A 922746-nucleotide genomic window follows, 5' to 3' on the forward strand; every position below is an offset into this window, starting at 1 on the left:
TACTAAGGCGATCGAGAGAATTATGGTTAAGGAACTCGGCAAAATGCCCCCGTAACTTCGGGAGAAGGGGGGCCCCAACCTTGATGGACACTTAGCTGTCCGGAGGGGATCGGGGCCGCAGAGACCAGGGGGAAGCGACTGTTTACTAAAAACACAGGTCCGTGCGAAGTCGCAAGACGATGTATACGGACTGACTCCTGCCCGGTGCTGGAAGGTTAAGAGGACCGGTTAGCCCTTACGGGCGAAGCTGGGAATTTAAGCCCCAGTAAACGGCGGTGGTAACTATAACCATCCTAAGGTAGCGAAATTCCTTGTCGGGTAAGTTCCGACCTGCACGAATGGAGTAACGACTTCCCCGCTGTCTCAACCATAAACTCGGCGAAATTGCAGTACGAGTAAAGATGCTCGTTACGCGCAGCAGGACGGAAAGACCCCGAGACCTTTACTATAGTTTGGTATTGATATTCGGTGTGGCTTGTGTAGGATAGGTGGGAGACTGTGAGACCCGGACGCCAGTTCGGGTGGAGTCATCGTTGAAATACCACTCTGGTCATACTGGATATCTAACTTCGGCCCGTAATCCGGGTCAGGGACAGTGCCTGATGGGTAGTTTAACTGGGGCGGTTGCCTCCTAAAGAGTAACGGAGGCGCCCAAAGGTTCCCTCAGCCTGGTTGGCAATCAGGTGGCGAGTGTAAGTGCACAAGGGAGCTTGACTGTGAGAGAGACATCTCGAGCAGGGACGAAAGTCGGGACTAGTGATCCGGCGGTACATTGTGGAATGGCCGTCGCTCAACGGATAAAAGGTACCTCGGGGATAACAGGCTGATCTTGCCCAAGAGTCCATATCGACGGCATGGTTTGGCACCTCGATGTCGGCTCGTCGCATCCTGGGGCTGGAGTAGGTCCCAAGGGTTGGGCTGTTCGCCCATTAAAGCGGTACGCGAGCTGGGTTTAGAACGTCGTGAGACAGTTCGGTCCCTATCCGCTGCGCGCGCAGGAAATTTGAGAAGGGCTGTCCTTAGTACGAGAGGACCGGGACGGACGAACCTCTGGTGTGTCAGTTGTACTGCCAAGTGCACCGCTGATTAGCTACGTTCGGATGGGATAACCGCTGAAAGCATCTAAGCGGGAAGCCCGCTTCGAGATGAGATTTCCATACACCTTGTGTGTGAGAGGCCCCCAGCCAGACCACTGGGTTGATAGGCCGGATGTGGAAGCGGGGACTAAAGACCCGTGAAGCTGACCGGTACTAATAGGCCGATAACTTACACCACACCACAATCTGGGAGGACACGACTTCAAACGGTCCTCCAAAGTATAAAGGGTTGTGTTAGATCATGTGCTGCTTGCGTCCACTATGTGGTTCCCGGATAACAAACCCGTGTGGTTTGTCACTCCTGGAACCGGCACCAACGTGTCCCTTTCGCGGGGGCGGGTGCCGTAGAATAAAGAATGTTGTATTCACCTATGGGGGATACATGCCTGACTGTTCGGCCTTTAGGGGTTGGTGGTTGGGGTGTGTTTCTTGTTGTGACCATTGTTTTCCCCTCACCCCGGGTTTGTTGGGGGTGGTGCGGGTGGAAGGGTTACGGCGGTCATAGCGTGGGGGAAACGCCCGGTCCCATTCCGAACCCGGAAGCTAAGACCCACAGCGCCGATGGTACTGCATCCGGGAGGATGTGGGAGAGTAGGTCACCGCCGGACAATATTTCGGTTGAGAGAGTAAGGCCCCGCCATTGTTGGCGGGGCCTTACTTGTTTAACCGGTCCCCGGGTTCCTCCCCGCCGAGATGGCAGAAAGGTGCTTCCCCAGGCCCGGCTGGCAGCGCAACGGCTAAACGGGGGCCGGCCCGGTGCTGTCCCGGACAATGAGTTCAATGGCGAGCTCAATGCTTCGTGGCTTGGGGTCGGTGCCGCGGGCGATGCCGAGCACCATAGTTGCTGCGGCATCGGCCATTTCCAGGAGCGGCTGATTCACGGTGGTCAGCGGCGGGTCCACCCAGGCCGCGAGCGGCAGGTCGTCATAACCGACCACCGACAGCTGCCCGGGGACATCGATGCCCTGCTCACGGGCCGCACGGAGCACGCCAAGGGCCTGCATATCCGAGCCGGCGAAGATGGCTGTCGGGCGGTCCGGGCGGGAGAGCAGTTCGCGGCCGTGCTCGTACCCGCCGTTGACGGTGAAGTTGCCCCACCTGATGGGGTCTTCCATGAGGGGAACGCCTGCTTCAGAGTGCGCTGCGCGGTACCCGTCCACCCGGGCGCGTGAACAGAGTACGTCCTCGGGCCCTGAGACCATGGCGATCCTGCGGTGACCCAGTGACAGCAGGTGCCTGGTGGCCAGCAGCCCGCCCTGCCAGTTGTTGGAACCGACTGCCGGCGCCCCGACGATGGTCTCACCGTTGGTGTCCAGCACCACGTAGGGGATTGAGCGGGTCTCCAGCTGGCGTTTTTGCTCCGGGGTGAGGGTCGACAGGACGAGGATGATGCCGTGCGGACGGCGGGCGATGATCTCCCGCATCCAGCGCTGGTCGGGACTGTGGTGACCGCCCAGATCCGAGAGGACGACACCCATGCCGTTGCGGCGCGCGGCCTGTTCCACACCGCGGATGATCTCAATGGACCAGGCGGAATCGAGTTCATGGAAAACCAGCTCAATCAGCCGGGCGGCGCTGGCACCGGTCTGACGGCTATTGCGCTGATAGTTGTGGTCCTGCAGGGCTTTTTCGATTTTGCGCCGCGTGGCCGGGGCGACGTCGGAACGTCCGTTGAGCACTTTCGATACCGACGGAACCGAGACACCGATGGAAGCTGCGATTGCGGAAATTGTCATTCGGCCGGAGCCGGCAGCAGCAGGGGCCGGGGTATCGATGGGCATGGGTTTCCTCGTCTGTATTTCGAAAACAATCCTGCTACCGTAGCACTCCGTTTCGCGGTTGCACCTCCCAGCTACTGAGAATTCCACCTGCTGTTCCGGGGGATTTTGGAAGAGCGGAAATCCAACCCTTGACACCTCACAATAACGCGCTAATGTTCAGGCAAGCTTTTCGCAACTGTTTTCGAAACTTTTAGTGCTACGCCGCTGTGGTACACGGGGAACTTTGTCTTCTTCGGGTCGGCAGCCGCTTACCCGATTGTTTGACAAAGGAGTCATATGCCACGCATCGCCCGCTCGAGCAGCGAAGAGCTCTGGCGTGACGAGTCCGCGTCTCCTGCGGACCGCGCAGCCGATCTCGTTTCCCGGATGACGCTCGAGGAGAAGGCCGCCCAGCTGGTGGGCGTGTGGGTGGGGGCCGACAGTTCCGGCGGAGGAGTAGCCCCGCTCCAACAGGACCTGGCGGCCGACCCCATCGACTGGAACGCTGTCACCGAACATGGGCTTGGCCAGCTGACCAGGCCTTTCGGTACGGCGCCGGTGGAACCCGTTGCCGCCGCAAAGTCACTTGCGCTCTCTCAGGAACACCTTGTGGAGCGCAGCCGCTTCGGGATTCCGGCCCTTGTCCACGAGGAGTGCCTCGCCGGTTTTGCCGCCTGGCGCGCCACCGCATATCCCGTTCCCCTTGCGTGGGGCGCCACCTTCAATCCCGGACTGATCCAGCGCATGGCGGACACCATCGGCCGATCGATGCGTGCCGCCGGCATCCACCAGGGCCTGGCACCGGTCCTCGACGTGGCACGCGATTACCGCTGGGGCCGCACTGAAGAGACCATCTCCGAGGACCCCTACCTCGTCGCGACCATTGGTACGGCCTATGTGAAGGGACTCGAGGGCGCGGGGATGATCTCCACCCTGAAGCACTTCGCGGGCTACTCGGCCAGCCGGGCCGGACGGAACCTCGCTCCCGTATCGATGGGGCCCCGGGAATTCTCCGACGTCCTCCTTCCCCCGTTCGAGGCCGCCCTCCGGCTCGGCGGAGCCCGCTCGGTCATGCACTCCTACACGGAAATTGACGGGGTGCCCTCCGCCGCGGACAAAGCCCTCCTCACCGGAATCCTCCGCGACCGCCTGGGCTTCGACGGAACCGTCGTTGCCGACTACTTCGGCATCCGCTTCCTGGAACGGCTGCACCGCGTCGCCGAAGACGGAACGGCTGCGGCCGGGCTTGCCCTGAATGCCGGGGTCGACGTCGAACTCCCCACAGTCGACACCTTCGGGTCGCCGCTGCTCGAGGGCGTGAGAGACGGCCGCATCGAGGAAGCACTGATTGACCGCGCGGCACTCCGGGTCCTAACCCAGAAGATTTCGATCGGTCTCCTCGACGAGGACTGGTCTCCTCTCCCGGCCGGCGTCGAGTCGCTGGAGCTGGACACCGCGGAGGGTCGGGACCTGGCGGAGCTGATGGCTCGTGAATCCCTGGTCCTTCTGGCCAACAGCGAAGGGGTCCTGCCCCTGGCAGCCGGAACCCGCGTCGCCGTTGTGGGTCCCCTCGCCAATGACCCGATGGCCATGCTCGGCTGCTACTCGTTTCCCGTGCATGTGGGTGGAAAACACCCGGAGACTCCCGTCGGAATCGATATCCCCACCGTGTTCGAAGAGCTCCGTGCCGGTTTCTCCGAGGTCACCCATGTGCAGGGCTGCACTGTGGACGGCCCCGGCCGGGAAGGTTTCGGGGATGCTGTTGACGCGGCCCGCGAAGCCGACGTGTGCGTCGTCGTCCTTGGCGACCGCGCCGGTCTCTTCGGCCGGGGAACCTCCGGCGAAGGCTGCGACGCGAGCGACCTGGAACTGCCCGGAGTGCAGTCGGAGCTGCTCGCGGCGCTCCTCGACTCGGGGACGCCGGTGGTGGTGGTGCTCCTTGCCGGCCGCCCTTACGCCCTCGGTGACGCACCCTCCCGTGCCGCGGCCGTCGTGCAGGGATTCTTCCCGGGCCAGCGGGGCGGCCGGGCTGTCGCCGACCTGCTCAGCGGCAGGTTCTCACCGTCCGGACGCCTGCCCGTCAGCATTCCCCGGGACCCGGGGTCGCAGCCGGGGACTTACCTGACCGCCCCGCTGGGAGCGAAGTCCGGGGTCTCCGACCTGGACCCTTCCCCGGCCTTCGCCTTCGGGCACGGAATCGGTTATTCCAGCTTCGACTGGAGCGGCGTCCGCGAAGTGGAGGGCCGCTCCGACTGGGAGGTCGACGGCGAGGTCACCATCGAAGTGACAGTAACGAACACGGGCGTTATGCAGGCGGCGGACATCGTCCAGCTGTATCTGCATGATGCCGCCGCCCAGGTCACCCGGCCGATACAGCGGCTTGTCGGATTTGCCCGCGTGGAGCTGGAACCGGGGGAGTCCGTCCGCGTCGCCCTGACGGTCCCGGCAGACCTCACCGCGTTCACCGGCCTCGACGGGGAACTGATCGTCGAGCCGGGAGCCGTTGAACTGCGCGTGGCCCGCTCCAGCGATGACATCCACACAGCCGTTGGGCTCCAGCTCGTCGGCGGTCTCCGCCGGGTGGGAGCGGACCGGGCGCTGACCAGCGTCAGCACCGTCACCACGGCGATCCGGCCGGAACTCGAGGGGGCGCTGTGAGCCTGAACCAAACCGGTGTGTCGACCACCGGCGCCGGCGCAACGGGACCCGATGCTGCAGCCGCCGTCGGCATGTCGGCCGAGATTGCGCCGCGAAAGAGACGCCGTCCCTTCCAGCCGAAGACGGGTCATGTGCCGTGGAGCAAGAGCCTGCGGCGCGACTGGCAGCTCTACGTCCTCGTCATTCTGCCGCTGCTGTTCTTCGCGATCTTCCGCTACGTGCCGATGCTTGGAAACGTCATCGCGTTCCGCCGCTTCCGGCCCGGCGGCAATATCTTCGGCGAAGAATGGGTGGGATTCCGCTATGTGGAGATGTTCCTCAACGACCCGACGTTCTGGGCCGTGTTCGCCAACACCTTCGCCATCGGTTCGCTCACGCTGCTCTTCTGCTTCCCGCTCCCCATCATCCTGGCGCTGATGCTCAATGAAGTCCGGTCACGGTACTTCAAGCGTTTTGTGCAGACGATTTCCTATCTGCCGCACTTTCTGTCGATCGTCATCATTGCCGGAATGCTCATGCAGCTGCTCTCGCTGGAGGGCACGGTGAACCAGATTGTCCGGGCGGTCGGCGGGGACGCCATTCCCTTCCTGCAGACACCGGAATGGTTCCGCACCGTCTACGTCTCGTCCGAGGTGTGGCAGACGGTGGGCTGGGGAACCATCCTCTACCTGGCCGCCCTGACCGGCGTGGATACGGCGCTCTACGAAGCCGCACGCATCGACGGAGCGAACCGGTGGCAGCAGACCTGGCACGTCACGCTGCCGGGCATCCGCCCCACGATGGTCACCCTGCTGGTGCTGAATATCGGCACGTTCCTCTCCGTCGGGTTCGAGAAGATCCTGCTCCTGTACAACCCGCTCACCTATCCCACCGCCGACGTGATCTCCACGTATCTCTACCGGGTCGGGCTGGAGGCCAACAACTTCAGCTACGCCGCAGCGATCGGCATGTTTGAAGCCATTATCGGCCTCACCCTGATTCTTTCCGCCAATGCGATTTCCCGCCGAACAGTAGGGACAAGCCTGTGGTAACCACCGCCCAAGCACCCACCGACTTGAAGAAGCCGGAGCAGAAGCCCCGCCGCGTCCGTTCCAGCCGGGGTGAGCGGATCTTCCAGGTCTTCAACACCATCGCGCTGCTCGGCGTCGTCGGCGTGACGCTGTACCCGTTCGTGAACATCATTGCGCAGTCTTTCAGCGGCGAGTCAGCCATCCGGGCAGGCCAGGTGAACCTGTGGCCCAAGGGATTCAACACCACCACCTACCAGCTGGTGCTGAACGACTCCCTGTTCTGGACGAACTACAAGAACACCGTGGTCTACACAGTGGTGGCCACCATCATCGCCATGGTGCTGACCACGTGCTACGCCTACGTGCTGTCAAAAAAACGGGTGCGCGGCCGCAAGTTCCTCATCGGCATCGCGGTTTTCACGATGTTCTTCAACGGAGGGCTCATCCCCAACTACGTCCTCATCTCCAGCCTGGGCATGACTAACTCGCTCTGGGCGATAGTGCTTCCCAACGCCATCTCCGTCTTCAACCTGCTGGTGATGAAATCGTTCTTCGAGAACCTTCCGGAAGAACTCGAGGAAGCCGCCCAGATTGACGGTCTCTCCACCTTCGGCATTCTGTTCCGTATTGTCCTGCCGCTGTCCAAAGCTGTCATGGCAACAATGGTGCTCTTCTACGCCGTCGCCTTCTGGAACTCCTGGTTCCAGGCCTTCCTCTACATGGACCGTGCGGATCTTTTCCCCGTCACGGTCTATCTCCGAAACCTCATAGCCGGTGCATCCAATGCATCGTCTTCAGCCGGCGGCTCGGACCTCGCCCAGGTCGCCTCGAACATCCAATCGGTCACGATGGTCCTCACCGTGCTCCCGATCCTCTGCCTCTACCCCTTTGTCCAACGGTATTTCGTCTCGGGAGTCATGCTCGGTTCCGTCAAAGGCTGACGGCTTGGCACCTCCCGTTTACCCGCCCCTCAACGCCGACCTGTCGGCAACGAAAGGAAAGACATGCTGTCCACACCCAGGAAGGTCCTTGCGGCAGGAGCGCTGGTCGCCCTTGTCGCCGGACTCACGTCGTGCTCGTCGAGCAGCGAAGCCGACGGCGCCGATGTTGCCGGCAAAGATGCCGGTGCCATGGCGGATTACAAAGCCGGCGACCAGTTCAAAGCCACGGAAGCCCTCGACTTCTCGATTCTGTTCAGCGACCACCCGAACTACCCGCTCAAGGAAGACTGGCTGTTCTGGGAAGAGCTGACCGAGCGGACCAACGTCACCCTGGAACCCACAGTGGTTCCCATGAGTGACTACGAGCAGAAACGCAGCCTGATCGTCGGCGCGGGCAACGCTCCGATGATCATTCCGAAGACGTACCCCGGCCAGGAAGAGGCGTTCGTGTCCTCGGGCGCAATCCTCCCCGTCTCGAAGTACCTCGACCTGATGCCGAACCTCTCGGAGAAAATCGAAAACTGGGGGCTTGAAGACAACATCGAGGGGCTCCGCCAGGCTGACGGGGAGTTCTACGTGCTGCCCGGAGTCCACGAGGCCGTCTGGCAGGACTACACGATTGCGGTCCGCACCGATGTCATGGAGGAACTCGGACTCGAGGACCCGAAGGACTGGGACGAATTCCGCGAAGTCCTGACGGCAATCAAGACCGCGAACCCCGATTCCTACCCGCTGTCGGACCGGTTCCAGGGCGACAGCCTCCTGAACATCATCTCCATGACCTACGGCGTTTCGGCCGGCTGGGGCTGGAACGCGGCATCCTGGAATGAAGACGACGAGAAATTCGAGTTCACCGGGACAACCGACGAGTACCGCGAGTTCGTTGAGTATGTGGCCGGACTCGTTGAGGACGGGCTGATCGATCCGGAGAGCTTCACACAGGATGATGAGTCAGCCAACCAGAAGTTCGTGAGCGGCAAGTCCTTCGCGATCAGCACCAACGCACAGACCCTCGTGAACGACTACCGGCAGGCCCTCAGCGATACCGTCCCGGGCGCCACTGTCTCGAAGATCCCGCTGCCCGCGGGACCGGCAGGCAACGTTGTGGCCGGAACCAGCCTTCTCGAGAACGGCATCATGATTAACGCCGAGGCTCTCGAGAGTGAGAACTTCACCGCCATGATGCAGTTCATTGACTGGCTCTGGTACTCGGACGAAGGCATGGAATTCGCCAAGTGGGGCGTTGAGGGAACCACCTTCACCAAGGACGCGGACGGGAAGCGGACGCTGGCCGCCGACGTCGACTACGTGAGCCTCAACGCGGGTGCACCGAAGCACCTGCAGAAGGACTTTGGATTCGGCGGCGGCGTCTTTGCCTACGGCGGAACGACGGACCTGCTCCAGTCAACGTTCTCCGAGGAGGAACTGGCCTTCCAGGACATCATGAAGGAGAAGGACGTCCTTCCGCTGGCTCCGCCGTTCCCGCTGGAAGAAGCGGAGCGCGAGCAGGCCACCCTGCTGGAGACGCCCCTCTCCGATACCGCCAAGCAGGCCACGCTGCAGTTTATTCTCGGCCAGCGTGATCTCTCCGAATGGGACAGCTACGTCGCTGAACTTGAGGGCAAGGGCATGGGCACGTACATCGACCTGGTGAACACCGCCTACGACCGCTACGCCGACAGCAAGTAGACCGCACGACAACATACAGATACCGGCAGCAAGTAGACGCCGTCACCGGGGCCCCTCACGGGGCCCCGGTGACCGCGGCATTTTTTCCCAGAAGGAGCAACAATGAGCCAAACGACAGACACCCTGACGTCCGGCACGCTGGGCCAGATCACGGCCGCCGTCTACCGGGTCCTCGTTCTGGAAGTCCTCTTTCTGGCAGCTGCGTCGCCCGGGCTGGTCCTGCTGGTGACGCTGTCCCCCGATCCTTCAAACGCACCCCTCGCCGCACTGAGCCTCCTTCCGGCGGGCCCTGCGTTCGCCGCCGTGATCTTCGCGTGGCGCGCCAGCACCGGCGAGGAACACCTGGCGCCTGCCCAATCATTCTGGCGCGGGTACCGGCTCAACGCGGCCAGCACCCTCCGCTGGTGGTGGCTGGTGCTGACGGTCATCGCCATCCTCGGCATCAACGTCGCCTTCCTGGACTCCGTGATTCCGCCGGGGCTGCCGCTGGTGCTCGCAGGCGCCGCGCAGGGCGCAGTGTTCCTCCTCGTGGCCGTGGCCGCCCTTCACGCCATGGTGATCAACTCGCTCTACAACTTCCGCACCCGTGACATCCTCCGGCTCGCCTTTCGTCTGGTCCGTTCCTCTCACCGGGCCACCATCGGGGCCGCAGCCATCGTTATTGCGTGCGCCGGCGTCGTCGGCGTGGGGTCCGAACTCGCCCTTATCGCGCTGGCGTCGATCGTTGCGGCGGTTGTGCTGCAAAACGCCCATACCCTGACCACGGACATCGAGGAGAAGTACATCGCGTGAGCGGCACCAGCCCTATCCGCCCCGTCCCGCAGAACAAGGTGCTGTACGGCGGTGATTACAACCCCGAGCAGTGGCCGCCGAAGGTCTGGGAAGCGGACCACGCCGCCTTCGATCGTGCCGGCATTGACACTCTCACCCTCGGCGTCTTCGACTGGGCACTGATTTCCGCGGGCGAAGACGACTACGACTTCACCCTGCTGGACGCCGTCGTCGGCCGCGTTGCCGCCTCGGGGCGGCGGTTTGTCATGGCCACCGCCACAGGGGCACTTCCGCCGTGGCTGGCGCATCGGCATCCGGAGGTGAACCGCACCGACTTTGAGGGCCGCCGGCACGTGTACGGACAGCGGCACAACGCCTGCCCGAGCTCGCCGGTGTTCCGCAGGCTTTCGGCCCGCCTGGCCGGGAAGATCGCCGAACGGTACGCGGGCCATCCCCAGCTCGTTGCCTGGCACATCGGGAATGAGTACGGAGGCGCCTGCTACTGCGGCAACTGCGCCGCCGCCTTCCGCAGCTGGCTCCGGGAACGCTACCGGAGCCTGGACCGGCTTAACGAGGCATGGAACGCGGCCTTTTGGTCCCACACCTTCACCGACTGGGACGAGATTGTTCCGCCGAACGCACTGAGCGAGCACTGGCGCGGCCAAAACCACACGGCCTTCCAGGGGATCACCCTCGACTATCTCCGGTTCATGTCAGAGGCGATGCTGCAGAACTTCGTGGAAGAGAAGGCCGCGATCCGCGAGCATGACGCCTCGACCCCCGCCACGACCAACTTCATGGGCATGTACCGGCCCATCGACTACCACCGCTGGGCTGAACACCTGGACTTCGCATCGTGGGACAACTATCCGCCCACCGACCGGTCCGAGGCACGGATGGCGTTCACGCATGACCTCATGCGCGGGCTCAAGGGCGGCGATCCGTTCTGGGTGATGGAGCAGACGCCCACCATCACGGCGAGCCGTGACATCAACCCCGTAAAACGTCCGGGGGTGCTGCGGCTGTGGTCGTGGCAGTCCGTTGCCCACGGAGCGGACGCGGTGCTGTATTTCCAGATGCGCCAGTCACGCGGTGCCTGCGAAAAGTACCACGGAGCCGTGCTGGACCACTCCGGGCGCACTGACACGCGTGCCTTCCGCGAGGTGGCGGAACTCGGGGCGGACTTCCGCCGGGTGGGAGACGCCGTTCTCGGCGCCCGCACCCCGGCCCGGGCGGCACTGCTGTTCGACTGGGACAGCTGGTGGGCCTCCGAGATGACCGACGGCCTGAACCGCACGGTGAGCTATCCCCAGGTTGTCCTTGCATATCACCGTGCCCTCTGGGAGGCGGGCGTCCAACTCGATGTTGTCCCGGTGGATGCGCCGCTCGACGGATACGACGTCGTCGTCGCCCCGCTGCTGCACATGATCAAGGGTGATACGGCGGAGCGGCTCCGGGCGGTGGCGGAACGCGGCGGATCCGTTGTCTCCACGTTTCATTCCGGACGGGTCAACCAGGACACCAACGCTTTCCTCACCGATGTGCCGGGGCCGCTCGCTTCACTGTTCGGAGTGCGCGTGGAGGAGACTGATTCGCTGCCCGACGACGTCGTGAACCGGATCTCGCTGACCGGCGCCGGAGGGGAGCGGACCGTTACCTCGCGCAGCGTCTTTGAAATCCTCGTTGCCGAGGGAGCCGAAACGGTTGGCACCTACGGTGATGACTTTTACGCCGGGAGGCCCGCCGTGACCAGGAAGCCGTTCCCGGCCGGCGGTGCCGCCTGGTATGTGGGCACCCTGCTGGATCAGAACGGGCTTTTGTCCATTCTCCGGTCCGTCCTCGCCGAGCAGGGCCTCATCGGCCCGTACGCCGACGAACCCGAGCTGGAATTCGCCGTCCGGTCGCTCGGGGACGTCCGGACGGCCTTCCTGCTCAACCATGCTGACACCCCGGTTACCGTCCAGGCGCATGCCGCGGGCACCGATCTTCTCACCGGACGGGTTCTTGCCGCCGGCGAGCAGATCACCCTCGCGCCCAAGGACGTCGTGGTGCTCCGCGAGGCATAAAACCGGGCCCGTGCGGCGGCTACGCCGCGGTAATCCAGGTGCCGCGGTGCATCACGCCGGCCGGACGCAGGCCGGCATCCAGCAGCAGCACGTCGGCGGCGGCGCCTGCGGCCAGGGTGCCGATCTGTCCGGTCCTGCCGAGCACCCGTGCGGGAACCTCGGTGGCGGAATACAGGGCGAGCTCCAGCGGTACCCCGGCGGCCACGGCGTTGCGCACCAGATCCAGCATGCTGGCGGTGCCGCCGGCAAGGGAGCCGGAGGGCAGCCGGGCCACACCGCCGCGGACCCGGACCTCGGCCGGCCCCAGCCGGTACGATCCGTCGGCGAGTCCGGCCGCCGCCATCGCGTCCGTCACCAGCACGATATTCTCGGCCCCCAGCAGTTCAAACATCGCGGCGACGACTATTGGATCAAGATGGATGTTGTCGGCGATCAGCTCCACGACGGCGGTCCCGGCACGGGCTGCGCGCAGCGCTGCGGTGACGGCGCCGGGGGAGCGGTGGTGGATCGGGTCCATGCCGTTGAACAGGTGCGTGACCGTCGGAACCCGGCCCGCCAGTCCGGCGGCTGCCCGTGCCAGGGAGGCGCCGGCGGTGTCAGCTGCTGCAGCGGTGTGCCCCACCGACGGCACCACCGAATGCGCGGCAAGCAGGTCCACGAGTTCATCGGAGCCGGGGAGCTCCGGGGCATACGTCATGGTCCGCAGGTGACCGCCGCCTGCGGAAATGAGTTCCCCGGCGAAATCCGGGTCGGGGGAGCGCAGCCAGCGCGGGTCCTGGGCGCCGCAGCGGGCCGCAGCGAGGAACGGCCCTTCCAGATGGATGCCGGCAATATCGCCGGCCGCGGCCAGCCCGGTGAGCATCTCCAGGCCGGAGAGCAGGTCCGCGGGGGCAGCGGTGACCAGACTGGCCAGCACGGTGGTGGTTCCGGCGGCATGCATCCGGTGCAGCGCGGTGCGGGCAGCGGCAGCGTCAGCGGAGGGGAAGTCGACGCCGTAGCCTCCGTGGCAGTGAAGGTCCACGAGTCCGGGAACGGCCAGCTGCCCGGGAGTGAGTGTGATGGTGTTGGGTTCATTCCCGGCCGGGACGCCGGCTGCCGACAGCGCAGCGGACAGCCCGGACCCGGGCCCTGCGTAGAGGATTCCCGTTCCGGAAACGGCGACGGCGCTGTCCGCCAAGATCTCGGACCCCACCAGTGCCCTGCCGCGAAGAACAGTGACGGGCGGGGAAGCGAGGGCGGTCACTGTCCGCCCTCACCCGCAGCGGATCCGGCAGCGCATCCGGTTGCGCATCCGGTTGCGAACCCGGCCGGGAGTCCGGCTGCGGCAGCCCGGTCCAGCAGCACGGTGACGCGGGGATGCAGCTGGAGGGCGGAGGCCGGGCAGTCCGGACTGACCGGCCCCTGCAGCGCCCGGGCGATGATGTCGGCCTTGTCGGCGCCGTGCGCAATGAGGAGCAGCTCCCGGGCATCCAGAATGGTGCCGATGCCCTGGGTCAGGCAGCGGGTGGGCACCTGATCGGGGGAGTCGAAAAAGCGGGCATTGGCGCGCCGGGTCCGTTCGGCGAGCTGCTCCACGCGGGTGCGTGAATCCAGTGCGGCGCCGGGTTCGTTGAAGGCAAGGTGCCCGTTGTGGCCGATGCCGAGGATCTGCAGGTCCACGCCGCCCGCAGCGCGGATTGCCTGCTCATAGTCCCGGGCAGCTTCGTCCAGATCGGCGGCGGCGACATCGGGAACACGAACGGATCCCGGCCGGAGGCCCAGCCGCCGGACCACCTCGGTGTCGATAACTGCTGCGTAGCTGCGGGGATCTCCCGGTGGCAGACCAACGTACTCGTCCAGGGCGAAACCGCGGACGCGGGAGAAATCCAGGCCGAATTCCGCCAGGGCGTCATAGAGCGGCAGGGGGGAGGAGCCGGTGGCAAAACCGAGCACGGCGTCGGGCTTGGCCTCCACGCAGTCCCGCACGAGGGCCGCTCCCGCAGCCCCGGCTGCTTCCCTGCTGTCCAGGGTCAAAACCTTCATTGTGTCTTCCTTCGAATCGGTAGCTGCCTGCGCTGCGGTCATCGGTTGACCAGCTCGGCAATAGCTTCACGGATGCCGTCGAAATGGCTGTTGATCCGCTCCGAGGCCAGCACCTTGTCCCCGGCCCGTACGGCTTCGAAGATTTCCCGGTGCATCTGTGCGGTGGCGTGCAGGCTGGCAGCCTTCATGCCGGCCTCGGCGTGGATCCGGCTGTAGACATCCCAGAACACCGACATGAGGTGGGTCAGCAGTTCATTGCCCAGCGGCTCGAAAAGCTGCCGATGGAACTCCGAGTCCACGGCAGCCAGGGCGCGGCCCTGGTCGGCGAGTGATTCCATCTCCTCCACCGTGGCCTCAATGCGCGCCAGATGCGCGGCAGTCATGAGGCTCATGGCCTGGCCGATCAGTCCGGATTCCAGGGTTTGCCGGACATCCACCAGCTCCAGTGCTTCCTTGCCCTGCTGCCTGAGCGAGAGCCGTCCGCGGAAACTCAGCCCTGCGGTCAGAGCATCAAAGTTGGTGGGCGCAACGAACATGCCGTAGCCGTGGCGGATTTCCACCACGCCCAGGGCCTGCAGTACCTTCAGCGATTCCCGCAGGGTATTGCGGCCCACGCCCAGTGCCGAGCAGAGCTCCGCCTCGGTGGGCAGCGGGCTTCCGGCCTGCAGCTTGCTGTCCAGAATCAGCTCCATGATGTCGCTCTGCAGGGCCGCCAGCCGAGCCTGCGCACTGAAACGCGGCGGCCTGGCTTCCAAGCGGGCAGGGGGTGCGGGGAAGGAATGGTCCGCCGTGCCGGGCATCGGCGCTGGGGTGTCGCTCACCAAAATCGGAACTCCTCCGTCAAAAAGGTCTTCGGGCAATCTTCACAGGGATCGGCCGCGCAGAGCAGCGCCGTGGATGTTCTGCCGGGTCACAAATGTGACGTGCTTGACCCCCGCTTGTGATTCAGCCTACAGTCTACTCAACCCGCATGGGATGTCCTACGTCCGATATCCGCATCACACCCCCTGAATGGTGAGGCACCTTGATGACAACTTCAGCAAGCACCGGTTTCCTCCGGAGCGCAAGCCGCCGAGACTTCCTCCGAATTGCCGGCGTCCTGGGCGCGGCTTCAGCCTTCGCGGGGTCGATCGCGGCCTGCAGCCCCGGCGGTTCAGCTGCCGGCACCGCAACCGGCGCCGCCGCCGCAGATTCCATTGAGGCCGGTATTTCCTACTCGCTTTCCACCGGCTTCGACCCGATGACCGCCACGGGTGCCACCCCCGTCGCAGCAAACCTGCACATCTTCGAAGGGCTGACCGAGCTGCACCCGGCCACCCGCGAACCGTATCTCGCCCTCGCCGCCGCCGAACCGGAGAAGGTCGACGAAACCACCTACCGGGTCACGCTTCGGGAAGGTGCCACCTTCCATAACGGGGAGCCCGTCACCGCTGACGACGTCGTCTACTCCTTTGAGCGGGTCCTGGATCCGGCCAACAAGTCACTTTTCGCCGGCTTTGTCCCCTTCATCGCCTCCGTCACCGCCGACGGCGACGCGGTGGAGTTCAAGCTGAAATACCCCTTCGCTGAATTCGGCCCGCGCATTTCCGTGGTCAAGGTGGTTCCCAAGGCCTTGGCCGCAAACCAGGCCGCCTTTGACCTGGCACCGGTCGGCAGCGGACCCTACAAGTTTGTCTCCGCGGTCAAGGAAGACCGGATCATCTTCAAGAAGTTCGAGGAATACAACGGCTCCTATCCGGCCAAGGTCACCGACATGACGTGGCTTCTGCTGGCGGACCCGGCGGCACGCGTGGCCGCTGTCCCGTCCCGGACCCAGGCGATCGAGGACATTCCCTACCTGGATGTGGACCAGCTCAAGGCCAAGCTGGACGTGGAATCAGTGCAGTCCTTCGGGCTGCTCTTCATGATGTTCAACTGCGCGTCGGAAAAGTTCGCCGACAAGCGGGTGCGGCAGGCACTGCACTACGCCACCAACACCGAGGACATCATCTCCAAGGCCCTGCTCGGCAACGCGGCTGCCGCCACCTCCTACTTCCAGAAGGGCCACCCCTCCTACACCGAGGCCGGCACCGTCTACGGCTACGACCCGGAAAAGGCCAAGGCCCTGCTCAAGGAAGCCGGAATGGAAAACCTGAGCCTGACGCTCACCTCCACCGACGCCGGCTGGGTCACCAAGGTGACTCCTCTGATCAAGGAAAGCTGGGACGCGATCGGCATCACCACCACGCTGGAGCCGCTGCAGTCGGCCGCTGTCTACGCCCCGGAAAAGGTGGGCGGCCAGAACTTCGACGTGCTGATCGCCCCCGGCGACCCCTCCGTCTTCGGCAACGACGGCGACCTGCTGCTGAGCTGGTTCTACCGCGGCGACACCTGGGCGAAGAACCGCATGGCCTGGTCCGGAACCCCGGAGTACGCGGAGGTCCAGGCAAAGCTGGACGAGGCCGTGCAGCTGGACCCGGCGGAGGCGAAGAAGCTGCACGCCGCCGTCGTCGACATCGTGGCCGAAGAGGTGCCGCTGTACCCGCTGTTCCACCGCCAGCTCCCCACCGCCTGGGACAGCGGAACGCTTGACGGCTTCCAGCCCCTCCCGACCACCGGACTCTCCTTCGTAGGCGTAGGCCGGAAGTAAGACCCCGGCCTGCCGGACGCAGGGACGTCCCCCCGCGAGCTCCGCGTCCGGCAGCCCGGCCCCGCACCACCTTGGAGAAATAAAACATGGCAACACTATTGCGCCTGCTGGGCCGCAGGCTGGCAGCACTGCCGTTCATGCTGCTGGGCGTGACCATCATGGTCTTTATCGTCCTGTCAGTCATCCCGGCAGACCGGGCCACCGCCGTCCTGGGCGAAAACGCCAGTGAAGAGGCCAAGGACGCCTTCCGCGAGGACCGCGGCCTGAACGACTCCCTGTTTGTCCAGTTCCTGCGGTATCTGGGCGGCGTGGTGCGGCTGGACTTCGGCTTCACCAACCCGCCGGAGGAGTCCGTGGCGTCCAAGATCGCGGCCGCGTTCCCGGTTACCCTGCAGCTGACCCTGCTCGGGATCCTGCTGGCCGTGTTCCTGGCCCTGGTGCTGGGCGTGACCAGCGCCCTGTACCGGGACCGCTGGCCGGACCAGGCCATCCGCGTCTTCTCCATCGCAGCGATCGCGACGCCGTCGTTCTGGCTGGCCATCCTGCTCATCCAGTGGTTTGCCCTGCCCGCCGGCTCCATCTTTCCCACCGGCGGCCTGGACTGGGCCGACCAGTACGGGTTTGTCGGCTGGCTGTACTCCATGGCGCTGCCTGCCCTGGCTCTGGGCCTGCCGGTCTCCGCGTCCCTCATCCGGGTGGTGCGCACCTCGATGGTGGAGGAGCTGGACCGCGACTATGTCCGCACCGCCATCGGCAACGGCGTGCCGTACCGGACCGTGGTGGCCCGGAACGTCCTGCGCAACGCCCTGGTCACGCCGGTGACCGTCCTGGGCCTGCGCATCGGCTACCTGCTCGGCGGCGCCGTGGTGATCGAGAAGATCTTCAACCTCAACGGCATGGGAGACCTGATCATCGTCGGGCTGAACACCTCGGACACCAACCTCGTCCAGGGCGCCGTGCTGACCATCGCCGTGGCCTTCGTCGTCGTGAACATCCTGGTGGATGTCCTCTACGTGCTCATCAATCCCCGGATCCGGACGGTATAACCCATGCGCAACGGACTCGCTGAACGGCTCGCCTCCTCCGGCGCCCGCTTCACCTCCCTCAACCTCAGCTCCAAACTCGCCCTGGGCTTCCTGGTCCTGGTGGCCTTCATCGCCGTCACCGGGCCCATGCTGGCCCCGTTCGGCGAAAACGAATCCAGTGCCCCGGTGCTTCCGCCCGGCGGCGAGTATCTGATGGGCACCGACGGCAACAGCTACGACGTCTTTTCCCGGCTGCTGTACGGCGCTCGGGTTTCCGCCGCCATCGGCCTCGGATCGGTACTTGTCGCCGTCGTCCTCGGTGCGACCCTGGGCGCCCTCGCAGCGACCTCGCGCAAGTGGGTGAATGAAGGCATCATGCGCGTCCTGGACATCATGATGGCGTTCCCCGGCATCGCCCTGGCCGCCGCCCTGCTCTTTGCCCTCAAGGACCATTCGGTGGCCCTCTTCGGCTCGACCGTTCCGGTCATCATTTTCGCCATTGCCATTGTCTACACGCCCCAGCTCGCCCGGGTGGTCCGCGCCAACGTCCTGGCCCAGTACGGCGAGGACTACGTGCGCGCCGAACGCGTCATCGGAGCCGGCCGCCTGTTCATCCTCACCAAGCACGTGGTCCGCAACACCGCAGCCCCCGTACTTGTTTTCGCCACCGTCATGGTGGCCGATGCGATCATCCTTGAAGCCTCCTTGTCCTTCCTCGGCGCCGGCGTCCAGCCGCCGTCGGCGTCCTGGGGCAACGTGATGGCGGACGGCCGCAACGTGGTCTTCAGCGGTGCCTGGTGGCCGACGACGTTTGGCGGCATCGCCATTCTGCTCACCGTCCTGGCGCTGAACATCCTCGCCGAAGGCCTCACCGACGCGATGGTGAACCCGCGGCCCCGCCGTGCGGCACCGGTGAAGGACGCACCGGTGAAGGACGCGGCGGTGAAGGACGCCGCGGTTGCCGTTCCCGCTCCGGCCGCTGCCGGCGTCGTCGCACCCGCCGGCGTCGTCGCTCCTGCCGCCGCCGAGGGTGTGGTGGTGGAACCCAATGCCACCGTCCTCAGCGACGCCGCCGACGTCGGAACCCGGATCAACCAGCCCGGGTCCCTGGCCGCGCTGGCGCAGGAACTGAACCTGCTGGCCGAAGTGGAAAAGCGCCGCACCGACCGGCTGCCCGCCGTTTCCGCCGACGCGCCGGTCATCCTCGAAGTCCGCGACCTGTCCATCCGCTTCCCGGGCCGCTACGGCGACACCGCCATTGTGGACCGCGTCAGTTTCACCGTCTGCGAGGGCGAAACCATGGGACTGGTGGGGGAGTCCGGCTGCGGAAAGTCGATCACCTCACTGGCCATCATGGGACTGCTGCCGCCCACAGCGGTGCTCTCCGGTTCCATCACCTTCAACGGGAAGGAACTGCTGACCAATGACAAGCGCGAGCGCGACCAGCGCTACCGCGGACTGCGCGGCGAGCAGATCGCCATGGTCTACCAGGACGCGCTGAGCTCGCTGAATCCGTCCATGCTGATCAAGGACCAGCTGCTGCAGCTGACCCGGCGCAACGGCCGCAAGTCCCCGCGCGAGCTGCTGGAACTGGTCAAGCTGGACCCGGAGCGGACGCTGAAGAGCTACCCGCATGAACTCTCCGGCGGACAGCGCCAGCGCGTCCTCGTTGCCATGGCCCTGTCCCGTTCACCGAAGATCATCGTGGCGGACGAGCCCACCACCGCTCTGGACGTCACCGTCCAGAAACAGGTGGTGGACCTGCTCAACGAGCTGCGCGAGGAACTTGGCTTTGCCATGGTCTTCGTCAGCCACGACCTGGCCCTGGTGGCGTCCCTGGCACACCGGATCACGGTGATGTACGCGGGGCAGGTGGTGGAATCCGCGGATTCCTCCGAGCTGATGCGCAACCCGCACCACGAATACACCCGGGGCCTGCTGGGCGCCGTGCTGTCGATCGAATCCGACGCCGACCGCCTGCACCAGATCCAGGGCACCGTCCCGTCGCCGCGCGAGTTCGCTGCCGGAGACCGCTTTGCCGAACGGTCCCTGCGCCCGGACGCCGATCCGGACCAGGTTCTCTCCTTTGTCCGGGTGGGCGAGGGCGAGCATTACTGGGCCAGCCACCTGACCGAGAGCCACAACGACGACGGCGCCGCCCTGGCCGCCGCCGGTACCAGTGCCGAAGGACAAGCATGAGCACCGATTCCCTGAGAACAGATTCCACGGGCACAGATTCCACGGGCGCCGTTTCCACGGGTGCCGGTTCCACGGGCGCAGAGACGGCCGCCGGGAACACCCCGGTCCTGGAACTGCGCGGACTCAAGGTCCACCACCGCACCCGGACCGGATCGATTTTCCGGCCTAACATCGTCAAGGCGGTGGACGGCGTGGACTTCACCGTCCGCCGCGGGGAAACCGTGGGCGTGGTGGGGGAATCCGGCTGCGGCAAGTCCACGCTGGCCTCCGTGCTGGTGGGGCTGCAGGAACCCACCGCCGGGCAGGTGCTGTTCCACGGCAAGCCGATCAGCACGCGCCGGGCCTCGGACCGGAAGCGCTTCGGCCAGGACGTCGCCGTCGTTTTCCAGGACCCGTCCACCGCACTGAATCCGCGGATGACCATCCAGGACATCCTCACCGATCCGCTGCAGGTCCACGGCATCGGCGACGCGCGGTCGCGGGCCGCGAAGGTCAAGGACCTGCTGGCGTTGGTGGGCCTGCCCTACACCGCCGCCGAAGTTACCCCGCACCAGGTGTCCGGCGGGCAGCGCCAGCGCGTGGCCATTGCCCGGGCCCTGGCCCTGGACCCGGCGGTCATCGTGGCCGATGAACCGACCTCGGCCCTGGACGTTTCCGTCCGGGCCCAGGTGCTGAACCTGCTGGCAGACCTGAAGAGGGAACTGAACCTGGGCATGGTGTTCATTTCGCACGATATCCAGACCGTCCGCTACGTCTCCGACCGGATCTGCGTCATGTACTACGGCCGGATCGTCGAAGAAGGACCGGCCGAAGGCATCTTCGCGAACCCCCGCGACGAGTACACCCGCAAGCTCCTGGGCGCCGCGCCCAGCCTGCTGCACCCCTGATTTTTCACCCCGTTCCACCGCACCAACCATTACCAGCACTTTGGAGATATCCGTGGCCTCTCAGCCCATCCGCCGGTTCACCGGCGTCATCCCGCCCGTCGTCACCCCGCGTGCCGCTGACGGCAGCATCGACACCCATTCCCTGACCCGGGTCACCAAGCACCTGCTCGAGGGAGGCGTGCACGGCCTGTTTGTCCTGGGCTCCTCCGCCGAAGTGCCGTACCTGACCAACGACGAGCGCGACCTGGTGGTCAGCACCATTGCCGGCGTCAATGCCGGTGAGGTTCCGCTGATCGTGGGCGCTTCCGAGCAGACCACCAACCGCGTCATTGAAGAAGGCCGGAAAATGGTGGGCCTGGGCGCCGACGCGCTTGTGGTCACGTCCCCGTTTTACGCACTGACCAGCGCGCAGGAAACCGACACCCACTTCCGCAGCATCCACGCTGCGCTCGACGTGCCGCTCTTCGCCTACGACGTGCCCGTGCGCACCAACTACAAGCTGCCGCTGGACCTGCTCATCCAGCTGGGCCGGGACCAGGTGATTGCCGGCGTCAAGGATTCCTCCGGCGACGACGTGTCCTTCCGCCAGCTTGTCCTCGCCGCACGCTCGATCGACAACTTCTCCATCTTTACCGGCCATGAAGTAGTGGTGGACGGCGCCCTGCTCGGTGGCGCCGACGGCGTCGTGCCCGGCCTGGGCAACGTGGACCCGGCCGGTTACCGCCGGCTGTACGACGCCGCTGCCGGCGGCAACTTTGCTGCCGCCGCAGCCGAACAGGACCGTCTGGCGGACGTCTTCACCATTGTCTACACGCCCACCCCGGGCCGCGTTTCCGGCGGAGCTGCCGGGCTGGGCGCCTTCAAGACCGCACTCATGCTGATGGGCGTCATCGACACCAACATCATGTCCGCACCGATGGTGAACCTGAACGACGCGGAAACAGCCGCCATCCGGACCATCCTTGAGCGCAACGGCCTGATCTAGCCATGCCTGCGGCCAAACTGATGCCTCCGGCCCGGCGCTGCGTCATCGGGGTGGATCTGGGCGGCACCAAAACGGCCGCCGGCATTGTCGACGCCGGCGGCACACTGCACGCCGTCGAGTCCCGCCCCACCCCGGCCACCGCCGGAGCGGCGGCGATCCTGGCCACCGCCGTCGGGCTCGTCACCATGTTGCTGGCCCGGGCCCGGGCCTTGGGGCTGGAGCCGGCGGCAGTGGGCATCGGTTCGGCCGGTGTCATCGACACCCGGGAGGGGTCGGTGGTTTCGGCCACCGATTCCCTCACCGGCTGGGCCGGCACTCCGCTGGCGGTGCACCTGGCCCATCACTCCGCTCTGCCCGCCTACGCGGTCAACGACGTGCACGCCCACAACCTGGGCGAGCACTGGCTCGGCGCCTCTGCCGGCGTGGACTCCAGCCTGCTCGTGGCGGTGGGCACCGGCGTCGGCGGCTCCCTGATTCTGGCGGGCGAACCGCATCTGGGTGCGCGGGCAGTGGCCGGGCACGTGGGGCATCTGGCCTCGCCCTACGCGCACGACGACGGCGGCCGGGCGCTGCCGTGCAGCTGCGGCCGGGCCGGGCACATGGAAGCGATTGCCTCCGGACCCTCCATCCTTAACCTGTACCGACGGCTGGCCGGTGAGGCCGCTTCCGGCGCCGGGTCAGCCCGAGAGGTTGCTGCCCGCGCCGCCGCCGGTGATTCTGCCGCCGTCCGGGCCTTCACACTCGGTGCAGCAGCCGCCGGACAAGCCGTGGGCGGTCTCGCCAACGTGCTGGATCCATCCGTCGTGGTGATCGGTGGCGGCGTGGCCGAGGCCGGTGATCTGTGGTGGGCCCCGTTCCGGGCGGCGCTGCGGGCCGAGCTGATGGACCCGCTGGACGGACTGCCCGTGGTTCCGGCTGCCCTCGGCACCAACGCCGCACTGGTGGGAGCCGCCAAACTTGCCTTTGACCGCCTTGCTTCTGCCCCGACCGCACCACCTCTGGAGGACTCCCATGCTTGACCTCACCACCCTGCAGTCCCGGCTGATCGTTTCCTGCCAGGCGTATCCGGGGGAGCCGCTGCGCGATCCGCGGACCATGGCGCAGATGGCGCAGGCCGCCGTCAACGGCGGGGCTGCAGCTGTCCGGATCCAGGGCATCCGGGACCTGGAGCAGACCCGGGCCGCCGTGGACGTGCCGATGATCGGGCTGTGGAAAGACGGCGCCGACGGCGTGTTCATCACTCCCACGCTCGAGCATGCGCTGGCCTGCGCTGCGGCGGGTTCGGACATTGTCGCCATTGACGGAACCCGCCGGCCCCGGCCGGACGGACGCAGCCTCGCCGATACAATCGCCGCCCTGCATGAGCAGACCGGGGTGCTGGTGATGGCTGACTGCGGATCGGCTGCCGATGCGAAGGCCGCCGCCGACGCCGGAGCGGACCTGATCGGCACCACCCTCGCCGGCTACACCGGTGAACGGGACAAAACCGACGGCCCCGACCTGGAACTGATCGCCGAGATTGCGGCCCTGGACCTGGGCGTGCCGCTGATCGCCGAGGGCCGGATCCATACCCCGGCGCAGGCGCGCGCCTGCCTGGAGGCGGGGGCGTTCGCCGTCGTCGTCGGGACCGCCATCACGCATCCGACCACGATTACCGGGTGGTTTGCCGGCGCGCTGCAGGGTTAGGGTGCTGCGGGGGTCGGTGCTGCACGGCTAAAGTCCGAGGAACAGCTGATCGAAAGGACACCATGGACCTCGAGGACCTTCTCACGGCACTGAACGACGGCCGGACCATCACCGGAGGTTCCCCGCTGCACGCGGCGATGCACCGGGTCAGCCAGGAGGCGCTGCGCATCACGGGCGAGCTGAACAGCGGGTACCAGGAACCGGCGCGGGTCCGGGAACTGCTGGCGCAGCTGACCGGCAGGGACATCGACGAAACCGTGACTGTGTTTCCGCCGTTCTCCTCGGACTTCGGAAAGAACACCACCATCGGCAAACGCGTCTTCATCAATGCCGGATGCAAGTTCCAGGACCAGGGCGGGGTGGTCATCGGGGACGACTGCCTCATCGGCCACAACACCGTGCTGGCCACGCTCAACCACGATCTCGACCCCGACCGCCGCACTGACATGCATCCGGCGCCCATCGTCATCGGACGCAACGTGTGGATCGGGTCCAACGCGACGGTGCTGCCCGGAGTGTCGATAGGTGAGAACGCCGTCATTGCTGCCGCTTCCGTGGTGACCAGGGACGTGCCGGCGAACTCGGTGGTGGTCGGTTCGCCGGCACGGGTGGTGCGCACGCTTTAGCCGGGGCGGCCCGGTTCCCTGGCGGCCCGGTTCCCTGTTGGTAGTGTTCCCTGTTGGTAGTACAGATAACGGGGTCAAGATCGGACTTTACGCCCCTTATCTGTACTAGCGACCCTGGGGAAAGCGGACTTCGGGAAAGGGACTCCGGGAAAGCGGACTCCGGGAAAGCCGGACCGGCCGTGCCGCCCCTCAGGGTTCCGAAGTGCTGCGGGGGATCAGCGGCTGCTCGGCCCGGATCTTCATTTCCTGAACGGCCCAGCTGTTGCCGTCCGGATCCGAGAAACCGAAGAACGTTCCGCCGTCGCGCGGGTCAATGACGGTCACTTCACTGGCTTCCACGCCGCGGCCAACCAGCTCCTCACGGGCCGCCCGCGCGTCGGAGACCACCAGCTGCAAACCGCTCATCGATCCGGGCTCCATCTGCTGCTGGGACGGCAGGTTGCCGATCACGATGGAACAGCCCGATCCCGGCGGTGTCAGCTGAGCGAAATCCATATCCCCGTTGACGGTGCGGTGATCCAGATTGAATCCAATCCGGTCCCGGTAAAAGGTGACGGCCCGGTCCAAGTCGCTGACCGGCAAAACCACCACCTCCAAGGTCCAGTCCATGAGTGCTCCTACCTTCTGCTCGCGGTTATACGGTCACGTCCCGGCCAGGCTGCGGCCCAAAACTTCGTCAAGCTGGTCATAGCCCTCGGACATACCGGTTTCCATGCCTTCGGCAGCGAAACCGTCCCGGGCTTCCAGCGTGGGAAACACCGAGCGGCCGGCGAGTTTGCTCCTGCCGCCGGGAAGCTCCGTGAACGTAGCGTATTCGAGCGTCACCGCGTCCGGATACCCTTCGTATTCGAAGGTCTGGAGCAGGAATTCATTCTCGCGGACGGAATGGAACACCCCGCGGAAGGCGTACTCGGCGCCGTCGTCCCCTGCCTGCACAAAGCGGTAGGCACCGCCCGGACGAGGCTCAAAAACGTCGATGCTGGTGCTCAGCCCGCGCGGACCGATCCACTGCGCGTAGAGTTCCGGATCCACGTGGGCGCGGAATACCTCGTGCACGGGAAAATCAAACTCCCGTTCGTACTCCACGAAGGGCGTTCCCTCCGGGGCATTAACAGTCAGCGGATTGCTCACGGTGCACCTTCTCCCTGCAGCGCGCCTTCCTGGAGCTGGGCGAGCAGCTCGTCGAGCCGGTCGAAGCCCTCGGCCACGCCGCCTTCCATGCCGGATGCAGCCATGCCGTCGCGGGCCTCCATGGAGGGGTAAACGGAATGGGCGCTGATGCGGGTGCGGCCGCCGTCGAGCTGTTCCAGCGTCATGAACTCGATGCTCACGACGTCGGGATAACCGGAAAACTCGAAGGTCTGGACGGCAAATTCGTTCTCCCGCACCGTGTGGAAGATGCCGCTGAACGTGTACGGCACGCCGTCCGGACCGGTGTGGATGTAGCGGTAGGAACCGCCGGTGCGGAAGTCATAGTGTTCGATCTCCATTTTCATGCCCCGCGGACCGAGCCACTGAACAATGAGATCCGGGTCCTCATAGGCGCGGAAGACCTGAGAAACCGGATAGTCCACCTCGCGGGAAAAGTTGATGAAGGGAAGTCCGTCAGGGACGTTGAGCTCCAGAGCGTTGGTCATGATGGATCCTTTGCCTGGCGGCCGCCGGGAGCGGCCTGGCTGCGAAGCACGGCATCAAGGCCGCGGAACTGCTCCTCGCGGACCAGCCGGTACTGGCCAATCCATGCGGTGAGCGCCTCCAACCGTGCGGGGTTCAGATGGACGGGCCGGCGCTGGGCGTCACGGCTTCTCGTGACAAGCTGTGCCTGCTCAAGGACCTGAATGTGCTTCGAGACGGCCTGCTTGGACATCTCGAAGGGTTCCGCCAATTCGTTGACCGTTGCAGGGCCCCGGGACAGCCGGGCAATAATCTGGCGGCGGGCCGGATCGGCCAGAGCCAGGAAGGCCCTGTCCAGAAGAGGGTCGTCGCCGTTGGATTTCATGTAGTCGGTCAGCTTCTGTCGTTGTAATCAAGGTGCTGGTTGTTCAACCTTCCGGTTGATTACGAAGCTACGCGCGTTGCCCGGGAGAGGTCAAGGGTGGCGGGTGAAGTCTTTTCGGGCTGCTGCTTAGCTCGTTCAAGCGGTCCTGCCGGGGTGCGGTATTCCCAGCCGCAGCGGCGGCCCGGAGAATGGAACGAGCAAGCTACGCGCTTAGTCGAGGAGCCCCGGCCCCGGTTGCGGGTGCCGGCGGCTCCGGTTGGGATCAGCAATGACCAGTTCGGTTACACCTTCACATCCGCGCGGCGAACCCGCCTTTCACTGGGGCAGTTTCGTTTTCGGGCTCATCATGCTGCTTCTGGTCATCGCCCAGGGTGTCGCGTCCGGCCTGCCCGGATACGTGGGAATGGCCGGACTGATCCTGCTGCTGACCGGACTCTATGCTTTCTTCACGAAACGGCCGTCCTGGCTCTGGCTGCACCACCGCCGCGATGCAGCCATTGTCGGCGTTATCGGCCTGGCGGCCTTCATCCTGGCGCTGGGGATACACCTGGGACGCGTGTAGCCGGGAACGGTGCTTCAAAAACCCACGGCTCGCGGGGCAGCCGCGCCACGGAGAAGGCGGCGAGCGCGTCGTCGAGCGGGCCGGGCGGCAAACCCAGCGAGGCCAGGATCAGGTTCCGCACACCGTCTGCATCCATGCCGGCGCCGGCGAGCGCGCCGAGGGTGATGGCGCCGTCGCGCTTGGCCAGCCGCCGGCCGCGCGGATTGAGGACCAGGGGAACATGGACGTACTCCACCGGCGGCAGGCCCAGCAGCGAGGCCAAGTAGGCCTGTCTCGGTGTGGAACTGAGCAGGTCCCCGCCGCGGACCACCTGGTTGATGCCCTGGGCGGCGTCGTCGATAACCACCGCGAGGTTGTAGGGCGGAACGCCGTCATTGCGCAGGAGCACCAGGTCATCCACCGGTCCGGTAAAGCTGCCGTGCAGCACGTCGGTTACCGTGAACTCGCCGACCCCGCTGCGCAGGCGCAGTGCGGCGGGACGCAGCTGCCGCCGTCGCGCACGTTCGTCCTCGCTGAGGTGGCGGCAGGTTCCGGGATAGGCGCCGGGCGGGGCATGGGGAGCGCGCGGTGCGTCCGCGATTTCGCTGCGCGTGCAGAAGCACTCGTACACCAGGCCCTGCTCCGCCAGCCGGCCGATGGCCTGCAGATAGATATCCGTGCGCTCTGACTGCCGCACCGGGACGGCATCCCAAGTGAGCCCGACAGCGGTGAGGTCACGCAGCTGCCCTGCCTCGGTCCGCGAGCGCTCGGGATCCAGGTCTTCCACCCGGAGCAGGAAGCTCCGCCCGGTGGACCGGGCAAACAGCCAGGCAAGAATGGCTGTCCGGAGGTTGCCGACGTGCAGATCTCCGGTTGGGCTCGGGGCGAAACGGCCCGCACCTGCGGTCTCGGAGGCGGCGGGGGATCGGAGCACCCCTCCAGCTTACAAAACCCCGGCTTGCCGCACCGCTCAATCCAGGTGAAGGTCCAGGTCCAGGGCGTGGTTAGGGGACGGCCCGCAGCAGGCAGGTGAGGAAATCAGTCCAGTTCCTCGAATAGGGTCAGCTGCAGGCCCTCGGGACCATTGAGCCGGGAATTCAGCGACCGCCACGGGGTTTCCCGGGGATCGGCCACCAGCTCCGCGCCGCCATCGACCGCTGCCCGCGTCGCCCGCCGCGCGTCGTCGACTTCGAAGGCCACCCGCAGCTTCAGGCTGGGCCGCCCGTCGGCCTCAACCCCGTCGATCAGGCGCACCTGCGCCGGATTGGAGATCTCCAGCGTGGCACGGCCAGCGTCCAGAATGGTGACTTCGGCGCCGTCGCCGCCGGAGTAGGCCTCCTGCTCAGGGAGGCCGAGGGTGTCGCGGTAAAAGGCGAGGGCGGCCTCATAATCGTCGGCGGCAATCACCAGGCGCAGCTGGCGGACGGGCGGCAGCGGTTCGGAAACAGTGTCAGAGGTGTCCATGCCGGCACAACCTCCGGCTGGAGCGCGGCATTCCCGGGGATTGCGGTACGGCAGCGGGCGGACTATATCTCTGTAGAGGAGGTACAGGGGATGCGAGTTCGCGGCGGCACACCAAAGTACGGCGGCACACCCAAATACGCAGTGACGGAACCGGCAGCGGGTGTCTCCTTCGTGGAGGGGCCGGCCTCAAACTGGATCATCCTGCGCTCCGGGGACGCATTTACGCTGATCGACGGCGGGTATCCGGGGGATCTGCCGCTGGTCCTGGACTCAATCCGCGACACCGGACTTGACCCCGCGGATGCGGCGGCCGTGCTGGTCACCCACGCCCACGTGGACCACGCGGGAACGGCGGGCTACTTCGCTGCCGCCTACGGGCATCCCGTCCTGTGCAGTGCGCCCGAACATCCCTACGTGCTGGGGCAGGACCGGGAACAGGTCTCCGCGGCGCAGATCCTGGGCCGGATCTGGCAGCCGTCCGTGCTGCACTGGACCTGGCATGTGCTGGTTGCCGGCGGTGCGGGACGGGTGGCGGTGCCCACCGCAGCACCCTGGAACGACGACGAACTGGCGGCCCTGCCCGGCTCGCCCGTGGCGGTGCCCACCCCCGGCCATACGCCCGGCCATACGGCGTTCTATCTGCCCGCGGCCCATGCGGTTGCCACGGGCGATGCGCTGGTGACGGGCCACGCGCTCAGCCGGCACCGGGGGCCGCAGATGCTCGATTCCATGTTCCACAGCGACGACGACGGCGCCCGGCGCTCGCTGGGCCAGCTCGGCAAGCTGGACGCTTCGCTGCTGCTGCCGGGGCACGGGCCCGCCGTACGGGTGGGAGTGCGGCAGGCCGTGGGAACGGTTCGCTCGCGTGCCGCTGTCCGAAAGCGCCGGCTTGTGGCCCCGGGAGCCATCGGCGGGTTCGCCGAGCCGACCTACGGGCGTTATGTACCGGACAACACCGACGGATAGCGGGCATTTTCCTCCACCTCCCGGATCAGCGCTGATCGGATCCCGGGCCCTTCCACAGCTGATACCCTGTTCCTCCGCGGCACAGCCGTGGCCCGTAACGTTCCTCGAATTCAAGGAGGAACACATGGAAATGGATATTCAGGTGGCATCGGTGCAGGCTCTGCTGCGCGACACCCGGCACGACCTCGATGAGCTGGAGAGGGCCAGGAGACTGCTGTCAGAGCAGGATCATGCACTTCAGGACGCGCTGGGCGTCTGCACCGAGATCGCCGAAGCCGCCGGACGCATCTGCACCGGGGTGCTGGGCCGGGACATGGCGGCCATCATGACCCGGTGCAACAACGCGGTGCAGGGCGTCACCCAAGCCGTAACGGAATACCTGCAGGGTGACGAGCAGATGGTCCGTGACACCCAGCGCCTGGCCGCCTCCCTGCCGCCGAACTACCGCATGCCGCGGTACGGCGGCCCCCTGGACCTGAGGCCAGTGGAATGACGGACCACCTCCACATCGAGCTGACCGAGCTTCGGATACTGCCCGACGGCGAACCGATCCAGGCCCTGGCAGGGGAAGTCCGTGACGGAGCCGCGGCCTTCGAAGAAGCCGTCGAATCGGCCGGCGCCAAATGGCAGGGGCTCGGGGGCATCTATTCCGCACCGGAGCAGGGCCTTGTTCTTCAGGCGTTTGACGCTCCGCTGGCCCACACCCGGGAATACGTGGAAACCAACGGTGAGTTTGGTTCGGTCCTTGACCGCTTTGGCCACGAACTGACCAGCATCGAAGCGCAGCGGCGGGCACTGGAATCCGACATCGAAACCGCCTCCCTGCGGCTGGAAGGGGAGTTGGAGGACATGGGGAGGGAGGGCGCGTCGCGGGGTGCCCAAGACGCAGTCCGGGAGGCCGTGGCGGAACCGCTCCGGGCCCGGGCTGCGGCGCTGTTTGCGCGCTTCGACCAGGCACACCGCGACTGCCTGCGAGCCTTGGCCAGGATTTCCCGTTCCGCCCCGGACGCGGTTGCCACCTTTCCGTCGGACCGAATGGATCTGTCATCCGCCCTGCGCGGCGACATGGAAGCGGCCTTTGCCAACGCGGCGGCCCCGGATGCCACGCCCGAAGACATTAGGGCGCTGTACGCGCAGCTGTCCCTGCTGAGTCCGGAGCTGCTGGCCGAGCTGGGCCGGAAACCGGATGCCCGGCTGTTTCTGGCCGGCATGAGCCCGCACGAAGAAATCAACTTCTGGGCGAAACTGAACGGGCCCCAGCAGGCTGCCCTGGCAGCTGCCCTCCCCGCACTGGTGGGAAACCTGGAAGGAGCCCCGTACAAGGTCCGCGACTCCGCCAACCGCAGGGTCCTGGCCGCGGTTCACCGGGACCTGGTCCGGAATCCGGGCCGGGCGGCGGCAGGCGGGGGCGCGGAAAACGACCCCGAAAGGCAACTGGAGCGGCTCCGGCAGTCCGAACGCAGACGGGCGGTGACCGCTCTGCTCGCGGCGCTGGACTCCCCGGGACCGGAAACCCGGCAGCTGATTTCCTTCGACCCCGGCACCACTGTTCCCCTGGCCGCCGTCAGTGTGGGGGAGGGGCTGGACACTGCCGCCGGCATTTCCTTTCTGGTGCCGGGCATGAATACCTCCGCGAAGAGTGCACCTGCGCTCGCGGACAGTGCGCAGTCCCTCGCCCGGGAACAAAGCAGGACCGGCATCCACGGCCCATCCACGGCAGTGGTGGCGTACATGGGTTATGAACCGCCCACTGAAGCCACCGTGGGCGGCATGGCCAGCGCGGAAAAGGGGGCTCCGGCCTTGGCCGCGGCACTGGACGGCTTGTACCTGGCCCGCTCTGCCGGGGAGGGCCCGCCTCCGGACGTCCACGTGGTGGCCCATTCCTACGGAACCACCATGGCAACCCTGGCGCTGGACCAGACCCAGTACCGCGTCACCTCCGCGGTGCTGCTTGCTTCCGCCGGAGTCCAGCCGGCTTCCGCCCAGGACCTTAACGTGGATCTGGCCACCGACGGCGCGGCCGATGTCTATGTCACGCTGGCGTCCGAGGACCGGTTCGCCGAAGCGGGGACCGCAGTCAGCAAAGTCGTTGCCGTGGTGACGCTCAACCCCGGCGCCGCCCGAGTGAGTCCGGTGGAGGAGTCCTGGGGCGCAAGGATTTTCAGTTCGGATGAGGTCACCGCCGCCGGGCGGTCCTTTGAGCCGGTTGCAGGCCACGGACTCAGCAGCTATTTGGCGCAGGAGAGCTTCAGCATGTACTTCACCGCCCTCGTGACTGCCGGACGGGAGACTGAAGCACTGGCTCTGATCGCCCGCAGCGGTTGAAGGACAGTCCCGGAACCGTCCGGGCTCCAAACGGTTGCTTCTTCACGCGGGCCCGGGCGCGCCATACACTGGCCGCGTCAGTGGAGAACCTCCCACGAATCGGAGGAGCACATGCGCGACGGAACATCCCCCGGCGAAGCCGACCCGCACGGATCCAACCTTCCGTCCGGCGCGTCAGGACCGGGTGCCGCAGGTTCAAGTGCCGCGGGACCAAGTGCCGCAGGTTCGAACGCGGCAGGCAGGCGGCGCGGCGGCAAGCCGCGGCGCAGACCGGACGCCAAGCGCTCCGCCATTCTCGGTGCCATGTTCCTGATGGCCACGAGCGCCATCGGCCCGGGCTTCATTACCCAGACCGCGGTATTCACCGTGAATCTGGGTGCGGCTTTTGCCTTCGCCATTCTGGTGTCGATCCTGGTGGACATAGCGGTGCAGCTGAACGTCTGGCGGATCATCGGCATCTCCGGGCTGCGCGCCCAGGTGCTGGGCAATAAGGTGCTCCCCGGCATCGGCTGGGTGCTCGCGGTGCTGGTGTTTGTCGGCGGCCTGGTGTTCAACATCGGCAACGTCGCCGGGACCGGACTGGGCCTGAACGCGATGCTCGGACTGGACCCGAAGATCGGCAGCGCCCTTTCCGCGCTGCTCGCCATCCTGATATTTCTCTCCAAACGGGCGGGACTCGCCCTTGACCGCGTGGTCGTGTTCCTGGGCGCCCTCATGATCCTGCTGATGCTGTACGTCGCCATAGTTGCCAATCCGCCGGTGGGCTCGGCGCTGAAAAACACGGTGCTGCCCGACCAGGTGGATTTCCTGGCCATCACCACGCTGATCGGCGGCACCGTGGGCGGCTACATCACCTATGCCGGAGCGCACCGCATGGTGGACGCCGGAAACTCCGGCGTCGAGAACCTCGGGTCCATCACCCGGGCCTCCCTGCTGGGGGTGATCGTCACCGGAATCATGCGGGTGCTGCTGTTCCTGGCGATTCTTGGCGTCGTCGCCGGCGGTGCGGTGCTCACCAGCGGCAACTACGCCGCTGAAGCGTTTGGAGTTGCTGCCGGGGAAGTGGGCATCAGGCTTTTCGGCATCGTTTTCTGGGCTGCTGCCCTGACCTCGGTCATCGGCGCGTCCTACACGTCGGTTTCGTTTGTCACCAACCTGACCACGCGGGCGCGGACCCGCAACCTGCTAACGGTCGCGTTCATCGCGGTGTGCACCGCTGCCTACCTGCTGCTGGGCCAGACGCCGCAGACGCTGCTGGTGTTTGCCGGTGCGTTCAACGGGCTGATCCTGCCTCTGGGTTTCGCGGTGCTGCTCTGGGCGGCATGGCGGCGCCGGGACTTGCTGGCCGGTTACAACTACCCGAAGTGGCTGCTGATAGTCGGGGTGTTGGCCTGGCTCCTGACCCTGTATCTGGGGTGGAATTCCCTGGCCGGTCTGGGCGACCTCTGGTCGTAGGGTGCTGGGGCAGTTGTAAACAACAAGTAAAACTCCGGGGATTGTTGAACACAATGCAGGAAGGATTGTTGAACAACCTTTAGACTGCTGGAAGTCCTTGTGGCCGCGACCACATTTCTTCGAGTGATCGGAACCGATATGACAGCCCTGCCTCCCCAAGTGGCCAAACCCCGGAAGCCGAAGGCCAAACCCAGCGCCAAGCGCACGGCGCTGCTGGGGGCAATGTTCCTTATGGCCACCAGTGCCATCGGCCCGGGGTTCATTACCCAGACCACTGTCTTCACGGTCCAGCTCGGGGCGGCCTTCGCCTTCGCGATCCTGGTGTCGATCCTGGTGGACATTGCCGTGCAGCTGAACGTGTGGCGCATCATCGGCGTCTCCGGTCTGCGGGCCCAGGCGCTGGGTAACAAGGTGCTTCCCGGCGCCGGCTGGCTGCTGGCGGCGCTGGTGTTTGTGGGCGGGCTGGTCTTCAACATCGGCAACATCGCCGGTACCGGGCTGGGTATGAATGCCATGTTCGGGCTGGATCCAAAGATCGGCGGCATCATTTCGGCCGCCGTTGCGATCCTCGTGTTCCTGTCCAAAAAGGCGGGGCTGGCCCTGGACCGGATAGTGGTGCTGCTCGGCGCCGTCATGATCCTGCTGATGCTCTACGTCGCCATCGTCGCCGCTCCGCCGGTGGGGGAAGCACTGAAAAACACCGTGCTGCCCGCCGAGGTGGATTTCCTGACCATCACCACCCTGATCGGCGGAACGGTGGGCGGCTACATCACCTATGCCGGCGCGCACCGGCTGCTCGACTCCGGCACCACGGGCCCCGGGCACGTCAAGGACATCACCCGTGTCTCGCTGCTGGGCATCATCGTTACCGGCGTCATGCGCATGCTGTTGTTCCTGGCCATCCTGGGCGTCGTGTCCAGCGGCGTGGCGCTGAGCGGGGACAACATGGCCGCCGACGCCTTCTTTGCCGCCGCAGGCGAAATTGGCCTGCGCATGTTTGGCATCGTGTTCTGGGCCGCTGCCCTGACCTCGGTTATCGGAGCCGCCTACACCTCGGTTTCCTTCGTCACCACCACGGCAACCAGCGACCGCAAACGCAGCCTGATCACGGTGGTTTTCATCGCCTTCTGCGCTGCTGCCTACCTGCTGCTCGGGCAGGCTCCGCAGACCCTGCTGGTGTTTGCAGGTGCCTTCAACGGGCTCATCCTCCCGCTCGGCTTCGGCATCCTGCTGTATGCCGCCTGGCGGCGGCGGGACCTGCTGCGGGGCTACGCCTACCCGAAGTGGTTGCTGGGCATCGGCGTGCTTGCCTGGCTGCTGACCCTGTTCCTGGGCTGGAAATCCCTCTCCGGCCTGGCAGCCCTCTGGCAGTAACCGGGCGGTAACCGGCTGCTGAATTTTCTGGGAAAGGACCCGCATGACCATGAACAGTGAACCCAACATTCCCGCGGCGGAAGCACTCGACACCGCTGCCCTGTCCCCGGCCGAAGCCCGCGCGCTTTTTCGTGCCGGTCTCGTAACGCCCACGGCGGGCTGGTCCGCCGGCTACGCCCAGGCGAACCTGATCATTGTGCCCAGAGAGCAGGCCTTTGACGTCCTGCTCTTCGCCCAGCGCAATCCCAAGTCCTGCCCGATCCTTGGGGTGCTCGACGCCGGTGAAACCTCCGGGCCGCTGCTGGCCGGCGGCGACATCCGCACCGACCTGCCGCGGTACACCGTGTATGTCGACGGTGAAAAGGTGGCCGATCCGACGGACATCACCGACTATTGGCGCGATGACCTGGTGACGTTCATTCTGGGCTGCAGCTTCACCTTTGAGGCTGCCCTGCAGGAGGGCGGGGTCCGGATTGCGCACATTGACCAGGGCACCAATGTCCCCATGTACCGCACGTCAATCCGCTGTGAACCCGCCGGCGGGATCAGCGGTCCGCTGGTGGTGTCGATGCGCCCGGTGCCTGCATCCCAGGTGGCCGACGCCGTCCGCATCACCGCCCGCTACCCGTCCGTGCACGGCGCGCCGGTGCACGTCGGGAACCCGGAGGAGCTGGGCATCAGCGACCTGTCGCGGCCCGACTTCGGAGACGCCGTGGAGATTCCGGACGGCCACGTGCCGGTGTTCTGGGCCTGCGGTGTCACACCCCAGGCCGCGGTCATGGAGTCCAAACCCTCGCTGGCTATCGGACATGCGCCCGGGCACATGCTGATCACCGATGCCCGGGACAGCACCTATTTGGTCTGAAACGGGACAGCGTAGACGAAGTCCGGCTCGGGAAGGACCGGCTTAGGCGCCCAGATGCTCCAGCAGCTCGGCCTCCGCGGCGTCGAGGTAGCCGCGCAGCACATCCGCAGCCTCGGCCCGGCGACCGTTCCGGAGCAGCTCCACCAGCCCGGCGTTTTCCTCCACATACCGGGTATGGAAATCCGGCTGGGCGCTCATGGCATGGAACACCAGGCGCATCTCGGCCAGCACCCGGCCCATCATCTGCTGCAGCTGCAGGCTGCCCGACATGGCGATCAGCGACTCGTGGAAGGCCTGGTTGGCGGCGGCCATTTCCGCCACGTCACCGCGGGCCTTGGCATTGCGGGCCTGAGCGATCACGGCTTCCAGCCGCTCCAGATCCAGCTCGGCCCCCCAGAGCACGGCGGCGGGCTCGAGCATGCGGCGCACCCGGTAGATCTCCCGCACTGCCGCGGCGTCCGGTGCGGACACGAATACTCCGCGGTGGGGAAAGCGGGTGACCACGGATTCGATGCTGAGCATGGTGAACGCTTCGCGCAGGGTGTTGCGGGAAACCTGCATGGAGGCGGCGAGCTGCTGCTCGGACAGCTTGGTGCCCGGCGGCAGCTCACCGGCAGCAATCCGGCTGCGCAGCACTTCTGCCACCCACACTGTGGTGTTCGGATGGTCGGAGCGTTCGGTGGTGATGTCCCCCAGGTTCACAAGCATCTCCCTAATCTAGCGGGCGGACAGGCAGTGACGGTGCAGGGAAAGAGATCCGGAGCACCGGCCGGAGGGGGGACGGCCGGTACTCCGGACGAATTAGGAGCCGATCCGGCCCAGGGAATCCCCGCGCGCGACGGCGGAGCCTGGTTCCAGTTCGGCGCGGGTGAAGGTGCCGGCGCGGTCAGCGCGCACGGTGGTCTCCATTTTCATTGCCTCCAGGACGGCAACGGGATCGCCCTCGGCCAGCCCGGCGCCGTCGTCGGCCAGCCATTTCACCAGGTTCCCGGCCATCGGCGAGGGGAGCCCGCCGTCGTCCGCGGCCGCCGCTGCAGGAGCCGCGGAACCGGCCCCGCCGCCGGCACGCAGCGCGTTCAGCAACGCAGCGGGCACGCCGAGCGCGACGGCGCGGCCGTCGACGTCGATCGTGATGGTCTCCCTCTCCGCCCCCGGCATCGACGCGGCAATTTCCGGCGAGGCTGCCAGCGGTTCGGCGAACTCTGACTCGATCCAGGTTGTGTACACCCCGAGCTGGTCTGCGCGGTTGAACGCCTCGGACCGCACCACGGCCCGGTGGAAGGGAATCACCGTCGGCACGCCGCGGATCACCAGCTCATCCAGGGCGGCCCGGGCCCGGCGCAGGGCCTGCGGCCGGTCCTCGCCCCACACGATGAGCTTGGCCATCAGCGAGTCATACTCCGCCGGGACCACTGAGCCCGAGCGGACGCCGGAATCCATCCGGATGCCCGGGCCCGTCGGCGGTTCAAAGGCCTCGACCGGGCCCGGGCCGGGCAGGAAGCCGCGCGCCGGATCCTCGGCATTGAGCCGGAACTCGAACGCGTGCCCGTGCGGCGCCGGATCTTCGGTGAAGGACAGCGGCAGTCCGTCGGCAATGCGGAACTGCTCCCGGACCAGGTCGACGCCGGTGGTTTCCTCGGTGACCGGATGCTCCACCTGCAGGCGGGTGTTGACCTCCAGGAAGCTGATCAGCCCGTCGGGGGAGACCAGATATTCCACCGTACCGGCGCCGGTGTACCCGGCCTCGCGGCAGATGGCCTTGGCCGAGGCGTGGATGGTGGCACGCTGGTCATCGGTCAGGAACGGTGCCGGGGCCTCCTCGACCAGTTTCTGGTTCCGCCGCTGCAGGGAGCAGTCGCGGGTGCCCACGACGACGACGTTGCCGTGCGTGTCCGCCAGCACCTGTGCCTCCACATGCCGGGGCTTGTCCAGGAACCGCTCGGCGAAGCACTCGCCGCGCCCGAATGCGGACACCGCCTCGCGGACGGCGGACTCGAACGCGTCCTCGATGTCTTCGAGCCGGCGCGCGATTTTCATGCCGCGCCCGCCGCCACCAAAGGCCGCCTTGATGGCCACCGGCAGGCCGTACTCCTCGGCAAAGACGCGGACCTGCTCCGCGCTTTCGGCCGGGCCTTCGGTGCCGGGCACCAGCGGCGCTCCGGCGCGGACGGCAATGTCGCGGGCGGTGACCTTGTTCCCGAGATCGCGGATGGCCTGCGGCGCCGGTCCGATCCAGGTGAGGCCGGCGTCGAGCACTGCCTGCGCAAAGTCGGCGTTTTCGGACAGGAACCCGTAGCCGGGATGTACGCCGTCGGCGCCGGCTTTCTGCGCCGCCTCGATGAGCTTGGGAATGTTCAGGTAGGTGTCGGCGGAGGCTGAGCCGTGCAGGGGCAGCGCCTCGTCGGCGAGCCGCACGTGCAGGGCATCGGCGTCGGGGTCCGAGTAGACGGCCACGGATCCGATTCCGGCATCGGCACAGGCGCGGGCCACGCGCACGGCAATCTCGCCGCGGTTGGCGATCAGGACCTTCTTCATGGGGTTCCTTCCGGAAACAGGGCGTCGGCCGCGTCGGGGGAGAGCGGCGCCAGGGTATCGGGGTTCACGAACAGAAAGCGGACCGGATGGCCCGGCGGCAGCTGGGCGGCCACCGGCAGGTCCTCGGGCACGACGGCGGCAATCACCGGATAGCCGCCGGTCACCGGGTGGTCGGCGAGGAAGAGGACGGGAAGGCCCGACGGCGGGACCTGCAGCGAGCCTGCGACCACGCCTTCACTCGGCAGCTCGCCGTCGCGGACACGTTCCAGCGGACGGGCGGCGCCGTCGTCCTCGTCGGTGGTTAGACGCACGCCGATCCGGTTGGATTCGTTGGTGGTGCGCCAGGTGTGGCCGGTCAGGGCGTCGGCGGCGCCGGGGCCGAACCAGTCCTGCCGGGGGCCGGCGGTGATGCGCAGCAGGGTGGGAGTGTGGCCGTCGCCGAGGGTTCCCGGCCGGCCGCCGCTGCCCAGGGTACCGGGTTCGGGAGAGCCGACGGGGGCCGTGCCCGTGACGCCGCCGACCGGCAGCAGGGTTCCGGCGTCCAGCGGCACGGGTCCAATGCCGCTCATCGAGTCGGTGCTGCGGCTGCCCAGGACGGGCTCGACGGTTATGCCGCCGCGGACGGCCACATAGCTGCGGACTCCGCGGAAGGGGGCGCCCAAGGTGAGGATCTCGCCGTCGAGCAGCGCGAACGGAGCATTCAGGGGAGCCGGGCGGTCGCGCCCGCCGTCCGGGGACACGATGGCAGCGGGCAGTTCGGCTCCGGCCAGCGCCAGGACGGCGTCTCCGTGCGTGGTGAGTTCGAGGCCGCCGAAGAGGTTCTCGATCACCGCTGCGTCTGCCGCGTTGCCGACGAGGCGGTTGGCCTGCCGGGCGGAGCGGGTGTCGGCGGCACCCGAGGCCGAGACGCCCAGATCCGCGTAGCCGGGGCGGCCCAGGTCCTGGATCAGCGACTGCAGGCCGGGGGCGGACACTTCCAAGACGGAGTGCGTGATTCCATCACCCCTTAGCGCTTCGGATCCTCCCTCCGCCTCGCAAACTCGGTGAGGGGACCCTGATCCTTCGCTGCTCGCTCGTTCCTCGCTCGGCGATGCGGGGCTCACGGAATCCCGAACTCCGTCTTCTGCCCGCGTTACAGCCGCTTCAGCCGCTGAATGGGATAAGTCGACGAGTTCGCGGACGGGATTGAAGATGACGGTGTCGCCGGGGCGGATCAGGGCCGGGTCGGGGCGGTTGAGGTCCCACATGACGGCACTGGTGCGGCCGATCAGCTGCCAGCCGCCGGGGGATTCCCGCGGATACACCGCCGAGTAGTCGCCGGCCAGAGCCACTGACCCGGCAGGCACCGCGGTGCGCGGGCTGTCGCGGCGGGGGACGTTCAGGACCGGATCCCCGCCGGTCAGATAGGTGAAGCCGGGAGCGAATCCGCCGAATCCGCCCAGCCAGGAACTGCCGGTGTGGGCCTTGATGACGGCGTCCTCCGAGAGACCGGTGAGGCGGGCAACCTCGGCGAGGTCGGCGCCGTCGTACACGGTGTCGATGGTGACCGTGCGGGCTTCCGGGGAGTCAGCGCGGGCGAGATCCAGCGCCTGAATCCCGGCGGCCGCGGCAACCGTCTCACGCCGTCCGGCGAAGCGGACCAGAACGGTTCCGGCCGCGGCGAGGACATCAACCTGGCCGGGCAGCGGATGGGCTTTGAGCTGGGCGTCCAGCGCCGTGACGTCGGCCAGCGACGCGAGCTCGACCAGCAGCGCGCGGGTTCCCGCGGGCCGGATGCCGGCGATGGGCGAGGACGTCATACGAAGCTCTGGATGGTGACACCGGCGTTTTCCAAGCCGGTGCGCACGGCCCGGGCCATCGCGACTGCGCCGGGGGTGTCGCCGTGGACGCAGATGGAGGCGGCGTCCATGGGGATGACCGTGCCGTCCACGGCCGTGATGGTGCCTTCGGTGGCAAGGCGGACCATGTTGGCGGTGACCTGGTCGGCGTCGTGAATCACAGCGTTGGCTTCGCGCCGGGACACCAGGGTTCCGTCCGGGTTGTAGTTGCGGTCGGCGAAGGCTTCGGCAACACCGCGCAGGCCGGCGTCGGCAGCTTTGTCCAGGGCGACGGCGCCGGGCAGCAGCAGGACCGGCAGGTCCTTGTTGAAGGTACGGATGGCGTCGATGACGGCCTGCGCGTGGACCTCGTGGTGGACGATCGTGTTGTACAGGGCGCCGTGCGGCTTCACGTATTTGATCTCGCTGCCTGCCGCCCGGGACATGGCCTGCAGGGCACCCAGCTGATAGAGGACGTCGTCGTGCAGTTCCGTGTAGGAGCAGTCCAGGAAGCGTCGGCCAAAGCCGGCGAGGTCCCGGTACGCCACGTGCGCTCCGATGGTGACTCCGGCGGCGACGGCGTCGCGGCAGGTCTGCGCGATGGTGGACGGGTCTCCGGCGTGGAAGCCGCAGGCCACGTTCGCGCTGGAAACGGATTCGAAGACGGCGGCGTCGTCGCCCATCTTCCAGTTGCCGAAGGACTCTCCGACGTCGCTGTTCAGATCAATGACCGGCATGCTGGCCTCCGTACCTCTGGTGGGAGTTGGTATCCCTACAGTGTGCGCGATCACGTTGGATTGTTCAACAATCCGGGTAGTTTATTGCGTTGGCAGTCCGGTCAGGCCGTCCAGAATGATGCGCAAGCCCACCGCGAACTCGGCACCGAAGCTGTAATCCGCCTGCATGGCGCGGTCCATCGCCATCTCCGCCAGGTAGGGCAGCTCGCCGGCCGGGATGGAGCGGGCCATGGCCTGCACAATCTGCGGATCCGCATCGGGCACGCCGACCGGCAGCCCGGCCTCCTGCAGTGCAAAACCGTAGATATAGCTGTCCAGCAGGGCATACGCATGACCGGCTGCGTCCAGTGAGAAGCCCGACCGGCGCAGCACGCCGAGCGTGGCGTCGTGGTGGCGCAGATTGGCGGTGCCCGGCGTCGTGCGCGTTTCCATCAGACCCACCGCCCACGGGTGGCGGGACAATGCCGCCCGCATGCCGTGGGCACGGGCCTCCATGGCTGCACGCCATCCGCCGGGCGTTTCGGAGGGCACCTGCACCTCGTCAAAGACGAGGTCGACCAGCCCGTCCAGGATGTCCTCCTTGTTGGCCACGTGATGGTAGAGCGACATCGGCTGCACCGACAGATCCGAGGCCAGGGAGCGCATGGTCAGGGAGCCTAGTCCGCCGTCGTCCGCAATGCGGGCGGCAGCCTGGAGCACCCGCTCGCGGGTCAGCGGCTGGCGGGGGTGTGCGGAAGCGTTTATGGAAGTCATTGCGGGCAGTCTACCGCTGCCTTACTTTGTAAGGTACGGTCGCTCTTACTTTGTAAGGCTGATGTGTTTCAGAAGGAACTTCCTCGAAAGGACCGCCATGTCCCGCACGTCACGCACCTCCAATAACGCCCTATCGTCTGACCCCTCCGCTCCGTCCACTCCGTCCGCCACTCTGTCCGCCGCCCCTGCCGCTTCGTCGCCGGCCGGCTTGCCGGCTGCAGCCCCCGCCGTGCTGCAAATCGGGTACGGCGGCCCGGAGGTCCTGCGTCTGGCCGAGCGTCCGCTTCCTCAGCTGGGGGACGCAGAGGTGCTGGTGCAGGTACGCGCCGCCGGGCTGGCGCGCGGCGCCTGGCACATGATGACGGGCAAACCGTATCTGCTCCGCGCGGCCGTCGGGCTGCGCCGGCCGCGGCAGCCGGTGATTGGTCACAACCTCGCCGGCACCGTGGCCGCCGTCGGCGCCGCCGTCACTCGTTTCCGTGTCGGGGATGAGGTGTATGGAATCGGCCGGGGCACCTTTGCCGGCTTCTCCGCTGCAGCCGAGGAGAAGCTGACGCTCAAGCCCGCCGGTCTGGACTTTGTGCAGGCGGCAGTGGTTCCGGTGTCAGGGCTGACTGCGTTGCAGGCCCTGGACGCCGCAGGGGTGGCCGCGGGGATGAAGGTCCTGGTGCTCGGGGCGGCCGGCGGCGTCGGCAGTTTTGCAGTGCAGATGGCCCGGGCGGCCGGGGCCGAGGTGACCGGCGCGTGCAGTGCCGGCAAAGCGGAGTTTGTCCGGTCGCTTGGTGCGGCGGGGACGATTGACTATGCACGGGAGGACTTCGCTGCCGCCGGGCCCCGCTTTGACGCGATTATCGACGTCGGCGGCAACCCGTCCCCGGCCCGCCTGCGCCGCGCACTGGCGCCCGGCGGCACCGCAGTGCTTGCCGGCGGGGAGGGAGGCAACCGGCTGACCGGGACCATCTTCGAGCGGCAGGCCGGTGGTGCGGTCCTGTCGCTTTTCGGCAACCGCCGGCTGACGGGGCTGATGTGCCGGGAGAACGGTAAAGACCTTGAACGCGTTTCCGCCATGATCGAGGCAGGCGAGGTGGTGCCGCGCATCGACAGCCGGTATCGGCTGGCCGACGTGGCCGAGGCGATGCTGCGGCTGGAATCCGGCCGGGTGTGCGGCAGCGTCGTCCTGGTCCCGTGAGCTTCCGGGCGCCGGCGGTCGGGTGGGTGCAGCAAAAATGAGGACAACGGTGGAGCCCATGCGGGTCCACCGTCGTCTCCGTTCTGGAAGTGCTAGTCCATCCGTTTCAGGGCCAGCACCGGGATCTCGCTGGCATTGCTTCCGCGGTCCGTCCTGCAGCTCCACATGAGGATTGGCCTGCATATTGGACGACCAGCCGGGTGTTTGCCTCGAGAGCGTGTTTGCCGCGACAGCGCAGTGGGACATTGCAAGGCATCAAGGCACCTCGGACGCCAGCTCTCGCTGCATAACCTGCCGCCGGCCGCATATACACACTCACGAGCGGTGTAGGGCTGCTGTTGACGGGGTAAGAACCAGCAGCACCTAGCCGCAGGAAAGTGCCGCCCGCTGGGAGCGGGCGGCACTTGTGCTGGCGTCTTTTACCCAACCGGGGTTGGATCTCCGGAAAAGTACTATTCGCTTTGTTAGAAATCATAAAATGTACGGGTCAGGGCCTAAATTTTTCCGATTAGGAATTTACGACTGAAACGCCGTCGTTACCAGCCTGCAGCTGCACCCAATATTCGGAACTGCCGGCACCCTGGAACATCTGGTAAGTGGACTGAATTTGTGCCACGGCAGGACCATTAGCATCCTCGGTGTACTTTGTCGCTGTATACACGGGCCGGGTGCAGGTTCCGGCGGCGCACTGCTGTGTTGTGTTTCCGGCGTGGGTAATCGAGTCGGGTGCACCGTTCACTATCTGGTAGCTAGCTACAAAGCCGATGTTGACGTTGACCCAGTTGTTGCTCACGGTGCAATTCTCCGATATGGAATACCCGCTGCCCGAGGTGGTGGTGCAACCCGTTAGTTCAGCAAGCGGAGACGCGACCCCCTCCGGCAGGACAGTGGGCTTTTCAGCTGAGTGGATGGAGATGGAGCCGTCGCCGTAGCGCTTAACTGAGACAGTTTCTCCATTGGTCGACCAGTCTTCCACGGCTACGGGGGCTGCGTCCGGGTTGCTGTTGTCCCACGAGGTGCCACTTTCGAGGTTGTCAATCAGGACGTCCTGGGTCTCGCCGGGAACCAAGTACTTATCGAACGTTGCTCGCATTTCCTGTTCCTCAGGGGCGGAGATTTGCCCGGCTTCGGCGGAGGCGGGTGCGGCCATTCCCAAGCTGCCTATTGCTACAGCTCCGGCAGCAATAAAAGTAGAGGCAGTAATTTTCTTCAGCGTATTCATGTCGTTCCCTTCAGTGGCGTTGAACGTGTCATTGCCCGGTAGGACATTTATAGCCTTGCAGGCCCGCCAAAGAATTGAAAGGAATATGGCAACTTTTCTACAACGTTACCAGTCTGTTATTGTACCGTTATCCTTTTGTTATGTGCGCGGAGTGCATTTTCCTGTAATGGAGTGCCCTTATGGCGGTGGGTTCGGCCCGTGTAGGGCGGCTTGGAAAGGGCTCTGCGGCATCATCGATGATTATGGATATTAGGAGCCGCCCGGCTTGGAGTACACGCAGGTACAGCGACCTTTTGGGTTTTGATGCCACTGGCCCCGGTAGTAGAAACCCCAAATGGCAGCAAGAATACGACGACGGCGGAGCCCAAGCGGTTCCGCCGTCGTCGTATGCGTGTGTAAGGGGTTAGCCCATGCGTTCCAGGACCAGCACCGGGATCTCGCGGTCGGTGTTCGCCTGGTAGTCGGCATACGGGGGATAGGCGGCGACGGCCCGCTCCCACCACGCGGCCTTCTCCTCGCCGGTGACTTCGCGGGCGCGCATGTCCCACTTCTGCGGTCCGTCCTGCAGCTCCACATGGGGGTTGGCCTGGATATTGAAGTACCAGACGGGATGCTTGGGAGCGCCGCCCAGGGAAGCGACGACGGCGTAGTCGCCGTTGTGCTCCACCCGCATCAGCGGCGTCTTGCGCAGCTTTCCGGACTTCGCACACCGACCGTGGTCAGCAGGATGACCGGACGGCCGCCGAGGGTGGTGCCCTCGGTTCCGCCGGAACTTTCGATCAGCTCCGCCTGCTCGCGGGCTCGTTTGCTGGAACTGGGGGCATATTCACCGGTAAGGGGCATGGGCACCAGTCAACCCCTTTGCCGCCGTGAGGTCCAGCCGTGGTTACCCGCCCGGACGGACGGGCACAGTGGATGACCGGGGAACGAGTACGGGCGGCAACAGTACGGAGGAAACCTCGCGGCCCGCGATCCGGTCCATCAGGAGGGCGACGCTTATCCTGCCCATGGAGTCGATGTCTGACCGGACGGAAGTCAGGGGCACGGGGAGTTCAGCCCCCAGCCCCACATCGTTATAGCCCATCAGGGACAGGTCGGCGCCGACCGTGCGTCCGGCGTCGCGCATGGCCCCCATGACGCCGACGGCGGTGTAGTCGTCAACGGTGAAAACAGCCGACAGTGCCGGTTCCACGGCCGCCAGTTCCGTGCCGGCGCGGCGTCCGGCGGCGACGCCGAAACCCGTCGCCGCTACCCGGGCGTCCGGAACGGGCCAGCCGGCGGCCGCATACACTTCGCGGAACCCCGCGGTGCGGTCCCGTCCCGTGCTGGCCAGGGGATCGGCGGCAGCTACACCAACGTGTCTGTGGCCCAGCTCCAACAGATGCCGCGCGGCCAACCGGCCGCCCTCGGCGTCATCCGTGCTGACGGACACATGGCCGGGCAGGGTGCGCATGGCCAGGACATAGGGGACGGCGCCGGCTGCCAGCTCGTCGGCCAAGGTGTCACCCTGCCGGGCGTCGGCCAGGATGACGCCGTCAATGCGGCGTGCCAACAGCGCACCCAGCCGTTCGGTTCGGACCAGGGGGTCATCCAGCCCGTTGGACACCACGGCGCCATAGCCCTGGGCCGCGGCTTCGGCATCCAGTCCGCCGTACATAGTGGCCAGGACAATATCGGTGAGCCGGGGAACCAGCACTCCAATCAGGCGGGAGTTGCCGGTGCGCAAGGCCGCGGCGGCGGTGTCCCGCCGGTAGTTCAGAGTGCGGGCGGCTGCGCGGACGCGCTCCACTGTGGCGGAACTGATCCGCACGGGGCGTTCGGCCAGGGAACGGGACGCAGTGGACGGATGCACCCCGGCCAACCGGGCAACGTCTTCCAGCGTGGCCGGACGTGAGGGACGCCGCTGACTGTTTGCACCGATGATGCGGGCCTTCCCGGAGAAGCGGTTATGGAACAACGGGCAGGGGGCTCCTGCCGGAAGAGCAAGTCTAGACCCGACCGCGGGCCGCAACCGGCAATTTAACCGAAAAGAATTCAAGAATTTACACGGCGAAATCAGGCCGCGAAATATTCAGGTAATTCCTTAAAAGATCTGGACTAGTGGGGTTCGGCATGTGAGGGTAGTGCCCAACCCGGCGTGCAGCCGGGCACTCCCGCCCCGGCGGGGTGTTTTTTTTGGCAGTTGCGCAATCGATTGCATTTAGGAGGACGAGTGCCTGGTCTTTATACAGCTGATGCCGGCGCCGCCGAGTGGCTGGATTCGGCCCTCACGGATCTTGCCGAATTCCGCAGTACCGGCCGGCCCGGGTGGACCCGCGAGGTCTTCAGCGAGTCCTACCGGGAATCCCGTCACTGGGTCGCCGACAAGATGCGCGCCGCGGGGCTGCAGGTTCACGTTGATGATGCGGGAAATATCATCGGCCGCCTGCCCGGCAGGAACCCGGCGGCCCCGCCGCTGGTCACCGGATCACACACGGACACCGTCGACGGCGGCGGGCGGTTTGACGGGGTCGTCGGCGTCCTCGGCGGACTGGCCGCGGTGGAAACCCTCCGGGAATCGGGGACCGTCCTCGGCCGGGACCTGCTGGTTGTCGACTTCCTCGGGGAGGAGTCCAACCCGTTCGGCCTTAGCTGCCTCGGCAGCCGAGCCCTGGCCGGGGAACTCACGCCCCGGGACCTCGCCCGCACCGACTACTCGGACCGCACCCTGGCATCCGCGTTTGAGGACTTCGGCCTGGACCCTTCGGACCTGCTCGGCAGGGCAGCCTGGACCGGAACACGGCGGCCGCACGCCTACCTGGAACTGCACGTTGAGCAGGGCCCGGTGCTGGAGGCCCGCGGAACCGAGATCGGCATCGTCACGGCGATCACCGGAATCGAACGTCTGGTCGCCAGCTTCACCGGCACCCCCGACCACGCCGGCACCCGTCCCATGGACGACCGCCGGGACGCGATGGTCGCCGCGGCGGAAGCCGTTCTGGCCATCAGGGCCGAAGGCTGCGGCGCACCCGAACACGGCGTCGCCACCGTCACCCGGCTGGAGAATGCTTCCAGCTCGCCCAACGTGGTTCCCTCACTGGTCCGGCTGCACGGCGAAGTACGCAGTGTCGACGAATCCTGGTTAACCGGCACCCGCCGCCGGCTGGCCGAGGAGATCGCCGCCCGTGCCGGCCAGCACGGCGTCGAGGCGGACCTGAGCTGGACCACCGACAACGCGGTGGTCCGGTCGGCACCCGGAGTCCAGGATTTGGCCGCCGCCGCCTGCGACGCAGCTGGTGTTTCCTGGCTTCCCGTCCCCAGCGGCGCCACGCACGACGCCGTCCACATGGCTGCGCTGGCGCCCATGGGAATGATCTTTGTTCCCTCGGCCAACGGCAAAAGCCACTGCCCGGAGGAATTCACTGCCACCGGGCAGATCGCCACCGGCGTCAGGGTGCTCGCAGACACCCTGATCCGGCTGGACACGCACCACTTCCCCCACCCTCCACGCACGCACTGAAGGAGCCAACCCCCATGAGCTCGTCACTTCTCATCCTGCCGCGCAACGGCAGCTCAACGGACATCCTGGAAATTGCCAACATCCCCATCCTGTGGGTCTTCGCGCTGGCGGTATTTGCCGTCGTCATCATTCAGAGCCTGATCTATATGCGGGCAGCAACCGCCGCCGGACCGGCCGCAGAAATCAGCCCGGCGGAGCTCAAAGCGTCCTTCCGCGCAGGGGCCGTGGCTGCCATCGGCCCCTCACTGGCCGTGGTGCTCGTGAGCATCGCGCTGCTGTCCCTTTTCGGCACACCCGCCGTGCTGACCAGGATCGGGCTTGTCGGGTCGGCCGCCACTGAAACGGCGTCGGCCAGCATTGCGGCCGGAACCATGGACGCTGTTCTGGGCGGCGAGGGATACAACCAGACCGTCTACGCCGTCGCGTTCACCGCCATGAGCCTGTCCGGTGCCATGTGGATGGTCTGCTGCCTGATCTTTACCCCGCTGCTCAAGCGCGGAGACAGCAAGCTGCGCGACGTCAACCCGGCCCTGATGTCGATCATCCCCACCGCGGCCCTGCTCGGTGCCTTCGCCAGCCTGGGCATCGCCGAACTGCCCAAGAGCAGCGTGCACGTCCTGACGGTGGTTGCCTCCGCCATTGTCATGGGGATGTGCCTCTTCTTGGCGAAGAAGCTGAACGCACCCTGGCTGCGGGAGTGGGGCTTGGGGATTTCCATCGTCCTGGGGCTGGTCATCGCCTACATCGCCCACACCTCCGGCCTCGCCGCCTAGCCCGCGCCCCAACGACTGTTCGAGGAGAACCTGATGTCAACATCTGCACTGGCCGCCGATTCCGCCGCCAGCCTTGCCCGTTTCGACAAGACCACCTCCCGCTGGGGCCGGCTCACCATGCTTGCCGCCCTGCTGCTGTCCCTCGCCGGCCCCGCCTACCTGGTGTTTTTCGCCGATCTCGGCATTACCGGCACCATGGTCTGGACCGCCGCGCTCGCCGTCGGCGCCTCCTTCTTTGTGCTCTGGTTCGTTGAACCGATTACCTATTACCCGGTGCTGGGCCCCGCGGCCATGTACCAGGCGTTCATGATCGGCAACATCGCCAACAAGCTGCTGCCCTCCGCGATGGTCGCCCAGGCGACCATCGGGGCCAGGCCCGGCACCAAGAAAGCGGACTTCTCGGCCCTGATGGCCATTTGCGGCGCTGCCATGGTCCACGTCTTCTCCATGCTGGTTTTCGTCGGCCTGCTGGGCACCTGGCTCCTGACCCTGATTCCCGTCCAGGTCATGGACGTGGCCCGGCTCTACATCTTCCCGTCCATCATTGGCGCCGTGATCGTCCAGCTGGTGGTTTCCGCCAAGCAGCCGCGCGTCACCCTGGTGGCCGTGGCCGTGGCCCTGGTTGTCGTCTTTGTGGTGGTACCGCTGGTCCCGGCCCTGGCCAAGCTCTCCACCGGGCTTACGGTGCTGCTGACCGCTGCCCTCGCCTGGTGGGTCCGGGATCGAAAAACAGCGGGAGCGGCACCTGAACTCGTCAACTGACCCCGCGCCTGCCCTTGTTCCCGCCCGCCTCCTACTCCTACCCCTTACCGTCTCCGAAAGGCCCATCCCATGACCAATGACATTCTTGCCAGCCACGGTTACAGCACAGCCGATCAGCAGAAGCTGCAGGAAACCTACCGGTACCTGCATGCAAACCCGGAGCTGTCCATGCAGGAAACCAATACATCCAAATTCCTGCTCGGCCGCCTGGAGGAGCTGGGACTGGACGCCTTCCTCTGCGGCGGCACCGGCGTCGTCGGGGTACTGCGCAACGGCCCCGGACCCGTGGTTGGTTTCCGCGCGGACACCGACGGGCTTCCCATCGGCGAAAACACCGGACTGGAGTACGCCAGCACGGCCGAGGGCACCCTGGAAGACGGGACCCGGGTACCGGTGATGCACGGCTGCGGACATGACACCCACATGGCCGTGGCCCTGGCCGCCGCCGAGCTGCTGGCCCGAAGCACCGGCAGCTGGTCCGGAACCGTGGTCTTCATCTTCCAGCCCGGCGAAGAGACCGCTGCCGGTGCCCGTGCCATGCTGGCCGACGGCTTGTGGGAAAAGGCCCCGCAGCCGGAGGTGGTGTACGGCCAGCATGTGTGGCCGGGTGTGGCCGGCGGCCTGGAAATCAGCAGCGGCACCGCCATGGCCATGGCAGACTCCTGGAAAGTCACGGTACTGGGACGGCAGGCCCACGGTTCGCAGCCGGAGAAGTCCATTGATCCCATCGTGCTGGGCGCCCACATGATCGTGCGGATCCAAACCATCCTCTCGCGGGAGGTCCCGCCCCGGGAGTCAGCGGTGGTCACCGTGGGCACCTTCCACGGCGGCCTGAAGGAAAACATCATTCCCGCCAGCGCGGAGTTCACGCTCAACGTCCGCACCTTTGAGCCGGCGGTGCGCGATCAGGTACTCACCGCCCTGCGCCGCATCATCACAGCCGAAGCCGCAGCCTCCGGCGCGCCCGAGCCGGTGATCGAAGAAATCTCGAGCTTCCCCCGCTGCTACAACGATCCCGCTGCCACCGCCGAGGTAACGGAGCAGCTGCGCTCCGCGCTGGGGGAGGACAACGTCCGCGATGTGCCCCCGGTCATGGGCAGCGAGGACTTCGGCCTGCTGGCCGACGCGATCGGGGTGCCTTCGGTGTACTGGATGTTCGGCTCCACCCTTTCCGAAAGGCTCAACAGCGAAACCCCGGTACCGGGCAACCACCATCCGGAATTCGCACCGGCGCCCGAACCCACTCTGGAAACCGGTCTGACCGCGGCACTGGCCGCGATCCGGACCCGGGTCGGCGGAGCAGGAGCCTAGCCGTGGCTCTGTCGGCATCATCCCGGGAGCTGCAGTCCCTGACCGCTGTGGAACTCACCGCTGCGATCCGCTCCCGGAAGGTCTCGGCCCGCGAAGCCCTGGACGCACATCTGGACCAGATCGCCGAGGTGAACCCGGCCATCAACGCAGTGGTCACGCTCGACCCGGAGGGCGCCCGCGACCGTGCAGCGGCTGCCGACCAGGTCACCGCGTCCGCCGGCGACGACCCGCTGCCGCCGCTGCACGGACTGCCCATGACCCACAAGGACACGCACAACACCAAGGGGATGCGCACCACTCAGGGATCGCCGCTGTTGCGGGACTTCATACCTGACGCCGATGACCTGATCATCGCGCGGCTGAAGGCAGCCGGGGCGGTGACGACCGGCAAAACCAACGTGCCGGAATTCGCCGCCGGGTCGCACACCTTCAACGAGGTCTTCGGAACCACCACCAACCCCTATGCTCCGGACCTGAGCGCCGGCGGCAGCAGCGGCGGGGCAGCGGCGGCGCTGGCGGCCAGGATCCAAACGGTCAGCGACGGCAGCGACATGGGCGGATCGCTGCGCATACCGGCGTCGTTCTGCAATGTGGTGGGTTTCCGGCCCTCGGCCGGCGTGGTTCCGGTGTGGCCCGTCCGGGACCTGTGGGGCTGGCTGGGCCGCAGCGGGCCAATGGCCCGGGATGTCGCGGACATAGCACTGATGCTGACCGCGGTGGCCGGCCCGCATCCGGCCGAACCGTCGAAGAGCGCGGTCCGGGCCGAGGACTTTGCCCGGCCGCTGGTGCGGGATTTGTCCGGCCTGCGGGTCGGCTGGACGCCGGACTTCGGGCTGGGCGTTCCGGTGGATCGGGAAGTGCTCAAGGTGCTTGAAGCCCAACTGGCAGTGTTTGAGGAACTCGGCGCGAGGGTGGAACAGGCCTGCCCTGATCTTCAGGATGCAGACACAGTGTTCAGGAACGTGCGCGCCCTGGAATTCGTCCAGATGCTCGGGGACACGGTGCGGGAGCACCCCGAGAGCATCAAACCCGAGATCCGCTGGAACGTGGAACAGGGCTGGTCCCTGACCGGACAGGATGTGGTTGACACTGCCGCGGCGCGGACCCGATTGCATCTGTCGGTTCAGGAATTCTTTGGCCGGTATGACATTCTGCTGGCGCCCGCCGCGCAGGTCCTGCCCTTCGACGCGGAGCTGCGCTATCCAACCAGTATCAACGGCGAGGAGCTGACGACCTATCTGGACTGGATGCGTTCGGCCTGCCTGATTTCGGCGACGGGGCTGCCCGCATTGTCGATGCCCGCAGGGTTCAGCAGCGGGGGCTTGCCGGTAGGACTGCAGATGGTGATGAACCACGGGGAAGATTTTTCCCTGCTGCAGGTGGCACGGGCCTTCGAGCAGGCAACAGGATTTGCCCGCCGAGCACCGGGAGGAGCGTGAACCGCGAACGGTGCGGGGATGCGGTTGACCGGGTGAAAACCACCCCCTAGCCTTCTTCTGCACTCGCACCGGCAGGAGCCCGGGACTTTTATCCCGGGCTCCTGCTGCGTCCGCGGCCGGAAGGTGCCGCCCAGGCTGCTACAGCTGGCGTTTTATTCCCGTCCCGGAACCCTAGGTGCGGGCCTGTACAAGGTTGGCGAACGGCAACCGGCCGTGTAGCCCGAGGAACTGTGCGTGATACGCAGCCAGGGCTGCGTTGAGCTCCTCCGCGGGCAGCTCCTTCCACGCCACGAGAAGGTCCTCCGCATCGGTTAGCTGCCAGATCAACCGGCCGTCCCAGTGTCCCGGCGGCTTTCCGTTGCCGAAATCCAGGAATTCCGAGATCTGGCGGCGGAGCCCGCGGTTGCCCTTGCTGCCGGCGCCGGCCTTGCCGATGAACAGGACGTCCGCGTCGGGAACCCATTCCGCGGAGAGCTCGGTACGCGACAGGGAAGGGTTCTTCTTCTTGAAAACCCCGGCCGTGCTGACGGCAAGGAACCGCGGTTCAAATTCAGCGGGCCGCAGCAGAACAAAGATTCCCTGACGATGCGGAATCCGGTTCACGTCCAAAGACATGATGGGCCGGAAGCCGGTAAACCCGTCGCCGGTGAGTGATTTCTTGTTCAACGGCATTGGATTCCTTGGAGCTGGGGGTGGATGGCGGTGCCTGTGCATCGACACGTGCAGGGAGATTCGCCCCTTCGATGGTACCGGCCCGGGCACAGCCCTCTGCTCCTCCGGTTGGATGGAGCGGGGTCCCGTTTAGGAGGGGCGGAAGTTATCCCCAACTGTTGAGCTGTCTGCCCGAAGTCAGCCGGTGTCGCTGACAATGAGGAAACGGCGCTGCGAGGGCCTTGCAATCACTTCGTTCTGAGGCCGGAAGCCGCGCACACCCACCTCTTGGGGGAAACATGGACAACAGGTTCGAATCGGCTTATCCGCAGGATTCACAACAGCCGCAGCCCGGTAATCCGCCGCTGCCTCGACCCCCTGAAATGGCAGCTGCCACTTTTCGGCAGCGGCCCGGTCACGCGAATCCTCCCGGTTACCCGCAGCCGCCGCAGCGGGTGAAGACCGTGAGATGGCTGGCAGCTGGCTCGGTGGTCGCGGGCGTACTGTGCGTGGTGGATATCGCAGCCCTAGGGTTGGCACTTGTGGTTGGCCCCGTGGGGATCGCCCTGGCCGTTGCCGCCCTCATTATCGGAAGGAGGAATATGTCGATGGCCACGGCGGCGGCGATCACCGGACTTGTGCTGTCTGCCGTGACATTCTTCCTTCTCCTCGCCCAGCTGCTGATCTGGATCCTTTTTCAGGGATGGTATTTCTGGGCCTCGGGCGCAGGGTGAATCCGAGCCGGTGCCGTCGCCTGAGCCGGAACTGAAGCAGGTCAAGCGGTTATGGGCGGCCGGTAGGCGAAATGCGGCAGGATGCAGTGCGGCTACGCGGCACCGCCGTTGGCGTAGAGGACTTGGCCGTTGATCCACCGGCCGGGTCCGGCAAGGAAGGCGACTGCCTCGGCAATATCCTCCGGCGTCCCGAGCCGTTCCATCGGGTTGAGTTTGGCGATGGCGTCGATCTGTTCCTGGGATTTCCCGTTAAAGAACAGGGGAGTGGCGGTTGGGCCCGGGGCTACGGCGTTGACCGTGATGTTCCGTCCGCGCAGTTCACGGGCCAGAATCAGGGTCAGCGCTTCCACTGCACCCTTTGATGCGGCATAGGCGCCGTAGCCGGGCGGCTGCAGCCGGGTAATGGAGGTGGAGAAATTGATGATGGCTCCGCCGCCGCGCAGGTGGCGCGCGGCCAGCTGATCGACGATGAAGGTGCCGCGGACGTTGGTGCGCTGGATCCGGTCAAAGGTCTTCAGATCCATTTCGGCGACAGGTCCCAGGGGCATAATGCCCGCCGTGTGGACGAGCACGTCAACACCGCCGAACGCGGCGTCGGCTTCCACGAACATCTCCTGCATCTGTCCTTCCTCTGCCACATCGCCGCCGAAAACGACGGCGGTGCCGCCTGCCCGGACGACGCCGTCGGCCGTTTCCCGGGCTGCGTCGCGGTTCCCGCTGTAATGGACAAGAATCTGGGCGCCGTCGCGGGCGAGCCGCAGCGCGGCGGCCCGGCCGATGCCGCCGGAGCCGCCGGTGACGATCACGCTGCGCGGCGATGACAGTGCCATGGGAGTCTCCTTAGGGAATGGGCCGGCGGAAGGCGCCGTCCTGCCTGCGCATATTCTGCCTACCGGATTCCGGCGCGTGTAGGGTGCTCGGGTTAAGCAGACGACTTGCCGTGCCAATCGGAGAATACGACGGGCAACGCCGCGGAGGAACAAAGCTCCCGGCGCGGTCAAAACCCGCCGTGACCTGCGCCGATGCCGGAACCTGAAAGAATGGGAACAACCGGCTGGTCGGCGTGCCCGCCGGACATCCCTGCCCAGACCGCCTCACGCCCGTGAAATGGAGTTCCACCCATGTCTTCTTCTGATTCCTCCGCCCAGCCCTTCGGTGTTGCCGCCGCGCAGCGGGTTACCGTTTACGGCGCGCAGGACCGTCCGGAGGTGGCACCGTACCTGCCCGAGCAGGCGCTTGTAGCCGAGCCGGGCTCGCGCATGCCGGCCGACGTCGTCATTCTGTTTGTGGGGACCGCAGCTGACCTGGCCCATGATCTGACCGGCGCCGCCGCTGCCGTGGAGCCCGGCGGGGTGCTGTGGGTCTGCTTCCCGACTGTGGCGGCGGAAGGCCAGGAACTCGACATCAACCGGGACACCGTGGCCTCGCTGCTGCAGACCAACAACTGGCAGCCGCTGGCCGATGCAGTCCTCGGGGAGAACTGGTCCGCCGTCCGCGGCCAGCCGTCCGGGGAGTAGCGTCCCGCCCAATTTCTACAACACGTAGAACAGAGGGTACTGTGATATCCGGAAACGGGTTTTCCGGTCGCGGTCTCTTTGATGCAGATAATGCGCTGCGGGTTCCGAACCTGCTGGGCCTGGGCAATTTCCACGGTCCACGAACAATGCGGCAAAGGAGCCCGAAGTGCTGTCAGATACATCCCGCCCGGTAATTGAGGCAACATTGCCCGTGGTGGGGGAGCATATCGGCGAAATTGCCCGGCGCTTCTACGCGCACATGTTCAACGAGAAACCGGAACTGCTGGACGGATTGTTTAACCGGGGAAATCAGGCCGGCGGAAAGCAGCAGCTGGCCCTGGCCGGTTCGGTGGCGGCATTCGCCGGCTACCTGGTCAACAAGCCCGATGAACTGCCGGACCATTTGCTGTCGCGGATTTCCCACAAGCATGTGTCCCTCGGCCTGCGGCCCGAGCAGTATGGGGTAGTCCACAACCACCTGATGTGGGCGATCGGGGACGTGCTGGGCGCAGCAGTCACCGCCGAGGTGGCTGCTGCTTGGGATGAGGTCTATTGGCTGATGGCCAACGTCCTCATCAATGCGGAACGGGACCTGTACTCCGCGGCGGACCTGGCTCCCGAGGACGTCTGGCGCACCTGGCGGGTGGTGCGGAAGATCCGCGAGACCGACGACGTCGTGACCTTCGTGGTCGAACGCACCGATGACCGGGACGTGCTGCTCTCCCTGCCGGGACAGTACGTTTCGCTGAAAGCGCTGATGCTCGACGGCGTCCACCAGCCGCGCCAATACAGCCTTACCCGCGCCGACGACGGCCGGTACCGCCAGTTCTCCGTCAAGCGCGTGCACGGCCAGTCCACCCCGGACGGGGAGGTCTCCAACCTGCTGCACTCCACGGTGGAAGTGGGTGATGAGGTGCTGCTCTCGGCTCCGTTCGGTGACGTGGTGCTTCAGTCCAGCGTCCGGCCGGTGGTTTTCGCCAGTGCCGGCATCGGCATTACACCCATGGCCGGAATGATTTCCCACCTCGCCCAGTCCGCGTCCCTGCGGCAGGTGACCTTGCTGCATGCCGACAACTCGGCCGCTTCCTTTGCCCTGCGGGACCAGGTCCAAGCGGATCTGGCCAAGCTGTCCCGGGCCTCGTCACTCACCTGGTTCCTGGAACCCTCCGGCGACGCGCAGCCGGACAGCGAGTTCACCGGCTTCATGGACCTGAGCGCAGTGGACCTTCCGGCCGACGCCGAGTACTACCTGTGCGGGCCCCTGCCGTTCATGCAGGCTGTCCGCAGTTCGCTGATCGCCCGCGGAGTCCCGCCCCGGGACATTCAGTACGAAGTGTTCGGGCCCGACCTCTGGCTCGCCGACTTCCAGTAGGAGCTGCCGCGACGGGGAGCGTGCCCAGGGCCTACCCCTGCTGCTCCGCCGCCCACTCGGCCACCCGCCGCGCGCTTTCCTCCTCGGACAGATCCTCTACCCGGGTCATGACGGACCAGCGCACCCCGAACGGATCACGGATGCTGGCGAACCGGTCACCGCTGACGAAGGTGGCCAGCGGTTCCCGGACCACGGCGCCTGCCGCTACGGCGCGGGCGACGACGTCGTCCACACTGGAGCAGTACAGGCCCATGGAATAGCAGTCCCCGTCGCCGGCCGGCGGAGGCGCCAGGCCGTAGTCGGGATGGGGTTCGCCAAGCTGCAGCCTCCCGGTGCCGAAGTCCAGATCTGTGTGCACGACGACGCCGCCCATCTCCGTCACATCGACCACCCGGGCGCCGAAAACGTCCCGGTAGAACTCGATGGCTTCGCGGGCTCCCGGAACGGCCAGAAACGGTGTGAGACTGGTGGAACCGTGCGGCAGGCCGTTGGCGGTGTACGCGCCGGTGACGCCCGTAACGGGCGCGGTACCCTGATCCCGGGCTGCAGACTTCTCTGTCGTTGTGGTGTTCTCTGAAGTAGTCATGGTGTCAGGCTAGGGAAAAGCCGGCAGCCCGAGCTTGAAGATTCGCGACAAGCACTCCGGATCGCCACCGCCCGGGAAGGAGGAAACCGTGGACGAACGAGGCCTGCTCTATCCGGCACGGTTGCCCGCCTTCCACCGTCTGCCTCCGCCGCAAGTGCTGGAAGACCGCGTCCGCTGGTTCTGGATTCCGGAATGGAACCTCGGCGCCGGCGTCATCTCGCGGCAGGACATCCTGCCGTTCCCCGCCCTGAACCTCGTCATTGGGCCCGAAGGTGTCAGCCTCTCCGGCCCGGCCACGCGCAGTTCACACCGGAACCTGCGCGGCCGCGGCTGGGCAGTGGGCGTGCTGCTGCGCCCGGCCGCGGTGCCTGCCTTCACCTCCGATCCCGGCGCCCTGCGCGACGCCGAAGTTCCGTATTCGGCCCCGGACCTGCACGCTGCCGTCCTCGCCGCGATGGGCTCCGAAACAGGAGAGCAAACCGGCGGCGGCGCCAATGACTCCCACGGGAACGAGAACGGGAACGAGAACGGGAACGACGACGGCGGAGTCGCCCGCCGCGCCCGCGCCGCCGCCGTCGTCGTGTCCTGGCTCCAGACGAAGATTCCCGTTCCGGCGGCCGAAGCCCGGCTGGCCAACCGGCTGGAGGACCTGATCCGCACGGATCCGTCGCTGACCCGGGTGGATCAGGCCGCGGATCGGCTGGGCGTCTCCGTCCGCACCCTGCAGCGGCTGGCCCGGCGCCATGTCGGGCTGCCTCCGCTGGCGATGATCCGCCGCTACCGGTTGCAGGAGGCAGCCGACCGGCTGCGCTCGGACCCCGGCGCCGTCATTGCAGACGTTGCCGCCGACCTGGGCTACGCAGACCATGCCCACCTCGCCGCAGCCTTCCGTGATGTCCTGGGCCTGCCGCCCAGCGGCTACCGCCGGGCAGCGGCTCCGGGGACCGGGGAAGCCCCGGCCACCGAGCAAGCCGAGGGGTAGACAGAGGCCCGGGCCCGCCAACAGGACCACGCGCACCCAGGGGCCGGTGCGGTTGCAATTAGGTAACTATGCTTGCCTGCCGCCCTCCGCGGTGGGATTGTTGTCCCCGCCTGCAAATCCGGGACGGCCGCTCCGTCCCGGTGGCGCTACAGCGTTGTACCCGTCCGATCCAGCCCAAGCACTACAGCGTGGCCCCGCCTGCACCCCCGCGACGGACGGCCCAAGACCCAGCAGCAGGCGGATCCTTTTCGAAGGCCCAATGATGACCCGAATCAAGCATGTTTCGACCCTCTTTCTGACCCTCGGGCTCGCAGCCGGGATGTCCGCCTGCGCCCCGGCCGGCTCAAACGATGCCGGCGGCGAAGGCGACGCCGCCGAGTGCAACGTCGGCATTTCCATGCCCACCCGCAGCCTGGAGCGGTGGATCAACGACGGCGAGGGCCTGGAGGAAAAGCTCGAAGCCAAGGGCTGCAGCGTGGACCTGCAGTACGCCGATGACAAAACCGACCAGCAGATCAGCCAGATCCAGAACCAGGTTGCCGGCGGGGCGAAGATCCTCGTGGTCGCGGCCATTGACGGCAAAACCCTCGGCCCCACCCTGGAGAGCGCCAAGGAGCAGGACGTCACCGTCATTGCCTATGACCGCCTGATCAACGGAACCGACGCGGTGGACTACTACGCCACGTTCGACAACTACAAGGTCGGCCAGCTGCAGGGCGAGTTCCTCGAAGAGCAGCTCGGACTGGCCGAGGGCAAGGGCCCGTTCAACCTCGAGCCCTTCGCCGGCAGCCCGGATGACAACAACGCGTCCTTCTTCTTCGGCGGCGCCTGGGACGTGCTGCTTCCCTACGTGGAGAAGGGCCAGCTGGTGGTTCCCTCCGGCAAGTCCCCGGCCAGCAATGACGAATGGACGTCCATCGGCATCCTCGGCTGGCAGTCAGTGGACGCGCAGGCCGAGATGGACAACCGGCTGCAGTCCTTCTACACCGGCGGTGACAAGGTCGACGTCGTGCTCTCGCCCAATGACAGCCTGGCGCTGGGCATTGAAGCCTCGCTGGACGGTGCCGGCTACACGCCCGGAACCGACTGGCCGCTCATCACCGGCCAGGATGCCGACGCCGCCAATGTGAAGGCGCTGCTCACCGACCGCCAGTCGATGACGGTCTGGAAGGACACCCGCGAACTCGGCGCACAGGTTGAAGCCATGATCGATGCGCTCGTGGCCGGGGAAGATCCCGAGGTCAACGACACCGAAACGTACGACAACGGGGTCAAGGTGGTTCCCACCTACATCCTGGATCCGCTCGTGGTCACCAAGGATGACGTGCAGACCACGCTGGTGGACTCGGGCTTCGTCAGCGCCGGCGACGTCGGACTCTAGGCTCACGATCTTCCTTACGGACAAGCGGGGCGCGGCAGGTCCGCGCCCCGCTTGTCCCTGTACCGAAACGAGAACGGCATGAATGACGTCATCCTCTCCATGGACGGCATTGTGAAGGAGTTCAACGGGATCAAAGCGCTCGACGGCGTTTCGGTGGACGTTGAGCGCGGGGGCGTGCACGCGATCTGCGGCGAAAACGGCGCCGGCAAATCCACCCTGATGAAGGTGCTCAGCGGTGTTTACCCGCACGGCAGCTTCGAGGGCACCATCACGCTGGACGGCAAAGCAGTCAGCTACGGATCGATCAACGACAGCGAGCGGGACGGCATCGTGATCATCCACCAGGAACTGGCGCTGAGCCCGTACCTGTCCATCGCCGAGAACATCTTCCTGGGCAATGAAGTGGCCCGCGGCGGAGTGATCGACTGGAACCGGACCAACCTGGAGGCCGCAGCGCTGCTGGAGCGGGTGGGCCTGGTTGAAAGCCCGGCCACAAAGGTCCTCGAGCTGGGCGTGGGCAAGCAGCAGCTGGTGGAAATTGCCAAGGCGCTGTCCAAGAAGGTGAAGATCCTGATCCTGGACGAGCCCACGGCAGCCCTCAACGACGGCGACTCGGCCCACCTGCTGGGGCTGATCGCCCAGCTCCGCGACCAGGGCATCACTTCGATCATCATTTCCCACAAGCTCAACGAGATCCGGGCCATCGCCGACACGGTCACCGTGATCCGGGACGGCCGCACCATCGAAACCTTCCCGGTCGCCGACACCGACGACATTGAAACCCGCATCATCCGGGCCATGGTGGGCCGGCCGCTGGATTCCCAGTTTCCGCCGCGCGAACCGGACATCGGCGCGGAGAAATTCCGGGTCGAAAACTGGACGGTGCACCACCCGATCGACGTGGACCGCGTCGTCGTGGACAACGCGTCCTTCTCCGTCCGGGCCGGCGAGATTGTCGGCTTTGCGGGGTTGATGGGCGCCGGACGCACCGAGCTGGCGATGAGCATTTTTGGCCGCTCCTACGGCAGCGGCATCTCCGGCACGGTGTACAAGGACGGGGAGGAAATCCGCACCCGGACCGTGGGCGAGGCAATCCGCAACGGCATTGCCTACGTCAGCGAGGACCGCAAACGCTACGGACTGAATCTGATCGGCAGCGTGGTGGTGAACGTTTCGGCCGCTGCCCTGGGGAAGCTCGCACGGCTGGGCATCATCGACCGCAACCGGGAATACGGCGTCGCCGACGACTACCGGCAGCAGATGAACATCAAGACACCCAACGTGTCCTCGCTCGTCGGAAACCTCTCCGGCGGGAACCAGCAGAAAGTCGTGCTCAGCAAATGGATCTATTCCGGTCCCGAAGTGCTGATCCTCGACGAGCCGACGCGAGGCATCGACGTCGGCGCCAAGTTTGAAATCTACGGAATCATCAACGAAATGGCGGCGCAGGGCAAAGCCGTCATTGTCATTTCCAGCGAACTGCCCGAACTGATCGGGCTCGCCGACCGCATATACACGATCGCCGAAGGCCGGCTCACCGCCGAGGTGCAGCGCGCCGACGCGACACAGGAAGAACTGATGCGGCACATGACCGCAGCCCGACCCCAAGGAGTACAAGCACCGTGACCACCACCACTCCCGAACAGGCGAAGGCACCGCTCCCGCCGCGCCCCACGGCGACGTCGAAAAAACGCCTCCGCGTGGACCTGCGGCAGTACGGCATCCTCGCCGCGCTCGTCGTCATCATCCTGCTCTTCCAAGTCCTTACCGGCGGACGGCTGCTGTATCCGGGCAACGTCTCCAACCTGATCCAGCAGAACGCCTACGTGCTGATCCTGGCCATCGGCATGGTCATGGTGATCATCGCCGGGCACATCGACCTGTCCGTGGGCTCGGTGGTGGCGGTGGTCGGTGCCGTGGCGGCGCTGTCCATGAACAACTGGGGACTGCCGTGGTGGGGCGCCGTTGTCCTCTCGCTCGCCGTCGGCGCCCTGATCGGGGCCTGGCAGGGGTTCTGGGTGGCGTTTGTGGGGATACCTGCGTTCATTGTGACGCTGGCCGGGATGCTGATCTTCCGCGGCGTGGCCCTTGTGCTGCTCACCGGCGGCACGGTCAGCGGCCTGCCCCGGCCGTTCAACGCGATCGGCTCCGGCACCCTGCCCACCACCGGCACACCGGACCTCATCACCCTGGGCATCGGGGCCATTGCCTCGGTGGCGGTGATCATGCAGCAGCTCAAGGCCCGCGCGGACCTGCAGCGCCTGGGCCTGCCGCGCGAGCGGAGCCTGTCCTTCTGGTTCAAGATCGGCATTGCCGTGGTGGCCATCATGTACCTGTGCTACCTGCTGGCGTACAACCGGGGTACACCGATCATCCTGATTGTCCTGGCGGCGCTGGTGCTGGCGTACTCGTTCCTGCTGACCCGGACCGTTTTCGGCCGGCACATCTACGCCATGGGCGGGAACCTGAACGCGGCCATGATGTCCGGGGTGAAGACGCAGTGGGTGAACTTCTTCATCTTCGTGAACATGGGCTTCCTGGCCGGGCTGGCCGGCGTGGTCAGCACTGCCCGCGCCGGGGGAGCGGTGGCTTCCGCCGGCGGCGGGTTTGAACTGGACGCCATCGCCGCAGTCTTCATCGGCGGAGCATCCGTGCAGGGCGGCGTCGGGACCGTGATCGGAGCGGTCATCGGCGGACTCGTGATGGGCGTGCTGAACCAGGGCCTGTCCATCCTGTCCGTCGACGCCGCGTGGCAGCAGATCATCAAGGGGCTGGTGCTGCTGGCGGCGGTGGCCTTCGGGTTCAGCCGGCGGCGGAGTGCGCGCTAGATCCGGGGCGTTGGAGCCTCTCTCCGTGCAGTTCTGGGGAGGGAGGGCCGACTAGAAACTCGGCAACTTAGTCTGCAGAAATAGGGCATCATCATTGTATGACAAAAGAAAATGAAAAATATCGTCGGCGACGACCGCAAATGGCGTGGTGGACTCTCGGGGCTGGAGTTTTTGTAGCGTGCTCTGTTTATTTGCTTGTGGCTTTTCCCAGAATTTTGGTTGCACAAAGTTTAGAGCCTGGCAGTCTAGAACTTAATGCTTCTGAGATGGTAAAAGCGATAAACGATGCACGGCAGGGCATCCTCTTGGCAATTGGTGGATTCATTGCCATAGTTACCCTGTTGTTCACGAGGTTGAAGCATATCCTTGACGAAAGAAAGCTGGTGCTGGAGCAGGACGCAAATTGGACCGATCGCTACACCGCGGCTGTCGCACAACTAGGTGCCGAGTCATCCGTCTCTATTCGACTCGGAGGAATCTACTCGCTCGAACGCATTGCTCAAGATTCCCCGCGTGATCGCCAGACTGTACTCGACCTGCTCTGTGCTTATCTGCGTGATAAGTCTCCTACCACTGCGAAGATTGAGGAAGGGATGGCAGTTTTTGCCACAGACTGTGCCGCTGCGGCAACCGTTGTCACTCGTATTACTCAGCTTTCCGCTCCAACCAATGTTGTAGACCTTCACAGTGCCGATCTAAGCGGCACAAATCTGAGTGGGGCAAACCTCAAACATGCGAATCTTGAGGGGGCCAACCTCAGATCAGCTGACCTGTCGAATGTGAACCTCAGCGGCGCTAAGCTTGATAAGGCGAATTTTACCAAGGCAAAACTAGCGCATGCGCTCTTAGGTGGTGCTCGACTCCAAGACGCCAACCTCACCAGCGCCACCCTTAACCATGCATATTTGCAATCCGCAAACCTCAGTCGCGCAAACTTGACCAGAGCTGAGCTCATAGAAGCTAATCTTACTGGAGCGGATATCACCAAAGCCGTGCTTAATGCGGCAGCTCTTAGCCGTGCAAACCTAAAAGATGCCTCTATATATCAGTCAAGCGAATTCGGTGTCAGTCGTGTCCCAGTCACGGGCACGTATTTGAAAGAGCAGGGCGCACTGGAAGTCCACAGTGTCAAGGGCCTACCGGCAACGGAGTTGGAGACTGCTACAAGCGCGGGAGTGGAGACTATCTAGGATTACAAGTTGCTCCGGCCGAGTTAGCCCGACACGACTCATATCTAAGACCCCAGTCTGCCCGAGACCTGAAGGGATGCTATCGCGGTGAGATCTAACGAAAGCCATGGCATGTGCCGGCGCTTCTGCCGTTCAGGAACGGCTGTTATTTCTAGACGGTGTGACCATGCGTATCTGTGCCCCCTTCCTCCCTGCCCGGCCGCGTTTTACTCTGGCGGCGTATGGAGAAACCCATCCCATGGAGTTCCAAGGAGAGCATTATGTCCACCACCATGAACCCTTACCTCAGCTTCCGGGACAACGCCCGGGAGGCCATGGCTTTTTACCAGAGCGTCTTCGGCGGAACCCTGGAGAGCAGCACGTTCGCGGACATGGGCATGGCCGAGGACCCCGCCGAGGCGAACAAGATCATGCATTCCTCCCTGACGACCGACAACGGGCTGGTGCTCATGGCCTCGGACACCCCCAGCAACGTGAATCTGGATGAGGGCAGCGGCTACTCCATCTCGCTGAGCGGGGACGACGGCGAGCAGCTGCGCGGCTACTGGGACAAACTGCTCGACGGCGGACAGATGACCCTGCCGCTGGAGAAGGCACCCTGGGGCGATTTGTTCGGCATGCTGACCGATAGGTTCGGCACCAGCTGGATGATCAGTATCGAGACGGAGGACTCCGAAGGTTAAGTTTCCGACTGCCCGGGAAAACTGATCAAATCGGCCATCTCCAACCGTTGTGTTGGGGGAACGGGGAGACTCGTCCTCCCGGGCCCCACCGGCATACGATGGGCGGAGACCCCTGGCAGGAGAGCGATGACCGAGCAGGACCATGAACGCGGCTGGCTGACCCGCAAGGTGCTCCCCGGCGGCACAGAACCGGACCCCAGGTTCACACTGGCCAATGAACGGACCTTCCTCGCTTGGATTCGCACCTCGCTGGGCTTCCTCGCCGGCGGGCTGGCACTGGAGGCGTTCGCCGTCGAGGCCTTTCCCGAACTCCTGCGCAAGGTCCTGGCCGTAACCCTGGTGGCTACCGGAATGCTGATCAGTGCCGGTGCCGCAGTGCGGTGGATTTCCGTGGAATCGAGTATGCGGCGTGGAAAGCCGTTGCCGTTACCCCTCATCGTCCCGCTCCTGGGGCTGGTCGGGGCGGCGACGGCAGCGGTTGTGGCCATTTTGGTATTCCTGGACTGATGCGCAGGCGACCTGTTCCTGTGCATCAGGATCCCGGGCTGCAGCCCGAACGCACCACGCTGGCCTGGGGCCGGACTGTAATGGCGCTCTTCACCGCCGCGCTCATTTTTCTGCGCTGGCTTCCGCACTACGGTCTGTGGATTCTCGTTCTCATCGCCGTGACGGGCTCCCTCGCCGTCGGTATATACCTCACTCAGCGCCGCCGTTACTCCTCGCGGGTCACCGGGATCGCGGCCGAACACTTTCCGGCGGATGTGCACGCTGTTCTGTGGACAAGCGGTGCGGTCCTGCTGACGGGAGCAATGGGCCTGATCCTACTGATCACGGTCTAGGTGTACCCGGTGGGCCTGCTGCTACTTGAGGCTGCCGAGCGAAAGCCCGCCCTGCCGGCGTTCAGGCCCACCGTGACGGGAAGCAGCGTCTGGTCCGCTGGGGCGGGCGAAGAGGGCAGCGCGGGCAGCAAAAGACCCCCGGCGCGGAGATGTCTGGTGTGCTGGGCGCACCATCTCCGCTCCGGGGGCCAGCGGAGGCTTACGCCTGGTAGCCGCCGAACTTCTGCGCTTGCCGGTAAGCCTTCTTCCGTGCGAAGTACTCGCCGGAGGGCTTCATATACAGCAGGACGATCGCGGCAATGGTAGCCACAACTGCTGCGAGGGTCAGGACGCCGACCACCGGTCCGGTCACAAACAGACCGATCAGCGAGAAGAGCGAGAGCACGGCGAAGATCGTGATGACGATCCGTGCCCAGTTGAAGCCGGCCCGGACGAGGAAGGCAAGCCCCACCCTGACAGCCAGTCCGATGATGCCGGATACCACCGAGGTAGCCGAGCTGCTCGCGATGGCGGCGGACAGGGAAGCTGAGTCAACTTCAAGTCCCAAATCCCGGCTGACCGTCTCCAGATACTCGAGGTACTCCGGGGAGTTCATGTAGGCAATGGCGATGGGCAGCGAGATCAATCCCAGAACGGCGCTGGCGATCAGGAACCAGAATGCCAGGTTGACCTGCTTGGGGCGGGCCGGCTCCTCGGCGGGAACCATCTGGCCGTACGGGCTCCCCGGGTAGGCGTAGCCCTGCGGCTGGCCTGCCGGTCCGGGATAGTTGCTGTAGCCGGCCTGAGGAGGACCGGCCGGTGCCGGGTAGCCGTTCTGGCCGGGTCCTGGCTGCCCCCGTCCTGGCTGCCCCTGTCCTGGCTGTCCGGTGTTCCACGGTCCAGGGTTGCCCCCGGGGTTGTTCGGCTGCGTTGGTTCACTCATGATGCTCCCCCTTGGTCATGCCGCCGTGCCGGCGGTTGTGGTGTAGGCCCATGCTGGGCAAAGAAGTACTTCAGCGCCAGCCTAGCGGGTAGGAGGGGGAAGACTGCGTCTAATCGCCGTCTAACGGCCGTGAATACGGGCAGTCCGTCAATGACACTCAAGGATCTGGGCTGATTCATGTTCGGCTTGCTTTTGATTCGGTAATGCTTCGACCGTTGCCGTTGCCGTTGCCGCTGCCCGCCCGTTCATTGGAACTCCCGGCCACAGTTAATCGCCTGAAAAAAGGGGCATTGTCTTCAGCTCTAATCGCTCGGAGCGGTCACTCAATGTATTTGAAGCAATTGCCGTGGGGGTGACTCACGTAATGCCTCAGGATAAATGGGCTGTCCTACTGGTTGCCTCCGTGCGCACTTGGCGCGCGGCTTAGCATTTTCCGGTAGTGGCAGAGGGGCGAGGGATGAAACCGAAAGAGTGGGAGGTGTTCGAACAGGGTTGGCCTGGCCGCTACTCCTCGTTCACCGTCGATTAACCTCCGCTGGGTGAACTCGGAGAGTCCCAACCGAGCACGACCCAGAGGTTCCATGAATACTGAACTGCACCCCGGTCCGCAGGCGTCTGCAGGCCTTCCACCCTCAGCTGCCGGATTGTTCAATTTCCGTGACCCGGCAGCAGGAACCGGCACTCCGGGACTGCGCAGGGGACTTCTCTTCCGGTCCGGAGCCCTGAACGACCCAGACGCTGCCGGCCTCGCTGAGCTGGCCGCAGTGCGGATCGCCACGGTTGTGGACCTGCGCGAGCCGGGGGAGGTTACCTCCGCTCCTGACATTGTTCCCGCTGGCATACGGGTGGTGAACGTTCCGCTCTACTGCGGAAGCATCCCCGTCTCCGAACCGATCGAAACCGTCTACCGGCATTTGCTGCAGAACTGCGCCCAGGCAATGACCAGCGCCGTCGGTGAGGTGATCAGGAACCTCAACGGCGGGGTCCTGGTGCACTGTGCTGCCGGGAAAGATCGCACCGGGCTGGTCATCGCGCTGGTGCTTGACGCCGTGGGGGCCTCGCATAGTGCCATTGTGGAGGACTACTCCTGCACCGAATCGGCCCTTCCCGATTCCTTCCGGCAGGCTGTGCTGACCCGGCTCAGCGGTCTGATCAGCGATTCTGCGGAAATGGCTACCGCTGTCCGCCTGCACCTGGCCAGCCCGCCCGAGGTTCTGGGCGGCGTGCTGCAGGACTTGGCTGCAGAATCCTTCGAGGGTGAGAAGGGCGCCGCCGCGTACCTGCTGCGGCACGGTCTGGGCCAGGACTTGCTGGACCACGCCCGCATCCTGCTGCACGGTACCGGACTCCCCACGGCATGACCGGGCTCGGATATACCCTGATCCACCTCACCGACACCCATCTGAAACACCCGGGTGAGCTGCTGTTCGGTGCTCTGGATACGTGGGAGCGCACCGCCGAAGCGCTGCGTACTGCGGGCCGCTACCGGCCCGACGCCGTCGTCGTTACCGGCGACGTCGCGGATTGCGGCCGGGATATCTACGCCGACGCCGCCGGCATGTTTGCCCGGGCAGGGCGGGAGCTGGGCTGCCCGGTGATCGTGCTGCCCGGCAACCATGACGTTCCCGGCACCCGCGCGTGGACGGGAGAAGTGTTCACCGGTTCGCGCACAGCCCAGGGGCCGGGCCCCGGGAATGACGTGCATTTCGTTGGCGGACTGCGCCTTATCACGCTGGATTCGGATGATCCCGGACAGCCGGCTGGCCGGCTCACCGGAGAACAGCTGCACTGGCTGGATACTGTCCTGGCCGATCCTGCCCCCGACGGCACTGTGCTTGCCCTGCACCATCCTCCCGTCGATTCGCTGCTGCCGCAGCTGGCTGGCCGCGGCCTGGCCCGTCCCGCTGAGCTTGCCGGCGTGCTTGCGGGCACGGACGTCCGTGCTGTCCTGTGCGGGCACTACCACCATGCGCTGTCAGGCCGGCTTGGCGGTGTGCCGGTATGGGCCGGCCCGGCGGTGTCCTACGCCCAGGATCTTTTTGCTCCGCCGGAGACCGTCCAGGGCCTGGACAGCAGCTGGCTCTCGGTCATCAGACTGGGTGAAGGCAGTTTCAGTGCCGTGCCGGTGCCGCTCCAGCGGGCCCAAGCCGTGGTGTTCAGCAGGCCCACCGCACACCTCAAAGCGGCGGCCAGCGCCGATGCCACAGCGCACGCCAATTCCTCCCCGCACCCCGGGGTCCTCCCAGCCGCGGCCACCACCGCCACTAACGGTTTTACCCATCCCCTCCCGGAGCCCGCACGGGCACCGGGCCACCCTTCCCGGCAGCAGCCGTTGCTGCCGGTGTTCCAAGGAGAACCCCTTGCTGCGCAGCTCTAAGAACCCCGCCCTCGCCGTCGTCTCTCTTGCTTCCCTGGCATCGCTTGCACTCCTGACGGGCTGCGGCGGCAGCGCCGACGGCGCCGAAAACTCCCCGGCAGCCGCAGCGGCCGCAGCTGCCGGTGCCACCGGCACGCTCACGGTGTACACCTCCGAGCCGCAGGCCAAGATCGATGAACTGGTTGCCGCCTACAACGAGGTCAATCCGGAGGTCAGCGTTGAGGTTTTCCGCGCCGGCACCGGCGAGCTGAAGACCCGGATCGCCACCGAGAAGGAGACCGGCGGTATCCAGGCCGACGTGATCCTCGCCGCCGACGTCCCCACGTTCGAGGCGTACGCCGCCGGGGGTGACCTGCAGGTCCTGGACATCGACAACACCGCTGAACTGAACCCGGATGTTGTCGACGCCGAGGGCTACTACGTGGGCACCCGCATCATTCCCACCGTCATCGCCTACAACACCACGCTGGTGGACAACGCCCCCGAGTCTTGGGCCGAACTGACCGACGAAGAATACAAGGGCATAGTCGCCATGCCGAACCCGGACGTCTCCGGTGCCGCTGCCTTCAACACCACGGTCTGGCTCGAGACTCCGGCACTGGGGGAGAACTGGTTGAAGGACCTGATCAAGAACGAACCCACAGTGCTGGAAAGCAACGGCCCGGTGGGGCAGGCCGTGGCCGCCGGCACCTCGAGCATCGGGATTGTGGTGGACTATGTGGCCCGCGAACTGGCAGCGAAGGGCTCACCGGTCGCTCTGTCTTACCCGAGCGACGGCGTGCCATACGTCTCCCAGCCGGCCGGCGTCTTCACCGATGCGAAGAACCCGGACGCCGCCAATCAGTTCGTGGAGTTCCTCGTATCGAAGGAAGGCCAGGAGCTGGCCGTGGCGCAGTCCTACCTCCCGGTGCGCGACGACGCCGGTGTCCCGGAGGGTGCGCCCGCCCTCGCCGACGTGGAGCTGCTGAACCCGGACCTCGCGGTGATTGCCGAGAAGCAGGCAAGCGCCGTCGCGAAGTTCAATGACCTCCTCAAATAACTCGGTGGCCATGCCGGCGGGGCAGATCATGACCGCAGGCCGGAGCCCCGCAGGCCGGAGCCCCGCAGGCCGGAGCCCCGCAGGCCGGAACCCCACCGGCGGCGGGCCGCGGGGCGACGGACTGCACTGGCTCCGGCTGGCGGTCTGGGCGGTGCTGGCGTTGCTGGTGCTCCTGCCGCTGGGCGTCATTGTGTTCCGCGGGGCCCAGCCGGCCAACGTCGGGGTGCTCACGGACCCCGACGTGCTGGCGGCGGCGTGGAACTCCGTTTCCTCCGCCACCGGGTCCGCCGCGCTGGCCACCGCGTTTGGTGCGCTGCTCGCCGTCGTCCTGGACCGGACCGATCTGCCGGGCCGGACGGTGCTGCGCTGGATTTTCCTGCTGCCGTTCCTGATTCCGCCCTTCATTGGGGCGATGTCCTGGATGGCGCTGCTCGCGCCGACCGGCACAGTGAACAAGGCGTTGATGGCACTGACCGGATCCGCTGGCCCATTACTGGATATTTACGGCGGCGGCGGTGTGGTGTTCCTGCTCGCCGTGCACTCCTATCCGCTGGCCTACCTGGTGATCAGTGCCGCGCTGCGCCGGGTTCCGGGCAGCCTGGAGGAAGCCGCCCGGATCAGCGGTGCCGGCGGGCTGCGCACGTTCTGCCAGGTGACGCTGCCGCTGGTGCGCCCTGCCGTGGTGGCCGCGTTTGTGCTCACCCTGGTGGCTAACCTCTCCGACTTCGGCATTCCCGCCTTGATCGGCCTGCCCGAGCGATACACCACGCTCACCACCCTGGTGTACCGCTACCTCGCCTCCGGCACGGTGAGCAATCCGCTGCCCGCCGTGGCTGCAATCGGCGTCGTACTTCTGGTGCTGGGCCTGGCCGCCGTGCTGCTGCAGCGCCGGCTGCCCCGGGGCAGCGAATTGGGCGGCTCCGGAGCAGCCGCATTGCCGCTGCAGCTGGGGTCCGCCCGCTGGGTGGTGGCGGCGCTGCTGTGGTGCACCGCCGCCGTCGTCTGCGTCCTGCCGTTGCTGGCGCTGACCGAGCAGGCGCTGCTGCCCGCCCCCGGTGTGCCGCTGACCTGGGAGAACCTGACCCTGGCGAACATCGCCCGCGCCGTCACCAGCGGCGGAGCGCTCACCGGCATCGCGCACTCGGTGCTGCTGGCGCTTGGTGCCGCGCTGGCGTGCGGCGTGCTGGGACTCGGTGTTGGTGCGCTCCTGACCCGCACCAAGCACCGTTCCAACGCCGCGCTGGACGTCACCGCCATGCTGCCGCAGGCACTGCCGGGCCTGGTTCTGGCCGTCGCCTGGCTGTTGATTGCCCCGGCGCTGGGCATCTTCAACACGCCCTGGGTGATCCTCGGCGCCTATGTCATGGCGTTCCTGGCCCTGGTGGTCCAATCCGTGCGGGCGCCGCTGGAATCCGTGCCGTTGTCCTTGGACGAGGCCGCACGGATCTCCGGTGCCGGCCCGCTGCGGGCCCTGGGCGACGTCGCGCTGCGGCTGAGCGCGCCCGCTGCGGTGAGCGGCGCCGTCGTCGTGGCGCTCACCGCCGTGCGCGAACTGACCATTTCCATCCTCCTGGTGGCGCCCGGCTCCCAGACACTCGGCGTGGTCATCTTCAACCTTCAGCAGGCCGGGGACTATAACTCGGCGTCCGCCCTGGCGCTGCTGGTCACGATTGTCGGCGTCGCGGGGCTCTCCGCGACCGCCGCCCTGGGCGCCCGCCGCACAGCGCGCACCCGCTTCCGGAAGGGAAAGTAAATGTCTTCGATCAGCCTTCAAAACCTGCGCCACGTCTACGCCAACGGCCATGTTGGCCTCGCGGAGGTGGACTTGGAGGTGCACGACGGCGAGTTCCTGGCTTTGCTGGGCCCGTCGGGTTCCGGCAAGACCACGCTGCTGCGCAGCATCGCCGGGTTTGTTCAGCCGGAGGGCGGCACGCTGCGCCTCGGCGGCACGCCGGTGGCGGGGCCGGGTGCCTGGGTGCCGCCGGAGAAACGGAACCTGGGCATGGTCTTTCAGGACCACGCAATCTGGCCGCACTGGTCAGTGGCCCGGAATGTGGGGTATCCGCTGCGCCTGGCGGGCGTGCCCCGGAAAGATGCGGCGGCCCGGGTGCGCAGTGTGCTGGGGCTGGTCGGGCTGGACGGACTGGGGGAGCGGCCGCCGGCTGCCCTTTCTGGCGGGCAGCGCCAGCGGGTGGCCCTGGCGCGGGCGATCGTTGGCGCTCCGCAGGCCCTGCTCCTGGACGAGGCATTGTCTTCCCTGGACGAACCGCTGCGGGCCCGGCTCCGGCTGGACCTGAAGGCGCTGACCAGCGAGCAGGGACTGACCTCGGTGCACGTCACGCACGACCGGGCGGAGGCCCTGGCCCTGGCGGACCGGGTGGCGGTGCTGCGGGCCGGGCGGATTGAGCAGATCGGCACCCCGGAGGAGCTGGTGCGGAGGCCGGTGTCGGCGTTTGCGGCATCGTTCGTCAACGATGCCGTGCTGCTGGACGGGACCTGGGCGGAGGGACGGCTTCAGATCGCGGAGGGCATCAGCATTCCCGGCGAACGGCTCGAAGCAGGACCGTGCTTGGGCGTGGGCGGACTGGGGCACAGCGCGCTGGCGGTGACCGCCGCGGTGTCGCCGCTGGATCTGGTGCTGCATCCGGTCCAGCAGGACCTCGCCGGAGGCGACGGTCGGGACGGTGGCCGGGGTCCGACCGGCATGGTGACCTCCGCACTCTACGGGCCGCACGGGTTTGACGTCTCTGCGGACTGGCAGGGCCGGACGTTGCGGGCGCATGTCACCGGCTGGGTGCCCAAGCCGGGGGACCGGGTCTTGCCGGAGGTGCTGCGAGCACACGTGTTTGCGGCCGAGGCTGCATGTCAGCAGCCGGAAGCAGCTCCTCGCACACTGGTGCCGGCGTGAGCGCGGCCCGGATGCCAACTCAGCGGCTGGTCCTGGTGCGGCACGGCGAAACGGACTGGAACCGGGAGCGCCGGTTACAGGGCCGCACCGATAACCCGCTGAACGAGGTGGGTCGTGCCCAGGCGCGCAAAGCTGGGCAACTGTTGGCTGCTAATCAGTGGGATGTCGTCGTCTCGTCGCCGCTGAAGCGTGCTGTGCAGACAGCTCACCTCATTGCTGAGGCACTCGGATTGCAGCCTGCCGGTATCGTTCCCGGGCTGGTCGAAAGGGACTACGGACCCGCCGAAGGCCTGCCCCTCAACGGTCTGACCGAACCGCAGGTTACAGCTGCACTCGCCATCGGCATCGGCGAACCAGAGGACGCAGTGGCGCAGCGTGCCCTCGGCGCTTTGCATGGTTTGGCCGAGCACTACTCCGGCCAGCGAATCATCGCAGTGGCTCACGGCACCCTGATCAGACTCACCCTCTCCGCGCTCACCGGCCAGCCTTATCCCCGGGTGCAGAACGGTGAGGTGGTGGAGGTTCCGCTGGGCGCGCTGCTCGAAGGTTCCCGCGTGTGAAGGTCTCCTGGGGATACACTAAGCGCGGGGTCGAGTAGGTTCACCGGCATGGGGAGTCCAACACATGCCTCTAATGAGGATCACCAGCTGTACGCACGTCCGCAGGACGGCCAGAGCCAGAACTCTACGCACATAAGCTCTGTGCAAGAATTCGACGACGGCGCCGGTTCAATCCCTATCTCTGTGTGCAGCATGGGTTTTGGTAGCGCTGCGGCTGATGGCCGGTTTCGCCTGGATCACCGGCAGGCTCGAGCCGAGGCGTTATGCCTCCTACCTTTATGAATCGTTCAGTGGTCAGGCGAAAGACCGTCCCCGGGACCCATTGCCATGAACCAGTCCAGGTTGGGCCCTACCCCGCCGCTGCTAGGAGTTATGCGCGCATTTACGCTGCTCACCGTGCAGGCTGCCAGCTTCCGGCGGGGCGCGGACGCTAAGCCTCAACGTCCGCTGGTGCTCTTGCACCAGCGCGACGCGGCCACCGAGGAAGGGTCGAGGTCTGAGTTCTCGTTCGCTCCATCGGTCTATCCGCGGCTCGACCCTGGGCAATGTCGTCGAGTGGTTCGACTACGGGGTATACGGCTTACCTGACCATCTACATGGTCGGTCCGCTCGGCGACAAGGTGGGCCGGCAGAAGGCCATGGTACTCACCGTGACCATGATGACGCTGGCCACCGGTGCGATCGGGCTGCTGCCGACGCTGGAGACCGTGGGCCTGCTGGCTCCGGTGCTGCTGCTGATCTGCCGCCTGGTGCAGGTTTCTCCGCCGGCGGCGAGTACGGCGGAGCTGCGGTGTATATGGCGGAATCCGCGCCGGATAAGCGCCGTGGTTTCTTCGGTTCGTTCCTGGAGTTCGGCACCACCGTTGGGTTTATCCTGGCCGCGATTGTCTGTACCACGCTGATTGCCGTTGTGGGGGACGCCGGGATGGAGGCCGGCTGGTGGCGGCTGCCGTTCCTGCTGACCATTCCGCTGGGCCTCACCGCGCTGTGGATCCGGACCCGGCTGACGGAGGCCCCCGGTGTACACGGAGGCCTCCGCCCACAAGGAGACCACCAAGTCTCCGCTGCGGCATGTGCTGGCGAATAACTGGCGGCAGCTGCTGATCCTGGCCGGTTTGTGGTGCTGCTGAACGTGGCGTTCTACCTGATCCTCGGGTACATGCCGACCTACCTGAGCGGCCAGCTGGGCCACAGTACCGCGCAGGGCAACTGGATGCTGGTGGCTGTGATGGCGTTGATGCTGGTGGCTATTCCGCCCGTGGGTGCGCTGTCGGACCGGATTGGCCGCAAGCCGCTGCTGCTCACGGCCGCCATTGGGTACACGGTGCTGTCCGTGCCGGCAATTGCGCTGCTGGGCATGGAGAACCTGGTCCTGCAGTTCATTGGACTGGGTGTGCTGGGCTTCCTGCTGGTGATCCTGGTGTCTTCGGTGTCCTCGACCCTTCCGGCACTGTTCCCGACCGCGGTCCGCTACACCGGCTTCGCGATTGCCTACAACTTCTCCACGGCGTTCTTCGCGGGCCCGTCGCAGACCATCGCCAACCAGCTGATCGAGACCACCGGCAACCAGCTGGTGCCGGGCTGGTACATGGCGATTGCCGGTGTGATCGGTCTGATCAGCGTCCTGTGCATGCGGGAGACGGCCCAGGCCACGCTGCGCGGCGAGGAGCTTCCCGGTGTTCCGGCCTCTGTGGGGCTGCCGAAGCGCGAGTATGTGGAGCTGAACCGGGAGAATGCTGAGGAGCGGCGGGTTTCGTTCTAGGGGAAAGGTTTGAGGCACCGCCAGTGGGGTCCGCTCCCGCAGAGGCATGGTTTGTAGCGGGAGCGGATCCCGAAGCGCCCGACAACGCTCCAGTAAGTGCGTGACGCGGGGCGTCGAGTCAAGCCGCCCAGTTGGCGTCTGGAGTGGTCTCAGCTTTCTCGGTTCGCAAGATGATGCTGTCGGTGCCAGGTGAAGTACTCTCGTGATTCACGTGTATGGGCTCGGCATGACCGCCCGACGACTGGGGTGAGTCTGTCTCTGATCAGGTGGCTTTCCCTGGAGCCCCACTCGATAGTTCCGTTATCGCTGACAACCACATACCCCAGTTCGAATAGTGCATCACAACCGAACAGGCAGGCGAGCATGGAGATGTTGATGATGTCCATCCGCTCCTCTTCTGAACAGGCCCAGCGGGGTTTGACGTGAGCCGCTACAAGTAGTTCATCCGGGAGCTTTTGCCCGCAGAGTGCGCATGACCCACCCCATCTGCGAAGCTGCTGCCTGCGCAGAAACCTCTGCTCTGCGCGCACTCGAGTGATCGCAAGGCTGTCCGTTGGGCCTAGGTGCCCTGCCTCAAGAGAGGTGTCAAAATCGACCGGGGGAAAATTCTCGAACGCCGTATTGATATCCATAAGGCGAAATATTTCCAGGGCGTTGTCCCGATCCAGCGGGAAGAAGTAGCCATGTCGAAGTCGTCCTTCGCTGGTCACAGGGCCAACGCCATGGTCAAGAACCTGAAGGGCAGTTTCCCGTGGAATCTTTCTTTCATGCAAGGGGCTGGTAAGCACTAATGTCCCCGGTGTGTCAGCGGGTATATCGCCGTAGCCATCTGGCGGATACGAGTATGTCGGCATGGTTACTACGCGGCTAACCGCCCGAATTTCGGGTCTAGAGTAGTGAATCACTAGATCTCCGGGCCGAACCTTTTCCAGGTTCTGCCAGTGGGCGACCTGCTGGCCGTCTCTGCCTTTAGCTGCCGCCCATAATGTCCCGTCCTCGTACACGAGATCAAAATTGGAGGATTGGTTTACCCACCAGAAGTTAGTGTCTGACTGAACATCGATAGTAGCGAACGGGAATTCCTCGAGCTCGAAGGTTTCTCCATAGGTGTCTACGAGCTCATATCCTCGCTTTTTCAGAATGTCGCGAGTTTGGTCTCCACCCGATAGACGGGGAGGCCCATCTTGGTCGCAGCCAAACTGAAGTTGGAAGGCCATCGCGAGCAAAGGTTTGCTCGAAATGACCTGCCCTCGGTCAAGTACGACATATCTGTTTGATTCCTTGAAGCGCGTCCGAGATATAAAGTCTTCGCCTCCTATGAGGTGCCACAGCTCAATGGCTTCACGAATACTTTGCGGTTCCAAATCGGACCAGGGTCTGCTCATGGTCTATTCATACCCGATAGAGTCGCCGGACACGTTATGGCCTCGCGCCGCGAACCACTGGGAGGACTCGGCGAGGATGGAAGGATCCGTGGCGCTGGCATCCAGCCCATAGACCACGGGGTTATCCAGTAATCTTTTGGGGTGAGCATCATGGGGGAAAATAGCGAAGTTGTTCCGGGCCTATATGAGGAGCTGCATACTGGGCGTCTTAGAGGACAACTAGCTAACCGCCCGGAACTAAACCCGATATTCGATTCTGTTTCGTCCAACGAATCTCCGGATGTCCTCGCACAGCACATCGCGGAAAAGGTTCGTGATGTCTTGGCCAGTGCTAACCCAGAGGACCGGGTCATGGTCGCGAACAAAATCCTCGCGGGCTTCTCAACAGACCTGATCGAGCCAGGCCCCACCCAGCTCCTTTCCCTTTTTCCCGCAGAATCGCTGAAACGTCGTCAGCTGCGCCGTCCCTCCACGCCGCTACGCAAGCCCGCACTCCTGACCAACGGTAAAGACGACCCCAATCTCGCCGCTGAGCTCCGGGCAGAAATGGGGTCAGCCAACAGCGTCGACCTACTGTGTGCATTCATCCGCTGGACGGGCCTGCGGCTCCTAGAGCCGGCGCTTGAAGACCTCCGAGACCGCGGCATCCATATCAGGGTCATCACCAGCACCTACATGGGCGCCACCGAGCGGCGCGCGATAGACGAGCTGGTTCTAAAGTATGGTGCCGATGTCCGAATCAATTACGAAACACACGCCACCCGTCTTCACGCTAAGGCATGGCTGTTCCGTCGGAACACCGGATTCGACACGGCCTACGTCGGCAGCTCCAATCTGAGTGCGCCCGCCATGCTGGACGGGCTCGAATGGAACGTGAAGCTTTCCTCCGTCGGCACGCCGGACCTGCTGCGCAAGTTCGAGGTAACCTTCGACAGCTACTGGGAGCAGCCGGCCTTCCAGCCGTACGATCCGGCAGTCGACGGTGACCGCCTCGACGCCGCTCTGGCCCGCAACGGCGGGCGGCAGACCGCCCGCCCAGACAGCACCACGGGACTGGAGATCCAGCCGTATCTTCACCAGCAGGAAATGCTGGAGAACCTCGACGCGGCCCGCACCGTCGACGACCAGCACCGAAACCTGCTGGTGGCGGCAACTGGAACCGGCAAGACCGTCATCGCAGCGCTCGACTACAAGCGTCTTTGCGAGGCCGCAGGACGTGAGCTGTCGCTGCTGTTTGTCGCCCACCGCCAGGAGATTCTCAAGCAGTCGCTGCGCACCTACCGGGACGTGATGCAACGAGGCTCGTTCGGTGAGCTCTATGTCGGCGGCCACAAACCGGCACAGTGGAAGCAGGTGTTCGCCAGTGTGCAGTCCCTCTCCGTGCTGGGACTGGAGAAGCTATATCCGCGGCAGTTCGACGTCGTCGTCATCGATGAATTCCACCATGCCAAAGCCCCCACCTACCGCCGGCTCCTGGACCGCCTTCAACCTCAGGAACTCCTAGGACTGACGGCCACACCGGAGCGCGGCGACGGAGTTAATGTGGCCGACCAGTTCTTCGGCGGACGGATTGCCGGAGAGCTGCGGCTATGGGACGCCCTCGATGCCGATCTCCTCGTTCCCTTCCACTACTTCGGTGTGGCGGATGACATCGACCTCAGCCAGGTGGAGTGGAAACGCGGGAACTACGACCTCACTCAGCTGGACGCCCTCTACACCGGCAATGACGCCCGCGCGGCCAAGGTAATCTCCGAACTTCGGGACAAGGTGACAAGTACCAGCGACATGCGGGCGCTCGGGTTCTGTGTCTCCGTGCAGCATGCCCATTACATGGCAGAGGTTTTTAACCGTGCCGGCATCGCATCGATGGCGGTCTCCGGTGAGACACCCGAGGCCGATCGCGCCGCAGCCCTGCGCAAACTCCGGGACCGGGAGCTGAACTGCCTGTTCGCCGTCGACCTCTTCAACGAAGGGCTCGATCTGCCAGAGATTGACACCATCATGCTTCTGCGGCCCACGCAGAGCGCAACTGTCTTCATCCAGCAGCTGGGCCGCGGCCTGCGCCGAGCGAAGGACAAGTCAGTCCTGACCGTGCTGGACTACATCGGCCAACAGCGCCGTGAGTTCCGGTTCGACGCCAAGCTCAAAGCCCTTACAGGTCTCCGGCGCAAGGCACTGGAGAAGGCTGTGGAGGACGGGTTCCCGTACCTGCCGTCGGGCTCACAGATCATCCTGGACCGAGTGGCGCAGCAGACCGTGCTGAACAATATCCGGGATCAGCTCCGCGTCAACCGGAAGCAGCTCGTGGCGGAGGTACGGTCCTATGGGGAGCACCTGCTGGAGGACTACCTCCGGGAATCCGGGCGGGACTTGCCCGATGTGTACCGCAAAACCGGGGACTCCTGGACCTCGCTCATCCGGGAAGCCGGGCTGGCGGACATCAGCCATGCGCACGACGTCGTGCCGTCCTCCCAACTGATCGAAAGTTCAGCACTGGAAGAGGAACTGCTGCGCAGGATGACGGCGATGCTCTGCATCGATGATCCGGAACGTGCGGAGACTTACACGAAACTGGTCTCGGAGAATGCACCCCGTTATGAGGAGCTGAGTGACAGGGAGCAGATCCTGGCCCGGATGCTCTTCTTTGCGCTGTGGCCGAAAGGAGGAGGGCATGAATCGTACGACGCCGGACTCCAGCTTCTGCGCGGCTATCCCTTGGTCTGCGCGGAGATCCGGCAGCTGGCGGCCCTGGGTGTTCATCGTTGCGGGTATGCGCCCAAAGGGCTCGGGCTGGGGTTGCAGCAGATTCCGTTGTATTCGCACGCTACCTATCGGCGGGAGGAAGTCCTGGCCGCGCTGGGGTACTTCGCGCTCGGCGGCAAGACTAGCCATCGGGAAGGCGTCGCGTGGTGTGGGGAGACGAAAACCGATGCGTTCTTCGTGACGCTGGAGAAGGACGAAAAGGAACGCGCAGCATCCATCATGTACAAGGACTACGCGATGAGTCCTGAGGTGTTCCACTGGGAGTCGCAGAACGCCACGTCTCCGGAGAGCGTGACCGGCCGCCGGTACATCAACCACAAGAGTCTGGGGTCGAAAGTTCTGCTCTTCACACGGCCTCGGCAGCGGGATGAGAACGGGATGACGATGCCGTACACCTGCCTCGGGCAGCTGGACTACATGTCTCATTCCGGATCGAAGCCGGTGGGCATTATGTGGAAGCTGCACCGAGCGATGCCTGCAGATGTTTATGTTGAGGCCAGTGCCGTGGCGCAGTAGCGCAACGCTTTGGATGTGAGGCGGAGCTTGCGTTGCTTCTCACGTTCAGCCGTTGCAGAGCCCGATGAATGCTTCCAAGCTCCTCCAGCGCAGCCGCTTTGATGGCATGTAGCGTGTCAGCTACGTCGAGCGAACGAAGACAGTCCGCTACCAGGGAAATGCTGGAAGAGCTGGACGCTGCACGGGAAGTTCACGGCCACCACAGCAACCTGGTTATTGCAGTGACCGAACAGGAAAAACCGTTCTGGCCGCCTTCATCGGCGATGCCCGCGGACCTTTGCATGGAAGCCAATGCGGTGGCGGGCCCCACGATCCCGCTGACGACGGACCGGGTACGCCTGAAGAGGCTATCGACTCGTCCCGAAGTCGCGGAAAGCTAATTCGAAACGGAGGGATCCCCGACTTCCCGCATCACTTTCATGATGGCATCGCGCGTGATTCCCGGATTTCGTTCCTCGACAAGCTTCGTGATTCGGCGACTGATGTCTGTGAAGGTTGCGTTGTATCCGAGGCCTCGCAAGTCTTCGGGCAAGACACCGAGCCGAGCCTGCGCTCTATTGGGAAGGGGAAACCCATCATCGGAGTAAAGCCGCGATCCATCGCTCCAAGTCTGATGCCGCAAGCTCGCCCCGGTGAGCGGCGTGCCAGACGAAAACTCGTGCTCCTCGATGGAGATGACCTGCGCGCGAGAACAGCGGAATGAGACGCCTGACGGGTAATCAGGGTCATGGTCTACACGCTCGGGAACAACTTTATACAGCGCAGCAGGTCCTAGCTGGCTGAAATAAACGGCATAGTCGAAAGCGAGATCCTTCTCGGTAGTGATATATACGAAGTCAGGTCGATACTCCGCGAGCATCTCCGCGGACATTCTTTGCAAATAATTTCTATAACCCGGCACTTCAGTTCCGGGAATGAGAAAGTCCCCCACTTGTCGCCCGGCGGCCCCTCCATGCCAGAATGTTCGCGAGAAGAAAGTTCCCGTATTCCTCGATATATCACTCACGCTAGTACCCCCTGCTGATAAAGTGCGTCGCACAGAATTGCGGCCGGCCGCACCTATAGTAGCTTTCCGGGGCAGCTCATCCTCGCATGCGACATCAACAAACCGGTGGAGAGCCCGGCGCTTCCGTAGCCCGACTGGGATCTGATGACCGCGGACACCAAAGCATCGGGAAGCGGACAGCGTCGTCGCTGGCTCTGGCTGGTCCCCCGCTGGATGTTCTGCTAATACATGTACTCATCGAAGATGAATCACCGCCTCGCCCGGATCACGCAGCTCTACCGCTACCTCCAATGTGACGCTTCAGTCTTAGTCATTCCGAGCCGAGACGAGTCCAAAGAAGCGGTCGAAGTACTCGCCAAGCTTCACCAAAACGCGTTGCTTCTTCTCCCCAAAGCCCCCCGGTGGGAGTGAACCGAGACACCGGAGGCAACACTCTGGTGATCGCAGGGCCAGCCACCTGGATGCTTCCGTCGCTGAAAGCCATGTCTACGAAGGTCCGAGTTGCTTCGGGGCGCAGGTTCTCCGCTTCGATGATTTTCTCGAGCTCACTTTCGCGGCGCTCTTCGATGAAGGCTCGCCACTCTTCGTCAATTTTCCCAGTAATCGAAACTCGGTCGATGAAGGCTTCAACCAGATCTTTCTTGTTGCGCAGGGTCGGGCTGCCATCGACGGCACGGGTGATCTCGGCCCGGATCTCCCTGTCCTCACCATCACCGCGCTGCTCTCGGTACTTCTGCACAAGCATCAGGATGTATCGACATTGATCTCGACCTGCTTGATCAACTCGATTTCGAAGACGACGTCGTCGTTGATCTGTTCCTTGTCCGCAGTCTTTTCCTTGCGGAACTCCGCATACAGATCCAAGTAAACGCTGCGGTAGTCCTGGCCCTGACGGTCCGTGAGGATCTCGTTGCCGGCGAACGCATCAAAGGACGTGAGGTGTTCTGCAGGCGCAGTATCGCGCCGAACAGGGCAATGAATTCCTTCTGCGCTGACTCTCCGATGATCGGCGGCCCGAGGGGATAAGCCGTGAGCAGCTCGTCCACCTTCTCCTGATATTCGCCGTAGTACTCGGGATACGGCTTCAGGAGAACGACACCGCGCGCGTCCTTGTTGCCGAAGAGGGCGATGGCATCGTTCGTCTGCTCTTCCAAATCCCGGAAGGAAACAATGTTGCCGTAGGTTTTCACCGAATTAAGGATGCGGTTGGTCCGTGAGAAAGCCTGGATGAGGCCGTGGGCGCGGAGGTTCTTGTCCACGAAAAGCGTGTTCATCGTCGTCGCGACGAAGCCTGTGAGGAGCATATTCATGACGATCACGACGTCGATCGCCGCTGCTGCAGCCGTAGCGACAGGTCCTTGTAATAGTTCTGGAACCGATCAGCACTGGTATCAAACGAGGTCCCGAACATCGCGTTGTGCGAACGACACTGACAAGAACCGGCTGCCCCGACCGGCGGGTCACAGCGGAAACGGCTGGCCGCCAGTTTCGGTTGCCAGCCAGTAGACTGCACCTCAAATGTCCACTAGGGGAGGTTCCGTGGCAATTTGGATGGTCAGAGCTGGCAGTTTGGGAGAACGAGAGCAGTGGGCGCTAGAAACCGGAAGCACTGGGGCAGGTTTCGGTGAAGTCGCGTCCTTGCAGGACTGCCAGACACGTGAAGCGGTGATGGCTAAGGTTGACGCTGGCATCCCAAATCAGAGCCTTGGTGCGGTACGGAATTTCGCAGGCCAGCTCTGGGCACTGAAGGCACGGATGGAAATCGGCGATGTGGTGGTGATGCCGCTAAAGAAGACATCCGCATTTGCCATCGGCACCATCGACAGCGGATACACCTATGCAGAGGACCCCGACCCCCAACGCCGTCACATTCGAAGGGTGACGTGGAAAGTCACAGACCTTGCCCGCTCCAGGGTCAAGCAAGGCCTTTTGTATTCATTGGGCGCGTTCTCGACCATCTGCCAGATCAAACGGAACGACGCCGAGTATCGCCTCCGCACTTGCTTGGCAGGGCATGCGGATCCTGGTGCACGGGTGAAGAACTCGGGATCTTTTACACTCCCTGCGCCCATTCCTCCCGCCATACCGGATGACGAGGAGGGGTCGGAGGAACTAACGGAACCACCTGTGGATGTCGCCCGGTACGCTGCTGATTCAATTGCCGGCCGGTTGATCGAAGCTTTCTCCGGTCACAAGATGGAGGGACTTATCGCCGACATCCTCCGCAGCTCGGGATACGTGTGCACGGAGCACGGCGAAGGAACCGATGACGGCATCGACATCGTTGCCGGAACGGGCATCCTTGGGCTGGACTCACCTCGGGTCATTGTCCAAGTAAAGAGCCAAGCATTGCCTGTTGATTCGCCGACCGTTTCCCAGTTGCACGGTTCGCTGGCCATCCACGGTGCTGACCAGGGACTTCCGGTGGCCTGGGGAGGATTGACACGTAACGCCCGGAAACTCCTAGAGTCCCAGCGGTTTGCCATCCGGGTTTGGGACGCAGACGAAGTCGTGGCTCAATTGCAGGAGCACTATGCCTCCCTCCCGGCCAGGGTGCGCCGCGAACTACCGCTGAAGCAAATATGGACGCTGGCCGACGAAGCCGGCTAGATGTACCCACTCACGCCGCTACCAACGTCCTGGCCGGGTACAGCTAGCACGCTGCCGCCCTGTGCCTCCCTTTCCATGGCATGGCTGATCAGCGCGGCACAGTTACTCATCCCTGCCTGGTCGATGATGAGGCCGCGGGGGATGCCCGCCATCAGCCAGTCCGCCCGAACCGCGTCCGGTATACAGTGCACGATTCCCCTTATCGTGCCGGCGGCGACGCCGGCTCTCCGTAATCTACAGGCAGGTGTTCTCTCGCCCGTCCTCGAACGCGCACGCCCCGCCGTCGTCGTGCGTACTCAGTCGAGGGCAGGTCTCCCACCACAGCGGGGTGAAGTCCTGGGCCTCGTCGACGACGACGCACAGCTTCTCCTCGACCGACAGGACATCCGCGAGTTCCTTGATCAGCCGCGGCATCTCCTCGTCGAAGTACTCCTGCCCGGCCCCGTCGGGCACGCCCAAGGTCTGCACGTAGTCGTGGAACGCACCCACGAAAACCGGCCGGGCCTGCCTCCAGACGGCGACCTCGCGGCGCAGGTGCACGCTGAGTCCCTTGTTGTAGCAGAACTGCCCGACGCGCTGGCCGTCCTTGGCGAGGTGCTTGGCCTTCTCTCGACGAGCCAGGTCTTGCCGCTTGGGGCGCCGCCGACGAAGAGGACGAGGGTGGATTGAGCGGATGAAATCGAGCAGGACTTTCTGTGGGGCGGTGAACCGGTGCTGGTGGTCCTCCAGCATGGCGGCACCCAGGCCCGGGCCGTCGCTAGCGGCCAGGTCACCGGAGAGATGGGGGAGGATGAGCTCAAGGTATTTGGGGGAGAGCTCTACTCCTCAGCGTGGCTCGGGGGCGGTCCCCATATGCGGATGGCCACTTCTGCCAGAGCTTGGGATCGGTGGTTGATGGCCTCTTCATTCCATACGGGAGCATTAGCTACGTCGTAGTTGAGAACAAGGCTTTTCTGTTTCTGAAACTCAAGGCGTTTGATATCCCACCCATGGTTAGAAACATCATTATTGAATGCGCCAGTGACGAGCGTCAGGTTGCCAATCCTGTCAACAATTTGATCACGTTCTGCACCGCGCAGAACCCGCATGGGGTCCTGCCCTCCAACTGCTAGGGCTGCGCCATTCTCGTCCGTGAAGGGCCAGTGCTCTTTCCAAGCCCGCGGCATGATGTGTTCAATCTGCAGGCTGTCATAGTCGACACTTGCACTAGGCTCGTGCCGGTTCTCCGAACGGAGCTGCTGATCGATGGAACCAAGCAAGAGCCGAAGCCGTGCTTGGGATGCGCCCTTGTAAAACTGGCGACTGGAGAAAGCTTGGACCAGGTCTTCATCCTTCGGCCAGGTAAGAGCGTTATCTCGGAGGGCCCGGCTAATCGTTTCGAGCACGTTTCTGCCTGCGCCCAGTGCTTCCTTTGCTTCCTTAAGGACCTTCGCGAGCAGAGCTCCATATCCTCTGGTCTGCCATCCAGCGAACGTACGGCGAATGGCCCAAGACTCGACTGCTCGCACAGCACGAACGTGATCGTCCGTGGACAGCTGGGAAGGTGAAACGGTAGCCAGCCAGGTCAACAAGGGAACGGCAGTAGTGATATCGAGCGCGTGAAGCCGCTGATATGCGGTCACCAACCTCGAATCGGCGGCCGGGAGTTTGCCGTACACAACCTGGTAGGCCTGGGCAAAGGAGTTGAGCTCTACTAATGCTTGCTCGGTAGAAGGCCCGCTATTCAAGAAGGCACGAGCTTCCCGATAAAGGTGCCCAACGTTCGTCTCGTTACCGGTAGCAGCGGTCAACCATACGGAGAGTAAAACATCCCGTCGACCGCGCGCTGCATGTCCCCGTCCTACCGTCTCCTTCCACCATTCGTCATCGAACTGTGCCCAATACTTGTCGTAAAGTTGCTCGACGTCTTCGTTATCTAGCTCCGCCCTCATGAATAGGAGATTCTTCACAAGATCAATTGCCGACAGGGGAGTCTGCCGACCGTTAAGTACTTCGAAAATCACCTGGGCGTCGTCGTTATCGTCGAGATCGATCACCACCAGTTTGAACAAACTCGACAGGGCGTCTGCGAGGGCGGTTAGTTTCTGTGCGCTGACGTCGTCTTCGCCGCCGAGTGCGTATTGGAGGCTCCTCGAGGCGAAGAACGTACGCGCCTGCAGATACAGATGGTGATGGGAACCTGCTGGTGTTTCATCCGCCATAGCCAGGGGCCAGACGTCCCGATCTCGTCGACGGGGCCAGAGCTTGTACACCTCTTCGGCGGCCTCAACTACATCGCTTGGATTAAAGAGCATCCGTCGGACTGACTTTTCTCGCTCCGAGTCGTGCTCAATCAGCACGTCGAGCAGACCCCGGATAAGCAGCTGAATCGTGGTAAGGCGCTGCTGACCGTCGATGACGGAGCGTAGAGCCACCCCGCCAGTGGGGAAGGGCATACTCGCGCATACAATCGCGCCAAGGAAGTGCGGCGGTATGTTCTGTTCTTGCTGCGTTCCTCGGGTTCCATCCTGCTGGCCGTTCCTCGCGGCTAGCAGACGGTCGGCGGTAGTCTCAAGGTCGTCGAATAGGAGTCTCCATTGGCCGTCCAAGGTCCACTCGTAGTCCCGTTGGAATGTTGGGATGACATATCGCCGCTCCGGCTTCAGGATGTCTTGTAACGGGTACGTCTTGGCGTCCACTTTGTATGGCTCCAGTCTTTGTCAGCGGCACGTACGGCCGGGCGACTCCACGTCCGCCGGGGCATGTTCAGCGACCTGTGCACAATAGCTCTCTCACGACTTTATGAGACGGTCGTCAGACTCCAAAATTGGGCATAAACACACTGTGCATTTCGAAGGCCCGGATGTCACGGAGGATTTTCCTTACCAGTTCTATAAAATGGACTTGTTGAGCCAGCTCGACCATCTTTTCGACTGCTGCATCAAAGTTCGCACTTCCGGGTATTTCTTGTAGCTCTCGCCGGATCGGGATTAGTGCGACAGCCCGATGCGGTCATATCCCAAGGAAATTTTACGGGGGCGCTTCCTTCATATATGTCCGTCATACGACTGTCCACCCTCGCGATAGGTCAGTTGACGATCGCCATCCACGTCACGAGCCGGATGTCTTCGAGATCAACTTGAGGAAGCGCTTCAATTGGTTTAGGTGTCTTGAGGCGGAGCTCGTTGGCCTTATCCAGAAGCGCCCGGACTGTCACCGCCGGGGATGCCTGCTGGTAAGACGCCAGAACCGATCGGATCTCCCGTTCCGTGCGGGGGTTGGCTACTTGGTTGAGCCTCTCGACCAGTCTGTCCTGTTGATCCCCCAAACCGGCCCCATGGCGACGAACTAGGTCGGCAGCAACACGCATGACCCGCGGAACTGACGGCTCAAAGGAAGCGGGATCAGTACGTTTCATCCATTCTGCATGCATATCAGCCTGCGCTGCACTCCACGCGGTATACAAATCATTCCGGAGGGCGGGCGACGGATCAGCCGGCGGCGTGTTTGGATCTACTGGGTCAGCCTGCTCCAGGCAGGTGAGCAGTTCCGAGATAATCTCCGGTTCGCCATCCAGCACCTCCAACTTTCCATTTTGTAGCGGAACGAAACGGAATTCCGGGCGCGGGTGGTCAGCTACTTGAGCGCACAGAACGAACCCAGGGCGGCGTCCTGGCCGGGCGATAATTGAACCGGAGCCCCACGGAAGTTCTAGGACATCCTTGGCTGTTTCCTCCGATTTCCATGCGTTTGCGAGGCGGCGCTGATATTCCTCGCTCGATGCGGCGGCGGATCCAGTAGCGTCAAACAACGCGGCATCTTCTTGGCGGAGCCGCTCGATTTCCTGTCGTGTCTCTGAAATGACTCGCTCGGCGGCCTCGATGCCGGGCAGTACGCCATCGCTGACACCGAAGGCAGCAGCAGCTTGCTTGAGCTTGAGCTGGAGGCGGCCTTCCAGCTGAAGCAGCTCCTCAAGCTGGTCGTCCGGAAAGAAGCACCGAAGGTGTATCTCCCTGTGCTGCGAGCCGATGCGGTCGATACGTCCGTGACGTTGGACGAGGCGCATCGGGTTCCATGGCAAGTCGTAGTTGATGATGTGGCCGGCTTGCTGCAGGTTGACGCCTTCGGAAAGCACGTCCGTGGCGATCGCCAGATCATACTTATCTTCATCTTCGACCGTCCCGGCTGTACGGGGGGCGAAGCCGACGATGGCTTCCTTACGCCCGTGTCGGTCACCTCCGGTAGCTACGACGATGCGTCCGGCGTAGTCAACGAGCCGTTTGTCACCGTGTGCCGCCAAGGCGGTGAGGGCCTCGTTTATGTAGTTAGCAGTATCGGCGAAGTACGTGAATACCAGGACCTTTCGGCGGTCCCTGGTGTTTTCAGCCCCGACCCCGTCCCGTTTCGCGGAGGCAGCGATCAGTCCGATTTCGTCAGCCAGGCGGTCAATTTTCGGGTCATCTTTCCAACTCACTGCGGCGACTTCGGTAAGAAATTGGTGAAGTAATTCCTTGTCCGCCTGGACGGCGGCCCGCAGTGCAGGGACGTTGTACCCGCTAGCGGAGTCAACGTTGCTGTCGAGGGTGTCATCGTTCAGGGCGCTTATGACGGTGTCAATGTCGTCGGAGTCGGCTGCTGCCCATGCTCTGAGAGCGTCTCCCGTGAGGACCCGTCCGTGGTCCAGCGCAGATAGAAAGTGGTCCTGGGACGAGATCATCTTCATGATTGTTGCCCCGAATGCGACAGCACTGGACTCAAACCGTTTGAGGAGGGCGGAACGGAGCAAACCAGCGTTCTGAATCTCGTATTGTTCAATTTGATTGTCCTGCCCGAGTAGGAACCTCGAAGGGACGTATCGGGCCATGGTCAAGACTTTGCCGGGGTCCTTTAAAGTCACACCGGTGGTGGTGAGGTCCTCATCCTCAGAGCGTGCGCCGAGGGCGTCTGCCAGCCGGTCAAAAAAGCCTGGCAGGACTCCGTCAAGGTGATACTCGACTCGGTGCACACGGGATTGAGGGAAGGTTATTTGGACGCCGCCGACCTTTGCGTGTGGATACTGTGTTTTGATGAACCGGCGGGTTCGGCGTACGGCTATTGCGTCGAGCAGCTCGAAAAGGTGTTTGCCGGAGAGCTCGTCCGGGTCCAATGCCATCGCGGTTCCGATGTACTGGCGGACGCTAGGCACTCCGATGTCTGCGAATGCGCCGTCGGAGGGATCGATGTAGGAGACCAAGGTTTGCAGGTCTTGCAGTGAGTTGTTGACCGGCGTAGCTGTCAACAGAATGAGTTTCTTGGGCACCGAGCCGGCAAGGAGCATGCGGAATGCATCTGCGCGGTGGGTGCTTGCATTGCGGAGGTTATGGGCTTCATCCACAACTACAAGCGCGTAGGAATCCAATGCCTGGACATGTGCGCCAGCCTTGCCTGCTCGGCCGTTCTGGATGTCGCCAGCGAGTTCTTCGTAGGAGACGACGTCGGCGCTGATGTTTTTGTCCTTGAGGAACGGTCTCCACGTCGAATCCCGCAGCGTGGCCGGTGCGACAACAAGAACTTTTTGCCGGTGCTCGATAGCAGCCTCGCGGATCAGCTCACCTGCGACGAATGTCTTTCCCAGGCCGACTTCGTCAGCCACTATTACGCCGCCACGTTTGGCGAGGATCCGCTTTGCACGGTGCACGCCGTCGGCTTGGAAATCCGTCAGACCAAGTTCATTATCGAACTCCGTGTCCGCTTCGAAGGTGTCCCCGTAAAGTTCATAGAGCATCCGTAGGAACACCGTCCATGGCTGGTGCAGCTCGGTACGTGCCGCGTAGAGTCCTGCCAGATCATAGGGGACAGCCTCTTCCCACTGCTCATCGAACCATTCCTGGGTGCGCTCGACGGGAGATGGCTGATACACACCGAGGTTCAGTTCGCGATTCCGGGCCATCCCGGAATAGGTCAGATTTGAAGATCCTGCCAAGACGCTGGCCCCGCCGTCTTTGACGATGAAGGCCTTGCCATGCAGGAAGTGCTTTTCCAGCCGTCGGACCTGGACATCGTGGCTCTTCAGCCACACAAGCAGGCGCTGGACAGCTGCATCTCCTTCCCTGGTGATTCCTACCAGGTCCCTGTCTTCTGTGAGCGCTTTGGCGTGTTCCTCTAACGCTTCACGTAGTCGGGGGTTTCCACGGCGGGCTCCTAATACACTCAGGGGTGTAATGGTGGACCGCACGTCGTAGTCCATCGGTTCGGCGCCCAGCAGTAAGCGGACCGGTCCTGCGGCTTCCAAAGCCTCAGCTATAAGCGTGAATCCTCCGACGTTGAAGTACGCCGTAGCGATGTCCACTCGCGTCGGTTCCACGCGTCCCTCAGATCCGTTTGCGATCATTTTGATGACTGCATCAGCAACGCGCTCAGTGACGGCACCTGTCCTGTTGGTTGCAAACTCGGGGCGGGTGACAGACGTAGAAAAGCTCATGCTTTACTCCAGCGGTCGAAGTGGGTCAGAACACCCGTCAGGCGGGGGCGATAATCCCATCCACGGTGGAACGTCTCGAAAATGTGAATCAGGCTCTCCCGGCTCAGCCCGTACAGACTCGCTACGGCACCATCAAGTTCATGGATGAGTTCCGTTTTCGTGGCCTCATCCTTCACAGACCCGACGGGAACGCCGATTTCCGCGGCCCAGGATGCGTATCGCTCATCCACCGCTGCCAGCCTCGCGGAAATCTCCACGACTCGAAGGCGCCGCGGGTCATGCCGTTCCGGACGTGGAATGGGGAAGCCGTTAAGCAAGTGCTGGTTGACATGCAGTTCTACGTAACGCCGCGCATACCAGTCCAATGGGATAGAGGACAAAACGCCCAAGAGGTATGCCTCGTCGGAGATGTCCCCAGTGCGTTGTAGGAGATAAGGGGCCGTGTTTGTAAGAAAGGCATTTCCCGGGATGAGTGCGGCTATTGTAGTGCGTGAATCCGTAGAACGCGCCACATCCCTTATAGCGATTCGGGGACTGTTGCAGGGCAAAGTGCTGATGTCATTGACGACATAGGTTTCAAGCCCTCGGAATGCAGAGGAAGCCAAGCGTGCTTGCCGCTTGCGCTTTTTGAACAACGTATCGCGGGCCGGGGCTGGATCGGCGAATGTATACGGGTCGCCGGCGTCGGGGTTCCAGAGGTTGAATGTCGCTCCGGTGTATACGGGCCACCGTCCTGGGGCATCTTCTCCGGCGTCGAAAACGGGACGGTCGTTCGTCGCGTGGAACTCAGCCACGGGCTTGAAGAGCCATTGTTCGCCGGAGTCCAACCTCGGGTGGAAACGCAGCGTCCGGAAGGCCTCAATAGCTGCAGTGTCCGGCAGGAGCGGGAACGATGCCCCGCTGGCCCATTCCGCCAGGCCGGAGGCTGGCAGGCTACCGAGTATGTGCCTACCGGCCATGAAGTCCCGCAGGGAATGGAAGGGACCCGCCAACCGGACCTCGCCCTCGGGGCTCGCCGTTTTCTTGACGGTCAGAAGCGTCACGGAATATTGGCCGTGAATTTCGTCGAAAACCCATTTGCCGGTATTGGTTAGTGTCACCACCGACTGGAATGTCCCCTGCTCCAAGACCGTAGAACGCCACCGGGCCGAACCTGCGGAGTTCAGGACTGACCGGGGAAAAACGACCCCGAACCGTCCGTCGTCCCGCAGGAGCTGCCAGAACCGCCAGGAGAAGGCCTTGTACAAGTCGACGTCGCCGGTGCCCAAACCCGGGTATGGACCGGCAAGCAGCGCCTCACGATATTTTTTGGCAGCTTCCTCCTCACCCTGATGTAGGGCGACCAAGTCGGGTCGGTCAGCGCGGTATTGCTTGATGGCCTTCTTTTGAGCTGCGGGCGACATGCCCATGACTCCGGGGAAGAACCGCTGCCAGAACTTTGGTTCTTCCACCATGACTTCGTCCCATGGCGGATTGCCGAGGATGACGTGGAATCCGGCAGGCTTACCGTTCCTGCTGATGAAGACCTCCGGGAACGCGACAGCTAGGTGTACACCTGCCAGTCTTTCAACCTCTTGGCGTACATCGGCACGCCTGCCCAACCGGAGTATCACTTCGGTGTCAAGGACCCCGTCCAAGTTAATCAAGCCGAGTCTGTTCGCTACTGCGGCATCCAAGATAGCCTTTGCAGGCTCTGAGTCCTTGAGCGCCTCCGCGTAAGCCTCTTCCACGCCTTTCGTTTCCGACGCCGAGGCTTCTGCCGTGAGACCAACGCGGCGCAGCGTTTCGGCAGATTCATCCAGGATTTCTTCGAGCCGGTCAGCCAGGAGGGAGCGCATACCCATACGGTTAGGCTCGAGCACATCAAACGCCTCGTCGAGGGTACCAATACCGGTCAGCGAGTTTCCTTGAACCAGCCCATGATCGAGGGAGGACATAGGAAGACCGGGGACAAAGGTATGAATCCACAGGGCCAGTCGGGCTAGATCAACGGCGATACCGTTCAAATCGATTCCGTAGATACAGCGCTTGGCTACCTGGCGGCGCACCAGCGTCATTTGATCAATTTCGGGAAGATCCCCGGTGCCCGTGGCAGCTAGTTTGGTCAATGCCGTAGCCCGGAGCTGGTCCAATTCCCGCGTGACGCCTGGCAGCGGATGTTCTGCCAGGAATGCAGAGAAGCTGGATGCAATATGGTCTACAGCACCGACCAGAAAATGCCCGGACCCCATGGAGATGTCCGCGACTCGAAAATCCCAAAAAATATCGTGCGCAGATACCTCATCGCCGTCGGCGAGTAATGTTGTAACGCGGCCGAGGTGTTCCTCAACGGCAGGGTCTAGGGCAGTCTCGAGTAGGTGTTCCACAGCGAACTGTTTGGTGAAGTAGCTGCCAGTTGTTTTACGCATGCCGGAGGCATTATGGAAGTACACCTCTCCGGTATGGATGACTACGTCATGGGTCCCGGCTGCGGGCACGTAGACGCCATCGGCGTTCACGGCTAGGTCCGCGGGAGCAACGGACAGCGACGATTCGAGCAGACCCTCATAGATGGTGCCGAACTCGCGCACGCTCAAGGTCTGGAAATCCACCGGGCCCATGGTGCTGTCTCTCCCGGTATCCACCAACAGTTTGACGAGTGTCGGGCCGATCTCCGAATTCGTGAGGCGCAACGCGTCGATGGTTGCCCCCGTCGTTTCCGCTGGATCGAACAAAGAACCCCCGTAGGCGGGGATTCCCCACTCTGTATGGCCGGAGAAGATGCCTCGCCAAATGCCGAGCAGGTTGTCCCACAGGTCGGTGGCTTGCGGATCGAAACTCAGATGCTCGTTGTTTTGAAGGTTTTTAGCGTAGGAACGGGCGCGTTCCTTAAGAGAGACATGCGTGTAGCGCTCGTTGGTTTTATAAGGCAGAAGTCCCCGATCTTCGGCATATGCAACGAACAGAAGCCGGAAGAGGACGATCAACGTAGCGCGATAGGCGCCCCGGAGTTCGGTCTCTGTGGCTGCTCCGAACCGAGCCGCTACTGCCGTGGCAAGATCCGGAACGACGTCCACGTAGATACGCTCCCGCAACCGCTCGCCCAGGCCGGCGGCATGGTCCTGGGAAGACGCAAGAATTGTATCTGCGGTTCCCTGCGCGCAAAGAGCTTCCGGCGTTATTAGGAGGGCAGCGTATGCCAGATGCTCGTCGTCGATGATTGCAAGGTCGATCTCTGTATATGTGTCACTACCTTTGCGGGAAATACCAACATCGGGATCGGCTGTGTACAGACGGATACGGGCTCCCTGAACAGCTAGAACCCACCTGATTCTGGTGTTTCGTGCCAGGGATATGCCGTGCTGGACGGGAGAAGTCTCCCCGAATCTACTCGAAGGGCGATCGAAAAGTTCGCTCCCTTCCAGAAGGACAGCGACGGCATCCTCTCGCCCGTCTTTTCCAAGGAGGAGATCGGCCCCTTTTCGAGAGACATCCCAACCCAAAGCACGGACAAGGTCCTCGCCGGAGTGTCCACGGAAGGCCTGTGAGCGTTCCTTCGCCATTGTCCAGTCTGATCTGTGCGGAACATTCGCAAGCAGCTCGTGCGTGGCGAACAGGCCGGTATTGACCAAGCCCAAGATTTCATCGTCATCATGCGAAGCGAACAACGGAGCGATTAGCTGTTCCGCCAAGGCTGTGGTGGGGGCTTCAAGGCCCTGTTCCACGATCCGCTCGACGAGGGACAACGGCATATCCGTTGCGAGCTGGGCGGTGTCCCGCAGACCCACGATCGCCGCTCTGGGGGAGGCATCTTGTCCCAGGTACCCTACAACCATCAGGACACCAGTGGGTCGGCGATTCCACCGCTTTTCCCACATGGCCCGGAGGTCTGCTACCAATGGGCGATGGGTAGCCACTGCATAGACTACGTCGAGCCGAACTCCGTCGAGGGCCTGATAAAACGCACGCGCGTGTACGTAGTCAGGCGCCCCGGATTGGGACCACATGCGGCCATTGAAATCGCTAAGAAATGATTCCAATTTTGACTCGTGAGACATCGGTGTGCTCCTGCTGATCTGGTGTTGAAGCGTTCTGGTGGCAGGCCGCTAGCAGTGAGAAGCCGACCCTTGGGGGGAGGATATTTTTGTTGAATAAGTGTATGCGCGCTTGATCGCAGACGAGGTCGACGGTTACCGCGCGGGTAGGGCGTTCCGTTGTGCGTATCCGACACTTCAGGCAGGGAGGAACAGCATTGGCAGTCTCTAATTGGCAGTCTCTATAAGTCGTACGCTAGCGGAAATCAGGCTCAGAGCCACTGTGACAGAGGCGGGAGGGGGAACAATCATCTTAATTCCTCCTCCCGCCTAGACGCTCTGGTCAGGGATGGTTACGCTTTTGAACTCGACCGCAACAGCGCCATCTCGAAGGCGTTTTCAGCCTGAATATAAGCGCCGGGCTCCTTACCTACCTTTTGAGGATCCCAGCTAGACAGAGTGATTACCGTCTTGAACGTTGCCATGATGGCGGGGAGATTTTGTTTCACGAAATCACGCGGGTCAACCTTCCACTGGATGTGTCCTTCATCTGTGCGCTCCATCAATGACCGCAGGCCGTATACAACCGGAATCAAAAATCCTTCAGGGATCCGGGTGTCCAGATCACGGCCCATAAATTTAGTCTTCAGATTATCGCTCTTGTTGACACTCTGCACAGCCTTGATGCGCCCAAAACTTCCATCGTTGGTGTTGTAAGCCTTGGCATAGTTTTCTGAAATTAGGTCGTAGACATCCAAGATGTCCGAAACCAGCCCTAGAGCACTTTTCACTTCTCTGGAAACCAGTTTGGCTTTGTAATCCGTCCCATTGTTCTCGCTGACGGAAGGAGAGCTCATGAGCCGCTCAAATCGAACGATGCAATCGCCCTTGCTGCGGTAGATATTCTGAGCTACGGGAGGCTCGACCACACGACCATCGTCGGCGTTTGGCATCGGTGAGACAAGCGATAGTGGGATCCAAGCCAGCGCTACCACGTCTGCAACCTTGATCTTGCCGCCATCATTGGTTTTCCACTCAATCGAGGCATTCAATGAATCCGGCAGCTGACTCTTGAGGTATTCATAGTGACCACTCTGATTGGATTTAGTTTCAGAGCGCAGCTGTGCGTTGTTGTTTCGCGCGGCACAGATGTCCAAGAGTGAATTATTGAACTTTGCTACTTCTTCGGGGCTGTCCGGATCGTTTGGCAGGAGGACTTCGACCGGTACAACGGCATCCCAAGTCGACTTATCTTCTTCACTGGATTTCCGGAGTGTCTCTACAGAAGACCGGTTAGCATGCCAGATGGCTTTAAAGTCAGTCCAGTTCTTTGGCTTGTTTGACTGCTTCAGTACACCCGCCTGATCCAAGATATGGAGGCCGAAAGCGAGCATATTGTGGCCTCCGTCAAGGATTCCCTCGACGCCTATATCTTGGAAAGACAGCCGGTAGCGGTGTCGCTGCAGCCTCTCGAACTTTGAGGCGCCTAGGAGTACGCCTTTGGTTTTGAACGGCAGTACTTCCGGGGTGGATTCTATCGATTCGCGTATGGCCGCTGTAATGGGTCCTACACGCGATGACCTTGGATTGGCTTCAAGATCGATCGAATCAATTGTGGCGATGAGGCTGCTAATCTTGGCCAGCCCGATAACGCGGAGGATGCCCTGATAGGACTGTTCGTACGCGTCTTCAAACTTGATAATCGTAGATGTATCGGCCGAGAGGGTTTCGATAGGCATAAAAAAACTCCTTACGTAGGTAAGGAGAAGACGGTCTGGGTAAGAAAATGCACATTATTTCTGTACTTCCAGAAGCCTTCTCAGGATTCTATTTCCAGCTGCTCATCCGAGCTGCTTTTAGCAACGGTGTCACAAGTTTGTTCGGATGTCAAACGATGCCGCAAGCCCCTGTTGCCGATTCTGATTTCTTGAATGAGTGTGGCTCGAGATCTGGAAGCTAGCCGACGAAGTCGGCTAAGCCGGAGGGCATGGGACGGATCCTCTTTCGGCAGCCCGACGGCACCTGTAGTGAGCCGAACCGCTGAGATCTTGCCACAGAAGCGCAACTTCTACCCATCCTCCCCGAACATTCGGAGTTCACCCCTGGCGTCAGCGCTGACGCCCGGGACGTTCCACGAGTTTCAGTCGGCAGCCGGGCCCGCCGTCGTCTTCGTCGTTGATCCCGGCGGGTAGCTGGCGCTCTTGGAGGGCAGGCTGACCGGCAACGCCCCATGTGCATCGATGAGTACGGTGCACGCGGCTAGCAGTAGAGCAAAGGACCTGACAGCAGTCATAGCGGCATGAACTCAACCAATCTCTGTCGTACTGTCATCGTGATCCCAGGGACCGGATAGTCTTTGGAAAAGGTTTCGTACACACTGGGGGAATAATGCGAAAGCAGCATGTTTTAGGATTCTTTGTTCTTGGTGCAATTGCTTTAGCCGGTTGCTCTTCGGAGGGCGGGCCATCCACCGAAAATCAACTGGAGCCTTCCACCTCGACTGTGATCAGTCCGCATACATCGCCGGCAGCGGGGGAACCGGCTGAAGTGCCGCCGGAGCCGGTAGAGGCATTGACCGTTGCTGAGCGACTTCAGGCTGCCATCCCTTCGGTCTCTTCGGTGACGGAAGTGACTGAAAACAATGACTCAAACAACCTGATCGGGCGTCCCGGGCAATATGTCACGGCAGCATGGGTTGCAGATGCTTCGGCTGACCCCACGCAGACGGGCATTGACGGCGGAGCGGTGGTCGAGGTTTTTGCCAATGCTGAAGATGCTCAAACTCGATCGACCTATATTCAGGACACGCTGCGCAGCATGGGGCCGGCCTTCGGGACTGAATACCACTACTTCGATGGAAGTGTCCTCCTCCGAGTCTCGGGAGTACTAGTGCCAAGTCAAGCTGCGTTGTACGAGCAGGCGTTCATGGGCTAGCTGTAACTGCCAGAGTCGTTGCGAAAGCGGCTGTTGAGAGAGGGCCTTATGGAGCCCGCTAAGTTTCCTGAACCCTTGAATCGCCACAATGGAGGAATCACTTTGTGCCGGGGATGAAAACTCTAATAGCGCCACAAGAGGGTCGCGCCCCGGTCGCTCGTGGAGATTCGCGAGGTGCTCTCGCAGGCCCGGGTATGCGCTGTTCTCAGCGAGCACTTTCTCGAGATCTTTCCTGGCCATCGAACGCTTGCCTTCGCGGAGGTAGGTCAGTCCTCGCTCAATGAGGGTGCGATGGTGCAGATCGGCCGGCCGGGATCGAATCCGCAGCGCCTCTTTTAATGCCGCGTGGGCAGCCTCGAAATAGCCCTGCTCACGGAACGCGATGCCGCGCTGGGTCAGCAGGAAAGTCGCGGCCTCATCCTCGTTGATGAGTCCCTCAGCGAGGTCAACGACGTCATTCCACCGTCCCTGCTGCATGTACAGCTCGGCCAGAGAGACAGCGGTAACGGTGCTCGGTTCGAGTTGTTCGACGACGTCGACGGCGGCCGGGATGCTGCCGGTTTCCTGGTAGAGCTCGGCCAGCAGCAGTCCGATGAGGTTCCGGTCCGTGGGCAGCTGGACGGTGATGTCGTCCGCGATGGGCAGGGTGAACGAGGCGTCCGGCAGATATTCTTGGACGAAGTCATCCCTGGCTGGGTCGTACCCAATACCGAATAACCAGGTCAGCAGCTCGAGCCCACGCTGCGTATCCCCAGCTGGAAGGGCAACCAAGCTTGCTTCCAGAAGGGAAGCCAAAGGACGGGCAGACGGGTGGTCGGCACCGATGCGGGCCAAAAACGCGAAGTCGGGTTTTCCCAGGATGGCCTTATGGAGTTCCTTTTCCCACTTGGGTGTGAAGAGTCCTGGAATTGGGGCCTTAGGAACCGGAACGTTTGAGGAGCGGCACCCGGTTTAGGATTCGAACCCCGTTTGGCGGCCGCTGCGGACTGGCGCCGACGTCGAGTGTGGCCGGAGGACAGGGTTTCCGTGTGATAAATGCCCGTACCGGGGATGCCCACAGTGTGGGTCACGCGGTCGGAGCTGTTGGCTGAGATCCTGGCTCCTTTGACGCCAGCGCTGACGCTCTTAGGGGTGACCGTCATCCGGATGCCTGGTGCGATCTTGAACGATTTCCGTGCCCTGAACCCCATCTGAGCTCCCACTAGTTCGCGTCGGTTCCGCTGTGCAGCACTACTTTTTAGTATAGGTAGCTGCTGTGTCGGTGGCCTGATAGCCATGGCGATAGTGAAGCCCACACATATCTGACGGTGCGCTCAGGATTCGGAGCCCGCCGTACCTTCTGCAAGGATGGAAGTAAGGCTACTGACTAAGGAGATCCGATGCAGAACGAAATGCAGGAACATCCCGCTGACGAGAATGCCCCTTCAACTAAGCGGACGACACCGCTGATGAACATTCCGGCGGCAGACATCGTCGACGGCGGAGCATCAGCAGCCAGGCCGCGGGATGTGGACCCGGCCGAAGTCGCGATCCTGGCCGAAGCCGAAGACCCTGGCACCCCCGGCCTGCGGCTGCAGGAACTGGCCACCGATGAGCCGAAGGCCCGCCCCGCCGTCGCCGCCAATCCCGCTGCCGGACCTGAACTGCTCAAGTGGCTCGCTGCGCTCGACGATCCCGCCGTCAACGAGGCACTCCGCCGCCGCAAGCAGGCCCAGCAGGCAGAGCGCGGACACTAATTCCTAATCTGTGGAGGGATGGACAAAAAGTCCGTCCTCCACATCTGTTGAGCCTGCAAAAACTCACCTGAATACCAAGGAGAACCACATGTTTCCCGCCACCTCCGCACCCAACGCCGCCGACTACGGGGTGTACTCGGAGGTCGGAAAACTGCGCAAGGTCCTTGTCTGCGCGCCGGGCCTGGCCCATGAACGGCTCACCCCGACCAACCGGGAAGACCTGCTGTTCGATGACGTGATGTGGGTGGAAAACGCCCAGCGTGACCACGCCGACTTCGTGAACAAGATGACCAGCCGCGGGGTCGACGTCGTCGAACTCCATGACCTGCTCGGGCAGACCATGGACCTGCCCGAGGCACGGACCTGGCTGTTGGACCGCAAAATCATCGCCAACCGGGTCGGGCTCGGGCTGGTGCCCGGCACCCGGGCGTACCTCGATTCACTGACCGGCGCGGAGCTGGCGCGGATCCTTATCGGTGGGCTCACGACGTCGGACCTTCCCGATGATTACCTCTCCGGCTACGTCGGCCTGGTCCGGGAATCCACCGGCCGGCCGGAGTACCTGCTGCCGCCGCTGCCCAACACCCTCTACACCCGCGACACCACCTGTTGGATCGGCGGCGGGCTGACCCTGAACCCGCTGTACTGGCCGGCCCGGCATGACGAGACCCTGCTGATGCAGGCCATCTACCGGTTCCACCCGGACTACGTGGGTTCGAAGATTTGGTGGGGCGACGCGGAAAAGGACTGGAGCCAGGCCACCTTGGAGGGCGGCGACGTGATGCCCGTGGGCAACGGCACCGTACTGTTGGGCATGGGGGAGCGGACCTCCCGGCAGGCCATCACCCAGCTCGCGCAGGCCCTCTTCAAGGAAGAGGCGGCGGAACGGATCGTCGTCGCCGGCATGCCCAAGCTGCGCGCCGCAATGCACCTGGACACCGTGTTCACCTTCGCGGACCGGGATTTGGCCACCATCCACCCGGCTATCGTGGACGGCATCCATCCCTTCACCATCCACCCCTCGGACAAGGCCCCCGGGTTGGAAATCCGCGACGAACGGGACCGCCGCTTTGTCGACGTGGTCGCCGAAGCGATGGGGTACCAGCAGCTGCGCCTGGTGGAGACCGCCGGGGACTACCACGCCACCGAACGCCAGCAGTGGGACAGCGCGAACAACGCCGTCGCCCTGGAGCCGGGCGTGGTGTTCACCTACGACCGCAACACCCAGACCAACGCCGCGCTGCGCAACGCCGGTGTCGAGGTCATCCCGATCGTCGGCGCCGAGCTCGGCCGCGGCCGCGGCGGCGGGCACTGCATGACCTGCCCGATTATCCGCGACCCCATCGATTAACGCGTGTCAGAGGACCGACCACATGTCCTCGCCCATGTTGCAAACGTTCCCACGTAGACACGATCCATCGAGAGAAACGCGCATGGATAACGATCGGAGGTAGATCCGTCCGTCGCGGTAATCCCCTTGCTCTCCCGATACACCAGTGGAAGCCAGCAAAGTTATAGGGGCGAGCCGATTGATGTAGCCGCCTCGCTGTGGCCGTTGTTTATCCGTAACGCACATTTGCAGCTGCCACGTTGCAACACCTTTTCGAGGATTTGGGTGGCCACTCCCGGATGCTATTTGGGGTCGTCTAGAGAGAAAATTTTCCTATTGCATCCATTATGGAAATAAGGCTTAGGAAAAATCCGCCCCCAAAGGCTAGTGCAACACCCCATGACTTTGCACTGTCGCGAAGACCCTTGCTTGAGCCCTCCGCTCTCTTGCCTGTCCATGGTTCCGTTGAGCCCAGTGCGCCGATGAGAGCGCCAAGTGTTGTGATAACCGTGCCGACGGCTATGAATGCCTTGTGAGACTGGGGCGTTGCGTGCTCCGCAATGGAAAATCCCAGCCAAACGTACAGTGCAACGACAATTGTTAGCATCAGTGCAAGTAACATCCATCTTTTCATTTTGGTTTTACGTATAACAGTGTTCGCGAGGTTGGTGACTGTGCTCATGGCGCTTTTCCAATCGACAATTATTGAACTTTTCCTGTGGACCTTATCGGTCATCAGAATCAGAATGTAAGCCGGAAACAGTGTATGAGGTCAGGAATCGTTGTGGATCTTCTGGGGCCTAAGCACATCTACGGTGGGTCAGGCTGTCCATCATCATCCTGGTGTTGGCCGTGTTGGCCGTGTTGGCCGTGTTGCCTGTACCTGCCAGGCATTTTCGTCGTTTAGATTCGCCTTGCTATGCATCGAGTCGCTAATAGCGATACTCAAGCGGCTCCCAGATGCCGAAGTCTGATGAGATGGCTACTCAGGTTGGCATAGGGCAGATTCTGAAGCATCTTTTCTTTAGGGCTTCGCGCTCTGCCCTTGACTGCACGTCGGCGTGGATCACACAGGAGCGACAGGGGAGGCGTTGCCATCAGTGACTCTAGGCTGTGCCAACAACGCCGTCGCGCTGGAGCCCGGCGTGGTGCTCACCTACGACCCCAACACCCAGACCAACGCGGCGCTGCGCAATGCCGGCGTGGAGGTCATCCCGATTGTTGGCGCCGAGCTCGGCCGCGGCCGCGGCGGCGGGCACTGCATGACCTGCCCGATCATCCGCGACGGGATTGACTAACCAGAGCTGACCAGGATTGACGACGACGGCGACGACGAGCCTGCTGCGCGGCGGCGCCGACGGGTTAGTCGTCGGTGGAAACGCCTCTTCGGCATCCGCCGCCGGCCGCTGGCTGCCGATTCGGACCGCGCCGCCGCCTTCTGAGAAGATAATGGTGAGCTGCTGCCGGGGGATACCCCCGCAGGAAGCGGTCCGCTCCTCCACTGTTGTCTAACCCGTGTTGCCTCAGCGGCCGCCACACCCGATTGGAAGAGAACCATGTCTAATCCGCCTGCTCCGGGGGAGAAGGCTCCAGCGGCCAAGCTCTCCCTGCTGACCCTCACCACCGTGGTGATCGGGTCCATGGTTGGGGCCGGGGTGTTTTCCCTGCCCCAGCGCTTCGCCGAGGAAACCGGGGTGTGGGGTGCGCTGGTCGCCTGGCTGATTGCGGGGTCCGGCATGCTGATGCTGGCCTTCGTCTTCCAGCGGCTGTCCCTGCGCAAGCCGGCGCTGGATGCGGGGATCTTCTCCTACGCCAAGGCCGGCTTCGGTAACTATGTAGGGTTCTTCTCCGCAGCGGGCTACTGGGCCAGTGCCTGCGTGGGAAACGTCACCTACTGGGTGCTCACCATGTCCACGCTGGGAGCCCTGTTTCCGCAGCTGGGCGCGGGGGACACCCTTCCCGCCGTCGTGCTGTCCTCGGCCGGATTGTGGGGATTCTTCTTCCTGATCAGGCGCGGCATCAAAGAAGCCACGGCCATCAACCGGATAGTCACGATCGCCAAGGTTGTGCCCATCCTGGTCTTCGTGCTGTTTGCCGTCTTCCTGTTCGACCCCGCTGTCTTCGCGGGAAACCTGACAGGGGCGGCTTACACGGGGCCGTTGTTCGAGCAGGTCAGCAACACGATGCTGGTGACCGTCTTCGTTTTTCTCGGGGTTGAGGGTGCCAGCGTGTATTCACGCCATGCCCGACGGCGGGAGGACGTTGGGCGGGCGACCATCCTTGGCTTTCTGAGTGTCTTTGCCATCTTTGCCTCGGTCACGATTGTTTCCTACGGGGTCCTGCCGATGGAACAGCTCGCCGAGCTGCGCCAACCATCCATGGCGGGCGTCCTGGACGCGGGGGTGGGGACCTGGGGGCTGGTGTTCGTCAGCGCCGGCCTGATCATTTCGGTGATGGGGGCCTACCTGGCCTGGAGCCTCATGGCAGCGGAGGTCCTGTACGTGGCCGCCACGGAGAAGGACATGCCGCGGTTCCTGTCCCGGGTCAGCGACGACGATGTCCCGGTCAACGCCCTGCTGCTGAGCACCCTGCTCAGCCAGCTGGTCATGGTCATCACGTACTTCTCCGAGGACGCCTTTGACTTCGCACTGGACATGACAGCTGTGCTGACGCTGTTTTCCCTGTTGTTCGCGGCCCTCTACGCCCTCAAGCTCGGCTGGAGCGGGGAAACGTATGAAGGAGCCCCGCGCCGCGTCCGGCGGGGCGACCTGGCCATTGCCGTCATCGCCACCATTTACGCGGTGTTCCTGGTCTACGCCGCCGGCCTGCCGCTGGTGCTGCTGTCGATGATCTTCTACGCCCCGGGCACCGTCCTGTTTGTGATCGCGCGCCGGGAACAAGGGGGCGTGTCTTCCGGGGAGGGGAGCTGGTTCTCTTCCTCATGACAGTGGCCGGAGCCGTTGCAGCTGTGCTCGCCCTGACCCAAGGCTGGATAGAGCTCTAAGCAAAGGGCAGGCGGACACTGCAGGACCTGCCCGATCATTTGGGACGGTATCGGCTAAGGACTAATGCACGACGGCGGCCGTCCGCCGCCGCGGCAGCGTAGCCACCGCGACACCCGCCAGGGCCAGCGCCCCGCCGAACAGTGCCGCAACCGGCGGCACCTCACGAAGCAACAGCCAAGACAGCAGCACCACCACGGCCGGCACCGCGTAGGTGGTGGCGGCTGTGCGGCCGGCACTGAACCGCGCCAGGACGTAGCCCCAGGTGGTGAACGCGATCGCCGTGGGGAAGACCCCGAGATACACCACGGCCAGCGTGGAGGACAGCGGTGCGGCGGACAGCTCCCGGACCAGTTCGGGGAGGAACGGCAGGCAGGCAACGGCCGCGGCCAGGCACCCGATCCACGTCATGGTGGCAGCATCCACATACTGGAGCAGCCGCTTCTGCAGGGTAGCCGCACCGCCGTAGAGCACGGCTGCGGCAAGGCCGAGCCCCACACCCACCGGATCGACGGTCCCGGTGGAGGTCGCAGCCGCAATGACGGCGACGCCGGCAAAGGCCACCAGCATGCCAATGATCAGCCGCCGCGGAAATCCCTCGCCCAGCAGCAAACCTGCGAGCACAGCCACAATCATGGGCGCCAGGTTCACCAGCAGTGCGGCGGTGCCGGCATCCAGATGCCGTTCGGCCGCATTCAGCACCAGGTTGTACACCCCGAACCAGGCGAGCCCCCAGACAATCACGAGGGCCAGGACCCGGCCCCGGAGCCGTCCGCGCGCCGACGGGTCGCCCGGCCCGCTGGTGGAAGCCGCTGCAGCCACCCGGCGTCGTCGTCCCGCCACCGCGGCAATGGCCATCAGTGCCACCGCCCCCACCGCGATCCGGCCCAGCGTCAGGGCGCCGGGGGAGTAGTCCGCGCCGGCGGACCGGATGCCCACAAAGGCCGATGCCCACAGCGCCACCGTCACCGCCATCGCGGCCCACAGGCGCGGAGTGGCGCCGCTGGAAACGGAAATGCTGCGGGACGCTGTAGATGTCATGCCTGTAGTCTTCCCCGCTCCGGGCTTTAGCACCAGTTCCGATTCTTGATCCACAATTCAGTACAGCTGTAGAGTCAGCGGCATGTTGGATATGCACCGGCTGCGAATCTTCTCCTCCGTGGTGGCCAGCGGCTCCGTGGCCGCCGCCGCGGCTAACCTTGGGTACACACCCTCGGCGGTCAGCCAGCACCTCACGATCCTGCAGCGCGAAACCGGCCTCACCCTCCTCGAGCGTGCCGGCCGCGGCCTGCGTCCGACGGCGGCGGGGCTGGCGGTGGCAGCGCAGGCGGAAGAGATCCTGGCCCGGCTCAGTGAGGCGGAGGCGGTGCTGTCCGATCTCCGGACCGGACGGAACGGGCGGCTGTCCATGGCCTACTTCGCATCCGTCGGCGCCGCCTGGATGCCCGAAGTGGCCCGGCGGCTGACCACCGACCTGCCCGGCGTCCGGCTGGAACTCCAGCTGCGCGACGACGTCGCTCACGACCCGGAGGACCGTCCCGATATCCAGCTGGTGGTCGGACGCAAGGGGAGCATCACTCCGGGCAGCGGCTTCGACGCCCACCACCTGGTGGACGACCCCTACGTTGCGGTGCTGCCCGACCATCATCCCTTTGCCGGCCGGACGGAGATCGAGCTGGCGGAACTGGGCGGGGAACAGTGGGTGGACAACGACTTCGCCCACGGGCTGTGCCGGCTAAACCTGCTGGATGCCTGCGCGGCCGCGGGTTTCACCCCTACCTTCCAGATCGAAGCCCACGACTATGCCACCGCCATCGCCTTCGTCAGCGCCGGCATCGGCATCACGGTGCTGCCGGCACTGAGCGCCCAGCAGCTGCCCGCCAACGTCCGCCGGATCCCGGTGGTTCGCCCCGCTCCCGTCCGCTCCATCTATGCGGTGGTGCGCCGCAGCATGGCCGGCACCGAACCGGTGCAGCTGGTCCTGGAGACCCTGCATGCCCTGCACCTTGCACCTGGAATCCGCGCGGCTGCCTCAGCCTGAGCTGGGCGCGCCCGTGATCCCCGCTTTTCGCTGCGGAGGCCGGGCAAAACCGCTCTACCGGAAATGGAGCCAGGCGGCACGGCCGGAGGGCGGCTGATAGTCGGAGGTGAGAGGGGGCGTGTAAAGCAGGACATACTGCCCCGGACCGGCTTCGTCATTGGAGAAACACACGTCGCCGCCGGTCGAGCCGCCCGGCGCTATTTTTCCGCCAGCGCCCAGCTGATTATCGCTTCCATACTGAACGGTGTAATTAATGAGTCCTCCGGGTGTCTGGAGATTCCAGTCAAAGGTGTCGAACGTGATCTGCGCGCCGGAGTTGTTCTTCAGTGTGGTGGACGTACACAGGGTCGGCGAATCGTCATACGTCGTCGTCTTTCCGTCAAAGAGTTCCGAGGCGGTGACGCTGAGCCCGTCGATGGTGAGGGAATCTTCGGGCTGCCCCACAACATCGCCGCGCATCTCACCGGGAAAAACGGGCGCCGCAGCTGGCCCGGTGGGTTCCGCGGAGGCAGTGACCGCCTCCTCATCCGGAGCAGCAGTGGAACTTCCGTCATTACCGCCATCGGAAAGCAGGATAACGATGATGAGGATCAGAGCGAGCTCAAAGAGAAGACGCAAATTTCCGGTCCGGGGGCGTTGCGGACGTCTGCGCTGGCGGACGGGATGCCTCGGCTTATAAGGCACAGACGTGTTTTCCGGCGGTTTCACGTAATCAAACCTGGGCATTGTTTTGAGGCCTCATTCTGGTGTGTTGCTGGTGCGCATTCTCCCCGCGGAAATCTACCGTAGTTTCGACCTACCGACGATTTTCCTTATCCAGCCCGCAGCCTGCCGGACTATGTCCGGCCGCACATGAATGGACAACCATGAATCCGGGAAGTGCATCCCCAGAAGAGATCAGAGAACCGCAAACACGCAAGGACTCCTTGGGTAAGGAAGCCAAGAAGCCAAAGTCGCTCAAAATCCGGCTTGCTACTGGTCACTCGGCTTGCTGATGCTCGGAATCTTTGTGGTCCTGCCGGGAACTGACCTTTCAATGCAGGAATACAACAACACTCACCCCAGTACATTCCACAACTGCACGGTTACCCAAGCCGGCCCCTACCACAGGACCTCCAGAAAGGGGACGGGTAGCTACAAAGTCCTCATCGACACCTCGGATTGCGGAGACTACGAGTTGGATCGCGGAGTCACTAAGAGCAATTACCGAGACGTTGCTCAAAAACTAACCCCAGGGGAATACCGGCTGGAGCTGGCGGCTACGGCCGTGGCCTTCGAAGGAGTCCCACAACTTCTTCAGCGCCCACGTACTCATCGAGCCGCTGGAAAGGACCACGGACCGGTAAGGCCCTCAGCGCCGCGGCATCGGTGCCTTCGGTAAAGTGCAACAACGGCGCATCCGGTACATACTTCCGTCCCGCAGGCGTCACAGTCGTAACAACTGTCACAAGTATGGTTAGGCATGCCTTACTCTTGATTTGTTAGGCAACCCTAAAACCAGTGCGGCGCCCCGGCTCGCTTCGGTACCAGCCGGGTTGCACCCTCCTGTTGACGAAGGAACCCCACCTTGCGCCTTACCCGAATCGCCGCCGTCTGCACGGCTGCAGTACTCACCGCCGGCCTGGCCGCCTGCTCCACCCCGGCCGCCAGCAGCGACGAAGCCACCGGCTCCGCGTTTGAGCCCATCACCATCGAGCACGCCCTGGGCACCACCACCATCGAGACCAAGCCCGAGCGCGTGGCCACGGTCAACTGGGCCAATCACGAGGTGCCGCTGGCCCTGGGCATCGTCCCGGTGGGCATGGCCGCAGCGAACTACGGCGACGACGACGGCGACGGCCTGCTTCCGTGGGTCAGCGAAAAGCTCGAGGAACTCGGCGGTGAAACCCCAGTGCTGTTCGACGAAAACGACGGCATCGACTTTGAAGCCGTGGCCGACACCCAGCCTGACGTCATCCTCGCCGCCTACTCCGGCCTGACGCAGGAGGACTACGACACGCTGAGCGAAATTGCCCCCGTGGTCGCCTACCCGGAAACCGCCTGGGGCACCTCCTGGCGCGAAATGATCGAGCTGAACGCCGAGGGCCTGGGCATGCAGCAGGAAGGCGAAGAGCTGATTGCCGACCTCGAAACCGAAATGTCCGAAGCCGCCGCCGAGCACCCGGAGCTCGAAGGCAAAAACGCCATGTTCCTGACCCACGTGGACACCACCGACCTCAGCGAGGTCAGCTTCTACACCACGAAGGACACCCGCACCATGTTCTTCGAGGACCTGGGCATGGCCGTGGCCGGCAGCGTCAAGACCGCCTCCGACGCCACCGACAAGTTCTCCCTGACGCAGAGCGCCGAGCAGGCCGACGCCTTCAACGACGTGGACGTGATTGTCAGCTACGGCGGCGAGGAACTCGTCAGCGCCCTGGAAGCCGATCCGCTGCTCTCGCAGATCCCCGCCGTCGCCAACGGCTCCATCGTGCTGCTGCCCGACACCCCGCTGGGCACCGCCGCCAACCCGACGCCGCTGGCGATCTCCTGGGTCCTGGACGACTACCTCGCCCTGCTCTCCGACGCAGCTGCCAAGGCCAAGTGACACTGAAGGAACCTGCAGCCCCGGACGCCGCGGTACGACGGCGCCCGGGGCGCCTGCGTGCGCTCTGGCTGCTGGCCGCCGTCGCCGTGCTCGCCGCCCTGATGCTCGCCAGCATCACCGTGGGAGCGCGCGACGTCGGCTGGAACGACATTCTTGCCGCCCTGGGCGGTTCGACCGACGGCTTTGACGAAGCCGCCGTCGCCAAGCGGATTCCGCGCACGCTGCTCGCCGTCGTCGCCGGCGCCGCCCTGGGCCTCTCCGGTGCCGTGATGCAGGGCGTGACACGCAATCCGCTGGCCGATCCGGGCATTCTCGGCATCAACATGGGCGCTTCGCTCGCCATTGTTGCCGGCATGGCGTTCTTCGGCCTGGCCGCCGCCTCCAGCTACATCTGGCTCGCCATTGCCGGCGCCGCCGTCACCGCCGTCTTCGTCTACACCGTCGGCTCGATTGGCCGCGGCCCCGCCACCCCGTTGAAACTCGCGCTGGCCGGCGCCGCGACGTCGGCCGCCCTGGCCTCCTTCGTCAGCGCCATTGTGCTGCCGCGCAACGACATGGCGCAGGGCGTGCGGTCCTGGCAGATCGGCGGCGTGGGCGGCGGCTCGTACGAGAGCATCACCCAGATCCTGCCCTTCCTGCTGGTCGGCTTCGCCATTTGCCTGCTCTCGGCCCGCGGCCTGAACTCCCTGGCCCTGGGCGACGAGCTGGCCGCCGGGCTGGGGGAGCGCGTGGCCCTGGCCCGCGGCGCCGCCTCGCTCGGCGCCGTCATTCTCTGCGGGGCGTCCACCGCCGTCACCGGGCCCATTGCCTTTGTCGGACTCGTGGTGCCGCATGCCTGCCGGCTGCTGGCCGGGGTGGACCACCGCTGGCTGCTGCCCTTTTCCGCCGTCGCCGGAGCTGCCCTGGTGACCGCCGCCGACGTGCTCGGACGCATCATCGCCCGCCCCGCCGAGATCGACGTCGGCATCCTTACCGCCCTGATTGGCGCCCCCGTCTTCATCTACATCGTCCGCCGGCAGAAGGTGCGTGCCCTGTGAACCCCGCAAGCTCCGCCGCTGCTGCCGTAACGGGAACCCCCACCCCTGCTGCTCCGGGAACCGCCGCCGGCACCGGAACCACAAGTGCCGCCGTCGCCCGCGTCCGCTCCGGCGCCGCCCGCCGCTATCGGCTGGTGGTCACACTGCTCGCCGTCGGCATCCTGGCCGTCTTCGCGCTGAGCCTGATGGCCGGCCGCACCTTCTATGCTCCGGCGGACGTGCTGAACGTGATCCTCGGCGAGGACGTGCCCGGTGCCTCCTTCGCCGTCGGACGGCTGCGCCTGCCGCGCGCGGCACTGGCCGTGCTCACCGGCGCCTGCTTTGGCCTGGCCGGCGTCGCGTTCCAGACCATGCTGCGCAACCCGCTGGCCAGCCCGGACATCATCGGCATCAGCTCCGGCGCCGGAGGGGGCGCTGCCTTCGCCATTGTGGGCCTCGGCCTCGGCGGCGCAGCGGTGTCCACGTTTGCCATTGTCTCCGGACTGATCGTGGCGCTGGCCGTCTACGCGCTGTCCTATAAGAGTGGGGTGGCGGACACCCGGCTGATCCTGGTGGGCATCGGAATTGCCGCGATGCTGGATTCGGTCACCGCATATGTGCTGAACCAGGCGCCGGAATGGGAGCTGCAGGAGGCCATGCGCTGGCTGACCGGCAGCCTCAACGGCGCGTCCTGGAACCAGGTGCTCCCGGTGCTCGCCGCCATGCTGGTACTGACGCCTGTACTGCTGGGCCAGTCCAAAAACCTGGCCGTCACCCGGCTGGGCGACGACGCCGCGTCCGCCCTGGGCGTGCGCGTGAACCTCACCCGGATTGTGGTGATCGTGACCGCCGTCGGGCTCATTTCCTTCGCCACCGCGGCTGCCGGACCCATCGCCTTTGTCGCGTTCCTCTCCGGGCCGATCGCCGCCCGCCTGGTGGGCCCGGGCCCGTCGCTGCTGATTCCCGCCGGACTGGTGGGAGCGCTGCTGGTGCTGGTGGCAGACTTCTGCGGCCAGTACGCCTTTGGCACCCGGATGCCGGTGGGCATCATCACCGGGGTGCTCGGCGCCCCGTTCCTCGTTTACCTCATTGTCCGCGTCAACCGCGCAGGAGCCTCGCTGTGACCGCAAGCCATTCCCTGAACGTCGAAAACCTCACGCTGGGCTACGGCGACCGCACGGTCATCGACTCCCTGGACCTGGTGGTACCGCCGGGCAAAGTCACCGCGATCATCGGCGCCAACGCCTGCGGCAAGTCCACGCTGCTGCGCTCGATGTCCCGGCTGCTTACCCCGCGCTCCGGGCACGTGCTGCTGGACGGCAAGGCCGTGCACTCGATTCCGGCCAAGCAGCTGGCCCGCACGCTGGGGCTGCTGCCGCAGTCGCCCATCGCGCCCGAAGGAATCACGGTCGCGGACCTGGTGGGCCGCGGCCGGCATCCGCACCAGGGCATCTTTGCACGCTGGAGCAAGGACGACGACGACGCCGTCGCCGCCGCGCTGGACGCCACGGAAACCGCGGCGCTGGCGGACCGGGCCGTGGACGAGCTCTCCGGCGGGCAGCGGCAGCGGGTCTGGATCGCCATGGCGCTGGCGCAGCAGACCGACCTGCTGCTGCTGGACGAGCCGACCACGTTTCTGGACGTCAGCCACCAGATTGAGGTGCTGGACCTGCTCACCGACCTGAACCGCTCCCGCGGCACCACCATTGTGATGGTGCTGCACGACCTGAACCTGGCCGCCCGCTATGCCGACCATCTGGTGGCCGTGGCCGGCGGGAAGCTGCACGCCGCCGGTCGGCCAGAGGACGTGCTGACCGAGGACACCGTGCGCACTGTGTTCGGGATGGAGAACCGGGTGATCACGGATCCGTCCTCCGGCAAGCCGCTGATGCTGCCGCTGGGCCGGCACCACGTGCTGGCGGACTCGATGTCCGGGGAGCCTGCACACCGCTGAGCCTGCACACCGCTAGGATCACGGCCGCTAGGATCGCAGGGGCGCGGCTGTCCCGGTCCGCCCCCGAAAAGGAGCGTACGTATGTCCATGCCAGCTGTTCCCACCCTGTCCGAGTCCCGGATCCTTGCCGAGGCCGTGCTGGACAAAGCACGGGAGCTTGGCGTCAACGTGAGCGTCTGTGTCGTCGATGCCGCCGGTCACGAGCTCCTGACGATCCGGGGCGACGGCGCATCCTGGTTCACACCCGGGGTTGCCCGTGCCAAAGCGCAGACGGCTGCCGCCATGAAGAAGCACACCTCCGTCCTCGCGAACCTGGATGCACGGTTCCCCGGCCTGATTCCCCTGATTGCCGACCAGCTGTCCTTCCAGCCCACTGTCTTGGCCGGCGGCGTGATCGATTCCGCCGCGCAGCCGATGTGGGCCGTGGGAGTCAGCGGAGCACTGCCGGAACAGGACGAGGAATGCGCACGGGCTGCCCTGACCGCTGCCCGGGTGGCGGCGGGCGGCCGGTAACGGAGCCCGACTGGCGCCGCGGCTCCCCGTAGAATCGTCTGATGCCGGAAACCACGCAAGTCCCGACGTCGGGCGTCTCCGCTGCCTCCACCCGGGCAGCACGCATCGTCACCGAAACCACCGCCCCGACCGTCCTTGTGGGGTTGCTCCTGCTGCTGCAGCCCCTGCTCAGCCCCGGCGTCACCTGGCTGCAGGGCATCGTGGCGGCGGGTTTCACCGTGGGACTGCCCTTTGCCGGAATCCTCTGGCTGAAGCGGCGCGGGGCGGTCACCGACCACCACGTGGGCAGACGCGAGCAGCGAGCACCGATCCTGGTCGCGTCCGCGGCGTCCATCGGCGTCGGCGCGCTGCTTCTCATCCTCCTGGATGCCCCGGCGGCGCTGTTCGGCGAAATCGGGGGAGTGTTCATCGGGCTGGTCCTGTGCCTGGCGGCAAACCTGGTGTGGAAGCTCTCGGTCCATTCGGCGGTGGCGGCCTACGTGGGCTTGGCGCTGCTGGCTCCCATCCCGCTGGTGGGATCGGCGCTCGCCCTGCTGCTGGCATCAGCCACCGGATGGTCCCGGGTGAAGCTCGGTGACCACACCCCCACGCAGGTTCTGGCAGGCCATGCAGCCGGATGCCTGGCCTTCGCCGCGGCGCTGCTCCTGCCCTGATGCTCTTCCCCTGAAGACTGCCCGGCTGTGCCCGCTTTAGCCCTTTTGGGATAAAGTCGGTGCAGTCTCTTTCCATAAATACGCAGGAAATGTGGAAAACACACGATGGGGAATTAATGGCAGTGCGTTTTAGGAAGTCCGACGGCGGTGAACGGGCAGCCTCGGAAGCAGCCGTAGCTGCCCTCGATCTCGGCGAACACGTGACCTTTGATGAATTGCTGGACGTGGTCACGAAGGCCCACGGAAAACCGATTGAACTTCGAGACATCGACCATTCGGTAATTCCCGCCGTTACCGGTCTGTGGATCGAGAAGGACGCAAAGTCGATCATCCTGCTGCCGTCCGGCGACAACCGGCTGCACCGCACGCATGCGGCATGCCACGAGTTTGGGCATATTCTCCTGCGCCACCAGGGGTGCGGCGGGGTGGAGACGGCCATGCCGTCCATGTTCCAGCACGTCGGCAGCCGCAGGGGCATCAAGCGGATGCTGGCTCGCTCCCTGGACTGGAATGAGACCGAACGGGCCGCCGAGCACGTTGCCTACCTGCTCTCCCTCGCCCTGCTGCCCGAGGAGCGCCAAAGCCCCAGCGGCTTTGAGCGGACCTTTATATGACCCTCCTGCAAGTCCTGCCGGTCTGCATTCTGTGGGGCGTGGTGGGGATCCGCCTGCTGGGCCTGTGGTTCGGCTGGAAGCCGGGCATCCTCCCGGCCGTTTCGCTGGTGGCACTGGGGGCCACCCTGAACATTGACCCGGTGTATCTCGCCGTCGACCAGCTGCTGGGCGGCCGGAACCTCCTCAACCTGATTGTTCACCTGCTCATGGGCGTGGGCATGACGGAGCTGAGCCGTCTGCTGCTGCGGGTCACGGGGCGGTCCAGCCGGCAGGTGAAGGTGCTGATCAGCATCGGGGTGATCCTGGGACTGGCGCAGATAGTGCTGCTGGCGGTTTCCGACACCCGGGGATCTGCCGCCAATTTCACGGACACCTTCGGGGATGCGCCAACCATCGCCCTGTACCAGGCGATGTTCTTTGTCTGGTTCGGAGCAGTCACCGGATACACCGGCGTGGAAACGCTGCGCCGGAACCGGCGCGGGGAATCCCGGGCGTTCCGCCTCGGGTTCGACATCCTCAGCACCGGCTGCTTAGCCGGGGTCCTCGCCGCAGCAGCCAAAATGGTGCAGATCGGTACTGAGATACTGGGAAGCGGCACCGGTTATGTTGGCGTGCTGGTGATCGGATACCAAGTCCTTCTCGCACTGATGATCATGGGATTCGCCGTCGGGTTCATCATTCCGTTGTGGGAACGGATTCAGGGGACCTTCCGCACACGGACCCGGCGCTCGCAGGACCTGGCCAAGCTGCGGCCCATTGTCACCCGCCTGATCCAGACGGATGAAGGCCGGCGGTCGATGGACGCCGCCAGCATTTCCCTGGACAGCCGCACCTCCAACACCCAGCTCTACCGCTGGTTCATTTTCATCGGCGACATCCGGGTCCTGAACCCTGAGCTGCTGACGCCCGAGGAAATCGACATCATTGACAAGATAGGCAGAAGAATTGAGCACAACGGTTCACCGGCCCGGCGCACGGCTCGCACTGGCGGCTAGCGTCTCCAAGGTCCTGCCTCCGGCGCTGGTCCTGGCAGTCCTGGTGCTCCTTGCCGGCATCGAAGCGGAACTTGGGCCGCTCGGCGTCGTCGCCCTTCTCGCCTGCATCGTGGGTATCCCGGGCACCATTTACAAGGCATCCAAGCGGCCCTTTCAGCGCAGGGGGCTGCCGGACCGGCTGCGGATCAAGATTCTGGCCGTGCTGACGTTCACCGGCATGGTGGTCTGCTTCCTGATTCCGGTCCCGTCGCCGGTGCCGCTCACAGTGGCAGCGCTGTTCCTGGGTAACGTGAGCCTTGTCTTTTTCCGCCGCTGGCTCAACGTCTCAGCCCACGTATCGGTCATGACCTTTGCCGCCTTGTGGGTCATGTCGACATATGGGGGCGCTTGGGCGTGGCTGTTGATATTATCGCCGTTGATGATATTCAGCCGGGTGTCCCTTCGTGAACATACCTGGCGGGAGGCGCTGTCAGGTGCATCGCTTGGACTGGCAACCTTCTGCTGTTTTCTCGCAGCTATGACTTGGAGCTGAAATACGTGAACGATTTTGATCTTTCCCCGGAGCGCACTGCAGGCCTCCGTCGAGCCGAAACGCTTGCCAGGAAGATCAATCTCCTTTTGGACGTCATCATGTCCGAATCGGGCAAACCCTTTGACTATCCGGCCATCCGGGACGGCGCCCAGAAAGCCGGTTACTATCTTTCCCGCACCAGATGGTCACTGCTGAAGTCCGGCAAGGAACAAGTGGTGCCGGACGAGGCCCTGCGCGCCATAGCCACAGTCTTTGACGTGGATCCGGAATACCTGCTGCAGGACGGCGGCAAGCTGCCCGAAAGGGTGGAAGCCGAGCTGGAGCTGCTCCGCAGCCTGCGCCGCGCGGAAGTCCGCAATTTCGCCGCACGCGCCCTCGGGCCAGTGGACCCCGAGGCGCTGAAGGCGATAGCAGCAATTCTGGACGAAGACTCCTGATCCATTCTTCGGGCGAAATAAAACTTTGACCCCGCATGTGACCGATGCTATATTTTCACTCGTGCTTCACACATGTGTGAGACGCGAGTGAAAACCGAAGAATCCCGTAACATCCGCTGCCTGTGGGGGGTCAGCGGAATGTTGCTAAGTGAAGCCGGCGGATGATTTCCGCTGGCTTCGCTGCTTTTAACCCTGCAGCAACGGCAGTCCCATTCAGCGGGATCCTATGTCCATTTATTTGCGGCGGCGGTTTAGCTGGGTCAGGGGACCCGGAAACCGTCCCGCACCCGCACCGTATTCGCACCGCACTCGCGCCGCATCCGGCCAACACCACGCCTGCACCATGTCCTCGGCACCCGCCCCCTGCACCACCCCGCACGCCGCCCCCGCAGCCGCGCAGTGCTGCACCCCGCCGTCGTATGTATACGACGTAAACGTAAGCGGTAACATAATGATCGTGACTACCAAAACCTTTCCTCACCTGATGGCCCCGGGCCGCATCGGTCCGATGGAAACGACCAACCGCATTGTCCTGCCCGCCATGGACATGAACGTCTCCGAGCACGGCGAGATTGAACAGGCCGAGATCGATCACTACGTAGCCCGCGCCGAAGGCGGCGCCGGCCTGATCATCACGGGTGCCTGTGCGATCGCCTTCCCGTTCGGCGCGGCCTCCATGAAGGAGCCGGGCCTCTCGGAGGACAAGTTCATTCCGGGCCTGAAGGCGCTGGCCGACGCGGTGCACGCCGCCGGCAGTAAGCTCTGCATCCAGTCCACGCATCACGGCAAAGTGGCCCGAGTGGATACTGCCAACGGCCGGCCGGTGCTCGCTCCGAACCAGCCCGACTACAAGTACGACATGTCCGCGCTGGCCGACAGCACCCCGGCCGAACTCGGCAAAATGGGCGCAGCCACCGCCGGCAAGCAGATTGTCTACCGCGACATGAGCGCCGAGGACATTTCCTGGCTGATCGAGACCTGGGCGGACGCCGCCGAGCGCATCGCGAAGTCCGGGGCGGACGCCATCGAAATCCACGCCGCCCACGGCTACATCCTGGGTGTGTTCCTGAACCAGCGGGACAACAAGCGCACGGACGAATACGGCGGCTCCCTGGCCAACCGTGCCCGCCTGGCCTGCGAAGTCATCAAGGCCGTCAAGGAACGGGTCGGGAACCAGCTGGCCATCCTGGTCCGGGTTTCCGGTGAAGAGTACGGGCAGGAGGGCGGACTGTCGCTCGAGGAAGCCATCGGCGCCTCCAAGATGTTCGTCCAGGCCGGCGCGGACTCCATCCACGTCACCGGCTGGGGCCGGAACCCGTTCGACAACTTCACCGACGGACCGCTCCCCAACAAGGTGGGCGCCTACCTGGAGAACGCCGCCGAGATCAAAAAGCACGTCTCGGTGCCGGTCATCGCCGTCGGCCGCATGCTGCCGGAAATCTCGGAAAAGGCGCTGGCCGCCGGACAGATCGACTTTGCTGCGATGGGCCGCCAGTTGCTGGCCGACCCCGAGCTGCCGAACAAGATCCGCGACGGCAAGTTCGACCAGGTCCGCCCCTGCATCAACTGCTACCTGTGCGTGGCGGAGAACTTCTTTGACGACACGCCGTTCTGCGCGGTGAACCCGGCCCTCGGCAACGAGGCGCTGCTGCCGCTGAAGCCCGCCTCGGCAACCAAGCACGTGGTGGTTGTCGGCGCCGGCCCGGCCGGCCTGGAAAGCGCCCGCGTCCTGACCGAGCGCGGCCACCGGGTCACCGTCATCGACAAATCCGACCGCCTCGGCGGCACCATGTGGTTCTCCACCATGACCACCCCGGACAACGAACGCCTGCTGAAGTGGTTCAAGTCCGAGATCAAGCGCCTGAACATTGCGGTCAAGCTGAACACGAAGGCCACGGTGGAATCCATCCGTGCCCTGCACCCGGACCAGGTCATTGTCGCGACCGGCGCCGTCCGGCCCAAGCCCGACTTCCCGGGCGGCGACCTGCCGAACGTCCAGACCGGCGACACGCTGCGCGCCATGATGCTCGGCACCGCCACCGCCGAGGAAGCCGGCGCCGTGCTGAGCACCCTGGGCAAGCTGGGCCGCCTGTCCGGCGTCACCAAGAGCCCGGAGTTTGTCCGCCAGTTCACCAAGTTCTGGCTGCCGATGGGCAAGAACGTGGTGGTGATCGGCGGCTCGCTGGTGGGCCTGGAGCTTGCCGAGTTCCTCGCCGAGCGCGGCCGCAACGTGACGCTGCTGCACGAGACACAGCAGCTGGGCCTGCCGCTGGCTATGCCCCGGCGCTGGACCGCGGTCAAGGACGCCACCGAGCACGGCGTGAAAATCCACCGCAACGTGAAGATCACCCGCATCACCGAGAAGACCGTCGAATGGATCGAGGGCGAGCAGAGCTTCTCCGCACCCGCCGCCATGGTGGTCTACGCGGACGGCACGACGTCGGCCGCACCCCTGGCGGACGAGCTGCGGGAGGCGGGCTTCGCCGTCGACGTCGTTGGTGACGCCGGCGAGGTCAACTACATCCACGGCGCCATCCATTCCTCCTGGAAGGTGACCACCGAGGTCTGATTTCTCGGCACCTGCGGGGCGGGCGGCACGGTTCTGACGGACCGGGCTGTCCGCCTCTTTGGGCTGTGTACGTATGCCTCTGTGTTGGGGCTCGCGTAACGAACGGTTTCCCGCTGCTGCTCTTTGTGACGCCCGTCCTAGACTGGCGTCACACCGAGCCAGAAAGCAGCCATGAAACGCCGAATTCCTCAGTACTCCGAACTCCGCGGCCTCGTGCAGTTCAAGGCCTTCGACCTGGACCGCCGGCGCGCACGGCTGGCCGGGGCCACCAACGTCTGGGAACTGCGGGACATCGCCAAGCGGCGGATTCCCGCGGCGGCCTTCGACTATGTGGACGGCGGCTCCTTCGGCGAGCAGACGCTGCGCCGGAACCGGGCGGCGTTCGACGACGTCGAATTCGTGCCGAACGTGCTGCGCGACGTCACCAGCGTTGACCTGAGCACCAAGATCGCCGGGACTGAAGCTGCGATGCCGGTGGGCATCGGACCCACCGGGCTGACCCGGCTGATGCACTCCGACGGCGAGATCGGGGGAGCGCAGGCAGCGGCGGCATTCGGCATTCCGTTTTCCCTTTCCACCATGGGCACGGCATCCATCGAGGAACTCACCGAGACGGTGCCCGACGCCGCCAAGTGGTTCCAGCTCTACCTCTGGAAGGACCGGGAGCGGTCCCGGGAACTGGTGAGCCGTGCGGCCGCCGCCGGCTACGGCGCGCTGATCGTCACCGTGGACACCCCGGTGGCCGGGGCCCGGCTGCGGGACACCCGCAACGGCATGACCATGCCGCCCACCCTGACCCCGAAGACCATCCTTGACGCCTCCTACCGGCCGGAGTGGTGGTTCAACTTCCTCACCACCAAACCGCTCGGCTTCGCCAACTTCGAGGGGGAGCGAGTGTCCCTGGCCGAGACGGTGAACACCATGTTTGAACCCTCACTGAACATGGCTGACCTGGACTGGCTGCGCGAGACGTGGCCGGGGAAGCTGATCGTCAAGGGCATCCAGAACCCCGCCGACGCCGTCGAGGTCTTCGCCCGCGGCGCGGACGCGATCGTGGTGTCCAACCACGGCGGCCGGCAGCTGGACCGTGCCCCCGTGCCGCTGCGCATTCTGCCGGCCGTCCGCGCCGCCGTCGGGCCCGACGCCGAGATCATCCTGGACTCGGGCATCATGTCCGGCGGCGACATCGTGGCCGCCATTGCCGCCGGCGCCGACTTCACCCTGATTGGCCGCGCCTACCTGTACGGGCTGATGGCCGGCGGGCGGCAGGGCGCCGAGCGGACCCTGGAACTGCTGCGTACCGAGATGACGACCGTGATGCAGCTGCTCGGCGTCACCAGCCTTGCGGAGCTGACGCCGGAGCATGTGCGGCGGGTATGACCCCTTGTGACACACGCTCCCACCCTTTGTCACCTGACGGGGCTGGTGTTGTCTCACCAGTAACACCAGCAACAGAGAGTGGGAACGCGTGCTCGCTCGTTTGTTAAGCGTCCGCCGGGCCCCGGCCAGAGCCGGGACCGGCCCGCCTCCTAGACCTCCACCGTAGAAAACGCCCCGCGGTACTTGGCGCCCGGATGCCGGGACGGCAGCCGCGCATCGCCGTCGAACAGCTTCTCCCGCAGGGTGCCGGGACGGTACTCCGTCTGGGCGAGGCCGCGGCGCCGCAGCTCCGGCAGCACGCCGTCGATGAAGTCCGCATAGGAGCCGGGCAGGATCTGGTTGATGATGTTGATGCCGTCCACGCCGGCGTCCTGCCAGGTTTCCAGCTGGTCCGCGATCTGCTCCGGGGTGCCGGCGATCTGCTGGTTGTACGCGCGGTAGCGGGCGACGTCGGCGATGGTCGGATTCCCGCCGGGCACCGACGCGAACAGCGCCTCCAGCACGCCGCGGGCGCCGTCGGTCCGCAGGTCGCCCAGCGTGGTGTCCAGCGGCAGCCCGCCGAGGTCGACGCCGATGCCGCCGCCGATGTGCGCAACGATCGCGTCCAGATCCAGATACTCGTCGTACTCGGCCTGCTTCGCCTTCACCTCGGCCTCCGTGGAACCCACCACGAAGGACAGTCCCGCAAAGAACTTGATGTCCTCGTTGCGCCGGCCGAGACCGCGGGCCAGCGCCCGGACGGAATCGGTGGTTTTCTTCGCGTAGGCGGTGTGCGGAGCGAAGATGAACACGGCCTCGGCGTTGGCGGCGGCGAACTGCTGGCCGCGCCCTGAGCTGCCAGCTTGGAACAGCACGGGAGTGCCCTGCGGGGAGGGCGCGGACAGGTGCGGCCCGTCCACCGAGTAGCGCTCGCCGCGGTGCAGGATCTTGTGCACCCGCGCCGGATCGGCATGAATCCCGGAGGCCTTGTCCTGAACCAGAGCGCCGTCGTCCCAGGAGCCCTCCCACAGCTTGTAGCAAACCTCGAGATACTCGTCGGCCCAGTCGTAGCGGCTGTCGTGCTCGGCCAGCCCGTCGCCGCCGAAGTTGCGGTGCGCGTTTTCCAGTACGCTGGTCACGATGTTCCACGCCACCCGGCCGCCGCTCAGATGATCCAGCGTGGACAGCTGCCGGGCAAACTGGAACGGATGCGCCTGCACCACCGAACTGGTCAGCGCCAGGCCAAGATGTTCGGTCCGCGCGGCCAGCGCCGACTGCAGCACCAGCGGATCATTCGCCGGCACCTGCAGGCCGCGCTCCACATGCGAGGCCCAGCCGCCGTCGTGATTGCCGTAGAGCCCGACGACGTCGGCCAGGAACAGCGCGTCGAACTTCGCCGCTTCCAGCCGGGCGGCCAGATCCGTCCACAGACCGAGCTCGTTGAACCGGTGCTGCTGCGCCTCCGGGTGGCGCCACAGTCCGCCGAGGATGTGGCTGGTGGTGTTCATGGCGAAGGCGCTCAGAAGCAGCCGCGGGCGTCGCGTGAAAGTTGCCATCAGGAAATCGCTCCGGAGGTCGAAGGGGCAGCGGACGCTGCGTCGGTAGACGACGACGGCGGGGACGACGACGGGGCATCGCCGATGCTGTGCAGGCCGGTGGGGATGGTGCCGTTGACCAGGTAGTCGCCCACAGACCGGGCCTTGAACGCACTCGGGTTGTGCGTGGCAACGGTGCGGGCGTTGCGCCAGTGCCGGTCCAGCCCCTTGCCCCGGCTGACGGCGGAGGCTCCGGTGACGTCGAAGAGGGCGCTGGCGGCGTCCAGCACCAGGCCGGGCACCGCCACGTGGGCCTGCTGCACCGCCAGTTCGGCGCGCAGGAACGCCTCCTCCGTGGAAAGCCGCAGGGAGGAATCGGCGGCGGCATCCAGGTCGCGGGCCGCCGCGGTGACCACAGCCTCGGCGGTGTACACGTTGGCGGCGAGCCGGCCGACGTGTTCCTGAATAATCGGATCGTGGCGGAACAGCTCCCCGGAGCCGGTGTTGAAGGTGCGGGTGCGGGACTGCACCAGGTCCGCGGCATCGCGCAGGGCCGCCCGACCGATCCCGGCGAGGACAGCCAGGAGGAAGAGCTGGAAAAAGGCGGGCTCCAGGGTGCTGGTGACCTGGCGCTGCAGGATGTTTCCGGCGTCCACCGGCACGTCGTCAAACACGGCGGTGCCGGTGCCGGTGAGCGGCTGGCCGAATCCGTCCCAGTCATCCGCGATGCTCACTTCCGGGGCGTCGGCGGGCACGACGGCGTACTGCCGTCCCTCCACACCGGCCGTGCTGGCCATGACCACCACCCAGTCCGCGAAGATGCTGCCGGTGGTGTAGTACTTTTCCCCGTGCAGCAGCCACCGGCCGTCCTCCTGCCGCAGCGTGGTGGAAGTGGTGCCCAGAACGTTGCCGGAGCGCTCGGTGGCGGCGTTGCCGAAGATCTGCCCGGCCAGGATCCGCGGAAACCAGAGCTCCCGGAAGGCGGCCGGCTGCAGGGCGGCGGTCTCGCCGAACGCGAAGTGGGAGCGCAGCAGGTGCGCCACATTCGAGTCCGCTGCGGCGAGTTCGATCAGCAGCCGGAACAGGTGTTCGGCGCTGACCGGGTCTCCGCCGTGCTCGGCCGGCACACGCAGCGCCGTGAAGCCGGAGTCCTTGAGCCAGCCCACCTGCTCGAACGGCAGGGTCCGGGACTGCTCGCGGTCCAGGGCTCCGGCGGCAATGCGGTCAAAGACCGGACGGAACCGGGCGGCGAGGTTCGCGTACCGGGCCTCGCCGGTGACGGGACGGGCGGCGGGACGGGTGTCGGTTCGGCGGTTCAGGGGAAGGCTGGTGGTGCTGGTCATGCGGTTCCTTTCGGAAGGGAAGAGTGCAGGAAGAAGGAAGGGGAAACTGTTCAGACCCGGGAAGGAGCAGGATTTAGGGAAGGGGCCAGATCCCGGGATGCGGCGAGGTCGCGGAGCCGGTGGCCGGGGTTGGCAGCGAGGAGGCGCCGGGTGTACTCGCTGGCCGGATTGGCGAAGATCGCCGCTGTGGTCCCGGTTTCGACCAGCTGCCCGCGGTGCATGACGCCGACGTCGTCGGAGACCTGTTCCACCACGTGCAGGTCATGGGAAATGAACAGGTAGGACAGGCCGAGCTCCTCCTGCAATGACTTCAGCAGCTCCAGGACCTGCGCCTGGGTCAGGACATCCAGGGCGCTCAGGGCCTCGTCGAGGACGAGCGTCCGGGCACCCGGTGCCAGCGCGCGGGCGATGGCCACCCGCTGCCGCTGGCCGCCGGACAGCTCCATCGGCCGGCTCCGTCCCAGGCGGGCGGGCAGATTGACCTGCTCCAGCAGCTCGGCCACCCGCGCCTTCTGCTCGGCCTTGGTCCCAATCCGGTAGCTGCGCAGCGGTTCGCCGATGATGTCCGCGACGCTCAGCCGCGGATCCAGCGCGGTGTCCGGATTCTGGTAGACCAGCTGCAGGCTGCGCCAGAGTTCCCGCCGTGCTTTTCCCGCGGTGGCGGTGACGTCCTCGCCGGCAATCCGGACGGTGCCGCCGGTGGGATCCAGCAGCCGCAGGATCAGCCGGGCGGTGGTGGATTTGCCGGAGCCGGATTCCCCGACGAGCGCGAAGGTGGTGCCGGCGCGGACCGCAAAGGACACTCCGTCCACGGCCCGGCGTTCAGTGCCGGTGCGGGAAAAGACTTTGGTCAGGTTGTGGACTTCCAGCGCCGGAATGCCGGACGACGACGGCGGCCGGACGGGCGGTTCGTCTGCGCGGTGTCCGGGGGAGGCCCCCGCGAGCAGCTGCACGGTGTACGGGTCCTCGGGCCTAGTCAGGATGTCCAGCACCGGGCGGTCCTCGCGGATGCGGCCGCTGTTCATCACGACCACCCGCGAGGCGTAATCGGTGGCGACGGCCAGGTCATGCGTGACAAAGAGGACGGCGGTTCCGTAGGTGGTGGCCAGCCGCCCAAAGACCTCCAGCACGCGGCTTTGCACCGTGACGTCCAGGGCCGAGGTCGGTTCGTCGGCAATGAGCAGGTCCGGCTGCAGGGCGAAGGCGATGGCGATGAGGACCCGCTGCTTCAGCCCGCCGGAGAGTTCATGCGGATACTGGCGCATGCGTTCTTCCGGGCGGTCGATGCCGACGAGTTCCAGCAGCCGGATAACCTCCCCGCGCAGTTCCGCCCGGGTGAGCCGTTTTCCGCGGGGTACGGCCTCGGGGTGCAGGCGGAAGATCTCGGCAACCTGGGAGCCGATCGTTTTCACCGGGTCCAGGGAGGCTCCGGGATCCTGGGGAACCAGGCCGATCCGGCGGCCGCGCAGCCGCCGGAAGCCGCCGTCGGCAAGTCCGGTCAGGTCCTGGCCGTCGAGGGTGATGGTCCCGGCGGTGATGCGCCCGGTATCCGGTAGCAGCCCGATGATGGCCTTGGCCAGAGTGGATTTTCCGGACCCGGATTCGCCGACGATTGCGACCACTTCGCCGCGGTTCACCTCGAGGTCGACGCCGGCAGCCGCAGGGGCGGCAGCGTTGCCGGAGCGGGAAAGGGCGCGGCCGTACTCGATGGTCAGGCCGCGCACCGAGAGCAGGGACCGCGCAGGAGAGTCAGCGGCGGACGGGAGGGAAGATGGTCCTGTGGAGGAGTTCATGCGGGATTCCTTTCTCAGAACCGGAAGCTCTTGAGCAGCTGCCGGCCGAGGGCGGCCAGCAGGACCACGGCGGCGACAATGACGAGGCCGGGCAGGGTGGTCATCCACCAGGCGGTGCCCAGATACTGGCGGCCCTCGGCAATCAGCAGCCCCCATTCAGGCTCGGGCGGAGGTGCGCCGAAGCCGAGGAAGCCCAGCGACGAGACCACGAGGATGGCTGCACCCAAATCCACGGCGACGAGTGAGAGCACCGGGCCGGCGGCGTTGGGCAGCAGGTGCCGGCGCAGCACAGTCCAGTAGGTGCCGCCGGTGAGGAAGGCAGCCTCGACAAACTCCAGGTTCCGCACCCGCAGGACCTCGGCCCGGACCACCCGGGCGAAGGAGGCGATGGCGGCGATGCCCACTCCAAGGCCCAGGGACACCGGGCCCGGGGCGGACGCCGTGACGATGATCAGCGCGATCAGGAAGCCCGGAACGGCGAGCAGGACATCGACCAGACGCATGGTGACGGCGTCAGCGGCGCGTCCGCCGGTGGCAGCGAGGACTCCGATTCCGGTTCCGGCCACGAGTCCGATCAGCACGGCCAGGCCGGCGGTCAGGAAGGTCTGCGACGTTCCGTGCACCACGCGGGCAAACACGTCCCGGCCCAGGTGGTCGGTGCCGAACCAGTGCTCGAAAGTGGGGGCCTGGAACTTCTCCTGCGGGATCCCGCTGATCGGATCCTGTCCGGTGAAGAGCCCGGGAAAGAGCGCCGCAGCGGCGATCAGCAGCACCGGCAGCAGGGTCAGGGCGAGGGCGGGACGGAAGCCCGGCCGCCGTCGTCGTGCCGGTGCGGCGGGCGGGTCTGTTGCACCGGGCGCAACGTCGCCGGGTGCTGCGGAAGGGGAAAGCAAAGTCATGGGAAGTCCTCGGGAGAGCGGTGTCAGGAGGCCAAAGCGGGGGCTGAACCCTGCCTGGCGTCTTTGAGGATGCGCGGATCCAGCAGGGGATGCAGCAGATCCACGAGGAGGTTGACGGCCACAAACACCGTGGCCGTGAGCAGCACCAGGCCCTGGACCAGGGGCACGTCCTGGGTGGTGACCGCTTGCAGGACCACCGAGCCGAGGCCGGCGCGGGCAAACACGGTTTCAGTGATGACGGATCCGGCGAACAGCGTGCCCACGGTGATGCCCAGGATGGACAGGGCGGGTCCGGCGGCGTTCTGAAGCGCGTGCCGGCAGAAGATCCAGGCCGGAGAAGCGCCTTTGGCCCGGAGCACGTCAATGAACGGCTGCCGGTAAACCTGCTCCACGCTCTTGAGCAGCACCTGCGCCATGGGCGCCGAGACATGGACGGCGAGCACGAGCACCGGGACGGCGAGGGACAGGAAGGACCCGTCGGGGAACAGCGACAGCAGGCCCAGCCGGATGGAGAGCAGTTCCAGGAGCACGAGCCCCAGCCAGAACACCGGTACGGCGGAAAACAGCGGCGGCAGGTTCGCCAGGGTCCGCCGCAGCACCGGCCACGGTGCCAGGGTGGCCGCCGCGACCACGGCCAGGGCAATGACGACGGCGGCCGCCAGCGCCGAGCCGGCCAGCGCGAGGGTGGAACCGAGGGCTCCGCCGATGCGCTCGGTCACCGGTTCGCCCGAGGTTAGGGAGTAGCCGACGTCGCCGCCCAGCAGCGCTGCCAGCTGCGCCAGGTACTGGATGAGCAGCGGCTGGTCGTAGCCGTACTGGGCTTTCATGGTGTCGATCGCGGCCTGGTCCACCGCGGAGTCGGAGGTCAGGAAGATGGTGACCGGATCACTGGGCAGCAGCTGCACGGCGAGGAAAATCAGGGTGTAGGCGAGCCAGACCACCAGCAGGGCCTGCCCGATCCGGTGTGCCAGATAGCGGGCCATGCTTAGCCGTCCGCTTTCCAGGCGCTCTGGAAGATGGGCGCCGTGCCGGAGGTGAAGTCAATGTGGGTGTTGCGGTGCGCGCCGTAAACCTGGACTTCGTCCCAGAGGACCAGGGAGAAGGCCTTGTCCACCACGAGCGCCTGCTGTTCCGCCGCCAGGACCTCGTCCCGTTCCGGGCCCGGGGCCGCGGCACGCTCGGCGGCGAACAGGGCGTTCAGCTCCGGGTCCGACGTGTGCGTCATGGTGTTGTTGGCCGGTTCGAAGATGGGACCGAGTCCGCCGTAGATGAACTGGCGGGTGCCGAAGAACTCCACCTTCGGATCGGGCATGGCCGTGGTGAGGAAGGTGTTGTCTCCGGCACGGTTGTTCAGCTGCACGCCGATCTCCCGCCACTGCTGCTCGATCAGTTCGAAGGCCGGTTTGATGACCACTGAGTTGTTGGAGCTGGTGACGGTGACCTCGAGTTTCTCGCCGTCCTTCTCGCGGATGCCGTCGCTGCCTTCCTGCCAGCCGGCGTCGTCCAGCAGCTGCCGGGCTTCCTCCGGGTTGTAGGCCAGGTCAGCGCTCAGGTCCACGAAGCCGGGGGCCTGATGGTTCAGGACCGACGCCGCCAGCGTGTAGCTCTCGGAGAGCACCGTGTCCTTGATGGTCTGCCGGTCGATGCCCGCCTGCAGGGCCTGCCGTACGGCGGGATCGGCCAGCTTTCCGCTGCCGGTCCGCACGGCGGCCATGTTCACCGTGAGGTCCACGCCGTCGGCCGCGAGCACCTGGTTGCCGCTGGATGCCAGCGCCGCCTCGTCCACCGGCTGCAGACCGCGGACCAGATCTACCTGGCCGGACTGCACGGCGCCGGCGCGGTGCGCGACCTCGGGCAGGTATTTGATGACCACCTTGTCCAGGTGGGCCTCGCCCGGGTTCTCCGCCCCGTCCGGAGCCCAGGCGTAGCCGTCCCGCTTGGCGAGCACGACTTCCTCATCGGGCTTTTCGGATTCGTAGACGAAGGGCCCGGAGCCGGAAATGGACGAGATGGCCGACTGCCCGGCCGCGTCCTTCTGCAACGTGGCCGGGGAGACGAGTCCGGCAGTGACGGAGGAGGTGGCGCGCAGGAAGTTGGAGTTCGGGGCGTTCAACGTGACCACCACCTGGTCCGTGCCGGTTACTTCGCTGGTTTGGTAGCCGGCGAAGTCCACGTTCGGCTGGATCTGGGCGGCGGGAAGGCCCAGGCCAAAGCTGTCCAGGTTGGCCTTCACCGCCGCGGCGTCGAGCGGGGTGCCGTCGCTGAACGTGACGCCGGGGCGGATGGTGAAGGTGAATTCGGTGCTGTCGGCGTTGGCCGAGAAGGCCGAGGCGATCCAGGGAACCAGCTCACCCTTCTCCGGGTCAAAGTAGGTCAGCCGGTCCAGCACCGAGTTCAGCACGTTGGACTTCTCGTAAAAGCGCGCGGCCTGGGTCTGCCAGTTGTTGATGGGGGTGACCTCGGCGTACACCAGCGTGCCGCCGTCGACCGGTTCACCGGACGTCCCGGCCGCGGCGTTGGTGCCTGCTGTCTGGGAACCGGATCCGCAGGCAGACAGGGTCAGTGCCGCCGCGGCCAGGAGCGCCGCGACCCGCAGGGGAGTGCGGGAAGCAACCGAGGTGCGGGAGGTGCGGGAGGTGCGGGCCGCAAATATGCGGGGGGATCGGGGGGAGTCGTGCATGGGATCCTCTCGGGTCGCACCGAGGAACACGGCATTCGAGCACGCAGGAGCCGCTGCTGCACAGCTCTGCAGCTCGGGCCCAACGGGGAAGTGAGTCCATCGGTCCTGGCATGAGCACCGGCCCCGAAGGGTGGTTGCTGCGGCGTCAACGAGCCAGGTCTCTCAGCCGCTCTGGATGGGAAATGTCCGGATTCGAGAAGCGGACACCACCATGGAAGCTTGGCGGAGGCCGTCCGGGCAAGAGAATGACGCCGCGTTGCCGCAAACTCCGCAGCGTGACGTCATGCGTCTCTTCCTGCGTCACACAGGTGTCATAAACGTCCGCGGAGCAGGCGGTTCGGCCGGCGCGACGGCGTGCGGCCGGGCTTGGCGGCGGACCGTTCCCCGGGTGCCCGGTAGCGCACGCGCCGGCCGGCGTCGCTGAGCAGCAACACGCCGTCGACCATAGTTTCGCGCAGTTCCATCAGTGCGAACTGGTACCGCTCCGGCGCCCGGGAGGAATCACGGAGGTAGCGGGTGCAGGCTGTGGACATGCGCATCAGCACATCGGTGTTGGCGGAGCCGCTGCGCAGATGGGCGAGGGTTTCGATCATGCGCTCGCGTGCATCCAGCACGGTGGCGCGGCAGCGTTCCTCGTCGCCGGCGCCCTCGATCACCTGCGGTTCGATCGGGGCCAGCGGACGCTTCAGGTGCAGATCCGTGATGAGTGCGTTCAGGGCCGCATTTTCGTCGCGGCGGTCAATGCCTGCCCGGATGCTCCAGCCGGCGGCGGTTCCCAGAACGAGCGCCGCGAGGGCCAGGAGGGACACTGCCAGCCAGTCCATACAAGACCTCCGGAAGAAGCGTTCTTCGACGGTACCCGGCGGGGCTGACCGGAGGACAGGGCTGCGGCCCGTTCCCGGCTTGCGGGCGGGCAGTTAGCGGCTAGCCCTCAGGATCCTGACAACTGCGGCAGCCGAGCCGTAAGCCTTTTCTGGTGATACGGACCCGACATGTCCGCATCGCCGCTGCACCCGCGCTTTTTTCGGACCTAGCGTGAAGTAACCCGAGCGGAGGAGAAGCAGATGGCAATGACGATAGACCTGGCCCGCGCCGTGCACCGCGAACGCTTGGCGGAGGCCGAATCCAGACGCAGGTGGCGGGAGGCGCGGCGCGTGGCCAGAGAACGAGACGCTGCGGCAAGAGACACCGGAGAAAGAGATACCGGAGAGCGAAAGGCAAAGCCGGAGCGGGCCCGCGGGCCCGCGATGGAGTGGCCGGTCTTTACGCTGCGGATCGGGCGTTTCCAACTGGTGGGCTTTCGGACCGTGCGGCTGTAAAACCGTGAGGCTGTAAAACCGTGAGGCCGTAAAACCGTGAGGCTGTAAAACCGTGAGGCTGTAAAACCGTGCGGCTGTAAAAAAGGGCCCTCGGCGGTAGCGGGCACTGCGGCTAGGTTCGGGACTGTATGACGGTCAAACGTCCTGCACAGGCACTGTTACTCTATGGCTGATGCAATTGCATCTAAAAATGTTGCTAACGTCCCGGGGGATCCTTTGCTATTTCGACCTATACAGTCCTGCCCAAAATCGGCCAAGGGCGGCAGATCGGAACAGCATCGGCGTCAGCGGGCTCTCGCGGTTGCCGGCCTGACAGCGGTGGTCCTGGCCGTCGCGGGTTGCGGAACCGAAGAGGCGGAACCTGCTGCGGCTTCCTCCTCCCCGTCCGCAACCAGGAGCGCAACCCCGACTCCGACTCCTTCGGCGACTTCCACGGTCGTCGCCGGTAAGCCGTGCTTCGGAGCCGGTAAGACCGAGACCGTGAGGACCGCGGCCAGCCCCAGCCCGACGCCGTCGTCGTCGGCCTCGGCGTCGCGGGTTCCCACCAAGTCCCCCTCGCCTTCGGCCACCAGCACTCCCACGCCGTCGTTCTCGTCCAGCACATCGGTGGTCTTTGTCTGCACCGAGGACGACGACGGCGCCTTGATCTGGATGGACAAGGACAGTTCCACCCGGATCCTCGCGGACCGGCAGGCGGCAGCGGACCAGAAGGAAGCTGACGAGCGGGCAGCCGCAGAGGCAGCAGAAGCGCAGCGTATCGCCGATGACCAGGCGCTAGCCGATGCCCAGGCTGCTGAGGCCCAGCGCCTGGCCGATGAGCAGGCGGCGCAGCAGTACATTCCCCCGGAGCCTCCCGCCCCGGCTCCGGTGCCGGCCCCCGCGCCTGCCCCGGCTCCTGCACCGCCCGCGCCAGCCTACTACCCGAACTGCACGGCAGCCCGCAACGCCGGAGCGGCGCCGGTTTACATCGGCAGCCCCGGCTACGGCACGCATCTGGACCGGGACGGCGACGGCGTCGGCTGCGAGTAGCGGCCCCTGAGCCGACGGCCGGAGCAGCCGTGGGTGCGGTGAAGGGGCAGGCCAGCCTATTCCTTCACCGCACCTTCCGTCCCCTGATGAACTGCCGCTGCAGGATGAAGCAGCAGATAATTCCGGGAACGGCCGACGGCTTTAATGAGCACAAGGTTAATTAGTGCAAGGCGCTGTAAATTGGCAGCGTTATTGGCAGGGATTTATTCCTGCACCCGCATGCTAGGCTCCTCCCTGTAAGAGTGTTGTTTTATCGGGGGATAGCTACACTCGCATTCCCCTGTTTTTCGGGGGAAAAACTTTGTCCAGTTTCTGCATGTCCTGCGGCGCCAAGCTCCAGCCGGAATGGAAATTCTGCGGTTCATGCCGCGAACCTGTTCCCCGCGATGATGCCGCCCCGAGCGGGCCCGCTGTCCGGGAGACCGGGACCGCAGCGGTCACCGGGCATCAGACGCCCGCCGCCGGTCCCGCCGCCGCCGGTCCCGCCGCCGCCGACACCGCCGACGGATTCAAGAAACCCAGCCGCAGGGTCATCATCAGCGCCGGCGTGCTCCTGACCCTGGCGGCAGCGGGCATTGGCGGCTACTTCTACGTCCAGAACATGCTCCGCGGCGGCGCCGGTTCGGCCGAATCCGCCGCCGAGAAGCTGATCGAGGCCGTGGAGGACAAAGACCTGGTGGGCGTTTTCACCATGGTGCCCCCGCAGGAACGCGATGCCTTGCAGCGTGTCCGGGAAGCCGCCGAAGAGCAGGCCGAAGACCACGGCATCATAGACGCTTTCGCGAAGGTTTCCGACGGCGATTCCGGCGGGGAGAACGGGATGGACCTTTCCCTGGACGGCATCGACATCAGCCTCGGTGGCGCGCAGCCCGCTGTGACGGAAATTGATGAGCACCTGGCCATGGTCAAGTTCAGCAGCGGAGAACTGCGGGTGCAGATTGATCCCGGGCAGACCACAGGTGCCATCCGGAGCGCCTTCGAAGCCGGCGGGGATATGGACGCCGTCGATGAATCCACCCCCTTTGCCTCCATGGGCGTCAACAACTCGGGCCTGACCCTGATGGCCACGGAATCAGACGGGCGCTGGTACATCAGCCCGCTCTACTCCGGCCTGGAATTCTCCCAGCAGTTCACGAGCAGCTCCCGGGGCTACGTCCCGGGTGAGCCGGCGCCGGGCAGCGACAGCCCCGGCGACGCCGCCCGCAACGCCGTTTCAGTGCTTCCGCAGCTGGTCTCCGGCGGCAGCGTCATGCCGCTGGCTCCGTACCTTTCCAGCTATGAGGCCAACGCCCTGTATTACTACGGCGGGCTGATCGACGGTTTCCTGGGCGGTTCCTCCGGCAGCGGCGAGTTCCTCCTGGGCGAAGTGTCCTTCCGCGACGGCGAAAAGGACGGCAACCGGACCAAGGCCGTGATGGAAAAGGTCACGGTGGAAAACGAGTACGGCGACCGGTTCACCCTGACCTCCAACTGCGTCATGGAGGACGGCGAGGAACAGATGTGCTCCAACGGTTCCGGCTACGGACTGCGGTACGGCGGCTCTCCGGAACCGGACGGCCTGGGCCTGCTGAACTCCTCAACGGAGTGGAGCCTCACCACGGTCAAGGAGAACGGCAAATACAAGGTCAGCCTGCTGGATTCCGCCGCAGACTGGGCCGTGGGCTGGGTCCGGTCACTGAGCAGGGAACAGGCGCTGGCGCTGATGGACCTGGCCCGCAGCGAAGACTCCTCGGGGGAACTGTCCATCGGCGAGGAAACCGACGTGGCGTTCAACTCCGCCGGCTACGCGGTGAAAACGGTGAAGCTGCAGGAGAAGCAGCGCCTTGAGATCCTGGGCAATTACGGCCGGGCCCACGTGTACCCGGCCGGAAGCGGAGCGCGGCTGGTGACGCTCGGCGGCAACGCCGATCCCGCGGAGCTGGAGGCGGGCGAGTACAAACTGGTCATCTTTGCCGGCAACGACTGGAGTGAGAAATTCGCCGACGAAGGCAGCGGCGTGCAGTATTCGGAGGCGGTGAAGGTCTCGAAATACGTCAGTCCGCCCCGGATTGAAGGCTCGGACTACGACTACAGCGGCAGCATCTACACCGAATACAACCGGAACTCCACCGACGAAGTTGAGCTGCAGGTGCCCGAGGGCAACAACGTTGAACTAGTCGTCACCATTACCGATCTGTATTCCAGCGGCTCGAACTCCACGGGAGTCCTCATTCTCACCCTCCACGGAAACCGGTACCAGGTGCCGGTCACAGGGGCCGACGTCGAACAGGTCATTCCCTACCCCGCAGATTCCGAAACCCAGACCATGGGGCTGGAGCTGGACATGGGCGGCAAATACGGGTCCGTCAGCTATTCACTTGAATTTGTTCGTAAATAGGCCGCGGCCTGCAATCGACATCCATCACAAAAGGGAAGTGTTATGAAATTCTGCGTTCAATGCGGACAACAGCTGGCACCGGAAGCACGCTTTTGCGTCAGCTGCGGTACGCCGGCGCCATCCGGCGATACGACGACGGCGGCGGCTTCCGCAGCCGGGGCGCCGACCCGGGCGGAGGCCCTGCGGCAGCCTGAATTTGCTGCTGCCGGTGCCGTCCATCAGGGCGGACACGGGCACGGCACGGCCGGCGGCGCTTCGGAGACGCAGCCGGCTCCGGCCGCAGCACCAAAGAAGTCCAACGGGGCATTTGCCGGCATTCCGGTGAGCGACTATTTCCGGGACGGCATTGCCGCCCTGGCGCTGATCATCTCGCTGTTCATGGTCTGGATGATCGACGGCGATTCGGTCTTCGGCTACGGATCCTACGAGGAATCCCGTGCGGGCACCCGCGTGGACGTCATCCTGATCACCCTGGTCAGCCTGCTGTCGCTGAGCCTCAGCTACATCTGGCGCGCCGGCGTCTTCGGGCCCAGCGTCGGCTACCGCAAGATCCAGGACCTGAAGCTCCTGGCCAACATTCCGTACTTCCTTTTGGTGCTGGTTTACGTAGCCCTGCACCTGATCACGTCCCGAACCTTTGAGCAGAGCTCCTTTGGCACGCTCGGTCCGGCCATGGCCTTCGGCCTGGCCGGAGCTGTGCTGGCGGCCCAGCCGCGGCGCGGGGAAATTGCTCCCGGAAACGTTGACGAGCCCCGCAACCAGCGCTGGATTTACGTCAGTTTCGGCATTGCGGCGCTGGCAGCCGCGGTGGCCCTGGTCCAGATCATCCGCTACTGGGTTGCCATGGGCGATGCCGGTTCCGGTACCACCGGCTGGGGAATCCTGGCCACCGTGATGGCCCTGGCCAGCGCAGCCGTCCTGGTCTTCATCGCACTGCAGGTTCACAAGCGTTCGGACCGTTGGCGTTCAGCGGGCCTGGTCCTGGCCTTCGGCGCTGCGTTCCTTTCACTGGTGGCACTCTTTGAAGACCAGACGCTGCTGAACCTGAGCGTCAACTCCATCTCTCCCGGATTCTCCCTGATGTTCTGGATGGCCTTCGGGGCGGCCGTTTCCGCACCGTCCATTGCCCGCCTCACTGAAGGCTCGGCCGTGGCACCGACCGATCCCCGCAGCCGGCTGCAGCCGTGGCTGCTCCTGGCCGCCGGGTTCAGCGCCGTCCTCACCATCGGTGCGGCGGTCGGCCTGATCACCGAAGTCACCAGCGACTACTCCGACGGCTATGTGCCTGAGGTCCTCGCCTTGTTCTTCGGACTGCTGCTGACCGCGGGCGCTGTGGTGACCCTCCGGTTGATGGCCAAGGAGCCCCGCTCCGCCTACATCATCCCCACCGGCTACGCCGGGCTGCTGTTTGTTCTGGGTCTGGTGCTCATGATTGTCTGGGCCGTTCAGCATGAGGGCCACCTCGGCGCGGTCATCATGCTGCTGGCGTTCGTGGTTCCCGCAGCCATCCTTTCGGTCCTGTGGCTGCCGCGGGCTTCCCGTGAGCATTTCAAGTCGCTGCCCGGCGGCAACGCCTCCGGAACGTCCGGCTTCACTTTTGCCGGTGCTCCCGCAGCGCAGCCCGCGCAGGCGCCGGTACAGCCGGCCGGCCAGGCACAGCCGGTTCAGCACGCTCCCCAGCAGGCACAGACCCAGCCAGCTCAGGCCGAGCACGCTCCCCAGCCGGCTCAGGCCGACTCCGGGGTCCAGTCCGAGGCGAAAGCTCAGCCTGACGTCAAGGCCGGGACGGTAGCCAAGGCTGAAACCCCCGCTGCAGCAGCCGAAGATCACCAGCCCGGGCACACCGACGGGGCGGTAGCGCAGGCTGCCGATGCCGCCGGTTCGGAGCTGATGACTGAAGCGGCAAATCCGCAGACACCGCTGGCCCGTCTGCAGGAACTGGCGGCCAACCATCCGCAGACCCGCCCCGCCGTGGCGGCCAACCCGTCCACCTACCCGGCACTGCTGACCTGGCTTGGCCAGCTGGGTGACCCCGCAGTGGACCAGGCACTGGCCCAGCGCAGCTGATGAAAAAGCTGGCGGCCGGCGTGCTTCTGGCAGGGATGTTTTTGACGGGTTGCTCGCCCGTCCCTGCCGCTGAAGACAGCACGCCGTCCGCCGGCCGCGGCCCGCAGCAAACAACGGCAACACCGCACACGACGGCAACCCCCTACCCGCCGGCTCCGCATGCCCCGGCTGCCGAGGCCGGCGACAGGCTGGCACCGCTTATCGGCGCCAGCGCGGGGAGGGCCGCGCATGTGGTCCTGCTCGGGGACTCCTTTGCATCCGGTGAAGGCGCCGGCTCCTATGAATCGGTCGACGGCGTCGCGGAGAGTCGCTGCCACCGCAGCTCGGAGTCGCTGGCAGCGGCCGCAGCGGGAACCCGAGCGGACGGCTCAGCCATTGTTCTCCACAACTTCGCGTGCTCCCGCGCGCGCATCTCCGCACTGGAATCAACGCAGCCGGTGGAGGGGCACGGCTCCGGGGGAGTGCCGGCGCAGCTGGAGCAGATGGCAGGAATCCGTCCGGATCTTGTCCTGCTCTATCTGGGCGGCAACGATCTGGGTTTCGCGGACCTGCTGCAGGCGTGCATCGCCGATACAGCTCCGTGCGGCCAGGACCCGGGACTTCGGGAGGACACCGAGCAAAGGCTGCACCAGCTGCGTCCCGAACTCGAGGACATGTACCGGAAGCTGGGCGCTGCTGTCCGCTCCCCGGTGCTCGTTCTGCCCTATCCGCGGATGTTCGACGCCGGTGCGGGGGACTGCGGGCGGCTGACCGGCGGGGAACAGGCTTTCGGGCTGGAGGTGACCGACGCCTTGAACGGGACGATCGAGCAGTCGGTGCTGGGAGCCGGGCTTCCGAACGTGCGGTACGTCGATGCCTTGGAAGACCCCTTTGCCCGGCGGGGTGCCTGCAGCACGGATCCGCTGGTCACGACGGCCCGCATCGGACCGCTCCTGGGTGCAGCGGCCTCCGCTGCCGCATCCCAGGAAATACTGCATCCCACCGCGGAAGGCTACCGGGTTCTGACTGCGGACCTCCTGCAGTGGCTAGAAGAACATCCGGCCTAGCGCCGGCGACGCGGCGAACCGCAGCTTGAGACAACGCTTTGATCCATTGGAAGGAAAACATGAAGTGTTCAGCATGCGGGGAACCGCAGGAGTCCGGAGTCAGCTTCTGCACTAACTGCGGGACGGCGGCATCAGCGGCATCAGCGGCTGCCCCGCCGCCGCCACCGGCAGCACCCGCACCTCCCGGGCCTCCCGCCCGGCACGATCCGCAGCCGGTGCCGCAGCCCGGAATGCAGGGCGATCCGAAGTCTTCGAAAAAACGCCGGACCCCGCTTATTGTCGCCGGGTCCGTCATCCTGGCGGCGGCGCTGGCTGCCGGCGTCTATGTGTGGGAACCCTGGAATGACCAGACGGAAGCAGCCGGGGCTGTGCCGTCGCCGTCATCCTCCGCTTCGGCGTCCGCCAAGGCCAGTCCCGGCTCTACGGCCAAGTCCACCCCGAGCGCCTCTCCGAGCGGTTCAGCCAGCGCATCGCCGTCGTCGGGTTCCTCGGCAGCGGCCAAGGCAACGGACAGCATTCCGCTCTCCGGCTTCAACCCGTCGACGTCCGAAGTCCGCGACGGCATGGTGGTGTACCGGACGTCCAACGGGGTTTCCGCCCACGTCCCGGGCGAATCCATAGCGCGCACGTACCCGCTGCCCGCGGCGCCGTCCGGGCAGGAAGTATCCGGCAGCACCCTCGACATCATCGGCACCGGCGAAGCACCGAAGCTGGCAGCCCTGGTGGAAATCCGCACCCCGGCCTCCGGGCTGGACCCGGAGCAGTACGCAACGGTGCTGCGCACCTATGACGACAAAAAGACGGCGCCGCTGGCGGAAGCACCCGTCACGGGAACCGAGCACGACGACTTCCACGAGCTGACCCTGCACGGAAGCAGCGACGGTTCGATCGCACTGGAAAGCGAGTCGTACAGCGAGCCGTCGGTGCGGTTCTTCAACGCCGCGCTCGAGCAGGTCGGCGAGGGCAGCGGACTGTTCACCGCGCACCACGGCACGACGGTGATTCTGTCCGACCGGAACGACGACTGCCTGATCTCGGCCTGGAGCACCGCTACGGGCGCCAAGCTGTGGGAAAACAACTACGGCACGGTGACGTACCCGAGCTGTTCGGCGGCGCTGGACGCCGGCGGCCTCACGGTGGCGGTGAACGGCAACGAAGACTTCGTCGCCGTCGTCGACCCGGCCAGCGGAGCACTGCGCACCCAGCTCACCGGCGCCCAAAGCGTGAAGTTCGATTCGGCCGGACCGCTGGCGGTTGTCGAGTATGGAACCTCCGATGCCACCCTGCCGGCGCTGCGCGTCTATGACACCACCACCTGGGCCTCCACCCTGGAGGTGACCAGCGAACAGGGCGAGGCACTGAACCTGCAGACGCTGTATCTGTTCGGCTCCAAGCTCTACATCGAAAACACCGACGAGCAGCCGGTCCTGGATGCCCTGACCGGTGAAAAGCTGGCGGCCGACTGGAAGGTGCGGCCCGCCGGGGCCGTCAGCGCCGACTGGACCCTCGTGACCGATGAGAGCGACGGAACGTACTCCCTTGAAGCCAATGACAACGGCATCTATCCGGGACCGTGGTGGTAACCGATGAATCCTGAAACAAACACACCGGGGCAGTTCTGCGCCCGCTGCGGCCAGCAGCTGCCCGCCGCCGCACGGTTCTGCCGGGCCTGCGGCGCTCCGGCGGCACAGACTCTTCCGCCGGAGACCGATTCCTCGCCGGCCACGGAGGCTTTTGCAGCCACGGAGGCCTTCCCGGCGGCGCAGACTCCCGCAGCTCCGGCGCCGCCCGCTGCACCGGAGACCATCACGGCATGGGCCGCAGACGTTACCGGGGAACCGGAGCAGGCCTGGACCGACGGCGGCACCGGCACCGACGACGACGACGAGAAGCAGCGCCGGTCGCCCTGGCTGGTGACCGCCATGATTGCGGCAGTTGTTCTGGTGCTCGGCGCCGGTGCCTACTTTGGCTACGGATACCTCACCTCCGGCGACGAATCCGGTTCGGACCAGGCGGTTGCCACCCGGCAGCCCTCGCCGTCCGCGGCTTCGGCTACGGCAGCTCCCACCCCCGCCGAAACGTCACCGGCAAAGGCCACGGCTTCGGCCTCGCCGTCGCCGTCGTCGTCACCAACTTCCTCCCCGCGGCCGACGGCGACAGCCGGTCCGCCGTCCGGAAACACCGGAAGCTACGGGGCCGCGGGATGGGACACCGGGGCGCTGAACGCCGCGTACTGCCAGCACGACGGCGAATTTGTCACCGTGGCGGACTCACCCAAATTCCAGGGCATCATCTGCATGCGCAACGGAGGCATGGTCTACCGCGGCCTGGATAAGAGCAACGGGCTGACGATGAGCACCGGAGCCCAGAAAACTCCCGCCGGCTATGCCGGGGTGCTGGGCAACACCCGTTACGAGATCAGCCCGGCGGCCTTCACGATTACCCTGAACGGTGACGTGATCGCCAGCGACAAGGTCACCACCTACGTCACGCCGGACCAGGACCCGTTCCGGCCCGGAGACCTGGGCCTGGCGAAGCCGATCGACTATCCGCAGTGCGACGGTTCAGCCGCCGTGCTGCTGGTGAGCAGCTTCGGTGCAGCGAACGCTGCCGCAGAGATCAGAGTGCAGCTTGAGCAGCACCCCGGCGCGCGATATCTGCGCACCGACCTGTCCTGCGACGGGTTCAACCGGACCTCCGATGACCGCGGAAACCGGGAGCCGATTTATGCCGCCTATCTGCCGGCGGGCAGTGACACTGCGTCGGTCTGCGCGATGGCGGAGGCGAATGGAACGTACGCGGTATGGCTGCAGAACGGTTTTACCCCCGAAGAGAGCCGGGTCAATTGTCCGTAGGGTAATTCGGGCCGAAGTCCGGACCGGCGGTTGATGGGAGAGAGCAGGCGCAGGCGTCATTATGCCCGTGCCTGCTTTTCCCGGCTTAAAGGGGCCGCCCTTTCACATGTTAGAATCCGGTAATTGCGTTGTTATTTCCGGGGGGATATTGCATGCATTACCTCCCCGTGTCGATCTTGGGGGAATAAATGAATTACTGCATGTCCTGCGGCACTGCGCTGCAGCCTGAATGGCGTTTCTGCGGCAACTGCCGGCGCCCCGTTAGCGAAGGCGGAGAACAGCAGGGCTCCGCGGCCGTTGAGCCGCCTGCGGGCAGCCAGCCTAGTCCGCAAAACCCCACCCCTGAGAACTCCACCGAGCAGGACCACAGCCAGCAGGACCAGCAGCCTCAGAAACCCACCCAGCAGGACCAGCAGCCGCAGCCCGGTGCAGCCGTACCCGGTGGGCCCGGCAACGGCCCCGGTGGCACCGGCGGACAGCCCGGCCCCGGCGATGACGGCTCGGGGGACGGCACCGACGGCACCGACGGACCGCGGAAGAAGGCCAGCCGCAAGACACTCGTCCTGGCGACGCTCGCCGTCGTCCTGGTGGTGGCCGGCGTGGGCGCCTTCCTCTTCATCCAGAACATCATCCGCGGCGGCGCCGGTTCACCCGGGCAGGTTGCCGAAAAGCTGATGGAGTCGGTGGAAGCCAAGGACGGCGTTGCCCTGGCCACCATGGTTGCTCCGGCGGAGCGCGACTCCCTCAACCGCCTGCGTGAAGGCCTCACCGAGAAGGTCGAGGAGTTCGGCATCCTGGAGGCGGCCAACAAGGTTGGCGAAGACCTTGAGGACGTGGACGACGACATCAGCTTCGACGGCATCACCGTCACGTTCGAGAATGTGGAGCCGAAGGTCACCGAGGTTGATGACCAGCTGGCCGTCCTGGCCTTCGACTCCGGCAGCGTCCGGGTCCAGGTGGATCCGGAGCAGACCACCGGTGCCGTCCGTTCAGCGCTGGAAGCAGCTGACGAGATGGAAAAGATCGACGAGACCACCGAGTTCTCCGAACTGGGAATCGACGGCGATCCGCTGCTGATGGCGGCGGTCAAGGACAACGGTCGCTGGTACCTCAGCCCGCTCTACACCGGTCTGGAACTGATGACCCAGTCCACGGGCAACGAGCGCGGCACCCTGCCCGAGGGTGTTGAGGGCAGCGGCTCGCCGGCGGAAGCCGTGCAGGCGCTGATCGGAGCAGTGCCGGGCATTGTGCAGAGCGGCAAGATCACCGACGTGGGCAACTACCTCGTCAGCTACGAAGGCAACGCCGTCCACTACTACGGGCGTGCGCTGGATAATGCCGCGGGCGGCGGATCCAACATCGACCTGAAGCTGACCGCCAATACGTTCAAGGACGCGGAGCAGGACGGCGACCGCGGCCGCGCCACTGTGGAAACCCTGGAAGCGGAGGTGGAAGGGGACAAGCTGCGGGTGACCTCCGACTGCATCGAACTCGACGGCTCGGATGAAATGTGCCGCGGGAAGTCCGGGTACGTCATGCTCGAGGGCAATGTCGACGGCGAAGCCGTGGTGCGTGCCCTTCCGCCGCTGGGAATGTCCACCGTGAAGGAAGACGGCGACTGGAAGGTCAGCCTCATGGACACCACCACCGACTGGACACTGCAGTGGCTCGATTCCATCACCCGCGAGCAGGCACTGGCCATGCTGGACCTGGCCCGCAGCGAGGACGCCGCCGGAACCATGACGGTGGGTGAGGAAACCGACCTGAAATTCAACTCCGCCGGGTACGCCGTCATGAAGCTGGAGCTGGACGAGGCCGTGATCCTGGACAGCACCGATGACTACAGTGCACTGACGGTCTACTCGCCGGACGGCAAGGAAACCATCACCTCCGCGGACAGCTACCTGCGGGAAGAAACCCCCGCCGGAGAGTACAAAGTGGTGATTTACGCCGGTGACGAGTGGGCCGACAAGTTCGCCGAAAACGGCAACGACGTGCAGTACTCGACCTCGATGACCCTCGAGGGAGTTGTCGAGGATCCGACGATCAACGGTTACCCCGGGGAAGAATACGGCTACCTCACGCTCGATGAATACCCCGGACCCACGGAAGAGATCACCGTAGAGGTGCCCAAGGGCAACGACGTGCAGCTGGTGCTCGAGGCCATGGGCAGCTTCTCCGAATGGGACAAGCCGGGCAGCCTGGTGGCAACGCTGGACGGCAAGGAGTACACCGTCGCCGTCGGCAACGATCCGGAAGAACTCGTTATCCCCGTTCCGGATGACGGGAAGGAACACATCCTGAAACTGGAACTGGTCAAGGGAACGGGCAGCGGCAGCGAAGTCGACTACACGCTCACCTTCGAATAAGCGGTCCGGCCCCGCAGCAGAGTTCCAGCAGAATTCCAGCGGGGCCCAGCAGCACCATAAGCACAAAACAAGGAACCGGCCGGCGCCTTACGCGCCGGCCGGTTCCTTTTGCCCTGCCGCTGCATTGTCCGCTGGCCAGGTGTTCTCTCGCTAGGCTGGGGGCATGAAATCCCAGCCCGTCATCGCCGTCCTTGCCGGAAACCGTCCCCTCGTGGGCCTGGAAGAGCTGCAGCGGGAGGCTGAAGTCCGCGTGACCGCCGACGCCGGGCTGGCCGAAGCACTGGCCGGAGCCGACATCCTTTACCTCTGGGATTATTTTGCCGACGGCGTCCGGCGGGCCTGGCCGGCAGCGGACTCCCTCCGCTGGATCCACGTTCCGGCGGCCGGAGTGGACAAGCTGATGTTCCCTGAACTGGTGGCTTCGGACGTGGTGCTCACCAACGCGCGGGGCATCTTTGACCGGCCGATGGCCGAGCACGTCCTGGCGGCCATGTTCCACTTCGCCAAGGACTTTGGCCGCGCCTCAGCCCAGCAGCGGCAGCGGCAGTGGCGCCACTATGCCACCGCAGACCTGGCCGGCGCCTCCGCGCTGGTGGTCGGGACCGGCAGCATTGGCCGGTGCACCGCCCGGCTGCTGGCCGCCGTCGGCCTGCGCGTGGACGGCATGGGCCGCACCGCCCGCGGCGGCGACGGGGACTTCGGCACCATCCATGCCGGCACTGATCTCACCGCCGTGGCAGGCGCCTACGATTACGTGATCCTGGCGGCTCCGCTGACGCCGGACACCCGCGGGATGCTCAGCCGGGAGGTCCTCGCCGCCATGAAGCCGACGGCGGTCCTCATCAACGTGGGCCGCGGCGCCCTCGCGGACGAGGCAGCGCTCGAGGAAGCCCTGCGCAGCGGCGCCCTCGCCGGAGCGGCCCTGGATGTGTTTGAGACCGAACCGCTCCCGGAGCACAGCGGACTCTGGGAGCTGGAGAACGTGCTGATCACTCCGCACCTGTCCGGAGATTCGCAGAACCAGCTCCCGGCGCTGGCCCGCCAATTCGCGGATAACCTGGCAGCCTTCAAAGCCGGGCGGCCGCTGGCCAACGTGGTGGACAAGCAGCTGGGCTTCGTTCCGTCCTGACCGGGGAACCCGGCACCGTTGACCCGTACGCCGCTCCGGATAAGACTGGGGGTCCGAGTGCTGACGGAGTTCAAGGGAGAAGGAAGTGCGGCGTGAAAGCTGTCCGGGTGCACCGCTACGGCGAGGATCCGCAGATCGATGAAGTGCCCGAGCCGGAAATCACCGGTCCGTGGGACGTGATTGTGGACGTGGGCGCCGCCGGGCTCTGCCGCACCGACCTGCACGTGATCGAGGGCCAGTGGGACGCGATCCAGCATCCCCGGCTGCCCTACATCCTGGGCCATGAAAACGCCGGGTGGGTGCGCGAAGTAGGCTCCGCCGTCGTCAACGTGGCCCCCGGCGACACCGTGATCATGCACCCACTGGTGACCTGCGGACTGTGCCCGCCGTGCCGTGCCGGGGAAGATTCGCACTGCGAAAACGCCGTGTTCCCCGGTCTTAACGCTGACGGCGGGATGGCCGAGCAGCTCAAGACCAACGCCCGGGCCGTCGTGAAACTCGATCCGTCCCTGCAGCCGGCGGACATCGCCGCCCTCGCCGACGCCGGGCTCACCGCCTATCACGCAGTCCGCAAGGCGGCGCCGCTGCTGTTCCCCGGCACCGAGGCCGTGGTGATCGGCGCCGGCGGGCTGGGCCACATTGGCGTGCAGTCCCTGAAGGCACTCACCGCCGCAAACATCACCGTCATTGACACTTCCGAGGCAGCCCTGGAACTGGCCGGCGCGCTGGGCGCGGACACGGTGCTGCGCAGCCCCGACACCGCAGCCGTCCTGGAAGCCACCGGAGGCGGGGCGCACGTCGTGTTCGACTTTGTCGGCGAACACGGCACCGAAGCGCAGGGCGTGGCCATGCTCCGCAACCGGGGCAGCTACTACTCGATCGGCTACGGCGGTGAAATCCGGATTCCCACCATTGAGCTGATTTCCCGGGAGATCTCCGTGGTGGGAAACCTGGTGGGCACTTACCAGGACCTGGTGGAACTGATGACTTTGACCGCCGCCGGGGACATCACCCTGCACACCACCGCCTACGACCTCGAAGACGCTGTCCAGGCCATGCACGACCTCGACGCCGGCAAGCTCACCGGCCGCGGCATCCTCATCCCGCCGGCAGCAGGAAGGACATCATGACGTACCCCGCCAAATATCCCACCCTCAACGAAACCAATCTGACCCCCGAAGCGAGGGCCATCCTGCAGCGGATCATCCGGACCGCCTTTCCGCACCCGGACTTTCCCGATGCCGCGTATGAGCGGATGACCGACCGCATCGTCACCGAAGCTGATGCGTCAACCTGGTTCCGGGTTGTCCTGACCCAGGGACTGATCGCCCTGGGAGCGCAGTCCGAGGAGCCGTTCCTGGAACTCTCCGACGAACGCGCGCTGGCGGTGCTGCGCAGGGTCTCCGATCTGGAGTTTTTCGGCTTCATCCGCCGCACCACCGTCCTGAACCTCTATGACGACCCGCAGGTGTGGGAGGTGCTGGGCTACGAAGGTCCCTCCTTCGACAAGGGCGGCTACCTCAACCGCGGCTTCAATGACCTGGACTGGCTGCCGACCCCGCGGATCGAAGCACCCGAGGGCTACGTACCTGACACCGGCCCGCTGCCGTACCCGGTGTCCCGGCCCGGGCAGCGTCCGGCGGCAGGTGCACCCGGCGCCGGAGGCAGCGAAGCCACTGCCGGGAACGCGGACAGTGCGCCGGACCGCGACGCCGCCGCAGGCCCGGCAGCGGCGCGGGCGGCAGGACCGGCACCGGATTCCGGAACCGGGGCGCAGGCACCCCGGCAGCACGGAGGAGGAGCGGCATGAGCGGACAAATATCGAGTTTTCAGCCCGGCGGGTCCGCGGACCCCATGGCGGCGTCGGCGCACTTTGACCTCGACGACGAGTCCGTCGTCGTCATCATTGGCTCCGGTGCCGGCGGCGGCACCCTCGCCCATGAACTGGTGGAGAAGGGCATCCGCGTGGTGCTGCTCGAGGCCGGGCCGTTCCTGACCAACTCGGATTACGTGAACAATGAGTGGGAAGCATTCAACCAGATGGCCTGGCTGGATCCGCGCACCACCTCCGGCAGCTGGCGGATCGCCCGGGACTTCCCGAACCTGCCGGCCTGGATTGTCAAAGCCGTGGGCGGAACCACCACGCACTGGTCCGGAGCCACCCCGCGGTTCAAGCCGCACGAATTTGTTTCCCGGACCGTCTACGGGCGGATCGACGGCGCCAACCTGCTGGACTGGCCGCTGACGCTGGAGGATCTTGAGCCGTACTACGACCGCGCGGAACGGAAGATGGGGTCCACCCACGTCCACGGCCGTCCGCCGCTGCCGGCGAACAACAACTACAAGGTGTTCGCCAACGGTGCGGAGAAGCTCGGCTACCGGCATTTTGCCACCGGCCCCTACGCGACGAACGCGGAGCCCTATGACGGCAGGCCCGCCTCGGTGCAGGACGGCTTCAATTTCCAGGGCGACAAGTCCGGCGCCAAGTGGTCCACTTTGGTGTCGGAAATCCCGAAGTCATTGAAGACCGGCCGCCTGGACCTGCGTCCGGAGAGCCAGGCCGTGCAGATCACCCACACCCCCGAGGGCAGGGTGGACGGGGTGGTGTACGCCGATGCCGACGGGCAGCTGCATCATCAAAAGGCGCGGGTGGTGGCGGTGGCCGGCAACGCGATCGAAACTCCGCGGCTGCTGCTGCTCTCGGGTTCGCCGCTGTTTCCGGACGGGCTGGCGAACTCCTCGGGCCAGGTGGGCCGGAACTACATGCGCCACACCACCGGGTCGGTCTACGCGCAGTTCGAATCCCCGGTGCACATGTACCGCGGGGAGACCATGGCTGGGCTGATCGCCGATGAATCCCGGCACGACACCGACCGCGGGTTTGCCGGCGGCTACTACATGGAGACCATCTCGCTGGGTCCGGCGTTCCTGGCGTCCTTTGTGGATCCCGGTGCGTGGGGCCCGGGGTTCGCGGCGATCCTGGACGGCTACCGGCGCACGGCGGGGATGTGGATCGTGGGGGAGGACATGCCGCAGGAAACCAACCGGGTCACGCTGAACACCACGGTGACGGACCCGCTGGGACTGCCGGTGCCGAACGTGCACTTCGACGACCACCCCAACGACGTCGCGATGCGCGAACACGGGTACGGGCAGGGTCAGGCCCTGTACGAGGCGGTGGGGTCGACGTCGGCGGTGCGGACGCCGCCGTACCCCTCCACCCACAACCTGGGCACCGCGCGGATGAGCACCCGCCCCGAAGACGGGGTCTGCAACGGATTCGGCCAGACCCACGACGTGCCGAACCTGTTCATTTCCGACGGCTCGGCGTTCACCACCGGCGCCGCGGCCAACCCCACGCTGACGATCGTGGCGCTGGCCATCCGGCAGGCCGAGTACCTGGCGGCGCAGATGGCGCTCGGCGAGATCTGAGGGCGTGATGACATCCGTGGCGGTGCTGGGCGCCGGGATCCTGGGGATCTCGGCCGCGGTGGAATTGCTGCGCGGCGGTGCCCGCGTCACGCTGGTGACGGAGGGGCACCCCGCGAGCGGAGCCTCGGGCCGGTCCCTGTCCTGGCTGAATTCCGGCGGCGAGTACCCGGAGCCCTACCATCAGCTGCGGCTGGCGGGCATGGACCGCTACCGGACGCTGCTGACAAGGAATCCGGGGATCGACTGGATCCGGTTCGACGGCGGCCTGCACTGGGACAGCGGCACGGAGGGCACGGCGCTCGCGGAACGGTATGAGAACCAGCGGAACAAGGCGTACGACGCGCGGCTGCTCCCCGCCGCCGACGTCCCCGGCCTGGTGCCGGGCCTGGACCCTGCGGCGCTGCCGCCCGCGGTCCTGTTCAATGCCGGGGAGGGATGGGTGAGCCTGCCGCACCTGATCCGGCACCTGCTGCATGAGTTTGCGCTCCGCGGCGGCGCCCTGGTGACCGGCGCGGGCACCGCCGCCGTCGTCGTCGAGGGCGGAACCGCCGTCGGGCTGCGCAGTGAAGCCGGGGAGTTTTACCCCGCCGACGCCGTTCTGGTGGCCGCCGGTGCCGGCACTCCGGCGGTCCTTCACCGGCTGGGCTATCAGCTCGGTGACCGGTCGGATCTGGCCATGCTGGTGGTGACCGAGCCCAAGGCCCACGGGCTGCGGGCGGTGCTGAACACCCCGCGGGTCTCGGTCCGTCCGCACCCCGGATCCCGGTTGGCGATGGATCACACCTGGTACCTGGACCAGATTTCGCCGGCCGGCGACGGCGGGTGGACCGTGGACCCGCAGGTGGCGCAGGACCTGGTGGACGAAGCGTCCTCGCTCCTGGCCGGGCATCCCCGGCTGGTGCCGCAGAGCTGGCGGATCGGACTCAAACCGGTGCCCGGCGACGGGCTGCCCGTCCTGGGCGGGGTTCCCGGGCTGCCGGCCTGCTTCGTGGCGTTCACGCATTCCGGGGCCACGCTGGGCATCATCGCCGGGGAGCTGATGGCGGCTGAAATCCTTGCCGGGCGTCCGCATCCGGTGCTGGCGCCGTTCCGCCCCGACCGGCTGCTGGGGGCGCAGGACCCGGCTCTGTCGGTTTCCCGCGCTGCGCCAGCGCCGTGAATTCGCCCGGCGTCCATCCCGTGGCCCGGCGGAAGTCGCGGGAGAAATGGGCCTGGTCGGCGTAGCCCAGGCGCACCGCCAAATCGCCGAGCGGGCCGGGATGCTGCCGCAGCTGTTCGCCGGCTTCCTGGAGCCTGCGCTGGCGAATCAGCCACAGCGGGGCAACCCCCAGATACCGAGTGCACAGCCGCTGCAGCGTGCGCTCCTGCAGTTCAAAAACCGCGCAGAGCGAGGCCACGGTGGTGATGGACGCGTCCTCCTCCACCCGCGCGGCGATCCGGTTGACCAGACCGGCATCCCCTGCCGGCGGGGGAAGGGACGAGAAGCGGTCCTCCACCAGGCGCCGGGCCGCGGCACGGGCTGCGGGACGCGACGGGTCTGCGGACATCTCCTCCCGGATGAGCGGAACGAGGCCGGCGAGGAGAGGGAACTCCGCCAGATCGGCGTGGCGGTTGGTCAGCGTGGACACGTCCCCGCCGAGCAGGGTTCGGCCGGCGCCCGGCCGGAGCATGACGCCGAAGGCCCACCCGCTGCCGGACAGCATCACCCGGGCCGCCGTCGTCGTCGGGCCGATCAGGCGCGCATAGGTGGCAGTGATGCTGAGCAGGCAGGTCGGGTAGGTGAGGATGCGCTGTTCTCGGGTTTCACCGCCGGGAACGCGCCAAACGGGAATCCAGAACACGCGCAGCCACGGGGCCGACGGCGGTGAGGGGCTGTAGCGGTGGATCGTGAAGGAGCGGTCGGACGGGTCGCTGAGGTGGCCCCTGCCGATTTCGCTCAACCCGGTCTCGTCGAACACCTGGCCGCTTCCGTTTCTGCCGTCGGGTTGTTGTTGGATTTGCGCCGTTGGATTTGCGCTCTTGGATTTACGCTGTCGGATTTGTTCAAGACACAGCTGTCCGGACCGGCCTACCGTGGACCGCAGATACCACTCCAGACCCCGCACCTAAGGAGCGATCATGACAGCATCTCTTGAGATCTGGCGCAAGAACGCCGGGCCGTTTAGTGCACTCGTCTCCCGGACTTCGGACTGGGGCGCGCAGACGCCCTGCGAGGGCTGGACCGCGCGGGACCTGGTGGAGCACGTGGTCTCCACCGAGCGGGACTTTCTGGAGCAGCACGGGATGGCGGGCGCTGCGGCGGACACCGCCGACCCCGGGAAGCTGTGGCTGGAGCACGAACGCCGGGTGGCGGAGCTGCTGGCTGATCCGGCCGTCGCGGACCGGGAGTTTGCCGGGTATTTCGGGCCGAGCACGATCGGCGAAACGCTTGCCGGGTTCTACGGAGGTGACCTGATTGTGCACCGCTGGGATCTGGCCGCCTCCCAGGGGCTGGACGCTGAACTGTCTGAAGAAGACTTGGCGGCTGTGGATGCGGCCATGGACGGGTTTGGCGAGCAGGCCTACGCTCCCGGGCTGTTTGCGCCGCCGGTTCCGGTGCCCGACGACGCCGAACCGGTCCGCCGGGTGCTGGCCCGGACCGGGCGCCGGGCCTAGGGACAGGGCGTAGTAGCCCGCCGGTCCGGAGCCGGGCGGGTCAGCGCAGCGCGGCCTGCGGCAGGGCGCCCACCGAAGCCGGATCCGCCAGCAGCCCGGCAAAGGCCAGCTCGGCGGCGCCCACGAGCAGCAGGTCCGTGCCCAGCGCGGCCCGCGAGATGGTGACCTCGCTGCCCAGGCCGCCGATGCCGCCGTCGGCCACTGCCGCCTCCAGCCGGCCCGCGGCAAACGAATGCAGCACCCCCAGGAAGCCGCCCAGCACAATCGTGCCGGGATTGAAGATGTTCACGAAGTTGGTCAGTGCGACGGCCAGCAGATCCAGCTGGCGGTGGGTCTCGGCTACGAGTTCCGGGGAATTGTCCCGGGCCATGGCGGCCTCGAGCTGGTCCTGGTCCGCATGATCCAGCTTCAGGACGGCCAGCAGCCTCCCCAGGCTCACTTCGGTCTCCAGACAGCCGCGCCGGCCGCAGTGGCAGGGGATGCCCTGCGGGTTAACCACCGTATGGCCCAGTTCGCCGGCATAACCCGCGGCACCACGCAGCGGCATCCCGCCCACAATGGCGCCGCCGCCGATGCCGCTCGCGCTGCCGTTGAGGTACACGACGTCGGACGCCCCCACCGCCGCACCAAAGAGGCTTTCGGCCAGCGATCCCAGATTGGCGTCGTTCGCCGCGCGCGCGGGCAGGCCCAGGCCGGCGGACAGCTCGGCGGCCAGCGGTTCGCCGGACCACATCAGGTGAGGCGCCAGCAGCACGGAACCGTCATGGCTGTTGACCAGTCCGGGAACCGCGGCGCCCACACCGGCGATCCGGGTCATGCCGGCCAGCTCGGGCTGCAGGTCTTCGAGCACGCCCCTAGCCATGGCGACGGTGTCCGCGACGGTGGGCGGGGTGCCGGCATCGCACCGGACCCTGCGGTGGACCGTGCCGCCCAGGCCCACCAGGCCCACGGTGACGGCGTCAACGTCGGGATGGACCGCGATCGCTGCGACTCTCTCATTGGCATGCACCAGGGGAGAGGGCCTGCCGACGCGTTTCAGCGCGGGCGGATCGGTCTCGTAGGCCAGGCCGAGCGCGGCGAGTTCGCCCACCAGGGCGCCCACGGTGGAGCGGTTGAAGCCGCAGATGCGGGTCAGGTCGGCGCGGGAGAGCGGACCCCGGCGGTGGAGCAGGGTCAGGACCCGGGAAAGGTTCTGGCCGCGAATATCGGTACCCGGGGAGGTGCCTGCACTCATGTTGCTGCCGTTTCTTTGGAATGGATGACAAGGACATCGAAAGCGCCCGGGCTTCGGTGGCGGGAGCCGGCGGTTTTCCAGCGTATCCCGGACCGGGCCACCTGCTCCCGCCGGGGTGGAAATCCCGGCAGGGGGCGCCGGATGAGCAGCGGAGTTGTGTTCACCCCATTGACACTAGCCCTTCCGGGCCATATGTTGTTGAATCCAACTAATACCGGATTTTGGAGTGAACTGTGACACTGACGCCATCGCCATCGGACCGCTTTACCTTTGGCCTCTGGACGGTGGGCTGGACCGGAAATGATCCGTTCGGCGTTCCGACCCGTTCCGAGCTGGACCCGATCGAGGGGCTGCACAAGCTGGCCGAACTTGGCGCATACGGCGTCACGTTCCACGACAATGACCTGATTCCCTTCGACGCCAGCGCCAGCGAGCGGACGCAGATCCTGAAGAACTTCACCACCGCCCTGGCGGAAACCGGGCTGAAGGTCCCCATGGTGACCACCAACCTGTTCAGCCACCCGGTGTTCAAGGACGGCGGCTTCACCTCCAATGACCGTTCGGTCCGCCGCTACGCCCTGCGCAAGGTTCTGGCCAACCTGGACCTGGCCGCCGAGCTGGGAGCGGAAACCTTTGTCATGTGGGGCGGCCGCGAAGGTTCCGAGTACGACGGGTCCAAGGACTTCGCCGCCGCGTTTGACCGCATGAAGGAAGGCATTGACACCGCCGCCGGCTACATCAAGGAAAAGGGCTATGACCTGCGCATTGCGCTGGAGCCCAAGCCGAACGAACCCCGCGGCGACATTTTCCTGCCCACCATCGGCCATGCGCTGGCCTTTATCGAGCAGCTGGAGCACGGCGACATTGTCGGCCTGAATCCCGAGACCGGCCACGAGCAGATGGCGGGCCTGAACTTCACCCACGGCATTGCCCAGGCGCTGTGGTCCGGAAAGCTCTTCCACATTGACCTCAACGGCCAGAAGTCGATCAAGTACGACCAGGACCTGGTCTTTGGCCACGGCGACCTGACCAGTGCGTTCTTCACGGTGGACCTGCTCGAGAACGGCTTCCCCAACGGCGGCCCGACCTACGACGGTCCGCGGCACTTCGACTACAAGCCCTCCCGCACCGACGGTTACGACGGCGTGTGGGCCTCCGCGGCAGCCAACATGTCCATGTACCTGCTGCTCAAGGAGCGCGCCGTGGCCTTCCGCGCCGATCCCGAGGTGCAGGAAGCACTGGCCGTCTCCGGCATCTTCGAGCTGGGCCAGTCCACCCTCGATGCCGGGGAAAGCACCGCCGACTTCCTGGCGGACACCGCCTCCTTTGAGGATTACGACGCCGACAAGGCCGGGGAGCGCGATTTCGGCTTCGTCCGGCTGAACCAGCTCGCCGTGGAACACCTGATGGGTGCCCGCTAACCCCTGAAGCAGATTCCTGCCGCCGGGTCCGTGTCCGCACGGGCCCGGCGGTTCGGGCGTCCGGGTAAGATCGCCCGAACCATCGAACACGCTGAAAATGACGAAAGGTACCGCCATGGCCCTGGTCGCCGGAGTGGACAGCTCCACCCAATCCTGCAAAGTGGTCATCCGGGATGCCGCCACCGGCGCCCTGGTCCGCTCGGGCAGCGCCCGGCATGCGGCCGGCACCGAGATCGACCCCGAGATCTGGTGGTCGGCCCTGCAGGAAGCGCTGCAGGCCGCCGGCGGTCTGGCGGACGTGGAGGCGGTGGCCGTCTCCGGGCAGCAGCACGGAATGGTGTGCCTGGACGAGGACGGCGCCGTGGTCCGTCCGGCGCTGCTCTGGAATGACACCCGTTCCGCGGCAGCTGCCGAAAAGCTGATCTCCGAGGCCGGGCCCGACGGCGCACGGTACTGGGCGGAAGAGACCGGAACCGTTCCGGTGGCCTCCATTACCGCGGCCAAGCTGCGCTGGCTGGCCGAAAACGAACCTGAGAACGCGGCCCGCACGGCAGCCGTCTGCCTGCCGCACGACTGGCTGAGCTGGCGCCTGGCCGGGCACGGGCCGGGCAGCGGCCGCGCGGGACTCGAAGCGCTGCGCACCGACCGCTCCGACGCTTCCGGAACCGGCTACTGGTCCCCGCGCACCGGAGAATACCTGCCGGCAGTGCTGGAGCAGACGCTGGGCCACGTGCCGCTGCTGCCCCGGGTCCTCGGCCCGCTCGAGACGGATCAGCACACCCCTGACGGTGCCGTGATCGCACCGGGCACCGGAGACAACGCCGGCGCGGCCCTGGGCGTAGGCGCCGGGGTGGGCGACGTCGTCGTTTCCGTGGGGACCTCCGGCACGGTCTTCGCCGTGGCAGCGGATCCTTCCGCTGATGCCAGCGGCCTGGTGGCCGGTTTTGCCGATGCCACCGGCCATTACCTGCCCCTGGCCTGCACCCTGAACGCCTCCCGCGTCCTGGACGCCACGGCGGAACTGCTCTCGGTGGATCTCCCCGCACTGACCCGCCTGGCGCTCGGGGCGTCCGACGGCGCCGGCGGCCTGAGCCTGGTGCCGTACTTCGAGGGCGAACGCACACCCAACCTGCCCGACGCGACGGGGTCACTGCACGGGATGACCCTGGCGAACTTCACGCCGGCCAACCTGGCCCGCGCCGCCGTCGAAGGCATTGCCTGCTCGCTGGCGGACGGTTTGGCTGCGCTGGCCGATCTGGGCATCGAGGCCCGCCGCATCATCCTGGTGGGCGGAGCGGCCAGGTCCGAGGCCCTACAGCGTGCGGTCTCGGCCGTATTTGGCATGCCGGTCACCGTGCCGGCGCCGGGGGAGTACGTGGCTGACGGCGCTGCCCGGCAGGCCGCCGCTGTCCTCACCGGCGAGTGGCCGCAGTGGACCGCGGCCGATGAGTCAGTGGTGGACGCTCCGCCGGCTCCCCAGGTCCTGGAACGCTACCGGCAGGCTGCCGCCGCCGCCCGCTAAACCTCCCGTCCCACCACCGCACCCCCCCGCCGAAGTGGCAGAAAGTGCTCTTCTCAGCCCTGAGAGGAGCACTTTCTGCCATTTCGCGGGAGGGTTTCGGGGAGACGGATGGAGGTGCCGGAAGGAGCGTTACCTGACCGCTGCGGTTTGCCCGATCCGGGCCGCGGCACCGGACGGTTCTGCGGCCGTCATTTCCCGCAGGAACCGAATGGCGGCGATGTCGTCCTCGGGTCCGCCGCCCTCGTGCCCGTTGAAGGGCCAGGCCGTGATCTGCTTCGGCCCGGCGTAGGCGTTGTAGGCCGCGTACACGGTGGACGGGGGAGTGGTTGCATCCATCAGGCCGGCCGTGAACATCGCCGGGACCTGAGCCTGCGGGGCGAAATTCACGCCGTCGAAGTACTGCAGCGTCTGCTGGGCCCGTGCGGCTTCGGTGCGGTGGATGGACAGGAAATCGCAGATTTCCCGGTAGGGATAGGCATCCGTGATCTGCAGGGCGCGGGGAAAATCGCAGAGGAAGGGCACCCGGGCGACGACGGCGCGCACATCGGGGCACAGCGCGGCGGTGACCAGTGCGACGCCGCCGCCCTGGCTGATGCCGGTGAGGGCCACCCGGTCTGCATCCACCCCATCCAACTCGCGGGCGGCCTGAACCGCCCGGACGGCGTCGGTGAACAGCCGGCGGTAGTAGTAGGTTCGCGGATCCAGGATGCCACGTGTCATCAGGCCGGGAACCTGCGGGCCGCCGCTGCCGGCGCCGTCCGCCGTCGCGCCCCGGCTCCACCCGGCGCCCTGCCCGCGGGTGTCCATCTGCAGGTGCGCGAAACCGGAGCTGGCCAGCAGCAGGTTGTCCTGCGGTTCGCCCCTGCCGCCGCCGTAGCCGACAAATTCCACGACGCAGGGCAGCGGTTCGGTAACGCCGCGCGGCAGGCGCAGCCAGGCGCGGACCGGTTCGCCGTTCCACCCGTTGAACTGGACGTCGTAGACGTCCACGGTGGCCAAAAACGGTGGGTTCGGCGGTGACGGTGAGGTTCAGCGGATGGGACCGCGCCTCGGCGAGGGTCTCATCCCAGAACGACTCGAAGTCGGCCGGGCGGATTTGTGAACTGGTGTAGGCCGCGAGCTGGGCGGCGGGCAGATCGAAGTACATGAAGGAATCCTAATCGTTGTGACGAGGAACATATTTCAAGGGTCTCCGTGCCGTGCAGCGAGCTCCGCTGGGTTTAGGCCTGGCCGCCCGTCGCTTCCGGTGCGGCGTCGGGTTCCGGCACGGCGCCGGGTTCCGGCACCGCGCCGGCGCTGCCGGAAGCTTCCAGCTTTGCCATTCCGCCGCGGCGGTACGCCGGAGTGGCAGCGGCGAGAATCAGCGTCATCAGCACGCAGCAGCCGATAATCACAGCGGACATGGCCAGCGCCTTTCCGCCGAAGACTCCCACCAAGGGGCTGACGACGCCGGCCACGCCCACCTGCAGCGCGCCGATCATGGCGGCGGCGGATCCGGCCATGTGGCCGTAGTTGCCCAGTGCCATGACGGTGGCGTTCGCCGCGATCAGCCCGTGCATGCCCAGCACCAGCCACAGGCCCGCGGCCAGGCCGAACACGCCGCCGAGATCGGTGATGATGAGGACCGGCAGCAGCAGGGACAGCCCCAGCAGAATCGGGACGGCTATGCGCAGGATGCTCATCGGCGACGCGTGCTGCACCAGGGCGGCGTTGGCCTGTGCGGAAAGGACCATCCCGGCGCCGTTAATCGCGAACACGAGGGCGTATTGTCCCGCCGTCAGGCCGTACTCGTCCTGGAAAACGAACGGGGATCCCACCACGTAGCTCATGATGACAGCCATGCCGAGGCCCGGAATGAAGGCCAGCGCGAGGAAATGCCGGTCCCGCAGCAGCACCCGGTAGCCGCGGAACGCACCCGGTCCGCTGCTGGTGCGGCGCCGCTCGGCGGGCAGGGTTTCGGGCATGAAACGCCAGACGATCAGCACCAGAATCAGCCCGATCAGCGCCAGCGCCACAAACACCGCCCGCCACTGCCAAATGCCCGCAACGGCCTGGCCGATGGTCGGGGCCAGCAGCGGGGCAAGGCCAATGATCAGCATCAGCCGGGACAGCAGCCGTGCGGCGTCGGAGCCCACAAAGCGGTCGCGGATGACGGCGATGGCCACCACGCCGGCGGCTGCGTTAAAGAACCCCTGAAGGACCCGAAGCCCGATCAGGGTGCCGATCCCGGGAGCGACGGCGCACAGCAGCGAGACAATGACGTGCAGGCTGATGCCGATCAGCAGCGGGAGGCGCCGGCCGAACCGGTCCGAAAACGGCCCGATGACCAGCTGCCCGACGGCGGCGCCGATCAGGGTTCCGGACATGGTGAACTGGGCTGCCGCCTGGCTGGTCTGCAGATCGGACGCCACGGTGGGCAGCGACGGCAGGTACATGTCGGTGGTGACGGCCGGAAGAGCCGCCAGCGCGCCAAGCATCAGGATGTACTTGAATCCCGGACGGTACGAGGCCCGGGTGCCCTGGGCCCTGGCGGGGTTGCTCAAAAGGAAGCGCTCCTTGCAGTGGGGTGGAGTGTTTTAGCTGTCGCGGCGGGGATGGTTCCGCGAATGACGTGCGGGGTTCGATTTGTCCGGCTGCGGCACAAATAGACCCTTGTTCAGCCTAGGGTCGGGCAGCGCCCGTGAACAAGAGTGCCCGGCAGTGTTACCCGCCACGTTTGGCGGTGCCCAGGCGGACGGTGTCCAGGAACGTCTGCGTCATCAGTTGGTGATCCAGGCCCAGGGCGACGTCGATCAGCGGCACCGGGCCGGCGTCGCCGTGGTGTTCGCTTTCGCCCGGCTGCAGCCGGCGGTCCACCAGGGTCTGGCCCCGGCTGTGGCCGGTGAGTTCGACCCGCACCGGATAGCGCTCCAGCTGAACCGTCTCCGGAACGGCCACCAGGCAGGCGGCACCGGCGTCGCCGATCGTCACCGGTTGCGGCTCGGACTCGCCGCGCCGCCCGCCCACGGCGAGGATGGCGCCCGCCAGCCGGGCGCCGTCGTCGTCCGCGTCCGCCAGCGGCAGGTACTCCTTGGGCGTCAGGGTGGCCTGGACAAAAACATCGAGCCCGTACATGACGGTGGGGATGCCGCTGTGGATGACGATGGCCAGGGCCTCCGGATCGTGCCAGGCGTTGAATTCGGCATGGGAGGTGGCGTTGCCGATCCCGGCCGAGCCGCCCATGAACACGATGCGCTCCAGCTTCCGTGCTGTCTGCGGATACGCCCGGAGGAAGAGGGCGACGTTGGTCAGCGGGCCGAGCGCCAGCAGGGTGACCGGGGCCGAGGCCTCGTCGACGGTGCGGTGCATCAGTTCGACGGCGGCCAGCGGGCTGGGGGAGTGCGGGCTTTTCGGCAGCTCCAGCCCGCCCAGGCCGTTGGCGCCGTGGAAGGCGTGGGCGTTCCTCGGATCGTTGATCAGCGGCCGTTCCGCGCCGCGGGCCACGGGGACACTGCCGGAACCGGCGGCGTTCAGCACATCCAGGGTGTTGCGCAGCACCTGGTCCACGTTGGTGTTGCCGGCCACGCACGACACGGCCAGCAGGTCGATCCGGGGGTCCCGGGCCAGGAAAACCAGCGCGAGGGCGTCGTCCAGGCCGGTGTCGACGTCGGCGATCACGGCGGTGCGGGCGGGGGAGAAGGGGTTCATGCGGCGGCTTTCGGAGGTTGGAGTTTCAGTGTAGCCAGCCGGAACCCTGCCGTTGACCGGTCCCCGCCCGCACCACACACTGTAAAGAACTCCGCCGCACCGCCTTTCGAGAGGTGAACGCCATGGACAAGAAGTTCCTGAACTACCCGGAATGGCAGGACACGGCCGATACCCTGCACATGTTCCTGCAGATGGCCGGCAAGGTGAAGCTGGAGCGCAGCTATAAACGCCCCGAATGGGCGCACGTGCGGCTGGAACTGAGCCTCCAGGGCATCGGCACCGGCATCATCCCGGCGGAGGACTGCAACTTTGAGATCTACTTCAACCTCATGCAGCACCATGTAGATGTGCAGAACAGCCGCGGAAGGCGGATCCGGATTCCCCTCATCGACGGGCTGGCCGTCGCCGACTTCCACCGGCAACTGCTGGGGGCGCTGGACTACATCGGCACTCCCACGCCCATCAGCACCGCGCCGCAGGAGTTTTACGATCCCACGCCCTTTGATGTGGACACCAAACACCACTCCTATGACCGGGAGGCCGTGGAGCTGTTCCTGGCCAACCTGCAGTTCGCCTACCGTTCCCTGGCCGGATTCCTTGCCCCCATGCGCGGGAAGGTCGACATGCCCGCCTTCTGGTTCGGCACCATGGACCTCTCCGGCAACGTCTTCAGCGGCCAGCCGGCGCCGTATTCGGGATCGGACCAGATTGGTAAAAACAGTTTCGACGAGCGGTTCTGCGAGTTCGGGTTCTGGCCCGGGGACAACAAGACCCCGCAGCCGTCCTTCTATGCACTGCCCTATCCGTTCCTGGCCACCATCGGCAGCTACGAAACCATGCTGATGCCGCAGAAGGCGCGGTTCCTGTCCACGGAGAGCGAGTTTGTTTTCAGCTTGGAGGATGCTTTTTCGTCTCCGGATCCGCAGCAGGCGGTGGGGGAGTTCTGCCGCTCCAGCTTCAACATCCTGCAGCGGCTGGACCGGTGGAAGGACCTGGACTGGATCACCGAACCGCTGACGTACCGGAAATAGCTTCCGGCCCCCGGCTCGCCTGAGTTCACCGGAACTCGGTCACAGCGATAAAGACGAACACGGATCCGGCCAGCACGAAGAACACCCCGATCAGACGCACGAATCCCGGCGAGGGCGCAAAGGGGCGCGAGTTGACCATGCCCATGGGCCGGTAGTCCCTGGCAGCCTCTGCGGTCGCCCGGGCGGAAGACCGGAGATCGGCGGCGAGGCAAACCCCGACCAGCACGATGACGGCGCCCATCGCGGCAAACCACAGGGGGAAGACGCCGGCGGCGCCGTCTGACGTGGCGATCTGAACAATGCTCGCCGCGAACCCCACTCCAAAGACGGCAAAAGCCAGAACGTACAGCGCCTTGAGCGGCTGCGGCAGGGACTTGATGAAAGTGAGCATGGCTTCCCCGATTCTTGTCTGTCTACCGGCGTCCCGGATGCGGCCGCACAGGGCGTGCCCTGAAACTAGACTGAGCGTATCTGCTCAGGCCATCCCAGCCGCGGACCTGTACTACTTGGATTGACCCAGCTGAATTCAGCGACGGTGGCGCACGGGCCGCGGGTCCATCAAACGGTTGATCTTGCTCGCACGGCCACGTTTCCATGGGGGACCGCGGCACCCGCCGCGGTACGATACTGACAACCCGTTGGTATCTAACCGGCGGTATGGCAGCAGCACCTCCCGACCGAGAGAGCTCGATGACACCCCGCACCTTGTTCCGCACCCTGGCCTTTGCCGAGGCCGTCACCTGGACCCTGCTTCTGGCCGGCATGTTCGCCAAGTACGTCTTGGACAACGAGGCATTCACTCCGATCTTCGGCGGGCTGCACGGCTTCGTGTTCCTGTCCTACGCCGTGAGCACCGTCTTTGTGGGCGTCAACCAAAAGTGGTCGCCGGCCACCATTCTCCTGGGCCTGGCCACGGCGGTCATTCCGTACGCCACCATCCCCTTCGAGCGGACAATGGACCGCAGGGGAAAGCTCGACGGCGGCTGGCGGTTGGCCCCGGGCGGCGAGTCACCGGCCAGTTTCCCTGAGAAGGTCCAGGCCGTGGTGCTCCGCCGTCCGGCAATCTCAGTGATCGTGGTGCTGGCGGCCGTCGCCGTCGTCTTCAGCGTGCTCCTGGTCCTGGGGCCGCCCGTTTCATTCAGCTGAGCCCCTCTTGCCAGGTACGCAGAAGGTGCAGATCCCGTCACCGGGGCCTGCACCTTCTGCCGTTGCAGGGAGTTTTGGTGCCTGCCGGAACTACAGTGTGAGAAGGACAAGACCAGCAGTTGAGGGAGTGGGTACGGCAATGGCAGTCGGCAACGGACACGGACCGCTGGTGGTGGGGCACCGCGGCAACAGCGGACTGGCACCGGAAAACACCGCGGCGGCGTTCGGCCAGGCGGTGGACGCCGGGGCGGACATGGTGGAAACGGACGTCCGCCTCAGCGCGGACGGAGAGCTGTTTCTCTTCCATGACGGCACCGGCGGCAGGACCACCAACGTGGCGGAGGTCTTTCCGGACCGCGCGGACGCTCCCATCACCTCCTTCACCGCAGCCGAACTCCGGCGGCTGGACGCCGGTTCCTGGTTCGGCGCGCAGTTCGCCGGGGAAGGGATTCTGTTCCTGGCCGACCTGCCCGCCGCCGTCGGCTTCGGCCTGGGCATCAACCTCGAAATTAAGGCACCGCACGAATCCCCCGGCGTGGAGGCAGCCCTCGCCGCCGCGCTGACAGCACCGGACTGGATCCGCCTGCTCCGGCACCACCCCGTTGCGGTCAGCTCCTTTGACCCCGCGGCAGTTCGCGCCTTTGCGCTGGAATCACCGGGCGTTCCCGTGTGGCAGCTGGTCGAAACGGTTCCGGACGCGGGCCTGCTGTCCGAAGGTGCCGCCCGCGGCATGCAGGGGATCGTTGCGGATCACCACTCGCTGGACGCCTCGGGGGCTGAAGCCATCCGGGCCGCCGGCCTGGGTCTGTGGGTGTACACGGTCAACGAGGCCCCGGAGATGGCCCGGATGATCGATCTCGGCGTGGACGCGATCATCACGGATTTCCCCGGCACCCTCGTGGACCTGTTGGGCAGCACCCCGAGCTAGGGGTGGCGGACTCCCTCTCCGGCCAGCACCGCCCGGTAGCCTTCCCGGAACGTGGGGTAGGCAAACTCGAACCCGGTGCCGCGCAGCCGGGCGTTCGAGAGTCGGCGGTCCCCGCCGCGGCTGGATTCCTTGTCCGCCGGTGCCGGCAGCTCCGTGCCCAGTTCGCCGGCCAGGAACCGCAGCACCTCGGCCAGATCCACCGGCTCATTGTCGACGCCCACATACAGCGGGGCAGGATCGGCCACCGCCGTGGTGAGATGAACGATCGCGGCGGCGGCGTCGTCGCGGTGGATCCGGTTGGTCAGCTGCGGGGAGGCGGGCACGACGGCGGTGCCGGCGTTCACCGAGTCGATCAGCCGGGTGCGGCCCGGCCCGTAAATGCCGGACAGTCGCAGCACCACGGCATCCGGCCGGCGCCGGTGCAGCAGCTGCTCAGCTTCGAGGATGACGGCGCCCGTGTCCGAGGCCGGCGCGGCCGGCGTCTGCTCATCCACCCAGTTCCCGCCGGCGTCGCCGTACACCGCGGTGGAGGAGACCCACAGGATGCGGCGCGGGTGCACGCCGTCGCGTTCCAGGGCATTGAGGACGTTGGCGGTGCCGTCCACATAGGCCGCCCGGTAGGCCTCAACGCTGCGGCTGCCGGCGGCCACGGCGATGACGACGACGTCGGTATCGGCCGGGACAGGCGGCAGGTCCGGATCGGTCAGGTCCGCGGCGCGGCCGCTGATCGGGGACGGAAGTTTCTCCGGGGAGCGGCGCCACCCGAGCACGGAAAAGCCGGCCGCGGCGAACCGCAGGCCGGCTTCCGTGCCCAGATCGCCGCAGCCGGCAATCAGGACGGTCACTATTTCCAGTCCTACTCGGCCAGTGCCGCGAGCACGGCCTTGGCCACGTCTTCGCTGGACTGCGGGTTCTGGCCGGAAATCAGGTTCCGGTCCCGGACCACGAAGCTGGACCAGGCGGGACCGGTCTCCACTTCGGCGCCCTTGTTGCGCAGCACGTCCTCGACAAACCAGGGGGTGTTCTCCCCGGTGCCGCCGCCGAGCTCTTCCTCATCCGTAAACACGGTCATTTTGCGGCCGGCAAAAACAAAGTCGCCGTTCTCGGTCTCGGCGCTCAGCAAACCTGCCGGACCGTGACAGAACGGAGCGATGATCTTTCCGTTGCTGTCGGCTGCAATCAGGATCCGTCCCAGATCCTTGTCGAAGGCCAGATCCGCCATGGGGCCGTGCCCGCCCGGCATGACGACGGCGTCGTACTCCGCCGGATCCGCATCCGCGAGGACCAGCGGCGAGGACAGCTCGGCGTCGATGAAGGAGAGGTAGTTGGAGAAGGCCACTGCCTTTTCCTCACCGCCGGCCTGCTGCGGGTCCAGGCTGACCTGGTCCACGGTGGGCTTGGCGCCGTTGGGGGTGGCGATGCGGACGGTGTGGCCGGCTTCGCGCAGCACGCGGTGCGATTCCACGAGCTCCTCGGCCCAGTAACCGGTGGGGTGCTCGCTGCCGTCCTTCATCGTGAGGGAATCGGCTGCTGAAACGACCATGAGGATATTAGCCATGGGGTGTACTCCTTCGGTGGGGAAATGTGGTGCGTGCCGGATGCGGTCCGGCGGTGGTGCTGTGTTTGTCGGTGCCTTTCGGCAGCTTGCGCTGCTTACTTGCTGGCGGCGTCGAGCTCTGCGTAGGTGGCGTCGTCGAGCACCAGGTCCGCCGCCGCGAGGTTTTCCTCGAGGTGCGAAATGGAACCCGTGCCGGGGATCGGCATCATTACGGGGGAGCGGCGCAGCAGCCAGGCCAGGGCCACCTGGGAATCGGTGGCGTTCAGGCGCTTGGCGGCCTCGGCTACGGGGCCGCCCGGCTGCGCGAGCTCGCCGGCTGAAATCGGAGCCCACGGAATGAAGCCGATGCCGTTGTCCTCAGCGTACTGCAGCACGTCCTCGGAGGAACGGTCCGTGAGGTTGTAGCGGTTCTGCACGGTGGACACCGTGAAGTACTCGCCGGCGGCCTTCAGTTCCTCAACCGAGACCTGGGACAGGCCGAGGGCCTTAATCTTGCCCTCCTGCTGCATGTCGCGCAGCACGGCGAACTGCTCTTCGGCGGGAACCGTGGCATCGATGCGGTGCAGCTGGAACAGGTCCAGGGAGTCCACCTTCAGGCGGCGCAGGCTCAGCTCGACCTGCTGGCGCAGGTACTCGGGGCGGCCCAGCGGCACCCAGACATCCGGTCCGGTGCGCACAAAGCCGGCCTTGGTGGCGATCCGCACGCCGTCGGGATACGGGTACAGCGCTTCGGCGATGATTTCCTCGCTGATGTTGGGCCCGTAGGAATCGGCGGTGTCGATGAAGTCCACGCCCAGTTCCACGGCGCGGCGTACGACGTCGACGGCGGTGCCGCGGCTTTCGGGTTCGCCCCAGACGCCGGGGCCGACGATGCGCATGGCGCCGAAGCCCAGACGGCGGACCGTGCCCAGGTCCTTGAGATCAATGGTCGGAGGGACGGGGGATACGCTCTGCTCTGTCATATAGGCGGCAACACAGGGCATACCGGGCTTATTCCTCAGCACACTGACGTTTAAACCCTGACCGGCGACGACCGGCGACGACCAGCGGCGGCCGGCGGCGAACGGACTGCCGGTTGCGGACCGCATCTGACCGCGGCAGTGTTCCCCGCCGTCGTCCGCGGTTTTACCGTGGACGGCATGGACTGGAAAATTGAGCTTGTACCCGTGCCGGTGTCCAACGTGGACGCCTCCAAAGCGTTCTATGTGGACCAAGTGGGCTTCAACCCCGACTTCGATGAGCGCATTAGTCCGGAGCTGCGGTTTGTGCAGCTTACGCCTCCCGGCTCGGCGTGTTCGGTGGTGATCGGTCCGGGGACCACGGACATGGAACCGGGCACGCAGCGGATCCAGGTGGTGGTGCCCAGCGCGGCGGAAGCGCGGCAGCACCTGGTGGAGCACGGCGTGGAGGCCAGCGAAATCACCCCGCTGGACTGGGGAACCTTCGTCTACTTCAGCGACCCGGACGGGAAACAGTGGTCGCTGCAGGAGCTGCCGGAAATTCCGCCTACGCTGCCCTCACAGGAATCCTGACGGCCCGCGGCTAGCTGATGTAGCCGAGGGCGGCTGCGTCCTGCCAGAACTGTTCGGGAATGACGGCGTCCCTCAGGCGGACGTTGCGTTCCACCTGCTCGGCGGAACGCATGCCCAGCACGACGGCGGCCACCGCCGGTTCCCGGTAGGGAAAGGCGAGGGCGGCGGCCGGCAGCGTGGTGCCGTGTTTCTCGGCGAGGTCGGCCAGCGCGTTGGCGCGCTCCAGCACAGCCGGGGGAGCGGGGGCGTAGTTGTAGGTCGCATCGGGGGCAGGCCGGTCCTTGGACAGGAGGCCGGAGTTGAAGACGCCCACGTCCACGATGCCGACCCCCCGCTCCCTGCACGCCGCGATCAGGCTCAGGGCTCCGGCCTGTTCCAGTAGGGTGAACCTGCCCGCCAGCATCACGACGTCGACGTCGGCCTCCCGCACAAACCGCTCCAGCATTGCCGACTGGTTCATGCCCGCACCGTAGGCGCCGATGACGCCCTGCTCCCGTAGCTCGGACAGCGCCGGCACCGCTCCCGAGATGGCCTCGTCCCAGTGGTCGTCCGGATCGTGGATGTAGACCACATCCAGCCGGTCGGTGCCCAGCCGAACCAGGCTCTCCTCGATGGACTGCAGCACGCCGTCGCGGGAATAGTCATAGATCCGGGTCAGATCGTCCGGAACGTCAAATTCCTCCGGATCCCTGCCCTGCGGGGAGGGATTGGGGCGCAGGAGCCGGCCGACCTTGCTGGAGAGCAGATAGCTGTCGCGCGGCTTGCCGGAGAGCACTTCACCGAGGCGGCGCTCGGCCAGACCCAGGCCGTAGTGCGGCGCGGTGTCGAAATGCCGGATGCCCTGCTGCCAGGCAGCGTCGACCGCGGCGAGGGCCTCTGCCTCCGGCACTGGACGGTAGAGGTTGCCGATCGGCGCCGTCCCGAAGCCCAGCGCACCGGTGCGGCGGATGCGGTCCATTGTCTGGTTGCTGCTCATAAGCCGTCCCGTTCTCCAGAGCTTCCTGTGCCGGTTTCGTCCAGAATCAGTGCTCCGGCTGCACGCGTTCCCATACTATGGGGCTGGTGTTGCTGGTGGGGCCCCGCTGGACACGGGAGTGTGCAAAGAGTGGGAACGCGTGCGCCGGGAGGGGAGCAGCCTTACTGCGTAGCCTCGGCCAGATACTCCAGCACATGCCGGTAGGTGTGGCCGGTGGCTTTGGACATGCCGATCTCGCAGGTCCGGTTCACCGAGGCATAGGCGGCAAACTCGCGCTCATTGATTTCCGCCGCCTGCTGGTCAGTGGCCGATTCCGTCAATTCCGGATGCAGCAGCCCGCGGTCGCCCGCAAACGCGCAACAGCCCCAGCTCGGCGGCACAAAGACCTCCTCCGCGACCGCATCCGCCACGGCATGGAGCGCCTCGTTGGCGCCCAGCTGGGTGGAGGAGCAGGTGGGATGGAGTGCCATGGAGGGCAGCTTGCGGGTCACCTCCAGCTGCGGGAGCACGGTGTCCCGTACAAACTCCACCGAATCCACGAACTGCAGCCCCGGGTATTCCGGGCTTTCCCCGGCCAGCCGCTTCATCGTGTCCAGGCCTTCGGTGCAGGATGCGGCGTCGCAGACCACGGGCAGCGCCCCGCCGCCGGTGGCTTCCCACAGATTGGCCAGCACCCGCTCCGTCATCACCGAATAACCCTTGGCGAAACCCTTGGATTTCCAGGGAGTTCCGCAGCACAGCTCGCCGATGCCGGAGGGAATCCGCACGTCCACCCCGGCGCGTCCGCACAGTTCCAGGAACGCGGCGGACACGCCCTCGCCGGAACCGGCCGGGCCGAACATGGTGCCGATGCAGGCGGGAAAATAAACGGCAACGGCAGCCGGGCTTTCCAGCGGCTTCCGTTTCGACCCGCCGGCCGGAAGGACGGTTTCATAGGCCGGAACGGTTTCGCTGCCGGCCACTGCGCGCGCGACGGCGGTGGCGGCCTTGGGCAGCAGCGGCGGCATCGCCTTGGCCAGGCTCAGGGCCTTGCCGCCGGCCACGGTCACGGTGGACCAGTGCTCGGCCGCACTCTTCCAGCCCAGATCAGCAACGGGGTTGGCGTTCTCTTTCCGCAGCCGGCGGACGAGGTCTCCGGTGTTGATCAGCACCGGGCAGGCTGTGACGCACATGCCGTCGGCCGCACAGGTTTGGACGCCGTCGTAGTCGTAGTCCTTGCGCAGTTCCTTCGCCAGGGCAGCGTCGCCGCGGGCTTCGGCGGCGGCAATCTCGCGGCGCAGGACAATGCGCTGCCGCGGGGTGGTGGTCAGGTCCTTGCTGGGGCAGACCGGTTCGCAGTATCCGCACTCCACGCAGCGGTCCACCTCGACTTCCACCGTGGGCGCCACCTTGAGGTCGGCGATGTAGGACAGCGGGTCGTCGTTGATCAGCACGCCCGGGTTGAGCAGGTTAGCCGGATCGATCAGTGCCTTGAGCTCGCACATCACGTCGTAGAGCTCGTCGCCGTACTGGCGGCGGACAAAGGCGGCCATGATCCGGCCGGTTCCGTGTTCGGCCTTCAGCGATCCGCCGTTGCCCAGGACCAGGTCCACCATGTCCTCGGTGAAGGCCTGGTAGCGTGCCAGCTCCACCGGGTCGTCAAAGCGCTCGTTGAGCATGAAGTGGACGTTTCCGTCCTTGGCGTGGCCAAAAATCACCGAGTCACGGTAGTGGTGCTCGGTGAAGAGCCGGGACAGTTCCCCGCAGGTGGACGCCAGCGAGGGGACCGGCACCACAATGTCCTCCAGCAGTGCGTTGGTTCCGGACGGGCGGGCACCGGCAACCGTGGTGTAGAGGCCCTTGCGCAGGTGCCACATGGCGGCCCGGTCCTTGGCAACGGCGGTCATGGCGAACGGGGCAGCCAGCGGCAGGGATTCGTACAGTGTCCGGGAGCTTTCGCGCTTCTCGGCCAGCTCCTCGGCGGTACGCGCCTGGTGCTCCACCAGCAGGGCCGCGTGGTCGGAGATTTCCAGATTCCGCAGTTCCGGAGGGGCGGTCGGGTCGGCAGCGGCAACGCGCAGCGAGGTGGAGTCCATCAGCTCGATGGTGGCCAGCCCGGACGCCACCAGTTCCGGCAGCGCGCTGGCGGCCCGGTCGAGGGAGTCAAAGAACATCAGCCCGGTGGCCACCTTGGGCAGCGCAGGCACCGTGCGGAAGGTGGCCTCGGCAACGAAGCCCAGGGTTCCCTCGCTGCCGATCATCAGGTGGGTCAGGATGTCCACCGGGTTCTCGTAGTCGAGGAAGGAGTTCAGGCCGTAGCCCATGGTGTTCTTCATGGAGAACAGCCGCTCGATGGTGGCCACCGAATGCGGGTTGGCGACGATCCTGCCGCGCAGGCGCAGAAGCCCTTCGAAGAGTTCGGGTTCCAGCGTGCGCAGCTTGGTTTCGGCGTCGGACGCGGCGGTGTCTATGACGGTGCCGGAGGCCAGGACCAGGATCATGGATTCGAGGGTCCGGTACGTGTTGAATTCGGTGCCGCAGGCCATGCCGGAGGAGTTGTTGGCCACCACGCCGCCAATCGTGCAGGCAATTTCCGACGCCGGATCGGGCCCCAGCTTGTAGCCGTGGGCGGCCAGCCGTGAGTTCACGGCCCGCACCGTGGCACCGGGCTGCACCCGGACCCGGGCGCCGCCGTCGAGCACCTCAATGCCGCGGAAGTGCTGGCGGGTGTTGATCAGGAGACTGTCGCTCTGGCTCTGCCCGGAGAGGGACGTGCCGCCGGAGCGGAAAGTGGCCGAAATGCCCAGCTCGCGGCTGCGCCGCAGCAGGACGGCCACTTCCTCGGCTGTGCGCGGGGTGGCCACGGCCTCGGGGATCATCAGGTAATGGGACGCGTCGTGCGCCATTTTGCGCCGGTCAATTTCCCGGGTGCTGATGTTCTCCGTGCCCAGGTCAGCGATCGACGTCGTCGCGCGGGCGGGGGATTCCGTGTTCAGGCTCATTTTTCGATCCAACCGTTCCAGGGAGCTGCGGTGCTCCGCCTTCAAATGTAGGCCTGTTCACAGCTGGACGAAAGTTGGTCAGACCACATATCGGGAGAATAGGCTCCGACGGAGCCGTTTCAAGGGCCCTTACCCGAGTAGCTTCCTAGCGGCTGCCGCGCTCCGCCAGCAGCTTTTCCAGCCGCTCATCCAGCAGTTCGAGGGCCGCGCCCGCCGTGGAGTGGATGACCTCTTCAGGGTCGCCCTCGAAAAACCGCTCGAACACTTCGGGCCGTTCCTGGCCGGAAGCGGTGATGCCGATGAACACCGTGCCGGGCTCCTGGCCGTCCTGCGGCTCCGGGCCGCCGGACCCGGTGACGCCCAGCGCCAGGTCAGCACCCAGGAGTTTTGCCGTCCCTTCAGCCATTTGGGCGGCGGACTTCTCCGACACCACGGCTTCGGCCGTGACGCCAAGGACGGATCTCTTCACGGAGGTGGCATAGGCCGTGAGCCCGCCGAGGAACCAGTCCGACGACGACGGCGCGGCCCCCAGGAAGGAGGCCAGCAGTCCGCTGGTCAGGGACTCGGACACCCCGATTTTCACGCCGCTGTCCTGAATCCGCTCGGCGATGCGTTTCGCAGTTTCAGTGGACGCGGCGTCCTGGCTGGAAATCGACAAAGGAACTCTCCTGTTCGTCAGTGCTCGGCTCTGGCCACATATTATCAGGCTGCTTACTATCTCAACCAGCAGTGCCGCGGGCTTACGCTTCGGAGCTTTGATCCGCCGGAATCTGCGCGTAGAACCATTCGATGTGTTCGCGCAGCAGCCGGGCGGCGTCTTTGCCGCGGCGGGAGGCCACGGCGTCGTAAATCCCGTGGTGCTGGGCCTGGAGCTGGATCATGACCGCGGTCCAGTCCGGCATGCGGTCCACCGCGTTTTTGACGTAGCCGCTGATGGCGCCGCTGAGCGAGGCCATCATGGTTTCGATGACCGCGTTGCCGGCCAGCGAGCTCAGCTCTACGTGGAATTGGGCGTCCAGCAGGTGGAATGCCTCGCGCTCAATGTCCGGGGCGTCCATCGCTTCCAGCAGGGCGGCGGCGCGTGCCAGCGCCTCATCCGCGGCCTCCGACGGCGGTCTGGCTGCGGCAGTGGCGGCAGCCCACGTTTCCAGCAGGACCCGGGTCTGCACAATGTCCGCCACCGGCAGCCTGCTGCTGGCCATGTGCAGGCGCAGTGCGGAGGACAGGCCGGCCGAGGGTTCGGAGATGATGATGGCACCGGATTTCGGCCCGGAGCCCGAGGAGGACCGCAGCACGCCCATGGCATCGAGGATGCGGATTCCTTCCCGGACGGAAGCACGGGAAATGCCGTAGGTCTCGGCGAGCGTCCGTTCGCCGGGCAGCTGATCGCCGAGGGAAATGGCCCCGGAGCGGAGGTCGGCTTCGATGTTTTCCAGCAGCAGGTCATAGCTGCGGCGCGGGTGTTCTGTCACCGCTCCATCCTGCCATGTGCCGGGAGTGTGTGGCCGCTGCATTCGGTGCTCCCGGGGCAAGGCCGTGCGTTCAATCCGGGCATAGTAAAAGGTGCTTTCCGGGAAGCTAGGGCAGCATCCAGCCCAGGATCGGCGTGGACTGCAGGTAGACCAGGGTGCAGAGCACCAGCAGCAGGCCAACGCTCCAGCCCACCACCTTGCGCAGCAGGACGGATTCCTGCCCGTCCAGCTTTACGGCGGTGACCGCGATGGCCAGGTTCTGCGGGCTGATCAGCTTGCCCACGACGCCGCCGGTGGTGTTGGCGGCGACCAGCAGGTTCGGATCAATTCCGGCTTCAATTCCGGCGGTCTGCTGCAGCCGGGCGAAGAGTGCGTTGGCGGAGGTGTCCGAACCCGTGACGGCTGTGCCGACCCAGCCCAGAACGGGGGAGAGGAAGGCGAAGAACGCACCGGTTCCGGCCAGCCAGGTTCCGATGGCGACGGTCTGCCCGGAGAAGTTCATGACGTAGGCCAGGGACAGCACGGAGAGGATCGTCAGGCCGGCCCAGCGCATGTTCCAGACGGTCCGGAAGATCTCGGCCACGCCGTTGCCCACGGTCATGGAGTACCGCCCGCCGTCGTCGTACTTGGCGTAGACCGCACAGACAATCAGGCCGGTGATCAGCAGCAGGGTGCCGGGGCTGGAGAGCCAGTTGAAGGTGTAAATCGTGGAGGAGACGGGCTCGCCGGCTTCGCTGAGGAGCCGCTCGTGCAGCCACGGCCACGGGACCTTGATGTCCGTGGAGGCCAGGAAGGCGGGGATGTCCGCGCCCCACTTCCACAGCTTGGCGATGCCGAAGATGAGGATCACCAGGAAGTACGGGAACAGGGCCAGCAGGGTGCGGGAGCGGGTCAGCGAGTCGCCGTCCTTCACGGCTGCGGCGGAGGTGCCGCGGCCGCGGGAGCTTCCGGAAGCGGAACTGGCGGAGGCCAGGGCCGGCAGACCCATGCGCTCGCGGGCGGCCTCGAGGCCGCGGGGCTGCCAGAACTTCAGGAAGACGACGGCGGCACCCAGGCCGGCCAGTGCGGCCACGATGTCGGTGAGTTCGTAGGAGAAGAAGGTGGAGCAGAGAACCTGTGCGGCGGCAAAGGCGGCGCCGGTGATCACTGCGGCGGGCCAGGTGTCCCGGACGCCGCGGCGGCCGTCGAGGATGAAGACCAGGATCAGCGGCACGAACAACGCCAGCAGCGGTGCCTGGCGGCCCACCACCATGCCAATGTGGCCGGCATCCAGGCCGGTCAGGGAGGCGGCGGTGGTGATCGGAATGGCCATGGCGCCAAAGGCGACCGGTGCCGTGTTGGCCACGAGGACGGCCGCGGCTGCCTTGAGCGGCTTGATGCCCAGTGCCACGAGCATGGTGGCGGTAATGGCTACCGGGGCGCCGAAACCGGCCAGGGCTTCGAGCAGCCCGCCGAAGCAGAACGCCACCAGGATGGCCTGCACGCGCACATCCCCGCCGCCGATCACGTCAAACACCCGGCGCAGGTCCTCGAACCGGCCGCTGAGCACGGTGATTTGGTAGAGCCAGATGGCCATGATGACGATCCACAGCACCGGGAAGGCGCCGAAAACGGCACCCTGGGTGGCTGACAGAACTGCCAGGCCCGCCGGCATCTGGTAGGCGAAAACGGCGACGGCGAGGGCCACCAGCAGGGCGATCCCGCCAGCCACATGTGCCTTGACCTTGACGTAGGCGAGCAGCACAAAGAAGGTCAGCAGCGGCACCAGGGCCACCAGCGCCGAAACGGCAACACTGTTGAGCACTGGATCGGTGCTGGGAATGAACGACTCCACGGGGTCCTCCGCATAGTTCTGAACGGGCATGGTCAGGCCACAGTGGTCAGACCATTGGCGAGTCTAGCGCAAATCTGCAATCTCTGTGATGGTTGTCACCAGCACGAACGGGTTGGAAGTGACGGGCCCAACATGTTCTACTATGGTCAGACCACACGTACGGGGCGTTTGCCCCGCTGAAAGGCAGCCATGAGAATCGCTCTATTCGCCACCTGCATCGTGGATGCCATGTATCCGCGGACCGCCCGCGCAACGGTGGCTATCCTGGAGCGGCTGGGGCACGAAGTCGTGTTCCCTGCCGGCCAGGCCTGCTGCGGGCAGATGCATGTGAACTCCGGCTACCTGCCCGAAGCCGTGCCGGTGGTCCGCAACCATGTCCAGGCCTTCGAAGCGGAGGAGTACGACGTCGCCGTCGCGCCCTCAGGTTCCTGCGTCGCCTCCGTGAAGCACCAGCACCCGATGGTTGCCCGCTCCTGCGGCGACGCCGGCCTGGAAGCGCGGGCCGAGGCCGTCGGCGCCAAAACCTACGAACTGTCCGCCCTGCTCACCGACGTTCTGGGCGTTAGCGATGCCGCCGCCCAGCTCGGTTCCTGGTTCCCGCACAACGTCACCTACCACCCCAGCTGCCACGGCATGCGCCTGCTGCGCCTGGGTGACCGGCAGCTGAACCTGCTCCAGAGCGTGGAGGGAATCTCCGTGGCACCGCTGCCGCAGGCGGACCAGTGCTGCGGCTTCGGCGGCACGTTCTCCATGAAGAACGCCGACGTCTCCACCGCCATGCTGGAGGACAAGGCAGCCAACATTACGGCCACCGGCGCAGACCTGTGTTCCGGCGGCGACGCCTCCTGCCTGATGCACATCGGCGGCGGGCTCTCCCGGCAGGGCAGCAGCGTTTCCACTCTGCACTTTGCCGAAATCCTCGCCAGCACCAGGGAGAATCCGGTGTCCGTCACCGGAGACGTCCTGGTCAGCGGAAAGGCCTCACGATGAGCACCACCTACCTGGGCATGCCCACCCTCCCGGTTTTCGGGCAGGGCAACCTCAACGCCGTCGAATCCTTCCCCAAGGCCGCCAAGCGTGAACTGGGCAACGCCCAGCTGCGCGCCAACCTGGGGCACGCCACCTCCACCATCCGCGACAAGCGGCTGCGCGTGGTCGGCGAACTGCCGGACTGGGAGGACCTGCGCAGCGCCGGCAGCGCCACCAAGGAAGCCGTGATGGCGCGGCTGCCCGAACTGCTGGAGCAGTTCGAAAAGAACTTCACCGCCCGCGGCGGCATCATCCACTGGGCCCGTGACGCCGGCGAGGCCAATGAAATTGTCCGTGACCTGATCCGCGAGCAGGGCGTGGACGAGGTGGTCAAGGTCAAGTCCATGGCCACCCAGGAAATCGGCCTGAACGAGTACCTGGAAGAGCAGGGCATCGCTGCGTTCGAAACCGACCTCGCCGAGCTGATCGTCCAGCTGGACCACGACAAGCCCAGCCACATCCTGGTGCCGGCCATCCACAAAAACCGCACCCAGGTCCGCGACATCTTCCTGCGGGAAATGCCCGGGGTGGACCCGGAGCTCACCGACAACCCGGCCAAGCTGGCCGAGGCGGCGCGGGCGCACCTGCGCCGCAAGTTCCTCTCCGCCAAGGTGGCCATCTCCGGCGCGAACTTCGCGATCGCCGACGCCGGCACCCTCGCCGTCGTGGAATCCGAGGGCAACGGACGCATGTGCCTGACGCTGCCCGAAACCCTGATCACCGTGATGGGCGTGGAAAAGCTCCTGCCGTCCTGGCAGGACCTCGAAGTATTCATGCAGCTGCTGCCGCGTTCCTCCACGGGGGAACGGATGAATCCGTACACCTCCCTATGGACCGGCGTCACCCCCGGCGACGGACCGCAGAACGTTCACCTGGTCCTGCTGGACAACGGCCGCAGCGCCGCCCTGGCCGACGAAATGGGGCGCTCGGCGCTGCACTGCATCCGCTGCTCGGCCTGCATGAACGTGTGCCCCGTCTACGAGCGCACCGGCGGGCACGCGTACGGCTCCACCTATCCCGGGCCGATCGGCGCCATCCTCTCACCGCTGATGACGGGCATCGTTTCCGAGGAGAACAATTCCCTGCCGTACGCGTCCTCGCTCTGCGGCGCCTGCTACGACGCCTGCCCGGTGAAGATCAACATTCCGGAGATCCTGGTGCACCTGCGCGCCGAGGATGTGGACAGCAAACGCGGCAAGAAGAAGCTGCCCACCCAGATGGATCTGCTGATGAAGGGCGCTTCCTGGGCCTTCTCCTCAGGCAAGCACCTTGGCCTGCTGGAAAAGGGCCTGCCGCTGGGCCGGATCGCCGCCGGACGGAAAAAGAAAATCACCAAGCTGCCCGGCATCGCCGCCGGCTGGACGCAGAGCCGGGACATTCCGGCACCGCCGTCCGAGTCCTTCCGCGACTGGTGGGCCAAGGACCATGAAAAGTCCGCCGCCGCATCCGGGCACAACTCCACCGAAACAGGGGACCAGGCATGAGTGCACGCGAAGACATCCTGGACCGGCTGCGCTCGGCGCTGCGCGACGCTCCGGCCGTTCCGGAGATCCCGCGGACGTACCGCGAAGAGTCCGGAATGAGCACCGAGAAGCGCATCGACCTGCTGGTGGACCGGCTGGTGGATTACAAGGCCGGAGTTACCGTGGTGGACCAGGAGGGGGTTGCCCCGCGGATCGCTGAACTGCTGGCCGAAGCCGGCAGCTATGTGGTGCCTGCAGGCATCAACGAGGCCTGGCTGGCCGATGCCGAGGCCGCCTTCCCCGGGCGCCGGCGCACAGACTCTCCGGAGGCACCGCTGAGCGTGCCAGAACTCGATGCCGTGGACGCCGTCGTTACCGGCAGCGCCGTCTCAGTGGCGGAAACCGGCACCATCATCCTGGACGGCAGCCCCAACCAGGGCCGCCGCGCCATCACGCTCGTACCGGACCACCACATCTGCGTGGTGGCCGCCGACGACGTCGCCGGCATCCTGCCCGAGGCCCTGCGCCGGCTGGACGGGACCCGGCCGCTGACCTGGATCAGCGGCCCGAGCGCCACCTCGGACATCGAACTCGAACGGGTGGAGGGCGTGCACGGCCCGCGGAACCTGGACGTCATCATCGTCCGGTCCTGAGGTCCTGAGGTCCTGAGGCGCTGCGGCGTTGAACCCCTGACGAACTGAGGAGTCAGGCGCTGAGCCGGACGTCCGGCCGGGCTTCGAAATCCCGGAGGGGAGCACGCTCCTCCAGCGGGTTGCGGGGCAGCGCCGACACTCCCGTCACCGCCTCGAGGAAGGCCACGGTTTCGTGCAGCGATTCCATCGCCTCGGGCCGGTGCAGCTGGAACTGGTACTCGTGGCCCAGCGCAGGTTTGTAGTTCTCCGGCCAGAACCGGCGGACCAGGGGCACTCCGAGTTTCTCCAGCCTGTCCGCCAGGGGTACTGACTGTGTGGGAGTCAGGTTGTCGCCGTTTCCGCCGGAAATGTATGTGGGCGGAAAACGGTGATCCACGTGCTCGGGGATGGACATGTGGCCTGCGGCGTCGGTGGCGGCCCAGTCCTTGGAACCGGTGTAGGACCAGAGCGCTTTCCTCAGGCCCCAACCCACCGGGCCGGGCAGCCGGGCGACTGAGGTCAAGTCATAAACTCCGCAGTTCAGCAGGATTCCGCACAGCTGTTCGGGGGCTGCGGCCGGGATTACCCCGGTGTCCCGGGCATAGCCGGGATTGGTGATGACGAGGGCGAGCTGTGCGGCCAGCTGCGCCCCGGCGGAGTCTCCGGCCAGGACAATCCGGTTGGCGTCCAGCCCGTAGCGGTCCGCATGGTCGCGGATAAAACCCAAAGCGGAGTTGAGCTCTTTCACGGCGGTCGGATACACCGCTTCAGGGGAAATGGAGTATCCAACCCCGACGACGGCGTACCCGTACCCGGCAAGGACCTTCAGATAGGGCGCAACATCTTCCTTGGAACCGGAGATCCAGGCACCGCCGTGGATCCACACGACCACCGGAAGAGGTTTCCGGGACGGATCATCGGGCAGGAACAGGTCCAGGGACGGCTTGCCTGCGGACCCCAGATACTGCAGGCCCCGGTGTCCGGTCACGGTAAACCGGGGAACATGCGGAAGGATCTCCTTCACCGGGACCTTGCCCGCGCCGGCGAATACACCGCGGATGAGCAGTGCCGATGGCAGAGGGTGCCGCTGCAGCGCAGCAGCGGCTGCGATTCCGGCGGCGGCCGCCCCGGTGAGGAGCCCTGCCGCAATGAGCGAGGAGAGCTTCATATTTTTAAGCTAGGTCCCGGAAATGAGTGGCCCGGGGCGGATTCGCCGTCGTTGGGCGGTTCCGGGTCCCGGGATGCGAGCAATCTCATGGCCGCTCGTGTCCGGCGGCACGGCCCAAAGCAGGTAGTTCCCGGCCGGTGAAGTTTCAGCAGTCGGATTTCTCTGGTGCATCGGCCGTCGGATTCGTAGTCTTCCTCTTCGCGGCGGACATGAGCCGCAGTCCGGGCGGAAGTGCCCGGGGACCAATGGGGGAGTCATGGGGGAAGGGGCTACTTTGATGTTTTTTCTGGCGGGAGGTCTGGCCGGCGCAGTCTTCGGTGCGCTGGCCGCGGGACTGGCGGTGCACTGGCTGCAGGGAGCACGGGAGAAGAGGGCCCTGCAGGCCCTGATCACGCAGGTGCACCTGAAGCGGGCGCTCGCAGAGAACGGGCCCGGGGCCCTGGAGGCGAACATGGACGCTGCCCAATGCCGTTCCGCCGTGGCGGACATCCGGCAGCAGGTGCGCGAGACGCTGAGCGAACTTCGGCCCGGTTCATCCTCTCCGGCGGCTGTGCTGCTGGAAATGCATCGGGCGTGCGATGCTTACCTTCGGGAAACCGAGGGCAGCAGCCGAAACTACGAGGCGCGGATGCGGGAACTTCGGCCGGTCCTCAACCAAAGTGCCCGGCGCCTGAGCAGCGGCCGCCACGTCCGGTATCTGGCACCGGGCGAGCGTGCGGCGCTGCGGCGGGACACCACGGCTGCGGCCGCCCCTTCACGGCCGGCCGGCCGTTCGGCCCTCGGCAGCCAGAAGGCGCAGCACGGCAGGAGAACCGTTCCGGCCCGGGCTGCGGGTGTCCCCGGTGTCTCCCATGGAAATCCCGCCCGGCGGGTCACTGCACATGCCGGGGCGGACCCGCACCGCTGAGGCGCAGCTGCCGCCTGGGTGGAATTGTGCATCCTTGACGTGAGGCAGATCACGGACCTACGATCAGGCCACGTAATTGAAACGGTTCATTCCCGGTCCAGCCAGCCGCAAAGGTGCGCACCAGAAGAATGTCGACAGAATTCACCACACCCCAAACCGCAGTCCTGGCACTGCAAGGTGCCCTGAAAACCTTCGGTCCCGTTATAGCCCTAGGCGACGGCACCATCGAACTCCGCAGCGGCGAAGTCCATGCACTGTGCGGTGAGAACGGTGCCGGCAAATCCACGCTGGTAAAAATACTGGCGGGCCTGTACGCCCCCGACGAGGGAGATTTCCGCGTTGCCGGCAGCCCGGTCAGCTTCCGTTCGGTGGCTGACAGCAAGGCCGCCGGCATCTCCGTGATCTATCAGGAGCCGACTTTGTTCCCGGACCTGTCGGTGGCGGAGAACATTTTTGTGGGCCGGCAGCCGCGGAACAGGATCGGGCTGATCGACCATTCCCGCATGCGTGCGGACGCCGCCGCGCTGTTCGCGAAGCTCGGCGTGGACCTTGATCCGGCACGGACCGCCGAGGGCTTGTCCATCGCTGACCAGCAGCTCATCGAAATAGCCAAGGCGATCTCACTCGATGCCCGCGTACTGGTCATGGACGAACCAACGGCAGCGCTAAGCGGGGTTGAAGTCCAGCGGCTCTTCACTGTCACCCGCACACTGCGCGGCCAGGGCGCGGCCATCCTCTTTATCTCGCACCGGTTCGACGAGGTTTTCAGTCTCTCAGATCGGATTACGGTGATGCGGGACGGCCGATATATCGGCACCCATGCCACCGCCTCGACCAGTATCGAAGCCATCGTCCGGGACATGGTGGGGCGCGACGTTGATTCGCTCTACCCGAAGTCGGCGGCCCGGCCCGGGAAAACTGTCCTGGCCGTTTCCGGGCTGCAGCGCCGGGGCGTCTTCACCGGCATCAATCTTGAGGTCCGCTCCGGGGAAATTGTGGCCCTGGCCGGACTGGTGGGGGCCGGCCGCACTGAGGTGGCCCGGGCGATCTTCGGCATAGACCGGTACGACGCCGGAAGCGTCACCGTCAACGGACGCCGGCTCGCCCCCGGCAACCCCAAAGCTGCCATAACCGCCGGTGTGGGCTTTGTCCCCGAAGACCGGCGCAGGCAAGGGCTCGTCATGGGCCTGTCCGTCGCCCGCAACACCACGCTCACCCTCCGGGAGCGGTTCCGCACGGCAGGACTGATCAACGGAAAGGCGGAGAAGGCCGCGGCCCGGGAATGGACAACGAAGCTCCGCGTCAAAACAGCCACGCTCGAACAGCCGGTCAGCACCCTTTCGGGCGGCAACCAACAGAAGGTGGTCCTGGCGAAGTGGCTCGCCACGCAGCCTGCACTCCTGATCATCGACGAGCCCACACGGGGAATCGACGTCGGAACCAAGGCCGAGGTGCACCGGCTGATTTCCGAACTAGCCGGCCGGGGCCTGGCGATCCTCATGATTTCCTCCGAGCTTCCGGAGGTCTTGGGGATGGCGGATCGCATCCTCGTCATGCACGAGGGCCGACTGACAGCGGAACTGGACCGGGGATCCGCAAGCGCCGAAGCCGTCATGCACGCAGCTACAGCCTCCGGGGAGGACAACCGATGAGCGCGCCAACAGCCGGGATGCCTGCGAAAGCCCGGGAGACGTCCGCGGCCGGACACCGGGGCCTGCCCGGTGTCTTCAGGCTGCGGGAGTTTCCCGTGACGGCGGCCCTGGTGGTGCTGGTAGTGGCCACCGCCGTCGTCAACCCATTGTTTCTCTCGCCGCAGGGCCTGAAAGACCTCATGCTGAACGCCACCGTGATGATCATCCTGGCCGTGGGTCAGACCATGGTGATCGTCACCCGCAACGTGGATCTGTCCGTGGGATCGATTCTTGGGCTGGTTGCCTTCGGCACCGGCTCTGTCTTCGCAGCGGCACCGGAGACGCCCATTCCGGTGGTGATTCTGCTGGGCATGGTCTTCGGCTCTGTCCTGGGCCTGTTCAACGGTTTGCTGGTCACTCTGGCCAAGGTCCCGGCGCTTGTTATCACTCTGGGAACGCTTTACGTCTACCGCGGCATTAACAACGCCTGGGCCGGCGGCACGCAGTATTTCGCCGGGGACCGCCCGCCGGCCTTCGGAGCCCTTTCGGTTGACACCTTTCTGGGTATTCCCATGATCACGCTCGTCGCCGTCGCCGTGGTTGCCGCGGCCGCGGTCTTCATGTCCGGAACCCGGTCCGGCCGGGACTTCTACGCGGTTGGCTCGGATCCTGAGGCTGCCAAACTCTTCGGCATTCCTGCCTCCAGGCGGGTCTTGACAGCGTTCCTGGTCAACGGCGCGCTGGCCGGGCTGGCAGGGGTGCTGTACGCGAGCCGCTTCAACGCAGTGGGCGCAACCACCGGGTCCGGCCTGGAACTGGACGTCGTGGCGGCGGCCGTAGTGGGCGGTGTCGCGATCTTCGGAGGCAGCGGCACCGTGGTCGGCGCAGCCATCGGCGCCCTGCTGCTGAACACCATCACCAGCTCGCTCACCGCCATCCGCGTGGACAAGTTCTGGCAGCAGGCGGTGGTCGGCATCCTTATCCTCGCCGCGATTCTCATCGACCGGCTCGCCGCCCTGCGCCGGGCCCGCATCCTGCGTGAAAAGGAGGGCCGGAATGTCTAGCTCCGCGACGCCCCGCACCCCTGCGGCCGTGGACACCAGCAGACCGCTCACCGGTGTTGAAAAAATTCGGGGGCCGCGCTGGTGGGCAGGCCGTGACGCCGTCATGGTCTATCTTCTTGTGGCCTTTGTCCTGTACGCCGTTCTCACCATTCCGCGCTTTGCGTCTCCGGTCACCACCGGATTCCTGCTGTTGGATGTGATTCCGACGCTGCTGATCGCAATGCCGATGACCCTGATCATCATCACTGGAGAAATTGATTTGTCGGTAGCGAGTGTCGCCGGCGTCTCCAGCGCCGTCCTTGGGGTGCTGTGGGCCGCGGGCACCGGGATCTGGCCCGCCATTGCAGCCGCCCTGCTCTGCGGCCTGGTTGCCGGTGCACTGAACGGTGCGCTGATTGCCTTTCTCCAACTGCCGTCCCTGGCCGTCACCATCGGCACCCTCGCGTTGTTCCGCGGACTCGCGCTGGTGGTCATCGGCGACAACGCCGTGGCCGACTTCCCCGCGGAGCTGACATCCCTGGCTTCGGACAAGCTGGGCGGAACGGGCATTCCGGTCATGATGATCCCGGCCCTGGCACTGGTGGCCGCCGCCTGGCTGCTGCTGCACAAGAGTGCCTTCGGCCGCGGACTCTACGCCATGGGCTATTCGAAGGAAGCGGCCCAGTTTGTCGGCATCAGCGTGGAATGGTCCAAGTTCTGGCTCTACCTCGCCAGCGGCCTCGTCTCGGCGGCGGCCGGGGTCTTCTGGACCTTCCGCTACACGAGCGCACGCAGTGACAATGCGTCCGGCCTCGAGCTGCTGGTCATCGCGGCAGTGCTGCTGGGCGGAGTCTCCATCTTCGGAGGCAGGGGAAGCATTATCGGCGTCGTTGCCGGAGTGCTGCTTATCGGCAGCCTGAACTATGCCCTGCGCCTGGACCGGGTTTCCGACGTCGTCCTGGTGACCCTGACGGGCCTGCTTCTCATAGCCTCCGCGGTGGCACCCAGCATCACCGCGGCGATTGGGCGCCGGCGGCACGACAGGCGGCTGCGCCGCCGCCTCGCGGAAACTGCCGCGGCTCCTGAACCAGCCGGCACCGAAACTGCCGGTCCTGAACCAGCCGGTCCTGCTCCGGCGGCTTCGCCCGCAGGCCCGACGTCCACGAATCTCGCATCGAACCAGGCGGACCGTCCGCTCAGTTGAGGAAGGAAACAAAGATGTTCACTCCCCGTACTCCCGCCCGGCGGCGCATCACCGCCATCACCTCCCTGGCCGCAGCCGCGGCCCTCGCCCTTTCCGGCTGTGCCGGCGGGGAAGACGATGCGGGCACCGGCAACACCGCCGACGCCACCGTCACCTTCATCCCCAAGCAGCTGAACAACCCCTATACCGACGTCGTTCTGGGCGGCGGTGAAGTGGGGGCCACCGACGCCGGTTTTGCCGAAAGCAACGTTGTCGGGCCGCTGGAAGCGTCGGCCTCCAGCCAGGTCACCTTCATCAATGCCGAGACGCAGGCCGGAACCAATGCCATTGTCGTGGCCGCGAATGATCCCGATGCCGTCTGCTCGGCGCTGGGCGAGGCCCGCGAGGCCGGCGCCAAAATCGTCGCCTTTGACTCTGATACCAATCCGGACTGCCGGGACGTATTTATCAGCCAGGTAGTGGCCAAGGATGTCGCCCTCATCCAGACCGAGCTCATTGCCGAACAGATTGGCGGAGCCGGCAAGATCGCCATCCTGTCCGCCACAGCGAATGCCACAAACCAGAACGAGTGGATCAAGTACATGGAGGAAGAGCTGGCCACCAACCCCGAGTACGCCAACATAGAACTGGTGGCCAAGGTGTACGGAGATGATGATGACACCAAGTCCTTCCAGGAAGCGCAGGGCCTGATGCAGGCGCATCCGGACCTGAAAGGCATCATCTCCCCCACAACGGTGGGGATCGCAGCGACGGCCCGTTACCTGTCCACCTCCGATTACAAGGGCAAAGTGGCCTTGACCGGCCTCGGCCTGCCGAACGAAATGCGGTCCTTTATCAAGGACGGCACGGTGACCGAATTTGCCCTGTGGGATCCGGCACAGCTCGGGACGGTAGCCGCGTTCGCCGCCAAGGCCCTGGTGGACGGTTCCATCTCCGGAGAACCCGGCGACACCTTCACTGCCGGAGATCTGGGGGAGCGGAGCGTCGAGGACGGCGGCGTGGTCATCGTGGGTCCGCCTACGGTGTTCAACGCCGAGAACATCGACGACTACGACTTCTGATTCCGTGGCCCTGTCACCGGGCAGCTCCGAACTGGTTACTGCTGCCGTCCGCCACCGTGCACGGATTGGCCTGGTCTCCGGCGGGCTGGGCGCCTACTGGCCCCAGTTTCCCGGACTGCTGCCGCAGCTGAGGGAGTCCGCGGCCTACGTGGCGAAGCGGTTCGGGGATACGGGCAATGACGTAGTGGATGTCGGGTTTATCTCCGACACCCGGGAGGCGGACCAGGCAGCCGAGCGGCTGCGGCAGGCGGACTGCGACCTGATCGTCATTTTCCTGGCGACTTACCTGACCTCATCGATGGTCCTGCCCGTCGCGCAGCGAGCGGGAACCCCGGTCCTGGTGATTGACCTGCAGCCCACCGAAGCGATGGACCATGCCAGGACCGGCACCGGTGAATGGTTGGCTTACTGCGGGCAGTGCCCGGTGCCTGAAGTGGCGAACGTCTTCCGGCGGGCAGACATCCCCTTTCGCTCAGTCTCGGGACACCTCCGGCAGGAGAGCGCCTGGGACCGCATCGGTACCTGGGTCCGGGCGGCAGCCGTTCGCGGACGCCTGCGTACTGCCCGGCACGGACTCATGGGGCACCTGTATCCGGGAATGCTGGACGTCGCCACGGACCTGACCACCGTCAGCACCACCTTCGGCTCGCATGTGGAAGTGCTGGAGTTTGATGACCTGCGCGAACGTGTCAATGCGGTCACCGGACACGAAACCGCGGACCGGGTGGCGCAGGTGCGGGAAATCTTTGAACTCGACCGCTCCGTCAACAGTCCGGATCTGGAGTGGGGCGCCCGGGTCTCTGTCGGCCTGGACCGCCTGATTGACGATTTTGCGCTCGATTCCCTCGCCTACTACCACCGGGGGCTGGCCGGAGAACTGCATGAGCGGCTGGGTGCCGGCATGATCCTGGGCGCCTCCCTGCTCACCGCACGGGGCATCCCCATGGCCGGAGAGTATGAGCTGCGCACTTCAGTAGCCATGCTCGCTGCCCAGGCGCTGGGCGCGGGCGGCTCCTTCACCGAAATCCAGGCGCTGAACTTTTTCGACAACGTGGTGGAGATGGGCCATGACGGCCCGGCCCATCTGCAGGTGTCAGCCCGGCAGCCGCTCCTGCGCGGCCTGGGCGTTTACCACGGGAAGCGGGGGTGGGGAGTGGCGGTGGAGTTCGATGTCCGTCCGGGGCCGGTCACCACCTTTGGGATCGGCCAGGACCGGGACGGCAGCTACGTCTTTGTCACCTCGGAGGGAACCGTCGCCGAGGGCCCGCTGCTGCAGATCGGGAACACGACGTCGCGCGTGGATTTCGGCGGTGATCCCGGCGTGTGGGTGGACCGCTGGGCCGCTACCGGCGTCGGGCACCACTGGGCGTTGTGCCTTGGCCGCCGGCGGGAAGAACTGGCCGCCGCGGCATCCCTGCTGGGTCTGGAGCACCGGCACGTCGAGCTCTGAGACACTGGTCCACACACAGCACAGTGATGGCCGCCGCGTTTTCCACCTTGGTCAGAACCGCCCGGAGCTGCCCGCGCCCGAGAAGCTGCCGCCCGAACTGCCGTAGCCGGTGGAGGAACTCTGCGCCGAGGAGCGGGCCTGTTCCACGCTGCTGGTCCCGTGCTGGATTCCGGAGTTGAAGCTGCCCGCCGTGTAGTAGAAGTACGCCGGAAAGGCAGTGTCCACGATGCCGGGCCGGTAGTCCCGCTGCCGGCGCCGGGGCTGCGCCGCCTTGTCCAGCTCCTCCTGCATGAGCTCGCGCTCTGCGCCGGACTTCGTCTGGGCGGCAATCACCGTTTTGGCGTGGTTCTTGAGCAGGTCCGAGAGCTCGCTGCGGTTGGCCTTGATGAGGTCCAGCGCCTGCTCCGGGGTGATCCGGTCCTCCGAGAGCCCGGTGGAAGCATCAGCGAGCTGGTCACGGGCCTGCTGCCGGAAGGCGCGCAGCGCCTGGGCGGTGGCGGAGTCCTTCCCGACGGCGTCCCTGCCCTCGAGCTGTTCGTCGAGCCGGTCCAGATCCTCATAGAGCGGGCCGGCCTGCCGGTCCCAGGCCCGCTCCCAGCCCGCAGCCTTGTTCAGCAGGGCGTTGGTGTCGGCAATGACGTCGTCGAGCCCGTCCAGTTCCATGGCGGCGTCGGCGTACTTTTCCACCGTGGCGGTGCCGGCCTTGTTTTTCAGGTCCTTGTCGGAGAGGGCGTGCGCAGCGTTGTTCAGCTCAGTGGCGGTGTTGTAGCGGGTCATGAAGGTCCGGTACTCCTCCAGCACGCGGGCGCCGTAAGGGGAGGACGCCGGGATGGTGTTGGCGTTTACCTCCGTGGCGTCCAGATCGCGGGTCACGCTGGAATAGCTGGCATCCGCCTCGGCCAGCAGCTTCCGGTTTTTGGCCTGCCGGTTCCGGCGCACCGCCACGTAGGTGATGACCGAGCCCAGGGCGCCAAGCACGGCCACGACGGCGACGACGATGGTCGCGGGGGAGAGGTACCAGGGGCGGTTGATCAGCTTGGCGGCCTCCTCGACGGCGCTAATGGTGCCTTCGGTCCAGTTGGCTTCGGCGAAGAGTTCCTCGGTCTTGTCCCGGATGTCCTCCTGCTGATCCAGGGAAATCTTCCGGTCCTCGCCGTAGTACGTTCCGGTCCAGCGCCCTGCGGGGTCAAGGGCGAAAATGAACAGCCCGTCGGCCCACTTCTGGCCGTCTTCGCTCAGCCATTCGGGGTGCTCGTCCCGGGCGAAACGCAGTACTTCCGCGTTGAGGACCTTGCCGTCCTCGTTGTTTTCGGGACCGTTGTAGGTGTAGACAGCCACCGTCGTCGGTTCCCGGAACTCGATGTCCTCCAGCGCGGGCAGGAGCGTATTGGCGTCCAGCACGCCGGCAGTGTCCTCCACGATGACCTCATCCGGGGTCACGGCGGACGCAGCCGCTGCACCTCCCGTCAGGGTGATGAGGCTCAGCAGTAATGCGGTCAGTGCCCGGCGCATGGTTCTCCCCGTGTCGGTGGCAGATTCAGGCATGAGCCTAGCGCGGATCCCTGTCCGGAGCAGCAGGTCCGCCGATCCCGGCACGGAAGGTGCTGGTCCCGGGCGTCTTTTGTCGACACACAGCCTGCAGGAAGACCAGCGTTTCGGTCAGCGTCTGCTGTGCTTCTTCGCGGTTCAGATGGAATTGATACTCATGCGGCAGCGCCGGGCGGTGGCCGGCGGGCCAGAACCCGGTCCGGACTTCGGACCCCAGAGCGGACAGGCGGGCCGTCAGGGGAACGGACTGGGAAGCCGTCAGGCTGTCCCCGTTGCCGCCGGTGACAAAGGCCGGCGGAAAGTCCGCGGTGACATGTTCGAGCACCGAGATCTGCTCACCGGCCGGCGTGGCTGACCAGTTGCGGCTGCCGGTATAGGCCCACAGCGCGGTCTTGAATCCCCACCCGAGGATTCCGCGCAGCCCGGCCAGGGCCTGCAGGTCGTACACGCCGCTGTGCAGGACCACACCGCGCAGATCAGCGGGATCCAGCGGGGGAGGCAGGCGGGTTAGCCGGGCATAGTCCGGGTTGGTGGCCAGCACGGCCAGCTGAGCGGCCAGCTGCGCGCCCGCGGAATCACCGGCCAGGATAATCCGGTGCGGGTCCAGGCCCAAGGCGCCGGCCCGCTCCCGGAGGAATGCGACGGCGGCGCCCGCCTCCCGGACAGCCGAGGGGTAGGTTCCGCGCGGCGAAACGGTGTAGTCCACGCCGGCAGCGGCGAAGCCCCGGGAGGCCAGAATCCGCAGGTAGGGCTCGACGTCGCGCCGGCTGCCGGACAGCCAGGCTCCGCCGTGGATCCACACCACCAGCGGTACCGGCGTTTCGGCGTCCGCCGGGAGGAAGACATCCAGCCCCTTGTATCCGCCTCTGCCGTCCGGGCACCGCAGCCCGCGGTGCTCAGCTACCCCGGCCACCGGCACGTGCGGGCGCATGAGGGCGGACATCTGCCGGGCACCGCGGTAGAACACCGCGCGGATCATCAGGGCGGCGGGCCAGGGGCTGAGGCGGAAGCCGGCGGCTGCAGCTGCCACGGCTGCGGCTACGGCTGCCAGGAAGGGGAGGAGGCGCATGAGCCCACAATAGGGCGGTCGGGGAAACTCCGCATGCACAGTCCGGCCGGTGCGCCTACGGGAGCATCCACCCCAGAACCGGCGTGGACTGCAGGAAGACGATGACGCACAGGATCAGCAGCAGTCCCACGCTGCAGCCGAGGACCTTGCGGAACAGGACTGACTCCTGCCCGCTCATGTTGACGGCGGCAGCACCGATGGCCAGGTTCTGCGGGCTGATCAGCTTACCCATAACCCCGCCGCCGGTATTGGCGGCGACCATCAGCTTCGGATCAATGCCGGCCTGCGCGCCGGCTGTTTCCTGGAGCTTCGCGAAGAGGGCGTTGGCGGAGGTATCCGAGCCGGTCACTGCGGTGCCGATCCAGCCCAGGACCGGGGACAGGAACGCGAAGAAGGCACCGGTGCCGGCAAGCCACGTGCCGATGGACACCGTCTGCCCGGAGAAGTTCATGACGTAGGCCAGCGCCAGCACGGCCAGGATGGTCAGGGCCGCCGAACGCATCCGGACCGCTGTACGCCCAATTTCGGTGACCGCCGTGCGCACGGTCAGCGGATACCTTCCCCCGTCGTTAAACCGCGAGTAGACCACCGCCACGATCAGTCCGCTGATCAGCAGCAGGGTTCCGGGGCTGATCAGCCATTCGAAGTTGTAGACCGTGGAGGACTGCCGCTGCCCGCTGCCGTCCAGCAGGGCGTCGTGGAGCACGGGCCAGGGAATCTTGATGTTGGTCCGGGCCAGGGCCTCGGGAATATCCACGCCCCAGCTCCACAGGTTCACCACGCCGAAGACGGCAATCACCAAGACGTAGGGAAACAGGGCCATCCAGGCGCGGCCGGGGGTGAGCCGGTCCGCTGCCGTGTCGGTTGTGGCGGTGCCGATGTCGGAGGACCCCGCCCCGGCCGGCGTCCAGCCCGACGCGCGGGCAGCAGCGAGCTCCGCGTTCATCCGGGTGCCGGCTTCCTGTCCGTTTCGCGGATGCCAGACGCGGAGGAAACCCACCGCGGCAACCATCGCGACCAGGGAGGCGACGATGTCGGTGAGTTCATAGGAAAAGTAGTTTGAGCAGAGGAACTGGGCAATGGAGAAGACGACGCCGGTGACGAGGGCCACCGGCCAGCAGTCCCGCACACCCCGGGCGCCGTCCAGGATGAACAGCAGCACCAGCGGAATGAAGAAGGCCAGCAGCGGAGTTTGCCGCCCCACCACCGAGGCGATTTCCTCTCCGGTGTAGTTGGTCAGGTTGGCTGCGGTGGTGATCGGAATGGCGAGGGCACCGAACGCGACCGGGGCGGTGTTCGCCACCAGCACCGCCGCGGCCGCGCGCACCGGTGCGATGCCCAGGGCCAGCAGCATGGTCACCGTGATGGCGACCGGCGCCCCGAAGCCCGCCAGGGCCTCGAGCAGGCCGCCGAAACAGAAGGCCACGAGAATGGCCTGGACACGCAGATCTCCGCCACCAACGGCGTCGAAGACTCGGCGCAGGTCCTCAAACCGGCCGCTGAGCACCGTGACCTGGTACAGCCAGACGGCCATCACGATGATCCAGACAACGGGAAACAGGCCGAAGGCCGCGCCCTGCGTGGCGGACAAAAGGGCCAGCCCGACAGGCATGCCGAATCCCAGGACGGCGATCACCAGAGCTGAGAGCAGCGCCCACGCCCCGGCTACATACGCCTTGGTCTTGGCGAAGGCCAGCAGCAGGAAGAACACGAGCAGGGGGACGAGGGCGAGCAGCGCGGACAGCGTCAGGCTGTTGGCCACGGCATCGGTTGTGGGGGTGAACGTTTCCATGGTTTCCCTCCGGGTCGCGCCGGGCGGCGGCACACTCGTCCACGACTCAGCGTAGGACGGCCCTTCGGCCCCGGCGGGTAGTACCGGGGAAATACCCGCCGTAACCTGTGCGGCCTTGACGGGGAGGGAAGTCAGAGGGGGTCGGAATACCAGCCCCGGGCAAGGTGGACGTCAATGTAGTTGCCGCGGTCGACGTCGAGATCCTCGCGCCGGATCAGTCCGGCGGCCAGCGCCGTGTGCTGGGAACCGATGTTGTCCACCGTGGTGTAGGCAATGACGGGCAGTCCCGGAAGCAGCGTATCCGCCAGCCGCACAGCTTCCCTGGCACCCTCCGTCGCGTAACCCCGGCCCCAGACCTCGGGGATATACCGGTAGTAGAGATTCAGCGCGGGACGGGACTGCACGAGACGGTGTGACAGCCCGGTGAAACCGATCAGCGTCCGGGGATCCTCCCGGGTGGACACGGCCCAGACACCAAAGCCGTGCCGGTACCAGTGCAGCCCGATTTCATGGAAGATCCGCGCCGTGGACGCCCGGGTAACAGTGCCCGGAGCGGGATGGTGAACATTGGTCCGCGGGTCGGTATGCAGGTCCAGGGCCGCTGCTTCATCGGTTCCCTCGGGGCGGCGGAGGATCAGCCGGTCGGTGTGGACCGGCGTCCAATCGGCTACATCCTGTGCTGGCATGGATCAACTTTAAGGCAGGAACGGCAACCGGCATACCGGGACCGGCTCTACCCGGCTTCGGTTGCCGATTCCGCGTCTGCCCGGCGCTCGCGGTGGTGCCGCACGTAGCCCGCTGCCGCCACCGCAATGGAAAGCGCGGCGGAAATGGCCAGGCCCAGCCACAGCCCGACCTTCAGCGCCGCGGCCCCGGCGACGGCGCCGGCCAGGATCAGTGCGACGGCCAGTGCCCGCCGCTGCCAGAACTGGCTGTCGCCCCCGGCCAGCTTTGAATCGGAAGCCAGTCCGGTGATCGTCGAGGTCACCACCACGGTGGTGATCTCCGCGACTTTCAGCCGTTTGGCGGTGGCGGCCTGGACACCCATTACCGCGGCCATGGACGAGGTGGTGATGCTGCCCAGGATTTCGTTGCCCTGGACATCGGCCACCGCCACAAAGACTGCCAGCGCCGTCAGTCCGCCGGCCACCACGATCAAGGCGATGGAAGTTCGCCAGGACCAGCCCGCGGGACTCTTGCGCAGCATCCTCCCCGCCAGGGCGGCACCGAGCATGAAGAAGATCAGCGCAAGCGTGGGCCGCAGGATCGGGAGGTCCGCACCCCCGGCGAAGGCCATGCCCAGCAGCACGACGTTACCCGTCATGTTTCCGGTGAACACCCGGTCCAGCCCGAGGTAGCCAACGGCGTCCACCACACCGGTGGAGAAGGTCAGCGCCAGCATCAACCACAGATGGACCCGATCGGTGGGCACCGCATTCAATCGCTTCTTCACGGACAGGCTCCTCGTATTGCTTAACGCATGTGAAGTAGGTAACTGTATACGAAGCATTGGGCGCAGCGTCGATCGTATTCAAACCGGTTGAAGGCCCCGCTCCTCACTGACAGGAAGACCCGCACCGTGACCTACACTGCACCCGATTCCTTCACCACCCGTCCCACACTGCAGGGCACGTTCGGCATGAGCGCGTCCACGCACTGGCTGGCCACGGCCTCTTCCCAGGCGGTCCTCGAACGCGGCGGCAACGCCTTCGACGCCGCGGTGGCCGCAGGCTTCGTGCTGCATGTGGTGGAACCGCACCTGAACGGGCCGGGCGGAGACATGACCGGAGTCTTCGTCACCGCCGCGAACCCGTCCGAGCCGGTCGTGCTCATGGGCCAGGGGGCCGCTCCGGCGGCGGCGACGCCGGAGCATTACCGCTCCGAGGGCCTGGAGCTGGTGCCCGGTGCCGGCGCCCTGGCCGCGGCAGTGCCCGCCGCCGTCGACGCCTGGCTGCTGCTGCTGCGCGACCACGGCACGTGGGAGCTGGCCGACGTGCTGGCCTTCGCCGTCGGCTACGCCCGCAACGGGCATCCCATGGTGGGGCGGGTGGGGACCACGATCGCCTCCGTGGCCGAACTGTTCACGGAACACTGGCCCACGTCCGCCGCACAGTGGATGCCGGGCGGGCGGATTCCTGCGGACGGGGAACTCATCCGCAATGAGGCCTACGCGGCGGTCCTGGACCGGCTGGCGGCAGCCGGATCTCCGGAGGCAACCCGCGAAGAGCGCATCGACGCCGCCCGCCGCGAGTGGCGCGAGGGATTCGTGGCCCGGGCAGCTGTGGAGTTCCTGTCCGTTCCGCACCGGCATTCCTCCGGGGCCGACCACGCCGGGATCATGACGCTGGCGGACTTCGCCGCCGGCAGCGCCGCCTATGAACCCGCTCTGACCTACGAATTCCGCGGACACACCATCGCCAAAACCGGACCGTGGGGGCAGGGGCCCGCCCTCCTGCAGACCCTGGCGATCCTTGCCGGCTTCGGCGACGAATATCTGGACCCTTCCACCGAGCTCGGCGCGCACACCATCCTGGAAGCTCAGAAACTGGCAATTGCCGACCGTGAGGCGTACTACGGCGACGCCGACGTCCCCATGGAGTACCTACTCAGCGAGGAGTATGCGGCGCAGCGCCGGGCGTTGATCACGGACCGGGCCTCGCATGACTTCCGTCCCGGGAAGGTGCCCGGACACACCCCGTTCCTGCCGCCGCTGCGCACCGAGTATGTTGCGCCGGCCCTGGCCGGCCAAACAGCGTTCGCCGGCGTGGGTGAACCCACCGTCATGCCCACGGGGGAGACCCGGGGGGACACCTGCCACGTGGATGTCGTGGACCAATGGGGGAACATGATCTCCGCAACGCCCTCCGGCGGCTGGCTGCAGTCCTCGCCGACCATTCCGGAGCTGGGGTTCTGCCTGGGCTCGCGGCTGCAGATGACGTGGCTGGAAGACGGCGCCCCGTCCACCCTCACCGCAGGCAAACGGCCGCGGACCACCCTCACGCCCACGCTGGTCCTCAAGGACGGCAAGCCGGTGACGGCACTGGGATCACCCGGCGGAGACCAGCAGGACCAGTGGCAGCTGCTGTATCTGCTGCGCACGCTCGTCGGCGGGTATTCGCCGCAGCAGGCGGTGGACGCACCGGCCCTGCACACCACTTCCATCCCCGGCTCCTTCTACCCGCGCACCTGGACTCCCGGCGGCGCCGTGGTGGAAGACCGGCTCGGAGATGACGTCATCGAGGGGCTGGAGCGCCGCGGGCACGTAGTCACCCGGGCGGGGGACTGGGCGCTGGGACGGCTGTCCTCGGTGGTCAGCGACCCCGAAACCGGCCTGTTGAAGGCCGCCGCCAATCCACGGGGAGCGCAGGGATATGCAGCAGGACGCTAAGCGGCATACTGAGCGGCAAGCTGAAGCAGCAGCCGGCGGCGCGCTTCCCAAGGAGCGGATCGAGGACGAAATCCGGCGGGACATCATCTTTGGTGTCCTGGCCCCGGGGCTGCGGATCACCGAGGCGGCGCTGGCGCGGAAGTACGGCAGTTCCCGGGTTCCGGTCCGGGAAGCGCTGCGGACGCTGGAAGTCGAAGGCTTCGTCGAGTCCCGGCCCTATGCCGGGTCCACCGTGTCCAACATTCCGGCGGAGGAGGCCGACGACCTCTTTGCTGTGCGGACAGTTGTCGAAACAGCCACGGCGCGCCGTGCCGCCGAGCGCGCGGCCCGGCAGCTTTCCGCCGGAGCCCCCGACGGCGAGTGGTGGACCTTCAGGGGCAGGATCGCCGAGATCCTCGCCGCCGGCGACCAGGCTGTAGCCGAGGGGAACCTGGAAAAACTGCCCGAACTCAATGTCAGGTTCCACCTTGCGGTGGCGGACCTGGCTGACAGCCGCTCGCTGACGGCACTGCTGCGCCAGCTGGCAGGCAAAATCGAGTGGCTGTACGCGGCCGACGTCGACAACCGCGGCAAGGACTCCTGGAGCGAGCACCGGCCCATTATGGCTGCCATTGATTCCGGCGACGCGGAGCGGGCCCAGGACCTGATGTCCGCCCACGTCACCCAGTCCCGCGCCGGCTACCTGAGCAGGTTCAGCCCGGCCGCCCCCGCGGACTAACCGCGGTCGCCCTCAGCACCGCACGGCGGGAGGTTAGGCCGCGGCGGCAGCCGAACCGCCGCGGGCAATCCGCCGCCGCTGCCAGAGAGTCCAGGCCAGCCAGATGCCCCAGACCACCAGCAGCACCACGGCGCCGGCGACGGCGGTGGACCAGTCCAGCGGCCCGGTCCGCCCGGCGATAACCAGGAACCCCCACCAGGACACGGCGGCAACGGCCAGCAGATTCACCAGTGGTGCCAGGACGGCTGCCCCGCTGCGCGTCCGCAGCGCGGTCACCACCACATCAGCGGCCATGAGGACTGCCACTGCGCACACGGTGCCGGCGGCGAAGGCTGCGACTTCGGGGGACACCTCGCGGTTGGCGAACCACAGGATCAGGAGCATCACGGCGGCGGCCAGCGCCAGCGCCTGGAGAACCGCAGCCAGCAGGTTCAGTCCGCGCAGCGGGCGGTCGCTGTCCCTGCGTTTGCCCGGGATGAATCCCCAGGCGCTCCGCCGATAGTAGGCCGAGGCCAAATTGGCAAAGAGCAGCAGCGAACCGGCGGCAATAAACGGAACGACAAAGCTGTTGGTCAGGACCCACATGAGGGCCGCGGCCGCGGCAAACACCTGGGGCGAGCCCAAGATGCCGAGCACCCACGAAATGATGAACGGCCTCCGGGCCGGCTCAATATCCAGGGGATGGACGAGGTAGTGGGTTTGGGCGTCCGGCAGCGAGACGCGCTCATTGATCGATTTCACGGGACCTCCAGGGAACAGTGTCCAGGTGCGGGCCGCGCAGGCCACCCCGGGCGATTTCGTATATTTTCTGCCGGGACACGCCCAGCTCCTCAGCGACGGTGACCGCACTGAAATCCTCCAGCAGATGGGCTGCTGCCAGGGAGCGGACGCCCGAAGCCCTGCGGCCGAGCTGCGCCGCCAGGGCTCCAACTTCGGCCGCCAGAAGGGCGACGGCGAGGGTGCCGCCAAAGGGAGCCGGCCAGTCCGGTTCGCCGGCGGCAGCGGCCGCGTACAGGCGGTCTCCGCCGTCGGCCAGCACTGACTGAACCTGCGCCGCAGACAAGCCGGCGGCTTCAAAACGGGCGGCAGCGGCGGCGCGTTCCTCCTGCGGCCGGTGGGACAGGGTGCTGTCCCAAGCGGCTGTGTTCGGAGCGGATACCGCGCTGTCATCCCGGGGGTGACTGATCATGGTTTCGAGTGTGCGCGCCGGAGCGGCGTCTGTAAACCCCCTGATGACAAATCCTTCTCCCGGCTTTTTCTCCCGGTGGCCGCGGGCTCCCGGAGGCACCCGTTCCCATGCCCGAAGCCCGCGCCTACCATTGCTAGGAAGGGGGATCCTCCAACCGTGAGCGAGGCTCAAGCCATGGCCAACATCACCACCAGACCGGTTACCAAGCTGGGAATTGTCGGGGCGGGAAGCGTGGGAACGTCGCTTGCCTATGCCGCCATTGTCAGGGACGCGGCGCGGGAAATCGCCATCTACGACATAGACGCCGTACGCGCCGAGGCCGAGGGCCTGGACCTGGCGCACGGCACGCAGTTCACCGGCGCGAACACGGTGACCGGCGGCGGGAACATCGAGGCGCTCGCCGGGTCGGACGTCATTGTCATCACGGCGGGAGCCAGGCAGAAACCGGGACAAACGCGCCTGGAGCTGGCCGGGGTCAACGTGGACATCATCTCGAAGCTCATGACGCAGCTGATGGAGCAGGCTCCGGACGCCGTCTATATCGTGGTGACAAACCCCTGCGACGTGCTGACCGTGGCCGCCCAAAAGGTCTCCGGGCTGCCGCGGAACCGGATCTTTTCGTCCGGGACGGTTTTGGACACCTCCCGCCTGAGGCTCCTGCTGGCCCGGGAAGCGCACGTGCTGATGACCAGCGTGCACGCCACCATCATCGGCGAGCACGGTGACTCCGAGTTCCCGGTCTGGTCCAACGCCTCGATTGGTCCGGTCCCGATCCGGGACTGGAAGATCAGCGGCCGGCAGCTCTTTACCCAGGAGTACCTCGACGCGGTGACCGACGACGTCGTCAACGCGGCCTACCGGGTGATCGAGGGCAAGGGCGCCACCAACTATGCCATCGGCCTGGCCGGGGTCCGGATTGTGGAAGCGGTGATGCAGGCGGAAAACGCCGTGCTGCCGGTGTCGGCCTCGCTGCAGGGGGAATACGGCATCAGCGGCGTGGCGCTGTCACTGCCGTCGATCGTCGGGATCAACGGGGTCTACGAAATGCTGGAAATGCCGCTGGACGAGGCCGAAACCAAGAAGCTGCAGGACTCCGCCGAGACCCTGCAGGACACCCTGGCAAAGCTTGGCGTTTAAGCGGGAGCCATGACCTGCGCTGTGGCGGCCTTGATGCAGATGGCCTTAACGCAGATGGCCTTAACGCAGATGACGGCGGGAAACTCCCGGAATCCGGGTGTTTCCCGCCGTCGTGCCTTGGCGAAAGGCGGGCGCGGAACTAGGCGCGGACGGGCTCTGCCGGTGCGGCGCCGTCCTTGGAAATTCGCACGGCGTCGTCGAATTCGGCGTCGATCTCAGCGGACGGCTTGTAGGTGAACCGGCTGACCACCACGGTGAGCAGCAGGTTAATGAGGAAGCCCGGAATGATCTCGTAGACATCGCCCAGGATGCCCGGCATCTCGAAGGTGCCCCAGAGGAAGGCAACGGCCGCACCGGCAATCATGCCGGTGAGTGCGCCGGCCGTCGTGAGACGGCGCCAGTAAAGCGCGAGCAGGATGGTGGGGCCGAAGGCAGCTCCGAACCCGGCCCAGGCAAAGCCGACCAGATCCAGGATCGAGGCATTGCGGTCCAGGGCAATCAGGATGGAAATCACCGACACCAGCAGCACGCCCATGCGGCCGAGCATCACCATGGAGCGCGGGGAGGCATCGCGCTTGAGCGCGATCTTGTACAGGTCCTCCACCAGCGCCGAAGAGGTCACGATCAGCTGCGAGGAAATGGTGCTCATGACGGCGGCCAGCACGGCGGCCAGGACAAAGCCTGCCACCAGAGGATGGAAGAAGATCTGCGCCAGCTCCAGGAACACGGCCTCGGGATCGCTGAGCGTGAGGTTGTTCTGCTGGAAGTACGCGGCGCCGATCAGGGCGGTCATGACGGCGCCCACCACGGTCAGGAGCATCCAGCCCACGCCGATCCGCCGCCCCGCCTTGGCATCAGCGGGGGAGCGCAGGGCCATGAAGCGCACAATGATGTGCGGCTGGCCGAAGTAGCCTAAGCCCCAGGCGAGGGCGGAAATGATGCCGACGACGGTGCCGCCGGCGATCGGATCCAGCATGTCCGGGTTGATTTCGCGCAGCGAATCGGTCATGCCGCCGAACCCGCCCACCTGGGACAGGCCGACCAGCGGCACCATGATCAGTGCGGCCAGCATCATCAGGCCCTGCACGACGTCGGTGTAGCTGGCGGCGAGGAAACCGCCGAAGAGGGTGTAGGCAATGGTTACGCCGGCCACGATCAGCATGCCCAGCAGGTAACTGGAGCCGAAGGAGCTCTCGAAGAACACGCCGCCGGCCACCATCCCGGAGGAGACGTAGAAGGTGAAGAAGACCAGGATGATCAGGCCCGAAACTACGCGCAGCACCCGGGAGCGGTCCTTGAGCCGGTTCTCCAGGAAGCTCGGCACCGTGATGGAGTTGTTCGACACCAGGGTGTAGGAACGCAGCCGCGGGGCCACGAACTTCCAGTTCAGCCACGCGCCGGCGGTGAGCCCGACGGCGATCCAGCCCTCCACCAGCCCTGAGACATAGATGGCTCCCGGCAGTCCCATCAGCAGCCAGCCGGACATGTCGGATGCGCCGGCACTCAGTGCTGCCACTCCCGGTTTCAGGTCCCGCCCGGCCAGCATGTAGTCGTCGAGGTCGGTGGTGCGACGGTAGGCCCACCAGCCAATCGCCAGCATGGCGAGCATGTAGATCGCCATGGCGATCAGCTTGTATGTCTGGTCAGTCATTGTTTGTCTTAGCCGTTCACTCTGGTTACGTATCGCGGTCCGGCCCGAAGGCCCGTCCAAGTATGCCAAGGGTCACACCGCGCGGGAAATCGAGGGCCGGCCGCGTTGTGCCCGTGCTGCCCCGGGCAGGCGGGATTCCCTGCGGCCGGCCGAAGAACCGGGGAAGGGGATCCCGGAACCGGCGCCGCACGGTCACACTGGACAGGAGGCGTCCGCTGACGGGAGGGCAGCACCATGAATGATCCGGTATCTCCGCAGGGCTCCGACAACGAGCTGCTGATGGTCCGGGACTTCCCGGTTCCGCAGCAGGCGGTCTACGACGCCTGGGTCGACCTGTCCCATGCCACGGACTGGTGGGGGCCTGAAGGCTTCATCGTTCCGGCGGACCGCGTGAGCATCGATGACAGGGTGGGCGGGACCTACCGTGCCTGCATGGTCAACACGATTACCGGTGACGAGCTGTGGTGGGGAGGTGTCCTCCGCGAGCTCGATCCGCCGAACCGGCTTGCCATGACCCAGGAATGGCAGGCACCGGACGGAAGTGCGGCCAGCGCCGAAACTCTGATGACCGTGGACCTGGCACCGCACGAAGACGGGACGCGCATGACGTTCCGGCAGGGGCCGTTCTCCGACCGCCGGGAGATTGACGGCCATCAGTCGGGATGGAACTCCTCCTTCGACCGGCTGTCGCGTTACCTGGCGCGGCACCGCGGCCACTGACCGCCCGGCTCCCGTCGTCGCCGTCGCCGTCGCCGCCGTCGCCGTCGCCGCCGTCGCCGTCGCCGTCGCCGCCGTCGCCGTCGCCGCCGTCGCCGTCGCCGTCGTCCGCAGTGTGGCCCGTCACCTGCCGGGCGTGAAATAAGGCAGCGGCCTTTGCGGTTGCACCTAACTAACGTGTCCGGGCAGCAGCCGGGGCACCCGTGCAACGAAAGGCCGAAATTTCCATGACTGTCCCGCTTTCGATCCTCGATCTGGCCATCATCGACGAGGGCGAAACCGCGCGCGATTCCTTCGCGTCCAGCCTGGCCCTGGCGCAGCACGCCGAGAAGCTGGGCTACACCCGGATCTGGTACGCCGAGCACCACAACATGCCAACCATCGCCTCGTCGGCCACCAGCGTGCTGGTCGGCTACATCGCCGCCAACACGCAGAGCATCCGACTTGGTGCCGGCGGAGTCATGCTCCCGAACCACGCGCCGCTGACCATCGCCGAGCAGTTCGGAACGCTGGAAACCCTCTTCCCCGGACGGATTGACCTGGGCCTGGGACGGGCGCCCGGCAGCGACCAGAAAACCATGCGCGCCCTGCGCCGCGATCCCATGTCCTCCGACAGCTTCCCGCAGGACGTGCAGGAACTGCAGGGCTACCTGACCGGCAACACCCTGATCTCCGGCATCGACGCCACTCCGGGCAAGGGCACCAACGTGCCGCTGTACATCCTGGGCTCCTCGCTGTTCGGAGCCAAGCTGGCCGCTGCCCTGGGGCTGCCCTACTCCTTCGCCTCGCATTTCGCTCCGCAGGCACTGCAGGACGCCGTAGCCATTTACCGCCGCGACTTCCAGCCCTCCGAGCAGCTGGCGGAGCCCTACGTCATTGCCGGCGTGAACGTCATCGCTGCGGACACCACGGAGGAAGCGCGGCAGATGTTCGAAGACGGACAGCGCCGCCGCGTGACCCAGCTCTTCGGCCGGGACCGCACCTTCACCCCGGAGGAAGCAGACCTCATCCTGGAGTCCCCGGGCGGCCAGCAGGTCAAGCAGATGGGGCGCTACTCGGCGGTGGGCACCCCCGCAGAGGTCCGCGACTACCTGGACTGGTTCGCCACCCATGCCGACGCCGACGAGCTGATCGTCGCCACCCAGACGCCGACCCTCGAATCACGGCTTCACTCCTTCGAGCTGCTGGCCGGCGTGACGGAGCTGGCCCGGGCATAAGCGCACAGCCGGGGGCCGGGAGGTTGCCGGCGCCAGCTGTACTGAGACACGTGCTCCGCCGGTCCCGCTGGCCGGGACCGGCGCGTACGTGCTCCTCCTTCCTGTGCCTAAGTAGCCCCTACAACGGCTAAAAGAAGGAGCTCGGCGATGAGCGCGCAAAAAGCTGCAGGACCGGTGGATGTCCGCGGGGCGGACCCGGCGGACTATGAGACGGACGTCCTAGTGATCGGCTTCGGCTGCGCCGGGGCCGCAGCCGCGCTGGAAGCCCGCGCCGCCGGCGCCGACGTGATTCTTCTGGAGCGGGCCGGAGGGGGAGGCGGTTCGTCGGCCCATTCCGGCGGCGAGATTTATCTGGGCGGCGGCACGCCCATCCAGCAGGCCTGCGGGTTCACCGATACCGCCGAGGACATGGAGGCCTATCTGCTGGCGGCGCTGGGTCCGCACGCTGATGCCGAAAAGATCCGCGTCTATTGCCAGGGCAGCCCGGAACACTACGAGTGGCTGAGCAGCTGCGGCGTCCCGTTCAAGCCCTCGCTGTGGGACAGCCCGTCCTGGGTGCCGCCCACCGACGACGGACTGATGTGGCTGGGTGAAAACGCCATGCCGTTTGCCGGCCTCGCCAAGCCTGCACCGCGCGGCCACCGGGTTACCTCGGAAGGCTACGGCGGCAAAGTGCTGATGAAGGTACTGTCCGGGGCCGTGGAGAAAGCCGGCATCCGGGTCCATACCGATACCTACGCCGGGCAGCTGCTCCTCGACGGCGGTACGGTGGCCGGTGCCGTCGCCACCCGCTTCGGGAAGACCGTGACCTACCGCGCCCGGCGCGGCGTCATCCTCACCACTGGCGGCTTTGCCGACAACGCCGAGATGGTGGCCCTGCATGCCCCGCGGCTCACGGGGCTGGGGGTAACGAGCGACGGCGGAGACGACGGACACGGAATCCGCATGGCCCAGGCGCTGGGCGCCGGCACTGCCCGGATGTCCTCCGCCCAGGTGGGAATCACCCTGATCCCGGGGCTGGCGGTCCGCGGCATGCTGGTCAACGCCGTGGGGCAGCGGTTCATCAATGAAGACCAGTACCCCGGGCTGCTCGGACAGGCCGCCCTGTTCAAGCAGGACCTGGCCGTCTGGGTCATCCTCGACGAGAAGGCCTACGAGGAAGTTCCGGAAGAGGAGCGCTGGGGCGTGGTTCCGCATTTCGCGGCTGAAACCATCGAAGAACTCGAACAGGAAGTGGGCATGCCGGAGGGGTCCCTGGCGGAGACCGTACGCGCGTACAACCGGCATGCGGCAGCGGGGGAGGACCCGTACTTCGCCAAAAACAAGCGGTGGCTGCGGCCCCTGGAAGCACCGTTCGCCGCCATCGATGTCAGCCGCGGCATGAGTGCTCCTGAGTCGGGTTCCACCGGCGGGGGCGGTGCAAGCGTCTTCACGCTCGGCGGACTGCGAACCGGACTGGACGGCGAAGTCCTGGACGTCTCCGGGGCACCGGTTCCCGGGCTTTATGCCGCCGGCCGCGCCACCGCCGGGATCTACGGGCAGGGGTATATCAGCGGCACGTCCCTGGGCGAAGGCACGTTCTTTGGCCGGCGTGCCGGTGCGGCCGCCGCCGCAGTGGCGGGGCGGTAAGTGCGGGAGCGGTAAGTGCCGGGGCGGTAAGAGCGGGAGCTTGTGCTAGAAACGAACCATGAATGAAACCCCTCAGGTCATCCGGTGCTCCGTCGGCATGCGCTGGGGTGACATGGACGCCTACGGGCACGTGAACAACGTGGAAATCCTGCGGATTCTCGAGGAAGCCCGGATCCATGCCTTTGGCCCTCCCGGCGGAACCGGCGGGCCCGGGCGCGAGCCCGCCGTCGCACTTTTCAACAACGTGCCCGAGGGAACCCAGGCGCTGGTGGCGGAGCACCGGGTGAAGTACCTTTCGCCCCTGACCTACCGCAACATCCCGGCGGAGATCGACGTCTGGATCAGCGCCCTCAAAGCAGCGAGCCTGACCATCGCCTACGTCATCAGCGATCCGGTGACGGCACAGATCTGTGCCAAGGCGGAAACCACGCTCGCCTTCGTTGAGGCCGAAACCGGCCGGCTGCTGCGGATCGCCCCGGAGCAGAAAGCCCTGATGCTGCCCTATCTCGGGGACTCCGTGTTCGGACCGGTATCGGTGGCCGGGACCGCGGCGGGCGGGCGCGCGCCGGCTGTGTAAGGATGTACTGGCCGAAACCGATCAGGTTTCGAACCGGAAAACATTTGGGTGGGTAGTGGCGCAGCGCAAGACGGACCGGAAAAACCGGCAGGGCGAACAGACCCGTGAACGAATCCTTGAAGAGACCATGCGCCTTGCCGCCCGCCACGGCTACGAGGGAACCAGAATCTCCATGGTCCGGAAAGCCACCGGCCTGTCCGCCAGCTCCATCTACTGGCACTTCTCGGACAAGGAACAGCTCATTGCGGCGGCCCTGGAACGGGCCATCGGCGCCCACCTGCAGGTCATTCCCACGTGGCCGGAGTTTGCTTCGGGCGAAGACCGGAGTGCTGACCTGTACGGGCAGATCTTTCAGTGGCCCCGTGAAGACTTTTGGCGTTTCGGGCTGCAGCTGGCGGTGGTTCGGCCGCCTCAGGAGGCACCGGCCAGGGACCGCTTCCTTCAGATCCGGAGGGAGAGCATCGATTGGCTGGCCCGCTGGTGGAAACCCAGCCTCCCCGAGCTCATGGAGCAGCGGGGCGCCGGATCGCTGCTGCTGGGCACCCTCACCCTGGCGGTTCGGGACAGCTATTTCCTCCGGCGGCATGCCGGGTGGAACTTCGATGAAAACCGCATCGTCTGGATGCTGGCGCTGTCCCTGGATGCGATGGCGGACCGCCTGGGCGAACTGGCTGCAGACAGTGAGATTGTCATTGAACGCGAACCTCCGCAGCCCGCGGAGCGCCCCGCCGCTGAGAACGGGCGGCAGGCCTTCCTGCAGGCAGCTGAAGAAGTGATCGCCGAATACGGGTACGACGGCGTCACGGTGGCACGGGTCTGCGAACGCGCGGCACTGCCGGCCAGCTCCCTGTACTGGTTCTTCAAAGACAAGGACGAGCTGGTGGCCGAAGTGGTGGCCGGCGCCTCACAGAAGTGGGAAGCGGTCCGGCCGGTTCTGGCCAGCCGGCCGGGACGGGGAAACGCAGATTGGATTGCGCCGCTTCGCGTCCAGCTCCGCGATGTCCTCGCGGGAACCTCTGCCGGAAGCGGAATCCTGCGCCTGGGCCTGCTGCTGCTGCTTCGGGACGGCAGCCGGGCCTCCGTCGGTGCCGGGCAGCTGGAGACTGTCATGGCCAACATGCAGGCTATGACAACGGAATGGTTCGCCACGGTCCTGCCGGAGGAGGCAAGCGAAGAACAGCGCAGCGAGCTGGCTGAGTGTCTTTCCGAGTGCCTCTTCCGGTTCCTGGAAGGCATGCTGCTCAGCAGGCAGATCGACGCTCACACCTGGGATCCGGGACTGCTGGCCGACATGCTGGCCGTCGGTCTGCACCGGGCGGCGGTCCAGTTCCTGGGAGGATCGGAACCTCCTGCTAGGAACTGAACCTCCTGCCGGGAACTGAACCTCCTGCCGGGAGTTGAAACTCAGGCGTCGGCTACCGCTCCGATCGCCTGCGCTGCGGCCAACAGGTCCTGCGCCAGCGCCTGGATCCGGGATGCCTCGGCGTTGCGCGGCAGATTGGCGATCCGCAGCACCAACCGCACCTTCCCGACGGCATCGAACACCGGCGCGAGCAGGGAATCGACGTCGTACGTCTGTCCCTCCTCCAGCTGCACGGGAGCGTAGCTGTTGGAGGTGCGGGAGATGATCTCGCGGATCTCGCGTTCCTGGGCCGGCGTGTAGGTGCCCGCGGAATACTCGCGGAGGGCCTCGAAAACCTGCTCGTCCCGGTAACCGCCGCGCATGGTGATGGACCAGCCGCGCCGGCGCACTGCTTCCAGCCGCGCCCGGTACTCGTCCGGGGTGCACTCGTCGCTGGGCAGGGCACGGGACAGCCAGCGGTCAATGGTCTTCGGGTCTTCCCAGGCAAGGCACAGTTCACCCATGGGAGGCATCAGCGGAATGCGTTCACCGAGGCGTTCCTCCTGATCCGCTGCCGTGCCGGCGGCAGCGACTATGACCGCCAGCTGGTCGCTGATGACGGCCATGGCCGTGCACTCGGCCCCCAGATCGGCAGCCAGCCGCTCCATCTCGGTCCGGCCCCGCTCCGCCAGCCGGACGCCGGCAATCAGGTCAGCGTCGAAGGGGGCGCTCAGCGACATGGGGGCAAAGCGTCCGTATCCGCCCTGGAAAAACAGCAGCGGCGCCACCGGACTGCACACCTGCAGCTCATGGACCGCTCCCAGCACGATGTAGTGGTCGCCGGCGTCGTTGATCGAGTCGAACGTGCAGTCAATGTACGCCACCACCCCGTCCAGCACCGGTGCGCCGAGCGGTGAGGACTGCCAGGACAAGCCCTCGAACTTGTCCGCGGACTTGCCCGCAAAGCGGCGGCACAGGTCCTCCTGGTCCGCGGCCAGCACATTGACGCAGAAGGAACCGGCGGTGCGGAGCTTACTGAAGGTCTGCGAGGCAACGGTGGGCAGGAACGCCACCAGCGGCGGATCCAGCGACACGGAGGTGAATGACCCCACGATCATGCCCACCGGTTCACCGTCCGCGGTAATGCCCGTAATCAGCACCACGCCGGTGGGGAAGTGGCCCAGGACGTTGCGGAAAGCCATCGGATCGCTCGTGAGGGGCCGCTGTTGCTCCATGCTGATTTCGGTCATTGTGGTTCCTTTCGAAAGCGGTTGGACGGGTTACTTCTGAGCCAGCAGGTCCAGGGCCACGTCAACGATCATGTCCTCCTGGCCGCCCACCATGCGCCGCTTGCCCAGCTCCATCAGGATGTCCGTGGTGGGGATGCCGTAGCGGGTGCTGGCTGTTTCCGCGTGCCGCAGGAAGCTGGAGTACACCCCGGCGTAGCCCAGCGAGAGCGTTTCCCGGTCCACCCGGACCGGGCGGTCCTGCAGCGGACGCACCAGGTCGTCAGCGGCGTCCATCAGTGCCGGCAGGTTGCAGCCGTGGTCAAGCCCGAACTTGTCTGCTGCGGCAATGAATGCCTCCAGCGGAGCATTTCCGGCTCCGGCTCCCATGCCGGCCAGCGAGGCGTCCACCCGGTTAGCGCCGTGTTCCACGGCGGTGAGGGAGTTTGCCACCGACAGCGAGAGGTTCTCATGGGCGTGGATGCCAATTTCGGTGGCCGGGTCCAGCACCTGCCGGAAGGCGTCAATCCGTTCGGCGACGCCGGGCATGGTCAGGGCTCCGCCGGAGTCAACAACGTACACGCAGGTGGCGCCGTAGCTCTCCATCAGTTTGGCCTGCTTGGCGAGTTCGGCGGGCGGACTCATGTGGGACATCATCAGAAAGCCCACGGTGTCCATGCCCAGGTTCCGGGCGGCACCGATGTGCTGCGCGGAGACGTCCGCCTCGGTGCAGTGGGTGGCCACGCGCACCACCGAGGCTCCGGCGCTGTTGGCGTCCTTGAGGTGGTGGATGGTGGCGATGCCGGGAAGTGCCAGCGTGGCCACCTTGGCCTGCTTGACGGCGCCGGCAACCGCGGAGATCCACTCCAGGTCGGTGTGGGCGCCGAACCCGTACACGCAGGAGGAGCCGTTGATCCCGTCGCCGTGGGCAACCTCGATGGAAGCAACGCCGGCGGCGTCCAGTGCGGTGGCGATGGCTACGGCCTGGTCCACCGTGTACTGGTGCCGAATGGCATGCATGCCGTCACGCAGGGTGACGTCGGAGATGTAGAGCCTGCTCATGGTTATGCCTCCTGCATCGCCGCGGCGATGTGTTGTTCTTGGACTCCGCCGCGTTCAGCCCAGCGCTCGGCAACGGCCATGGCGGCGGAGGTCATGATGTCCAGGTTGCCCGCATAGGCGGGCAGGTAATGCGCGGCGCCGGTGACTTCCAGCATCACCGTGACCCGGGTGCCGGTGAAGCGGCCGGTGCCCGGAATGTGCAGGGCGTTCTCCGGGCCGAAGGTTTCAAACTGCACTTCCTGCTTGAGCTTGTAGCCGGGAACGTATTCCTGCACCCGGGCTGCCATCGCCTCGACCGATGCCGCGATGGCGGCATGGTCCGTTTCGCCGTCCACCAGGCAGTAGACCGTGTTCCGCATCATCATCGGCGGTTCGGCGGGGTTCATGATGATGATGGCCTTGCCTTCGGCCGCACCGCCCACCTCAACCAGGGCGCGGGACGTGGTCTCGGTGAACTCGTCGATATTGGCCCGGGTGCCCGGGCCGGCGGAACGGGACGCAACGGAGGAGACAATTTCGGCGTAGCGCACCGGAGCCACCTGCGAGACGGCAGCCACCATGGGAACCGTGGCCTGCCCGCCGCAGGTGACCATGTTCAGGTTGGCGTCGTCCAGATGGTCCTCAAGGTTCACCACGGGAACGCAGTAGGGCCCGACGGCGGCCGGCGTCAGGTCCAGCACGCGGACGCCGGTGTCCTTCAGCAGGTCCCAGTTGGCGAGGTGGGCGGAAGCGCTGGTGGCATCGAAAACCACCTTGATGTCCTTGAAGTTCGGCAGTTCAAGCAGGCCCTGGATGCCGTCCGCTGTGGTGGGAACGCCCATGCTGGCCGCGCGCCGGAGGCCGTCGGACTCCGGGTCGATGCCCACCATGGCACCCATTTGCAGCCGCTTGGCCCCGCGCAGCACCTTGATCATCAGGTCGGTTCCGATGTTGCCGGAGCCGATGATGGCCACCGGCCAGAGTTCGTTGGTTCCCACTACTTCTCCTCATGTTTGATGCGGACCTGTCCAAGTCCCTGGATGTTCACTGCGGCGTTGGCTCCGGGCGGGAAGGCGACCATGGGGCCGAGGGCTCCGGTCATCAGGATTTCGCCGGCCTTCAGCGGCCGTTCCAGCTCGGCCATGCGCCTCACCAGCCAGAGCGCGGCCCGGTACGGGTGGCCGAGGCAGGCGGCGCCCGAGCCCACTGATTCCACCGTGCCGTTGACTTCCATGACCATGCCGGCGGCCGCCAGATCGATCGACGACGGCGCCACGGGTCGGGTGCCGGTGATGATCCGGCCGCTGGAAGCGTTGTCGGCAATGGTGTCCAGGATGGAAATGTCCCAGTTGGTGATCCGTGAACCGACAATTTCAATGGCCGGAAGCAGGTAGTCCACGGCGGCGATCAGCTCGGTGAGCGTGGTGTCCGGCTCGGGGAGGTCCTTTTTCAGGACGAGGGCAACCTCGGCTTCGATCCGCGGCTGCAGGACCGCCCCGGCAGCCAGCACGTCGCCGTCGGCCAGGCACATATCGGCGAAGAGGACACCGAAGTCCGGCTGGTCCACCCCCATCTGTGCCTGCACTGCCCGTGACGTCAGCCCGATCTTGCGGCCGGCAACGCGGCGGCCCTCGGCGATCCAGGCGTCCTCGTTGGTCCGCTGGACATCGTAGGCGGCACTGATGCCGCCGTCCGCGAGCAGCCCGCGGATCGGCTCGATCGGCGTTCCGTCCCGCTCGGCACGGCGCAGCCGGGCGGCCAATTCTGCAATGCCCGCCGGATGAGCAGGTGCAGTCTCGATGGTTGCAGTCATCTGTCCTCCCAAGTCAGCCTTCAGTATTGCGCCGGCGAGCTGTCATGCCCCGGGCAGTCCCGAAGAGCGGGATGGAGGAAGGGTGGCGCAAGTCCTGTAGCGATGTGTACAGTGAAGCTCTAAATGTGCGTTAGCTCACATAGTTTTTGTGGTCCATAGATGTGCCAAGGAGGTCCCAGCTAATGAATGTTCCCTGTTGCAGGTTCCCCCGGCGTTCCGCCGGGGTTGCTGTCAGGCGGTGCCGATGAGTGTTTCCCTGACTGCAGCCCCTGTTGCCTGGCCGCCGGCTCCCTCCGGACCGCCCCCTGCGATGGCGGCGCGGATGACGCTGATCATGGAGGTGTTCGATTCACGCTCCGTCCGGCTGCTGCTGGACGAAATAGCGTCCAGGACGCGCCTGCCCCGCTCCACCACGCATCGGATCCTGGACCAGCTGGTGCAGCTGGGCTGGCTGGAACACGCGCCCGACGGCTACGGCATGGGCTGGCGCTCGCTGCAGTTCGGCGGTTTGGACAACGGAAACAGCCGGATCCGGGCCGAGGCCGCGCCCCTGCTGCACGACCTGCAGATGCGGACCGGAATGGTGGTCCACCTGGCCGTCCTTAACGGCACCAGCATCCATTACCTGGACAAAGCCGGCGGCCGCTCGGCCACCTCGGTGCCGTCGCGGGTGGGCGGCAACGCTCCGGCCCATGCAACGGCACTGGGCAAGTCCATGCTGGCCTGGATCAACCCGGAACAGCTGGACGATATGTTCCGGCACGGACTGCCTGCCAACACCCCGCGGACCATCAGGGACATTCCCGCGCTGTACGCGGAGCTGAACCGGATCCGCCAGCGCGGCGGGTTGGCGTACGAATCCGGTGAAAGCTACGAGGGCATTTCCTGCGTGGCCGCGGCCATCCGCAGCCGGCGGGAGCCGGTGGCCGCCATCTCCCTGGTGGGCACCGTGAGGGATCCGATTGAACGGGTGGCTCCGCTGGTGCTGGATGCCGCACGCCGCGTATCGGCAGTACTGTTTCCCGGTGACCTGGCGCAGGAACGACGCACCGGTTCCTGAGCGCCTAAAAGCCCGGTGTTCAGCCTGCAGCCGGCGGAGCCAGCAGGCCGGACACCGACCGGCGCGCGAACTTCCATCCCCCGGCGGTCCTGGCGAACACATCCGAGTACAGACCCAGGGAATCCTGCAGGCTGCCGTCGAGGCGCCGGCCAAAGGCATGGAAGTAAGCGGTGCACTCCGCTGCATCCCCCTCCACATCAATGATGTGGTTGAGGACCAGGTGGCAGGTGCCGAGGTTGGAGGACATGGTTGATTCGAAGAACTCCCGCAGGGCAGCCGAACCCTGAATCACGGGGATTCCCCAGCCGGTGCCGTCCCAGATGCCGTCCTCGGTGAACAGGGCCACCAGGTCGTCGGGCCGGCCGCCGTCAAGGGCGGAAACGTACTCGTGGGTCAGGCGCCGGATGAGCTCAACATCGCTGTCCGCCGCTGTGCCGCGGGAAGTGGCCGTACCGGTTGAAGAGACAGTCATGGGGTTCCTTGCAGGGAAGGCTGAGGGCGGCGTGCCGCCAGGCGGAGGGAAAGGATGCTGCGGCTTCCCTCCGCCCGGCGGGCAATCCTGTTGCGGGCTAAACGGCAGCGCTCTGGGGAACAAACGCGGCCAGCGGCTCATCCGCTGCGCCCGAATGATCATGGCCCCAGTAGCTCTCGGCCGTGATTTCCTCGGCCGTGAAATAGGTTTCATCCACCAGCATGCCCTCGGTGCCGTACTCGATGTCCCAGCCGCCGGGAGCCCGGACGTAGAAGGAAACCATCTTGTCGTTGGTGTGTCGTCCCAGCGAAGCCGAGAGCTTGAAGCCCTGCTTCGTGACCTTGTCCAGAGCCCGTCCCACGGTGTCCAGGTCCTCGACCTCAACCATCAGGTGCACCAGGCCCGGGGCATCCGCATGCGGTGCCCCGCCGATGGCAAGGCTGTGGTGGCGCTGGTTGACGCCGAAGAACCGGAATCGGTTGGCCGGGCGCCGGGGGCCCAGCCGGACTGCGCCGCGGGGCAGGAATCCCAGCACATCCGTGTAGAAGGAGGTGGTCTTCTCCATGGCCATGGTGGGCAGGACAACGTGGCCCATGCCCTGCGCGCCGGTGACGAACTTCTGCGCATAACCGGTCTTCAGGATGCTGTGGTCCAGGCGGGGGCCAAAGAAGATCTCCACCGGAGTTCCGCCCGGATCCGCGAAGGTGATGACCTGTTCCAGGCCGCGCTGGTCGGCTTCTTCCTCGTTGAGCCAGGTGACGGCAATTCCGGCCGCTTCAACATCCGCGGCCACCTGTGCCAGGGCGAACTGGTCGCGGACTTCCCAGCCCACGGCCAGGACCCGGTCGGAAGTTCCCGGAAGCACGATCAGGCGTGCTTCGCGTTCGTCCATGCGCAGGTACAGGCCGTCGGGGTCCGGGCCCACGGCCTCGGCGAAACCGAGACCTTCGACGGTGAGTTCCCGCCAGCGGTCGATGTGCTGGGTCTGGACCTTGAGATAGCCCAGTCCTCGAATGTGAGTCATGGTATTCCTCGCTTTGCTGTTGTGTTGAGGGTCGGTGCTGTGCCCGGGACTGCCCGGCGGGTCAGACCATCGAGGCCAGTTTTGCCGGCGGTTCCACGCCCAGTTCCGTGAGGACGGCTGTGTGGTAGGTGGGGCCGGGCACGTGAATGGCGTGGGCCAGGCCCATGTGGGCATCGCGCCAGAAGCGCTGAATCGGGTTGTTCATCCGCAGGCCGTTGCCGCCGGAACGAGACAGGATGGTGTCGACGGCGGCGACGGCGCGCCAGGCAGCCTGGATCTGGGTGCGGCGGCCCACAGCACGCTGCTCCAAGCTGATTTCGCGGCCGGCAGCCGCCGTGTCGTAGATCCTGCTGATGTTGTCCAGCAGCGCCGAGCGGGAGGCCCGGATTTCTCCGGCGGCCTCGCTGACCGCGTACATGGAGTAGGGGTCCTCGGTGCTCTTGAAGCCGTTGCCCTGCATGCGGTTGCGCTGGTAGTCCAGGTGTGCCTGAAGGGCGCCTTCGGCGATGCCCACCACCGCGGAGGTCAGGCCGAGGGGAAACAGGCTGTAGAACGGGATGCGGTGGATGGGGTCGGTCTTGCCGGCATCGCGGGCCACCTTGCCGCTGAACAGATCGGCCTGCCTGATCACCCGGTACCCGGGAACAAAAACGTCCTTGATAATGACGTCCTTGCTGCCCGTGCCGCGCAGTCCGACCACGTCCCAGGAGTCTTCAACAATGGTGTAGTCGGCGCGCGGAACAACCACGTGCACTGATTCATAGGGCATCAGCGGTTTGCCCTCGGCATCGCCGAGGAACGCGCCCAGGATGACCCACTGCGCGTGGTCGGTGCCGCTGGAGAACTGCCAGTGCCCGCTGAACCGGTAGCCGCCGTCGGCCGGGGTGGCCACACCCATCGGCGCATAGGGGGAGGACACCCAGGTGTTGTCGTCAGCTCCCCAGATTTCCTCCTGCAGCTTCGGCGCCATCAGCTCTAGCTCCCAGGGGTGAACGCCAACGACGCCGGCCACCCAGCCGGCTGCTCCGTCGAGGCTGGCGATCTTCATGACCGTTTCCGCAAACTCCGTCGGGTGCGCCCGGGTGCCGCCGTACTCGACGGGGGCAAGCAGCTTCATGACGCCGGACTGGCGAAGGATATCCACGGTGGCGTCATTGAGCTTGCCCAGGTCTTCGTTGGCTTGGCCGTAGGAACGAAGCTCGTCGCCGCGCTCGGTCAACACATCGGAATTTACGGTGGTTGTCATTGATGCTTCTCGCTTCCTCATCAGGGCTTGTACTCCGCCTCTGTGCAAAATCTAGGGTTCTTCGGCAGGGGGGAGCCGAGAATGTCCCGGTCACCGGGATTGCGGCGCCGTGCCGGCAGGGGCGGTTCATCCCGGTCATCGGGACCTGCCCGGCCGCGCATCCGCAGGACTGTTTAGGGTTCAGGAAGACTGAAGAGATTCGTACCTGAGGAGCCTGAGAAATGACCACGGACCTTCGCCATGAAGAGGGCAGCGCGGCCGGAACCGGCGACGCAGTGCTGCGCGAGCTGCAGACCGCCAACGGGGTGCTGCGCTACCACGAGGCAGGTGAAGGCCCGCCGCTGGTCTTCCTGCACGGTTCCGGCCCCGGCGTGACCGGCCTGGGCAACTTCAAGGGCATTCTTCCGGCCTTCGCCCGGCACTTCCGCTGCTATGTCCTGGAATTCCCGGGCTTCGGCGTCAGCGACCCCTCGGACCTGCATCCGATGCAGGCCGGCGGACAGGCCGTCGTCGACCTGATGGACGGGCTGGGCCTGGACCGGGTGGACATCATCGGCAACTCGATGGGCGGCATGATCGGCACGCGGTTTGCCATTAGCCACCCGGACCGGGTGGCTAAGCTGGTGACCCTGGGCGGCATGGGCGTGAACATCTTCAGCCCGTCGCCCGCCGAGGGAATCAAACTCCTGATTGCCTTCACCGAGGATCCCACCCGTGAACGGCTGATCCAGTGGCTGCAGTCGATGGTCTACGACCAGGAGCTGGTCACCGAGGAACTCATTAACGAACGCTGGCAGCAGGCCACGGATCCGAAGACGCTGGCGAGCGCCCGCAGGATGTACAGCAGTGCCGCCATGAAGGCCGCGGCTGCGGCCGCCGCCGCTTCCGATGCTGCCCCGGCCTGGGCGCAGCTGCACAAGCTCAAGGCCAAAACGCTGATTACCTGGGGCCGCGATGACCGCGTCTCTCCGCTGGACGGCGTGCTCTTGCCGCTGCGGACCATCCCCGACGTGGAACTGCATGTGTTCCCCAACTGCGGGCACTGGGCAATGATCGAGCAAAAAACTGCCTTCGAAAGCACCGTGCTGGCATTCCTGCAGCGGGAAGAGGCAGCAGCATGAGCACCTTGTCGGTGGTGACGCCCCTGCAGGTGAGGGTAGTGGAGGTCATCCGGGAAACGCCTGATGCACACACGCTCGTCCTGGAACCGGAGGGCGAATCGGAGAGCACTTTCAGCTACAAGCCGGGCCAGTTCCTGACCATCCGTATTCCGAGCGACCGCCCCGGCGGTGCAGCGCGCTGCTACTCGCTCTGCAGTTCGCCGCAGCAGGACGAGAAACTGAAGGTCACGGTCAAGCGCACCAGGGACGGCTACGGATCAAACTGGCTTTGCGACAACGTGGTGGAAGGCAACGTCCTGGACGTCCTGCGCCCGGCGGGAACCTTCACTCCGAGCTCGCTGGACAGGGATTTCCTCCTGTTCGCCGGGGGCAGCGGGGTCACCCCCGTGATGTCCATCCTGAAGTCAGTGCTTGTGGCCGGCAGCGGACTGGTGACGCTGGTCTACGCCAACCAGGACGAGTCCTCCATTATTTTCCGGGACGAGCTCATAGCCCTCTCCCAGCAGCATCCCGGCCGGCTCACGGTCATCCACTGGCTGGGGACCGTGCAGGGGCTGCCTGACCAGCCCTCCATCGGAGCCCTGGCCGCACCCTACGCAGACCGCGAAGTGTTCATCTGCGGCCCCGGGCCCTTCATGGACTGCGTGGCCCGGGCACTGGACACGCTGGGCATGCCGGCGGAACAGATCCATATTGAACGCTTCACCTCGCTGGGCACCGATCCCTTCGCTCCGGTGGCCGCAGTGGTCCACGACGTCGAGGGGGAGAGCACCGAGGTGGAGGTCCAACTGGACGGCCAGACCCGGTCCCTGCCCTGGCCGGGCGGGAACCGGCTGCTGGACGTCCTGCTCAATGCCGGCCTGGACGCTCCGTATTCCTGCCGTGAGGGGTCCTGCAGTGCCTGCACCTGCCGCGTGCTGGAAGGGGAGATCCGGATGGAAAAGAACGAGGTCCTGGACGCGGCTGACCTCAAAGAGGGCTACATTCTTGCCTGCCAGGCGGTGGCCGTCAGCGAGAAGGTCAGGATCACCTACGACGAGTAGGCGGGTCTGCCCGGCCGTTCCCCGGCCGGGCACGCAAAAGCGGGAGGGACCGGCCTGAACCGGTCCCTCCCGCTTTCGCATTCCCTGATGTTCCGGCGCTACTTCTCGGGTACGTCCTTGAAAATCACGTCGATCCTGCCTTCGAGCGAAGCATCGCGGATGGTTGCCGCCAGGGTCTCGCAGCCCGCAAACTGTTCGGTCGGGTTCTCTCCGCGGCAGGCAAGCGGACGCTCCCGGCAGGCCTTTTGCGCCGTCTCATTCCATTGGATGCTGGTCTGCTGCCAGTTCGACTTGCGCACCAGCACGGAAGCGGCGCAGGCGCTGCAGTCCAGCGGCTGCATCGGGTTGTCGACAATGCGGAGATCGGTACGTGCCGTCATCAGATCAACTGTCCCTCTGCAGCCTTGCGCAGGGCCAGGTTGCTCGCTACTTCCTTCTGCCAGCTTTCCACCGGCCGGCTGGTGTCGAGCTCGTGCTCGAAGCGGTCGGTCATCTCCGGCTTGACGTCGGCTGCGTCCACAAAGAACTGCTCGTACCACCGGCGCAGCTGGTAAACGGCGCCGTCCTCCTCGCACAACAGCGGGTTGTCGATCCTGGCCTTGTTCTGCCAGATCTCCACGTCCTGGTTGAAGCCCCTGAGGATCCACTGGGCCTGCGTGGCGGCAATCTGGTCCGGGTCGCCCGGAAGCTCCGGCTTCTTCTGCACGATGATCCCGGACATCAGGACAAAGGAATGCTCATCAATGGGGTAGTGCGCATTGATGAGGACGGTCTTCATCTCGAAGGTTTCATAGGTGTACGTCAGGTCATCGATCATGAACGAGGGCCCGTAGTAGGACGCAACCGAGCTGGTCTTCTGCATCTTCGGCGCCCGGGGATCGGGGTTGGCCGGGGTGACGTCCTCGCGGCCGATGCCGTCAAAGTACTGGGTGGCGATATGGCCTTCGAAGACGTTCTTGAAGTATGTGGGGAAGTTGTTGTGGATGTAGAAGAAATGGGCCATGTCGACAACGTTGTCGATAACTTCGCGGGTGCTGGTGTTCACCACGATCTCGTTCCAGACCCACTTGGTCCAGCCCTCGTCCTCGGCGCCTTCGATACGGGGGATGACAACATCCTCGGGCGGCGGATTTCCTTCCGGGTCGTTCCAGACGAACAGGAGTCCGTCCTGGTCCAGGGTCTGCCAGGTGCTGGTGCGGGCACGCATGGGAACACGCCGGCTGTACGGAACAGCCTTGCAGCGTCCGTCGCCGCCCCAGCGCCAGTCATGGAACGGGCAGGCAATTTCGTTGCCCTTGACGGTGCCTTTGGAAAGGTCTCCGCCCAGGTGGCGGCAATACGCATCCAGCACGTTGGTCTTGCCGTCGCTGCCCGTGAAGATCACCAGCTTCTGGCCGAAGGCATTGACTGTGTGCGGCTTGCCGTCCTTGTACTTGTCCGACAGGCCCAAGCAGTGCCATCCGCGCGCGTAGCGCGCGGGCAGCTGGCCGGCTTCAATTTGCCTGATTTCGTCCTGGTCTGACTCGACAATGCTCATGTGGAACCGTTCCCTTCAATACACCTGTTCGGAGTCGAACGTCTGGAAACCTGAATCTATTCACACCGTGTACCGGACTGCTGTGCCAGTCCCGATGTGTGGGACAGCCCGGACCACCGGTTTTTTCGCCTGACAATCTGGAGGGCGGGCCCGACGGCGGAACACCGCAGCCAGGCCTGCGTTCCAACGGCGACGACGAAAAGGGAAACCATGGCAAGCGGGCAGGCAAACGGGCAGAAGTGGGACGGCGAATACGACGTCGTTGTCGTAGGTTCCGGGGCTGGTGCCCTGGCCGGCGCTTTCACCGCCGCAGCGCGCGGCTTGAAAACAGTCCTTGTCGAAAAAACAAACTTTCTGGGCGGGTCTTCGTCCTATGCCGGCGCGTCCTGCTGGCTGCCGGGGACGCAGGTTCAGGAGCGGGCCGGCGTCGATGACTCCAGGGAAGCCGCGGAGGCGTATCTGGTATCGCTGCTGGGGGAGCAGCAGGAGGAGCGGCGGAACGCCTTCCTTGATACCGCGCCGGAACTGGTCAAGGCGCTGGAACACGATCCCGCTCTGAAGTTCCGCTGGGCTGCTTTCCCCGACTATTTTCCCGGCCCCGGACGGATGGATCTGGGCCGCTCCATCATGCCGGTGGATCTGCCCCGCGAGGAGATCGGTGAGCTCGCCGCACTCGTGCGTCCGCCCATCGACCGGGACAACCGCGGGGAAAGCCATCCGGAAGGCCCCCTGACCGCCGGGCAGGCACTGATCGGCCGGCTCCTGCTCGCATTCACCAACACCGGCAACGGAACCGTCCGCACCGAAACCGCCATGACCGATCTGGTCCTCGAGGACGGGAAGGTGGCAGGCATTATTGTGAACTCCGCCCGCGGTCCTGAACGGCTGCGGGCCGCCTCGGGCGTTCTCCTGGGCGCCGGCGGGTTTGAAAGCAACGCGCAGATGCGCAGCGAGAACGGCACCCCCGGCGCGGCCGGCTGGAGCATGTCTCCGCGCAACGCCAACGTGGGCACCGCCATCCGGGCCGCGCAGGCCGCCGGCGCCGCCGTGGACCTCATGGATGAGGCCTGGTGGTGCCCGGGGACGGAGCAGCCCTCCGGATTTGCTGCTTTCACCCTCGGCTTCCGCGGCGGCCTGATGGTGGACGGCAGCGGGAAGCGCTACGCCAACGAGTCGCTGCCCTATGACCAAATGGGACGTGTCATGGCCGCGGCGACTGCTGACCGGATTCCCTCCTGGTTCATCTTCGACTCGCGCTTCGGGGGGCAGCTGCCGGCGATCATGCGTCCGGACAACACCGCCCCGGCGGAGCATCTGGCCGCCGGGACCTGGCTCCAGGGGCAGACCCTGGATGAGCTGGCGGAGCTGGCAGGGCTGCCCGCCGAAGCCCTGTCCGGCACCGTCGAAAGATTCAACGCGTTTGCCGAGCGCGGGGTGGACGAGGACTTCCACCGGGGCGAGGACCCGTACGACCTCTTCTTCACCGATCCCTCGCACGGGCCCAATCCGGCCCTGGTGCCGCTGGCACAGCCGCCGTACTTCGCCGCCCGGATGGTGCTCAGCGATCTGGGCACCAAGGGCGGACTCCGCACGGACCCGGACGCCCGTGTCCTCACCGCTGCCGGAGAAGCGATTCCAGGGCTTTACGCGGTCGGAAACACCAGCGCATCCTTCTCCGGACATTTCTACCCGGGACCGGGGATTCCGCTGGGCTCGGCCATGGTCTTTGCCTACCGTGCAGTTCAGGCGATGGCGGGCGGGCCGGCGGCAGGCTGACCGCCGGCCGTCGTCGCCGGGCTCTCCCTGCAGCCGGCCGTCTCGGCTTTGAGCGGGCTCCGCCCGGCCCCCGGCCTGTCACGGGTCCGTTGTGCCCGGCTAGCATTTTTCTATCGGGCACGCGGCTGCAGGCGCCGGCTGCAGCATTTCCAAACCACACCAGGCGTTCTCCGTCGCCGCTGACTGTCCGGAACCGGAACACGGTTCCGTCCATTCATCGTGAGGAGAATGACCGTGTGGCAAAATCTCGGAGTTACACCGCTGGAAGCGCTCGCGGTTGTCCTGTCGGCCATCGGTATCTACGCAGCCTTTTTTGTCCTCATCCGTACGGCCGGGCAGCGTGCGCTCGCCAGCTGGTCCACGATGGACAAGGCCATTGTCATCGCCTTTGGCTCCGTATTGGGACGCGTCGTCCTGGGGGACACCCCCACTCTGCTCGCCGGAATCATCGGACTGGCAACCATGTTTGCGCTGTTTCGGCTGGAAGCGGTGCTGCGGCGGACCAAGCGCGGCACCTACCTGTCGAACAACCCGATCCTCCTGATGGCGGGCGAGAGCATCGTGCAGGAAGGGCTGAAGTCGGCCCGCATTGAGGAGGACGAGGTCTATTTCAAACTGCGCCAGGCCGGCATCAGGAACTTTTCGGAAGTGGCCCTGGTCGTCCTGGAATCTACGGGCGATGTGAGCGTTCTGCGCCGCGGGCAGCTCATCGACCCCGTACTGCTGCGCCTGATTTCCGACAAGTCGGCAATTCCAGCCGATCTGCTGATGCGCGGATAGTGCGGCCGTTCCGGGAGAGAGCCCCGGGGGAGGCCCTAGGGGAGGCCTCTGGACGGCCCCCCCCCGGGGGGCGATTACCCCCTACGGGGAAAGTGGTGTAGAGTCATACTCAGTTGTTGGTTGTTGCGCATTTTGTATTTCAAGTGGCGAAACCCCAAACGGGCTAGCCGCTTTTTCTGTAGAAGCGGTAAGGAACACCGCGACTGAAGCTACCCGAAAGTCGGGATCTGCTTCACTCCAGAAGGAATATTAAAATGGCTACAGGTACCGTAAAATGGTTCAACTCCGAAAAGGGCTTCGGCTTCATCGAGCCCGATGACGGCAGCGCCGACGTGTTCGCTCACTACTCCGCTATCAACTCCAATGGTTACAAGTCCCTGGACGAAAACCAGAAGGTTAGCTTTGATACCGAGCAGGGCCCCAAGGGTCCCCAGGCTACGAACATCCAGGCGCTCTAATCTAGAGACTTTGGTTCAGTACTTGTACTGATCTGCCTTACAAAAGCAGGACGGGTTACCCGTCCTGCTTTTGTGTTTAACCGGGTCATTTCCCCCGGTCATTTTTCTTGTAGGGAGCGCGGGTTCGTCAGCCGCGGTATACCCCTATAGGCGGCCCAACACCCGCGTGCTGCGCACGGCTTCCCAGTGTTTGATCGTTCCCGGGGCCGGTGTGGCACCAGCCGTCACAGCAGCCACAGAGGGTGGGAACCCGTGCTGGCAGACGGCGGCAGACGCACCACGAGGCGGCCGACGGCGACAGGCGCACCACGAGGCGGCCGACGGCGGCGCGCCCCGGCACACCGCCCCGGCGGCGGCAGGCGCACCGCCCCGGCTTCGGCCGGCGCACCGCCCCAGCTGCGGCCGGCGCACCGCCCCGGCTTCGTCCGGAAGCCGACGACGGCGCCGCGTGCGTCAGTCCCTGGCCCGCAGTGCACTTTCCCGCAGATACTGCTCCACCCGGGTGTAGGCGTCGCGGGTGAGTGCCTTCCACAGCTCCACCGCCAGCCGGGGGTTTTCCGCCTCGAGGGACTCCATGGTCTCGGCAGTCAGGACCTTCAACTTCAGAGGGCCGCCGGCCTTCACCGTGGTTTCCTGGCGCTTGTCTTCCGCCAGTGCCATTTCCCCGAACGTCATGCCCGGTCCCAGCGTCGTCAGCTTGATCCGCGACCCGTCAGGCGCCGGCATGGAAGTGGCAACTGTGCCCGAGACAATGAAGAACACCCCGCCGAACCGCTGCCCGACGCGGCGGACCACATCACCGTCGTCGTACTCCCGTTCCTCCATCAGGTCCTGCACAGTCTGGGCATCCTCGGGCTCCAGCTGCCGCAGAGCCGGAGAATCCACCGGTTCCATGACATCCGGCATGATCAGTTCGGCTCCGTAGGAATCAATCAGCCGGGTTTCGCAGTGTTCCACGGCGGCGTTGCGGGTGACGAAGGAGGGCACGTCATAGCCGCGTCCGGCGAGGTCATCGGTCACGGTACCTTCCCCGTCCACGAGCACCAGTCCGCGTCCGGTCTTGGCGAGCATCTCGGCGGACTCGGCAAACAGGCGCAGAGCCACCTCGGAGACCTCGTCGACGCTGCGCAGATCCAGGACCACGAGTTCAACCTCTTCCTCCAGATTGGAGAGCGCCCGCACCACGGATTCCGCGCCGGCGAAGAGCAGGTCTCCGTTCAGCTCCAGGATCTGGGCCCGGTGGCCGTGGCTGCGCAGTACCTGGCTGGCTTCGTCGGTGCGCCGCACGCCCGAGGGGGCAGCCGTGATGTCATAAACGTTGCGGATGGCTGAGCGGCCCGTCCGTGCCGCCCGGACGAAGTGCAGCTGCATGTCATGGGAGATCCGCTGGCTGGTGGCCACCCCGCGGACGCTCGATCCGTGTGCGTCCAGCGGGGGTGAGTACACGGCAAGGCCCACCTGCCCGGGGAGGACGGCGATGGTGCCGCCGCCGACGCCGGACTTGGCCGGCATGCCGACGCTGGAGAGCCAGGCGCCGGCGTCGTCGTACATGCCGCAGGTGGCCATGACCGACAGGACCCGCTCCACCGGGGCGATATCCAGGACCTGGTCGCCGGAGAGCGGGTTGCGGCCGCTGTTGGCCAGGGTTGCCGCCATCATGGCCAGGTCCAGGGCATTGACCATAACGGAGCACTGGCGGAAGTAGTCCTTGATGACCGGAGTGGGGTCGGACTCAATGATGTCGAAGGACCGCAGCAGGTAGGCCAGCGCATGGTTGCGGTGGCCGGACTTCAGTTCGGACCGGTAAATGCGTTCGCTCACGGACAGTTGGCGCCCGGCAAAGGCGGAGTAAGTGTTCAGGATGCGGTTGAAGCGGGTGATGCCGCCGGAGCCGCGGACCAGGGAAGTCGCGGTGAGGGCGCCGGCGTTGATCATGGCGTTGGCGGGGCGCCCCGTGCCTTCGGCGAGGGACATCTCGTTGAAGGAATCTCCGGACGGCTCCACGTCCACTTTGGCGTCCACGGCCTCCATGCCGCGGTCCGCCAGGGCCAGTCCGTAGGTGAAGGGCTTGGAGATGGACTGGATGCTGAATTCTTCCCGGGTGTCACCGATTTCGTAGACGTAGCCGTCGGCGGTGGCCAGCGCGATGCCGAAGTTATTCGGATCCACGTTGGCCATGGCCGGAATGCTGCTGTAGGGCTTGCCGTCCTTCAACTCCGCGATTTCAGAGTGAATTTTTTCCAGATAGGCATCGATGGGGGAGGACATGGGCGGGAACGCAGGGGAGGACGCAGGCTCGTGGGATGAACCCGAAGCGGCGGAAACGGTGGCAGAACGCATACCTTCAGCTTAACGAGTAGTGCGCTCTGCGGGGTGCCGCTCCCGGGGGCCCCTGTGTATACTGGACGAAGTTGTAGCGTGGGGCGTTCTGTGTTCCAAGCGGCGAAACCCAAATCAAGGGCCAGCCGCTTTTTCTATAGGATGCCGCGTATGGCGCTGCAGCGTGAAACTCCTCGAAGGTCGGGGGTGGTTTCTTTAGAAGGATGATTAAAAATGGCAACAGGTACCGTGAAATGGTTCAACTCCGAAAAGGGCTTCGGCTTCATCGAGCCCGATGACGGAAGCGCCGACGTTTTCGCTCACTACTCCGCTATCAACTCGAGTGGCTACCGCTCCCTCGAAGAGAACCAGAAGGTTAGCTTCGACACCGAGCAGGGCCCCAAGGGTCCCCAGGCCGTAAACATCCAGGCCCTCTAAATCTAGATTTGGGTTCCTCCGGGAACGGCTTGAATAAGTTGCAGGACGGGAAGGATTTCCCGTCCTGCTTCTGCGTTAAGCCGGGGGAGCGGAATGCTCCGCCGAATCCTCGTTGGTTGCGAGGGCGTGCAGCGCTTTCCTGCCGCGGTCGTCCAGGTACTGCTTGAAATGGTCTGCAATGGCCTGCTGCGCGTGGGCTCCCGCGGCCGGGCTGTTCCCGGCGGCGATGGCTTCGAAGAGGACGCGGTCGCTGGCGGCAGACTCTTCCATGGCGCCGCGGGGGTCCGGAGCCACCGAAATCCGGTCGTTCATGAGGCCCAGGATCGCCGAGGACACTGCCTGCCCGCTGGTTTGAAGCAGCAGATTGCGGCCTGCCTCCCAGACTGCGGCATGGAAGTCCAGGTCTGCGCGGTTGAAGAGGTCCGCGTCGTGTACGGCTGCTTCCATGCGGGCGACGGCGGATGACATGGTTTCGAGCTGTTCCTCCGTGTGCAGCGAGGCGGCCAGGCGGCAGGCCGAACTTTCCAGGACAATCCGGAACTGCACCAGGTCGGAGAGGGACAGGGCCGCCACACGGGCCAGGGTGCTGAAGGAACGTTCCAGAGCCTGCCCGGAGAGGGGCAGCACCTCCGGTCCGGTCCGCACCCCGGGGCGCGACGCGATCAGCCCTCTGCTCTGCAGCACCCGCAGGGCTTCCCGGACCGTGGGCCGGCTGACGGAGAACTGGACCACCAGTTCGCGTTCGCTGGGCAGATGCTGCCCCGGTTCCAGCGTGCCGGAGAGGATGGCTTCCTCGATCTGTTCCACGACGCGCTCGTAGGTCAGCACGGGGACGGCCGGGGTGAAGTTAATCTTGCTCATGCGGTCCTCTGGTCGGGAACTACCGAATGTACCTTTCTGTGGGGAGCGGCGCACCCGCTTTCGGAGTTTTTTGTCGCTGGTCTGACCTTCCAACGTGTAGACATATATATATGCATGCTGTTGGCTGGACGCCATCGGCGTCCGCGGCACTTTTTCTTAGATGGAGAATCCTTATGCGACCCACCCACCTCCGGGTACCCGCCGTCATCCTGGCCGCGGCACTGTCCCTTTCGGCCTGCTCCGCCGGCTCGGGCGGAACCGACGCCGCAGAGCCGTCGGAGCAGACGGGCGTTACCGTCGCGCTCACGGGAGAGCCCACCAACCTGGACTTCACCACCACGGCGGGCGCAGCCATTCCCCAGGCACTGATGTCCAATGTCTACGAGGGCCTGGTCGAGATCGACCAGGAGGGGACCGTCCAGCCGCTGCTGGCCGAGTCATGGGACATCAGCGAGGACCGCCGGACCTACACGTTCGCGCTGCGGCCGGATGTCACCTTCTCCAACGGTGAGGCCTTCACCGCCGACGACGTGAAGTTCAGCATCGAGCGCGTCCTCTCCGACGCCTGGGTATCCAGCCTGAAAAACAAAATGTCAGTGGTCGAGTCCGTCAACGTCCTCGGGGACACAGAGGTGGAGGTTGTCCTCGCCCGCCCGTCGAACGCCTGGCTCTTTGACCTCGGCACCCCCGTGGGCGCCATGTTTGACGAGAACGGCGTGGACGACCTGGCCGGAACTGCAATCGGCACCGGCCCGTTCACGATTGAAGCGTGGAACCGCGGCCAGTCCATTGAGATGAAGGCCCGGGACGACTACTGGGGCGAGGCCCCGAAGGTCGAGACTGCAACCCTGAAGTACTTCGCCGACGCCGTTGCCCCCACTAATGCCCTCCGCTCCGGAGACGTGGATGTTGTCCACAACATGCAGGCTCCGGAACTGCTCGCCTCCTTCGAAAGCGACCCGGCGTACCAGGTGCTCGACGGCACCTCCAACGGCGAGATCATGCTGTCCATGAACAACCGGCGTCCTCCGTTCGACGACGTCCGCGTCCGTCAGGCGGTGCTGCACGCCATCGACAACCAGGCCGTGATCGATACTGCCTGGAGCGGCTACGGCACCCTGATCGGTGCGCCGGTTCCGCCCACGGATCCCTATTACGAGGACCTCAACGGGAAATATCCCTACGACCCGGAGAAATCGCGGGCGCTGCTGGCGGAGGCGGGCGCGGAGGACCTCAGCGTGACGTTCACCGTTCCGACCCGTCCCTATGCCACCGCCGTTTCCGAGATCGTGGTGTCGCAGCTGGCCGAGGCGGGCATCAACGCCACCATTGAATCCGCGGAATTCCCCGCCGTCTGGCTCGACAAGGTTTTCACGCAGCACGACTACGACATGTCCGTAGTCCTCGCTGTGGAGAGCCGTGACCTGCTCACCATGTTCAACAATCCGGACTACTACCTCGGCTACGACAATTCAGCCATTGCCGAAACTGCGGCCGCTGCCGACACCGCCGACGAAGCCGGCTACGTTTCCGGCATGCAGGAGGTGGTGCGCACCATTACCGACGACGCCGCGGCCGGAGTGCTCTTCCTCTTCCCGAACATCGTGGTGGCCAAGGCCGACGTCACCGGGATTCCCGCCAACTCCGTCACGGAAGCTTTGGACCTGGGGTCCATCGGCTGGAAGTAACGACACCATGGGTCTGAGGCTGCTGATTAACGCAGCACGGTTTGCCGTCACGTTCATCGCGGCAACGGTTGCGGTGTTTTTCTTCATGCGCGCCGTGCCCGGTGATCCGGCGCAGATAGCCCTCGGCGTGAATGCGACACCGGAACTGCTGGCCGCAACCCGCAGGGAGTTCGGCACCGACCGTCCCCTGGTGGTGCAGTACTTCGACTGGGTGCTGGGGCTGCCCCGCGGCGATTTCGGCGTGAGCTACGTGACGCGGCAGGACATCAGCCCCCAGGTTCTGGACCGGGTCCAGGTGAGTCTGATCCTGGTTGGGCTGGCGATGCTGGCGGCCCTGCTGATCGCCATCCCCTTCGGCACGCTCATGGCGGTCCGCCACCGGCAGGTGAGCGGCGTCCTGCTCAGCGGCCTGAGCCAGGTGGGAGTGGCCATCCCGGGCTTCCTCGCCGGAATCATGCTCGTGGTGGTCTTTGCGGTGGGACTCGGGTGGTTTCCCGCCAACGGCTGGACGCCGCCCGGCGTTGACTTCGGCGACTTCCTGCGGCGGGTGTTCCTTCCCGTCCTGGCCCTCGCCTCGGTCCAGGGAGCCATCCTGACCCGGTATGTCCGTTCCGCTGTGCTGGAGATCATGAGCGAGGACTACCTCCGCACCGCCCGCGCCAAGGGCCTGGGCAAACTTGAAGCGCTGGTGAAACACGGACTGCGCAATGCTGCCATTCCGGTTCTCACCGTTGCCAGCGTCCAGCTTGCCGCGCTCATCGTCGGCGCCGTCGTCATTGAGCGGGTCTTTGTCATTCCGGGGCTGGGATCGATGCTCCTGGATGCCGTGGGCAACCGTGACCTGCTGACGGTTCAATCCGTAGTGATGGTGCTCGTGGCAATCACCCTGATCATCAACCTGGCGGTGGATGTCCTGTACACCGTCCTTGACCCGCGCATCCGAAAGAAGGCCTAGGACGTTGAGCGATATCCCACCCGTCCTGACCGGGACCGCCGGTTCTTCGATTCCCGCAGGCGCCCCCTCGAACCGCCGTTTTTCCGCCACGCTCATTGTGGGGTCGGTGCTGGTGGGACTGGTTGTGCTGGCAGCGCTCGTGTCCTTGTTCTGGACGCCGTACGATCCGGTGCGGGCCGTCCCCTCGGACCGGCTGCTCGGATCCAGCGCCGATCACCTCATGGGCACGGACCGCTACGGGCGGGACGTATTTTCGGGGATCCTCTACGGAGCGCGCATTACCCTGTTCGTGGGGCTGATCGCCGTCGGCATTGCACTGCTGGTCGGAACCCCGCTGGGCATCCTGGCCGGCATGCGCGGCGGCATCACCGAAGAAGTGACCATGCGGGGCACCGATATTCTGCTGGCGTTTCCGGCACTGCTGGTTGCCATCGTTTTCGGTGCTGTTTTCGGCGCCGGAACCGTGACGGCGATGGTCGCGATCGGTATCGGCTCAATCCCTGGGTTTGCCCGGGTGGCGCGCAGCGGCACCCTGCAGGTGATGAGCACTGAATACGTCCTTGCGGCGCGGGCATCGAGCCAGAGCGGGCTGCGCATCGCCCGCCGGCACGTGCTGCCGAACATCGCCGGGATGGTGGTGGTCCAGTGCTCCGTGACCTTTGCGCTGGCCGTGCTGGCCGAAGCTGCACTGTCCTTTTTGGGGCTGGGCACCCCGCCGCCCGTCCCGTCCTGGGGGCGCATGCTGCAGGAATCCCAGCAGTTCCTCGGCAGCCAGCCGACGCTGGCCATCTGGCCGGGAGCCGCGATTGCGGTGGCAGTCCTGGGATTCAACCTGCTGGGAGACGGCCTGCGGGACCGGTTCGATCCGAAGCTGAACGGAGGCCGGTAGCCCGTGTCCGAGACTTTGCTGCAGGTTGACGGCCTGACCGTTTCCACGAAGGACCGCGTCCTCGTGGACAACTTCTCCCTCTCCCTGGGCAGGGGGGAGCGGGTGGGGCTCATTGGTGAATCCGGGTCGGGCAAATCGATGACGGCAACCGCCCTGATGGGTCTGCTGCCCGAGGGCGTTCAAGCCCGCGGATCCGTCCGCCTCGCAGGGACGGACGGGAACCTGGTGGGTGCTCCCGACGGGCGGCTGCGCCGGATCCGCGGCAACGACATGACCATGGTGTTCCAGGAACCCCTCACCGCACTCAACCCCCTCATGAAGGTGGGGAAGCAGGTTGCCGAGGTGATGCTCAAGCACCGCACAGCCGCCACCTCCCGCGACGCCGCCGCCCGGGCAGTGGAGATGCTCGCATCGGTCCGGCTGCCCGATCCCGCCCGGACTGCCGCGGCCTATCCGCACCAGCTCTCCGGCGGGCAGCGCCAGCGCGTCATGCTGGCCATGGCGCTGGCCAACGATCCGGCGCTGCTGATCTGCGATGAACCCACCACGGCGCTGGACGTGACGGTGCAGCGCCAGGTGCTGGATTTGGTCCTGGAGTCGGTCCGGGAGCGCGGCACAGGCCTCCTGTTCATCACCCACGACCTGTCCGTCGTGGCGAACATCTGCGAACGCGTACTCGTGATGAACAACGGGCGGGTGGTGGAGGAAGGACCGGCCGACGACGTCTTCACCCGGCCGCAGCACCTGTACACAAAAGCACTGCTGGGCGCCTCGGACCTCGAGGCCAAGGACAGCCGGGGACGGCTCTTCACGGTCGCGTCGGCCGCAGAATATACACCGCCGAAACCGGGGACGACGCCGGTCGCCACGGTCAGCGCGCCGCCCGGTCCGGCGCCGTCGCCGGTCAGTGCGCGCGAATCCCGGTCGGCGCCTGCCTCGGCTGCCGAGCCTGTCGAGCCTGCCTCGCCGCCTGCTGAGCCGGAGTCCGGCGATCCGCTGATCAGCGTCAGGGACCTGGTGCGGACCTACCGCCGGGGCCGAAGCTCGCTGTTCGGCAGGCCCGCCGAGGTCCGGGCCCTGCGGGGAATTTCCTTTGACGTGGCGGCAGGCCAGCGCTTTGGCGTGGTGGGGGAGTCGGGATCGGGAAAGTCCACCCTGCTGCGGATCCTCGCAGGCCTTGACCAGCCGACGTCGGGCAGCGTGCGCGTGGCGGGAAATGAAGTGGCCGGCGCCCGTGAACGCCAGCTGCTGCAGCTGCGCCAACAGCTGCAGATTGTGTTCCAGGACCCGATGGGGTCGCTGGACCCAAGAATGCGGGTCAGGGATATCGTTGCCGAACCGCTGCTGCTTCCGGGAGAGCCTGCCAATGCCCGCAGGCACCGCGACCGGGTGGAGGAGATGCTCGAGGCCGTGGGACTCGGCCCGGACGCAGCCGACCGGTTTCCGCACCAGTTCTCCGGCGGTCAGCGCCAGCGCATTTCCATCGCCCGGGCCCTGATCTGCGAACCCCGGGTCCTTGTCGCGGATGAACCGGTGAGTGCCCTGGACGTCTCGGTCCGTGCCCAGGTGCTGAACCTGCTCTCCGACCTGGTGGACCGGTACCGGCTAACGCTGGTTTTCGTTTCCCATGACCTCGGCGTTGTGCGGCACATCTGCGACAACGTCGTTGTCATGAACCAGGGGCTCATCGTGGAAAGCGGCCGGACCGCGCAGATTTACGACAATCCCGTCCATGAGTACACCAAAACGCTGGTGCGGTCCTCCATGACCCTGAGAGGGGAACTGGCAGCACGGCAAGCACAGCACTGACCGCGCGTTCCTGACCCGCACAACGGAGGACCACGATGACAGAAACGGCACACGAACCGGGTTCCACGGGTACGGCCGGGGCGGAGCAGAATTCCCTTCATGCCCTTTCCGCAGCGGAGATGAGCCGGGCCTTCACGGCGGGAACACTGAGTCCGGAGGAGGTGGCGGAAGCGGTCATCGCCCGCGTGGAGGCCCGCGAACCGGAACTGAATGCCTTCTACCTCTTCGATCCCGACGACGTCCGTGCGCAGGCCCGCGCCAGTGATGCCCGCTGGCGGGCCGGTGCCCCGCTCAGCCGCTACGACGGAGTTCCATGCACCGTCAAAGAGAACATTGCGCGGACAGGGCTGCCCAAACCCTCGGGCACGGCGCTTCCCCGTCCGCCGGTGAGCGGGGCCAATGCGCCGGTCACCGACCGCCTCGTCGAGGCCGGCGTCGTCGTTCTCGGCTCCACCACCATGCCGGACTGGGGGATGCTGTCCTCCGGCGTCTCCAGCCGCCACGGCATTTCCCGCAGCGCGTGGAATCCGGCGTGGACCACCGGCGGCTCGAGCGCCGGTGCCGGCTCGGCGGCTGCAGCGGGTTACGGTCCGCTGCACATCGGCACCGACATCGGAGGATCCATCCGCCTGCCGGGAACCTGGCAGGGCCTGGCAACGCTGAAGCCCAGCGCGGGCCTGATTCCCCTTGACGCGCCGTACCCGGGCCGGGCCGCCGGCCCGCTTGCCAGGACCATCGAAGACGCAGCCGCGCTCATGAGCATTGTTGCCCGTCCCGATATCCGCGACTACTCCACCCGGCCCTATCCGGAGATGAACTGGGATCCCGCCCCCGCCGACGCGGCGCAGCTCAGAGTGGCCGTGCACCTCGAGGCGGGCTGCGGCGCACCCGTGGAACCCGAAGTGCTGGCGGCCGTGCAGCGCGTCGCGGATGTCTTCGCTGCCGCCGGCGCCGTTCCGGCGGTTCTTGATCCGTTTATGACTCAGGACCTGCTGGACGGACTCGACAGCTTCTGGCGCACCCGTTCATATGCCGACCTGCAGCTCCTTGCACCGGAGGAGCGGCCCCTGCTGCTGGAGTACATCACCCGCTGGTGCTCCCGCGCAGCCTCGTTCAGCGGCACCGACACAATCCGCCACTACAACTGCATGGACTCGATCCGGCAGCGCACCATCAGCGCAACCGCCGGGTTCGACGTCGTGATCTCACCGGTGGCGCCCATGGCTGCCTTCCCGGCGGAACAGCCCATGCCCGTGCCGGATCCGGACCGGACTATGGCCCACATCGGTTTCACCGTTCCGTACAACATGTCCGGCCAGCCCGCCGCCACGGTGAACTGCGGGTTCACAGCGGACGGACGGCCGATAGGCGTGCAGCTCTCCGGGCCGGTGGGAAGCGACGACAGGCTGCTCCGCGCCGCAGCCTGGTATGAAGCCAACCGGCCGGCGTCGGCCGTTCCGGACTGGGCGGACCTGCGCTAGGAAGCAGGCGGATCAAACCGGCCGTCGACGGCGGTCCAGCCGCCGTCGACGGTCAGCACTGATCCGGTGACGAAGCTGGAGGCATCGGACGCCAGATACACCACGGCGCCGGCCAGCTCTTCCGGACGGGACCAGCGGCCCAGCGCACTTTTGGCCGCGTAGGCGTCATACCAGGCCTGATTGTCTTTGATCTGGGCGGTCAGCGGTGTCTCGACCACGCCCGGGGCGATCACGTTCACCCGGACGCCGGCCGGGCCAAATTCCGCCGCCGCCGTTCGGGCGAGCTGGACCAGCCCCGCTTTCGTCGCCGCATACGCGCTCTGGCCCGGTTCCACCGTTGATGCACGGATGGAGGAGAAGCCGATGATGCTCCCGCCCCCGCCCGCCGCCATCCGGGGTCCGAAGGCACGGATCAGCGCGAAGGACGCCCGGAGGTTCAAATTGACCACGCGGTCGAATTCCTCCATGGTGTAGTCCTCGATGCGCTTGCGCACATTGGTGGCGGCGGTAAAGACCAGGGCATCAAGGTCCGAGTAACGCTCCGCTGCAGCCTGCACGGCGGCTGTATCCAGGACATCGAGCACCAGGGATTCGGCGGCGGGACCGATACGTCCGGCAGTGGCCGCCGAGGAGGCGGCATCCCGGTCGGCGCACACCACCTTTGCTCCGTGGGCGCCCAGGGCCAGGGCGGCTTCACGGCCGATACCGCTTCCGGCGCCCACCACCATCATCCGGCGGCCGGCAAGGTCAAAGAGATCAGCGTAATCCATGTCTCGGCTTCCGTAGGGCTTTCACTGGTCTGACCAGTTCGATGAAACGCTAGCTTCAGGAGCCGCGCCGGTCAACAGTTTTCTCAGGCGTCATGCCGGGAAACGCCATGAGTTTCTTCCCCGCGTGACGGGTTGGCCCGGTCGGGGAGCAAAGCTGGTTATACTTCCAACAGCTTCAAGAACTGCGGCCGCCAAGCTCCGACTTGGCCGCATACCAACCCCACGCTCGTTGGGTGGTTCGGATGAAGAAGCGGCCAGCACTCGCCCTCGGGCAACCGGTGCCGGCAAGAGCACGCCGAAAGGACCGGCGCACAGCGCCCTATTCTCATGACCATAGCCACAGCACCCCCACACGCCGCCCCGCCCGCCTCCGCGCAGCCCGCCCACGTCCTGCAGGCTGTTTCCCTGCAGGATTATGAGGAGGTGGTGACGGCGCGGGCCTCTTTCCTGGACTTTCTTCTTGCCGGGGCGGAGGACCGGGAGTGAACGGGCGCTCCGGACTGCTGCTGGACGTGCCGGTATTGGCAGAGATCCGCAGCGGGAATGCCAGCCCCGCGGTGGTCGGCTTTTTGAGGAACCGCAGCAGCCTGCGGATCTTCATCTCCGTCCTGGCCCTTGGGGAGCTGCCCCGGGCGGATGTCTCCTGGCTCCGGGAGCTGACCGGACGCTACGCCTGCCACATCCTGCCTGTTGACCATGAAACAGCGCTGGTTTCAGCAGGCCTGGACCACGACGCCGGCACGCTCACCGCCTTGATGGCCTCGACGGCGATCCGCCATGACCTGTGCGTGGTGACGGACCGGCCGCAGGATTACGTGGTGCTCGGGGCCAGCGCCGTGGACCCGTGGGATACCTCTGGCTGCCGGTAACACCGAGGGGTAGTATGCGCGCAACGTGAGAGAATGCATAGACCCCAGTGACCGCAACCACAGGTGATTGCGGCTGCCCAAATTCACAGCAGTAAGGATTTCTGGCTCATGGCCGACAATAGTTCTCTTCCCAAGCCACAGGTCGCGCATGCGGACCGGGTGGACGACGACGGCGGACGCCCCGCCAAATGGAAGGTCGTCGGCCCCGGGCTGGTGGTGGCCGCAACCGGCGTGGGAGCGGCAGACATGGTTGCCACTTTGGTGGCGGGCTCCAAGTACGGCTACGGGCTGCTCTGGGCAGTGATCCTCGGCGTGATCCTCAAGATCATCCTTGTCGAAGGTGCCGGCCGCTACACCCTGGCTACCGGGAAGACCATTTTTGAAGGATGGCGTTCACTCGGGAAGTGGACCACCTGGTACTTCGGTCCCTACATCATGATCTGGGGTTTCGTATACGGAGCCACGGCCATGTCTTCCGCGGCACTGCCGCTGGCGGCCCTGTTCCCGGGGATTCCGTTGTGGGCGTTTGCCATCTTCATGGGCCTGGCCGGGTTCGTCATGGTCTGGTTCGGCCGGTATGCGACCTTTGAGAAAATCACCGCCGCACTGGTCGGCATCATGTTCATTACCGTCGTGGGGCTGGCCGTCATCGCTGCCCCGAACCTGCCGGAGATGTTCGCCGGCCTGGTGCCGACCATTCCCGAGGGCGGCGTCGTCTACACCCTGGCGCTGGCCGGGGGCGTCGGCGGAACCATCACCCTCGCGGCCTACGGCTACTGGCTGCGGGAAAAGGGCTGGTACACGCCGAAGTGGATGAAGGTCATGCGCATCGACAACTCCATGGCGTACGTCATGACCGGCATCTTCGTAATCGCCATGCTGATCGTCGGCGCCGAAGTTGTCCGTTCGGCAGGCGTTTCCCTCAGCTCGGGCGACGAAGGGCTGCTGGATCTTTATGACGTCCTGAAGGCTGAATACGGCGACTTTGTCGGTACCGGCTTCCTGGTGGGTTTCTGGGCTGCGTCCTTCTCCTCCATCATCGGCGTCTGGAACGGAGTGTCCCTGATGTTCGCCGACTTCTGGGGTAACATGCGGGGCAAGGAATCCGGCCATCCGGACACCCGCATCGGCGGCAAGTACTTCAAGTTCTACGTTCTGTGGCTGACTTTCCCGCCGATGCTCCTGTTCATCCTCGGCAAGCCGATCGGCCTGATCCTGGCCTACGGTGTCCTCGGATCCCTCTTCATGCCGTTCCTGGCCATCACGCTGCTCGGCCTGCTCAACGGCACCCGGGTGCCCAAGGCCTGGGCAAACAAACTGCATACCAACATCGCGCTGGGAATCACGGCCCTGCTGTTCATCGTCCTTGGAATCCAGCAGCTCGTAGACGCCGTCGTCAAGGCGTTCTAAGCGCAGCTGAACATCCCGCCAAACTGCCCTGCTGCTTCCCAAAACAGCAGGGCAGTTTAGCGCAGCGGGTGCGCTTCCGCGAGGCCCCTGCAGGGGGCTAAAAAAAAGTCGTCACCGCCCATCTACGCCACGATTTCCCTCCGCTACGCTTGAAGGGCGGAGAAGAGGTTGCAGCATGGAAAGTTTCGCAACGGATGGCCCCAACCGGCTCATCTCAGGGCGTTACCGTCTCAACGAACCCATAGGCCACGGTGGCATGGCCACCGTCTACCGGGGCCAGGATGAAGCTCTCGGCCGTGACATCGCCGTAAAGCTCTTCCGGGCCAGCGCAGTCGCCCCAGACGACGTTGATCGCCAGGAAACCGAAATGCGGTTGCTGGCGTCCCTTTCCCATCCGGGCCTGGTGACACTTTTTGATGCCGGCAAGGACGACGCCGGCCGCGACGACGGCGAAGCCGGCGAACCCCGTGCCTTTTTGGTCATGGAACTCGTTGACGGACCGGACCTGCGCAAGCGGCTCCGGGACGTCGAGCGGCTGCCTCCGGCCGAGGCGGCCTACCTCGGCGCGGAGCTGGCCGGCGCACTGGCCTACATTCACGGACGGGGAGTCATCCACCGCGACGTGAAGCCGGCAAATATCCTGCTTCCGCCGGTCATAACAGGCACCCTGCCGAGGGCCAAGCTCACAGATTTCGGCATCGCGAGGATGCTCGACGGCGCCCGGATCACGGCCGCGAATGCCACGCTGGGCACCGCCAATTATCTGAGTCCGGAGCAGGCCAGCGCCCAGGACGTCGGGTTCTCCAGCGACATCTACTCGCTTGGCCTGGTGCTGCTGGAATCCGTTACCGGCCGCATTGAATTCGGCGGCAGTGCGGTCGAAGCAGCCATCGCCCGGCTGAGCCGCGACCCCGAGGTGCCGGATGAACTGGGCAACTACTGGTGCTCCCTGCTCAAATCCATGACCTCACGGGATCCGGACCAGCGGCCAACCGCAGCTGAGGTCTCGGCGGCGCTGCTTGACTACCGCTGGTCCTCCGGAGGGTCTCCGGAGTCGCTGCCTCTGTCTCAGGCGGACCGGGAAACCGGCGACGGGGACGACGGCGGTGTTGCCACCGCGGGCGGGATCAGGACGGCCGAGGCTCCCGGCACCACAGGCCGGCCGGAAGAGCTTCCGGAGCCCGAGCCTGTAAACCTCTCCCACCCTGATCCGGCCCCGGACAGCGGTCGCGTCCCGGCTCCGGAAAGCGGGCCTGTTCCGGCCCCGGACAGCGGGCCTGTTCCGGCCCCGGACAGCGGGCCCGTTCCGGCAGCGGATTGGCGTCCCGGTCCCGGTGCCCAGCCCCGGGACGTGCATCATTCCACCGGCTCGAAAGGCGTGTACCGGGCGGTGTCTCCGCCTCGGGTTCCGCCCCGGGTCGGGTCAGCCCGGAAACGGCCCGCAGGTTCGGCTGCGACGGTGCCGCAGCGCCCCTCGCGGCTGGCGCTGGCGGGGCGGAGCCTGCTGGCCATGGTCGCGATGGCCGTTCTGGTGACGTCCGTGATCCTGGTGGCTGACCGGCTGGGTGTTTTCCCGCCGGACCAGAGTTATCCGGCAGTTCCCGGTCAGCTCGGCGAGCATCTGGAAGAGCTGCAGGAAAGCGTCACTCCGTGAGGTGCCGGGGGCGCACCCTGCCGGTCATTCTGGGCACGGCGGTGGTTGTTGCGGCCCTGACCGGATGCGAGGTCCCCACCCTCGAACCCAAAGCTGCTGATGAGCTTCAGCAGCAGGTGTCCGAAATTTCCGAAGCGGCTGCGGCGGGGGAATATGAGGAATCCCTGACCGGGCTGGACGGCCTGTCCTCCCGGTTGGAGACGGCATTGCGGCTGGGAGAAGTTTCACGGAGCCGTGCGGACCGGATCAACGGGGCGATCGAGGCTGTGCGCCTGAGCCTGGAAACTGAAACTTCCCCGGCCGGGAGGGAAAACTAGCCCGGCGGCAGGGGAGCTGCTCCGGGGGAGCAGCGGAACCGGAGATACTGGAGCCATGACTTCACCGGATCCAGCTTTTGCCGTGCCCGCACCCGAGGACCGCTGCCCCTGCCTCAGCGGTGAAACCTATGCCGGCTGCTGCGGCAAGTACCACTCGGGGGTACAGACGGCGCCCACCGCCGAAGCGCTGATGCGCTCACGCTATTCGGCCTTCGCCGCCGGCAAGCGACAGTATTTGCTGGACACCTGGCATCCCTCCACCCGTCCGGCAGCCCTTGACCTGGACCCGCATCTGCAGTGGCGGCGGCTGGACATCATTGATACCGCCGCCGGCGGGCCGCTGGATGACCGCGGGACGGTCCGGTTCCGCGCCCACTACCGCGACGGCGCCGAGCGCGGAGTGCAGGAGGAAACCAGCCGCTTCGTCAGGACCGGAGGGAACTGGCTCTACCTCGACGGGGAATAGGCCCGGACCCTTACGGACCCTTCCACCCTGCTCCTAGGCTGGGAAAGGACCGACCCAACGGAGCTGAAGAGCGATGAGGACACCATGAAAGCACTCGTGTACGAAGGACCCGGACAGAAATCCTGGAAGGACGTTCCGGATCCGAAGATCCAGGAACCGCGGGACGCCATCGTCAAGATCGATACCACCACTATCTGCGGAACGGACCTGCACATTCTCAAGGGTGACGTCCCGGCGGTAACGCCCGGCAGGATCCTCGGCCACGAGGGCGTTGGCACCGTGACGGAGACCGGTTCCGGGGTGAACAATTTCAAAACCGGAGACAAAGTCATTCTTTCCTGCGTCTCGGCGGACGGATCCTGCAGCTTCTGCAAGGAAGGGTTGTATTCGCACTGCACGGGGGATGAGGGGCAGTCAGGCATCGGCTGGATCTTCGGCCACCTGATTGACGGCACCCAGGCCGAGTACATCCGCGTTCCGTATGCCGACACCTCCATGTACCGGCTGCCCGAAAGCGTCTCCCCGGAGCACGGCGTCCTGCTGAGCGACATTTTTCCCACGGGATTCGAAATCGGCGTGCAGTACGGGCAGGTGAAGCCCGGCGACGTCGTCGCCGTCATCGGTGCCGGGCCCGTGGGCCTGGCCGTGATCTCCACCGCGGGGCTGTACGGTGCAGCCAAGATCATCGCCGTGGATCTGGACTCGAACCGGGTGGAGCAGGCCCGCAAGTTCGGCGCCACCCACGGCGTGAACTCCGGGGATCAGGACTGGCGCGAGCAGATCATGGCCGAGACTGACGGCTGGGGCGTCGACGTGGCGGTGGAAGCCGTTGGTATTCCCGCCACCTTTGACATGTGCACCAGGATCGTCCGGCCCGGCGGCAACGTGGCCAACGTGGGCGTGCACGGCAAGCCTGTCAGCCTGGAGCTGGACCGGCTGTGGATCGAGAACATCGATATCAGCACCGGGCTGGTGAACACCAACACCACCTCGATGCTGCTGAAGCTGATTACGGAAGGAAAGCTTCCGGCCGAGGAATTCATCAGCCACCGCTATCCGCTTAATGACATCCTCGAGGCCTACGACACGTTCTCCCGCGCCGCGGAAACCGACGCGCTCAAGGTCATTTTGAACGCCTAGGGTCGTGGGAGCATGATGGGGACGGCGGGTATCCGCCGTCCCCATCGTCGCGAAAGAGGTCCCCATGTCCTCCGGCACCATGCTCGCAGGCCGTCTCAACGTCGAGACCAAAGAGTTTGCCCTCAAGGAAGTCCCCATCCCGGAGCCCGGTCCCGGCTTTGTCCGGGTCAAGGTGGAGGCCGCCGGCGTCTGCCTCTCCGATGTCCATCTGATCCAGGGCCTGCTGCAGCCGCAGTTTCTCCAGGGCAGCGAGGTCACGCTCGGCCACGAAGTGGCGGGCACGGTGGAGCTGCCGGGCCCGGGTGTCACGTCCGTCCAGGCCGGGGACCGGGTTGTCATCCAGGCAGGCTACGAGCTCAACGGCGCCACGCTCACCATGGGGGTGGATTACGACGGCGGCTGGGCCGAATACGTCGTCGTCCCGGCCGGTGTGCTGGTTCAGCTTGGCGACGGCATTCCCTTCGACCAGGCCTCGATCATCCCCGACGCGGTCTCCACTCCCTGGGGGGCCATTTCGTCCACCGCGGATATCCGTGCGGGAGAGTCGGTAGGCGTCTGGGGAATCGGCGGCCTCGGCGCCCACGGAGTGCAGCTGCTGCGCCTGGTCGGTGCCGCACCCATCATCGCCGTGGACCCCATCGCCGAGGCCCGCGCCCGTGCCCTGGAATTCGGAGCCGACTACGCCCTTGATCCCCTGGCGGAGGACTTCACCGACGCGATGAAGGCCGCCACGGCGGGCCGCGGCCTGGACGCGGCGCTGGACTTCGCCGGCGTCGATGCCGTCCGCGCCCAGGCCGTCAAAAGCCTGGGCCGGCGCGGCAGGCTGGTGCTGGTGGGGCTGAGCGGCACGCCGATCACCATCGCCGACAGCACCGGATTCTCCTACGCCCGCAAGCAGATCCTGGGCCATTACGGTTCCGAGGCCCACCATGTTCCGGAGCTGGTGAAGCTGGCCCGGCTGGGCCGGCTGGACTTCGCCAAGTCCGTTACTGCCCGGCTGCCGCTCAGGGAAGCCGTCCAGGCGGTCAAACAGCTCGATGCGAAGGAAGGCAATCCGATCCGGCTGGTCCTGATTCCATAGGTGCCCTCCGGGAGCAGTTACCTCCCGGCTGCCCGCACCGCCGGCCGCGTTAGGGCCCAGCCGTGCGGGCAGCCTTGGCCAGTGCTTCGCTGAGGCTGTCCGTATCCAGCGCAGTGACGTAGGACGGAGTGTCCGGCTGGAAGCGCCATCCTTCGGCGAGCGGACCGGCGTCCACCACGTCAAAGCCGAACTCGTGAATCAGCGCGGCCACCTGTTTTTTCGCCCCTGCACTGTCGCCGGCAATCGGCAGCGCCCGCCGCGACGGCGTACCGGGCGCCGAGCCCTGGCTGGCCAGATGTTCAAAGTGAATGGTGTTGAACGCCTTCACCACCTGCGAATCCGGCAGATGCGCCTGGAGGAGCTCGCTGGAGGTGGTGGATTCGTCGTCGAGCTCGGGAATCCTCCCGTCCCGCTGCGGATAGTAGTTCATGGTGTCGATGACCGTCTTGCCGGCCAGTTCCGCCGCCGGGACAGCCCGGAAGTTCTTCAGCGGAATGCTGACGACAACAACGTCGCCTGCCGCGGCAGCCTCGGCCGGGGTGGCGGCGCGGGCGCGGTCGCCCAATTCCAACAGCAGGGCCTGCAGGGTTTCCGGCCCGCGAGAGTTGCTCATCACCACGTCCATCCCGCGCCCGAGGGCCAGCCGTGCCAGCGCCGAGCCGATGTTTCCGCTGCCGATGAAGCCGATGGTCCGAATCCGGGAGGAGCCGGTCTGGCTGGTGCTTGTGGTTTCAGTCATGCGGGCTACAACACAGCACCTTTCCCGGATTATTCCGCTCCGGAGCTGAACACCGGATGCCTCCCGGCAGTGCCATTGCCGGGCTGGCCCCTGCCCACGCGCCCCGCCCCGGGTCTACGCTGGAATTACCGCAGGCTTCCCACCAGAGAGATGAAGCGGGTTTGGCGTGAATGAATTTGTTTCCCAGCGCTTCAACGACATTCTGTTTTCCAGTTGGCAGCACTTCAGCCTGGTGGCCCAGTGCCTGGTGGCCGCCGCCGTCCTGGCCGTCCTGGCCGCGGCGCTGACCTACCGCAGTCCGGTGCTGCGGTCGGCCGCCGACAGCATCAGCGCCATCGGCCTGACCATCCCGTCCTTCGCCCTGATCGGGCTGCTGATCGCGCCGCTGGGATTCGGCGTCCGCCCGGCCGTTGTCGTGGTGGGATTCTTTGCCCTGCTGCCGATCCTCCGCAACGCCATTGTCGGGCTGTCCGAGGTTCCGGCGAGTACCGTCGAAGCGGCCCGGGGCCTGGGCATGGGACGGATCCGCATCTTTTACCGGATTGAGCTTCCGCTGGCGTGGCCGGTGATCCTGGCGGGCATCCGCGTTTCCGGGCAGATGGTGATGGGGATAGCGGCCGTCGCGGCCTATGCCCTCGGCCCCGGACTCGGCGGCTTTATCTTCTCCGGCCTGTCCAGGCTGGGCGGCGCCAATGCCCTGGAATCGGTGGTGACCGGAGTCGTCGGCGTAGTGCTGCTCGCCCTCATCCTTGACCTGCTGCTCATTGGACTGGGCAGGATCACAATTCCGAGAGGTATCCGTGTCTGAAACGAATCCTTCCGCCTCCCGGCCCGCCTCCGAAGGCATCGTGCTCGAAAACGTCACCAAACGCTTTCCGGGGCAGGACCGCGCCGCCGTCAATGACCTGAACATGGAGATCCCTGCCGGTGACATGGTCATGCTTGTCGGTCCAAGCGGCTGCGGGAAAACAACCACCCTGAAAATGATCAACCGGCTGATCGAGCCCACCTCGGGACGGATACTGCTCGGCGGCAGCGATATTATCGGCGCCGACGCTGACGAACTGCGCCGGGGCATCGGGTACGTCATCCAAGCCGGCGGCCTGTTTCCGCACATGAGCGTGGCAGCGAACGTCGCCGTCGTTCCCTCGATGCTCGGCTGGGACAAGCAACGCACCTCGCGCCGGGTGGATGAGCTTCTGGAACTGGTGTCGCTGGATCCGGCCCGGTACCGGGACCGCTATCCGAAGGAACTCTCGGGAGGGCAGCAGCAGCGGGTGGGCGTGGCCCGGGCCCTGGCCGCCGATCCTCCGGTGCTGCTGATGGACGAGCCGTTCGGTGCCGTGGATCCAATCACGCGGGAGCGTCTGCAGGATGAGCTGATCAGCATTCACTCGAACCTGCAGAAGACCATTGTCTTCGTGACCCACGACTTCAACGAGGCAGTCAAGCTGGGGGACAGGATTGCTGTGTTTGCCGAAGGCGGGCAGCTGGTCCAGTACGATTCCCCGGACCGGATCCTCGCTGCTCCGGCCAATGACTTTGTTCGTCAGTTCATTGGATCCGACGCCGGGCTGAAGCAGCTGGGGCTGGCCCTCGTCAGCGCCGTTCCTGCGCTGCCGGTGGTCACTGGAACTGCCGGGGAAAGCCCGCGGGACGTGCTGGCACGGGCGCTGGAAGCCGGACAGGACCACGCGGCCGTCGTCGACGGCGACGGCCGGCCCCTGGCCTGGCTCCCGGTTGCGGAACTGGAAGGACTGCAGTCCCTGCCGGAGCACAGGGCAGCGGGCCTGCCGCTGGTAGGGCCGGACGACTCCCTGGCAGATGCGCTGAACACCATCCTGATTTCAGACGAGGGCCTCGCGCTGGTTACTGACGCACAGGGAAAACTCAACGGCGTCATTGACGCGCCCCTGACCCTGCAGTCCGTACGAGCCCGGCGCCCGGCAGCCGGCGGGGGAAGCACCGGCGCAACCGCTCCCCGCCGGATGCCCGAAGCTCCGGCGGGTTCCACGGAAGCAGGCCGGCCATGAGCAGCAGCCAGGCCGCCGGGCGCGTCCGTGCCTCTGCGCCCGCCCCTGCGCCGAGGGAAACGGCGTCGAAGGAAGCGGCCACAAAGGAGCGCCGGTACACCACTACGGCAGCCGGCGCCCCGGTCCGGGACAACTCCGCGCGCGGACTGATCTGGCAGCTCGCAGGGATAGCCGCTGCAGTGGCCCTGCTGCTGTTCTGGCTCTCGGCCGCCGAACTGTCGCAGACCGAACTGGCCACTCTGTCTCCCGAGACGCTCTGGGTCTACGTCATGGAACACCTGCGCCTGACACTGATTTCCGCCGTAATCGTCCTGGTTGTGGCCATTCCGCTGGGGATCCTGCTGACCCGCAAACCGCTGCGTTTCCTGACCGGCCCGGTGCTCGCCGTCGTCAATATCGGCCAGGCGGCTCCGGCGATCGGCCTGGTGGTCCTGCTGGCCTTTTGGCTGGGCTTCGGCTTTTGGACGGCGGTGGTGGCGCTGGTCCTGTATGCGCTGCTGCCGGTGCTGCGCAACACCATGGTGGGGCTGGACAGTGTGGATGCGCGGCTCGTGGAGGCCGGTCGGGGCATGGGCATGAGTGCATCGCGCGTACTGTTCCGGGTGGAGCTTCCCCTGGCGGTGCCGCTGATGCTGGCCGGCATCCGCACTGCCCTGGTGCTGCTGGTTGGAACCGGGGCGCTGGCCACCTTTATCAACGGCGGCGGACTCGGTGTGCTGATCACCACGGGGGTGAACCTTAACCTTCCCCGCGTGCTGGTCGCCGGCGCCGTGATGGTTGCCCTGCTGGCGCTGGTGGTGGACTGGGTGGGCCGGCTGGTGGAGCATGTGGCCCGCCCGAAAGGACTCTGATGCGGACGAGGACAGGGACCCGTATTCGGACAGGGACAGGGACTCGGATGCGGGCAGCGACAGGGACACGTATGCAGAACTCCGCGCTGCGCTCGCGAAGCGCCGCCGCGCTGGCCGCCGCGCTCGCCGTCGTCGTCCTGGTCCTGGCCGGGTGCGGACTGCAGCCCGCGGGATCCTATGTCCCGCCGGTGGCTACCGGCAGCATCGAGCGGATCGAGGGCCTGCCCGAGGACGCGTCGGTGACGGTGACCTCGAAGAACTTCACGGAACAGCTCATCCTGGGCAAGATGGCGGTCCTCGCGTCCAAAGCGGCGGGATTCCAGGTCACGGACCTGAGCAACGTCCCCGGCAGCCTGCCGGCCAGGGAACTGCTGCGCAGCGGGCAGGCGGACGTGATGTGGGAATACACCGGCACTGCCTGGCTGACCTATCTGGGCAACGAGCTGGGAATTCCGGACCAGCAGGAGCAGTGGCAGGCGGTCTATGACGCAGACCAGGCCAACGGGCTGACCTGGGGAGCGCCGGCGGAGCTGAACAACACCTATGCCATGGCCATGAGCCGGGACCGCGCCGAGGAACTGGGAGTGAGCAGCATTTCGGACCTGGCAAACCTTCCGGCGGAGGAACTCACCTTTTGCGTGGATGCCGAGTTTAATTCCCGGCAGGACGGGTTCAACCCGATGCTTGCGCTCTACGGACTGAACCGCGGCACTGTAGTGCCGGAACAGAATGTCGGAATCTATGACACGGGTGCCATTTACGGAGCAGTGGACCAGGGCGAATGCACCGTAGGGGAGGTCTTCGCCACCGACGGCCGGATCGACGCCCTGGATCTGCTGGTACTGGAGGATGACCGCAACTACTTTCCCGCCTACAACGCAGCGCCCGTGATTTATACGGAGACCCTGCAGAAGTATCCGGAACTGGAGGCGGTGCTGGAGCAGGTGGCGGCAAAGCTCGACGACGAAACCATGCGCTCGCTGAACCTCAAGGTGGATGTGCAGGGGGAGGAACCGGAGCAGGTGGCCTTTGACTGGATGGTGGAAGAGGGCCTGGTTCGTCCCGCGGAGTAGAGCACCCCGATCTGACGTGGGACGTTCCTTTACAGACCTTCGGCAAGTGGGGTTGGATGGGGGCACGCCCGCCCACTAACCCGGAGGACTACCCTTGACGACGCCGAGTACGACAGACGCAGGTTCAGAGACCACCCGTGAAACTGCCCCGGGCATGCTTGCCCCGGCTGAAGACCGCAGGGTCCTCATGCGCAAACGGATCGGCCTGGCGCTCGGCGTCGTTGCCGCCGTCGTTGTCTATTTGGTGATGCCCCAGGACGTCGCCCAGCCGGCCCGGGCAACTGCAGCCATCGCCGTGCTGATGGCGGCGTGGTGGATGACGGAGGCAATTCCGCTGGCAGCGACCGCTCTGCTTCCGCTTGTGCTCTTCCCGGCGCTGAACGTCTCCACTATCAAGGAGACTGCCCCGCCCTATGCCGACCCCATCATTTTCCTGTTCATGGGCGGGTTCTTCCTGGCTCTGGCACTGCAGCGCTGGAACCTGCACCGCCGCATAGCCCTGGCCACCGTGCTTCTGGTCGGGACAAAACCGAGGCAGCTGATCGCCGGTTTCATGATCGCGACCGGGTTCCTCAGCATGTGGGTCTCCAACACGGCAACAGCGGTGATGATGCTGCCGATCGGCATTTCGGTGCTGACCCTGGTGGCAAACCTGGACAAGGAGAAGAAGGCGCCGAAGAACTTCAGCATCGCACTGATGCTGGGCATCGCGTACTCGGCTTCCATTGGATCGCTGGGCACGATTATCGGGACGCCGCCCAATGCCCTGATGGTTGGCTACATGGCGGAGACGCATGATGTGAACATCGGTTTCGGCGAATGGATGCTGGTTGGGGTTCCGCTGGCCGTCATCTTCATGGCGATCGCCTGGTACCTGCTGACCTGTGTGATTTTCAAGCCCGAGATCAGCGAGATTCCCGGCGGCAGGGAGATGATTCAGCGCGAGTACAAGCTGCTCGGCAGGATGTCGGCGGGCGAAAAGCAGGTCCTGGCGATCTTCGTCCTCGCCGCCGCGTCGTGGATTACCGTGCCGCTGCTGTGGCCTGATTCCAATTTCGCGGACGCCGTGATTGCCATGGGCGTGGCCGTGCTTCTGTTCGTGGTTCCCGCCAACATCAGGAAAGGCGTGCCGCTGCTGGACTGGTCCAGCGCCAAGGAGCTGCCGTGGGACATCCTGATCCTCTTCGGAGGCGGGCTCGCCCTCTCCTCGCGCTTTACCGCCAGCGGACTGAGCGAGTGGATCGGCACGCAGGTCTCCGGACTCGAAGCGCTTCCGCTGATCCTCATCGTGGCAGCCGTTGCCGCCCTTGTACTGGGACTGACGGAGCTAACCAGCAACACGGCGACGGCGGCCACCTTCCTGCCGCTGATCGGCGGCGTTGCACTGGGGCTCGGCGTAGACCCGATGCTGTTGGTCATCCCGGTGGCCATTGCCGCAACCTGCGCGTTCATGCTTCCCGTGGCGACACCGCCCAACGCCATCGCCTTCTCTTCGGGGCACGTGGAAATTGTCCACATGGTCAAGGCAGGGGTCTGGCTCAATCTCATTGCCTTGGTACTGACCACCCTGGTGACCTTTACCCTGGCAGTCTGGGTATTCGGGATCGTGTATTAGTCCGGCCGCGAGGCCGCAAAGAAGTCCCTGATCTCGGCCAGCACTTCCCCCGGAGCTTCTTCGGGGAGATAGTGCCCGGCGTCCACGGCCCTGCCGGTCACGCCGGGCACTGCCTTTTCCCAAAGTCCCAGGGCATCGAACTGCGTGTGCACGACGCCGTGACGCCCCCAGAGCACGCGCAGCGGGACATCCAGGGTGAGACCGGCGGCGCGGTCCGCCCGGTCGTGCTCCAGATCGATGGTGGCGGCGGCCCGGTAGTCCTCGCACATGGCATGGACGGCACCGGGGGAGGAGAGCGCCTCGGCATAGGCGTCCAGCACCGGAGCGGGAAACGGTGCCAGCCCTGCGTAGCGGGTGCCCATGATGTTCTCGATGTAGCCCCGCGTATTGGCTTCAATCAGGGCCTCCGGCATCGGTTCCGGCTGGATCAGGAAAAACCAGTGGAAATAGGCTTCGGCAAAAGCCCGGTCGGTGGCGGCGTACATGTCCAGGGTGGGGGCTATGTCCAGAAACATTGCCCGGGACACCAGACCGGGGTGGTCGGCCAGCATCCGGTGCCCCACCCGTGCTCCCCGGTCATGGGCGCAGAGCACAAAGCTGCTGAAACCCCGCTCGGCACCGAAATGCTCCATCAGCCGGACGGCGTCCTTCGCCATCTCCCGCTTGCTGTAGGTGGAGTGGTCGGGGTCGCCCGCCGGTTTGGAAGAGCCTCCGTATCCGCGCAGGTCCGGGGCCACCACAGTGAAGTCTTCCGCGAGGGAATCGGCAATGCGGTGCCACATCAGGTGGGTCTCCGGATGCCCGTGCAGAAGCAGCAGGGGCGGCTTGGCTCCGGAAGCGTCGGAGCGGGAGATGCGGCCGGTCACCGTGATTCCGTTCGCCTCCACCGCGAAGGAGTCGTAGAGCTCAAACCCGGGCAGGTCCTCGGTCATGGTGCTTCCTTTCATAGCAGGGCGGGCTTGGCCCACCTAACCACGGCGGGGACTCACCCGCCACTTTTTGCTTCCAATCCAGGCGGTAGGCTCCCTGGAATGGAACCACACCTGCCCTGTGCCGAATTCGCCTTTCCCGGTCCGCTGCGCGACGCGCTGGTCCGGGCCATCCTGGACGGGTCGAAGACCAGTACCACCAGCCTGGCCCTCCAATACGACGACGACGGCGGGGAACCGCTGCCCCGTCCCGGTGACCGGTCAGTCCTGATCGGCAGCAGCCGGGAGCCGCTGGCCGTTCTGGAAGTGACGGGCATCCGGCTGGTCCCGCTCGGGGCAGTGGATCTGCAGCACGCCAGGGACGAGGGCGAAGGGCACGGGACGCTCGAGGAGTGGAGGGCCGCACACGAAGATTTTTGGCACGGCGAGGAGTTCCGCAGCGCTCTGGGGGACCCGGCCTTCACCGTTGACGATTGCACGATGGTGCTGCTCGAACGGTTTCGGGTCATCCAGAGTTAGGCATCCCGAACTTGTGTTTACGGGCTCCCTAATATTAGGGTCCTGCTATGGCCTCTCACACTCGCTTCAGACATGTTCCCCTTGCCGCTGCAGTCACGGGCTTGCTGGTCCTCGCGGGCTGCAGCGCCCCCGCCGGTGCCGATCCCGCCGAAGACGGGCGGCCTGTTGTGCTGACTACTTTTACGGTGCTGGCGGACATGGCCGAAAACGTGGGCGGTGAACACCTGCGGGTCGAATCAATCACAAAGCCAGGCGCCGAAATCCATGGCTATGAGCCGACGCCGGGAGACCTCCGTACGGCTGCCTCCGCAGACCTGATCCTGGACAACGGCATGAACCTGGAAGCCTGGTTCGCCCGGTTCGTGGCCGACGTCGACGTACCGCACGTCGTGGTCAGCGAAGGGGTGCAGACCATCGACATCGCTGAGGACGCGTATGCCGGTACGCCCAATCCGCACGCCTGGATGTCCCCGGTGAACGGCCAGATCTACGTGGACAACATGGTTGCCGCCTTTACTGATTTGGATCCGGACAACGCAGCGGACTATGAAGCCAACGGAGCAGCCTACAAGGCTGAACTGCAGCAGGTCCATGACCAGCTGACCGGCGAACTCGCGTCCCTTCCCCCGAACCAGCGGGCCCTGGTGACCTGCGAAGGCGCTTTCTCCTATTTGGCGCGTGATGCCGGGCTCACCGAGCAGTATCTCTGGGCGGTCAACTCGGAGCAGCAGGCCACCCCGCAGCAGATCACGGACACCATCAGGTATGTGCGTGAGAACGGGGTCCCGGCCGTCTTCTGCGAGTCCACCGTCTCGGACGCACCCATGCAGCAGGTGGTCGAGGCAAGCGATGCCGAGTTCGGCGGCGTTCTGTACGTGGATTCCCTTTCAGGGGCTGACGGGCCCGTCCCCACCTACCTGGACCTGCTGCGATATGACAGCGGCGTTATCCTCAAGGGCCTCACCGGAGGTGCGCAGTGAGGGTACCGGCGCTCGAGGTCAGCGGCGTGACCGTTCGCTACGGAGACGTCACGGCGCTCGAACACGCCAGCCTCACCCTGGACCCCGGCTGCATCTGCGGATTGGTGGGGATGAATGGTTCCGGCAAATCCACTCTCTTCAAAACGATCATGGGGCTGGTGAAACCCGACGCCGGAAGCGTAAGAATCCACGGAACCCCGCCCGCCCGGGCCCGCCGCAACGGGGAAGTGGCCTACGTACCGCAGAGCGAGGAGGTGGACTGGTCCTTTCCGGTCTCGGTGCGCGACGTCGTCATGATGGGACGCTACGGGCGGATGGGATTCACCCGCCGGCCGCGGAAGGCGGACCATAACGCCGTGGACCGTGCCCTGGAACGGGTGGAACTCACCGGGTTCGCCGACCGGCAGATTGGCCGCCTTTCCGGCGGACAGAAGAAGCGGGCCTTCGTGGCGCGCGGCATTGCGCAGGAAGCCTCGGTCCTGCTGCTGGATGAGCCCTTTGCCGGGGTGGACAAACGGTCCGAGGCCACGATCACCTCCCAGCTGCGCGTACTGGCCGACGACGGCTGCAGCGTCCTCGTTTCCACCCATGACCTGCAGGCCCTGCCCGCCCTCGCCGACCAGGCGGTGCTGCTGATGCGCCGCGTCCTGGTGCACGGGCATCCTTCCGAGGTGCTCCGCCCCGAACACCTGGCCCGGGCCTTCGGCCTGGATGTGATGGCTGCGGCCGCCCCGGCCCCTGCGGGTGGACCCCGGAACGGAGCCGGCAATGCTTGAGATCCTGCTCGGTCCCCTCAGCTACGACTTCATGCTCCGGGCAGTGGCCGTGGCCGTCATTGCGGCAGCGGTCTGCGGGGTGCTCTCCTGCTGGCTGGTCCTCATCGGCTGGTCGCTGATGGGAGACGCCGTTTCCCACGCGGTGCTGCCCGGTGTGGTGCTGGCCTACATCGCCGGACTCCCGTTCGCCGTCGGCGCGGTGCTGTTCGGGTTCCTTGCCGTGGGCCTGATCGGGCTGGTGAACGGAACCAGCCGGGTCAAGGAAGACGCGGCAATGGGGATCGTCTTCACCACGCTCTTTGCACTGGGGCTGGTGCTGATTTCCGTCACCCCCAGCCAAACCGACCTGAACCACATCATTTTTGGCAACATCCTCGGTGTCAGCGCCGGCGACCTCACCCAGGTTGCCGTTCTGGGCGGGCTGACGCTGCTGGCACTGCTGCTCAAGCGGCGGGATTTCACCCTGTACGCCTTCGACCGAACCCACGCCCACGCAGTCGGGCTTAGCCCGCGCCTGCTCGGTGCCGCCCTGCTGGGGCTGCTGGCGCTGACCTCCGTCGTTGCCCTCCAAGCGGTGGGGGTGATCCTGGTCGTGGCCATGCTGATCATTCCGGGAGCAACCGCCCACCTGATCACTGACCGGTTCAACCGGATGCTGGTGGTGGCGCCGGTGCTCTCCGTCGCGTGCTCGGTGGCCGGGCTGTACCTAAGCTGGTACCTGGACACCTCGCCCGGGGGCATGATCGTCCTCTGTCAGGGCACGGTCTTCACTCTGGTATATCTGCTTGCGCCGCACCACGGGGTTCTCGGGCGCCGGCTGTTTGCCGGCCGACCGGCTGCAGATGCGGGCTCACCCGCAAACGCCCCGATGCCCAGCCGCAGGTAGCACCGGCGCCCTTCCAGCCTATTTGGATGCCTTGGACTTCTTGCTGTTCTTCCTGTCCTTTTTCCCCGCCACATCCTTGGCCGTCTTGACTGCCGCAGCAGCAACGCCCGCCTTGACCGGGGCCGGCACCTTGACTTCCTTGACCTTGGTGACTTCCTTGATCTTGGTCCTGTTTTTGCGGTCCAGGATCAGGGAAGCGGCAATCCCTGCCATCCAGACGTCCTTGGCCAGCGGGGTTCCCTGGGCAGTGGGCCGGATGCCGTCAGCTTCTGTCAGGCCCGGAGTCTTTGCATACATGGTGAGCATCCCGCCCGAGAACGCTCCGAGGACCAGTCCGGCGAGCCGGCTCGGGACGAACGGCATCAACAGGGTCAGTCCCACGGTGATCTCGGCAGCGCTCAGCAGCTTGCCGAACCGTTCCGAGTCAAGGTCCATGACCTGGGGAAAGGCGTTGGAGGCCATCTGCTGCAGCCCGGCGGCGCTTTCCGCGTCGAGGTTGCGCTTGCCCAGGCCGGAGTTCAGGATGTACGCGCCGGTGGCCAGACGCAGCGGAATGTGGCTGATTCTCATGGGGGGTCCTTCCGTGAAGTCGCTGACATCCCTGAGCCTACGGCCGGGAGGGGCGGCGCGCCAGAGCAGGCAATCCAACCTGCGGAGCCGGAGCCGAGCCGGCCCGATTGCCTGTGCGGAGTCCCGTCCGGGCACCACCTGAACTACCCGGGGGGCGAACACGCCGCCTTTGGTTAACCTTCAACCCAAAACTCTGCTTTTATGGAGGGGAAGGAACGCAGTAGCAGCTGTCGTCGACACTAGAAGGTCCTCATGGATTTCCTCCCGGCCGAACACCCCCGGCCGCGTCATTTCATTCTTCACCTCAGCGACACACACCTGGTCGGCGGCACCGGTCCGCTCTATGGAGCAGTGGACAGCCGGGCCAAACTGGAAGAGCTCTTCAGCCGGCTGGAAGATTCCGGGCAGAAACCCGAGGCGATTGTTTTCACCGGCGATCTGGCCGACAAAGGCGAACCCCAGGCCTACGCCAAGCTCCGCGACATTGTTCTGCCTGCCGCCGAGCGCATGGGAGCCCGGGTGATCTGGGCCATGGGCAACCACGACAACCGCGAGAACTTCAAGTCGGCACTGCTGGATGAAGCTCCGGACATGGCGCCGGTGGACCGCGTTTACCTGGTCAACGGACTGCGAATCATTACCCTGGACACCACTGTCCCGGGGTACCACCACGGGGAGCTCAGCGGCGCCCAGCTGACCTGGCTCCGCGACGTCCTCCGGACGCCCGCCCCGGAAGGCACCGTGCTGGCCATGCACCACCCGCCGGTCCCCAGCGTCCAGGACCTGACCGTCCTGGTGGAGCTGCGCCATCAGCGGGACCTCGCCGCAGCGCTGGAGGGGACTGACGTCCGGTCCATCATCGCCGGGCACCTGCACTACTCCACCTTTGCCACCTTTGCCGGGATCCCCGTGTCCGTGGCGTCAGCTACCTGTTACACGCAGGACCTGACCACGCCCGGAACCCGCGGACAGGACGCGGGGCAGGCGTACAACATGGTGCACGTCTACGAGGACTCGGTGGTTCATTCGGTCGTCCCGCTGGATGAGGACAGGACGGTCGGCGAACGGGTGGACGAGGCCGAGACCCGCCGCCGCCTCGAAGCAGCAGGTGTCCGGATTCTCGACGCGCAGCAGCTGACCTCGGCCTAGAAATCCCTTACCGCTCCGGTTCGGGTCCCAGATTGAAGAACCGCCCGGTGATGCTTTCCGGCTGAATTTCCACGTACCGGTATTTCAGCGTCCGGATCCACGGCTGCAGCGGGAGTTCGTCCGCGGCGTCAATTTCGCTTTGGTTTTCCAGCCGGCGCGTGGTGCCCTTAACCACCACTGACCAGGCCTGGTCGCTGTGAACCCCGTCCGCCTCGAAGGCCACGTGCTCGTTTACCGTCAACTCGGCCAGCTTGGTGCCCGGGCTCGTGCGGAAGAGGATAACGCCGTCGTGCGCGTAATAATTCAGCGGGTAAATACTGGGCTGATTGTTCACGCTGACCGCCAAGCGTCCGTGGTACGTCTGCTCCAGGTATTTCCAGCTCTGCTCAGCGGTGAGTTCCACAACGGGAGGAAGATCGTCAGTAGTCATGGCCCCAGTCTGCCAAGCAGGAACGCTTGCCGCCACTGCATCGGTGACCTGGCGCCGGTTGACGAGTGATGTCCGTCCAATACAGAGTTGAAGGGAAGGAGATCTTCATCCTGATCAGCAAGGACATCGACCCGGAGAGAATGTGATGACGGAACCACACAATCAGCACCCCGACGACGGCCGGCAGCAGGCCGAGGCGTACCTGACTACGCGGCAGGGCCACCCGGTCTATGACAACCAGAACAGCCGTACGGTGGGGGCCCGCGGCCCGGCTACCCTTGAGAACTACCAGCTCCTCGAAAAGATCAGCCACTTCGACCGCGAGCGGATCCCGGAACGCGTAGTTCACGCCCGCGGTTTTGTGGCCTACGGCGAGTTTGAGGCCTCCGGCAAGTGGGGCGACGAGCCCATTGCCAAGTACACCCGCGCCAAGCTCTTCTCCGAGCCGGGCAAGAAGACCGACCTGGCCATCCGCCTTTCCTCTGTCATCGGCGGCCGGGACTCTTCAGAGACCGCCCGCGACCCGCGCGGCTTCGCCGTGAAGTTCTACACCGAAGACGGCAACTGGGACCTGGTGGGCAACAACCTGGGCGTCTTCTTCATTCGCGACGCCATCAAGTTCCCCGACGTGATCCACTCCCTGAAGCCGGACCCCGTCACCTTCCGTCAGGAACCGGCCCGCATCTTCGACTTCATGTCGCAGACCCCCGAAGCCATGCACATGCTGGTGAATCTCTTCAGCCCGCGCGGCATCCCGGCCGACTACCGCCACATGCAGGGCTTCGGAGTGAATACCTACAAATGGGTCAACGAACAGGGCGACACCAAGCTGGTCAAGTACCACTGGCTCCCGCAGCAGGGCGTGAAGTCCCTGACCGAGGAAGACGCAGCGAACATCCAGGCCAACGACCTGGGTCACGCCTCGAAGGACCTTTACGAGGCCATCGAACGCGGCGACTACCCCAAGTGGGACCTGTACGTGCAGCTGATGGATGACAACGATCATCCGGAACTGGACTTCGATCCGCTGGACGACACCAAGACGTGGCCGGAGCAGGAGTTCGAGCCCAAGTACGTGGGCACCATGACCCTGAACCGCAACGTCACGGACCACCACAACGAAAACGAGCAGATCGCCTTCGGTACCGGTGTCCTGGTGGACGGACTGGACTTCTCCGACGACAAGATGCTCGTTGGCCGTACGTTCAGCTACTCCGATACCCAGCGCTACCGTGTAGGCCCGAACTACCTGCAGCTTCCGGTGAACTCCGCGAAAAACGCACGCGTGGCCACCAACCAGCGCGGCGGCCAGATGTCCTTCGGCACCGACCTCGCTCCGGGCCAGAACCCGCACGTGAACTACGAGCCGAACATCACCGGCGGGCTGCAGGAAGCACCCGGGACGGCACCGGCTGCGGTCGGACCTGAGCTCGAAGGCCGCCTGACCCGCGCCCGCCTGCCCCGCACGAACGACTACATGCAGGCCGGCCAGCGCTACCAGCTGATGGAGCAGTGGGAGAAGGACGACCTGGTCGCCAACTTCATTGCCAACGTCGGCGAGGCGGTCCGTCCTGTGCAGGAGCGCATGCTCTGGCACTTCTACATGACCGATGACGAGCTGGGTGCACGCGTCGGCGAGGGCCTGGGCATCAGCCTGGACGAGATCAAGGATCTCGGCCCGCTGGCCACCCAGACGCTCAATGAGGAAGAAACCGAGCGGATGAAGAACCTGGGCCACAACGGACCGCGGAACGTCGAGGGCCTGACCATGACGCACTGCGTGCCCAACGAGCACGTGGTGGTTACCCGGTAGTTTCTGTACCGGGAACGACGACGGCGGGGCGCACCTGAGGGGGCCCCGCCGTCGTCGTCCTGCCGCCTACATTTCCCAGGGCGCCTTGATCGGGAAGAACTTCTCGAGGAAATCCGTAACGCGTTCGGCGCGTTCTTCTGCCGGGACTTCCGGGAAGCTTCCGTCATTGAGGCAGAACAGGTCCATGTTGCGCTTGGCCAGCAGCTTGTCCATCGACTTCAGGCCGGCGTAGGACGTGGTGTCCACATACTTCACCTTGGCGGTTTCCTGCGTTACGGCCCGCCCGGTGAGCAGCGCGTAGTAGTGGTACAGCGAATTGGTGACCGAGATATTGTCCTTGGCACGGAACCGGCTCGCCGCCGTAGCGGCAAATTCGTTCGGGAACTCATTCTCCATCTCCAAAAGCACGCTCCGGCGCAGCGGCGCCGCCGTGTGTTCCAGATGCCGCGTGGTAATCCGGCCGAACCGTTCCCAGAGCAGCCTGCGGTTCACGCGGGCGGCGTTTTCGAAGCCGCTGCGCTCGGGATCGTTGGCGCCGAGGCCAATCCGGGTGCTGGCCTCGATGAACTTGGTGATGCCGCCGGGGGAGAAGAACAGGTCCGGGCCCACCGGCCTGCCGAAGAACATGTCGTCATTGGAATACAGGAAGTGTTCCGCCAGGCCGGGGATGTGCTGGAGCTGGGCTTCGACTGCCTGCGAATTGTGCGTGGGCAGCACCGAGGGGTCCCTGAAGTGCTCCTCTGCGCGGACGAAGGTCACCGAGGGGTGATCGGCCAGCCAGTCCGGGCGGTCCGAGTCCGTGGCGATGAAGATCCGGCGGATCCACGGGGCGAACATGTAGACGGAACGCAGGGCGTACTTGAGCTCGTTGATGTGGCGGAAGCGTGCCTCGTGGTCATCGCCTTCGCCCACTACGGCGTCCTTCATCCGGGCGGCCCGGGCGGCTTGGTATTCGGCCGAGCTGCCGTCTACCCAGGAGAAGACGAGGTCGACGTCGAAGTCGATGTCCGTGGCGTGGTCGGCAAACATGTTCTCGATGGTCGGCCAGGTCAGACCGTGCTTCTCCACCGTGCCGCGGACCACTTCATTGGCCGGCAGCGTGCGGCGGGTCAGGGAGTTCTCCACGGGCAGCGTGATTTCGGGGCCGCTGAGGTCCCACAGTTCCAGCTGCACACCGGCGGAGGGGCCGAACGTCAGGTTGGTGCCGCTGACGGCGCGCGGGCGGAAGACCCGGATGATCCGGGACGATTCAGCCGGTGAGAGCTCACCGTCGGCGATCAGCAGGGTTCGGGTCTTTTTGGTGTCCACGCTGCGGGCATAAAACGGTTCTTCGCGGCAGGCCTCAACCATGGCCCGGCGAAGGTCTGCGCGGTGTACGAGGTCTATGGCGATGACCGGGCGCTGGTCATTTCCGCGGACGAGAAGGTAGGCAATGCCGGCGTCGTCCAGGACCTTGCGGACAAACAGCAGGTCCTCGACCATGGCCTGGTTCGGGGTCAGGCCGGTGTCCATCAGGGTCAGGCGGCCCTTGACCTTGACGACGTCCGGCCGGTGCTCCACCCGCTCGATGACGGCCAGGGATGCGGTCTGGAGGTCTTCACTCTCATGAACGGGCTCGGGAGTACCGAAATACACATCGTGTTCTGCGGCTATATCTGTAATCGGAACCTCCAATAAGTTCGCGTGCGGGGCCGGCGGCCGCGGCGGAAGAGCGCGGCTCGTGCGGCTCTGCACATAGTGGTGCTGGTTTTCGCAGGTGCGGACCGGATGTGCCGGGCGCGTCCCGGATAAACCGGATGCTCTGGGCTCGGGTGCCGCTGCTGAGTAGCATTGGGTGCTAGCGCGGACATCTCCGGGAGCTGATGTGAGATACCGTAACACCACGCTGGCGGCGGCGACGCTGCTTGTGCTCAGTATGTCATCCTGTGCCGGTCCCTCGGACACCGGCGAAACCTCGAGTGCTCCGGCAGCCTGGGTTTCCTACACGACGCCGGATGGTTCCCTCGTGTTTGAACACCGGGCCGACTGGACCGTTCAGGAGAAGCCCGCCCTCGCCAACGATCCGGCCGGCGGAGTTTCCGTCCAGGTGAACGACGCCGGGGGAGACATGGTCGCGCGTTTGGACACCGGTCTCATTATCGACCTCATCTGCGAGGAACCGGATGAAGCAGTCGGATACACGGAATATGACACTGAACCCATGCCGGAACTCGACTCGGAGCAGGGCACCGAGCAGCGGTTCGTTTACCGCTCTATCGCGCCGTCCTCGCCGAACCGCGGGGAGCCGGTCGCCACGTATGCGGTTATTACTGACACAGGAGACCGCGGCCAGTGCGGTCTCTTTGATTTCTTCACCTTCACGGAGTCCAGCGGCGGGCGTTTCGCCGGGGAGTACCCCTCGGAGGAAGTTGCGTCCGGGCAGTCCTATCTCGATGGTGCTGCGGCCTATGCGGACTCTGCGGAATTCCGCGACGTGAAGCGGATGCTGGTGTCTTTGCGGGATACACGCTGAGCTCCTTCCAGCAGGGTATTTCCGCGTTTCTCTGGTGAGCTGTGGATAACTCCGTATGCTGTGCCCCAGCCTGCGTACTATTGGCGTCACTCACAGTCCCGCACCATTTTGCCCTGGGGGTTCTTCACATGTTCCGTACCGGTTTTCTCTCTGCCGACTTTTCCGCTGCCCGCCGGGGTGGCGGCCTGGGCGCCTTGGGCCTGGCTGCTGTTCTGGTGTTGGGCGGGTGTTCCGGTTCCGGCGATGATCCTGGTGCCGAAGCTGCTGAGGGTAATTCCAGCAGCGCGGCGCCCAGTGGCGGCAGCGCCGGTACTACGGCATCAGCCTCTGCGTCTGCAACCCCGACGCCCACGCCCACTGCCGCTGCCTACAAGCCGGCTACTGCTGAGGGTCCTGCCGAGAACGTTCCCCTGCCGGTAATGCCGGAACTGGCAAACGTGAAATCGAAGGAAGGATTGGAAGCTTTCGCGAGATATTGGTTCGACTTGGTCAACTATGGATATGAAACCGGTGATACGTCGCCGGTCCAAGAGTTAAGTGGGCCGGAATGTGAGTTGTGTGAAGCATTTTATGTCGCGATGGAAAAAGGATACAACGGCGAGGACTGGGTCCAAGGCGGAATGCTGACCATTGTGGCGTTAGGCACTGAGTTTGCCGAAACACCAAAAGGACGGTATCAGGTGATTCTTTCGATCAGGGAAGCTCCGGGTTTTGATCGGGGGCCTGATGGCGTAATTTACAGGGAACACACTCCGTCGAAATACTCGTTTGCGCAAATAATGGAAGCAACATACACGGACGGTAGTTGGGTTGTAGATCTAGTCGAGGGTATATAGCCCGATGGGATCTGTGCAGAAACTTCGAGTAAAGACTTTTCAAGTTCTTTATACTTGTACCTTGTTTCTGCTGTTCTGTGGAGCAAGCATCCTCAGTGCCTCCCCGTCCATAGCATTCAGTGGAGAGTTCGGCTGGGGAGAAAAGGGTGTCGGAGCTGGCGGAAAATGGGGCGAACCAGAAGGTACCAACGTTTGGACAGACGAGCCAGCCCTGCTGAATGACACGTACATCTACTCATATGATTTGGTTTGTTTCGAGGGGGATGTTGGGAACTTGCTTTGTCTGGGCGGCAACTCCTGCGATGAAGGCCCGGGTGGGCAGTACGTCCTCTGGACGCGCTCAGTAAGAGTTAACCCGCCCATTTGGGAAGAGTTCGAAGGTAATGGCCCAACCTGCGTTTACTCCGAGGATCCTGCGGCACTCCTTGAAGAAGTCACGGCCCTCCTACTTGCCGAGTTTCAGGAACACCCAGTACAGGCAGGAAGAGTGGCCACCCAGCCGGGCCCTCACACGATGAGAGGTGCGGAAACCAACATCTACGTGGATTCTCAGACTCAAATCATCAATACCGCGCTTCTTGGACAGGACGTGAAAATCGTTGCGACACCTACTGAGTACGTTCTTCACTATGGTGATGGGAGCAAAGGCGAGTTGACCTATGATCCAGGCAACTCACTGCCCGATCAGAGAATTGGAGAACGGACGGCGACAAGCCACGTTTATACAGCCACGGGAAATTTCCAGATCTACGCGACTGTGTACTTTAGCGCTGAGTATTCGTTGAACGGGGGCCCCATGATTCCCATCGACGGGCGTGGCATCTTTGATACCCCGCCCGAAAATGTGAGTGTCTGGAAATCCGAGTCCCGGAATGTGGCCGAAGATTGCCTCGTGAACCCAATTGGATTCGGATGCTAGCGACTCGCATCAGCTTTGCTAGTGCCCCTGAAATACGCAGAAGCTTTCCAGTCCTGAAACCCGGGCATGCTTCGCTTACCTCTAGTCTGCGAAGATTCGGGATGTGAAGCGGATGCTGGTGTCCTTGGGGGATACGCGCTGAGCTCCTTTTAGCAGGGTGTTCCCGGGTTTCTCTGGTGAGCTGTGGATAACTCCGTATGCTGTGCCCCAGCCTGCGTACTATTGGCGTCACTCACAGTCCCGCACCATTTTGCCCTGGGGGTTCTTCACATGTTCCGTACTGGTTTTTTCTCTGCCGATGTTTCCGCTGTCAGACCTGCCGCCCGGATGGGCGCGCTCGGACTTGCCGCCGTCCTGGTGCTGAGCGGGTGTTCGGGTCCTGATGGTGATCCTGGCGCCGAGGCAGCTGAGGGCGGTTCCAGCAGCGCGGCGCCCAGTAGCGGCAGCGCCGGTACGACCGAATCAACCTCTGCGTCTCCAACCCCGACGCCCACGCCCACTGCCGCTGCCTACAAGCCGGCTACTGCTGAGGGTCCTGCCGAGAACGTTCCCCTGCCGGTAGTACCGGAACTGGCCAAGCAAGAATCCAAGGAAGGCCTCGAGGCCTTTGGCGAGTACTGGTATGCGGTAAGTAATTACGGATTCGAAACGGGAGACTTGCAACCATTTGAGGACATCAGTGGGCCCGAGTGTATTGTTTGTAAAAGTGTTTTCGATATTGTTGGTCCGGGTTATAAGAATGAGGATTGGATAAGCGGCGGAAAGCTTGAAGTCTTGAACACTGATTCAAAATATGTACTGACAAGCAAGAACCTCTTTCAGGTGCTCGTGCAAATTCGACAAGATTCCTATGAGTATCGGGGCCCCAATGGACATGTCTATGATGTGAACGGTGGCCTACCCCCGACAACCGTGCATCTGATCGAAGCATCATACGTTAATGGAAATTGGTTCGCAGACAATGTTGTCGCAATTAAGTAGGGGCGCATGAAACTGCGGCCGACACTAACAATAACTATTGTGGTACCGAGAGACAGGTGATTACCAGGCACGGGTTGTTGTCTACTTTTCCGGTGAGTTCGCGATCAACGGTGGTCCCATGGTGCCGATCGAGGGACGAGCCGCCGTCCCTTCCGCACCGCAGACCATTAGTGTGTGGAAATCAGAATCTCGGAACGTGGCCGACGATTGCATTGTCAGCCCGGCAGGCTTCGGCTGTTGACGCCCTGCCTCCGCTTTCAAGATTGATGCCTTGAGCGTGGTCCGTCACTGTGGGAGCCCTTTGGGTTCTGTACGTTCCTCACCAACTATGCAGCGGTACGAAAATCGGTTTCCCTGCATCTTGTTTTCTTCACCTTCAGCAGCCGAGCGGTGGCATTTCCCCGGCGATATTCTCCGGAAAGAGTAGCCTGAGCTGGGTCGGGGACGATCTTGGTTCCTCCATGGTCCGTGGCCCCCTTGGAGGGGTCTTTCCGGGTTTCTCTGGTGCGCTGTGGATAACTCCGTATGCTGTGCCCCAGCCTGCGTACTATTGGCGTCACTCACAGTCCCGCACCATTTTGCCCTGGGGGTTCTTCACATGTTCCGTACCGGTTTTCTCTCTGCCGACTTTTCCGCTGCCCGGAGGGGCGGCCGCCTTGGTGCCTTGGGTCTGGCTGCTGTTCTAGTGTTGGGCGGGTGCTCCGGTTCTGATGGTGATCCTGGTGCTGAGGCAGCAGAGGGGGGTACCAGCAGCGCTGCACCCAGTGGCAGTGCCAGTGGTGCCAGTGCTGGTGCTTCAGTGTCTGCGTCTCCAATCGCAATGCCCACCCCGCCCCCTACTGCTGCCTACAAGCCGGCTACTGCTGAGGGTCCTGCCGAAAACGTTCCTCTGCCGGTAATGCCGGAATTGGCGAAGCAAGAATCCAAAGAGGGGCTCGAGGCGTTTGCCATATATTGGTATCAATTGGTCAATTACGGATATGAGACTGGTGATCCTGGGCTGGTCCGTGCTGTTAGTGATGATACCTGTTTCAATTGCCTCAGTTATTACCGGGTCCTCGGAGATGGCTATGCTGAGGATGATTGGATGCTTGGGGCTAAATTGCACGTACAGGATGTTAATTCCAACTTTGTTATGACAGATGAAGGAGCTTATCAAGCGACAACACTTATTTTACAGGATGAATTGCATTACTACAGTCCAGAGGGATATTTAGGGAGCGACACGGGAAATAGTGCGCCGGCTGTCCAGCTCATGGAGGCGTTATTTACTTCCGACGGGTGGTATGTAGTTACCCTCGAGACCCTGGAGATGTGATCTTGCAATGTCTTGGTCGAAGTGGCGAATAGGCCATATGGTTGTCCTGTCAATTGCGATTAGCAGTTTCTTTATAGTTCCTGCTGCTGCCAAGAATAGCGAAGGCGGTTGGGCTCCGGGAGGCGTCAAAGGGGTTGTGCGTCAGAAAGACCCAGTTACAGGCAACGTCGTCCCTGTTAACGTGGGGACACCCGAAAGCCTGTTTGGCTTTTACTACCGCCCGGTCTGCTTCGATGAGGAGAACGGCGACATCGATTGCTTGGCCGGTCAGCCCGTGGAGTGTGATGCTGCACCGGACGGACAATACGTGTGGTGGCACAGCGGCTTGAAGGCAACTCCTCGCGAGACCTGGCCCAGATACGGAGACACTCCGACCTGTATCTACACTTCAGATCCTGACGAAGTCGCCGCCGAGCTCGTCGGACTGGTCCTCACTGAATTTCAGACGGCGCCGATCGATCCCGGCCAGTTCACCCTGCAGCCAAGCCCTTTCTCCCTAGTCAATATGCCCACAAACCTGTATGCCGAGGCACATGAGCAGAGATTCGACATGACGTTGTTGGGGCAGACCATCCGTATTGAGGTGCGGCCTACTGAGTATGAATGGAATTACGGAGACGGAACGATATACGGGCCTTCGTCCCAGCCGGGTGGACCGCTTCCGGAGGACCATGTCGGGGACACCACGGAAACAAGCCATGTTTACGAGGAACCCGGCGATTATTTCGTATCCGTTGCCGTCTACTTTTCCGGCCGTTACTCGATCAACGGCGGCCCGATGATACCCATTGACGGACGGGCCCTGGCCTTTCCGCCGACCCAGACTGTTAGCGTTTGGGAAGCCGAATCGCGGAGTGTGGCTGACAATTGCCTCGTGAACCCAGCCGGCTTCGGCTGCTAGAAGTTCGGTGTTCCGGGCCGTGGGACCCGGAATAGCGTCCGCGGATCCTGCAGCCGTGCCGGGTAGTCGAAATCGGACCTGGCCATCTCCCCGGTCACCGCCACGGAGCGCGTCGCGGTGTCGTTCGTTAGCCGCACCGGTCCTACCGTCCCGACGCGCAGTGCATGGCGGTCCGGGCCCAGCAGAAGGACATCATCGCCGTCGTCCATGTCCTCCAGAAACCGTGCCAATTGCCGGCCCTTCTTGCCGGAAATAGGGGTTCCCTTCGCCGACAGCATCGGCAACACAATTTCCGCTTCATTGGAGGCACCTGTTGCAGGCCGGGCAACCCAGAGGGCATCACCCTCGGGTTCGGAAGGAAGTTCGGGATTCTCCGGCTCGGGCCATATATAGGGCAGTCCGCCGCGGGTTTCCGGAAAGAGCGGCCCGTACACCTCGGGTGACTTTGTGATCAGGTTCGACCGGTGGCTCTCGTGAAAGTCCGCGTCGCCGAACCACGGCGGCAGAGCGACGTCGTCGTGCGCAGCCGCAGGAGCGAACTCGAGAATCTGTTCGAGAACCGTGTCTGCATGGCCGCGGGCAACCCATTCCCGGGTCATGGCCAGCCCGTAGGCCGTCAGCGCAGGCACATACCCCATCCACATCTTCATCGCCGGATGGCTCTGCCAGCCGTAGTCGGGGATGACCAGGGCGCGGAGCACCTGTAGCGTCTCCACCCGCTGCTTGCCGAGCCGGGCCTGATCCAGGACGGTCGCGCTGCGGCTGAAGCTGTCGTACGGCAGGAACGTTTGCACAGGATCAGTGTGTCATTCGCGGCCCGTGGTTCTGGCCAGGGGCGCGGCGAGAATGAAGTCGCGGAAGGTATGCGGGCCAACGTCGAAGCTGCGCCGGCCAACCTTCGTAAAGCCGGACTTGCGGTAGAAGGCCTGGGCGCGGACGTTCAGATCATTCACTCCCAGCCAGAGCGAGCGGAATCCCTCCGCTGCGGCCGTTTCCCTTGCCGCTTCCATTAGGGCCGTGGCCAAACCGGAGCCGTGGGCGGCGGGATGGACGTAACACTTGGACAGTTCGGCTGTCGGACCCGGAACCGTCTGTAAGGCGGCAACCACTTCCGGATCCGCCGGGGGCAGGAAAACCAGCAGCGCATATCCCCGGATATGTCCGCCCTCCCGGATCACCAGCACCCTTATCGACGGATCAGCCAGGTAGGCCTCGAAGGCCTCTTTCGAGAGATTCGCGGCAACAAAAGCGGCACTGTCCTCAGGGGTGACCGCCGGAGGGCAGGCCAGTGGAAACGTCAGGGCCGCCAGCGCAGCCAGCTCTGCGGCATCCTCGGGGCGAGCAGGAGAGACGGAAACGGTCACGGATCCAGCCTAGGCACGGCGGCGGACAGAAAAACCAGCCCGCTAATACTCGGCATACATCTCCCCAACCCGCAGGTGCACGTCCGTCCGGTTGTCCGGCCCGGGAAGCGGACACGCCCAGGCTTCGTCATAAGCGCACGACGGGTTGTACAAAAAGTTGAAATCCAGGACCAGGCTCCCGGGGGCGGCACCGGGACCGAGGTCTGCACCCTTGATCGTGTCCAGCAGGTACCGGCCGCCGCCGTAGCTTCCGCCGTCGGCGCCGGACATCCCGTCGCGCACCGGCAGGAAAATTCCGCCCCCGTAGGTGGCCAGGCGCCACACGGCGAGCCGGCCCACCCCGTCTGCGTCCACCGTCCCCAGCCGGACAAACGGCACCACCCCGTCGGTTCCGGTGGCTACGTTCATCTCCTGGCCGGCGCCGTCGTCGTCTATCAGTGCGTCGCAGCGCAGATCCGGATCGTAGGCGCCGATCCGCAGGCCGTGGAAACGTTCGCGGGCGTGCGCCTTCAAAGGGGACGCCGGATGTTCGGCGAAGAGCTTGTCCCGTTCAGCGCGCCACAGCTCGTGGGCGTACGACGGCGAGACCTCCTGCGAGGTGAGCCTCACCTGCGCATACAGGCCGAAGACGCGACGGCGCCAATCCGCTGTCTGGAGGACCGTGACGGGAGAGACCATGGGTTCAGCGTAGTGTGTTCGGGTGACTACCGGACTCCTCATCGTCGTACTCGTGGCAATCTTCATTGGTGCCATTGCACAGCGGATAGCGGGCCTCGGCTTCGCCCTGCTCATTTCCCCGTTCCTGGTGATCCTTCTTGGATCACACGGCGGAGTGCTGATGGTGAACGTGTGCGGGCTGGTGTCCTCGTCGCTGATCATGCTGCGCGTCTGGAAGGACATCGACTGGAAGATGTACCGATGGCTGGCCATCCCGGCGGTGTTCGGCAGCATTCCCGCTTCAGCTGCGGCGGTGTATCTGCCGTCCGCCCCGATGGCAGTGGTTGTGGGCGGCATTGTCCTGGTGGCGCTGACCGTTTCGCTGCTGATGCAGCGCACCTCGGTGACGGTGACCGGCAACGGACCCAAGGCTGTGGCCGGCTTCATTTCCGGTGTCACCAACGCAGTTGCGGGTGTGGGCGGTCCGTCGGTAAGTGCCTATGCACTCATGGCCCGGTGGCCGCAGCGCCCGTTCGCGGCCACCCTCCAGCCGTTCTTCGTCACGATCGCCATTGTTACCCTGACCGCCAAATTGTCGCTGGACCCCGGACAGATGCCGCCGTTCGACGCCTGGGCGTGGGCACTGATCGCCCTCATGATCGTTGGCGGCATCTACGCGGGGGAGAAGCTTCAGCGCTTTATCCGCGATGATCAGGCCCGTGCCGCCGTCGTCATCTTTGCCTTCTTCGGAGCGGCAGCGGCGCTGGCCAAGGGCATTTTCGACCTCGCGGCCTGAGCCGGGCATTCGCTGGCTGAGCCGGGCAGTCGCTGGCTGAGCCGGCGCCGCCATCACTCACGCTGTCGACGTCGCCCGCAGTCTGAGCGGCTGAACCGACACGGCCCCTCCTGAACCGCCCGCGTCGCGGCGAATGGGACGATAGAGAAGATGAAACTCTTTACCCGCCCGAAATCCCCGGGTGTCCTACCCATGCCCCTGTGGCTGCAGGGAGTGGTCGAACTCGGCCAAGCTGCAGTCCTCTCCGCCCTGCTGATATTCCTGCCGCTGATTGGCGTCTGGTTTGCCGACGGCTTCACCGACCGTGACTTCGCATCGCTGGCCCGGCTGGGCGGGCAGGGCTGGCTCCTGATTCACGGTGTGCCGCTGACCCTGACCTTCCCCGCCGGAGCCGTGGGGCCCGCCGAGAGCACGGGGTTGCTCAGCCTGTTTCCGCTGGGCCTGACGCTCATCCCGTTCTTCCTGTCCTGGCGGGCAGGGCGGCGGCTGGCGAAGGCTTCCTATACGGACCAGCTCTGGCAGGCACTGCTAGGGGCGCTGGGCACCTATGCCGTTCTCGGCGGCGCTGCCGCCTATTTCTCCGCCAACGACGACGTCAGCATCTCAGTGACGGCGGGCGCCCTGATACCGCTCATTGCGGCAGGGCTGGGCCTGGTGATCGGCGCCCGGCGCGAGGCCGGATCCTGGGTGCGTCTGATCGGCGTGGATCTGACGGATTGGATCTCCCGTACCAGCCAGCACTCACGCTGGGCCGGTTCCTACGTCTGGGCGGTAATCCGCGCCGGGGCCGTCGGTATTACCGCCGCCCTGGGGTTTTCCGCCCTGCTTCTCACTGCCGCGCTGGTTATGAGCTGGGCCGAAATCGTTACTGTCTACCAGCACCTGGACGCCGGGCTCATCGGCGGAGCGGTGCTGACCGTCGTGGAGCTCGGGCTGATGCCGAACTTCCTCGGCTGGGCCTTGGGCTGGACATCGGGCGCAGGCTTCGCACTCGGAACCGGGAGCCTCATCAGCCCCATGGAAACGACCGTCGGCCCGCTGCCGGCCGTCCCGGTACTGGCTGCCCTGCCGGCGGGCGGCATGGAATACGCCATCGCCGCGCTGATGCTGCCGGTGGTGGCAGGCATGCTTGCCGGCTGGTGGTTCCTGCGCGAAGGAGAGAACCACTTCGACGAATGGCTGTCCCTGAAGATCAGGGCCCGCTGGTTCACCGCACCGGTTTCCACCCTGCTGCTGGGCGTTTTTGTGGGCCTGGTTTCCGGCATCCTGGCCGCGGCCGTGGTTCTCATTACCGGGGGTTCCGCAGGGATCGGCCGCTTTGTCGAGCTGGGCGCAGACCCGCTGTGGACGGGGCTCTGGATTGCCGCTGAGGTGGCCGTCGGCGTCGTCATCGGCTACGCCGTCGCGCCCTGGCTGGAACGCGAGGAGCGCTGACGGCGCGGGCCTAACGGTCTGCGGTTAGCGCGGCAGGAGTCCGCTGGTGAACTCCGACTGGCACTCGTCCTGCGCCTGCATGGTCAGCGCCCTGCCCATGCAGTTTTCCAGCTTTTCCGTGTTGTCCCAGGTGGCAACGGCGAGGCCGAGACCAAGGGTCATCACCACGGACGCCGCCAGCCCCAGGGTGGTGATGAACATTTGGGCCGGGCCGATGCCGTGGCGCACCACCTTGACGAGGGTCAGAATTCCGACGACGACGGCGGCAAGCGCCAGCGCGAGCGGCACGAGCTTCCACGGCAACGCCAGTCCGGAAGTGAGCAGCACGGCAATAACGAGAGCCACAAAAATCCGAAGGTAGCCGCGCGCACTCTGCTTCTGCTCGTCTGTAGCCGGCGTCTTTTGCGGTGCCGGCTGCAACGGCGAAGGAATCTGATCAGGGGTACGGCCGTCGTTGTTCATGGTTTAACCCTAGGGGACGCCTGAGCCTAAGGTTGACGCATGCGCATTGTTGTTCTCGTGTCCGGCACCGGTTCCAACCTTCAGGCTGTCCTGGACGCAGTGGCGGAGGGGACGCTCGACGTCGAAATCGCTGCGGTAGGGGCCGACCGTCCCGGCACTTACGGCGTGCAGCGCGCCGCGGATGCAGGTTATGAGACCTTCGTTGTGGACTTCCGGGCGTACAACCTGCGCTCCGACTGGAATCGTGCACTCACCGAAAAGGTGGCCTCGTATCACCCTGACGTTGTGCTGTCTTCCGGCTTCATGCGCATCGTCGACGAGCACTTCATTAACACGTTCGAGGGCCGCTACCTCAACACCCATCCGGCGCTGCTTCCCTCGTTCCCGGGCGCGCACGGTGTCCGTGACGCGCTGGCCTACGGGGTGAAGGTCACCGGCTGCACCGTGCACATTGCCGACGCCGGCGTGGACACCGGCCCCATCCTGGCCCAGGCCGCCGTGGAGGTGCTGGACACTGACACGGAGGAGACGCTGCACGAGCGGATCAAGATCCAGGAGCGGCGGCTGCTGCTGGAGACCCTGGACCGGATCAGCGCCGAGGGTCTTCCGGTTTCCTAGCTCAGTCCAGGGCCGCGCCCTTTGTCTCCGGCGCAAACCGCAGCATCCAGATCACGGCCAGGACCACCAGGGCACCGGCCAGCGCGAACGAGAGCGGCAACCCCAAATAGGGCCACATGACTGACACAAAGATCAGCGGCCCGAGCCCGGCGCCAACCCGCGAGACCGTCGACGCCCAGCCGAATCCGCTGCCGCGAAGTTCCGTGGGATACAGCTCGGACACGTACGCGTAGAGCACCGGGATGGCTACCTGCACCACAAATCCGTAGGCCAGGAGCCACGCAGTGGCAGCTGCGGGAACATCAAGGACCAGGGCGACGATGATCAGGATGACTGCCGAAAGCGGTCCGGTCACCGCCAGAATCCATTTGCGCCCCACGCGTTCCACCAGCAGCGCTGCCGCAACAACTCCCAGGAGCCCGACGGCGGCCATGCCCGAGGTGGTCAGGAAGGCCGCGTACTCCTTGAAGCCTGCGTCCACGAGGATCTTCGGCATCCAGGTCAGGGCCAAGTAATAGACCAGCAGGATGGTGAAAAAGAGCGACCAGGCAGCCACCGTGATTTTCCAGCTGTACCGCCACAGATCTGTCAGCTGGGCAGCGACGGCTCCCATGGAGAATCTGGCCGCCGCCTCCGGAGCCGGTAACCGCCACTGGGTGACATCGGAACCGGTGCGTTTAATCAGGTCGTTGATGACTGTTTCCGCCTCCGCCGTGCGTCCCTTGCGGACCAGGAACAGCGGTGATTCTGGGACTGACCGGCGGACCCAGAACACCAGCAGCGCCGGCAGCACCATGATCAGCATGGTGTACCGCCAGTCGGCGAACGTCGCCATGATCAGTGCCGACGTCGCTCCGCACAACGCAGCGCCGACCGGCCACCAGCCGTCCATGGCGGTGAGTACCCTGCCCCGCTGTTTCCGTGGCGTGAATTCACCCACCAGTGCGTAGTCCACCGGCACACATCCGCCCAGGCCGAAGCCGGCCATGAAGCGGAAGATGCAGAACCAGACGATGTCGGGGGAGAAGGCCCCCAGAACCGTAAAAATGGAAAAGATCAGCAGTGTGGCGCTGAAGGCCTTTTTGCGGCCGATGGCATCGGCGATCGAGCCCCAGACGAACGCTCCAATGGCCATGCCCAGCAGGTTTGCTGTACCAATCCATGCGGCCTGTGCGGGCTCCAGCGCCCAGTGCTTGGATAGGAGCGGAATCAGGACGCCGTTCAGGGTGACATCCCAGGCATCGAACATGAATCCCAGACCGCCAATGATGAAGATGCGTCCCTGAACCTTCCACTTCCAGGGCAGGTCCTGGACCACCTGGTCGCCGGTAGGCAGGGTGTCAGTGGTTGTCATCGGGAGAGTGGCCTTCCGCGGGGTGGTGGATGCGGGTACGGCCCTCGGCGGCCGGTCCGAGGAAACTGTATAACGGCGAACGGACGATCCGGGAAAGCACGGCGTTGTGCCGGCAACTGTCGGTGTCGTGGAGCAGCTGACGTTCGGTCAAAGAGACGAGGACGTTGCCCGACGGCGGACGACGGCGGCCGACGGCGGACGACGGCCGTGGTGGACGCCGGCCCTCATGCGCAGATGAGGGGGAAGGGAGGCAGACGACGGCGGAAGCGGCGGATCCGGGAGGCACAAGCCGGCGGTCCACGTTTCGAGATCCTGCGCCTGACTCACTTCGTGTCAGCGGCTCTGTACCTGGGTCCGTGACCAGAATCTTCGAGTAAATGACCAGTAGGTCGATTGCGCGAAAACAGTGGCCTGAATCACTAAAATAGAAGCTATGTACTACTCGACAATCTCCGCGGACGGCAGCAGGCTGCCTCATCCTACTGCTGTGCCCGGGTCTCTGCCCGGATCCAAGAGTAGGGGCGGATCGGGTTCGAAGAATAGTGGCAGGACCTTGGATGGGGGCAGGGGCCGGGAGATAGCGCCCGGGCTGCTGGAAGCTTCAGACCCGGTGGAGAACCTTGCGGTGTTGGAAGCGACGGAGCGGGTTCGGCTGATCGATGAGATCCGTGCTCTGGAGGACCTCAAGAATGTCATCACTGCCGCGCAGGCCCGTGCCGCGGCTGCCTTTGATGCTTCCACCCGCACCGCCCAGGCCGCCGCCGGGCTGAAGGCTGATCAGCTGGGGAAGGGTGTTGCCGCGCAGATCGCCCTGGCCCGGCGGGAGTCCCCGCACAACGGGGCGAAGCTGCTGGGCCTGGCCCGGATCCTCACCACGGAAATGCCCCATACCCTGCACGCGCTGACTATCGGTGTGATCAGTGAGTGGCGGGCCACGATCCTGGTCCGGGAGACTGCCTGCTTGTCCCTGGCCGACCGGCAGCGTGTTGATGAACTGGTGGCCGGGAATCCGGGTGGGTTGGAGCAGCTCGGGGACCGGCAGCTGATAGCGAGGATCAAGTCCCTGTCCTACGGTCTGGATCCGCATGCGGTGGTGAAGCGTGCCGCGCATGCGGTCTCGGAGCGGTTTGTGTCCTGCCGGCCGGCACCGGACACCATGACCTGGGTGACGGCCCTGCTGCCGGTCGCCCAGGGAGTGGGCGTGTATGCGGCCCTGACGCGGGAAGCGGACCGGCTCCGCGCAACCGGAGACCCGCGGTCGAAGGGCCAGATCATGGCCGATACGTTCGTGGAACGCTCCACCGGGCAGGCTCGGGCGGAGGATGTCCGGGTTGAGGTGCAGCTGATCATGACGGATCAGGCCCTGCTGCACGGAATCCTGCCGCCGGAAGACGGAATCTTGCCGCAGGAGGACAAGGCCCAGCGGAAACAGGAACGGCACCAGGAAAAGGCGCAGCAACAGGAACGGGCGCAGAAACAGGAACGGGCGCAGAAACAGGAACGGGCGCAGGAACAGGGGCAAAGCCGGGACCGAGAGTCAGTGGAAGCCGCAGGCTCCTTTGTCCCGGACGGGGCGGAGCCGGCGATTCTGGCCGGTTACGGGATCGTTCCGGCGCAGTGGGCCAGGGACTTGATCCGCGGACCAAACCCAGCGGAAGCAGAGCCGCATCATCCGGATAGATCACCTGACAGTACCGGCAGCACCGGCGCCTGTTGGGGTACGCCTCCGGCCCGCCCGGATCCGCGCACCGAAGTCTGGCTCCGCCGCCTCTACGTCACACCGGACACCGGACAGCTCACCGCGATGGATTCCCGGGCCCGGCTGGTACCCCGCGGTCTGGCCCGGCTGATCGCCGCACGGGACCAGGTTTGCCGGACCCCGTGGTGCGGAGCACCCATCCGACACTACGACCACGTTCAGCCCGTCCGCGAAGGCGGGCCCACCAGTGCGGAGAACATCCAGGGCCTGTGCCAGGCCTGCAACCAGGCCAAGGAAGCACCAGGCTGGGAAGCACGCGTTGAAGTTGCCGCTGCCTGGACACCGCCGCCGGAACGGCACACGGTTCTCACCAGGACACCCACCGGACACACCTACCGCTCCACCGCGCCGAAGCTGCCGGTCCAGAGCCAGTAACTTCCAGCCGGGAAAACGGTATTACGGCAGCTGGTCCCGGTCAGCGCTTCACACTCTGCCCGCTACGGGTGTGTGACCTAAACTGTAGCCACCGACACCCCCTGATTTTGGAGATTTGCGTGAGCTCACAGCCGCTGAACCGTGTTCCTATCCGCCGGGCCCTGATCTCGGTCTACGACAAGACGGGACTGACGGAACTTGCGCAGGGCCTGGCCGCAGCCGGAGTGAGCATCGTATCCACCGGCTCCACCGCTAAGCAGATCGCTGCGGCCGGCGTTGAGGTCACCGAGGTTGCCGACGTCACCGGATTCGCGGAATGCCTCGACGGCCGGGTCAAGACGCTGCACCCCCGCATTCACGCCGGAATCCTTGCCGACCGGCGCCGCGAAGACCACGTGACGCAGCTGGAAGAGATGGAAATTGAGCCCTTCGACCTGGTGGTCGTGAACCTCTACCCGTTTGTGCAGACGGTAAAGTCCGGAGCCAGCCAGGACGAGGTTGTCGAGCAGATCGACATCGGGGGACCGTCAATGGTCCGGGCCGCAGCTAAGAACCACCCCTCGGTCGCCGTCGTAGTGGACCCGGAGAAGTATTCCGACGTCGTGACGGCAGCGGCAGAGGGCGGATTTGACCTCAGCCAGCGACGCCGCCTGGCCGCTGAAGCGTTCGCCTCCACAGCAGCCTATGACAACGCCGTAGCGGCCTGGACCGCGGAGCAGTTCGGTGACGGAACCGCGGAAGGCACCAGCTGGCCTGCCTACACCGGCCTGGCGCTGGAGCGGTCGGAGGTCCTGCGCTACGGCGAAAACCCGCACCAGGACGCTGCCCTCTACGTGGACAAGAGTGCCCTGCCCGGAGTTGCCCAGGCAGACCAGCTGCACGGCAAGGCCATGTCCTACAACAACTACGTGGACGCGGACGCCGCGCTGCGCGCCGCCTTCGACTTCGATGAGCCGGCCGTCGCCGTCGTGAAGCATGCAAATCCCTGCGGTGTTGCGGTCGCTTCCCCGGATGCAGCCGACCCCATCGCAGATGCCCATGCGAAAGCCCACGCCTGTGATCCGGTCTCCGCTTTCGGCGGCGTCATCGCAGCCAACCGAACCGTCACCGCCGGAATGGCCGCAACGGTCCGGGACATCTTCACCGAGGTTGTCATTGCCCCCGATTTCGATCCTGAAGCTGTGGAGATGCTCTCCGCGAAGAAGAACATCCGCCTGCTGACCCTGCCCGAGGGCTACGGCCGCAATGCAGCCGAGTTCCGGCAGGTCTCCGGAGGCATGCTGATCCAAAAGTCAGACAAGATGCAGGCAGAGGGAGACAACCCCGAGAACTGGACGCTCGTGTCCGGCCCCGCAGCTGATGACGCAACGCTGTCCGATCTGGCCTTCGCCTGGACCGCAGTCCGCGCTGCCAAGTCCAACGCCATCCTTCTGGCTAAGAACGGCGCCTCGGTGGGAGTGGGCATGGGCCAGGTCAACCGGGTGGATTCCTGCCGCCTCGCCGTAGAACGGGCCAACACCCTCGGCGGCCCGGACGACGAACGAGCCCGCGGTTCCGTTGCTGCCTCCGACGCATTTTTCCCCTTCGCAGACGGACTGCAGATCCTGATCGACGCGGGAGTCCGCGCCGTCGTCCAGCCGGGCGGATCCATCCGCGACAACGAAGTTATCGAAGCCGCAAACGCTGCGGGCGTGACCATGTACTTCACCGGCGCCCGGCACTTCTTCCACTAGAACACGGCCTCGTCCGCGGCCTGGCTGCGGGACCGCCGGAGTAATCTGCGGTCCCGGAGTTTAGGGCGCCTCTAGTGGGCTGTGGCATAGTTGGACACAAATACAGACCAAAAAGACGGGCTCCGTCATGCCACAAGTCATGCTCCGGTGCCCACCAACACACAAGGAGATCGTGTGGCTGACAAAATCAAGGTTGTGGGTTCTGTTGTAGAACTCGACGGCGACGAGATGACCCGCATCATCTGGCAGTTCATCAAGGACCGCCTGATCAACCCGTACCTGGACGTAGACCTGAAGTACTACGACCTCTCCATCCAGAACCGCGATGCCACTGATGACCAGGTCACCATCGACGCTGCCAACGCCATCAAGGAACACGGCGTGGGCGTCAAGTGCGCCACCATCACTCCGGATGAGGCACGTGTTGAAGAATTCGGCCTGAAGAAGATGTGGGTTTCCCCGAACGGGACCATCCGCAACATCCTCGGCGGCGTCGTCTTCCGCGAACCGATCATCATTTCCAACATCCCGCGCCTGGTCCCGGGCTGGAACAAGCCGATCATCATCGGCCGCCACGCACACGGCGACCAGTACAAGGCCACCAACTTCAAGGTCCCCGGTGCGGGCACCCTGACGCTGACCTACACCCCCAAGGACGGCGGGGAAGAAATCAAGACCCAGGTTGTCACGTACGGTGACGACGGCGGCGTGGCCATGGGTATGTACAACTTCAACGACTCCATCCGCGACTTCGCCCGGGCGTCCTTCGCCTACGGCCTGCAGCGGAACTACCCGGTGTACCTCTCCACCAAGAACACGATCCTGAAGGCCTACGACGGCCAGTTCAAGGACCTGTTCCAGGAAGTCTTCGACGCCGAGTTCAAGGACCAGTTCGAAGCAGCCGGCCTGACCTACGAGCACCGCCTGATTGATGACATGGTTGCCTCCGCGATGAAGTGGGAAGGCGGCTACGTCTGGGCCTGCAAGAACTACGACGGCGACGTCCAGTCCGACACCGTGGCACAGGGCTTCGGCTCGCTGGGCCTGATGACCTCCGTGCTGATGACCCCCGACGGCAAGACCGTTGAGGCCGAAGCAGCCCACGGCACGGTCACGCGCCACTACCGCCAGCACCAGCAGGGCAAGCCCACCTCCACGAACCCGATCGCCTCGATCTTCGCGTGGACCCGTGGCCTGATGCACCGCGGCAAGCTGGACAACACCCCCGAGGTCATCAACTTCGCGGAGACCCTCGAAGATGTTGTCATCAAGACGGTCGAGTCCGGCAAGATGACCAAGGACCTCGCGGCCCTGGTCGGCCCGGACCAGGCCTACCTGACCACCGAGGAATTCCTCGCTGAGCTCGATGCCAACTTGAAGACCCGCCTGGGCTAAAGTCCGGACGCTTCAACGCACGACGACGGCGGCGCCTCACCTTCACGGGTGGGGCGCCGCCGTCGTCATTGGTGCCGGCGGTCGCTAGCTCCGTTCGCTAGCTCCGGGAGTCGCCGGGGTCCCTAGATGCCGGAGCCCTGGTCGCCCGAAGAGCCCGAGCCGGAAGAGCCGGAGCCCGACCCTGAAGAACCGGAACCGGACTCCATGGAGCCGGAGCTGCTCGAAGCCGACGAGCTTACCGATTCCGAGCTGGACTGGCCGCTGATGGTGTTCGAATCCTTGTAGGAGGAAGACACCTCGATCTTGCGGGGCTTCGCCCTTTCGCTGACCGGAATCAGAACGCTGAGGACGCCGTTCTCGTACTTGGCGGAAATACCCTCAATATCAATCCCCTGGCCGAGGTTCAGCTGGCGCAGGAACGAACCGGATTCGCGTTCCCGGGTTAGCCAGGTAACGCCGTCGGAGGCCTGGATGGTGCGTTCTGCCCGGATGGTCAGCAGCTGGCCGTCCACGTCCACATCGACGGAACCCGGGTCAATGCCGGGCAGATCGGCATTCAGGATGTAGTGGTCGCCCTCTCGGTAGAGGTCAATGGGCATCAACCGCAGCCGCTGCCGCGGATCCAGCAGGGCTCCTGCCATACGGTCGAGTTCGCGGAATGGATCAAACTTCATGGCCATCTGTCATCAACTCCTTACGCCCACCTGCACGGCAGGCGAATCGATATTCGGAACTTCAGAAGGGTCGATAACTTGAGTCACATCGGCTCAAGAATGAAATTAGATTAGCACTCTCCATGGGGGAGTGCCAGAACCGGAACGGTTTTCGTGCCCCGGGCAGCAAAACTTTCCCGGCAGGTCCGGCTCAGTCCACCGGCCACTCATGGACGGGGGCGTTGGTGTGCATGTTTTCCCAGTACCGGCGGGTCATTTCCGCCAGTGCGGGCCTGCGGTCCAGGCCTTGGCGCTCAAGCCTGCGCAGGTAGGCAATCTGCCAGGATGCTCCGTTTTGTTCGGTGCGTGCCCGTTCCCTGATGACATCGAGATACCGGCCGATCAGGTTGTCGTCGACGCCCAGCTCCCGGAGCCCGGAAGCCGCCTGCGGAATCAGGTGCCGGATGATCAGTTCGGCGACAGGGGTTTCGCCAATGCCCGGCCAATAGACGGTTGCCTCCAGCCCCGACCGTGCGCAGGCCAGGAAGTTGTCAGCCGCACTCTTGAAGGCCAGCCGGCTCCACAGCGGCCGGTCCGCGGTGCGGAGGTGCTGGACCAGGCCGTAAAAGAAGGCGGCATTGGAAACGACATCAAGAACGGTGGGGCCGGCCGGAAGGATCCGGTTTTCCAGGCGCAGATTGGGGGTGTGCTCGCCGGGGTCATATATGGGGCGGTTCCACCGGTAGACCGTTCCGTTGTGCAGCCTCAGTTCCGGGAGCAGGGGGGCCCCGGCGGCCGTTGAGCCTCCGCTGCTGCGTGACAGTTCCGGCAGGAGCGCCGGGAAGTAGCGGACGTTTTCCTCAAACAGGTCAAAAATCGAGGTGATCCACCGTTCGCCAAACCACACGCGGGGCCGCACCCCCTGGTTCCTCATCTCGGGAGGGCGGGTATCGATGGCCTGCTTAAAAAGCTCGATGCGGGTTTCGTGCCACAGAATATGTTCCAGGAAGACGGGGGAGTTGGCGGCAAGGGCCACCTGGGGAGCGGCAATGATCTGGGCGGCGTTCCAGGCCGGGGCGAAATCTTCCGGGCTGACCTCCAAATGAAGCTGCACGGAGGTGCAGGCAGCCTCAGGGGCAATGTTCTTGGCGTAAAAGGACAACGGCTCCGTACCCCGCAGGTCCACGTGCACATCTTCACCGCGGGCCTGGAGAACCGACGTGTTCAAGGCCGCATAGCGCTTGCCCGCGCTCAGCCATTCCTTGTCCTCGAGCACTGCAGGCTGGAGGGTCGGCAGGATCCCGACCATCAGAATCTCCGTCTTCACCTCAGCGGCACGCGTATCTGCCCGGTTCAGTTGAAACCGGAGGGAATCTTCAAGGTCCCTCAGGCCGGACCCCTTGATGGACAGCGCCGGGTGGTTCATCTCGATGTTGAAGGCACCAATTTCGGTCTGGAAGGCCGGGTCCGCGATCTTCTCCAGAACTGCAGTATTCCGGAGCGCAGGAGCAAAGTCCTGATTGGTCAGGTTCAGCTCCAACTCAAGCCCGATGCTGGAGGTGTCTGCGAACTGCGCGGTGGACAGATATCCGGCAAAGCGGTCGAGGTTCTCGAGCAGTCGCTGGCGGTAACGCGTGCGCTGCTCGCGGCTGTAGGTTTTGCTGTTCACTTCGGCGCCCATTGTTCGAACATAACCATGGGGGCCGAAGGATGTATAGCGTGCAGAGCGGGGAAACCCGAAAAAGTCGGGCCCGGAAAGGAAAATGACGTCCGGCCTGTCGGGCTGTCCCGGCCGGGCGGAATCTCCCGGCCGGGATCTGCCGGTTCTAGGACCGCAAGAGGCCCTGGAGGACGTTGCTGGCCCGCTGCATTTCACCGTGCTGGGCGCCCATGACGATCACTGCGCCGGAGAAAAGCGGGATGGACCACTGCAGCAGCTTCAGCTGGCGCTGGGCGGACTGCAGTTCCTTGGAGGCGGCGGGGTGCGGTTCGGTTGCGCCCACCGCACCCTCTTCGGAGTACTTTTCCACTTTTCGCCCGACGATGCCGGCGTAGAGGGTCACCAGTGCACCAACCACGGTAACGCCGGTCTTGTAGATGGTTGCCGACCCGACTCCCTCCTGCTTTGCGACGCGGCCCTTATTGTCCCCGACGAGCGCCAGCCCGGCCACGAAATGCGAGATGATCGCGGCTGACTGAACAGGGGCCCATTTCTTCCACCCCAGACTGGAGAGCCGGGTGCGCTCTGCCGGGTCCTTGGCCTCGGCGGCCGCGCCGTTGAGCCCAATGGCTCCCATGAGCGAACCTCCGAACCACGCGGCCGCGGTGAGGTCATGCACGGACCGGGCAAACAAATTTCCTGCCACTGGAATCTCCTCTTGCTTCGGATCGGATTGAGCATTGGATGGGACTGAGTAAACCGACGCCCGGAGCGCCGGTCAGGCCGCCAGCAAACCACGTGCTCCCGGAGCTCCACAAGGGTGCCGGGCCCGTCCGGCAGGGCTACCACACAGGGTGTGGCCAAGGGTTAACAAAAAACCCTAAGTGTGCTTACTTCGGCTTTACTAATGGGTACTAAGTGTGCTTATTATCGAGTGTGTTCGGTGTAGCTGATCTTCATCGGCAAGGATTCTGATTCTTCATCCGCAACGATTCATGAAAGAGAGTGACGATGACGGAAAACGAGTGGCCCAGAGACGGAAGTCATGCCGCAACCACGGCCCAGGACAATTCATCCGATGCCACGTCCGCCAAAGCGGGCGCAGCTAAGGAACAGGCTGCTGGTCTCGCACAGGACGCCGCAGGAAGCGCGCAGCACGTAGCGGAAACAGCCAAGTCCGAGGCCGCCGGAGTTGCCTCTGAAGTGACCGCCAACGCCCGGGACCTGTTTGACCAGGCCCGGAGTGATCTGACCAACCAGGCCGGTGTCCAGCAGCAGAAGGTCGCTGAAGGTCTCCGCTCCGTGGCAGGCGAGCTGCAGTCCATGGCGGATAATTCCGATCAGCCCGGCGTTGCTTCGGACTTGGTCCGGCAGGCAGCCGAACGTTCATCCTCCGTTGCCTCCTGGCTCGACAACCGCAACCCCGGCTCCCTGGTCGACGAAGTGAAGTCCTTCGCCCGGCAGCGGCCGGTCGCGTTCCTTGCCATCGCTGCCGGTGCCGGGTTCCTGGCCGGCAGGCTGAACAAGGGGCTGAGCGCAGGGGTTCCCGAGAGCCCCTCCACTGCCGGCCGCGGAGCGGGAACGGGAACGGGAACGGGAACGGTAACAACGCCCGAGACGATTTATCCTCCCGAGCCTCCTACCCAGCCCACCTACGCCGGAACGGGAACTGTCAACGCGGGGGGAGTGGCAGCCGACCCGTTCGCCACGGAACCCACGCATCCCGCAGGGCAGCCGCCGGTATCGGATGACCAGCTGCCGGCATCGGGGACCCGCGCCAGTGATCCTTTTAGCGGTGGTCGGCACTGATGAGCACAGAAATCCCTGAACCGCCCCCCACAAAGGCCGAGAGTACATCTCTGGGAGATCTGCTCGGTCAAGTGACGCAGGATATGTCCACTCTGATGCGTCAGGAAGTGGAACTGGCGAAGGTCGAGCTGAAGCAGTCCGCCACCCGTGCGAGTAAAGGCGCAGGCATGTTCGCCGGCGCCGCAGTGGCCGGCTACTTTGTCCTCCTGTTTCTCTCCATTGCGCTCTGGCAGGCTCTCGGGCACCTGATCGGTCTCGGCTGGTCAGGACTCGTGGTGGCCGTGATCTGGGGAATTATCGCCGCGGTCCTCGCGATGCGCGGACGTACTGAGATGCGGAAGATCAAGGGCATGCCCCAGACGTCGGAGACCCTTCAGGAAATTCCCGGAACCCTTAAACCGAATGAGGACCCACGATGAGCGAAAACCCCGACGCAATACGAGCAGACATTGAAGAGACCCGCCGCCGGCTTGGAACCAACGTGGACGCCGTAGCTGACAAGGTCACCCCGTCCCACATTGTTCAGCGGCAGACCGACAAGATGAAGGACGCTGTTTCCGGCGTCAAGGACAAAGTGATGGGAGCTGCAGATTCTATGACGGACAAGGTTCAGTCCGGCACCGGTTCAGCAACCGACGGCGTCTCGCGCGCCGGATCGGCAGTGGGCGAGGCGCCTCAGAAGCTCACCGCGAGGGCCCAGGGAAACCCCATTGCTGCCGGCCTGATCGCCTTTGGCGCCGGGCTTCTGGCGGCTTCTCTGATTCCCGCCAGTGAGAAGGAGCGCGTTGCCGCAGACAACATCAAGACGGCAGCGGAGCCCCTGACGACGCAGGTCACTGATACAGCCAAGGAAATGGCGCAGGGCCTCAAGGAACCCGCGCAGGAAGCCATGGAGAACGTCAAGGCGACCGCCACTGAGGCTGCCCAGAACGTCAAGCAGGAGGGCCAGGGCGCTGCCGGCGATGTGAAGAGCAAAGCCACCGATGCCCAGGACAACGTCCGCAACGCCTGATCAGTCCTGCCGCTGGCCGAAATCGCACACCGCACCAACGAAGAAAGCGGTCCCGCTGTCCGCGGGGCCGCTTTCTTCGTTGGTGCTCGAATCCGGGAGCAGCGGGCCTAGCTGCGCAGTTAGACCCGCAGTTAGACCCGCGGCAGTTAGACCCGCTGAGCAGCTAGGCGCTGCGCGGGCCCGGAAGCGATGCGGCGCCGTCGTTCGTGTAGTGCACCCCCATCTGTGCGCGTGCCCGGTCAAAGAGCCGCATGGTTTGCAGCGAATGGTCCCAGCTCATGGTGGGGGACTCAGGCAGGCCGGATTGGATGCAGCGGGTGGCTTCACGCAGCTCATAGGTGTAACCGTTGCCGATCTGGGGAAACCGCTCGATCCGCTGCTCGCCCCGATGAGGAGCGACGGTCAGTTCCACCGGGTTGTGCAGCGGCGCACCGGTCCGCAGCCACCCCTTGGTCCCGCAAATTGTGGCGGTGCGGGTGCCCAGGGAAACCAGCGACGATATCAGCTGGGCGGCGGCACCGGATGGATACGTCAGGAGCAGGGCGTTCTGCCGGTCGACACCGTCATTGGTCAGGGTGCCCACGGCTGAGACGCCGTCCGGAAACCCCAGCGCTCCCACGGCCAGCGTCAGGGGATATACGGCAAGATCCAGCAGGGCTCCGCCTCCTGCCTGGGGATCCAGCTGCCGGCTGCCGCTGCCGGCCGGAGCCTGGAATCCCAGATCCGCCTGTACCCATTGGACTTCGCCCAGCTCCCCGCGGGCGATGATCTCCCAGACCCGGTTGACGCAGGGCAGGAACCGCGTCCACACCGCCTCCATCAGGAAAAGCCCGCGGGCGGACGCAATACCGATCAGATCCTCAGCCTCCCGGGCATTGATGGTCAGGGATTTCTCACAGAGCACGTGTTTTCCGGCCATTAGCGCAGCCCTGGAAATCTCATAGTGTTGCGCATGCGGAGCAGCAACATAGACAACGTCAACCGCCGGGTCATCAATCAGCTGGCGGTATCCCTTCCCCCTTTCGTTGTCGAAGCAGGCACGGGTAATCCCGAAACGGTCCGCAAATTCCTCAGCAGATGCTTCGTGCCGCGAGCTCACGGCCTGCAGGACGGCATCTTCGAGGCGGGCGATATCTTCCGTGACCTTGGCGGCAATGTCACCCGTCGCCACCACGCCCCACCTCAGGGTTCGCCCGGTTTTCCGGATCGGACTGGGAGCCCCCGCAGCTGCGCAGGGAGGAGCGGGAATGTGCGGGACGTTCATGGTCCTCTTCTCTGAGAAACAGACGCGCGGTTCGGTCGTGCATGCAGCCGGCCCAGCTGGCCGGTGACGATCGGCACCGGCTGTCCGGCCGAACCATCCAAGGCTCGTCGGCCCCGTCGCGGGCGACGTCGATCGTCCCGATAGACCGTCCGTCGCGGATCTTCGTGATCGAGTCGGCGATCCGCTCGATCTCCTTCAGGGCTGCAGCGGAGTCATCGCTCTTCGCCTCGCGGACGGTGGGGGACACATCGGAAAGGGCCTTGGCCCCGGGGAACTCCTTGGTGACGGAGCGCCTTGCCAGGATGGTCGGGTGATCCGGCATGAGTGCCTCCCGGGGACTTCATTGTCGCTGCCTCTGGCTACACAGCTAAACCCCGGCCCGGGGCCGTCGTCAACAGCGCGACGGCCCGCGGGGCACGCACCCGCGCTAATGGCTGCGGGCGCCCTGCCCTACCTGCAGCGCATCACGGTGTGCCGCTGCCGTGACAAGGTAATTGGCCGCGTTGGCCTGCACCCCGGCGAACTCCTCGTCGGTGAGGGAACGCCGCACTTTGGCGGGGACACCGGCCACCAGGGAGCGCGGCGGAATGATGGTGCCTTCCAGGACCACGGCGCCGGCAGCCACGAGGGAACCCGTACCCACAACGGCCCCGTTCATGACGGTTGCGCTCATGCCGATCAGGCAGTCGTCCTCGACGGTGCAGCCGTGGACCACGGCGTTGTGCCCGATGCTGACGCGTTCGCCCACAGTGGTGGGAAAGCCGGGGTCCGCGTGGAGCACCACGTTGTCCTGCAGATTGCTGCCGGCACCGACGCGGATGGCGTTGGAGTCCCCGCGGACGCAGACGCCGTAGAAGGCGCTGGACCCGGGCGCCATAACGACGTCGCCGATGAGTGAAGCTGTGGGAGCGAGGAAAACGGACGGGTCAATGTCCGGGGTGCTGCCCCGGAGCGAAATAACGTTAGCCATGCGGTTAGCCTAGCCGGAGCGGCACCCGCATCAGTTGAAGACGATGGTCCGCTTTCCGTCCAGCAGCACGCGGTGCTCGGCGTGCCACTGCACAGCCTTGGACAGGGTCCGGCCTTCGACGTCGCTGCCCAGTGCGACCAGCTGCGGCGCTGACCGGGCGTGGTCCACCCGGATGACTTCCTGTTCGATAATCGGCCCCTCGTCCAGATCGGACGTGACATAGTGCGCGGTGGCGCCGATGAGTTTTACGCCCCGGGCATGAGCCTGGTGGTAGGGCCGGGCACCCTTGAACGAGGGCAGGAAGGAATGATGAATGTTGATGGCGCGGCCGGAGAGGTCGCGGCACAACTCGTTGCTGAGGATCTGCATGTAGCGGGCAAGAACCACGAGTTCGATGTCCAAGTCCTGCATCAGCGCCCGCAGCTGGTCTTCCGCCGCTTCCTTGCGGCCCGGCTCCACCGGGATGTGGTGAAAGGGAACGCCGTAGAAGGCAGCCAGCCCGGCCAGGTCCTGATGGTTGGACACGATGGCCGGGATCTCGATGGGCAGCGTTCCGGCACGCTGGCGGAAGAGCAGGTCATTCAGGCAGTGCCCGGACTTGGAGACCATGATGAGGGTCCGTACCGGCGCTCCGGCGGCGTGCAGCTGCCACTCCATCCCGAATTCCCGGGCCACCGGCGCCAGGGTGTCCCGCACTTCGGCGTGCGTTCCGGGCGCGGTGAAGTCGACGCGCATGAAGAAGGTACCGGTTTCCTGGCTGCCGTACTGCTGGGACTCGGTGATGTTTCCGCGGGCGGCGACAAGGCCGCCGGAAACGGCATGGACGATTCCGGGCTGGTCCGGGCAGGACAGGGTCAGCGTGTAGGCGGAAGAGCTCGGGGCGGGGGCCGAGACAGCGGAGGAAGCGGGAAAGTCGGTCACCCTTCAAGGTTACCCGCCGGCGGGGCCCTCCTTTAGGCTAAGGAAATGGACGTAACCTTCATGCTGCTCTCCGATAAGGACGTCGAGGAGCTGGTCAAGTTCCTGACCACCAACAGTTTTCCGTACCACCGGATCACCGCGCCGTCGGAGGAGCTGGTGCGTCAGCTGGTGATGGACGGGCGTTTTGACGCCGACGGCGTACGCACCTATTGGGTGTACGGAGACAACCAGCGGCTGGGGCTGGTGATCGTGGAGCGCCTGGGCAGCCAGTGTCCGACCTTTGACTTGCGGCTGGTGGAGGAAGCCCGGGGCCAGGGCGCCGGGGTGCCGGTTCTGCAGGCACTGACTTCCATGGTCTTTACCGGCCAGCCGGAGGCCCACCGGTTTGCGGGGCGGACCCGGGAGGACAACATCGCCATGCGGAAGACCTTCCTGCGTGCCGGGTTCCTCAAGGAAGCCCACTACCGTGAGGATTGGCAGCTGGACGAGGGCGGACGGATTGCTTCGGTCACGTACGCGATACTGCGCCGCGACTGGGAGCGGGGGAGCCGGACTGAGTTCTCCTGGGAGGACGTGGAATAGCGGCCTGGCCCGGGCGGCCGGAGACCCCGGCGCCCAGCAGGTCCAGGGCAGCCGTCGCGGCAGCCCGCCCCGCGCGCGTGGCGCCAAGCGTAGAAGCAGACTCGCCGTAACCCACCAGGAACAACTGCGGAAGCCTGTGCACCTGCGGTCCGTTCATGCGGATACCGCCTCCGGGTTCGCGCAGCCGCAGGGAGGCCAGATGATCCAGAGCCGCCCGGAAGCCCGTGGCCCAGAGAATAACGTCCGCCTCGGCGGTACTGCCGTCGGCAAAGACCACTCCGTCCGCCGTGATCCGGGTGAGCGGACCGCGGGAGACGAGGACGCCGTCGTCGATCCCTGCCTGGTATTGGGGCGTCAGCGGCAGCCCGGTGGCGGCCACGACACTCAGTGGAGGAAGCCCGCCGCGGGTGCGCTCGCTGACCCGCTGTTCGACCTCCCGGCCCCATTCCGTATCAAAGGGCGTCCGGGTGAACTCGGGCGGGCGGCGGGTGGACCAGACCGTCTGCGCACCGGCGTCATTTAGCTGCAGCAGGAACTGGAGCGCGGAGGTTCCGCCGCCCACCACCAGCACGCGGCGGCCGGCGAAATCCGCGGCGCTGCGGAAATCATGGGTGTGCAGCTGGAGTCCGCCGAAGTTCTCCTGCCCGGGATAGCGGGGCCAATAGGGCTTGTCCCACGTTCCGGTGGCATTGATGACAGCCCGTGCCTGCCATGCTCCGCTGTCGGTGTCGATCCGCAGCAGCCCGCCGCCGTGTCCGTCCCTGTGGTCGTCCCTGTGTCCGTCCCTGTGTCCGTCCCCCGTGGCAGAGACCTTGAGCACCCGCACCGGGCGCTGCACGTTCAGCCCGAATTCGGCCTCGTAGTCTCCGTAGTACCGGCTGACGACGGAAGACGCCGGCTCCCGGGGATCCGGAGTGCCCAGCGCCGAGCGCGGCAGGTCATGGATGCCGTGGACGGAACCGAGCGTCAGCGAATCCCACCGGTGCCGCCATGCCCCGCCCGGCCCCTCGTTCGCGTCAAGCACCACAAACCCGGACCCGGCTACCAGCCCGCGGCGCTGCAGGTAATAGGCGGCGCTCAGCCCGGCCTGGCCGGCTCCAATCACCGCCACGTCAACAGTTTGCTCCTGCACCATCCGCCTGCCCTTCATTCGGTCCTTCCCAGGTTGCTTCAACCGGCGAGCACCCGGTGCCTATTCCGCAGTGCCTGATTCCGTAGGCGCTTCCGAGTCCGGATACGACACACAGGGGTGTCCGCCGCACCTGATCCGGTACGATGAAAAAGTCGCAACTGGCGTTAGGTGGACCACCACCAGGGAGCGGCCAAGCATCACAGACCACGGATCGCACGCCTGGGCCGGAGGTCAAGCCACCCTCTGTTTGCATGCCCGGACGCTCCCGTTCTTCAACGAGTGCGGGGGTGCCGGCAGGTAGCCTGACCCATAGAACCCCTTTCCCAGGAGATCCTTGTGAGACTGTCCACCCAGTCCGTGACCGACGCGAAGTTATCCGACGTCGATCCGGAAATTGCCGCCGTCCTGAATGATGAACTGGCCCGCCAGCGCAACACCCTGGAAATGATTGCGTCGGAGAACTTCGCGCCGCGGTCGGTTCTGGAAGCCCAGGGATCGGTCCTGACCAACAAATATGCCGAAGGATATCCGGGCCGGCGCTATTACGGCGGCTGCGAGCACGTTGACGTTGCCGAGAATCTGGCCATCGAACGGGTCAAGGCCCTGTTCGGCGCCGAGTTCGCCAACGTCCAGCCGCATTCCGGTGCATCCGCCAACGCGGCGGCGCTGGCCGCCATGATCAAGCCGGGTGACAAGCTGATGGGCCTGAACCTGGCCCACGGCGGGCACCTGACCCACGGCATGAAGCTGAACTTCTCCGGCAAGCTCTACGAGGTTGCAGCGTACGGCGTGGACGAGCAGACCTGCCGCGTGGACATGGACAAGGTCCGGGAGCAGGCGCTGGCCGAACGCCCGCAGGTCATCGTAGCCGGATGGTCCGCCTATCCCCGGCAGCTGGATTTCGAGGCTTTCCGCTCCATCGCCGATGAGGCGGGCGCCTTGCTGTGGACCGACATGGCGCACTTCGCCGGGCTCGTGGCCGCCGGCCTGCACCCGAACCCGGTGCCGGCTTCCGACGTCGTCACCTCCACCGTGCACAAGACCCTGGCCGGCCCCCGCTCGGGAGTGATCCTGGCCAAGGAGCAGTACGGCAAAAAGCTGAACTCCAGCGTCTTCCCCGGCCAGCAGGGCGGGCCGCTGATGCACGTCATCGCTGCCAAGGCCGTGGCCTTCAAGATTGCCGGCTCCGAGGAGTTCCGGGAACGGCAGGAACGCGTTCTCGAGGGCGCACGGATCATCGCCGAGAGGCTCACCGCGCCGGACGTCGCCGAACACGGGGTGTCCGTCCTCACCGGCGGCACCGACGTCCACCTGATCCTGGTTGACCTGCGCCGCTCCGCCCTGGACGGCAAGCAGGCCGAGGATCTGCTGCACTCCGTGGGAATCACCGTGAACCGCAACTCGGTTCCGTTTGATCCCCGCCCGCCGATGGTCACCTCCGGACTGCGCATCGGCACTCCCGCCCTGGCAACCCGCGGCTTCGGTGCCCGGGAGTTCACCGAGGTGGCCGAGATCATTGCGGCCGCCCTGAAACCGTCCCCCGATGTCGAGGCACTGCGGGCGCGGGTCACCGCGCTTGCCGAGAATTTCCCGCTGTATCCGGGACAGGAAGAGTGGTAATCAGCATGGAGAAGGGAACCAACATGGAAGGCTCCATCACGGCGGAGAACACCGGCACCCCGGAGAGCTCCCCTGAAGAGACCGAGGAAAACGGTGTGAACCTGGGCTGGGAGAAGAAGGAAAAGACCGATTTCGGCACTCCCGTGGCCGCTCAGATCCTGGACGGCCGCAAGGCTGCGAAGGACATCAAGGATGAACTGGCGCAGCGCGTGGCGGTCCTGAAGGACGAACACGGCGTCACCCCGGGGCTGGGAACCGTGCTGGTGGGCGATGACCCCGCCTCGCACTCCTACGTGGGCGGCAAACACAAGGACTGCGCGCAGGTGGGCATCAACTCCATCCGCCGCGACCTGCCGGCAGACATCAGCCAGGAAGACCTGGAAAAGGTCATCGACGAGCTGAACGGGGATCCGGCCACCACCGGCTACATAGTCCAGCTGCCGCTGCCGGCGCACATTGACACCAACGCCATTCTGGAACGCATCGCTCCGGAAAAGGATGCCGACGGCCTGCACCCGGTGAATCTGGGACGCCTCGTGCTGAATGTCAGCGAACCCATGACGTCGCCGCTGCCCTGCACTCCGCACGGGATTGTCCAGCTGCTGGTGCGCAACGGCATTTCGCTCAACGGGAAAAAGGTGCTGGTGGTGGGCCGCGGCGTGACCGTCGGCCGGCCGCTGGGCCTGCTGCTCACCCGCCGCCCGATCAACGCGACGGTCACCCTGGCGCACACCGGAACGGTGGACCTCTATGCGCACCTGCAGGAAGCCGACGTGGTGGTGGCTGCCGCCGGGTTCCCGGAAATGATTCGGGCAGAGGATCTCAAGCCCGGAGCGATTGTCCTGGATGTGGGGGTCACCCGGGTCACCGACCCCGAGACGGGCAAGACCACCCTCACCGGCGACGTGGAGAAAGCCGCGGCCGACGTCGCGTCCTGGATTTCCCCGAACCCGGGGGGAGTGGGGCCCATGACCCGGGCCATGCTGCTCTCCAACGTGGTGGAGGCGGCTGAGCGCGCAGCGGGCATCCTCGCCTAACTGTTCCTCAGGTCGGGGCTGGTGCACTACGCTGTTCGAGTGCCGCAGATCACATCAGCCCCGACTGTCCCCAAGACCGCCTCCTCCACCGTCATCTCAGCCCGGAACCTCCGCAAGACCTACGGTGATTTCCATGCCGTGGACGGCATCAGCTTCGACGTCCCGGCGGGGGAGTCCTTTGGGCTCCTCGGCCCCAACGGCGCCGGCAAGTCCACCACCATGAAAATGATCGGCGGCGTGTCATCGCGCACGTCCGGCGACCTCACCGTCATGGGACTGGACCCGGACCGGTACGGACCCGAAGTGCGCGCCCACCTGGGGGTGGTGCCGCAGCAGGACAATCTGGATGAAGACCTGCGTGTGCGCGAAAACCTCCTGGCCTACGGCCGGTACTTCGGCCTGCCCAAGAGTTACCTGGGGCCCAAGGCCGATGAGCTGCTGGAATTCGCCCAGCTGACGGACAAGGCCAAGGACCGGATTGAGTCCCTCTCCGGCGGAATGAAGCGGCGGCTGACCATCGCACGGTCGCTGATCAATGATCCCAAGATCCTGCTGCTGGACGAACCGACCACCGGCCTGGACCCCCAGGCGCGGCACATCCTCTGGGACCGGCTGTTCCGGCTCAAGGAAGCCGGGGTCACGCTGATCCTGACCACCCACTACATGGATGAAGCGGAGCAGCTCTGTGACCGCCTGGTGGTGGTGGACAAGGGCAAGATCATGGCGGAAGGATCTCCTGCTGCCCTGATCCGTGAGCACTCCACGAGGGAAGTGCTGGAACTGCGCTTTGGTTCTGAGCGCAACACCACGGTGGCAGGTGAACTGGAAGGAATCGGGAGCCGGATCGAAACACTCCCGGACCGCGTCCTTATCTACGCAGAGGACGGCGAGGCGGCCCTGGAAGGGGTCAGCTCCCGCGGGCTGCATCCCATCACCTCGCTGGTGCGCCGATCTTCCCTGGAAGACGTGTTCCTCCGGCTTACCGGTAGGAGCCTCATTGACTGAGCGCCAGCTTTCAGGCGCGCCGGCGGGGGAAGAGGGGGCAAACCGGCATCCCGTGCTGGGACTGCGCTCTCCGCTGACACCGGAGCAGACCGCATCCCGGACCCGGCGCTTTGGTGCCATTTACTACGCAGAGCACTGGATCCGGCGCATGCGCGGCTACGGGTGGACCGTGCTCATGACGGCGGTGGGCACCCCTCTGGTGTACCTCTTTGGTATGGGCGTGGGGCTGGCGTCGCTGGTGGACACCGGTGACGCGACGTTCGACGCCGGCGACGGGACCACGGTCTCCTACCTCGTCTTCGTGGCTCCAGCCCTGCTGGCCACCGCCGCCATCATGGTGGCGGCCGAAGAAAACACCTACATGGTGATGGGCGGCTTCAGATGGCAGCGCACTTACTACGGTCCCAACGCGTCGCCGCTTTCCAGTAATCAGCTGGTGGACGGGCACCTGATCGGCTTCTCGGTCCGGATGCTGATCACCACCGCCCCGTACTTTGTGTTCCTGCTGCTCTTCGGTGCAGTGGAGCAGCCGGGCACCGCCTGGCTGATGATTTTCACCGCGATCCTTGGCGGCGTGGCCTTCGGCATGCCGCTGATGGCCTACAGCGCGTCCCTGGAGCAGGACAAGGGGCAGTTTGCCATGGTGCAGCGCTTCATTGTGATGCCGCTGTTCCTGTTCTCCGGCACCTTCTTTCCACTGGAATCCCTGCCCGGGGCCATCCGCTGGATCGGCTGGATTTCTCCGCTGTGGCACTCCACCGAGCTCGGCCGGATCCTCAGCTACGGCTACGCCGAGGCTCCGGCACTCACGGCGGTCCACGTGGCGTATCTGCTGCTTCTCGGCTTTGTCGGCTGGGTCCTGGCACGCCGGAACTTCACCCGGAGGCTGGGAAAATGACCGCAGAAAACACGACGGCGCCGCCGCGCCTGGCACCCGAACAGCTGGATCCGAAGGGCCGCTTCCTGGGATCCCTCTATGCCCGAAACATCCGGGCGGTGTTCGCCCGCGGGCTGAAGGCCACGTGGGGCAGCAACTGGGCCGTCATGCTCAGCGGGTTCGTGGAACCGGTGCTGTACCTGATGGCCATGGGCATTGGACTGGGTTCCCTGATTGGCACCGTTGCCGGCCCGGGCGGCGAAGAGATCGGGTACGCGAACTACATTGCCCCGGCACTGCTGGCCGTTTCAGCAATGAACGGAGCCGTTTACGACTCCACCATGAACGTGTTCTTCAAACTCAATTACGCCAAGCTCTACGAAGGCATGCTTGCCACCTCGCTGGGGCCCCTCGACGTCGCACTCGGGGAAATCCTGCTGGCGCTGCTCCGCGGTGCCATGTACGCAACGGGCTTCACAGCTGTCATGGCGGCCATGGGGCTGGTGACTTCTCCCTGGGCGCTGCTCATGATTCCCGCTGCCGTGGTGGTGGCCTTCGGGTTTGCCTCCTTCGGCATGGCGATCACCAGTTGCATGAAGACCTTCCAGCAGCTGGAGTGGGTGAATTTTGTCATGCTGCCCATGTTCCTGTTCTCCGCCACGTTCTATCCGCTGAGCGTGTACCCCCAGGGCCTCCAATGGGTAATTCAGGCGATGCCGCTCTGGCATGGAGTGGAAATGATGCGCCAGCTCAGCGTGGGCATGCTGACCTGGGCAACCGCCGGCCACCTGCTCTACTTCGTGGTCATGATCGGTTTGGGTTTGGTGGTCACGACGAGTCGTCTTCGGTCCCTGTTTTTGAAGTAGCAGCCAGTTCCTGCCACGCCCTGCGGAAAACCTGCTCGGTGGGTTCGCCGAAAAGCACGAACTCCACGGACCGGACTGTACGGGCCGGATAATCCCGAACCGTCCGCAGGGCCACCTCGGCCACGGTTGCCGGGTTCCAGCCGTAGACGCCGGCGCTGACGGCGGGGAAGGCCACCGTTTCGGCGCCGAGTTCTTCGGCAACGTCCAGGGACCTGCGGAAGCAGGACTCCAGCAGCGCCGGGTCGGTTTCCCCGGCCCGGGCATTGGGGCCGACGGTGTGGATGACCCAGCGTGCCGGCAGCTCGAAGGCGGGGGTGGCCGCGGCTTCGCCGGTGGGAAGGCCGCCGGGCCAGGAGCTGCGCCGCAGCTCGCGGCAGGCTGCCAGCAAGCCCGGCCCCGCCGCACGGTGGATCGCTCCGTCCACGCCCCCGCCGCCGAGCAGCGAGGAATTAGCGGCGTTCACTATGGCGTCCGCAGTGCTGGCGGTGATGTCTCCGTTGCTGATGCGTATCTGCATCCGGCCAGTCTTCCACCCGGCCGGGCGGGCGGACCAGTCGGGCAGCAAAGCGTTCCGTCCCGGTGCCGAACCTTCCGAAACAGGGAACGGGGCCGGATCATGGGACGGGAGGGTGCCGCTGCTTTGACCGCACCCGAAGCTCATCGCCCTGACGACTGCAGCGCCCGGGGCGGAAACCGGAGGAATGACCATGGCTGACCAGTTTGACGGAAAGACGGCTCTTGTGACGGGGGCCGGGTCGGGAATCGGCAAAGCGACCGCGGTCGCGCTGGCTGCGGAAGGTGCCGCCGTCGTGGTGAACGACCTCGATCTGGAGGCCGCGCAGGCAGTGGTCAACCAGATTTCGGAAGCAGGGGGAACCGCCGTGGCGTCAGTCGGGGATGTGGGCAGCGCCGACGATGTCAAAGGCGCGGTGGATACCGCCGTGAGCGAGTTCGGCGGCCTGCACCTGGCGTTCAACAACGCCGGCATCAGCGGACCGCTGGGCCTGGTCACGGAGATTGACCTGGAAGGCTACCGGCGGGTTATCGACGTGAACCTGAACTCCGTGTTCTACGGGATGTTCTACCAAATCCCCGAAATGCAGAAGGCCGGCGGGGGTTCGATCGTGAACATGTCCTCCATCCTTGGCCTGGTCGGATCCGCCACCGCCGTCCCCTACGTCGCCGCCAAGCACGGCGTGACCGGTATGACACGCGCTGCGGCGCTGGGTTACGCCAACCAGGGCATCCGCATCAATTCGGTGCATCCCGGCTACATCGACACCCCGCTGCTTGAAGCACTGCCGGAGGAAGCCTATGCCTCGCTGGTGGGGATGCACCCGGCCGGGAGGCTGGGCACCGCAGACGAGGTGGCGCAGGTTGTCCTGTTCCTGCTCTCGGACCGGGCGGCGTTTGTCACCGGTGCCCAGTACGCCGTGGACGGGGCGTACACCACGCAGTAAGCTGCCGCTGCACCCGGCCGCCGTGCTGTCCGAGCCCGCCGGCCACCGTCCTGCGAGCAAGGAGAACGCTGATGATCGGATCCTGGCATGCCACGGTCTTTGACTGCCCCGACCCGGACGCGCTTGCATCCTTTTACGAAGACCTTCTGGGCATGATCCGGGTGGAGCACGAGGCAGACGGATCCTGGATCACCATCGGCGATGCACCGGACCGGCCGGCGCTCGCCTTCCAGCAGGTGTCCGGCTACACGCCGCCGCAGTGGCCGGGGCAGGACATTCCGCAGCAGCTGCACCTGGACGTGAAGGTGGCCGACCTGGACCTGGCGGAGGCGCAGGTCCTGGCACTGGGGGCCACCGGAATGGACAGCGGCACCGAGTCGTTCCGGGTTTTCCTGGACCCCGCCGGCCACCCTTTCTGCCTCGTGGCGTGGTAGCCGCCGGCGCTGCGATTTCGCCCCGGGAGGACGGTTTAACGGCTGGGCTCCGAGTTTGAGACAATGAAGCCATGCAGTCGCTCCCCAACGGCAATAAGCCGCAGCCCACGTCCAAAGCCCGCCGCGGGGTGAGCCAGAAAATGGCGACCTACGGTATGACCCTCATGCTGATCGTCTTCCTGGTGGCCGTGGTATTCGCGGCGAATGAGAACGACGTCGTGGGGTGGCTGGTTGTCATCATCTCGCTGGGATGGCTGTGCCTGTTTGCGTTTGTGGTTTTCAGCGTCCGCGGGGCGGCCCGCAAAGCCGGCGCGAAGCTGGCCGAAGCGCAGGACACTCTGACCCGTGCCGCGGGAGGAACGCCGTCGGTGCAGGTTGTTGACGAGTCCACCACCATCCGCGACCAGAAGCTGGATCACAGTTTCAAGATTATCGAGGTACAGTCCCGCGTGATCCGTGACAACCTCGGCAAGGACGAGGGCCAGGTCAGCCGCGCCCTGGAAACCATCGAAATCACGTCCCACAACGCGCGTTCAATGATCAAAAAAGCCGACGGCGGCCCGGTTGAGGGCACCCTGGTGGACTAGCGGCGTCCGCCCCGCTTTCCCCACGACCGCACGCAGGGGCCCCACTGCGGCCCGCGGTCAAAGATGAACCGCATTGCTACTGAGGAGTATGGTTATTCGCGTGAGTTTGGCATCAGCAGGAGAAGCAGCCGATCCGGCAAAGGCACTGCGCATTGCGACAGTGAACGTGAACGGCATCCGTGCCGCCTACAAGCGGGGCATGGCCGACTGGCTGGCGGAGCGCGAAGTGGACATCCTCTGCCTCCAGGAAGTCCGCGCGCCCGACGCCGTCGTCCGTGAACTCCTGGGCGACGAATGGCACATCCTGCACGCCGAAGCCGAAGCCAAGGGACGCGCCGGGGTGGCCATCGCCTCCCGGATCGCCCCCGCAGCCACCCGTGAACACATTGGCGATGATTACTTTGCCCTGTCCGGACGCTGGGTCGAAGCTGACTTCAAGATCCCCGTGGACGGCGCGGAGAAACTCCTGACAGTGATTAGCGCCTACGTCCATTCCGGCGAGGTTGACACCCCCAAGCAGGTGGACAAGTACCGCTTCCTGGACGTTATGGCGCAGCGGCTTCCCGCGCTGAAGCAGGAGAGCGACTTTGTCCTGGTGGTGGGGGACCTGAACGTCGGGCACACCGAACTGGACATCAAGAATTGGAAAGGCAACGTGAAGCGGGCCGGGTTCCTCCCCGAGGAACGCGCTTACTTTGACCGGTTCCTCGGCCAGGAGATTGGCTACGCCGATGTGGCCCGCAAGCTGGCCGGCGACGTTCCCGGTCCCTACACCTGGTGGTCCTGGCGCGGCCAGGCCTTCGACAACGACAGCGGCTGGCGTATTGATTACCAGCTGGCAACGCCGGAATTGGCGGAACGCGCCGTTTCCGCCGTCGTTGACCGTGCCGCCACCTACGACAGCCGCTTCTCAGACCACGCTCCTGTAGTGGTCGACTACCAGTTCTAAGGGTCAAAACCATGAGCACATCCACCGCTTCCGGCCGCCAGCGCATCCTGTCAGGGATGCAGCCCTCCGCCGACTCGCTGCACCTGGGCAATTACCTCGGCGCGCTGGTGAACTGGGTCCGGCTCCAGGAGGAGTACGACGCCTACTTCTTCATCCCGGACCTGCACGCGATCACCGTCCCGCAGGACCCCGCAGATCTGCGCCAGCGCACGCGCGTCACTGCCGCCCAGTACATTGCCGGCGGCGTCGATGTGGACAAGGCCACCCTCTTTGTACAGTCCCAGGTTCCCGAGCACGCGCAGCTCGCCTGGGTCCTGAACTGCCTGACGGGTTTCGGGGAAGCCTCCCGGATGACCCAGTTCAAGGACAAGCAGCAGCGGTTCGGCGCCGACGCAGCCTCCGTGGGCCTGTTCACCTACCCGATCCTGCAGGTCGCCGACATCCTGCTGTACAACCCGCACGGCGTTCCCGTGGGCGAGGACCAGCGCCAGCACGTGGAACTCAGCCGGGACCTCGCCAAGCGTTTCAACTCCCGCTACGGCGAGACCTTCACCATTCCGGAGGTCTTTGTCCAGAAGGCTGCCGCCAAAATCTACGATCTGCAGAATCCGGCAGCGAAGATGTCCAAATCCGCCGCGTCTCCCGCCGGGCTGATTAATCTGCTGGACCCGGACAAGGTGATTTCCAAGCGCATCAAGTCCGCTGTGACCGACGACGGTACGGAGATCCGTTTCGACCGTGAGGCCAAGCCCGGTATCTCCAACCTGCTGTCCATTTACTCCCTGGTCTCCGGGCAGAGCGTGGACACGCTGGTGAAGGAATACGAAGGAAAAATGTACGGCCACCTCAAGGTCGATCTGGCTGAGGCTGTTACCGAGCACATCCGCCCCATCCGTGAGCGTGCGCTGTACCTGCTCGAGGATCCGGCGGAGCTTGACCGGCTTCTTGCGGTGGGCGCCTCCAAGGCGAGGGAAACGGCATCGGTTACACTGGCCGATGTGTACAACAAAGTAGGCTTCCTACCTTTGGGCTCCACCGCGGTCTGACCGATGAGTCTTTGGAATCCACTGGTCCAGGCAGATACCGCCGGCGGCGTCGTCGACGGCGTTACTGACGAGCCCGGGTGCACCTGCGTGGGGATCGTCATCGCAGTTCCGGAGCCGATGGCCACGGAACTGCGGAACGCGAGGGCTTCCTTCGGCGACCCAATGGCAGCGGTTATTCCGGCCCACATTACCGTGGTGACCACCACGGAGACGGATGACTGGGACGCGTCAGCCGAACACGTGCGCAGGGTGGCGGCCAACCACGCACCGTTTGATGTTTCCCTGCGCGGCACAGCAACGTTCCGCCCCGTCTCTCCGGTGGTATATCTGCAGCTCGATGAAGGGTATGACGAGTGTACGGCCCTGCATAAGGAAATGCAGAGCGGCCCGCTGGCACGCAATCTGCCCTTCCCGTACCACCCCCACGTCACGGTGGCCCACGACGTCAGCGACGCCGGGATGGACAGTGCCATGCATACACTGCGCCACTATGGCGCCCGCTTTACTGTGAACACGATCGGCTTGTTCGAGCACGATGCCACCGGCCTCTGGAAGCTCCGCGAGGAAGTGGAGCTCCGGGGCTAGCCGGGCTCAGCCGCTCCGTCATTTCCTGGCAGATAGACGGCGGCCCACGCGGCGATAATGTCGGCGGCCCGGCTGGTTTGCGCCCGGTCCACCATCAGGTGGTCGCTGCCTTCGAGCGAAATAAAATTTCGGGGGTGCCTCGCCAGCGAGAAAATCTCGCTCGCATTGTCGATGCCGACGGTGTTGTCGCTGGGGGAGTGCATGACGAGCAGCGGCAGGTGCAGGTCGCTGATACATCCGCTTAGGTCATGCGACGACAGGTCCTGAAGGAGCTCCTCCCGGATCTGCAGGTTCCGCCCGCCCAGGTCCACCTGCGCGGATCCCTGGTCGCGGATGGTCTGCATCTCGTCCTCGAACAGGTGGAGGACGTGGGAAGGACGGGACGGGGCGCCGATCGTCACCACGGCATCCAGTTCCGGAATGCTCCCGGCGGCGGCCAGGACCGCCGCACCGCCGAGCGAATGCCCGATCAGCAGGGAGACACTCCGGCCCTGCCCGCGCAGGTAGTCAACCGCGCTCTGGATGTCAGCCACCTTGGTGCTGAACGTGCCCTCCTCCCAGGCTCCGCTGGAACCGCCCAGACCCGCCGCATCGTAGCGCAGGACGCCGATTCCGTGCCCGGCCAGGGCCTTGGAGATCCTTGAGGCCGCAGCGCTGTTCTTGCCCAGCGTGAAGCCGTGGCAGAACACCGCCCACCCGCGGGTTTCGCCGTCGGGCACATCGATCGTGCCGGCCAGCGTGGTGTCGTTGACGCCGGGAAAGGAAACGGATTCAAACGTTGGCATGGACTTACCTTAGACGGGGGAGTTGCGGGGGGCATGGGAAAGGCGGCGTCCCTGGTCCTTCTGGACCGGGGACGCCGCCTCTGCCGGGGGTGGTTCTGCTAGACCGAGCGGCTCAGGATGGCCTGCTTGACCTCGGCGATGGCCTTGGTGACCTGGATGCCGCGGGGGCATGCCTCGGAGCAGTTGAAGGTGGTGCGGCAGCGCCACACGCCTTCCTTGTCGTTCAGGATCTCCAGGCGCATGTCTCCGGCGTCGTCACGCGAGTCGAAGATGAAACGGTGCGCGTTCACGATGGCGGCGGGACCGAAGTACTGGCCGTCGGTCCAGAACACCGGGCACGAGGACGTGCACGCCGCGCACAGGATGCACTTGGTGGTGTCGTCGAACCGTTCGCGGTCCTCGGCGGACTGCAGGCGTTCCTTGGTGGGCTCGTGGCCCTTGCTGATCAGGAACGGCATGATCTCGCGGTAGGACTGGAAGAACGGCTCCATGTCCACGATCAGGTCCTTCTCCACGGGGAGGCCCTTGATGGGCTCCACGAGGATGGGCTTGGACGTGTCCAGGTCCTTCAGCAGCGTCTTGCAGGCCAGGCGGTTGCGGCCGTTGATGCGCATGGCATCGGAGCCGCAGACACCGTGGGCGCAGGAGCGGCGGAAGGAGACGGAACCGTCATGCTCCCACTTGACCTTGTGCAGGGCGTCCAGCACGCGGTCCGTGCCGTACATGGTCAGCTTCCACTCGTCCCAGTATCCTTCGTCAGATACCTCCGGGTTGTAGCGGCGGACCTTGAGTGTGATCTCGAACGAGGGAATTTCCCCGCCCACAGATTCCGGCAGGTCGATCTTGGAGGCCGGCTCCGCAATTTCCGTTGTCATTAGTACTTCCTCACCATTGGCTCGTAGCGCGTGAAGATGACCGGCTTGGTGTCCAGTCGAATGCCCGCGGTGTGCTCGGCGTTGGCGGCCTCGTCAACCTTGTACGCCATTGAATGCTTCATGAAATTCTCGTCGTCGCGCTCCGGGAAGTCCTCGCGGAAGTGCCCGCCGCGTGATTCTTCGCGGTGCAGGGCTGCCACAGTCATCACCTTGGCCAATTCCAGCAGGAAGCCCAGTTCCACGGCTTCCAGGAGGTCCAGGTTGAAGCGCTTGCCCTTGTCCTGGACGCTGATCTTCTTGTACCGCTCTTCGAGCGAGGCAATGTCGGTCAGCACCTGGTTCAGGGTGTCCGCCGTACGGAACACCTGCATGTTGGCATCCATGGTGTTCTGCAGGTCCCGGCGGATCTCAGCGACCCGTTCGGTTCCCTCGGAGTTGCGGACCAGGTCCAGCAGGGCAATCGTGGTGGCTTCCGGATCTTCCGGCAGGTCCACGAAATCAGCGGTCAGCGCGTATTCGGCGGCGTTGATGCCGGCGCGCTTGCCGAAGACGTTGATGTCCAGCAGCGAGTTGGTGCCCAGGCGGTTGGAGCCGTGCACGGAAACGCAGGCTACTTCACCCGCGGCGTACAGACCCGGAACAACCGTGTCATTGTCCTGCAGGACCTCGGCCTTGATGTTGGTGGGGATGCCGCCCATGGCGTAGTGCGCGGTCGGGAAGACCGGCACCGGCTCCGTGTACGGTTCCACGCCCAGGTAGGTGCGGGCGAACTCGGTGATGTCCGGGAGCTTGGCGTCGATGTGCGCCGGCTCCAGGTGCGTCAGGTCCAGGAGGACGTAATCCTTGTTCGGTCCGCAGCCGCGGCCTTCGCGGACTTCGTTGGCCATGGAGCGGGCCACGATGTCACGCGGAGCGAGGTCCTTGATGGTCGGGGCGTAGCGCTCCATGAAGCGCTCACCCTCGGAGTTGCGCAGGATGGCGCCTTCTCCGCGGGCTGCCTCGGAGAGCAGGATGCCCAGGCCGGCGAGGCCTGTCGGGTGGAACTGGAAGAACTCCATGTCTTCCAGGGGGATGCCGCGGCGGAACGCGATGCCCATGCCGTCACCGGTCAGGGTGTGTGCGTTCGAGGTGGTCTTGAAGACCTTGCCGGCACCGCCGGAGGCGAAGACCACGGACTTGGCCTGGAAGACGTGCAGTTCGCCGCTGGCCAGGTCGTAGGAAACGACGCCGGCCACGCGCTTCTGGCCAAAGCTGTCCGTGACGGTCAGCAGGTCCAGCACGTAGTACTCGTTGTAGAACTCCACATTGTGCTTGACGCAGTTTTGGTACAGCGTCTGGAGGATCATGTGGCCGGTGCGGTCGGCGGCGTAGCAGGCACGGCGGACCGGAGCCTTGCCGTGGTCGCGGGTGTGGCCGCCGAAACGGCGCTGGTCAATCCGGCCTTCGGGCGTGCGGTTGAACGGCAGGCCCATCTTTTCCAGGTCCAGCACGGCGTCGATGGCCTCTTTGGCCATGACCTCCGCTGCGTCCTGGTCTACGAGGTAGTCGCCACCCTTGACAGTGTCAAAGGTGTGCCATTCCCAGTTGTCTTCTTCGACGTTGGCCAGCGCTGCGCACATGCCGCCCTGAGCCGCACCAGTGTGCGAGCGGGTGGGGTACAGCTTGGTCAGTACCGCCGTGCGTGCGCGCTGGCCGGATTCAATGGCGGCACGCATACCGGCGCCGCCGGCGCCGACAATTACGACGTCGTACTTATGGACCTGCATACCAGATGCTCTTTCTGTTGAAACTTGGAAAAACGTTCGTGTTGTCCGCGCCCCGGTGGGGAACGGACGCTGCGGCTACGCCGTGCAGAAGTCCGCGAGGAGATCCGCGGGAGCACCGGCGGGGCAGGGATCAAAGGTGAAGATGACCAGGGTGCCGAGCACGATAATCACGAGTGAAGCAATGTAGAGAATGCTCTTGAGCGTCATCCGCGTGGTGTTCTTGTCCGCGTAATCGTTGATGATGACACGGACGCCGTTGGTGCCGTGCAGCATGGCAAGCCACAGCATGACCAGGTCCCAGACCTGCCACAGCGGGCTGGCCCACTTGCCGGCTACAAACCCGAAGTCCACGGCGTGGATGCCGTCGCCGACCATCAGGTTGACGAAGAGGTGCGTGAAGATCAGGACGATCAGGATGGCGCCGGAGACACGCATGAACAGCCATGCCAGCATCTCGAAGTTGCCTTTGCCGCCCGGAGTGCGGGCGTACTTCGGGGCAATGCGGCCGGAGCGGGGGGCCTCAATGGAGGCGGCGTCGTTAGTTGTAGTGCTCATGGCTTAGTGACCCCCGAAAACGATGGGAAGGTGGCGAATGGAGAAGCCGATCATGGTGATAGCCCAAAGACCGACAACGCTCCACAGCATCTGGCGCTGGTACTTGGGGCCCTTCTTCCAGAAATCGATCAGGATCACACGCACGCCGTTGAAGGCGTGGAACACGATGGCGGCGACGAGGCCGAGCTCGCCGAGGCCCATGATGGGGTTCTTGTATGCGCCGATCACGACGTTGTAGGCCTCCGGTGATACTCGCACCAGCGAGGTATCCAACACGTGGACCAAAAGGAAGAAGAAAATCACCACGCCGGTAATGCGGTGTGCAACCCAAGACCACTGGCCTTCGCGGCCGCGGTAGAGAGTGCCTGCTGGTAACTTCGACACTGAATTTTCCTCCCTGCGACGCAGCGGCGCTGGCGTGTCTTCCACGCAGTGATGACGCCGGTGCGACAGCAATATAAGCTCAAGCATAATCTAGGTGCCCCGCAGAGCGCTTTCAATTTAGGTGGCCCTATCATGTGACCCTCGTTACATCGGGGCGCAGTTCCCGGGCCTGCTTCAGGCCTGCTCGCCGTCCCGTCGGCTAATCTTGGCTCTGATGAGTACAGAACCGGTAGAACCCAATCCTTCCTCGGCGGACTTTGACCGCTTTTACGGCGTCATTCCGGCCGGCGGCGTAGGGACGCGGCTGTGGCCGCTGTCCCGTGCAGCCGCCCCGAAGTTCCTGCATGACCTGACGGGCTCCGGCTCCACGCTCATCCGGGCCACCTACGACCGGCTGCGTCCGCTCAGCGGAGACCGCGTCATGGTGGTCACCGGAACCCTGCACCGCCAGGCAGTGCGGAAGCAGCTTCCGGAAATCACCAGCGAAAACCTGGTGCTGGAGCTGGAGCCCAAGGACTCCGCTGCAGCCATCGGCCTGGCGGCAGCCATCCTCTATAAGAGGGATCCGAACATCATCATGGGATCCTTTGCCGCGGACCAGGTCATTGCACCCGTCGATGTCTTCCAGGACGCCGTCCGCGAAGCCATCCACACGGCTGCCCAGGGATACATCGTCACCATCGGAATCCATCCGACGCACGCCGCCACCGGGTTCGGCTACATCCGTGCCGGGGAGACACTGGACATTGCCGGTGCGCCCAGCGCACACGCCGTCGTCGAATTCGTGGAGAAACCCTCGGCAGAGGTTGCCCGCACCTACCTGGCAAACGGCCGCTACAGCTGGAACGCCGGCATGTTTGTGGCCCCCGTTGACCTGATGCTCAAGCACCTGAAAGCCAACGAACCGGAACTGCACAGCGGGCTGATGGAAATAGCCGAGGCCTGGGACACCCCGGCGCGGCGTGAAGTGGTGCGCCGGGTCTGGCCCACGCTGCCTAAGATCGCCATCGACTACGCGGTGGCGGAGCCTGCCGCTGCAGCCGGAGACGTTGCCATGATCCCGGGCATCTTCAACTGGGACGATGTCGGCGACTTCGCCGCCATCGGGCGGCTCAACCCCGCTGCCGAGAACAGCGCCCTGACCGTGATGGGCGAGGGCGCTCGGGTGTACTCGGAAAACGCCTCCGGAATTGTGGTGTCCGATACCAAGCGCGTCATCGCACTGATCGGCATTGAGGACGTGGTCATTGTTGACACCCTGGACGCGCTGCTCGTCACCACCAAAGAGCACGCCCAGGAAGTCAAGAAAGCCGTGGAGCATCTGAAGGCCAGCGGCGACACTGATGTCCTTTAACCACTGATGTCCTTTGGCTGCCGGGACCTCCAACTGCTGTGACCTTTAACGGCTCTGTCCCTTAACTGCGTCACACGGTTCCCGTAACAGCAGCCTCAGTGGCTAATCTTGAAGTTGTGCCTACTATCCCACTGAACAGTTCCCCGGTACCGTCGATGCGCGGAAGCGTCGCTCCGCTGCTGGGAGAGCTGCTCGCGTTCCGGCGGGACCTTCACCGGCACCCGGAACTGTCAACCAAGGAATTCCGCACCACCGACAGGATTGTCGAGGCTCTGGAAGCCGCAGGGCTGCACCCCGTCCGGCTGGAGGGAACCGGTGCCTATGTCGACATCGGGGAGGGCCCGCTCCGGATCGGGCTGCGTGCAGACATCGACGCGCTGCCCGTGCTGGAAGAGACCAACCTTCCCTACGCCTCTGTCAATACAGGCATTACCCACGCATGCGGCCACGATATCCACACCACCGTCATGGTGGGAGTGGCGCAGGTCCTCGCCAGGATGGACGCCGCCGGAAACCTCGGCGGACGCGTCCGGATCATCTTCCAGCCTGCGGAGGAAGTCATGCCCGGCGGCGCGCTGGGAGTCATCCGGCAGGGCGTACTGGAGGGACTGCCGCGCATTGTGGCACTGCACTGCGACCCGCGCATCGACGCCGGCAAGGTGGGTACGCGCATCGGCGCCATTACCTCGGCGTCGGACACCGTCCGGATCGAGCTGACGGGCCGCGGCGGGCACACTTCCCGGCCCCACCTGACGGAGGATCTCGTCTTCGCGCTGGCGGAGATCGCTGTCAGCGTCCCGGCGGTGCTTTCCCGCCGCATCGACGTGCGCAGCGGCGTGTCAGTGGTCTGGGGGCAGATGCATGCCGGTTCCGCACCCAATGCCATTCCGGGCCACGGCTTCATGTCCGGCACCATGCGCTGCCTGGATGCAGAAGCCTGGTACTCGGCAGGCGAACTGCTGGACGACGTCGTGCGGCAGACTGCGGCCCCCTTTGGTGTGGAGGTCAGTCTGGAACACACCCGGGGCGTGCCGCCGGTGATCAATACCGATGCGGAAACCAGTCTGATCGAAGCTGCAGCCCGCGCCGAGCTGGGGGAGGACTCCATAGTCCTGGCCCCGCAGTCGATGGGCGGGGAGGACTTTGCCTGGATGACCCAGGCCGTTCCCGGCGCCCTGATGCGGCTGGGCACGCGGACCCCCGGCGGTGAAACCTACGATCTGCACCGCGGAGACTACAACCCCGATGAGCTCTCCATCAGCTGCGGCGTGAGCGTCATGGCAGCAGCGGCCGTGCGTGCCGCCCGGGGCGTGCGCCACTAGTTCCGGCCCTGCACACCTGGTTCAACTCCTGCACACGGTCCAGCTCCCGCGCCCCGGGATGGACGCTGCCCGCTCGCTGGGCCTCCGGGCCAACGCGACGCAGTAGCACGTCATGCCGAGACAATCCGCGTCATTTGCTTGCAAATAATAACAACATGTAAACAATGTCCTGCGTGGAGCGTTATCTGTCTCACAGTGACCGGCGTTACCCATAGGATAGGCATGCCGCGGTCCAACGACGGACGGAACGCTGCACCACGCGACGCCGGAACGCTCACTCCTGAGTGCTCTGCCTAGAAGAATCCAGCGCGTGGAAACCATTTCATTCCTGGAGGAACATTGAAGAACTTCCCGCGCAGCTTCAAGCGCAACGCAGGCGTTTCCGCCGCCATGCTCGGCGTCTCGGCGCTCCTGCTCTCCGGCTGCGGCGCCGCACCCGAGGAAGAGGCCGAGTCCACCGGCTCCGGGGCCTCAGCAGCCGGGTCAGACTTCCGGGCCTGCATCGTTTCCGATGAAGGCGGCTTTGATGACCGTTCCTTCAACCAGTCAAGCTACGAGGGCCTGAAGGCGGCCGAGGAGGACCTCGGCATCCAGATTTCGGAAGCGCAGTCCCAGTCAGAGACGGACTTCCTGCCGAACCTTGACTCCATGATGAGCGAAGGATGCAACCTCACCGTTACGGTGGGGTACCTGCTGGCCGATGCAACCAAGGAAGTTGCGACGGCCAACCCCGACAGCAACTTCGCGATTGTTGATGACAACAGCATCGACCTCGAGAACGTCAAGCCCATCATCTACGACACGGCTGAGGCCGCATTCCTGGCCGGATATGTTGCTGCCGGCACGTCCGAGACGGGCAAGGTCGCCACGTACGGCGGCATCAACATCCCCACGGTCACCATCTTTATGGACGGCTTCGCTGACGGCGTGGAGTACTACAACGAACAGAACAGTGCCGACGTCGAGCTCCTGGGCTGGAACAAGGCAGACCAGACCGGCTCCTTCATCGGCAACTTCACTGATACCGGCGCCGGCAAGACCACCACTGAAAACTTCCTCAACGAAGGTGCGGACATCATCATGCCCGTTGCCGGTCCGGTAGGCTCCGGCACCCTGGACGCCGTGGTGGAAGCCAACGCCGGCGGCGGCAGCAACAAGGTTGTCTGGGTTGACTCGGACGGCTTCGAGACGAACGACATCGGCACCGAGTTCATCCTGACCTCGGTCATGAAGCTCATGGGCGAGGCAGTGGAAGAGGTCATCACGACCGACGTCGAGGGCAACTTCGACGCCACTCCGTACATCGGCACCCTGGAAAACGGCGGGGTTGCGCTGGCTCCCTACCATGACCAGGAGAGCGCGGTTCCCGCCGACGTGAAGTCCGCGGTTGACGGGATCAAGGACCAGATCATTTCCGGCGAGATCACTGTGGAATCAGCTGCCAGCCCCAAGTAGCACGGGCTCGACTGCTTTCCTGAACCGCCGTTCGTCCGGCTGCGTTGCAGCGGGGCGGGCGGCGGTTCATTCTGTTCCGGGTAGTCTTCCCTCGGGAACGCCCACAACGACACAAACAGATTGGTTGGGGTTGTGAAACTCGAACTTCAGGGCATCACCAAGCGCTTCGGCACCTTGGTGGCCAACGACCATATTGACCTGGTGATTGAACCGGGGCAGGTCCACAGCCTGCTCGGCGAAAACGGCGCCGGCAAGTCGACACTGATGAACGTCCTTTACGGTCTTTATGAACCGACCGAGGGCCAGATCCTGGTCAACGATAAACCAGTTGTCTTCTCCGGTCCCGGCGATGCGATGGCAGCCGGCATCGGGATGGTCCACCAGCACTTCATGCTGGTTCCGGTTTTCACCGTCGCGGAGAACGTGGCCCTGGGCCACGAAACCACCTCGTTCGCCGGTGCATTGAATTTGCAGACCACCCGTGAGCGCATCCGGACAATCTCAGACCAGTACGGGTTCGATGTGGACCCCGATGCGGTCGTGGAAGACCTCCCCGTAGGGGTGCAGCAGCGGGTGGAAATTATCAAAGCCCTGATCCGGGACGCTGAAGTCCTGATCCTGGATGAGCCCACAGCCGTGCTCACGCCCCGGGAAACGGATGAGCTGCTGGCCATCATGCGCCAGCTAACCGCAGACGGGAAATCGGTGGTCTTCATTTCGCACAAGCTGCGCGAGGTCAAGGCCGTTTCGGACGTCATCACCGTGATCCGGCGCGGCAAGGTGGTCGGCGATGCGTCGCCCGACGCTTCAACCACGGAACTGGCCTCCATGATGGTGGGCCGCTCCGTAAACCTGACGCTGAACAAGGCTCCGGCGGAACCCGGCGCCAAGACCTTCTCCGTCCGCGACCTCGTCGTGTTGGCGGACACGGGCCAGCCCGTCGTGGATCACCTCAGCTTTGACATCGCCAAGGGAGAAATCCTTGCCGTTGCCGGTGTCCAGGGCAACGGCCAGACGGAACTGACCGAGGCCATTATGGGGCTGCAGGACCACGTCTCCGGTTCCATTAGCCTTGACGGCAAGGAACTTGTTGGCCGCCGCGTGGACCAGATTATCGAGGCCGGTGTGGGTTTCGTGCCTGAAGACCGCAGTGTTGACGGTCTGGTGGGCCCCTTTACCGTGGCGGAAAACCTGATCCTCAACCGCTACAACAAAGCTCCGTTCGCCCGGGGCCTGTCCATGCGTCCCTCCGTCGTGGCAGGCAACGCCGCCGAGAAGATCGAGGAATTCGATATTCGGACGCAGTCGGCCCACACAGCTGCCGGAACGCTCTCCGGAGGCAACCAGCAAAAAGTGGTGATGGCCCGTGAGCTGTCCCGCCCGCTGTCGCTGTTCATCGCTTCTCAGCCCACCCGCGGCGTCGATGTCGGTTCCATCGAATTCCTGCACAAACGGATCGTGGCGGAGCGCGACGGCGGAACCCCGGTCCTGATCGTCTCCACCGAACTGGACGAGGTCCTGGAACTGGCAGACCGCATAGCGGTGCTCTACGGCGGCAGGCTGATGGGGATTGTCCCGGGCAACACCTCGCGCGACGTCCTGGGCCTGATGATGGCCGGGATGCCCGCTGAAGAAGCACTTGCGCACGAAAGCGAAACTGAGGGAGGGGCGCAGTGAGCCCGGAGAAAGATAACAGGCACCACAGCGAATCCGCTCACCTCAAGGAGGAGGCGGCAGCTGAGGACACCCGGCTGCTGACTGCTGCGGAAACCGCCGGGGGAGCGCTCCCGCCCCCGCCGGTCCCCGTCCCCGAGTCCGAACTGCGTCCGGACGGTGACGATGGCTCCGTCCTCCGCCGGATCATTACCGGCAATGCGATGGTCTCTGTCCTGTCGGTGCTGATGGCGCTGGTCGTGGGTGGACTGCTGATAGCCCTCACCGACGAGGAAGTAGGTGAGGCGGCGTCCTATTTCTTCAGCCGCCCGTCGGACCTCTTCGCTGCGGCATGGTCCGCAGCGTCAAGCGCTTACATTGCACTGTTCCAGGGGTCGGTCTTCAACTTCGAGGCTGAGACCTTTTCCCGAATGATCTACCCGCTGACCCAGACTCTGACAGTGGCGACGCCCCTGATCTGCGCCGGACTCGGCGTGGCCCTGGCCTTTCGTGCCGGCCTGTTCAACATTGGTGCACAGGGACAGATCATCATTGGTGCCACTCTGGCCGCGTGGGTCGGCTTCAGCTGGCACCTCCCGGTGGGTCTTCACCTGCTTGTGGTGGTGATCGCCGGCGCGCTCGGCGGTGCCATCTGGGGCGGCATTGCCGGGCTGCTCAAAGCCAGGACCGGCGCGCACGAAGTCATTGTGACCATCATGCTCAACTACATCGCCATCCAGCTGGTGCTCTTCCTGCTCACCACTCCGGGTTTCCAGCGCCCGGGGTCCACCAACCCGATCAGTCCCCAGCTGGATGAAACCGCCATGTTCCCGCCGCTGCTGGGAGCGGGCTTCCGTCTGCACTGGGGCTTCGTGATGGCCGTGGCGGCGACAGTCTTCATCTGGTGGCTGCTCAACCGGTCCACCGTAGGCTTCGAGCTGCGCGCCGTGGGCGCCAACCCGGCCGCAGCACGGAACGCCGGGATCAGCACCACCAAGGGCTACGTGATCGTGATGCTCATTGCCGGTGCCCTGGCCGGACTCGCCGGCGTCGCGCAGGTCTCGGGCACCGAGAAGGTGCTCACCTCCGGGGTTGCCGCCAGCTTCGGGTTCGATGCCATTACCGTGGCCCTGCTCGGCCGCTCCTCCCCGTGGGGAACGTTTGCGGCAGGCATCCTCTTCGGTGCGTTCCGGGCCGGCGGAGTGACGATGCAGACCAGCACGGGAACCAATATCGACATTGTCCTGGTGGTCCAGTCGCTGATCGTCCTGTTCATCGCGGCGCCGCCGCTGGTTCGCTCCATCTTCAGGATCCCGCCGCCGGGCGCATTCAAGACGTCCGGCAAACGCACCGCCAAGAACACCACCGCAGCCGGAGGAACAGCATGAGCACCGCAACCACCCTCGCCTCCGCCGGCAAACCGGCCGCGGCGCAGGCAATCCGCAGCTGGAAGGTCCCGGTCATCCTGGGAGCCCTCGCCGTTCTCGGGTTCTTTCTCTTCGGACTCAATTCACCCTCCGCGGAGGTGACGTTCCGCCTGACCGAGCCGAACGCCGCCATCCAGCTGCCCAATATTGTGGTCTCCGCCCCTGTACTGGGCTGGATTTCCTCGGTGGTGCTGCTGGCATCGGCTGCCTGGTCCGCAATCCTGGTCAGCCGGTTCCAGCACGTGCCGGCCTGGCTGATCGTGATCTTCGCGGTCTTTTTCATCGCCGCGTTCCTCACCTGGTCCGTGGGCAGTGCCCGCAGCCCCAGCGTCGCCATTTACGGACTGCTGGCGGGGTCCTTCACGCTCGCCTTCCCGCTGATCTTCGGCGCTCTTTCCGGCGTGCTGTGCGAGCGGTCCGGCGTCGTGAACATCGCCATCGAGGGCCAACTGCTCTTCGGCGCATTTGCCGCCGCCGTGGCGGGAACGCTCTCCGGCAACGCCTTCGTGGGGCTTTTCGCCGCCGCGGTGGCCGGCGTGCTGGTCTCGCTGGTGCTGGCAGTGTTCAGCATCAAGTACATCGTGAATCAGGTGATCGTCGGTGTTGTCCTGAACGTCCTGGTCTCCGGACTCACCGGGTTCCTGTTCTCGACGGTGCTCAGCGCCGACACCGCAAAGTGGAACGCGCCGCCTCGCCTGCCGTCCATCCGCATTCCGCTGCTGGCCGACATCCCGATCATCGGCCCGATCCTGTTCGACCAGTCCGTCATCGGCTACCTGATGTACATTGCGGTCGCGGCCATCTACTTCGGCCTCTTCCACACCCGGTGGGGTCTGCGTACCCGCGCGGTGGGGGAGCACCCCAAGGCTGCCGACACGCTGGGCGTCAACGTAAACCGCATGCGGTTCCTGAATGTCCTGGCCGCAGGCGCCGTAGCCGGTGTCGGCGGGGCGTTCTTCACCCTCGTGTCGGTGTCTTCGTTCAACCGCGACATGACCTCCGGCCAGGGTTACATCGCCCTCGCAGCTCTCATCCTGGGCCGGTGGAATCCGATCGGCGCGCTCCTGGCAGCTCTGCTTTTCGGCTTTGCGTCAAACCTGCAGTCCGTACTGAGCCTGCTCGGCACACCGGTCCCGAACCAGTTCCTGGCCATGCTGCCCTATGTGGTGACCATCTTCGCCGTCGCCGGCGTTGTGGGTAAATCGCGTGGCCCGGCGGCCAGCGGAATACCGTATATCAAGGGGTGACCCGGAACCCGCTTTGTCCTTCGAACCAGCAGCAGACCAGCAAGGAAACACTATGAATGCAGACTCGGGCATCCCCGCCCCGGCAGTGCCGGAGATCGAGTGGGCCGAACTTCTCGAGGCAGCGCGCGCAGCGCTGGCCCACGCCTATGTGCCGTACTCGAAGTATCCGGTGGGCGCGGCCGCACTGACCGACGACGGGCGGGTGATTTCCGGCTGCAACGTGGAGAACGCCTCCTACGGGCTGACGCTGTGCGCCGAATGCTCCCTGATCAGCTCGCTGCGGATGACCGGCGGCGGGCTGCTGGCCGCCTTCGTCTGCGTCGACGGCGCGGGGGAGATCCTGATGCCGTGCGGACGGTGCCGGCAGCTGCTCTATGAATTCCGGGCATCGGCAATGCAGTTGATGACAGTAAGCGGCATCCGGACCATGGACGAGGTCCTCCCGGATGCCTTTGGCCCGCAGCACTTGGAAGAGCAGGAGAAGGCATGAGCAGCGAACAGTTCGACGCCGTCGACATCATTGGAATCAAACGGGACCGGGGCACCCTGTCGCCGGAGCAGATCGACTGGACCATCGACGCGTACACCCGGGGCGCCATCGCTGATGAGCAGATGGCCGCGCTGAACATGGCGATCCTGCTCAACGGCATGAGCCGGCAGGAAATCTCCCGCTGGACCGCGGCCATGATCGCATCGGGGATCCGGATGGACTTCTCCTCGCTCGGGAAACCGACCACGGACAAGCACTCCACCGGAGGCGTGGGGGACAAGATCACCCTGCCGCTGGCGCCGCTGGTAGCCGTCTTCGGGGTCGCCGTGCCGCAGCTTTCCGGGCGGGGCCTCGGCCACACCGGGGGCACCCTGGACAAGCTCGAAGCGATTCCGGGCTGGCGGGCCAACCTGTCCAATGACGAAATCATGGCCCAGCTGGCCGACGTCGGCGCCGTCATCTGCGCGGCCGGCACCGGCCTGGCTCCGGCGGACAAGAAGCTGTACGCACTGCGCGACGTCACCGGAACCGTGGAGGCCATCCCGCTGATTGCCTCCTCCATCATGAGCAAGAAGATCGCCGAAGGCACCGGATCGCTGGTGCTCGACGTGAAGGTGGGGTCCGGCGCGTTCATGAAGGACGAAGCCAACGCGCGCGAACTGGCCGAAACGATGGTGGCCCTGGGCCAGGACGCCGGGGTAAACACCGTCGCGCTGCTGACCAACATGTCCACCCCGCTCGGGCTCACCGCCGGCAACGCCATTGAAGTGGAGGAATCCGTGGAAGTGCTCGCCGGCGGCGGGCCGGACGACGTCGTGGAACTGACCGTACGGCTCGCGGAGGAAATGCTGGCAGCGGCCGGAATCCGCGACGCTGACCCGGCGGCTGCCCTGCGGGACGGCCGTGCCATGGACGTGTGGCGCCGCATGATTTCCGCCCAGGGCGGGGATCCGTCGGCTCCGCTGCCGCAGGCACGGGAATCCGAAACCATCTTTGCCCCCGCCGACGGCGTGCTGGTGGAACTGGACGCGCTGTCCGTGGGCGTTGCCGCCTGGCGGCTCGGAGCCGGGCGTGCCCGTAAGGAAGACCAGGTGCAGGCGGGTGCCGGCGTCCGGATGCATGCCAAGCCCGGGTCCGTGGTCCGGGCCGGAGAGCCGCTGATGACGCTGCTCACGGATACCCCGGAAAAGTTCGACCGTGCCCGCGAGGCCCTGGAGCACGCCGTCGTGATTGCCCCCGAAGGCTCCCGCCCGGCACAGAAGCTGATCATCGACCGCATCGGGTAGCGGCCGCCCGCCAACCCCGCTGCCCAGGCCCCGTTCCGCGGAGGCCGGCAGTGCGGTTGGCGGGCACCAATGCGTTGGTGGCATCGTTGTAGATACCAGAGACCGATCCTAGGGAGCCGACTGGACGTGCTGAGCGCCGCAGTGGACAGTATCAACAACTTCATCCTGACATCCGCCGATGCGCCGTGGGTTTACCTCGCACTGTTCGCGTTTTGCCTTATCGACGGGTTCTTCCCGCCGGTCCCCAGCGAATCGCTGGTGGTCGGCATGTCAGCGCTGGTGGGTACCGGCGCCGGTCCCAACCTCTGGCTGGTGGCCGCTGCAGCGGCCGGCGGAGCGTTCCTGGGAGACAACCTGGCGTATCTGATGGGCCGGAAGATCGGCACCGAGCGGTACCGCTGGATGCGCGGGCCGCGGATGCAGCGCGGGTTCGTGTGGGCGCGCAAGGAACTCGACAAGCGCGCCGTGTCACTGATCCTGATTGCCCGCTTCATTCCGATCGGCCGGGTGGTTGTAAACCTCACCGCCGGAGCCACCGGTTTTCCCCGCCGGGTGTTCATCATCCTCACCACCATGTCGGCCGTCGTCTGGGCAGGCTACAGCGTTGCCATCGGAGCGCTGGCCGGTGCCTGGTTCAAGGACAACCACCTGCTGGGAGTCGTGGTGGCCATCGCCATCGCCATGGTCCTTGGGCTGATCATCGACCGGATCATCACCAAGCTGCGCGGCCCGACGCCGCTGAAGACACCCAAGTCGGCAGCCGCAGGCCCCGCTGGGGAGACGGCTCCCGCCGCCGAAGCGGCCCCGACCGGCAAGACCGCCGAAACGCCCTGACGCCGCTGCTGTTTGGGCGGGCGGTGCCGCCGAGCGGCACCGCCCCGATAAGCCCGCAAAGGCTTTCTCCTACGTGTAGATGGTCCGATTAATTGCCACAAGGTCGGCAACGGCCAACGAATCTCCGGCCTCCATCCGCTTGCCGATGACTGCCATGGCTTTGTCCCGGCGTTTGGGGAGCACATCCTTGTCAGCTGCGGCCAGGGCAGCCGGCATTTCCTGGAGTCTCAGCTCGGTGCAGTATGCAGGGGCCCCGGGCTGTTGACGCCAGGAATCGGCGAGCGAGCCCGCGTCGAGGGCATCGAACCCCGTTTCCTCCACCAGCGTCATCGCGGTTTCCCTGGCCGCCTCATCGTCGGCCGCGACGGGGATCGCCAGGCGATTCGGGTCTCCTGCCGGCGCGCCTTTGGCATCGAACGTGCCTGACGGGATGGCGTTCCACGCTTTCACTACGGGCCGACCAAGCTGTTCGGCGACCCACAAGCTCTCGACCTGTCCCTCCTCGAGTGCCTGCAGGCGCCCGTCCCTGGCCGGGTAGTAGTTCGATGTGTCGATGATGATCGTGTCCCCGGAGACATCGGCGATGAGGGGTTTGAGCGCAGGCATCCCGCGGAGAGGGATCGATGTGATGAGGACTTCCACGTCCTGCACCGCATCTGCGGCCTTAACCGCCGTCGCACCTGTGGCGAGGACATCCGCCGCAATCGTTTCCGGTCCGCGTGAATTGGCAACCTTGACCTCATGTCCTGCAGCGGCGAGCTTGCGTGCAAGCGTCGAACCGATTGAGCCTGCACCGAGAATGCCGATTTTCATCTGAAAGTCCTTTCGTGGAGTAAGCCGAGCATTAAGTGTCCAACCTTCCAGCGGTGTCAAGGTCAAGCAGAGATGCCAGCGGAGGTGCCCGTCGGCCGGTGCGCTTGGTCACAACGGTGCATGCGAATTTGACCTTCTCACTAATGAGAAGGTTGCACGATGGTTTGGCGCCCCTCGCTTTCGCCGGAAGCGCCCGTCAATGCAGATGCACACAATCAGGAGAGCCCCCATGTCGGCACCCAGCCCAAACGAACCCACCTTAGCCGTGCACCCAGAGACAGTACGTGACACCCGCGCCCTTACATCCGATGATCGGATGGCGCCGGGCAGTGCAATGATCATCGGGCTGCTGATGGTCTCAACCTTCGTTGTCCTGCTGAATGAAATGATGCTGGGCGTAGCCCTTCCGACGCTGATTGCCGCCCTCGACATCACTCCAACGACAGGTCAGTGGCTGACGACGGGATACCTGCTGACCTTGGCCGTGCTCATCCCTGCTACCGGGTTCGTGATGCGAAGGTTCACTACCCGTGCGATCTTTCTTGGTTCCATGACGCTGTTCCTGATCGGTACGGTCATCGCCGTTATCGCTCCGGGGTTCAGCGTGCTCTTCGCCGGGCGCATCATCCAGGCGGCGGGCACCGCGGTGTTCGTGCCCCTGCTCATCACGACCACCATGCGTCTGGTCCCCGTTTCGCGCCGGGGCAGAATGATGGCCCTCGTCACAGCGGTTCCCGCTATCGCACCGGCCGTCGGCCCCGCCGTCTCCGGGCTGATCCTGTCCCAGCTGAGCTGGCGGTGGCTGTTCATCCTCATGCTGCCGGTCATCGTCACGACACTGATCCTCGCCGCCGTGAAGCTGCGGAATGTCACCGTACCTGAACGGGTCACCCTGGATGTGGCGTCCCTGCTGCTGTCAATCATCGGTTTTGGCGGGCTGGTCTTCGGGCTGGCGTCCATTGGCGAGTCAGTCTCCGGCCACGCGCCTGTCGCCCCGTACGTGCCGATCCTTGTCGGATTGAGTGGCGTGGGCGCGTTCGTTTACCGTCAGGTCAGGCTGCAGAGGCACAAGGAAGCATTCCTGGACATGCGAATCTTCACGACACGCGCCTTCGTCATGCCCACGATCGTGATGACCTTCGTCGCAATGAACGGCTTCGGGGTCGTCCTCGTTCTACCTCTGATCCTGACCGCAGTCCTCGGGCTGAACACCCTGGAGATGGGCCTGTTCCTCTTCCCCGGCGGGGCCATGATCGCGATCGTCTCCGCACTGGGCGGACGCGTCTACGACAAGGTGGGCCCGAAGCCCCTGGCGATTCCCGGCTCGATCATCTGGGCGGCGTCCATCTGGTTCCTGTCCACGATCGATGAGAACACCAGCGTAGTGCTGGCTTTGGGCACGTATCTGGTGATCACCGGAACTCAAGCACTGATGTGGGCTCCGATGACCACATCAGCTCTCGGTTCACTGCCAACCGAGCTGTACTCCCACGGCACCGCCGCCTTCTCCACTGTCCAGCAACTGGCCGGCGCCGCCGGCGGGGCTATCCTCATCTCCGCCTTCACCATCGGAGCGAACGCATCCCACGCGGGCGTGCTCGACCCGGCTCAGAGCATCGCCGCCGGACGGGCCGCATTCACTGTCGCTGCGATCCTCGCCCTCGGCGCCGTCATTGGCACGTTGTTCGTCAGCAAGGCCCGCCCCGCAGCAGAAGGATCCTGAACAGAGGGGTGGCTACAGGGCCGCCGCAACCCAAACGGGCATGAAGCGGACGAAGAAGCTCACTTGCCCTGGGATAGCTGTTCTCTGGCTACCAGGCCTGCGCTGCCTGGCGCGGAGAAACGGCAGCACGGTCGATCGCTTCGATGTATCGGGTAATTGCGTCACGGTTGTGCATGAGGAAATCGATCTTCTCCGTCATGCGGTCCCGCTCCGTGGAAAGGAGCTCCCGCAGCCCGGGTTCGGCATTTTTCACGACAATCGTCTGTGGCTGATCCAGGCACGGCAGGATGTCCGAAATGATCCGCGTCGGAATCCCGGCATCCACCAGCCCCCGGATTTTCCTCACTCGATCAACCAGATACTCGTCGTACGTCCGGTAGCCATTAGACAGGCGACGCGGCGAAATGAGGCCCTGCTCCTCGTAGTACCGCAGCATCCGGGCAGGAACACCGGTTTCCTTGGCCAGCTCGCCAATGCGCATAACGCCCTCCGATTCTCCAAGCCCTGCACGATTTGACCTTAACACTAATGGCAACGTTGACACTGGACAAGCACCATCATGAGAAGCCCGCGAACAGCTGTACGAGGAGGACCAATGACCAAACCGCACATGATTCTGGGTATGCATCTGGGGAATGGATATGGATCGCAGGGCTCCGCCTGGCGTGCACCCGGCGTGGACCCGGCTAACTACACCAGCTTTGACGCTCAGGTCCGCTACGCTCAGGCCGCCGAACGCGGGAAGTTCGCCTTCCTGTTCCTCCCGGATTTCCCCGGACTGCAGTCCGGCCTGAATAACGCAGCTCCCCAGATCACCCTCGAACCTATGATGACGCTTGCGGCAATCGCCCGCGCTACGAAGCGCATCGGTCTTGTCGCCACCGGCTCTACAACGTTCAATGAGCCCTTCAACCTTGCCCGCCAATTCAAGGCCCTCGACGTGATGAGCCACGGCCGTGCCGGGTGGAACGCAGTAACGACCAGCGACCCTGCCGCTGCAGCGAACTTCGGACAAGCTGTAGCGCCGCGGCAGCAGCGTTACCAGCGAGCCCACGAAACCATCCAGATCGCCCAGGCTCTCTGGGGAAGCTGGCAGCAGGACGCGTGGATCAAAGATCAGGAAACCGGTCACTTCGCCGACCCCGATAAGATCCAGCCCATCAACATGCAGGGAGAATACGTTGCCTCACGCGGGCCGCTCCCCATCCCACCCTCGGAGCAGGGCCAACCCGTCATCTTCTCCGCCGGCGGAGGCGAGAACGGGCTCGAACTGGCCGGACGCTACGCCAGCGGCGTCATCGCAGCAGTGTTCACCATAGAAGAAGCCCGCAACCAGCGCCAGGCCTACCGTGACGCCGCCCGAAGGGCGGGCCGGAACCCGGACGAGATTATGTTCTTCGCAGGAGTCATGCCTGCCATCGGCAAGAACAAACGGGCCGCTCTTGACCGGCGCGTGCAATTGGGTGAGCTCACAGCAGCATCCCGCGTGCCCTACCTCGGCTCGATGCTGAACCTGCAGCTCGACGCCGGTCACCTTGATGAATCCCTGACACCCGCCCAGCTGCAGGCCGCCTCACCGAGTCCTTTCGATCCCCGCTCCGCACGAGCACTGCAGATAGCGCGGGAAGGATGGACCATCCGCGACATCCTGGCCCACGGCGTCATCGATTACCACCCCACCCCCGTCGGCGACGCACTGGCCACCGCGGACCACATGCAGGAGTGGTTCGATGCCGGCGCCTGCGACGGATTCTGGGTCTCTATCGACGTCAACGAGGACGGCATCGACACGTTCGTCGACGAAGTCGTCCCCCTTCTGCAGGCCCGCGGCATCTACCACCGGGACTACGAAGGCAGTACGCTCCGCGACCACCTCGGTGCCCCCGCCCAGTATGGGATCGACCTGCGGCTCGCAGATCCCGTCTGATGAGATCTCCGCTGACACCAAGACGGGACTTAGGTGGTGTCTCCGAGGAAACAGCGAGCAGCTGGCGACGTAACTGGGTCCGTTGAAATGGCCGGGACAGTGCCGCAGCTCACGTAGAGTTGGCAGCGTGACTGAGCCTATTCTGCTTCCTGCCTCTGACCCGTCCCTCGACATCCGGAGCCTGCCCAAGGTCTCGCTGCACGACCACCTCGACGGCGGCCTGCGGCCGGCCACCATCATCGAGCTGGCCGAGGCGGCGGGACACGAGCTCCCCTCCACCGATCCGGTGGCCCTCGGCAAATGGTTCCGCGAAGCCGCGGACTCCGGATCGCTGCCGCTCTACCTGGAAACGTTTGACCACACCATTGCCGTCATGCAGACCCGCGAAAACCTTGCCCGCGTCGCGCGGGAGTTCGTGGAGGACCTGGCGGACGACGGCGTTGTCTACGCCGAGATCCGCTGGGCGCCCGAGCAGCACCTGCAGGGCGGCCTGAGTCTTGATGAAGCCGTCGAAGCCGTGCAGGAAGGCCTGAACGCGGGCGTGGACGCGGTGGAAGCCGGCGGCCGCCTGATCCAGGTGGGGCAGCTCATCACCGCCATGCGCCACGCCGACCGCGGGATGGAAATTGCTGAACTCGCCGTCCGGCACCGGAACAGCGGCGCCGTCGGGTTCGACATCGCCGGCGCCGAAGACGGGTTCCCTGCCGCGCGCTTTGCGGAGGCATTTACCTACCTGGCGGAGAACCAGTTCCCGGTTACCGTGCATGCCGGCGAAGCCGCCGGGGTGGCGAGCATCCGCGATGCCCTCGTGCACGGGCGTGCGCTTCGGCTGGGGCACGGCGTGCGTATCGCCGAGGACATCGAGGTGGACTTCGAGGCCGACGACGCTCCCGGAGTTGACGGGGGAAGCGACACCGCGGTGGGCATGGTGAGTATCGGACAGGTGGCCGGATGGGTCCGCGACCGCGGCATTCCGCTCGAAATCTGCCCTTCCTCCAACCTGCAGACCGGTGCCGTCGAGTCCTTTGGCGGGGACATCGAATCCCATCCGATCGACCTGCTGTACCAGACCGGATTCCAGGTCACGGTGAACACCGACAACCGCCTGATGAGCGGAGTAACCCTCACCGGCGAGTTTGAGCTGCTGGCGGAGACGTTCGACTATGACCTGGACGACATGCTGGAACTGACTATGAATGCCGTTGATGCAGCCTTCCTTCCCCTGGAAGAGCGCGATGCGCTGGCCGCCTATGTCACGGAAGGTTTCAACCAGGCCCGTGGCTGATTCGGCTTCCGCCGCCTCCGGCGATGACCTCGGCCGGCGGTTCGCCCGTCTGGCCGGGGTCATCGCCGTCCTGCGCGAACGCTGTCCCTGGACGGCTGCCCTGACCCACCGCTCCCTGCTGGAATACCTCATCGAAGAGTCCTATGAGGTGGTGGAGGCGGTGGAATCCGGGCACACCGGACCGGAACATGCACAGGAACTGGCGGGGGAACTGGGTGATGTCCTGTTCCAGGTCCTGCTGCACGCCCGGCTGCAGGAGGAAATGGGCCATTTCAGCATCGGCGACGTAGTGGATTCGCTCACAGCGAAGATGATCCGCCGCAATCCGCATGTGTTTGCCCCTGACGGAACCCTCCGGGCAGAGACGACGGATGATCCGGCAGAAATTGAACGGGCCTGGGACCGGGTCAAGCAGCAGGAAAAGCCGGAGCGGACCTCCCCTTACGACGGTGTTCCCGCGGGGCTTCCGGCCCTCCTGCTGGCCGCGAAGGTGCAGGACCGGGCCCGGCGTGCCGGGGTGCCGGTGCTGCCGGCTGAAGCGGAGGGGCCGCCGCCGGCGTCCTGGAACAGCGAGGATGAGCTGGGTGACCACCTGTTCGACGTCGTGCGCCGGGCGCAGGCCCAAGGGCTGGACGCCGAGGCCGCGCTGCGCGCCGCCGTCGGCCGTTTCACCAACCGCCGCTAGCGGCTCCGGCCGCGTTCCGGACCCCGGAAAACCACCCGTATGGCGGTGCGGGGCCTTACTACCGCGCCGGTTTCAACTAGGCTGGAACCAGACAGCGTGGCGCGTTTCATAGCGCCGGCTGTAGTTACCACTAGCGTTCCAACGAACAGGAGCATTCCCATGGCAATCATCGATGCCATTCACGCCCGCGAAATCCTGGATTCCCGCGGAAACCCCACCATTGAGGTGGAGGTTCTGCTTGATGATGACACGTTCGGCCGCGCCGCGGTCCCTTCCGGCGCCTCGACCGGTGCCTTCGAAGCCAACGAACGCCGCGACGGCGAAAAGACCCGCTACCAGGGCAAGGGCGTTCTGCAGGCCGTTGAAGCTGTCATCGAGCAGATCCAGCCGGCGCTGCTGGGCTTCGACGCCGCTGACCAGCGTGCCATCGACCAGACGATGATTGACCTGGACGGAACCGACAACAAGTCCAACCTGGGCGCCAATGCCATGCTGGGCGTCTCCCTGGCCGTGGCCCGCGCTGCCGCCGAGTCCGCAGCCCTGCCGCTGTACCGCTACCTGGGCGGCCCCAACGCGCACATCCTGCCCGTGCCGCTGATGAACATCCTCAACGGCGGCTCGCACGCTGATTCGGACGTCGACATCCAGGAATTCATGATTGTCCCCCTGGGCGCCCAGACCTATTCGGAAGGCCTGCGCTGGGGCGTTGAGGTCTACCACAACCTCAAGTCCGTCCTGAAGGAAAAGGGCCTGTCCACCGGCCTCGGCGACGAAGGCGGCTTTGCCCCCAACCTGCCGTCCAACCGTGCCGCCCTGGACCTGATCCTCGAAGCCATCACGCGCGCCGGCTACACCCCGGGCACCGACATTGCCCTGGCCCTCGACGTTGCCGCTTCCGAGTTCTTCAAGGACGGTTCCTACCTCTTCGAAGGCACCAGCCGCACGGCAGAGGAAATGTCCGCCTACTACGAGGAACTCGTCCGGGATTACCCGCTCGTCTCCATCGAAGACCCGCTGGATGAAGAGGACTGGGACGGCTGGAAGACCCTGACCGCCTCCATCGGCGACAAGGTGCAGATTGTGGGCGATGACCTGTTCGTCACCAACCCCACCCGTCTGGAGACCGGCATCAAGCGCAACGCCGCCAACTCCCTGCTGGTCAAGGTCAACCAGATCGGCACCCTCTCCGAAACCCTGGACGCCATCACGATGGCCCAGCGTGCCGGCTACACCACCATCACCTCGCACCGCTCCGGCGAAACCGAGGACACCACCATTGCCGACATCTGCGTTGCCACCAACGCCGGCCAGATCAAGACCGGTGCCCCGGCCCGCTCCGAGCGCGTAGCCAAGTACAACCAGCTGCTGCGCATCGAAGAAGAGCTCGACGACGCCGCCCGTTACGCAGGACGCAGCGCGTTCCCGCGTTTCACGGCAGAGTAAGCCTGCTGCCGGTGGGTACCCTCGTTAAGAGGGTGCCCGCCGGTTGTGTTTAACCCGTCTGTTTTTACTAGTTCGCTTCAAGGAGTCCCATGCCCACCCGACGTCCGAAAGTGCCCAAGGCCGGTTCAGCGGGAAACGGCGCCGCAGGCGGGACTGCCTCCGGCCGCGGCGGGACCAAACCGGTGCGTCGGCGCAGCCCGGCGGCTGACCCGGATACGATCAGCGCCACTAAGCCCGTGGACGGAGCCGGGAACACGGAACCGGCCGGCGGGAAAACGCTCCGTGCCGCCGGCACGCCAAAGGCGGCACCGGGCAAGGCGGCACCGGGCACAACAGCAGCCAAGCCAGCGGCGGCTAAAGCACCGGCCAAGTCCACCCCTGCCAAGTCCAGCCCTGCCAAGTCCACCCCTGCCAAGTCCACCGCGGCCAAAGCCGCTCCGGCCAAGGCGGCCCCCGCAGCCAAGGCCCCGGCCGGTCGCAAAGCTGACAGCTCCGCGGCTGCCGCCGGCAGGTTCCGGCGCCGGATACAGGCGCAGGAGCAGTCTCCCGGCACCCCCGGCGGTGCCGCAGGCGAGACGGCTGCCGATGACCTGCGCCCGGTTCCGGCGAAGGCCTTTTCCGGCCGCCTCCTCGTCCTGGCAATGGTGACGTTGGTAATAACGGTTCTCCTCGCGCCGTCAGTGAACACGTACCTGCATCAGCGCTCCGACATTGCCGCCCTTGAGGCGGACATCGCCGCCGAGAAGGAGACATCCCGGAACCTGGAATCCGAGCTGGAGCGCTGGGAAGACCCCAACTACATCAAGCAGCAGGCCCGCGAACGTATCTTTTTGGTGATGCCGGGGGAGACCCGCTACCTCGTCAAGGGTGAACATGGCGTGGAGGAAGCGGAGCAGCAGGCGCAGGAAGAAGCGGAAGACCTGCAGTGGGTCGACTCGCTGTGGGACTCGGTCAAGAGGGCGGCCACGGCGCCGTAGCTGTACCGCCGCATCCCTCCTGCCGGGCTTCGGCCCCGGCGCCGTTCCGCGCACAGTAATCTTAGAAGCGCAGACATCACTTAGCCCGGGCCCGTCCAGGCCCCCAGGAAGGAACCTCCGGCATGACCCAGGAGCAGCTCACCCCCACCTCCGAAGATCTGGAGACACTGAGCCGACAGCTCGGCAGGCCGGCACGCGACGTCGTGGAAATCGGGGCGCGCTGCGTCTGCGGCAACCCCCTGGTAGCCACCACGGCTCCGCGGCTCAGCAACGGTATTCCCTTTCCCACCACCTACTACCTGGCGCACCCCGTGATCACGGCAGCGGTTTCCCGGCTCGAAGCCTCCGGCCTCATGACCGAAATGACCGAGCGGCTGGAGCAGGACCCCGAGCTTGCGGCCCGCTACCGGGCTGCGCACGAAGCGTATCTTCAGGTGCGCAATGAGATTGGCGCCCGCACCGGCGTCGGGCCCGTTCCCGAGATCGACGGCGTCTCGGCCGGCGGGATGCCCACCCGCGTAAAGTGCCTCCACGTCCTGGTGGGCCATGCGCTGGCGGCCGGCCCCGGCGTCAATCCGCTCGGTGATGAAGCCCTGGAACGGATTTCCCCGTGGTGGACCCGCGAACGCTGCTATTGTGAGGGCGCGTGGGACACAACGGCCGCGGCGCCCAGCCGCGACCTGAGCCGGCACACGAAGACCCAGGGCCTCTCCGCGGAGGAGCTGGACGCCAAGCGTGCCGCCCGCCGCGAGGCCGTTGAGGCCGCCAACGCCGAACAGCAGGGGGATGCCGTGCCGGAGAACAGTGAAATGCCTGAAAACAGTGCAGCGCCGGAAAACAGCGAGGCGCAGGAACATGCTCCGGCGGAGCGCGTTGCCGCGGTGGACTGCGGCACCAACTCCATTCGCCTGCTCATTGCGGACGTGACGTACGACGGCGGAGTTCCCAAGCTGACCGACGTCGTCCGCCTGATGCGGGTGAACCGGCTGGGGCAGGGTGTTGATGCCACCGGCCGCCTGGCTCCCGAGGCCCTGGAACGGACCTTCGAGGCCGCTGACGAGTACGCCGCGCTCATCCGCGAACACGGGGCCGGCCGGGTCCGGTTTGTTGCCACCTCGGCCAGCCGCGACGCGGAAAACCGGGCCGAGTTCGTGGACGGAATCCGCGCGCGCCTGGGCGTGGAACCCGAAGTTATCAGCGGCGACGAAGAGGCCGCACTGTCCTTCGTCGGGGCCGCCAGCGTTCTGGGCAGCAGCAACGGCACCAAGACCCTGGTGGTGGACTTGGGCGGCGGCAGCACCGAGTTTGTCCTCGGCACCTCCGAAGGCGTCCTGGCCGCCAAGAGCACTGACATGGGCTGCGTCCGCTACACCGAACGGCACTTGACGTCCAACCCGCCTACGGAGGCGGAAATCGCCGTCGCCCGCGGTGACGTCCTGGACATCATTGCCCAGGTTCTTGAGACCGTGCCGCTGGCTGAAGCCGACCGCCTGATTGGCGTGGCCGGCACCATCACCACGGTGACCGCGCATGCGCTGCACCTGCCCGAGTACTCGCCCGAGGCGATCCACGGGGCCGACCTCGACGTCGCCCGGATCGACCAGGCTGCCTCGGAACTGCTGCACATGGACCGGGAGGCCCGTGCCGCCCTGCCGTACATGCATCCGGGCCGCGTGGACGTCATCGGCGCCGGCGCCCTGATTTGGCAGACGATAGTGGACCGGGTGTCGGAACTCACCGACGGGAAAGTTTCCTCGGCAGTGAGCAGCGAGCACGACATCCTGGACGGCATAGCCCTGAGCGCTGCGCGGTGACCCGTGCCTGGGCCGCACCCGGGCAGCGGCGGAAAAAGGGGCGCCGGGCTGTCCTGCTGGCGTCGCTGCTGATGCTGACCCTGCTTCCGGCCGCACCGGCTTCCGCGGACGAGTGGCGCGACAAACAGTACTGGCTTGCCGATTCCGGCTTTGACGCTGCCTGGAAGGTGAGCCAGGGCGAAGGCGTTAAAGTGGCGGTGATCGACACCGGCATCGACCCCACCCACCCGGATCTTGCGGGAGCAGTAACGGGCGGAACAGACGTCTCCGGTGCCGGTGATCCTGCCGGCAGCAGGGGAGTGGGGGCCAACCCGTCCCACGGAACACTGGTGGCCACGCTGCTCGCCGGCCGCGGCCACCTCCCCCCGGTTGAGCCGGAGAAGGACACGGACGGTGAGGCAGAGCCAACCAAGAAGGCTCCCGCTCCCGTGAAATCCGACGGCATTATCGGGGTGGCGCCCAAGGCGGAACTGCTGGCGGTTTCCGCGTGGATCGGCCCCGACAACCCCGCCGGGATCTCCATCGAGGACCAGATCCCGGCCGCCATCAGGTGGGCCGTGGACAATGGCGCAGGCGTGATCAACATGTCCCTGGGGAGCTCGTCCACCTCATGGCCCGAAAGTTGGGACGACGCGTTCCTGTACGCCGAGCAGCAGGACGTCGTCGTAGTGGTGGCCGCGGGCAACCGCGGCGTCGGCATGGTCCAGGTGGGCGCTCCCGCCACCATCCCGGGTGTGCTGACCGTCGCCGGGTTGGACCGCAACGGCGAGGCAAGCCAGGATTCTTCCTCCGAGGGCATCAGCATCGGCGTTGCCGCACCGGCGGAAGACCTGGTGGGCGGCCTGCCCGGCGGCCCGGCCCGGTACGCGGACTGGAGCGGTACCTCCGGTGCCGCACCGCTCGTTGCGGGCACTGCGGCCCTGATCCGCTCCGCCTACCCGGACATGAGCGCAGCAGACGTCATCAACCGGATCATCAGCACCGCCCGGGACGCGGGCGCTCCGGGGCAGGACACCCTCTACGGCTACGGAATCCTGAACGCCGGAGCGGCCCTGAGCTCGGACGTTCCCTCGGTGTCGGCTAATCCGCTGGGCAGCATTGCGGACTGGATCCGGATCCACCGCCGGGCGGCGCCAACCGCGCCCGCCTCCGATGCCCCCGTAGCTGTAGAGCCCGTGGTGCCGGATCTTCCGGAGCCCACGGTTCCGGTGGCGCTTCCTCCGGATGCCGAGTCGGATCCGCTGCCCGCGGCGCTGGTCCTGGGGTTCGGCGGACTGCTGGTGGGCGTGACGGTGGCAGGAGCCGTTGCCGTCGCCCGTGCGCGCCGCCGCTCCGCAGACCATCCTGTGGCGGAGGAGACCGAAACGGGTCAGCTAAAATACTCCGAAATCTCGTGAAGGTTTTCACAAACTCAGGTACGATAAGGGCATGGCATCTACGACACAGTTTTCAGACCGTCCCCGCGTCCTGGTGGTTGGCGGTGGCTACGTAGGTCTCTACGTAGCAAAGAACCTCCAGAAGAAGGTCAAGGACGAAGGCGGGATCGTCACGGTTGTCGACCCGCTGCCGTACATGACGTACCAGCCCTTCCTTCCCGAAGTTGCCGCCGGCACCATTGAGCCGCGCGACGCCGTCGTGTCCCACCGCATGCACCTGAAGAACACCGAGCTGATCACGGGCAAGGTCATCTCCATCAACCACGCCGCCCGCACGGCCGTCATTGAGCCGGCCGACGGCAGCGAGCCGTTTGAGCTTCCGTACCAGGACGTTGTCCTGGCCGCCGGTTCCATCACCCGCACCTTCCCGATCCCCGGCCTGGCCGAGGCCGGCATCGGCATGAAGTCCATCGAAGAGGCCGTTGGCACCCGCAACCACGTGCTCGAGCGCATCGAGACCGCATCGCTGATGCCCGAAGGCCCCGAGCGTGAGCGCGCACTGACCTTCGTCGTCGTTGGCGGCGGCTTCGCCGGCATTGAAACGCTGACCGAACTTGAAGACATGGCCCGCGACGCGGTCCGCATCAACAACCGCCTCAAGCGCGAAGACCTCCGCTTTGTCCTGATTGAAGCCATGGGCCGCGTCATGCCCGAGGTCAAGCCGGACCAGGCCGAGTGGGTTGTCTCGAGCATGCGTGAGCGCGGCATCGAGGTCCTGCTGAACACCTCGCTGGCCTCCGCCGAAGACGGCGTCCTCAAGCTGATCAACATGGCGGACAAGTCCCCGGCCGGCGAATTCGCCACGGACACCCTGATCTGGACCGCCGGCGTGCAGGCCAACCCGATGGTCCGCGCCACCGACTTCCCGATCGATGAGCGCGGCCGCGTCCGCGCCAACGCCGAACTGCGCATCACCGGCGACGACGGCCCCCTCGAGGGCGCCTGGGCAGCCGGCGACGTTTCGGCCGTTCCCGACCTCTCCGGCGGCGGTGTCGGCGGCTTCTGCGTCCCGAACGCACAGCACGCCGTCCGCCAGGCCAAGCTGCTGGCCAAGAACATCCTGGCCGCCCGCTACGGCGTGGGCAGCGTCGAGGAATACAACCACAAGAGCCTCGGTGCCGTTGCCGGGCTGGGCCAGTACAAGGGCGTTGCCAACATCATGGGCTTCGGCATGAAGGGCTTCCCGGCCTGGCTGGCACACCGCGGCTACCACGGCCTGGCCATGCCGATGTTCGAGCGCAAGTTCCGCGTGATCTCCGGCTGGCTCATGAACGTGACCTACGGCCGCGACCTGACCGACCTGCGCAACCTGAAGAACCCGCGCCAGTCGTTCCAGGCTGCCGCTGCGCCGGCCAAGAAGAAGGAAGCTGCTAAGTAGCAGCCCTTCCTGCTCCTGCAGAACGCGTACGACGGCGGTTCCTCCTGAGGGAGGGGCCGCCGTCGTTGTTTTCTGCCCCGGTGGGGCTTCCAGTAGGCTTGAGCAGAAGCTTAGGCTTCCGCCCCAGTAGCCCAATGGCAGAGGCAGTGGACTTAAAATCCATGTGTTGTCGGTTCGAGTCCGACCTGGGGTACTGCGGTTTTCTTACGGCCCGGGTGTTCTGTCCGCCGTCCTATCCTCCGGATTTACCACGCCGGACTCGTCCGGATGCGCCACCCGCAGGTGCGAGGAAACCAGGCGGACAGCTTCGTCCTCCGTCGCGGCGTCATACTCCCAGCTGCAGGAACAGCAGCGGGCGTGCGGCGTTCCGTCCTCGGCCACCGAAACACCCCATGCTTCCCCGGGCAGCAGATAGAAGCCGCCGTAGGTGCCGGAGAACTCCCGGAGCGGGTGGTCCGACTGCCGGTGATAGCTCTGCTCGATCATGATTCCTATTCGTCGGATGCAGCCGCCGGGATGGCCCTTGGGCGGTTTTATTTTCTGCGCGGGAGGGCGGTCCCAGCCCGCAGCGGGTTCCGGCGCGCGGGCGCCCGTCAGTAGCATGAGGAGGACAGGCGGTGCCTGCAGCTCCAGCTCAAAACGCGGCTGCAGCGCGGAGTCCAAGCCCAAGTTTCCAAGCCCAATCTGCGCCGGGAGTGGCCATGAGCAATGCCCTGAGACTGGAAAACCCGTCCAAGGACACCTACGTGCTCCGCAACGTCAGCGGACACGATCTCGTGAATGTGGTGGTTGACGGGTCACGGGTGGGAGTGAACACCAAGAACCTGCCCGCCGGGATGAACCTCGCGGAGGGCGAGGCCGTGGAGTTCCACATGTATCACGGCGGGGGAGCGTCCCTGCCGAAGGATCTCTACGTCCGGTGGGACGGCGCCCCGGACTGGGACGTCGTTCCCGTTTAGCCCTCTGCCGCGCCGCCCCTGCGGCCCCTGCCCTGACGCCCCTGGCAGCACCTTCGCGGACCCCTCCGGCAGCACCTGACGCACCTTCCCGTTACCCGGCCCACTGCGCCGTGTTTGACGCCACAGCATGATCTGCCCCATACTTGGAATCGATTCCATGGAATCGATTCCACAACGGTGTAGGGAGCAGAGTGCGGTCAACGACGATCAAGGACGTGGCGAGGAAAGCCGGCGTCTCGGCAGCCACGGCATCGCGCGTGCTGTCCGGGCACTCCGCCACCTCCGAGGACGCCCGCCAGGCTGTGCGTGAGGCAGCCGCCGAGCTGGGCTTCCGGCCCAACGCCCAGGCCCGCTCGCTGCGCAAGACCAGCACCCAGACCATCGGCCTGCTGCTGCCCGATATCCGCAATCCCTTCTTCGCTGACCTGGCCCACGCCATTGAGCAGCGCGCCAGCGAATTCCAGTACCTGACACTCTTCGGGAACGCCAACGAAAGTCAGGAGCAGCAGGAGCGCTACCTCGACGTCATGCTCTCCCAGCGCGTGGACGGCCTGATCGCCGCACCGCAGGGCGAAGCCAGCAGCCTGGTAGGCATCCTGGCCGGCGAGGTGCCCACGGTGTTTGTGGACCGCGTGGTGGACGGCGCACCCGTTCCCGGCGTCACGGCCGACAACGCCGGCGGCATCGCCGACGCCGTCCGGCACCTGACGGCGCTGGGCCACCGGCGCATCGGCTACATCGCCGGCCCGCAGTCCACCTCCACCGGGCGCGAGCGGCTGCAGGCGTTCCGTGCCGCCGTCGCCGAAACCGGGGCCGACGACGACGGCGACCTCGTCTTCCTCGGCGACTTCCAGTCCGCCAGCGGTGCGGCCGGGGCACGCCGGCTGCTGGACCTTCCCGTGCCGCCCACGGCCCTGCTGGCCGCCGACAGCCTGATGAGCATCGGCGCCGTCGGTGTGTGCAACGAGCGGGGCCTGGCCATCGGCACCGACATTGCGTTTGTTGCCTACGACGACATTGAAGCCTTCACGCTGCTCAACCCGGCGCTGACGGTGATTGCCCACGACGTCCACGCCATGGGACGGCTGGCCGTTGACCTGCTGATCGCGGAAATTGCCGGTGAATCACCCGAATCCGTGGTGCTCCCGAGCAGGCTCATCATCCGCGGCTCCACCCCGTCCCTTCCAGGAGGAAACCCAGCATGAGCGAGACCCCCATCCTGACGCTCGAGGGCGTCACCAAGTCTTTCGGACCGGTGACGGTGATCGACGGCGTCACCGTCCACGTGCGCCCGGGCAAGGTCCAGGTGCTCCTGGGCGAAAACGGCGCCGGTAAGTCCACGCTCATCAAGATGATGTCCGGGGTCTACCAGCCCGACGGCGGACGCATCCTCGTGGACGGCAAGCCTGTCTCGCTGCCCGACACCAAGGCCGCCGAAGCCCTGGGCATTGCCACCATCCACCAGGAACTGAACCTGGTGGGGTCCATGAGCGTTGCCGAGAACATCTGCCTGGGCCGGATGCCGCGGAAGTACGGACTGGTGGACCGGCGCGCCATGAAGGCAAAGGCGCAGGCCGCCCTGGACCTGATCGGACTGGACGTGGATCTGGACCAGCCGGTGGGGGAACTGGGCATCGCCCGGCAGCAGCTGGTGGAGATTGCCAAGGCGCTGAGCCTGGACGCGCGGATGCTGATCCTGGACGAGCCGACCGCAGCGCTGACCAACCACGAAATTGCCTCGCTGTTTGCCGTGGTCGAGGACCTGCGCCGGAAGGGCGTGGGCATGGTGTTCATTTCCCACCACCTGGACGAGATTGCCGCCATCGGCGATTCGGTGTCCGTGCTGCGCGACGGCAAGTTCATTGCCGAGGTTCCCGCGGACACCCACGAGGACGAACTGGTCCGCCTGATGGTCGGCCGCGACATCGACCAGCAGTTCCCGCGCCGCCGGGAATTCGCCGGGCCGGGGGAAACGCTGCTCGAGGTCCGGGGTCTGTCCATGAAGGGCCTGATCCATGACGTGTCCTTCTCCGTTGCCGCCGGCGAAGTGGTCTCGCTCGCCGGGCTGATGGGCGCCGGCCGCACCGAAGTGGTCCGTGCCATCGCCGGAGCCGACTCCTACACGGCCGGTTCCGTTCACGTCCGCGGAAAACAGCTGCCCAAGGCCGACATCGGCGCAGCCATCCGCGCCGGCCTCGGCCATGTCCCAGAGGACCGCAAGGTCCAGGGCCTGGTGCTCGGGGCGGCAGTGAACGACAACATTGGCTACGCCACCCTGAAAGCCACAGCCCGGGCCGGAGTGGTGGACTTCACCGGCCAGCGAAAGCGCGCACAGGAGGTGGCGGACCGCCTGCGGATCCGCATGCACAGCCTGGACCAGGCCGTCGGATCACTCTCCGGCGGCAACCAGCAGAAGGCAGTTTTTGCCCGCTGGATCGTGGCCGGGTCCACGGTGCTGCTGCTGGATGAGCCGACCCGCGGCGTCGACGTCGGCGCCAAGGTGGAAATTTACGAACTGATCAATGCCATTACCGCCGCCGGCGGCGCCGTCGTCATGGTGTCCAGCGAACTGCCTGAGGTTTTGGGCATGAGCGACCGGATCCTCGTGATGAGCGGCGGACACATCGCCGGTGAGCTCGACGCCGACGGCGCCACCCAAGACGCCGTGATGTCACTGGCGGTGCGGGATATACAGCGTGACCTGGAAGACCAACTGATGAAGGACGGATCATGAACAAGGCAGCGGTGCAGACACCGGAGACGGGTGCGCGCAAGCAGGCACCGGCAAACACCGGGGCACGGACAAAGAAGTTCCTCGCCGACAACGGGGCACTGGTGGGACTGGTGGTCCTGGGACTGGCGCTCTTCATCGCCACGCCGGATTTCCTTACCGGCCCGAACCTCCTGAACATCGGAATCCAGGCCTCGGTGATTGCCGTCCTGGCCTTCGGCATGACCTTCGTGATCGTTGCCGCCGGAATCGACCTGTCGGTGGGCTCCGTTGCCGCGTTGTCGGCTATGGGGTCCGCCTGGATGTTCACGCAGGGGAACCTGCCCGGCTGGCTGGCACTGCTGGGCGGGCTGCTGATCGGCGCTCTCAGCGGAGCGGTCAGCGGCTTCGCCGTCGCCTACGGCCGGTTGCCTTCCTTCATCGCCACCCTGGCCATGCTCAGCGTCGCCCGCGGCCTGACCCTGGTCCTCTCCGACGGCCGGCCCATCGCCACCGCCGACGAAGTGTCCTTCCTGGGCGGAGACCTGGGCCCGATCCCGATGCCCATTGTGGTGCTGGTCATCGCCGGCATCGCCGCCGCCCTGATCCTGAACTACACCGTCATCGGCCGGTACATGTACGCCGTGGGCGGCAACACCGAAGCGGCCCGCCTTTCGGGCATCCCGGTGCGCCGGGTCCTGGTCACCGTCTTTGCGCTGTCCGGACTCTTTGCCGCGCTGGCCGGGCTGCTGCTCTCCGGACGGCTTGACTCCGCCCAGCCCCAGGCCGCCTCGGGCTACGAACTGGACGCCATTGCCGCCGTCGTCATCGGCGGTGCGTCGCTGGCCGGCGGTATCGGGCGCATCAGCGGCACCCTGATCGGTGCCCTTGTCCTCGTGGTAATCCGCAACGGCCTGAACCTGCTGAACGTCTCCTCGTTCTGGCAGCAGGTAGTCATCGGCCTGGTCATTGCCCTCGCCGTCGGCGCCGACGCGCTGCGCCGGAAAAACTCCACCCACTAACCCCTCACCACCGCAACACCTCACCAAAAAGGAAATAACAATGAAGTTCTCCTCCGCCCGCAAGACCGCGGCCCTGACTGTATCCCTTGGCCTGCTGCTGACTGCCACCGCCTGCAACCGCGGTGACGACGCCGCTGCCTCCGGCGGTTCGGTCACCCTGGCCGTCTCCACCCTGAACAACCCCTTCTTCGTGGAACTGCGCGACGGCGCGCAGGCCGCCGCCGAAGAGGCCGGTCTGGACCTCGACGTCCTGGACGCCCAGAACGACTCCGCGACCCAGACCAACCAGCTCGCCACCGCCGCCACGTCCGGTACCGAGGGCGTCATCATCAACCCGGTGGACTCCGATGCCGCCGCCGCCTCCATCAGCCCGCTGCTGAGTGCCGGCACCCCGGTGGTAGCCGCTGACCGCACCGTCAACGGCGCCGAAGTCCAGTCCCTGGTTTCCAGCGACAACAAGGCAGGCGGACGCCAGGCCGCCGACGAACTGGCCAAGGCCATGGGCGGGGAAGGCGAAATCATCATCCTGCAGGGAGTTGCGGGAACCTCCGCCAGCCGTGACCGCGGCGCCGGTTTCGCCGAGGGCATCAAGGCCTACCCGGGCATCAAGATTGCAGCCCAGCAGACCGCAAACTTTGACCGCGCTGAGGCACTGAACGTGGCAACGAACCTGCTGCAGGCCAATCCGGGAGTGACCGGCATCTTTGCCGAGAACGACGAGATGGCACTGGGCGCCATCCAGGCCCTGGGGAATCGCGCCGGCACCGACGTCAGCGTTGTGGGCTTCGACGGCACGGAGGGCGGCTTCACCGCCATCAAGGACGGTACGCTGACCGCCACCATCGCCCAGCAGCCGGCCGAGCTGGGCAAGCGCTCCGTGGAGGTTCTCGCGCAGCTGCTCGACGGCGAAACCGTCGACGCCACCATCCCGGTTCCGGTCACCACCGTGAACGCAGCAAACCTGGCTGACTTCGCCTCGTGAAAAAAGCCGGCATCCTCAACGCGCCCCTGAACGCAGCTATCGGCCGGCTCGGCCACGGGCACCTTGTGGTGATCGCCGACTGCGGGCTCCCGATCCCCGACGGCGTCGAAGCCGTCGATCTGGCCCTCGTCCAGGGGGTGCCGCCCTTCGCCGACGTTTTGGCGGCGCTGCTGGCGGAGATCGAAGTGGAAGGGGCGGTCATGGCTGAGGAAGCCGAAGGCACCGCCGTCGAGCGCCGGCTCGCAGCGGCCGGGCTGAAGCCCGAAACGGTGACGCATGAAGAGTTCAAGGCGCTGCTCCCGTCCGTACGGCTGATCGTGCGGACGGGGGAGGCCACTCCTTTCGCCAACGTCATGCTCCGCTGCGGAGTGGGCTTTTAACCGTCTCCGGTCCCGGGGGCAAGTGGTAGCGGAGCAGAATGTGATGAGCGTTACAAGGACGTAACCCAAGGCCCTTATGTTTGACTCATTATTCAACTAGCTTTTCTTCTAATCAGGAACACCTGGTAACAGCATCAAAGGCCTCCGCCTTTCGATCGGGGAGAAAAATCTATGACTGCACTACGCACCACGAGTCGTCTGGGCCTGGGAGACGGTTACAGCCGGGTGGCAAAAATCGCGGCAGTGGGGCTGGGTCTGGCACTGTTTGCCTCCGGCTGCAGCGGGGCGGAGGAAACTCCCGCTTCGGAGTCAACGGGAACGGAATCAGCGTCAACTGCCGCGGCGGCGGGGGGAGTCTCCTGCCCGCCGAATGAAGGCGGCAAGGGCAAGGACCCGGGAGAGAAAGGCGACCCCTCGGCCGTGCCTGCCTCCACCGGCACCACGGACGCACCGCTGAAGGTCGGGACACTGCTGCCCACCACGGGTGAACTCGCGTTCCTCGGCCCGCCGGAAATCGCCGGCACCAACCTTGCCGTCCAGGACATCAACGCTGCCGGCGGCGTACTGGGACAGCCGGTGGAGATCGTCCACCGCGATTCCGGCGACACCACCACCGACATCGCCACGCAGTCGGTGACGGACCTGCTGAGCCAGGACGTCAGCGCCATCGTCGGTGCGGCGTCGTCGGGCGTCTCCAAGACCGTCATCGGCCAGATCACCGGAGCCGGAGTGATCCAGTTCTCGCCGGCGAACACCTCGCCGGACTTCAGCACCTGGGATGACAACGGCCTGTACTGGCGCACTGCTCCCTCCGATGTGCTGCAGGGACGCACGCTGGGCAACTACATCATGAACTGCGGCGCCCAGACCGTCGGAATGATCGTCCTGAACGATGCCTACGGCACGGGGCTGGCAAGCAACATCCGCGGCTCGGTGGAATCGGCCGGCGGCCAGGTCATCAAGGAGGAAATGTTCAACGAGGGCGAATCCCAGTTCAGCAGCCAGGTGGACTCCGTTGTCGCCGCTGAACCGGACGCCATTGTTGTCATCAGCTTCCAGCAGGCCACCAGCATCGTTCCGCTGCTCACCGCCAAGGGAGTCGATCCCACTCAGATGTTCTTCGTGGACGGCAACACCTCGGACTACAGTGCGGACCTTGATCCGGGCACGCTCGAAGGAGCCCAGGGCACAATCCCGGGCCCGTTCGCTTCGGACACCTTCAAGGAATCGCTGCTGGCGCTGGATCCTGCGCTGAAGGACTGGTCCTACGCCGGTGAAAGCTACGACGCCGTCACCCTGACGGCTCTCGCCGCTGAAGCCGCAGGCAGCACCGAGGGAACGGCCGTCGCGGCCGAACTCCAGGGAGTTTCGGCGGACGGCGAGAAGTGCTTCGACTACGCAGGCTGCGTAACCATCCTGCGTGAAGGCGGAGACATCGACTACGACGGTTACTCCGGCCCGATCACCTTCGATGAGAACGGCGACCCGACCGAGGCCTTCATCGGCATCTACCAGTTCGACGCCGAGAACAAGCCGCTGCCGAGCCGCTCAGAATCGGGCAAGCTCTAATCTGCAGCACCAAATAAATCAGTACGGACAAATAAATCAGCGCCAAGTAAATCGGTACAAAGTAGAACAGCCCCCGCCGATCTGACCAGTTCAGATCGGCGGGGGCTGTTCTGTCGGCAGCTTGGGAAGCGCTCCGGCTGCGGAGGGCGCTTAGGCGGTGTCCGCCAGCGTGCCCAGATACAGCTGGATGACCTTCGGATCCTTCATGAGGTCCCTGCCGGTGCCGGTGTAGGCGTCACGGCCCTGGTCCAGGACGTACGCGCGGTCGCAGATCTGCAGGCACCGCCGGGCATTCTGCTCCACCATGATCACCGAGACTCCGGCCCGGTTGATCTCGTGCACCCGCAGGAAGGCCTCATCCTGTTTCACGGGGGAGAGGCCGGCGGAAGGCTCATCCAGCAGCAGCACGGCCGGTTCCATCATCAGCGCGCGGCCCATGGCGACCATCTGCCGTTCCCCGCCGGACAGCGACCCCGCCCGCTGGGCCCGGCGCTTGCGCAGCTCCGGGAAGAGCTCGGACACGAAGTCAAAGCGCTCGGCGAACCGCTTGGGCGCCTGGTACAGCCCCATTTGCAGGTTTTCCTCGATGGTCAGGGACGCAAACACGTTGTTGTTCTGCGGCACAAACCCCACCCCGCGGCTGACCAGCTTGTTCGCCTTGAGCCCGGTGATGTCCTGTCCCCGGACCACAACAGTCCCGGAGTGCACTTTCACCAGCCCGAACATGGCCTTGAGCAGCGTGGACTTCCCGGCACCGTTGGGGCCGATGATTCCAATGAGTTCCCCGCGCCGGGCCTCGATGCTGCAGCCGTTGAGGATGTTCACCCCCGGAATGTAGCCGGCCACCAGATCGGTCACCTTGACGACGGAGTCGCCCTCGAATGCCTCGGCGGTCATGCCTGTTCCTTCCGCTCATCAATCCGGCGCCCGATGACGCCGTCGGGCTCGGTGCCCACTGACGACTCCGGGTCGTGTTCCAGTTCCGCCTCAAGTTTTTCGAATCCTTCGGAATCACCGAGGTCGACGTCGTGGTGGGCACCCAGGTAGGCATCGATCACCGCCTGGTCCTTCATCACCTCGCCCGGAGGCCCCTCGGCCACCACCTTCCCTTCGGCCATGACAATGACCCAGTCCGCGATGTGCCGGACCATGTGCATGTCGTGCTCAACAAAGAGGACGGTCATGCCTTCGGCCTTGAGGTTCTTGATGTGGTCCAGCAGGGACTGGGTCAGCGCCGGATTCACCCCCGCCATGGGCTCGTCGAGCATCACCAGCTTCGGCTGGACCATGAGGGCCCGGGCCATTTCCAGGAGCTTGCGCTGCCCGCCGGACAGCGACGCGGCGTAGTCCCCGCGCTTGGTGTCGAGCTTGAACTTCTCCAGCAGCAGGTCCGCCTGCTTGGTGATTTCACGTTCCCGGCCGCGCCACAGGGGCGGCAGGAAGGCCCGCCAGAGGGACTCGCCCGGCTGCGACGCCGCCCCCAGCCTCATGTTTTCAATGACGGTGAGCTTGCCCATGACCTTGGTGAGCTGGAAGGTGCGCACCATGCCCAGCCGTGCCACCTTGTAGGCGGAGACACCGGCCAGATCCCGCCCCTCGAACTGCCAGTCCCCGGACTGCGGCGTGTCAAAACCGGTCAGGAGGTTGAACAGCGTGGTCTTGCCGGCACCGTTGGGGCCGATGAGCGCGGTGATCTTGTTCCGGGGCACTTCCACGTAGTCGACGTCGACGGCGTGGATCCCGCCGTAGGTGCGGGTTACGTTCCGGGCCACCAGGATCGGGTCCCGCTTGCGGCAGCCCGGCCCGGTTGCGTCCGCGGCGATGGGCCGGGTGTCCGTCATATATTCGTTGCCTGCCGCTGCGGGCGGCGGTGTTGCACCCGACGCGGCTGCCGCGGCTGCCGCCGGTTCCGCGGCATGGGCGCCGCTGCGCCTGCCGCTCCCGCGTTCGTCTGCCTGGGAACTCATGCGAACGCCAGCTCCTTCTTGTTTCCGAGGATGCCCTGGGGCCTGAAGATCATCAGCAGCATCAGTGCCACACCAACAAGGATGTAGCGAACCTGCCCTGCCTGGGAAGTGGTAATGAAAGTGATGTAGCCGGATTCGATCGCACCGTACAGCAGGCCCTGCGTTACGGAGAGGATGACCCAGAAAATCATGGCGCCGATGACCGGGCCAAGCACCGTGGACATGCCGCCCAGCAGCAGTGCGGTGTAGAGGTAGAAGGTCAGCTCGGTGCCGTAGTTTGCCGGCTGCACGGCGTCGCGGGGGAGGGTGAAGATAATCCCCGCCAGTGATCCGAGCGCGCCGCCGATGATCAGGGCCTGCATCTTGTAGGCGTACACGTTCTTTCCCAGGGCCCGAACGGCGTTCTCATCCTCCCTGATGCCCTTGACCACGCGCCCCCAGGGGCTCCGGATCAGCATCCACACCAGGAAGCAGGCCACGATGACCAGACCCCAGGCCACGATCCGGACCCAGACGTCGCGCTCGTTCAGGCCGAAGGGGCCGATGTTGTAGCTGCCGGGCGGCACCGGGTTGAGGGCGTAGAAGCTTCCGGTGAAGGCGGCGAGTCCGTTCGCCGACCCCGTCACCGGTGTCATTCCCGTGGTGGTCACGATGTACCGGATGATTTCGGCCGCGGCGATGGTGACGATGGCCAGATAGTCCGCCCGCAGCCGCAGCGTTGGAATGCCCAGGATGACCGCGAAGATTGCCGATGCCAGCAGGGCAATCAGCAGGGCCAGCGGCAGCGGGGCGTTGAAGGACAGGATGGGAATGGCGAAACCGTACGCGCCCACCGCCATGAAGCCGGCCTGGCCGAAGTTCAGCAGGCCGGTGTAGCCAAAGTGCACGGCAAGCCCGAGGGCTGCCAGCGCGTAGGCGGCCGTGGTGGGGCTGATGATCTCGTTGAGTGCGCCGAGAAAAATATTGACGAAGTCCATCTGTGCTAAGCCCCTAACCTATGCGCTCGCGTCGGCCCAGGATTCCCTGCGGCCGGACGAGGAGGACAAGAATCATGATGACCAGGGCGCCCACATATTTCAGGTCCGCCTCCAGCCAGATTGTGGAGATTTCCACGAAAAGCCCCACAATCACGGACCCGATCAGCGCACCGAAAACAGTGCCAAGCCCACCCAGCGTGACGCCGGCGAAGATCAGCAGCAGGATTTGCTGCCCCATATTAAAGGACACCCCGGGCCGGTAGTAGGCCCACAGGATTCCGCCCATGGCCGCCAGTGCACCGCCGGTGATCCAGACCAGACGGATCACGCGGTCGACGTCGATTCCGGAGGCTGCGGCCAGTGCGGGGTTGTCCGAGACCGCGCGGGTTGCCTTGCCGATCCGGGTGCGCAGCAGCAGCAGGGCCACCACTAGGATGACGGCGAGGCTGACGAACAGCGAGATCAGGGTGTTGCGCGGAATGGAGATGGGTCCCAGTTCCAGCGTGGGGCTCTGTGACCCCGGCAGCTGCTGCATGGCTCCGCCGAAGAAGAACAGAACGGTGTAGCGGACGGCGACGGCCAGTCCGATGCTGACGATCATCATCGGCACCAGCCCGGTGCCCCGCCGGCGCAGCGGTTTCCAGAGCACGCCGTCCTGGAGATAGCCGAAGACGGCGCCGCCGAGCACCGCCAGCGGCAGGGCGATCCAGGCGGACAGGCCAATCGCTGCAAAGCCAAAGGCCAGTACCGCGCCCAGAGTGACCATCTCGCCGTGGGCGAAGTTCGTCAGTCCGGTGGTTCCGAAAATCAGTGAGAGCCCGACGGCGCTCAGCGCCAGCAGCAGGCCAAAGCTCAGGCCGGCCACCGCGCGTTCGGTGAGGGTCGAGATGAAACTGTCCTGCTGCAGCACGATGCCTTCGCCCAGCAGGAACAAGGTGGTGATGTTGGAGGTGCCCGCAAAGGTCACGGTGCGCGGATTCTCCTGGCCCTCCGCCAGCGCGACGCCCTCCGGCAGCGTGCTTTCGTCCAGCTCCACTTCAAAGGCGCCCTGCTCGGGAACACCGATGGACCAGGAGCCGTTGGCCCCGGTTTCCGTTTCGCCTTCGTAGCCGTTGCCGCTGGCGGTGATTCTGACCCCTTCCACCGGGACGCCTTCGTTCCGCACCACCCCGCTGATACGGTCGGCGAACTCGGCGCCGTCGGTGGGGTCGTCCGCGGCGCCGGCGGATGCGCTGTCCGAGGGTGTTGCTGTTGTTGCGTGAGCGGCAGGTGAAGACAGCAGCAGGGCAGCAAACATCGCCGCCACCACCGCCAACATCCCCAGATACCGGGTCAGCGCCGATGTTCGTAGCAAGTTCCAAAACCTCCACGCCAAGGCCGCGGGCACCGAAAAATCGGACCTTTAGCGGATCAAGTGTGACTTGTGTCACCGAATGGGGATCATGCTACCCACTGAATGTTTCAGGCAGTGGCGATTTTCTGCGGCGGGATGTCGCGATCAGGTAACGACTTGGTGTGCCAGCGTAGCGGGGCGGTGAAGGGTGCGCTTTGCCAAACTGTTACCCGCAGCGGCTCATTGCCGGGAATCTCCCGGCCCCGCCGGCCGTTGACATTGGTAGGCTCTAGGTAAACAGGCCCCCAGATGGAGGACATTTAATGGCAATCGGTGGTAATCCGGTCTTTAACAGCAAGAATTTTAACTCCCAGGTTCGCAGCGGCAGGGTGAACCAGGGTTCCCTGGCCACCCAGGACCAGACTTCGATGACCCCCCAGCAGTTGCAGGAGCTGTACACGGCGCCTTCTGCCGGCCCCGCCATGACCGGCCGCATGACGTACGACGACGTCATCATGAAGACACTGGCCTGCCTTGCAGTGGTCCTCGTCGGCGCAGCCGTTCCCATGATCCTGATTCCCGGCGCCGCAGCGCCGCTGATGATCGTCGGCGCACTGGGCGGTTTCGTCCTGGGCCTGGTCAACGCCTTCAAGCGTGAGCCCGCTCCCGCGCTGATCCTGGCGTACGCAGCCCTCGAGGGAATGTTCCTCGGCGGACTGACCCTGGTGCTGGACAACCTGTACCCGGGCATTGGCCTGCAGGCCGTCCTGGGCACGCTGTCCGTCTTCGCCGTGACTCTGGTCCTGTTCCGCAGCGGCAAGGTCCGCGCTACGCCCAAGGCCATGCGCTTCTTCATGATCGCCATGATCGGCTACGCCGTGTTCTCGCTCGTCAACATGGGCCTGATGATCTTCGGTGCCACCGACAGCATGTTCGGTGTCCGTGACTCCGTCGAGATCATGGGAATTCCGCTGGGTGTCCTGATTGGCCTCCTCGCCGTAGGCCTGGCCGCGTTCTCCCTGATCGTCGACTTCACGTCCATCGAGCAGGGTGTTCAGGCCGGCGCTCCGCAGCGCTACTCCTGGACTGCTGCCTTCGGCCTCACCGTCACCCTGGTCTGGCTGTATGTGGAAATCCTCCGCATCCTCGCCATTCTGCGCGGCGACGACTAGCATCCCCGGGGCTCCGGACTCCCTAACCTAAAGGACTCCCGAACCGAAAAGAGGTCGGCAGGCTAACGCCTGCCGGCCTCTTTGCTGTTAACCACGTGCGAAGCGTAGAACCACCCTGTGCATCCCTCGCGCGGAACCGTAGGATCTCGGCGGGGGGAATCCTCCGGAGCACATGCGGGAAAGGGGACGCGGGGCATGGATAAGCCGATGGATACCGTCCTGTTCCCTCTCCGGGTCCAGGAACTGCTGCTGGAGAACCCTGATCTGGAGAACTTTCTGGCACCGCTCGCCGTCCTTCTGACCGAGCGGCTGCGTGAGTGGAACGTGGCCGGTTCCTCCCTGATGATCGTGCGGTCCCGCCGCCAGCCGGTACAGGTCGGCAGCGAACCCGGCTTCATCGAACTCGAGCGGGGAACGCATGCAGAAGACCCGTCCCGCCGCGCCCTGGCACATCAGGCGCCGGCCGTCGCCCGGAACCTGGACGGTGAAGACCAGCGGTCCGCCTATTGGACTGCTGCGCGCGCGTCGGGCATGTCTGCCGCGGCATCGGTGCCGGTGGCGGTGCCGGACCCGGATCTCGCGGTGCTCACGTGCTATTCCTCCTCCCCGGGAGCCTTCGGACCAGCGGCGCTGGCTGCTCTTGAGTCCGCTGCAGCGGAGCTGGCAACTCCGCTGGCACTCGCACTGCGGCTGGACGCGCAGACGCACCGGGCCCGCAACCTGCAGGCCGCCCTCGAGTCGCGGACCGTCGTGGATCTGGCTGCCGGAATCATCATGGCGCAGAACAACTGCAGCCAGCAGGGTGCCGTTGAAATCCTGCGCAGTGTCTCCAACAGCCGCAACGTCAAGGTCCGGGACGTGGCGGCCGGGGTGGTTGCAGTGGTCTCGGACCGCGTGAGCACTCACTTTGAGGAGTAGCCGGCGGTAGGCTGGAGCAATGACCACTCCCGGACCGGTTTCCACGGCTGCCCCCGCCACCGGCGCCCAATTCCGGATCAGCCGGGCCACACCCGGCGGCACCGCTGAAGCACAGATCGCTGCACTTGCAGGGGCCCTGCGCAGCTATTTCCTGGATGGCACCGCGTTTGTGGAGACCTATCCCGACGCCGAGCTGCCGCCGTCGGCCTGCGGCATCCTGCTCGCTCCCTGGCCCAACCGGGTTGCCGGCGGGAAGTGGACGCTGGAAGGACAAACGCAGCAGCTGGACATCACTGAACCGTCACGCGGCAATGCCAGCCACGGCCTGCTGCGCAACACCGGATACCGGCAGGTGGAGGCAGTCGGTGACGGCACCACGCCGCCCGGCAGCAGCGTCACGCTGGCGGCCGAGATCTTCCCGCAGCACGGGTATCCCTTCCACCTCGTCCACGAGGTGCGCTACAGCCTGGACGGGGACGGCGGACTGCGCGTGCGGCAGGCGCTCACCAACGTGGGCGGAAACCGGGCGCCCTTCGCGCTGGGCGCCCATCCGTTCCTTCGGGTGGGATCGGTTCCAACGGAGGAGCTGACGCTGACCGTTTCGGGAAACACGCGGCTGACGGTCGATGACGGACTGATTCCGGTGGGCCGGGAACCTGCCGGCGGACCCGCCGACCTTCGGACGGGGCGGCGGATCGGCGGCCTGGACCTGGACTCCGCCTACACGGATCTGGAGCCGGAAGACGGGGAGTTCCGGCACCGCCTCCGCGCTCCGGACGGCAGGGGCGTCGTGTTGTGGAGCGGTCCGGAGTTCGGTTATGTCCAGGTCTTCGTAACCGATAAGTTTCCCGGACGCGCCCTTGCCGTGGCCGTCGAGCCGATGACCGCTCCCGCCAATGCGCTGAACTCCAGTGAAGGGCTGCGGTGGCTGGACCCCGGGGCGTCGTTCGCTGCGGAGTGGGGAATCCGGCCGGAAAAAACCGGCTGACGGCCCGGCCGCGAACCCCGGCGTAAAGGTGGGAATCACAGGCGTTGAGTGTGGAAAGATGAGCCCATGAGACCTCACGCACGGAGCATCGCCGCGCCCAGAGCGGTGCAGGCTGCGGCTGTCCGCTCCAGCAGGGGCAACGACGACGTGCCGTACGCGCTGCGCGTCAGCGCGGCCTGGGCTTGGCGGCTCGGCGTGGTGCTGGTGGTTGCCGCCGGCATTATCTGGCTGCTGCGCAACTTTTCGCTGCTCATTATTCCGCTGATGATCGCGGCCCTGCTGGCAGGTTTGCTCTCGCCCATCTCCAACTGGCTGCGCCGCAACAAGGTGCCCGCCGGACTGGCGGTCGCTGTCACGATCGTGACCTTCCTGGGCGTGATTGTTGCTGCACTGACCCTGGTGGGCCGGCAGCTGGCCCTGGGCTTCCGCGACCTGTGGGACGAAACCCTCTCCGGCGTGGCCCAGATCCAGGACTGGCTCGCCGACGGCCCGCTGCGCATCACAACCACCCAGATGGACACCCTGCTGCAGGAAGCCACCAACACGCTGCAGCAGAATTCAGCCAACATCCTTTCCGGGGCACTCTCCGTGGGGACCGGCGCCGGACACTTTGCGGCCGGCGTCCTGCTGACGCTTTTTGCCCTGGTCTTTTTCCTGCTGGACGGGCGCCGCATCTGGCGCTTCACCGCCGGGCTGCTGCCCCGCCGCGCCCGCCCCGGCGGATACGGCGCCGGCATCCACGGCTGGGACTCCCTGGTGAACTACGTCCGGGTGCAGCTGCTCGTGGCCTTCATCGACGCCGTCGGCATCGGCGCGGGCGCAGCCATCATCGGAGTGCCGCTGGCCCTGCCGCTGGCGGTCCTGGTGTTCCTGGGATCGTTCGTTCCGCTGGTGGGCGCCGTCCTCACCGGATTTGTTGCCGTCCTGCTTGCTCTCGTGGCCAACGACTGGGTGAACGCCCTGATCATGCTGGGCATTGTGCTCCTCGTCCAGCAGCTGGAATCACACATCCTGCAGCCCCTGATTATGGGCCGGGCCGTGGCTCTGCACCCGCTGGCCGTGATCCTGGCAGTCACCGGCGGCACCCTGGCCGCCGGGATCCCCGGTGCCCTCTTCTCCGTTCCGCTGCTCGCCATTTTGAACACCGTGGTGCGCTATATCGCCTCGCGGGGCTGGGAAGGGGATCCGGCGCTGGCACGTGATCCCGTGTTCGCCGCCGCCGGGGGAGCGGCCCCTGCAACCGATGATGCCGATACCGCGTTGGAAGACAACGCAGAAGACGAGAAACAACCGTGACTGATCTGTCCCACCTGCCCGTGAACCTGGACGACATTGAGGCAGCCGCCAAGCTGTTGGACGGCGTGATTGCCCTGACGCCCATTGAGCAGTCCCGCGCCCTGGGCCGGATGACCGGGTCCAACGTGTATCTCAAGTGCGAAAACCTGCAGCGGGCCGGCTCGTTCAAGGTCCGCGGGGCCTACGTCCGCATGGCCAAGCTCTCGCCGTCGGAACGGGACCGCGGCGTGGTGGCCGCTTCCGCAGGTAATCATGCCCAGGGCGTGGCCGTTGCCGCCGCGCGGCTGGGCATCAAGGCCCGGATCTTCATGCCCCTGGGGGTGGCACTGCCCAAGCTGTCGGCGACGCAGGGCCACGGCGCCGAGGTGGTGCTGCACGGCCACAACGTGGACGAAGCCCTCGCGGAAGCCCAGCGCTACTCCGACGAGACGGGCGCCGTCTTTGTGCATCCGTTCGACAACGTGGATGTGGTGGCAGGGCAGGGAACCATCGGCCTGGAACTGCTGGACCAGATCCCGAACCTGGACACCGTCCTGATGGGCGTGGGCGGCGGCGGACTCCTGGCCGGCGTCGCCGTGGCCATCAAGGCCCGCGCCAAGGAGCTGGGCCGCGAGGTCCGCATCATCGGAGTGCAGGCCGAAAACGCCGCGGCCTACCCGCCGTCGCTCGCTGCGGATGCCCTGGTGCCGCTGACCAAGGTGTCCACGATTGCGGACGGCATAGCCGTGGGGCGCCCGGGCCAGCTGCCTTTCTCCATCATCAAGGAACTGGTGGACGACGTCGTGACCGTCAGCGAAGACTCACTGGCGCGTGCGCTGATCTTCCTGCTGGAACGGTCCAAAATGGTGGTGGAACCGGCCGGAGCCGTGGGTGTCGCGGCGCTGATGGACGGCAAGATCGAGAACCCCGGCAACACCGCCGTCATCCTCTCCGGCGGCAATATCGACCCGATGCTGATGCTCAAGGTCATCCAGCGCGGCCTCGCCGCCGCCGGCCGGTATCTGGTGGTTCGGATACTGCTCGATGACCGCCCGGGTTCCCTGGCCACCATCTCCCGGATCATCGCGGAATCGGACGCAAATGTCACCGGAGTGGACCATACACGTGTCGGGGGGTCCATTAGCATGGGCGATGTGGCGATCACCATCAACATGGAAACCAAGGGACACGAACACTGTGAACACGTACTGAACAACCTGCGTGCCCAGGGTTTCCAGCCGATCGTGCTGCACGGGTAGGCCGTGCTTGCCAAGCGGGCCCGGACGGCCCTGTACGTTTCCCTGGGGCTCGCCGCCCTGATCTGGCTGTGTTATTTTCTGGCGATGTTTGCCGGTCCGGCGGTGCTGCGCGAGCTGGGAATCCTGCCGCGGCGGGTCGACGGACTGGACGGAATCATCTTCGGTCCGCTGCTGCATGCGGGCATCAACCATCTGCTGGGAAACACCCTGCCGCTGGTGGTGTTTTCATTCCTGACCCTGCTGGAGGGCGTGCGGCGCTACCTGGTGGTGCTGGCGTCATCGTGGCTGACCTCCGGGCTGGGCGTGTGGCTCTTCGGAGGCGGCCTGACGGTGGGCATCTCCGGCGTCGTCTTTGGCCTGTTTGCGTACCTGATGGTGCGCGGAATCTACAACCGGGACATCCTTCAGCTGCTGCTTGGCGGTGCCCTCTTCCTGGTCTACGGCTCCCTGCTCTGGGGTGTGCTGCCGGTATCCATCGGAGTCTCATGGCAGGCGCACCTCTTCGGGGCTGCCGGCGGTGTCCTGGCAGCGGTGCTGCTCAGCCGCCGCTCCAGGCGGGGGCAGACAAGCAAAAGCGGGCCCTCCCGGTGGGAGGACCCGCTGTAAACGCTATAAACCGTCCTGCGTGAAAATCAGCTGGAGTACGGCTTGGCGGAAATGATCTCCACCGAAATGCTCTTGCCGTTCGGGGCCGTGTACGTGGCGCTGTCGCCGGCCTTCATGCCCTGGATGGCAGCGCCGAGGGGCGACTTCTCGCTGTAGACGTTGATGTCCGAGTCGCCGGCAATTTCGCGGCTGCCCAGCAGGAACGTTTCGGAATCGCCGGCAATCCTGGCTTCAACCAGCATGCCGGGCTCCACCACGCCGTCATCGGCCGGGGCCTCGCCCACGTGGGCGGTCCGCAGCAGGTGAGTCAGCTGGCGGATGCGGGCCTCGGCCTTGCCCTGCTCTTCCTTGGCTGCGTGGTACCCGCCGTTTTCCTTCAAATCGCCCTCGGACCGGGCCTGCTCAATGCGGGCCACGATTTCCGTGCGGCCGGGACCGGACAGATGATCCAGTTCTGCCTTCAGGCGGTCGTAAGACTCCTGAGTGAGCCAAGCGGCAGGTGCGCTGTTGGTGGACACGGGTCTCTCCTTTTAATGACGACCGGACCAGGCGGGCTGGTCCGGCAGGCTGAATTTGCTCCGCGGGCCGGAACGGCCTGACAAGCAAAGACCCCGCCGGGCGGTGACCGGTTGCAGTGCTGATCTTGCAGTGCTGATCACCTGGGCGGGGCATAACGTAGGCTCCATACTAGTTCTCAAAGCCGGTTTACCCAAGAACCCGGCCCGGCTTGATAAGCGCCCGCACACCTGCACCGGCCGGGAGCCGGTTCCGGACAGGTTCCCGGTCTCAGCTTTCGTCGGCGATCCAACACGCGTGAACGCCGCCGGTGACGGACAGGGAATCGGTGCGGAGCTCCACGCGCTGGGCGGTGGTGGCGTCTTCGGCCGGACCAATGGTGACCTGTTTCCAGCCGACGACGGCGTAAGAGTCGTTCAGGGCCTGCACTGCGCAGGTGACCGTGGCGTCAGTGTCCTTGGTGACCTGGAAGTCGACGATTGCCCGGCCCGCATCGGGAATGCTGAAACCGACGTCCTTAAAGGTCACTTCGCCCGCGGGCGAAGGTGCGGCAATCCATGCCGCTCCGGCGCAGCCCAGCAGCACCGCGGCGCTGCCCATGATGATCTTGCTCCTGCGGGACAGGCCCGGCTTGGGGGTGCCGTATCGATTGGCTAATCTTGTTGCGGACGGAAAACCATCCGGGGTCTGCTCGGGGGCTGGCTGCTTAACAGGACCTTCCTCAGTGCTCACTTCTTTATTTTATCCGAGTTTGTCCGTCTGTAATCCGCCGACCCATCAGGAGCTGCCCCGTGTCGACCGCGTCAAATGATATTTCCAGCCGTCAGGGACCCCTGCGGCTGCTGGCCGTACACGCGCACCCGGATGACGAAGCCAGCAAGGGTGCAGCCATGATGGCCTTCTACGCGGCACAGGGCGTGGACGTGATGGTGGCCACCTGCACCGGCGGGGAGCGCGGCAGTGTGCTTAATCCCTCGATGGAAGCCAACCCCGCCGCGAAGCGGGACCTGGCCGGATTGCGTCGCCTCGAAATGGCCAATGCCCAGCGTGAACTGGGAGTGCAGCACCGCTGGCTGGGCTTCATGGATTCCGGGCTGCCCGAAGGTGATCCGCTGCCGGACCTGCCGTTCGGATGCTTTGCCCTGGAGCCGCTGCAGCACGCCGCTGCGCCCCTGGTGAAACTCGTGCGCGAATTCCGCCCGCACGTCATCATCAGCTACGACGAAAACGGCGGCTATCCGCATCCGGACCACATCATGGCCCACAAGGTGGCCGTTGAAGCCTTCAACGCCGCCGGAGACCCCGAGCAGTACCCGGGGACGGGCGAAGCCTGGGAGCCGATGAAGCTCTACTACGACCGCGCGTTCAACCCCGAACGGTTCCAGGCCCTGCACCACGCCCTCGTGGAGGCGGGAATGGACTCGCCCTACGCCGAGCGCATCGCCGCCTGGCAGGAAGCTGACACGGAGGGTCACCAGCCGCCCGCCCCCACCCATCCCACCACCACGCAGATCCGGTGCGGAGACTATTTCGAGGCGCGCGACCGGGCACTGAAGAGCCACCGCACCCAGGTTGATCCGGACGGATTCTTTTTCGCTGTGGACGCACCAACTCAGCGGAAGGTCTGGCCCTGGGAGGACTATTCGCTGATCATGTCAAAGGTGGAGACCGAGCTCCCCGAGACTGACCTGTTCGCTGGCATACGATAGAGGGTAGGGACGGCGTGCAGCCGCCTGCTTCCAAGAGAGAGAAACCGAAGTGAACTTCCTGTACAGCCTGCCCCAGCTCGTGAACCCCGGCGGAACCGAAGACGGCGAGCTGAAATCCGGCCTGAGCATCGCGGATGTAACCCCCGGTTTGCTGGGTTTCCTCGCCACCTTCTTCCTGGTGCTGGTGGTTGTGCTGCTGATTCGTGACATGACGAAGCGCATCCGCCGGGTCCGCTACCGGGAGCAGGCGCGGACAGGCGTGGGGAGCGACGTCTTCATCCCCAGTACCGAGGACATCGCTGCCGGCGGCTCCGCCGCATCAGCCGCCGGAACCGGCTCCGCCGCATCAGCCGCCGGAACCAGCCCCGCAGCATCCGCCGCGGCCGGAACAGACACCGACCGGCGCCCGGGCGCCGACCGAGGCTAGGAGCAGGACATGGCCGGCAGGCTGCGCAACGAGGCCTCGGCTTACCTGCGCCAGCATGCCGGCAACCCGGTGGACTGGTGGCCCTTCGGAGACGAACCGTTTGCCGAGGCACGCAGACGGAATGTGCCGGTTTTTGTTTCGGTGGGGTACGCCGCGTGCCACTGGTGCCATGTCATGGCGCACGAGTCCTTCGAGGACCCGGCCACGGCCGACTACCTGAATGAGAACTTCGTCTCCATCAAGGTGGACCGCGAGGAACGCCCTGACGTGGATGCGGTGTACATGGCGGCAACCCAGGCCATGACCGGCCAGGGCGGGTGGCCGATGAGTGTCTTTACGCTGCCGGACGGCCGGACGTTCTATGCCGGCACCTATTTTCCGCCGCGGCCGGTACAGGGCATGCCCGCGTTCCGTGATGTCCTCGAAGCCGTCTCCGCGGCATGGCGGGACCGCCCGGAGGAAGTTGAGCAGAGCGCCGCGCAGCTTGCCGCCCACCTGGCCAGCGGACAGCAGGGAAACCGGCGGCTGCTGGGTCCGGTCCGCGCCGCCGGCGACGTCCCCGGGAACCCGGATGCCAGCGCCGATGCTGCGCAGGAACGGGCCCGAACGCTGTCCGCCGCGGTTGACGCGCTGGGCGCCGCCGAAGATCAGCAGTTTGGCGGATTCGGCGGGGCACCCAAGTTTCCGCCCTCCACCGTGCTGCGGTTCCTGCTGGCCCACGCCGCGGCCGGGGCCTCGACCGCCGGGGCGGCTGCCTCGCTGGCCGACCGCACCCTGGGTGCCATGGCCCGAAGTGCACTGTACGACCAGCTCGAGGGCGGCTTTGCCCGGTACACGGTGGACCGCCGGTGGGCGGTCCCGCATTTCGAGAAGATGCTTTATGACAACGTGCAGCTGCTGGCGCTGTATGCGCAGTGGGCACGGACGGCCCGGGACCCGGAGGACCGCCGGCTGGCCCTGCGCGTGACCCGGGAAACAGCGCAGTGGATGATTGACCGGCTGCAGGTTCCGGGCGGCGGCTTTGCGTCTTCCCTGGATGCCGACACTCTGATGGACGGCCGCCGGGTGGAAGGCGGCACCTATGTCTGGACCGAGGCGGAGCTGGCGGAGGTTCTTGGCCCGGAAACCGCTGCCGCCGTCGTCGGGCTGCTGGATCTGGACTCCGGGAACATGGCCGCCCACGGCGGAAAGCCCGGTCCCGACGGCGGTATCGGCAGCACTCTGCACTTCGGCCGCCGGCTGAGCCCCGACGAGGAGGAGCTGTGGCTTAGCTGCCGGCCTGCTCTGCTGGCAGCCCGGAACCGGCGTCCCCAGCCGGACCGCGATGACAAGGTGGTGGCCGGCTGGAACGGCCTGGCCGTGGCAGGGCTGGCCCGCGCCGCCGTCGTGCTCGCCGATGCGGGGGAGGAAGCGGCGGCGGAGCGCATTCTGGGCGCAGCGCGGGACGCCGCGGCCTACCTCCTGCGGGTACACCGCACGGGGCCCACGCTGCGGCGGGTGTCCCACGACGGCAGCGGGCAGGGCATCGAGGGCCTGCTTGAGGACTACGCCGCCGCAGCCGAGGGATTTTTTGCCCTCTACGCGGCCACCGGCGACGAGCAGTGGTACACGGCGGCCGAGTCGCTGGTGCAGGCGGCCGAAAGCCGTTTCCTCGTGGGAGACACGCTGCAGGACACCGCTATCCGCCCGAATCAGCTGGCCAACGCCCAGGGCGCACAGGCCGCCGCGGATCCGCTGGACGGGCCCACGCCCAGCGGGGCTGCCTTGTTTGCCGGCGTGCTGCTGACGTATTCCGCGTATTCAGGCTCCCTGCACCACCGTGCCCTGGCGGAATCGCTGCTTGCCCACGTTGGCGTCGTGGCGCCGAAGGCGCCGCAGGCCGCGGGCTGGGCCATGTCGGTGCTGCAGTTCCTGCTGGACGGGCCGCCGGAACTGGCGGTAACGGGCACCGACGCTTCCGCCGTCGAGGAACTGCTTCGCACGGCGCGCGACGCCGGAGGGCCGGGCCTGGTGGTCGCCTCGCGGGTGGCCGTGGACGGCGGCGAGGAACTGCCGCCCGGATCCGCGGGCCGGACCCGCGTTCCGCTGCTGGAAGGCCGCGGCCCCGGAACCGAGCCTGCAACGGCCTACCTGTGCCGGGGCATGGTGTGCCGGCGGCCCGTCACCACGGCGGCCGAGCTGAGGGAGCTGCTCAGCGAAGGCTGATCCGGCGTCGGAGGGCCCGGAAAGTCAGCCCTGCGAGGCGCCGACAGAGAGAACTGCCAGCAGAATGGCAACGTAGTGGCAGGCAAAGCCGGCCAGCGTGAAGGCGTGGAAAATCTCGTGGAAGCCGAACCAGTCCAGGGAAGGATTGGGCTTCTTCATCGCGTAGCACACAGCCCCGGTGATATACATCGCGCCGCCTACGCAGACCAGTACGGCCGCCGTAGGATTGACGGTGAAGAAGTCCGGAATGTAGATCAGCGCCGCCAGGCCCAGGGCAATGTAGACCGGCGTGTAGAGCCAGCGCGGCGCATGCAGCCACAGCAGCCGGAACAGGACTCCGGCAACGGCGCCGCCCCAGATGAACCAGAGCAGGACCTTGGCCTTTTCCGGCGGAAGCAGCGACCACGCCAGCGGCGTGTAGGAGCCGGCAATGACCAGCATGATGTTGGTGTGGTCCAGCCGCTTGAGGATGGTCTTGACCTTCGGAGACCAGTTGCCCCGGTGATACACGGCCGACACTCCGAAGAGGAGCACCCCGGTGAACGCATAGACGGCCGATGCGATCCGGGTGCCGGTTGTGGGCGCCAGCACGACCAGGACGATTCCGGCGGCCAGCGCAAACGGGGTGGCCCCGGCATGCAGCCAGCCGCGAAGCTTCGGTTTGATGGCCAGGATGTCAGCTACCTCTTCCACGGCGGATTCCACCGGGCCGGGAGTGCTGCGGGAGCTGGGATCCCGCTCGGGGGGAGCGGACGACGATGAAGATGCCATATCCAAAATCCTAACCTACGAGTCGGTAAGTTACTGATTGGTAACTTCAGGTCCCGTGAGTACGAATCTCTCCTTCTCCACCGCGTTGACGGTCTGCCGTGAGACTGCCAGCGCGGCACCGAGCTCGGCCCGCGAGAGGCCGGCCCTATTGCGGAGCTCCGCCAGCCGGTTCTTCATTGCGCGGCGATTTTTGTCTGCAGCTTGAAGCGGATGCAGAAGTCCGCAACCAAGATGCACAGGCAGGCCGCAACGAGGATTCCGGCCAGCTGCCCCGCCGGAAAGAGGATGAACCCGGCCAGCAGCACTGCCCCCGGGACAAGGGCGTCAACGAAGACCTTGGCCAGCACCGCGGTGGACCGGCTGCGCTCGAAGCTGTCCTCCGCCGCGGACAAAGCAGCCCTTTCGCGCTGCCGCCGCAGCAGGAAGGTCCCGAGGATACCCGTGAAGATGACAACTCCCGATGCCGCTGCCGGAAGGAACTTCTGGTCCTCGGGCGCGGCGCTGCTCCAGGCCGACGTCCCTGCGAGGGCGGCACCCACAACGACCAGCCATAGCCACAGACGCCTCATGCGGTACCCCTCATCTTCTGATGCCCCTGGTCTCCACTGCCCTCATCCTCTAGCATCCCCGGCTGTAAAGTTTGTTTTTACACTCCGACGCAACGGCAGGGCGCCCGGAAAGTCAAGGGCAGTTCTGCCCGCACCGGCCGGGCCGGAGGCGCCGCGCCGGACGGCCGGAAGAGCCTGCCGCTTTTTGGGAATACACTTTTTAGTGCGCCTCCCACCACCGCGGAGACGTTTTCTCCGGCACACAGGACAAGGCAGGTGCGGCTCCGCATGAGGTTTCCGGGCGTTGTATATGCCTACTACGAGCGCAAGCTGCGCCGCAGCCTGGCTCGCGACCGCATCCCCGGGCACATCGGCGTCATGGTGGACGGCAACCGGCGCTGGGCGAAACTGGCCGGCGCGCCCACCAGCGACGGACACCAGGCCGGCGCGGACAAGATCCTGGAATTCCTGGGCTGGTGCCAGGAACTGGGCGTGCGGCGGGTAACGCTGTACATGCTCTCGACAGACAACCTGAACCGGGACGCCGATGAACTGGATCCGCTGCTGGACATCATCGGCAACACGCTGGACCGGCTCGGCGAGAAGGGTGACATCCGGGTCAACGCCGTCGGCGCCCTGGACATCCTGCCGCCCAACCTGGCCGCGAAGCTCAATGACCTCGGAACCAGCACCAGCGGCGCGAGCGGACTGCACGTCAATGTAGCCATCGGTTACGGAGGCAGGCGGGAAATCGTCGACGCGGTCAAGGAACTCCTCCATGACGCCGCCGCACACGGCAAATCCATCGCCGAAATCACGGAAGAGCTCTGCGACACCCAGATCTCCGAGTACCTCTACACCCGGGGCCAGCCCGATCCGGAGCTGGTCATCCGCACCTCCGGCGAGCAGCGGCTCTCCGGGTTCCTGATGTGGCAGAGCGCGTACAGCGAGTTCTATTTCTGCGAGGCGCTCTGGCCTGATTTCCGCCGGGTGGATTTCCTGCGCGCCCTGCGTGACTACGGCAGCCGGCAGCGCCGCTTCGGTTCCTGAACCGAACAGCAGGCAAACTCGCCGTGAACGGGATAAAACCCGCCCGTGTCCTGCTGCGGCGCAGGGCTTCCCCGGCGTACCTTGGTGCTATTGATCAGCGACCCGCTGATGGAACCGGAGGCCGGATGTGCACAGAATACGGTGCAGGAAGGCTCAGTTCCGCCTTCCCCGGTCTGCGGATCTCCCCGCCCAGCTATCCGGGGCACCGCCCCTGACTGGAGTTTCCCGTGGCTATCCATTCCTCCCCGCGAACCTCTGCCGACACCGGTGCGGCCGCCGCAGCGCCGGCGTCCGACGGCCGCCCCGAGGCCTACGTGCTGGACACTTCAGTCCTGCTCTCGGACCCCAAGGCGATCCTGCGGTTTGCCGAACACGAGGTGATTGTTCCGCTGGTGGTCATTACCGAACTCGAGAAGAAACGCCACGATCCTGAACTGGGGTACTTTGCCCGGACCGCGCTGCGCCTGCTCGATGACCTGCGTATCGAACACGGGGGACTCAGCGCACCCATTCCGCTGGGCGAATCCGGCGGCACCCTGCGCGTGGAGCTGAACCACATCTCGGTGGACGTCCTTCCCGCCGGCATCCGCGGCACCGACAATGACAGCCGGATCCTTGCCGTGGCGCGGAGCTTGGCGGACGAGGGGCGGAACATCACCCTGGTGTCCAAGGATCTGCCGATGCGGGTGAAGGCCTCGGCAGTGGGTCTGAAGGCCGATGAATACCGCAGCGATCTGGTCCGCGACAGTGGCTGGACCGGCGTCGTCGAACTGGACGTGGCCGAAGCCGACGTCGACGCCCTGTACGAGCACCGCCCGGTGTTCATCCCGTCGGCCGCGGAGCAGCCGGTGAACACCGGGGTCGTTCTGCTTTCCAGTCGCGGGTCGGCGCTGGGGCGGGTGGGAACGGACAAACAGGTGCGCCTGGTGCGCGGGGACCGTGACGTCTTTGGGCTGCATGGCCGCTCCGCCGAGCAGCGGCTCGCCATTGACCTGCTGATGGATTCCGACGTCGGCATTGTTTCGCTGGGCGGCAGAGCGGGCACGGGCAAGTCGGCGCTGGCACTCTGCGCGGGGCTGGAAGCGGTGCTGGAGCGCCGCGAGCACCGCAAAGTGGTGGTGTTCCGTCCGCTGTACGCAGTCGGCGGCCAGGAGCTGGGTTACCTGCCGGGCACGGAGGCGGAGAAAATGGGGCCGTGGGGCCAGGCGGTCTTCGACACGCTGGAAGCCCTGGTCTCCAAGGAGGTGCTGGAGGAGGTCCTGGACCGGGGCATGCTGGAGGTTCTTCCCCTGACCCACATCCGCGGCCGCTCCCTGCACGATTCGTTCGTGATCGTGGATGAGGCGCAGTCGCTGGAGAAGAACGTGCTGCTGACCGTCCTGTCCCGGATCGGGCAGAACTCGAGGGTGATCCTTACCCACGACGTCGCGCAGCGCGACAACCTGCGGGTGGGGCGCCATGACGGGGTGGCCGCCGTGGTCGAAACGCTCAAGGGGCATCCGCTGTTCGGGCACATCACGCTGACCCGGTCCGAACGCTCGCCCATCGCTGCGCTGGTGACCGAGCTGCTGGAAGACGGGCAGATCGGCTGAGCTGCCCGTCTTCGGTCCGCTACATCCTGCCGTAGCAGCAACCCCGAGGGCGCCGTCCCCCGGGGAAGCGCCGATTCGGCGGGGTTATCCACAGTGCCGGGCAGCCCGGCGCCGGCAAAGCGACCGGTGGCGTACCGTGTTCCCCATGGTGGGGATCCTGGGGGAGTACCGGCTGCTGGACGGCCCGGCGTTCTGGGTGCTGTGTGCCGCAACGGCGTATTTCCTGGTGCTGGCCGTGCGGCTCACCGTGGTGGACGCAGCGACGCACCGGCTGCCCAACAGGCTGGTGCTGCCGGCCTATCCTGTGTCCGCACTGCTGCTGGGCACGGCAGCCCTCGCCGCCGGGGACCCGGGGCGCATCGGTGCGATGGTGCTGGCCGGCGTCGTGCTCTGGAGCGCGTATTTCCTGCTGCGCTTCGGCAACCCTTCGGGACTCGGTTTCGGGGACGTCAAACTGGCGGGGGTGCTGGGGCTCTATCTGGGCTTCGCCGGCTGGCCGTACGTGCTGGCCGGGACGTGCGCCGCGTTCCTGCTGGGCGGAGTGTGGGGGCTGTGGCTGATCCTCTCGCGGCGCGGCACCGCCAAAACGGCCATCGCGTTCGGCCCGTTCATGCTCGGCGGCGCCGCCCTGGCAATGGCCCTGCCTGGCCTACAGTAGAAACATGCCCACCCCCGATTTTGTCCTGTCCCTGCGCGAAAAGATCGGCCATGGCCTGCTGTGGCTTCCGGGCATCACCGGTGTTGTCTTCAACAGCGAGCAGCAGGTGCTGCTGGTGCGCCGTGCTGACGACGGCCGGTGGACGCTGGTCACCGGAATGCTGGACCCGGGGGAGGAGCCGGCCGCCGGAACCCTGCGGGAAGTCCAGGAGGAGACGGGCGTCACGGCCGAAATCGAGCACCTCATCCACGTGGGCTCGCACGGTCCCATCACGTTCCCCAACGGGGACCGGTGCACCTTCCTCAACGTGGCCTTCCGCTGCCGGTACGTGGACGGCCGGGCGCGCGTCAACGACGACGAGTCCACCGACGTCGCCTGGTTTGACCTGGACCGGCTCCCTCCGCTCAGCGACCGCCACACCATGCTGCTGAAGCTGGCGCTGGAGGCCGACGGCGTCCCCTATTTCGAGCGCTGAACAGCACAGGCCCCGTCCTCCGGCCGGAAGACGGGGCCTGTGCCCTTCAGCGGGCAGGTCCGGGACGGGCTAGCTGCCGGCGTCGGTGCTGCGCGGCGCCGGAGCGCTGCCGGGATCTTCGGCCGACGGCGGGGTGTCTGCGGCCGCGGCGGCGGCTGCCGGGCTTTTTCCGCCCGCAAGCCGCTCCGCCTCAAGGCGGTCGGCCTCCGGCCCGCCCACCGCTTCGCCGCGGGCTACCATGCCGGCGACGTCCGAGAGCGGGATCTGCTTCAGGAAGCATGCCAGCACCAGGGCGATGACGAGGAACGGAATGAGGTACCAGAACACCGGTGCCAGGGAGTCGGCGTAGGCTGTGACAATTCCGTCCCGCACGGGTTCGGGCAGGTCATTCATGACCGACGGCTGGATGGTGGCAGTGGCTTCGCCGGCGGCGGCCGGATCGAACCCGGCCTTGGTGAAGACCTCCATCAGGTTTTCGGAGAGCCGCGAGGTGAACATGGCACCGAAGATGGCCACGCCCAGGGACGCGCCGACTTCGCGGAAGTAGTTGTTGGACGAGGTGGCGGTGCCGATCTGATCCACCGGGACGGAGTTCTGCACCACCAGGACCACTACCTGCATGATGTAGCCGAGCCCGGCACCGAAGACAAACAGCTGCGCGCAGATGACCCAGACCGGGGTTTCCGCGGAGAGGCTGGTCATCCACAGCATGGCAAGGATGACCAGAGAGGCACCCATGATCGGGTACTTCCTGTAGGTGCCGTGCTTCGTGATGGCCAGGCCCGAGTAGATCGAGGTGCCCATCATGCCCACCATCATGGGCAGCATCAGAAGGCCGGACACGGCGGCGGAAGTGCCGGTGGACATCTGCAGGAACGTCGGCACGAAGGCCAGCGCGGCGAACATGCCCATACCGAGCGTGAAACCGATGGCCGTGCTGTTGACGAAGATGGGGTTCCTGAAGAGGCTCATCGGGATAATCGGGTCTGCCACCCGGTTTTCCACCATGACGAAGAGGACTGCGGCAACGAGCATGCCGGCACCGAAGAGCAGCGTCATCGGGTCGGTCCACCCGTGGTCGTCGCGGCCGCCGAAGTCGGTGAAGAAGATCAGGCAGGTGGTGGCGATGGACAGCAGCACCACGCCGCCGATGTCGATGCGCTTGGTGGCCTTCTTGTTCGGCAGGGTCAGGGTGAAGAAAGCGATCAGGAACGCAATGATGCCGATCGGGATGTTGATGTAGAACGCCCACTGCCAGGTCATGTGGTCCACGAAGAATCCACCGAGCAGCGGTCCGGCAACGGCGGAAAGGCCGAAGATGCCGCCGAGCGGGCCGAGGTACTTGCCGCGCTGGTTGGCCGGCACGATGTCCGCGATGATGGCCTGCGACAGGATCATCAGACCGCCGCCGCCCAGACCCTGGATGGCACGGAAGATGACAAAGCCCCAGAAGTCGGTGGCAAAGGCACAGCCGACCGAGGCCGCGGTGAACAGGGCAATGGCAAACAGGAACAGGTTCCGGCGGCCCAGGACGTCACCGAACTTGCCGTAGATGGGCATCACGATCGTGGTGGCCAGCAGGTAGGCGGTGGTAATCCAGGTCTGGTGCTCGACGCCGCCGAGCTCGCCCACGATGGTGGGCATGGCGGTGGACACGATGGTCTGGTCCAGGCTGGCGAGCAGCATGCCTGCGATCAGTGCGGAGAAAATGATCCAGATGCGTTTCTGGGTCAGCAGCAGCGGCTCGGAAGCACGCGCGGCGGTGGCGGTCATGACATGTCCTTGGGAGAGGTGGGGGAGGCGGGAAGGGTTGGAAGGGGAGCGGCGGCAGCGAAGAGTTCCTGCATGGCGGTCACGGAGCCGGTAAGGATCGAGCGGTAGGAGCGGGTGTTGCCGGGCTCGAAGAAGGCGGGACCGGCGCGTTCGGTGAGGCAGCGGAACAGCGTCAGCGCGGCCCGGAGGAGCGGATCATCGGCGGGAAGGCCCTCGCGGGCGGACAGCAGGGCGGCCATGGCTTCCTCAGCCTCGCGGGAACCGTGCATGGCCTTCTGCAGCAGCCGCGGCTCGGCTGCCAGCGCGTTCTGGAGTGCCGTCATTTCCCCGCGGGAAATGGCCATGCGATCCATCAGGGCGACGGCGAAATCAACGAAGTCCGCCAGCAGCGACGGCGACACCGACCCGGGGGCGGAGTCCGATCCGCCGGCGATGAATGCCTCCGCCAGGTCTGCAGGAATCTCGTCCGCCGGGGAGCCGAGGATGGCGTCTTCCTTAGCGGGGAAGTAGTTGAAGAACGTGCGCCGGGAAATGCCCACTTTCTCGCACAGCTCCTCGACGGTAAAGCCGTTGACGCCCCGGGCGGCCGTCAGGGTGCGTGCAGCCGTAATGATGGCAACCTTGGTGGCTGTCCGTTTGCGCTCGCGGAGTCCGCAGGCTTCCATTGGTGCACTATTACTCACAGAGTGAATATTTACACCTTTGCCGTTTTAGTGCAAACTTCACCCGGGGCGTCCGCGGCCGGGGCGGGGCATGCCGCGCAAAAGGGCGCCCGGCCAGCGGCCGGACGCCCTCAAGGGTGCTGGGACTAGGCCTGCGGCGGCTTCGTCATGGACAGCACGTCAAGTGCGGTGTCCAGCTGTTCCTCCGTCAGTTCGCCGCGCTCGACGTAGCCGAGCTCTTCGACGGCCTGGCGGATGGTCTTGCCTTCCTTGACCGCGAACTTGGCGATCTTGGCGGCGTTCTCGTAGCCGATGAACTTGTTCAGCGGGGTCACGATGGACGGGGAAGCCTCGGCCAGGTAGCGGGCGCGCTCGACGTTGGCTTCGATGCCGTCGATCATCTTGTCCGCCATGATCCGCGAGGAGTTGGACAGCAGGCGGATGGATTCGAGCAGGTTTGAGGCAATGACGGGGATGCCGACGTTGAGCTCGAAGTAGCCGAAGGTTCCTGCCCAGGCGATGGCGGCGTCGTTGCCCACCACCTGTGCGGCAACCTGCATTACGGCTTCGGAAATCACCGGATTGACCTTGCCCGGCATGATGGAGGATCCCGGCTGCAGGTCGGGGATGGCAATTTCGCCCAGGCCCGTGTTGGGGCCGGAGCCCATCCAGCGAAGGTCGTTGGCGATCTTGGAGAAGGAGACGGCAATGGTGCGCAGCATGCCGGAGACCTCGACGAGGGCGTCGCGGTTGGCCTGTGCCTCGAAGTGGTCGCGGGCCTCGGTCAGCGGCAGGCCGGTGTCTGCGGCCAGCAGTTCGATGACGCGCTGCGGGAAGCCGGCCGGGGTGTTGATGCCGGTGCCGACGGCGGTGCCGCCCAGGGGAACCTCGGCCACGCGCGGCAGGGAGGCCTGGACGCGCTCGATGCCGTAGCGGACCTGTGCAGCGTAGCCGCCGAATTCCTGGCCCATGGTCACCGGGGTGGCGTCCATCAGGTGCGTGCGGCCGGACTTTACGACGTCCTTGAATTCCACGGCCTTGCGCTCCAGCGACAGCGCCAGGTGGTCCAGGGCGGGGATCAGGCTGTTGATCAGGGCCGACGTTGCTGCCACGTGCACCGACGTCGGGAAGACGTCGTTGGAAGACTGTGAGGCGTTGACGTGGTCGTTCGGGTGGACGGTGGTGTCGCTGCCGGCGTCCTTGAGGGTGCGGGTGGCCAGCTCGGCCAGGACCTCGTTGGTGTTCATGTTCGAGGACGTGCCCGAACCGGTCTGGAAGACGTCAATCGGGAACTGGTCATCCAGGGAGCCGCCGGCGACCATGTCGGCAGCCTTTTCGATGGCCCGGGCGCGCTCGGCGTCGAGCACTCCCAGTTCGGCATTGGCGGTGGCGGCTGCCTTCTTGATCCGGGCGAGGGCCTCGATGTGTGCGCTGTCCAGCGGCTTGCCGGAGATCGGGAAGTTCTCGACGGCGCGCTGGGTCTGGGCGCGGTACAGGGCATTCACCGGGACGCGGACCTCGCCCATGGTGTCATGTTCGATGCGGAATTCAGGAGTGTCAGAAGTCATGGTCCCAAGCCTAGTATCCGCAGCGCCGGGGCAGAAACCGCGCCGCCACAGGGCGCCCGGGCCCAGGCCGGAGGAAACGGACCCCGCGGCCCGGGGAAGAGCTAGCTGCGGGTGCGCTGAACGGCCGGGTGGACCAGGGCGCCGTAGCCGGAGACGAGATCCGCTGCGCCTTCGGCCAGCCGGTAGGAAACGCCGATGACGGCGGTGCGGCCCTCCTCGACGGCGGCGGAAATGATCTGGGAGCTCTCCACCAGCTGCTCGGCGGTCTGCTTGGTGTGTTCCACGACCATGTCGTTGACCTCGGTGAACCCGTTGCGCTGGGCGGCGAGGACGGAAGGGGTAATGCGCTCCACCAGGTTGCGGATGTGGCCGCCGGGCATCTCCCCGGTATCCACCGTGCGCTTGGCTGCGGTCACTGCGCCGCAGCTGTCGTGCCCGAGGACAACAATCAGGGGCACGCCGAGGGTGGCGACGCTGTACTCCAGGGAGCCGAGGACGGCGTCGTCAATGACCTGGCCTGCGGTCCGGATGACGAAGGCGTCGCCGAGTCCGAGGTCGAAAATGATCTCGGCGGCCAGGCGGGAGTCGGAGCAACCGAAGATCACGGCGAACGGATTCTGTTCGTGGATCAGGGAGCTGCGCCTGTTGGCGTCCTGGTTGGGATGCGAAGACTCACCGGCGACAAAGCGGGCGTTGCCCTCGCGCAGTGTCTGCCATGCCTGGGCCGGGGTTATTGCTGAAGCGGCTGGTTCATTCACGCTTCTTAGCCTAGACCCCGGATCACCCGCGCCGGTATTTCGTTGGCGCTTCGTTACTGCGCCGGGGATGCGGTGAGGTCCCGGACCACTGCTTCGGCCAGCACATCGAATTCGGCGAGGTCTGCCTCGCCGGTCAGCACAACAGTGATTCCCTCATGCTCCAGGACCATGCTGGCTTCGCCCTCGGCGGAGTCGCGCAGCTCCCAGGTCTTGCCGCCGGCGGTCCGCTCGCCTGCAGCCATGGAATCTCCGGACACCTGCGCGATCCATGTCGGGTTGCCGGCGTTGGTCTGTGAAAGACGAATAAACTCAGTGTTCGGAGTGAGATAGCCCACTTCCCAGAGGGGGACTCCGCTGCTGTTGGTTGCTTCCCAGCGGGCGTAGTTGGAGGTCCAGCCATCCGGCAGTTCTGGTGCCAGCGGGGCGTACCCGGCGTCGCCGGCTGCCTGCACAGCTACCTGCTGGACGTCCACGTCCTTGATGAAGGGTTTGGGCGCGGGATTCAGCAGCACCGGAACCAGGACCAGCAGCAGCGTGATGCCGGTGGCAATCAGCATCCCGATCACCGTTGCGTTGGCACGCTTGGCCTGCTTGCCGGTCAGTACGGGGGTTACGGGCGTCTCTTGGTCCTGCTGGTGCTCACTCACCCTTCAATGATCGCCTATCCGGCGGTCCAAGTCCTAGTTGGGCTGCTGCCGAACCGGACCTAATAGGTTTTCATTGGTGGTGGCGCAGGCCACGGAGACTATGATCGGAACAAGGCCCAGCCTTTTGTTGGTATTTCAACAACCGGCTTACAGCGACATTTCGAAGATGAGGTTAGACGTGACCAAAGGCGCTCAGTACTCCACACTTTCCCCCGCCCTGGCGGTAGGCGATGACGAGCCGGACCGGAACCTCGCGCTTGAACTGGTCCGGGTGACCGAGGCGGCAGCCATTGCCGGCGGCCACTGGGTTGGATTCGGCGACAAGAACGCGGCCGACGGCGCCGCAGTCGACGCGATGCGTTCCCTGATTTCCACCGTCCACTTCAACGGCGTAGTGGTCATTGGCGAAGGCGAAAAAGACGAAGCCCCCATGCTCTACAACGGCGAGCACGTCGGAGACGGCACCGGCGCCCTGTGCGACGTCGCTGTGGATCCGATCGACGGGACCCGCCTGACGGCACTGGGCATCAACAATGCGCTTGCCGTCCTGGCAGTTGCCGAACGCGGCACCATGTTTGATCCCTCCGCAGTGTTCTACATGGAAAAGCTGATCACCGGACCCGAAGCCGCAGACATGGTGGACCTCCGCCTGCCGGTCAAGCAGAACCTGCACCTGATCGCCAAGGCCAAGGGCAAGAAGATCAACCAGCTCAACGTGATGATCCTGGACCGGGACCGGCACAAGCCGCTCGTGCAGGAAATCCGCGACGCCGGTGCCCGCACCCGGATGCTGATGGACGGCGACGTTGCCGGCGGCATCGCTGCCGCCCGCGAGGGGACCGACGTCGACGCCCTGATGGGAATCGGCGGCACGCCGGAAGGCATCATCACCGCCTGCGCGATCAAGACCCTCGGCGGCGTCATCCAGGGCCGGCTGTGGCCCACCTCCGATGAGGAAAAGCAGAAGGCGATCGACGCAGGCCACGACCTGGACCGCGTCATGACCACGAATGACCTGGTCACCAGCGACAACTGCTACTTTGCCGCCACCGGCATCACCGACGGCGACCTGGTCCGCGGCGTGCGCTACAAGAAGGACCGCGTGCTGACGCAGTCCATCGTGATGCGCTCGAAGTCGGGAACCATCCGCGTGGTTGACGGCGAGCACCAGTCGCACAAGTGGGAGTCCTACGCCCGCCTGAAGTAGGCTGCGATACCCTTCAAAATAAGCCCCGGAACCGATGATCGGTTCCGGGGCTTTTTGCTGGGTGCTAGGGCGCGGAAACCGGTTGCGGGGCAGCAGCCGGACGGAGCTCAAACTCGGCCCGATCGGAGGGCATGCCGTTGACCTGCAGAGTAACCGCGTGCGGTCCGGGGTAATACCGGCGGGTCGTAATGGGGCGGAACGAGTGCTCGCGCGTCAGGGTGAGGGATTGCCCCGGCGCGAGCGTAGCCGTGGTGAGCTTGAACGTCTTTCCACTCAGGGTCCCGTTGGCCTTGCAGTGATGGACGATATAGTCCACTGCCAGCCGCGCCGGTTTGCTTCCGGTGTTGCGGATAACGGCGGTGAAGCGGACGCTGCCTCCGAACGGAACCACGGTGCTGTCCAGGGCAGGTCCGGTGATCTCGACGGCTGCGGGCGCGAAGCCCAGAAGTCCCAGCGCCTCGGGGTTGCCGCGCTTGATCAGGGTGCGCAGGGCATGGCGGATCAGCGCGGCCGTGTGCGGAGCGGGATCGTCCAGCCAGCGGCGGGCGGTCTCGACCACCAGGCCGGGGTGGTCGCGGCTGAGGTCGTTCAAGTGGTTGGCCACGGACCGGCGCACATACTCGCTCTCGTCCCGGTACAGCGCCTCGAGCAGCGGAACGGTGACTCCGGGGCGGGCCATGATCTCCGGTACCCGCACGGACCACGGCAGGTACGGACGGGTTCCCTCCGAGGCCAGCCGGCGGACGTCCGCGTCGGGGGAGTCCGTCCAGCCGGCAGCGATGCCAAGAGCCCGGTCCAGATCATGCCGGAGCAGGGTGCGGATGGCGAACTCCGAGGTCAGGCGCGCGGTGAGTTCGGCCAGCAGCGCCATGGCGTCGTCGAACGCCGCACTGTTCGCCATCGCCGCCCCGTCCGCCTCCACCGCTTTGGCAGCGACGGCGGAAGTCACCGGCCAGATCAGCCAGCCGGTGAAGTCTTCGGAGCCTGCCGCCGCGGCACGGATGGTGCGGGCGAACTCCCCGTAGCTTCCCGGGAGGTCGGACAGCAGGGCGTCGCGCAGCAGATCGGCCCGCTCACGCAGGGACAGGCCCTGAAGTCCGTTCCCGGCGGCCTTCAGTGCCGGGAGCGCGGCGCCCGGGACTGCGGCGCTGACGGCACGGGCCAGGGCCTGCGCGGAGGCGGTGCCCAGGAGCTCGTCGGCGGCAGGCACGCTATCCGGCCCGGAGCCGGTTGCGGCCGGTTACCCGGTAGACGACGGCGGCCAGGACGACGACGGCGGCGGCCGCCGCGGCTGCGACCGCGGTGCCGGTGGACAGCAGTTCGCCGTTCAGGCGCGACACGGCAATCCAGGACAGGCCCCAGGCCAGGGCCGCCGCGGGGGCCAGTCGGCCGCGGCCGTAGGCAGCCAGACCCACGCCCAGTGCGGCAACCACTGCAAGGATCGCGACCGACCAGACTTCCGGGGCGAGTCCGAAGCCGTTCCACCCGGCGTCGGTCAGTGCGGCGGCCGTGTTGGCGCAGGTCGCAACGGAAACCCAGCCCAGATAAAGGCCCAGCGTGCCGTCGACGGCGACCGCCTCGATCCAGTTGGCCGCCGGGGTCCGCGAATACCGGACAAAGCATGCCGCCAGCACGGCGAGCAGCAGCACGATGACTAGAACGCTCACCCCCACCCAGCCTGCCTGGACGCTCAGGATCCAGGCGGCATTCAGGACCAGCGACGCGGCAACCAGCCAGCCCAGGGAGCGCTGGCGTTCCGACGCTCGCTGGGACGGCAGCCACTGCCAGAGGGTATACGCGCCGAGCCCGGCATAAATGACCGACCAGATGGAGAACGCGCCGCTGGCCGGTGCCAGGTAGGTGGCGTCCGCGTTCAGGGCTCCGCCCGCGGCCTGGGCTATGGGCGTGCCGCCGAAAACGCCGACGCCGATCATCGAGCCCACGATGCAGACGATGAAGCAGACGGTGACTGTCAGCTGCCGGGGCAGGTCGGACCCTCGGGAGCCGGGGACCGCGGAACGGGTACCAGAGGTTGAAGTAGTCATAGTTGAGCCTAACAAGTGGCCGGGACCACAAGGGAGCGCGCGGGCGGGCCCCGTAACCCCCGGTAGGCTGGAAAGCATGACACTGCGCGTTACACCCTGTTCCGATTCCGCCCGCTGGAACGAAGCCGTCAACGATTTCAACGGACATCCGCAGCAGTTGTGGGGCTGGGGCAAAACCAAGGCCGAGCACAACTGGACCGTTGACCGGCTGCTGGTCCAGGACGACGGCGGCAAGGTGGTGGGTGCCGCCCAGGTGCTGCTGCGGCGGCTGCCGTTCCCGTTCAAGGCGCTCGCCTACATCCCCCGCGGCCCGCAGTCCGCGCCGGGCCGGGAACTGGAAGTCCTGGGCGCCGTCAGTGACTACGTTAAGGCTGCCCACTCGCCCGTGGCCGTGAGCATTGAGCCGGACTGGGACGCCGACGGCGTCATCGCCGCCGGGCTGCCCGCGGCCGGCTTCCGGCCCTCCGCCAACACCATCCTCATTGGCCGCACGCTGATCCTGGACCTCTCGCGGACCGAAGACGAACTGCTGGCGGACATGTCCAAGAAGCACCGCCAGTACATCCGCAAATCCGGCCGCGAGGCGCTGGACTACCGCCGGGTAACCCGGGAAGAGATCCCCAAGTGCCTGGCGGTGTACAAGCAGACCGCCGAGCGTGCCGGCTTTGGCATCCATGAAGACGGCTACTACCTGGACATCTTCGACAACCTGGGCGAGGACTCGCCGGTCTACGCCGCCTTCAGCGGGGACGACGTCGTTGCCTTCCTCTGGCTCTCTGCCAGCGGCTACACGGCGTTTGAGCTGTACGGCGGCATGACCGAGGAGGGTGAGCACCTGCGCGCCAACTACGCGCTGAAGTGGCATGCGATTCAGGCCATGAAGGAACGCGGCATCATCCGCTACGACTTCAACGGCCTGCTCAATGACGGCGTGTCCAAGTTCAAGATGGGCTGGGCCAAGCACGAGGACCAGCTGGCCGGCACCTGGGACAAGCCGCTGTCCCCGCTCTACCCGGTGTTCACGACGGCGCTTCCGCTGGCCAAGAACGGGCTGCGCAAGCTGCGCGGTGCGGCGGCTGCCGCGAAGGCGAAGATCCGCCGGTAAGCAGGTCCGCCGGGTCCCGCCGGGCCGTCAGTACAGCACGCGCTGATACAGGACGTGGTCCTGCCAGGACCCGGCGATGTTGAGGTAGGCGGGAGCAAACCCGATCTCTTCGAATCCGCAGCGCCGCAGGACCTTCTGCGACGCCGCGTTGCCCGTCAGCGTGGCGGCCTGCACCCGGTGCAGGCCCAGCTCGGTCCGGGCGGTCTCAAGGGCAAAGGCTGCCGCCGCGGAAGCGATGCCCCTGCCGGTGTAGGCCCGGCCGATCCAGTAGCCGAGGTGGCAGCTGAGGAAGGGGCCGCGGACAATGCCCGTCAGCGTGACGCAGCCAATGATGTCCGCCCCCTCCAGAAGCACCCGGGGAACCTCGGAACCGGCGTCCAGCTGGGCAATTTTGGAGTCGATGACGGCTTGCTGGCCTTCAGCGGTGAAGAAGCTCTCGGGACGCTCCGGCTCCCAGGGGGCCAGATGGTCCCGGTTGAGTTTGTATGCTGCGGCAAGCAGCTCGGCGTCGGAGGGGTTCAGCAGCCGAACCCGGATGTTTCCGGTCAGGGTGGAGGTTGTCGCAGGCACGCCTAGAAGGCCGGCAGCGGCTCGGCGGAATCAGCCCGCCCAGCATCGGCAGAGCCAACCGTCACGGCGAAGGCGAGTGCGCCGTCGTCGTGCTGGGCCGAATGCGCCGAGAGCTTGGCAATCACCGGAGCTTCGGCTGACGGGATGAAGGCGCTCTGGCCCGTTTCCAGTATCAGATCGCCCTTGGGGGAGTCCAGTACCACGGTCCCGCGGACCACAATGACGAGGGTGGGTCCGTTCTGCAGCACCGAAACGTCGGAGCCGGACATGGACACGGCGGGGGAGTAGCCGTCGGCAGTGTCCTGCGCCCGCTGTTCCAGCTCGATCCGCTGCAGCTGGAACTCGCCGAACGGCGGGCGGTAGAGCTCCTGGCCCATCTGCGTGTGCTCCGGGGACAGCAGGGGCACGCTGACCGGCCGGAAATCAACGGTCTTGAGCAGCTCGGCCACATCAACGTGCTTGGGTGTCAGGCCGCCGCGCAGCACGTTGTCCGAGGACGCCATCACTTCAATGCCGAGGCCGCTGAGGTACGCATGGACGTTGCCCGCCGGCAGGTAAACGGCGTCGCCGGGCTGCAGCGAGGCACGGTTGAGCAGAAGGGACAGCAGTACGCCCGGGTCCTCCGGGTAATAGGCGTTCAGGTCTGCGGCGGTGCCCAGTTCCTTCGCGAACGGCTCCAGGTCCTCCGGGGCGGAGTCAGCCAGCGCAGCGGCGGTCAGCCGGACAGCTTCGCGGACCTCTTCGCCGTCGCTGATCAGCGTGCGGAAAACACTCTGCAGCCGGTCCGCCGGGTCGTGCCCGCTGGCGAGCTCGCTGACTGCCCAGGACAGCAGTTCCGGCACTTCGGCGCCGCTGGCCCGCACCGCCTGCACGGCCGTCCGGAAGATCTGCGCGGCCTCATCCGGTTCGCGGAAGCCGCAGAGCGCTTCAAAGGGCGTCAGGGCGAAAATCATCTCCGGTTTGTGGTTCTCGTCCCGGTAGTTGCGGTTGGAAGCGGAACGGTCCAGCCCGGCGGCCTCTTCCGCGGCGAACCCGGCCCGTGCCTGCTCCCGGGTGGGATGCACCTGCAGGGACAGCGGGGCGCCGGCGGCCAGGACCTTGGCCAGGAAGGGAAGGACATTCCCGTACGCTTCGGCGGTTTCGCGGCCCAGCATCTGGTGCGGATCGGCAGCGATCAGCTGGTCCAGTGAATCAGCGTCGGGTACGGGCGGCACCAGGCCCGACGGCGCACCCGGGTGGGCGCCGATCCACAGTTCGGCCTCCGGCTGGCCTGAGGGTTCCCTGCCGAACAGTTCGGCCATGGCGGTGAACGAACCCCAGGCATAGGGCCGAAGCGTGTTGTTCAGCAGGTACATGGTTCTCTTTTCGAAGGCGTCGGGATCGGTCCGGTGGTGCCGGCGGGCGGGGTTATCCGGGGCTGCACGCGCCGTTGTTGTTCAGCAGGGCCCCCAGGGTGGCGTCATCCTGGATTTCGGCGAGGTACTGCAGGTACTCCTCGGTGATTTCGGGCTGCTCCTCGGTTTCCGCAGCTCCCTGGTCGGCGGGGCCGGTTTCCGTTCCGATGTCTGTGCTGTTGCCGGCGTCGCCGCCGTCTGCGGGCGCGGGCTCTTCTGCTGCCGGAGCTTCGGCAGGAGCTTCAGCGGGTTCGGCGACCTGGCCCGAAATCATGTCGGCAACCCGGGACTGGATCAGCGTGAAGTCGGGGTAGGTCACAAAGTTGTCCGCCGCCGTGCCGAAGTCCGGCGGGCCAATGGTCAGGCGCTCCATCGGCTGTCCCTTGGCCTTCAGGGCGAGGTCGAGGAAACTGCCCAGCTGGTGCTGGGGAATGTCCGTCTTCACGATCTGCTCCCCGGCCGAGGCGATGGCCTGGAAGCGGGTCAGGAGAGTGGCCGGATCAAGCTGCGCCACCATGGCCTGCTGCACGCACTGCTGCCGGGCGATCCGGTGATAGTCGGTGACAAACTCGCGGGACCGGGCGTACCAGAGCGCCGTGTACCCGTCCATCTTCTGCGTGCCCGGAGCAATCCAGCCGTCCGGCGGGTAGTGCCGGTTGGTTCCGGGTATCTCGCCGGCGGTGATGGGCACCCAGCCGCCGGCATTGATGGTGATGCCGCCCATGGCATCGATCAGGGTGGAGAAACCCTCCATGTCCACGATGACGTACGCCTGGACCTCCAGGCCCAGAATCCCTGACGCCGCGTCCATCATGGCTTCGGCTCCGGGATCGGTGGACTCCGGGTACAGGTCCGGATGGTTCTCGACCACGGTCTGGTAGAGGCTGTTCAGGATGCATTCGTCGCCGCAGTTGTACCCGTCCGGATACACGGAGGCCAGCGGGGAGTCATCGGGGAAGGGGGCGTTCTGGAAGTTGCGCGGAAGGCTGAAGGTGATGGACTTGCCGGTCTTGGCGTCAACGCTGATCACGGACATGCTGTCCGGGCGCAGGCCGGTGCGGTCCTCCCCGGCGTCGCCGCCCATCAACAGGAAGTTGTACCGGCCGTCCACCGGATCAAAGGAGGGCCCGGAGGAGAAGATGCTGCCCACCGCACTGCGGCTGACGTTGAGCATGTACGCGCCGTAGGCCAGTCCGCCGCTGGTGCCGACCATCAGGACGGCCAGCAGCCCGGCAACCACCGGACGGACCCGCCGCTCCAGCAGGGGCGGGCGGATGATGCGCAGCGTGTTGAGGAACAGAAACGCCCAGCCGGCCGCCAGCAGGGCCAGGACGACCATGAGGACAAAGGATGCCCAGCCGTTGGTGAGAATGTTCACGAGCAGCGCGCGGTTGGTGAAGGCGAGGACGAGGGCAGCCAGGATGAGGGCCCAGGCCGTGAATGTCACCTGCAGGGCACGGCGGCCGAGCATGCGGTTTCCCGCCACCACCTGTGCCGAGCCGGGAAGCACCAGGGTGAGCAGCAGCAGGATGAAGGCCCGTTTGGTGCGTGCTCCGGACGGAGCCGACTGCGGGTTGCGCACCGGGTCGGTGAGCATTCCGGCGTCGTCGTTATAGCCGTTCCTCGGGTCCACGGCGCGTCCCTAGTCGCTGACGGCGACGGAGGTGCGCAGCTTTGCGCCCTTGGCCAGTGCCGTTTGGCGCAGCCCCGAGGCGAACTCGAGCAGCTGCTGTTGAAGTTTGGCGGCGAGCGGATCGGTGCCGGAAGCGAGCATCCGCACTGCCAGGAGGCCCGCGTTGCGGGCACCCCCGATGGACACGGTGGCCACGGGGACGCCGGCGGGCATCTGCACGATCGAGAGCAGGGAATCCATGCCGTCAAGGTACTTCAGCGGCACCGGGACGCCGATGACCGGAAGGGGTGTTACCGCGGCCAGCATGCCGGGCAGGTGAGCGGCACCGCCGGCTCCGGCGATGATCACGCGCAGTCCGCGCCGGTGGGCCTGCTGGCCGTACTCGATCATGTCGACAGGCATCCGGTGGGCCGAAACGACGTCGGCCTCATAAGGGATGTTGAATTCGGCCAGGGCTGCCGCGGCGGCGTCCATGACGGGCCAATCGGAGTCCGAACCCATGACGAGTCCTACCAGTGGCGTGTCGGCGCTGGTCATGATTTCTCCTTCTGGGGGTCGAGGCCGTCGCGGAGGATGGCAGCTGCGTGTTCAGCGCTCCGCCGTACCTCCGGCAGGTCCGCAGCGCTGCGTCCCACCACGTTGACATGCCCGACCTTTCGGCCCGGTCGGACCGATTTGCCGTAATTATGGATTTTGGCAGCCGGCTCGGCAGCCAGTGCATGAGCATAGCCGCTGAATAAGTCAGTGTTGGCACCGCCGAGGTAGTTCTTCATGACGACGACGCCGCCCAGGACATCCGTGGCGCCGAGCGGCAGGTCCAGGACGGCCCGCAGATGCTGTTCAAACTGGCCGGTGACCGATCCGTCCATGGTCCAGTGGCCGGAGTTGTGCGGCCGCATGGCCAGCTCATTGATGAGGAAACCGGTGCCGCGTCCGGGCGTTTCGAAGAGCTCAACGGCCATGACGCCGGTGACTCCTAGTTCTGCGGCCAGGCGCAGGGCAGCATCCTGCGCCGCGGTTGCCACCTCCGGGTCCAGGTCCTGGGCCGGGGCGATGACTTCGTCGCACACGCCGTCCACCTGAATGGAGTGGACCACGGGCCAGGGGAGTGCCCTGCCGTCCGGGGTCCGGGCAACCAGGGCGGAGAGCTCCCGGGTGAAGGGAACTTTTTCCTCGGCCAGGAGGGGTTCTCCGGTGAACCAGTCGGCGGCGCCGGCAGCCTCGGCGGCGTTGTTGATGATCCGTACGCCCTTGCCGTCATAGCCTCCGCGCGGGGTTTTGAGCACAACCGGCCAGCCCGCCGCTTTTCCGAAGTCCACCAGGTCGGCGATTCCCGCCACCGCTGCCCAGCGCGGGTTGGGCAGGCCCAGCCTTTCAACCGCGGCGCGCATGACCAGCTTGTCCTGGGCATGGATCAGCGCCTCGGGGGAGGGCTGCACGTTCACTCCGGCCTCGGCGAGGGACCGCAGATGGGCGCCCGGGACGTGTTCATGGTCAAACGTCAGCACGTCAACGCCCTCGGCGAAGGCGGCCAGGGTGTCCAGGTCCCGGTAGTCCCCGACAGTGGCGGATGCCACAGCGGGAACGGCGGATACGCCGGGGCCCTCGGCCAGGACGCGGAGTTCAAAACCAAGGGCCACTGCGGCCGGGGCCATCATCCGGGCCAGCTGGCCACCGCCGACGACGCCAATTATAGGAAAGCTCACGACATTAGGTTACCGAAAAGAGACCGAAATCCTCTTTTGTGGAGTGCGGTTCGCCCCCCACCCTCAGACAGCTCCCATCAACCGGGGGTAATATTGTGCCCTTACCGTCCGCGTTTCCTGTGCGGCGGATACTGTGTCCAGCTTCGGCAATTCCGGCCGGCGGCGCACCAACGGCCTCGGAGGATCATGTTTTCATCACTGTCTGCGCGCATTAGAGGGCTGGCTTCGCTGTTCTGGCGTGAAGTCGCCAAATTCGGCACCGTAGGGGCTGTCGCCTTCGTCGTGGACAACGGACTGTGGTGGATCCTGTACCACGGGCCCCTTGAAGGCAGCGCCACCAAGGCACGGGTCATCAGCGCCTTGGTTGCCACTCTCTTCTCCTGGGTGGCCAACCGCTTCTGGACCTTCCGCCGCCGGCGCCAGGCCAACGTGACGCGTGAAGTGGTTCTCTTCTTCATCATCAACGGCGTGGGCATTATCATTTCCAGCGGTTTCACGTGGGTTGCCCAGTATCCGCTGGGCATCACCGATGCCAAGTGGCTCGGATTCGCCGGCGTCGTCGGCATTGGCGTGGCCACCATCCTGCGGTTCTTTGCCTACCGGTTCTGGGTCTTCAACAACGAGCTGGACAACGAGCCCGGCTTCGAGGACGACTACGATCTCCTCGACGACAAGGGCGCCGGGAAGCCCGGCGCCGCTACGGCCCGGACCGTCAGGGAGGCGCCCAACGCTGCGCCGCCCGCCGCATCCTCCGGGCGTTCGAGCCTGGAAGCGGAGCCTACTCCTCCAGCCGGGCAGTAATCTTCTCGGCGGCGATCAGCCGCTCGGTGATCTCCACTTCCGGTGCCGCAAGCACCACCGTGCCGCCGGCAGCCCATGTACGGAGCGCGGCGGCCAGCACTGCGGGCAGGTCCGCCGCGGCCGGAACCAGCAGCGTCTGCAGCGGCCCGCCGCCGGCTGCTTCCGCCAGCTGGGCGTAGGTCAGGGTCAAACCCTGCCCTCCGCCGCAGTGCAGGGCGGTGTAGCTTTCCCCGGCCTCCTCCCCGGCCAGGTAGGTGTCTGCATAGCTGCGCACCTCGGCGGCGTAGTCCACGGCGGCAGCCGGGAGTCCGCCGGACCACCGAAGTTCCAGCGCTCCCGGAGCCACCGCCACAACGGTTCCCTCCGCGGCGTCGAGCACCTCCTGCGAAGAGGTCACCGTGACGTCCGCTGCCCCGGCTGCTGCGCCGTCGTCGGAGGCATCCCCCGCCAGCACCGTGCAGCCCGTCTGCCACGCGGCCAAAGCCCAGACCAGCGTTTTCCAATGCGGGGGAAGGTCCAGCCGCAGGCGGATGCCCGGCTCGGCGTCGAGCTCGTCCACCAGAAGGTTGGAGGTCTTCGCGACCCAGTTGTCCAGCACCTTGCCGGAGAGCTCAATCCGCTCGGATGCCGGACCGTACCAAATCAAAGCCGGGGAGGTTGCCTGCCGGGTGCGCAGAGTGGACAGTATGGTGGGAACGGAAATCCTTGCGGGCATTTCGGGCCTCTTTCCTGTGGATGCGGGAGCTGCGCCGGCTGCGGGAGACCTCGCAGGGATCCGCCGGCGGGAATTAAAACCCGGGACGCAACTGCGACGCGCCGGTCTCACAGGCCGAAATCCGGGCGTGGCGTGCCCGGGATCTGACGTCTCGACTCTATAGGATGCCGAAACAGCTTGACGGCATCGTATTACACGCGTGTAATTAGGTATCGGATTTGTTCCAGCAATCCACCACCAAGATGCATTCCAAGCAGGCTGATTGTGCCTGGCAGGGCTCAAAGATCCGCTGCAGGGACAAAAACACCGGGAGGTCTTCCATGGGGCAGGCAGAATACACGCACGATCAGTCCATCGCCGCGCAGGCATCCGCCAGCTACGGCTCTCGGGGCGTGCCCGTGGACTGGTACGTGGATCCGGCTGACCCCGGGGCCGCCGAGCGCTACCGCCGCGACGCCGCCGGACTGGAAGACCAGGCCACCGCGTTCCTGGCCGCCCACGAAGCACTGGCTCCGGACACGGAGGACGAGGAACTCCTCCTCGATCCGCCCGTCGCCCTGTTCCCGGCTCCCGCGGAGAAGGACACCCGGCCCGTCTGGATCGGCCTGCCCGGGCTCAGTGACGACTACGACGACGGCGAGCTCGGCTGGCAGTCGGACGCACTGTGCGCCCAGACGGACCCGGAGGCCTTCTTCCCGGAAAAGGGCGGCTCCACCCGCGACGCCAAGAAAGTCTGCGCGGCCTGCAACGTTCGCTCCCAGTGCCTGGAATACGCCCTCGCCAACGATGAGCGGTTTGGCATCTGGGGCGGACTGTCGGAGCGCGAACGCCGCCGGCTTCGGAAGCAGGCAGTCTAATTCCTTCGCACGTTCGTGTTTGTGCCGTTGTTGTTGCCCACAACGGCGCACAGTACCTTCCCCAAACTTTAACCGCGCTGGCCGGACAAACCCGGCCGGCAGACGTCTGCATCGGCGTCGACGCCGGCTCCGCAGACAGTTCCGCTGATCTTCTGCGGCAGTTCCTGCCCGCCGGCAGCCCGGTGGTGACCGCACCGGCAAAAGCAGGTTTCGGCACCGCCGTCCTAGCCGGTCTGGCCGCAATCGCTGAAGCCGCACCGGCACCCGCGGACGGAACCGTGGACTGGCTGTGGCTGCTCCACGATGACTCCGCCCCCGCGCCGCAGGCCCTGGAGGAGCTGCTGCTGGCAGTGGAGCGTGCGCCCTCGGTCACGATCGCCGGCACCAAGCAGGTTGACTGGGAGAACGGCCGGCTGCTCGTGGACGTTGGCGTCTCGATCAGCCGGTGGGCCGAACGCGTCACCCTGATTGACGCCGATGAGCTTGACCAGGGCCAGTACGACGCGCGCAGCGACATATTTGCCGTGAACTCAGCCGGCATGCTCGTGCGCCGCGATGTGTGGGAGGCACTGGGCGGTTTTGACCCGGCCCTGCCCGGCACCGGTGATGACATTGATTTGTGCTGGCGCAACCGGCTCGCCGGACACCGCGTTGTTGTTGTCCCGGCCGCGAAGGTCCGCCACGCCGGCAGCAGGCCCAACACCGCTGCCTCCGCCCGCGCCTTGCGCCGGGCCGAAATTTTCCTGCGCCTCAAACATGCTCCCCTGTGGCAGGTGCCCTTCCTGATGGTCGGCGCCGTGCTGGGCGGTTTCGGCCGGTTCTTCCTGGGCATGCTCGCCAAGGACCCCGGCTATGCGCTGGCCTCCCTTACCGCGAGCATCGGCGGCGTGCTGCGCCCGCTGGACCTGTACCGCTCCCGCCGCGCCGCTGCGGCCACCCGGACCCGCCCGCGCAGTGCGGTTCATGCCCTGCGTACGGGGCCCCGCGAAGTGCGCGAACACCGCCGCTCCCTTTTCGAATCCGAACCGGCGGACTATCCGGCGCGGGAGCGGGCGGGTTCGGACGCCTCGGAGACCGCCGGCCTGATGGGCGCGAGCAGCGACGCCGGTTCCTTCGAGCCCAGCGGTGATTCCAACGATGACTTTGCCTCCCTGGCTGCTCCTTCCCGTGCCTGGGTAGGCGTTGGCGCCGTAGCGGCAGTGCTGGCGCTCCTGGCGGCATCGCTGATCGCCCTGCACCGGTTTGTCGGCGCGCCGGCCCTTGCCGGCGGCGCGCTGCTGCCGTTGTCCGGACGGCTGGGAGAAATCTGGTCCAATGCCTCGTCCTGGTGGATCGAGCTTGGAACCGGTTACCCCGGCCACGGAGATCCGTTCGACTACGTACTGTGGCTGCTCGGGGCCGCCGGGCTGGGCAACACCAACACAGCAGTGGTGACTCTGATGGTGACGGCAATGCCGCTGGCGGGGCTCAGCGCCTGGTTCGCTTCCGGGGCACTGACCCGGCACCGGGGACTGCGTTTCTGGGCCGCCATGTTCTGGGGCGCTGCGCCGGCGCTGCAGGTGGCGCTGGGCGACGGCCGCCTCGGCGCACTGATTGCGCACATCCTGCTGCCGCTGTTCGTGCTGGCCGTGCTGCGCGCCGTAGGAGCCGGACGCCCCGGTACCGAAAGCGCGGGACGACCCGCTGAACGCCTGCCCGCTGCGCCGCGCACCCTGTCCCCGGGCACCGGCGGCGTGCCCAGCTGGGCGGCGGCCGCCGCCGCGGGACTGCTGCTGGCGGTCCTTACAGCCTGCGCACCCGTGCTCTTCATCCTGGCCGCTGCGGCCGTGCTGCTGCTGTCCGTCCGGCTGCACCGGCGTGCGCGGACGCTCTGGTGGTCGCTGCTGCCGTCCGCAGCGCTGCTGCTTCCCCTGGTGATCTCCACTCTGGGGCGCCCCCGCGCGCTGGCTGCCGATCCCGGAGTTCCCCTGGCCTTCGATCCCGCTGCGCTCTGGCAGCAGCTTCTGGGGTTCCCGGCCGCCTTTGACATCCACGGCTCCCTCCCTGCCGTGGAATTTCTGCCCGCGGGACCCTGGCCGCTGGTTCTTGCCCTGGTCATCGGAGCTCCCGTCGTGGCTCTGGCCGCCTCCGCACTTTTTGCCGGTCCCCGCGCCGCACCGGCGCGGCTGGCCTGGATCCTGAGCATTGGAGCTCTTCTCCTGAGCTGGGGATCTGCCTTTGTGGCAACGGGGGCCGCACCCGATGCACTGGTAACGCCGTTCCCCGGCCCGCTGGTTTCAGCTGCGGTGTTCCTGCAGCTGTGCGCGGCCCTGCTGGCAGGGGACACCCTGCTGGCGCGCCGGAAAACGGCGTGCCGGTCCGCCGACGGCAGCACCGGCACGTCCGGCGTCACCTCTGCCGCCCGCGATTCCCGCACACCGGGCAGCCGGACAGCGCGTCCGGTCACCGTGCTGCTGGGAATTCTCCTTGCACTTGGCCCCGCGGCGAGCCTGGCCCTGTGGACCATCCCGCTGGCAGGCTCCGGCGAAGCAGTTGCCGGGGCTAACGGCACCGGGTTCCTGGTGGGTCCGGCGGCGGAGCGTACCCTTCCCGCCACCGCCGCGGACAAGGGCGGCAGCGACGAACGCATCAGGACGCTGCTGCTGCATACCGACGCCAACGACGACGTGACGGCAGCTTTGATGCGCAACGGCGGCACCACGCTGGACAGCATGTCCGCCATCTATGCAGCCCGTGCGGTCACCGGGCCGGTTAACGGCGAGGAGCTCGCGGCCGACGACGACGCCGCCGCAGACCTGCGCCGCGCCGTCGCCGTCATCACGGCCGGAACCGGCGTGGATCCGCGCGGAGAGCTGTCCCGTCTCGGGGTTGGCTACGTTGTCCTGCAGGAGTCCGATACCTCGGCCGAGCTGCTCGCCGGGAAAATGGATTCGGTTCCCGGGCTGACCCCGGTGGGGCAGACGGAATCCGGCTGGCTCTGGCGGGTTGCCGGACAGCTTGACGAACAGGGAACCGAAAACTCTTCGGAGCTGACCGGCCGGGTCCGCATCATGGCGGCTGACGGCACCGTGGAGGCAGTGGTCCCGTCCGGGCGCACCGATGTCCGCGGGTCCATCCCGGCCGGAGATGAAGGCCGGCTGCTGGTACTCGCCGAACGCTCCGATCCCGGGTGGCGGGCAAGCCTGAACGGTTCGCCCCTGCAGGCGACGGCGGACGGCTGGGCGCAGGCCTTTGAGCTTCCGGCCGGGGGAGGAGAGCTGGAAATCGGCTACACCACCGGGTGGGAACCCTGGGTGGGCACACTGCAGGTCCTGGTGATCGCCTTGACCGTGCTGCTGGCTCTGCCGACGCGGAAGCGCACCGGACCCGTCCGGCTGCCGGGCCGGCAGGGATCGGTCCGTTCGGAGCCGGAAGGGGCAACGCCGGAGGGAGCAACGCCGGCGGACACAACGCCGGCCGGAACAACGCCGGCAGCACCGTTGGAGCAGCCCGTTCACCGAACGGTGGCCGAAGATATCCGGCCCAAGCCGGAAGACAACAGAGTGAACGCCTCCGGAGAATCCGGCGCGACGGAAGGGATGCGCTGATGAGCCGCAAGGATTCGGGCAGCAACGGAGCGAAGGCGTCCAAGGTCCAGCCGGCGCCGTCGGGCCGGGCGGAAACCCGGTCCCGGCGGCAGAAGAGGCGGCAGCGGGCCGCCACGGCCGCCGCCGGCGTTCTGGTCCTTGCCGCGGCCGCGGCAGTGGTGGCCGGGTCGCAGGTGGTGGAGGCGGGAACCGCCGGCAGGACCGTGGACGTTGCCGCGGCCGAAGTTCCCGCCGGCCCGCTGACCGCGGTCTGTCCCGAACCGCTGCGGCTGCTCTCCGGCGACGTGGCCGGAACGGATCCGCAGTTCAGCCCGGTATCCGCGTCGGCACGGACGTCGCTGAGCGCCGCGGTCCTCAGCGGGCCCGGCAACCCGGTGCCCGTGTCCTCGCTGCTCCGGGCGGACGGCGCCACTGAACTCAAAACCATTGCCGAAGATGATCCGGACGCAGCTCCGCTCGCCGGGGTGCGCAGCGCCGGCATCGTCAGCCACCTCGATGTTTCCGATGTCAGCGTGCTGAGCGCCGAGCCCGCCGGCACCCTGCAGGCCACAGCGAACGCCGTTGTCACCTTTGCCGCCGCTGACGGAGACCTTTCGGGCGTCGCTGCCGCGAACTGCCAGGCGCCGGGCAACGACATGTGGATTGCCGGGGTGCGCACCACGGTGGGTGCCACTGCCGTACTGCGGCTGACCAACCCGTCAGAGAGCGCAGCCACGGTTGACCTGGAAGTCTTCGGCTCCAAGGGAAGGGTCGAGGGCACGGGCACCCGGGGAATCCTGGTTCCTCCGGGCGAAACCAAATCGATCGTCATGGCCGGGCTGGCCGCCAACGAACCGTCGGCAGCGGTTCATGTGCGCAGCTCCGGCGGGCCGGTCACCGCCCTGGTGCAGCAGAGCATCCTGCGCGGGCTCACTCCCGGGGGCGTGGAGCTGCTTCAGCCGGCAGCTGCCGCTTCCCCCCAGCAGGTGATCAGCGGCGTGCGCATCCAGGATCCCGCCGCAACCAAGAAGGTGGCGGCGCAGCGCGGATTTGAGTTCGCGACGCCGGCCGTGCACGTGGCGGTTCCGGGCAGCACCAACGCCGTCGTTTCGGTCAAAGTCCTCGGCCCGGAGGGCGAAGCAGCGATACCGGGCGGCGGAGTCTTCACCGTCCCGGCCGGAAGCGTGGGCCAGCTGCCCCTGCCCGATCTGGCTGAAGGAACCTACACCGTGGAGGTGACCGCCGACGTCTCGGTGGTCTCCGGCGTAGTCTCCAGCCGGGGGAGCGAGGTGGACGCACCGGTTGACATCGCCGTCGCGCCCTCGGGTGAGCGGCTGGGCAGCGAACACCTGGCGGTGCTGCCGAACGCCAACTCCGTGCTCTCCTTTGCCGCTCCGTCCGGCGATGCCGAAGTTCGCCTAACCGGGATCGGCAAGGACGGCGCCCTGCAGGAAGAGCAGGTGGTGTCAGTGGCCGCCGGCACAACGGTCAACGTGCCGGCCACCGGCGTCGGGTCGGGCCTGGCTGCGGTGCTGATCAGCACCACCGGCGATGCCGTTTACGGCGCCCAGGTGGTCACTGCGGCCGCCGGACCCGGGGTGTCGGTGCTGCCGCTGCCCAAGGGGAACGTCGGAGGCCTGAGCGTTCCGGTGGCCCTGGGCTACTAGCCGCTCCGCCGCTCCGGTTCGCCGGCTCTTTACAGCGGGCGGAAACGTCCGTAGGTGGGGTCGACGGTTTCCGGATCCATGCCCATCAGGGTGGCCAGCTGTTCCACGACGACGTCGTGGATCAGTTCGCTGACCGGTACCAGGCCGCGCGCCGCAGCCTCCACCGGATGGCGGTACACGGTGATCACCGCGGGGCGGGGGCCCTCGGCCGGAGCGCCGGCACCGAAGGGCAGGTGCCCGCCCGTTGCGGCCAGTTCCTCAAGGCCCGGGGGAATGTCCTGGACGACAAACTGGTAGGTCTGGATGTCCTCGCCCCACAGCCGTTCCAGGCGCTGCGCCGACTCCAGGACCCAGGCGTCAAACCGTTCCGAACGGGACCGGAATCCGGCCAGGTGGGCGGGAATGAGTTCGCCGCGCAAGCCGCGCCCGTGCCGGTTGCGGCGCCGCCGGTGAAAGGGGCGCCGCCGGCCGGTGCCGGCCGACGCAGAGCCAAAGCCGTCGTCGGGGCCGAGATCCACCCTCAGAGTTGGTCCGCTGGACATATAAGAACTGTAACCGCTTCAGCCCCCGTGCGTGCACTGTTTTCAGGTGGCGGTCTTTCGGCGAGCCTGCCGTTCCCCGGCGGCTGTGCCGGGTAAAGTGGTCATCCGTGGATTCCTTAAGACTGTGCTCCAGATCAGCGTGCCGACAGGCGGCTGTCGCCACCCTGACATACGTCTATGCCGATTCCACCGCGGTGCTGGGACCGCTGGCAACCTACGCCGAACCCCATTGTTACGATTTGTGCAGCGCCCACGCGGCCCGCCTGACCGTGCCCCTGGGATGGGAAGTGGTCCGGCTGAACCTTTCGGGCCAGCCCCGGACCCCGAGCCGCGACGATCTGTCCGCCCTCGTGGATGCCGTGCGGGAAGCGGCCGAGGCACCTGCAGCGGAAACACCCAAACGCACCGGCAAACACGCGCTGGAAGCCCCGGCGGAGACTCCCGGGGCACGGCGCGCACACCTGCGCGTGCTCCGCGAAGAGGTCTAGGCACCGCGAAACCGGTAGGCGGAAGGGATAGTCTGGGGGCCTGCGCCGCGTATACCGAGCACGGCATCGACGTATCCAAGGAAGTGCTGCAATCCATGGCCACACTCACTGCCGACCTGATGGCGGTTCTGCGCTGCCCCGTAACGGGTTCTCCGCTGGAAGAGGTGGACGGCGAGCTGGTCTCGACCGCTCCTGACGCCGCCGGCCGCCGGGTCCGCTATGTTCTGGACGAGGGAATTCCGGTTCTGCTGGCGCCCTCGGCATCAGCTGCTTCCGACTCCGTTCCCGCCACTTCGAACTGAGGATTCCCGTGAGCTTCGATTTCAAAGTAGCCGACCTGTCCCTGGCTGAAGCCGGACGCCACCAGATCCGCCTGGCCGAGCATGAAATGCCCGGACTGATGGCACTGCGCCGCGAATACGGTCCCAGCCAGCCGCTCAAGGGCGCCCGCATCGCCGGATCGCTGCACATGACCGTGCAGACGGCCGTGCTGATTGAAACCCTCACCGCCCTGGGCGCCGAGGTCCGCTGGGCCTCCTGCAATATCTTCTCCACCCAGGACGAGGCAGCTGCCGCCGTCGTCGTCGGCGGCGGAACCCCTGAGGAACCGGCCGGCGTGCCCGTGTTCGCCTGGAAGAACGAGTCCCTGGAGGAGTACTGGTGGACCGCGCAGCAGATTCTCTCCTGGCCGGAAGGCTCCGGCGGGCCGAACATGATTCTTGACGACGGCGGCGACGCCACCATGCTGCTGCACAAGGGCGTCGAGTTTGAGGCTGCGGGTGCCGTGCCGGAGAACCCGGAGGAGGGGGACCCGGGATACTCCTACGAATACACGGTCATCCTGGACGTCCTGCGCCGGTCCCTGGCTGAAACGCCCGGCAAATGGACCGAAATCGCCAAGGGCATCCGCGGCGTCACCGAGGAAACCACCACCGGCGTGCTGCGGCTGTACCAGCTCGCAGCGGAGGGCCAGCTGCTCTTCCCGGCCATCAACGTCAATGACTCGGTGACGAAGTCAAAGTTCGACAACAGGTACGGCATCCGGCATTCCCTGCCCGACGGCCTGAACCGGGCCACGGACACGCTGATCGGCGGCAAGGTGGCCGTGGTCTGCGGCTACGGCGACGTCGGCAAGGGCGCGGCGGAAGCGCTCCGCGGACAGGGCGCCCGGGTGATCGTCACCGAAATCGACCCCATCTGCGCCCTGCAGGCCGCAATGGACGGCTACCAGGTGGCCAGGCTGGAATCGGTGCTCGGACAGGGCGACCTCTTCATCACCACCACGGGCAACAAGGACATCATCATGGCCGAGCACATGGCCCGGATGAAGCACCAGGCGATCGTGGGCAACGTGGGGCACTTCGACAACGAAATCGACATGGCCGGCCTCGCCAAGACCCCGGGCATCCGCAAGGTGGAGATCAAGCCCCAGGTGCACGAGTGGATCTTCGACGAGGGCACCGCGGAACAGCGCAGCATCATTGTGCTCTCCGAGGGGCGGCTGCTGAACCTGGGCAACGCCACGGGCCACCCCTCGTTTGTCATGTCCAACTCCTTCGCGAACCAGACCATCGCGCAGATCGAGCTGTTCACCAAGCACGGCAAATCGGTGGAGGAAGGCGGCTACGCCAACCAGGTCTACGTGCTGCCCAAGGTCCTGGATGAGAAAGTGGCCCGGCTGCACCTGGATGCCCTCGGCGTCGAGCTGACTGAACTGACCAAGAACCAGGCCGAATACCTCGGCGTTGACGTTGCCGGACCGTACAAGCCGGAGCACTACCGCTACTAAATCCGCAAGCCAGCCCCCTTCCGCGGCGGCTCCGGGGCAGCGGCCCGGAGCCGCCGCTCGTACCTGGGTGCCGTACAATGTCGCGGGGGGCATGGTAGCTCCGCATTTGGTCGCGAGTACCGGGAAGCATTGGTTAGCAGTTATGGCACAGGGTAAAAAAAGCCGCAGGGGCTGGATCATCGGTTCCGCCGTGGCCGGAGTCGTTCTGATCGGTGGCGGCGCCGCTGCAGTGACGTCGTCGTCCTGGCTCGACGGCGAAAGCCAGGCCGGCCAGTCCGGAAGCGGGTCTTCGGCCTCTTCTTCGAAGTCGGCCGCCGCCGATAAGCCCTCCGTTCCCAAGCCTGTTGCCGTTGTCACCCCCGACGCGGACGCCGTTGAGGTGAACCCTGCGTCGCTTCCCGTGATCACCGTGCAGGAGGGGACGGTGAAATCGGCGGAGCTGATGCCCGATGCGGGAGGCGAGCCGGTTCCCGGGGAAATCAGCGCCGATAAAACCGTGTGGACGGCGGCAGCACCGCTGGCCTTTAACACGCCGTACAAGCTGACCTACACGCTGGCCGACGCCAACGGAGAAACCAGCACCGAAACCCGCAGGTTCACCACTGTTACGCCGGCCAACGAAGCCAACGCCGTCATGTATCCGGCGTCCGCAACCACTGTGGGCATCGGGCAGCCGATCGAACTGCGGTTCAGCGAACCGGTGCTGAACAAGGCGGAAGTCGAAGCATCCATCAAGATCACGTCCAGCTCCGGACAGGTGGGTGCCTTCTACTGGATCAGCGACACCCAGGTCCGCTACCGCGCCGAGGAATTCTGGGCGCCGCAGAGCACCATCACCGTTGACATGCAGCTCTTCGGGGTGGATTTCGGCAACGGGATGATCGGCAACTTCAACGAAACCGCAACCTTTACCACGCACAACACACGGCTGGCCGTTGTCGACAACGCGGACAAGATGATGCGCGTCTACATCGACGGCGTGCTGACCCGCACTTTCCCCGTCACGCTGGGCACCGAGGACTGGCCGTCCACCATCGGCTACCACGTGATCATGGACCAGCATCAGACCATTCCGTTCAAGGCGGAGTCGCTGGGACTGAAACCCGGGGACGAGCACTATTACGAACCCGTCACCGCCAAGAATGCTTCCCGGATTTCCAACGGAGGAGCCTTCATCCACGAGGCCCTGCCGTCCGCCCAGCCGGTGCTGGGCGTGGCGAACGTGTCCCACGGCTGCATCGGCATGAGCCCCGAAGGCGCCAAGTACATTTACGACAACTTCGACGCCGGCGACGTAGTCCAGGTCCTGAACACCGGCTACGGGCCGATGTACGTCTGGGACGGTTTCGGTGATTGGAACGTGCCGTGGGCGGAGTGGGTTAGCCAGCCCAAGCAGTAGGGCACTGTTCGGCTGGCAGGTTGTTCGGCTTACCGGCTGAACGGAAGGCGGTGCAGCCGCCGGCCCAGCTGTTCGGTGCGTTCGCGCTGCCGGGAGAGCGACACATAGTCGCGGTCCCGGCGTTCGGCGGTGACGGCGCAGAGGAAATCTTCGGGAAAGGTGCCGGCCGGCGGCTGCGGGGAGACATAGGCCGACACTTCAGTTGCCAGTTCGGCGGCCAGCGTACTGCGTGACTGCGGCGAGAGCCGGGCGCTCTGGGTCAGGAAGCGCGAGACCCGGCGGGACAGCGCATCCGGCAGCCGGCCCAGGTCTGCCAGTCCCGCCCACGTGCGCAGCGACGGCGGCACGACGACCTGCGGGAGGGGCGCCGCGGAAATGCGTTCCCGCAGTGCATAGGTCCCGGCCATCAGGTCGCCGATGCGCTTGGACTTCTCATTGAACATCGCCACCACAAAAGCCAGCGATCCGAAGGTCAGGTAGATCTCGAGGACGGCTGTCATGCCGCGGATCAAACAGTGGCGGAAGCGCACCGCACCGCCGTCGTCGCGCACAATCCGCAGGCCCATGGCCAGGCGCCCCAGGGACTTGCCGCGGGTCAGGGTTTCCACCGCCACCGGCGCGGCGATCATGACCAGGACAACGATCGCCAGGATGAGGGCGGTGCCGAGCGCAGGATCCACGGATTGCCCGAGGGTCCTCCCGAAAAGCACCAGCAGCCCGAAAAGCACCACGAGCTGGGCGGCGACGTCGATGATGGAACTCAGGGCGCGTGCCGCGAACGAGGCCGGGCGCAGCTCAAGGACAACGGCTTCTCCGGTGACGATCGAACTCACACGTACTCCTCGCAGCGGCAATTCGTGGTGGGAACTCCACTGTACCCAGCGTTAGGGTGTAGTCGTGGATATGGATGCCTTCAGCGCAGTGCACGCTCCGGACTGGCAGCGCCTGGACGAACTTTCAGCGCGCCGCCGGCTCAGCGGCGAGGAGGCTGACGAGCTGCTGCGGTTGTACCGGCGCACCTCCGCCCATCTGTCCACCATCCGGTCGGTGGCCCCCGAAGGTGCCCTGTCCGCGGCTCTGTCCATGCGGCTCTCCCGTGCCAGGACGCGCTTCACCGGTGCCCGCTCGAACTTCCTCGAGGACCTGGTGTCCTTCTTCGTAATTGCCCTTCCGGCGGGCTTTTACCGGCTCCGCTGGTTGACCCTTGCCGTGGGAGCAGCCTTTATTCTCACGGCCTGGCTCGCCGGCATGTGGGCGGCGTCCACGCCCGGAGTCATCTCCGCGGCGCTTGGATCGGATGCGCAGGTCCGGGAATACGTGGAGCGGGACTTCGCTGCCTACTACTCCGAGAACCCCGCCGCCTCTTTTGCGGGCCAGGTGTGGACCAACAATGCCTGGATCGCCCTTCAGTCCGTTGCCTTCGGGATCACCGGGATCTGGGGGCCGTATGTCCTTTACCAGAATGCCCTGAACGTGGGGATAGCAGGCGGAACGATGGCCGCCTACGGTGAGTTGGACGTCTTCTTCAGCTACATCCTGCCGCACGGCCTCATGGAGCTGACGGCCGTGTTCATAGCCGTGGCTGCCGGACTGCGGATCTTCTGGGCGTGGGTGGCGCCCGGCCGGCAAACCCGGTCAACCGCCGTCGCCGCCGAGGGCCGGTCGCTGTTCACCGTGGCGCTGGGCCTGGTGATCGTGCTGTTCCTGTCCGGTCTCGTGGAGGGTTTTGTCACCCCCTCGCCGCTGCCCACCTGGCTGCGGATGACGATCGGTGCGGCGCTCTTCGGCGCCTACTGGGCCTACACGCTGGTCCTGGGCGGGCGGGCCTACCGGGAGGGGCACCGCGGCGACCTGTCCCGGCGCGACAGCGGGGATGCGCTGCGGACTGCGTGAATCGAACCGACTGCGGAAGCCCTCCGGCGGCAGCCGCAGGAGGCGACAAAAGCATAACGGTCGGGTGGACACTGCAGCCGGTTCGGGGTGGCTGCCGATTCCCGCTGCGCTCTCCCGGTAGGGTCGAAGGAGGATGGAGCCCGAAAGCCCACCGGAATCCGCAAAAAGGCCGTACTGACAGGCCAGGGAAGTGAAAGAGGAAGTAGTGGCAAGCCAGGACGATACCCCCCAGCAAAAACCGACGCCCGAAGGCTCCGCAGATACCGGCCGGGAACGGACCGAATCGGGCAGTGGAGACGGCCTTAGCGACGCCAGCGAAACCATCGTCAGCGGTGACCACGCTGCAGGAACCGGTGCTGAAGCCCCGGCGGCTGCAGGAACGGGTGCTGCAGGAACGGACGCGTCAACGGCGGAAGCGGCGGCCGGGAACACCAAGAGCGGCCCCGCCGACGACGGTCTGGACCACGATGACTGGGACGCTGCCTTTGCCGATGCCACAGGAACACCGGCGGACGCTGCAGTTGTCGGCGCCGAGACCCGCGGCAGTGCCGCGGGGGCCGACGGCGACGTCGTTCCGGGAGGACATCCCTCCCTTGCCCAGCGCAGCAGCCTGCCCATGCGCCGTGCCAGCACCATGCCCAACCTGAGCGGTTACGCGGATCTGTCGGAGGAGGAGCTGAAGCAGGCGGGAGACATCAACGCCACCCTGCCTCCGTCCGGCAGTCATGCAGCCGGCGGCTCCGGAACAGCAGGGACTTCCGCTGCTGCCGCAGCTGCTCCCGAGACTGCGGCTCCCGAGACTGCGGCTCCCGAGGTTACGGCTTCTGAGGCTGCGGCTTCGGACACCGCAGCCACCGGGACCGCAACTGCTGACGCAACTGCTGGCGCAACGCCGCTCGCCGCTGCCGGCGCCGGAGCTGTTGCCGGCTCCGCTGCCGCTGCGTCCGGTGCATCGGCGGCCGCACCTCAAACCGCCCGGATCAGCACGTCCGCCGGCGCATCGCCGTCGTCGGCTGCCGACACCGGGAAGGGAACCGGGGACGCGGACCCGGACGGCCCGCAGGCCGGCGAGGACACGCCGGTCCACCGGGATGCCGATGACGAGATCTCCGAGGAGGAAGCCCGCCGACGGGCTGAGGAACGGGAACGGGCCGGGGCGGCAAAACCTGTCCTGGCACGCATCCTGCAGGTGATGATTGCGGTGTTCTTCCCGGTGATGCTGCTCGCGGCAGCCATCCGCGCCGTCGCGACCCCCGTCTTCCTCTGGATCGAGTACCACCGGCCGGGGTTCCCGGCGGACAGCTACGGCTTCTCCACCGACGACCGGATGACCTACGGTTCCTACGCCGTGGATTACCTGTTGAACTTCGCCGGCGCACGCTACCTTGGCGACCTGGTCACCACCGGCGGAGAGCCGCTGTACCTGGAGAGCGAAGTCAGCCACATGGCTGATGTGAAGACCGTCCTGACCATCGCGTTTGTCTCGGCGCTGGCCATGGCCGTGCTGAGCCTGCTCGCCTGCGTGTACCTGGCCAAGCGCAGCCCCGGAGGAATCCGCCGTGCGCTGTTCTCCGGTGCGGTGCTGACCCTGGTGCTGGTGGGCGCCCTGATCGTGACCGCGGTCCTGGGCTGGGAGAGTTTCTTCACCCAGGTGCACACGATCTTCTTCGCCAACGGCAACTGGACGTTCCGGATGGATGACACCCTGATCCGGCTCTTCCCGGCCCAGTTCTGGATGGATGCCGGAATCGCCATTGCCGCTCTCGTGCTGCTGACCTGCCTTATCGTCCTGGTCTGCGCCTGGCCTACGAAGGCCCGGAGGGAGCGCGCCCGCAGCAAGCAGGAAGCGGCCCGCCGCCGCTACCTCGACTCGCTGGAAGCTGTCTAACCGGAGGCGGTCCGCCGCACCCGGCGCCGACAAAAAGAAACTGCACGTCTCCGTCCGGAGGCGTGCAGTTTCTTTTTATGGCCAAAAAGCCGTGAGGCTACTTCGTGTAAAGCTTCTCCACTTCGGCGGAGTAGTCGGCGATCACTGCGTTGCGGCGCAGCTTCAGCGTTGCCGTCAGGTGGCCGGACTCCAGGGAGAAGTCCTGCGGCAGCACCGTGAACTTACGGATCTGCTCAGCCTGGGAGACCGTGGCGTTCGCCGCGTCCACCGCTTCCTGCAGGGAAGCGCGGACCAGAGGATCGTCCGCGGCCGTCTTCGCGGTCACCGTTGAGCCGTTTTCGCGGGCCCATGCCGCCAGGGTCTCGTCGTCGAGCGTCAGCAGGGCGGTCACAAACGGCCGACCCTCGCCGACGACGATCGCCTGGGACACCAGGCGGTGCTCCCGGATCTTCTCTTCCAGCGGTCCGGGGGCGATGTTCTTGCCCCCGGCCGTCACCAGGATGTCCTTTTTCCGGCCCGTGATCGACAGGAAACCGTCCTCGTCCAGGGACCCCATGTCCCCGGAATGGAACCATTCACCGGTGAAGGCGGCAGCGTTGGCTTCGGGGTTGTTGTGATAGCCCTTGAAGACACCGGCGCCGCTGATCAGCACCTCGCCGTCGTCGGCAATCCGGATGGCGGTTCCGGGCAGGGCCAGGCCCACCGAACCGGCACGGGAGAGCGGAACGGTGTTCACGGTGGCCGGCGCCGTCGTCTCGGTCAGGCCGTACCCCTCCAGCACCATCACGCCGGCGCCGCGGAAGAAGTGCGAGAGCTGCGGGCTCAGCGCGGACGCGCCGCTGATGGCGTAGGTCAGCTTGCCGCCGAACACGTTGCGGACCTTCGGATACAGCATCTTGTCGAAGAGCTTGTGCCGCAGCTTCAGCGCCACGGACGGGCCCCTGCCTCCGCGGGAGGCGGCGTCAACGGCGGTGGAGTACGCCACTGCGGTTTCCGCGGCTGCTGCAAACAGCTTGCCCTTGCCGGCCGCCTCGGCGGACTGCTGCGCCCCGGCGTAGATCTTCTCGAAAATCCGGGGAACGGCGAGCAGGAACGTGGGCTGGAAGGACTTCAAGTCGCCCATCAGGTCCGCGGCGCTGCCGGAATGGCCAACGCGCACGCCCGCAGCCAGGCAGCCAACCTGCACGGCACGGGCCAGCACATGCGCCAGCGGCAGGAACATCAGCGTGCTGACGTCCTTTTCCTTGAGCATTTCCGGCAGGAACTCAACAATGTTGACCCCAAAGAGGGCAAAGTTGCCGTGCGTGATTTCGCAGCCCTTGGGACGGCCCGTGGTTCCGGAGGTGTAGACCATGGAGGCCACGGACTCCAGCCCGGCCGTGGTGCGTGCGGCTTCCAGCCGGTCATCGTCGACGGCGGAACCGGCGGCGGCCAGTTCCCTGAAGGCGCCCTCGGCGTCGTCGTTGTTCATCAGCCACAGCTGGACGTCAAGGTCGCCGGCGGCAGCGGCAGCCGAGGCAACCGCGGCTTTGCGGGCATCTTCGACAAACACATGGGCGGCGCCGGAGTCTTCAAGGATCCACTCCACCTGGGAGGGGGAGGACGTCTCGTAGATGGGCACGGTGACGGCGCCGGCGAACCATACGGCCAGGTCCACCAGGGTCCACTCGTAACGGGTCTTGGACATGACGGCCACGCTGTCGCCGGGGCGGACGCCGCGCGCAATCAGGCCCTTGGCCAGCTCGCTGACAGAGGCCAGGAAGTCATTGGCGGTCACGTCTTTCCATCCGCCGTCGCTCTTCAGTGAGAACAGGGGATGGTTGGGGGTCTTCGCATGCAGTCCCACCAGGATGTCGGTGATGTTCGACTCCGCGGGGAGATGGACCAGTAGATCAGTGGCGGATTCGCGCACCGTTGGCCTCTCTTTCTGTGCCTGCGCACATGGGTAATGAGACTAAATCCAGCTGGGCATCCACATACGCAGCCGCCAGTCAGAATACGGGATAGTTTCGGCCGTCCAGACCGGCAGGAAGAATGCGCTCACCAGAACGGCTGCCAGCAGGAACACGGCGACCGCCGCGGTACCGGCCCGACGGCGGGGGAGGGGATCCGTTTTCCGGCCCAGGACCAGCCCCAGCACCCAGGTCAGGGACAGGATCAGGAACGGCTCGAAGGACACCGCGTAGAAGAAGAACGTGGTGCGCTCCGGATACGCGAACCACGGAAGGTAGCCGGCGGCAACGCCGGCAAGCACCGCTCCGGCACGCCAGTCGCGGCGGCCGATCCAGCAGAACAGGAGAACCAGCAGGGAGAGCGCAGCCGCCCACCAGATCAGGGGGTTTCCCACCACGGAGACGGCCGTGCTGCACGAGTCGGCGGTGCACCCGTCAACGCCCAGCGTCGCCGATTCGTAGAAGAACGACGTCGGGCGGCCCATGAAGAGCCAGCTCCAGGCGCTGGATTCGTACGTGTGCTCAGAGCTGAGGCCGTTGTGGAAGCTGTAGGCGCTGCGGTGGTATTCGGCCAGGGACCGCAGCCAGTCGGGCAGCCAGCCCCAGGTTTGCGACGGGTTGTCCTGCGCCCAGTTGCGGCCGTAGGCGTCGGAGGACCGAAGCCAGCCGATCCATGAGGCGAGGTAGGCCAGCGCCGCGGCCGGAATGATCATGAAGAAGGCGGGCACTCCGTCCTTGAGCAGCCCGGCTGCGGGCCAGGATCGGATGCCGGCCACCCGGCGTGCTCCCACGTCCCAGAGCACCGTCATCAGGCCGAAAACCGCAACAAAGGCCAGGGCCGACCACTTGGTGCCGACGGCCAGGCCCAGGCAGATGCCCGCGGCCAGCCGCCAGGGCCGCCACAGCAGCCACGGACCGTACAGAAGGGCTCCCGCGGGCGGCGGTCCTCCGCGTGCCCCGGCGGAGAGCTTGCGCGCCAGCCGGCGCCGTCCGTCGTCGCGGTCCAGCAGCAGAGCACCGAAAGCGGCCACGATCCAGAAGGTCAGGAAAACATCCAGCAGCGACGTTCGCGAATGCACCAGATGGTGTCCGTCGACGGCCAGCAGCAGTCCGGCGATCCCGCCGAGCAGCGGCGAACGGAAGAGCCGGACGGCAATGAGGCCCACCAGCAGGACGGTCAGGGTGCCGGTAAGCGCGGCACCGAACCGCCAGCCAAAACTGTTGTCCGCGCCGAAGACCGCCATCCCAGCAGCGATCATCCACTTCCCCACGGGAGGGTGAACCACGTACTCGGGAGTGTCCAGCAGGATGTCCGGGATGCCGGCGTTGAACGAGGCGTTGGCGTCTTCGGGCCACTCACGCTCGTAGCCGGAGACCAGATACGAATAGGCATCCTTGACGTAGTAGGTCTCGTCGAAGACCAGGGAACGCGGTTCCTCCAGCCGGACAAAACGCAGCACCCCGCCGACGACGGCGGCCATCAGGGGCAGGAGCCAGCCCCAGAGGCCAAGAGAAAACGTGGTGCCCGGTGCCCATCCCAGCAGGCGGTTCCGCAGCGCGGTGAAGCGGTACGCCTCACGGGGGTCCTGGACAAGCGGCGCCGGGCCGGGGGCTGGGGTCTCGCTCACGGTCAGACTCACGCGCTCCACTCTATAGCTGCCGCCGGGCGTTCCGTTCCCCCAACTCGCGTAGGGTTAGATGGTGAATTCCAGCAAGAAGAGCACCGGGCCCGGCACCACCAAGAACACGCAGAACGACGGCGGCGCAAAGGCTGCCGCCGGTACGTCGGCCGGCGGCGCTTCAGGCACCCCGGCCGGTCCCGCAGCGGCGGGGCAGATCGTGCTGGCGGCCACTCCGATCGGCAACATGGGGGATGCGACCAACCGGCTGATCGGCCTGCTGGAGACTGCCGACGTCATTGCCGCCGAAGACACCCGCCGGCTCCACCGGCTCGTTTCCGCGCTGAAGATCACCACCACCGGACGGATCATCAGCTATCACGAGCACAACGAAGCGACCCGCACCGCGGATCTGCTCGACATGGTGCGGGGCGGCGCCACCCTGCTGATGGTGACCGACGCCGGCATGCCCGCCGTGTCCGATCCCGGCTTCCGGCTGGTCGAGGCTGCCGCGAAGGAAGGGCTGACCGTCACTGCGGCACCCGGGCCTTCCGCCGTGCTCACCGCCCTGGCACTGTCCGGGCTGCCCACCGACCGGTTCTGCTTTGAGGGGTTCCTGCCCCGGAAGGCCGGGGAACGCAGCGCCCGGCTGCAGGACCTGGCTTCGGAGCAGCGCACCATGGTGTTCTTCGAAGCACCGCACCGGCTGGAACCGATGCTGCGCGCACTGGACGCGGCGTTCGGCGGCGACCGCCGTGCCGCCGTCGCCCGCGAACTGACCAAGCTGCACGAACAGGTGCTGCGGGGTCCGCTGCGCGAACTGCTCGAATGGGCCGAAACGTCCGAGATCCGCGGGGAAATCGCCGTCGTGGTCGCCGGAGCCGGGGAATCGGCTCCCGAGCTGCCCGAGGACCACGTTGCTGCGGTGAATGGCCTGATCAGCCAGGGCGCGCGGCTCAAGGATGCCGTCGCCACCGTGGCCGAGGACGCCCGGATCAGCAAGCGCGAGCTGTACTCCGCGGTCCTGGCTGCCCGCAGCTGACCTGCCTGCCGGGCACCTACTCCCCGCGAACTGGCAGTAAGTGTCCTTCCCAGCGCTGAGAGACGCAGTTTCTGCCATCTCGCGAAGGGGGCAGGCGTTGGCCAAGTGCACAGTCAAGCCGTGGCGTCATGGTGCACTTCTGTCTTTACAGTCGGAACGGCACGCGCATACGGTGAGTCCAGATGACGGGCAATGCGCCCGGGCAACCACTGTCGAATTTGGAGGCATCCCCATGGGTATTACTGCTGACCGAGAAGCCGCACTGCTGGCCCAGGTTCCCACCGGACTGTTGATCAACGGCGAGTGGCGGGAAGCAGCCGGCGGAAAGACCTTCGACGTCGAAGATCCCGCCACCGGAAAAGTTCTGCTGAGCATTGCTGATGCCAGCGCCGAAGACGGTGCCCTGGCAATGGATGCCGCTGCCGCCGCGCAGGACTCCTGGGCTAAGACGGCGCCGCGGGAACGCGGGGAAATCCTGCGCCGGGCCTTTGAGCTGGTGACGGAGCGGGCCGAGGACTTTGCACTGCTGATGACCCTTGAGATGGGCAAGCCGCTGGCCGAAGCCCGCGGCGAGGTCACCTACGGCGCCGAATTCCTGCGCTGGTTCTCCGAGGAAGCCGTCCGCATCTCCGGCCGCTACGGCATGTCCCCGGACGGCAAGTCCCGCCTGATGGTGAACAAGAAGCCGGTGGGCCCGTGCCTCCTGATCACGCCGTGGAACTTCCCGCTGGCCATGGCCACGCGCAAGATTGCCCCCGCGGTTGCCGCCGGCTGCACCATGGTGCTCAAGCCCGCGAAGCTCACTCCGCTGACCTCCCAGCTTTTCGCCGCCGTGATGGTCGAGGCAGGTCTGCCCGCCGGTGTCCTGAACGTTGTTTCAACCACCTCGGCCGGCGATGTGACCGGGCCGATCATGCAGGATGAGCGCCTGCGCAAGGTTTCCTTCACCGGCTCCACCCCTGTGGGCCAGAGCCTGATCCGTGACGCCGCGGACCGGGTTCTGCGCACGTCGATGGAGCTCGGGGGCAACGCGCCGTTTGTCGTCTTCGAGGACGCCGACGTCGACAAGGCCGTGGCCGGTGCAATGGCCGCCAAGCTGCGGAACATGGGTGAGGCCTGCACCGCTGCGAACCGGTTCATCGTGCACGAATCGGTGGTGGATGAATTCGCCGAGAAGTTCGCAGCCAAGGTCGGTGCCATGACCACGGCCCGCGGTACCGAGGACGAGTCCAAGATCGGCCCGCTGATTGACGCAAAGAGCCGCGACAAGGTGCACTCGCTGGTTACTGACGCGGTCGACGGCGGTGCCTCGGCTGTGGTGGGCGGCTCTCCGGTGGACGGACCGGGCTACTTCTACCAGCCGACAGTGCTCAAGAACGTCGCTGCGGATGCCCGGATCCTCAAGGAGGAAATCTTCGGTCCCGTGGCACCGATCGTCACCTTCGCCACTGAGGACGAAGCCGTCGCCCTGGCCAACAACACCGAATACGGACTGGTGGCCTACGTCTTCACGGAGGACCTGAACCGCGGCCTCCGCATCGGCGAGAAGCTGGAAACCGGCATGCTCGGGCTGAACGCCGGTGTCGTGTCCAATGCGGCAGCACCGTTCGGCGGCGTCAAGCAGTCCGGCTTGGGCCGCGAAGGCGGAGCCGAGGGTATCGAAGAGTACCTTTACACGCAGTACGTCGGCATCGCCGACCCGTCAGACGGCTAACGGCCCTTCCGACGGCTAACGGCCCTTCCGACGGCTAACGGCCTTCCGACGGCTAGGCCGGCCGACGGCTGAGCCGCCAGGGTCGACTGCCGGCAAGCCCGGGGATCAGCGCATCCCCGGGCTTGCCGCTTAGCGGCGGAACCTGGATGCCAGGGACGCCGGGAAATAGCGTGCCCGGAGCCGGGCCGCCCATGGCGCCGACTCGGCCAGGCCGTCCTGCACCGCGGTGACATCGCCCCAAAGCCGGTCCGCCCGGTCAGCCGGTGCGCTGCCTGAACCAAGCCCTGAGGCGGAATGAGACCCGGAATCAGACCCGGAGACGCCGCGGACGGCGGTCCCCGGCGCCGCGTATACCTCCTCTTCGTAGGCTTCACGCAGCCGCTGAAGCGCGAGCGCAGGACCGTCCGCCAGCCGGGCGTCGTCCGCGAGGCGCAGGGCATAGGCCCGGGGAGACTCTGACTTTGCCGGCACGTGCCCGTAATCCACACCGGAGTCCGAGGCTTCGTCCCAGGCCAGCGCTGCCGGACCGGAAGACGGCCGTTCAGGACTGCCGGGACTGCCCGGGCGGTCAGGTGGGCCGGAACCGGCAACCCCTTGTTTCCGGAGGATGCGGCGGCGGCGGCGGAGCGCCCAGGGGCTCAACAGCGCGGCGGCTGCAGTGAGGACGGCCAGTCCGACAGCCGCGGTTTTCCCCGCCCCGGTTTCAGCCGGTTCCACCGGAGCCGCGGCCGAGGGGGGAGGCGGAGTCACCGCGGGTTGCGGAACCGTCTGCGGCAGCGGCCGGTCCAGGGTGAGGTCATCCTGCGGGCCCTGGGTTTCCAGGATGTCGGGACGGGGCTGCAGCGCGTACGAGGGGACCGATCCCCGGGACGGGGTCGGCTCGAACCGGACCCAGCCCATGCCTTCAAAGTAGAGTTCCGGCCACGCGTGCGCGTCCCGTGAGTCCACTTCATACTCTCTCAGTTCCTGTCCGCGCATATTCTGCACGGTGTTTCCGGTGGACCGTCCCGGCGCGAAGCCGAGCGCCATCCGGCTGGGGATGCCTGCCTCGCGTGCCATCACGGCCATCGCCGCGGCGTAGTGCACGCAGTATCCGGCTTTTTCCTCCAGGAAACGGTCCAGGACGTCCATGCCGTTTCCGTCGTAGCCGCCCTCCACCGGCGCCTCGAGCGAATAGGTGAAGTCCTGGCCCCGCAGGTATGCCTGGATGGCCATGGCCTGTTCGTACGGACTGTCCGCCCGTGCCGTGGCGGTGCTTGTCGCTTCCCGGATGCTTTCGGGCAGGTTCTCCGGCAGGTCCGTGAAAACCGGGTCGACGGCGCCTTCCGCCGCGGGGCCCAGCACCTGCAGGGAGTCGGCGGAGATCGTCTGGGAAGCGCTTTGGACCTCATAATCCAGCCGCGTCATTCCGTTGTTCTCCTCGGAGATGACGGTCATGGTTTTCGGGTCCCAGCTGAACCGCCCGGCAGCCCCGCTAACCTGCGTCGGAGCATAAGGCGCCAGGAGCCAGGGACTGGCATAGGTTTCCGACCGGACCCGGGTGGTGACCGTGGACGTGCCCTCGGCGGGTTCGTCCCCTTCCTCCGGAGCCATGTCCTGCAGACCGGCCCGGCGGGTGTCGGGCCGCAGGTCCGGACCCCAGCGCTGGCCGGAAAAATCTTCCAGCGTTGTGGAGCGCAGATAGACGGCCTGCCGGGAGTCCGTGGCGTAGCGGATCCGGCCGGACGCCGAGGGCTGGCGAAGATCGTTGCCCAGAGCGACTACCGGGTTCAGGCCGGACTGGCCGGTCCAGATGTTCAGCCGCGATCCCTGCGGAAACGTGCCCTGGTTGAATCCCGGGAGGACTGCGGGCAGGACCAGCGCGGCGACGAGCGCCGCGGAACCGATCGCGGCGGCTATGCCCATGTGCCGGGCCGGGGGCCGGCGGGCGGCAGACGGGCTGCGCGGACGTTCCTGCCAGGAGCCGGTGGCCAGGATCAGCAGGTATCCGGCACTGGCCAGGATGAAGGGGAACACTCCGATGCTGTCCGGCTTCAGGACCGCCGGAACGGTGAGCAGCGCCAGCAGCCCGAGGCCGCTCGCTGCGGGCATCCGCAGTGTGGTGGCCAGGGTGTCGACGAGCAGGGTGACGAGACCGGTGCCCAGGCACGCGATGAAAACAATTCCCGGGTCCGCAAGCACCGGAGGCACCTGGTTCATGATCGTGACCTGCGCCTCGCTGATCAGCTGCCCGCTGCGCTCCAGTGTGGCTCCGGTGGGCAGCAGGCCCAGCAGAGCCGTGGACGCGGCGAACAGCCAGGTCAGGGCCACGACAAGGGCGGCCAGGCCGACGGCGGGGATCAGGGCGGTGGGGACACGGAACCGGCGGGCAGCGGCCATTGCCGAGACCACGGCGCCGGCGGTGAGGACCAGCGGCGGAAACCAGGCCCAGCCGTCGAAAACGCCGTGCAGGCTGAAGCTGCAGAGCAGGACCGCAACAGCGCTGGTTCCTGCGGATGCCCAGTCCCACGGCGGCCGGAAGCGGGACGCCTGCGGGGGAGCGGCGGACCCCTCGGCGTCGGGACGGGTCAACGTGGCGGTCATGGGCGGTCCTCGCGGGTGATCGATGCAGGAACAGGCAGGACGGCGGGAGCTCCGAAAGCAGCCCAGATGCGGGCGACGTCGGATTCGGGTGTGGCCGCTTCGGCGTCCCACCCGCCGGCGCGCAGGACGGCCAGCGCCGGCGCGGCCTCCTGCAGCCGGTCCACGACCAGAATCGCGCAGGCCCGGCTCGCATAGTCGGCGGCCGGTGCCAGCCGGTGGGCTTCTTCCGCGGACAAGCGTCCCAGTACGGCGACCAGGGGGCCGCGGCGGCGCTGTGCCAGTGAGTCCAGGAGCGCATCCCCGAAGGCCCGCCCGTCGGCTGCCGACTGGTCACCGCCGGCTGCCCGGCCGCCGGGAACGCCCCTGCCGCCGCCGGTCCCGGCGTCGTCGCCGGGGCCGCGCGGACGGTCGGGCGGCCCGGATTCCAGTCCCAGCGCCGCCAGCCCGTCAGCAATGTCCTGGAGGCCGCCGGGTCCGTTGAACGTGCGCTGCCGGGGATCCGGCGCGGAGGGCGACCGGGCCAGGCCGGGGCGGGCAAAGACATCCAGCAAATGCAGCGAATATCCGTTCTCGACCAGGTGCGCGGCGGCCGAGACCGCAGCCGTCACGGCCCATTCAAAGGACTCCGAGGTGGACAGGCCGTTCCCGCCTGCCGGCTCCATCCACAGGCTCGACCCCACGCCGCCCGTGTGGGAGTCCTCCCGCGCGTCGATCAGCAGCGTGGCCCCCGGGGAGGTGACCGGCTCTTCCTGCCGGACCATAAGCTCACCGTGCCGTGCAGTGGCGGCCCAGTGGACCCGGCGCATGGGATCCCCGGATCGGTATTCCCGCGTGGACACGTCGTCCTCGCTGGGGTTGCCGCGGCGCGGGCTGGAGACCGATCCCTCAGTGCCGTGCGGACCGCCCAGCAGAGTGCGGGGCAGGAGCCGGGGCGCCGGAGACACCACCAGGGAATCGGCGGCACCGAGCGTGTGCCGGCGCCGGGAGAGTCCAAAAAGGTCCTGGAATTCCGCGGTCACGGGTCCGATCGGAAAGAGCCCGCGGCGGGCGGAGCGGAGCTGGTATTCGTAGGTGCTGGCGCCGTCCGGGCCGGGAAAGCGTGCCGGGAACCGGAAGACCGGGCTTTCGCCGAACCGCAGGGGCAGTCCTTCGCGCATGGTGGCGCTCTCCCGGACCGGCCGCGGCGTATGCAGGGACAGCAGCACCGTCACGGGAACCCCCGTTTCCACTGTCGAAGAGCTGAAGGTGCGCTCGACGTCGAACACCGGCTTGACCAGGCGCAGCGCCAAGGCGGACACCAGCGGCAGCGCGAGGAGGAACACTGCGAGGACAAGCACGTCCCGGCGGCCCATGACCTGGGCCATCACGAGCGCGGCCACGCCGGCCAGGACCAGTCCCCAGCCGCGGGGCGTGAGGAGCCTGGTTATCGCTGAATCCATGGAGCCTTCCCGCAGGTGGTGGGCTGTCACATAGGGTACTGCCGGTGCGCTGCTGCTACCTCCGCATCCGCTCGCCCGCCGGACTGCGGGGAACAGGAACGCGGGAGAGGAGGTGTGCCAGCAGGCCGCTCGGAGTTTCGCCGGAGCTGGCTGCCTTGCGGTCAAGGATGATGCGGTGCGCCAGGACCGGATCCGTCAGGTGCGAGATGTCATCCGGCAGGACAAAATCGCGTCCCGCCAGTGCGGCGTGTGCTTTGGCGGCGCGCAGCAGCTGGAGCAGGGCGCGGGGGCTGGCGCCGAGCCGCAGGTGGGAGTGCTCGCGGGTGGCCTGGCCGATGGCCACGATGTATTCCTTCACGGCAGTGGACACGAAAATGTCGCGGACCCTCGCCGTCATCGCAGCGACTTCGCGGACGTCGACGACGGCGGCCACTTTGTCCAGCGGCGACGTCGACTGGTGGGATTCCAGCATCTCGATTTCGGAGCGCGTGTCCGGGTAGCCCATGGAGATGCGGGCCATGAACCGGTCACGCTGGGCTTCGGGCAGCGGATAGGTGCCCTCCATCTCGATCGGATTCTGCGTGGCCACCACCATGAACGGTTCAGCCAGCCGGTAGGTGCCCCCGTCCACGGTCACCTGGCGCTCCTCCATGCACTCCAGCAGGGCGGACTGCGTCTTCGCGGAGGCGCGGTTGATTTCATCCCCGATCACGATGTTGGAGAAAATGGGGCCCTGCCGGAACTCGAACCGGTGGGAGTCCTGGTTGTAGATCGAGACCCCGCTGACGTCGGAGGGCAGCAGGTCCGGGGTGAACTGGATCCGGGTCACGGAACAGTCGATGGTCCGCGCGAGTGTCTTGGCCAGGAGCGTTTTTCCGACGCCGGGAACGTCCTCCAGCAGCACATGACCCTGCGCGAGCAGGACGGTGAGCACCAGGGAGGCGGCTTCCTCCTTGCCGTCAATCACCGTGTTAATGGAAGCAAGGATGCCTGAGGCTGCTTCGTGGAACGCTTCTGCCTCGGGCGGAGCGTCCGCCCGGCGGTTCCAGGCTGCCGGTTGCCCGGAGGCCGCCGCCCCCGGGGACGCCCCGGAATACGGTGCGGTGGCTGCAGCTGGATTTCGAGCGTCCATGGATACCTTCCAAGCCTCGGCGGATCGCACGGAACCCGGGACCGGGAGCCGCTAGCGACGCTGAAAGCCTCCGCCCGGTTCGACAGCGGCCTTATGTCAGTACAGGTTACAAGCTCCTTTAGGGTTAAAGACATGTGTAATGACAGTGGTTATGTTCCGGGCGAAATCCCCGCCGAGTATCTGGACTTCGCGTCCGCTTCGGGAAAACCTTATCCTCCCGCACCGGAACCGCTGCCCGTTCCGGTCATCGACAATCACACGCACCTGGATTTTGCGCCCGGCCAGGCCGGTACCGCCGGCGTTCGGGAAGCCCTGGACGCCGCAGAGGCGGCGGGCGTCCGCGGAGCAGTCCAGGTGGGCACGGACCTGGAATCCTCCCGTTTCACCGTCAGCGTCCTGGACGGGGAACCCCGGCTGCTCGGTGCGGTGGCCATCCATCCCAACGACGCGCCGGTGCTCGCGGCCGAAGGAACCCTTGAGGCGGCACTGGAGGAAATCGAAGCCCTCGCCCGGCATCCGCGCGTGCGCGGCATCGGCGAGACCGGCCTGGACTATTTCCGCACCGGTTCCGACGGCGTCGAACGCCAGCAGTATTCCTTCCGCCGGCACATCGACATCGCCAAGCGGCTGGGCCTTGCCCTGCAGATCCATGACCGGGACGCGCACGACGACGTCGTGCGGGTCCTGCTGGAGGAAGGTCCGCCGGAAAACGTTGTCTTCCACTGCTTCTCCGGCGATGCCGAGCTGGCCCGGACCTGCAACGAGCACGGCTGGAACATGTCCTTCGCCGGCACCCTCACCTTCAAGAATGCAGGGAACCTCCGCGAAGCACTCGCCGTGGCGGAACGGCAGCTGATGCTGGTGGAAACAGACTCTCCGTTCCTGACCCCGCATCCGTTCCGCGGCCGCCCGAACGCCAGCTACATGGTCCCGTTCACCGTTCGGTTCATGGCCGACCAGCTGGGAGCGGACCTTGCCGAACTGGGCTCGGAGCTGGTGGCCAATACTGAACGCGTGTACGGCTCCTGGGAAGACACCGCGGCCCCCTGAGCTTTCCTTGAGCTCCTTTAAGCTCCCGGTGACGCGGGGCACCTTGTAACTTCCGTCACAGCAGGCTCAAAAACCTCGGGTTGCCCTCAGATCACGGTTCGGTTACGGTAGGGACCTATTAGCCGGGGTCGGGGAAGGCACCGGAACTAATACTGAACCACACACCGTCCTGTGAACAGTTGCGCGCTCATTTCCTTTTGAGATGCGGCGATGCCCCTGTGCCTGGTTGCGGTTGAGGTTCCACGCCTGTGCAAAGCTCCGCCCCGTGCGATCCGGGGAGAACGGCTGCCGCGCGCCCTCATCCCCGTGCCCGGACGCTCTTGACGTTTGGAATTTCGTGGCACATGCACTCGTGAGGCGTGGGGTAAAACTAACTGGGCAGGCCGTTGTTATGGTCGCCCTCATCCTGGGGATGGTGGCCTTTGTCGGCACCAACAAGTCCGTTTCCCTGACTGTTGACGGACAGAGCAGCGACGTCAAGACCTTCGGCGGCACGGTTGCCGAGGTCCTCCAGAAGGCAGACGTGCAGGTCAGTGCAGCGGACCGGGTAAGCCCGGGCCTGGACACCGAGGTAGCCGACGGCGCCAGCATTGAGGTCTTCACGGCGAAAACCGTAGACGTCACGCTCGACGGTGAAGGCCACAAGGTCAGCACCACCGGTGAAACCGTGGCGGATCTCGTCTCCGAACTGCGCGTCGCTTCCAACTCGGCCGTTTCGGCTTCGCTGGACACCGCACTGACCGGGCTGGACGATCCGATCTCGATCTCCACCCCCAAGACCGTCACCATGGTCCTTGACGGCACGTCCTATGAGCGCCCGACGACCGCGGAAACCGTCGCCGAGCTGCTGGACGAGGCGGGCATCACCCTTGCCGCAACCGACCGCCTGACCGTTCCGGCCACCGCCGCCCTGGTGGACGGCATGGCCCTGAAGGTCACCCGCGTGCAGCCCGGGAACAAGGACACGGTTGCCGAGCCAGTGCCGTACGAAACCACCGAGGTACCTGATCCCAACCTGCTTGAAGGCGAGAAGAAGGTCACCGCCAAGGGAACTCCCGGCGAAATCGTCCGCGTTTTCGACACCGTCCTCGTGGACGGCGTAGAGGTCAGCCGAACCCTGGCCAGCGAAACCGTCGCCCTTGCGCCGGTTGCCGAGAAGATTGCCGTGGGCACCAAGAAAAAGCCTGCTGCTCCCGCACCCGCACCGGCGTCCCCCGGTAAGGCATCCCCGGGCGGCACAGCCCCCTCCGGAGGGACCTGGGCCGCGCTGGCTCAGTGCGAATCGGGCGGAGACTGGCACATCAACACCGGAAACGGCTATTCCGGCGGACTGCAGTTCAGCGCGTCGAGCTGGCTGGGAGCCGGCGGCGGCCAGTACGCGCCGATCGCTGCCGGGGCCACCCCCGAGCAGCAGATTGCCGTGGCCGAGAAGCTGCGCGCCAACGGCGGCTGGGGCCACTGGCCCTCCTGCGCCGCCAAGCTGGGTCTGCTCTAGCACCGCCCGATAGCCTGCCCTGCCGCTGTCCGGCAGCGGCGGACACGGACCGGGACCTGTCACCAGGTCCCGGTCCGTCCGGTTAAGCCCACTGCGTTTCCCGTCCGCGCCTGCGTTGCCAGCCGGCCCGCGTGGGCGGCGCGGTCCAGGGCGCCCGCGGTGACGAAGCTGTCGGCGCTCTTGTCCAGGAGGTCCACTGCCTCCCGGCTGCGGCCCAGCGCCGAGAGGCTGATGGCCAGATGCAGGGCGGTTTCGCCGGCATCCTGCGGCGACAGAGCTTCGCGGCGGTCATACACCTCGCCCAGGGCACGGACGGCGGAGACATGGTTTCCGCCCAGCTGCAGCCACCGTCCGCGGCTGTGGAGAAGGGAGATCGATTCCTCCTCGCCGCCGCCCACCACCTCCAGCGCCGTTTCCGCATGCCTCATGCACTCCAGCGTGGCGGCGTCGTGCAGCCCTTCGGCCAGGCGCATGGCAGCCGAAGCACGGTTGAACGCGGCCCATACCTCCAGGTCCGCGTCCGGCGTGAGGAGCGAACCGGCGCGGGTGTGGTGGCGGACGCCGGCGGCCACGTCGCCGCGCCGGAAAGCGACGTTGCCCACTGCCCAGTACCCCTTGCCGGCAACCTGCCGGTCCCCGGTGGCTTCAAGCAGGGGGATCAGGAGGGTTTGGCAGTGCCCCCACGCCTCGTCCTGCAGTCCGCTTTCGGAAAGGGCAGCGGTCAGGGCCTGGTACACCTCAATGAGCGCAGCGGTGTCCAACCGCGCTGACAGCCCCAGCTCCAGCGCCCGCCGGGCATGGCTTACCGCTTCGCGCAGACGCCCGGCGCCCTGGCATGCTGTCGCCAGCAGCGTTTCGGCCTGCGGACGCAGCGGCTGTCCTTCGGCTGCGAGCGGATGCCGGGCCAGCATTTCCGCCTCCGCCATGCACTCGGTGTACTGATGCAGTCTTCGCAGGCAGGCTGCGGCGAGGAACGTCAGTTCCCACCAGCCCGTCGGGTCACCCTCGGCCAGTGCGGCGTCGGCCGCCAGCCGGCAGTACCGCCGGGCGGTGCGGTAGTCCCGCTCATCCCAGGCCTGCGCCGCCGAGAACTCCAGAAAGGTCCGGCTGTCGGCTCCCGGCTGCGGCTGCGGGTATCCCTGCACAGCGGTGAGCCGCTCCGCCAGCAGGCGGACGGCCCCGCCCGTCGGCTCCCGGCGTCCCTTTTCCAGCGCCGAGATGTCCCGGGCGCCGAACACGTCCCCGCCAAGCTCGGCCTGGGTCAGACGACGGTCCGTACGCACCGTTTGCAGCCGCTTCCCAAAGGTTTTGCCCATTGCCATTCCCGCCGATCCTGGGCCCCGGGACACTTGAAGAGTGCCCCCGCGCAGAATGCTACCGAGCGCATTCCGGGGGCGGCAGAGTGCAGGCCTATTCTGGAAGGAAACAGCCAATGACGAGGATTCCGCAGCCTGGACGGGCCTTCTCGGCCGTCGGCAACTGGCCCGACTGAACGCCTGCTGGCCGCCGTCCTGCGGCCTGTGCGGGCAGACGGGCACGGAACCGCAGCGGCGCGCTCGGCTAGTATTACTCAGTGACTGAATCCGCTTCCGCCTCCCGTCCGCCGGTCAAACCGCTGCTGGGTGCCACCGATATCCGCGCCCTGGCCGATGAACTGGGAGTCCGCCCCACCAAGACGCTGGGTCAGAACTTCGTGATCGACGGCAACACCATCCGCCGGATCGTAGCTGCAGCAGGCGTCGGGCCCGACGAAACGGTTCTTGAAGTGGGCCCGGGTTTGGGATCGCTTACCCTCGGGCTGCTGGACGCGGCCAAGTCCGTGGTCGCCGTGGAAATTGATCCGGTCCTGGCTGAACGGCTGCCGGCCACCGCTGCTGCCTGGCGGCCGGAAAAGGCGGACCAGCTCCACGTGGTCCTCGGAGACGCGATGCGCATCACCGAGCTGCCGGTGGAGCCTACGGCACTGGTGGCCAACCTGCCCTACAATGTTGCCGTGCCGGTGGTGCTGCACCTGCTCGAACGCTTCCCCTCGCTGCAGCACGGCCTGGTCATGGTCCAGGACGAAGTGGCGGACCGGCTGGCCGCAGTGCCCGGATCCAAGGTCTACGGGGTGCCGTCGGTGAAGGCCGCCTGGTACACCACCATGCGCAAGGCCGGCGTGATCGGCATGAACGTGTTCTGGCCGGCGCCGAAAATCGCTTCCGGGCTGGTCGGTTTCACCCGGCACGAGCCGCTGCAGACCACGGCAACCCGCGAAGAAGTTTTCGCCGTGATTGACGCCGCCTTCGCCCAGCGCCGCAAGACGCTCCGTGCCGCACTGGCCGGCTGGGCCGGCAGCCCGGCGCAGGCCGAAAACGCGCTCGTGGCCGCCGGAGTGGATCCGAAGGCCCGCGGCGAAGTCATCGACATCCATGCCTTTGCCCGGATCGCTGAAGCCAAGTCCGCCGAAGCGGCGGCCAGCGGCAACGCGGACGGCGCAGCATCGCAATAGGCAGCGGGTTCCGCATTAACGGCGCGGGCGGCCCTTCCTCTAAGTTGGAAGGTATGAGCGCAGCGAACATTTCATCCGCATCAGCCCCGGCGGCAGCCCCTGCCTCCGTGCGGGTCCGCGCCCCGGGAAAGATCAACGTCTCCCTGCGCGTCGGCCCCCTCCGGCCTGACGGGTACCACGGAGTCGCCAGCGTTTACCTGGCGGTGTCCCTGTTCGAAGAAATCACCGCCACCGTCACCGGGGAGCCCGGCATCACCGTCACGGTGGACAGCGACGGGCCGCTGCAGGTGCCCGTGGGGGGCATTCCGCTGGGCCCGGACAACCTGGCCGCCCGGGCTGCGCGTGCCCTCGCCGCCTACGCCGACAACCCCACGGGCGTGCACCTGCACATCACCAAGCGCGTTCCGGTGGCCGGCGGGATGGGCGGCGGTTCGGCCGACGCCGCGGCAGCCCTCGTGGCCTGCGATGCCCTCTGGAACACGAAGCTCTCCCGTGAAGAACTGGCAGGCATCGCCTCCGGCCTCGGCGCGGACGTTCCCTTTTCGCTGCTCGGCGGCATCGCCGTCGGGCTGGGGGTGGGGGACAGGCTTACACCCGCCATCTCCAAGACGCCCCTGCACTGGGTGCTGGTTGCCTCCGACGCCGGGCTCTCCACCCCGGCGGTTTACGGCGCGCTCGATACCCTCCGCGGGGAGCAGCAGCTGCAGGCGGCGGAGCCCGAAGACGTGGACCCGGCAGTCCTGGCCGCCATGCGTTACGGGAATGCCCGGGACCTGGCAGCCGTTATTTCCAATGACCTGCAGGCGGCGGCGCTTCGGCTCGCCCCGGAGCTGGGCGCTCTGCTGAGCAGCGGCGAACGGCTCGGCGCGCTGGCCGGCATGGTCTCGGGCTCCGGCCCCACCGTCGCCTTCCTTACCGAAGACGCGGCAGCGGCCTCGGCCCTGGAAGCGGCCCTGCGCGCCGAAGGACACCGTGCGCTGGCGGTCGAGGGCCCGGTTCCCGGTGCCTGCCTGGCCGCCGCCGTCGCCGACTGATTTTTCATACTGCGCAAGCACCCGTACATTCCTGACATCACAAGAAAGTAGTACCGATTGGCACACCTGCTTGGTGCTGAGAACCTCAGCATTTCCTTTGGCACCCGCACGATTCTGGACGGGGTTTCCCTGGGCCTGGAAGAGGGGGACCGGATTGGCGTCGTCGGCCGCAACGGCGACGGCAAGTCCACCCTGATGCGCCTGCTGGCCGAGCGGCAGACGCCCGACGACGGCCGCGTCACCCGCCGCCGCGACGTCACCGTCGGCTACCTTGACCAGTCCGACGTGCTCGACGGGGACCTCACCGTTGGCCAGGCCATCGTGGGCGACGCCGCCGACTACGAATGGGCCTCCAACGCCCGGATCCGCGACGTGATGAGCGGACTGATCCAGGAAGTGGACTGGAACGCCCAGGTCTCCTCGCTCTCCGGCGGGCAGAAGCGCCGCGTGGCGCTGGCCAAGCTGCTGACCGGGGACGACGACGTCGTCATGCTGGACGAGCCCACCAACCACCTGGACGTGGAAGGCGTGGCCTGGCTGGCCAAGCATCTGAAGACCCGCTGGCGCCCGGACGCCGGCGGCCTGCTGGTGGTCACCCACGACCGGTGGTTCCTGGATGAAATCTGCACGCGCACCTGGGAAGTGCACGACGCCGTGATCGACCCGTTTGACGGCGGCTATGCAGCGTATGTGCTGGCCCGCGCCGAGCGTGACCGCATGGCCAACGTGGTGGAGGGCAAGCGCCAGCAGCTGGTCAAGAAGGAACTGGCGTGGCTGCGCCGCGGCGCCCCGGCCCGCACCGCCAAGCCCAAGTTCCGCATCGAGGCGGCGAACAACCTGATCGCCGACGTGCCGGAGCCCCGCGACACCCTGTCCCTGAACAAGATGGCCACCGCGCGCCTGGGCAAGGATGTGCTGGACCTCGAGGACGTGTCCCTGACCCTGGGCGACACCGAACTGTTCAAGAACATCACCCTGCGTCTGGCTCCGGGGGAGCGGCTGGGCCTGGTGGGCGTCAACGGCGCCGGCAAGACCACCCTGCTGCGCCTGCTCAACGGCGAAATTGAACCCACCAAGGGGCGCCTCAAGCGCGGCAAGACCGTGCAGACCGCCGTGCTGACGCAGGAAGTCAAGGAACTCGACGAAGTTGCCGACCTGCGCGTCATCGAGGTCATCGAGAACGAGAAGCGCGTCTTCAACGTGGGCGGCCGCGAACTCTCCGCCGGCCAGCTGGTGGAGCAGCTGGGCTTCTCCGCGCAGCGGCAGTGGACTCCGGTAAAGGAACTCTCCGGCGGTGAGCGCCGCCGGCTGCAGCTGCTGCGCCTGCTGGTGGGCGAACCGAACGTCCTGATGCTCGATGAGCCCACCAACGACCTGGACACCGACACCCTGGCAGCGGTTGAGGACGTCCTGGACGGCTGGCCCGGAACCCTTGTGGTGGTCTCGCACGACCGGTATCTGCTCGAACGCGTCACCGACCACCAGATGGCGCTGCTCGGAGACGGCAAGCTGCGCGGACTGCCGAACGGCGTGGACCAGTACCTCGAGCTGCGCGGCCAGGCCCTGGCCGCCAACTCCTCGGCGTCGACCGCCGCCCGCGGCTCCTCGCAGGCGGCCCGCGCCGCAGCGGCCGGTTCCTCGCGTCCGGGCTCCGGCGGGGCGGCGACCGCGGTGGCCTCCGGCTCCGGTGCTTCCGAGGCCGAGAAGCGGATTGCCAAGAAGGACCTGACGCGGATCGACCGGCAGATGACCAAGCTCAAGGTTCAGATTGAGAAGGTCAACGCGCAGATGAGTGCCGCCACGGAGAAGTCCGGCGGGGCTGACTTTGAGCAGCTGTCAGAACTGAACAAGAAGCTGCAGACGCTGGCCGCGGAACAGGAAGACCTGGAGCTGCAGTGGCTTGAGGCATCGGAGAAGCTCGAGTAGGAGCCCCCCGAGTAGGAGGCCCAGAGCAGGAGTCCCCGAGTAGGAGCCCAGAGTCGGAGCCTCCCCAGAGCAGGAGCGACTCGGGGTTCATCCCTCAGGCTTCAAACCTCACTGGCCCGCACCCGGGCGGACATGCCGTTCCTGACGGTGTTCCGTTCCGGGTGCGGGCTTTTCCGTGCGCTGTTGTTCCCCTTGCTTTCCCTCCGCTTTGGGGCTATTCCTCCGCTGCGCAACGGAGGGATTGCCCCAAAGCGGAGGGATTCCCCAAACTGGCAGGGGAATCGGCGGCAGCCAGGGTTCGGTCCGGCCTCAGGTCCCCGCGAGCAGCTGCGGCAGGATGTGGTCGCGCAGCAGCGGGGAAATATCATCGCGGGCCAGCGCCTGTGCCGGATCCATCCACAGCAGTTCTTCGATCTCGGCTGCCGCCACCGGCTCGCGGGCCGGAACGCCGCCGGCGTCCGGAAGGGTGTAGGCGAACAGCCCGGCGTCGATAAAGGTGTTCTCCTCGTTGGCTGCCGGACCGTACCAGTCCCCGAGTGCTTCGAGGTCGGACTCCCCAATATCCAGGCCGAGCTCTTCGTTCATTTCCCGTGCCGCCGCAGCGCTGAAGGATTCACCGGGCTCAAGCTTTCCGCCGGGCTGCATGAACTTTCCGGTTCCGCGCTTGCGGACCAGGAGGATGCGGCCGGCGGCGTCGCGGACCAGCACTGCTGAGAGAGTCAGGACCACCGGAGCTGCATTCGGAGCAGTGGCGGAGCCCGGTGCTGCGGCAGCCGGCTGCCCCGGATCGTCCGGGCCGGTTGCGGCCGGCGCGGCCCCGACGGCGTCGAGGACGGTTGCGGCCGGCGCGGCCCCATCGTCCCCGGCGGCGCCGGTCCCGGCGTCGAGGACGCCGTCGGGGAGCCCGGAGCGAGGGTGGTCCGGATGCATGTGCCGCAGCTGGGGGTCCTTCTGCAGGCCGGTCAGGCCGTTCCAGGACAGGTTGACCAGGTGTGCCGCCACCGTCGCCTTGTCCGGAGTCCGCGCGTCCAGCCACCACTGGCCCGTCATGGCGACCATGCCCACCAGCATCTGGGCGTACATCCCGCCCACTTCGGCGCTGAGTCCGCGGTTGCTGAACTCCTTGGAGAGGATGTGCTCCACATGCCCGGTAATCCGCGACAGCAGAGTGGCGAACGTGCCCTCGGGCCGCGACGGCGGTGCGTCCCGCACCAGGATCCGGAAGCCGTCGGTATGGTTTTCGATGTAATCCAGCAAGGCGTAGGCGGCCCGCTCAATCAGGATGCGGGGACCGGCGTCGGCGCTCAGCGCTTCGGTGATGACGGCGAGGACGCGGTCAAACTCGCCGTCCACAACCTCGCTGTACAGCGCTTCCTTCGAGCCGAAATGCTCGTAGACCACCGGCTTGGAAACACCGGCCGCTGCGGCAATGTCCTCAATAGTGGCGCCGTCGAGCCCGCGCAGGGCGAACATGCCCCGGGCTACATCGATGAGCTGGGCGCGCCGCTGCACGCCGGTCATGCGCACTCGGGCGCCGCCGGCCGGAATTCTTACCACCCGAACAGTCTAAGGCCTGTCCGGAGCGCCCCTGCGGAGGCTGCAGAGCACCCCCAAATCCCGTCCCGGCTTCCAGCAGGGAGGCCGGGGCAGCAGCCCGAGACCGCCGGAGGGCAGAGGGAAAAGGCCTCAACTCGCGCCGGTGTCCGCCGGCATGGCAAACTAAACTCTTGTGTGCGGGGCGACCTGCACATTTTCCGCCCTGGTGTAATGGCAGCACCCCGGCCTTTGGAGCCGTGGAGTATAGGTTCGAATCCTATGGGCGGAACGGCAGCAGTGCCGGTCCACACCCCGGTGGCCGCCCCCGGCGGCCGTCCCATATCAGGAGCGCTTCTTCGTGAACACCCAGGAAACTGAATCCACCGAAAGTGCCCTCAGCGGCGGACCCGCAGCAGTTATTGTCCTGGCGGCCGGAGCCGGCACCCGGATGAAGTCCCGGACACCGAAGATCCTCCACCCCGTCGGCGGCACCTCCATGGTCGGCCACGCGCTGGCCGCAGCCCAGGCCCTGAATCCCCGGGCCCTCGCCGTCGTTGTCCGGCATGAGCGGGACCGGGTTGCCGAGCATGTCACCGCTGCCGCTCCGCAGGCGGTCATCGTGGACCAGGACGACATTCCGGGCACCGGACGCGCAGTCCAGGTGGCCCTGCAGGCACTGGATGCATTTACTGCACTGGAAGGCACCGTCGTCGTAACGTACGGCGATGTTCCGCTGCTGGAGGCTGACACGCTGCGCGAGCTCGTTGCCGTCCACCGGGTCGACGGCAACGCAGTCACGGTCCTCACCGCCCACCTGGATGATCCCACCGGTTACGGCCGGATCCTGCGCGCTGAAGACGGCACCGTCACCGCGATTGTCGAGCACAAGGACGCCGACGACGCCCAGCGCGCCGTCACCGAAATCAATTCCGGGATTTACGCCTTCGACGCCGCCGTGCTCCGCGACGCGCTGGCGAAGGTCACCTCGGACAACTCGCAGGGCGAGATGTACCTCACCGACGTCCTCGGCCTGGCCCGGGCCGGCGGCGGCCGCGTCGCCGCCGTCGTCACCGGTGACTTCTGGCAGGTTGAAGGCGCCAACGACCGCGTCCAGCTCGCCGCGCTGAACGCCGAGCACAACCGCCGCAACCTGGTCCGCTGGATGCGCGCCGGCGTCACCATCGTTGATCCCGCGACCACCTGGATCGATGCCGGCGTCACCCTGTCCGAAGACGTCACCATCCTGCCCGGCACGCAGCTGCACGGCACCACCACTGTGGCGCGCGACGCCGTCGTCGGCCCGGACACCACCCTCACCAACGTGAGCGTGGGGGAGGGCGCCAAAGTGGTGCGCACCCACGGTTCCGATGCCCGGCTGGGCGCAGGGGCCGACGTCGGCCCCTTTGCCTACCTGCGCCCCGGCACCGTCCTGGGCGCCAAGGGCAAGATCGGCACGTTCGTGGAAACCAAGAACGCCGACATCGGCGCCGGTTCCAAGGTTCCGCACCTTTCCTATGTGGGGGATGCCACAATCGGCGAGCAGTCCAACATCGGCGCGGCCTCCGTTTTTGTGAACTACGACGGCGTCAACAAGCACCACACCACCATCGGATCGCACGTTCGGATGGGCAGCGACAACATGTATGTGGCCCCCGTTACAGTCGGGGACGGCGCGTACAGTGGAGCTGGAACAGTGGTTCGCAAGGATGTTCCGGCCGGTTCCCTGGCCATCAACGTAGCGCCTCAGCGCAACCTCGACGGCTGGGTGCTGACCAACCGTCCGGGCACAGCTGCAGCCGATGCAGCGGCATCGGCCAACGCCGCCACTGCCTCCAAAACCTCTTCCTCAGAAACTGATTCCCCCACGCGAGAAAGCGATCATTAATGAGCAGCGAGATCACCGCACAAGGTGAAAAGAAGCTTGTCCTTGCCACTGGCCGGGCACACCCGGAGCTGGCCGAGGAGATCGCACGCTGTCTTGACACGGACCTGCTGCCCCTGGCGTCCTACGACTTCGCCAACGGCGAGATCTACGTCCGGCCCGGAGAGAGCGTCCGCGGCACCGACGCCTTCGTGATCCAGGCGCACCCGGCCCCCATGAACAACTGGTTGATGGAACAGCTGATCACCGTTGACGCACTGAAGCGGGCCTCCGCCAAGCGCATCACCGTGGTGTCCCCGTTCTATCCGTACGCCCGCCAGGACAAGAAGGGCCGCGGCCGCGAGCCGATCTCGGCCCGCCTGATTGCTGACCTCTACAAGACCGCCGGTGCGGACCGCATCATGAGCGTGGACCTGCACACCTCGCAGATCCAGGGCTTCTTTGACGGCCCTGTGGACCACCTGATGGCAATCCCGCTGCTGGCTGACTACATCCGCACCCGCGTTGATGTCTCGAACGTCACGGTGGTGTCCCCGGACACCGGCCGTGTCCGCGTCGCCGAGCAGTGGGCCGAGCGACTGGGCGGCGCCCCGCTGGCCTTCGTGCACAAGAGCCGTGACCTGACCGTCCCCAACCAGGCCGTGTCCAAGCAGGTTGTCGGCCAGGTTGCCGGGCGCACCTGCGTCCTGATTGACGACATGATCGACACCGGCGGAACGATTGCCGGCGCTGTCCGCGTCCTCAAGGAGGCAGGCGCCAAGGATGTCATCATCGCCGCCACCCACGCCGTGTTCTCCGACCCGGCGGCCCGCACGCTGGCCGAGTCCGGCGCCCGCGAAGTAGTGGTGACCAACACGCTGCCGATTCCCGCCGCCAAGCGCTTCGAGCAGCTGACCGTCCTTTCGATTGCTCCGCTGATCGCACGGGCCATCAAGGAAGTCTTCGAAGACGGTTCCGTTACGAGCCTGTTCGACGGCAAGGCCTAGTTCCTCGCGGAGCAACCATCCTTCATCACTGCGCTGCCCGTTCGGACTTCGGTTCGGACGGGCAGCGTGCTGCTGGTAGGATGGTCTGCGATGCCTAGGCGAGGGAGAGGCCCGGATAGATTCGGGCACTACTCCGTTATCGACGGTGGCTGGCAACTTCTGACCGCACGGACCTGATCTCCGGATCGTCCACCACGCGGCGTTGTTCCCATACCGGCGCCTTCGTCCCGGCAACCACGGAACATCCAATATCAGGAGTTTGAAATGTCTGAGCAGAAGCTCGCAGCAACCGTCCGCACCGAATTCGGCAAGGGTGCGGCCCGCAAGGCACGCGTTGCCAACCAGATCCCCGCAGTCATCTACGGCCACGGCGCCGAGGTCATGCACATCCTGCTGCCCGCCAAGGCCACCACCCTGGCCGTCCGCACCTCCAACGCCCTGCTGGAAATCGACGTCGACGGCGAGTCCCACCTGGCCCTGGCCCGCGACATCCAGCGCGACCCGATCAAGCAGATCATCGAGCACATCGACCTCCTGACCGTCCGCAAGGGCGAAAAGGTTGAGGTTGAAGTCAACGTCCACGTTGAAGGCGAACTGGCTCCGGGCTCCTCCGTCTACAACCAGGAAGCCAACACGGTTCTGGTTGCAGCCGACGCCACCAACCTGCCGGAGACCATCGTTGTCAGCATCGAAGGCCGCGAAGCCGGACAGCACATCTTCGCTTCCGACCTCGAACTGCCTGCCGGCGTCGAGCTGCTGCTGGACCCCGAAACCATGATCATCAACATCTCCGAGTCCACCGTCCAGGACCTGGGTGCTCCGTCCGACGAGCAGATTGCCGATGCAGCTGCTGAAGTTGGCGCCGAAGCTTAATCCACTTCCGGGGTCTGCTCCCCGTAACGGAGCCGTCCGGTTCTTGTCGAAGGAGCAGTACCTGCAGTGAACAGCAATACCTGGCTTGTAGTCGGGCTCGGGAACCCCGGGCCCGGCTACAGCCGTAACCGGCACAATATCGGCCAGATGGTCCTCGATGACATGGCCTCGCGGGTCGGCGGGAACTTCAAGACCCACAAGTCCCGGGCACAGATCCTTGAAGGACGCCTGGGCATCGGGGGGCCGCGCGTGATTCTGGCCAAGCCCCTGACCTACATGAACCTCTCCGGCGGACCGGTTTCGGCGCTGAGCAAGTTCTTCGACATTCCCGCGTCGAACATAGTGGCGGTGCACGACGAGATCGACATCCCGTTCAACACCGTGAAGCTGAAATCAGGCGGCGGCGAAGGCGGCCACAACGGGCTGCGCGACATGAGCAGGGCGCTCGGCACCAAGGACTACCTGCGGGTCCGCGTCGGGGTCGGACGGCCGCCGGGCCGGATGGATACCGCCGACTACGTCCTGAAGGACTTCCCGCCGGCCGAGGCCAAGGAACTTCCCTTCCTGATCGGTGATGCCGCGGATGCCGTCGAGCTGCTGCTGACCGAGGGGCTCACTGCCGCACAGCAGAAGTTCCACTCCGTCGCCCCGTAGCCGCCCGGCAGCCGCATAGTCGCACAGGCGCCCGGCAGTACAGTCGCACGGCCGCCCGGCCGCCCGGCAGCAAGTAGCCCGCGCAGGAAAACGGGTACGGCTCCCGTCACGGCAAAGACGTCCAACCCCATTGTTGGACCCCTACCTCGGGCCTAGAATTTAGATATGCCCACGGGCATGCAAAGCTGGGGCCGGCGTCGGGAGGCCTCCGAGACTGGGCCACCCCCATCCCGGCGCCGGTCCCTTATACGATAACCGGGCATCCGGCGCCATTTTGGCGATTGGGTGCCCGGTTTTTCATTTTTCCCCGGCTTTTACTCTCCGGGTTTTCCCGTGCTCCTTCCCCCGGACAGGTTCACAAGAACATGCCTTTCTATGTTCTGGACTAAATCCACCGTCGGGCGGTACGCTCACTCCAGACCGGCACCACAACCATCATGAGCACCAACAGCACCAATTTTTGAGGCCGTCTGCGGCTGGTAACCGCAGGTGGTCCCGTTGGCCGGAGATGTGGAAGTACCAATTGTGTGATGCCGGGGGGCGTGGTTTTAGGGATGTTATCTGAGATTGAAAGTGTTCAGGATCAGCTCGTGGGCCGCGAAGAGGCGCTTGCAGAGCTGGCGCACGGGCTGGAGTCAGCCGCGGGCGCCGTTGTGGTGGGTCCGGCAGGGATCGGGAAGACAGCGCTGATCCGGGCAGCCGCAGCCAACCCGGCCTTTCATCCCGTCACCATTCGCGGCAGCCGTATTTCCGGTAAAACACCTTTCGGTGCCCTGGCCTGGGTAATTTCTGAAATTAGCGAAGGTATTGCCTCGCGGCCCGAGCAGCTCCTGCAGGAACTGGGCTCCCTGCTGAAACAGCGCGCCGGCGGAAAACACCTCCTGCTGCTGCTGGACAACGTCGAGTATCTCGACGATTGGACCGGAATGGCCGTGTCGCAGCTGATCCGGAGATCCGGAGCCAGCGTGCTCGCCACCGCCGAGCACTTTTCAGAGTCGGCGCCGGACATGCTGGCGCTGTGGACGGAGGGCCTGTTGCATCGCGTCGACCTCGGCCCCCTGCCCCTGGAACAGACCCGGGAGCTTATGCAGAAGCTGCTGGGCGGCCCGGTCTCCACCATGGCTGCCCAGTCAATGCAGCGCCACTCGGGAGGGAATCCGCAGATCGTCACGCTCCATACCCGCGGTCAGGCCGATGAAGGATCGTTGGCCCGGCAGGACGGCGTCTGGGTGCTCGCCAAGCCGCTGGTCTTCTCCGGACAAGTGTCGGAAGTGATTACGGCCCGGCTCAAGCGCCTGCCTCCCGACGAGAGATCCCTGGTCCAGCTTCTGGCACTGTCAAGCGACCTCCCCCTCACCGCCGTGCTGAAATTGTTCCCGGCCGAGACCGTTGACTCGCTGGAAGAAGCAGGCGTTGTGGAAGTGTCGGATCAGGGAGTCCGCCTCGCCAGCCGCGGAACCGCTGCAGCCATTGCCGCAGCCATAGCCCCCGGCCGCAGCCGGGAGCTGTGGGAGGAAGTGTCGGCACTGGTGGACCCCACGGCGCTGAGCCCTTCCGCCGTCATCCGGTTCGCCCGGTGGACCCTGGCCTGCCAGGGCACCCTGGATCCGGAAACTGCGCGCAGGGCTGCAAGACTCTCCTCGGCATCCGATGATCCCGAGTCTGCGCTGCGGTTTATCCGGGCGGTTCCCGGGAACCAGAGGACCCCCGCCATGCTGTTGGCCGAGGTCGAGGCTTTGAAAGAGTCCGGAGACCATCACGCAGCACTGGGTGCGCTTGGCCGGCTTCCGTCGTCGCCGCCTCCCGGTGATCCGGAAACCTGGGTGGCTCTCATGCTGCAGAAGGCGGCGCTGCTGCGCCTGTTGCCCGGCCATGACAGCCCGGCGGAGGTACTGGATACCATCGCCGCCGAAATCCGCGGCCTGCCCGCAAACGAAGCACCTTCAACGTGGGAAGCGAGGGTGCTGCTGATGCGCAGTACCCTCGCCATCGACGGGGGGCATCCGGGTGAGGTGCCGGAGGGGCTTGGAGCCCTCGCCGCGGACCGGTCCCTGGATCCGCCTCTCCGTCTGCAGGCAATCGCCCTGCAGGCTCAATTCCTGGCACTGTCCGGAAACGCCGCAGAGGTGCTGACACTGCTCCAGTCCTTTAAGGACGGATTCCAGGGCACCCTGGGGGCCAATACGCTCGATTCCGTACATCTGCGGATGTACCAGGCACTGGTGGCCGCCGGCGAGCACCTGCAGGCGGAACAACTGGTGACGGAACTGGTCGACGGCGCCAACCGCCGTGCCTTCCGGGGCAGCGCCGGGGACGTTGCAACCGGCCTGGTCCATGCACTGGGCGGCAGGCTGGACAGCGCGCTGGCAGCCCTTACGAGTGCTGCCGGCCAGATTCAGCTGCAGGACCCCTTCGACGTCCTGCCCCTGGTGCAGGCTCTCTCCGCACATGTCCTGGCCGTCCGGGGAGACCTTGAGGAAGCCGGCCGCGCTGTGGCCTCCGTGCCGGACTATCGATACCGGCCGCAGGAACTGGTGCGGCTGCTGACGCGTGCGCTGCAGACGGAGACCCGGCTGGCCGGAGACCCGGAAAAGCTCTGCGGTGAGCTGCGGTCGATGGCTCTGCGCTGCCTGGAGACGTGCATGGTTCCGGTGGCACTTCACTGTCTTGCGGCAGCAACCCGTCACGGGGATCCTGCGGCCGCACGTGAACTGGCTGCGGCTGCGGCTGCTGCAACGGGCCGCTGGGCCCGAGCGCTCCATTGCTTCGGTGCCGGGCATGAGCAGGCGAGCCCGGCGCTGCTGCTGGAAGCCGCAGCAGGAGCGGTGGTCCTGGGCAACGAACAATTGTGCAACAGTGCTGCCCAGGCTGCCCTTCAGCTCCTCCGCGGCCGGACCGACAGCGGCAGCAGGGCGCTGGCGCGGAATGCGCTCAAGCTCGAACACGACAGCTTCCGCAAACTCCGTGAGGCCAACGGCATCCAGGCGCGGATGGCCGCGCTGACTCCGTTCGAAGCGGATCTTGCCCGGCGCGCAGCCGGCACTGCGACGCGCAGAGAAATAAGCGAGGACTTGCACCTGTCTCCGCGGACCATTGATTGGCACCTGGGTAAGATCTTCGACAAGCTGCATGTTTCGGGGCGCTCGGAACTCGGCGAGGTTCTGCGGTAAGCGCGCGGTGCCGGAAGTCAGGGGGGACTCGTGATGCAGACAGCTGCGGCGCGGCCGTTTGTGGGCCGGGTGACCGTGCTGCAAGCCGTGCTGTCCAGCGTGCTGCGCCCCGGCGGGCACGGCGCCGTAGTGGTGGCCGATGCGGGGATGGGCAAGAGCGCACTGGCCGGTGTCCTGGCGGAGCAGCTGGACGGCCGGATTCCCGTGCACCGGATCCACACCAGTTCATCGCTCTCACAGGTTCCCTACGGCGCCCTGGCCCCGCTGATCTCCGATGTGGACCCGATGAATGCCGACTCGCCGCTGGCCGTCATGCGCTCGCTGCTGCATCGCCTCTATCCGGAGCGGGGCAGGGCCGAGCCCGCAGCCGCACCGTTGTTGATCGTCGACGACGCCGATGCGCTGGATGAGGCAACGGCAGACCTGCTGGCGCAGCTGGTCGCCTCGGCGCAGATCCGCATCCTGCTGCTGGCACGGCGGATCACCGACGTTCCCGCCGGGCTCTCCAACCAGGTGTGGGAAGGTGTCCTTTCCCGGCACGAGCTGCAGCCGCTGACGGAGGAGCAGGTCCACGAGCTGTGCGTGCAGGTGCTGGGCGGGCCGGTGCTGACCAGCACCAGCGCAGACCTCACTCTCGCCGCCGGCGGAAACCCCATGCTGATTCTGGCCCTGCTTTCGGAAACCATGCGTGCCGGCAGCCTCGCGGCCCGGAACGGAGTCTGGCTGCTGCGTGCGCACATGCTTCCACCGGAAGGGCGGCTGGGCGACCTGCTCAGGGCGCAGCTGTCGGGGCTGAGCCGGGACGAGCGAGACGCCCTGGAGCTCATTGCGCTGGCCGAGCCGCTTCCGGCCGCCACAGCGTTTGACCTGGGACTGCACCGGTCCGTCGACGCGCTGACCGAAGCAAAACTGGTGAAGATTTCCACCGGTCCGTCGCGGCTGCTGCAGCCCCTGCACCCCCTCTACGGCGAGGTGGTGCGCCGGCTGGTTCCGGCAGCCCGCAGCGCGCGCCTGCGCCAGCGGCTGCTGACCTCCGGAGCAGTCGGGGGCCGCGCCGACAACCTGCTGCGCTGGGTGAGCTGGTCGCTGGACTGCGGTGCCGTGGTGAGTGATGCCGAGCTGGTTGAGGCGGCCTACCGTGCCAACAACGCCTTCGACAGTGCTGCCGCTCTCCGGGCAGCCGGAGCGGTCAAGGGGCCGGAACATTCCCTGGCCGCCCGTGTCCAGGCCGCCAGGGCCTGCTACCAGGACGGAGACAGGGGCTCGGCGCGGGAACTGCTCGACGGCGTGATGGAGGCAGCCGCCGACCTCACCACGCTCAAGATGGCTGTGCTGATCCGGGTGCAGTTGTACTTGCACGAGCAGTCCGGGGTCTCGGAACTAAGCGCCGTTGCCGCCGACTGGCTCGCCGGCGTCGACCGCATCGGGGCCGGCGGCAACCCGGATGCGGAACTGGCGGCGGACATGATGTCGTCCCGCAGGGGAGCACGGCTGCTGGATCTTATGGGCAGGGTTTCCCACGGCGAACTGCAGCCGGCGGAGGAGGAACTGACCGAAATCCTCGCTGACGCACGGCAGGCCGGCGATGATGAAGCCATACTCGTGGCGGAGGCACTGCTCGCCGAGATCTTTACCGCTACGGGCCGGGTGCGCGGGTCCTATGCCTTAAGCCAGGATGCGCTGGCTGTCCTGGATAGAGGCGGGCACCGGTTCATGTCCTACTACCACTTTGTCCTGCAGCGCCATTTGGCTGCGCTGCTGTGGCTGGGGGACTGGAACAGCCTGCAGGCTGCAGCGCAGCACGGCACGGCCGGAGTGTTCGGGGCACTTGTCAGGGTAGCCGGTGTGGTGGACCTGGCTGTTGCCGTTATGCACCTGCGCAGGGACGATCCGGCAGGAGCACTGAATTACCTGTCCGCAGCCGTTGAGGGACTTCGGACGCACGATGACGAGGGGATGCTGCCGCTGGCGCTGGCACTGGGCGCCTTTGTGGCCGCCTCCGTCGGCCGGCGGGAGCAGGCTGAGGAGCTGCTCGCCGAGGGGGCGGGCCTCCAACCCCGGGGAGCCGTTGGGTATCAGCTGCTGAGCCGCGGTTACAGCGTTGGAGCCTGCTCGGTCCTCTCCATGCCCCGGGATGCCCCGCAACAGCTGCGGGAGTCTATCGACGAGGCCGAGCGGTTGGGCTTCATGGCTGTGGAGCTGGAACTGAGGATTCTGGCCCTGATGCTTGGGGATTTGGACGGACTGGGCAGGCTGGTGAAAATCACGGAGGAGTTTGAGGGGCAGCAGGCACAGACCGCAGGGCGGCTTGCGCGTGCCTTCCTCGATGAAGACGTCGAGGAGCTCCTGCGCTTCGGGGTGGACCAGATGGAACCGGGATGGGGGCGGCTGGCCAAGCGATGCAGCGACGAAGCTCTCCGGCTTGCAAGGGCCAACGGTGACCGGGCGCTGCTTCAACGGGTTCACAAGGCGCTTAACAAGAAGAACGGCCATTCCCCGGACCAGGTGCTGCAGACAGGGGCGCCCCTGCTGACCCGCCGGGAACGGGATATCGCAGCCTTGGTTATGCAGGGCTACCGGAACGCTGAAATTGCTGAGCGGCTTTTCCTTTCCGTCCGAACGGTTGAAGGCCACATCTACCGGACCTTCGAGAAGCTGGGAATCAGCCGGCGGGAGGACCTGAAACAGGATCTGCTCACCGGTAACAACCAAGGCTGAGCCGGCTGCAGCCGGCCATCCCCGTTGTGGTTCCTGCCGGGGATCGGCTCCTGCAACAGTCAGTACCCTGGGCCCGCCTTAAGGTACTTCCACGTAGCCGGAAATTCGCCGGTCAGGTATCCGGTACCCGTGCCGCACGCAGAATGCAGACCTAGGGTGGGGTTTGGTTCTCGGCAGGCTGGTTCCTGCCGGGGAGCAGGTCTCGGGAAAAGTCAGCCGGCTGTGAACCTCCAGCCTCACAACGCGCTCTGTCAATTCTTAAGGGTCCCGATGAGCACGCTTCAACAACCAGGCCCGCCCACACTGCCCGCTCCCGCGGGCGGCCAGGGAACGGGCCCGGTCTCTCCGAGCCGAGTCCGCTCAGCCGGAGCGGCAGCGCCGCCGAAACCCGGTGATGCGCGCGATACTGCACTCCGGGCGGTCCTCGCCGCCCTGCACGGTCCCGGCGCCGTCATCTTGGGGGCCGGGGGAATCGGTAAAACCACACTGGCCCGTGAGGCGGTGAGCCGCTACGGCGGGTACAACGTGCAGCTGCGCGGCAGCACCCTCTCGGCCCAGACTTCCTACGGCGCCCTGGCCTGGCTGCTCAGCGCCATGCCGCAGGAAGAACTCGCCAACCCGGTCCACGTGGTGCGCGCGCTCGAATCCCTGCTGATCCGCCAGGCCTCCGGGCGGCGGATCGTCCTGGTCATAGATAACGCGGAGGAAATTGACGACCTCGGCGTCCTGGTCACCTCCGAGCTTTGCCGCCGGGGCACTGTGGCACTGCTCCTCATTAGCGGGGACCTTATCCGGTGCCACAAGGAGTATGTGAGGCTTTGGACCGACGGGTCGCTCAAGCGCATCGATCTCGCCCCGCTGGATCTGGAACGGACCGGGGAGCTGCTGGCCGGAAATGCCGGCGGGCCGCTGACCACCAGAGCCCGGCACATGCTGTGGCAGCAAAGCAGGGGTAACCCCCTTTTGGCGTCCCTTCTGTGCCGGGACCACATCAGTTCCAAGTCGCTGGTCCAGCGCCGGGGTTTCTGGACCTGGGCCGGGCCGCTGGTCCACTCGGGTGAACTGCCGGAAAGGGTGGAAACAGTGCTGCGGCGCTTCACTCCGGGGGAGCGGCGCGCCGTCGAAATACTGGCGCTGTGCCGCGAGCTGCCGATGGAGATTGTCCTGCAGCTTGTTCCTGCCCACACGGTGGACGCCCTGGAAGAGGCATCGGTCCTGACCATCAATGGAGGGCACGGCCAGCCTGTGCGCCTGGCCTGGCACCTGCAGCCTGCCACCATCGCAGCCAGAATTCCGTTCGGCCGCAGCCGGGACCTTTGGTCAGAGGTGACACGGGTGGTGGACGCCGCTGCCCTTGCCGGAGCAACCGCCGCCGGCCTGGCTGCCTGGTCCCTGTCCGTGGGAATTGCACCGGGACCCGGAACGGCGCTGGCGGCGGCGCGCTGGGCCAATGAAACCGGCGATACCGGTGCCGCCCTCCGGTACGCGCGCGCCGTGGCCGCACCGCGTCCCCTCGCCGTCGTACTGGAGGAAGCCGATGCGCTGCGCGCCGAGGGCAGGCATGCCCAGGCGCACGGGGTGCTCGCCGCGGCGGAAACCGCAGTTCGGGAAGCCCCACGCGAACTGCAGCTGAGGGCCCTGACCGGCCGTGCCCTGAGCGCCGCCCGGACCCCCGCCTGTGTTGATGTCCCGGAGCACCTGCTGGAACAGGCCGAGCGGATTCTGCCCGAAGATTCCGGCGCGCGTCCCGGCCCCCGGCTGGAAGTGACGCTGGCGCGTGCGGAACTTTTGTCCCTGGCCGGCAGGTTAGTCGAGCTGCCGGCATCCCTGGCGGACGATTTCACTGATCCCGCCGCACCGCCGGACCTTCGGCTGTGGGCCGGCATCCGCCGGGCTCAGCAGAGTGCTGCCGCCGGCCGGTTTAGTGAAGCAGGGGCCCTGGCGTCCCAGATCCGCGCCCGGCTGTCCGCGGGCCTCCAGACCGATGTCCGCACGCGGGAACTGCTTTTCCACCATCTCTTCTTCCTCCTGATCCGGTGCGGAGAACTGGAAGCGGCACTGGGCATGGCCCGCTCCACCGTGGAATCCGGGAACCTCTCAGGGCTGCATACCTCCACCGGCGTCGAACTCCCCGTGGGACTGGTTCACGCCTACGCCGGGCGCAGTGATGCTGCCCTGGAATCCCTGCAGCCGGCGCTGGCGCAGCTGGAATCCCATGATCCGGACAATCTCATGCCGCTCGCTGCGGCGGCTGCAAGATACTGTGCCCTGCTGAAGCGGGAAACCGATCCGGTCATGGAGCTGCCGTCCCCGCTGGAAGCCGCCGGCCGGACCGATCCCGCCATCGACTCGGCGGTCCGTTATTTCCGCATCCTTGGATCACGGGCAGGCCAGCCGGCGGCGGCAGCGGCAGAGCTGCACCGCTATGCCGCCGAGGAGCTGCGGGCAGGTGATGTTCCCAATGCGCTCCTCGGGTTCTCCGCTGCGGCGCTGCGCGGGCACCGTGCCGCAGCCCGGGACCTGGCGGCAACGGCCGCGGCAGCAGACGGGACGCCGGCGCATATGTACGGCCAACTGGCCGCCGGGCTGCTCACTGATGACATAGCGGCCCTGATTCGGGCCGCGGAAGCAGCGCTCGGGCAGCGGAACAGCCTCCTCGGACACGGAGCTGCGCACGCCGCCCGTATGCTGGGCGACGGCCACGCCACCCGCGCCGTCGTCCGGCGGGCCCGGCAGCTGGAGTATGAGTGCTTCCGGGCACTGTCGCCGCTGAACAGCGTGGAACACGGCCTGACACAGCTCGGTGACTTCGAACGGAATCTGGCGCTCCAGGCTGCCGCCGGAGAAACAAGCGCCGCCCTGGGCCGGAGCTTCCATCTCTCGGCCCGGACGGTGGACTGGCATTTGGGCCGGGTGTTCGCCAAGCTGCACGTTTCGGGACGAACCGATTTACGCAACGCCCTGTCCCTGCTGACCGAGTAGTCTTCGGGCAAGTGATGCCGGTGATGCCGGTGGTCGGTACGCCCGAAGCGGCTGCATCACGTGGTTTCGGGTAGTGCGCCGCACCGGTTCTAAGTAATTTCGGGGCGATGCCGGTGCTGAACCTGAGTAGTGGGTCCGTTGCGCTGGTGATCAGTACTCGTGTTCCTCCTGTTAGCGTCTCCTACGCTTGCGGCAGACATTGAACACGAGCCTCTTCCTGCGGAAAACCGCGTCGGACGGGGCCGCCGGCAGAATCGGGTCTCACCGTGCACAACAGTATCCACCCGCCACGCGTTCGTTCCTCCGCAGTACCCGAAACAACGGGCGCAGCACCGTTCAGCCAGGTTCGCCGGCAGGACGAGGCTGCGAGGGAAGACCAGGCCGCTCCGCCGCGCTTTGTCGGCCGGCGCGCTGTAACCCAAACCATTCAGGAGCGGCTCGCGTCGGGCGGCGGGGCCGGATGCATCCTCGTGGGGGAAGCGGGCAGCGGCAAGACAGCCCTGATCCACCACGTGCTGCGCCAGTGCAGCTCCGACACCTACGTGGTGCATGTTCGGGGATCGGCGTTCTCCGGGCGCACTCCGTTCGGTGCGCTGACCTTTCTCCTGTCGGAACTGGAATCGGACATTTCCTCGCATCCGGTGCTGATCCTGCGCGGGCTGACACGGCTCATCCAGGAGCGTGCAGAGGGCCGCCCCGTCCTGCTGGCCGTGGACAACGGGGAGGACCTGGACGAATTCTCTGCCATGGCGCTCAGCCAGATGGTCCTGAGCAGGACGGCCGGCCTGCTGGCCTGCTTCCGCGACTTCAGCCGGGCACCTGCCGAATTCACCGGCTTGTGGAGGGAAGGCATCCTGTCCCGGGTGGACCTGGAGCCGCTGGACCTGGCGGAGACCGCAGAACTGGTGTCGGCGGAACTGGACGGACTCGTGTCCGGGGCGGCCGTGGCGGATCTGCACAGCCACACCGGCGGCAACCCGCACCTGCTGACCCTGGGCTGCAGGGATTACAGGGAGAGCGGGCGGCTGCGGCGCAGCGGACAGGTCTGGGTCCTTGAGCCGCACCAGCCGGCACCTGCCGGGCGCGTTGCCGAAGCGGTCCTGGGCCGTCTGGACGGGCTGACCGGCAGGCAGCTGGCACTGGTGCGGACCGTGGCCCTGGCCGGCTCGCTGCCGCTGGGCGCCGCCCTGCACGATGCCGATCCCGGCGAAGTGGACATCCTGCAGGAACAGGGGATCCTCGCCGTCGAAAGGCAGAGCGTGCCCCGCATACGGATCCGGAACCAGGTGCTGTCCAACGCCGTCTGCCTCTCCCTTGACGCGTCCGAGCGCAGCCGGCTGCTGGAACAGCTGCGGTCCGCCGTGGCCGTCTCTGCACCGTTGACAACCGAGGCAGCGGCTACTCCGGAAAGCGGAGACCCCGATCCCGCTGCTTCCGTCGTGGAACCGGCACGCCTGGCCGTGTGGCGGCTGGACAGCGGCGAGTCACTGACTCTGGACGCCGCCGTCGCGGCGGCGCGGACTGCCAACTCGTCCGGCGCCCCGGAGCGGGCCCTGCGCTTCCTCTCGTCCCGGGAGGACAGCGCCAAGACCCCGGCGTCCGTCCTGGAACTGGTCGCCGCCCGCATGATGAGGGCGGAGTACGGCGGCGCACTGGCGGCCCTGGGCAGCTACCGAAGCCGGGGGAAGGGTGCAACTGCGCTCGAGGAGGTTCGCCTGCTGCTCGCGGAAAACCGGGTGCTGTGCATGGCCGCCACCGGAGCACTGTCGGGTACGCTTCCCGCCGGGGCACTGCCGCCCGGAAGCGCAAAGAAGCACGATGAACTGCTGCGCCAGGCAGAGCAGCGCACGGCGGAGCTCTCAGCGGCCGGGAACATCAGCCGGACAGATGCTGCTGCCCTGACCCGCGACATGATCCTGGCCCGCGCCGAATGCAACTCAAACCACGGGCGGTTCCTCGAGAACGCGGTCTACCTAGCCCCGCTGCAGGCGCCCGCCGGACGCGACAAAGGGTTCCGTGCCCTGATCGGTTCCTGGCTCTGCGAAGCGCTCGGCATGACGGACCGCCAGGACGAAGCCCTTGAAGTGGCCCAGGACGTTGAGCGGCTCCTGGCCGAGCCCGACGTTGGCGCGGATGACCGGAGCACCTCCTTTGCGCGGATCGTCCTCGTTTACCTGGCCATCGGGGCGCTGCACGATGCACGGCGGCTGCTCGTCCAGCAGCAGCAGGGACAGGCCGCGCAGTCTGCGGGAATGTTCGCCGAAGTGGGCCAGGGACTGCTGCACGCCTACTCAGGCGATGCCGAAAGCGCCCTGGGCTGCCTTGTGCCCGCCGTGGCACAGCTTCGGGTTGGCGGACCGGCCTCCATGATTCCGCTGGCCGCGGCCGCTGCGGCGTACTGCCTGGCACTGCGGAAGGACCGCGCCGGTGCGGACGGGTACCTGCAGCTCAGCGGCAAGGCGTCCGACGGCGGTCCCTGGACGGTCCGCCGCGGGGCGCGGCATTTCGCCGCCCTGGCCGACGGCGCCCTCGGGTCGCCCCAGGCCGCCCGCCGCTTCATTGACCTGGCCGCCCATGACCACCGGCGGGGAGCCTACTCCTACGAGCTGCTGTCCCTGCTGCACGCCGTGCGGCTGGGGGACGCGGAGAACCTGGACCGCATCCTGACCGTTGCCGCCCACCAGCAGGGAACGTTCGCCAGGATATGTGAGACCTACGCCAAGGGGGCCGGCAGCTACGATGCACAGCTGCTGATCCAGGCCGCGGAAATGGGGGAAGCCGCCGGGCATGTGCTTTTCGCCCGGGAAACATCCGAACGGGCGCTGGCCGTCGCCTCGGGGGCGGGGGACCGTGCCACCGTGCGATTCATCCACCGCAGCCGGCGCGGCACCGATTCCGCGGGAACAGCAGAGGGATCCGATTCTGCGGACGAGTACCTCGGCGCCCTGACCTTCCGGGAACGGTCGATTGCCAAGATGGCAGCCGCCGGAACGAGCAACAAAGCCATTGCCGCTGAGCTGAACATCTCGGTGCGGACTGTGGAAGGGCACCTGTACCAGGTCTATTCCAAGCTCCACGTCGGCAGCAGGCGCGAGCTGGCCAAGATCATCGCCGACAAGTCCGGGGTACACAAATGATCGGCACGGTTCCTACCGGCGAGCGCGGCGCACCGCTGCTGCTGGGCCGGGACCGGGAAGTGCAGGAGATTACCGCCCGGCTTCTGGAACCCGGGCTGCGCGGCGCCGTCATTGTCGGAGCCGGAGGCATGGGCAAAACGGCGCTCGCGGACCAGGTGCTGGAACGGTTGGACGGCATCGTGAGTGCGTCCTTCATCCACGGCAGCCCGGTGCTGTCCCGGATGCCGTACGGCGTGCTCTCGCCCTATCTCGAGTCAGCCGGCCCGGAGGACATGGAGTCCCCGCTGGCGGTCCTGCGGACAATCCGCCGCCACTTCCGCCGCATCAGCGAGACGGGCAGCCCGCAGCCGCTGCTGGTCATCGACGATGCCCAGTGCCTGGATGAGTCCAGCTGCCATGTGCTGACCCAGCTGGCGATGTCCGGCGAGCTGCGGCTGCTGGTGCTGACGCGCCCCCGGGCGCGCCGCATCCACGAGCTGCTGTCGCTGGCTCGGGACGGGCTGCTCGCCCGCATCGATCTCGGCGCGCTGTCAGCGGAAGCAGTCCATGAAGTGTGCGAGGGTGTCCTGGGCGGCCCCGTGCTGCGGGCATCCTCGGCGCTGCTTGCTGCGGTATCCGGCGGAAACCCGCTGTACCTGAAGGCCCTGCTCACCCAGTCCCGCAGGCTCGGACTGCTGGCGGAGGGCAACGGTGCCTGGTTCCTGCGCGGTGAACCCGACGGCCTGGACACCTCCGTGGTGGATCTGGTCAAGGGCCAGCTGGCGGTCCGGACGCCGGAGGAACGCGAGGTCCTCGAAACCCTGGCGCTGGCGCACCTGCTGCCCCAGTCCGTCCTCGTTGCTGTCAGCGGTCCGGCGCCGGTCCATGCCCTGATCGCGGACGGGCTTCTGCAACCGGGCCCGGGATCGGCTGAACTGCTGTGCCTGTCCCAGCCCCTGCACTCCGAAGTCATCCGGTCCCTGGTGCCGACGGTCCGCAGTGCGGCGATCCGTTCCCGGGTGCTGGCCGTCCTGGAGAGCGGCGAGGGCGGCGAGCCGTCCGGCCCGGGGGAGGAAGAAGCCTGGCTTCGCCGGCTGGAGTGGGGACTGGACTGCGGCGACACTGTCGCGGACGAGCAGCTGCTCAAAGCCGCGCGAACTGCGAACGACGCCGCCCGGTCACCGCTGGCGGTCCGTTTTGCTGCCGCGGTGGGCGGCCCTGCGTATGTGCTGCCGGCACGGGTGGAATCCGCTGCTGCCAGGGTGCAATCCGGAGAGCTGGCACAGGCGCGGATGCTGCTGGAAGGCATCCTGGAACCCGGGCAGCGAACCCTCGCCGAAGACGCTGAAACCCTGGACCGCGCGGCACTGGCCGCTACCCGGCTGATTCTTCGTTCCGGACTGCCCGGAAGCGACCTCGAGGAGCTCGCCAACGCCTGGTGCGCGGCGTCGGGTGAGCTCTCCTCCCGCAGCGGCGGCACCGGAGAACCGGAGCCTGCCGTTGACGCCGCCGCTGAGCTGCTGCGCAGCATGGCCCTGATGACCGAGGGTGACTACGCCGCCGCCCAGGCCCGGCTCACGTCCCGGGCCGGCCAGCGGCTTCCGGTGTCGGTGGACTCCGGTCCCCGGTGGAGCGTCGTCTTTCACAGCCTGCTGGCGGAGCTCCTGGTCTCCCGGGGGCAGATCAGCGCCGCGCTCCAGCACTCCGAGGGGGCACTGGACCTGATTGCACGGCTCGGCGGTCCGCTCCAGGCCTACTGCGGCACAGCACTCGCCCGGCACGCACAGGCCCTGCTGCACGGCGGCCGGTTCGCCGAGCTCGAGCGCCTCCTTGAGGCCAAGCTGGAGTCTGCCCCGCAGCACCTGATTGCCTACGGCGGCACCATGGGAGTCTTCGAAGGAGCGGTGGAAATTCACCAGGGCCGGCTGCGCGAAGGGCTGCAGCGCCTGCACCCGGCGGTGGAAGCCCTGCGGACGTCGGATCCGGAAATGCTGCTGCCCTACGCGCTGGGGCTGGCCGGCTACGCTTCGACAGTTGTCGGGGACCATGCCCAGACGGCACGGTACGCGAAGGAACTGCGCGGCGTCGGCTACACCGGCCCCCGGCCGCTGTGGCTGGTGGGGCAGGCGTATGCCGCCGCTGCCCTGGCCTCGGGCGAGCCGGACGGCAATGTCCCGGAGAAGCTGGCCGAGATGGCAGAGCAGGCGCGGACCGGAGGATTCCTGGCCGCGGAGAAGGACATTTTGGAGCTCTGCCTCGCCGTTGGCGACCTCCGGCAGGCCAGCCGGCTGCTGGAAGTCAGTGCGGCCTTTGAAGGCGGGGAGGCCCAGGCGCTTCATGCGTATGCAGGAGCCGTCGCGTCAGGCAGCCCGGACCGGATGGTTGCTGCGGCGGATGAAGCGGTCCGGCACCGCAAGTACCTGCTTGCCGTGGAGAGCATCGGCCATGCCATCAGGTTCTACGGTGCGCACGGCAACCTGCGGCGCCAACGCGCCCTGATCCAGCAGCTGCGCCGGCGACGCGGAGAACTCGCCGGCGTCACCGTCTCGTACCTCAGCCCCTCGCTTCATCTGGTGCGGCTGACCCGCCGCGAACACGAGATTGTCGACCTGCTCCTTTCCGGTGCCAGCACCAAGGACGTGGCGGCCCATTTCACGCTCTCCCAACGGACTGTGGAAGGCCACGTCTACCGGATCTACGTGAAGCTGGGCATCAGCCGGCGCGCTGACCTGGAAGCGGCTTATCTGGCACTGGAACCCGGCGCCAGCCCGGCCGTCCTGGACTAGGCGTCCGCACCAGCGAATGTTCCCGGCAAGCGCCTTGCCGGGCCGATTAAACAAGCTCCGAACCATACCTGATTTCCCCCTGCGCTTCTTCGAAGAATGTGTCAACCCAAGTAGTGGCAGGTATATCTCCCGCAGAGGGAGAAGTCACTGCCGGGAGTCGAGTAAGCATTACTCGTGCCAGCGATATGCGCCGCTTCTAGTCTTTGTTGTGTTGATTGTTCCGCGGGGAAATAAATGCGGATATAAACGGTAATTAATGCGGTGTTTCCCGGGTATCTCCCGGAGTGAATATCTTCCGCGTAATTCCATTTGTCCGTCCCCGCACTCAATCATCCGGCGCCACCGGCGCCGGTCCCCCGAGCGGGGTCGACGGCGTCGAAGCCTCTTGAGACCAAGGCTTCCCCCCAGCCGTCGTCGGCCCCTTCGGAAGACTCTGAATCCTGAGGGGATTTCATGACAGAAGTAAAGGATGCCGGATCCCCCCGACTGGACCTCAGTTTGGCTCCCCCGCCTATTGCTTTTCCAAACTTCAGAAGCTTCGTCCCTGCCAGTCAAAGGGTAGCTAGCGAGAGCCTAAGGTGGACCAAACGTTACCGACGGATCCTGCTGATCACTGACACCGTCATAGTTTTTTTAGTGCTCACTCTGGCGCACTTGGTCCGGTTCGGGCCAACGCAGCCGTCGGTGGAAGCCGGCGGTATGGCACTCCCTTACACGCTCGTCTCCGCTTCCATAGTGATTTTCTGGCTCGGTGTGCTGTCCGCGTACGGCAGCCGGGACGCACAAATCGTGGGCCACGGTGTGGACGAGTATAAGAGAGTGGTTAGTGCAACGGTGACACTTCTGGGGTCCCTCGCCATGGTTTGCCTCGTATTCGGCGTCGATATTTCACGAGGATTCTTTGCGCTGGCTTTCCCGGCCGGGGTGCTTGGGCTGTTGCTGGGCCGCTGGGTCCTACGTCAGTGGCTGCGCGCGCAGAGGGCCAGGGGCCGTTATCTGTTCAAAGTAGTGGTCCTCGGCCGAATGAAGGATGTGAAGTACGTTGCCAACCAAATTCAACGGAAGTCCGGCTCTGGGTATCGCGTTGTAGGGGTCGCATTGACCTCGACTGATGGCAAGCCGGGGTATCTCGCGGTCAACGGACAGTTAATCCCTGTGGTGGCTAACCGGGACACCGTCGTAAGTGCCGTCCGGCGGACGCGGGCCGATGCGGTGATAGTGGCGGGTCCGATGAAGGGCGGTGCCGCTTACGTCCAGGAACTTGGATGGGAACTGGAAGAATCTGCCACTCAGCTGATTCTGACGACAGGCCTAACCAACGTCGCGGGTCCACGAATCCACTCCCGCCCTGTGGAGGGCTTGCCCCTCATGCACGTAGAACTGCCCCAATATATGGGAGCCCGACACGTTCTAAAACGGGCCCTTGATATTGCGCTGTCGGCGCTGGCGCTGCTCGTGTTGTTCCCCGTTCTCCTTGTCTTGGCCGTTTTGATCAAGAGAGATAGTCCTGGACCTATTATTTTCCGCCAAGAACGTGTTGGGCGGGGCGGCAAGAAGTTCTTGATGTATAAATTCCGCTCCATGGTAGAAACCGCCGAGGACGACTTGGCCGGTCTGCTGGACAGCAACGAAGGCAGCGGGGTGCTCTTCAAGATGCAGCACGACCCGCGGGTGACGAGCATCGGTCGCTGGATGCGCAAGTATTCCCTCGATGAGCTCCCCCAGTTCTGGAATGTTCTGTTGGGAAATATGTCTCTCGTGGGGCCCCGACCGCCGCTGCAGCGAGAAGTTGACCAATACAAAAACCGGGTTCACAGGCGGCTGTACATCAAACCCGGTATCACGGGTATGTGGCAAACAAATGGTCGCTCGGAACTCAACTGGAAAGACGGCGTCCGCTTGGACCTCTACTACGTGGAGAACTGGTCTCTCGCCGGCGACGTCATCATTCTGTGGCGGACCGTGGCACAAATGTTCCGACCGGTTGGCGCCTACTAAACCTGGCCACTGGCACCTAGGTCCAGCCCGCTACCGCGAAGCAAGTAAATCACAAAGCTAAAACGAGTACTTGGACTCGTAGATGCAGAATTAAAGTGATTGAAGGCAGTAACAGGTACTCGTGTGTGACGTTCCTGGGTTCGATAAGTTGCTCGAAGTTTTATATGTCACTTAACCCAAAAGATAAACGGTCTCGGAATGAGTAAGAAATGATGGCAGGGTCGAGCAGGGGCGCTATTCACCGCAGGTGCCAATTCGTGCTATTGGGCATAATTGCTCTGCTCTTGACTGCCTGCTCCGGGAATTCCACGGACAGCAGTCAAGCGGCCACTGAACCGTCTTCATCAGCTACGGCCTCCTCGACAGACGCGCTGGCGGATCCACTCCCAACGCCTGAGCCGGATGAAAGTGCAGGACCGTTGGGCGGCCCCGCATCTGTACCCGAGGAAGGGCAGGCCGCCGAAGCACCCGTAGTTGTCCGCAGTGATGCCGTTCCGAACCCGATACCGGTGGAGCCCTCGTCCTTCAACGAGGAAGCAATGTACTCGGACGGCGTCGTGGCGGCAACCTCCAATTTCGAGCGGGGAACCGTCGAGGCCGAGGGCATTGGTGTAGTGGCAGGTGCCGAATACATCGTGTTTACGGTGACCATCCGTAACGGGTCGCCCCAGGTGCTGGATTTGAATGCAGTCGTTCCGGCGATGCTCTACGGGGAAGATCGCATAGCTGCTGCGCCCCTGTACAGGGGCGTTGAAGCCTTTGACCTGACGGGATCCTTGGAACCGGGGTCCTCGGCGGAAGCCTCATACGCCTTCCAGTTACCGGAGGGAGCCACCGATCCCGTTCTCTATCTGGATTTGAACGGTTCCCATCAGCCTTTGATTTTCCGTGGTGACTTGCCATGACTCCCAGCGCCACCCGCTACCGTTCCCTCGTCGGGGCGGTTGGAGCCCAAGCTAGCCAGGCCCTCGGCAGCTTCCTAATTCTTGCCGTAGCTGCCCGCTCGCTAAACCTGGGAAGTCTGGGTCTGCTGAGCCTGCTGTACGGATTGCTTGTGCTCTCAGCCGCCACTACCAGCGGGTTCGTCGGTGATTCACTGACCGTCCTGAACCGCCGGTCCAAAGTGTTGCGCGCAGGACTGCAAGTGTGGATGTTCCTGTTGTCTTTTGCATGTGCCGTCGCTGTCCCGCTGGCGGTTTGGGCCCTGGGCTTGGTCAACCTGACCCAGGCCGTCCTCCTCGGGCTGGCTGTTGCGGCTTATTTGGTGGAGGACGTGCTCCGACGCCTGCTGATGGCGTGCATGCTCTTCCAACGGATTGTGGTGATGGATGTATCGGTAATAGCGGGTGCCCTCCTTCTACTACTGCTGGTGGGGCAGCAAACGGAATTGACGGTGTCGTCGTTCCTGGCGGCCATAGCCATTGGTCAGGCAGCCGGTGCGGTCGCCGGAGTGGTTGCCCTTCCCGCTGCGGAACGAGTTCTGGTCAGTCTGCGCGGCGCGCAGTGGCGGGCGGTCGCAGCCTATGGTAGCTGGCGCGCAGCTCAGCAGTCCCTTCGTCCGGCCCTATTAACTGCCTTGCGAAGCGCAGTGGTCCTGATGGTTGCCCTCGAGGCAAGCGGGGCCCTGGAGCTCGCCCGCGTTTACGCGGCGCCCGCAATGCTTGTGGTGGGAGGCATTTCCTCCTACCTTTTCGCATCCTTCGCCCGTGCCCGCGAGGTTCCTCTGGAACAGTTGCTCCGCCGGGCGGACCGCGGTGTGCTGGCCCTTCTATGCACCACCGCGGCTTGTACCGCCGCAGCGGTGCTGGCATTGCCCACGGCCGGCCCGCTCCTGCTCGGCAGCCTACCGGAACTGGCTGCGGTTGCAGGCTGGCTGACCTACACCGCAGCAGTTTCGGCGGCGACCCCGTACGGGGTTTTGGCGGCCGTGAGGTCCAACCCTTCACGGATCTTCCTCATCCGATTCATCGACACCTTGGTGTCTCTGGGCGCCGTCGTCCTGCTGGTCCATCTCACCGGAAATGCTGCTCTGGCTCCTTTGGCGGCAGCCTTCGGAGCAGCGCTGGGAGGCCTTGCCATCCGGCAGATTCTCCTGGTCCCGCTGCGCACCACTGCACTGAAAAACACAACCGTCAGCACCACGCCCCACGAAAGGGAGCTGGAAAAGCATGCGTAAAGGTCATTGGGCCGCGTCTTCTCGGGGGGAAGCAGCCGGCGGAAGAAGTTTCACCAGAATCCTGGCAATACTGGGGGCCACGTCCCTGCTAACGAGCCTGGTCGTGGCTCCGGTTCAAGCCGCTCCCCTTCCAACAACGGCTGTGCAACCGGGGGCAGTCTCTAATGCTGCTACGCCGGAGGCGGCCTTGGAGAGAGAGCTTCCCGAAACCCTTAGCGCTGATCTTCTCACCACTCCGCAGATCAACGGCGTTGTCTGGAGCACTACGGTCAATGGAGACGTAGCCTACGCCGTAGGCAGCTTCACTAGAGCGCGTCCCTCGGGTGTTCCCGAGGGGGGCACCGGGGAAGTAGTGCGCAACAACGCGATGGCTTTCGAAATTTCCACCGGGAAGATCCTACCGTGGAACCCGAACCTCAATGCGCAGGCATTGGAGGTGGAGATGAGTCCGGACAACTCACAGATTATTGTCGGGGGCAGCTTCACCACAGTGGGTGGTCAGCCACGCAGCAAACTGGCTATTTTCGCTGCTTCATCGGGAGCACTCCAGCCCTTCAGCGCCAGCATTGCCGGCAGCGTGCAAACCGTTTACGCCACCGCAACCACCCTGTATGTGGGCGGATCGTTCAAACAGGCCGGTAACCAGCCGCGCGGCAATGCCGCTGCCTTCAACCGTTCCACCGGAGTCCTGCTGCCGTGGGCGCCGCTGGCAGACGATATTGTGCACGGCATCGTGGCGTCCGCAGACAACAGCCGGGTGGTGCTTGCCGGCCGGTTCCAAACACTCAACAATTCGCTGCAGGTTGGTATTGGAGCCGTGGATGGAACGTCCGGCGCGAGCCAACTGTGGACCAGCACACCCATCCCCCAGTCGCAGGCCGGGACTAATAACACCTCCTGGGTTACTCAGATGATCGAGAAGGACGGCGTCATCTACGCCTCCGCCAACGGCATGGGCGGTCATTGGTTTGATGGTCGGTTCGCTGCGAATTTCTGGACCGGTGAACTTGTCTGGCTGGACAATTGCTACGGGGCGTCAACGGACGTGGCAGTCATGGGCGAAGTGCTCTACAGCGTCTCACACGCGCATGACTGCTCGTCATTGGGGGAATTCCCGGAGACAACGCCGCAGACCTGGCGGCGGAGCCTTGCAGAAACCATCTATGCAACCGGCACAGATCAGGCGCCTCCGGGCAGTAACAGCAAGTATTCCGGTCAGCCGGTCCCCACACTGCTCCATTGGTACCCCTCGATCAACACCGGCTTCTTCACCGGTCAGTACCAAGGCGGATGGGCGCTAGACAACAACGACAATTATTTGGTCGAAGGCGGCGAATTCACCACCGTCAACGGCAAGGCCCAGCAGGGGCTTGCCGTCTTTGGACAGAGGTCCGTGGCTCCCAATAAAGTGGCGCCGGTCTACTCCGCCGCTGTAAAGCCCTCCCCCCTCTCAACGACGGCAGGTACCGTCCGTGTGGCATGGCCCAACACCTGGGACTACGACGACGCCGTTCTCTCCTATGAAGTGCTTCGGGACAACAGCCTCACAGCCATCGGTTCAGTTGATGCACACTCTCTATGGTGGAGGGGCCAGGCCTTGGGCTTCACCGACACGGGCCGCACTCCGGGTGCCACACATACTTATCGCATTCGCGTAAAAGACCCTTCCGGCAACGAGTTCATCAGCCCGCGTTCCGATCCGGTGACAGTTTCCAGCTCCACACCCTCGGCATATTCACGAATGGTCAGGGAGGACGGCGCTCAGCTGTATTACCCGCTGGACGAGAAAACGGGCAGCGTCGCCTACAACCACGTGGGGTATGACGACGGCGACCTTGGCGCCGGCATCACCCGCGGCGCTGCAGGCGCCCTGCCCGACAACGCCGCCTCGAGCTTTGACGGAAGCGCTACTGCGTCCATAGCAAACAGGGCTCTCACTCCCGGCATGGACACTTTCACAGCCGAAGCGTGGTTCCTGACAACAACCACCACGGGCGGAAAAATTCTGGGCTTCGGCAACCAACGGACGGGAAATTCGACCACGCATGATCGCAGCATTTACATGGATAATGCGGGCCGGGTTTGGTTTGGTGCTTACCCGGGCCGGACGGTAACGGTCAACTCGGCCAAGTCCTACAACGACGGCAAGTGGCATCATGTCACTGCCACCATGAGTTCCTCCGGCATGGCACTTTACGTCGACGGCGTGCGCACTGCCTTTAGAACCGACAACACTAACGGACAGGAATACGACGGCTACTGGCGGGTTGGCGGCGACAACATTGGCGGTTGGCCCAGCCAGCCCTCAACCAGCAGTTTTACCGGCATCATCGACGAAGTTGCCGTATACCCGACCGCGCTGACCGCCCAGCGGGTGGCTGATCATTACACAGCCAGCGGCCGGAGCCCGAGCATTCCGGCCGTCCCCACGGATAGCTACGGCAAATCCGTCTACAGCGACTCGCCACAGATCTTCTGGCGGCTCAACGATAGCGGTACTACAACAGCTCTGGACACCAGTCTGTCCATGAATGATGCCTTGGTTTCCGGGGGAGTGACCAGGAATACCTCCGGCGGAGTCGGAGGAAGTGGCGCCTTTGACTTCAACGGCTCGGACGGCATGGCAGCTGCCGGGGCCGCCGCCAACAACCCTACGGCCTACAGTGCGGAGGCTTGGTTCAAGACCAACACGGAACTGGGTGGAAAGATCATCGGGTTCGGCAGCTCCAACAACGGGCTGTCCGGCAGCTATGACCGGCACGTATATATGCGCGATGACGGGAAGCTGACGTTCGGTACGTACACCGGCACGGAAAACACCATCATCACCGCGGACTCCTACAACAACAACCGTTGGCACCACGTGGTCGCCACTCAATCCGCAGAGGGGATGAGGCTCTATGTCGATGGCGCACTGACGGGTACGCACCCACAACCAGCAGCTGAGCTGTACACCGGGTTCTGGCGTATCGGCGGTGACCGGACCTGGAGCGGGGCCTCAAGCCCATTCTTCGAGGGCACCATCGATGAAGCTGCAGTATATGGCTCCGCCCTCACGGAGGATCGCATCCGCGCCCACTACGCGGCCAGCGGCTTGGCTAATGCAGTCCCTGTCGCAAGGATTACCTCCACAATTGACGGGTCGAACGTGGTGCTCTCAGGTGAGGGAAGCACTGACGCCGACGGCCGCATCGTTTCTTATCAGTGGGACCTGGGCAACGGTGCTACTGCTGAGGGAGAGCGGGTTCAGCATGCCTTTGCGGAAGGGGGCGACCACGTTGTCACGCTAACGGTTACGGATGATGCCGGGGCCAGGGCCACGGCTACGGCAACGGTCGTTACGAGCGGAGCGAACGCCCTGCCCCAAGCGGCCTTCACAGCCACTGCCCAAGGACTGGCAGCGAGCTTTGATGGGGGAATGTCTGCCGACAGCGATGGACAAATCACAGGCTATCGGTGGGACTTCGGCGACGGCACCACCGGCACCGGGGCCACGGCAGCGCACACCTACGCTGCAGCGGGCAGTTACACAGTCCGTCTGGCGGTCGCTGACAACAGGGACGGTGAAGGAACCGCCACACAAACCGTGACGGTGGCCAATGCCGCTCCCACAGCGCAGTTCGAATCCTCGGCTTCGGGGCTGGACGCGATGTTTGACGCTGCCGGTTCCCGGGACGTTGACGGAACCATCAGCTCTTATACCTGGGACTTCGGCGACGGAGCCGCCGGTAGCGGCGCCACCTCGGGCCACGCCTACCGGGCGCCAGGAACCTACACGGTCACGTTGACCGTCACAGACAACCTGGACGCCAAAGCAACCGTCCGGGCCGACCTAACGGTTGACCGCACAAACGTGACGCCAACCGCGTCATTCTCCACCCACGTCCGGGACCTGGCTGTCGTCTTTGACGCCGCAGCCTCCACTGACCCGGACGGGACCATCAGTTCCTACGCCTGGGACTTCGGCGACGGCACCACCGGCACCGGAGTTAATCCAACCCACACCTACGCAGCCGCCGGGGACTACCTCGTCACGCTGACTGTGGTCGACAACCGCGGAGCTGCGAGCACAGCAACGGCCACAGCCAGTGCGCAGGCCCCGGCCCCCACCGGCCCCAAGGCAGCCTTCACCTCATCCGTCAGTGCGCTTCGGGCCAGTTTCGACGCCTCGACGACCAGTGCCGGCACAGGCAGCATCACCACCTACGCCTGGGACTTCGGGGACGGCTCCACAGGGGCCGGACGCAACCCGGTCCACGACTACGCCACGGGCGGGCAATACAGCGTCAGGCTGACTGCCACGGACAGCAGCGGCTTGAGCGATTCCGTCTCACAAACCATCCCGGTCAGCAATCCTGCGCCCGTGGCTGCATTCACCTCCAGCATCAACGGACGGTCAGCCGGATTCTCGGCAGAGGATGCAGGAGCCGGAGCCGTCTATTCCTGGGACTTCGGGGATGGAACCAGTGGGACGGGTATGACCCCCACGAGGCTGTACGCCGTTGACGGGGACTACGCAGTGAGGCTGACAGTAACCGCGGCCAACGGCGCCACGGCATCCGTGACCCAGAATATTCGGGCCGCCAATGCCGCTCCCGTTGCTGCTTTCACATCCGTTGTTTCGGAGCTCTCGGCGGCGTTCGACGCCTCCGGTTCAACGGACGTGGAGGGGGCGCCGGCAAGCTATGCCTGGTCGTTCGGTGATGGTTCTTCCGGCACCGGCAGGACTGCGGTGCACACATACACCCGTGCCGGAACATACACCGTGACGCTGACCGTCACGGATTCCGACGGCGCCACCGCTACGCAGACCGGGCAAATCCGGATCGCGAGCACTGTACCGATGGTCTTTGCCCAGGATTCCTTCGGGCGAACCTCGATCATCGGCTGGATGACGGCGGATCAGGGTGGCGCGTACACCTACGTCGGTTCAACTGCGAACTTCACCGTCGCAGACGGATTGGGCCGCCTTCGTCTCGGTACTGCAGGTGCCGGCCTCACCACTTACCTGTCCAGCGTCAACGCAGCGGACACAGAAGTACAGGTGGAGTTGGGCCTGGACAAAGCAGCCACAGGCGGCGGCGTCTACCAATCGGTCTATGCACGCGACATCGCTGGAAAGGGCAATTACTCAGCAAAAGTCCGATACATGTCCAACGGCACCGTGGGAGTGAGCCTAAACCGGGGGGATGTTTATCTGGTCCCGCAGACCACCATTACCGGTTTGACCTACCGGCCAGGTGACCGGCTGACGGTCCGCGTTCAGGCCACCGGCACCTCACCCACAACCCTGCGAGCCAAGGTATGGAAGACGGGACAGGCCGAACCGGTGCAGTGGCAGCTTTCCGCAACCGACTCCACAGCGGGGCTGCAGGCCCCGGGCCGGATCGGTCTGGGTGCCTACCTCTCCGGATCGTCCACGAATGCTCCTGTCATTGGATTCTTGGACAATCTCTGGGCTGGCCACCCGCGCCCCTGATTCCGATCCATTCCATCTTCCACTGCCACTGACCCTCCGAAAGAAGGAACAGCAACATGAGTACCCAACACAGCCAGCTCCGGGTGGCCATGGTCGGCACGCGCGGCGTGCCGGCACACTATGGAGGGTTTGAAACGGCCATTGAAGAAATCGGATCCCGGTTGGTGGAGCGGGGAGTGGATGTCACCGTCTATTGCCGTCCGCATAATGACGAACGCCCTCCCCGCCACCTCGGTATGAAACTGGTGCACCTGCCGGCGCTTCGGCTGAAAACGGGTGAGACGCTCAGCCATACGGCTCTGTCCGCCATGCACATGCTCCGTGGACCCAAGTTCGATGCCGCCTTCCTCTTCAACGCCGCCAACGCACCGTTCCTGCCGCTCTTGCGTCGGTCCGCCACGGGCGTAGCGGTGCATGTGGACGGGCTCGAGTGGAAGAGGTCCAAGTGGGGCGGCAAAGGGCGGAGCTATTACCGCTGGGCGGAACGGGCATCCGTCCGCGGAGCGGATGCGCTCATAGCCGATGCAGCAGGTATTGCCAGCTACTACCGAAGCGAGTTCGGCGTCGATACCCGGCTCCTCGTCTACGGAGCCCCGGAGGGAGGCAACTCGGCCGTCGACAAACTGGGCCCCGCGGGGCTCCTCCCGGGCAGCTTCCACCTGGTGGTGGCCCGGTTCGAACCGGAAAACCATGTTGAGCTCATCCTCGAGGGATACGGGAGCAGCAATGCCCGGCTGCCCCTGGTAGTGGTGGGATCGGCGCCATACGCCGCAGAGTACACCGAGCGGATTAAAGCCCTGGCCGCTGGGGACAGCCGCATCCGGTTAATGGGCGGCGTCTGGGACCAGCAACTGCTGAGCCAGCTTTATTCCCACGCCCGGACCTATCTCCACGGCCATTCCGTCGGTGGAACAAATCCTTCCCTGCTGCGCGCCATGGGTTCGGGAACCGCGGTCCTGGCTTACGACGTCGTTTTCAACCGCGAGGTACTCGGCCCAGAGGCCGGACGGTACTTCGACGGTGTGGCGCGCCTGACCGGGTTAATCGAAGAACTGGATGCGGATGAAGGGCGGGCGAGGGCCCTCGGTGCCAGTGCCCGGGAGCGGGCGCAGGCCGCCTACCGCTGGGACGACGTCGCCGAAGGTTACCTACGGCTCGCGAAAGATCTGGCCAGCGGAAGCACCACCAGGAACCCCCGGGCCAGACGCAACCCGGACTCCGGGTGGAAGGTGCACGGTCCTGACGGGCCGGTGCCCCTTCGCGACGTCGTGCCGGAACCTGCTCCCGCGTCCGCGCGCACACCCACCGGACCAGTACCACGCCCGGCGACTGATGTCGCCCAAACTAGAACGAGGTAGTCAATGACACTGCGAACTGGGGCGCAGCCAACATTCCGAGAAGCACTGGACGGACTTTCAACTGCCCAAAAAAGCGCCAAAGGCGCACCTGCATACTCCCGCTACGTCAACAGGCGCCTTGGCCGTTATCTGGCTGCGGCCGCCGGCACCGCAGGTTTGAGTCCAAACCAGGTGACAGCGCTCAGCGCACTTTCGACATTCAGCGGCATTGGAATCATCGTTGCCGTCCAGCCAACCGTTTTGACTTCCCTAGCAGTGTCACTACTGCTGGTGCTGGGATACGCCCTGGATTCCGCTGACGGTCAGCTCTCCCGGCTGACCGGCAGGGGATCCATGGCGGGGGAGTGGCTGGATCACACTGTCGATGCCTTCAAGGTCGGCTCCATCCACCTCGCCTTCCTGGTCTGCTGGTGGCGGTTCTATGACCTCGACGCTGGGTGGCTGCTGCTGCCGCTGCTGTTCCAGGTACTTTCCACCGTGCACTTTTTCTCCACCCTGCTGATGGACCAGCTCCGGCGCAGCCTCCGCGCAGCCGGGAAAGCGCCCGTTGACGAGAACCGCTCTTCCTCTTTGCTGTATTCATTGGCAGTGCTGCCCACGGATTTCGGCGTTATCTGCGTACTGTCGCTTCTGCTTTTTATTCCCTGGCTGTTTACCGGCCTGTATGTGTTCCTCTTCGCCTGCACCGCTGGGTTTCTCGTTCTGGCCCTGGGCAAGTGGTACCGGGAGGTGAAGTCATGGAACTGAGTGAGTATCTGCTGCTTTTCCGCAGGCGCCTGCTGCTGATCCTGTTCATTGTGTTCCTTGCTGTTGACGCCGCGATCCTGGTGAGCTGGGTTAGCCCCAAATCTTATGAGGCCCGCGCGGATCTTTTCGTAAAGGCCCAGTCCTCCAGCAGCTCGTCCTATGAGGACTCGCAATTCACCCTTCAACGGGTGAAAAATTACCCGGATCTGGTGAGGAGTCCGCAGGTTCTGGCACCCGTGGCCGAAAAACTCGGCAATGGTATGACTGCTTCCAGCCTTGCCCGCCGGGTCAGCGCCGAAAACCCGAAGGACACTGTGTATGTACGGGTCATGGCCTCCGCCGCATCGGGCAAGGAAGCGTCCACCACCGCGAATCTTGTCGCAGAAAGCCTGGCAGACCAGATCCGGCTGCTGGAGAACGATGAGGATTCGCGCGCGGCTGTAGTCGACCCCCAGATCACGGTCCCCGCTGCCCCTCCAGTCCATCCGGCATCACCGGATATCGTCACCAACCTGGTGCTGGGTGCCTTCGGAGGGTTGTTCATCGGCCTGATAGCGGCCATTGTTACGGACCGCAGGGGCGCTGCCCTGCATTCTGCGGAAGACGTGGTCACCGCTTCAGGCGTAGAACTTATCGGACGGATGCCGGTCCTGGGCAGAAGCAGTCGTTTTTTACTGCGCAAGCAGGCAGGCCCGGACACGGAGCTGCGTTCCCTGCTGACGCGCATTCTGCTCCGCACGGGAGGACAGCTGCCCCGCATCGTCCTGGCTACGGGCGCATGCCAGCGCTCAACGGTGTCCGGAGAGATGATACTCGAGGAATGGGGCCGCTTCATGGCCGACAGCGGGCGGCGGGTATGCGTCCTTCAAGGGGATGGAGCCGTACGCGCTCCGTTCGGGCTCTCGCGTGACAGCCAGGGGTTCACCGATCTGGTCACCGGCACTGTGGAGGCCGGCGAGGTGGTCCGCCAGGTGGGCACAGGCTCACTGTTCACCGTTGCAGCCGGGTCGGGTCCTTCCCTCTCGACAGCTGACACGGGCCGGAACGCGGGAACCCTGATCAAGGAGCTCGCGGAAGATTTCGATGTGCTGCTCACGCTGGCTGCTGCTTCCTCAGAGCCGCTGAATACGGAAATGGTGGGCGCCGTGTCACAGTGTGCGCTGGTTCTGGTCTCTTACGGATCAACAACTGACGCCCAGCTGGATGGAGCGGTCATGGAAATGCGTTCCCTGGGCATTGAACCTCTGGGGATCGTCATGCTCGACGTGCCTGCCGGGGTACTCAAGGGTGTCCTGCGGCCCCGCCCGGTGGCGCCGGTGGTCGCCACGGAGGAACGCCAGTGAATGCCTGGATCCTCAGGCCTGCCCCGTACGCGATTTGGCTTTTGCTTCTGGGCAGCACGGTGGCCTGGCGCAAAGGGTTCTATTACGACGGCGGAGCGGATGGAGTGGTCCTGGCAAAGGCTGCCTGCCAGGCTCTGGCTTGCCTCCTTGCCTTCGCGCTTGCGGCCTACGCTCCGAAGCGCCGGAAGATCCCGGGCCGGCCGTTCCTGCTGCTGTTTCTTTTCGTTTCGGTCTCGCTGCTCGGCGCTGTTGCCGTTGGAGACGTGGGAGCCTCAGTTGTCCTGGCCGCGCGGCTGCTTTTAGTGGCGGCGACCGTGGGATTTCTGCTGGCGGCTGCTCCCACCCCAGCCGCGCTCAAGCCGCTGCTCGTGGCGATGGCGATCGTCGGCCTGGTAAGTGCAGCCACTGGCCTGCCCGGCCTGTTGAGCGGCCAACGACTTGCAGGTGTCATCCCACCGCTTCGGCCCAACGCAATTGCCATGCTGTGTGGAGTTCCTGCCATCGCTCTGGCGCACAACCTCCTGCGGGGCAAAGGAACCTTTGTCCAGGTGGGCCTCCTCGGAGTGTTGCTCGGCGCAGTCCTTGCCACGGAATCCAGGACGGCTCTGCTGGGCCTTGCTCTGGCGGCAGCCGTAATTGGCCTCGCCCTCCGGAGGATGCGGCGTGCGGTAGCCGTCGGACTGCTCGCGCTCGGAACGGTTATGCTCCCGGCGCTCCTCTATACCCCCGCGTTGATGAATATGGTGATGCGGCCCGGGAGCGCATCCCTGCTGACTTTGAATTCCCGAACCCTGGCATGGGAGACCGTCCTGGATACTTCCGCCCGCACATGGGAGCGGTGGGTCGGCGGGGGACTGTCGATCAAGACGGTGGCCGTCAAAGGGCAGTACTGGGAATCCCAAGTCTTGGACTCAAGCTGGATCTCCGCGCTTGCCCAGGCCGGCGTCTTGGGCACACTGGTCCTTGCCGTGTGGGCCTTCTCCCTGCTGTCCCGCAGCCTGCGAAGGGCACCGGACTCGTTTCTGCCGGCCATGCTCCTGTTTCTGCTGCTGCGAAGCTTCCTCGAGAACGGGCTGACTGAGGTCAGCACCTCTTTCCTCCTGTTCTTTGCCATTTCGCTGGTGGTCTGGGAACCCCGGGCGGGGGCAGCGGAGGCTGCTCCCACCCGGGATTACACGGTACTCAGCAGGCCACCGATTTCCGTCATGCCTCAGTTGGTAAAGGCGCCCAGATGACGTGCTCCCGAAGGCTGCCCGGCCAAGCCGGCAATGGAAGCCGGCAGCGGAACGGCAACTGCACCGGCCTGGTCCTGCACCGTTCCGTTGGCGGCAAACGTGTTAGGCGCCAGGGGACTTGGCCCGGTGAGCTCCAGATGCGTTTTTTCCTGGCCGGTGGCCGCGCGGAATGCCGCGACGCCTGTATACACACTGGCGTTGGACTTACCTCCGGACCACACCACTGCCCAGCCGGGTTGCTGCGCGTTGACCCTGTGGTACACGTTGCCCTGGGCGGTGACCCGGAGCTGCTCAGCGGTGAACTCTCTGGAATAGTCCTCCACACACAGCAGGCAGTTTCCGGCTGCGGAAGTGGAAGCGATGATGTTGTTGCGGACGGTTACCGGTCCGTTAATCCACGTCATCGTCCTGTCAGGGAAGGGCTGGCGGGGATTGTGACCGGGAGTCGACGGGTTACTGGCCCGCCGCTTGTCTTGGACAACGTTTATTTGCCGGCCGTTGCCGCTGAAGGTGTTGTTCCAAATCTCCACCTCGCTGGTGTTGTTGACCTTGACTCCGAAGTTCCGGTTGTCGGCGATGACGTTGTCCACCAACCGCACCTTGGCGGAGATTTCGGCGGAGACCCCGTGACTCGCATTGCCGGTCATGGCGTTACCGGCCAAATCCGCGTTGTACACAGACTCATCCAGCCACAGCCCGGTGCCAGCGTTATTGCGGAAAGTGCTTTGCTGGACGCTGACGCCGCGCGTTCGTCCGACTTTCATTCCGCCCGCAACGGGCGCGCTCTTGAAACGCTCCACGTTGTTGCCGCTGGCGTCCAATCCGGTAACCGTCAATCCGTCGGCGTACACCACGCTGACACCCATCAGCCCGTTCCGGGCAGAGGTGACATTGCGGAGGGTGACCTTTCCGGCCCCTACAGCTATACCGGTAGTGGAATTGTCAGTGATGGATACGTTCTCAAAAACGACGCCGGTTTTTTCAACAGTCACAGCGCCCATATGCGGCACCGACGTGGCGAATCTCCGGATGCCGATTCCCCGAACGACCGAGTTCTCGGCGCGGACACTCATGGCCTTGGCCAATGCGCTGGCTCGGACGGTTTTTCCTGCCGGGTTCGTCCCCACATAGAGCTTCCTGGCAGCGTAATCCACATAGAAGGTCCCGGCCGTAACCTCGGCCAGGGAGCCCACCTGCTTCTGCGCTGCATTGTCGATCCACACCTGGTCAGGGTGCGAGGCCATGGGATAGGCCGGGTCGACGAAGGAACCTCCGTGCTCGGTTCCCGGCTTCCCCCACTGATAGGTGGGGCTCGAATCGAAGGTGGGAGTCCAACCGGCAGCTGCATAGACCTTGCCGGTCGGCACAAAGTTACTGACCTGACGGCTTCCATCCAGCCACACGGCTTCGTTGGGGTAGGCCTGGACGGTCAACGGCTTGTTGACCGGGATGGTTACCTCCTCGTGATAGGTGCCGCCGCGGAGAACGACTGCGCCGCCCTGGGGTGCGCGGGCAATAGCGGCGCCGATGGTGCGCAGCGGAGAGGCCAGCGTGCCGGCAGCGGAGTCAGAGCCACCCGGCGCTGCGAAAACTGCACGGGAGGGAATGGCGTACGCGGTGCTCCCCACGGGGGCGGAACCTGTCGCGTTCCGGGAGCCGGGTTCTGCCGGTGGCGCCGGGACGGTGGGTGGCTCGGGCACAGTGGGCGGTGCCGGGGTAACCGGCGGCTTCACAGGAGGAACAGGCGGTACCGGTGCCGGTGCCGGCGGCGGCACAACGGGTCCCGTCGCCTTCTGCAGCGTCTGCGCGGCCAGATCGTCATAGGCTACCGTCGCGGGTTGGCTGGCTGCGGAGACGTAGGTGGTGATCCGGAGCGTGCCCGCATCGGTGATCCGGGCATCGCCCGAGTCCGATGCGGTTTGCTGCCAATTGCCCGCTGTCGCGCCGGCCAGCCATGCGCGGGCCTTGATCTCCACAGGCGAACTCCCGGTGGCCTGCAATTCCACATTCACCTTTTGCCCCGCCTCAATGCGGAAAGGCAGGGCGACTGGGCGTCCCAGCGCCGTTTTGGTTTCCGGTCCGCCACTGGTGCGGGAGATATCCAGGGCTGTATCGCCACCCGGCAGGACGCGGAGCGTGGCCTGGTAGAAGGATCCATCTTTGTAGCGCACCTGGAGCCCGGTATGGACCCCGCCCCCGCTCGTGGGGAGCTCGGACACCGAAACACCGTAGGACGCCGACATGTCGACGGCGGGGGACACGTCTGCTTCAACGGTGCGCGATGTGCCTGGCTCTGGGATTTTCACAGCGGCGGCGCCTCCGGATACCGCAAGGGACGGCAGCCAGGTGGTGGTGTACCCGGTTCCGCTCTCAGATTCACCCCAGCCGTCCTGAACCGAGCGGGACATGCTGTCACGCAGGAGCGGGGTATCCGGGACGTATTCGGGCGGGTCCGCTGCCGAGGCAGGCGCCGGAAAGGCGATAAGGCTCAGCAGCACTGCCGTGAGGACGGGAAGGTGCCCGCGTTTTCGGACGCGGTGGAGGGAGCTGGAAGAAGGGGGATTCATAGAGGTCTCTCATGTAGGCCTGCCGCCCAGCTACAGACAAAGAAAAAAATTGATCAATCGAAACCTCCTGAAGTCAACCATAAAGCGGCTTCGTTGCCAACATGTTATTGAGAGGGATGCTATGAAAAAGTATGCCGTCGGCTACGCAGCCGGAGCATTTGACCTGTTTCACATTGGACACCTGAATATCCTGAGGCACGCAAAAAGCTACTGCGACTACCTGATTGCCGGCGTGGTGTCGGACGAACTGTGCGAAAGCACCAAAGGTACCCGGCCGATTATTCCGCTGGCCGAACGCCTGGAAATAGTCGGAAACATTAAGTGTGTGGACAGGGCCTACGCCGAGGTCGAATCGGACCGGCTCACCACGTGGGAGGAGCTGCGGTTTGACGTCTTCTTCAAGGGGGACGACTGGCGCGGAACAGCCAAAGGGCGTGACCTGGAAAGGCGCTTCGCCGCCGTCGGCACTGAGGTTGTCTATTTTCCCTATACCGTTCACACCTCCAGCACGGCGCTCCGGCGCGCGCTGGCGGCAATGAGTGCCGGGCGGCCCCTTGAGGCCTCCGCAGGAGACCTGGTATGACCGTGCGGGCAGGGCGGAGGGACACCGTGCTGGTCGCCCACCCCTCGGCAGAGCTCTACGGGTCGGACAGGGTGCTGCTGGAGAGCGTCCGAGGGCTGCTGAAGGGAGGCGGCCGCGTGGTGGTTACGGTTCCGGACGAAGGTCCGCTTGTCTCCGAGCTGCTGGACTGCGGCGCCGAAGTGGTGCTGTGCCGGACAGTGGTGCTGCGCAAGGCACTGTTGTCCCCGCGCTCCCTGCCAATGCTGCTGCCCGCTTGCGTTGCGGCAACGGGGCGGATGTTGATGCTGCTTCGGAGGCTGAAGCCGCAGAGCGTGTACGTCAGCACGCTTACGCTGCCCCTGTGGTCGGTTCTGCCTCGGCTGCTTGGATTCAGGGTGGTTGTACACGTCCATGAGGGTGAGGAGTCCGCCCGACCCATCGTTAAGAGGGCTTTGGCTGCCCCGCTGTTGTTTGCCTCCCGGATACTAGTCAACAGCCGATTCAGCGAAGCCGTCCTGCATTCGGCCCAGCCGCGCCTGAGGGGCCGAACCACAGTTGTGGACAATGCTGTCCCGGGGCCCTCCACCCCGCTGCCGCTGCGGCAGGAAGTGCAAGGCGACGCCCGGCTCATCTACGTGGGCCGGTTGGCACACCGGAAGGGAGTGGACGTGGCCGTGGAGGCGTTCGCAGAGCTCGTGGCCGCCGGAAGCGCAGCACGGCTGGACATAGTGGGGGCTGTCTATCCCGGCAATGAGGGGTATGAGGAACAGCTCCGTCTGACCATTCGGGATCTGGGCCTGCAGGACCGTGTTCACCTGCACGGATTCCAACCTGACGTTTGGTCGTATTTGGCCGAGGCGGACATTGTGCTGGTGCCCTCCCGTGCTGATGAACCGTTTGGCAACACTGCCGTCGAAGCGATTCTCGCCGGACGGCCGGCCGTGGTCAGCGACACGTCAGGGTTGCGGGAGGCTGCCGGCAATTACGGCAGTGTGCGGCTGGTGCCGCCGTCGGACCCGACGGCCATAGCCGAGGCTGTGGACAAGATGCTGGTCCAGTGGGACCGGTACTCCCACCTTGCCGCTGCAGATGCGGTGCTGGCAGCCAGCCGCCACAGCCCGGAGCTGTACAGGAGCAGAATTGCCACGCATTTGTTGCCGTCCAATGGCACCTTCGCTAAGGAGAAAGCATGAACAGCCATGCACTGTCCGGATCGCACAAATCCCAAAAGGGCAAAGCCGGGATGTCTGGTCCGGCGGGAACTCACCGGGCCTCCCGGCAACGGCGCGATATCCAGGGCTTGCGTGCCCTGGCTGTTGTAGCCGTGATCCTTAACCACCTTTTCCAGTGGCCTGCGGGCGGCTTTGTCGGAGTGGACGTCTTCTTTGTCATCTCCGGCTTCCTCATCTCGGGACTGCTGGTGCGCGAGGTCGCTGCGAGCGGCCGGATCGACTTTGTCGCCTTTTACGTCCGGCGAGCCCGCAGAATCCTTCCCATGGCGCTTTTGGTGGTGGTGGTCACCGTGGTGGCCACATATCTGCTCTACAACTCGGCCAGGGGAGCATCCGTGCGGACGGACGGCATTTTCGCGGCATTGTTCGCCGCGAACTGGCATTTCGCGGCCGTCGGAACGGACTACTGGCAGACCGACGGAGTGGTGTCTCCCCTGCAGCATTACTGGTCGCTGGCGGTCGAGGAACAGTTCTATCTCTTCTGGCCGTGGCTGATCATAGCCGCCGCGTTTATTGGAATGAGGACGGGCCGCCGTTCCCCAACTTTCGTTACCGCCGGGCTGATGGCGCTCGTGGCAGCAGCATCGTTTGGCTATGCACTGTGGCAGGTGACGGCCGCACCCACCTGGGCCTACTTCTCGACGTTCACCCGCACCTGGGAACTTGCAGCCGGTGCACTGGCAGCGCTGGCCCTGCCGCTCTTCGGACGGCTGGACATAAGACTGCGCAGCGGATTGGCGATTATGGGGCTGGTGATGATCTTGGCCAGCCTGTTCGTTGTCCATCCGGACAGCGGGATTCCAGCGCCCGGGGTTGCCCTTCCCGTGCTCGGGGCCGTCCTGGTGATTGCAGGTGGAACAGGACACACTTCACGAAGCATGCTGCTCCTGACCAACCCGGTGTCCCAATATCTCGGCCGGATATCCTACTCACTGTATCTCTGGCACTTTCCCGCCATCATTCTGCTGCGCGTTTTCTTCCCCGATCCCGGGACGGCTTACGTGCTCACCGTACTGTCTGTGACCTCTGTCCTTTCAGTCCTTTCCTTCCACCTCGTGGAGGATCCCATCCGGCGTTCCGGTCGAGCGGGGACAGCCCGGGTCTCCGAGGTGCGGCGGGGCATGTCCAGCTGGGCGCCTCCCCGTTGGAAGCCTGTTGCCCTTGCCTGCCAAGGCGTGTTCACGGCCGTGCTTGCCGTTACCCTGCTCCTGAACCCTGCCGGTCCCGGAGCTGACACCTCTTCAGGTGCGTCACTGGCAGCGGACACGGCCACGGGAACGCCTACGGCGGCTGCCGACGCCGGCACCGCTGTCAAGCCGGAGCCTGCGGCGGACGTTGCAGCAACCGTGTCAGCCGCTTTGGCTGCGGGAGAGTTCCCTGATTTTTCGCCATCGGTCGAGTCCCTTGGTACCTCAGCCTGGATTGACGAGGTAAACGGCGACGGTTGTGCCGAGATCACTGCCAGAAACTTCGACGGGTGCGCCGAAGGACCTCCCACGCCGGTCAAGACCGTCGCCGTGCTGGGCGATTCCTATGCGATCGCCTGGATGCCTGGCATCCGTGCGGCTGCCGAGGGCGCCAACTACCGGGTGGTACCGCTGACGAAAGGCCAGTGCCCGGCAGCATCGGTCCGGGTGACCCGGGACGGTGGCACGGATTATCCGGAGTGCGGTGAGCACCGGGAATGGGCCCTAGATCAGGTCAGGGAAATCAAGCCGGACCTCCTCATCCTTGCGGACGCTGACAACACCCTTTCCCGTCTAGCCTCCGGTGCCGGCGGGGACGGCACTCCGTCCGCGGTCAACGAGGTGGAGGATGGGTTGTCGGACACCATTGCCGCGGTTCAGGACAGCGTTGGCGAGGTGCTGGTGCTCGCCCCGCCGCCCGCCGGCCGGAATCTTCAGGACTGTGTAACGCGCGTCGGAGCCCCGGATGACTGCGTGAGCGCTGTCTCCGAACAGTGGCGCGAGATGCAGGAGGCGCAGGAGGGCGCCGCGGGATCCACGGGTGCACGCTATGTCGCCACCGACAGGTGGTTCTGCGACGCTTCAGGTGAGTGCCCGGGATTCGTGGGAACCACCCCGGTACGCGTGGACACCTCCCATATCACGCCGGCATATTCCCGCTTCCTGGCACCGGTGCTGCTGAGCACCATGTCCGAATAAGGCACCCGGATCCAAGGACGCCCCTTCAAGTGACACCTGGAATGCCCTTCCTGATGTTTTTGCGGGGCTGAATCAGTGGAACTGCCCGGCAGATCTACCGATTCAGTCCTGCATTCGGGGTGTCGGCGGCCGGATCGCGGCCCATGTCCTGTTTAGGCTTCCGTGTCCCTATGAGTAAGGACGGGGCATCGAGGAGCCAGGGAAAGGGCGAGCGCTTGATCAGCGATCCGGTGCTCAGGCAAAGGAGTATGGTCGGCAGCACCAGCAGGGGCGGCACGACGGCGGCTGCCACTTGCGGTGCGCTCTGCAGCAGAGGCATGAGGCCGGTCAATTTGACCACCGCGCTCAGCGCGGAAATCAGGACAATGTGGAAGATATAGACGGGCAGCGTCTGGGAACCAACCCGGCGCAGGCCGCGGCCCGCCCGTGAATCCATGTTGATCCCGGATACAAGCTGCGCCGTGACGAACAAGGCCAAGCAGGAGAGCAGAGTCTCCAGCAGCAGCTCCAAACGGAACACCGTCATCACCGCATAAACAGCAATGTAAAGGGCCGCTGACAGTCCGAGGAGGGTATAACTCCGACGGCGGCTGAACCTCGCCCACAGTGCAGTGCCGTGCACGCCCAGATAGAACCAAAGGAGGTTGGCCATGACTGAGGGGATTTTGGCGGCATCGAACGGTTCGGTCAGCAGCCCTTGGGTATAGGGCTGCACCAGCGGAGACAACGCACTCATCACTGCCAGCGGGAGGAGGGCATAGGCGCTGCGGCTCCCCAGTACCCGCAGGAGGAATTTCGTCGACAGGAAGAACACGGGCAGGGCGTACAAATACCAGAATGATGTGGGGAGCACCAAGCTTAGGAGCAGTTGCCCGACTTCCGGCTCGGTGTCGGTGGAGAGGAAAGGCAGCCACCGGCGCAGCAGGAACAGCCCGGTCCACAGGACATAGACGTAGTACAAGCCGAGCGTGCGGGGCCGGGAACTGCCCAACGGACGGCGCAGCGCTGAGATGCTCAAATAGCCTGAGATAAAAAAGAACAACGGCATCCTGAGGGGATTGAGCGCATCGCTGATAACCCACCAGAAGCCTGGGCCGCTGTGGACCTCCGTCTCCATCCACAGGGACAGGTGATACAGAACCACCAAGACCATGCAAAGACCTTTTGAAAAATCGATCCAGGCTAACCGCTGTTTTCCCGCGCTGCCGGAATTGTCCCCAGTTGACACACTTCCTCCTCTAATCGCCGTAATCGTGGCATATCCGTGGGGATTACGTAACCGAAGTTCCCGAACCGCTCACCGCCCGGCAATGCCCCCGGTACGCGGGCCCTACAAACTAAGGCACTGCTCAGGTGCGCTCGCGGCCGTGCAGTGGGATGATTAGCACAGACTTATGTGGCGTAATGCAGATTACCCGCGCACACCGACGGCCAGCCAAGGAGTTTTCCCGTGCCTGTGGTTTCCACCCCCGATACCCTCAAGCCCGCAGTGGAGCTGATGGACAACGCCGAGGTCCTGCGCATCCGCAACGACTTCCCGATCCTGAACCAGCAGGTCAACGGCCACCCGCTGGTCTATCTGGACTCCGGCGCCACCTCGCAGAACCCGCTCAGCGTGATCGAAGCCGAACAGGAGTTCTACGAACAGCGCAACTCCGCCGTGCACCGCGGCGCGCACACCCTCGCGGTGGCCGCCACCGACGTGTACGAGGAGGCCCGGGCCAAGATCGCCCGCTTCGTGAACGCCCGGCCCGATGAGATTGTCTGGACCTCCAACGCCACCGAGGCCATCAACCTGATTGCCTACTCCTTCTCCAACGCCGCCGCCGGCCGCGGGGGAGAGGCGGCCCGCCGCTTCGCGCTGGGCGAGGGCGACGACATTGTGGTCACCGAAATGGAGCACCACGCCAACCTGATTCCCTGGCAGGAACTGGCCGCGCGCACCGGAGCCACGCTGCGGTTCATTCCGGTGGACGACGACGGCGCGCTGCGGCTGGAGGAGGCCGAGCGGCTGATCACCGGGCGCACCAAGATTGTGGCGTTCACGCACGCCTCCAACGTGCTCGGCACCATCAACCCGGTGGAAACCCTGGTGCGCCTCGCGCACAACGCGGGGGCGCTCGTCGTGCTTGATGCCTGCCAGTCGGTGCCGCACCTGCCGGTGGACTTCAAGGCGCTGGACGTGGATTTCGCCGCGTTCTCCGGGCACAAGATGCTCGGCCCCACGGGCATTGGCGTGCTGTACGGCAAGGCGGAACTGCTCAATGCGATGCCGCCGTTCCTGACCGGCGGCTCCATGATCACCACGGTGACCATGGAAAAGGCCGAGTACCTGCCCGCGCCGCAGCGTTTCGAGGCCGGAACCCAGCGCATCTCGCAGGCCATGGCGCTGGGCACCGCGGCGGATTACCTGCAGGAAACCGGCATGGACCGCATCCACGCGTGGGAAGCCACGCTGGGCCAGCGGCTGGTCTCGGGCCTGGAAGCGATCGAGGGCATCCGCGTGCTCGGGCCCCGCGCGGGCGTGGAGCGGATCGGGCTGGCGGCGTTCGACGTCGACGGCGTCCACTCGCACGACGTCGGGCAGTTCCTGGATGACCAGGGCATCGCGGTGCGCGTGGGCCACCACTGCGCGCAGCCGCTGCACCGCCGGCTGGGCCTGGTGTCCACCACCCGCGCCAGCACCTACCTGTACAACACCACCGACGACGTCGACGCGTTCCTGAACGCAGTGGCCGGCGTGCGTCCGTTTTTTGGAGTGAAGTAAATGAGCGCCGAGCTGCAGCAGCTGTACCAGCAGATCATCCTGGACCACGCCAAGGCCCGGCATGGAGCCGGGCTGGCGGAGGTGCCGGCCGGGGCGAAGTCGGGGGAGAGCCACCAGCTGAACCCCACCTGCGGGGACGAGATTACGCTGCGTGCCGTGCTGGCCCCCGCCGGGAATTCTGCCGGAGGGCCCGACGGCGGTGCCTCCGTGGAGGGCATCAGCTGGGAGGGGCAGGGCTGTTCCATTTCGATGGCGTCAGCCTCGGTCCTGACCGATCTGGCCGCCGGCCTGCCCCGGGACGAGATTATGGAGCTGGTGGATAACTTCCGCGAGGTGATGCGCTCCCGCGGCACCGTGGAGGCGGACGAAGAGGTGCTCGGCGACGCCGCAGCGTTCTCCGGTGTTTCCCGCTATCCGGCGCGGGTCAAGTGCGCCATGCTCGCGTGGGTTGCGCTCGAGGAAGCGCTGCTCGCGGCGAACTAGGCGCAGCCAGACTAGATGTAACTTCTACGGTGGTTGTGAGCGGGTGGCAAAAGTTAGATAGGCGAGGGTCTCCGGTGCGATATGGGTTTCCACACTCATCCGACCAACGCAGACCCTCGTGATCCACGCCAACGCACCCTTGAGGAAACCGGACGACTGCACTTGGCAAAAGTTGTTGTCGAGTCCGGATGGGCCCTGCAACGAGCCGCCGAACGGTTCAACTGCTCACCGGCAACAGCGAAGCAATGGGCCGACAGACACCGGACCCGCGGTCGGGGAGGCATGAAAGACTTCCCGTCCCGGCTTCGGACGGATCCACACGGCGGCGGGCTCCGGATGATCGGCAGTGCCGCGGGAAAGCGGAGCAAAACCTGCACCGAGGTCAACCGAAGGCCGGGTTGCGCCTACCGTCTAGGAGTTTGAGCGCGGTATTAAGGTCGGCATCCAGCTTAGGATTAGGAAAGCCGTCAGGAATGACTGTGGGAGAGGCAGCAACAATCCTCCTGTTTTCCGTAGAGTAGACAACGAGTACGTGCCAGGGGATCGGGTAAAACGTAATTATCTGATACCAGTACCCATCGGTCGTCAACTTTACCGATGGATTCGAGGTTGTAATAGCCGCTTGTCGTGGGAATGATCGACCGTACAAGTAGATAGCCTTTATCTCCAGTAAAGTCAACTTCGTCGACTGGAAGGTCAGGCCCATGCCTGAGAAATATGTTGTCAATATTTACAACGGTCCAGTCCGCGGCAGACGGTATCGCTGTTTCGGCTAGGCAGAAGAGCTATGAGGTGGCGTCAGAATTCACATCAACTGGCATTATTTCTCTCGAACAGGAGCATGGGACTCGCCGTCACTAGCTTGCGTCATTTCGAACGAGACCTCGTACACCATGTCCCTGTCATTGGTGGAAATAGGATGCTGCCGAGTTCGAGTCGATCAAGCAATGTCGCTTGCTGGGCAATATTACCTAGAGTTTTCCTTAATGCCAGAACGAATTACCTGTTAGGTAGTTTTCATTGGTGAAGGACACTGGTGCTTTTGAGACCATAAGTGTTCGAGAAGATCGCGTTGGCGTGTTCGTGCGTCATGCCCTATGAGGGGTAATTGGCTAATGGGGCAACGTCAGACTGAAAACTGTCCCGACCCCGAGCCCTGATTCGAAGCCAATATTCCCTCCGTGGGCTTCCACAATGGACCTGGTGATCACCAGTCCTAACCCGACCCCGGGAATGGCGGCCTTCTTCACCTGGCCGGTTCGGAAGAACTTGGTGAAGACCTCCTGCTGGTCCTCGGCGCTCATGCCCATGCCGTTATCAATGACTTCCAGGATCACCGAGCCTGGCTCAGCCCAAGCACGCACGGTGACGGCCCCGCCGTCGGGGGAGTACTTGATGGCGTTGGAGAGCAGATTGTCCAACACCTGCAGGATTCGCCCGGGATCCACCCGCGCCGGCAGTGTGGCGGGAACCTCGCTGCTGAGCTGCACCCCGGCGGCTTCAGCCCGCGGGCCGGCGGAAGCCAGGGCTGTCCGCACGAGTTCGGCCAAATCTTCATTGGACATACTGAGGGACATCACCCCGGACGCAGTGGTCAGCAGGTCCGAGACTAGGGTGAGCAGCCGCTCGGCATTGCGCTGGGCCACGAGCAGCCCGGTGCGGACCGGGCCTTCCAAGTTCTGTTCCTCGGCGTCATCGAGCGCCAGGTCAAGGTAGCCGATGATCGAGGTCAGGGGAGTGCGCAGCTCATGCGAGACGCTGGAGACAAAGTCTTCCTTAGCATTGAGTGCGTTGACCACGTCGGTGACGTCGCTGTAGGCCAAGACCGCGCCGGAGAATTTGCCGTTGTCCCGCAGTGCGCGGGCGCAGACGGCCAGTGCTCGCTGGCATTTTCCTGTTCCGGCCCAGACGATCATGTCCGAGAAGGATTCCTCGCGCATCGCCCGCTGCGTGGGACGCTGCGCCAGTGTCAGCGGCGTTACCTGGTCGAGCCCGAAAATCAGCGCGTCATCACCGGGATCCGTCCTCCCGGCCAGGCCGGCCAGAGCATGGTTGGCCCGCTGCCGGCTGTTCATCAAAATGGTCTTACCTCCGGCGTCCAGCGCAGTCACCCCGACGTCGACAGTCTCCAGCACTCCGTTGAGCAGCTGGGAGCGTAGGCGGCTTTCCTGCAGGCTGCCCTGAAGGTTGTTTTCTGCTTCCAGGAGGCGCTTGTGCTGGGCCACGGTGTCCTTTTCCACGATCGCCACCGTGGTAAAGATTGCCAGCATGATGAACGGAATCAGCAGTGGGCTGGCCAGATCCTTCGCGGAACCCGCCCCGTCGCTGATGGCCGGCGCCCACACAACCAGGAGTGTGCCGGCGAAACTGAGCAAGGCAGCCAGGCGGGTGGCCGCACCGGACCAGGCCAGCCAGAAGACGGGAAACACGCACAGGAGACTGAGGCCGGTCACGGAGCTCCGGCCGCCGGTGTAGAGGAAGCCGATGACGGAGAAGTCCACCAGCGGAATCACCCAATAGGCCGGGACGAACAGTCGGTCCCAGGGCACGACGACGGATGCCAAGGTGGCGACGGCGAGCAGCATAATTCCCAGCAGAAAGGTGCTTTCGGAGAAAGTTTCCGGACCGACCACGGCCACAATGGGCAGGGTAACCAGTACGGACAGCACCAGCGGCAGCTGGCTGGCAGCCACCCGGAGGCGGAGCGATAATTCATGGAATTCGTGCTGAATACCCAGCAGCGCCAGAGCTCTGCGCTCAAAATTGGACAAAAACGGACCCCCGGAATCCTCATGGCTATAGCAGCGATTATAGGGGGAGGCTGTAGTATCACTGCTTAGGGGAGCGGGTTATCAGAAGGTCTCGCAGGATGGAAAAATCACAGCCGTATGGAAACACAGCGCGTTGCAGTCATCATCGAGGACGACAAGGATATCCGCGATCTATTGAATGCGGTATTGCAGCAGTCCGGCTTTAAGGTTTTCACCAGTCCCAACGGGGCAGAAGGCGTGGAAGCGGTCCGCACCCACAATCCCACCGTGGTTACCCTGGACCTCGGCCTGCCGGACATTGACGGCTTTGAAGTGATCCGCCAGCTGCGCCTGTTCTCCGACGCCTACATTGTCATGCTGACCGCCCGCGCCGAGGAACTCGACACCCTCATGGGCCTGGAAGCCGGTGCCGACGACTACATCACCAAGCCGTTCCGCCCGCGTGAACTGCGCGCCCGCATCTCCGCGATGCTGCGCCGCCCCCGCGCCAGCGAGGAAACCGCAACAACGGCTCCCCAGCCCGCCGTGCCCGATGCGGCCGTTGCCGCCGCCCAGCCCACGACGTCGGCCCCTGTAGCTGCCGCTCCCGCTGAAGCCACTGCCAAAGAGGCCGGCCATTTCCTGCACAACGGTCTGGCTCTGGACTTCGGCAGCCGGACCACCGAGGTGGACGGCGCACCGGTGGAACTGACCCGCACCGAATTTGAACTGCTGCACGCCGTGCTGGAAAGCGGACGCCGCGTCCGCACCAAAACCGACCTGGTGCGCCGGCTGCGCGGCGACGAGTACGACGCCGGCGGATTCATCAGCGAAGCCGACGAACGCACCGTAGAGGTCCATGTGGGCAACGTCCGCCGCAAACTCGGCGATGACTCCCGTTCCCCGCGCTGGCTGGAAACGGTCCGCGGCGTTGGCTACCGGCTGGCTCCGCCGCGCTAAAGGCGCTTCTGTCCCGCCAGCGGGCCGGTGTCAATGCACGCGGTTACCCGCTCCACCCGTAGCTCTGCTCCGCGCGGACGACGGTGATGATCACCTGCGGGGTCAGCGCGCGCAACAGAGCCTCGTCCGCGGCGGGAGCACCGCCGGCGCCAGCCATGAGCGCCTCACTCGGTGACGGTCTGCGGCGGGGTGAGGGAGGGCCGGACCTCGAGCCCCTCGTGGACCGGCTTGTGACCGGACCCGGAAGAGGTACTTGGCCATGATCCTTCTCCTTCGATTCCTGCAGCACAGCCATTGTTTCACCCCAGGGACGAAGCAGTTCCGGAAATTTCGACATCCGCGGGGGCAGCTTCCGTGCCGTCGGCCGACGGCGTCTGTGGCGGCTGCGGAAGGCACACGGTAAAGGTGGAGCCTTCACCGGGGGCGCTGACCAGGGAGATGGTTCCGCCGTGGGCCTCGATGATGTTCTTGGTGATGGCCAGGCCCAGTCCCGCGCCGGGGATGCCGGCCCGGCGCACGGCACCGGTGCGGAAGAACTTGGTGAACAGCTCCCGCTGGTCCTCCTCGCTCATGCCCATGCCGCAGTCCTGCACCTCCAGGAAGGCCAGGCCGGGCTCGGCCCAGGCGCGCACGGTGACGGTGCCGCCGTCGGGCGAGTATTTGATGGCGTTGGACAGCAGGTTGTCCAGCACCTGCGCCAGCCTTCCGGGATCGCCGTGGACGGTCAGGTCCGGCGCGTACTCGGCGGTGAGCAGCACGCCGCCGGCGGCTGCCCGGGGCGAGGCTGAGCGGAGGCAGGCGCCGATCAGCTCCTGCCCGGAGACCGGGCGGGGATCCAGGGCTACGCTGCCCGAAGCCGCCGCCAGCAGGTCCGAGACCAGGCTCAGCAGGCGTTCGCTGTTGCGCTGGGCCACCTCCACGGCGTGCGGAATGGTGCCGGTCAGGCCGGTGTCCTCCACTTCCTCCTGCGCCAGGTCGAGGTAGCCGATGATCGAAGTCAGGGGAGTGCGCAGCTCGTGGGAGACGTTGGAAACAAAGTCGTCCCGGGCCCGCAGCGCATCGATCAGGGCGGTGACGTCATTGAAGGCGATAACGGCGCCGTTGAACCGGTCTTCGTTGCGCAGGATGCGCGCTGAGCAGGACAGCGCCATCAGGTCACCGGGCCGACCGGCCCAGATCAGCACGTCCTGGAACGCCTCGCCCCTCATCGCCCGGCCGATGGGCCGCTCCTCCGCGGTCAGGGCGGTGGTGCGGTCCGCGCCGAAAAAGAGCAGGTCCTGTTCCTGGGTGTGTTTCATGCCGGCAGGGCGGATCCGCTCGTCAAGGATCCGCATCCGCTCGTTCTTGTGGACCGCGGAACCGTTGGGGCCCACCACCAGCACGCCGACGTCGATCGCGTTCAGGACGCCGTCGAGCAGTTGGGACCGTTCGGTGCTCTGGGCCAGGGCGTCTTCCAGCAGCTGGTCCTTACAGGCCAGGGCAGCCTGCCGGGAATCCATGTCCTGCCGGATCACGGTCACGGTGATGGCAACCGCCAGGGTCACGAGCGGTCCCAGGATGGGTGCGGCCAGACGCTGTCCGGTGACGGGCTCGGCGGAGGCGAACACCGGAAGCCAGACGATGATCAGCGGGCAGAAGAAGCTCAGCAGCTGGGCGCCCGCGGCCGATACGCGGGACCAGGCCAGCCAGAAGACCGGAAAAACGCAGAGCAGGTAGATGCCCATCGCCAGGCCAAATCCGCCGTGGTAGAGCAGGCCGATGGCGGCGAAATCCAGTATCGGCAGGATCCAGTAGGAGGGATACCAGAGCCGGTCCCAGGGAACGGCGGCGGCGGTGACGGTGATCAGCACCAGCAGCACCAGTCCGGCCTGGAACTGCGGCCGGGCCAGGATTTCCGGCAGCAGGGTGGCGTAAATGATGCAGAGCAGGCTGACGGTGATGACCAGCGGTCCCTGGCTGATCCGGACCCGCTGCGCCAGGGTCAGGTCGTGGAAATCCTTGTCCATGCCCAGGAAGGTGCGGGTGCGCGTGCCGAGCCGTGACATGGTTGGTGAAACTCCCCCTGATTAGCGAACTGCCTGCATCTCAGGGTACCCGCCGGTGCGGGGCGGCTTTGGCGGTGCGGCTAATCCAGGGACGCCAGCAGGCAGGCCATGGTTTCCCTGCCGCAGGCCGCGAACACGGCGAGCATGGACGCCAGCTCTGCGGCGTTGGAGTGCGCCAGATGCTGCTGGGCGTTGCGGGCCAGCTCGGCGAGGCGTTTGGCCCCGGCCATTTCGCTGGAGATCTTGATGCTGAGCACCACGTCCATGGCGGCGGCATCGTCCGCGCCCGTTACCGCCCGGTGCAGACGGTCATAGCGGGACTCCCACAGTGCGATGTAGTTGCCGATGAACTCGCGGCAGGACGCCGGGCCGAGCTGGTCGGTCAGGTCCAGGAGCTGTTCGCGGGCAATCAGGTCCGGGCTGTGCTCGGCCGTGGCCATCATCGACAAACCCCGGCTGCCCAGGGAGAAGGGCGGAAACAAGCGGATGCTATCGGAGCCATGGGGGGTCCTCCGCTCGGGTGGCCGCAGTGCGCGGCGGGGCTGGGTGTTTCATGAGGCTGCTTGATGTCTCAAACAATGCCAGCGCTAGCTCAGGAACTGCCCCGGGGAAAACGCAAGATCGGGGCAAGATTTCGGGCAGCTCCTGAGGTGACCCCGATTGGCTACTTCTGTGCCAGCAGGTTCAGCAGGTACTCCCCGTATCCGCTCTTGGCCAACGGAAGCGCCCGCGCGTGGAGTTCTTCATCGCTGATGTTGCCCATACGCCACGAGATCTCCTCCGGGCAGCCCACCGAGAGACCCTGGCGCTTCTGAATGGTGCGGATGAACTCGGAAGCATCGTTCAGTGAATCAAAGGTTCCCGTATCCAGCCATGCTGTTCCGCGGGGCAGGATCTCAACCTGCAGCTTTCCCTTGTCCATGTAGACGCGGTTCAGATCGGTGATTTCAAGTTCACCGCGGGGCGAGGGTTCAAGATTGCGTGCTATTTCAACAACGTCGTTGTCGTAGAAATACAGGCCGGGAACCGCGTAGTTGCTCTTCGGCTGCGCTGGTTTTTCCTCCAAGGAGACGGCAGTGCCTGACGCATCAAATTCCACAACGCCATATGCTGTCGGATCGGCTACCCAATAGCCAAAGACCGCGGCGCCATCGATTCCGGAAAAGCGGCGAAGCTGGGTTCCCATACCCGTTCCGTAAAATATGTTGTCACCGAGAACCAGTGCGGCAGGGCCGTTGCCGATGTGGTTTTGCCCGAGAAGGAACGCCTGTGCCAAGCCGTCCGGTGAAGGCTGCTGCTTGTAGGTGATGCTGACGCCGAACTGGCTGCCGTCCCCGAGCAGGCGCACGAACTGGTCTGCGTCGTGGGGCGTCGTGATGATCAAAATGTCCTTGATGCCCGCAAGGATCAAAGTGGAAAGAGGGTAGTAAATCATCGGTTTGTCATAGACGGGCACAAGCTGCTTACTGACTCCCAGAGTGATGGGATGAAGTCTGGAGCCGGTTCCACCGGCTAAAATAATTCCGCGCATGTGCGTATCTTTACCGGTAAAATATCGGAGGACAACACGTATCTTTATGGCATGCAGAAAATATTGGTGACCGGCGGGGCCGGTTTTATAGGGTCAAACTTTGTCCACTACGTTCTGGAGCGCGCAGATGCCCGGGTCACGGTGCTGGACAAGCTCACCTACGCCGGAAACCGGGCGTCGCTGCAGGGCCTGGACCCGGCCCGGTTCACGTTTGTCGAAGGGGACATTTGCGACGAGCCGCTGGTGGATTCCCTGGTCCGTGACGCAGACGTTGTGGTGCATTACGCCGCGGAGTCCCACAACGACAATTCCCTGCATGATCCGCGTCCCTTCCTCGACACGAACATCATTGGCACGTACACGCTGATTGAGGCGGCCCGCAAACACGGCACCCGGTTCCACCACATCTCCACGGACGAGGTCTACGGCGACCTGGAGCTGGATGACCCGGAGCGCTTCACCGAAGCCACTCCCTACAATCCCTCCAGCCCGTATTCTTCCACGAAGGCCGGGTCGGACCTTTTGGTGAGGGCCTGGGTGCGGTCCTTCGGGCTGCAGGCCACGATCAGCAACTGCTCCAACAACTACGGTCCGTATCAGCACGTGGAAAAGTTCATTCCCCGCCAGATCACCAACGTGATCGACGGGATCCGGCCCAAGCTCTACGGGGCAGGCGAAAATGTCCGCGACTGGATCCACGCCAACGACCATTCCTCGGCGGTGCTGCGCATCATCGAGAAGGGCGAGATCGGGCAGACGTACCTGATCGGCGCCGACGGCGAAAAGAACAACAAGGACGTGGTCGAGCTGATCCTGAAGCATATGGGCCGGCCCGTCGATGGCTACGACCAGGTCATCGACCGGCCCGGCCACGACCTGCGCTACGCCATCGACTCCTCGAAGCTGCGCAGCGAACTGGGCTGGACTCCGGAGTTCTCGAATTTCGAGCAGGGCCTGGAAGACACCATCGCCTGGTACCGGGACAACGAGGCCTGGTGGCGGCCGCAGAAGGACGTCACCGAAGCCAAGTACAAGGTCCAGGGACAGTAAAACGATGACGCTGAAGTTTTCACAGCCGCTGGCCGCCCGCACCACGCCCATTCCCGGCGTCGTGCTGTATGACCTGCCGGTGCACGGAGACAACCGGGGTTGGTTCAAGGAGAACTGGCAGCGGGAAAAAATGCTGGCCGTGGGGCTGCCCGACTTCGGTCCGGTGCAGAACAACATCTCCTTCAACGAATCCGCCGGCACCACCCGCGGTATCCACGCCGAACCGTGGGATAAATACATTTCCGTCGCCACCGGTCGGATATTCGGCGCCTGGGTGGACCTGCGTGAGGGACCATCCTTCGGCACTGTCTTCACCGCTGAGATGGGGCCGGAGTTTGCAATCTTCATTCCGAGGGGTGTCGGCAACGCCTTCCAGACGCTGGAAGACAACACGGCCTACACCTACCTGGTGAATGACCACTGGAGCGCTGATGCCCAGGGGCAGTACACCTTCCTGAACCTCGCTGACGAGTCAGCCGCTATCAACTGGCCGATTCCCCTGGACCGGGCCGAACTTTCCGACAAGGACAGGAATCATCCGCGTCTGGCAGACGTGGTTCCCATGGCGCCGAAGAAGATCCTGGTCCTTGGAGCCGACGGGCAGCTGGGCCGCGCCCTGCGCACCGCCTACGCGGGGGAGGGCAGCGTCGAGTTTGCCTCCCGCGCGGACTTCGACCTGGCAAACCCTGCCTCCTACGCGGAGCGGAACTGGAAAGACTATTCAGCAGTCATCAACGCTGCGGCCTACACCGCGGTGGACGACGCCGAGACGCCGGAGGGCAGGACTGCTGCCTGGGCCATCAACGCCCGCGCAGTCGCGCAGCTGGCGCGGGCCGCCGTCGAGCACCGGTTCACGCTGGTCCATGTGTCCTCCGACTATGTCTTTGACGGCACGGCGGAAGTGCACTCCGAGGACGAGCCGTTTTCCCCGCTCGGCGTGTACGGACAGACGAAGGCTGCCGGGGACAGTGCCGTATCTGCTGCACCGGCGCACTACATTGTGCGCACCAGCTGGGTCATCGGCGATGGCGGGAACTTCGTGAAGACCATGGCCTCGCTGGCAGCGCGGGGGATCGCGCCGTCAGTGGTCGATGACCAGATCGGCCGGCTGACGTTCACCGAGGATCTTGCCGCCGGAATCCGCCATCTGCTGGCCACCGGGGCGTCCTACGGGACATACAACCTGACCAATACCGGTCCTTCGATGTCCTGGGCCGAGGTTGCCCGGGAGGTTTATCGGCTGTCCGGTGCCTCGCCGGAGGCTGTGACCGGGGTGTCGACCGCCGTGTACTTCGCCGGGAAAACCGGGACGGCTCCGCGCCCTCTGCTCTCGACCCTGGGGCTGGGCAAGCTGGAGGCTGCCGGCTTTGTGCCGGAGTCCGCCGCTAAACGGTTGGAAGCCTACGTCGGGCAGCTCTAGCGATGCCTTCGTGGTGTTGAGGGACGCCCCCACCGATATTCGGTGGGGGCGTTTCTGTTTGCGAGGCCTTGCCGGCTAGGCGCGGCGGCTGCGCCAGGCGTAAACGAGGATGCAGCCCAGGGCGGCGCCGAGGGAATTGGCAGTCACGTCGTAAATCGTGGCGAAGCGGTTGGGCAGCAGCACGGCCTGCGCGGTTTCGATCAGGCAGGAGGCCGCGATCCCGCCGGCTGCAGCCAGCCAGATCCGCCGCTCGCTCAGCCAGGCGGCGCCGAGCAGCCCGAAGGGCACAAATATCAGGACGTTGGCTAGGTTCTCCACAAAGGAGTAGTTGACCCAGCCGGGCACCCCCATGCCGTGCAGCCGGCGCAGGACAGCCTTGAGCGTGCCGGCTGAACCCTGGTCCACGGGGGAGGGCCAGAACACGACGAGCGCGAGCACCCCTATGTAGAGGAGGAACAGACCAGCCAGTGTCAGGCGCTGCCGCACCCGCCGGGAAGGACCCGGTGCGGGCTGCGGCGGGGGCGGAGGCGGGGACGTCACGGGTCGGGTGCCCGTCACCGGTGCTTGCGTTCCCGGGACAGCAGGGTGTCTACGGCCGGGATGAGCTGGTGGACCATCTGCTGGTACACGTCCTCGCTGCGGCGGTAGGGGATGCCCGAGCCCAGTAGGGCACCGGTGCCGGCGCTCGCCACGGTGAACTCTCCGGGGGCCATCTCGTCGAAGCCGGTCTGGAGCAGCCGCTCCGCCATGGGGGAGCGGCAGATGTTGCCGGTGCAGACGGTCAGGATGCGGAACGGGGTGTTGGTGCTCATGTCCTCGGGCTTCAGATCGTGCTGGTTTCGGGTCTTTGGCGCGGGTACTGCTTGCTTTCGGCTCGCGAGCCGGGGTTTTACGGGTCTCAAGCGGCTCATTGCGCTGTTGTTGAGGTTACCTTGTGTGGCCCTTGAGCTTTGGCTAAACGTTGCAAGAACCCTGCGGGAAGGACGCGTTGTTTCTTGAGGACGGGGCGGCAAAGTAATACCCAGAGGCAAGGAATACGTTCCTAGGGCCGAAACGGTTACAAGCACAACGAACAAGGGGAACACAATGAACAAGATGGCTAAAGGCGCACTGGCAACCGGCGTAGGCGTAGCACTCCTTCTCGGCGGCGGTGGAACCCTCGCCACCTGGAACGCATCACAGGCAGCCAACGCCGGCACGATTGCTTCCGGTGAACTGAAGATGACCGCCGAAACGGGAGCCTGGGCCAGCAATATGACGGCCGGCCCGATCAATGCAGCGAGCTACAAAATGGTTCCCGGTGAGAAGCTGACTTATTCGCAGGACCTCAAGGTCACCTTGGTCGGAGACCGGATCACCGCCAACCTCAAGACCACGGACGCCGTAGCGAAGGCCTTCGGCTCGGAGGCGAACATCACCATCGAGTACAGCACCAACAACGGCACCTCCTGGACGCCTGCTGCCAGCGGAGTAACCGCCATCCCGCTGCAGCTCAATGCCGGCACGCACACGGTAAAGGCCCGTATGGTCGTTGACTTCGCCAACCTCACCGCGGGAAACACCACTGCCTCCATGGGCCAGCAGACAGCACTGAGCACCGTTGGCTTCAAGCTCGAGCAGAACGTGCCGACCGCAACCACCGCTACTCAGGCTCCGGCACCGGTCGCCCCGTAGTCCCAAGCACCATCTTGTTCTAACCCCCGGCTGTGCGCGGCGCGCACGCTTCGCGCACAGCCTGTTCCCCCTGGAGACGAATCCGATGAAGAGCCTTCGAGCACTGAAAGCGGCCGGTTTGATCATCACGGCTGTGGTGCTCGGTCTCATGACGGTCCAGGGGAGCTACGCACTGTGGAACGCAGTTGTTCCGTCAAACGCCGGAACAGTCCAGTCTTCCAATTTCAGCATCCTGGTGAACGGCGTGGAGATGACTGCCCTGCAACAGCCGCTGGCGTTGAACCTCGCGGAGCTCAAGCCCGACGGCAGTTCCTACACCAGCGTCGGTGTCACCAACAACGTCAATGCCACCAGCGCCATGAAGGTAAAACCGATCATCCAGGTCGGGGCAGCAACCGCGGGCTTTGCACAGTACTTGACCGTTCAGACCACGGTGCCGCTGGCTGGCCAAACCTGCGAAACAGCCGCCTACGCGGGGATGCCGGACCTAGGCGTCATTGCTAAGAACACCAGCAAGACCATCTGTTTGAAGGCGACCCTGAAGCCGAACACCCCAACTTCGATTCTGGGGGGAACAACTACCGTTCCCGTCTCGCTCACCGTTAGCCAAATGCCAGCATGACCGGTTTCAACGATAGACAGCAAAGGACAGCCACTATGTCGCACGGACGCAGAAGAGCCGCGAAGCCAACTACAGCCCTGAGCATCGTTGGTACCGGTGTCAGTTACCTCGCTCTGTGCCTGGCTGCCATGGCTGCCTTGGCCCTGGTTATCGTGCCGATGCTTACCGGCTCCCAGACCTACAGTGTGCTCACCAGCTCGATGGCTCCCAAGTATGCTCCCGGTACCTTTCTCGTTGTAAAGCCCGTTCCCTTCGCGGAACTGGCCGTGGGCGACATCATCACCTACCAGATTGAGTCCGGCTCTCCCGCCGTTATCACCCACCGCATCACCTCGGTAGGCGCTGACCAGAGCGGCGAAACCGTCTTCACCACCAAGGGCGACAACAATGACGTCGAAGACGAACTGCCGGTCCGCGAGATCCAGGTCAAGGGAAAGCTCTTCTACGCGGTCCCGTTTGTCGGCTTCATTGCCAACGGCCTGGGCAACTCCGACCGCGGTGCCATCGCCCAGTGGGGCGCCGTTGCGCTGATGGGATACGGAGTGGTTACCCTGGTCCGCGGTGCCCTGGCCAAAAAGCGTAACGACGACGGGGCATCCCCTGAAGGCCCTGCCGGGCAGGGTTTCGGTACCGACGGCGACACGATCTTCCCCAGCTTCGGGTCACCGGCGGGGAGCGCCTTTGATCCACTGGACCACGACGATCCCATCCTGACGGACTGCGACGGCTGTGACCACGACCATTCCCGCGAGAACGTCTCAACCCACAGTCACCGCGTCGAGACCCGGAAGCACGCCACCGTCTCATGAACCGATCCCCAGCACCCACGGCGGGATGGAACCGGCGACTGATCGGCGCATCCGCCGTTGGTGCTGTTGCCGCAGCTGTTACCCTCGCCGGAGCACCAGCCGCTTTCGCATCCAACGGCTATCTGCAATTCAGCCTCGACGGCACCACGTTTGCACCGACGATAGCGGGTCCTGTCTTCAGGGATTCGCTCCAATACATTCCCGGCGCCGCAACCGGCACCACAGTCTGGATCCGCAACAGCAGCGATGAACCGGCCCGGCTATCCTCAGCCGCCGTAATGGTCCGGTCCGATCCTCAGTTGAACCGGCAGCTTGGCCTGACAGCCGGGCTGAAATCTGACCTGCCGGCTCGTTCTCCCCTGGGAGCACAGGGCAGCTGCACTGATGTGTCTGGTTTTTGGGACCTGGAGTCCGGCGAGGAACTTGAGTTGAGCTTGGTCGTGGACCTTTCCGCGGACGCGCCCAATGACACGATGAACCGGGCCGCGGAATTTGATGTTGTCTTTCTCCTGGAATCCGAAGACGCTGCTCCCCGTCCGGCATGTGACGCAGTGGCCGGTCCAAACCGGCCCATTGAACCCGGGGCAGTAACCGCCAACCCCGGTCCGGCCGAAACCGCCGCGGCGTCCTCACAGCTGGTGACGCTGTCCGGCATATCCGGTACACGTCCGGTAGCAGGATCCAACAGCATTTTCCCGGCTGCACTTCCGGAGCGCCAGGCTGATGCGCGTTCCCCTCAGGCTGTGTCTCCTCTCGAGCAACAGGCCCCGGCCGCGATTGTTCCAGCGGGTTTCCAGAGCACTGTGGAACCGATCATCCGGTCGCTTTCCGGTACGCTCCTGATAGCAGTATCTGTACTCTTTGCGGCCGCAGTTGTATTTCGGGTAAGGGAAGGCCGGTATGAGTAAGAAGCAGCTGGGGGCTGCATCTGACAGCGAATCTGTCTCGGACGGTGGAGGCTGGTTCAGTCGTCTCCGTGCCCAGCCCGGCTTCCGCTCAGCGGCCATCGCGTTTGTGCTGACGGTGGTTCTCGGTCTCGGCGGGTCTGCTGCTTATGCCTACTGGAGCCTGAGAGTTGACGCGAACCTCATCGTGGCGACCGCGCGTCCGGACCTCCCATCCGTAGCGGCGCCAATTTGCAACGACCGGTCCTTTTATACCCGTGTCAGCTGGACGGCACCGGCTGGAATGCCGGGCGATGCTGTCTACGTCCTCCGGATTTCAACCTCAAGAGACACCGTTGACTATGCGTTTCCAGCGCAGACCACTTACTTTGAGCCGGCCTCCCTTCGAGTGAACGGCGAATCATTGAACTCCTGGATGGGGCTGAGGACCGGTTCGGTGACAGTATCGACGGGGTTCCTGGCTCCGGGAGTATCCGCGCCCGGAGTCGTAGATGCGGGCACTCAGATTCTGTCCCCGTCCAAGGCAAGTCCCGCCACCAGCCTGCGTTCCAACAGCAGCCTTATCTCATGGTTCACCTGCTGACCGCATTCAGGTGTTGGAGCCGGGAATGCTGGTAACGCGGCCCGCGTCCTACCGACCGCCGTCGTCGTCCTCGTAAACATCCGGAATCCCGTCCGCGTCCGCATCCCGGGTTTCCTCTTCTTCCACAGCGCGGTAGTGCCGGTTGCGGATCCGCAGCAGGATTGAGGCCAGCAGCGCGGCGATGACCGACGCCGCCAGGATGGCGACCTTCGCGTGGTCGTTGTGCTCGGTCCCCGGATCGAAGCTCAGGTCATTAACGAGCAGCGACACGGTGAAGCCGATGCCGGCCAGGACCCCGATCCCGAGCAGATCGATCCACTTCACTGTGGCATCAAGCCGGGCACGGGTGGCGGCCGTGATGATCCAGGTGGTGGCCAGGATGCCCAGCGGCTTGCCGGCTACCAGCCCGGCCAGGATGCCGAGCGCCACCGGATCGGTCAGCGCCGAGCCCAGGCCGCTGATCCCGCCGATCGCGACGCCGGCGGAGAAGAACGCGAACACGGGCACCGCAAAGCCGGCGGAAATCGGCCGGAACCGGTGCTCGAAGATCTCCGCCAGGCCCGGCTTGCCCGGTTCCGGCTGGACGGATTTGCCGTCGGGGCCGCGGCGCAGCACCGGTATGCAGAAGCCCAGCAGCACCCCGGCAACGGTGGCGTGTACTCCGGAGGCGTGCATCAGCGCCCACACGGCCACCCCGACCGGCAGCAGGACCAGCCAGGCGGCCGCCGGATGGGTGGCGAAGATCCGCCGCTTGGACTGCGCCAGATACAGGAACAGGCCCAGCGGAACCAGCATGATGCCCAGATAGAGCAGGTGCAGGTCTTCGGTGTAGAAGAACGCGATGATGGTGATGGCCAGCAGGTCATCCACCACGGCCAGGGTCAGCAGGAAGATCCGCAGTGCCGAGGGCAGGTGCGAGCTGATCACCGCCAGCACCGCCAGGGCAAACGCGATGTCGGTGGCGGTGGGAATCGCCCAGCCGCGCAGCCCGTCCGAGCCGGAAACCACATTGATCACGGCATAGATCACCGCCGGAACGACGACGCCGCCCGCCGCCGCGGCCACCGGCACAATCGCCTTGCTGAGCTGGCGCAGGTCCCCGGCAACGAACTCGCGCTTGAGCTCCAGCCCCACCAGGAAGAAGAAAACGGCGAGCAGGCCGTCAGCGGCCCACTCGCCGACACTGAGCCTCAGGTGCCAGGGTTCGTAACCGAACTCAAAGTCGCGGATCGCGAAGTAGGAGCCCGACGCCGGGGAGTTGGCCCAGATCAGCGCTGCCACCGTGGCGACCAGCAGCAGGATCCCGCCGACCGTTTCCTTGCGCAGGATTGCTCCGATGCGCAGGACTTCCGGATAGCTGGAGCGGCCCAGAATGGTGCTGCCGGCCGCTTTGGGCGGTACGCGCGCACCGCCGTCGGGCTGGTGCTGCTGATCCGGTGCCATGGAACTCCTCACGCAGAAAACGGGTTATCCGCATTCTGGCACCGCGGGGCGGGTTTAGCCCATGAGCCCCCGGAAACCGACAATGATGGCCACCAATCCGAAGATCATGGACGTGGTGACCTTCATCAGGTTCACGGTCAGGTACCGGGTGGGGGCGCCGTTCTCGTCGCGGGCCTTCGGGCTCTTGTAGGCCTCGATCAGGTACGGCGGCCAGACGATCAGGGACCACAGGCCGCCGATGATCAGGATGACCGCAAGGGCGGTGGGAAGGACAATGCCGTTATCCACGGATCAGGCCTTGCGGCTTTCGATCCACTTGCCGGCCTGGCTGGCCTGGATGGTCAGGGCCTTGCCGATCATCGGCTCGGCCTGCTTGGCGATCTTGTCGCCCAGGAACGGGATGGAGGAGCTGACCTTGCCGTCCACGTCCACGCGGGTGCCTTCAGCCACGGCGACCAGGCGCTGCACGGCGTTGACCTTCAGCGGAACGCCGCCCACGGAGAGCTCGATGCTGGCCTCGCGGGAACCGTCGGCAGCCGGTGCGGCCCAGTTCTCCTTCTGCGTCACGGTCAGTGTGGCGCCGACAAACTTCTTGGCGATGTCCGGCAGCCGGTCGGTCGGCAGGGTGCGGACGGCGGTGAGGACAAACGCGCCGGCAGTGTTGCCGTCCACGGTCACCGAGACCAGGGAACCGCCCACATGCTCGCTGACGCTGCGCAGGAAGTCCTCGTTAGCGAACGTGTCCGTAACCGTGCGGACGTCGTGGGGCAGGGTGGTCGAGGCGTTCAGCGCCATGGGTCCTCCAGAGTAGGTATGCGGTCTTGCCGGCGGTCCGCGCGCAGGTGCGCACGTCTCTTACCGGCCCAGAAACATCCTAATCTGCGGCGGTCCCCAGCTCCGAAACGCCGTCGGTGGCGGCTTGCTGCAGAACGGGAGGCTGGGCTGGGCGGTTGCCTCCCGCCGTCGTCGTGCTGCCGGTTCGGTTACCGCTCCAGGCTGACGCAGGCCACCGCACGGTCGTCGTCGTCCGCCGTGTCCGGGCTCGCAGTCTCGTCGTCGTCGAGGGTGATCAGCAGCGAACGTCCGATCCCGTCATCGGGCAGGACCCACGGCACGGTGACGCTGGCGGTGGAGTTGCCGCCCTGATCCGTGGTGAAGTCCAGGCTCAGGTCATCCGACTCCTCGCTCCGGGTGTCGTCGTACTCCCGGCCGGCGTCCGCGGGGTCCGCGCCGCACAGGCTTTCATGCAGGGTGGCGGTGAACTCGGTGTTCGCCGCGAAGCCGCGCGCAATCATTTCCAGCGTGGTGTCCGCATCGGTTTCGGAGATCGTGATGGTGGTGTCCGCTTCATCGGGCACGGCCGAGGAGTCGTAGGAGCTGGCAATCGCGTTCTCGCACCACGGGCCGAAGGTGCCCTGAATGATGCCGCTGGCAATCGGGCTGGGGGTGGTGCTCCCGCAGCGGTCGGGGTTCTCCGTCACGCCCGGCACACCCTGCGCCTCGCAGTTTTCCTGCTCCGCGCTGCCCGGTGACGCGGAGGCGCAGGCCGCCGACGTGTCCCGGCCGGAGGACTCCGGGCTGGCGGTTCCGCTCCGGTCCACCTCTTCGTTGTCCGCCGAGTACGAGCCGCCTCCGAATTCGTTGTCGTTGTTGCACCCGGTCAGGGCCAGGAGCGAGAGGACAAATGCTGTGGCCAGGAGAAGGGCTTTGCGTGCCATGGGCCAATCCTTACGTCGCGTGGAATCTGCTGCCGGGCCGAGCGCCGTGCCTTTCCAGCGTGGCAGGGGCTCCGGCGAAAATCCATAAGCGGCCCGCGCATTAGGCCCTCCGGCCCGGTGAGCGGGGCTGAAACGCTGCAACCTAGCGGGCGGGACCGTCCACGTCACGCGTACGACGCCGCTGCCCGGGTTTTTTAGCCGACTGCGGTCCGGCGCCCCCGCCTTCGCTTTTGACAGACGGATCCGTAACTTACCGTCTGCGGCACGGCGTCCCCGGGAGGGGGCGGAACCCGGCGAACGCTGCTGCGCCGCCGGCACTGAAAATCACTCGCACCAATGAGGGGAAACATGAAAACACGTATTCTCCGCGGAACTGCGCTCGCAGCCGCTGTTGTCCTCACCGCCGGAACCGCCGGGCCGGTGTTCGCCGAGTCCGGCGGAGTCCGCACCACGGTTCCGGATGGCACCGCCTCCACCACGGACAGCGGCGGTAAGGGGCGCCACCCGGGCAAGCCGGGAAAGCCGGGTAAACCGGTCAAGCCCGTGAGGGACGAAAGCGCCAAGCTGCGCGCCGCCGTCACTCTCCACAACGTCTTTGACCATTTGGAAGGTCTGCAGGACGCCGCGGATGCCAACGGCGGCAACCGTGCGTCCGGGACGCCCGGCTATGAGGCGTCAGGGCAGTACATCGAGGACCAGCTGCGCCGGGCCGGCTACAAGCCTGTGCGCCAGGACTTCTCCTACGACCAGTTTGTGGTGGCCGGCGAATCTCTGGAGCAGACCGCACCGACGCCCACGGTGTACACGGCCGGAACCGACTTCACCACCATGACTTACTCCGGCTCGGGGGATGTCACGGCCGCTGTTACCCCGGTGGACCTCATCCTCACCGGAGACCGGACGGTCAACACCTCGGGCTGCGAGGCTGAAGACTTCGCGGGTTTTGCCGCCGGCGACATTGCGCTGATCCAGCGCGGGACCTGTTCCTTTGAGATCAAGGCGCTCAACGCAGCAGCGGCGGGCGCATCCGGCGTCATCATCTTCAATATGGGCGATGCACCGGGGGCGGACCGCAGCGGGCTGCTCAACGGCACCCTGAGCGACGGGGTGGGCGAGGACGAGGTGTCAACCATTCCCGTTGTCGGCGCCACTACCGCTCTGGGGGAGGCGCTGGCCGGCAGTGACGGATTTGAACTGCGGCTCAACATTGACGCCGGAGTGCAGACCACCAACTCGTTCAACATTCTGGCCGACACGGCCCGCGGGAACGCGGACCGTACCGTCGTCGTCGGCGCGCACCTGGATTCCGTACCGGTGGGGTCGGGCATCAATGACAACGGCAGCGGCAGTGCGGCCGTCCTGGAAACCGCAATCCAGCTTGCCGAGACCACCAAGCGGCACCCGCTGCAGAACCGGGTCCGCTTTGCGTTCTGGGGCGGAGAGGAGGACGGGCTGCAGGGTTCCAACCACTATGTCTCGCAACTCGATCAGGCAGGGCTGGACGGCACCTTGGCGAACCTGAACTTTGACATGTTGGGTTCGCCGAACCTGGTCCGTTTTGTGTACGACGGCGACGGCTCTGCGTTCCCGGACAGTACCGCTCCGCGGCCGACGGGTTCGGACGAGATCGAGAGGATCTTCGAAGAATACTTTGCCGGACAGGAGCTGCCCTCGGCTCCCACCGAGTTCAGCGGACGCTCCGACTACTCGGCGTTCATTCTCAACGATATTCCGGCCGGCGGGCTGTTCAGCGGTGCCGAAGGCATCAAGACCGAGGAGGAAGCGGTACTGTTCGGCGGAACGGCGGGGGAAGCGTACGACCCCTGCTACCACCAGGAATGCGATGACCTCGGGAACATCAACCGCCGCGGACTGGACCAGATGTCCGACGCCGTGGCGCATGCCGTGCTGACTTTCGCCCGGACGGACGCGGATCTGCGCGGCGGCGGCGATGTTCGGTCGAAGCGGCTGGCACCGGCGGGCGTCGACCTGCAGTTCCGGGGCGACGAGGCGCTGAAGTAATCGTCGGGCGAAACGCGGGCAATGGGCGGGGGGAACGTCGGCCTTGAGGCCGGAGGCGGAAGGCCGGGGGATTGGCCTTCCGCCTTCTGCTGTCTCCAGGCAGGGGCCCTGTCCGTGTCCCTGTCCGGCCCGAAGCCCTGCCCGCGTCGAGTAGCCCAGTCTTCCTCCTAGCGCCAGCAGAAACCCGCAATGGCAGTAGAAACCCAAACCGGCAGCAGCAGCCACGTTGGTAACCCGCCGATCCGGCGCCACTCCGGCCGGGACCTCCGGGCCCGCCCCAGCCCCCGGCGAGCAACAGCATCAGCCCGCAGCGGACGGGGCATTTTCACCGCCTGAACAGCGGGTAGTCTGGAAGAAAAGCCCCGGGGTTCCTAGTGAACTTCGGGTATTTGCGTTGCTTAGCCTCACCCACGTTGCAGCCGCACCCCGGCTGCACCGCCACAGCCAAGGAGAGCCCCTGCCCATGAGTCTGAACGGACTGCGCGCCGCACTGGCCGAAGACCCGTCCTACGCACGGGTGCGAACCCTCGCGTCGCGCACCCCCGACCGGCGCAGCGAAGACCTGCAGATCGGCGCCCCGCAGGGCATGCGGGCAGCGCTGCTGGCGGAAATGGTGGACGGGCTCGCGGCAGCGGCCGACGACGCCGGAACAGCCGGCGCCGACACCACACCGCCGGTGGTCCTTGCGATCACCGCGACGGGCCGCGAGGCCGAGGACCTGGCCGCAGCCCTGCGCTCCTACCTGCCGCTGGCCGGGATCGAGGAGTTCCCGTCCTGGGAGACCCTGCCGCATGAACGCCTCTCGCCGCGCTCGGACACCGTGGGCCGGCGCCTGTCGGTGCTGCGCCGGCTGGCCCATCCCGAGGGCCACCCGATCTCCGTGATCGTGGCCCCGGTCCGCGCCGTCGTGCAGCCGCTGGTGGCCGGGCTCGGAGACCTGCAGCCGGTCTCCCTGAAGGTGGGGGAGGAACGCCAGTTCGACGCCGTCGTCAAGCAGCTCTCCGAAGCCGCCTATGCGCGGGTGGACATGGTCTCGCACCGCGGCGAGTTTGCCGTGCGCGGCGGCATCCTCGATGTTTTCCCGCCCACTGAGGATCATCCGATCCGCATCGACTTCTTCGGCGACGAGGTGGATTCGATGCGCTGGTTCGCCGTCGCCGACCAGCGCACCCTGACCGGCCCGCACATCACGCATCCCACCGAGCTCTATGCACCGCCCTGCCGCGAAATCCTGATCACCCCCTCGGTGATGAGCCGCGCCGCGAAGCTGCAGAGCCAGATGCCCGCCGCCGCGGACATGCTCGAGAAGATCGCCGGCGGCATCGCCGTCGAAGGCATGGAGTCCCTGGCTCCGGTGCTGGTGGATGAAATGGTGCCGCTGATGGGCGAATTGCCCGCCGGATCGCTGTCCGTGGTGGTGGAGCCCGAGAAGGTCCGCGCCCGCGCGCACGACCTGGCCGCCACCAACGAGGAATTCCTCGCCGCCGCCTGGGCCACAGCGTCCGACGGCGGTGCGGCGCCGCTGGATCTGTCGGCCGGCATCAGCGCGGATCTGGAAGCTGCGAGCTTCCGGTCCCTGACGGACACCCGCTCCGCCGCCCTGGCGAACTCGGTGGGCTGGTGGTCCATTACCTCCTTCAACCCGGACGATGAAACCGTCCTCGACATCGACACCCTGACCATCAACGCCCGCGAACCCCGCGGATACCAGGGCGACGTTGCGGAAATGATGGAGTTCATCGGCTCCCGGGTGCGCGACGCGTGGCGCGTTGTGGTGGTCACCGAAGGCCCCGGCCCGGCCGCGCGCCTGGCCGAGCTGTTCAAGGACAACGACATTCCGGCGTCGCTCACCGACTCCGTGGACACCGAACCGGTGCCGGGCATCATCTCCATCACCACCGCCAGCGCCGGCCGCGGCTACGTCTTTGACGGGCTCAAGACCGGGCTGCTGACCGAGGCCGACCTGCTGGGCCGGGCCAGTGCCTACTCCACCCGCGACATGCGCAAGGTGCCCTCGAAGCGTCGCAACGCCGTCGACCCCCTACAGCTGCACGAAGGCGACTTTGTGGTGCATGAGCAGCACGGTGTCGGCAGGTTTGTGGAGCTGATCCAGCGCGCCACCGGCGCCGGCGCCAGCAAAACCGTGCGCGAGTACATGGTGCTCGAATACGCCCCGGCCAAGCGCGGCGGCCCCGGCGACCGGCTGTTTGTGCCCACCGACCAGCTGGACCAGATCACCCGCTACGTGGGCGGGGAAACCCCGGTGCTGTCCAAGATGGGCGGCTCGGACTGGGCCAAGACCAAGTCCCGGGCGCGCAAGGCGGTCAAGGAGATCGCCGGAGAGCTGATCCGGCTGTACTCGGCGCGGATGGCGTCCAAGGGGCACGCGTTCGCGAAGGACACCCCGTGGCAGCGCGAGCTGGAGGAGGCGTTCCCGTATGTGGAAACCCCGGACCAGCTGACCACCATCAACGAGGTCAAGGCGGACATGGAGAAGGAAGTCCCCATGGACCGCCTGGTCTCCGGCGACGTCGGCTACGGCAAGACCGAAATTGCGGTGCGCGCCGCGTTCAAGGCCGTGCAGGACGGCAAGCAGGTGGCGGTGCTGGTGCCCACCACGCTGCTGGCCCAGCAGCACATGGAAACCTTCGGCGAACGCTTCTCCGGGTTCCCGGTCCGGGTGGAATCACTGTCCCGGTTCCAGACCTCCAAGCAGGCCAAGGAAACCATCGAGGGTGTGAAGAACGGCTCCGTGGACGTGGTCATCGGCACGCACCGCCTGCTTTCGCAGGAGGTCCAGTTCAAGGATCTGGGCCTGGTGATCGTCGATGAGGAGCAGCGGTTCGGCGTTGAGCACAAGGAAGCGCTGAAGAAGATGCGCACCAACGTGGACGTGCTGGCCATGAGTGCGACGCCGATTCCGCGCACCCTGGAAATGTCGCTGACCGGGATCCGGGAAACCTCCACGCTGGCCACCCCGCCGGAGGAGCGGCATCCCGTGCTCACCTACGTGGGCCCGTACACGGACCGGCAGGCCTCGGCCGCGATCCGCCGCGAACTGATGCGCGAAGGCCAGGTGTTCTTTGTGCACAACCGGGTTTCCTCGATCGACCGCACCGCCGCGCACCTGCAGGAGCTGGTCCCGGAGGCGCGCATCGCCGTAGCGCACGGGCAGATGAGCGAATCCAAGCTCGAGCAGATCATCGTGGACTTCTGGGAGAAGCGCTTTGACGTGCTGGTGTGCACCACGATCATCGAGACCGGGCTGGACATTTCCAACGCCAACACGCTGATCGTGGACCGGGCGGACCACTTTGGCCTGTCTCAGCTGCACCAGTTGCGCGGGCGCGTGGGCCGCGGCCGGGAACGCGCCTACGCGTACTTCCTGTATCCGTCGGAGAAGCCGCTGGGCGAGGTGGCGCTGGAACGGCTCAAGGCCGTGGCCACCCACAATGAACTCGGCGCCGGCATGCAGCTGGCCATGAAGGACCTGGAGATCCGCGGTGCGGGCAACCTGCTCGGCGGGGAGCAGTCCGGGCACATTGCTGGCGTCGGCTTTGACCTGTACATCCGGCTGGTCGGCGAGGCGGTGGCGGATTACCGCGGCGAGGCCGAGGAGAAGGCCGCCGAGATGAAGATCGAGCTGCCGGTCAACGCGCACCTGCCGCACGACTACGTGCCGGGGGAGCGGCTGCGGCTGGAGGCCTACCGCAAGCTGGCGTCGGCGGTCACCTACGAGGCCATCGACGAGGTGCTCGCGGAGCTGGTGGACCGCTACGGCGAGCCGCCGCAGGCCGTGAAGAACCTGATTGAGGTGGCCCGGTTCCGGGTCAACGCGCGCGAGGCCGGGCTCACCGACGTCGCGCTGCAGGGGAACTTCATCAAGTTCGCTCCCGCGGACCTGCCCGAATCGCGGACTATGCGCCTGCAGCGGATGTACCCCGGCGCGCAGGTGAAGCCGGCGCTGAACGCGGTGCTGGTGCCCAAGCCCAAGACCGCCCGGATTGGCGGGCGGGACCTGGTCGACGCCGAGATCCTGGCGTGGGCGCAGCAGGTTGTGGACGCGGTGTTCAAGGAATAGGGGATTGCCCCGCCGGGCGCCTGCTGGTTTAGCGGGCGCCCTGGGCGAGGCCGACGATGAGGACGGCCACGCACATCATCGCCGTGACGACCACGATTCCGTATCCGATGCGGCTGACGCGCTGCTGGCGGGCCCGGTCCTGGCGCCATTGCCGGCGCGTCATAGTGCTACTCATGAGTCGAATATAGAACGGGCCGGCACAGCAGTCTTAGCGTAATCGCTACGCGCCTTCTCCCGGGGGACTACTCGTTAAAGCACGCGTCCACGCAACCTGACGCGGTTGCGTGGACGAAAACCCTGCTGCGGTGCTGCTACTCGCTGGGTACGCGGCCCTCGGCCAGAACCTTGGCGGTGTCCGAGCGTCCCATCAGGAACGGAACAAAGTAGGCCAGGGTGGCCAGTGCCAGGCAGATGACCATCGGCCAGACGTTGTCCAGGGACAGCCAGGTCAGGGAGTAAAGCCCGACCAGGAAGATCGCCAGGAAGATGACAAAGGTGACGAGGTTGCTGACAAGGTGCCCTTCACCCGAGTGCGTGGGCTGCTTGGACCGTGTTCCTGCCATGGTGTTCTCCGTTTCAAAAAGTATTCAGTAGCCGGCGGATCAGTAGTCCGACGCGGCGTTCCCACCCTTAACAATAGCGATACCTGAGCTTGCACCGATACGCGTGGCTCCGGCGTCGATCATTGCCTGTGCGTCTTCGCGCGAGCGGACACCGCCCGAAGCCTTCACGCCGAGGTCCGGGCCGACGGTCCGGCGCATCAGCGCGACGTCCTCGACAGTGGCGCCGCCGCCGTTGAAACCGGTGGAGGTTTTGACGAAATCGGCGCCGGCTTCCACGGCGGCCTTGCAGGCGAGGACCTTCTGCTCGTCGGTGAGCAGGGAGGTTTCGATGATGACCTTCAGGATGCCGCCGCCGGTGTGGACTTCGTCGGCCACGGCCGCGATGTCGCGGACGAGGGCGTCGCGGTCTCCGCGGCGGGCAGCGGCGATGTCGATGACCATGTCGATTTCATCGGCGCCGTCCTGCAGGGCGCCGCGGGCCTCCACGACCTTCACCTCGGTGGTGGTGGCTCCCAGCGGGAAGCCGATAACGGAGCAGGTGAGCACGCCGCTGTCCTTGAGGGCGTTGCGCACCGTGCCGACCCACAGCGGGTTCACGCAGACGGACTTGAAGCCGTATTCTGCGGCTTCGGCGCAGACTTTCAGGATGTCCTCGCGGCTGGCCTCGGGCTTAAGGAGCGTGTGGTCAATGTAGGACGCAATGGGTGTAGACATGCCCACTATCTTGCCACAGCGGGGGTCTGCGGAGGGGCTGCCGGGCCTTAAAGGCGACAAGTACCCTTTGTGTTTTCAAATATGCCCGTGGGAATAGGTCGGATGGGATTGTTGGAGAATCCCACCCGACCACTTTGTGCGATCTAGCGCGGATTGGGCCAAACATTAACCAGCGGCTTCATGACCGGCGCGTTGTCGACCGCAGCTGCTGCCGGGGCGGCAACGCTGACTGCAGCCATGGACGCCGCAAGCAGCACCGTGATTCCGAATTTCTTCATGCCATACTCCTATGAATTGAATTACAACCGACAGCCAGAAGTATAGGGATAAAAACTCTCCCCGTATATCGTTCAAATTATTCTTGGTGGGGACCCGCCTCATCATTAGCCATGCTGGGCACCTAGTAGCAGGGTCATATTTGGGCATGGATGTTTCCAAAGGTAGTGTGAACCAGACCACTCTTGCGATGCGTGTTAGGAAGGGCCTCTCGCCTTGGACGACTCCCTTGATTACATGATCAACGAATACACGGCACGGCAGTTCTGGGAGCGCCGAGAGTACAAAGACGCCATGCGCCAAGCCTCCGCCGCAGCGGAGAAAGCATTGGGCAGGGGGGATAAATCCGCATATTGGCGCACTTCGGTCCTCATGGCGGAGTGTCAGCTTGAAATGGGGCTCATCCAGGATTTTGCTCTCAGTGCCAAGCAGCTGGCCGAAGACCCTTCAGTTCGCGAGGATCCGGCCATGGAGGCGAGGGCGAAGGCTCTGCACGCACGTGCATTACACGCCCTTGGTCTCGTTGGGGAAGCCGTTCGCGTCGCTCAAGAAGCGGCCGCGATTGAATTAGTGGATGAGAGCGATGACCGCAACCACTTCGATACGCATCATGCGCTGGTCGCTTCATTGGCTGAAAGCGGCGACTTGGAGGGAGCGTGGAAGGCAGCGCTTGCGATGGAAGGGCTTATCACGGCGACTACCCCACCGGAAGTCGCCGGGCAGGCATATTGGGCGATTGGAAACGTTGCTTTCTTGATGGAGGAGAGCGCGCTCGGGCTATATCACCACGAAATGGCAGCAGAGCGGCTTACTCCCAGCAACGATGTAAATCTTTGGGCGCTCTTCAACAAGGCATCTGCACATATGCGCATTCAAGCGGGTCTCGTGGACCCCTCTACCCTGGTCTGTATTGAACGGGCAGAGCTCGCGATTTCAGTCACAGGCGGGAGTCCCATCGATGAACTGGAAATTTCATTGGTGCGAGCTCACTGGCTGCTCCTGACGGACGAAGCTGCAGAGTCGGTTCTGCGAGTCAGGAATATCCTGAAGCAGCGCGACCTATTGCCTCCGCACACACTCGCGGAGACCGAGTACATTCTCGCGCTAGCCCTGTTTAAGCTCGGTGAGTATGACGAAGCCCTACAGGCTGCCAAGCATTGCGGAACGACTTTTACGGTCCTTGGAGCCGGTCGGAGGGCGCAGGAAGCTCACCAGCTCATTGACAATATTGAACGTATGATCGGATAATTTTTATGTTATGAGCGGCACATACGCGTTGGACGGCTTGAAGCGATAAAACATGCTGGGTAAAGCCTAAAGATGTTTGGATAATTCGGCACAAATAACGTGTTGTATGCGCGCTGCCACTGGGGGGAAGCATGACACAGCAGGGCTACACGGGTACGGACACGTCCAGTTCCAGAGAGCTAAAAATAGTGGGTTCGCCCGACACCGATGAGCTCCGGGAAGTAGTTCCAGTAACCGCGGCAGTCCACGTCTCCGTTGCCCCGGAAGGGCACATCCTTCTGGTCCTGCCGGCAGGGGCCGTTGTCAGCGGCTCGATGGCATCAGAAGCAGCCGAAAAGGTGGAAAAGCTGGCAGGAACCGGCAAGCTGCCGATGCTCCTGGTCCTGACCGGTGTTGAAGCCCTCACCCGAAGTGCACGTACGGTCTTCGGCAGTGCCGCTTCGCTGGAAGCGGTGGCTGTCCTCGGCGTCTCGCCCGTGGACCGTGTGATCGCCAACTTCCTGCTCGGCGGGAACACGCAGCCCTGCCCCACGCGCTACTTCTCCACGGAACCGGAAGCGCTGGAATGGCTGCAGAGAAAGTGCCCCGTTGCCTGACCAGGAACCGCCCGCGCGGCAGCCCCTTGCCGCGACCCCCGCAATGCCCGCAGTTCCCGAACCCCGCGACGAACCCCGCGACGACCGCCTGAGCCAGGTGGTCGAAGGCATCATCCGGATGGCGTCGGGAGACCTGAGCACCTACATTCCGACGTCGAAGGCCCGGGACCAGGTGGACGCCGTGATCACCGGTATCAACCTGCTCGCCGGGGAATTGAGCGAGGTCTACGCCGACTTCGAGGAACGGGTGGAAACCCGCACCCAGGAGCTGCGCGAAGCCCACGAACAGATGCAGCACATGGCCATGACGGATCCGCTCACCGGCGTCGGGAACCGGTCATCGCTTCGGGAATCGCTCGACGCCGCGGTGGGCGCCCGGAAGGACGGCGAGCCCGGACCGGCCGTGCTGATGATCGACCTGGACGGGTTCAAGGACATCAACGACAGCTTCGGCCACCACGCCGGTGACCTCGTCCTCATGGAAATTGCCATCCGGCTTGTTGCGGCGGCCGGCACCGAAAGCGACGTCGCGCGCCTGGGCGGCGACGAATTTGCGGTGCTGCTCCCTGCCTCAACGATGCAGCACGCGCGCACCGCCGCAGCCAGAATCATGGAAGCCCTGAAGCGCCGGATCAAACTCGATGACCTGGACGTCTGGCCGCGTGCCAGCGTCGGCATCCATCTGGCCGCTCCAAGGGAGGACGCCAACAGCATCCTGCTGCGCGCCGACACTGCGATGTATGCGGCGAAGGACGACGCCCAGCAGCGGATCAAGTTTTTTGAACCGGTCATGCTGTACAGCCGGCAGCTGCGCCGGGACATGGCCGGGGAGCTGCGCCACGCCGTCGAGCGCGGTGAACTGCAGCTGGCTTACCAGCCGGTTGTGGAGCTGGAAACGGGCCGGCTGCAGGGCGTGGAGGCGCTGGTGCGCTGGAATCATCCCGTCCGGGGGCTGATCATGCCGGACTCGTTCATTCCGCTGGCCGAAGAAACCGGGCTCATTGTCGGCATCGGCCGCTGGGTGCTCCGGGCGGCTCTTGAACAGTTGGTTGGCTGGCGGGATCTGGTGCCCGCGGAGGGAAACTTCCAGATGCGCGTGAACCTGGCGGCGTCCGAACTGCAGAGCATGGACCTGGTGGACTACGTGCGCCGGGCGCTGCGCGAGACCGGCCTGCCGGCGTCGTCGCTGGTCCTGGAAATCACCGAGAGCGCGTTCATCACCGGGGGAGAGGTGGAAACCTACTCGCTCAAGTCCCTGCAGGCGCTGGGGGTCGGGCTGGCCATCGACGATTTCGGCACCGGCTATTCCTCCATCAGCTACCTGCGCCGGCTGCCCGTCGACACGGTCAAGGTGGACCGGTCACTGATTGCGGAGATTGACGACGACGACGGCCAGCTGCGGTTTGTGGACGCCGTGCACAACCTGATCCGGGCCGCGGGCATGGAAGCGGTGTTTGAGGGAATTGAAACCGCAGCCCAGGCCCGGCAGCTGCACAAGATGGGCTGCTGCAGCGGCCAGGGGTACTACTTCAGCCGGCCGCTGCCGCCCGCACAGCTGACCGGGCTCCTGCGGGAGGGAAGCACCCTCCCGCAGGCCGCCGTCAGGCTTCCGGGGTAGCGCCTACAGCCGCAGGGCTGCGTTTACGTCGGCGAGCACCGCATCAAGCTGTGCCCGGCCGGTCTTTCGGGCGGCGGGAAGATCCGCCGCGGACTCGACCGGAACAATGACCTCCAGGTAGCACTTGAGCTTGGGCTCGGTGCCGGAGGGGCGGATGATCACGCGGGTGTTGTCCCGGGTGACGTACTTCAGGCCGTCGGTGGGCGGCAGCTCGGCGCTGCCCAGGGACAGATCCACCGCGCTTTCCACCGGGGATCCGGCGAAGGACACCGGGGGCTCCACGCGCAGCTGCGCCATCATGGTGCCCAGCAGGCCCAGGTCGGAAACCCGGACGGAGAGCTGGTCCGTCAGGTGCAGACCGTGCTGCACGGCCAGGTCGTCGAGCTCGTCGAAGAGGGTCCGCCCGCCGGCCTTCAGGGCGGCAGCCATCTCGGCCACGAGCAGGCCGGCGGAAATGCCGTCCTTGTCCCGGACCAACCCCGGCGCCACGCAGTAGCCCAGCGCTTCCTCGTATCCGTAGGTCAGGTGCGGCACGCGGGAGATCCACTTGAAGCCGGTGAGCGTCTCCACATGGGCAAAGCCGGCGGCCTCGGCAACACGGGCCAGCAGCCGGGAGGACACGATGGAGTTGGCGAACACGACGCCGGTGCGCGTCTTTTCGCCCCGGACCTTCCAGTGCCCGGAGGCAATCCGTCGGGTCAGGTGCCGGCCCAGCAGGGCACCGACTTCGTCCCCGCGCAGCATCCGCCACTGTCCGTCGGCCGGGTTCTTTGCCGCCACGGCCACGCGGTCCGCGTCAGGGTCATTGGCGATGACGAGATCGGCGTCGTGCTCGACGGCGGTCTCCAGGGCCAGATCCAGCGCGCCGGGCTCCTCCGGGTTGGGGAAGGCGACGGTGGGGAAGTCCGGGTCCGGATCGGCCTGTGCAGCCACGGGAATGACCTTGCGGAAGCCGGCATCCTTCAACACCGACTTCATAGTGTCCCCGCCAACCCCGTGCAGGGAGGTCAGGACGATCTTCAGCTCCCGCTCCGGATAGCGGTCGCGGGCGACCAGCCGGTCCACGGCGCTGATGTAGTCGGCGACGATGGACTCGGACACATCGGTCCAGCCCTCCGGCGCGGTCTCAATGCTGGCCAGCGGCACCGCGTAGTTGATGCGGGAGGCAATTTCGGCGTCGTACGGAGCAACGATCTGCGCGCCCTTGCCCGGGCCCTTGACCGTGTGGCCGCCAAGGTACACCTTGTAGCCGTTGTCCGCGGCCGGATTGTGGCTGGCGGTGACCATGACGCCCGCATCGGTGTCCAGGGCACGGACCGCGTAGGCGAGCACCGGCGTCGGGAGCGTGCAGGGGAGCAGGAAGGTCTCAATGCCCGCGGCGCTGAACACGGCGGCGGTTTCCAGCGCGAAGGCGCGGGAGTTGTGCCGTGCGTCGTAGCCGATCACGGCGCTGGGGGTGTACCTGTCCCCGGAGGTGTCCTGCAGGAAGGAGGCGATGCCGGCGGCGGTGCGGCGCACCACCACGCGGTTCATGCGGCGCGGGCCGGCGCCGAGGGCAGCCCGCAGGCCGGCCGTGCCGAACTCCAGGGTGCCGGTGAACCGGTCCTCGAGCTCTTCGGCGGCAGCCGCGGCCGCGGATTCTTCGCCCTTCAGAGCAGTAATCAGCGATCGCAGTTCGGCCGCAGTGGCCGGATCGGGATCTTCGTCGGCCCAGGTCTGGGCGGCGGTCACGAGCTCATCAAGCTCAGTGGGATTCAACGTCATGGGGTGTACCTACGGATCGGGGACGAGGGGAGCGGCAGCTTGCTAGAGCTTGCCGATGATGTCAGCGAGCAGGCGGGAAATCCGCGGTCCTGCTGCAGCGCCGGATTCCAGGACCTCGGCGTGGCTGAGCGGCTCGGGGCTGATGCCCGCGGCGAGGTTGGTGACCAGCGAAATGCCGAAGACCTCCATGCCGGCGTGCCGGGCGGCGATGGCTTCCAGTGCGGTGGACATGCCCACCAGATCTGCTCCGATGGTTTTGGCGTAGCGGACTTCGGCCGGAGTCTCGTAGTGCGGGCCGGTGAACTGCGCGTACACGCCTTCGTCCAGGGTCGGATCCACGGTGCGGGCGAGATCGCGCAGGCGGGAGGAGTACAGGTCCGTCAGGTCCACAAAGGTGGCGCCTTCAAGCGGGGACGTGGCCGTGAGGTTGAGGTGGTCGCTGATCAGCACCGGGGTGCCGGGCTTCCAGTCCGGGTTCAGCCCGCCGCAGCCGTTGGTCAGGACCATGACCTTGGCGCCGGCAGCCGCGGCGGTGCGCACACCGTGCACGACGGCGCGTACGCCCTTGCCTTCGTAGTAGTGGGTGCGGGCGCCCAGGACCAGGGCGCGCTTGCCCGACGGCGTCAGCACGGAGCGGATGGTGCCCACATGGCCCTGCACGGCCGGAGCGGAGAAGCCCGGAATCTCGCTTGCATTCAAGGTGGCTGTGGTCTCGCCGATCAGGTCGGCGGCCTCACCCCAGCCGCTGCCGAGGACGAGGGCGATGTCGTGGTTAGGCACGCCGGTTTTCTCGGCAATGTACTTGGCGGCCTGCTGGGCTAGTTCAAAGGGATCGTTGCTCACTGATCAAACCTACCGCGAGATCGCCGGCTCTGCAGGAGCACCCCGGCTCCTGGCGCCCGCATCCCTTTGGTCCCGGGTTTGTCCCGGCGTTTGAGCGCCGGGCGGGGATGGGACAGAATGGACAACTGTGACGACCCAACTTGATTTTACTGCCCGAAAAATTGCTATCCTCGGCGGCGGCCCCGGCGGATACGAAGCCGCGATGGTGGCGGCCTCCCTTGGCGCCGATGTCACCGTAGTGGAGCGCGACGGGCTGGGCGGATCAGCCGTGCTGACCGACGTCGTTCCCTCCAAGACCCTGATCGCCACCGCGGACGTGATGACGCGCTTCGCTTCCGCCTCTTCGCTGGGCGTTGATTTCCGCGACAACGGCCAGCCCGCGGTCGCCGATCTGAAGATGGTCAATAACCGCCTCCTGGCCCTGGCCAAGGAGCAGTCCAACGACATCCGCCGCACGCTGGAGCGGGTGGGCGTGAAGGTCAAGATCGGCGAGGGCCGGCTGCTGGACAACAAGACCATTGAGGTTGTCACGGAAAACGGCACCGAAACCGTCGAAGCCGAGGCACTGCTGATTTCGGTGGGAGCCCGGCCGCGCGAGCTCGAAACGTCAATGCCCGACGGCGAACGCATCTTCACCTGGAAGCAGATTTACAATCTGACGGAGGTTCCCGAGCACCTGATCGTTATCGGATCCGGTGTCACCGGCGCCGAATTCGCCTCCGCCTACAACGGCCTGGGCACCAAGGTCACGCTGATCTCCAGCCGCGACCGCGTGCTCCCCGGCGAGGATGCGGACGCCGCCGTCGTGCTGGAGGACGTCTTCCAGGCCCGCGGCATGACCGTGCTGAACCGCTCCCGCGCCGAAACCGTGAAGAACACCGGCGACGGCGTGGTGGTCACGCTCGAAGACGGCCGCGTGGTGGAGGGCAGCCACTGCCTGGTGGCCGTGGGCGCGATTCCCAACACCGCCGGCATCGGGCTGGAAGAGGCCGGCGTGGCGCTGGACGAGCGCGGGCAGATCAAGGTCGACGGCGTTTCCCGCACCACCGCCTCCAACGTGTACGCCGCCGGCGACTGCACCGGGGTGTTCAACCTGGCCTCGGTGGCCGCAATGCAGGGCCGGATCGCCATTGCGCACCTGATGGGCGACGGCGTGAAGCCGCTGAAGCTGAAGAACGTCGCCTCGAACATCTTCACCTCGCCCGAGATCGCCTCCGTGGGCGTGTCCGAGCAGGACATTGCCGACGGACGCTACCAGGGCGACGTCATCAAGCTCTCGCTGCACACGAACGCACGCGCCAAGATGATGGAGGTCAAGGAGGGCTTCGTGAAGATCATTTCGCGCAAGGGCTCCGGCACCGTGATCGGCGGCGTTGTGGTGGGGCCGCGCGCCTCGGAGCTGATCTTCCCGATCGCCATCGCCGTGACGCAGAAGCTGCACGTTGACGACCTGGCCAACACCTTCACGGTGTACCCGTCGCTGACCGGGTCCATTTCCGAAGCGGCCCGCCGCCTGCACGTGCACATGTAGGTTTCTCGAAGTTCTCCGGCCCGCATCCGGGCGGAACCGCCGCATCAGGCCGCGTTCCGTTCGGGTGCGGGCTTTTTTGTGCCCTTTTCGGACGGCTGTGCGTGGTTGTGCCCGTCTGCGTGCGTCGAGAGTACAGATAACGGGGTTATCCCGGCCTCCGGCCCATCAGCTGCGCGTCGAGAGTACAGGTGACGGGGTTATTCCGGGCTCCGGTCCATCGGCTGCGTGTCGAGAGTACAGGTGACGGGGTTATTCCGGGCTCCGGTCCATCGGCTGCGTGTCGAGAGTACAGATAACGGGGTTATTCCGGGGTGGGAAGCCCCTTATCTGTACTACGGACGAACGGAACCCGGACGAACGGAACCCGGACGAACGGAACCCGGACGAACGGAACCCGGACGAACGGGACCTGACGAAAGGCACCCGGGAGGACGGACGGGACCTGAACGAACGGCCCTCTGAACAACGTGCCTCGAATCGGCGTACCCGGCGCGGCACCCCCGCCCGGAAGGAGGAAAGGCACCCGACCCGCCCCGCTGAACAAGGTGCCTCGAATCGGCGTACCCGGCGCGGCACCCCCGCCCGGAAGGAGGAAAGGCACCCGACCCGCCCCGCTGAACAAGGTGCCTCGAATCGGCGTACCCGGCGTGGCACCCCCGCCCGGACGGAGGAAAGGCACCCGACCCGCCCCGCCGTCGTCGGCCGCTGAGCGCGCGGAAGTGAGACATGTGTCCACATGCTGGACAGCATGTCCGGATGGTGGAACGGCAGTCCTAACATTGTCGAGAACGTCACTCCCACCTTCCGAAAGACCCCAAATGTCTACTAAGAATCCCTCCGCGGAGCCGGCATCGGCGCCGGCCAAGGCCAATTCCAAAGGCCGGGTGATCATCGCCAGCCTCGTCGGAACGTCCATCGAGTTCTACGACTTCTACGTCTACGCCACCGCGGCCGTCCTCGTGTTCCCGCGGCTGTTCTTCCCGAACGCCGAAGGTGTCACGGCGCTGCTGAGTTCCTTCGCCGTCTTCGGCGTGGCGTTCATTGCCCGCCCGCTCGGCTCGATCGTCTTCGGGCACTTCGGGGACAAGGTTGGCCGCAAGGGGACCCTGGTGGCATCGCTGCTAACCATGGGCATCGCGACCTTCCTGATCGGCTGCCTGCCCACCGCTGTCGACGGCTGGACGGTTCTGGCCCCGGCGATGCTGGTGGTCCTGCGGTTCGCCCAGGGCCTGGCCCTCGGCGGGGAATGGTCCGGCGCAGCACTGCTGGCCACGGAAAACGCTCCGGCGAACAAACGCGCCGTCTGGGGAACGTTCCCGCAGCTGGGCGCACCGATCGGATTCATCCTGGCCAACGGCCTGTTCCTGCTGCTCAGCTTCCAGCTGGACGCCGACCAGTTCGACTCGTGGGGCTGGCGCATTCCGTTCCTGGCCAGCGCCGTCATGGTGATCATCGGCCTGTACGTGCGGCTGAAGCTGGTGGAGACCCCGGCCTTCCAGAAGGTTGTCGATTCCGGTGAAGTCAGCAAGCTGCCGCTGAGCCGTGCGTTCAAGTACAGCTGGCGCCAGATGATTGCCGGCACGTTCATCATGCTGGCCACCTACGTGCTGTTCTACCTGATGACCACCTTCACGCTCTCCTACGGCACCGCCGCCAAGAGCGAAGAAGCCGCACGCGCGGCCGCCGAAAAGGCAGGCAAGACCTTCGATCCGGAAACCTTCGCCGCAGGTCTGGGCTACGCCCGCAACGACTTCCTGATCATGCTGATCATCGGCGTGGTGTTCTTCGGAATCTTCACGCTCGTCTCCGGTCCTCTGGCCGAAAAGTTCGGCCGCCGCAAGACACTGCTGGTCGTGACTGCCGGCATCTTCCTCTTCGGCTTCACCTTCTCGCCGCTGTTCGACGGCGGAACCGTGGGCGTCATGGCCCTGCTGATCATCGGCTTCACGCTGATGGGCCTGACCTTCGGGCCGATGGGCGCCATGCTGCCGGAACTGTTCCCGACCAACGTGCGCTACACCGGCTCGGCCATCGCCTACAACTTCTCCTCGATCCTGGGCGCTGCCGTGGCTCCGTTCATCGCCGTGGCCCTGTGGCAGGCGGCCGACGGAAGCCCGTGGCTGGTGGGCGTCTACCTGTCCTCGATGGCGGTGCTGACGCTGATCGCACTGTTCGTCACCAAGGACACCAAGGACGTCGACTACGCGAACCACTCGACGAACTAACGTCCCGCAACGCCAAAGCGGCCCGGCCCCGGATCTCGGGGGCCGGGCCGCTTTCGCGTGCGCGGGGTTCTGTGGCTGCGCCGGCGCCTCCGCCAGCGCTTGGAGCTAGTCCAGGATCGAGGCGATGACGGCGCCGGCGGAAACCGTTGCGCCGGGCAGTGCGCTGAGCCCGGAGACGGTGCCGGACTTGTGCGCGGTGAGCGGCTGCTCCATCTTCATGGCTTCCAGTACGACGACGAGATCGCCCTCGGCGACCTGCGCACCCTCCTGCACGGCCACCTTGACGATGGTGCCCTGCATCGGGGACGTCAGGTCGTCACCGGTGGCTGCGGGGTTGGCGCCGCCGCGGGTACGGGAGGACTTCCGGGCCTTCCCGTTGGCTCCGCCCCGGCCCGACCCGTTGGTCCCGTTTCCGGCACCGCCCAGACCGGCCGGGAGCACGACGTCGAGCCGCTTGCCGCCCACCTCGACCGTGACGCGCTGGCGGCCGCCGTCGTCGTCGTGCCGTGAAGTCAGGTCGCCCGACCACGCCGGGAGATCGTTGATGAACTGCGTTTCAATCCAGCGGGTGTGGACCGTGAAGGGACCGGCCGCGGGGGCAAAATCGGGATGCGCGACGACCGCGGAATGGAGCGGCAGCACCGTGGGCATGCCCGTGATTTCCATTTCGGCCAGGGCACGGCGGGCGCGCTGCAGGGCCTGCTCACGCGTGGCGCCGGTGACGATCAGCTTGGCGAGCATCGAATCGAAGTTGCCGCCGACGGTCTCACCGGCCTCGATGCCGGAATCGACGCGCACGCCGGGGCCGGAGGGCAGCTTGAAGGTCTCCACGGTTCCCGGAGCGGGCATGAAGCTCCGGCCCGGATCCTCGCCGTTGATGCGGAACTCGAACGAGTGGCCGCGGACCTCGGGATCGCCGTAGCCGAGCTCTTCGCCGCGGGCCAGCCGGAACTGCTCGCGGACGAGGTCCAGGCCGGTGACTTCCTCGGACACGGGATGCTCCACCTGCAGGCGCGTGTTGACCTCGAGGAAGGAAATGGTGCCGTCGGTGCCGACCAGGAACTCGCAGGTGCCTGCGCCCTGGTAGCCGGCCTCGCGCAGGATGGCCTTGGAGGCGGTGTAGAGGCGCTCGTTCTGCTCGTCCGTGAGGAACGGGGCAGGAGCCTCCTCCACAAGCTTCTGGTTGCGGCGCTGCAGCGAGCAGTCACGGGTGGAGACGACGACGACGTTGCCGTGCGCATCTGCCAGGCACTGGGTCTCGACGTGGCGCGGGGCGTCCAGGAAGCGTTCGATGAAGCATTCTCCGCGGCCGAAGGCGGCTGTGGCCTCGCGGACGGCGGACTCGAACATTTCCGGGATTTCCGAGCGGGTACGGGCAACCTTGATGCCGCGGCCGCCGCCGCCGAAGGCTGCCTTGATGGCCAGGGGAAGGCCGTGCGCATCGGCGAAGTCCAGGACTTCCTGCGCGTTCTTGACCGGGTCGGCGGTGCCGGGAACGAGGGGTGCGCCGACCTTGGCCGCGATGTGGCGGGCCTGCACCTTGTCGCCGAGCTGGGAAATGGCGTGGGGGGAGGGGCCGATCCAGACCAGGCCCGCGTCAATGACGCGCTGGGCAAACTCGGCATTCTCGGAGAGGAAGCCGTAGCCGGGATGGATGGCATCGGCGCCGGACTTGCGGGCGGCGTCGAGGATCTTGCCCATATCCAGGTAGGACTCCGCCGCCGTGCTGCCTTGCAGGGAGTACGCCTCGTCGGCGAGGCGGACATGCAGGGCGTCGCGGTCCGGATCGGCGTAGACGGCAACCGAGGCCAGGCCCTCGTCGCGCGCTGCCCGGATGACACGGACTGCGATTTCGCCGCGGTTGGCGATCAGGACTTTGGTGATGGAACGGGTCTGCTGCGTCTGCTGCGTGTGCTGCGGGTCGCCGGCGGGCGCGGGGTTGAACTGGCTCATTGAATGCACTGGCTCCTTTTGATCTGTTCGGAGCCTAGCGCGATTTTGTGGTCTCCGGCCATAATGCGTGCTGTTTGTGCGTGGGACGGGGCGTTTCATTGTGGGGACCCTACAACGCGGGCGTGCTTCGTGACGGTCTGCGGCGGCGCCGTTCGGGCCTCCCGGCGGCGCACTAATCCTGCACAGCGGGATGGCGGTGGCCGGTTATGCCCAGTAGGACCCGCCAATGTGCCGAAAGCCCGATGGCGAATGATTTATGGAAGCATGAGACTGCCACGGCCACTCCCTGATGCTCTGCGCGGACAGCCCTTTACCCTGGTCGAAGCGAAAGCGCTGGGGGTGGGGATCGAGCGGCTTCGTGCTTCCGATCTCCGCGTTCCCAGCCGCTCCATCCGGGTCCCCCGCGGTGAACTCCGGGATCTCGCAGACAGCTGCAGACCGTACCTTGAGCTGGCGCCGGGTGCAGTCATCAGCCATGTCACAGCGGCGCGGCTGCACGGGCTGGCGCTGCCTCGACGGTTCGCGGACGAGCCGGTGCTGCATCTGAGCCGTCGACCGGGACAAGGAATGCCGCGAAGGCGCAATGTGGTGGGTCATCGCCTCGACCTGGCCCCTCGGGAGCAGAGTGTGCTGCGGGGCCTGCCCGTGACCGGAATAGCCCGAACCTGGTTGGACCTTGCCGGCATGCTGTCGCAGGAGGAGCTCATTGTGATGGGAGACCAGATCGTGAGCGCCCACCGTCGCAGCTTTGGTCCGCCACGCATGGCGCTCGTCCCCTTGGAAGAACTGAAGAGATACCTTGCCGGCAAGGATCGCGTCGCCCATATCAGGAAGTGCCGCTCTGCTTTGGACCGCGTTCGCGTAGGCGTGGACTCGCCGCCCGAGACTGTGCTGCGGCTGATGCTGTCGGCCGATCCGGAGTTGCCCGAGTTCCTACCGAACGTGGCCCTGTGCGATGACACGGGGGAGGCGCGGATATGGACGGACCTCGGATGCGGGGAATTCCGGACCTGCCTGGAGTACGACGGCGCTCACCACCTCACCCCGGAACAGCAGGCACGCGACCATTACCGGGACCTGAAGACGGCCGAGCTCGGCTGGACGCAGGTGAAAATCAGCAAAACGGATCTCGCTCAGGGTCGACGCAGTGTCCAGGCAAAGGTACGCCGTGGTCTGGCGATGGCAGGGTGGCGGCGTCCATAACGACCATAACGGCGGCAGCCCATGCTCATCCGTAGTACAGATAACGGGCTTCCCGGGGCGGGATAGGCCCGTTATCTGTACTACCGACCACGGCGACGGGTGGGATAGGCCCGTTATCTGTACTACCGTCGACGGGGCGGGGCGGGATAGGCCCGTTATCTGCACTACCGACGACGGGGCGGGGTGGGATAGGCCCGTTATCTGTACTACCGACGACGGTGCCGGGTCCGGGAACGCCGCTGTGCCACAGGGGGAGCTACAGGTCCCAGAGGTCCGTGATCTTCACGCCGGCACTGGCGAGGAGCTCGCGGAGCATCGACACGGACAGCCCGACCACGGCGTGCGGATCGCCGTCGACCTTTTCAATAAAGGCGCCGCCCAGGGAATCGATCGTGAAGGAGCCGGCCACCTGCAGCGGCTCACCGGTGGCAACGTAGGCGTCGATTTCCTCGTCGGTCAGCTTCGCGAAGTGGACGGACGCGGAACTCACGCCGCCGAGGGTCGCGCCGGAGCCGTCCTCGTCGGTGTCGCGGCAATCCACGAGCCAGTGCCCGGTGTGCAGCACTCCCACGTTGCCGCTCATCCGGCGGATCCGCTCACGCGCGACGTCGGCCTCCCAGGGCTTGCCGTGCGCTTCGCCCTGGAACTCAAAGACCGAGTCGCAGCCGACGACGAGCGAACCGTCAGCCTCGGGCAGCGCAGCAACGGCTTCGGCCTTGGCCCGGGCCAGCAGCAGGGCGGTGTCGTGCGGGTCAGTCAGGCCGTAGCGGGCGGTCACGGCGTCCTCGTCGACGTCGGACACGAGCACGGAGTGGGCAATTCCCGCGTTGGTCAGGAGCTTGGTGCGGGCGGGGGAGGCGGAAGCAAGGATCAGGTTCAGGTCAGTCACCCCTCCAGCCTAGTCCGCAGGCGGAGGGCGGTCGGAATGGGAGGGGGGAACGGGAAAGCCGGCGCCGACTGAGGATCGGAACGGGAAGGCCGGCGCCGGCTGGAGGTCGGAACGGGAAACTTGGGTGAAGTGAGGATCAAACGGAAACGCCGGCGCCGTGAGGGCCTAACGGCAAGGGCGGAGACGCGGAAGGCCGCCCCGGACATCCGGAGCGGCCTTCGTAGGTGATGCAGGGGGAGCGGTCAGCGCTTGTCGGACGACGACGGCGCCGGGCTGGTTGCGCACGCGCCACCGCCTGCTCCGGGCAGGTTGAGTCCTGCAGCCGACGTTCCGTCCGCAGTGGCGGTGGTCGTTCCGTCAGTGGCAGCACCGGCAGCAGCACCAGCCGAAGCACCAGCCGAAGCACCGGCCGGAACCAGCTCCGGGACCTCAACCTCGGTGGAGTCATCGGCGAACGGATCGCCGTTGCGCTTGGCGTTGTACATGTCCAGGTCCAGCAGGCCGTTGCGCTTGGCGACGATCGCCGGGACCACGGTCTGTCCGGCCACGTTGACCGCGGTGCGGCCCATGTCCAGGATCGGGTCGATGGCGAGCAGCAGACCCACGCCGGCCAGCGGCAGGCCCAGGGTGGAGAGCGTCAAGGTCAGCATGACGACGGCGCCGGTGGTTCCGGCGGTTGCGGCCGAACCCAGCACCGAAACCAGGGCGATCAGCAGGTACTCGGTGAAGCCCAGATCGATGCCGAAGAACTGCGCCACGAAAATCGCGGAGACCGCCGGGTAGATCGAGGCGCAGCCGTCCATCTTAGTGGTGGCGCCCAGCGGAACAGCGAAGGAGGCGTAGGCGCGGGAGACGCCGAGGTTGCGCTCGGTGACCCGCTGGGTCAGCGGCAGCGTTCCCACCGAGGAGCGGGAGACGAAGGCCAGCTGGATGGCGGGCCAGGCGCCGGAGAACCACTGGCGGACGGACAGGCCGTGCGCCTTGATCAGTACCGGGTAGACAACAAACAGGACCAGGAACAGACCGATGTAGATGGTCACGGCAAACATGCCCAGCGAGCCGATGGTGTCCCAGCCGTAGGTGGCCACCGCGGTGCCGATCAGGCCGATGGTGCCGACCGGGGCGAGGCGGATGATCCACCACAGAACCTTCTGGATCACGGCCAGAGCTGACGCATTCAGGGCCAGGAACGGTTCAGCGGGCTTGCCCACCTTCAGGGCGGCAATGCCGACGGCGATGGCAATGACGAGGATCTGCAGCACATTGAAGCTGATGCTGGTGCTGACGTCACCGCTCTCCGCAACCTTGGAGCTGGCGCCCAGGCCCAGGAAGTTCCCCGGCACCAGGCCGGTGAGGAATCCGACCCAGCTGCCCTGGCTGCCGGTGAACTCCTTCTCAGGAACGTTTGAGGTGTTGCCCGGCTGCAGAATGACGCCGAGCAGGATGCCGATGACCACACTGATCAGCGCCGTGATGGCGAACCAGAGCAGGGTCTGCCACGCCAGCCGTGCGGCGTTGGAGACAGCACGCAGGTTGGCAATGGAGCTCACGACGGCGGTGAAGATCAGGGGTACGACGGCGGCCTTCAGCAGCGAGACGTAGCTCGTGCCGATGGTGTCCAGTGTGGTGGTCAGCCAGTTGGGCTCGCCGTCGCCGACGGTGCCCATGCTCTTGGCCAACAGGCCCAGCAGCAGGCCCGCCACGAGGGCGGCAATGATCTGCGGTCCGAAGGCGGTGGCCCACCGGGGCAGCCTGCGGCCGGCGGAAGTCTTGGGGGAGGAAGTCTGTGTGGTCACGCTGAAAATACTAGCCGCGGATCATTACCAGACAAGATTGCCCATTGCGAAATGTTACGCCGCAGCCGTTTCCTGTTCCGCGCCGGATAAAGGCAAAACCCCCGGAATGTGGCGGACTACGCCGCATTCCGGGAGTTATTCCCGGCATGCCTGTGAGGAATGTCGCTCCGGGCGGGCGGTGTTACTCGCCGAGCAGCGCCCGCCGCAGGGTGTCCAGCCCGACGGAGCCCAGGGCCAGGGCGCGGGTGTGGAAGTCCTTCTGGTCGAACTCCGCTCCCTCGCGGCTGCGGACCTCATCCCGGATCTGCTCCCAGAGGCGCTGGCCCAGCTTGTACGCCGGCGCCTGCCCGGGCCAGCCCAGGTAGCGGGTGAACTCGAAGTTTAGCTGGCCCTCGGAGATGGCGATGTTCTGCCGCAGGAATTCGTAGCCCTTTTCGGCGGTCCAGGTGCCGGAGCCCCAGCGCTCGGGGACGTCCAGTTCCAGATGTACCCCGATGTCGAAGACCACGCGGGCGGCCCGCATGCGCTGGGCGTCGAGCATGCCCATCTTGTCGCCGGGATCGCTGAGGTAGCCCAGCTCGTCCATCAGCCGCTCGGCGTACAGGGCCCAGCCCTCGCCGTGGCCGGAAACCCAGCAGATGTTGCGGCGCCAGTTGTTCAGCAGCCCGCGGGCTGCCGTCGCCGTCGCGATCTGCAGGTGGTGGCCCGGAACGCCCTCGTGGTAGACGGTGGTGGTTTCCTTCCACGTGGTGAAGGTGTCCTCGCCGGCGGGAACGGACCACCACATGCGGCCCGGGCGGGAGAAGTCGTCGCTGGGGCCGGTGTAGTAGATGCCGCCTTCCTGCGTGGGGGCAATCATGCACTCGATCTGCCGCATCGGCCCGTTGATCTCAAAGTGGGTTCCGGCCAGGTCGGCGACGGCGCGGTCCGCCAGGCCCTGCATCCAGGCCTGCAGCTCGGCGGTGCCGTGCAGCTGGCGTTCCGGATCCTCGTCCAGCAGGCGCATGGCCTCCTCAACCGTCGCACCGGGCTTGATCTGCTCGGCAACGGCCTCCTGCTCCGCGATGATGCGGTCCAGTTCCTCCACGCCCCACTGGTAGGTCTCCTCCAGGTCCACGGCGGATCCGAGGAAGCGGCGGGACATCAGGGCGTAGCGCTCCCGGCCCACGGCATCCTTTTCGGGTGCGACGGGAAGCAGCTCGGTTTCCAGGAAGGACGCCAGTCCGCGGTAGGCGGCGCGGGCGGAGTCGGCGCCGGCCCGCAGCTCGGCCATGAGGCCCTCCGGGAGGGATCCGCCGTCGGGCAGTGCGGCGTTGGAGGCATAGTCGTCAAAGAAGCCGCCGTCTTCGGCGTACTTGGCGGTCTGCTCCATGACAATCTGCACCTGGCGGCTGGCGGGCAGCAGCCCGCGCTCCTTGCCGGCCCGCAGCGAGGTCATGTAGCCGGAGACGGCGTCGGCGACGTTCTGCAGCCGGCCGCAGATGTTCTGCCAGTCCTCCACCGTGGCGGTGGGCATCAGGTCAAAGATCGAGCGGATTTCCTGCGCCGGCGAGGCAATGTTGTTCAGATTCGACAGGTTCCAGCCGGATTCGTGGATTTCCAGTTCAAGGCCCAGGCGCTCGTGCATGGCATCGAGGGTGACGCGGTCGACGTCGTCGGACGGCTGCAGGCCGTCGAGGCGTTCCAGCGTCTCCCGGATGGCTTCGGCGCCGGATTCCAGGCCCGCGGGGGAGTAGTCGGCGTACTCGGTTTCATGCCCGGGGATGCCCAGGGATGTGGCGAGGGACGGATCCAGCTGCAGCAGAGTCTCGGTGAAGGCATCGGCAACGGCGTCGATGGCGGTCGGCTGGCGGTACTGCGCGCCGGCGAAGGACAGGGGATCTGATGAAGGAGTCTGTTGGGTCACAGGTGAAGCCTAACGCCAACTTTGCGTTCACCAAGTTTTTCCAGCGGGCAGGCGTAACGTGCGCCGCCGCCGCGGGCCGGCGGAGGCCCGGGCCGGCTCAGCGGAAGCTGCGCCGCCAGGAACCGGGTCCGGGCTTGGGTGCCAGGCTCAGCATCCGCCGCCGGTTCCAGATCCGGCGCGCGGACTCGGGCGTGGTGCGCGGGGCGTCGCCGTCGGTGCTCAGGCCCATGACGACGGCGGTGAGCGCCGCGAGCTCCTCGGCCGACGGATTGCCGCCCAGGACGGAGAACAGCGGCGGCTGCGGCGCGGCCGGCTCCGGCGCCCGGTCCCAGGGATCCGGCAGTTCCCAGGCCGTCACAGCGGGATGTTCCCGTGCTTCTTGGCGGGCAGGGCGGCACGCTTGTCGCGCAGGGCCCGCAGCCCGCGGATCAGCTGCAGCCGGGTTTCCGAGGGGGCGACGACGGCGTCCACGTAGCCGAGCTCTGCGGCCTGGTAGGGGTTGAGCAGCTCTTCCTCGTACTGAGCGATGTAGTCCGCGCGTGCCTGCTCAACGCTTTCACCGGCGTCGGCCGCTGCCTTGAGCTGGCCGCGGTAGAGGATGTTCACCGCGCCCTGGGCTCCCATGACCCCGATCTGCGCGGTGGGCCAGGCCAGGTTCAGGTCCGCGCCGAGCTTCTTGGAGCCCATCACGATGTAGGCTCCGCCGTACGCCTTGCGGGTGATGACGGTGAGCTTGGGAACGGTGGCCTCAGCGTACGCGTAAAGCAGCTTCGCGCCGCGCCGGATGATGCCGTTGAACTCCTGGTCCGTGCCCGGCAGGAAGCCCGGAACATCCACGAAGGTCAGGATAGGGACGTTGAAGGCGTCGCAGTTGCGGACAAAGCGGGCTGCCTTTTCGGAGGCGGCAATGTCCAGGGTGCCGGCGAACTGCATCGGCTGGTTGGCGACGATGCCTACGGTGTGGCCCTCAACGCGGCCGTAGCCGATCATGACGTTCGGCGCGTAGAGGGACTGCATCTCGAGGAAGTGGCCGTCGTCGAGCACCTGCTCGATCACCGTGCGCATGTCGTACGGCTGGTTAGCGGAGTCGGGAATCAGCTCATCGAGGGCGAGGTCGCCGTCGTTCAGTTCCATGTCCTGTGAGAAGGCGGCCAGCGGCGCTTCGGCGAGGTTATTGGAGGGCAGGAAATCCAGCAGCTCGCGGACAAACTCGATGGCGTCCTCTTCGTCGGAAGCCAGATACGTGGAGGTGCCGGTGTTGGCGTTGTGCTGCCGCGCGCCGCCGAGGGTTTCCATGTCCACGTCCTCGCCGGTCACGGTCTTGATGACGTCGGGTCCGGTGATGAACATGTGGCTGGTTTTGTCCACCATGACCACATAGTCGGTGAGCGCGGGGGAGTAGGCGGCGCCGCCGGCGGACGGGCCCATGATCAGCGAAATCTGGGGGACGACGCCGGAGGCATGGACGTTGTTGCGGAAGATGTCGGCGAACATGGCCAGCGAAGCCACGCCCTCCTGGATGCGGGCGCCGCCGCCGTCGAGGATGCCGACGACGGGGCAGCCGTTGCGCAGGGCGTGTTCCTGGACCTTGACGATCTTTTCGCCGTTGACCTGGCTCAGCGAGCCGCCGTACACGGTGAAGTCCTGGCTGTAGACGGCGATCGGGCGGCCGTCGACTGTGGCGTAGCCCGAGACCAGGCCGTCACCCAGCGGCTTCTTCTTTTCCATGCCGAAGGCGGTGGAGCGGTGGACCGCCAGGGCGTCGAGCTCGACGAAGGATCCGGCATCAACCAGCATCTCGATGCGCTCGCGGGCGGTGTGCTTGCCGCGGGCATGCTGCTTATCGACGGCTGCCTGGCCGGAGGGCATTTCAGCCTGCGCCTGGCGGCGGCGGTACTCAGCGATCTTGCCGGCTGTTGTCTGCAGATCAAGGTCCTGGTCGATGCTCATCTGGTCTCCGGAGTGCTGAGTGGATGGGGCGGTCACAGCGCGTTAAGTAGGAATTGCACAAAGCGCACGGCAATTAGTCCAGTCTAGTGAGGCCCCGCGCCGGGTCCCGGTGTAGGGATCCTACAATTTCGCGCTGCTGCTCTTGGCCGCCGAGGGTGCCGGGGCCGGGGCGGCAGGCGTTTCCGGCGCCCTTTCGGGTGCCGCTGCGGTTCCCTCTCCGGGCTCCTGCGGGCAGTGTTTCCCCCGGGTCTGCGGGCGATGTTCCGGCGGCTGTGTGAAGGAAGTCCCGCGTAACAGTGACGGTGTCGTGAAAGGATTCTTCCGGCCTGCAGCGGGTGCGGGTCCCTGTTCCGGTGAGGAGACTCTGCGCGTGTTTGATACGGACTTTTGGCTGGTGGTCCAAACTGCTGCGCTGGTCACGGCCGGCTTCGGCGTGTGGATCCTGGCGCGTGCCTGCTGGGACTACGCCGGGCTGCCTTCCGTCCAGGATGCGTACCTGCAGGCGGTTGAGGAGCGGCTGCAGGAGCTGGATCCGGTGCGGCCGGTCCCCGCCTTCGGGCTTCGGGCGGTGCTGGCCCGCGGCAGTGTGTCACGGGGCGGCTTCAGTACGCCGTCGGGCCCGGACGCGCCGTCGGAGGAGACCGACGCGCCGCCGCTGAAGTCCGGCAGTGCGCCGTCGGGCCCTGACGCGCCGTCGCGCCCCCTGGGCCGGAGGGACGCGGACTATCTTCGCCGGACCCGGCGAGCCCTGCGGTCCCGCCCCTCGCCGGCGGAGCGTGCCGCCTCGCAGCAGGCACTGCTGCGGCTGCTGAACCGCCCTGCACTGGAGACCGCCGAGCGGCACGCCGCCGACCACGCGGCCTCCGCCCTCGTGACGGCTGTCGCCGCTGCCGGCACGGTGGGAGAGCTCGCCGGAACCCGGAAGATGCTGCGTGCCTCCGCCGCCCGGTTGCTGCGCCGTGAGATTCCGCGGCGTTTTGTGGCGGCCTTCCTGCCGGGAATGGCCCGGTATCTGGATTTTGTGGGCCGCGGCAGCTCCCTCGGCCTGGCAGCCGGTGTCCTGCTGGCAGGCGGCCTGGCTGGCAATGCCGACCTGGTGGGTGCCCTGACCTCGGTGTGCGGCGTGGCCGGGGCGGTCATTTTTACGCTGACCGTGATCCGCTGCGAGTCCCGGTCCTGGCCCGCCGGCGAATCCGGCCTGTGGCTTCGGGCCGCGCGCCGTTATCCGCAGGCCTTCTTTCTGCTGCGGCTGGCACTGACCACCGCTGCGGTGCTGCTTGGCGTGCATCTGGTGCGGACGTAGCCCGGCCGAAACACGATGTTACTGGTCAGTAACATAAGCGGCGGACATGTATTAGCCTGTTCCCATGACCTCTCTCACTCCTGTTGCCCAGACCCGTTCCCTTGCCGGCCGCACCATCCTGATGTCCGGCGGCAGCCGCGGCATCGGTCTGGCCATCGCTCTGCGCGCAGCGGCCGACGGCGCGAACATCGCCATCATGGCCAAGACCGCCGAGCCCCACCCGAAGCTGCAGGGCACGGTCTACACCGCGGCCGAGCAGCTGGAGGCAGCCGGCGGCAAGGCCCTGCCGATCATCGGGGATGTGCGGAACGACGACGACGTCACCCGCGCCGTCGCCGAAACGGTGGAGCGCTTCGGGGGCATCGACATCGTCGTCAACAACGCCTCCGCCATCGACCTGCGGAACACTGACGACGTCACCATGAAGAGCTACGACCTGATGGCCGACATCAACGTCCGCGGCACCTTCATGCTCTCCAAGTTCTCCCTCGACGCCCTGCGCCGCTCGGAAAACCCGCACATCCTCACGCTGTCCCCGCCGCTGAATCTGGATCCGAAGTGGGCCGGCTCCTACCTTGCCTACACCATGGCCAAGTACGGCATGTCGATGACCACGCTGGGCCTGGCGGAAGAGCTGAAGAACGACGGCGTCGCGGTGAACTCGCTCTGGCCCGTCACCGCGATCGACACCGCCGCCATCCGCAACCTCGGCGGCGAAACCATGGCCGCCGCCTCGCGCAGCGCCGACATCATGGCCGACGCGGCGCACGCCGTCCTCACCCGCTCCAGCCGCGAGGCCACGGGCAACTTCTACACGGACGAGCAGGTCCTGCGCGAAGAAGGCATCACCGACTTCCGCCCCTATTCCCTCGGCGCGCCCGAAGACAAGCTCATGCAGGACTTCTTTCTCTAAGGACGGGGGAAGGCCCGGCCGGCCAGGAGGCGCCGGGCCGGCCGGATGCCACGGCTGACAATTCCAGCCGTGGCACGGCCGGGAGGCGGCGGTGCCACGGCGGCGCCGGGCCGCGCCCACCGGTGGCCGGGACCGGCAGGCGGGAATGTCCGGCACCCCGCGTAAGATCGGAAGCATGCATTTGCGTTACTCCAGCATGGAAAGACCAGGGCTTGACCAGGAGCGTCTCCGGACCGCGCTCGTGGCGCCGCAGGGACCCCTGCCCCGGCTGGATGTCGTGGCCGAAACGGGCTCCACCAATACGGACCTCGCCGACGAGGCGCGGCTCCGTCCCTCGGACGTGCCGGACCTGTCGGTCCTGACAGCAGAGATGCAGACCGCCGGCAAGGGACGGCTGGGCCGGAGCTGGATCGCCCCGCCGCGCTCGTCCCTGTTTGTCAGTGTCCTGCTCCGTCCGGTGAACGCCGCCGGAAGGCCGCTGCCCACCCAGTCCTACGGCTGGCTTTCCCTGCTGGCTGCGCTGGCACTGTCCGAGTCGGTGGCCCGCCGCACCGGCGTTGAGGCCCGCTTGAAGTGGCCCAACGACGTCATGGTGGACGGGCGCAAGCTGGCCGGGGTCCTGGCGCAGCTGGTGATGGATTCCAGCGGCGCGCCTCCCGCCGTCGTCGTCGGCGCAGGCATGAATGTCTCGCTGACCGACGAGGACCTGCCCGTCCCCACGGCCACCTCGCTGCTGATGGAGTACGCCTCCACCACCGACCGCAACATTCTTCTCGAGGATTATCTGCGCGAACTGACCGGTAAATACCGGGAGTTCTGCGCCGTCGACGGCGATGCCTCGGCGGCGTGGGCGGACGGGACGTCGCTGCTGGAAAAAATTACGTCACGGATGGTCACGCTGGGCCAGGAGGTTCGGGCGGAACTGCCCGGCGGAAAAACCCTGACCGGGCGTGCCGTCGCCCTGGACGCTTACGGATCGCTGATCCTGGTTGACGAACTCGGCGATCGCCATGCGGTCGTGGCCGGCGACGTGGTGCACCTGCGCGCCGTGCAGGCGTGAGCGTCCGGCTGAACCTGGCGCCGGGGGAACGCATCATTGTGGCCAGCCGCCCGCACGCCCGCCAGCTGGTGTGGCCCGTTGTCCTGGCTGTCCTCGTGTGTGCCGCCGCCGGTTTTGTCTACGGGTATCTGGACCGCGACTCGCTGCCCGGGCAGGTTGCCGACTGGCACGCGTACCTGCAGGCCTCCGTCGTCGCCGTTGCCGCGGTGCTGCTGGCCCGGTTCAGCCTGCCGCCGGTGCTGCGCTGGGCCTTTGCGCGGTATATCGTGACGAACCGCCGGCTCATCCACCGGCAGGGCGTGCTGCGCCGGAGGGAACGCGAGCTGGCGCTGGCCTCGGTCTTTCAGCTGGAGGCGTGGCAGACCGTGACGGACCGGATGCAGCGTTCCGGGACGCTGGCGGTGGACGTCGGCTATGACCGGGTGGTCCACTACGAACACGTTCCCGAGGTCCACAAGTTCAAAGCCATAGTGCTGGCCGCCATAGGGGAGCTGCCACTGACGGCCATGTTTGATGGTGTAGATATGGAAGGAGATGGGGATTACGACTACGAAGGGAGGGGAGATGAGTGAGGAAGGCCGCGACGCCGAACCGGCAGCGGACCCTGAGCCCATGACCCTGTCCATGCCCGCCGTTTCTCCCCGGGCCCGGCCCTCCGCCGGCGGGTCCTCCGACAACGGGTCCGGCAACGGATCCGACAAGGCCGGGCGGTCGCCCGGCGAGGCGGGCACTTCGGGTGCAGCGTCCTCAGGCGCAGCCTCGACGGCAATCGACCGGGAAGACGTGCGCAGGCTCGAAGCGCAGCTGATCGGCGGCCCGCGAACGCTCAAACGGCGCGAGGCAGCCGCCGAGGCAGGCGTGTCGCTGCTCTCGGCCCGCAAGCTCTGGCGGGCGATGGGCTTCCCCAACCTCGACGACGACGCCGTGTTCTTCACCGAGCAGGACCGGGAGGCCCTGACCACGGTGATTGAACTGGTCCGCGACGAGCAGCTCACCGAGGAAGCGGCAATCTCGATCATGCGCTCCATCGGCCAGATGACCGACCGCATGGTGGTCTGGCAGGTCGAAGCGCTGGTGGAAGAAATGGTGGTCCAGCGCGGAATCCCCGACGCCGAAGCCCGCAAGGCGCTGGTGGCAGCCCTTCCGGCGCTGATCGAGCCCCTGGAAAAGACGCTGGTCTACGCCTGGAAGCGGCAGATGAACTCTGCGGTGCAGCGTCTGGCGCTGCGGGCCGAAGCCGGGCTGGCCAGCCATGACGGCTCCGCCTCGGATGACAATCCGCTGCCGCTGGCACGCGCCGTCGGCTTTGCCGACCTGGTCTCCTACACCTCCCTGTCGCGCCAGATGAATGAGAAGACCCTGGCCCATATGGTCCAGCGCTTCGAGCACAAGTGCGCCGAGATCATTTCGGTGGGCGGCGGCCGGCTGGTCAAGACCATTGGAGACGAAGTGCTCTTCAACGCGGAGACGCCCGAGGCCGGAGCGGAGATTTCGCTGGCGCTGGCCAAGGCGTTTACGGAAGATGACCTGCTGCCGGCGGCACGCGTGTCCCTGGTCTGGGGGCGGGTGCTCTCGCGGCTGGGTGACATTTACGGACCGACCGTGAACCTGGCCTCGCGGCTGACGTCGCTCGCCGAGCCCGGCACCGTCCTGACTGACGCCTCAACGGCCGCTGCACTGCGGAACAACGACAGGTTTGTGCTCATTCCGCACCAGCCGCGCAACGTGCGCGGATTCGGTGAAATCCACCCGGTGACCCTTGCCCGGGGCACCGGCCCGGGCCTGATCCTCGACTGACCGGCACGGTCCCGCTGCCGGACGAGGGCAGCGGCACAGAGGCTTGCCAGCCTGTCTTCGGCGGAGGCCCAGCGCATTCCGCTAGGGTAAGCAGGAGAAATGCGTAATATGTGTCACTACTGTGGACCACCACAGCGGGCAGCTTCCGGATAGGGCGTGAATGAACTCCGACGAAACGACATCCCCGGTCTTGGACATCCGGGCAGTCTTTGGGTACGCCTCCCACCGCGGCCTGCGACGGGACCAGAACGAGGATTCGCTGATTGCCGCGGACCCCGTCTTCGCCGTCGCGGACGGCATGGGAGGCCACGAAGCCGGTGAAGTGGCCAGCAGCATCTGCGTCCGCACGCTGGGCGAGGCGCCGTTCATCGGCGAGCATCTGCCCGACGTCGGAGCCTCCGACCTTCAGCTGCTGCTCCGTGAAGCCGACGCCGGCATCAGGGAAGCGACCGGGGGACGCGCCGGGACCACCCTTACCGGGGCCGTCCTCGTCCGCGACGACTCGGGCCGGCCCTGCTGGCTGGTCTTCAACGTGGGGGACTCCCGGACGTACCGCCTGACCGGCGGGGGACTGGAGCAGATCACTGTGGACCACAGCGAGGTCCAGGAACTGGTGGACATGGGCCAGATTACGCCCGATGAAGCACTGATCCATCCCCGCCGCCACGTAGTGACGCGGGCCCTGGGAACGGGCAACGACACCGAGGCCGACTACTGGCTGATTCCGGTGGAGCCCGGCGACCGCCTGCTGGTGTGCTCGGATGGGCTGACCGGAGAGGTCAGCGACGCGCAGCTGCAGCAGATCCTGTCCTCCGTCACCAATCCCCAGGATGCCTGCGCGTCCATGGTGGACGCAGCCCTGCGCTCCGGAGGCCGCGACAACATCACCGTCCTGGTAGTCGACGTCGAGGGTTCCCTCGAGCACAGTGTGCCGGCCGCCGCGGCCCTTCCCGGCGCAGCGGATCCCCAACCTGCCCCGGGAAACGCCGACTCGTGACCGGTGTGCCGGCGGGTCCGGCCGGCACCGCTCTGCCGGGCCGCTAGGGAGCGACGGCATGGCGGCCAATCCCCACGCGGTGAACGCTACGGCCCGGCAACGCCTTGGCGCCAAGTTCATTGACGCTGCCCCCGTCCTGCTGATGGCCGTGCTGGTGTTCGGCGGCGTGCCGGGGCCGGCGGCCGGAGAGAACCGCGGTTTCGCTTTCACCTCCGTTGCCGTCATGGCGGCTGCAGCCTACGGCGTCTGGCTCTGGCTCTGGGAAGCCCGCACCGGCAAGACCCCCGGCAACTTGGCTGCGGGTATTCGCACTACTGACGAAGCCGGGCACGCCCCGGGGCTGCTGGGAACCTTCCTGCGCGGAATGCTGCTGATCCTGTCAGCGGTTACCGTGGCCGGCCCGCTGGTGGTGCTGATCTCCAACATCTGGGATTCCAACGGTCAGCGCCAGGGATGGCATGACAAGGCCGCGCACACGCTTTCCGTAGACGTCCGGGCCGGGCGGAACCCGCTGACGACCGGCGGGCTGCTCCCCTTCCCCGGCGCCGCCGGCACTGCCCGTGCCGCCGGCGGGTCCGGGGCGTCCGGAGCGTCCGGGGCGTCCGGAGCAGCTGGTCCCGGCTGGCTTCCCCCGGCCGCCGAATAGGCTTACGTCACCCCGCGCCGGCCGGCATGAGCGCTTTGCCGGCCCGGACCGGTGCCGGCCGTCACCCCGCACCGGTCAGAACGCGGCTCTCGTCATCGTTGTGGAACAGCTGGAGCACCTGGACCGGTTTGCCCGGCTGGATCAGCTGAGCCCGTCCCGGCGGCAGCGTTCGGGCCCTGATGCCGTTAATCAGCGTCCCCTCGGCACGGTCGCCGGAGAGAATCAGGGCGGCGCTGCCGGAATCACGCAGCGAGGTGAAGAACGCCTCGTACATGCCCCGGCTGGCCCCGCGCACTCTCCGGGACAGGACTGCATGCAGGCCGATTTCCGGTGCCAGCGGCAGGAACGGCGTCAACCGGCTCAGCGGCGATGATCCGCCGGCGGTCAGGACGTCGTAGTCGTCAATCACGAGCACGATGCGCGGCAGCCCGGCCAGCTCCTCCGGAGCCGCAGTGCTGCGTTTCTGCAGTTCCCCGGCGACGGCGGCGGCGAGCTGGTCAGCCAGTGCGGCACTCGTGGCGTAGCCGCCCAGGGACTCGGCCGGGACTTCGCCGGTGAGGCTGCGGCGCGGGTCGAAGACGGCGAAGACAATTCCGTCGGGAAGGTGCTGATCCAAAAGCCGGCGGATCACCGAGCGCATAACGTTGGTCTTGCCGGCGCCGTCGTCGCCCATGACCAGCAGATGCCGTTCCCTGCCGTGAAGGTCCAGGATTTCCGTTCCCAGGTCGGTCTCCCTTAGGCCCAGCGGAACCGAGGCCTCAGCCTCGGGGGTGGGCGCGGCGCCCGCGGAGACAACGGCGGGCAGAACCCTGACCTGCATCGCCCGTTCCAAGGTTGATGCCGCCACTGCCGTAACCAGTTCCCGCAGACCTTCAGTGGCGGATCCGCCGTCGGGGTCCGAGTCCAGCCGCGGCAGCGCAAAGTGCCCCTGCAGTTTGCGGTCCATCAGGGCCCGGCCGGGGCTGTCCGTGCTCACCGCCTCCGCAAGCTTCCGGCCGTGGGCGGACTCGCCGGGATCGGCGAGCCGGAGCTCAACCCGGTTGCCGAAGAAACTCTGCTGGGAGATCCGGATCTCGTTCATCCGCGAGCAGGTGGCGATCACATGGATGCCGTAGCCGGCGCCGCGGCTGATCAGGCCGTGAACAGCCTTTTCAATGTCCTCGAATTCATCGCTGAGCTGTCCGTATCCATCCAGGACCAGCACGATGTCGGCGCTGGGCAGCTCGGGGATTTCCCCGGCCAGGCACCGCCGGCGCAGGGTTGGCAGCGAATCCACCTGGTATTTCTCGAACACATGCTCGCGGTGGGCGAGCATGGCCAGGAGTTCATCCACGGTCCGCCGAACCACTTCCCGGTTGGTGCGCACCGCCACGCCGCCCACGTGCGGCAGCCCTTCCAGCGGCAGCAGGCTGCTGCCGAGCAGGTCAATGGCGTAGATGCCCACCTCGGCCGGGCTGTGCGTCAGCGACAGTGCGGCCACAATGGTGCGCAGGGCGGTGCTCTTGCCGGTCTGCGGCCCGCCGACGATGGCCGCATTGCCGCCGTTGGAGGCAAGATCCAGCTCCCAGATTCCCTGCCACTGCTTGGCCGGGTCATCCAGCAGGCCCACCGGGACCCGCAGCGACCCGCCGCTGGCCAGCCGCAGCCCCTTGTCATCGGAGAATCCGCCGGCAGCCCGGTCCAGCGAAATGCCGCGGGGCAGGGGAGGGAGCCAGATGGGGGCAACAGCCCGCGGGAACGCGGACAGGGTCTTCATGAGCGTAGAGAGGACGGTAGGCCCCGTGGTGCGTTTGGAGGACGGCGTCGACGACGGCGCAGCCGCGGCCCCGCCGCCGCCGGCACCGCCCTTGCCGGTCTGGTCACCCGCCGGCGCCGCCAGGGACGCGGCGTACCGCGGAACCGGCAGGACCGGCGGCTGGTCGTCCTTTCCGGCAGGCCCCTCGTCCTGCTGTGCGGACTCGAGCGGACCGGACACATACCCCGCCTTGAACCGGGTATAGGTGGTGATGTCCACCTTCAAGTAGCCGAACCCGGGAACGGGCGGCAAATGAAAGGCATCGGGGGTGTCCAGAACCGTCCGGGATTCCGCTTCGGAGAGGGTGCGCAGTCCTATCCGGTAGCTGAGGTAGGTGTCCAGGCCGCGCAGCTTTCCACCTTCGATCCGCTGGCTGGAGAGCAGCAGGTGAACCCCGATGGAACGTCCGATGCGGCCGATGGAGAGGAAGAGCTCGATGAAATCCGGGCGGGCTGTGAGCAGTTCGCCGAACTCGTCGATGATCACCACCAGATGCGGCAGGGGCGCCAGTTCCCGGCCGCTGGCCTTCAGTTCCTGCCGGTGCAGCTGGTAGTCCGTGATGTTGGCGAGGTTGCCGGCCGCCTTGAGGACTTCCTGGCGCCGCTGGATTTCCCCTGCGAGGCTCGCATAGACGCGCTCGATCAGGCTGACGTCGTCGGACAGGTTGGTGATGACGCCGGCTACCTGCGGCGCGCCGGCAAACGGTGCGAAAGTGGCGCCGCCCTTGTAGTCCACCAGCACCATGGCCAGGACCTCGGGGGAGTGGGTGGCCAGCAGCCCCACCACCATGCTGCGCAGCATCTCGGATTTGCCTGACCCGGTGGCACCCACGCAGAGGCCGTGCGGTCCGTGGCCGAACTGTGCCGACTCCTTCAGATCCAGCAGCGCCGGGCGGCCGCGGTCGTCCGGCCCCAAGGGCACCCGCAGGAAATCAACCTCGCCGCGGGGCTTCCACAGCCGCCGGATGTCCGCCTCGTCCAGATTGGCAGACAGGCCCAGCATTTCCAGGAAGCCCTGGGCGTTCTCGGACGTGTCGTGTTCCAGCGAGTCCGGGGACAGGCGCAGCGGTGCCAGCTCCCGTGCGAGGGCCTCCGCCAGCGGTACCGGAAGCGTGTCCAGGGTTCCGCGTTCGACGGTGGGATTCACCGGATCCTCGCGGTAGTTTTCCAGCATGAAGGTCCCGCCGGGTGCCTCGCTGATCCGCACCGCCACCTCGCCCGGTTCCTGCTGCCGGTCGGCGACGAGGAAGAGCGTTGTGATGCCCAGGGAAGCAGCGGAGGCCTGCTGGTCCGGCAGCTGCAGCTCCGCCGGAAGCACGCCGTACGAGTCGCTGACCACCAGCAGCCGTGGAAGCGAGGTGCCGACGCCGCCGCGCAGGAAGTTCTTGCGGGATTCAGCGGCCAGGGAGGAGCGGTTGTGCAGGTCCTCGGAGAGCACGTCAACCAGCGCACCGGCTGAGGGGGCGAGCCGCCGGACCGGGCCCGTTGCGTGGGCGGTTTTCTGATCCGCCAGGTGCGGCAGCCACGTGGCCCATTCCCATTCGTCCCGCCGTTCCTCCGGCACGAGCAGCGCCAGATGAAGGTCTTCGGGGGAGTGGAACGCGGCGGCTTCGGCGAGCAGGAGCCGGGCCACCGAGGTCACGAAGCCGCGCGAGCCCACCACCGAAACGTTGCCGGCGCAGTCCAGCGGTACGGTGAGCGGCAGCTCCGGACTGGATTCGTACCGCCGCTTGAGGATTTCCAGCTCGGTGGTCATGAAGGTGTCCGTTTGGGCGAGCGCCGATCCGGCATTCATGATGTTGACGTCACGGTTGCGGCGCGAACCGGTTCCGATCCGCACGTGCAGGAAGTCTTCATTGGAGCGGCGCCGCTCCCAGATCCGGCGCGGGTCGCGGAGGATGTCAAAAAGGGCGTCCGGGGGCGGGCTGGCGGCCCGCGCGATCGCAAGGGCCGCCAGCGCATCGGCCCGGAGGGTGGCCCGTGAGCGTTCCAGATACTCCAGATAGTTTTCCCGCTGTTCCCGGCGCTGCTTTCCCTGCCGGCCGCGCTGGCTCAGCAACATGATGACCGAGGCGATGATCGTGACGATCATCATCAGGGCACCCACGGCTGCCAGCGGAGACCCGCGAAAAAGCATCATGACGGTCATCGAGACCCCCGCTCCGAGCAGGGGGACCAGGGACATCATGTTCATGCCGCTTTTGCCGCCTTCGATCGACGGCGGGGCATCCAGAGTGAATGCATCGATGGTTCGCGCCGGGGCTGTGGTGCGTGCGGGACGGTGCAGGATTTTTGTGCTCACGGGTACACGTTTCGTCGTGCTGGCTGCTCCCCGGGGCGCCGGCTTCCCGGGGTGGGGGCGGCTGCGGAAAGAACCCGGGAAGCCACTACCACGGCCTCGATCCGGGTGCGGCGGGAGAGCAGGGAAGGATCGACTTCGACACCTGCTGCCAGGTGCCGGTCGTGACCCAGATGGACCGTCTCCACGCCGGCCCGGAGCAGGCGTCCGGTTTCCCGCGACGCCCTGAGCATGTCGCCGGCGGGTTGGGCCACGAGCACCAGCAGCGGGACGCCGGAGAGTCCGGGAGAGTGCCGCCAGGCTTCGGAGTACTCGAGGGCGTCTTCCAACCCGGCCACGCTGGCCGGTGTTACGAAGACCGCCAAATGGGAGTTCGCCACCGCCCACAGCACCGCCGGGTCCGTGAGCCCCGGGCCGCAGTCGAAAAGGGTGATGGGGCAGTAACGGGAGATGACCCGGGACATCCGTGAGGCGCCGTCGGGCACGTCCTGACCGGTCTCTTCACCGGCTGCACCGGGCCCCGGCGGTGCAGCAGCGCCGTCCGGAGTCCAGGCGGGCGGGACCAGCGGGCCTGCGGGGGTCCAGGTCCCGGCGGAAGGGCGCGGGACGCCGTCTGCAGCGCGTTCCAAGGTTCGGCGCCGGCCGGTGACGAGCAGATTTGCCGGCTCCGCGGCCGTCAGGAGGGCGGCGAGTCCGCGCAGCGAGTCCGGAGTACCCGTCCGCAGCCGGGCGGCTGCCGTTTCCAGCGGCGGCGCGTGGGGGACTCCGAGTCGCAGCCCCAGCGTTCCGGCTCCGGGAGCCAGGTCGACGGCGGCAACGGTGTCCGTGCGCATGGCCGCGTAGATGCGTGCCAGCAACGCTGACACGGTGGTCTTGCCTGCCCCGCCGCGGGTGCCCACCACGGCGATGCGGCGCCCCGTCGTGACGGGCAGCTGGGTTCCCGCGGCTGCTTCCGCCAACCGCTGCGGATAGTCATCGCCGCGGAACAAATCCGCGGAGCCTGCGAGGACCCGGTGCAGGGCGGATTCCGCGGGCCGGGTCCGCAGCACCCTCCGCATCCGCTGGGCAGCGGATTCGAAGCCGTCAACCGAACTGCGGGCCGGGTCGCCGTACGGTTCCGGCTGGGGCGGGGACATCTTGGTGCCCTGCATCAGAAGCTCCCCAGGAGCTGGCCGAACACACCGAAGAGCCCCACAGCCAACGGCACCGACGCCAGGATCGCAGCGGACTCCACCCGCTTGGCCAGGAGACGGAAACGGGCTTGGGTGTGATCCGGGAACGTGGTTGTCAGTGCAACGGCGGCACCCGCCGCGGTTCCCAGAACGGCCAATCCCACAGCCCAGGCCTGGTCCGGGAGGAAGCGCAGCGCAGCCAGCGTGGCGGCTGCCAGCCCGACGGCGGCAGCCAAGTACAGGGCAACGCGCTGCGGCGCCAGCGGAAAGGAACGGGTCCGCAGGAACAGGGCCAGCGTCAGGGCCAGCAGCAGGGGGAGTGTCCAGTGCTGGCGGCTGGTATCGGTGCCGAGCAGCCACAGGCCGGGAGCCAGGGAGAGCGCCGTAACGACAGTGCCCAGCGTCAGGGTGCTGTGGGCTGCTGCCACGGCTTCGACGGCGTCGGTACGGGCAATAGGACCGCCCTTGGCCCGTTGATCATCCAGGGTGGCCAGTCCGGAGGAGGCAAGGGCCAGTTTGGGCAGCAGCCCCAGAAGCAGTGCACTTGCCAGGGCTGCGAGGGCTCCGGTCCGTACGGAATCCCCGGCAAGGGCACCGGCGGCAGTCCACAGCCCGGCAGCCAGGGCCAATATGGCCGCACCGCTGAACCAGGCGCGGGGCCGGGCGGCGCCGGCCCCCAGCGAGGCGAGCGTCAGTACGGACAATCCGGCCAGTGCCAGTGCGGCAGATGGAAGGCGTTCCTGAACACCGCCATACAGGTGGAGGGCTCCGCCCAGCCCGGTGAGCCAGCCTGCCGCAAGCAACGCGGAGCCGGCGGCGGTGCGGCGAGGCGGACGGTTTGCCGCTGATCCTGCGGCCAGCCCGAGCAGGGACAGCACAAGCAGCATCCACCATGCTGATTCCGGTGCCAGCGAGGCGAGCAGGATTTCCGCGCCGGCCCAAATTCCCGCTGCCGTAAAGGTGCCTGCCGTGAGGTCCCGCCAGCGGTGGTTCCACCGGCCCGATACCGCTCCCGTTTCACTGACCACCAGATCATTGACGTCGTAGACGACGGCGGCCGGAGGAGCTTCCGAGGCGTTGCAGAGCAGCAGGGACGACCCGTCCAGGACCCGGGCCTGCTCCAGGGAAGCTTCTGCGTTGAGCTCGGTGCCGTCGGGCGCCACCAGGACCTTCGCCGCAACCGCTTCGGCCGGCGGGTCGCCCAGCAGGTTCAGCACCTGCGGAAGGAGCAGGCCGACGGGCTGGTTGGAGGGCAGGAGCAGGTCAACGTGCCTGCGGGAGCCGACGAGAGTGACACGGGTGAAGGCATGCGCCATGGCTTTCAGGCCCCTGTCCAGGAGTACGGCTGGTGTGCCTGTTGTTCCTGTTTGGCACGGTTTTCAGCGAGAAGGTTGCTGACGAAGGAGTATCCGACGCAGACGGAGGCGATGACCGCGGCGGCTGCCACGCTGAGGATGAACAAGCGGAGGCTGTCCATCCAGCGGCGCTCATTGGGGTTTTCCCCGAAGAGCAGGGCAGTGAGCAGCCGGTGCCGGCGCACGGTGACGGACTCAATGAGCTGGTTGTCGTAGTCGCTGGCCATTGAGGTCCCCTCGCCCTTTGGACACGTTGCGTACATCCTTGCACCGGGGGCGTTTTCCCGCTGCCGGAATTCGCGGTCTGGGGATAACTTCGGAAATCCGGTCAGCGACGCGCGGAGGTGCAGGCGTTGTGCAATGCAGCGGCCGGTGCTAGTTCTTGATGCACCAGTCCGCACCGAAGGAGATGCCATGAGTTCCAACCCTGACACCGAAGAACGCACGCTGAGCGATTGGAGCAGGCGCCTGACCCAGGCACTGCAGATTTTGGACTTGGAAGTGGATCACAAGATGCTCGTGGAACTGGCTGAACAGTCGTCCAAATCTGTGGGCGCCAATGCCGGCCTGATCAGCACGTTCGTGGTGGGGTACGCCGCCGGGCTCTCCAAGACCAGCGGCCGGAAGGCCGCCGACGAGGCGGTCCAGAGCGCAGCCGACACGGCCTTCCAGCTGGCGGCCACCGGTCTGGAGGGACCGGATCAGCCGGGCTGGAAGGACTCCGCCCAGTAGCTCGCATCGCGGTGGGCATCGCCCCGCAGGCAGGAAAACAGCTGCCCCGCCGGCGGAGGCCGGCGGGGCAGCTGTCGGATTTTTCGGATGATGCAGAGGTCGTGCAGGGCCGTGCAGCCGAGGCTTCGCCGGGCTTTAGCCAGCCGGTCCTAGGCAGGGGTCCGGGTCTTGAAATCCTCGGACTGCTCCGCAGCAGGGTCCAGGTTGGGCTCCACGCGCACGAGCACCGTTTTCGACACGGGCGTGTTGCTGCCCTCGGCTACATGGTCCATGGGCACCAGGACGTTCGCCTCAGGGTAATAGGCCGCCACGCAGCCTTTGGGTGTGGGGTAGGAGACAACGCGGAATTTCCGCAGGACCCGCACTGCGTTGTCGTGGTGCACGCCGTGGATGTCCACGTACTGCCCGTCCTTCAGGCCCAGCTCTTCAATATCGGCGGCATTCATGAACAGCACATGGCGTCCGCCGCGGATGCCCCGGTACCGGTCGTTGTGTCCGTAAATGGTGGTGTTCCACTGGTCGTGGGAGCGCAGCGTCTGCAGGATGAGGGTCCCTTCGGGGCGTTCGACGGCTTCCAAATCGTTCACCGTCAGCACGGCCTTGCCGGTCGGCGTGTGGAAGGTGCGCGAGTCCCGCGGTCCGTTGGGCAGCACAAACCCTCCCTCGTGCCGGATCCTCTCGTTGTAGTTGTCGCACCCCTCAACCACCCGGCCGATATGTTCCCGGATCAGGTCGTAGTTTTTCTCAAAACCCGCCCAGTCGGCGTCGATCCTGTCCCCGACGATCAAAGCGCCGAGCCGGGACACGATCGCGGGTTCGGAGAGCAGATTGTCGGACACCGGCTTCAGGTTTCCGCGCGAGGCATGAACGGCGCACACCGTGTCCTCCACCGACACGAACTGCGGCCCGCTTTCCTGGACGTCCAGCTCCGTCCGGCCCTTCGTCGGCAGAATCAGGGCCTCCTGCCCGGTAATGAGATGGGAGCGGTTGAGCTTGATGGAAATCTGGACCGTCATATCGGTCTTCTGCATCGCGCTTTCAGCGAACTGCGTATCCGAGATTGCCGAGATGAGGTTCCCGCCCAGGGCGACGAACACTTTGACGCGTCCGTCGTGCATCCGGTAGAAGGTTTCGACGGCGTCAGCGCCGTGGTCCCGCGGCGGATCGAAATTGAATTCCTTTCCGAGCGAGTCCAGGAAGGCCGGCGGCATCTGCTCCCAGATGCCCATTGTGCGGTCGCCCTGGACGTTGCTGTGCCCGCGGATCGGAGCGGCGCCGGCACCCGGCTTCCCGATGTTCCCGCGCAGCAGCAGCAGGTTGATCATTTCCTTGATTGTGGGCACGGCCTTTTTCTGCTGCGTGATGCCCATGGCCCAGGTGATGATGACCTTGTCGGCCTTGAGATACCGTTCGGCGAGCTCATTAATCTCTTCGATGGGCAGCCCCGTGGCTTCAACTACGGTGGCGTCATCCAAATGGGCCAGATGCTGCTTGAGGTCTTCGAGGCCTTCGCAGTGCTTTTCCAGGAAGTCGTGGTCCAGAACGGTGCCCGGGTTCCGTTCCTCGGCTTCGAGGACCCGTTTGGAGATCGCCTGCAGCAGGGCCATGTCGCCGCCGAGGCGGATCTGCAGGAACTGGTCGGCGAGCTCGGTGCCCTTGCCTGCAACGCCGCGGACCTTCTGCGGGTTCTTGTACCGCCGCAGGCCGGCTTCGGGCAGCGGGTTGACGGCAACGATGCTGCCGCCGTTGCGCTTGCAGCTTTCGAGGGCCGTCAGCATGCGCGGATGGTTGGTGCCGGGGTTCTGTCCCATCAGAATGATGAGGTCCGCCTTGCCGAAATCGTCGTACGTGACGGTGGCCTTGCCGATCCCAATGGTCTGGCCCATGGCCCACCCCGAGGATTCGTGGCACATGTTGGAGCAGTCCGGCAGGTTGTTGGTGCCGAAACCGCGGACTACGAGCTGGTACAGGAAAGCGGCCTCATTCGAGGTGCGGCCGCTGGTGTAGAAGGCGGCCTCGTGCGGGGACTCGAGGCTGTTGAGCTTGTCCGCCACAATCCGGAAGGCCTCGTCCCAGCTGACGGGACGGTAATGGTCTTCTCCGGCCGGTTTGTAGACCGGCTCGGTGAGGCGGCCCTGCATGCCCAGCCAGTATTCGGTGCGTTCGCGGAGGTCACTGATGCTGTGCTCGGCCCAGAAGTCCGAGGATATGACCACCGGCGTGGCTTCCCACGTGACGGCCTTAACGCCCTCTTCGCAGTATTCGAATTTGCTGCGGTGGTTCGGATCCGGCCAGGCGCAGCTGGGGCAGTCGAAGCCGTCCTTCTGGTTCATTTTGAACGTGGCTTCGAGCGTCCGCTTCACGCCCATGTGCTGAAGTGCCGGCTTCAGCGAGTTGTAGACCCCCGGCACGCCCGCCGCCCAGGATTTGGGGGACGTGACCTGTATGTCCTTCTCGTCCACGTTTTCAACGCGGGGTTCCTTCCGTGCCACCATGCACTTCCCTTCACCATCCGCCGTCGGCAGCCTCAGGTCCCGGAGCATCCCGGACCGGCCCGCCACTTCCGTAGGAATAGGCCTAGCAGGTGCCGCACCCCATAGCAAGGTTTTCGCCGCGCGCGGCGAAAGGCCGGCCCGCTCCGGACACTGTTCCAGACCCGGTGGCAGGCGGCCCCGCCGCCGTCCAGACCCGCAGTTATCCACAGGCCCGACTCCCCGCATGGTGTTTCCCGGAGCGTCCGCGTTGGATATAGCCATCGGCAGGCCAAGGGGATCCGCAGGGAAGCCTGGTTTAGTGCCGGAGACCAAACCGGACGAGGGCGCTCAGGCGCTGAAGGTGGGCAGTGATGAAATTTGATATGGGTTCGCAGACACTGGGGACACTGACGCAGCAGACGGGGGCCTCCAACCAGGATCTCGGTCAGCTGGTGCGGGCGCTGGTCGAGGCGGTGGCTCCCCTGGAAGGCAAGTTCAACGGTTCGGGCCGGGTGAAGTTCGACGAGTTCAAGGCCCGCACCGACGAGGTGGCCAATGAGCTGAACGGGTCCCTGGCAGCCATTTTGATGGGACAGTCCGAGATGGACAGGTCTTTCCACACGGGTGATCAGGAAAGCGCTGACAATGCCCAGCAGCAGCAGGGCGCCGCAAGCTTTGACGCTGCCCGCTTCGGTTCCTCGCGCTGAGCGCACCGCTTTCGCGAAGTTCTTCTCCTCGTTCCGCCTAACTGATTTCCCGACTGATTTTGAAAGGTTAGCCATGTCCCAGGATCGTTTGAGTTATGACACCGACACCTCCTCCGCCGTGCAGGGGGATATCCAGTCCATTGTGGGCCGGCTCGAATCGCTCATCGGCGAGCGGGAGAAAGCAGTGAATTCCGCCATGTCGGATTTTCAGGCCGACGGCGTCTCCGAGGACTACCAGGCCGTGGAGAACCGCTTTCGGAACGCGGCCAATGAAACCAGGAACATCATTGCCCTTGTGAAGCAAACCCTGAACCTGAATGACCAGACGGCGTCCAGCGCCGGCGCCCGCGCCAGAGGCGCAGTCCAGAACATCGGCTAGCGACCGGACACAGACCTCAACGGCGTCGGCTGAACCCGGCGCCGTTGATTCTTTCGAAAATCCATTTGCCCGGGCACTGCGACGGAAACGGCGGAGACGGCCGAAACGGAGTGTAGGAGCTGCTGTCCGAGGCCGCTGGCGCCCGACGCCGTCCGTTTCGTATAACTCCCGCTCACGGACGCTATGGGGCAAGATTGGTTAGGTGAGCACAGCCAAGACATCTCCTGAACCCACGGACACCGAAGCCGCCGTCGAATCGGTCAGTACCGACACCCCGCCCGCGGAAGACCTGCGCGAGGAATACCAGGCGCTCGCCGAGCAGGTGCGCCGCTACCGCTTCGCGTATTACAACGAAGACGCGCCCCTGGTTTCGGACGCCGAATTTGACCGGCTCTACCGCCGCCTGGAAGAGATTGAGGCGCTGCACCCGGAACTGGTCACCAATGACTCACCCACGCAGGAGGTGGGCGGAGAAGTATCGGCGGCCTTCGCCCCGGTGGAACACCTGCAGCGGATGTACAGCCTCGAGGATGTCTTCTCCCTGGACGAGCTGGACGCCTGGGTACGCAAGGCCGAGTCCTCCGTGGCCAACATTGCTCCCGGCGCAAAGATTAAGTGGCTCACGGAACTCAAGATCGACGGACTGGCGGTGAACCTGCTCTACCGCAGCGGTGAACTGGTCCGGGCCGCCACCCGCGGCGACGGCACCACGGGGGAGGACATCACCCACAACGTACTGACCATCGCCTCGATCCCGCGCACCCTCAAGGGCGAAGACCTCCCGGCGGAAATGGAGATCCGCGGGGAGGTCTTCATCCCCTCCAAGGAATTCGCGCATCTCAACGAAACCATGGTGGCAGCCGGCAAGGCGCCCTTCGCCAACCCGCGCAACGCCGCCGCCGGCTCCCTGCGGCAGAAGGATCCCGAAGTCACCGCCCGCCGCCCGCTGAGCATGTACGTGCACGGCATCGGCGCCCGCGAAGGGCTCAACGTGGCCAGCCAGTCCGAAACCTACGAACTGCTGAAACAGTGGGGCCTGCCGACGTCGCCCTATTACAAGGTGCTGGACACCTATGAGGAAGTGCTGAAGTACATTGCCGACAACGGCGAGCACCGGCACGACCTCTCGCACGAAATCGACGGCATCGTGGTCAAGGTGGATGACTTCGGCCTGCAGCGCGCCCTGGGCAACACGTCCCGCGTGCCGCGCTGGTCCGTGGCCTACAAGTACCCGCCCGAGGAAGTGAACACCAAGCTGCTGGACATCCGCGTCAACGTGGGCCGCACCGGCCGCGTTACGCCCTACGGGATGATGACGCCGGTGCTGGTCTCCGGTTCCACGGTGGAGATGGCCACGCTGCACAACCAGGACGTGGTGAAGGCCAAGGGCGTGAAGATCGGCGACACCGTAGTGCTGCGCAAGGCCGGCGACGTGATCCCCGAAATTGTGGGCCCCGTCGTCGCACTCCGCGACGGCAGCGAACGCGACTTCGTAATGCCGACCCACTGTCCCTCCTGCGGCACGGAACTGAAGCCGGCCAAGGAAGGGGACGTGGACATCCGCTGCCCCAACGCCAAGTCCTGCCCCTCGCAGCTGCGCGAACGGGTCTTCCACCTGGCCGGCCGCGGCGCCTTCGACATCGAGGCACTCGGGTGGGAGGCAGCAATTGCGCTGACGCAGCCCGCAGAGCCGGAAACCCCGCCGCTGACCAGCGAAGCCGGCCTGTTCGACCTGAAGATCGAAGACCTGGCGGACGTGCGGATCGAACGGCCCAAACGGGTCAAGGGCGTGGTGGACGGCACCGAACTCGTGCCGTACTTCTACACCAAGGGCACGGCCAAGAAACCCTCGGAGCCCAGCGCCACCACGCGCAAACTGTTCACCGAACTCGAGAAGGCCAAAACCCAGCCGCTGTGGCGGGTTCTGGTGGCGCTGTCCATCCGTCACGTGGGCCCGACGGCGGCGCGCGCCCTCGCCGGCGCCTTCGGTTCCATGGATGCCATCCGGGCCGCGACGGAAGAGCAGCTGGCGCACGTCGACGGCGTCGGCCCGACCATCGCTGCCGCACTGAAGGAATGGTTCGCCGAGGACTGGCACCGCGAGATTGTGGATGCCTGGGCCGCGGCCGGGGTGCGGATGGCCGATGAGCGCGACGAATCCATGCCGCGGACCCTGGAAGGACTGACCGTCGTCGTCACCGGCACCCTGCCGAACTTCAGCCGCGACGAGGCCAAGGAAGCGATCCTGACCCGCGGCGGCAAGGCTTCCGGCTCGGTCTCCAGGAAGACCGACTACGTGGTGGCCGGTGAGAATGCCGGCACCAAGCTGGACAAGGCCGAGCAGCTGGGTGTGCGCGTGATTGACGAAGACGGTTTCCGCGCACTGTTGGCCGGCCGGCTGGAAGAGGACCAGGCATGACCCCGCTTCCGGACCCCGTTGCGGTACCCGCTGCCGATCCGCTGGAACTGCTCGACGTTGCCCGCGAGGCGGCTGCCGCCGGGGCAGCGGTGCTGGCGCGGCGCACTTTCGAGGGGCTGAACGCGGTCAACAAGAGTGCCGACGGTGACTGGGTGACCGAGTTCGACACAGCGGCCGAGCAGGCAGTCAGGGAAGTCATCACCCGCCGCCGGCCGCAGGACACGATCACCGGCGAGGAGTTGGAGGACAGTGTGCCGGTCCACGCGTCCGGCATCCGCTGGTCCATCGATCCGCTGGACGGCACCACCAACTTCATCCGCAACATCGTCTACTACGCCACGTCGGTCGCGGCGGTGAACGACGACGGCGAGTGGCTGGCCGGCGTCGTGCATGCACCGGCGCTGGTGCGCGTCTACTCGGCGGCCCGCGGCCACGGGGCCTGGCTGGCCGAGCACGGGAACGTCCGTCAGCTGACCGGCCCCGATCCGGAGCGGGTCGGAAAGCTGCTCGGCACCGGGTTCTCTTATGACGCCGGCGTGCGTTCCGAGCAGTACGCGGCCCTGGCCCGGCTGGCCGGGGAATTCGCCGATGTGCGGCGGCTGGGGTCTGCGGCCCTGGACCTGTGCATGGTGGCGGACGGCAGCCTGGACGCCTACATTGAGCGCGGCCTCAACGAATATGACTATGCCGCGGGTGCCCTGATTGCCGAGGAAGCCGGTGTGCCGGTGCAGCGGCCGCCGCAGCCGGCCGACGACGCGGAGCGGCTCGACGCCGTCACGACGGCCGGAGCTGCGCTGCTGGGCTAGGTGTGGAGGGGCGGTTCTGCCACGGCACTTCCGCCGGCCCGGGATGCACGCCATTCGTCGGCCAGGAGCGCGTAGCGGAGGTCATCCAGCCAGCGCCCCGAACGGTGGAGGGACCCTTGGCGGAACCGCCCCTCACGCCGCATCCCCGCTTTTTCCATGACCCGCCAGGAAGCGGTGTTGTCGGCGAAACACTCCGCCACCACCCGGCGCAGGCCCAGGTCCTCGAAGCAGACGCGCACTAGTGCAGCTACGGCTTCGCTCGCGTACCCCCGCCCGGCGAACTCCGGTGCAATGACGTAGCCGATCTCGGCCTGCGTGCCGCGCGCCAACTCCTCTACCTCCTGCTGCGCCCACGCGTCCTGGCGGGCAAGATATAGGTCACCGACCAGGGCTCCGGCCTGTTCCACGGCAAAGGTGGCCGCCAAATGCGCCGGCTGCCGGAGCCGCTCCACGAAGACGTCCACGTCCGTGGGCTGGGCTGTCATCCATTGAGCGACCTCGGGCTTCCGCCGGTATTCAAACATGCGCGGCAGGTCTTCGGCTTCGGCGGGACGGATGGCGAGGCGGGGTGTGATGACGGGCCAGCGGGGGCCGGTGGGATTCGCGGTCATGGCACCATCATGGCCTATCCGGTTCCCCGGACGTGCCTGGCGGTCCGGGCACTCGTCTACCGCCGGGCGGCGACGATGATCTCCCGGCTCGTCGCTTCCACAAAGGGGCCGCCCTGCCAGTCTCCATACCAGTCCGCGGAGCTGAAGCCCGCCTGCTCCAGCAGCCGCTCCAGCAGGTCCGCCGGGGCGAACTTCAGGGTGCTGCGGCTGGCAAATTCGGCGCCGTCGGCCAGGAAACGGGTCCGGTCCTCGAAGGTGACCAGGACGCCGTCGGGCATCTCCCGGACGGAGATCAGTTCCCATTCAACTTCCAGCGTCCCGGCCGAGGACTCCTGCACTTCCGGCCCGGCGGCAGCGCTGTCCCACCCCAGCCAGGCCTTGGCTGCGGGGTTGCGTGTTTCGAAGTAGAAGGTGCCGCCGGGGGCGAGCCGGGACCGGACCGCCTGCAGCGTTTCCAGGATCTCGGCCCGGGTGAGCAGGCACTGAAACGCGTGGCCGGTCATGACGGCGGCATCAAAGGGACCTTCGGGCAGGTCCGCGGCGGTGCCGGGCAGCCACGTCACCAGCTCGGCGCCGTCGCGCGTCCGAGCTGCATCCAGCATCCCCTCCGCGGGATCAATGCCGGCCACGGTGTGACCGGCCTGCGCCAGCCGGACGGCGAAGCTGCCGGTGCCGCAGCCCACGTCGGCCACGCGCAGTGGCTTGTCCCCGATGAGGCCGGCGTAGAAGTCGGTGTCCCAGCTGCCGGAGTTGTCCTCGTCGTAGAGCGCCACCAGGCGCGGCTCGTTTTAATGCGCGTCGACCATGCTGTTCCCCCTGTGCGGCCGCCGGACAGCACCAGACGGCCTTTGTCTTGGTTCCCGTCATGCTAGCCGACCCCGGCTGGAACCAGTGGAGGGGCGTGGACAGGGGGCAGCGATTAAGCCCTGAGTAAAGCGGGCTTCCGGCGCCGGGTGTTTGAGCAGGTGAGCACGGATAATTGATGGCACCTGCCACTCATGGACCGGAGGAATTTCATGACCCGTAAAGTTACCGCTGCTCCCCGCAAAGCCCCGGCTGCGGCAGGTACGCGCGCCCCGGCTCCGCCGCACACCACCCCGGCTGATCTGGACACCGCGCACTTCGCCCAGTTGCTGGATGAACGCATCGCCGAAGCCCGGGAAAAAATCGACGCCGTCCTCGCAGACATCCGCGAAGTGACTCTCGCCGCCAAGGACACCCCCGCCGACGACGAACATGACCCGGAGGGGTCCACCGTCTCGGTGGAGCGGAACAACGAAATGGCGCTGCTGGCGGCCGCCGAATCCTCGCTCATCGAACTCCTGGACGCCCGCGTCCGCCTGGACAAGGGCACCTACGGAGTGTGTGAGAACTGCGGCAATCCCATCCCCGCCGAGCGCCTGGAGATACGGCCCGAAGCCCGGTTCTGCGTCTCCTGCGCCGCCGCTGCCCGACGGCGGTAGGCCGCGGCGCCCGGCGTCGTTCGCGGCATCGGGTGCTGGGGGACACCGGCGTCGGCCGCCCGGCGTCGTTCCCGACGTCGTCCCGACGTCTTTCCCGGGGGAGCCGCCGATGTTGCCGGTCGGCCGGGGAAGCCTCCGGCCGGTTGGCGTCTGCCACCGTGTCCGGGGTCACCGGCGGTGCCCGACCGTGGTTTGGTGGGGCTAGAATCTACGTTGGAAATCAAGACCCCACGTAAGGATTCGTAACACGCATGAGCATCACCGTCCGGCAGGCCACCGAGGCAGACTTTGACGACATCCGCCGGATCACCCGTGATGCGTATCTGAGCGCCGGGTTCATCGAAGCAGACAACCCCTACGTCAAGGAACTTGAAAATGTAGAGGACCGAGCGGCCAACGCACTGGTCTGGGTTGCCGAGCTGGACGGCAAGGTGGCCGCTTCGACTGCGATCACTTTCGCCGGTCAGCCGTACACTGACATCGCAATCGAAGGCGAGCTGGAGTTCCGCATGCTCGCCGTGGACCCCCAGCTGCAGCGCGGCGGCGTTGGCCGGGCTTTGGTTGCCGCCGTCATTGAGTACGCCCGCAGCCTCGACGGAATCCACACCGTCAGCCTGACCAGCATGACGCCGATGACCAATGCGCATACCCTGTACAAGTCCATGGGCTTCAAGCGCGTGCCCGAGCGTGACTGGTACGTGCCGAACGAGGACATCATCCTCTGGGTCTTCTGCCTGGAGCTCTAGGGCCTCAAGCCACCCGAGTGGCCTTGGCGGTCTGTCCGCGGGCGGGGTGTCCTTGAGCGGCCTGTCCTTAAGCGGGCTGCCCTGGGGCAGCCTGCCCTGGGAAGGCGGCGGTCTCCGAGTCCAGCTTGCGCTCCCGGGCCGGGGATCCGTACGGGTTGGCCGCGGTTGGATGCTGACGCGGGGACACTCCGAGTCATCCGTAGTACAGATCCGGGGGTTTTCGCTCGATCTAAAGCCCCTGATCTGTACTATCGACGAGGGCACACCCCCGGATCTGTACTATCGACGAGGGCACACCCCCGGATCTGTACTATCGACGAGGGCACCAGCCCCGGACAGCCGCCGTTCCCATCGATGCGGCCCGGCCCGGCTCAGTTCCACCCCCGGGACCGGCGGAAACACGGAAAACCGCCCCAGCAAACGCCGTAGACTGGAACGGATACCTTTTTATCCGTAAAAGACGCATGGGAGACTCATGTCTGAGATCAATCGTGAGGCTGTGGCGCACCTGGCGCATCTGGCCCACATTGAGATGACCGAGGACGAACTGGCCAAAATGGCCGGCGAACTGGATGTCATTGTTGATTCGATCAAATCCGTAAGCGAAGTTGCCGGCGAGGACATCCCGGCCACCTCCCACCCGATCCCGCTGACCAACGTGTTCCGCGAGGATGTCGTGGGGCAGACGCTGACCAATGAAGAAGCGCTCTCCGGTGCACCCGATAATGCCGCCGGCCGCTTCAAGGTCCCTGCCATCCTGGATGAGGAGTAAAGACTTCCATGAATGAACTGATTACGTCGAGCGCTGCCGTCCTGGCGGAGAAGCTCGCTTCCGGCGAGGTATCCGCCGTCGAAGTTACGCAGGCCCACCTGGACCGCATCTCCGAGGTCGACGGCGCCGTCAATGCCTTCCTCCACGTCAACACCGACGAAGCCCTGCAGGTAGCGGCCGACGTCGACAAGGCCCGCGCAGCCGGCGAAACCCTGCACACCCTCGCCGGCGTGCCGATCGCCATCAAGGACCTCATCGTCACCAAGGGCCAGCCCACCACGGCCGGCTCCAAGATGCTTGAGGGCTGGATGAGCCCGTACGACGCCACGGTGATCTCCAAGATCCGCGCCGCTCGCATGCCGATGCTCGGCAAGACCAACCTGGACGAATTCGCGATGGGCTCCTCCACGGAGCACTCCGCGTTTGGCCCCACCCGCAACCCGTGGGACCTGGACCGCATTCCCGGCGGCTCCGGCGGCGGTTCGGCCGCTGCCGTGGCTGCCTTCGAAGCACCGCTGGCTCTGGGCACGGACACCGGCGGCTCCATCCGCCAGCCCGCCGCCGTCACCGGTTCGGTTGGCGTGAAGCCCACCTACGGCGGAGTTTCCCGCTACGGCGCCATCGCCATGGCCTCCTCGCTGGACCAGATTGGCCCGGTGTCCCGCACCGTGCTGGACGCGGCGCTGCTGCAGGAAGTTATCGGCGGACACGATCCCCGCGACTCCACCTCGCTGCCCGACCCGGTGGGCAACCTCGTGGAAGCCGCCCGCAACGGCAACGTGGCCGGCATGCGTATCGGCGTCATCAAGGAACTGCAGGGCGAAGGCTACGAAGCCGGCGTCCTGGCCCGCTTCCAGGAGTCCCTTGAACTCCTCAAGGACGCAGGAACGGAAATCGTGGAGGTTTCCTGCCCCAACTTCAAGTACGCCCTGGGCGCCTACTACCTGATCATGCCGTCCGAGGCCTCCTCGAACCTGGCCAAGTACGACGGCGTCCGCTACGGCCTGCGTGCCCTGCCCGCCGACGGTCCCATGACCATCGAACGCGTCATGGGTGCCACCCGCGCCGCCGGATTCGGCGAAGAGGTCAAGCGCCGCATCATCCTGGGCACCTACGCTCTGTCCGCCGGGTACTACGACGCCTACTACGGTTCGGCCCAGAAGGTGCGCACGCTGATCCAGCGCGACTTCAACGCCGCCTTTGCACAGGCCGATGTCCTGATCTCCCCGACCTCGCCCAACACGGCGTTCAAGCTCGGCGAGAAGCTCGACGATCCGCTGGCGATGTACCTGAACGACGTCGCGACCATCCCGGCGAACCTGGCCGGCGTACCGGGCATCTCGATCCCCGGCGGCCTGGCCGACGGACTGCCCGTGGGCATCCAGTTCCTGGCCCCGGTCCGCGAGGATGCCCGCCTGTACCGCGCCGGCGCGGCCCTGGAAGGCCTGCTGGAACAGAAGTGGGGCGGCCCGCTGCTGGCCTCTGCACCCGTACTCGGAGGAGTGAAGTAATGTCTGTGCACATCCAGGACGAAACCCTGTCCTTCGAAGAGGCCATGGAGAAGTACGATCCGGTGCTCGGGTTTGAGGTCCACGTGGAGCTCAACACCAACACCAAGATGTTCTCCGATGCGCCCAACGTTTTCGGCGACGAGCCGAACACCAACGTCACCCCGGTCTGCCTGGGCATGCCCGGCGTGCTGCCGGTGGTCAACAAGACCGCCGTGGAGTACTCGATCCTGATCGGCCTCGCGCTGAACTGCAAGATCGCGCCGTCGTGCACCTTTGCCCGGAAGCAGTACTTCTACCCGGACACGCCCAAGAACTTCCAGACCTCGCAGTACGAAGATCCGATTGCGTACGACGGCTACCTGGACATTGAACTCGAAGACGGCACCGTGTTCCGCGTTGAGATCGAGCGCGCCCACATGGAAGAGGACGCCGGCAAGCTGACCCACATGGGCGGCGCCACCGGACGCATCCAGGGCGCCGACTTCTCGCTGGTGGACTACAACCGTTCCGGCGTTCCGCTGGTCGAGATTGTCACCAAGCCGATCGAGGGCGCCGGACCCCGCGCACCCGAGCTGGCCAAGGCCTACGTGGCCGCGGTCCGCGAGATCGTGAAGAACCTCGGGGTCTCCGACGCCAAGATGGAACGCGGCAACGTGCGCTGCGACGCCAACGTTTCCCTGCGCCCGTACGGCCAGGAAAAGTTCGGCACGCGCTCGGAAACGAAGAACGTGAACTCGCTGCGCGCCGTCGAACGCGCCGTCCGCTACGAAATCCAGCGCCACGCCGCGGTGCTGGAATCCGGCAACTCGATCGTGCAGGAAACCCGGCACTGGCACGAGGACACGCGCTCGACGACGTCGGGCCGGCCCAAGTCCGACGCCGACGACTACCGCTACTTCCCGGAGCCCGACCTCGTTCCCGTGGTTACCTCCAAGGAATGGATCGAAGAGCTGCGCTCCCGCCTGCCCGAGCCGCCGGCCGAGCGCCGCAAGCGCCTGCAGGCCGACTGGGGCTACTCCGACGCGGAGTTCCGCGACGTGGTCAACGCCGGAGTCATGGACTCCATCGAAGAAACCATTGCCGCCGGCGCCTCCGCACAGGTGGCCCGCAAGTGGTGGATGGGCGAAGTTTCGCGCCGCGCCAAGGAAGCCGAAGTGGAGCCGACCGAGGTTGGCGTCACGCCCGAGCTGATTGTTGACCTGGACCGCCTGATCCAGGCCGGCAAGATCAATGACAAGCTGGCCCGCCAGGTCCTCGACGGCGTCCTCGCCGGCGAAGGCACCCCCGAGGAAGTCATCGAGGCGCGCGGCCTGGCCGTGGTGTCCGACGACGGCCCGCTGCTCGAAGCCATCGACGCCGCACTGGCGGCCCAGCCCGACGTGGCGGACAAGATCCGCGGCGGCAAGGTCCAGGCTGTGGGCGCCATTGTTGGCGGCGTCATGAAGGCCACTCGCGGACAGGCCGACGCCGGCCGCGTGCGCGAGCTGATCCTCGAACGCCTCGGCGTGCAGGGCTGATACTGCCTGCCGCAGTAAAAGCAGTACGAGGCTGAACAACACTGAACGACGTTGAACCGCTCCGCAGGCCCCGGGTTTCCCGGGGCCTGCGGTGGTTAAGCGTCCCGCAGCGGCACGTTCGATGCCGCAGGGCGCGGGCTGGCGGTAGGGTTCAGGCATGGCCACTCATCCTGCTGCAGAAATATTCGTGGATGCTGACCTGGTGCGGCACCTGCTGCGCGAGCAGCATCCGTCAGTGGCGGAGCAGCCGCTGCAGCCGGTGGCCAACGGCTGGGACAACTACATCTTCCGCCTAGGCGCCGACTACGCCGTGCGCCTGCCCCGGCGCCTGGCCGCAGCCCAGCTGACCGCCAACGAGCAGGCCTGGCTGCCCGGCCTCACCGCGGACCTGGCAGTGGGCACGTCCGCGCCGCTGTTTGCAGGCGCACCGTCCGACGCGTTTCCCTGGCCCTGGAGCGTTACGCGCTGGTTCTCCGGGACCGAGGTTTCCCTGCAGCCGCGCGACCGCAACGTTTCTCTGGCCGCTCCGCTGGCCCGGTTCCTGAATACCTTTCACCGGCCGGCCCCCGCCGGCTATCCTCTCAACCCGGTTCGGGGCGTTCCCCTCGCCAGCCGCAATGATGCCGTTCTCAGCCGCCTCGACAGCGGCATGGTGCCGCACGCCGCCCGGGTCCGCGAGCTGTGGGAGACCGGACTCGCCCTTCCGGCGTGGACAGGCCCGGCCCTGTGGCTGCACGGTGACCTGCATCCCGCCAACCTCGTGGGCAGTGCGGACGGGGGACTGGAAGCCGTTATTGACTTCGGCGATCTGACCGCGGGCGATCCGGCCACCGACCTCGCTGCCGCATGGCTGGTCTTCGACCGGAACGGCCGCCGTATCTTCCGTGAGGCGCTGGGGAGCCGGTACGACGCCGATCCGCATGTCTGGGGGAGGGCGCAGGGCTGGGCCGTGTGCGTGGCCTCGGCACTGCTCGCCAATTCCGATGACCATCCGGGGATGTACCTCATGGGTTCGGAAACCCTGATGGAAATACTGACCGACGCCGGGGGAGGAATGTGAGGCACCGAGTGGACAACGGCAGTGCGGACGCAGAGGAAACTGTGGATATGGACGAGACCGTGGACGTAGACATACTGGTGGTCGGCGGCGGAATCGCCGGGTTGTCCCTCGGCTCGGCGCTGGCCGGCCGGACGGGGGTGCTGGTGGTTGAGGCCGAGCAGACACTGGGCTACCACACCTCCTCGCGGTCAGCCCGGCAGCTGATTCCCAGCTACGGCCCGGAGGTGGTCCAGGACCTGACCCTCCGGACGCTGGCACTGATCCGGGCTTTGGAAGTCCACCTTCCGGAGCCGGTGCTCACCCCGCGCAGCTTCCTTCTGGTGGGCGGGGAGGAAAGCGTCCGCGACCGTGCCAGCGGGCACATGCATCCGATCACAGCCGCTGAAGTGCAGGCACTGGCCCCGGAGCTGAAGCCCGGACAGTTTGCAGCCGCCGGGCTGGACACCACCTCCGTGGCCTGCAACACCGACGCCCTGATGGAGTACCACCGCCGGCGGATCCTGGACCGCGGCGGACAGATCCTCACCGGGCATCCCGTGGCCGGCGCGGTTTACGAAACCGGCGGCGACGGCGGCAGCTGGGTCACCACTGCAGGAGCCCGCCGCATCCGCTCACGTGTGGTGGTTAACGCCGCAGGAGCGTGGGCCGACCAGCTCGCCGCCCTGTACGGAGCCAGGCCCCGCGGCCTGCAGCCGTACCGGCGGACGGCCGCCGTCGTCGTCGTCGACCAGCCGCTGGCAGCCGGGGCGCCCATGGTGGCCGACGCCGGAGATTCCTTCTATTACCGTCCGGAAGGGGAGCAGGTGCTGATCTCGCCGTCGGAAAGCGTTGCGAGTGATCCCATGGATGCCCGGCCGCGGCAGGAAGACGTGGCGGCACTCATCGGCCGCATTAATTCCGCCACGACGCTGGGCATCACCGAGGTGGTGAGGAGCTGGACGGGGCTGCGCACCGAAGCCGCCGACGGCCTGCCGGTGGTGGGGTACGACGACGCTGTGCCGGGCCTGTTCTGGCTGGCGGGGCAGGGCGGTTACGGCTTCCAAACCTCCTCCGGAATCGCCGAACTTGCGGCATCCCTGCTGCTTGGAGAAAGGCCTGAAACACCGGCGGTGCAGGCACTGAATCCCGACCGCCCGGGGCTGTGACCAAGATCTCACCTCTGCTGCGTAACGAATTGGCTGAGGGGGGCGCGTATGGTCTTTTTTCCGGCCTCCGGTGCCTAAAGTTGAAGGACAAAGCCGAGCAGGCTTCCTCCTCTTTTTGATCCACCTTTTTTGCTTGAAAGGTCTGTCCCAGTGCCAGATATATTGCCGTCACAGTTGGTTGGCGTGCAGCATCGTCCGCTCTACGTAAAAGTTCGAACCGCTATTACCGTCATTTCCAGCGTGTGGCTGATCATGGCAATAACGGGGATCGGTTTCTTTTCCGGCGGGACAACTTCTCTGATCCTGGCCCTGGTGCTGATTTACGGGACGGGCGCCGCACTGATCGCGGTCATCGCGGCCGTTTACCGTGTGGTCAAGAATTCGGCCATTAAGCGGACCGAGGCGTCGCCGGACGACGCGGCAGCCGCGGTCTTCATTGATACAACCCGCTCCGCTACCGAAGAGCTGCTTGCAGCCCTGCGCCCGCCTGCAGCCACCGGCCGCCCGCAGTACGCTCCCGCCAGCCCGCGGACCGTTCGTCCTGCCGCACCGGCTCCTGCCGCCGAAACCACGGCACAGCCCGCCGCTGCCAAGGCCGCAGTGCGGGAGCAGCCCGTTCAGCCGGCTCAGAAAAAGCAGGCTGTTCAGAAGCTGGCCCAGGAAAAGCAGGCGGCATCGGCATCGAAGCAGAAGCCTGCCCAGGCCAAGCCGGTCTCCAAATCCGCGCCCAAGTCGGCACCGGGCAAAACGGTCGCCAACAGGTCGGCAGCGGCGAAGCCCGGCGCGGGCAAGAATGCACCGCCGAAAACCGGTTCGGGGAAGTCGGGATCCAAATCCGCACCGGGGGCAAAATCGTCACCGAAGTCGTCCCAGGTGAAAAGCACGCAGGCAAAAGGCACGGCCCAGGCAAAAGGCCGGACCACCAACAACAATGGATCGAAAACATCCTCCGCCAAACGGAGCGGCAGTTCTGCGGACCGTACGTCCGGGAAGAAGCAGCCGGGCGTCAAGGAGAGTTCCGCCGGACCCGTCGGCCCGGCGGACATGGCCTGCAGCGCACCGTCCAAGCTTCCGCGTCCTTCGCTGGTGCTGGCCTCCAGCAACGCGCTGCCGCAGCCGCGGGAGCACCATGTTCCGGACAGCCGCCTGCGTGCGTCCTGACCTGTAGTAATACCCCGCGGCGGCGTTCAGGGAGTTGCCAGCTTTCCTACAGTCTCCGCCCAGCAGGGGCCACTATCGTAGGAGATACCTCATAAGGGTGCGAGTGATGAATGGATAGAGTAGTGACCTATCCGGCGCCGGCAGACTAGGGTTGTTTCCCCCCAACCAACCCATAGTCTGCCGGCGTTTTTCTTTGCCCGGTTCCGCTCACGTTCCCCGGGCCACCGGCCCCTTGCCTGGGCCACCGCCTCTTACCTCGGACCGCGTTCCTTCTGCAGGATGACTTCGACCTCCACCGGGAGGAAGCCGAGTTGGGCGTTGATGGAGCGCATCCAGGTGTTGGTGTCATCGCTGCTCGTTCGGACTTTCTCCACGGCGGCGGTTTCCTTGGCCTGCTTCAGGCAGGCACGTTTGACCGCTGCTCCCAGACCTCGGCCACGGTGTCCGCCAAGGACGAGTGTCCCCTCAATCTGTGACGGGCGTTAGGCATCGGATCCGGCGAGCAAACAGGTCCAGGCGGCCACGTTTCCCGCGGAGTCCACTGCCAGGGTTTCAAAAACTGTGTACCCCTGGGCCGTCCAGAGGGCCATTTCGGCCGCATATTCCGCCGGTGACACGGGAGTTTCATTCCACGCCAGGTCGCCGTTGGGGGCCTCGGCATCCACCAGGCCCTTAATCTGTCCCACCTGTGTGCGGTACCGCTCCGGAACACCGTTGACGTAGGTGCAGATGTCATAGCCGGCCGGTGCCTTTGACGCCACCACCGGGGCTGTGAGCAGATCCAGTTCCACCACGGTTTCGGTTGTTGCGGCCGCGTAGCCCATCGGCTCCGAGAAGCGCCGGGTCAGCGCGTCTATGGCGGCCGGTTCCGGACGGTAGGCGCTGGCTACGAACCTCTTAGCGGTGGGCGGACTGGCGGCCTCAGCTGCGCGTGCCAGGGCCGAGCCGACGCCTGCGCTTTGGTGTTTTGGCTCCACCCAGACGAAGATCCAGGTCGTGTCCGCAGCATCATCTGCGGTCATCCCTGCGGCGAAGCCAAGCAGCGTTGTCCCGTCCCAGGCCCCGAGCAAAGTGTTGGTCCATCCGTTACCGGAGCGCCACCCGAGTATCCGGGCGTCCTCGCCAAGCGGTCTCCACCCGGGCCGGACGCGTTGGTTGGCTGCGCATTCAATGGCATAGGCAGCAGACATAACGCGGTCGTTGCCGACATCCAGGGGATGAATTTCCATGGGCTCACCCTACGACTTCCCGGGCACATGTTCCCGCACGGCTCGAGATGCCGCGTCCTCCTCCATAAGTGAGAGCACCGCTGCGTCTAGGCGATGCCGCTGTGCTGCCCGGCGGGATCGAGGATGCTCAGGGCCCGGTAGATGGTGGTATGGATGGGCACCGGCACGTTGTACTGGGCGGCGATTCGGACCAGGGCACCGTTCTGTTCCTCAAGCTCGGAGGGGCGCCCTGCGATGAGGTCACGCTGCATGGACGCGGTGCTCTCGGGCGCGAAGGCGTCGTACTGGTCCATGGTTGAGCGGACATCGTCATCCGTGAGCGCTGCACCGGCGGCCGCGGCGACGGCGGCTACTTCGCGCATGGCGTCCCGGACCAGTGCCCGGGTGGGCGGATGGCTGCGGGTTTCCCCGACGCTCTTGCGGCACAGCGCTCCCACGCCTCCGTAGGACGTAATGAGCATGAATTTCCGCCACAGGTCAGTGCTGATGTCCCCGGAAATCCGGGTCCTGATGCCGGCTGAGGACAGTGCGTCGGCCAGGGCCTGCACCCGCGGCGCAGGTGCGCCGTCGAGTTCGCCGAGGACGACGGCGGGCTGCCCGCCAACGTGGTGGACATGTCCCGGTTCAACGAGGTACGAGATGATCATGCACAAACCGCCCAGTGCATGCCCGGGGCCGGCGGCGGCCGTGATCTGCCCGGCGGCGGTGACCCCGTTCTGCAGGGGGAGCACCGGGGTGGCGGGGCCGAGGAGGGGCAACGCAGTCTTCATGACATCGCGGACGTGGCCGGCTTTGCAGGCGAGGATCACAGCGTCGCATTCCCCAATGCCCGCAGCATCCGTTGCGGCGCCGGCAACGGGAACCAGCTCGTCGCGTCCGTCGCCGCCGGTGACCCGTATCCCTTGCTTCCTCAGCGGCTCAAGGTGGCGGGGAGTGACAAGGAGGTGGACGTCCTGTCCTGCGGCGGACAGGGCTGCGGCAAAGTAGGCGCCGACGCCGCCGGCACCGATGATCCCGATCTTCATGGCTGCTGCCTTCCTGCTGCGGCCACCCGGTAGGGGTTGACCACCACTTGGACATCATCTTCGTAGAGGACTTCCCCCGGGTCACGGGAACGGGATTCCTCCCAATCGATTCCGTAGCAGTCCAGAAGGCCGAGGTAGCCGGGTATTCGGGCCAGCAGATGCCCGGCCGTCGTTTTGAACCAGGCCTGGGCACAGGGGTTTATTCCGCGGTTGTAAACGGCGGGATCAACGGTGTTCGGATCCGGGTAGGCGGCGTCACACCAGGCGTTGGCAGCGGCCCACCACCGGTAATCTTCATCCTTCAGCAGCCCCTCCCGGGCCAGCCCGTTGGCCAAGCCGAAGACGCCCACTCGAACTCCGCGCCGGTTGGGATTCCGTGCCTGGTACCTGACAAATTCCTGATCTGCGTCCACACCCCGAATCCTCGCATCCCCGCGGCTGCTAGGCCTCGGGGCGCGCTGGTGCCCTACCCGGTGGTGAAGTCGGGAAACTCGCCCGTGGCATCGGAGAAGGCCTCCTCGATGCCGCGGACGGTGCCGGGCGCGGCGGGGGATCCGAGCCACTCCCGCAGTCCGTCAACCGCAGGCTGCGGCCCTTCGGCCACCACCTGCACTGACCCGTCCGGACTGTTGGACACCACCCCCGTGAGTCCTAGCCGCATGGCCTGCTGCAGTGTCCGGTAGCGGAACCCCACCGCCTGCACCTCCCCGGTGATCCGGGCGGTTAGGCGGCGGGCCGGGAGCGAACCTGAATCCGAAGGCATCATCAGGCCAGAGTAGCGGCCTGCCCGGCGCGGCGTCAGCAGCAGCTGTGCGGCCCCAACCTCCGGGAAGAGGATCTTTAGCAGGCGACGGCGCCAGGCCGAACGGCGCCAGGCCGAACGGCGCCAGGCCGAACGGCGCCAAGCCGAACGGGCCGGGCGGCCGGGCCGGGCGGCCGGGCTTAGAGCAGCGGCCCGCCCAGCACGGCGCCGGCAGCAGCCAGCAGGGAACCGTCGGCCACCAGCAGCCGTGCAGCCTCGATCTCCGGCGCCAGGTATCGGTCCGGACCCGGTCCGGGAACGACGGCGCGCAGGGCAGCCCGCACGGCCGTGACTGCAGGGGCGCTGCGGGCGCTGTCCACGCCGCCGTCGCGCATGTCCAGTGCACGCGCGGACGTGAGCAGTTCGATCGCCAGGACCCGGGCCAGGCCGTCGATGGACCGGCGCAGCTTCAGGCCGGCGGCCCAGCCCATAGAAACGTGGTCCTCCTGCATGGCCGAGGACGGAATCGAATCCACCGACGCCGGCATGGCCAGCCGCTTGAGCTCGGACACGATTCCGGCCTGCGTGTACTGGGCAATCATGTGGCCGGAGTCCACGCCCGGATCGAACGCCAGGAAGGCGTTGAGGCCGTGGCTGCGGTTGCGGTCCAGGAAACGGTCGGTGCGACGCTCGCTCATGGACGCGACGTCGGCGACGGCGATAGCCAGGAAATCCAGCACGTAGCCCACGGGCGCACCGTGGAAGTTGCCGTTGGACTCCAGCCGGCCGTCAAGGGTCACCACCGGGTTGTCGATGGCCGAGGCGCGCTCACAGTCCGCAACGTTTTCCGCGTGCAAAAGCGTGGACCGGGCGGCGCCGTGGACCTGCGGTGCGCAGCGCAGCGAGTAGGCGTCCTGGACCCGTGTGAACCCGCCGGTTTTCTGCTCTTCGATCAGCGCCGATCCGGCCAGCACGGCACGGATGTTCGCTGCGGATTCGCCCTGCCCGGGCTGCGGCCGCAGGGCCTGCAGATCCGCCGCAAACACTGCGTCGCTGCCAAGCAGTCCCTCCACGCTCATTGCCGCGGCAAGGTCGGCGGTGGCCAGCAGCCGGCGCAGGTCGGCGTTGGCGAGCGTGAGCATGCCCAGCATTCCGTCGGTGCCGTTGATCAGGGCCAGGCCCTCCTTCTCCTGCAGTTCCACCGCCTCCAGTCCGGCGGCGGCCAGGGCTGCGGCCGCGGGGACCAGTGCGCCGTCGGCGTTGCGCACTTCGCCTTCACCCATCAGGGCCAGGGCACAGTGCGAGAGGGGAGCCAGATCGCCGGAGCAGCCCAGCGAGCCGTACTCACCAACGACGGGCGTGATGCCGGCGTTGAGGAGCCCGGCGTAGGCCAGGGCGACGGCGGGCCGGACGCCGGTGCGGCCGGTGGCCAGGGTGGCGAGCCGGTTCAGCATCAGGGCGCGGATTACTTCGCGGTCCACCTCGGCTCCCGACGACGCCGCGTGGCTGCGGATGAGCGAACGCTGCAGCTGCCGGCGCTGTTCCGGAACGATCTGCTTGACGGCCAGCGCGCCGAAGCCGGTGGACACCCCGTAGTGCGGTTTGTCGTCGGCCGCGAGTTCCTCGATGACCCCGCGGGAGGACTCCATCGCGGTCAGGGCGGAGGGGGACAGCGCCACAGCGGCGCCGTGCCGGGCGACGGCGACGATCTCTTCCGCGGTCAGCGGACCGACCCCCAGGTCAACTGCCGTACCGGCCATTTCAGTAGTCTTCATTTCTCCCCGTCATCGCGGAGATCCCTCTCCGAAACTGTGTTGCTGTCCTGCAGCGGCAATAATCCGCCGAGACTTCCATCTGAGCATCCAAACAGCGCCGAGCCTACTCTGTTTGCTGATTCCGTTTCTGGGATACCAGACAGTGCCCTAGGATCTGGGCATGCCAGCCTCCTATTCCCGCATCCAGGTTCCGGCCGCCGCGCAGGTCCTGTCGATTCTGCGCTACCTCGGAAGGCAGGCGGGGCCGGTCAGCGCCACCGCCGTCGCCCGGGACCTGTCACTGCCCCGCTCCACCACCTACCACCTGCTTGCGGCCCTGGTGGCGGACGGCTTCGCCGTGCACCTGCCGGAGGAACGCAAGTATGCGCTGGGAGCAACGGCGCATGAGCTCGGCACCGGGTACGCCCGTCAGGCGCCGCTGCAGCGCATTGCGCGTTTTCCACTGCGCCAGCTGGTGGCGCGGACCCGGCTGACCGCGCACCTGACGGTCCTGCAGGGCACCGATGTGATCTATGTGATCGAGGAGCGTGCACCGAAGCAGCAGCCGCTGGTGACTGACGCCGGTGTCCGGCTTCCGGCCCACCGCACCGCCAGCGGACGGGCCATGCTCGCGCGCATGACCGAGGTCCAGCTGCGGGCGCTGTACCCCGAGCCGGAGTCCGTCCGCTCCGGCCGCGGGGCCGGGCCCGGTCTGCCCACCCTGCTGGAACAGGTGCGGGGCCTGGGCTATGCGTGGGAGGAGAACGAAGTCACCGACGGTTTTTCCTCCCTGGCGGCGGCGGTCCTGGACCGGTCCGGGCGCGCGGTAGCCAGTGTCACGGTGACTGCGCCGAATGCCGTGCCGGGCGGGTCGGCAACGGGTCCGGCGGGCCGGAAGATCGGCGAATTCGCTGATCAGTGGCTTCCGGAAATGGTTCGCTGTGCCGCTGAAATCTCCCGCAGGCTGGGCGCTCAGCCGGTGCCGGGCGCATAAAGCGATGCAAGGCCGGATCACGCGAGCGGCACAGGACCTGTCTGGGATGCCAGACAGTGTGATGGAGTTCACTCGCGGGAAACATGCCGCGGCTACGGTCGGAACATGGCTACTACCTCCGATCCTTCCCGCAGCATCCGGGCCGCCCGCGGCACCTCCCTGACGGCTAAAAGCTGGCAGACCGAAGCACCCCTGCGCATGCTCATGAACAACCTGGACCCCGAAGTGGCCGAGCGCCCCGAGGATCTGGTGGTCTACGGCGGCACCGGCCGGGCTGCCCGCAGCTGGGAGGCCTACGACGCGATCACCCGGACCCTGGCCACGCTGGAGGACGACGAAACCCTGCTGGTCCAGTCCGGCAAACCCGTGGGCGTGTTCCGCACCAACGAGTGGGCGCCGCGGGTCCTGCTGGCCAACTCCAATCTGGTGGGGGACTGGGCCACCTGGCCGGAGTTCCGGCGGCTGGAGGCCGAGGGGCTGATGATGTACGGACAGATGACAGCTGGTTCCTGGATTTACATCGGCACCCAGGGCATCCTGCAGGGCACCTATGAGACCTTCGGGGCCGTGGCACGGAAACTGTTCGACGACGAAAACGCTACCCTGGCCGGCACCCTCACCCTGACCGGCGGCTGCGGCGGCATGGGCGGGGCACAGCCGCTGGCCGTGACCCTGAACGGGGGAGCGGTTCTCATTGTCGACGTCGACGAGACCCGGCTGCGCCGCCGCGCCGGCAAGCGCTACCTCCATGAGGTGGAAACCGATCTGGATGCCGCCGTCGCCAAGGTGATGGCGGCCAAGGCCGAGAAGCGCGCGCTCTCGGTGGGTCTGGTGGGCAACGCCGCAGAGGTGTTCGAGGAACTGCTGCGCCGGCAGACGGCCGGGGAAATCACCGTGGACATCGTCACCGACCAGACCTCGGCCCACGATCCGCTGAGCTACCTGCCGGCCGGGATTCCCATGGACCGGTGGAAGGCCGAAGCCGCAGCCGACCCCGAGGGCTTCACCAAGAAAGCCCGCGAATCCATGGCCCGCCAGGTGGCGGCCATGGTCGGCTTCCAGGACGCCGGGGCCGAGGTCTTCGACTACGGCAACTCCATCCGCGACGAGGCACGGCAGGGCGGATTCGACCGGGCCTTTGAGTTCCCGGGCTTTGTTCCCGCCTACATCCGTCCGCTGTTCTGCGAGGGGATGGGCCCGTTCCGCTGGGTGGCGCTCTCCGGGGACCCGCAGGACATTGCCGTCACCGACGCCGCAATGAAAGAGCTGTTTCCGGACAACGCCCGCCTGCACCGCTGGCTGGACGCCGCCGCGGAGCACGTTGAGTTTGAAGGGCTGCCGGCACGGATCTGCTGGCTGGGCTACGGCGACCGGGCCAAAGCCGGTCTGCTGTTCAACCGGCTCGTGGCTGAGGGCAGGGTTAGTGCCCCGATCGTCATCGGCCGCGACCACCTGGACTCCGGCTCCGTTGCATCCCCCTACCGCGAAACCGAGGCCATGGCGGACGGCTCCGACGCCGTTGCCGACTGGCCGCTGCTCAACGCAATGCTGAACACCGCCTCCGGGGCCACCTGGGTCTCAATCCACCACGGCGGCGGCGTGGGCATTGGCCGCTCCATCCATGCCGGACAGGTGTCGGTGGCCGACGGAACCGAGCTGGCGGCCCGCAAGCTGGAGCGGCTGCTGACCAATGACCCGGGCACCGGCGTGATCCGCCACGCCGACGCCGGCTACCGGCGGGCCTCCGACGTCGCCGCCGAGCGCGGCATCCGCATTCCGATGGAAGAGTAAGGATCCCGATGGAACCGTCCCACCACAGCCCCGGCACCGCAGCAGGTCCCTCCGCAGCAGGCTCCGCCACGACCGAGGCCTCAGGAAGGCAGACCGGCGCCTGGCGGTTCTTCGTGTACAGCGGCATCGGCATCTTCATGTTCTTCATTCCGATCACCCTCGGGGGCAGGAACACCATTCCGCTGGACCACCTGGTCACCTGGATCACCGGCGGGCTGGGCGGCGCCACCCGGTATGTGGCTCTGGCCCTGATTCTGGCCGGTACCGTGTATCCGTTCGCGAGCGGGAGGTGGCGGGAATCTCCGCTGAAGCGGACCTTCGCGCTGCTGAACATCATCGGACTCATCGCCGGGGCCATGCTGGTTTTCGGCGTCGGCCCGCAGTGGTTCTTCGACCCCGACCTCGGACCGTTCCTGTACGACAAGCTGGTCATCCCGGTGGGGTTCATTGTTCCGATCGGAGCCATCTTTCTGGCCCTGCTGGTGGGCTACGGACTGATGGAGTTTGTCGGTGTCCTGGTTCAGCCGATCATGCGTCCCGTCTGGCGCACGCCGGGACGCTCGGCGGTTGACGCCGTCGCCTCCTTCGTGGGCAGCTACTCCCTGGGCCTGCTGATCACCGACCGGGTCTACCAGAGTGGACGCTACACGGCGCGCGAAGCATCGATCATTGCCACGGGCTTCTCCACCGTGTCCGTCACCTTCATGCTGATCGTCGCGAAAACCCTGGACATCATGCACCTGTGGCTGCCGTACTTTTTCCTCACCTTCGCCGTCACCTTCCTGGTTACGGCCATCACGGTGCGCATTCCGCCGCTCAGCCGGATTCCGGATGACTACTACCCCGGTGTGACGCCCCAGCCGGAAGCCAAGGTCACCGGAAACCGCGGCGCGGCGGCGTGGAACGAGGCGCGGGCGGCCCTGCAAACAGCGCCGCGGCTGGGCCGGAACATCGTGCACAATGTCCGTGACGGCGTGCTCATGTCCATGGCCATCCTGCCCTCGATCATGTCCGTGGGCCTGATCGGGCTGCTGCTGGCCCGTTTCACCCCGGTGTTCGACTGGCTTGGATACCTCTTCTACCCCCTCACTCTCGTGCTGCAGCTGCCGGATCCGATGCTGGCGGCCAAGGCCTCCGCCGTCGGCATTGCCGAGATGTTCCTGCCTGCCACCGTGGTCGCCGGGCACGAGTCCGAGGTGCTCCGGCTGGTGATCGCCGTGGTGTGCGTTTCGGCGATCATCTTCTTCTCCGCACTGGTGCCGTGCGTCCTGGCCACCCGGATTCCGATCAAGGTGTGGCATCTGCTGGTTATCTGGGCTGAGCGGGTGGCACTGAGCCTGATCATTACGACGCCGGTGGCGTTCCTGCTGGTGGGAACATAGACATGGTGAACACAACAAGCGTCAACACCCTCATGGCCGCCCTGACTGACATTGGACGCGACAGCCGCCGGGGCGGCTACTCCCGCCCGGTGTACTCCGCCGCCGAACTGGAGCTGCGCGAGTGGTTCGCAGCGGAGGCCGCCCGCCGCGGCCTGGCCGTGGAGACGGACTGCAACGGGATCCTCTGGGCCTGGTGGGACCTGCCCGGCAGCGGGACCGGCTCCGGGCTGTCCGCACCGGAACGCCGGGGCGCCCTGGTAACCGGCTCCCACCTGGATTCCGTTCCCGGCGGCGGCGCCTTCGACGGGCCGCTGGGTGTGGCGAGCGCACTCGCCGCCGTGGACATCCTGCAGGCCCGGGAAAACGACGGGACCCTGCTCCGGAACCGGGCGCTCGCCGTCGCGGTGTTCCCGGAAGAGGAAGGTTCGCGCTTTGGTGTTGCCTGCCTCGGCTCCCGCCTGCTGGCCGGTGCGATCGACTTGCGCAAGGCGCTGTCACTGCGCGACGCGGATGGCAACACCTTCGCCGACGTCTCCAAGGCCAACGGCCTTGACCCTGCTCTGATGGGACGCGACGACGCCGCACTGGGCCTCATCGGGGACTTCGTGGAACTGCACGTGGAGCAGGGCCGAGGGCTGAACACCGAAGAGTTCACCGACTCCGCCGGACGCGGGCCCGCCGTCGCGGTGGGCGGTTCCGTCCTGGGCCACGGCCGGTGGCGCTTCACGATCTCGGGGCAGGGCAACCACGCCGGCACCACCCTGATGGCGGACAGATCCGACCCCATGGTCGCTGCGGCGCAGCTGATCGTGGCCGTGCGCCAGACCGCCGCCGCGCAGGCCGGGGCCCGTGCCACCGTGGGCCGGCTGGAGCCGGTGCCCGGGGGCACCAACGTCATTGCTTCGCGGGTGGACCTCTGGCTGGACGTGCGGCATCCGGACGACGCCGTCACGGCTGCCCTGGTCGAGAAAATCCACGGCCAGGCCCAGAAGATCGCCGCGTTTGAAGGCTGCAGCGTGCAGCTGACCGAGGAGTCACTCTCCGGCACCGTCCACTTCGACCCGGCGCTGCAGCGTTCCCTGGAACAGTCAGCAACCCGCACCGTTCCGGATGCGCCGGTCCTCGCCACCGGAGCCGGGCACGACGCCGGAGTGCTGGCGGCCCGCGTGCCCACCGGCATGCTGTTTGTCCGCAACCCCTCCGGCATCAGCCACTCCCCGGAGGAATACGTGGAGGACTGGGATGCCGATACGGGCGTCCTGGCCCTGGCGGACGTGCTGCAGGACCTGCTGTGACCCAGGCGTTCTGGTGTGAGCAGGGCTGGGTGAACGGAGAGGTGGCGGACGGCGTCCGGCTGGAGGTCGACGACGCCGGGCTGGTCACCCGGTCGGAAACCGGAGTGCCGGCCCGGGACGGCGACTCCCGGCTGTCCGGCGTGACCTTTCCGGCGGCGTCGAACGCGCATTCCCACGCCTTCCACCGCGTCCTGCGCGGCCGCACGCACGACGGCGGCGGCACCTTCTGGACCTGGCGCGAGCAAATGTACGAGGCAGCCGGTGCCCTGACGCCGGAGCAGTATGAGCAGCTGGCCACCGCCGTGTTCGCCGAAATGGTGGTCACAGGATTCACGTCGGTCGCAGAGTTCCACTATGTCCACCACCGGCCGGACGGCAGCGCCTACGGCGGGGAGGACCCGGGTGAGCACGCCATGGAACGGGCGCTGGCCCGCGCCGCCGTATCGGCCGGCATCCGGCTGACCCTGCTGGACACCTGCTACCTGGCCGGCGGGTTCGGGGTTCCGCTGAATGACCGGCAGCAGCGCTTCGGAGACGGCGATGCCCGGGGCTGGCTGGACCGGCTGGCTTCGCTGCGGAAGGCCGTTGCCGGGGAGTTCGATCCGGCACAGGTGAGCGTGGGGGCGGCACTGCACTCGGTGCGCGGCGTCCCGGAAGCTGACCTGCAGGTCATCGCGGCCGGCCTGCCGGCGGATCTTCCACTGCACATCCACCTCTCCGAACAGCCCGCCGAGAACGACGCCTGCGTACAGGCCACCGGCCTGACCCCTACGATGCTGCTGCACAAACACGGGCTGCTGACCCGGCGGCTCTCCGCCGTGCACGCCACGCACCTGAGCGCTGAAGACATCGCGGCCCTGGGCGAAGCCGGCGCCACCGTGGTCATGTGCCCCACCACCGAGGCCGATCTGGCCGACGGGATCGGCCCCGCAGCCCGGCTGCAGGCAGCGGGTGCCCGGATTGCGCTGGGAACCGACCAGCACGCCGTCGTCGATCCCTTCCTGGAAATGCGGGCACTGGAGCACGGCGAGCGGCTGTCCTCCGGGGAGCGCGGCCGCTTCACGCCCGCTGACCTGCATGCCGCAGCGTCCGACGCCGGAGCCCGCGCCCAGGGACGCACGCGCACCGGGCTGGAAGCCGGCGCCGTGTGCGACCTGATGTGCGTGGATCCCGCGAGCATCCGCACCGCCGGGTCCCGCCCCGGGCAACTGGCCCTGTCGGCCACCGCCGCGGACGTCCACACCGTCGTCGTCGGCGGCCGTGTCCTGGCCCGCAGCGGCCGGCATACAACCCTCGGCGATCCGGCTGCCCTGCTGGCCGCCGCCGTCGCCGCGGTTGACGCCGCCCGCACCACCACCCCGGAAGGAACTCCGCAACCATGAGCACGGCAACACCCCAGACCGCTTCCACGCTGATCACCAACATCGGCGAACTCTCCACCCAGGACTACACCGAGGGGGCGGCGGCTTCCGTCCTTCACCGTGCCGCGGTGCTGTTCGAAGGCGAGCGGATCAGCTGGATCGGCGCCGCCGCCGACGCTCCGTCCGCCGATGCGGTGGTTGACGCCGGCGGCCGGGCCGGACTGCCGGGCTGGGTGGATTCACATACGCACCTGGTGTTCGCCGGGGACCGCAGCGCCGAGTTCGAGGCCCGGATGGCCGGGCAGTCCTACGCCGCCGGCGGGATTGCCGTCACCACGGAGGCTACGCGCGGGGCCTCGGACTATGACCTGACCCGGCTGCTGCTGGCCCGCGTTGCCGAAGCAGCCGCGGGCGGAACCACCTACTTGGAAACCAAGACCGGATACGGGCTGAACCTCGAGGAGGAGCGGAGGCACGCGCGCATCGCCTCCGGTGTGGCCGACCAGGTGACGTTCCTGGGCGCGCACCTGGTGCCCGACGGCGTGGACGCCGACGAGTACACCGACCTCGTCTGCACCGACATGCTCGATGCCGTCCTGCCGTACGTGCAGTGGGCGGACGTGTTCTGTGAAAAGGGTGCCTTCACCGAGGACCAGTCCCGCCGCGTGCTGGCTGCCTGCCGGAAGGCCGGGCTCGGACTGCGGGTGCACGGAAACCAGCTGGGCCCCGGTGCGGGCGTGCAGCTGGCCGTGGAATTCGGGGCAGCCAGCGTGGACCACGTGAACTACCTGTCCGACGACGACGTCGCCGCGCTCGCCGGCACCTGGTCCGGCTGGGACGGGGCCGGAACGCCGGGCTCCGTGGCCACCTGCCTGCCCGCCTGCGACCTCTCCACCCGGGCGCCGCTGGCCGACGCCCGCCGGCTGCTTGACGCCGGTGTACCGGTGGCACTGGCCTCGAACTGCAACCCCGGGACCTCCTACACCAGCTCGATGAACTTCTGCGTGGCGACTGCCGTGCTGCAGATGGGCCTGACCGTCCAGGAAGCCCTCCATGCGGCAACCTACGGCGGAGCGCTCGCCCTGCGTGTCCACACCGGCACAGACCGGGACGGACAGCGGGCGGTGGGCTCGCTCGCCGTCGGGCACCGGGCGGATCTGCAGCTGCTCAACGCGCCCTCGGCCGCGCACCTGGCCTACCGCCCGGGCATGCCGCTGACCGGCAGTGTCTGGCGGTCCGGTGTGCAGGTGCGCTGACGCCGGCTGAGGTCCCGCCCTTGCCCCCGGCACCCGGGCACCCGGGCAGGGTTGAGATGTGTTTCCCGGCGGGCTCACGCTCAACCTGCGGCTTCTGCGCGAATGGCGGCTTCTGCGCGAACAGCTGGTTCGAGAAAACCGGCATGGTCAAGGTCACCTATGAAACGGTCCGCTCCTGACCCGGCACAATAGGACCATGCCCGCCGCCTTCCCCTCCGCCCCCGCCGAAACCCTGGATCCGCGGGCCCGGAAGATGCTCGTTTTTGAAATCCTGATTGTCCTGGGACTGTCGCTGGGCAGATCAGGGGTGTACGCCGTCGTCGAGCTCCTGGAAAAGGCGGCGGAGGGCCCGCTCGCCGGGCAGACGACCACACTGAACCCGGTCCTGGACGAGAACCCGGTGTTCGACCTGGTGTACCAGCTGCTGGGAATCTTCTTCTCCCTGCTGCCGGTGGCGCTGGTGCTGTTCCTGCTGACCGAACCGGGCAAGAGCGTGTTCCGGCGCCTCGGCTTCACCTTCGCCAAACCGGTGCGCGACTTTGCGCTGGGTTTCGGGCTGGCGGCAGTCATCGGCGTCGGGACCCTGGGCGTATACGCCGCGGGGCGTGCGCTGGGCATCACCACCGCTCTGGTGCCCGCGGCCCTGGACACCTACTGGTGGACGCTTCCGGTGCTGATCCTGTCCGCCCTGCGGCACGCCGTGCTCGAGGAAGTCATTGTGGTGGGGTATCTCTTTATCCGGCTGCGGCAGCTGGGCTGGAGCACCCCGGCCATCATCCTCACCAGTGCGCTGATCCGTGCCAGCTACCACCTGTACCAGGGGATCGGGCCCGGGATCGGAAACTTCCTGATGGGACTGCTCTTCGGCTACGCCTACACCAAGACGAAGCGCGTGATGCCGCTGGTGATCGCGCACGCCCTCGTGGACATTGCCGGTTTTGTCGGGTTTGCGCTGTTCGGTCCGGCGATCGGCATCGGCGACTGACCCGGGCCCGTGCCTGGCTGAGTCAGTGCCTGAGTCAGTGCCTGAGGGCAGCTGCCACGGCCTGCCGCCGAGGCCCGTGCGCCCGGGCACGCTAGGATCTCCGGATGAATGAATCCGCGCTGACCCTCGACCTGGTCTCCCCGTGACACTGACAACTCCCTGGGGAGCGGACCTGGATCCGGACGCCGTCCTGCAGGAGTACCCCCGCCCGCAGCTGGTCCGCGACAGCTACCTCAACCTCAACGGCTACTGGCAGTACGCCATCACCTCCGCGCGCCGGGAGGCGCCGCCGGCAGACGGCGAGTGGGACGGGCAAATCCTGGTGCCGTTTTCCCCCGAGGCTCCGCTCTCCGGCGTGAACCGCCAGCTCCAGCCGCAGCAGCTCCTCTGGTACCGGCGCAGCCTCCGCCTGCCCGAGGGCTTCGCCGGCGAACGGGTGCTGCTGCACTTCGGTGCGGTGGACCAGAGCTGCACGGTCACCGTCAACGGGGTTGAGGTGGGAGGGAACGACGGCGGGTACCTCCCGTTCTCGCTGGACGTCACCGATGCGCTCGCCGCCGGGACCCGTGACGCCGCGGGCGCCGGTTCCTCCGCGACCGACGCCGGCGTGGACGCTGGAACCGACGCCGCGGCCGCCGGAACCGAACACGAGATCATCGTCCGGGTCCGCGACATCAGCGACACCGGCTACGCCAGCCGGGGCAAGCAGATGCTGGACCGCGGCGGCATCTGGTACACGGCACAGTCCGGGATCTGGCAGACGGTCTGGCTGGAATCGGTGCCGCGAGTCAGCATTTCCCGGCTGGACCTGGTGCCGGATCTCGACTCCGTTTCCGTCACCGTGCACGTGGACGACTGCACCCCGCGTGGGGGCGGTGCGGCAGGGACACCGGCAGGCCCGAACCTGCAGGCGGTGATCACCGTGTCCGCCGACGGGCGCACTGTGGCGGACGCCGTCGTCGTGCCCGGTGCTGCAACCCGCATTCCGGTACCGGATCCGCGTCTGTGGACGCCGGACGATCCTTTTCTGTATGACGTTTCCGTGACGCTGGTTGCCGACGGCGGTGCTGGGGACGCTGCCGCCGGTGAGGAGCTGGACAGCATCAGCAGCTACACCGGACTGCGGACTTTCGGCGTCGGACCGGACAATGCCGGCCATACCCGGCTGCTGCTCAACGGCCGCCCCTACTTCCACGCCGGACTGCTGGATCAGGGGTACTGGCCGGACGGGCTGTACACGGCACCGTCGGATGAGGCGCTCGCCTACGACATCCAGGCCGCGAAAGACCTCGGTTTCACCATGCTGCGCAAACACATCAAGATCGAGCCGCTGCGCTGGTACTACCACTGCGACCGTCTCGGCATGCTGGTCTGGCAGGACCTGGTCAACGGCGGCCGGTCGTACCGGCACGCGGTCGTGACTGCGCCTGCGGTTGGCGTACCCCACCGCGACGATAGTGACTATGCCGCTTTCGGACGCTCCGACGAGCAGGGCCGGGACGATTTCCGCGGCGAGCTGCGCTCAACGGTCGAGCTGCTGCGCAACTGCACCTCGATTGCCGTGTGGGTGCCGTTCAACGAGGGTTGGGGCCAGTTCGACGCGAAGGCGGCAACGCAGCTGCTGCGCGAACTCGACCCCACCCGGAGCATCGACCACGCCAGCGGCTGGCACGACCAGGGCGGGGGAGACCTCAAGAGCGTGCACGTTTATTTTGTGCCGTTCAAGCTGCGAAAGGGGTGGCTCCGGGACGGCCGCGCCGTCGTGCTTTCCGAATACGGCGGGTACAGCCTGCGCGTCCCGGGCCACACTTTCAATGAGAAGGAGTTCGGGTACCGGCGCTTCAAGACCCCCGAGGCCCTGCGGCAGGCGTATGAAAAGCTGCACCGGCGGCAGATCGAACCGGCGGTGGCGCAGGGGCTGGCCGCCACGGTCTATACCCAGCTCACGGATGTGGAGGACGAGGTGAACGGGCTGCTCACCTACGACCGGCGGGTGGTGAAGATCGACGCCGGGACGGTGCGGGACCTTAACGCCGGGCTCATCCGGGCGGCGGCTGCTGCTGTTCTGCCGACGTTTCGGGACTGATCGGCATTCCCCTCCGCTTTGACACCATTGCTCCGCTGCGCAGCGGAGGGATTGTCACAAAGCGGAGGGTTTCTCACAAAGCGGAGGGAATCAGCGGCGGCCAGGTCGGGGCAGCCCGGCCCGGACCAGACGCTGCACCAAACCCTCCGGGTGCTGGGGCGGCCGGGTGATGTCGTTCCAGGACCAGCGGACAAATCCGACGCCGGTGGCCCGAATAGCGTCTTCCCGGCGTTTCTCCCGCAGGAGGGTATCCCACGAGGGTGCAATGCTTCCTTTGACGCTTCCGTATTTCACCGCACCGTCGAACTCCCCGACGAGCCTGTGCCCGGGCCAGTAAAAGTCGGTGCGGAACCGCCCTGCCGCAGTATGGAATTCATGCTGGAGCTCAGGCTCCGGAAAACCCTGCCGGTACAGCACGGCCCGGGAGTAGGATTCACCGGCTGACTCGGAGAGCGCCTGCGCGAAGTCAATAACCCGCCGGGCCCGGAGTTGTTTGGGACGGCCGGGCAGATGCTCCGCCAGCTCCCGAAGGTGTTCTTTCTCCAGGCCGGGAAGACCACGAACGGGATCCGGGCGAAGAACATGATCCATGGCAGGGACTGCACGCTCGAAGTCCAGATAGGCAGCCATGTCCAGGACCGTATGCGCACGGGAAGTTACGGGGAGACCGTCCCACGCGGTGACCGGTTCCAGCAGCCGGCGCTCAGCCCAGCGGAGATCCCCGCGGCGTCGGCCATGGGTGGGATAAACGGCCAGCAGCAGTACTTCGGGTGACTTCCCAATGACAGGCAGTCCCCAGATGGTTGCGGCGGATTGTTGAATGAGGATGCGCTGCCCCGGCACCTGGGCGACAGCGGCCCGGATCCGTGCCCGCTCCCGTTCCCAGGGAGACAGAATCCGCCAGTCCTCCGCCTGCATGTACACACCAGGGCGGAGACGGACGAGTTTGCCCGATCGGCAGCTCAGCGCCAGGGAACGCCGGTCCGTACCATTGGTTTCGGCGTCGGCTGAGTAAATGAATGCCGGGTCCATGCCTCAAGGCTGGACGGGTTGCGGACCGCCCGCCAGCGCAAGAGGCCCGGTTGTGGACACCCCTCCGGTTTGACGCAATCCCTCCGCTGCGCAGCGGAGGGATCCGGACAAACCGGAGGGGTCCGGACAAACCGGAGCGGCGCAGCCTAAATCTCGACCAGGCCGTTCGCCGTGTTGAACGTGACGGACATGATGCCGGGGGTTCCCTTCGGGGAAATCCATGTGACACCCACATTTTCCAGCGGCTCTTCAACCGGCGTGCCCAGCCACCGGGTGACCCGCTCGGCGGATCCGGCAATGGTCAGCGAATTCAGCTTCACGGCACCGGGCATGCCGGGCAGGGCAGCGGAGGGATGCAGCGGCTCAGTGCCCTCGTCCCAGCGCAGCATGTAGGGCACCTGGGGGTCGGCGATGAGGCCGTTGATGCCGATCTGGCGCCAGGTCAGTTCCTGGCCGTCGGGAAACTTGCGGTTGCCCGGGACCGACTCGCGGCCCAGGCGCTCTTCAAACGGAGACAGATCGTCCACTGCAACGCACCAGCCCATCCAGCCGCCGCCGCATTCGGAGCGCTGCCGAACGGCCTGTCCGAAAGGAGCTTTGTCTGATGCCGGGTGGCTCAGGGCCTCCACCACCTCGACATACTGGTGGTTAGCCAGAGGAAGAATCATGTTGCGGGTGCCGAAACGGGGGTGGACGCCACCCTTGACGAAGTCCGCTCCCAGAGCGGAAGCAATCCTCTCGGTCGTGGCCAAAAGACCGTCGGATTCACAGGCATAAGATACATGGTCCAAGCGCATGCGGCCCATAATTGCACGTTGTGACCGACCTCTCGACCAAGGTAACCCTAACTGCGTGTACTTACTTTTTCTGCCCGCGGATCGGGTGCTTTTCCGCCGCTGAGCACGGCCCGGGAATCCCTGCTCTTGAGGGCAGGGCCGCTGGCCAAAAACAGCACGGTAAGCCGTACTGCCCGCTCGGCGGTGGTGCTGCAACGCAGGGAAATGAACCGTCACAGAGGTTGCGGGGTTCGGGGTTATCCGTTTTCATAGGGGGAATAGGTCATGAGTGCCAGCAGATAGCCCCGGCTTGCTGGCCGGCAACCCTCCAACCGCGGTGGGGTGCCCCGGGTGAAGACCTGGCTGTACGTCAATCGGGCGTATGGCAAGCGCGGGTCACACGTGGCTGCCGGCTCTTTCCCGGCTAGAAGTCTCGATGCGGCCCCTGGTCAATAGGGAGCAATGCCATGTCAGGAAACTGGTCCTTCGAAACCCGTCAGATCCATGTGGGACAGGAGCCCGACGCCGTCACCGGTGCCCGTGCACTGCCGATCTACCAGACGACGTCGTTCGTCTTTCCCAGCGCCGAAGCGGCTGCCAACCGGTTTGCCCTGGCTGAGCTCGCGCCGATCTACACACGAATCGGCAACCCCACCCAGGAAGCGGTGGAAAACCGGATCGCGTCCCTTGAAGGCGGGCTCGGTGCGCTGCTGCTCGCCTCGGGGCAGGCCGCGGAGACCTTCGCGATCCTGAACGTCGCCGAAGCCGGCGACCACATTGTCGCCAGCCCCAGCCTGTACGGCGGCACCTACAACCTCTTTAAGCACACCCTGAAGAAGTTCGGCATCGAGACCACCTTTGTGCAGGACCCGGACAACCTCGACCAGTGGCGCAGCGGCGTGCAGCCCAACACCAAGGCGTTTTTCGGCGAAGTGGTCTCCAACCCGCGCCAGGACGTCCTGGACATCGAAGGCATCAGCGCCGTCGCGCATGAGGCCGGCGTCCCGCTGATTGTGGACAACACCCTGTCCACCCCGTACCTGATCCGTCCCATTGAATGGGGAGCGGACATTGTGGTGCATTCGGCCACGAAATACCTGGGCGGCCACGGGACCTCGATTGCCGGCGTCATTGTCGATTCGGGCAACTTCGACTTCGGCGCCGATCCGGAGAAGTTCCCCGGGTTCAACACCCCGGACGAGAGCTACAACGGCCTGGTGTACGCCAGGGACCTGGGAGCCGACGGCGTCCTGGGCGCCAACCTCGCCTACATCCTCAAGGCCCGGGTGCAGCTGCTGCGCGACCTCGGTTCGGCCGTCTCACCGTTCAACGCGTTCCTCATCGCCCAGGGGCTGGAGACGCTGAGCCTGCGGGTGGAACGGCACGTGGCCAACGCCGTCGCAGTCGCCAACTGGCTCGAAGCGCACGACGACGTCATCTCGGTCGCCTACGCGGGCCTTGAGTCCAGCCCGTGGTTTGAGCGCGGACGCAAGTACGGGCCGCGCGGCACCGGTGCCATTGTTTCCTTCGACATCACCGGCGGCATCGAGGCGGGGAAACGCTTCGTGGATGCGCTGGAGCTGCACTCCCATGTGGCGAACGTGGGCGACGTCCGCTCCCTGGTGATCCATCCGGCGTCGACCACACACAGCCAGCTGGGGGCCGAAGCACAGCTCGCCGCGGGGGTCAGCCCGGGCCTGGTGCGGCTGTCCGTCGGCATCGAGCACATTGACGACATCATTGCCGACCTCGACGCCGGCTTCCGGGCCGCCAAGGGAGCGTAGCGATTCGCGTGACCCTGCCGTCCACGGTGCCGCAGCACCCCGCCCCCGCCCGGGACGGGGTGCTGCGCCATGCGCACATCGGCAGCCTGGATTTGGAAACCGGCGGGCACCTGCCGCAGGTGACACTGGCTTATGAAACGTGGGGCAGGCTTAACGCCGATGCGTCCAACGCGGTCCTGGTGGCCCATGCCCTGACCGGCAGCACTCATGTTGCCCGCGGGGACACCGGGGAAGACGGATGGTGGGACGCCTTGGTGGGTCCGGGGAAATCCGTGGACACCAACCGATTCTTTGTGGTGGCGGTCAACATGCTCGGCGGCTGTTACGGCTCCACCGGACCGTCCTCGCCCGATCCGCAGGGCCTGCCCTGGGGATCGCGCTTCCCGTTTGTCACCATCCGGGACTCCGTCCGCGCCGAAGCCCGGCTTGCGGACCAGCTGGGCATCCGGTCCTGGCACACGGTGCTGGGCGGATCGCTGGGCGGGGCGCGGGCCCTGGAATGGGCCGTTACCGAACCGGACCGGGTGCGGCGCTGCGCCGTCATTGCCTGCACGGCAGCCAGCTCGGCCGAGCAGATCGCCTTTGGACAGGCGCAGCTTGAGGCCATCCGGCTGGACCCGCGCTTCAGCGGCGGCGACTACTACAACGGCCCGACGCCGACTGCCGGCCTGGGCCTGGCCCGCCGGATAGCGCACATCACCTACCGTTCGGAGCCGGAGCTGGAGTACCGGTTTGGGCACCAGCCGCAGACGCAGGAGGACCCGCTGGGTTCCGCCCTGCCGGCCGAGCGGGGCCGGTACGCGGTGGAGAGCTACCTGGACCACCAGGCCCGCAAGCTGGTGGAACGGTTCGATGCCAACAGCTACTTGGTGCTGACCGAAGCGCTGATGAGCCACAACGTAGCCCGCGGCCGCGGCTCCCTGGAACAGGCGCTGGCCGGGGTCACGGCGGAGTTCTTTGTTGCCGCCGTCGACTCGGACCGGCTCTACTTCCCGGAACAGTCCGAGGTCCTGGCGGCCGCGCTGCCCGGCAGTGTGGAGGTGCACACCATCACGGCGCCCATTGGCCACGACGGGTTCCTTACCGACGTCGAGCAGATCGGTGTTCCGCTCAGGAAACGGTTCTTCGGATCAGCGTGAGCGCGCCGGAGCCGCGCGGGTGCTCTTGCCAAGGCGGTCCGGCCGTGGAAGAACAATGACATGGGTGATTCAATTCGGGTTGCGGCGCAGGCCCAGTGCCCGCCGGCGGAACTCTGGCATGCACTGGTGGACAACCGGGCCGCGTGGTGGCCCGGCATGGATTTCACCCCCAGTCCCGGGTCGCCGCTGAGCGAGCGGGCGGCGCAGGGTCCGGCCGACGACGGCGGTGAGCAGCGCGCCACGGGCACCGTGCTCGCCGTGGCCCGCGACCGGCTTTTGTCCTTCCGCTGGACCAAACCCGGCTGGAACGCCCACACGGTGGTGAGCTTCCTGCTGGACGCGGTTCCGGGCCCGGACGCCGAAACCGATTACACCGACGTCGTCATCACCGAAAGCGGCCTGGGCACCCTGGCGGACGGGGACGAGGTGGCGCGCACCCACTCCGGCGCCTGGGCGGACCATTTGGCGACGCTCATTCAGCTGGCGGAAAGGGTTCGCGGGGCTGACTCCTCCTGAATGATGCGGTGTTAGTCTTGCCGCCATGACACCGCACCGACAAGCCGGCAGGCTAGCCGGCATAGCTCCGGCATAGCCCGGCAGAACCCGGCCGCTTAGTCGGCCGAACCCGGGGGCATGCCCGGGCCACCGAAGATCGGCCCGGCCAGGGGACGCTTGGCGGCAATGCCGTCGCCGGAGGAGCGGTGCCGCACCCGGCGCACCACCCACGGCATGAAGTATTCGCGGGCCCACGTCAGGTCCTCGGTGCGTGCAGTGCGCCAGCTCTTGGCCGGCAGCGGCTTGGGTTCCAGCGGTTCCAGGGTGTGCGGGACGGCGAGGGTGTCCAGCACCATGGCGGCAATGGTGTGGTGGCCCAGGGGCGAAAAGTGCAGCCGGTCCGGCGCCCACATCTCCCGGGCGCTCAGCTCCCGCAGCGCCCACATGTCAGCGATGACGATGTCGTGGCGGGCGGCAATGGTGCGCAGGTTTTCGTTGTAAACGGCCACGCGGCCCCGGACACTGCCCAGCACCGGGGTGGTCCCTAAGTCGGGGCCGGTAAAGAGCACCACCGTGGCGCCGCTTCCCGCCAGCCGCGCGATCGCGGCGTCCATTTTTTCGGCCAGCTTGTCCGGGTCGCCGCCGGGACGGATGACGTCATTCCCGCCGGCGCAGATGGTCACCAGATCCGGCTTCAGGTCCAGCGCGGGCTGCAGCTGTTCGCTGATGATCTGGTCCAGGAGCCGTCCCCGGATGGCGAGGTTGGCATAGGCGAAACCGTCCCGGTCGCGGGCCAGTTCCTCCGCCACTCGGTCTGCCCAGCCGCGGTGGCCGCCGGGGCTGTCCGGATTCGGGTCACCGATTCCTTCGGTGAAGGAATCGCCCATGGCGACATAGCGGGTCCAGGGATGCACCTGATGCTCTTCGACGGCGGCTTCAGCGGCGGAATCGGCGACGGCGGCCGCTTCGGCGGCGGAGGTCGATGAGGGTAAAGAGCTGTCCTGGGGCATCGAGGGAGAAGTCACCGCTCCATCCTGCCAAGGAGGGGCCGGGCTACGCGACCGTAGGTTCAGGAACCGGCCGTGCCAAAATGAATATCATGCCTACAACAGCTCCCTGGAATCCCACTGTCCTCTGGTCCAAGCCCGAAGCCGAGCGTGCCGGAACGCCGCTGCTGGTCCTCTTCCACGGTTACCTCGCCAACGAGGAAGACCTGATGGGGCTGGCGGACTACCTGCCCTCCGAGTTCACCGTCGCGTCGGTGCGAGCGCCGCAGGCCCAGGGCCCCGGCTACACCTGGTTCCCGCTGATGAACGAACCGGAGTTCTCCGTGCAGAGCGTTGTCGACGCCGTGAGTGATGTCTCGGACTGGCTGGACGGGGTCAGTGGACAGCACAGCAGCGTCTCGCTGCTCGGTTTCTCGATGGGAATGGCCGTGGCGAGCACCCTGCTGCGGCACCGGCCCGCGGACTTCGCCGCCGTCGTCGGGCTTTCAGGTTTTGTGGTGCCCTCGGACGGTAACCCGTTTTTCAGGGACGAGGAGCTTCCGGCCGGCCGGGTGCCGTTCTTCTGGGGCCGGGACCAGGCCGATCCCGTGATCGATGCGCCGCGCATCGAGTTCACCCACGCCTGGCTCAACGAGCACACGGCTCTGACCAAGATCCTGTATTCGAACATGGGGCACGGCATCAACATGCAGGAACTGGGACACGTGAAGGAGTTCCTCACCCACGTGGTGCTCAAGGGCTGAGGCACGCGTCCCTGCGGGCCGGCCCCCAAGAGGGGCCGGCCCGGCTGAGTGTGAGGGCTAGTCCTCTTTAACGATGCGAATCGCTTCGCCGTTGACGGAGACGACGTCGCCCGGGTGCAGCTGCCGGCCGCGGCGCTCCTCAATGGCGTCGTTGACCTTGACCAGGCCGTCTTCGATCAGTTGCTTGGCCTGGATGCCGTCTTCGGCCAGGCTGGCCAGCTTCAGCAGCTGGCCCAGGCGGATCATGTCGTCGCGGATGGGAAGGTCTTGGGGGTCACTGGAACTCATACCTCCATTCTGCCCGACAACACCCGTCACCAATTCCGGAACGGGTGCGGGCCTGCCGTAGGGTTGGTTCGTGCCAAACCCCGTGCGATTTAATCCCTTGATCGGTCTGCCCCTCGCCATCGTGGCCGGGGCGGCCATGCCCGTGCAGTCCCGTGTCAACGGAGCACTCGGGACACGGCTCGACGACGGCCTGGCCGCGGCGCTGGTCAGCTTCTCGGTGGGCCTGGTGGTGATGATCCTGATTTCGGTCCTGCTGCCGCGCGGCCGTGCCGGCGCCGCCCAGCTGCTGCCGGCGCTGCGGGAACGACGCTTTCCCCGCTATTACGTGCTGGCCGGAGCCATCGGCGGCTATTTTGTGCTGTCCCAAACCCTGACCGTCGCCGTCCTGGGGGTTGCCGTGTTCACGGTTGCCGCCGTCGCCGGCCAGACGCTGACCGGCCTGGTGGTGGACCGCCTGGGCATTGGTCCGGCGGGCAAAAAGGCGCTCACCGTGATGCGGGTGGTGGGCGCCGTACTGACCATTGCGGCCGTCGCCTGGGCCGTGAGCCCCAAGTTGGCCGGGACATCCGGAGCGTCGGACCTGCTGCTTCCGGTGCTGCTGCCGCTGACGGCCGGCATGCTGATGAGCTTCCAGCAGGCCATGAACGGAACCACCGGCATGCACTACGGCACTCCGATCACCGCCACGCTGGTCAACTTTATCGCCGGAACCGCTGTGCTTGGCCTGATGTGGCTGGTGAAGGTGGCCGTCTCCGGCGTCGGCCAGCCGCTGCCGGGGGAGTGGTATCTGTATCTGGGCGGACCGATGGGGTGCGTCTTCATCGGACTGAGCGCGCTGCTGGTGCGCAGCCTGGGCGTGCTGCTGACGAGCCTGGGCATGATCGGCGGCCAGCTTATCGGCTCGCTGCTGCTGGACATCTTCCTCCCCGCGCCGGGCAGCGTTGTGGTCGCAGCCACCGTGCTGGGAACTCTGCTGACCCTGGCGGCCATCGTCCTGGCGACGCTGCCGTGGAACATGCCCGGGGTGCTCCGCCGCCGCTGAGCCGGCCGGCCCGCCGGTCCCGTCCGGGCTGCCAGCGGGACCGGCCGGGCCGTGCCCGTCAGCCCAACTCCCCGGTCCCGTCCGCCCGGTAGCAGTGTTTGGGCTCCCTCGCCTTAAGCTGGTAGTTGTAGCTTTTGCCCTCCGTAAGTCCCTCACCGTGCAACCTGCCGGTGAACACTGCGGGCGGGACCACGAGCGGACCGCACCCAGCGGCCCTGTAAACACGAAAGAACGGCGGTACCATTCCATGGCTTCGACCAAATCCAAACTGGATCCGATCATCTCCCTCGCCAAGCGCCGGGGGTTCGTCTTCCAGTCGGGTGAGATTTACGGCGGGTCCCGGTCCGCATGGGATTACGGACCCCTGGGTGTCGAGCTCAAGGAAAACATCAAGAAGCAGTGGTGGCAGCACATGGTCCGCGGCCGCGACGACGTCGTCGGGCTGGATTCCGCCGTCATCCTGCCCCGCCAGGTCTGGGAAGCCTCAGGCCACGTGGAGGTCTTCTCCGACCCCCTGGTGGAGTGCCTGAGCTGCCACAAGCGCTACCGCGCCGACCACCTCGAAGAGGCCTACGAGGAAAAGAAGGGCCACGCACCGGAAAACGGCCTGGCCGACATTGCCTGCGTAAACTGCGGCACCAAGGGCCAGTGGACCGAGCCGCAGGAATTCTCCGGCCTGCTCAAGACCTTCCTGGGTCCGGTCGCCAACGAAGAGGGCATGCACTACCTGCGTCCGGAAACCGCGCAGGGCATCTTCGTGAACTTCAACAACGTGCTGACCACTTCGCGCAAGAAGCCCCCGTTCGGCATCGGCCAGATCGGCAAGAGCTTCCGCAACGAAATCACCCCGGGCAACTTCATCTTCCGCACGCGCGAGTTCGAGCAGATGGAAATGGAGTTCTTCGTCGAGCCGGGCACGGATGAGGAATGGCACAAGTACTGGATCGAGAACCGGTTCAACTGGTACACCCAGCTGGGTATCGACCCGGAGAACCTGCGCCTGTTTGAACACCCGAAGGAAAAGCTGAGCCACTACTCCAAGGGCACCACCGACGTCGAATACCGCTTCGGCTTCGCCGGCTCCGAGTGGGGCGAGCTGGAAGGCATCGCCAACCGCACCGACTTTGACCTGGGCACGCACTCCAAGCACTCCGGCACCGACCTGAGCTACTTCAACCAGGCCACCAACGAGCGCTTCACTCCGTACGTGATTGAGCCCGCCGCCGGCCTGACCCGTTCCTTCATGGCGTTCCTGGTGGATTCCTACACCGAGGACGAGGCCCCCAACGCCAAGGGCGGCGTCGACAAGCGCACCGTCCTGAAGCTGGATCCGCGCCTGGCCCCGGTCAAGGCCGCCGTGCTGCCGCTGAGCCGCAACGAGGACCTGTCCCCGAAGGCCAAGGACCTCGCCGCGCAGCTGCGCCGGAACTGGAACATCGACTTCGACGACGCCGGTGCCATTGGCCGCCGGTACCGCCGCCAGGACGAAATCGGTACCCCGTTCTGCATCACCGTGGACTTCGACACCCTCGAAGACCAGGCCGTCACCGTACGCGAGCGTGACTCGATGGCCCAGGAGCGGGTGAGCCTGGACAAGGTTGAGGGCTACCTCGCGGAACGGCTGATCGGCGCGTAATGGCCTTGACGTTCCGCGAATGGCGCGAAGATGACGACCTGGCCTTGAACCAGCTCTGGGGCGATCCGGAAACGGTGCAGTCCGGGCAGTTCCGGGCAGTCCTGCGGCCCTCGTCCAACGAGCCCTGGAGCCGCTGCATCGTGGCCGAAGACGACGGTATTCCGGTAGCCGCCGGCGTCGTTTACGAGACCTCGCTGCATCCGGACCGGCTGTGGGTTTATGTGGAAGTGGCCCGGGAGAACCGGCGGGCCGGCCTCGGGTCCACCCTGCTGGCGATGCTGCGCCGCGAAGCCGAAGCGGCGCCGTCGGGCGTAACGAAGCTGCGCGCGAAGGTGGAGCCGGGAACCTCCGGCGCTGCCTTCGCGGAGGCGGCCGGCTTCTCCCGCATCCAGCGTTCCCGCGTTGTTGTGGTGGAGCCGGGGCGGATTAGCCTGCCGGTCTTCCAGGACGACGCCGGGCCTCAGCTGGACGAAGCCGCCACCGGATCGGTGGAACTCACCCAGGCCGTGGTGGCGTTCTACAACGCCGTGCACGGGTGGGACCGGTCGGAGATGACGCTGGGGCGGGCGCAGCAGATGCTGCTCAACGACGCCACGGGTGCCGCCGGAGCCGTGGTCCTGCGCGATGCGCCCAAGGCACAGGGCGGCAAGATCGCTGCCTTTGCCGTGAGCTACACGCAGAACCGCACGGACGAGCCGGCCGATGTGTTCCTGGGCTACGATCCTTCGCTGGAACAGTCGGAGCAGGAGGCCGCACTCGAATCGCTGCTGGCCCTGCTGACCTACCAGTACCCGATCCAGCTGGAGGTGGACGAGTCCATGAAGCCCGTGGCCCGGATCATCCAGGCCCTGCTGGAAAAGGGTGCCGCCCGCGAAGTCGGGCCGGCAACGGAGATCGTCAGCACGTAACCGGCGGTACTGCGGGTGCCGGGCTTTCGGGCGGCCGCGGTTATCGCTGCAACGACGACGACGGCGGGTGCAGGTTCCTTCGGGGGCCGGCGCCCGCCGTCGTTGTGTTTGCGGCCAGCCGGGCTGCGGAGCGGAGGCGGCCCGTCCGTAGTACAGGTAACGGGCCCATCCCGGCCCGAGAAGCCCGTTATCTGTACTCCCGACGACTGACGAGATTCGCCGAGACGGCTCGTAGTTGGGACAATGATGCCGACCGTGTTTCCTGCGTCCGTACCACCGGGCCGCAGCACCGCGCCTACGCCAAAGGATCCCATGGGACACAGCCATTCCCCGCACTCCGATGAGCCTCCGTCTCCGGTTGCCCTGGCCGCCCGGCGGCGGGCCAACCTGCTGCTGACCTTCATCCTGGTGCCGCTGGGGCTGCTGGCCCTGGTGGCGATGCTGCTGATGTGGCCCTCGGGGGACCGCAGCTCCGTCACCGTTGCCGACCCGTATGCCACCGCCGACGGCGTCACCTTCGACACCGGCAAGGTCCAGCGGGTCAGCCGGGAGGACTGCCCGTCCTCGGCCGCGCTCGTCGAGGCCGGCGGCACCGCCCAGGAATGCCTCGTCGCGTACACGGTTCCCGACGCCGGGGGGACCACCATCCAGGTGGAAGTTCCGCCGGAGGTGGCCAAGGGCGATGTCATCGAAGCCGGAGACAGCATCCGGTACCTGAACCTCGAAGCCGTAATGCAGGGCGGCGGAGGTGCTCCGCCGTACGTCTTCGTGGACTTCGTCCGTACCATTCCGATGGCGGCACTGACCGTGCTCTACGCGGGAGTGGTCATCGCCGTCGCGCGCTGGCGCGGCCTGCGCGCACTGGTGGGGCTGGCCGGAGCCTATGCCGTCCTGGCCGGGTTCATCCTGCCCGGACTGGTGGAAGGGCAGCCGCCGCTGCTGCTCGGGCTGGTCGGGTCCAGCGTGATCATGTTCGGGGTGCTGTATTTTGCCCACGGATTTACGGCCCGGACCTCCACGGCGCTGCTGGGGACGCTGTTCGGGCTCTCGATCACGGCCTGTCTGGCGGCCTGGGCAACCGACGCCGCGCACCTGGTGGGCGTCGACGACGAAAACGCGTACACGCTCATCAACTCGTCGGAGAGTATTTCGGTGTCCGGCATCATTCTGTGCGGGCTGATTATCTCGGGTCTGGGGGTGCTCAACGACGTCACCATCACCCAGTCCTCCGCCGTGTGGGAGATGTACGAGCTGGCTCCCGGTGCCAGCGCCAAGCGGCTCTTCTCGGGCGCCATGCGGGTGGGCCGGGACCACATTGCCTCCACCGTCTACACCATCGCTTTTGCCTACGCCGGGGCTGCCCTGCCGGTGCTCATCCTGGTCTCGCTGTACGACCGGCCGTTTATGGACAGTCTTACCGGCGGGGAGCTGGCCGAGGAAGTAATCCGCACGCTGGTTGGTTCCGTGGGTCTGGTGCTGGCCATTCCCGTGACGACGGCGATCGCCGTGCTGGTGGTCAAAGCGGTCGGGATCAAGGGCGTGCCCCGGACTGCAGCACCGGATGGTCCCTCGCAGCCGGGACTCGAGCCCGCGGCGGCTGTTGCGGGAACGGCCGGCACTGGAACGGTCGGGGACGGAACGGCTGGGGACGGAACGGCTGGGGACGGAACGGCCGGCGGCACCGCTGACGCTCCGGTCACCCGCCGCTCGCTGCGCAACCGCCCGTAACCGCCCGTAACCGCGCCGCCGTCGTCGTCGTCCGTTTTCGCGGCGACGACGGCTCGACCCGCGGGGACTTAAGGAGCTGCCGGGGCAGGCGCGGGGATCACCGGCGGTTCGAAGGTGAACGTCATCCCGAGCAGCCACACCAGCAGCAGAACCACCGGCAGATGGATGATGAACTGCAGGAACGTGAAGCCCACCAGATCGCGCGCCCGCAGTTTCAGCACCGCCAGCAGGGGCAGCATGAAGAACGGGTTGATCAGGTTCGGCAGGGCCTCGGCCACGTTGTAGATCTGCACCGTCCAGCCGAGGTTCATCTCCACATCGGTGGCCGACTGCATCACGTACGGCGCCTCAACCAGCCACTTGCCGCCGCCCGAGGGAACAAAGAGTCCCAGAATGATGGTGTAGACGGCAATGACGACGGCGAAGGCCCCGCCGGCACCGATGCTGGTGAAGAATCCGGCGAGATGCTCGGACAGGGTTGTTCCGCCTGCCCCTTCGGCCTTGGTCAGGATGGCGGCCATGGCGGCATAGAGCGGGAACTGGACGAGGATGCCGGCGGTGGCAGGCACCGCCTTCGTCACTGCCTGCAGGAAGTTCCGCGGCGTGCGGTGCAGCACCAAACCCAAGATCAGGAACACGAGCAGGTATCCGTTGAGGCTGGAGATCACGCTCAGGAAAGGCTTGGTCACAAATTGTGAAACCAGCCAGCCGGCGGTCAGCAGCCCCATCAGCGCGGGCAGGATCGGGCTGTACTCCAGCCATTCTCCGGGGCGTTCGCGTTGGGAGGCGGGTTCCGGGGTGTCATCGAGGTCGACGCCGAGCTCCTGCGCCGTGCGGACCGCCTCACCCTTGGGGGCCGAGAAATGGGCGATCACCGTGGTCAGCGCAATCAGGATGACACAGGTCAGCAGGGACTGCCACGTGAAGATGGTCTTGCCGAAGTCGAGGACGCCGGTCACTTCCAACAGTGCCGGAGGCAGGGAGGCCGCCGTGGCCTGCAGCTGCGCCGCAGAGGAGGACAGCCCGAGGGCCCAGACGGCGCCCAGGCCCATGAAGGCGGCCGCACCGAGCGCGCGGTAGTCCACGCGCAGATCCGTCCGCCGGGCAATGGCCCGTGCCAGCAGCCCGCCGAACACGATGCTCAGGCCCCAGTTCAGGAAGGACACGGACATGGACAGGAACGCCACGAAGCTCACGGCCGTGGTGGCGCTCTGCGGAACACGGGCCAGCCGGGCGATCAGCTTCGCGACCGGGGGAGAGGTGGCCACCACGTAGCCCGTCAGCACCACCATGGACATTTGCAGGGTAAAGGCGGTCAGGTCCCAGAACCCGTTGCCGAACGAGTCCGCCACTGCCTGCGGCGAGGACCCGTTGAACAGGGCGGCCAGGGCAATGAGGACAACTCCGCCCAGGGCAAAGATGTAGGCATCCGGAAACCATTTCTCAGTCCAGCGGGCCAGGGTCTGGGCAACTCTGGCCAGGCCCTTCTCGGAACCCGCAGAGCGGGTGGTAGCGGTAGACATGAAGAGTTCCTCATTCCTAGGTTGCGGCGGTGAAACCAGGGGGTGCGCTCGTGAAAGGCCGTACTGTGATGCGGGCCACCTGAACGCTAGGGGCAGCGGTTCCGCCCTGTCAATCAATGCCGTCCCGGCCGGTCGAGCTGCCGGACGGTCAGGTCCGGTGCCTTTCGCCCGCACCCGATCCCGCTGGATCTGCCCTTCCCGGAGATCGGTAGCGCAGATAACGGGCTCTCGGAGAATCGGTAGTACAGATAACGGGCCTATCCGGTCCGGATGAGCCCGGTATCTGTACTACGGGAGGGCCATGGAACCCCGGCAGGCAGGATTTGCACCGGCTTGAGAGAATGGGGGTGTGACTGTTTCATCCCCAGAACTCAAGCTCGAGCTGCCCCCGCTGCAGCTCGGTCCCATCACCGTGGATACGCCGGTAATCCTGGCTCCCATGGCCGGCATTACCAACAAGGCCTTCCGCCGCCTCTGCCGTGAATACGGCGGCGGCCTGTACGTGACGGAAATGGTCACCTCCCGCGCCCTCGTGGAGCGCTCGCCGGAATCGCTGCGCATCATCGAGCACGACGACGACGAAAAGGTCCGCTCCGTCCAGCTGTACGGCGTTGACCCCGTGACCGTAGGCGCCGCCATCCGCATCCTCGTCGAGGAAGACCGCGCCGACCACATTGACCTGAACTTCGGCTGCCCCGTCCCCAAGGTCACCCGCAAGGGCGGCGGCTCGGCCCTGCCCTGGAAGCTGGACCTGTTCAAGGCCATCGTGCAGACCGCGGTAAAGGAAGCCTCCAAGGGCAACGTCCCGCTGACCATCAAGATGCGCAAGGGCATCGACGAGGATCATCTGACCTTCCTCGACGCCGGCCGCATCGCCCGCGACTCCGGTGTCGCCGCCGTCGCCCTGCACGGCCGCACCGCCTCCCAGTTCTACTCCGGCAAGGCCGACTGGTCCGCCATCGCCGAACTGCGCGAAGCACTGCCGGACATCCCCGTCCTCGGCAACGGTGACATCTGGTCCGCCGAGGACGCCATCGCCATGGTGCGCGAAACCGGCGTCGACGGCGTCGTCATCGGCCGTGGCTGCCAGGGCCGGCCCTGGCTCTTCGGTGACCTGCAGGCAGCCTTCGAAGGCAGCGACCTGCGGCACCGCCCGGGCCTGAAGGAAGTCTCCGAGAGCGTCTACCGGCACGCCGAACTGCTGGTGGAAACCTTCGGCGGCGAGATGATGGCCCTGCGTGACATCCGCAAGCACATGGCCTGGTATTTCAAGGGCTACGTTGTCGGCGGGGACCTCCGCGCCCAGCTGGCCACCGTGCCCACGCTCGAAGTGCTCCATGAGCTCCTGGACCAGCTGGACCCGGACGCCCCGTACCCCGGCGCCGACGCCGAAGGGCCCCGCGGGCGTGCCGGATCACCGAAAAAGACCGCACTGCCGGAAAACTGGTTGGAATCGCGGGAGCTCAACGCCGCACAGAAGTCCGTCATTTCCGCAGCCGAACTCAACATCTCAGGTGGCTAAACACCCATGACCTTTCCGCAGGCTTTCCAAACCGCAGGCTATACCGATGTTGACCTTGCACGATGGGTCACCGAGCCTGCCAAGAACACCAACCGGACCCAGTTCGGCCGGGACCGCGCCCGCGTGCTGCATTCCTCGGCGCTGCGCCGGCTGGGCGCCAAAACGCAGGTCGTGGCTCCGGACACCGACGACTTTGTCCGGACCCGCCTGACGCACTCCCTGGAAGTGGCCCAGGTGGGCCGCGAACTGGGCAATGCGCTGGGCTGCGACCCCGACGTCGTCGACGCCGCCTGCCTTTCGCACGACCTGGGACACCCGCCGTTCGGGCACAACGGCGAAACCGCGCTGAACGACATTGCGCACGCCATCGGCGGTTTCGAGGGCAACGCCCAGACCCTGCGGCTGCTGACCCGGCTCGAGCCCAAGATCATTGCGCCCGACGGCGGCCCGGCCGGCCTGAACCTGACCCGCGCCTCCCTCGACGCCGCCACCAAGTACCCCTGGCCGATCACCGAAGCACCGCTGGTCAACGGGCACCGCACCACCAAGTTCGGTGTCTATGAGGATGACCTGCCGGTGTTCACCTGGCTGCGCGACGGCGCCCCCGCCGGCCGCTCCTGCCTCGAGGCCCAGGTCATGGACCTTGCCGATGACATTTCCTACTCCGTGCACGACGTCGAAGACGCCATTGTGGCCGGCCACGTCCAGCTCAAGTGGCTGGACAACCCGGACCAGCGCGCCCGCGTGGTCGGCTACACGCAGCAGTGGTACCTGCCCGGCACCGACGGTGCGGCCATCGAAGCGGCGCTGAAGCGGCTGGAGTCCGATCCGGTCTGGGTCCGCGAATCCGACGGCAGCCGCAAGGCGATGGCGGCGCTCAAGGACATGACCAGCCAGCTGATCGGCCGGTTCTGCAACAGCGCCCTCGAAGCCACCCGCGGCATTTACGGCACCGATCCGCTCACGCGGTACCACGCGGAAATGGTCATCCCGGAGGAAACCCGCCTCGAGATTGCGGTGATGAAGGGCCTGGCCACCACCTTTGTGATGACCACCGACCAGCGCCAGCCCCTCTATGAGCGGCAGCGCGAAATCCTCACCGCCCTGGTGGCGCAGCTGTCGGCAACGGGGGACCGGCACCTGGAGCCGATGTTCGCCGCTGACTGGCGCGAGGCGGACGACGACGGCGCACGGCTGCGCGTGGTGGTGGACCAGGTGGCGTCCCTCACTGACGGATCGGCCCTGGCCCTGCACGAACGGCTGGTCGGACCGGTTCCGGCGCTCTGGTAAACGGATTTTCGGGCTTCCGCCCGGCCGGACGGCGACGACGGGCCGGCCCGTGCTGCCGGGCCGGTTAGGACAGGAAGAATAGACTGGGTGGCATGGCCGGTCTGATTAAACGCGAAGATATTGACGAAGTACGCTCCCGCACCGACATCAAGGCCGTGATTGACGGCTACGTGACGCTCAAGTCCGCCGGCATCGGCTCCTACAAGGGCCTGTGCCCGTTCCACGACGAGCGTTCACCGTCCTTCCACGTCCGCCCGCAGGTGGGTTCCTACCACTGCTTCGGCTGCGGCGAGAGCGGCGACGTCATCTCCTTCGTGCAGAAAATGGACCACGGAACCTTCTCCGAGACGGTGGAGAAGCTCGCCGCCCGGCTCGGTTACGAGCTGCACTACGAGGACGGCGGCACCGGCCCCCGCCGTGAAGACGTGGGCAAGCGCCAGCGCCTCCTGGATGCCCATAAGATCGCCGCGGAGTTCTTCGTGGCCCAGCTGCGCACCCCAGGCGCCCAGGCTGCCCGGGATTTCCTGCAGGAGCGCGGCTTCGATCCGGCGGCAGCACACCACTTCGGCGTCGGCTACGCCCCGCAGGGCTGGGACTCGCTGCTCAAGCACCTCACCGACAAGGGCTTCACCCGCGAGGAACTGGCCGGCACCGGCATGTTCTCCACCGGCTCCGACGCCTCCCGTTTCTACGACCGTTTCCGCGGCCGGCTGATCTGGCCCATCCGCGACCTGACCGGCGCCGTCATCGGTTTCGGTGCGCGCAAGCTGTACGAGGATGATCAGGGTCCCAAATACCTGAACACCCCGGAGACCGCGCTCTACAAGAAGTCCCAAGTGCTGTACGGCATCGACCTGGCCAAGCGTTCCATCGCCAAGGACCGGCAGATCGTCGTCGTCGAGGGCTACACCGACGTGATGGCCTGCCACCTGGCCGGGATCACCACCGCCGTCGCAACCTGCGGCACCGCCTTCGGCGAGGACCACATCAAGATCGCCCGCCGGCTGCTCTCCGACGACGGCACCGGGGGAGAGGTCATCTTCACCTTCGACGGCGACGCCGCCGGCCAGAAAGCTGCCCTGCGTGCGTTCGACCTGGACCAGCGTTTTACGGCCCAGACCTACGTGGCGGTTGACCCCGAGGGCATGGATCCCTGCGACATCCGGCAGAAGCACGGCGACTCAGCCGTTGCCGAGCTGATCCGCTCCCGCCGTCCCCTGTTTGAGTTCTCGATCCGTTCCACGCTGCGCAAGTTCGATCTGAACACGGTGGAAGGACGGGTGCAGGCACTGCGCGCCGCGGCGCCCGTGGTGGCCGAAATCCGTGATCCCGCCATGCGCCCGGCCTACGCCCGCGAGCTTGCCGGCTGGCTGGGGACCGACGTCGACGACGTCACCCGGGCCGTTGCGGGAGCGGCCAAGCGGCTGCGCGAGGGCGGCTCGCACGGCAAGGGCCAGCACAACACCTCAGGGCATGACGACGGCCGCGGCTCGCAGCGCGACGCACGGGGCGCCCAGCACCGTGACGCCCGTGAGGGCCGGGGTCCCCAGCAGGGCCAGCACACCGGGTACCAGCAGCAGGTGCCGGAACCCACGCTGGAGCCGCCGGCGTTCTCCCGGCCGGATCCGCGGGACCCGGCCGCACGCATGGAGCGCCAGGCTCTGGAAGTTGCGCTGCAGCAGCCGGGACTGCTGGACGAGGGGCAGTGGGAGCGCTTCAAAGCTGCCCGCTTTTCGGTTCCCGCGTATTTGGCGGTGCACAACGCCATCATTGCCGCAGGCCAGGCCGGTACCGCTCCGGCGCAGTGGGTGGAGCAGGTCCGCCAGGAGCTTCCCGACACGCTGCGCGACTTTGTCAGCGAGCTGGCGGTGACGCCGCTGCACGCGCGCGACGACGACGCCCTGCAGCGCTACTGCCGGGACATCCTGAACCGGCTGTTCGAACTGCAGGTGACCCATTTGAAGGCGGAAAAGCTCGGCCAGCTGCAGCGGCTGGACCCCACTGCGGACCCTGCTCTGTTCCAGCAGCTGAACCGGGACCTGATGGAACTGGAAATGCAGCGCCGGGCTCTCCGCGGCGACCAGTAGGCGGCCCCGCGGGGAAGCCTGCATCGGTGTCAGGGCGCCGATTTCGCTTCCCCGCGAAACCTCTGTAGAGTAGGACACGCGCTTTCCTCCGTAGCTCAATTGGCAGAGCATTCGACTGTTAATCGAAGGGTTACTGGTTCAAGTCCAGTCGGAGGAGCAAGTAAATGAGGCCCTGACCGGGTATGCCGGTCAGGGCCTCATTGTTTGTCAGTTACCGCCTGGCCGCAGAACGCAGCGTGTCCCGCACAGCGTAGTAGGCCGGTTTCCGGGTGAAGTTCTCGTCCATCACTGTCGCTTCACCTTCTCCGGCGAAAAAGACCGGAACCCAGGAGTATTTGTCGGTAAAGCCCCAGATGGTGAAGGACCTGCAGCCGTCGACGGCGAGGCAGGCCTCGAGGGCACGCTGGTAGTAGTCTGCCTGCTTCTCCAGCTGGGCCGCCGTGGGCTCCGTGCCGGCAGCGACGTCCATGCGCACATCGATCTCGGTAATCGCCGTCTCCAGCCCCAGGTCGTCGAAGCGCTGCAGGTTGGCCTGGAGGTTGGAGGGGAAACCGTAACGGGTGCTCAGATGGCCCTGCACGGCGAAGCCGTCCACCGGCACCCCCTGAGCCTGAAGCCGCGGAATGAGTTCCAGATAGGCGTTGCTCTTCGCGTTGATGTCCTCGACTCCGAAGTCGTTGAAGAACAGCTTGGCCGACGGATCGGCTTCATGCGCCCAGCGGAAGGCGTCGGCGATAATGTCCGGACCCAGCTCGCGGATCCAGATGTTGTCTGCAGTGCGCAGGGTTCCGTCGTCGTTGAAGATCTCGTTGGCAACGTCCCACTGCTGGATTTTGCCGGCGTACCGGCCCACCACTGTCTGGATATGGTCCTTGAGGATCGCACGCAGCTCGTCGTCCGAGAAGTTCCCCTGCTCCAGCCACTGAGGGTTCTGGCTGTGCCAGAACAAGGTATGGCCCCGCACCGCCTGCTTGTTCTTTTGCGCAAACCGGACAATCGCATCCATTTCGGCGAAGCGGTAGACGCCGGGCTCCGGGTGAATGAATTCCCATTTTGCCTGGTTCTCGGGGGAGACAGAGCTGAATTCGGCCCCTAAAAGCTTGCGGTATTCCTTGTCGAAGGTAAAAGGATCCGGGTAGTCCTGGCTCTCATGGTGGCCGCCGCCTGCCACGGCGGAGCCAATTTTGAAGTCCTTCGGTGCTGCGCGGCGCAGGGTGTCCTGTTTCGATTGCCCGGGCGGGTGTTTTCCGTCCGGTTGGTGTGCCTGCGCCGGAGCCGCTTGCAGCAGCAGCGCCGAGGCCAGGACTGCTGCGAGGAGTAACTGCGGAACCTTCATGAGACTCTCCCTTGAGTAAAGGTATCCGGCCATCGGAACGGTCGTCCCACCGGCCTTGCAGCCCCGGGGATCCGCTGTGCGGAAAGGCCGGGACCAGACAAAGGCTAGGAACAGAGCGCAGGAGGGTCAAGGGTGCCGGGCGTCATTGGGGCAGGCAGTTGCACCGGTGCTCATTTCGGCCCGCAAAAGAGAGTCAGACCACACCGCGGCCGTGCACATGCACTCCAAAAACCCTGTATAGTAGAACTCGCGCTTTCCTCCGTAGCTCAATTGGCAGAGCATTCGACTGTTAATCGAAGGGTTACTGGTTCAAGTCCAGTCGGAGGAGCAAACAGGCTCCCCGGCCAGCTTCAAATGCTGGCCGGGGAGTCTTTTTTTGACCGGTTCGCGGTCCCAACCCCGCCGTTTTTGACCGGCTGCCCGGCCATCACCTGCGGCAGGCGGGCAGGGCTCCCCGGGCGTGATTTCCGTTACACTGAAAATCGGCACGCCACCGACGCCGGCCGGGCCCTTTCCCGGCATCTTCGGCAGGAGCTTCATCGTGACCGCACACGCACGCGACCGGCAGCGTCCCGTCAGCACGGAGGAAATCTTCGCCTCACACGAGGGCGGAAAGCTCTCGGTTGATCCGCTGCTGCCCCTGGACAGCACCCGCGCCCTCTCCATCGCCTACACGCCCGGCGTCGCCCAGGTCAGCCGGGCCATCGCCGCCGATCCGGCCCTGGCACAAACCCACACCTGGGCCTCAAGGCTGGTTGTGGTGGTGAGTGACGGCACCGCCGTCCTGGGGCTGGGGGACATCGGTCCGGCCGCCGCGCTGCCGGTCATGGAAGGAAAGTCGGCCCTGTTCAAGGCCTTCGGCGGCCTGAATGCCATCCCGCTGGTCCTGAACACCACCAACACTGACGAGATCATCGAAACGCTGCTCCGGCTGCGCCCCAGCTACGGAGCCGTGAATCTCGAGGATGTTTCGGCACCCCGCTGCTTCGAACTGGAGCAGCGGCTCATCGAGGCACTGGACTGCCCCGTGATGCATGATGACCAGCACGGGACCGCCATCGTGGTCCTGGCCGCCCTGCGCAACGCCGCGCGGGTCACCGGCCGACCCCTGGAAGGACTCAAAGTGGTGATCTCCGGGGCCGGAGCCGCCGGTGTCGCCTGTGCCAACATCCTGCTGGAGGTCGGCATTTCCGACGTCGTGGTGCTCGACTCCCGCGGTGTTCTCGCAACGTCCCGGACAGATCTCAGCAGCGTCAAAACGGACCTGGCGGCGCGGACCAACCCGCGCGGCGTGTCCGGATCAGCAGCGGACGCCCTGAGGGGCGCTGACGCCTTTATCGGGGTTTCCTCCGGCACGGTCGATGAAGCCGTCCTGGCGAAGATGGCGCCGGATGCCATCATTTTTGCGCTCTCCAACCCCGATCCCGAAGTTCATCCCGACGTCGCCGCCCGCTACGCTGCGGTCGTAGCGACCGGCCGCAGCGATTTTCCGAACCAGATCAACAACGTGCTGGCCTTCCCGGGCGTGTTCCGCGGTGCCCTGGACAGTGGTGCCAAGCGAATCACTCCCGCCATGAAGGTCGCAGCTGCCGACGCCATCTCTGATCTGGTGGGCGGAGATCTTGCCGCTGACTTTATTGTTCCGAGTGCGCTGGACCCGAGAGTAGCTCCGGCAGTTGCGGCCGCGGTGGCGGATACCGTTAGACGCTGACGCCGGGGGACCCAGAGGCCGGCCGGGGCCGTGCACCGCGCCGGCCGGGGAGAACAGGCAGCAGGCTCCGGTCCCGAAAGGCGGCCGGAGCCTGCTGCTTCTTTCGTGCCCTCCCTGCCTGCTCCCGGCTTACGTGTTCCCTCCGCCGCACGTCATGCCTAGGGTTATGCGTAGGATTACTAGGTTTGGGGCGGAACTTTTTAACTAACGGACGAGAGACAGAGGAACCTTCCATGGGCGCGAGCCAGCCAAGGCCTAATCCGGGCGAATCAGAGAAGGTGGCCCATCCTTTCAAGGTGATTGCCGTCACTGTGGCGGCTGCGGTGGGCGGTCTGCTGTTCGGCTTTGACACCGCCGTCATCAACGGCGCGGTGGACGCCATCGGTGAAGAATTCACGCTCAGCCCCGGGGTGCTGGGGTTCACCGTCGCCATTACCCTGCTGGGATGCGCGGTCGGTGCCTGGTTTGCCGGGCAGCTCGCGGACCGGCTGGGCCGCAAGAAAGTCATGGTTGGCGCCGCTGTTCTCTTCGCCGCCAACTCCGTCGGCTCCGCCTACGCCTTCAGCGAGTGGGATCTGATGTGGTGGCGCCTCGTCGGTGGCCTCGCCATCGGCACCGCCTCCGTGATCGCCCCGGGCTACATTGCAGAAGTTGCCCCCAACAAATGGCGCGGCGCGCTGGGCTCCGTCCAGCAGCTGGCCATCACGCTGGGCATTTTCGCGGCGCTGCTCTCCGACGCGTTCCTGGCGAACTCCGCCGGAAGCGCGCTGGGTGAACTGTGGTGGGGACTGGCTGCCTGGCGCTGGATGCTCCTGGTGGGTGTGCTCCCGGCCATTGTCTACGGCGTACTCGCGCTGACCATTCCCGAGTCGCCGCAGTACCTGGTGCGCAAGGACCGCGACGAGGATGCAGCGAAGGTGCTCCGCAACGTGTCCGGCGTCGTCGACACAGACCTGAAGATCCGCCAGATCCGTGAGAGCTTCAACAGCAAGCAGCCCACCTTCAGGGACCTCCGCGGCCCGAAATTCGGCCTGCAGCCCATCCTCTGGGTGGGCATGGCCATTGCTGCCTTCCAGCAGCTGGTGGGTATCAACGCGATCTTCTACTACTCCACCACGCTGTGGAAATCGGTGGGATTCAGCGAAAGCGACTCGTTTACGACGTCGGTCATCACCTCGATCATCAACGTCGTCATGACTCTGGTGGCCATCGCGTTTGTTGACCGCATCGGCCGCCGGAAGCTGCTCATGATCGGTTCCGCCGGAATGTTCGTGGGCCTGCTGATGGCAACGGTTTCGTTCTCGCAGGCTGAAGGCATGGGCGACGACGTCGCGCTGCCCGGCATCTGGGGTCCGGTGGCCCTCGTGGGCGCCAACCTCTTTGTCATCTTCTTCGCCGCCACCTGGGGGCCGGTCATGTGGGTCACCCTCGGCGAGGTTTTCCCGAACAATATCCGCTCGCTGGCGCTGGGGCTCGGCGCGATGGTCAACTGGATCTTCAACTTCATTGTGACCCTCTCGTTCCCCTGGGTCAGCGACAACTTCGGCGTCTGGATTATGTACGCGATCTTCACGATCTTCTCTGTCCTGTCCTTCTGGTTCGTGAAGACCAAACTTCCCGAATTCTCCGGGCGCGCGCTGGAGGACCGGGAAGGCCTCAGTGCCCCGTAGGGTGAGGGGAAACCTGTTCACAGTGTGAAAGCTGAGGAGAATGGTAATTTTGGGTAATGGCAACGGCGAAGATTAATCAGGAGACGGAGGCAGGGCGCATGAATCGCTCCGCTAGCACACGAAGGACTGCAGGGAGTTCGTCATTGGTGGGCCTGGCGAAGGTGATGGCCCGCCTGACCCCGCGTCAGCTGAACGACGAATTCGCCCTCGCCACCGCCGAGATGAAGCAGAAGGGCATCAAGGCCGGAGTGGCTGCGGCCTTTATGGTCGTTGCGCTGCTTTTCGCCGCGGCCCTGGCGATTGCGCTGATCGTTGCCGCGATCCTCGGACTGGGCACGATCATGCCGGACTGGCTCGCCGCCCTGCTGGTGGCCCTGCTGTTCCTGGTCATTGCCGCCGTGGGAGCACTGATCGGCGTCAACAGGTTCAAGAAGACGCTGCCGCTGCTGCCCGAGGAAGCCCTCTACGGCCTGCGCTATGACCTTGGCGTCCTGAAGGAAGGCCGCAGCTTCGACCCGGCCACGCTGGAGAAGAAGCCGAAGGAGCCCAAGGACAAGGACAAGGAAAAGAAGAAGAAGGAACAGGCCGACGACGGGCCCGCCCAGGCGACGCCCGAAGAACTGCGTACCCGTGCCCGCCAGCGGCGCGAGCACATGGCGGCCGTCCGCGACGGCCTCGGTGAAAAGGTTGACGTCAAGGCGCAAATCCGCGAGCTCAAGGCACGCCGGGCCGCTCAGCAGCGCAGCTCCGGCACCTCCGACCAGGGCAGCGGGGCGTCTTCGGCCGACGACATCATGGCCCTGATCAAGGAGCGGTGGCAGCCGCTGACGGTCCTGGCGGCATCGCTGCTGGCCATGGCCATGATGATCCGCAGGCTTTCCGCCAAGTAGGTCCCGCCATCGCTGATAGGGGAAGTGGGCCGTGATCAGGTTGATCGGTGCAGGAACACGCCCGGGCCGCAAGATGACGGTCACGGACACTTTCTGGACCGTTCCCAACCTGATCACGGTCCTTCGCTTTCTGGGGGTACCGCTTTTCGTCGCCCTTATTGTGGACGAAAACTACGGGCCGGCTTTCATCACCCTCGTGGTGGTCGGCTCCACCGACTGGGTGGACGGGTACCTGGCCCGCCGGCTGAACCAGGTATCCCGCGTCGGCCAGTGGCTGGACCCCGTGGCGGACCGCCTCGCCCTGATTGTGGTGGCGGTGACCTTTGTGGTCCAGGGCATCGCACCGGCATGGCTGGTCCTGGCGATTGTGATTCCCGATGCCATCCTTATCATCAACGCCCTGGTGCTCTTCCGCGGCAGCCCCGACCTGCCGGTCAGCAACATCGGAAAAATCAGGACGGCGCTGCTGCTGCTGGGTGCCCCGCTCCTGCTGCTGCAGCGGGTTCCCGGTTTTGACTACGAGTGGCTGTCCACCACCGGAAACACCGTGCTGCTGCTGGGCTGCGCGGGCCACATCATTGCAGCGGTCGGGTACCTGCGGGCCTCGTGGCACAAGTACGCCCGGGAGCGCAGTGCGGCCGGGAACGGCTGATGGTTGGCGTAGCAATCGTCTGCGCCCTGGCCAGCGCCGTCTTCCTGGCCTTCGGTGCCCAGCGCCAGGGAAGCGCCGTCAGCGCCGACACGGGCGGGCTGGAACTCCATTCCTCCCAGCTGGTGCGGCTGCTGCGCAACCCCCGCTGGCTGCTGGGACTGCTTCTGCTGGGGGTGGGGATGGCGCTCAACGTCACCGCGCTCACCCTTGCTCCGCTGACCGTGGTGCAGCCCATCGGTTCCATTGCCCTGGTGATCACCACGGTGGTCAACTCCCGCGACCAGGGCCTGCGGATGAACCGCGTCACCATTGTCTCCATCGTGGCCTGCGTCCTCGGCAGCGCGCTTTTTGTCTCCCTCGCCGTCGGCGTCACCCGTGACCCGGGGGAGATCAAGCCGGCGCAGGAGCTGATCATCGTCCTGATTCTGGCAGTGGTTGTGGTGTTCTTCGGCACACTCAATGCGTTGTTTGGGCGCAGGATCGGGGCCATCGGGTTCATTGTCGGAGCCGGCGTCCTGTTCGGATTCGTGGCCGTCCTGACGAAGGTCATTACCGCTGACCTGCTCAACCCGAACGGCCGTTTCCTGCTGAACGTCCCCTGGTACACCGTCGTCGGCATTGCGGTAGCTGGCGGGCTGGGGGCCTGGTTCGTGCAAAGCGCCTACTCCAGCGGCCCGCCGGACCTGGTGATCGCCGGGCTCACTGTCATCGACCCGATGGTGGGCATTGCGATCGGCATCGGAGTCCTCCAGGAACTTCAGCCCGACGTGCCCGCAGTGGCGGCCGTTGCCATGGGCGTGGCAGCTTTGATTGCTATCGTGGGGGTGTTCGCGCTCTCCCGCTATCACCCGGATGTCATCCAGCGGCGGGCAGAGGCACGGCACCGGCAAAAGCAGGCCGCCGCGAAAACTGGAAAAGACCAAAAGAGGGGCTCCCTTTGACCGACGCAACGGCCGACAAACCGCTGACGATCCTCATTGCCTGTGACACCTATCCGCCGCACCTCAACGGCGCGGCACAGTTCGGCTACCGCCTCGCCAAGGGCATGAACGGACGGGGCCACAACGTGCACGTCCTGGCGCCTAACGACGTTGACGGCGGCAGCCGCTCCGATCTCGACGGCGACTGGCCGGTCCACCGCCTGCGGTCCCACGGCGTACCCACGCACGAGTACTGGCGCATCTGCCTGCCGTGGCAGATCAAGAAGGAGATCAGCCTCCTCTTCGACCGGGTCCAGCCGGACGTGGTGCACATCCAGTGCCACTACATGGTGGGGGAGTACACCCTCTACGAGGCGGAGAAGCGCGGGATCAGGGTCATCGCCACCAACCACTTCATGCCCGCGAACCTTGACCCCTTCCTGCCGTTTCCCCGCTGGTTCAAGGACATTGTGGCCAAGAATTCGTGGAAGGACATGGGTAAGGTCATGGGCCGCGCGGCCGTGGTCACCACGCCCACGCCGCTGGCGGCCAAGGCCATGCACGCCCACGCCTTCCTGCCGGATGTCCTGCCCCTGTCCAACGGCATCGACGCGTCGGTCTACGAACTGCAGCCGGGCGAGCCCGTCGAGCGGAACGAACACCCCACGGTTCTGTTTGTCGGGCGGCTGGCTGAGGAAAAGCACGTGGACGTGATGATCGACGCCGTGGCCAAGGCTCCCGCGCACCTGAACGTCCACGCCGAGATTGTGGGCGGCGGCGAGGTCAAGCCCAGCCTGCAGGCGCAGGTCAAGCGGCTGGGGTTGGAAGACCGCGTGGTTTTCCGCGGACTCGTGTCCGACGAGGAGCTGCGGCGGGCCTACCAGCGCGCCGATGTGTTCGTGATGCCGGGAACCGCCGAACTGCAGTCCCTGGTGACGCTCGAAGCCATGTCCGCCTCCACCCCGGTGCTCCTGGCCGACGCCATGGCGCTGCCGCACCTGGTGGATCCGGGCCGGAACGGGTACCTGTTCACCCCGGGCAACAGCGATGAGCTGAGCAAGCGGCTGACCGAGATCCTGGAGCTGGACCCTGAGGAGCGGGCCGCAATGGGCGCCCACAGCAGGTCCATGGTGGAGCGGCACAGCCTGGATGCCACCCTGTCCACATTCGAGGATTTGTACTACGGGCGGCCGGTGACCCAGGGGGCCATCTAGTTGCCTTCGGCAGGCCGGGGAGCCAATTGGCTCCCCGGCTGCGGCAGACACTAGGATGTTTCTATTGCCCTCGCGGGCAGCCAGGCCCTCAGGGGTCCTGGGGCTGTAGCTCAGCTGGTCAGAGCAGCGGACTCATAATCCGTGGGTCGTGGGTTCAAGCCCCACCAGCCCTACAAGATGCGTGATGAGCCGGAGTGTCGTTTCCGGATGCGTCGCAACACAGCTGACACCCCGGTCTTCGGACCGGGGTGTTTTCTTTTGCCTTGCCTGGAGCCCTGACGCCCGCGCCTTCCGCGCCCCCGCGGCCCGGCGCCGTCCGAGCCCGTGTTGTGGATCATATTACCGGTGGGTAACATAGGTGAGACCGGATTCACAGTCCCGGATCATCGATGATCAGCAACGAAGGATATTTCCATGGCAACTATCGACGTCGACAATCTTCCGTACGCGGACGGCGACTTCTACGCATTCGAGGACCTGCTCTCGGACAAAGAGCGGGACCGCCTCCACGAGGTCCGGGCATGGTTGAAGACCGAGGTCACGCCGTACGCCGCGGACTGGTGGAACGCGGGGGAGTTCCCGCACCACATGATTCCGAAGATTGCCGAACTGGATGTCATGAGCCCGGTGTACCGGCAGGGCCACTCCAACCTGTTTGCCGGCCTGTGCCACGCGGAGTTCACCCGCGCCGATACTTCGTTTGCCACTTTCCTGGGTGTCCATGACGGACTCTTCACCGGCTCCATCGAAGCGCTGGCATCCGAAGAGCAGAAGGCTGCCTGGCTGCCGGACATCTACTCCATGAAGAAGATCGGCGCGTTCGGTCTGACGGAACCGCTGGGCGGCTCGGATGTGGCCGGCGGAACCCGGACCACTGCACGCCGCGATGGCGATAACTGGATCCTCAACGGCGAGAAGCGCTGGATCGGCAACGCCACGTTCTCCGACTGGGTCGTTATCTACGCCCGCGACGTGGCCGACAACCAGGTGAAGGGCTTCCTGGTCGACACCAAGACCAAGGGCTACAGCGCCACCAAGATCGAAAACAAGATTGCCCTGCGCACCGTGCAGAACGCTGACATTGTCCTGGACAACGTAGTGGTCAGCGACGACTTCCACCTCAAGGGCGCCAACAGCTTCAAGGACACGAACAAGGTCCTCAAGGTCACCCGTCTGTCGGTCGCGTGGCAGGCAGTCGGCCAGCAGATGGCAGCCTTCGACGTCGCCCGCAAGTACGCCGTGGAACGCCACCAGTTCGGCAAGCCGCTGGCCTCCTTCCAGCTGATCCAGGAACAGCTGGTCCAGATGCTGGGCAACACGGTCAGTTCGCTGGGCATGATGGTCCGCCTGGCGCAGCTCGAAGACCTCGGCAAGGCCAAGGACGAGCAGTCCGCGCTGGCCAAGGCCTTCACCACGGCCCGCATGCGCGAGACCGTGGCCATGGGCCGCAGCATCCTCGGCGGCAACGGAATCGTCACGGACTACGGCATGGCCAAGATCTTCGCGGATGCCGAAGCGATTTACTCCTATGAGGGCACCTACGAAATCAACACCCTCGTCACCGGCCGCGCCATCACCGGCGTGGCGGCATTCGTCTAGGAAACGTTCCGCCCGCGCCCGGCGGTAGCTGCCGGGCTGAAGAGCTGAAGACACAGCGGTGGAACAGTGCTGAAGACTCAGTGCTGAACAGTGCTGAACAGTGCTGAACAGTGCTGAACAGTGCTGAACAGTGCTGAAGACAAAGCGGTGGACAGGTATGGCCGGCCCCGGCGGGGGCCGGCCGCACCTGTTTTTCTGTCTTCTATGTCTCTGTCAGGGTCTTTTATGTTCTGTCAGGCCGGCAATGGCTTTCGGGCCGACATTCTTCACTTCAGCGGCAACAGCACCGACGGCCTCCGGTCCGTAACGTACTTCAGCGGATTCACGTATTCCCGGTTGAGGCGAACGCCCCAATGCAGGCAGGACACGGCACAGTGGCCCGGAACCGCGGACGCCGGATCGGCAAGCGTGCCCAGCACCTCGCCTTCGGCCACCGAGTCGCCGGCCGATTTCTCCGCAAGCACAGGTTCAAAACTGGCAAGCAGACCGTCGCCCAGATCCACTGTGAGTACCGGGCGGTTCACCACCCAACCGGCGAAGGTCACGGTCCCGGCGGCCGGGCTGAGTACCGGTGCTCCGGGCGGCGCAGCCAGATCCACGCCCCGGTGTCCGGCGAGCCACCGCTGCGGCGGAGCTTCAAAGGGGCGCACCACGGCGGGCGCGGGGGAGAGCGGCCAGCTCCATTCCGGCTCATAACTGCTGACCGCCTGCGGTCCACCGCCGGCCCCTTCATCCCAGCCCGCGGCAGGAACCGTCACGGCAAGGAACAACGCCGCCAAAATTCCGGCCCAGGCCAGTGGTCTCAACCGGGACCGGCGCTGCGCGCTGAACATACGCGCCCTGAACTTACGTGCCCTGAACTTACGTGCCCTGAGCAGATGCAGCCTGGTCGGATGTCCTCTAAACAGCCGTGCCCCGGACGGTTGTGCCTCGGACCGCCGTGCCTTGGACCGCCGTGTCTGGGACGGACGCGCCTGGGACGGACGCGCTCCGGACGGAAGCTGCGTCGTCGGAAGCAGTGTCGTCGGTCGCGGGCGACGGACTCTGCACTGAGGGGAAAGGTCCATGCCAGTAGTCTGTGCCGGTTTCTTCCGGCCGCACCGCCCCTTTCACAGGCTGTGGATTACCTGAGCCGGCGGGAGCCCGAAGCAGTGCCGGGGAGGACAAAAGCACCGCGTTGCTGGTGTATAGTTGACGAAGCAGTTTGCTGTGCCATGTTCCCTGCCCGCAGGGAGGGTGCCGCCTTTGGTTTCACCGAAATCCGAGCGGCAACCGGTACTGAATTCTGACTACGCGTGCCCCAATTATCCCGGTCATTCCTGAGGAACGTCCGCGGGTGCCTTTCCATCGGTCCGGTAAGCCGGCAGGGAAGGCATGCTGAGATTTCAGCTGATGGGCACCAGGAGCTTCGCCCGCCCGGGCGTACAGCTATAAACCGACAATTGGCAGCAGGACAACCGTGCTTCAGCACGCCTACTACTGCCGGAAGGAGTGACGACATGCCCGTCGTTACAATGCGCCAGCTGCTCGACAGCGGCGTCCACTTTGGACACCAGACCCGTCGCTGGAACCCGAAGATGAAGCGCTTCATCTTCACCGAGCGCAACGGCATCTACATCATCGACCTGCAGCAGTCGCTGTCCTACATCGACCGCGCCTACGAGTTCGTCAAGGCCACCGTTGCCCACGGCGGAACCGTACTGTTTGTCGGTACCAAGAAGCAGGCTCAGGAAGCCATCGCCGAGCAGGCCACCCGTGTTGGCCAGCCCTACGTGAACCAGCGCTGGCTCGGCGGTATGCTCACCAACTTCCAGACCGTTGCCAAGCGCATCCAGCGTCTGAAGGAACTCGAAGAAATCGACTTCGACGATGTTGCCGGTTCCGGCCACACCAAGAAGGAACTGCTGCTGCTGAAGCGCGAGCTCACCAAGCTGCAGACCAACCTCGGCGGCATCCGCAACCTGACCAAGGCTCCGTCCGTGGTCTGGATCGTGGACACCCAGAAGGAACACCTCGCCATCGACGAGGCCAAGAAGCTGAACATCCCCGTTGTGGCCATCCTGGACAGCAACTGCGATCCCGATGACGTCGACTTCCCGATCCCGGGCAACGACGACGCCATCCGCTCCGTCAACCTGCTGACCCGCGTTATCGCCGACGCCGTTGCTGAGGGCCTGATCGCCCGCCACAACAAGTCCGGCAACACGGAAGCACCGGCAGAGCCGCTTGCTGAGTGGGAGCGCGAACTCCTCGAAGGCGCAGCTGCCCCCGCCGCTGACGCTGCCCCCGCTGCTGACGCTGCACCGGCAGCGGAAGCTGCTCCGGCTGCCGAGGCTCCGGCCGAAGCTGCCGCCGAGGCACCCGCCGCGGACGCAACAGAGAAGTAAATAGAAGTTCCTGCAATCACCGCAGCCAACGCCGCGGTGATTTCGGGGTATCTGCTGGTGCGGCTGGCCGGAATTTTCCGGCCAGCCGCTCTGGCGGAAGCTCACCAAAACTTATAACGGGAGGACTGGAGTCCAAATGGCGAACTACACCGCTGCTGATATCAAGGCTCTGCGCGAGCGCACAGGCGCCGGCATGATGGATGTGAAGAAGGCTCTTGACGAGGCCAACGGCGACGCCGACAAGGCCATGGAGCTCATCCGCATCAAGGGTCTGAAGGGCGCCACCAAGCGCGAAGGCCGCTCCACCGCCGAGGGCCTGGTTGCTGCCAAGGTCATCGACGGCACCGTGGGTGTCATGATCGAACTCAACTGCGAGACCGACTTTGTTGCGAAGTCCGCCAAGTTCATTGAACTGGCCGACAAGGTTCTGGCCGCTGCCGTTGAGTCCGCTGCTGCCGACGCCGAAACGCTGCTGGCCTACAACGTGGACGGCAAGCCGCTGTCCGAGGTTGTTGTCGAAGAAGGCGCAATCCTGGGCGAAAAGGTTGTTGTCCGCCGCGTGGCACGCATCGAAGGCAAGGCCGTTGATGCTTACCTGCACAAGACCTCCAAGGACCTGCCTGCTCAGGTTGGCGTCCTGTTCGCCGTTGACGGTGACAGCGACGAAGCCAAGACCGCTGCGCACGACATCGCCGTGCACACCGCTGCTTACGCTCCCACCTACCTGACCCGGGAAGAAGTTCCGGCGGAGACCGTGGAGAACGAACGCCGCATCGCTGACGAGACGGCACGCGCCGAGGGCAAGCCCGAAGCCGCGCTGACCAAGATCGTTGAAGGCCGCCTGACCGGTTTCTTCAAGGAAATCGTCCTGCTGGACCAGCCGTTCGCCAAGGACGCCAAGAAGACCGTGGCAAAGGTGCTCGAAGAGGCCGGCACCACGCCGTCCGGCTTCGCCCGTTTCCGCGTAGGCGCCTAGCCCACAAGGCACTGGACCTGACGGACACGTCATCATGAACATTTGGGGTGGTCACCGAGGTGGCCACCCCTTTTGTCTGCCCAAAACAGATCTTTACCCTTTAAACCAAGCACGTACTATGCCCCGGGAGGCACAATGGCCCACGTCCTGAAAGAATCCGATCTGGCGCGTCGACGCGTACTGCTCAAGCTCTCCGGTGAAGTCTTCGGCGGCGGGAAGCTCGGAGTGGACCCGGACACGGTGCGCGCAGTGGCCAAGCAGATTGCCGCGACCGTTGGCGAAGTTGAGGTTGCCATTGTGGTGGGCGGCGGAAACTTCTTCCGCGGCGCCGAGCTTTCCCAGAGCGGCATGGACCGCTCCCGGGCGGACTACATGGGCATGCTCGGCACGGTCATGAACTGCCTTGCGCTGCAGGACTTCCTGGAACAGGCGGGCGTTGAGACCCGCGTCCAGAGCGCCATCACCATGGGCCAGGTGGCCGAGGCCTACATTCCCCGGCGCGCCATCCGCCACTTGGAAAAGGGCCGCGTGGTCATCTTCGGCGCCGGCGCCGGCCTGCCGTACTTCTCCACCGACACCGTGGCCGCCCAGCGCGCCCTTGAGGTGCACGCCGACGAGGTGCTCATGGCCAAGAGCGGCGTGGACGGCGTCTACACCGCAGACCCCAACAAGGACGCCACAGCGGTGCGCCTCGAGACGCTCACGTACGACGACGCCCTGCGCCGCGACATCCGCGTCATGGACCAGACGGCAATGACCATGTGCAAGGACAACGACCTGAACATGGTGGTCTTTGGCATGGAAGGCGAAGGAAACGTCACCCGCGCCATCCGCGGCGAGAAGATCGGCACCATCGTTTCCAACTAGCTTCACCATGTTGCCGTGGTTCCGGGCCCGCCTGCGGGCCTGGAACGGCGGCGGTTGCTGCTGCAGCCTGCCGCGCCTGCGGGCCTGGAACGGCGGCGGTTGCTGCTGCAGCCTGCCGCGCCTGCGGCCCTGGAACGGCGGCAACGATATTCCCTCGGCCGCGGACGGCCTGCGGAATAATAAAGCCGCCTTCCTCCAGGCCCTCCGGGGCGGCCGAGGCACCCCGCCGTCCGGCTCCCTCAGGCCCCAGGCGCTCCGCAGCGGTCGGGCCCCTGCCGCCGGACCACCTCCCGCAGGCACCGGATGGCCGCATGTGTGAGGGATTCGCCCTCCGCGTTGCAGGCCCGTGCAGGGAACCTTGGGGCTTTTGGCTTAGGATGAATAAGAGAGCCCAGCCACCGTCAGCGTGGACATTTTTTGCGTGTTAGGAGACACCATGATCGAAGAAACCCTGGCCGAGGCCACCGACAAAATGGACAAGGCGGTGGAAGTAGCCAAAGAGGACTTCTCGACCATCCGCACCGGCCGCGCCACCCCCGCCCTGTTCTCCAAGGTCCTGGTGGACTACTACGGCACCCCCACCCAGCTCCAGCAGCTCGCTTCGTTCGGTACGCCGGACGCACGCACCCTGCTGATCACCCCCTACGATGTTTCCGCCCTGCGGGCCATCGAGCGTGCCCTGAGCGACTCCGAGGTTGGGGCGAATCCGTCCAATGACGGCAAGGTCATCCGCGTGATCATGCCCGAACTGACGCAGGACCGCCGCAAGGAGTACGTCAAGATCGTCAAGACCAAGGGCGAGGACGCCAAGGTCTCGGTCCGCAACATCCGCCGCAAGGCGAAGGATGCCCTGGACCGCCTGGTCAAGGACGGCGAGATTGGCGAGGACGATGGAGCCCGCGCCGAAAAGGACCTCGACGCGCAGACCAAGGCCCACACCGAGGCCATTGACGATCTGCTCAAGCGCAAGGAAGCCGAGCTGCTAGAGGTCTGATGAGGAACGACCAGCCTCCCAGCAAGGCTGGCGGTGCGTCCCTTGAGACTGATCCGGCAGCAAAGGCCACGGACATGAGTGCCACAGACGGAGACGGCCCCGCCCGGAAGGCCACCACGCCGCCGTCCGGCGCCGGGGCGCCTGAAACACCGCAGGCCCCCGAATCCGCCGCGGCGGCCGGAGCCTCTGCGACGGCGGAAGCCTCGAAGAGCTCCGGATTCCCCGGGAAGCCCAAGGCATTGAAGCAGCCCAAGACACGCAAGCAGCCCAAGGATCCCGCCAAGCCCTCAAAAGCGGGGCGGAACCTGCCCGCGGCCATCGCCGTCGGCGTGATCCTGCTGGGGTCCCTCCTGGCCGGCCTGCTGTTCTTCCCCTTCGCGATCGTCGCCATTGCCACGGTCTTTGCCGCCGTGGGCGTGTGGGAAGTCAGCCGGGCCCTGGAGGTGCGCGGAATCAAGGTTCCCATGGTTCCGGTCCTGGTCAGCACCGTGGCGCTGCCGTTTGCCGCGTACTTCGGGGGCAGCGAGTCCCTGGCCTTTGCCCTTGTGGCGTCGGTGGTGGCGATCCTGCTCTGGCGGGCCATCGATACCGCCGAGGATGCCGTCCGGAGCATTTTTGCCGGCATCTTCGTGGTGCTGTGGGTGCCGTTCCTGCTGAGCTTTGCGATGCTTCTGCTGGGCGAGCCCAAGGGCCAGATCGGCGTCGCCGTCCTGCTGCTCCTGGTGGTCGCGAACGACACCTTCGGATATATCGTCGGCGCAATTTTCGGCAAGCACCCGATGGCTCCGAAAATCAGCCCGAAGAAGTCCTGGGAGGGCTTCGCCGGCTCGGCAGCCGGTGCCACCATTATCGGAATTGTGGCGGCGATCTTCTTCCTGGACCAGCCGTGGTGGTTCGGTCTTGTTTTGGCCGTTGCCACGGTTGCCGCAGCAACGGCGGGGGACTTCTCGGAGTCCATGATCAAGCGCGAGCTCGGCGTGAAGGACATGTCCAACCTGCTGCCCGGACACGGCGGCATTATGGACCGGCTGGACTCGATCGTCTTTGCCTCTCCCGTGGTGTTCATGCTTTCGGTTTTGCTTTCGGGGGCTTAGCAGGAGAGGCGTCAGGCGGGGGAGCAGCAGTGCCCCGGCAACGCCTGACCGCCGCCCACCGGCGGCAACGTAGGATATTTACAGGTTTTCCAAACAGTCTCGTCACAGCGGCATGACCACAGAGGAACAGTTAAGACATGGACGAAGCGCGGCAGGCCAGCGCCCCTTTCGAGCGTGTGGGGCGTCGGGAATACGGCTACAACACGCGCCAGGTTGATGAGTTTCTGGCCAAGGCACGGAGTTACTACAACGACGAGAGCCCGTCCGCAAAACCCATTACCAGCCGCAACGTCCGCTCCATGGCGTTCGATCCGGCGAAGGCCGGCTACGAGCCCCAGGCCGTGGACGCGGCCCTGGACCGGCTGGAAGACGTTTTTGCGCAGCGTGAAAGAGACGAGCTGATTCAGGAGAAGGGCGAAGAAGCCTGGCTGCTGCAGATCGGCCGCACCTCGGCCGTCCTGCGGGCACGCCTGCACCGCAAGCCGGGCGAGCGGTTCCGCCGGCCCAGCAAGCGCAAGGTGCCCAGCTACAACGTTGAAGACGTGGACGCACTGTGCAATGAGCTGCTGGGGTACTTCGAGAATGACAAGCCGCTGAGCGTGGACGTGGTCCGGCGGGCGGTCTTCCGCGAAGCCAAGGGCGCCGACGGATACGAGGAAACCCAGGTGGACGCATTCCTGGACCGCGTTGTTGAACTCATGGCCTCGATCGACTAGTTCGCCGCAGGATCAGCAGCCCGGACCTGGCGCCGCCGCTCCGGGGTATGCAGCCGGGCAAGAATCTTGGCGGCACCGGCCGGGGCCAGATCCGGACGCAGCCTTGAGACGGCAACGGTTACCGCGAAGGCAGCCGGCACGGACCACGCTGCCGGCTGTTCCAGCCACACGGGGGTAATCCGTCCCAGCGTGGCCAGCACTCCGCCGGCCACCATCGCGCCGCCGCACAGGACCGCGCCCGCGACCATCCCTGACACCGCTCCGCGGGCCGTGAGTCCGCGCCACCAAATGCCAAGCACCAGCAGCGGGCACAGGGTGGAGGCGGTAAAGGCGAACACCATCCCCACACTCCCGGCCAGCGCCTGTGAACTGGTCAGCAGCGCCAGCCCCAGGGGCACGACGGCGGCAAGCACCGCCGAGAGCCGGAACCCGCCCACGCTGCCGCGGAAGAACTGCTGGCTGACCACTCCGGCCAGCGAGACCACCAGCCCGCTGGTCGTGGACAGGAACGCCGCGAACGCCCCGGCCGTCACCAGCGCGGACAGCAGGTCGCCCAGCGCCCCGTCAAACACCCGCCCGGGCAGCAGCAGCACCGTGGAGTCGGCGCCGCCGGACGCGAGCTCGGGAGTGTAGATGCGGCCCAGCACGCCGTAGATGATCGGAAAGATATAAAACAGGGACAGCAGTCCCAGCACGATCAGGGTGGTGCGCCGGGCCGAGGGTCCGTCCGGATTGGTGTAGAAGCGCACCAGCACGTGCGGCAGGCCGAGGGTGCCGCAGAGCAGCGCAATGCTCAGCGAAATGTTCCGGTACAGGGAAGCGTTGGTCTCCGGGTTCAGTGCGGCAGCGAACACGGCACCGCCGTCCGTCCAGGGCAGCCCGTCGGAGGAGAGCCGGAACAGGACAAAGAGCACGGGCACGGCGATGGCAGCAAGCTTGAGCCAGTACTGGAACGCCTGCACAAAGGTAATGGACCGCATGCCGCCGGTCACCACGCTCAGGCAGACCACCACCACCACCGCCACGGATCCCACCCAGCCGGGCAGGCCGGTGGTAATGCCGATGGTCAGCGCCGCCCCGTGCAGCTGCGGCACGATGTAGAGCCAGCCGACGGCGATCACCAGCAGGCTGGTGACCCGGCGGGCGGCCAGCGACTCCAGCCGAACCTGCGCAAAATCCGGAATGGTGTAGGCCCCCGAACGGCGCAGCGGCGCCGCCACGAAGAGCAGCAGCATCAGGTAACCGGCCGTGTAGCCGATCGGAAACCAGAGAGCGTCCACTCCGGACACCAGGATGAGCCCGGCCACGCCCAGGAAACTGGCGGCTGAGAGGTACTCGCCGCCGATCGCCGAGGCGTTCCACCAGGGCCGCACCGTCCTGGAGGCCACGTAGAAGTCCCCGGTGGTCCGCGAGATGCGCAGCCCGTACACGCCGATCAGCAGGGTGGCGGCAGTGACCGCGGCCAGGGCGGCATAGCCGGCGGCCGGGTTCACGCCGCCGCTCCGGTGCGCTCAGGCATCGTCGACCAGGTCCAGGAAACGCTTTTCATTGCGGGCGGCACTGCGCACGTACAGCGCTCCGCAGACAATGACGAGGGGATACACCCCTGCCCCCAGCAGGATCCAGGGCGCCGGGACGGTGAACAGCGTCAGATCGGCGATGACCGGCAGGAACGCCAGCAGCACCGGAACGCCCAGCAGGATCAGGAGGAAGCCGCCGGCAACCACCAGCGCCAGGCGCAGCTGGGAACGGATCAGGGAGCCGATGAAGAGCTCGCCAACCTCGGTCTGCTCATCCAGCTCCCGGGACACCGTGTAGGAATCGGCGGAAGCCGGCGCGGTGCGCGGGGCGGTGACCCGGACACGCTCCGGCTGTTTGGAGGCGGAAGCAGAGGCGGCCGCGGCGGAAGAGTCCGGGGACGCCGGGCGCGGAGCGGAACTCATCCGCGGGGCCGGACCCGGCTGGCGGAGAGCGTGCTGCGCACTCCGGGCAGATGCCGGCGGCTGACCGGAAGTTCCGCCGAGCCGACGCTGATGCTGGCGCGGCCGCCTGCCACGCGGACCTGCCGGATGTGGGAACGGGACACGAGATAGGAGCGGTGGATGCGGACAAAACCGGCCTCCGCCCACTGTTCCTCCAGATCCGTCAGCGGAACCCGGATCAGGTAGGACGCCTCGGCGGTGTGCAGGCGGGCGTAGTCGCCCTGCGCCTGCACATAGCGGATGTCGTCGCGGCGGATCAGCCGGGTGGTGCCGCCCTGGACCACGCTGACGACGTCGGCGCCGCCGTCGCTGCCGGCCGCTTCGGCAGCGAGGTCGCAGACGCGCCGGACCGATTCCGCCAGCCGTTCCGGACGGACGGGCTTGAGCAGGTAGTCCACGGCTGCCAGGTCAAACGCGGCAAGTGCCTGCTCCTCGTCCGCGGTCACGAAAACCACTGCCGGCGGGCGTTCGCGGTTGGAGAGAACACGGGCAATGTCCAGCCCGGACAGCGCCGGCATGTGGATATCCAGGAACACCGCGTCCACCGGGTTGCCTTCGATGGCCCGCAGCGCCTCCGCGCCGCTGGAGGCGCGGTGCACCTCGCCGACCCGGGAGTCCCGGCCCAGCAGGAACGCCAGCTCGTTAACGGCGGGCAGCTCATCGTCGACAACCACCACGGAGATCTGCCGCGGAGGCGGTTTTGCGGGTGCGGACATGTGAAACAGGTTACAAGACTTACGGGCGGTGGCCCGGCTGCGACTTGGGGATGTGCATGGTGATCAGGGTTCCGGCGCCCGGGGCGGTGTCAATCACCAGTCCGTGGTCGTCGCCGTACACCTGGCGCAGCCGGACGTCGACGTTGCGCAGCCCCACATGGTCGCCGTCCGCGTGACCGGCCAGCACCGCGCGCAGGTACTCGGGATCCATGCCCGTGCCGTTGTCCTCGACCGTGATGACGGCCTGCGCGCCGGCGTCGGCCGCCGTGATGGTGATGTGCCCCTCGCCGTCGGTGGCCTCCAGTCCGTGCCGCACCGAGTTCTCCACCAGCGGCTGCAGCGAAAGAAAAGGAATCACGGTGCCCAGGACTTCCGGGCCGATCTGCAGGCTGATTTTCAGGCGGTCCCCGAAGCGCGCCCGCTCCAGCAGCAGATACCGGTCGATGGCCTGCAGTTCCTCCGCCACCGTGGTGAAGTTGCCGCTGCGGCGGAAGGTGTAGCGGGTGAAATCGGCGAACTCGACCACCAGTTCCCGGGCACGCACCGGATCTGTGGTGATGTACGAGGCGATGGCGTTCAGGGAGTTGTAAATGAAATGCGGGCTGATCTGGGCCCGCAGCGCGCGCACCTCGGCCTCCATCAGCATGGTGCGGGAGGTATCCAGTTCAGCCAGTTCAACCTGTGCGGCAACCCAGGCGGCGACGTCGTTCACCGCGCGGACCAGGCCGGCACTGACCGTGGGGGTGAAGACGGCGAGGGTTCCCACCGTTTGGCGGTTTACCTGCAGCGGACACACCAGCAGCTGCCGGCCGCCGTCGTCGTCGAGACCCAGCGAACGCAGGGAGGCGCCGCGGAAAACCTTGGTCCGGCCGCTTTCCAGCACGGTCCGCGAGGCGTCCAGCAGCCGGGCCCGGGAGCGGGGAGTGTCCGGCAGCGACCCCTCCCAGGCCAGGACGGCGGCGGCGTCGGCCAGCACCAGGGTGTCGCAGCCCAGCAGTGCGCGCAGATGGCGCCCGGCTTTGCTGGCGCCCGCGGGGGTGAGGCCGGCCCGGAGATGGCGGGACGCGAGGCTGGCGGTGTGGAGGGCGGAGTAGACCGCCCGCTCCCGGTCGGAACCGAGGTCACGCTGCGACCGGCTCAGGCGGTGGCCGAGGGCGGCCACCAGCGCCACGGTCAGGACGGCGACGGCGCAGACCACGGCAATGTCGACGGCGGGACTGAACATTCCCCTACCCTAGCGGCCGGGAACGACGGCTCCTGCGGTGAACGGTTCCGGGCCGGCCCGCGGCGGCCCCGGGAACCGTTCACCGCAGGGGAATGACCGTTTGGCGAGGCACGGCCGCCGAAACTGGTGCGCCGGGCGGCACCCGTAGCAAGGTGATGGGGATCACAGTTTGTGCGCGTGTGGTGTCCGAAACCGGTTTGTCCGGGTTACGGCAGGCAGCGCCGTGCGGACATGCCCCAACTCAAGGAGGAGCGATGGCTAAAAATCATCCCCGAGGATCCGGTGCCCACGCCGCGCCGGTCGACTTCACGGAAGTCCAAAAGTCACCCGAACTGCAGGAGCTCCGCAAGCGCCAGCGCAGCTTCATTTTCCCGATGGCCGTGGTGTTCCTGCTGTGGTACTTCGCCTACGTCCTGCTGGCCGACTACGCCCACGACTTCATGTCCACTGAGGTCTGGGACAACATCAACATCGGGCTGATCCTGGGTCTGCTGCAGTTTGTCAGCACCTTCGGCATCACCATGTGGTACGTCAGCTACGCCAACCGCAGGATGGACCCCATCGCCGCCGACCTGCGCGAGAAACTTGAGGCCAAGGGCGTCAGCCGTCCGGAGGAGACCAAATGAACACCATCAACGTGACCGCGGAGGTGACCGCTGAGGCCGTGAAGGAAACCGGCTGGCTGAACATGCTCATCTTCGGCCTGTTTGTGGCCGTAACCCTCGTGGTGGTGCTGCGGGCAAGCCGGAACAACAAGACCGCGGCGGACTACTACGCCGCCGGCCGGTCCTTCACCGGACCGCAGAACGGAACGGCCATTGCCGGGGACTACCTTTCGGCTGCGTCCTTCCTGGGTATCGTCGGCGCCATCGCCATCAACGGCTACGACGGCTTCCTGTACTCCATCGGCTTCCTGGTCGCCTGGCTGGTGGCGCTGCTGCTGGTGGCGGAAATGCTGCGCAACACCGGCAAGTTCACCATGGCCGACGTGCTCTCCTTCCGGCTCAAGCAGCGCCCCGTGCGCATCGCCGCGGCCATCACCACCCTGGCCGTCTGCTTCTTCTACCTGCTGGCCCAGATGGCCGGCGCCGGCGGGCTTGTCTCCCTGCTGATGGGCATCGACGGACGGCTCGGCCAGTCGCTGGTCATCACCGTCGTCGGCGGCCTCATGATCATGTACGTACTGATCGGCGGGATGAAGGGCACCACCTGGGTCCAGATCATCAAGGCCTGCCTGCTCATTGCCGGCGCGGCCATCATGACCGTCTGGGTGCTGGCCAACAACGGGTTCAGCCTCTCCGAACTGCTGGGCAACGCCGTCGAGATGTCCGGCAACCCCGAGCTCCTGAACCCGGGCCTGCAGTACGGCAAGAGCGACACCACCCGCCTGGACTTCGTGTCCCTGGGCATGGCGCTGGTGCTGGGCACCGCGGCCCTGCCGCACGTGCTGATGCGCTTCTACACCGTGCCGACCGCCAAGGAAGCCCGCCGCTCCGTGGTCTGGGCCATCTGGCTGATCGGCCTGTTCTACCTGTTCACCCTGGTCCTGGGCTACGGCGCCGCTGCCATGATCCCGGCGGAGACAATCACCTCGGCTCCGGGCGGCGTGAACTCCGCGGCGCCGCTGCTGGCCTTCGCCCTGGGCGGGCCGGTCCTGCTGGGGCTGATCGCCGCTGTGGCCTTCGCGACCATCCTGGCCGTGGTGGCCGGACTGACCATCACCGCCGCCGCATCCTTCGCCCATGACATCTACGCGAACGTCATCCGCAAGGGCAAGGTGGACGCCGACGGCGAGGTCAAGGTGGCCCGCCGCACGGTAATCGTAATCGGCGTCGTCTCCATCCTCGGCGGCATCGGCGCACAGGGGCAGAACGTGGCCTTCCTGGTGGCACTGGCCTTCGCAGTAGCGGCCAGCGCCAACCTGCCGACCATCCTGTACTCGCTGTACTGGCGCCGCTTCAACACCCAGGGTGCCATCTGGAGCATGTACGGCGGCCTCGGTTCGGCGATCCTGCTGATCATCCTGTCCCCGGTCTTCTCCGGGGCCGAGACGTCCATGGTGTCGGGCTTCGATATCTCCATCTTCCCGCTGAACAACCCGGGCCTGGTCTCCATCCCGCTGGCGTTCTTCCTGGGCTGGCTGGGAACCGTGCTCGGCAAGGACGACGAGTCGCCGCAGAAGCAGGCGGAAATGGAAGTCCGTTCGCTCACCGGCGTCGGTGCGGAAAAGGCAGTGGACCACTAACCGCAGCCGCACCCACGGCCCTCCACGGGGGCAAACGGAAGGGTTCCGCACTTCGGTGCGGGGCCCTTCCTGCGTTCGGGCCTGGGTCCCGGAAGCAAGGGATCTATCCGGCTGCGTTCGGGTCTGTCAGCTGCCGGCGTCGGCGCTGCTCCCGGGGCTCTCCCGCCCGAGCAGCGGAGCCACCCGGAAGGGGATGAGCTCGCCCATCGCCAGGTTGGTGTCGCAGCGCTCCACGCCGGGGATGGCGAGGATTGCCTTGTTGACGCGGAACAGGTCTTCGGCGTCGGCGGCGACCACGCGCAGCAGGATGTCCGCGGTTCCGGTCAGGCCGTGGGCCTCTACCACCTCGGGCACCAGTGCGAGCTGCGCCGTGATTTCGGCGAGCTGCTGCTGCTGGACGTGCACATGCACAAAGGCCATCAGCGGGTAGCCCAGGGCCGCGGGGCTGATCCTGCGCTCGAAGGACAGGAACACCGACTTCTTCTCCAGCTGTGCCAGCCGGGCCTGCACGGTGTTGCGCGAAATGCCCAGAACGGCGGCCAGCGCCACCACGGTACGCCGCGGATCCTTCGCCAGGGCAAGCAGAAGCCGGGTGTCGGTGCTGTCCAGGGAAGGCATAGTGCGAAAGATTAGCACGGCCGGTTCTCCAATTGCAGGGCACAATGCTCAATGATTCGTGCTGTGGTTGTGCCGCCTGCTGAGTGTGAGTAGGGTCACAGGTATCCGGGCAACGGCGCTCGGGCATCGGTTCGGTCCCGCCATCCCTGGGGCCCAACACGGAAGGATGCGTACCGACGTGTCTCTGCATACTCCTGTTCGACCCCCTCACGACGCCGGCGCCACCGCTGCCGGCCCCTACGTCCAGCTGGTCCGTCCCGACGGTTCCCGGGTGGCATCGTCCTACGACCACTGGGTGGACGACGTCGACCCGGACCAGCTGCGCAGCCTCTACGAGGACATGGTGGTGATCCGCCGGATCGACACTGAGGCCACCGCGCTGCAGCGCCAGGGCCAGCTCGGACTGTGGCCGCCGCTGCTGGGTCAGGAAGCCGCGCAGATCGGCTCCGCCCGCACCCTGCGGCCCAGTGACTTTGTGTTCGGCAGCTACCGCGAGAACGGCGTGGCCTGGTGCCGCGGCGTCGATCCGGAATCCCTGATGCGGGTCTGGCGCGGCAACGCGGCTGCCGGCTGGGACCCGTACACGGTCAACATGGCGCCCACGCAGGTCATCATCGGCGCCCAGGCGCTGCACGCCGCCGGCTACGGCATGGGCGTCGTGGCCGACGGAACCGACGACGCCGTCATCACCTATTTCGGCGACGGCGCCACCAGCCAGGGCGACGTGAACGAGGCCATGGTCTTTGCCGCCAGCTTCCACACACCCGTCATTTTCTTCTGCTCGAACAACCAGTGGGCCATTTCAGAGCCCGTGGGCCTGCAGGCGCAGGTGCCGATCGCCAACCGGGCGCCGGGATTCGGCATTCCCTCCGTGCGGGTGGACGGCAACGACGTCCTCGCCGTCATGGCAGTGACCCGCGAAGCCCTGGACCGGGCCCGCAGCGGGGGAGGCCCCAGCTTCATCGAGGCCGTGACCTACCGGATGGGTCCGCACACCACCGCTGATGATCCCACCCGCTACCGCGACGCCGGCGAGCTGGAGGAATGGCGGGCCAAGGACCCGATCAGCCGGGTGGAAGCCCTGCTGCGGTCGGAGGGCCTGTTCAGCGACGACTTCGCCGCCGCCGTGACCGCCCGTGCCGACGCCGTGGCCGCGGAACTCCGCGCTTCCTGCATCGGGATGCCGCCGCCGCCGGCCCTGGACATATTTGCTCACGTGTATTCGGAGCCCAACTCCTGGCTGGAAAAGCAGCAGGAGGAGTACGCGCGGTACCTGGCCGTGTACGGCACGGAGGAGGACGAGCCGCACCCGGTCCAGGTGCACGGCACCGACCCGGTGGGCGTCGACGAAAAGGGGAGCAACGCATGAGCACCATGACCTTTGGCCGCGCCATCAACGCCGGGCTGCGTGCCGCCATGGACGCCGACCCCAAGGTTGTCCTGATGGGTGAGGACATCGGCACCCTCGGTGGTGTCTTCCGCATCACGGACGGGCTCAAGAAAGACTTCGGCGCCTCCCGGGTGATCGACACGCCGCTGGCCGAATCAGGGATCATGGGCACCGCCGTCGGGCTCGCGTTCCGCGGGTACCGCCCGGTGGTGGAGATCCAGTTCGACGGTTTCATTTATCCCGCGTTTGACCAGATCGTCTGCCAGGTCGCCAAGATGCACTACCGCACCCGCGGCGCGGTCAACATGCCGCTGACCATCCGGGTGCCGTTCGGCGGCGGCATCGGGTCACCGGAGCACCACTCGGAGTCCCCGGAAGCCTATTTCACCCACACCTCGGGGCTGCGCGTGGTGAGCGTGTCCAATCCCCAGGACGCCTACACAATGATTCAGCAGGCCATCGCCAGCAATGACCCCGTCCTGTACTTCGAACCCAAACGGCGCTACCACGTCAAGGGCGAGGTGCAGGAAACCCTGGACGGTGCGCTGCCGCTGGGACAGGCCCGCGTAGTCACCGAGGGAACGGACGTCACCCTCGTGACGTACGGGCCGCTGGTGGTGACCGCCGTCGACGCCGCTGTCGCAGCATCCGACGAAGGCGTGTCCGTGGAAGTCATCGACCTGCGTTCGCTCTCGCCGGTGGACTTTGCCACCGTGGAAGCATCGGTGCGCAAGACCGGACGCCTGGTGATCACCCACGAAGCCGGCAAATCCGGCGGCGTCGGGGCGGAAATTTCCGCGTCCATCACGGAACGCTGTTTCGACTACCTGGAACACGCCCCCGTGCGGGTGACCGGCTTCGACGTCCCGTACCCGTCCTCCAAGCTCGAACACCACCACCTTCCGGACCTGGACCGGATGCTCGACGGCGTGGACCGCGCCCTGCGCCGCCCCAACTCCCTCAGCACTTCGCCGGCCGCGCACAGCGCCGCGGGAGCTGCACTGGAAGGAGCGGCCCTGTGATTCGGGAATTCCGCCTTCCGGACCTGGGCGAAGGGCTGACCGAGTCCGAGATTGTCAGCTGGCACGTGGCCGTGGGGGACAAGGTCACCCTCAATCAGGTCATCGCCGAGGTTGAAACGGCAAAGGCAGTGGTGGAACTGCCCTCGCCGTATGCAGGAACCGTGTCCCGGCTCCACGAGGCGGCCGGCTCCGTGGTGGAAGTCGGGGCGCCCATTGTGTCCTTCGACGTGGGCGGCGGCGCCGCCCCGGCCGGTCCGGGCGGAACTGCAGCCCAGGGAACTGCGGCAGGCGTAGCGCCGGCCGGACCCGTGGGCGAACCCCTGAAGCGCACGCCCAACTTGGTGGGCTACGGAGCCGTCCCGGAGAAATCCGGGCGCCCGGCCCGGCGGCGCTGGCTCACGGGCGACCAGCCGCCCGCACCGGCTGCCGGCTCCGCACCAGCTGAACCCGTTGTACCCGGTGCACCCGCCGCGGCCGCACCGCCCGCTCCGGCACCGGTTGCCCCTGCTCCGGCACCTCCCGTTCCGCCGGCTCCCGCTCCCGCGGACCCGCACCAGGAGAGAATCGCCGCGGCGGGGAACCGCGCCAAGGACCGGCCGCGGTCAACACCGCCGGTCCGGAAACTGGCCCGGGACCTGGGCATCAGCTTGGACCTTGTGGAGGGAACCGGCCCCGACGGGCTGATTGTCCGCTCAGACGTCACCGCGGCAGCGGAGGCGGCAGGACAGTCGACCCGCCAGGTGACGGAACAGGAACAGGCACCGCCGTCGTCGGGCCTGCCAGCCGCGCCGTCGAACGCCGCGGACGGGCAGGGCGTCCGGGAGGAACGGATTCCGATCGCCGGAATGCGCAAGCACACGGCCGCTGCCATGGTCGCCAGTGCGTTTACCGCTCCGCATGTGACGGTGTTCCTGACCGTTGATGTCACGGAATCGACTGAACTGCTGGAGCGCCTGCGCCGGAAGCCTGCCTTCGAAGGCGTGAAGCTCACGCCGCTCACTCTGGCCGCCAAGGCCGCGTGCCTGGCCCTGGGCAAGCATCCGACGCTGAATTCCCGCTGGGATGAAGCGGCCAGGGAGATCATCCAGTACCACTACGTGAACCTGGGCATTGCCGCAGCCACTCCGCGGGGGCTGATGGTTCCCAATATCAAGGATGCCCAAACACTGGGGCTCCGCGACCTGGCCGAAGCGCTGGGATCCCTGACCCGGACCGCCCGAGCCGGAAAGACCACCCCGGCGGACCTGGCGGGCGGGACCTTCTCGATCTCCAACGTGGGGGTCTTCGGGGTTGATGCCGGAACGCCCATCCTGAATCCGGGTGAAGCGGCCATCCTGGCGCTGGGCGCTGTCCGGGAACAGCCGTGGGCCTTTGAAGGCGGAATTGCCCTGCGGAAGGTCATGACCCTGAGCCTGTCCTTCGACCACCGGCTGGTGGACGGCGAACAGGGTGCCCGGTTCCTCAGCGACGTGGGAGCGGTTCTGGCGGAACCGGCGATGGCGCTGGCCCTGATGTAACAGGACAGGATCGCAGGAACGACGAAGCCCGCCGCCGGAAATCTCCGGCGGCGGGCTTCTCACATAGCGGCAGGGCCTGTTCGAGGCGGTGCCTGGTCGCGGCGGGTGCCTGGTCCGGGCAAGGCCCGGGAGCAGCCGGCAGTGCCTGTTAGGCCAGTTCGAGCTCGAGTTCGCGCACCACGGCACCGCGGGCATTGGCGAAGCCCTGCGTTTCACCCACGACAGTGAAGCCGTATTTTTCCAGGATGGCGATGGAGCTGACGTTGTCGGCCACGGCGCGGGCACGAATCGGGCGTTCGGAGAATTCCTGCAGGAACTGCCCAACGGCGGCCGTGGTGATTCCCTGGCCCCAGCGGGCGGTGTCCACCCAGTAGCTGATCTCCGGGACGCCGCCTTCGCGGTAGGCCAGGATGCTGCCGACGACGTCGCCGTCGGCCACAATCGTGCGCACCGTGATGGTGGGGTCATTCAGGATGTTCTGCCAGTGGTGATCAAACACACCGCGGTCAGAGGGGTTTTTAGCGGCAAACGCCGCCATATGGTTGGCGCTTGGATCCAGCTGATGGGAAAAGAACTCATCCAAATCGGCGGGAACTACGGCACGAAGCTCAATCACAGCAGGTCTTTCTGCTCGAGGGGTTTGGTTCAGACTACTAGGCATTCAGGGCGGCCCAGGCCATTGTTTCCAGCAGCGACCGCAGCCGCGCCGTCTCCCGGGCCTTCATTTTTCCGTGCAGGGTATGGGACGTGGAGTTGATCAGTCCGAAGACCGCCTGCGCCCGGTGCCGCAGCAGCGGCAGGCCGCAGTCCGGATGCAGGGCGGACAGGGCATCAACCCACACCTCCACATACTGGCGCTGGAGCGAGCGCACCGCGCGTTCATCGTCCTCCGGCAGGCTGTTCAAATCGCGGTCGTGGACCCGGATCACATTGGCCTGGCGCAGGGCGAAGTCCACATGGAACTCCACCAGTCCGCGCAGCGCCGCGTCAGCGGTGGCCGACTCGGCGACCACGGCTTTTCCGCCGGCCAGCAGATCCTCGCTCACTCCGACGAGCAGAGCGGACAGCACGGCGGGCTTGCCGCTGAAATGCCGGTACACGGCAGGGCCGCTGACACCCGTAGCCGCCCCAAGTTCTTCAATTGACACACCGTTGTAGCCGCGTTCGGCGAAAAGGGCCGCCGCGGCGTCGAGCATCGCGGCCCGGCGGGAGGCCTTGGCCAGGCTTCGTCCGGTGGTGCGGGCGGCGGGCAGCGGCAGGTCCCTTCCGGGCGGGGCTGCTGGTGCGTCTTCTTTCGCTGCGTCCATGCCAACCTTTCCGGCAGTTTTTATTTCACGAGCAGCTTCCATTGTGGTGGACAGCTGAGTTAATAACCAATAACCTGATTTGAGTTAGTGGCCATTAACTGGCAGCTGGTCTTCCGGTAACCCCGTCGGCGGCAGCCCGTTGAGAGAGAGACGTCAATGGAGACCCTTGCAACCCGGCTGGACCCTGCATCACCGGACTACGCCCGCAACGCGTCCGTTCAAAGCCAGCTGGCCCAGGACCTGCGCAAGCGGCTCGCTGAGGCAGCACTGGGCGGGCCGGAACGGTCACGGGAACGGCACACCGCCCGGGGCAAGCTGCTGCCGCGCGACCGCGTGGACCGGCTGCTGGACGAGGGCAGCCCCTTCCTGGAGATCGCGCCGCTGGCCGCCAACGGCATGTACGACGACGAGTGCCCCGGCGCCGGACTCATCGCGGGCATCGGCCTGGTTCAGGGTCGGCACGTGATGATCCTGTCCAACGACGCCACCGTCAAAGGCGGCACCTACTATCCGATGACGGTCAAAAAGCACCTGCGGGCCCAGGAAATCGCGCTGGAGAACCGGCTGCCGTGTATCTACCTGGTGGATTCCGGCGGTGCGTTCCTGCCCCGGCAGGATGACGTCTTTCCGGACCGGGAGCATTTCGGGCGCATTTTTTTCAACCAGGCGCAGATGTCAGCCCGCAAGATTCCGCAGATCGCCGCGGTCCTGGGGTCCTGCACCGCCGGAGGCGCCTATGTTCCGGCCATGAGCGACGAAACCGTCATCGTGCGCAACCAGGGCACCATCTTCCTGGGCGGCCCGCCGCTGGTGAAGGCCGCCATCGGCGAAATCGTCACCGCTGAGGAACTCGGCGGCGGGGACCTGCACTCGCGGATCAGCGGAGTCACCGACCACCTGGCCGACAACGATGCGCATGCCCTGGAAATCGTGCGCAGCATCGTGGAGACCTTCCCGGCGCAGGAGCCGGCCTGGGAAATCCTGCCGGGCCGGCCGCCGTCGCACTCCGGGGAGGAAATCTACGGCACCGTGCCCGCTGACCTGCAGACCCCGTACGACGTGCGCGAACTGATCGCCCGGCTGGTGGACGGCAGCGAGTTCTCCGAATTCAAGAAGGAGTACGGCGCCACCCTGGTCACCGGCTTCGCCCGGCTGCACGGCCACCGGGTGGGGATCGTAGCCAACAACGGCGTGCTGTTCTCCGAGTCCGCGCTCAAGGGCGCCCACTTTATCGAGCTCTGCGACCAGCGCGGCATCCCGCTGATCTTCCTGCAGAACATTTCCGGCTTCATGGTGGGCCGGGACTACGAGGCCGGCGGAATTGCCAAGAACGGCGCCAAGATGGTCACCGCCGTCGCCACCGCCCGGGTTCCCAAGCTGACCGTGGTGGTGGGCGGTTCCTTCGGGGCCGGCAACTATTCCATGTGCGGGCGGGCCTACAGCCCGCGCTTTCTGTGGATGTGGCCGGCTGCGCGGATCTCGGTGATGGGCGGGGCGCAGGCCTCCTCGGTCCTGGCCACCGTCAAGCGGGACCAGCTCGAATCCCGCGGCGAGCACTGGAGCACCGAGGACGAAGAAGCGTTCAAGGCACCCATCCGCGACACGTATGAAACGCAGGGCAGCCCGTACTATTCCACGGCCCGGCTGTGGGACGACGGCGTCATCGACCCGGCGGATACCCGCACCGTCCTGGGCCTGGCCCTGGACGTGTGCGCCAACGCCCCGCTGCCGGAGACCTCCTTCGGCCTGTTCCGGATGTGAGCGGATATGACCAACGCACTCTTTGACACCGTCCTGGTGGCCAACCGCGGCGAGATTGCATGCCGCATCATCGCCACCCTGCGCCGGCTGGGCATCCGCTCCGCGGCCGTCTACAGCGACGACGACGCCGGGGCCCGGCACGTGCGGGAGGCGGACATCGCCGTTCGGCTGGGTCCGGCCGCCCCGCGGGAGAGCTACCTGAACGTGGACGCCGTCCTGGCCGCGTGCCGGGCCGCCGGAGCTTCAGCCGTGCATCCCGGCTACGGATTCCTCAGCGAAAGCGCCGACTTTGCGCGGGCGCTGGAAGCGGCGGGAATTGTCTTCATCGGCCCCGGGGTGGATGCCCTGGACGTCATGGGGGACAAGATCCGGTCCAAGAACCACGTCTCCTCGCACGGGGTCCCCGTGGTGCCGGGCATCGCCGAGCCGGGCCTGAGCGACGAGCAGCTCATCGCAGCGGCTGCCGACGTGGGGTTCCCGCTGCTGATCAAGCCCTCCGCCGGCGGCGGCGGCAAGGGGATGCACGCCGTGCAGCGGGCGGAGGACCTGCCGGCGGTGCTGCCCACGGCCCGCCGCGTGGCGGCCTCCGCCTTCGGCGACGCCACCCTGTTCCTGGAACGGCTGATCAGCGTGCCCCGGCACATCGAGGTGCAGATCCTGGCCGACACGCACGGAAACGTCATCCACCTGGGGGAGCGCGAGTGTTCCCTGCAGCGCCGCCACCAGAAGGTCATCGAGGAGGCGCCGTCCATGCTGCTGGACGAAGCCACCAGGGCGCGGATCGGCGAGGCTGCCTGCGACGCCGCGCGCTCCGTGGACTACACCGGGGCCGGAACCGTGGAGTTCCTTGTCTCCGACGCCTCGCCCGGAGAGTTCTTCTTCATGGAAATGAACACCCGGCTGCAGGTGGAGCATCCGGTAACGGAAATGGTCACCGGGCTGGATTTGGTGGAGGAACAAATCCGGATTGCCGCCGGCGAAAAGCTGCAGCTGGCCCAGGCGGACGTCCGGCTGACCGGCCACGCGGTGGAGGCACGGGTGTATGCCGAGAACCCGGCGCGGGACTTCCTGCCCACCTCCGGCCGCGTCCACACCCTGCACGAGCCGGCCGGGGAAGGCATCCGCGTGGATTCTTCCCTGCTGCAGGGCCTGGCCGTGTCCTCCAGCTACGACCCGATGCTGGCCAAGGTCATTGCCTGGGGCCCGGACCGGAACACGGCGCTGGACCGGCTGGACGCCGCCCTGGCACGGACCCTCATCCTGGGCATTGGAACCAACACCGAGTACCTGCGCCTGCTGATCAACGACCCCGACGTCCGGGCCGGACGGCTGGACACCACCATGATCGAGCGCAAGCTTCCCGGGCTGCAGTTCCGCAGCCCCTCCGAGCCGGAGCTTGCTGCGGCAGCACTGATGCAGGCCGCGGGCCTGGCCGGCCCGGCGGACTCCGGGAGGGATGACCCCGGGAGCGGCGACCCCGGGCAGCACAACCCTGGACAGTACAACGCCCGACAGGGAGCCCCTGACCCGGAGCCCTCGCCCTGGCACCGTGCCGACGGCTGGCGGGTGGGAGCCCGCCGCCCGCTCACCCTCACGTTCGCCGCCGTCGCCCCGGGAACGGACGACGACGTCGTCACCGTCCGCAGCAGCAAACAGGACACCACCGTCAGCGTGAACGGCGGACCCGAGCGGCGCGCTTCGCTGCTGCGGGACGGGGACCGCTCCCTGGTAACGCTGGACGGCGTCACGCACCCTGTCACCTTGGTGTCGGTTCCCGGGACGGGGGAGGCACCGGACACGGTTTGGGTTGCCGATGCCGGGTATGCCGCCGCACTTCGCAGACGGACCCGCGCCGAGCTGCTGGCCGCGGACCGTGCGGCGGCCGGCCGTGCTGAAGGGGCCGCCGATCCGGTGCTGCGCTCGCCGATGCCCGGCACGGTCACGGCCGTGGCAGTCACCGACGGCGACCGGGTCACCGCGGGCCAGCCGCTGCTGAGCGTGGAAGCCATGAAGATGGAACACCAGCTCACCGCTCCGGCCTCCGGCGTAGTGTCCCTGAACCTGCAGCCCGGCGATCTGGTTAAAGCGGACCAGGTCCTGGCCGTGGTGACCCCGGAGCCCGCCGACCACCCGGTCAGCCTCGAAGCAACCAACCCAGCAGCAGCAACCAACCCAGCAGCAGCAACCAACGACAACTGATGCAACGCCTTCCCAAAAGGAGCAGGACATGCCGGACTTTGAACTGAGCGAGGATTACCAGGATCTGGTGAACATGGTCCGCGACTTCGCGGACACCGTAGTGGCCCCCGTGTCCGCGCAGCACGACGAGGAGCACAGCTTCCCGTACAAGGTGGTGGCACAGATGGGCGAGATGGGTCTGTTCGGCCTGCCGTTCCCGGAGGAATACGGCGGAATGGGCGGCGACTACTTTGCCCTGGCCCTGGCCCTGGAGCAGCTGGCCCGGGTGGACCAGTCGGTGGCCATCACCCTGGAGGCGGGGGTGTCCCTCGGCGCCATGCCCATCTATCGGTTCGGCACCGAGGAGCAGAAGCAGCAGTGGCTGCCGATGCTGGCCTCCGGCGAGGCGCTCGCCGGCTTCGGCCTGACCGAGTCCGAAGCCGGATCCGATGCCGGCGGCACCCGGACAAAGGCCTGCCGGGACAACGGAGAATGGGTGATCAACGGAAGCAAGCAGTTCATCACCAACTCCGGCACCGACATCACGCGCCTGGTCACCGTCACCGCCGTCACCGGCACCACCGAAGTCCCGGACGGGGCCGGGGGCACCAGGGTCAAAAAGCAGATCTCCACGATTCTGGTCCCCGCCGGCACACCGGGGTTCACCGCTGAAAAGGCCTATAACAAGGTGGGCTGGAACGCCTCGGACACCCATCCGCTGACGCTGGAGAATGTGCGCGTCCCGGAAGCGAACCTGCTTGGTGCCGAGGGACGCGGTTATGCGAACTTCCTGCAGATTCTCGATGAAGGACGCATCGCCATCGCCGCCCTTGCCACGGGCGCAGCACAGGGCTGCGTGGAGGAGGCACTGCGGTACGCCAAGGAGCGGGAACAGTTTGGCGCGGCCATCGGCACCAACCAGGCCATTTCCTTCAAGATCGCCCGCATGCAGACCCGCGCCCACACCGCCCGGCTGGCGTACTACGACGCCGCGGCCAGGATGCTGGCCGGCAAGCCGTTCAAGACGCAGGCTGCCATGGCCAAGCTGGTGGCCGGCGAAGCGGCGATGGACAACGCCCGCGACGCAACGCAGATTTTCGGCGGCTACGGCTTCATCAACGAGTTCCGGGTGGCCCGCCACTACCGTGACTCCAAGATCCTCGAAGTGGGCGAGGGCACCACCGAAGTCCAGCTGATGCTGATTGCGCGCGAACTGGGGCTCTAGGATGGGCGGACCGTCCACTGCCGGCGCCACGGCGCCGCAGTCCGGCGGAATGTCAGCAGGTTGGTCAACGGAGACGAACGAACGGATGAATCGATGATTAACAAGGTGATACCGACGGCCGCCGCTGCGGTGGCCGACATCCCGGACGGGGCCTCCCTGGCGGTGGGCGGCTTCGGTCTGTGCGGCATTCCGGTGGCGCTGATTGATGCCCTGCACGATCAGGGCGCAGCGGACCTGGAAACGGTCAGCAACAACTGCGGCGTGGACGACTGGGGCCTGGGCCGGCTGCTGGGGGACCACCGCATCCGCCGGACGGTGAGCTCCTACGTGGGAGAGAACAAGGAATTTGCCCGCCAGTTCCTTGCCGGGGAGCTGGAAGTCATCCTCACCCCGCAGGGAACCCTGGCGGAAAAGCTGCGCGCGGGCGGCGCCGGCATTCCGGCTTTCTACACCACCGCTGGGGTGGGCACCCAGGTCAGCGAGGGCGGGCTGCCGCAGAAGTACGACGGCGACGGCGGGGTGCTGCAGGCCTCCGAGCCCAAGGAAGTGCGCACGTTCGGCGAGGCGGAGTACGTGCTGGAGGAATCCCTGACGCCGGACTTTGCACTGGTCCATGCCTGGAAGGGGGACCGGCACGGAAACCTGGTGTTCTCCGCCACGGCAATGAACTTCAATCCGCTCTGCGCGATGGCCGGACGGATCACCATCGCCGAGGTGGAGGAGCTGGTGGAACCGGGCGAGCTGGACCCGGCCGCCGTGCACGTGCCGGGGATCTTTGTCCAGCGGGTGGTCCCGGTGGGGCCGGGGGAGAAACGCATCGAGAAGCGCACCGTCACGCCCTCCGGAAAGGACTCCTGACATGGCACTGACCCGGTATGAACTCGCCGCCCGCGTGGCCCGCGAACTGGAAAACGGACAATACGTCAACCTCGGCATCGGTATGCCCACCCTGATCCCGAACTACATTCCCGAGGGCGTGGAAGTGGTGCTGCACTCCGAAAACGGGGTGCTCGGCGTCGGCCCCTATCCCACCGAGGAGCAGCTGGACCCGGACCTGATCAACGCGGGGAAGGAAACCGTGACGGTGAACTCCGGCGCCTCGTTCTTCGACTCGGCGGCCTCCTTTGGGATGGTGCGCGGCGGCCATGTGGATGTGGCGGTGCTGGGTGCCATGGAAGTGGCAGCCAACGGCGACCTCGCGAACTGGATGATTCCCGGCAAGATGGTCAAGGGCATGGGCGGTGCCATGGACCTGGTGTTCGGCGCCAAGCGGCTGATCGTGATGATGGACCACACCGACCGCAACGGCAATCCCAAGATCGTGGCCGAGTGCTCCCTGCCGCTGACCGGGAGGGCCTGCGTGAACCTGATCGTCACTGACCTCGCCGTCATCGAGGTGGGGCCGGAGGGGCTGGTCCTGCGCGAGACCGCCCCCGGGGTTACCGTCGAGCAAGTCCTGGCGGCCACCGGAGCGCCGCTGGAGGTTTCCCTTGACGTATGAGGAACCCGACGCCGGCACCGAAGAACGGGCGATGGCGCCCCGGGTGATAGAACAGCGGGGACTCTGGTACGAGGAGTTTGAGCCCGGCGCCGTTTACCGGCACCGGCCCGGGCGCACCGTGACGGAGGCGGACAACGTCCTGTTCACCACCCTGACCATGAACACCCAGGGCCTGCACCTGGACGCCGCCTACAGCGAGGGGCAGCCCTTTGGACAGCGGCTCGTGAACTCCATGTTCACCCTGGCCACCATGGTGGGCCAGTCGGTGGGGCAGCTGACGCAGGGGACCCTCGTGGCGCAGCTGGGGCTGGGGGAGATCAGCTTTCCGCACCCGCTCTTCCACGGCGACACCCTGTATACCGACACCGAAGTGGTGGATAAGAGAATCTCCTCCTCCCGGCCCGGGCAGGGGATTGTCACGCTGGCACACACCGGCCGGAACCAAAGCGGTGACGTGGTGGGGCGCTGCACGCGAACCGCCCTCGTGTGGACGCAGGCCGGCGGCGGGGGCAACGGTGCAGGGTAACGGTGGGGGAGAGCAGCCCGGATAGCCGGTAAGCCGGCCGGCGGCGGGAGGAACTGCCGCCGGAGGATAGATTGGACGGAAATACCCCGGATGTGAAGGAGAGACCCGCGTGACGACATTCCCCATGGGACCTGCCCTTCTGTTCTGCCCGGCGGACCGGCCGGAACGGTTTGCCAAGGCCGCCGACCGGGCTGACGCGGTGATCCTGGACCTGGAAGACGCCGTCGCCCCTGCAGACAAGGAAGCGGCTCGGCGGAACCTGATTGCCTCGGACCTGGATCCGGGCACGACCATCGTGCGGGTGAATCCGCTGGGGACCGAAGAGTTTGACAAGGATCTGGCCGCGGTGCGGCAGACGCCGTACCGGACCCTGATGCTGGCCAAAGCCGAAGACGCTCCGGCCATCGGTGCAGCGCTCGCGGACTTCGCCGTCGTCGCCCTCGTGGAAACCGCACTGGGCGTGGTCCGCGCCGCGGAAATCGCGCAGGTCCCCTGTGTGACCGCCCTGATGTGGGGCGCCGAGGATCTGGTGGCTTCACTCGGCGGCGAGTCCAGCCGCAGCCCGGACGGCAGCTACCGCGGGGTCGCGCAGCATGCCAGGGCCACGGTGCTGCTGGCAGCCGGAGCGTATCGCAAGGGCGCCGTCGACTCGATCTACGGCAACATCAAAGACACGGACGGGCTGGGAATCGAAGCACGCGACGCCGCCGCCTCCGGTTTCGCGGCCAAGGCCTGCATCCACCCCGGGCAGGTGGCAGCGGTGCGCGCCGCCTACGCGCCTTCCGAGGATGAAGTCGCCTACGCAGCCGACGTGCTGGCGGAAGCGGCCAACCACGGCGGCGTCTTCAACTTCCGCGGCGAAATGATCGACGGCCCGCTACTGAAGCAGGCGCAGCAGACGCTGAGCCGCGCCGGTCGCTGAGGAAATACTCAATTTCACGCCGGTGTCCGGACAGCTGCACGGGTGCTGCGCTACCTTCATAAGATGCGCATAGTCATAGCAGGAGCCCATGGACAGATTGCCCGCGAACTGGGGCGGCTGCTGGCCGCCCACGGCCACGACGTCGCCGGCCTGATCCGCAACCCGGACCACGCAGCCGATGTGGAGGCCGACGGCGTCGCCCCGGTTGTCATCGACCTGGAAAACAGCACCAGCGACGACGTCATCCAGGTCCTGACCGGCGCCGATGCCGCCGTTTTTGCCGCCGGTGCCGGGCCGGGCAGCGGCGCGGCCCGCAAGGACAGCGTCGACCGCGGCGCCGCAGTCCTGCTCGCCGACGGGGCGGAGCAGGCCGGCGTGACCCGGTTTGTACAGATTTCGGCCTCCGGACTGGACTCCGTCCGGGGCGGCTCCCGGCCCGACGGCGTGGATGAGGTGATGTATGCCTACCTCGTGGCCAAGCTTGCCGCCGAAGAGGACCTCATCACCCGTGACCTGGACTGGACCATCCTGCGGCCCGGGCACCTGACCAATGACCAGGCCGTGGGGCTGGTGGAGCTCGGTCCGGAGGAGGAGCCGGGCAGTATTCCCCGGCATGACGTTGCCGCCGTCCTCGCTGAGCTGATCAACACCGGACGCGGCAGCCGGCAGGCGCTCTCGGTGGTCTCCGGTTCCACCAGCATCCCGGATGCTGTGGAGGCGCTTCCCATTACGCTCTAGTTTCGGGCGCTGGACTCCGCCGGTAGTACAGATAACGGGGTCATTCGGGCGCCGTAGGCCCGTTATCTGTACTACGGATCTCCAAGCGGGGCAGATGGGTTGGCTGCCGGAGTTCCGCGTCCCGGGTGCACAGCTTCCCACTGTCTGCTCACTCCCGGGGCTTGCGGGATCCCATCTGCCCCACCTGTCCCAGAGCGTGGGAACTAGTGCGCGGCGCGGGCGCCGAGCGTGCAGCAGCTATGCCGGCTTTCACCCGCATCCAGACCATCGAGTGCGCATCAATGCCGACTTTTGCAGCGGCCAGCCCTCCGGGATACAGACCGCGACCTCCCCCACGTGCGCGATACTGGAACCATGCACCCTCTCGCATCTTCCGGCACCCCGTCCGCAGCAGCAGCCAACAAGCCCTTTGGCAGTACTGAGGGGGTTCCGCGCCGCGTGGTGCTCCTGGGGTCCACCGGATCCATCGGTACGCAGGCCATCGACGTGGCCGACCAGGCGCCGGACCGCTTCACCATTGTGGCCCTCTCCGCCGGCGGATCGAATCTGGACCTTCTTGCCCGGCAGGCGGTCCACACCCGTGCAGCGGCCGTCGGTGCAGCACTCGTCGACACCGCCACCCTCCAGCAGGCCATCCGGGATGCCGCCCGCACCGCCGGGGTCTCCGATTACGACCCGGAGCTCTTCACCGGACCGGATGCCGCGACGGCCATTGCCGCCTGGCCCGAAGCCGAAGTGGTCCTGAACGGCATCACCGGCTCCATCGGCCTTGAGCCCACGCTCGCGGCGCTGGCTGCCGGCCACCTGCTGGCCCTGGCCAACAAGGAATCCCTGATCGTGGGCGGCGAGCTGGTCAAGCGCGCAGCCGCCCCCGGGCAGCTGGTCCCCGTGGACTCCGAACATTCCGCCCTGGCCCAGGCCCTGCGCTCGGGCACGGAACAGGAAGTGGACCGCCTGATCGTGACGGCCTCCGGCGGGCCGTTCCGCGGGATGAGCCGCAGCGAACTGGAGCAGGTCACCCCCGATCAGGCCCTGGCGCATCCCACCTGGAAGATGGGCCGGATGGTCACCACCAACTCCGCCTCCATGGTCAACAAGGCCCTGGAAGTCATCGAGGCGCACCTGCTGTTCGACGTGCCGCTGGAGAAGATCGACGTCGTCGTGCATCCGCAGTCCATCGTGCACTCCATGGTGCAGTTCGTGGACGGCTCCACCATTGCCCAGGCCTCGCCGCCGGATATGCGCCTGCCGATTGCCCTGGGCATGGACTGGCCGCACCGGGTGCCCGGTGCCGCCCGTCCCTGTGACTGGTCCAAGGCGACCTCCTGGACCTTTGAACCGTTGGATGAGGAGGCTTTCCCCGCCGTCGCGCTGGCCAAGCGCACCGCCGCGGCCGGCGGAACCGGCATGGCCGTCTACAACGCCGCCAATGAGGAAGCCGTGGATGCATTCCACGACGGTCTCATCGGATTCACAGACATCGTTGATACGATCGCCGCCGTACTGGCAGAACACACCGACACTGTGCCGCTGACCCTGAAATCGGTGCTGGCGGCGGAAGTGTGGGCCCGAGCCGCGGCGCGGAAACGCTGCGGACGCTGACCGTGCCAGGCCCCAGCCCGCTTGACCCGATTGATCCGAAGGAAATTCGTTGACCGTTCTCCTCTTCATCCTGGGCGTCCTGTTCGTGGCGGTGGGCATCGCCGTGTCCATTGCGCTGCACGAGGTGGGCCATCTGGTGCCGGCCAAGGCCTTCAAGGTGCGGGTGACCCAGTACATGATCGGGTTCGGCCCCACCGTTTTCTCACGCCGCCGCGGCGAGACGGAGTACGGCGTCAAGGCGCTGCCCCTGGGCGGTTACGTGTCCATGGTCGGGATGTACCCTCCGAACAAGGCCGACGACGCCGAAGGAACCGTCCGCAGCTCCAGCACCGGGATGTTCCAGCAGCTGGCGACCGATGCCCGAGCGGCGGCCGCTGAACAGCTCCAGCCCGGCGACGAGAACCGGGTGTTCTACAACCTGCCGATCTGGAAGCGCATCATCGTGATGCTCGGCGGTCCCTTCATGAACCTGCTGATCGGCGTGGTGCTGTTCGCGGTCCTGCTGATGGGGTTCGGCACCGCCCAGAGCACCACCACGCTTGCCGAGGTCAACCAGTGCGTGATCACGTCCGACCAGGCGGCGCAGGGGCAGACGGAATGCACGGACGCTGATCCGGCCGCTCCCGCCCACGAAGCCGGGCTGCTGCCGGGCGACACCATCACCGCATTCAACGGCAGCGCCGTCTCGTCCTGGGAGGACCTGTCCTCCCGGATCCGCGAGGCGGCCGGCCGATCGGTGCCGATCACCTACGTCCGCGACGGCGTTGAGCAGGACACGGTCATCACCCCGCTGCTCACCGAACGTCCCGTGACCGATGAGGACGGCGCCCCCGCCGTGGACGGCGACGGAAATCCCGTGACGCAGGAAGTCGGCTTCATCGGCGTTGCCGCCTCCACGGAACTGGTCCGCCAGCCGGGCACCGAAGTCCTGCCGGCAGTGGGGGAGAACCTGCAGAACATCGCCGGCGTGGTCATCAACCTGCCGCAGCGTGTTGTTGACGTGGCGCAGGCGGCGTTCTCCTCGGAAGAGCGTGATCCCAACGGCCCCATCAGTGTGGTGGGCGTGGGCCGGATTGCCGGCGAGATCTCCTCGCTGGAGGACGTGCCGGTGGAAAGCCGGGTCGCTTCGCTGCTGGGGCTGGTGGCCAGCGTCAACCTGGCGCTCTTCGTCTTCAACCTGCTTCCGCTGCTGCCGCTCGACGGCGGCCACGTGGCGGGCGCTCTCTGGGAGGGGCTGCGGCGGCGCGTTGCCAAGCTCTTCAAGCGCCCGGATCCCGGACACTTCGACCTGGCCAAGATGCTGCCCGTAACCTACGTCGTGGCCATCCTGTTCATGGGCATGACCGCACTGCTGATCTACGCGGACATTGTGAAGCCCGTGAGCCTCTTCAACTGAGATTAACGGGCAATTTGAAACCGAAAATGGTTGTGATTGCAATTACAACCGGATACGGTTTCAACATGAAACCCACTTTTCAGGTGCCGCACTCCTGATGTTCGTCCTGACCATCGATCAAAAGGGCAGCCGCAGCGGCCGGGACCGTGTTCCGGACCTTCTGGGACTGCTCAGCGGCCTGCCCATGGACCTTCCGTTCGAACGGTCGGTGGGTGATGAAGTCCAGGGCCTCACCGCTGACGCGGGCACGGCCGTGGATGCAGCGCTGCTGGCACTGCGGGACGGCCAGTGGTCGGTGGGAATCGGCGTGGGAGCGGTGGACACTCCGTTGCCGGCCAACACGCGGGAAGCTTCCGGTTCCGCATTCGTCGCGGCCCGCGATGCGGTGGAGCGCGCCAAGAAGACGGGCGACCGGCCGCCGGTGGCAGTGAGCGGCCCCGCAGGAGCAGCCGAGGCCGAAGCGGTGCTTGTCCTGATCGGGCGGCTGATCCGGGACCGGACCCCCGAACAGTGGCGGATCCTGGAGCATGTTGAACCCGGAACCTGGGGTGCCCAGAGCGCCGCGGCCCGTAAGCTCGGGATCAGCCCGCAGTCAGTGGGCAAAACCATTGCCCGTGCCGGCTGGCAGGAGGAATGGGCAGCCCGCCCCGCCGCAACCGCGCTGCTCGCTCGCGCCTGCGAAAAAAGTGCGGCCGGGGTCCGGGCTGACGGGGGAAAGGGAAACACCTGATGGAGTTTGTCTGGATAGTCCTGACCCTGGCGGCCGCAGCAGTGCTTGGCTGGCCGGTGACCGCCGCGGTGCTGCGCCTGGCCCGGGCCGTGGAAAACTCCGGACCTCCCTTTTCCGACGCCGACCCCGCAGCCGACCAGGATCTGGATGCCCAGCTCAGTGCAGGAGGCCGGGTCTCCGCCGGCACCGCGCCGCAGCATAGCAAGCCGTCCCTGCGTACGCCGGCTGCATCCACAGCATCCACAGCATCCGCAGCAGCCGTCGCCCCGCAGCGCCGGAGCGCTCCCGCACCGGGATCGGTGCTCCGCGGCGGCCTGGTCATCGGAGTCCTTGAGCGTCTCGCCGTGGCCGCTTCCGTGCTGGCGTCCGAACCGGTGGCCATCGCGTATGTCGTGGCCATCAAGGGGCTGGGCCGCTACGCGGAGCTTAAAGACACACCGGCGGCCGCCGAGCGGTTTATTATCGGCACTCTGACCTCCATGTTGTGGGCTGTAGGGGTGGCTGCAGCCGCCCGCGCCTTCCTGCTCTGAGGCCGCGATCCCGTAGGCTTGAGCCCATGAGCATTTTTGCAGTTGAATACGTGTACGACGCCGATTCCGCCCCCCTCCGTGACGAGCACCGCCCCACCCACCGCGAATGGCTGGCCGGTTTGGTGGAACAGGGACGGCTGCTGGCGTCGGGACCGTTTACCGACGGCGCCGGTGCTTTGCTGATTTTCACTGCCGAGGACGACGTCGATCTCTCCAACCTGCTGATGCAGGATCCCTTTGCCGCCGTCGGCGCCATCTCGGGAATGAAAACCACCGAATGGACCCCTGTTATCGGTGCCTTCGCCGATCTTGTCTAAGCCCTGAACGATATCCGTACATCCCGCATCGGTGCGGGTGGATAATGGATTAGCGCATCCCGCAGTGCGCTTTAGCCTAATAACTGCCGATGAGGCACATGGAGGACGTTTTGACCTCGGTCAACCTTGGAATGCCAGCAGCACCGCCGCCCACCCTCGCGCCGCGGCGCAAGACCCGCCAGATCAAAGTGGGATCAGTGGGGGTCGGTTCCGATTTCCCCATCAGCGTCCAGTCCATGACGACCACGCCGACCACTGACATCAACGCCACCCTGCAGCAGATTGCAGAGCTGACGGCGTCCGGCTGTGACATTGTCCGGGTCGCCTGCCCCAGCGCCGACGACGCCGCGGCACTGCCGATCATCGCCAAGAAGTCGCAGATTCCGGTCATCGCGGACATCCACTTCCAGCCCAAGTACGTTTTCGCAGCGATTGAGGCCGGTTGTGCCGCAGTCCGCGTGAACCCGGGCAACATCCGGAAGTTCGATGACCAGATCAAGGAAATTGCCCAGGCGGCAAAGGACCACGGCACCTCGATCCGCATCGGCGTCAACGCCGGTTCGCTGGATCCGCGCCTCCTGGCCAAATACGGCAAGGCAACCCCCGAGGCACTGGTGGAATCGGCAGTCTGGGAAGCGTCCCTCTTCGAGGAACACGACTTCCACGACTTCAAGATCTCCGTCAAGCACAATGACCCGGTGGTCATGGTGCGGGCTTACGAGCTTCTCGCCGAACGCGGCGACTGGCCGCTGCACCTGGGCGTAACCGAAGCCGGTCCGGCGTTCCAGGGAACCATCAAGTCCGCCACCGCCTTCGGCGCCCTGCTGTCCAAGGGCATCGGTGACACCATCCGCGTGTCGCTCTCCGCTCCTCCGGTGGAGGAAATCAAGGTGGGCAACCAGATTCTGCAGTCGCTGAACCTGCGCCCGCGCAAGCTGGAAATCGTGTCCTGCCCGTCCTGCGGCCGCGCCCAGGTGGACGTGTACACTCTCGCAGAGCAGGTAACCGCCGGGCTGGAAGGCATGGAAGTTCCGCTCCGCGTTGCTGTCATGGGCTGTGTTGTCAACGGACCGGGCGAAGCCCGCGAAGCTGACCTCGGAGTGGCCTCCGGCAACGGCAAGGGCCAGATCTTTGTGAAGGGAGAAGTCATTAAGACTGTTCCCGAAGACCAGATCGTTGAGACCCTCATTGAAGAAGCTATGAAGATCGCAGAGAGTATGGGGGAGTCCGATGGCGAAAATGCTGGCACGGGTGGCCCCATGGTTACTGTCGGCTAAGACCGGAACCACCGACCGCGGCGGATCAGAGATCCGCGGCGGCGGCACCGGAATGCTGCGCATCCTGGACGAGGCAGACACCGCTGCGCTCTGGGCCCTGGCCGAGACCGATCCGGTTGCCAACATCTTCCTGCTCTCGCACCTTGAAACGACCCGCACCGCGGCGCCCACCCCGGCAGGCGGGCGGGTCGTCGGCGTGTTCGACGACGGGAAGCTCACCGCAGCCTGCTGGGCCGGTGTCAACGTGGTGCCGGTGGGAGTCACCTCCGACACGGGTCCCGAGATCGGCGCATATTTGGCCCGGTCCGGCCGCCGTTACTCGTCCATCTTTGGCCCCGCCGAGGCCGTCCTGTCCATCTGGTCCGAACTTCAGCACTCCAGCCCGCAGCCCTTCGATGTGCGCAGCGACCAGCCGCTGCTGCAGATGACCGGAGTTTCGCAGGTGCAGCCGGCCCCCGGCCTGCGTTACGCCCAGCCCTCGGAACTCGACGTCCTGCTGCCTGCCTGCGCTGCCATGTTCGAGGAGGAGGTGGGGTACTCGCCGGTGTCCGGCGGCAGCCACCACTACCGGCAGCGGGTGAAGTCCCTCATCGCGCGGCAGCAGTCACTGGTGGATTTTGATGCCTCCGGCCGGGTGGTGTTCAAAGCCGAGCTGGGCACCGTCTCCAGCGGCGCCGTCCAAATTCAAGGTGTGTGGATGAATCCCGCCTACCGCGGCCGCGGATTGAGCGCGCCCTACATGTCCGCCGTGGTTGAGGCCGCCCGGCAGGTGGCGCCCGTAGTCAGCCTGTACGTCAATTCCTACAACGCACCCGCCCGTGCGACGTATGAAACCGTGGGGTTCGAGCAGGTGGGGACCTTCGCCACCATCCTCTTCTAAGGGCTGCTCCTGTTCTGCGGCGGACTCCGGACCGACCGCATTTCGCATGACGCACATCACCTCAGTAGGATGCTCAGTGTGCTTTCGGTGACACGGAAGCCGATGGCAGCACCACTCTCCGCTTCCGGGCTTATTCCGACGAGCGGGACACAAAACTGGGGGAAATACTTATGAAAAAGTCCATGAAGGCCGGTGCCCTGCTTATCGCAGGCGTCTTTGCGCTCTCGGCCTGCGGCTCCGATGCTTCAGCGGAACCTGCTGCGGCAGATTCTTCCGAATCGGCCACATCAGCATCGCCGACGCCCACGCCCACTCTGGCGGTAGGCCAGGAGCAGTACACGGCGGATGAACTGGAGGCCGCTCTCACGGCCGTCAAGGCGGACCAGGGACTGACCGGGCAGATCGCCAACGATGCCGCCGTGCGCCCCGAGCTGGAGGGAGTGGAGACCACCTTCGACAACATCGTCATTACGCCCGAAGAGTGCAGCGCCCTGGCAACGGCCAACCTCTCGGAGAAGATCGAGCGCTCCACGCTGGCCATCATGCAGCTCAGTGAAACGGATTCGCTGACGGTCATCAGTTACGAAGACGCATCGCTCATTGACGAGCAGGTCAAGAACAACGACCAGCAGATGGTCGACTGCACCGAATTCACGATGGAAACGGCCGGACAGGTCCTGACCGCCAGCGCCGAAGAGGTTGACTCCTCCACCGACGCCGTCACCACCCAGGCGTACAGCGTGGCCGTCAACGCGGAGGGCCAGGAAACAACCACCCTGCAGATCAGCGGCTTTTCGGGCACCACGAACATCACCGTCAGCATGAGCGATCCCGCTGACGCCGCGGGCGCCCAGGGTGCGGCCGAGGAACTCATCGACGCCGTGCTCGCCGAACTGGAGAAGTAACCCCATGAAAAAGTCCATGAAAGCCGGTGCGCTTCTCGTTGCCGGAGTCTTCGCGCTCTCGGGCTGCGGCAGCTCCGATGACTCCGCCTCGGCGGATTCCCCGGCCTCCGACTCACCGTCGCCCGCACCCAGCCTGGCGGTAGGGCAGGAACAGTACACGGCGGAAGAACTCGAAGCGGCGCTCACCGCTGTGAAAGCGGACCGGGGGCTGACGGGGGAAGTCTCCAACGACGCGGCCCTGCGCCCCGGTCTGTCGGAAAGCGGCGCAGCGCCCGGCGGGTTCAATGTTGCGCCCGAGCAGTGCATGGAAATCCTTGGATTCGCGAATTTCTTCGGGGACCTGGACAACGCCAACGTCGCCGGGCTGGGGGCCAGCGAGACGCAGCGGATCACTGTCGTCAGCCACTCCGACGCAGCCGCTCTGGACCAGCAGGTCGATGACAACAGCAAGCTGGTGGACGAATGTGCTGAGTTCGAGATGACCGGTGACGGCGAAGGTGAGGTTGCCAAGGGAACCGCCGAGCGCCTGGACGCCTCCACCGAGGCGCCGTCCACGCAGGCCTTCACCGTGACCATGGCCGCGGCGGGGGTGTCGTTCAGCGGAATGAAGGTGGCTGCCGCTTCCGGCACCACCAACGTCGTGATCACCGTCAGTGAGTCCGAGGACCCCAAGGCAGCCCTGGCCAGTGCCGAGGAAACCATCAACGCGGTGCTCGCCGAACTCGCTCAGTAACCAACAAACCCCACGGACCCCGGCGGCACAAGCCGGCGCCCGCGAACCCGAGCGAACCGGGGCCGGACCTGCACGGCAGGCCCGGCCCCGCCGTCGTCGTACCGCCTGTCCGGCAGCGGCGGCGGCACGCGCTAGATTAGAGGGGAGCGTTATTTCCCTATTTCTCCCCAGCATGAATGCAGCCACGGGCTGCAGAAACGGATACCCAGCGTGGTCCTTCGACTCTCCACTCTTTTCCTGCGCACTTTGCGCGAAGACCCTTCCGACGCCGACGTCGCCAGCCACCGCCTGCTGGTGCGTGCCGGTTACATCCGCCGTGCCGCGCCGGGCATTTATTCCTGGCTGCCGCTGGGACTGCGGGTGCTCGGCAAGGTCGAAACCATTATCCGCGAGGAAATGGCCGCCATCGGCGCCCAGGAAGTCCACTTCCCGGCGCTGCTCCCGCGCGAACCGTATGAGGCCACCAACCGCTGGACCGAATACGGAGACAACCTCTTCCGCCTGCAGGACCGCAAGGGCAACGACTACCTGCTGGCCCCCACGCATGAGGAAATGTTTGCGCTGCTGGTCAAGGACCTGTACAGCTCGTACAAGGACCTGCCGGTCTCGCTGTTCCAGATCCAGAACAAGTACCGCGACGAAGCCCGGCCGCGCGCCGGCCTGCTCCGCGGCCGCGAATTCATCATGAAGGACTCCTACTCCTTCGACATCGACGACGAGGGGCTGGAGGCCAGCTACCAGGCGCACCGCGGCGCCTACCTGCGCATCTTCGAACGCCTGGGCCTGGAAATCGTTGTCGTGTCGGCAGTGTCCGGTGCCATGGGCGGCTCCAAGTCCGAGGAGTTCCTGCACCCGACGCCGGTTGGCGAGGACACCTACGTGCGTTCCGCCGGCGGGTACGCCGCCAACGTTGAAGCCGTCACCACAGTTCCTCCGGCCGAGATCGACTTCGCCGGCGCCCCCGCGGCGAAGGTCGTGGACACCCCGGACACGCCGACGATCGACACCCTGGTGGCAGACGTCAACGCCCGCTTCGCCCGGGAAACCGGCGAGTGGACTGCCGCAGACACCCTCAAGAACGTTGTCCTGGCCGTGACGCTGCCCACCGGCGAACGCCGGATCGTCGTCGTCGGCGTTCCCGGTGACCGCGCCGTGGACCTCAAGCGCATCGAAGCGAACATCGCCGCGCACGTGGAGATCGGCGGCGAGCTCGAAGTCGATGCCGCCACCGACGAAGACATCAAGAAGCACCCCGGCCTGGTCAAGGGCTACATTGGCCCGGGACTGTCCGTGGACGAACCGGTCCTCGGCACCGAATCCGCCACCGGCCTGCTGTACCTGGTTGACCCGCGCGTGGTCTCGGGCACCAGCTGGATCACCGGCGCCAATGAGGCAGGCAAGCACGTGATCGGCCTCGTCGCCGGCCGCGACTTCACCTGGGACGGCGTCATCGAGGCCGTCGAGGTGAGCGAGGGAGACGAGGCGCCGGACGGATCCGGTCCGCTCGAAGCCGCCCGCGGCATCGAAATGGGCCACATCTTCCAGCTCGGCCGCAAGTACGCCGAAGCGCTGGGCGTGAAGGTGCTGGACAAGAACGGCAAGCTCGTCACCGTGACCATGGGCTCCTACGGCGTGGGTGTCACCCGTGCCGTCGCTGCCCTGGCCGAGTCCAACCACGACGACAAGGGCATTGTCTGGCCCCGCGCCGTCGCTCCGGCAGACGTCCATGTGGTGGCCACCGGCCGCGGCGAAGAGATTTTCGCAGCAGCCGCCCAGCTGTCCGAAGAGCTCGAAGCCGCCGGCCTGGAGGTCATCTACGACGACCGCCCCAAGGTGTCCCCGGGCGTGAAGTTCGGCGATGCCGAGCTCATTGGCGTGCCCACCATCCTGGTGGTCGGCCGCGGCCTGGCCGACGGCGTTGTGGAGATCAAGGACCGCGCCACCGGCGTTGCCGAAAACGTGCCGGTGGCTGAAGCGGTGGAGTACGTGCGCCGCGCAGCAGCGCAGTAGCACCAGGTGGTCTCCGGTCTCGAGGAGATTCAGCTCGCCACCATCCTTCTTGTGGTGGTGGCGGGCCTGGCGGCAGGCTGGGTGGACGCCGTCGTGGGCGGCGGGGGACTGCTGCAGCTGCCCGCCCTGCTGCTGATTCCGGGGATCACTCCCGTGCAGGCGCTGGCCACCAACAAGATGGGCTCCATCTTCGGCACCACCACCAGCGCCGTCACCTACTACCGCCGCGCCCATCCGGACCTGCGCACCGCCCTGCCCATGGCCGGCGTCGCGCTGGTGGGGAGCTTCGGGGGAGCGGTGCTCGCGGTGTCGCTGCCGTCCTCGGTGTTCAAGCCGATCATCGTGGTGGCGCTGATTGTCGTGGCAGTGTTCACGGCCACCAAACCCACCGTCGGTGAGCTCACCAAGCTGCGCCACCAGGGCCGCCGGCACTACGGAACAGCCGGAGCCATCGGCCTGGCGATCGGGTTCTATGACGGGCTGATCGGCCCCGGAACCGGGTCCTTCCTCATCATTTCCATGGTCACCTTCCTCGGCTACAACTTCCTCGCGGCCAGCGCCAAGGCGAAGATCGTGAACATGGCCACCAACCTCGGGGCACTGGCGTTTTTCCTGCCGAACGGTGCGCTGCTGTGGGGCATCGGCCTGATCCTGGGCCTGGCCAACATGGTGGGCGGCTACATCGGCGCCCGGATGGCGGTGAAGCAGGGCAGCAAGTTCATCCGCGTGGTGTTCCTGGTGGTGGTCGGCGCCCTGATCTGCAAGCTCGGCTACGACGTGTGGGCGGAGAACATCCGCGGCTGAGGCCGTCCCCTGCGCGGGCCGCGGGCCGGCTCCGTTCCCGGCGCTCCGCCCGGGTCAGTCCGCCAGCGCCGCAGCGACCCAGACCGAGCGTTCCAGGTCCTTGCGCTGCCCGTCGCGGGTGTAGTCCAGGCTGTTGGCCACCTCCCGCAGCACGCTCCACTGCCGGGCAACTTCAGGGTCCAGGCCGCCGGCGGCACAGAGCCGGAGCAGCCGCTCGCGCAGCGCCGCCTTCGGCCGGGCCTGATCGAGCTCCTCCATCCGGTTCCAGAGCATGGGGGCAACGGCGAATTCCGGTTCCCCCACCATGGCCTGCGGGTCGATTGCCACGAAACCTTGCCCGTCCGCCGGACCTTCGCAGCGGTACAGGACGTTCTCGAAATGCAGGTCCGTGTGGACGAGGACGTCATTGCTGCTGCGCCGTCCCACCGCGCCGCGCGTCTGGCATACCTCCAGCGCAGCTTCCAGCAGGCGCCGCTCAATCGGCCGCCCCAAGTCCTCCCACTCGGCGGGAAGCTCGTCCGAGAGCTGCTCCGTCCGTTCCGCCAGCGAGGGAACTCCGGCCCAGGCGGGGGAGTCCGCCGCCGGCAGGGAGAGCTTCCGGACCAGTCCGCCCCACTCCTGCTCGGCGGTTTCCATGTCGGCGCCGTAGAGGCTCCGCCGGTGGTCCAGGCGCTCGAGCAGCAGCGTTCCGCTGTCGGAATCACTGGCATAGAGCCGCACCGCCCCGTGCCCCGCCCACAGGCTGAGCGCCGCCGGTTCGGTGAGGGCCTCATCATGCGGGTATGCCACCTTCAGCACCGCGGGGCCATGCTCCGATGCGACCGGGAGGACGACGGCGCCATGCCCGTGCCACGGCTCCCTTCCCTGCAGGTCCACGGACAGGTCCCAGCGCAGCAGGGCCGCCTCGATCAGCTGGGGAAGAGCAGCAAGCCAGTTCCGGCCCGCACGGGTGCGCGCATACCGCAGGCTCAGGGCATCGGGTATGGCAACGGAAACCGTCATGCGGGCACCGCGGACCGGGTCCGGCGGCCCGCGGGGATGCCGAAGGGCTCGGTTCGGCAGAGAACGGCTCGGCCCTCAGCGGGCAGGGCGGTCCGGGCAGGCCCGGCAGGGTAACGGCACAATGGCATGGGTACAGGCTAGGCGGTGCCGGGGGTCCGCGGCAGCCCCGCCGGTTCGAGATCCAGCCCGGGCGCGGCCGGAACGGATCCTTCCTCTGCATAGAGTCCGGCGCTCAGCTCGGCCAGCCGATCCACGGCCCAGGCGCGGACCGGCCCGGCGCCAAGGGCTGCCAGATCCGCGTAGACGCCCGGCAGGGAGGCTTCAAGGGAGTCGAGGGCATCGCCCGGATCCGCTGCGAACGACGGCGGCAGCGAGTAGGCCGGGGCACGCGTCAGTGCGGGCAGGCAGACCTCGGGCAGCAGGTGCACTCCCTCGGCTCCGGCCGCCAGATGATCTTCCCTGCGCTCCTCCAGCAGTGCCCGCTCACCGGCGCCGGCGGTGCGGGCCATCCCCACTTCGTAGGCGTATGCCGCCCCGAATTCCGCATCGACCGCTCCCTGCAGAGCCGCGGCGGCATCCGGAACGGAATCGCCGTCGGCCGTCCCGCCAGCCGCCCGGCCAGCCGTCCCCTCAGCCGCAGCGGACGGCGAGCCCGGGGACGCCGTCGCGCCCGACTCGCAGCGGCTTCCGCCGCCGGCCTGCGGGAGAGGCGTCCACGGTTCGGGAGCGTCCAGGCCGGCAGCCTCGGCGGCGCGCACAGCGAGCACCTGCTGGGCTGCTCCCGTGGCGGCAAGCAGACGGGCCGTCCCGGCATCTGCACGGAGGGCGGCGTCCAGGCTGGCGCGGGCGGAATCGGTCAGGGAGCGGACATAGGCGGCGGCTCGGGAATCGGTGTCGGCGTCGGACGCGGGAACCGCTCCGGAGGGGGCAGCGGGAAAGGGCGGAACGCCGCTGCGGAAACTGCCGGCGCGGGTGAGGAGGACGGACTGCTCGTCCAGGACGGCGGCCTGGCGGGACAGCTCGGCAGCCAGCGTTTCCGAGCTCTCAGCGTCAGCCAGCTCACCGGCCTGCCGGGTAAGTGCGAGGGCAGCGGCCCGCGCATCGGTCTGCGCAATTTCCGAGAAACTGGCGCTCCGGTCCTCACCGGACCCGTTTCCGGCGACCATCCCCAGGCTCAATACCACGGCGGCCAGGAGGAACAACAGAGTGGTACGCCTCACGCCGCCCAGGACCGCCATCGCCCGTCCGGCGCGGCCGGCCGCGGGCGTTCTGCGGGACGGGGGCTTTTTCACTACATCCGATGATGCCATGAACGGGCCCTCGTCTGCTGCGATGCCGATGGGACTCAGGAAAGTCGGTACGCTAGTAGGTACAACATCATCTAGTGGGAGGCACCTATGGCGGTTCGGCCCAGCCCCAAAAAAGACACGTCATCGGATTACCGCAAGAAGGCCATGCACGCAGAAATCGCCGCTGAAACCCAGCGGCTCAAGACTTTCCTTGCTCCCACGGTTGAACAGCAGCAGCTTTTCCTCGAGGACATTGAGATTAAGATGGCCGGTGCCAGCCGCACCGTGCACGTCATCGTGGACCTTCCCGAAGGCGAAGCCGGAGGCGTCAGCCTCGACCGGATCTCCGACGTCGCACACGCGCTTTCCGAAGCTATGGATTCCGACCCGCACGACGACGGGCGTCCCTACAGCTTGGAGGTTTCCTCGCCCGGTGTTTCACGCCCGCTGACGGAGCCGCGCCACTGGCGCCGCAACGTTGGGCGCATGGTCAACGTGAATGTCGTGACCGGCGACGACGTCAAAGGCCGCCTGGTGTCCGTTGAGGCGGACGGCATCACGCTCATACCGGAACTGCCGGTGAAAAAAGGCATGAAGCCGAAGCAGGGTGAGCAGATGACCCTGCCCTTCGGCAACATCCGCAAGGGACGCGTCGAAGTTGAATTCGCGCATATTGAAGACGTACCGCTGGACGGCATAGCCGACAGTGATGAAGAAACCACAGCTGAGGAGGCCTAGATGGATATTGATATGAGTGCGCTGAGGCTGCTGGAACGCGAACGGGAGATCCCCCTGGATCTGCTGGTTCCGACCATCGAGCAGGCGCTTTTGGTGGCTTACCACAAGACCGCCGGAGCACAGGACAAAGCCCGCGCAGAGGTGGACCGCAAGAACGGCCACGTGACCATCTGGGCCACCGAGGTGGACGACGACGGCGAGGCCGTGGGCGAGTTCGACGACACTCCCACCGGCTTCGGACGGATCGCCGCAAGCACTGCCCGCCAGATCATCCTGCAGCGGCTGCGCGACGTCGAGGACGACGCCATCGTGGGTGAATTCAAGGGCCGCGAAGGCGAGATTGTCTCCGGACAGATCCAGCAGGGCAACAACCCGCACATGATCCAGGTCAACCTGGGCGCCGTGGAGGCGCTGCTGCCTCCCACCGAGCAGGTCCCCGGCGAGAAGTACACCCACGGATCCCGGCTGCGCGCCTTTGTTGTCGATGTGCGCCGCGGCTTCAAGGGCCCGTCCATCACGCTGTCCCGGTCCCACCCGGGCCTGGTCCGGAAGCTCTTTGAGCTGGAAGTTCCCGAGATTGCCGACGGCAGCGTCGAAATCGTGGCGCTGGCACGCGAGGCCGGGCACCGGACGAAGATCGCCGTAAAGGGCAACGTCTCCGGCATCAACGCCAAGGGCGCCTGCATCGGCGAGATGGGCTCCCGTGTGCGTGCCGTCATGACCGAGCTTCACGACGAGAAGATCGACATCGTGGACTTCAGCGAGGATCCGGCAACGTTCATCGCCAACTCGCTGTCGCCGTCGCGCGTCAACTCCGTAACCATCACCGACGAAGACACCCGTTCCGCACGGGTTGTCGTTCCGGACTACCAGCTGTCGCTGGCCATCGGCAAAGAGGGACAGAACGCCCGCCTGGCAGCCAAGCTGACCGGATGGCGGATCGATATTGTTTCCGACGCCAAGACGGCCTAACCGGCAGGTCTTCGGGTGGATGCGGCACAGCGGGAGAAACGCGTTAGAATGAATGAGGCCGGGTCGCCGTCCGCTTTCTTTTTGTCCCCTGCAGCCTCAGGCGCTGCAGCGCACGTTCCGCAGAGGACGTGCATCGGGTGCAGGAAAACGGATGACCAGGCTGTTCTGATGCGGCTGGTAGGTGTGGACGTGGACGGCAGGATTGCCGTTCAGGTCGACGAACACCGCCGCATGTCTGGCCGCGGTGCCTGGGTGCACCGCGGGGCAGCATGCTTTGCAGCAGCGCTTCGGCGACGTGCTTTCCACCGGGCCTTTCGGGGCCAGGCGGACACCACAGACGCGGAGGCTTGGTTCAAGGCTCTTGAGGATGCTCCGACCGGGAGCAGACTCGAAACCGTCCAACCTGAAAGCGGGTCAGAAATCTGATGGAAACCCGATGAGTACCCAGCGATGAGTACTTCTTTGTGCTCTGTGAAGGGCTCTGCTGTGACTGCAGTGGAAGCCCGCAGGAAATAGACGGTTCGTACCTGGCTCGGTGCGGACCGAGACAGGAGAAATGTGGCCAAGGTCCGCGTACACGAGCTCGCCAAAGAGCTCGGCATCACTTCGAAGGATGCAGTTGCAAAACTGCAGGAACTGGGCGAATTCGTCCGTTCCGCTTCCTCAACCATTGAGGCACCCGTAGTCAAGAAACTTCGCGGCGCCTTCCCGGCGTCCGATTCCAAGTCCGACGCCAAGCCCGCCGCAAAGGCAGGCACGCCGGGCCCCCGCCCGGCTGCAGCTCCGGCTGCTCCCGCTGCACCGGCCCCGGCAGCACCAGCTGCAGCTGCTCCGGCAGCACCGGCCGCTCCGGCGCCCGCCGCAGAGAAGCCGGCAGCTCCGGCTGCCCCGGCACCCGCTGCAGAGAAGCCGGCAGCACCGGCGGCTGAAAAGCCGGCCGCCGCTCCGTCAGGCGTCAAGCCCGGCGCACGTCCGGCACCCAAGGCTCCCGAGGCCGAAAAGCCTGCTGCTCCCGCTGAAAGCGGCAGCCGCGGCAACGCGCCCCGTCCGGGCGCTCCGCGTCCGGGCGCCGGAAGCCCGCGCCCGGGCAACAACCCCTTTGCCCCTTCACAGGGCATGCCGCGCCCCCGCGGCCGCGGCGAAGGCGAACGCGGAGCAGGTGCCCCGCGTCCGGGCAACAACCCGTTCGCTCCGTCCCAGGGCATGCCCCGTCCGGGCCGCCGTGACGAAAACACCGAGCGTCCCGCAGCAGCAGGCGCCGGCGGACCCCGTCCGGCAGCCGGCTCAGGCGGACCCCGTCCGGGCGCTCCGCGTCCGGGTGCACCTCGTCCGGGCGCCCCGCGTCCGGCGTCGGCACGTCCCGCCGGTCCCGGCGGTCCCCGCCCGACACCGGGCATGATGCCCAACCGCACCGAGCGTCCGGCAGCCCCGGCACGCGGCGGTGCCGGCGGCGGACCCCGCAGGGGTCCGGGCGGCGCACCGGGCGGAGCTCCCGGTGCAGGCGGCGGCGCACCCGTTGGCGGCGGCTTCGGCAAGGGCGGCCGCGGACGCGGCGGCACTGCCGGTGCTTTCGGCAAGGGCGGCGCAGGACGCGGCAAGCAGCGCAAGTCGAAGCGTGCAAAGCGGCAGGAACTGGAGCAGATGTCAGCTCCGTCGCTGGGCGGCGTTTCGGTGCCCCGCGGCGACGGCAACACTGTTGTCCGTCTGCGCCGCGGCGCGTCCATCACGGACTTCGCCGACAAGATTGAGGCCAACCCGGCAGCACTCGTGACCGTTCTGTTCCACCTCGGTGAAATGGCAACGGCCACGCAGTCCCTGGACGAAGAGACGTTCGGCGTCCTGGGTTCGGAACTGGGCTACAAGATCCAGGTTGTCTCGCCGGAAGACGAAGAGCGCGAACTGCTGAGCACGTTCGACATCGACTTCGACGCCGAGCTTGAAGCCGAAGGCGACGACCAGCTGGAGGCACGTCCTCCGGTAGTCACCATCATGGGTCACGTTGACCACGGTAAGACCCGCCTGCTGGATGCCATCCGCAACACCAAGGTTGTTGAAGGTGAAGCCGGCGGTATCACCCAGCACATCGGTGCTTACCAGATCCAGTTCGACCACGAGGGCACCACGCGTCCGATCACCTTCATTGACACCCCGGGCCACGAGGCGTTCACCGCCATGCGTGCACGTGGTGCCAAGGTGACCGACATCGCCGTCCTGGTTGTCGCAGCCGACGACGGCGTCATGCCGCAGACGATTGAAGCACTGAACCACGCCCAGGCAGCAGATGTGCCGATCGTGGTTGCAGTGAACAAGATCGACAAGGAAGGTGCCAACCCGGAGAAGGTCCGCGGTCAGCTGACCGAATACGGCCTGGTTCCCGAGGAATACGGTGGCGACACCATGTTCGTGGAGGTCTCTGCCCGCCAGAACCTCAACATTGACGCCCTGCTTGAGGCCGTGCTGCTCACCGCAGACGCTGCCCTGGACATGCGCGCCAACCCGAACAAGGACGCCCGCGGTATCGCGATTGAAGCGAACCTGGACAAGGGCCGCGGTGCAGTAGCAACCGTTCTGGTCCAGTCCGGAACGCTGAAGGTCGGCGACACGATCGTTGCCGGAACGGCTCACGGCCGCGTCCGTGCAATGTTCAACGAGAACGGCGAGACCGTCTCCGAGGCCGGACCTTCCCGTCCGGTCCAGGTGCTGGGTCTGTCCAACGTTCCCCGCGCCGGTGACACGTTCTTCGTGACCGACGACGAGCGCACCGCCCGCCAGATCGCTGAGAAGCGTGAAGCTGCGGACCGCAACGCCGCACTGGCCAAGCGCCGCAAGCGCATCAGCCTCGAGGACTTCGACCAGGCCGTTGCCGACGGCAAGGTTGACACCCTTAACCTCATCCTCAAGGGTGACGTTTCCGGTGCCGTGGAAGCCCTGGAAGACTCGCTGCTCAAGATCGACGTCGGCGAAGGCGTGCAGCTGCGCGTCATCCACCGCGGCGTCGGTGCCATCACGCAGAACGACGTCAACCTGGCGACGGTGGACAACGCCGTCATCATCGGCTTCAACGTCAAGCCGGCCGAGCGCGTTGCCGACCTGGCAGAGCGCGAAGGCGTCGACATGCGCTTCTACTCCGTCATCTACGCAGCAATCGATGACATTGAGCTCGCCCTCAAGGGCATGCTCAAGCCCGAGTACGAAGAGGTCCAGCTCGGCACCGCCGAGGTCCGCGAAGTGTTCCGTTCCTCCAAGTTCGGAAACATCGCCGGCTCGATCGTCCGCTCCGGTGTTATCCGGCGCAACAGCAAGGCACGGGTCACCCGTGACGGCAAGGTCATCGGTGACAACCTCACCGTTGAGTCGCTCAAGCGGTTCAAGGACGACGCCACCGAGGTTCGCACGGACTTCGAATGTGGTATCGGCCTGGGCTCGTTCAACGACGTCAACGAAGGCGACATCATCGAGACCTTCGAAATGCGGGAGAAGCCGCGCGTCTAGCAGTACCTGAGGCGGGGCCGCCGGTTTCCGGCGGCCCCGTCCCCAGCGGGAGGGCCAACGCCGGAAGGTGGTTGGCCCCTTCGCTTCGGCGGGACGGCCGGTTTCGGTCCCCTGCCGGGGAGCGGCACCGAACCCCGCCTGCCGCGCCCGCGCGTTGCAGGCGGCCCGGTGACCGTCCGCGGCCCGGCGGCCCCGCCGTCCGGCCCGTCCGCGCATGACACATGACGTACACGATTTGCTGGCCCGCGCCGCAGTCGTTGTACGATCCGAGAAATCTTAAAAAAGGAGAGGTAATGGCAGATCCAGCACGCGCTGCGAAGCTCGCTGACCGAATCAAGGTTGTAGTTGCCCAGGCGCTGGAACGGCGGATCAAGGATCCCCGGCTGGGGTTTGTGACCCTCACCGATGCCCGCGTTACCAATGACCTGCAGCACGCGACCCTGTACTACACGGTCTTTGGCGACGAGGTCCAGCAGGCAGAAACCAAGGCTGCCCTGGAGTCCGCGCGCGGAATCCTGCGCGCCGAGGTTGGCAAGAACATCACCGTGCGCCTGACGCCCACGCTGGAATTCGTTCCCGACGAAATTCCGGTAAACGCCAGCCACCTGGAGGAACTCATCCGCGCCGCCAAGAAGCGCGACGCGGAGCTCGAAGCCCTCAAGGAAGGCGCCACGTACGCCGGCGACGCCGACCCGTACCGCAAGGACGAGGACTTCGACGAAGACGACGAGGAAACACCGGCCGGCCCCGACAGCAAGTAGCGTCGGCCAGGCAAAGGAGAGGGGGCGGTCCCGGACGGGACCGCCCCCTCTCCTTTGGTCGTAAGGTGCCGGTGCCGCAGGAGTTAGGCCGACGCCCGGGCCGGCAGGCGGCTCAGCCCGGCCACCAGGTCCGCGCTCCCGCCGCACAGCGCAATCCGGATCCAGCCTTCTCCGATGGAACCGAAGGCCGTCCCCGGTGCTACGGCAACCCCTTCCTCCGCCAGGAATTTCCGGGACCAGTCACGCACATTGCCCTCCGCTGCATGGGACAGGTCCGCCCAGAGGTAAAAGGCGCCCTGCGCCTTCAGGTACGGAATGCCTTTGGCATCCAGGACGGCCGACGCCGCATCCCGGTTGGTGCGGTAATGGGCGGCCGCTGCGCTGACGTAGTCCTGCGGACCGGTGAGCGCGGCCAGCGCCGCGTACTGCGAGGGCGACGCCACGCACGAGACGATCGACTCCATGACCGTGCTCATCCGGGTTTCCAGGCCTGCCGGGGTGATCAGGGCGCCGATGCGCAGCCCGGTCAAACCGTACGTCTTGGACAGCGTGAGGGAGACGATCACGCGCTCCCCGCCGTCGCCGTCGTATGCCAGCGGGCTCACATGCGGGACGTCGTAGGTGAACGCTTCGTAGCATTCATCGGAAATGATCCACAGGTCCCGGCGCCGCGCGAGCTCCACGAGGTCCCGGACCAGATCGGTGCTGAAGACCGCACCCAGGGGATTGGAGGGCGAATTCAGGAGCAGCACCCGGGTGCGGTCGGTAATGAGCGCTTCAATGTCGGCGATGTGCGGCTGGAAGTCGTGCTCGGGGTACAGCGGATATTCCACCGGCTCGGCGTGGAGCAGCCGCGCCGTCATCGCGAACGTCGGATAGCCGGGATTGGGAATCAGGATCTCGTCTCCGGCATCCAGAAGCATGCTCATGGCCAGATGCAGGCCCTGCTGCGCGCCGGCCGTGACGAAAGCCCTGCCGGGGGATACCTCAAGCCCGTTCTGCCGGCCGGTGCGCTCAGCGAAGGCGGCGCGCAGCGGGGCAATGCCGGCATTGGGGGTGTAGCCGGTTTCATCCCGGCCCAGCGTGGCCTGCGCGGCTTCCAGGATGTGAGGCGGGGTGGGAAAGCCCGGCTCGCCGATGCTGAGCACAATCGAGTTGGGCTGCGCCCACGCAGCCTGGGTGATCTCACGGATCTGGTTGGCAGCGGCATTCCGGACGTGCGGCGAGAGCTCAGGCATACCCGCATGCTATCGCCGTCCCGGCAGGAGCCGCGAACGCTGCTGGCGGAGCCGGAAACGGCGGGCCCGCCGGCGGGGCCCGCCGCAGGTTGGCAGGGGAGGAGGACCGGGGCGCAGAGCCGCGGGGAACGCCGGCGTCAGGAACAGCGGGCCGGCGCCGCATATACTGAAAGGCGTGAATTCCGGGCAGGTCCGTTCAGGGCTGATTATTGTTGACAAGCCGCAGGGATGGACCAGCCACGATGTGGTTGGCCGCCTGCGGAAACTAGCGGGAACCCGAAAAGTGGGGCACGCGGGGACACTGGACCCGATGGCCACGGGAGTGCTGGTGGTCGGCATCAACAAAGCCACCCGGCTCCTGACCTACATTGTGGGCACGTCCAAGACCTACGAAGCCACCATCCGGCTCGGCCAGTCCACCGTCACCGACGACGCCGAGGGAGAGATCACGGCCGAGACCATCGCCGCGGCCGTGACGGATGAAGAGATCATGGCCGCGGTGGCAGAGCTGACCGGCGACATCCAGCAGGTTCCCAGCAGCGTCAGCGCCATCAAGGTCAACGGCGAACGGTCCTATGCGCGCGTACGCGCCGGGGGAGAGGTCAATCTCCCCGCCCGTCCCGTCACGGTCTCCCGCTTCGAGGTCCACGGCATCCGCCGGGAGGCCGGCGGCAAGCTGCGCGACATCGACGTCACCGTTGAATGCTCCTCCGGCACCTATATCCGCGCCCTGGCCCGGGACCTGGGAGCCGCACTCGGAGTGGGCGGGCACCTGACCGCGCTGCGGCGCACCTGCGTGGGCCCGTACAGCGTGGAGCAGGCGGCAACCCTGGAACAGCTGGCCGAGAACCTCTCGGTTTTGGAGCTCGACGACGCCGCCCGGGCCCTGTTTCCGGTCCGTGAGCTCAGTGCCGCGGAGGCAACGGATCTTTCCCACGGACGCCGGGTCCCGCCGTCGGCCACGGGCGTCCCCGAAGCCGACGCCGGCGCGCCCGTCGCTGCGTTTGCCCCCGGCGGGACGCTGGTTGCCCTGCTTGAAAACCGCGGCCCCGCGGGAGCGGAGTTTCCTGCCGCCTATGCCAAGGCCCTGCTGGTCTTCGCACCGGGAAACGAGGCCTAGGTGGTTGTTGATCCGATGTTCATCGTGGGCACCATCGTGTGCCTGGTGTCGGTTGTGCTCTGCTTCGGGGCGGCCATCCTGAAGCACGGCCCCAATGACCTCACCATCCTCTCTGTCGCCGCCGTGGAGCTGTTCCTGCTGGTCTACGCAGTCTTCGGCGTGATCCGCCAGCTGGGCGGGGAAGGCGTGGCGGGCGAAGTCTGGGAGTTCTGGGGCTACCTCTTCACCGCCGTGCTGATTCCGGTCGGCGCCATCTGGTGGTCGCTGATGGACCGCAGCCGCTGGAGCAACCTGGTCCTTGGTGCCGTCGGCATCACCGTGTTTGTCATGTTGTTCCGGATGGAACAAATCTGGGACGGAGCACCCCTCGCATGAAAATGAACAACCCCGAACACAATTCCCCCAACGGGCCGGCAGCAGCCGAGCCTGCCGGCCGCAACGCCGGCCCCGGCCGGCTGCTGGTAGCCGTCTACGCGGTCTTCGCGCTGGCGGCCACGGCCCGTGCGGGCTTCCAGATTGCCACCAAGTTTGACCACGCCCCGGTGGCCTACCTGCTGTCGGCGTTTGCCGCCGTGGTCTACATTGTGGCCACAGTGGGGCTGGCACGGTCCGGGCCCGGAGCCTACAAGGTGTCCGTTGCCGCAGTCAGCATCGAGATGCTCGGTGTGCTGGCTGTCGGAGTCTTCGGGCTGGTCAGCCCGGGAGCCCTTCCCGATGACACCGTGTGGTCCGGTTTCGGATCCGGCTACGGCTACGTGCCGCTGCTGCTCCCGGCCCTGGGGCTGTGGTGGCTGTACCGGCACCGCGGCGCTGCCAAAGACTCCTGACCCCAAACCGCCGTCTGCGATGCGCCCACGGGCGTTGTGCTGCGTGAGACGATGGCAGAAGAATGCATCACACACGGCAGGTTTTCGACTCCTTCAGGGGGAATCATGAGCAACCCGGCAGCAACACCCAGTGATCGCCACGGCGGATCCGGCCCGGCGCAGCCCGCCCAGCCCCCCACGGGACAGCCCTCTTCGCCGCCTGCGGATCAGACCTCCGCTTCGACCGGCGGGACCTCGGGCCGGAAGCCCTCCGTCCCGGCGTCCGGGCAGAGCGTTCGGCCAACGGAAAAGCTGCAGATTCCGCCGGCCGGCAAGCGAACCGGCACCGGTGACGGCCAGGGCGGGAAACAGCAGGCCAAGTCCAAGGCCAAGCCCTACAAGAGCAGCGATGACTGGGGTGTCTTCCGCGCCGTCGTCATCGGAGTGGGAATCCTGGTCGCCGCCGTCGGCATCTACTACCTCACCACCGGGACCGCCGGAGTTCCGGACACCGGAGGCGGAGAGGTCAACGCTTCCCTCGAGTCCCAGTTCCGGTTCTTCTCCGCCATGATGGTGGGCGTGGGTGCGGCGTTCATCGCCATTGCGGTGAAATTCCAGTGGGCCAACATGCTGTGGCTGGTCTGCCTCATGGTCTTCCTCGGCGGGATCGGCCGCGTGCTGTCCTGGGCCTTCAGCGGAACCCCGCACTACACCATGATCATCCTGATGATCCTGGAACTGGCCTTCCCGCCTGCCCTGCTGGTCTGGCACCGGTTCATTGCCAAGACCAGCGAGTTGAAGCGCGAATTCAGCGAGGGCTCCGCAGGCCGCGCGGACGGTGCAGCTGCAGGCGGCACGCAGGGCTGAGTCATTTCCGGCAGTATTTTCGGCAATAATGGTTAGGTCCGGTTTCCGCTCCGCGCTGTTGCCGGCCCCAACGCCGCGGCACCGCCGTGACCGAACCTGTCTTAAGGAGCCTGTGTGTACTACTGGAATGACCTGGCGGAGGTTCCTGCCGGCATCGGTCCGACAGTAGTCACGATCGGCAACTTCGACGGCGTTCACCTGGGGCACCAGCATGTGCTGGACCGCCTGGTCAAGGTGGCCCGCGAAAAGGACGCCGCCGCAGTGGCCATCTCCTTTGACCCCCATCCGGCCCAGGTGCACCGCCCCGAGGCGGCGCCGGAGCTCATCATGGGACCGCTGGACCGCCGCGAGGCCCTGGCCGCCACCGGCCTGGACGGGCTCCTCATGATGCACTACGACCTGCAGCTGGCGTCCCTGACGCCGGAGGAATTTGTCCGCCGGGTCTTTGTGGAGGGACTGCGCGTTTGCGCCGTCGTCATCGGGCATGACGTGCGCTTTGGCCGCGGCAATGCCGGTGACCTGGAGACGATGCGTGAACTGGGCAGCCGGCTGGGCTTTGAAGTGCAGGCCGTCGAGGACTTCGGCGCCCTGCCGGACGGCCCCGCCGCATCCGGGGGACGCCGCTGCTCCTCCACCTGGATCCGGGAAGCGCTGCGCAGCGGCGACGTGCGGACCGCGGCGCGCCTGCTCGGACGCACCCACCGGATGCGCGGCGAAGTGGTGCACGGCGCCGCCCGCGGCCGCGAACTGGGCTTCCCCACCGCCAACCTGGCACCCGAAGCAACCGGCCTGATCCCCGCCGACGGAATCTACGCCGGATGGCTCGTTGACGAAGCCGGCACCCGCTGGCCCGCAGCCGTCTCCGTGGGATCCAACCCGACCTTCGACGGCGTCAGCCGCCAGGTTGAAGCACACGTGATCGACCGCCCGCACGAGAAGATCAGCGACTTTGACCTCTACGGTCAGCACGTGGTGGTGGAGTTCGTGGAACGGCTGCGCGGCATGGTCGCCTATACCGGCCCCGAAGCCCTGATCGAGCAGATGCGCCTGGACGTGGCGCGCACCAGGGACGTCCTTTCGACAGATCACGGCGCGGACAGGTAAACTGGGTTCAAATTCGGCTGCGGTCCGTGGCGGCTGAATTTCTTTGCGTCATCCGGGGTTTTCTCCGGCAGGCGCAGGGATTCCCGGCAGCGAAGTGCTGATTCGGGCCTCACGGCACAACTCTAGGAGAGTTACATTGGCACTTGACCCCGTAGTCAAGCAGGAAATCATCAAGGAATACGCTCGGGCCGAAGGCGACACCGGTTCGCCCGAGGTGCAGGTTGCTGTGCTTTCGCGCCGCATCCTCGACCTGACGGAACACCTGAAGATGCACAAGCATGACCACCACACCCGCCGCGGCCTGATGGCCCTGGTTGGTCGCCGTCGTCGTATGCTTTCGTACCTGAAAGAGACGGACATCACCCGCTACCGTGCGCTCATCGAGCGCCTCGGCCTGCGCAAGTAGTCTTTGGAGAGGGCGGCCCTGCGTTCTCGCGGGAGCCGCCCTTTTTCAGGCGGACATGGACACCGGCTTTGACCGGAAGCGCACCCGCCGTTGAATGATCCAGGCACTACGCAGCAGCGCGGCACTCCGGCAGCAGCCGGGAGCCGCACCGCTGTACCGGCAGGACCAGTAACACAGCAGTACCAAGCAAAACATCAATAGGAGTCAGCCAGCATCGCAGCATTCGCGGTCCTCGGTAGTGGTCTCCGGGAGTTTGTGCCCGTGGACCTCGATCGAAGACCGGGTGTTGAACCGAACCGCCTCCGCGCGGTTACGCGTTTATTGGGACGATGCTGGATGCCTCCGCCAACGAAGAAACGGAGGTGACTCTCTATGGAGGGTCCCGAAATTCAGTTCGCAGAAGCCGTTATTGACAACGGCAAGTACGGCCAGCGCGTCATCCGCTTCGAAACCGGCCGTCTGGCCCAGCAGGCTGCAGGCGCAGCCACTGTCTACATCGACGATGACACCGTCCTGCTGTCGGCCACGTCCGCCGGCAAGTCCCCGCGTGAAGGCTTCGACTTCTTCCCGCTGACCGTGGACGTCGAGGAGCGCATGTACGCTGCCGGCCGCATCCCGGGCTCGTTCTTCCGCCGCGAAGGCCGCCCGTCCACCGAAGCCATCCTGGCCTGCCGCCTGATGGACCGCCCGCTGCGCCCCGCCTTCGTCAAGGGCCTGCGCAACGAGGTCCAGATTGTGGTCACCGTCCTGGCGATCAACCCCGACGTGCTCTACGACGTCGTGGCGATCAACGCTTCGTCCATGTCAACCCAGCTGAGCGGCCTGCCGTTCTCCGGCCCGATCGGCGGCGTCCGCGTTGCCCTGATCGACGGCCAGTGGGTTGCCTTCCCGAAGCACTCCGAACTGGAGCGCGCCGTGTTCTCCATGGTGGTTGCCGGCCGCATTGCCGGTGACGACGTCGCCATCATGATGGTTGAAGCCGAAGCCACCGACGCCGCCTGGAACCTCATCAAGGAAGAGGGCGCCACCGCCCCGACCGAAGAGGTTGTTGCAGAAGGCCTCGAAGCGGCCAAGCCGTTCATTAAGGCCCTGTGCGAGGCACAGGCGGACCTGGCAGCACGCGCCGCCAAGCCCACCGTCGAGTTCCCGATCTTCCTGGACTACCAGGACGACGTCTACGAAGCCGTGGAAGCCGCAGCCGCTGAAAAGCTGGCCAAGGTCTTCTCGATCGCTGACAAGCAGGAGCGCGACATCGCCGCCGACGAACTCAAGGACGAAGTTGTTGCTTCGCTCTCCGAGAAGTTCGAAGGCCGCGAGAAGGAAATCTCCGCAGCTTTCCGTTCGGTCACCAAGCAGGTTGTGCGCCAGCGCATCCTGAAGGACCAGATCCGCATCGACGGCCGCGGCCTGACGGATATCCGCCAGCTGACCGCCGAGGTTGAGGTTCTGCCCCGCGTGCACGGTTCAGCCATCTTCGAGCGCGGCGAAACCCAGATCCTGGGCGTCACCACGCTGAACATGCTGAAGATGGAACAGCAGATCGATTCGCTGTCGCCGGTAACGCGCAAGCGCTACATGCACAACTACAACTTCCCGCCGTACTCCACCGGTGAAACCGGCCGCGTGGGTTCGCCCAAGCGCCGTGAAATCGGCCACGGTGCCCTGGCAGAGCGCGCGCTCATGCCGGTGCTGCCGACGCGTGAAGAATTCCCGTACGCCATCCGCCAGGTCTCCGAAGCCCTGAGCTCCAACGGTTCCACCTCCATGGGTTCGGTCTGCGCCTCCACGCTGTCCATGCTCAACGCCGGTGTTCCGCTGCGCGCTCCGGTTGCCGGCATCGCCATGGGCCTGGTTTCCGACCAGGTTGACGGCGAAACCCGCTACGCCGCCCTGACCGATATCCTCGGCGCCGAAGATGCCTTCGGCGACATGGACTTCAAGGTTGCCGGTACCGCCGAGTTCGTCACGGCCATCCAGCTGGACACCAAGCTCGACGGCATCCCCGCTTCCGTGCTGGCAGCAGCGCTGAAGCAGGCCCGCGAGGCACGCCTGCACATCCTCGGTGTCATGGACGCCGCGATCGATACCCCGGACGAGCTTTCCGAGTTCGCGCCGCGCATCATCTCGGTGAAGATCCCCGTGGATAAGATCGGCGAGGTCATTGGCCCGAAGGGCAAGATGATCAACCAGATTCAGGAAGACACCGGCGCTGACATCTCCATTGAAGATGACGGCACGGTCCTGATCGGTGCAACCGACGGCGGTTCCGCCGAGGCTGCCCGCGCGGCGATCAACGCGATCGCCAACCCGCAGGTCCCCGAGATCGGCGAGCGTTACCTCGGTACGGTAGTAAAGACCACCACTTTCGGTGCCTTTGTTTCCCTGACCCCGGGCAAGGACGGCCTGCTGCACATCTCCGAGCTGCGCAAGCTCGCCGGCGGCAAGCGCGTTGACAACGTCGACGAGGTTGTCTCCGTGGGCCAGAAGATCCAGGTGGAAATCACCAAGATCGATGACCGCGGCAAGCTCTCCCTCTCCCCGGTTGTTGCTGAAGAAGCCGAAGGCGAAGCAGCAGAAACCGAGTCCGCAGAGTAAATGTCACATATTGCTGACGGAACCGTCCCCGACGCCGGACATGCTCCGGCGTCGGGGACGGTTGTCCGCCTTCCGCTGACCATTCTTCCCGGCGACCCGTCCCTCGTGATGGGAACTCCGGGAGGCGCCGTCGTGCGCCGTTCCGTCCTTCCGGGCGGAGTGCGCGTGCTGACCGAAGCGATGCCCGGCCAGCGGAGCGCGACCATCGGCTTTTGGGTTGGTGTCGGCTCGCGGGACGAAGCCGCGGGCCGGCACGGCTCCACACACTTCCTTGAGCACCTGCTGTTCAAGGGCACCACGCGCCGTTCCGCGCTGGACATCGCTCTGGCCTTTGACGAGGTCGGCGGGGAATCCAACGCAGCAACGGCCAAGGAAAGCACCTGCTACTACGCACGGGTGCTGGACACCGATCTGCCGATGGCCATCGACGTCATCACCGACATGATCACCTCCGCAGTCCTGGACCCGGAGGAGCTGGAACAGGAACGCGACGTCATCCTGGAAGAAATTGCCATGGATGCCGATGATCCCGCGGACCTGTGCCACGAGAAGTTCGCCGAAGCAGTCCTGGGCGACCACGCCCTGGGGCGTCCGATCGGGGGCACTCCCGAAGCGATCATGAGCGTGCCGCGCGAAGCGGTGCTGGAGCACTACCGCCGCTACTACCGGCCCACCGAACTGGTGGTCACCGCTGCCGGCGGGCTGGAGCACGACGAGGTCTGCGCCCTGGTGCTCGACGCTTTGAAGAAGGCCGGCTGGGACCTTTCCGAGGATGCTTCGCCTGCCCCGCGCCGCAGCACCGAGCCCGCGGTCATCACCGGCACCGCCGGAGTCCAGGTCATCAACCGGCCGGTGGAGCAGGCCAACGTGGTCATGGGCTGCCCGTCGCTGACGGCCACCGATGACCGCCGGTTCGCCATGAGCGTCCTGAACACCATCCTGGGCGGCGGCATGTCTTCGCGCCTGTTCCAGGAGATCCGCGAAAAGCGCGGACTGGTCTACTCCACGTATTCCTTCTCCGCGTCCTACGCCGATGCCGGTTACTTCGGCATGTACGCCGGCTGCTCACCGGCAAAAACCCGCCAGGTCATCGACCTGATGGGTTCGGAACTGGAGCGCCTGGCAGCCGACGGCGTGGACGAGGCCGAACTGAAGAAGGCCCGCGGGCAGATCGCCGGCGGCATGGTCATGGCGCTGGAAGACTCCAGCTCGCGCATGTCCCGTCTGGGCCGCGCGGAACTCGTCAGCGGGGAATTCATCGATATTGATGAGTCCCTGGCCCGCATCGGTGCCGTCACGGCCGAGGAAGTTCAGGCGCTGGCCGCCGAGCTGGCCGCCGCCCCGCGGACCATCACGATTGTGGGACCGTTCAAGTCTGCGGCGGAACTGGGCTTCTAACTTCCGATATTCACCTCCCGTCCCGCTCCGCGAGATGTCAGAAAGTGCGCTTCCCAGCCTTGGGAAGCGCACTTTCTGACATCTCGGGTGGTTTAACTCGGGTGGTTTAGGGGTGGGGAGGTTAGCCGCCGGCGAAGGGCGGGAGGATGTCCACCGTGTCGCCGGAATCCAGGGCCATCGACCGGTCACGGGCCGCGTAGCCGTTGACCAGAAAGGTGCTGCGGGAGATGACGCTCTTGAGCGGGGGAGTGTCCGCCGGTGCCTTGGGGTGGCGGGCGCCCAGGAATTCCAGCAGGTCGTTCAGGGATGCACCGGCAGGTACGCCGCCGGGATAGTCGGCGGAGAGGATCTCCTCCTCCACCCCCGAGGCAGCCTTTGCGGCACCAAAGTATCGAATCAGCATTCAGCCGCCTATCGCGCTCATGGTCCGGTCCGGCTGCACGTAGTCAGCGTCGCCGAGACCCGTATGGTCCATTCCGTGTGCCTTGGGTTTGCCCCACATGGCGTCCTGCCACCGGGCCGCCACCTCGGCGTCGCCGACTTCCGGCGAGCGCAGCAGTTGGCGCAGGTCGGTTTCCTCATGCGAAAACAGGCAGCTGCGCACGCTGCCCTCGGCCGTGATCCGGGTCCGCCGGCAGTCGGCGCAGAACGGTTCGGTGACCGAGGCGATGATGCCCACGGTTCCGGCCACGGTCCCGGGGGCGGTGCGGCGCCTGACTTCCCAGCGTTCGGCCGGAGCGCCGTCGCGCCCCCGCGGATCCGGGGTGAGGATGAAGTCGCGCTCCAGGCGGCTGCGGATTTCCGCGGCGGTAATCATGCCCTCCCGGGTCCAGCCGTGGTCCGCGTCCAGGGGCATCTGCTCGATGAAGCGCAGCTCGAAACCGCGGCTGACCGCCCACTCCAGCAGGTCCGGGGATTCGACGTCGTTGATCCCGCGCATCAGCACGGCGTTGATCTTGATGAGCCCCAGCCCCACCCGCGACGCTTCCTCGACGCCGGCCAGGACCCGGCCCAGGAACGGGCGGCGGGTCAGCTGGGCGAAGGTATCCGGATGCAGGGAGTCCAGGGAGACGTTGATCCGGCTCAGCCCGGCATCCTTGAGTGCCTGTGCCTTCTTGTCCAGCCCCAGTGCGTTGGTGGTCAGCGAAATCGGCAGCTCCGGATGGTTGGCGCGGATCCCGGCCACAATATCCACCAGGTCGGCCCGCACCAGCGGTTCGCCGCCGGTCAGCCGCAGTTCCCGGACGCCGAGCGTGTCCACGCCGATTCCCACCAGCCGGATAATCTCGGCGGCGGTCAGGACCTTGTCCTTCGCCAGCCAGTCCAGTCCCTCTGCAGGCATGCAGTAAGTGCAGCGCAGGTTGCACTTGTCCGTGAGCGAGAGCCGCATGTCGGTGGCGCGCCGGCCGTAGCGGTCCAGCAGGCCGTCGGCGGTCCGGACCCCGGCAGCCGCAGCCGCTCCGGCCGCTGCCCGCGGTTCGGCTGCGGGGGTTTCGACGGGCGCGCAGCCCGCCGCAGGGGCACCCGACGCGGGTGTGGTGGACGGTTCGCCGGTCAGCGGCGCGCCGATGGACGGCATTCCCAGCTGGATTCCCATGGGTCGAGGCTACGCCCTTTCGCGGTTAGGCTCTATCAATGCGTTTTATCCGTCGGCGTCAGCACATCATCGCTCTGTCCGCCGTCCTGCTTGCCGGAACCGCCGGCTGTTCCGGTCCTTCACCCGGAGGCTCCGCCGGGACGCCGGAAAGCCCTGTCGTTACCGTATTCGCAGCCGCGTCGCTTACGGATGTGATGACGGCTATGAATGAAGCCTACGACGGCGGCGGCCGCCTGCGCACCAACCTCGGCTCCAGCGCCCAGCTCTCAGGCCAACTTCTCGCCGGTGCCCCGGCCGACGTCGTCATTGCCGCGGACCTGGAGGCGCTGGATGGGGTCCGGGCCGAGGGACTGATCGAGCGGGAGCAGGCGGTGGCCGGCAACACGACCGTCCTGGCACTGGCTCCGGGGAACCCCGCGGGCGTCACCTCGCTGTCCGACCTGTCCGATCTGTCCGGAGGAGCGGCCCGGACAGCCGTATGCGCGCCGTCGGTTCCCTGCGGCCGTTCCGCGGAGCGGGTCCTCGGTGCCGCGGGCGTGGAGCTGTCGGGTGAGAGCCGCGAGGACAGTGTGCGGTCGGTCCTGACCAAGGTGGCGAGCGGCCAGGCCGACGCCGGGCTGGTGTACCAAACCGATGCGCTCTCGGCTGCGAACCAAGGGGTGACGTATCTTGAAGTGAATGATCCCGAACCCAACCAGTACCCCGCGGCCCTGACCGCGGAGGGAGCAGAGCATGAGGCAGCTGTCCGATTCTACGAGTGGCTTGCAGGGGAGGAAGCCGCCGGCATCCTCCGTGAGGCAGGCTTCCGGCCGCCCGGTGCCTGATGCGGTGAAAGCACGATGGCGGGGGACCGGCGGGCTGCCCCGCCGCTCCGCTGCCTCCCGGGCGGTCGGCATGACCCGCGGAGCCCGGGCCACCACTCCCGGGTGGCTGTGGATTCCGGCGTCCCTGGCGCTGCTGTTCTGCGCAGGGCCGGTGGCGGCGCTTCTGCTGAATGTTCCCTTCGCTTCCCTCGGGTCGCTGCTCAGCGCGCCCGAGGCCCGCACCGCCCTGCTCCTGTCCGTGACCACCTCCGTGGGGTCAACGCTCATCTGCGTGGTGCTTGGGCTGCCCCTGGCCGTGCTCTTCAGCAAGCTGGCCGGGCCGTGGATGCAGGTGCTGCGCGGGATCCTGCTGATACCGCTGGTTCTCTCTCCCGTTGTTTCGGGCATCGCCCTGCTCTACTTCTGGGGGCGGCAGGGGCTGGCCGGCCGGTTCCTGGAATCCGCCGGTCTGGGAGTGGGGTACTCGCCCGCCGCAGTGCTGATCGTCCAGGTATTTGTTTCCCTGCCTTTCTTTGTCGTGGCCTCCCTGAGCAGCCTGCGGGCTGTGGACCATGACCTGGAAATGGCTGCCGCCACCTCCGGCGCCGGTCCAACGGCGATCCTGCGCTACATCACCGTTCCGCTGGCCCTGCCCGGCATCATTGTGGGGGCGCTGCTGGCTTTCGCACGGTCGCTGGGTGAATACGGCGCCACCATCACGTTCGCCGGCAGCATCGAGGGCCGCACCCGGACCCTGCCGCTGCAGATCGAATTGAGCCTGAACTCCAACCAGCCTGAAATTGCGCTGGGAATCTGCCTGATCCTGATCTCGTTGTACCTGGTGCTGCTGGCAGTTGCCCGGCTGGGGGTTGGGCTGCTGGTGCCGCGCTGACTCCCGGCGCACCGGCAACACATCATGCAGCACCAACAGAAATGAGCCCCATGAACGGCACTGACCGGTTCCTTTCCCTGTGGTCGGCCGCGGCGGGACTGGCGGCGGCCGGGCTGGCTGTGGCCGCCGGGGAGCTCTCCGCAGCACTGCTGAGCCCGTCCCTGTCACCGGTGAGCGCGGTGGGATCGGTGGTCATCGACGCGATGCCGGCGCCGGTCAAGGACTGGGCGATCAGCCTGTTCGGCACCGCCGACAAAGCGGCGTTCCTCGTGGCCATGGCGGCCGTGATCGCGGTTTTCGCCGCCGCCGCCGGGATCCTGGAGCTGCGCCGGCCGCCGGCGGGCGCCGTCGTTGTGGCCTTGTTCGGAACTGCCGGGCTGGCTGCCGTACTGTCCCGCCCGCAGATGAGCGTGCTGTCCCTGCTGCCGCCGCTGCTGGCGGTGGCCGTGGGCGTTCCGGTGCTGCGGGCCTTCCTGGCCCGCATCCGCAGGTGGGGCGCCGCGGCCCCGGACGAAGCGGGCGCCCGGCGGCGGGACGTGCTGCTCGGGGTCGGCGGCGGAGCCGGCGTAGCCGTCGCGGCGGGCGCCCTGGCAGGCACCTCGCGGGCAGGGCAGATCACCACGGTTTCCCTGCGCGACGGCGTTGTCCTGCCCGCCCCGGTGACCCCTGCACCGCCCATCCCTGCCGGAGCGGAACTGGGCATCAGCGGACTGGACCCGGTGCTCACCCCCGCGGCCGAGTTCTACCGGATCGACACCGCGCTGAGCGTGCCGCTGGTCAACTCGGAGCAGTGGAGCCTGGCGGTGACGGGCATGGTGGACCGCGAGGTTGAAATCAGCTTCGCCGAACTGCTGGCCAAGCCCCTGCAAGAAAGCTACGTGACGCTGGCCTGCGTCTCCAACGAGGTGGGCGGAAGCCTGATCGGCAACGCCAAATGGCTGGGCTGGCCGGTGCGGAACCTCCTGGCAGCCGCCGGAGTCCGGGAGGGCGCCGACATGGTGCTGTCCACCAGCCGCGACGGCTGGACGGCCTCCACCCCGCTCGAAGCACTGACCGATTCTCGTGACGCGCTGCTCGCCGTGGGAATGAACGGCGAGCCGCTGCCGCTGGAACACGGGTTTCCGGTGCGGCTGGTGGTGCCGGGGCTGTACGGCTATGTTTCGGCTACCAAGTGGGTCACCGAGCTGAAAGTGACCCGGTTCAGCGATGAAACGGCCTACTGGACCGAGCGGGGCTGGACCGAACGAGGGCCCGTCAAGCTCTCCTCCCGCATCGACACCCCCTCCGACCGCGCGTCGGTGGAGCCCGGCGCCGTGACCGTTGCCGGCATGGCCTGGGCGCAGCACACCGGCATCCGCGGGGTGCAGGTAAGGGTCGACGACGGCCGCTGGCAGGATGCGGAGCTGGCTTCCGGCATCTCGGTGGACACCTGGGTGCAGTGGTCCGCGGTCCTGGACCTGGGCTCCGGGGACCACGTTGTCACCGTGCGCGCCCTGGACGCGGCCGGAGCAGAGCAGGACGAGGACGTGCGGCCCGTGGTCCCCGACGGCGCCACCGGCCTGCACACCATTCGCCTGGCCGTCAGGTGATCCCGCAGCAGGCCCGGCTCCCGGAACCGGTGCCTTCGGCTGCAGCACGGCCGCAGCCGAAGGGATGGGCTAGGCTCGGTTTGTGACGATCACCGCTCTGGAAGGCACTGTCAATTTCCGCGACACCGGCGGGCTGCCGCTGGCCGGAGGAGGCCGAAGCGCCCCCGGAGTCCTCTACCGGTCCGATGCCCTCAGCGGGCTGACTCCCCGCGGGCTGGCAAGCCTGGCCGAGTCGGAAATCGAGGTGATCATCGATCTGCGGACACCTGCCGAGCAGCGCATGGCACCGGACCGGCTGCCCGCGGCCCGCTCCTTCACCCGGGTGGACCTGCCGCTGTTTGAGGGCGCCTTCACCGGAGCAGCCCAGGAAGGGATGCAGCGCGCCCGCCAGTCCGGCGACCCGGAAGCCGCCGCCCGGGCGGTGCAGGCCGCCGTGGCACAGCTGCCGACGCTGGGCGGCCTTTACACCGGGATGCTGCAGGACGCCGGCACCGTGTTTGCCGAGACAGCCCGCCGGGTGGCGGGCACCGGGGAAGGTTCCGCGACGCTGGTGCACTGCACGGCGGGGAAGGACCGCACCGGCGTGGCAGTGGCGCTGATCCTGAGCGCCGTCGGTGTGGAACCGGAAGCGGTGGTGGCCGACTACCGGCAGAGCGAGGCCAACCTTGCGGGGGAGTGGGCCGACCGGATGCTCGGGATGATCAAGGACCTGGGCGTTCCCCTGACGGAGGACGTGGCGGCGTTGGTGACCGGCGCGCCTGCCGGTGCCATCACACAGGCACTGGCGTGGGTGAGCGAAGAACACGGGGGTGCGGCGGAGTACCTGCGCTCCGGAGGCCTGACGGACGACGAGCTGGCCACGCTGCACCGCCGGCTGCGGAGCCGGCAGTGACGCGGACGGTGGAAGAACACCGGGACGCGGTGTTCCGGCTCCTTAAATCCGGCCTGGCTGCAGCACCGGAGCGCTCCGAGACTTTGCAGCTGGCGGCGGCAGCAGGCAGGGTGCTGGCCGCGGACGTGCACGCACCGGGAAGTCTCCCTCCCTTCGACAATTCCCAGATGGACGGTTATGCGGTCCGTACGGCCGACCTCGGGTCCGCCCCGGGAAACGCCCTGCCGCTGCGCGTGAGTGAGCCGATTCCCGCAGGCATTGCTGCTCCCGCCCTGGCTCCGGGAGCTGCCGCTCCGATTATGACCGGTGCCATGCTGCCGGCCGGAGCCGACGCCGTCGTACCCATCGAACGTGCCGTGCCCAACGCGTTTTTTCCGGACCGGGAGCGCCCCGGGGCCACGGTGAGCTTTCCCGCCGGTGCCGCCGCCGGAGACTTTATCCGCACTGCAGGCAGCGACATCCGCGCCGGGGCCCTGGCCCTGCCGGCCGGCACCCGCCTGGGCGCACTGCAGCTGGGCCTGCTGGCTGCGCTGGGCATACCCGCAGTGCCGGTCCGTGCCCGGTTCCGGGTGCTGCTGCTCAGCACCGGCGACGAGGTGGTGGAACCGGGGCAGGAACTGGCCCCCGGGCAGATCCATGACGCCAACTCCACGCTGCTGGCCGTCAGCCTGCAGGAGGCCGGTGCCGAGGTGGTTCGGACCCGCATCCTGGCGGACTCACCGGAACGCTTTCTGGCCCAGCTCCGCGAAGACCTGGCCCGCCACCGGGTCGATCTGGTGCTCACCTCCGGCGGTATCAGCATGGGGGCCTACGAAGTGGTCCGGCTGGCCCTGGCCGCCGAGGGCGTGCAGTTCCTTCCGGTTGCCATGCAGCCCGGCGGGCCGCAGGCAATCGGATCCCTTGACGGCGTTCCCTTTCTCGGTTTTCCCGGCAACCCGGTCAGCTCCGTGGTTTCCTTCGAGGTGTTCCTGCGTCCGGCGCTGGGCACCCTGACCGGTTCCCCCGCGCCCCGCCCGGAGCTGCCGGCGCTCCTGACCGAGGAAGCGAGCAGCCCCGCAGCCAAGCACCAGGTGCGGCGGGGCCGCTACACAGCCCCCGCCGAGCCGGGCACGGCTGGCCGGGTGGAGCTGATCGGCGGGCCGAGCTCACACCTGGTGCACGCCCTGGCCTCCTCCAACGCCCTGGTCCACCTCCCCGCCGGGGTTCAGACGCTGCCGGCCGGCACGGAAGTGACAGTATGGCTGTTGAACTAACCGCATTGCTCAAAAGGAGTTCTTTCATGACCGGAGTTTTTTCATGACCGGCACCGACGGGCAGCAGCCCGGGCTCACCCACGTCCGTGAAGACGGCTCCGCGCACATGGTGGATGTCTCCGCCAAGACCGAAACCACGCGCGTCGCCACCGCCCAGGCACGGCTGCGGACCACCGCCGACGTCGTGAAGCTTCTCTCCGGGGGCGGCCTGCCCAAGGGGGACGCTTTGGCCGTCTCCCGTGTCGCCGGGATCATGGGGGCCAAGCAGACCTCCACCCTGATTCCGCTGTGCCACCCGCTGCCGCTGACCAAGGTAACCGTGGACTTTGAACCCGGGGACACCGACGTCGTCATCCTGGCCACCGTGAAAACCAAGGCAGTGACCGGTGTGGAGATGGAAGCCCTGACCGCGGCGTCCGTGGCTGCGCTGACCCTGTACGACATGATCAAAGCCGTGGACAAGCACGCGTCCATCACCGACATCCAGGTCCTCGCCAAATCCGGCGGCAAGAGCGGAGACTGGACACTGTGACTGAGAAGCCGCCGGCCCCGCACCAGCATCCCCGCCGTACTGCGGCCGTCCTGATTGCCTCCACCCGGGCAGCCCGGGGCGAGTACGAGGACGAGTGCGGGCCCTTGGCCTCGGACTGGCTCTACGCGCTGGGCTTCGACGTCGTGCTCGCCGAAGTGGTGCCCGACGGCGACGGCGTGGGGGAGTCGCTGCGTCGCATGCTCGCGCTTGAACCGGCGGTGATCCTCACCAGCGGCGGCACCGGGCTGAGTCCCGATGACTGCACGCCGGAGCAGACGCTGCCGCTGCTGGAACGTGAAGTTCCGGGAGTTATGGAAGCCCTGCGCGCAGACGGCCGCACCAAAACGCCGATGGCCGCCATCAGCCGCGGCCATGCGGGCACTGCAGGGCGGACGTTCGTCGTGAACCTTCCGGGTTCGCCCGGGGCGGTCGCGGACGGGCTCGCGGTGCTGGAACCGATAATTGGGCACATCTGCGGACAGCTGGAGGGACACCATGGACACTGAGCATGCAGGACCGGGCACAGCACCCGGCGGGGCCGCCTCCGTTGCCTCCGAAGTCGTGAATGCGACGGTCTCTGACCTGCCGCTGAACGCCGAGCACGCGCACAACGCGGCCTGGTCGCCGGAGTGCGGCGCGGTGGTCGGGTTCAGCGGGATTGTCCGCAACCACGACGGCGGCCGCGGTGTCGCCAGCCTCTCCTACAGCGCCCACCCCTCCGCCGAGCGGGTCATTGCCGACGTCGCGGCCGAGATTGCCGCAGCGCATGACGGCGTGCGGATCTGGGTCGGCCACCGCACCGGTCCGCTCGAGATCGGTGACGCCGCCCTGGTGGCCGCAGTGGGTGCTGCGCACCGCGGCGTCGCCTTCGCGGCCTGTTCCGAACTGGTGGACACGGTCAAGGCGCGGGTACCCATCTGGAAGGAACAGGGCTTCAGCGACGGGACGTCCGAGTGGGTGGGTGTCAGCGACGCCCCGCAGTGACCGGTAATCTGGGGGTATGACTGAGCAACTCGCCGTAGCGGTCCTCGGGGCCGGCGGCCGCATGGGATCCGAAGCCGTTAAAGCCGTCGAAGCGGCACCCGACCTGAAGCTGGTGGCCGCCCTCGGCCGCGGCGATTCGCTCGAAACACTTGTCTCCGCCGGTGCCCAATACGTGGTTGACCTGACCGTTCCCGACAGCAGTGAAGCAAACGTCCGCTTCGCCGTCGAGCACGGGATGCACGCCGTCGTCGGCACCACCGGATGGGACGCCGACCGGCTGGCCCGGCTCTCCGCCCTGCTGGAAGAACACCCCGGCACCGCGGTGCTGATCGCACCGAATTTTGCGCTGGGTTCGGTTCTGGCCTCGGCGTTTGCGGCGAAGGCCGCCCGGTATTTCGAGTCGGTGGAGGTTATTGAACTGCACCATCCGGACAAGATCGATGCGCCGTCGGGAACTGCCGTGCGCACCGCGCAGCTGATGGCCGAAGCCCGTGCGGAAGCGGGGGTGGCGCCCTCTCCGGACGCCACCGTCAAGGAAGTGCCCGGTGCCCGCGGCGCCGACATCGACGGCATCCGTGTCCACTCCGTCCGGCTGCGCGGGCTGGTGGCGCATCAGGAGGTGCTGCTGGGCGGCGCCGGCGAGCAGCTGACCATCCGCCACGATTCGTTTGACCGGGCATCCTTCATGCCCGGCGTCCTGCTGGGCCTGCGGGAAGCTGCTGCCCATCCGGGCCTGACCGTCGGACTCGACGGCTACCTCAACCTGAACGCCTAAGGAACACGTTGTCTTTTTTTACCGGGTTTTTCCGTAACAAGGCCAAGATCGGCGTCCTGCTGATCACCCTGCTGCTGGTGTTCTACATGGTGGTTGTGCTGCAGCGCGGCTGGACTCTGCTGTCCGCCGACGAACTCGGCGCGAAGGCCCTCGGAGCGGCGTACCTGGTGCTGCCGATTGTCGGGGCCTGGGCCCTGATCCGCGAGCTGCAGTTCGGCGGCCGGACGGAGAAGATGGCCCATATTCTCGCCGACGAAGGCGGACTGCCGGTGGACAACCTGCCGCGCACCCCCGCGGGCCGGATCATCCGGGACGCGGCCGACGCGGAGTTCCCCGCCTACCAGGCCGAGGTTGAAGCGGCGCCCCAGTCCTGGCGTGCCTGGTTCCGGCTCTCCTGCGCGTACGACGCCGCGGGGGACCGCAAGCGCGCCCGTGCTGCCATGCGCCGGGCCGGTAAGCTCTACTCCTCCTAGCCCCGAGATGGCAGTAGGTGTCCTTCTCAGCCCTGAGAAGGACACCTGCTGCCATCTCGCAGGGGAGCAGCCCCTTATTTGCCGCTGAGGGACCCGTGCCGCGCCAGCTGCGAGGCTCCGTGGGTCACCGTCTCCAGCGGACCGCGTGATCCAAACCGGGTGAAGGCGATGCCGATGCCGGCAGCCGCCACCGCAGAGATCCAGAACAGCCACACCGGCTCCGGCGGCACCGGCTGGGCATCGGTGACGGACATGATCCAGACATGCACGCTGTACAGCGTCAGCGTCATGGCTCCGGCAGCTGAGAGGGGCAGCAGCAGGTTCGGCCGTGCCCGGGTCAGCAGCAGGCACACCCCGACGACGGCGGCTGCGGTGCCCGCGGTATGCAGCAGATCCAGCGGGGTGCCCGAGTGCGGACCGCTCACCGCGAGCCACCACCATGACCCGGTCTGTTCCACTCCGGCGAGGTTGACCTCCATCATCCGGGCAAGGGGCCAGATGCGGCCGGAATTCGTTTCCAGCAGGGTCTCAAAGCCGCCCCGGTCCACCAGCAGGTAATAGCTCAGGAACTTCGCGCCGGCCGCAGCGGCAATACCGGCGGTCACCAGGCCAACCTGGACGGACACTTCGGAAAGCCGGAGCCGTCCGATCAGCAGCCCGATCAGCAGGTAACTCAGCCACTGCACCACCGGATAAAAGCCGGTGAAGAAGACATCCGCCAGCAGGGTTCCGGGTTGCAGGAAGGCCTCCCAGCTGACATTCGAGTCCAGTGTTGACGGCTCGACGGCCGAGTAGAGCCACGGGCGGACCAGATAGGCCAGGACCGGGGAGAGCAGCAGCCAGGCACCTGCCCACAACGCGAGCCGGGGCAACCGCATGCCCACAAAGGGCAGCGCCAGCAGGAACAGGACGCCGTAGTGGAACAGGATGATGGCAATGGAGGTGTCCAGCCCGCCGAGCGTCAGGCCGACCAGGGCGATAATCAGGGCCCGCACGGCGATGCCGCGCCGGTCCGCGGACAGTGCACGCCCGGACCGCGGCTGGCTGCCGCCGGTGAGCAGTGCCAGGCCGATCCCGGCCACCACCGCAAACAGTGCCGAAGAGCGCCCCGAGAGCACGAGGCCGGCCCAGGAGGGGTCTCCCGTCCGCTCGTCGTAAAGAGGGAATATATGGGTCGCCATCATGCCCAGAAGCGCTATGCCCCGGGCCGCATCGATGCCCGTAAGCCGCCGTCCGATCATGAACCGATCGTCTCACAGCACACGCCCGGGGCGCGCAGTGCCTTTCCGGCCCCCGGTGTGGCTCCCGCGTTGTCCCAACGGTGCAGGGAACGGGTAACGTTTTACCCATGGCTGATTCTGATATTCGTGCACTTCCGTTTGGAACCCTCGTCACCGCCATGGTGACACCGTTCACCGAGGACGGAGCCGTGGACTTCGACGCCACGGCAAAACTCGCCAACAAGCTCGTGGAAGACGGCTGCGACGGGCTGGTGGTTTCGGGAACCACGGGAGAAACCTCCACCCTGGAGGACAGCGAAAAGGAAGACCTGTTCCGGGTTGTCGCCGAAACCGTGGGCGGCCGCGCCAAGGTCATTGCCGGCACCGGGACCAACCACACCTCACACTCGGTGGAAATGGCCCGCCGCGCGCTCCGCGCCGGTGCCGACGCGCAGCTGGTCGTGACGCCGTATTACAACAAGCCGACCCAGGCCGGAGTCGTTGCGCACTTCGAAGCCGTCGCCGCCGCCACCGACCTGCCGATCATGATTTACGACATTCCGGGCCGCGCCGGCATTGCCATCTCCACGGACACCATGGTCCGCCTCGCCAACATTCCGGCCGTCACCGCCCTGAAGGACGCCAAGGCGGATTTCGCCGCGATCACGCAGGTGATCGCCAACACCACCCTTGACGTCTACGCCGGCGACGACGGCCTGACCCTGCCCTGGATGGCCGCCGGAGCCGTCGGCGTCGTCAGCGTTTCGGCCCACGTGGCCACGGCGCAATTCCGTGCGCTGGTGGATGCCGCGGCGGCGGGGGATTTCGCCACCGCCCGCCGGATCCACTTCGAACTGGACCCGGTGGTGCGCGCCGTCATGACCCGTATTCCCGGAGCCGTCTCCGCCAAGCAGATCCTGAAGCTTCAGGGGACCATTCCCAGCGCCGCCGTCCGGCTGCCGCTGGTGGCGCCCGACGCCGTCGAAATGGAGACCGTCCTGACGGATCTGGCCGAGGCCGGATGGGACTTCTCCCGGACCCTTACGGAAGGCAAGGCCTAAAGCACCATGACTGAAACCGCAGTTTCCGCGCTCAGCACTCCGCCGGCCCTGGAGGAGGGCACCCTCCGGATCGTCCCCCTTGGCGGCCTCGGCGAGATCGGCCGCAACATGGCCGTGTTCGAAATCGACGGCAAACTGCTGATCGTGGACTGCGGTGTCCTCTTTCCGGAGGAAACCCAGCCGGGCGTGGACCTGATCCTGCCCGACTTCTCCTATATCGAGGACCGGCTCGACGACGTCGTGGGCGTAGTGCTCACGCACGGGCACGAAGACCACATTGGTGCGGTGCCGTACCTGCTGCGCCTGAAGAACGACATTCCCCTGATCGGCTCGCAGCTGACCCTGGCCCTGATCGAGGCCAAGCTGCAGGAACACCGGATCAAGCCGTTCACCTTTACCGTCACCGAGGGGCAGGTGGAACAGTTCGGGCCCTTCGAATGCGAGTTCGTGGCCGTGAACCACTCCATTCCGGACGCCCTGGCCGTGTTCATCCGGACCGCCGGCGGCACCGTGCTGCACACCGGGGACTTTAAGATGGACCAGCTTCCCCTCGACGGGCGGATCACGGATCTGCGGGCCTTCGCGCGGCTTGGCGAGGAGGGCGTGGACCTGTACATGGCCGACTCCACCAACGCCGACGTGCCCGGTTTCACCACCGCCGAGCGCGAAATCGGCCCCGTGCTGGAAACCCTCTTCGGCAAGGTGAAGAAGCGCATCATCGTGGCGTCCTTCTCCTCCCACATCCACCGCGTGCAGCAGGTGCTCGACGCCGCAGCGGCGCACAACCGCAAGGTGTGCTTCGTCGGCCGGTCGATGGTGCGCAACATGGCCATCGCAGAGAAGCTGGGATACCTGAATGTGCCCGCCGGGATCCTGATGGACCTGAAAAACGTGGACGACATGCCCGATGACCGGCTGGTGCTGATGTCCACCGGTTCCCAGGGCGAGCCCATGGCCGCGCTCTCGCGCATGGCCAACGGCGACCACCGGATCCGCATCGGGCGGGGCGACACGGTGATCCTGGCCTCCTCGCTGATCCCGGGCAATGAAAACGCCGTTTTCCGGGTCATCAACGGCCTGATGAAGCTCGGCGCCGACGTCGTGCACAAGGGCAACGCCAAAATCCACGTCTCGGGCCACGCCTCGGCCGGGGAACTGCTCTACACCTACAACATCCTGCAGCCGAAAAACGCCATGCCCGTGCACGGCGAAACCCGGCACCTGATCGCCAACGGCAAGCTGGCCGAAGCCACCGGGGTCCCCGCGCAGAACGTGATCCTGGCCGACGACGGCACGGTGGTGGACCTGCGCGACGGCAAGGCCCGCGTGGTGGGTGCCGTGGAGTGCGGGTTTGTCTACGTGGACGGCTCCAGCGTCGGGGAGATCACCGACACCGACCTCAAGGACCGCGTCATCCTCGGCGAGGAAGGCTTCATCTCGGTCATCACCGTGGTCAACCGCAGCACGGGCACGATCGTTTCCGGTCCGGAAATCCACGCCCGCGGCTTCGCGGAAGACGACGCAGTGTTTGACGAAATCAAGCCCAAGATCAGCAAGGCGCTGGAGGAAGCGGTCACTTCCAACAAGGACCACACCACCTACCAGCTGCAGCAGGTGGTCCGCCGGGTTGTCGGCACCTGGGTCAACCGGCGCCTGCGCCGGCGTCCCATGATCGTCCCGGTGGTCCTCGAGGCCTAAGCCCCGCGGGCTCCGGCGCAGGCCGGGCAGGGGCACAACAGGTATTCCCGGGGCCCGGCAGACCGCGTAAATCCGCGGCTTGCCCGGCCCCATCGGGTACCGTGGAGGCTATGGCCACTCGTACTTCCCCTGCCGCACGCGGCTCTGCTTCCGGCCGGAGCACCAGCCGGAACACCGGGGGCACCACAGGAAAATCCGCCGGCAAAACCCAGCCGCGGGGCAAGGCCACCGGCCGCTCCGGGGCAGGCGCAAAAGCGCAGGCCGACGCCGAGCAGGTGCCGCTGCCGCTGCGCGCCATCCAGGGGGCCTGGATGGGGATGGCCCGCCTGGCCGGCGCCGGAATCCGCAAGCTGGGCGCCGACGTCGTTCCCGACCGGGACGTCCGCCGCGACGGCACCGGCTTCTTCCTGATCCTCACCGCACTGGCCGTGGCCACGGTCGAGTGGTGGGCACTGCGCGGCCCGGTGGCGGACATCATCCATGCCGGCGCGGCCGGCACCTTCGGCTGGATGGCCGTCGTCGTTCCCTTCATGCTCCTGACCGGCGCCGTCCGGCTCTTCCGCTACCCCGAACGCCACCACGCCAACAGCCGCATCAGCATTGGCCTGGTCCTGGTCCTTTTCGCCGGTTCCGGCATCACGCACATAGTGGGCGGCTCGCCCGCACTCTCGGACGGCTTCGACCGGCTCTGGGCCTCCGGAGGCATTGTCGGCTTCCTGGTGGCCGGCCCGCTGTCCGCGGCGCTGACCACGTGGCCGGTGGCCATCCTGCTGGGGTTCCTGGTTTTCGTTGGCCTGCTCATCATCACGGCCACGCCGTTCCGTCACATCCCGCTGCGCCTGCGCGCCCTCTACGAACACCTGATGGGCCAGGACCTTGCCCCGGACGACCCCGAGGCGCACGACCAGAGCTACCTGTACGAGCGGGACCAGCGGGCCGCAAAGGCTGCCAAGACCCCGAAAAAGAAGTCGCGGATGTTCGGCCGCAATTCCGAAGCCGAGGACGATCTTCCCGCCGAAGGATTCGCCGGCGACGAGGCCTTCGAGCGTGCCGTCCTGGCCGATGAAGACGAGGAAGCCAGTGCCGCCGCCGCGGCGGCGGAACCGGCCATTCCGCCGGGCGTGCGCCGGCCCACCCGGTCCGAATTGGCAACCCAGAAGATCCGCCGCGCCCAGGGCCTGCCGGCCGGCGGGTTCGACGGCGCCGAGCCGCCCACCGAAGCCATCAGCATGGTTCCGGAAGCCGCCGCCGACCTGCCCGTCCCGGACGGACTGCCCCCGGTTCCCGCCGTGCCGCCGGTTCCGGCACGCACGGTCCGCAACCTCACCCCGGCCACGCCCATCCCGCAGCGCACCGAACAGCTGCAGCTCTCCGGCGACGTGACCTACACGCTGCCGCCCTCCGAGTTCCTGCCCGCCGGACCGCCGGCCAAGGAACGCTCCGAAGCCAACGACGCCGTCGTCGAGGCCCTGACCAACACGCTGGACCAGTTCAAGGTCGAAGCGCACGTCACCGGCTTCAGCCGCGGACCGACGGTCACGCGCTACGAAATCGAGCTCTCACCGGGCACCAAGGTGGAGCGGGTCACCGCCCTGTCCAAGAACATTTCCTACGCCGTTGCGTCCTCGGACGTGCGCATCCTCTCGCCCATCCCGGGCAAGAGCGCCATCGGCATCGAAATCCCGAACGCGGACAAGGAAGTTGTTGCACTGGGAGACGTGCTGCGCTCCAACGCCGCCCGCAAGACCGAACATCCCATGGTCATGGGCGTGGGCAAGGACGTGGAGGGCGGCTTCGTGGTCGCCAACCTGGCCAAGATGCCCCACCTCCTGGTGGCCGGCGCCACCGGTGCCGGTAAGTCCTCGTTCGTAAACTCCATGATCACCTCCATCCTGATGCGCTCCACCCCGGATGAGGTGCGCATGGTGATGGTGGACCCCAAGCGCGTGGAACTGACCGCGTATGAAGGGGTCCCGCACCTGATCACCCCGATCATCACCAACCCGAAGAAGGCCGCCGAGGCGCTGCAGTGGGTGGTCCGCGAAATGGACACCCGCTATGACGACCTGGCCAACTTCGGATTCAAGCACATCGATGACTTCAACAAGGCCGTCAAGCTGGGCAAGGTCATTCCGCCGGCCGGCTCCAAGCGCGTTGTCCGGGCCTATCCGTACCTGCTGGTGATCGTCGATGAGCTCGCCGACCTGATGATGGTCGCTCCGCGCGACGTCGAAGACTCCATCGTTCGCATCACCCAGCTCGCCCGCGCTGCTGGCATCCACCTGGTCCTGGCTACGCAGCGTCCCTCCGTCGACGTCGTCACCGGCCTGATCAAGGCCAACGTGCCCTCGCGCATGGCGTTCGCAACCTCCTCGGTCACCGACTCACGCGTGGTCCTGGACCAGCCCGGTGCCGAAAAACTGCTGGGCCAGGGTGACGCACTGTTCCTGCCGATGGGCGCCAACAAGCCCATCCGCGTCCAGGGTGCCTGGGTGACTGAGTCGGAAATCCACCGCGTGGTGGAGCACGTCAAGGGCCAGCTCGGTGCCGTGTACCGCGACGACGTCACGGTCACCGCACCCAAGAAGCAGATCGAAGACGATATCGGCGACGACATGGACCTGCTGCTGCAGGCCACCGAACTTGTGGTCACCACGCAGTTCGGTTCCACGTCCATGCTCCAGCGCAAGCTGCGCGTCGGTTTCGCCAAGGCGGGCCGCCTGATGGACCTGCTGGAATCCCGCGGTGTCGTCGGGCCTTCCGAGGGCTCCAAGGCCCGCGACGTCATGGTGAAGCCGGACGATCTGGCCGCCACGCTGGCCGCGATCAGCGGGGGAGAGGCAGCCAACGGGCCCGGAGCTGCCGAGACGGCGGCGCTGGCCGAGAACGCCAACGTCAACCACGGCTTCGAGCCGGAGGGGCCGGTGGACCTTGTGGCCCAGGACCTGGAGAGCCGCAAGCAGTCCACCGAGTATTACGACGGCGATGCCGAGGGTGAGGAAGACGGTTCAGAGGACGCCTGGAATCTAACCGGGCGCTGATTCGGCGTTAGGCTGGAACAGTGAGCAACTCTTCTTCCGGGAATGTCCCCGTCCTGAACATCGCCAACGTGCTGACGGTCATCAGGATCCTGATGGTTCCGCTGTTTATCTGGCTGCTCCTGTCCGACGACGGGCGGGACGGACTGTGCCGCTGGCTCGCGGTGGCGACTTTTGCAGTGGCCATCTACACTGACAAGCTCGACGGCGACCTGGCCCGCAGCCGCGGCCTGATCACCGACTTCGGCAAGATCGCCGATCCCATTGCTGACAAGCTGCTGATCGGGTCGGCACTGGTGATGCTGTCCGCGCTGGGCGAGCTGTGGTGGTGGGTAACCATCGTGATCCTGGTCCGCGAAATCGGCATTACCGTTCTCCGGTTCGTCGTGATCCGCTACGGCGTGATGGCAGCCTCCCGCGGCGGCAAGCTCAAGACGGTCGTTCAGACCCTGGCCATCTTCCTTCTGCTCCTGCCGCTGACCGCATGGCTGGGCGCCTGGGCCTGGTGGATCGGCGCAGTCGTTATGGCGGCCGCCGTCGTCATCACCGTGGTGACCGGGGTGGACTACATCATCCAGGCCGTGAAGCTGCGCCGCCGGGCCCTGCAGAATCCGGGCAGCCGGTGAGTTCGGCCGGCACCGCTGATGCGCCGGCAGTGGTAGCGGACGCAGCCGCGGCGGGGCTCACGGTTGCTACGGCCGAGTCACTCACCGCCGGCCTGGTGGCTGCCGGACTGGGAGCCGTACCCGGAGCTTCCGCGGTGCTGCTCGGCGGTGTTGTCGCGTACGCCAACTTTGTGAAGAAAAAAGTCCTGGGGGTCGACGGCGACCTGCTGGCGACTGCGGGATCCGTCGACGCCGAGGTCGCCAAGCAGATGGCCGAGGGTGCACAGCGGGTCCTGGGAGCGGATATCGGTGTTGCGACCACAGGTGCTGCAGGCCCCGAACCGCATGACGGCAAGCCTGTGGGCTGCGTGTTTATCGCGGTGGCCGCTCCGGAGCGGACCACAGTCCGGGAATTTTTCTTTTCGGGGGACAGGGCAGCCATCCGAGGGCAGGCCTGCGACGAAGCACTGTCAATGCTTGCCCGGGTCCTTAGGGATAGACGTTAATAGGGCATCAGGAACGTGCGAACGGTGCCGGGAACAAAACCCGGCGGCGCTCAGTTGTTAGTATCAGGAACCGCCAAGGTTTCCGAACTACGATCTTTAGATAGCTGCGGTGAAGCCGCAGCCGGACCATATAAGGAGCAGGACGATACAGATGGTTAAGCAACCCGTATCCGTGAACGGCGTTATTCGCTGGCGGGATGTAGGGTTGGCGGAAGATGCACGCCGGGAGCCAAAGGAGCGCAAAATGGTTGTTCTTCGTCATGAAATTGGCGACGTACTGCGCGATGTCCGTCAGCGTCAGGGTCGTACCCTGCGCGAGGTCTCGCACAGCGCGCGCGTTTCCCTTGGCTACCTCAGCGAGGTGGAGCGGGGACAGAAGGAAGCCTCGTCGGAACTTCTCTCCTCGATCTGCACCGCGCTGGATGTGCCCCTGTCTCTGATGCTTCGTGAGGTCAGCGACCGGGTGGCGAGCGCAGAAGGCATCGCCATACCCGACACCGTTCCATCCGAATTCTCGCGCGAGTTTGCCCGCGAATTTCCGGATGACATGGCGCGGGATCTGGCCCGCACACCGTAGACCTACATCGGGCACGCCGCCGCACCAGGACGGCATGCCTCCGCATGATGAAAAAGACCCCGCCGGCAACGGCGGGGTCTTTTTTCATGCGCGGGCTCATCCGGACTAATCCGCCCCCGGGCCCGTTGGCCTGCCCGGATGCCGGAGGCGGATACGTTCAGCGTTCCCGTGCGTAGGATTCGTTGAGTTTCGTCAGCAGCGATCCCAGCTGCACCAGCTCCTCGTCATCCCAGCCATCCAGCAGCGTGCGGAAGAGATCCTTGCGTGCTGCCTGGGTGCGGGCCAGCGCCTGAGCCCCGGCCGGAGTCAGGGAAATAGCCTGCGCCCGGCCGTCTTGGGGATCGGCATGCTTCTGCACAAGGCCGAGGCTCTCGAGCATGACGATCTGCCGGCTGATGGACGGTTTGCCGATGCCTATGCTGGCCGCGATGTCGGTCAGGCGCATGGCCTGTTGCTGCTGAAGCAGCAACAGCAGGCCGTAGGCTGCCGGCTCCATGTCCGGGTGCACCTCGCGCGCCACCTTGTGCGAATTGGACCGCGCACGGCGCCACAGCACGGAGAGGGCATGCTCCAGCGTCTCGATGGCGGCTTCATGCTGCCGGGGGCGGGGGGAGGATGCCTGCTCGGTCATGATTCCATTCTAGGGCCCGGCACCTGCCGGGCCGACGGCGGGGGTGCCGACGGCGCCACGGTCTCGGGGCGGGGGCGTCCGCCCCGGAAGGCGCCGATTTCCTCCCGGGGATGGCGGGCGCCGTTCGCCGGTGCCGCGGCCGTGAGAAGATTAAGCGATGCGACTTAGTGATTTCTGGCGGCTGATGGACGACGAGTTTGGTCCGGCCTACTCCCGGGTGCTGGCCTCCGACCTGGTGCTGGGTTCCCTCGGCGGCAAGACCGCAACCGAGGCACTCGGCGGCGGGATTGAGCCCAAGACAGTGTGGCTTGCGGTCTGCGATGTCCAGGACGTGCCGCCCGAACGCCGCCTAGGCCGGGATATCGCCCCCAAAAAGTAGCCGGCGCGCGGAAGGGAATAACGGACACGCCGGTGTTCGGAATTCGAATATCTGTTCGGGTGCGGATATGCTCCTACACAAGGGCAAAACGACCGCGAAACTACCCCTGATATCCCCACAGCAACCCGCTCCGCTGTTTTGTCAGTGCCGCCGCATATGGTCGTAGGTGAGCAGGACACCCGGCCTTCGGGCCAAGCAAAAATCAAACAACCGAGGTGAAGAATGGCAGCAGCAGTCGACCGCGCAAAGGCTCTTGAAGCAGCGCTGGCCCAGATCGATAAGCAGTACGGCAAGGGCTCGATCATGCGGCTCGGAGACGAGGTCCGTGCTCCGGCGGAGACCATCTCCACCAGTTCGATCGCCCTTGACCTCGCCCTCGGCATCGGAGGGCTTCCCCGCGGCCGCGTGGTGGAGATCTACGGTCCTGAATCCTCGGGTAAGACCACCCTGGCGCTTCACGTAGTGGCCAATGCACAGAAGAACGGCGGCATTGCCGCGTTCATTGACGCCGAGCACGCCCTGGACCCGATTTACGCCGCCCGTCTCGGCGTCGACACGGACTCCCTCCTGGTCTCCCAGCCGGACACCGGCGAGCAGGCGCTGGAAATCATGGACATGCTGATTGGCTCCGGATCCGTTGACGTGGTCGTCATTGACTCCGTGGCAGCCCTGGTTCCCCGGGCGGAAATCGAAGGCGACATGGGTGACAGCCACGTGGGCCTTCAGGCACGGCTTATGAGCCAGGCCCTCCGGAAGATTGCCGGACGCCTGAGCCACACCAACACCACCGCCATCTTCATCAACCAGCTTCGCGAGAAGATCGGCGTCATGTTCGGCAGCCCGGAAACCACCACCGGCGGCAAGGCGCTGAAGTTCTACGCCTCCGTGCGCATCGACGTCCGACGGATTGAAACGCTCAAGGAGGGTACGGTGCCTGTCGGTAACCGCACCCGTGCCAAGATCGTCAAGAACAAGATGGCCCCGCCGTTCAAGCAGGCCGAGTTCGACATCATCTACGGCACCGGCATCTCCCGCGAGGGCGGGCTGATCGACATGGGCGTGGAGCACGGTTTCGTGAAGAAGTCCGGCGCCTGGTTCACCTACGACGGCGACCAGCTGGGCCAGGGCAAGGAGAATGCCCGCAAGTTCCTGCGGGATAATCCCGAGCTGACCGATGAACTGGAACGCCGCCTGCGCGAAAAGCTGGGCATTGACGGTCCCGCCGAAGAAGCTCCGGCCGACCCGAAGAAGCTCAAGGCCGTTCCGAAGGACGCCTAGGCCGCCATGCAGCAGCACAACAGCGGGTTTCCCGGTACGGAAAGTCATTCCGGGGAACCCGTTGCCGTGCAGCCGGGGGAGCGGGAACGCGATCCCTACGGCACGGCCCGCAACATTGTCCTGCGCCAGCTGACCAGCGCACCGAAAAGCCGCCGCCAGCTCGCGGTGAAGCTGGCTGAGAAGGACATCCCCCATGACGTCATCGAAGCGGTGCTGGACCGCTTTGAGGAAGTTCAGCTTATTGATGACGCTGAATTCGCCCGCATGTGGGTGGCCAGCCGGTCCCGGTCAAAGTCGCTCGCCAGAAGTGCGCTGAAGCGTGAACTCTCTGAGAAGGGAATCACCGGCGACTTGGCCGAGGAGGCGCTCGAACAGGTCAGCGACGAGGACGAACTGGAATCAGCGCGCGCCCTGGCCGGCCGCAAGCTCCAGCACTCCGTTGACCTGACGGACCGGGCCGCCCGTGACAAACAGGCGAGGCGTCTGGTGTCCATGCTGGCACGCAAGGGATATTCCCCGTCGGTGGGCTATCGGGTGGTCAACGAGGTCATCGGTGAGGTGCTTGAGCAGCAGCCCGAAGACGATTGGTAGAACCGTAGGGATAATCCGCCGTGTGGCGTAGGCTAAACCCCGATGTTGTCAATGTTGCTGCCGGGGAAGAAGTTGAGTCTTGTTTCCTGGGGATCCGTGATGCTGACCGGGGTGCTGGCCGCCGCGGTCCTCACTGCCGTGCCCGCCGATGCGGCAGACTTTCCTTCCTGGGAAGAGGTGGAACAGGCCAAGGCGAGCGTGGCAGCCACGGAAGGGCAGTCCGCCGAGATAGAAGCACTTCTGGGGGAACTGTCCGGCGACGCGGGGCGCCTGGGAAACACGGCGGTGCAGGCCTCTGCGGATCATCAGAGGGCCGCGGCGGAAGCTGAAACCACCAAAAGGGCCCTCGAAGTCCTCTCCGTTCAACGGGCCCAAGCAGCGGCATCGGCGCGCGGGCTTTCCGATCAGATGGGAGCCCTGGCGGCGCAGACCTACAAAACCGGCGGCATGGACTCCAGCCTGCTGATGCTCCTGGATGCAGATGCGGCAGTGGGCGCCATGGACCGCCTCACCACCCTGCAGGGAATAAGCGGGCGCACCGGCCAGCTGCAGGCTGAAGCCGCGGCTGCCGCCAATGTGCTGCGCAGCCTTGAAGACCGCGAGGCTGCGGCAGGGGAAGCCCGGGAGGAAGCCGCCGCCAAATCGCTGCAGCTGGCCCGTGATGCCGAAGCCGCCGCGGCCGCCGCCGACGCCGCGGTCCGGGAACAGGAAGAGCGCAGCGCGGTCCTGTTGGCGCAGCTCGCAGCCCTGCGGAACACGAGCGTTCAGCTCGAAGAGGAGCGGTTGCGCGGGCTTCAGGCCGAGGAGGACTACCGCGAGCAGCAGGCAGCACGGGAAGCCGAAGAAGCCGCACGCGAGGCAGACCGGCAGAGGGAAAACGACTCCGGGAACAGCGGGGGAATCACTCCGCCGCCGGTGGAAACGGGACCCGCTCCGGTGATAATTCCCACACCCGCTCCCCAAGTCCCACAGCCCAAACCTGCCCCTCCAGTCCCACCTGTCTCTCCGGCACCGCCAGCCCCGCAGCCTCCGCCCGCGCCCGCTCCCGGTCCCATCGATGATCCGGCCGGTGCCCAGGCCTATGCAGCCGGCCGGTTGGGAGCCTTTGGGTGGGGGCAGGACCAGCAGCGTTGCTTGGTCAACCTGTGGCAGCGTGAGTCGGGCTGGCGAACCAGCGCCAACAACCCGTACAGCGGCGCCTACGGCATCCCGCAGTCATTGCCCGGAGACAAGATGGCCACCGCCGGGGCCGACTGGCGGACCAGTTACCGGACCCAGATTGAGTGGGGTCTGGGATACATTGCAGCACGCTACGGCAGCCCCTGTGCGGCGTGGCAGCATTCCGAGGATGTGAACTGGTACTAACAGGGCCGGGTCATTAAAGCGTGACGCAACACGCCTGTCAACCAGATCGTTACGAAGCTGAGACCGCGGCCAGAATCCGCCGGTAGGGTCTCGGTCCTATGACTTCCTCCCACAAGAACGCCCCCGGGCGACGCGAAATTACCCAGGAACGCCGGCGCTCCCGCCGCACCCGCCAGCTCCGCGTCGGGGCCGTGGCTGCTGCCGGAGCTCTGGTCTTCTTCGGTGTTGCAGGGGCTTCCGTGCAAAACGACCAGCTGCGCGCAGGTCTCGTGAGCCTGGCTTCGCCGATCTCCGGCGCAACCTCGGATGACAGCTCCGATCAGACCCCTGCACCTACGGAGACGGCCGGGCCGGGAGACGAGTCCGGGGCCGGGGCGGAAGCGGAAGCCGCGGCAGCGGCGAAGGCCTCCGAAGAGAACCGGGCGGCCGACGAGGACCGCGCAGCGGAAGAAGCGCGGGTGGCTGAGGCAGCCGCGGCTGAAGAAGCACGGGTTGCGGAAGCGGCTGCCGCGGAAGCGAAGGCCGCAGAAGAGCAGGCCCGCGTGGCGGCCGAGCAGGAAGCAGCAGCTCAGGCTGCGGCTGATGCGGCTGCTGCTGCCCGTGCCGCCGAGGAGGCCGCTGCCGCTGAAGCCGCCGCAGCCTCCGTACCCGTGGATGATCCTGCCGGAGCCAAGGCTTACGCTGCCTCGGCCCTTGCCGGCCACGGCTGGGCCGCGTCGGAAATGACCTGCCTGAACACGCTCTGGGAGAAGGAGTCCAACTGGATGACCAGTGCGACCAACGTCAGCAGCGGTGCCTACGGCATTGTCCAGTCGCTCCCGGCTGAAAAAATGGCATCCTCGGGACCGGACTATCTGACCAGCTACAAAACGCAGATCAACTGGGGCCTGGGCTACATAGAGTCCCGCTACGGAAGCCCCTGCGGTGCACTGAACTTCCACTACGCCAACAACTGGTACTAGACCTGCACACAGAAGGGGCCCGCCGGGTTTTATCCGGCGGGCCCCTTCTGTGTGTAGAAGGCCTGCGGCCCGGGGCAGCTCAGCCAGACGCTCCCTTCAGATTTCGGATGAATGCTGCGGCACCCGCGCCTGAAAAATTTTCCCTATGAACAGGGCGGCCCGAGACAGCCATGAGGAGCGCCAGCGAGGTTCCGCTGACGCCCGGACCGGAACCGTGCTCAAACTGTGAATCGGAAGCCTGCAGGCGGAATCCAACCCCGCGTTCCTTACCTCCGCCCAGGGCGGCCCCTGTTGTGAGCTGATACTGCAGGGCCGCGTCGACCGACTCGCCCGGGTAGGTCCCTGTGAGCCCAAGGGGACGCCGGATGTCCTCGCCGTGCACGATTGCTTCGACGAGCCGGGTTGCCGGGGCCGCCGGCGGCGTCCTGGTTGCTTCGCGCAGGCGACGGAACTCGGCCAGGGTCGCCTTCGGGGTCGCGGCACGTTCCCGGGTGACGCCGCGTTCGGTGGCCCGGTCAAAATCAAACTTTGCGGCAACCATGTCACGGAGAAAGCGCAGACGAGTTGTCTTCGCCGTATCCACGAGGTGGGCCAGCACGTCATGAATGTCCCAGCCGGCGCAGAGCGAGGGCGCGGCCCATTGCTCCGGGGTGAGCGATTCAAGATCTTCAATGAGTGCTTGGCGCTCATTGTGGACGGCCGGCCACACCGCGGCCAAAGACAGGGAAGGCATGGGGCAATCCAACCTCTTTCCGTGCGCGAATTCTATGCAGGAACACGGGTCATTCTGTGAGACCTGGCGGAGAGGGCAATAAACACGATGCCCGTGATGAGTGGAAGCTGGAGAAAAACGACCGCGTTTGCGGCCGGGCTGCTAAACGGCAGCCGGTCAAAGAACTGGGCTATGCCTGTCACGACCAACATGACATACGAGATCTGCAGGAGCAGGAGATGCCAGAAAAGCCAGGTGGAGCTTCTTTTGCGCCGTAACGGCTGATAAACGCCTAAACCAACTGTTATCAGCATCGTCACCGAGACCGCATGGAAAAGGCTCGGCCCGCTTCTGAGTTCATAGATGCCGAACGAAGACAGCGCCATCACCACTGTGGACGCGAGGTACAGCCACCCGAGTCTCTTATGGGCAACTGAACCTTTGGGTAAGACAAGCACCATGATCCCTGAGACCAAGGCAGCGGTAACCGTAAGTACATGCAGGGCAATCATGTGGTGAGTATGCCATTCGTCGCTCAAAGGAGTCCTGCCTCTTGCATTAGTGTGTGTTACACACCATAGTGTTACCCATGGACGAAGATCTGCTGGGCGGACACCTGCAGGAACTGCGCCGCGGAACCGTGGTGCTGGCCTGCCTGTCCATCCTCAAACACCCGGGTTACGGCTATGGACTCCTGGAGGCCCTGAACCGGGCCGGGTTCGCCGTCGAAGCCAACACCCTCTATCCGCTGTTGCGCCGCCTGGAGAAACAGGGCCTGCTGACCAGTTCCTGGAACACCGAGGAGGCCCGGCCGCGGAAGTTCTACAGCACCAGCCGGCAGGGCACGGAACTGCTGGAGAAGCTGCTGAAGGACTGGAACAACCTGCATGCCTCCATCTGCCAGCTCAATGAAGGAACAGGATCATGAACACCCTCACTGACCGCTATGTCTTTGCAGCTCTGAAATCCATTCCCGAGCAGCAGCGCGGCGATATTGACCGGGAGCTGCGCGACTCCATTACCGACGCCGTCGATGCCCGGATCGAGGCGGGTGAACAACCCGCCGAGGCCGAGAACGCAGTGCTCGCCGAATTCGGTGATCCGCAGCGCCTGGCCGCCCGGTATGCCGACCGCCCGCTGTACCTGATCGGCCCCGATCTCTATCTGGACTGGTGGCGGGTGCTGAGAATCCTGCTGCTGATCGTGGTGCCGCTGGCCTTCGTGGCTGTCACCCTCGTGCGGATGGCTGCCGATCCGGGAAATCCGGCCGCTGCGTTCGGTGCGGCGATCGGCGCAGCCCTCACCGCGCTGGTGCAGGTCACCTTCTGGGTGACGCTCGTGTTCGCGATCATCCAGCGCACCGGCACCCGGAGCAAAGACCTCGGCCTGCAGCAGTGGACGCCGGAGATGCTGCCGCAGGTCCAGCGCAGCGGCGGAATCTCGCTGAGCGACACCATCGCTTCGGTTATTGTCCTGGCCTTCTTTATCGGCCTCCTGCTCTGGCAGCGGGTCGGGTCCCTCTTCTACCTGGAGGGCGAGCCGGTGCTGGTCTTGCAGGAACAGCTCTGGGAGTTCTGGCTGCCGTACATCGTCGTCCTGCTGGTTCTGGAGGCCGTGTTCGCCGTCGTTCTCTACGTCGCCGGCCGCTGGACCTATGCCTTTGCCGCCGTGAATGCCGCCCTGGCCCTGCTGTTCATGGTTCCGGTCCTGTGGCTGCTGGCCAACGGGCGGGTCTTCGACTGGTCGTTCCTGTCCAATGTCGGCTGGGGAACGGATACCGCCGCCTGGATCGGGGCGGCCACCGCGGCTTCCGTACTGATCATCAGCCTGTGGGACATCGCCGACGGGTTCCGCAAAGCCCGGAAAAACGCCCGGCAGGCTGCGGTGCCGCAGCCGGCGTCCCGGTAACGAAGCGGGGGCGGGTGCCGGAGGACCACCGGCCCCGCCCCGCGGCAGGTACCCTAGGAATGTGAGTTTGACTGTATCTTCCCCCGCATCTTCCCCCGTCCCCGCTGAGCACCTGCAGCCCCCGCGCACCTACCAGGTCCGGACCTTCGGCTGCCAGATGAACGTCCACGATTCCGAGCGCATTTCCGGCCTGCTGGAAAACGCCGGCTACGTGCCCGCCGACGGCGATGCGGCCGACGTCGTCGTCTTCAACACCTGCGCGGTGCGCGAGAACGCGGACAACAAGCTCTACGGAAACCTGGGCATGCTGGCCCACGTGAAGGAAACGCGCCCCGGCATGCAGATCGCCGTGGGCGGGTGCCTGGCGCAGAAGGACCGCGACACCATCCAGCGGAAAGCCCCGTGGGTGGACGCAGTCTTCGGCACGCACAACATCGGCTCGCTGCCGGCGCTGCTGGAACGGGCCCGCCACAACGACGAAGCGCAGCTGGAGATCCTGGAATCCCTCGACGTCTTCCCCTCCACACTGCCCACCCGGCGCGATTCCGTCTACGCGGGCTGGGTGTCCATCTCGGTGGGCTGCAACAACACCTGCACGTTCTGCATCGTTCCCTCGCTGCGGGGCAAGGAACGCGACCGCCGGCCCGGCGACATCCTCGCCGAGATCCAGGCACTGGTGGACGACGGCGCCATCGAGGTCACTCTGCTGGGACAGAACGTGAACTCCTACGGCGTGGAGTTCGGCGACCGCGGCGCGTTTGCGAAGCTGTTGCGTGCCTGCGGCGACATTGAGGGCCTGGAGCGGGTGCGCTTCACCAGCCCGCATCCGGCCGCCTTCACCCAGGACGTCATCGACGCGATGGCGGAAACGCCGAACGTCATGCCGCAGCTGCACATGCCGCTGCAGTCCGGGTCCGACAAGGTCCTCAAGGACATGCGCCGTTCCTACCGCTCCAAGAAGTTCCTGGGCATCCTGGACAGCGTCCGCGAGCGCATGCCGCACGCCGCGATTTCCACCGACATCATTGTCGGCTTCCCGGGGGAGACCGAAGAAGACTTCGCCGCCACGCTCGACGTCGTGGAGAAGTCCCGCTTCGCCACAGCCTTTACCTTCCAGTACTCCAAGCGGCCGGGCACACCCGCGGCCGACCTGCCGGACCAGCTTCCCAAGGCCGTGGTCCAGGAACGTTTTGAGCGCCTGACCGCACTTCAGGACCGCATTGCCGCCGAGGAAAACGCCAAGCAGGTGGGCACTACGGTGGAAGTCATGGTCACTGCCGGCTCCGGCCGCAAGTCCGAGGAAACCGGCCGCCTGTCCGGACGTTCCCGCGACCAGCGCCTGGTCCACTTCTCCGTGCCCGAGGGCGGCCCGGTGCCGCGCCCCGGCGATCTGGTGACGGTTCCCGTCACCTCCGCTGCCGCCTTCCACCTGGTCTCCGACCCGGCGACGGCCGCGGACTACACGCTGCGCCGCTCGCGTGCCGGTGACGCCTGGGACCGGTCGCAGGCCGATTCGTGCGGCGTCCCCTCGCCCGCTGCCGGCAGCGGAAAACCAGGGGTCTCCCTGGGCATGCCCACGCTCCCTCCGCGCTCCTAACCCGAAATGGACCCTGTCCTTCACGGCAAGACCGCGCCCGGTGCCGGCCCCGGCGAGGCCGCGCCCGGTGCCGGGGCGGACCGGCCGGTGGTCGCCGTCGTCGGGCCCACCGGCTCCGGCAAATCCGATCTGGGCGTCTCCCTGGCCCTGGCGCTCGGGGGAGAAGTGATCAACGCCGACGCGATGCAGTTCTACCGCGGCATGGACATCGGCACCGCGAAAATCAGCGTGCCCGAGCGCCGCGGCGTTCCGCACCACCTGCTGGACATCATGGACGTCACCGAGGAAGCCAGCGTCTCCCGGTTTCAGGAGCAGGCGCGCGCCCTGATCGCCGAGATCCGTTCACGCGGCCGCTATCCGATCCTCGTGGGCGGTTCCGGCCTGTACGTCCGGGCTGCACTGGATGTTCTCGAGTTCCCCGGCACCGACCCGGTGCTGCGGGCCGAACTTGAACGCGAACTCGAAAAGACGGGCCTGGAGGCGCTGCGGCTGCGGCTGCGCGAGGTGGATCCGGTGTCAGCGGACCGGCTTGGCGACGGACGCCGGGTGGTGCGGGCCCTTGAAGTCCACCGGCTCACCGGACGCCCCTTCAGCTCCTTCATGCCCACCCGCGAGTACTTCCAGCCCGCTGTCCAGCTCGGCCTGACCATGGAGCGCAGCCTGCTGCACCGGCGCCTGGCCGCCCGGGTGGACAGGATGGTGGAGCAGGGCCTGCCGGCGGAAGTGGAAGCGCTGGCGGACCGCGGCCTGCGCGAGGGCCGGACGGCCGGCCGCGCCCTGGGGTATGCCCAGTTCCTGCGCGTGCTCGACGGTGAGTCGACGGTGCCCGCGGCGGTGGAGGAGACCGTGGTGGCCACCCGGCAGTTCGCCCGCCGCCAGCTGACCTGGTTCCGGGCCGACCCGAGAATCACCTGGCTCGACTGGGACGATCCCGAACTGACCGCCCGTGCCGCCGCCGCTATCCTTGAACAGTGAACACAAGACTCTCCGCCCCCTTGTCCGATTCCGGATTCTCCGCATCCGGCCTGCCCGCCTCCCTGGCCGGTCTTTCCTTCGCCAAAGGCCACGGCACCGGAAATGACTTCGTGCTGGTCGCCGATCCCGACGGAGACCGCGTGCTCGCTCCGGCCGAGGTAGCCGCCGTATGCGACCGGCACCGCGGGATCGGCGCAGACGGTTTCATCCGTGCAGTCCGCTCAGCCCGTCTTCCCGAGGGCCGGGCCCTGCTGCAGAGCGACCCGGGGGCCGAATGGTTCATGGACTACTACAACTCCGACGGAAGCGTCTCGGAGATGTGCGGCAACGGCGTGCGCGTCTTTGCCCATTTCCTGCTCGCCGAAGGCCTCGTGCAGCTGACCGAGGGCGAAACCCTGACCGTCGGCACGCGGGCCGGGACCAAGACGGTCACCCGCGTGGACAGCGGCTACGCCGTGGACATGGGCCCCTGGGAGTTCATCCATCCGGACCATGCTGCCGCCAAGGCCATGGACGCAGTGGTCAACGCCGACGGGCTGGAGGTTCCGCGCCCCGGCCTCTCGGTCAGCATGGGCAACCCGCACACCGTGGTTGCGCTGGCGGAGCTCTCCGAACTGGCAGCCACCAATCTCACGGCCGCACCGTCCGTGCAGCCCGAACCGGAGAACGGTACCAACGTTGAATTCGTGGTGCCCGCCGATCCGCTGGTGGTTGACGGGGTGGGGCTGCTGACGATGCGCGTGCACGAGCGCGGCGTGGGGGAGACCCTCTCCTGCGGCACCGGTGCGTGCGCGGCTGCCGCCGCCACCCGTTTCTGGGCCGGACGTGAGGCCCCGAACGAATGGGCTGTCACGGTGCCGGGCGGCGTCGTTGGCGTGCGTTTCCTGACCGCCGAAGACGGCCGCGAACACGTTGAGCTCAGCGGCCCTGCCGTCCTCGTGGCGCGCGGCACGCTCCTCTAGCGTCTAACCTCCAAGCCTCTGGCCCCGGCCCCGCCGCCGGAGTCCCGGAGCACGGAAAACCGCCTCCCCGGAACGGAATAATCAGCCCGGGGAGGCGGTTGAACCAAGCATGGAAAGAACCACTGACAGTTTCGGCGGCTAGCTCACGCGGGCTTTGCGCTCGACCTTGATGATCCGGAAAGACTTGGCAGTGCTGTGGCGGGACACGGAGAAGCCGTCGCCGAGCTGCTCGGCCATCCACTTCTGCAGCGAGTCCGCCCCCAGATTCTTCTGGACAACCAGCCACGCGGTTCCTTCGGGAGCCAGGCGCGGCAGCCACAGCAGCAGCAGGGCATGCAGTTCGTTCTTGCCGATGCGGATGGGCGGATTGGACCAGATGGTGTCGAAGCGCAGGTCGGGGTCCACCTCATCGGGCCGCGACGCCGTCACATTTCCCAGACCCAGGGCGGCGGCGTTGTCGCGGGTCAGGCCCAGGCAGCGCTCATTGACGTCCACGGCGAACACCCGGGCGTCCGGGGACTTGAGTGCCATGGTCAGGGCGACCGGCCCCCAGCCGCAGCCAATGTCAAGGAGGTTGCCGGCAGGGGCGGGCGCAGGAACTTCGTCCAGCAGGACCACGGTTCCCTTGTCTATGGCGTCGGGGCTGAAAATCCCGCCGGACGTGACGAGTGTGCGCTCCCGGCCGTCAAGAGTGACATGAAGCGGCCGGCGGACCTCGGGGCCCGAGGGCTGTGAACTGAAGTAATGGTCTGAACCCATAACAAACCAGAATAGTGGGTCTGTGGCAGGCTGCAGAAACCGGATGGAACGGCGGGAAGATCACGCCCCCAAATGTCCGTGCACTGACTTACCATGGAGAACACGGCTTATAAGGAGATTATGACGATCAACAATTCCCGCCCTGGCACATCCGGTTCCGCCCAGCCCAACACGGAGCTGAGCCCGGAGGACATCCAGGGGGTCATTGACAGGATCCTCGCCAAGGAGAGCGCCGCGGAGGCCAAAGCCCCCGGCGGCAACGCCCCGCGCGGCAGGGCCCAGGCCCTTTCGGACGACGTCGGGCATTCATCGCACGACGGCGACCAGGAAGACCTGGCCGACCGCCACGCACTGCGTCGCGTGGCCGGCCTGTCAACCGAGCTGGAAGACGTTACCGAAGTTGAATACCGCCAGCTGCGCCTGGAGCGCGTAGTGCTGGCCGGCCTGTGGAGCGAAGGAACGGCGGCCGACGCCGAGAACTCCCTGCAGGAGCTTGCTGCCCTCGCCGAGACGGCGGGCTCGGAGGTGCTTGACGGCATCATCCAGCGGCGCCTGAAGCCGGACCCCGGGACGTTCCTGGGCTCGGGCAAGGCCCAGGAACTCAAGGACATCGTGATGGCCACCGGTGCCGACACGGTCATTGTGGACAGCGAACTGGCCCCGTCACAGCGGCGCGGCCTGGAAGACATTGTCAAGGTCAAGGTCATCGACCGGACTGCGCTGATCCTTGACATCTTTGCCCAGCACGCCAAGTCCCGCGAGGGCAAGGCCCAGGTGGAACTGGCACAGCTGGAATACCTGCTTCCGCGCCTGCGCGGCTGGGGCGAATCCATGTCCCGCCAGGCCGGCGGCCAGGTCGGCAGCGCCAGCGCAGGCATGGGCTCGCGCGGCCCCGGTGAAACCAAGATCGAACTGGACCGCCGGAAGATCCGCACCCGCATGGCGAAGCTGCGCCGTGAAATCGCAGGAATGAAACCAGCCCGGGAAACGAAGCGCGCCAACCGGCAGCGCAACGAGGTTCCGTCGGTGGCCATTGCCGGCTATACCAACGCCGGCAAGTCTTCGCTGCTGAACCGGCTCACGGATGCCGGCGTCCTGGTGGAGAACGCACTGTTCGCCACCCTGGACCCCACCATTCGCAAGGCCCAGACCGAAGACGGCATCGGCTACACGCTGGCGGACACGGTCGGCTTTGTCCGTTCGCTGCCCACCCAGCTTGTGGAGGCGTTCCGCTCAACGCTTGAGGAAGTTGCCGACGCGGATTTGATCCTGCACGTGGTGGATGCCTCGCATCCGGACCCCGAGGGCCAGATCGCCGCTGTCCGCACCGTCCTCACGGATGTGGATGCCCGCAACATTCCGGAGATCATCGTCCTGAACAAGGCCGATGCCGCTGATCCGTTTGTCCTGGAACGGCTGCGCCAGAAGGAACGCCGCCACGTTGTGGTCTCCGCCCGGACCGGCCAGGGCGTCGACGAGCTGCTGCAGGCCATCTCCGAAGGCATTCCCCGCCCCGGCGTGGACCTGCACCTGCTGGTGCCCTACGACCGCGGTGAGATTGTCTCCCGGCTGCACAGCTCGGACACGGAAATCCTTTCCGTGGAACACGCCGAGGCAGGAACCCGCCTGCACGTGATGGTCCGCGAGGGCCTGGCAGCTGAACTGGAGCCCTTCGTCACCCATGAGTAAAGACACCACCGGCGAAGTCCTGGATCTGCTGGACACCGCCGTAGCCGGCATGGGCGGCCAAAACCGCCCGGGCCAGCACGAAATGGCCCGCCAGGTCACGCAGGCCATTCACGAGGGACAGCATCTGCTGGTTCAGGCGGGCACCGGAACCGGCAAGTCGCTGGCCTACCTGGTGCCGCTGATCCACCACGCGCTGGACAGCACCAAGCCCACGCTGGTCTCCACCGCCACGCTGGCGCTGCAGTCCCAGATTGTGGGCCGTGACCTGCCGCGCCTGCTCAAGACGCTCAAGCCCAAGCTGCCGCGCGAGGTCGACGTCGCGCTGCTCAAGGGCCGCAGCAACTACGTCTGCCTGCACAAGACCGGCGGGGGATTCCCGGAAGAGGAGGATCCCGCCGGTGCTCTGTTTACGCTCGGCGAAGACCGCGCCGTAGGCCATCCCGCACCCTCGCCCACCTCGGCGATGGGACGGGAAGTGGTGCGGCTGCGTGAATGGGCCGAGGAGACCGACACCGGAGACCGTGACGACCTTGTTCCGGGCGTGAGCGACAAAGCCTGGCGCCAGGTTTCAGTGACGTCCATGGAGTGCCTGGGCGCCCAGAAATGCCCGATGGCCGCCGAGTGCTTCAGTGAACGCGCCCGTGCCCAGGCTGCGGTGGCCGACGTCGTCATCACCAACCACGCGATGCTGGCCATCGCCGCGTTCGAGGGTCTGGCTGTGCTGCCGGACTATGACGTGGTGGTCATCGACGAGGCCCACGAGCTGCAGGACCGGGTGACCGGCGCCGTCACCGGCCAGCTCTCCGGAACCGTAATTTCCGCCGCTGTCACCGCGGCGCGCAAGCACACCTCCGCCAGCGTCGAAGAACTGGCCCAGGCCGGGCGCGCCTTCGACAAGTCCCTGGAAGGCATTCCGTCCGGGCTGCTGGCCAGCGGGCTGAACGAGGAACAGGAACAGGCGGTGGGCCGCGTCCGCGAGGCCTGCCGGGTGGCCCTGTCCGATTCCAAGCCGGAGCCCGGGGAAACGGCCGACGGCGGGCGCCAGACCGCCAGGTCCCGCCTCATGGCCGTGCTGGGCATCTGTGAGCGGCTCGTTTCCGCCCCCGATGCCGGTGAAGTGATCTGGGCGTCACGGCCCAGCTCCTTCTCGCCGTCGGGCGGCTACTCCCCGCCGGATGAGACCGCTCCGGCCACCCTGAACGTTGCGCCGCTGTCGGTGGCCGGGAGGCTGCGTGAAGGACTCTTTGACGGCCACACGGTGGTTTTGACCTCGGCAACCCTGGCCATCGGTTCCAAGTTCGGTCCGGTGGCCGGCGCGCTAGGGCTCCTGGGCCCCGGGGCACCCTCCTGGACGGGCACCGACGTCGGCAGCCCCTTCGACTATCCGCGCCAGGGCGTGCTGTACGTGGCCAAGGATCTGCCCAAGCCAGAACGGGGCACCTCCGAGGCGCAGCTGGACGAAATCGAGGCGCTGCTGAAAGCATCCAACGGCGGGGCGCTGGGACTGTTTTCTTCACGCCGGGCCGCCGAAGACGCGGCCGACGCAATGCGGACCCGGGTGGATTTTCCGATCCTGTGCCAGGGGGAGTCCTCGATGTCCTCGCTCGTCAAGCAGTTCTCCGAGGAGCCCGACACCTGCCTGTTCGGCACCATGTCGCTCTGGCAGGGCGTTGACGTGCCGGGAACCGCCTGCCGGCTGGTGCTCATTGACCGGATCCCGTTCCCGCGTCCGGACGACCCGCTCATGACGGCCCGCACCCGCGCGGTGGCCAAAGCCGGCGGGAACGGGTTCATGTCGGTGGCTGCGACGCATGCCGCAGTCCGGCTGGCGCAGGGGGCCGGGCGCCTGATCCGCGCCGCCGGAGACCGCGGAGTGGTGGCCATCCTGGACTCCCGGATGGCCACTGCCCGCTACGGCAGCTTCCTGCGGGCCGCTCTGCCGCCGTTCTGGTCCACAACGGACCGTTCCGTGGTCCTGTCGGTGCTGGGCCGCCTGGCCGAGCAGTCTGCGGCGCAGGAGAAGGTTCCCGGAGCCCGGAAGTAGAACAGAAGACAAACAGAAGGGCGGCCGGAAAGAATCCGGCCGCCCTTTTGTGTGCGTCGTCTGGCGTGTGTCGGGCTAGAGGGAGCGCATGACCGATACGACTTTGCCCATGATGACGGCGTGGTCGCCCACGATGGGCTCGTAGCGGGTGTTCTGCGGCAGCAGCCAGGTGTGGCCGTTGCGCTGGCGGAACGTTTTGACCGTGGCCTCGTCGTCCAGCAGGGCGGCTACGATGTCGCCGTTCTCGGCTGTGGGCTGGCGGCGTACCACCACCCAGTCACCGTCGCAGATGGCGGCGTCCACCATGGAATCACCCGAGACCCGGAGCATGAAGAGGTCACCGTGTCCCACGAGCTGGCGCGGCAGCGGCATGATGTCCTCAACCACTTGCTCGGCCAGGATGGGCCCGCCGGCAGCGATCCGGCCGACCAGGGGAACCATGGCAGTGTCCACGGAGGTGGAGAGCTCGGTGACCGTGGCCAGGCCCGCGGAGGCGCCCTCACCCTCGGCGGAGCGGCTGCCTGCACTGCCGGAGCCGCCTCCGGCCGGGAGCGCCGGCTCGGTGCGGCGTGGGCTGTCCGAAGGCTCTCCGTCGGCGCCGGGGGAAGCCGGCTGTCCGTCGCGCAGCATCAGCGGAATGAGGATTTCCATGGCGCGGGGGCGTTTGGGGTCGCGGCGGATGTAGCCGAGCTTCTCCAGCTGCATGAGCTGGTGGGTCACGCTGGACAGACTCGCCAGACCCACGGTGTCCCCGATTTCCCGCATGGTGGGCGGGTACCCGTTGGTGCTCACGGACCGCTGGATCATCTCAAGGACGGTTTTCTGCCGCGGAGTGAGGCCTTTCGCGCGCGCACGGGTGCCGGTCGCAGCTGGCTGATTGGTGCTGTCTTCGGAAGCAGTCCTGCGGGCCACGTGGGGTTCCCTTCGGGTCAGCTGGTCCGGGCGGTGCCGGAGCTGGTCGGGCGGATGTCTGGGCCGGAACGCTGTGCAAGCCGTGCCGGCGGGAATGTCAGAGGCAGCTGATTCAGTGGTCCTGTTCGAACCGTTCCGGGGCCCGCGCCCCGCACCGGCCCGGTGTAAACCGCCGAACCCTCTTCCTCTGGACTCAACGCTAGGCGAGGGGAGCGGCCTTTTCAAACATTTGTTCGAGCGAGTCTCGACTTTATTAGTAGATAGGTGCTAGAAATGAGTTCACAACCTTCGAACATAGTTTCGAAATCTTCACTCCGCACCGCTTTCACTTATTCGAATACAGCTTCGGGTCTGCCGTTGCTGCTCTCGAACCGGAAAGGTATTTCCATGCCAGCCCACGCATTATCCACACTGTCCCGGACCTCTGCCCCCTTCGCCCCGGCTCCGGCCCGGCCCGCAGCCGGGCCGGAAGCTGTTTCGCCCGCCGCAGCCTCCGGAGACCAGGCTCCGGCGGCCCGGCTCCGGCTCACGCGGCGGGGCCGGCTGGTGTTTATCGGCCTGCCGCTGATGCTCACGGCCGCTGCCGCGCTAACCGTGCTGGGCTTCTTCACCGCCCCGGCCGTCGCCTCGAACGGCGGGCCGGACGTCACGCGGACCCTTCAGGTGAGCGTCACTCCCGGTGACTCCCTCTGGGCCCTGGCCGAGGAATTCGCCCCGGAACGCGACCCCCGGGATGTGGTCGCCGACATCATGGAACTGAACAACCTGCCCACCGAGCGGGTGCCGGCCGGAGTGCAGCTGTTCATTCCGGTCCAGTCCTGAATCCCGGGTCCGTTCCAAGCACAACTCAGAACGTAACAACCCGCTGCTGCGACACGGGGATTCTTCCCGCCCCGCCTTGGAGTCTTAAGCTGTAGTGGTGACTGAACAGCTGGAGAGACTGAACCGACTTCCCCTGCGCGATGACCTTCGCGGACTTGCGCCTTACGGTGCTCCGCAGCTTGACGTGCCCATCCTGCTCAACGTCAACGAGAACACGCACGGGTTGCCCGAGCAGGTGCGGAAGGCCATCGCCGCCTCCGTTGACCGGGCCGTGGCAGGCCTGAACCGCTACCCGGACCGCGAGTTCACCGAACTCCGGGAGCGCCTCGCCGCATATCTCGGCCACGGCCTGGGTACGGAAAACATCTGGGCGGGCAACGGCTCAAACGAGGTCCTTCAGCAGATCCTCCAGGCCTTCGGCGGCCCCGGACGGACAGCCATGAGCTTCCCGCCCACCTATTCCATGTATCCGCTGCTGGCCAGCGGCACCGGGACCCGCTACGTCACTGGCCTGCGCAGCGAGGACTTCACCCTCACGGCAGACGCCGCAGCGGATCAGGTCCGCGAGCAGGCTCCGAACATTGTCTTCCTCTGCACGCCCAACAACCCCACCGGCACGGCGCTCTCGCTTGATGTCATCGAAGCCGTCTATGAAGCCGGCGCTGCCTCGCAGGCGATCGTGATCGTGGATGAGGCCTACGCCGAGTTCTTCCACGCCGGAACCCCCAGTGCCCTGCAGCTGCTGCCCGGACGTGAGCGCCTCATCGTGTCCCGGACCATGAGCAAGGCCTTCGCGCTGGCCGGAGCGCGGGTGGGCTATATGGCGGCAGCCCCCGAAGTCACCGACGCGCTGCGCCTGGTGAGGCTGCCGTACCACCTCTCCGCCGTCACGCAGGCCACCGCCAACGCGGCCCTTGAGCACGCCGACGCCCTGCTCGCCAACGTCGAAGCCATCAAGGTCCAGCGGGACCGCATCGTCGCCGAGCTGCTGACCCTCGGCCTGAAGCCGGCGCCCTCGGACGCCAACTTTGTCTTCTTCGGCGGGCTGGAGGATCCGCGCGCAGTATGGGAGGGCCTGCTGGAAGCGGGAGTGCTGGTGCGCGACGTCGGCATCACCGGCCACCTGCGCGTCACCGCCGGCACGGAAGCTGAAACCAGCGCCTTCCTGACCCGGCTGCGCGAGCTGCTGGCTGCCGGCGTCCGCTAACGCCCCCGGGCGCAGCCACTAAACTGTTAGCAGAGACCACCTTCTTTCAAAGGAAAACCATGACCGTGGAGACCACCACCGGCCGCACCGCACGCCTGGAACGGGTGACCAGCGAATCCTCAGTGGTCGTTCAGCTGGATCTGGACGGAACCGGCCAGTCGGATATCAGCACGTCCGTGCCGTTCTACGACCACATGCTGACGGCGCTGGCCAAGCACTCCCTGATCGACCTCACGGTCCAGGCCACCGGCGACACCCACATCGATGTCCACCACACCGTGGAGGACATCGCCATCAGCATCGGCGAGGCACTCAAGACCGCGCTCGGAAACAAGGCCGGCATCCGCCGCTTCGGCGAAGCCACGGTTCCGCTCGACGAGGCCCTCGCCAACGCCGTCGTCGACATCTCCGGACGCCCCTACCTCGTGCACTCGGGCGAGCCGGCGGGCCAGGAATACCATCTGATCGGCGGGCACTTCACCGGATCGCTGACCCGGCACGTCTTTGAGGCCATCACGCTCCACGCCCAGATCTGCCTGCACATGACGGTGCTCGGCGGCCGGGACCCGCACCACATCGTGGAGGCCCAGTTCAAGGCCTTTGCCCGCGCTCTGCGCGCAGCCGTCGAGCCGGATCCCCGGGTTGAGGGCATCCCCTCCACGAAGGGAGCACTGTGACCGCCCGCAACGTCACCGTCCTGGACTACGGTTCCGGCAACATCCGCTCGGCCGTCCGTGCCCTGGAACACGTCGGTGCCACCGTCACCCTGAGCGCCAAATCCGACGACGTACTGAACGCCGACGGGCTGCTGGTGCCCGGAGTCGGCGCCTTCGCCGCTGTCATGCAGGGATTGAAGGACGTTGATGCCCTGCGCCTGATCGGCCGGCGCGTTGCCGGCGGACGCCCGGTTATGGGCATCTGCGTGGGACTGCAGGTCCTCTTCGACGAGGGCGTGGAGCACGGCGTCCGCACCCCCGGCATGGGGGAGTGGCCCGGCGTCGTTGAACGGCTGAAAGCCGACGTGGTGCCGCACATGGGATGGAACACCGTCCAACCTCCGGAGGATACCCAGCTGTTCGCCGGCATCGAGAACGAACGCTTCTACTTTGTGCACAGCTACGGCGTGCAGAAATGGGACTTCGACGTCACCCAGCCGGCCATGCGCGCCCCGCAGGTCACCTGGGCCGAACACGGCAGCCGCTTCGTTGCTGCGGTGGAAAACGGGCCGCTGACGGCAACCCAGTTCCATCCGGAAAAGTCCGGTGACGCCGGTGCGGCGCTGCTGGAAAACTGGCTGAAGACGCTGGGTTAGGGCCATGTGGAGCCTCATTCTCATGGGTCTGGCGGGACTGCTGATCGGCGGCGCCATCTCCTTCCGCAGCCAGGGCATGTCCAAAATCATCACGGTCAGTTTCTGGGTCCTGGCAGGAATGGCGCTCCTCGGCGCGTACCTCCTGATCGACACGTCCGCCTAGCCGCCACCTGAGCAAAACCTCCGCCCGGCAACCCCGCCGGGCCCCGCACGCCCTCTCCGGACTGAACCCCACGGAAAGCAGAACCATGTCACTTGTTGAAACACCCATCCTTGAACTGCTGCCCGCCGTGGACGTCGCGGACGGCCAGGCAGTGCGCCTGGTCCAGGGCGAAGCCGGCAGCGAAACCAGCTACGGCGATCCGCTCGAGGCAGCCATGGCCTGGCAGAACGACGGCGCCGCCTGGGTGCATCTGGTGGACCTGGACGCAGCCTTTGGCCGCGGTTCCAATCTTCCGCTGCTCAAGCGCGTGGTGGAGGAACTCGACATCAAGGTGGAGCTCTCCGGCGGCATCCGCGACGACGCTTCGCTGGACATGGCGCTGGAGCTGGGAGCCAGCCGGGTGAACCTGGGCACCGCAGCCCTGGAAAACCCGGAATGGACCGCCAGTGCCATTGCCCGCTACGGCGAGGCCATCGCCGTCGGGCTCGACGTTCGCGGCACCACCCTGGCCGCCCGAGGCTGGACCAAGGAAGGCGGGGACCTCTGGGAGGTCCTGGCCCGCCTGGAGGACGCCGGCTGCCCGCGCTACGTGGTCACCGACGTCACCAAGGACGGAACGCTGCGCGGCCCCAACCTGGAACTGCTGCGCGAAGTCCTCAAGCGCACCGACCGTCCCGTTGTCGCCTCCGGGGGCATCTCCAGCCTTGACGACCTGGCCGCCCTGCGTGAACTCGTTCCGCTGGGCCTGGAAGGCACGATTGTGGGCAAGGCCCTCTACGCCGGCGCCTTCACCCTGCCGCAGGCCTTCGACATCGCCGGACATCCGGAGCGCTAGGACCCATGGCTGAGCGCGCCCTCCCCGGACACATCGCCGCCGCCCTCGCCGGGGCCGGGGGACCGTCCGACTCCGCCGGGCAGCCCTGGTCCGGCCGGGATCTTTCCGGCGACGGCAACCCGCTGCACAATTTCGACGCCGACGACGGCGCCGCCGACGCCGGCTACCTCGACGCCCTGGCGGCGCTGGAAGCCGGCACGGGCACCGAAGCGGACGTAGTGGCTGCGCTGGCCACCGCCCGCGTGTTTGTGCCCATCGTCGCCACCCTCGGCGCCGAAGCGCAGTCCGAACACGGACTGACCGCGGACAAGGAGGCCGACATGGCGTTGGTCACCCTCACCGCGCCGGACGGGCGCAAGGCGCTGCCGGTCTTCACCTCCGTGCCGGCGCTGCAGCAGTGGCACCCGGAAGCCCGGCCGGTGGCGGTCTATGCCGCCCGCGCCGCCCTCTCCGCCGTGTCCGAGGAAGCGCAGCTGCTGGTGGTGGATCCGGGCGCCGACGTGACCTTCGTGGTGCGCCGGCCGGCCATGTGGGCGCTGGCCCAGCAGCGGACCTGGACGCCGTCGTACGCCGACCAGGAGGTGGCGCAGGTTGTCTCCGCCGCCGTCGGCGCGGAACCCGCAGTCACCGCAGTCCAGCTGGCTCCGGGGCCGGGAACAGTGACACGTTCGGCGCGCGGGACGGCGGTGGCCGGAGGAGGTGCCGGTCCTGAGCTTAGAATGGTTCTTCACCTGGCACCGGGACTGGACGCGCAGGCGGTGCAGGGCATCGCCGGACTGCTGCAGCAACGGCTCGCTGCCGATCCGTTATTCGTTGAGCGCGTGGATTCCCTGGAACTCAAAATCACGCGCTGACCTTGCTGGGCGGGGGACCGCCGGAAGTGAAGTGCCGTGAATTTTTCCGCCTACGGGGAGTTGCTCCGCGTCGCCCCGATCCGCCGGCTGCTGCTGGTGGGCATGATCGCCCGGTTCCCGCATTCCGCGGCCGGGGTGCTGCTGACCCTGCACGTGGTCCTGACCATGGACATGGGTTACGCCAAGGCCGGTGCCGTCGCCGCCGTCGTCACCATTGGCATTGCCTTCGGCGCCCCCTGGCGCGGCCGCCGGGTGGACAATGTGGGCCTGCGCCGGGCCCTGATTCCCTCGGTGATCTCCGAGGCCGTGATTTGGTCCATCGCCCCGCACGCCAGTTATGAGTGGCTGCTCGTCCTGGCGCTGATCGGCGGCGTGTTCACGCTGCCGGTGTTCAGTGTGGTCCGGCAGTCCCTCGGCGTGCTCGCCACCGGCGACCAGCGCCGCACCGCCTTCGCCCTGGATTCAATTGCCACCGAGGTCGTCTTCATGGGCGGACCGGCCCTGGGTGCCGTCCTGGCCACCCAGCTGTCCTCGGTGGTCGGGCTGACCCTGGTGGGCATCACGACGTCGCTGGCCGGACTGCTGCTGATCTGGTTCAATCCGCCCACCCGGTCGGAGAACCCGCGCGACGCCGCCACCGCCGTCCAGGAGCGCGAAGCAGCCAACGCCGCCGTGGTCGCGGCCGCTCCTGCACACCTGTCCGAAGCCTCCGCGGAACTGCAGCCGCTGGCGGTCCTGGGCCGCGGGGCGCGCCTGCGCTCGGGGTTCTCCTGGTTCACGCTCAGCGTGGCAGTGGTCTTTGCCGTGGCGGTCGGGGCAGGGCTGCTGCTCTCCAGCTCCGACGTAGGCATCGTGGCCCTGGTGGAGCATACGGGCGAGCCCGGGCAGGTGGGGATCGTCTTCGCTGTCTGGTGCGCTGCCTCCGTGGTGGGCGGCCTGATTTACGGAGCGATGCAGCGGCGCATCTCACCCATGCTGCTGCTGCTCGCGATGGCTGTCCTGACACTGCCGATGGCGCTGGCCACCGACACCATCAGCCTCGCGCTGCTCTCCATCCCCGCCGGGCTGCTCTGCGCTCCGGTGCTGTCCTCCGCCTCCGAGCGCGTCGCGGACCTGGTGTCCGAGGAGCGGCGGGGCGAGGCCATGGGCTGGTACGGTTCGGCGCTAACCTCAGGCACGGCACTCGGAGCACCGCTGGCAGGCGCGGCAATCGATTTCATCGGGCCCTGGGCAGGCTTCATCTTCGCCGGGGCCTCCGCGGCGCTGCTGGTTGCGGTGACGCTGAGCGTACGGAAGTTCAGCCGGCGTCCGTCGCGGCTAGCGGCCCGGTAGGGCAGCGAACAGCGCACGCAAACGGCGAAGCCAGCTGCGCGGGCCGGACCTGTGCCGCGTTTCCGGTGCAGCGCCCGGCGGAGGAGCCGTGCCGGAATCCGCGGCCGGCGGCAGGCCCTTGCGCAGCCGCCAGCCGCGGACCTCGGCCTCCTCATCGCGCAGCTTCGTCACCACCGGCGGGCCGCCCAGCAGCTGCCGCCGCGCCTCGATAACCCGGGTGTTGAAATCGGCGACGGCGTCGCGGACCTGCCGCTCGGACGGCAGCCGGTCCAGCCGCGCGTCAAATTCCTCATCCTCCACCCGCAGCAGCAGCGCGGGCGGCCCCAGGCCGGAGATGTTCTCGCGTTTGATCAGGCGCTTGAGCCACCAGTCCGGGTCCGGGTCATCCAGGCCGGGGATCGGCTTGCCGGCGTAGTGCAGGTTGTCGAAGTCCCCGCGGTTCATGGCGTCGCGGATGAGATAGTTGGCCTTGTCCGCCGCGCTGACTTTCCGGCGCTTCGCCTCCAGCTCATCCTCCTCGGCACCGCCGAGGCCCTCGGGCAGCTTGTAGCCCGCATTCTCCGGCGTTCCTGCAGCCTTGAGCCGCGCCGCCTGCTCCAGCCTCTTTTTGTAGGCTTCGGCACCCCTGCCGCCCATCGAGCGTCACCGCCTTCCGTTCAACGTCCCGTACAGGTTACGCAATCCTTCCGGGCAGAAAAAAGCCCGGGAGGCTTGCCGCAGCGGCAATCCTCCCGGGCTTTTCTGATGCGGGGAAACTAGTTGACGGGGCCGGTGAACTTCTCGCCCGGGCCCTTGCCCGGCGCATCCTGAACCAGGGAAGCCTCGCGGAAGGCCAGCTGCAGGGAGCGCAGCCCGTCGCGCAACGGACCGGCATGCTGGCTGCCGATCTCCGGGGCTGCGGCGGTGACAAAGCCGGCCAGTGCCGTGATCAGCTTCCGGGCCTCGTCCAGGTCCTTCAGCTCCTCGGCGTCGTCGCCTTCGGCGAGGCCGCACTTAACGGCGGCGGCGCTCATCAGGTGTACGGCGGCGGTGGTGATAACTTCGATTGCGGGGACCTCGGCGATGTCGCGCATCTGGGCCGCCACTTCCTGCTCTTCAGCGGAAGGGGAGTGCACCTCTTCCGTGGTGCCTGGGAAGGAATGGCGGGTGTGCTCGCCCGCCGGGTTGCTCTGTGGGGTACTCATACTGGTAAGCTTGTCACAGACCAACTGGTTGTCGTTACTTTCAGCGCCCTTCACGGAGCGGTTGTTGACTGTCTCACATCAGCCAGTATGCAAGCGGAGAATCCTCCCACCCGCGTCAGCCTGAATCTTCAGTCCACGTGCCCTCGGGCCCTTGTGCAGAAGACAGAGTTGCCGGGTACGGTCGGCCCCCGGTGTCGGGTCCAGGTACAGCCTGGCCGGTCATTTCGGGAGGTTGCTGCTGATGCAGCTCCCGCCGACCCCTCGAGGCCTCCGATTGCGCGTGCAATTGGAGGCCTTCTTCAGTTGCAGGCGGTAGCCGTTTTGAAGAAATCAGGAGCTGCAACATTAGCGAGCCAAGAATCAATGATCGAATCCGCGTCCCTGAGGTGCGGCTGGTAGGACCGGCTGGAGAGCAAGTTGGGGTTGTCCGTATCGAAGACGCCCTGCGTCTGGCAGCCGAATCCGACCTGGATCTTGTTGAGGTGGCACCGCAGGCAAAGCCTCCGGTGTGCAAACTAATGGACTTCGGCAAGTACAAGTACGAAGCCGCTGTCAAGGCCCGTGAGGCACGCAAGAACCAGACGAACACCGTTCTGAAGGAAATCCGTTTCCGTCTGAAGATTGATACTCACGACTACGAAACCAAGCGCGGGCACGCCATGCGCTTCCTGGCAGCCGGTGACAAGGTCAAGGCCATGATCCAGTTCCGCGGCCGTGAACAGCAGCGTCCGGAAATGGGCATGAAGCTGCTGAACAAGTTCGCAGCCGACGTCGCCGAGGTGGGCGTGGTGGAATCCACTCCCCGCATCGACGGCCGCAACATGGTCATGGTTATCGGACCGCTGAAGAACAAGGCGGAAGCCAAGGCCGAAGCACGGCGCGCGTCGCAGCGTGCGGATGCCAAGGCAGCCAACGAAGCGGTCAAGAACGGCGAGGCACCTGCACGGGTGGACACCTCCGCCGAGAACAAGGCGCCCCTGACGCAGAGCCTGGCAGATCTTCTGCCGGACGGCCTGCGGCTCGGTTCCTCCGCTGCCGAGGCTGACAAGGCCCGCGCAGAGAAGGAAAAGGCTGACAAGGAAATGGCTGAAAAGCGTGCACAGGCGGCTGCCGAAAAGGCAGCAGCAGACGCACGCCGCGCGGCAGAAGCTGCCAAGGCTCCGGCTCCCGCGCCGGTTGCAGCGGCTCCCGCCGCAGCACCGGCTCCCGCTGAGTCGAAGCCGGCACCGGCCCCCAAGCCGGCTGCTGTGCCCAAGCCCACGGCCATGAAGCCGGCGCCGAAGCCTGCTGCCCGGCCGAAGCCGGCTGCAGCATCCAAACCTGCTGGCAAGGCTGCTCCTTCACGGGGCGCAGCAAGCCAGAGCAAGCCCGGAACTGCGGAGTAGAACTCAGCTTTTCCCCGCAGGACGTCCCGGCGTCCAGTAAACCCCCGGCACTGCAAGGTGCCCAAAGCCCCGCAGGCTCTGAGCCTGCGGAAACCCAAAGGAGATCGGTAGTCATGCCGAAGATGAAGACCCACAGTGGCGCCAAGAAGCGCTTCAAGCTCACCGGTACCGGCAAGCTCAAGCGCCAGCAGGCCAACCGCCGCCACTACCTCGAGCACAAGCCGTCCACGCTGACGCGCCGCCTCGCCAGTGACAAGCTTGTTGCCCCGGCAGACGCCAAGGTCATCAAGAAGATGCTGGGCATCTAGTCTTTCCCCCTCGACAGGCGGCCCGTCCGGGCTTCCGTCACACCACCAAGCTTTTCCGGGCCTGAGTAGCAGGCCGAGCGCCCCAAGCAGGCGCACGGAAGATTTATCCAAAGGAGTACGCACGTGGCACGTGTGAAGCGGGCGGTAAACGCCCACAAGAAGCGTCGGGTTATTCTCGAGCGCGCCAAGGGTTACCGCGGACAGCGTTCACGCCTGGTCCGCAAGGCCAAAGAGCAGCTGCTGCACTCGTTTGTGTACAGCTACGGCGACCGCCGCAAGCGCAAGGGCGACTTCCGCCGCCTGTGGATCCAGCGCATCAACGCTGCATCCCGCGCCAATGGCCTGACCTACAACCGCCTGATCCAGGGCCTGAAGGCTGCCGAGATCCAGGTTGACCGCCGCATGCTGGCAGAACTGGCCGTCAACGACGCCGCTGCTTTCGCCACGCTGGTTCAGATCGCCAAGAACGCGCTGCCGTCCGACACCTCCGCTCCGGCCGTCGCCGCCGCTCCCGCTGCAAAGGCTGCTCCGGCTGCCTCCAAGCCGGCCGCTGCCGTTGCCGACGCCAAGGGTGGCTTCAAGGCTTCCGAGGGCGACGCTCCCGAGGGCTTTGTCATCAAGGGCAACCTGGGCTCCGGCAAGTACCACGTTCCGGGTTCCACCTGGTACGAGCAGACTGTCGCCGAGTACTGGTTCAACTCCGTCGAAGCCGCCAAGGCTGCCGGCCTGGAGCCTGCTGGCGGAGAATCCCGCCAGAAGTTCCAGGGCTAGAAATCGGTTATTAACCGATCATGAACACTGTTGGGCGCCCGTCGGCTCCGCCAATGTCCAATCCCCGAGCAGATCGGGTACGGGACGTGGCGAAGCTGGCCGGGCGCCCGGCACGTTTAAAGACCGGCCGCTTTGTGGCCGAAGGGCCGCAGGCCGTCCGAGAGGCTCTGCTGAGCCACCGGGCGGATGCCTCCGCCGGCGGCTCCGGTGTCGTACTTGAAGTCTTCGCCACGCAGGCGTGCCTCGAGCGGTTGCCGGAACTGACGGAGCTGGCCGCCGAGCTGCCGCTGCGCCTGGCCACAGACGAGGTCATCGCCGCCATGGCCACCACGATTTCCCCTCAGGGTGTGGTTGCGGTGTGCCGCATCACCGACTATGACCTTGACGATGTGCTGGCATCCGGAGCACGGCTGGTTGCAGTGCTTTGCGAGGTCCGCGATCCCGGCAATGCCGGAACGATCCTGCGGGCCGCTGACTCCGCCGGTGCCGATGCCGTTATCCTCACCTCCGCCAGCGTTGACATCCACAATCCCAAAGCGGTGCGCTCCACCGCAGGGTCCCTCTTCCATCTTCCGGTTGTCACCGGCGTTGACTTTGACTTTGTCATGGCGGCCCTGCATGCCCACGGCCTGACCGTCCTGGCCGCCGACGGCTACGGCGACGTGGACCTTGACCAGCTCCAGGACGAAAGCGCGGTCCGCCGGCTGGCGCCCGCGCTGGCCCCAGCCGGCGCCGTCCCCGACGAGGCCGCCGTCGTCGAACCGTCCCAGCCGCGGCTGGAAAACCCCACCGCGTGGCTCTTCGGCAATGAAGCCCAGGGCCTCAGCGACGCGCAGCTGGCTGCTGCCGATCACCGCGTGGCAGTCCCCGTGTACGGCCGCGCTGAAAGCCTGAATGTGGGAACCGCGGCCACTGTGTGCCTGTACGCCTCGGCGCGCGCCCAAAACCGCTAGCACGCCGCGCGCCAAAGGCCAGCGCCGTCGTGCCGGCAGCGAAAACCAAGTCCCTGCTGCGGCCGTCAACAGCGCCGAGCAGGGGATCCCCCCAGCAGTTCCTATTGCACGGGCGATTTGCCCGGACCCTGACGGGTATGCCCAGCGGCCTGAGCAGCTTGCTTCGGGCCGCGCCGGTCCAGCCAGCCGCTCATCAGGGCAATGCCCAGTCCCAGCAGGGCCAGGACGGCGCCGACGACGGCGGGCGAGCGGTAGCCCCAGCCCCAGGCAATGACCACGCCGCCCAGCAGGGCCCCCAAGGCGTTCGCCATATTGAGCGCCGCGTGGTTCAGCGAGGACGCCAGGGACTGGGCACCGGGGGAGGCATCAAGGAGCCTGGTCTGGAGCGGCGGAACCAGCATGGAGCCTATTGCCCCGACCAGGAAGACCAGCACCAGCGCGCCCGCCTTGTACTGCACCAGCCAGGCATAGCCGGCCAGAATGAGTACGGTGCCCAGCAGGATGGCGTAGATGCTGCCCATCACGCTGCGGTCGGCCAGCCTGCCACCGGCGATGTTCCCAAAGACGTTCCCCAGGCCGTACAGGCCAACAATCAGCGGGAGCATTGACGTCTCGAAGCCGGCCACATTGGTCATGGTGGGGGAGATGTAGGCATAAACGGCAAAGAACCCGCCGAAGCCCACCGTGCCCACCAGCAGCGCCAGCCAGACCTGGATTCTGCGCAGGGCTCCGAGTTCGCGGCGGATGCTGGCCTCGGGATGGGCGGGCTTGAACGGAACGAACCGGGCCGTGAGGGCCACCGTGAGCAGTCCGATGGCCCCGACCATCACGAACATCCAACGCCACCCGGCCTGCTGTCCCAGCCAGGTGGCAAAGGGGACACCCACCACGTTGGCAATGCTCAGGCCCAGCATGACCATGGAAATGGCGCGGGCCCTGCGGGTCGGGGCCACCAGGGAAGCGGCAATCACCGCCGCGACGCCGAAAAATGCGCCGTGGGGCAGCCCGGACAGGAAGCGGGTGACCAGGAGCCACTGGTAATCAGGGGCAAAGAAGGATGACAGGTTGCCCACGGTGAAGAGCACCATGAGGCCCACGGCCATGGTCTTGTGGGGAATGCGTGCGCCCAGCGCGGCGAGGACCGGGGCACCGACCACCACGCCAAACGCATAGGCAGAGATGACGTGTCCGCCGGCCGGCACCGAAATGCCCAGATCCGTGACCATCTCCTGGAGCAGGCCCATAATGGCGAATTCAGTGGTGCCGATGGCGAATCCGCCGACGGCAAGGGCGAAGACGGCCAGCGATGCCCGCTTGGCCTGGAGTGCGGGGGTTAAAGACATCAAACTCTTTCAGAACTTAGCTTCGTGTACGGTGCCGGACGGCGCGGCTGCCGCTTGGTTCAAATCTGCCGTGGCCGGGGCGGCCCCTGGCTCCCTTGGTCCGAGTGAGGAGGCCCCGGATATCGGATGGCCGCTGCCTGCCGGCTCAGCTGCGTCCTCCAAGGGGCCCAAAACTCCCGCTGACGGGGTTGTTGCCACATTCGCGCGGGACGGCCGGGGCCGGTCAACATGACTGTGCCGGGAGGACGGTCAGGGCCGCAGGAAAGCACGGCAGCTGGCTCCGGGCGGGAGCCGGCGGGCACTGAAACGGGAAGGAGCGCAGAATCCGCGGCGGGAAAGCCTGCCGGGGCTGCGGTTAACCGCAACGGTGCGCTCACTCCAGTTTAGGCCAGCCGGGCCCGTAGACTCGATTCGTGTCTATTCTCGAACTCAAACAAGTTGTGGGCGCTGCCCTCGTGGACAATCTTGCTGCCCCCACCAAGATGCTTGCCGCCCGCCGCACGGCGCCGGAGCAGTTCGCCGGCATGTGGGAGTTCCCCGGCGGGAAAGTAGAGCCCGGGGAAAGCTGTGAAGAGGGCCTGCACCGGGAACTGCGCGAGGAACTGGGAGTGGAGGTCCTGCTGGGCGCCGAGATTTCCGGCCCCGGCCCCCAGGGGTGGCCGCTCAACGACCGGGCAGCGATGCGCGTGTGGTTGGCGGAGGTCACCCGCGGTGTTCCGGCACCGCTGGAAGATCACGACGAGCTTCGCTGGGTTGCCCTTGATCCGAAGGAACTGGCCACCTTGGACTGGATTCCGGCCGACCTGCCGATTGTGTCGGCCATGCTCGACGCTGCAGGGCCTCACTAGCCCGCTCTGCCGTTATCCCGGGCTCCCGTTCAGGAACGCTGCCCTTGCGGGGCGCGGTCGCCAAGGGCCTTGACGGCTCAGCGCCGGACGTCTCCGTTAAAAAAGCGGTTCCGTGCCTGCTGCGCCGGCAGCCGCTGCCGCCGTCGTTCTTTCCGGAACCGCCGCTGAAGCACTGCTGTCCGTCCCGGACCGCCGCAGCGGCATGAATTCCGCCCGGGAGGTGAATCCGTGCTTTTTCTTGAAGAAGTTCACCCGGCCGGCCAGCCATTGGCGGTACTCCTTGGAAGCATAGGTTCCGCCGCCGTACAGCCGGGCATACTTGCCGGACAGGTGGGGGTAGTCGCGGGCAATGAAGGCCAGATACCACTCCCTGGCTCCGGGGCGCAGGTGCAGCGCCCCGGCAGTCACTCCGGTGGCGCCTGCAGCGGCAAGAGCGGAAAAGAGTGCGTCCAGCGACTCGTCCCCGTCAGTGAGCCAGGGCAGGATCGGCATGGCCATCACTGAACAGGGGAGCCCGGCGTCCCGCAGCCGGCTGATCAGCTCAAGCCGCGCCTTGGGTGCGGGCGTCCCCGGTTCCACCCGGTGCGCCAGATCGGGATCCAGCAGCGCCAGCGAAATCCCCATGCCGATCTCGGTGTCCTGGCCGGCGCTTTTGAGCAGGGGGATGTCGCGCGCCAGCAGCGTGCCCTTCGTCAGGATGGAGAACGGTGTTCCGGAAGCGGCCAGTGCCCGGATGATGTCCGGCATCAGTTTGTACCGGCCTTCGGCCCGCTGGTACGGGTCCGTGTTGGTGCCCATGGCCACATGCTCGTGCTGCCAGGAGGGCCGGGCCAGCTCACGCCGAAGCACCTCGGCCACGTTGGTCTTCACGACGAGCTGGCTGTCGAAGTCCATGCCCGCATCCAGATCCAGATAGGTGTGCGTCTTGCGGGCGAAACAGTAAACGCAGGCGTGGCTGCACCCGCGGTAGGGGTTGATGGTCCAGCTGAACGGCATGCCGGATGTTTTCCCGACCTTGTTCAGGGCCGACTTCGAGATCACCTCGTGAAAGGTAATGCCGGCAAACTCCGGTGTTTTCACGCTGCGCACCACGCCCTGCAGGGCCAGAAGAGCGTCCTGTGCTCCGGCCGCCTTCGGTTCCTGCGCTTCCCATCTCATGCCGTCCATTAGAACACATGTACTAATAGCCCGGGTAGTCCCGCTGGCATCCCCTCCCACCCCGCGAAATGGCACAAAGTGCTCTTCCCGGCCCTCAAAAGGCACACTTTCTGCCATCTCGGCGGGTCAGGACGGCGGGTCAGGGCGGTGGGTCAGGACGGGCGGTCGGCGGGTCACATAGCCGCCGTCCTCCAGTCCTGCCAGACGTTCAAAGACATTGCCCGACGCCGGATCGCCGGTGCGGAGCGTGGAGATTCCGGCGGCGAGGAAATAGAGCGGCAGGAACACCGGGCCGAGTGCCGCGTACTGGCTGCTGTGCCGGGCCTCGTGCCGCAGCAGGGCGCTCCGGCCTGCGTCGCCGGGCGCGGGCACCGAAGACAGGGGCCGGAATGAAGGAGTGACCCGGGAGCGGTACAGAATCACGTTGCCGACGGTGAAGGCCGCTGCCCGGGGCAGCGGCCAGGTCCAGCCGCCGGCCAGGAGCAGTCCGTCCGGGCCCCGGGAAATGCGGCATTTGCCTGCCCGGGCCAGAGCGAGCCCGGCAGGGGTACTCAGATTGATGACGTTCAGTACCCGGCGGATCCCGGCGAAAAACGCGGGGGAGGGGGGAGCGGCGCGGCGGAGGTTCACGCTGCCAGTGTAGGGACGCGGTTTGCGCTGCGTCACGTGCGGATCATTCCGGGTCATCAGCCGTTGCCGTGCCCGGGTCACAGTCAGGGTTGGTTAGACTGGAAGCTACGGGCATTTTCCCTCGTTTTTCCACGATCAACGCCCATCAAAACGTCCATCAACAGGGCCGGAAATAGGTAAAGAACTGTACATGTCGAACTCCATACCGGGGACACCGTCCCCAGACACCGTCCCCGAGCCGCCCAACCCGCTGGATGAAGCGGCCGTTACCGCCGCCGTCGAGGCCGCGCTCGCCGCCATCACTGCCGCCGCTGATCTAGATGCCCTCAAGGATGTCCGCATCGCCGTCGCCGGTGACAAGTCGCCGCTGAGCCTGGCCAACCGCACCATCGGTTCCCTCCCCAAGGACCAGAAGTCGGCCGCGGGCAAGCTCGTCGGACCGGCCCGCGGGCGCATCAATGCCGCGCTCGCCGCCCGCACCGTGGAACTGGAAGCAGAGCGCGACGCGCGGATCCTGGTCGAAGAGGCCGTGGACGTCACCGCAGCTCCGCGCCGCCGCCGCATGGGCGGACGCCATCCGCTCTCCACCCTGCAGGACCGCGTCAGCGACATCTTCGTGGGCATGGGCTGGGAAATCGCCGAAGGCCCCGAGGTGGAATCGGAGTGGTTCAACTTCGATGCGCTGAACTTCAAGCCGGACCACCCCGCCCGTGAAATGCAGGACACGTTCTTTGTCGAGCCGCCCGAGGCCCACCTGGTGATGCGCACGCACACCTCGCCGGTCCAGGTGCGCTCCATGCTGGAGCGCGAGCTGCCGATTTATGTGCTGTGCCCGGGCAAGGTGTTCCGCACCGATGAGCTCGACGCCACCCACACCCCGGTCTTCCACCAGTTCGAAGGCCTGGCCATCGACAAGGGCCTGACCATGGCTGACCTGGTTGGCACGCTGGAGCACTTCACCCGCGTGCTCTTCGGCGATGAAGCGAAGGTGCGCCTGCGCCCGAACTACTTCCCCTTCACCGAGCCCAGCGCCGAGCTGGACATCTGGCACCCCGGTGCCAAGGGCGGTCCGCGCTGGATCGAGTGGGGCGGCTGCGGCATGGTCAATCCGAACGTGCTCCGCGCGGCCGGCATTGACCCCGAGGTCTATTCAGGTTTTGCCTTCGGCATGGGTATTGAGCGCGCACTGATGTTCCGCAACGAAGTGGGGGACATGCGCGACATGATCGAGGGCGATGTACGTTTCAGCGAACACTTCGGGATGGAGATCTAAGTGAGAATCCCACTTTCCTGGCTGCGCGAGTATGCCCAGGTTCCGGCGGACGCAACCGCCGAAGACGTCATGGCGGAACTGGTCAAGGTAGGCCTGGAGGAAGAGGACGTCCACCGTCCCGCCGACGAGCTTTCCGGACCGATCGTCGTTGGCCAGGTGCTCTCCATGGAGCCCGAGCCGCAGAAGAACGGCAAGACCATCAACTGGTGCACCGTCCGCGTGGTGCCCGAGGGTGCCGGGCAGACGCTCGACGGCGACGGCATTGACCCCTCCGGAGTCCAGGGCATTGTCTGCGGCGCCCACAACTTCGCCGTGGGGGACAAGGTTGTTGTCACCCTGCCCGGCGCCGTGCTGCCCGGGGACTTCCGGATCAGCCCGCGCAAGACGTACGGACACGTTTCCGCCGGGATGATCGCCTCGGTGCGCGAACTGGGCATCGGCGATGACCACGACGGCATCCTGGTCCTCTCCCGTCTGGGCCTGGACCCCGAGGTCGGCACCGACGCGATGGACCTGCTCGGCCTGTATGACCAGGCAGCGGAAATCAACGTCACCCCCGACCGCGGCTATGTGTTCTCCATCCGCGGCGCTGCGCGCGAGTATGCCCACGCCACCGGAACGGAATTCACCGACCCGGCCGACGCCGTCGTCGTCCCCGTTGCGGACGGCAAGGGCTACGGCGTGCGCCTGGAAGACGGCGCACCGATTTACGGCAAAGCCGGCTGCGACCGCTTTGTGGCGCGCACTGTCCGCGGCGTGGACCCCACGCGCCCGACGCCGCCGTGGATGGCTTCCCGGCTGCGTCTGGCCGGAATGCGCTCGATCTCCCTGATCGTGGACATTTCCAACTACGTGATGCTCGAGCTCGGCCAGCCGCTGCACTTCTATGACCTGGACAAGCTCTCCGGTGACATCGTGGTGCGCCGCGCCGCTGCGGGGGAGACCCTCAAGACACTGGACGAGAAGGTCCGCACCCTCGATCCCGAGGACCTGCTCATCACCGACGACTCCGGCGCGATCGGAATCGCCGGTGTGATGGGCGGGGCAGCCACCGAGGTTTCGGACAGCACCAGCAACATCCTGATCGAAGCCGCGCACTTCGAGGAAGTCAGCATCGGCCGCTCCCGCCGCCGGCATCGCCTGCCCTCGGAAGCGTCCAAGCGCTTCGAACGCGGCGTGGACTGGAACATCGCCGACGTCGCAGCGCAGCGCGCCGTGGACCTGCTGACCGAACTGGCCGGCGGCACCGCCGACGCGTCAGTGACCGACGCCGGAACCAAGCCCGAGGCGAAGGCCATCGACCTGCCGGCGGACTTCGCGTCCAGGCTGATCGGCTATGACTTCACCGAGGACCAGATCACCGGAACCCTGCGTGACCTGGGTGCCGACGTTGCCAAAACGGCTGCCGGCTACTCGGTGACCCCGCCGAGCTGGCGCCCGGACCTGGAAACGCGCGAGGATCTCACCGAGGAAATCATCCGCCTGGTGGGCTACGAGCACATTCCGTCCACGCTGCCCACCGCTCCTCCCGGCCGCGGCCTGACCCGCATCCAGCAGCAGCGCCGCCGCCTGCAGCAGGCGCTCGCCGCCGCCGGCCTGACCGAGGTGCTGTCCTATCCGTTTGTCACGGAAGAGGACAACAACACCTTCGGAACGCCCGACGCCGGCACCTCGCCGGCCGCGGTCAAGCTGGCGAATCCGCTCAGCGCGGAGTTCGGCTACCTGCGCACCTCGGTGCTGCCGGGGCTGTTCGAGGTGGCCAAGCGGAACCTCTCGCGCGGCTTCCGCGACCTGGCGCTGTTCGAATCAGGTTCCGTCTTCCTGCCCGGCGAGCAACTGGGCACCGAAACGATTCCGCCGCTGGGCGTCAAGCCCTCCGAGGAAGTCCTGGATGCTCTGTACGAGGGTGTTCCGGACCAGCCGCTGCACATCGGCGTGCTGTTCACCGGCCATGAATCGCAGCCGGGCGCCGGTTACGCGCCGCGTGCCTGGGACTGGGCCGATGCCGTGGACACCGCCCGCCTGATGGGCGACGTGCTGGGCGTGGAACTGGTGGTGAGCCAGGGCGAGCACCAGGCCTTCCACCCGGGCCGCACCGCCAAGCTGTCGCTGCGCAGCGGCGAAACCGTGGGTTACGCCGGCGAGCTGCATCCCAAGCTGCTCGCAGCCAGGGACATGCCGGCCCGCACGGTGGCATTGGAACTCGACGCCGACGCCCTGTTCGACGCCGCGCCCGAGGTGATTGTGGCCCGCGACATTTCCTCGTTCCCGGCCACCACCCAGGACGTGGCCCTGATGGTGGAGGCAGGCATTCCTGCCGAGGCCGTCCTGGAAACCCTGCGCGAGGGTGCCGGGGAGCTGCTCGAAGACATCTCGCTGTTCGATGTCTACTCCGGCAAGGGCATTGAGGAAGGGCGCAAGTCCCTGGCCTTCGCCCTGCGCTTCCGCGCTCCGGACCGGACACTGACCGCCGATGAGGCGTCTGAGTCCCGGGCCGCCGCCGTCGCGCTGGCTGCCGAGCGGTTTGGTGCCGTGCAGCGCTAGCTGATTCAAGCCGCAGAAGGCAGCAGGTCCCGTCCGGAATCCCGGCGGGACCTGCTGCCTTTTTCCAGCGCGGAGGTCAGTGCCCCTGGAAAGCCTCGGCGAGCCACCAGGATCCGCCGTCGGACGCAATTTTCGCATCGATCACCAGCGGACGGTCCTGGCTTCCCGACTCGTAAGCTGCGATCCATGCCTTGACGGTGTGCAGGTCATCGACCGTTCGAACCGTGACGGCTTCAGCACCGAATCCCCGGGCAATTGCTGCAATATCGGTGTCCGGGAAGGTGACGCTGCCAAGGTCGGCGTTCTTGGTGCCGTGGCCGAAATGGTGGACTTCCGCGCCGTAGGCCGCATCGTTGTAGACAATGCACACCAGCGGCAGGCCCAGCCGGACTGCGGTCTCCAGTTCGCTGATTCCCATGAGGAATCCGCCGTCGCCGGCACCCAGGACCGGCAGCCGCTCCGGCTGCGCAATGGCCGCCCCGATAGCTGTGGAGAGCCCCAGCCCGACCGCCTGAAACGCCTGCGTGAAGCAGAATCCGAATTCATCGGGCACTGCCAGATACTGGCTGGGATAGCCCATGAAGTTTCCGGAGTCCACGGACACTATGCGCTCAGCCGGAAGGAGGGCGTCGAGTTCCCTGCTCAGGACCCGCGGATCGATCAGCGCGGGTGTCGAGAGGTCGGGCGTCTGGACGTCCCGCCAGCTGGAGGACTTGAGGATCAGCGCGTTTTCCGGGCTGCGGTACTTTTGCGCCGCCGCCGGCTGCACTTTTTTCAGCAGCTCCAATGCGTCTTGGGCAGTCAGGGCCGCGTCGCCAAGCACCCCCAGGGAAATCGGCCGGTTGGCTCCCAGGGACGCGTCCTCGACGTCGATTTGGACAACTCTGGCATTTTGGGAGATCAGCCTGCCGTGCCGCATGGTCCACATATTCAAGGTGCAGCCCCAGCCCACGATCAGGTCGGCGCCGGAGATGAGATCGGCTGTCACCGGAGAGGAGAAACCTCCGGAAATACCGAGGCTGAACGCTTCGCCGTTGAAGAGCCCGTTGGCCACAGCGGAGGTGGCTACGAGTGCACCGCAGTGCTCGGCAAGGGCAAGAATTTCATCACGGGCTCCCCGGCCGCCGCGTCCGGCCACAAAGACCGGGCGTGCGGCGCCCCGCAGCAGGTCCACGAGCTGTTCAACACCGGCGGAATTCGGACGCAGGCGGGCGGGCGCCGGCAACTGAACACTCTCACCAGGGACCGGGGCCTGCTCCTTCTGCACATCCAGGGGAAGGCTCAGCACCACCGTCCGGCGTTCATTGAGTGCGGTGCGGAAAGCCCGCACAGTGTCAGCAGCGGCGGATTCGGCCGAATGCACCCGCTCGGCGACGGCACCGACGCTGCGGGCCAGCGCGTCCTGGTCGATCTTGAAATTTGAGCGCACGGCCGCGCCCTGGGTATCGGCCGTCAACACGATCAGGGGTGTCCGGCTCTTCGCGGCCTCACCGATCCCGGTGACTGCATTGGTCAGCCCGCAGCCCTGATGGGTGCTGACCACGCCCACCCTGTTGGACATCCGCGCGTACGCGTCCGCCATGGTGGCGGCACCGCCTTCATGGCGGGCAGCCGTGAACGGCACCCCGGCGCTGCGGAGGGCGTTGACGACGTCGAAGTTTCCGCTGCCAACAACTCCAAAGACATGTCCGACGCCGAGACCCGCCAGAGTCTGCCCCACAAGAACGGACACCGGCACGGTTTCGCTCATGAGGCCTCCACGAGGGCGAAGACCCGGGCCGGGCTTCCGGTTCCGCCGACAATCGGCAACGGGGCAACAACCAGGGTGGCGCCGGTTACCGGCAGCTTGTCGACCTGGCGGAGGGACGTGATCCCGTACTTGTCCGCCCCCAGAAGAAACCAGTGGACGGGGAACATGGGATCGAAAGCCGCGGCCTGCCCCGCGTCAATGCCCACGGTTTCCACCCCGAAACCGCTGACGCGCTCGTTGGCCGCAATCCAGCGGGCACCGGCCGGCGAGACGCCCGGCGTGTGGGAGCCGCTGTCATCGGCGTTAATAAAGTCTGCCGCATTGCCGCCCCGTGCTGACCAGCCGGTGCGGAAGATGATCCAGCAGTTGTCCGGGAGGGGACCGTTCTCGTCCTCCCATTGCTCAAAATCCGCCGGCTCCAGCAGGAAATCCGGGTTCCGGGCGACCTCCGCGGTTTTGTCAATCACCACGGCGGGGCCAATGAGCCTCGCAGGCTCAATCTGGTCCACTGACTTGCCGTCTCGGCCCGAGATCCAATGCACCGGAGCGTCGAGGTGGGTCCCGGCATGCTCTCCCACAGTCATGTCGTTCCAGGCCCAGCCGGGCCCGGCGTCGTCAAAGCTGCTCACGGCGGAAAGACTCAGCCCAACGGTGTTGGCGAAAGGCTCCGGGAGGCTGAGGATCGGAGTCTCCCTGCCCAGCGGAGTCGTGAGGTCCAGGAACTCCACCGACCCGTCCCCAAGTGCCATCGTCAGTTTCTCTACTACGGACATTGCTCTCCGATCGGGTTGGCTTCCTGCGCAGGATGCGGGCGGGGGCGGCGCGGGCATCATTCCTGATGCTCATCCGGTGAAGTCGAGTCTAACCATCCGGTCAAAATCCGTGTCGGAGCATTTTTGACCGGCGCCTTCGGTCCGGACCACCGGGGAGAAACCCCGGACCGGCGGAGAGCCCTGTGCAATAGTGGCCGGATGAGCAACCAGCAGGAGCTGTGGGACAGCGACGCCGCGCAACGCTATGACACCCCGGGGGAGGGGATGTTTGCTCCCGGGGTACTGGGGCCAACGGTTGAGGTGCTGGCAGAGCTGGCGGCCGGCGGGCCTGCCGTCGAGTTTGCCGTCGGCACGGGACGGGTGGCCGTCCCGCTTGCTGAGGCCGGCATTGCGGTCAGCGGCATTGAACTGTCGCACGCGATGATTGCGCGGCTGCGCGAGAAGGCCGATGAGGCCCGCATCCCCGTGGTGCAGGGTGACATGGCCGAGGCGACGGCGGGAAGCGGCTTCTCCCTCGCGTTCCTGGTGTTCAACACCATTGCCAATCTGCTGACACAGGAGGAGCAGGTCCGGTGTTTCGAGAACGCCGCCCGCCACCTCGCACCCGGCGGATGCTTCGTCGTCGAGCTCTGGGTGCCGCAGCTGCGCTCGCTGCCGCCGGGCCACGGCGGAACGGTCGAGGTCAGTGAACCGGGGTATCTCCTGGTGGACACCTATGACGTGCTGCGGCAGCACGTCATCTCCCACCACGTGCGTTTCGGTCCGGAACTCTCGGACGGCCGTGCTGCGCGGATCACCCGGACCCCGCACCGGTACATTTGGCCCGGGGAGCTTGACCTGATGGCCAGGCTGGCCGGGTTCGAGCGGGAAGCCAGGTGGGCGGACTGGGACCGCAGCCCTTTCACTGACCAGTCCCGCAGCCATGTGACGGTGTACCGGCTCCGAGCGGACTAGATCAGGTCCGGGCCCGGGTCCTGGCCCGGTACGAACTGTGGCAGGATCTGCCTATGTCATCCCCGCCCTCCCTGGTGCTGATCGGCCCGGCTGCCGCCGGTAAAACCACCGCCGGCTCGCTGGCGGCGGCCATCCTCGGGGTGTCCTTCGTGGACATCGACGACGTCGGCGGCCGGTACTACGCAGAGGTTGGCTGGAGCATCGAACGCCTGGTGCGCCGCAGCAAAGAGGTGGGACGCGTTGCGGCGGAGCGGGACTGGGAGCCGGCGCGCGCCCACGCTGTTCGCCGCGCCGTCGCAGACCATCCCGGAGCAGTGCTCGCTCTGGGCGCCGGGCACACCTCCTACACGGACCCCGGGTGCCGTGCAGAGGTCCGCGCCGCGCTCAGCAGCGTGCCGCGGGTTGTCCTGCTGCTGCCCTCGGAGGACCGCGGGACCGCACTGGCTGAGCTGCGGCAGCGCTCGCGTGCGTCAAAGGGGACGGACTGGATCAGTTCCGGACATGATTTCCTCGCGGAGTGGCTGGACGACGAGGGCCTGCGGTCCCTGGCGACGGACACCGTCCTGACCGCCGGCCGGCAGCCGCAGGAGACGGCCGAACAGGTTGCCGCCTTGCTGGGGCCGAGCGCCCGCCGAGTAAACCGGACCGGCTCCTGACACCAGGGTCAGCTGCGGGCCGGATGTACGTTCAGAATCCCGTGGCCCCGGGCTGCGGCTCTTTTCCGGTTTCGCCCCATCAGGGTCCCGGTCGCGGCCAAAACGCCGTCGTCAGCCCCAGACCGCGGTGGCCGGATCAACGCCGCGGGCGAGCGCGTTGGCATTGATGACTTCCTGTATCCAGGCAGCCAAGCCGGGCTCCGTGTGGTCATAGGACGCTGCGAAGTCCGGCTCCGCGGTAAACAGGGAACCGATGAGTACGTGCATGGAGACAGTGCAGTGGAAGTAGGCGCTCATTGCCTGCCGGTGCTGCTCGGCCAGGGCGTTGGCCCCGGGACTGCCCGGAACCATCCCGGCGCGCATCCCCGCGGCCAGCGCCTGAACTGCTTCAGCGGTGGCCGCTACAATTTCCTGCCACTCCTCAGGGGTCCGGTCCGCGGAACGTTCCGCGTATTCTGCCCACTGGGGCGAGTCTGCCCAGCGCTCGCGGGCAGCTGCGGCACGGCCCGGATCCCAGCCGGCGCCCAGAAACACGTCCGCTTCCGGTCCGGACAGGAGAACACCCGTTGCGTCGGCGGCGAGGAGGCGGTCCACTGACACAACCAGCTCTTCGAGCTGCCTGATCCGGGACTGCACCTCTTCGCGGCGGGTTGTCAGCTCTTTCCGCCGGCCAGCGGCAGGCAAGGAGAGGAAGTCCCGAATGTCGGCGAGGGGCATGCCCAGCTCGCGGAACAGCAGGGTGCGGCGTGCCCGTGCCACGTCCGCCTCCGCATACACGCGGTATCCGCCGGGAGTCCGGCCGGACGGAGCAACGACGCCGAGATGGTCCCAGTGGTGCAGCGTGCGAACGCTGATGCCAAGCTGGCGGGCAACCGTGCCCACCGTCTGCCCGGGGTGCTGATCCGGCGCCATCACGGAGCAGCGCAATCCCGGGACCGGCCGGCCGGCTCCCCGGTGCCGGGGCCGGCGTCGATCACCTGGTGCAGGAAAGCAACGTGGCCGTCGAACGCAGCCCGCCCCTTGGCCGTGAGGTCGGCCCAGGTGTGCGTGCGGCCGCCCGGGCCGGGGCCTTTGGCCAGCTGCACGTATCCCGCCTGCTCCAGCTGCTTCAGGTGTTTGCTCAGGGTGGGGTTGCTGACCTCCAGCGAGTCGCGGAGCAGCGCGAATTCGGTGCTGCCCAGCCGGGCCAGCATTCCGCAGATGCGCAGCCGGACCGCCCCGTGCACCAGCTCATCGAAGCGCGGCTTCGGCAGCATCAGACGCCGTCGAGGATGGAGCGGACAAAGGCCCGTTCCATCCGGATGCCGAGAACGAGGACGACGGCGAAGGTCAGCAGAACTGCCGCGGCCAGCAGTGCGGGCGGGCTGTCCGGATCCACTACGACCATGGCCACCCCGACTATCACCGTCAGGAAGGCAACCAGCACGGCACCGACTTTGAGCGAGTGCCGGAATGCCCAGGGATCGGCGCGCGTACCGGTAATCAGGGGACGCAGCGTCCCGAGCAGGGCCAGGGCTGCGGCGGCGGCCGCAAAACCCATGGCCTGCCAGCGGCCGAAGCCGAAGGACAGCACGAAACCGGCGCAGCACAATGCCTGCACCACCAGATACCAGCGCGGTGCAGCGGACCGCCGGCCCGCGGCGACGGCGTCGGCCTGCAGCGTACTGAGCTGTTGCCGGGCGCTCCCCGGGCTGAGATCCTCTGTTTCCATGTTGGCAACCCTAGACTTGCCGGACTGGAAAGTCGAGGGTTTTGCACACGCGAAGCCGGAGCAGCCGGGTTAGGGAAGCAGCAGCACCTTTCCGGTGGTCCTGCGGCCCTCAAGATCCTGCTGGGCGCGGGTGGCCTCGGCCAGCGGATAGGTGGCGCCGATCCGGACATCCAGCGTGCCCTCGCGGACCATCTCGAACAGCTCGTGGGCGCGCCACTGCCGTTCTTCGGGGGTGAGCAGGTAGTCGCCCAGGGTGGGACGGGTCAGGAACAGCGAGCCCGAGGAGTTCAGCCGCTGAATGTCGAAGGGCGGCACCTGCCCCGAGGCGCCGCCGAAGAGCACCAGCATGCCGCGCTTGCGCAGGCTGGCCAGGGAGCCGTCAAACGTGGCCTTCCCGACGCCGTCGTACACCACGTCCACACCCTTTCCGTCGGTCAGGTGGCGGACCTCCTCGGCAAAACCGTCGTAATCCAGCGCATGGTCGGCGCCGGCGGAGCGCGCCAGGTCCCGCTTCTCCTCGGAGGAGGCGGTGGTGATGACCCGGGCGCCCTTGGCTTTGAGCAGCTGGATCAGCAGCAGCCCCACGCCGCCGGCGCCGGCGTGGGTCAGGACGGTCTGGCCCTCTTCCACGGGAAAGGTGGAATTGCAGAGGTAATGCGCCGTCATGCCCTGCATCGGCAGCGCTGCCGCCACTTCCTCGCTGACGCCCTCGGGAATGGGCAGCGCCTTGTCAGCCTCCATGATCGTGTATTCCGAGTAGGTGCCGCCGCCTTCGGCCGTCGCCACCCGTGAACCCTCGCGGAATGCGGTCACGTCGCGGCCTGCCGCCACTACAGTTCCGGCCGCTTCGGCGCCGGGAATGAAGGGATAATCCATGGGGTAGACACCGCTGCGCTTGTAGGTGTCGATGAAGTTCACGCCCGCCGCCGCAACCCGGACCAGCAGTTCCTTGGGGCCGGGCTCGGGCAGGTCGACGTCTTCGTAGCGCAGGATTTCCGGCCCGCCGGGGGCGGGGACCACAATAGCTTTATGCATGGATTGTCTCTTCTGTTGCAGGCATCGGTGTCGCTGCCATCGTAGGGCACCGTCCGTGCCGGCGCACCGGAGCTTCCCCACCAGTTGCCGCAGGCGGCGAAATCAGCAGCCGCGTCATCTATGCATAATTATGAAGGTGTATGCATAAATCTACTGTAGGGTGAAGCCATGACCATTTCAGTTGCTGTCTCAGGAGCCTCCGGATACGCCGGAGGTGAAGTGCTGCGCCTGCTGGCCGGACATCCCTCCGTCACTATCGGCGCCATCACGGCCCACAGCAACGCCGGTTCCCGGCTGGGCGAGCTGCAGCCCCATCTGCATGCGCTCGCCGACCGGGTCCTCGTTGACACCACGGTGGAAAACCTGGCCGGGCACGACGTCGTTTTCCTCGCCCTGCCGCACGGCGCCAGCGCCGCCATCGCCGCGCAGCTTGATCCGTCCGTGCTCGTGATTGACGCCGGTGCCGACCACCGGCTCGAAGATCCGCTGGCCTGGGAGAAGTTCTACGGCTCGCCGCATGCCGGTTCCTGGCCGTACGGGCTGCCCGAGCTGCCAGGCCACCGCGACCGCCTCAAGGGCGCTACCCGGATTGCCGTTCCGGGCTGCTATCCCACGTCCTCGCTGCTGGCGCTGACGCCGGGCTTCTCGGCCGGGCTGCTGGAGCCCGACGACGTCGTCATCGTCGCTGCCTCGGGCACCTCGGGTGCGGGCAAGGCAGCCAAGCCGCACCTGCTCGGGTCCGAAGTGATGGGCGGAATGAGCCCCTACGGCGTGGGCGGCGGACACCGCCACACCCCCGAAATTGAACAGGGACTCTCAGCCGCAGCCGGCGAGAGCGTTGCCGTGTCCTTTACGCCCACCCTGGCGCCCATGTCCCGCGGCATCCTCACCACCGCCACGGCCAAGGTCCGCCCCGGCGTCACCGCCGGGCAGCTGCGGTCCGCATGGGAAGAGGCATACGGCGGCGAGCACTTTGTCCGGCTGCTTCCCGAAGGCCAGTGGCCGGCCACCAAGATGGTGGTGGGCTCCAACTATGCAGCGCTGCAGCTGGCGTATGACGCCCGCGCCAACCGCGTGATCGTCACCTGCGTGATCGACAACCTGAACAAAGGCACCGCCGGCGGCGCGGTGCAGTCCATGAACATTGCCCTCGGCCTGGAAGAAACCGCCGGACTGACAACGCAGGGAGTTGCCCCGTAATGAGCACCACCGACAACAGCACGGCACCCGGAACCTCCGAAGCCAACGGCACGGGTGCCGGCACCGGGATCACCGCTCCGGCAGGATTCCGCGCCGCCGGCATCACCGCCGGCCTGAAGCTCTCCGGCGGACGCGACATGGCGCTGGTGGTCAACGACGGCCCGTCGAAGGCCGCGGCAGCGGTCTTCACCCGCAACCGGGTAGCCGCCGCACCCGTGCACTGGTCCCGCCAGGTCATCTCGGACGGACGCGCCGATGCCGTCATCCTCAACTCCGGCGGCGCGAACGCCTGCACCGGCCCGCAGGGCTTCCAGAACACCCACGCCACCGCCGAAAAAACCGCCGAAGTCCTGGGCCTGTCGGCGTCCGACGTTGTGGTCTGCTCCACCGGCCTGATCGGCGAGCAGCTGCCGATGGACAAGATCCTCCCCGGGGTGGAGGCAGCAGCCAAGGCCCTGGCCGCCGACGGCGGCGCCTCCGCGGCCGAAGCCATCATGACCACCGACACCGTCTCCAAGCAGGCCGTCTTCACCGGCAGCGGCTACAGCATCGGCGGCATGGCCAAGGGCGCCGGCATGCTGGCTCCGGGCCTGGCCACCATGCTTGTGGTGCTGACCACCGATGCGCTGCTGCCGGCCGCCGAGCTGGATGCCGCCCTGCGCGCCGCCACCGCCGTCACCTTCGACCGCACGGACTCGGACGGCTGCATGTCCACCAATGACACCGTGGTTCTGATGGCGTCCGGCGCCTCCGAAACCGTTCCGGAGGCCGGGGAGTTCACCGCCGGCCTCACCGAGGTCTGCCATTCCCTGGCCCAGCAGCTGATCACCGACGCCGAGGGCGCCAGCCACGACATCGCCGTCACCACTGTGAACGCCGCCACCGTCGCCGACGCCGAAACCGCCTCCCGCGCCGTCTCCCGTTCCAACCTGTTCAAGACCGCCATCTTCGGCAACGACCCCAACTGGGGCCGGGTGCTCTCGGCCGTGGGCACCACGGACGCCGCCTTCGAGCCGGACCGGATCAACGTCACCATCAACGGCGTGCAGGTCTGCCGCGACGGGGGCATCGGTGATTCCCGGGACCTGGTGGACCTGACCGGCCGCCGGGTTACGGTGGAAATCGACCTGAACGCGGGCACGGAAAGCGCCACCATCTGGACCAATGACCTGACCACGGACTACGTCCACGAAAACTCGGCCTACAGCAGCTGATCGGGGACATCATGAGCACACCCACAGAAGCCAAAGAACAGCTGGCCGCCCAGGACAAGGCCGCCACCCTCATTGAGGCGCTGCCCTGGATCCAGCGGTTCGCCGGTTCCATCATGGTCATCAAATACGGCGGCAACGCCATGGTCAACGATGAGCTGCGGCAGGCCTTTGCCGAGGACATCGTCTTCCTGCACCACGTGGGCGTCCACCCCGTCGTCGTGCACGGCGGCGGCCCGCAGATCAGCGCCCTGCTCGAACGCCTGGGCATCAAGTCCGAATTCAGGGGCGGACTGCGCGTCACCACCCCCGAAGCGATGGACGCCGTGCGCATGGTCCTCACCGGGCAGGTGGGCCGCGAGCTGGTCGGGATGATCAACGCCCACGGCCCCTACGCCGTCGGGCTCTCCGGTGAAGACGGCGCGCTCCTGCGCGCCGAACGCATCGGCGCGGTGGTGGACGGCGAGGAGGTTGACCTCGGCCTGGTCGGCGAAGTCACCGGCGTGAACCCCGGCGCCATCGTGGACCTGCTGGAAGCCGGGCGGATTCCCGTCATCTCCACAGTGGCTCCTGAAGTAAACGACGACGGCGCGCCCACCGGCCAGGTGCTGAACGTCAACGCCGACACCGCGGCGGCAGCCCTGGCCGTCGCCCTGGGCGCCTCGCGGCTGGTGGTGCTGACCGACGTCGAAGGCCTGTACGCGGACTGGTCGGATAAGTCGTCGCTGATTTCCTCGCTCACCGCCGGTGAGCTGCGGGGCATGCTGCCGTCCCTGGAAGCGGGCATGATCCCCAAAATGCGGGCCTGCCTGGCCGCGGTCGACGGCGGAGTGGACCGCGCCGCCGTCGTGGACGGCCGGATGGCCCACTCCATGCTGCTGGAAGTCTTCACCACTGCCGGCATCGGCACCCAGGTTATTCCGGAGGAGAAGCAGTGAGCAGCGCCACGAGCAAACACATCGAAGCCGACGCCGCCCTGGCGGAACTGACGGGCACCTCGCAGGACTGGCTGCGCCGCTACGGATCTTCCCTGATGGGCGTCTTCGGCACTCCCCAGCGCGTGCTGGTCCGGGGCAGCGGCTGCACGGTCTGGGACGCCGACGGCAAGGAATACCTGGACCTGCTCGGCGGCATTGCCGTCAACGCGCTGGGCCACGCACATCCCTTCCTGACCTCGGTGATCAGCAGCCAGCTGGCCACCCTGGGCCACGTGTCGAATTTCTTCACCAGCCCCACGCAGGTGGCGCTGGCGGAAAAGCTGCTGCAGCTGGCCGGGGCGCCGGAGGGCTCGAAGGTCTTTTTCGCCAACTCGGGCACTGAAGCCAATGAAGCGGCGTTCAAGCTCGCCCGCCGCAACACCGGTTCCGCTGCAACCGGCGGCGCCGTGCGGCGCACCCGGATCCTTGCCCTCGACGGCGCGTTCCACGGCCGGACCCTGGGTGCGCTGGCGCTGACCGCCAAAAAGGCCTACCGGGAACCGTTTGAGCCGCTGCCCGGGGGAGTCGAGCACATCCCGTTCGGGGACGTGGACGCCCTGCACGCCGCCGTGGATGACACTGTTGCCGCCGTCTTTGTCGAGCCGATCCAGGGTGAAGCCGGGGTGCGGCCGCTGCCTGCGGGCTACCTGCAGGCAGCGCGGGAGATCACGGCCGCCGCCGGTGCGCTGCTGATCGTGGACGAAGTGCAGACCGGTATCGGCCGCACCGGACAGTGGTTCGCCTCGGAGGGTGTGCTGCCCGACGCCATGACCCTGGCCAAGGGCCTGGGCGGCGGCTTCCCGGTGGGCGCGCTGATCACCTTTGGCGAGACGGCGTCGTCGCTGCTCTCCGCCGGCCAGCACGGAACCACGTTCGGCGGAAACCCGGTGGCGACCGCCGCTTCGCTGGCGACCCTGCACGTCATCGAATCCGCCGGACTGCTGGATCAGGTCCGGGACACCGGGGCGTACCTGAGGGCCGCGCTGGCAGCGGTTGCCGGCGTTGCCGAGGTGCGCGGGGAAGGCCTGCTGATCGGCTTCGACCTAGACCGGGATATGGCCCCGGCCGCCGTGGCCGCCGCACTGGACGCCGGATTCATCATCAACTCCACCGGACCGCACACCCTGCGCCTGGCCCCGCCGCTGATCCTCACCCGAGGCCAGGCCGACTCATTTGTGAACGCACTGCCGGGGATCCTGGCCGCCGCCCGGTCCGCCGCAGAGACAGAAGGACAATCATGACCCGCCATTTCCTGGTCGACACCGACCTCACCCAGGCCGAGCAGACCGAAGTGCTGGACCTTGCCGACGCGCTGAAACAGGACCGCTACAAGTACCAGCCGTATGCCGGTGCATCGACCGGCCGCAAGACGGTGGCGGTTATTTTCGACAAGACCTCCACCCGCACCCGCGTGTCCTTTGCCGCCGGGGTGGCCGATCTCGGTGGCGTGCCGCTGATCATCGGCGCGGGGGAGTCCCAGCTCGGGCACAAGGAAAGCGTCGCGGACACCACCAAGGTGCTCGAACGCATGGTCTCCACCATCGTCTGGCGCACCTACGCGCAGTCCGGGCTGGAGGAAATGGCGGCGAATTCCGGCGTGCCCGTCATCAACGCGCTCTCCGATGACTATCATCCCTGCCAGCTGCTGGCGGACCTGATGACCATCCGCGAGCACAAGGGCGCCCTGGCCGGCCTGACCCTGACCTACCTGGGGGACTGCGCCAACAACATGGCCAACTCCTACCTGCTGGCCGGAGTCACTGCCGGCATGCACGTCCGGGTGGCCGGGCCGGTCGGCTACCTGCCCGATCCGTTGATTGTCGACGCCGCCGCGACCCGTGCCGAGGAAACCGGCGGTTCGGTAATGATCACCACCGATCCGGCTGAAGCGCTGGCCGGAGCCGACGTCGTTGCCACGGACACCTGGGTCTCCATGGGCCAGGAAGATGAAAAGGCTGCCCGCTCCGAGCTTTTCCGCGACTACGCGGTGGACGGCACAGCGATGGCGCAGGCCGCGGATGACGCCGTCGTGCTGCACTGCCTGCCGGCCTACCGCGGCTACGAAATTTCCGCAGACGTCATTGACGGACCCCAGTCAGTGGTCTGGGACGAGGCGGAAAACCGGCTGCACGCGCAGAAGGCACTGATGGTGTGGCTGATGGCGCGCTCGGGCCTGACCGGCGTTCCGGAGGGCAAATCATGAGCATGCCGGCCACCAAAACCGCACGCCAGGCGCGCATCCGCGCCCTGCTGACCGGATCCTCGGTCCGGTCCCAGGCGGAACTCGCCGCCCTGCTGGCCGACGACGGCGTCCAGGTCACCCAGGCCACGCTGTCCCGGGACCTGGTGGAACTGGGAGCGGTGCGGATGCGCGGCAAGGAAGGGGTGCTGGTGTACGCGGTGCCCTCCGAGGGCGGCGAACGCGCACCGAAGTCCGGGGTGACCCAGGAAGTCCTGGACGCCCGGCTGGCCCGGCTCTGCGGGGAACTGCTGGTCACCGCGGAGGCCTCCGGCAACATCGTGGTGCTGCGCACCCCGCCCGGCGCCGCGAACTTCCTGGCCCTGGCCATCGACCACTCGGTGATGCCGTCCATTCTGGGCACCATCGCCGGTGACGACACGGTGGTGATGGTCACCCGGGAGCCCGACGGCGGCGCCGACGTCGCGGCCCGCTTCCTGCGCATAGCGGATGAAGCCACGGCCAACGGCCAGGCTCCGGACAGCCGCATCCTGTAGCTGTCCCTCCAAAACTTTCCACCTACCTTCATCAACAAGCAGCCTGCAGAGGCTGCACCAAGCAAGAGGAGCGTATTTCGTGAGCGAACGCATTGTTCTGGCCTACTCCGGTGGCCTTGATACATCGGTGGCCATCGGCTGGATCGCCGAGGCAACAGGTGCCGAAGTTATCGCCGTGGCGGTCGACGTCGGACAGGGCGGCGAGTCCCTGGAAACCATCCGCCAGCGCGCCCTCTCCTGCGGCGCCGTCGAGGCCTATGTTGCCGATGCCCGGGACGAATTCGCCTCCGAGTACTGCATGCCGGCGCTGAAGGCCAACGGCCTGTACATGGATTCCTACCCGCTGGTTTCGGCGCTGTCCCGCCCGGTGATCGTCAAGCACCTCGTCGCAGCCGCCCGCCAGTTCGGGGCCACCACCGTGTCCCACGGCTGCACCGGCAAGGGCAATGACCAGGTCCGCTTCGAGGTCGGCATCCAGACCCTGGGCCCGGACCTGAAGTGCATCGCACCGGTCCGCGACCTGGCCCTGACCCGCGACAAGGCCATTGCCTTCGCCGAGGAAAAGAACCTGCCGATCGTCACCACCAAGAAGAACCCGTTCTCCATCGACGCCAACGTCTGGGGACGCGCCGTGGAGACCGGTTTCCTGGAAGACATCTGGAACGGCCCCACCCCGGATGTGTATGAGTACACCTCCGATCCCGCCGCCGGCCTTGCCGCCGACGAAGTGGTCATCACCTTCAAGGAAGGCATTCCGGTAGCGATCGACGGCAAGCCCGTCACCCCGCTGCAGGCCATCGAGCAGATGAACCTGCGCGCCGGTGCCCAGGGCATTGGCCGCATCGACATCGTCGAAGACCGCCTCGTGGGCATCAAGAGCCGCGAAATCTACGAAGCCCCCGGTGCCATGGCGCTGATGGCCGCCCACCGCGAGCTCGAAAACGTGACCGTGGAGCGCGAGCAGGCCCGCTTCAAGAAGACTGTTGGCCAGCGCTGGACCGAACTGGTCTACGACGGCCAGTGGTTCTCCCCGCTGAAGAAGTCCCTGGACGCCTTCATCGAGGACACCCAGAAGTACGTCTCCGGCGACATCCGCATGACGCTGGAAAGCGGCCGTGCCGTAGTGACCGGACGCCGGTCCGACACCTCGCTGTACGACTTCAACCTCGCCACCTACGACACCGGCGACAGCTTCGACCAGTCCATGGCCCGCGGCTTCATCGAGCTGTTCGGGATGTCCTCCAAGGTGGCCTCCGGCCGCGACCAGCGTGCGGCGGAAGGTAAGTAGGAATGGCTAACGGCAAGCCGCCGGTTGAACCGGCCGGAACCGCAGCTGCGGGTTCCACCGTCCAGGGTGCCCTGTGGGGCGGCCGCTTTGCAGGCGGTCCCGCCGACGCCCTCGCGGCGCTGAGCAAGTCCACCCACTTCGACTGGCGGCTTGCCGGCTATGACATTGCCGGTTCCCGGGCGCACGCCCGCGTGCTGCATACGGCCGGTCTGCTGGATGACGCGGAGCTGGACGGCATGCTCGCAGCCCTGGACGAGCTCGACGCCGATGTCCGCTCGGGTGCCTACGCCCCGGCGGAGTCCGATGAGGATGTCCACGGTTCTCTGGAACGCGGCCTGATTGAGCGTGCCGGTCCGGCGCTGGGCGGCAAGCTGCGCGCCGGCCGGTCCCGCAACGACCAGATCGCCACGCTGGGACGCATGTACCTGCGCGACCACGCCCGCATCATTGCCGCCGGTGTCCTGGCGACGGTTGATGCCCTGGTGGAGCAGTCCGAAAAGCATCTGGGGGTGGCCATGCCCGGCCGCACCCACCTGCAGCACGCCCAGCCGGTGCTGCTCAGCCACCACCTGCTGGCCCATGCCTGGGCGCTGCTGCGCGATGTGCAGCGGCTCATGGACTGGGACAAGCGGGCCGCGGTGTCCCCGTACGGTTCCGGTGCCCTGGCCGGTTCCTCGCTGGGCCTGGATCCCAACGCGGTTGCCGCCGAACTCGGGTTTGAGTCCGCCGTCTGGAACTCCATTGACGGCACCGCCTCGCGCGATGTCTATGCGGAGTTCTCCTGGGTGGCGGCCATGATCGGCGTTGACCTGTCCCGGATCAGCGAGGAAATCATCATCTGGGCCACCAAGGAGTTCTCCTTTGTGACCCTGGATGATGCCTTCTCCACCGGGTCCTCCATCATGCCGCAGAAGAAAAACCCCGATGTGGCCGAGCTGGCCCGCGGCAAGGCAGGCCGCCTGATCGGTGACCTGACCGGACTGCTGGCCACGCTCAAGGGACTGCCGCTGGCGTACAACCGGGACCTGCAGGAAGACAAGGAGCCGGTGTTCGACGCCGCAGACACCCTGGAAGTCCTGCTTCCGGCGGTCTCCGGAATGATCGCCACGCTGACGTTCAACACTGAACGCATGCAGTCCCTGGCACCGCAGGGTTTTGCCCTCGCCACGGATATTGCCGAGTGGCTGGTCCGCCAGGGGGTTCCGTTCCGCGAGGCGCATGAGCTCTCGGGTTCGGCAGTAAAGCTGGCCGAGGGCCGCGGCGCCGAGCTGTGGGACCTGACGGATGAGGACTACGCCGGCATTTCCGAGCACCTCACCCCGGAGGTCCGGACGGTGCTGAGCACCGAAGGTTCGCTGGCCAGCCGCAGCGCGCAGGGCGGCACCGCCCGGTCCGCCGTGGAGCAGCAGCTTGCCGCGCTGAAAAACGAGCTGCAGACGGCCCGCAGCTACACGGCCTAGCCCAGCTGCGCGGGGTTACGGCCCGGGGCTCAGCCTGGCTGTCGCCGGCGGCGTCGGCTGGGCAGTATCCCCAACCGGTGCCGGCACTGCCCCTGCGGAGATTTCCGCAGGGGCAGTGCCGTGTTCGGACGTGGTCCACCCGTTCCGCCGCCGGAGTTTCCACGAGCGGTCATTTGGGTGTGGTTGCGGAGGTTTCAGGCCTGCCTTTTCATGTCCCGCCGCTACCCTTGGCCCATGAGCGACTCCTTCCGGCAAATGCTGCGCGCCCTGCCCGACTTCCCGAACGACCTGCCCGCCTTCGACCCGGCCTCGGCGCCGTCCGATCCGGCCGAGCTGTTCCGTTCCTGGTTGGACCAAGCCCTCGACCTCGGAGTCCGGCAGCCGCACGCCTTCTCCCTGGCGACGGCAGATGCGGGCGGAAACATCTCCTCGAGGATGCTCATCCTGAAAGGGCTCGACGGCGACGGCTGGCACTTCGCCACCTCCCGCACCTCCCGCAAAGGCCTGGAACTGTCGGAGAACCCGCGGGCCGCCATGAATTTCTACTGGTCGGAAATGGGGCGCCAGATCCGGGTCAGCGGCGCCGTCGTGCAGCTGTCCGAGGCTGCCTCGGCGCGGGACTGGGCGGAGCGTCCGTCCGCCGACGGCAGCGCAAACCCCGAATGGCAGCTCTATGCCGTTCAGCCTCGGGAGATCGAATTCTGGCAGGCAGACCCCGGCCGCCGGCACATCCGGCACCGCTACGAGCTGTAGCCGCGGCGGCAGCCACCGACACCGGTCAACCGCGGGTTGCACGCTGCCCTGTTTCCCGGGGACTTCCGCCTAGTGTGGGTCCATGACTGGTCTCCCCGAATCTTCCCGCCCCGGTTCTTCCCCCGCCTCTTCCGCCCCGAAGCCGGCACCCCGCCCCTCGCCGCCGCAGCTCATGGCCGGCATGGAAGCGGCCGCGGCAGCCCTGCAGGAGCACATAAAAAACCTTTCGGACGACGACGTCCGTGCTCCCTCCCGGCTCCCGGACTGGACGCGCGGCCATGTGCTGGCCCATGTGGCCGGCGTCGCCGACGGCATGGCCCGCCAGCTGGAGTACGCTGCCCGCGGAGAAACGGTAGAGCTCTACGACGGCGGTGCCAATGGCCGGAACCGGGCCATAGAAGAAGGCGCGGTCCGCAGTGCCGACAGGCACCGCCAGGAACTGAACGACTCGCTGGAACGTGTGCTCGCGGCCTTCCGCGGGCTGCAGCCAGCGGACTGGAACGCCCCCATTTCCTACCGCAGCGGCGTGGTCCGGGACGGCGGCCTGGCAATGTGGCGTGAGCTGGTGATTCACCTGACCGACCTGGACGTCGGGGTCGACGCCGACACCTGGTCGCCGCAGTTCTGCGAGCACCTGTTCGGGTTCCTTGCTGCCCGCGTGCCGGCGGGAGTCCGGCTGAGGCTGCAGCCTCTCGCGCTGCCTCCGCGGGTCCTGGGCAGTTCCGCCCCGGGAGAGCCGGCCTCCACAACTATTTCGGTGAACGGCATGGCAACGGACATCGCTGCCTGGCTGGCCGGACGTACTCCCAGCCTCGGCAGCCTCCGCGCGGAAGCCGCCGCCGACGGCGTGGAACTTCCGACGCTCCTTCCCTGGCCCTCGGCGCTGCCGGCCAAGTAGCGAGAGGACCGCCTCGGCGGCGCAACGGCCCGGAAGCCTTACGGACCGTTCGCGCCGGACGCTACGCTGGAACAAGTCCAACCCGGCTGCTCCCGGACAGGAGGACATCCCATGTCGGCACGCTTCAGCGCGGCACCGGTCCCCGAGGGCCGCATTGAGAAACTCACGGACGGATACTGCGTCGCGTTCGACCGTCAGCTCGACTATCCGACGGCGCACATCTGGGACATCCTGACCAACCCCGTCAAAGTCTCGCGCTGGCTGGGACAGGTGAGGCCCGGCTGGCAGCTGGGCAAGGAATACACGCTGGACATGGAGGGCGGCAGCAACTCCGGAACCGTCCTGCAGCTTGAACCGCGTTCCAGCCTGCAGATCACCTGGGAAGACGAGCTGGGGCTGGAATCAGTCCTGGAATGGCAGGTGCTGGAAAGCGGCGGGGGAGCCCTGCTGCAGTTCCGCTCCCGGACCGACAGCCCTGATTTCCTCGCTGAAGGCAGTGCGGGGTGGCAGGGCATTTTGCACTCGTTTGCCAACGTGGCAGCAGGGCGGGACCCGGACCCGGACAGCACGGCGGACTGGCTGGCGCTGCGTGACGCCTACGCGAGGGACTTCAATGTGTCGCCGAGCATGGGGGTTGTGTCGGGCACGGGAGCCGACGCCGAGTTGGTCTTCGAGCGCTGGTACCGAGCTCCCGGCGAGGACGTGGAAGCCGCGCTCGACGCCGTCGGCCGGAGCCGGGGCATTGGCGGTGACGCGCAGCTGGCGATGGCTGCGCACGGCGAAGAAACCCGGATGGTCATCCGTGAACCCGTCCCGGAAAGCCCGGACGAGGCCGCCGGACTGCTGGCAACCTGGCATGCCGCGCTCGATTCCGTGTGCGACCGGCTCGACGGCAACACTCCGCACCCCAACTCGCACCGGCTTGCAGCGCTGCAGCGTTTCTACCGCTCCATGCTGTAGGCGCGCGTGCGCAGAACCCCGCCCCCGCACCAATTCCTCGGCGCGGGCCCGGTCTTGCTACGGTCGAAGACATGGAAGAGACAGGCGCACGATCACGGCTTGCAGTGCCGGCCACCGAGGCGGCCCGCCTCCTGCTGGGGTCCACCCTGACGCACGACGGCGGCGGGGAGCCGGTAACCGTCCGCGTCACCGAAGTGGAGGCCTACATGGGAGACGTGGACCCCGGATCACATGCCTTCCGCGGACGCACCGTCCGCAACAACACCATGTTCGGTCCGGCCGGGCACTTGTACGTGTACTTCACCTACGGAATGCACTACTGCGCCAACGTGGTCTGCGGCGAGGACGGGCAGGCCACCGGGCTCCTGCTGCGGGCGGGGGAAATCATCAACGGCCGCGAAACCGCCAGGGAACGCCGCGGCAACCCGCGCACCGACCTGGACCTGGCCCGCGGCCCGGCCCGGCTGGCACAGGCGCTGGGCATCAACCGTGCCCTGGACGGCGCCGACGTGTTCGCCGCCCCGCTGCGGCTGGAGCTGCCTGCCGCCCCGGTGCCGGAGCAGCTGGTCTCCACCGGCCCCAGGGTGGGCGTGAGCGGGCCGGGCGGCAGTATCGAATATCCCTGGCGGTTCTGGCTCACCGGGGATCCCACCGTTTCCAAGTACCGCCCCGCACAGCCGCGGCGCCGGACCGCCGCAGGAGCGACGGCGCTCCGGCCCTGAACGCACAACGGCGTTCGGGATGAGTGCCATCCCGAACGCCGCCCGTGAAGCAAGCTGTCAGGAGCGCGGAAGCGGAGCCTGTGCTGAAATGAGCTTGTTTTCCAGCAGCTCGTCCCAGAAGGCACCCGGGATTTCAGCCTTCATGGCGGCAATATCCTCCGCGACGCGTTCGGGCCGGCTGGAGCCAGGGATGACCGCAGCCACAGCGGGGTGGGCGGTGGAGAACTGCAGGGCAGCGGCCTTGAGGCTCACCCCGTGCCGGGAGGCGATGGAGGTCAGTTCAGCGATCCGTGCCTTGACCTGCGGGGGGATTTCGGCGTAGTCGAAGTAATCGCCGCCCAGCAGTGCGCCGGAGTTGAACGGTCCGCCGACCACGATGCCCACGCCCTTCTCCAGCGCAGCGGGCATCATGCGCTGCAGGGCACGCTCGTGCTGCAGCAGCGTGTACTGCGTGGCGGAGAGGCTCATGGTCGGAGCAGCCTCGTCCATGTCCATCGCCAGCTCGATGGGCTCGGTGGTGTTGACGCCGAGGCCCCACCCGTTGATGACGCCCTCGTCCTGCAGCCGGGCGAGGACCCGGAACGCGCCGGTCCTTGCCTCGTCGAACTTGCTGACCCATTCATCCCCGAGGAAATCCCGGGACGTGTCATGGATGAACACAAAGTCCAGCCGGTCCGTCTTCAGCCTGTTTAGGCTCTGCTCGATGGACCGCAGGGTCGCATCCGCGGTGTAATCCGTGGCGATCTTGTTCGAACGCCCATGGTTGAAGAGGCCGGAGCCTTTCTCCTCCTCTTCATCCAGAATCAGCCGCCCTACTTTGGTGCTCAGCGCATACTCATCGCGGTTGTACTGCGAGAGGACCTCGCCCAAGCGTGATTCCGCCAGGCCGGCTCCGTAGAAGGGCGCGGTGTCGAAGTAGCGGATGCCTGCGTTCCAGGCGGCCTCCACCGTTGCCAGCGCTTCCTCCTGGGGAATGTCGCGGAACATGTTTCCCAGCGGGGCCGTGCCGAATCCAATCTTGTTCTGAAGCACTTCGTGCAGGTTAGCCATATGTGTTGCAATCCTTGACTGTTGGTGCCGTTAGTTCCAGTGCCCTGTCCAAAGGGCACGCAACATGCCAACCGGCGCCTGCGGCCCCTTTATTCCTCCAGCCTTTCCTCCAGCCGGTTGCCCCGCTCGGCTCCACGGCCCGCCCGGAGCCGGTCCCGTGTGTGCCCCGCCCGCCGTCCGGGGGACGGCGGGCGGCGAGACAAGTGCCACAGGTGTCCGCACAGCTCGGGCCGGAGCGGATGCAGCCGGTAAGGTGGATGGGTGAAAGAAACGCCCGCGGATGCCGCACAGAACACTGAGTCAATAGCCGACACCATCGAACGCCTCGGAGCGGTTGTGCCGGACTACCCCAAGCCCGGCGTCGTCTTCCGGGACCTGACCCCCGTTTTTGCCGACGGACCGGCCTTCCGGGGTGTCGTGGACTCCCTGCTGGCCGAGTACGAAGGACGCTTTGACTACGTCGCGGGCATCGAGGCCCGCGGATTCCTCCTGGCGGCAGCCGCCGCTTATGCCGCCGGCAAGGGCGTCCTGACCGTCCGCAAGCCCGGCAAGCTGCCGCGCGAGGTGTTCTCGGAAAGCTACTCGATGGAATACAACGAGAACACGCTCGAGGTTCACCAGGACGATTTCCCCGCCGGCTCGCGGATCCTCATTCTCGACGACGTTCTCGCCACCGGCGGAACGCTCGGCGCCACGGCCCGCCTCATCGAGAAGGCCGGCGGAATTGTTGCCGGTTTCGGCGTCGTGCTCGAACTGCGCGACCTCGGCGGCCGCCGGGCACTGGACGGCTACTCCGTCCATGCCCTGACCACTTACTAAACACACTCCAGTACATGGCCGGGCGCCCCCGCAGGGCGCCCGGCTGTCGCGCACTTACGGTGCATCATGACCATCCCGGCAAGGGTCGGTTTCACCCGGCTAGCTCAATGCGTGGAAAAAGTCCAAATGCACGCTAAACTTGACGGTCTGCCTTTGCGAGAGGGAACGCGAACATGCCTGAAACGTCTTCTGCCCACCACGAGCTGGAACATGAGCGACACTATGTCGCCGGTTTGTACCAGCGACTCGATGAACTCCGCGAGGAAAAGCGCGAACAGCTGGCCCAGGTGCGGCGCAGCCACTCGGCCGGTTCACACCAGAACCGCTCCGAGCGCGACGCCTTTGCCACCATGTACGAGGACCGCCTGGCACAGCTGAATGCGGTGGATGACCGGCTCGTTTTCGGCCGGCTGGACCTCGACGACGGGGAGGAACGCTACATCGGCCGCATCGGCCTCTCCACGGAGGACCTTCAGCGGCTGATGGTCGACTGGCGGGCGCCCGAAGCGGGCACCTTCTACCAGGCCACCGCATTTGAGCGCCAGGGCGTGCGCCGCCGCCGCCACCTGATCCTCAAGGGCCGGAACGTGCAGGCCATCGAAGACGATGTGCTGGACTACACCATGCTCGAAGAGGAGGAGGCGCTGCAGGGCGAAGGCGCGCTGCTGGCAGCCCTGAATTCCAAGCGCACCGGGCAGATGTCCGACATTGTGGGCACCATTCAGGCCGAGCAGGACCGCATTATCCGTGCACCGCTGGCCGGCACCCTGGTGGTCCAGGGCGGCCCGGGCACGGGCAAGACCGCCGTCGCGCTCCACCGTGCCGCCTACCTGCTGTACACCCACCGCGAACGGCTGAAGTCGGCCGGCGTCCTGCTGGTGGGCCCCTCCAACGCCTTTATCCGTTACATCGAACGCGTGCTGCCCTCCCTGGGTGAGACCGGCGTCGTCATGTCCAGCCTCGGCCAGCTGATGCCGGGCATCAGTGCCGTGCCGGAAGAGAACGCCCACGTCGCCGAGATCAAGGGCCGGATCGGTATGGCGCAGGTGGTCGCCAACGCCGTCGCCAACCGCCAGCGCCTGGTGCTCGAACCGCGGCGGCTGAACGTCGAGGGAACCATCCTCACGCTGACGCCCAAAATGGTGCAGCGGGCGCGCGACAAGGCCCGCGCCACCGGTAAGCCGCACAACGAGGCGCGCGTGACGTTCGTCAAGATCCTGCTGCGCGAGCTCACCGAGCAGCTGACCGAGCAGCTGGAGGAATCAGCCGGCGCCGGCAACAGCACCGACCGCGCCTACCTGGCCGAAGACGTACGCAGCTCCCGCGATGTGCGCGTGGCCCTGAACCTGTGCTGGATGCCGATGACCCCGGAGAAACTGCTCTCCGAACTGTTCAGCAAGCCCGGCCACCTCGAGGCCGCTGCTCCCGGACTGAGCCCGGAGGAGCTTCGCCTGCTGCGCCGCAGCCCGGACGCGCCGTGGACCGAATCGGACATCCCGCTGCTGGACGAGGCCGCCGAGCTGCTGGGGGAGCTTGACGCCTCCGCCGGACGCGACCATGCCCTGCGCGAGGAACAGCGCAAGCGGGACCTGGCCAACGCCGAGCGCGCCATCGAGAACACTGAAGGGTTCCTCGAGGACTCCGGCGCCCACGGCATCCTGTCCGCCGAGGACCTCGCGGACCACAACACGGTGGGGGAGGCGCGCCTGACCGCAGCCGACCGCGCCGCCGTCGACCGCACCTGGGCGTTCGGGCACATCGTGGTGGACGAGGCGCAGGAACTTTCAGCGATGCAGTGGCGCCTGCTGATGCGCCGCTGCCCGCTGAAGTCCTTCACCGTCGTCGGGGACATCGCCCAGACCAGTTCCGCCGCCGGCGCCACTTCCTGGCAGCAGGCGCTGACCCCGTTCGTGGGGGACCGCTGGACGCTCGAAGAGCTGACCGTGAACTACCGCACCCCGGCGCAGATCGCCGAGGCGGCAGTACGGATGGCCAACGCTGCCGGGCTGGTCGTCTCCGCACCCAAGGCAGTCCGCGAAGGCCGCTGGGCGCCGTTCATTGACCAGGTGCCGGAGGGCGGGCTGGTAACACGCCTCATGGAGGTCCTGCCCGAGGATTTGGAAGCGCTGGAAGGCGGCCTGCTGGCCATCATTGCCGAGGAACACCACCTCGACGCCGTGCGCCGCGCAGTTGGCGCCGAGTACGGCCGGCGGCTGGGCACCGGTGCCGGCGGGATGGAACAGGACATAGTGGTGACGTCACCTCGGGAGGCCAAGGGCCTGGAGTTCGACGGCGTCGTCATTCTGGAACCTGAAGAGCTGCTGACCGCTGCGGCCGGGAAGGTCGGGGACCTGTACGTGGCGATGACCCGCCCGACGCAGCGGCTGCGTCTTATTGCCGCCGGCCCGATCCCCGCTGGCATTGTTGACGAAGAAGCCTGATATTTTGGAAACCGTGACTACTGAAACCCCAGCGGGCCTGCGCGCCCAGAAGAACGATCCGACTTTCGACAACATTTGGCAGGAACTGAAGTGGCGTGGACTGGTCCACGTATCCACTGACGAGGCCGAACTGGAGAAACTGCTCGCCGGGGATTCGATCACCTACTATTGCGGCTTCGATCCGACGGCGCCGAGCCTGCACCTGGGCAACCTGGTGCAGCTGCTGACCATGCGCCGGCTGCAGCTGGCCGGGCACCGCCCGCTGGCACTGGTGGGCGGCTCCACCGGCCTGGTGGGGGACCCGCGCCCGACGGCGGAACGCACCATGAACACCAAGGAAACCGTCTCGGAATGGGTCGGTTACCTGCAGGGACAGGTGCAGCGCTTCCTCAGCTTCGAGGGGGACAACGCCGCGCAGATGGTCAACAACCTTGACTGGACTGCACCCATGAGCGTCCTGGATTTCCTGCGGGACGTGGGCAAGCACTTCCGGGTGGGCACCATGATCAAGAAGGAGATTGTCTCCTCCCGGCTGAACTCCGACGAAGGCATTTCCTACGCCGAGTTCAGCTACCAGGTGCTCCAGGGCATGGACTACCTCGAGCTGTTCCGCAACTACAACTGCGTGCTGGAAACCGGCGGCTCCGACCAGTGGGGTAACCTCACGGCCGGCACCGAACTGGTGCGCAAGGTGGAGGGCAAGAGCGTCCACGCCATGGGCACGCCGCTGATCACCAATTCCGACGGCACCAAGTTCGGCAAGAGTGAGGGCAACGCCATCTGGCTGGACGGCAGCATGACCAGCCCGTACGCGATGTACCAGTTCTGGCTGAACACCCCCGACGCCGACGTCGTGGACCGGCTCAAGGTCTTCACCTTCCTGACGAAGGCGGAAATCGAAGAGCTGGCACGCTCCGTAGCGGAGGAGCCGCACAAGCGGGCGGCCCAGCGCCGGCTCGCGTACGACGTCACTTCGCTGATCCATGGATCAGAGGCAACAGACAAGGTGATCGCGGCTTCCGCGGCACTCTTCGGCCAGGGCGAACTCGAGGGCCTGGATGAAGACACCCTGACTGCGGCCACCGCCGAGCTCCCGCGGGTGGTTGTGGACGGCAGCAGCCTGGGCATCGTTGACCTGCTGGTGGCTTCCGGGCTTTCGGCGAGCAACTCCGCTGCGCGGCGGACCGTTGCCGAAGGCGGCGCCTACGTTAACAACCGCAAGGTCACGGATGCTGAGGCAGTGATCGGCGGCGGCGAGCTGCTGCACGGCCGGTACCTGCTGCTGCGCCGCGGGAAGCGGACTCTTGCAACCGTGGAAGTCTCCGCCGTATAGTTTTAACGGCCCGTTTGAAGGCTGGTTTCCCCTCCACCGGTTCCGGAATCTTCGGAACCTGGGGGCGGGGAGCCGGCTTTCTCCGTTCCGGGAGCATCCTTCGAAAGGAGATCCGCGGAAGGGCCGCCGGGAGGCCGGTGCAGCGTGCAGGAGGTCACACTGCGGGGGTTTGCGCCGACCGCCGAGGATGTGTAAAGTTGAGTGAGTTGCCCCGGTGAGCGCCTGACAGACACTGCGAAGTGTATCTGCAAGTGAGACTCCCGGAACCGGCAGCAAAACCCCACCACACAGCAACGGACAAGATCCGGACGCTTCGTGACGGGTTCAGCCGGACAAAACAACGCAGGACGGGAATTATCCCGAATTGCTAAAACAGTCCGGATGAAATAGAATAAAGAAACACTGCAGCGAAGAGAAGAGAAAAGAAAAACAAAACATTGTTTTTCCGAGTATTTCGGATGCATCTGTTGTTTGAGAACTCAATAGTGTGCCAAGTTTATTGATACCAATTATTTTAATTGGTTGAACTGGTTCTTCCGCCCACCCCGTGGGCGCGGAGGACTTTTTTAGCTGGTTTCGAATTTAGTGCAGGACCGTGCAGCCAATTTTCCTTGGCTCCGGCCCTGTGTCTGTAACACATTTACGGAGAGTTTGATCCTGGCTCAGGATGAACGCTGGCGGCGTGCTTAACACATGCAAGTCGAACGATGACTTTTGTGCTTGCACAAAATGATTAGTGGCGAACGGGTGAGTAACACGTGAGTAACCTGCCCTTAACTTCGGGATAAGCCTGGGAAACCGGGTCTAATACCGGATACGACGGACCACCGCATGGCGGTCCGTGGAAAGCTTGATGCGGTTTTGGATGGACTCGCGGCCTATCAGCTAGTTGGTTGGGGTAATGGCCCACCAAGGCGACGACGGGTAGCCGGCCTGAGAGGGTGACCGGCCACACTGGGACTGAGACACGGCCCAGACTCCTACGGGAGGCAGCAGTGGGGAATATTGCACAATGGGCGAAAGCCTGATGCAGCGACGCCGCGTGAGGGACGAAGGCCTTCGGGTTGTAAACCTCTTTCAGCAGGGAAGAAGCGAAAGTGACGGTACCTGCAGAAGAAGCGCCGGCTAACTACGTGCCAGCAGCCGCGGTAATACGTAGGGCGCAAGCGTTATCCGGAATTATTGGGCGTAAAGAGCTCGTAGGCGGTTTGTCGCGTCTGCTGTGAAAGCCCGGGGCTCAACCCCGGGTCTGCAGTGGGTACGGGCAGACTAGAGTGCAGTAGGGGAGACTGGAATTCCTGGTGTAGCGGTGAAATGCGCAGATATCAGGAGGAACACCGATGGCGAAGGCAGGTCTCTGGGCTGTAACTGACGCTGAGGAGCGAAAGCATGGGGAGCGAACAGGATTAGATACCCTGGTAGTCCATGCCGTAAACGTTGGGCACTAGGTGTGGGGGACATTCCACGTTTTCCGCGCCGTAGCTAACGCATTAAGTGCCCCGCCTGGGGAGTACGGCCGCAAGGCTAAAACTCAAAGGAATTGACGGGGGCCCGCACAAGCGGCGGAGCATGCGGATTAATTCGATGCAACGCGAAGAACCTTACCAAGGCTTGACATGAACCGGAAAGGCCTGGAAACAGGTCCCCCACTTGTGGCCGGTTTACAGGTGGTGCATGGTTGTCGTCAGCTCGTGTCGTGAGATGTTGGGTTAAGTCCCGCAACGAGCGCAACCCTCGTTCTATGTTGCCAGCGCGTTATGGCGGGGACTCATAGGAGACTGCCGGGGTCAACTCGGAGGAAGGTGGGGACGACGTCAAATCATCATGCCCCTTATGTCTTGGGCTTCACGCATGCTACAATGGCCGGTACAAAGGGTTGCGATACTGTGAGGTGGAGCTAATCCCAAAAAGCCGGTCTCAGTTCGGATTGAGGTCTGCAACTCGACCTCATGAAGTTGGAGTCGCTAGTAATCGCAGATCAGCAACGCTGCGGTGAATACGTTCCCGGGCCTTGTACACACCGCCCGTCAAGTCACGAAAGTTGGTAACACCCGAAGCCGGTGGCCTAACCCCCTTGTGGGGAGGGAGCCGTCGAAGGTGGGACCGGCGATTGGGACTAAGTCGTAACAAGGTAGCCGTACCGGAAGGTGCGGCTGGATCACCTCCTTTCTAAGGAGCACCTCAAGGTTGCGTGTCCTTCCACTGTGTGGGATGCGTGCTTTGCAGGAGATGCCCATATCGAAGGCGTTTGTTCTTCGGTGGGTGCTCAAGGGTGGAATATCAATAGGCAGGTGCCCGGCGTTGAGCCCGGCAGCATGAGTACGCCGTTTCTTCCCCGCTTGCGGGGGTGGACCGGTTGGAAAGGGTTGCCGGTGTTTCGAGTACCGGGTTTTACCGTTTGGCACACTGTTGGGTCCTGAGACAACAGGACCGTATGAACTGACAATCGTTATGGTTGGAAGTGGCACGGGTTCGTGTTGTTTCTGGTTGTTCCTGCGCAGACCTAAGGCTTTCACGGTGAATACGTGGGGGGTGCGGGGTGTGACGGGGTTGTTGTTTGAGAACTACATAGTGGACGCGAGCATCTTAAAATTATTAAGTGCAATTTCAGATAAACCTGGTGGATCCGGGTGCTCTTCGGGGTGCCTGGTGAGATCGTGGTTTTCTCGATAGCGATAATATTTATTGATCTTTGTGGTCAAGTTTTTAAGGGCACACGGTGGATGCCTTGGCATCAGGAGCCGAAGAAGGACGTAGGAATCTGCGATAAGCCTGGGGGAGTTGATAACCGAGCGTTGATCCCAGGATGTCCGAATGGGGAAACCCCGCCCGGCGCGCGAGTGACCGGGTGACCCGCATCTGAACACATAGGGTGCGTGGAGGGAACGTGGGGAAGTGAAACATCTCAGTACCCACAGGAAGAGAAAACAACAGTGATTCCGTTAGTAGTGGCGAGCGAACGCGGAAGAGGCTAAACCAGTGGTGTGTGATAGCCGGCGGGCGTTGCATCACTGGGGTTGCGGGACTTTCCGTACCAGTTCTGCCGGATTGGTGAAGTGAGTGCAGGTGCATAGGTGAACCGGTTTGAAAGCCGGGCCGTAGAGGGTGTTAGCCCCGTAACCGGAATGTATGCTGCCGCTTGGAGAGGATCCCAAGTAGCACGGGGCCCGAGAAATCCCGTGCGAATCTGCCAGGACCACCTGGTAAGCCTAAATACTCCCTGATGACCGATAGCGGACAAGTACCGTGAGGGAAAGGTGAAAAGTACCCCGGGAGGGGAGTGAAACAGTACCTGAAACCGTGTGCCTACAATCCGTTGGAGCAGGGCGATGCCACTTGTGGTGTTGTGCTTGTGACAGCGTGCCTTTTGAAGAATGAGCCTGCGAGTTAGTGTTACGTCGCGAGGTTAACCCGTGAGGGGAAGCCGTAGCGAAAGCGAGTCTGAACAGGGCGATGCAGTGGCGTGATCTAGACCCGAAGCGGAGTGATCTACCCATGGCCAGGTTGAAGCGCGTGTAAGAGCGCGTGGAGGACCGAACCCACTTCAGTTGAAAATGGAGGGGATGAGCTGTGGGTAGGGGTGAAAGGCCAATCAAACTCCGTGATAGCTGGTTCTCCCCGAAATGCATTTAGGTGCAGCGTTGCGTGTTTCTTACCGGAGGTAGAGCTACTGGATGGCTAATGGGCCCTACAAGGTTACTGACGTCAGCCAAACTCCGAATGCCGGTAAGTGAGAGCGCAGCAGTGAGACTGTGGGGGATAAGCTTCATAGTCGAGAGGGAAACAGCCCAGACCACCAACTAAGGCCCCTAAGCGTGTGCTAAGTGGGAAAGGATGTGGAGTTGCGAAGACAACCAGGAGGTTGGCTTAGAAGCAGCCATCCTTGAAAGAGTGCGTAATAGCTCACTGGTCAAGTGATTCCGCGCCGACAATGTAGCGGGGCTCAAGTACACCGCCGAAGTTGTGGCATTCAAATATTAGCCAAGCGGATGGTTTATCCATTTTCGTTCAAGCGTTTGGATGGGTAGGGGAGCGTCGTGTGGGCAGTGAAGTCGCGGTGTAAACCAGCGGTGGAGCCTACACGAGTGAGAATGCAGGCATGAGTAGCGAAAGACGGGTGAGAAACCCGTCCGCCGAATGATCAAGGGTTCCAGGGTCAAGCTAATCTGCCCTGGGTAAGTCGGGACCTAAGGCGAGGCCGACAGGCGTAGTCGATGGACAACGGGTTGATATTCCCGTACCGGCGAAAAACCGCCAATACTGAACGGGGGACACTAACCGCCCGATACCTGACCGGCCGCCCTTGTGGCGACCCGGTTTTTGGTGGAGCGCGGGACCTGATCCCGGGAGGTAAGCGTATTAACAGGTGTGACGCAGGAAGGTAGCCGGGCCGGGCGATGGTTGTCCTGGTCTAAGGATGTAGGGTCAGCGATAGGTAAATCCGTTGCTGTGTCTTTGATGACGATCCTGAGATCTGACGGGACCCACTTTGGTGGGAATCCGGTGATCCTATGCTGCCTAGAAAAGCATCGGCGCGAGGTTTTAGCCGCCCGTACCCCAAACCGACACAGGTGATCAGGTAGAGAATACTAAGGCGATCGAGAGAATTATGGTTAAGGAACTCGGCAAAATGCCCCCGTAACTTCGGGAGAAGGGGGGCCCCAACCTTGATGGACACTTAGCTGTCCGGAGGGGATCGGGGCCGCAGAGACCAGGGGGAAGCGACTGTTTACTAAAAACACAGGTCCGTGCGAAGTCGCAAGACGATGTATACGGACTGACTCCTGCCCGGTGCTGGAAGGTTAAGAGGACCGGTTAGCCCTTGCGGGCGAAGCTGGGAATTTAAGCCCCAGTAAACGGCGGTGGTAACTATAACCATCCTAAGGTAGCGAAATTCCTTGTCGGGTAAGTTCCGACCTGCACGAATGGAGTAACGACTTCCCCGCTGTCTCAACCATAAACTCGGCGAAATTGCAGTACGAGTAAAGATGCTCGTTACGCGCAGCAGGACGGAAAGACCCCGAGACCTTTACTATAGTTTGGTATTGATATTCGGTGTGGCTTGTGTAGGATAGGTGGGAGACTGTGAGACCCGGACGCCAGTTCGGGTGGAGTCATCGTTGAAATACCACTCTGGTCATACTGGATATCTAACTTCGGCCCGTAATCCGGGTCAGGGACAGTGCCTGATGGGTAGTTTAACTGGGGCGGTTGCCTCCTAAAGAGTAACGGAGGCGCCCAAAGGTTCCCTCAGCCTGGTTGGCAATCAGGTGGCGAGTGTAAGTGCACAAGGGAGCTTGACTGTGAGAGAGACATCTCGAGCAGGGACGAAAGTCGGGACTAGTGATCCGGCGGTACATTGTGGAATGGCCGTCGCTCAACGGATAAAAGGTACCTCGGGGATAACAGGCTGATCTTGCCCAAGAGTCCATATCGACGGCATGGTTTGGCACCTCGATGTCGGCTCGTCGCATCCTGGGGCTGGAGTAGGTCCCAAGGGTTGGGCTGTTCGCCCATTAAAGCGGTACGCGAGCTGGGTTTAGAACGTCGTGAGACAGTTCGGTCCCTATCCGCTGCGCGCGCAGGAAATTTGAGAAGGGCTGTCCTTAGTACGAGAGGACCGGGACGGACGAACCTCTGGTGTGTCAGTTGTACTGCCAAGTGCACCGCTGATTAGCTACGTTCGGATGGGATAACCGCTGAAAGCATCTAAGCGGGAAGCCCGCTTCGAGATGAGATTTCCATACACCTTGTGTGTGAGAGGCCCCCAGCCAGACCACTGGGTTGATAGGCCGGATGTGGAAGCGGGGACTAAAGACCCGTGAAGCTGACCGGTACTAATAGGCCGATAACTTACACCACACCACAATCTGGGAGGACACGACTTCAAACGGTCCTCCAAAGTATAAAGGGTTGTGTTAGATCATGTGCTGCTTGCGTCCACTATGTGGTTCCCGGATAACAAACCCGTGTGGTTTGTCACTCCTGGAACCGGCACCATCGCTCTCTTAACAGGGGGCGGGTGCCGTAGAATGAAGAATGTATTCACCTATGGGGAATGCATGCCTGACTGTTCGGCCTTTAGGGGTTGGTGGTTGGGGTGTGTTTCTTGTTGTGACCATTGTTTTCCCCTCACCCCGGGGTTTGTAGTGCCGGGGTGGTGCGGGTGGAAGGGTTACGGCGGTCATAGCGTGGGGGAAACGCCCGGTCCCATTCCGAACCCGGAAGCTAAGACCCACAGCGCCGATGGTACTGCATCCGGGAGGATGTGGGAGAGTAGGTCACCGCCGGACAATATTTCGGTTGAGAGAGTAAGGCCCCGCCATTGTTGGCGGGGCCTTACTTGTTTAACCGGGCCCCGGGTTCCTCCCCGAGACGCCTGCAGCACATCTGGGCGCTGGTACGTGCACTGACCGCCATCTCGCGGAGAGGTTGGTCACGTCTTCTGCCCTGCGGGTGACTCTCCGCGTCCAATCCCGGCGTCGTCTTCTGTCGCGGGGTTCGGCTGCCGGGTGCTGCCGAGGTGGGGAGTCTCACCTAATCAAGATAAGCATCCAGGCATGGGGAGACGATGATTGGACCAGCCTGCACTAGAATTGGCTTGTGCCCGGTTTGGGCCCCACAAACTTTTGAATCAACTTTATATATCCATAGTGACGAGCGACTGCAGTAAATTCCGTTGGTCGGCTCACGACGAGAGGAACTCACCAGCATGTCAGAGCAAAGTAACAGGGATCAGCGCGGTAGCGAAGGAAACAACGCAGCCGGCAGCAGCTCGTCAAACCGCCCGCCCACAAACGACAGGAACGCCCCCAAGCGTTTCGAGGACCGCAAGCCTTCGTTCGGAGGCCGTCCGGCTCGTGACGGCGAGCGTAAGTCATTCGGTGACCGCGGAGCGTCTTCGCAGCGTAAGCCCTACTCGAAGGACGGGAAGCCGTCCTTCAATGACCGCCCGGCACGCAGCGACGACGATCGCCGTCCCGCCCGTGACGGAGAACGTAAGCCCTTCGGCGATCGTGGAGATCGCAAGCCGTCGTTCGGTGATCGTCCGGCTCGTGATGGTGAGCGTAAGTCCTTCGGTGATCGTGGAGATCGTAAGCCGTCCTTTGGTGACCGCGGGGATCGTAAGCCGTCGTTCGGCGACCGGCCTGCACGCGGCGGCGATGATCGTCGTCCGGCTCGTGATGGTGAGCGTAAGTCCTTCGGTGATCGTGGGGCTCGTAAGCCGTCGTTCGGTGATCGTCCGGCTCGTGATGGTGAGCGTAAGTCCTTTGGTGATCGTGGAGATCGTAAGCCGTCCTTTGGTGATCGTCCGGCTCGTGATGGTGAGCGTAAGTCCTTCGGCGATCGTGGAGATCGTAAGCCGTCGTTCGGTGATCGTCCCGCCCGTGGCGGCGATGATCGTCGTCCGGCTCGTGATGGTGAGCGTAAGTCCTTCGGCGATCGTGGAGATCGCAAGCCTTCGTTCGGTGGCGACGATCGTCGTCCTCCCCGCGATGGGGACCGTAAGCCGTCGTTCGGCGACCGGCCTGCTCGTGATGGTGAGCGTAAGTCCTTCGGCGATCGTGGAGATCGTAAGCCGTCCTTTGGTGACCGCGGGGATCGTAAGCCGTCGTTCGGCGACCGGCCTGCACGCGGCGGCGATGATCGTCGTCCGGCTCGTGATGGTGAGCGTAAGTCCTTCGGCGATCGTGGAGATCGCAAGCCTTCGTTCGGTGGCGACGATCGTCGTCCTCCCCGCGATGGGGACCGTAAGCCTTCGTTCGGTGATCGTCCCGCCCGTGGCGGCGACGACCGTCGTCCGGCTCGTGATGGTGAGCGTAAGTCTTTCGGAGACCGTGGAGACCGTAAGCCGTCGTTCGGTGATCGTCCCGCCCGTGGCGGCGACGACCGTCGTCCTCCCCGCGACGGAGACCGTAAGCCGTCCTTCTCGAAGGACCGTCCGGCCCGCGGCGAGGATGCACCGGTTGTCGAGCGCAAGCACAACGCCCGCGACCTGCGCAGTGCAAACCGCCCGGACCGCGAGCGTTCACCCGAGATCGACGAGGACGTCACAGGCCAGGAACTGGACAAGGTCACCCGCGCTCAGCTGCGCGTCCTTGAGGAAGTCAGCGGTGAGTGGGTCTCCAAGCACCTGGTCATGGCAGGACGCCTGATCGACGATGAGCCCGAACTCGCCTTCCAGCACGCCCTTGCCGCCAGCCGCCGCGGCGGACGCATGGCAGCGGTCCGCGAAGCAGTAGCCCTCACGGCGTACGCTTCCGAGCACTTCGGCGAAGCGCTGCGCGAGTTCCGCACCTACCGCCGGATCAGCGGCTCCAACGCCTACCTGGCCATGATGGCCGACTGCGAACGCGGCCTCGGCCGTCCCGACCGTGCCCTGGACATCGCCCGCTCGGACGAAGCCAAGGAACTGGACATTGCAGGCCAGGTCGATATGGCCATTGTTGCCTCCGGTGCCCGCATGGACATGGAACAGTACGACGCCGCCGTGACCGCGCTGGAAATTCCGCAGCTGGACAAGAACCGCGCGTTCTCCTTCAGCCCGCGCCTGTTCCGCGCCTACGCCGATGCCTTGGAGCTGGCGGAGCGCAACGAGGAAGCCGAGCAGTGGCGCAACCGTGCGCTGCTGGCCGAGAAGGCCCTCGGCGTCGGCGACTTCGCCGAGCCGGACATCTTCGACCTGGTCGGCGACGACGAGGAGAAGCCGGCCCGCACCCGCCACGGCCGTGAAGACCGGGACGAGCAGTCCGGCCCGGAGCGCTCCGAGACCCCGTTTGCTGCTCCTGCGGAGACAGTCACGGTTGTCAACGAGATGGATCTCAGCGACGACATCGACACGCTGCCCTCTGATGAGCAGGAAGGCGTGATCGGAGTCCTCGAAACAGAGGAAGAGGATGACGACAACGCCGCCGGCCAGCACGACGACGGCAACGACAACGACGATTTCTCCGCCGACGCGCCGACCGGCGACGCTGACGAGGATCGCGCGTAGCACCATGGCGGACACATCGCTGATTGCCGGGTACGACGCCGTCCTTTCCGATCTGGACGGCGTCGTGTACGCCGGTCCGCACGCCATTGCGGGAGCCGTTGAGGCCCTGCAGCGCCTCGAGGGCGCCGGTGTGCAGCTGGCATACGTCACCAACAACGCCTCGCGTTCCTCCGAGACCGTGGCGGCGCACCTGCGCGAGCTGGGCGCCCCGGCAACAGCGGAAACCGTGTTCGGGTCGGCCCAGGCCGGCGCTGAGCTGCTGGCAGCCCAGGTGCCGGCCGGCGCCACGGTCCTCGTGACCGGCAGCGCCTGGCTCACCGAGCAGGTCCAAGAACAGGGTTTGGTGCCGGTGCACTCCGCCGATGACCGGCCCGATGCAGTCATCCAGGGATTCGATCCCGGGCTCGGCTGGAAAGACCTGGCCGAGGCAGCCTTTGCGGTGGAACGCGGCGCCGTCTGGGTTGCTACGAACACCGACATGTCCATTCCGCAGGCCCGGGGGATTGCCCCCGGAAACGGAACGCTCGTGGCCGCCGTTGCGGCAGCCACCGGCAGGACGCCGCTGGTGGCCGGCAAGCCCGAAGCCCCGCTGTTCCTGACGGCGGCCCGCCATCTGGGCTCCGAAACCCCGCTGGTTGTGGGCGACCGCCTGGACACCGATATCCTCGGCGGCAACAACGCCGGCTTTGCGACGGCGCTGGTGTTCACCGGCGTCGACACCCCGCAGACGGCACTTGCTGCCCGCACCGCGGAACGGCCCACCTACCTGCTGGCAGACCTTGACGCACTCTATGCGCCTTACCCGGACGTAAAAGCCCGGGACGGCGGATACGTCTGCGGAACCTCCACGGCCCGGGTATCCGGGGAAACCCTGGAGATTTCCGGGGACAGCAGCAATTTGGACAGCTGGCGGGCGGCCTGCGCCGCCTGGTGGAACGCGCGGCCGGACGAGGAAAGTTCCTCTGCACCCGTGCTCAGCTGGACTGTCACCCCCGGCGGATAAGCTGGTGACAAACGTCGGAGAGGGAGGGGACAGCCGCACCATGGAGAACGCAGGCGAGCAGCCCCCGGTTGGCCGCGCCTGGCCGGAGGCCGGCGCACCGACGGCGGACCCCGCGGTCAACGCAGCCCTGGAACCTTTGGTCACACTGGCTGACCTCCCCGTTGCCGGCCATCATTCCGTTTATGCGGCGCTGCACGACGGCCTGCTGGCCCAACTGAACACCGATCCCTCAGAGGAGCGCTAAGAAGTGGCAAGACTGGACCAGGAGCTGGTGGCCAGGGGGCTGGCCCGCTCCCGGACCCACGCGGCCAAGCTGATTGCTGCGGGCCGGGTGGCCCGTGCCGGCGTACTGATGGGCAAAGCGTCGGCCACCGTCAGCGGGGAAGATCCGCTTTCGGTGCTCGACGACGGCGTCCCCGACTACGTCAGCCGCGCCGGCCACAAGCTGGCCGGCGCCCTTGACGCCTTTCCCCTGGTCCGTCCCGCAGGACTCCGATGCCTGGACGCCGGAGCTTCCACCGGAGGCTTCACGGACGTCCTGCTGCGGCGGGGCGCCGAGCAGGTGGTCGCCGTCGACGTCGGACACGGCCAGCTGGTGGATGCCCTGCGCCGCGACCCCCGGGTCGATGTCCACGAGGGGCTGAACGTCCGCTATCTGGAGCACGGGCAGATCGGGGGACCGGTGGATCTGACCGTCGCCGATTTGTCCTTCATTTCCCTTACCATGGTGCTCGCTCCGCTGGCCGCGGCAACCCGCCCCGGCGGCAGTCTGCTGCTGATGGTCAAGCCGCAGTTTGAAGTGGGCCGTGAGAAGCTGGAGAAGGCCGGCGTCGTCACCGACCCCCGCAAACACCGGATGGCGGTGACCCGCGTGGTAGCTGCAGCGTTGGCTGAAAACCTCCGGGTGGCAGGCCTTGCCCGCAGCCCGTTGCCCGGGCAGAACGGCAACGTTGAGTTTTTCCTCTGGCTGCACGTTGACGGGACGGGGAAACCTGCCTCCCCGCAGTCCGGTGATGCACAGGCTGAGGCCCGCCGTTTGGTGGATGAGGCCTTTGACAGGTTTGATGGAGCCGGAACGAATGCGGCAACGGACCGCCCCGGCGGCGACGCAGGCTCCGAAGGAAGTGACCGCAGGAAACTGGCGACAGACAACTGACGACGGGGTTCCAAATAGCTCCCCAAGGGGCGGAACAGGATGTTACAGACATGAGCAGACGGATACTTGTGCTGGCCCACACCGGTCGGCAGGCTGCCATGACTGCCGCCCAGGAAGCCTGCACGCAGCTCCACGCCTCCGGCCTGATCCCGGTCATGCGCAGGCGGGACCTGGAAGACATCCAGGCCGTGTACGGCGTGCTGACCGCCCCCACCGAAATCCTTGAAGAAGACGTTGAACTCGACGGCGTGGACCTGGTCATGGTCCTGGGCGGAGACGGCACCATCCTCCGAGCCGCGGAACTGGTCCGCGGCACGGACGTCCCCCTGCTCGGAGTGAACCTCGGGCATGTTGGCTTCCTGGCGGAGAGCGAACGCGCCGACCTGGCCCAAACCGTGCACTGGGTGGTTGAACGCGCCTACACCGTCGAAGAACGCATGACCATCGATGTACGGGTCTGGTTGGGGGGCAGGCAGATTGCCCACACCTGGGCGCTGAACGAGGCCGCGATTGAAAAGTCGGACCGCCAGCGGATGCTCGAAGTGGTGGTGGAAGTTGACGCCAGGCCGATCAGTTCCTTCGGGTGCGACGGCGTGGTCCTGGCCACGCCCACCGGATCCACGGCGTACTCCTTCTCCGCCGGAGGCCCGGTGGTGTGGCCGGAAGTGGAAGCCCTGCTCATCGCGCCGATCAGCGCCCATGCCCTCTTTGCCCGGCCCCTCGTCGTCGCGCCCACCTCAATCCTGGCCGTGGAAATCCTGACCCGCACCGATGCCGCCGGCGTACTCTGGTGCGACGGACGCCGGAGTGTGGAGCTGCCGCCGGGAGCCCGGGTGGAAGTGACCCGCTCGGAGATTCCCGTCCGCCTTGCCCGCACGCATGCAACACCTTTCTCGGAGCGCCTGGTCCGCAAGTTCCAGCTGCCCACCCAGGGATGGCGCGGACCGGTTGGCGGCTCGGGGGAGTTGTCGGAGAGCGTTGAGCTCACCCGCCGGACGGCAGACAGTGGAGGGCTAAGCGCATGATCGAAGAAATCCGCATCCGCGACCTCGGCGTCATCACGGACGCCACGCTGGAACTCGGCCCAGGTTTCACCGTGGTGACCGGTGAAACGGGCGCCGGAAAAACCATGGTCATCACCGCCCTGGGCATGCTCCTCGGGGCGCGGACCGATGCCGGAGCCGTGCGCACCGGAGCCAAAGCGGCACTTGCCGAAGCCTTGGTTCGCCTGCCCCCGGACAATGCAGCGGTGGCCCGCGCCGAAGATGCGGGCGCGGAGCTGGAAACGTACGACGGCGTGACTGAGCTGATGCTCGCCCGCACCGTCAGTGCCGCCGGCCGCAGCCGTGCCCACGTGGGCGGCCGCTCCGCCCCGGTGGGAGTGCTGGCCGAGGTGGGCCAGCACCTGGTGGCCGTGCACGGACAGTCGGACCAGCTCCGGCTCAAGAGCACAGCAGCCCAGCGGGAAGCCCTGGACAAGTACGCCGGCCCGGCCCTGGCCTCAGCGCTGTCCTCCTACCAGGCGGACTATGCCCGCTGGCGCGCCGCAGTGGCCGAGCTGTCCACCCTGCGCGACCAGGCCCGGGAACGGCTGCGGGAGGCGGAATACCTCGCAGCGTCGCTGGAGGAAATCGATGCCCTGGAGCTGCTGCCGGGGGAGGACGAAATCCTCAAGACCGAAGCCACGCGGCTGAACAACTTCGAGGAACTGCGAACCGCAGCGGTGGGTGCGCACTCGGCGCTGATAGCCGGCGACTTTTCCGACGGTTCCGACGCCACCTCCCTGGTGGACAGCGCCAAACGCCAGCTGGAACTCGCCGGAGAGCACGACCCCGCCCTGGCGGACTCCGCCAAGCGCCTGGCGGAGGTCGGCTACATCCTCGCCGACATCGCCACCGAACTGGCCAGCTACAGCGCCTCCCTGGACGGGGAGGGGCCCGAACGCCTGGCAGAGGTGGAATCCCGGCGGGCGGAAATCTCCGCCCTTCTGCGCAAGTTTGCCCCCACGGTGGACGAGGTCCTTGAATGGGCCGACGCGAGCCGCATCCGCTTGGCGGAGCTGGGGGACGACAGCACGCGCATCGAGGCGCTGGAGGCGGAAATCACTGAACTGCAGGCGTCCCTGACGGCGGCTGCGGCGGAGCTGACGAAGCTGCGCACCGACGCGGCGGCAGAGCTCGCCCGGCGGGTCAGCGACGAGCTGTCCGCCCTGGCGATGGCCAATGCAAACCTGCTCATCGACGTCACCTCCGTCGAGGAGCTCACCGTCCACGGTGCCGACGCTATTACCTTCCTCCTGCAGCCGCACCCCGGAGCCCCGGCCCGGCCCCTGGGCAAGGGCGCCTCCGGCGGCGAGCTCTCCCGCGTGATGCTGGCCATCGAAGTGGTCCTCGCAGCGGTGGATCCGGTGCCGACCTTCATCTTCGACGAGGTTGACTCCGGAGTCGGGGGCAAGGCCGCCGTCGAAATCGGCCGCCGACTGGCCATGCTCGCAAAGCATGTACAGGTGATAGTGGTTACCCACCTTCCGCAGGTGGCTGCGTTTGCCGATCAGCACATCAGGGTCATCAAGATGTCAGCGACGGGGGATGATGGAAGCGGCGTCACCGCCAGTGATGTCACCGTCCTGGATGATGCCGAGCGGATCAAGGAACTTGCCAGGATGCTCGCGGGCCAGGAGGACTCCGAGTCCGCCCGGGCCCACGCCGTCGAACTCCTGGCCGCGGCGGGACACCCGCCGCATGAATAAACAGATTAATTCCAAGTGGATCTACAAAAGGTGATAGGCTCGAACTCCGTGGTGCAGCGATCAAATTCCAGGTTTCCCAAGTCGTCTTCTACGACAAAACACATCTTCGTCACCGGTGGCGTGGCGTCCTCACTCGGCAAGGGACTGACAGCGTCAAGTCTCGGCCATCTGTTGAGGTCGCGCGGCATAGCGGTGACCATGCAGAAGCTCGATCCCTATCTCAACGTGGATCCGGGCACAATGAACCCCTTCCAGCACGGTGAGGTCTTCGTCACCGACGACGGCGCCGAGACTGACCTCGACATCGGCCACTACGAGCGGTTCCTTGACGAAAGCCTTGACGGCTCCGCCAACGTAACCACCGGCCAGGTCTACTCCACGGTTATTGCCAAGGAGCGCCGCGGCGAATACCTCGGCGACACCGTTCAGGTCATCCCGCACATCACCGACGAGATCAAGCGCCGGATGCGCCTGCCCTCCGAGGCGAAGAAGACCCCCGATGTCATCATCACCGAGATTGGCGGCACGGTTGGCGACATCGAGTCCCAGCCCTTCCTGGAAGCAGCACGCCAGGTGCGCCAGGACATCGGCCGCAACAACGTCTTCTTCCTGCATGTCTCGCTGGTGCCCTACATCGGCCCGTCCCAGGAACTGAAGACCAAGCCGACGCAGCATTCCGTGGCCGCCCTGCGGTCCATCGGTATCCAGCCCGACGCCATCGTCATCCGCTCGGACCGCCCGGTGCCGGACGCCATGCGCGCCAAGATCGGCCGCATGTGCGACGTTGACGTGGACGCCGTCGTCGGCTGCCCGGATGCCCCGAGCATCTACGACATCCCGAAGACCCTTCACTCCCAGGGCCTGGACGCGTACATCGTCCAGCACCTGGACCTGAAGTTCAAGGACGTCAACTGGACCAAGTGGGACAAGCTCCTCGAGTCCGTGCACAACCCCAAGCACCACGTCGACATTGCCCTCGTGGGCAAGTACGTGGATCTGCCCGACGCCTACCTCTCCGTTACGGAAGCACTGCGCGCCGGCGGTTTCGCCAATAAGACCAAGGTCAACATCCGCTGGGTGCCCTCGGACGAATGCGCGACGCCGGAAGGTGCCGCCGAGGCGCTGGCCGGTGCCGACGCCATCTGTGTCCCCGGCGGCTTCGGCATCCGCGGCCTTGAAGGCAAGCTCGGCGCCCTGACCTACGCCCGCGAAAACATGGTGCCCACCCTGGGCCTGTGCCTTGGGCTGCAGTGCATGGTCATCGAGTACGCCCGCAACGTAGTTGGACTGGAAGGCGCGTCCTCCTCCGAGTTCGAGCCGGACACCAAGTACCCGGTCATCGCCACCATGGCGGAGCAGAAGCAGATTGTCTCCGGCGACGGCGACATGGGCGGCACCATGCGCCTGGGTCTGTGGGACGCAAAGCTTGAAGAGGGTTCCGTAGTTGCCAAGACGTACGGCAAGACGGCAGTGGCCGAGCGCCACCGCCACCGCTACGAGGTCAACAACCAGTACCGCGACCAGATTGCCGAGGCAGGCCTGTCCTTCTCCGGCACCACGGTTGACGGCGGACTGGTGGAGTTCGTTGAACTTCCGGCTGATGTGCACCCGTACTACGTCTCCACGCAGGCACACCCGGAGCTCAGCTCCCGCCCGACGCGCCCGCACCCGCTCTTCGCCGGTTTGGTGAAGGCTGCCCTGGCGCGCCAGAACGGCAAGGGCTAGCAGCATATGAGTGAGACCAGAGGGTTCGCCGACGAACGCAGTCCCCGCCGCCTGCTGAGTTCCTCCGTGGAATACACCGGGCGCGTCTGGGACGTGGTCAGCGAGAAGTTCCAGCTGACCGACGACGGCGAACCCCTGGTCCGCGACTACATCCGCCACCCCGGGGCGGTGGCCATCCTGGCCCTGAACGACGCCGGCCAGGTGCTGCTGATCAACCAGTACCGGCATCCGGTGCGGATGACGCTCTGGGAAATCCCCGCCGGGCTGCTGGACATCGACGGCGAAGATTTCCAGGTTGGCGCCGCCCGGGAGCTGGCGGAAGAGGCGGACATTATTGCCGCCGAGTGGAATGTCCTGACCGACCTGTTCCTCTCGCCCGGTTCCTCCCGTGAGGCGCTGCGCATTTACCTCGCCCGCGGAATTTCGGAAGTCCCCGAAGCGGACCGCCACGAGCGCACCCACGAGGAAGCCGAAATCCGGACCATGTGGGTTGACCTTGACGACGCCGTGGAAGCGGCGCTGCAGGGACGCCTGCACAGCCCCTCCGCCGTGGCCGGAGTCCTGGCCGCAGCGGCGGCACGGCCCTCGGGCTACGCCAACCTGCGTCCGGGCAACGCGCCCTGGCCCGAACACCACTCCCAGCACTCCACCTGGCCGCAGGGCCCCGTTCTTTAGGACTGAAGACCGCCATGGCCGCCTCCGATCAACCTGCCGGCGGACACTCTCCTGCGCCGGCGTCCCCGGCTGACCCCGGATCCCAGGCACCGGAAGTGCCCTCCAACGCGCCGTACAACGACACCGTTGCCTTCGACTTCTCTTCACTGAACAAAACGCTCCGCCTGGATTCCCCGGCCGAACTGCTGCGGGCAGCCCTTGCTGAAGACAAAGCCGCTGGGCAGGCCGGCGACGGCGCTGGTCTTCCGGACGGCGCCGGCCCGGCCTCCGACGCCGCTGCCCCTGGCCCCGCGGCGCACGGGGGTCCTCCTGCCCCGGCAGGTTCAAAGGCCCCGGGCACCGCCAAGAAGCCACCGGTACCCAAGGGCCCGTCGGCCGCGGATGAGCTGCGGGCCACCGCCGTCGGCCGCGCGATCGGCGGCTATCTACAGCACATGGCCGTGGAACGCGGACTCGCTGTGAACACGCTCGATGCGTACCGCCGCGACCTGCTGCGCTATGCCCGCTTCCTCGCGGCGCGCGGCGTCGAGGACGTTGCCCGCATTTCCCGGCACGACGTCACCGCCTTTGCCCAGTCCATCGTGGAAGGCTCAGACGGCGCCTCCGCGCTGAGCGTGCGTTCGGCCGCACGCACCGTCGTCGCCGTCCGCGGGCTGCACAAGTTTTGGGCGCTGGAGGGCCTGACGACGGCCGATCCTGCCGCTGACGTCCATCCGCCGCTGCCCGGCAAGCGGCTGCCCAAGGCCATCAGCGTCAACGAAGTCACCCGGATCCTGGAAGCAGTCTCCACTGAGACTCCTGCGGGACTGCGGGACCGGGCACTGCTGGAATTTCTGTATTCGACCGGCGCCCGTATCAGTGAGGCGGTGGGCCTGGACATCGACGATCTGTCCCTGGAGCGCATCCCGGCCAACGGTCCCGATGTCGTGCGGCTCTTCGGTAAGGGATCCAAGGAGCGCCTGGTGCCGCTGGGCTCCTATGCCGCCCGCGCACTGGACGAATACCTGGTGCGAGGCCGGCCCGCAGCGTCCGTGAAGGGCAAGGGAACTCCCGCGCTTTTCCTGAACGCCCGCGGCGGGCGCCTCAGCCGCCAAAGTGCGTGGACCATCCTGAAGAACGCGGCCGAAAAGGCACAGATCGGCCGGGACGTGTCACCGCATACGCTGCGCCACTCCTTCGCCACCCATCTGCTCGAGGGCGGCGCGGATGTCCGGGTGGTCCAGGAACTGCTGGGGCATGCCTCGGTAACCACCACGCAGGTCTACACCCTGGTGACCGCCGAGACCCTGCGCGAGGTCTACGCCGCAGCACATCCGCGGGCGCTGTAGCCCGCGTCCGGTCCCGGCCCCGAGGTCCAGTCCCGGCACTGCAGCTGAGCCCGCGGCCTCAGGTACTACTACTGCTCTGCGGCAGACGCCTTTCCCGCAGCCCTGACGACAGCGTCGAGGAACCCGGGGAACGCGGACTCCAGATCATCCCGGCGCAGAACATTCATGCGCGAGGTGCCGGAATAGTACTGGTGGATCACTCCCGCCTGCCGCAGTGCCGTGAAATGGTGCGTTGCAGTGGAGGGGTGGACGGGGAGCACAAACGAACCGCAGCTCAACTCCGTCGAGATGTCCGCCAGCTGCACGACGATGGCCAGACGGATGGGATCCGCGATGGCGTTTAGTACCCGGGCAAAGTCGAAGTCCGCCGGCTCCGGCTCGTCAGTTATTTCCCGTCGCGGCGACATTTCCTGCCTCTCATGCTCAGTTACCCGCGGTGCAGGCAGCCCCTCAAGGATAGCGCGATCCTGCGGCTGGCTCCGCATAGTTTGATGTAGGTCTATTTTGATAACGATCAAAGTAAGGGCTACGGTGGTGTCCTGCCCCGGCAGCCGACGGCTCGACGCGGCTGCCGCACCCCACAAGATGAAGGACCAACAGAATGCGCGCATGGACACTCGATGACTTTGGACTGGAGAACCTGAACCTTCGTGAGGTGGAGACCCCTTCCCCCGGGCCGCATGAAGTGCTTGTCAAGGTATCCGCCGTGTCGCTGAATTACCGGGACAAGGCCCTGGTGGACGGCATCTACGCGCCGGAGAAAATGCCGAAGGGTTTGATTGCCGGGGCTGACTCGGCAGGCACCATCGCAGCAGTGGGTCGGGACGTGACGAAGTACGCCGTGGGCGACCGCGTGACGTCCCACTTCTACTCCACCTGGCAGGACGGCCCCTGGCTGCCGGTCTATGCGGACTTCCAGCTTGGAGGTCCGCTCAACGGCGGCCTGGCCGAGTACCAAGTTCTCAATGAGGACAGCGTCGTTCCGACACCCCGGAACATGACCGACGTCGAAGCCTCCACGCTGCCGATCGCCGCGCTGACGCCTTGGTTTGCCATGCGCGAATACCGGAACCTGAAAGCCGGCGACTCGGTCCTGGTTCAGGGCACCGGCGGCGTCTCCATTTTTGCGATCCAGCTCGCCTCGGCCATGGGTGCCCGCGTCATTGTCACCTCCAGCAGCGATGAAAAGCTGCTTCGTGCCCGGGAACTGGGTGCCACCGACACCATCAACTACCGCACCACTCCGGATTGGGCCGATGCCGTTCTGGAGCTCACCGGCGGCGAGGGCGTAGATGTCGTCTTGGACGTAGTGGGAGGCAACGGGCTGCGCGATTCCGTGCGTGCGGCAAAGGGCAACGGCCTGGTTGCCGTCATCGGATTCCTTGACGGTCAGAGCACCACGCTGGACCTGATGGACGTGATCTGGCATCAGACGCAGATTCAGGGGATCGCAGTCGGGCACCGGCGATCCTTCAACAACCTTGTCCGGTTCCTCGACGAGCATGCCATCCAGCCCGTAGTGGACTCGGTCTTTAACTTCGAGGACAGTCCGCGCGCCTACAAAAAGCTGGCTGAGGGTGCGTTCGGCAAGATCGTCATCCAGGTCTCCTAACCTTCGGCCCCGTCCCGTGCCGCCCGTAGCGGGGCGGACGGGGCGGACAGTGCCCGGCAGGGCCGGGGCGGCGGTAGATTTGGAGGTATGCTCCGACACTCCCTCGTCTCGCCCGTGGTCCTGTGCTTTCTGATGCGCGAGACCCCGGACCGGGGCGCCGAAGTTTTGATGGGACTGAAGCAGACCGGCTTCGGCGTCGGTCGAATTGTGACCCTGGGCGGGCACGTTGAGCCGGGGGAGACCCCGGCACAGGCGGCCGTACGCGAGGTCTTTGAGGAATCCGGCGTCACGCTCACCGAGGACAACCTGGAGCATGCCGGAACCATCGAGTTTATTTTTCCGGGCCGCCCGGAATGGGATATGTCCACCGTGGTGTTCCGGGCCCGGACCTGGACCGGGGAGCCGGAACCGTCCGAGGAGATCGCTCCCGCCTGGTATCCGGTGGACGGCGTTCCCTACCCGCAGATGTGGCCGGACTCGGCCCTGTGGATGCCCGAGGTCCTCGCCGGACGCGACTTTAACGCCGTCGTCACCCTGGCCGCCGACAACGAGAGCGTCGCCGGCATCGTTTTCTCCTAGAAGGTCTGCACGGGTTCCCACTCTCTGGGGCTGGCGGTGCGTATGTGACCACGGGAGCCCCGCAGCACAACAAAGGACGGGAACGGGTGCGCTAGCTCCGGGCCGGGCCCAGCCGGACCGCTGCACGGCTGTCCGCCGCCGCCTCCGCGGCTGCGGTCGCCTTGGCCAGGCCGACGGCGGGCATGCCCACGTACATCGATTCGGCGCGGTCCACTACATATGTCTCATGCCAGATTCCCACTCCGCCCGGAGATTTCCGGGCCGCCCGGTTGAAGGCCGCCCAGGCGGGCCGGTGCTCGGCGTCGGTCCGGCCGGCATACGCGTACAGTTGCTCGGCGCTCTTCCAATGCTGGATTACCAGCGGGCCGCCGGCGCCGATCGTGATCCGGTAGCCCAGCAGCCCGGAATCCGGTTCGGCGGAGAGCTCGGCCAGCATCCGCGGCATGGCGGCGAAGGCGGGCAGCCACAGGTCGGGCCGCCACGGACGGTTGATCCGCATGCCGATGAGGAAGACCACGAGCGGGCCGTCGTGCACATGGGTCATCCGGTGCGGAACGATGCGAGCCATGACGGCTCCTTCCGGGGTGGATAGTGATGGTATCCAAGGTAGAGAGTTACACTATCCAGCACAAGGGGGTGCTGATGAGAATTTCAGAGCTGGCTGCGCAGACGGACATTTCCGTGGCCACGATTAAGTACTATCTGCGGTCGGGCCTGCTGCACGAGGGGCGGCTGACGGCTCCGCGGCAGGCCGAATACGACGCCGGACATGTCTCGCGCCTGCGGCTGATCCGAGCCCTGCTGGGCCCGGGCGACCTGTCGGTTGCCGCCGCCGGAAAAGTCCTGGAACAGTTGGACAACCCGCCGGACTCGGCCCACAACCTGCTGGGCGCGGCACACCACGCCGTGGGTTCCTTTCCCGAAGTCGAGGGCGGCCATCCGCGGGCCGACGCACTCCTGGAAGCCTGGGGCTGGCGGATTGATCCTGAGGACAACGATGCCAGGTCGCGGCTGGAACTGGCGCTGCGCGGGCTGGAAGACGCCGGGTTTGAGCCGGCCGAGGGTTTTCTGGACATGTATGCGGCCGCCATGCAGGACGTGGCGTCGCGGGAACTGGAGCGGGTGCCCTTTGACACTCCGGCGGACGCCCTGCGGTACGTCGTGCTGGGGACGGTCCTGATTGAGCCGCTGCTGCTGGCGCTGCGCAGGCTGGCCCACCAGGACGCGTCAAACCGAATTTTTTCTGCCGTTCCCGCTCCGGCGCAACCACACTCAGATTCAGAGCCGGACGCAGAGCCGACCCCGCCGGGCCGGGCCGCCGAAAGTACCGCGCCGGACCTGAACGCAGAGCGGACCCCGGAGTAGGCGGCTTGTTTCCTGCGAGTTCTACGAGCGGGAAATTTCGTTGCCGCCGTTCCGGGGCCCGCGGGGCGCACAGCGCCCGCCGCAGAAATTCCTGCGGCGGGCGCTGTGCTGTTGAACGGCCGAAGCTTAGCCCAGGTGCCGTTCCTCGGGGCCGTCGTAGGCGCTGAGGGGACGGATCAGGGAGTTGGCCTCCAGCTGTTCCATGATGTGCGCGGTCCAGCCGGTGATCCGGGCGGCCACGAACAGCGGCGTGAAGGTGGGCGTGTCAAAGCCCATCAGGTGGTACACCGGGCCGGCCGGGTAATCCAGGTTGGGCAGGATGTTCTTCCGCTCGCCCATGGCCGATTCCAGCGCTGTGTACAGCTCGCCCAGGTCCGGACGGTCGTAGTGCTTGACCATGTTGTCCAGGGCGGCCTTCATGGTGGGTACCCGCGAGTCGCCGTTCTTGTACACGCGGTGGCCGAAGCCCATGATCTTCTTTTTGTCCGCCAGTGCGGCGTCCAGCCAGCCGGCTGCGTGCCCGGCGACGTCGCCCTCGCCCGCGCTGGCCGCAATCTCCTCGAACGTGTGCATCACTGCCTCGTTGGCGCCGCCGTGCAGCGGGCCCTTGAGTGCACCAATGGCCCCGGTGACCGCGGAGTGCAGGTCCGCGAGCGTGGAGGTAATGACGCGGCCGGTGAACGTGGAGGCGTTGAAGGAGTGCTCCGCGTACAGGATCATCGAGACGTTGAACGCCTCCACCACCTCGGGGGCCGCTTCTTCGCCGAAGGTCATCCACAGGAAGTTCGCGGAGTAGCCCAGGTCGTCCCGGGGCTCCACCACATCTTCGCCGCGCCGGCGGCGCTGGTCATAGGCGACGACGGCGGGCATCGCCGCAAACAGGCTGACCGACTTTTCCATGTTGGCCTGCAGCGAGGAATCGTCCGCCTTCCCATGCTGAGCACCAAGCACGGAGGCCGCCGTGCGGCAGACATCCATCGGATGGCACGTGAGCGGCAGTGCATCAATGACTGCCTTCATCTCGGGGGAGAGGGCACGCTGGCTCCGCTCAGCGTCGCTGAACTCGGCCAGTTCCCCGGCGGTGGGCAGCTCGCCGTTCCAGAGCAGGTAGGCAACCTCTTCGAAGCTGCAGTGCGCTGCCAGCTCCTGCACCGGATAGCCGCGGTAAAGCAGCGAATTGGTTTCCGGATTTACCTTGGAGATCTTGGTCGTGTCAACGAGGACACCGGCCAGCCCCTTGTGGATCTGCTCATCTGTCATAACGAAAGACTCCTTTGTCGCGGTGGTGTAGCTGCGGTGATTTTTGCGGCTGCGCTAGTGCTGGCCCGGGACCTGAAAGTTGAAGACGGAAGTGTCGAAGCGGTTATAGGCTTCATAATCCACCAGATCGTACAAACGTGCACGCGTCAGCATGTTCGGGACATCCTCCTGCTGGGTGCCCTTGGCCTTGATCGTGTCCAGGGTGCGCTCGGCGGCTCCCATGGCGCTGCGCAGCAGGGTGACCGGATAGATCACCATATTCACGCCCACCGACGCCAGCTCCTCGTAGCTGAAAAGGTCGCTCTTGCCGAATTCGGTCATGTTGGCCAGGATCGGCACGTCGACGGCGGCGCGCATCGCTGCGAACTCCTCCAGTGACTTCATGGCCTCGGGGAAGATGGCGTCGGCACCGGCGTCGACCAGGGCGCGGGCACGGTCCTGGGCGGCTTCGAGGCCGTCCACGGCGCGGATGTCGGTGCGGGCCATGATCAGGAAGTTCGGATCGCGGCGGGCATCGGCTGCGGCGCGGATCCGCTTGGTGGCGGTGTCCAGGTCCACAACGTTCTTGCCGTCCAGATGGCCGCAGCGCTTGGGGTTGAACTGGTCTTCAATGTGGCAGCCGGCCAGGCCGGCGTTCTCCAGCTCCTGGATGGAGCGGGCCACGTTCATCGGCTCGCCGAATCCGGTGTCCGCGTCCACGATGGCCGGCAGGTCCGTCATCCGGGCAATCTGCCCGGCACGGGTGGCCACCTCGGTGAGGGTGGTCAGGCCGATGTCGGGCAGGCCCAGGTCATTGGCCAGGACCGCACCGGAGATGTAGACGCCGTCGAACCCTTTTTCCTCAATCAGGCGTGCCGAGAGCGGGTTGAAGGCGCCCGGGAACTGCTGGAGCGTGCCGGAGGCCAGACCTTCGCGGAAGGCGATGCGCTTGGCTTCGGGGGTTACGGAGGAGTACAGCATGTTAGAAGAGTCCCTTCGGGGCGTTGGCCGGGTCGATGACGCCGTCGGCTGCGGTGATGTTCAGGGCATCCAGTTCGCCGGCGGCCAGTTCGGGCAGGCGCTGGACCGTGGTCAGGAAGCGTTCGATCTCTTCCTCGGAGACCAGGCCGGCGGCCAGGGTGCGGAACTTGTTGATGTACTGCTCGCGGGCAAACGGCTTGGCGCCCAGCGGATGGGCGTCGGCGACGGCGATCTCATCCGTGATCTCGGTGCCGTCGGTCAGGATGATCGTCACGCGGCCGCCGAAGGCCTTCTCATTGATGTCCAGCGAGTGGTAGCGGCGGGTCCATTCCGGATCCTCCACGGTGGTGACCTTGTGCCACAGCTCCACGGTGTCCGGACGGCCGGCGCGCTCGGGGGCGTAGGAATCCACGTGGTGCCAGGCGCCGTCCTGCAGGGCGACGGTGAAGATGTACGGGATGGAGTGGTCCAGCGTTTCGCGCGAAGCGGTGGGATCGTACTTCTGCGGGTCGTTGGCGCCGGAGCCAATCACGTAATGCGTGTGGTGCGAGGTGGCAATCAGCACGCTGGCGACCTTGGAGGCGTCGGCGGCTTCGGGGTGCTCGCGGTGGATCTTCCGGGCCAGGTCGATCCAGGCCTGGGCCTGGTACTCGGCGGAGTGTTCCTTGGTGTAGGTGTCCAGGATGGCGCGCTTGGCTTCCCCGGCCTCGGGCAGCGGGACTTCGTAGGCGGCGTCGGGACCGTCCAGCATCCAGGCGATGACGCCGTCTTCACCCTCGTAAATGGGGGTGGGGGAGGTCTGGCCGCGCATCGCGCGGTCCACGGCTTCCACGGCCATCTTGCCGGCGAACGCCGGGGCGTGCGCCTTCCAGGTGGAGATCTCGCCCTTGCGGGACTGCCGGGTGGCGGTGGTGGTGTGCAGGGCCTGGCCCACGGCCTGGAAGATGGTCTCGACGTCGAGGCCCAGCAGGGTGCCGATGCCGGCGGCGGCGGACGGGCCGAGGTGGGCCACGTGGTCGATCTTGTGCTTGTGCAGGCAAATGGCCTTGACCAGGTCCACCTGGATTTCGTAGCCGGTGGCGATACCGCGGATCAGGTCCGCGCCCGAGGCACCGGTGTGCTGTGCGACGGCGAGCAGCGGCGGAATGTTGTCGCCGGGGTGGGAGTACTCCGCGGCGAGGAAGGTGTCGTGGTAATCCAGCTCGCGCACGGCCACGCCGTTGGCCCAGGCGGCCCACTCCGGAGAGGTCTTCTCCTCAACGCCGAAGACGGCGGAGCCCTTGCCGTTGGCGGAGGGGGAGAAGGACAGCGCCTGGGCGCGGGCGGCGACGATGGGCGCGCGGTTCAGGGACGCAATGGCCACCGACGCGTTGTCGATGATGCGGTTGATGACCATGTCCGTGACATCGTCGGTCACGGCGACGGGGTCGGCGGCGACCTCCGCAATCTTGTAGGCCAGCTGGTCTTCGCGGGCCAGGTTCTCATCGCTGCGGTGGACCCGCACCTTGTGGAGATTCATGTTGTGTCCTTTCGGGACGGTCAGGGGTTTCAGAAGAAAGTTCGAGGGCCCGGCAGCAGCTAGGCGGCACGGGCTGCCAGGGGCACGGAAAAGTGCGGGCTCAGCCCGGAGGGCCGGTGGCCGCCAGGAAATGCTCCAGGCTCTTGTGCAGGTGCACGGAGGTGGCGGCAGCGGCCAGCGCGGGGTCCCGGGCTGCGATCGCTGCGGCAATGGTGGCGTGTTCACCGGCGGTGGCCAGCAGCCGTTCGGGGTTGTCCTTGGCCAGGCGGCGGACGCGGGCCAGATGCAGCCGCACGTTTGCCAGTGCCTGGGTGAGGTAGGTGTTGGCGGCGGCCGCGTCAATGGCTTCGTCCAGCCGGGCCACCAAAGTGTAGTAGCCGGAGCGGGTGGGATCAGCGCCGGCGGTGTCCTGCACAATCAGGCCCGCGGCATTCTCAAACTCCCGCCGCAGTGCGATGAACGCTTCCGGGTCTCCGCGCAGCGCCGCCAGGGACGCCGCCTTGCATTCCAGGGCCTGGCGGAGTTCAAACAGATCGCTGACGGTCTGCGGGGAGATGGAGGTGACGACGACGCCGCGGCCGTTGTGCGGTGCAGCGAGCCCGTCCGCGGTGAGCCTGCTGATCGCCTCGCGCAGCGGAGTGCGGGAAATGCCGAGGCGCTGGGACTGTTCCACTTCGGCAAGCACCGTCCCGGGCAGCAGGCGTCCGGTCACGATGTCCTCGCGGAGCGCCCGGTAGGCGCGGTCGCTTGCCCTCATGGTGCTCCTCTCCCGCTGCGGCCGCATCTGCAGGCCGAAAAGAATTGTGATGTGCCTCATTAGTGTATACACAGCACCGCTTTTTCCAAACCAATTCCGGAAACTCCCAGCCATCACGGGAGGTCATGTATACACACCAGTGTTGTGACCTGCCCGTCGGCTGCCCTAGGGTGATGGCTATCACATCCGAATCGAGGAGGATTCATGAGCTCTGGCCTGGATGCAGGAAATGGAACAGCAGAGGCCGCACCCGTCGGCCCGGCAGGTACGGCAGCAGGCACGGGCACGGATGCGGGAGCGGACGCCGGCGGTGCCGGCGGACGTTATGCGCAGGCCTACGCCCGCAGCGTCGAGGATCCCGAAGGGTTCTGGCTGGAGGCCGCCTCGCTGGTGGACTGGGACTCCGCGCCGCAGCAGGCCCTGGACGGGTCCGCGGCTCCGCTGTACCGGTGGTTCCCCGACGGGATGCTGAACACGAGCTTCAATGCCCTGGACCGGCACGTGGCCGCCGGGCGGGGCGGTGCGGCTGCCCTCATTTATGATTCCGCGATGCTCGGCACCGCCAGGACCTATACCTACAGCGAGCTGCTGGCCGAGGTGGAGACCTTTGCCGGAGTACTCCGCGGCCTCGGCGTGGAAGCCGGGGACCGGGTCATCATCTACCTGCCGATGATTCCGCAGGCCGTCATCGCGATGCTTGCCGCAGCCCGGATCGGTGCGGTCCACTCGGTGGTCTTCGGCGGCTTCGCTCCCAAGGAGCTGGCGGCCAGGATCGACGACGCGCGTCCCGCCGTCGTCGTCACCGCCAGCGGCGGGCTGGAACCGAAACGCGCGGTGGAGTACCTGCCCAATGTGGCCGACGCGCTCGCCGCCGCCACCCACACGGTGAACCATGTGGTGGTTGCCGCCCGGAACGGCTTTGAGCACAGCCTCGAGGAATATGACGGTGCGGACGGCGCCGTCTGGCATGACTGGGACGTGCTCGCAGCTGCTGCATCACCTGCCGGTCCGGTCTCCGTTGCCGCCACCGATCCGCTGTACATCCTGTACACTTCCGGCACCACCGGAGCTCCCAAGGGTGTGGTCCGGGACAACGGCTCGCACGCCGTCGCCCTGGCATGGTCGATGCGCAACATCTATGACGTCGGCCCCGGCCAGGTGATGTGGACCGCCTCCGACGTCGGCTGGGTGGTGGGCCATTCCTACATTGTGTACGCGCCGCTGCTCGCCGGAGCGACAACGGTGCTGTATGAGGGCAAGCCCGTGGGCACGCCCGACGCCGGGGCGTTCTGGCGCGTGGCGGGCCAGCACTCCGTTGACGTCCTCTTCACGGCACCCACCGCGCTGCGGGCAATCCGCAAGGCAGATCCCGAGGCCGCGCTGGTGGCGGACTATGACCTCTCGCGGTTGCGGACACTGTTTGTCGCGGGGGAGCGGCTGGATCCGGAGACGTTCTCCTGGGCCGGCCGGGCGCTGGACATTCCGGTGGTGGATCACTGGTGGCAGACGGAGACGGGCTGGGCGATCTGCGCCAATCCGCTGGGCCTGGAGCAGCTCTCGATCAAGGCCGGCTCCGCCACCGTTCCGGTGCCGGGTTTTTCGCTGGCCATCGTGGACGGCGAGGGTGTGGAGGTTCCTCGGGGCGAGGAGGGAAACATCGTGCTGCGGCTCCCGCTGCCGCCGGGCACGCTGACCACGCTGTGGGGCAGCGATGACCGGTTCCGGTCCTCGTACCTGGAGATCTTCGAAGGCTGCTACACCACCGGTGACTCCGGCTACGTGGATGAGGACGGCTACGTATTCATCATGGGCCGGACCGACGACGTCATCAACGTCTCCGGGCACCGGCTCTCCACCGGCGCGATGGAACAGATTGTGGCAACCCATCCCGCAGTGGCCGAGTGCGCCGTGATCGGGGTGGCCGATTCCCTCAAGGGGCAGCGCCCGTGCGGTTACGTGGTGCTGAAATCCGGGTCGGAACTGGGCGCGGATGAGCTGCGGGCGGACCTGGTGAAGCTGGTGCGCGAATCCATCGGCCCGGTGGCCGACTTCAAGGACGTACAGGTGGTGGACGCCCTGCCCAAGACCCGCTCGGGCAAGATCCTGCGCAAGACGATGCGCCAGATCGCCGACGGCGACGCCTATACCGTGCCGTCGACCATCGAGGATCCTGCCGTGATCGAGGCGCTGGTGCCGCTGCTGCGTCCCGGGTCCTGATCACAGCCGGTCGGAATCCAGTAGCGGCGCTTGCCGTGGCCGGTGCCTTCAAAAACGCCGCCGTTTTTCTCGATGGTCGCCCGGGAAGCGGCATTGTCTTCGTCGCAGGTAAGCAGGACCGAGGGCACCGCCAGCTCCCGGGCAATGGCCAGGGCTTTCTTCAGGGCTTCGGCGGCATGGCCCCTGCGGCGCGCGGAAGGCCTGACGCTGTAACCGATGTGCCCGCCCTCGCGGCGGAGGAAATCGTTGAGTTCATGGCGAATCGCCAAAGACCCTACGATGGTCCGCCCGTCGGCAATCCACAGGTAGGTGCAGGGAACGTACCCGGGTTTCCGCGGGGTTTCGGGCAGGGCGTCCGCCACGAGTCCGGCAACGAAGCGGCGGAACGTCTTCGGATCCCTGAGGGTGTCCAGGGGCCAGTCTTCGCTGCCGGAACCGTTGCGGCGGGAGTCCCGGAAGTCCGCGGCGCACTCAAGCCAGGAACGCTGGTAGGCCGCGTCCGGGCGCACAAGGGTAATCATCCGGAAATCGTAGCCGCCATGCTCCCCGGATCGCGGACCCGCGCCAGCGAGCCGGTGTCACTGCCTCAATCCGTCCCTATGGTGCTGCTGCGCCGCTCTAGGAACAGCGACTCTAGGAACAGCGACGAGCCGGAGCCCGCTCAAATGTCATGAATCGAAGGTGTCCCAGCCGGGCATCGGCTTTCAGGTTGCCGCCCTGCGGCGACTCCGGCCGCATAAATGGCCCGCGCCTCCGGCCGGTCCGACGCCGGAAGGGGGGCGCACGAGGAAGATCCCGCCGCTCTTTGAAGCGGGGGGGCTGCTCACCGGGGAGAAAGCACCGCAGCGGCGCGTTCCAGTGCACCCGGGACAATGGAGTAGTACGCCCAGACGCCGCGCTTCTCGCGGTGCAGGATGCCGGCGTCCACGAGGATCTTCAGGTGGTGGGAGACCGTGGGCTGGCCCAGCCCGATCGGCTCGGTGAGGTCGCAGACGCACGCTTCCTTGTTTTCCTGCGCGGCGATCAGCGACACCAGGCGCAGCCGGGTCGGCTCGGCCACGGCCTTGAGCAGCCGGGCGAACCGCTGGGCATCGTCAACGCTCAAGGCTTCGGAGGTCAGCGGCGTGCAGCAGGCATCGGTGTCTGGAGCGGGAACTGTCCGGGCAGTAGTCACCCGCCTATTATGCACATATTGACAGCCGTCGATATATCCCCGGATACTGAGCATCGAAAGATATCGATGTTTCCGCTGTCGATTGTCCCTTCCAGGTCCTGCGCCGAGGAGCTTTGTGAGTACATCCACCGCACCACCCGATACCGGGCAGGTCACCGCCCGGCTCTCCACCCTTGACCGCTTCCTGCCGGTGTGGATTATCGCCGCGATGGCTGCCGGCCTGCTGCTGGGGCGGCTGGTTCCCGGCATTGGTCCGGCACTGGACTCGGTGAAGATCTCCAACGTGTCGTTGCCCATCGCCGTCGGCCTGCTGGTGATGATGTATCCGGTGCTGGCCAAGGTCCGCTATAACGAGACCCGTGCAGTGGTGGCCGACCGGAAGCTGATGATTACCTCCCTGGTGCTGAACTGGGTGGCCGCGCCGGCGTTCATGTTTGCGCTGGCTTGGATCTTCCTGCCGGACCTGCCCGAGTACCGGACCGGGCTGATCATCGTGGGGCTGGCCCGCTGCATCGCCATGGTGATGATCTGGAATGACCTGGCCTGCGGGGACCGCGAGGCCGCCGCCGTGCTGGTGGCCATCAACTCCGTTTTCCAGGTCCTCGCCTTCGGCGCGCTGGGCTGGTTCTACCTGCAGGTCCTGCCCGGCTGGCTTGGGCTGCAAACAACCAGCGCGGAGTTCTCCTTCTGGTCCATCACCGCCAGTGTCCTGGTCTTCCTGGGCATCCCGCTGCTCGCGGGCTTCCTGACCCGCGTCCTGGGGGAAAAGGCGAAGGGCCGCGACTGGTACGAAAGCACGTTCCTGCCGAAGCTGGGCCCGTGGGCGCTTTACGGCCTGCTGTTCACTATCATGCTGCTCTTCGCCCTGCAGGGGGACGAGATCACCTCGAACCCGGGGGACGTGGCACGGATCGCCCTGCCGCTGCTGGTCTACTTCATCGTGGTGTTCGGCGCCGGCATGGTTCTGGGCAAAGTCCTGAACCTGGGGTATCCGCGCACCACCACGCTGGCGTTCACGGCTGCCGGCAACAACTTCGAACTGGCCATCGCCGTTGCCATCGGCACCTACGGCGTGACCTCCGGGCAGGCGCTCGCCGGCGTCGTCGGCCCCCTGATCGAGGTCCCCGTCCTGGTGGCCCTGGTGTACGCCGCACTGTGGGCGCAAAAGAGATACTGGCCCGCAACTGCCGTTCCTGCCGTTCCCGCCGCAACTCGGCCTGCCGCAACTCGGCCTGCCGCAACACCGGAAGAGATGAACCGATGACCTCTACTGAAGCACCAGCGAAGCCCTCCGTCCTGTTTGTCTGCATCCACAACGCAGGGCGCTCGCAGATGGCGGCCGCCTATCTGCGCACGCTCGGCGAAGGCCGGATCGAGGTCCGCTCCGCCGGATCCGCACCCGCCGATTCCGTCAACCCCGCCGCCGTGGCAGCCATGGCCGAAGACGGCATCGACATGTCCGCCGAGCTGCCCAAGGTCCTCACCACCGAGGCCGTGCAGGAGTCCGACGTCGTCATCACCATGGGCTGCGGCGACGCCTGCCCGATCTTCCCCGGCAAGCGCTACGAGGACTGGAAACTGGACGACCCGGCCGGGCAGGGCGTGGACGCCGTCCGCCCCATCCGTGACGACATCAAGGGACGAATCACCGCCCTGATCGCCGACCTGCTGCCGGCCAGCTAAACCACCCGCCCCCTTTCGTCGAGAGAGAACCCCATGCCTGAGAACACTGAAGCCGGACTGTCCGCACTTCCCGTCGCCGTGATCGGCTCCGGCCCGGTTGGACTGGCTGCGGCGGCACACCTGCTCGAACGCGGCCTGACGCCCCTCATCTTCGAGGCCGGGAACGCTCCGGCCGCCGCGGTCAGCGCCTGGGGACACGTCCGCCTGTTCTCGCCCTGGCAGTACGACGTCGACGCCGCCGCCCGCCGCCTGCTCACAGCCGCCGGCTGGCGGGAACCGGACGCCGACGTCCTGCCCACCGGCGCCGAGCTCGTTGAGCACTACCTCCGGCCGCTGGCTTCGCTTCCCGCGGTCCGGGACGCCCTGCACACCTCCTGCGAAGTCCTCGCCGTGAGCCGCGAAGGCCTGGACAAGACGCGCACCGGCGGACGGGACAAGGTTCCGTTCCTGGTCCGTGTCCGCGATGCCGACGGGACGATCACGGATCACCGGGTCCGGGCGGTCATTGACGCGTCCGGAACGTGGAGCACTCCGAACCCGCTCGGACAGTCCGGACTTCCGGCACCGGGCGAAGCCGACGCCTATGCGGCCGGCCTCATCACGCCCCCGCTGCCCGATGTCACGGGCCGGGACCGTGCGCGCTTTGCCGGCAAACACGTCCTGGTGGTCGGGGCCGGACACTCTGCGGCCAACACCCTGCTGGCCCTCGGCGAGCTCGCTGAGCAGGAGCCCGGCACCCGGATCAGCTGGGCGATCCGACGCGCCTCCGCTGCCGGCGTCTACGGCGGGGGTGACCTCGACGGGCTGCCCGCGCGCGGAGCCCTCGGCAGCCGGCTGCGCGGCCTGGTGGAGGGCGGACGCATTGAACTGCACACCTCCTTCACCATCACCGGTTTCAAGAGCGCCGAGTCCCTTTCCGTTGCAGGGGCCACCCCCTCCGGCGAAACCCAGCTGGCAGTGGACCTGCTGGTCCCGGCCACCGGGTTCCGCCCGAACCTGGATATGCTCCGCGAGATCCGCCTCGACCTCGACCCTGCCGTGGAGGCACCGCGGGCCCTCGGTCCGCTCATCGACCCCGAATTCCACAGCTGCGGCACGGTGGAGCCGCACGGCGCCAGGCTCCTGTCCCACCCCGAAAAGGACTTCTACGTCACGGGGATGAAATCCTACGGACGGGCACCCACCTTCCTGATGGCCACCGGCTACGAGCAGGTCCGCTCCATCGCCGCGGCCCTCGCCGGTGATCAGAAGGCGGCCGACGACGTGCAGCTGGTCCTGCCCGAAACCGGCGTCTGCTCCACGGATCTGGGCGGCAGCTGCGACACCGACGCCGCGGCATCCGGGCAGGGCGGGACCGCCTGCTGTGCGCCGGAACCGGCGGCAGCTCCGGCCGGCGACGCGGCTGAAGCGTCCTGCTGCGGAATTCCCGAACCGGCGGCTTCAGTTCCGGCCGCGGGACAGGGTGAGTCATCCTGCTGCTCGACACCCGAGCCGGCGTTCCTCGGCATTCCCACCGGGCTGGCCCACGGCCGTTCCGCGGAGCGGGAGAACTAGGACCGGGCCGGGGAAGTGACTATGCAGGAAACGGGCACGGGTCAGGAAGCATTTCCCGCCGCAGGGGGCGGTGACGTGGACGTCCTGGTCATCGGCGGCGGGCAGGCCGGACTCGCCGCAGGCTACTACCTCAACCGCCTGCGGCGCGACGAGGCCTCGGGCAGGTCCGGACCGGCTCCGAGCTTCGCGATCCTCGACGCGAACCGGGAACCGGGCGGCGCCTGGCAGGACTACTGGGCGAGCCTCGAGCTGTTTTCCCCGGCGGCGTACAGCTCCCTGCCCGGCTATCAGATGCCTGCCTGTACGGGCCAAGGCAACCCCGCGGCGGGCCATGTCACGGAATACCTGAGCCGTTACGAGGCCCGGTATGACCTTCGCGTCTACCGCTCGGTCCGGGCCACGGCTGTTCACGCTGCTGCGGACGGCGAATACATCACGGACACCACCCGGGGCCGGTGGACCAGCCGGGCCGTTATCAGCGCCACCGGGACCTGGAACACCCCGTACCTCCCGCAGCTGCCCGGCGCTGAGTTGTTTGAAGGCCGGCAGCTGCACACCGCGGATTACCGGGGAGCGGATCCCTTTGCCGGGCTGAACGTGGTTGTTGTGGGCGGCGGCAACTCGGGCGCACAGATCGCCGCGGACCTTGCCCCGGCCGCATCGGTCACCTGGGTGACGCGGAAGCCGCCGCGCTACCTTCCCGACGATGTGGACGGCAGGGAGCTGTTCCGGATCGCCACCCGCCATGTCCGTGCCCTCGCTGCCGGCGAGCCCAGCCCCGGCACCGCGGCGTCCCTGGGTGACATTGTGGCCGTTCCGCCGGTGCGGGAAGCGCGCGACGCCGGACTGCTGCAGGCCCGGCCGATGTTCTCCCGGTTCCTCCCTAACGGAGTGGAATGGGAGAACGGAGAGCAGTCAGCAGCGGACGTGATTCTGTGGTGCACCGGCTTCCGGCCCGGACTGGCGCACCTGCAGCCCCTGTCACTGCGGACCCGGAACGGAGCCCCGGCAACGGAACCGCCGCCGGCCACCCGTTCGGCGGACAGCCGCGGGCTGTTTTTCCTGGGCTACGGGGACTGGTGCGGGCCGGCGTCGGCCACCCTGATCGGTGTCGGCGCCGCGGCCCGGGAAACCGTGGCCGCCGCGGCTTCCGCGGCGGCTGCACATCCGGCCGGTTCACCCCGTCCGTAGGATGGGAAAGTGACACTACCCGCCGCCGTCGTCCGCCTGGAACGCCACCAGATTGCGCTGTACCTTGCGGCGCTGCTGGGTGGGGGGATCTTTGGATGGTTGCTTCCGTCCGCTGCACCGGTGCTGGAATCGGCGATCAATCCCGTCCTCGGTGCACTGCTGTTCGCGACGTTCCTCGGAATTCCCTTTGGCCGGCTGCACCGCGCTGTCCGGGACGGCAGGTTCATGGCCGCCGTCCTGGTCCTGAATTTCGTGCTGGTTCCCGCCGTGGTCTTTGTGCTCTCACGGTTTGTCGCAGGGGAGGAAGCGCTCCTGGTGGGTGTCGTGATGGTGCTGCTGACTCCCTGTATTGACTACGTGATCGTCTTTTCCGGGCTGGCCGGAGGAGCGAGCGAGCGGCTGCTCGCAGCTGCTCCGATCCTGATGCTGCTGCAAATGCTCCTGCTGCCCGTATATCTGCTGGCGTTCACCGGACCCGGCATCGTGGCCGCCGTTGAGCCGGGGCCCTTTGCGGAAGCCCTGGTGTTCCTGATTCTCCTGCCGCTGGGCCTGGCGGCGCTGACGCAGGCGGCGGCGCGCCGTTTTGCTTTCGCCGCCGGGCTGATGCGGTTGATGCAGGCGCTGATGGTGCCGCTGATGATGCTCACGCTTGCCGTGGTGATCGGGTCCCAGATCAGCGGCGTCGGGGACCAGCTGGCCCTGTTGGCGACCGTTGTTCCGCTGTACGCCGCCTTCCTGGCCGTCATGGTTCCGGTGGGACTGCTGACGGCACGGGTGGCCGGACTGGATGTGCCGGGAACCCGTGCCGTCATCTTCAGCGGCGCCACGCGGAACTCCCTGGTGGTGCTGCCCCTGGCGCTGGCCCTGCCGGCACCGCTGGCTCTGGTTTCCGTTGTCGTGGTCACGCAGACCCTCGTTGAACTGATCGGCATGGTGGTGTTTGTCCGGCTCATCCCGCGGATTGTCCGCACCCCTGTTGATGCCTAGGGCGGGCTAAACCCGGTTCAGTACGCTTAGGGCGGCCGGCATGCCGTAGTGGTCCGCCAGCAGGTCCAGCGTGTGCGACTGGGCACGGCGCGAATACCCCGACACCACCAGCATCACTTCATCAACACCGGTGTGGCGCTGGAGATCCTCCAGCCCGGCGGCCACTTCCTCGGCGGTCCCGTGCAGGGTGCGGTCCGTGTATTCCTCCAGCACCTGCCGCTCCTGGAAGTTGGCGGGGTAGGCGGCGACTTCCTCAGGCGGCAGCAGCGCGAAGGGCTTGCGCTGGAACATGCGCAGCATGGCCATGGCTGTGGAGGTGGACTGCCGGCGTGCCTCCGCCGGATCCTCGTCGGCAATGGCACCGATGCTCACCAGGCTGTAGGGCCTGTCCAGGAAGGGCGAGGGACGGAAGTTCTCGCGGTAAATGCGCATGGCATTGAGAATGTCCGCGCTGCCGAACTGCAGCGCGAAGGCATAGGGGCGGCCCAGCCGCGCCGCAACCTGTGCTGAATAGACCGATGACCCGAGAATCCAGACGTCTGCGGACGTGTCGGAGCGCGGCACCCGGTTCTCGTCCGCCTGCCAGGGGCCCGGAACGGCAGGCACACCCGCATAAGGGTGGCCCTGTGGAAAGTCGTTGCCCAGGAATCCGAGCAGTTCGGCGATCTGTTCCAGGAACTCCTCATTGGCGGAGGCATGGCGGCGCAGGGCGGCTGCCGTGGCGCCGTCCGTTCCCGGGGCCCGGCCCAGGCCGACGTCGATGCGCCCGGGAGCCAGCGTTTCCAACATTCCCACCTGTTCGGCGACCGCCAGCGGCACATGGTTGGGCAGCATGATTCCGCCGGCGCCGAGGCGAATGCGTTCGGTTTCTCCGGTGAGCCGGGCGGCCATGAGCAGCGGCGCCGGGATGGCGGCGCCGGGCATGGCGTGGTGCTCGGACATCCAGAACCGCTGGAACCCGCGGCGGTCCGCAAGCTTGGCCAAGGAGATGATTTCCTCGTATGTTTCGGTGACCCGGCGGCCGACACCGGTGAAGGCGTTGTCGAGGACGGAAAGCACGAAGGGGGCGGTGCCGGAAGGATGGGGGTGGTTCATGAAACGCCTCGCATATCACGGTATAACTACATTTTTGACGTGAGACCACCACCCTAGGGGTTTATCACGGCAAAGTGCAACTGATACCGTGAGTCCTATGACAAGCGTCCCACTCCCTCCGGCTCCGGGAACGGCCGGGCACCTCAGCCTCGCACTGGCGAACAGCATCGTTACCCTTCCCGGCGGGCTGCGGATTGACGAGTTGAACAGCCCGGAAGACGCCACGGCCTGGCTTGTCAGCCACGGTCTCGCCCCGGAAGGCACCGGCCTGCTCTCCTACTGCCAGCTGCAGCTTGCCGGCCTGAGAGGGGATCTGCGGGAGACCTTCCGGTTCCGTACCGAGGGCACGGCGCCCGCGCCTGCCGCGCTGGACGGCCTCAACCAGGCGTTGACCGCAGTACCCAGCGCGGCACCGCTGCACTACTCCCCGGAAGCCGGGCTGGTGCGGGGGCACATTCATCCGCTGAGCCGGGTTGTGGCCCACGCCATGGCACAAATTGCCGAGGATGCGGCGGAACTGCTGACAGGTCCCGACGCCGGGCGCCTGGCATCCTGTGCTGCGGCACCGTGTGACCGGTTCATGGTCCGCACGCACGCGCGCCGGCAGTGGTGCTCGGAGCGGTGCGGCGCCCGGCAGCGGGCCAACCGGTCCTACGCCCGCAGGCTGGACAGGGCCCGGGCGGAGTAAGGACCGCGGAGGAACCGGATTCAGCGGTTGGTGAAGCGCGTGCGGTAAGACGTTGGCGTGGTGGAATATGCGCCGATGAAGTTCTGCCGGAAGGTCACCGGGCTGCCAAAACCGCAGGCGTCGGCAATCCGCGCGATGCTCCAGGCTGTGGTCTCCAACAGCAGCCGAGCCTCGTCAAGGCGCCTGCCGAGAACCCACCGTGCCGGGGGCAGGCCCGTGGTTTCCTGGAATCTGCGAGTGAAATTGCGCTTGCTCATGACGGCGTGTGCCGCCAGCACGTCCACGGTCAGATCCTGGTCGAGGTTGGCCAGCGCCCACTGGATTGTCCTGCCGAGGGGCCCTGCCAGTTCGGAATCAGAAACCGGGCGGGCGATGTACTGGGCCTGGTCGCCCTCGCGGTGCGGAGCGACGACGATGTGCCGTGCCACGTCCGCTGCTGCCGCGGAGCCGAGGTGTGTCCGCACAATATGCAGGCAGGCGTCCAGGGCAGAGGCAGTCCCCGCTGAGGTCAGCACGTCCCCGTGGTCAATGTAGAGCGCGGAATCGTCGAACTGGACGGCCGGCTGTGAGGCGGCCATGTCCCTGGCGGACTCCCAGTGCGTAACCGCCGTGCGTCCGTCAAGCACGCCGCTGCGGGCCACCGGGTATGCGCCCAGGCACAGTCCGGCAATGCCGGCTCCACGCGCGTGGGACGTGCGGACCAGTCCCAGCAGATCATTGGCCGGCTCGGGGAGCTCGGGCAGCCAGGACGGGAAGACCACGAGGTCGGCGTCCCGAACGAACTCAAGGTTGACCACACCGTCCACCAGATAGCCTTCGGCGCTGCGGACAGGCGCTCCCGTCTCGGTGAAGACGCCGGTCTCCCAGTCGGCCGCCAGGCCCAGGCGCGACACTTCGCCGAACACCAGCAGGGGCGTGGCCAAGTGGAACAGGGTGATTCCGTCGAAGGCATGGATGGCAATCTTCATCGTGGCCCATTCTCATCGAAAGTGTGCATATCTGCCACTCACTGTACGGGGCCGTGCACTGCCATGCTGGAAACATCCACCCACCGGGCCAATTTCACGGGAGTCTGCACCATGGCACAACCGAACCGCGCACTCGTCATTGTTGACGTACAGAATGAATACTTCGGCGGACCGCTGGAGATCCAGTACCCGGACCGCAGCGAGTCCCTGGCCAACATCACCAGCATCATTGACGCTGCCGAGGCGCAGGGGCTGCCCGTCGTCGTCGTACAGCACGAGGCACCCGCCGGTTCACCGGTCTTCGCGGAAGGTTCCCGGGGCTGGGACCTGCACCCCGACGTCGCCTCCCGCCGCAGGGATTCCTGGAAGCGGATCGGCAAGAGCTACGCGAGCGTTTTTGCCGGCACGGATTTCGAGTCCTGGCTGAGGGACAACGGCATCGACACCATCACCCTGGCCGGCTACATGACCAACAACTGCGACCTCGCCACCGCAGCCGCGGCCGAGCCGCTGGGTTTTGCGGTGGAAGTGCTCTCGGATGCGAGCGGTGCCATCCATCTGGCCAACGAGGCGGGGCAGGTCAGCGCCCGGCAGGTGCATGAAGCTCTTATGGTTCTGCTGCAGTCCAATTTCGCCGCTGTTGCCACGGCGCAGGAGTGGGTGCGGGCCGTGGAAGCGGGCACTGCCCTGCCCCAGAGCGACCTGGGCGCCTCGGCAATGCAGGGACGGGCGGCGTTCCAGCCGGTGGCCTGATCACCGAGGGCAGGTCGACGCCGACGTCTGCATACGGGGGCGCCGGATGCCCGGCCCCCTAGAGCGGGGGACCCGTGCGGGTTGTGAACTGCCCCGTAACGAAGATCCGCGGTATCCGGATTGTCCGTATGCTCAGCACTGCGAGCACAATGACCGACGCTGGTCCGGAAGAAGGATGTACGCCCATGAGATCGAGAATGCTGGCTGCCTGTATCACTCTGGGCCTCATCGCCTTGACCGGTTGTACGTCCAGCGCGGGGGAGGACGAAGATGCCGGGCCCGGTGCTGACGGCGGCAGCAGCGCGGGTGCCGGTTCTTCCGGGGAGTCGCGGCTCGACGGCGTCCTGGCTGACGGGACTTTGAAGGTCTGCACTACAGGCGACTACCGGCCGTTCACCTATCTCGATCCCGAGACGGAGGAATGGAGCGGTATCGACATCGATATGGCCCGGGATCTGGCGAAGCGGATGGACGTTGACGTCGAATTCGTTCAAACAACGTGGGCCACCCTCATGCCCGACTTCCTTGCCGGCTGCGACGTCGGGGTGGGCGGCATTTCCATTTCCATGGAGCGTGCGGAACAGGCCTTTTTTACAACGGCCACGCTCGATGAGGGAAAAACGCCGATCACGCTGTGCGAAAACGTGGAGAAGTACGACACCGTCGAGGAAATCAACCAGCCCGGCGTCCGGTCCATTACTCCCATTGGCGGCACTAATGAGAAGTTTGCCGACGCACATTACCCGAAGGGGGAGATTATCCGCTTCGAGGACAACAACACGATCTTCGACGAGATCATTGCCGGGCGTGCCGATGTGATGACCACCGATGCTTCCGAGACCAGGTGGGTAGCCAATCAGCATCCGGAGCTGTGCGCAGTACACCCGGACACGCCCTTCGATTTCTCCCAGAAGGCCTACCTCCTCCCGCGCGGCGACGAAGTGTTCCAGGAGTACGTAGACCAGTGGTTGAACATGGCCGTGAATGACGGAACGTATGCCGCCGCCAAAGCACCGTGGTTTGGCTCCAGCTGAGTAGGCAGGGGACACTCCAGAAACGGCATCACCGCCGCCAGCTGTACTCCAGCTCCGGCCGGCCGCGGGTGCCGTAGCGGGGAGTGCGCAGCACTGCACGCTGGTCGCCCAGATGCTCCAGGTAGCGCCGGACGGTGATGCGGGACATCGTCAGTGCGGCGGAGACCTCGCTGGCGGACATCGGTGCACCAGCATTCTTCAGCAGCTCAGACACCGTCTCCAGAGTGTCGGGGGACAGCCCCTTGGGCAGGACAGTAGGCACATTGGGGCGCAGTGCGGCGAGGGCCCGGTCCACCTCGGACTGGGTGGCTGAAGTTCCCTGCCCGGCCAGGTTCACGTGGTACTCCCGGTAGGCGGCCAGCTTGGCGCTGAACGCCGAATAGGTGAACGGCTTGATGAGGTATTGGGCGATGCCCGCCGACATGGCTCCGCGCACGACGGCGAGATCCCGCACCGCGGTGATGGCGATGACGTCGGAAGGGACACCGGCACCGCGGATGCGGCGCAGCACGTCCAAGCCGTGAAGGTCCGGAAGGTTCATGTCCAGCAGGATCAGGTCCACTGCCGGCTCGGTGGCGCGGCCCGGTCCGTTGTGCACCGGGAGCCCGCCGTCGGACACCGAACCGCTGCGCCCCGTGGCGGAGGTGTTGAGGAACGTGATCGCGTCAGTGCCGGAATGCACGACGCCGGCCAGGGCAAACCCGGGGGAGCGCCGGACGTATTCCGCGTGCGCTTCGGCGACAATGGCATCGTCTTCGACCACCAGGACGGTGATGTTCCGCTCGGCGTTCATTTGCTCACCGCAGGCGCATCAGGGAGCGTGCCCGGGTCAGCGGCTGGCAGGGGAAGCGTGCCGAAAAGGGGGAGCCGAACCGTGAAGGCCGCTCCGCAGCCGGGCCGGCCGCCGGGATCCAGCTGCAGGGTTCCTCCCAGCCTCAGGACTGCCTGACGCACCAGGGGCAGCCCGATCCCGCGCCCGGTTGCGCCGGTCCCCGACGGCAGCAGCACCTTCGGGTCCTTGGTGCTGAAACCCTGATCAAAAATCCGCCCCGCGTCCAGCTCGGGGATGCCCGGCCCGTTGTCCTGCACCTCAATTTCAAACCAGGTCCGGCCGCCCCGCTGCACCAGTGCGAAGCGCGCCTTCACGGTTGCACCGGGCACGCCCTGCGCTGCGTCAAAGGCGTTGTCGATGAGGTTCCCGACAATGGTCACCAGCTCGCCCGGGTCCAGCCCCGGCTGTTCGCCGCTGTCCGGCGCTGCTGAATCCAGATCAATCTCCAGCGCAATGCCGCGCTCGCGGGCCTGAGCTGACTTGCCGGTCAGCAGCGCGGCCAGGGCGGGCTCGCCCACGGAGGCGACGACGTCGTCCGCCAGCTGCTGGGAAAGCTCCAGATCGCGGGTGGCGAAGTCCAGGGCGTCCGCATGCCGGTTCAGTTCGATCAGTGATACCAGGGTGTGAAGCCGGTTGGCATGTTCGTGGGCTTGGGACTGGAGGGCGTCGGTCAGCGTGCGCATGGATTGCAGTTCTCCGGTCAGAGCTTCAATGTCGGTGTGGTCCCGCAGGGTGGTCACGGTGCCGAAGCGCTGTGCCTCGGGTGCATCCGGCCTGCCGCCGTGTCCCTGCGGAGCCAGCGCGGGGGCCTGGTTCACCACCAGGATCCGGTCGCAGGAGAAGTGGAATTCATCTTCGGCGCTCCGGCCCTCATGCAGCAGGTCCGCAAGCGGTGCGGGGAGCCCCAGCGCCCGCGGGTCCCGGGGGACGCCGCGGTTATCGGGAGCAAGTCCCAGCAGGGCGGCAGCCCGGTCGTTGTAAAGCACTACCTTGCCGTCATTGTTGAGCAGCACCAGGCCCTCGCGCAGTGAATGGAGTGCGGAGCCGTAAAACGCGAACATGCTCCGAAGCTCGTCCGGCCGCCGGTCCTGGGTGGTGCGTCGCAGATAGCGGCTGAGGACGTAGGACGCGAGCGTTCCGCAGGCCAGTGCACCCAGGGCCGTGAGAAAGACCGCCGGCAGCTGGGCGTTGCGGGCAATGGCCACCCGGTCCACGGTGATTCCTGCGGCCACCAGCGCCGTCACCTCGCCGTCGGGGCCCAGCACGGGGACGACGGCGCGGACGGACGGTCCCAGCGTGCCCGAGTAAGTCTCGGTGAAGGACTGTCCGCCCAGGGCCTGATCCACGGAGCCGAGGTACTTCCTGCCGATTTGTTCCCCGTTGCGGTGGGTGAAGCGGGTGCGGTCCGGAGCCATGATGGTGAGGAAATCGATGTTGGCTGCGCCCATCACCCGGAGGGCAAACGGTTGGAGGACGCTGCTCGGATCTGCTGCGGTTACCGATTCCTGCACGACGGGGTCAGCGGCCACCGTTCCGGCCACGGAGAGCATCCGTTCGGAAGATTCCTCGTGGCTGTCCCGCTCCGCCTGGAAATACAGCACCAGTGACAGTCCCAGTGAAAGGCACACAATAAAAACCAGCTGCCCGATAAGCAGCCGGCTGGCCAAACTCCACTTCCGCAATTTTTTCCTTTTGCTCAGGCACTTGAGAACAGTATGACCACAATCGTGACAGTCGTCACAGGACCGGATGACGATGTGTACGACGAACTTCCGTTCCCGGCGTTTCACGTACGGCTCCGCGTAAAGCGGAGAACCGCAGTCTCGGTGCCGCCCAGGAACACATTGGAACCAGCCTAGGAGCAGCACACATGGCATCTGCCACCATTCCCGGCGGCGCCGGCTCACCGAAGAGCCCGCGCAAGAAGGACAGAACACACTTTTTGTACATCGCCGTAATTCTCGCGGTGGTGCTCGGTGCCACCCTGGGTCTGGTGCAGCCTGAATTCGCCAAAGAGTTGAAGCCCATCGGCACCGCATTTATCGGATTGATCAAAATGATGATCGCTCCGGTCATCTTCTGCACAATTGTCCTCGGCATCGGCTCGATCGCCAAAGCAGCAACAGTGGGCAAGGTGGGCGGGCTGGCCCTTGGGTACTTCATCCTCATGTCCACCTTCGCGCTGGCCATCGGCCTCGTCGTCGGTAACCTGATCCACCCGGGCGAGGGCCTGAACATCGCCGCCGGCGCCGGCGACGCCCCGGAGGTGTCCGAGGACGCCGAAGGCATGGCCGGTTTCCTCCTCAGCATCATCCCCACCACGCTGCTGGCCTCGCTGACCGGCGAAAGCATCCTGCAGACCCTCTTTGTGGCGCTGCTGGTCGGATTCGCGCTGCAGAAGATGGGCTCCACGGGGGCACCCATCCTCACCCTGATCGGCCAGATCCAGAAGCTGGTCTTCCGCATCCTGGGCATGATCATGTGGCTGGCGCCCATCGGCGCCTTCGGTGCCATCGCCGCCGTCGTCGGGGAAACCGGCGTGGACGCCATCAAGAGCATGGCCGTGCTGATGATCGCCTTCTACATCACGTGTGCGCTGTTTATCGTCGTCGTCCTGGGCGGAGTGCTCAAGCTGTGCACCGGCGTGAACATCTTCAAGCTCATGCGCTACCTGGGCCGCGAATACCTGCTGATCTTCTCCACCTCATCCTCCGAGGTTGCCCTGCCGCGCCTGATCGCGAAGATGGAGCACCTGGGCGTGTCCAAGCCCGTGGTTGGCGTGACCGTACCCACGGGGTACTCGTTCAACCTGGACGGCACCGCCATCTACCTCACGATGTCCGCCCTGTTCGTGGCCTCCGCCATGAACATGCCACTGGAACTCGGCGAGCAGATCTCGCTGCTGGTCTTCATGATCATTGCCTCCAAGGGTGCCGCCGGCGTCACCGGTGCCGGGCTGGCCACGCTGGCCGGCGGACTGCAGTCCCACCGCCCGGACCTGGTGGAGGGTGTCGGCCTGATCGTCGGCATCGACCGCTTCATGTCCGAAGCCCGCGCGCTGACCAACTTCACCGGCAACGCCGTCGCCACGGTCCTGATCGGTACCTGGACCAAGGAAATCGACAAGGGCCAGGTCAACGCGGTGCTGAACCGCGAACGCCCGTTTGACGAGTCCACCATGGACGACGGCCACGGTGAGCCTCAGGCTCCCGCCGCCGAACCCGAACTGGCAGCAGCGGCAGCCCGCTAGGGTTTCTGCCGGGCCCTGCTCCGGAACTTCGGTTCCAGTCCGGTCCCCTGGGGCCAGTCAGGCCCCTTATGCCGAAGGGCGTTCCCGCAGTTTCAGCGGGAGCGCCCTTCGGCGTTTCGCGGCCTGGGCGGGACGCACGGCCGGCTGTGCGGCCCAGCCCGGCAGTGAGTAAGGACGAATCCCCGCGGCTCGATCCCCGCGATGTGATCCGGCCGTTCCCTGCCCGCCAGCCCGGTCAATTCCGAAGGCATGCTTTCGAGAGAATCGGTCGCTGGGCGCAGTGCCCGCTCGATGTTTCGTTGCGGTCACCGCTCAGAGCCAAGGGAGAACCGCCGCAACCAAGAGGGCGATCAGTGCAACGACCATCAAGCTCGTCATGACGATGCGCCTTCGCCCCGTAACTTCGTTTCCATCCCGGTCGAAGAAACGTATTCCTGAGCCGGGGGGATAGGACGTCGGCGCCCTGCGCTTCGCTACCAGATACACAAACGTGCAGATTCCGACCAAGCAGAGTAGCGGAATGATTCTGCCTACCCATACAGCCACTTCATATGTCATCTGTGTCCGGTCCTTTGTCCAATTCCGTGGATTAGCGAGCAGGCCGGCGAAAGATATTGCCCTCCGGTTCTCACATAAAACGGGCTGAGAAAACCCGTGTCAACAGGTGAGTACATCCCTGGCGCGCCTGGACCCTAGCTGAACGCTCAGTCGTACCAGTGGGCGCCCGGAGACCGACCCTCGGAAATCCCAAACCGAAGGGAATTCCCAAAACGGCAGCAAAACCGAGGCAGTCAGTGCGAAACACTCGGGGGAAGGCATTGCGGAACCGGACACGCCCGAACGAAAGGTTCGACCTCTAGTTGAGAGTCAAGGCTCGCGGCACTCCGCGCCACCGATTCGCGGTATAGGTGTTGCACGGCTGTAATCTTGACAGGGACAGCCCGCAGGACAGCTAGAGACGGAAGCGTGGATTATTACGTGAGCAGCGATCAGAGTTCAACAACTCTGCAGGACGCAACACAGGACGCAGCCGATTCCGTGATGGGGCCGACCGGACGCCCGCTGACGGAATTCCCCGAGCCTCCGGTGCTGAGCTCGCACGGCCCCGCGCGGATTATTGCCATGGTGAATCAAAAGGGGGGCGTGGGTAAAACCACCTCCACCATTAACCTCGGCGCCGCACTGGCTGAAGCCGGCCGCAAGGTCCTCCTGGTCGACTTTGACCCCCAGGGCGCACTCTCCGCCGGGCTTGGCACCAATCCCCACGAGCTGGACCTTACCGTTTACAACGTGCTGATGGACCGCAAAGTGGATATCCGTGAGGCCATCCACGAAACCGGCATCGAGAACATCGACCTGCTGCCCGCCAACATCGACCTCTCCGCCGCCGAAGTGCAGCTGGTCAACGAGGTTGCGCGCGAGCAGGTTCTGGAACGCGCCCTGCGCAAGGTGTCGGATGACTACGACGTCATTCTCATCGACTGCCAGCCCTCCCTGGGACTGCTGACGGTCAACGCACTGACCGCGGCGCACGGCGTGATCATCCCGCTGATCTGCGAGTTCTTCGCCCTCCGTGCCGTGGCGCTGCTGGTGGAGACCATCGAGAAGGTCCAGGACCGCCTGAACCCGGGCCTGCAGATCGACGGCGTGCTCGCCACCATGTATGACGCACGAACCCTCCACAGCCGGGAAGTCATCTCCCGCCTTGTTGAAGCGTTCGGGGACAAGGTCTTCGAAACCGTCATCAAGCGCACCATCAAGTTTGCCGACGCCACAGTGGCCGCCGAGCCGATCACCACCTACGCGGGCAACCACCCGGGCGCTGATTCCTACCGCCGCCTCGCCAAGGAACTGATCTCCCGCGGCGGCGCCCCCTAACGATCGTGGAACCCGGCACGCCAGAATCCGGCACGCCAGAATCCCGCCCGGCCGTCCGGGGCTTCCGGGTCCGGCTGCAGAACTTCACCGGCCCGTTTGATGTCCTGCTCGGGCTGATCTCCAAGCACGAGCTGGACATCACCGAAATTGCCCTGGCAGCAGTCACCGACGACTTCATCGGCTACATACGGGACCTGGGCGCGGAGGGCCAGGCGTGGGCGCTGGATGAAGCCAGCGAGTTCCTGGTCATTGCCGCCACTCTGCTCGATTTGAAGGCGGCCCGGCTGCTCCCGGCCGGAGACGTCGAGGATGCTGAAGACGTGGCTCTGCTGGAGGCACGGGACCTGCTGTTCGCCCGCCTCCTGCAGTACCGGGCGTTCAAGCAGATTGCGGCCATCCTCGACGCCCGCCTGCGCGACGAAGCCGAGCGTTTCCCCCGGCAGGTCTCCCTCGAACCGCGCTTTGCGGCCATGCTTCCTGACCTGATCTGGCGCACCGTGCCCGAGGACTTTGCGGCCCTGGCGGCCAAAGCACTGACTCCCCGCGAGGCGGCGCCCACCACGGTGGGGCTGACCCACCTGCATGCGCCCAAGGTCAGCGTGCGGGAACAGACCGACATTGTGGCGAAGCGCCTGATGGCCGCGGGAAGGCTTACTTTCACGGCACTGGTGCACGACGCCGGCAGCTCGGTTGCGGTGGCCCGCTTCCTGGCGCTTCTGGAGCTGTTCCGTGACGGCGCCGTGGCCTTTGACCAGCCCGACCCACTGGGGGAGCTGCTCATCAGCTGGGCGGCGGCGCCCGGCACCTGGCCGCTGCGGGCGGACCACCGCGGAGAAGAAGGCAGCAGTCTCGGCGGCAGCGGAGCAGACAGCGCCGCCGACGATCCGGGCCACAGCCCCATCACACTGGAGGAACATGCAGCAGAACCCGCCCGCTGATCGGGAGACACCCGTCCCTGCCGCACCGGCCGGGACCGATCCGGAACGCCCGGATCTCCGGGCGGCCGTCGAAGCTGTGCTCATGGTGGTTGACGAGCCGGTCACCGCCGCGGAGCTGGCCGTTGTCCTGGAAGTCCCGGCAGGGCAGGTCGAGGACATCCTGGCGGAACTGCAGCGCGAGTATGACGGCTATACTGGGGGAGGACCCGGTGGCACAGTACGTGGTTTTACTTCAATGCGAGGTTTTGAACTGCGGGATGTGGCCGGCGGCTGGCGGATCTACTCCCGCGCCGAGTTTGCACCCGCGGTCTCGAAGTTCGTCCTGGGCGGCCAGAGTTCACGTTTGACTCAGGCGGCCCTGGAAACCCTGGCAGTGATTGCCTACCGGCAACCTGTTTCCAGGGCGCGGGTATCAGCCATCCGGGGCGTCAACGTCGACTCCGTGGTTAGGACCCTGGTCCAGCGCGGTCTCATCGACGAAGCCGGCATGGAAGCCGAAACGGGCTCCATGATGTACCGGACCACGCCGTACTTCCTGGAACGGCTCGGACTGGGCGGCCTCGACGAACTTCCGCGGCTCGCGCCGCACCTGCCCGGGCTGGAAAACCTGGCTGAATTTGAAGACACTACTTACTAACCGCTACACCCGAAGGATTTTTCATGACACAGGCACCCCGCTCCGGATCCGGATCAGGCCGCAACAACCCGCGCAGCGGGGGAGCAGCCGGCGGCAGGTCCTTCGGTAAGGGCTCCAAGCCTGCCGGCTCCCGCACCGGCGCCCCGCGCTCCGGCGGCCGCCCCGCCACGGCCCGCGACGCCGGCATGACCGCCGGCGAATTCCGCGCCAACGGCTACAAGCCCCGCGACGAGTCCGCAGAAAACCGTCCTGAGAAGTTCCGTTCGGCCGCTTCCCGGGCCTTCGACGGCAAGGGTGCCGGCAAACCGTCCGGTACCGGTGCTTCCAAGCCGGGAGCCGGCCAGTTCAAGCCCGAGGGCTACAAGGCCGGCGCCAAGTCAGCCAAGCCGTACGGCACCAAGGGCGGCGGAGCCTCGCGCACCGGCGGACCCCAGTCCGGGCAGCGCAAGACCGGCGACCGCGCGTTCCGCAACGAGCGGTTCGGCCAGAACCTGGGCGCCGTCAAGCGCACCAACACGCGCCGTCCGGCCAAGCCCGTCATCTCCGAGCACCACGACCCCGAGGGCATCCGCCTGCAGAAGGTCATGGCCCAGGCGGGCGTGGCATCGCGCCGCGTCTGCGAGGACATGATCCGCGAAGGCCGCGTGGAGGTCGACGGCGAGGTCGTCACCGAGGTTGGCGTCCGCGTCGACCCGCAGAACGTTGCCATCCACGTTGACGGCATGCGCCTGCAGCTGGACGAGAACCTGAAGTACTACGTCTTCAACAAGCCCAGCGGCGTCGTCTGCACCATGGACGACCCCGAGGGCCGTCCCTGCATCAGCGACTTCCTGAAGAGCACCAACAAGCACGAGCGCCTGTTCCACGTCGGCCGCCTGGACACCAACACCGAGGGCCTGCTGCTGCTGACCAACGACGGCGAGCTGGCCAACCGCCTCACGCACCCGTCCTACGAGGTCCCCAAGACCTACCTGGTGCAGGTCCGCGGACCGATGGCACACGGCGTCGGCGCCCAGATGCGCGAAGGCATGGAACTTGAGGACGGTTTCGCCAGCGTTGACTCCTTCAAGCTGGTGGACTCCACTCCGGGGCACCTCCTCGTCGAGGTTGTCCTGCACTCCGGCCGCAACCGCATTGTCCGCCGCCTGTTCGACGCCGTCGGCCACCCGGTCGAGCGCCTCGTCCGCACCCAGGTGGGGCCCATCCGCGTGAACGACCAGCGCCAGGGCAGCATCCGCGTGCTCGGACGCACCGAAGTCGGTCACCTCCTGGCCTCCGTAGGCCTCTAGGCAGTGGGCGCGGCACAGGGTTCCGCCACGCATTTGTCCGGCCCGGTCCTCGTGATCGGCACGGGCCTGCTCGGCACCAGCATCGGTCTGGGGCTGCGCCGGCAGGGCGTGGATGTTGCGTTGTCCGACATTTCGCCGTCGACGGCGGCCGTGGCCCGGGATATCGGTGCCGGCCGCCTGCTCGAAACGGTTCAGGAGGGCTTCGCGCCCGAACTCGTGGTTGTCGCCGCGCCGCCGGACGTCACCGCTTCGCTGGCGGCGCAGGCCCTGAAGGACTGGCCCGACGCCGTCGTGGTGGACATTGCCAGCGTCAAGAGTGCGGTCCTTTCGGACCTGCGTGCTTCCGGTGCCGACCTGAGCCGCTACGTGGGCACCCACCCCATGGCGGGGCGGGAGAAATCAGGGCCGGTGGCCGCGCTCGGCGAGCTGTTCACGTCCATGCCGTGGGTGATCTGTGCTGCTGCTGAGAGCTCTCCGCACGCTGTCAAGTGCGCCGAAGCGCTGGTCATTGACCTCGGGGCGGTGGTTTCGCGCATGAGTGCCGAGGACCACGACCAGTCGGTGGCGCTGGTGTCGCACCTGCCGCAGGTCATGTCCTCGCTCGTGGCCAGCAGGCTGCAGGATACGCCCGCGCAGGCTATGGCGCTGGCCGGCAACGGCCTGCGCGATGTCACGCGGATTGCTGCCAGCGATCCCAAGCTCTGGGTGCAGATCCTCTCCGGCAACGCCCCGCGGCTCGTGGAAATCCTCTACGGCGTGCGGGAAGATCTGAACCGGCTCATCAGCACCCTGGAGGACCCGGTGGCCGACGGCGCCCGGCTGGACATGGCCCAGCTGATCTCCGAAGGCAACACCGGCCAGGCCCGGATTCCGGGCAAGCACGGCGCGCCGCCGCAGTCCTTTGTCAGCTTCACCGTCCTGGTGGATGACACCCCGGGCCAGATCGCCCGGCTGCTCACGGAGATCGGCGAGATCGGCGTGAACCTGGAAGATCTCCGGCTGGAGCATTCCTCCGGCCAGCAGGTGGGACGGGCGGAGATTTCCGTCCTGCCCAGCCGCGTGCAGGACCTCGTACATGAATTAAGCGCCCGCGGGTGGAAGGTAGTGGAGTGACTGAAGAACGTAATCCGGCCCTGTTCCGGCTGGGAAAGCCCCTCGTGGTGGCCATCGACGGCCCCTCGGGCTCCGGTAAATCCAGCATCAGCCGGGAAGCCGCGCGCCGTCTCCGCGCCGCCTACCTTGACACCGGCGCCATGTACCGGGCGGTTACGCTCTCCTGCATGGAAGCCGGGATCGACCTCACGGACGCCGTCGCCGTCGAAGCCGCAACCCGCAACGCCGACATTGAGCTCAGCACGTCTCCGGATGCCGAGTGGGTCCGCGTCAGCGGCCGCGATGTCACGGACGCCATCCGCGAACCGTCGGTCTCCTCCTCGGTCAGCGCCGTGGCAACCACACTCGGAGCCCGTGCTGAGCTGGTCCGCCGCCAGCAGCAGCTGATTGCGGACTCCGGCCTGCGCATTGTGGCCGAGGGCCGGGACATCACCACCGTCGTCGCGCCCCATGCCGAGGTGCGCATCCTGCTCACCGCCTCCGAGGAAGCCCGGATGCGGCGCCGCGGCGTGCAGCTCGGCGGCACGCAGAGCGCTGCGGCACTCAAGGAGCAGGTCCTGACCCGCGACGCCAAGGATTCCACCGTGGTGAACTTCCAGCAGGCCGCCGACGGCGTGGTCACGATCGACTCCTCCGACCTGGACTTCGAAGAAACCGTCCAGGCTGTGCTGGACGTGGTGTATTCCAGCACACACTAGGGCCCTGCGGGGGCAAACGATGCGGACGTGCACCGGTTGGGCCAAATGCCCTGCCGGTGCTGCACGTGTTTCAATGGACAGGTGGAACTGCGGTGTCATCACCCGCAGAACCCCTCACAATACTTACCGGGCTGAACTGTCCGGAGACGGCCTGCTTGCAGTGCTGCAGACCTCAACGGAAAGAAAGCAAAAATGACGAACTCCTCATATTCCGGCAGCGCCGGCGACGAGACGGGCCAGGAAGAATACATCCCGGCCGGAGAGGACCAGGTTAACGAACGCCTGGCCACGATGGACGACGCCGAGACCGAGCTGCGCGCTGAAACGCTGCGCGCCGGGCTGGACGACTACGAACTCGACGAAGAAGACGCAGCCCTGCTGGCCGGCGGCTTCGAAGAGTACGACGAAGACGCACCGCTGCTGCAGGACCCCGTCGTCGCCATCGTGGGACGGCCGAACGTCGGCAAGTCCACCCTGGTGAACCGTATCCTCGGCCGCCGCGAGGCAGTTGTCGAAGACACCCCCGGCGTCACCCGTGACCGCGTGTCCTACCCCGCCACCTGGAACGGCGTGAACTTCACGCTCGTTGACACCGGCGGCTGGGAGCACGACGCCCGCGGCATCCATGCCCGCGTGGCAGGCCAGGCCGAGGTGGCCGTGGACCACGCCGACGCCGTCATGCTCGTGGTTGACGCCACGGTTGGCATCACCGCCACGGATGAAGCGGTGGTGCGGATGCTGCGCGGCAAGAAGAAGCCGGTCATCGTCGTCGCCAACAAGGTGGATGACATCCAGAACGAAGCAGACGCCTCCCAGCTGTGGGGCCTCGGCTTCGGCGAGCCGTACCCGGTCTCGGCCCTGCACGGCCGCGGCACCGCCGACATGCTTGACGCCGTCATGGAGGTGCTGCCCGAGTACTCTGCGTACGGCGGACTGGACAAGTCCGGCGGCCCGCGCCGCATCGCCCTCATCGGACGCCCGAACGTGGGCAAGTCCTCGCTGCTGAACAAGCTGGCCGGTACCGAGCGCGTGGTTGTTGACGACACCGCAGGCACCACCCGCGACCCCGTTGACGAGCTCATCGAACTCGGCGGCCGCACCTGGCGCTTCGTGGACACCGCCGGTATCCGCCGCCGCCAGCACATGGCGCAGGGCGCCGACTTCTACGCCTCGCTCCGGACGCAGTCCGCGCTGGAAAAGGCCGAGGTCGCCGTCGTGCTCCTGGCCGTGGATGAAGTCCTCAGCGAGCAGGACGTACGCATCCTGCAGCTGGCCATCGAGTCCGGCCGCGCCCTGGTGCTGGCCTTCAACAAGTGGGACCTGCTCGACGACGAACGCCGCCGCTACCTGCAGATCGAGATCGAGCGCGACCTGGCCCACGTCGAGTGGGCCCCGAGCGTGAACATCTCGGCCAAGACCGGCTGGCACAAGGACAAGCTCGTTCCGGCCCTGGACAAGGCACTGGAAAGCTGGGACAAGCGCATCCCCACCGGCAAGCTCAATGCCTTCCTGGGCGAGCTCGTTGCGGCGCACCCGCACCCGGTGCGCGGCGGCAAGCAGCCCCGCATCCTCTTCGGCACGCAGGCGTCCTCCCGCCCGCCGAAGTTTGTGCTCTTCACCACCGGATTCCTGGATCCGGGCTACCGCCGCTTCATCACCCGCCGCCTGCGCGAAACGTTCGGCTTCGAGGGCACGCCCATCGAAGTGAACATGCGCGTGCGCGAAAAGCGCGGCAAGAACCGCTAGCCGCGGAGCGCCCCGGAGGCCGGACCGGCCCCGGGGCGCCCCGATTCGGGAAAAGCGCCGGCAATGATGTAGAGTATTCGAGTTGGTTCGGCCGGAAACAAACCGGTCGGGTAACGGGTTGTGGCGCAGCTTGGTAGCGCACCTGACTGGGGGTCAGGGGGTCGCAGGTTCAAATCCTGTCAACCCGACAACTAGGCCTGATGGAACGAAAGTTTTGTCGGGCCTTTTGTCGTTTAACAGGCCCTTTGCCGATTAGGCAGGGCTCGGCCAGTCCTAGTTTCCGTCGAGCGCGCCGCCGCCGAAAGCACTCCCGTCGAGGAGCCAGCTGTAGCGCAGCCGGAGCGCACGCTCGGTGCTCGCTGCCACCGTCGCCACAAAAAGTGCAGTGTTGGCCGCTGCCGGAAGATGGAACGGGCTGGAAAGCGTACCGATGCTGTCCGCGATGGGCAGGATCAGCATGATCTGCTCGACGATCTGCGGAACGCCGAGTACGACGGCGACCGCGAGGATGATCACCGAGATGACGCCAAGGGCGCGGCTCAGCGCCGGGTTGCTCACCTCCAGGCGGGCCCGCCGTCCCTCGGCCGAGACCGGGTCTGGCACAAGCTGCCGCTCGGACCCGTCAAGCCTCACATAGTGGCAGCGCTTCAGCCCGAAGCTGCTGACCTCAACCTCGATGGTGCCGCCCGGCACGGCGAAGGCTGCGGGGACCAGTGAAACGGCCTTGTTGACGCCGTTACGGTACAGCCTGGCGCGCACCTCGCCGTCGGCATCACCCCCGGGCCTGATGTCGATGGACCACGTCTCCGGCCCGCCTCCCGGGCCGATGATGTGCAGGTGGAACAGAGATCGTGAAAGTCCCTGCCACCAGTGATAGCCGGGCAGAAGGTGGCCGTCTCCGGGTTTCACCGCTTGCTTGGATTCCATGTCTTCCTCCCGCTGTTGTTTCTTCCGATATTGCTTCTGCAGGGCAGTGCCGCAGATGGCCTAGACGCCGACAACGAAGGTGAGGGCGGCCCAGATGGACACGATGGAGACGGTCGTCCAGAGGATGATCGCCACGCCCTGCCACAGCAGCACCCAGCCACGGGGGGTTCCACTGGCGATGAGGATCGCCGAGGTGAACTGGGTCGGGATCGCGAGGGGGCCGAGGATGCTGGCGCCGGGGACACCGAACCGGACGAGCCACTTCGCAAAGCGCTGGCGGCCCTTTGACTGCGGTTTATCCGACGCCGATCCTTCGAAGGCAGTGGATCCCTGGTATCCCGGAGCAGCTGGGACCAGTGCGGCGTTCCGGGTTGCCTCGGAGCGCCCCCTGTTGTGTTTCACCACTGCCGTGCGTGCACGCGATGTGACAAGCACCACGACGAGGACGCACAGGAAGTTTCCGGCGGCGGCGGCAAGGCCGGCAACGATGGGGTTGAGGCCGCCCACCATGCCGATGACGGAGGCGACCTCGCCCTCGATAAACGGAATGGCCCCGGCAAGCATCACGATGAAAGGCCGGATGACCTCGGGTACCTGGGCTGCGAGTTCCTGGAAATTGACGATGAGTTCCTGAATAGGGTTCATGGTGCTGACCTCTTTCCGGTGCGGTTGTGATGAAGCCTTTTTCGACTGGTACTTCAGGCTCGCACCCGCGCCGGTGCCTTCGCGTCGGCAGGGACCGCTGCCTTACCCAGGCTCCTATCTGCCCCTCGGCCCGGCCGGTTTCGTTTGCGTAGGTAAAAATTGCCTATTAGGGTGCTGGCATGCTCTGAAGGGGGCCACCGTGGATTTCCTGGGTCGTCGTGCTGAACGCGCCACGATAGACAGCGTCCTTTTACAGGCACGTACCGGTTTGAGCGGGGCAACAGTGGTGCGCGGGGAAGCGGGCATCGGAAAGTCGGAACTGCTCGAGTACGCGCGCCGTGAGGCGGGCTCCCTGGGGTTTCAAGTGATGTCAGCTGTTGGCGTCGAGTCTGAAACACAGTTCGCCTATGCGGCGTTGCACCAGTTATGTTCGCCATTGCTTGACCACGCGGCCGCCCTGCCGGAGCCGCAGCAGACCGCCCTGGGTGTGGCGCTGGGGCAGCAGGCCGGTGCGGTGCCGGACCGGTTCCTGGTGGGGCTGGCGGCACTCAACCTGCTGGCGGAGGCGGCCGAGGAAGGGCCGCTTCTGTGCCTCGTCGATGATGCGCAGTGGCTGGATGAGGCTTCCGCCCAGGTCCTCACCTTTGTGGCCCGGCGGATAGCGGCCGAACGCATTGTGCTGGTGTTCGCGGTGCGCGACCCCACCGACCGCGACCTCCTCTCGTTCGACGGCTTGCCCGTCATGTGCCTAAGTGGACTGGACGAAACCGACGCACGGGTTCTGCTTGCGGGGTCAGCCCATGCCCCGCTGGACGAGGACATGCGGGACCGCGTTTTGACCGAAGCACGCGGAAATCCTCTTGCGCTGCTGGAACTGGCCGGAAACATGTCAGTGGCCTGGGTGGGCGGTTTCGAGCTGCCCGATGTGCGGGATACCACCCACCGGATCGAGGATACGTTCCGGCGCCGCTCGCACAGCCTGCCGGCCCCAACCCAACTGTTGCTGCTGACCGCGGCGGTCGATCCGACCGGAGATATGGCGTTGCTCTGGCGCGCGGCCGAGCACCTGGGGATCGATACCGGATCTGCTGCGCCTGCGGAAGCAGCCGGACTTCTGGAGATCGATGGCCGGGTGCAGTTTCGTCATCCGCTGGTGCGTTCGGCGGTGCTTCGGGCAGCCGCGCCGCTGGACCGCCGCCGCGTTCACGGCGCGCTGGCCGCCGCCACCAATCCGGATGCCGACCCCGACCGACGCGCCTGGCACCTCGGAGAGTCCGTGCTGGGAACGGATGAGGACGCCGCCGCGGAGTTGATGCGCTCGGCTGGGCGCGCACGCTCCCGCGGCGGTCTTGGCGCCGCTGGGGTGTTCATGGAGCAGGCGTCCAAGCTGACCCCCGATCCTGCGACTCGTGCGGCCCGGGCGCTTGAAGCCGCCCAAGCAAGGCATGAGGCCGGTGGTTCCGCCGTCGCTTCGGAGCTGCTGGCCGTGGCCGCGGCCGGGCCGCTGGATGAGCTGCAGCGCGCCCGCCTCCAACTGCTGCGCGCCCAGATCGCGTTCCACCTCGCACGCGGCGGTGAAGGACAGATTATGCTGCTGGATGCGGCCAGGGGCCTCGCTCGGTTGGATCCGGCGCTGTCACGGGAAACCTACCTCCGTGCCCTCGAAGCGGCCATGGTCACCGGCAGCTTCCGCAGCGGCAGCGGTGTGCCGGCAGCCACTGAAGCTGCCCGGGCCGCACCGGCCCCGGCCGGATCCCCGAGGCCGTTGGACCTGTTGCTCGACGGACTGATATCCCTGTTCACGCACGGATACGCCGCGGGGGTGCCCGGCCTGCGGCGTGCGTTGGCGGCGTTCGCTGACGATGGGGGAGCAGCTGACCCCATGGACACCACCGGCAGATGCCGCTGGGGCTGGCTGGCCAGCAGATCTGCGATGGCCATCTTCGATGACGAGCTGTTCCACACCCTGAGCATCCGCCATATAAAGCTGACCCGGGAGGCCGGCGCCCTGGCCACGCTCCCGCTCGCGCTTCTCGGCAGGTCCACCCTGCTGGTGCTCTCGGGCGAGCTCGCCCGCAGCACCGAGCTGACCGCCCTCGCGGCGCCTTCCCAGGCGGTCCCCGTGCTTCACGCACGGCTCGTCAACTACGCCTGGCGGGGCCGTCCGGAGGAGACCGCTGAAATCCACGCGGCCATCCTTCGACGAGCCGCCGGAGATGCGCACGGCACCGAGGATTCCCTGGCCCAGTACGCCATGGCGGTGCTGCACAACGGACTGGGCAACTACGACGCGGCTTATACCGCGGCGGAGCTCGCCTATGAGTCCGAAGCGCTGAGATTCAACAACCTGGCCCAGGTCGAACTCATTGAAGCCGCGTACCGTTCCGGCCAACCGGAGGGGGCAGCCCATGCGACCGAGGAGTTCGTTGCGCGGGCGCTTGCCAGCGGTACCCCGTGGGGGCTCGGGCTGGCGGCGCGTTCACGGGCCCTTACCAGCACCGGGCCGGAGGCAGAGGACTATTACCGTGAAGCCATCAGCCAGCTGGGGCAGTGCCGGATAGCCGCCTACCTCGCCCGCACCCATCTCGTTTACGGTGAGTGGCTGCGGCGCGGGGGACGCCGCCAAGACGCGCGGGAACAGCTTCGGACCGCTCACGGGATGCTGCTGGACATGGGTGCGGACGCGTTCGCGAACCGTGCCGCCCGCGAGCTGCGGGCCACCGGCGAGCACCCGCGAAAGCGGAGTGTCCAGCCCACCGATTCCCTGACCGCCCACGAGCTGCACATCGCCCGGGAGGTGGCCACCGGTGCCACCTCCCGGGAGATCGCCACACAGCTCTTCCTCAGCCCGCGCACAATTGACGCCCACCTGCGCAGCATTTTCCGCAAATTGGGCATCAATTCGCGCCGGCAACTCCGAGAGCTGCCGCTTCCCTGAAACCCGCTGACGGGATTGTCGGCCGGTGGATGCTGGAGCACCACCGAGGGACTGCGTTACTGCCCGGCTCTCCGGCTGCACTACATCGTCTGACACACCGGCGGCAACGCTCGTGAGAGTACAGCAGGCAGCGGGCGGAGCCTTCCTGCTTCAGGGCTGAGCCCTGCCCGCCTCAGTGCTCCAGCGCCGCCACCTCCCCGGCTACAGCCGCCATCCGCCCCTGAAACTGGTGGCCGCCCGTCGCATACCGGCGGACGACGGCAGTGGGCAGCCGGGCCGCGTGGCGGTCCACATGGTTAACCGGCACGACGTCGTCGTCCGCACAGTGGTGGAGCATCAGCGGCAGATCCGCCGGCAGCTCGGCATCGAGGGGCAGGGAGTATTCCGCCTGCCAGCCCTCGGAACCCCAGAACGGCATCGCCAGCAGGACCAGGCCCCGGGGCCGGTGCTTCGAGGCCTGGTCGGCACAGTGGAGCAGGGCCATGGAGGCGCCGAAGGAATGGCCGACGATCACCGGTTCCGGGCCGAGGGTCCGGAGATGTCCGTCCAGCTCCCGGCGCCAGGCTGCGGCTGACATGTCCTCATCGGGGAAACGGGGCGCCAGCACCTCCGCACCCGGCACCTTCCGCAGCTCGGCGGCCATCTGCCGGTCATCCGTCCAGCCGCCGGCCCCGTGGATGAACAGGATTTCCATGAGGTTCTCCTCTTCTGCCGTGCCCGGTGAGTTGTTACCGGGCACGGCGGGCCAGTTCCGCCCGCAAATCAATCGTGCCGGTGTGCAGGACCGTTTGAAACCCCAGCTTTTCGGCAGCGGCAATGTTCAGGGCGTTGTCATCAATGAAGACAACGTCCTCGGGCCGCGCTTTCAGGCCAGCGGCCACATGGTCAAAGATCTGCGGATCGGGTTTCATCAGCCCCAGCTGTCCGCTGAAGTACAGCCGGGAAAAGTACCGGGGCCACTCGGACTCGGCGGTGTAGCGGCGCGACATCCCCGCCGGCATGTTCGAGAGCAGCGCCAGGGAGGCCCCCTCCTTTTGGAGGGTCTCCAGGACCGACAGGGTCTTCGGATTGAGGTGGGACCACGCGGCCGCGTCGAGGTCTTCCAGCTTCCGGAGCTGTTCGGGCCCGGGTGCCCAACCGAGGACCCCGGTCCAGTACTGCTCCGGGGAAACCGCCCCGGCGTCGAAATCTTCGCGGCGGGCCCAATAAGGACTTCCGGCCGGCTCGAGGTCCAAGCCCGTCGCCCGGTGCAGTGCCTTCCAGTCGGCCGGCTCGGGCTCCGTGGAGATCACCATGCCGTAGTCGAAGAGGTACCACAGCCCGTGGCGGGAGAGCCGGCTCATCTAGGCTGCCAGGTCTCTGCGCATGAGCCACCGCGTCAGGCCGCCGGGTTCACCCTCGACATAGATCCCGGGGGAGAGGATGGAGGAGACATCCTGGAAGCGCTGAGCTGTGGCAGGGAGGACCTCGATCATTAAAGCTCCTGGTCTCGGCGGGCAGGATGGGTATGCCGCCGAGCATAACCCGTTCCATCCCCGCGGGCAGTGTTTTGGCTGCCGCCCCGCCTCCGCCCGGTGGGCGGCAGGGCTCGCCTCAGCCCCGGCGCCCGCTTACCCTAGGAAACGCCACCCTCCTCCTCCGAAAGCCGTCGCATGAAACGCGGACCCGCCATGAAACGACGACGCCGGGGCGCGCGCGGAGCTGCCGCCGCTGCCTTAGCGCTCACGATGGTGACGGCCTGCAGTTCTGCGCCCGCCGGGGAGAGCAGCACAACCGCCGGAGCCGCGTCCACAGAAACCATTACCACCGGTCTGTACGCCCCGTGGTCGGTCGCCTTCCATGGCGGCACCCCGCTGGTCAGTGAGCGTGACTCCGCCCGGATCCTTGAACTGGACACTGCAGGAAGCTCCCGTGAGGTCGGCAGCATCGGCGGTACCGCAGGCGGGGGAGAGGGCGGCCTGCTGGGCATCGCCGTGCAGGACGGGTTCCTCTACAGCTACGCCACCGCCGGGGAAGAGAACCGCATTGAGCGCCGGGAATTGACGGAGAGCACGGGGTCCCTGGGCTTGGGTCCCCCCCCCCGAGGTCATCCTGACCGGAATTGAGGCCGGGCCCATCCACAACGGCGGGCGCATCGCGTTCGGTCCGGACGGGTTGCTCTATGCCACCGCCGGAGACGCCGGAAACCGCGGCAGCGCCCAGGACACCACCTCGCTGTCCGGAAAGATCCTGCGGATGACCGCTGACGGCGCCGTACCGGAGGACAACCCCCTGCCCGGTTCCCTCGTTTACAGCTACGGACACCGCAACCCGCAGGGTATTGCCTGGGACGCGGAGGGAACCCTGTACTCCAGCGAATTCGGACAGAACACCTGGGATGAACTCAACGTGATCACAGCCGGCGGCAACTACGGCTGGCCCGAGGTGGAGGGCATAGCCGGCCGGGACGGATTCATTGATCCCGTACAGCAGTGGGAACCGGCCGATGCCAGCCCCAGCGGCATTGCGGTGTCGGGGGAATCCGTCTTCATCGCCAACCTGCGCGGGGAGGTGCTGCGCGAGGTGCCGCTGGCTGATCCCAGGACCTCCACCGAGTACCTGACGGGCGAACACGGGCGGCTACGCGACGTTGTCAGTACCCCCGACGGTTCCCTCTGGGTGCTGACCAACAATACGGACGGCCGGGGCGGCCCGGGGCCCGACGACGACCGAATCCTGCGTGTCGACCTGGGCCGCTGATCACGGACAAGGAGAAAGCATGGAATTCGGGCGACCCCCGGGATCGAGGACGGACTCCGGCCCTCCCGGTTCAGCGAACAAGTTCCCCGCTGAACCGGGAGGGCACATGTGCGGCGGCATTAGCGTCGGCGGGGCCGACCGGATGGATTACGTCCTCGACGTGCTGCCGGAACCCGGTTCGGTGCCACAGCCCGGCCCAGCCCCCGCTACACCAGGTCCGACTCGTGCAGCACATAGTCGTAGTGCGGCAGCGGCCGTCCGGCGCGCAGGGTCTGCACCAGGTCAGGATCGGCCAGGTGCAGCCGCCCAATGGCGATCAGGTCGAACTCCTCGGTGTCCAGGCGGCGCAGAAGCTCCTCGCGGTTGTCCAGGACCGGGTTGCCGCTGCTGCGCCGGTCCTTGATGGCCGAACCGATGCCGACGCTGCCTACGGCCATGGCGGGCGCGCCGGTCAGCTGCTTGGCCCATCCTGCCAGGCTCAGGTCGCTGCCCTCGAACGCGGGAGCCTGGAAGCGGCGGGCACTGGCGTCAAGGACGTCGACGCCGGCTCCAACGAGCGGGCGGAGCAGGGCGCCGAGCTCTTCCGGGGTGTCGGCCAGCCGCGCGCCGAAGTCCTGCTGCTTGTGCTGGGAGAAACGGAAGAAGATGGGCAGATCCTCGCCGATCTCCTCCCGGATGGCCCGGACAACTGCAGCGGGGAAAGCGGCGCGGCGTTCGGCGTCTCCGCCCCACTCGTCGGTCCGCCGGTTCGTGTCGGCCCACAGGAAGGCGTCCAGGAGGTAGCCGTGTCCGCCGTGGAGGGCGATGCCGTCAAAGCCCGCGTTGACAGCGCTGCGGGCGGCGGCGCGAAAGGCGCTGATGACGCTTTTGATGTCGGCAGTGGTCATGGCGCGGGTCACCGGTTCCGACGCCTTCACGTACTCGTCGGAGTAGGTCGTGATCCCGGGCGTGCCCCACAGGCCGGAAGGCCGCATGGGGGTAATTGCCGGGCTTCCGCCCATCGCCCCCCACAGGGGTCCCACATGCCAGAGCTGCGGAATGATGCGTCCGCCGGCCTCATGTACGCCGTCGACGACGGAGCGCCAGCCGTCCAGCGCCGTCGACGCGAACATGTTGGGCACGCGGGCATGGTCGACCGAGGCCGGGTGATCGATGGCAACGCCCTCGGTGATGATCAGTCCCGTGCCGCCTTCGGCCCGGCGCCGGTAGTACCGGGCCACCTTGTCGCCCGGGACGCCGCCGGGGGAGTGGGTGCGGGTCATCGGTGACATGACGATCCGGTTGCGCAGGTGCAGCGACCTGACGCTGAACTCGCGGAACAGCGGGTCGGTCGAGGGGCCGACTTCGGTTTCGGCGCAGTCGCGGTTTTCGGTCACAGTGCCGCACTCCCTGCGTTGGCCAGCATTAGCCGGGAAGCGGAGCGTCCGTCCAGCAGCGAGTTGGTGCGCGCGGTGACCTTCCAGCCCGATCCGGTGCGGGCCAGTTCCCAGCGGTTTGCGGAGAGCCGGTCCACGTAATAGCCCGGTTCAGTTCCGTCCCGGTGCCGCACCAGCATGGAGTATCCGGTGGCGACGGCGGTGTCGCCGGCAATGCGGATATCCGGAATCCCCAGGAAATGGCTGGAGCCCTCCGTGATGATCTTTTGGTGCGACGGCCCGTTCACCATGCCGCGGAAGTCCTCTGCTCCGGTCAGCGTTGCCGCGCTGTCACCGAGGCTGTAGGTGTAGCTGCCGTCCTCGGTCCACAGGCCGGCTACGGCGTCGGCGCTGCCGCTGTCGACGGCAGGTCCGTAAGCGGCGAGCACGCCGAGTATCTCGCGGTGGTCTTCCAGACGTTGGATGCGCTCCTGGAGCGCGGCGATCTCGGTCAGTGGACTCATCAGATATTCCCCTTCGAATTCCCTTTACCGTATCTAATACCACCGGTGGATCAAGATGCAAACAAGCGCTTGACCGGGACGAAAGGAACGTAATGAGCGGATTCGAGAAGTACGGACCCTGGGCACTGATTGCCGGCGGTTCCGAGGGCGTGGGCGCCGCACTGGCGCATGAGCTGGCCGGGCGCGGACTCAACGTTGCCCTGGTGGCGCGCAAACCCGGGCCCCTCGCAGAGGTAGCTGCCTCAGTCCGCGCTGCGCACGACGTCGAAGTGCTCGCCATCGAGCAGGACCTGCTTGCCGCCGGTGCCGTTGATTCGATCGCCGAGCGCCTCGGGAACCGCGAGGTGGGCCTGCTGGTATCCAATGCCGGTGCCAACACCTACGGCGGCGAGATTGTGACGTCCGACGCCGACCGCGCCCAGATGGTTATTGACCTGAACATCACCGTCACAGCCGCCCTTGTCCGCCGGTTTGGCCTGCCGATGCAGGAACGGGGGTGCGGGGGCATCATGCTCACGGGTTCGCTGAGCGGCTTCGCCGGCAGCGCGGGAATCGGCTTCTACTCCGCCGCGAAGGCCTTTGTGCACAACTTTGCCGAGGCTCTGTGGGTGGAGATGCGCCCCTACAACATTGACGTCCTGGAGCTGTGCCTGGGGCTGACCCGCACCCCGGCGATGGAACGCCTGGGCTTTCAGTTCGACGCCCCCGGTGTGCGCGCCTCCGACCCCGCTTCCGTCGCCCGCGAGGTGCTGGACCACCTTGGCGACGGCCCGAGCTGGTACCCGGACGGATTCGGCAACGACGCCGAGAAACGGTCCGCCCACCCGCGCCGCCCCGTTGTGGAAGCGGCCAACGCACACTACCGCTCACCAGCCGCCTGATTCCTCGCCGGCCCTGAACCACAAGAGCCGGCCCGGAACCACAAAACAAGCCCGGAACCACAAGACAAGAAGGAGAATACGCATGGCACCCCGCCCGATCTACGACCCCGGTCCCACCATTGCCCACGCAGGCGGCATCAACATCGGCACGCCTGATTTGCAGAAGTCGCTCTGGTTCTTCCGTGACATCTTTGGCATGGAGGTCACTGCGCAGGAAGACGGCGTTGCCTATCTGCGCGGGTACCAGGAGCGGATCCACCACTCCCTGGTCCTGACGCAGCAGGACGAGGCCCGGATCAACACCATGAGCCTGCGGGTCAGCCGTCCCCAGGACGTTGAACTGTTCCATGACCAGTTTGTCGAAGAGGGCATCGAGGTGCGTCACGTGGGCGCCGGCACGGAACTGGGCCGCGGTGAGGCTGTCCGGCTTCTTCTGCCGGGCGGCGGGCACCCGCTGGAGCTCTACTACGGCATTGACCGCCCCCTAGCTCCCGAGGGGATGCGCTCAAAGCTTTTCGGGAACAGCTCGATCCGGCGGGGCCTCGGCGTCCAGCGGATCGACCACCTTAATATCCAGACCAGCACTCAAAACATGGCGCAGGCGGAAGGATGGCTCCGCGAATCGCTGGGGATGAAGAGGCGTGAGGCAATGGTGCTGCCGGAAAATCCGGACGTCCCCTATGTCTCGTGGCTGTCAGTGAATTCCAAGCTGCATGACATCGCGATCGGCTCTTCCATGACCGGTCAGGATGCCCAGTTCCACCATGTCGCCTTCGCACTCGAGAATATGCACGACGCCCTGACGGCAGTAGACCAGCTGCGGGACCTGGGCATCCAGATTGACGCGGGACCGGGCAAGCACGGCGTCGGCCAGGCCATGTACCTCTACGTCCGCGACCCGGGCTCGGGCTACCGCATTGAGCTCTACTCGGGCGGCTACCCGTTCTTCGACCCGGACCACGAGCCGCTGGTGTGGGAGCCCAAGGACATGACGTACGGCATGACCTGGTACGGGGACAACCCCCTCGTCCATGCCGACACCTCCAGGTATCAGGAGACCATGCCGGTTGCAGGCCTGGATCTGAAGGCACTCGTTAACGACTAGCCCGGTAGTTTATCCGTGCCGGGACGCCCGGCGGCCTTTGGCCGCCGGGCGTCTGTTGTCGGAGCGTCTGTTGTCGGAGTGCCTGTTGTCGGAGCGCTGCGGGCGCCCCCTGCCCGGCCCGGCGCGTAACACTCACCCGGTGGCTCCCTGCCGCCCCGGCACTGTTCCGGGTGCTTCGCCGCAGCTGCCCGCGCTGTCACGGTTCGCTGTGCAGGTGTTTCCGGCGCCGAACCGTCAAAGCCCCGTAGTACGCTCAGTGCCGGGAAGGCCCGCCAACAGGTAGGCTAGGACAGCCGGTAGGCAAGATTTGTCAGCAGGAATTGTGCGGCCAGCCAGAATCACGAGTGGTTGGCCGCATCTTTTGGGGAGGATGTAACACCATGGCGCGCGAGGACTACAACGCCGCACAGGCCGGGCAACGGCGCGAGCTGGGCGTGGAGGACACCACATCGATCAGTCTGCCGCCTCAGAGCGAAGCAACGTCGGTGGAGCCCAAGCTCAGCGCGGATGAGCGGGCCGCCGTGGCGGCGCTGCCCGCCGGGTCGGCCCTGCTGATCGCCCATTCCGGGCCGAACAGCGGTGCCCGGTTCCTGCTGGACCAGGATGTGACCACAGCAGGCCGTCATCCGAACGCTGATGTGTTCCTGGATGACGTGACGGTCTCCCGCAAGCACGTGGAGTTCCGGCGCACCGCCGAGGGCTTCCGCGTTGTTGATTCCATGAGCCTGAACGGCACCTACGTGAACAATGACCGCGTGGACACTTTGCTGCTCCGGACGGGCAACGAGGTCCAGATCGGAAAGTTCCGGCTGACCTTCTACGCCGCCCGGCCGACAGCCGCCCGCACGTAGGGAAGCCGACGCAGCAAGCAGCCGGTGCAGGATGATCCTGCCGGCGTCCACGGGACTACTGAGGGAATAGGTATTAGGTATGGCAGCATCACAGCCCGTCAGGCGGACCCTGGGAACGGGGAACGAGCGCCTGCGCGGCCGTGTGCTCAATATCGGGGAGGTGCTCGGCGAACTCAGCGCTGATTTTCCCGGTATCAGTGCCTCCAAGATCCGTTTCCTGGAGGAAAAGGGCCTGGTCACCCCGCAGCGGACGGCGGCAGGCTACCGAAAGTACTCATCGGCCGACGTCGAGCGCCTCCGCTTCGTGCTGGCGCTTCAGCGGGACCAGTATCTCCCGCTGAAGATCATTAAGGACTATCTGGACGCCATTGACCGCGGGGAGCGTCCCGAGTCCCTGCCAGGCGGAATGTCGCTGACGCCCCGAGCCGTGTCCGAGCAGCTGGCGGGGGAACTCTCCGCCCGCACTTACGCCCGCACCCTGACCTTCAACGAATTGGTCCGGGAATCCGGTGCCTCCGCTGACCTGGTGCGGAACCTGGCAGGTTACGGCCTTATCGCTTCCGCTGACCACGGGGCGGAGCACGGTGTTTTTGATGAGCATGCGCTCAAGGTTGCCAAGGCCTGTGCCAAACTTCAGGCCCACGGGATCGAACCGCGGCACCTGCGGCCGTTCCGCGCCGCAGCCGACCGCGAGCTGGGCCTGGTGGAGAGCGTCGTGGCACCCCTGGCCTCACGGCGGGACGTCGCATCCAAGGCGCGTGCGGCCGAGACAGCACGGGAGATCAGTGATCTCTGCCTGAACCTGCACAGTGCCCTCGTCAACGGGCATATCGCACGAATGGAAGGCTGAGGAGCATGCGCGAAGTTGAAGTGGTCGGTGTCCGCATCGAGCTGCCGTCCAACCAGCCGCTGGTCCTGCTCAAGGAGACCGACGGCGAACGTCATCTGCCCATCTGGATTGGTGCGCCCGAAGCCAGCGCCATTGCCTTTGTCCAACAGGGGATCGTTCCGCCCCGGCCCATGACCCACGACCTGCTCGCCTCTGTGGTAACGGCTCTGGGGCGCAGTGTCAGCGAGGTGCGTCTGGTCTCGGTCGAGGACACGGTCTTCTATGCCGAGCTCGTTTTCGACAACGGAGTCACAGTGAGTTCCCGGGCTTCGGACGCCATAGCGGTGGCACTGAGGGCGCCCTGCCCCATCCTGTGTGCTGAAGCAGTCCTTGATGAAGCCGGTGTGCGGATAGCTGAAGCCGATGAGGGTGACGAGGACGAGGAGGACCAGGAGAATGCGGAGCGCGAGCTGCGCCAGTTCCGTGAGTTCCTGGCCGACGTGGAGCCCGAGGACTTTGAGCGCTGATTCGACACGCCTGGAGAAAAAGGGCCTGCGTCTTTGACCTTGGACCGGGTCAGATCTAACGTCGAAGCATAGAGTTCCCACTGCGCGGTTCTCCGCTATTCCTCTTAGGGTTTGCTCTTTCGAAGAGTCCTTCCCCTAAGAGGTTCCGCGGGGCACACTGAAGGGAGTCGATCCTGACCCCTTCATCCCGCGCCACCCCCCCAGGGAACCGCTACTAGGAGGCACAAGTGAGTCCGAAAGGCGATGCCGGCGAGCATACCCACGCCGCTGCGCCGGGTAAGGTTCCCGGAGCCCAGGGCTTGCTGTTTACTGAGGATCTGCCCGTTCTCGACGAGGACGCCGGCTACCGCGGTCCAACAGCCTGCAAGGCGGCGGGAATCACCTACCGCCAGCTCGATTACTGGGCCCGCACCGGCCTGGTGGAGCCGGCAGTGCGAGGGGCCTCCGGTTCGGGAACCCAAAGACTTTACAGTTTCCGCGACATCCTGGTCCTCAAAGTCGTAAAGCGGCTGCTGGACACAGGCGTGTCGCTGCAGCAGATCCGCACCGCTGTTGAGCACCTGCGTGAGCGGGGCGTCGAAGATCTGGCCCAGATTACCCTGATGAGCGACGGCGCCAGCGTGTACGAGTGCACCTCGGCAGATGAAGTTATCGACCTGGTCCAGGGCGGACAGGGAGTTTTCGGCATCGCCGTCGGAAGGGTCTGGCGCGAAGTGGAAGGCAGCCTCGCCCAGCTCCCCAGCGAGCGGGTGGGGGAGCATACGTTTCCCGGAGATGAATTGAGCCAGCGGCGGATCGCCCGCAAAATCAGCTAGCTTCAACGCAAAATCAGCTAGCGCAAATCAGTCGGCACAAAAATCAGCCGGCGTGCATTGAGCCGGTCCCTATACTCAGACTGCAGGCAGCGGAATCCCGTTGCCTGCAGCTTTTTGTCTGTCTTTTGTAGTGAAGCGTTTTACAGCGCAGCAGTTTTTATGCCGCGGCAGCGCCTCAGTAGTCTGATGGTGCCCGGCGGATTACCCGGCCCGGCGGATGACTCGGTTGCGGACGCTGCCCGTTTCCACCAGGTTCTTCAGCAGCGCGTCAAACGTTGATGCTGCCTGCTTGGCGGATTCACCCGGCCAGTGATGCACTGAGTGGGCCGCGCCCTGGATCTGCTGCCAGTTGGCCTGCTCCGCAATAGTGGGACTCAGGAGCAGGTCTCCGAACATCTGCTTCATCTCAGCGAGCCGGAAGGTGTGTTCATTGGAACCGGAACGGACCCGGTTGGCGATGATCCCCGCCGGAGCGAGGTTCGGCGCAAATTCCTTGCGGAACAGTTCCAGGGCACGCATGGTCCGCTCGGTCCCGGCCACCGAAAAGAGTCCGGGCTCAGCAACGAGCACAACCCGGTTGCTTGCGGTCCAGGCGATGCGGGTGAGGCCGTTGAGTGACGGCGGGCAGTCGATCAGGACCAGCCCGTAGCCGCTGACCCGGCTAAGCAGGGTGGAGAGCCGCTTGAGGTCCCGTTTGCCGAGATCGGGGCGGTCATAGATCCCCGAAAACGCGGAGCCCATGGCGACGTCGAGAACGGGCTGGCGCTTGGGGTCGGGAGTCCGGGTGCGGCGGTCATTGGCAACCCAGCCGCTGGAGACCACGTTTTCGGCCAATTGCGCGCGGCGGGAATTCTTGAGCATCTCGCCGATGCCCGGCTTATCGGCAGCGGTAACGCCCAGGCCCGTGGTGGCGTCCGCGTGCGGATCCAGATCCACTACGAGGGTGGGAATTCCTGCTGCCAGTGCAGCCGATGCCAGTCCAAGCGTCACGGAAGTCTTGCCCACGCCGCCCTTAAGACTGCTGATGCTCACTACTTGCACTTGTTGAACCAAAACCTAACGTGTCTAGGGATCACGAGCGGGGCCCTTGTGAGGCTGCAGCTTCATTCTATGTGACGCCCGGTGGTAACTCCTGCAGCGCCGGTTTTGCAGGGGTGGCGTGGAAGGGCGACTATAGGGAGCGTGACGTCCGACACCCGCGGATAGGTCGCGGTCAAATACTCTGGGTAAAATCCGATGAGGGGCAGCGTTATCCGGATTGTCCCTCAGCCCGCAACGATGCAGGAGAGCAATGTTCTCGAAGATTTTGGTAGCCAACCGCGGAGAAATCGCGATCCGTGCCTTCAGGGCCGCCTACGAACTGGGTGTGAAGACCGTTGCCGTCTTCCCGTATGAGGACCGCAACTCCATCCACCGGCAGAAGGCTGACGAGGCCTACCTGATTGGCGAGGAAGGACATCCGGTTCGGGCATACCTGGACGTGGAGGAGATCATCCGCGTCGCCAAGGAATCCGGCTGCGACGCCATCTACCCGGGGTATGGGTTCCTCTCCGAAAACCCCCAGCTGGCCAGGGCCGCGAGGGAAGCCGGCATCACGTTCGTGGGCCCCGCCGCCGATATCCTGGAGCTCGCCGGGCACAAGGTCCATGCGCTGAATGCTGCGCGTGAAGCCGGAATTCCGGTCCTGCGTTCCACCCAGCCGAGTTCGGACCCCGAAAAGCTCCTCGCCGAAGCCGAGGACATCGGTTTCCCCATCTTCGTGAAGGCGGTGGCCGGCGGCGGTGGCCGCGGCATGCGCCGCGTTGACACGGCCAAGGACCTTCCGGATGCGCTGAACGCCGCCATGCGTGAAGCCGACACCGCCTTCGGTGATTCCACCGTGTTCCTCGAACAGGCCGTACTCCGGCCCCGTCACATCGAGGTCCAGATCCTCGCCGACGGCGAAGGCAACGTCATCCACCTCTTTGAGCGGGACTGCTCGCTGCAGCGCCGCCACCAGAAGGTCATCGAGATTGCCCCGGCCCCCAACCTGGATGAAGGCATCCGGCAGGCCCTTTACCGTGACGCGGTCAAGTTCGCCAAGGCGCTGAAGTATGAGAACGCCGGCACCGTGGAGTTCCTGGTGGACACGGTCGGCGAACGAGCCGGCCAGCACGTCTTCATTGAAATGAACCCGCGCATCCAGGTGGAGCACACGGTCACCGAGGAAATCACCGACGTGGACCTGGTGCAGTCCCAGCTGAGGATCGCCGCCGGTGAAAGCCTGGAGGATCTGGGTCTCCGGCAGGACGAACTGCAGGTGCGCGGCGCGGCGCTGCAGTGCCGCATCACCACGGAGGATCCCGCCAACGGCTTCCGCCCCGACGTCGGCAAGATCAGCGGCTACCGCTCCGCCGGCGGCGCCGGTGTCCGGCTCGACGGCGGCACGGTCTACGCCGGTGCCGACATCAGCCCGCACTTCGACTCCATGCTGGTGAAGCTGACCTGCCGCGGCCGCACGTATCCCGCCGCCGTCAACCGTGCACGCCGTGCCCTGGCAGAGTTCCGCATCCGCGGTGTCTCCTCCAACATCTCCTTCCTGCAGGCTGTCCTGGACGACCCGGACTTCATTGCCGGTGACGTCGCAACCTCCTTCATCGAGGAGCGCCCCGAGCTGCTCAGCGCCCGCGGTTCCGCGGACCGCGGTTCCCGGCTGCTGAACTGGCTGGCCGACACCACCGTCAACAAGCCGCACGGTGAGCTGCCGGTACACGTCAACCCCGCCGACAAGCTCCCGGCCGACCTGCCCGAAGTGCGGCCGGGATCGCGCCAGCGGCTGCAGGAACTGGGTCCGGAGCGGTTTGCCCGCGAGCTCCGGGAACAGCAGGCTCTGGCAGTCACGGACACCACCTTCCGCGACGCGCACCAGTCCCTGCTGGCCACCCGGGTGCGTACCCGGGACCTGCTGCTGGCTGCACCCGCGGTTGCGGCCCTGACGCCTGAACTGCTCTCGGTGGAAGCCTGGGGCGGTGCAACCTACGACGTCGCCCTGCGCTTCCTCGGAGAGGACCCCTGGGAGCGGCTGGTATCCCTGCGCAAGGCGCTGCCAAACGTCTGCATCCAGATGCTCCTGCGCGGCCGCAACACCGTGGGCTACACGCCGTACCCCACGGAGGTTGCCGAAGCCTTTGTCCAGGAAGCTGCCGATGCCGGCGTCGACATTTTCCGCATCTTTGATGCGCTGAACGACGTTGACCAGATGGAACCGGCCATCCGGGCGGTGCGCGCCACCGGAACCGCCGTCGCCGAAGTGGCCCTGTGCTACACGGCGGACATGATGAATCCGGACGAAACGCTCTACACGCTGGACTATTACCTGGACCTCGCCCAGAAAATGGTGGACGCCGGGGCGCACATCCTTGCGATCAAGGACATGGCCGGGCTGCTGCGGCCCGCTGCCGCAGCCAAGCTGGTGGCCGCCCTGCGGGAACGCTTCGACCTTCCCGTACACCTGCACACCCACGACACCGCCGGCGGACAGCTCGCCACGCTGCTCGCTGCGGCTGAGGCGGGAGTGGACGCCGTCGACGTCGCCAGCGCTTCACTGGCCGGAACCACCAGCCAGCCTTCCGCTTCCTCCCTCGTGGCCTCGCTGGCGCACACCGACCGCGACACGGGACTCAACCTGGGTGCGGTCAGCGCCATGGAGCCCTACTGGGAAGCAGTGCGCCGGGTCTACGCTCCGTTCGAGTCCGGCCTGGCCGGGCCCACCGGCCGCGTGTACCAGCACGAGATTCCCGGCGGCCAGCTCTCGAATCTCCGCCAGCAGGCCATTGCGCTGGGCCTGGGGGAGCGCTTCGAGGCCATCGAAGACATGTACACCGCCGCGGACCGCATCCTGGGCCGCCTGGTGAAGGTCACGCCGTCGTCCAAGGTTGTCGGTGACCTCGCCCTGCAGCTGGTGGGCAGCAATGTCTCCCCGGACGACTTCGAGGAAAACCCGCAGAACTATGACATTCCGGATTCCGTCATCGGGTTCCTCAGCGGCGAACTGGGCAACCCGCCCGGCGGCTGGCCCGAGCCCTTCCGGACCAAGGCGCTGCAGGGCCGCACGGTCAAGGTGCGCGACGCCGAACTCACCGAGGTGGACCGCGCCGGCCTGGCCGGCGACTCGGCCACCCGGCGGGAAACACTGAACCGCCTTCTGTTCCCCGGCCCGGCAAAGGAGTTCGCCACCGTCCGTGAAACCTACGGCGACGTGTCCGTCTTGGACACCCGTGACTACCTCTACGGGCTGCAGCGCGGGCGCGAGCACGTGGTGGAACTCGAAAAGGGCGTCCGCCTGATCGCCACGCTCGAAGCAGTGGGCGAACCTGATGAAAAGGGCATGCGGCAGGTCATGACGACCCTCAACGGCCAGATGCGTCCGGTCATGGTCCGCGACCGCAGCGTGCAGTCCCAGGTCAAGGTAGCCGAGCAGGCCGACCCCGGAAACCCCGGGCACGTGGCGGCACCCTTCGCCGGCGCCGTGACCCTCACCGTCAAGGACGGCGAGGAAGTGGCTGCCGGAGAAACCGTCGCCACCATCGAAGCCATGAAGATGGAAGCCTCCATCACGGCCCCGGTGGCAGGCACCGTCTCGCGGGTGGCGATTTCCGCCGTCGAGCAGGTGCAGGGCGGGGACCTGCTGGTGGTTATCGACCCCAAGGACAGCTAGCCGGAGTACCGGCTGTCCCCGGACAGCGTGCCGGTAATTGAAGGTCCCGGGATCCGGAAGGATCCCGGGACCTTCGGCGGCTCTAGACTGGAACCGTGACTCATTTTGATTTGGCCATCATCGGCTCCGGCTCAGGCAATTCCCTGATCACCCCCGACTGGGACGGCAAAAAGATCGCCGTCATTGACGGGGGCACCTTCGGGGGGACGTGCCTGAACGTGGGCTGCATTCCCACAAAAATGTTTGTCTATCCGGCCCAGCTCGCGGCAGCGGGCACGGACGCGGCGCGGCTGGGCGTGGACCAGACCCTCGAGAAGGTGCACTGGCGGGAAATCCGCGACCGGATCTTCACCCGCATCGACTCCATCTCGGAGGGCGGGCGCCGCTACCGGGCCGAGGAGTTGGAGAACGTCACGCTCTATGAGCAGCACGTGCGGTTCGTCAGCGAACACGCCCTCGAAACGGAGGACGGGCAGCGGATTACGGCCGACCAGATCGTGGTGGCCGCCGGCTCCCGGCCGGTGCTGCCGGACATCCCGGGCATGGACCTGCCGCAGGTGCACAGCTCGGACACCGTAATGCGGATTCCCGACCTCCCCGAACGAATCCTCATTATCGGCGGCGGGTACATCGCAGCTGAATTCGGTTTCGTCTTTTCTGCATTCGGCGCCAAGGTCACCATGGCGGCGCGCTCGGGGCCGCTGCTGCGCGCGATGGACGCCACCGTCTCGGAACGCTTCACCGAAGCTGCCTCGCGGCAGTGGGACGTGCAGCTGGACACCCGGGTCTCGTCCCTGACCGAGAATCCCGACGGGTCAGTGCGGGCGCAGCTGCATGGGCCCGGGGGAGAAACCGGGATCGACGTGGACCTGGTGCTGGTGGCAACCGGCCGCGTCCCCAACACCGACCGGCTCGGCGTCGACGCGGCAGGGTTTGACCTGCGTCCGGACGGCCGGCTGGCCGTTGATGACTTCCAGCGTGTCTTGAAGGACGGCCAACCGGTCGACGGCGTCTGGGGGCTTGGAGACGTCAGCAGCGACTTCCAGCTCAAGCACGTGGCCAACCATGAGGCGCGGACCGTTTCGCATAACCTGGTGCATCCCGGCAACCTTCGCGCGAGCGACCACAGGTTTGTGCCCTCGGCGGTCTTCAGCAGCCCGCAGATAGCATCCGTGGGCATGACCGAGGAAGAGGCCCGCCGGGACACCGAATCCCGGGGCGTGGAACTGGCCCTGGCAGTCCAGGAATACGGATCCACCGCCTACGGCTGGGCGATGGAAGACACCACGGGCTTCGTGAAGCTGCTCGCTGAGAAGGAAAGCGGCAGGCTGCTTGGGGCGCACATCATGGGCCACGAGGCGTCCATGCTGATTCAGCCCCTGATCCAGGCCATGTCCTTCGGGCTGGACGCCGCAACCATGGCGTCCGGCCAGTACTGGATTCATCCGGCCCTGACGGAAGTTGTGGAGAACGCGCTGCTGTCGCTGCGGACCGGCGCGGCAGGCCGCGCTGCAGGCACCGCAGCGTAGCCGCAAACACAGCAGAAGGGCGGGTCCGGAATTCCGGACCCGCCCTTCTGCTGTGGCCTGTGCCGGCTGTTAGACCTTCTGGCCGCTGTAGATGTCCTCCACCACGGCGGAGAAGTCCTTCAGCACCTGCGCCCGCTTGATCTTCAGCGAAGGCGTCAGGTGACCGCTGGCCTCAGTGAAATCCGAGGGGACGACGCGGAAGACCTTAATGGCTTCGGCCTGGGACACGGTCTTGTTGGCCGAGTCCACCAGGGCCTGGAGTTCCTGCTGTAGCTGTTCCGTCTGCCCGGCTTCGGCCACCGTTGTGCCGGCCGGCAGCTTGTGGCGCTCCAGCCAGCCGGGCAGGGCCTCCTCGTCCAAAGTGATCAGGGCCGAGATGAACGGCCGCTGGTCGCCCACCACCACACACTGGGACACAATGGCATCGGCGCGGATGCTGTCCTCCAGGACCGCCGGGATTACGTTCTTCCCGCTGGCGGTGACAATGATTTCCTTCTTGCGGCCGGTGATTTTCAGGAAGCCGTCGTTATCCAGCCGGCCGATGTCTCCGGTGTGGAACCAGCCGTCCGTGAAGTTGTCGGCCGTGAGGTCCGGCCGGTTGTAGTACCCCTTCATGACGCTGACCCCCTTGGTGAGGATCTCGCCGTCGTCGGCGATCCGCACGGCGTTGCCCGGCAGCGGTGCGCCGACGGTGCCGATCTTGGTCAGCTTGGGGGTGTTGACGGTAACGGGAGCCGTGGTTTCGGTCAGGCCGTAGCCTTCCAGGACCGTCACGCCGATTCCGTGGAAGAAGTGGCCCAGACGGTCGCCCAGCGGCGCGCCGCCCGAGATCGCATACTTGACCCGCCCGCCCATGGCAGTCCGGATCTTCCCGTAGAGAAGCCTGTCGAAGACGGCGTGCTTGACCTTGAGACCCAGCGGGACCTTGCCGGCTTCCTGTGCCTTGGACCATTCGATGGCGGTCTTGGCGCCCGCGTGGAAGATCTTGCCCTTGCCGCCGTCTTCGGCCTTGAGCATGGAGGAGTTGTAGACCTTCTCGAAGACGCGGGGGACCACCAGCAGGAAATCGGGCCGGTAGCTCTGCAGATCCGGCAGCAGGTTTTTCACGTCGGCGGTGTGCGCCACGGTGGCGCCGGAGGCCACGCACAGTACCGAGATGAACCGCGCGAAGACATGGGCCAGGGGCAGGAACATGATGGTCTGCGCGCCCTCGCGGCACACCTCGGGCTGGGCCGCGGCGGCATTGCGGGAAAGGTTCACGAAGTTGCCGTGCGTCAATTCGCAGCCCTTGGGCCGGCCGGTGGTCCCGGAGGTGTAAATAATGGTGGCCGTGTCGTCCAGCGTGGCCTTGGACCGGCGGGCGGCAAGTTCCTCGTCGGAAACCGCCGCGCCGGCGGTGCGCAGCTCATCGAGTCCGGGGCCGTCGATCTGCCAGACGTTCTTCACCGTCCCGAGGTCTTCCTCGACGGCCGCCTGGCGCACCACGTTCTCGTGGCGGGCAGCTTCGACGACCACTCCGACGGCTCCGGAGTCGCTGAGGATCCAGGCGACCTGGGACGGCGAGGACGTTTCATAGATCGGGACGGAGACGGCGCCGGCAAACCAGAGCGCAAAGTCCACCAGAGTCCACTCGTACCGGGTGCGGGCCATGATGCCCACCCGGTCTCCCGGCTGGACACCGGAAGCGACGAACCCCTTGGCAAGGGCGCGGACATCCTTCAGGAACTCAGTGGCGGTAACCGGAGCCCAGGCACCGTCCGCTCCCCGAACCGAAAACAGGGGCGGGTTGGAGGGCTTGGCGGCCTGCTCCAGCAGTAGATCGGTGATGTTGGACTCCAACGGTGATTCCACCAGAGGGGGAACACTGTATTCACGCACGATAGCTCCTTTGATATCCGACTGGCCGGCAGACGTTTGCGCAGACATTAACACCCAGCCTATAGCGTAGATCACATTAAATACCGGTGAGTAACTTCTCGAACCAATAACGCTTTCGCGGCAGGAGCGGCCGAAGAATACACTTGGTTGTTGATGCGTCCCGTTACCCCAGCGCCTGTTCCCCGTTCCGCCCCTCTTCTCTGGCAGCGCCGCGCCATGGAGCCCTTTCCCGCCCGCCGTCCCATCCGGTTGCCTAACCGGATGCGCCGCCGCGGGCTGGCCATCGGCATTGACATCGGCGGCACCAAAGTGGCGGCAGGGCTGGTCGACGGGGACGGCCGGGTTATTGCCGAGGCCCGCCGCTCCACGCCCGGCCAGGATCCGCGCGAGGTGGAATCCGTCATCGTGGACCTGGTGCGTGAACTCTCTGCCAACCACCACGTCTGGTCCGTAGGCATCGGCGCCGCCGGCTGGATGGACCTGGCCGGCAGCACCGTGCTGTTTAGTCCCCACCTGGCCTGGCGCAACGAGCCGCTGCGCGAGAATCTCGAGCGGCTGCTGCGGCGCCGGGTGTATCTGGTTAATGATGCCGACGGCGCTGCCTGGGCTGAGTGGCGCTTCGGCTCCGGCCTGGGACAGAGCCGCATGGTCTGCGTGACCCTGGGCACCGGAATCGGCGGTGCCATGATCATGGACGGCCGGCTCGAGCGGGGAAGGTTCGGCGTAGCGGGCGAGTTTGGCCACCAGATCATCATGCCCTCCGGCCAGAGGTGCGAGTGCGGAAACCGCGGCTGCTGGGAGCAGTATGCTTCCGGAAATGCCCTGGGCCGGGAAGCACGGGAACTGGCTGCCGCGAATTCTCCGGTGGCGCAGGAACTGCTGCGTGCCGTGGACGGAGACATCGGCAAAATCACCGGGGCAGTGGTAACCCGGATGGCGCTCGAAGGCGACCAGGCGTCGGTGGAGCTGCTGGAAGAGGTGGGGCAGTGGCTTGGGCTGGGGCTGGCCAACCTTGCTGCCGCGCTGGATCCGGGAATGTTTGTTGTCGGCGGCGGCCTGAGCGCCGCCGGCGACCTGCTGCTGGAACCCGCCCGCAGGTCCTTTGCCCGCAACCTGACCGGCCGCGGGTTCCGGCCCGCGGCGCGGCTCGAACTGGCCGCCCTCGGGCCGGCTGCCGGCATGATCGGTGCCGCTGACCTGTCCCGGATAGCTGCCCGGCGCTGACACCGGAACCAACCGGCAGCCGCCGTACGCTGTGCCGGCACCGCGGAAGCGGGTCCGGCAGGCCTGCGCTGAGGCCTAGACGGCGGCGCCGTCGTCATCGCGGTGCTGCGGCAGCCGGAAGAGCAGATACGCGGCAGACGCCCCGAAGAGGGCAATCACGCCCAGAATGACCGCCACGGGAGCGCCGCGCCAGAACATGGCGAACAGCAGCAGCAGGAGCGGCCCGCCCAGGGCCCCGATCCAGGCCAGGACCACAAGTGGCTCGCCGGTGCTGAACGGCGGAGGCTCAGGCGGGACAAATTCGCCCTCCGACTCGAGTTCTTCCGGTTCGTCATAGTCGCGCGGCCCCCGCGGCGGTACGGGACGAAACGGCTGGTTGTCAAAAATGGCCCGGGTGCGCTCGGCGGGGGAGCGGGGGCCCGAACCGGCGGGGGAGCTGCCCGCTCCCGCGTCCGGCTGGCCGGTTTCGCCGCTGCTTCCTGCCGTCCCCGTGGGCGGCTGCGGTGTTCCGGCGGCAGGCGCGCCGGTTACTGTGCCTGCCTCTCCCGGAGTGCCCCGGGGGCCTTCCGCCGTCCCGGGGCCCGGAGCGCCCCGGCCGCCGTGCGTTTCATCGGCCGGCATGTTCTCCAGCCGGGCCACCAAATCCAGCCAGACGGCGTCATCGGTGGATTCGTTGCGTTCCGGTTCGCGTTCATTCATGCTGCAGCACCTGCGCTGATCCTTTGGATGAACTGATGGGAACGGTCAAAAATCAAGGGTGCATCATGGTCCATGGTGGCCACGTGATAGCTGTTTTCCAGCGAAACCACTTCCAGCCCGCTGCCCAAATACCGCCGCAGGACATCCATGCTGGACTCCGGGACCACCGGGTCCACCGTGGACCGGAAGGCGAGGACAGGCGCGGTGATGCGCGGCAGCACCGCCGTCGTATCCCGGAACAGCCGCATCAGCTGGTGCACTCCGCCCACCGGAGTCCGCGGATAGGCGCCTTCATCCTGGCCCTCACGCTTGATGTTGTTCGCAATTGCGGGGACGGACTTCATGACGTATTTCAACAGCCCGGAATACCGCGCCCGCGGGTCGTTTATGGTCAGCCCCGGGTTCACCACGGTTACTCCCGCGACGGGACGGTGGGCTGCCAGCCGCAGGGCAAGCGTTCCTCCCATGGACAGTCCGGCGGCGAAGACCCGGTCGGTGCGCTCCTCGAGCTGCTGATAGGCGCGGTCATAGGCGTCGTACCAAAGCTCCCAGGGGGTGCGGGCCAGTTCCTGCCAGGTGGTTCCGTGCCCCGGAAGCAGGGGAAGGCTCACGGCGTACCCCTGATCGGACAAATGCCGCGCCCAGGCCGCAAGGCTGACGGGCGAACCCGTAAAGCCATGGCTCAGGAGCACTCCGGTGCCGGCGTTGGCGCCTTGCCCGTCACTGGTGAACGCGGCCGTGCCCGATGGGGAAGTCATAACACTATGGTTGCATCCACCAGCGTGTTTTCCACCCCTGCAGCGCCCAAAGTTGCGATGCCGATGAGCTCCAAAATTCAGCGCGGCCGGGTGGGCGCATAGAGTAGGAGTTGGGGAATCCAAACCGGGTCCCTGATTTGTTATGTCCGGACGGGAGAGCTGGCTACGTGTTCTATTGGGTGATGAAGACTATTTTCATCGGGCCGGTGGTCAATCTGCTCTTCAGGCCCTGGGTCAAAGGCATGAACAACGTGCCCGAAACGGGTCCGGCGGTGCTGGTGAGCAACCACTTGTCCTTCTCGGACTCGATCTTCCTGCCGCTCGCGGTGCCGCGTCCCGTGAGCTTTCTGGCAAAGTCGGAGTACTTCACCGGAAAAGGCCTCAAGGGCAAGCTCACGGCTGCCTTCTTCCGGCTCACCAACCAGCTGCCGATGGACCGTTCCGGCGGCGCGGCATCGGCAAGTTCCCTCAGCGCCGGAGTGGACGTCCTGGAAAACGGCGGCCTGCTGGGAATCTATCCCGAAGGCACGCGCAGCCCGGACGGTCGGCTGTACCGGGGAAAGACCGGTGTTGCCAAGCTGGTCCTGAAAACAGGAGTTCCGGTTATTCCGGTAGCGATGATCGGAACCGACAAGGTCCAGCCGATCGGCCGGAAGATCCCCAACATCCGCCGCATCGGGATCATTGTCGGCGAGCCGCTGGACTTTTCCCGCTACGCCGGAATGGAGAACGACCGGTTCATCCAGCGCTCCGTAACCGATGAAATCATGTATGAGCTGATGCGCCTGTCCGGCCAGGAATACGTGGACGTGTACGCGAGCACCATGAAGGAAAAGCAGGCTGCGGCCCGCAAGGTTTCCAAGGGAGCTGAGGCCCGCAGCGCGGCAGTGCGCCTTCCCGATCCGGGCACTCCCGGCGGAGCAGCGGGGGAATCCGGTCCGGTTGCCGCGCGTGCCGTGGAACCCGGTGGCCGGACCCGCCCGGCAGCGGGGCATTCCAGTGATGGAGGTGCGGGGAGCACCCCCAACTCTTCGGCCGCTTCCGAACCGGAGGCCGTGCCTGCCGAAGCACGGGAGGGGAAGACCGCAGCCCCGCCCACCCGGAAATCAGTACGAAAGCCCGGCACCGTCACGACCATTGGCCGCCGCCGGAAAACTCCGCCGGTTCCCCCGGCCGCCGCACCGCCGGCCGCCGCGGGCGTGGAACCCGAGGGCAACGAACCCCACAGCGCTTAACCGGCCGGGGGCCTGCGGGCACCTGCCGGGAGTGTTTCGGACCAGGGCGCTCAGGTTACGCCGGGCGGTGTGCGGCTTCTGCCCCGGAGGGGTGCAGACAGTACCCTTAAAGACGTGACTTACACTCCTGTAGACAACGCGTCAGATTTTTCCACCGTCCCACGCCCGGGCGCGGCGGAGTATCCCGGCCTCGATGACTGGCGGTCCCTGCCGGCACTCCAGCAGCCGTCGTGGCAGGACCATCCGGGTTATCCGGCCGCAGTGGCCGAACTGTCGAAGGTTCCCCCGCTGGTCTTTGCCGGAGAAGTCGATATTCTCCGGGACCGGCTGGCTGCCGCAGCCCAGGGCAAGGCCTTCCTGCTGCAGGGCGGAGACTGTGCGGAAACGTTCGATGCCGCAACGGCCGACAAGATCAGTGCCCGGGTGAAGACCATCCTGCAGATGGCCGTTGTCCTGACCTACGGCGCTTCGCTGCCCGTGATCAAGATGGGCCGGATGGCCGGGCAGTTCGCCAAGCCGCGCTCGTCAAACGACGAGACCCGCGCAGGTGTGACGCTGCCGGCCTACCGCGGCGACATGGTCAACGGCTATGACTTCACGCCCGAGTCCCGCGAGCACAACCCGGCACGGATGGTCCGTGCCTACCACACGTCAGCTTCGACGCTGAACCTCATCCGCGCGTTCACGCAGGGCGGTTTTGCCGACCTCCGGCTGGTGCACCACTGGAACAAGGGCTTCACCGCCAATCCCGCCCACTCGCGCTACGAATCACTGGCCCGTGAAATCGACCGTGCCGTGCGCTTCATGGATGCCTGCGGCGCGGATTTCGAAGCGCTCAAGCGCGTGGAATTCTTCGCCAGCCATGAGGCGCTGCTGCTGGACTACGAGCGTGCCCTGACCCGCATCGATTCCCGCACGGGGAAGCCGTATGACACTTCGGCGCACTTCCTCTGGATCGGGGAGCGGACCCGCGACCTCGACTCGGCGCACGTGGAGTTCCTGTCCAAGGTCCGCAACCCGATTGGCGTCAAGCTCGGTCCGGGCACCAAGCCCGAGGACGCACTGGCCCTGATCGACAAGCTGGATCCGGACCGCGAACCGGGCCGGCTGACGTTCATTACCCGCATGGGCGCCCGGAACATCCGCGAGAAGCTGCCTCCGCTGGTGGAACGCGTTACCGCTTCCGGAGCCCAGGTCCTGTGGGTCACCGACCCCATGCACGGCAATACGGTTACCTCTCCCAACGGCTACAAGACACGCAACTTCGACGACGTGATGGACGAAGTCCGCGGCTTCTTTGAAGTGCATAACTCGCTGGGCACCTTCCCGGGCGGCCTGCACGTGGAAATGACCGGCGACGACGTCGCCGAGTGCCTGGGCGGCGCCGATCCCATCGACCAGGAGGCATTTGTTGAGGGCTACGAGTCCGTCTGCGACCCGCGCCTGAACCACATGCAGTCACTGGAAATGGCGTTCCTGGTGGCCGGGGCGCTCTCCCGCCAGGGTTAGCCGGCAGCAGGCACCGCAGCACTGAGGGGACGGTCCGGGAAATATCCCGGGCCGTCCCCTCTTCCGTCCCGGGTCCCGGGACGAAGCCACTACACCGCGCTAAACGACCCGCAGGGTGACTACGGATCCCTCGGGGGTCATGGACCCGCCGGAGGGATCCTGCGACTGCACAATGCCGAGGAGCCCGCCCAGCAGCTCGTTGATCTGGACCTGGAAACCAAGGCCTTCGAGCTGTGCCCGTGCCTCGTCCGGGGACTGGCGGACGACGCTGGGCACCTGCACCATGACCGGGCCCTTGGAAACGGTCAGCGTTACCGGCGAACCGCGTTCCACCAGGCCGGACGCCGGCGTCTGGACGGCCACTGCTCCGGCCGGAATATCACGGCTGTTCACCTGCTCGGGGAGGACCTCAGCCGTGAGGCCGGCGTCCTCGAGCAGCGCCACGGCTTCGTCCTCCGACTTGCCAACGACGGAGGGAACTTCCACCGGAGCAGGCCCGAGCGAAACGACTATGTTCACAGCTGTATCCCGCCGCAGCTGGGTGTCGGGGGCGGGGAACTGGCTGATCACCGTGCCGGCGTCCACGGTCTCACTGTATTCCTCGGTGACGGCGCCCACGCTGAGCCCGGCGTCCGTGATGTTCTCCGACGCCGCCTCTGCAGTCCGCTGCACCACGTTGGGGACATCAAAGAGTTCGGGCCCTTTGCTGATCAGCAGCGTCACCGGCTGGAACCGCCGGATTTCAGCCGGAGCATCGGGGTCCGTGCCCACGGCGAGTCCGGCGGCGACAATTTCGTCATGGATTTCGCTGGTCGAGTACTGCAGTCCTTCCCCGCGCAGCAGCGCTCCGGCTGCCTCCCGGGAAACATTGGCAACATCGGGGACAGTGACGACGGCGCCCGGTCCGCGGCCGAAAAACCAGCCGGTGAAAATGGCAGCGGCGATGAGCAGTACGGACAGCACGAGCAAAAGGGCTCCGCGCCGCCGCGGCCGCCCGCGGCGCAGGGACACCTCGGGGCGGTGCGCGTCGCGGCTGGACCGGCGCTCAACGGCTTTGGCCTCCCGGCGCGCCTGCCGCCGATCCGTGCGGGATCCGGCCTCCGGGCGCTCGGAGCCGCCGTGGGCGTCGTCGTCACCCGGGTGTTCCCCATCCGGGTCGCCGGCCGGATAGCCGCCGGGGTCTGCGGGCCCGAAGTGCCGATCCCCGGTTCCCCCGCCTCCGGACGGAAAGACAGTGGTCGCGTTGTCGGAACGTCGAATGACCTCCGTGGGGTATGCGCCGGTTCCGGCTGCAGCTGCAGCCCCCGCAGGGGAAATCACTTCGGTGGCGCCGGCGGGCGGCCGCGGCAGCGCCGTAGCGGCGCCCGCATCGAGGGCTTCGGTGGCACCTGAAGCGGACGGATGCTGCTGCCCGGCCGGTTCGGGGCAGTGGAAATCGAGCTGCTCGTCGGTCAGCGAGGTCCGGATATGGCGGAGCTCGCCTAAAAGCGCCTTGCCGTCCACGGGACGATTGTCCGGGTCGGGATCGGTGCACCAGCGGACCAGCTCATCCAGGTCGGAGGCCAGGCCGGGGCATGCCGCCGACGGTGCGGGAACAGTGGAGTGGACATGCTGGAAAGCGATCTGGATAGGTGCCGTGCCGGTGAAGGGCTGGCGGCCGGTGAGCATTTCGTAAAGCATGATGCCGGCCGAGTAAACATCGCTTCGCTCATCGGCGCCGGTGCCGGTGACCAGCTCCGGTGCCAGATAGGCGACGGTTCCCACCAGGGTTCCGGTGTTGGTGCTGGTGGAGACAGCGCGGGCCAGGCCGAAGTCGGCAATCTTGATGCTGCCGTTGTCTGCGAGCAGCACATTCTCGGGCTTCACATCGCGGTGGATCATTCCGGCATCGTGGGCTTCAGCCAGGCCGTCCACAACCGCATCCAGCAGGGCCAGGGCCAGCCGCGGTGTCAGGCGGGTGCGGGCTTCCAGGAGCTCGCGCAGCGTCTTGCCGGGAACATACTCCATCACCAAATAGGCGAGGTTGTCGGCGAAGCCCTGGTCCAGGACGCCGACGACGTGCGGGTGGGAGAGCCGGGCGGCGGACTTTGCCTCGCGTTCGAACCGGTCAAGGAAGCCGCGGTCCGCAGCCAGGTGCGGATACAGCACCTTCAGGGCCACATCACGGTCCAGCCGCAGGTCAGTGGCCAGATAGACGGTGGACATTCCTCCGCGGGCAATACGGGAGAGCACCCGGTAGCGGTCATCCACTACGGTGCCAACGAGGGGGTCATTCACGGATTCATGCACTCTACGATCCTACGTGCGCAAAAGGGCAGGGCCCGGATCGACACCCGATCCGGGCCCTGCCCTCCCCGCGCCATGCGGTGCGGTCCTGCTAGGAGAAGGACTGCCGGTGCGCCAGGACGGAGGCCACGTAGCCGCGCGTGTCCTCAAACATGCCCTGGGTCGTTACCGAGTACTGGCCCTGGTAGTAGGAGGCGACTGCCGTTTCGAGGCTGTCGCTGGTGCGGATGAGCGAGCTGATGATCGCAACCCCGGCAGTGGCATTGTCATAGGGGTCCAGCAGGTTCAGCTGGCGGCCCACCAGGTCTGAGGCCCAGTCGCCGGAGCTCGGGATGACCTGCATGGCACCGATGGCGTTGGCGGGGGAGACGGCACTCTGGTCGAAGCCGGACTCCTGGAAGGAGAAGGCCATGGCCAGTGCCGGATCAACACCCATCTGAGCCGCCGTCTGGGCCACGATCTGCTGCATGTCCGCGCGGCTCGGTACTGAGGCGGCGTTCAGCGCATGCTTGTTGGCATTTGCGTCTGCGACCACGTGGTCCGGATACGTGTAGTGGAGGAACGTATTGGGAACCAGGTCGGCCGGAGCGGCCTCCGCCGGCGCTGCGCCGAGCGTGGTCACGCCGGCGCCGGGAAGTGCCACGGTGTCTCCGGGGTACAGGACCGAGCCGTCGTCCATGCCGTTGGCGGACATGAGAGCCGAAAGGCTGACGTTGTGGCGCGCGGCGATCCCGGTCAGCGTGTCACCGGCCGCGACGGTGTGGCTTCCCGCTGCGGCTGCCGCGGGTGCGGCCTCTCCGGCGGCGGATCCGCCGGAGAGGGCAATTTCCTGGCCGGGACGGATCATCGAGGTGAGGGTGAGGTTATTGGCTGCCAGAACGCTGTCGAGGCTGACGCCGTGGGAGGCAGCGATCCCGCTGAGGGTGTCGCCGGCTTCCACGGTGTAGGTGCCCGACGGCGCCGAGGGGGCTGCATCCGGAGCTGAAGAGACCCCGGTCGGCAGGCGCAGTTCCTCGCCGGCGAAGATGAGCGAGCTGCTCTGCAAATTGTTCACGCGGAGCACTTCGTCCACGGCCAGGCCGTATCGGGCAGCGATGGAGCTGACGGTGTCGCCCGCTTCAATGCGGTGAACCGACGGCACGCTGGACTCGGCTGCAATCGTGAAGGGAATCTGAGCAGCCAGCTGCGACGGGGCAACAACACCGGCGGTTCCCGCAGTCAGATTCTTGATCGCCTGCAGGGGAAGCTGCGGGAAGAGGGCGGCGTTCGGACCGACGGGGGCTGCCTGTGCCGGTTCGGCAAGCGCGAGTGCTGACATCATCACGGCAGGGATCGCCGCGGTGGTTACCGCAACACTCAGTTTGCGGGGCATTCCCCTGGAGCTGGAACGCGGGGAATTGCTTCCCTGAATCGACTGAGCAGTCATAAAGGGTTGTTTCCTCATCTGTAGACGGCGCGGCCTTTACCGCAACTCGACCATGTACAAGTAGTGGTGCGAGCGTGACAGAAGTGTTTTCTGTGACGTAAGCGAATTTACACTACCGAGGCTTCAGGTCCATACCTGAGTAGATGCAAAACATGTATTCCGGTTGTACAACGGCCCGGAAGTGGCTCTAAACGGGGTTCTCGTGGGAACCTAGGACTGTGACTGAACTTGAGGAACTTGTTTCCGACTGGATGACCCTGCCCGATGTGGCTGAACAACTGAGTGTTTCCATTACCAAGGTGCACAGCATGCTCGAAGAGCGTGCGCTTGTAGCCGTGCGGCTCGGGGAGCGGAAGATCCGCAGCATCCCGGCTGCCTTCGTGGCCGACGGCGCTGTCCTGGACAGCCTGAAGGGCACAATTTCCGTGCTTATTGATGCCGGCTACAACGACGAGGAAATGATCCGCTGGCTGTTTACTGCGGATGACTCGTTGCCGGGCCGCCCGGTGGATGCCCTGCGCGAGGGGCGGAAAACCGAAATCCGCCGCCGCGCCCAGGCCTTGGGCTGGTAGCACAGGACCCCATATATATATATGCAGCGGCAGATAACGCAGAACAGATAACGCAGCATATATGGAGCAATAAAAAACGCGGTAATAAATAAAACAGCAGCGGCTCCCGTCCAACGGGAGCCGCTGCTGTTTTGCGTTCTGATCCTGATGATGTGCGGGCCGGGTGCGGCCCGCGGCGGGATCAGGCCGTCCGGGTTACCGCTGCATGGGCCAGTGCGGTCAGGGCCGCACGGGCCACGTCGTCAACCGGCATCTGCTCCAGGGCGTCAAAGGCTGCCCGGGTGTGGCCCTCGATGAGGGCTTCCGTGGCGGCCAGGGCGCCGGATTCCTCGATGATTCCGCGCAGCCTTGCCACGCCGTCGTCGTCCAGGTCGGCGCGGCCGAGGGCGGAAGCTATCGTGTCCCGGGCGGAGGGGCCGCCGAGTGACAGGGCGTAGGCAATCAGCACGGTGCGCTTGCCTTCACGCAGGTCATCACCGGCGGGCTTGCCGGTCTGCTCCGGGTCGCCGAAGACGCCCAGAACGTCGTCGCGCAGCTGGAACGCTTCCCCGAGGGGAAGGGCAAAACGCGAGTACCAGTCCAGCAGGTCCTGGGAGGCCCCGGCCAGCGCGCCGCCCAGGGTCAGGGGATGTTCGGTGGTGTATTTCGCCGACTTGAAGCGGAGAATGTTGCGGGCCCGGACGACGGCGCGCTCGGGCTGGTGCGTGGGTCCCACCACTTCTTCCAGGATGTCCAGGTACTGGCCGGCCATGACCTCGGTGCGCATCCGGTTGAAGATCCTCCGGGCCGGCGTGCCGTGTGCTGCCTGCGCGCCCACGGCGGAGAACATTTCCTCACTCAGCGACAGGCACAGATCTCCGGCGAGGATGGCTGCGGAAGAACCGAAGTGGGTCCCGTCCAGGTGCCAGGCCGCCTCGCTGTGGGCGGTGCTGAACCGCCGGTGGACGCTGGGTCCGCCGCGGCGCGTGTCGGACCGGTCAATGATGTCGTCGTGGATCAGGGCAGCACTCTGGAACAGTTCCAGGGCCACGCCCGCCCGCACTGCAGCTCCTCCCAGTTCAGGGCCGCCGGCGCCGCGCCAGCCCCAGTAGCTAAGGAGTGCGCGCAGTCGCTTCCCGCCCTGGGCCAGGGAGGAGACGGCGTCCAGAAGCGGAAGTGATTCCATCGAGACGTCTTGGAGCACCGTCTGCTGCTCAGCAAGGAAAGCGTCCAGTTCGCTGCCCAGGAGCTTCCGGTATTCTGCCTGTTCGCGAACTGCGGCCGCCTCCGCGGCGGGAAGGACATTCCCCATGCCGGCCTACTTGGCTGACTCGGGAAGCGTATTGATGCTGGCCGTGTAGGTGCTGCCGTTGTCAGCCGGCACAACCGTTACATTGGCCGTGTCGCTGCCGCCGGAGCGGACGAACTGCTGCAGGGTTGCCGTTCCCTGCTTCTCGACCTTGCCGGAGGTAAAGCCCTGGGCTTCAAACTTCTGCGCGTAGTAGGCCAGGATCTCTTCCACCGATGTGTCGGTGGAAGCGGTCAGCGACGCGGTGTACAGCTCCGGGGTCTCTTCAAAGCTGGTGGACAGCGGGGTGGAGCCCGGCAGCACCGAGACGATGTCGGTGGGGAATCCTTCCGCGATGGCAGTGCTGGTTGCGGTCCCCGAGGGGCTGGCCGAGCTGCCGGGGGAGGCCGATGCGCCGGGGGAGGCGGACCCGGAAGCCGAAGCGGACGGCGACGGGGAAGCAGACGGGGAGGCCGATGCTTCTCCCGACGGCGACGCTGCCGCCGAGGACTCCGCGGTACCGCCGTCAGTGGATTCGGTGTCCGGGGTGCAGGCGGACGCGGCCAGCAGGAGGGCGGCAGCGGTCAGTGCGATCAGGGGCTTCTTCATGGGTGTCCGCATCTTGTGGGGGTCAGGATCTGGTCCCCAGTCTAGGCGAAACGAAAACGTCGGGCCCGTTGTCTACCATGAAGGAGTGAGCAACGGCCCCAGCGAAAACCGCGACTGCACCATCATGCACGTGGACATGGACGCCTTCTACGTCTCGGTGGAACTGCTGAAGCGCCCCGAGCTGGCGGGCCGGCCGATCATTGTGGGCGGCCTCGGCGGCAGGAGCGTCGTTCTGTCGGCGTCCTATGAAGCACGGCGGTACGGTGTCCATTCCGCCATGCCAATGTCCGTGGCCTACAGACAGTGTCCGCAGGCGGTCATTCTGGAACCGCACCAGGAGGACTACCGCGAGGTGTCGGGGCGCCTTATGGGGATCTTCGAATCCATCACGCCGCTGGTGGAACCGCTCAGCGTGGATGAGGCCTTCCTGGACATTGCCGGTGCCATGCGGCTGCTTGGACCCCCGCGGGCCATCGGTGAACTCATTCGGCGGCGCGTGGCGGCGGAGCTCGGCATCACGGCCAGCGTGGGTATTGCCGCCACCAAGTTCGTGGCCAAAATCGCCTCCACCCGGTCTAAACCGGACGGACTCCTGCTGATCCCGCGCAGCGAGACCGTGGCCTATCTGCATACCCTGGATGTCTCGGCCCTGTGGGGCGTCGGTGCCAAGACGCGGGAAACGCTGGCCCGCGTGGGGATCTCCTCGGTCGAGGACGTGGCGCGCACACCGGTCAGCGTCCTCAAGCGCCTGCTCGGAGCCACCGGCGAGTATGTTTACGAACTGGCGTGGGGGAGGGACCCGCGCAGCGTCACCCCGGTGCGGCAGGAAAAGAGCATCGGCGCGGAGGAAACGTTCGCCCGGGACGTGTCCGACGACGAAACGCTGCACACGGAGCTGCTCCGGCTGGCGCACAAAACGGCGGCCCGGCTGCGGGCTGCCGGCCTGCAGTGCCGCGCGGTCTCCCTGAAGCTGCGTTACGCCGACTTCTCCACCCTCACGCGCACCCGCACGCTGCGCGAACCGGTGGACAGCGCCCAGCTGATTTATGAAGAAACGCGTGCGCTGCTCACAGCCCTCGGAGCTCGGCGGATGAGCGTCCGCCTGATCGGACTTCGGACCGAGCGCCTGGAACCGGCGGAGGGTGCTGCGGTCCAGCTGACCCTTGACGGGCGCGACGACAACTGGCGGTCCGCCGAAGACACGCTGGACAAGATCAACGCCCGGTTCGGCGAGCTCGGCGTCATGCCCGCCCGGCTCCTGGATCCCTCCCGCAGGACCCGCACGGAGCGCGGATCGGGTCAGGGCCCGGGGTCAGAAGAGCCCCGGGCTAAGCCCTAGGCGGAAAGGTGTACCCGCACTGCCTCCACCGCTTTCCCCGGATCGGAATGCCACCTATCCTAAGACGTAAGCACAACACGCGTTCTGCCCGGGTTACGGGTCCCGGCGGAGTCCCGGAACGTCCCGGGGAATCTCCGCAGTATCCGGGGTTCGGGGCGGGAACCGCCCCGGTACCGGGATCGTTGGTTGGGTTACAGAGAATTTCGGACCGCAAGGAGGCAGTAATGGCACTCTCGGAACACGAGCAGCGCTTGCTGGACCAGTTGGAGCAGCAGTTACACGCCGAGGACCCCAAGTTTGCGAATTCGATGGCGACGCCGGCCGGCGCCGGCATTTCGACCCGGCGGATTGTGATCGGAGCCCTGGTCGCAGTGGCAGGTATTGCACTGCTCCTCCGCGGGGTGTCCATGGAAATGCCGGTCAGCCTGATCCTGGGAGTGCTTGGGTTCCTGGTGATGGGTTCCGGTGTGTACTACGCGACCACCCGCGGAAAGCGGGGAGCGCAGGTCAGCTCGCCGGCGCGCCGGAAAGAGCGCGAGGCAAGTTCCTCCAAGAACTTCATGAGCAATCTGGAGAATAAGTGGGATGAGCGCAAGCGCGATCAGTAACCACCGGGTGCTCCACATTCCTCCACCGGTCCGCTAGATCCGAAAAAGACCCGCTGCGGCGGGTCTTTTGTCGTTAACGGCCGCTGACGGCGACACCCCGTGCGGCCTTTTTCCGCCATTCGTCCTCCACCCGCCTTCTTCCGCGCCGTTCCGCGGAAGAAAAGGCGCGGCGCGCCGCAAACTGACCCTCCCTAGCGTTGACTGTGGAGGGAAGTGGAGTAAAGTGGAGGCTATAAGAGCGTAGGGGCGGTGCAGGAGGAACTTCTTCCAATCAGACGGGTGGTGACTGATGTTCCTCGGAACACATTCACCTCGCCTTGACGAAAAGGGGCGGCTCATTCTGCCGGCCAAGTTCCGCGAGGAACTGGCTGAGGGACTGGTGCTGACAAGGGGCCAGGAACGCTGCATTTACGTGTTCAGCCAGAAGGAATTCGAACGGGTCCACGAGCAGATGCGGGAAGCTCCGCTTTCCTCGCGTCAGGCGCGGGACTACATTCGGGTCTTTCTGTCGGGAGCGTCCGATGAGGTCCCGGATAAGCAGGGCCGGATTACGATTCCGCCGGCACTGCGGACCTACGCCGGACTCGGTCGTGAACTGGCCGTGATCGGTGCAGGAACAAGGGCGGAAATCTGGGACGCAACAGCGTGGCAAACCTACCTTGAAGAGCAGGAAACGGCGTTCTCCGAAACCGACGAGGACACCATGCCCGGCCTCTTCTAAATCAGCACAACGGCAACAGCACTACCGAATACCCATCAGACAGAGACCGGACCGCAGCGGTTTCTTGCATGAGATCTCCAGCCGCCCCGCAAGGCCGGCACCTGACTCACTTCCCCGGAGCCAGGCGCAGGCAGCGTGAGGCGCGGATGGGGGTCTGATATAAGAACTACGCCGCCGTCCCTGGACGCGGAAGGACAGCAGATGAGCGAAGAACGCCCTACCGAAGAACGGCATGTTCCGGTGCTGCGTGACCGCTGCATTAATCTGCTGGCTCCGGCCATTGAGAAAGCAGTTGCCGAGCACGGTTCCGCCGTCGTCGTGGATGCCACTCTTGGCATGGGCGGCCACACCGAAGCCATGCTGGCGCGGTTCCCGCAGCTCCACGTGATAGGCATCGACCGCGACCGGCAGGCCCTGGCACTGGCGGGAGAACGGCTTTCCCCCTTCCAGGACCGTATTGACCTGGTGCACGCCGTGTATGACGAGATTGCCGACGTCGTCACTGATCTGGGCTTCGACGGCATTGACGGCGCACTCTTCGACCTGGGCGTATCGTCCCTGCAGCTAGACGAGCGCGACCGCGGCTTCGCCTATTCCTATGACGCACCGCTGGACATGCGGATGGACACCAGCCGCGGGCGCACCGCGGCCGACATCGTTAATACGTACAGCGAGTCGGACCTCGTGGCGATCATCCGCAAGTGGGGTGAAGAGAAGTTTGCGGGCCGGATAGCCTCTGCCATCGTGTCGACCCGCGCCGGAAAACCCTTCAGCACCACAGGCGAGTTGGTTGACGCCATCCGCACGGTGGTGCCCGCGGGCGCCGCGCGGACCGGGGGACACCCGGCCAAGCGGACCTTCCAGGCGCTGCGCATTGAAGTCAACGAGGAACTGGACGTGCTGGAGCGCGCCATCCCCGCAGCCCTTTCCGTGCTGAAACTCGGCGGCCGGGTAGTGGTCATGTCCTACCATTCGCTGGAGGACAAAATCGTCAAGGGCGTTTTTGCCGCCGGCGCACGCTCCTCCGCACCCAAGGGCTTCCCGGTGGAACTTGACGAGCACAAGGCCCAGCTGCAGCGGCTGACCAAGGGAACAGAGGTTCCCACCGACGCTGAAATTGCCGAAAACCCCCGTGCCGCCTCCGCCAAGCTGCGGGCCGTGGAACGTATCCGCACCGCAAGTGACAGGGCAGGATCATGACGCAGGTACAGACACGGCCGCACGCACCCGCTGGTGCCGTCCGCCGGGCAACCCACGGCAACACCGCCCGGGCGCTGGACTGGTCCCCGAGCCCCCGCTCGGCGCCGGCACCCTCCGCACCCCGCCGCCGGACGCCCCTGTCAGTGGTGCCTGCTTCGAATAGCCGCCGCCGCGCGCCGCTCTTCATCTTTTGCTTTTTTGCCCTCATCCTGGGGCTGGGAGCGGTGCTGCTGCTGAATATCTCGGTCTCCAGCGGCCAGTACCAGCTGGTCCAGCTGCAGAATGAACGGACCGAGCTGGCACAGCGCAATGAAGCACTGACCCAGCAGCTGGAAAACCACCAGGCCCCCCAGGTGCTGGCGGCAGCAGCCGCAGACCTGGGCATGGTCACTTCCTCGACTTTCGGCAGCATCGATCTGCAGACCCTTGCCGTGACGGGCAATCCCGTGCCGGCGGAGGAAGATACTCCTCCGGGTGTCCTGATTGATGCGCCCAACGTGCTGACCCAGCCGATAGCACCGGCGGGCGCGGATCCTGCGCCGGCCGCGGAAGAGTCGGTCCGGGCAGCCGAAGCGCGGGAAGCCGCTGCCGCCGAAGCAGCGGCCGCGGCAGCCGGCGAACCGGCCGGAGCAGACACGGCTCCGGCCGAACAGGAAGCAAATCTGAACGGCGGAACCATTCCGGTTCCGGTCCAGAGAAGCGGATACTAATCTTTACCGAGCAGTGACGAGGATACGTTGTGGCAAAAGAGCGGGGTTCCGGAAGGGACAACCACAGGGTAGCCATCGTTACCGGCAGGCTCCGGACCGGGCTCATCCTGGCGTTGGTCATGCTGACCGTACTCGGGGTGCGCCTGTTCTATGTCCAGGCGGTTGATCCTGAAGGCATGGCGGAGGCAGCCGTCGAAAAGCGCCTGACGACCCAGACAGTTCCGCCCCTGCGCGGCAGCATCCTGGATTCGGACGGCAACTATTTGGCCCGCAGCGTCGAGCGTTTCGACATAGTAGTGGACCAGACTCTTTCGCACGACTACGCCGAAGAGCAGGAGTACCCCCGCCGCAACGCCGAGGGGGTCCTGGAAGACATCAGCTTCGATCAGGCTTTCGACGAGCTGTCCGGGATCCTCGGGCAGGACCCCGAGACCCTCCGCGGTTCCGTGCTGGGAGACAACTCCTTCAATTTCGTCGCCAAGACCGTGACCCCGGAAATCAAGGACAAGGTCCTGGCCGTCAAATTCCCCGGGATCTACGCGGACCGCACCACCCTGCGCACCTATCCCTCCGGCGCCGTTGCCGGATCAATCGTTGGTTTCCTGGGAACGGACGGCCCGCAGGAAGGCCTGGAACTCACGCAGGACGACATCCTGGCCGGAGAGCCCGGCAGCAAGACGTACGAAATCGGCGGGGACGGCATCCGCATTCCCTATGCCACCAACGAGGACTCCCCGGTGGTTGACGGCGACTCGGTCAAGCTCAGCATCGACCAGGACCTGCAGTGGTTCGCCCAGCAGACCATTGCCAGCCAGGTGCAGGAATACAACGCGGAGTGGGGCAACGTGGTGGTGGTCGAGGTCGACACCGGCCGCATCATCACCATGGCTGAATCCACCACGGTGGGCCCGAACAACCCGGGGCTCACCCCGGCCGAATCCCGGCAGCCGCTGTCCGTGACGGTGCCCTTCGAACCGGGCTCAACCACCAAGGTCATTACAATGGCAGCTGCCCTGGAAGAGGGCATCATCGAGCCGCTGTCGCAGTTCGAGATTCCGTCCACCCATACGGTGGACGGCCAGACCTTCAAGGACGCCTTCGACCACGGCACTGTGCACATGACGGCAGCCGGCATCCTGACCAAGTCGATGAACACCGGAACGGTCATGATCGGCCAGCAGCTGACGCGCGAGCAGCGCTACGACTGGCTGCGCAAGTTCGGCTTCGGAGAGCCGCTGAACACCGGGCTCAACGGCGAAACCGTGGGCATCCTGGCGAAGCCGGAAGAATGGGACACCCGCCAGCAGTACACGGTGCTCTTCGGCCAGGGTCTGGCCCAGACGGCGCTGCACACGGCCATGGTCTACCAGACCATCGGGAACGACGGCGTTCGGCTGGCTCCGAGCATCATCGACAGCTACGTCGCCGCCGACGGCACGGAAACCCCCTACGAAAAAGCCGAGCCCATCCGTGTGGTTTCCGAGGAAACGGCCAGTGAAGTCCAACACATGCTGGAGACGGTTACCGCTGAAGGATCCGGCGCCGGCGGCAAACTGGAGCAGTACCGCGTCGGTTCCAAGACCGGTACGGCTGAAGCACCTGCCAACGGGGGATACGACGGCTACACACTCTCTTATGCTGGTATTGCACCAATGGACGATCCCCAGTACGTCGTCGTCGTAACGCTGCAGCGCCCCGAGGGATCGCTGCAGGTCCTCGACCCGGGGAAGACCTTCAAGAAAGTCATGCAACAGGTATTGACCACCCGCAACGTACCTCCGTCCGACTCGCCGCCGGAGCTGTACCCCGTGGAGTACTGACTCCGCGTCCGGGCGGCCCTCCGGATCGCATCGGCCCGCTGAAGGTACCGGGACCATTCCTTTTTACGAGCACCACGTCAATTCTCTGGAGCAATGCAGTGCCTATAAGTGATCAGCGCAATCCGCCCCGTCCGGGAAGCGGGATGCGGCCCTCCGCACAGGAGCCCGTGTCCCTCAGGGAAGCCACCGACGCCCTGGCGTCCGGCGGACTGCCCGGCATCACGCCTGCCCGCGCTTCGGACCGGGGGCACGATGTCCTGCTGACCGGCCTCACCATCAACTCCCGCGAGGTCCTCCCCGGCGACCTGTACGTCGCGCTGCCCGGAGCCCGCCACCACGGGGCACGCTTTGCCCCGGCCGCCGCCGATGCCGGTGCCGCGGCAGTGCTGACGGACCCCGACGGTGCCGCCGAGCTGGGGCAGCTGCCGGTCCCGGTGTACGTGACGGCTGATCCCCGCCGCCTTGTGGGGCCGCTGGCCGCCGCAGTCTTCCGCAGCCGCCCGCAGGACGGCAGCGCGCCCGTGCTGTTCGGCGTCACCGGCACCAACGGCAAGACCACCACAACGTACTTCATCAATTCGCTCCTCGGCGCCCTCGGCAAGACCACCGGGCTCATCGGCACCATCGAAATCCTGGCCGGCGGGGAGCCCATCGCGAGTACCCTGACCACTCCCGAGTCACCCCAGGTCCACGGCCTGCTGGCCCTGATGCGGGAAAAGGGGCTGGACGCGGCAGCCATGGAGGTCTCCTCGCACGCCATTTCCTACCGGCGGGTGGACGGTGTCGTTTTTGACGTCGCAGGCTTCACCAACCTGACCCAGGACCACCTGGACCTGCACGGGTCCATGGAGGAGTACTTCGCCGCCAAGGCCGCCCTCTTCACCCCCGGGCGCACTAAGCGCGCGGTCATCACCGTCGACGACGAGTGGGGTATCCGGATGGCCGCCGAAGCCCCCGTCCCGGTGTGGACCCTGGCCACGCAGGATACCGCCGGCGAGGCTGACTGGCGGGTCACCGACGTCGTCCGCGCCGGGCTGGGCCACCGCTTCACTCTGCGCGGACCCGGCGGCGCTGTCCTGAAGGCGGGAACCGGCCTGCCCGGCACCTTCAACGTCTCCAATGCGGCGCTGGCAGCACTCATGGTGCTGGCTTCCGGGGTCGATCAGGCACAGCTGCAGGAAGCCCTGGACCGCCGCGACCCGTTCACCGTGGAAGTTCCCGGCCGGATGCAGCTGGTGGGCGAGGCGCCCGCCGCGATTGTGGACTTTGCCCACAACCCGGACGCGCTGGCACGGACCCTGCAGTCCGTGCGCCGGGAATCTCCCGGCACCGGTGAAGAGGACGCAGCGGGCGGATCCGCCGCAGGGCCCGGGCCGCGCGTCATCATCGTGTTCGGGGCTACGGGAGAACGTGACCAGACCAAGCGCCCGCTGATGGGAGCAATCGCCGCCCGGCTTGCCGACGTGGTGATTGTCACCGACGACGATCCCCACGACGAGGACGAAGCCGCCATCCGCGCCGGTGTCCTGGCCGGAGCACGCGCCGCCCGCACAGCGGAATCACTGCCATGTGAAATCCTTGAACTTGCGCCGCGTGCCGCGGCCATAGACCGCGCCGTCGCGCTGGCCCGCCCGCAGGATACGGTGCTGGTGGCAGGGCGGGGACACGAAGTATTCCAAGAGGTTAAAGGAGTGAATGTGGCCCTCGACGACCGCGTAGAACTGAGGCAGGCTTTGACAAGGTACGGATTCCCTGTGCTGTCCGGCGACGGGGTAGAGTCCTAATTCGTCATGATTGAACTTAGCGCAGCAGACATAGCGGTAATCACGGGCGGCGACCTGATCGGCGGAGCTGCACAGGCTCCGGACATGATCGTGAACTCGGCCACAACCGACTCCCGGGAGTCCTCTCCGGGCTCCCTCTTCATCGCCAAACCCGGCGAAGCATCCGACGGTCATCTCTTCGTCGAAGCAGCTTTTGCCCGCGGAGCCGTTCTGGCCCTGGTGGAGCGCCCGGTGACGGATCCCTCCGGGACGGTGTATCCGGCCGTCCTCGTTCCCGACGCCGTCCTGGCCATGGGTGCGATCGCCGGCGACATCGTGCGGCGGCTGCGTGCCGACGCACCCCTGACCGTCATCGGCATCACCGGTTCCGCCGGCAAGACCACCACCAAGGACCTGCTGGCCGGGATTCTCCGCGCCGAAGGGGAAACCACGTCCCCGGTGGGGTCCTACAACGGGGAAGTCGGCGTACCGCTGACGATCTTCGGCGCCGGCTACGGCACCCGTTACCTCATTGTGGAGATGGGGGCCACGGGAGTGGGCCACATCGACTACCTGGCGTCCATGGTCAAGCCGGACATCGGCGTCGTCCTCTGCGTCGGATCCGCCCATGCGGGGGAGTTCGGCGGCGTGGAAAACATCGCCAGGGCCAAGGGCGAACTCGTCGAGGCACTGGCGCCCGGCGGCACCGCCGTCCTGAACGCCGACGACATCCGTGTCGCCGCCATGGCGGCACGCGCCGGAACTGACGTCGGCGTCCTGTACTTCACCTCATCACCGGAGGAAGCGCACGGAGCGAAATCCGCCCTGCGCGCCGTGGATGCCCGCACCGATGCCCTCGGCCGGCCCGTCTTTACGCTTCGGTTCCCGGACGGGAGCGAGTACCCGGTGGAGTCCGGGCTGATCGGAGCCCACCACACTGCGAACCTCCTGGCCGCAGCCGCCGCAGCGTATGCCGCAGGTGCTCCGGCCGAACGGATTGCCTCCGGGCTCTCCGGCCAGAAAGCGGCCAGCCGCTGGCGCATGGAACGCACCGACCGCCCGGACGGCGTTACGGTCATCAACGACGCCTACAACGCCAACCCCGAATCCATGCGGGCCGCCCTGCGCACCCTGGCCGAACTGGGCCGGGGCCGGCGCACCTGGGCCGTGCTGGGCGAAATGCTCGAGCTGGGTGATACCTCGGTCACCGAGCACGACGCCGTCGGCCGCTACGTGGTCCGCCTGAACATCTCCAAGCTCATCGTGGTCGGCACCGGTGCACGCGCTATGCACACCGGCGCTGTCATGGAAGGGTCCTGGGGAGATGAATCCGTTTTTGTGGAAACGGCCGAGGACGCCGAGCGCATCCTCGCCGATTCGCTGGAACCCGGTGACCTGGTTCTCTTTAAATCCTCCAACGGCGCTGCCCTGCGCTACCTCGGTGATCGGATAGCTTTGAACGCCCCATCTTCAACCTCCGCCATGCCGCCGGAATCACGGCCGCAGCACACCAGCCCGGATCTTTCCGGGGAAGCCGGAGGCGTCCAGTAGTGGTTTCCCTGCTTATCGGCTCGTCACTGGCCCTGGTCTTTGCCTTCATCGGCACGCCGCTGTTCATCCGGTTCCTCGTCCGGAAAAGCTACGGCCAGTTTGTGCGCGACGACGGACCGACGTCGCACCACACGAAGCGCGGCACGCCCACCATGGGCGGCGCCGTCATTGTTGCGTCAGTGGTGGCGTCCTATTTCCTGACCCACCTGATCAGCCCCGTCATCAACCCGGGGACCTTCGGGCCCTCGGCGTCCGGACTGCTGGTCCTGTTCCTGATGGTGGGGATGGGGCTGGTCGGCTTCATTGACGACTACACCAAGATCTCCCGCCAGCGCAGCCTGGGGCTGAACGCCAAGGCCAAGATCATCCTGCAGACCCTGGTGGGGGTCACGTTCGCCATCCTGGCCCTGAACTTCCCCAACGGGCAGGGCCGGACCCCGGCCTCCACCAAGATTTCCTTCATCCGGGACACCGGCATTGACCTGGCCTTCGCCGGCACCCTGATCGGGGCCATCCTCTTCATCCTGTGGGCGAACCTGATCATCACCGGCACCACCAACGGCGTGAACCTGGCCGACGGGCTCGACGGCCTGGCCGCCGGCGCCTCGATTCTCGTTTTCGGCGCGTACTTCCTGATCGGTATCTGGCAGTCCAACCAGAGCTGCGGCGCGCCCGACTCCGGCGCCGTCTGTTATGAGGTCCGCGACCCGATGGACCTGGCACTGCTCGCCGGCGCCCTGGCCGGTTCGCTGGTGGGCTTCCTCTGGTGGAACACCTCCCCGGCAAAGATCTTCATGGGTGACACCGGGTCGCTGGCGATCGGCGGTGCCATCGCGGCATTCGCCATCCTGTCCCGCACCGAACTGCTGCTGGTGATCCTCGCCGGACTGTTCGTGATCATCACGCTCTCCGTCATCATCCAGGTTGGATACTTCAAGCTCAGCGGCGGCAAACGCGTCTTCAAGATGGCACCCCTGCAGCATCACTTCGAGCTCAAGGGCTGGGCTGAGGTTACGGTGGTGGTCCGGTTCTGGATCGTGGCCGGACTGTGCGTAGCGGTTGCCCTGGGCCTCTTCTACGCAGAATGGGTGGTAGGGAATTGAGCAGCTCAAATCCGCGGCTGGATGAACTGACCACCTGGGACGCGCCGTGGCGCGGCCTGCGCGTGGTTGTTACCGGGATCGGCCTGTCCGGATTCTCGGCCGCCGACACCCTGATCGAACTGGGCGCCCGCGTAGTGGTTGTCGATGCGAAGGACACCGAAGAGAACCGGGCCAAGGCCGACACCCTGCGTATTGTGGGTGCCGCCGACGTGCTGCTGGGCGCCGCCCATGCGGAGTCGCTGCCGCTCGTCGAGGGCGAACCGGCCGAACTGGTGGTTACCTCTCCCGGCTTCAGCCCGTTCCATCCGCTGATGGTGTCCGCCTCCGACGCCGGCATTCCGGTGTGGGGCGACGTGGAACTGGCGTGGCGGGTCCGGATCCGCGAGGGCCGCAAGACGGCTGAATGGCTGACCATCACCGGTACCAACGGCAAAACCACCACCGTGTCGATGACCGAGAGCATGCTGCTGGCCGCCGGCCTGCGTGCCATCGCCGCGGGCAACGTGGGGACCCCGATTCTGGACGCCATCCGCGATCCGCAGGGCTACGACGTCATTGCCGTGGAACTGTCCAGTTTCCAGCTGCACTGGTCCTCCTCGCTTTCCCCCCTGGCGAGCGTGTGCCTGAACGTCGCTGAGGACCACGTGGACTGGCACGGGTCCTACGACGCGTACCTGGCCGACAAGGCCAAGATTTACGAGAACACCCGCGTCGCCTGCATCTACAACGCGGAACAGTCCGAGACCGAGCACATGGTCGAAGAAGCGGACGTTGTTGAAGGCTGCCGCGCCGTCGGCTTCACCACCGGAATGCCTGCCGTTTCCATGGTCGGCATGGTGGAGAACCTCCTGGTTGACCGTGCCTTCATTGAACAGCGCAAGGATTCCGCCGCGGAACTGGCATCCCTGGCGGACCTGGGCGAACACGCGCCGCGGCACCTGGTGGCCAACGCGCTGGCGGCCGCCGCCCTGGTCCGTGCCTACGGCGTCGAACCCGTGGCTGTCCGTGACGGCCTGCGGGCCTACGCTCCCGGGGAGCACCGCATCCAGCCGGTGGCCCGGCTCAACGACATCCTGTGGGTCAACGACTCCAAGGCCACCAACCCGCACGCCGCCGCCGCTTCGCTGTCGGCATTCGATCCGGTGGTGTGGATTGCCGGCGGGCTGCCCAAGGGCGTCGAATACGATGACCTGGTCCGGTCCCACGCAGCCCGGCTGCGCGCCGTCGTCCTCATCGGTGCCGATTCCTCCGCGCTCCGCGAGGCGCTGTCACGACACGCGCCGCAGGTGCCGGTGATTGATGCCGTCCCGCCCCACACTGGTGGAAGGCACGCCTCCAGGCCGACAGTTCGCGGAGAGGAAGTGATGGCCCTGGCCGTCGCCGCCGCAGCCGCACAGGCCCGGCCGGGAGACACCGTCCTCATGGCGCCGGCAGCGGCGTCCATGGACCAGTTCGCGTCCTACGCGCACCGCGGAGACGCTTTCATCGAGGCCGTCCGCGGGTACGTGGAAGGACAGGCGCAGACTACTAAGGAGCCCTAGATGGTCACTACGTCCTCAGGGAAGCCCCGTAAGCCTGTCCTCCGCTCCAACCGCCCCGCTGCGGCGTCCGCCGGCACCGGTCCCTCAGCACCGGGCCGGGCGGCTGCGCCGTCGTCGGACGCACCCGAATCTGCGGGCTCCAAGCGCAAGCCCCGCGGCCCCGTCGACCCGGATAAAAAGCCCTCGCTCTTCGAGCGCGGCATTGTCCTTCTTGAAGGCAGCCGCCGGAAAGCCACCGGATCCGCCTACTACACGATCCTGGGCGCCTCGCTGGCTCTGACAGCCATCGGGCTGATGATGGTGCTGTCAGCGTCCTCGGTGGAATCCATCGCGGCCTCGGCCGGGGAATCCGTCACCAGCACCTTCAACTTCTTCCTCAAGCAGGCCATGTTTGCCGGGCTGGGCGTCGCGGCCATGCTGGGCTTGTCACGCCTGGGTCCGGCGGCCTACAAGAAGCTGTCCTGGTGGCTGCTGGGCCTGGCCGTAGTGCTGCTCCTGCTGGTTTTCATTCCCGGCATCGGCAAGGAGGTCAACGGCAACCGGAACTGGATCGAACTGGGTCCGATCGGCGGCCAGCCCTCCGAAGCCGCCAAGCTGGCCATGGCCGTCTGGTTCGCTTCGGTGCTCTCCCTGAAACAGAAGCTGATCACCCAGTGGAAGCATGCCCTGGTTCCCGTGGTCTTCCCCGGCGGACTGGTGCTGATTGGGCTGGTCATGCTCGGCAAGGATCTGGGCACCGTGATCATCATGGGCATGATCATGATCGCGGCGCTCTTCTTTGCCGGCTCCCCGCTGCGTTTCCTCACCGCACTGGTGGGTCTCGGAGCCGGCGCTGCGGTGCTGATGTCGATGGTGAGCAGCAACCGCTCCAGCCGAATCAGCGCGTGGCTGAAGCTGGACTGCGGGGGAGGAGTCTGCGACCAGGCCAATGCCGGCATGTACGCCCTGGCCTCCGGCGGATGGTTCGGCGTGGGAATCGGCCAGAGCCGGCAGAAGTGGAGCTGGATCCCCGAAGCGCACAACGACTTCATCTTCGCCATTATCGGCGAGGAATTCGGCCTGCTGGGCACTCTGCTGATTGTCCTGCTCTTCGGCGTCCTGGCCGTAGCCACCATCCGGATGACCATGCGGCACACCGATCCGTTCATCCGGATCGTCTGCGGCTCCATCCTGGTCTGGATCATCGGGCAGGCCTTCGTGAATATCGCCATGGTGACCGGGCTTCTTCCCGTGATCGGTGTACCGCTGCCCTTCATCTCCTACGGCGGGTCGTCGCTGACCTTCACGCTGGCCGCCATCGGCGTCCTGCTGTCCTTCGCCCGAAAAGTCCCTGAACACAATCTTTGACGAAAGTGAACCATCAGCTCCATGACGCAACGTCCCCTGTCCCTCGTCCTTGCCGGAGGCGGCACCGCCGGGCACATCAGCCCGCTCCTTGCGGTGGCCGGCGCCGTCCGGGACTCCGCGCCCGAGGCCCGCATCAAGGTTGTGGGCACCGCCGCGGGAATGGAAACGCGGCTGGTTCCCGCAGCCGGCTTCGAACTGGCCGTTATTGACCGCGTGCCCATGCCCCGCAGGCCCGGCGCCGATCTGTTCCGGCTGCCCGGACGGCTGCTGCGCGCGGTGACCCAGGCCGGGAACATCCTCGACGAGGCAGACGCCGACGTCGTCGTGGGCGTGGGCGGTTACGTCTCCACCCCGGTCTACCTGGCTGCGCGCCGGCGCAGGCTGCCGATTATCGTGCATGAGGCCAATGCCCGCCCCGGCCTGGCCAACCGGGTCGGCGCCCGCTTCGCCGACGTCGTCGCCACCGCCTTCGCCGAGACGCGCCTTCCGGGCGCACGGCAGGTCGGCATGCCCATGCGGCGGGAGATCTCCGGCCTCAACCGCGACCAGGCACGCCCCGGTGCCCGTGCGGCGCTCGGCCTGGAGCCGGATCTGCCCACCCTGGTGGTAACGGGCGGCTCCTCCGGCGCGGCCTCCATCAACCGCGCCGTGGAAGAAGCCCTGCCCGCCCTGGCGGCAGCCGGGATCCAGACCCTGCACATCACCGGCCGCGGCAAGCAGCTGCGCACGGGCGAGGGGGCACTGCTGACCGCTCCCCGCTACCACCAGGTTGAATACGTGGACGGCATGGAACAGGCCTACGCCGCCGCCGACCTGCTGCTGGCCCGCTCCGGTGCCGGCACGGTGTGTGAAATCAGTGCCGTGGGTCTTCCGGCGGTCCTGGTGCCGCTGCCCCACGGCAACGGGGAGCAGGCGCTGAACGGTGCCGGACTCGCCGCAGCGGGGGGAGCACTGCTCGTTTCGGACTCACTCTTCACAGCGGAGTGGATTTCGGACAAGCTGATACCTTTGCTGGCCGATCCGGCGGCCCTGGACAAAATGTCAGCGGCGTCAGCCGCCCGCGGTATCCGCGACGCCGACCGGCAGATGGCCCAATTCATTCTTGACGCGAACGGAAGGTCACGCGCATGAGCACCCCGAAACTGCCGGACCTCGGACGGGTGCACTTCATCGGCCTGGGGGGAGCGGGAATGTCCGCCGTTGCCAGGGTGATGATCGGGCAGGGCGTCAGCGTCTCCGGCTCGGACTCCCGCGACTCGCCCGGCCTCCGTGCCCTGGAAGCTCTCGGTGCCGATGTTTTCGTCGGCCAGGATGCCGCCAACGTCCACAACGCCGACACCGTGGTGATTTCCACCGCCATTCGCCCGGACAACCCGGAGCTGGCTGCGGCGCGCTCCCTGGGCCTGCGGGTGATTCACCGTTCCGTGGCCCTTGCCGCGGCAATGGGCACCCAGGACGTGGTGGCGGTCGCCGGAACGCACGGAAAAACCACCACCACGGCGATGGTGACCGTCCTGCTGCGCGAAGCGGGGCTGGATCCGTCCTTCGCCATCGGCGGCGACGTTGCCGCACTGGGCGTGAATGCAGCGCACGGCAGCGGCAACGTGTTTGTCGCGGAGGCGGATGAATCCGACGGGTCCTTCCTCAACTACCTGCCGCGGATCACGGTCATCACCAACGTGGAGGCAGACCACCTGGACCACTACGGCACAGAAGAAGCGGTTTTCGCCTCCTTCGACCGTTTTGTCCGGCTTCTGCCCGCGGACGGGCTGCTGGTGGCCTGCGCAGACGACCCCGGCGCCGCCGACGTCGTGCAGCGCTCCGGCGCGGCACGGGTCCGCACCTACGGCTACAGCGAGAACGCCGACATCCGGATCACGGACACCCGGCCGGTGGCCAGCGGTTCCGTCTCCCTGCTCCGCTTCAGCCTTGACGGACTGGAATGCGAGCAGGAGCTGAGGCTTCTGGTTCCCGGGGCCCACAACATCCGCAACGCAGCCGCAGCCTTTACCGTGGGGCTGGGACTGGGTGTGGATCCGGCACGGGCCGCGGCCGGCCTTTCCGTGTTCTCCGGCGCAGCCCGGCGCTTTGAAGCGAAGGGCGCCGTGCGCGGGGTCCGGGTCTTTGACGACTACGCCCATCACCCCACCGAGCTCGTGGCCGCGCTGGAGGCAGCGCGGACGGTTGCCGGGGAGCACCGCGTGCACGTCCTGTTCCAGCCGCATCTGTTCAGCCGGACGCTGGCCTTTGCCGGGGAGTTTGCTGCAGCGCTGGAACTGGCCGACAGCGCCACCGTACTGGACATCTATGCTGCACGGGAGGACCCCGTGGACGGCGTCACCAGCGAGCTGATCAGCTCGCGCGTGCACCGGCCCGGCGGATACGCCCCCGACGCCGCCCGCGCCGTGCAGGACATCTGCCGCCGGGCCGAGGAGGGCGACATCATCCTGACCGTGGGCGCCGGAGACGTGACCCGGTTTGGTCCCGTCCTGGTGCAGGAACTTGCCCGAACGGGCGGTTCCGCAGAGCCCGAGCCCGCAGCCTCTTCCGGATCCGCGTCCGGATCCCCGTCCGCGGGCGACAGCCGTGGGTAGCAGGAAACCGCGCCGGCCCGCCGTGGACCCGATCCGTCCGGGAAAGCCCTCCCGCGGCGCGGACAACGTCCGCCGCTCCGGGGGACACAGCGGCGATCCGGTGTACCGGACCGGCGGTCCGCACCGCGGGGCAGACCGCGCATCCTTCCACGGCACTCCGGCAGGGACTTCCCGTGCCGGCTCGGGATCCGGCGGAAACGGCGGCGACGTAGTGACCGCCACGGTGCTGGCGTTTCCGGAACCTCCCGTCCGCCGCCGCCGCCGGTGGCTGCTCGTTTCGGTCCTCACCGGCCTTGTCCTGCTCGGGGCCTTTCTGGCATTCCTGTTCCTGTCGCCTGCCCTGGCGCTGAAGACCATCACCGTGCAGGGCAATTCGCTGCTGACCACCGACGAAGTCCACCGTGCCCTGCAGCCGCTTATGGGCAAGCCCCTGACGACGATTGACGACGACGACGTCGCGGCGCTCCTGGCGGACCGGCCGGAAGTTGCGGGCGTGGGCGTCGTGGCGCAGCCGCCGTCGGAAATCGTGGTGACGCTTGCGGAACGGGTTCCCGTGGCTGTCCTGCAGAGCGGCGAGACTTTCCTGCTCATTGACGACGAGGGACGGGAGATCGGCACTGCAGCCAACCGGGCCGATGCCCGCCTGCCGCTCATCGACGGCGGAACCGAAGCGGTCAACAGTGCAGTGTTCAGCACCGTCACCTCCGTTCTGTCCGTTTTGCCCGCCGGCGTGCTGACGCAGCTCGACCATGCCTCGGCGTCCTCGGTGGACTCGGTGCAGCTTCAGCTGCTGAACGGGCAGCAGGTATTCTGGGGGAGCGCCGAATCCAACGTGGCAAAGGCGCGGGCTCTGGAGGCACTGCTGCAGATGCCGCCCAAGGATCCGCCGGTCAAGGTCTTCGACGTCAGCACCCCGAGCGCGCCGGTTACACGGTGATATTTCCCTCCTGCGGGAAAGAAAAATCCGACACGCGGCAGAGGTAATTGCAGAACGAGATTTAGCCCCATAGCGTCACAGGTAGAGGATTACTTGACATAACTATAACCTTCAACTAGAGGCTTAGGGTCTGGACTTGAAGGTTGGACGTAAGGTTCAAGGTTTTTCGGCCGGGGGATTCCCCGGCCACCCAATGATCAGTTGCACAGATTCGAACAAGGGACACAGGACGTGGCAGCACCGCAGAATTACTTGGCCGTCATCAAGGTCGTCGGCATCGGCGGCGGTGGCGTGAATGCCGTAAACCGGATGATTGACGTAGGACTCCGAGGCGTGGAGTTCATCGCGATCAATACCGATGCGCAGGCGCTGCTGATGAGCGACGCCGACGTGAAGCTCGACGTCGGCCGTGAGCTGACCCGCGGCCTCGGCGCCGGTGCGGATCCCGAGGTGGGCCGCAAGGCCGCCGAAGACCACGCCGAAGAGATCGAGGAAGTCCTGCGCGGGGCTGACATGGTCTTCGTGACCGCAGGCGAGGGCGGCGGCACCGGTACCGGCGGTGCGCCCGTCGTGGCCCGCATTGCCCGTTCACTGGGTGCCCTGACCATCGGCGTGGTCACGCGTCCGTTCACCTTCGAAGGCCGCCGCCGCTCCAACCAGGCGGAATCAGGCATCGATACGCTGCGCGACGAAGTCGACACGCTGATCGTTATCCCGAACGACCGCCTGCTGTCCATCAGCGACCGCAACGTGTCCATGCTGGATGCGTTCCGCTCCGCTGACCAGGTGCTGCTGTCCGGTGTCCAGGGCATCACCGACCTGATCACCACTCCCGGCCTGATCAACCTCGACTTCGCCGATGTGAAGTCCGTGATGCAGGGTGCCGGATCGGCGCTCATGGGCATCGGTTCCGCCCGAGGGGAGGACCGGGCCGTCAAGGCTGCCGAGCTGGCAATAGCTTCTCCTCTGCTCGAAGCCTCCATTGACGGTGCACACGGCGTCCTGCTCTCAATCCAGGGCGGATCCGACCTGGGTCTGTTCGAGATCAACGAAGCCGCACGCCTGGTACAGGAAGTGGCCCACCCCGAAGCCAACATCATCTTCGGTGCCGTCATTGACGATGCCCTGGGTGATGAAGCACGCGTCACGGTCATCGCCGCCGGCTTCGACCAGGTGGATGTCACGTCGCAGCCGGTCTCGCACAAGCCGGCCGAACCCGCAGCACCGCCGGCCACCGCACCGGCCGTCGGCGGCTACGCGGGCGCAGCACCGGCTTCCGCCGGACTGTCGGCCTGGTCGCAGCGCTCGAACCAGCACAGCGACGTTCCGGCAGACGCCGGCTTCGACGTTGACCTGCCGGCCGTCGTTGAATCGGACCTGTCCACGGGCCGCAACGATGACCTGGATGTTCCTGATTTCCTGAAGTAAGCAGCATTATTTGAAGTAACACCCGGTCCGGACAATAGTTCGGAACGCCCGGCAGCAGCGAGGTTGTTCGACAATGTTTTGGTGGCAGACCCAGGCCGGTGACGGCCTGACGGTCGCGTTCACCAATACGGAGGCGGGCAACCTCGCTTTGCATGTCGGGGATGATCAGGCCCGAGTCCTTCAGCGCAGGGCCGCCCTGGAAACGGCGATGGGGGTCCCCGGCGGATCCCTGCGGTTCATGAACCAGATTCATTCCGCCGACGTGGCGCTGGCCGCCGGGGAAACCTCTTCGGCGGCCGGCCCCACCGCTGATGCCCTCGTCAGCCCCGACGGACGGGCGCCGCTGGCGGTCATGGTGGCAGACTGCGTTCCCGTTGTGCTGGCCGGCCGAAAGCCGGACGGCGGCCTTGTTACCGCCGCGGCCCACGCCGGCCGCAAGGGATTGCTCGGCGGGATCCTCGCGAACACCGTGGACCGGATGCAGGCTGCCGGCGCCGACGGGATCAGGGCGTGGATCGGCCCGGCCGTCTGCGGACTCTGCTACGAGGTCCCCGAGTCCATGCTGGAGGAGGCCGCCGGTCAGATGCCGGAGCTGCGGTCGCGCACCCGCGCGGGCACCCCGGCACTTGACCTTCCGGCCGGAGCCGAGGCCCAGCTGACCGCCCTCGGGGTGTCCGCCCTCCGGGTAGGCGGGTGCACCCTCGAGTCCGCAGACCTTTACTCGCACCGGCGCTCGAGCAGTGCCGGCCGCTTCGCCGGGCTCGTCTGGCTGAGCTGACCGCCACGACCTTTCGGCGGGACATGCCCGTCTTTGATCCAAGGAACCACCTCATGACTTTGAACCTTTCCGGAAACGCCCGGGCCGCAGAGCTTGCCGAGCGCCTTGACCGCGTCCGCGGCCGCATCCGGGCGGCCGCTCCCTCGGACTCCGCGCCCACGCTGATAGTGGTCACGAAGTATTTCCCGGCCAGTGACGTTGAGCTGCTGGCCGGACTGGGCGTTACTGATGTCGGCGAAAACAAGGACCAGGAAGCGGCACCCAAAGCCGACCAAACGGCGTCACTGGGACTGTCCTGGCACTTTATCGGCCAGCTGCAGAGCAACAAGGCCAAATCCGTGGTCCGCTATGCCAAAGCCGTCCATTCCGTGGACCGGCCCTCGCTCGTCGGTGCCCTGGGCAAGGCGATGGCTGCCGAACAGCAGCGACTAGCCGCAGCCGGAATGCCGCCAAGGGAGGACCTGGATGTTTTCCTGCAGGTGGACCTGCGGGATCCTTCCGCGGGTGCGCCAGGGGCCGGAGCGACGTCCGGCCCGTCCCGCGGGGGAGTGCTCCCGGCGGAGCTGCCCGCGCTTGCCGATGCTGCAGCGGCGACTGAAGGGCTGCGCCTGGCCGGGCTGATGGCGGTGGCACCCTTGGAGGGTGACCCGCTGGAAGCTTTTGGCCGGCTCCGGTCCCTGTCCCTCGAGCTCCGGGAAACGCATCCGGAAGCCGCCGGCATCTCGGCCGGAATGAGCGGAGACCTGGAAGCAGCATTGGCCTGCGGGGCGACACACCTGCGCATCGGTTCCGATATTCTCGGGCCACGGCCCGCGGTGCGGTAGCGTCTAATGGAGGAAAGTTCCTCATATGGCGAGGGACGGGTGCTACGGCGCTGAAGTTCTAGAAGGAGCAACCATGGCTGGCGCAATGCGCAGGACAATGATTTACCTTGGGCTCGCCGACGGTGACGAGCACTACGAGCCTGAGCCGAAGAGCCAGCGGGATGCCCCGGCACGCAGCGAGGAATTCACCCCCGAATTCGAGCGCACCGAACGTCCCGAGAGGGACGTCGAACCGGTCTCGGCACCGGCACCGGCAACCCGCACCGCCGTCGAGGAGTACCGGGCGCCGGTAACGCCGATCAAACGAGCTCCGTCATCCCGAGAGGAAGTGGCTGGCTTGCGCCAGATCACCACCGTCCATCCCCGTTCCTACAACGACGCCAAGATCATCGGCGAGAGTTTCCGCGACGGCATCCCCGTGATCATGAACGTCACCGACATGGGGGAAGCCGACGCCAAGCGCCTCGTGGATTTCTCCGCTGGCCTCGTCTTCGGACTCCGCGGTAGCATTGAACGCGTGACCAACAAAGTGTTCCTGCTGTCGCCTTCGTACGTGGAGGTGCTCGGGGATGACAAAAAGGTCAGCGAGTCCCAGTCGGCATTCTTCAACCAGAGCTGACCGCATCCCCGCCTCGGCGGGGACACTGCGGGCTGCTGCGGCTTCCCCGGAAACGAAACCACACGCGTGAGTATTATTTTTTCCCTGTTGTATCTGCTGCTGGTGCTCTTTTATTTTGCCCTGCTGCTCCGGATTGTTTATGACGCTGTCCAAATATTTGCCCGCCAATGGCGCCCGAAGGGGCCCGCCCTGGTGCTTGCCTCTGTGATCTACGGCGCAACGGACCCGCCCATCCGGCTCCTGCGAAGGTTCATTCCTCCGCTGCGGCTCGGCGGCATCTCCTTGGACCTGGCCTTCATCGTGCTGTTCATCGTGGTTGCCATTGCCAGGTCTATCGTCGCCAGCCTCATCCTGTAGGCACTGCGGCTGCTCCGGGTCCGGTTAGTCTTCCGCACCCGAAAGATATACTGTGAAAAAGAATAAGACTCCTTAGATTTGTATGTTCGTTATTCTGTACGTAGAACCGTCTGCTTGACTCGCAGGCGAATCTTATAACCAGTGTGAGGTGACCAGATGGCTCTGACGCCAGAAGATGTTGTTAATAAGCGGTTCCAGCCGACCAAGTTCCGTGAGGGCTACGATCAGGACGAGGTCGACGATTTTCTCGATGAGATCGTCGTTGAGCTTCGCCGCCTGACCGCAGAGAACGACGACCTGCGCCGGCAGCTCGCGGATTGCGTCGCCGGAAAGGGCGGCGAAAGCTCCGTTCCCGCTCCGGTCTCCGCAGCTGCCGCCAAGACCGACGAGGTCACGCAGCCGGTCAAGGAAGAAAAGAAGCCCGAGCCCGTCAAGGCCGAGGAGCCCAAGGCTCCGGCTGCCAAGGCTGAAGAGCCGAAGGTTGAAGCTCCGGCTCCGGCCCCGACTGCTGCTGCTCCCGCTGCTGCCGCTCCGGCTGCAGTGAGCAACACCGAGACTGCCGCCGGCATTCTGGCGATGGCCCAGAAGATGCACGACGACTACGTCGGTGCCGGTGTCGAGCAGCGCGACAAGATCATTGCAGAAGCACAGATTGAAGCCAGCGGCCTCGTTACCGAAGCCCAGGACAAGAGCCGCAAGATCCTCAGCAACCTGGAACAGCAGAAGGCTGTCCTGGAGCGCAAGGTTGAGCAGCTGCGCGGTTTCGAGCGCGACTACCGTGCACGCCTGAAGGCCTACATCGAAGGCCAGCTGCGGGACCTCGACGCCCGCGGTTCCGTTGCTTCGGAGACCGCCGACGCGTAACCCGAACAGCCCGTGGCAGCACGGGTGGACTAAACTGAGATAAAGCACGGGCCGGCTGGCCGGGACGCCCCGGCCAGCCGGCCCGTTGTTTTTGATGTCCGGGCGCGTCCTGCGGCGCGGCACACCTGCGAAAGCACCATGACGAAGAAAGCTACATGACGAAATCATCCGAGGAAGCTGCGGCTGCCGCCCCCGAAGGCCGTCCCGGCTCACACGTGCGTCCGGCCTGGTCCGGATACGCCCTGATTATGCTGGCCTGCGCCGCAGCGGCGCTGGTGTTCGACCAGCTGACCAAACTGTGGGTGGAAAACACGATGACGCTGGGCCAGGTCACTGATGTCCTGCCCCCGGTCCTGCGCTGGCACTACATCCTGAATCCGGGTGCGGCCTTCTCCATCGGGACCGACTACACATGGGTCTTCACGATCATCATGGTGGCTGTGAGCGGTTTCCTGGTGTACCTCATGCTGAAGGTGCGTTCCCTTTCCTGGGCCATCGCGCTGGGACTTGTCCTGGGCGGCGCTCTGGGCAACCTCACGGACCGGCTGTTTCGGGCCCCGTCCTTCGGCCAGGGCCACGTGGTGGACTTCATCGCACTGCCGAACTTCGCCATCTTCAACATTGCGGATTCCTGCGTCGTCAGCGGCGTGATCCTGGTCTGCCTGCTGACCCTCCGCGGAACGGGCCTTGACGGCAAGCGCGATGCACCCCGGGACGAGACAGCAGCGACTACCGCAGCCAGCGACCGTGCAGCCGGGAACACCGCACCCGGCGACACCGCCTCACCGCAGGACGGCGGACAGGAAAACGAGGCCCGGGAAACGGGTGCACCAGATACCAAGAACGGCGAAGACAAATAATGAACGAGATCCATACCGTGCTGCAGATCCCGGACGAGGCCGACGGCGGACGTGCCGATGCCGTCCTGGCCAAGCTCCTTGACGTCTCGCGCTCAACCGCCGCCACGTGGTTCACTGACGGTTACTTCAGCATGTCCGGGCGTCCGCTGGGCAAATCCGACCGCCTGGCTGCCGGGGACAAGGTCCACGTGGACATCCCGGAACAGCGGGATCCGCTGGCCGTCGTCGTCGAACCGGTCGAGGGTCTGAAAATCCTGGCCGATGACGAGCACTTTGTCGTCATTGACAAGCCGGTGGGCGTTGCCGCGCATCCGTCTCCCGGTTGGGTGGGACCCACCGTCGTGGGTGGGCTGGCCGCCGCCGGTTACCGCATCTCCACCTCGGGTGCGCCGGAGCGGCAGGGCATAGTCCACCGCCTGGACGTCGGTACGTCCGGTGCCATGGTCGTGGCGAAGACCGAGCACGCCTATAACGTGCTGAAGCAGGCCTTCAAGGAACGCACCGTGGACAAGATGTACCACGCCGTGGTCCAGGGCCTGCCGGATCCGCTGCGCGGAACCATTGACGCACCGATTGGCCGCCACCCGTCCTACGACTGGCGCTTTGCCGTCCTGGAAGGCGGACGGCCGTCCGTCACCCACTACGAGGTGCTCGAGGCCTTCGGCAAGGCATCCCTGGTGGAGGTCCACCTGGAAACAGGCCGCACGCACCAGATCCGTGTCCATTTCTCCGCCCTCAAGCATCCATGTGCCGGAGATCTCACCTACGGTGCCGAGGCCAAACTCGCGGCCGAACTGGGCCTGACCCGGCAGTGGCTGCACGCCCGGAAACTCGCCTTTGCGCACCCGGCGTCGGGGGAGCGCGTGGAAGTTCTCAGCGAATACCCGCAGGATCTGCAGTACGCACTGGACGCCCTGCAGCGCGGCGACGTCTAGGTGCCGGACCGCCGCAGCCGGACCCGACAGGGTTCGGCGCTCCGGCAGCGGGTGCCGGCGGCGGTCTGAGTGCGGCGCGCCGTCCGAAGCCGGCGGCGGCCGGGCCTAGAATGGTTCGGTGGCTTCAGCAACTAGTTCTTCGAAATCGTTTGTCCATCTTCACAACCACACCGAGTACTCCATGCTGGACGGTGCGGCCCGCCTGACGGACCTCTTCAGCCACGCCGATGAGCTCGGCATGAACGCCGTGGCGACCACCGACCACGGGTTCGTGTTCGGAGCCTTCGACTTTTGGAACAAGGCCCGCAATGCCGGCATCAAGCCGATCATCGGCGTCGAGGCGTACCTGACGCCCGGCACCGCCCGGGCGGACAAGACCCGCGTGAAGTGGGGCGACGGCGGGCGGAACGACGTTTCCGGTGCCGGTGCCTACACGCACATGACCATGTGGGCCGAAACCACAGAGGGCATGCACAACCTCTTCCGGATGTCCTCCCTGGCCTCGCTGGAGGGCTTCCTCTACAAGCCCCGCATGGACCGCGACCTGCTGCAGACCTACGGCAAGGGCCTCATTGCGACCACCGGCTGCCCGTCGGGCGAGGTGCAGACCAAGCTGCGTCTGGGCCAGTACCGCGAAGCCGTGCAGGCCGCTTCCGACTTCCGCGACATCTTCGGCGCCGAGAACTTCTTCTGCGAGGTCATGGACCACGGCCTGGACATCGAGCGCAACGTGCAGGCAGACCTGTTCAAGCTGGCTCGGGAACTGAACCTGCCGCTGGTGGCCACCAACGACCTGCACTACACCCACGCCGAAGATGCCTCCGCGCACGCCGCCCTGCTCTGCGTGCAGTCCGGGTCCTCGCTGGCAGACCCGAAGCGCTTCAAGTTCGACGCCGACGAGTTCTACCTGAAGTCCCCGGCCGAAATGCGCGCCATCTTCCGCGACTATCCCGAGGCCTGCGACAACACGCTGCTCATCGCCGAGCGCTGCGACGTCGAGTTCAACACCAACGCCAACTACATGCCGCGGTTCCCCACTCCCGAAGGGGAGAACGAGGAGTCCTGGTTCGTCAAGGAAGTCGAAGCGGGACTGCACCGGCGCTACCCGAACGGCATCACCGACGCCGTCCGCAAGCGCGCCGACTACGAAGTGGGCATCATTGCGCAGATGGGCTTCCCGGGCTACTTCCTGGTGGTGGCGGACTTCATCAACTGGGCCAAGAAGAACGGCATCCGTGTCGGCCCCGGCCGCGGCTCCGGTGCCGGTTCCATGGCTGCTTACGCCATGGGCATCACCGACCTGGACCCGCTGCAGCACGGCCTGATCTTCGAGCGGTTCCTGAACCCTGACCGCGTCTCCATGCCTGACTTCGACGTCGACTTCGATGATCGGCGCCGTTCCGAGGTGATCCACTACGTCACCGAGAAGTACGGCGACGAGCGCGTGGCCATGATCGTCACCTACGGCACCATCAAGGCCAAGCAGGCCCTGAAGGACTCCTCCCGCGTGATGGGCTACCCGTTCTCGGTGGGGGAGCGCCTGACCAAGGCCATGCCGCCGGACGTCATGGGCAAGGGCCTGTCCCTGGCCGATGTCCACAACAAGGAAGCCAAGCGGTACGGCGAGGCCGAGGAACTGCGCGAACTGCTGCGCACCGACCCCGATTCCCAGCGCGTGTTCGACACCGCGCTCGGCCTCGAGGGCCTCAAGCGCCAGTGGGGCGTGCACGCCGCCGGCGTCATCATGTCCTCGGATCCGCTGATCGACATCATCCCGATCATGCGCCGCGACCAGGACGGGCAGGTCATCACGCAGTTCGACTACCCCACCTGCGAAGGCCTGGGGCTGATCAAGATGGACTTCCTCGGCCTGCGGAACCTGACGATCGTTTCCGATGCCGTAGAGAACATCAAGAACAACCGCGGGGAGGACCTGGTCCTCGAGGACCTGCCGCTGGACCTGAAGCCCGCCTACGACCTGCTGGCCAGCGGCGACACGCTGGGCGTGTTCCAGCTCGACGGCGGACCCATGCGGTCACTGCTCAAGAGCATGCGCCCGGACAACTTCGAAGACATTTCCGCTGTCATCGCGCTGTACCGTCCCGGTCCCATGGGTGCGAACTCGCACACCAACTACGCGCTGCGTAAGACCGGGCAGCAGGAGATCACTCCGATCCACCCCGAGCTCGAGGAGCCGCTGGCGGAAATCCTCGGCACCACCTACGGCCTGATCGTTTATCAGGAGCAGGTGATGGCCATTGCCCAGAAGGTTGCCGGCTTCAGCCTCGGCCAGGCAGATATTCTCCGCCGTGCCATGGGTAAGAAGAAGAAGTCCGAGCTGGACAAGCAGTACGCCGGCTTCCACCAGGGCATGATCGACCGCGGCTACTCCGAGGCAGCCATCAAGGCCCTCTGGGACATCCTGCTCCCGTTCTCCGACTACGCCTTCAACAAGGCCCACTCGGCCGCGTACGGGGTGGTGTCCTACTGGACCGCCTACCTGAAGGCGCAGTACCCGGCGGAATACATGGCGGCGCTGCTCACCTCGGTGGGTGACGACAAGGACAAGCTGGCCATGTACCTGAACGAATGCCGCAAGATGGGCATCACGGTGCTGCCGCCGGACGTGAATGAATCCAGCGTGAACTTCACCCCGGTGGGCAATGACATCCGCTTCGGCATGGGTGCAATCCGCAACGTTGGCGCCAATGTGGTGCAGTCCATGGTGGCCGCCCGCGAGGAAAAGGGTGCGTTCACCAATTTCAAGGACTTCCTGATGAAGGTCCCTGCCGTGGTGTGCAACAAGCGCACCATTGAATCGCTGATCAAAGCCGGCGCGTTCGACTCGATGGGCCATGCCCGCCGGCCGCTGGCCATGATCCACGAAGAGGCGATCGATTCCGTCGTCGTGCTCAAGCGCAACGAGGCGGTGGGCCAGTTTGACCTCTTTGCCGCCATCACCGACCAGGAACCCGAGGACTCGATCAGCATCGAGATCCCGGACCTGCCGGAGTGGGAAAAGAAGGACAAACTGTCGTTTGAACGCGACATGCTGGGCCTTTACGTCTCGGATCATCCGCTGCAGGGGCTCGAGGGGATCCTGAGCCAGCACGCGGATTCCTCCATCACGAACATTGTGGGCGAGGAAGGCCCGGCCGACGGCGCCATTGTCACCATTGCCGGCATGATCACCTCGCTGCAGCGCCGGATCGCCAAGAACAGCGGCAACGCCTATGCGCGCTGTGAAATCGAGGACCTGGCCGGCTCCATGGAGGTCATGTTCTTCGGGCAGGTGTACGGGCCGATCGCAGCGGTGCTGGCGGAGGACCTGATTGTGGTGGTCCGCGGGCGGCTGCAGCGCCGCGACGACGGCGCGGTCACCCTGAACGCGCAGGAACTGACGGTGCCGGACCTCAGCGAGGGCCACTCCGGCCCCGTGGTGATTTCCATGGCCACCTACAAGGCGACGGAAACCGTGGTGACCCAGCTCGGGGACGTGCTCCGCACCCACCCGGGCACGTCCGAGGTTCAGATCCGGCTCAACGGATCGCGCAGCGTGGAGGTCATGAAGCTGGGCGTTGACCTGCGCGTGAACCCCACGCCGTCGTTGTTCGGGGACCTGAAGGTGCTGCTGGGTCCGGCCTGTCTCGACGCCTGAGCCTCGACGCCTGAGCCTTGACGCCTGAGCCTTGACGGGGCTCGGTGACCGGGGCGTTGGGAAGCCGGGGCCTGCCCTGTGACGGGCAGGCCGCGGCCTCCCCCCTTTCCGGGTCCACCGGAAACGCGCCTACCGCAGCGCCAGTCCGTGTTCCTTCAGGGCCTCTTCGATAAGGCGCAGCGCTTTGGGGCCGACGCCGTGCAACCGGGACAGCTCCGCGGTCCGCGTCCGCCAACTCCCGCAGCGACGAATATCCGGCGTCGCGCAGGCTGCGCGCTGCCGGTGCTCCGACCGGAGGCAGAGTGCCCAGTGATGAGGCCCCCATCCTCCGACCCTACGGGCGGTAATGTGCCGGGGAAAGACCCGGCCAAGATCAGGGCAAAGACCCCGCCGCAGAGACCCGTTCAAGACCAGGGCATCGGCCCGTCCCTGTCTCTGCCCGCTGTAGGGCCGGGAGGTGAAAAGCCCGCAGCCAGGGCATGACACCCAATGAGGGAGCCTCTTCTAGCCGGAAGCCCGATGACGGCTCCCACGACGGCCTCCCGGTGCCGGACTCCGGAAGCCTGCGGGCGGTGATTCGGAAGCCTAGACCGCAGCCTGACCGGCGGCCTTGGCCCCGCGCCGGCCAAACGCCCGGTCATATCCGGCGCTGCACAGGAAGCCGAGAACCAGCGAGACCGCCAGGATCAGGACCAGCGACAGAACATCGGCGCCCAGCCCGGTTTCAGTACCGGATCCGAAGTAGAGAACGCTGCGGACGGCATTGGCAATGTGGTGCAGCGGCTCCCAGGGCGCGATGGCCCGGAAGAAGCCCGGCAGAGCCTCCACCGGCACCACGGCTCCGGACGAGGGCAGGCCCATGAGCACCAAGTAGATCATCGAAACCAGCAGCCCGGCATTGCCGAAGACGGTCAGCAGGGCGAAAACGGCGGCCGACACCGCAGACATCGCCAGCCAGCTGATCAGGAACAGGGTTCCGCCGTTGGGCAGGGGAACTCCCGCGGCCGCGGCCACCCACATGACTACCCCGGATGCCGGGGCCGCCGCGGTGACAAAAATTCCCCACTTCAGCAACAGGGTCTTCCAGCGGGAGAGAGTGGTCCGCCGCGTTTCCAGAAACGCCGGTCCCATTTCCAGGGGCGTGATGCCCAGCCTGCCGTCCACCAGCACGTTGACGCCGATGGAACCGGTGAGGCCCAGGACGAGGAGCAGGATTGCGTAGTAGAAGGAACCCATGCCCAGGGCCGTGCCGTCTTCCACCTCGTGGTACGTGGCGGAGGCGATGTTGATGGGGTCCTGCAGCAGGACGGCCGAGGAGGCGCTGACGGCGGGCGCCAGCTGCTCGGCGAGCTGTGCGGGGGTCCCGGCCTGCTGCTGGGCGAGTTGCCGGGCAAACGCCTCCGTTGCCGGGCCTGCCTGGGCCGCCGCTTCCTGCGTCCTGCGGGCCTGCTCGTTCTGGGACGCCGTCAGCTGCTGCTCCACGGCGTCGCGAGCCTGGGCCTCAGCATCCAGTGCCGCGCTGCTCAGCTGCTCGCCCAGGGAGGTACTGGCCTGCTTCAGCCCGGGTTCGACGACGCCGGTGGCCAGGCGTGCCGCCAGCGCGCCGGCCTTGGGGTCGGTGTATACAGTGACCGAGGGCCGGGAGGCCCCTTCGCGGGTCAGCGAACCGGCCACCAGCCCCGCGGCGTCGGACGAGAAGGATTCGGGAATGACAACGGCCGCGTACACCTCTCCGTTGTCCAGCTGCTTTTGGGCATCCGTCCAGGACAGAACCCGCAGATCTAGTTCCTCTCCCTCCGCGGCGCGGTCCGCAAAGCCCGTCACGATCTCCTGGCCCAGATTTTGGGCCGGTGCGCCCTCGGCGGTTTCCTCAGTGCCGGAATCCTCATTGACCACTGCCACCGGGAAGTCCTTCAAATGTCCCGTCGGATTGGCCAGCCCGCCCATGTACAGGGCTGTGCCCACCGCTGCCAGCACGATGACCACGATCATGGGAAGCAGCCAGAACTTCGGCGCCCGGAAAGGGGAGCGGGGCCGCCGCGGTGCCGGGCGGGCCGCGTGGCGTGAGCGAACTGGGGTGGACATGGACATGGGGGCAGATCCTTTTCAAGCAACTTGGATACACTGGTGTATTGATTTCCTCCGACGATACACCCATGTATCGTGTGAGCATGCACCGTGCCGGAAAGAGGATTGCCATGGACGCCGACGCCGAACCTGCGAAGAGGTCCCGGATTGCCACCCGCCACCGCCTGCTGTCGACATCGGCGGACGTTTTTGCGGAGAAGGGGATCGAGGGAGCCAGCGTGGAAGAGCTGTGCGCAGCGGCCGGTTTCACGCGCGGCGCCTTCTACAGCAACTTCGCCACCAAGACCGATCTTGCGCTGGCCATGTACGAGGACCACATCGGGCAGCTCGCGGAGCGGCTGAACGGCCAGCTGGACCAGTGGCTGCGTCCCGGCGGACTGGAACCGACCGCCGTCGTCGAGCGCGTCCTCGAGGGGATGGCGGACTTTACCTCCGACACGGTATGGCACTCGGTCAGGCTCGAACTGCTGCTGGCTGCCCGGAGGTCCGAGCGTGTGCGCACCGTTGTCGCCGAGCAGCGCAAGGTGCTGGCTGAGGCTGTCACCGCTGCACTGGTTCGGGTTGCCGATGCACAAAATGCCGATTTCACGGTTGATGCATCGGAACTGGCGCGGTTGTTGCTCGCTGTTTACGACGGACGCCTCAACGAGCAGATCGCCGGCGGCGGCAGCCGTCCCCCGCAGCTGAACCTCGTCGCCATCACCTGGCAGAACCTCACCGCGCCCCGGGCGTAACGCAGCTGCCCGCCCGCCGTTCCGGGACCGGCTCGTGGGTAGACTGGAAAGCGTGACTTCTTCAAGCTCTGTTCCCGCCTTTGAATCCTTCCGCACCATTGACCTGCGCGGGCAGCATCTGAGCCCGGCCGGCTTGAAGCACGCCATGCCGCGCGCTGAAACCACCACCGATGTGGCCTCCGACGCCGTTGCCGCCATCATTGCCGATGTCCGCAGCCGCGGCTATGCCGCCCTGAGCGAGCTGGCTTCCCGCTTCGACGCCGTGGAACAGCACCACCCGCTGGTCCCCAGGTCAGCCCTGCGCGAGGCGCTGGCGCAGCTCGATCCGGCCGTCCGGGAGGCCCTTGAGGAGTCGATCCGCCGGGCCCGGCTCTTTGCCGAGGCCCAGCGTCCGCAGAACACCGATCTGCAGATTGGACCGGGAGCCAACGTCTCGCAAAACTGGCTTCCGGTGGGCCGGGTAGGTCTGTACGTCCCGGGCGGACTCGCCGTATATCCGTCATCCGTCGTGATGAACGTGGTGCCGGCCCAGGCAGCCGGTGTCCGGTCGCTCGCTCTGGCGTCGCCGCCGCAGCGCGAATTCGGCGGGCTGCCCCACCCGACCATCCTGGCTGCCGCAGAGCTGCTCGGTATCGAAGAGGTATACGCGATGGGCGGCGCCCAGGCCATTGCGGCCTTCGCCTACGGCATTGCAGCGGACGGAACCAACCCGGAACTGGCTCCGGTGGACGTGGTCACCGGGCCCGGGAACGTCTACGTGGCGACCGCCAAGCGGCTGGTCAAGGGGGTAGTGGGGATCGATGCGGAAGCCGGCCCCACCGAGATTGCCATCCTGGCCGACGGCGAAGCCGACCCCCGGCTTGTCGCCGCCGACCTGATCAGCCAGGCCGAGCATGACCCCAATGCCGCGTCCGTCCTCGTCACCGACTCTGAGGAACTGGCCGAACGCGTCCGGAGCGAACTCGGCCGGCAGGTTCCGGACACCCGGCACAGTACACGGGTTGAAACCGCACTCTCCGGACCCCAGTCCGGAACCATCCTGGTGGATGACCTGGAACAGGGAATCGACGTCTGCAACGCCTACGGGGCCGAGCACCTGGAGATTCAGACCGCAGCCGCCCCCGACGTCGCGGCCCGCATCACCAGCGCCGGAGCCATCTTCGTCGGCAGCTACAGTCCGGTCAGCCTGGGCGATTACTGCTCCGGCTCCAACCACGTGCTGCCCACTGCGGGCACAGCGGCCTTCTCCTCCGGGCTGAACGTGACGACGTTCATGCATGCCATCCAGGTCATCAACTACGACCGTGCTGCCCTGCAGGAAGTCAGTACCCACGTTGTCGCCCTGTCCCGCGCCGAGGATCTCCCGGCGCACGGCGATGCGGTGTCAGTCCGGTTCGAGTCCTGAGCTGACTGCCGTCACGGCCGGGACCTCCCGCGGTTGGACCACCATATGTAGTAGGTGCCTCTACTACATATGGTGACGGGCAGTTGGTGATGTCGGTACTGCGGCCCTAGAATGAGTGCGCAGCGCAGCATCTGCTGTGCCCGGCCTGATGTACCTGCAGCAGGCTTTGGACGCCCCCGGGCAACCGACCTCCAGCGAAAGGACACCGGATGTACTGTCCGTTCTGCCGCAACGCTGATTCCCGCGTCGTCGACAGCCGCTTGGCCGACGACGGATCCGCCATCCGCCGCCGCCGCCAGTGCCCCGAATGCGGCCGCAGGTTCAGCACGGTGGAGACCACCAGCCTGAGCGTTATCAAGCGTTCCGGCGTGGGGGAGCCGTTTAGCCGCGGCAAGGTCATCAACGGCGTGCGCAAGGCATGCCAGGGACGCCCCGTCAGTGAAGATGACCTGGCCATGCTGGCGCAGGAGGTCGAGGAGTCCATCCGAGCCAGCGGAGTGGCTGAAATTGACGCCCACGAGGTGGGTCTGGCGATCCTGAAACCGCTGCAGAAGCTGGACCAGGTCGCGTACCTGCGGTTCGCAAGCGTTTACCAGGCCTTCGAGTCACTTGAAGATTTCGAGGCAGCCATCGCAGAACTGCGCGGAGAACCCCGGCCTGCCGGTGCCGGTCCGGCGGATGCCCGGCGGCCGGTCACAACCCGCTGACCGGGGACACTCCGCCGGGGGCGCTGCTGTGGGGCCCGCCCCGGCAGCGGAGGCCTTGGGCGCAGCGCCTTTGACCGCAGCGCCTTTGTAGCAACGCAGCCTCTTTACAACACAGCCTCTTTACAACACAGCAAGGCGGCGGCAGGTTTCCCTGCCGCCGCCTTTGTTTTGTCCGCCCTCCGGCGGAAGGCCTAGCTGATGTACTTGAAGTGCATGGCCGCCTGGAGGGCCGCGCCCACAATGCCGGCATTGTTCTTGAGGTTGGCCGTGACCAGCGGCGTGCGCAGGTCCAGCAGCGGCAGGAAGTCCTCGCTGCGCTTGGAGATGCCGCCGCCAACGACAAAGAGGTCCGGCGAGAACAGGAACTCCACGTGGGAGAAGTACCGCTGCAGCCGCTTGGCGTATTCCTCCCAGCTGATGTCATCGCGTTCCCGGGCGGAGGCAGAGGCCCGGCTCTCGGCGTCGTACCCGTCGATTTCCAGATGCCCGAGCTCGGCGTTCGGCACGAGCACGCCCTTGTAGATCAGTGCCGAGCCGATTCCCGTGCCCAGGGTGATCACCAGGACGGTGCCGTCCACCTCGCGCCCGGCGCCGTAGCGTGCTTCCGCCAGACCCGCGGCGTCGGCGTCGTTCATGACCTGAACGTCCCGGCCGAGCGCCTTGGTGAGCAGCGTGTCGACGTCGGTGCCTATCCAGCTGTCGTCCACGTTGGCGGCCGAACGCGCGACGCCGTGCTGGATGATGGCCGGGAAGGTGACGCCCACGGGAACTTCGGGTCCGGGACCTCCGGGGCGGGAGGAAAGCTCGGCGACGATCTGGCCCACCACGCCGGCCACCGCTTCAGGCGTTGCGGGCTGCGGAGTGGGGATGCGGAACCGCTCGCCGATCAACTTGCCCTTGGTCAGGTCGACAATGCCGCCCTTGATGCCGGTGCCGCCGATATCAATGCCGATGACCGCGTTGGCGTCGCCGTGCTTACTCTTGTGTTTCTTGGCCATGGTTCTCCAGATGTAGGTCTGTCTAGGCGGCGTGAACGCTGCTAAGGGAGGGTCAAAACTTCGGCGCCGGTGTCCGTGACGAGCAGGGTGTGCTCAAACTGGGCGGTGCGTTTGCGGTCTTTGGTGAGGACGGTCCAATTGTCGTCCCACATGTCCCACTCGATGGTGCCGAGTGTGAGCATAGGCTCAATGGTAAACACCATTCCCGGTTCGATAAGGCGGCTGTAGGCCGGCGCGGCGTCGTAATGGGGGATGATCAGCCCCGTGTGGAACGCTTCGCCCACGCCGTGGCCGGTGAAGTCACGGACAACACCGTAGCCGAAGCGCTTGGCATAGGACTCGATGCTGCGGCCAATAACGTTGATTTCCCGGCCCGGCATGACCGCTTTGATGGCGCGGCGCAGGGATTCCTGGGTACGTTCGACCAGCAGCCGGGACTCCTCGTCCACGTTTCCCACCAGGAACGTCCAGTTCGTGTCGCCGTGGACGCCGTTGATGTACGCGGTGATGTCGATGTTGATGATGTCGCCGTCTTCAAGCACCGTGGTGTCCGGAATGCCGTGGCAGATGACCTCGTTCACCGAGGAGCACAGCGATTTGGGGAAACCCCGGTAGCCCAGGGTCGACGGATAGGCATGGTGGTCCAGCAGGAATTCATGGCCCACCCGGTCCAGCTTGTCCGTGGTGACTCCCGGGGCAATGTGCTTGCCGACCTCTACGATGGCCTGGGCGGCGATTTTGCTGGCCACCCGGATCTTCTCGATGGTCTCGGCGGACTTGACCTCGGAGCCGGTGAACGGGGCGGGAGCTTCCTTGCCGACGTATTCCGGACGCGCGATCGACGCCGGAACCGGAAGGCGGGGGCTCACTGCTCCCGGAGCGAGATGGCCGAGGGGTGCGGTGGCAAGAGTGTGGGGCATACCATCGATCTTATCGCCGGACGGCTTATGCCGCGGCACCGGGGCTCCCCAACCGGGGTTCGTACGGGATTTTCGTGCGGGAGCACGTTGAAGAGGAGAACACACCATGGCTGAGTACTGGTTCAATGTCGTCACCCACGAGGTTGAGAAGGGCCCGCAGTCCGACTGGACCAAACTCCTGGGTCCGTATCCGACTCAGGAGGAAGCGGAAATGGCCCTGCAGAAGGTTCAGCAGCGCAACGAAGCCTGGGACAAGGAAGACGAGGAAAACCGCAACTGGTAGCGGATCAGTTGTACAGGGACCCCACCATGGCACCGAGACCTCCGGCCAGCACGTGGGCCTGGGTCAGCGGCATCCAGCGGCACTCCCAGCGCTGCGGCCCGCCGTGCTCGGGATCGATTTCACCGGCTTCCCACCGCCGTGACATCGCCGGCGGCTGCAGTGCAGTGAGCAGGAAAAAGTGCCGGGTGGCAATCTCGAACCGGGCGGGGGAATAGTCGTAGGCCGTGGTTCCAAGCCGGCGCACGACCGCTGACTCGAGCCCGGTTTCCTCCCGCACCTCACGGACTGCTGCCGCGGCGGGATCTTCGCCCGGGCGCACGGTGCCAGCGGGAACCTGCACTCCGGTGACGTCCATCGGAACGTCAAGGTGCGTGAACACCAGGAGGTGCTCCTGTTCCACCACGTAGCAGACAACCTTTTCACTGCTCGTCTTCTCCACCCGGTGAGCCTACCGGCCTGATGGCGCCGGCCTGGTTCAGAAGCTGTGCTCCGGGCCGGGGAAGGAGCCGCTGCGCACTTCGGCGGCGTACTCCCGGGCCGCCTGCGACAAGACCGAGCGGACATCGGCGAACTGCTTGACGAACCTCGGCAGCGTGCCTCCCCGCATACCGGCCATGTCCTGCCAGACCAGCACCTGCCCGGTGGTGGCGTTCCCGGCGCCGATTCCAATGGTGGGGACGGCGACGGCGGCATCCACCTGCGCGGCGACGTCGGCGGGAACCATTTCCATCAGCACACAGAAGGCTCCTGCTCCAGCCAGGGCGGCGGCGTCGTCGAGCACTGCCTGCGCCGCGCCGCCCCGGCCCTGCACACGGTAGCCGCCCAGTGCGTGCTCGCTTTGCGGGGTAAAGCCCACATGGGCCATCACCGGGATGCCGGCGGCGGCCAAGGCCCGGACATGCGGTGCGTAATGCGCCCCGCCTTCCATCTTCACGGCATGGACCAGCCCTTCCTTGAGCAGCCGGATGGAGGATTCAACGGCTTGGGCGGGGGAGACCTCGTAGGAGCCGAAGGGCAGGTCGGCGACCACCAGGGCGCGGTTTGCGCCGGCCGTCACCGACCGGGCAAAAACAATCATCTCGTCAAGGGTGATCGGCAGGGTGGTGGCGTGGCCCATCACGTTGTTGGCCGCCGAATCCCCAACCAGCAGCACCTCAATGCCGGCTTCGTCAAAGATCGATGCCGTGTACTGGTCATAAGCGGTGAGCATGGCAAAATGCTGCCCGGAATCCTTGAGCTGCTGCAGGTGCGGAATCCGGATACGGCGCGGTCCTGCACCCGGGCCGGGGGCTGCACCGGCTGCCGGATCGGCGGGGCTGCCGGCGTATGGGGCGGGCTGTTCGGCATTACTCATGCGCTGAGCCTACTAAATCCGCCGGCGGCTGCGCGCCCGCCGCCGCAAGCCGCCTTAAACGGGTCCCGGCGGGCGCCGGAGCCCGGGTGCCCGCCGTTGCCGGACCCGTTGCCAGACCGCGGGCGTAACGCGGAGCCGGACCGGCAGCGCGGCGGCGGGAAACTGGCGCCGGATAGGTAGAGTGAAGACAGGTAGAACCACAGGCACGACGCCGGACGATCCGGAGCCGTGCCAACGTCCAGGAAGAGGGTAGGGATGAACCGCCAGCAGGAATTCGTTTTGCGCACCATCGAAGAACGAGACGTCCGGTTTGTGCGGTTGTGGTTTACCGATGTTGTCGGCACCCTGAAGTCCGTGGCACTGGCTCCGGCAGAGGTTGAAGGCGCCTTCGAAGAGGGCCTGGGCTTTGACGGCTCCTCGATCGAGGGCCTGGCCCGCGTCTTTGAATCCGACATGCTGGCCCAGCCGGACCCCTCCACTTTCCAGATCCTTCCGTGGCGGGGAGATTCCGAGCAGACCTCGCGCATGTTCTGCGACGTCCTTACCCCGGACGGCCAGCCCTCCGCAGCGGATCCGCGCAACGTGCTCAAGCGCCAGCTGGCCAAGGCCGCTGACATGGGCTTCACCTGCTACACCCATCCCGAGATTGAGTTCTACCTGCTGAAGTCCGACGAGTTGGGCCCCGACGGCGAGCCCGTCCCGGTGGACCGGGCCGGCTACTTCGACCACGTTCCCGGCGGCGTGGCCCAGGACTTCCGCCGCACCGCGGTGTCCATGCTCGAAGCCGTGGGCATCTCGGTGGAGTTCAGCCACCACGAGGCCGGCCCGGGCCAGAACGAAATCGACCTGCGGTACGCGGATGCGCTGCAGACGGCGGACAACATCATGACGTTCCGCACCGTGGTCAAGGAAGTGGCACTGACCACCAACTGCTACGCAACCTTCATGCCCAAGCCGTTCTCCGAGCACCCGGGTTCCGGCATGCATACGCACCTTTCGCTGTTTGAAGGCGACACCAACGCCTTCTTCGAGGCCGGCGCCGAGTTCCAGCTGTCCAAGACGGCCCGCCAGTTTATCGCCGGCGTGCTGCGCCACGCGCCGGAGTTCACCGCGGTGACCAACCAGTTCGTCAACTCCTACAAGCGGCTCTGGGGCGGCGGCGAGGCCCCCAGCTACGTCTCCTGGGGCCACAACAACCGGTCCGCGCTGGTCCGTGTGCCGCTGTACAAGCCGGGCAAGGGTCAGTCGGCGCGCATCGAGTACCGCGGCATCGACTCCGCAGCCAACCCCTACCTCTCCTATGCCGTACTGCTCGGCGCCGGGCTGAAGGGCATCGAGGAGGGTTACGACCTCCCCGCCGGGGCGGAGGACGACGTCGAGAGCCTCTCGGCAGCCGAACGCCGCGCCATGGGCCTGGACCCGCTGCCCGCCTCGCTGCATGATGCAGTCCGGGCCATGGAAGAGTCCGAGCTGGTGGCGGATATCCTCGGCGAGCAGGTCTTCGAGAACTTCCTGCGGAACAAGCGTGCCGAATGGAATGAATACCGCCAGCACGTCACGCAGTTCGAGCTGAAGAAAAACCTGGGCATTCTCTAGCCAACCCGCGGCAGCGGGCGCTATGGAGGACTAAACGACATGGAGGAATGAGCGACATGGAGAACCTCCGATGAGTCTTACCCGCAGGCTGATCGCCGCAGGGTTCACGGACCTGGAAAAAAGCAGCCGCTTCCTGCAGGCTCCCGAACTCGACGGACTGGACGAGACGGCCCTGTTCACCGGGTTCCTGCAGGCCGCGGATCCGGATCTTGCCCTGCAGTCGCTGGTCCGCCTGCTGGACCGGGTTCCCGAACTGCGGGAACTGGTGGAGGGCGGCGAGCAGGAGAGCGAAGCCCTGTTCCGGCTGCTCGGCGCCTCCGAGGCACTGGCGGAATTCCTGATGCGCCACCCCGAAGCCGCCGAGAGCCTGCGGTCGCCGCTGCGCGCCGAGCCGGCTGAGATTTCCGGTGACATCCTCCGTGCGTCGCTGCTGGAATCGGTCAAAGCCGGCACCGGGAACGCCCCCGTGGCCGGGCTCACGGGCACCGAAGCCTATGTGGCGCTGCGCACCCGCTATCGCCGGCATCTGCTGGACCTCGCCGTCCGCGATCTCGGGGCGGCCTCGCCCACCGATGTGCTGCCCGCCGTCGGCCGCGAACTCGCGGATCTCGCCGGTGCGGCCCTGGAAGCGGCGCTGGCCGTATCCCGCGCGGAACTCGCTGCCAGCTACCCGGCGGAAGACATTTCCCGCGTGCGCCTGGCCGTTATTGCCATGGGCAAATGCGGGGCACGGGAACTGAACTACATTTCCGACGTCGACGTCATTTACGTGATGGAATCCCCGGGCCTGGACGAGACCCCGGCAGCGAAGATCGGCACGGCCCTCGCCGCCGGCATCTCCCGGGCCATTAACGCATCCGCTCCGGAACCGGCGCTGTGGGAGGTGGACACAAACCTGCGCCCCGAGGGCAAGGACGGTCCGCTGGTGCGGACCCTGGACTCCCATTTGAACTACTACACGCGCTGGGCCCACACCTGGGAGTTCCAGGCCCTGCTCAAGGCCCGCGCCGCGGCGGGGGATCCGGACCTGGGCCGGCGCTACGAAGAAGCGGTGGCCCCGCTGATCTGGTCCAGCACCGAACGCGAAGGTTTCGTGGAGTCGGTCCAGGCCATGCGCCGCCGGGTCACCGACAACATTCCCGGCCATGAAGAAGGGCGTCAGCTGAAGCTGGGCAGCGGCGGCCTGCGCGACGTCGAATTCACCGTCCAGCTGCTGCAGCTCGTGCACGGCCGGACCGATGAAACGCTGCGCGTGCGCTCCACGACGTCGGCCATAGCCGCCCTCAGCGAGGGCGGCTACATTGGGCGCAGCGACGCCGTCGACCTCGACACCGCCTACCGCTACCTCCGGGTCCTGGAACACCGCATCCAGCTGGTGCATATGCGGCGCACCCACCTGATGCCGGACACCGAGCCGGCCCTGCGCGCCCTGGCCAAGGCGTCCAGCGGCTCCCTTGCCGTCGGCCGCCCCACCGCCGAGCGGCTCACCGACACCTGGCAGCGCACCAAGCGGCTGGTCCGCCGGCTGCATGAGAGCATCTTCTACCGTCCGCTGCTGAACACCGCCTCCAACCTCAGCGTGGACGAGGTGAAGCTCTCCCCGGCGGCCGCACAGGCTCGTCTCGCGGCGCTCGGGTATGCGGACCCCAAGGGCGCCATGCGGCACATCGAAGCACTGACGGCCGGCATCAGCCGCCGCGCCGCCCTGCAGCGGCAGCTGCTTCCGGTGCTGCTGGGCTGGCTTGCCGACGGCGTGGACCCCGATGCAGGACTGCTGGGCTTCCGGCGCCTGAGCGAGTCGCTGGGGGAGACGCACTGGTACCTGGGCATGCTGCGCGATTCCTCCGCGGCAGGGGAGCGGCTGTGCTCAATCCTGTCCTCCAGCCGGTTCATCACCGACCTGCTCGAAGTCTCACCCGAGGCCACGGCCTGGCTGGACACGGACAAGGACCTGGTGCCGATGTCCTTTGAAGCCCAGTGGCAGGAAATCCGGTCCAAAATGTCCCGCCATCCCGATCCGCGGGGGGCCATGCGCCTGATCCGCCTGATCCGGCGCCGGGAGATGCTGCGGATAGCCCTCGCCGACAGTGCGGGCCTGCTCTCCCAGGAAGAGGTGGGCCGGGCGCTTGCCGACGCGGACCGGGCCGCCGTGCTGGGGGCGCTGCACGTTGCGGAGGCCGATGTACTGGCGGGCGAGGAGAAACTCACCGACATGCTGGTGGTGGCCATGGGCCGGCAGGGCGGGCAGGAAATCGGCTACGGCTCCGACGCCGACGTCCTCTACGTCCACCGCGCGTTGCCCGGCGCCGATCCCGGGGCCGCGCAGTCCCAGGCCGAGCGGATCGTCAGCCAGCTGTCCGCACTGCTGCAGCAGCCGTGCACACCGGCAATCCTGGCGGAAAAAGTGCTGGTCCTGGATGCGGGGCTGCGCCCGGAAGGGCGGAACGGTCCGCTGGTGCGGAGCCTGGGATCCTACCGCGAGTACTACAGTCGCTGGTCCCTGATCTGGGAAGCACAGGCACTGCTGCGCGCCCGTCCGATGGCCGGCAGCGACGAGCTGGCCGAAGACTTCATGGACCTGATTGATCCCATCCGGTACTCGGCCGGAGTCAGCGAACAGGACATCCGTGAAATCCGCCGCATCAAGGCACGGGTGGAAAATGAACGCCTGCCCCGCGGTGCGGATCCTTCCCGGCAGCTGAAGCTGGGCCGCGGCGGCCTCAGCGACGTCGAGTGGCTGGTGCAGCTGCTGCAGCTCGAACATGCCGGCACCCATCCGGAACTTCGGACCACCGCCACGCTTCCGGCACTTGATGCCATAACCGCGGCCGGGCTGCTGCCGGCCGCCGATACGGCCATCCTGCGCGAAGCCTGGCTGCTGGCCAGCCGGATCCGCTCCGCCAACGTTATCCGCGGCGGACGGAATCCCGACGTGTTGCCTTCCTCACGCCAGGAGCTTGAGGCGGTGGCCCGCTGGTGCGGCTACGGACCGGGCCAGGCCGGCGTTTTGGAAGAGGATTACCTGCGAATTACCCGCCGGTCCCGGGCCGTCTTCGAGGGCTGGTTCTACGGCTACAACTCTTCCTGATTCCGGACCGGAGGCCTCCCGGTTAGTTCCTGCGCTCCGCGCTGGGTAGGCTCTATGAGGCATTATCGGCATTTTTGTGCCGTTCCGGAACATCTAGGAGACGTTTTCACCTTGCACACTGGCAAACGGGCCCTCCGGGGCCGGGCTCGGTTCGCCGCGCCCTTTATCGCGGTGACTGCGGCCATCGCACTGCTCCTTGGCGTCCCCGCAACCGGGGCCTTTGCGGCAGATTCCCCCAGCGGCGTCGAAGGCCAGAGCTTCGCCGTCGGCACCGACACCACCTTTGCACCCTTCGAATTCCGCCAGGACGGCGAGCTCGTGGGCATCGACATGGACCTGATTAACGCGATTGCCGAGGAAGAGGGATTCAGCGTTGACATCCGCTCCCTCGGCTTTGACGCGGCGCTGCAGTCGCTGCAGTCCAACCAGGTGGACGGCGTCATCGCCGGCATGTCCATCACCGAGGAACGCCAAAAGGTGTTCGATTTCTCGGACCCGTATTTTGAGTCCGGCATCCAGATGGCCGTCGCCGAGACCAACGATGACGTGTCCGGTTACGAGGACCTGGCCGGCAAGCGCGTGGCGGTCAAGACCGGCACCGAAGGCCAGACGTTCGCGGAATCCATCAAGGACGAGTACGGCTTCACCGTGGTCGCCTTTGCGCAGTCCGCCCAGATGTACGACGACGTCAAGTCCGGCGGCTCCGTGGCAGTCTTCGACGACTATCCGGTGCTGGCCTACGGCGTGGCCTCGGGCAACGGCCTGAAGACCGTCACGGAGAAGGAAGTTGGCTCCTCCTACGGCTTCGCCGTCAACAAGGGAACCAACCCCGAGCTGCTGGCCGCGTTCAACGCCGGCCTGGCCGAGCTCAAGGACAGCGGCGAGTACGACGAAATCCTCGACCGCTACCTGGACGCCGGCGCCGAAGACTCCAGCTTCTGGTCGCTGGTCACGGACAATGCGCCCGCGTTCGCCAAGGGCATGGGTCTGACCCTGCTGGCCACGGCCCTGTCGCTCGTCTTTGCCCTGGTGCTGGGTGTGATCTTCGGCTTCTTCAAGGTGGGCTCCAACGTCATCCTGCGCGGAATCGCCACCGCCTATGTGGCAATCTTCCGCGGCACGCCCGTCCTGGTGCAGGCCTTCTTCTTCTACTTCGGCCTTCCGCAGCTCATCGGCCAGCCCGTTGACGTGCTCACCGCCGGTGTGCTGACCCTGTCGCTGAACGCCGGCGCTTACATGACCGAAATTGTCCGCGGCGGCATCCAGTCCGTGGATCCCGGCCAGATGGAAGCATCCCGCAGCCTGGGTCTGGGATACGGCAAGACCATGCAGAAGGTCATCATTCCGCAGGCAGTAAAGATCATGACGCCGTCATTCATCAACCAGTTTGTGATCACCCTGAAGGACACCTCGCTGCTGGCCGTGATCGGCTTCGCCGAGCTCACCTACCAGGCCCAGCAGATCTACGCCGTGAACTTCCGCACCGCCGAGGTGCTGCTGATCGTTGCGGCCCTGTACTTCATCGTCATCACGCTGCTGACCAAGCTGGCGGACGTCCTGGATAAGAGGTTCAACAAGTGAGCAAGATCCAAACGCGCGGACTGCGCAAGTCCTACGGCACCAACGAGGTCCTCAAGGGCCTGGACGTCACCGTCGCCGAGGGTGAAGTCGTGTGCGTCATCGGCCCCTCCGGCTCCGGCAAGTCCACGTTCCTGCGCTGCCTGAACAAGCTCGAGGACATCACTGCCGGCGAGGTGGAGGTCAACGGCTTCAGCCTCACCGATCCGAAGGTGGACCTGAACAAGGTGCGCCAGAACATCGGCATGGTCTTCCAGCACTTCAACCTGTTCCCGCACATGTCCGTGCTGCAGAACGTCATGCTCGCGCCGCTGGAACTGAAGAAGGGCTCCAAGGCCGAAGTCCGAGCCAATGCCCTGCGGCTCCTGGACCAGGTGGGACTGGCGGACAAGGCCGACGCCCGTCCGGCACAGCTTTCCGGCGGGCAGAAGCAGCGCGTGGCCATTGCCCGTGCGCTGGCGATGGCTCCGGACATCATGCTCTTCGACGAAGCCACGTCGGCCCTCGACCCCGAAATGGTCGGCGAAGTGCTGCAGGTTATCCGCGACCTGGCCAAGGCCGGCATGACCATGGTGGTGGTGACCCACGAAATGGGCTTTGCCCGTGAAGTCGCCGACCGCGTGATCTTCATGGCCGACGGCCACATTGTCGAGGAGGGCGCTCCGGAGGAACTGTTCTCCCAGCCCGAGCAGCCGCGGCTGCAGGACTTCCTGGCCAAGGTGCTCTAGCTCCGCTTCCACTTCCGCACCGGCACCGGTGTCACGACGACGGCGGCCGTTCCCTGAGGGGGACGGCCGCCGTCGTCGTCTGTGCGCCGTCGTTGTCTGGTGGGCGCCGCAGGGGACCGCAAAGGCGCGGTGCTCCGGGTGATCAGACCCACGTTGAAGCCGGGCAACCGCGGCTCCTAGACTTAATGAAGGCCGGGATTTGTTGGCACAGCAGCGAAATCTCACTGTGCGGCACCCGCCCCGGAGCGGACACGCGGCAATCAGCCGCCCCCGGACTCCCGCATTCCCCGGTACAAGACGGCGTTCCGCCGCACCGGGCATCCCACAGCAACCATTGGAGGCATCCATGCTGAAGCATGCTGCAAACATCCGACAACGCACCCAACGTTCCACCCGGGCCCAGATCACCGCAATTATCGCGGGCTGCGTCCTTATTGCCGGCGGAGTGTCGGCTGCCGAAATTAACATGCTGAACAATTCGCAGCCCGACACATCGATAAGCACCCAGGTGGTGCCCTGACCGCCCTGCGTTTCTAGCCTTCGGTCCAGGTGCTCGATCTGGCCGGAACCGGAGCCGAAATCGGCTACGGTATGGATGACGAGCCGTTTAAGTCCCGGCTCCGCCAGTCGTCCCAGGAGAAGAACACATGACATTGCCACTGCCGGGCTGGTACCAGGATCCCGCGAACCCGGACCAGCAGAAATGGTGGGACGGCCAGAATTGGAGCACCTACACCATGCCGCTGGCAGCGGCTTCATCCCCCGGTTATGGCGGGCCGACGGCGGGGGAGGCGATACGGGAAGCGGCAGCGGACGCTGCTGCATCTGGTTCCCCGGTCCCGCCCGGCCCGTTCAGCCCCGTTGACCCGGCCTCCTTCGGCCGCTCCGGAGCCGCTGAATCCGCATCATCCGAAGCTCCGGCAGCTCCTGCCGGCGGAACCGGCACCGAAGAGGTCCAGGGATACCCCGGCGGCCAGGGATACCCCGGCGCCCAGGGATACCCCGGCGCCCAGGGATACCCCGGCGGCCAGGGATACCCCGGCGCCCAGGGATACCCCGGCGGCCGTGAACAGGGGTACCCCACCTTCCAAAGCAGCCCGCCGCAGCAGTCCCCCGGATACACTGATCCAGCCGCGGGTTACCAGGGATATCAGCAGGGATACGCGGGCATGCATCCTGCCTATTCGGGATACCCCGGGTATCAGGGGTATCCGGGCTACCCGCAGAACCCTCTGCGTTCCAACCCGCTCGCCCTGACCGGGTTTATTCTGGGGCTCGTCTCCCTCCTCATGTTTTTTATCCCGTTCGTCGGCACTCTTATCGGCCTTGCTGCCGGCTCCTTCTCCGCCATCGGGCTTTCAAACCAGCGGGACCGGGCGCCCATGTACAAGGTGTTCGGCATCATCGGTTTGGTTCTGGGCGTCATTTTTACGCTGCTGTCGCTCCTGGTCCTCGTTGCCGTGTTTGCCGACCCGTACACCAGCTAGGCCCCGTTCCTAGTTCTCGGCCGGGGCCGGCCCGACCGGCCCGGCAGTAGAAGCAGCCGCTGCCTCCCGCGACACCCTGAGGGGGATTCACGATGAACAGATGCACCGTGACCGCAGTCCCGGGAGAGCAGGGCATCTCCTTCAGCAGGGAGTTTGATGCACCCGCCAACTGGGTCTTCCGCGCATATACCGATCCGACCCTGCTGAGGCAGTGGACGAGCCCGCAGGGGAGCGAACTGGTCATTCGTGACTTCGTGGCGCGCACCGGCGGGCTGTACAACTACCGAATCGCCGGCCCTGAGCGGGAGCTGGAGTTTTTCGGATCGTTTCACGAAGTCACGGAAACACTTGGTCGTGAATACGCCGCGCGTATCGTCCGTACCGTCCAGGCCGGCGGCCGCTCCGGCCATCCGGGTCTTGAAGTGCTTCGGTTCACCGGACTGGCCAAAGGACGCTGCCGGCTCGACGGGGTGTGGGTTTTTACTTCCTCCGCAGCCCGCACTGCCGTCGCAGCAGCTGAGCCGGGCAGCTGCCTGGCGGAGAGTTTCAACCGGCTGGACGGGCTCCTCGCCTCTGCGGAGGGGGATTCCGGATCAGGGCTCTACGGGGAAACCTCGAATCACCGCCCCGGCGAGCCCCTGCGGGAATGGGATGCGGTAACTGCCCGCCGCGATCTGGCCCTAACGATTATGGGCTCAGCTTCCGAGGAGGCCATCGTCCGCCTGATCGACGGCGACCCGCTGTCCTCCGAGGACCTGATCGCCTTTGGCCGGCTTAATTCCCTGTGCGTGCTGAAGTGGTTCGAACCCCTGGTCATGCTTTTGGGGCCGGCAGGGCCGCAGATTGCTCCGGACCATGCCGGCCTGATCCGGGAAAACACGAAGCTGTTCCGCTAGTCCAGGCGCCCCCGGCGCGGTCTCCCGGCCCTCCGCGAGATGGCAGAAGGTGCCCTTATGGAGGCTGGGAACAGCCGTTACTGCCATGTGGACGAGCGGTTAACAAGGAGAGCCCGCACCATCCGCCGGAGTTTCGGCAGACGGTGCGGGCTCATCAGCGGGCGGACCCGCTGTCGTGCGTGCTAGGGCCTAGCAGCCGTAGTAGAGCTCGAACTCGTACGGGTTCGGGCGCAGCAGCAGCGGCTTGATCTCGTATTCACGCTTGTATTCAATCCAGGTGTCGATCAGGTCCTGGGTGAACACGCCGCCGGCCTGGAGGAACTCGTTGTCGTTCTCCAGCGCGTCCAGGGCCTCTTCCAGGGACCCCGGGGCCAGCTGGATGCCGCGGGCCTCTTCCGGGGGAAGCTCGTAGAGATCCTTGTCGATGGGATCGGCGGGCTCGATGCGGTTCTTGATCCCGTCCAGGCCGGCCATCAGCTGCGCGGCGAAGGCCAGGTACGGGTTCGAGGACGCGTCCGGAGCGCGGAACTCAATGCGCTTGGCCTTGGGGTTGGAGCCCGTGATCGGAATACGGATACCGGCGGAGCGGTTGCCCTGCGAGTAGACCATGTTGACCGGAGCTTCGAAGCCCTTGACCAGGCGGCGGTAGGAGTTGACCGTCGGGTTGGTGAAGGCGAGGACAGCCGATGCGTGCTTGAGGAGGCCGCCGATGTACCAGCGTGCGACGTCGGACAGGCCGGCGTAGCCCTTCTCGTCGTAGAACAGGGGAGTGGAGCCGTTCCACAGCGACTGGTGGCAGTGCATGCCCGAGCCGTTGTCGCCGAAGATGGGCTTCGGCATGAAGGTTGCGGACTTGCCCCACGCGTCGGAGACGTTCTTGACGATGTACTTGAACTTCAGCAGGTCATCGGCAGCATGCGTCATGGTGGTGAACTTGTAGTTGATCTCGGCCTGGCCGGCGCCGCCTACCTCGTGGTGGGCGCGCTCAACCTCAAGGCCGGCATTATCCAGTTCCACGCAGATGGCATCGCGCAGGTCAGCCTGCTTGTCCACGGGTGCAACCGGGAAATAGCCGCCCTTGAACGGGGTCTTGTTGCCGAGGTTTCCGCCCTCTTCCTCGCGGCCGCTGTTCCACGGTGCCTCAATGGAGTCCACCTTGTAGAAGCTGCCCTGCGGGGAGGACTCGTACTGCACGTTGTCGAACACAAAGAACTCGGCCTCGGGGGCAAAGTAGGCGGTGTCGGCAATGCCCGTGGACGCCAAGTAGGCCTCGGCGCGCTCGGCAACGCCGCGCGGGTCGCGGTGGTACGGCTCGCCGGTGCGGGGATTGACGATGGAGAAGTTCAGCGCCAGGGTCTTCTCAATGCGGAACGGATCCAGGAACGCGGTGGTCACGTCCGGAATCAGCTGCATGTCGGATTCAGCGATGCCCTGGAACCCGCGGATGGAAGAGCCGTCGAAGAGCTGGCCATTGATGAAGAAGTCGGCATCTACTGACTTCGCCGGTACATTGAAGTGCTGCTGCACTCCGGGGAGGTCGGTGAATCGGATGTCGACGAACTTTACATCTTCGTCAGCGATGAACTTGAGGACTTCGTCCGCAGTTTTGAACATCGGTACTTTGCTCCTTTTACACAATTTGGGTGGATGACTCCGGGCTGCCCGGCTTGACCTGCCCGTGGACGGAAACGGCTTCCCTGTCAACTCCTTAGAACTGTAGGGGGAGCAAATTTCTCGACCGTGTCGGCGGTGTTTCAAGCAAGTTACGCAACCGAAGTCTCTCCTCTACCCTAACGTGAACGGCCCCGTGGAAGCATTTAAGGGACGGCGCGGAAGCAATTGAGGGGCGGAGCGCGTCTGCGCCGGCGCCGGGTAGTCTTAAACGGTGGTTGATAGAAGAAGCTTAGGCTCGTGGCTGGAAGGCCCTCCCTCCGACGAAAACAGCTGGCCCGGCAAACGCCTCGGCCGGCCCAGGACAGGCCCCGGCAGCATCGGCCGGGTGGGTCCGCGCCTCGGCGGGATCATCATCGACTGGGCTCTGGCCTCGGTGGTTTCCTACGCCTTCTTCGGGTGGTCATCCACGGCTACCCTGGCGATCTTCGCCGTCGAGCAGATAGTGCTCGTTGGTCTCCTAGGCTACAGCATCGGGCACCGCGTGTTCAGCCTTCAGGTACAACGCCTTGACGGCACGGCTGCCGGCTTCCTGCCCGCTCTGGTCCGGAGCCTGCTGCTCTGCCTGGTGATTCCCGCCGTCGTGTTCGACGCCGACCAGCGGGGCCTGCACGACCGCGCCATGGGCACCGTCCTGGTCAAGGTCCAGCGCAAACGCTAAGAACGACGGCGGCGGCACACCGCTGCCGCACCTTCCCGGAACACACTGTCCCGGAACACACCGTCCCGAAACACGCCGTCCCCTAACACACGAAGGGCCCCTCCTGAGGAGGGGCCCTTCGTTGTGCTGCAGCCGGCAGTGCGCCGGCATAAGGATTAGCGTCCGCGGGAAGCCTTGCGGTCCGGGCGTGCCTTGTACGGGTCAATGCCCTTGGGGATCGGCAGGCGCGTGCCCAGGGCGGCCAGGCGCTTGTTGACGGCCTGGACTTCCTGCTTCGTCAGGGCCTTGGGCAGCTTCTTGGCCTTCTTGGCCACCTGGGACAGCGGTGTCAGGTTGTCTCCGCGGCCGGTCTGGATGATGTGGACCGGAACGTTCGGGGCAATGCGGTTCATCCGGCGGCGTTCGCCGTCGGCCAGGGCCTTGGCGCGGCCCGGGGCGCCCTCGGTGACCAGGACGATGCCGGGGCGGCCGATGGCGCGGAAGACTGCTTCCTGGCTGCGGGGGTTGATGGCAACCGGCTGCTCTTCCAGGATCCAGCCGCGGCGGAGGATGCTCAGTGCGGCGCCGGAAGCGCCGGCCTGGCCCTCAATCTGGGTGAAGGCGGCCCGCTCGGCGCGGCGGGACAAAATGAAGACGGCGGCCAGCAGGGCCAGCGGAACCGCGATGATAAGCATCGTGATCCAGTTGTCGATCAGCAGACCGATGATCAGCCCGACGGCGATGATGCCCAGGAACGCGCCCAGCATCACCCACACCAGGTTGGGGTCATTGCGCCGCGTCATCTTGAAGACATCGGCGATCTGCTTCATGCGGCCCGGGCCTTTTTTCTTCTTCTCCGCTTTGGGCTTGCGGGAGAAGAGGCCGCGGCGGGCGCTCTTGGGTGCGTCGGAATCTGTGCTGTTGGCCATAGTGGTTCAATTCTACGTGATTCGAGCGCCCGTTCCGCGCGGTCCGGTGCGCGGAAACCCTGAGGTCAGGGCTTTCCGCGTGCCGGGTTCGCGGCGGGCGTACACCGGCCGCCGCAGGGACGGGCCGGAGAGGAAAGGGTTGTCAGCTGCGGGCGAGGATGGAAGATGCCTCCTGCAGGGTGGTGCCCGAATCCTCGATGTGTGCCAGCTGCGGGGGCAGTTCCAGGCCCTTCTTGCGCATGGCACCGGCCCACAGCCGGCCGGCCCGGTACGAGGAGCGCACCAGCGGGCCGCTCATCACGCCAAGGAAGCCCAGTTCGGTGGCCTCCTCGCTGAGCTCGACGAATTCCTGCGGCTTGACCCACCGGTCCACCGGCAGGTGCCGCTCGCTGGGGCGCAGGTACTGGGTGATCGTGAGCAGGTCGCAGCCGGCGTCGTGCAGGTCCCGCAGCGCGCCGGAAATCTCCTCGCGGGTTTCGCCCATGCCCAGAATCAGGTTGGACTTGGTGACCATGCCGAGTTTCTGTCCCTGGGTGATGACATCCAGGGACCGTTCGTAGCGGAAGGCCGGGCGGATGCGCTTGAACAGCCGGGGCACGGTTTCGACGTTGTGCGCAAATACCTCGGGGCGCGCATCGCAGATGGCGGCAATGTGCTCGGGTTTGCCGGAGAAGTCCGGGATCAGGATTTCGACGCCGGTGCCCGGGTTCAACTCGTGGATCTTGCGGATGGTCTCGGCGTACAGCCAGACCCCTTCGTCTTCCAGATCGTCCCGGGCCACGCCGGTGACGGTGGCGTAGCGCAGGTTCATTTTCTGCACCGACCGGGCCACCTTGGTCGGTTCAAAAATGTCGACGGCGGAGGGCTTGCCGGTATCGATCTGGCAGAAGTCGCAGCGGCGCGTGCATTCGGAGCCGCCGATCAGGAAGGTGGCCTCCTTGTCCTCCCAGCATTCGAAGATGTTGGGACAGCCGGCCTCCTCGCAGACGGTGTGGAGGCCTTCCTTCTGCACCTGCCCCTTGAGGTGGACGTACTCGGGACCGATGTTCACCTTCGCCTTGATCCAGTCCGGCTTGCGTTCCACGGGAACGGCCACGTTGCGCTGTTCAATGCGCAGCAGGCGGCGGCCTTCGGGTGCAAGAGTCATAGGAGGGCTCCTTTCGACCGGCCGGCTGCTTCGCCGGGATCCGGGGTGGCGGCGTCCGTAGGCCGAACTGAGTGTTCGCGGACAAGGTGTCCCCGGCGGCGGAAGAGTTCTTCTTCCACGCGGGCCACCAGATCGTTCGGTGTGACTGTGCGGCCGGTTTCGGCCGAGATGGTGGTGGTGCCGGCGTCGGCTATTCCGCAGGCGATGATCTGGCTGTACGGGGCCAGGTCATTGCTGCAGTTGAGGGCGAACCCGTGCATGGTGACGCCGTGGTGGACGCGGATGCCGATGGCGGCGATTTTGCGGTCGGTGCCTCCGCCGCGGACCCAGACGCCGGAGCGTCCGGGCACCCGTTCACCGTTGATGCCGTAATCCTCGAGGACGCTGATGAGCGCATCCTCGAGGGTCTCCACATACTCGGCGACCTTCGTGGGATCCTGCAGCCGGAGGACGGGATAGCCAACCAGCTGGCCCGGACCGTGCCATGTGAGTTTTCCGCCGCGGTCCACGGGAATCACCGGGGTTCCGTCGAAGGGCCGCTCGTGCTCTTCCGTGCGCTTTCCCGCCGTGTAGACGGGGAAATGCTCCAGAAGCAGCACCGTATCCGGCGAGGTGCCGTCCAGCACCTGCGCGTGAAGGGACCGCTGCCGGTCCCAGCCATCGAGATAATTGACGTAGTGCGGGGCGAAACCGACGCGCAGGAACTCCAAAGCCATGGGGCTAGCCTAGACCGCCCGCGCCCAACTTCCGACTATGGGTTGCCTCACTTTCCTCCGGATGCCGCAGGCCAGCTGTGGATAACTTCTGCAGGCCATGGAAAATCCGTCTACAACAGAGAGCATGGACTTCAACGGGACAGCCGGGCCGGCGCATTTCCCCGTGCGCCCGCCGGCGGTCGAGCAGGGGTACCGGACCGGGGAACTGCTGGGTGAAAACGGTTCGGCATGCGTGTGGCTGGCGGTGCGCGAGCACGACGGCGCCCGGTTTGCGCTAAAGACGGCTGCGGCGGCCGGAAGCGGGCCCGCCGGGACTTTCGAGACGCGGCGCGAGCTGAACATCCTTTCGCGCTTCGAGCATGAAAACCTGCTGCAGCTGCACACGGTGCTGGAGACCGACCAGGGGCCGGGCCTGCTCATGGAGTACGCGCCCGGAGGGTCCCTCGTCCGCCTGGCAGCCCTCCGGCAAACAGTGACGCCCGGGGAGACCGTCACTGTCCTGGTCGGCGTGGGTTCCGCCCTCGCATACCTGCACAGCCAGGGAATAGCCCACGGACGGGTCTCGCCCGGCAACATTCTCTTCACAGCGCAGGGCAAGCCCCTGCTCGGCGATCTTGGAACCGACCGGCTGCTTGGCGCGCCGGGGGCAGCGGGCAGTACGCCGGCTGCGCCGGACACCGACCGCCCCGGCTCAGGATCAGTATCCGGACCGCATCAGGGTTCTCAGGCAGCCGACGTGCTGGCACTGGCTGCGGCAGGATGGCTCCTGCTGACCGGACATGCCCTGCCGCCGAGGGAGCACCGTCCGCGGCTGTCGGCCCTGGCCCCGGCCGTTCCGCCGCAGCTTGCCGAGACGGTGGAGGCGGGATTGTCAGCGGAGCCTGCCGCCCGCCCCGATGCCGCTGAATTCGTGCGGCTCGTGTTTGGCTCCGCGGTTGCCGAACCGCTGGATTTGGTCCTGCCGATTCCCGACGGCGCCGAGCCGGGAACCCAGACCCGGCACGCCCGGATTGAGCGGGGAAGGGCATCCCTCGGGCTGCAGTCCAGGGGCAGGGGACAGCACAGCGGGCGTCCGGGCCCTCAGACGCCGGAACACCGGCGGCCCAACCGGTTGCTGCTGAGCGCGGCGGCGGTCCTGGTGGCGGCCGTTGCGGGGGTTGGCGCTGTTGCGGTGGCCGCTCCCGAGCTGCTGCAGGGGCAAGGCGGGGCAGCGCCGGAACAGGGGGCTGCGCCGGGTGGAGGGATTGCACCGGGAGAAGGAACGGGGTCGGGAGAAGGAACTGTGCCGGGAGAAGGAACGGGGCCGGGAGAAGGAACTGTGCCGGGAGAAGGAACGGGGCCGGGAGAAGGAACTGTGCCGGGAGAAGAAACTGCGCCGGAAGAGGGGGCAGAAGCTGGGGAGGCAGGCCAGGGTGGGCAATCCGGCGCGGATCCGGGCACACCGGGGCAGCCGGAGCAGGGCACGGGATCCGCCGGCGGACAGGGGGCGCTGACGGGGACGCCGGAACCGGAACTCCAGGCGCTGCTCCGCGGGGATGATCCCGCGGCCGCCGCCGGTGCGCTCGCCGAACTGCGGGCGAGGGCTTTCAGCACAGCCGATGCGGCTCTGCTGGACGGGGTCAACGTCCCTGACTCGTCCGCGATGCTGGCGGACCGGGCGGAGATCGCCAAGCTGGAGGCGGCCGGCACCGTGCTCGCCGGCCTTTCCGTGGAGGTTCTGTCGGCCGGCCCTGCCGTTCCCGGGGAGGCCGGCCGCGTGAGCGTGCCCGCAGCCGTCTCCACGTCGGCTTATGCCGAGCGCGACGCGCAGGGAGGCATGGTGCGGAACGCGGCGGCACTGTCCCGCCAGGACATTGTGCTTGTCATGGTGCGCACGCCTGCCGGCTGGCGGATCGAAGCCATTCTGGCGGCCCCTGCCTGACCGGCCGGAAATGTGCCGGCGCTGGCCGGGGACTTGCCGCCGGCGGCCCTGTCCTGAGCAGTCCCGGGCCGGCAGAAAGATAGGATCGAGGAATGAGTTCAACTCCCTATCTTCGGTTTCCCGATCTGCACGACGACCTCGTTACCTTTGTAGCGGAAGATGACGTCTGGGTGGCCTCGCTGGCGGGCGGCCGCGCCTGGCGGATCTCCTCCATGCAGCTTCCGGCACGCAATCCCCGGTTTTCACCCGACGGAGCAACCATCGCCTGGAGCGTGGTGCAGGGCAGCGCGCCCGAGGTGGTGGCGGCAGACACTGACGGCGGAAACTTCCGCAGACTGACGTACTGGGGGAACCAGGGCACCCGGGTCAAGGGCTTCAGCCCCTCCGGCAGCGTGATCGCCATCAGCCCCTTCGAACACGAGGACTTCAGGCTGCGCTGGGCCTATGAAGTGCCGCTGGACGGATCCGCTCCGCGGGCCCTGCCCTACGGCCCCGTTGACGCGGTGGCCGAAGGCCCTGCCGTGGGGGATGAGCGCCCCGTCGTCGTCGGCTCAGTCATGACCCGTGAACCGGCCTGGTGGAAGCGCTACCGGGGCGGCACCGCCGGCAAGCTCTGGATTGATGCGGACGGCAACGGTGAATTCGAGCGACTCGTTCCCGAGCTGGACGGAAACCTGACGGACCCGATGTGGATTGACGGGCGGATTGTTTTCCTCTCCGACCATGAGGGATACGGCAACCTCTACTCCGTGACGCCGCAGGGGAGCGACCTGCGCCGGCACACCGATTTCGGCGAGTTTTACGTCCGGCATGCCTCCACGGACGGCCACCGGATCGTCTTCGAATCAGCCGGCGCCCTGTGGCTGCTGCCCTCCCTGGACGAGGAGGCCCGGCGGCTGGACATCTCGCTGGGATCGGCCGGAACAGGCCGCCGTCCGCAGCAGCTGAACCCCGGCGCCCATCTGGCCGGAGTGCTGCCGGATACCGAAGGTACTGCGTCCGTAGTGGAAACCCACGGCACGCTGCACTGGCTGACGCACCGCGACGGCCCGTCCCGGGTCATTGAAGCCGACTCCGCTGTGCGCGCCCGGCTGGGCCGGCCGCTTGCCGGCGGCCGGGCTGTCTATGTGGCGGACCGCGGCGGGGAGGAGTCCCTCTACGTCCGCAATGTCTTTGCAGAGCTGGAGCTGCCCGGCGGAGGCATTGCCTCCGCCGGGGAAGCCGAGGCGAAGCCGCAGGGCGCCATCCCGGCTGCCGCCGCCCCGGCTGCTGCCGAACCCGAGGTCGACCTGCCCCGTCCGGTGTCAGCGGCCACCCGCACCCCCGTCCCGGCATCGGCAGTTACGGCACCGGTGCCGGCGGAGCAGCCCGCCGCTCCGGAGTCTGCCGAAGGGCAGGGCCCGGACCAGAGTGGCGGGCAGGCCGCAGCCCGGCCCGATCAAAGCACCCGCACCCTGCGCATACCCTTCGAGAAGCCCACACGCGTAGCGCAGATCGCCGGAAGCCCTGACGGAACGGCTGTGGCTGTCTCCACCGAATACGGTGAAGTGTTCCTGCTGGATCCCGCATCCGGGGCGCTGACCCGCGTCGCCTCCACCGGGCACGGAGCCGTGGACCAGCTGACATTCTCCCCGGACTCACAGTGGCTGGCCTGGGCCGAGCCGGTGACCGGGGAAGGCGCACGGGCCCGGATCCGGCTCGTCTCCGCCGCCGACCCCGGCTCCGGAATCATTGATGTGACCGACGGCCGTTTCCGCGACCACGCGCCCGCCTTCACGGTGGACGGACGCTACCTGGCGTTCCTGTCCGAACGCAGCTTCGATCCGGTTTATGACACCCACCGCTTCGACCTGAGCTTTCCGTCGTCAACCAAGCCTTTCCTCGTGGCACTGGCGGCGGACACTCCGTCACCGTTCGGCCCCTCCGTCCACGGGCTTCCGGTGCCGCGGGCAGAGAAGCTCCGGGTAGCTTCGGACGACGCGGCCGACACGGTTCCGGCCGGCCCCCGGTCGGTGATCGACGCCGCCGGCATCCAGGACCGCATCATTGCGGTGCCCGTGCCCCAGGGCCGCTACGAAAAGCTCACGGCAGCCGACGGCGCGCTGCTGTGGCTCGCCTCCGACAGCTACGGCGTAACCGGTGACGGCCGGGCCTCAACCCGAGACCGCCAGCCCGCCGGCCGGCTGGAGCGTTTCGACCTGGAGAAAAAGGACGTGTCCGTCCTGGTGCCGGCACTGGATGACTACGAGATCAGCGGTGACGGACGGAAGGTCGTCTACGTCCACGAACAGCAGGTGCATGCGGTGCCGTCCTCGTCGCAGGCCGACGACGACTCACCGGAACACATCACGGTGGACCTCGGCCGGATCCGCGTGCAGCTGGAACCCGTCAAGGTCTGGGGCCAGGAGTTTGACGAGGCCTGGCGGCTGCAGCGGGACTTCTTTTGGGCGCCGGACATGGGCGGACTGGACTGGGAAGGCATCCATGCCCGGTACCGTCCGCTGGTGGAGCATCTCGGCTCGCATGATGACCTGGTGGACCTCCTATGGGAGATGCACGGCGAACTGGGAACCTCGCACGCCTACGTGATGCCCAAACCGGCGGCAGAGCCCGGAGCCGGCGCCCAGGGCTTCCTGGGGGCGGACCTGCGCCCAGCCCCGGGCGGCTGGGAAGTGGTGCGGATTCTGTCCTCGGAATCCTCGGACCCCCAGGCGGTGTCACCGCTGGCGGCGCCCGGAGCCGACGTCCACCCCGGCGACCTCATTGCCGCCGTCGACGGGCGGCCGGTGTCCGCAGAACAGGGCCCCGCGCCGCTGCTTGCCAATGCCGCCGGCCGGACCGTGGAACTGACCGTCGTCCGCTCCCCGGAGGACGGTGCCGGGGCACCCCGGCAGCGCCGCATCGCCGTCGTGCCCCTGAGGAGCGAAGAACGCCTGCGCTACCAGAACTGGGTCGCGGCCAACCGCCGGATAGTCCGGGAGGCCTCCAACGGCGGTTTCGGCTACCTGCACATTCCCGACATGGTTGCCAGCGGCTGGTCCCAGCTGCACCGCGACCTGGACCAGGAATCGTCCCGCAACGCCCTGATCGTGGACGTGCGGCGCAACCGCGGCGGCCACACCTCACAGCTGGTGGCGGAACTGATCGGCCGCAAGGTCACCGCCTGGACGCTGGCGCGCGGCGAGCAGCCCGGAACCTACCCGGCACATGCTCCGCGGGGACCGGTGGTGATCCTCACCGACGAGTTTGCCGGGTCCGACGGCGACATCATCACCCAGGTGGCCAAGCTGCGCGGAATCGGGCCCGTGGTGGGCATGCGGACCTGGGGTGGAGTTGTCGGCATTGACGGCCGCTTCAAGCTGGTGGACGGGACCGGCGTCAACCAGCCGCGGTACGGCTTCTGGATCACGGGCGGCATCGACTGGACGGTGGAAAACTACGGGGTCGATCCGGACATCGAAGTACCGTTCCCGCCGCATGCCTACGCAGCAGGAGAGGATCCCCAGCTGGAGCACGGCGTGGGCATCCTGAAGGAGATGCTCTCCGAGCTGCCCACCGACGAGCCGCCGGCACTGGCCGGCTACCCGTCGCTGCAGCCGGCACCGCTGCCGCCGCGCCGGCAGCCGAAGCCCGACGCCGACGCCGGCGGGCAGCATGGCCGGACGGGCACGCCGGGACCGGTGTCGGCCGCCGGGACGGCCGTTGACCGGGAGGCAGGCAGGCACTAGCCCGGCCCAAACCTCACCGAACCCCCGCACGGCAGAAGGTGCCGTTCCCGAAGACATCGGGAACGGCACCTTCTGCCGTGTCGCGCGGGGTTAGGACTCCAGTGTTGCCTCCAGCGAGATCTTGATCCCGGCGAGGGCCTGGGAGACGGGGCAGCCGCTCTTGGCGGCCTCGGCGATGTCCTCGAACTCTTCGGCGGTGAGGCCCGGGACAACGGCCGTGACCTTGAGCAGGCTTTCGGTGATGCCGGTGCCGGGAACGAAGGTAACGTCGGCGGACGTTTCAATGCGCTCAGCGGTCTTGCCGGCTTCGGCCAGGCCGTTGCTGAAGGCCATGGAGAAGCAGGCGGAGTGCGCCGCGGCAATGAGTTCCTCAGGGCTGGTCTTGCCGTTGGCTTCCTCGGCGCGGGCCTTCCACGTAACGTCGTAGGTTCCCAGGCCCGAGCTGTCGAGGGTGACCTCGCCCTGGCCGTTGAAGAGATCGCCGTTCCAGACGGTGTGGGCTGAGCGGACTGTAGCCATGGGGGCTCCTTAAAAGCGGATGGGATGAAGGCCGGCAGGCGCCGGCGCTTCATCCCATCCTATTCAGACTCGTGCGGCAGGATCTACTGCCGCGCAGCCGCCGGAGCCGCTGCGCAGCCGAGACAATCCGCAGGCATACCTGTCAGGCGTGGTTACCACATGGTGGCGAGGGCGATGTTGACGACCGTCAGGATGCCGACGCCGTTGGCCAGGAGTCCGCTCACCGGCTGGTCCTTCTTGTAGCGGCGCTGGCCGATGAAGGCGAGTACGGCAATCACCAGGGCAAGCACCAGCTTGACGGCGATCTTGATGTGGTTGACGTCGCCGTCACCCATCTCGGCCAGGCCGACGAGAAGGAGGCCGGTGACCAGCTGCAGCAGTGCGCCGTGGAACTGGCCCGGCATGACCGTGGGGTTCTTGATCCTGGCGAACCAGAGGCCGACGATGATGGCGGCGCCGAGGATGTGCAGGAAAACGAGGAAGCTCTGTAGGAAGTCCATGATTCCAGCTTACCGACACTCTGTCAGCATTATCGAACCGGAAGGGGCCCGCCCGAATAACACTTCGACAACATGTAGAAATAGGGCCGGGGGCCGTGCGGGCGGGGGAGCGCCGGACGGCGAAGGGCGCCTCCCCGAGGGGGAAGCGCCCTTCGCATGATGCGCCGGAGGGGTCCGGAACTACAGGCCCAGGTCGGCCGAGAAGTTGCCTTCTTCGAGCCGTGCCTTCAGCGTCTGCAGGAAGCGTCCTGCATCGGCGCCGTCCACCAGGCGGTGGTCGTAGGACAGGGACAGGTACATCATGGAGCGGATGGCGATGGTGTCATTGCCCTCGGCGTCGGTCAGGACGACGGGACGCTTCACGATCGCACCGGTGCCCAGGATGCCCACCTGCGGCTGGTTGATGATCGGAGTGTCGAAGAGCGCGCCCACGGAACCGATGTTGGTGATCGTGAACGTCCCGCCGGAAAGCTCGTCGGGTCCGATCTTGCCGTTCTTGGTCCGCGAACCGACGTCGCCGATGCGCTTGGCCAGACCGGCGATGTTCAGGTCGCCGGCGTCATTGATGACCGGAACCAGCAGGCCCTTTTCGGTATCCACGGCGATCGCCAGGTGCTCGGCGTCGTGGTACGTGATCTGCTGGGCTTCCGAATCGTAGGAAGCGTTCAGCTTCGGGTGCTGCTTCAGGGCTTCGGTCACTGCCTTGGCAATGAACGGCAGGAAGGTGAGCTTCGCGCCGTTCTGGGCCGCGAACGATTCCTTGGCGGAGGCGCGCAGCTTGGCGATGCGCGTCATGTCCACTTCCTGGACCTGGGTCAGCTGCGCGGAAACCTGCAGCGACTCGACCATGCGGCGGGCGATCGTCTGGCGGATCCGCGGTGCCTTCACCGTGGTGCCGCGCAGCTTGGCGCTTGCTTCGCTGATCTGTGCCGGTGCTGCCTTGTCCGAGGACGAGGACGAGGAAGCCGGGGACGCAGCCGGTGCGGCGGCGGGCTTGGACTCCGCTGCCTTCTTGGCTTCGGCAGCCTCCAGGACATCCTGCTTGCGGATGCGGCCGGCCACGCCGGAACCCTTGACCGTGGACAGGTCCACGCCGTGCTGGTTGGCAAGCTTGCGCACCAGCGGGGTGACGTAGGTGCCTTCGGACTCGGAGGCGGCGGGAGCATCCTGCTTCGGAGCTTCCTGCTTGGGAGCCTCAGCCTTGGGCTCAGGCTTCTTCTCCTCCTGCTTCGGGGCAGGTGCTTCTTCCTTCTTCGGCTCTGCAGCCGGGGCTTCGCGCTCGTCGTTGGAGGCTGCCGCTACGGGCTCGGCTTCCTTCGGCTCGGCCTTGGCCGGAGCGGCGGCACCGGAACCGATGACGGCCAGAACGGCGCCAACCTCGGCGGTGTCGTCCTCGTTGACGCGGATTTCCAGCAGCTTGCCGGCAACGGGGGAGGGGATCTCGGTGTCGACCTTGTCGGTGGAGACCTCGAGCAGCGGCTCGTCAACCTCGACGTCGTCGCCCACGGCCTTCAGCCAGCGGGTGACGGTGCCTTCGGTGACGGACTCGCCCAGTGCAGGCAGAGTGACGTCGGTGCCTTCGCCGGAGCCGCTCTCAGCGCCGGAGTCGGAGGACTCGGCGGGAGCTTCCGTTGCCGGAGCTTCCTCGGCGGGGGCCTCTTCAGCTGCCTGCGCGGAGGGGGCTTCCTGGTTGGCGGCGCTGCCGCCGTCGTCCATCTGCTCGCCGGAACCGGAGCCGTCGCCGATGCGGACGAGTGCCTCGCCCACTTCGGCGGTCTCGTCTTCGGCAACGAGGATTTCTTCAATGACGCCGGCAATCGGCGACGGGATTTCGGTGTCCACCTTGTCGGTGGAAACTTCCAGCAGCGGCTCGTCTACCTCGACGCTGTCGCCCACGGCCTTGAGCCAGCGGGTGACGGTGCCTTCGGTGACGCTTTCACCAAGGGCGGGTAAGTTCACGGTTTCAGACATATTGTCCCCGTTTCTCCTTATTAGATCTGTTGACCAGCCGTACCGCTGGTGCTGGTGGTGGAAAGCCTAGTGCACCCGGAGGGTTGGCTGCCGGGTGCACTAAGCAGGTGATTCTTGTCCTAGCCGTGCAGCGGCTTGCCGGCGAGGGCCATGGCGGCCTCACCGAGGGCTTCGTTCTGCGTCGGGTGGGCGTGCAGCAGGCTCGCCAGGTCCTCCGGGTAGGCTTCCCAGTTCACGATCAGCTGTGCTTCGCCGATCTGCTCGCCGATGCGACCGCCGATCATGTGGACGCCCACGATGGGGCCGTCCTTTTCGCGGACCATCTTGATCAGGCCGGAGGAGCCCAGGATGGAGGTCTTGCCGTTGCCGGCCAGGTTGTATTCCTGGACCTGGACGTTCTCGTCGCCCAGCTTGGCCTTGGCTGCCTTTTCGGTCAGGCCCACTGAAGCAATTTCCGGCTCGCAGTAGGTAACCTTCGGGATGTTGACGTCTTCGACGATGACCGGCTTGAGGCCGGCGATCTCCTCGGCCACGAAGATGCCCTGCTGGAAGCCGCGGTGGGCGAGCTGCAGGCCGGGAACGATGTCGCCGACGGCGTACACGTTGCCCACGCCGGTGTGCAGGCGGTCGTTGGTGATGACAAAGCCGCGGTCCATGGTCAGGCCGGCTTCTTCGTAGCCCAGGTTGGCGGTAACCGGTCCGCGGCCCACGGCCACGAGCATCAGGTCAGCTTCATAGGTCTTGCCGTCGGCAAGCGTGACGACAACGCCGTCGTCGTTCTGCTTTACGTTGTCGAAGAAGATGCCGGTGCTGAACTTGATGCCGCGCTTCTTGTACGCACGCTCCAGCTGCTTGATGATTGCAGCGTCTTCGTTCGGGACCAGGGAGGGCAGGCCCTCAATGATGGTGACGTCCACGCCGAAGGAGTTCCAGACCGAGGCGAACTCGACGCCGATGACGCCGCCGCCCAGAATGATGGCGCTCTTGGGGATGGTGTCCATCTTCAGGGCCTGGTCCGAAGTGATGACCTTGCCGCCGATTTCCAGTCCCGGCAGTGAGCGGGAGTAGGAGCCGGTGGCCAGGATGATGTTGGCGCCGGTGTAGGTCTCACCGTTGACCTCAATGGTCTTTTCGCTGGTGAGCTTGCCTTCACCCTCAATGACGGTGATGCCCTTGGACTTGATCAGGCCCTGCAGGCCGCGGAACTTGCCCGCAATGATGTTGTCCTTGTAGGAGTTGACCGCCGTCATGTCCACGGAATCGAAGGTGGCGTTGATGCCGTACTTCGATGCGGACTTGGCGTTCTCGGCGATTTCCGCCGAGTGCAGCAGCGCCTTGGTGGGGATGCAGCCGTTGTGCAGGCAGGTGCCGCCCAGCTTTCCCTTTTCAATGAGTCCTACGGAGAAACCCAGCTCCACGGAGCGAAGGGCTGCGGCGTAACCGCCGCTTCCTCCTCCAAGGATCAGGATGTCGAATTCTTGCGCAGTTGCCTTTTCGGCCACTTGGACGCTCCCTCGCGTAATCGGTGACGCACATGGGCGCGTCGTTTTAGTGATTTGGGCGGTTGTGATTGTCTCTCACACTATCCCGCCGGCAGGCCTCCATCCACTCGGTGAAGGCCCGCCGGCGGGAAGTGTAACGAGAAACACCAGTCACAACAGTCGTTCCGGGTGGTCCCTGTACGGGGCCGGTGCTATAGGCCGCGCCTAGGCGGAGCGGGACACCACGTCTTCGGCGTACGCAACAAGCGTGCGGACGGCGACGCCGGTGCCTTCCTTGGGCGTGTAGCCGTAGGGCGATCCTTCGTTGAAGGCCGGGCCGGCGATGTCGAGGTGGGCCCAGGGAATCTTGACGCCGTCGACCTCGCCGACAAATTCGCGCAGGAAGCTGGCGGCCGTCATCATGCCGCCGAACCGCTCGCCGTGGTTGGCGATGTCCGCGACGGAGGAATCCAGGCTGGCGCGCAGTTCTTCGGGAATGGGCATCGGCCAGAAGAGTTCTCCGGAGCGGTCCGCGGCGGCCTTCACGGCGTCGCGCACGCCTTCCTCGCCCATGACGGCCGAGACCCGGTTGCCCAGGGCGATCATCTGCGCGCCGGTGAGGGTGGCAACGTCGATCAGTACGTCCGGAGCCTCCTCGGAGGCAGCGACCAGGCCGTCGGCCATGACCAGGCGGCCTTCGGCGTCGGTGTTCAGGACTTCCACGGTGCGGCCGCCGTAGGTCGTCATGACGTCGCCGGGGCGCTGGGCAGTACCCGAGGGCATGTTCTCGGCCAGGCACAGCCAGGCAGTGACTTTGAGGGGCAGCCCGAGTTCAGCGATCGCCAGCAGGGCGTTCAGGACGACGGCGGCGCCGCCCATGTCGCACTTCATGGTCTGCATGCCGGCGGCCGGCTTCAGGGACAGTCCGCCGGAATCAAAGGTGATGCCCTTGCCGACCAGCGCGAGCTTGGCCTTGGCACGCTGCGGCGCGTATTCCACCTTGACCATGCGCGGCGGACGGGAAGAACCCTTGCCTACACCGATCAGTCCGCCGAAGCCGTCGCGCTCAAGCTTCTTTTCGTCCATGACCGTGACCTTGACCTTCGCCGACAGCGGCTTGGCAAGGTCCTTGGCGGCGGAGGCGAAGGTTTCCGGATAGAGGTGGCTCGGAGGCTGGTTCACCAGGGTGCGGGTGGCGTTCACGGCCCGGCCCAGGATCCGGGCACGTTCCAGCGCCGGCTTCAGTGCCTTCTCCTCGGCGGCGGGAGTAACAACGATGATGCTGCGGACCGGTTCCTTGGGTGCGGTGGCCTTGTCCGTGCGGTGCTCGGTGTAGCTGTAGGCGCCGAACAGGGCGCCCTCGGCAACTGCGGCTGCGTCGGCCACGGTGGCGGCGGGCAGGGCCAGGGCCACCGATTCGGTGCCGGCCAGCTGGCGGACTGCGGATCCCGCAGCGCGGCGCAGGGCCTCTTCGCTCAGGGGAACCCCTGCGGTGACCTTGCCGACGCCGGCCAGGACAAGCATCTCTGCTTCGAGTTCGGGCAGTCCGGGCAGGCGGTGGACCTCGTCTGCGGCACCGGTGACTCCGAGGAGGGGCAGGGACGCGGCGAGGGCCGAAGCGGCCTTCGGGCTCAGCGGGCTTTCAACCAGAACGGGGCCGCCGGAGGTCTGGCCAATTCCCACTACCAGTGCCTGGGCCGGCACTTTCTGCACGTCCCGGGAGACCACCGACAGATTTGGCTCGTTCGTTTTGACCACGAAGTTTCATCCTTACGTTTGCACGAATTTGGTTGCTGGTGCCGCGTACTCCCGCGTCCCGCGTAATGCCGGAGCGGCTCCTCAGTACAGATCGTAGTCTCTTGCCGGCGCCGCAGCGGCCCGTGAAGCGGGAGTGCGCCCTCGGCGGACGGGAATGAAACGCAGGGACGGCGGCGTTTACCCTTGAGTAAACAGCGCACCCTGCGCCGCCCCAGCCGCGAGCGGAGATTTCCTCCGCAGCCTGAGCGGGGACACCACCGCAAACCTCGGGAGACCGAAGCACATGGAAGCACTGAAGGGGAAGACATGCTTGATCCGCTGACCCTGTTCAATCTGAATCCGGAGGTGGCTGACGACGCCGACCTGCACGGGTTGCAGCTTCTGATGGGCTTTACCGGCTTTGCCGAGGCCGGCCACGTCGTCTCCCAAATCCGCGACGAGCTGCTGGAAACGCTCGATCATGACCTGGTGGCGTCCTTCGACGTCGACCAGCTCATCGACTACCGCGCCCGCCGCCCCCAGATCGCCTTTGCAGAAGACCACCTGGCGGACTACGAGCCGCCGCTGCTTAACCTCTACCGGCTTTACGACGGCCTGGGCGAGCCCTTCCTCTTCCTGACCGGGTTCGAACCCGACGTGCAGTGGGAACGGTTCGCCGCCGCCGTCGTGCATCTGGCCAAGACCTTTGACGTGCAGCAGGTGAGCTGGATCCACTCGATTCCCATGCCCGTGCCGCACACCCGCCCCGTGGGCGTGACCGTCCACGGCAACCGGCCCGACCTCATGGCGGGCATCAGCTCGTGGCGGCCTAGCGCGCAGATCCAGGCAGCAGTGGGCCACATCCTGGAACTGCGCCTGACGCAGGCAGGAATCGACGTCGTCGGCCACGCCATGCACGTGCCGCACTATTTGGCGGAAGCGGAGTTCCCGCCTGCGGCGGTGGCGGGCCTGGAGTACCTGGGCGCGGCCGCGTCACTGGTGCTGCCCACCGACCGGCTGCGCGAAGCCGGACGCGACGTCGAACGCCAGATCGCCGAACAGGTGGAGGCCTCGGCGGAAGTCAAGGGCGTTGTGGCTACGCTGGAGAAGCGCTACGACGAATATACGGACAGCACCGTGCGCCGTTCCCTGCTCGTGAAGGACAACGACGAGCTTGCGGATGCGGAGGAACTCGGGGCTGCGGTCGAGGCATATTTGGCCAGCCCGCAGGCCGAGGAGGAATCCGAGGCGCTGTGGCCGGAGAATCATGAAAGCTTAACGGAGGACTCAGAAACTGGTGGGAACACTGACACGTCGGGACAGCCGGGCCGGGAGTCCGGAACGGCACCGCGGGACTACCCCAGGGACTAACGGCACGGAGGTGCTGCCGTGAACAGCACCCGCGCCTGGCTCGTCTGGGGCATCAGTGTCCTGGCCTATCTTGCCGCCGTAACCCAGCGGACGACTTTCGGCGTTGCCGGGCTGGAGGCCACCGAGCGGTTTGACGCCACTGCCTCCATCCTTTCGGTTTTTACCGTGGTGCAGCTGCTGGTGTATGCCGGACTGCAGATTCCCGTCGGCGTTCTCGTGGATCGGTTTGGCCCCCGCCTGCTGATTGCCGGCGGTGCCGCGCTGATGCTGGCCGGACAGCTGCAGCTGGCCACCGCCGACTCGGTGGGCGGCGGCATCCTTGGCCGTTCGCTGGTGGGTGCCGGTGACGCCCTGACCTTCATCAGCGTCCTTCGGCTGCTGCCGGCCTGGTTCGACGGCCGGCACATCCCCGTCCTGACCCAGTGGACCGGCATCATCGGCCAGCTGGGCCAGATTGCCAGCGCGGTTCCGTTCGCGTTTGTCCTGCATAAATTCGGCTGGAACACTGCCTTTGTATCCGCGGCGTCCCTCTCCGTCCTGACCCTCGTCCTCACCCTGCTTGTGGTGCGCAACCGTCCCCGCGGGGCTGAGGCGCCGCCGCTGCTGCCCCTTCGCCAAACCGCCACGTCGCTCGCCGAGGCCTTCCGGCAGCCCGGCACGAGGCTGGGCATGTGGACCCACTTCACCATCCAGTTCCCGGGAACCGTCTTTGTCATGATGTGGGGCTTCCCGTACCTGGTCAGTGCCGAAGGAGTGGAATCCTCCCGGGCATCGGCCCTGATGACCCTGTTTGTTGTGGTAGCGGTGGTATGCGGTCCGTGGCTGGGCTCCTGGGTGGGGCGCCACCCGCTGCGGCGGTCCACCATGGTGCTCCTGATCGCTGCCGCCATGGCTGGCGCCTGGCTCTCCGTACTGCTGTATCCGGGTCCGGCACCGCTGTGGCTGCTCGCGGTGCTGGTGGCCGTGCTGGCTGTCGGCGGACCCGGGTCCATGATCGGCTTTGATTTCGCCCGGACCTACAACCCGGGCCACCGGCTGGGCACTGCCACGGGCATTGTGAATATCGGCGGGTTCATCGCCTCGCTGGTTTCCATGTACCTGATCGGGGTGGTGCTGGATGTGCTGAACGCCTCCGGCTTTTCCGGGGGAGACCTGTATGCCCTGGATTCATTCCGGATTGCGCTTGCCGTCCAGTTCGCGGTGATGGCCCTGGGGGTTGTCGGTATCCTCCGGACCAGGTCCCGGGTCCGCGCTCGCATGGCCGAGAACGGACTCCGGCTGCCGCCGCTGAGGCAGGCAATTGCCCGGGAACGGCAGGCGAAGCAGGCTGCCCGCAGGTCCCGGCAGGGCGGGGGCGGTCCCGACGGCGATTCCGGTGCCGCCGAGTCCGGCTCCGAGTAGCGTCCTCGGGCGGCAGCACCGGCAGCGTGCCGAGCTGCCGTGTCGATGATCTGCAGGATGGATTCTCCGGAAAAGCCCCTGATCTGCACGATAGGTCGCCTCCGTACCTGCTTGCCCCCGCAGGAGCCGACTTTCGTGCAGACCAGAGCCGTCTGTCGTGCAGATGACGGGCCATCAAACCCGTCCGGCGTCCACATTGTTCAGATGACGCCATCGAGTTGGTGAACTGATCCTTCGTGCAGTTATGCAGATACTCGTGCAGGTATGGGGCACGCCGCGGAGCAAATCCTTCGGATAGATGGCCGGACTCTTCCTCCACGGCGGACAGCAGCACACCCATGCCGGGTTTGTGTCCACAGTTGCCCTGCGCCGGATGGCCGGGCTGCGGTGAGCGCGCGACCCTCGAGGCATGACGAACTCTCCCAGCGGCCGATACGCGCAGGATCCGTTTCCGGTCAGCGGACCGGTGGACATCCTCGCCTTCATACCCCACAGCCTCGGTTTTGTTCCGCACGAGTCCCTGGTGCTCATGACCATGGATTCCTCGAGGCTCGGCGCCACGCTGCGGCTTGACTTGCCGGACCCAGCGGTTGATTACTCGGATTTCGCCGTCCGGGTCACGGAGCTGCTGCGTTCCGACGGATCCGCCAACGGCGTCCTGATGGCGATGTACACCCACCGCAAGTGGAAGAAACCGGGCTTTCCGCCCCACCGCAGACTCATCGATCAGCTCGGCCGGCACCTCTCGGAGGCAGGGCTTCCCCTCCGCGACGGGTGGCTCGTGTCAGACAGTACCTGGCGGGAGTACTTTTGCACCGACAGCGACTGTTGCCCCTGGCCGGGCCACTCGCTGGGCCAGATCACCGACAGTACCCTCAGTGCCGAAATGGTCTTCCAGGGCAGCGCCTACGCGCGTTCCCTGGAAGAAGCCGTCGGCTGTGACCTGCCGCGGGAGTGGGCAAACGCCGAAGAAGCTGCACGGCACCGGACGCTGTACACCCGGCGGCTCACGGGGCGCTGGTGCCGGCGTTCCCAGTTTGCCGGCACCCTCGCATTCTGGGAGGCGTTGTGGAACGGGGCTGCGCCGGAGGAGCCGGGCGGGTCTGAGCGGCCCCCGGCGGGGAAGGGCTGCCCGCAGCTGCGCACGGACCCCGAGGCGGCCGGTTTCCTACTGGCCAGCCTGCATGCCCGGCCGGTGCGCGACACCCTCTTGGTGATGGCCGCTCTGGGCAGCGGCGCCGCTCTGGACGGGGCCGAGGCCTGCGGGCTGCTGTCAGACCAGGAGGGAGCACCGTTGCTGCCGCCAAACAGCGGACAGGCGCACGCGTGGCTGGCACCGGATGGGGGATCGCCGGACCACGGTCCCGAAACGGCCGCGGACCCCGGCCGACGAGCAGTCCCCGCTGCGGTACCCGGAACGGCATCGGAGCCCGGACCGCGGACGGTCCCGACACCGGGACCCGGGAGAGGCGGCGGGCTGCGGCGGAATGCTCCATCCGATCCGGGGCAGGATTTCCGTGACGTGCTGGTCGGTGCATATGCAGGAGTTCCGGACTGGGCCGGAATGGATGCGGCGTTTGCGGTCTTCAGCGAACTGCTTGCGGCCGCTTCAGGGGGCGGTACGGATGGAGCGCACGTCGACCGTGAAGCCGCCGCCGCCCTGCTCAGCCTCTTGGCGTGGATCGAATGGGCTCGGGGGAGGGGGTCCCGGGCCCGGGTCTACCTGTCCCGGTGTCTGGAGGGTTATCCGGGGTACCGGCTGGCGGAACTGCTCGACGAGCTCCTGGCCACCGGCATGTTTCCGGTCTGGGCCCGAAACGCTGAAACCGCCTGGCGCTCAGCACCGGAACAGTACCCGGGCACCGCCCGGGCCTAGGTTCCACTGCGCCGGGCTTTCGCCGTATATCGCCATATGCAGGTCGTTGCGGCGTCAGACGGCCCCTGATCGGGACCCCGGAGGGCAGGGCCGGCCGTGCCGACGGCGGGAGAACGCGGAGGAAACCGGCAGGTTCGGCCGCGGTATCGGCCCGGGCAGTGATGGCGGCTGCAGGAAATCATGAGACAATGGGAACCGAGACCCGGTCGGGTTCGTGTATCAAGTGTCGCTTTTGGGCCTTTTGCCGTTTGTGCAGAGGGAACAGAAACCGCCGCACGTGTGTTCCATTAAGAGCACCGCGTGGATGGGATCGCTTGAAATCAAGCACGGACTTGACAGGGTCATAGTGGTGTTGCCCCCAATGGCGATTCCACAGCCCGCCGTATGAAAGGTTTTCTGTGTCGCCGAGAAAGACAACTGCAGTCGAAGAGACTGACACTGCAAGCAAGCGCACTGCCGCAGACGAAGCTTCGGCTCCGATGGAACCCGCTGCCGGCGAAAAGACCGCGGTGAAGACAGTCCGCAAGCCTGCAGTGCGGAAGCCTGCCGCAGCTAAGTCAGGTACCACTGCAGCCGGCCGCAAAACCGCCGCCAAGACAGCCAAGTCGGCAAAGGCCGCCGCAGCCGCCGAAGAGGATGAGCAGCAGACAGACTCCGAGCCCGCTGAGCCGGACCTGGATGCCGCGGACGCACCCGAGGCCGCGCCGACCGGTTCAGGATTTGTGTACTCCGATGCCGACGACGACGACGCCCCTGCTCAGCAGGTCGTCTCCGCCGGTGCCACCGCAGATCCGGTCAAGGACTACCTGAAGCAGATCGGTAAGGTTGCCCTGCTGAACGCAGAGCAGGAAGTCGATCTGGCTCTGCGCATCGAAGCCGGGCTCTTTGCCGAAGAGAAGCTCGCAGCCGATCCGGATATGGACCCCAAGCTCAAGCGCGAGCTGGAGTTCATCGTCCATGACGGCAAGCGTGCCAAGAACCACCTGCTGGAGGCCAACCTCCGGCTCGTGGTCTCACTGGCCAAGCGTTACACCGGCCGCGGCATGCTTTTCCTGGACCTCATCCAGGAAGGAAACCTGGGCCTGATCCGTGCCGTCGAGAAGTTCGACTACACCAAGGGCTTCAAGTTCTCCACCTATGCCACCTGGTGGATCCGCCAGGCCATCACCCGCGCCATGGCTGACCAGGCCCGCACCATCCGCATTCCGGTGCACATGGTCGAGGTCATCAACAAGCTGGCCCGCGTCCAGCGCCAGATGCTGCAGGACCTGGGCCGCGAGCCCGCCCCTGAAGAGCTGGCCCTGGAACTGGATATGACCCCTGAAAAGGTCGTGGAAGTGCAGAAGTACGGCCGCGAGCCGATCTCCCTGCATACTCCGCTGGGTGAAGACGGAGATTCCGAGTTCGGTGACCTCATTGAGGACTCCGAGGCTGTTGTTCCGGCTGACGCCGTGAGCTTCACACTGCTGCAGGAGCAGCTGCACTCGGTGCTGGACACCCTCTCCGAGCGTGAAGCCGGTGTTGTGGCCATGCGCTTCGGCCTGACCGACGGCCAGCCCAAGACGCTGGATGAGATCGGAAAGGTTTACGGGGTTACCCGTGAGCGGATCCGTCAGATCGAATCCAAGACCATGTCCAAGCTGCGCCACCCGTCCCGCTCCCAGGTCCTGCGCGACTACCTGGACTAAGCAATTCGGGTCCGCCCGCGCAGTGGTTTTGCACCGCCGCAGCAGGCAGCCTCAACGCCTCCGATCCGCAGAAGCGGGTCGGAGGCGTTGTGCGTTTCCGCGCCATTCCACTACAAGGCCGCAAAAACACGGCGGCACCCATGAAAAAGGCTCCTCCCGCCGGGGAGGAGCCTTTTTCAAGGTGTGTGGAGCCCGGATAACCGGGCCGCCGCTGGCGCGGCGCTAGTCTGCCGGGACTGCTGCGGCCTTGGCCGTCAGGCGGGAAGTCTCGTCCTGCCATTCCGAAGTCAGGGGGCGGAGGTTTGCCTCCACCGCCCGTGCGTGGTGGCCGCAGAAGAGCAGCTCCCCACCCGAGGATTCCAGTACCGCACGTACGTACGCCTGCGCGCCGCAGCGGTCGCAGCGGTCAAGTGTGTTCAGTTCACGAGTAGCTACTGCTGCTGTCATGAAAGCCTCCTAAGGGTGTTGATACTTCATATAACCATCTTTGTGCCCCCAGTCTTCGCAGCCGGGGGCCCCTTTCGCTCTGCGCGTACCAACCGGGCGTTCTGTTGTGAGGTAGTTCACCGGTGCTGAGTCGCTGGCGGGCAGTGTCACCGGTGGGCCTTAACCTTGGAAGTAGCCCGGTTCCGTCCGGGCTGCAGCCGGTCCGCGATCTGCCGACCGAATCTGCCGACAAACGGTCCCAGGCCTGAGGAGTTTCAAACACGTGGCGCCCCGAAACACTGAGTACAACGCCCGCCACCTTTCCGTACTGGAAGGGCTCGAAGCCGTGCGCAAGCGCCCGGGCATGTATATCGGCTCCACAGACTCCCGCGGGCTCATGCACTGCCTGTGGGAGATCATCGACAACTCCGTCGACGAGGCATTGGCCGGATACGGCCAGAGCATCAAAATCATCCTGCATCCGGACGGCTCGGTGGAAATCCACGACGACGGCCGCGGCATCCCGGTGGACATCGAACCGAAAACCGGGCTCTCCGGGGTCGAAGTGGTCTTCACCAAACTTCACGCCGGCGGCAAGTTCGGCGGCGGCTCCTACGCCGCCTCGGGCGGACTGCACGGCGTGGGCGCCTCCGTGGTCAACGCCCTGTCCTCGCGCCTGGACGTGCAGGTGGACCGCGCGGGCAAGACCTACCAGATGAATTTCCGGCGCGGCGAGCCGGGACACTTCGCGGACACGGGCAAGTCGCCGAACCCCGAAGCGAAGTTTTCGCCCTTCCTGGACAGCTCCCGGCTGGAGGTGGTCGGCAAGGCCAAGCGCGGAGTGACCGGAACCCGGATCCGCTACTGGGCGGACCGGCAGATCTTCACCCCGGACGCGAAGTTCTCCTACACCGAGTTGCAGGCCCGCGCCCGCCAGACCTCCTTCCTGGTTCCCGGCCTGCGGATCACCCTGCGCGATGAGCGTCGGCTCCCGGGCACTCCCGGCGAGGCCGGACCCATCGAAGAGGTATTCCAGCACGACGGCGGCATTACCGAGTTCGTTGACTTCCTGGCCGCAGACGCTCCCGTCACTGATATCTGGCGGCTGCAGGGCAGCGGAAAGTTCAAGGAATCCGTGCCCGTGCTCGATGATTCCGGACACAGCAAGATCGCCGAAGTGGAGCGCGAATGCGAGGTGGACATTGCCCTGCGCTGGGGCATCGGATACGAAACGAACATCCGGAGCTTCGTCAACATCATTTCCACCCCCAAGGGCGGCACCCACCAGGCCGGGTTTGAACAGGCCCTGCTGAAGACGTTCCGCAAGGTCATCGAGGCCAACGCCCGCAAGCTCAAGGCCGGCAACGACAAGATCGAAAAGGACGACGTTTTCGCCGGCCTCACGGCCGTCCTGACCGTCCGCCTTGCCGAACCCCAGTTTGAGGGCCAGACAAAGGAGATCCTGGGCACCTCGGCCGTCCGGGCAATCGTGGCCAAGGTGGTGGACAAGGAGATCACCGCACGGCTGAACTCCACCGCCCGCGGCGACAAGGCCCAGTCCGCGCTGCTGCTGGAGAAAGTCGTCTCGGAGATGAAATCGCGCATCTCCGCCCGCCAGCACAAGGAGACCCAGCGCCGCAAGAACGCGCTGGAGACGTCCTCCATGCCGGCCAAGCTGGCGGACTGCCGGATCGATGACAGCGAACGCTCCGAACTGTTCATCGTTGAGGGTGACAGTGCGCTCGGCACCGCCAAACTGGCGCGCTCCTCGGACTACCAGGCGCTGCTGCCGATCCGCGGCAAGATCCTGAACGTGCAGAAGGCCTCGGTGGCGGACATGCTGTCCAACGCCGAATGTGCCGCACTGATCCAGGTGGTCGGCGCCGGTTCCGGACGCAGTTTCCAGCTCGACGCCGCTCGCTACGGCAAGGTGATTTTCATGACCGACGCCGACGTCGACGGCGCCCACATCCGCACCCTGCTGCTCACGCTGTTCTTCCGGTACATGCGGCCGCTGGTCGAGGCCGGAAGGGTCTATGCGGCAGTTCCGCCGCTGCACCGGGTGGAGGTCATCCACCACGGGTCCAAGGCCAACGAGATGATTTACACCTACAGCGAGAAGGAGCTGCACGCCCTGCTGGCGAAGCTGCGCAAGGACGGGAAAAACTACAAGGAGCCCATCCAGCGGTACAAGGGCCTGGGTGAGATGGACGCCGACCAGCTGGCCGAGACCACTATGGATCCGCGGCACCGGACCCTGCGCCGGGTGCGCATCGACCAGGCGGCCGACGCCGAGCGTGCCTTTGAGCTCCTGATGGGCAGTGATGTTGCTCCGCGCAAGGACTTCATTGTCGCGGGAGCGGCCATGCTGGACCGGGACCGCATCGACGCCTAGACAGGCGGTCCTGCGCCCCGGGGCCGGTCGTCGAACGCCGAACACCCCGGAGGCCCGTGGCCGAGCGCCCCGGGGCTCGCGGCGCGGCCGAACACCGCGGCGGCGGGCTAAAGGATGCCCGGTGCTATCAGCAGGGTCGTGGGAACAGCCAGCAGCAGTGCCGAGATGATGAGCACGGCGGTCCGCTGCCAGGCCGGCAGGGGCGGCAGCGGAGTGAGCAGGCGGCTCAGCCGCCGTACCGTGCCCAGCTGCTCCTGCTCGTCAGGGCCGGCCAGCAGGGAAGCGGAAGCGTCCTGCGCTTTTGCCGCGGTGCCCTGAAGGCCCCCTTCCGCGGGCTGTGCGCCGGTTCCCACGATGGCGACGGCGCGGATCAGGGTTTCGGGCTTCACCGTGCGCAGGGCCTCGTCGTCGGCAAGCATCTCAATGAGTTCGTTGACGGACTGCTGGGCCAGCTGCGAGGTCGGCAGCCATGGAAGGGCGGCCCGCCAGGCAGCGAACGCCCACAGGAGCAGATGGTGGCGCTGGGACAGGTGCGCCTTCTCATGGATGAGGACGGCGGAGAGCTCTTCGTCCGAGAGCATCTCCAGCAGTCCGTCCGAGAGGACCGTGACGGAACGCGCCCCGCCGGGCAGGCAGTACGCCACCGGCGCGGGATGGTTGATGACCAGTGTGGCCGGCCGAGTGGCCGAGGGGGAACTCAGCAGAGTGAGCATGCCGCGGTGCCGTCGGCGGCCGCGGCGGATCCGGTAATAGGTCAGCAGCAGCGTGAAGACCAGGTGGATGCTCAGCAGCAGGGCGGCGCTCAGGGCGAAGACATGCACCAGTCCCAGGGTTGTGGCCGGGGACCGGTCCAGCAGGATATTCCAGAGTCCGTGCAGGGCCGAGACGAGGTTGTCGCCGATGGGCTCGAGACCCCACGTGAGCATCGACCCGATCATGGACAGGCCGCCGGCCAGTGCTATGGCCTGCCACAGCACCATGGCCGTGAAGGGGGACCGTGCGGGCCATTTGGCCCGGGACAGGGCAATGGGAACCGGCCACGCCAGCACGAGGGCCAGCGCAGCCAGGCAATATGAGGCCCAAAACACCGCGGCGGAGAGTAGCTGGGGCTACCGGATCAGGCGCCGCCGAGCAGTCGCCGCAGGGTCTCGGCCTCGGTGACCGAAACGGAACCGATGAACCGGGCCAGCACGGCCTCCCGGTCGCTCACCGACCCGAGGACCTCATGCATCAGTTCGGCTGTGTGCTCTGCCTTGGTGGTGACGGCGCGGTAGCGGTGCGGACGGATGTTCCGCTCCCGTTCCACCAGGCCCTTCTTCTCGAGGCGTGAGAGCACGGTGAGGATGGTCGTTACTGCCAGTCCCTTGCCGGTCCCCGTGCCTGCCTCCGGATTGGCCTGCGCCAGTTTTTCGCGCAGTTCGTTTGCGCTGGCCGCCTCCGGGGACTCCCACAGGAGATCCATTGTTGCCCGTTCCAGCTCGCCGAGGGTGGCCATCCGTGTCCCGTCCTTCACATCGTGCAAATCAAAAACCTCCGCTGTTCGTCGCGGTGCGCCGTGTTGCCTGGCGACCGGGCACGAAAGAGAGGTGTGGTGTGTCTAAATGTACAGGTTTTTCGCCGTTAGTTCTACATCACGTAGAAAACTTTTCGGAAGTGCTCTACGATCAGTTTTAGAAACGACTTCTACGCTCTGTAGAACTCTGGTCCGACTAAAGGAATCCTCCCTTGGAAGCACTCGACATTGCCCGCTGGCAGTTCGGCATCACCACGGTCTACCACTTCCTCATGGTGCCGCTGACCATCGGCCTGGGGCTGGTGGTCGCGACCCTCCAGACCATGTGGGTCCGTACGGGAAAAGACGAATACCTGCGGATGACAAAGTTCTGGGGCAAGCTGTTCCTGATCAACTTCATCATGGGCGTGGCCACCGGCCTCGTGCAGGAATTCCAGTTCGGCATGGCCTGGAGCGAATACAGCCGTTTTGTCGGTGACGTCTTTGGTGCACCGCTGGCGCTGGAAGCACTCCTGGCCTTCTTCACTGAATCCGTCTTCCTGGGCCTGTGGATCTTCGGCTGGGACCGCCTGCCGAAGAAAATCCACCTGGCCTCAATCTGGATCGCGACGCTGGCTTCGGTGCTGTCGGCCTACTTCATCCTGGCCGCCAACTCCTGGATGCAGCACCCCGTCGGCGTGGAAATGGTCGACGGCCGGCCGGTCCTGAATGACATTTGGGCCGTGCTGACCAACAACACGCTGCTGGTGGCCTTCCCGCACCAGATCACCGCGGCCCTCTCCGTCGCCGGCGGATTCCTGCTGGGCATTGCCTGGTTCCACCTCTGGAAGCGGCGCCGGGACGGCATCGACACCGTCAATGACGACGGCACCGTCACCGTTGGCTCCCGTCCGGAAACCGGCCGCGACAAGACTGACTACAGCGTCTGGATCAAGTCGCTGCGGATCGGCGCCGTCGTCGCCATGGTTTCCTTCGCCGGCACGGCCCTGACCGGTGACCTGCAGGGCAAGCTCATGTTCGAGCAGCAGCCCATGAAGATGGCGGCTGCCGAGGCAGCCTGCCACGACGGCACCTCCTTCTCCATCCTTTCCATCGGCGACGTCGGAGCCAAGAACTGCGACGACGTCACCGCGGTCATCGAGGTTCCCGGGATGCTGTCCTTCCTGGCGAACGGTAATTTCGACACCGAGGTCAAGGGCGTCAACACACTGATCCCGGAGTACCAGGAAGCGTACGGCACGCACATTCCGGACGATCCCAAGTACGGCGAGCAGGCCGGCACCGAAATCGACTACCTGCCCGTCATGTCAGTGACCTACTGGGGCTTCCGCCTCATGATCGGCTTCGGCGGCATTGCCGCGGCCGCGGCGGCGGCAGCACTGTGGGTGACCCGCAAGGGGACCGTTCCGCAGTCCAAGTGGCTCATGCGCCTGGCCGTGTTCGGCATCCTTGCTCCCTTCGGCGCCAACAGTGCCGGATGGATCTTCACCGAGATGGGTCGCCAGCCGTTTGTCGTGGCACCCAACCCGAGCTTCACCGGCATCGACCAGGTGTTTATGTTCACCGCTGCGGCAGTGTCTCCGGGGGTTTCACGGGCGGAGCTGCTGTTCTCGCTTGCGGCCTTTGTCCTGGTCTACCTGTCACTGCTGATCGTGGAAGTGAAGCTGCTGTTCAAGTTCACCCGCGGCGGAGTTCCGGCCGCGATGCCCGAACTCCTGCACGGCGACGGGCACGACGGCGGTTCCTCCGGCGGCCTCGATTCCGCCGGCGGTGACGACGGAACCGGCAGCGACGGCTCCAACGGCGACGGCTCCGGCGGCGGCAAGACCAAGCAGCCCGACGACGTCCTTGGCTTTGCCTACTAACCTCAGCTTTGCCCACTCAGCAGTCTGGAGCACAGAAGTGATTTCGCTACCCACCCTTTGGTTCATCGTCCTGGCCTTCCTCTGGACCGGATACCTCTTTCTGGAAGGATTCGACCTCGGAGTCGGCATGCTCATGAAGCTCATGGGCCGCAGCGAGAAGGACCGCCGGGTCATGCTCAACACCATCGGCCCGGTGTGGGACGGCAATGAAGTGTGGCTCATCACTGCCGGCGCCATGACCTTTGCCACCTTCCCGCTGTGGTACGCGGCGCTGTTCTCGGCCCTGTACATTCCGCTGGTGTTTGTCCTGCTCGGCCTGATCTTCCGGGCCGTGTCGATCGAATACCGCGGCAAGCACAACGACGACCGCTGGCGCAGCCGCTGGGACTGGGGCATGGCGCTGGGATCCTTCATCTCGGCCTTCGGGGTCGGTGCCGCCCTGGCACTGACCACCACCGGCCTGCCGCTGAACGAAAACGGCGACCGGGTGGGCGGGGCCTTTGCCTGGTTCAACGGATACGCAGTCCTGGGCGGACTCGCCGTCGTTGCCTTCTGCCTGGTCCACGCCTGCGTGTTCCTGGCGCTGAAGACCCGCGGCGACATTGAGGTGCGGGCCCGCCGCGCCGTCGTCCGCTGGCTGCCGCTGGGCGTGCTGCCCATGGCCGCCTGGGCCATTGTGGTGCAGCAGCAGTACGGCAAGGCTCTGACCCTGATTCCGCTGGTGATTGCCGTTGTTGCCGCCGTGCTCTCCTGGACCATGGCGCGCCGGGGCAGGGACGGCTGGAGCTTCACCTACATGGGCCTGTTCCTGGTCGCCGGAGTCTTCACGATTTTCGCTGCGCTGTACCCGAATGTCCTGCCCTCCACGCTGAACCCGGCCTGGAGCCTGACCGTGGAGAACGCGTCATCCTCCGACTACACCCTGACCGTCATTTCCTGGGTCTCCCTCTTCGGCCTGCCCCTGGTGGTGCTCTACCAGGGCTGGACCTACTGGGTGTTCCGCAAGCGCATTACCGCTGAATCCATCCCCGCCGCCCACACGGTGAATGCCCAATGAAACCGGTGCTTCCCGTCAGCGCCGCCAGCCGGCGCGCGCTGTATCTGCTGGGCCTGCTGGCCGCCGTCAAGGCCGCCGGTTTGGTGCTGCTGGCCACCGGGGTTGCTGCCGGCGTTGCCGGGCTGGCCACCGGCGGGCCGGACTGGCGCTGGGTGCTGGCCAACGGCATTGCCGGTGCCGTCCTGCGCTCCGTGGCGGTCTGGGGAACCGAAACCGTCTCCCAGCGCGCCGCCGCGGGCGTCAAGGAGGAGCTGCGCGCTTCGCTGACCTCCCGGGTGCTCGACGACGGCGGGAGCGCCCCGGGAATGGGCAGCGGCGCCCTGAGCGTACTGATCACCCGCGGGCTGGACGGCCTGGACAACTACTACGCGAAGTACCTGCCCGCCCTGGTGACGTGCGCCGTCGTACCCCTGCTGGTGGGACTGCGCATCCTGTCCGCCGACTGGCTGAGCGCGCTGATCGTGGTCCTGACCGTGCCGCTGATTCCGGTGTTCATGATCCTGATCGGGCTGCACACCGGAGACAAGACCGCGGCCGCCGTCGACGCCCTGAACCGGCTCTCGGACAACATGCTCGAGCTCGCCAAGGGCCTGCCGGTTCTTGTCGGCCTTGGCCGCGCCCGTGCCCAGACCCGTGCGCTGCGTGATGTCGCGGACAACTACCGCACCCGCACCCTGGAAACCCTGCGCGTGGCCTTCCTGTCCTCCCTGGCGCTGGAACTGATTGCCACCATTTCCGTGGCGCTGGTTGCCGTGGTGATCGGCGTGCGCCTGGTGAACGGGTCCATGTCCCTGGAACTGGGCCTGCTGGCCCTGATCCTGGCGCCCGAGTGCTACCAGCCGCTGCGGGACCTGGGCACAGCCCACCACGCCAGCGAAGACGGGCTCGAAGCGCTCAAACGCACCAACTCGGTCCTGGACGCCCCCGCTGCCGTACCCCTGGTTCCCGCCAACGCCCCGCACCGGGAAGGCAGCGCAGAGTTTCCGGCCGGAAACGGACTGACCGTCTCGGGGCTGACCGTCCGCTATGCCGGACGCCCCGCACCGGCCGTCAGCAACCTCAGCTTTTCCGTGCCCGCCGGCAGTATCGCCGCGCTGACCGGCGCCAGCGGCACGGGCAAAACCTCAGTGCTGGAGGCGCTCGCCGGGCTCCGCCGCAGCGGCGGGGACACCACCCTCGAAGGTTCCGTCAGCGGCGTCGAGCGGGCCGGCATTGCCTGGATTCCCCAGCACCCCGTGCTCGTGGAAGAGACCGCCGCAGCAGAGATCGCGCTGTACTCCGGGCTGGGAAACGGAGCGGAAGGCCGCCGGGCAGCGGTTGATGCGCTGGCCGCGATCGATTCCCTGCATTTGCTGGAGGCCCGCACCGCTGACCTGAGCCCCGGTGAACAGCGCCGCGTCGCCGTTGCCCGCGCCCTGGCCCGCGTTGCGTCCCAGCCGCAGGTCCGCATCCTGCTCGCCGATGAACCCACGGCCCACTTGGATAGCCGCAGCGCCGCCGCCGTTATCCGTGCGCTGGAGAGCCTGCGGGGTTCCGTGACCGTCCTGCTGGTGGCTCATGACCGGGCGGCGGCGTCCATCGCCGACCGCTTGATCCCGGTGGGCACCGACGCCTTCGACGGGCCGGACCTTTCCGGGACACTTCCGGCCGCAACCGGCGCTGAAACCGGCGCCCCGCTGGATGCCGCCCCGGGCTCCCCGGCTGCCGCACCGGACGCTTCCGCGGTGCTCGCCCCCGCGCCCGCAGCTGCCCGCTGGCAGGAGGAGCTTGACGAAACCGGCACGCACCCGGTGCACCAGCCGCTCTGGAAGAACCTGATGGTTCTGCGCCCGTGGAGCCGGCAGTTCCTTCTGGCCCTGCTCCTGGGCACCGGAGCCACGCTCTTTGCCGTGGCCCTGACCTCGCTGTCCGGCTGGCTGATTGTGCGCGCATTCGAGCAGCCGCCGATCCTGCTGCTGCTCACCGCAATTGTGGGGGTCCGGTTCTTCGGCATTGGCCGGTCTATCCTGCGCTACCTGGAGCGGCTGCAGCTGCATGACGCAGTCTTCCGCGCCACCAACTCCATCCGGATCCGGCTCTGGAACGGACTGCTGCAGCGCCCCGAGGGGTGGCGCCGGCTGGCCCGCGGCGGCGGCGCCCTGGAGCGCCTGGTCGGGGACGTTGATGAACTGCGCGACATTGCTCCGCGCGTCGTGTTTGCCCCGCTGACCGGGTTCTTCACCGCGGTGGCCGCCTGCATCGCCACCGCGCTGCTGCTCCCCGAGGCGCTTCCCGCGCAGATTGCCGTCTGCGTGGTCGGTCTCGTCAGTGCTCCCCTTTTGGCCCACGGTGCTGATGCCGCGGCACGCGCGGCAACCGTGCGGCTGCAGTCCCGGTCCATGTCGGCCATGGCGCGGCTGCTCTCCGCAGCCCCGGACCTGGCGGCCAACAGCAGCGCACCCGAGGTCTTTGCCCGGCAGCAGGAACTGGACGCCCGCGCCTCCGCCGCCGTCCGGCGCAGCGCCTGGGCGCAGGGGTTCGCCAATGCCCTGACCGCACTGGCCTGCTCGCTCGGCGCGCTGTACATGCTGACCCTGGCGGAGTCCGTGCCGGCCACCGTGGCCGCCGTCGTTGTCCTGATGCAGCTGGCGCTCATTGAAGCGTTCAGTGCCGTCAACGGATCCGTCCAGCAGTTCACTGCCTGGCGGACGCTGGGCGACAAGGTGCTGCCCGATCTGGGGACCGACGACGTCGAGCCGCTCGAAGCGCCTGACGCGGAAAGCCGCGCCGAAACGGGCAACCTCGGCGAAGCGAAGCCCGCTGCCTCCGGCGTCCGGGCCGTGGAATCCGTCCAGCTGCGCGGCGTCAGCTACAGCTATCCCGGCCAGGCCCGCCCGGTCTTCAAGGACCTGGACCTTGACCTGTACCCGGACAGCTGGCTGGCCGTAACCGGGCCTTCGGGCAGCGGAAAATCCACGCTGCTGGGCGTCCTGCTCGGCTTCCTGGTTCCGCAGGAGGGAACTTTCTTGATCAACGGGACTCCTGCCGCCGACCTCCCGCCGGCGGCCCGGCGGATGGCCTGGTGCCCGCAGGAAGCGCATCTGTTCGACTCCACGCTGCGCGGCAACCTGCTGCTGGCCCGCGACCGCCGGCAGGCGCCGAGTGACGCTGAAATGGCAGCAGCCCTTGACGCCGTCGGGCTGGGTCCGTTCCTTGCCGGGCTTCCGGACGGTCTGGATACCCGCGTGGGCGGCGGCGGGCACTTCCTCTCCGGCGGACAGCGCCAGCGCCTCGCCGTTGCGCGCGCCCTCCTGACCGAGGCCGACGTCGTGCTGCTGGACGAGCCCACCGCGCACCTGGATGCGGAGGCGGGGGAGCAGCTGATGGCTGACCTCGCCGCCGGGCTGCGGCGCAAATCCGTTGTTGTCGTGACCCATAATCCGGCCGATGCTGCGTGGTGTGAACGGACCCTGGCCCTGGACGGGGCGGTATGTGCCGCGTCACAGGGTTAGGAAGCTCCCGGGGAGAGTGTCTTAAGCTGGGAAAATGACTACCGCGCCTCCTGAAATCCCAGCCCCCACCACCGGCCTTCGCTGGCGGGCCATTACGGCCGAGGACGTCGACAGCTGGCTCGAGCTGATCCGGCGCATTGCCGCCGCGGACAAGCCGGGCTATGTCGAGCAGCGCGCCGACCTGGAACACGTTCTCTCCGCGAGCGGCGACAATCCGGCCCGCGACACCCTGCTGGGCCTGGACCGCGACGGCGTTCCGCGTGCCTACGGATATCTGGTCCGGACCGAAGGGTCGGACAAGATCCACGGGGCCGGGGGAGTGGACCCGCAGTGGCGCAGGCGCGGCATCGGCACCGCCCTGCTGCGCTGGCAGCAGCAGCGTGCCCGCGAGCGGCTGCTGGAATCAGGGCACGAAAAGGGCCTGCTGCGGTTCATGGCGGAGGAAGACAACGCCTCGCACGTCGCACTGTTCCACGCGGCAGGGGCCAAGGTGGTGCGCTACTTCACCGAGATGACCCGGCCGCTGGATGCAGGCATTCCCGATGCTCCCCTCCCGGAGGGGCTGGAATACGTCACCTTCAACGAGGAGATTTCCGAGGCCCTGCGGCAGGCGCACAACGAGGTGTTCCAGGACCACTGGGGCAGTGAAGAGCGCGACACCGAACGGTGGCAGCACAACGTCGAACATCCGCACTTCCGTGCGGACTGGACCTTCGCGGTAATGGATACCGCCGCCGGGGAGATCGCCGGTTACAACATCGCCTCCTTTGACCCGGAGGGGAAGAACCGCCACGGCTACACCGAGGGGTACACCGAACTGCTCGGCGTGCGCCGGAACTGGCGCGGGATGGGCCTGGCACCGGCCATGCTCGGTGAAGCCATGCGCCGGTACAAGGCATCCGGAATGGAACGCGCCGGGCTCGGCGTGGACACGGAAAACCCGTCCGGCGCACTGGGCCTGTACGAGCGCCTCGGCTACGTGCCGACCTACCGCGAGGTCGTTTTCGACCTGCAGGTGCTGCCGTAGCCTTAGTGCGTTTGCTCCCCGCCGGCCGCAGGCAGGACCCAGATCGACTGCGCGGCGGGGAGCCCCAGTTCCAGGCGTTCGCCTGAGGCTGCCAGCGTGAGCGTGCCAGCATAGGCCTGGCGCTGCAGCACCTGCACCTGCACATCCAGGTGCAGTCCCAAATTGGCCAGGTAGCGCAGCAGCTCCGGATCAGTGTCCGAGACCCGGGCAATGGTTGCGGCCGTTCCGGCGTCGCAGGCGCTCAGCCGCACGGCGGCCAGGGGCGGAAAGCTGCCGTCGCGGGAGGGAATGGGATCCCCGTGCGGGTCCCGCACCGGGTAGCCCAGACGCCGGTCGAGCGCGTTGACCATCTTGTCGGAAACCGCGTGCTCCAGATGTTCGGCCTCGTCGTGGACTTCGTCCCAGCCGTAATCCAGGTACTCCACAAGGAACGTCTCAATGAGCCGGTGCCGGCGCACCATGGCCACTGCCTCGCGGGTCCCGGCTTCGGTCAGGGTGATCGAGCCGTAGCGTGCATGCGTCAGCAGCCCCTGCGCCGTCAGCTTTTTGACCGCCTCGGAGACCGACGACGGCGAATTGCCCACGTGCGCGGACAGGGCAGAAACCGTGACCGGTGCATCGGTCCATTCCTGGGCGGTCCAAATGACCTTGAGATAGTCCTCGGATGCGGCTGAAAGCTGATTGGTACCCACCCCTCAAGACTACGTGAAGCCGGTTGCGCGGGTTGCCCTGACGCCGGTCCAGCGGTGCGCGCCCTTGTGCAGGGGGGGTGCCCGTGTCTAGGTGCGCAGGGTCCAGCTGCCGTCCTGTGCCGAGCGGTGCCATTCCTGCCGCGGCCCGCCGGTCTCCCGGACGGCGTCGGTGAGCCAGATGGTCCCGTCCGGATCCCAGCCGGCAATCACCGATGCCGTCGCGTCGTCGATCATCAGCGCCCGGCCGGCATTGCCCAGATAACCCCGGACAGTCAGATGGACTGCGTCCCACTCCCCGGCCACCTGTTCCCAGTCCGGGATCACCCACCGGCCGTCGCGGCCGGTGGTCTGGAACCAGTCATGGCGCCGCGAGGCAGTTACATCGAGCGGGAACCTGCGGCAGAGTGCTTTCCAGTCGGTCTCCGTGTTGATCTCCAGGATCCTGCCTGCTCCGAGAAGGGGAATGGCGGTTGCCTTCTGCCAGCCCAGGGCGTCCTCAACGAGGTTGAGGCCTGCCGGAATCCGTCCCACACTGCGGAGAAGCCCGGTCGGGATGGACCACCAGGAACCGGACACGTGCGCGTCCAGGCCGTACGCCGCCTCCGCCGCCCGCCGCTCCTCCGCGCGTATGCCGCGTCCCCAGTCCGCCAGTCTTTGCCGGGGGTCCTGTCCCAGCGGAGGCGGGGCGTCCGGGTTCTGCCAGTCCACCGCCCACTGCCGGGGCAGGCGGGGTTGCGCACCCGGACTCATGGCCTGCGTTTCCATGACCAGCGCTGCCAGGGGAACGAGTGCCTCGCGGATGACCGGCAGTGCCGCCAGCACGTCCTCGCCCTCCGGCGGCTGCCAGTACCTGGCGCTGTTCACTGCGGTTTCGAACGCGCGCCATACCAGCCCGTCGTCCACACCCGGGGGATTCAGGGCCGCCAGAACAGCCGCCAGTTCTTCGGGGGAAACAGGGCCTGAGCAGCTGCCGTCATCACCGCCGCTGTCCCCGGGCACCATCAGGCCGAAGAGGACACGGCTCGTTCCTTTTCCGGGGTCAAGCTCATAGCCCAGATCGAACACGGCGCTTCTCACCGCAGGGTCCAGTTCTTCCGCCAATTCCAGACACAGGCGGCGTCCCCGGGGCCCTGCAAGCAGAAAATCCGCGTCGTCGCTCATCGAATCATCGTTGCACACGCGGTTTGGAAGCCCCGGCCATACCCCCAGGGGGTACTTGACGGTATACCCCAAGGGGGTATATGTTGGTTCCAAGTTGACCATGAGGAGCGAGATATGACCCAGATTCAGGAACACGGCACCGCACCCGCGGAGGACTCCTCCCTGCAGGGGAATGCCGCGAAGGAGCACACCGGCGCGCATGGCTATGCCACGGACAAGGATGCCTACCTCAAGCGGCTGCGGCGGATCGAGGGCCAGGTCCGCGGAATCGCACGCATGGTCGAGGACGACAAATACTGCATCGACATCCTGACCCAGGTGGCGGCCATCAACAAGGCACTGCATGCCGTCAGCCTCGGCCTCGTGCAGGACCACATGTCCCACTGCATAGTGGATGCGGCACGGGAAGCGGATGCCACCGGCAATCCGGACCTGGTGCAGGCCAAAGTCCAGGAAGCCACTGACGCCATCGGACGCCTCCTGCGCTAGCAGGCACGCCCGCAGTCACTGCGGCGGCAACGTCAACACATCAGCCGAAACGCCGACCCCTAAAACACCCAACAAGGAGAAACCCGTGGAAACCACACTCAACATTTCCGGCATGACCTGCGGCCACTGCGTCGCATCCGTCACCGAGGAACTCGAGGCCCTTGGCGGCGTCGAGTCAGTCAGCGTCGACCTGAACGCAGGCGGGGTCTCGACCGCCGTCGTCACCTCCAGCCGCACCCTTACCTCCGCCGAACTGGGCGAAGCCGTGGCCGAGGCGGGCTACCTCGTGGTGGAAGCCTCAGCCTAACCACCGGTGCCGCACCGGCACCGCACCGCAATTTCCGGAAGGACAGCAGTTATGAGTACCGAAGATCTGCTTCAGCAGCCGCAGCAGCGCGTCGTCAACCTGAAAATTGAGGGGATGACGTGTGCCTCCTGCGTCGGCCGGGTGGAACGCAAACTCGGCAAGCTGGACGGTGTGGAGGCTACCGTCAACCTCCCGCTGGAATCTGCACAGGTGACGGTGCCCGAGGGGATGTCCGACGAGCAGATCCTGCAGACGGTCGATTCCGCCGGCTACAAGGCGCACGTGGTGCGCCCGGCGGGAGCGACCCGCCTCCGCCCCGCGCACGACGAGCATGCCGGCGGCCGGGAGCACAACGGCGGCCCGGCAGACGGCATGCACGGCGAGGACCATCTGGCCCATGGCGGAACGGGCTCTGACCACGGTGACGGCGAAGACCACATGTCGCACGGCGGAACCGCCGCAAGCCTGCGTCCCCGGCTGATCCTGGCCGCTGTCCTGACTGTTCCGGTGTTCCTCGTCTCCATGATTCCTGCCCTGCAGTTCAGCAACTGGGGCTGGTTTGCCGCTTTGCTGTCGCTGCCGGTCGTCACCTGGTCCGCGTGGCCGTTCCACCGGGCCGCGGCCATCAACGCCCGCCATCTGGCGTCAACGATGGACACCCTGGTGTCCATCGGTGTGATCGCGTCCTATCTGTTCTCGCTGGTGACGCTGGCCGCGGATCCGTCGCTGACGGCCCATGCGGGAATGGCGGACATGGGCGGGACGGCTGAAGCCGGCCATGCCAACCTCTACTTCGAGGTGGCCGCGGTTGTGGTCACCTTCCTGCTCCTGGGCCGCTACCTGGAGGCCAATGCCAAAGCCCGCGCGGGGGACGCGCTGAAGGCGCTGCTCAGCCTGGGCGCCAAGGACGCCACAGTGCTGCGGAACGGCTCCGAAGTCCGGGTGCCGGCCGATCAGCTGCAGGTCGGGGACATGATCGTGGTCCGGCCCGGCGAGAAGATCGCGGCCGACGGCGTCGTCACCGACGGGCGTTCCGCCGTCGACGCTTCCCTGATCACCGGTGAATCCGTACCGGTGGAGGTTGGGCCCGGCGACGCCGTTACCGGTGCCACCGTCAACGCCTCGGGCCGGCTGCTGGTCCGGGCCACGCGGGTCGGCAGCGAAACCACCCTGGCCCAGATGGGCCGGATGGTCAGCGCCGCGCAGACCGGCAAGGCGCCGATTGCCCGGCTGGCCGACCGCATCAGCGCAGTCTTCGTCCCCATCGTCCTGGGCATTGCGGTGCTGACCTTCGTCCTGTGGATGGTCTTCACCGGCGACGTGCAGGGCGCCTTCACCGCCGCCGTCGCGGTGCTGGTCATCGCCTGCCCGTGCGCGCTGGGGCTGGCTACCCCGGTGGGCCTGCTCACCGGTACCGGACGCGGCGCCCAGCTGGGCATCCTGATCAAGGGCCCGCAGGTGCTGGAGGACACGCGGACCGTGGACACCATCGTGCTGGACAAGACCGGAACGGTCACCGACGGACGTCTTTCAGTGGTCCGGACCCTGGCCTTCGATCCGGATCAGGATGAGACCGCACTGCTCCGGCTCGCCGGCGCCGTTGAAGCGGCGGGGGAGCACCCCATCGCCGTCGCCATCGCAGCAGCAGCCCTGGAAACCGCCGGACGGGACGCCGAAGGCAACGGCGTCCTCCCCGCGGTGACCGGCTTCGATTCAGCGCCCGGCGGAGGCGTCCGGGGCACCGTTGACGGCCGTGCCGTCGTCGCCGGCCGCCCGGGCTGGCTGGAAGAGAACGGCATTTCACTGGCGGAGGACGCGCGGAACCTGCTCCGGACCGAGCAGGAAGCCGGATCCACCGCGGTCCTCGTCGCGGTGGACGGCCGCGCCGCCGGAATCATCAGCCTGCAGGACAACCTGAAGCCCGGATCGGTGGCGGCCATCGCCCGGCTGCGGGCCCTGGGGCTGCGGCCGGTGCTGCTGACCGGGGACAATGCCGTGGTGGCAGCCCGGGTGGCGGAGGCCGTCGGCATCGCCCCCGAGGACGTACTGGCGGACGTCCGACCGGAGGGCAAGGTGGAAGCCGTCAAGCGGTTCCAGGCGCAGGGCGCCACCGTGGCCATGGCCGGTGACGGCGTGAATGACGCACCGGCACTGGCGCAGGCAGATCTGGGCATTGCCATGGGCTCGGGCACCGACGTCGCCATCGAGGCTGCGGACCTGACCGTGATGGGCAACGATCTGGGACAGGTGGCCACCGCCATCGAACTGTCACGGCGGACGCTGAGCACCATCAAGACGAACCTGTTCTGGGCCTTCTTCTACAACGCGGTGGGCATTCCGGTGGCAGCCCTCGGGCTGCTGAATCCGATGATTGCCGGCGCCGCCATGGCCGCCAGCTCCGTGCTGGTGGTAGGCAACTCGCTGCGGCTGCGCAGCTTCGGAAAGTCGGACCCCGCCCTCACCGCGAAATAGCAGCAAGGGCTCTTCCGAGCTCCCACAGCGGCATCTTCTGCCACCTCGGCGGAAGGTTCGGGCAAGCGAAAGGCCGGGCGGCCCACACAGGGCCCGCCCGGCCTTTCGCTTGTTCCCGGCTCCGGCCGGCTCCGACGGGTGTTCCGGAAGTTAGCCGGCCGCCGGATCAACGCCCGGCTCGACCGGGGTGTTGCTCGGACCGACCTGGTCCACCGGGTTGGTCAGCGGGATGCCGGAACCGTCCCGCCGTCCGTGCTCGGTGGGCAGCGCCCGCGCTACGCCGTTGGCGGCCGCTGCCTTCGCCGGGCCGTGCCCGGCCCACGCCACCACCAGGGCGTCCTCGCCCTTCAGGAACCGGTGTGCGCGGACCCCGCCCGTGGCGCGGCCCTTGACCGGATACTCGGCAAATTCGGTCACCTTCACGGAACCGCCGGGTGTGCCCGGGATGGTCTCGCTGCCGGTGGAAACGGTGACGACGACGGCGGCGGGATCATTCTGCGCCACCACGCCGAAGAACAGCACCCGGTCATCGGCGCCCAGCTTGATGCCGGCCACACCGCCGGCCGTGCGGCCCTGCGGCCGGACCAGGGAGGCGCTGAACCGCAGCAGCTGGGCCTGTTCAGTGATGAACACCAGTTCGTCGGTGTCCTGCTGCGCCACTCCCACACCCACCACTTCATCCTTGGGCTTGAGCGTGATCGCTTCCCAGTCGTCGCGGTTCAGCGGATAGTCGGGATTCACCCGCTTCACAATGCCGTTGCGCGTCCCGAGGGCCACAATCTCGTTCAGCGGCACCAGCCCCACCAGCTTTTCGCCCTTGGCCAGCGTCATGAAGTCCTTGACCGGCACGCCGCCGGCCATGTTGGGCAGGCCCGACGTCGGCGGGAGGGCAGGCATGTCCAGGACCTGGACGCGGACCATCCGGCCCGACGACGTCACCGCCCCGATCTCGCCGCGCGCCGTCGTCTTCACCACGGAACGGAACACGTCGTGCCGCACCCGCTGGCCGGCCTCGGTGAGTGGCTCCTGGTTGGCGGTGCGTGCCAGCTGCCCGGATGTTGTCAGGATGACCCAGCACGGATCATCGGCGATCTCCAGCGGCAGCGCAGCTTTGGCGCCCTTACCGGTGACGGCGGGAGCCGCGGCTACACCCTTCAGGGGAGAGGACGCCTCGGATTCCAGGAGTACGGTCCGCCGCGGCGTGGCGTACTTCGCGGCAACTTCGCCGAGTTCATCGGAAACCAGGGCGCGCAGCCGCGGCTCGGAATCCAGGATGGCCTGGAGCTCCTTGATGGCCAGCAGCAGTTCGTCCTTTTCCTTTTCCAGCTCGATGCGCGAGTACTTGGTGAGCTGGCGCAGCCGCAGCTCCAGGATGTGGTTCGCCTGGATTTCGGTGAGGTCGTAGATGGCCATCAGGCGTTCGCGGGCCTGGGCCGTTTCATCGGACGAGCGGATGATCTGGATGACCTCGTCGATGTCCACGATGGCGATCAGCAGGCCCTCGACCAGGTGCAGCCGCTCCTGCTTCCTGCGCAGGCGGTAGGCGGTGCGGCGGCGGACGACGCCGAGGCGGTGCGCCACGTAGACCTGCAGCAGTTCCACCAGTCCGAGGGTCCGGGGCTGGCCGTCCACCAGGGTGACGTTGTTGATGCCGAAGGAGTCTTCCATGGGCGTGTACTTGTACAGCTGCGCCAGTACCGCGTTGGGGTTGAAGCCGTTCTTGAGCTCAATGACCAGGCGCAGGCCGTGGCTGCGGTCGGTCAGGTCCACGATGTCGGAGATGCCCTGCAGCTTCTTGGACGTGACCGCGTCCTTGATTTTCTCGATGACCTTTTCCGGGCCCACCATGTACGGCAGTTCGGTGACCACCAGGCCGGTGCGGCGGGCGGTCAGCTGCTCCACCTCCACCTTGGCGCGGGTCTTGAAGGAGCCGCGGCCGGAGGCGTAGGCGTCGCGGATTCCGTCCAGGCCGACAATCCGTCCGCCGCTGGGCAGGTCGGGGCCGGGAATGAACCGCATCAGCTCATCGAGCGGGGCGTCGGGGTTCGCGATGAGGTGCTGGGTGGCCGCTATGACCTCGCCGAGGTTGTGCGGGGCCATGTTGGTGGCCATGCCCACGGCGATGCCGGTGGCGCCGTTGACCAGCAGGTTGGGAAAGGCTGCGGGCAGCACTTCGGGCTGCATCAGCTGGTTGTCGTAGTTGGGGACGAAGTCCACCACGTCTTCGTCCAGGTGGTCCGTCAGCGTCAGCGCGGGGGCGGCCAGCCGGGCTTCGGTATACCGCGCGGCGGCGGGACCGTCGTCGAGCGAGCCGAAGTTGCCGTGCCCGTCGATCAGCGGCAGTCGCAGCGACCAGCTCTGGGCCATGCGCACCATGGCGTCGTAGATGGCGGAGTCGCCGTGGGGATGGAGCTTGCCCATCACCTCACCCACGACGCGGGCTGACTTCACATGGCCGCGGTCCGGCCGCAGCCCCATGTCCGCCATCATGTACAGGATGCGCCGCTGGACGGGCTTGAGCCCGTCGCGGGCGTCGGGGAGGGCGCGCGAATAGATCACCGAGTACGCGTACTCGAGGAAGGAACCTTCCATCTCGGTGGTGACATCAATGTCGATGATGTTCTCGGCGATGATTTCGCCGGGTGCGGTTTTGGAGACGGTTTGGCGCCGGGCCATGCTGTTGTCGGGTCCTTGCAGTTAGGGGGTAAACGGGTGTGCAGGGGGCGGCGGCGCGGCGGCCGGAGCGCCCTGCAGACAGCGGAGAAAAATTCCCACTACTCTGAGTCTATGGCGGAGCAGGGACATTACCCCGAATATTGGGAAGCTGACGTGGTGTTGCGGGACGGCGGCACCGGGCATCTGAGACCGGTAACACCGGAGGATGCGCAGGCCCTGCAGGAGTTCCACATGAAGCAGTCGCAGAGTTCCATCTACCTGCGGTTCTTCACCTACAAGGCCAAGCTGAGCAACAAGGAGCTGGCCCGCTTCACCAACGTGGACTACCGGGACCGGGTGGCGTTTGTCATCACCATCGGTTCGGAAATCATCGGCATCGGGCGCTATGACCGCCTGGACGATCCCACCGAGGCCGAGGTCGCGTTCAACATTGCCGACGGACACCAGGGCAGGGGACTGGGGTCCATCCTGCTGGAGCACCTGGCCGCCGCGGCGCGGGAAAACGGCATCCGCCGCTTCTCCGCGGAGGTGCTGCCCGAGAACCGGAAAATGATCGGCGTCTTTGCCGACGCGGGCTATGAAGTCCGCCGGCACTTCGACGACGGCGTCATTGCCCTTGATTTCAACATTGACCCCACGGAGAAGTCACGGGCGGTAATGGAGGCGCGCGAGCACCGGGCCGAGGCCCGCAGCGTAGCCGATCTGCTGGCGCCGTCGTCGGTGGCGGTGATCGGTGCCAGCCGCGAGTGGGGATCCGTGGGCTACCAGCTCCTCGAACACATCATCGAGGGCGGTTTCACCGGGTCCGTCTACGCCGTCAACCCCGAAGCCTTCGAACTGGCGGGCATGGTCTGCTACGCACGGATCGCGGACGTGCCGGAGCCCGTGCAGCTGGCCGTCATCGCCGTGCCGTATGACCAGGTGCTGACGGTCGCCGAGGAATGCGCCCGCGCCGGGGTCAAGGAACTGCTGGTGGCCACCGCAGGATTCGCGAACGACGGCGAACGCGGCCTGGCCCGGCAGCGCCGCCTGGTCCGGCACGCCCGCGCGAACGGCATGCGGGTGGTCGGCCCGGCGTCCCTGGGCCTGATCAACACCCGCCCCGACGTCTCCCTCAACGCCTCCATGGCGCCCTCCCTGCCCCGGCGCGGCGGACTGGGCCTGTTCAGCCAGTCCGCCGGAATCGGCGTCCTGCTCTACGCTGCGGCGCAGCGCCGCAGCCTCGGGCTGTCCTCCACCATCTCCGCCGGCAACCGGGCCGATGTCTCCGGCAACGACGCCATGCAGTACTGGGAAGATGACACGGACACCCGGGTGGTGGGCATGTACCTGGAGTCCGTGGGCAACCCCCGCAAGTTCTCCCGCATCGCCCGCCGGCTCGCCACCTCCAAGCCCGTCATTGTCGCCAAGTCCGACGTGACCGGACTGAAGCTGCCCCCGGGCCATGCCGTGCGGACCACGCAGGCGCCGGCCGGTGCCCTGGACGCGATGCTGCGCCAATCCGGCGTCATCCGGGTCAACACCAATGAGCAGCTGATGGACGTGGCGCAGATTGCCGTCAGCCAGCCGCTGCCGGCGGGCCGTTCACTAGCAGTTTTCAGCAACAACGCCGCCCTGGGCCGGGTGGTGGCGGACGCCGCCCTGGCCCTGGACCTGGAGCTCGGCAGCCTGCAGACCGACCTCGTTCTGGACACCGGCATGAGCGTCGCCCTGCCGCTGCTGCGTGCCGCCGTTACCAAGACCCTCGCCGACGACGCGGTGCATGCCGCCGTCGTGACCCTGCTGCCTTCACCGGGGCTGACGATGGAGAAAATCGCGCAGTGCCTCCAGGACTGCGCGGCGGAGACCGGCAAACCCGTGGTGGCTGCCTTCACCGGCATCATGGACCCCGGCGCGCACGTGGAGGGGCTCCTGAACACCGGAAGCGGTGAGAGTGAAAGCGCGGGTCGCCAGGCCGGTCTGCCCTGCTTCGCCAGCCCGGGGGCCGCCGTCGCGGCGCTCGCCTCCCTGGTCCGTTACACGGAATGGTCCGCCCGCGACCACGGGCACTTTGTTGAACCCGCCGGCGCCGATCCCGACGCCGCCCACGCCTTCGTCGACCAGCTCCTGCCGCGCGTTACGGGCGACGGGCTCATGCGCCTGAGCTCCGCCGAAACCACCGCGCTGCTGCGCTTCTACGGAGTGGAACTGCTGCCTTCGGTGCCCTTCAGCACCTCCGAGGAGGCAGTGGCGGCGGCGGACTCGCTGGGCTGGCCGGTGGTGATCAAGACCATGGATGAGCATCTGCGGCACCGGCTGGACCTGGGCGGCGTCCGGCTGAACATTTCCACCCCCGAGGAGCTGCTCACCAACATCGCACAGATGAAGCAGGCGCTGGAGCCGTACGGCAGTTTCGAGCTGGAAGTGCAGTCCATGGCGCCGTCGGGACAGGGCTGCACGGTGCGGGCGATCGAGGATCCGCTGCTGGGTCCGGTGCTGTCCTTTGGCCTGGCCGGTGACGCCGTGAACCTTCTGGATGACTGGGCGCACGGGATTCCGCCGCTGACGGACACCGACGTCGCCGACCTGGTGCGCGCGCCGCGTGCCTCCGGAAAGCTCTTCGGCTACCAGGGGCTGCCCAAGGCCAACGTGGCTGCCCTCGAGGACCTGATCTCGCGCCTGGCCCTGCTCAAGGACGAGCACCCGGAGATTGCACTGCTGGAGATCAACCCCGTGCTGGTCTCCACCACCGGGGTCACCGTGCTCAGCGCAGACATCCGGCTCGGCAATCCGCAGCAGCGAACGGACAGCGCCCGGCGGGCGATGCGGGATTAATACTCGGAACCAGCCTCCGGCTACCCGTCCGCCGCACTAACTTGCATCACCCCCGCGCGCCATTTAGGTGCTGGGGTGCTCTCTGGGGGAAACTGGAAACATGTCGCCGTTACTTTCCGCTGAACGCCGCAGCCTTGATGCTTCCATGGAGCGGGCCGGCTTTTACCCCACCCTTCTGGCAGACGTGGTCCACGATGCCCTGGACGGCCGTGAGCCGCTGTCCCACATCATCCATCTGGAAACCCACTTCGAGCGCACCGAGGTGCACCGCCACATCACCGTGCTGGTGCTGACCGAGGACATGCTGGTCATCACCCACGTCGATGACCAGCAGCTGGACGACGCCGGTGAGCAGATGATGGCGCAGGTTTCCACCGAGTCGGTTCCGGTCACCCAGATCCGGTCCGTGGTTCTTGGCTACATGTATGCCCAGCCGCAGGATTACAAGCCCTCCGACCAGGCCCGCGAGCTGACGCTGGCCATCGCCTGGTCCGGCGGCCAGCGCCTGGACATGGGTCCGGCCGGCTGCGCCGATCCGCAGTGCGACGCCGACCACGGCTACACCGGCACCATCGCTCAGGAGGACATCGTCCTGCGCGTCAGTGCCGAAGCCGACGGCGCCCAGGCGGTGCAGAACGCCAAGGACTTTGCGCGGGCGCTGCGCAAGGTCAATACCGATACCCTGAACCTGCGGCAGCCGGAGGCGGGGGATACCCGCCGGGTTCCCGGCATCGGCAGCCGGTTCAACCGCAGTCACCACCAGCGGTAAGGGGCCATGAGTTCGCCTTCCGGTACAGGTTCCGCCGCCACGCCGCCCTCCGGTGCAGTCCCGCCCTCCGGTCCCGTCTCCGGTGAACGGCTGCCTCCGGCTCCCGGGTACGGCCGCAGCAGCGTCGCCGAGGTCCTGACCAGCTCGGCCGCTGTGCTCGGCGTGCCCGGCTTCACCAATTCCCTGAATCTGCCGGACGCAAAGCGCGTCTGCGTGGTCATGGTCGACGGCCTGGGCTGGTCCCTGCTGAAGCAGCGCGGCGGGCATGCTCCGTTCCTGCGCAGCTTCCTGCCCTCTGCCCGCGTCCTGACGGCTGCCTTTCCCACCACGACGGCGGCGTCGCTGGCCTCGCTGGGCACCGGACTGCCGCCCGGAGAGCACGGCATGGTCGGTTATGACGTGCTGGACCCGGAGCAGGACAAAGTCGTCAACATGCTCGGCAACTGGGACGCCGGCGTCGATCCGCAGCGCTGGCAGCCGCACCCCACCGTCCTGGAACGGGTGGCCGAGCATCTTCCGGTGGCCTCGGTGAGCCTGCCCCGGTTCGCCGATTCGGCCATGACCCGCGCGGCGCTGCGCGGAGGCACCTTCATCGGCGCCACCGGCGTCCACGCCCGGGTCTCGGCGGCCGTTGAAGCCCTGTCCGCCTCGCCGCAGATGCTGATGTACCTGTACTGGAATGAACTGGACAAGGCCGGCCACAAGCACGGCGCCCAGTCGGCGCAGTGGGGCTATCAGCTGGAAGAGCTGGACAGTGCCCTGAAACTGCTCGCGGCACGCCTGCCGGCCGATACGCTGCTGCTGCTGACCGCTGACCACGGCATGGTCGATATCGCTCCGGAACACCGGTACGACTTCTCGGAAGACCCCTCACTCATTGCCGGTGTGCGCCACACGGCGGGGGAGCCGCGCATGGTGCACCTGTATCTGGAGCCCGGCGCAGGTATCCGGGACAGAGACGCGCTGGTGGCCGCCTGGCAGGGGGCGTACGGTGCCAAGGTCTGGGTTGCCACCCGTGAGCAGGCGGTTGCCGCGGGCTGGTTCGGTCCGGTGGTGGCGCCGGCGGTACTGCCGCGCATTGGCGACGTCCTGGTCCTGGCCCGTGAGCCGATCGCCCTGTACGACCTGCGCCGCATGAAGTCCTCCTCCCTTGAAGTGGTGGGCCAGCACGGGTCCCTGACGCGCGCGGAGCGTGAAGTTCCGCTGCTGCAACTGGCTGCTCCCGGTCCCAGGCGCAGCCCCGGAGCGCAGGGCAAAGGTAAGAAATAGCGGTGGCTGAGCTCGTCTTCTTTTCCGGAACCATGGACTGCGGCAAGTCAACGCTCGCGCTGCAGATGGACTACAACCACAGTGCCCGCGGCCGCGGCGGCATCCTTTTCAGCCGCAACGACCGGGCCGGAGAGTCCGTCATCTCCTCCCGGCTCGGCCTTCGCACTCCTGCTGTGGAAGTTACCGACGGCACCGATTTCTGGGCTGAGGTGACGGACCGGCGCGGTGCCGGCTTTGCCGTGGACTATCTCATTTGCGATGAGGCGCAGTTCTACTCCGCCGAGCAGGTGGAACAGCTGGCCCGCGTCGTGGACGAGCTGTGCGTTGATGTGTTTGCCTTCGGCATCACATCCGATTTCCGTACGCGTCTCTTCCCGGGGTCCCAGCGGCTGATTGAGCTGGCGGACCGGATGGAGGTGCTCCAGGTGCGGGCCCTCTGCTGGTGCGGCCGCAGGGCCACCCACAACGCCCGGACAGTCGACGGGATCATGGTGGTGGAAGGGGATCAGGTGGTGGTCGGTGACGTGGGAAAGCACGCGCCGGCTGCCGGGCCCGCCGGCGCAGGCATAGTGACGGAGCCTCTGTTTGCCGCCGAAGCCGTGGAGAGTACGCCCGTGGTGGGGTACGAAACCCTGTGCCGACGGCACTACATGCGCCGGGTCACCGCCTACAAAGCCGAATCGATTGCCGAACTGACACCGGGACCGGTCACCGAGCTTGATGTGTGCGCCGTGCACCCGCACAAGCCCTGAGCCGGCTGCCCCTGAGTCGGCTGAGGAAAGGCCCCTGAACAGGCGCGCTGCGCGTCTTCAGGGGCCTTTCCGCAGCCTGCGGCTAGTCGCCCTTGGTGCCGAAGACGATCTCGTCCCAGCTGGGAACCGACGAGCGCTTGGGTTTGATGGCCCGCTTGTCGGCGGGATCCTCGCCCTTGGCGGTGCCGTCCGAGCCGGTGACATCGTTCCGCGGAGCGCCGGAGCTCATCCGGTCCCAGGGGAAATCGGTGCGTCCGCTCTTCCGGCCGGCGGCTTTGCCCTTGGTCCGGCCGGCGGCAGGTGATTCGCTGTCCGGAACTGCCGCGGGCCCGGCCTCAACCGGTGCCGCGGAAGCCTGCTCGGGTGTTTCCGTGCGGGTGTCGTCTGCGGTGGTGCTCCCGGACGTTGCGGCGTCGTCGGAGCTGCCCGCAGGGGAGCCCTTGCCGGCAGCGGCTGCGGTGTCGCCGCGCCGGCGGAACGGCTTGGCGAGGACGCTGATCTCGCGCGTTCCGGGGCTGACTCCGTCGGTCAGGCGCAGTGAATCGGGAGCGTCGGGGGCATCGCTGCCGTCCGTCGCGGCGGGAGCCAGGGAGAGGCGGCCTGTGCGGGGCCGCGTGGAAGCGGCGTCGTCGATCTCCGTGTGTCCGTCACGCGGATGGGCAGCCGGGATGCTGCCCTTGGCCAGCAGTGCCGCCAGGGCGTCGTCGCCGTCTTCGTCAGCACCGAGGCGCTGTCCGCGGCGCGAGCGCAGGACCTCAAGCAGGTTGTCGGTGTCCTCATCGCCGGACTCGGAGTCGCCGTCGGCCTCGGGCGGGGCCACAGCCTCGAAATCGAACACCCGGTCGGCGACGGCGGTGAGCCGGCGGGACGGCACGGGCGAATCCAGCGGTTCCAGTTCGCTGAGCAGCTGGGCCCAGCGGTTGGCATTGGACACGCTTTTGCGCAGCGGGCTGAAGGTCCAGCGGGCCGGGGGTTCTTCGCCGACCGAGACCTGGGAGTCGCTGGCCAGATCGAACCGCGCGACCACGTCCCACGTGGAGTCCGGGCGCCGCCAGGCATCCCACTCGACGCTGTCGGGGTCCACGCCGAAGGCCTTCAGGCGGTGGCTGACCATGTCGCCCAGATTGACCGGGCTGTCACCGAACGTGCTGCGGTACCCGTCGTGGGTGGCTGAGAGCGGGGCCGCGACTTCCACGGCCTGGGCCTGGCGTGCGACGTAGTCGCGTTCAGCACGGACAGGTCCCTCGTAGCGGCGGATGTGTGCAAGGTCCAGGCCGGAGATCTCCGCAACGTCTTCTGCGCTGGCGCCGGAACGGATCCGGGCCTGAATGTCACGGGGAGTCATGGCCGGGCCCTCGGGCCGTTCCGGTGCGGAGGTGGAGCGGTGTACGGAGCGGGAGACCGCTACCCTGAGCGCTTCATCCATGCGTAACCGGAAAGTTTCTCCGCCCTTGCCGCTGAGCAGCAGATGCTCGCCACCCTCATGGACACCCACGAGACGTAGATCCTGCATGAACCAATCCTCCACCCGATAGCAATTCCTTCTGGAAACAATGCCACCCGAAGGGCCGAAAGCCTACTGTTTGCAAGGGTGTGGCGCGGATCAGCCGGCCCCGGGGGCCTGATTTTTTCCTCCGGCCGGACCTCCCGCAGAAGATCCTTGGGCGGTTCGGGGCGCCTGCGGAGCCCCGCTGTAGCTATTTCGTCCACTCTCAGCAAAAATCTCTGGATTACGGGCACAAAAGGGAACGCCGTCGCGTTGATACCTCCGAGCCGAAGAAGCAAGCCGGTCTAGCTACCGGCCGGCTCATATAACCAACACAACTCGACCGGATGGTGAGAGTAAGAATTATGGCGACTGACTATGATGCTCCGCGCAAGACCGACGAGGACATCAGCGAGGAATCTCTGGAAGAACTGAAGACCCGGCGCACCGCCGGCACCCAGTCTGCGGTCGTGGATGAAGACGAGACCGAAACCGCCGACAGCTTTGAGCTTCCGGGAGCCGACCTTTCCGGCGAGGAACTGCTGGTCCGGGTCATGCCGGCGCAGGCGGATGAATTCACCTGCGCATCATGCTTCCTGGTGCGGCACCGCTCCCAGATTGCGCTGGAGAAGGACGGACTGGCTTACTGCATCGACTGTGAAGGCTAAGCGGCCTTAGCTGCTCAGCACGCGGACCAGGTCCTCCGGGCGCCGCGTGGAGGTGAGCCAGTACGGGGTCCGGTCTGCCGGGTCCGTGATTTCGATCCGGACCACGGGGGAGATCCAGCCGCGAAAACACATGAAGGCGGTTGCGTTCAGGCCGCGGCCGCGCTGGAACGTGGCGTCATCCCCGCGGTATCCCTCCACGGAGCCGACGAAGCGCCGTTCGATCTGCGCCCGGCCCACCTGCAGCGTGTCGCCGGTGACCCGGATCACCGGGGTGTTGAGCAGCAGCAGGGCGGTGATGATGGCGGCTGCGACGACGGCCGCGATGATCCCGGCCTCAAGGCTGATCGGCAGGAAAACAAAAATGCACGAGCAGGATGCGAAGAGGACAAGCACCCAGATCCCGAACGAAGGCAGAAGGCGCTCGGAGTACAGCACGGTATCGGGGGAAGTCTGGGCAGAGGGGGATGACATGTAACCAGCTTGGCACCTTTGGGCCGGTATTTCATCTTGGGGAGCAGCCGTCCCAGTGCGGCTGCCGGCCGTACGGAGAAGCGTCAGGAAAACGCGCTAAAGTGAGGTGCGGTATTCCCGGGACGCTTCCGGGACGCCCACGCGGCCCCGAGCGGGAGGCGAAAAGGATCACTCGAGGGAAGTCGGAGACATTCGGTGCTTGAACCAGGCCCCACCATGACCGTGCAGCTGAAAATGCTCGACGACGGGCTGGAACCGCCGTCGTACGCGCATCCCGGCGACGCAGGGGCTGACCTGAGGACCCGCATCGACGTGGTGCTGGAGCCGGGCGAGCGGATGCTCGTTCCCACCGGTGTGGCACTGGCCCTTCCCTTCGGTTATGCCGCCTTCATTCATCCGCGCTCGGGCCTGGCCACCAAGCACGGCCTGACCGTGGTTAATGCTCCGGGAACAGTCGACGCAGGCTACCGGGGCGAAATCAGCGTTACCCTGCTCAATACCGACAAGTCCCGGCCGATCAGCCTCGCCAGGGGTGACAGGATTGCCCAGATGGTGATCCAGCGGGTGGAGACGGCATCATTTGAGCTGGTGGACGAGCTGTCCGACTCCGTCCGCGGAACCGGCGGATTCGGCTCCACCGGCGGCTTTACTGCACTGCCTGCCTAGAGCGGCTGTCCGGGGGGTCAGCAGCGTGCGGCCCTCCCTATGAGAGAGAGGAACCCGGTCATGGCATTTGGGCGACTGAGGAAGAACAAGCAAGACAAGCAGGAGCAGGACGAGCAGGCGCAGGACAGTGCGCAGCGGCCTGCCGCAGGCGGCGCGGATGCGGCGGCCGACGGCGGCAGCACGGCAACGGCGTCGGGCCCCTGGGATGCGGCCGACAAGCCGTCCGAAGAAGGGTACGTAGACCTGGGTGCGCTGCGCATCGCCTCGGCCGAGGGCCTCCAGCTGCGCCTGGAGGTGGAAGAAAAAACCCAGCGCGTGGTGGCGGTGACGCTGGACCTGAACGGGTCCAGCCTGCAGCTGCAGGCCTTCGCGGCGCCGCGCTCCGAAACGCTGTGGGATGACATCCGGGACCAGATCGGCAAGTCCGTCGGATCGCAGGGCGGCACGGTGGACGAGCTTGAAGGCGTGTTCGGGATCGAGCTGCTGGCCAAGGTTCCCGCCCAGGCGCAGGATGGCTCCAAGGGCTACCGGGTGGCGCGCTTTGTCGGCGTGGACGGTCCGCGCTGGTTCCTTCGCGGCGTGTTCGGCGGCTCCGCAGCCCTGGACCCCCAGGCGGCCGGTCCGCTGGAAGAAGTCTTCCGGAACGTCGTCGTGGTCCGGGGTGAGCAGCCGCTGCCGCCGCGTGACCTCCTGCAGCTGCGTCTTCCGCGTGATGCCTCGCCGCTGCCCCGGCCTGCCGCGGATGCGGCAAAGCCTGCTCCGCCGGAGCGCGGCCCCGAGATTACGACCATCGGCTAGCCACGTGCCCACACACCGACCGGCGATCCCGGGCAACCGGGAGAATCCCGTTCCCGTCAGTTCCCTTCCGCAGCGCGGCCGCGTGTACAGCGGCGGCTACGTCCAGTCCATCACCGTGGTTCCGGCAACGGACCCGCCGCGGTTCACTGCCATGGTGGAGGACGTGGACGCGGCGTACCGTGACACGCCGTCCCGGGAACCGCAGGCGCGCGTCCGGCTGGTGTGGGTTGGCCAGCGCCGCGTTCCCGGAGTTCTTGCCGGCACCCGGCTCGCCTTTGAGGGCATGGTCAGTACAGTGGACAGCTATCCCACGATCTACAATCCACGCTACGAAATTATCGGACGTCCGGAGAACGAGACATGACTGAGCGACCCGGCAGCGAGCTGCCCGAATCCCGGCGGAGGGCACCCTCCGCGGCAGGGGACCTCCCGGACGGAGAGCAGCAGCCAACACTGGGCGACGTCGCCGGTGCCTACGCGGCCAAGGCAGGAGTCGAGCGCGGCGACGACGGACAGATTGATGTCCTGAAATCCGTCGGCGGGGTCCGCGGGCTTGCGGAAGCCATTGTGCCGGGGCTGCTGTTCACCCTGATCTTCACGCTGACCTCCGGGCTGTACGTCTCGCTGGGGGCCGCCGTGGCCTCGGCTGCCGTGTTCTCCGCAGCCAACCTGATCCAGAAGCGTCCCCTGATGCAGTCCCTGACGGGGGTGCTCGGCGTCGTGATCTGCGCCGTTGTGGCGCTGCGCAGCGGAAGCGGCACCGAATTCTTCCTTCCCGGCTTTTTCCTCAATGCCGGCTACATCCTGGCGTTCATCGTTTCCATCATCGTCCGCTGGCCCGTAGCCGGGCTCCTGTTCGGGTTCATCAGGGGCGAAAACCTGGACTGGCACGCGGACCGGAAACGGATCCGGGCCTATTCGGCGGCGACGTGGATCATCATCGCCGTCTTTGCGCTGCGCCTGGGAGTGCAGCTGCCGCTGTATCTGGCGGACAACGTCGCTGCGCTTGGCACCATGCGCCTGGCCATGGGAGTGCCGCTGTATGCGCTCGGGCTGTGGCTGGCATGGATGGTGTCCCGGCCGCTGCCGGCCGGCGGCAGCCCGAAGCAGCCGCGCGGCTAACGGCAGGGCCGCTCCGGGCAATTTCGGGCTGCTCCGGGCAGGAAGGCTAGGAACCCCCGGGCAGCAGCACGGCGCGCAGGTCATCCTCGGCCGCGATCGTGCAGATAAAGAACAGCTCGTCGCCGGGTTCAATCACGTCGTCGCTGCTTGGGGTAATGGGAGCATCGTCGCGCAGGATGGCGGTCACCGTGGTGTCCATCGGCCAGTCGATGGAACCCAGCGTCCTTCCGGTGAGCGGCGAATCAAGCGGAACGGTGAACTCAACCATCGAGGCGGCCCCGCCCTGGAGGGTGAGCAGCCGGACAAGGTCACCGACTTCCACCGCCTCTTCGACCAGCGCCGTCATCAGGCGCGGCGTGCTGACGGCTACGTCCACACCCCAGGAGTCGTCGAACATCCAGTCGTTCTTGGGGTTGTTGACCCGGCCCACGGTGCGGGCCACGCCGAACTCGCTCTTGGCCAGCAGCGAGACCACCAGATTGACCTTGTCATCACCCGTTGCGGAGACGACGACGTCGGCCTCGTCCAGGTTGGCGTCCTTCAGCGTGGTCAGTTCGCAGGCATCCCCGATGAGCCACTGCGCATTCACCAGTTCGCTCCGGCCCTCGACCTCGGGCTTCTCATCTATAAGGAGCACCTCATGGCGGTGCGAGAGGAGTTCCTTGGCAATCGAGGACCCCACGCTGCCGGCCCCGGCAATGACGACTTTCACTGGTTCTCCTTGAGTGGCGGGGTGGAGAGAATGCGGCTGATTTCGCTGGTGCGGTCCACGTTCATCATCGCGTGCAGGACATCTCCCTGCTGGTAGCTGGTGTCCGGGCGGGGAAGCACTCCTTCGCCGAAGCGGGTCACGTAGGCAATGCGGACCCGTGCCGCCTGTTCGATCCCGCTCAGCGTTGTTCCAAGCCAGTCCTCGTGGAGTGAGAGTTCGCCCAGGATGAGCCTGCCGGAAGATTCGCGGAAGTCTCCGTTGATGCTCTGTTCGGGCAGAATGCGCCGCAGCACCTGGTCTGCGCTCCAGCGGACGGCGGCCACCGTGGGGATGCCGAGCCGCTGGTAGATCTCGGCGCGGCCCGGATCATAGATCCTCGCGACAACGTGGGGGACGTGGAAGGTCTCGCGGGCGACGCGGGTGGCAAGGATGTTGGAATTATCACCCGAGGAAACCGCGGCGAAGGCATAGGCCTCCTTGATTCCGGCTTCCGTCAGGGTGCCGCGGTCAAAGCCGACGCCGGTGACCTTCCGGCCGCTGAAGGTGGAGCGCAGGCGCCGGAAGGCCCTTTCATCCTGGTCAATGACGGCCACCGTGTGCCCGGCATTGTCCAGCGTGTGGGCCAGGGACACGCCGACGCGTCCGCACCCCATGATGACGTAGTGGGCCACCTGCTACCTCGGTTTCTGAAGGTCGATAACGAAAAAAGCCAAAGCGCCAGCATAGACCCCGCGGGCGCCGCGAATATGCACCGGCGCCGGGGCATGGTGTGATGGTCTTTTAGGCTCCATCAGGAAGTATCCGGCACTATGACGACCGACACCACCACATCCGAGATTGAACTCACCATCGGCGCCCCCGCCCACGGCGGCCATTTCGTGGCCCGCCATGAAGGGCGAGTGGTCTTCGTCCGGCACGCACTGCCGGGCGAACGCGTCCGTGCCCGCCTGACAGACGCCGCCGACGGCGCCAGCTTCTGGCGCGCCGACGTCACCGAGGTGCTGGAAGCAGCTCCGGGACGGGTAGAGCACTTCTGGCCCGAGGCCGATGCGCTCCGCGCTGCCTCCCGCGGCCGGCTGCCGGTGGGCGGCGCTGAGTTCGGGCACATTGACCTGGCGACCCAGCGCGGGCTCAAGGCGGATATCTTCGCCGAGCAGCTGCTTCGCCTGGCCAAAGTTGACCGCACGATCACCGTCGAACCCGCAGTCGAAGAGCGCGCCGACGGACTGCACTGGCGGACCCGCGCAAGCTTCTCCGTGGCGCCGGGCGGCCGGCTTGCCATGCATGCGCACCGTTCCGAGGAACTCATTCCGGTCCAGCGCATGCCGCTGGCCGTCGAAGCTGTCAACGACCTTCAGCTGTGGGATGTCGACTTCAGCGGGGTCTCGCGGGTCGAGGTCGCCGTGCCGACAACGGGTGCGCCCCTGGTGCTGCTGATTCCGGCCGAAGGCGCCCACCCCAAAGCGCTGGGCCGCATTGCTTCAGCCCTGCCCTCCGGTATCTCCATTGCCTCCTGGGACCCGGAATCCTCAACACTGAACCGGCTCCGCGGACGGACCTGGGTCTCCGAAAGCGCGGCCGGCCACGACTACCGGGTCACGGGGGCCGGCTTCTGGCAGATTCACCGGAGCGCGCCGCGCACCCTGGTGGAAGCAGTGCTGGACGGCCTGCAGATTCAGCCCGGCGAGCAGGTTGCGGACCTGTACGCAGGCGCCGGCCTGTTCACCGCGCCGCTGGCCGATGCCGCCGGGGAAACGGGCCGCGTGCTGTCGGTCGAGGCCTCTCCGGCCGCCAGCCGGGACGCCCGGAAGAACCTGTTCGCCGCTCCGCAGGTGGAAATCCTGCAGGGCCGCGTGGACAAGGCCCTGGCAGCGTACGAGGGCCGCCTCGACGTCGTCCTGCTGGATCCGCCGCGTGTCGGCGCCGGCAAGGACGTGGTTGGGCAGATCAATGCCGCCGCACCCCGGGCCGTCGGCTATGTCTCCTGCGACCCGGCCTCCTTTGCGCGCGACCTGTCCTACTTCCAGGACCTGGGCTGGAAGCTGGAATCGCTGCGGGTCTTCGACCTGTACCCCCACACCCACCACATGGAGTCCTTCGCGGTCCTGACCCGCGCAGAGCAGCCTGCCGGGTAAGCAGCGGCGCCGGACCGAAGGTGGCCGGCGCCTGTGTCCGGCGCCTCGGGGGTACCTTCTAAGGTCACACGGGCATGTAACGGATAGTATAAGAGCAGTTGTGCAGATCCGCGCCGTGTTGGGGAGACTTCGCCTGCTTTGCGGCGGGGAAAGTTTTTCGTTCGGCAGGGGGTTTCCCGGCAGCGAAAATAGTCCACCATTTTCCCCGCCGTCCCCCGTGGCAGCCGGTTAGGGAGTCCTAACTGGCACGCCGCGGACCGCTGGACAAAGATAAAACGGTGGCGAGAGGAGTCCTATTATGACTAATGTGGACAGCTTCGGTTCCAAAGGCGTACTAAACGTCGGTGGAAACGAATATGAAATTTTCCGGTTGAATTCCGTCGAAGGCGCCAAGAGCCTTCCGTTCAGCCTCAAGGTCCTGCTGGAGAACCTGCTGCGCACCGAAGACGGTGCCAACATCACGGCAGATCACGTTCGCGCCCTGGCGCAGTGGGATGCCAACGCAGAGCCCAGCACTGAAATCCAGTTCACCCCCGCTCGGGTCATCATGCAGGACTTCACCGGCGTTCCCTGCATCGTCGACCTGGCAACCATGCGTGAAGCAGTGGCCGAATTGGGCGGAGACCCCAAGCGGGTCAACCCCCTTGCTCCGGCTGAAATGGTCATTGACCACTCTGTGCAGATCGATGCCTTCGGCAATGCCGGTGCCCTCGAGCGCAATATGGAAATCGAATACCAGCGCAACGGCGAGCGGTACCAGTTCCTTCGCTGGGGCCAGACGGCGTTTGACGACTTCAAGGTTGTTCCCCCGGGCATGGGTATTGTCCACCAGGTCAACATTGAGTACCTGGCGCGCACCGTCATGACCCGTGAAGTTGACGGCGTCCTGCGTGCCTACCCCGACACCTGCGTCGGCACCGACTCGCACACCACCATGGTCAACGGCCTGGGCGTGCTCGGCTGGGGCGTTGGCGGCATCGAAGCCGAAGCTGCCATGCTTGGCCAGCCCGTCTCCATGCTGATCCCGCGCGTTGTCGGCTTCAAGCTCACCGGCGAGATCCCGGCCGGCGCCACCGCCACCGACGTGGTGCTGACCATCACCGAAATGCTGCGCAAGCACGGCGTTGTCGGCAAGTTCGTGGAGTTCTACGGCGAAGGCGTCGGAGCCGTACCGCTGGCCAACCGCGCCACCATCGGCAACATGAGCCCGGAATTCGGTTCCACCGCTGCCATGTTCCCGATCGACAGCGTAACGCTGGACTACCTGCGCCTCACCGGCCGGTCCGAAGAGAACGTGGCCCTCGTTGAGGCCTACGCCAAGGAACAGGGCCTCTGGCACGATCCCTCCATCGAGATCAAGTACTCCGAGTACCTCGAACTGGATCTGTCCACCGTGGTTTCCTCCATCGCCGGACCGAAGCGTCCGCAGGACCGGGTGGAGCTGACCAACGCCAAGGAGCAGTTCCGCAAGGACCTCAAGAACTACGTGCACGCATCGGTTGAGGCCGAAAAGGGCACCGTGGACGAGGCCCTGGAAGAAACCTTCCCGGCGTCGGATGCTCCTTCCTTCACCGAGGGCAGCACCAAGATCGAGGACAAGGAGCACGACCTCGTCAAGGAAGCCGACGCTCCCGCCGACCGCGCCACAAACGCGGTTCCGGTCACCATGGCAGACGGCCGCAGCTTCGAGCTGGACCACGGCGCCGTGTCGATCGCCTCGATCACCTCCTGCACCAACACCTCCAACCCGTCGGTGATGATGGCAGCAGCAGTGCTGGCACGCAACGCCGTCGAAAAGGGCCTCGCGTCCAAGCCGTGGGTCAAGACCTCCGTGGCTCCGGGCTCGAAGGTTGTTACGGATTACTACGAGAAGTCCGGTCTCATTCCGTACCTGGAAAAGCTTGGCTTCTTCGTCGTCGGTTACGGCTGCGCCACCTGCATCGGCAACTCCGGCCCCCTGGAAGAGGAAATTTCCACGGCCATCCAGGAAGCCGACCTCGCCGTCACCGCAGTGCTCTCCGGAAACCGCAACTTCGAAGGCCGGATCAACCCGGACGTGAAGATGAACTACCTGGCTTCCCCGCCGCTGGTAGTGGCCTACGCACTGGCCGGCACCATGGACTTCGACTTCGAGAATGACCCGCTGGGCCAGGACGAAGCCGGCAACGACATTTTCCTGAAGGACATCTGGCCGAACCCGGTCGAGGTCCAGGAAATCATCGACGCCTCCATCAACAAGGAGATGTTCAGCAACAGCTACGACACCATCTTCGAAGGCGATGACCGCTGGAAGTCCCTGCCCACCCCCGAGGGTGCAACCTTCGAATGGGATACGGAGTCCACGTACGTCCGGAAGCCCCCGTACTTCGAGGGCATGAAGGCACAGCCGGAGCCCGTCTCCGACATTGAGGGCGCCCGCGTCCTGCTGAAGCTGGGCGACTCGGTCACCACCGACCACATCTCCCCGGCCGGCTCCTTCAAGTCCGACACCCCCGCAGGCCGCTACCTGCTGGAGCACGGCGTCGAGCGCAAGGACTTCAACTCCTACGGCTCGCGCCGAGGCAACCACGAAGTGATGATCCGCGGCACGTTCGCGAACATCCGCATCAAGAACCAGCTGCTCGACGGCGTCGAAGGCGGCTTCACCCGCGACTTCAGCCAGGCTGATGCACCGCAGGCAGCTGTTTACGATGCTTCGGTCAACTACCAGGCCGCCGGCATTCCGCTGGTTGTCCTGGCCGGCAAGGAGTACGGTTCCGGTTCCTCGCGTGACTGGGCTGCCAAGGGCACCGCACTGCTGGGCGTCAAGGCCGTTATCGCCGAGAGCTACGAGCGTATCCACCGCTCCAACCTCATCGGCATGGGCGTTCTTCCCCTGCAGTACCCGGCCGGCGTCAACGCCGAATCCCTGGGCCTGACCGGCACGGAGACCTTCGCGGTTTCCGGTGTGACTGAACTGAACAACGGCACCACGCCCAAGACCGTCACGGTCACGGCAACGCCGGAGAACGGCGAGGCCATCACGTTCGAGGCTGTCCTGCGCATCGACACCCCGGGTGAAGCTGACTACTACCGCAACGGCGGCATCCTGCAGTACGTGCTGCGCCAGATCACGGCCAAGTAAGCAGCAGCACCACCTTCCAAGGGCCGCCGAGCGGCCTGCGGAACATTGGGCCCCGCCCGCCGAATTTTCTCCTCGGCGGGCGGGGCTCTTCGCATGTTTGGAACCGGGCGCACTCCGTCAAGCGTTAGAGTTAAACCGTTGTGACGGTGTGCAGTGCCGTTGCCTGAAGCAGGGAGGCGCCCGTTGGGACTTCTGGAAACCATCCGTGATCCGCGGGACCTGAGCAGACTCTCCACGGAGCAGTTGGAGCGCTTGGCCGCAGAGATCCGGTCATTCCTCATCAGCAATGTCGCCCAGACCGGCGGCCATCTCGGCCCCAATCTCGGCGTCGTGGAGCTGACCGTGGGAATCCATCGGGTCTTCGACTCGCCCCGGGACAGCATTGTCTTTGATACCGGACACCAGTCCTACGTGCACAAAATCCTGACCGGCCGCCAGGACTTCTCCACCCTCCGGCAGCAGGGCGGAATGTCCGGATACCCGTCGCGGGCCGAATCGGTGCATGACATCGTGGAGTCCTCGCACGCTTCGTCCTCTCTGTCCTGGGCCGACGGGATTTCCCGCGCCCGGCAGCTTACCGGCGAAGGGGACCGCTACACGGTGGTCATGGTGGGGGACGGCGCCCTGACCGGAGGCATGGCCTGGGAGGCCCTGAACAACATTGCCGCCGACCAGCGCCGCCGCGTCGTCATTGTGGTCAACGACAACGGCCGCTCCTATGCACCAACCATCGGCGGGGTCGCCGACTACCTTGCGTCCATGCGTCCCACCCTCGACACCGTGCGGACCCACCGGGTGTATGAAAACACGCTCGGATGGTGGAAGCAGCGCCTGCAGAACGGCGGGCCCGTAGGCCGGTTCACCTACCACAGCCTCCACGCCGCCAAGCGCGGCATTAAGGACTGGTGGGCGCCGCAGGGGCTGTTCGAAGACCTCGGCATGAAGTACATCGGCCCCATTGACGGCCACGACATGGCCGCCGTGGAGCGTGCACTGACCAAGGCCCGCAACTACAACGGACCGGTGCTGGTCCACGCCATGACAGAGAAGGGCCGCGGCTACGCACCGGCCCGCGCCAACGTGGCCGACCAGTTTCACGCCGTCGGCATCATTGATCCGGAGACCGGCAAGGCTGTGGAACCGGGCAGCAAGCAGTCCTGGACCTCGGTCTTCGCCACGGAGATTGCCGACATCGCCGACGAGCGCGAAGACATTGTCGGAATCACCGGAGCCATGCTGATCCCCGTGGGCCTGCACCGGTTCGCGGAAAAGCACCCGGAACGGGTGTTCGACGTCGGCATCGCCGAGCAGCATGCCCTGACCTCTGCGGCGGGCATGGCGTTCGGCGGGCTGCATCCCGTCGTCGCGCTCTACGCGACCTTCCTGAACCGGGCCTTCGACCAGCTGCTGATGGACGTGGCGCTGCACAAGGCGGGCGTGACGATTGTGCTGGACCGCGCAGGAGTGACCGGTCCCGACGGTGCGAGCCACCACGGCATGTGGGACATGTCCATGCTGCAGATCGTTCCGGGACTTCATCTCTCCGCACCGCGCGATGCCACCCGGCTCAAGGAAGAACTGCGCGAGGCGGTGGCCATCAGCGATGCACCCAGCGTGGTCCGCTTCTCCAAGGGAACCGTGGGCCCCGATGTGGAAGCCATTGAACGGACGTCGGACGGCGTGGACATCCTGGCCCGCCGGCCCTCGGACGAAAAGTCGAATGACGTGCTGATCGTCAGCGTAGGTGCCATGGCCGAAATGGCGCTGCAGGTGGCCAACCGGCTTGGCGCCCAGGGCATCAGCTCGACCGTGGTGGATCCGCGCTGGGTCCTGCCCGTTCCGAAGTCGATCATCCGCATGGCCGCTGAGCACCGCATCGTGATCGTCATTGAGGACGGTGTGCGTGCCGGCGGTGTAGGTTCCCGGATCCGGCAGGAAATGCGCGCAGCGGGCGTGGATACGGCACTGAACGAAGTGGGTCTGCCGGTGGAATTCCTGGACCACGGCACCCGAGCCGAAGTCCTGGAACGGGTGGGCCTGACGGCACGCCAGGTGGCGAACGACGTCGTCGCGCAGGTCCTGGGCACCAAGGTTCCGTTTGCCCGGCCGCTGCCCGGACAGGACATGCCCACCGGCCAGATCCCGAAGATCCAGTAGCCTCCGGCGCCGGGGCGGGGGACCGGCGGCGGGAACGCAGGGGAGGAAGCACCATGGCAGAAGAGCAAGCGCCGGTGGCTGTCACCGGTGCCACCGGCGCCCTGGGCGGAGCGGTAGCGCGCCTGCTGGCCGATGCCGGCATCGCGCAGCGGCTGCTGGCCAGACATACGGCAAGGCTTCCGGAACTGCCCGGAACCCCCGTGTACGCGGCCACCTATTCGGACCGCGAGCACGCAGCCCGGGCGCTGGCGGGCGTCAGGACACTGTTCATGGTCTCCGCCCATGAGAGCCCCTACCGGCAACAGGATCACCGGACGTTCGTGGATGCCGCCGTCGAGGCAGGGGTGCGGCACATTGTCTATACCTCCTTCATGGGGGCGGCACCGGATGCCGTGTTCACCCTGGCCCGGGACCACTGGGATACCGAGGAATACATCAAGTCCACCGGGCTGGACTACACGTTCCTGCGGAACTGCCTGTACCAGGACGTGCTGCCCTCCTTCGCCGGGCGCGACGGCGTCATCCGGGGTCCGGCCGGATCCGGCCGGCTGGCAGCCGTGGCCAGAGCCGATGTCGCACTTGCCGCGGCGTGCATCCTGGGCGCTCCGCAGGAGCATCAGGGCCGGATCTACACGCTCACCGGGCCGCAGGCACTGACCCTCGGGGAGATTGCCGACATCCTCGCCCGAGTGGCCGGATCCCCGGTGAGCTATTACAACGAGACGTACGAGGAAGCTGTCGAGTCGCGGAGGCTGAGCGGAGCGCCGCACTGGCAAGTTGAGGCCTGGGTGAGCACCTACACCGCCATTGCGCAGGGCCTGATGGCCGAGGTGAGCGACGACGTGGTACGGCTCACCGGGGTTCCCGCGACCGGGCTCGAAGATTACCTGAAGCACCGTTAAGCCCCAAGCCCGCGTTACAAATCGAGGCAGTTTCCGGTCCTCGTGTTCCCGGCACGGTAAATATTGCCTAGGCTCAAGACATGTCTGAGCGCCATCTTGATCACGTCAGCCTGTTCCTCGACGAATGCACCCTGGGCGGTCTCGAAGAGACCGAAGCCGTCCCGGCCTCCGACCTGTACGGCATGTACATCGTCTGGTGCGAAAACGGTGGCCTTGTTCCCGCCTCGGTGCAGCACTTTTACGGCGCTGTCCGGGAGGCTGGTGTGCCGGAAGCGCGGCGGAACTCGGAACGCGTGTATGAGGGAGTGCAGCCGACGGGGCCGATTCCCATCCAGTACATCCTCGAGACGGACAAGGCCCCGGGGCCCAATACCAACCCGTTCCCCTTTACGGTCTAAGCGGTGCTGATGACCGCCGCAGGAGTGGCAGCGGCCACATCGCCGGCGCTGATTCGGTAGCGTAGGGACCATGACTTCATACAACAGACTCGGCACATCCGGCCTGACCGTTTCCACCGTGGGTTTGGGCTGCAACAACCTCGGCCGTCCCGGCACCCGCACCGAAGATCAGGCGGGTACCGACGCCGTCGTCAATGCCGCCATTGACGCCGGCATTACGCTCTTTGACGTGGCCGACGCCTACGGCGCGGTTCCGGGCCTGAGCGAGGAACGGCTGGGCAAGGCCCTCGGCAGCCGGCGCGACGACGTCGTGCTGGCCACCAAGTTCGGCATGGACATGAAGGGAGTCAACGGGCGGGATTTTGATGCCCGCGGTTCCCGGCGGTACATCGTCAAAGCCGCCGAGGCCTCCCTGCAGCGGCTGGGCACCGACTGGATTGACCTCTACCAGTTCCACACACCGGATCCGCTGACACCGATCGAGGAGACGCTGGCGGCCCTGGACGATCTGGTGACCAGCGGCAAGGTGCGCTACATCGGACACTCAAACCGGTCCGGCTGGCAGATCGCCGAAGCTGAATTCACTGCACGCATGGGCGGCTACACGCCGTTCATTTCAGCGCAGAACCACTACAACCTGCTGGACCGCCGGGCAGAGCTCGAAGTTGTTCCGGCGGCTGAGGCGTACGGTCTGGGCATCCTGCCGTACTTCCCGCTGGCCAACGGGCTGCTCACCGGCAAGTACAGCTCCGGTTCCGCCCCCGAAGGCAGCCGCCTGACGCACTCCCGGCAGAACCTGCTGGATAAAGCCGACTTCGGTCAGCTTGCCGAGTTTGGAACCTTCGCCAAGGACCGCGGACTGACCGAAGTGCAGGTGGCGTTCTCCTGGCTCGCCGCCCAGCCTGCGGTCTCATCCGTCATTGCCGGTGCCACCACCGTGGAACAGGTGCAGCAAAACTCGGAGGCTGCGTCCTGGGTGCCGTCGGAGAAGGATCTCGAAGAGCTGGACCGGATTTTCCCGCGGACGCCGAAGGTTGCTCTGTTCTAGGTTCTCGTTCCACAGGCACCTAAGCCGGGGGAGGGTCCGGAACGGCGGCAACGAAAATCCGCGGCTCGCAGAGCTCGCTAAGGATTATTAAAGCCGCCTAACCCGGACCCTCCGTCGGTTGGGGCGTCCCGGGGTTGTGAGAACGCCGAACCCGGACCCTCCGTCGGTGTGAGCCCGCCACGTGTTCTGCCGGCCAATCCGTATCGGAACTCAATTCGTGCACCCAGTCCCGGCCCAACCCGCCGGCGGCCCAGGCAGGCTATCGCTCGCAGAAGTACCGGCACTCTCCAGCGCGTCCACGCCAATCAGCCGGCACATCCAGGCCACACCTGCGGACGCGAACAAGAGTATTGCTGCCGGCTCGGTCCGTTCCCAGTTGGGGGGGGCGAACAACATGGGCTATCAGTGCGGATACCGCGGCGAGCACAGGCATGATCAGTGAGGCTGCCATGACCCACCGGCGCCGGATGCCAACACGCATTCCCACTCTTCGTGACGAACCAGCCCTTCCGAGGTCCCAGCTGTCCCTTTGGTAACAGCCACTGGGAACCCGTGCTGCGGAGCGGCTGTTGGAGGTGGCCAGGCCACTGGCCGGCCCGGTGTCATGCGAGGGAGCTAGTGTGAACAAACCCGGCAGCCCTCGGCGCCGGAGAAGTCTGCGAGTAGGCTGATTGAGCTGATTGATCCCGCGGACAGGAGCGTGACATGGCCCAGACAGCGACGACAACCGCCACGCTGACCGAGGTAATGGCCGAGTTGGCCGCCTTGGCGGATCCCAAGGCGCGTGCCGTGAACGAGAAGCACGGCGACGATCACGGCGTGAATCTCGGGAAACTACGCGCTGTTGCCAAGCGGCTGAAGACACAACCGGAACTTGCGCGCGAGCTCTGGGCGACCGGGGACACCGCGGCACGGTTGCTGTCGCTTCTGATCTGCCGTCCACGGGCCTTTGGCCGGGAAGAGCTGGACGGCATGCTGCGTGAGGCGCGCGTCCCCAAGGTGCATGACTGGCTGGTGAACTACGTCGTCAAAAAGAGCCCGCACGCGGAGGAGCTGCGTCAGGCCTGGTTCGCGGATCCTGACCCCGTGCTTGCCAGCGCCGGTTGGGCACTGACCAGCGAGCGGGTGGTGAAGGAACCGGAAGGGCTGGACCTTCCGGGATTGCTCGACACCATCGAGGCGGAGATGAAGGCCACCCCGGAGCGGCTGCAGTGGGCTATGAACACCTGCTTGGCTCAAATCGGGATAGGACATCCGCAGCTTCGGTCCCGGGCCGTCAGCATTGGCGAACGGCTCGAAGTCCTCAAGGACTATCCAACACCGCCGGGCTGCACCTCGCCGTACGCCCCTGTCTGGATTACGGAGATTGTCCGGCGGCAGCAGGAAGCTGCCAGTCCATAATGCCGAGGGGGACTCCTCTGGATCTTTCCGGTGCGGCCAGCAGGGGCTGGGTGATCTCAGTGAGCAGTGCCCCCGCACGAATCGGGCGGGGGCACTGTGCCAATTGGACTATTGGACCGGGATGGTCCCGGCATAGTCCGTGCTGTAGCCGGTGACCGGCTGGTGCGGGATCTCTTCCCAGCGCTCCGGGTCTTCCTGCTGCACCTCGCCCGTGGCCAGGCCCAGCAGCAACTCCTTCATGGCGAGGACGTTCTGCTTGATGTTTTTGCCCCGGGCCTTCTGACCGAGGCTGCCTTCCGAGGTGTTGCCGGAGGTTTCAAAGAAGATCACGGGGTTCGAATGCCCTTCAGGGTTCATGCCCTGATAGTCCAGCCCCATCATCATGGCGGAAACCACGCCGCCCTTGATGTCGATTTCCAGACCGTTACCCACCTGGTACCGGTCCATATTGATGTAGCCGTATCCGGACAGTTCGTCATATACGTGTACGAGCATCTGCCGGGTCAGCACGTCATAGGCTCCGCCCTTGATGCCCGGAAGCGTCGGGCCTCCCGGTGCCAGGGAAATCCCCAGCGAGAGACTGACGTCCTCGCCGGTGTCCCACTGCTTTTTGAGGCCCTGGTGGTGGATATCAATACCGTATTCAGGATCCACATCCGTCCAGTATTCGTAGAAGGCGAGGGATTCATTGGCGACGAAGCCGTTGGGGGTCCAATCCCGGTTGAGGTCGACCCGCTGCTCGTTTCCGCTGGCGCCCGGCTCAGGCACGTTGTTGGCCTGGTCCCACAGCACGGTCTGGCGGATATTGGCCTCGGAGCCGTCGGGGTTGTACATGGGGATGAAATGAAAGGTGAATTTGTCCCGCAACAGTTTGTAATCCGGTGAGCCGTTGGTGCCCAGGTCTTTCAGCAAGGCAAGAATGGCGTCGGTGCCGTAGGGTTCGTTGCCGTGGATGCGGCCTTGGATCCAGACGTGTTCGGCTCCGGTACCTACTGTTGCGACCCACAAATCGCGACCCTGTTCGGATTTGCTAACCTGGGTTCCGGCTTCTGCGAGGGTGAAGGCATCCACGCCGTACCGGCTGTTCGATTCCAGCTTCTGCAGCTCTTTGACCACGTCGTTGTAGGTAAGAATGCTGGATATATTGGTGTTGCCCTCGACCGAGGGGAAGTTAGCATCAGCCATTCCCGGAGCGGCGGCGCCGAAGGGAATGACGACGGCGAGGACCGCCGCTGCTGCCAGAGGGCGGCTCTTGGTGGCGGTGGAGCCTCTGGATACGTTTCGGGGGCGGAATTTCATTGTTCGTGCTCCAATGTTCGAGCGGTTCCGTCACAGCGGGGGTGGCTGTGCGGAACGGCAATTCGGATGATGCTGAACTGCCGTTATGGGTGAACTTAGCCGCCGGATCATTAGGGGCACCAGAATCCCGCCGCCGGCGCAGACATATGCAGCGGATAGGACGCCTTATTAAATTATTCGTCTCACAAACAGCCGGAACGCAGGGCGAAGTATCTGCAGCAATTCATTTGTTACGCAGTGCAGACAAAAGGAGGGCTCCCACCGAAACCGGCGGAAGCCCTCCTTCCAAGCAGCCTAGGATGCAGCCGAAGCCGTTTCCTTCTCAGCGTGGAACTTCTTCCCGTTGACCCGCTCGGAGGCACCGACGCGGTCCAGGTACGGGGTGATGCCGCCCAGGTGCATCGGCCAGCCGGCGCCGAGGATCATGCACAGGTCGATGTCCTCGGGTCCGGCAACAACGCCCTCGTTCAGCATCAGGCCGATTTCCTCGGCCAGGGCGTCCTGTGTGCGGCGCAGGACTTCCTCGGACGTCGACGGCGTGTTCCCGAAGTCGAGCAGCGCTAGGGTTTCCTCCGGGATGTACTGCTTCCCGTTTTCGTCCTGCTGCCACAGCGACTTGATGCCGGCGTCGATGATCTTCTGCGAGTTCCCCGAGAGCCAGAACCGGTCACCGAAGGCAGCGTGCAGGGATTCCTGCACGTGCTGGCCCACCGGCAGTCCCACGAGGGCCAGCAGGGTGAACGGCGACATCGGCAGGCCCATCGGGCGCAGCGCATTGTCGGCGGTCCCGGCGTCGGTTCCCTCATCAAACACGGCGGTGATTTCACCGAACATGCGGCCCAGGATGCGGTTGACCACAAACGCGGCGTCGTCCTTGACCAGCACAGCCGTCTTCTTCAGCGCCTTGGCGAGGACGAATGCGGTGGCCAGCACGGCGTCGTCGGTCTTGGGTGCACGCACGATCTCCAGCAGCGGCATCACGGCCACGGGGTTGAAGAAGTGGAAGCCCACCACGCGTTCGGGGTGCTGCAGGTCCGCCGCCATCTCGGTCACCGACAGCGACGAGGTGTTGGTGGCGAGAATGCACTCGGGGGAGACCACGGCCTCCACCTCGGCAAAGACCTGCTTCTTGACCGAGAGTTCCTCGAAGACGGCTTCAATGACGAAGTCGGCATCGGAGAACGCCTCCTTGGACACCGAACCGGTGACCAGTGCCTTGGTGCGGTTCGCGGCGTCGGGGGAGATGCGCTGCTTGGCCATGAGCTTGTCGACCTCGGCGTGCACGTAGCCCACGCCCTTGTCCACCCGCGCCTGGTCGATATCGGTCATCACCACGGGGACCTTGAGCTGGCGGGCGAACAGCAGGGCGAGCTGGCTGGCCATCAGACCGGCCCCGACCACGCCCACCTTGGACACCGGGCGGGCCAGCTTCTTGTCCGGCGCACCGGCGGGACGCTTGCCGCGCTTCTGGACCAGGTCCAGGAACGCGTACACGGTGGAGTGGAACTGCGGGGTCTGCATCAGGTCGGCCAGCGCCTCGCACTCGGCGTCGCGGGACTGCTCGGCGGTCCAGTTCTTGCCGGCCTCCAGCAGGTCCAGCACCTTGGCAGGTGCCGGAGCGGCATTGGACGTGCGGGCCTCCACAATGGCCCGGCCCTTTGCGACGGCGGCGTCCCAGGCTTCCGGGGTGACGGCCGGATCAGCGGCGTTGGGCCGGGAGACGGTTTCCTCGCCGGTGATGACGCGGGCAGCCCAGGCCAGGGACTGCTCCAAGAAATCGGCCGGTTCAAACAGGGCGTCGGCAATGCCCAGCTTGAAGGCAGCCGGCCCGGAGAGCGTGCGGTTGTTGCTCAGCGGGTTCTCGATCATGACCTTGACCGCGTTCTCGGGGCCGATCAGGCGCGGCAGGATGTACACGCCGCCCCAGCCCGGAACCAGGCCGATAAAGGCTTCCGGCAGGGCCAGGGCCCCGGCGCCGGTGGAGACCGTGCGGTAGTCGGACTGCAGGGCCACTTCGAGACCGCCGCCCAAAGCCACGCCGTTGATGAAGGCGAAGCTGGGCACGCCCAGGGTGTGTAGCTTGCCGTAGACCTCATGGCCCAGCCGGGCCATGGCGAGGCCGTCCTCATAGGACGCCAGCTTCTGCGTGGCGGACAGGTCGGCACCGGCAACAAGGTAGTGCGGCTTGCCGGTGACGCCGACGCCGACGATCTCCCCGGCGTCGGCGCGTGCCTTCAGGGAATCCAGTACCGAGCCCAGTTCCAGCAGGGTGTTCGGGCCCAGCGTGGTGGGACGGGAGTGGTCGACGTCGTTGTCCAGGGTGATCAGCGCAAAGGTTCCGGCACCGCCGGGCAGTGCGATGTCCGAGACGTAGGAGTGCGTGATGACCTCGGTGGGGAAGTGGCCGGCCAGCTGCTGGTAATCGCTTGCGGTCATTACTTTGTGGCCTCCGTGGACTCGGTGTCGGTGTTGTAGTCGGGGTGGTTCGGGTTTTCCCAGATGATGGTTGCGCCCATGCCCAGTCCGATGCACATGGTGGTCATGCCGTAGCGCACGGTCGGGTCTTCTTCGAACTGGCGGGCCAGCTGGTTCATCAGGCGCACGCCCGAGGAAGCCAGGGGGTGCCCGACGGCGATCGCCCCGCCGTAGCGGTTGACCCGGGGATCGTCGTCGGCGATCCCGTAGAAGTCGAGGAAGGAGAGGACCTGCACAGCGAAGGCTTCGTTGATTTCAAACAGCCCAATGTCCTCAATGGACAGTCCGGTCTGCTTCAGGACCTTTTCCGTGGCCGGTACCGGTCCGTACCCCATGACCTCGGGCTCGACGCCGGCGAAGGCATAGCCGACCAGGCGCATCTTCACCGGCAGGCCGAGTTCCTCGGCGGCGTCGGCGGAGGCGAGCAGGGCGGTGGTGGCGCCGTCGTTCAGGCCTGACGCGTTTCCGGCAGTGACCCGGCCGTGCGCGCGGAACGGCGTGCGAAGGCCGGCAAGGTCTTCGACGGTGGTGCCGGGGCGGGGGCCTTCATCCACGGAGTTCAGGGTCCAACCGGAGCCGGGCTTCTTGGAGGCCACCGGGACGAGGTCCGGCTGGATCTGGTTGTTGGCATAGGCCTTGGCGAGCCGTTCCTGGCTGGCCGCGGCGTAGGCGTCGGTGCGCTCCTTGGTGATGTCCGGGAAGCGGTCGTGCAGGTTCTCGGCAGTGTTGCCCATGTTCAGGGCGGCCGGGTCCACAATGCGTTCGCTGACAAAGCGGGGATTCGGGTCGGCGTCCTGGCCCATCGGGTGGTTGCCCATGTGCTCCACGCCGCCGGCGATCACGACGTCGTACGCGCCGAAACCGATGCCCGATGCCGTGGTGGTCACGGCAGTCATGGCGCCGGCACACATGCGGTCAATGGCGAAACCGGGCACGGTGCGCGGCAGGCCGGCCAGCAGTGCGGCGGTGCGGCCGATGGTCAGGCCCTGGTCGCCGGTCTGGGTGGTGGCGGCGATGGCCACTTCGTCAATGCGGGCCGGGGGAAGGGAGGGATTGCGGCGCATAAGTTCGCGGATGCACTTCACCACCAGGTCATCGGCGCGCATCCCGGCGTACATGCCCTTCTCGCCGGCCTTTCCGAAGGGAGTACGTACTCCGTCAACGAAAACAACGTCCCTGATCTGCCGTGCTCGGCTTTGTGGGCTCACGTGCAACTCCTCTTTGAGATATGAAACGGAACACTGTCCGGACACCGATGTTACTCGCGGGTAACATAGGCTGCAAGCAGCGGGCCTTTCGTTGACACTAACCGAACCGGCGGCAGGAGAAACGCTCCGGAGGGCAGGATCCTCTTCTCCCTGAGCGAACGGAAGAGTTCCCAGCGTTTTCCTAGTTTTTCCCCGTACTATCGTCTAACTATGGATGACCCCCCTTCACATAAACCCTTGCCCCTCCACGCTCTGACCGGATCTCCGGCCACAACCAGAGAGGGGCGCCCGAATGTATGAATTGATTATGCTCGCGGTTGGCCTCGTTCTTACGGTCGGCACCGGGTTGTTCGTTGCCTCGGAATTCGCGCTGGTCAATCTTGACCGCAATGACCTTGAGGCCCGTCAGGCCCAAGGCGAGAAGCGCCTGGGCCCGACCATCAAAGCCCTGAAAATCACGTCCACGCACCTCTCGAGTGCACAGCTGGGCATCACGCTCACCACGCTGCTGACGGGTTACACGTTTGAACCGGCCATCAGCTCCCTGCTGCGCGAACCGATGCTCGCCCTGGGGCTGCCCGAAGCTTTTGTCGGGGGAGCAGGTGCCGTTATCGGTATCTTCCTGGCCACGGTGTTCTCGATGATCATCGGCGAACTCGTTCCGAAGAACTTCGCCCTGGCCCTTCCCCTGGCCACTGCCAAGGTAGTGGTCCCTTTCCAGACACTGTTCACCGCGGTGTTCAAGCCCGTCATTCTGCTGTTCAACAACACCGCCAATAAGATCATCCGCTCCTTCGGCATCGAGCCGAAGGAAGAGCTCTCCGGAGCGCGCAGCGCTGAGGAACTTAGTTCCCTGGTCCGCCGATCCGCCCTGGAAGGGGTTCTGGACCTCGACCACGCTCAGCTGCTCAGCCGCACCCTGCGGTTCTCTGACCACACGGCGGCTGACGTCATGACTCCCCGCGTGCGGATGCGTACGGTGGCTTCCGGTGACTCCGCCGAGCAGGTTGTTGAACTGGCCATCACCACCGGCTATTCCCGCTTCCCGGTTATTGGCCGCGACTCCGACGACATCCTCGGCGTACTGCACGTCAAGCAGGCGTTCGCTGTTTCCCTTCCCGAGCGCGCCAGCATTACCGCGGCAGAGCTCATGGTCGAGGCCCTCCGGGTCCCCGAATCCATGGGCGTCGACTCCCTCCTGGGCCTCCTGCGCCAGCAGGGCCTGCAGGTCGCCGTCGTCTCCGATGAACACGGCGGAACCGCCGGCATCGTGACGCTGGAAGACCTCGTCGAGGAAATCGTCGGTGAACTCGAAGACGAACACGACCGCGCCCGGGTGGGCGTCGTCCGCAGCGGCCGCTCTCTGACCTTCGACGCGTCGCTGCGCCCCGACGAGCTGCGCGAGCGGACCGGCGTGGTGGTGCCCGACGGCGAGGAGTACGACACGCTTGCCGGTTTCGTCACGGACCGGCTGGACCGCATTCCGGAATTGGGCGATGAAGTGCCCGTCAATAACGGCGTCCTGCGCGTAGAGCGCGTCGTCGGAACACATGTGGAACGTTTGCGGTACACCCCAACAGAGGGTTCGCTGCCGAGCACCCACGACCAGATTATTGACGAGCTCACTAAGGACCTGGCATGAGTGAATATCTTCCCGGAATAATCTGGCTTTTCGTCCTGCTGGCAGTGAATGCGTTCTTTGTGGGCGCGGAATTCGCCGTCATTTCTGCCCGCCGCTCTCAGATAGAGCCCAAGGCTGACGCCGGTTCCAAGGCAGCCAAGACCACTCTGTGGGCGATGGAACACGCCACGCTCATGCTGGCAACGGCACAGCTCGGCATCACCGTCTGCTCACTGCTGATCCTGAACGTCTCCGAGCCGGCGATCCACCACCTGCTGGAGATTCCGCTGGGGCTTACCTCCCTCTCTGCGGAGATGATCAGCATTATCGCGTTTGTCGTGGCGCTGCTGCTGGTGACGTTCCTGCACGTGGTCATCGGCGAAATGGTGCCCAAGAACATCTCCTTCTCCGTCCCCACCCGTGCCGCGCTGATCCTGGCACCTCCGCTGGTCATGGTGGCCCGGATCTTCAAACCGGTGATCTGGTCCCTGAACGGCATCGCCAACGGAATCCTGCGCCTGTGCAAGGTGGAGCCCAAGGACGAAGCAACCAGTGCCTACACCATGGACGAGGTGGCCAACATTGTGGAGCAGTCCACGCGTGAAGGCATGCTGGCCGACGCCAGCGGCACCCTCAGTGCGGCCTTCGAGTTCACAAACAAGACCGTTGCTGATGTCGAAGTTCCGATCTCGGGCATGGTGCTGCTGCCGGAGACGGCCACACCTGCCGACATTCAGGAAGCGGTGGGACGCCACGGTTACTCCCGCTACATCCTGACTGATGCCGACGGAGTGCCCAGCGGATATCTGCACCTAAAGGACGTCATGGACCTGACGGCGCCGGAGAAGTTCACCGCCGTCGTTCCGGCCAAGCGCATCCGCCGCCTGGCCTCCGCCTTCCGCGGCAGTGAGCTCGAGGACGCCCTGGCCACGATGCGTCGCACAGGCGCCCACGTGGCGCGGGTGTTCGACGCCGAAGGCAACACCACCGGAGTGCTGTTCCTCGAGGACATCATCGAAGAACTCGTGGGTGAGGTCCAGGACGCCACCTCCGTGTAGGCGTTCTTCTCCGCTCCCGCTCAGCAGGTAACCGACCCGATGCCGCCGTCCGCCCTTTGGGGCAGCCGGCGGCATCGGCTTTTTAAGGTATTGACGCTGAACGGCAATGACGGGCCGCCACCGCACCTGCGAAAGCAGCTGCAGGGGTGAAAGTGCCCGTCAAGTACGGCGCGGACCTCCAAGGGGCATAAAATCTGAGCATGCCGGAAGCCGCAGACGTTATAGGGTCCATCCTGGAAGTGTTGAGCTGGGTGGGACTTGCCGCCGGCCTTCCGCTGGTCCTTATCGGGCGGACGATCAGCAGGCGCAGATGCGTATGGATCAGCACCACGGCTGAGGTTTTCGAAGCCGGAGGATTCAAGGGCCTTCGCTGGGCAGACGGCGAGGGCAGCCCCCGCCAGTCCCTCCACACCGCCGAACAAACCCGCGGACTCGAGCCGGGAACGGAAATTGCCCTGCACTATGACGCCTGCCATCCGGGCAGATGGGGCCTCGGCGAACCCCGGAATGAAAACCCTGTCCTTATTGTGGGGTGGACGCTGACGGCGGTTGGCGTCGTGAGCACGCTGGCCGGCTTCGTCCTGATGCTGCTCTGAGCGGCTTTACATGGGTCGGCCGCTCCTGCACCTTGGCCCGTGTAGCTTGAAGGCACACAACGCAAACGTGATGGGTCAGTTCGAAAATGGGAGCCGCACACGCCGCGGCAGGGGGAGTTTCGCCATGAGTAACCAAACGCAGCCAGCCGCAGAATACACCGCTGAGGCACCTACGCCCTTTGGTATGGGGCTTCACCACGTCCAGCTCTCCATGCCGGCGGGCACCGAAGACGATTGCCGGCGTTTCTGGGTGGACATCCTGGGCTTCACCGAGGTGCGGAAGCCGCCGGTCCTGGCCGCACGCGGCGGCATCTGGGTGCGGGCCGACAACCTGGAAATTCATCTGGGAGTCGAAGCCGAGTTCCGGGCGGCGAAAAAGTCCCATCCGGGAATCCTGGTCACCGATCTGGATGCCTTTGCCCGGCACGTTCAAGAGCAGGGCCTCAAACCGGAGTGGGACGAGGCCTTCCCCGGAATGCGCCGCTTCTATCTGACGGACAACAACGGGAACCGCCTCGAGTTCCTTTCCCCCGCCGCCTGAACGCCACCGCCTGACCGCCACCCCCGCATGTTGTCGGAGCCGTCCCACGGAGCCGTCGGGTTTAGCGGGTCCATAGTGGCCTCCGGAACGGTCCACTTGCCCAGGCCGTCCAGCCCGCCCGGTCTCACCGGCCGAACAGGTCCGCCTGGATCTCGCGGATGATTGTCCCCAGGACGCCGGAGGCGAGCAGCCCGGGGCCCAGCGGACCGTTGCGATCCGTACCGACCGGCGGCAGCTGCTTCAGTGCGGCACGGACCTGTGCTGACATCGCAGTGAGCTGCCAGCGGATCTCGTCGCGGAGGGCTTCGGGATCATCTGGCGATGCGAGGCCGGCGGCCTTGGCAGAGTAGGCGGCCGCCCCGAGGGCGTGGGCTCCCATGTGGGCCACAGCTGCGGCCTGAGCCGCAGCCCTGGCTGCCGCTGTTCCGCCGGGTGAAGCGGCAGCGCCTGCTGCACGGAAGGCAAGGAAGCGTTGTCGGATCTGGTCGGCGGCACTGAGTTCTCCCCGGCCAAAGGCGCGGGCTCGGCTAATGGCGTCCCGGGCACGCGCATCTTCCGGGGCTTCGGCCTCGAACAGGGGCAGGACACGCTCTGCGCAGTCGGCGGCCCACTCCGCGGCGCAGCGTCTGTCGGACTCGGGAAGCGTCTGCGGGGAAACCATGGCACCACCCTTGCACAGGCATCTCCGGTGCGCACAGACAATTCCTGCGCCCGCCTCCTCTTGTGTCTGTCACCGCGGATCGGTTGAGTGGGCACATGGCAAGAATCATCTATTCGGTGGCCTCGTCCCTGGACGGGTACAACTCCGATGCGCAGGGGGATTTCTCCTGGGCGTTCCCGGACGAGGCAGTCGTCGCGGCGCTGACGGCCGATGCGGAATCTGTGGGCACATATCTGCTGGGCCGGCGGATGTACGAAACGATGGCCGTTTGGGAAACGGACCCCTCCGCCGCGGAGGGGTCTCCCGCATCGGAAGAGTTTGCTCAGCTCTGGCAGCGCACCGAAAAGATCGTGTTCTCGTCCTCGCTGGCGCACGTCTGGACAACCCGCACGCGGCTGGAGCCGGCACTCACTCTGGAAGCGGTGGAGCGCGCCAGGGCGGAGACATCCGGTGACATTACGGTGGAAGGCCCCACGCTGGCGTCAGCCGCGCTGCGGCTGGGAGTGGTCGACGTCGTCGAACTCCTTCTGTGCCCCGCTGTTGTCGGAGGCGGCACCCGGGTTTTTCCGGACGGGCTGTCGCTGGATCTCCGCCTCGCCCGTGAACGGCGCTTCGACAACGGAATGGTCCAAATGACGTACGACGTCGGCCGTTAGTTCCAGTGCGCCGGCGTCGACACCTCGGGCGGCAGACGCGTTGTAACGCTGCCGCTTGCCGCATTGATCTGCGGCTGCGTCAGGTACAGGGCTCTGGACAGGTCAGCGCCGTCGAGCCGCGCGTCCCGCAGGTCTGCTCCGAGGAGGTCGGTGCCGGACAGGTCGCTGCCGCGCAGATCGGCCGCTATCAGGTAGGCGCCGCGGAGGTCCGCCCCGCATAGTTGCCGGAACTTAAGACTTTGCCCCATCAGATCCGCTCCCGGCCGGAGCGCGGGTTCCAAGTGGTCCCTGCCGGCGGCGAAGTACGGTGCCCGGACGTCTTCGCTGATGTCCATCAGAGTCAGCCTCACCTGGGAGTGGAGGTCCTGCATATCCAGCGACAGCAGGTCCGGCAGTTCCCCCTGCACCGCCTGTGCAATCAGATGCCGGAGCTGCGCAGCCCTCGCCGCAAGATCGGGATCGAAGGCACGGACCTGTGCTTCCGCCAGATACCAGAGCATCTCGTGGAGCTGGCGGACTATTCCAAAGGCGGAGAACATCCGGGTCTGAGTCTCCGGATGTTCGCGCCAGCTCTGTCCACCGAACAATCCCTGCGAAACGGTTTGGCCGGCGCCGAAACAGTCAAAAACGGTGCAGCCGCGGAAGCCCCGCGGCCGGAGGCTCTCATGGATCGTGCAGGAGAAATCAGCGGAAAGGTTGCTGCAGGCAGTGCCGGCGGGTTTATCGAGAGCAAAATCCGCTGACCGCGAGAAGCCAAAGGCCGTGCAGCAGAGGGCAAAGCAGCTGGCACAGTTTGGACGCAGTGACGCCCGTTCCGGGGCAGGCGGGAGGGATTCGGGTACGGGGGCAGGTGTCGCGGGCATGTGTGATCTTCCAGAGGAGGGGTTTCGATGACGGGCCGGGGGAAGGGAACCCGTACGGGTTCCCGGCTCGGGGCACGCGCAATCAGCGCTCCTGCTCGGAGCGAATCGGGTGCTGTCATGGCCCTGGGTCTCAGAGAAACCGGGTCACAGAGAAAAAGGAAGTATCACTGGCCACAGAGTACCTGACAAGCACGGCCGGAAGAGGCTCCGTGCACTGTTTTTTCGGTCCCGCATTGCCGTCCCTAGAATGGACAGGTTCCCCTGCCGCCAAAAAGAATTCCGTGGAGTCCGCATGTCCCGAGGAAAACACCATCCACCGCGGCCCAAGCCGGCCAACAGTGAGGGTCTGCTGATTGCCAATGACCTGAAGAAGGACCGCGGCTGGACGGACACGCAGATCAAGACCTTCCTGCCGGAACCGGACCAGACGGCGCGCAATCCGTTTTCCCGCAAGGCAGCTCCCATGAAGCTCTACGCGCTGGAACGGGTGGAAGCGATAGAAGCCACGCCTGAGTATCAGAAGGCCCGGGAGGCATCCCGGACCCGGCAGCTCGCTGCCAGGACCAGGGCCTTGGCGAAAAAGAAGGAAGCGGTTGCCGCCGCGGAGGCACTCGAGCTCCGGATCGAACCGGAACCGTGGCAGCAGATGCAGGACAAAGCTATCGCGCACTTCAACAGCAGGCTCCGCCGCAGCCAGTCACCGGCCAGCCGGAACACTTCCGCCTCCCGGCTGGACCGGCTGACGGTGAATTACCTGCGGCACAAGCAAACCTCCTATGAGGAGGAGCTGAAGGAGTTCAAGGGCGTGGTGGGGGTGGGCGAGGCGTACCTCGTGGTCCGGAACCGGATCCTGGACCTCATCGCCGAGACCTATCCCCAGCTGCGCACCGAATGCGAGCGGCAGAAGTTTGATGCCCCGGAGCTGCCCGACGGCGTCACGCTCTAGGAGGAGCCGCGGAGGTTCGGGAGGGACTCGGCATTCCCCTCCGCTTTGACACTATTGCTCCGCTGCGCACCGGAGGGATTGCCACAAACCGGAGGGACTGTCACAAACCGGAGGGATTGTCACAAACCGGAGGGATTGTCACAAACCGGAGGGATTGCCACAAACCGGAGGGAATCAGCGGTGGCGGGATTGGGACAGCCCACCCCCGGGGCCCGCAGCAAAAAATGCCGTCACGCCCTAGGCGGAAAGCATGCTTATGATTTAGGCGCTCCCGGATGATCTCGATAGGCTAAAAGGGATGAGTATCGCTGAGCTGTCCCCGGAAACCGCCCGCAACGAAAGCACCGATCCCGGAACCAACGGGATGGTCCGCGTCCGCGGAGCGCAGGAGAACAACCTGCACAACGTCGACGTCGACATTCCCCGCGACGCGATCGTCGCATTTACCGGTGTCTCCGGCTCGGGTAAGTCCTCGCTGGCCTTCGGCACCATCTACGCCGAGGCCCAGCGCCGCTACTTCGAGTCAGTGGCGCCCTACGCGCGCCGCCTTCTGTCCCAGGGACACACGCCCAAGGTGGAGCAGATTACCGGGCTGCCTCCCGCCGTCGCGCTCCAGCAGCGCCGCGGCACGCCCAGTTCCCGTTCCACGGTGGGCACGCTGACCACGCTCTCGAACTCCATGCGCATGCTGTTTTCCCGCGGCGGCACGTACCCGGCGGACGCGGCACCGGGCAGCCTGGACTCGGATGCCTTCTCGCCCAACACTGCCGCCGGTGCCTGCCGCGAATGCTCCGGCCTGGGCATTGCCCACACCGTCACCGAGGACTCCCTGGTCCCCGATCCCGGTTTGAGCATCCGTGACGGCGCCATCGCCGCCTGGCCCGGTGCCTGGCAGGGCAAGAACCTCCGCGACATCCTCATCCAACTCGGCTACGACGTCGACGTGCCCTGGAAGAAGCTGCCCAAGAAGGACCGCGACTGGATCCTGTTCACGGACGAGCAGCCCGTGGTGATGATCACCCCGCAGCGTGACCGCGTGGCCAAGCCGTACAAGGGCCGCTTCTGGAGTGCAAAGTCCTACGTCCTGCACACGCTGGCGGATTCCGGCAGCGAACAGATGCGCAAGCGCGTGCTGGAGTACATGGTCTCCGGACCCTGCCCGGTCTGCGGCGGCGCCGGCCTGCGTCCCGAAGCGCTCGCCGTCACCTTCGCCGGACGGAACATCGCCGAACTGAACGGCGCCACCCTGGGTGAGCTGGCGGAAATCATCCGGCCGACGGCGGAGCTCAAGGCGGCGGGCACCGCGTCCCGTGCCGCGGCCTCCAACGAGGACACCGAGGTTGCAGTCACGATCACCCGCGACCTGCTTTCGCGGCTGCAAGTGCTTATCGATCTGGGGCTGGGCTACCTGAGCCTGTCCCGGGCCACACCGACCCTGTCGCCGGGGGAGATGCAGCGGCTGCGGATCGCCACCCAGCTGCGTTCGGGTCTGTTCGGCGTCATCTATGTGCTGGACGAGCCGTCGGCCGGCCTGCATCCGGCCGACGCCGAACCCCTGCTGGCGGTGCTGCAGGAACTGAAGGACGCCGGAAACTCGGTGTTCGTCGTCGAGCACAACATGGATGTGGTGCGCAGCGCCGAATGGATCGTGGACGTGGGACCGCAGGCCGGCGACGGCGGCGGCACCGTGCTCTACAGCGGACCCGTCGCGGGCCTGGCCGCGGTTGCCGAAAGTGCCACCCGGCCCTTCCTGTTCGGCGAGGCGGAGGGCATCACCCCCGCACGGCGCACGCCGAAGCAGTGGTTGAGCCTGAAGGGCATCACCCGGCACAACCTGCAGGAGCTCGACGCCGAGATTCCGCTGGGCGTGCTGACCGCCGTCACCGGCGTCTCCGGCTCCGGTAAATCCACGCTCGTCAGCCAGGTGCTGGCCGAAACGGTGGGGGAGCACGTCAACGGTTCCGCAGCAGCTGCCGAGGATGCCGACGCTGAGACGGACGACGACGTCGATCCCGGCGCTTCGGTGCGCGACATCGCCGGGCTGGAGCACCTGGACCGCCTGGTCAAGGTGGACCAGCGCCCCATCGGCCGCACGCCGCGCTCAAACCTGGCCACCTACACCGGACTGTTTGACGCCGTCCGGAAGCTCTACGCCGCCACCGATGAATCGCGGGCACGCGGCTACAACGCCGGCCGCTTCTCCTTCAACATGGCCGGCGGACGCTGCGAAACCTGCCAGGGCGAAGGATTCCTCGCCGTCGAACTGCTGTTCCTGCCCGGCACCTACGGGCCCTGCCCGCAGTGCCACGGCGCCCGCTACAACGAGGAAACCCTTGAGGTCACCTACCGCGGCAAGAGCATTGCCGACGTCCTGGCCATGCGGGTTGAAACGGCCGCGGAATTCCTGGCCGATGTGCCCGCGGCCGCGCGCAGCCTGCGGACCCTGCTCGACGTCGGCCTTGGTTACCTGCGCCTGGGCCAGCCGGCCACCGAACTTTCCGGCGGCGAAGCCCAGCGCATCAAGCTGGCCACCGAGCTGCAGCGCGCCCGCCGCGGCCATACCCTTTACCTGCTGGATGAACCCACCACGGGACTGCATCCGCAGGACGTCCGCCTGCTGCTCGCCCAGCTGAACCGGCTGGTTGACGCCGGCAACACCGTGGTGGTGGTGGAACACTCCATGAACGTGGTGGCTTCCGCGGACTGGGTCATCGACATGGGACCTGCCGGAGGCGACGACGGCGGCCGGGTCATCTGCGCCGGTACAGCCGCCGACGTAGCGGCCTGCTCAGCCAGCCGGACCTCGACGTACCTGGCGGCGGCACTGAAGACACTGTCCTGAGCCTGGCCTGCCCCTCCGGCGGCTGCTAGCTGAACATCAAGAACGGTATCGCAGGCCCCGGCAGCATTTTGCGGGGCTGGCGTTACTTCTTTGCATCCTGGAACCTCAGGCCCGTAGTCTGCAGCTGAGGATTGGGCGCCGCAGTAAGCAGCACTGCCGGATCCGGCCCGGCGCTATGCCAAAGCACCCTCGATGGAGAGCAGTCACATGACCCAGGAAAACCAGCCGGTAACCGACACCAGGCCTGAACCACCCGATGCCGGAACTGAACAGGAGATCCTCACGGGGTTCCTCGACGTCCTGCGGGCCACTGCCGTGTACAAGGCGGAAGGACTGAGCGACGCCGATGCGGCCCGCCGGGTATTGCCGTCCCTGACGACAGTGTCCGGGCTGCTGCGGCACCTGGCCGACGTCGAGCGTTCCTGGTTCCGGGAACGGATTGACGGCCAGGCGGATGTGCCGACCCGGTGGAGTGACGAAGAGCCCGACGGCGAGTTCCTGGTGGGCCCGGACGACAGCCTGGCGGAGATCATCAAAGACTATGAAGACGCGTGTGCCGAATCCCGTGAAGTGCTCTCCCGCTACGGTCTTGATGACGTGATTCCCCACAGCCCCTCCGGACACAATGTGCGCTGGGTGGTTACGCACATGATCGAGGAAACCGGACGGCACTGCGGACATCTCGATATTGTCCGGGAACTCCTGGACGGAACAACCGGCGAGTAACCGGGGCATAGTTTTCGCCGTGACGTTTATGCCCGGCCCGGCCCGGCCGCGAAATAATACTGCATTCCCTCAAAGCACCGTCCTTTTACAGGGAAAACCCAAAATTTAAAAGAGCGCAAGTAATAACTTCCGGTACTTTGCCCGAAATGACAAAGATGACGCATGTCATTTCGTTGAAAATCCGGAATGCCCGTACCTTGATCCCATCTCAGTTCCGCTCGCTTTATTTCGAATTAAGGGGATCACGTGACCAGTTCCAACACGCGCAGAAAGGTGCGGCGGGCCACCGTACTCGCGGTAGGCAGCGCGCTTCTGCTCTCTCCAGTGGCTGCCACGGCCGTTCCCGCGCCAGAGCTGGCCGACCAGGTCAGCAGCACTGCAACGGGTTCCCCCGATGCCGCAGGCACCATGGCCCGGATTGATGACCGGCCGGATCCGGTGGCCGATGAACGCCGGACATTGAACCAGCAGGCCGTGGAACAGGTCATCCGCGGCGAGAAACAGCCTGCGGCCCGCGGAGGCTCGCAGTCAGTTGAGGTGGCTCCCGGCCAGTGGGCCGAATACGGGCTCCAGGACAGTGACCAAATCCTGTCCTTCCTCATTGGTTTCGGTGACCAGAGCGATCCACGGTTCCCCGATGCCGCTCCGGGGCCGCTGCAAAACCAGATCCCGGCACCGGACCGCAGCACGGACAATTCGACCTACTGGGAGCCGGAATTTGACCGCGAGCACTACCTGGACATGTTTTTCGACCCGCAGGGCGAGTCGCTGACAACGCTGTATGAAGAGCTCTCCAGCGGTCGTTATACAGTCGACGGCGATGTCAGCGACTGGGTCACCGTCCCGTACAACTCGGCCAGCTACGGTGAGACCGAGAGCCAGACGGACATGACCCGGTTCATCCAGGACGCCGCCAACGCGTGGTACGACGCCCAGCTGGGTGAGGGCAAGAGCCCGGCGGACATTGACGCTTATCTTTCCTCCTTCGATCAGTGGGACCGCTACGACTACAACAACAACGGAAATTTTGATGAGCCCGACGGCTACATGGACCACTTCCAGGCCATCCACGCCGGGGAAGGTGAAGAAGCCGGTGCGCCGTCGTCGGCTATCTGGTCGCACCGCTGGTCCGCGGGCCAGGCCGGCCGGGGCACGCAGGGTCCTGCGGCCAATCTTTACGGCGGAGTCAAGATCGGGGATTCCGACGTGTGGATCCGCGACTACACCACGGAACCCGAAAACGGCGGCCTCGGCGTCTTCGCCCACGAATACGCCAACGACCTGGGACTGCCGGACCTCTACGACACCAGCGGGGGAGAAAACGGCACCGGCTTCTGGACGCTGATGAGTTCCGGATCCTGGCTCGGCCACGGCGACGGCAGCATCGGCACCACGCCGAACCACATGGGCGCCTGGGAGAAGCTCCAGCTGGGCTGGCTGGATTATGAGGTTGCTTCCGCGGGAGAGAAGTCCACACACATGCTCGGCCCGGCCTACCATGCCACGAAGAAGCAGCAGGCCCTGGTGGTGACGCTGCCCCGCGACGCCCGGGGGAACGGCCGCTACTACCTTGCGGAGAACCGCCAGTACGCAGGATATGACACCACGCTGCAGACCGGGCCGTACAACTTCGGCTGGGCGCTCAGCGCTCCGGACACCGTTGAACACTATCCGTACCAGAACGGGCTGCTGATTACGTACTGGAATGCCGGACAAAGCAACAACAACACCCGCCAGCATCCCGGTGCCGGCCTGGCGCTTCCCGTGGATGCCCGTCCGCAGAGTCTGCTGTGGTCCGACGGAACCCCGGCACGAAACCGCATCCAGAGTTTTGATGCCACCTTCGGCAAGGAGGCCACCGACTCGATCAGCCTGCATCGCGAAACAGCGGCCGGGCTGACCACTCTGAAGGTGCCGTCCCGTCCGGGCATTGCCGTCTTCGACGACACCAACCCCAATGCCTACTATGATCCCGCCAACCCGCAGGCCAGTGTGGTGGTGGCCGGCACCGGAACCAGGATCCAGGTTGTTCAGAGCAATCCCAAGGGCATGATGACCGTAAAGGTCAACTAGTCCCGCTGGCGGGTCCGGTAGTCAACGGCAGGGACCGAGGAGCTGATCTTCGGGCCCTGCCGTTTCGCCGGGCTGCAGGAGTCCGGCCTGCGACCCATGGAACAACGCCGGAACCGGACACTCCGGGTTTTGCGAACTGAACTAGATGACTGACTGTCGACGGGCGCAAAGCCGGAAGCATCCGTCGCCTGCAACTACGACTCCTGCGGCAGGCTGGACCTCATCGGGAACGCGCCGCTGAAATCGCCGGCATGAGCGCCGAAACGAAGCCCGGGGCCTGACCGTCGTCACCGAAAACGTCCTGTACTACGACTACAAGTGACCCATGGCCCCGATAGGGACCCTCCGCACCGCTGACCGGGAACCGCTGACGGGGAACCGCTGACGGGGAACCGCCGGACCTCGCAGACGCCAACGGTGCCTACAACGGTCACAACTACAAAGACGAGCTGAACGTGGTTTTCCTGCAGAAAAAGCAGAACGGCGACCGTGATCGAGAACAACCGGGCATGGGACGCCGCGAGAGCGTGCCGGTCGTGTTCGCTAGCGTCGAATCCATCAATACTCGAATCCATCAATACTCGGAGCCCGCCACCGATTGCCGGAGCACTACTGTCATCCACTCACTCGGCCCTGCGCTGGCTCAGAACCGCCAGATGAGCGGCACGTACAGAACCGAGGCGGCGAGGAAGACAAGGGAGAGCGGCAGCCCGAGGCGCCAGTAGTCGCCGAAGCGGTATCCGCCCGGCTGCATCACCATGAGGTTGGCAGGGGTTGCGATGGGGGTGAGGAAGGCAGCGGCCCCGGCGACGCTGAGTCCCATCATGAAGGGCAGCACACTGACCTCAAGCGTTTGGGCGAAGGTCACCGCTACCGGCCCCATCACGAGCACGGTGGCCACGTTGGAGATGAACTGGCCCAGGATGAGGGCGAGAACGCAGATCACCAGCAGGGCCAGGTGCGGGGAAACATTGCCGGCCGCATTCAGGACCACTCCGGCGATCGCATCGGCCGCACCCGAGGACACGAACGCGGAGGACAGCGGGATGAGCGCCCCGATCAGGACCACAGTGTTCCACGAAATCGCACGGAACCCCTGGGGCACGGTCACCACTCCAAGGAGGACCAGGGCGGCCGCGGCGAGGAGCCCCACTACCACCGGCGGGAGGAACCCGGTTGCCAGCAGTGCGATCGTGGCGGCAAGCACAACGAGGCAGCGCCGCCATCCGCGCCCCAGCGGCACCCCCCGCTGGAGCATATGCGGCGGTTCGACGGCGATGACATCGGAGGACTGCACATAGCGGTTCAACGCGTCCCAGGGGCCGTGGACCAGCACCGAATCTCCGGCCCGCAGCATCAATGTCCCGGGCGGGACGGGGTCCTCGGGAGCGGTATCGGGCGCGGGTGCAGCGGCCCCGCCGCGGTGCAGCGCGACGATCACCAGGTCTTCCTGCCGTGTGGTCATGCCGGGGCTGACGATGCGTCCGATCAGTGTGGAGCGGGGCGCGACGAGGACCTCGACGGCGCCCATCTCTCCCGTGAACAGCCGCTCCGTGTCGAGGTCGGCCGTATAGCTCTCGCGCCAGGACCTCACCCTGGCCCGAGGGTCGGCGCCCGCCTCCGCCAGCCGCTCGGGCGCACGCTTGGGCAGGAGCCTTCGGCCAAGCAGCACAACGAGGAGCGTTGTCACAACAACGAGGGGAAGCCCCACCAGCGCGAACTCGAAGTACCCGAACGCGCGTCCGCCGGAGCTGGCGGAGAGGTCGGAAACGATGATGTTTACGGGAGTCCCTGTGAGGGTTAGCAGCGATCCCGCGCTGGCGGCGAAGGCAAGAGGGATGAGCATGTGCGAGGGGATGACCCCCGCCCGTGCCGTTGCGACGACGACGACCGGCAGGAGCGCTGCGACGGCGCCGTTAATGCTGATCACTGCGGAGAGGGCCGCAGCGATGGCCATGATCGTGATGAGCAGGCCGGTGCGGCTCAGGGACGAGCGAAGTTCCAGCTGCTGTCCGATCCAGGCCGTGATTCCCGTGGCGTCGAGGGCCTCGCTGAGAACGAACAGAGAGGCGATGAACAGGGTGATCGGATCGCTGAATCCCTGCAGGGCTTCGTTGAGGGTAAGCACCCCGGTGGCCCACAGCGCCACCGGAACGAAGAGCGCGACGACGACGAGGGGCACCCGGTTGGTCATGAATCCCGCGACAGCTAGGGCAAGGACCGCAAAGGTGGCAAGCATTGGCGGGATCATGCGCCCGGGCTTTCGGATTTATCCACTTGTCTTCCCTGTTTCGGATCCCCGATGGTTGGTGCACGTGACATTCCCCCGCTTCAATAGCCTGCCCTCGGAATCTGCGGAAAGCCATAGCGGCGCCGACGGGGCGGCACGTTTGTCCTGTCATCGGCGTATCAAGGCGAGGTCCTGGGAGGGGGAGGCGCGGCTCCCCGGGTGACCCGCTTCGGCCTGCCGCGGCCCGCCGTGCCCCCTCCGGAGCCCGCTTGCCGCGCCCCCTCCGGAGCCCGCTTGCCGGGCGGCACCGGTCAGTCGACTGCCTCCGTGCAGAGCCTGCAGAGCGTTGAGGACAGCCGCCAGGTCCACCACTTCCTGCACAAGGCGCCCGCATGGTTGCATCCGCCGTGTTGGTCAAGACCTCGTCGGCTTCGGCGGTTGCGCTGGGTTCGCTGGGCCGGACGATGTCATGGATGCTGGCATCGCTCAGCCCGGCGATCTCCACGTGCTTGCCCTGCCGGCGGTATTTCTCCGTGACGGCGTCCGGTTCTGGGACGGTGGAGGCATCCCAAGGTGTGAGGCGCGCATGTCTACGACGATCGTTTCTGGATCGTGGGCGTACTCGAACTGTGGACAGGTCGTTGGAGGATGCGAAGAACAGTTCACCGGTCACCGTATAGGTGGCTTTTTTCCCGTCCTGCTTTCCGGTCGTGCGATCGACGCTCACAAAGTGGGCTACCTAGGGCCAGCACCCCGGCAGCGGCAAAGAACGCTGCGGCAATTCCGAAGGGAAGGCGCAGGCCGAACTGTGTTGCCAGCACACCTCCGAGTGCGGCCCCAAGCGTCAGGCCGCACAGTCCTACCAACCGCCCAACGGAGTTAACCCGGCCCATCATGCGGGCCGGAATCAGCCGTTGCCGGACAGTCGTGGCCAAAATGTTCCACACAACGGCGTGTCCCATGTAAACGGCGAGGGCGGCACCCACCAGCCAAACGTTGGTGGTGCCTGCTATCACCGCGAAGGAGGCGGCTCCGGTCAGCAGCGCCGCTGCTATCGCCCAGCCGTAACCGACTGCACGGCGCAAGCGGCCGGCCACCAGGCTGCCGGCCAGCCCGCCCAGCGCCGAGACTGAAAGCAGCAGCCCGTAGCCGGCGGCGTTGAGCTGCAGCACTTCCGTCGCGTAGAGAACCAGGTACGAAAACGGAATCATGTAGCCGGCACTGGCCAGGCCGCCGATGATGATGAGCGTCCGCACGACCGTGTGCCGCAGTGCCCAGACCGCGCCCTCCCGGATCTGTGCGCCCACTCCTGCGGGTGGAGCCGGGTGAACGCTGGTACCCGCGGTTCCGACGGGCCGGTAGCCCTGCCGCAGCCGCCAATATGCGGTTCCTGCCAGAAGGAATGCTCCGGCGGTTAGCAGGGACGGAGCGAACGCGGCGAGGGCGAACAGAAAGCCGCCCAACGGAGGGCCGATGAATTCATCCACCAGCGTCTGCGTTCCCGCGATCTGTGAGTTCGCCCGGTCCAAGCCTGCCGGTGCGACGGCCTGGGGGAGGACGGCAACGGCTGCGCTGTCCGAAATCGTCTCGACGATGCCCATAAACGCATAGACGGCATACAACGCAGCCATGGGTGTTGCATCGGCGATGATCAATGCGGTGAGGGCTGCAAAGATGACAGCACGGGAAAAGTTGGCGAGATAAAGCAGCCGGCGTCTATCAAAGCGGTCCACCAGGACCCCGATCCCCAGCACCGTCAGCAGCCGCGGTGCGGTATAGAAGACCGACAGCGCCGCGACAGCCAGCGGATCGCTGGTCATGGTGGCTGCCAGCAGGGGGAGCGCTACGAAGGTGACTCCGTCAGCGAGGTTGGAGGAGGCGCTGCCGAGCCAGATCCGCCGGTACTCCGATCCGAGCTTCATCCGCGCTCCGCACACCGGCCGCAGGTACCCGGCGCCGGACTAGGACGCTTGGGTGAGTCTGTCGTCTTCAATGATCTCGTGCGCCTCTACAACCATCGGGTTGAGGACCCGGTGCAGGAAGGACTTGGTGCGCTCTTCCCGGGGACTGCCGATCACGTCCTTTGCGGAGCCCTGTTCAACAACGTAGCCTCCGTCCAGGAACACCACGCGGTCCGCCACTTCGCGAGCAAAGGCCATTTCGTGGGTGACGATGACCATGGTCATGCCCTCGGCCGCCAGCGACTTCATCACGGCCAGGACCTCTCCCACGAGTTCCGGATCCAAAGCCGACGTTGGCTCGTCAAAGAGCATCAGCTGGGGATCCATGGAGAGCGAGCGTGCGATGGCAACCCGCTGCTGCTGGCCTCCGGAGAGCTGCGCAGGGTACGCATCCTCCTTGTGGCTCATGCCAACCCGGTGCAGGTTGGCCCGGGCGACCCGGTTTGCCTCCTCTTTTGGCCGCCTCAATACCTTGGTCTGCGCCACGGTGAGGTTCTCAAGCACGGTCAGATGCGGGAACAGGTTGAAGGCCTGGAACACCATACCGATGCGCCGGCGGATGCGGTCCAGATCGGCGTCGGGGTGCGTAATTTCATCCGGACCCACGAGGATTGTGCCCGAGGTGGGAAGTTCGAGCAGATTCACGCAGCGCAGCAGCGTCGACTTTCCTGATCCGGACGGCCCGATGATGCAGACAACCTCTCCCGGCTGAACCTCCAGGGAGATGTCCTTCAGCACTTCGACGGGACCGAAGCTCTTCTGCAGGTTTCGGATGGAGATCGCATGTGACGGTGACAGACCCGCGGAAGCAGTCGGGGGCGTGGTGGGCATCATCAGCGTGCTTTCGCGTAGCGGGATTCGAGCTTACGCACGAGGCTGGACAGAGGCAGTGTGATCGCAAGGTAGCAAAGGGCGGCCACAATCAGGGGGGTGGCGTTCACCGATCGGTTGAGGAAGTCCTGGGCGAACTTGGTGAGCTCGTACTGTGCTGCGGTGACTCCGAGGACATAAACCAGGGACGAGTCCTTAACCAGCAGGATCATCTCATTGGTCAGCGGCGGAATGACTACCCTGAAGGCCTGCGGTATGACAATCGTGATCATGGTTCGGGAATGGCTCATCCCGAGGGTCCGCGCCGCTTCCAATTGGCCCTTCGGCACGGCCTGGATTCCGGCACGGAAAGTTTCCGCCATATAGGCAGCGGCGGTAATGCCGAGGCCAACCATGACCATGCCGTACTTATCCCCGGGAAAGACGAACCCGGGAAATGCGTTGGGAATTCCATAGGCCACCATGAACAGGACCACGAGCGCAGGAACGCCGCGGAAGAACTCAACGTAGGCTGATGCGAACCAGCGGTAAGCCCGAACGGAACTCAGCTTCATGATGGCCAGCAGCATCCCCACGACAAACGCAAAGACGAACGCCAACGCAGCGTAGAGAACCGTGTTCACGAGACCGACGACGATCACGCGCGGGAGCATTCTCTGCAGGATGTCGACCCGCAGAAATGCGTCGCTGAAGGAGCCCCAGTCCATAGTGACGGCAAGAACTGCCAGGACGGCGATGCCCACGCCGTATTGAACGCCGAGGGAGATGCGGGCTTTTTGGCGCCGTGTGAAGCGTGCCGGTGCCACCGCGTCTGCGGTGTGCTCGGTCTGCGTGGTCATGGTGTCCTTTTGTGGTTGCTGTTCCTGTCGCCGGCGGGTTCACGGCGGCTGCTGCCGCCGTGAACCGGGCAGTCAGCTTTGCGGCGTCTCCCCAATCCATTCCGTGTAGATCTCGTCATAGGCGCCGTCGGCCTTTGCCTCGGCGAGGACTTCATCGACAACTGTCTTCAGTGCCGTGTTATCCAGCTTCATTCCCAGCCCGTACTGCTCGCCGGTATCAAACTGTGCTGCGATTTTCGCTTTTCCGTCATTGGTTTTCAGTGCTTCGGTCCAAACGGGCAGGTCATTGATGGCTGCGTCCACCTGACCGGTCATCAGCGCCTGTGTCTGCGAGGCGAGGTCCTGGAATTCGACGATTTCGCATCCGCAGTCCTCGGCGTTTGCATTGGCGTAGTCCAGGCCAGTGGTGGCCGACTGGGCGCCGAGCTTCTTGCCCTGCAACCCGGCGAGGTCCTTTACCGCTGAATCATTGGGGACGAGGAGGGCCTGTGTGGCGTCGAAGTATGGTTCGGAGAAGAGAATTGCCTCTTTCCGGTCTTCGGTGATCGTCATTCCTGCAGCGGCAATGTCACACTTTCCCGTGGCCATGTCTTCACCCGATTTGATCCCTTCAAACGGGGTGTCAATGATGGTCTGCTCGGCACCGAGACGCTCTGCAACGAGGTCAACCAGATCAATATCGAATCCCACCGTTTCGCCGGAATCATCGTTGAACTGGAAGGGCGCATACGGAAGATGCGTGCAGACCGTGAGCTTACCGGCCGAAACCAGTGTCACGCCGTCCTCCGAGCCGGCAGACGGATCTCCCGCCCCGGCGGAGGAGTCGCTTCCGCAGGCAGCCAGCGCCAACGCACAGACAGCGACAACAGCGGCAATTTTTGGCCTATTTTTCAGTTGCATGGATCTCCTATAGATGGCGGGGCCGAAAACGCCTGTCCTCGGCCTGATTGGCTGAGCGACGGTGGTAAGCCTGGATACTCAACAATGGAATAGCGTTTTCGGCCTGAAATCCCGGGCGGCGGTGTTTCCGGGCCGCCGGTATTTCACCCTGAATGTGGGGGCAGTCACACCTTGAGTGAATTCAGTATGAACACATTTGGTGGTGACCGCAACTGAGCCTCAAGGGGTGGAATACGGCGCCGAGTGTCGCCGTGGTAATGCTTCCGTTCGCAGAAAACGAGGAGGCGTCATAATGCTGGATCATTTGCGGCCCGTTTTCCGGATGCCGGATCACCCGCAGTCGTTGTCCTCCAGCCAGGTTTTCAACCGGGCGTAAATCTCCGGAGTGTCCTGTTCCGCGGCATCAGCGCTCACTCCGGCCAGACCGGAGAGCCGCACGCTGAACACCGACTCATGGTCGCCGGTGGGGGTGATGAGATATTCCATCTCTCCCGCCGGCTCACCGGCCACCCGTTCGTCCCAGCGTGCATCGAACGTCATGACGAGCCGGTAGGGGGCGTCGGCGTCCAGAACCGTTCCCACGATCAGGTCCTCTCCGTCCCCGCCCATGGAGTAGTCGGTACCGGGTTCCATGGGTCCGCGCAGGACCGAGTTCCACATCCAGCTGCGCGGCACGTTGGTGGCGGACAGCGCGCGCCACACTGCCTCGGGCGGGCAGGTCAGGGCGGTTGAATAGATGATTTCCGTGGAGGCAGCGTTGGGCATGGCGGTTACCTTTCCGTACAGCGCGTTTTTGATGTGCGCGGGCCGGAGGGGATGAAACAGTTGCGAGACCCGGACCGGTGGCCGAGAGTAGTCCAGCGTTCCGCAGCGCACCAGCGCATGTTGCCGGATCGTTACCGCCGCCGGGGTCCGCTCACACGTCGAACCGGACAAAGGCACGCAGCGGGAGGCCGCCGTCGTCGTCCTCGGGCAGGTCCCCGCCTGCCTGCCGGTAGCCGAGGGACTCATAAAAGGCTTTCTGTCCCGGTTCGGTATCCGTCAGCAGTACTTTCTGGCGCACGTGGGCAAACGGTGCCAGCACCAGCTCAACCAGGCGCCGGCCCAGCCCGGTGCGCTGGTGGCGCGGATCAACCAGGACGTCCTGCAGGTAACAGACGGTGTGTCCGTCGGAGACGACCCGAGCCAGTCCCACCAGATCCTGCCCCTCCCAGGCAACTGCCACTTGTGCGGATCCTGCCAGCCCGGAAGCGAGGGTTTGCGGTGCGTCCGTGTAGGCGCTCCAGCCCACCGCGTCATAGAGCCGGACGACGGCGGCAAAGGGCAGATCGACTCCGGCTGCGTATTCGAGGGTGGGCATGGCGACAGCCTACCGGCGGTGCAGCGAATCGGGAGACCTCTTGTGCCGCCGGAGTCGACGTGGCAATTTCGACTTTCGATAGATAATTGTCGATGATCAATCAACCGGGGATACGCATGACCAAAGCAGCCGCAGCTGAGCTCAAGCTGATCCTTGCCATCCTGTTCGCCGGGGCTGTGGTTGCCCAGACTCTCATCCTGCCGTGGACGGGCGCGGACGTCGTCGCGCACTTTCCGGAAGTCCGGAACCTGTATCGGCCCATCCTGGTGCTGTCCGTCCTTGCGGTGGCCTGTGTCGAGGCGGCGCTGGTGTGTCTGTGGAGAATACTGACGCTGGCCGGCCAGGACCGCCTTCGGCAGCGGGCCTCGCATCGCTGGTTCACAACCCTCGTGCTGTCGCTGCTGGCCGCTGCCGGCCTGATGGCCGCCATTCTGGCCGTGATTACGGAGTCGGACCAGGGAACCGGCGGCCCGATCCCGCCGCTGGCGCTGCTGCTAGGCATCGGCGGATGTACCGGTGCTGCGCTGATTGCCATGGTGAAGTACCGCCAGCTGGGCCGGGCGGCCGAGCATCGCCGGTTCCCGTGACGAGGCCGCGTGAGGGCAGGCGATGGGGCGACGAGCTATGGCTGGGATTCGCGGTCGGGTTTTTGTGCCTGACCCCGGTCTCGACGTTCTTCGCGTTCGCTTCCGGTTTTGATTTTGATCCGAATGACTATCGCGGTTCGTACTATCTGGAACAGATTCCCCGGCGCCAGGCGATGATGGCCATCACGCTGCTTGTTCCTGCCGTAGCAGCCGTGACGGCAGTGGCCGCCGCTTTGGTGCAGCCCCGGTCATGGCCCAGGACCGTGACGGCGGCAGCGATTCTGGTGCTGGCCGCCGTGGATATTTGGTTCTGCTGGGTGCTGGGAAGCGAGGCCGTGGACAGCGCGCGACGGTATTCAGAGATGTTCTAGCCTGGAACTTCATTCGCGGTATTCTCCAGAAGTGCGGCAGGCCATGCTGTGTTCGGCCGGTGATAGGATTTCGAAAAGTAAAAAAAGCAGACAATGAAGGGATCAGAATGGCTAGGCGTTCTCAAAGGGACCGTCTAGCAAGGGGTAAACACACCCGAATGGCCAAGGCGACAGCGTTTCTGATTGCCGGGCTGGTGATTTTTTTCGGGGGAAACACCTTGGGTGTGGGGATGGTCCTACAGGCTCACGATGACCGCAGAATCCTGGAGGAAGGTGTCCGAACCACCGGTGTCATCATCAGCGTCAAGTTTTCCACCGGTGGCAGGCAAAAAGAATACAAGGAACTGACATTTTCCTTTCTCGCCGAGGATAGACGTGCTTACGCCAAAGGCGCCCGTGAGCGCTATTACGAGCATATCGATGGATCAAAATCGAAAGTTGCAGACGAAATGCACGGGGAAAAAAGGGTAGTTTTCTATGATCGCTCGGATCCGAGCAATTCAGTCATAGAGGGAGCACCTCAATCATTCACCGCGGGTTATCTGGTGATCACGCTCTCGGTCGGCTTCGGCGCTTCATTCATCTGGACAGGCGGGTGCGGACTGCGGAGAAAACAAGCGTGACAGGGCGGGACTGCCCAGCCACTGCTCCGAAAACGGACCGGGCAGCGAAGCTGCCGCTAGCGTGAAGCGGTGGCGTCCTTTTCCTTTTCCTTTTCCTTTTCCACCAGGGGATCGGGATCCAGGAACGCTACGGTAATGACCGCGGCTGTCTGCTCGATCTGCCATTCCCGGGCGCCAAGGTCCCGCAGGGCGGTGGCGATGCTGTCCAGATCGATGGTTGCCGGCGGCCGCCACGCGACCCGGCGCAGGGTGTCCGGTGTCAGCAGGTTCTCGATCGGCAGGTTCAGCTTCTCGGCCACGGCTGCCAGCCGCGGCTTGGCCGTCTGCAGCCGGGCTGCAGCTGCCGGATCATTCTTGGGCCATACCCGCGGGGGCGGCGGGGCATGCGTGGGGATGTGCAGGGGCGGCAGGTCCTTGGTGGAGCGGGCCGCGGAAATGCAGCGCATCCAGCGCGGAGCTTCTTTTTGAGCGGCGCGGCCGTGGAAACCGGGGGTGGAAAGCAGCTGGGGAACCGTGGCGGGCATGGCCCGGGCGGCGGCAACGATTGCCGAGTCCGGAATCAGCCGCCCCGGAGCCGTGTCGCGGTTCTCCGCGAGGTGCTCCCGTTCGGTCCAGAGTTCACGGACGACGGCGAGCTGCCGGCGGTCACGCAGCTGGTGCATTCCGTTGGTGCGCCGCCAGGGGTCGACCCGGGGCGGCGACGGCGGTGCCGTGCGGATTGCTTCGAACTCCTGCTCCGCAAAGGAAAGCTTCCCGGCGTCGTCGAGCACCTTGATCAGTTCGATCCGGAGTTCCGCCAGGACCTCAACGTCCAGTGCCGCGTACCGGAGCCAGGGTTCGGGCAGCGGGCGCGTGGACCAGTCCGCGGCGGAATGTTCCTTGGCCAGGGTGAAGCCGAGCAGGTTTTCGATGACGGCGGCCAGGCCCACGCGGGGGAGCCCGGCGAGGCGTGCGGCCAGTTCCGTGTCGAAGAGCCTGTCCGGCCACATGCCCAGTTCGGACAGGCAGGGAAGGTCCTGTGTTGCCGCGTGCAGGATCCATTCCACGCCCGAGAGGGCTTCGTTGATGATGTCCAGATTGTCGAACGGCTCCGGGTCGATCAGCCAGGTGCCGGAGCCTTCGCGCCGGATCTGTACCAGGAAGGCGCGCTGCCCGTAGCGGAAGCCCGAGGCGCGTTCAGCATCTACTCCCGCAGGACCGGTTCCTGCCGCGAGGGCCTTGGCCGCGCGCTCCAGCCCTCTGGGGGTGTCAATGATCAGGGGCACGCCGTCTTTTGGTGCCTCCAGCAACGGGAGCTGCGGGGGTTCACTGTTCGGGTCAGCGGATGTGGTCTGCGTGGAGGAGCCGGGTATTTGCGCGGTCATAAGAACTTCAGTCTATCGAGTCTGCCGGTGGCATAGTGACACGGCGGACGTCTCCGGCCCGGGTGCGGGATGTGACGGGGCTTCTTCCGGCGGATGGGCTTGCATGTCGGGATTACTTGCATGTCGGGATTAGCTGCGGCGCACCCTGGGCAGGGGAGTGACGCCTTCCGGCAGCGGCGGCAGCCCGGCAAATGTGCAGACCATATCCGACCAGGCCTCAAGATGCGCCTGGACGTCAGCGGAATCCGGCGTCCAGGAGGCCCGCAGTTCAATGTCGATGGCATCGCCGCGGCCCGCCAGGGTGCCGTAGCTTTCCGAGAGGATCCGGGTGGCCGTTCCGCCAGCCGATGTGTAACCGGCCTTGTGCTCCTGCAGCGCTTCCACCAGCCACGTCCAGGCCACGGACCCCACCAGCTCATCGTTGCCCATGTCCGGTTCCAGCTCCGCGCGGATATAGGTGACGATCCGGAAGGTACCGTTCCATACGGCTGATCCTTCCGGGTCATGCAGCAGGATAAAGCGGCCTGTCGCGAGCTCGGTCTGTTCCGGAATCACGATTCCGGAAGGCCCGTGCCCAAGCCCTTCGTCCCGGGCCAGCGGACCTGACGCAAGGACTTCTGCGCCGAGTGACACCGCGAAGGGTGCCAGCCGGGCGGGAGCCGGAATTTCGTTCAGGTGCAGCTCTGGCCGGCACTGCGCCTTGCGCAGGGAACCAAGGGCCTTCAGGAAATCCGGGGGTACTTGTGATAAGTCACCAATTGCACTCACCTTCGCAGACTACGGGGGCCGGCTCCGGACGGAGGATGAGGCTCGCCGACGTATCCCATTCGTTACCTGTCAGCCTAGGGGGGCTCGCTTCCGCCGGGAAGGTAGCCGGAGAGGAAGGAGAGCTGCCTCATCGTGTTCGCAGCCCTTCTTCGCAGGCGACCAACCAAGCACCTATTGACATTCGATAGGTGGGCGATCGACAATCGATCACTTTTACAGTTCATTCCCAGACAGGTTGGAGGAGAGCGCGGTGAGATCTCTGAGTCGCCTTCCCCGAACAGCGCTCCTTGCGGTTGCTCTGGCTGCGGTTCTGACCGGCTGCAGCCCGGGTGACCTCACCTTCAGCAACGAAAGCCCCTCCGAGGTCACAGTCTCGATCGGGGACGAGGACTATGCGATCGAAGGCTGGGGCGGGGTCAGTATCCTCGGAGCCGGCTGCAGCCAGGGGGATATCACCGTGGGGTTTGCATCAGGGAAAACCCTTGTGGTTGACGGGCCGGTGTGCCCGGATGAGCGTGTTGTCATTGGCGAAGGCACGGTTGACCTGCAGCCGACCGGGAACTAGCGGAGCCGGACGCGCGGCGGGGGCCCGGCGCTGAGAACAGAGCCGGGTCCCCCTTGGGTGCGCAGTGCTCCGCAGGGGGACCCGGACTGACAGGTCAGCTGATCGGCAGTGCTTCCGGATCCTGCGGGCCCGCGGGAGTACCGGGATCCGCGGCAACTTCACGGGCGATCGCTTCGGCAAAGGCATCAACGTCGGCCTCTGACGTGTCGAACGTGCACATCCAGCGCACCTCGCCGGTGGCCTGGTCCCAGTCGTAGAACCGGAACGAGGAGCGCAGCCGGTCAGCCACACCGGCCGGCAGCTTCGCGAAGACGGCATTGGATTCGGTGGCCTGGGTGAGCTCGACGCCGTCGATCTTCTCCACAGCGGCACGCAGCCGCTGTGCCATGGCATTGGCATGTGAGGCCGAGCGCAGCCACAGGTCGCCCTCGTACAGGGTGATGAACTGGGCGGAGACAAACCGCATCTTCGAGGCCAGCTGCATGTTCATCTTGCGCAGGTAATCCAGGCCGGGGGAGGCCTCCGGGTTCAGCGAGACGATGCATTCGCCGTACATCATGCCGTTCTTGGTGCCGCCCAGGGAGAGGATGTCCACGCCGGCCCCGGACGTCATCGCACCCAGCGTCACGCCCAGCGCTGCGGCGGCATTGCCCAGCCGGGCGCCGTCCATATGCAGCGTCATGCCGTGCTTGTGGCAGTGCTCGGCGATCGCGGTGATTTCCTCCACCGTGTAGAGGGTGCCCAGCTCGGTGGACTGCGTGATGGACACGGCCAGCGGCTGCGCGCGGTGCTCGTCGCCCCAGCCCCAGGCCTCCTGGTCGATCAGCGCGGGGGTGAGCTTGCCGTCCGGGGCGGGGATCTGCAGCAGCTTCATGCCGCCGATCCGCTCCGGCGCGCCGTTTTCGTCCACATTGATGTGGGCGGTGGAGGCGCAGATGACGGCGCCCCAGCGCGGCAGCAGCGACTGCAGCGCCGTCACGTTGGCGCCGGTGCCGTTGAACACCGGGAACGCGCGCATCTGCGGACCGAAGTGGGAGGTCAGGACCTCGCGCAGCTTCGCGGTGTAGACGTCCTCGCCGTAGGCCACCTGGTGGCCCTGGTTCGCGGCGGTCAGCGCATCGAGAATCTCCGGATGCACACCGGAATAGTTGTCCGAGGCAAAGGCACGGATGGAAATGTCATGCAGGGGGGAAATGTTGGTCACAGTGTCCAGTATCTCTTACGGATTGATCGGATATCACCGGCGGCGCCGGGCGGGCAGCGGCAACGCAGCCGCCTGCAGGTGCAGGAGTCAGGCGCCCGGCACGAGCGAAATGCGTTTGCCGTTCAGCTGCTCGGCCTCCTCGCTGAAGAGCCCGACGACGGCGCCTGCCAGGTCCTGCACATCGGTGTAGGTGCCGAAATTGCGCTCCGGTTCGGCCTGCCGCATGGAATCGTCCACCAGTGCTTTGACCACCAGGACGACGGCGGCAGAGCGCTGCGCTTCCGGATTGTCTTTCGCGCCGGACTGCGCCCGGCGGAAGCCCTGGGCGATCGCCTGCACCCAGGCCTCGGCTGCGGCTTTGGCTGCGGCGTATCCGGCGCCGCCGGCGGTGGGGGAGTCCACAGCGGTGGAGGAGACTATGGCGAGCCGGCCGTCGTCGGACGCTGCGAGCTGGTCGTAGAAGCTGCGGCTGACGTTGCGGAGCGTGCGCAGGATGTTGGTTTCCAGGAAGTCCCAGTCGTCGTCGGTCTGGCCGGTGATTCCGCCGCCGCCGCGCCAGCCGCCCACCAGATGGATGAGCCCGTCGATTCCGCTGTAGGTCTCCTGCAAATCCCGGGACAGCGCATCCACGTCACCGGGGTTGGACAGGTCGCAGGTGCGCAGGTCTGCGTCGAGCAGGTCTGCGAGGGTGTTTTCCAGTCGGGCCGCATCGCGGCCCACCGCCACCACCTTCGCTCCGGCGGCTTCCAGCGCCCGGCACACTGCGGTGCCGGAGGGGGAGGCGGCGCCGGCCACGAGGACGGTCCGCCCGCGGACGGACAGCGGCGTTGCGGATGATCGTGCGGCCGGCTCAGTGTTCATTTACTTCGAACTCCCTGTGATTCCCGAAGTGGACTCGATGACCGGGCCCATTTTTTTGGACAGCGCTTCGTAGAACATGGACAGCGGAAATTCGTCGTCCAGCACCTGGTCCGTCAGCCCGCGCGGCGGACCGTCCAGCGGCAGGGCCTCCGGACCCTTGGCCCAGACCGACGCCGGGTTGGGCGTCAGTGTCGCCGAGACCAGATCATAGGCCGCGAACCAGTGGGCGGTCTTCGGCCGGTCAATGGAGCGCCAGTACAGGTCCTCGATGTTCGCGCCCAGGCGGATGACGACGTCGGCCGCGTCGTCCCAGTCGATGCTCAGCTTGCCGTCGGTCCAGTGCAGGACATGGTTCTGGTGCATCCAGGCGAACAGCAGCTGGCCGCCGAGGCCGTCATAGTTGCGCACCCGGCTGCCCGTAATGGCGAACCGGAAGATCCGGTCAAAGATCACTGCGTACTGGACCAGCGTGGCATGTTTGCGGGCTTCGGGGGAAGCGTCCTCGTCCTTTTCAATCTTCACGGCTTCGCGGAAGGCGGTGAGGTCGCAGCGCAGTTCCTCGAGGGAGTACAGGAAGTACGGCATGCGCTGCTTGATCATGAACGGATCGAAGGGCAGGTCTCCGCGCATGTGTGTGCGGTCGTGGATGAGGTCCCACATGACAAAGGTTTCCTCGGTGAGGTGCTGGTCGTCGAGCAGAGCTGCCGCGTCCTCGGGCAGTTGCAGCGAGGTGATCTCGGCGGCGGCCCGCAGCACCCGGCGGAAGCGTGCGGCTTCGCGGTCGGCAAAGATGGCGCCCCAGGTGAAGGTGGGGGTTTCGCGGACGGCCACGGACTCGGGGAACAGCACCGCGGAGTTGGTGTCGTAGCCCGGGGTGAAGTCCAGGAAGCGGATGGGGACGAAGAGCTTGTTGGAGTACTCGCCGGCTTCGAGTTCACCAATGAAGTCCGGCCAGACAACCTCGATCAAGACTGCTTCCACGTAGCGGTTGGTGGAGCCGTTCTGCGTGTACATGGGGAAGAGCACCAGATGCTGCAGTCCGTCGGTGCGGTCCAGCTGCGGGGAGAATGCGAGCAGGGAATCCAGGAAATCCGGTTCGCCCAGGCCGTCGGCGACCCAGCGCTGCAGGTCCTGAACCACCAGGCGGAGGTATTCGGCGTCGTGCTCAAAGGCCGGTGCCAGGGCGGTGACGGCGGCAGCGATAGTGTCGATCAGCTCTTCGGCGGCGCTCTTGTTTTCCGCGTCGACCGAACCGTTCTTGTTCTGCAGCGGCTGCAGATCGGTGGCGGCCTGCTTCAGGGCCCGCCAGGCTTCGGAATCCACCGGATTGCCGTCCGCAGTCACGTCGTCGAAGCGGGTGCGGGGGAGCGAGGGGAACGCGTGAAGAGACATGGCGGCGACCTTCCGGAAGATGCCGCCCCGAAAGCAGGGAAGCGGCAGGTGGTGTGTTGGGTCGAGCATACTCACGAAAAACTAATACTTACTATGAATCCCGTCTGTCATTAGGGTTTCTTATGCTCGGTCCACTGCCGTGCCTGAGGAGCGTTACTGGTTGTGGTGATGTGCGGCTTTAGAGTTTCGGCGCTGCTGCCTCTGCCTCTGCTCTTGCCAGTCGGAGGCTGCGGGTGGTCCCCCGGTGACAGGTCCAAGGGACTCGCCGAAGTCGTCAGGACTGCCGGTCAGCGTTCTGCACAACAACGAGTTCAGCGGCACGTGTTGCCTTTTTGGCAGCAAACAGAACCATTGCGAAAACGGCCAGGGAGCCGCCAATAGCTATTCTGGAAGCGGTTTCATCCGACACATTCAGTGCCAGGATCAGAATTCCGCAGGCGGCAATGATCCCCGCAGCGGCATGGGTCGGCCATCGTGCTGCACGGTGTCCGGCAAGCCATGCTTCGGGTGAATGGGTCACATATCCGACCCGGATGCCCACGAAGGGATTCATGCCGAGCCTGCCCCGGGCTGTTGCTTCGGCTGCCCACGAGATCGCTATTCCTGCTGCCATTAAAAAGACTCCTATAAACCCCATGGCGTCAGCCTAACGGGTGGTTCGCGCGGTTTACTGCCAGAGGCTGCGCAGATGGGTGATCCCGAAGCCGCGGCTTCGAAGATTGGCGCTGCTTGCCGAGCCGGCGGCGGCGGTAACCACGGTGAGGTCGCTGACGGCCGCGGCGTCCCCCAGACGGCGGTGGATGAGGGCGGACTGGCAGCCCCGGCGTCGAAAAGCAGGCAGAGTTGCGGCACCGACAAAGAGGCTCAGGCCGCCGTGGACAAACAGGGCTGCGGCGGCTGCGGGCCGGCCGTCGACCGTGGCGAGGTAGCGGCGCAGCCCCGGTGTGCCGTGTTCCCGGGCAAAGACGTCACGGGCGGTGCCGGAGCTGGAAGCCATTCCATACCCCTGGAACAGGATGTCCAGGTAGTGGCTGTTGTCCCGGCCAACCTCATCTACCTGCACCCCCGGCGGCAGGGCCGGCACTCCTGTGCGGGGCCGGGCGTGGAGGGTGGCAGTGCCGGCCGCGGGTGACAGCCCCCTTGCCCCCAGTCGTGACCGCAGCTCTGCAGTGTCATCTCCAGCCCAAATCTCCAGGCGCGGACGCTGCCCGGTCTCGGAATAGAAAGCGGTGATGTCATCAAGCCGGTGGATATCGTCCAGACTCAGTCCGCGCGCCTTGTTGTACGGTGCGGCATCAGGCAATGCGGGCAGTCGCGTTGCGGCAACCCGCCCAAACCGGCGGAACGAGGTTCCGGGATAGACCGCTGCGGCGGCCTGATAGTCCAGCTCAGCCTTGGCGGTGAGAATCGACTCGGCGGCTGCTGCCAGGGAGCCCGTCATCTCTTTCCCCGCACCGGGCCGGGTCAGTCGGGACGGACGGCGGTCAGGCAGAACGGATGTCCGGCGGGATCGAGCAGGACACGCCACTGTTCCGGTGCCGGCTGGTGCTCAGCGGGCACCGCACCCAGAGCTGCGGCGGCCTCGGCTGCGGCTGAAAGGTCCTCCACGGCTACGTCCAGATGCATCTGCTGGTGCTGGTCGCCCTCGGGCCAGGACGGCGCAACATAGGTGTCAACGCGCATCAGGGTTAGCATCGGACCGCCTCCGGCCAGAGCGACGACTCCGCGGTCGGGTGTCGCAAACGCTTCTTTAAGTCCCAGAAGACGGGAATAGAAATCCGCCAGCAGGTCCGGATCCGGGCAGTCAAGGGAAATGGACGCAAGCTGTCCAACGCGTTCGGTCATAGCCCTAAACCTACAGCCTCACGCACTTACCCTCATTTCCGCTGTGGTCCAGAAGCACGCCTTTTCCGCCGAACCGCACAGTCATGAGGAGTACAGTGGGCGAAACTTATCGATGAATTGTCAAGAAAGCGCACCACCATTTACAGGAGCTGAAACAATGTTGTTGACCTATACCGGCGTCAGTATTTCCGCCGAATCCATCAATGTGGTCACGCAGGGGCTGAGGGGCTGGACGGTTACGATCTTCCTTGCACTGTATTTGGCACTGGTGATCGGTGCCCTGATCAGCATCTCGAAAAGCAG

806 protein-coding genes, 6 tRNA genes, 5 rRNA genes, 6 pseudogenes and 4 riboswitches (2 of these 827 running past the window's edge) are annotated in these 922746 nt (G+C 66.0%); of the genes and pseudogenes, 538 read left to right on the forward strand and 285 right to left on the reverse strand.

What is annotated here, in order from left to right; genetic code table 11:
- Positions 1–1275: ribosomal RNA gene (locus tag M1D40_RS02945) — 23S ribosomal RNA — on the forward strand; it begins 1891 nt to the left of the window's first position.
- A gap of 313 nt (positions 1276–1588) precedes the next feature.
- A 5S ribosomal RNA gene (gene rrf, locus M1D40_RS02950) occupies positions 1589–1705 on the forward strand.
- Positions 1706–1834: 129 nt separating this feature from the next.
- Here rrf (M1D40_RS02950) and M1D40_RS02955 read toward each other — a convergent pair.
- Positions 1835–2878: a LacI family DNA-binding transcriptional regulator gene (locus M1D40_RS02955; protein ID WP_461170141.1), complete on the reverse strand. Its 1044-nt coding sequence runs from the start codon at positions 2876–2878 to the stop codon at positions 1835–1837.
- Between the two features lie 276 nt (positions 2879–3154).
- Here M1D40_RS02955 and M1D40_RS02960 point away from each other — a divergent pair, with 276 nt between their 5' ends.
- The 6 genes from M1D40_RS02960 to M1D40_RS02985 all read left to right on the forward strand — a co-directional run bounded on the left by M1D40_RS02960 (position 3155) and on the right by M1D40_RS02985 (position 11992).
- Positions 3155–5515 carry a beta-xylosidase/alpha-l-arabinosidase gene (locus tag M1D40_RS02960; RefSeq protein ID WP_461170142.1) on the forward strand — a complete coding sequence of 787 codons (2361 nt, stop codon included), beginning with the start codon at positions 3155–3157 and terminating at the stop codon, positions 5513–5515.
- Between the two features lie 71 nt (positions 5516–5586).
- A complete protein-coding gene (locus M1D40_RS02965; protein WP_461170988.1) occupies positions 5587–6546 on the forward strand; it encodes an ABC transporter permease in 960 nt (319 codons plus the stop codon).
- A complete protein-coding gene (locus M1D40_RS02970; RefSeq protein WP_461170143.1) occupies positions 6540–7466 on the forward strand; it encodes a carbohydrate ABC transporter permease in 927 nt (308 codons plus the stop codon). The genes M1D40_RS02965 and M1D40_RS02970 overlap by 7 nt, the downstream gene beginning before the upstream one ends.
- 63 nt (positions 7467–7529) lie before the next feature.
- Positions 7530–9155: an ABC transporter substrate-binding protein gene (locus M1D40_RS02975; RefSeq protein WP_461170144.1), complete on the forward strand. Its 1626-nt coding sequence runs from the start codon at positions 7530–7532 to the stop codon at positions 9153–9155.
- Positions 9156–9257: 102 nt separating this feature from the next.
- Positions 9258–9947, forward strand: coding sequence for a YesL family protein (locus M1D40_RS02980; RefSeq protein ID WP_461170145.1), 690 nt, complete (start codon positions 9258–9260; stop codon positions 9945–9947).
- Positions 9944–11992, forward strand: a complete 2049-nt coding sequence (locus tag M1D40_RS02985) for a beta-galactosidase (RefSeq protein ID WP_461170146.1) — start codon at positions 9944–9946, stop codon at positions 11990–11992. Before M1D40_RS02980 ends, M1D40_RS02985 begins: the two co-directional genes overlap by 4 nt.
- Before the next feature lie 19 nt (positions 11993–12011).
- On the opposite strand, the gene M1D40_RS02990 is transcribed toward M1D40_RS02985, so the two are convergent.
- The 3 genes from M1D40_RS02990 to M1D40_RS03000 are packed head-to-tail and all read right to left on the reverse strand — an operon-like array spanning position 12012 to position 14835.
- Positions 12012–13235, reverse strand: a complete 1224-nt coding sequence (locus tag M1D40_RS02990) for an N-acetylglucosamine-6-phosphate deacetylase (RefSeq protein ID WP_461170147.1) — start codon at positions 13233–13235, stop codon at positions 12012–12014.
- The gene (locus tag M1D40_RS02995; protein WP_461170148.1) at positions 13232–14014 is read right to left on the reverse strand and encodes a glucosamine-6-phosphate deaminase; all 783 of its coding nucleotides are present in this window, start codon (positions 14012–14014) and stop codon (positions 13232–13234) included. Before M1D40_RS02995 ends, M1D40_RS02990 begins: the two co-directional genes overlap by 4 nt.
- Before the next feature lie 38 nt (positions 14015–14052).
- Complete coding sequence (locus M1D40_RS03000; protein ID WP_341395482.1) at positions 14053–14835, reverse strand: FadR/GntR family transcriptional regulator; 783 nt, start codon at positions 14833–14835, stop codon at positions 14053–14055.
- Positions 14836–15041: 206 nt separating this feature from the next.
- On the opposite strand from M1D40_RS03000, the gene M1D40_RS03005 reads away from it, so the two are divergent.
- The 8 genes from M1D40_RS03005 to M1D40_RS03040 all read left to right on the forward strand — a co-directional run bounded on the left by M1D40_RS03005 (position 15042) and on the right by M1D40_RS03040 (position 24051).
- Positions 15042–16643 carry an ABC transporter substrate-binding protein gene (locus M1D40_RS03005; RefSeq protein WP_461170149.1) on the forward strand — a complete coding sequence of 534 codons (1602 nt, stop codon included), beginning with the start codon at positions 15042–15044 and terminating at the stop codon, positions 16641–16643.
- 86 nt (positions 16644–16729) lie between these two features.
- Positions 16730–17689, forward strand: coding sequence for an ABC transporter permease (locus M1D40_RS03010; RefSeq protein ID WP_341395484.1), 960 nt, complete (start codon positions 16730–16732; stop codon positions 17687–17689).
- A gap of 3 nt (positions 17690–17692) precedes the next feature.
- Positions 17693–19867 (forward strand): dipeptide/oligopeptide/nickel ABC transporter permease/ATP-binding protein, encoded by a 2175-nt coding sequence (locus M1D40_RS03015; protein WP_461170150.1) that lies wholly within the window; start codon positions 17693–17695, stop codon positions 19865–19867.
- A complete protein-coding gene (locus M1D40_RS03020) occupies positions 19864–20754 on the forward strand; it encodes an ATP-binding cassette domain-containing protein (protein ID WP_461170151.1) in 891 nt (296 codons plus the stop codon). Before M1D40_RS03015 ends, M1D40_RS03020 begins: the two co-directional genes overlap by 4 nt.
- Positions 20755–20806: 52 nt before the next feature.
- Complete coding sequence (locus tag M1D40_RS03025; RefSeq protein WP_461170152.1) at positions 20807–21739, forward strand: dihydrodipicolinate synthase family protein; 933 nt, start codon at positions 20807–20809, stop codon at positions 21737–21739.
- Positions 21740–21741: 2 nt separating this feature from the next.
- Positions 21742–22758 carry an ROK family protein gene (locus M1D40_RS03030; protein ID WP_461170153.1) on the forward strand — a complete coding sequence of 339 codons (1017 nt, stop codon included), beginning with the start codon at positions 21742–21744 and terminating at the stop codon, positions 22756–22758.
- On the forward strand, positions 22751–23425 hold the full coding sequence (locus M1D40_RS03035) for an N-acetylmannosamine-6-phosphate 2-epimerase (RefSeq protein ID WP_461170154.1): 675 nt from the start codon (positions 22751–22753) through the stop codon (positions 23423–23425). The genes M1D40_RS03030 and M1D40_RS03035 overlap by 8 nt, the downstream gene beginning before the upstream one ends.
- A 62-nt stretch (positions 23426–23487) precedes the next feature.
- Positions 23488–24051, forward strand: a complete 564-nt coding sequence (locus tag M1D40_RS03040) for a sugar O-acetyltransferase (protein ID WP_461170155.1) — start codon at positions 23488–23490, stop codon at positions 24049–24051.
- A 189-nt stretch (positions 24052–24240) separates the two neighbouring features.
- Here the strand turns inward: M1D40_RS03040 and M1D40_RS03045 are convergent, their stop codons facing one another.
- Genes M1D40_RS03045 through M1D40_RS03060 form a run of 4 tightly spaced genes read right to left on the reverse strand, consistent with a single transcriptional unit; the run spans position 24241 to position 26050 of the window.
- Entirely contained in the window at positions 24241–24660 is a 420-nt protein-coding gene (locus M1D40_RS03045) for a VOC family protein (protein WP_461170156.1), read from the reverse strand.
- A 33-nt stretch (positions 24661–24693) separates the two neighbouring features.
- Complete coding sequence (locus M1D40_RS03050; RefSeq protein WP_461170157.1) at positions 24694–25182, reverse strand: SRPBCC family protein; 489 nt, start codon at positions 25180–25182, stop codon at positions 24694–24696.
- The gene (locus tag M1D40_RS03055) at positions 25179–25688 is read right to left on the reverse strand and encodes an SRPBCC family protein (RefSeq protein WP_461170158.1); all 510 of its coding nucleotides are present in this window, start codon (positions 25686–25688) and stop codon (positions 25179–25181) included. The genes M1D40_RS03050 and M1D40_RS03055 overlap by 4 nt, the downstream gene beginning before the upstream one ends.
- A complete protein-coding gene (locus M1D40_RS03060; protein ID WP_341395494.1) occupies positions 25685–26050 on the reverse strand; it encodes an ArsR/SmtB family transcription factor in 366 nt (121 codons plus the stop codon). Before M1D40_RS03060 ends, M1D40_RS03055 begins: the two co-directional genes overlap by 4 nt.
- 268 nt (positions 26051–26318) lie before the next feature.
- Here M1D40_RS03060 and M1D40_RS03065 point away from each other — a divergent pair, with 268 nt between their 5' ends.
- The gene (locus M1D40_RS03065) at positions 26319–26612 is read left to right on the forward strand and encodes a hypothetical protein (protein ID WP_341395495.1); all 294 of its coding nucleotides are present in this window, start codon (positions 26319–26321) and stop codon (positions 26610–26612) included.
- Here M1D40_RS03065 and gluQRS read toward each other — a convergent pair.
- Both gluQRS and M1D40_RS03075 read right to left on the reverse strand, forming a co-directional pair.
- A complete protein-coding gene (gluQRS, locus tag M1D40_RS03070; protein WP_461170159.1) occupies positions 26575–27525 on the reverse strand; it encodes a tRNA glutamyl-Q(34) synthetase GluQRS in 951 nt (316 codons plus the stop codon). The genes M1D40_RS03065 and gluQRS overlap by 38 nt on opposite strands.
- A 104-nt stretch (positions 27526–27629) precedes the next feature.
- Positions 27630–28055 (reverse strand): VOC family protein, encoded by a 426-nt coding sequence (locus M1D40_RS03075; protein ID WP_461170160.1) that lies wholly within the window; start codon positions 28053–28055, stop codon positions 27630–27632.
- 90 nt (positions 28056–28145) lie between these two features.
- Between M1D40_RS03075 and M1D40_RS03080 the strand changes: the two genes are divergently transcribed.
- The 6 genes from M1D40_RS03080 to M1D40_RS03105 all read left to right on the forward strand — a co-directional run bounded on the left by M1D40_RS03080 (position 28146) and on the right by M1D40_RS03105 (position 35040).
- The gene (locus M1D40_RS03080; protein WP_461170161.1) at positions 28146–29021 is read left to right on the forward strand and encodes an MBL fold metallo-hydrolase; all 876 of its coding nucleotides are present in this window, start codon (positions 28146–28148) and stop codon (positions 29019–29021) included.
- A 124-nt stretch (positions 29022–29145) separates the two neighbouring features.
- Positions 29146–29514: a DUF6507 family protein gene (locus tag M1D40_RS03085; protein ID WP_461170162.1), complete on the forward strand. Its 369-nt coding sequence runs from the start codon at positions 29146–29148 to the stop codon at positions 29512–29514.
- Positions 29511–31346: an alpha/beta hydrolase gene (locus tag M1D40_RS03090; RefSeq protein WP_341395499.1), complete on the forward strand. Its 1836-nt coding sequence runs from the start codon at positions 29511–29513 to the stop codon at positions 31344–31346. The genes M1D40_RS03085 and M1D40_RS03090 overlap by 4 nt, the downstream gene beginning before the upstream one ends.
- A gap of 303 nt (positions 31347–31649) precedes the next feature.
- The gene (locus M1D40_RS03095) at positions 31650–32801 is read left to right on the forward strand and encodes an NRAMP family divalent metal transporter (protein ID WP_445818944.1); all 1152 of its coding nucleotides are present in this window, start codon (positions 31650–31652) and stop codon (positions 32799–32801) included.
- A gap of 138 nt (positions 32802–32939) precedes the next feature.
- A complete protein-coding gene (locus M1D40_RS03100) occupies positions 32940–34175 on the forward strand; it encodes an NRAMP family divalent metal transporter (RefSeq protein ID WP_461170163.1) in 1236 nt (411 codons plus the stop codon).
- Positions 34176–34224: 49 nt separating this feature from the next.
- Positions 34225–35040, forward strand: a complete 816-nt coding sequence (locus M1D40_RS03105; RefSeq protein ID WP_461170989.1) for a putative hydro-lyase — start codon at positions 34225–34227, stop codon at positions 35038–35040.
- 42 nt (positions 35041–35082) lie between these two features.
- Here the strand turns inward: M1D40_RS03105 and M1D40_RS03110 are convergent, their stop codons facing one another.
- The 5 genes from M1D40_RS03110 to M1D40_RS03130 form a co-directional block, all read right to left on the reverse strand.
- Positions 35083–35748: a GntR family transcriptional regulator gene (locus tag M1D40_RS03110; RefSeq protein ID WP_461170164.1), complete on the reverse strand. Its 666-nt coding sequence runs from the start codon at positions 35746–35748 to the stop codon at positions 35083–35085.
- A 93-nt stretch (positions 35749–35841) separates the two neighbouring features.
- Positions 35842–37575 (reverse strand): acetyl/propionyl/methylcrotonyl-CoA carboxylase subunit alpha, encoded by a 1734-nt coding sequence (locus M1D40_RS03115; protein ID WP_461170165.1) that lies wholly within the window; start codon positions 37573–37575, stop codon positions 35842–35844.
- A complete protein-coding gene (locus M1D40_RS03120) occupies positions 37572–39374 on the reverse strand; it encodes a 5-oxoprolinase subunit B/C family protein (protein ID WP_461170166.1) in 1803 nt (600 codons plus the stop codon). The genes M1D40_RS03115 and M1D40_RS03120 overlap by 4 nt, the downstream gene beginning before the upstream one ends.
- Positions 39371–40129, reverse strand: coding sequence for a LamB/YcsF family protein (locus M1D40_RS03125; protein ID WP_461170167.1), 759 nt, complete (start codon positions 40127–40129; stop codon positions 39371–39373). The genes M1D40_RS03120 and M1D40_RS03125 overlap by 4 nt, the downstream gene beginning before the upstream one ends.
- 81 nt (positions 40130–40210) lie before the next feature.
- The gene (locus tag M1D40_RS03130) at positions 40211–40882 is read right to left on the reverse strand and encodes a TetR/AcrR family transcriptional regulator (RefSeq protein WP_461170168.1); all 672 of its coding nucleotides are present in this window, start codon (positions 40880–40882) and stop codon (positions 40211–40213) included.
- Positions 40883–40979: 97 nt separating this feature from the next.
- Between M1D40_RS03130 and M1D40_RS03135 the strand changes: the two genes are divergently transcribed.
- Positions 40980–42071, forward strand: coding sequence for an NAD(P)-dependent alcohol dehydrogenase (locus tag M1D40_RS03135; protein WP_461170169.1), 1092 nt, complete (start codon positions 40980–40982; stop codon positions 42069–42071).
- 508 nt (positions 42072–42579) lie between these two features.
- On the opposite strand, the gene M1D40_RS03140 is transcribed toward M1D40_RS03135, so the two are convergent.
- From M1D40_RS03140 to M1D40_RS03155, 4 genes are all read right to left on the reverse strand, one after another.
- Positions 42580–43293, reverse strand: a complete 714-nt coding sequence (locus M1D40_RS03140) for a hypothetical protein (RefSeq protein ID WP_461170170.1) — start codon at positions 43291–43293, stop codon at positions 42580–42582.
- A gap of 403 nt (positions 43294–43696) precedes the next feature.
- The gene (locus tag M1D40_RS03145) at positions 43697–43966 is read right to left on the reverse strand and encodes a nitroreductase family deazaflavin-dependent oxidoreductase (RefSeq protein WP_461170171.1); all 270 of its coding nucleotides are present in this window, start codon (positions 43964–43966) and stop codon (positions 43697–43699) included.
- A complete protein-coding gene (locus tag M1D40_RS03150; RefSeq protein WP_461170990.1) occupies positions 43966–44136 on the reverse strand; it encodes a nitroreductase/quinone reductase family protein in 171 nt (56 codons plus the stop codon). Before M1D40_RS03150 ends, M1D40_RS03145 begins: the two co-directional genes overlap by 1 nt.
- 43 nt (positions 44137–44179) lie before the next feature.
- The gene (locus tag M1D40_RS03155) at positions 44180–45250 is read right to left on the reverse strand and encodes a LacI family DNA-binding transcriptional regulator (protein WP_341395522.1); all 1071 of its coding nucleotides are present in this window, start codon (positions 45248–45250) and stop codon (positions 44180–44182) included.
- A gap of 255 nt (positions 45251–45505) precedes the next feature.
- Between M1D40_RS03155 and M1D40_RS03160 the strand changes: the two genes are divergently transcribed.
- The 5 genes from M1D40_RS03160 to M1D40_RS03180 all read left to right on the forward strand — a co-directional run bounded on the left by M1D40_RS03160 (position 45506) and on the right by M1D40_RS03180 (position 51077).
- Complete coding sequence (locus M1D40_RS03160; RefSeq protein ID WP_461170172.1) at positions 45506–46792, forward strand: M20 family metallo-hydrolase; 1287 nt, start codon at positions 45506–45508, stop codon at positions 46790–46792.
- A gap of 14 nt (positions 46793–46806) precedes the next feature.
- Positions 46807–47565, forward strand: a complete 759-nt coding sequence (locus M1D40_RS03165) for a DUF5058 family protein (protein WP_341395524.1) — start codon at positions 46807–46809, stop codon at positions 47563–47565.
- Positions 47566–47598: 33 nt separating this feature from the next.
- On the forward strand, positions 47599–48327 hold the full coding sequence (locus M1D40_RS03170) for a hypothetical protein (protein WP_461170173.1): 729 nt from the start codon (positions 47599–47601) through the stop codon (positions 48325–48327).
- Between the two features lie 69 nt (positions 48328–48396).
- On the forward strand, positions 48397–49638 hold the full coding sequence (locus M1D40_RS03175) for an amidohydrolase (RefSeq protein ID WP_461170174.1): 1242 nt from the start codon (positions 48397–48399) through the stop codon (positions 49636–49638).
- Between the two features lie 2 nt (positions 49639–49640).
- Entirely contained in the window at positions 49641–51077 is a 1437-nt protein-coding gene (locus M1D40_RS03180) for an amidase (RefSeq protein ID WP_461170175.1), read from the forward strand.
- Between the two features lie 171 nt (positions 51078–51248).
- On the opposite strand, the gene M1D40_RS03185 is transcribed toward M1D40_RS03180, so the two are convergent.
- The gene (locus tag M1D40_RS03185; RefSeq protein WP_341395528.1) at positions 51249–51749 is read right to left on the reverse strand and encodes a hypothetical protein; all 501 of its coding nucleotides are present in this window, start codon (positions 51747–51749) and stop codon (positions 51249–51251) included.
- A gap of 443 nt (positions 51750–52192) precedes the next feature.
- Here M1D40_RS03185 and M1D40_RS03190 point away from each other — a divergent pair, with 443 nt between their 5' ends.
- A complete protein-coding gene (locus M1D40_RS03190; RefSeq protein ID WP_461170176.1) occupies positions 52193–52462 on the forward strand; it encodes a hypothetical protein in 270 nt (89 codons plus the stop codon).
- A gap of 92 nt (positions 52463–52554) precedes the next feature.
- Here M1D40_RS03190 and M1D40_RS03195 read toward each other — a convergent pair whose 3' ends face one another.
- Positions 52555–53292 carry an SDR family oxidoreductase gene (locus M1D40_RS03195; protein ID WP_461170177.1) on the reverse strand — a complete coding sequence of 246 codons (738 nt, stop codon included), beginning with the start codon at positions 53290–53292 and terminating at the stop codon, positions 52555–52557.
- Between the two features lie 291 nt (positions 53293–53583).
- Between M1D40_RS03195 and M1D40_RS03200 the strand changes: the two genes are divergently transcribed.
- Positions 53584–53979: a hypothetical protein gene (locus M1D40_RS03200; RefSeq protein ID WP_461170178.1), complete on the forward strand. Its 396-nt coding sequence runs from the start codon at positions 53584–53586 to the stop codon at positions 53977–53979.
- 166 nt (positions 53980–54145) lie between these two features.
- Entirely contained in the window at positions 54146–55351 is a 1206-nt protein-coding gene (locus M1D40_RS03205; RefSeq protein ID WP_461170179.1) for a globin domain-containing protein, read from the forward strand.
- Between the two features lie 31 nt (positions 55352–55382).
- Here M1D40_RS03205 and M1D40_RS03210 read toward each other — a convergent pair whose 3' ends face one another.
- A complete protein-coding gene (locus tag M1D40_RS03210) occupies positions 55383–55937 on the reverse strand; it encodes a VOC family protein (protein ID WP_461170180.1) in 555 nt (184 codons plus the stop codon).
- Positions 55938–56025: 88 nt separating this feature from the next.
- Here M1D40_RS03210 and M1D40_RS03215 point away from each other — a divergent pair, with 88 nt between their 5' ends.
- The 8 genes from M1D40_RS03215 to M1D40_RS03250 all read left to right on the forward strand — a co-directional run bounded on the left by M1D40_RS03215 (position 56026) and on the right by M1D40_RS03250 (position 63840).
- A complete protein-coding gene (locus M1D40_RS03215) occupies positions 56026–56919 on the forward strand; it encodes a helix-turn-helix domain-containing protein (RefSeq protein ID WP_461170181.1) in 894 nt (297 codons plus the stop codon).
- A gap of 259 nt (positions 56920–57178) precedes the next feature.
- Entirely contained in the window at positions 57179–58300 is a 1122-nt protein-coding gene (gene chvE / locus M1D40_RS03220; RefSeq protein WP_461170182.1) for a multiple monosaccharide ABC transporter substrate-binding protein, read from the forward strand.
- 78 nt (positions 58301–58378) lie between these two features.
- Positions 58379–59926 (forward strand): multiple monosaccharide ABC transporter ATP-binding protein, encoded by a 1548-nt coding sequence (gene mmsA, locus M1D40_RS03225; RefSeq protein WP_461170183.1) that lies wholly within the window; start codon positions 58379–58381, stop codon positions 59924–59926.
- Positions 59923–61128, forward strand: coding sequence for a multiple monosaccharide ABC transporter permease (gene mmsB / locus M1D40_RS03230; protein WP_461170184.1), 1206 nt, complete (start codon positions 59923–59925; stop codon positions 61126–61128). The genes mmsA and mmsB overlap by 4 nt, the downstream gene beginning before the upstream one ends.
- A 98-nt stretch (positions 61129–61226) precedes the next feature.
- A complete protein-coding gene (locus tag M1D40_RS03235) occupies positions 61227–62318 on the forward strand; it encodes a pentapeptide repeat-containing protein (protein WP_461170185.1) in 1092 nt (363 codons plus the stop codon).
- Positions 62319–62578: 260 nt separating this feature from the next.
- The gene (locus M1D40_RS03240; protein ID WP_461170186.1) at positions 62579–63001 is read left to right on the forward strand and encodes a VOC family protein; all 423 of its coding nucleotides are present in this window, start codon (positions 62579–62581) and stop codon (positions 62999–63001) included.
- A gap of 126 nt (positions 63002–63127) precedes the next feature.
- On the forward strand, positions 63128–63508 hold the full coding sequence (locus tag M1D40_RS03245; protein ID WP_461170187.1) for a YidH family protein: 381 nt from the start codon (positions 63128–63130) through the stop codon (positions 63506–63508).
- A 20-nt stretch (positions 63509–63528) separates the two neighbouring features.
- The gene (locus M1D40_RS03250; RefSeq protein WP_461170188.1) at positions 63529–63840 is read left to right on the forward strand and encodes a DUF202 domain-containing protein; all 312 of its coding nucleotides are present in this window, start codon (positions 63529–63531) and stop codon (positions 63838–63840) included.
- Positions 63841–64039: 199 nt separating this feature from the next.
- Here M1D40_RS03250 and M1D40_RS03255 read toward each other — a convergent pair whose 3' ends face one another.
- Positions 64040–64762, reverse strand: coding sequence for a hypothetical protein (locus M1D40_RS03255; RefSeq protein ID WP_461170189.1), 723 nt, complete (start codon positions 64760–64762; stop codon positions 64040–64042).
- Positions 64763–65343: 581 nt separating this feature from the next.
- On the opposite strand from M1D40_RS03255, the gene M1D40_RS03260 reads away from it, so the two are divergent.
- The 8 genes from M1D40_RS03260 to M1D40_RS03295 all read left to right on the forward strand — a co-directional run bounded on the left by M1D40_RS03260 (position 65344) and on the right by M1D40_RS03295 (position 73408).
- Positions 65344–66123 (forward strand): tyrosine-protein phosphatase, encoded by a 780-nt coding sequence (locus M1D40_RS03260; protein ID WP_461170190.1) that lies wholly within the window; start codon positions 65344–65346, stop codon positions 66121–66123.
- On the forward strand, positions 66120–67139 hold the full coding sequence (locus M1D40_RS03265) for a metallophosphoesterase (RefSeq protein ID WP_461170191.1): 1020 nt from the start codon (positions 66120–66122) through the stop codon (positions 67137–67139). Before M1D40_RS03260 ends, M1D40_RS03265 begins: the two co-directional genes overlap by 4 nt.
- Positions 67123–68178, forward strand: coding sequence for an ABC transporter substrate-binding protein (locus tag M1D40_RS03270; protein ID WP_461170192.1), 1056 nt, complete (start codon positions 67123–67125; stop codon positions 68176–68178). Before M1D40_RS03265 ends, M1D40_RS03270 begins: the two co-directional genes overlap by 17 nt.
- On the forward strand, positions 68162–69931 hold the full coding sequence (locus M1D40_RS03275) for an ABC transporter permease (protein WP_461170193.1): 1770 nt from the start codon (positions 68162–68164) through the stop codon (positions 69929–69931). The genes M1D40_RS03270 and M1D40_RS03275 overlap by 17 nt, the downstream gene beginning before the upstream one ends.
- Complete coding sequence (locus tag M1D40_RS03280; protein WP_461170194.1) at positions 69932–71086, forward strand: ABC transporter ATP-binding protein; 1155 nt, start codon at positions 69932–69934, stop codon at positions 71084–71086.
- An 11-nt stretch (positions 71087–71097) separates the two neighbouring features.
- Complete coding sequence (locus M1D40_RS03285; RefSeq protein ID WP_461170195.1) at positions 71098–71646, forward strand: histidine phosphatase family protein; 549 nt, start codon at positions 71098–71100, stop codon at positions 71644–71646.
- 796 nt (positions 71647–72442) lie between these two features.
- Positions 72443–72733, forward strand: coding sequence for an MFS transporter (locus M1D40_RS03290; RefSeq protein ID WP_461170196.1), 291 nt, complete (start codon positions 72443–72445; stop codon positions 72731–72733).
- A gap of 30 nt (positions 72734–72763) precedes the next feature.
- Positions 72764–73408 carry an MFS transporter gene (locus tag M1D40_RS03295; protein WP_461170197.1) on the forward strand — a complete coding sequence of 215 codons (645 nt, stop codon included), beginning with the start codon at positions 72764–72766 and terminating at the stop codon, positions 73406–73408.
- A gap of 149 nt (positions 73409–73557) precedes the next feature.
- Here M1D40_RS03295 and M1D40_RS03300 read toward each other — a convergent pair whose 3' ends face one another.
- Positions 73558–74793, reverse strand: coding sequence for an HNH endonuclease (locus tag M1D40_RS03300; RefSeq protein WP_461170198.1), 1236 nt, complete (start codon positions 74791–74793; stop codon positions 73558–73560).
- Between the two features lie 150 nt (positions 74794–74943).
- On the opposite strand from M1D40_RS03300, the gene M1D40_RS03305 reads away from it, so the two are divergent.
- Together M1D40_RS03305 and M1D40_RS03310 are read left to right on the forward strand one after the other, a co-directional pair.
- A complete protein-coding gene (locus M1D40_RS03305) occupies positions 74944–78072 on the forward strand; it encodes a DUF3427 domain-containing protein (RefSeq protein ID WP_461170199.1) in 3129 nt (1042 codons plus the stop codon).
- 158 nt (positions 78073–78230) lie between these two features.
- On the forward strand, positions 78231–78452 hold the full coding sequence (locus M1D40_RS03310) for a hypothetical protein (RefSeq protein WP_461170200.1): 222 nt from the start codon (positions 78231–78233) through the stop codon (positions 78450–78452).
- Here the strand turns inward: M1D40_RS03310 and M1D40_RS03315 are convergent.
- Positions 78449–79078, reverse strand: a complete 630-nt coding sequence (locus M1D40_RS03315) for a hypothetical protein (RefSeq protein ID WP_461170201.1) — start codon at positions 79076–79078, stop codon at positions 78449–78451. The genes M1D40_RS03310 and M1D40_RS03315 overlap by 4 nt on opposite strands.
- 310 nt (positions 79079–79388) lie before the next feature.
- Positions 79389–80388 (reverse strand): annotated as a pseudogene (locus M1D40_RS03320) (type I restriction endonuclease subunit R, EcoR124 family).
- 229 nt (positions 80389–80617) lie between these two features.
- On the opposite strand from M1D40_RS03320, the gene M1D40_RS03325 reads away from it, so the two are divergent.
- Positions 80618–81688, forward strand: a complete 1071-nt coding sequence (locus M1D40_RS03325; RefSeq protein ID WP_461170202.1) for a restriction endonuclease — start codon at positions 80618–80620, stop codon at positions 81686–81688.
- Between the two features lie 234 nt (positions 81689–81922).
- Here M1D40_RS03325 and M1D40_RS03330 read toward each other — a convergent pair whose 3' ends face one another.
- From M1D40_RS03330 to M1D40_RS03350, 5 genes are all read right to left on the reverse strand, one after another.
- Positions 81923–82420: a hypothetical protein gene (locus tag M1D40_RS03330; RefSeq protein ID WP_461170203.1), complete on the reverse strand. Its 498-nt coding sequence runs from the start codon at positions 82418–82420 to the stop codon at positions 81923–81925.
- Positions 82421–82506: 86 nt separating this feature from the next.
- Complete coding sequence (locus M1D40_RS03335) at positions 82507–84366, reverse strand: DUF262 domain-containing protein (RefSeq protein WP_461170204.1); 1860 nt, start codon at positions 84364–84366, stop codon at positions 82507–82509.
- A gap of 389 nt (positions 84367–84755) precedes the next feature.
- The gene (locus tag M1D40_RS03340; protein ID WP_461170205.1) at positions 84756–88127 is read right to left on the reverse strand and encodes an SNF2-related protein; all 3372 of its coding nucleotides are present in this window, start codon (positions 88125–88127) and stop codon (positions 84756–84758) included.
- Positions 88124–91894, reverse strand: coding sequence for an Eco57I restriction-modification methylase domain-containing protein (locus M1D40_RS03345; RefSeq protein ID WP_461170206.1), 3771 nt, complete (start codon positions 91892–91894; stop codon positions 88124–88126). The genes M1D40_RS03340 and M1D40_RS03345 overlap by 4 nt, the downstream gene beginning before the upstream one ends.
- A 599-nt stretch (positions 91895–92493) precedes the next feature.
- Positions 92494–93879: a hypothetical protein gene (locus tag M1D40_RS03350; protein ID WP_461170207.1), complete on the reverse strand. Its 1386-nt coding sequence runs from the start codon at positions 93877–93879 to the stop codon at positions 92494–92496.
- Positions 93880–94167: 288 nt separating this feature from the next.
- Between M1D40_RS03350 and M1D40_RS03355 the strand changes: the two genes are divergently transcribed.
- The gene (locus M1D40_RS03355; protein WP_461170208.1) at positions 94168–94332 is read left to right on the forward strand and encodes a hypothetical protein; all 165 of its coding nucleotides are present in this window, start codon (positions 94168–94170) and stop codon (positions 94330–94332) included.
- Between the two features lie 196 nt (positions 94333–94528).
- The gene (locus M1D40_RS03360) at positions 94529–95074 is read left to right on the forward strand and encodes a hypothetical protein (protein WP_461170209.1); all 546 of its coding nucleotides are present in this window, start codon (positions 94529–94531) and stop codon (positions 95072–95074) included.
- On the opposite strand, the gene M1D40_RS03365 is transcribed toward M1D40_RS03360, so the two are convergent.
- Together M1D40_RS03365 and M1D40_RS03370 are read right to left on the reverse strand one after the other, a co-directional pair.
- Positions 95027–95845, reverse strand: a complete 819-nt coding sequence (locus tag M1D40_RS03365; RefSeq protein WP_461170210.1) for a tetratricopeptide repeat protein — start codon at positions 95843–95845, stop codon at positions 95027–95029. The genes M1D40_RS03360 and M1D40_RS03365 overlap by 48 nt on opposite strands.
- On the reverse strand, positions 95797–96351 hold the full coding sequence (locus M1D40_RS03370) for a DUF4236 domain-containing protein (protein WP_461170991.1): 555 nt from the start codon (positions 96349–96351) through the stop codon (positions 95797–95799). Before M1D40_RS03370 ends, M1D40_RS03365 begins: the two co-directional genes overlap by 49 nt.
- 102 nt (positions 96352–96453) lie before the next feature.
- Here M1D40_RS03370 and M1D40_RS03375 point away from each other — a divergent pair, with 102 nt between their 5' ends.
- Positions 96454–96810 carry a variant leucine-rich repeat-containing protein gene (locus M1D40_RS03375; protein WP_461170211.1) on the forward strand — a complete coding sequence of 119 codons (357 nt, stop codon included), beginning with the start codon at positions 96454–96456 and terminating at the stop codon, positions 96808–96810.
- A gap of 88 nt (positions 96811–96898) precedes the next feature.
- Positions 96899–98161 (forward strand): arginine deiminase, encoded by a 1263-nt coding sequence (locus M1D40_RS03380; RefSeq protein WP_461170212.1) that lies wholly within the window; start codon positions 96899–96901, stop codon positions 98159–98161.
- Between the two features lie 295 nt (positions 98162–98456).
- On the opposite strand, the gene M1D40_RS03385 is transcribed toward M1D40_RS03380, so the two are convergent.
- Positions 98457–98822, reverse strand: coding sequence for a hypothetical protein (locus M1D40_RS03385; RefSeq protein WP_461170213.1), 366 nt, complete (start codon positions 98820–98822; stop codon positions 98457–98459).
- 436 nt (positions 98823–99258) lie between these two features.
- On the opposite strand from M1D40_RS03385, the pseudogene M1D40_RS03390 reads away from it, so the two are divergent.
- Positions 99259–99438 (forward strand): annotated as a pseudogene (locus tag M1D40_RS03390) (arginine deiminase family protein); the annotation flags it as partial.
- A 258-nt stretch (positions 99439–99696) separates the two neighbouring features.
- Positions 99697–101085 (forward strand): basic amino acid/polyamine antiporter, encoded by a 1389-nt coding sequence (locus M1D40_RS03395; protein ID WP_461170214.1) that lies wholly within the window; start codon positions 99697–99699, stop codon positions 101083–101085.
- Between the two features lie 120 nt (positions 101086–101205).
- Here the strand turns inward: M1D40_RS03395 and M1D40_RS03400 are convergent, their stop codons facing one another.
- Positions 101206–102183: a DMT family transporter gene (locus tag M1D40_RS03400; protein WP_461170215.1), complete on the reverse strand. Its 978-nt coding sequence runs from the start codon at positions 102181–102183 to the stop codon at positions 101206–101208.
- Positions 102184–102265: 82 nt separating this feature from the next.
- Between M1D40_RS03400 and M1D40_RS03405 the strand changes: the two genes are divergently transcribed.
- Complete coding sequence (locus M1D40_RS03405; protein ID WP_461170216.1) at positions 102266–103183, forward strand: LysR family transcriptional regulator; 918 nt, start codon at positions 102266–102268, stop codon at positions 103181–103183.
- Between the two features lie 54 nt (positions 103184–103237).
- On the opposite strand, the gene M1D40_RS03410 is transcribed toward M1D40_RS03405, so the two are convergent.
- Positions 103238–103801 carry a hypothetical protein gene (locus tag M1D40_RS03410; RefSeq protein WP_461170217.1) on the reverse strand — a complete coding sequence of 188 codons (564 nt, stop codon included), beginning with the start codon at positions 103799–103801 and terminating at the stop codon, positions 103238–103240.
- 949 nt (positions 103802–104750) lie between these two features.
- Between M1D40_RS03410 and M1D40_RS03415 the strand changes: the two genes are divergently transcribed.
- From M1D40_RS03415 to M1D40_RS03470, 12 genes are all read left to right on the forward strand, one after another.
- Entirely contained in the window at positions 104751–105770 is a 1020-nt protein-coding gene (locus M1D40_RS03415) for an iron-siderophore ABC transporter substrate-binding protein (RefSeq protein ID WP_461170218.1), read from the forward strand.
- On the forward strand, positions 105767–106807 hold the full coding sequence (locus tag M1D40_RS03420) for a FecCD family ABC transporter permease (protein WP_461170219.1): 1041 nt from the start codon (positions 105767–105769) through the stop codon (positions 106805–106807). Before M1D40_RS03415 ends, M1D40_RS03420 begins: the two co-directional genes overlap by 4 nt.
- On the forward strand, positions 106804–107910 hold the full coding sequence (locus M1D40_RS03425; RefSeq protein WP_461170220.1) for a FecCD family ABC transporter permease: 1107 nt from the start codon (positions 106804–106806) through the stop codon (positions 107908–107910). The genes M1D40_RS03420 and M1D40_RS03425 overlap by 4 nt, the downstream gene beginning before the upstream one ends.
- The gene (locus tag M1D40_RS03430) at positions 107907–108740 is read left to right on the forward strand and encodes an ABC transporter ATP-binding protein (protein ID WP_461170221.1); all 834 of its coding nucleotides are present in this window, start codon (positions 107907–107909) and stop codon (positions 108738–108740) included. The genes M1D40_RS03425 and M1D40_RS03430 overlap by 4 nt, the downstream gene beginning before the upstream one ends.
- Before the next feature lie 81 nt (positions 108741–108821).
- Positions 108822–109253, forward strand: coding sequence for a GlcG/HbpS family heme-binding protein (locus M1D40_RS03435; protein ID WP_461170222.1), 432 nt, complete (start codon positions 108822–108824; stop codon positions 109251–109253).
- Between the two features lie 41 nt (positions 109254–109294).
- A complete protein-coding gene (locus M1D40_RS03440) occupies positions 109295–109906 on the forward strand; it encodes a phosphatase PAP2 family protein (protein ID WP_461170223.1) in 612 nt (203 codons plus the stop codon).
- A 116-nt stretch (positions 109907–110022) separates the two neighbouring features.
- The gene (locus tag M1D40_RS03445; RefSeq protein ID WP_461170224.1) at positions 110023–110520 is read left to right on the forward strand and encodes a hypothetical protein; all 498 of its coding nucleotides are present in this window, start codon (positions 110023–110025) and stop codon (positions 110518–110520) included.
- The gene (locus tag M1D40_RS03450) at positions 110517–111515 is read left to right on the forward strand and encodes a hypothetical protein (protein ID WP_461170225.1); all 999 of its coding nucleotides are present in this window, start codon (positions 110517–110519) and stop codon (positions 111513–111515) included. The genes M1D40_RS03445 and M1D40_RS03450 overlap by 4 nt, the downstream gene beginning before the upstream one ends.
- A complete protein-coding gene (locus M1D40_RS03455) occupies positions 111466–112047 on the forward strand; it encodes a hypothetical protein (protein ID WP_461170226.1) in 582 nt (193 codons plus the stop codon). The genes M1D40_RS03450 and M1D40_RS03455 overlap by 50 nt, the downstream gene beginning before the upstream one ends.
- 5 nt (positions 112048–112052) lie before the next feature.
- Complete coding sequence (locus M1D40_RS03460; RefSeq protein WP_341395573.1) at positions 112053–112484, forward strand: hypothetical protein; 432 nt, start codon at positions 112053–112055, stop codon at positions 112482–112484.
- 457 nt (positions 112485–112941) lie between these two features.
- Positions 112942–115053, forward strand: coding sequence for an FAD-dependent oxidoreductase (locus tag M1D40_RS03465; RefSeq protein WP_461170227.1), 2112 nt, complete (start codon positions 112942–112944; stop codon positions 115051–115053).
- Between the two features lie 171 nt (positions 115054–115224).
- A complete protein-coding gene (locus tag M1D40_RS03470) occupies positions 115225–116433 on the forward strand; it encodes an alpha-hydroxy acid oxidase (RefSeq protein ID WP_461170228.1) in 1209 nt (402 codons plus the stop codon).
- A 149-nt stretch (positions 116434–116582) separates the two neighbouring features.
- Here M1D40_RS03470 and M1D40_RS03475 read toward each other — a convergent pair whose 3' ends face one another.
- From M1D40_RS03475 to M1D40_RS03510, 8 genes are all read right to left on the reverse strand, one after another.
- Entirely contained in the window at positions 116583–117968 is a 1386-nt protein-coding gene (locus M1D40_RS03475) for an LLM class flavin-dependent oxidoreductase (protein WP_461170229.1), read from the reverse strand.
- Complete coding sequence (locus M1D40_RS03480) at positions 117968–119290, reverse strand: acyl-CoA dehydrogenase family protein (RefSeq protein ID WP_461170230.1); 1323 nt, start codon at positions 119288–119290, stop codon at positions 117968–117970. The genes M1D40_RS03475 and M1D40_RS03480 overlap by 1 nt, the downstream gene beginning before the upstream one ends.
- Positions 119291–119340: 50 nt before the next feature.
- Positions 119341–121083, reverse strand: a complete 1743-nt coding sequence (locus tag M1D40_RS03485; RefSeq protein WP_461170231.1) for an ABC transporter ATP-binding protein — start codon at positions 121081–121083, stop codon at positions 119341–119343.
- Between the two features lie 14 nt (positions 121084–121097).
- Positions 121098–121982 carry an ABC transporter permease gene (locus tag M1D40_RS03490; protein ID WP_461170232.1) on the reverse strand — a complete coding sequence of 295 codons (885 nt, stop codon included), beginning with the start codon at positions 121980–121982 and terminating at the stop codon, positions 121098–121100.
- Positions 121983–122005: 23 nt separating this feature from the next.
- Positions 122006–122965 carry an ABC transporter permease gene (locus tag M1D40_RS03495; protein WP_461170233.1) on the reverse strand — a complete coding sequence of 320 codons (960 nt, stop codon included), beginning with the start codon at positions 122963–122965 and terminating at the stop codon, positions 122006–122008.
- Between the two features lie 2 nt (positions 122966–122967).
- Positions 122968–124662: an ABC transporter substrate-binding protein gene (locus M1D40_RS03500; protein ID WP_461170234.1), complete on the reverse strand. Its 1695-nt coding sequence runs from the start codon at positions 124660–124662 to the stop codon at positions 122968–122970.
- A gap of 93 nt (positions 124663–124755) precedes the next feature.
- A riboswitch (SAM riboswitch) is annotated at positions 124756–124844 on the reverse strand.
- 129 nt (positions 124845–124973) lie between these two features.
- Positions 124974–125486, reverse strand: a complete 513-nt coding sequence (locus tag M1D40_RS03505) for a hypothetical protein (RefSeq protein ID WP_461170235.1) — start codon at positions 125484–125486, stop codon at positions 124974–124976.
- A 779-nt stretch (positions 125487–126265) separates the two neighbouring features.
- Complete coding sequence (locus M1D40_RS03510) at positions 126266–126652, reverse strand: hypothetical protein (protein ID WP_341395583.1); 387 nt, start codon at positions 126650–126652, stop codon at positions 126266–126268.
- Here M1D40_RS03510 and M1D40_RS03515 point away from each other — a divergent pair.
- The 12 genes from M1D40_RS03515 to M1D40_RS03570 all read left to right on the forward strand — a co-directional run bounded on the left by M1D40_RS03515 (position 126633) and on the right by M1D40_RS03570 (position 143444).
- Entirely contained in the window at positions 126633–127010 is a 378-nt protein-coding gene (locus M1D40_RS03515; protein ID WP_341395584.1) for an excalibur calcium-binding domain-containing protein, read from the forward strand. The genes M1D40_RS03510 and M1D40_RS03515 overlap by 20 nt on opposite strands.
- 301 nt (positions 127011–127311) lie before the next feature.
- Positions 127312–129387 carry a hypothetical protein gene (locus tag M1D40_RS03520; protein WP_461170236.1) on the forward strand — a complete coding sequence of 692 codons (2076 nt, stop codon included), beginning with the start codon at positions 127312–127314 and terminating at the stop codon, positions 129385–129387.
- Positions 129388–129429: 42 nt separating this feature from the next.
- Entirely contained in the window at positions 129430–131454 is a 2025-nt protein-coding gene (locus tag M1D40_RS03525) for a zinc ribbon domain-containing protein (RefSeq protein WP_461170237.1), read from the forward strand.
- Positions 131454–132500 (forward strand): SGNH/GDSL hydrolase family protein, encoded by a 1047-nt coding sequence (locus M1D40_RS03530; RefSeq protein WP_461170238.1) that lies wholly within the window; start codon positions 131454–131456, stop codon positions 132498–132500. The genes M1D40_RS03525 and M1D40_RS03530 overlap by 1 nt, the downstream gene beginning before the upstream one ends.
- 215 nt (positions 132501–132715) lie before the next feature.
- Complete coding sequence (locus tag M1D40_RS03535; protein WP_461170239.1) at positions 132716–134083, forward strand: hypothetical protein; 1368 nt, start codon at positions 132716–132718, stop codon at positions 134081–134083.
- Between the two features lie 3 nt (positions 134084–134086).
- The gene (locus M1D40_RS03540) at positions 134087–135355 is read left to right on the forward strand and encodes a zinc ribbon domain-containing protein (protein WP_461170240.1); all 1269 of its coding nucleotides are present in this window, start codon (positions 134087–134089) and stop codon (positions 135353–135355) included.
- A 188-nt stretch (positions 135356–135543) separates the two neighbouring features.
- Positions 135544–137724 carry a zinc ribbon domain-containing protein gene (locus M1D40_RS03545; RefSeq protein WP_461170241.1) on the forward strand — a complete coding sequence of 727 codons (2181 nt, stop codon included), beginning with the start codon at positions 135544–135546 and terminating at the stop codon, positions 137722–137724.
- 163 nt (positions 137725–137887) lie between these two features.
- Positions 137888–138853: a D-2-hydroxyacid dehydrogenase gene (locus M1D40_RS03550; protein ID WP_461170242.1), complete on the forward strand. Its 966-nt coding sequence runs from the start codon at positions 137888–137890 to the stop codon at positions 138851–138853.
- Between the two features lie 92 nt (positions 138854–138945).
- Complete coding sequence (locus M1D40_RS03555; RefSeq protein ID WP_461170243.1) at positions 138946–139983, forward strand: NAD(P)-dependent alcohol dehydrogenase; 1038 nt, start codon at positions 138946–138948, stop codon at positions 139981–139983.
- Positions 139980–140663, forward strand: a complete 684-nt coding sequence (locus tag M1D40_RS03560; protein ID WP_461170244.1) for a hypothetical protein — start codon at positions 139980–139982, stop codon at positions 140661–140663. The genes M1D40_RS03555 and M1D40_RS03560 overlap by 4 nt, the downstream gene beginning before the upstream one ends.
- A gap of 44 nt (positions 140664–140707) precedes the next feature.
- Positions 140708–142285, forward strand: coding sequence for a GMC family oxidoreductase (locus tag M1D40_RS03565; RefSeq protein ID WP_341395604.1), 1578 nt, complete (start codon positions 140708–140710; stop codon positions 142283–142285).
- Positions 142286–142292: 7 nt separating this feature from the next.
- Positions 142293–143444 carry an NAD(P)/FAD-dependent oxidoreductase gene (locus M1D40_RS03570; RefSeq protein ID WP_461170245.1) on the forward strand — a complete coding sequence of 384 codons (1152 nt, stop codon included), beginning with the start codon at positions 142293–142295 and terminating at the stop codon, positions 143442–143444.
- Positions 143445–143490: 46 nt separating this feature from the next.
- Here M1D40_RS03570 and M1D40_RS03575 read toward each other — a convergent pair.
- A pseudogene (locus tag M1D40_RS03575) lies at positions 143491–144390 on the reverse strand (DUF6597 domain-containing transcriptional factor); the annotation flags it as partial.
- 13 nt (positions 144391–144403) lie between these two features.
- Here M1D40_RS03575 and M1D40_RS03580 point away from each other — a divergent pair.
- Positions 144404–144940 (forward strand): TIGR03086 family metal-binding protein, encoded by a 537-nt coding sequence (locus M1D40_RS03580; RefSeq protein ID WP_461170246.1) that lies wholly within the window; start codon positions 144404–144406, stop codon positions 144938–144940.
- A 40-nt stretch (positions 144941–144980) separates the two neighbouring features.
- Here M1D40_RS03580 and M1D40_RS03585 read toward each other — a convergent pair whose 3' ends face one another.
- Complete coding sequence (locus M1D40_RS03585; RefSeq protein ID WP_461170247.1) at positions 144981–146174, reverse strand: ROK family transcriptional regulator; 1194 nt, start codon at positions 146172–146174, stop codon at positions 144981–144983.
- A 233-nt stretch (positions 146175–146407) separates the two neighbouring features.
- Between M1D40_RS03585 and xylA the strand changes: the two genes are divergently transcribed.
- Both xylA and M1D40_RS03595 read left to right on the forward strand, forming a co-directional pair.
- Positions 146408–147595, forward strand: a complete 1188-nt coding sequence (gene xylA, locus M1D40_RS03590) for a xylose isomerase (RefSeq protein WP_461170248.1) — start codon at positions 146408–146410, stop codon at positions 147593–147595.
- A 115-nt stretch (positions 147596–147710) separates the two neighbouring features.
- Positions 147711–149117 (forward strand): xylulokinase, encoded by a 1407-nt coding sequence (locus M1D40_RS03595; protein ID WP_461170992.1) that lies wholly within the window; start codon positions 147711–147713, stop codon positions 149115–149117.
- Positions 149118–149246: 129 nt separating this feature from the next.
- Here M1D40_RS03595 and M1D40_RS03600 read toward each other — a convergent pair whose 3' ends face one another.
- The 4 genes and pseudogenes from M1D40_RS03600 to M1D40_RS03615 form a co-directional block, all read right to left on the reverse strand.
- Positions 149247–150107 carry an acetylxylan esterase gene (locus M1D40_RS03600; protein WP_461170993.1) on the reverse strand — a complete coding sequence of 287 codons (861 nt, stop codon included), beginning with the start codon at positions 150105–150107 and terminating at the stop codon, positions 149247–149249.
- 88 nt (positions 150108–150195) lie between these two features.
- A pseudogene (locus M1D40_RS03605) lies at positions 150196–150264 on the reverse strand (hypothetical protein); the annotation flags it as partial.
- 73 nt (positions 150265–150337) lie between these two features.
- Entirely contained in the window at positions 150338–151660 is a 1323-nt protein-coding gene (locus M1D40_RS03610; RefSeq protein ID WP_461170249.1) for a multidrug effflux MFS transporter, read from the reverse strand.
- 160 nt (positions 151661–151820) lie between these two features.
- Positions 151821–152804 (reverse strand): nucleoside hydrolase, encoded by a 984-nt coding sequence (locus tag M1D40_RS03615; protein WP_461170250.1) that lies wholly within the window; start codon positions 152802–152804, stop codon positions 151821–151823.
- A gap of 122 nt (positions 152805–152926) precedes the next feature.
- Between M1D40_RS03615 and M1D40_RS03620 the strand changes: the two genes are divergently transcribed.
- Positions 152927–153835: a DUF5996 family protein gene (locus M1D40_RS03620; protein ID WP_461170251.1), complete on the forward strand. Its 909-nt coding sequence runs from the start codon at positions 152927–152929 to the stop codon at positions 153833–153835.
- Between the two features lie 25 nt (positions 153836–153860).
- Here the strand turns inward: M1D40_RS03620 and M1D40_RS03625 are convergent, their stop codons facing one another.
- Positions 153861–154226: a hypothetical protein gene (locus M1D40_RS03625; protein WP_461170252.1), complete on the reverse strand. Its 366-nt coding sequence runs from the start codon at positions 154224–154226 to the stop codon at positions 153861–153863.
- 299 nt (positions 154227–154525) lie between these two features.
- On the opposite strand from M1D40_RS03625, the gene M1D40_RS03630 reads away from it, so the two are divergent.
- Both M1D40_RS03630 and M1D40_RS03635 read left to right on the forward strand, forming a co-directional pair.
- Positions 154526–154981, forward strand: coding sequence for a DUF3817 domain-containing protein (locus tag M1D40_RS03630; RefSeq protein WP_341394209.1), 456 nt, complete (start codon positions 154526–154528; stop codon positions 154979–154981).
- Between the two features lie 139 nt (positions 154982–155120).
- Entirely contained in the window at positions 155121–155909 is a 789-nt protein-coding gene (locus M1D40_RS03635; RefSeq protein WP_461170253.1) for a glycerophosphodiester phosphodiesterase, read from the forward strand.
- Here the strand turns inward: M1D40_RS03635 and M1D40_RS03640 are convergent.
- From M1D40_RS03640 to M1D40_RS03650, 3 genes are all read right to left on the reverse strand, one after another.
- Positions 155906–156754, reverse strand: a complete 849-nt coding sequence (locus M1D40_RS03640; protein ID WP_461170254.1) for an SDR family oxidoreductase — start codon at positions 156752–156754, stop codon at positions 155906–155908. The genes M1D40_RS03635 and M1D40_RS03640 overlap by 4 nt on opposite strands.
- A gap of 11 nt (positions 156755–156765) precedes the next feature.
- Positions 156766–157467 (reverse strand): type 1 glutamine amidotransferase domain-containing protein, encoded by a 702-nt coding sequence (locus M1D40_RS03645; RefSeq protein ID WP_341394206.1) that lies wholly within the window; start codon positions 157465–157467, stop codon positions 156766–156768.
- A gap of 95 nt (positions 157468–157562) precedes the next feature.
- Positions 157563–158429, reverse strand: a complete 867-nt coding sequence (locus M1D40_RS03650; protein WP_341394205.1) for an aldo/keto reductase — start codon at positions 158427–158429, stop codon at positions 157563–157565.
- A 177-nt stretch (positions 158430–158606) separates the two neighbouring features.
- On the opposite strand from M1D40_RS03650, the gene M1D40_RS03655 reads away from it, so the two are divergent.
- A complete protein-coding gene (locus M1D40_RS03655) occupies positions 158607–158999 on the forward strand; it encodes a VOC family protein (protein WP_461170994.1) in 393 nt (130 codons plus the stop codon).
- Between the two features lie 10 nt (positions 159000–159009).
- On the opposite strand, the gene M1D40_RS03660 is transcribed toward M1D40_RS03655, so the two are convergent.
- The 5 genes from M1D40_RS03660 to M1D40_RS03680 all read right to left on the reverse strand — a co-directional run bounded on the left by M1D40_RS03660 (position 159010) and on the right by M1D40_RS03680 (position 166292).
- A complete protein-coding gene (locus M1D40_RS03660) occupies positions 159010–159975 on the reverse strand; it encodes an aldo/keto reductase (protein ID WP_461170255.1) in 966 nt (321 codons plus the stop codon).
- A gap of 161 nt (positions 159976–160136) precedes the next feature.
- Complete coding sequence (locus M1D40_RS03665; protein ID WP_461170256.1) at positions 160137–162956, reverse strand: FAD-binding and (Fe-S)-binding domain-containing protein; 2820 nt, start codon at positions 162954–162956, stop codon at positions 160137–160139.
- 145 nt (positions 162957–163101) lie between these two features.
- Positions 163102–163614 carry a CinA family protein gene (locus M1D40_RS03670; RefSeq protein ID WP_341394201.1) on the reverse strand — a complete coding sequence of 171 codons (513 nt, stop codon included), beginning with the start codon at positions 163612–163614 and terminating at the stop codon, positions 163102–163104.
- Positions 163615–163696: 82 nt separating this feature from the next.
- Positions 163697–164470 (reverse strand): FadR/GntR family transcriptional regulator, encoded by a 774-nt coding sequence (locus M1D40_RS03675; protein WP_461170257.1) that lies wholly within the window; start codon positions 164468–164470, stop codon positions 163697–163699.
- Positions 164471–164534: 64 nt separating this feature from the next.
- Positions 164535–166292, reverse strand: coding sequence for an L-lactate permease (locus M1D40_RS03680; RefSeq protein ID WP_461170258.1), 1758 nt, complete (start codon positions 166290–166292; stop codon positions 164535–164537).
- 159 nt (positions 166293–166451) lie between these two features.
- Here M1D40_RS03680 and M1D40_RS03685 point away from each other — a divergent pair, with 159 nt between their 5' ends.
- The 3 genes from M1D40_RS03685 to M1D40_RS03695 are packed head-to-tail and all read left to right on the forward strand — an operon-like array spanning position 166452 to position 169407.
- On the forward strand, positions 166452–167252 hold the full coding sequence (locus tag M1D40_RS03685; protein WP_461170259.1) for a (Fe-S)-binding protein: 801 nt from the start codon (positions 166452–166454) through the stop codon (positions 167250–167252).
- Positions 167249–168775, forward strand: coding sequence for a LutB/LldF family L-lactate oxidation iron-sulfur protein (locus tag M1D40_RS03690; protein ID WP_341394197.1), 1527 nt, complete (start codon positions 167249–167251; stop codon positions 168773–168775). Before M1D40_RS03685 ends, M1D40_RS03690 begins: the two co-directional genes overlap by 4 nt.
- Positions 168772–169407, forward strand: coding sequence for a LutC/YkgG family protein (locus tag M1D40_RS03695; protein ID WP_461170260.1), 636 nt, complete (start codon positions 168772–168774; stop codon positions 169405–169407). The genes M1D40_RS03690 and M1D40_RS03695 overlap by 4 nt, the downstream gene beginning before the upstream one ends.
- Positions 169408–169459: 52 nt before the next feature.
- On the opposite strand, the gene M1D40_RS03700 is transcribed toward M1D40_RS03695, so the two are convergent.
- Positions 169460–170554, reverse strand: a complete 1095-nt coding sequence (locus M1D40_RS03700) for an alpha/beta hydrolase (RefSeq protein ID WP_461170261.1) — start codon at positions 170552–170554, stop codon at positions 169460–169462.
- Between the two features lie 277 nt (positions 170555–170831).
- On the opposite strand from M1D40_RS03700, the gene M1D40_RS03705 reads away from it, so the two are divergent.
- The 6 genes from M1D40_RS03705 (at position 170832) to M1D40_RS03730 (ending at position 177850) form a co-directional block, all read left to right on the forward strand.
- Positions 170832–171461: a hypothetical protein gene (locus tag M1D40_RS03705; protein WP_461170262.1), complete on the forward strand. Its 630-nt coding sequence runs from the start codon at positions 170832–170834 to the stop codon at positions 171459–171461.
- Positions 171462–171589: 128 nt separating this feature from the next.
- A complete protein-coding gene (locus M1D40_RS03710) occupies positions 171590–173113 on the forward strand; it encodes a sugar ABC transporter ATP-binding protein (RefSeq protein ID WP_461170263.1) in 1524 nt (507 codons plus the stop codon).
- Positions 173110–174156, forward strand: a complete 1047-nt coding sequence (locus M1D40_RS03715) for an ABC transporter permease (protein ID WP_461170264.1) — start codon at positions 173110–173112, stop codon at positions 174154–174156. The genes M1D40_RS03710 and M1D40_RS03715 overlap by 4 nt, the downstream gene beginning before the upstream one ends.
- Positions 174149–175339, forward strand: coding sequence for an ABC transporter permease (locus tag M1D40_RS03720; RefSeq protein WP_461170265.1), 1191 nt, complete (start codon positions 174149–174151; stop codon positions 175337–175339). The genes M1D40_RS03715 and M1D40_RS03720 overlap by 8 nt, the downstream gene beginning before the upstream one ends.
- A 14-nt stretch (positions 175340–175353) precedes the next feature.
- A complete protein-coding gene (rhaS, locus tag M1D40_RS03725) occupies positions 175354–176400 on the forward strand; it encodes a rhamnose ABC transporter substrate-binding protein (protein WP_461170266.1) in 1047 nt (348 codons plus the stop codon).
- 4 nt (positions 176401–176404) lie between these two features.
- The gene (locus M1D40_RS03730; RefSeq protein WP_461170267.1) at positions 176405–177850 is read left to right on the forward strand and encodes an arabinose isomerase; all 1446 of its coding nucleotides are present in this window, start codon (positions 176405–176407) and stop codon (positions 177848–177850) included.
- A gap of 51 nt (positions 177851–177901) precedes the next feature.
- Here M1D40_RS03730 and M1D40_RS03735 read toward each other — a convergent pair whose 3' ends face one another.
- The 5 genes from M1D40_RS03735 to M1D40_RS03755 form a co-directional block, all read right to left on the reverse strand.
- Positions 177902–179395 (reverse strand): DUF5129 domain-containing protein, encoded by a 1494-nt coding sequence (locus M1D40_RS03735; protein ID WP_461170268.1) that lies wholly within the window; start codon positions 179393–179395, stop codon positions 177902–177904.
- A gap of 4 nt (positions 179396–179399) precedes the next feature.
- Entirely contained in the window at positions 179400–180467 is a 1068-nt protein-coding gene (locus M1D40_RS03740) for an alpha/beta hydrolase (protein ID WP_461170269.1), read from the reverse strand.
- A 55-nt stretch (positions 180468–180522) separates the two neighbouring features.
- Positions 180523–182259, reverse strand: a complete 1737-nt coding sequence (locus M1D40_RS03745; RefSeq protein WP_461170270.1) for an L-lactate permease — start codon at positions 182257–182259, stop codon at positions 180523–180525.
- Between the two features lie 131 nt (positions 182260–182390).
- On the reverse strand, positions 182391–182945 hold the full coding sequence (locus tag M1D40_RS03750) for a GNAT family N-acetyltransferase (RefSeq protein ID WP_461170271.1): 555 nt from the start codon (positions 182943–182945) through the stop codon (positions 182391–182393).
- A 47-nt stretch (positions 182946–182992) separates the two neighbouring features.
- On the reverse strand, positions 182993–183712 hold the full coding sequence (locus M1D40_RS03755) for a YoaK family protein (RefSeq protein ID WP_341394189.1): 720 nt from the start codon (positions 183710–183712) through the stop codon (positions 182993–182995).
- Between the two features lie 186 nt (positions 183713–183898).
- Here M1D40_RS03755 and M1D40_RS03760 point away from each other — a divergent pair, with 186 nt between their 5' ends.
- The gene (locus M1D40_RS03760) at positions 183899–185647 is read left to right on the forward strand and encodes a gamma-glutamyltransferase family protein (RefSeq protein WP_461170995.1); all 1749 of its coding nucleotides are present in this window, start codon (positions 183899–183901) and stop codon (positions 185645–185647) included.
- Positions 185631–186365: a GntR family transcriptional regulator gene (locus tag M1D40_RS03765; RefSeq protein WP_461170272.1), complete on the forward strand. Its 735-nt coding sequence runs from the start codon at positions 185631–185633 to the stop codon at positions 186363–186365. Before M1D40_RS03760 ends, M1D40_RS03765 begins: the two co-directional genes overlap by 17 nt.
- A 33-nt stretch (positions 186366–186398) precedes the next feature.
- On the opposite strand, the gene M1D40_RS03770 is transcribed toward M1D40_RS03765, so the two are convergent.
- Positions 186399–187106: a hypothetical protein gene (locus M1D40_RS03770; RefSeq protein ID WP_461170273.1), complete on the reverse strand. Its 708-nt coding sequence runs from the start codon at positions 187104–187106 to the stop codon at positions 186399–186401.
- Positions 187090–187554, reverse strand: coding sequence for a hypothetical protein (locus M1D40_RS03775; protein WP_341394185.1), 465 nt, complete (start codon positions 187552–187554; stop codon positions 187090–187092). Before M1D40_RS03775 ends, M1D40_RS03770 begins: the two co-directional genes overlap by 17 nt.
- A gap of 174 nt (positions 187555–187728) precedes the next feature.
- On the opposite strand from M1D40_RS03775, the gene M1D40_RS03780 reads away from it, so the two are divergent.
- Positions 187729–188691: an L-lactate dehydrogenase gene (locus M1D40_RS03780; protein ID WP_461170996.1), complete on the forward strand. Its 963-nt coding sequence runs from the start codon at positions 187729–187731 to the stop codon at positions 188689–188691.
- A gap of 139 nt (positions 188692–188830) precedes the next feature.
- On the opposite strand, the gene putP is transcribed toward M1D40_RS03780, so the two are convergent.
- Positions 188831–190342, reverse strand: a complete 1512-nt coding sequence (gene putP / locus M1D40_RS03785; RefSeq protein ID WP_341394184.1) for a sodium/proline symporter PutP — start codon at positions 190340–190342, stop codon at positions 188831–188833.
- A gap of 234 nt (positions 190343–190576) precedes the next feature.
- On the opposite strand from putP, the gene M1D40_RS03790 reads away from it, so the two are divergent.
- The 5 genes from M1D40_RS03790 (at position 190577) to M1D40_RS03810 (ending at position 195845) form a co-directional block, all read left to right on the forward strand.
- Complete coding sequence (locus M1D40_RS03790; RefSeq protein WP_341394183.1) at positions 190577–191062, forward strand: SRPBCC family protein; 486 nt, start codon at positions 190577–190579, stop codon at positions 191060–191062.
- Between the two features lie 224 nt (positions 191063–191286).
- On the forward strand, positions 191287–192276 hold the full coding sequence (locus M1D40_RS03795) for an LLM class flavin-dependent oxidoreductase (RefSeq protein WP_341394182.1): 990 nt from the start codon (positions 191287–191289) through the stop codon (positions 192274–192276).
- A gap of 147 nt (positions 192277–192423) precedes the next feature.
- A complete protein-coding gene (locus M1D40_RS03800) occupies positions 192424–193905 on the forward strand; it encodes an FAD-dependent oxidoreductase (protein ID WP_461170274.1) in 1482 nt (493 codons plus the stop codon).
- Positions 193906–193963: 58 nt separating this feature from the next.
- Positions 193964–194482 (forward strand): acyl-CoA thioesterase, encoded by a 519-nt coding sequence (locus tag M1D40_RS03805; RefSeq protein WP_341394180.1) that lies wholly within the window; start codon positions 193964–193966, stop codon positions 194480–194482.
- A gap of 55 nt (positions 194483–194537) precedes the next feature.
- Positions 194538–195845: a TetR/AcrR family transcriptional regulator gene (locus M1D40_RS03810; RefSeq protein WP_461170275.1), complete on the forward strand. Its 1308-nt coding sequence runs from the start codon at positions 194538–194540 to the stop codon at positions 195843–195845.
- A 41-nt stretch (positions 195846–195886) separates the two neighbouring features.
- On the opposite strand, the gene M1D40_RS03815 is transcribed toward M1D40_RS03810, so the two are convergent.
- From M1D40_RS03815 to M1D40_RS03830, 4 genes are read right to left on the reverse strand one after another with little or no spacing between them, the layout of a single operon-like run.
- On the reverse strand, positions 195887–197074 hold the full coding sequence (locus M1D40_RS03815; RefSeq protein ID WP_461170276.1) for a flavin reductase: 1188 nt from the start codon (positions 197072–197074) through the stop codon (positions 195887–195889).
- 30 nt (positions 197075–197104) lie between these two features.
- Positions 197105–198112: a 4-hydroxy-2-oxovalerate aldolase gene (gene dmpG, locus M1D40_RS03820; protein WP_341394177.1), complete on the reverse strand. Its 1008-nt coding sequence runs from the start codon at positions 198110–198112 to the stop codon at positions 197105–197107.
- Positions 198113–198114: 2 nt separating this feature from the next.
- Positions 198115–199089 carry an acetaldehyde dehydrogenase (acetylating) gene (locus tag M1D40_RS03825; protein WP_461170277.1) on the reverse strand — a complete coding sequence of 325 codons (975 nt, stop codon included), beginning with the start codon at positions 199087–199089 and terminating at the stop codon, positions 198115–198117.
- A complete protein-coding gene (locus M1D40_RS03830) occupies positions 199089–199904 on the reverse strand; it encodes a 2-keto-4-pentenoate hydratase (RefSeq protein ID WP_341394175.1) in 816 nt (271 codons plus the stop codon). Before M1D40_RS03830 ends, M1D40_RS03825 begins: the two co-directional genes overlap by 1 nt.
- A 244-nt stretch (positions 199905–200148) precedes the next feature.
- On the opposite strand from M1D40_RS03830, the gene M1D40_RS03835 reads away from it, so the two are divergent.
- Positions 200149–200964 (forward strand): IclR family transcriptional regulator, encoded by an 816-nt coding sequence (locus M1D40_RS03835; protein ID WP_341394174.1) that lies wholly within the window; start codon positions 200149–200151, stop codon positions 200962–200964.
- Positions 200965–200983: 19 nt separating this feature from the next.
- On the opposite strand, the gene M1D40_RS03840 is transcribed toward M1D40_RS03835, so the two are convergent.
- The 3 genes from M1D40_RS03840 to M1D40_RS03850 all read right to left on the reverse strand — a co-directional run bounded on the left by M1D40_RS03840 (position 200984) and on the right by M1D40_RS03850 (position 203706).
- Entirely contained in the window at positions 200984–201436 is a 453-nt protein-coding gene (locus M1D40_RS03840; protein ID WP_461170278.1) for a nuclear transport factor 2 family protein, read from the reverse strand.
- 97 nt (positions 201437–201533) lie between these two features.
- The gene (locus M1D40_RS03845) at positions 201534–202460 is read right to left on the reverse strand and encodes a VOC family protein (RefSeq protein ID WP_341394172.1); all 927 of its coding nucleotides are present in this window, start codon (positions 202458–202460) and stop codon (positions 201534–201536) included.
- A 61-nt stretch (positions 202461–202521) separates the two neighbouring features.
- Positions 202522–203706 carry an acyl-CoA dehydrogenase family protein gene (locus M1D40_RS03850; protein WP_341394171.1) on the reverse strand — a complete coding sequence of 395 codons (1185 nt, stop codon included), beginning with the start codon at positions 203704–203706 and terminating at the stop codon, positions 202522–202524.
- Positions 203707–203927: 221 nt separating this feature from the next.
- Here M1D40_RS03850 and M1D40_RS03855 point away from each other — a divergent pair, with 221 nt between their 5' ends.
- Positions 203928–204827: an alpha/beta fold hydrolase gene (locus M1D40_RS03855; protein ID WP_461170279.1), complete on the forward strand. Its 900-nt coding sequence runs from the start codon at positions 203928–203930 to the stop codon at positions 204825–204827.
- Positions 204824–205870 (forward strand): 2Fe-2S iron-sulfur cluster-binding protein, encoded by a 1047-nt coding sequence (locus M1D40_RS03860; protein WP_461170280.1) that lies wholly within the window; start codon positions 204824–204826, stop codon positions 205868–205870. Before M1D40_RS03855 ends, M1D40_RS03860 begins: the two co-directional genes overlap by 4 nt.
- A 98-nt stretch (positions 205871–205968) precedes the next feature.
- Here the strand turns inward: M1D40_RS03860 and M1D40_RS03865 are convergent, their stop codons facing one another.
- Together M1D40_RS03865 and M1D40_RS03870 are read right to left on the reverse strand one after the other, a co-directional pair.
- Positions 205969–206250 (reverse strand): ferredoxin, encoded by a 282-nt coding sequence (locus tag M1D40_RS03865; RefSeq protein ID WP_341394168.1) that lies wholly within the window; start codon positions 206248–206250, stop codon positions 205969–205971.
- Positions 206250–207407, reverse strand: a complete 1158-nt coding sequence (locus tag M1D40_RS03870; protein WP_341394167.1) for a Rieske 2Fe-2S domain-containing protein — start codon at positions 207405–207407, stop codon at positions 206250–206252. Before M1D40_RS03870 ends, M1D40_RS03865 begins: the two co-directional genes overlap by 1 nt.
- 210 nt (positions 207408–207617) lie before the next feature.
- Here M1D40_RS03870 and M1D40_RS03875 point away from each other — a divergent pair, with 210 nt between their 5' ends.
- The 3 genes from M1D40_RS03875 (at position 207618) to M1D40_RS03885 (ending at position 210421) form a co-directional block, all read left to right on the forward strand.
- Entirely contained in the window at positions 207618–209183 is a 1566-nt protein-coding gene (locus M1D40_RS03875; RefSeq protein ID WP_461170281.1) for an FAD-dependent oxidoreductase, read from the forward strand.
- A 228-nt stretch (positions 209184–209411) separates the two neighbouring features.
- Positions 209412–209963 carry a DUF421 domain-containing protein gene (locus tag M1D40_RS03880; RefSeq protein WP_341394165.1) on the forward strand — a complete coding sequence of 184 codons (552 nt, stop codon included), beginning with the start codon at positions 209412–209414 and terminating at the stop codon, positions 209961–209963.
- Positions 209964–210217: 254 nt separating this feature from the next.
- Positions 210218–210421: a cold-shock protein gene (locus M1D40_RS03885; RefSeq protein ID WP_104055090.1), complete on the forward strand. Its 204-nt coding sequence runs from the start codon at positions 210218–210220 to the stop codon at positions 210419–210421.
- A 453-nt stretch (positions 210422–210874) separates the two neighbouring features.
- Here the strand turns inward: M1D40_RS03885 and glsA are convergent, their stop codons facing one another.
- The gene (gene glsA, locus M1D40_RS03890) at positions 210875–212761 is read right to left on the reverse strand and encodes a glutaminase A (protein WP_461170282.1); all 1887 of its coding nucleotides are present in this window, start codon (positions 212759–212761) and stop codon (positions 210875–210877) included.
- A 213-nt stretch (positions 212762–212974) separates the two neighbouring features.
- On the opposite strand from glsA, the gene M1D40_RS03895 reads away from it, so the two are divergent.
- On the forward strand, positions 212975–213178 hold the full coding sequence (locus M1D40_RS03895; protein WP_104055094.1) for a cold-shock protein: 204 nt from the start codon (positions 212975–212977) through the stop codon (positions 213176–213178).
- Between the two features lie 75 nt (positions 213179–213253).
- Here M1D40_RS03895 and M1D40_RS03900 read toward each other — a convergent pair whose 3' ends face one another.
- Complete coding sequence (locus M1D40_RS03900; protein WP_461170283.1) at positions 213254–214039, reverse strand: FadR/GntR family transcriptional regulator; 786 nt, start codon at positions 214037–214039, stop codon at positions 213254–213256.
- A 173-nt stretch (positions 214040–214212) separates the two neighbouring features.
- Here M1D40_RS03900 and M1D40_RS03905 point away from each other — a divergent pair, with 173 nt between their 5' ends.
- From M1D40_RS03905 to M1D40_RS03925, 5 genes are read left to right on the forward strand one after another with little or no spacing between them, the layout of a single operon-like run.
- Positions 214213–215727 carry an ABC transporter substrate-binding protein gene (locus M1D40_RS03905; RefSeq protein WP_461170284.1) on the forward strand — a complete coding sequence of 505 codons (1515 nt, stop codon included), beginning with the start codon at positions 214213–214215 and terminating at the stop codon, positions 215725–215727.
- A 7-nt stretch (positions 215728–215734) separates the two neighbouring features.
- Complete coding sequence (locus M1D40_RS03910; protein ID WP_341394161.1) at positions 215735–216682, forward strand: ABC transporter permease; 948 nt, start codon at positions 215735–215737, stop codon at positions 216680–216682.
- A gap of 4 nt (positions 216683–216686) precedes the next feature.
- Positions 216687–217571: an ABC transporter permease gene (locus M1D40_RS03915; RefSeq protein WP_461170285.1), complete on the forward strand. Its 885-nt coding sequence runs from the start codon at positions 216687–216689 to the stop codon at positions 217569–217571.
- A gap of 3 nt (positions 217572–217574) precedes the next feature.
- Positions 217575–219380 carry a dipeptide ABC transporter ATP-binding protein gene (locus M1D40_RS03920; protein WP_461170286.1) on the forward strand — a complete coding sequence of 602 codons (1806 nt, stop codon included), beginning with the start codon at positions 217575–217577 and terminating at the stop codon, positions 219378–219380.
- Between the two features lie 35 nt (positions 219381–219415).
- The gene (locus M1D40_RS03925; RefSeq protein WP_461170287.1) at positions 219416–220861 is read left to right on the forward strand and encodes an amidase; all 1446 of its coding nucleotides are present in this window, start codon (positions 219416–219418) and stop codon (positions 220859–220861) included.
- Here M1D40_RS03925 and M1D40_RS03930 read toward each other — a convergent pair.
- A complete protein-coding gene (locus tag M1D40_RS03930; protein WP_341394158.1) occupies positions 220858–221631 on the reverse strand; it encodes an SDR family NAD(P)-dependent oxidoreductase in 774 nt (257 codons plus the stop codon). The two genes, M1D40_RS03925 and M1D40_RS03930, sit on opposite strands and share 4 nt — an antisense overlap.
- A 173-nt stretch (positions 221632–221804) precedes the next feature.
- Positions 221805–221928: riboswitch (SAM riboswitch) on the forward strand.
- A gap of 30 nt (positions 221929–221958) precedes the next feature.
- On the opposite strand from M1D40_RS03930, the gene M1D40_RS03935 reads away from it, so the two are divergent.
- The 8 genes from M1D40_RS03935 (at position 221959) to M1D40_RS03970 (ending at position 228568) form a co-directional block, all read left to right on the forward strand.
- Complete coding sequence (locus M1D40_RS03935; RefSeq protein WP_461170288.1) at positions 221959–222117, forward strand: hypothetical protein; 159 nt, start codon at positions 221959–221961, stop codon at positions 222115–222117.
- Positions 222114–222500, forward strand: a complete 387-nt coding sequence (locus M1D40_RS03940; protein WP_461170289.1) for a PIN domain-containing protein — start codon at positions 222114–222116, stop codon at positions 222498–222500. The genes M1D40_RS03935 and M1D40_RS03940 overlap by 4 nt, the downstream gene beginning before the upstream one ends.
- A gap of 108 nt (positions 222501–222608) precedes the next feature.
- Positions 222609–223910 carry an Nramp family divalent metal transporter gene (locus tag M1D40_RS03945; protein WP_341394155.1) on the forward strand — a complete coding sequence of 434 codons (1302 nt, stop codon included), beginning with the start codon at positions 222609–222611 and terminating at the stop codon, positions 223908–223910.
- Between the two features lie 256 nt (positions 223911–224166).
- Positions 224167–225564 carry a serine/threonine-protein kinase gene (locus M1D40_RS03950; protein WP_461170290.1) on the forward strand — a complete coding sequence of 466 codons (1398 nt, stop codon included), beginning with the start codon at positions 224167–224169 and terminating at the stop codon, positions 225562–225564.
- Positions 225561–225881 (forward strand): hypothetical protein, encoded by a 321-nt coding sequence (locus M1D40_RS03955; protein ID WP_461170291.1) that lies wholly within the window; start codon positions 225561–225563, stop codon positions 225879–225881. Before M1D40_RS03950 ends, M1D40_RS03955 begins: the two co-directional genes overlap by 4 nt.
- A gap of 55 nt (positions 225882–225936) precedes the next feature.
- Positions 225937–226347, forward strand: a complete 411-nt coding sequence (locus M1D40_RS03960; protein WP_341394152.1) for a YchJ family protein — start codon at positions 225937–225939, stop codon at positions 226345–226347.
- An 84-nt stretch (positions 226348–226431) separates the two neighbouring features.
- Complete coding sequence (locus M1D40_RS03965; protein ID WP_341394151.1) at positions 226432–227487, forward strand: zinc-dependent alcohol dehydrogenase family protein; 1056 nt, start codon at positions 226432–226434, stop codon at positions 227485–227487.
- A 64-nt stretch (positions 227488–227551) separates the two neighbouring features.
- Positions 227552–228568, forward strand: a complete 1017-nt coding sequence (locus M1D40_RS03970; protein ID WP_461170292.1) for a zinc-binding dehydrogenase — start codon at positions 227552–227554, stop codon at positions 228566–228568.
- A gap of 49 nt (positions 228569–228617) precedes the next feature.
- Here the strand turns inward: M1D40_RS03970 and M1D40_RS03975 are convergent, their stop codons facing one another.
- Positions 228618–229307, reverse strand: coding sequence for an NADPH-dependent F420 reductase (locus M1D40_RS03975; RefSeq protein WP_461170293.1), 690 nt, complete (start codon positions 229305–229307; stop codon positions 228618–228620).
- A 166-nt stretch (positions 229308–229473) separates the two neighbouring features.
- Between M1D40_RS03975 and M1D40_RS03980 the strand changes: the two genes are divergently transcribed.
- From M1D40_RS03980 to M1D40_RS04000, 5 genes are all read left to right on the forward strand, one after another.
- A complete protein-coding gene (locus tag M1D40_RS03980) occupies positions 229474–230115 on the forward strand; it encodes an ABC transporter permease (protein WP_341394148.1) in 642 nt (213 codons plus the stop codon).
- The gene (locus M1D40_RS03985; protein ID WP_461170294.1) at positions 230108–231340 is read left to right on the forward strand and encodes an ATP-binding cassette domain-containing protein; all 1233 of its coding nucleotides are present in this window, start codon (positions 230108–230110) and stop codon (positions 231338–231340) included. The genes M1D40_RS03980 and M1D40_RS03985 overlap by 8 nt, the downstream gene beginning before the upstream one ends.
- Positions 231337–232191: an ABC transporter permease gene (locus M1D40_RS03990; RefSeq protein WP_341394146.1), complete on the forward strand. Its 855-nt coding sequence runs from the start codon at positions 231337–231339 to the stop codon at positions 232189–232191. Before M1D40_RS03985 ends, M1D40_RS03990 begins: the two co-directional genes overlap by 4 nt.
- 71 nt (positions 232192–232262) lie before the next feature.
- Positions 232263–233264 carry a glycine betaine ABC transporter substrate-binding protein gene (locus tag M1D40_RS03995; protein WP_341394145.1) on the forward strand — a complete coding sequence of 334 codons (1002 nt, stop codon included), beginning with the start codon at positions 232263–232265 and terminating at the stop codon, positions 233262–233264.
- Positions 233265–233418: 154 nt separating this feature from the next.
- Positions 233419–234879, forward strand: a complete 1461-nt coding sequence (locus tag M1D40_RS04000) for an SLC13 family permease (RefSeq protein ID WP_461170997.1) — start codon at positions 233419–233421, stop codon at positions 234877–234879.
- Here M1D40_RS04000 and M1D40_RS04005 read toward each other — a convergent pair.
- On the reverse strand, positions 234876–235811 hold the full coding sequence (locus tag M1D40_RS04005) for an alpha/beta fold hydrolase (protein WP_461170295.1): 936 nt from the start codon (positions 235809–235811) through the stop codon (positions 234876–234878). The two genes, M1D40_RS04000 and M1D40_RS04005, sit on opposite strands and share 4 nt — an antisense overlap.
- Positions 235812–235910: 99 nt before the next feature.
- Here M1D40_RS04005 and M1D40_RS04010 point away from each other — a divergent pair, with 99 nt between their 5' ends.
- The 4 genes from M1D40_RS04010 to M1D40_RS04025 are packed head-to-tail and all read left to right on the forward strand — an operon-like array spanning position 235911 to position 238969.
- Positions 235911–236327: an ASCH domain-containing protein gene (locus tag M1D40_RS04010; protein WP_461170296.1), complete on the forward strand. Its 417-nt coding sequence runs from the start codon at positions 235911–235913 to the stop codon at positions 236325–236327.
- Between the two features lie 47 nt (positions 236328–236374).
- Positions 236375–237307, forward strand: coding sequence for a metal ABC transporter substrate-binding protein (locus M1D40_RS04015; protein ID WP_461170297.1), 933 nt, complete (start codon positions 236375–236377; stop codon positions 237305–237307).
- Positions 237304–238083: a metal ABC transporter ATP-binding protein gene (locus tag M1D40_RS04020; RefSeq protein WP_461170298.1), complete on the forward strand. Its 780-nt coding sequence runs from the start codon at positions 237304–237306 to the stop codon at positions 238081–238083. The genes M1D40_RS04015 and M1D40_RS04020 overlap by 4 nt, the downstream gene beginning before the upstream one ends.
- Positions 238076–238969 carry a metal ABC transporter permease gene (locus M1D40_RS04025; RefSeq protein ID WP_461170299.1) on the forward strand — a complete coding sequence of 298 codons (894 nt, stop codon included), beginning with the start codon at positions 238076–238078 and terminating at the stop codon, positions 238967–238969. Before M1D40_RS04020 ends, M1D40_RS04025 begins: the two co-directional genes overlap by 8 nt.
- Before the next feature lie 18 nt (positions 238970–238987).
- Here M1D40_RS04025 and M1D40_RS04030 read toward each other — a convergent pair whose 3' ends face one another.
- Positions 238988–239539 (reverse strand): hypothetical protein, encoded by a 552-nt coding sequence (locus M1D40_RS04030; protein ID WP_341394139.1) that lies wholly within the window; start codon positions 239537–239539, stop codon positions 238988–238990.
- A gap of 252 nt (positions 239540–239791) precedes the next feature.
- Here M1D40_RS04030 and M1D40_RS04035 point away from each other — a divergent pair, with 252 nt between their 5' ends.
- Positions 239792–240688, forward strand: coding sequence for a phosphodiesterase (locus M1D40_RS04035; RefSeq protein ID WP_341394138.1), 897 nt, complete (start codon positions 239792–239794; stop codon positions 240686–240688).
- Between the two features lie 7 nt (positions 240689–240695).
- On the opposite strand, the gene M1D40_RS04040 is transcribed toward M1D40_RS04035, so the two are convergent.
- Positions 240696–241118 carry a pyridoxamine 5'-phosphate oxidase family protein gene (locus M1D40_RS04040; protein WP_341394137.1) on the reverse strand — a complete coding sequence of 141 codons (423 nt, stop codon included), beginning with the start codon at positions 241116–241118 and terminating at the stop codon, positions 240696–240698.
- 145 nt (positions 241119–241263) lie between these two features.
- On the opposite strand from M1D40_RS04040, the gene M1D40_RS04045 reads away from it, so the two are divergent.
- Complete coding sequence (locus M1D40_RS04045; RefSeq protein WP_341394136.1) at positions 241264–242931, forward strand: catalase; 1668 nt, start codon at positions 241264–241266, stop codon at positions 242929–242931.
- 66 nt (positions 242932–242997) lie between these two features.
- Here M1D40_RS04045 and M1D40_RS04050 read toward each other — a convergent pair whose 3' ends face one another.
- Positions 242998–244605: a stealth family protein gene (locus M1D40_RS04050; RefSeq protein WP_461170300.1), complete on the reverse strand. Its 1608-nt coding sequence runs from the start codon at positions 244603–244605 to the stop codon at positions 242998–243000.
- Positions 244606–244795: 190 nt separating this feature from the next.
- On the opposite strand from M1D40_RS04050, the gene M1D40_RS04055 reads away from it, so the two are divergent.
- The 6 genes from M1D40_RS04055 (at position 244796) to M1D40_RS04080 (ending at position 250398) form a co-directional block, all read left to right on the forward strand.
- Positions 244796–245443: a hypothetical protein gene (locus tag M1D40_RS04055; protein ID WP_461170301.1), complete on the forward strand. Its 648-nt coding sequence runs from the start codon at positions 244796–244798 to the stop codon at positions 245441–245443.
- A gap of 128 nt (positions 245444–245571) precedes the next feature.
- Positions 245572–246279 carry a DUF6318 family protein gene (locus M1D40_RS04060; protein WP_461170302.1) on the forward strand — a complete coding sequence of 236 codons (708 nt, stop codon included), beginning with the start codon at positions 245572–245574 and terminating at the stop codon, positions 246277–246279.
- Positions 246280–246283: 4 nt separating this feature from the next.
- Complete coding sequence (locus M1D40_RS04065; protein ID WP_461170303.1) at positions 246284–247198, forward strand: hypothetical protein; 915 nt, start codon at positions 246284–246286, stop codon at positions 247196–247198.
- A gap of 270 nt (positions 247199–247468) precedes the next feature.
- Entirely contained in the window at positions 247469–248179 is a 711-nt protein-coding gene (locus tag M1D40_RS04070; protein WP_461170304.1) for a DUF6318 family protein, read from the forward strand.
- An 820-nt stretch (positions 248180–248999) separates the two neighbouring features.
- Positions 249000–249497, forward strand: a complete 498-nt coding sequence (locus M1D40_RS04075; protein ID WP_461170305.1) for a DUF6318 family protein — start codon at positions 249000–249002, stop codon at positions 249495–249497.
- Between the two features lie 7 nt (positions 249498–249504).
- On the forward strand, positions 249505–250398 hold the full coding sequence (locus M1D40_RS04080; RefSeq protein WP_461170306.1) for a PKD domain-containing protein: 894 nt from the start codon (positions 249505–249507) through the stop codon (positions 250396–250398).
- Here M1D40_RS04080 and M1D40_RS04085 read toward each other — a convergent pair.
- From M1D40_RS04085 to M1D40_RS04095, 3 genes are read right to left on the reverse strand one after another with little or no spacing between them, the layout of a single operon-like run.
- Positions 250395–251192 (reverse strand): MSMEG_6728 family protein, encoded by a 798-nt coding sequence (locus tag M1D40_RS04085; protein ID WP_461170307.1) that lies wholly within the window; start codon positions 251190–251192, stop codon positions 250395–250397. The genes M1D40_RS04080 and M1D40_RS04085 overlap by 4 nt on opposite strands.
- A 12-nt stretch (positions 251193–251204) precedes the next feature.
- Positions 251205–251762 carry a GNAT family N-acetyltransferase gene (locus M1D40_RS04090; RefSeq protein ID WP_461170308.1) on the reverse strand — a complete coding sequence of 186 codons (558 nt, stop codon included), beginning with the start codon at positions 251760–251762 and terminating at the stop codon, positions 251205–251207.
- 42 nt (positions 251763–251804) lie between these two features.
- Entirely contained in the window at positions 251805–252440 is a 636-nt protein-coding gene (locus M1D40_RS04095) for a DUF1684 domain-containing protein (RefSeq protein ID WP_341394130.1), read from the reverse strand.
- A gap of 22 nt (positions 252441–252462) precedes the next feature.
- On the opposite strand from M1D40_RS04095, the gene M1D40_RS04100 reads away from it, so the two are divergent.
- Complete coding sequence (locus tag M1D40_RS04100) at positions 252463–253215, forward strand: sulfite exporter TauE/SafE family protein (RefSeq protein ID WP_461170309.1); 753 nt, start codon at positions 252463–252465, stop codon at positions 253213–253215.
- Positions 253216–253365: 150 nt separating this feature from the next.
- Positions 253366–254649, forward strand: a complete 1284-nt coding sequence (locus M1D40_RS04105; RefSeq protein ID WP_341394128.1) for a cell division protein PerM — start codon at positions 253366–253368, stop codon at positions 254647–254649.
- A 24-nt stretch (positions 254650–254673) separates the two neighbouring features.
- Here M1D40_RS04105 and M1D40_RS04110 read toward each other — a convergent pair whose 3' ends face one another.
- Entirely contained in the window at positions 254674–255111 is a 438-nt protein-coding gene (locus tag M1D40_RS04110; protein ID WP_341394127.1) for a hypothetical protein, read from the reverse strand.
- A 39-nt stretch (positions 255112–255150) separates the two neighbouring features.
- On the opposite strand from M1D40_RS04110, the gene purN reads away from it, so the two are divergent.
- Positions 255151–255729, forward strand: a complete 579-nt coding sequence (gene purN, locus M1D40_RS04115; protein ID WP_461170310.1) for a phosphoribosylglycinamide formyltransferase — start codon at positions 255151–255153, stop codon at positions 255727–255729.
- Between the two features lies 1 nt (position 255730).
- Here the strand turns inward: purN and M1D40_RS04120 are convergent, their stop codons facing one another.
- Positions 255731–257083: an MFS transporter gene (locus M1D40_RS04120; RefSeq protein ID WP_341394125.1), complete on the reverse strand. Its 1353-nt coding sequence runs from the start codon at positions 257081–257083 to the stop codon at positions 255731–255733.
- Positions 257084–257636: 553 nt separating this feature from the next.
- Between M1D40_RS04120 and M1D40_RS04125 the strand changes: the two genes are divergently transcribed.
- From M1D40_RS04125 to M1D40_RS04135, 3 genes are all read left to right on the forward strand, one after another.
- Positions 257637–259217, forward strand: a complete 1581-nt coding sequence (locus tag M1D40_RS04125) for an HNH endonuclease (RefSeq protein WP_461170311.1) — start codon at positions 257637–257639, stop codon at positions 259215–259217.
- A gap of 119 nt (positions 259218–259336) precedes the next feature.
- Positions 259337–260950, forward strand: coding sequence for a bifunctional phosphoribosylaminoimidazolecarboxamide formyltransferase/IMP cyclohydrolase (purH, locus tag M1D40_RS04130; protein ID WP_461170312.1), 1614 nt, complete (start codon positions 259337–259339; stop codon positions 260948–260950).
- 228 nt (positions 260951–261178) lie between these two features.
- The gene (locus tag M1D40_RS04135) at positions 261179–262345 is read left to right on the forward strand and encodes an NADP-dependent isocitrate dehydrogenase (RefSeq protein ID WP_461170998.1); all 1167 of its coding nucleotides are present in this window, start codon (positions 261179–261181) and stop codon (positions 262343–262345) included.
- A 122-nt stretch (positions 262346–262467) separates the two neighbouring features.
- On the opposite strand, the gene M1D40_RS04140 is transcribed toward M1D40_RS04135, so the two are convergent.
- From M1D40_RS04140 to M1D40_RS04150, 3 genes are all read right to left on the reverse strand, one after another.
- Complete coding sequence (locus M1D40_RS04140; protein WP_461170313.1) at positions 262468–263025, reverse strand: Hsp20/alpha crystallin family protein; 558 nt, start codon at positions 263023–263025, stop codon at positions 262468–262470.
- 184 nt (positions 263026–263209) lie between these two features.
- Positions 263210–264667 carry a glutamate--cysteine ligase gene (locus M1D40_RS04145; protein ID WP_461170314.1) on the reverse strand — a complete coding sequence of 486 codons (1458 nt, stop codon included), beginning with the start codon at positions 264665–264667 and terminating at the stop codon, positions 263210–263212.
- 157 nt (positions 264668–264824) lie between these two features.
- Complete coding sequence (locus tag M1D40_RS04150; protein WP_341394120.1) at positions 264825–265364, reverse strand: hypothetical protein; 540 nt, start codon at positions 265362–265364, stop codon at positions 264825–264827.
- A gap of 305 nt (positions 265365–265669) precedes the next feature.
- Between M1D40_RS04150 and M1D40_RS04155 the strand changes: the two genes are divergently transcribed.
- Genes M1D40_RS04155 through M1D40_RS04165 form a run of 3 tightly spaced genes read left to right on the forward strand, consistent with a single transcriptional unit; the run spans position 265670 to position 267479 of the window.
- Entirely contained in the window at positions 265670–266467 is a 798-nt protein-coding gene (locus M1D40_RS04155) for a hypothetical protein (RefSeq protein WP_461170315.1), read from the forward strand.
- The gene (locus M1D40_RS04160) at positions 266467–266886 is read left to right on the forward strand and encodes a phage holin family protein (RefSeq protein ID WP_461170316.1); all 420 of its coding nucleotides are present in this window, start codon (positions 266467–266469) and stop codon (positions 266884–266886) included. The genes M1D40_RS04155 and M1D40_RS04160 overlap by 1 nt, the downstream gene beginning before the upstream one ends.
- Positions 266883–267479, forward strand: coding sequence for a DUF3618 domain-containing protein (locus M1D40_RS04165; protein WP_341394117.1), 597 nt, complete (start codon positions 266883–266885; stop codon positions 267477–267479). The genes M1D40_RS04160 and M1D40_RS04165 overlap by 4 nt, the downstream gene beginning before the upstream one ends.
- Positions 267480–267642: 163 nt before the next feature.
- Here M1D40_RS04165 and M1D40_RS04170 read toward each other — a convergent pair whose 3' ends face one another.
- The 4 genes from M1D40_RS04170 to purU all read right to left on the reverse strand — a co-directional run bounded on the left by M1D40_RS04170 (position 267643) and on the right by purU (position 270634).
- Positions 267643–268650: a Gfo/Idh/MocA family protein gene (locus M1D40_RS04170; protein ID WP_461170317.1), complete on the reverse strand. Its 1008-nt coding sequence runs from the start codon at positions 268648–268650 to the stop codon at positions 267643–267645.
- The gene (locus tag M1D40_RS04175; protein ID WP_341394115.1) at positions 268637–269065 is read right to left on the reverse strand and encodes a hypothetical protein; all 429 of its coding nucleotides are present in this window, start codon (positions 269063–269065) and stop codon (positions 268637–268639) included. The genes M1D40_RS04170 and M1D40_RS04175 overlap by 14 nt, the downstream gene beginning before the upstream one ends.
- Before the next feature lie 105 nt (positions 269066–269170).
- Positions 269171–269713, reverse strand: coding sequence for a gamma carbonic anhydrase family protein (locus M1D40_RS04180; protein ID WP_461170318.1), 543 nt, complete (start codon positions 269711–269713; stop codon positions 269171–269173).
- A gap of 30 nt (positions 269714–269743) precedes the next feature.
- A complete protein-coding gene (gene purU / locus M1D40_RS04185) occupies positions 269744–270634 on the reverse strand; it encodes a formyltetrahydrofolate deformylase (protein ID WP_341394113.1) in 891 nt (296 codons plus the stop codon).
- A gap of 45 nt (positions 270635–270679) precedes the next feature.
- Here purU and M1D40_RS04190 point away from each other — a divergent pair, with 45 nt between their 5' ends.
- A complete protein-coding gene (locus M1D40_RS04190) occupies positions 270680–271216 on the forward strand; it encodes a GNAT family N-acetyltransferase (RefSeq protein ID WP_461170319.1) in 537 nt (178 codons plus the stop codon).
- On the opposite strand, the gene M1D40_RS04195 is transcribed toward M1D40_RS04190, so the two are convergent.
- Positions 271143–272351, reverse strand: coding sequence for an NAD(P)-binding domain-containing protein (locus M1D40_RS04195; RefSeq protein WP_461170320.1), 1209 nt, complete (start codon positions 272349–272351; stop codon positions 271143–271145). The genes M1D40_RS04190 and M1D40_RS04195 overlap by 74 nt on opposite strands.
- Positions 272352–272492: 141 nt before the next feature.
- Positions 272493–272580: riboswitch (ZMP/ZTP riboswitch) on the forward strand.
- Positions 272581–272684: 104 nt separating this feature from the next.
- Between M1D40_RS04195 and glyA the strand changes: the two genes are divergently transcribed.
- From glyA to M1D40_RS04220, 5 genes are all read left to right on the forward strand, one after another.
- Entirely contained in the window at positions 272685–273968 is a 1284-nt protein-coding gene (gene glyA, locus M1D40_RS04200) for a serine hydroxymethyltransferase (protein ID WP_445818889.1), read from the forward strand.
- A 143-nt stretch (positions 273969–274111) separates the two neighbouring features.
- Entirely contained in the window at positions 274112–275005 is an 894-nt protein-coding gene (locus M1D40_RS04205; protein WP_341394256.1) for a bifunctional methylenetetrahydrofolate dehydrogenase/methenyltetrahydrofolate cyclohydrolase, read from the forward strand.
- Between the two features lie 39 nt (positions 275006–275044).
- Entirely contained in the window at positions 275045–276010 is a 966-nt protein-coding gene (locus tag M1D40_RS04210; RefSeq protein WP_341394110.1) for an ABC transporter ATP-binding protein, read from the forward strand.
- Positions 276003–276908, forward strand: a complete 906-nt coding sequence (locus tag M1D40_RS04215) for an ABC transporter permease (RefSeq protein ID WP_461170321.1) — start codon at positions 276003–276005, stop codon at positions 276906–276908. The genes M1D40_RS04210 and M1D40_RS04215 overlap by 8 nt, the downstream gene beginning before the upstream one ends.
- On the forward strand, positions 276905–277753 hold the full coding sequence (locus M1D40_RS04220) for an ABC transporter permease (protein WP_461170322.1): 849 nt from the start codon (positions 276905–276907) through the stop codon (positions 277751–277753). The genes M1D40_RS04215 and M1D40_RS04220 overlap by 4 nt, the downstream gene beginning before the upstream one ends.
- On the opposite strand, the gene M1D40_RS04225 is transcribed toward M1D40_RS04220, so the two are convergent.
- The gene (locus M1D40_RS04225; protein ID WP_341394107.1) at positions 277716–278270 is read right to left on the reverse strand and encodes an O-acetyl-ADP-ribose deacetylase; all 555 of its coding nucleotides are present in this window, start codon (positions 278268–278270) and stop codon (positions 277716–277718) included. The genes M1D40_RS04220 and M1D40_RS04225 overlap by 38 nt on opposite strands.
- Before the next feature lie 190 nt (positions 278271–278460).
- Between M1D40_RS04225 and M1D40_RS04230 the strand changes: the two genes are divergently transcribed.
- The 6 genes from M1D40_RS04230 (at position 278461) to M1D40_RS04255 (ending at position 282814) form a co-directional block, all read left to right on the forward strand.
- The gene (locus M1D40_RS04230) at positions 278461–279213 is read left to right on the forward strand and encodes an SDR family NAD(P)-dependent oxidoreductase (protein WP_341394106.1); all 753 of its coding nucleotides are present in this window, start codon (positions 278461–278463) and stop codon (positions 279211–279213) included.
- Between the two features lie 71 nt (positions 279214–279284).
- Positions 279285–279647 carry a VOC family protein gene (locus M1D40_RS04235; protein ID WP_341394105.1) on the forward strand — a complete coding sequence of 121 codons (363 nt, stop codon included), beginning with the start codon at positions 279285–279287 and terminating at the stop codon, positions 279645–279647.
- A 71-nt stretch (positions 279648–279718) separates the two neighbouring features.
- A complete protein-coding gene (locus tag M1D40_RS04240; RefSeq protein ID WP_341394104.1) occupies positions 279719–280234 on the forward strand; it encodes a hypothetical protein in 516 nt (171 codons plus the stop codon).
- 100 nt (positions 280235–280334) lie between these two features.
- On the forward strand, positions 280335–281183 hold the full coding sequence (locus M1D40_RS04245) for an exodeoxyribonuclease III (RefSeq protein WP_461170323.1): 849 nt from the start codon (positions 280335–280337) through the stop codon (positions 281181–281183).
- Between the two features lie 11 nt (positions 281184–281194).
- Positions 281195–282229: a tryptophan--tRNA ligase gene (gene trpS / locus M1D40_RS04250; protein ID WP_461170324.1), complete on the forward strand. Its 1035-nt coding sequence runs from the start codon at positions 281195–281197 to the stop codon at positions 282227–282229.
- 3 nt (positions 282230–282232) lie between these two features.
- Positions 282233–282814 carry a 2'-5' RNA ligase family protein gene (locus M1D40_RS04255; RefSeq protein WP_461170325.1) on the forward strand — a complete coding sequence of 194 codons (582 nt, stop codon included), beginning with the start codon at positions 282233–282235 and terminating at the stop codon, positions 282812–282814.
- Here M1D40_RS04255 and M1D40_RS04260 read toward each other — a convergent pair.
- The 5 genes from M1D40_RS04260 to sdhC form a co-directional block, all read right to left on the reverse strand.
- A complete protein-coding gene (locus M1D40_RS04260; RefSeq protein WP_461170326.1) occupies positions 282811–283599 on the reverse strand; it encodes an alpha/beta hydrolase family protein in 789 nt (262 codons plus the stop codon). The genes M1D40_RS04255 and M1D40_RS04260 overlap by 4 nt on opposite strands.
- Before the next feature lie 98 nt (positions 283600–283697).
- Positions 283698–284474: a succinate dehydrogenase iron-sulfur subunit gene (locus M1D40_RS04265; protein WP_341394099.1), complete on the reverse strand. Its 777-nt coding sequence runs from the start codon at positions 284472–284474 to the stop codon at positions 283698–283700.
- Complete coding sequence (sdhA, locus tag M1D40_RS04270; RefSeq protein ID WP_341394098.1) at positions 284474–286240, reverse strand: succinate dehydrogenase flavoprotein subunit; 1767 nt, start codon at positions 286238–286240, stop codon at positions 284474–284476. The genes M1D40_RS04265 and sdhA overlap by 1 nt, the downstream gene beginning before the upstream one ends.
- 75 nt (positions 286241–286315) lie before the next feature.
- A complete protein-coding gene (locus M1D40_RS04275; RefSeq protein WP_341394097.1) occupies positions 286316–286795 on the reverse strand; it encodes a succinate dehydrogenase hydrophobic membrane anchor subunit in 480 nt (159 codons plus the stop codon).
- A 3-nt stretch (positions 286796–286798) separates the two neighbouring features.
- Entirely contained in the window at positions 286799–287179 is a 381-nt protein-coding gene (gene sdhC, locus M1D40_RS04280) for a succinate dehydrogenase, cytochrome b556 subunit (RefSeq protein WP_268909661.1), read from the reverse strand.
- 214 nt (positions 287180–287393) lie between these two features.
- Here sdhC and M1D40_RS04285 point away from each other — a divergent pair, with 214 nt between their 5' ends.
- The 9 genes from M1D40_RS04285 (at position 287394) to M1D40_RS04325 (ending at position 298247) form a co-directional block, all read left to right on the forward strand.
- Positions 287394–288533 carry a mannose-1-phosphate guanylyltransferase gene (locus M1D40_RS04285; protein WP_341394096.1) on the forward strand — a complete coding sequence of 380 codons (1140 nt, stop codon included), beginning with the start codon at positions 287394–287396 and terminating at the stop codon, positions 288531–288533.
- 155 nt (positions 288534–288688) lie between these two features.
- On the forward strand, positions 288689–289855 hold the full coding sequence (locus M1D40_RS04290; protein ID WP_341394255.1) for an amidohydrolase: 1167 nt from the start codon (positions 288689–288691) through the stop codon (positions 289853–289855).
- Between the two features lie 339 nt (positions 289856–290194).
- A complete protein-coding gene (locus M1D40_RS04295) occupies positions 290195–291310 on the forward strand; it encodes a BMP family lipoprotein (RefSeq protein ID WP_461170327.1) in 1116 nt (371 codons plus the stop codon).
- A 132-nt stretch (positions 291311–291442) separates the two neighbouring features.
- Complete coding sequence (locus M1D40_RS04300) at positions 291443–292987, forward strand: ABC transporter ATP-binding protein (protein WP_341394095.1); 1545 nt, start codon at positions 291443–291445, stop codon at positions 292985–292987.
- Positions 292984–294351: an ABC transporter permease gene (locus M1D40_RS04305; protein ID WP_445818887.1), complete on the forward strand. Its 1368-nt coding sequence runs from the start codon at positions 292984–292986 to the stop codon at positions 294349–294351. Before M1D40_RS04300 ends, M1D40_RS04305 begins: the two co-directional genes overlap by 4 nt.
- Positions 294348–295637: an ABC transporter permease gene (locus M1D40_RS04310; RefSeq protein ID WP_341394094.1), complete on the forward strand. Its 1290-nt coding sequence runs from the start codon at positions 294348–294350 to the stop codon at positions 295635–295637. The genes M1D40_RS04305 and M1D40_RS04310 overlap by 4 nt, the downstream gene beginning before the upstream one ends.
- Before the next feature lie 52 nt (positions 295638–295689).
- Positions 295690–296127, forward strand: a complete 438-nt coding sequence (locus M1D40_RS04315) for a cytidine deaminase (RefSeq protein WP_461170328.1) — start codon at positions 295690–295692, stop codon at positions 296125–296127.
- Positions 296124–297413 (forward strand): thymidine phosphorylase, encoded by a 1290-nt coding sequence (locus tag M1D40_RS04320; protein ID WP_461170329.1) that lies wholly within the window; start codon positions 296124–296126, stop codon positions 297411–297413. The genes M1D40_RS04315 and M1D40_RS04320 overlap by 4 nt, the downstream gene beginning before the upstream one ends.
- A 141-nt stretch (positions 297414–297554) precedes the next feature.
- A complete protein-coding gene (locus tag M1D40_RS04325; protein ID WP_461170999.1) occupies positions 297555–298247 on the forward strand; it encodes a DedA family protein in 693 nt (230 codons plus the stop codon).
- Positions 298248–298316: 69 nt separating this feature from the next.
- On the opposite strand, the gene M1D40_RS04330 is transcribed toward M1D40_RS04325, so the two are convergent.
- Positions 298317–299060, reverse strand: coding sequence for an NADPH-dependent F420 reductase (locus tag M1D40_RS04330; protein ID WP_461170330.1), 744 nt, complete (start codon positions 299058–299060; stop codon positions 298317–298319).
- A gap of 316 nt (positions 299061–299376) precedes the next feature.
- Here M1D40_RS04330 and M1D40_RS04335 point away from each other — a divergent pair, with 316 nt between their 5' ends.
- Positions 299377–300783, forward strand: a complete 1407-nt coding sequence (locus tag M1D40_RS04335) for a DHA2 family efflux MFS transporter permease subunit (RefSeq protein WP_461170331.1) — start codon at positions 299377–299379, stop codon at positions 300781–300783.
- Between the two features lie 88 nt (positions 300784–300871).
- Here M1D40_RS04335 and M1D40_RS04340 read toward each other — a convergent pair whose 3' ends face one another.
- Entirely contained in the window at positions 300872–301264 is a 393-nt protein-coding gene (locus M1D40_RS04340; protein ID WP_461170332.1) for a MerR family transcriptional regulator, read from the reverse strand.
- Positions 301265–301378: 114 nt separating this feature from the next.
- Between M1D40_RS04340 and M1D40_RS04345 the strand changes: the two genes are divergently transcribed.
- The 9 genes from M1D40_RS04345 to M1D40_RS04385 all read left to right on the forward strand — a co-directional run bounded on the left by M1D40_RS04345 (position 301379) and on the right by M1D40_RS04385 (position 311921).
- Positions 301379–302710 carry an NtaA/DmoA family FMN-dependent monooxygenase gene (locus M1D40_RS04345; protein WP_461170333.1) on the forward strand — a complete coding sequence of 444 codons (1332 nt, stop codon included), beginning with the start codon at positions 301379–301381 and terminating at the stop codon, positions 302708–302710.
- 127 nt (positions 302711–302837) lie between these two features.
- On the forward strand, positions 302838–303995 hold the full coding sequence (locus tag M1D40_RS04350) for an adenosine deaminase (RefSeq protein ID WP_461170334.1): 1158 nt from the start codon (positions 302838–302840) through the stop codon (positions 303993–303995).
- Positions 303988–304680, forward strand: a complete 693-nt coding sequence (locus M1D40_RS04355) for a MazG nucleotide pyrophosphohydrolase domain-containing protein (protein WP_461170335.1) — start codon at positions 303988–303990, stop codon at positions 304678–304680. The genes M1D40_RS04350 and M1D40_RS04355 overlap by 8 nt, the downstream gene beginning before the upstream one ends.
- A 159-nt stretch (positions 304681–304839) precedes the next feature.
- Positions 304840–306123 (forward strand): phosphopyruvate hydratase, encoded by a 1284-nt coding sequence (gene eno, locus M1D40_RS04360; protein WP_341394086.1) that lies wholly within the window; start codon positions 304840–304842, stop codon positions 306121–306123.
- Positions 306124–306212: 89 nt separating this feature from the next.
- Positions 306213–307100 (forward strand): FtsB family cell division protein, encoded by an 888-nt coding sequence (locus tag M1D40_RS04365; RefSeq protein ID WP_461170336.1) that lies wholly within the window; start codon positions 306213–306215, stop codon positions 307098–307100.
- Between the two features lie 122 nt (positions 307101–307222).
- Entirely contained in the window at positions 307223–308914 is a 1692-nt protein-coding gene (locus M1D40_RS04370; RefSeq protein ID WP_461170337.1) for a DUF501 domain-containing protein, read from the forward strand.
- Entirely contained in the window at positions 308911–310311 is a 1401-nt protein-coding gene (locus tag M1D40_RS04375) for a S8 family serine peptidase (RefSeq protein WP_461170338.1), read from the forward strand. Before M1D40_RS04370 ends, M1D40_RS04375 begins: the two co-directional genes overlap by 4 nt.
- A 31-nt stretch (positions 310312–310342) precedes the next feature.
- Entirely contained in the window at positions 310343–311728 is a 1386-nt protein-coding gene (locus tag M1D40_RS04380; RefSeq protein ID WP_341394083.1) for an NAD(P)/FAD-dependent oxidoreductase, read from the forward strand.
- A 120-nt stretch (positions 311729–311848) separates the two neighbouring features.
- Positions 311849–311921 (forward strand) — tRNA-Leu (locus M1D40_RS04385).
- Positions 311922–311932: 11 nt separating this feature from the next.
- On the opposite strand, the gene M1D40_RS04390 is transcribed toward M1D40_RS04385, so the two are convergent.
- Positions 311933–312214: a hypothetical protein gene (locus M1D40_RS04390; protein WP_341394020.1), complete on the reverse strand. Its 282-nt coding sequence runs from the start codon at positions 312212–312214 to the stop codon at positions 311933–311935.
- Positions 312215–312429: 215 nt separating this feature from the next.
- Between M1D40_RS04390 and M1D40_RS04395 the strand changes: the two genes are divergently transcribed.
- The 7 genes from M1D40_RS04395 (at position 312430) to M1D40_RS04425 (ending at position 319350) form a co-directional block, all read left to right on the forward strand.
- Positions 312430–312687: a hypothetical protein gene (locus tag M1D40_RS04395; RefSeq protein ID WP_461170339.1), complete on the forward strand. Its 258-nt coding sequence runs from the start codon at positions 312430–312432 to the stop codon at positions 312685–312687.
- 191 nt (positions 312688–312878) lie between these two features.
- The gene (locus tag M1D40_RS04400; RefSeq protein ID WP_461170340.1) at positions 312879–313892 is read left to right on the forward strand and encodes a LacI family DNA-binding transcriptional regulator; all 1014 of its coding nucleotides are present in this window, start codon (positions 312879–312881) and stop codon (positions 313890–313892) included.
- Positions 313889–315421, forward strand: coding sequence for a sugar ABC transporter ATP-binding protein (locus M1D40_RS04405; protein WP_461170341.1), 1533 nt, complete (start codon positions 313889–313891; stop codon positions 315419–315421). The genes M1D40_RS04400 and M1D40_RS04405 overlap by 4 nt, the downstream gene beginning before the upstream one ends.
- On the forward strand, positions 315418–316419 hold the full coding sequence (locus M1D40_RS04410; protein WP_341394016.1) for an ABC transporter permease: 1002 nt from the start codon (positions 315418–315420) through the stop codon (positions 316417–316419). Before M1D40_RS04405 ends, M1D40_RS04410 begins: the two co-directional genes overlap by 4 nt.
- A gap of 40 nt (positions 316420–316459) precedes the next feature.
- Positions 316460–317401 carry a substrate-binding domain-containing protein gene (locus M1D40_RS04415; protein ID WP_461170342.1) on the forward strand — a complete coding sequence of 314 codons (942 nt, stop codon included), beginning with the start codon at positions 316460–316462 and terminating at the stop codon, positions 317399–317401.
- Complete coding sequence (rbsD, locus tag M1D40_RS04420; protein WP_341394014.1) at positions 317398–317781, forward strand: D-ribose pyranase; 384 nt, start codon at positions 317398–317400, stop codon at positions 317779–317781. The genes M1D40_RS04415 and rbsD overlap by 4 nt, the downstream gene beginning before the upstream one ends.
- 171 nt (positions 317782–317952) lie before the next feature.
- Positions 317953–319350, forward strand: a complete 1398-nt coding sequence (locus M1D40_RS04425; RefSeq protein WP_341394013.1) for an ABC transporter substrate-binding protein — start codon at positions 317953–317955, stop codon at positions 319348–319350.
- Between the two features lie 150 nt (positions 319351–319500).
- Here the strand turns inward: M1D40_RS04425 and M1D40_RS04430 are convergent, their stop codons facing one another.
- From M1D40_RS04430 to M1D40_RS04445, 4 genes are all read right to left on the reverse strand, one after another.
- Positions 319501–320247 carry an ABC transporter ATP-binding protein gene (locus tag M1D40_RS04430; protein ID WP_341394012.1) on the reverse strand — a complete coding sequence of 249 codons (747 nt, stop codon included), beginning with the start codon at positions 320245–320247 and terminating at the stop codon, positions 319501–319503.
- Positions 320244–321191 (reverse strand): ABC transporter ATP-binding protein, encoded by a 948-nt coding sequence (locus M1D40_RS04435; RefSeq protein WP_341394249.1) that lies wholly within the window; start codon positions 321189–321191, stop codon positions 320244–320246. The genes M1D40_RS04430 and M1D40_RS04435 overlap by 4 nt, the downstream gene beginning before the upstream one ends.
- A gap of 122 nt (positions 321192–321313) precedes the next feature.
- Positions 321314–322294, reverse strand: a complete 981-nt coding sequence (locus tag M1D40_RS04440; RefSeq protein ID WP_341394011.1) for a branched-chain amino acid ABC transporter permease — start codon at positions 322292–322294, stop codon at positions 321314–321316.
- A gap of 13 nt (positions 322295–322307) precedes the next feature.
- Positions 322308–323612, reverse strand: a complete 1305-nt coding sequence (locus M1D40_RS04445) for a branched-chain amino acid ABC transporter permease (RefSeq protein WP_461171000.1) — start codon at positions 323610–323612, stop codon at positions 322308–322310.
- 338 nt (positions 323613–323950) lie between these two features.
- Here M1D40_RS04445 and M1D40_RS04450 point away from each other — a divergent pair, with 338 nt between their 5' ends.
- The 6 genes from M1D40_RS04450 to M1D40_RS04475 all read left to right on the forward strand — a co-directional run bounded on the left by M1D40_RS04450 (position 323951) and on the right by M1D40_RS04475 (position 329845).
- Positions 323951–324799, forward strand: a complete 849-nt coding sequence (locus tag M1D40_RS04450; protein ID WP_341394010.1) for a Bax inhibitor-1/YccA family protein — start codon at positions 323951–323953, stop codon at positions 324797–324799.
- A gap of 195 nt (positions 324800–324994) precedes the next feature.
- The gene (locus M1D40_RS04455; RefSeq protein WP_461170343.1) at positions 324995–325717 is read left to right on the forward strand and encodes an ANTAR domain-containing protein; all 723 of its coding nucleotides are present in this window, start codon (positions 324995–324997) and stop codon (positions 325715–325717) included.
- 19 nt (positions 325718–325736) lie between these two features.
- Positions 325737–326705 carry an aldose 1-epimerase family protein gene (locus M1D40_RS04460; protein WP_461170344.1) on the forward strand — a complete coding sequence of 323 codons (969 nt, stop codon included), beginning with the start codon at positions 325737–325739 and terminating at the stop codon, positions 326703–326705.
- A 66-nt stretch (positions 326706–326771) separates the two neighbouring features.
- The gene (locus tag M1D40_RS04465; protein WP_341394007.1) at positions 326772–328001 is read left to right on the forward strand and encodes an AI-2E family transporter; all 1230 of its coding nucleotides are present in this window, start codon (positions 326772–326774) and stop codon (positions 327999–328001) included.
- On the forward strand, positions 327998–329239 hold the full coding sequence (ilvA, locus tag M1D40_RS04470) for a threonine ammonia-lyase (RefSeq protein ID WP_341394006.1): 1242 nt from the start codon (positions 327998–328000) through the stop codon (positions 329237–329239). Before M1D40_RS04465 ends, ilvA begins: the two co-directional genes overlap by 4 nt.
- Positions 329240–329242: 3 nt before the next feature.
- Complete coding sequence (locus M1D40_RS04475; RefSeq protein ID WP_461170345.1) at positions 329243–329845, forward strand: rhomboid family intramembrane serine protease; 603 nt, start codon at positions 329243–329245, stop codon at positions 329843–329845.
- Between the two features lie 26 nt (positions 329846–329871).
- Here the strand turns inward: M1D40_RS04475 and greA are convergent, their stop codons facing one another.
- Positions 329872–330363, reverse strand: a complete 492-nt coding sequence (greA, locus tag M1D40_RS04480; protein ID WP_341394004.1) for a transcription elongation factor GreA — start codon at positions 330361–330363, stop codon at positions 329872–329874.
- Positions 330364–330631: 268 nt separating this feature from the next.
- Entirely contained in the window at positions 330632–331093 is a 462-nt protein-coding gene (locus M1D40_RS04485) for a DUF4307 domain-containing protein (protein WP_341394003.1), read from the reverse strand.
- 59 nt (positions 331094–331152) lie between these two features.
- Here M1D40_RS04485 and mca point away from each other — a divergent pair, with 59 nt between their 5' ends.
- The 3 genes from mca to M1D40_RS04500 are packed head-to-tail and all read left to right on the forward strand — an operon-like array spanning position 331153 to position 334702.
- Positions 331153–332070 carry a mycothiol conjugate amidase Mca gene (gene mca, locus M1D40_RS04490; RefSeq protein WP_461170346.1) on the forward strand — a complete coding sequence of 306 codons (918 nt, stop codon included), beginning with the start codon at positions 331153–331155 and terminating at the stop codon, positions 332068–332070.
- 49 nt (positions 332071–332119) lie between these two features.
- Entirely contained in the window at positions 332120–332497 is a 378-nt protein-coding gene (locus tag M1D40_RS04495) for a hypothetical protein (RefSeq protein ID WP_461170347.1), read from the forward strand.
- A gap of 9 nt (positions 332498–332506) precedes the next feature.
- A complete protein-coding gene (locus tag M1D40_RS04500) occupies positions 332507–334702 on the forward strand; it encodes a thioredoxin domain-containing protein (protein WP_461170348.1) in 2196 nt (731 codons plus the stop codon).
- 24 nt (positions 334703–334726) lie between these two features.
- Here the strand turns inward: M1D40_RS04500 and trhA are convergent, their stop codons facing one another.
- The 3 genes from trhA to M1D40_RS04515 are packed head-to-tail and all read right to left on the reverse strand — an operon-like array spanning position 334727 to position 336042.
- Positions 334727–335473: a PAQR family membrane homeostasis protein TrhA gene (trhA, locus tag M1D40_RS04505; protein ID WP_461170349.1), complete on the reverse strand. Its 747-nt coding sequence runs from the start codon at positions 335471–335473 to the stop codon at positions 334727–334729.
- 30 nt (positions 335474–335503) lie between these two features.
- Complete coding sequence (locus tag M1D40_RS04510) at positions 335504–335650, reverse strand: helix-turn-helix transcriptional regulator (protein ID WP_461170350.1); 147 nt, start codon at positions 335648–335650, stop codon at positions 335504–335506.
- The gene (locus M1D40_RS04515) at positions 335647–336042 is read right to left on the reverse strand and encodes a hypothetical protein (RefSeq protein ID WP_461170351.1); all 396 of its coding nucleotides are present in this window, start codon (positions 336040–336042) and stop codon (positions 335647–335649) included. The genes M1D40_RS04510 and M1D40_RS04515 overlap by 4 nt, the downstream gene beginning before the upstream one ends.
- Positions 336043–336309: 267 nt before the next feature.
- On the opposite strand from M1D40_RS04515, the gene M1D40_RS04520 reads away from it, so the two are divergent.
- The 4 genes from M1D40_RS04520 (at position 336310) to M1D40_RS04535 (ending at position 339796) form a co-directional block, all read left to right on the forward strand.
- Positions 336310–337071: an isoprenyl transferase gene (locus tag M1D40_RS04520; RefSeq protein ID WP_341393997.1), complete on the forward strand. Its 762-nt coding sequence runs from the start codon at positions 336310–336312 to the stop codon at positions 337069–337071.
- Between the two features lie 227 nt (positions 337072–337298).
- The gene (locus M1D40_RS04525) at positions 337299–338663 is read left to right on the forward strand and encodes a PhoH family protein (protein ID WP_341393996.1); all 1365 of its coding nucleotides are present in this window, start codon (positions 337299–337301) and stop codon (positions 338661–338663) included.
- 145 nt (positions 338664–338808) lie between these two features.
- Positions 338809–339321 carry an A24 family peptidase gene (locus M1D40_RS04530; protein ID WP_341393995.1) on the forward strand — a complete coding sequence of 171 codons (513 nt, stop codon included), beginning with the start codon at positions 338809–338811 and terminating at the stop codon, positions 339319–339321.
- A 4-nt stretch (positions 339322–339325) separates the two neighbouring features.
- Entirely contained in the window at positions 339326–339796 is a 471-nt protein-coding gene (locus M1D40_RS04535; protein WP_461170352.1) for an NUDIX hydrolase, read from the forward strand.
- A gap of 69 nt (positions 339797–339865) precedes the next feature.
- On the opposite strand, the gene M1D40_RS04540 is transcribed toward M1D40_RS04535, so the two are convergent.
- From M1D40_RS04540 to M1D40_RS04560, 5 genes are all read right to left on the reverse strand, one after another.
- Positions 339866–341569 carry an MDR family MFS transporter gene (locus M1D40_RS04540; RefSeq protein WP_461170353.1) on the reverse strand — a complete coding sequence of 568 codons (1704 nt, stop codon included), beginning with the start codon at positions 341567–341569 and terminating at the stop codon, positions 339866–339868.
- Positions 341566–342252 carry a TetR/AcrR family transcriptional regulator gene (locus M1D40_RS04545; protein WP_461170354.1) on the reverse strand — a complete coding sequence of 229 codons (687 nt, stop codon included), beginning with the start codon at positions 342250–342252 and terminating at the stop codon, positions 341566–341568. Before M1D40_RS04545 ends, M1D40_RS04540 begins: the two co-directional genes overlap by 4 nt.
- Before the next feature lie 125 nt (positions 342253–342377).
- Positions 342378–343799, reverse strand: coding sequence for a class II fumarate hydratase (locus M1D40_RS04550; protein ID WP_341393991.1), 1422 nt, complete (start codon positions 343797–343799; stop codon positions 342378–342380).
- Positions 343800–343900: 101 nt separating this feature from the next.
- On the reverse strand, positions 343901–344557 hold the full coding sequence (locus M1D40_RS04555) for a carbonic anhydrase (protein WP_341393990.1): 657 nt from the start codon (positions 344555–344557) through the stop codon (positions 343901–343903).
- Between the two features lie 53 nt (positions 344558–344610).
- Positions 344611–345204, reverse strand: a complete 594-nt coding sequence (locus M1D40_RS04560) for a DUF4245 domain-containing protein (RefSeq protein ID WP_341393989.1) — start codon at positions 345202–345204, stop codon at positions 344611–344613.
- Positions 345205–345370: 166 nt separating this feature from the next.
- Between M1D40_RS04560 and glpX the strand changes: the two genes are divergently transcribed.
- On the forward strand, positions 345371–346411 hold the full coding sequence (gene glpX / locus M1D40_RS04565) for a class II fructose-bisphosphatase (protein ID WP_341393988.1): 1041 nt from the start codon (positions 345371–345373) through the stop codon (positions 346409–346411).
- A 64-nt stretch (positions 346412–346475) separates the two neighbouring features.
- Here the strand turns inward: glpX and M1D40_RS04570 are convergent, their stop codons facing one another.
- Both M1D40_RS04570 and M1D40_RS04575 read right to left on the reverse strand, forming a co-directional pair.
- A complete protein-coding gene (locus tag M1D40_RS04570; protein WP_461170355.1) occupies positions 346476–347621 on the reverse strand; it encodes a DNA alkylation repair protein in 1146 nt (381 codons plus the stop codon).
- Between the two features lies 1 nt (position 347622).
- Complete coding sequence (locus tag M1D40_RS04575) at positions 347623–348456, reverse strand: tryptophan-rich sensory protein (protein ID WP_341393986.1); 834 nt, start codon at positions 348454–348456, stop codon at positions 347623–347625.
- A 76-nt stretch (positions 348457–348532) separates the two neighbouring features.
- On the opposite strand from M1D40_RS04575, the gene M1D40_RS04580 reads away from it, so the two are divergent.
- Positions 348533–349561, forward strand: a complete 1029-nt coding sequence (locus M1D40_RS04580) for a lipid II:glycine glycyltransferase FemX (protein ID WP_461170356.1) — start codon at positions 348533–348535, stop codon at positions 349559–349561.
- 27 nt (positions 349562–349588) lie between these two features.
- On the opposite strand, the gene M1D40_RS04585 is transcribed toward M1D40_RS04580, so the two are convergent.
- The 5 genes from M1D40_RS04585 to M1D40_RS04605 are packed head-to-tail and all read right to left on the reverse strand — an operon-like array spanning position 349589 to position 354816.
- Positions 349589–350131 (reverse strand): GNAT family N-acetyltransferase, encoded by a 543-nt coding sequence (locus M1D40_RS04585; RefSeq protein WP_461170357.1) that lies wholly within the window; start codon positions 350129–350131, stop codon positions 349589–349591.
- Positions 350132–350133: 2 nt separating this feature from the next.
- Entirely contained in the window at positions 350134–351486 is a 1353-nt protein-coding gene (manA, locus tag M1D40_RS04590; RefSeq protein WP_461170358.1) for a mannose-6-phosphate isomerase, class I, read from the reverse strand.
- A 52-nt stretch (positions 351487–351538) separates the two neighbouring features.
- Positions 351539–353122, reverse strand: a complete 1584-nt coding sequence (locus tag M1D40_RS04595) for an LCP family protein (protein ID WP_341394247.1) — start codon at positions 353120–353122, stop codon at positions 351539–351541.
- Positions 353123–353167: 45 nt separating this feature from the next.
- A complete protein-coding gene (gene purE / locus M1D40_RS04600) occupies positions 353168–353695 on the reverse strand; it encodes a 5-(carboxyamino)imidazole ribonucleotide mutase (protein WP_341393982.1) in 528 nt (175 codons plus the stop codon).
- The gene (locus M1D40_RS04605) at positions 353692–354816 is read right to left on the reverse strand and encodes a 5-(carboxyamino)imidazole ribonucleotide synthase (RefSeq protein WP_461171001.1); all 1125 of its coding nucleotides are present in this window, start codon (positions 354814–354816) and stop codon (positions 353692–353694) included. The genes purE and M1D40_RS04605 overlap by 4 nt, the downstream gene beginning before the upstream one ends.
- Before the next feature lie 234 nt (positions 354817–355050).
- Here M1D40_RS04605 and M1D40_RS04610 point away from each other — a divergent pair, with 234 nt between their 5' ends.
- A complete protein-coding gene (locus M1D40_RS04610; RefSeq protein WP_461170359.1) occupies positions 355051–355665 on the forward strand; it encodes a GtrA family protein in 615 nt (204 codons plus the stop codon).
- Here the strand turns inward: M1D40_RS04610 and M1D40_RS04615 are convergent.
- Positions 355643–356380 (reverse strand): TIGR03089 family protein, encoded by a 738-nt coding sequence (locus M1D40_RS04615; RefSeq protein ID WP_461170360.1) that lies wholly within the window; start codon positions 356378–356380, stop codon positions 355643–355645. The genes M1D40_RS04610 and M1D40_RS04615 overlap by 23 nt on opposite strands.
- A 320-nt stretch (positions 356381–356700) precedes the next feature.
- Between M1D40_RS04615 and M1D40_RS04620 the strand changes: the two genes are divergently transcribed.
- The 3 genes from M1D40_RS04620 (at position 356701) to M1D40_RS04630 (ending at position 362470) form a co-directional block, all read left to right on the forward strand.
- Positions 356701–357237 carry a WhiB family transcriptional regulator gene (locus M1D40_RS04620; RefSeq protein ID WP_341393979.1) on the forward strand — a complete coding sequence of 179 codons (537 nt, stop codon included), beginning with the start codon at positions 356701–356703 and terminating at the stop codon, positions 357235–357237.
- A 77-nt stretch (positions 357238–357314) separates the two neighbouring features.
- Positions 357315–360824: a glycosyltransferase family 2 protein gene (locus M1D40_RS04625; protein ID WP_461171002.1), complete on the forward strand. Its 3510-nt coding sequence runs from the start codon at positions 357315–357317 to the stop codon at positions 360822–360824.
- A complete protein-coding gene (locus M1D40_RS04630; RefSeq protein WP_461170361.1) occupies positions 360824–362470 on the forward strand; it encodes a DUF5719 family protein in 1647 nt (548 codons plus the stop codon). The genes M1D40_RS04625 and M1D40_RS04630 overlap by 1 nt, the downstream gene beginning before the upstream one ends.
- A 29-nt stretch (positions 362471–362499) precedes the next feature.
- Here the strand turns inward: M1D40_RS04630 and M1D40_RS04635 are convergent, their stop codons facing one another.
- Positions 362500–363012: a metallopeptidase family protein gene (locus M1D40_RS04635; RefSeq protein ID WP_341393977.1), complete on the reverse strand. Its 513-nt coding sequence runs from the start codon at positions 363010–363012 to the stop codon at positions 362500–362502.
- A gap of 107 nt (positions 363013–363119) precedes the next feature.
- Here M1D40_RS04635 and M1D40_RS04640 point away from each other — a divergent pair, with 107 nt between their 5' ends.
- The 4 genes from M1D40_RS04640 (at position 363120) to M1D40_RS04655 (ending at position 366688) form a co-directional block, all read left to right on the forward strand.
- The gene (locus M1D40_RS04640) at positions 363120–363500 is read left to right on the forward strand and encodes a DUF3499 domain-containing protein (protein ID WP_461170362.1); all 381 of its coding nucleotides are present in this window, start codon (positions 363120–363122) and stop codon (positions 363498–363500) included.
- Positions 363501–363595: 95 nt separating this feature from the next.
- Complete coding sequence (locus M1D40_RS04645) at positions 363596–363802, forward strand: hypothetical protein (RefSeq protein ID WP_341393975.1); 207 nt, start codon at positions 363596–363598, stop codon at positions 363800–363802.
- Between the two features lie 8 nt (positions 363803–363810).
- The gene (ahcY, locus tag M1D40_RS04650) at positions 363811–365289 is read left to right on the forward strand and encodes an adenosylhomocysteinase (protein ID WP_461170363.1); all 1479 of its coding nucleotides are present in this window, start codon (positions 363811–363813) and stop codon (positions 365287–365289) included.
- Positions 365290–365431: 142 nt separating this feature from the next.
- Positions 365432–366688, forward strand: a complete 1257-nt coding sequence (locus M1D40_RS04655; protein ID WP_461170364.1) for a L,D-transpeptidase — start codon at positions 365432–365434, stop codon at positions 366686–366688.
- 29 nt (positions 366689–366717) lie between these two features.
- Here the strand turns inward: M1D40_RS04655 and M1D40_RS04660 are convergent, their stop codons facing one another.
- Entirely contained in the window at positions 366718–367521 is an 804-nt protein-coding gene (locus M1D40_RS04660) for an RDD family protein (RefSeq protein ID WP_461170365.1), read from the reverse strand.
- A 64-nt stretch (positions 367522–367585) separates the two neighbouring features.
- Here M1D40_RS04660 and M1D40_RS04665 point away from each other — a divergent pair, with 64 nt between their 5' ends.
- Both M1D40_RS04665 and M1D40_RS04670 read left to right on the forward strand, forming a co-directional pair.
- Complete coding sequence (locus M1D40_RS04665) at positions 367586–368581, forward strand: stage II sporulation protein M (RefSeq protein ID WP_461170366.1); 996 nt, start codon at positions 367586–367588, stop codon at positions 368579–368581.
- Positions 368582–368786: 205 nt separating this feature from the next.
- Positions 368787–370469, forward strand: coding sequence for a TIGR01906 family membrane protein (locus M1D40_RS04670; protein ID WP_461170367.1), 1683 nt, complete (start codon positions 368787–368789; stop codon positions 370467–370469).
- 97 nt (positions 370470–370566) lie between these two features.
- Here the strand turns inward: M1D40_RS04670 and M1D40_RS04675 are convergent, their stop codons facing one another.
- The gene (locus tag M1D40_RS04675; RefSeq protein WP_461170368.1) at positions 370567–372381 is read right to left on the reverse strand and encodes an AMP-dependent synthetase/ligase; all 1815 of its coding nucleotides are present in this window, start codon (positions 372379–372381) and stop codon (positions 370567–370569) included.
- Positions 372382–372423: 42 nt separating this feature from the next.
- Positions 372424–374049, reverse strand: a complete 1626-nt coding sequence (locus tag M1D40_RS04680; RefSeq protein WP_461170369.1) for a dolichyl-phosphate-mannose--protein mannosyltransferase — start codon at positions 374047–374049, stop codon at positions 372424–372426.
- Between the two features lie 238 nt (positions 374050–374287).
- Here M1D40_RS04680 and rsmI point away from each other — a divergent pair, with 238 nt between their 5' ends.
- On the forward strand, positions 374288–375082 hold the full coding sequence (gene rsmI, locus M1D40_RS04685) for a 16S rRNA (cytidine(1402)-2'-O)-methyltransferase (RefSeq protein WP_461171003.1): 795 nt from the start codon (positions 374288–374290) through the stop codon (positions 375080–375082).
- Positions 375083–375314: 232 nt separating this feature from the next.
- Positions 375315–376796, forward strand: a complete 1482-nt coding sequence (locus tag M1D40_RS04690) for an NAD-dependent succinate-semialdehyde dehydrogenase (protein WP_341393967.1) — start codon at positions 375315–375317, stop codon at positions 376794–376796.
- Between the two features lie 129 nt (positions 376797–376925).
- On the opposite strand, the gene M1D40_RS04695 is transcribed toward M1D40_RS04690, so the two are convergent.
- Genes M1D40_RS04695 through M1D40_RS04705 form a run of 3 tightly spaced genes read right to left on the reverse strand, consistent with a single transcriptional unit; the run spans position 376926 to position 381950 of the window.
- Positions 376926–379379, reverse strand: coding sequence for a transglutaminase family protein (locus M1D40_RS04695; protein ID WP_461170370.1), 2454 nt, complete (start codon positions 379377–379379; stop codon positions 376926–376928).
- On the reverse strand, positions 379376–380818 hold the full coding sequence (locus M1D40_RS04700; RefSeq protein ID WP_461170371.1) for a DUF58 domain-containing protein: 1443 nt from the start codon (positions 380816–380818) through the stop codon (positions 379376–379378). Before M1D40_RS04700 ends, M1D40_RS04695 begins: the two co-directional genes overlap by 4 nt.
- Before the next feature lie 55 nt (positions 380819–380873).
- Complete coding sequence (locus tag M1D40_RS04705; protein ID WP_461170372.1) at positions 380874–381950, reverse strand: AAA family ATPase; 1077 nt, start codon at positions 381948–381950, stop codon at positions 380874–380876.
- 132 nt (positions 381951–382082) lie between these two features.
- Here M1D40_RS04705 and M1D40_RS04710 point away from each other — a divergent pair, with 132 nt between their 5' ends.
- A complete protein-coding gene (locus M1D40_RS04710; RefSeq protein WP_461170373.1) occupies positions 382083–383000 on the forward strand; it encodes a TatD family hydrolase in 918 nt (305 codons plus the stop codon).
- Between the two features lie 391 nt (positions 383001–383391).
- Positions 383392–384495: a transglycosylase family protein gene (locus M1D40_RS04715; RefSeq protein WP_341393962.1), complete on the forward strand. Its 1104-nt coding sequence runs from the start codon at positions 383392–383394 to the stop codon at positions 384493–384495.
- A 59-nt stretch (positions 384496–384554) separates the two neighbouring features.
- On the opposite strand, the gene M1D40_RS04720 is transcribed toward M1D40_RS04715, so the two are convergent.
- Positions 384555–385817 (reverse strand): helix-turn-helix domain-containing protein, encoded by a 1263-nt coding sequence (locus M1D40_RS04720; protein ID WP_461170374.1) that lies wholly within the window; start codon positions 385815–385817, stop codon positions 384555–384557.
- A 251-nt stretch (positions 385818–386068) separates the two neighbouring features.
- Between M1D40_RS04720 and rsmA the strand changes: the two genes are divergently transcribed.
- Genes rsmA through M1D40_RS04735 form a run of 3 tightly spaced genes read left to right on the forward strand, consistent with a single transcriptional unit; the run spans position 386069 to position 389946 of the window.
- On the forward strand, positions 386069–386986 hold the full coding sequence (gene rsmA, locus M1D40_RS04725; protein WP_341393960.1) for a 16S rRNA (adenine(1518)-N(6)/adenine(1519)-N(6))-dimethyltransferase RsmA: 918 nt from the start codon (positions 386069–386071) through the stop codon (positions 386984–386986).
- Between the two features lie 53 nt (positions 386987–387039).
- Positions 387040–388020, forward strand: a complete 981-nt coding sequence (locus M1D40_RS04730; RefSeq protein WP_461170375.1) for a 4-(cytidine 5'-diphospho)-2-C-methyl-D-erythritol kinase — start codon at positions 387040–387042, stop codon at positions 388018–388020.
- A 57-nt stretch (positions 388021–388077) separates the two neighbouring features.
- Positions 388078–389946, forward strand: a complete 1869-nt coding sequence (locus tag M1D40_RS04735) for an ABC-F family ATP-binding cassette domain-containing protein (protein ID WP_461170376.1) — start codon at positions 388078–388080, stop codon at positions 389944–389946.
- 309 nt (positions 389947–390255) lie between these two features.
- Here the strand turns inward: M1D40_RS04735 and M1D40_RS04740 are convergent, their stop codons facing one another.
- Together M1D40_RS04740 and M1D40_RS04745 are read right to left on the reverse strand one after the other, a co-directional pair.
- Positions 390256–390876 carry an NUDIX hydrolase gene (locus M1D40_RS04740; RefSeq protein WP_461171004.1) on the reverse strand — a complete coding sequence of 207 codons (621 nt, stop codon included), beginning with the start codon at positions 390874–390876 and terminating at the stop codon, positions 390256–390258.
- Positions 390877–390879: 3 nt separating this feature from the next.
- Positions 390880–391467 (reverse strand): annotated as a pseudogene (locus tag M1D40_RS04745) (TetR/AcrR family transcriptional regulator); the annotation flags it as partial.
- 232 nt (positions 391468–391699) lie between these two features.
- Here M1D40_RS04745 and M1D40_RS04750 point away from each other — a divergent pair.
- From M1D40_RS04750 to M1D40_RS04835, 18 genes are all read left to right on the forward strand, one after another.
- Positions 391700–391771, forward strand: a tRNA-Gln gene (locus M1D40_RS04750).
- A gap of 159 nt (positions 391772–391930) precedes the next feature.
- On the forward strand, positions 391931–393367 hold the full coding sequence (gene glmU / locus M1D40_RS04755; protein WP_461171005.1) for a bifunctional UDP-N-acetylglucosamine diphosphorylase/glucosamine-1-phosphate N-acetyltransferase GlmU: 1437 nt from the start codon (positions 391931–391933) through the stop codon (positions 393365–393367).
- The gene (locus tag M1D40_RS04760) at positions 393367–394350 is read left to right on the forward strand and encodes a ribose-phosphate diphosphokinase (protein WP_341393955.1); all 984 of its coding nucleotides are present in this window, start codon (positions 393367–393369) and stop codon (positions 394348–394350) included. The genes glmU and M1D40_RS04760 overlap by 1 nt, the downstream gene beginning before the upstream one ends.
- Positions 394351–394614: 264 nt before the next feature.
- A complete protein-coding gene (locus M1D40_RS04765) occupies positions 394615–395223 on the forward strand; it encodes a 50S ribosomal protein L25/general stress protein Ctc (RefSeq protein ID WP_341393954.1) in 609 nt (202 codons plus the stop codon).
- Between the two features lie 66 nt (positions 395224–395289).
- Positions 395290–395877, forward strand: coding sequence for an aminoacyl-tRNA hydrolase (gene pth / locus M1D40_RS04770; protein WP_461170377.1), 588 nt, complete (start codon positions 395290–395292; stop codon positions 395875–395877).
- 590 nt (positions 395878–396467) lie between these two features.
- Positions 396468–399047, forward strand: coding sequence for an AAA family ATPase (locus tag M1D40_RS04775; protein ID WP_461170378.1), 2580 nt, complete (start codon positions 396468–396470; stop codon positions 399045–399047).
- Positions 399048–399080: 33 nt separating this feature from the next.
- Entirely contained in the window at positions 399081–401765 is a 2685-nt protein-coding gene (locus M1D40_RS04780; RefSeq protein ID WP_461171006.1) for a LuxR C-terminal-related transcriptional regulator, read from the forward strand.
- 270 nt (positions 401766–402035) lie between these two features.
- Positions 402036–404747: an AAA family ATPase gene (locus M1D40_RS04785; protein ID WP_461170379.1), complete on the forward strand. Its 2712-nt coding sequence runs from the start codon at positions 402036–402038 to the stop codon at positions 404745–404747.
- Between the two features lie 266 nt (positions 404748–405013).
- On the forward strand, positions 405014–407884 hold the full coding sequence (locus M1D40_RS04790; protein ID WP_461170380.1) for a helix-turn-helix transcriptional regulator: 2871 nt from the start codon (positions 405014–405016) through the stop codon (positions 407882–407884).
- A complete protein-coding gene (locus tag M1D40_RS04795; RefSeq protein WP_461170381.1) occupies positions 407881–410649 on the forward strand; it encodes a helix-turn-helix transcriptional regulator in 2769 nt (922 codons plus the stop codon). The genes M1D40_RS04790 and M1D40_RS04795 overlap by 4 nt, the downstream gene beginning before the upstream one ends.
- A 453-nt stretch (positions 410650–411102) precedes the next feature.
- Positions 411103–412647, forward strand: coding sequence for a sugar transferase (locus M1D40_RS04800; RefSeq protein WP_461170382.1), 1545 nt, complete (start codon positions 411103–411105; stop codon positions 412645–412647).
- A gap of 419 nt (positions 412648–413066) precedes the next feature.
- Positions 413067–413552, forward strand: a complete 486-nt coding sequence (locus M1D40_RS04805) for a hypothetical protein (protein ID WP_461170383.1) — start codon at positions 413067–413069, stop codon at positions 413550–413552.
- The gene (locus M1D40_RS04810; protein WP_461170384.1) at positions 413549–414823 is read left to right on the forward strand and encodes a hypothetical protein; all 1275 of its coding nucleotides are present in this window, start codon (positions 413549–413551) and stop codon (positions 414821–414823) included. The genes M1D40_RS04805 and M1D40_RS04810 overlap by 4 nt, the downstream gene beginning before the upstream one ends.
- A gap of 187 nt (positions 414824–415010) precedes the next feature.
- Complete coding sequence (locus M1D40_RS04815; RefSeq protein ID WP_461170385.1) at positions 415011–420302, forward strand: PKD domain-containing protein; 5292 nt, start codon at positions 415011–415013, stop codon at positions 420300–420302.
- A gap of 56 nt (positions 420303–420358) precedes the next feature.
- Positions 420359–421660 (forward strand): DUF1972 domain-containing protein, encoded by a 1302-nt coding sequence (locus M1D40_RS04820; RefSeq protein WP_461170386.1) that lies wholly within the window; start codon positions 420359–420361, stop codon positions 421658–421660.
- Positions 421661–421663: 3 nt separating this feature from the next.
- On the forward strand, positions 421664–422407 hold the full coding sequence (locus M1D40_RS04825; protein ID WP_461170387.1) for a CDP-alcohol phosphatidyltransferase family protein: 744 nt from the start codon (positions 421664–421666) through the stop codon (positions 422405–422407).
- The gene (locus M1D40_RS04830) at positions 422398–423750 is read left to right on the forward strand and encodes a YveK family protein (protein ID WP_461170388.1); all 1353 of its coding nucleotides are present in this window, start codon (positions 422398–422400) and stop codon (positions 423748–423750) included. The genes M1D40_RS04825 and M1D40_RS04830 overlap by 10 nt, the downstream gene beginning before the upstream one ends.
- Positions 423747–424985, forward strand: a complete 1239-nt coding sequence (locus tag M1D40_RS04835) for an O-antigen ligase family protein (RefSeq protein WP_461170389.1) — start codon at positions 423747–423749, stop codon at positions 424983–424985. The genes M1D40_RS04830 and M1D40_RS04835 overlap by 4 nt, the downstream gene beginning before the upstream one ends.
- Here M1D40_RS04835 and M1D40_RS04840 read toward each other — a convergent pair.
- The gene (locus M1D40_RS04840) at positions 424961–427552 is read right to left on the reverse strand and encodes a right-handed parallel beta-helix repeat-containing protein (RefSeq protein WP_461170390.1); all 2592 of its coding nucleotides are present in this window, start codon (positions 427550–427552) and stop codon (positions 424961–424963) included. The genes M1D40_RS04835 and M1D40_RS04840 overlap by 25 nt on opposite strands.
- Before the next feature lie 121 nt (positions 427553–427673).
- Between M1D40_RS04840 and M1D40_RS04845 the strand changes: the two genes are divergently transcribed.
- The 3 genes from M1D40_RS04845 to M1D40_RS04855 are packed head-to-tail and all read left to right on the forward strand — an operon-like array spanning position 427674 to position 431511.
- Entirely contained in the window at positions 427674–428135 is a 462-nt protein-coding gene (locus M1D40_RS04845) for an adenylyltransferase/cytidyltransferase family protein (protein ID WP_461170391.1), read from the forward strand.
- A complete protein-coding gene (locus M1D40_RS04850) occupies positions 428132–429307 on the forward strand; it encodes a glycosyltransferase (RefSeq protein ID WP_461170392.1) in 1176 nt (391 codons plus the stop codon). The genes M1D40_RS04845 and M1D40_RS04850 overlap by 4 nt, the downstream gene beginning before the upstream one ends.
- Positions 429304–431511 carry an acyltransferase family protein gene (locus M1D40_RS04855; protein ID WP_461170393.1) on the forward strand — a complete coding sequence of 736 codons (2208 nt, stop codon included), beginning with the start codon at positions 429304–429306 and terminating at the stop codon, positions 431509–431511. Before M1D40_RS04850 ends, M1D40_RS04855 begins: the two co-directional genes overlap by 4 nt.
- 94 nt (positions 431512–431605) lie before the next feature.
- Here M1D40_RS04855 and M1D40_RS04860 read toward each other — a convergent pair whose 3' ends face one another.
- On the reverse strand, positions 431606–432739 hold the full coding sequence (locus tag M1D40_RS04860) for an acyltransferase family protein (protein WP_461170394.1): 1134 nt from the start codon (positions 432737–432739) through the stop codon (positions 431606–431608).
- A 222-nt stretch (positions 432740–432961) separates the two neighbouring features.
- On the opposite strand from M1D40_RS04860, the gene M1D40_RS04865 reads away from it, so the two are divergent.
- Both M1D40_RS04865 and sufU read left to right on the forward strand, forming a co-directional pair.
- Positions 432962–434278: a cysteine desulfurase gene (locus M1D40_RS04865; protein WP_461170395.1), complete on the forward strand. Its 1317-nt coding sequence runs from the start codon at positions 432962–432964 to the stop codon at positions 434276–434278.
- The gene (sufU, locus tag M1D40_RS04870) at positions 434279–434761 is read left to right on the forward strand and encodes a Fe-S cluster assembly sulfur transfer protein SufU (RefSeq protein WP_461170396.1); all 483 of its coding nucleotides are present in this window, start codon (positions 434279–434281) and stop codon (positions 434759–434761) included.
- A 1112-nt stretch (positions 434762–435873) separates the two neighbouring features.
- On the opposite strand, the gene M1D40_RS04875 is transcribed toward sufU, so the two are convergent.
- On the reverse strand, positions 435874–437532 hold the full coding sequence (locus tag M1D40_RS04875) for a sensor histidine kinase (protein ID WP_461170397.1): 1659 nt from the start codon (positions 437530–437532) through the stop codon (positions 435874–435876).
- Between the two features lie 117 nt (positions 437533–437649).
- Here M1D40_RS04875 and M1D40_RS04880 point away from each other — a divergent pair, with 117 nt between their 5' ends.
- Complete coding sequence (locus tag M1D40_RS04880; protein ID WP_461170398.1) at positions 437650–438471, forward strand: response regulator transcription factor; 822 nt, start codon at positions 437650–437652, stop codon at positions 438469–438471.
- Positions 438472–438770: 299 nt separating this feature from the next.
- Here M1D40_RS04880 and M1D40_RS04885 read toward each other — a convergent pair whose 3' ends face one another.
- From M1D40_RS04885 to rfbA, 3 genes are all read right to left on the reverse strand, one after another.
- Positions 438771–440516 carry a sensor histidine kinase gene (locus M1D40_RS04885; RefSeq protein ID WP_461170399.1) on the reverse strand — a complete coding sequence of 582 codons (1746 nt, stop codon included), beginning with the start codon at positions 440514–440516 and terminating at the stop codon, positions 438771–438773.
- A gap of 80 nt (positions 440517–440596) precedes the next feature.
- Positions 440597–440998, reverse strand: coding sequence for a hypothetical protein (locus M1D40_RS04890; protein WP_461170400.1), 402 nt, complete (start codon positions 440996–440998; stop codon positions 440597–440599).
- Positions 440999–441180: 182 nt separating this feature from the next.
- Positions 441181–442047 carry a glucose-1-phosphate thymidylyltransferase RfbA gene (gene rfbA / locus M1D40_RS04895; RefSeq protein WP_461170401.1) on the reverse strand — a complete coding sequence of 289 codons (867 nt, stop codon included), beginning with the start codon at positions 442045–442047 and terminating at the stop codon, positions 441181–441183.
- Between the two features lie 51 nt (positions 442048–442098).
- Here rfbA and rfbB point away from each other — a divergent pair, with 51 nt between their 5' ends.
- Both rfbB and M1D40_RS04905 read left to right on the forward strand, forming a co-directional pair.
- Positions 442099–443097: a dTDP-glucose 4,6-dehydratase gene (gene rfbB, locus M1D40_RS04900; protein ID WP_461170402.1), complete on the forward strand. Its 999-nt coding sequence runs from the start codon at positions 442099–442101 to the stop codon at positions 443095–443097.
- A 4-nt stretch (positions 443098–443101) separates the two neighbouring features.
- Positions 443102–444517, forward strand: coding sequence for a sugar nucleotide-binding protein (locus M1D40_RS04905; protein ID WP_461170403.1), 1416 nt, complete (start codon positions 443102–443104; stop codon positions 444515–444517).
- 75 nt (positions 444518–444592) lie between these two features.
- Here the strand turns inward: M1D40_RS04905 and M1D40_RS04910 are convergent, their stop codons facing one another.
- Entirely contained in the window at positions 444593–445075 is a 483-nt protein-coding gene (locus M1D40_RS04910; protein WP_461170404.1) for a VanZ family protein, read from the reverse strand.
- The gene (locus tag M1D40_RS04915) at positions 445072–445329 is read right to left on the reverse strand and encodes an arsenate reductase/protein-tyrosine-phosphatase family protein (protein ID WP_461170405.1); all 258 of its coding nucleotides are present in this window, start codon (positions 445327–445329) and stop codon (positions 445072–445074) included. Before M1D40_RS04915 ends, M1D40_RS04910 begins: the two co-directional genes overlap by 4 nt.
- Before the next feature lie 274 nt (positions 445330–445603).
- Here M1D40_RS04915 and M1D40_RS04920 point away from each other — a divergent pair, with 274 nt between their 5' ends.
- The 4 genes from M1D40_RS04920 to M1D40_RS04935 all read left to right on the forward strand — a co-directional run bounded on the left by M1D40_RS04920 (position 445604) and on the right by M1D40_RS04935 (position 448530).
- Positions 445604–446191: an alternate-type signal peptide domain-containing protein gene (locus tag M1D40_RS04920; protein WP_461170406.1), complete on the forward strand. Its 588-nt coding sequence runs from the start codon at positions 445604–445606 to the stop codon at positions 446189–446191.
- An 85-nt stretch (positions 446192–446276) separates the two neighbouring features.
- Positions 446277–446813, forward strand: coding sequence for a hypothetical protein (locus M1D40_RS04925; RefSeq protein ID WP_341393910.1), 537 nt, complete (start codon positions 446277–446279; stop codon positions 446811–446813).
- Positions 446814–446848: 35 nt separating this feature from the next.
- Positions 446849–447622 (forward strand): signal peptidase I, encoded by a 774-nt coding sequence (locus M1D40_RS04930; protein ID WP_461170407.1) that lies wholly within the window; start codon positions 446849–446851, stop codon positions 447620–447622.
- The gene (locus M1D40_RS04935; RefSeq protein ID WP_461170408.1) at positions 447619–448530 is read left to right on the forward strand and encodes a hypothetical protein; all 912 of its coding nucleotides are present in this window, start codon (positions 447619–447621) and stop codon (positions 448528–448530) included. The genes M1D40_RS04930 and M1D40_RS04935 overlap by 4 nt, the downstream gene beginning before the upstream one ends.
- A gap of 628 nt (positions 448531–449158) precedes the next feature.
- On the opposite strand, the gene nhaA is transcribed toward M1D40_RS04935, so the two are convergent.
- The 4 genes from nhaA to M1D40_RS04955 all read right to left on the reverse strand — a co-directional run bounded on the left by nhaA (position 449159) and on the right by M1D40_RS04955 (position 452271).
- Complete coding sequence (nhaA, locus tag M1D40_RS04940; RefSeq protein ID WP_461170409.1) at positions 449159–450553, reverse strand: Na+/H+ antiporter NhaA; 1395 nt, start codon at positions 450551–450553, stop codon at positions 449159–449161.
- A gap of 54 nt (positions 450554–450607) precedes the next feature.
- Complete coding sequence (locus tag M1D40_RS04945; protein ID WP_461170410.1) at positions 450608–450841, reverse strand: SCO4848 family membrane protein; 234 nt, start codon at positions 450839–450841, stop codon at positions 450608–450610.
- A 3-nt stretch (positions 450842–450844) separates the two neighbouring features.
- Positions 450845–451348, reverse strand: a complete 504-nt coding sequence (locus tag M1D40_RS04950) for a DUF2505 domain-containing protein (protein WP_341393905.1) — start codon at positions 451346–451348, stop codon at positions 450845–450847.
- A gap of 188 nt (positions 451349–451536) precedes the next feature.
- On the reverse strand, positions 451537–452271 hold the full coding sequence (locus M1D40_RS04955) for a hypothetical protein (protein ID WP_461170411.1): 735 nt from the start codon (positions 452269–452271) through the stop codon (positions 451537–451539).
- 348 nt (positions 452272–452619) lie between these two features.
- Here M1D40_RS04955 and M1D40_RS04960 point away from each other — a divergent pair, with 348 nt between their 5' ends.
- A complete protein-coding gene (locus M1D40_RS04960; RefSeq protein WP_461170412.1) occupies positions 452620–454293 on the forward strand; it encodes a M28 family peptidase in 1674 nt (557 codons plus the stop codon).
- Positions 454294–454756: 463 nt separating this feature from the next.
- Positions 454757–458374 (forward strand): transcription-repair coupling factor, encoded by a 3618-nt coding sequence (gene mfd / locus M1D40_RS04965; RefSeq protein ID WP_461170413.1) that lies wholly within the window; start codon positions 454757–454759, stop codon positions 458372–458374.
- Positions 458375–458402: 28 nt separating this feature from the next.
- Here mfd and M1D40_RS04970 read toward each other — a convergent pair whose 3' ends face one another.
- The 4 genes from M1D40_RS04970 to M1D40_RS04985 all read right to left on the reverse strand — a co-directional run bounded on the left by M1D40_RS04970 (position 458403) and on the right by M1D40_RS04985 (position 459929).
- Complete coding sequence (locus M1D40_RS04970) at positions 458403–458549, reverse strand: hypothetical protein (protein WP_341393901.1); 147 nt, start codon at positions 458547–458549, stop codon at positions 458403–458405.
- Between the two features lie 136 nt (positions 458550–458685).
- Positions 458686–458937 carry a hypothetical protein gene (locus tag M1D40_RS04975; RefSeq protein ID WP_341393900.1) on the reverse strand — a complete coding sequence of 84 codons (252 nt, stop codon included), beginning with the start codon at positions 458935–458937 and terminating at the stop codon, positions 458686–458688.
- Between the two features lie 39 nt (positions 458938–458976).
- Positions 458977–459651 (reverse strand): deoxyribose-phosphate aldolase, encoded by a 675-nt coding sequence (gene deoC / locus M1D40_RS04980; protein ID WP_341393899.1) that lies wholly within the window; start codon positions 459649–459651, stop codon positions 458977–458979.
- Between the two features lie 143 nt (positions 459652–459794).
- Positions 459795–459929 carry a hypothetical protein gene (locus tag M1D40_RS04985; protein ID WP_341393898.1) on the reverse strand — a complete coding sequence of 45 codons (135 nt, stop codon included), beginning with the start codon at positions 459927–459929 and terminating at the stop codon, positions 459795–459797.
- Between the two features lie 214 nt (positions 459930–460143).
- On the opposite strand from M1D40_RS04985, the gene M1D40_RS04990 reads away from it, so the two are divergent.
- From M1D40_RS04990 to M1D40_RS05000, 3 genes are all read left to right on the forward strand, one after another.
- The gene (locus M1D40_RS04990) at positions 460144–461175 is read left to right on the forward strand and encodes a hypothetical protein (protein ID WP_461170414.1); all 1032 of its coding nucleotides are present in this window, start codon (positions 460144–460146) and stop codon (positions 461173–461175) included.
- Between the two features lie 131 nt (positions 461176–461306).
- A complete protein-coding gene (locus M1D40_RS04995; protein ID WP_341393896.1) occupies positions 461307–461771 on the forward strand; it encodes a SpoIIAA family protein in 465 nt (154 codons plus the stop codon).
- On the forward strand, positions 461764–463389 hold the full coding sequence (locus tag M1D40_RS05000; RefSeq protein ID WP_461170415.1) for a putative bifunctional diguanylate cyclase/phosphodiesterase: 1626 nt from the start codon (positions 461764–461766) through the stop codon (positions 463387–463389). Before M1D40_RS04995 ends, M1D40_RS05000 begins: the two co-directional genes overlap by 8 nt.
- 3 nt (positions 463390–463392) lie before the next feature.
- Here M1D40_RS05000 and M1D40_RS05005 read toward each other — a convergent pair whose 3' ends face one another.
- Positions 463393–465153 (reverse strand): phospho-sugar mutase, encoded by a 1761-nt coding sequence (locus M1D40_RS05005; RefSeq protein ID WP_461170416.1) that lies wholly within the window; start codon positions 465151–465153, stop codon positions 463393–463395.
- Positions 465154–465195: 42 nt separating this feature from the next.
- Positions 465196–465996 carry a purine-nucleoside phosphorylase gene (locus M1D40_RS05010; RefSeq protein ID WP_341393893.1) on the reverse strand — a complete coding sequence of 267 codons (801 nt, stop codon included), beginning with the start codon at positions 465994–465996 and terminating at the stop codon, positions 465196–465198.
- A 127-nt stretch (positions 465997–466123) separates the two neighbouring features.
- Between M1D40_RS05010 and M1D40_RS05015 the strand changes: the two genes are divergently transcribed.
- Together M1D40_RS05015 and M1D40_RS05020 are read left to right on the forward strand one after the other, a co-directional pair.
- Positions 466124–467527, forward strand: a complete 1404-nt coding sequence (locus M1D40_RS05015; RefSeq protein ID WP_341393892.1) for an NAD(P)H-quinone dehydrogenase — start codon at positions 466124–466126, stop codon at positions 467525–467527.
- A gap of 818 nt (positions 467528–468345) precedes the next feature.
- On the forward strand, positions 468346–469752 hold the full coding sequence (locus tag M1D40_RS05020) for an MFS transporter (RefSeq protein ID WP_341393891.1): 1407 nt from the start codon (positions 468346–468348) through the stop codon (positions 469750–469752).
- 105 nt (positions 469753–469857) lie between these two features.
- Here the strand turns inward: M1D40_RS05020 and M1D40_RS05025 are convergent, their stop codons facing one another.
- Positions 469858–471705, reverse strand: coding sequence for an acetyl/propionyl/methylcrotonyl-CoA carboxylase subunit alpha (locus M1D40_RS05025; RefSeq protein ID WP_461170417.1), 1848 nt, complete (start codon positions 471703–471705; stop codon positions 469858–469860).
- Positions 471706–471969: 264 nt separating this feature from the next.
- Here M1D40_RS05025 and M1D40_RS05030 point away from each other — a divergent pair, with 264 nt between their 5' ends.
- The gene (locus M1D40_RS05030; RefSeq protein WP_461170418.1) at positions 471970–472908 is read left to right on the forward strand and encodes a hypothetical protein; all 939 of its coding nucleotides are present in this window, start codon (positions 471970–471972) and stop codon (positions 472906–472908) included.
- Between the two features lie 256 nt (positions 472909–473164).
- Here the strand turns inward: M1D40_RS05030 and M1D40_RS05035 are convergent, their stop codons facing one another.
- From M1D40_RS05035 to M1D40_RS05055, 5 genes are all read right to left on the reverse strand, one after another.
- Positions 473165–473797: a Maf family protein gene (locus M1D40_RS05035; RefSeq protein ID WP_341393888.1), complete on the reverse strand. Its 633-nt coding sequence runs from the start codon at positions 473795–473797 to the stop codon at positions 473165–473167.
- Positions 473798–474039: 242 nt separating this feature from the next.
- Positions 474040–475593, reverse strand: coding sequence for a dicarboxylate/amino acid:cation symporter (locus M1D40_RS05040; protein ID WP_461170419.1), 1554 nt, complete (start codon positions 475591–475593; stop codon positions 474040–474042).
- A 181-nt stretch (positions 475594–475774) separates the two neighbouring features.
- Positions 475775–477469 (reverse strand): DUF885 domain-containing protein, encoded by a 1695-nt coding sequence (locus M1D40_RS05045; protein ID WP_461171007.1) that lies wholly within the window; start codon positions 477467–477469, stop codon positions 475775–475777.
- A gap of 127 nt (positions 477470–477596) precedes the next feature.
- Entirely contained in the window at positions 477597–477857 is a 261-nt protein-coding gene (locus tag M1D40_RS05050; RefSeq protein WP_341393886.1) for an acyl-CoA carboxylase subunit epsilon, read from the reverse strand.
- Entirely contained in the window at positions 477854–479449 is a 1596-nt protein-coding gene (locus M1D40_RS05055) for an acyl-CoA carboxylase subunit beta (RefSeq protein ID WP_461170420.1), read from the reverse strand. The genes M1D40_RS05050 and M1D40_RS05055 overlap by 4 nt, the downstream gene beginning before the upstream one ends.
- Positions 479450–479819: 370 nt before the next feature.
- Between M1D40_RS05055 and M1D40_RS05060 the strand changes: the two genes are divergently transcribed.
- From M1D40_RS05060 to M1D40_RS05090, 7 genes are all read left to right on the forward strand, one after another.
- The gene (locus tag M1D40_RS05060) at positions 479820–480752 is read left to right on the forward strand and encodes a hypothetical protein (RefSeq protein WP_461170421.1); all 933 of its coding nucleotides are present in this window, start codon (positions 479820–479822) and stop codon (positions 480750–480752) included.
- A gap of 64 nt (positions 480753–480816) precedes the next feature.
- Positions 480817–481665 carry an SDR family oxidoreductase gene (locus M1D40_RS05065; RefSeq protein WP_461170422.1) on the forward strand — a complete coding sequence of 283 codons (849 nt, stop codon included), beginning with the start codon at positions 480817–480819 and terminating at the stop codon, positions 481663–481665.
- A 175-nt stretch (positions 481666–481840) separates the two neighbouring features.
- Positions 481841–482725: a biotin--[acetyl-CoA-carboxylase] ligase gene (locus M1D40_RS05070; RefSeq protein ID WP_461170423.1), complete on the forward strand. Its 885-nt coding sequence runs from the start codon at positions 481841–481843 to the stop codon at positions 482723–482725.
- Entirely contained in the window at positions 482722–483297 is a 576-nt protein-coding gene (locus M1D40_RS05075) for a PH domain-containing protein (RefSeq protein WP_341393882.1), read from the forward strand. Before M1D40_RS05070 ends, M1D40_RS05075 begins: the two co-directional genes overlap by 4 nt.
- A complete protein-coding gene (locus tag M1D40_RS05080) occupies positions 483290–484522 on the forward strand; it encodes an adenylate/guanylate cyclase domain-containing protein (protein WP_461170424.1) in 1233 nt (410 codons plus the stop codon). Before M1D40_RS05075 ends, M1D40_RS05080 begins: the two co-directional genes overlap by 8 nt.
- 160 nt (positions 484523–484682) lie before the next feature.
- On the forward strand, positions 484683–485519 hold the full coding sequence (locus tag M1D40_RS05085) for a PP2C family protein-serine/threonine phosphatase (protein ID WP_461170425.1): 837 nt from the start codon (positions 484683–484685) through the stop codon (positions 485517–485519).
- A 58-nt stretch (positions 485520–485577) separates the two neighbouring features.
- A complete protein-coding gene (locus M1D40_RS05090) occupies positions 485578–486165 on the forward strand; it encodes an RDD family protein (protein WP_461170426.1) in 588 nt (195 codons plus the stop codon).
- A gap of 61 nt (positions 486166–486226) precedes the next feature.
- Here M1D40_RS05090 and eccCa read toward each other — a convergent pair whose 3' ends face one another.
- The 4 genes from eccCa to M1D40_RS05110 are packed head-to-tail and all read right to left on the reverse strand — an operon-like array spanning position 486227 to position 493012.
- Positions 486227–490261 (reverse strand): type VII secretion protein EccCa, encoded by a 4035-nt coding sequence (gene eccCa / locus M1D40_RS05095; protein WP_461170427.1) that lies wholly within the window; start codon positions 490259–490261, stop codon positions 486227–486229.
- On the reverse strand, positions 490258–491409 hold the full coding sequence (locus M1D40_RS05100) for a nucleotide-binding protein (RefSeq protein WP_461170428.1): 1152 nt from the start codon (positions 491407–491409) through the stop codon (positions 490258–490260). The genes eccCa and M1D40_RS05100 overlap by 4 nt, the downstream gene beginning before the upstream one ends.
- Positions 491409–492746: a type VII secretion integral membrane protein EccD gene (gene eccD / locus M1D40_RS05105; RefSeq protein ID WP_461170429.1), complete on the reverse strand. Its 1338-nt coding sequence runs from the start codon at positions 492744–492746 to the stop codon at positions 491409–491411. The genes M1D40_RS05100 and eccD overlap by 1 nt, the downstream gene beginning before the upstream one ends.
- Positions 492747–492751: 5 nt before the next feature.
- Positions 492752–493012, reverse strand: coding sequence for a hypothetical protein (locus tag M1D40_RS05110; RefSeq protein WP_461170430.1), 261 nt, complete (start codon positions 493010–493012; stop codon positions 492752–492754).
- 187 nt (positions 493013–493199) lie between these two features.
- On the opposite strand from M1D40_RS05110, the gene M1D40_RS05115 reads away from it, so the two are divergent.
- On the forward strand, positions 493200–493517 hold the full coding sequence (locus M1D40_RS05115; RefSeq protein WP_461170431.1) for a DUF6457 domain-containing protein: 318 nt from the start codon (positions 493200–493202) through the stop codon (positions 493515–493517).
- Positions 493518–493666: 149 nt separating this feature from the next.
- Here the strand turns inward: M1D40_RS05115 and M1D40_RS05120 are convergent, their stop codons facing one another.
- On the reverse strand, positions 493667–496009 hold the full coding sequence (locus M1D40_RS05120) for an FdhF/YdeP family oxidoreductase (protein ID WP_461171008.1): 2343 nt from the start codon (positions 496007–496009) through the stop codon (positions 493667–493669).
- 365 nt (positions 496010–496374) lie between these two features.
- Here M1D40_RS05120 and M1D40_RS05125 point away from each other — a divergent pair, with 365 nt between their 5' ends.
- The 4 genes from M1D40_RS05125 (at position 496375) to M1D40_RS05140 (ending at position 500302) form a co-directional block, all read left to right on the forward strand.
- Positions 496375–496698, forward strand: a complete 324-nt coding sequence (locus M1D40_RS05125; RefSeq protein ID WP_461170432.1) for a hypothetical protein — start codon at positions 496375–496377, stop codon at positions 496696–496698.
- Positions 496699–496771: 73 nt separating this feature from the next.
- Complete coding sequence (locus M1D40_RS05130) at positions 496772–497077, forward strand: pore-forming ESAT-6 family protein (protein WP_461170433.1); 306 nt, start codon at positions 496772–496774, stop codon at positions 497075–497077.
- 202 nt (positions 497078–497279) lie between these two features.
- Complete coding sequence (gene ligA, locus M1D40_RS05135) at positions 497280–499496, forward strand: NAD-dependent DNA ligase LigA (protein ID WP_461170434.1); 2217 nt, start codon at positions 497280–497282, stop codon at positions 499494–499496.
- Positions 499493–500302, forward strand: a complete 810-nt coding sequence (locus tag M1D40_RS05140) for an inositol monophosphatase family protein (RefSeq protein ID WP_461170435.1) — start codon at positions 499493–499495, stop codon at positions 500300–500302. Before ligA ends, M1D40_RS05140 begins: the two co-directional genes overlap by 4 nt.
- On the opposite strand, the gene M1D40_RS05145 is transcribed toward M1D40_RS05140, so the two are convergent.
- Both M1D40_RS05145 and M1D40_RS05150 read right to left on the reverse strand, forming a co-directional pair.
- Entirely contained in the window at positions 500299–500913 is a 615-nt protein-coding gene (locus tag M1D40_RS05145) for a GNAT family N-acetyltransferase (protein ID WP_461170436.1), read from the reverse strand. The genes M1D40_RS05140 and M1D40_RS05145 overlap by 4 nt on opposite strands.
- A gap of 56 nt (positions 500914–500969) precedes the next feature.
- Positions 500970–501686 (reverse strand): methyltransferase domain-containing protein, encoded by a 717-nt coding sequence (locus M1D40_RS05150; RefSeq protein ID WP_461170437.1) that lies wholly within the window; start codon positions 501684–501686, stop codon positions 500970–500972.
- 243 nt (positions 501687–501929) lie between these two features.
- Here M1D40_RS05150 and M1D40_RS05155 point away from each other — a divergent pair, with 243 nt between their 5' ends.
- The 8 genes from M1D40_RS05155 (at position 501930) to M1D40_RS05190 (ending at position 510288) form a co-directional block, all read left to right on the forward strand.
- Complete coding sequence (locus M1D40_RS05155) at positions 501930–502376, forward strand: TraR/DksA family transcriptional regulator (RefSeq protein ID WP_461170438.1); 447 nt, start codon at positions 501930–501932, stop codon at positions 502374–502376.
- Positions 502377–502627: 251 nt separating this feature from the next.
- Positions 502628–503122, forward strand: coding sequence for a GNAT family N-acetyltransferase (locus tag M1D40_RS05160; RefSeq protein ID WP_461170439.1), 495 nt, complete (start codon positions 502628–502630; stop codon positions 503120–503122).
- Positions 503123–503597: 475 nt separating this feature from the next.
- The gene (gene gatC, locus M1D40_RS05165; protein WP_152221910.1) at positions 503598–503894 is read left to right on the forward strand and encodes an Asp-tRNA(Asn)/Glu-tRNA(Gln) amidotransferase subunit GatC; all 297 of its coding nucleotides are present in this window, start codon (positions 503598–503600) and stop codon (positions 503892–503894) included.
- Between the two features lie 8 nt (positions 503895–503902).
- Entirely contained in the window at positions 503903–505405 is a 1503-nt protein-coding gene (gene gatA / locus M1D40_RS05170) for an Asp-tRNA(Asn)/Glu-tRNA(Gln) amidotransferase subunit GatA (protein ID WP_461170440.1), read from the forward strand.
- Positions 505405–506922, forward strand: coding sequence for an Asp-tRNA(Asn)/Glu-tRNA(Gln) amidotransferase subunit GatB (gatB, locus tag M1D40_RS05175; RefSeq protein WP_461170441.1), 1518 nt, complete (start codon positions 505405–505407; stop codon positions 506920–506922). Before gatA ends, gatB begins: the two co-directional genes overlap by 1 nt.
- Before the next feature lie 157 nt (positions 506923–507079).
- Positions 507080–507982 (forward strand): aminoglycoside phosphotransferase family protein, encoded by a 903-nt coding sequence (locus tag M1D40_RS05180; RefSeq protein WP_461170442.1) that lies wholly within the window; start codon positions 507080–507082, stop codon positions 507980–507982.
- 8 nt (positions 507983–507990) lie between these two features.
- The gene (locus M1D40_RS05185; protein ID WP_461170443.1) at positions 507991–509127 is read left to right on the forward strand and encodes an NAD(P)/FAD-dependent oxidoreductase; all 1137 of its coding nucleotides are present in this window, start codon (positions 507991–507993) and stop codon (positions 509125–509127) included.
- Between the two features lie 183 nt (positions 509128–509310).
- Positions 509311–510288 (forward strand): hypothetical protein, encoded by a 978-nt coding sequence (locus M1D40_RS05190; RefSeq protein ID WP_461170444.1) that lies wholly within the window; start codon positions 509311–509313, stop codon positions 510286–510288.
- A gap of 251 nt (positions 510289–510539) precedes the next feature.
- Here the strand turns inward: M1D40_RS05190 and M1D40_RS05195 are convergent, their stop codons facing one another.
- From M1D40_RS05195 to hutH, 6 genes are all read right to left on the reverse strand, one after another.
- Complete coding sequence (locus tag M1D40_RS05195; RefSeq protein ID WP_461171009.1) at positions 510540–510758, reverse strand: hypothetical protein; 219 nt, start codon at positions 510756–510758, stop codon at positions 510540–510542.
- 12 nt (positions 510759–510770) lie between these two features.
- On the reverse strand, positions 510771–511517 hold the full coding sequence (locus M1D40_RS05200; protein ID WP_461170445.1) for a GNAT family N-acetyltransferase: 747 nt from the start codon (positions 511515–511517) through the stop codon (positions 510771–510773).
- A gap of 86 nt (positions 511518–511603) precedes the next feature.
- Positions 511604–512542, reverse strand: coding sequence for a ketopantoate reductase family protein (locus M1D40_RS05205; protein ID WP_461170446.1), 939 nt, complete (start codon positions 512540–512542; stop codon positions 511604–511606).
- Positions 512539–512955, reverse strand: a complete 417-nt coding sequence (locus tag M1D40_RS05210; protein WP_461170447.1) for a hypothetical protein — start codon at positions 512953–512955, stop codon at positions 512539–512541. The genes M1D40_RS05205 and M1D40_RS05210 overlap by 4 nt, the downstream gene beginning before the upstream one ends.
- Positions 512956–513008: 53 nt before the next feature.
- The gene (locus tag M1D40_RS05215; RefSeq protein WP_461170448.1) at positions 513009–513308 is read right to left on the reverse strand and encodes an acylphosphatase; all 300 of its coding nucleotides are present in this window, start codon (positions 513306–513308) and stop codon (positions 513009–513011) included.
- Between the two features lie 176 nt (positions 513309–513484).
- A complete protein-coding gene (gene hutH / locus M1D40_RS05220) occupies positions 513485–515059 on the reverse strand; it encodes a histidine ammonia-lyase (RefSeq protein ID WP_461170449.1) in 1575 nt (524 codons plus the stop codon).
- Between the two features lie 160 nt (positions 515060–515219).
- Between hutH and M1D40_RS05225 the strand changes: the two genes are divergently transcribed.
- From M1D40_RS05225 to M1D40_RS05260, 8 genes are all read left to right on the forward strand, one after another.
- On the forward strand, positions 515220–516032 hold the full coding sequence (locus M1D40_RS05225) for an IclR family transcriptional regulator (RefSeq protein ID WP_341393857.1): 813 nt from the start codon (positions 515220–515222) through the stop codon (positions 516030–516032).
- A gap of 105 nt (positions 516033–516137) precedes the next feature.
- Positions 516138–517823 (forward strand): urocanate hydratase, encoded by a 1686-nt coding sequence (locus M1D40_RS05230; RefSeq protein ID WP_461170450.1) that lies wholly within the window; start codon positions 516138–516140, stop codon positions 517821–517823.
- 8 nt (positions 517824–517831) lie between these two features.
- Positions 517832–519205 (forward strand): YjiH family protein, encoded by a 1374-nt coding sequence (locus M1D40_RS05235; RefSeq protein WP_341393855.1) that lies wholly within the window; start codon positions 517832–517834, stop codon positions 519203–519205.
- 2 nt (positions 519206–519207) lie between these two features.
- A complete protein-coding gene (locus M1D40_RS05240; protein ID WP_461170451.1) occupies positions 519208–520500 on the forward strand; it encodes an allantoate amidohydrolase in 1293 nt (430 codons plus the stop codon).
- Complete coding sequence (locus M1D40_RS05245) at positions 520497–521882, forward strand: formimidoylglutamate deiminase (RefSeq protein ID WP_461170452.1); 1386 nt, start codon at positions 520497–520499, stop codon at positions 521880–521882. The genes M1D40_RS05240 and M1D40_RS05245 overlap by 4 nt, the downstream gene beginning before the upstream one ends.
- The gene (gene hutI / locus M1D40_RS05250; protein WP_461170453.1) at positions 521879–523117 is read left to right on the forward strand and encodes an imidazolonepropionase; all 1239 of its coding nucleotides are present in this window, start codon (positions 521879–521881) and stop codon (positions 523115–523117) included. The genes M1D40_RS05245 and hutI overlap by 4 nt, the downstream gene beginning before the upstream one ends.
- A 196-nt stretch (positions 523118–523313) precedes the next feature.
- Positions 523314–524102: a CPBP family intramembrane glutamic endopeptidase gene (locus tag M1D40_RS05255; protein ID WP_461170454.1), complete on the forward strand. Its 789-nt coding sequence runs from the start codon at positions 523314–523316 to the stop codon at positions 524100–524102.
- A gap of 142 nt (positions 524103–524244) precedes the next feature.
- On the forward strand, positions 524245–526188 hold the full coding sequence (locus tag M1D40_RS05260) for a glycoside hydrolase family 2 protein (protein ID WP_461170455.1): 1944 nt from the start codon (positions 524245–524247) through the stop codon (positions 526186–526188).
- A gap of 90 nt (positions 526189–526278) precedes the next feature.
- Here M1D40_RS05260 and M1D40_RS05265 read toward each other — a convergent pair whose 3' ends face one another.
- Together M1D40_RS05265 and M1D40_RS05270 are read right to left on the reverse strand one after the other, a co-directional pair.
- On the reverse strand, positions 526279–527220 hold the full coding sequence (locus tag M1D40_RS05265; RefSeq protein WP_461170456.1) for a hypothetical protein: 942 nt from the start codon (positions 527218–527220) through the stop codon (positions 526279–526281).
- Between the two features lie 146 nt (positions 527221–527366).
- The gene (locus tag M1D40_RS05270) at positions 527367–528017 is read right to left on the reverse strand and encodes a VOC family protein (protein WP_341393848.1); all 651 of its coding nucleotides are present in this window, start codon (positions 528015–528017) and stop codon (positions 527367–527369) included.
- A 260-nt stretch (positions 528018–528277) separates the two neighbouring features.
- Positions 528278–528394, forward strand: a riboswitch (SAM riboswitch).
- 69 nt (positions 528395–528463) lie between these two features.
- On the opposite strand from M1D40_RS05270, the gene M1D40_RS05275 reads away from it, so the two are divergent.
- Genes M1D40_RS05275 through M1D40_RS05285 form a run of 3 tightly spaced genes read left to right on the forward strand, consistent with a single transcriptional unit; the run spans position 528464 to position 531435 of the window.
- The gene (locus M1D40_RS05275) at positions 528464–529780 is read left to right on the forward strand and encodes a bifunctional o-acetylhomoserine/o-acetylserine sulfhydrylase (protein WP_461170457.1); all 1317 of its coding nucleotides are present in this window, start codon (positions 528464–528466) and stop codon (positions 529778–529780) included.
- Positions 529781–529788: 8 nt separating this feature from the next.
- The gene (gene metX, locus M1D40_RS05280) at positions 529789–530919 is read left to right on the forward strand and encodes a homoserine O-acetyltransferase MetX (protein ID WP_461170458.1); all 1131 of its coding nucleotides are present in this window, start codon (positions 529789–529791) and stop codon (positions 530917–530919) included.
- 60 nt (positions 530920–530979) lie between these two features.
- On the forward strand, positions 530980–531435 hold the full coding sequence (locus M1D40_RS05285) for an SRPBCC family protein (RefSeq protein WP_461170459.1): 456 nt from the start codon (positions 530980–530982) through the stop codon (positions 531433–531435).
- Between the two features lie 95 nt (positions 531436–531530).
- On the opposite strand, the gene M1D40_RS05290 is transcribed toward M1D40_RS05285, so the two are convergent.
- Complete coding sequence (locus M1D40_RS05290) at positions 531531–532439, reverse strand: SGNH/GDSL hydrolase family protein (RefSeq protein WP_461170460.1); 909 nt, start codon at positions 532437–532439, stop codon at positions 531531–531533.
- 74 nt (positions 532440–532513) lie between these two features.
- On the opposite strand from M1D40_RS05290, the gene M1D40_RS05295 reads away from it, so the two are divergent.
- On the forward strand, positions 532514–533164 hold the full coding sequence (locus M1D40_RS05295) for an alpha/beta hydrolase (RefSeq protein WP_461170461.1): 651 nt from the start codon (positions 532514–532516) through the stop codon (positions 533162–533164).
- Positions 533165–533221: 57 nt separating this feature from the next.
- On the opposite strand, the gene M1D40_RS05300 is transcribed toward M1D40_RS05295, so the two are convergent.
- Positions 533222–533452 carry an RNA-binding S4 domain-containing protein gene (locus tag M1D40_RS05300; protein ID WP_341393842.1) on the reverse strand — a complete coding sequence of 77 codons (231 nt, stop codon included), beginning with the start codon at positions 533450–533452 and terminating at the stop codon, positions 533222–533224.
- 70 nt (positions 533453–533522) lie between these two features.
- Here M1D40_RS05300 and M1D40_RS05305 point away from each other — a divergent pair, with 70 nt between their 5' ends.
- The 4 genes from M1D40_RS05305 (at position 533523) to M1D40_RS05320 (ending at position 538766) form a co-directional block, all read left to right on the forward strand.
- Complete coding sequence (locus M1D40_RS05305; protein WP_461170462.1) at positions 533523–534494, forward strand: DMT family transporter; 972 nt, start codon at positions 533523–533525, stop codon at positions 534492–534494.
- Positions 534495–534741: 247 nt separating this feature from the next.
- Positions 534742–536130: a glycine--tRNA ligase gene (locus M1D40_RS05310; RefSeq protein WP_341393840.1), complete on the forward strand. Its 1389-nt coding sequence runs from the start codon at positions 534742–534744 to the stop codon at positions 536128–536130.
- On the forward strand, positions 536130–537038 hold the full coding sequence (locus M1D40_RS05315) for a GNAT family N-acetyltransferase (RefSeq protein ID WP_341393839.1): 909 nt from the start codon (positions 536130–536132) through the stop codon (positions 537036–537038). The genes M1D40_RS05310 and M1D40_RS05315 overlap by 1 nt, the downstream gene beginning before the upstream one ends.
- A 312-nt stretch (positions 537039–537350) precedes the next feature.
- Positions 537351–538766 (forward strand): YibE/F family protein, encoded by a 1416-nt coding sequence (locus M1D40_RS05320; RefSeq protein ID WP_461170463.1) that lies wholly within the window; start codon positions 537351–537353, stop codon positions 538764–538766.
- 68 nt (positions 538767–538834) lie between these two features.
- Here the strand turns inward: M1D40_RS05320 and M1D40_RS05325 are convergent, their stop codons facing one another.
- A complete protein-coding gene (locus tag M1D40_RS05325) occupies positions 538835–540289 on the reverse strand; it encodes a short-chain fatty acid transporter (protein ID WP_341393837.1) in 1455 nt (484 codons plus the stop codon).
- A 349-nt stretch (positions 540290–540638) separates the two neighbouring features.
- Between M1D40_RS05325 and dusB the strand changes: the two genes are divergently transcribed.
- From dusB to M1D40_RS05345, 4 genes are all read left to right on the forward strand, one after another.
- Positions 540639–541811: a tRNA dihydrouridine synthase DusB gene (dusB, locus tag M1D40_RS05330; protein WP_461170464.1), complete on the forward strand. Its 1173-nt coding sequence runs from the start codon at positions 540639–540641 to the stop codon at positions 541809–541811.
- Between the two features lie 6 nt (positions 541812–541817).
- A complete protein-coding gene (locus M1D40_RS05335; protein ID WP_341393835.1) occupies positions 541818–543101 on the forward strand; it encodes a deoxyguanosinetriphosphate triphosphohydrolase in 1284 nt (427 codons plus the stop codon).
- Between the two features lie 92 nt (positions 543102–543193).
- The gene (dnaG, locus tag M1D40_RS05340) at positions 543194–545188 is read left to right on the forward strand and encodes a DNA primase (RefSeq protein ID WP_461170465.1); all 1995 of its coding nucleotides are present in this window, start codon (positions 543194–543196) and stop codon (positions 545186–545188) included.
- A gap of 84 nt (positions 545189–545272) precedes the next feature.
- Positions 545273–545345: transfer RNA gene (locus M1D40_RS05345), tRNA-Asn, on the forward strand.
- Between the two features lie 54 nt (positions 545346–545399).
- Here M1D40_RS05345 and M1D40_RS05350 read toward each other — a convergent pair.
- Positions 545400–546524 carry an endo-1,4-beta-xylanase gene (locus M1D40_RS05350; protein ID WP_461170466.1) on the reverse strand — a complete coding sequence of 375 codons (1125 nt, stop codon included), beginning with the start codon at positions 546522–546524 and terminating at the stop codon, positions 545400–545402.
- A gap of 255 nt (positions 546525–546779) precedes the next feature.
- Here M1D40_RS05350 and M1D40_RS05355 point away from each other — a divergent pair.
- The 9 genes from M1D40_RS05355 (at position 546780) to M1D40_RS05395 (ending at position 555180) form a co-directional block, all read left to right on the forward strand.
- Positions 546780–546852 (forward strand) — tRNA-Asn (locus M1D40_RS05355).
- 213 nt (positions 546853–547065) lie between these two features.
- The gene (locus tag M1D40_RS05360; RefSeq protein WP_461170467.1) at positions 547066–548235 is read left to right on the forward strand and encodes an NAD(P)-dependent malic enzyme; all 1170 of its coding nucleotides are present in this window, start codon (positions 547066–547068) and stop codon (positions 548233–548235) included.
- Positions 548236–548468: 233 nt separating this feature from the next.
- On the forward strand, positions 548469–549905 hold the full coding sequence (locus tag M1D40_RS05365; RefSeq protein ID WP_461170468.1) for a sugar porter family MFS transporter: 1437 nt from the start codon (positions 548469–548471) through the stop codon (positions 549903–549905).
- Between the two features lie 98 nt (positions 549906–550003).
- Entirely contained in the window at positions 550004–550795 is a 792-nt protein-coding gene (locus tag M1D40_RS05370; protein ID WP_341393830.1) for a phage holin family protein, read from the forward strand.
- A 31-nt stretch (positions 550796–550826) separates the two neighbouring features.
- Complete coding sequence (locus M1D40_RS05375) at positions 550827–551447, forward strand: CDP-alcohol phosphatidyltransferase family protein (protein ID WP_341393829.1); 621 nt, start codon at positions 550827–550829, stop codon at positions 551445–551447.
- Complete coding sequence (locus M1D40_RS05380) at positions 551447–552388, forward strand: DMT family transporter (RefSeq protein ID WP_341393828.1); 942 nt, start codon at positions 551447–551449, stop codon at positions 552386–552388. The genes M1D40_RS05375 and M1D40_RS05380 overlap by 1 nt, the downstream gene beginning before the upstream one ends.
- Positions 552385–553581, forward strand: coding sequence for a glycosyltransferase (locus tag M1D40_RS05385; RefSeq protein WP_461170469.1), 1197 nt, complete (start codon positions 552385–552387; stop codon positions 553579–553581). The genes M1D40_RS05380 and M1D40_RS05385 overlap by 4 nt, the downstream gene beginning before the upstream one ends.
- Before the next feature lie 99 nt (positions 553582–553680).
- A tRNA-Ile gene (locus M1D40_RS05390) sits at positions 553681–553754 on the forward strand.
- A 241-nt stretch (positions 553755–553995) separates the two neighbouring features.
- Complete coding sequence (locus tag M1D40_RS05395; RefSeq protein WP_341393826.1) at positions 553996–555180, forward strand: acyl-CoA dehydrogenase family protein; 1185 nt, start codon at positions 553996–553998, stop codon at positions 555178–555180.
- 266 nt (positions 555181–555446) lie between these two features.
- Here M1D40_RS05395 and M1D40_RS05400 read toward each other — a convergent pair whose 3' ends face one another.
- Positions 555447–556013: a M23 family metallopeptidase gene (locus M1D40_RS05400; RefSeq protein ID WP_461170470.1), complete on the reverse strand. Its 567-nt coding sequence runs from the start codon at positions 556011–556013 to the stop codon at positions 555447–555449.
- Positions 556014–556679: 666 nt separating this feature from the next.
- Between M1D40_RS05400 and rpsB the strand changes: the two genes are divergently transcribed.
- The 6 genes from rpsB (at position 556680) to M1D40_RS05430 (ending at position 562214) form a co-directional block, all read left to right on the forward strand.
- The gene (gene rpsB / locus M1D40_RS05405) at positions 556680–557567 is read left to right on the forward strand and encodes a 30S ribosomal protein S2 (protein ID WP_341393824.1); all 888 of its coding nucleotides are present in this window, start codon (positions 556680–556682) and stop codon (positions 557565–557567) included.
- 136 nt (positions 557568–557703) lie between these two features.
- The gene (tsf, locus tag M1D40_RS05410) at positions 557704–558543 is read left to right on the forward strand and encodes a translation elongation factor Ts (protein WP_341393823.1); all 840 of its coding nucleotides are present in this window, start codon (positions 557704–557706) and stop codon (positions 558541–558543) included.
- 135 nt (positions 558544–558678) lie between these two features.
- Positions 558679–559410, forward strand: a complete 732-nt coding sequence (pyrH, locus tag M1D40_RS05415) for a UMP kinase (protein ID WP_341393822.1) — start codon at positions 558679–558681, stop codon at positions 559408–559410.
- Between the two features lie 436 nt (positions 559411–559846).
- Complete coding sequence (gene frr / locus M1D40_RS05420; RefSeq protein WP_341393820.1) at positions 559847–560404, forward strand: ribosome recycling factor; 558 nt, start codon at positions 559847–559849, stop codon at positions 560402–560404.
- Between the two features lie 74 nt (positions 560405–560478).
- Positions 560479–561498, forward strand: a complete 1020-nt coding sequence (locus tag M1D40_RS05425; RefSeq protein WP_461170471.1) for a phosphatidate cytidylyltransferase — start codon at positions 560479–560481, stop codon at positions 561496–561498.
- A 137-nt stretch (positions 561499–561635) separates the two neighbouring features.
- Positions 561636–562214, forward strand: coding sequence for a DivIVA domain-containing protein (locus tag M1D40_RS05430; protein WP_341393818.1), 579 nt, complete (start codon positions 561636–561638; stop codon positions 562212–562214).
- Here the strand turns inward: M1D40_RS05430 and M1D40_RS05435 are convergent.
- From M1D40_RS05435 to M1D40_RS05450, 4 genes are read right to left on the reverse strand one after another with little or no spacing between them, the layout of a single operon-like run.
- Positions 562211–563707 carry a sodium/solute symporter gene (locus M1D40_RS05435; RefSeq protein WP_341393817.1) on the reverse strand — a complete coding sequence of 499 codons (1497 nt, stop codon included), beginning with the start codon at positions 563705–563707 and terminating at the stop codon, positions 562211–562213. The genes M1D40_RS05430 and M1D40_RS05435 overlap by 4 nt on opposite strands.
- Before the next feature lie 18 nt (positions 563708–563725).
- The gene (locus M1D40_RS05440) at positions 563726–564157 is read right to left on the reverse strand and encodes a DUF485 domain-containing protein (protein ID WP_461170472.1); all 432 of its coding nucleotides are present in this window, start codon (positions 564155–564157) and stop codon (positions 563726–563728) included.
- Positions 564154–564912: a LytR/AlgR family response regulator transcription factor gene (locus tag M1D40_RS05445; protein WP_341393815.1), complete on the reverse strand. Its 759-nt coding sequence runs from the start codon at positions 564910–564912 to the stop codon at positions 564154–564156. Before M1D40_RS05445 ends, M1D40_RS05440 begins: the two co-directional genes overlap by 4 nt.
- A gap of 19 nt (positions 564913–564931) precedes the next feature.
- Positions 564932–566137, reverse strand: coding sequence for a sensor histidine kinase (locus M1D40_RS05450; RefSeq protein ID WP_341393814.1), 1206 nt, complete (start codon positions 566135–566137; stop codon positions 564932–564934).
- A gap of 254 nt (positions 566138–566391) precedes the next feature.
- Here M1D40_RS05450 and M1D40_RS05455 point away from each other — a divergent pair, with 254 nt between their 5' ends.
- Together M1D40_RS05455 and M1D40_RS05460 are read left to right on the forward strand one after the other, a co-directional pair.
- Entirely contained in the window at positions 566392–566763 is a 372-nt protein-coding gene (locus M1D40_RS05455; protein WP_341393813.1) for a DUF485 domain-containing protein, read from the forward strand.
- Positions 566760–568382, forward strand: coding sequence for a solute symporter family protein (locus M1D40_RS05460; RefSeq protein ID WP_341393812.1), 1623 nt, complete (start codon positions 566760–566762; stop codon positions 568380–568382). Before M1D40_RS05455 ends, M1D40_RS05460 begins: the two co-directional genes overlap by 4 nt.
- Before the next feature lie 126 nt (positions 568383–568508).
- Here M1D40_RS05460 and M1D40_RS05465 read toward each other — a convergent pair whose 3' ends face one another.
- Positions 568509–569000, reverse strand: coding sequence for an Lrp/AsnC family transcriptional regulator (locus M1D40_RS05465; RefSeq protein ID WP_341393811.1), 492 nt, complete (start codon positions 568998–569000; stop codon positions 568509–568511).
- A 166-nt stretch (positions 569001–569166) separates the two neighbouring features.
- Here M1D40_RS05465 and pdhA point away from each other — a divergent pair, with 166 nt between their 5' ends.
- The 3 genes from pdhA to M1D40_RS05480 are packed head-to-tail and all read left to right on the forward strand — an operon-like array spanning position 569167 to position 572929.
- Positions 569167–570369 carry a pyruvate dehydrogenase (acetyl-transferring) E1 component subunit alpha gene (gene pdhA / locus M1D40_RS05470; protein WP_461170473.1) on the forward strand — a complete coding sequence of 401 codons (1203 nt, stop codon included), beginning with the start codon at positions 569167–569169 and terminating at the stop codon, positions 570367–570369.
- Positions 570366–571412 (forward strand): alpha-ketoacid dehydrogenase subunit beta, encoded by a 1047-nt coding sequence (locus M1D40_RS05475; protein WP_461170474.1) that lies wholly within the window; start codon positions 570366–570368, stop codon positions 571410–571412. The genes pdhA and M1D40_RS05475 overlap by 4 nt, the downstream gene beginning before the upstream one ends.
- Complete coding sequence (locus M1D40_RS05480; RefSeq protein ID WP_461170475.1) at positions 571409–572929, forward strand: dihydrolipoamide acetyltransferase family protein; 1521 nt, start codon at positions 571409–571411, stop codon at positions 572927–572929. Before M1D40_RS05475 ends, M1D40_RS05480 begins: the two co-directional genes overlap by 4 nt.
- Before the next feature lie 148 nt (positions 572930–573077).
- Here the strand turns inward: M1D40_RS05480 and M1D40_RS05485 are convergent, their stop codons facing one another.
- A complete protein-coding gene (locus M1D40_RS05485) occupies positions 573078–573545 on the reverse strand; it encodes a GNAT family N-acetyltransferase (protein ID WP_341393808.1) in 468 nt (155 codons plus the stop codon).
- A 37-nt stretch (positions 573546–573582) separates the two neighbouring features.
- On the reverse strand, positions 573583–574236 hold the full coding sequence (locus M1D40_RS05490; protein WP_461170476.1) for a TetR/AcrR family transcriptional regulator: 654 nt from the start codon (positions 574234–574236) through the stop codon (positions 573583–573585).
- Positions 574237–574392: 156 nt separating this feature from the next.
- Here M1D40_RS05490 and M1D40_RS05495 point away from each other — a divergent pair, with 156 nt between their 5' ends.
- The 19 genes from M1D40_RS05495 to M1D40_RS05585 all read left to right on the forward strand — a co-directional run bounded on the left by M1D40_RS05495 (position 574393) and on the right by M1D40_RS05585 (position 594271).
- Entirely contained in the window at positions 574393–575997 is a 1605-nt protein-coding gene (locus tag M1D40_RS05495) for a carboxyl transferase domain-containing protein (RefSeq protein ID WP_461170477.1), read from the forward strand.
- 6 nt (positions 575998–576003) lie between these two features.
- Positions 576004–578196, forward strand: a complete 2193-nt coding sequence (locus tag M1D40_RS05500; protein WP_461170478.1) for an acetyl/propionyl/methylcrotonyl-CoA carboxylase subunit alpha — start codon at positions 576004–576006, stop codon at positions 578194–578196.
- Between the two features lie 28 nt (positions 578197–578224).
- The gene (locus M1D40_RS05505; RefSeq protein ID WP_461170479.1) at positions 578225–579400 is read left to right on the forward strand and encodes an acyl-CoA dehydrogenase family protein; all 1176 of its coding nucleotides are present in this window, start codon (positions 578225–578227) and stop codon (positions 579398–579400) included.
- 93 nt (positions 579401–579493) lie between these two features.
- A complete protein-coding gene (locus M1D40_RS05510; protein WP_461170480.1) occupies positions 579494–580258 on the forward strand; it encodes a CoA transferase subunit A in 765 nt (254 codons plus the stop codon).
- Between the two features lies 1 nt (position 580259).
- A complete protein-coding gene (locus tag M1D40_RS05515; protein ID WP_461170481.1) occupies positions 580260–580901 on the forward strand; it encodes a CoA transferase subunit B in 642 nt (213 codons plus the stop codon).
- A gap of 31 nt (positions 580902–580932) precedes the next feature.
- A complete protein-coding gene (locus M1D40_RS05520; protein WP_461171010.1) occupies positions 580933–581427 on the forward strand; it encodes a MaoC family dehydratase in 495 nt (164 codons plus the stop codon).
- A 124-nt stretch (positions 581428–581551) separates the two neighbouring features.
- Positions 581552–582349, forward strand: coding sequence for an HpcH/HpaI aldolase/citrate lyase family protein (locus M1D40_RS05525; protein ID WP_461171011.1), 798 nt, complete (start codon positions 581552–581554; stop codon positions 582347–582349).
- Positions 582350–582412: 63 nt separating this feature from the next.
- The gene (locus tag M1D40_RS05530; RefSeq protein WP_341393801.1) at positions 582413–583087 is read left to right on the forward strand and encodes an NAD(P)-binding oxidoreductase; all 675 of its coding nucleotides are present in this window, start codon (positions 582413–582415) and stop codon (positions 583085–583087) included.
- A gap of 354 nt (positions 583088–583441) precedes the next feature.
- Positions 583442–584689, forward strand: coding sequence for a 1-deoxy-D-xylulose-5-phosphate reductoisomerase (gene dxr / locus M1D40_RS05535; protein ID WP_461170482.1), 1248 nt, complete (start codon positions 583442–583444; stop codon positions 584687–584689).
- Positions 584690–584738: 49 nt separating this feature from the next.
- A complete protein-coding gene (locus M1D40_RS05540) occupies positions 584739–586085 on the forward strand; it encodes a M50 family metallopeptidase (RefSeq protein WP_461170483.1) in 1347 nt (448 codons plus the stop codon).
- Between the two features lie 97 nt (positions 586086–586182).
- Positions 586183–586815 (forward strand): MarR family transcriptional regulator, encoded by a 633-nt coding sequence (locus M1D40_RS05545; RefSeq protein ID WP_461170484.1) that lies wholly within the window; start codon positions 586183–586185, stop codon positions 586813–586815.
- Positions 586815–587345: a hypothetical protein gene (locus M1D40_RS05550; protein ID WP_461170485.1), complete on the forward strand. Its 531-nt coding sequence runs from the start codon at positions 586815–586817 to the stop codon at positions 587343–587345. The genes M1D40_RS05545 and M1D40_RS05550 overlap by 1 nt, the downstream gene beginning before the upstream one ends.
- 26 nt (positions 587346–587371) lie before the next feature.
- Positions 587372–587662: a YciI family protein gene (locus tag M1D40_RS05555; protein ID WP_461170486.1), complete on the forward strand. Its 291-nt coding sequence runs from the start codon at positions 587372–587374 to the stop codon at positions 587660–587662.
- A 110-nt stretch (positions 587663–587772) separates the two neighbouring features.
- A complete protein-coding gene (gene ispG / locus M1D40_RS05560; RefSeq protein ID WP_341394232.1) occupies positions 587773–588939 on the forward strand; it encodes a flavodoxin-dependent (E)-4-hydroxy-3-methylbut-2-enyl-diphosphate synthase in 1167 nt (388 codons plus the stop codon).
- Positions 588914–589819, forward strand: coding sequence for a GNAT family N-acetyltransferase (locus M1D40_RS05565; protein ID WP_341393795.1), 906 nt, complete (start codon positions 588914–588916; stop codon positions 589817–589819). The genes ispG and M1D40_RS05565 overlap by 26 nt, the downstream gene beginning before the upstream one ends.
- A 170-nt stretch (positions 589820–589989) precedes the next feature.
- Complete coding sequence (locus M1D40_RS05570; protein ID WP_461170487.1) at positions 589990–590724, forward strand: hypothetical protein; 735 nt, start codon at positions 589990–589992, stop codon at positions 590722–590724.
- A gap of 4 nt (positions 590725–590728) precedes the next feature.
- The gene (locus tag M1D40_RS05575; RefSeq protein WP_461170488.1) at positions 590729–591457 is read left to right on the forward strand and encodes a hypothetical protein; all 729 of its coding nucleotides are present in this window, start codon (positions 590729–590731) and stop codon (positions 591455–591457) included.
- A gap of 210 nt (positions 591458–591667) precedes the next feature.
- On the forward strand, positions 591668–593467 hold the full coding sequence (locus M1D40_RS05580; RefSeq protein WP_341393792.1) for a proline--tRNA ligase: 1800 nt from the start codon (positions 591668–591670) through the stop codon (positions 593465–593467).
- A 6-nt stretch (positions 593468–593473) separates the two neighbouring features.
- Complete coding sequence (locus M1D40_RS05585) at positions 593474–594271, forward strand: sulfite exporter TauE/SafE family protein (RefSeq protein WP_461170489.1); 798 nt, start codon at positions 593474–593476, stop codon at positions 594269–594271.
- 54 nt (positions 594272–594325) lie between these two features.
- On the opposite strand, the gene M1D40_RS05590 is transcribed toward M1D40_RS05585, so the two are convergent.
- Together M1D40_RS05590 and M1D40_RS05595 are read right to left on the reverse strand one after the other, a co-directional pair.
- Positions 594326–595273, reverse strand: coding sequence for an aminoglycoside phosphotransferase family protein (locus tag M1D40_RS05590; protein WP_461170490.1), 948 nt, complete (start codon positions 595271–595273; stop codon positions 594326–594328).
- A 137-nt stretch (positions 595274–595410) separates the two neighbouring features.
- Positions 595411–596583, reverse strand: coding sequence for a DUF4439 domain-containing protein (locus M1D40_RS05595; RefSeq protein ID WP_461170491.1), 1173 nt, complete (start codon positions 596581–596583; stop codon positions 595411–595413).
- Between the two features lie 87 nt (positions 596584–596670).
- Between M1D40_RS05595 and M1D40_RS05600 the strand changes: the two genes are divergently transcribed.
- The 5 genes from M1D40_RS05600 (at position 596671) to rbfA (ending at position 602525) form a co-directional block, all read left to right on the forward strand.
- A complete protein-coding gene (locus M1D40_RS05600; protein WP_341393788.1) occupies positions 596671–597300 on the forward strand; it encodes a ribosome maturation factor RimP in 630 nt (209 codons plus the stop codon).
- Positions 597301–598272: a transcription termination factor NusA gene (gene nusA, locus M1D40_RS05605; RefSeq protein ID WP_341393787.1), complete on the forward strand. Its 972-nt coding sequence runs from the start codon at positions 597301–597303 to the stop codon at positions 598270–598272. It begins immediately after the preceding gene.
- 168 nt (positions 598273–598440) lie between these two features.
- The gene (locus M1D40_RS05610) at positions 598441–598698 is read left to right on the forward strand and encodes a DUF448 domain-containing protein (protein WP_461170492.1); all 258 of its coding nucleotides are present in this window, start codon (positions 598441–598443) and stop codon (positions 598696–598698) included.
- Between the two features lie 132 nt (positions 598699–598830).
- Positions 598831–601764 (forward strand): translation initiation factor IF-2, encoded by a 2934-nt coding sequence (gene infB, locus M1D40_RS05615; protein ID WP_461170493.1) that lies wholly within the window; start codon positions 598831–598833, stop codon positions 601762–601764.
- Between the two features lie 293 nt (positions 601765–602057).
- Positions 602058–602525 carry a 30S ribosome-binding factor RbfA gene (gene rbfA, locus M1D40_RS05620; protein WP_341393784.1) on the forward strand — a complete coding sequence of 156 codons (468 nt, stop codon included), beginning with the start codon at positions 602058–602060 and terminating at the stop codon, positions 602523–602525.
- 83 nt (positions 602526–602608) lie between these two features.
- Here rbfA and M1D40_RS05625 read toward each other — a convergent pair whose 3' ends face one another.
- Complete coding sequence (locus M1D40_RS05625) at positions 602609–603763, reverse strand: pyridoxal phosphate-dependent aminotransferase (protein ID WP_341393783.1); 1155 nt, start codon at positions 603761–603763, stop codon at positions 602609–602611.
- A gap of 175 nt (positions 603764–603938) precedes the next feature.
- Here M1D40_RS05625 and truB point away from each other — a divergent pair, with 175 nt between their 5' ends.
- The 8 genes from truB to M1D40_RS05665 all read left to right on the forward strand — a co-directional run bounded on the left by truB (position 603939) and on the right by M1D40_RS05665 (position 612059).
- Complete coding sequence (truB, locus tag M1D40_RS05630) at positions 603939–604883, forward strand: tRNA pseudouridine(55) synthase TruB (RefSeq protein ID WP_461170494.1); 945 nt, start codon at positions 603939–603941, stop codon at positions 604881–604883.
- Complete coding sequence (locus M1D40_RS05635; protein ID WP_341393781.1) at positions 604884–605258, forward strand: hypothetical protein; 375 nt, start codon at positions 604884–604886, stop codon at positions 605256–605258. It begins immediately after the preceding gene.
- Between the two features lie 2 nt (positions 605259–605260).
- Positions 605261–605710 carry a hypothetical protein gene (locus tag M1D40_RS05640; protein WP_461171012.1) on the forward strand — a complete coding sequence of 150 codons (450 nt, stop codon included), beginning with the start codon at positions 605261–605263 and terminating at the stop codon, positions 605708–605710.
- A gap of 105 nt (positions 605711–605815) precedes the next feature.
- Complete coding sequence (locus M1D40_RS05645; protein WP_461170495.1) at positions 605816–606556, forward strand: DUF4345 family protein; 741 nt, start codon at positions 605816–605818, stop codon at positions 606554–606556.
- Between the two features lie 114 nt (positions 606557–606670).
- Entirely contained in the window at positions 606671–607660 is a 990-nt protein-coding gene (locus M1D40_RS05650; RefSeq protein ID WP_461170496.1) for a bifunctional riboflavin kinase/FAD synthetase, read from the forward strand.
- A gap of 136 nt (positions 607661–607796) precedes the next feature.
- Complete coding sequence (gene rpsO, locus M1D40_RS05655) at positions 607797–608066, forward strand: 30S ribosomal protein S15 (RefSeq protein WP_152221621.1); 270 nt, start codon at positions 607797–607799, stop codon at positions 608064–608066.
- A 372-nt stretch (positions 608067–608438) separates the two neighbouring features.
- Positions 608439–610661, forward strand: coding sequence for a polyribonucleotide nucleotidyltransferase (locus M1D40_RS05660; RefSeq protein WP_341393778.1), 2223 nt, complete (start codon positions 608439–608441; stop codon positions 610659–610661).
- Positions 610662–612059 (forward strand): M16 family metallopeptidase, encoded by a 1398-nt coding sequence (locus tag M1D40_RS05665; protein ID WP_461170497.1) that lies wholly within the window; start codon positions 610662–610664, stop codon positions 612057–612059.
- Between the two features lie 121 nt (positions 612060–612180).
- Here the strand turns inward: M1D40_RS05665 and M1D40_RS05670 are convergent, their stop codons facing one another.
- Positions 612181–612462 (reverse strand): MoaD/ThiS family protein, encoded by a 282-nt coding sequence (locus M1D40_RS05670; protein WP_341393777.1) that lies wholly within the window; start codon positions 612460–612462, stop codon positions 612181–612183.
- Positions 612463–613656 (reverse strand): GTP 3',8-cyclase MoaA, encoded by a 1194-nt coding sequence (gene moaA, locus M1D40_RS05675; protein WP_341393776.1) that lies wholly within the window; start codon positions 613654–613656, stop codon positions 612463–612465.
- A gap of 38 nt (positions 613657–613694) precedes the next feature.
- Here moaA and modA point away from each other — a divergent pair, with 38 nt between their 5' ends.
- The 10 genes from modA to M1D40_RS05725 all read left to right on the forward strand — a co-directional run bounded on the left by modA (position 613695) and on the right by M1D40_RS05725 (position 621849).
- Positions 613695–614480 (forward strand): molybdate ABC transporter substrate-binding protein, encoded by a 786-nt coding sequence (gene modA / locus M1D40_RS05680; RefSeq protein WP_461170498.1) that lies wholly within the window; start codon positions 613695–613697, stop codon positions 614478–614480.
- A gap of 70 nt (positions 614481–614550) precedes the next feature.
- Positions 614551–615351: a molybdate ABC transporter permease subunit gene (locus tag M1D40_RS05685; protein ID WP_461170499.1), complete on the forward strand. Its 801-nt coding sequence runs from the start codon at positions 614551–614553 to the stop codon at positions 615349–615351.
- A gap of 50 nt (positions 615352–615401) precedes the next feature.
- Positions 615402–616940 (forward strand): molybdopterin-dependent oxidoreductase, encoded by a 1539-nt coding sequence (locus M1D40_RS05690; protein ID WP_461170500.1) that lies wholly within the window; start codon positions 615402–615404, stop codon positions 616938–616940.
- An 82-nt stretch (positions 616941–617022) separates the two neighbouring features.
- On the forward strand, positions 617023–617832 hold the full coding sequence (locus M1D40_RS05695; RefSeq protein ID WP_461170501.1) for a tyrosine-protein phosphatase: 810 nt from the start codon (positions 617023–617025) through the stop codon (positions 617830–617832).
- Positions 617829–619085: a molybdopterin molybdotransferase MoeA gene (locus tag M1D40_RS05700; protein ID WP_461170502.1), complete on the forward strand. Its 1257-nt coding sequence runs from the start codon at positions 617829–617831 to the stop codon at positions 619083–619085. The genes M1D40_RS05695 and M1D40_RS05700 overlap by 4 nt, the downstream gene beginning before the upstream one ends.
- A 43-nt stretch (positions 619086–619128) precedes the next feature.
- Complete coding sequence (moaC, locus tag M1D40_RS05705) at positions 619129–619617, forward strand: cyclic pyranopterin monophosphate synthase MoaC (protein WP_341393770.1); 489 nt, start codon at positions 619129–619131, stop codon at positions 619615–619617.
- Positions 619614–620123, forward strand: a complete 510-nt coding sequence (locus M1D40_RS05710; protein ID WP_445818880.1) for a MogA/MoaB family molybdenum cofactor biosynthesis protein — start codon at positions 619614–619616, stop codon at positions 620121–620123. Before moaC ends, M1D40_RS05710 begins: the two co-directional genes overlap by 4 nt.
- Positions 620113–620601: a molybdenum cofactor biosynthesis protein MoaE gene (locus tag M1D40_RS05715; RefSeq protein ID WP_461170503.1), complete on the forward strand. Its 489-nt coding sequence runs from the start codon at positions 620113–620115 to the stop codon at positions 620599–620601. Before M1D40_RS05710 ends, M1D40_RS05715 begins: the two co-directional genes overlap by 11 nt.
- Positions 620602–620617: 16 nt before the next feature.
- Positions 620618–621376, forward strand: coding sequence for a 4-hydroxy-tetrahydrodipicolinate reductase (gene dapB / locus M1D40_RS05720; RefSeq protein ID WP_341393768.1), 759 nt, complete (start codon positions 620618–620620; stop codon positions 621374–621376).
- 8 nt (positions 621377–621384) lie between these two features.
- Positions 621385–621849 (forward strand): hypothetical protein, encoded by a 465-nt coding sequence (locus M1D40_RS05725; RefSeq protein WP_341393767.1) that lies wholly within the window; start codon positions 621385–621387, stop codon positions 621847–621849.
- A 74-nt stretch (positions 621850–621923) separates the two neighbouring features.
- Here M1D40_RS05725 and M1D40_RS05730 read toward each other — a convergent pair whose 3' ends face one another.
- Positions 621924–623090 carry a heparan-alpha-glucosaminide N-acetyltransferase domain-containing protein gene (locus M1D40_RS05730; protein ID WP_461170504.1) on the reverse strand — a complete coding sequence of 389 codons (1167 nt, stop codon included), beginning with the start codon at positions 623088–623090 and terminating at the stop codon, positions 621924–621926.
- Positions 623091–623197: 107 nt separating this feature from the next.
- On the opposite strand from M1D40_RS05730, the gene dapA reads away from it, so the two are divergent.
- The 6 genes from dapA to M1D40_RS05760 all read left to right on the forward strand — a co-directional run bounded on the left by dapA (position 623198) and on the right by M1D40_RS05760 (position 630554).
- Positions 623198–624130: a 4-hydroxy-tetrahydrodipicolinate synthase gene (gene dapA, locus M1D40_RS05735; protein ID WP_461170505.1), complete on the forward strand. Its 933-nt coding sequence runs from the start codon at positions 623198–623200 to the stop codon at positions 624128–624130.
- 6 nt (positions 624131–624136) lie between these two features.
- Entirely contained in the window at positions 624137–625828 is a 1692-nt protein-coding gene (locus M1D40_RS05740) for a ribonuclease J (protein ID WP_461170506.1), read from the forward strand.
- A gap of 110 nt (positions 625829–625938) precedes the next feature.
- Positions 625939–628869: an FtsK/SpoIIIE family DNA translocase gene (locus M1D40_RS05745; protein ID WP_461170507.1), complete on the forward strand. Its 2931-nt coding sequence runs from the start codon at positions 625939–625941 to the stop codon at positions 628867–628869.
- Between the two features lie 20 nt (positions 628870–628889).
- Positions 628890–629492, forward strand: a complete 603-nt coding sequence (gene pgsA, locus M1D40_RS05750) for a CDP-diacylglycerol--glycerol-3-phosphate 3-phosphatidyltransferase (RefSeq protein ID WP_461170508.1) — start codon at positions 628890–628892, stop codon at positions 629490–629492.
- The gene (locus M1D40_RS05755) at positions 629489–629977 is read left to right on the forward strand and encodes a CinA family protein (RefSeq protein ID WP_461170509.1); all 489 of its coding nucleotides are present in this window, start codon (positions 629489–629491) and stop codon (positions 629975–629977) included. Before pgsA ends, M1D40_RS05755 begins: the two co-directional genes overlap by 4 nt.
- 151 nt (positions 629978–630128) lie before the next feature.
- The gene (locus tag M1D40_RS05760; protein WP_329609235.1) at positions 630129–630554 is read left to right on the forward strand and encodes a helix-turn-helix domain-containing protein; all 426 of its coding nucleotides are present in this window, start codon (positions 630129–630131) and stop codon (positions 630552–630554) included.
- Positions 630555–630711: 157 nt separating this feature from the next.
- Here M1D40_RS05760 and M1D40_RS05765 read toward each other — a convergent pair whose 3' ends face one another.
- Positions 630712–631185 carry a MarR family winged helix-turn-helix transcriptional regulator gene (locus M1D40_RS05765; RefSeq protein ID WP_341393760.1) on the reverse strand — a complete coding sequence of 158 codons (474 nt, stop codon included), beginning with the start codon at positions 631183–631185 and terminating at the stop codon, positions 630712–630714.
- 157 nt (positions 631186–631342) lie between these two features.
- Here M1D40_RS05765 and M1D40_RS05770 point away from each other — a divergent pair, with 157 nt between their 5' ends.
- The 5 genes from M1D40_RS05770 (at position 631343) to M1D40_RS05790 (ending at position 635760) form a co-directional block, all read left to right on the forward strand.
- Positions 631343–631564, forward strand: a complete 222-nt coding sequence (locus tag M1D40_RS05770) for a DUF3046 domain-containing protein (RefSeq protein ID WP_461170510.1) — start codon at positions 631343–631345, stop codon at positions 631562–631564.
- A 222-nt stretch (positions 631565–631786) separates the two neighbouring features.
- Complete coding sequence (gene recA / locus M1D40_RS05775) at positions 631787–632842, forward strand: recombinase RecA (protein WP_341393758.1); 1056 nt, start codon at positions 631787–631789, stop codon at positions 632840–632842.
- Between the two features lie 6 nt (positions 632843–632848).
- Positions 632849–633433: a regulatory protein RecX gene (locus M1D40_RS05780; protein ID WP_461170511.1), complete on the forward strand. Its 585-nt coding sequence runs from the start codon at positions 632849–632851 to the stop codon at positions 633431–633433.
- A 72-nt stretch (positions 633434–633505) separates the two neighbouring features.
- The gene (locus tag M1D40_RS05785; RefSeq protein WP_461170512.1) at positions 633506–634798 is read left to right on the forward strand and encodes an aggregation-promoting factor C-terminal-like domain-containing protein; all 1293 of its coding nucleotides are present in this window, start codon (positions 633506–633508) and stop codon (positions 634796–634798) included.
- A gap of 98 nt (positions 634799–634896) precedes the next feature.
- Positions 634897–635760, forward strand: coding sequence for an aggregation-promoting factor C-terminal-like domain-containing protein (locus M1D40_RS05790; protein WP_461170513.1), 864 nt, complete (start codon positions 634897–634899; stop codon positions 635758–635760).
- A gap of 79 nt (positions 635761–635839) precedes the next feature.
- On the opposite strand, the gene M1D40_RS05795 is transcribed toward M1D40_RS05790, so the two are convergent.
- Both M1D40_RS05795 and M1D40_RS05800 read right to left on the reverse strand, forming a co-directional pair.
- Positions 635840–636493 (reverse strand): maleylpyruvate isomerase family mycothiol-dependent enzyme, encoded by a 654-nt coding sequence (locus tag M1D40_RS05795; protein ID WP_461170514.1) that lies wholly within the window; start codon positions 636491–636493, stop codon positions 635840–635842.
- A 32-nt stretch (positions 636494–636525) separates the two neighbouring features.
- Complete coding sequence (locus tag M1D40_RS05800; RefSeq protein ID WP_461170515.1) at positions 636526–637011, reverse strand: DUF2306 domain-containing protein; 486 nt, start codon at positions 637009–637011, stop codon at positions 636526–636528.
- Between the two features lie 50 nt (positions 637012–637061).
- Between M1D40_RS05800 and M1D40_RS05805 the strand changes: the two genes are divergently transcribed.
- The 5 genes from M1D40_RS05805 (at position 637062) to dapF (ending at position 641914) form a co-directional block, all read left to right on the forward strand.
- Positions 637062–637400, forward strand: coding sequence for a PadR family transcriptional regulator (locus M1D40_RS05805; protein WP_341395884.1), 339 nt, complete (start codon positions 637062–637064; stop codon positions 637398–637400).
- Positions 637397–638380 (forward strand): permease prefix domain 1-containing protein, encoded by a 984-nt coding sequence (locus tag M1D40_RS05810; RefSeq protein WP_341395883.1) that lies wholly within the window; start codon positions 637397–637399, stop codon positions 638378–638380. The genes M1D40_RS05805 and M1D40_RS05810 overlap by 4 nt, the downstream gene beginning before the upstream one ends.
- 61 nt (positions 638381–638441) lie before the next feature.
- Positions 638442–639977 carry a tRNA (N6-isopentenyl adenosine(37)-C2)-methylthiotransferase MiaB gene (miaB, locus tag M1D40_RS05815; protein WP_461170516.1) on the forward strand — a complete coding sequence of 512 codons (1536 nt, stop codon included), beginning with the start codon at positions 638442–638444 and terminating at the stop codon, positions 639975–639977.
- Between the two features lie 6 nt (positions 639978–639983).
- A complete protein-coding gene (miaA, locus tag M1D40_RS05820; RefSeq protein WP_461170517.1) occupies positions 639984–640952 on the forward strand; it encodes a tRNA (adenosine(37)-N6)-dimethylallyltransferase MiaA in 969 nt (322 codons plus the stop codon).
- A gap of 20 nt (positions 640953–640972) precedes the next feature.
- On the forward strand, positions 640973–641914 hold the full coding sequence (dapF, locus tag M1D40_RS05825) for a diaminopimelate epimerase (RefSeq protein WP_341395892.1): 942 nt from the start codon (positions 640973–640975) through the stop codon (positions 641912–641914).
- A gap of 138 nt (positions 641915–642052) precedes the next feature.
- On the opposite strand, the gene M1D40_RS05830 is transcribed toward dapF, so the two are convergent.
- Positions 642053–642673, reverse strand: coding sequence for a class I SAM-dependent methyltransferase (locus tag M1D40_RS05830; RefSeq protein ID WP_461170518.1), 621 nt, complete (start codon positions 642671–642673; stop codon positions 642053–642055).
- Between the two features lie 120 nt (positions 642674–642793).
- Between M1D40_RS05830 and hflX the strand changes: the two genes are divergently transcribed.
- Together hflX and M1D40_RS05840 are read left to right on the forward strand one after the other, a co-directional pair.
- Positions 642794–644362, forward strand: a complete 1569-nt coding sequence (gene hflX / locus M1D40_RS05835; protein WP_341395880.1) for a GTPase HflX — start codon at positions 642794–642796, stop codon at positions 644360–644362.
- A complete protein-coding gene (locus M1D40_RS05840) occupies positions 644355–646406 on the forward strand; it encodes an ATP-dependent DNA helicase (protein ID WP_461170519.1) in 2052 nt (683 codons plus the stop codon). The genes hflX and M1D40_RS05840 overlap by 8 nt, the downstream gene beginning before the upstream one ends.
- 75 nt (positions 646407–646481) lie before the next feature.
- On the opposite strand, the gene lexA is transcribed toward M1D40_RS05840, so the two are convergent.
- Positions 646482–647318, reverse strand: a complete 837-nt coding sequence (gene lexA, locus M1D40_RS05845; RefSeq protein ID WP_461170520.1) for a transcriptional repressor LexA — start codon at positions 647316–647318, stop codon at positions 646482–646484.
- A gap of 387 nt (positions 647319–647705) precedes the next feature.
- Between lexA and M1D40_RS05850 the strand changes: the two genes are divergently transcribed.
- The 8 genes from M1D40_RS05850 to M1D40_RS05885 all read left to right on the forward strand — a co-directional run bounded on the left by M1D40_RS05850 (position 647706) and on the right by M1D40_RS05885 (position 653843).
- Positions 647706–648140: a LysM peptidoglycan-binding domain-containing protein gene (locus M1D40_RS05850; RefSeq protein WP_461170521.1), complete on the forward strand. Its 435-nt coding sequence runs from the start codon at positions 647706–647708 to the stop codon at positions 648138–648140.
- A 97-nt stretch (positions 648141–648237) separates the two neighbouring features.
- Complete coding sequence (locus tag M1D40_RS05855; protein WP_341395876.1) at positions 648238–649347, forward strand: histidinol-phosphate transaminase; 1110 nt, start codon at positions 648238–648240, stop codon at positions 649345–649347.
- 59 nt (positions 649348–649406) lie between these two features.
- Positions 649407–650024: an imidazoleglycerol-phosphate dehydratase HisB gene (hisB, locus tag M1D40_RS05860; RefSeq protein ID WP_341395875.1), complete on the forward strand. Its 618-nt coding sequence runs from the start codon at positions 649407–649409 to the stop codon at positions 650022–650024.
- Positions 650021–650659 carry an imidazole glycerol phosphate synthase subunit HisH gene (gene hisH / locus M1D40_RS05865; RefSeq protein ID WP_341395874.1) on the forward strand — a complete coding sequence of 213 codons (639 nt, stop codon included), beginning with the start codon at positions 650021–650023 and terminating at the stop codon, positions 650657–650659. Before hisB ends, hisH begins: the two co-directional genes overlap by 4 nt.
- 4 nt (positions 650660–650663) lie before the next feature.
- Positions 650664–650822 (forward strand): hypothetical protein, encoded by a 159-nt coding sequence (locus tag M1D40_RS05870; protein WP_341395873.1) that lies wholly within the window; start codon positions 650664–650666, stop codon positions 650820–650822.
- A gap of 85 nt (positions 650823–650907) precedes the next feature.
- Positions 650908–651657, forward strand: coding sequence for a bifunctional 1-(5-phosphoribosyl)-5-((5-phosphoribosylamino)methylideneamino)imidazole-4-carboxamide isomerase/phosphoribosylanthranilate isomerase PriA (gene priA / locus M1D40_RS05875; protein ID WP_341395872.1), 750 nt, complete (start codon positions 650908–650910; stop codon positions 651655–651657).
- 5 nt (positions 651658–651662) lie between these two features.
- Positions 651663–652511, forward strand: coding sequence for an SseB family protein (locus M1D40_RS05880; protein ID WP_461170522.1), 849 nt, complete (start codon positions 651663–651665; stop codon positions 652509–652511).
- A 36-nt stretch (positions 652512–652547) separates the two neighbouring features.
- Positions 652548–653843: an MFS transporter gene (locus M1D40_RS05885; RefSeq protein ID WP_341395870.1), complete on the forward strand. Its 1296-nt coding sequence runs from the start codon at positions 652548–652550 to the stop codon at positions 653841–653843.
- Here M1D40_RS05885 and M1D40_RS05890 read toward each other — a convergent pair.
- Together M1D40_RS05890 and M1D40_RS05895 are read right to left on the reverse strand one after the other, a co-directional pair.
- On the reverse strand, positions 653829–654479 hold the full coding sequence (locus M1D40_RS05890; protein ID WP_461170523.1) for a DnaJ family domain-containing protein: 651 nt from the start codon (positions 654477–654479) through the stop codon (positions 653829–653831). The genes M1D40_RS05885 and M1D40_RS05890 overlap by 15 nt on opposite strands.
- Positions 654480–654598: 119 nt before the next feature.
- Positions 654599–655027, reverse strand: a complete 429-nt coding sequence (locus M1D40_RS05895) for a DUF1844 domain-containing protein (protein WP_461170524.1) — start codon at positions 655025–655027, stop codon at positions 654599–654601.
- A 386-nt stretch (positions 655028–655413) separates the two neighbouring features.
- Here M1D40_RS05895 and infC point away from each other — a divergent pair, with 386 nt between their 5' ends.
- The 4 genes from infC (at position 655414) to M1D40_RS05915 (ending at position 658444) form a co-directional block, all read left to right on the forward strand.
- Positions 655414–656412, forward strand: a complete 999-nt coding sequence (gene infC, locus M1D40_RS05900) for a translation initiation factor IF-3 (protein ID WP_445818955.1) — start codon at positions 655414–655416, stop codon at positions 656410–656412.
- A gap of 113 nt (positions 656413–656525) precedes the next feature.
- Positions 656526–656720: a 50S ribosomal protein L35 gene (rpmI, locus tag M1D40_RS05905; RefSeq protein WP_104055427.1), complete on the forward strand. Its 195-nt coding sequence runs from the start codon at positions 656526–656528 to the stop codon at positions 656718–656720.
- Between the two features lie 123 nt (positions 656721–656843).
- Complete coding sequence (rplT, locus tag M1D40_RS05910) at positions 656844–657491, forward strand: 50S ribosomal protein L20, sunset domain variant (RefSeq protein WP_341395867.1); 648 nt, start codon at positions 656844–656846, stop codon at positions 657489–657491.
- 20 nt (positions 657492–657511) lie between these two features.
- On the forward strand, positions 657512–658444 hold the full coding sequence (locus tag M1D40_RS05915; protein ID WP_461170525.1) for a TrmH family RNA methyltransferase: 933 nt from the start codon (positions 657512–657514) through the stop codon (positions 658442–658444).
- A gap of 101 nt (positions 658445–658545) precedes the next feature.
- Here M1D40_RS05915 and M1D40_RS05920 read toward each other — a convergent pair whose 3' ends face one another.
- Positions 658546–659787: an MFS transporter gene (locus M1D40_RS05920; RefSeq protein ID WP_341395865.1), complete on the reverse strand. Its 1242-nt coding sequence runs from the start codon at positions 659785–659787 to the stop codon at positions 658546–658548.
- A gap of 419 nt (positions 659788–660206) precedes the next feature.
- Between M1D40_RS05920 and M1D40_RS05925 the strand changes: the two genes are divergently transcribed.
- The gene (locus tag M1D40_RS05925) at positions 660207–660635 is read left to right on the forward strand and encodes a (deoxy)nucleoside triphosphate pyrophosphohydrolase (protein WP_461171013.1); all 429 of its coding nucleotides are present in this window, start codon (positions 660207–660209) and stop codon (positions 660633–660635) included.
- Positions 660636–660731: 96 nt separating this feature from the next.
- On the opposite strand, the gene M1D40_RS05930 is transcribed toward M1D40_RS05925, so the two are convergent.
- Both M1D40_RS05930 and M1D40_RS05935 read right to left on the reverse strand, forming a co-directional pair.
- Positions 660732–661793 carry an Rv2578c family radical SAM protein gene (locus tag M1D40_RS05930; RefSeq protein ID WP_341395864.1) on the reverse strand — a complete coding sequence of 354 codons (1062 nt, stop codon included), beginning with the start codon at positions 661791–661793 and terminating at the stop codon, positions 660732–660734.
- A 126-nt stretch (positions 661794–661919) separates the two neighbouring features.
- Entirely contained in the window at positions 661920–662459 is a 540-nt protein-coding gene (locus M1D40_RS05935) for a hypothetical protein (RefSeq protein WP_461170526.1), read from the reverse strand.
- Positions 662460–662613: 154 nt separating this feature from the next.
- On the opposite strand from M1D40_RS05935, the gene pheS reads away from it, so the two are divergent.
- Complete coding sequence (gene pheS, locus M1D40_RS05940) at positions 662614–663696, forward strand: phenylalanine--tRNA ligase subunit alpha (RefSeq protein ID WP_461170527.1); 1083 nt, start codon at positions 662614–662616, stop codon at positions 663694–663696.
- The gene (gene pheT, locus M1D40_RS05945; RefSeq protein ID WP_461170528.1) at positions 663697–666240 is read left to right on the forward strand and encodes a phenylalanine--tRNA ligase subunit beta; all 2544 of its coding nucleotides are present in this window, start codon (positions 663697–663699) and stop codon (positions 666238–666240) included.
- 76 nt (positions 666241–666316) lie between these two features.
- Here pheT and M1D40_RS05950 read toward each other — a convergent pair whose 3' ends face one another.
- Both M1D40_RS05950 and M1D40_RS05955 read right to left on the reverse strand, forming a co-directional pair.
- Positions 666317–667990: a thiamine pyrophosphate-binding protein gene (locus M1D40_RS05950; RefSeq protein ID WP_461170529.1), complete on the reverse strand. Its 1674-nt coding sequence runs from the start codon at positions 667988–667990 to the stop codon at positions 666317–666319.
- On the reverse strand, positions 667987–668763 hold the full coding sequence (locus M1D40_RS05955; RefSeq protein ID WP_461170530.1) for a cyclase family protein: 777 nt from the start codon (positions 668761–668763) through the stop codon (positions 667987–667989). Before M1D40_RS05955 ends, M1D40_RS05950 begins: the two co-directional genes overlap by 4 nt.
- Positions 668764–668961: 198 nt before the next feature.
- Between M1D40_RS05955 and M1D40_RS05960 the strand changes: the two genes are divergently transcribed.
- Positions 668962–669717 (forward strand): class I SAM-dependent DNA methyltransferase, encoded by a 756-nt coding sequence (locus tag M1D40_RS05960; protein ID WP_461170531.1) that lies wholly within the window; start codon positions 668962–668964, stop codon positions 669715–669717.
- Positions 669718–669770: 53 nt separating this feature from the next.
- Positions 669771–670373 (forward strand): shikimate kinase, encoded by a 603-nt coding sequence (locus M1D40_RS05965; protein ID WP_461170532.1) that lies wholly within the window; start codon positions 669771–669773, stop codon positions 670371–670373.
- Positions 670374–670484: 111 nt separating this feature from the next.
- On the opposite strand, the gene M1D40_RS05970 is transcribed toward M1D40_RS05965, so the two are convergent.
- The 4 genes from M1D40_RS05970 to M1D40_RS05985 form a co-directional block, all read right to left on the reverse strand.
- Positions 670485–671285 (reverse strand): MerR family transcriptional regulator, encoded by an 801-nt coding sequence (locus tag M1D40_RS05970; protein ID WP_461170533.1) that lies wholly within the window; start codon positions 671283–671285, stop codon positions 670485–670487.
- The gene (locus M1D40_RS05975; RefSeq protein ID WP_461170534.1) at positions 671285–671629 is read right to left on the reverse strand and encodes a transcriptional regulator; all 345 of its coding nucleotides are present in this window, start codon (positions 671627–671629) and stop codon (positions 671285–671287) included. Before M1D40_RS05975 ends, M1D40_RS05970 begins: the two co-directional genes overlap by 1 nt.
- A complete protein-coding gene (locus tag M1D40_RS05980) occupies positions 671629–672084 on the reverse strand; it encodes a hypothetical protein (RefSeq protein ID WP_461170535.1) in 456 nt (151 codons plus the stop codon). Before M1D40_RS05980 ends, M1D40_RS05975 begins: the two co-directional genes overlap by 1 nt.
- 69 nt (positions 672085–672153) lie before the next feature.
- Positions 672154–673119: a quinone oxidoreductase family protein gene (locus tag M1D40_RS05985; RefSeq protein ID WP_341395848.1), complete on the reverse strand. Its 966-nt coding sequence runs from the start codon at positions 673117–673119 to the stop codon at positions 672154–672156.
- Between the two features lie 168 nt (positions 673120–673287).
- On the opposite strand from M1D40_RS05985, the gene argC reads away from it, so the two are divergent.
- The 12 genes from argC to M1D40_RS06045 all read left to right on the forward strand — a co-directional run bounded on the left by argC (position 673288) and on the right by M1D40_RS06045 (position 685324).
- Positions 673288–674319, forward strand: coding sequence for an N-acetyl-gamma-glutamyl-phosphate reductase (argC, locus tag M1D40_RS05990; RefSeq protein WP_461170536.1), 1032 nt, complete (start codon positions 673288–673290; stop codon positions 674317–674319).
- A complete protein-coding gene (gene argJ / locus M1D40_RS05995) occupies positions 674319–675533 on the forward strand; it encodes a bifunctional glutamate N-acetyltransferase/amino-acid acetyltransferase ArgJ (protein ID WP_461170537.1) in 1215 nt (404 codons plus the stop codon). Before argC ends, argJ begins: the two co-directional genes overlap by 1 nt.
- An 11-nt stretch (positions 675534–675544) precedes the next feature.
- A complete protein-coding gene (argB, locus tag M1D40_RS06000) occupies positions 675545–676468 on the forward strand; it encodes an acetylglutamate kinase (protein WP_341395845.1) in 924 nt (307 codons plus the stop codon).
- The gene (locus tag M1D40_RS06005) at positions 676465–677748 is read left to right on the forward strand and encodes an acetylornithine transaminase (RefSeq protein ID WP_461170538.1); all 1284 of its coding nucleotides are present in this window, start codon (positions 676465–676467) and stop codon (positions 677746–677748) included. Before argB ends, M1D40_RS06005 begins: the two co-directional genes overlap by 4 nt.
- Positions 677745–678710, forward strand: a complete 966-nt coding sequence (gene argF, locus M1D40_RS06010; RefSeq protein WP_461170539.1) for an ornithine carbamoyltransferase — start codon at positions 677745–677747, stop codon at positions 678708–678710. Before M1D40_RS06005 ends, argF begins: the two co-directional genes overlap by 4 nt.
- Positions 678707–679243: an arginine repressor gene (locus M1D40_RS06015; protein WP_341395843.1), complete on the forward strand. Its 537-nt coding sequence runs from the start codon at positions 678707–678709 to the stop codon at positions 679241–679243. Before argF ends, M1D40_RS06015 begins: the two co-directional genes overlap by 4 nt.
- 79 nt (positions 679244–679322) lie before the next feature.
- Positions 679323–680531: an argininosuccinate synthase gene (locus M1D40_RS06020; RefSeq protein ID WP_341395842.1), complete on the forward strand. Its 1209-nt coding sequence runs from the start codon at positions 679323–679325 to the stop codon at positions 680529–680531.
- A 2-nt stretch (positions 680532–680533) separates the two neighbouring features.
- On the forward strand, positions 680534–681991 hold the full coding sequence (gene argH, locus M1D40_RS06025; RefSeq protein ID WP_461170540.1) for an argininosuccinate lyase: 1458 nt from the start codon (positions 680534–680536) through the stop codon (positions 681989–681991).
- Between the two features lie 234 nt (positions 681992–682225).
- Positions 682226–682744 carry a pyridoxine/pyridoxamine 5'-phosphate oxidase gene (locus tag M1D40_RS06030; protein WP_461170541.1) on the forward strand — a complete coding sequence of 173 codons (519 nt, stop codon included), beginning with the start codon at positions 682226–682228 and terminating at the stop codon, positions 682742–682744.
- Between the two features lie 172 nt (positions 682745–682916).
- Entirely contained in the window at positions 682917–683642 is a 726-nt protein-coding gene (locus M1D40_RS06035; protein ID WP_461171014.1) for a maleylpyruvate isomerase family mycothiol-dependent enzyme, read from the forward strand.
- A 111-nt stretch (positions 683643–683753) separates the two neighbouring features.
- Complete coding sequence (locus M1D40_RS06040; RefSeq protein ID WP_461170542.1) at positions 683754–684602, forward strand: SRPBCC domain-containing protein; 849 nt, start codon at positions 683754–683756, stop codon at positions 684600–684602.
- 71 nt (positions 684603–684673) lie between these two features.
- Positions 684674–685324 (forward strand): DNA-3-methyladenine glycosylase, encoded by a 651-nt coding sequence (locus M1D40_RS06045; RefSeq protein WP_461170543.1) that lies wholly within the window; start codon positions 684674–684676, stop codon positions 685322–685324.
- Positions 685325–685381: 57 nt separating this feature from the next.
- Here M1D40_RS06045 and M1D40_RS06050 read toward each other — a convergent pair whose 3' ends face one another.
- Positions 685382–686374 (reverse strand): aldo/keto reductase, encoded by a 993-nt coding sequence (locus tag M1D40_RS06050; RefSeq protein WP_461170544.1) that lies wholly within the window; start codon positions 686372–686374, stop codon positions 685382–685384.
- 261 nt (positions 686375–686635) lie between these two features.
- Here M1D40_RS06050 and M1D40_RS06055 point away from each other — a divergent pair, with 261 nt between their 5' ends.
- From M1D40_RS06055 to rrf (M1D40_RS06080), 6 genes are all read left to right on the forward strand, one after another.
- Entirely contained in the window at positions 686636–687193 is a 558-nt protein-coding gene (locus M1D40_RS06055) for an adenine phosphoribosyltransferase (RefSeq protein WP_445818953.1), read from the forward strand.
- 173 nt (positions 687194–687366) lie between these two features.
- Positions 687367–689634: a HelD family protein gene (locus tag M1D40_RS06060; RefSeq protein ID WP_461170545.1), complete on the forward strand. Its 2268-nt coding sequence runs from the start codon at positions 687367–687369 to the stop codon at positions 689632–689634.
- Between the two features lie 13 nt (positions 689635–689647).
- Complete coding sequence (gene tyrS, locus M1D40_RS06065; RefSeq protein ID WP_461170546.1) at positions 689648–690967, forward strand: tyrosine--tRNA ligase; 1320 nt, start codon at positions 689648–689650, stop codon at positions 690965–690967.
- A gap of 639 nt (positions 690968–691606) precedes the next feature.
- Positions 691607–693136 (forward strand): 16S ribosomal RNA (locus tag M1D40_RS06070).
- A gap of 527 nt (positions 693137–693663) precedes the next feature.
- Positions 693664–696829, forward strand: a 23S ribosomal RNA gene (locus tag M1D40_RS06075).
- A gap of 314 nt (positions 696830–697143) precedes the next feature.
- Positions 697144–697260, forward strand: a 5S ribosomal RNA gene (gene rrf / locus M1D40_RS06080).
- Together the 16S, 23S and 5S rRNA genes form the textbook arrangement of a ribosomal RNA operon.
- Positions 697261–697844: 584 nt before the next feature.
- Here the strand turns inward: rrf (M1D40_RS06080) and M1D40_RS06085 are convergent.
- A complete protein-coding gene (locus M1D40_RS06085) occupies positions 697845–698951 on the reverse strand; it encodes a hypothetical protein (RefSeq protein ID WP_461170547.1) in 1107 nt (368 codons plus the stop codon).
- A 156-nt stretch (positions 698952–699107) separates the two neighbouring features.
- Between M1D40_RS06085 and M1D40_RS06090 the strand changes: the two genes are divergently transcribed.
- From M1D40_RS06090 to xerD, 9 genes are all read left to right on the forward strand, one after another.
- Positions 699108–699962: a hypothetical protein gene (locus M1D40_RS06090; protein WP_461170548.1), complete on the forward strand. Its 855-nt coding sequence runs from the start codon at positions 699108–699110 to the stop codon at positions 699960–699962.
- Positions 699963–699966: 4 nt separating this feature from the next.
- Positions 699967–700965, forward strand: coding sequence for an HAD-IIA family hydrolase (locus M1D40_RS06095; protein ID WP_461170549.1), 999 nt, complete (start codon positions 699967–699969; stop codon positions 700963–700965).
- 4 nt (positions 700966–700969) lie between these two features.
- Positions 700970–701209 carry a hypothetical protein gene (locus M1D40_RS06100; RefSeq protein WP_461170550.1) on the forward strand — a complete coding sequence of 80 codons (240 nt, stop codon included), beginning with the start codon at positions 700970–700972 and terminating at the stop codon, positions 701207–701209.
- Positions 701210–701212: 3 nt separating this feature from the next.
- Positions 701213–702121: a TlyA family RNA methyltransferase gene (locus tag M1D40_RS06105; protein WP_461170551.1), complete on the forward strand. Its 909-nt coding sequence runs from the start codon at positions 701213–701215 to the stop codon at positions 702119–702121.
- A 50-nt stretch (positions 702122–702171) separates the two neighbouring features.
- Positions 702172–703146, forward strand: coding sequence for an NAD kinase (locus M1D40_RS06110; protein ID WP_341392502.1), 975 nt, complete (start codon positions 702172–702174; stop codon positions 703144–703146).
- Entirely contained in the window at positions 703143–704870 is a 1728-nt protein-coding gene (recN, locus tag M1D40_RS06115; RefSeq protein ID WP_461170552.1) for a DNA repair protein RecN, read from the forward strand. Before M1D40_RS06110 ends, recN begins: the two co-directional genes overlap by 4 nt.
- A gap of 30 nt (positions 704871–704900) precedes the next feature.
- Positions 704901–706595: a CTP synthase gene (locus M1D40_RS06120; protein WP_341393184.1), complete on the forward strand. Its 1695-nt coding sequence runs from the start codon at positions 704901–704903 to the stop codon at positions 706593–706595.
- A 6-nt stretch (positions 706596–706601) separates the two neighbouring features.
- Positions 706602–707270 carry an NUDIX hydrolase gene (locus tag M1D40_RS06125; RefSeq protein ID WP_341392504.1) on the forward strand — a complete coding sequence of 223 codons (669 nt, stop codon included), beginning with the start codon at positions 706602–706604 and terminating at the stop codon, positions 707268–707270.
- A gap of 434 nt (positions 707271–707704) precedes the next feature.
- A complete protein-coding gene (xerD, locus tag M1D40_RS06130; RefSeq protein WP_445818855.1) occupies positions 707705–708598 on the forward strand; it encodes a site-specific tyrosine recombinase XerD in 894 nt (297 codons plus the stop codon).
- A gap of 68 nt (positions 708599–708666) precedes the next feature.
- Here xerD and M1D40_RS06135 read toward each other — a convergent pair whose 3' ends face one another.
- Positions 708667–709005, reverse strand: a complete 339-nt coding sequence (locus M1D40_RS06135; protein ID WP_461170553.1) for an ArsR/SmtB family transcription factor — start codon at positions 709003–709005, stop codon at positions 708667–708669.
- Between the two features lie 194 nt (positions 709006–709199).
- Between M1D40_RS06135 and M1D40_RS06140 the strand changes: the two genes are divergently transcribed.
- Both M1D40_RS06140 and M1D40_RS06145 read left to right on the forward strand, forming a co-directional pair.
- Positions 709200–710210, forward strand: a complete 1011-nt coding sequence (locus M1D40_RS06140) for a zinc-dependent alcohol dehydrogenase family protein (RefSeq protein WP_461170554.1) — start codon at positions 709200–709202, stop codon at positions 710208–710210.
- Between the two features lie 87 nt (positions 710211–710297).
- Positions 710298–710789 carry an 8-oxo-dGTP diphosphatase gene (locus tag M1D40_RS06145; protein WP_461170555.1) on the forward strand — a complete coding sequence of 164 codons (492 nt, stop codon included), beginning with the start codon at positions 710298–710300 and terminating at the stop codon, positions 710787–710789.
- Between the two features lie 91 nt (positions 710790–710880).
- Here M1D40_RS06145 and M1D40_RS06150 read toward each other — a convergent pair whose 3' ends face one another.
- Positions 710881–711357, reverse strand: a complete 477-nt coding sequence (locus M1D40_RS06150) for a DUF4188 domain-containing protein (RefSeq protein WP_341392505.1) — start codon at positions 711355–711357, stop codon at positions 710881–710883.
- Between the two features lie 74 nt (positions 711358–711431).
- On the opposite strand from M1D40_RS06150, the gene M1D40_RS06155 reads away from it, so the two are divergent.
- The gene (locus tag M1D40_RS06155; protein ID WP_461170556.1) at positions 711432–712154 is read left to right on the forward strand and encodes a MerR family transcriptional regulator; all 723 of its coding nucleotides are present in this window, start codon (positions 711432–711434) and stop codon (positions 712152–712154) included.
- 126 nt (positions 712155–712280) lie between these two features.
- Here M1D40_RS06155 and M1D40_RS06160 read toward each other — a convergent pair whose 3' ends face one another.
- From M1D40_RS06160 to M1D40_RS06175, 4 genes are all read right to left on the reverse strand, one after another.
- A complete protein-coding gene (locus tag M1D40_RS06160; RefSeq protein ID WP_461170557.1) occupies positions 712281–713414 on the reverse strand; it encodes a bifunctional 2-methylcitrate synthase/citrate synthase in 1134 nt (377 codons plus the stop codon).
- Between the two features lie 54 nt (positions 713415–713468).
- Positions 713469–714374: a methylisocitrate lyase gene (gene prpB / locus M1D40_RS06165; protein ID WP_341392508.1), complete on the reverse strand. Its 906-nt coding sequence runs from the start codon at positions 714372–714374 to the stop codon at positions 713469–713471.
- A 1-nt stretch (position 714375) separates the two neighbouring features.
- Positions 714376–715893 (reverse strand): MmgE/PrpD family protein, encoded by a 1518-nt coding sequence (locus tag M1D40_RS06170; protein ID WP_461170558.1) that lies wholly within the window; start codon positions 715891–715893, stop codon positions 714376–714378.
- A gap of 100 nt (positions 715894–715993) precedes the next feature.
- Positions 715994–716650 (reverse strand): GntR family transcriptional regulator, encoded by a 657-nt coding sequence (locus tag M1D40_RS06175; protein ID WP_461170559.1) that lies wholly within the window; start codon positions 716648–716650, stop codon positions 715994–715996.
- A gap of 204 nt (positions 716651–716854) precedes the next feature.
- Here M1D40_RS06175 and M1D40_RS06180 point away from each other — a divergent pair, with 204 nt between their 5' ends.
- On the forward strand, positions 716855–718867 hold the full coding sequence (locus tag M1D40_RS06180) for an AMP-binding protein (RefSeq protein WP_461170560.1): 2013 nt from the start codon (positions 716855–716857) through the stop codon (positions 718865–718867).
- Here the strand turns inward: M1D40_RS06180 and M1D40_RS06185 are convergent.
- Together M1D40_RS06185 and M1D40_RS06190 are read right to left on the reverse strand one after the other, a co-directional pair.
- Entirely contained in the window at positions 718792–719388 is a 597-nt protein-coding gene (locus M1D40_RS06185) for a GNAT family N-acetyltransferase (RefSeq protein WP_461170561.1), read from the reverse strand. The two genes, M1D40_RS06180 and M1D40_RS06185, sit on opposite strands and share 76 nt — an antisense overlap.
- Positions 719389–719690: 302 nt before the next feature.
- Positions 719691–720041, reverse strand: a complete 351-nt coding sequence (locus M1D40_RS06190) for an ArsR/SmtB family transcription factor (RefSeq protein WP_341392514.1) — start codon at positions 720039–720041, stop codon at positions 719691–719693.
- Positions 720042–720156: 115 nt separating this feature from the next.
- On the opposite strand from M1D40_RS06190, the gene arsB reads away from it, so the two are divergent.
- Genes arsB through M1D40_RS06215 form a run of 5 tightly spaced genes read left to right on the forward strand, consistent with a single transcriptional unit; the run spans position 720157 to position 725456 of the window.
- On the forward strand, positions 720157–721305 hold the full coding sequence (gene arsB, locus M1D40_RS06195; protein ID WP_461170562.1) for an ACR3 family arsenite efflux transporter: 1149 nt from the start codon (positions 720157–720159) through the stop codon (positions 721303–721305).
- A complete protein-coding gene (locus M1D40_RS06200; protein ID WP_341392516.1) occupies positions 721302–721724 on the forward strand; it encodes an arsenate reductase ArsC in 423 nt (140 codons plus the stop codon). Before arsB ends, M1D40_RS06200 begins: the two co-directional genes overlap by 4 nt.
- Positions 721725–721757: 33 nt before the next feature.
- Positions 721758–723278, forward strand: a complete 1521-nt coding sequence (locus M1D40_RS06205) for an NAD(P)-binding protein (protein WP_461170563.1) — start codon at positions 721758–721760, stop codon at positions 723276–723278.
- A 21-nt stretch (positions 723279–723299) separates the two neighbouring features.
- Entirely contained in the window at positions 723300–724469 is a 1170-nt protein-coding gene (locus M1D40_RS06210; RefSeq protein WP_461171015.1) for an ArsO family NAD(P)H-dependent flavin-containing monooxygenase, read from the forward strand.
- Between the two features lie 9 nt (positions 724470–724478).
- Positions 724479–725456, forward strand: coding sequence for an arsenic resistance protein (locus M1D40_RS06215; RefSeq protein ID WP_461170564.1), 978 nt, complete (start codon positions 724479–724481; stop codon positions 725454–725456).
- Between the two features lie 6 nt (positions 725457–725462).
- Here M1D40_RS06215 and M1D40_RS06220 read toward each other — a convergent pair whose 3' ends face one another.
- Positions 725463–726551 (reverse strand): LLM class flavin-dependent oxidoreductase, encoded by a 1089-nt coding sequence (locus M1D40_RS06220; RefSeq protein ID WP_461170565.1) that lies wholly within the window; start codon positions 726549–726551, stop codon positions 725463–725465.
- A 97-nt stretch (positions 726552–726648) separates the two neighbouring features.
- Between M1D40_RS06220 and M1D40_RS06225 the strand changes: the two genes are divergently transcribed.
- Positions 726649–727239 carry a CGNR zinc finger domain-containing protein gene (locus tag M1D40_RS06225; RefSeq protein ID WP_461170566.1) on the forward strand — a complete coding sequence of 197 codons (591 nt, stop codon included), beginning with the start codon at positions 726649–726651 and terminating at the stop codon, positions 727237–727239.
- A 20-nt stretch (positions 727240–727259) separates the two neighbouring features.
- Here the strand turns inward: M1D40_RS06225 and M1D40_RS06230 are convergent, their stop codons facing one another.
- Positions 727260–728207 (reverse strand): GlxA family transcriptional regulator, encoded by a 948-nt coding sequence (locus M1D40_RS06230; RefSeq protein WP_341392521.1) that lies wholly within the window; start codon positions 728205–728207, stop codon positions 727260–727262.
- A 111-nt stretch (positions 728208–728318) separates the two neighbouring features.
- Between M1D40_RS06230 and M1D40_RS06235 the strand changes: the two genes are divergently transcribed.
- Both M1D40_RS06235 and M1D40_RS06240 read left to right on the forward strand, forming a co-directional pair.
- Positions 728319–728960: a cysteine hydrolase family protein gene (locus tag M1D40_RS06235; RefSeq protein WP_461170567.1), complete on the forward strand. Its 642-nt coding sequence runs from the start codon at positions 728319–728321 to the stop codon at positions 728958–728960.
- Between the two features lie 185 nt (positions 728961–729145).
- On the forward strand, positions 729146–729994 hold the full coding sequence (locus tag M1D40_RS06240) for a transporter substrate-binding domain-containing protein (protein ID WP_461170568.1): 849 nt from the start codon (positions 729146–729148) through the stop codon (positions 729992–729994).
- A 28-nt stretch (positions 729995–730022) separates the two neighbouring features.
- On the opposite strand, the gene M1D40_RS06245 is transcribed toward M1D40_RS06240, so the two are convergent.
- Positions 730023–730787: a response regulator gene (locus M1D40_RS06245; protein WP_341392524.1), complete on the reverse strand. Its 765-nt coding sequence runs from the start codon at positions 730785–730787 to the stop codon at positions 730023–730025.
- A complete protein-coding gene (locus tag M1D40_RS06250) occupies positions 730784–732508 on the reverse strand; it encodes a sensor histidine kinase (protein WP_461170569.1) in 1725 nt (574 codons plus the stop codon). The genes M1D40_RS06245 and M1D40_RS06250 overlap by 4 nt, the downstream gene beginning before the upstream one ends.
- Positions 732509–732696: 188 nt before the next feature.
- Here M1D40_RS06250 and M1D40_RS06255 point away from each other — a divergent pair, with 188 nt between their 5' ends.
- The 9 genes from M1D40_RS06255 to M1D40_RS06295 all read left to right on the forward strand — a co-directional run bounded on the left by M1D40_RS06255 (position 732697) and on the right by M1D40_RS06295 (position 742563).
- On the forward strand, positions 732697–734076 hold the full coding sequence (locus M1D40_RS06255) for a cation:dicarboxylate symporter family transporter (RefSeq protein ID WP_341392526.1): 1380 nt from the start codon (positions 732697–732699) through the stop codon (positions 734074–734076).
- Between the two features lie 978 nt (positions 734077–735054).
- Positions 735055–735954 (forward strand): ParA family protein, encoded by a 900-nt coding sequence (locus M1D40_RS06260; protein ID WP_341392527.1) that lies wholly within the window; start codon positions 735055–735057, stop codon positions 735952–735954.
- 5 nt (positions 735955–735959) lie between these two features.
- Complete coding sequence (locus M1D40_RS06265) at positions 735960–736892, forward strand: segregation and condensation protein A (protein WP_461170570.1); 933 nt, start codon at positions 735960–735962, stop codon at positions 736890–736892.
- Positions 736870–737529, forward strand: a complete 660-nt coding sequence (scpB, locus tag M1D40_RS06270; protein WP_341392529.1) for an SMC-Scp complex subunit ScpB — start codon at positions 736870–736872, stop codon at positions 737527–737529. Before M1D40_RS06265 ends, scpB begins: the two co-directional genes overlap by 23 nt.
- A gap of 23 nt (positions 737530–737552) precedes the next feature.
- Positions 737553–738818: a pseudouridine synthase gene (locus M1D40_RS06275; protein WP_341392530.1), complete on the forward strand. Its 1266-nt coding sequence runs from the start codon at positions 737553–737555 to the stop codon at positions 738816–738818.
- Positions 738819–738821: 3 nt separating this feature from the next.
- Positions 738822–739931, forward strand: coding sequence for a prephenate dehydrogenase (locus M1D40_RS06280; protein ID WP_341392531.1), 1110 nt, complete (start codon positions 738822–738824; stop codon positions 739929–739931).
- Entirely contained in the window at positions 739928–740629 is a 702-nt protein-coding gene (gene cmk, locus M1D40_RS06285; RefSeq protein ID WP_341392532.1) for a (d)CMP kinase, read from the forward strand. The genes M1D40_RS06280 and cmk overlap by 4 nt, the downstream gene beginning before the upstream one ends.
- 192 nt (positions 740630–740821) lie before the next feature.
- On the forward strand, positions 740822–742375 hold the full coding sequence (der, locus tag M1D40_RS06290) for a ribosome biogenesis GTPase Der (protein WP_152218782.1): 1554 nt from the start codon (positions 740822–740824) through the stop codon (positions 742373–742375).
- Between the two features lie 114 nt (positions 742376–742489).
- A tRNA-Pro gene (locus tag M1D40_RS06295) sits at positions 742490–742563 on the forward strand.
- 85 nt (positions 742564–742648) lie between these two features.
- Here M1D40_RS06295 and M1D40_RS06300 read toward each other — a convergent pair.
- Together M1D40_RS06300 and M1D40_RS06305 are read right to left on the reverse strand one after the other, a co-directional pair.
- A complete protein-coding gene (locus tag M1D40_RS06300; protein ID WP_341392533.1) occupies positions 742649–743302 on the reverse strand; it encodes a hypothetical protein in 654 nt (217 codons plus the stop codon).
- Positions 743303–743362: 60 nt separating this feature from the next.
- Positions 743363–743947 (reverse strand): small multidrug efflux protein, encoded by a 585-nt coding sequence (locus M1D40_RS06305; protein WP_461170571.1) that lies wholly within the window; start codon positions 743945–743947, stop codon positions 743363–743365.
- Between M1D40_RS06305 and M1D40_RS06310 the strand changes: the two genes are divergently transcribed.
- Entirely contained in the window at positions 743946–746885 is a 2940-nt protein-coding gene (locus M1D40_RS06310) for an ATP-binding protein (protein ID WP_461170572.1), read from the forward strand. The genes M1D40_RS06305 and M1D40_RS06310 overlap by 2 nt on opposite strands.
- Positions 746886–747057: 172 nt before the next feature.
- Here the strand turns inward: M1D40_RS06310 and M1D40_RS06315 are convergent, their stop codons facing one another.
- Genes M1D40_RS06315 through M1D40_RS06325 form a run of 3 tightly spaced genes read right to left on the reverse strand, consistent with a single transcriptional unit; the run spans position 747058 to position 748360 of the window.
- Positions 747058–747579, reverse strand: a complete 522-nt coding sequence (locus M1D40_RS06315) for an alpha/beta fold hydrolase (protein ID WP_341392536.1) — start codon at positions 747577–747579, stop codon at positions 747058–747060.
- Between the two features lie 34 nt (positions 747580–747613).
- Positions 747614–748228 (reverse strand): HAD family hydrolase, encoded by a 615-nt coding sequence (locus M1D40_RS06320; protein WP_461170573.1) that lies wholly within the window; start codon positions 748226–748228, stop codon positions 747614–747616.
- On the reverse strand, positions 748229–748360 hold the full coding sequence (locus M1D40_RS06325; protein ID WP_341392538.1) for a hypothetical protein: 132 nt from the start codon (positions 748358–748360) through the stop codon (positions 748229–748231). It abuts the gene before it with no gap.
- 177 nt (positions 748361–748537) lie between these two features.
- Between M1D40_RS06325 and M1D40_RS06330 the strand changes: the two genes are divergently transcribed.
- Together M1D40_RS06330 and M1D40_RS06335 are read left to right on the forward strand one after the other, a co-directional pair.
- Entirely contained in the window at positions 748538–748990 is a 453-nt protein-coding gene (locus M1D40_RS06330) for a hypothetical protein (protein ID WP_461170574.1), read from the forward strand.
- A gap of 49 nt (positions 748991–749039) precedes the next feature.
- The gene (locus tag M1D40_RS06335; RefSeq protein ID WP_461170575.1) at positions 749040–749624 is read left to right on the forward strand and encodes a PQQ-dependent sugar dehydrogenase; all 585 of its coding nucleotides are present in this window, start codon (positions 749040–749042) and stop codon (positions 749622–749624) included.
- 206 nt (positions 749625–749830) lie between these two features.
- Here the strand turns inward: M1D40_RS06335 and M1D40_RS06340 are convergent, their stop codons facing one another.
- Together M1D40_RS06340 and M1D40_RS06345 are read right to left on the reverse strand one after the other, a co-directional pair.
- Positions 749831–751000 carry an oxidoreductase gene (locus M1D40_RS06340; RefSeq protein ID WP_461170576.1) on the reverse strand — a complete coding sequence of 390 codons (1170 nt, stop codon included), beginning with the start codon at positions 750998–751000 and terminating at the stop codon, positions 749831–749833.
- Complete coding sequence (locus M1D40_RS06345) at positions 750997–751503, reverse strand: nuclear transport factor 2 family protein (RefSeq protein ID WP_341392541.1); 507 nt, start codon at positions 751501–751503, stop codon at positions 750997–750999. Before M1D40_RS06345 ends, M1D40_RS06340 begins: the two co-directional genes overlap by 4 nt.
- Positions 751504–751595: 92 nt before the next feature.
- Between M1D40_RS06345 and M1D40_RS06350 the strand changes: the two genes are divergently transcribed.
- The 6 genes from M1D40_RS06350 to M1D40_RS06375 all read left to right on the forward strand — a co-directional run bounded on the left by M1D40_RS06350 (position 751596) and on the right by M1D40_RS06375 (position 756511).
- Positions 751596–752384, forward strand: a complete 789-nt coding sequence (locus M1D40_RS06350; RefSeq protein WP_461170577.1) for an SDR family NAD(P)-dependent oxidoreductase — start codon at positions 751596–751598, stop codon at positions 752382–752384.
- Between the two features lie 82 nt (positions 752385–752466).
- On the forward strand, positions 752467–753489 hold the full coding sequence (locus tag M1D40_RS06355) for a VOC family protein (protein WP_341392543.1): 1023 nt from the start codon (positions 752467–752469) through the stop codon (positions 753487–753489).
- Between the two features lie 380 nt (positions 753490–753869).
- Complete coding sequence (locus tag M1D40_RS06360) at positions 753870–754340, forward strand: FHA domain-containing protein (RefSeq protein WP_461170578.1); 471 nt, start codon at positions 753870–753872, stop codon at positions 754338–754340.
- Positions 754341–754419: 79 nt separating this feature from the next.
- On the forward strand, positions 754420–755190 hold the full coding sequence (gene ftsR / locus M1D40_RS06365) for a transcriptional regulator FtsR (RefSeq protein ID WP_341392545.1): 771 nt from the start codon (positions 754420–754422) through the stop codon (positions 755188–755190).
- 5 nt (positions 755191–755195) lie between these two features.
- Positions 755196–755696, forward strand: a complete 501-nt coding sequence (locus tag M1D40_RS06370; protein ID WP_461170579.1) for a bifunctional nuclease family protein — start codon at positions 755196–755198, stop codon at positions 755694–755696.
- 227 nt (positions 755697–755923) lie between these two features.
- Positions 755924–756511 (forward strand): MerR family transcriptional regulator, encoded by a 588-nt coding sequence (locus M1D40_RS06375; protein ID WP_341392547.1) that lies wholly within the window; start codon positions 755924–755926, stop codon positions 756509–756511.
- Between the two features lie 201 nt (positions 756512–756712).
- Here M1D40_RS06375 and M1D40_RS06380 read toward each other — a convergent pair whose 3' ends face one another.
- Entirely contained in the window at positions 756713–757552 is an 840-nt protein-coding gene (locus M1D40_RS06380; RefSeq protein WP_461170580.1) for a ParA family protein, read from the reverse strand.
- Positions 757553–757802: 250 nt separating this feature from the next.
- Between M1D40_RS06380 and M1D40_RS06385 the strand changes: the two genes are divergently transcribed.
- A complete protein-coding gene (locus M1D40_RS06385) occupies positions 757803–761207 on the forward strand; it encodes a pyruvate carboxylase (protein ID WP_461170581.1) in 3405 nt (1134 codons plus the stop codon).
- Positions 761208–761302: 95 nt separating this feature from the next.
- The gene (locus M1D40_RS06390; protein WP_461170582.1) at positions 761303–762736 is read left to right on the forward strand and encodes a mycothione reductase; all 1434 of its coding nucleotides are present in this window, start codon (positions 761303–761305) and stop codon (positions 762734–762736) included.
- A gap of 69 nt (positions 762737–762805) precedes the next feature.
- Here M1D40_RS06390 and M1D40_RS06395 read toward each other — a convergent pair whose 3' ends face one another.
- Complete coding sequence (locus M1D40_RS06395; RefSeq protein WP_341392551.1) at positions 762806–764614, reverse strand: AMP-dependent synthetase/ligase; 1809 nt, start codon at positions 764612–764614, stop codon at positions 762806–762808.
- A 216-nt stretch (positions 764615–764830) separates the two neighbouring features.
- On the opposite strand from M1D40_RS06395, the gene M1D40_RS06400 reads away from it, so the two are divergent.
- Positions 764831–765838, forward strand: coding sequence for an ROK family glucokinase (locus tag M1D40_RS06400; protein ID WP_341392552.1), 1008 nt, complete (start codon positions 764831–764833; stop codon positions 765836–765838).
- 75 nt (positions 765839–765913) lie between these two features.
- On the opposite strand, the gene M1D40_RS06405 is transcribed toward M1D40_RS06400, so the two are convergent.
- Positions 765914–766537: a hypothetical protein gene (locus M1D40_RS06405; RefSeq protein WP_461170583.1), complete on the reverse strand. Its 624-nt coding sequence runs from the start codon at positions 766535–766537 to the stop codon at positions 765914–765916.
- Positions 766534–767295 carry an alpha/beta hydrolase gene (locus M1D40_RS06410; protein WP_461170584.1) on the reverse strand — a complete coding sequence of 254 codons (762 nt, stop codon included), beginning with the start codon at positions 767293–767295 and terminating at the stop codon, positions 766534–766536. Before M1D40_RS06410 ends, M1D40_RS06405 begins: the two co-directional genes overlap by 4 nt.
- A 167-nt stretch (positions 767296–767462) precedes the next feature.
- Here M1D40_RS06410 and M1D40_RS06415 point away from each other — a divergent pair.
- Together M1D40_RS06415 and M1D40_RS06420 are read left to right on the forward strand one after the other, a co-directional pair.
- A pseudogene (locus tag M1D40_RS06415) lies at positions 767463–768137 on the forward strand (lysophospholipid acyltransferase family protein); the annotation flags it as partial.
- Between the two features lie 507 nt (positions 768138–768644).
- Positions 768645–770039, forward strand: a complete 1395-nt coding sequence (locus M1D40_RS06420) for a class II 3-deoxy-7-phosphoheptulonate synthase (protein WP_461170585.1) — start codon at positions 768645–768647, stop codon at positions 770037–770039.
- A 99-nt stretch (positions 770040–770138) separates the two neighbouring features.
- Here the strand turns inward: M1D40_RS06420 and M1D40_RS06425 are convergent, their stop codons facing one another.
- Complete coding sequence (locus tag M1D40_RS06425; protein ID WP_461170586.1) at positions 770139–772328, reverse strand: Stk1 family PASTA domain-containing Ser/Thr kinase; 2190 nt, start codon at positions 772326–772328, stop codon at positions 770139–770141.
- Positions 772329–772416: 88 nt separating this feature from the next.
- A complete protein-coding gene (locus M1D40_RS06430; protein WP_461170587.1) occupies positions 772417–773697 on the reverse strand; it encodes a lytic transglycosylase in 1281 nt (426 codons plus the stop codon).
- Positions 773698–774002: 305 nt separating this feature from the next.
- On the opposite strand from M1D40_RS06430, the gene M1D40_RS06435 reads away from it, so the two are divergent.
- Positions 774003–774323: an Rv2175c family DNA-binding protein gene (locus M1D40_RS06435; protein ID WP_461171016.1), complete on the forward strand. Its 321-nt coding sequence runs from the start codon at positions 774003–774005 to the stop codon at positions 774321–774323.
- 181 nt (positions 774324–774504) lie between these two features.
- On the opposite strand, the gene M1D40_RS06440 is transcribed toward M1D40_RS06435, so the two are convergent.
- A complete protein-coding gene (locus M1D40_RS06440; RefSeq protein ID WP_461170588.1) occupies positions 774505–775614 on the reverse strand; it encodes a polyprenyl synthetase family protein in 1110 nt (369 codons plus the stop codon).
- A gap of 6 nt (positions 775615–775620) precedes the next feature.
- Positions 775621–776199, reverse strand: a complete 579-nt coding sequence (locus M1D40_RS06445; protein ID WP_341392560.1) for a hypothetical protein — start codon at positions 776197–776199, stop codon at positions 775621–775623.
- A 124-nt stretch (positions 776200–776323) separates the two neighbouring features.
- Between M1D40_RS06445 and dinB the strand changes: the two genes are divergently transcribed.
- The 23 genes from dinB (at position 776324) to dnaE (ending at position 803756) form a co-directional block, all read left to right on the forward strand.
- Positions 776324–777538, forward strand: coding sequence for a DNA polymerase IV (gene dinB, locus M1D40_RS06450; protein WP_461171017.1), 1215 nt, complete (start codon positions 776324–776326; stop codon positions 777536–777538).
- A gap of 224 nt (positions 777539–777762) precedes the next feature.
- A complete protein-coding gene (locus M1D40_RS06455) occupies positions 777763–778146 on the forward strand; it encodes a DUF3040 domain-containing protein (protein ID WP_341392562.1) in 384 nt (127 codons plus the stop codon).
- Positions 778147–778435: 289 nt separating this feature from the next.
- Complete coding sequence (mraZ, locus tag M1D40_RS06460) at positions 778436–778867, forward strand: division/cell wall cluster transcriptional repressor MraZ (protein WP_341392563.1); 432 nt, start codon at positions 778436–778438, stop codon at positions 778865–778867.
- 201 nt (positions 778868–779068) lie between these two features.
- Positions 779069–780067 carry a 16S rRNA (cytosine(1402)-N(4))-methyltransferase RsmH gene (gene rsmH, locus M1D40_RS06465; protein ID WP_461170589.1) on the forward strand — a complete coding sequence of 333 codons (999 nt, stop codon included), beginning with the start codon at positions 779069–779071 and terminating at the stop codon, positions 780065–780067.
- A complete protein-coding gene (locus M1D40_RS06470) occupies positions 780064–780777 on the forward strand; it encodes an FtsB/FtsL family cell division protein (RefSeq protein ID WP_461170590.1) in 714 nt (237 codons plus the stop codon). Before rsmH ends, M1D40_RS06470 begins: the two co-directional genes overlap by 4 nt.
- 29 nt (positions 780778–780806) lie before the next feature.
- Positions 780807–782597 carry a peptidoglycan D,D-transpeptidase FtsI family protein gene (locus M1D40_RS06475; protein WP_461170591.1) on the forward strand — a complete coding sequence of 597 codons (1791 nt, stop codon included), beginning with the start codon at positions 780807–780809 and terminating at the stop codon, positions 782595–782597.
- 143 nt (positions 782598–782740) lie between these two features.
- On the forward strand, positions 782741–784381 hold the full coding sequence (locus tag M1D40_RS06480) for a UDP-N-acetylmuramoyl-L-alanyl-D-glutamate--2,6-diaminopimelate ligase (protein WP_461170592.1): 1641 nt from the start codon (positions 782741–782743) through the stop codon (positions 784379–784381).
- 6 nt (positions 784382–784387) lie between these two features.
- Positions 784388–785911 (forward strand): UDP-N-acetylmuramoyl-tripeptide--D-alanyl-D-alanine ligase, encoded by a 1524-nt coding sequence (locus M1D40_RS06485; RefSeq protein ID WP_461170593.1) that lies wholly within the window; start codon positions 784388–784390, stop codon positions 785909–785911.
- Complete coding sequence (gene mraY / locus M1D40_RS06490; RefSeq protein WP_341392569.1) at positions 785911–787014, forward strand: phospho-N-acetylmuramoyl-pentapeptide-transferase; 1104 nt, start codon at positions 785911–785913, stop codon at positions 787012–787014. Before M1D40_RS06485 ends, mraY begins: the two co-directional genes overlap by 1 nt.
- Complete coding sequence (gene murD / locus M1D40_RS06495; protein WP_341392570.1) at positions 786996–788555, forward strand: UDP-N-acetylmuramoyl-L-alanine--D-glutamate ligase; 1560 nt, start codon at positions 786996–786998, stop codon at positions 788553–788555. The genes mraY and murD overlap by 19 nt, the downstream gene beginning before the upstream one ends.
- Positions 788556–789902 (forward strand): putative lipid II flippase FtsW, encoded by a 1347-nt coding sequence (gene ftsW, locus M1D40_RS06500; protein ID WP_461170594.1) that lies wholly within the window; start codon positions 788556–788558, stop codon positions 789900–789902.
- 21 nt (positions 789903–789923) lie between these two features.
- Positions 789924–791033: an undecaprenyldiphospho-muramoylpentapeptide beta-N-acetylglucosaminyltransferase gene (murG, locus tag M1D40_RS06505; protein ID WP_341392572.1), complete on the forward strand. Its 1110-nt coding sequence runs from the start codon at positions 789924–789926 to the stop codon at positions 791031–791033.
- Positions 791030–792496, forward strand: a complete 1467-nt coding sequence (gene murC / locus M1D40_RS06510) for a UDP-N-acetylmuramate--L-alanine ligase (protein WP_461170595.1) — start codon at positions 791030–791032, stop codon at positions 792494–792496. Before murG ends, murC begins: the two co-directional genes overlap by 4 nt.
- Positions 792489–793433, forward strand: a complete 945-nt coding sequence (locus tag M1D40_RS06515) for a cell division protein FtsQ/DivIB (protein ID WP_461170596.1) — start codon at positions 792489–792491, stop codon at positions 793431–793433. Before murC ends, M1D40_RS06515 begins: the two co-directional genes overlap by 8 nt.
- Positions 793434–793664: 231 nt before the next feature.
- Positions 793665–794861, forward strand: coding sequence for a cell division protein FtsZ (gene ftsZ, locus M1D40_RS06520; protein ID WP_341392575.1), 1197 nt, complete (start codon positions 793665–793667; stop codon positions 794859–794861).
- A gap of 73 nt (positions 794862–794934) precedes the next feature.
- The gene (locus M1D40_RS06525) at positions 794935–795639 is read left to right on the forward strand and encodes a polyphenol oxidase family protein (RefSeq protein ID WP_461170597.1); all 705 of its coding nucleotides are present in this window, start codon (positions 794935–794937) and stop codon (positions 795637–795639) included.
- 53 nt (positions 795640–795692) lie between these two features.
- Entirely contained in the window at positions 795693–796463 is a 771-nt protein-coding gene (locus tag M1D40_RS06530) for a YggS family pyridoxal phosphate enzyme (RefSeq protein ID WP_341392577.1), read from the forward strand.
- A 73-nt stretch (positions 796464–796536) separates the two neighbouring features.
- Positions 796537–797082 (forward strand): cell division protein SepF, encoded by a 546-nt coding sequence (locus M1D40_RS06535; protein ID WP_341392578.1) that lies wholly within the window; start codon positions 796537–796539, stop codon positions 797080–797082.
- Between the two features lie 66 nt (positions 797083–797148).
- Complete coding sequence (locus M1D40_RS06540) at positions 797149–797439, forward strand: YggT family protein (RefSeq protein ID WP_341392579.1); 291 nt, start codon at positions 797149–797151, stop codon at positions 797437–797439.
- 156 nt (positions 797440–797595) lie between these two features.
- Positions 797596–798303 carry a DivIVA domain-containing protein gene (locus tag M1D40_RS06545; RefSeq protein WP_341392580.1) on the forward strand — a complete coding sequence of 236 codons (708 nt, stop codon included), beginning with the start codon at positions 797596–797598 and terminating at the stop codon, positions 798301–798303.
- A 155-nt stretch (positions 798304–798458) separates the two neighbouring features.
- Positions 798459–799163 (forward strand): signal peptidase II, encoded by a 705-nt coding sequence (gene lspA / locus M1D40_RS06550; protein ID WP_461170598.1) that lies wholly within the window; start codon positions 798459–798461, stop codon positions 799161–799163.
- The gene (locus tag M1D40_RS06555) at positions 799163–800098 is read left to right on the forward strand and encodes an RluA family pseudouridine synthase (protein WP_445818845.1); all 936 of its coding nucleotides are present in this window, start codon (positions 799163–799165) and stop codon (positions 800096–800098) included. Before lspA ends, M1D40_RS06555 begins: the two co-directional genes overlap by 1 nt.
- Positions 800099–800279: 181 nt before the next feature.
- Positions 800280–803756 (forward strand): DNA polymerase III subunit alpha, encoded by a 3477-nt coding sequence (gene dnaE / locus M1D40_RS06560; protein WP_461171018.1) that lies wholly within the window; start codon positions 800280–800282, stop codon positions 803754–803756.
- Between the two features lie 585 nt (positions 803757–804341).
- Here the strand turns inward: dnaE and M1D40_RS06565 are convergent.
- Complete coding sequence (locus M1D40_RS06565; RefSeq protein ID WP_461170599.1) at positions 804342–805841, reverse strand: YhgE/Pip domain-containing protein; 1500 nt, start codon at positions 805839–805841, stop codon at positions 804342–804344.
- A 71-nt stretch (positions 805842–805912) separates the two neighbouring features.
- Here M1D40_RS06565 and M1D40_RS06570 point away from each other — a divergent pair, with 71 nt between their 5' ends.
- The 3 genes from M1D40_RS06570 to nrdR all read left to right on the forward strand — a co-directional run bounded on the left by M1D40_RS06570 (position 805913) and on the right by nrdR (position 808690).
- Positions 805913–806578, forward strand: coding sequence for a TetR/AcrR family transcriptional regulator (locus tag M1D40_RS06570; RefSeq protein ID WP_341392584.1), 666 nt, complete (start codon positions 805913–805915; stop codon positions 806576–806578).
- 52 nt (positions 806579–806630) lie between these two features.
- Positions 806631–807983 carry a histidinol dehydrogenase gene (hisD, locus tag M1D40_RS06575; protein WP_461170600.1) on the forward strand — a complete coding sequence of 451 codons (1353 nt, stop codon included), beginning with the start codon at positions 806631–806633 and terminating at the stop codon, positions 807981–807983.
- Between the two features lie 209 nt (positions 807984–808192).
- Positions 808193–808690 (forward strand): transcriptional regulator NrdR, encoded by a 498-nt coding sequence (gene nrdR / locus M1D40_RS06580; protein ID WP_461170601.1) that lies wholly within the window; start codon positions 808193–808195, stop codon positions 808688–808690.
- A gap of 191 nt (positions 808691–808881) precedes the next feature.
- On the opposite strand, the gene ppgK is transcribed toward nrdR, so the two are convergent.
- Together ppgK and map are read right to left on the reverse strand one after the other, a co-directional pair.
- A complete protein-coding gene (ppgK, locus tag M1D40_RS06585; RefSeq protein WP_461170602.1) occupies positions 808882–809688 on the reverse strand; it encodes a polyphosphate--glucose phosphotransferase in 807 nt (268 codons plus the stop codon).
- A gap of 41 nt (positions 809689–809729) precedes the next feature.
- Positions 809730–810608 (reverse strand): type I methionyl aminopeptidase, encoded by an 879-nt coding sequence (gene map / locus M1D40_RS06590; protein WP_461170603.1) that lies wholly within the window; start codon positions 810606–810608, stop codon positions 809730–809732.
- 106 nt (positions 810609–810714) lie between these two features.
- On the opposite strand from map, the gene M1D40_RS06595 reads away from it, so the two are divergent.
- Entirely contained in the window at positions 810715–810891 is a 177-nt protein-coding gene (locus tag M1D40_RS06595) for an SPOR domain-containing protein (RefSeq protein WP_341392589.1), read from the forward strand.
- A 4-nt stretch (positions 810892–810895) separates the two neighbouring features.
- Here M1D40_RS06595 and M1D40_RS06600 read toward each other — a convergent pair whose 3' ends face one another.
- Positions 810896–811330, reverse strand: a complete 435-nt coding sequence (locus M1D40_RS06600; RefSeq protein ID WP_461170604.1) for an NUDIX hydrolase — start codon at positions 811328–811330, stop codon at positions 810896–810898.
- A gap of 36 nt (positions 811331–811366) precedes the next feature.
- Positions 811367–812245, reverse strand: a complete 879-nt coding sequence (gene panB / locus M1D40_RS06605) for a 3-methyl-2-oxobutanoate hydroxymethyltransferase (RefSeq protein WP_341392591.1) — start codon at positions 812243–812245, stop codon at positions 811367–811369.
- Between the two features lie 255 nt (positions 812246–812500).
- Here panB and glnA (M1D40_RS06610) point away from each other — a divergent pair, with 255 nt between their 5' ends.
- The 6 genes from glnA (M1D40_RS06610) to M1D40_RS06635 all read left to right on the forward strand — a co-directional run bounded on the left by glnA (M1D40_RS06610) (position 812501) and on the right by M1D40_RS06635 (position 821618).
- A complete protein-coding gene (gene glnA, locus M1D40_RS06610; protein ID WP_341392592.1) occupies positions 812501–813841 on the forward strand; it encodes a type I glutamate--ammonia ligase in 1341 nt (446 codons plus the stop codon).
- Between the two features lie 70 nt (positions 813842–813911).
- Positions 813912–816929, forward strand: a complete 3018-nt coding sequence (locus M1D40_RS06615) for a bifunctional [glutamine synthetase] adenylyltransferase/[glutamine synthetase]-adenylyl-L-tyrosine phosphorylase (protein WP_461170605.1) — start codon at positions 813912–813914, stop codon at positions 816927–816929.
- A 111-nt stretch (positions 816930–817040) separates the two neighbouring features.
- A complete protein-coding gene (locus tag M1D40_RS06620) occupies positions 817041–818510 on the forward strand; it encodes an amino acid ABC transporter substrate-binding protein/permease (protein ID WP_461170606.1) in 1470 nt (489 codons plus the stop codon).
- Positions 818507–819235, forward strand: coding sequence for an amino acid ABC transporter ATP-binding protein (locus M1D40_RS06625; protein ID WP_461170607.1), 729 nt, complete (start codon positions 818507–818509; stop codon positions 819233–819235). Before M1D40_RS06620 ends, M1D40_RS06625 begins: the two co-directional genes overlap by 4 nt.
- Positions 819236–819882: 647 nt before the next feature.
- On the forward strand, positions 819883–820722 hold the full coding sequence (locus M1D40_RS06630; RefSeq protein WP_461170608.1) for a DUF2510 domain-containing protein: 840 nt from the start codon (positions 819883–819885) through the stop codon (positions 820720–820722).
- Positions 820723–820814: 92 nt separating this feature from the next.
- The gene (locus M1D40_RS06635) at positions 820815–821618 is read left to right on the forward strand and encodes an SRPBCC domain-containing protein (protein WP_461170609.1); all 804 of its coding nucleotides are present in this window, start codon (positions 820815–820817) and stop codon (positions 821616–821618) included.
- 189 nt (positions 821619–821807) lie between these two features.
- On the opposite strand, the gene glnA (M1D40_RS06640) is transcribed toward M1D40_RS06635, so the two are convergent.
- Positions 821808–823232, reverse strand: a complete 1425-nt coding sequence (gene glnA, locus M1D40_RS06640) for a type I glutamate--ammonia ligase (protein WP_461170610.1) — start codon at positions 823230–823232, stop codon at positions 821808–821810.
- Positions 823233–823503: 271 nt separating this feature from the next.
- On the opposite strand from glnA (M1D40_RS06640), the gene M1D40_RS06645 reads away from it, so the two are divergent.
- Positions 823504–823950, forward strand: coding sequence for an RDD family protein (locus M1D40_RS06645; RefSeq protein WP_461170611.1), 447 nt, complete (start codon positions 823504–823506; stop codon positions 823948–823950).
- A 155-nt stretch (positions 823951–824105) separates the two neighbouring features.
- Here M1D40_RS06645 and M1D40_RS06650 read toward each other — a convergent pair whose 3' ends face one another.
- From M1D40_RS06650 to lipB, 3 genes are all read right to left on the reverse strand, one after another.
- Positions 824106–824858: a DUF4191 domain-containing protein gene (locus M1D40_RS06650; RefSeq protein WP_341392620.1), complete on the reverse strand. Its 753-nt coding sequence runs from the start codon at positions 824856–824858 to the stop codon at positions 824106–824108.
- Between the two features lie 142 nt (positions 824859–825000).
- Positions 825001–826005 carry a lipoyl synthase gene (gene lipA / locus M1D40_RS06655; protein WP_461170612.1) on the reverse strand — a complete coding sequence of 335 codons (1005 nt, stop codon included), beginning with the start codon at positions 826003–826005 and terminating at the stop codon, positions 825001–825003.
- Entirely contained in the window at positions 826002–826721 is a 720-nt protein-coding gene (lipB, locus tag M1D40_RS06660) for a lipoyl(octanoyl) transferase LipB (protein ID WP_461170613.1), read from the reverse strand. The genes lipA and lipB overlap by 4 nt, the downstream gene beginning before the upstream one ends.
- A gap of 97 nt (positions 826722–826818) precedes the next feature.
- Between lipB and M1D40_RS06665 the strand changes: the two genes are divergently transcribed.
- A complete protein-coding gene (locus M1D40_RS06665) occupies positions 826819–828642 on the forward strand; it encodes a protein kinase domain-containing protein (protein ID WP_461170614.1) in 1824 nt (607 codons plus the stop codon).
- A gap of 92 nt (positions 828643–828734) precedes the next feature.
- A complete protein-coding gene (locus M1D40_RS06670; RefSeq protein ID WP_461170615.1) occupies positions 828735–832370 on the forward strand; it encodes a S41 family peptidase in 3636 nt (1211 codons plus the stop codon).
- A gap of 90 nt (positions 832371–832460) precedes the next feature.
- Here M1D40_RS06670 and M1D40_RS06675 read toward each other — a convergent pair whose 3' ends face one another.
- The 5 genes from M1D40_RS06675 to M1D40_RS06695 form a co-directional block, all read right to left on the reverse strand.
- Positions 832461–832889, reverse strand: a complete 429-nt coding sequence (locus tag M1D40_RS06675) for an OsmC family protein (RefSeq protein ID WP_461170616.1) — start codon at positions 832887–832889, stop codon at positions 832461–832463.
- A 152-nt stretch (positions 832890–833041) separates the two neighbouring features.
- A complete protein-coding gene (locus M1D40_RS06680) occupies positions 833042–833389 on the reverse strand; it encodes a hypothetical protein (protein ID WP_341392626.1) in 348 nt (115 codons plus the stop codon).
- 180 nt (positions 833390–833569) lie between these two features.
- On the reverse strand, positions 833570–835360 hold the full coding sequence (gene sucB / locus M1D40_RS06685) for a 2-oxoglutarate dehydrogenase, E2 component, dihydrolipoamide succinyltransferase (protein WP_461170617.1): 1791 nt from the start codon (positions 835358–835360) through the stop codon (positions 833570–833572).
- A gap of 119 nt (positions 835361–835479) precedes the next feature.
- Entirely contained in the window at positions 835480–836862 is a 1383-nt protein-coding gene (gene lpdA / locus M1D40_RS06690) for a dihydrolipoyl dehydrogenase (RefSeq protein ID WP_341392628.1), read from the reverse strand.
- Between the two features lie 204 nt (positions 836863–837066).
- Complete coding sequence (locus M1D40_RS06695) at positions 837067–838599, reverse strand: leucyl aminopeptidase (RefSeq protein ID WP_341392629.1); 1533 nt, start codon at positions 838597–838599, stop codon at positions 837067–837069.
- Positions 838600–838905: 306 nt separating this feature from the next.
- Between M1D40_RS06695 and M1D40_RS06700 the strand changes: the two genes are divergently transcribed.
- The 4 genes from M1D40_RS06700 (at position 838906) to M1D40_RS06715 (ending at position 844914) form a co-directional block, all read left to right on the forward strand.
- Positions 838906–839949 carry a proteasome assembly chaperone family protein gene (locus tag M1D40_RS06700; protein ID WP_461170618.1) on the forward strand — a complete coding sequence of 348 codons (1044 nt, stop codon included), beginning with the start codon at positions 838906–838908 and terminating at the stop codon, positions 839947–839949.
- 18 nt (positions 839950–839967) lie between these two features.
- Positions 839968–841350: an MFS transporter gene (locus M1D40_RS06705; RefSeq protein ID WP_461170619.1), complete on the forward strand. Its 1383-nt coding sequence runs from the start codon at positions 839968–839970 to the stop codon at positions 841348–841350.
- 409 nt (positions 841351–841759) lie between these two features.
- Positions 841760–843226, forward strand: coding sequence for a DUF4192 domain-containing protein (locus M1D40_RS06710; protein WP_461170620.1), 1467 nt, complete (start codon positions 841760–841762; stop codon positions 843224–843226).
- 479 nt (positions 843227–843705) lie between these two features.
- Positions 843706–844914, forward strand: coding sequence for an RNA polymerase sigma factor (locus M1D40_RS06715; protein ID WP_461171019.1), 1209 nt, complete (start codon positions 843706–843708; stop codon positions 844912–844914).
- A 222-nt stretch (positions 844915–845136) separates the two neighbouring features.
- Here the strand turns inward: M1D40_RS06715 and M1D40_RS06720 are convergent, their stop codons facing one another.
- A complete protein-coding gene (locus M1D40_RS06720; RefSeq protein ID WP_341392634.1) occupies positions 845137–845361 on the reverse strand; it encodes a DUF7455 domain-containing protein in 225 nt (74 codons plus the stop codon).
- A gap of 262 nt (positions 845362–845623) precedes the next feature.
- Between M1D40_RS06720 and M1D40_RS06725 the strand changes: the two genes are divergently transcribed.
- Complete coding sequence (locus M1D40_RS06725) at positions 845624–847735, forward strand: DNA gyrase/topoisomerase IV subunit B (RefSeq protein ID WP_461170621.1); 2112 nt, start codon at positions 845624–845626, stop codon at positions 847733–847735.
- A gap of 107 nt (positions 847736–847842) precedes the next feature.
- Here M1D40_RS06725 and M1D40_RS06730 read toward each other — a convergent pair whose 3' ends face one another.
- Together M1D40_RS06730 and M1D40_RS06735 are read right to left on the reverse strand one after the other, a co-directional pair.
- Positions 847843–848823 (reverse strand): M56 family metallopeptidase, encoded by a 981-nt coding sequence (locus M1D40_RS06730; protein WP_341392636.1) that lies wholly within the window; start codon positions 848821–848823, stop codon positions 847843–847845.
- 29 nt (positions 848824–848852) lie between these two features.
- Complete coding sequence (locus tag M1D40_RS06735) at positions 848853–849230, reverse strand: BlaI/MecI/CopY family transcriptional regulator (protein ID WP_341392637.1); 378 nt, start codon at positions 849228–849230, stop codon at positions 848853–848855.
- A 230-nt stretch (positions 849231–849460) separates the two neighbouring features.
- Between M1D40_RS06735 and M1D40_RS06740 the strand changes: the two genes are divergently transcribed.
- Genes M1D40_RS06740 through M1D40_RS06755 form a run of 4 tightly spaced genes read left to right on the forward strand, consistent with a single transcriptional unit; the run spans position 849461 to position 856688 of the window.
- Positions 849461–851113, forward strand: a complete 1653-nt coding sequence (locus M1D40_RS06740) for a cytochrome ubiquinol oxidase subunit I (protein ID WP_461170622.1) — start codon at positions 849461–849463, stop codon at positions 851111–851113.
- 37 nt (positions 851114–851150) lie between these two features.
- The gene (gene cydB / locus M1D40_RS06745; RefSeq protein WP_341392639.1) at positions 851151–852170 is read left to right on the forward strand and encodes a cytochrome d ubiquinol oxidase subunit II; all 1020 of its coding nucleotides are present in this window, start codon (positions 851151–851153) and stop codon (positions 852168–852170) included.
- On the forward strand, positions 852167–855661 hold the full coding sequence (gene cydD, locus M1D40_RS06750) for a thiol reductant ABC exporter subunit CydD (protein WP_461170623.1): 3495 nt from the start codon (positions 852167–852169) through the stop codon (positions 855659–855661). The genes cydB and cydD overlap by 4 nt, the downstream gene beginning before the upstream one ends.
- 34 nt (positions 855662–855695) lie before the next feature.
- Positions 855696–856688 (forward strand): GNAT family N-acetyltransferase, encoded by a 993-nt coding sequence (locus M1D40_RS06755; protein WP_461170624.1) that lies wholly within the window; start codon positions 855696–855698, stop codon positions 856686–856688.
- A 2-nt stretch (positions 856689–856690) separates the two neighbouring features.
- On the opposite strand, the gene M1D40_RS06760 is transcribed toward M1D40_RS06755, so the two are convergent.
- Positions 856691–857380 carry a metal-dependent transcriptional regulator gene (locus M1D40_RS06760; protein ID WP_341392642.1) on the reverse strand — a complete coding sequence of 230 codons (690 nt, stop codon included), beginning with the start codon at positions 857378–857380 and terminating at the stop codon, positions 856691–856693.
- A gap of 87 nt (positions 857381–857467) precedes the next feature.
- Positions 857468–858541, reverse strand: coding sequence for a hypothetical protein (locus M1D40_RS06765; RefSeq protein ID WP_461170625.1), 1074 nt, complete (start codon positions 858539–858541; stop codon positions 857468–857470).
- A gap of 114 nt (positions 858542–858655) precedes the next feature.
- Here M1D40_RS06765 and M1D40_RS06770 point away from each other — a divergent pair, with 114 nt between their 5' ends.
- The 3 genes from M1D40_RS06770 (at position 858656) to M1D40_RS06780 (ending at position 861809) form a co-directional block, all read left to right on the forward strand.
- The gene (locus M1D40_RS06770; protein WP_341392644.1) at positions 858656–859030 is read left to right on the forward strand and encodes a metal-sensitive transcriptional regulator; all 375 of its coding nucleotides are present in this window, start codon (positions 858656–858658) and stop codon (positions 859028–859030) included.
- Positions 859031–859142: 112 nt separating this feature from the next.
- Complete coding sequence (locus M1D40_RS06775; RefSeq protein WP_461171020.1) at positions 859143–859337, forward strand: heavy-metal-associated domain-containing protein; 195 nt, start codon at positions 859143–859145, stop codon at positions 859335–859337.
- Between the two features lie 51 nt (positions 859338–859388).
- Complete coding sequence (locus tag M1D40_RS06780; RefSeq protein ID WP_461170626.1) at positions 859389–861809, forward strand: heavy metal translocating P-type ATPase; 2421 nt, start codon at positions 859389–859391, stop codon at positions 861807–861809.
- Positions 861810–861959: 150 nt separating this feature from the next.
- Here the strand turns inward: M1D40_RS06780 and M1D40_RS06785 are convergent, their stop codons facing one another.
- A complete protein-coding gene (locus M1D40_RS06785) occupies positions 861960–864485 on the reverse strand; it encodes a DNA gyrase/topoisomerase IV subunit A (RefSeq protein ID WP_461170627.1) in 2526 nt (841 codons plus the stop codon).
- A gap of 111 nt (positions 864486–864596) precedes the next feature.
- On the opposite strand from M1D40_RS06785, the gene M1D40_RS06790 reads away from it, so the two are divergent.
- From M1D40_RS06790 to M1D40_RS06805, 4 genes are all read left to right on the forward strand, one after another.
- Positions 864597–867299, forward strand: coding sequence for a bifunctional acetate--CoA ligase family protein/GNAT family N-acetyltransferase (locus M1D40_RS06790; RefSeq protein ID WP_341392648.1), 2703 nt, complete (start codon positions 864597–864599; stop codon positions 867297–867299).
- A gap of 100 nt (positions 867300–867399) precedes the next feature.
- Positions 867400–868068, forward strand: coding sequence for a DUF5998 family protein (locus M1D40_RS06795; protein ID WP_341392649.1), 669 nt, complete (start codon positions 867400–867402; stop codon positions 868066–868068).
- A 6-nt stretch (positions 868069–868074) separates the two neighbouring features.
- Entirely contained in the window at positions 868075–869337 is a 1263-nt protein-coding gene (locus tag M1D40_RS06800) for an alkaline phosphatase family protein (protein WP_461170628.1), read from the forward strand.
- A gap of 2 nt (positions 869338–869339) precedes the next feature.
- Positions 869340–870089 carry a thymidine kinase gene (locus M1D40_RS06805; RefSeq protein WP_341392651.1) on the forward strand — a complete coding sequence of 250 codons (750 nt, stop codon included), beginning with the start codon at positions 869340–869342 and terminating at the stop codon, positions 870087–870089.
- An 82-nt stretch (positions 870090–870171) separates the two neighbouring features.
- On the opposite strand, the gene sepH is transcribed toward M1D40_RS06805, so the two are convergent.
- Entirely contained in the window at positions 870172–871602 is a 1431-nt protein-coding gene (gene sepH, locus M1D40_RS06810) for a septation protein SepH (protein ID WP_461170629.1), read from the reverse strand.
- A gap of 338 nt (positions 871603–871940) precedes the next feature.
- On the opposite strand from sepH, the gene M1D40_RS06815 reads away from it, so the two are divergent.
- Positions 871941–872243 carry a DUF4193 domain-containing protein gene (locus tag M1D40_RS06815; protein ID WP_461170630.1) on the forward strand — a complete coding sequence of 101 codons (303 nt, stop codon included), beginning with the start codon at positions 871941–871943 and terminating at the stop codon, positions 872241–872243.
- Between the two features lie 6 nt (positions 872244–872249).
- Here M1D40_RS06815 and M1D40_RS06820 read toward each other — a convergent pair whose 3' ends face one another.
- On the reverse strand, positions 872250–872714 hold the full coding sequence (locus M1D40_RS06820) for a DUF3093 domain-containing protein (protein WP_341392654.1): 465 nt from the start codon (positions 872712–872714) through the stop codon (positions 872250–872252).
- Positions 872715–872930: 216 nt separating this feature from the next.
- Between M1D40_RS06820 and dut the strand changes: the two genes are divergently transcribed.
- From dut to M1D40_RS06840, 4 genes are read left to right on the forward strand one after another with little or no spacing between them, the layout of a single operon-like run.
- On the forward strand, positions 872931–873380 hold the full coding sequence (dut, locus tag M1D40_RS06825) for a dUTP diphosphatase (protein WP_461171021.1): 450 nt from the start codon (positions 872931–872933) through the stop codon (positions 873378–873380).
- Positions 873381–873440: 60 nt separating this feature from the next.
- A complete protein-coding gene (locus M1D40_RS06830) occupies positions 873441–874178 on the forward strand; it encodes a DUF3710 domain-containing protein (protein WP_461170631.1) in 738 nt (245 codons plus the stop codon).
- 4 nt (positions 874179–874182) lie between these two features.
- Positions 874183–874542 carry a single stranded DNA-binding domain-containing protein gene (locus M1D40_RS06835; protein WP_341392657.1) on the forward strand — a complete coding sequence of 120 codons (360 nt, stop codon included), beginning with the start codon at positions 874183–874185 and terminating at the stop codon, positions 874540–874542.
- Positions 874539–875300, forward strand: a complete 762-nt coding sequence (locus tag M1D40_RS06840; RefSeq protein ID WP_461170632.1) for a DUF3159 domain-containing protein — start codon at positions 874539–874541, stop codon at positions 875298–875300. The genes M1D40_RS06835 and M1D40_RS06840 overlap by 4 nt, the downstream gene beginning before the upstream one ends.
- 46 nt (positions 875301–875346) lie before the next feature.
- Here the strand turns inward: M1D40_RS06840 and M1D40_RS06845 are convergent, their stop codons facing one another.
- Both M1D40_RS06845 and M1D40_RS06850 read right to left on the reverse strand, forming a co-directional pair.
- Positions 875347–876012, reverse strand: coding sequence for a potassium channel family protein (locus M1D40_RS06845; RefSeq protein ID WP_341392659.1), 666 nt, complete (start codon positions 876010–876012; stop codon positions 875347–875349).
- Positions 876009–876683, reverse strand: coding sequence for a potassium channel family protein (locus M1D40_RS06850; RefSeq protein WP_461170633.1), 675 nt, complete (start codon positions 876681–876683; stop codon positions 876009–876011). Before M1D40_RS06850 ends, M1D40_RS06845 begins: the two co-directional genes overlap by 4 nt.
- Positions 876684–876821: 138 nt before the next feature.
- On the opposite strand from M1D40_RS06850, the gene M1D40_RS06855 reads away from it, so the two are divergent.
- From M1D40_RS06855 to M1D40_RS06885, 7 genes are all read left to right on the forward strand, one after another.
- Positions 876822–878147 carry a class I SAM-dependent RNA methyltransferase gene (locus M1D40_RS06855; RefSeq protein ID WP_461170634.1) on the forward strand — a complete coding sequence of 442 codons (1326 nt, stop codon included), beginning with the start codon at positions 876822–876824 and terminating at the stop codon, positions 878145–878147.
- Positions 878148–878445: 298 nt separating this feature from the next.
- On the forward strand, positions 878446–881271 hold the full coding sequence (locus M1D40_RS06860; RefSeq protein WP_461170635.1) for an aconitate hydratase: 2826 nt from the start codon (positions 878446–878448) through the stop codon (positions 881269–881271).
- Between the two features lie 183 nt (positions 881272–881454).
- Positions 881455–883428: a 1-deoxy-D-xylulose-5-phosphate synthase gene (gene dxs, locus M1D40_RS06865; protein ID WP_341392663.1), complete on the forward strand. Its 1974-nt coding sequence runs from the start codon at positions 881455–881457 to the stop codon at positions 883426–883428.
- 53 nt (positions 883429–883481) lie between these two features.
- Positions 883482–884330, forward strand: coding sequence for an SDR family oxidoreductase (locus M1D40_RS06870; RefSeq protein ID WP_461170636.1), 849 nt, complete (start codon positions 883482–883484; stop codon positions 884328–884330).
- An 80-nt stretch (positions 884331–884410) separates the two neighbouring features.
- Positions 884411–884728 (forward strand): primase-like DNA-binding domain-containing protein, encoded by a 318-nt coding sequence (locus M1D40_RS06875; RefSeq protein ID WP_341392665.1) that lies wholly within the window; start codon positions 884411–884413, stop codon positions 884726–884728.
- Between the two features lie 70 nt (positions 884729–884798).
- On the forward strand, positions 884799–885776 hold the full coding sequence (locus tag M1D40_RS06880; protein WP_461170637.1) for an aldo/keto reductase: 978 nt from the start codon (positions 884799–884801) through the stop codon (positions 885774–885776).
- Positions 885777–886481: 705 nt separating this feature from the next.
- Positions 886482–887177 (forward strand): DNA alkylation repair protein, encoded by a 696-nt coding sequence (locus tag M1D40_RS06885; RefSeq protein WP_461170638.1) that lies wholly within the window; start codon positions 886482–886484, stop codon positions 887175–887177.
- A 108-nt stretch (positions 887178–887285) separates the two neighbouring features.
- Here the strand turns inward: M1D40_RS06885 and M1D40_RS06890 are convergent, their stop codons facing one another.
- The 3 genes from M1D40_RS06890 to M1D40_RS06900 all read right to left on the reverse strand — a co-directional run bounded on the left by M1D40_RS06890 (position 887286) and on the right by M1D40_RS06900 (position 892159).
- The gene (locus M1D40_RS06890; RefSeq protein WP_461170639.1) at positions 887286–888476 is read right to left on the reverse strand and encodes a M14 family zinc carboxypeptidase; all 1191 of its coding nucleotides are present in this window, start codon (positions 888474–888476) and stop codon (positions 887286–887288) included.
- A gap of 294 nt (positions 888477–888770) precedes the next feature.
- A complete protein-coding gene (locus M1D40_RS06895) occupies positions 888771–890912 on the reverse strand; it encodes a 3-hydroxyacyl-CoA dehydrogenase NAD-binding domain-containing protein (RefSeq protein ID WP_461170640.1) in 2142 nt (713 codons plus the stop codon).
- Positions 890912–892159 carry a thiolase family protein gene (locus M1D40_RS06900; RefSeq protein WP_341392671.1) on the reverse strand — a complete coding sequence of 416 codons (1248 nt, stop codon included), beginning with the start codon at positions 892157–892159 and terminating at the stop codon, positions 890912–890914. The genes M1D40_RS06895 and M1D40_RS06900 overlap by 1 nt, the downstream gene beginning before the upstream one ends.
- Positions 892160–892451: 292 nt before the next feature.
- On the opposite strand from M1D40_RS06900, the gene M1D40_RS06905 reads away from it, so the two are divergent.
- The 4 genes from M1D40_RS06905 (at position 892452) to M1D40_RS06920 (ending at position 895975) form a co-directional block, all read left to right on the forward strand.
- On the forward strand, positions 892452–893801 hold the full coding sequence (locus M1D40_RS06905; protein ID WP_461170641.1) for a hemolysin family protein: 1350 nt from the start codon (positions 892452–892454) through the stop codon (positions 893799–893801).
- Positions 893798–894838, forward strand: coding sequence for a hemolysin family protein (locus M1D40_RS06910; protein WP_341392673.1), 1041 nt, complete (start codon positions 893798–893800; stop codon positions 894836–894838). The genes M1D40_RS06905 and M1D40_RS06910 overlap by 4 nt, the downstream gene beginning before the upstream one ends.
- Before the next feature lie 200 nt (positions 894839–895038).
- On the forward strand, positions 895039–895434 hold the full coding sequence (locus tag M1D40_RS06915) for a hypothetical protein (RefSeq protein WP_341392674.1): 396 nt from the start codon (positions 895039–895041) through the stop codon (positions 895432–895434).
- A gap of 124 nt (positions 895435–895558) precedes the next feature.
- Positions 895559–895975: a VOC family protein gene (locus M1D40_RS06920; RefSeq protein ID WP_461170642.1), complete on the forward strand. Its 417-nt coding sequence runs from the start codon at positions 895559–895561 to the stop codon at positions 895973–895975.
- A 124-nt stretch (positions 895976–896099) separates the two neighbouring features.
- Here the strand turns inward: M1D40_RS06920 and M1D40_RS06925 are convergent, their stop codons facing one another.
- Positions 896100–896636 (reverse strand): putative immunity protein, encoded by a 537-nt coding sequence (locus M1D40_RS06925; RefSeq protein WP_461170643.1) that lies wholly within the window; start codon positions 896634–896636, stop codon positions 896100–896102.
- A gap of 95 nt (positions 896637–896731) precedes the next feature.
- On the opposite strand from M1D40_RS06925, the gene M1D40_RS06930 reads away from it, so the two are divergent.
- The gene (locus M1D40_RS06930; protein ID WP_461170644.1) at positions 896732–897292 is read left to right on the forward strand and encodes a dihydrofolate reductase family protein; all 561 of its coding nucleotides are present in this window, start codon (positions 896732–896734) and stop codon (positions 897290–897292) included.
- Here M1D40_RS06930 and M1D40_RS06935 read toward each other — a convergent pair.
- Positions 897289–897831: a pentapeptide repeat-containing protein gene (locus tag M1D40_RS06935; RefSeq protein ID WP_461170645.1), complete on the reverse strand. Its 543-nt coding sequence runs from the start codon at positions 897829–897831 to the stop codon at positions 897289–897291. The genes M1D40_RS06930 and M1D40_RS06935 overlap by 4 nt on opposite strands.
- A 616-nt stretch (positions 897832–898447) precedes the next feature.
- On the opposite strand from M1D40_RS06935, the gene M1D40_RS06940 reads away from it, so the two are divergent.
- From M1D40_RS06940 to M1D40_RS06955, 4 genes are all read left to right on the forward strand, one after another.
- Positions 898448–899101 (forward strand): hypothetical protein, encoded by a 654-nt coding sequence (locus M1D40_RS06940; RefSeq protein ID WP_341392679.1) that lies wholly within the window; start codon positions 898448–898450, stop codon positions 899099–899101.
- 298 nt (positions 899102–899399) lie between these two features.
- Positions 899400–901943, forward strand: a complete 2544-nt coding sequence (gene uvrA / locus M1D40_RS06945) for an excinuclease ABC subunit UvrA (protein WP_461170646.1) — start codon at positions 899400–899402, stop codon at positions 901941–901943.
- A gap of 192 nt (positions 901944–902135) precedes the next feature.
- Entirely contained in the window at positions 902136–902669 is a 534-nt protein-coding gene (locus M1D40_RS06950) for a DinB family protein (RefSeq protein WP_461170647.1), read from the forward strand.
- A gap of 246 nt (positions 902670–902915) precedes the next feature.
- Positions 902916–904742, forward strand: a complete 1827-nt coding sequence (locus M1D40_RS06955) for an immune inhibitor A domain-containing protein (protein WP_461170648.1) — start codon at positions 902916–902918, stop codon at positions 904740–904742.
- Positions 904743–905385: 643 nt separating this feature from the next.
- Here the strand turns inward: M1D40_RS06955 and M1D40_RS06960 are convergent.
- From M1D40_RS06960 to M1D40_RS06990, 7 genes are all read right to left on the reverse strand, one after another.
- Complete coding sequence (locus M1D40_RS06960) at positions 905386–906981, reverse strand: SLC13 family permease (RefSeq protein ID WP_461170649.1); 1596 nt, start codon at positions 906979–906981, stop codon at positions 905386–905388.
- A 653-nt stretch (positions 906982–907634) separates the two neighbouring features.
- Positions 907635–908894, reverse strand: coding sequence for an MFS transporter (locus tag M1D40_RS06965; RefSeq protein ID WP_461170650.1), 1260 nt, complete (start codon positions 908892–908894; stop codon positions 907635–907637).
- A gap of 39 nt (positions 908895–908933) precedes the next feature.
- On the reverse strand, positions 908934–909767 hold the full coding sequence (locus tag M1D40_RS06970; RefSeq protein ID WP_341392686.1) for an amino acid ABC transporter ATP-binding protein: 834 nt from the start codon (positions 909765–909767) through the stop codon (positions 908934–908936).
- Entirely contained in the window at positions 909767–910603 is an 837-nt protein-coding gene (locus M1D40_RS06975; RefSeq protein WP_341392687.1) for an amino acid ABC transporter permease, read from the reverse strand. The genes M1D40_RS06970 and M1D40_RS06975 overlap by 1 nt, the downstream gene beginning before the upstream one ends.
- Positions 910604–910675: 72 nt before the next feature.
- Positions 910676–911503 carry an ABC transporter substrate-binding protein gene (locus M1D40_RS06980; protein ID WP_461170651.1) on the reverse strand — a complete coding sequence of 276 codons (828 nt, stop codon included), beginning with the start codon at positions 911501–911503 and terminating at the stop codon, positions 910676–910678.
- A 330-nt stretch (positions 911504–911833) separates the two neighbouring features.
- The gene (locus tag M1D40_RS06985; protein ID WP_461170652.1) at positions 911834–912268 is read right to left on the reverse strand and encodes an SRPBCC domain-containing protein; all 435 of its coding nucleotides are present in this window, start codon (positions 912266–912268) and stop codon (positions 911834–911836) included.
- Positions 912269–912419: 151 nt separating this feature from the next.
- Positions 912420–912863: a GNAT family N-acetyltransferase gene (locus tag M1D40_RS06990; RefSeq protein ID WP_461170653.1), complete on the reverse strand. Its 444-nt coding sequence runs from the start codon at positions 912861–912863 to the stop codon at positions 912420–912422.
- A 116-nt stretch (positions 912864–912979) separates the two neighbouring features.
- Between M1D40_RS06990 and M1D40_RS06995 the strand changes: the two genes are divergently transcribed.
- The 3 genes from M1D40_RS06995 (at position 912980) to M1D40_RS07005 (ending at position 914444) form a co-directional block, all read left to right on the forward strand.
- Complete coding sequence (locus tag M1D40_RS06995; protein WP_461170654.1) at positions 912980–913450, forward strand: DUF2975 domain-containing protein; 471 nt, start codon at positions 912980–912982, stop codon at positions 913448–913450.
- Positions 913447–913821, forward strand: coding sequence for a hypothetical protein (locus M1D40_RS07000; protein WP_341392693.1), 375 nt, complete (start codon positions 913447–913449; stop codon positions 913819–913821). Before M1D40_RS06995 ends, M1D40_RS07000 begins: the two co-directional genes overlap by 4 nt.
- A 158-nt stretch (positions 913822–913979) precedes the next feature.
- Positions 913980–914444: a DUF3592 domain-containing protein gene (locus M1D40_RS07005; protein WP_461170655.1), complete on the forward strand. Its 465-nt coding sequence runs from the start codon at positions 913980–913982 to the stop codon at positions 914442–914444.
- A gap of 56 nt (positions 914445–914500) precedes the next feature.
- Here the strand turns inward: M1D40_RS07005 and M1D40_RS07010 are convergent, their stop codons facing one another.
- Both M1D40_RS07010 and M1D40_RS07015 read right to left on the reverse strand, forming a co-directional pair.
- Positions 914501–915808 carry an HRDC domain-containing protein gene (locus M1D40_RS07010; RefSeq protein WP_461170656.1) on the reverse strand — a complete coding sequence of 436 codons (1308 nt, stop codon included), beginning with the start codon at positions 915806–915808 and terminating at the stop codon, positions 914501–914503.
- A gap of 129 nt (positions 915809–915937) precedes the next feature.
- A complete protein-coding gene (locus M1D40_RS07015) occupies positions 915938–916567 on the reverse strand; it encodes a DUF3000 domain-containing protein (RefSeq protein WP_461171022.1) in 630 nt (209 codons plus the stop codon).
- 259 nt (positions 916568–916826) lie between these two features.
- Here M1D40_RS07015 and M1D40_RS07020 point away from each other — a divergent pair, with 259 nt between their 5' ends.
- A complete protein-coding gene (locus M1D40_RS07020; protein WP_461170657.1) occupies positions 916827–917141 on the forward strand; it encodes a hypothetical protein in 315 nt (104 codons plus the stop codon).
- A 94-nt stretch (positions 917142–917235) separates the two neighbouring features.
- Here the strand turns inward: M1D40_RS07020 and M1D40_RS07025 are convergent, their stop codons facing one another.
- The 6 genes from M1D40_RS07025 to M1D40_RS07050 form a co-directional block, all read right to left on the reverse strand.
- Positions 917236–918345 (reverse strand): threonine aldolase family protein, encoded by a 1110-nt coding sequence (locus tag M1D40_RS07025; protein ID WP_461170658.1) that lies wholly within the window; start codon positions 918343–918345, stop codon positions 917236–917238.
- Between the two features lie 87 nt (positions 918346–918432).
- Complete coding sequence (locus M1D40_RS07030; RefSeq protein WP_461170659.1) at positions 918433–919206, reverse strand: SDR family oxidoreductase; 774 nt, start codon at positions 919204–919206, stop codon at positions 918433–918435.
- Positions 919207–920598, reverse strand: a complete 1392-nt coding sequence (locus tag M1D40_RS07035) for a DUF6421 family protein (RefSeq protein WP_461170660.1) — start codon at positions 920596–920598, stop codon at positions 919207–919209.
- A 274-nt stretch (positions 920599–920872) separates the two neighbouring features.
- Positions 920873–921211 (reverse strand): hypothetical protein, encoded by a 339-nt coding sequence (locus M1D40_RS07040; protein WP_461170661.1) that lies wholly within the window; start codon positions 921209–921211, stop codon positions 920873–920875.
- Positions 921212–921265: 54 nt separating this feature from the next.
- On the reverse strand, positions 921266–922039 hold the full coding sequence (locus M1D40_RS07045) for a GNAT family N-acetyltransferase (protein WP_461170662.1): 774 nt from the start codon (positions 922037–922039) through the stop codon (positions 921266–921268).
- Positions 922040–922062: 23 nt separating this feature from the next.
- Positions 922063–922443 (reverse strand): VOC family protein, encoded by a 381-nt coding sequence (locus M1D40_RS07050; RefSeq protein ID WP_461170663.1) that lies wholly within the window; start codon positions 922441–922443, stop codon positions 922063–922065.
- A gap of 157 nt (positions 922444–922600) precedes the next feature.
- On the opposite strand from M1D40_RS07050, the gene M1D40_RS07055 reads away from it, so the two are divergent.
- Positions 922601–922746, forward strand: the 5' portion of a protein-coding gene (locus tag M1D40_RS07055) for a PLD nuclease N-terminal domain-containing protein (RefSeq protein ID WP_461170664.1). It continues 133 nt past the right edge of the window; only the first 146 of its 279 coding nucleotides appear in the window; its start codon is at positions 922601–922603; its stop codon lies off the right edge, out of view.

It is taken from the genome of Arthrobacter sp. Z1-15 (assembly GCF_054792395.1).

Excerpts from the sequence above, each read along its gene's own strand:
- M1D40_RS02955 (WP_461170141.1), bottom strand. The coding sequence starts at position 2,878 with ATGCCCATCGATACCCCGGCCCCTGCTGCTGCCGGCTCCGGCCGAATG.
- M1D40_RS02960 (WP_461170142.1), top strand. The coding sequence starts at position 3,155 with ATGCCACGCATCGCCCGCTCGAGCAGCGAAGAGCTCTGGCGTGACGAG.
- M1D40_RS02965 (WP_461170988.1), top strand. The coding sequence starts at position 5,587 with ATGTCGGCCGAGATTGCGCCGCGAAAGAGACGCCGTCCCTTCCAGCCG.
- M1D40_RS02975 (WP_461170144.1), top strand. The coding sequence starts at position 7,530 with ATGCTGTCCACACCCAGGAAGGTCCTTGCGGCAGGAGCGCTGGTCGCC.
- M1D40_RS02980 (WP_461170145.1), top strand. The coding sequence starts at position 9,258 with ATGAGCCAAACGACAGACACCCTGACGTCCGGCACGCTGGGCCAGATC.
- M1D40_RS02995 (WP_461170148.1), bottom strand. The coding sequence starts at position 14,014 with ATGAAGGTTTTGACCCTGGACAGCAGGGAAGCAGCCGGGGCTGCGGGA.
- M1D40_RS03005 (WP_461170149.1), top strand. The coding sequence starts at position 15,042 with ATGACAACTTCAGCAAGCACCGGTTTCCTCCGGAGCGCAAGCCGCCGA.
- M1D40_RS03010 (WP_341395484.1), top strand. The coding sequence starts at position 16,730 with ATGGCAACACTATTGCGCCTGCTGGGCCGCAGGCTGGCAGCACTGCCG.
- M1D40_RS03015 (WP_461170150.1), top strand. The coding sequence starts at position 17,693 with ATGCGCAACGGACTCGCTGAACGGCTCGCCTCCTCCGGCGCCCGCTTC.
- M1D40_RS03020 (WP_461170151.1), top strand. The coding sequence starts at position 19,864 with ATGAGCACCGATTCCCTGAGAACAGATTCCACGGGCACAGATTCCACG.
- M1D40_RS03030 (WP_461170153.1), top strand. The coding sequence starts at position 21,742 with ATGCCTGCGGCCAAACTGATGCCTCCGGCCCGGCGCTGCGTCATCGGG.
- M1D40_RS03035 (WP_461170154.1), top strand. The coding sequence starts at position 22,751 with ATGCTTGACCTCACCACCCTGCAGTCCCGGCTGATCGTTTCCTGCCAG.
- M1D40_RS03040 (WP_461170155.1), top strand. The coding sequence starts at position 23,488 with ATGGACCTCGAGGACCTTCTCACGGCACTGAACGACGGCCGGACCATC.
- M1D40_RS03045 (WP_461170156.1), bottom strand. The coding sequence starts at position 24,660 with ATGGACTGGACCTTGGAGGTGGTGGTTTTGCCGGTCAGCGACTTGGAC.
- M1D40_RS03055 (WP_461170158.1), bottom strand. The coding sequence starts at position 25,688 with ATGACCAACGCTCTGGAGCTCAACGTCCCTGACGGACTTCCCTTCATC.
- M1D40_RS03060 (WP_341395494.1), bottom strand. The coding sequence starts at position 26,050 with ATGAAATCCAACGGCGACGACCCTCTTCTGGACAGGGCCTTCCTGGCT.
- M1D40_RS03065 (WP_341395495.1), top strand. The coding sequence starts at position 26,319 with ATGACCAGTTCGGTTACACCTTCACATCCGCGCGGCGAACCCGCCTTT.
- M1D40_RS03075 (WP_461170160.1), bottom strand. The coding sequence starts at position 28,055 with ATGGACACCTCTGACACTGTTTCCGAACCGCTGCCGCCCGTCCGCCAG.
- M1D40_RS03080 (WP_461170161.1), top strand. The coding sequence starts at position 28,146 with ATGCGAGTTCGCGGCGGCACACCAAAGTACGGCGGCACACCCAAATAC.
- M1D40_RS03085 (WP_461170162.1), top strand. The coding sequence starts at position 29,146 with ATGGAAATGGATATTCAGGTGGCATCGGTGCAGGCTCTGCTGCGCGAC.
- M1D40_RS03090 (WP_341395499.1), top strand. The coding sequence starts at position 29,511 with ATGACGGACCACCTCCACATCGAGCTGACCGAGCTTCGGATACTGCCC.
- M1D40_RS03095 (WP_445818944.1), top strand. The coding sequence starts at position 31,650 with ATGTTCCTGATGGCCACGAGCGCCATCGGCCCGGGCTTCATTACCCAG.
- M1D40_RS03100 (WP_461170163.1), top strand. The coding sequence starts at position 32,940 with ATGACAGCCCTGCCTCCCCAAGTGGCCAAACCCCGGAAGCCGAAGGCC.
- M1D40_RS03105 (WP_461170989.1), top strand. The coding sequence starts at position 34,225 with ATGAACAGTGAACCCAACATTCCCGCGGCGGAAGCACTCGACACCGCT.
- M1D40_RS03110 (WP_461170164.1), bottom strand. The coding sequence starts at position 35,748 with ATGCTTGTGAACCTGGGGGACATCACCACCGAACGCTCCGACCATCCG.
- M1D40_RS03115 (WP_461170165.1), bottom strand. The coding sequence starts at position 37,575 with ATGAAGAAGGTCCTGATCGCCAACCGCGGCGAGATTGCCGTGCGCGTG.
- M1D40_RS03120 (WP_461170166.1), bottom strand. The coding sequence starts at position 39,374 with ATGACGTCCTCGCCCATCGCCGGCATCCGGCCCGCGGGAACCCGCGCG.
- M1D40_RS03125 (WP_461170167.1), bottom strand. The coding sequence starts at position 40,129 with ATGCCGGTCATTGATCTGAACAGCGACGTCGGAGAGTCCTTCGGCAAC.
- M1D40_RS03130 (WP_461170168.1), bottom strand. The coding sequence starts at position 40,882 with ATGACTTCCATAAACGCTTCCGCACACCCCCGCCAGCCGCTGACCCGC.
- M1D40_RS03135 (WP_461170169.1), top strand. The coding sequence starts at position 40,980 with ATGTCCCGCACGTCACGCACCTCCAATAACGCCCTATCGTCTGACCCC.
- M1D40_RS03140 (WP_461170170.1), bottom strand. The coding sequence starts at position 43,293 with ATGAATACGCTGAAGAAAATTACTGCCTCTACTTTTATTGCTGCCGGA.
- M1D40_RS03145 (WP_461170171.1), bottom strand. The coding sequence starts at position 43,966 with ATGCGGGTGGAGCACAACGGCGACTACGCCGTCGTCGCTTCCCTGGGC.
- M1D40_RS03150 (WP_461170990.1), bottom strand. The coding sequence starts at position 44,136 with ATGCCCCTTACCGGTGAATATGCCCCCAGTTCCAGCAAACGAGCCCGC.
- M1D40_RS03165 (WP_341395524.1), top strand. The coding sequence starts at position 46,807 with ATGAGCTCGTCACTTCTCATCCTGCCGCGCAACGGCAGCTCAACGGAC.
- M1D40_RS03170 (WP_461170173.1), top strand. The coding sequence starts at position 47,599 with ATGTCAACATCTGCACTGGCCGCCGATTCCGCCGCCAGCCTTGCCCGT.
- M1D40_RS03175 (WP_461170174.1), top strand. The coding sequence starts at position 48,397 with ATGACCAATGACATTCTTGCCAGCCACGGTTACAGCACAGCCGATCAG.
- M1D40_RS03185 (WP_341395528.1), bottom strand. The coding sequence starts at position 51,749 with ATGCCGTTGAACAAGAAATCACTCACCGGCGACGGGTTTACCGGCTTC.
- M1D40_RS03195 (WP_461170177.1), bottom strand. The coding sequence starts at position 53,292 with ATGGCACTGTCATCGCCGCGCAGCGTGATCGTCACCGGCGGCTCCGGC.
- M1D40_RS03200 (WP_461170178.1), top strand. The coding sequence starts at position 53,584 with ATGTCTTCTTCTGATTCCTCCGCCCAGCCCTTCGGTGTTGCCGCCGCG.
- M1D40_RS03210 (WP_461170180.1), bottom strand. The coding sequence starts at position 55,937 with ATGACTACTTCAGAGAACACCACAACGACAGAGAAGTCTGCAGCCCGG.
- chvE (WP_461170182.1), top strand. The coding sequence starts at position 57,179 with ATGATGACCCGAATCAAGCATGTTTCGACCCTCTTTCTGACCCTCGGG.
- mmsA (WP_461170183.1), top strand. The coding sequence starts at position 58,379 with ATGAATGACGTCATCCTCTCCATGGACGGCATTGTGAAGGAGTTCAAC.
- M1D40_RS03235 (WP_461170185.1), top strand. The coding sequence starts at position 61,227 with ATGACAAAAGAAAATGAAAAATATCGTCGGCGACGACCGCAAATGGCG.
- M1D40_RS03240 (WP_461170186.1), top strand. The coding sequence starts at position 62,579 with ATGTCCACCACCATGAACCCTTACCTCAGCTTCCGGGACAACGCCCGG.
- M1D40_RS03245 (WP_461170187.1), top strand. The coding sequence starts at position 63,128 with ATGACCGAGCAGGACCATGAACGCGGCTGGCTGACCCGCAAGGTGCTC.
- M1D40_RS03255 (WP_461170189.1), bottom strand. The coding sequence starts at position 64,762 with ATGAGTGAACCAACGCAGCCGAACAACCCCGGGGGCAACCCTGGACCG.
- M1D40_RS03260 (WP_461170190.1), top strand. The coding sequence starts at position 65,344 with ATGAATACTGAACTGCACCCCGGTCCGCAGGCGTCTGCAGGCCTTCCA.
- M1D40_RS03265 (WP_461170191.1), top strand. The coding sequence starts at position 66,120 with ATGACCGGGCTCGGATATACCCTGATCCACCTCACCGACACCCATCTG.
- M1D40_RS03275 (WP_461170193.1), top strand. The coding sequence starts at position 68,162 with ATGACCTCCTCAAATAACTCGGTGGCCATGCCGGCGGGGCAGATCATG.
- M1D40_RS03280 (WP_461170194.1), top strand. The coding sequence starts at position 69,932 with ATGTCTTCGATCAGCCTTCAAAACCTGCGCCACGTCTACGCCAACGGC.
- M1D40_RS03285 (WP_461170195.1), top strand. The coding sequence starts at position 71,098 with ATGCCAACTCAGCGGCTGGTCCTGGTGCGGCACGGCGAAACGGACTGG.
- M1D40_RS03290 (WP_461170196.1), top strand. The coding sequence starts at position 72,443 with ATGGCGGAATCCGCGCCGGATAAGCGCCGTGGTTTCTTCGGTTCGTTC.
- M1D40_RS03300 (WP_461170198.1), bottom strand. The coding sequence starts at position 74,793 with ATGAGCAGACCCTGGTCCGATTTGGAACCGCAAAGTATTCGTGAAGCC.
- M1D40_RS03305 (WP_461170199.1), top strand. The coding sequence starts at position 74,944 with ATGGGGGAAAATAGCGAAGTTGTTCCGGGCCTATATGAGGAGCTGCAT.
- M1D40_RS03310 (WP_461170200.1), top strand. The coding sequence starts at position 78,231 with ATGCTGGAAGAGCTGGACGCTGCACGGGAAGTTCACGGCCACCACAGC.
- M1D40_RS03330 (WP_461170203.1), bottom strand. The coding sequence starts at position 82,420 with ATGCTGGAGGACCACCAGCACCGGTTCACCGCCCCACAGAAAGTCCTG.
- M1D40_RS03340 (WP_461170205.1), bottom strand. The coding sequence starts at position 88,127 with ATGAGCTTTTCTACGTCTGTCACCCGCCCCGAGTTTGCAACCAACAGG.
- M1D40_RS03350 (WP_461170207.1), bottom strand. The coding sequence starts at position 93,879 with ATGCCTATCGAAACCCTCTCGGCCGATACATCTACGATTATCAAGTTT.
- M1D40_RS03360 (WP_461170209.1), top strand. The coding sequence starts at position 94,529 with ATGCGAAAGCAGCATGTTTTAGGATTCTTTGTTCTTGGTGCAATTGCT.
- M1D40_RS03370 (WP_461170991.1), bottom strand. The coding sequence starts at position 96,351 with ATGGCTATCAGGCCACCGACACAGCAGCTACCTATACTAAAAAGTAGT.
- M1D40_RS03375 (WP_461170211.1), top strand. The coding sequence starts at position 96,454 with ATGCAGAACGAAATGCAGGAACATCCCGCTGACGAGAATGCCCCTTCA.
- M1D40_RS03380 (WP_461170212.1), top strand. The coding sequence starts at position 96,899 with ATGTTTCCCGCCACCTCCGCACCCAACGCCGCCGACTACGGGGTGTAC.
- M1D40_RS03385 (WP_461170213.1), bottom strand. The coding sequence starts at position 98,822 with ATGAGCACAGTCACCAACCTCGCGAACACTGTTATACGTAAAACCAAA.
- M1D40_RS03395 (WP_461170214.1), top strand. The coding sequence starts at position 99,697 with ATGTCTAATCCGCCTGCTCCGGGGGAGAAGGCTCCAGCGGCCAAGCTC.
- M1D40_RS03400 (WP_461170215.1), bottom strand. The coding sequence starts at position 102,183 with ATGACATCTACAGCGTCCCGCAGCATTTCCGTTTCCAGCGGCGCCACT.
- M1D40_RS03405 (WP_461170216.1), top strand. The coding sequence starts at position 102,266 with ATGTTGGATATGCACCGGCTGCGAATCTTCTCCTCCGTGGTGGCCAGC.
- M1D40_RS03435 (WP_461170222.1), top strand. The coding sequence starts at position 108,822 with ATGTCCATGCCAGCTGTTCCCACCCTGTCCGAGTCCCGGATCCTTGCC.
- M1D40_RS03440 (WP_461170223.1), top strand. The coding sequence starts at position 109,295 with ATGCCGGAAACCACGCAAGTCCCGACGTCGGGCGTCTCCGCTGCCTCC.
- M1D40_RS03445 (WP_461170224.1), top strand. The coding sequence starts at position 110,023 with ATGGCAGTGCGTTTTAGGAAGTCCGACGGCGGTGAACGGGCAGCCTCG.
- M1D40_RS03450 (WP_461170225.1), top strand. The coding sequence starts at position 110,517 with ATGACCCTCCTGCAAGTCCTGCCGGTCTGCATTCTGTGGGGCGTGGTG.
- M1D40_RS03470 (WP_461170228.1), top strand. The coding sequence starts at position 115,225 with ATGAAACGCCGAATTCCTCAGTACTCCGAACTCCGCGGCCTCGTGCAG.
- M1D40_RS03475 (WP_461170229.1), bottom strand. The coding sequence starts at position 117,968 with ATGGCAACTTTCACGCGACGCCCGCGGCTGCTTCTGAGCGCCTTCGCC.
- M1D40_RS03480 (WP_461170230.1), bottom strand. The coding sequence starts at position 119,290 with ATGACCAGCACCACCAGCCTTCCCCTGAACCGCCGAACCGACACCCGT.
- M1D40_RS03485 (WP_461170231.1), bottom strand. The coding sequence starts at position 121,083 with ATGAACTCCTCCACAGGACCATCTTCCCTCCCGTCCGCCGCTGACTCT.
- M1D40_RS03490 (WP_461170232.1), bottom strand. The coding sequence starts at position 121,982 with ATGACTTTGCTTTCCCCTTCCGCAGCACCCGGCGACGTTGCGCCCGGT.
- M1D40_RS03495 (WP_461170233.1), bottom strand. The coding sequence starts at position 122,965 with ATGGCCCGCTATCTGGCACACCGGATCGGGCAGGCCCTGCTGGTGGTC.
- M1D40_RS03500 (WP_461170234.1), bottom strand. The coding sequence starts at position 124,662 with ATGCACGACTCCCCCCGATCCCCCCGCATATTTGCGGCCCGCACCTCC.
- M1D40_RS03505 (WP_461170235.1), bottom strand. The coding sequence starts at position 125,486 with ATGGACTGGCTGGCAGTGTCCCTCCTGGCCCTCGCGGCGCTCGTTCTG.
- M1D40_RS03515 (WP_341395584.1), top strand. The coding sequence starts at position 126,633 with ATGGACAAGGACAGTTCCACCCGGATCCTCGCGGACCGGCAGGCGGCA.
- M1D40_RS03525 (WP_461170237.1), top strand. The coding sequence starts at position 129,430 with ATGAAATTCTGCGTTCAATGCGGACAACAGCTGGCACCGGAAGCACGC.
- M1D40_RS03530 (WP_461170238.1), top strand. The coding sequence starts at position 131,454 with ATGAAAAAGCTGGCGGCCGGCGTGCTTCTGGCAGGGATGTTTTTGACG.
- M1D40_RS03540 (WP_461170240.1), top strand. The coding sequence starts at position 134,087 with ATGAATCCTGAAACAAACACACCGGGGCAGTTCTGCGCCCGCTGCGGC.
- M1D40_RS03545 (WP_461170241.1), top strand. The coding sequence starts at position 135,544 with ATGAATTACTGCATGTCCTGCGGCACTGCGCTGCAGCCTGAATGGCGT.
- M1D40_RS03550 (WP_461170242.1), top strand. The coding sequence starts at position 137,888 with ATGAAATCCCAGCCCGTCATCGCCGTCCTTGCCGGAAACCGTCCCCTC.
- M1D40_RS03560 (WP_461170244.1), top strand. The coding sequence starts at position 139,980 with ATGACGTACCCCGCCAAATATCCCACCCTCAACGAAACCAATCTGACC.
- M1D40_RS03565 (WP_341395604.1), top strand. The coding sequence starts at position 140,708 with ATGGCGGCGTCGGCGCACTTTGACCTCGACGACGAGTCCGTCGTCGTC.
- M1D40_RS03570 (WP_461170245.1), top strand. The coding sequence starts at position 142,293 with ATGACATCCGTGGCGGTGCTGGGCGCCGGGATCCTGGGGATCTCGGCC.
- M1D40_RS03580 (WP_461170246.1), top strand. The coding sequence starts at position 144,404 with ATGACAGCATCTCTTGAGATCTGGCGCAAGAACGCCGGGCCGTTTAGT.
- M1D40_RS03585 (WP_461170247.1), bottom strand. The coding sequence starts at position 146,174 with ATGAGTGCAGGCACCTCCCCGGGTACCGATATTCGCGGCCAGAACCTT.
- M1D40_RS03595 (WP_461170992.1), top strand. The coding sequence starts at position 147,711 with ATGGCCCTGGTCGCCGGAGTGGACAGCTCCACCCAATCCTGCAAAGTG.
- M1D40_RS03615 (WP_461170250.1), bottom strand. The coding sequence starts at position 152,804 with ATGAACCCCTTCTCCCCCGCCCGCACCGCCGTGATCGCCGACGTCGAC.
- M1D40_RS03620 (WP_461170251.1), top strand. The coding sequence starts at position 152,927 with ATGGACAAGAAGTTCCTGAACTACCCGGAATGGCAGGACACGGCCGAT.
- M1D40_RS03625 (WP_461170252.1), bottom strand. The coding sequence starts at position 154,226 with ATGCTCACTTTCATCAAGTCCCTGCCGCAGCCGCTCAAGGCGCTGTAC.
- M1D40_RS03630 (WP_341394209.1), top strand. The coding sequence starts at position 154,526 with ATGACACCCCGCACCTTGTTCCGCACCCTGGCCTTTGCCGAGGCCGTC.
- M1D40_RS03635 (WP_461170253.1), top strand. The coding sequence starts at position 155,121 with ATGGCAGTCGGCAACGGACACGGACCGCTGGTGGTGGGGCACCGCGGC.
- M1D40_RS03645 (WP_341394206.1), bottom strand. The coding sequence starts at position 157,467 with ATGGCTAATATCCTCATGGTCGTTTCAGCAGCCGATTCCCTCACGATG.
- M1D40_RS03650 (WP_341394205.1), bottom strand. The coding sequence starts at position 158,429 with ATGACAGAGCAGAGCGTATCCCCCGTCCCTCCGACCATTGATCTCAAG.
- M1D40_RS03655 (WP_461170994.1), top strand. The coding sequence starts at position 158,607 with ATGGACTGGAAAATTGAGCTTGTACCCGTGCCGGTGTCCAACGTGGAC.
- M1D40_RS03660 (WP_461170255.1), bottom strand. The coding sequence starts at position 159,975 with ATGAGCAGCAACCAGACAATGGACCGCATCCGCCGCACCGGTGCGCTG.
- M1D40_RS03665 (WP_461170256.1), bottom strand. The coding sequence starts at position 162,956 with ATGAGCCTGAACACGGAATCCCCCGCCCGCGCGACGACGTCGATCGCT.
- M1D40_RS03675 (WP_461170257.1), bottom strand. The coding sequence starts at position 164,470 with ATGCAGCGGCCACACACTCCCGGCACATGGCAGGATGGAGCGGTGACA.
- M1D40_RS03680 (WP_461170258.1), bottom strand. The coding sequence starts at position 166,292 with ATGCCCGTTCAGAACTATGCGGAGGACCCCGTGGAGTCGTTCATTCCC.
- M1D40_RS03685 (WP_461170259.1), top strand. The coding sequence starts at position 166,452 with ATGAGAATCGCTCTATTCGCCACCTGCATCGTGGATGCCATGTATCCG.
- M1D40_RS03690 (WP_341394197.1), top strand. The coding sequence starts at position 167,249 with ATGAGCACCACCTACCTGGGCATGCCCACCCTCCCGGTTTTCGGGCAG.
- M1D40_RS03695 (WP_461170260.1), top strand. The coding sequence starts at position 168,772 with ATGAGTGCACGCGAAGACATCCTGGACCGGCTGCGCTCGGCGCTGCGC.
- M1D40_RS03700 (WP_461170261.1), bottom strand. The coding sequence starts at position 170,554 with ATGAAGCTCTCCTCGCTCATTGCGGCAGGGCTCCTCACCGGGGCGGCC.
- M1D40_RS03705 (WP_461170262.1), top strand. The coding sequence starts at position 170,832 with ATGTTTTTTCTGGCGGGAGGTCTGGCCGGCGCAGTCTTCGGTGCGCTG.
- M1D40_RS03710 (WP_461170263.1), top strand. The coding sequence starts at position 171,590 with ATGTCGACAGAATTCACCACACCCCAAACCGCAGTCCTGGCACTGCAA.
- M1D40_RS03715 (WP_461170264.1), top strand. The coding sequence starts at position 173,110 with ATGAGCGCGCCAACAGCCGGGATGCCTGCGAAAGCCCGGGAGACGTCC.
- M1D40_RS03720 (WP_461170265.1), top strand. The coding sequence starts at position 174,149 with ATGTCTAGCTCCGCGACGCCCCGCACCCCTGCGGCCGTGGACACCAGC.
- rhaS (WP_461170266.1), top strand. The coding sequence starts at position 175,354 with ATGTTCACTCCCCGTACTCCCGCCCGGCGGCGCATCACCGCCATCACC.
- M1D40_RS03735 (WP_461170268.1), bottom strand. The coding sequence starts at position 179,395 with ATGCCTGAATCTGCCACCGACACGGGGAGAACCATGCGCCGGGCACTG.
- M1D40_RS03740 (WP_461170269.1), bottom strand. The coding sequence starts at position 180,467 with ATGCGCCTCCTCCCCTTCCTGGCAGCCGTAGCCGCAGCCGTGGCAGCT.
- M1D40_RS03745 (WP_461170270.1), bottom strand. The coding sequence starts at position 182,259 with ATGGAAACGTTCACCCCCACAACCGATGCCGTGGCCAACAGCCTGACG.
- M1D40_RS03750 (WP_461170271.1), bottom strand. The coding sequence starts at position 182,945 with ATGCCAGCACAGGATGTAGCCGATTGGACGCCGGTCCACACCGACCGG.
- M1D40_RS03760 (WP_461170995.1), top strand. The coding sequence starts at position 183,899 with ATGAGCGCGTCCACGCACTGGCTGGCCACGGCCTCTTCCCAGGCGGTC.
- M1D40_RS03765 (WP_461170272.1), top strand. The coding sequence starts at position 185,631 with ATGCAGCAGGACGCTAAGCGGCATACTGAGCGGCAAGCTGAAGCAGCA.
- M1D40_RS03775 (WP_341394185.1), bottom strand. The coding sequence starts at position 187,554 with ATGATCAGTCACCCCCGGGATGACAGCGCGGTATCCGCTCCGAACACA.
- M1D40_RS03780 (WP_461170996.1), top strand. The coding sequence starts at position 187,729 with ATGGCCAACATCACCACCAGACCGGTTACCAAGCTGGGAATTGTCGGG.
- putP (WP_341394184.1), bottom strand. The coding sequence starts at position 190,342 with ATGACTGACCAGACATACAAGCTGATCGCCATGGCGATCTACATGCTC.
- M1D40_RS03790 (WP_341394183.1), top strand. The coding sequence starts at position 190,577 with ATGAATGATCCGGTATCTCCGCAGGGCTCCGACAACGAGCTGCTGATG.
- M1D40_RS03795 (WP_341394182.1), top strand. The coding sequence starts at position 191,287 with ATGACTGTCCCGCTTTCGATCCTCGATCTGGCCATCATCGACGAGGGC.
- M1D40_RS03800 (WP_461170274.1), top strand. The coding sequence starts at position 192,424 with ATGAGCGCGCAAAAAGCTGCAGGACCGGTGGATGTCCGCGGGGCGGAC.
- M1D40_RS03805 (WP_341394180.1), top strand. The coding sequence starts at position 193,964 with ATGAATGAAACCCCTCAGGTCATCCGGTGCTCCGTCGGCATGCGCTGG.
- M1D40_RS03815 (WP_461170276.1), bottom strand. The coding sequence starts at position 197,074 with ATGACCGAAATCAGCATGGAGCAACAGCGGCCCCTCACGAGCGATCCG.
- dmpG (WP_341394177.1), bottom strand. The coding sequence starts at position 198,112 with ATGAGCAGGCTCTACATCTCCGACGTCACCCTGCGTGACGGCATGCAT.
- M1D40_RS03830 (WP_341394175.1), bottom strand. The coding sequence starts at position 199,904 with ATGACTGCAACCATCGAGACTGCACCTGCTCATCCGGCGGGCATTGCA.
- M1D40_RS03835 (WP_341394174.1), top strand. The coding sequence starts at position 200,149 with ATGAGTGTTTCCCTGACTGCAGCCCCTGTTGCCTGGCCGCCGGCTCCC.
- M1D40_RS03840 (WP_461170278.1), bottom strand. The coding sequence starts at position 201,436 with ATGACTGTCTCTTCAACCGGTACGGCCACTTCCCGCGGCACAGCGGCG.
- M1D40_RS03845 (WP_341394172.1), bottom strand. The coding sequence starts at position 202,460 with ATGACTCACATTCGAGGACTGGGCTATCTCAAGGTCCAGACCCAGCAC.
- M1D40_RS03850 (WP_341394171.1), bottom strand. The coding sequence starts at position 203,706 with ATGACAACCACCGTAAATTCCGATGTGTTGACCGAGCGCGGCGACGAG.
- M1D40_RS03855 (WP_461170279.1), top strand. The coding sequence starts at position 203,928 with ATGACCACGGACCTTCGCCATGAAGAGGGCAGCGCGGCCGGAACCGGC.
- M1D40_RS03860 (WP_461170280.1), top strand. The coding sequence starts at position 204,824 with ATGAGCACCTTGTCGGTGGTGACGCCCCTGCAGGTGAGGGTAGTGGAG.
- M1D40_RS03865 (WP_341394168.1), bottom strand. The coding sequence starts at position 206,250 with ATGACGGCACGTACCGATCTCCGCATTGTCGACAACCCGATGCAGCCG.
- M1D40_RS03870 (WP_341394167.1), bottom strand. The coding sequence starts at position 207,407 with ATGAGCATTGTCGAGTCAGACCAGGACGAAATCAGGCAAATTGAAGCC.
- M1D40_RS03875 (WP_461170281.1), top strand. The coding sequence starts at position 207,618 with ATGGCAAGCGGGCAGGCAAACGGGCAGAAGTGGGACGGCGAATACGAC.
- M1D40_RS03880 (WP_341394165.1), top strand. The coding sequence starts at position 209,412 with ATGACCGTGTGGCAAAATCTCGGAGTTACACCGCTGGAAGCGCTCGCG.
- M1D40_RS03885 (WP_104055090.1), top strand. The coding sequence starts at position 210,218 with ATGGCTACAGGTACCGTAAAATGGTTCAACTCCGAAAAGGGCTTCGGC.
- glsA (WP_461170282.1), bottom strand. The coding sequence starts at position 212,761 with ATGCGTTCTGCCACCGTTTCCGCCGCTTCGGGTTCATCCCACGAGCCT.
- M1D40_RS03895 (WP_104055094.1), top strand. The coding sequence starts at position 212,975 with ATGGCAACAGGTACCGTGAAATGGTTCAACTCCGAAAAGGGCTTCGGC.
- M1D40_RS03900 (WP_461170283.1), bottom strand. The coding sequence starts at position 214,039 with ATGAGCAAGATTAACTTCACCCCGGCCGTCCCCGTGCTGACCTACGAG.
- M1D40_RS03905 (WP_461170284.1), top strand. The coding sequence starts at position 214,213 with ATGCGACCCACCCACCTCCGGGTACCCGCCGTCATCCTGGCCGCGGCA.
- M1D40_RS03910 (WP_341394161.1), top strand. The coding sequence starts at position 215,735 with ATGGGTCTGAGGCTGCTGATTAACGCAGCACGGTTTGCCGTCACGTTC.
- M1D40_RS03925 (WP_461170287.1), top strand. The coding sequence starts at position 219,416 with ATGACAGAAACGGCACACGAACCGGGTTCCACGGGTACGGCCGGGGCG.
- M1D40_RS03930 (WP_341394158.1), bottom strand. The coding sequence starts at position 221,631 with ATGGATTACGCTGATCTCTTTGACCTTGCCGGCCGCCGGATGATGGTG.
- M1D40_RS03935 (WP_461170288.1), top strand. The coding sequence starts at position 221,959 with ATGACCATAGCCACAGCACCCCCACACGCCGCCCCGCCCGCCTCCGCG.
- M1D40_RS03945 (WP_341394155.1), top strand. The coding sequence starts at position 222,609 with ATGGCCGACAATAGTTCTCTTCCCAAGCCACAGGTCGCGCATGCGGAC.
- M1D40_RS03950 (WP_461170290.1), top strand. The coding sequence starts at position 224,167 with ATGGCCACCGTCTACCGGGGCCAGGATGAAGCTCTCGGCCGTGACATC.
- M1D40_RS03960 (WP_341394152.1), top strand. The coding sequence starts at position 225,937 with ATGACTTCACCGGATCCAGCTTTTGCCGTGCCCGCACCCGAGGACCGC.
- M1D40_RS03965 (WP_341394151.1), top strand. The coding sequence starts at position 226,432 with ATGAAAGCACTCGTGTACGAAGGACCCGGACAGAAATCCTGGAAGGAC.
- M1D40_RS03970 (WP_461170292.1), top strand. The coding sequence starts at position 227,552 with ATGTCCTCCGGCACCATGCTCGCAGGCCGTCTCAACGTCGAGACCAAA.
- M1D40_RS03975 (WP_461170293.1), bottom strand. The coding sequence starts at position 229,307 with ATGACTGAAACCACAAGCACCAGCCAGACCGGCTCCTCCCGGATTCGG.
- M1D40_RS03990 (WP_341394146.1), top strand. The coding sequence starts at position 231,337 with ATGAGCAGCAGCCAGGCCGCCGGGCGCGTCCGTGCCTCTGCGCCCGCC.
- M1D40_RS03995 (WP_341394145.1), top strand. The coding sequence starts at position 232,263 with ATGCAGAACTCCGCGCTGCGCTCGCGAAGCGCCGCCGCGCTGGCCGCC.
- M1D40_RS04000 (WP_461170997.1), top strand. The coding sequence starts at position 233,419 with ATGCTTGCCCCGGCTGAAGACCGCAGGGTCCTCATGCGCAAACGGATC.
- M1D40_RS04005 (WP_461170295.1), bottom strand. The coding sequence starts at position 235,811 with ATGACCGAGGACCTGCCCGGGTTTGAGCTCTACGACTCCTTCGCGGTG.
- M1D40_RS04010 (WP_461170296.1), top strand. The coding sequence starts at position 235,911 with ATGGAACCACACCTGCCCTGTGCCGAATTCGCCTTTCCCGGTCCGCTG.
- M1D40_RS04015 (WP_461170297.1), top strand. The coding sequence starts at position 236,375 with ATGGCCTCTCACACTCGCTTCAGACATGTTCCCCTTGCCGCTGCAGTC.
- M1D40_RS04025 (WP_461170299.1), top strand. The coding sequence starts at position 238,076 with ATGCTTGAGATCCTGCTCGGTCCCCTCAGCTACGACTTCATGCTCCGG.
- M1D40_RS04030 (WP_341394139.1), bottom strand. The coding sequence starts at position 239,539 with ATGAGAATCAGCCACATTCCGCTGCGTCTGGCCACCGGCGCGTACATC.
- M1D40_RS04035 (WP_341394138.1), top strand. The coding sequence starts at position 239,792 with ATGGATTTCCTCCCGGCCGAACACCCCCGGCCGCGTCATTTCATTCTT.
- M1D40_RS04040 (WP_341394137.1), bottom strand. The coding sequence starts at position 241,118 with ATGACTACTGACGATCTTCCTCCCGTTGTGGAACTCACCGCTGAGCAG.
- M1D40_RS04045 (WP_341394136.1), top strand. The coding sequence starts at position 241,264 with ATGACGGAACCACACAATCAGCACCCCGACGACGGCCGGCAGCAGGCC.
- M1D40_RS04060 (WP_461170302.1), top strand. The coding sequence starts at position 245,572 with ATGTTCCGTACCGGTTTTCTCTCTGCCGACTTTTCCGCTGCCCGCCGG.
- M1D40_RS04065 (WP_461170303.1), top strand. The coding sequence starts at position 246,284 with ATGGGATCTGTGCAGAAACTTCGAGTAAAGACTTTTCAAGTTCTTTAT.
- M1D40_RS04070 (WP_461170304.1), top strand. The coding sequence starts at position 247,469 with ATGTTCCGTACTGGTTTTTTCTCTGCCGATGTTTCCGCTGTCAGACCT.
- M1D40_RS04075 (WP_461170305.1), top strand. The coding sequence starts at position 249,000 with ATGCCCACCCCGCCCCCTACTGCTGCCTACAAGCCGGCTACTGCTGAG.
- M1D40_RS04080 (WP_461170306.1), top strand. The coding sequence starts at position 249,505 with ATGTCTTGGTCGAAGTGGCGAATAGGCCATATGGTTGTCCTGTCAATT.
- M1D40_RS04095 (WP_341394130.1), bottom strand. The coding sequence starts at position 252,440 with ATGGTCTCTCCCGTCACGGTCCTCCAGACAGCGGATTGGCGCCGTCGC.
- M1D40_RS04105 (WP_341394128.1), top strand. The coding sequence starts at position 253,366 with ATGAAACTCTTTACCCGCCCGAAATCCCCGGGTGTCCTACCCATGCCC.
- M1D40_RS04110 (WP_341394127.1), bottom strand. The coding sequence starts at position 255,111 with ATGAACAACGACGGCCGTACCCCTGATCAGATTCCTTCGCCGTTGCAG.
- purN (WP_461170310.1), top strand. The coding sequence starts at position 255,151 with ATGCGCATTGTTGTTCTCGTGTCCGGCACCGGTTCCAACCTTCAGGCT.
- M1D40_RS04120 (WP_341394125.1), bottom strand. The coding sequence starts at position 257,083 with ATGACAACCACTGACACCCTGCCTACCGGCGACCAGGTGGTCCAGGAC.
- M1D40_RS04135 (WP_461170998.1), top strand. The coding sequence starts at position 261,179 with ATGACCCGCATCATCTGGCAGTTCATCAAGGACCGCCTGATCAACCCG.
- M1D40_RS04140 (WP_461170313.1), bottom strand. The coding sequence starts at position 263,025 with ATGGCCATGAAGTTTGATCCATTCCGCGAACTCGACCGTATGGCAGGA.
- M1D40_RS04155 (WP_461170315.1), top strand. The coding sequence starts at position 265,670 with ATGACGGAAAACGAGTGGCCCAGAGACGGAAGTCATGCCGCAACCACG.
- M1D40_RS04160 (WP_461170316.1), top strand. The coding sequence starts at position 266,467 with ATGAGCACAGAAATCCCTGAACCGCCCCCCACAAAGGCCGAGAGTACA.
- M1D40_RS04165 (WP_341394117.1), top strand. The coding sequence starts at position 266,883 with ATGAGCGAAAACCCCGACGCAATACGAGCAGACATTGAAGAGACCCGC.
- M1D40_RS04175 (WP_341394115.1), bottom strand. The coding sequence starts at position 269,065 with ATGCCGGATCACCCGACCATCCTGGCAAGGCGCTCCGTCACCAAGGAG.
- M1D40_RS04180 (WP_461170318.1), bottom strand. The coding sequence starts at position 269,713 with ATGGCTAACGTTATTTCGCTCCGGGGCAGCACCCCGGACATTGACCCG.
- M1D40_RS04190 (WP_461170319.1), top strand. The coding sequence starts at position 270,680 with ATGGACGTAACCTTCATGCTGCTCTCCGATAAGGACGTCGAGGAGCTG.
- M1D40_RS04195 (WP_461170320.1), bottom strand. The coding sequence starts at position 272,351 with ATGGTGCAGGAGCAAACTGTTGACGTGGCGGTGATTGGAGCCGGCCAG.
- M1D40_RS04220 (WP_461170322.1), top strand. The coding sequence starts at position 276,905 with ATGACCGCAGAAAACACGACGGCGCCGCCGCGCCTGGCACCCGAACAG.
- M1D40_RS04225 (WP_341394107.1), bottom strand. The coding sequence starts at position 278,270 with ATGCAGATACGCATCAGCAACGGAGACATCACCGCCAGCACTGCGGAC.
- M1D40_RS04230 (WP_341394106.1), top strand. The coding sequence starts at position 278,461 with ATGGCTGACCAGTTTGACGGAAAGACGGCTCTTGTGACGGGGGCCGGG.
- M1D40_RS04235 (WP_341394105.1), top strand. The coding sequence starts at position 279,285 with ATGATCGGATCCTGGCATGCCACGGTCTTTGACTGCCCCGACCCGGAC.
- M1D40_RS04240 (WP_341394104.1), top strand. The coding sequence starts at position 279,719 with ATGCAGTCGCTCCCCAACGGCAATAAGCCGCAGCCCACGTCCAAAGCC.
- trpS (WP_461170324.1), top strand. The coding sequence starts at position 281,195 with ATGAGCACATCCACCGCTTCCGGCCGCCAGCGCATCCTGTCAGGGATG.
- M1D40_RS04255 (WP_461170325.1), top strand. The coding sequence starts at position 282,233 with ATGAGTCTTTGGAATCCACTGGTCCAGGCAGATACCGCCGGCGGCGTC.
- M1D40_RS04260 (WP_461170326.1), bottom strand. The coding sequence starts at position 283,599 with ATGCCAACGTTTGAATCCGTTTCCTTTCCCGGCGTCAACGACACCACG.
- M1D40_RS04265 (WP_341394099.1), bottom strand. The coding sequence starts at position 284,474 with ATGACAACGGAAATTGCGGAGCCGGCCTCCAAGATCGACCTGCCGGAA.
- sdhA (WP_341394098.1), bottom strand. The coding sequence starts at position 286,240 with ATGCAGGTCCATAAGTACGACGTCGTAATTGTCGGCGCCGGCGGCGCC.
- M1D40_RS04275 (WP_341394097.1), bottom strand. The coding sequence starts at position 286,795 with ATGAGCACTACAACTAACGACGCCGCCTCCATTGAGGCCCCCCGCTCC.
- M1D40_RS04285 (WP_341394096.1), top strand. The coding sequence starts at position 287,394 with ATGAGTACAGAACCGGTAGAACCCAATCCTTCCTCGGCGGACTTTGAC.
- M1D40_RS04290 (WP_341394255.1), top strand. The coding sequence starts at position 288,689 with ATGCGCGGAAGCGTCGCTCCGCTGCTGGGAGAGCTGCTCGCGTTCCGG.
- M1D40_RS04310 (WP_341394094.1), top strand. The coding sequence starts at position 294,348 with ATGAGCACCGCAACCACCCTCGCCTCCGCCGGCAAACCGGCCGCGGCG.
- M1D40_RS04315 (WP_461170328.1), top strand. The coding sequence starts at position 295,690 with ATGAATGCAGACTCGGGCATCCCCGCCCCGGCAGTGCCGGAGATCGAG.
- M1D40_RS04320 (WP_461170329.1), top strand. The coding sequence starts at position 296,124 with ATGAGCAGCGAACAGTTCGACGCCGTCGACATCATTGGAATCAAACGG.
- M1D40_RS04330 (WP_461170330.1), bottom strand. The coding sequence starts at position 299,060 with ATGAAAATCGGCATTCTCGGTGCAGGCTCAATCGGTTCGACGCTTGCA.
- M1D40_RS04335 (WP_461170331.1), top strand. The coding sequence starts at position 299,377 with ATGGCGCCGGGCAGTGCAATGATCATCGGGCTGCTGATGGTCTCAACC.
- M1D40_RS04340 (WP_461170332.1), bottom strand. The coding sequence starts at position 301,264 with ATGCGCATTGGCGAGCTGGCCAAGGAAACCGGTGTTCCTGCCCGGATG.
- M1D40_RS04345 (WP_461170333.1), top strand. The coding sequence starts at position 301,379 with ATGACCAAACCGCACATGATTCTGGGTATGCATCTGGGGAATGGATAT.
- eno (WP_341394086.1), top strand. The coding sequence starts at position 304,840 with ATGGCAATCATCGATGCCATTCACGCCCGCGAAATCCTGGATTCCCGC.
- M1D40_RS04365 (WP_461170336.1), top strand. The coding sequence starts at position 306,213 with ATGCCCACCCGACGTCCGAAAGTGCCCAAGGCCGGTTCAGCGGGAAAC.
- M1D40_RS04370 (WP_461170337.1), top strand. The coding sequence starts at position 307,223 with ATGACCCAGGAGCAGCTCACCCCCACCTCCGAAGATCTGGAGACACTG.
- M1D40_RS04380 (WP_341394083.1), top strand. The coding sequence starts at position 310,343 with ATGGCATCTACGACACAGTTTTCAGACCGTCCCCGCGTCCTGGTGGTT.
- M1D40_RS04390 (WP_341394020.1), bottom strand. The coding sequence starts at position 312,214 with ATGATCGAGCAGAGCTATCACCGGCAGTCGGACCACCCGCTCCGGGAG.
- M1D40_RS04395 (WP_461170339.1), top strand. The coding sequence starts at position 312,430 with ATGAGCAATGCCCTGAGACTGGAAAACCCGTCCAAGGACACCTACGTG.
- M1D40_RS04405 (WP_461170341.1), top strand. The coding sequence starts at position 313,889 with ATGAGCGAGACCCCCATCCTGACGCTCGAGGGCGTCACCAAGTCTTTC.
- M1D40_RS04410 (WP_341394016.1), top strand. The coding sequence starts at position 315,418 with ATGAACAAGGCAGCGGTGCAGACACCGGAGACGGGTGCGCGCAAGCAG.
- M1D40_RS04415 (WP_461170342.1), top strand. The coding sequence starts at position 316,460 with ATGAAGTTCTCCTCCGCCCGCAAGACCGCGGCCCTGACTGTATCCCTT.
- M1D40_RS04425 (WP_341394013.1), top strand. The coding sequence starts at position 317,953 with ATGACTGCACTACGCACCACGAGTCGTCTGGGCCTGGGAGACGGTTAC.
- M1D40_RS04430 (WP_341394012.1), bottom strand. The coding sequence starts at position 320,247 with ATGACCGCCGAGGCATTCGAGGGCGACTCCGTCGTCAAGGTGACCGAT.
- M1D40_RS04435 (WP_341394249.1), bottom strand. The coding sequence starts at position 321,191 with ATGACGGACACCCGGCCCATCGCCGCGGACGCAACCGGGCCGGGCTGC.
- M1D40_RS04440 (WP_341394011.1), bottom strand. The coding sequence starts at position 322,294 with ATGGACTTCGTCAATATTTTTCTCGGCGCACTCAACGAGATCATCAGC.
- M1D40_RS04445 (WP_461171000.1), bottom strand. The coding sequence starts at position 323,612 with ATGTTGGCGGTGGTGGCGGCGATGTTTGCTGCCCTGCTGCTGTCTTCA.
- M1D40_RS04450 (WP_341394010.1), top strand. The coding sequence starts at position 323,951 with ATGGCAATCGGTGGTAATCCGGTCTTTAACAGCAAGAATTTTAACTCC.
- M1D40_RS04455 (WP_461170343.1), top strand. The coding sequence starts at position 324,995 with ATGGATAAGCCGATGGATACCGTCCTGTTCCCTCTCCGGGTCCAGGAA.
- M1D40_RS04460 (WP_461170344.1), top strand. The coding sequence starts at position 325,737 with ATGACCACTCCCGGACCGGTTTCCACGGCTGCCCCCGCCACCGGCGCC.
- M1D40_RS04465 (WP_341394007.1), top strand. The coding sequence starts at position 326,772 with ATGAGACCTCACGCACGGAGCATCGCCGCGCCCAGAGCGGTGCAGGCT.
- M1D40_RS04500 (WP_461170348.1), top strand. The coding sequence starts at position 332,507 with ATGGCCGGCAGGCTGCGCAACGAGGCCTCGGCTTACCTGCGCCAGCAT.
- trhA (WP_461170349.1), bottom strand. The coding sequence starts at position 335,473 with ATGGCATCTTCATCGTCGTCCGCTCCCCCCGAGCGGGATCCCAGCTCC.
- M1D40_RS04510 (WP_461170350.1), bottom strand. The coding sequence starts at position 335,650 with ATGAAGAACCGGCTGGCGGAGCTCCGCAATAGGGCCGGCCTCTCGCGG.
- M1D40_RS04515 (WP_461170351.1), bottom strand. The coding sequence starts at position 336,042 with ATGAGGCGTCTGTGGCTATGGCTGGTCGTTGTGGGTGCCGCCCTCGCA.
- M1D40_RS04520 (WP_341393997.1), top strand. The coding sequence starts at position 336,310 with ATGAGGTTTCCGGGCGTTGTATATGCCTACTACGAGCGCAAGCTGCGC.
- M1D40_RS04530 (WP_341393995.1), top strand. The coding sequence starts at position 338,809 with ATGGTGGGGATCCTGGGGGAGTACCGGCTGCTGGACGGCCCGGCGTTC.
- M1D40_RS04535 (WP_461170352.1), top strand. The coding sequence starts at position 339,326 with ATGCCCACCCCCGATTTTGTCCTGTCCCTGCGCGAAAAGATCGGCCAT.
- M1D40_RS04540 (WP_461170353.1), bottom strand. The coding sequence starts at position 341,569 with ATGACCGCCACCGCCGCGCGTGCTTCCGAGCCGCTGCTGCTGACCCAG.
- M1D40_RS04550 (WP_341393991.1), bottom strand. The coding sequence starts at position 343,799 with ATGACTTCTGACACTCCTGAATTCCGCATCGAACATGACACCATGGGC.
- glpX (WP_341393988.1), top strand. The coding sequence starts at position 345,371 with ATGAGGTTAGACGTGACCAAAGGCGCTCAGTACTCCACACTTTCCCCC.
- M1D40_RS04575 (WP_341393986.1), bottom strand. The coding sequence starts at position 348,456 with ATGACTACTTCAACCTCTGGTACCCGTTCCGCGGTCCCCGGCTCCCGA.
- M1D40_RS04580 (WP_461170356.1), top strand. The coding sequence starts at position 348,533 with ATGACACTGCGCGTTACACCCTGTTCCGATTCCGCCCGCTGGAACGAA.
- manA (WP_461170358.1), bottom strand. The coding sequence starts at position 351,486 with ATGTACCTGCTGAACAACACGCTTCGGCCCTATGCCTGGGGTTCGTTC.
- M1D40_RS04595 (WP_341394247.1), bottom strand. The coding sequence starts at position 353,122 with ATGCTCACCGACCCGGTGCGCAACCCGCAGTCGGCTCCGTCCGGAGCA.
- purE (WP_341393982.1), bottom strand. The coding sequence starts at position 353,695 with ATGACCAGCGCCGACACGCCACTGGTAGGACTCGTCATGGGTTCGGAC.
- M1D40_RS04605 (WP_461171001.1), bottom strand. The coding sequence starts at position 354,816 with ATGATGGCCCCGGCCGCAGTGGCCCTTGGTTTTGAACTCCGCGTCCTG.
- M1D40_RS04610 (WP_461170359.1), top strand. The coding sequence starts at position 355,051 with ATGTTTTCATCACTGTCTGCGCGCATTAGAGGGCTGGCTTCGCTGTTC.
- M1D40_RS04615 (WP_461170360.1), bottom strand. The coding sequence starts at position 356,380 with ATGCCCGCAAGGATTTCCGTTCCCACCATACTGTCCACTCTGCGCACC.
- M1D40_RS04620 (WP_341393979.1), top strand. The coding sequence starts at position 356,701 with ATGGGGCAGGCAGAATACACGCACGATCAGTCCATCGCCGCGCAGGCA.
- M1D40_RS04630 (WP_461170361.1), top strand. The coding sequence starts at position 360,824 with ATGAGCCGCAAGGATTCGGGCAGCAACGGAGCGAAGGCGTCCAAGGTC.
- M1D40_RS04635 (WP_341393977.1), bottom strand. The coding sequence starts at position 363,012 with ATGTCCAGCGGACCAACTCTGAGGGTGGATCTCGGCCCCGACGACGGC.
- M1D40_RS04645 (WP_341393975.1), top strand. The coding sequence starts at position 363,596 with ATGGCCACACTCACTGCCGACCTGATGGCGGTTCTGCGCTGCCCCGTA.
- M1D40_RS04655 (WP_461170364.1), top strand. The coding sequence starts at position 365,432 with ATGGCACAGGGTAAAAAAAGCCGCAGGGGCTGGATCATCGGTTCCGCC.
- rsmI (WP_461171003.1), top strand. The coding sequence starts at position 374,288 with ATGGGGGATGCGACCAACCGGCTGATCGGCCTGCTGGAGACTGCCGAC.
- M1D40_RS04690 (WP_341393967.1), top strand. The coding sequence starts at position 375,315 with ATGGGTATTACTGCTGACCGAGAAGCCGCACTGCTGGCCCAGGTTCCC.
- M1D40_RS04695 (WP_461170370.1), bottom strand. The coding sequence starts at position 379,379 with ATGACCGCCACGTTGACCCGTCCCGACGCCGAGGGGTCCGCCGCTCCC.
- M1D40_RS04700 (WP_461170371.1), bottom strand. The coding sequence starts at position 380,818 with ATGGATTCAGCGATAACCAGGCTCCTCACGCCCCGCGGCTGGGGACTG.
- M1D40_RS04705 (WP_461170372.1), bottom strand. The coding sequence starts at position 381,950 with ATGGACGCTCGAAATCCAGCTGCAGCCACCGCACCGTATTCCGGGGCG.
- M1D40_RS04710 (WP_461170373.1), top strand. The coding sequence starts at position 382,083 with ATGTGTAATGACAGTGGTTATGTTCCGGGCGAAATCCCCGCCGAGTAT.
- M1D40_RS04715 (WP_341393962.1), top strand. The coding sequence starts at position 383,392 with ATGGTCGCCCTCATCCTGGGGATGGTGGCCTTTGTCGGCACCAACAAG.
- M1D40_RS04720 (WP_461170374.1), bottom strand. The coding sequence starts at position 385,817 with ATGGCAATGGGCAAAACCTTTGGGAAGCGGCTGCAAACGGTGCGTACG.
- M1D40_RS04730 (WP_461170375.1), top strand. The coding sequence starts at position 387,040 with ATGAGCGCAGCGAACATTTCATCCGCATCAGCCCCGGCGGCAGCCCCT.
- M1D40_RS04740 (WP_461171004.1), bottom strand. The coding sequence starts at position 390,876 with ATGCATCCGGACCACCCTCGCTCCGGGCTCCCCGACGGCGTCCTCGAC.
- glmU (WP_461171005.1), top strand. The coding sequence starts at position 391,931 with ATGAAGTCCCGGACACCGAAGATCCTCCACCCCGTCGGCGGCACCTCC.
- M1D40_RS04760 (WP_341393955.1), top strand. The coding sequence starts at position 393,367 with ATGAGCAGCGAGATCACCGCACAAGGTGAAAAGAAGCTTGTCCTTGCC.
- M1D40_RS04765 (WP_341393954.1), top strand. The coding sequence starts at position 394,615 with ATGTCTGAGCAGAAGCTCGCAGCAACCGTCCGCACCGAATTCGGCAAG.
- M1D40_RS04780 (WP_461171006.1), top strand. The coding sequence starts at position 399,081 with ATGCAGACAGCTGCGGCGCGGCCGTTTGTGGGCCGGGTGACCGTGCTG.
- M1D40_RS04785 (WP_461170379.1), top strand. The coding sequence starts at position 402,036 with ATGAGCACGCTTCAACAACCAGGCCCGCCCACACTGCCCGCTCCCGCG.
- M1D40_RS04795 (WP_461170381.1), top strand. The coding sequence starts at position 407,881 with ATGATCGGCACGGTTCCTACCGGCGAGCGCGGCGCACCGCTGCTGCTG.
- M1D40_RS04800 (WP_461170382.1), top strand. The coding sequence starts at position 411,103 with ATGACAGAAGTAAAGGATGCCGGATCCCCCCGACTGGACCTCAGTTTG.
- M1D40_RS04810 (WP_461170384.1), top strand. The coding sequence starts at position 413,549 with ATGACTCCCAGCGCCACCCGCTACCGTTCCCTCGTCGGGGCGGTTGGA.
- M1D40_RS04820 (WP_461170386.1), top strand. The coding sequence starts at position 420,359 with ATGAGTACCCAACACAGCCAGCTCCGGGTGGCCATGGTCGGCACGCGC.
- M1D40_RS04825 (WP_461170387.1), top strand. The coding sequence starts at position 421,664 with ATGACACTGCGAACTGGGGCGCAGCCAACATTCCGAGAAGCACTGGAC.
- M1D40_RS04830 (WP_461170388.1), top strand. The coding sequence starts at position 422,398 with ATGGAACTGAGTGAGTATCTGCTGCTTTTCCGCAGGCGCCTGCTGCTG.
- M1D40_RS04840 (WP_461170390.1), bottom strand. The coding sequence starts at position 427,552 with ATGAATCCCCCTTCTTCCAGCTCCCTCCACCGCGTCCGAAAACGCGGG.
- M1D40_RS04845 (WP_461170391.1), top strand. The coding sequence starts at position 427,674 with ATGAAAAAGTATGCCGTCGGCTACGCAGCCGGAGCATTTGACCTGTTT.
- M1D40_RS04850 (WP_461170392.1), top strand. The coding sequence starts at position 428,132 with ATGACCGTGCGGGCAGGGCGGAGGGACACCGTGCTGGTCGCCCACCCC.
- M1D40_RS04855 (WP_461170393.1), top strand. The coding sequence starts at position 429,304 with ATGAACAGCCATGCACTGTCCGGATCGCACAAATCCCAAAAGGGCAAA.
- sufU (WP_461170396.1), top strand. The coding sequence starts at position 434,279 with ATGAGCGCCGAGCTGCAGCAGCTGTACCAGCAGATCATCCTGGACCAC.
- M1D40_RS04880 (WP_461170398.1), top strand. The coding sequence starts at position 437,650 with ATGGAAACACAGCGCGTTGCAGTCATCATCGAGGACGACAAGGATATC.
- M1D40_RS04885 (WP_461170399.1), bottom strand. The coding sequence starts at position 440,516 with ATGTCACGGCTCGGCACGCGCACCCGCACCTTCCTGGGCATGGACAAG.
- rfbA (WP_461170401.1), bottom strand. The coding sequence starts at position 442,047 with ATGCGCGGAATTATTTTAGCCGGTGGAACCGGCTCCAGACTTCATCCC.
- rfbB (WP_461170402.1), top strand. The coding sequence starts at position 442,099 with ATGCAGAAAATATTGGTGACCGGCGGGGCCGGTTTTATAGGGTCAAAC.
- M1D40_RS04905 (WP_461170403.1), top strand. The coding sequence starts at position 443,102 with ATGACGCTGAAGTTTTCACAGCCGCTGGCCGCCCGCACCACGCCCATT.
- M1D40_RS04915 (WP_461170405.1), bottom strand. The coding sequence starts at position 445,329 with ATGAGCACCAACACCCCGTTCCGCATCCTGACCGTCTGCACCGGCAAC.
- M1D40_RS04920 (WP_461170406.1), top strand. The coding sequence starts at position 445,604 with ATGAACAAGATGGCTAAAGGCGCACTGGCAACCGGCGTAGGCGTAGCA.
- M1D40_RS04925 (WP_341393910.1), top strand. The coding sequence starts at position 446,277 with ATGAAGAGCCTTCGAGCACTGAAAGCGGCCGGTTTGATCATCACGGCT.
- M1D40_RS04930 (WP_461170407.1), top strand. The coding sequence starts at position 446,849 with ATGTCGCACGGACGCAGAAGAGCCGCGAAGCCAACTACAGCCCTGAGC.
- M1D40_RS04935 (WP_461170408.1), top strand. The coding sequence starts at position 447,619 with ATGAACCGATCCCCAGCACCCACGGCGGGATGGAACCGGCGACTGATC.
- nhaA (WP_461170409.1), bottom strand. The coding sequence starts at position 450,553 with ATGGCACCGGATCAGCAGCACCAGCCCGACGGCGGTGCGCGCGTACCG.
- M1D40_RS04950 (WP_341393905.1), bottom strand. The coding sequence starts at position 451,348 with ATGGCGCTGAACGCCTCGACCACCCTGCCCCACGACGTCCGCACGGTT.
- M1D40_RS04955 (WP_461170411.1), bottom strand. The coding sequence starts at position 452,271 with ATGGCACGCAAAGCCCTTCTCCTGGCCACAGCATTTGTCCTCTCGCTC.
- M1D40_RS04960 (WP_461170412.1), top strand. The coding sequence starts at position 452,620 with ATGAAAACACGTATTCTCCGCGGAACTGCGCTCGCAGCCGCTGTTGTC.
- mfd (WP_461170413.1), top strand. The coding sequence starts at position 454,757 with ATGAGTCTGAACGGACTGCGCGCCGCACTGGCCGAAGACCCGTCCTAC.
- M1D40_RS04970 (WP_341393901.1), bottom strand. The coding sequence starts at position 458,549 with ATGAGTAGCACTATGACGCGCCGGCAATGGCGCCAGGACCGGGCCCGC.
- M1D40_RS04975 (WP_341393900.1), bottom strand. The coding sequence starts at position 458,937 with ATGGCAGGAACACGGTCCAAGCAGCCCACGCACTCGGGTGAAGGGCAC.
- deoC (WP_341393899.1), bottom strand. The coding sequence starts at position 459,651 with ATGTCTACACCCATTGCGTCCTACATTGACCACACGCTCCTTAAGCCC.
- M1D40_RS04985 (WP_341393898.1), bottom strand. The coding sequence starts at position 459,929 with ATGAAGAAATTCGGAATCACGGTGCTGCTTGCGGCGTCCATGGCTGCA.
- M1D40_RS04995 (WP_341393896.1), top strand. The coding sequence starts at position 461,307 with ATGACACAGCAGGGCTACACGGGTACGGACACGTCCAGTTCCAGAGAG.
- M1D40_RS05005 (WP_461170416.1), bottom strand. The coding sequence starts at position 465,153 with ATGACGTTGAATCCCACTGAGCTTGATGAGCTCGTGACCGCCGCCCAG.
- M1D40_RS05020 (WP_341393891.1), top strand. The coding sequence starts at position 468,346 with ATGTCTACTAAGAATCCCTCCGCGGAGCCGGCATCGGCGCCGGCCAAG.
- M1D40_RS05025 (WP_461170417.1), bottom strand. The coding sequence starts at position 471,705 with ATGAGCCAGTTCAACCCCGCGCCCGCCGGCGACCCGCAGCACACGCAG.
- M1D40_RS05030 (WP_461170418.1), top strand. The coding sequence starts at position 471,970 with ATGAGACTGCCACGGCCACTCCCTGATGCTCTGCGCGGACAGCCCTTT.
- M1D40_RS05055 (WP_461170420.1), bottom strand. The coding sequence starts at position 479,449 with ATGAGCATCGACCAGGACCTTGATCTGCAGACAACAGCCGGCAAGATC.
- M1D40_RS05065 (WP_461170422.1), top strand. The coding sequence starts at position 480,817 with ATGACCTCTCTCACTCCTGTTGCCCAGACCCGTTCCCTTGCCGGCCGC.
- M1D40_RS05070 (WP_461170423.1), top strand. The coding sequence starts at position 481,841 with ATGCATTTGCGTTACTCCAGCATGGAAAGACCAGGGCTTGACCAGGAG.
- M1D40_RS05080 (WP_461170424.1), top strand. The coding sequence starts at position 483,290 with ATGAGTGAGGAAGGCCGCGACGCCGAACCGGCAGCGGACCCTGAGCCC.
- M1D40_RS05085 (WP_461170425.1), top strand. The coding sequence starts at position 484,683 with ATGAACTCCGACGAAACGACATCCCCGGTCTTGGACATCCGGGCAGTC.
- M1D40_RS05090 (WP_461170426.1), top strand. The coding sequence starts at position 485,578 with ATGGCGGCCAATCCCCACGCGGTGAACGCTACGGCCCGGCAACGCCTT.
- M1D40_RS05100 (WP_461170428.1), bottom strand. The coding sequence starts at position 491,409 with ATGCAGGGCACCAAGATGTCCCCGCCCCAGCCGGAACCGTACGGCGAC.
- eccD (WP_461170429.1), bottom strand. The coding sequence starts at position 492,746 with ATGGCGCATGCCTTCACCCGTGTCACTCTCGTCGGCTCCCGCAGGCAC.
- M1D40_RS05110 (WP_461170430.1), bottom strand. The coding sequence starts at position 493,012 with ATGGCCAGCGACTACGACAACCAGCTCATTGAGTCCGTCACCGTGCGC.
- M1D40_RS05115 (WP_461170431.1), top strand. The coding sequence starts at position 493,200 with ATGAGTTCCAACCCTGACACCGAAGAACGCACGCTGAGCGATTGGAGC.
- M1D40_RS05125 (WP_461170432.1), top strand. The coding sequence starts at position 496,375 with ATGGGTTCGCAGACACTGGGGACACTGACGCAGCAGACGGGGGCCTCC.
- M1D40_RS05130 (WP_461170433.1), top strand. The coding sequence starts at position 496,772 with ATGTCCCAGGATCGTTTGAGTTATGACACCGACACCTCCTCCGCCGTG.
- M1D40_RS05140 (WP_461170435.1), top strand. The coding sequence starts at position 499,493 with ATGACCCCGCTTCCGGACCCCGTTGCGGTACCCGCTGCCGATCCGCTG.
- M1D40_RS05145 (WP_461170436.1), bottom strand. The coding sequence starts at position 500,913 with ATGACCGCGAATCCCACCGGCCCCCGCTGGCCCGTCATCACACCCCGC.
- M1D40_RS05155 (WP_461170438.1), top strand. The coding sequence starts at position 501,930 with ATGACCCGTAAAGTTACCGCTGCTCCCCGCAAAGCCCCGGCTGCGGCA.
- M1D40_RS05160 (WP_461170439.1), top strand. The coding sequence starts at position 502,628 with ATGAGCATCACCGTCCGGCAGGCCACCGAGGCAGACTTTGACGACATC.
- gatC (WP_152221910.1), top strand. The coding sequence starts at position 503,598 with ATGTCTGAGATCAATCGTGAGGCTGTGGCGCACCTGGCGCATCTGGCC.
- gatA (WP_461170440.1), top strand. The coding sequence starts at position 503,903 with ATGAATGAACTGATTACGTCGAGCGCTGCCGTCCTGGCGGAGAAGCTC.
- gatB (WP_461170441.1), top strand. The coding sequence starts at position 505,405 with ATGTCTGTGCACATCCAGGACGAAACCCTGTCCTTCGAAGAGGCCATG.
- M1D40_RS05180 (WP_461170442.1), top strand. The coding sequence starts at position 507,080 with ATGGCCACTCATCCTGCTGCAGAAATATTCGTGGATGCTGACCTGGTG.
- M1D40_RS05200 (WP_461170445.1), bottom strand. The coding sequence starts at position 511,517 with ATGGAAATTCATCCCCTGGATGTCGGCAACGACCGCGTTATGTCTGCT.
- M1D40_RS05205 (WP_461170446.1), bottom strand. The coding sequence starts at position 512,542 with ATGAAGATCGGGATCATCGGTGCCGGCGGCGTCGGCGCCTACTTTGCC.
- M1D40_RS05215 (WP_461170448.1), bottom strand. The coding sequence starts at position 513,308 with ATGATGCCTTCGGATTCAGGTTCGCTCCCGGCCCGCCGCCTAACCGCC.
- hutH (WP_461170449.1), bottom strand. The coding sequence starts at position 515,059 with ATGAAGACTACTGAAATGGCCGGTACGGCAGTTGACCTGGGGGTCGGT.
- M1D40_RS05225 (WP_341393857.1), top strand. The coding sequence starts at position 515,220 with ATGCCAGCCTCCTATTCCCGCATCCAGGTTCCGGCCGCCGCGCAGGTC.
- M1D40_RS05230 (WP_461170450.1), top strand. The coding sequence starts at position 516,138 with ATGGCTACTACCTCCGATCCTTCCCGCAGCATCCGGGCCGCCCGCGGC.
- M1D40_RS05235 (WP_341393855.1), top strand. The coding sequence starts at position 517,832 with ATGGAACCGTCCCACCACAGCCCCGGCACCGCAGCAGGTCCCTCCGCA.
- M1D40_RS05240 (WP_461170451.1), top strand. The coding sequence starts at position 519,208 with ATGGTGAACACAACAAGCGTCAACACCCTCATGGCCGCCCTGACTGAC.
- hutI (WP_461170453.1), top strand. The coding sequence starts at position 521,879 with ATGAGCACGGCAACACCCCAGACCGCTTCCACGCTGATCACCAACATC.
- M1D40_RS05255 (WP_461170454.1), top strand. The coding sequence starts at position 523,314 with ATGCCCGCCGCCTTCCCCTCCGCCCCCGCCGAAACCCTGGATCCGCGG.
- M1D40_RS05265 (WP_461170456.1), bottom strand. The coding sequence starts at position 527,220 with ATGGACCCGGCATTCATTTACTCAGCCGACGCCGAAACCAATGGTACG.
- M1D40_RS05270 (WP_341393848.1), bottom strand. The coding sequence starts at position 528,017 with ATGCGCTTGGACCATGTATCTTATGCCTGTGAATCCGACGGTCTTTTG.
- M1D40_RS05275 (WP_461170457.1), top strand. The coding sequence starts at position 528,464 with ATGTCAGGAAACTGGTCCTTCGAAACCCGTCAGATCCATGTGGGACAG.
- M1D40_RS05285 (WP_461170459.1), top strand. The coding sequence starts at position 530,980 with ATGGGTGATTCAATTCGGGTTGCGGCGCAGGCCCAGTGCCCGCCGGCG.
- M1D40_RS05295 (WP_461170461.1), top strand. The coding sequence starts at position 532,514 with ATGCCTACAACAGCTCCCTGGAATCCCACTGTCCTCTGGTCCAAGCCC.
- M1D40_RS05300 (WP_341393842.1), bottom strand. The coding sequence starts at position 533,452 with ATGAGTTCCAGTGACCCCCAAGACCTTCCCATCCGCGACGACATGATC.
- M1D40_RS05310 (WP_341393840.1), top strand. The coding sequence starts at position 534,742 with ATGGCTTCGACCAAATCCAAACTGGATCCGATCATCTCCCTCGCCAAG.
- M1D40_RS05315 (WP_341393839.1), top strand. The coding sequence starts at position 536,130 with ATGGCCTTGACGTTCCGCGAATGGCGCGAAGATGACGACCTGGCCTTG.
- M1D40_RS05320 (WP_461170463.1), top strand. The coding sequence starts at position 537,351 with ATGGGACACAGCCATTCCCCGCACTCCGATGAGCCTCCGTCTCCGGTT.
- M1D40_RS05325 (WP_341393837.1), bottom strand. The coding sequence starts at position 540,289 with ATGTCTACCGCTACCACCCGCTCTGCGGGTTCCGAGAAGGGCCTGGCC.
- M1D40_RS05335 (WP_341393835.1), top strand. The coding sequence starts at position 541,818 with ATGACCTTTCCGCAGGCTTTCCAAACCGCAGGCTATACCGATGTTGAC.
- dnaG (WP_461170465.1), top strand. The coding sequence starts at position 543,194 with ATGGCCGGTCTGATTAAACGCGAAGATATTGACGAAGTACGCTCCCGC.
- M1D40_RS05350 (WP_461170466.1), bottom strand. The coding sequence starts at position 546,524 with ATGAAGGTTCCGCAGTTACTCCTCGCAGCAGTCCTGGCCTCGGCGCTG.
- M1D40_RS05365 (WP_461170468.1), top strand. The coding sequence starts at position 548,469 with ATGGGCGCGAGCCAGCCAAGGCCTAATCCGGGCGAATCAGAGAAGGTG.
- M1D40_RS05370 (WP_341393830.1), top strand. The coding sequence starts at position 550,004 with ATGAATCGCTCCGCTAGCACACGAAGGACTGCAGGGAGTTCGTCATTG.
- M1D40_RS05380 (WP_341393828.1), top strand. The coding sequence starts at position 551,447 with ATGGTTGGCGTAGCAATCGTCTGCGCCCTGGCCAGCGCCGTCTTCCTG.
- M1D40_RS05395 (WP_341393826.1), top strand. The coding sequence starts at position 553,996 with ATGGCAACTATCGACGTCGACAATCTTCCGTACGCGGACGGCGACTTC.
- M1D40_RS05400 (WP_461170470.1), bottom strand. The coding sequence starts at position 556,013 with ATGTTCAGCGCGCAGCGCCGGTCCCGGTTGAGACCACTGGCCTGGGCC.
- rpsB (WP_341393824.1), top strand. The coding sequence starts at position 556,680 with ATGCCCGTCGTTACAATGCGCCAGCTGCTCGACAGCGGCGTCCACTTT.
- tsf (WP_341393823.1), top strand. The coding sequence starts at position 557,704 with ATGGCGAACTACACCGCTGCTGATATCAAGGCTCTGCGCGAGCGCACA.
- pyrH (WP_341393822.1), top strand. The coding sequence starts at position 558,679 with ATGGCCCACGTCCTGAAAGAATCCGATCTGGCGCGTCGACGCGTACTG.
- frr (WP_341393820.1), top strand. The coding sequence starts at position 559,847 with ATGATCGAAGAAACCCTGGCCGAGGCCACCGACAAAATGGACAAGGCG.
- M1D40_RS05425 (WP_461170471.1), top strand. The coding sequence starts at position 560,479 with ATGAGTGCCACAGACGGAGACGGCCCCGCCCGGAAGGCCACCACGCCG.
- M1D40_RS05430 (WP_341393818.1), top strand. The coding sequence starts at position 561,636 with ATGGACGAAGCGCGGCAGGCCAGCGCCCCTTTCGAGCGTGTGGGGCGT.
- M1D40_RS05440 (WP_461170472.1), bottom strand. The coding sequence starts at position 564,157 with ATGAGTTCCGCTCCGCGCCCGGCGTCCCCGGACTCTTCCGCCGCGGCC.
- M1D40_RS05445 (WP_341393815.1), bottom strand. The coding sequence starts at position 564,912 with ATGTCCGCACCCGCAAAACCGCCTCCGCGGCAGATCTCCGTGGTGGTT.
- M1D40_RS05450 (WP_341393814.1), bottom strand. The coding sequence starts at position 566,137 with ATGTTCAGTCCCGCCGTCGACATTGCCGTGGTCTGCGCCGTCGCCGTC.
- M1D40_RS05455 (WP_341393813.1), top strand. The coding sequence starts at position 566,392 with ATGGCTAAAAATCATCCCCGAGGATCCGGTGCCCACGCCGCGCCGGTC.
- M1D40_RS05460 (WP_341393812.1), top strand. The coding sequence starts at position 566,760 with ATGAACACCATCAACGTGACCGCGGAGGTGACCGCTGAGGCCGTGAAG.
- M1D40_RS05465 (WP_341393811.1), bottom strand. The coding sequence starts at position 569,000 with ATGCCTTCCCTGGACAGCACCGACACCCGGCTTCTGCTTGCCCTGGCG.
- pdhA (WP_461170473.1), top strand. The coding sequence starts at position 569,167 with ATGCGTACCGACGTGTCTCTGCATACTCCTGTTCGACCCCCTCACGAC.
- M1D40_RS05475 (WP_461170474.1), top strand. The coding sequence starts at position 570,366 with ATGAGCACCATGACCTTTGGCCGCGCCATCAACGCCGGGCTGCGTGCC.
- M1D40_RS05490 (WP_461170476.1), bottom strand. The coding sequence starts at position 574,236 with ATGGACGCAGCGAAAGAAGACGCACCAGCAGCCCCGCCCGGAAGGGAC.
- M1D40_RS05495 (WP_461170477.1), top strand. The coding sequence starts at position 574,393 with ATGGAGACCCTTGCAACCCGGCTGGACCCTGCATCACCGGACTACGCC.
- M1D40_RS05500 (WP_461170478.1), top strand. The coding sequence starts at position 576,004 with ATGACCAACGCACTCTTTGACACCGTCCTGGTGGCCAACCGCGGCGAG.
- M1D40_RS05505 (WP_461170479.1), top strand. The coding sequence starts at position 578,225 with ATGCCGGACTTTGAACTGAGCGAGGATTACCAGGATCTGGTGAACATG.
- M1D40_RS05510 (WP_461170480.1), top strand. The coding sequence starts at position 579,494 with ATGATTAACAAGGTGATACCGACGGCCGCCGCTGCGGTGGCCGACATC.
- M1D40_RS05515 (WP_461170481.1), top strand. The coding sequence starts at position 580,260 with ATGGCACTGACCCGGTATGAACTCGCCGCCCGCGTGGCCCGCGAACTG.
- M1D40_RS05520 (WP_461171010.1), top strand. The coding sequence starts at position 580,933 with ATGGCGCCCCGGGTGATAGAACAGCGGGGACTCTGGTACGAGGAGTTT.
- M1D40_RS05525 (WP_461171011.1), top strand. The coding sequence starts at position 581,552 with ATGGGACCTGCCCTTCTGTTCTGCCCGGCGGACCGGCCGGAACGGTTT.
- M1D40_RS05530 (WP_341393801.1), top strand. The coding sequence starts at position 582,413 with ATGCGCATAGTCATAGCAGGAGCCCATGGACAGATTGCCCGCGAACTG.
- dxr (WP_461170482.1), top strand. The coding sequence starts at position 583,442 with ATGCACCCTCTCGCATCTTCCGGCACCCCGTCCGCAGCAGCAGCCAAC.
- M1D40_RS05545 (WP_461170484.1), top strand. The coding sequence starts at position 586,183 with ATGTTCGTCCTGACCATCGATCAAAAGGGCAGCCGCAGCGGCCGGGAC.
- M1D40_RS05550 (WP_461170485.1), top strand. The coding sequence starts at position 586,815 with ATGGAGTTTGTCTGGATAGTCCTGACCCTGGCGGCCGCAGCAGTGCTT.
- M1D40_RS05555 (WP_461170486.1), top strand. The coding sequence starts at position 587,372 with ATGAGCATTTTTGCAGTTGAATACGTGTACGACGCCGATTCCGCCCCC.
- M1D40_RS05570 (WP_461170487.1), top strand. The coding sequence starts at position 589,990 with ATGAAAAAGTCCATGAAGGCCGGTGCCCTGCTTATCGCAGGCGTCTTT.
- M1D40_RS05575 (WP_461170488.1), top strand. The coding sequence starts at position 590,729 with ATGAAAAAGTCCATGAAAGCCGGTGCGCTTCTCGTTGCCGGAGTCTTC.
- M1D40_RS05590 (WP_461170490.1), bottom strand. The coding sequence starts at position 595,273 with ATGACGGTTTCCGTTGCCATACCCGATGCCCTGAGCCTGCGGTATGCG.
- M1D40_RS05595 (WP_461170491.1), bottom strand. The coding sequence starts at position 596,583 with ATGGCATCATCGGATGTAGTGAAAAAGCCCCCGTCCCGCAGAACGCCC.
- M1D40_RS05600 (WP_341393788.1), top strand. The coding sequence starts at position 596,671 with ATGGCGGTTCGGCCCAGCCCCAAAAAAGACACGTCATCGGATTACCGC.
- nusA (WP_341393787.1), top strand. The coding sequence starts at position 597,301 with ATGGATATTGATATGAGTGCGCTGAGGCTGCTGGAACGCGAACGGGAG.
- M1D40_RS05610 (WP_461170492.1), top strand. The coding sequence starts at position 598,441 with ATGCGGCTGGTAGGTGTGGACGTGGACGGCAGGATTGCCGTTCAGGTC.
- rbfA (WP_341393784.1), top strand. The coding sequence starts at position 602,058 with ATGGCAGATCCAGCACGCGCTGCGAAGCTCGCTGACCGAATCAAGGTT.
- M1D40_RS05625 (WP_341393783.1), bottom strand. The coding sequence starts at position 603,763 with ATGCCTGAGCTCTCGCCGCACGTCCGGAATGCCGCTGCCAACCAGATC.
- M1D40_RS05640 (WP_461171012.1), top strand. The coding sequence starts at position 605,261 with ATGAACAACCCCGAACACAATTCCCCCAACGGGCCGGCAGCAGCCGAG.
- M1D40_RS05645 (WP_461170495.1), top strand. The coding sequence starts at position 605,816 with ATGAGCAACCCGGCAGCAACACCCAGTGATCGCCACGGCGGATCCGGC.
- M1D40_RS05660 (WP_341393778.1), top strand. The coding sequence starts at position 608,439 with ATGGAGGGTCCCGAAATTCAGTTCGCAGAAGCCGTTATTGACAACGGC.
- M1D40_RS05665 (WP_461170497.1), top strand. The coding sequence starts at position 610,662 with ATGTCACATATTGCTGACGGAACCGTCCCCGACGCCGGACATGCTCCG.
- M1D40_RS05670 (WP_341393777.1), bottom strand. The coding sequence starts at position 612,462 with ATGCTGATTCGATACTTTGGTGCCGCAAAGGCTGCCTCGGGGGTGGAG.
- moaA (WP_341393776.1), bottom strand. The coding sequence starts at position 613,656 with ATGGGAATCCAGCTGGGAATGCCGTCCATCGGCGCGCCGCTGACCGGC.
- modA (WP_461170498.1), top strand. The coding sequence starts at position 613,695 with ATGCGTTTTATCCGTCGGCGTCAGCACATCATCGCTCTGTCCGCCGTC.
- M1D40_RS05685 (WP_461170499.1), top strand. The coding sequence starts at position 614,551 with ATGACCCGCGGAGCCCGGGCCACCACTCCCGGGTGGCTGTGGATTCCG.
- M1D40_RS05690 (WP_461170500.1), top strand. The coding sequence starts at position 615,402 with ATGAACGGCACTGACCGGTTCCTTTCCCTGTGGTCGGCCGCGGCGGGA.
- moaC (WP_341393770.1), top strand. The coding sequence starts at position 619,129 with ATGACCGGCACCGACGGGCAGCAGCCCGGGCTCACCCACGTCCGTGAA.
- M1D40_RS05715 (WP_461170503.1), top strand. The coding sequence starts at position 620,113 with ATGGACACTGAGCATGCAGGACCGGGCACAGCACCCGGCGGGGCCGCC.
- dapB (WP_341393768.1), top strand. The coding sequence starts at position 620,618 with ATGACTGAGCAACTCGCCGTAGCGGTCCTCGGGGCCGGCGGCCGCATG.
- M1D40_RS05730 (WP_461170504.1), bottom strand. The coding sequence starts at position 623,090 with ATGATCGGACGGCGGCTTACGGGCATCGATGCGGCCCGGGGCATAGCG.
- dapA (WP_461170505.1), top strand. The coding sequence starts at position 623,198 with ATGGCTGATTCTGATATTCGTGCACTTCCGTTTGGAACCCTCGTCACC.
- M1D40_RS05740 (WP_461170506.1), top strand. The coding sequence starts at position 624,137 with ATGACTGAAACCGCAGTTTCCGCGCTCAGCACTCCGCCGGCCCTGGAG.
- M1D40_RS05745 (WP_461170507.1), top strand. The coding sequence starts at position 625,939 with ATGGCCACTCGTACTTCCCCTGCCGCACGCGGCTCTGCTTCCGGCCGG.
- M1D40_RS05760 (WP_329609235.1), top strand. The coding sequence starts at position 630,129 with ATGGTTAAGCAACCCGTATCCGTGAACGGCGTTATTCGCTGGCGGGAT.
- M1D40_RS05765 (WP_341393760.1), bottom strand. The coding sequence starts at position 631,185 with ATGACCGAGCAGGCATCCTCCCCCCGCCCCCGGCAGCATGAAGCCGCC.
- M1D40_RS05770 (WP_461170510.1), top strand. The coding sequence starts at position 631,343 with ATGCGACTTAGTGATTTCTGGCGGCTGATGGACGACGAGTTTGGTCCG.
- recA (WP_341393758.1), top strand. The coding sequence starts at position 631,787 with ATGGCAGCAGCAGTCGACCGCGCAAAGGCTCTTGAAGCAGCGCTGGCC.
- M1D40_RS05780 (WP_461170511.1), top strand. The coding sequence starts at position 632,849 with ATGCAGCAGCACAACAGCGGGTTTCCCGGTACGGAAAGTCATTCCGGG.
- M1D40_RS05790 (WP_461170513.1), top strand. The coding sequence starts at position 634,897 with ATGACTTCCTCCCACAAGAACGCCCCCGGGCGACGCGAAATTACCCAG.
- M1D40_RS05795 (WP_461170514.1), bottom strand. The coding sequence starts at position 636,493 with ATGCCTTCCCTGTCTTTGGCCGCGGTGTGGCCGGCCGTCCACAATGAG.
- M1D40_RS05805 (WP_341395884.1), top strand. The coding sequence starts at position 637,062 with ATGGACGAAGATCTGCTGGGCGGACACCTGCAGGAACTGCGCCGCGGA.
- M1D40_RS05810 (WP_341395883.1), top strand. The coding sequence starts at position 637,397 with ATGAACACCCTCACTGACCGCTATGTCTTTGCAGCTCTGAAATCCATT.
- miaA (WP_461170517.1), top strand. The coding sequence starts at position 639,984 with ATGGACCCTGTCCTTCACGGCAAGACCGCGCCCGGTGCCGGCCCCGGC.
- M1D40_RS05830 (WP_461170518.1), bottom strand. The coding sequence starts at position 642,673 with ATGGGTTCAGACCATTACTTCAGTTCACAGCCCTCGGGCCCCGAGGTC.
- hflX (WP_341395880.1), top strand. The coding sequence starts at position 642,794 with ATGACGATCAACAATTCCCGCCCTGGCACATCCGGTTCCGCCCAGCCC.
- M1D40_RS05840 (WP_461170519.1), top strand. The coding sequence starts at position 644,355 with ATGAGTAAAGACACCACCGGCGAAGTCCTGGATCTGCTGGACACCGCC.
- M1D40_RS05850 (WP_461170521.1), top strand. The coding sequence starts at position 647,706 with ATGCCAGCCCACGCATTATCCACACTGTCCCGGACCTCTGCCCCCTTC.
- hisB (WP_341395875.1), top strand. The coding sequence starts at position 649,407 with ATGACCGTGGAGACCACCACCGGCCGCACCGCACGCCTGGAACGGGTG.
- M1D40_RS05870 (WP_341395873.1), top strand. The coding sequence starts at position 650,664 with ATGTGGAGCCTCATTCTCATGGGTCTGGCGGGACTGCTGATCGGCGGC.
- priA (WP_341395872.1), top strand. The coding sequence starts at position 650,908 with ATGTCACTTGTTGAAACACCCATCCTTGAACTGCTGCCCGCCGTGGAC.
- M1D40_RS05880 (WP_461170522.1), top strand. The coding sequence starts at position 651,663 with ATGGCTGAGCGCGCCCTCCCCGGACACATCGCCGCCGCCCTCGCCGGG.
- M1D40_RS05890 (WP_461170523.1), bottom strand. The coding sequence starts at position 654,479 with ATGGGCGGCAGGGGTGCCGAAGCCTACAAAAAGAGGCTGGAGCAGGCG.
- M1D40_RS05895 (WP_461170524.1), bottom strand. The coding sequence starts at position 655,027 with ATGAGTACCCCACAGAGCAACCCGGCGGGCGAGCACACCCGCCATTCC.
- rpmI (WP_104055427.1), top strand. The coding sequence starts at position 656,526 with ATGCCGAAGATGAAGACCCACAGTGGCGCCAAGAAGCGCTTCAAGCTC.
- M1D40_RS05915 (WP_461170525.1), top strand. The coding sequence starts at position 657,512 with ATGAACACTGTTGGGCGCCCGTCGGCTCCGCCAATGTCCAATCCCCGA.
- M1D40_RS05920 (WP_341395865.1), bottom strand. The coding sequence starts at position 659,787 with ATGTCTTTAACCCCCGCACTCCAGGCCAAGCGGGCATCGCTGGCCGTC.
- M1D40_RS05930 (WP_341395864.1), bottom strand. The coding sequence starts at position 661,793 with ATGAGATGGGAAGCGCAGGAACCGAAGGCGGCCGGAGCACAGGACGCT.
- pheS (WP_461170527.1), top strand. The coding sequence starts at position 662,614 with ATGTCGAACTCCATACCGGGGACACCGTCCCCAGACACCGTCCCCGAG.
- M1D40_RS05950 (WP_461170529.1), bottom strand. The coding sequence starts at position 667,990 with ATGAGCGAAACCGTGCCGGTGTCCGTTCTTGTGGGGCAGACTCTGGCG.
- M1D40_RS05955 (WP_461170530.1), bottom strand. The coding sequence starts at position 668,763 with ATGTCCGTAGTAGAGAAACTGACGATGGCACTTGGGGACGGGTCGGTG.
- M1D40_RS05960 (WP_461170531.1), top strand. The coding sequence starts at position 668,962 with ATGAGCAACCAGCAGGAGCTGTGGGACAGCGACGCCGCGCAACGCTAT.
- M1D40_RS05965 (WP_461170532.1), top strand. The coding sequence starts at position 669,771 with ATGTCATCCCCGCCCTCCCTGGTGCTGATCGGCCCGGCTGCCGCCGGT.
- M1D40_RS05970 (WP_461170533.1), bottom strand. The coding sequence starts at position 671,285 with ATGGCGCCGGATCAGCACCCCGGGCAGACGGTGGGCACGGTTGCCCGC.
- M1D40_RS05975 (WP_461170534.1), bottom strand. The coding sequence starts at position 671,629 with ATGCTGCCGAAGCCGCGCTTCGATGAGCTGGTGCACGGGGCGGTCCGG.
- M1D40_RS05980 (WP_461170535.1), bottom strand. The coding sequence starts at position 672,084 with ATGGAAACAGAGGATCTCAGCCCGGGGAGCGCCCGGCAACAGCTCAGT.
- M1D40_RS05985 (WP_341395848.1), bottom strand. The coding sequence starts at position 673,119 with ATGCATAAAGCTATTGTGGTCCCCGCCCCCGGCGGGCCGGAAATCCTG.
- argC (WP_461170536.1), top strand. The coding sequence starts at position 673,288 with ATGACCATTTCAGTTGCTGTCTCAGGAGCCTCCGGATACGCCGGAGGT.
- argJ (WP_461170537.1), top strand. The coding sequence starts at position 674,319 with ATGAGCACCACCGACAACAGCACGGCACCCGGAACCTCCGAAGCCAAC.
- argB (WP_341395845.1), top strand. The coding sequence starts at position 675,545 with ATGAGCACACCCACAGAAGCCAAAGAACAGCTGGCCGCCCAGGACAAG.
- argF (WP_461170539.1), top strand. The coding sequence starts at position 677,745 with ATGACCCGCCATTTCCTGGTCGACACCGACCTCACCCAGGCCGAGCAG.
- M1D40_RS06015 (WP_341395843.1), top strand. The coding sequence starts at position 678,707 with ATGAGCATGCCGGCCACCAAAACCGCACGCCAGGCGCGCATCCGCGCC.
- argH (WP_461170540.1), top strand. The coding sequence starts at position 680,534 with ATGGCTAACGGCAAGCCGCCGGTTGAACCGGCCGGAACCGCAGCTGCG.
- M1D40_RS06030 (WP_461170541.1), top strand. The coding sequence starts at position 682,226 with ATGAGCGACTCCTTCCGGCAAATGCTGCGCGCCCTGCCCGACTTCCCG.
- M1D40_RS06035 (WP_461171014.1), top strand. The coding sequence starts at position 682,917 with ATGGCCGGCATGGAAGCGGCCGCGGCAGCCCTGCAGGAGCACATAAAA.
- M1D40_RS06040 (WP_461170542.1), top strand. The coding sequence starts at position 683,754 with ATGTCGGCACGCTTCAGCGCGGCACCGGTCCCCGAGGGCCGCATTGAG.
- M1D40_RS06045 (WP_461170543.1), top strand. The coding sequence starts at position 684,674 with ATGGAAGAGACAGGCGCACGATCACGGCTTGCAGTGCCGGCCACCGAG.
- M1D40_RS06050 (WP_461170544.1), bottom strand. The coding sequence starts at position 686,374 with ATGGCTAACCTGCACGAAGTGCTTCAGAACAAGATTGGATTCGGCACG.
- M1D40_RS06060 (WP_461170545.1), top strand. The coding sequence starts at position 687,367 with ATGCCTGAAACGTCTTCTGCCCACCACGAGCTGGAACATGAGCGACAC.
- M1D40_RS06090 (WP_461170548.1), top strand. The coding sequence starts at position 699,108 with ATGGCAGGACGCCTGATCGACGATGAGCCCGAACTCGCCTTCCAGCAC.
- M1D40_RS06095 (WP_461170549.1), top strand. The coding sequence starts at position 699,967 with ATGGCGGACACATCGCTGATTGCCGGGTACGACGCCGTCCTTTCCGAT.
- M1D40_RS06110 (WP_341392502.1), top strand. The coding sequence starts at position 702,172 with ATGAGCAGACGGATACTTGTGCTGGCCCACACCGGTCGGCAGGCTGCC.
- recN (WP_461170552.1), top strand. The coding sequence starts at position 703,143 with ATGATCGAAGAAATCCGCATCCGCGACCTCGGCGTCATCACGGACGCC.
- M1D40_RS06125 (WP_341392504.1), top strand. The coding sequence starts at position 706,602 with ATGAGTGAGACCAGAGGGTTCGCCGACGAACGCAGTCCCCGCCGCCTG.
- xerD (WP_445818855.1), top strand. The coding sequence starts at position 707,705 with ATGGCCGTGGAACGCGGACTCGCTGTGAACACGCTCGATGCGTACCGC.
- M1D40_RS06135 (WP_461170553.1), bottom strand. The coding sequence starts at position 709,005 with ATGTCGCCGCGACGGGAAATAACTGACGAGCCGGAGCCGGCGGACTTC.
- M1D40_RS06140 (WP_461170554.1), top strand. The coding sequence starts at position 709,200 with ATGCGCGCATGGACACTCGATGACTTTGGACTGGAGAACCTGAACCTT.
- M1D40_RS06145 (WP_461170555.1), top strand. The coding sequence starts at position 710,298 with ATGCTCCGACACTCCCTCGTCTCGCCCGTGGTCCTGTGCTTTCTGATG.
- M1D40_RS06150 (WP_341392505.1), bottom strand. The coding sequence starts at position 711,357 with ATGGCTCGCATCGTTCCGCACCGGATGACCCATGTGCACGACGGCCCG.
- M1D40_RS06155 (WP_461170556.1), top strand. The coding sequence starts at position 711,432 with ATGAGAATTTCAGAGCTGGCTGCGCAGACGGACATTTCCGTGGCCACG.
- M1D40_RS06160 (WP_461170557.1), bottom strand. The coding sequence starts at position 713,414 with ATGACAGATGAGCAGATCCACAAGGGGCTGGCCGGTGTCCTCGTTGAC.
- prpB (WP_341392508.1), bottom strand. The coding sequence starts at position 714,374 with ATGCTGTACTCCTCCGTAACCCCCGAAGCCAAGCGCATCGCCTTCCGC.
- M1D40_RS06170 (WP_461170558.1), bottom strand. The coding sequence starts at position 715,893 with ATGAATCTCCACAAGGTGCGGGTCCACCGCAGCGATGAGAACCTGGCC.
- M1D40_RS06175 (WP_461170559.1), bottom strand. The coding sequence starts at position 716,650 with ATGAGGGCAAGCGACCGCGCCTACCGGGCGCTCCGCGAGGACATCGTG.
- M1D40_RS06180 (WP_461170560.1), top strand. The coding sequence starts at position 716,855 with ATGAGCTCTGGCCTGGATGCAGGAAATGGAACAGCAGAGGCCGCACCC.
- M1D40_RS06185 (WP_461170561.1), bottom strand. The coding sequence starts at position 719,388 with ATGATTACCCTTGTGCGCCCGGACGCGGCCTACCAGCGTTCCTGGCTT.
- M1D40_RS06200 (WP_341392516.1), top strand. The coding sequence starts at position 721,302 with ATGACCTCTACTGAAGCACCAGCGAAGCCCTCCGTCCTGTTTGTCTGC.
- M1D40_RS06205 (WP_461170563.1), top strand. The coding sequence starts at position 721,758 with ATGCCTGAGAACACTGAAGCCGGACTGTCCGCACTTCCCGTCGCCGTG.
- M1D40_RS06210 (WP_461171015.1), top strand. The coding sequence starts at position 723,300 with ATGCAGGAAACGGGCACGGGTCAGGAAGCATTTCCCGCCGCAGGGGGC.
- M1D40_RS06220 (WP_461170565.1), bottom strand. The coding sequence starts at position 726,551 with ATGAACCACCCCCATCCTTCCGGCACCGCCCCCTTCGTGCTTTCCGTC.
- M1D40_RS06225 (WP_461170566.1), top strand. The coding sequence starts at position 726,649 with ATGACAAGCGTCCCACTCCCTCCGGCTCCGGGAACGGCCGGGCACCTC.
- M1D40_RS06230 (WP_341392521.1), bottom strand. The coding sequence starts at position 728,207 with ATGAAGATTGCCATCCATGCCTTCGACGGAATCACCCTGTTCCACTTG.
- M1D40_RS06235 (WP_461170567.1), top strand. The coding sequence starts at position 728,319 with ATGGCACAACCGAACCGCGCACTCGTCATTGTTGACGTACAGAATGAA.
- M1D40_RS06240 (WP_461170568.1), top strand. The coding sequence starts at position 729,146 with ATGAGATCGAGAATGCTGGCTGCCTGTATCACTCTGGGCCTCATCGCC.
- M1D40_RS06245 (WP_341392524.1), bottom strand. The coding sequence starts at position 730,787 with ATGAACGCCGAGCGGAACATCACCGTCCTGGTGGTCGAAGACGATGCC.
- M1D40_RS06255 (WP_341392526.1), top strand. The coding sequence starts at position 732,697 with ATGGCATCTGCCACCATTCCCGGCGGCGCCGGCTCACCGAAGAGCCCG.
- scpB (WP_341392529.1), top strand. The coding sequence starts at position 736,870 with ATGCAGCAGAACCCGCCCGCTGATCGGGAGACACCCGTCCCTGCCGCA.
- M1D40_RS06275 (WP_341392530.1), top strand. The coding sequence starts at position 737,553 with ATGACACAGGCACCCCGCTCCGGATCCGGATCAGGCCGCAACAACCCG.
- der (WP_152218782.1), top strand. The coding sequence starts at position 740,822 with ATGACGAACTCCTCATATTCCGGCAGCGCCGGCGACGAGACGGGCCAG.
- M1D40_RS06300 (WP_341392533.1), bottom strand. The coding sequence starts at position 743,302 with ATGGAATCCAAGCAAGCGGTGAAACCCGGAGACGGCCACCTTCTGCCC.
- M1D40_RS06310 (WP_461170572.1), top strand. The coding sequence starts at position 743,946 with ATGGTGCTGACCTCTTTCCGGTGCGGTTGTGATGAAGCCTTTTTCGAC.
- M1D40_RS06305 (WP_461170571.1), bottom strand. The coding sequence starts at position 743,947 with ATGAACCCTATTCAGGAACTCATCGTCAATTTCCAGGAACTCGCAGCC.
- M1D40_RS06315 (WP_341392536.1), bottom strand. The coding sequence starts at position 747,579 with ATGGAAATCCTGTTCATCCACGGGGCCGGCGGCTGGACGGATGACCGG.
- M1D40_RS06320 (WP_461170573.1), bottom strand. The coding sequence starts at position 748,228 with ATGAGCCGGCTCTCCCGCCACGGGCTGTGGTACCTCTTCGACTACGGC.
- M1D40_RS06325 (WP_341392538.1), bottom strand. The coding sequence starts at position 748,360 with ATGATCGAGGTCCTCCCTGCCACAGCTCAGCGCTTCCAGGATGTCTCC.
- M1D40_RS06330 (WP_461170574.1), top strand. The coding sequence starts at position 748,538 with ATGAAACGCGGACCCGCCATGAAACGACGACGCCGGGGCGCGCGCGGA.
- M1D40_RS06345 (WP_341392541.1), bottom strand. The coding sequence starts at position 751,503 with ATGAGTCCACTGACCGAGATCGCCGCGCTCCAGGAGCGCATCCAACGT.
- M1D40_RS06350 (WP_461170577.1), top strand. The coding sequence starts at position 751,596 with ATGAGCGGATTCGAGAAGTACGGACCCTGGGCACTGATTGCCGGCGGT.
- M1D40_RS06355 (WP_341392543.1), top strand. The coding sequence starts at position 752,467 with ATGGCACCCCGCCCGATCTACGACCCCGGTCCCACCATTGCCCACGCA.
- M1D40_RS06360 (WP_461170578.1), top strand. The coding sequence starts at position 753,870 with ATGGCGCGCGAGGACTACAACGCCGCACAGGCCGGGCAACGGCGCGAG.
- ftsR (WP_341392545.1), top strand. The coding sequence starts at position 754,420 with ATGGCAGCATCACAGCCCGTCAGGCGGACCCTGGGAACGGGGAACGAG.
- M1D40_RS06370 (WP_461170579.1), top strand. The coding sequence starts at position 755,196 with ATGCGCGAAGTTGAAGTGGTCGGTGTCCGCATCGAGCTGCCGTCCAAC.
- M1D40_RS06385 (WP_461170581.1), top strand. The coding sequence starts at position 757,803 with ATGTTCTCGAAGATTTTGGTAGCCAACCGCGGAGAAATCGCGATCCGT.
- M1D40_RS06400 (WP_341392552.1), top strand. The coding sequence starts at position 764,831 with ATGGAGCCCTTTCCCGCCCGCCGTCCCATCCGGTTGCCTAACCGGATG.
- M1D40_RS06405 (WP_461170583.1), bottom strand. The coding sequence starts at position 766,537 with ATGAATGAACGCGAACCGGAACGCAACGAATCCACCGATGACGCCGTC.
- M1D40_RS06410 (WP_461170584.1), bottom strand. The coding sequence starts at position 767,295 with ATGACTTCCCCATCGGGCACGGCCGCGTTCACCAGTGACGGGCAAGGC.
- M1D40_RS06430 (WP_461170587.1), bottom strand. The coding sequence starts at position 773,697 with ATGCCCCGCAAACTGAGTGTTGCGGTAACCACCGCGGCGATCCCTGCC.
- M1D40_RS06435 (WP_461171016.1), top strand. The coding sequence starts at position 774,003 with ATGACCCTGCCCGATGTGGCTGAACAACTGAGTGTTTCCATTACCAAG.
- M1D40_RS06440 (WP_461170588.1), bottom strand. The coding sequence starts at position 775,614 with ATGGGGAATGTCCTTCCCGCCGCGGAGGCGGCCGCAGTTCGCGAACAG.
- M1D40_RS06445 (WP_341392560.1), bottom strand. The coding sequence starts at position 776,199 with ATGAAGAAGCCCCTGATCGCACTGACCGCTGCCGCCCTCCTGCTGGCC.
- dinB (WP_461171017.1), top strand. The coding sequence starts at position 776,324 with ATGCACGTGGACATGGACGCCTTCTACGTCTCGGTGGAACTGCTGAAG.
- M1D40_RS06455 (WP_341392562.1), top strand. The coding sequence starts at position 777,763 with ATGGCACTCTCGGAACACGAGCAGCGCTTGCTGGACCAGTTGGAGCAG.
- mraZ (WP_341392563.1), top strand. The coding sequence starts at position 778,436 with ATGTTCCTCGGAACACATTCACCTCGCCTTGACGAAAAGGGGCGGCTC.
- rsmH (WP_461170589.1), top strand. The coding sequence starts at position 779,069 with ATGAGCGAAGAACGCCCTACCGAAGAACGGCATGTTCCGGTGCTGCGT.
- M1D40_RS06470 (WP_461170590.1), top strand. The coding sequence starts at position 780,064 with ATGACGCAGGTACAGACACGGCCGCACGCACCCGCTGGTGCCGTCCGC.
- M1D40_RS06480 (WP_461170592.1), top strand. The coding sequence starts at position 782,741 with ATGCGGCCCTCCGCACAGGAGCCCGTGTCCCTCAGGGAAGCCACCGAC.
- M1D40_RS06485 (WP_461170593.1), top strand. The coding sequence starts at position 784,388 with ATGATTGAACTTAGCGCAGCAGACATAGCGGTAATCACGGGCGGCGAC.
- murD (WP_341392570.1), top strand. The coding sequence starts at position 786,996 with ATGGGTGGTAGGGAATTGAGCAGCTCAAATCCGCGGCTGGATGAACTG.
- ftsW (WP_461170594.1), top strand. The coding sequence starts at position 788,556 with ATGGTCACTACGTCCTCAGGGAAGCCCCGTAAGCCTGTCCTCCGCTCC.
- murG (WP_341392572.1), top strand. The coding sequence starts at position 789,924 with ATGACGCAACGTCCCCTGTCCCTCGTCCTTGCCGGAGGCGGCACCGCC.
- murC (WP_461170595.1), top strand. The coding sequence starts at position 791,030 with ATGAGCACCCCGAAACTGCCGGACCTCGGACGGGTGCACTTCATCGGC.
- M1D40_RS06525 (WP_461170597.1), top strand. The coding sequence starts at position 794,935 with ATGTTTTGGTGGCAGACCCAGGCCGGTGACGGCCTGACGGTCGCGTTC.
- M1D40_RS06530 (WP_341392577.1), top strand. The coding sequence starts at position 795,693 with ATGACTTTGAACCTTTCCGGAAACGCCCGGGCCGCAGAGCTTGCCGAG.
- M1D40_RS06535 (WP_341392578.1), top strand. The coding sequence starts at position 796,537 with ATGGCTGGCGCAATGCGCAGGACAATGATTTACCTTGGGCTCGCCGAC.
- M1D40_RS06545 (WP_341392580.1), top strand. The coding sequence starts at position 797,596 with ATGGCTCTGACGCCAGAAGATGTTGTTAATAAGCGGTTCCAGCCGACC.
- lspA (WP_461170598.1), top strand. The coding sequence starts at position 798,459 with ATGACGAAATCATCCGAGGAAGCTGCGGCTGCCGCCCCCGAAGGCCGT.
- M1D40_RS06555 (WP_445818845.1), top strand. The coding sequence starts at position 799,163 with ATGAACGAGATCCATACCGTGCTGCAGATCCCGGACGAGGCCGACGGC.
- dnaE (WP_461171018.1), top strand. The coding sequence starts at position 800,280 with ATGCTGGACGGTGCGGCCCGCCTGACGGACCTCTTCAGCCACGCCGAT.
- M1D40_RS06565 (WP_461170599.1), bottom strand. The coding sequence starts at position 805,841 with ATGTCCACCCCAGTTCGCTCACGCCACGCGGCCCGCCCGGCACCGCGG.
- M1D40_RS06570 (WP_341392584.1), top strand. The coding sequence starts at position 805,913 with ATGTATCGTGTGAGCATGCACCGTGCCGGAAAGAGGATTGCCATGGAC.
- nrdR (WP_461170601.1), top strand. The coding sequence starts at position 808,193 with ATGTACTGTCCGTTCTGCCGCAACGCTGATTCCCGCGTCGTCGACAGC.
- ppgK (WP_461170602.1), bottom strand. The coding sequence starts at position 809,688 with ATGGCCAAGAAACACAAGAGTAAGCACGGCGACGCCAACGCGGTCATC.
- map (WP_461170603.1), bottom strand. The coding sequence starts at position 810,608 with ATGCCCCACACTCTTGCCACCGCACCCCTCGGCCATCTCGCTCCGGGA.
- M1D40_RS06595 (WP_341392589.1), top strand. The coding sequence starts at position 810,715 with ATGGCTGAGTACTGGTTCAATGTCGTCACCCACGAGGTTGAGAAGGGC.
- panB (WP_341392591.1), bottom strand. The coding sequence starts at position 812,245 with ATGAGTAATGCCGAACAGCCCGCCCCATACGCCGGCAGCCCCGCCGAT.
- glnA (WP_341392592.1), top strand. The coding sequence starts at position 812,501 with ATGAACCGCCAGCAGGAATTCGTTTTGCGCACCATCGAAGAACGAGAC.
- M1D40_RS06615 (WP_461170605.1), top strand. The coding sequence starts at position 813,912 with ATGAGTCTTACCCGCAGGCTGATCGCCGCAGGGTTCACGGACCTGGAA.
- M1D40_RS06630 (WP_461170608.1), top strand. The coding sequence starts at position 819,883 with ATGACATTGCCACTGCCGGGCTGGTACCAGGATCCCGCGAACCCGGAC.
- M1D40_RS06635 (WP_461170609.1), top strand. The coding sequence starts at position 820,815 with ATGAACAGATGCACCGTGACCGCAGTCCCGGGAGAGCAGGGCATCTCC.
- glnA (WP_461170610.1), bottom strand. The coding sequence starts at position 823,232 with ATGTTCAAAACTGCGGACGAAGTCCTCAAGTTCATCGCTGACGAAGAT.
- M1D40_RS06650 (WP_341392620.1), bottom strand. The coding sequence starts at position 824,858 with ATGGCCAACAGCACAGATTCCGACGCACCCAAGAGCGCCCGCCGCGGC.
- lipA (WP_461170612.1), bottom strand. The coding sequence starts at position 826,005 with ATGACTCTTGCACCCGAAGGCCGCCGCCTGCTGCGCATTGAACAGCGC.
- lipB (WP_461170613.1), bottom strand. The coding sequence starts at position 826,721 with ATGGCTTTGGAGTTCCTGCGCGTCGGTTTCGCCCCGCACTACGTCAAT.
- M1D40_RS06665 (WP_461170614.1), top strand. The coding sequence starts at position 826,819 with ATGGAAAATCCGTCTACAACAGAGAGCATGGACTTCAACGGGACAGCC.
- M1D40_RS06670 (WP_461170615.1), top strand. The coding sequence starts at position 828,735 with ATGAGTTCAACTCCCTATCTTCGGTTTCCCGATCTGCACGACGACCTC.
- M1D40_RS06675 (WP_461170616.1), bottom strand. The coding sequence starts at position 832,889 with ATGGCTACAGTCCGCTCAGCCCACACCGTCTGGAACGGCGATCTCTTC.
- M1D40_RS06680 (WP_341392626.1), bottom strand. The coding sequence starts at position 833,389 with ATGGACTTCCTACAGAGCTTCCTCGTTTTCCTGCACATCCTCGGCGCC.
- sucB (WP_461170617.1), bottom strand. The coding sequence starts at position 835,360 with ATGTCTGAAACCGTGAACTTACCCGCCCTTGGTGAAAGCGTCACCGAA.
- M1D40_RS06700 (WP_461170618.1), top strand. The coding sequence starts at position 838,906 with ATGCTTGATCCGCTGACCCTGTTCAATCTGAATCCGGAGGTGGCTGAC.
- M1D40_RS06710 (WP_461170620.1), top strand. The coding sequence starts at position 841,760 with ATGACGAACTCTCCCAGCGGCCGATACGCGCAGGATCCGTTTCCGGTC.
- M1D40_RS06715 (WP_461171019.1), top strand. The coding sequence starts at position 843,706 with ATGGAACCCGCTGCCGGCGAAAAGACCGCGGTGAAGACAGTCCGCAAG.
- M1D40_RS06720 (WP_341392634.1), bottom strand. The coding sequence starts at position 845,361 with ATGACAGCAGCAGTAGCTACTCGTGAACTGAACACACTTGACCGCTGC.
- M1D40_RS06735 (WP_341392637.1), bottom strand. The coding sequence starts at position 849,230 with ATGGCCACCCTCGGCGAGCTGGAACGGGCAACAATGGATCTCCTGTGG.
- cydD (WP_461170623.1), top strand. The coding sequence starts at position 852,167 with ATGAAACCGGTGCTTCCCGTCAGCGCCGCCAGCCGGCGCGCGCTGTAT.
- M1D40_RS06755 (WP_461170624.1), top strand. The coding sequence starts at position 855,696 with ATGACTACCGCGCCTCCTGAAATCCCAGCCCCCACCACCGGCCTTCGC.
- M1D40_RS06765 (WP_461170625.1), bottom strand. The coding sequence starts at position 858,541 with ATGAGCGACGACGCGGATTTTCTGCTTGCAGGGCCCCGGGGACGCCGC.
- M1D40_RS06770 (WP_341392644.1), top strand. The coding sequence starts at position 858,656 with ATGACCCAGATTCAGGAACACGGCACCGCACCCGCGGAGGACTCCTCC.
- M1D40_RS06775 (WP_461171020.1), top strand. The coding sequence starts at position 859,143 with ATGACCTGCGGCCACTGCGTCGCATCCGTCACCGAGGAACTCGAGGCC.
- M1D40_RS06780 (WP_461170626.1), top strand. The coding sequence starts at position 859,389 with ATGAGTACCGAAGATCTGCTTCAGCAGCCGCAGCAGCGCGTCGTCAAC.
- M1D40_RS06785 (WP_461170627.1), bottom strand. The coding sequence starts at position 864,485 with ATGGCCCGGCGCCAAACCGTCTCCAAAACCGCACCCGGCGAAATCATC.
- M1D40_RS06790 (WP_341392648.1), top strand. The coding sequence starts at position 864,597 with ATGGCGGAGCAGGGACATTACCCCGAATATTGGGAAGCTGACGTGGTG.
- M1D40_RS06795 (WP_341392649.1), top strand. The coding sequence starts at position 867,400 with ATGTCGCCGTTACTTTCCGCTGAACGCCGCAGCCTTGATGCTTCCATG.
- M1D40_RS06800 (WP_461170628.1), top strand. The coding sequence starts at position 868,075 with ATGAGTTCGCCTTCCGGTACAGGTTCCGCCGCCACGCCGCCCTCCGGT.
- sepH (WP_461170629.1), bottom strand. The coding sequence starts at position 871,602 with ATGCAGGATCTACGTCTCGTGGGTGTCCATGAGGGTGGCGAGCATCTG.
- M1D40_RS06815 (WP_461170630.1), top strand. The coding sequence starts at position 871,941 with ATGGCGACTGACTATGATGCTCCGCGCAAGACCGACGAGGACATCAGC.
- M1D40_RS06820 (WP_341392654.1), bottom strand. The coding sequence starts at position 872,714 with ATGTCATCCCCCTCTGCCCAGACTTCCCCCGATACCGTGCTGTACTCC.
- dut (WP_461171021.1), top strand. The coding sequence starts at position 872,931 with ATGACCGTGCAGCTGAAAATGCTCGACGACGGGCTGGAACCGCCGTCG.
- M1D40_RS06830 (WP_461170631.1), top strand. The coding sequence starts at position 873,441 with ATGGCATTTGGGCGACTGAGGAAGAACAAGCAAGACAAGCAGGAGCAG.
- M1D40_RS06840 (WP_461170632.1), top strand. The coding sequence starts at position 874,539 with ATGACTGAGCGACCCGGCAGCGAGCTGCCCGAATCCCGGCGGAGGGCA.
- M1D40_RS06855 (WP_461170634.1), top strand. The coding sequence starts at position 876,822 with ATGACGACCGACACCACCACATCCGAGATTGAACTCACCATCGGCGCC.
- M1D40_RS06860 (WP_461170635.1), top strand. The coding sequence starts at position 878,446 with ATGACTAATGTGGACAGCTTCGGTTCCAAAGGCGTACTAAACGTCGGT.
- M1D40_RS06870 (WP_461170636.1), top strand. The coding sequence starts at position 883,482 with ATGGCAGAAGAGCAAGCGCCGGTGGCTGTCACCGGTGCCACCGGCGCC.
- M1D40_RS06875 (WP_341392665.1), top strand. The coding sequence starts at position 884,411 with ATGTCTGAGCGCCATCTTGATCACGTCAGCCTGTTCCTCGACGAATGC.
- M1D40_RS06880 (WP_461170637.1), top strand. The coding sequence starts at position 884,799 with ATGACTTCATACAACAGACTCGGCACATCCGGCCTGACCGTTTCCACC.
- M1D40_RS06885 (WP_461170638.1), top strand. The coding sequence starts at position 886,482 with ATGGCCCAGACAGCGACGACAACCGCCACGCTGACCGAGGTAATGGCC.
- M1D40_RS06890 (WP_461170639.1), bottom strand. The coding sequence starts at position 888,476 with ATGAAATTCCGCCCCCGAAACGTATCCAGAGGCTCCACCGCCACCAAG.
- M1D40_RS06895 (WP_461170640.1), bottom strand. The coding sequence starts at position 890,912 with ATGACCGCAAGCGATTACCAGCAGCTGGCCGGCCACTTCCCCACCGAG.
- M1D40_RS06905 (WP_461170641.1), top strand. The coding sequence starts at position 892,452 with ATGTATGAATTGATTATGCTCGCGGTTGGCCTCGTTCTTACGGTCGGC.
- M1D40_RS06910 (WP_341392673.1), top strand. The coding sequence starts at position 893,798 with ATGAGTGAATATCTTCCCGGAATAATCTGGCTTTTCGTCCTGCTGGCA.
- M1D40_RS06915 (WP_341392674.1), top strand. The coding sequence starts at position 895,039 with ATGCCGGAAGCCGCAGACGTTATAGGGTCCATCCTGGAAGTGTTGAGC.
- M1D40_RS06920 (WP_461170642.1), top strand. The coding sequence starts at position 895,559 with ATGAGTAACCAAACGCAGCCAGCCGCAGAATACACCGCTGAGGCACCT.
- M1D40_RS06925 (WP_461170643.1), bottom strand. The coding sequence starts at position 896,636 with ATGGTTTCCCCGCAGACGCTTCCCGAGTCCGACAGACGCTGCGCCGCG.
- M1D40_RS06930 (WP_461170644.1), top strand. The coding sequence starts at position 896,732 with ATGGCAAGAATCATCTATTCGGTGGCCTCGTCCCTGGACGGGTACAAC.
- M1D40_RS06935 (WP_461170645.1), bottom strand. The coding sequence starts at position 897,831 with ATGTTCTCCGCCTTTGGAATAGTCCGCCAGCTCCACGAGATGCTCTGG.
- M1D40_RS06940 (WP_341392679.1), top strand. The coding sequence starts at position 898,448 with ATGTCCCGAGGAAAACACCATCCACCGCGGCCCAAGCCGGCCAACAGT.
- uvrA (WP_461170646.1), top strand. The coding sequence starts at position 899,400 with ATGAGTATCGCTGAGCTGTCCCCGGAAACCGCCCGCAACGAAAGCACC.
- M1D40_RS06950 (WP_461170647.1), top strand. The coding sequence starts at position 902,136 with ATGGAGAGCAGTCACATGACCCAGGAAAACCAGCCGGTAACCGACACC.
- M1D40_RS06960 (WP_461170649.1), bottom strand. The coding sequence starts at position 906,981 with ATGCTTGCCACCTTTGCGGTCCTTGCCCTAGCTGTCGCGGGATTCATG.
- M1D40_RS06965 (WP_461170650.1), bottom strand. The coding sequence starts at position 908,894 with ATGAAGCTCGGATCGGAGTACCGGCGGATCTGGCTCGGCAGCGCCTCC.
- M1D40_RS06970 (WP_341392686.1), bottom strand. The coding sequence starts at position 909,767 with ATGATGCCCACCACGCCCCCGACTGCTTCCGCGGGTCTGTCACCGTCA.
- M1D40_RS06975 (WP_341392687.1), bottom strand. The coding sequence starts at position 910,603 with ATGACCACGCAGACCGAGCACACCGCAGACGCGGTGGCACCGGCACGC.
- M1D40_RS06980 (WP_461170651.1), bottom strand. The coding sequence starts at position 911,503 with ATGCAACTGAAAAATAGGCCAAAAATTGCCGCTGTTGTCGCTGTCTGT.
- M1D40_RS06985 (WP_461170652.1), bottom strand. The coding sequence starts at position 912,268 with ATGCCCAACGCTGCCTCCACGGAAATCATCTATTCAACCGCCCTGACC.
- M1D40_RS06990 (WP_461170653.1), bottom strand. The coding sequence starts at position 912,863 with ATGCCCACCCTCGAATACGCAGCCGGAGTCGATCTGCCCTTTGCCGCC.
- M1D40_RS06995 (WP_461170654.1), top strand. The coding sequence starts at position 912,980 with ATGACCAAAGCAGCCGCAGCTGAGCTCAAGCTGATCCTTGCCATCCTG.
- M1D40_RS07005 (WP_461170655.1), top strand. The coding sequence starts at position 913,980 with ATGGCCAAGGCGACAGCGTTTCTGATTGCCGGGCTGGTGATTTTTTTC.
- M1D40_RS07010 (WP_461170656.1), bottom strand. The coding sequence starts at position 915,808 with ATGACCGCGCAAATACCCGGCTCCTCCACGCAGACCACATCCGCTGAC.
- M1D40_RS07030 (WP_461170659.1), bottom strand. The coding sequence starts at position 919,206 with ATGAACACTGAGCCGGCCGCACGATCATCCGCAACGCCGCTGTCCGTC.
- M1D40_RS07035 (WP_461170660.1), bottom strand. The coding sequence starts at position 920,598 with ATGTCTCTTCACGCGTTCCCCTCGCTCCCCCGCACCCGCTTCGACGAC.
- M1D40_RS07040 (WP_461170661.1), bottom strand. The coding sequence starts at position 921,211 with ATGGCAGCAGGAATAGCGATCTCGTGGGCAGCCGAAGCAACAGCCCGG.
- M1D40_RS07045 (WP_461170662.1), bottom strand. The coding sequence starts at position 922,039 with ATGACGGGCTCCCTGGCAGCAGCCGCCGAGTCGATTCTCACCGCCAAG.
- M1D40_RS07050 (WP_461170663.1), bottom strand. The coding sequence starts at position 922,443 with ATGACCGAACGCGTTGGACAGCTTGCGTCCATTTCCCTTGACTGCCCG.